The sequence below is a fragment of the Streptomyces griseochromogenes genome (genome assembly GCF_001542625.1).
Taxonomy (GTDB): domain Bacteria; phylum Actinomycetota; class Actinomycetes; order Streptomycetales; family Streptomycetaceae; genus Streptomyces; species Streptomyces griseochromogenes.
In genome coordinates, this window is sequence record NZ_CP016279.1 from 9126477 (window position 1) to 10049222 (window position 922746).

Annotated in this window: 792 protein-coding genes, 15 tRNA genes, 3 rRNA genes, 1 other RNA gene, 10 pseudogenes and 2 riboswitches (2 of these 823 running past the window's edge); of the genes and pseudogenes, 342 read left to right on the forward strand and 479 right to left on the reverse strand. The window is 70.9% G+C overall.

Features of this window, described 5'->3' with window-relative positions:
- From AVL59_RS39730 to AVL59_RS39740, 3 genes are all read right to left on the reverse strand, one after another.
- Positions 1–807, reverse strand: partial view of an isoprenyl transferase gene (locus tag AVL59_RS39730; RefSeq protein WP_067318307.1) — the 5' portion only. It extends 42 nt beyond the left edge of the window; only the first 807 of its 849 coding nucleotides appear in the window; the start codon lies at positions 805–807; the stop codon falls past the left edge of the window.
- Positions 808–827: 20 nt separating this feature from the next.
- Complete coding sequence (gene recO, locus AVL59_RS39735; protein ID WP_067314268.1) at positions 828–1574, reverse strand: DNA repair protein RecO; 747 nt, start codon at positions 1572–1574, stop codon at positions 828–830.
- A gap of 486 nt (positions 1575–2060) precedes the next feature.
- Entirely contained in the window at positions 2061–2276 is a 216-nt protein-coding gene (locus AVL59_RS39740; protein ID WP_067318308.1) for a hypothetical protein, read from the reverse strand.
- Positions 2277–2563: 287 nt separating this feature from the next.
- Between AVL59_RS39740 and AVL59_RS39745 the strand changes: the two genes are divergently transcribed.
- From AVL59_RS39745 to AVL59_RS39770, 6 genes are all read left to right on the forward strand, one after another.
- Entirely contained in the window at positions 2564–3904 is a 1341-nt protein-coding gene (locus tag AVL59_RS39745; RefSeq protein ID WP_067314269.1) for a (2,3-dihydroxybenzoyl)adenylate synthase, read from the forward strand.
- Positions 3905–4184: 280 nt separating this feature from the next.
- Positions 4185–5765, forward strand: coding sequence for an ABC transporter substrate-binding protein (locus AVL59_RS39750; RefSeq protein ID WP_067318310.1), 1581 nt, complete (start codon positions 4185–4187; stop codon positions 5763–5765).
- Between the two features lie 4 nt (positions 5766–5769).
- On the forward strand, positions 5770–6726 hold the full coding sequence (locus tag AVL59_RS39755) for an ABC transporter permease (protein ID WP_067314271.1): 957 nt from the start codon (positions 5770–5772) through the stop codon (positions 6724–6726).
- Entirely contained in the window at positions 6726–8699 is a 1974-nt protein-coding gene (locus AVL59_RS39760) for a dipeptide/oligopeptide/nickel ABC transporter permease/ATP-binding protein (protein WP_067314273.1), read from the forward strand. Before AVL59_RS39755 ends, AVL59_RS39760 begins: the two co-directional genes overlap by 1 nt.
- Complete coding sequence (locus AVL59_RS39765; RefSeq protein WP_067314274.1) at positions 8696–9715, forward strand: oligopeptide/dipeptide ABC transporter ATP-binding protein; 1020 nt, start codon at positions 8696–8698, stop codon at positions 9713–9715. Before AVL59_RS39760 ends, AVL59_RS39765 begins: the two co-directional genes overlap by 4 nt.
- Positions 9712–10638 carry a dihydrodipicolinate synthase family protein gene (locus AVL59_RS39770; protein ID WP_067314277.1) on the forward strand — a complete coding sequence of 309 codons (927 nt, stop codon included), beginning with the start codon at positions 9712–9714 and terminating at the stop codon, positions 10636–10638. Before AVL59_RS39765 ends, AVL59_RS39770 begins: the two co-directional genes overlap by 4 nt.
- On the opposite strand, the gene AVL59_RS49940 is transcribed toward AVL59_RS39770, so the two are convergent.
- The gene (locus tag AVL59_RS49940; protein ID WP_372450371.1) at positions 10635–10838 is read right to left on the reverse strand and encodes a DUF397 domain-containing protein; all 204 of its coding nucleotides are present in this window, start codon (positions 10836–10838) and stop codon (positions 10635–10637) included. The genes AVL59_RS39770 and AVL59_RS49940 overlap by 4 nt on opposite strands.
- A gap of 8 nt (positions 10839–10846) precedes the next feature.
- A complete protein-coding gene (locus tag AVL59_RS39775; protein WP_067314278.1) occupies positions 10847–11698 on the reverse strand; it encodes a helix-turn-helix domain-containing protein in 852 nt (283 codons plus the stop codon).
- Between the two features lie 207 nt (positions 11699–11905).
- Between AVL59_RS39775 and AVL59_RS39780 the strand changes: the two genes are divergently transcribed.
- The 5 genes and pseudogenes from AVL59_RS39780 to AVL59_RS39795 form a co-directional block, all read left to right on the forward strand.
- Positions 11906–12313 carry an ATP-binding protein gene (locus tag AVL59_RS39780; RefSeq protein WP_067314280.1) on the forward strand — a complete coding sequence of 136 codons (408 nt, stop codon included), beginning with the start codon at positions 11906–11908 and terminating at the stop codon, positions 12311–12313.
- Between the two features lie 33 nt (positions 12314–12346).
- Positions 12347–12646 (forward strand): annotated as a pseudogene (locus AVL59_RS39785) (hypothetical protein); the annotation flags it as partial.
- A 644-nt stretch (positions 12647–13290) separates the two neighbouring features.
- Positions 13291–14025: pseudogene (locus tag AVL59_RS56210) on the forward strand (reverse transcriptase N-terminal domain-containing protein); the annotation flags it as partial.
- Positions 14026–14201: 176 nt separating this feature from the next.
- Complete coding sequence (locus tag AVL59_RS56215; protein WP_335743762.1) at positions 14202–15053, forward strand: group II intron reverse transcriptase; 852 nt, start codon at positions 14202–14204, stop codon at positions 15051–15053.
- 121 nt (positions 15054–15174) lie between these two features.
- Positions 15175–15732, forward strand: a pseudogene (locus AVL59_RS39795) (hypothetical protein); the annotation flags it as partial.
- Between the two features lie 130 nt (positions 15733–15862).
- Here the strand turns inward: AVL59_RS39795 and AVL59_RS39800 are convergent.
- From AVL59_RS39800 to leuA, 11 genes are all read right to left on the reverse strand, one after another.
- Positions 15863–16579: a hypothetical protein gene (locus AVL59_RS39800; protein ID WP_079147219.1), complete on the reverse strand. Its 717-nt coding sequence runs from the start codon at positions 16577–16579 to the stop codon at positions 15863–15865.
- 164 nt (positions 16580–16743) lie between these two features.
- The gene (locus AVL59_RS56930) at positions 16744–17430 is read right to left on the reverse strand and encodes a DUF7919 family protein (protein ID WP_443732247.1); all 687 of its coding nucleotides are present in this window, start codon (positions 17428–17430) and stop codon (positions 16744–16746) included.
- The gene (locus tag AVL59_RS55885) at positions 17423–22195 is read right to left on the reverse strand and encodes a putative T7SS-secreted protein (protein ID WP_079147220.1); all 4773 of its coding nucleotides are present in this window, start codon (positions 22193–22195) and stop codon (positions 17423–17425) included. Before AVL59_RS55885 ends, AVL59_RS56930 begins: the two co-directional genes overlap by 8 nt.
- Entirely contained in the window at positions 22195–22875 is a 681-nt protein-coding gene (locus AVL59_RS39810; protein ID WP_067314283.1) for a hypothetical protein, read from the reverse strand. Before AVL59_RS39810 ends, AVL59_RS55885 begins: the two co-directional genes overlap by 1 nt.
- Positions 22875–23453 carry a hypothetical protein gene (locus AVL59_RS39815; RefSeq protein WP_208870527.1) on the reverse strand — a complete coding sequence of 193 codons (579 nt, stop codon included), beginning with the start codon at positions 23451–23453 and terminating at the stop codon, positions 22875–22877. Before AVL59_RS39815 ends, AVL59_RS39810 begins: the two co-directional genes overlap by 1 nt.
- Positions 23454–23546: 93 nt before the next feature.
- Positions 23547–24740 (reverse strand): sialidase family protein, encoded by a 1194-nt coding sequence (locus AVL59_RS39820; RefSeq protein ID WP_067314284.1) that lies wholly within the window; start codon positions 24738–24740, stop codon positions 23547–23549.
- The gene (locus tag AVL59_RS39825) at positions 24737–25402 is read right to left on the reverse strand and encodes a response regulator (protein ID WP_067314286.1); all 666 of its coding nucleotides are present in this window, start codon (positions 25400–25402) and stop codon (positions 24737–24739) included. Before AVL59_RS39825 ends, AVL59_RS39820 begins: the two co-directional genes overlap by 4 nt.
- Positions 25399–26583, reverse strand: a complete 1185-nt coding sequence (locus AVL59_RS39830; protein ID WP_067318317.1) for a sensor histidine kinase — start codon at positions 26581–26583, stop codon at positions 25399–25401. The genes AVL59_RS39825 and AVL59_RS39830 overlap by 4 nt, the downstream gene beginning before the upstream one ends.
- A gap of 56 nt (positions 26584–26639) precedes the next feature.
- On the reverse strand, positions 26640–28715 hold the full coding sequence (locus AVL59_RS39835; protein WP_099053203.1) for an MMPL family transporter: 2076 nt from the start codon (positions 28713–28715) through the stop codon (positions 26640–26642).
- 176 nt (positions 28716–28891) lie between these two features.
- Positions 28892–29587 (reverse strand): TerB family tellurite resistance protein, encoded by a 696-nt coding sequence (locus AVL59_RS39840; protein ID WP_067314288.1) that lies wholly within the window; start codon positions 29585–29587, stop codon positions 28892–28894.
- 184 nt (positions 29588–29771) lie between these two features.
- Positions 29772–31493 (reverse strand): 2-isopropylmalate synthase, encoded by a 1722-nt coding sequence (leuA, locus tag AVL59_RS39845; protein ID WP_067314289.1) that lies wholly within the window; start codon positions 31491–31493, stop codon positions 29772–29774.
- A 350-nt stretch (positions 31494–31843) separates the two neighbouring features.
- On the opposite strand from leuA, the gene AVL59_RS39850 reads away from it, so the two are divergent.
- From AVL59_RS39850 to AVL59_RS39865, 4 genes are read left to right on the forward strand one after another with little or no spacing between them, the layout of a single operon-like run.
- Positions 31844–32905 (forward strand): M4 family metallopeptidase, encoded by a 1062-nt coding sequence (locus AVL59_RS39850; RefSeq protein WP_067314291.1) that lies wholly within the window; start codon positions 31844–31846, stop codon positions 32903–32905.
- 21 nt (positions 32906–32926) lie between these two features.
- Positions 32927–33193 carry a protealysin inhibitor emfourin gene (locus AVL59_RS39855; protein WP_067314293.1) on the forward strand — a complete coding sequence of 89 codons (267 nt, stop codon included), beginning with the start codon at positions 32927–32929 and terminating at the stop codon, positions 33191–33193.
- A gap of 58 nt (positions 33194–33251) precedes the next feature.
- On the forward strand, positions 33252–34565 hold the full coding sequence (locus AVL59_RS39860; protein WP_067314294.1) for a GH1 family beta-glucosidase: 1314 nt from the start codon (positions 33252–33254) through the stop codon (positions 34563–34565).
- Entirely contained in the window at positions 34562–35815 is a 1254-nt protein-coding gene (locus AVL59_RS39865; protein WP_067314296.1) for an MFS transporter, read from the forward strand. The genes AVL59_RS39860 and AVL59_RS39865 overlap by 4 nt, the downstream gene beginning before the upstream one ends.
- Position 35816: 1 nt before the next feature.
- Here the strand turns inward: AVL59_RS39865 and AVL59_RS39870 are convergent, their stop codons facing one another.
- A complete protein-coding gene (locus AVL59_RS39870; protein WP_067314297.1) occupies positions 35817–36671 on the reverse strand; it encodes an NAD-dependent epimerase/dehydratase family protein in 855 nt (284 codons plus the stop codon).
- Positions 36672–36799: 128 nt separating this feature from the next.
- Between AVL59_RS39870 and AVL59_RS39875 the strand changes: the two genes are divergently transcribed.
- The gene (locus AVL59_RS39875) at positions 36800–37654 is read left to right on the forward strand and encodes a helix-turn-helix transcriptional regulator (protein WP_067314299.1); all 855 of its coding nucleotides are present in this window, start codon (positions 36800–36802) and stop codon (positions 37652–37654) included.
- Here the strand turns inward: AVL59_RS39875 and era are convergent.
- The 13 genes from era to AVL59_RS39940 all read right to left on the reverse strand — a co-directional run bounded on the left by era (position 37651) and on the right by AVL59_RS39940 (position 56020).
- Positions 37651–38604, reverse strand: a complete 954-nt coding sequence (era, locus tag AVL59_RS39880; RefSeq protein ID WP_067318321.1) for a GTPase Era — start codon at positions 38602–38604, stop codon at positions 37651–37653. The two genes, AVL59_RS39875 and era, sit on opposite strands and share 4 nt — an antisense overlap.
- Before the next feature lie 207 nt (positions 38605–38811).
- Positions 38812–40029: a fatty acid desaturase family protein gene (locus tag AVL59_RS39885; RefSeq protein WP_067314301.1), complete on the reverse strand. Its 1218-nt coding sequence runs from the start codon at positions 40027–40029 to the stop codon at positions 38812–38814.
- Between the two features lie 78 nt (positions 40030–40107).
- Positions 40108–41661 (reverse strand): class-II fumarase/aspartase family protein, encoded by a 1554-nt coding sequence (locus AVL59_RS39890; protein ID WP_079147222.1) that lies wholly within the window; start codon positions 41659–41661, stop codon positions 40108–40110.
- On the reverse strand, positions 41658–43601 hold the full coding sequence (locus tag AVL59_RS39895; RefSeq protein WP_067314302.1) for an FAD/NAD(P)-binding protein: 1944 nt from the start codon (positions 43599–43601) through the stop codon (positions 41658–41660). The genes AVL59_RS39890 and AVL59_RS39895 overlap by 4 nt, the downstream gene beginning before the upstream one ends.
- Positions 43598–44824, reverse strand: coding sequence for an ATP-grasp domain-containing protein (locus AVL59_RS55315; RefSeq protein ID WP_067314304.1), 1227 nt, complete (start codon positions 44822–44824; stop codon positions 43598–43600). The genes AVL59_RS39895 and AVL59_RS55315 overlap by 4 nt, the downstream gene beginning before the upstream one ends.
- Positions 44825–44826: 2 nt before the next feature.
- A complete protein-coding gene (locus tag AVL59_RS39905) occupies positions 44827–46077 on the reverse strand; it encodes an MFS transporter (RefSeq protein WP_067314306.1) in 1251 nt (416 codons plus the stop codon).
- A complete protein-coding gene (locus AVL59_RS39910) occupies positions 46074–47294 on the reverse strand; it encodes an ATP-grasp domain-containing protein (RefSeq protein WP_067314308.1) in 1221 nt (406 codons plus the stop codon). Before AVL59_RS39910 ends, AVL59_RS39905 begins: the two co-directional genes overlap by 4 nt.
- Complete coding sequence (locus tag AVL59_RS39915) at positions 47284–48594, reverse strand: ATP-grasp domain-containing protein (RefSeq protein ID WP_079147223.1); 1311 nt, start codon at positions 48592–48594, stop codon at positions 47284–47286. Before AVL59_RS39915 ends, AVL59_RS39910 begins: the two co-directional genes overlap by 11 nt.
- Positions 48587–50596 (reverse strand): hypothetical protein, encoded by a 2010-nt coding sequence (locus AVL59_RS39920; RefSeq protein ID WP_159400196.1) that lies wholly within the window; start codon positions 50594–50596, stop codon positions 48587–48589. The genes AVL59_RS39915 and AVL59_RS39920 overlap by 8 nt, the downstream gene beginning before the upstream one ends.
- Positions 50583–50984, reverse strand: a complete 402-nt coding sequence (locus tag AVL59_RS39925; protein ID WP_079147224.1) for a 4Fe-4S dicluster domain-containing protein — start codon at positions 50982–50984, stop codon at positions 50583–50585. The genes AVL59_RS39920 and AVL59_RS39925 overlap by 14 nt, the downstream gene beginning before the upstream one ends.
- Before the next feature lie 101 nt (positions 50985–51085).
- Positions 51086–52486, reverse strand: coding sequence for an aldehyde dehydrogenase family protein (locus AVL59_RS39930; RefSeq protein WP_067314312.1), 1401 nt, complete (start codon positions 52484–52486; stop codon positions 51086–51088).
- Between the two features lie 158 nt (positions 52487–52644).
- Positions 52645–53523, reverse strand: a complete 879-nt coding sequence (locus AVL59_RS39935) for a hypothetical protein (protein ID WP_067314314.1) — start codon at positions 53521–53523, stop codon at positions 52645–52647.
- 1228 nt (positions 53524–54751) lie between these two features.
- The gene (locus AVL59_RS39940; protein ID WP_067314315.1) at positions 54752–56020 is read right to left on the reverse strand and encodes an aspartate aminotransferase type Ic; all 1269 of its coding nucleotides are present in this window, start codon (positions 56018–56020) and stop codon (positions 54752–54754) included.
- 142 nt (positions 56021–56162) lie between these two features.
- Between AVL59_RS39940 and AVL59_RS55320 the strand changes: the two are divergent.
- Both AVL59_RS55320 and AVL59_RS39945 read left to right on the forward strand, forming a co-directional pair.
- Positions 56163–56306 (forward strand): annotated as a pseudogene (locus tag AVL59_RS55320) (ammonium transporter); the annotation flags it as partial.
- Positions 56303–56641, forward strand: coding sequence for a P-II family nitrogen regulator (locus AVL59_RS39945; RefSeq protein ID WP_067314317.1), 339 nt, complete (start codon positions 56303–56305; stop codon positions 56639–56641). The pseudogene AVL59_RS55320 and the gene AVL59_RS39945, both read left to right, overlap by 4 nt.
- Here AVL59_RS39945 and AVL59_RS39950 read toward each other — a convergent pair.
- The 5 genes from AVL59_RS39950 to AVL59_RS39970 form a co-directional block, all read right to left on the reverse strand.
- On the reverse strand, positions 56535–57554 hold the full coding sequence (locus AVL59_RS39950; RefSeq protein ID WP_067314319.1) for a WxL protein peptidoglycan domain-containing protein: 1020 nt from the start codon (positions 57552–57554) through the stop codon (positions 56535–56537). The two genes, AVL59_RS39945 and AVL59_RS39950, sit on opposite strands and share 107 nt — an antisense overlap.
- A 94-nt stretch (positions 57555–57648) precedes the next feature.
- Entirely contained in the window at positions 57649–58977 is a 1329-nt protein-coding gene (locus AVL59_RS39955; protein WP_067314321.1) for a WxL domain-containing protein, read from the reverse strand.
- A gap of 190 nt (positions 58978–59167) precedes the next feature.
- Positions 59168–59644, reverse strand: coding sequence for a hypothetical protein (locus AVL59_RS39960; protein ID WP_067314322.1), 477 nt, complete (start codon positions 59642–59644; stop codon positions 59168–59170).
- A gap of 185 nt (positions 59645–59829) precedes the next feature.
- Positions 59830–60192: a cytidine/deoxycytidylate deaminase family protein gene (locus AVL59_RS39965; RefSeq protein WP_067314324.1), complete on the reverse strand. Its 363-nt coding sequence runs from the start codon at positions 60190–60192 to the stop codon at positions 59830–59832.
- Positions 60193–60220: 28 nt separating this feature from the next.
- Entirely contained in the window at positions 60221–61042 is an 822-nt protein-coding gene (locus AVL59_RS39970) for a helix-turn-helix transcriptional regulator (RefSeq protein ID WP_237281953.1), read from the reverse strand.
- A gap of 148 nt (positions 61043–61190) precedes the next feature.
- On the opposite strand from AVL59_RS39970, the gene AVL59_RS39975 reads away from it, so the two are divergent.
- Positions 61191–62609 carry an MFS transporter gene (locus tag AVL59_RS39975; RefSeq protein WP_067314327.1) on the forward strand — a complete coding sequence of 473 codons (1419 nt, stop codon included), beginning with the start codon at positions 61191–61193 and terminating at the stop codon, positions 62607–62609.
- Here AVL59_RS39975 and AVL59_RS39980 read toward each other — a convergent pair.
- From AVL59_RS39980 to AVL59_RS40015, 8 genes are all read right to left on the reverse strand, one after another.
- Complete coding sequence (locus AVL59_RS39980; protein WP_067314328.1) at positions 62594–63613, reverse strand: S66 family peptidase; 1020 nt, start codon at positions 63611–63613, stop codon at positions 62594–62596. The two genes, AVL59_RS39975 and AVL59_RS39980, sit on opposite strands and share 16 nt — an antisense overlap.
- A 43-nt stretch (positions 63614–63656) precedes the next feature.
- Entirely contained in the window at positions 63657–64016 is a 360-nt protein-coding gene (locus AVL59_RS39985) for an MmcQ/YjbR family DNA-binding protein (protein WP_067314329.1), read from the reverse strand.
- Complete coding sequence (locus tag AVL59_RS39990) at positions 64013–65311, reverse strand: hemolysin family protein (protein WP_067314330.1); 1299 nt, start codon at positions 65309–65311, stop codon at positions 64013–64015. The genes AVL59_RS39985 and AVL59_RS39990 overlap by 4 nt, the downstream gene beginning before the upstream one ends.
- Before the next feature lie 16 nt (positions 65312–65327).
- Positions 65328–65825 carry an rRNA maturation RNase YbeY gene (gene ybeY / locus AVL59_RS39995; RefSeq protein WP_067314332.1) on the reverse strand — a complete coding sequence of 166 codons (498 nt, stop codon included), beginning with the start codon at positions 65823–65825 and terminating at the stop codon, positions 65328–65330.
- 15 nt (positions 65826–65840) lie between these two features.
- Positions 65841–66911, reverse strand: coding sequence for a PhoH family protein (locus AVL59_RS40000; RefSeq protein WP_067314334.1), 1071 nt, complete (start codon positions 66909–66911; stop codon positions 65841–65843).
- Positions 66912–67085: 174 nt separating this feature from the next.
- Positions 67086–68234 carry a carbohydrate kinase family protein gene (locus AVL59_RS40005; RefSeq protein WP_067314336.1) on the reverse strand — a complete coding sequence of 383 codons (1149 nt, stop codon included), beginning with the start codon at positions 68232–68234 and terminating at the stop codon, positions 67086–67088.
- Positions 68235–68314: 80 nt separating this feature from the next.
- A complete protein-coding gene (locus tag AVL59_RS40010) occupies positions 68315–69655 on the reverse strand; it encodes a glucarate dehydratase family protein (protein ID WP_067314337.1) in 1341 nt (446 codons plus the stop codon).
- Positions 69652–70548, reverse strand: a complete 897-nt coding sequence (locus AVL59_RS40015; RefSeq protein WP_067318329.1) for a 5-dehydro-4-deoxyglucarate dehydratase — start codon at positions 70546–70548, stop codon at positions 69652–69654. The genes AVL59_RS40010 and AVL59_RS40015 overlap by 4 nt, the downstream gene beginning before the upstream one ends.
- 513 nt (positions 70549–71061) lie before the next feature.
- On the opposite strand from AVL59_RS40015, the gene AVL59_RS40020 reads away from it, so the two are divergent.
- Entirely contained in the window at positions 71062–72327 is a 1266-nt protein-coding gene (locus AVL59_RS40020; protein ID WP_067314339.1) for an MFS transporter, read from the forward strand.
- Here the strand turns inward: AVL59_RS40020 and AVL59_RS40025 are convergent.
- The 5 genes from AVL59_RS40025 to AVL59_RS40045 form a co-directional block, all read right to left on the reverse strand.
- Positions 72279–73283 carry an adenosine deaminase gene (locus tag AVL59_RS40025; protein ID WP_067314340.1) on the reverse strand — a complete coding sequence of 335 codons (1005 nt, stop codon included), beginning with the start codon at positions 73281–73283 and terminating at the stop codon, positions 72279–72281. The two genes, AVL59_RS40020 and AVL59_RS40025, sit on opposite strands and share 49 nt — an antisense overlap.
- A gap of 35 nt (positions 73284–73318) precedes the next feature.
- On the reverse strand, positions 73319–74224 hold the full coding sequence (locus tag AVL59_RS40030; protein WP_067314342.1) for a ribonuclease Z: 906 nt from the start codon (positions 74222–74224) through the stop codon (positions 73319–73321).
- Between the two features lie 6 nt (positions 74225–74230).
- A complete protein-coding gene (locus tag AVL59_RS40035) occupies positions 74231–74584 on the reverse strand; it encodes a histidine triad nucleotide-binding protein (RefSeq protein WP_067314344.1) in 354 nt (117 codons plus the stop codon).
- A gap of 122 nt (positions 74585–74706) precedes the next feature.
- A complete protein-coding gene (locus tag AVL59_RS40040) occupies positions 74707–77943 on the reverse strand; it encodes a S41 family peptidase (protein WP_208870528.1) in 3237 nt (1078 codons plus the stop codon).
- 46 nt (positions 77944–77989) lie between these two features.
- The gene (locus AVL59_RS40045) at positions 77990–78505 is read right to left on the reverse strand and encodes a hypothetical protein (RefSeq protein ID WP_067314346.1); all 516 of its coding nucleotides are present in this window, start codon (positions 78503–78505) and stop codon (positions 77990–77992) included.
- Between the two features lie 153 nt (positions 78506–78658).
- Between AVL59_RS40045 and AVL59_RS49955 the strand changes: the two genes are divergently transcribed.
- Positions 78659–79048: a hypothetical protein gene (locus AVL59_RS49955; protein WP_079147225.1), complete on the forward strand. Its 390-nt coding sequence runs from the start codon at positions 78659–78661 to the stop codon at positions 79046–79048.
- Here AVL59_RS49955 and AVL59_RS40050 read toward each other — a convergent pair.
- The 5 genes from AVL59_RS40050 to hrcA all read right to left on the reverse strand — a co-directional run bounded on the left by AVL59_RS40050 (position 78990) and on the right by hrcA (position 83619).
- Positions 78990–79382: a VOC family protein gene (locus AVL59_RS40050; RefSeq protein ID WP_067314348.1), complete on the reverse strand. Its 393-nt coding sequence runs from the start codon at positions 79380–79382 to the stop codon at positions 78990–78992. The genes AVL59_RS49955 and AVL59_RS40050 overlap by 59 nt on opposite strands.
- A gap of 17 nt (positions 79383–79399) precedes the next feature.
- Positions 79400–80146, reverse strand: a complete 747-nt coding sequence (locus tag AVL59_RS40055; protein WP_067314350.1) for a 16S rRNA (uracil(1498)-N(3))-methyltransferase — start codon at positions 80144–80146, stop codon at positions 79400–79402.
- Complete coding sequence (locus AVL59_RS40060; protein ID WP_067314352.1) at positions 80143–81261, reverse strand: nitronate monooxygenase; 1119 nt, start codon at positions 81259–81261, stop codon at positions 80143–80145. Before AVL59_RS40060 ends, AVL59_RS40055 begins: the two co-directional genes overlap by 4 nt.
- A gap of 204 nt (positions 81262–81465) precedes the next feature.
- Positions 81466–82602 (reverse strand): molecular chaperone DnaJ, encoded by a 1137-nt coding sequence (gene dnaJ, locus AVL59_RS40065; RefSeq protein WP_067314354.1) that lies wholly within the window; start codon positions 82600–82602, stop codon positions 81466–81468.
- Positions 82603–83619, reverse strand: a complete 1017-nt coding sequence (hrcA, locus tag AVL59_RS40070) for a heat-inducible transcriptional repressor HrcA (RefSeq protein ID WP_067314356.1) — start codon at positions 83617–83619, stop codon at positions 82603–82605. It abuts the gene before it with no gap.
- Positions 83620–83779: 160 nt separating this feature from the next.
- Between hrcA and AVL59_RS40075 the strand changes: the two genes are divergently transcribed.
- Positions 83780–84514 carry an MBL fold metallo-hydrolase gene (locus tag AVL59_RS40075; RefSeq protein WP_067314358.1) on the forward strand — a complete coding sequence of 245 codons (735 nt, stop codon included), beginning with the start codon at positions 83780–83782 and terminating at the stop codon, positions 84512–84514.
- Between the two features lie 34 nt (positions 84515–84548).
- Complete coding sequence (locus AVL59_RS40080; RefSeq protein ID WP_067314359.1) at positions 84549–85361, forward strand: DUF3097 domain-containing protein; 813 nt, start codon at positions 84549–84551, stop codon at positions 85359–85361.
- Here AVL59_RS40080 and AVL59_RS56795 read toward each other — a convergent pair.
- The 5 genes and pseudogenes from AVL59_RS56795 to lepA form a co-directional block, all read right to left on the reverse strand.
- A pseudogene (locus tag AVL59_RS56795) lies at positions 85339–85724 on the reverse strand (Uma2 family endonuclease); the annotation flags it as partial. The gene AVL59_RS40080 and the pseudogene AVL59_RS56795 overlap by 23 nt on opposite strands.
- A 138-nt stretch (positions 85725–85862) precedes the next feature.
- Positions 85863–87095: a radical SAM family heme chaperone HemW gene (hemW, locus tag AVL59_RS40090; protein ID WP_067318331.1), complete on the reverse strand. Its 1233-nt coding sequence runs from the start codon at positions 87093–87095 to the stop codon at positions 85863–85865.
- Between the two features lie 27 nt (positions 87096–87122).
- Positions 87123–88943, reverse strand: coding sequence for a SpoIIE family protein phosphatase (locus tag AVL59_RS40095; protein ID WP_237281956.1), 1821 nt, complete (start codon positions 88941–88943; stop codon positions 87123–87125).
- 210 nt (positions 88944–89153) lie between these two features.
- A complete protein-coding gene (locus AVL59_RS40100) occupies positions 89154–91028 on the reverse strand; it encodes an AMP-dependent synthetase/ligase (protein WP_067314361.1) in 1875 nt (624 codons plus the stop codon).
- Positions 91029–91301: 273 nt separating this feature from the next.
- Positions 91302–93176, reverse strand: a complete 1875-nt coding sequence (gene lepA, locus AVL59_RS40105) for a translation elongation factor 4 (protein WP_067314363.1) — start codon at positions 93174–93176, stop codon at positions 91302–91304.
- Positions 93177–93401: 225 nt separating this feature from the next.
- Between lepA and rpsT the strand changes: the two genes are divergently transcribed.
- A complete protein-coding gene (gene rpsT, locus AVL59_RS40110; RefSeq protein ID WP_067314365.1) occupies positions 93402–93662 on the forward strand; it encodes a 30S ribosomal protein S20 in 261 nt (86 codons plus the stop codon).
- A 204-nt stretch (positions 93663–93866) separates the two neighbouring features.
- On the opposite strand, the gene AVL59_RS40115 is transcribed toward rpsT, so the two are convergent.
- The 10 genes from AVL59_RS40115 to leuS all read right to left on the reverse strand — a co-directional run bounded on the left by AVL59_RS40115 (position 93867) and on the right by leuS (position 105606).
- On the reverse strand, positions 93867–94262 hold the full coding sequence (locus tag AVL59_RS40115) for a nuclear transport factor 2 family protein (protein WP_067318335.1): 396 nt from the start codon (positions 94260–94262) through the stop codon (positions 93867–93869).
- A 102-nt stretch (positions 94263–94364) separates the two neighbouring features.
- Complete coding sequence (gene holA, locus AVL59_RS40120; RefSeq protein WP_067314367.1) at positions 94365–95354, reverse strand: DNA polymerase III subunit delta; 990 nt, start codon at positions 95352–95354, stop codon at positions 94365–94367.
- A gap of 86 nt (positions 95355–95440) precedes the next feature.
- Entirely contained in the window at positions 95441–95686 is a 246-nt protein-coding gene (locus AVL59_RS40125; RefSeq protein WP_067314368.1) for a hypothetical protein, read from the reverse strand.
- Between the two features lie 41 nt (positions 95687–95727).
- Positions 95728–95871, reverse strand: coding sequence for a hypothetical protein (locus AVL59_RS52840; protein WP_208870530.1), 144 nt, complete (start codon positions 95869–95871; stop codon positions 95728–95730).
- A gap of 11 nt (positions 95872–95882) precedes the next feature.
- A complete protein-coding gene (locus AVL59_RS40130; RefSeq protein ID WP_067314370.1) occupies positions 95883–96773 on the reverse strand; it encodes an arylamine N-acetyltransferase family protein in 891 nt (296 codons plus the stop codon).
- Positions 96774–96959: 186 nt separating this feature from the next.
- On the reverse strand, positions 96960–99554 hold the full coding sequence (locus AVL59_RS40135; protein ID WP_079147227.1) for a ComEC/Rec2 family competence protein: 2595 nt from the start codon (positions 99552–99554) through the stop codon (positions 96960–96962).
- Positions 99551–100738, reverse strand: a complete 1188-nt coding sequence (locus AVL59_RS49965) for a ComEA family DNA-binding protein (RefSeq protein WP_079147228.1) — start codon at positions 100736–100738, stop codon at positions 99551–99553. Before AVL59_RS49965 ends, AVL59_RS40135 begins: the two co-directional genes overlap by 4 nt.
- 121 nt (positions 100739–100859) lie before the next feature.
- Positions 100860–101705: a DegV family protein gene (locus AVL59_RS40150; protein WP_067314375.1), complete on the reverse strand. Its 846-nt coding sequence runs from the start codon at positions 101703–101705 to the stop codon at positions 100860–100862.
- Positions 101706–101777: 72 nt separating this feature from the next.
- A complete protein-coding gene (locus AVL59_RS40155) occupies positions 101778–102515 on the reverse strand; it encodes a hypothetical protein (RefSeq protein ID WP_067314377.1) in 738 nt (245 codons plus the stop codon).
- 208 nt (positions 102516–102723) lie between these two features.
- Entirely contained in the window at positions 102724–105606 is a 2883-nt protein-coding gene (gene leuS / locus AVL59_RS40160) for a leucine--tRNA ligase (RefSeq protein WP_067314379.1), read from the reverse strand.
- 403 nt (positions 105607–106009) lie between these two features.
- On the opposite strand from leuS, the gene AVL59_RS40165 reads away from it, so the two are divergent.
- Together AVL59_RS40165 and AVL59_RS40170 are read left to right on the forward strand one after the other, a co-directional pair.
- Positions 106010–107302 (forward strand): ferric reductase-like transmembrane domain-containing protein, encoded by a 1293-nt coding sequence (locus AVL59_RS40165; protein ID WP_208870531.1) that lies wholly within the window; start codon positions 106010–106012, stop codon positions 107300–107302.
- Positions 107299–108909, forward strand: coding sequence for an NADH-quinone oxidoreductase subunit NuoF family protein (locus tag AVL59_RS40170; protein WP_067314382.1), 1611 nt, complete (start codon positions 107299–107301; stop codon positions 108907–108909). The genes AVL59_RS40165 and AVL59_RS40170 overlap by 4 nt, the downstream gene beginning before the upstream one ends.
- Before the next feature lie 121 nt (positions 108910–109030).
- Here AVL59_RS40170 and AVL59_RS40175 read toward each other — a convergent pair.
- Positions 109031–109103: transfer RNA gene (locus AVL59_RS40175), tRNA-Ala, on the reverse strand.
- A gap of 145 nt (positions 109104–109248) precedes the next feature.
- Between AVL59_RS40175 and AVL59_RS40180 the strand changes: the two genes are divergently transcribed.
- On the forward strand, positions 109249–110466 hold the full coding sequence (locus tag AVL59_RS40180; RefSeq protein WP_237281957.1) for a glycosyltransferase 87 family protein: 1218 nt from the start codon (positions 109249–109251) through the stop codon (positions 110464–110466).
- Here AVL59_RS40180 and AVL59_RS40185 read toward each other — a convergent pair.
- Entirely contained in the window at positions 110445–110678 is a 234-nt protein-coding gene (locus AVL59_RS40185) for a hypothetical protein (protein ID WP_006136074.1), read from the reverse strand. The two genes, AVL59_RS40180 and AVL59_RS40185, sit on opposite strands and share 22 nt — an antisense overlap.
- A gap of 246 nt (positions 110679–110924) precedes the next feature.
- Complete coding sequence (locus AVL59_RS40190; RefSeq protein WP_237281958.1) at positions 110925–112271, reverse strand: MFS transporter; 1347 nt, start codon at positions 112269–112271, stop codon at positions 110925–110927.
- A 338-nt stretch (positions 112272–112609) separates the two neighbouring features.
- Here AVL59_RS40190 and AVL59_RS40195 point away from each other — a divergent pair, with 338 nt between their 5' ends.
- Positions 112610–113521, forward strand: a complete 912-nt coding sequence (locus tag AVL59_RS40195; protein ID WP_067314384.1) for a helix-turn-helix transcriptional regulator — start codon at positions 112610–112612, stop codon at positions 113519–113521.
- A 54-nt stretch (positions 113522–113575) separates the two neighbouring features.
- On the opposite strand, the gene AVL59_RS40200 is transcribed toward AVL59_RS40195, so the two are convergent.
- The 7 genes from AVL59_RS40200 to AVL59_RS53390 all read right to left on the reverse strand — a co-directional run bounded on the left by AVL59_RS40200 (position 113576) and on the right by AVL59_RS53390 (position 117955).
- Positions 113576–113648 (reverse strand) — tRNA-Ala (locus tag AVL59_RS40200).
- A gap of 106 nt (positions 113649–113754) precedes the next feature.
- A complete protein-coding gene (locus tag AVL59_RS40205) occupies positions 113755–114423 on the reverse strand; it encodes a histidine phosphatase family protein (protein ID WP_067318341.1) in 669 nt (222 codons plus the stop codon).
- Entirely contained in the window at positions 114423–114866 is a 444-nt protein-coding gene (gene rsfS, locus AVL59_RS40210; protein WP_067314386.1) for a ribosome silencing factor, read from the reverse strand. Before rsfS ends, AVL59_RS40205 begins: the two co-directional genes overlap by 1 nt.
- Before the next feature lie 102 nt (positions 114867–114968).
- Positions 114969–116684 carry an LCP family protein gene (locus AVL59_RS40215; protein ID WP_067314387.1) on the reverse strand — a complete coding sequence of 572 codons (1716 nt, stop codon included), beginning with the start codon at positions 116682–116684 and terminating at the stop codon, positions 114969–114971.
- A 17-nt stretch (positions 116685–116701) separates the two neighbouring features.
- The gene (nadD, locus tag AVL59_RS40220) at positions 116702–117427 is read right to left on the reverse strand and encodes a nicotinate-nucleotide adenylyltransferase (RefSeq protein WP_067314389.1); all 726 of its coding nucleotides are present in this window, start codon (positions 117425–117427) and stop codon (positions 116702–116704) included.
- Between the two features lie 56 nt (positions 117428–117483).
- Positions 117484–117648 carry a hypothetical protein gene (locus AVL59_RS53385; protein WP_099053204.1) on the reverse strand — a complete coding sequence of 55 codons (165 nt, stop codon included), beginning with the start codon at positions 117646–117648 and terminating at the stop codon, positions 117484–117486.
- A 142-nt stretch (positions 117649–117790) separates the two neighbouring features.
- A complete protein-coding gene (locus AVL59_RS53390) occupies positions 117791–117955 on the reverse strand; it encodes a hypothetical protein (protein ID WP_099053205.1) in 165 nt (54 codons plus the stop codon).
- A 103-nt stretch (positions 117956–118058) separates the two neighbouring features.
- On the opposite strand from AVL59_RS53390, the gene AVL59_RS40225 reads away from it, so the two are divergent.
- Entirely contained in the window at positions 118059–119168 is a 1110-nt protein-coding gene (locus AVL59_RS40225) for a M48 family metallopeptidase (protein ID WP_067314391.1), read from the forward strand.
- A 466-nt stretch (positions 119169–119634) separates the two neighbouring features.
- Here the strand turns inward: AVL59_RS40225 and AVL59_RS40230 are convergent, their stop codons facing one another.
- The 5 genes from AVL59_RS40230 to proB form a co-directional block, all read right to left on the reverse strand.
- Positions 119635–120705 carry an SCO2583 family membrane protein gene (locus tag AVL59_RS40230; RefSeq protein ID WP_067314393.1) on the reverse strand — a complete coding sequence of 357 codons (1071 nt, stop codon included), beginning with the start codon at positions 120703–120705 and terminating at the stop codon, positions 119635–119637.
- An 89-nt stretch (positions 120706–120794) separates the two neighbouring features.
- Positions 120795–121367 (reverse strand): SCO2584 family spore wall biosynthesis protein, encoded by a 573-nt coding sequence (locus tag AVL59_RS40235; protein WP_067314395.1) that lies wholly within the window; start codon positions 121365–121367, stop codon positions 120795–120797.
- Between the two features lie 119 nt (positions 121368–121486).
- Positions 121487–122773: a glutamate-5-semialdehyde dehydrogenase gene (locus tag AVL59_RS40240; protein ID WP_067314397.1), complete on the reverse strand. Its 1287-nt coding sequence runs from the start codon at positions 122771–122773 to the stop codon at positions 121487–121489.
- Positions 122774–122935: 162 nt separating this feature from the next.
- On the reverse strand, positions 122936–123370 hold the full coding sequence (locus AVL59_RS40245) for a hypothetical protein (protein WP_067318343.1): 435 nt from the start codon (positions 123368–123370) through the stop codon (positions 122936–122938).
- Positions 123371–123528: 158 nt separating this feature from the next.
- On the reverse strand, positions 123529–124635 hold the full coding sequence (gene proB, locus AVL59_RS40250; RefSeq protein WP_067314400.1) for a glutamate 5-kinase: 1107 nt from the start codon (positions 124633–124635) through the stop codon (positions 123529–123531).
- A 207-nt stretch (positions 124636–124842) separates the two neighbouring features.
- Here proB and AVL59_RS40255 point away from each other — a divergent pair, with 207 nt between their 5' ends.
- Entirely contained in the window at positions 124843–126180 is a 1338-nt protein-coding gene (locus tag AVL59_RS40255; RefSeq protein ID WP_079147229.1) for a polysaccharide pyruvyl transferase family protein, read from the forward strand.
- A gap of 12 nt (positions 126181–126192) precedes the next feature.
- Here AVL59_RS40255 and AVL59_RS40260 read toward each other — a convergent pair whose 3' ends face one another.
- The 10 genes from AVL59_RS40260 to AVL59_RS52845 form a co-directional block, all read right to left on the reverse strand.
- Positions 126193–127353: a glycosyltransferase family 2 protein gene (locus AVL59_RS40260; protein ID WP_067318345.1), complete on the reverse strand. Its 1161-nt coding sequence runs from the start codon at positions 127351–127353 to the stop codon at positions 126193–126195.
- Positions 127354–127731: 378 nt separating this feature from the next.
- A complete protein-coding gene (locus AVL59_RS40265) occupies positions 127732–129843 on the reverse strand; it encodes a hypothetical protein (protein ID WP_237281799.1) in 2112 nt (703 codons plus the stop codon).
- Positions 129844–129982: 139 nt separating this feature from the next.
- Positions 129983–131482 (reverse strand): bifunctional cytidylyltransferase/SDR family oxidoreductase, encoded by a 1500-nt coding sequence (locus AVL59_RS40270; RefSeq protein WP_067314403.1) that lies wholly within the window; start codon positions 131480–131482, stop codon positions 129983–129985.
- An 873-nt stretch (positions 131483–132355) separates the two neighbouring features.
- Positions 132356–133906 (reverse strand): alkaline phosphatase D family protein, encoded by a 1551-nt coding sequence (locus AVL59_RS40275; protein WP_067314405.1) that lies wholly within the window; start codon positions 133904–133906, stop codon positions 132356–132358.
- Between the two features lie 354 nt (positions 133907–134260).
- A complete protein-coding gene (obgE, locus tag AVL59_RS40280) occupies positions 134261–135709 on the reverse strand; it encodes a GTPase ObgE (protein ID WP_067314406.1) in 1449 nt (482 codons plus the stop codon).
- 106 nt (positions 135710–135815) lie between these two features.
- Complete coding sequence (gene rpmA / locus AVL59_RS40285; protein ID WP_055703572.1) at positions 135816–136070, reverse strand: 50S ribosomal protein L27; 255 nt, start codon at positions 136068–136070, stop codon at positions 135816–135818.
- 14 nt (positions 136071–136084) lie between these two features.
- Entirely contained in the window at positions 136085–136405 is a 321-nt protein-coding gene (gene rplU, locus AVL59_RS40290; RefSeq protein ID WP_067314408.1) for a 50S ribosomal protein L21, read from the reverse strand.
- 230 nt (positions 136406–136635) lie between these two features.
- Positions 136636–140907 carry an Rne/Rng family ribonuclease gene (locus AVL59_RS40295; protein ID WP_208870533.1) on the reverse strand — a complete coding sequence of 1424 codons (4272 nt, stop codon included), beginning with the start codon at positions 140905–140907 and terminating at the stop codon, positions 136636–136638.
- 262 nt (positions 140908–141169) lie between these two features.
- On the reverse strand, positions 141170–141946 hold the full coding sequence (locus AVL59_RS40300) for a TIGR03936 family radical SAM-associated protein (protein WP_067314410.1): 777 nt from the start codon (positions 141944–141946) through the stop codon (positions 141170–141172).
- Positions 141947–142160: 214 nt separating this feature from the next.
- On the reverse strand, positions 142161–142301 hold the full coding sequence (locus tag AVL59_RS52845; RefSeq protein WP_159400198.1) for a hypothetical protein: 141 nt from the start codon (positions 142299–142301) through the stop codon (positions 142161–142163).
- 112 nt (positions 142302–142413) lie between these two features.
- Between AVL59_RS52845 and AVL59_RS40305 the strand changes: the two genes are divergently transcribed.
- A complete protein-coding gene (locus AVL59_RS40305) occupies positions 142414–142767 on the forward strand; it encodes a DUF805 domain-containing protein (RefSeq protein ID WP_067314411.1) in 354 nt (117 codons plus the stop codon).
- A 261-nt stretch (positions 142768–143028) separates the two neighbouring features.
- The gene (locus tag AVL59_RS40310; protein ID WP_067314413.1) at positions 143029–143856 is read left to right on the forward strand and encodes a YihY/virulence factor BrkB family protein; all 828 of its coding nucleotides are present in this window, start codon (positions 143029–143031) and stop codon (positions 143854–143856) included.
- 50 nt (positions 143857–143906) lie between these two features.
- Here the strand turns inward: AVL59_RS40310 and AVL59_RS40315 are convergent, their stop codons facing one another.
- The 3 genes from AVL59_RS40315 to AVL59_RS40325 all read right to left on the reverse strand — a co-directional run bounded on the left by AVL59_RS40315 (position 143907) and on the right by AVL59_RS40325 (position 147566).
- Entirely contained in the window at positions 143907–144314 is a 408-nt protein-coding gene (locus AVL59_RS40315) for a PPOX class F420-dependent oxidoreductase (RefSeq protein ID WP_067314414.1), read from the reverse strand.
- 241 nt (positions 144315–144555) lie between these two features.
- Positions 144556–147192, reverse strand: a complete 2637-nt coding sequence (locus AVL59_RS55330; protein WP_237281800.1) for an amino acid permease — start codon at positions 147190–147192, stop codon at positions 144556–144558.
- Positions 147193–147323: 131 nt separating this feature from the next.
- Positions 147324–147566: a hypothetical protein gene (locus AVL59_RS40325; RefSeq protein WP_237281801.1), complete on the reverse strand. Its 243-nt coding sequence runs from the start codon at positions 147564–147566 to the stop codon at positions 147324–147326.
- Between the two features lie 172 nt (positions 147567–147738).
- Between AVL59_RS40325 and AVL59_RS40330 the strand changes: the two genes are divergently transcribed.
- The 3 genes from AVL59_RS40330 to AVL59_RS40340 are packed head-to-tail and all read left to right on the forward strand — an operon-like array spanning position 147739 to position 150287.
- Complete coding sequence (locus AVL59_RS40330; RefSeq protein WP_237281802.1) at positions 147739–148428, forward strand: DUF4097 family beta strand repeat-containing protein; 690 nt, start codon at positions 147739–147741, stop codon at positions 148426–148428.
- Positions 148425–149606, forward strand: a complete 1182-nt coding sequence (locus AVL59_RS40335; RefSeq protein WP_067314417.1) for a sensor histidine kinase — start codon at positions 148425–148427, stop codon at positions 149604–149606. Before AVL59_RS40330 ends, AVL59_RS40335 begins: the two co-directional genes overlap by 4 nt.
- Positions 149607–149615: 9 nt before the next feature.
- Complete coding sequence (locus AVL59_RS40340) at positions 149616–150287, forward strand: response regulator (RefSeq protein ID WP_067314419.1); 672 nt, start codon at positions 149616–149618, stop codon at positions 150285–150287.
- A gap of 77 nt (positions 150288–150364) precedes the next feature.
- Here AVL59_RS40340 and AVL59_RS40345 read toward each other — a convergent pair whose 3' ends face one another.
- Complete coding sequence (locus AVL59_RS40345) at positions 150365–150898, reverse strand: MarR family winged helix-turn-helix transcriptional regulator (protein ID WP_067314420.1); 534 nt, start codon at positions 150896–150898, stop codon at positions 150365–150367.
- Positions 150899–151144: 246 nt separating this feature from the next.
- On the opposite strand from AVL59_RS40345, the gene AVL59_RS40350 reads away from it, so the two are divergent.
- The 7 genes from AVL59_RS40350 (at position 151145) to AVL59_RS40380 (ending at position 158583) form a co-directional block, all read left to right on the forward strand.
- Positions 151145–152215 (forward strand): alkene reductase, encoded by a 1071-nt coding sequence (locus AVL59_RS40350; protein WP_067314422.1) that lies wholly within the window; start codon positions 151145–151147, stop codon positions 152213–152215.
- Positions 152216–152299: 84 nt separating this feature from the next.
- Entirely contained in the window at positions 152300–153205 is a 906-nt protein-coding gene (locus tag AVL59_RS40355; RefSeq protein WP_067314424.1) for an NADP-dependent oxidoreductase, read from the forward strand.
- A 114-nt stretch (positions 153206–153319) separates the two neighbouring features.
- Positions 153320–154111: an alpha/beta fold hydrolase gene (locus AVL59_RS40360; RefSeq protein ID WP_067314425.1), complete on the forward strand. Its 792-nt coding sequence runs from the start codon at positions 153320–153322 to the stop codon at positions 154109–154111.
- Positions 154112–154465: 354 nt separating this feature from the next.
- Entirely contained in the window at positions 154466–154693 is a 228-nt protein-coding gene (locus AVL59_RS40365; RefSeq protein ID WP_067314427.1) for a ferredoxin, read from the forward strand.
- Positions 154683–156077 (forward strand): NAD(P)/FAD-dependent oxidoreductase, encoded by a 1395-nt coding sequence (locus AVL59_RS40370; protein ID WP_067314429.1) that lies wholly within the window; start codon positions 154683–154685, stop codon positions 156075–156077. Before AVL59_RS40365 ends, AVL59_RS40370 begins: the two co-directional genes overlap by 11 nt.
- A gap of 40 nt (positions 156078–156117) precedes the next feature.
- A complete protein-coding gene (locus tag AVL59_RS40375; RefSeq protein ID WP_067314430.1) occupies positions 156118–157320 on the forward strand; it encodes a cytochrome P450 in 1203 nt (400 codons plus the stop codon).
- Positions 157321–157485: 165 nt separating this feature from the next.
- Positions 157486–158583 (forward strand): PP2C family protein-serine/threonine phosphatase, encoded by a 1098-nt coding sequence (locus AVL59_RS40380; protein ID WP_237281803.1) that lies wholly within the window; start codon positions 157486–157488, stop codon positions 158581–158583.
- A gap of 142 nt (positions 158584–158725) precedes the next feature.
- On the opposite strand, the gene AVL59_RS52850 is transcribed toward AVL59_RS40380, so the two are convergent.
- The 5 genes from AVL59_RS52850 to AVL59_RS40405 form a co-directional block, all read right to left on the reverse strand.
- Positions 158726–159007 carry a hypothetical protein gene (locus AVL59_RS52850; RefSeq protein WP_159400199.1) on the reverse strand — a complete coding sequence of 94 codons (282 nt, stop codon included), beginning with the start codon at positions 159005–159007 and terminating at the stop codon, positions 158726–158728.
- Positions 159008–159321: 314 nt separating this feature from the next.
- Positions 159322–160503 carry a helix-turn-helix domain-containing protein gene (locus AVL59_RS40390; protein ID WP_067314436.1) on the reverse strand — a complete coding sequence of 394 codons (1182 nt, stop codon included), beginning with the start codon at positions 160501–160503 and terminating at the stop codon, positions 159322–159324.
- A gap of 416 nt (positions 160504–160919) precedes the next feature.
- Entirely contained in the window at positions 160920–162050 is a 1131-nt protein-coding gene (locus AVL59_RS40395) for a catalase family protein (RefSeq protein WP_067314437.1), read from the reverse strand.
- Between the two features lie 55 nt (positions 162051–162105).
- A complete protein-coding gene (locus AVL59_RS40400; RefSeq protein ID WP_237281804.1) occupies positions 162106–163425 on the reverse strand; it encodes a Dyp-type peroxidase in 1320 nt (439 codons plus the stop codon).
- A 207-nt stretch (positions 163426–163632) separates the two neighbouring features.
- On the reverse strand, positions 163633–164226 hold the full coding sequence (locus AVL59_RS40405; protein ID WP_237281805.1) for a hypothetical protein: 594 nt from the start codon (positions 164224–164226) through the stop codon (positions 163633–163635).
- Between the two features lie 773 nt (positions 164227–164999).
- On the opposite strand from AVL59_RS40405, the gene AVL59_RS40410 reads away from it, so the two are divergent.
- Positions 165000–165677 carry a GAP family protein gene (locus tag AVL59_RS40410; protein ID WP_067314442.1) on the forward strand — a complete coding sequence of 226 codons (678 nt, stop codon included), beginning with the start codon at positions 165000–165002 and terminating at the stop codon, positions 165675–165677.
- A 192-nt stretch (positions 165678–165869) separates the two neighbouring features.
- Here the strand turns inward: AVL59_RS40410 and AVL59_RS40415 are convergent, their stop codons facing one another.
- The 4 genes from AVL59_RS40415 to AVL59_RS40425 all read right to left on the reverse strand — a co-directional run bounded on the left by AVL59_RS40415 (position 165870) and on the right by AVL59_RS40425 (position 169727).
- Positions 165870–167234 (reverse strand): glutamate decarboxylase, encoded by a 1365-nt coding sequence (locus AVL59_RS40415; protein WP_067314444.1) that lies wholly within the window; start codon positions 167232–167234, stop codon positions 165870–165872.
- Between the two features lie 415 nt (positions 167235–167649).
- Positions 167650–167790, reverse strand: coding sequence for a hypothetical protein (locus tag AVL59_RS52855; RefSeq protein ID WP_159400200.1), 141 nt, complete (start codon positions 167788–167790; stop codon positions 167650–167652).
- 21 nt (positions 167791–167811) lie between these two features.
- Positions 167812–168858: a Dyp-type peroxidase gene (locus AVL59_RS40420; RefSeq protein ID WP_067314446.1), complete on the reverse strand. Its 1047-nt coding sequence runs from the start codon at positions 168856–168858 to the stop codon at positions 167812–167814.
- A 458-nt stretch (positions 168859–169316) separates the two neighbouring features.
- On the reverse strand, positions 169317–169727 hold the full coding sequence (locus tag AVL59_RS40425) for a heavy metal-responsive transcriptional regulator (protein ID WP_067314447.1): 411 nt from the start codon (positions 169725–169727) through the stop codon (positions 169317–169319).
- Between the two features lie 75 nt (positions 169728–169802).
- Between AVL59_RS40425 and AVL59_RS40430 the strand changes: the two genes are divergently transcribed.
- Both AVL59_RS40430 and AVL59_RS40435 read left to right on the forward strand, forming a co-directional pair.
- Positions 169803–170756: an alkylmercury lyase family protein gene (locus AVL59_RS40430; protein WP_067318354.1), complete on the forward strand. Its 954-nt coding sequence runs from the start codon at positions 169803–169805 to the stop codon at positions 170754–170756.
- A gap of 11 nt (positions 170757–170767) precedes the next feature.
- Complete coding sequence (locus tag AVL59_RS40435) at positions 170768–171025, forward strand: hypothetical protein (protein WP_067314449.1); 258 nt, start codon at positions 170768–170770, stop codon at positions 171023–171025.
- Positions 171026–171099: 74 nt separating this feature from the next.
- Here the strand turns inward: AVL59_RS40435 and AVL59_RS40440 are convergent, their stop codons facing one another.
- Positions 171100–171672 carry a hypothetical protein gene (locus tag AVL59_RS40440; RefSeq protein WP_208870534.1) on the reverse strand — a complete coding sequence of 191 codons (573 nt, stop codon included), beginning with the start codon at positions 171670–171672 and terminating at the stop codon, positions 171100–171102.
- A gap of 218 nt (positions 171673–171890) precedes the next feature.
- Here AVL59_RS40440 and AVL59_RS40445 point away from each other — a divergent pair, with 218 nt between their 5' ends.
- The 4 genes and pseudogenes from AVL59_RS40445 (at position 171891) to AVL59_RS55335 (ending at position 176433) form a co-directional block, all read left to right on the forward strand.
- The gene (locus AVL59_RS40445; RefSeq protein WP_067318356.1) at positions 171891–172721 is read left to right on the forward strand and encodes a ZIP family metal transporter; all 831 of its coding nucleotides are present in this window, start codon (positions 171891–171893) and stop codon (positions 172719–172721) included.
- A gap of 863 nt (positions 172722–173584) precedes the next feature.
- The gene (locus AVL59_RS40450) at positions 173585–173812 is read left to right on the forward strand and encodes a ferredoxin (protein WP_079147497.1); all 228 of its coding nucleotides are present in this window, start codon (positions 173585–173587) and stop codon (positions 173810–173812) included.
- Positions 173809–175179 (forward strand): annotated as a pseudogene (locus tag AVL59_RS53795) (NAD(P)/FAD-dependent oxidoreductase); the annotation flags it as partial. The gene AVL59_RS40450 and the pseudogene AVL59_RS53795, both read left to right, overlap by 4 nt.
- Positions 175180–175311: 132 nt before the next feature.
- Entirely contained in the window at positions 175312–176433 is a 1122-nt protein-coding gene (locus AVL59_RS55335; RefSeq protein WP_418361220.1) for a cytochrome P450, read from the forward strand.
- 393 nt (positions 176434–176826) lie between these two features.
- Here AVL59_RS55335 and AVL59_RS40465 read toward each other — a convergent pair whose 3' ends face one another.
- The 11 genes from AVL59_RS40465 to AVL59_RS40515 form a co-directional block, all read right to left on the reverse strand.
- Positions 176827–178788 carry a TIGR03960 family B12-binding radical SAM protein gene (locus AVL59_RS40465; protein WP_067314452.1) on the reverse strand — a complete coding sequence of 654 codons (1962 nt, stop codon included), beginning with the start codon at positions 178786–178788 and terminating at the stop codon, positions 176827–176829.
- A 70-nt stretch (positions 178789–178858) separates the two neighbouring features.
- Positions 178859–180358, reverse strand: coding sequence for a CYTH and CHAD domain-containing protein (locus AVL59_RS40470; RefSeq protein ID WP_067314454.1), 1500 nt, complete (start codon positions 180356–180358; stop codon positions 178859–178861).
- Between the two features lie 113 nt (positions 180359–180471).
- Positions 180472–181668: a rod shape-determining protein RodA gene (rodA, locus tag AVL59_RS40475; RefSeq protein WP_067314456.1), complete on the reverse strand. Its 1197-nt coding sequence runs from the start codon at positions 181666–181668 to the stop codon at positions 180472–180474.
- The gene (gene mrdA, locus AVL59_RS40480; protein ID WP_067314458.1) at positions 181665–183914 is read right to left on the reverse strand and encodes a penicillin-binding protein 2; all 2250 of its coding nucleotides are present in this window, start codon (positions 183912–183914) and stop codon (positions 181665–181667) included. Before mrdA ends, rodA begins: the two co-directional genes overlap by 4 nt.
- A 154-nt stretch (positions 183915–184068) precedes the next feature.
- The gene (mreD, locus tag AVL59_RS40485; RefSeq protein WP_067314459.1) at positions 184069–184746 is read right to left on the reverse strand and encodes a rod shape-determining protein MreD; all 678 of its coding nucleotides are present in this window, start codon (positions 184744–184746) and stop codon (positions 184069–184071) included.
- Between the two features lie 13 nt (positions 184747–184759).
- The gene (gene mreC, locus AVL59_RS40490) at positions 184760–185701 is read right to left on the reverse strand and encodes a rod shape-determining protein MreC (protein ID WP_067314463.1); all 942 of its coding nucleotides are present in this window, start codon (positions 185699–185701) and stop codon (positions 184760–184762) included.
- A gap of 164 nt (positions 185702–185865) precedes the next feature.
- Positions 185866–186885 carry a rod shape-determining protein gene (locus AVL59_RS40495; RefSeq protein WP_020940056.1) on the reverse strand — a complete coding sequence of 340 codons (1020 nt, stop codon included), beginning with the start codon at positions 186883–186885 and terminating at the stop codon, positions 185866–185868.
- Positions 186886–187199: 314 nt separating this feature from the next.
- Positions 187200–187613 (reverse strand): nucleoside-diphosphate kinase, encoded by a 414-nt coding sequence (gene ndk, locus AVL59_RS40500; protein ID WP_067314465.1) that lies wholly within the window; start codon positions 187611–187613, stop codon positions 187200–187202.
- Positions 187614–187675: 62 nt separating this feature from the next.
- The gene (locus AVL59_RS40505) at positions 187676–188038 is read right to left on the reverse strand and encodes a DUF4233 domain-containing protein (RefSeq protein WP_067314467.1); all 363 of its coding nucleotides are present in this window, start codon (positions 188036–188038) and stop codon (positions 187676–187678) included.
- 10 nt (positions 188039–188048) lie between these two features.
- A complete protein-coding gene (gene folC / locus AVL59_RS40510) occupies positions 188049–189563 on the reverse strand; it encodes a bifunctional tetrahydrofolate synthase/dihydrofolate synthase (protein ID WP_067314468.1) in 1515 nt (504 codons plus the stop codon).
- Positions 189564–189796: 233 nt separating this feature from the next.
- Positions 189797–192421 carry a valine--tRNA ligase gene (locus AVL59_RS40515; RefSeq protein WP_067314470.1) on the reverse strand — a complete coding sequence of 875 codons (2625 nt, stop codon included), beginning with the start codon at positions 192419–192421 and terminating at the stop codon, positions 189797–189799.
- Between the two features lie 137 nt (positions 192422–192558).
- Here AVL59_RS40515 and AVL59_RS40520 point away from each other — a divergent pair, with 137 nt between their 5' ends.
- Entirely contained in the window at positions 192559–193548 is a 990-nt protein-coding gene (locus AVL59_RS40520) for a hypothetical protein (protein ID WP_067314471.1), read from the forward strand.
- A 132-nt stretch (positions 193549–193680) separates the two neighbouring features.
- On the opposite strand, the gene clpX is transcribed toward AVL59_RS40520, so the two are convergent.
- The 5 genes from clpX to AVL59_RS40545 all read right to left on the reverse strand — a co-directional run bounded on the left by clpX (position 193681) and on the right by AVL59_RS40545 (position 198509).
- The gene (gene clpX / locus AVL59_RS40525; RefSeq protein WP_067314473.1) at positions 193681–194967 is read right to left on the reverse strand and encodes an ATP-dependent Clp protease ATP-binding subunit ClpX; all 1287 of its coding nucleotides are present in this window, start codon (positions 194965–194967) and stop codon (positions 193681–193683) included.
- 170 nt (positions 194968–195137) lie between these two features.
- Entirely contained in the window at positions 195138–195803 is a 666-nt protein-coding gene (locus AVL59_RS40530) for an ATP-dependent Clp protease proteolytic subunit (RefSeq protein WP_067318362.1), read from the reverse strand.
- Positions 195804–195873: 70 nt separating this feature from the next.
- Entirely contained in the window at positions 195874–196479 is a 606-nt protein-coding gene (locus AVL59_RS40535) for an ATP-dependent Clp protease proteolytic subunit (RefSeq protein ID WP_067318360.1), read from the reverse strand.
- 379 nt (positions 196480–196858) lie between these two features.
- Entirely contained in the window at positions 196859–198253 is a 1395-nt protein-coding gene (gene tig, locus AVL59_RS40540; RefSeq protein WP_067314474.1) for a trigger factor, read from the reverse strand.
- A gap of 179 nt (positions 198254–198432) precedes the next feature.
- Positions 198433–198509 (reverse strand) — tRNA-Pro (locus AVL59_RS40545).
- 163 nt (positions 198510–198672) lie between these two features.
- On the opposite strand from AVL59_RS40545, the gene AVL59_RS40550 reads away from it, so the two are divergent.
- Positions 198673–198743 (forward strand) — tRNA-Gly (locus AVL59_RS40550).
- A 54-nt stretch (positions 198744–198797) separates the two neighbouring features.
- On the opposite strand, the gene AVL59_RS40555 is transcribed toward AVL59_RS40550, so the two are convergent.
- Together AVL59_RS40555 and AVL59_RS40560 are read right to left on the reverse strand one after the other, a co-directional pair.
- Positions 198798–201005: a protein kinase domain-containing protein gene (locus AVL59_RS40555; protein WP_067314476.1), complete on the reverse strand. Its 2208-nt coding sequence runs from the start codon at positions 201003–201005 to the stop codon at positions 198798–198800.
- A 57-nt stretch (positions 201006–201062) separates the two neighbouring features.
- Positions 201063–201257 (reverse strand): hypothetical protein, encoded by a 195-nt coding sequence (locus tag AVL59_RS40560; RefSeq protein WP_067314477.1) that lies wholly within the window; start codon positions 201255–201257, stop codon positions 201063–201065.
- A gap of 510 nt (positions 201258–201767) precedes the next feature.
- Between AVL59_RS40560 and AVL59_RS40565 the strand changes: the two genes are divergently transcribed.
- On the forward strand, positions 201768–202883 hold the full coding sequence (locus AVL59_RS40565) for an acyltransferase family protein (protein ID WP_372450370.1): 1116 nt from the start codon (positions 201768–201770) through the stop codon (positions 202881–202883).
- On the opposite strand, the gene AVL59_RS40570 is transcribed toward AVL59_RS40565, so the two are convergent.
- The 4 genes from AVL59_RS40570 to AVL59_RS40585 all read right to left on the reverse strand — a co-directional run bounded on the left by AVL59_RS40570 (position 202873) and on the right by AVL59_RS40585 (position 208058).
- Positions 202873–203340: an HD domain-containing protein gene (locus tag AVL59_RS40570; protein WP_067314481.1), complete on the reverse strand. Its 468-nt coding sequence runs from the start codon at positions 203338–203340 to the stop codon at positions 202873–202875. The genes AVL59_RS40565 and AVL59_RS40570 overlap by 11 nt on opposite strands.
- On the reverse strand, positions 203337–205808 hold the full coding sequence (locus tag AVL59_RS40575) for an ABC transporter permease (protein ID WP_067314482.1): 2472 nt from the start codon (positions 205806–205808) through the stop codon (positions 203337–203339). Before AVL59_RS40575 ends, AVL59_RS40570 begins: the two co-directional genes overlap by 4 nt.
- A gap of 174 nt (positions 205809–205982) precedes the next feature.
- Positions 205983–206741 carry an ABC transporter ATP-binding protein gene (locus AVL59_RS40580; protein ID WP_067314484.1) on the reverse strand — a complete coding sequence of 253 codons (759 nt, stop codon included), beginning with the start codon at positions 206739–206741 and terminating at the stop codon, positions 205983–205985.
- A gap of 144 nt (positions 206742–206885) precedes the next feature.
- A complete protein-coding gene (locus AVL59_RS40585) occupies positions 206886–208058 on the reverse strand; it encodes a PP2C family protein-serine/threonine phosphatase (RefSeq protein WP_067314486.1) in 1173 nt (390 codons plus the stop codon).
- Positions 208059–208231: 173 nt separating this feature from the next.
- On the opposite strand from AVL59_RS40585, the gene AVL59_RS40590 reads away from it, so the two are divergent.
- Positions 208232–209473 carry a GNAT family N-acetyltransferase gene (locus tag AVL59_RS40590; protein WP_067314488.1) on the forward strand — a complete coding sequence of 414 codons (1242 nt, stop codon included), beginning with the start codon at positions 208232–208234 and terminating at the stop codon, positions 209471–209473.
- Positions 209474–209480: 7 nt separating this feature from the next.
- On the opposite strand, the gene AVL59_RS40595 is transcribed toward AVL59_RS40590, so the two are convergent.
- Together AVL59_RS40595 and AVL59_RS40600 are read right to left on the reverse strand one after the other, a co-directional pair.
- Positions 209481–210290: an Fpg/Nei family DNA glycosylase gene (locus AVL59_RS40595; protein WP_067314490.1), complete on the reverse strand. Its 810-nt coding sequence runs from the start codon at positions 210288–210290 to the stop codon at positions 209481–209483.
- 219 nt (positions 210291–210509) lie between these two features.
- Positions 210510–210995 carry a ribose-5-phosphate isomerase gene (locus AVL59_RS40600; RefSeq protein WP_067314492.1) on the reverse strand — a complete coding sequence of 162 codons (486 nt, stop codon included), beginning with the start codon at positions 210993–210995 and terminating at the stop codon, positions 210510–210512.
- Positions 210996–211242: 247 nt separating this feature from the next.
- On the opposite strand from AVL59_RS40600, the gene AVL59_RS40605 reads away from it, so the two are divergent.
- On the forward strand, positions 211243–212670 hold the full coding sequence (locus AVL59_RS40605; protein ID WP_067314493.1) for an amino acid permease: 1428 nt from the start codon (positions 211243–211245) through the stop codon (positions 212668–212670).
- Positions 212671–212707: 37 nt separating this feature from the next.
- Here the strand turns inward: AVL59_RS40605 and AVL59_RS40610 are convergent, their stop codons facing one another.
- Positions 212708–214501, reverse strand: coding sequence for a serine/threonine-protein kinase (locus AVL59_RS40610; RefSeq protein ID WP_443732248.1), 1794 nt, complete (start codon positions 214499–214501; stop codon positions 212708–212710).
- A gap of 252 nt (positions 214502–214753) precedes the next feature.
- Here AVL59_RS40610 and AVL59_RS40615 point away from each other — a divergent pair, with 252 nt between their 5' ends.
- On the forward strand, positions 214754–215467 hold the full coding sequence (locus AVL59_RS40615; RefSeq protein WP_067314496.1) for an LPXTG cell wall anchor domain-containing protein: 714 nt from the start codon (positions 214754–214756) through the stop codon (positions 215465–215467).
- Positions 215468–215536: 69 nt separating this feature from the next.
- Here the strand turns inward: AVL59_RS40615 and AVL59_RS40620 are convergent, their stop codons facing one another.
- Positions 215537–216118, reverse strand: a complete 582-nt coding sequence (locus AVL59_RS40620) for a biotin transporter BioY (RefSeq protein WP_067314498.1) — start codon at positions 216116–216118, stop codon at positions 215537–215539.
- A 443-nt stretch (positions 216119–216561) separates the two neighbouring features.
- Between AVL59_RS40620 and AVL59_RS40625 the strand changes: the two genes are divergently transcribed.
- The 11 genes from AVL59_RS40625 to AVL59_RS40675 all read left to right on the forward strand — a co-directional run bounded on the left by AVL59_RS40625 (position 216562) and on the right by AVL59_RS40675 (position 229417).
- Complete coding sequence (locus tag AVL59_RS40625) at positions 216562–217761, forward strand: ROK family transcriptional regulator (RefSeq protein WP_067314500.1); 1200 nt, start codon at positions 216562–216564, stop codon at positions 217759–217761.
- A gap of 204 nt (positions 217762–217965) precedes the next feature.
- A complete protein-coding gene (locus AVL59_RS40630; RefSeq protein WP_067314502.1) occupies positions 217966–219006 on the forward strand; it encodes an ABC transporter substrate-binding protein in 1041 nt (346 codons plus the stop codon).
- Entirely contained in the window at positions 219003–219851 is an 849-nt protein-coding gene (locus AVL59_RS40635; protein WP_208870535.1) for an ABC transporter permease, read from the forward strand. The genes AVL59_RS40630 and AVL59_RS40635 overlap by 4 nt, the downstream gene beginning before the upstream one ends.
- On the forward strand, positions 219827–220597 hold the full coding sequence (locus tag AVL59_RS40640; RefSeq protein ID WP_067314503.1) for an ABC transporter ATP-binding protein: 771 nt from the start codon (positions 219827–219829) through the stop codon (positions 220595–220597). Before AVL59_RS40635 ends, AVL59_RS40640 begins: the two co-directional genes overlap by 25 nt.
- Positions 220598–220688: 91 nt before the next feature.
- A complete protein-coding gene (locus AVL59_RS40645) occupies positions 220689–222020 on the forward strand; it encodes an LLM class flavin-dependent oxidoreductase (protein WP_067314505.1) in 1332 nt (443 codons plus the stop codon).
- A 15-nt stretch (positions 222021–222035) separates the two neighbouring features.
- On the forward strand, positions 222036–222926 hold the full coding sequence (locus AVL59_RS40650; RefSeq protein WP_067314507.1) for a TauD/TfdA dioxygenase family protein: 891 nt from the start codon (positions 222036–222038) through the stop codon (positions 222924–222926).
- 121 nt (positions 222927–223047) lie between these two features.
- Positions 223048–224427 (forward strand): amino acid permease, encoded by a 1380-nt coding sequence (locus AVL59_RS40655; protein ID WP_067314509.1) that lies wholly within the window; start codon positions 223048–223050, stop codon positions 224425–224427.
- 120 nt (positions 224428–224547) lie between these two features.
- Entirely contained in the window at positions 224548–225195 is a 648-nt protein-coding gene (locus tag AVL59_RS40660) for a superoxide dismutase (RefSeq protein ID WP_067314511.1), read from the forward strand.
- 189 nt (positions 225196–225384) lie between these two features.
- Positions 225385–227604 (forward strand): MMPL family transporter, encoded by a 2220-nt coding sequence (locus tag AVL59_RS40665; protein WP_067314513.1) that lies wholly within the window; start codon positions 225385–225387, stop codon positions 227602–227604.
- A gap of 5 nt (positions 227605–227609) precedes the next feature.
- Complete coding sequence (locus AVL59_RS40670; RefSeq protein WP_099053207.1) at positions 227610–228782, forward strand: sensor histidine kinase; 1173 nt, start codon at positions 227610–227612, stop codon at positions 228780–228782.
- On the forward strand, positions 228779–229417 hold the full coding sequence (locus AVL59_RS40675; RefSeq protein ID WP_067314517.1) for a response regulator: 639 nt from the start codon (positions 228779–228781) through the stop codon (positions 229415–229417). Before AVL59_RS40670 ends, AVL59_RS40675 begins: the two co-directional genes overlap by 4 nt.
- Before the next feature lie 4 nt (positions 229418–229421).
- Here the strand turns inward: AVL59_RS40675 and AVL59_RS40680 are convergent, their stop codons facing one another.
- Positions 229422–230042, reverse strand: a complete 621-nt coding sequence (locus AVL59_RS40680) for a histidine phosphatase family protein (RefSeq protein WP_067314519.1) — start codon at positions 230040–230042, stop codon at positions 229422–229424.
- A 41-nt stretch (positions 230043–230083) separates the two neighbouring features.
- Positions 230084–231511 (reverse strand): FGGY-family carbohydrate kinase, encoded by a 1428-nt coding sequence (locus tag AVL59_RS40685; RefSeq protein WP_067314520.1) that lies wholly within the window; start codon positions 231509–231511, stop codon positions 230084–230086.
- A gap of 275 nt (positions 231512–231786) precedes the next feature.
- Between AVL59_RS40685 and AVL59_RS40690 the strand changes: the two genes are divergently transcribed.
- From AVL59_RS40690 to AVL59_RS40705, 4 genes are read left to right on the forward strand one after another with little or no spacing between them, the layout of a single operon-like run.
- A complete protein-coding gene (locus AVL59_RS40690) occupies positions 231787–232620 on the forward strand; it encodes a DeoR/GlpR family DNA-binding transcription regulator (protein WP_067314522.1) in 834 nt (277 codons plus the stop codon).
- Positions 232617–232808 carry a hypothetical protein gene (locus AVL59_RS40695; protein ID WP_067314524.1) on the forward strand — a complete coding sequence of 64 codons (192 nt, stop codon included), beginning with the start codon at positions 232617–232619 and terminating at the stop codon, positions 232806–232808. The genes AVL59_RS40690 and AVL59_RS40695 overlap by 4 nt, the downstream gene beginning before the upstream one ends.
- On the forward strand, positions 232805–233833 hold the full coding sequence (locus AVL59_RS40700; protein WP_067314526.1) for a 2-hydroxyacid dehydrogenase: 1029 nt from the start codon (positions 232805–232807) through the stop codon (positions 233831–233833). The genes AVL59_RS40695 and AVL59_RS40700 overlap by 4 nt, the downstream gene beginning before the upstream one ends.
- Before the next feature lie 11 nt (positions 233834–233844).
- Positions 233845–235272, forward strand: a complete 1428-nt coding sequence (locus AVL59_RS40705) for an FGGY-family carbohydrate kinase (RefSeq protein WP_067314528.1) — start codon at positions 233845–233847, stop codon at positions 235270–235272.
- Between the two features lie 26 nt (positions 235273–235298).
- On the opposite strand, the gene AVL59_RS40710 is transcribed toward AVL59_RS40705, so the two are convergent.
- A complete protein-coding gene (locus tag AVL59_RS40710) occupies positions 235299–235964 on the reverse strand; it encodes a DsbA family protein (RefSeq protein WP_067314530.1) in 666 nt (221 codons plus the stop codon).
- 139 nt (positions 235965–236103) lie between these two features.
- Between AVL59_RS40710 and pepN (AVL59_RS40715) the strand changes: the two genes are divergently transcribed.
- Both pepN (AVL59_RS40715) and AVL59_RS40720 read left to right on the forward strand, forming a co-directional pair.
- A complete protein-coding gene (gene pepN, locus AVL59_RS40715; RefSeq protein WP_067314532.1) occupies positions 236104–238689 on the forward strand; it encodes an aminopeptidase N in 2586 nt (861 codons plus the stop codon).
- Between the two features lie 207 nt (positions 238690–238896).
- Positions 238897–239934: a hypothetical protein gene (locus AVL59_RS40720; RefSeq protein WP_067314534.1), complete on the forward strand. Its 1038-nt coding sequence runs from the start codon at positions 238897–238899 to the stop codon at positions 239932–239934.
- A gap of 85 nt (positions 239935–240019) precedes the next feature.
- Here the strand turns inward: AVL59_RS40720 and AVL59_RS40725 are convergent, their stop codons facing one another.
- Positions 240020–240523, reverse strand: a complete 504-nt coding sequence (locus AVL59_RS40725; RefSeq protein ID WP_067314535.1) for a DinB family protein — start codon at positions 240521–240523, stop codon at positions 240020–240022.
- 127 nt (positions 240524–240650) lie between these two features.
- On the opposite strand from AVL59_RS40725, the gene AVL59_RS40730 reads away from it, so the two are divergent.
- Positions 240651–241460 carry an SGNH/GDSL hydrolase family protein gene (locus AVL59_RS40730; protein WP_067314537.1) on the forward strand — a complete coding sequence of 270 codons (810 nt, stop codon included), beginning with the start codon at positions 240651–240653 and terminating at the stop codon, positions 241458–241460.
- Here the strand turns inward: AVL59_RS40730 and AVL59_RS40735 are convergent.
- The 7 genes from AVL59_RS40735 to AVL59_RS40765 form a co-directional block, all read right to left on the reverse strand.
- Positions 241430–242308 carry a hypothetical protein gene (locus AVL59_RS40735; RefSeq protein WP_208870536.1) on the reverse strand — a complete coding sequence of 293 codons (879 nt, stop codon included), beginning with the start codon at positions 242306–242308 and terminating at the stop codon, positions 241430–241432. The two genes, AVL59_RS40730 and AVL59_RS40735, sit on opposite strands and share 31 nt — an antisense overlap.
- 99 nt (positions 242309–242407) lie before the next feature.
- Positions 242408–243601: a glycosyltransferase gene (locus tag AVL59_RS40740; RefSeq protein WP_067314539.1), complete on the reverse strand. Its 1194-nt coding sequence runs from the start codon at positions 243599–243601 to the stop codon at positions 242408–242410.
- Positions 243602–243752: 151 nt separating this feature from the next.
- Positions 243753–244886 carry a serine hydrolase domain-containing protein gene (locus tag AVL59_RS40745; RefSeq protein WP_079147236.1) on the reverse strand — a complete coding sequence of 378 codons (1134 nt, stop codon included), beginning with the start codon at positions 244884–244886 and terminating at the stop codon, positions 243753–243755.
- Between the two features lie 94 nt (positions 244887–244980).
- Positions 244981–246732 carry a TIGR03767 family metallophosphoesterase gene (locus AVL59_RS40750; protein ID WP_067314541.1) on the reverse strand — a complete coding sequence of 584 codons (1752 nt, stop codon included), beginning with the start codon at positions 246730–246732 and terminating at the stop codon, positions 244981–244983.
- A gap of 201 nt (positions 246733–246933) precedes the next feature.
- Positions 246934–247422, reverse strand: a complete 489-nt coding sequence (locus tag AVL59_RS40755) for an NUDIX hydrolase (protein WP_237281806.1) — start codon at positions 247420–247422, stop codon at positions 246934–246936.
- Between the two features lie 21 nt (positions 247423–247443).
- A complete protein-coding gene (locus AVL59_RS40760) occupies positions 247444–248424 on the reverse strand; it encodes a pyridoxamine 5'-phosphate oxidase family protein (RefSeq protein ID WP_067314545.1) in 981 nt (326 codons plus the stop codon).
- 2 nt (positions 248425–248426) lie between these two features.
- Positions 248427–248873, reverse strand: a complete 447-nt coding sequence (locus AVL59_RS40765) for a VOC family protein (protein WP_067314547.1) — start codon at positions 248871–248873, stop codon at positions 248427–248429.
- 109 nt (positions 248874–248982) lie between these two features.
- Here AVL59_RS40765 and AVL59_RS40770 point away from each other — a divergent pair, with 109 nt between their 5' ends.
- Both AVL59_RS40770 and AVL59_RS40775 read left to right on the forward strand, forming a co-directional pair.
- Complete coding sequence (locus AVL59_RS40770) at positions 248983–249525, forward strand: CGNR zinc finger domain-containing protein (RefSeq protein WP_067314549.1); 543 nt, start codon at positions 248983–248985, stop codon at positions 249523–249525.
- Positions 249526–249682: 157 nt separating this feature from the next.
- Positions 249683–252979: a S8 family serine peptidase gene (locus AVL59_RS40775; protein WP_067314551.1), complete on the forward strand. Its 3297-nt coding sequence runs from the start codon at positions 249683–249685 to the stop codon at positions 252977–252979.
- 49 nt (positions 252980–253028) lie between these two features.
- On the opposite strand, the gene AVL59_RS40780 is transcribed toward AVL59_RS40775, so the two are convergent.
- Together AVL59_RS40780 and AVL59_RS40785 are read right to left on the reverse strand one after the other, a co-directional pair.
- Positions 253029–254105 carry a hypothetical protein gene (locus tag AVL59_RS40780; protein ID WP_067314553.1) on the reverse strand — a complete coding sequence of 359 codons (1077 nt, stop codon included), beginning with the start codon at positions 254103–254105 and terminating at the stop codon, positions 253029–253031.
- Between the two features lies 1 nt (position 254106).
- Positions 254107–254652, reverse strand: coding sequence for an RNA polymerase sigma factor (locus AVL59_RS40785; RefSeq protein ID WP_067314555.1), 546 nt, complete (start codon positions 254650–254652; stop codon positions 254107–254109).
- Positions 254653–254968: 316 nt separating this feature from the next.
- Here AVL59_RS40785 and AVL59_RS40790 point away from each other — a divergent pair, with 316 nt between their 5' ends.
- From AVL59_RS40790 to AVL59_RS40800, 3 genes are all read left to right on the forward strand, one after another.
- A complete protein-coding gene (locus AVL59_RS40790) occupies positions 254969–255988 on the forward strand; it encodes an aspartate-semialdehyde dehydrogenase (RefSeq protein ID WP_067314557.1) in 1020 nt (339 codons plus the stop codon).
- Positions 255989–256149: 161 nt separating this feature from the next.
- Positions 256150–258717 carry an aminopeptidase N gene (pepN, locus tag AVL59_RS40795; protein WP_067314558.1) on the forward strand — a complete coding sequence of 856 codons (2568 nt, stop codon included), beginning with the start codon at positions 256150–256152 and terminating at the stop codon, positions 258715–258717.
- A gap of 154 nt (positions 258718–258871) precedes the next feature.
- On the forward strand, positions 258872–259348 hold the full coding sequence (locus AVL59_RS40800; protein WP_067318370.1) for a DUF1203 domain-containing protein: 477 nt from the start codon (positions 258872–258874) through the stop codon (positions 259346–259348).
- Here the strand turns inward: AVL59_RS40800 and AVL59_RS40805 are convergent.
- A complete protein-coding gene (locus tag AVL59_RS40805) occupies positions 259345–260256 on the reverse strand; it encodes a LysR family transcriptional regulator (RefSeq protein ID WP_067314560.1) in 912 nt (303 codons plus the stop codon). The genes AVL59_RS40800 and AVL59_RS40805 overlap by 4 nt on opposite strands.
- Positions 260257–260423: 167 nt before the next feature.
- Between AVL59_RS40805 and AVL59_RS40810 the strand changes: the two genes are divergently transcribed.
- Complete coding sequence (locus AVL59_RS40810; RefSeq protein WP_067314561.1) at positions 260424–260876, forward strand: DUF5707 domain-containing protein; 453 nt, start codon at positions 260424–260426, stop codon at positions 260874–260876.
- Positions 260877–260900: 24 nt separating this feature from the next.
- Here the strand turns inward: AVL59_RS40810 and AVL59_RS40815 are convergent, their stop codons facing one another.
- The 3 genes from AVL59_RS40815 to AVL59_RS40825 are packed head-to-tail and all read right to left on the reverse strand — an operon-like array spanning position 260901 to position 264101.
- The gene (locus AVL59_RS40815) at positions 260901–261815 is read right to left on the reverse strand and encodes a DMT family transporter (protein WP_067314563.1); all 915 of its coding nucleotides are present in this window, start codon (positions 261813–261815) and stop codon (positions 260901–260903) included.
- A 28-nt stretch (positions 261816–261843) separates the two neighbouring features.
- Positions 261844–262773 carry an EamA family transporter gene (locus tag AVL59_RS40820; protein WP_067314565.1) on the reverse strand — a complete coding sequence of 310 codons (930 nt, stop codon included), beginning with the start codon at positions 262771–262773 and terminating at the stop codon, positions 261844–261846.
- Entirely contained in the window at positions 262770–264101 is a 1332-nt protein-coding gene (locus AVL59_RS40825) for an MFS transporter (protein ID WP_067314567.1), read from the reverse strand. The genes AVL59_RS40820 and AVL59_RS40825 overlap by 4 nt, the downstream gene beginning before the upstream one ends.
- Before the next feature lie 107 nt (positions 264102–264208).
- Here AVL59_RS40825 and AVL59_RS40830 point away from each other — a divergent pair, with 107 nt between their 5' ends.
- Positions 264209–264727 carry a MarR family winged helix-turn-helix transcriptional regulator gene (locus tag AVL59_RS40830; protein WP_067314569.1) on the forward strand — a complete coding sequence of 173 codons (519 nt, stop codon included), beginning with the start codon at positions 264209–264211 and terminating at the stop codon, positions 264725–264727.
- A gap of 235 nt (positions 264728–264962) precedes the next feature.
- Here the strand turns inward: AVL59_RS40830 and AVL59_RS40835 are convergent, their stop codons facing one another.
- Genes AVL59_RS40835 through AVL59_RS40845 form a run of 3 tightly spaced genes read right to left on the reverse strand, consistent with a single transcriptional unit; the run spans position 264963 to position 267616 of the window.
- A complete protein-coding gene (locus AVL59_RS40835) occupies positions 264963–265223 on the reverse strand; it encodes a hypothetical protein (RefSeq protein WP_067314571.1) in 261 nt (86 codons plus the stop codon).
- A gap of 47 nt (positions 265224–265270) precedes the next feature.
- Positions 265271–267370, reverse strand: a complete 2100-nt coding sequence (gene malQ / locus AVL59_RS40840) for a 4-alpha-glucanotransferase (RefSeq protein ID WP_067314573.1) — start codon at positions 267368–267370, stop codon at positions 265271–265273.
- Positions 267371–267616, reverse strand: a complete 246-nt coding sequence (locus AVL59_RS40845) for a hypothetical protein (RefSeq protein WP_067314575.1) — start codon at positions 267614–267616, stop codon at positions 267371–267373.
- A 145-nt stretch (positions 267617–267761) separates the two neighbouring features.
- On the opposite strand from AVL59_RS40845, the gene AVL59_RS40850 reads away from it, so the two are divergent.
- The 3 genes from AVL59_RS40850 to AVL59_RS40860 are packed head-to-tail and all read left to right on the forward strand — an operon-like array spanning position 267762 to position 270366.
- Positions 267762–268295, forward strand: coding sequence for a PadR family transcriptional regulator (locus AVL59_RS40850; protein ID WP_067314576.1), 534 nt, complete (start codon positions 267762–267764; stop codon positions 268293–268295).
- A complete protein-coding gene (locus tag AVL59_RS40855) occupies positions 268292–268990 on the forward strand; it encodes an ABC transporter ATP-binding protein (RefSeq protein ID WP_067314578.1) in 699 nt (232 codons plus the stop codon). Before AVL59_RS40850 ends, AVL59_RS40855 begins: the two co-directional genes overlap by 4 nt.
- Positions 268987–270366 (forward strand): FtsX-like permease family protein, encoded by a 1380-nt coding sequence (locus AVL59_RS40860; RefSeq protein ID WP_067314580.1) that lies wholly within the window; start codon positions 268987–268989, stop codon positions 270364–270366. The genes AVL59_RS40855 and AVL59_RS40860 overlap by 4 nt, the downstream gene beginning before the upstream one ends.
- Before the next feature lie 97 nt (positions 270367–270463).
- Here the strand turns inward: AVL59_RS40860 and AVL59_RS40865 are convergent, their stop codons facing one another.
- Positions 270464–271000 carry an HNH endonuclease gene (locus tag AVL59_RS40865; RefSeq protein ID WP_067314582.1) on the reverse strand — a complete coding sequence of 179 codons (537 nt, stop codon included), beginning with the start codon at positions 270998–271000 and terminating at the stop codon, positions 270464–270466.
- Positions 271001–271316: 316 nt separating this feature from the next.
- Between AVL59_RS40865 and AVL59_RS40870 the strand changes: the two genes are divergently transcribed.
- The 15 genes from AVL59_RS40870 (at position 271317) to AVL59_RS40945 (ending at position 291649) form a co-directional block, all read left to right on the forward strand.
- Entirely contained in the window at positions 271317–272417 is a 1101-nt protein-coding gene (locus AVL59_RS40870; RefSeq protein WP_237281807.1) for a mechanosensitive ion channel family protein, read from the forward strand.
- A 221-nt stretch (positions 272418–272638) separates the two neighbouring features.
- A complete protein-coding gene (locus AVL59_RS40875) occupies positions 272639–273850 on the forward strand; it encodes an ROK family transcriptional regulator (RefSeq protein ID WP_067314583.1) in 1212 nt (403 codons plus the stop codon).
- A 67-nt stretch (positions 273851–273917) separates the two neighbouring features.
- Positions 273918–275261 (forward strand): ABC transporter substrate-binding protein, encoded by a 1344-nt coding sequence (locus AVL59_RS40880; protein WP_067314585.1) that lies wholly within the window; start codon positions 273918–273920, stop codon positions 275259–275261.
- 3 nt (positions 275262–275264) lie between these two features.
- Positions 275265–276206, forward strand: coding sequence for a carbohydrate ABC transporter permease (locus AVL59_RS40885; RefSeq protein ID WP_067314587.1), 942 nt, complete (start codon positions 275265–275267; stop codon positions 276204–276206).
- A 2-nt stretch (positions 276207–276208) separates the two neighbouring features.
- On the forward strand, positions 276209–277102 hold the full coding sequence (locus tag AVL59_RS40890) for a carbohydrate ABC transporter permease (RefSeq protein WP_067314588.1): 894 nt from the start codon (positions 276209–276211) through the stop codon (positions 277100–277102).
- Positions 277103–277192: 90 nt separating this feature from the next.
- Positions 277193–278458 (forward strand): 6-phospho-beta-glucosidase, encoded by a 1266-nt coding sequence (locus AVL59_RS40895; protein WP_067314590.1) that lies wholly within the window; start codon positions 277193–277195, stop codon positions 278456–278458.
- Positions 278449–279438, forward strand: a complete 990-nt coding sequence (locus AVL59_RS40900) for an N-acetylglucosamine kinase (RefSeq protein ID WP_067314591.1) — start codon at positions 278449–278451, stop codon at positions 279436–279438. Before AVL59_RS40895 ends, AVL59_RS40900 begins: the two co-directional genes overlap by 10 nt.
- Before the next feature lie 124 nt (positions 279439–279562).
- Positions 279563–280618, forward strand: coding sequence for an RICIN domain-containing protein (locus AVL59_RS40905; RefSeq protein ID WP_067314593.1), 1056 nt, complete (start codon positions 279563–279565; stop codon positions 280616–280618).
- A 296-nt stretch (positions 280619–280914) separates the two neighbouring features.
- Positions 280915–282297, forward strand: coding sequence for a hypothetical protein (locus tag AVL59_RS40910; RefSeq protein WP_067318374.1), 1383 nt, complete (start codon positions 280915–280917; stop codon positions 282295–282297).
- 14 nt (positions 282298–282311) lie between these two features.
- The gene (locus tag AVL59_RS40915; protein ID WP_067314595.1) at positions 282312–283343 is read left to right on the forward strand and encodes a glutamate ABC transporter substrate-binding protein; all 1032 of its coding nucleotides are present in this window, start codon (positions 282312–282314) and stop codon (positions 283341–283343) included.
- Between the two features lie 47 nt (positions 283344–283390).
- Positions 283391–284698, forward strand: coding sequence for a hypothetical protein (locus AVL59_RS40920; protein WP_067314596.1), 1308 nt, complete (start codon positions 283391–283393; stop codon positions 284696–284698).
- Positions 284695–287166: a serine/threonine-protein kinase gene (locus AVL59_RS40930; protein WP_079147238.1), complete on the forward strand. Its 2472-nt coding sequence runs from the start codon at positions 284695–284697 to the stop codon at positions 287164–287166. Before AVL59_RS40920 ends, AVL59_RS40930 begins: the two co-directional genes overlap by 4 nt.
- A 3-nt stretch (positions 287167–287169) precedes the next feature.
- Positions 287170–288486, forward strand: a complete 1317-nt coding sequence (locus AVL59_RS40935; protein ID WP_067314602.1) for a PP2C family protein-serine/threonine phosphatase — start codon at positions 287170–287172, stop codon at positions 288484–288486.
- Positions 288487–288587: 101 nt separating this feature from the next.
- Positions 288588–289931 carry a vWA domain-containing protein gene (locus AVL59_RS40940; protein ID WP_067314604.1) on the forward strand — a complete coding sequence of 448 codons (1344 nt, stop codon included), beginning with the start codon at positions 288588–288590 and terminating at the stop codon, positions 289929–289931.
- 77 nt (positions 289932–290008) lie between these two features.
- Positions 290009–291649: an FHA domain-containing protein gene (locus AVL59_RS40945; protein ID WP_067314606.1), complete on the forward strand. Its 1641-nt coding sequence runs from the start codon at positions 290009–290011 to the stop codon at positions 291647–291649.
- A 24-nt stretch (positions 291650–291673) separates the two neighbouring features.
- Here AVL59_RS40945 and AVL59_RS40950 read toward each other — a convergent pair whose 3' ends face one another.
- Positions 291674–292651, reverse strand: a complete 978-nt coding sequence (locus AVL59_RS40950; RefSeq protein WP_067314608.1) for a methyltransferase domain-containing protein — start codon at positions 292649–292651, stop codon at positions 291674–291676.
- A gap of 78 nt (positions 292652–292729) precedes the next feature.
- On the opposite strand from AVL59_RS40950, the gene AVL59_RS40955 reads away from it, so the two are divergent.
- The 4 genes from AVL59_RS40955 to AVL59_RS40970 all read left to right on the forward strand — a co-directional run bounded on the left by AVL59_RS40955 (position 292730) and on the right by AVL59_RS40970 (position 300271).
- Positions 292730–293134, forward strand: coding sequence for a globin (locus AVL59_RS40955; protein WP_067314610.1), 405 nt, complete (start codon positions 292730–292732; stop codon positions 293132–293134).
- Positions 293135–293286: 152 nt separating this feature from the next.
- A complete protein-coding gene (locus AVL59_RS40960; RefSeq protein ID WP_067314611.1) occupies positions 293287–296550 on the forward strand; it encodes an ABC transporter permease in 3264 nt (1087 codons plus the stop codon).
- Between the two features lie 25 nt (positions 296551–296575).
- A complete protein-coding gene (locus tag AVL59_RS40965; RefSeq protein WP_067318376.1) occupies positions 296576–299293 on the forward strand; it encodes an FtsX-like permease family protein in 2718 nt (905 codons plus the stop codon).
- Positions 299294–299365: 72 nt separating this feature from the next.
- Complete coding sequence (locus tag AVL59_RS40970; protein WP_067314613.1) at positions 299366–300271, forward strand: ABC transporter ATP-binding protein; 906 nt, start codon at positions 299366–299368, stop codon at positions 300269–300271.
- A 16-nt stretch (positions 300272–300287) separates the two neighbouring features.
- Here the strand turns inward: AVL59_RS40970 and AVL59_RS40975 are convergent, their stop codons facing one another.
- The 4 genes from AVL59_RS40975 to AVL59_RS40990 all read right to left on the reverse strand — a co-directional run bounded on the left by AVL59_RS40975 (position 300288) and on the right by AVL59_RS40990 (position 304110).
- Positions 300288–300965 (reverse strand): DUF8185 domain-containing protein, encoded by a 678-nt coding sequence (locus tag AVL59_RS40975; protein ID WP_067314614.1) that lies wholly within the window; start codon positions 300963–300965, stop codon positions 300288–300290.
- Entirely contained in the window at positions 300962–301375 is a 414-nt protein-coding gene (locus AVL59_RS40980; protein WP_067314616.1) for an acyl-CoA thioesterase, read from the reverse strand. Before AVL59_RS40980 ends, AVL59_RS40975 begins: the two co-directional genes overlap by 4 nt.
- A 6-nt stretch (positions 301376–301381) precedes the next feature.
- Complete coding sequence (gene ettA / locus AVL59_RS40985; protein WP_067314618.1) at positions 301382–303046, reverse strand: energy-dependent translational throttle protein EttA; 1665 nt, start codon at positions 303044–303046, stop codon at positions 301382–301384.
- Between the two features lie 308 nt (positions 303047–303354).
- A complete protein-coding gene (locus AVL59_RS40990) occupies positions 303355–304110 on the reverse strand; it encodes a GntR family transcriptional regulator (protein WP_067314620.1) in 756 nt (251 codons plus the stop codon).
- Between the two features lie 79 nt (positions 304111–304189).
- On the opposite strand from AVL59_RS40990, the gene AVL59_RS40995 reads away from it, so the two are divergent.
- The 5 genes from AVL59_RS40995 to AVL59_RS41020 all read left to right on the forward strand — a co-directional run bounded on the left by AVL59_RS40995 (position 304190) and on the right by AVL59_RS41020 (position 307745).
- Positions 304190–304468 (forward strand): hypothetical protein, encoded by a 279-nt coding sequence (locus AVL59_RS40995; protein WP_067314621.1) that lies wholly within the window; start codon positions 304190–304192, stop codon positions 304466–304468.
- Positions 304469–304991: 523 nt separating this feature from the next.
- Positions 304992–305216 carry a hypothetical protein gene (locus AVL59_RS55340; protein WP_067314623.1) on the forward strand — a complete coding sequence of 75 codons (225 nt, stop codon included), beginning with the start codon at positions 304992–304994 and terminating at the stop codon, positions 305214–305216.
- Positions 305213–305956 carry a GntR family transcriptional regulator gene (locus AVL59_RS41005; protein WP_099053210.1) on the forward strand — a complete coding sequence of 248 codons (744 nt, stop codon included), beginning with the start codon at positions 305213–305215 and terminating at the stop codon, positions 305954–305956. Before AVL59_RS55340 ends, AVL59_RS41005 begins: the two co-directional genes overlap by 4 nt.
- Positions 305953–306255, forward strand: a complete 303-nt coding sequence (locus AVL59_RS41010; protein ID WP_067314625.1) for a hypothetical protein — start codon at positions 305953–305955, stop codon at positions 306253–306255. Before AVL59_RS41005 ends, AVL59_RS41010 begins: the two co-directional genes overlap by 4 nt.
- 995 nt (positions 306256–307250) lie before the next feature.
- Positions 307251–307745, forward strand: a complete 495-nt coding sequence (locus AVL59_RS41020; RefSeq protein ID WP_159400201.1) for a hypothetical protein — start codon at positions 307251–307253, stop codon at positions 307743–307745.
- A gap of 2251 nt (positions 307746–309996) precedes the next feature.
- On the opposite strand, the gene AVL59_RS56800 is transcribed toward AVL59_RS41020, so the two are convergent.
- Complete coding sequence (locus AVL59_RS56800) at positions 309997–310857, reverse strand: DUF7019 family protein (RefSeq protein ID WP_418361212.1); 861 nt, start codon at positions 310855–310857, stop codon at positions 309997–309999.
- A 3-nt stretch (positions 310858–310860) separates the two neighbouring features.
- Positions 310861–311235 carry a hypothetical protein gene (locus AVL59_RS41025; RefSeq protein WP_159400202.1) on the reverse strand — a complete coding sequence of 125 codons (375 nt, stop codon included), beginning with the start codon at positions 311233–311235 and terminating at the stop codon, positions 310861–310863.
- A gap of 818 nt (positions 311236–312053) precedes the next feature.
- Between AVL59_RS41025 and AVL59_RS52860 the strand changes: the two genes are divergently transcribed.
- Positions 312054–313022, forward strand: a complete 969-nt coding sequence (locus AVL59_RS52860) for a helix-turn-helix domain-containing protein (RefSeq protein ID WP_159400203.1) — start codon at positions 312054–312056, stop codon at positions 313020–313022.
- Positions 313023–314770: 1748 nt separating this feature from the next.
- On the opposite strand, the gene AVL59_RS41030 is transcribed toward AVL59_RS52860, so the two are convergent.
- Positions 314771–315235: an NUDIX hydrolase gene (locus AVL59_RS41030; RefSeq protein ID WP_067314632.1), complete on the reverse strand. Its 465-nt coding sequence runs from the start codon at positions 315233–315235 to the stop codon at positions 314771–314773.
- An 18-nt stretch (positions 315236–315253) separates the two neighbouring features.
- Between AVL59_RS41030 and AVL59_RS41035 the strand changes: the two genes are divergently transcribed.
- The 11 genes from AVL59_RS41035 (at position 315254) to AVL59_RS41080 (ending at position 322564) form a co-directional block, all read left to right on the forward strand.
- The gene (locus AVL59_RS41035; protein ID WP_067314633.1) at positions 315254–316033 is read left to right on the forward strand and encodes a GntR family transcriptional regulator; all 780 of its coding nucleotides are present in this window, start codon (positions 315254–315256) and stop codon (positions 316031–316033) included.
- Positions 316034–316171: 138 nt separating this feature from the next.
- A complete protein-coding gene (locus tag AVL59_RS41040) occupies positions 316172–316528 on the forward strand; it encodes an SCO3933 family regulatory protein (RefSeq protein WP_067314635.1) in 357 nt (118 codons plus the stop codon).
- Positions 316529–316530: 2 nt separating this feature from the next.
- On the forward strand, positions 316531–317886 hold the full coding sequence (locus AVL59_RS41045) for an FtsK/SpoIIIE domain-containing protein (RefSeq protein ID WP_067314637.1): 1356 nt from the start codon (positions 316531–316533) through the stop codon (positions 317884–317886).
- An 82-nt stretch (positions 317887–317968) separates the two neighbouring features.
- Complete coding sequence (locus AVL59_RS41050; RefSeq protein ID WP_067314638.1) at positions 317969–318172, forward strand: hypothetical protein; 204 nt, start codon at positions 317969–317971, stop codon at positions 318170–318172.
- Positions 318172–318858, forward strand: a complete 687-nt coding sequence (locus tag AVL59_RS41055; RefSeq protein WP_067314640.1) for a DUF2637 domain-containing protein — start codon at positions 318172–318174, stop codon at positions 318856–318858. Before AVL59_RS41050 ends, AVL59_RS41055 begins: the two co-directional genes overlap by 1 nt.
- A gap of 20 nt (positions 318859–318878) precedes the next feature.
- Positions 318879–319070: a mobile element transfer protein gene (locus AVL59_RS41060; protein WP_067314642.1), complete on the forward strand. Its 192-nt coding sequence runs from the start codon at positions 318879–318881 to the stop codon at positions 319068–319070.
- 12 nt (positions 319071–319082) lie between these two features.
- Positions 319083–319238 (forward strand): hypothetical protein, encoded by a 156-nt coding sequence (locus tag AVL59_RS53395; RefSeq protein ID WP_099053213.1) that lies wholly within the window; start codon positions 319083–319085, stop codon positions 319236–319238.
- Positions 319239–319262: 24 nt separating this feature from the next.
- Complete coding sequence (locus tag AVL59_RS41065) at positions 319263–319580, forward strand: SpdD-like protein (protein WP_067314644.1); 318 nt, start codon at positions 319263–319265, stop codon at positions 319578–319580.
- A 127-nt stretch (positions 319581–319707) separates the two neighbouring features.
- Positions 319708–321084 (forward strand): replication initiator protein RepSA, encoded by a 1377-nt coding sequence (repSA, locus tag AVL59_RS41070; protein ID WP_067314646.1) that lies wholly within the window; start codon positions 319708–319710, stop codon positions 321082–321084.
- A 2-nt stretch (positions 321085–321086) separates the two neighbouring features.
- Positions 321087–321284 (forward strand): helix-turn-helix transcriptional regulator, encoded by a 198-nt coding sequence (locus AVL59_RS41075; RefSeq protein ID WP_067314647.1) that lies wholly within the window; start codon positions 321087–321089, stop codon positions 321282–321284.
- Complete coding sequence (locus AVL59_RS41080) at positions 321284–322564, forward strand: tyrosine-type recombinase/integrase (protein ID WP_067314649.1); 1281 nt, start codon at positions 321284–321286, stop codon at positions 322562–322564. The genes AVL59_RS41075 and AVL59_RS41080 overlap by 1 nt, the downstream gene beginning before the upstream one ends.
- 213 nt (positions 322565–322777) lie before the next feature.
- Here AVL59_RS41080 and AVL59_RS53800 read toward each other — a convergent pair whose 3' ends face one another.
- From AVL59_RS53800 to AVL59_RS41110, 6 genes are all read right to left on the reverse strand, one after another.
- Positions 322778–323092, reverse strand: a complete 315-nt coding sequence (locus AVL59_RS53800; protein WP_067314651.1) for a S1 domain-containing protein — start codon at positions 323090–323092, stop codon at positions 322778–322780.
- A gap of 40 nt (positions 323093–323132) precedes the next feature.
- Positions 323133–323900: a maleylpyruvate isomerase family mycothiol-dependent enzyme gene (locus AVL59_RS41090; RefSeq protein ID WP_079147243.1), complete on the reverse strand. Its 768-nt coding sequence runs from the start codon at positions 323898–323900 to the stop codon at positions 323133–323135.
- Between the two features lie 81 nt (positions 323901–323981).
- Positions 323982–325421 carry a Cys-Gln thioester bond-forming surface protein gene (locus tag AVL59_RS41095; RefSeq protein ID WP_067314653.1) on the reverse strand — a complete coding sequence of 480 codons (1440 nt, stop codon included), beginning with the start codon at positions 325419–325421 and terminating at the stop codon, positions 323982–323984.
- Between the two features lie 387 nt (positions 325422–325808).
- Positions 325809–326282, reverse strand: coding sequence for a single-stranded DNA-binding protein (locus tag AVL59_RS41100; protein WP_067314654.1), 474 nt, complete (start codon positions 326280–326282; stop codon positions 325809–325811).
- 316 nt (positions 326283–326598) lie between these two features.
- Positions 326599–329037 (reverse strand): YfjP family GTPase, encoded by a 2439-nt coding sequence (locus tag AVL59_RS41105; protein ID WP_067318383.1) that lies wholly within the window; start codon positions 329035–329037, stop codon positions 326599–326601.
- Complete coding sequence (locus tag AVL59_RS41110; protein WP_067314656.1) at positions 329034–330647, reverse strand: dynamin family protein; 1614 nt, start codon at positions 330645–330647, stop codon at positions 329034–329036. The genes AVL59_RS41105 and AVL59_RS41110 overlap by 4 nt, the downstream gene beginning before the upstream one ends.
- Before the next feature lie 271 nt (positions 330648–330918).
- Here AVL59_RS41110 and AVL59_RS41115 point away from each other — a divergent pair.
- Positions 330919–330994, forward strand: a tRNA-Arg gene (locus AVL59_RS41115).
- Positions 330995–331513: 519 nt separating this feature from the next.
- Here the strand turns inward: AVL59_RS41115 and AVL59_RS41120 are convergent.
- Positions 331514–331792, reverse strand: a complete 279-nt coding sequence (locus tag AVL59_RS41120; RefSeq protein ID WP_067314658.1) for a hypothetical protein — start codon at positions 331790–331792, stop codon at positions 331514–331516.
- Positions 331793–331866: 74 nt separating this feature from the next.
- Entirely contained in the window at positions 331867–332628 is a 762-nt protein-coding gene (locus tag AVL59_RS53095) for a hypothetical protein (protein WP_067314660.1), read from the reverse strand.
- A gap of 117 nt (positions 332629–332745) precedes the next feature.
- Here AVL59_RS53095 and AVL59_RS52870 point away from each other — a divergent pair, with 117 nt between their 5' ends.
- The 4 genes from AVL59_RS52870 to AVL59_RS41140 all read left to right on the forward strand — a co-directional run bounded on the left by AVL59_RS52870 (position 332746) and on the right by AVL59_RS41140 (position 334955).
- Positions 332746–333039: a hypothetical protein gene (locus AVL59_RS52870; protein WP_159400206.1), complete on the forward strand. Its 294-nt coding sequence runs from the start codon at positions 332746–332748 to the stop codon at positions 333037–333039.
- 357 nt (positions 333040–333396) lie between these two features.
- Complete coding sequence (locus AVL59_RS41130) at positions 333397–333867, forward strand: hypothetical protein (protein WP_067314662.1); 471 nt, start codon at positions 333397–333399, stop codon at positions 333865–333867.
- A gap of 216 nt (positions 333868–334083) precedes the next feature.
- Positions 334084–334386: a hypothetical protein gene (locus AVL59_RS41135; protein ID WP_067314664.1), complete on the forward strand. Its 303-nt coding sequence runs from the start codon at positions 334084–334086 to the stop codon at positions 334384–334386.
- A 269-nt stretch (positions 334387–334655) separates the two neighbouring features.
- Entirely contained in the window at positions 334656–334955 is a 300-nt protein-coding gene (locus AVL59_RS41140) for a hypothetical protein (protein ID WP_067314666.1), read from the forward strand.
- A gap of 140 nt (positions 334956–335095) precedes the next feature.
- On the opposite strand, the gene AVL59_RS41145 is transcribed toward AVL59_RS41140, so the two are convergent.
- The 9 genes from AVL59_RS41145 to AVL59_RS41180 form a co-directional block, all read right to left on the reverse strand.
- On the reverse strand, positions 335096–335455 hold the full coding sequence (locus AVL59_RS41145; protein WP_067314668.1) for a hypothetical protein: 360 nt from the start codon (positions 335453–335455) through the stop codon (positions 335096–335098).
- Between the two features lie 482 nt (positions 335456–335937).
- Positions 335938–336210, reverse strand: coding sequence for a hypothetical protein (locus AVL59_RS52875; RefSeq protein ID WP_159400207.1), 273 nt, complete (start codon positions 336208–336210; stop codon positions 335938–335940).
- A gap of 164 nt (positions 336211–336374) precedes the next feature.
- Entirely contained in the window at positions 336375–336731 is a 357-nt protein-coding gene (locus AVL59_RS41150; protein WP_067314670.1) for a hypothetical protein, read from the reverse strand.
- A 341-nt stretch (positions 336732–337072) separates the two neighbouring features.
- Positions 337073–337294: a hypothetical protein gene (locus tag AVL59_RS41155; RefSeq protein WP_272481927.1), complete on the reverse strand. Its 222-nt coding sequence runs from the start codon at positions 337292–337294 to the stop codon at positions 337073–337075.
- 353 nt (positions 337295–337647) lie between these two features.
- Positions 337648–339060 (reverse strand): condensation domain-containing protein, encoded by a 1413-nt coding sequence (locus tag AVL59_RS41160; protein WP_067314674.1) that lies wholly within the window; start codon positions 339058–339060, stop codon positions 337648–337650.
- Between the two features lie 350 nt (positions 339061–339410).
- A complete protein-coding gene (locus AVL59_RS41165) occupies positions 339411–340277 on the reverse strand; it encodes a tyrosinase family protein (RefSeq protein ID WP_067314676.1) in 867 nt (288 codons plus the stop codon).
- The gene (locus AVL59_RS41170; protein ID WP_067314677.1) at positions 340261–340773 is read right to left on the reverse strand and encodes a tyrosinase family oxidase copper chaperone; all 513 of its coding nucleotides are present in this window, start codon (positions 340771–340773) and stop codon (positions 340261–340263) included. Before AVL59_RS41170 ends, AVL59_RS41165 begins: the two co-directional genes overlap by 17 nt.
- Positions 340774–340922: 149 nt before the next feature.
- Positions 340923–341522, reverse strand: a complete 600-nt coding sequence (locus AVL59_RS41175) for a vitamin K epoxide reductase family protein (RefSeq protein ID WP_372450369.1) — start codon at positions 341520–341522, stop codon at positions 340923–340925.
- Between the two features lie 278 nt (positions 341523–341800).
- Entirely contained in the window at positions 341801–342391 is a 591-nt protein-coding gene (locus tag AVL59_RS41180; protein WP_067314679.1) for a hypothetical protein, read from the reverse strand.
- Positions 342392–342731: 340 nt separating this feature from the next.
- Between AVL59_RS41180 and AVL59_RS41185 the strand changes: the two genes are divergently transcribed.
- The 3 genes from AVL59_RS41185 to AVL59_RS41195 all read left to right on the forward strand — a co-directional run bounded on the left by AVL59_RS41185 (position 342732) and on the right by AVL59_RS41195 (position 346906).
- Entirely contained in the window at positions 342732–344654 is a 1923-nt protein-coding gene (locus AVL59_RS41185) for an AMP-dependent synthetase/ligase (protein ID WP_067314681.1), read from the forward strand.
- Between the two features lie 269 nt (positions 344655–344923).
- Positions 344924–345511 carry a hypothetical protein gene (locus tag AVL59_RS53100; RefSeq protein ID WP_162494769.1) on the forward strand — a complete coding sequence of 196 codons (588 nt, stop codon included), beginning with the start codon at positions 344924–344926 and terminating at the stop codon, positions 345509–345511.
- A 159-nt stretch (positions 345512–345670) separates the two neighbouring features.
- Positions 345671–346906 (forward strand): glycoside hydrolase family 26 protein, encoded by a 1236-nt coding sequence (locus AVL59_RS41195; protein ID WP_067314684.1) that lies wholly within the window; start codon positions 345671–345673, stop codon positions 346904–346906.
- Here AVL59_RS41195 and AVL59_RS50015 read toward each other — a convergent pair.
- The 8 genes from AVL59_RS50015 to AVL59_RS41235 are packed head-to-tail and all read right to left on the reverse strand — an operon-like array spanning position 346903 to position 356350.
- Entirely contained in the window at positions 346903–348081 is a 1179-nt protein-coding gene (locus AVL59_RS50015; RefSeq protein WP_099053215.1) for a GNAT family N-acetyltransferase, read from the reverse strand. The genes AVL59_RS41195 and AVL59_RS50015 overlap by 4 nt on opposite strands.
- Positions 348078–348746, reverse strand: a complete 669-nt coding sequence (locus tag AVL59_RS51095; RefSeq protein ID WP_067314686.1) for a YveK family protein — start codon at positions 348744–348746, stop codon at positions 348078–348080. Before AVL59_RS51095 ends, AVL59_RS50015 begins: the two co-directional genes overlap by 4 nt.
- 7 nt (positions 348747–348753) lie before the next feature.
- A complete protein-coding gene (locus AVL59_RS41210) occupies positions 348754–349884 on the reverse strand; it encodes a glycosyltransferase (RefSeq protein WP_067314687.1) in 1131 nt (376 codons plus the stop codon).
- Positions 349881–350672: a polysaccharide deacetylase family protein gene (locus AVL59_RS41215; protein WP_067314689.1), complete on the reverse strand. Its 792-nt coding sequence runs from the start codon at positions 350670–350672 to the stop codon at positions 349881–349883. Before AVL59_RS41215 ends, AVL59_RS41210 begins: the two co-directional genes overlap by 4 nt.
- Positions 350662–352350 (reverse strand): murein biosynthesis integral membrane protein MurJ, encoded by a 1689-nt coding sequence (murJ, locus tag AVL59_RS41220; protein WP_067314691.1) that lies wholly within the window; start codon positions 352348–352350, stop codon positions 350662–350664. The genes AVL59_RS41215 and murJ overlap by 11 nt, the downstream gene beginning before the upstream one ends.
- The gene (locus tag AVL59_RS41225) at positions 352347–353693 is read right to left on the reverse strand and encodes an O-antigen ligase family protein (RefSeq protein ID WP_079147245.1); all 1347 of its coding nucleotides are present in this window, start codon (positions 353691–353693) and stop codon (positions 352347–352349) included. Before AVL59_RS41225 ends, murJ begins: the two co-directional genes overlap by 4 nt.
- Positions 353694–353699: 6 nt before the next feature.
- The gene (locus tag AVL59_RS41230; RefSeq protein ID WP_067314693.1) at positions 353700–355166 is read right to left on the reverse strand and encodes an exopolysaccharide biosynthesis polyprenyl glycosylphosphotransferase; all 1467 of its coding nucleotides are present in this window, start codon (positions 355164–355166) and stop codon (positions 353700–353702) included.
- A complete protein-coding gene (locus AVL59_RS41235; protein WP_079147246.1) occupies positions 355163–356350 on the reverse strand; it encodes a glycosyltransferase in 1188 nt (395 codons plus the stop codon). Before AVL59_RS41235 ends, AVL59_RS41230 begins: the two co-directional genes overlap by 4 nt.
- A gap of 440 nt (positions 356351–356790) precedes the next feature.
- Between AVL59_RS41235 and AVL59_RS41240 the strand changes: the two genes are divergently transcribed.
- Complete coding sequence (locus AVL59_RS41240; protein WP_067314697.1) at positions 356791–357084, forward strand: hypothetical protein; 294 nt, start codon at positions 356791–356793, stop codon at positions 357082–357084.
- 196 nt (positions 357085–357280) lie between these two features.
- Here AVL59_RS41240 and AVL59_RS41245 read toward each other — a convergent pair whose 3' ends face one another.
- The 12 genes from AVL59_RS41245 to iolC form a co-directional block, all read right to left on the reverse strand.
- Entirely contained in the window at positions 357281–357601 is a 321-nt protein-coding gene (locus AVL59_RS41245) for a hypothetical protein (protein WP_067314698.1), read from the reverse strand.
- An 89-nt stretch (positions 357602–357690) separates the two neighbouring features.
- Entirely contained in the window at positions 357691–358008 is a 318-nt protein-coding gene (locus AVL59_RS41250; protein ID WP_067314700.1) for a hypothetical protein, read from the reverse strand.
- A 64-nt stretch (positions 358009–358072) separates the two neighbouring features.
- The gene (locus AVL59_RS41255) at positions 358073–358393 is read right to left on the reverse strand and encodes a hypothetical protein (protein ID WP_067314702.1); all 321 of its coding nucleotides are present in this window, start codon (positions 358391–358393) and stop codon (positions 358073–358075) included.
- Between the two features lie 526 nt (positions 358394–358919).
- Complete coding sequence (locus AVL59_RS41260) at positions 358920–359216, reverse strand: hypothetical protein (RefSeq protein ID WP_237281808.1); 297 nt, start codon at positions 359214–359216, stop codon at positions 358920–358922.
- A gap of 313 nt (positions 359217–359529) precedes the next feature.
- Entirely contained in the window at positions 359530–360393 is an 864-nt protein-coding gene (locus tag AVL59_RS41265) for an ABC transporter permease (protein WP_067314705.1), read from the reverse strand.
- A complete protein-coding gene (locus AVL59_RS41270; protein WP_067314707.1) occupies positions 360390–363041 on the reverse strand; it encodes a CocE/NonD family hydrolase in 2652 nt (883 codons plus the stop codon). The genes AVL59_RS41265 and AVL59_RS41270 overlap by 4 nt, the downstream gene beginning before the upstream one ends.
- Before the next feature lie 231 nt (positions 363042–363272).
- Positions 363273–364679: an APC family permease gene (locus AVL59_RS41275; protein WP_067314709.1), complete on the reverse strand. Its 1407-nt coding sequence runs from the start codon at positions 364677–364679 to the stop codon at positions 363273–363275.
- Positions 364680–365067: 388 nt separating this feature from the next.
- Entirely contained in the window at positions 365068–366570 is a 1503-nt protein-coding gene (gene mmsA, locus AVL59_RS41280; RefSeq protein WP_067314711.1) for a CoA-acylating methylmalonate-semialdehyde dehydrogenase, read from the reverse strand.
- Between the two features lie 15 nt (positions 366571–366585).
- Complete coding sequence (gene iolD / locus AVL59_RS41285) at positions 366586–368472, reverse strand: 3D-(3,5/4)-trihydroxycyclohexane-1,2-dione acylhydrolase (decyclizing) (RefSeq protein WP_067314713.1); 1887 nt, start codon at positions 368470–368472, stop codon at positions 366586–366588.
- The gene (iolB, locus tag AVL59_RS41290) at positions 368469–369317 is read right to left on the reverse strand and encodes a 5-deoxy-glucuronate isomerase (protein WP_067314714.1); all 849 of its coding nucleotides are present in this window, start codon (positions 369315–369317) and stop codon (positions 368469–368471) included. The genes iolD and iolB overlap by 4 nt, the downstream gene beginning before the upstream one ends.
- A gap of 7 nt (positions 369318–369324) precedes the next feature.
- Complete coding sequence (locus AVL59_RS41295; RefSeq protein WP_067318389.1) at positions 369325–370194, reverse strand: Cgl0159 family (beta/alpha)8-fold protein; 870 nt, start codon at positions 370192–370194, stop codon at positions 369325–369327.
- A gap of 83 nt (positions 370195–370277) precedes the next feature.
- On the reverse strand, positions 370278–371228 hold the full coding sequence (gene iolC / locus AVL59_RS41300; protein WP_067314716.1) for a 5-dehydro-2-deoxygluconokinase: 951 nt from the start codon (positions 371226–371228) through the stop codon (positions 370278–370280).
- Positions 371229–371353: 125 nt separating this feature from the next.
- Between iolC and AVL59_RS41305 the strand changes: the two genes are divergently transcribed.
- Together AVL59_RS41305 and AVL59_RS41310 are read left to right on the forward strand one after the other, a co-directional pair.
- Positions 371354–372295: a sugar phosphate isomerase/epimerase family protein gene (locus AVL59_RS41305; protein ID WP_067314718.1), complete on the forward strand. Its 942-nt coding sequence runs from the start codon at positions 371354–371356 to the stop codon at positions 372293–372295.
- 809 nt (positions 372296–373104) lie between these two features.
- Complete coding sequence (locus AVL59_RS41310) at positions 373105–373305, forward strand: helix-turn-helix transcriptional regulator (protein ID WP_067314720.1); 201 nt, start codon at positions 373105–373107, stop codon at positions 373303–373305.
- A gap of 59 nt (positions 373306–373364) precedes the next feature.
- Here the strand turns inward: AVL59_RS41310 and AVL59_RS41315 are convergent, their stop codons facing one another.
- Together AVL59_RS41315 and AVL59_RS41320 are read right to left on the reverse strand one after the other, a co-directional pair.
- The gene (locus tag AVL59_RS41315) at positions 373365–374408 is read right to left on the reverse strand and encodes a zinc-dependent alcohol dehydrogenase family protein (RefSeq protein WP_067314722.1); all 1044 of its coding nucleotides are present in this window, start codon (positions 374406–374408) and stop codon (positions 373365–373367) included.
- 32 nt (positions 374409–374440) lie between these two features.
- On the reverse strand, positions 374441–376648 hold the full coding sequence (locus tag AVL59_RS41320; protein ID WP_067314724.1) for an MMPL family transporter: 2208 nt from the start codon (positions 376646–376648) through the stop codon (positions 374441–374443).
- A gap of 160 nt (positions 376649–376808) precedes the next feature.
- Between AVL59_RS41320 and AVL59_RS41325 the strand changes: the two genes are divergently transcribed.
- The 4 genes from AVL59_RS41325 to AVL59_RS41340 all read left to right on the forward strand — a co-directional run bounded on the left by AVL59_RS41325 (position 376809) and on the right by AVL59_RS41340 (position 381411).
- Positions 376809–377492: a TetR/AcrR family transcriptional regulator gene (locus tag AVL59_RS41325; protein WP_067314726.1), complete on the forward strand. Its 684-nt coding sequence runs from the start codon at positions 376809–376811 to the stop codon at positions 377490–377492.
- Positions 377493–377578: 86 nt separating this feature from the next.
- Positions 377579–378529, forward strand: coding sequence for a PrsW family intramembrane metalloprotease (locus AVL59_RS41330; RefSeq protein WP_067314728.1), 951 nt, complete (start codon positions 377579–377581; stop codon positions 378527–378529).
- A 73-nt stretch (positions 378530–378602) separates the two neighbouring features.
- Positions 378603–378842, forward strand: coding sequence for a heavy-metal-associated domain-containing protein (locus AVL59_RS41335; RefSeq protein WP_067314730.1), 240 nt, complete (start codon positions 378603–378605; stop codon positions 378840–378842).
- 205 nt (positions 378843–379047) lie between these two features.
- Positions 379048–381411: a heavy metal translocating P-type ATPase gene (locus AVL59_RS41340; protein ID WP_067314732.1), complete on the forward strand. Its 2364-nt coding sequence runs from the start codon at positions 379048–379050 to the stop codon at positions 381409–381411.
- Between the two features lie 634 nt (positions 381412–382045).
- On the opposite strand, the gene AVL59_RS41345 is transcribed toward AVL59_RS41340, so the two are convergent.
- The 3 genes from AVL59_RS41345 to AVL59_RS41355 all read right to left on the reverse strand — a co-directional run bounded on the left by AVL59_RS41345 (position 382046) and on the right by AVL59_RS41355 (position 386240).
- The gene (locus AVL59_RS41345) at positions 382046–383335 is read right to left on the reverse strand and encodes a citrate synthase (protein ID WP_067314733.1); all 1290 of its coding nucleotides are present in this window, start codon (positions 383333–383335) and stop codon (positions 382046–382048) included.
- Between the two features lie 240 nt (positions 383336–383575).
- Entirely contained in the window at positions 383576–385834 is a 2259-nt protein-coding gene (gene recD2, locus AVL59_RS41350; protein ID WP_067314735.1) for an SF1B family DNA helicase RecD2, read from the reverse strand.
- Between the two features lie 82 nt (positions 385835–385916).
- A complete protein-coding gene (locus AVL59_RS41355; RefSeq protein ID WP_159400208.1) occupies positions 385917–386240 on the reverse strand; it encodes a hypothetical protein in 324 nt (107 codons plus the stop codon).
- Between the two features lie 194 nt (positions 386241–386434).
- Between AVL59_RS41355 and AVL59_RS41360 the strand changes: the two genes are divergently transcribed.
- From AVL59_RS41360 to AVL59_RS41385, 6 genes are all read left to right on the forward strand, one after another.
- Complete coding sequence (locus AVL59_RS41360; protein ID WP_067314739.1) at positions 386435–387472, forward strand: LacI family DNA-binding transcriptional regulator; 1038 nt, start codon at positions 386435–386437, stop codon at positions 387470–387472.
- Complete coding sequence (locus tag AVL59_RS41365; protein ID WP_067314740.1) at positions 387469–388989, forward strand: sugar ABC transporter ATP-binding protein; 1521 nt, start codon at positions 387469–387471, stop codon at positions 388987–388989. Before AVL59_RS41360 ends, AVL59_RS41365 begins: the two co-directional genes overlap by 4 nt.
- Positions 388979–390928 (forward strand): ABC transporter permease/substrate-binding protein, encoded by a 1950-nt coding sequence (locus tag AVL59_RS41370; protein ID WP_067314742.1) that lies wholly within the window; start codon positions 388979–388981, stop codon positions 390926–390928. Before AVL59_RS41365 ends, AVL59_RS41370 begins: the two co-directional genes overlap by 11 nt.
- A 141-nt stretch (positions 390929–391069) precedes the next feature.
- A complete protein-coding gene (locus tag AVL59_RS41375) occupies positions 391070–391972 on the forward strand; it encodes a ribokinase (RefSeq protein WP_067314744.1) in 903 nt (300 codons plus the stop codon).
- On the forward strand, positions 391969–392349 hold the full coding sequence (rbsD, locus tag AVL59_RS41380) for a D-ribose pyranase (protein ID WP_067314746.1): 381 nt from the start codon (positions 391969–391971) through the stop codon (positions 392347–392349). Before AVL59_RS41375 ends, rbsD begins: the two co-directional genes overlap by 4 nt.
- A gap of 116 nt (positions 392350–392465) precedes the next feature.
- Complete coding sequence (locus AVL59_RS41385) at positions 392466–392897, forward strand: VOC family protein (protein ID WP_067314747.1); 432 nt, start codon at positions 392466–392468, stop codon at positions 392895–392897.
- A gap of 258 nt (positions 392898–393155) precedes the next feature.
- Here the strand turns inward: AVL59_RS41385 and AVL59_RS41390 are convergent, their stop codons facing one another.
- The 3 genes from AVL59_RS41390 to AVL59_RS41400 are packed head-to-tail and all read right to left on the reverse strand — an operon-like array spanning position 393156 to position 396282.
- The gene (locus AVL59_RS41390) at positions 393156–393986 is read right to left on the reverse strand and encodes a sugar phosphate isomerase/epimerase family protein (protein WP_067314749.1); all 831 of its coding nucleotides are present in this window, start codon (positions 393984–393986) and stop codon (positions 393156–393158) included.
- Entirely contained in the window at positions 393983–395134 is a 1152-nt protein-coding gene (locus AVL59_RS41395) for a dihydrodipicolinate synthase family protein (protein ID WP_067314751.1), read from the reverse strand. The genes AVL59_RS41390 and AVL59_RS41395 overlap by 4 nt, the downstream gene beginning before the upstream one ends.
- Complete coding sequence (locus tag AVL59_RS41400; RefSeq protein ID WP_067314753.1) at positions 395131–396282, reverse strand: Gfo/Idh/MocA family protein; 1152 nt, start codon at positions 396280–396282, stop codon at positions 395131–395133. Before AVL59_RS41400 ends, AVL59_RS41395 begins: the two co-directional genes overlap by 4 nt.
- 304 nt (positions 396283–396586) lie before the next feature.
- Here AVL59_RS41400 and AVL59_RS41405 point away from each other — a divergent pair, with 304 nt between their 5' ends.
- The 4 genes from AVL59_RS41405 to AVL59_RS41420 all read left to right on the forward strand — a co-directional run bounded on the left by AVL59_RS41405 (position 396587) and on the right by AVL59_RS41420 (position 400839).
- Positions 396587–397633 (forward strand): LacI family DNA-binding transcriptional regulator, encoded by a 1047-nt coding sequence (locus tag AVL59_RS41405; protein ID WP_067314754.1) that lies wholly within the window; start codon positions 396587–396589, stop codon positions 397631–397633.
- A gap of 118 nt (positions 397634–397751) precedes the next feature.
- The gene (locus tag AVL59_RS41410) at positions 397752–398696 is read left to right on the forward strand and encodes a bifunctional helix-turn-helix transcriptional regulator/GNAT family N-acetyltransferase (RefSeq protein WP_067314756.1); all 945 of its coding nucleotides are present in this window, start codon (positions 397752–397754) and stop codon (positions 398694–398696) included.
- Positions 398697–398707: 11 nt separating this feature from the next.
- The gene (locus AVL59_RS41415; RefSeq protein WP_067314758.1) at positions 398708–399508 is read left to right on the forward strand and encodes a sugar phosphate isomerase/epimerase family protein; all 801 of its coding nucleotides are present in this window, start codon (positions 398708–398710) and stop codon (positions 399506–399508) included.
- 89 nt (positions 399509–399597) lie between these two features.
- A complete protein-coding gene (locus tag AVL59_RS41420) occupies positions 399598–400839 on the forward strand; it encodes an MFS transporter (RefSeq protein ID WP_067314759.1) in 1242 nt (413 codons plus the stop codon).
- A 60-nt stretch (positions 400840–400899) separates the two neighbouring features.
- On the opposite strand, the gene AVL59_RS41425 is transcribed toward AVL59_RS41420, so the two are convergent.
- From AVL59_RS41425 to AVL59_RS41460, 8 genes are all read right to left on the reverse strand, one after another.
- Positions 400900–401541, reverse strand: a complete 642-nt coding sequence (locus AVL59_RS41425) for a hypothetical protein (protein ID WP_067314761.1) — start codon at positions 401539–401541, stop codon at positions 400900–400902.
- A gap of 113 nt (positions 401542–401654) precedes the next feature.
- Positions 401655–403490: a glycoside hydrolase family 3 protein gene (locus AVL59_RS41430; protein ID WP_067314763.1), complete on the reverse strand. Its 1836-nt coding sequence runs from the start codon at positions 403488–403490 to the stop codon at positions 401655–401657.
- A gap of 285 nt (positions 403491–403775) precedes the next feature.
- Entirely contained in the window at positions 403776–404642 is an 867-nt protein-coding gene (locus tag AVL59_RS41435) for a haloalkane dehalogenase (RefSeq protein WP_079147247.1), read from the reverse strand.
- A gap of 73 nt (positions 404643–404715) precedes the next feature.
- Entirely contained in the window at positions 404716–406149 is a 1434-nt protein-coding gene (locus AVL59_RS41440; protein ID WP_067314765.1) for a S28 family serine protease, read from the reverse strand.
- 87 nt (positions 406150–406236) lie between these two features.
- The gene (locus AVL59_RS41445; RefSeq protein ID WP_067314767.1) at positions 406237–406629 is read right to left on the reverse strand and encodes a hypothetical protein; all 393 of its coding nucleotides are present in this window, start codon (positions 406627–406629) and stop codon (positions 406237–406239) included.
- A gap of 130 nt (positions 406630–406759) precedes the next feature.
- Positions 406760–410509 (reverse strand): ABC transporter ATP-binding protein, encoded by a 3750-nt coding sequence (locus tag AVL59_RS41450; RefSeq protein WP_067314768.1) that lies wholly within the window; start codon positions 410507–410509, stop codon positions 406760–406762.
- 163 nt (positions 410510–410672) lie between these two features.
- Complete coding sequence (locus AVL59_RS41455; protein ID WP_067318393.1) at positions 410673–411701, reverse strand: esterase-like activity of phytase family protein; 1029 nt, start codon at positions 411699–411701, stop codon at positions 410673–410675.
- Between the two features lie 53 nt (positions 411702–411754).
- A complete protein-coding gene (locus AVL59_RS41460) occupies positions 411755–412681 on the reverse strand; it encodes a serine hydrolase (RefSeq protein WP_067314770.1) in 927 nt (308 codons plus the stop codon).
- 270 nt (positions 412682–412951) lie between these two features.
- On the opposite strand from AVL59_RS41460, the gene AVL59_RS41465 reads away from it, so the two are divergent.
- The 5 genes from AVL59_RS41465 to AVL59_RS41485 all read left to right on the forward strand — a co-directional run bounded on the left by AVL59_RS41465 (position 412952) and on the right by AVL59_RS41485 (position 417869).
- A complete protein-coding gene (locus AVL59_RS41465) occupies positions 412952–415177 on the forward strand; it encodes an ArnT family glycosyltransferase (RefSeq protein WP_067314772.1) in 2226 nt (741 codons plus the stop codon).
- Between the two features lie 51 nt (positions 415178–415228).
- A complete protein-coding gene (locus AVL59_RS41470; protein WP_067314773.1) occupies positions 415229–415804 on the forward strand; it encodes a hypothetical protein in 576 nt (191 codons plus the stop codon).
- Between the two features lie 395 nt (positions 415805–416199).
- Positions 416200–416553, forward strand: a complete 354-nt coding sequence (locus AVL59_RS41475; protein ID WP_067314775.1) for a peptidase inhibitor family I36 protein — start codon at positions 416200–416202, stop codon at positions 416551–416553.
- 116 nt (positions 416554–416669) lie between these two features.
- A complete protein-coding gene (locus AVL59_RS41480) occupies positions 416670–417113 on the forward strand; it encodes a DUF6210 family protein (protein ID WP_067314777.1) in 444 nt (147 codons plus the stop codon).
- 96 nt (positions 417114–417209) lie between these two features.
- On the forward strand, positions 417210–417869 hold the full coding sequence (locus AVL59_RS41485; RefSeq protein WP_067314779.1) for a GOLPH3/VPS74 family protein: 660 nt from the start codon (positions 417210–417212) through the stop codon (positions 417867–417869).
- 87 nt (positions 417870–417956) lie between these two features.
- Here AVL59_RS41485 and AVL59_RS41490 read toward each other — a convergent pair whose 3' ends face one another.
- Genes AVL59_RS41490 through AVL59_RS41505 form a run of 4 tightly spaced genes read right to left on the reverse strand, consistent with a single transcriptional unit; the run spans position 417957 to position 422646 of the window.
- Positions 417957–418379, reverse strand: coding sequence for a hypothetical protein (locus AVL59_RS41490; RefSeq protein ID WP_159400209.1), 423 nt, complete (start codon positions 418377–418379; stop codon positions 417957–417959).
- A gap of 33 nt (positions 418380–418412) precedes the next feature.
- Positions 418413–420098: a thiamine pyrophosphate-binding protein gene (locus AVL59_RS41495; RefSeq protein WP_067314782.1), complete on the reverse strand. Its 1686-nt coding sequence runs from the start codon at positions 420096–420098 to the stop codon at positions 418413–418415.
- A gap of 5 nt (positions 420099–420103) precedes the next feature.
- A complete protein-coding gene (speB, locus tag AVL59_RS41500) occupies positions 420104–421075 on the reverse strand; it encodes an agmatinase (RefSeq protein WP_067314783.1) in 972 nt (323 codons plus the stop codon).
- Between the two features lie 56 nt (positions 421076–421131).
- Entirely contained in the window at positions 421132–422646 is a 1515-nt protein-coding gene (locus AVL59_RS41505) for a sodium:solute symporter family protein (RefSeq protein ID WP_067314785.1), read from the reverse strand.
- 205 nt (positions 422647–422851) lie between these two features.
- On the opposite strand from AVL59_RS41505, the gene AVL59_RS41510 reads away from it, so the two are divergent.
- A complete protein-coding gene (locus AVL59_RS41510; protein ID WP_208870538.1) occupies positions 422852–424405 on the forward strand; it encodes a PucR family transcriptional regulator in 1554 nt (517 codons plus the stop codon).
- Between the two features lie 66 nt (positions 424406–424471).
- A complete protein-coding gene (locus AVL59_RS41515; RefSeq protein WP_067314788.1) occupies positions 424472–425260 on the forward strand; it encodes a phosphatase in 789 nt (262 codons plus the stop codon).
- Between the two features lie 39 nt (positions 425261–425299).
- Here AVL59_RS41515 and AVL59_RS53105 read toward each other — a convergent pair whose 3' ends face one another.
- The 4 genes from AVL59_RS53105 to AVL59_RS41535 all read right to left on the reverse strand — a co-directional run bounded on the left by AVL59_RS53105 (position 425300) and on the right by AVL59_RS41535 (position 428831).
- Positions 425300–425563, reverse strand: coding sequence for a hypothetical protein (locus tag AVL59_RS53105; RefSeq protein WP_162494781.1), 264 nt, complete (start codon positions 425561–425563; stop codon positions 425300–425302).
- 481 nt (positions 425564–426044) lie between these two features.
- Entirely contained in the window at positions 426045–426911 is an 867-nt protein-coding gene (tesB, locus tag AVL59_RS41525; RefSeq protein ID WP_067314792.1) for an acyl-CoA thioesterase II, read from the reverse strand.
- Positions 426912–426946: 35 nt separating this feature from the next.
- Positions 426947–428104: an acyl-CoA dehydrogenase family protein gene (locus AVL59_RS41530; RefSeq protein WP_067314794.1), complete on the reverse strand. Its 1158-nt coding sequence runs from the start codon at positions 428102–428104 to the stop codon at positions 426947–426949.
- Positions 428105–428225: 121 nt separating this feature from the next.
- Positions 428226–428831, reverse strand: a complete 606-nt coding sequence (locus AVL59_RS41535) for an SACE_7040 family transcriptional regulator (protein WP_067314795.1) — start codon at positions 428829–428831, stop codon at positions 428226–428228.
- Between the two features lie 96 nt (positions 428832–428927).
- Between AVL59_RS41535 and AVL59_RS41540 the strand changes: the two genes are divergently transcribed.
- The 12 genes from AVL59_RS41540 to AVL59_RS41595 all read left to right on the forward strand — a co-directional run bounded on the left by AVL59_RS41540 (position 428928) and on the right by AVL59_RS41595 (position 442593).
- Complete coding sequence (locus tag AVL59_RS41540; RefSeq protein ID WP_067314797.1) at positions 428928–430544, forward strand: carboxyl transferase domain-containing protein; 1617 nt, start codon at positions 428928–428930, stop codon at positions 430542–430544.
- A gap of 11 nt (positions 430545–430555) precedes the next feature.
- Positions 430556–432484: an acetyl-CoA carboxylase biotin carboxylase subunit gene (locus tag AVL59_RS41545; RefSeq protein ID WP_067314799.1), complete on the forward strand. Its 1929-nt coding sequence runs from the start codon at positions 430556–430558 to the stop codon at positions 432482–432484.
- 17 nt (positions 432485–432501) lie between these two features.
- A complete protein-coding gene (locus tag AVL59_RS41550; protein ID WP_208870652.1) occupies positions 432502–433422 on the forward strand; it encodes a hydroxymethylglutaryl-CoA lyase in 921 nt (306 codons plus the stop codon).
- A 5-nt stretch (positions 433423–433427) separates the two neighbouring features.
- Positions 433428–434588 (forward strand): acyl-CoA dehydrogenase family protein, encoded by a 1161-nt coding sequence (locus tag AVL59_RS41555; protein WP_067318395.1) that lies wholly within the window; start codon positions 433428–433430, stop codon positions 434586–434588.
- A 24-nt stretch (positions 434589–434612) separates the two neighbouring features.
- Positions 434613–434834: a hypothetical protein gene (locus AVL59_RS41560; protein WP_067314802.1), complete on the forward strand. Its 222-nt coding sequence runs from the start codon at positions 434613–434615 to the stop codon at positions 434832–434834.
- Positions 434804–435403 carry a hypothetical protein gene (locus tag AVL59_RS41565; RefSeq protein ID WP_067314804.1) on the forward strand — a complete coding sequence of 200 codons (600 nt, stop codon included), beginning with the start codon at positions 434804–434806 and terminating at the stop codon, positions 435401–435403. Before AVL59_RS41560 ends, AVL59_RS41565 begins: the two co-directional genes overlap by 31 nt.
- Before the next feature lie 113 nt (positions 435404–435516).
- Positions 435517–436563: an ABC transporter substrate-binding protein gene (locus AVL59_RS41570; protein WP_067314805.1), complete on the forward strand. Its 1047-nt coding sequence runs from the start codon at positions 435517–435519 to the stop codon at positions 436561–436563.
- A gap of 55 nt (positions 436564–436618) precedes the next feature.
- Positions 436619–437443 carry a siderophore-interacting protein gene (locus AVL59_RS41575; RefSeq protein WP_067314807.1) on the forward strand — a complete coding sequence of 275 codons (825 nt, stop codon included), beginning with the start codon at positions 436619–436621 and terminating at the stop codon, positions 437441–437443.
- A 138-nt stretch (positions 437444–437581) separates the two neighbouring features.
- Entirely contained in the window at positions 437582–439024 is a 1443-nt protein-coding gene (gene desA / locus AVL59_RS41580) for a lysine decarboxylase DesA (protein ID WP_067314808.1), read from the forward strand.
- Positions 439008–440285, forward strand: a complete 1278-nt coding sequence (locus AVL59_RS41585) for a lysine N(6)-hydroxylase/L-ornithine N(5)-oxygenase family protein (RefSeq protein WP_067314810.1) — start codon at positions 439008–439010, stop codon at positions 440283–440285. The genes desA and AVL59_RS41585 overlap by 17 nt, the downstream gene beginning before the upstream one ends.
- On the forward strand, positions 440282–440827 hold the full coding sequence (locus tag AVL59_RS41590; RefSeq protein WP_067314811.1) for a GNAT family N-acetyltransferase: 546 nt from the start codon (positions 440282–440284) through the stop codon (positions 440825–440827). The genes AVL59_RS41585 and AVL59_RS41590 overlap by 4 nt, the downstream gene beginning before the upstream one ends.
- Positions 440824–442593, forward strand: a complete 1770-nt coding sequence (locus AVL59_RS41595; protein WP_067314813.1) for an IucA/IucC family protein — start codon at positions 440824–440826, stop codon at positions 442591–442593. The genes AVL59_RS41590 and AVL59_RS41595 overlap by 4 nt, the downstream gene beginning before the upstream one ends.
- A gap of 60 nt (positions 442594–442653) precedes the next feature.
- On the opposite strand, the gene AVL59_RS41600 is transcribed toward AVL59_RS41595, so the two are convergent.
- Positions 442654–444255: a beta-N-acetylhexosaminidase gene (locus AVL59_RS41600; RefSeq protein WP_067314815.1), complete on the reverse strand. Its 1602-nt coding sequence runs from the start codon at positions 444253–444255 to the stop codon at positions 442654–442656.
- 62 nt (positions 444256–444317) lie between these two features.
- Here AVL59_RS41600 and AVL59_RS41605 point away from each other — a divergent pair, with 62 nt between their 5' ends.
- Positions 444318–445193 carry a DUF4429 domain-containing protein gene (locus AVL59_RS41605; protein ID WP_067314816.1) on the forward strand — a complete coding sequence of 292 codons (876 nt, stop codon included), beginning with the start codon at positions 444318–444320 and terminating at the stop codon, positions 445191–445193.
- Positions 445194–445245: 52 nt separating this feature from the next.
- Here AVL59_RS41605 and AVL59_RS41610 read toward each other — a convergent pair whose 3' ends face one another.
- Positions 445246–446811, reverse strand: a complete 1566-nt coding sequence (locus tag AVL59_RS41610) for a purple acid phosphatase family protein (protein ID WP_067314818.1) — start codon at positions 446809–446811, stop codon at positions 445246–445248.
- A 165-nt stretch (positions 446812–446976) separates the two neighbouring features.
- On the opposite strand from AVL59_RS41610, the gene AVL59_RS41615 reads away from it, so the two are divergent.
- Both AVL59_RS41615 and glmS read left to right on the forward strand, forming a co-directional pair.
- Positions 446977–447234, forward strand: coding sequence for a hypothetical protein (locus AVL59_RS41615; protein ID WP_067314820.1), 258 nt, complete (start codon positions 446977–446979; stop codon positions 447232–447234).
- 37 nt (positions 447235–447271) lie between these two features.
- Positions 447272–449089, forward strand: coding sequence for a glutamine--fructose-6-phosphate transaminase (isomerizing) (gene glmS / locus AVL59_RS41620; RefSeq protein ID WP_067314822.1), 1818 nt, complete (start codon positions 447272–447274; stop codon positions 449087–449089).
- Positions 449090–449211: 122 nt separating this feature from the next.
- Here glmS and AVL59_RS41625 read toward each other — a convergent pair whose 3' ends face one another.
- Positions 449212–449772, reverse strand: coding sequence for a GPR1/FUN34/YaaH family transporter (locus AVL59_RS41625; RefSeq protein ID WP_067314824.1), 561 nt, complete (start codon positions 449770–449772; stop codon positions 449212–449214).
- Between the two features lie 133 nt (positions 449773–449905).
- Entirely contained in the window at positions 449906–450433 is a 528-nt protein-coding gene (locus AVL59_RS41630; protein WP_067314826.1) for a universal stress protein, read from the reverse strand.
- A gap of 335 nt (positions 450434–450768) precedes the next feature.
- Between AVL59_RS41630 and AVL59_RS41635 the strand changes: the two genes are divergently transcribed.
- The 4 genes from AVL59_RS41635 to AVL59_RS41650 all read left to right on the forward strand — a co-directional run bounded on the left by AVL59_RS41635 (position 450769) and on the right by AVL59_RS41650 (position 453557).
- Positions 450769–451026: a hypothetical protein gene (locus tag AVL59_RS41635; RefSeq protein WP_067314828.1), complete on the forward strand. Its 258-nt coding sequence runs from the start codon at positions 450769–450771 to the stop codon at positions 451024–451026.
- A gap of 379 nt (positions 451027–451405) precedes the next feature.
- Entirely contained in the window at positions 451406–452626 is a 1221-nt protein-coding gene (locus tag AVL59_RS41640) for a helix-turn-helix domain-containing protein (protein ID WP_067314830.1), read from the forward strand.
- A gap of 140 nt (positions 452627–452766) precedes the next feature.
- Complete coding sequence (gene orn, locus AVL59_RS41645; protein WP_067314831.1) at positions 452767–453369, forward strand: oligoribonuclease; 603 nt, start codon at positions 452767–452769, stop codon at positions 453367–453369.
- A gap of 115 nt (positions 453370–453484) precedes the next feature.
- Positions 453485–453557: transfer RNA gene (locus AVL59_RS41650), tRNA-His, on the forward strand.
- Here the strand turns inward: AVL59_RS41650 and AVL59_RS41655 are convergent.
- A complete protein-coding gene (locus AVL59_RS41655) occupies positions 453553–455055 on the reverse strand; it encodes an MDR family MFS transporter (RefSeq protein ID WP_079147248.1) in 1503 nt (500 codons plus the stop codon). The genes AVL59_RS41650 and AVL59_RS41655 overlap by 5 nt on opposite strands.
- Before the next feature lie 83 nt (positions 455056–455138).
- Here AVL59_RS41655 and AVL59_RS41660 point away from each other — a divergent pair, with 83 nt between their 5' ends.
- Entirely contained in the window at positions 455139–455726 is a 588-nt protein-coding gene (locus AVL59_RS41660; protein WP_067314833.1) for a TetR/AcrR family transcriptional regulator, read from the forward strand.
- A 33-nt stretch (positions 455727–455759) separates the two neighbouring features.
- Here AVL59_RS41660 and AVL59_RS41665 read toward each other — a convergent pair whose 3' ends face one another.
- On the reverse strand, positions 455760–456815 hold the full coding sequence (locus tag AVL59_RS41665; protein ID WP_067318396.1) for a LacI family DNA-binding transcriptional regulator: 1056 nt from the start codon (positions 456813–456815) through the stop codon (positions 455760–455762).
- Between the two features lie 308 nt (positions 456816–457123).
- Between AVL59_RS41665 and AVL59_RS41670 the strand changes: the two genes are divergently transcribed.
- The 4 genes from AVL59_RS41670 (at position 457124) to AVL59_RS41685 (ending at position 461885) form a co-directional block, all read left to right on the forward strand.
- A complete protein-coding gene (locus AVL59_RS41670; protein ID WP_067314835.1) occupies positions 457124–458452 on the forward strand; it encodes an ABC transporter substrate-binding protein in 1329 nt (442 codons plus the stop codon).
- Entirely contained in the window at positions 458449–459474 is a 1026-nt protein-coding gene (locus AVL59_RS41675) for a carbohydrate ABC transporter permease (RefSeq protein WP_067314836.1), read from the forward strand. The genes AVL59_RS41670 and AVL59_RS41675 overlap by 4 nt, the downstream gene beginning before the upstream one ends.
- Positions 459471–460355: a carbohydrate ABC transporter permease gene (locus AVL59_RS41680; protein WP_067314838.1), complete on the forward strand. Its 885-nt coding sequence runs from the start codon at positions 459471–459473 to the stop codon at positions 460353–460355. Before AVL59_RS41675 ends, AVL59_RS41680 begins: the two co-directional genes overlap by 4 nt.
- Positions 460356–460451: 96 nt before the next feature.
- Entirely contained in the window at positions 460452–461885 is a 1434-nt protein-coding gene (locus AVL59_RS41685; protein WP_067314840.1) for a GH1 family beta-glucosidase, read from the forward strand.
- 43 nt (positions 461886–461928) lie between these two features.
- Here AVL59_RS41685 and AVL59_RS41690 read toward each other — a convergent pair whose 3' ends face one another.
- The 3 genes from AVL59_RS41690 to AVL59_RS41700 all read right to left on the reverse strand — a co-directional run bounded on the left by AVL59_RS41690 (position 461929) and on the right by AVL59_RS41700 (position 465198).
- Positions 461929–462474, reverse strand: coding sequence for a hypothetical protein (locus tag AVL59_RS41690; RefSeq protein WP_067314842.1), 546 nt, complete (start codon positions 462472–462474; stop codon positions 461929–461931).
- 172 nt (positions 462475–462646) lie between these two features.
- On the reverse strand, positions 462647–464119 hold the full coding sequence (locus tag AVL59_RS41695; RefSeq protein WP_067314843.1) for a glycoside hydrolase family 18 protein: 1473 nt from the start codon (positions 464117–464119) through the stop codon (positions 462647–462649).
- A 245-nt stretch (positions 464120–464364) separates the two neighbouring features.
- Positions 464365–465198, reverse strand: a complete 834-nt coding sequence (locus AVL59_RS41700) for a helix-turn-helix transcriptional regulator (RefSeq protein WP_079147249.1) — start codon at positions 465196–465198, stop codon at positions 464365–464367.
- 137 nt (positions 465199–465335) lie between these two features.
- On the opposite strand from AVL59_RS41700, the gene AVL59_RS41705 reads away from it, so the two are divergent.
- Positions 465336–466070 (forward strand): SDR family oxidoreductase, encoded by a 735-nt coding sequence (locus AVL59_RS41705; RefSeq protein ID WP_067314845.1) that lies wholly within the window; start codon positions 465336–465338, stop codon positions 466068–466070.
- An 85-nt stretch (positions 466071–466155) separates the two neighbouring features.
- Here AVL59_RS41705 and AVL59_RS41710 read toward each other — a convergent pair whose 3' ends face one another.
- Together AVL59_RS41710 and AVL59_RS41715 are read right to left on the reverse strand one after the other, a co-directional pair.
- Complete coding sequence (locus AVL59_RS41710) at positions 466156–467532, reverse strand: sensor histidine kinase (RefSeq protein ID WP_067314847.1); 1377 nt, start codon at positions 467530–467532, stop codon at positions 466156–466158.
- On the reverse strand, positions 467529–468233 hold the full coding sequence (locus tag AVL59_RS41715; RefSeq protein WP_067314848.1) for a response regulator transcription factor: 705 nt from the start codon (positions 468231–468233) through the stop codon (positions 467529–467531). Before AVL59_RS41715 ends, AVL59_RS41710 begins: the two co-directional genes overlap by 4 nt.
- 99 nt (positions 468234–468332) lie before the next feature.
- On the opposite strand from AVL59_RS41715, the gene AVL59_RS41720 reads away from it, so the two are divergent.
- Positions 468333–468839 (forward strand): hypothetical protein, encoded by a 507-nt coding sequence (locus AVL59_RS41720; RefSeq protein WP_067314850.1) that lies wholly within the window; start codon positions 468333–468335, stop codon positions 468837–468839.
- A 16-nt stretch (positions 468840–468855) separates the two neighbouring features.
- Here AVL59_RS41720 and AVL59_RS41725 read toward each other — a convergent pair whose 3' ends face one another.
- Together AVL59_RS41725 and AVL59_RS41730 are read right to left on the reverse strand one after the other, a co-directional pair.
- On the reverse strand, positions 468856–469725 hold the full coding sequence (locus AVL59_RS41725) for a spermidine synthase (protein WP_067314851.1): 870 nt from the start codon (positions 469723–469725) through the stop codon (positions 468856–468858).
- Between the two features lie 34 nt (positions 469726–469759).
- Positions 469760–470182, reverse strand: coding sequence for a hypothetical protein (locus AVL59_RS41730; protein ID WP_079147502.1), 423 nt, complete (start codon positions 470180–470182; stop codon positions 469760–469762).
- Between the two features lie 261 nt (positions 470183–470443).
- Here AVL59_RS41730 and AVL59_RS41735 point away from each other — a divergent pair, with 261 nt between their 5' ends.
- Positions 470444–471895 carry a hypothetical protein gene (locus tag AVL59_RS41735; RefSeq protein ID WP_067314853.1) on the forward strand — a complete coding sequence of 484 codons (1452 nt, stop codon included), beginning with the start codon at positions 470444–470446 and terminating at the stop codon, positions 471893–471895.
- A gap of 121 nt (positions 471896–472016) precedes the next feature.
- On the opposite strand, the gene AVL59_RS41740 is transcribed toward AVL59_RS41735, so the two are convergent.
- Complete coding sequence (locus tag AVL59_RS41740) at positions 472017–472613, reverse strand: histidine phosphatase family protein (protein WP_067314854.1); 597 nt, start codon at positions 472611–472613, stop codon at positions 472017–472019.
- Between the two features lie 235 nt (positions 472614–472848).
- Between AVL59_RS41740 and AVL59_RS41745 the strand changes: the two genes are divergently transcribed.
- The 7 genes from AVL59_RS41745 (at position 472849) to AVL59_RS41775 (ending at position 479303) form a co-directional block, all read left to right on the forward strand.
- Positions 472849–473793: a phosphatase PAP2 family protein gene (locus tag AVL59_RS41745; RefSeq protein ID WP_067314856.1), complete on the forward strand. Its 945-nt coding sequence runs from the start codon at positions 472849–472851 to the stop codon at positions 473791–473793.
- The gene (locus AVL59_RS41750; RefSeq protein WP_079147250.1) at positions 473690–474880 is read left to right on the forward strand and encodes a hypothetical protein; all 1191 of its coding nucleotides are present in this window, start codon (positions 473690–473692) and stop codon (positions 474878–474880) included. The genes AVL59_RS41745 and AVL59_RS41750 overlap by 104 nt, the downstream gene beginning before the upstream one ends.
- A complete protein-coding gene (locus tag AVL59_RS41755) occupies positions 474871–476469 on the forward strand; it encodes a hypothetical protein (protein ID WP_067314859.1) in 1599 nt (532 codons plus the stop codon). The genes AVL59_RS41750 and AVL59_RS41755 overlap by 10 nt, the downstream gene beginning before the upstream one ends.
- Positions 476466–477803, forward strand: coding sequence for an AAA domain-containing protein (locus tag AVL59_RS41760; RefSeq protein ID WP_067314861.1), 1338 nt, complete (start codon positions 476466–476468; stop codon positions 477801–477803). Before AVL59_RS41755 ends, AVL59_RS41760 begins: the two co-directional genes overlap by 4 nt.
- Positions 477804–478060: 257 nt before the next feature.
- The gene (locus tag AVL59_RS41765) at positions 478061–478432 is read left to right on the forward strand and encodes a hypothetical protein (RefSeq protein WP_067314862.1); all 372 of its coding nucleotides are present in this window, start codon (positions 478061–478063) and stop codon (positions 478430–478432) included.
- Positions 478433–478642: 210 nt separating this feature from the next.
- On the forward strand, positions 478643–479236 hold the full coding sequence (locus AVL59_RS41770) for a bifunctional DNA primase/polymerase (protein ID WP_067314864.1): 594 nt from the start codon (positions 478643–478645) through the stop codon (positions 479234–479236).
- A tRNA-Lys gene (locus tag AVL59_RS41775) sits at positions 479227–479303 on the forward strand. Before AVL59_RS41770 ends, AVL59_RS41775 begins: the two co-directional genes overlap by 10 nt.
- 115 nt (positions 479304–479418) lie before the next feature.
- Here AVL59_RS41775 and AVL59_RS41780 read toward each other — a convergent pair.
- Complete coding sequence (locus AVL59_RS41780; RefSeq protein WP_067318401.1) at positions 479419–480633, reverse strand: M6 family metalloprotease domain-containing protein; 1215 nt, start codon at positions 480631–480633, stop codon at positions 479419–479421.
- 365 nt (positions 480634–480998) lie between these two features.
- On the opposite strand from AVL59_RS41780, the gene AVL59_RS41785 reads away from it, so the two are divergent.
- Positions 480999–482810 (forward strand): putative bifunctional diguanylate cyclase/phosphodiesterase, encoded by a 1812-nt coding sequence (locus AVL59_RS41785; RefSeq protein ID WP_067314866.1) that lies wholly within the window; start codon positions 480999–481001, stop codon positions 482808–482810.
- On the opposite strand, the gene AVL59_RS41790 is transcribed toward AVL59_RS41785, so the two are convergent.
- The 3 genes from AVL59_RS41790 to AVL59_RS41800 all read right to left on the reverse strand — a co-directional run bounded on the left by AVL59_RS41790 (position 482789) and on the right by AVL59_RS41800 (position 485643).
- Entirely contained in the window at positions 482789–483877 is a 1089-nt protein-coding gene (locus AVL59_RS41790; RefSeq protein WP_067314867.1) for an LLM class flavin-dependent oxidoreductase, read from the reverse strand. The genes AVL59_RS41785 and AVL59_RS41790 overlap by 22 nt on opposite strands.
- Positions 483878–484099: 222 nt before the next feature.
- Positions 484100–484831 (reverse strand): maleate cis-trans isomerase family protein, encoded by a 732-nt coding sequence (locus AVL59_RS41795; RefSeq protein WP_067314869.1) that lies wholly within the window; start codon positions 484829–484831, stop codon positions 484100–484102.
- Positions 484828–485643, reverse strand: coding sequence for a maleate cis-trans isomerase family protein (locus tag AVL59_RS41800; RefSeq protein WP_067314871.1), 816 nt, complete (start codon positions 485641–485643; stop codon positions 484828–484830). The genes AVL59_RS41795 and AVL59_RS41800 overlap by 4 nt, the downstream gene beginning before the upstream one ends.
- A 126-nt stretch (positions 485644–485769) precedes the next feature.
- On the opposite strand from AVL59_RS41800, the gene AVL59_RS41805 reads away from it, so the two are divergent.
- Both AVL59_RS41805 and AVL59_RS41810 read left to right on the forward strand, forming a co-directional pair.
- Entirely contained in the window at positions 485770–486723 is a 954-nt protein-coding gene (locus AVL59_RS41805; protein WP_067314873.1) for a D-2-hydroxyacid dehydrogenase, read from the forward strand.
- Positions 486724–486739: 16 nt separating this feature from the next.
- Positions 486740–488128: an amidase gene (locus AVL59_RS41810; protein WP_067314874.1), complete on the forward strand. Its 1389-nt coding sequence runs from the start codon at positions 486740–486742 to the stop codon at positions 488126–488128.
- Here AVL59_RS41810 and AVL59_RS41815 read toward each other — a convergent pair.
- Positions 488109–488603: a DUF3830 family protein gene (locus AVL59_RS41815; RefSeq protein ID WP_067314876.1), complete on the reverse strand. Its 495-nt coding sequence runs from the start codon at positions 488601–488603 to the stop codon at positions 488109–488111. The two genes, AVL59_RS41810 and AVL59_RS41815, sit on opposite strands and share 20 nt — an antisense overlap.
- Before the next feature lie 47 nt (positions 488604–488650).
- Between AVL59_RS41815 and ehuB the strand changes: the two genes are divergently transcribed.
- From ehuB to AVL59_RS41845, 6 genes are all read left to right on the forward strand, one after another.
- Positions 488651–489568, forward strand: a complete 918-nt coding sequence (ehuB, locus tag AVL59_RS41820) for an ectoine/hydroxyectoine ABC transporter substrate-binding protein EhuB (RefSeq protein WP_067314878.1) — start codon at positions 488651–488653, stop codon at positions 489566–489568.
- Positions 489565–490287, forward strand: a complete 723-nt coding sequence (ehuC, locus tag AVL59_RS41825; protein ID WP_067314879.1) for an ectoine/hydroxyectoine ABC transporter permease subunit EhuC — start codon at positions 489565–489567, stop codon at positions 490285–490287. Before ehuB ends, ehuC begins: the two co-directional genes overlap by 4 nt.
- Entirely contained in the window at positions 490284–490934 is a 651-nt protein-coding gene (ehuD, locus tag AVL59_RS41830; RefSeq protein WP_067314881.1) for an ectoine/hydroxyectoine ABC transporter permease subunit EhuD, read from the forward strand. Before ehuC ends, ehuD begins: the two co-directional genes overlap by 4 nt.
- Positions 490924–491706 carry an ectoine/hydroxyectoine ABC transporter ATP-binding protein EhuA gene (ehuA, locus tag AVL59_RS41835; protein WP_067314883.1) on the forward strand — a complete coding sequence of 261 codons (783 nt, stop codon included), beginning with the start codon at positions 490924–490926 and terminating at the stop codon, positions 491704–491706. Before ehuD ends, ehuA begins: the two co-directional genes overlap by 11 nt.
- Positions 491707–491942: 236 nt before the next feature.
- Positions 491943–492701 carry an IclR family transcriptional regulator gene (locus AVL59_RS41840; protein ID WP_067314885.1) on the forward strand — a complete coding sequence of 253 codons (759 nt, stop codon included), beginning with the start codon at positions 491943–491945 and terminating at the stop codon, positions 492699–492701.
- Positions 492702–492786: 85 nt separating this feature from the next.
- Positions 492787–492860 (forward strand) — tRNA-Lys (locus AVL59_RS41845).
- A gap of 93 nt (positions 492861–492953) precedes the next feature.
- On the opposite strand, the gene AVL59_RS41850 is transcribed toward AVL59_RS41845, so the two are convergent.
- From AVL59_RS41850 to AVL59_RS41865, 4 genes are all read right to left on the reverse strand, one after another.
- Positions 492954–493415 carry a DUF3592 domain-containing protein gene (locus tag AVL59_RS41850; protein ID WP_067314886.1) on the reverse strand — a complete coding sequence of 154 codons (462 nt, stop codon included), beginning with the start codon at positions 493413–493415 and terminating at the stop codon, positions 492954–492956.
- Positions 493416–493503: 88 nt separating this feature from the next.
- On the reverse strand, positions 493504–494118 hold the full coding sequence (locus AVL59_RS41855) for a lytic polysaccharide monooxygenase auxiliary activity family 9 protein (RefSeq protein WP_067314888.1): 615 nt from the start codon (positions 494116–494118) through the stop codon (positions 493504–493506).
- A gap of 105 nt (positions 494119–494223) precedes the next feature.
- Positions 494224–495453 (reverse strand): SPFH domain-containing protein, encoded by a 1230-nt coding sequence (locus AVL59_RS41860; RefSeq protein WP_067314890.1) that lies wholly within the window; start codon positions 495451–495453, stop codon positions 494224–494226.
- A 135-nt stretch (positions 495454–495588) separates the two neighbouring features.
- Positions 495589–496638, reverse strand: coding sequence for a peptidoglycan-binding protein (locus AVL59_RS41865; RefSeq protein ID WP_067314891.1), 1050 nt, complete (start codon positions 496636–496638; stop codon positions 495589–495591).
- A gap of 185 nt (positions 496639–496823) precedes the next feature.
- Between AVL59_RS41865 and AVL59_RS41870 the strand changes: the two genes are divergently transcribed.
- The 4 genes from AVL59_RS41870 (at position 496824) to glxA (ending at position 501963) form a co-directional block, all read left to right on the forward strand.
- Positions 496824–496897, forward strand: a tRNA-Lys gene (locus AVL59_RS41870).
- Positions 496898–496963: 66 nt separating this feature from the next.
- Positions 496964–497686, forward strand: coding sequence for a FadR/GntR family transcriptional regulator (locus AVL59_RS41875; RefSeq protein WP_067318403.1), 723 nt, complete (start codon positions 496964–496966; stop codon positions 497684–497686).
- Positions 497687–497995: 309 nt separating this feature from the next.
- Entirely contained in the window at positions 497996–500029 is a 2034-nt protein-coding gene (locus AVL59_RS41880) for a glycosyltransferase family 2 protein (RefSeq protein WP_067314893.1), read from the forward strand.
- Positions 500026–501963: a radical copper oxidase GlxA gene (glxA, locus tag AVL59_RS41885; protein ID WP_067314895.1), complete on the forward strand. Its 1938-nt coding sequence runs from the start codon at positions 500026–500028 to the stop codon at positions 501961–501963. The genes AVL59_RS41880 and glxA overlap by 4 nt, the downstream gene beginning before the upstream one ends.
- On the opposite strand, the gene AVL59_RS41890 is transcribed toward glxA, so the two are convergent.
- The 15 genes from AVL59_RS41890 to AVL59_RS41960 all read right to left on the reverse strand — a co-directional run bounded on the left by AVL59_RS41890 (position 501964) and on the right by AVL59_RS41960 (position 516113).
- Positions 501964–502989 carry a glycoside hydrolase family 6 protein gene (locus tag AVL59_RS41890; protein ID WP_067314897.1) on the reverse strand — a complete coding sequence of 342 codons (1026 nt, stop codon included), beginning with the start codon at positions 502987–502989 and terminating at the stop codon, positions 501964–501966.
- A 79-nt stretch (positions 502990–503068) separates the two neighbouring features.
- Entirely contained in the window at positions 503069–503731 is a 663-nt protein-coding gene (locus AVL59_RS41895) for a class F sortase (protein WP_067314899.1), read from the reverse strand.
- A gap of 12 nt (positions 503732–503743) precedes the next feature.
- On the reverse strand, positions 503744–504313 hold the full coding sequence (locus AVL59_RS41900; protein WP_067314901.1) for a hypothetical protein: 570 nt from the start codon (positions 504311–504313) through the stop codon (positions 503744–503746).
- 106 nt (positions 504314–504419) lie between these two features.
- Positions 504420–505199 (reverse strand): HAD-IIA family hydrolase, encoded by a 780-nt coding sequence (locus tag AVL59_RS41905; protein WP_067314903.1) that lies wholly within the window; start codon positions 505197–505199, stop codon positions 504420–504422.
- 118 nt (positions 505200–505317) lie between these two features.
- Positions 505318–506805, reverse strand: a complete 1488-nt coding sequence (locus AVL59_RS50020; protein WP_079147251.1) for an alkaline phosphatase family protein — start codon at positions 506803–506805, stop codon at positions 505318–505320.
- A 199-nt stretch (positions 506806–507004) separates the two neighbouring features.
- Positions 507005–508060 carry a 2-aminoethylphosphonate ABC transporter substrate-binding protein gene (locus AVL59_RS41915; protein ID WP_067314904.1) on the reverse strand — a complete coding sequence of 352 codons (1056 nt, stop codon included), beginning with the start codon at positions 508058–508060 and terminating at the stop codon, positions 507005–507007.
- Between the two features lie 49 nt (positions 508061–508109).
- Entirely contained in the window at positions 508110–508907 is a 798-nt protein-coding gene (locus AVL59_RS41920) for an ABC transporter permease (RefSeq protein WP_067314906.1), read from the reverse strand.
- A complete protein-coding gene (locus AVL59_RS41925) occupies positions 508894–509778 on the reverse strand; it encodes a 2-aminoethylphosphonate ABC transporter permease subunit (protein WP_067314907.1) in 885 nt (294 codons plus the stop codon). Before AVL59_RS41925 ends, AVL59_RS41920 begins: the two co-directional genes overlap by 14 nt.
- A complete protein-coding gene (locus AVL59_RS41930; RefSeq protein ID WP_067314909.1) occupies positions 509768–510820 on the reverse strand; it encodes an ABC transporter ATP-binding protein in 1053 nt (350 codons plus the stop codon). Before AVL59_RS41930 ends, AVL59_RS41925 begins: the two co-directional genes overlap by 11 nt.
- Position 510821: 1 nt before the next feature.
- Positions 510822–511529, reverse strand: coding sequence for a phosphonatase-like hydrolase (locus tag AVL59_RS41935; protein ID WP_335743764.1), 708 nt, complete (start codon positions 511527–511529; stop codon positions 510822–510824).
- Positions 511526–512650 carry a TIGR03364 family FAD-dependent oxidoreductase gene (locus tag AVL59_RS41940; protein ID WP_067314911.1) on the reverse strand — a complete coding sequence of 375 codons (1125 nt, stop codon included), beginning with the start codon at positions 512648–512650 and terminating at the stop codon, positions 511526–511528. Before AVL59_RS41940 ends, AVL59_RS41935 begins: the two co-directional genes overlap by 4 nt.
- A 156-nt stretch (positions 512651–512806) precedes the next feature.
- Entirely contained in the window at positions 512807–513562 is a 756-nt protein-coding gene (locus tag AVL59_RS41945) for a GntR family transcriptional regulator (RefSeq protein WP_067314913.1), read from the reverse strand.
- A gap of 50 nt (positions 513563–513612) precedes the next feature.
- A complete protein-coding gene (locus AVL59_RS41950; RefSeq protein ID WP_208870539.1) occupies positions 513613–514491 on the reverse strand; it encodes a hypothetical protein in 879 nt (292 codons plus the stop codon).
- 105 nt (positions 514492–514596) lie between these two features.
- On the reverse strand, positions 514597–514845 hold the full coding sequence (locus AVL59_RS41955) for a hypothetical protein (protein ID WP_067314916.1): 249 nt from the start codon (positions 514843–514845) through the stop codon (positions 514597–514599).
- 125 nt (positions 514846–514970) lie between these two features.
- Positions 514971–516113: an ROK family transcriptional regulator gene (locus AVL59_RS41960; protein WP_067314918.1), complete on the reverse strand. Its 1143-nt coding sequence runs from the start codon at positions 516111–516113 to the stop codon at positions 514971–514973.
- A gap of 48 nt (positions 516114–516161) precedes the next feature.
- On the opposite strand from AVL59_RS41960, the gene AVL59_RS41965 reads away from it, so the two are divergent.
- The 3 genes from AVL59_RS41965 to AVL59_RS41975 all read left to right on the forward strand — a co-directional run bounded on the left by AVL59_RS41965 (position 516162) and on the right by AVL59_RS41975 (position 518692).
- Positions 516162–517229: a Gfo/Idh/MocA family protein gene (locus AVL59_RS41965; protein WP_067314919.1), complete on the forward strand. Its 1068-nt coding sequence runs from the start codon at positions 516162–516164 to the stop codon at positions 517227–517229.
- Positions 517229–517729: a heme-degrading domain-containing protein gene (locus AVL59_RS41970; RefSeq protein ID WP_067314921.1), complete on the forward strand. Its 501-nt coding sequence runs from the start codon at positions 517229–517231 to the stop codon at positions 517727–517729. The genes AVL59_RS41965 and AVL59_RS41970 overlap by 1 nt, the downstream gene beginning before the upstream one ends.
- Positions 517730–517813: 84 nt before the next feature.
- The gene (locus AVL59_RS41975) at positions 517814–518692 is read left to right on the forward strand and encodes an LLM class F420-dependent oxidoreductase (RefSeq protein ID WP_067314922.1); all 879 of its coding nucleotides are present in this window, start codon (positions 517814–517816) and stop codon (positions 518690–518692) included.
- 36 nt (positions 518693–518728) lie between these two features.
- On the opposite strand, the gene AVL59_RS41980 is transcribed toward AVL59_RS41975, so the two are convergent.
- Both AVL59_RS41980 and AVL59_RS41985 read right to left on the reverse strand, forming a co-directional pair.
- Positions 518729–519025 carry a putative quinol monooxygenase gene (locus tag AVL59_RS41980; RefSeq protein ID WP_067314924.1) on the reverse strand — a complete coding sequence of 99 codons (297 nt, stop codon included), beginning with the start codon at positions 519023–519025 and terminating at the stop codon, positions 518729–518731.
- Positions 519026–519059: 34 nt separating this feature from the next.
- Entirely contained in the window at positions 519060–520115 is a 1056-nt protein-coding gene (locus AVL59_RS41985; protein WP_067314926.1) for an aldo/keto reductase, read from the reverse strand.
- Between the two features lie 180 nt (positions 520116–520295).
- Here AVL59_RS41985 and AVL59_RS41990 point away from each other — a divergent pair, with 180 nt between their 5' ends.
- Entirely contained in the window at positions 520296–521159 is an 864-nt protein-coding gene (locus tag AVL59_RS41990; RefSeq protein WP_067314928.1) for a helix-turn-helix transcriptional regulator, read from the forward strand.
- 39 nt (positions 521160–521198) lie between these two features.
- Here the strand turns inward: AVL59_RS41990 and AVL59_RS41995 are convergent, their stop codons facing one another.
- The 4 genes from AVL59_RS41995 to AVL59_RS42010 form a co-directional block, all read right to left on the reverse strand.
- Positions 521199–522056 carry a fumarylacetoacetate hydrolase family protein gene (locus tag AVL59_RS41995; RefSeq protein ID WP_067314930.1) on the reverse strand — a complete coding sequence of 286 codons (858 nt, stop codon included), beginning with the start codon at positions 522054–522056 and terminating at the stop codon, positions 521199–521201.
- A gap of 150 nt (positions 522057–522206) precedes the next feature.
- Entirely contained in the window at positions 522207–522923 is a 717-nt protein-coding gene (locus AVL59_RS42000) for a YidC/Oxa1 family membrane protein insertase (RefSeq protein WP_067314931.1), read from the reverse strand.
- Positions 522924–523081: 158 nt separating this feature from the next.
- Entirely contained in the window at positions 523082–523408 is a 327-nt protein-coding gene (locus tag AVL59_RS42005) for a DUF6412 domain-containing protein (RefSeq protein WP_067314933.1), read from the reverse strand.
- A 56-nt stretch (positions 523409–523464) separates the two neighbouring features.
- Positions 523465–523992 carry a winged helix-turn-helix transcriptional regulator gene (locus tag AVL59_RS42010; protein WP_245383330.1) on the reverse strand — a complete coding sequence of 176 codons (528 nt, stop codon included), beginning with the start codon at positions 523990–523992 and terminating at the stop codon, positions 523465–523467.
- Between the two features lie 67 nt (positions 523993–524059).
- Between AVL59_RS42010 and AVL59_RS42015 the strand changes: the two genes are divergently transcribed.
- Positions 524060–525469: an MFS transporter gene (locus AVL59_RS42015; RefSeq protein WP_067318412.1), complete on the forward strand. Its 1410-nt coding sequence runs from the start codon at positions 524060–524062 to the stop codon at positions 525467–525469.
- A 16-nt stretch (positions 525470–525485) separates the two neighbouring features.
- Here the strand turns inward: AVL59_RS42015 and AVL59_RS42020 are convergent, their stop codons facing one another.
- From AVL59_RS42020 to AVL59_RS42040, 5 genes are all read right to left on the reverse strand, one after another.
- Positions 525486–525893 carry an Imm50 family immunity protein gene (locus tag AVL59_RS42020; RefSeq protein ID WP_067314936.1) on the reverse strand — a complete coding sequence of 136 codons (408 nt, stop codon included), beginning with the start codon at positions 525891–525893 and terminating at the stop codon, positions 525486–525488.
- Positions 525883–526395, reverse strand: coding sequence for an Imm50 family immunity protein (locus tag AVL59_RS42025; RefSeq protein WP_067318414.1), 513 nt, complete (start codon positions 526393–526395; stop codon positions 525883–525885). Before AVL59_RS42025 ends, AVL59_RS42020 begins: the two co-directional genes overlap by 11 nt.
- Positions 526396–526407: 12 nt before the next feature.
- Entirely contained in the window at positions 526408–527208 is an 801-nt protein-coding gene (locus AVL59_RS42030; RefSeq protein WP_067314938.1) for a class E sortase, read from the reverse strand.
- 172 nt (positions 527209–527380) lie between these two features.
- Positions 527381–528100: a TIGR03943 family putative permease subunit gene (locus tag AVL59_RS42035; RefSeq protein WP_067314940.1), complete on the reverse strand. Its 720-nt coding sequence runs from the start codon at positions 528098–528100 to the stop codon at positions 527381–527383.
- Positions 528097–529137 carry a permease gene (locus tag AVL59_RS42040; RefSeq protein ID WP_067314942.1) on the reverse strand — a complete coding sequence of 347 codons (1041 nt, stop codon included), beginning with the start codon at positions 529135–529137 and terminating at the stop codon, positions 528097–528099. The genes AVL59_RS42035 and AVL59_RS42040 overlap by 4 nt, the downstream gene beginning before the upstream one ends.
- A gap of 184 nt (positions 529138–529321) precedes the next feature.
- On the opposite strand from AVL59_RS42040, the gene AVL59_RS42045 reads away from it, so the two are divergent.
- The 3 genes from AVL59_RS42045 to AVL59_RS50030 all read left to right on the forward strand — a co-directional run bounded on the left by AVL59_RS42045 (position 529322) and on the right by AVL59_RS50030 (position 532068).
- On the forward strand, positions 529322–530332 hold the full coding sequence (locus AVL59_RS42045; RefSeq protein ID WP_067314943.1) for an SEC-C domain-containing protein: 1011 nt from the start codon (positions 529322–529324) through the stop codon (positions 530330–530332).
- A gap of 359 nt (positions 530333–530691) precedes the next feature.
- Positions 530692–531491, forward strand: a protein-coding gene (locus AVL59_RS50025; RefSeq protein WP_237281881.1) for an IS5 family transposase whose coding sequence is annotated in 2 segments (ribosomal slippage) — positions 530692–531027 and positions 531030–531491 — 798 coding nt in all. Because the reading frame shifts where the segments join, the coding sequence is not laid out codon by codon here.
- A 115-nt stretch (positions 531492–531606) separates the two neighbouring features.
- Positions 531607–532068 carry a very short patch repair endonuclease gene (locus tag AVL59_RS50030; RefSeq protein ID WP_079147252.1) on the forward strand — a complete coding sequence of 154 codons (462 nt, stop codon included), beginning with the start codon at positions 531607–531609 and terminating at the stop codon, positions 532066–532068.
- Here AVL59_RS50030 and AVL59_RS50035 read toward each other — a convergent pair.
- The 4 genes from AVL59_RS50035 to AVL59_RS42070 all read right to left on the reverse strand — a co-directional run bounded on the left by AVL59_RS50035 (position 532000) and on the right by AVL59_RS42070 (position 537423).
- Positions 532000–533349 carry a DNA cytosine methyltransferase gene (locus AVL59_RS50035; protein ID WP_079147253.1) on the reverse strand — a complete coding sequence of 450 codons (1350 nt, stop codon included), beginning with the start codon at positions 533347–533349 and terminating at the stop codon, positions 532000–532002. The genes AVL59_RS50030 and AVL59_RS50035 overlap by 69 nt on opposite strands.
- 104 nt (positions 533350–533453) lie before the next feature.
- Positions 533454–535271, reverse strand: coding sequence for a DEAD/DEAH box helicase (locus tag AVL59_RS42060; protein ID WP_067314945.1), 1818 nt, complete (start codon positions 535269–535271; stop codon positions 533454–533456).
- The gene (locus AVL59_RS42065) at positions 535268–536704 is read right to left on the reverse strand and encodes a ParB N-terminal domain-containing protein (RefSeq protein WP_067314947.1); all 1437 of its coding nucleotides are present in this window, start codon (positions 536702–536704) and stop codon (positions 535268–535270) included. The genes AVL59_RS42060 and AVL59_RS42065 overlap by 4 nt, the downstream gene beginning before the upstream one ends.
- A 20-nt stretch (positions 536705–536724) precedes the next feature.
- Complete coding sequence (locus tag AVL59_RS42070) at positions 536725–537423, reverse strand: hypothetical protein (protein WP_067314948.1); 699 nt, start codon at positions 537421–537423, stop codon at positions 536725–536727.
- A gap of 432 nt (positions 537424–537855) precedes the next feature.
- Between AVL59_RS42070 and AVL59_RS42075 the strand changes: the two genes are divergently transcribed.
- The gene (locus tag AVL59_RS42075) at positions 537856–538755 is read left to right on the forward strand and encodes a coiled-coil domain-containing protein (RefSeq protein WP_067314950.1); all 900 of its coding nucleotides are present in this window, start codon (positions 537856–537858) and stop codon (positions 538753–538755) included.
- 23 nt (positions 538756–538778) lie between these two features.
- Here the strand turns inward: AVL59_RS42075 and AVL59_RS42080 are convergent, their stop codons facing one another.
- On the reverse strand, positions 538779–539411 hold the full coding sequence (locus AVL59_RS42080) for an ATP-binding protein (protein ID WP_067318416.1): 633 nt from the start codon (positions 539409–539411) through the stop codon (positions 538779–538781).
- Positions 539412–539628: 217 nt separating this feature from the next.
- On the opposite strand from AVL59_RS42080, the gene AVL59_RS42085 reads away from it, so the two are divergent.
- Positions 539629–540474, forward strand: a complete 846-nt coding sequence (locus AVL59_RS42085; RefSeq protein WP_067314952.1) for a helix-turn-helix domain-containing protein — start codon at positions 539629–539631, stop codon at positions 540472–540474.
- A complete protein-coding gene (locus AVL59_RS42090) occupies positions 540475–540702 on the forward strand; it encodes a DUF397 domain-containing protein (protein WP_067314954.1) in 228 nt (75 codons plus the stop codon).
- Positions 540703–541601: 899 nt separating this feature from the next.
- On the opposite strand, the gene AVL59_RS42095 is transcribed toward AVL59_RS42090, so the two are convergent.
- The 4 genes from AVL59_RS42095 to AVL59_RS42110 form a co-directional block, all read right to left on the reverse strand.
- Positions 541602–542189: a class IV adenylate cyclase gene (locus AVL59_RS42095; protein ID WP_067314956.1), complete on the reverse strand. Its 588-nt coding sequence runs from the start codon at positions 542187–542189 to the stop codon at positions 541602–541604.
- A gap of 11 nt (positions 542190–542200) precedes the next feature.
- On the reverse strand, positions 542201–542863 hold the full coding sequence (locus AVL59_RS42100) for a methyltransferase domain-containing protein (protein WP_067314957.1): 663 nt from the start codon (positions 542861–542863) through the stop codon (positions 542201–542203).
- Between the two features lie 551 nt (positions 542864–543414).
- On the reverse strand, positions 543415–544317 hold the full coding sequence (locus AVL59_RS42105; protein WP_067314959.1) for a radical SAM protein: 903 nt from the start codon (positions 544315–544317) through the stop codon (positions 543415–543417).
- A 64-nt stretch (positions 544318–544381) separates the two neighbouring features.
- On the reverse strand, positions 544382–545116 hold the full coding sequence (locus tag AVL59_RS42110) for an HAD family hydrolase (protein ID WP_067314961.1): 735 nt from the start codon (positions 545114–545116) through the stop codon (positions 544382–544384).
- 95 nt (positions 545117–545211) lie between these two features.
- Between AVL59_RS42110 and AVL59_RS42115 the strand changes: the two genes are divergently transcribed.
- Positions 545212–545985, forward strand: a complete 774-nt coding sequence (locus tag AVL59_RS42115) for a helix-turn-helix domain-containing protein (protein ID WP_208870653.1) — start codon at positions 545212–545214, stop codon at positions 545983–545985.
- Positions 545972–546439, forward strand: a complete 468-nt coding sequence (locus AVL59_RS42120) for an NUDIX hydrolase (RefSeq protein WP_067314963.1) — start codon at positions 545972–545974, stop codon at positions 546437–546439. Before AVL59_RS42115 ends, AVL59_RS42120 begins: the two co-directional genes overlap by 14 nt.
- Here the strand turns inward: AVL59_RS42120 and AVL59_RS42125 are convergent.
- The gene (locus AVL59_RS42125; RefSeq protein ID WP_067314965.1) at positions 546427–546990 is read right to left on the reverse strand and encodes an HD domain-containing protein; all 564 of its coding nucleotides are present in this window, start codon (positions 546988–546990) and stop codon (positions 546427–546429) included. The two genes, AVL59_RS42120 and AVL59_RS42125, sit on opposite strands and share 13 nt — an antisense overlap.
- Before the next feature lie 821 nt (positions 546991–547811).
- Between AVL59_RS42125 and AVL59_RS50050 the strand changes: the two genes are divergently transcribed.
- Positions 547812–548048, forward strand: coding sequence for a hypothetical protein (locus AVL59_RS50050; protein WP_079147255.1), 237 nt, complete (start codon positions 547812–547814; stop codon positions 548046–548048).
- 74 nt (positions 548049–548122) lie between these two features.
- Here AVL59_RS50050 and AVL59_RS42135 read toward each other — a convergent pair whose 3' ends face one another.
- The 3 genes from AVL59_RS42135 to AVL59_RS42145 form a co-directional block, all read right to left on the reverse strand.
- The gene (locus AVL59_RS42135; protein WP_067314969.1) at positions 548123–548359 is read right to left on the reverse strand and encodes a chaplin; all 237 of its coding nucleotides are present in this window, start codon (positions 548357–548359) and stop codon (positions 548123–548125) included.
- Between the two features lie 98 nt (positions 548360–548457).
- A complete protein-coding gene (locus AVL59_RS42140; protein ID WP_237281810.1) occupies positions 548458–549282 on the reverse strand; it encodes an inositol monophosphatase family protein in 825 nt (274 codons plus the stop codon).
- A gap of 54 nt (positions 549283–549336) precedes the next feature.
- Entirely contained in the window at positions 549337–549861 is a 525-nt protein-coding gene (locus AVL59_RS42145) for a GNAT family N-acetyltransferase (protein WP_067314971.1), read from the reverse strand.
- Between the two features lie 289 nt (positions 549862–550150).
- On the opposite strand from AVL59_RS42145, the gene AVL59_RS42150 reads away from it, so the two are divergent.
- Entirely contained in the window at positions 550151–550453 is a 303-nt protein-coding gene (locus tag AVL59_RS42150; protein WP_067314973.1) for a hypothetical protein, read from the forward strand.
- 69 nt (positions 550454–550522) lie between these two features.
- Here AVL59_RS42150 and AVL59_RS42155 read toward each other — a convergent pair whose 3' ends face one another.
- Positions 550523–551587 (reverse strand): GlxA family transcriptional regulator, encoded by a 1065-nt coding sequence (locus AVL59_RS42155; RefSeq protein WP_067314974.1) that lies wholly within the window; start codon positions 551585–551587, stop codon positions 550523–550525.
- Positions 551588–551750: 163 nt separating this feature from the next.
- Between AVL59_RS42155 and AVL59_RS42160 the strand changes: the two genes are divergently transcribed.
- Both AVL59_RS42160 and AVL59_RS42165 read left to right on the forward strand, forming a co-directional pair.
- Positions 551751–552200 carry a hypothetical protein gene (locus tag AVL59_RS42160; protein WP_067314976.1) on the forward strand — a complete coding sequence of 150 codons (450 nt, stop codon included), beginning with the start codon at positions 551751–551753 and terminating at the stop codon, positions 552198–552200.
- 59 nt (positions 552201–552259) lie between these two features.
- Entirely contained in the window at positions 552260–553693 is a 1434-nt protein-coding gene (locus tag AVL59_RS42165) for an alginate lyase family protein (RefSeq protein WP_099053364.1), read from the forward strand.
- Positions 553694–553702: 9 nt separating this feature from the next.
- Here the strand turns inward: AVL59_RS42165 and AVL59_RS42170 are convergent, their stop codons facing one another.
- Positions 553703–555064 (reverse strand): SGNH/GDSL hydrolase family protein, encoded by a 1362-nt coding sequence (locus AVL59_RS42170; protein WP_067314978.1) that lies wholly within the window; start codon positions 555062–555064, stop codon positions 553703–553705.
- A 196-nt stretch (positions 555065–555260) separates the two neighbouring features.
- Here AVL59_RS42170 and AVL59_RS42175 point away from each other — a divergent pair, with 196 nt between their 5' ends.
- Positions 555261–556574: a DUF445 domain-containing protein gene (locus AVL59_RS42175; protein WP_237281811.1), complete on the forward strand. Its 1314-nt coding sequence runs from the start codon at positions 555261–555263 to the stop codon at positions 556572–556574.
- Between the two features lie 59 nt (positions 556575–556633).
- Positions 556634–557236, forward strand: a complete 603-nt coding sequence (gene rdgB, locus AVL59_RS42180; RefSeq protein WP_067314981.1) for an RdgB/HAM1 family non-canonical purine NTP pyrophosphatase — start codon at positions 556634–556636, stop codon at positions 557234–557236.
- A gap of 51 nt (positions 557237–557287) precedes the next feature.
- Here rdgB and AVL59_RS42185 read toward each other — a convergent pair.
- The 4 genes and pseudogenes from AVL59_RS42185 to bcp all read right to left on the reverse strand — a co-directional run bounded on the left by AVL59_RS42185 (position 557288) and on the right by bcp (position 559085).
- Positions 557288–557371 (reverse strand) — tRNA-Leu (locus AVL59_RS42185).
- Positions 557371–557836, reverse strand: a pseudogene (locus tag AVL59_RS42190) (HNH endonuclease). Before AVL59_RS42190 ends, AVL59_RS42185 begins: the two are co-directional and overlap by 1 nt.
- Positions 557833–558471 (reverse strand): HNH endonuclease signature motif containing protein, encoded by a 639-nt coding sequence (locus AVL59_RS42195; protein WP_067314983.1) that lies wholly within the window; start codon positions 558469–558471, stop codon positions 557833–557835. Before AVL59_RS42195 ends, AVL59_RS42190 begins: the two are co-directional and overlap by 4 nt.
- A 146-nt stretch (positions 558472–558617) precedes the next feature.
- Positions 558618–559085, reverse strand: a complete 468-nt coding sequence (bcp, locus tag AVL59_RS42200; RefSeq protein ID WP_067314985.1) for a thioredoxin-dependent thiol peroxidase — start codon at positions 559083–559085, stop codon at positions 558618–558620.
- A 92-nt stretch (positions 559086–559177) separates the two neighbouring features.
- On the opposite strand from bcp, the gene AVL59_RS42205 reads away from it, so the two are divergent.
- The 3 genes from AVL59_RS42205 (at position 559178) to sugE (ending at position 560416) form a co-directional block, all read left to right on the forward strand.
- Complete coding sequence (locus AVL59_RS42205) at positions 559178–559507, forward strand: DUF3618 domain-containing protein (protein ID WP_067314987.1); 330 nt, start codon at positions 559178–559180, stop codon at positions 559505–559507.
- Positions 559508–559629: 122 nt separating this feature from the next.
- Positions 559630–559932: a GroES family chaperonin gene (locus AVL59_RS42210; RefSeq protein WP_245384167.1), complete on the forward strand. Its 303-nt coding sequence runs from the start codon at positions 559630–559632 to the stop codon at positions 559930–559932.
- Between the two features lie 56 nt (positions 559933–559988).
- Positions 559989–560060: riboswitch (guanidine-III (ykkC-III) riboswitch) on the forward strand.
- Positions 560061–560095: 35 nt separating this feature from the next.
- Positions 560096–560416: a quaternary ammonium compound efflux SMR transporter SugE gene (gene sugE, locus AVL59_RS42215; protein ID WP_067314990.1), complete on the forward strand. Its 321-nt coding sequence runs from the start codon at positions 560096–560098 to the stop codon at positions 560414–560416.
- Between the two features lie 14 nt (positions 560417–560430).
- On the opposite strand, the gene AVL59_RS42220 is transcribed toward sugE, so the two are convergent.
- Entirely contained in the window at positions 560431–563004 is a 2574-nt protein-coding gene (locus tag AVL59_RS42220) for a transglycosylase domain-containing protein (RefSeq protein ID WP_237281961.1), read from the reverse strand.
- Between the two features lie 1162 nt (positions 563005–564166).
- Between AVL59_RS42220 and AVL59_RS42225 the strand changes: the two genes are divergently transcribed.
- From AVL59_RS42225 to AVL59_RS42240, 4 genes are read left to right on the forward strand one after another with little or no spacing between them, the layout of a single operon-like run.
- Complete coding sequence (locus tag AVL59_RS42225) at positions 564167–564967, forward strand: ABC transporter permease (protein ID WP_067314992.1); 801 nt, start codon at positions 564167–564169, stop codon at positions 564965–564967.
- A gap of 49 nt (positions 564968–565016) precedes the next feature.
- Positions 565017–565781 (forward strand): ABC transporter permease, encoded by a 765-nt coding sequence (locus tag AVL59_RS42230; RefSeq protein ID WP_067318425.1) that lies wholly within the window; start codon positions 565017–565019, stop codon positions 565779–565781.
- 4 nt (positions 565782–565785) lie between these two features.
- Positions 565786–566775 (forward strand): ABC transporter ATP-binding protein, encoded by a 990-nt coding sequence (locus AVL59_RS42235; protein WP_067314994.1) that lies wholly within the window; start codon positions 565786–565788, stop codon positions 566773–566775.
- A 10-nt stretch (positions 566776–566785) separates the two neighbouring features.
- Positions 566786–567484, forward strand: coding sequence for a DUF1707 SHOCT-like domain-containing protein (locus AVL59_RS42240; protein ID WP_067314996.1), 699 nt, complete (start codon positions 566786–566788; stop codon positions 567482–567484).
- Positions 567485–567816: 332 nt separating this feature from the next.
- Here AVL59_RS42240 and AVL59_RS42245 read toward each other — a convergent pair whose 3' ends face one another.
- The 3 genes from AVL59_RS42245 to AVL59_RS42255 all read right to left on the reverse strand — a co-directional run bounded on the left by AVL59_RS42245 (position 567817) and on the right by AVL59_RS42255 (position 569410).
- Entirely contained in the window at positions 567817–568218 is a 402-nt protein-coding gene (locus AVL59_RS42245; RefSeq protein ID WP_067314998.1) for a hypothetical protein, read from the reverse strand.
- Positions 568219–568345: 127 nt separating this feature from the next.
- Positions 568346–569083, reverse strand: a complete 738-nt coding sequence (gene rph, locus AVL59_RS42250; protein WP_067315000.1) for a ribonuclease PH — start codon at positions 569081–569083, stop codon at positions 568346–568348.
- Between the two features lie 93 nt (positions 569084–569176).
- On the reverse strand, positions 569177–569410 hold the full coding sequence (locus tag AVL59_RS42255; RefSeq protein WP_030610403.1) for a PTS sugar transporter subunit IIB: 234 nt from the start codon (positions 569408–569410) through the stop codon (positions 569177–569179).
- A gap of 185 nt (positions 569411–569595) precedes the next feature.
- Here AVL59_RS42255 and AVL59_RS42260 point away from each other — a divergent pair, with 185 nt between their 5' ends.
- Both AVL59_RS42260 and AVL59_RS42265 read left to right on the forward strand, forming a co-directional pair.
- Positions 569596–570885, forward strand: coding sequence for a PTS transporter subunit EIIC (locus tag AVL59_RS42260; protein WP_067315002.1), 1290 nt, complete (start codon positions 569596–569598; stop codon positions 570883–570885).
- A 90-nt stretch (positions 570886–570975) separates the two neighbouring features.
- Positions 570976–572283: a PTS transporter subunit EIIC gene (locus AVL59_RS42265; RefSeq protein ID WP_067315004.1), complete on the forward strand. Its 1308-nt coding sequence runs from the start codon at positions 570976–570978 to the stop codon at positions 572281–572283.
- Between the two features lie 66 nt (positions 572284–572349).
- Here AVL59_RS42265 and AVL59_RS42270 read toward each other — a convergent pair whose 3' ends face one another.
- A complete protein-coding gene (locus AVL59_RS42270) occupies positions 572350–573102 on the reverse strand; it encodes an MBL fold metallo-hydrolase (RefSeq protein ID WP_067315006.1) in 753 nt (250 codons plus the stop codon).
- Between the two features lie 241 nt (positions 573103–573343).
- Here AVL59_RS42270 and AVL59_RS42275 point away from each other — a divergent pair, with 241 nt between their 5' ends.
- Positions 573344–573859, forward strand: a complete 516-nt coding sequence (locus tag AVL59_RS42275) for a type II toxin-antitoxin system PemK/MazF family toxin (protein WP_067315008.1) — start codon at positions 573344–573346, stop codon at positions 573857–573859.
- A gap of 97 nt (positions 573860–573956) precedes the next feature.
- Here the strand turns inward: AVL59_RS42275 and AVL59_RS42280 are convergent, their stop codons facing one another.
- From AVL59_RS42280 to clpS, 9 genes are all read right to left on the reverse strand, one after another.
- Entirely contained in the window at positions 573957–574406 is a 450-nt protein-coding gene (locus tag AVL59_RS42280; protein ID WP_067315009.1) for a hypothetical protein, read from the reverse strand.
- 121 nt (positions 574407–574527) lie between these two features.
- The gene (locus AVL59_RS42285; RefSeq protein ID WP_067315011.1) at positions 574528–576600 is read right to left on the reverse strand and encodes a putative Ig domain-containing protein; all 2073 of its coding nucleotides are present in this window, start codon (positions 576598–576600) and stop codon (positions 574528–574530) included.
- Positions 576601–576860: 260 nt separating this feature from the next.
- Positions 576861–577811 (reverse strand): PLP-dependent cysteine synthase family protein, encoded by a 951-nt coding sequence (locus AVL59_RS42290; RefSeq protein ID WP_067315013.1) that lies wholly within the window; start codon positions 577809–577811, stop codon positions 576861–576863.
- A 6-nt stretch (positions 577812–577817) separates the two neighbouring features.
- Complete coding sequence (locus AVL59_RS42295) at positions 577818–578156, reverse strand: MoaD/ThiS family protein (protein ID WP_067315015.1); 339 nt, start codon at positions 578154–578156, stop codon at positions 577818–577820.
- Between the two features lie 95 nt (positions 578157–578251).
- The gene (locus AVL59_RS56230) at positions 578252–578347 is read right to left on the reverse strand and encodes a putative leader peptide (RefSeq protein ID WP_335743766.1); all 96 of its coding nucleotides are present in this window, start codon (positions 578345–578347) and stop codon (positions 578252–578254) included.
- Positions 578348–578426: 79 nt separating this feature from the next.
- Positions 578427–578849, reverse strand: a complete 423-nt coding sequence (locus tag AVL59_RS42300; RefSeq protein WP_067315017.1) for a M67 family metallopeptidase — start codon at positions 578847–578849, stop codon at positions 578427–578429.
- Positions 578850–578992: 143 nt separating this feature from the next.
- On the reverse strand, positions 578993–580411 hold the full coding sequence (locus tag AVL59_RS42305) for an amino acid permease (protein ID WP_067315019.1): 1419 nt from the start codon (positions 580409–580411) through the stop codon (positions 578993–578995).
- A gap of 343 nt (positions 580412–580754) precedes the next feature.
- Positions 580755–581360, reverse strand: coding sequence for a DUF2017 domain-containing protein (locus AVL59_RS42310; RefSeq protein WP_067315021.1), 606 nt, complete (start codon positions 581358–581360; stop codon positions 580755–580757).
- A gap of 13 nt (positions 581361–581373) precedes the next feature.
- Positions 581374–581691, reverse strand: a complete 318-nt coding sequence (gene clpS / locus AVL59_RS42315) for an ATP-dependent Clp protease adapter ClpS (RefSeq protein ID WP_067315022.1) — start codon at positions 581689–581691, stop codon at positions 581374–581376.
- 56 nt (positions 581692–581747) lie between these two features.
- On the opposite strand from clpS, the gene AVL59_RS42320 reads away from it, so the two are divergent.
- Complete coding sequence (locus AVL59_RS42320; RefSeq protein WP_067315023.1) at positions 581748–583094, forward strand: nicotinate phosphoribosyltransferase; 1347 nt, start codon at positions 581748–581750, stop codon at positions 583092–583094.
- A gap of 97 nt (positions 583095–583191) precedes the next feature.
- Positions 583192–583785 (forward strand): nicotinamidase, encoded by a 594-nt coding sequence (locus tag AVL59_RS42325; RefSeq protein ID WP_067315025.1) that lies wholly within the window; start codon positions 583192–583194, stop codon positions 583783–583785.
- Between the two features lie 88 nt (positions 583786–583873).
- Here the strand turns inward: AVL59_RS42325 and AVL59_RS42330 are convergent, their stop codons facing one another.
- Together AVL59_RS42330 and AVL59_RS42335 are read right to left on the reverse strand one after the other, a co-directional pair.
- Entirely contained in the window at positions 583874–584209 is a 336-nt protein-coding gene (locus tag AVL59_RS42330; RefSeq protein ID WP_067315027.1) for a hypothetical protein, read from the reverse strand.
- A gap of 121 nt (positions 584210–584330) precedes the next feature.
- Positions 584331–586679 (reverse strand): immune inhibitor A domain-containing protein, encoded by a 2349-nt coding sequence (locus AVL59_RS42335; protein ID WP_067315029.1) that lies wholly within the window; start codon positions 586677–586679, stop codon positions 584331–584333.
- A gap of 358 nt (positions 586680–587037) precedes the next feature.
- On the opposite strand from AVL59_RS42335, the gene AVL59_RS42340 reads away from it, so the two are divergent.
- Positions 587038–587280, forward strand: a complete 243-nt coding sequence (locus AVL59_RS42340; protein WP_067315030.1) for a hypothetical protein — start codon at positions 587038–587040, stop codon at positions 587278–587280.
- Positions 587281–587356: 76 nt separating this feature from the next.
- On the opposite strand, the gene AVL59_RS42345 is transcribed toward AVL59_RS42340, so the two are convergent.
- Together AVL59_RS42345 and AVL59_RS42350 are read right to left on the reverse strand one after the other, a co-directional pair.
- Entirely contained in the window at positions 587357–588073 is a 717-nt protein-coding gene (locus tag AVL59_RS42345; protein ID WP_067315032.1) for an RDD family protein, read from the reverse strand.
- 74 nt (positions 588074–588147) lie between these two features.
- The gene (locus tag AVL59_RS42350; RefSeq protein WP_067315034.1) at positions 588148–589575 is read right to left on the reverse strand and encodes an RDD family protein; all 1428 of its coding nucleotides are present in this window, start codon (positions 589573–589575) and stop codon (positions 588148–588150) included.
- A gap of 725 nt (positions 589576–590300) precedes the next feature.
- Here AVL59_RS42350 and AVL59_RS42355 point away from each other — a divergent pair.
- Positions 590301–590714, forward strand: a complete 414-nt coding sequence (locus AVL59_RS42355; protein WP_067315035.1) for an SsgA family sporulation/cell division regulator — start codon at positions 590301–590303, stop codon at positions 590712–590714.
- 8 nt (positions 590715–590722) lie between these two features.
- Here AVL59_RS42355 and AVL59_RS42360 read toward each other — a convergent pair whose 3' ends face one another.
- Positions 590723–592138 (reverse strand): FAD-binding oxidoreductase, encoded by a 1416-nt coding sequence (locus tag AVL59_RS42360; protein WP_067315037.1) that lies wholly within the window; start codon positions 592136–592138, stop codon positions 590723–590725.
- Between the two features lie 92 nt (positions 592139–592230).
- Between AVL59_RS42360 and AVL59_RS42365 the strand changes: the two genes are divergently transcribed.
- Complete coding sequence (locus AVL59_RS42365; protein ID WP_067315039.1) at positions 592231–593721, forward strand: tetratricopeptide repeat protein; 1491 nt, start codon at positions 592231–592233, stop codon at positions 593719–593721.
- Here the strand turns inward: AVL59_RS42365 and hppD are convergent, their stop codons facing one another.
- Positions 593722–594867 (reverse strand): 4-hydroxyphenylpyruvate dioxygenase, encoded by a 1146-nt coding sequence (gene hppD / locus AVL59_RS42370; protein WP_067315041.1) that lies wholly within the window; start codon positions 594865–594867, stop codon positions 593722–593724.
- A 122-nt stretch (positions 594868–594989) separates the two neighbouring features.
- Here hppD and AVL59_RS42375 point away from each other — a divergent pair, with 122 nt between their 5' ends.
- The gene (locus AVL59_RS42375) at positions 594990–595493 is read left to right on the forward strand and encodes an Lrp/AsnC family transcriptional regulator (RefSeq protein ID WP_067315043.1); all 504 of its coding nucleotides are present in this window, start codon (positions 594990–594992) and stop codon (positions 595491–595493) included.
- A gap of 94 nt (positions 595494–595587) precedes the next feature.
- On the opposite strand, the gene AVL59_RS42380 is transcribed toward AVL59_RS42375, so the two are convergent.
- From AVL59_RS42380 to AVL59_RS42390, 3 genes are read right to left on the reverse strand one after another with little or no spacing between them, the layout of a single operon-like run.
- A complete protein-coding gene (locus AVL59_RS42380) occupies positions 595588–596379 on the reverse strand; it encodes a S16 family serine protease (RefSeq protein WP_067315044.1) in 792 nt (263 codons plus the stop codon).
- Positions 596380–596421: 42 nt separating this feature from the next.
- Positions 596422–597531 carry an o-succinylbenzoate synthase gene (menC, locus tag AVL59_RS42385; RefSeq protein ID WP_067315046.1) on the reverse strand — a complete coding sequence of 370 codons (1110 nt, stop codon included), beginning with the start codon at positions 597529–597531 and terminating at the stop codon, positions 596422–596424.
- Positions 597528–598307, reverse strand: coding sequence for a chorismate synthase (locus tag AVL59_RS42390; RefSeq protein ID WP_067315048.1), 780 nt, complete (start codon positions 598305–598307; stop codon positions 597528–597530). Before AVL59_RS42390 ends, menC begins: the two co-directional genes overlap by 4 nt.
- Before the next feature lie 103 nt (positions 598308–598410).
- Here AVL59_RS42390 and AVL59_RS42395 point away from each other — a divergent pair, with 103 nt between their 5' ends.
- Complete coding sequence (locus tag AVL59_RS42395) at positions 598411–600081, forward strand: PucR family transcriptional regulator (protein ID WP_067315049.1); 1671 nt, start codon at positions 598411–598413, stop codon at positions 600079–600081.
- Here the strand turns inward: AVL59_RS42395 and dapE are convergent.
- The 4 genes from dapE to AVL59_RS42415 all read right to left on the reverse strand — a co-directional run bounded on the left by dapE (position 600044) and on the right by AVL59_RS42415 (position 605996).
- Positions 600044–601069, reverse strand: a complete 1026-nt coding sequence (gene dapE, locus AVL59_RS42400; protein ID WP_067318427.1) for a succinyl-diaminopimelate desuccinylase — start codon at positions 601067–601069, stop codon at positions 600044–600046. The two genes, AVL59_RS42395 and dapE, sit on opposite strands and share 38 nt — an antisense overlap.
- A gap of 378 nt (positions 601070–601447) precedes the next feature.
- Positions 601448–602089, reverse strand: coding sequence for an IclR family transcriptional regulator (locus AVL59_RS42405; protein ID WP_067315051.1), 642 nt, complete (start codon positions 602087–602089; stop codon positions 601448–601450).
- Between the two features lie 419 nt (positions 602090–602508).
- Positions 602509–604308: a DEAD/DEAH box helicase gene (locus tag AVL59_RS42410; protein ID WP_067315053.1), complete on the reverse strand. Its 1800-nt coding sequence runs from the start codon at positions 604306–604308 to the stop codon at positions 602509–602511.
- A 245-nt stretch (positions 604309–604553) separates the two neighbouring features.
- A complete protein-coding gene (locus tag AVL59_RS42415) occupies positions 604554–605996 on the reverse strand; it encodes an MFS transporter (RefSeq protein ID WP_067315054.1) in 1443 nt (480 codons plus the stop codon).
- A gap of 175 nt (positions 605997–606171) precedes the next feature.
- Between AVL59_RS42415 and AVL59_RS52885 the strand changes: the two genes are divergently transcribed.
- From AVL59_RS52885 to AVL59_RS42425, 3 genes are all read left to right on the forward strand, one after another.
- Positions 606172–606269 (forward strand) — tRNA-OTHER (locus AVL59_RS52885).
- Between the two features lie 19 nt (positions 606270–606288).
- Positions 606289–606363, forward strand: a tRNA-Cys gene (locus tag AVL59_RS42420).
- A gap of 183 nt (positions 606364–606546) precedes the next feature.
- Complete coding sequence (locus tag AVL59_RS42425) at positions 606547–607335, forward strand: VOC family protein (RefSeq protein WP_067318429.1); 789 nt, start codon at positions 606547–606549, stop codon at positions 607333–607335.
- 35 nt (positions 607336–607370) lie between these two features.
- Here AVL59_RS42425 and AVL59_RS42430 read toward each other — a convergent pair whose 3' ends face one another.
- From AVL59_RS42430 to AVL59_RS42475, 11 genes are all read right to left on the reverse strand, one after another.
- Complete coding sequence (locus tag AVL59_RS42430) at positions 607371–608531, reverse strand: SUKH-4 family immunity protein (protein ID WP_067315056.1); 1161 nt, start codon at positions 608529–608531, stop codon at positions 607371–607373.
- A 193-nt stretch (positions 608532–608724) separates the two neighbouring features.
- Positions 608725–608850: a hypothetical protein gene (locus AVL59_RS55795; protein WP_257785146.1), complete on the reverse strand. Its 126-nt coding sequence runs from the start codon at positions 608848–608850 to the stop codon at positions 608725–608727.
- A complete protein-coding gene (locus AVL59_RS42435; protein WP_067315057.1) occupies positions 608847–611156 on the reverse strand; it encodes a xanthine dehydrogenase family protein molybdopterin-binding subunit in 2310 nt (769 codons plus the stop codon). Before AVL59_RS42435 ends, AVL59_RS55795 begins: the two co-directional genes overlap by 4 nt.
- Positions 611153–612964 carry a 2Fe-2S iron-sulfur cluster-binding protein gene (locus AVL59_RS42440; RefSeq protein WP_067315059.1) on the reverse strand — a complete coding sequence of 604 codons (1812 nt, stop codon included), beginning with the start codon at positions 612962–612964 and terminating at the stop codon, positions 611153–611155. The genes AVL59_RS42435 and AVL59_RS42440 overlap by 4 nt, the downstream gene beginning before the upstream one ends.
- Positions 612961–613854 carry an FAD binding domain-containing protein gene (locus tag AVL59_RS42445; protein ID WP_067315061.1) on the reverse strand — a complete coding sequence of 298 codons (894 nt, stop codon included), beginning with the start codon at positions 613852–613854 and terminating at the stop codon, positions 612961–612963. The genes AVL59_RS42440 and AVL59_RS42445 overlap by 4 nt, the downstream gene beginning before the upstream one ends.
- A gap of 233 nt (positions 613855–614087) precedes the next feature.
- Positions 614088–615797, reverse strand: a complete 1710-nt coding sequence (locus AVL59_RS42450; RefSeq protein ID WP_099053218.1) for a beta-N-acetylhexosaminidase — start codon at positions 615795–615797, stop codon at positions 614088–614090.
- Positions 615798–615801: 4 nt separating this feature from the next.
- Entirely contained in the window at positions 615802–616647 is an 846-nt protein-coding gene (locus tag AVL59_RS42455; protein ID WP_067315062.1) for a carbohydrate ABC transporter permease, read from the reverse strand.
- Complete coding sequence (locus AVL59_RS42460; RefSeq protein WP_372450409.1) at positions 616644–617573, reverse strand: carbohydrate ABC transporter permease; 930 nt, start codon at positions 617571–617573, stop codon at positions 616644–616646. Before AVL59_RS42460 ends, AVL59_RS42455 begins: the two co-directional genes overlap by 4 nt.
- 56 nt (positions 617574–617629) lie before the next feature.
- The gene (locus AVL59_RS42465) at positions 617630–618922 is read right to left on the reverse strand and encodes an extracellular solute-binding protein (protein ID WP_067315065.1); all 1293 of its coding nucleotides are present in this window, start codon (positions 618920–618922) and stop codon (positions 617630–617632) included.
- Between the two features lie 198 nt (positions 618923–619120).
- Positions 619121–619402 (reverse strand): DUF3039 domain-containing protein, encoded by a 282-nt coding sequence (locus AVL59_RS42470; protein ID WP_055707729.1) that lies wholly within the window; start codon positions 619400–619402, stop codon positions 619121–619123.
- A gap of 29 nt (positions 619403–619431) precedes the next feature.
- A complete protein-coding gene (locus tag AVL59_RS42475) occupies positions 619432–620004 on the reverse strand; it encodes a YqgE/AlgH family protein (protein WP_067315067.1) in 573 nt (190 codons plus the stop codon).
- A 332-nt stretch (positions 620005–620336) separates the two neighbouring features.
- Between AVL59_RS42475 and murA the strand changes: the two genes are divergently transcribed.
- Positions 620337–621677: a UDP-N-acetylglucosamine 1-carboxyvinyltransferase gene (murA, locus tag AVL59_RS42480; protein WP_067315069.1), complete on the forward strand. Its 1341-nt coding sequence runs from the start codon at positions 620337–620339 to the stop codon at positions 621675–621677.
- A gap of 168 nt (positions 621678–621845) precedes the next feature.
- On the opposite strand, the gene AVL59_RS42485 is transcribed toward murA, so the two are convergent.
- The 6 genes from AVL59_RS42485 to AVL59_RS42510 all read right to left on the reverse strand — a co-directional run bounded on the left by AVL59_RS42485 (position 621846) and on the right by AVL59_RS42510 (position 628879).
- Complete coding sequence (locus AVL59_RS42485) at positions 621846–622127, reverse strand: HU family DNA-binding protein (protein ID WP_067001509.1); 282 nt, start codon at positions 622125–622127, stop codon at positions 621846–621848.
- Positions 622128–622399: 272 nt separating this feature from the next.
- A complete protein-coding gene (locus AVL59_RS42490) occupies positions 622400–623815 on the reverse strand; it encodes an NAD-dependent malic enzyme (protein ID WP_067315070.1) in 1416 nt (471 codons plus the stop codon).
- Between the two features lie 376 nt (positions 623816–624191).
- Positions 624192–626546 (reverse strand): HelD family protein, encoded by a 2355-nt coding sequence (locus AVL59_RS42495; protein ID WP_067315072.1) that lies wholly within the window; start codon positions 626544–626546, stop codon positions 624192–624194.
- Between the two features lie 60 nt (positions 626547–626606).
- The gene (locus AVL59_RS42500) at positions 626607–627431 is read right to left on the reverse strand and encodes an anti-sigma factor family protein (protein ID WP_079147257.1); all 825 of its coding nucleotides are present in this window, start codon (positions 627429–627431) and stop codon (positions 626607–626609) included.
- The gene (locus tag AVL59_RS42505; protein WP_079071569.1) at positions 627431–628015 is read right to left on the reverse strand and encodes a sigma-70 family RNA polymerase sigma factor; all 585 of its coding nucleotides are present in this window, start codon (positions 628013–628015) and stop codon (positions 627431–627433) included. The genes AVL59_RS42500 and AVL59_RS42505 overlap by 1 nt, the downstream gene beginning before the upstream one ends.
- A gap of 270 nt (positions 628016–628285) precedes the next feature.
- Positions 628286–628879 (reverse strand): CGNR zinc finger domain-containing protein, encoded by a 594-nt coding sequence (locus AVL59_RS42510; RefSeq protein WP_067315075.1) that lies wholly within the window; start codon positions 628877–628879, stop codon positions 628286–628288.
- A 343-nt stretch (positions 628880–629222) separates the two neighbouring features.
- Here AVL59_RS42510 and AVL59_RS42515 point away from each other — a divergent pair, with 343 nt between their 5' ends.
- Entirely contained in the window at positions 629223–629762 is a 540-nt protein-coding gene (locus AVL59_RS42515) for a peptidoglycan-binding domain-containing protein (RefSeq protein WP_067315077.1), read from the forward strand.
- A 6-nt stretch (positions 629763–629768) separates the two neighbouring features.
- Here the strand turns inward: AVL59_RS42515 and AVL59_RS42520 are convergent, their stop codons facing one another.
- Complete coding sequence (locus AVL59_RS42520; protein WP_067315079.1) at positions 629769–630317, reverse strand: helix-turn-helix domain-containing protein; 549 nt, start codon at positions 630315–630317, stop codon at positions 629769–629771.
- A 367-nt stretch (positions 630318–630684) separates the two neighbouring features.
- Between AVL59_RS42520 and AVL59_RS42525 the strand changes: the two genes are divergently transcribed.
- Complete coding sequence (locus tag AVL59_RS42525) at positions 630685–631197, forward strand: anthrone oxygenase family protein (protein WP_067315081.1); 513 nt, start codon at positions 630685–630687, stop codon at positions 631195–631197.
- 101 nt (positions 631198–631298) lie between these two features.
- On the opposite strand, the gene AVL59_RS42530 is transcribed toward AVL59_RS42525, so the two are convergent.
- The 3 genes from AVL59_RS42530 to AVL59_RS42540 all read right to left on the reverse strand — a co-directional run bounded on the left by AVL59_RS42530 (position 631299) and on the right by AVL59_RS42540 (position 636994).
- Complete coding sequence (locus AVL59_RS42530) at positions 631299–634205, reverse strand: COR domain-containing protein (RefSeq protein WP_067315083.1); 2907 nt, start codon at positions 634203–634205, stop codon at positions 631299–631301.
- Positions 634206–634368: 163 nt separating this feature from the next.
- The gene (locus tag AVL59_RS42535; protein ID WP_067315085.1) at positions 634369–635520 is read right to left on the reverse strand and encodes a uroporphyrinogen-III synthase; all 1152 of its coding nucleotides are present in this window, start codon (positions 635518–635520) and stop codon (positions 634369–634371) included.
- A gap of 88 nt (positions 635521–635608) precedes the next feature.
- Complete coding sequence (locus tag AVL59_RS42540) at positions 635609–636994, reverse strand: nitrate/nitrite transporter (RefSeq protein ID WP_067315087.1); 1386 nt, start codon at positions 636992–636994, stop codon at positions 635609–635611.
- A 165-nt stretch (positions 636995–637159) separates the two neighbouring features.
- Here AVL59_RS42540 and AVL59_RS42545 point away from each other — a divergent pair, with 165 nt between their 5' ends.
- On the forward strand, positions 637160–637795 hold the full coding sequence (locus tag AVL59_RS42545; RefSeq protein WP_067315088.1) for a hypothetical protein: 636 nt from the start codon (positions 637160–637162) through the stop codon (positions 637793–637795).
- Between the two features lie 27 nt (positions 637796–637822).
- On the opposite strand, the gene AVL59_RS42550 is transcribed toward AVL59_RS42545, so the two are convergent.
- Positions 637823–638794, reverse strand: a complete 972-nt coding sequence (locus AVL59_RS42550) for a LysR family transcriptional regulator (protein ID WP_067315090.1) — start codon at positions 638792–638794, stop codon at positions 637823–637825.
- 243 nt (positions 638795–639037) lie between these two features.
- On the opposite strand from AVL59_RS42550, the pseudogene AVL59_RS56805 reads away from it, so the two are divergent.
- Positions 639038–639745, forward strand: a pseudogene (locus tag AVL59_RS56805) (MFS transporter); the annotation flags it as partial.
- Between the two features lie 361 nt (positions 639746–640106).
- On the opposite strand, the gene AVL59_RS42560 reads toward AVL59_RS56805, so the two are convergent.
- From AVL59_RS42560 to ftsE, 6 genes are all read right to left on the reverse strand, one after another.
- Positions 640107–640793, reverse strand: coding sequence for a hypothetical protein (locus AVL59_RS42560; RefSeq protein ID WP_067315092.1), 687 nt, complete (start codon positions 640791–640793; stop codon positions 640107–640109).
- A 93-nt stretch (positions 640794–640886) separates the two neighbouring features.
- Positions 640887–641255: a transfer-messenger RNA gene (ssrA, locus tag AVL59_RS42565) on the reverse strand.
- Between the two features lie 109 nt (positions 641256–641364).
- Entirely contained in the window at positions 641365–641907 is a 543-nt protein-coding gene (gene smpB, locus AVL59_RS42570; protein WP_067315094.1) for an SsrA-binding protein SmpB, read from the reverse strand.
- Between the two features lie 58 nt (positions 641908–641965).
- Positions 641966–643153 carry a S41 family peptidase gene (locus tag AVL59_RS42575; RefSeq protein WP_079147259.1) on the reverse strand — a complete coding sequence of 396 codons (1188 nt, stop codon included), beginning with the start codon at positions 643151–643153 and terminating at the stop codon, positions 641966–641968.
- Positions 643154–643220: 67 nt separating this feature from the next.
- A complete protein-coding gene (gene ftsX / locus AVL59_RS42580; RefSeq protein ID WP_067315097.1) occupies positions 643221–644138 on the reverse strand; it encodes a permease-like cell division protein FtsX in 918 nt (305 codons plus the stop codon).
- A 44-nt stretch (positions 644139–644182) separates the two neighbouring features.
- Positions 644183–644872 (reverse strand): cell division ATP-binding protein FtsE, encoded by a 690-nt coding sequence (ftsE, locus tag AVL59_RS42585; protein WP_055707746.1) that lies wholly within the window; start codon positions 644870–644872, stop codon positions 644183–644185.
- A 238-nt stretch (positions 644873–645110) separates the two neighbouring features.
- On the opposite strand from ftsE, the gene AVL59_RS42590 reads away from it, so the two are divergent.
- Entirely contained in the window at positions 645111–645302 is a 192-nt protein-coding gene (locus AVL59_RS42590; RefSeq protein WP_067315099.1) for a hypothetical protein, read from the forward strand.
- A 133-nt stretch (positions 645303–645435) separates the two neighbouring features.
- On the opposite strand, the gene AVL59_RS42595 is transcribed toward AVL59_RS42590, so the two are convergent.
- The 4 genes from AVL59_RS42595 to AVL59_RS42610 form a co-directional block, all read right to left on the reverse strand.
- Positions 645436–646335 carry a hypothetical protein gene (locus tag AVL59_RS42595; RefSeq protein ID WP_067315100.1) on the reverse strand — a complete coding sequence of 300 codons (900 nt, stop codon included), beginning with the start codon at positions 646333–646335 and terminating at the stop codon, positions 645436–645438.
- A gap of 305 nt (positions 646336–646640) precedes the next feature.
- Complete coding sequence (gene prfB, locus AVL59_RS42600) at positions 646641–647747, reverse strand: peptide chain release factor 2 (protein WP_067315102.1); 1107 nt, start codon at positions 647745–647747, stop codon at positions 646641–646643.
- A gap of 210 nt (positions 647748–647957) precedes the next feature.
- Positions 647958–649184 carry a serine/threonine-protein kinase gene (locus tag AVL59_RS42605; protein ID WP_067315104.1) on the reverse strand — a complete coding sequence of 409 codons (1227 nt, stop codon included), beginning with the start codon at positions 649182–649184 and terminating at the stop codon, positions 647958–647960.
- Positions 649185–649311: 127 nt separating this feature from the next.
- Positions 649312–650994 carry a serine/threonine-protein kinase gene (locus AVL59_RS42610; RefSeq protein ID WP_067315106.1) on the reverse strand — a complete coding sequence of 561 codons (1683 nt, stop codon included), beginning with the start codon at positions 650992–650994 and terminating at the stop codon, positions 649312–649314.
- A gap of 420 nt (positions 650995–651414) precedes the next feature.
- Between AVL59_RS42610 and AVL59_RS42615 the strand changes: the two genes are divergently transcribed.
- From AVL59_RS42615 to AVL59_RS42645, 7 genes are all read left to right on the forward strand, one after another.
- Complete coding sequence (locus AVL59_RS42615) at positions 651415–655083, forward strand: FHA domain-containing protein (protein ID WP_067318434.1); 3669 nt, start codon at positions 651415–651417, stop codon at positions 655081–655083.
- A 163-nt stretch (positions 655084–655246) separates the two neighbouring features.
- Positions 655247–656638, forward strand: a complete 1392-nt coding sequence (locus AVL59_RS42620) for an ABC transporter substrate-binding protein (protein ID WP_067315108.1) — start codon at positions 655247–655249, stop codon at positions 656636–656638.
- Positions 656639–656645: 7 nt separating this feature from the next.
- Positions 656646–657992: a carbohydrate ABC transporter permease gene (locus AVL59_RS42625; RefSeq protein WP_079147260.1), complete on the forward strand. Its 1347-nt coding sequence runs from the start codon at positions 656646–656648 to the stop codon at positions 657990–657992.
- Positions 657989–658900, forward strand: coding sequence for a carbohydrate ABC transporter permease (locus AVL59_RS42630; RefSeq protein WP_067315110.1), 912 nt, complete (start codon positions 657989–657991; stop codon positions 658898–658900). The genes AVL59_RS42625 and AVL59_RS42630 overlap by 4 nt, the downstream gene beginning before the upstream one ends.
- A gap of 155 nt (positions 658901–659055) precedes the next feature.
- Positions 659056–661323, forward strand: a complete 2268-nt coding sequence (locus AVL59_RS42635; RefSeq protein WP_067315112.1) for a bifunctional glycosyltransferase/CDP-glycerol:glycerophosphate glycerophosphotransferase — start codon at positions 659056–659058, stop codon at positions 661321–661323.
- Between the two features lie 125 nt (positions 661324–661448).
- Complete coding sequence (locus AVL59_RS42640; protein ID WP_067315114.1) at positions 661449–663653, forward strand: bifunctional glycosyltransferase family 2 protein/CDP-glycerol:glycerophosphate glycerophosphotransferase; 2205 nt, start codon at positions 661449–661451, stop codon at positions 663651–663653.
- Between the two features lie 6 nt (positions 663654–663659).
- A complete protein-coding gene (locus tag AVL59_RS42645; protein ID WP_067315115.1) occupies positions 663660–665882 on the forward strand; it encodes a bifunctional glycosyltransferase/CDP-glycerol:glycerophosphate glycerophosphotransferase in 2223 nt (740 codons plus the stop codon).
- 41 nt (positions 665883–665923) lie between these two features.
- Here AVL59_RS42645 and AVL59_RS42650 read toward each other — a convergent pair whose 3' ends face one another.
- Positions 665924–666337, reverse strand: a complete 414-nt coding sequence (locus AVL59_RS42650) for an organic hydroperoxide resistance protein (protein ID WP_067318437.1) — start codon at positions 666335–666337, stop codon at positions 665924–665926.
- A gap of 126 nt (positions 666338–666463) precedes the next feature.
- On the opposite strand from AVL59_RS42650, the gene AVL59_RS42655 reads away from it, so the two are divergent.
- Positions 666464–666937, forward strand: a complete 474-nt coding sequence (locus AVL59_RS42655; protein WP_067315117.1) for a MarR family winged helix-turn-helix transcriptional regulator — start codon at positions 666464–666466, stop codon at positions 666935–666937.
- 25 nt (positions 666938–666962) lie between these two features.
- On the opposite strand, the gene AVL59_RS55345 is transcribed toward AVL59_RS42655, so the two are convergent.
- Positions 666963–668636: a glycosyltransferase family 39 protein gene (locus AVL59_RS55345; RefSeq protein WP_237281963.1), complete on the reverse strand. Its 1674-nt coding sequence runs from the start codon at positions 668634–668636 to the stop codon at positions 666963–666965.
- A 271-nt stretch (positions 668637–668907) separates the two neighbouring features.
- Here AVL59_RS55345 and AVL59_RS42665 point away from each other — a divergent pair, with 271 nt between their 5' ends.
- The 4 genes from AVL59_RS42665 (at position 668908) to AVL59_RS42680 (ending at position 673842) form a co-directional block, all read left to right on the forward strand.
- Positions 668908–670179, forward strand: coding sequence for a glycosyltransferase family 87 protein (locus tag AVL59_RS42665; protein WP_208870540.1), 1272 nt, complete (start codon positions 668908–668910; stop codon positions 670177–670179).
- Between the two features lie 44 nt (positions 670180–670223).
- Positions 670224–671834 (forward strand): glycosyltransferase family 2 protein, encoded by a 1611-nt coding sequence (locus tag AVL59_RS42670; RefSeq protein ID WP_067315120.1) that lies wholly within the window; start codon positions 670224–670226, stop codon positions 671832–671834.
- A gap of 82 nt (positions 671835–671916) precedes the next feature.
- On the forward strand, positions 671917–672897 hold the full coding sequence (galE, locus tag AVL59_RS42675) for a UDP-glucose 4-epimerase GalE (RefSeq protein WP_067315122.1): 981 nt from the start codon (positions 671917–671919) through the stop codon (positions 672895–672897).
- A 9-nt stretch (positions 672898–672906) separates the two neighbouring features.
- Entirely contained in the window at positions 672907–673842 is a 936-nt protein-coding gene (locus AVL59_RS42680) for an ADP-ribosylglycohydrolase family protein (RefSeq protein ID WP_067315123.1), read from the forward strand.
- 153 nt (positions 673843–673995) lie between these two features.
- Here the strand turns inward: AVL59_RS42680 and AVL59_RS42685 are convergent, their stop codons facing one another.
- A complete protein-coding gene (locus AVL59_RS42685) occupies positions 673996–674622 on the reverse strand; it encodes a TetR/AcrR family transcriptional regulator (protein ID WP_067318441.1) in 627 nt (208 codons plus the stop codon).
- Positions 674623–674823: 201 nt separating this feature from the next.
- Here AVL59_RS42685 and AVL59_RS42690 point away from each other — a divergent pair, with 201 nt between their 5' ends.
- From AVL59_RS42690 to AVL59_RS42710, 5 genes are all read left to right on the forward strand, one after another.
- Entirely contained in the window at positions 674824–675738 is a 915-nt protein-coding gene (locus AVL59_RS42690; RefSeq protein WP_067315125.1) for an ABC transporter permease, read from the forward strand.
- A gap of 22 nt (positions 675739–675760) precedes the next feature.
- The gene (locus tag AVL59_RS42695) at positions 675761–676606 is read left to right on the forward strand and encodes an ABC transporter ATP-binding protein (protein WP_067318443.1); all 846 of its coding nucleotides are present in this window, start codon (positions 675761–675763) and stop codon (positions 676604–676606) included.
- Between the two features lie 103 nt (positions 676607–676709).
- A complete protein-coding gene (locus tag AVL59_RS42700; RefSeq protein WP_067315127.1) occupies positions 676710–678920 on the forward strand; it encodes a CDP-glycerol glycerophosphotransferase family protein in 2211 nt (736 codons plus the stop codon).
- Entirely contained in the window at positions 678917–680581 is a 1665-nt protein-coding gene (locus AVL59_RS42705) for a glycosyltransferase family 2 protein (RefSeq protein WP_067315128.1), read from the forward strand. Before AVL59_RS42700 ends, AVL59_RS42705 begins: the two co-directional genes overlap by 4 nt.
- A 362-nt stretch (positions 680582–680943) precedes the next feature.
- Positions 680944–682146, forward strand: coding sequence for an IS110 family RNA-guided transposase (locus AVL59_RS42710; protein ID WP_443732255.1), 1203 nt, complete (start codon positions 680944–680946; stop codon positions 682144–682146).
- A gap of 117 nt (positions 682147–682263) precedes the next feature.
- Here the strand turns inward: AVL59_RS42710 and AVL59_RS42715 are convergent, their stop codons facing one another.
- From AVL59_RS42715 to AVL59_RS42725, 3 genes are all read right to left on the reverse strand, one after another.
- Positions 682264–683739 (reverse strand): hypothetical protein, encoded by a 1476-nt coding sequence (locus tag AVL59_RS42715; RefSeq protein ID WP_067315130.1) that lies wholly within the window; start codon positions 683737–683739, stop codon positions 682264–682266.
- The gene (locus AVL59_RS42720; RefSeq protein ID WP_237281812.1) at positions 683720–684193 is read right to left on the reverse strand and encodes a GtrA family protein; all 474 of its coding nucleotides are present in this window, start codon (positions 684191–684193) and stop codon (positions 683720–683722) included. Before AVL59_RS42720 ends, AVL59_RS42715 begins: the two co-directional genes overlap by 20 nt.
- A 154-nt stretch (positions 684194–684347) precedes the next feature.
- Positions 684348–689288 carry an NAD-glutamate dehydrogenase gene (locus tag AVL59_RS42725; protein WP_067315133.1) on the reverse strand — a complete coding sequence of 1647 codons (4941 nt, stop codon included), beginning with the start codon at positions 689286–689288 and terminating at the stop codon, positions 684348–684350.
- Between the two features lie 586 nt (positions 689289–689874).
- Here AVL59_RS42725 and AVL59_RS42730 point away from each other — a divergent pair.
- A complete protein-coding gene (locus AVL59_RS42730) occupies positions 689875–690441 on the forward strand; it encodes a DJ-1/PfpI family protein (protein ID WP_067315135.1) in 567 nt (188 codons plus the stop codon).
- Between the two features lie 182 nt (positions 690442–690623).
- Here AVL59_RS42730 and AVL59_RS42735 read toward each other — a convergent pair whose 3' ends face one another.
- Both AVL59_RS42735 and AVL59_RS42740 read right to left on the reverse strand, forming a co-directional pair.
- On the reverse strand, positions 690624–691292 hold the full coding sequence (locus tag AVL59_RS42735; protein WP_067315137.1) for an HAD family hydrolase: 669 nt from the start codon (positions 691290–691292) through the stop codon (positions 690624–690626).
- Positions 691293–691348: 56 nt separating this feature from the next.
- Positions 691349–691852, reverse strand: a complete 504-nt coding sequence (locus tag AVL59_RS42740; protein ID WP_067315139.1) for a DUF6912 family protein — start codon at positions 691850–691852, stop codon at positions 691349–691351.
- A 333-nt stretch (positions 691853–692185) separates the two neighbouring features.
- Between AVL59_RS42740 and AVL59_RS42745 the strand changes: the two genes are divergently transcribed.
- Positions 692186–692674, forward strand: coding sequence for an Rv3235 family protein (locus tag AVL59_RS42745; protein ID WP_067315141.1), 489 nt, complete (start codon positions 692186–692188; stop codon positions 692672–692674).
- A 240-nt stretch (positions 692675–692914) separates the two neighbouring features.
- Here AVL59_RS42745 and secA read toward each other — a convergent pair whose 3' ends face one another.
- Positions 692915–695728: a preprotein translocase subunit SecA gene (gene secA / locus AVL59_RS42750; protein ID WP_067315143.1), complete on the reverse strand. Its 2814-nt coding sequence runs from the start codon at positions 695726–695728 to the stop codon at positions 692915–692917.
- A 251-nt stretch (positions 695729–695979) separates the two neighbouring features.
- Here secA and AVL59_RS42755 point away from each other — a divergent pair, with 251 nt between their 5' ends.
- Together AVL59_RS42755 and AVL59_RS42760 are read left to right on the forward strand one after the other, a co-directional pair.
- Positions 695980–696552 carry a GNAT family N-acetyltransferase gene (locus AVL59_RS42755; RefSeq protein WP_067315144.1) on the forward strand — a complete coding sequence of 191 codons (573 nt, stop codon included), beginning with the start codon at positions 695980–695982 and terminating at the stop codon, positions 696550–696552.
- A 63-nt stretch (positions 696553–696615) separates the two neighbouring features.
- Positions 696616–697818, forward strand: coding sequence for a winged helix-turn-helix domain-containing protein (locus AVL59_RS42760; protein ID WP_067315146.1), 1203 nt, complete (start codon positions 696616–696618; stop codon positions 697816–697818).
- Between the two features lie 4 nt (positions 697819–697822).
- Here AVL59_RS42760 and AVL59_RS42765 read toward each other — a convergent pair whose 3' ends face one another.
- The 7 genes from AVL59_RS42765 to mtnA all read right to left on the reverse strand — a co-directional run bounded on the left by AVL59_RS42765 (position 697823) and on the right by mtnA (position 707039).
- Positions 697823–698569 carry a response regulator gene (locus AVL59_RS42765; protein WP_067315147.1) on the reverse strand — a complete coding sequence of 249 codons (747 nt, stop codon included), beginning with the start codon at positions 698567–698569 and terminating at the stop codon, positions 697823–697825.
- 204 nt (positions 698570–698773) lie between these two features.
- Positions 698774–699466: a ribosome hibernation-promoting factor, HPF/YfiA family gene (hpf, locus tag AVL59_RS42770; protein WP_372450434.1), complete on the reverse strand. Its 693-nt coding sequence runs from the start codon at positions 699464–699466 to the stop codon at positions 698774–698776.
- A gap of 314 nt (positions 699467–699780) precedes the next feature.
- Complete coding sequence (locus AVL59_RS42775) at positions 699781–700650, reverse strand: ComF family protein (RefSeq protein WP_067315151.1); 870 nt, start codon at positions 700648–700650, stop codon at positions 699781–699783.
- Between the two features lie 295 nt (positions 700651–700945).
- Positions 700946–702784 carry an LpqB family beta-propeller domain-containing protein gene (locus AVL59_RS42780; RefSeq protein WP_237281813.1) on the reverse strand — a complete coding sequence of 613 codons (1839 nt, stop codon included), beginning with the start codon at positions 702782–702784 and terminating at the stop codon, positions 700946–700948.
- On the reverse strand, positions 702774–704876 hold the full coding sequence (gene mtrB, locus AVL59_RS42785; protein WP_167549316.1) for an MtrAB system histidine kinase MtrB: 2103 nt from the start codon (positions 704874–704876) through the stop codon (positions 702774–702776). Before mtrB ends, AVL59_RS42780 begins: the two co-directional genes overlap by 11 nt.
- 1 nt (position 704877) lies before the next feature.
- The gene (gene mtrA / locus AVL59_RS42790) at positions 704878–705567 is read right to left on the reverse strand and encodes a two-component system response regulator MtrA (protein WP_191870552.1); all 690 of its coding nucleotides are present in this window, start codon (positions 705565–705567) and stop codon (positions 704878–704880) included.
- Between the two features lie 329 nt (positions 705568–705896).
- Entirely contained in the window at positions 705897–707039 is a 1143-nt protein-coding gene (mtnA, locus tag AVL59_RS42795) for an S-methyl-5-thioribose-1-phosphate isomerase (RefSeq protein WP_067315155.1), read from the reverse strand.
- Positions 707040–707179: 140 nt separating this feature from the next.
- On the opposite strand from mtnA, the gene AVL59_RS42800 reads away from it, so the two are divergent.
- Genes AVL59_RS42800 through AVL59_RS42820 form a run of 5 tightly spaced genes read left to right on the forward strand, consistent with a single transcriptional unit; the run spans position 707180 to position 712850 of the window.
- Positions 707180–708574 (forward strand): DUF7847 domain-containing protein, encoded by a 1395-nt coding sequence (locus AVL59_RS42800; RefSeq protein ID WP_067315157.1) that lies wholly within the window; start codon positions 707180–707182, stop codon positions 708572–708574.
- A gap of 4 nt (positions 708575–708578) precedes the next feature.
- Positions 708579–709361 (forward strand): DUF4129 domain-containing protein, encoded by a 783-nt coding sequence (locus tag AVL59_RS42805; protein ID WP_237281814.1) that lies wholly within the window; start codon positions 708579–708581, stop codon positions 709359–709361.
- The gene (locus AVL59_RS42810) at positions 709358–710551 is read left to right on the forward strand and encodes a DUF4350 domain-containing protein (RefSeq protein WP_067315161.1); all 1194 of its coding nucleotides are present in this window, start codon (positions 709358–709360) and stop codon (positions 710549–710551) included. The genes AVL59_RS42805 and AVL59_RS42810 overlap by 4 nt, the downstream gene beginning before the upstream one ends.
- Complete coding sequence (locus AVL59_RS42815; protein WP_099053220.1) at positions 710551–711540, forward strand: AAA family ATPase; 990 nt, start codon at positions 710551–710553, stop codon at positions 711538–711540. Before AVL59_RS42810 ends, AVL59_RS42815 begins: the two co-directional genes overlap by 1 nt.
- Positions 711540–712850, forward strand: coding sequence for a DUF58 domain-containing protein (locus AVL59_RS42820; RefSeq protein WP_067315165.1), 1311 nt, complete (start codon positions 711540–711542; stop codon positions 712848–712850). Before AVL59_RS42815 ends, AVL59_RS42820 begins: the two co-directional genes overlap by 1 nt.
- Positions 712851–712952: 102 nt before the next feature.
- On the opposite strand, the gene rrf is transcribed toward AVL59_RS42820, so the two are convergent.
- The 4 genes from rrf to AVL59_RS42840 form a co-directional block, all read right to left on the reverse strand.
- Positions 712953–713069, reverse strand: a 5S ribosomal RNA gene (gene rrf / locus AVL59_RS42825).
- Positions 713070–713154: 85 nt separating this feature from the next.
- Positions 713155–716274, reverse strand: a 23S ribosomal RNA gene (locus AVL59_RS42830).
- A gap of 302 nt (positions 716275–716576) precedes the next feature.
- Positions 716577–718102: ribosomal RNA gene (locus tag AVL59_RS42835) — 16S ribosomal RNA — on the reverse strand.
- The 16S, 23S and 5S rRNA genes sit together here, the layout of an rRNA operon.
- Before the next feature lie 552 nt (positions 718103–718654).
- Positions 718655–719662: a stage II sporulation protein M gene (locus tag AVL59_RS42840; RefSeq protein ID WP_067315167.1), complete on the reverse strand. Its 1008-nt coding sequence runs from the start codon at positions 719660–719662 to the stop codon at positions 718655–718657.
- Positions 719663–719804: 142 nt separating this feature from the next.
- On the opposite strand from AVL59_RS42840, the gene AVL59_RS42845 reads away from it, so the two are divergent.
- Positions 719805–720800 carry an RDD family protein gene (locus AVL59_RS42845; RefSeq protein WP_067315168.1) on the forward strand — a complete coding sequence of 332 codons (996 nt, stop codon included), beginning with the start codon at positions 719805–719807 and terminating at the stop codon, positions 720798–720800.
- A gap of 27 nt (positions 720801–720827) precedes the next feature.
- On the opposite strand, the gene AVL59_RS42850 is transcribed toward AVL59_RS42845, so the two are convergent.
- Positions 720828–721442 (reverse strand): hypothetical protein, encoded by a 615-nt coding sequence (locus AVL59_RS42850; RefSeq protein ID WP_067315170.1) that lies wholly within the window; start codon positions 721440–721442, stop codon positions 720828–720830.
- A 157-nt stretch (positions 721443–721599) separates the two neighbouring features.
- Positions 721600–723057: an adenosylhomocysteinase gene (ahcY, locus tag AVL59_RS42855; protein WP_067315171.1), complete on the reverse strand. Its 1458-nt coding sequence runs from the start codon at positions 723055–723057 to the stop codon at positions 721600–721602.
- Between the two features lie 469 nt (positions 723058–723526).
- Between ahcY and AVL59_RS42860 the strand changes: the two genes are divergently transcribed.
- Positions 723527–725635, forward strand: a complete 2109-nt coding sequence (locus AVL59_RS42860; protein WP_067315173.1) for a fructose-specific PTS transporter subunit EIIC — start codon at positions 723527–723529, stop codon at positions 725633–725635.
- A gap of 200 nt (positions 725636–725835) precedes the next feature.
- On the opposite strand, the gene AVL59_RS42865 is transcribed toward AVL59_RS42860, so the two are convergent.
- The 6 genes from AVL59_RS42865 to AVL59_RS42885 form a co-directional block, all read right to left on the reverse strand.
- Complete coding sequence (locus tag AVL59_RS42865) at positions 725836–726816, reverse strand: cation diffusion facilitator family transporter (protein WP_067315175.1); 981 nt, start codon at positions 726814–726816, stop codon at positions 725836–725838.
- Positions 726817–726948: 132 nt separating this feature from the next.
- A complete protein-coding gene (gene manA / locus AVL59_RS42870; protein ID WP_067315177.1) occupies positions 726949–728100 on the reverse strand; it encodes a mannose-6-phosphate isomerase, class I in 1152 nt (383 codons plus the stop codon).
- Positions 728101–728208: 108 nt separating this feature from the next.
- Positions 728209–729336 carry an SIS domain-containing protein gene (locus AVL59_RS42875; protein ID WP_067315179.1) on the reverse strand — a complete coding sequence of 376 codons (1128 nt, stop codon included), beginning with the start codon at positions 729334–729336 and terminating at the stop codon, positions 728209–728211.
- A gap of 108 nt (positions 729337–729444) precedes the next feature.
- Entirely contained in the window at positions 729445–729615 is a 171-nt protein-coding gene (locus AVL59_RS50070; RefSeq protein WP_014673093.1) for a Trm112 family protein, read from the reverse strand.
- Between the two features lie 244 nt (positions 729616–729859).
- Complete coding sequence (locus tag AVL59_RS42880; RefSeq protein ID WP_067315180.1) at positions 729860–731224, reverse strand: phosphomannomutase/phosphoglucomutase; 1365 nt, start codon at positions 731222–731224, stop codon at positions 729860–729862.
- A gap of 174 nt (positions 731225–731398) precedes the next feature.
- On the reverse strand, positions 731399–731824 hold the full coding sequence (locus tag AVL59_RS42885; RefSeq protein WP_063804030.1) for a DUF3499 domain-containing protein: 426 nt from the start codon (positions 731822–731824) through the stop codon (positions 731399–731401).
- Positions 731825–732129: 305 nt separating this feature from the next.
- Here AVL59_RS42885 and AVL59_RS42890 point away from each other — a divergent pair, with 305 nt between their 5' ends.
- Positions 732130–732582: a metallopeptidase family protein gene (locus tag AVL59_RS42890; protein ID WP_099053221.1), complete on the forward strand. Its 453-nt coding sequence runs from the start codon at positions 732130–732132 to the stop codon at positions 732580–732582.
- Between the two features lie 156 nt (positions 732583–732738).
- On the opposite strand, the gene AVL59_RS42895 is transcribed toward AVL59_RS42890, so the two are convergent.
- From AVL59_RS42895 to AVL59_RS42905, 3 genes are all read right to left on the reverse strand, one after another.
- Entirely contained in the window at positions 732739–734250 is a 1512-nt protein-coding gene (locus AVL59_RS42895; protein WP_067315184.1) for a DUF5719 family protein, read from the reverse strand.
- A complete protein-coding gene (locus AVL59_RS42900; protein WP_099053222.1) occupies positions 734247–737888 on the reverse strand; it encodes a glycosyltransferase family 2 protein in 3642 nt (1213 codons plus the stop codon). The genes AVL59_RS42895 and AVL59_RS42900 overlap by 4 nt, the downstream gene beginning before the upstream one ends.
- A 213-nt stretch (positions 737889–738101) precedes the next feature.
- A complete protein-coding gene (locus AVL59_RS42905; protein ID WP_010986447.1) occupies positions 738102–738365 on the reverse strand; it encodes a WhiB family transcriptional regulator in 264 nt (87 codons plus the stop codon).
- Between the two features lie 623 nt (positions 738366–738988).
- Between AVL59_RS42905 and AVL59_RS42915 the strand changes: the two genes are divergently transcribed.
- The 4 genes from AVL59_RS42915 (at position 738989) to AVL59_RS42930 (ending at position 743016) form a co-directional block, all read left to right on the forward strand.
- Positions 738989–739495, forward strand: a complete 507-nt coding sequence (locus tag AVL59_RS42915; RefSeq protein WP_067315189.1) for a cysteine dioxygenase — start codon at positions 738989–738991, stop codon at positions 739493–739495.
- 110 nt (positions 739496–739605) lie between these two features.
- Positions 739606–740565, forward strand: a complete 960-nt coding sequence (gene cofD, locus AVL59_RS42920; RefSeq protein ID WP_067315191.1) for a 2-phospho-L-lactate transferase — start codon at positions 739606–739608, stop codon at positions 740563–740565.
- Positions 740562–741878: a coenzyme F420-0:L-glutamate ligase gene (locus AVL59_RS42925; protein ID WP_067315193.1), complete on the forward strand. Its 1317-nt coding sequence runs from the start codon at positions 740562–740564 to the stop codon at positions 741876–741878. Before cofD ends, AVL59_RS42925 begins: the two co-directional genes overlap by 4 nt.
- A 127-nt stretch (positions 741879–742005) precedes the next feature.
- A complete protein-coding gene (locus AVL59_RS42930) occupies positions 742006–743016 on the forward strand; it encodes a DNA-3-methyladenine glycosylase family protein (protein WP_208870541.1) in 1011 nt (336 codons plus the stop codon).
- Between the two features lie 228 nt (positions 743017–743244).
- On the opposite strand, the gene manB is transcribed toward AVL59_RS42930, so the two are convergent.
- Positions 743245–744327: a mannose-1-phosphate guanylyltransferase gene (gene manB, locus AVL59_RS42935; protein WP_067315196.1), complete on the reverse strand. Its 1083-nt coding sequence runs from the start codon at positions 744325–744327 to the stop codon at positions 743245–743247.
- Positions 744328–744429: 102 nt separating this feature from the next.
- Positions 744430–745815, reverse strand: a complete 1386-nt coding sequence (locus tag AVL59_RS42940) for a peptidoglycan recognition protein family protein (protein WP_067315198.1) — start codon at positions 745813–745815, stop codon at positions 744430–744432.
- Positions 745816–745926: 111 nt separating this feature from the next.
- On the opposite strand from AVL59_RS42940, the gene AVL59_RS42945 reads away from it, so the two are divergent.
- The 4 genes from AVL59_RS42945 to AVL59_RS42960 all read left to right on the forward strand — a co-directional run bounded on the left by AVL59_RS42945 (position 745927) and on the right by AVL59_RS42960 (position 751796).
- A complete protein-coding gene (locus tag AVL59_RS42945) occupies positions 745927–746682 on the forward strand; it encodes a TIGR03089 family protein (protein WP_067315200.1) in 756 nt (251 codons plus the stop codon).
- A gap of 204 nt (positions 746683–746886) precedes the next feature.
- Positions 746887–748068: an LCP family protein gene (locus AVL59_RS42950; protein ID WP_067315202.1), complete on the forward strand. Its 1182-nt coding sequence runs from the start codon at positions 746887–746889 to the stop codon at positions 748066–748068.
- A 232-nt stretch (positions 748069–748300) separates the two neighbouring features.
- On the forward strand, positions 748301–750070 hold the full coding sequence (locus AVL59_RS42955; RefSeq protein WP_067315203.1) for an LCP family protein: 1770 nt from the start codon (positions 748301–748303) through the stop codon (positions 750068–750070).
- Between the two features lie 130 nt (positions 750071–750200).
- Entirely contained in the window at positions 750201–751796 is a 1596-nt protein-coding gene (locus tag AVL59_RS42960; protein ID WP_067318447.1) for an LCP family protein, read from the forward strand.
- A gap of 73 nt (positions 751797–751869) precedes the next feature.
- Here AVL59_RS42960 and AVL59_RS42965 read toward each other — a convergent pair whose 3' ends face one another.
- Both AVL59_RS42965 and AVL59_RS42970 read right to left on the reverse strand, forming a co-directional pair.
- A complete protein-coding gene (locus AVL59_RS42965; RefSeq protein ID WP_067315204.1) occupies positions 751870–752340 on the reverse strand; it encodes a DUF2690 domain-containing protein in 471 nt (156 codons plus the stop codon).
- A gap of 208 nt (positions 752341–752548) precedes the next feature.
- On the reverse strand, positions 752549–753577 hold the full coding sequence (locus AVL59_RS42970) for a glycosyltransferase family 2 protein (RefSeq protein ID WP_067315206.1): 1029 nt from the start codon (positions 753575–753577) through the stop codon (positions 752549–752551).
- 127 nt (positions 753578–753704) lie between these two features.
- Here AVL59_RS42970 and AVL59_RS42975 point away from each other — a divergent pair, with 127 nt between their 5' ends.
- Positions 753705–755246, forward strand: a complete 1542-nt coding sequence (locus AVL59_RS42975; RefSeq protein WP_443732252.1) for an LCP family protein — start codon at positions 753705–753707, stop codon at positions 755244–755246.
- A gap of 108 nt (positions 755247–755354) precedes the next feature.
- Here the strand turns inward: AVL59_RS42975 and AVL59_RS42980 are convergent, their stop codons facing one another.
- Positions 755355–755903: an acyl-CoA thioesterase gene (locus AVL59_RS42980; protein ID WP_067315210.1), complete on the reverse strand. Its 549-nt coding sequence runs from the start codon at positions 755901–755903 to the stop codon at positions 755355–755357.
- 119 nt (positions 755904–756022) lie between these two features.
- Between AVL59_RS42980 and AVL59_RS42985 the strand changes: the two genes are divergently transcribed.
- Positions 756023–757333, forward strand: coding sequence for an LCP family protein (locus AVL59_RS42985; protein WP_079147263.1), 1311 nt, complete (start codon positions 756023–756025; stop codon positions 757331–757333).
- 72 nt (positions 757334–757405) lie between these two features.
- Here the strand turns inward: AVL59_RS42985 and AVL59_RS42990 are convergent, their stop codons facing one another.
- The gene (locus tag AVL59_RS42990) at positions 757406–757768 is read right to left on the reverse strand and encodes a four-helix bundle copper-binding protein (RefSeq protein WP_067315212.1); all 363 of its coding nucleotides are present in this window, start codon (positions 757766–757768) and stop codon (positions 757406–757408) included.
- 163 nt (positions 757769–757931) lie between these two features.
- Entirely contained in the window at positions 757932–759089 is a 1158-nt protein-coding gene (locus AVL59_RS42995; RefSeq protein ID WP_067315214.1) for an acyl-CoA dehydrogenase, read from the reverse strand.
- Positions 759090–759269: 180 nt separating this feature from the next.
- On the opposite strand from AVL59_RS42995, the gene AVL59_RS43000 reads away from it, so the two are divergent.
- Positions 759270–760613 carry a UDP-glucose dehydrogenase family protein gene (locus tag AVL59_RS43000; RefSeq protein WP_067315216.1) on the forward strand — a complete coding sequence of 448 codons (1344 nt, stop codon included), beginning with the start codon at positions 759270–759272 and terminating at the stop codon, positions 760611–760613.
- A gap of 122 nt (positions 760614–760735) precedes the next feature.
- Here AVL59_RS43000 and AVL59_RS43005 read toward each other — a convergent pair whose 3' ends face one another.
- Positions 760736–761242, reverse strand: coding sequence for a CGNR zinc finger domain-containing protein (locus AVL59_RS43005; RefSeq protein WP_067315218.1), 507 nt, complete (start codon positions 761240–761242; stop codon positions 760736–760738).
- 115 nt (positions 761243–761357) lie between these two features.
- On the opposite strand from AVL59_RS43005, the gene AVL59_RS43010 reads away from it, so the two are divergent.
- Positions 761358–761717 carry a VOC family protein gene (locus AVL59_RS43010; protein WP_067315219.1) on the forward strand — a complete coding sequence of 120 codons (360 nt, stop codon included), beginning with the start codon at positions 761358–761360 and terminating at the stop codon, positions 761715–761717.
- Positions 761718–761733: 16 nt separating this feature from the next.
- Here AVL59_RS43010 and AVL59_RS43015 read toward each other — a convergent pair whose 3' ends face one another.
- Positions 761734–762126 (reverse strand): MerR family transcriptional regulator, encoded by a 393-nt coding sequence (locus AVL59_RS43015; RefSeq protein WP_067315221.1) that lies wholly within the window; start codon positions 762124–762126, stop codon positions 761734–761736.
- A 59-nt stretch (positions 762127–762185) separates the two neighbouring features.
- On the opposite strand from AVL59_RS43015, the gene AVL59_RS43020 reads away from it, so the two are divergent.
- Positions 762186–763325: an alkene reductase gene (locus tag AVL59_RS43020; protein WP_067315222.1), complete on the forward strand. Its 1140-nt coding sequence runs from the start codon at positions 762186–762188 to the stop codon at positions 763323–763325.
- On the opposite strand, the gene AVL59_RS43025 is transcribed toward AVL59_RS43020, so the two are convergent.
- The 3 genes from AVL59_RS43025 to AVL59_RS43035 are packed head-to-tail and all read right to left on the reverse strand — an operon-like array spanning position 763265 to position 766115.
- Positions 763265–764452 carry a dipeptidase gene (locus AVL59_RS43025; protein WP_067315224.1) on the reverse strand — a complete coding sequence of 396 codons (1188 nt, stop codon included), beginning with the start codon at positions 764450–764452 and terminating at the stop codon, positions 763265–763267. The two genes, AVL59_RS43020 and AVL59_RS43025, sit on opposite strands and share 61 nt — an antisense overlap.
- A 5-nt stretch (positions 764453–764457) precedes the next feature.
- Entirely contained in the window at positions 764458–764979 is a 522-nt protein-coding gene (gene purE, locus AVL59_RS43030) for a 5-(carboxyamino)imidazole ribonucleotide mutase (protein ID WP_079147264.1), read from the reverse strand.
- On the reverse strand, positions 764976–766115 hold the full coding sequence (locus AVL59_RS43035; protein ID WP_067315228.1) for a 5-(carboxyamino)imidazole ribonucleotide synthase: 1140 nt from the start codon (positions 766113–766115) through the stop codon (positions 764976–764978). Before AVL59_RS43035 ends, purE begins: the two co-directional genes overlap by 4 nt.
- A 182-nt stretch (positions 766116–766297) precedes the next feature.
- Here AVL59_RS43035 and AVL59_RS43040 point away from each other — a divergent pair, with 182 nt between their 5' ends.
- Positions 766298–766801 (forward strand): GtrA family protein, encoded by a 504-nt coding sequence (locus tag AVL59_RS43040; protein WP_067315229.1) that lies wholly within the window; start codon positions 766298–766300, stop codon positions 766799–766801.
- Positions 766802–766815: 14 nt separating this feature from the next.
- Here AVL59_RS43040 and AVL59_RS43045 read toward each other — a convergent pair whose 3' ends face one another.
- Together AVL59_RS43045 and AVL59_RS43050 are read right to left on the reverse strand one after the other, a co-directional pair.
- Positions 766816–768087, reverse strand: coding sequence for an ATP-binding protein (locus AVL59_RS43045; protein ID WP_067315231.1), 1272 nt, complete (start codon positions 768085–768087; stop codon positions 766816–766818).
- A 164-nt stretch (positions 768088–768251) separates the two neighbouring features.
- Positions 768252–768929 carry a response regulator transcription factor gene (locus AVL59_RS43050; protein WP_067315233.1) on the reverse strand — a complete coding sequence of 226 codons (678 nt, stop codon included), beginning with the start codon at positions 768927–768929 and terminating at the stop codon, positions 768252–768254.
- A gap of 490 nt (positions 768930–769419) precedes the next feature.
- On the opposite strand from AVL59_RS43050, the gene AVL59_RS43055 reads away from it, so the two are divergent.
- The gene (locus AVL59_RS43055) at positions 769420–770922 is read left to right on the forward strand and encodes a peptide MFS transporter (protein WP_067315235.1); all 1503 of its coding nucleotides are present in this window, start codon (positions 769420–769422) and stop codon (positions 770920–770922) included.
- Between the two features lie 81 nt (positions 770923–771003).
- On the opposite strand, the gene AVL59_RS43060 is transcribed toward AVL59_RS43055, so the two are convergent.
- The 7 genes from AVL59_RS43060 to AVL59_RS43090 all read right to left on the reverse strand — a co-directional run bounded on the left by AVL59_RS43060 (position 771004) and on the right by AVL59_RS43090 (position 776912).
- Complete coding sequence (locus AVL59_RS43060) at positions 771004–771189, reverse strand: hypothetical protein (protein WP_067315237.1); 186 nt, start codon at positions 771187–771189, stop codon at positions 771004–771006.
- A 194-nt stretch (positions 771190–771383) separates the two neighbouring features.
- The gene (locus AVL59_RS43065) at positions 771384–772682 is read right to left on the reverse strand and encodes a hypothetical protein (protein WP_079147265.1); all 1299 of its coding nucleotides are present in this window, start codon (positions 772680–772682) and stop codon (positions 771384–771386) included.
- Between the two features lie 2 nt (positions 772683–772684).
- Entirely contained in the window at positions 772685–773767 is a 1083-nt protein-coding gene (locus AVL59_RS43070; RefSeq protein WP_067315240.1) for a hypothetical protein, read from the reverse strand.
- Positions 773764–774702, reverse strand: coding sequence for a COG1470 family protein (locus tag AVL59_RS43075; RefSeq protein ID WP_237281815.1), 939 nt, complete (start codon positions 774700–774702; stop codon positions 773764–773766). The genes AVL59_RS43070 and AVL59_RS43075 overlap by 4 nt, the downstream gene beginning before the upstream one ends.
- Before the next feature lie 107 nt (positions 774703–774809).
- Complete coding sequence (locus AVL59_RS43080; protein WP_067315242.1) at positions 774810–775514, reverse strand: LPXTG cell wall anchor domain-containing protein; 705 nt, start codon at positions 775512–775514, stop codon at positions 774810–774812.
- A 165-nt stretch (positions 775515–775679) separates the two neighbouring features.
- Positions 775680–776240 (reverse strand): ATP-binding protein, encoded by a 561-nt coding sequence (locus AVL59_RS43085; RefSeq protein ID WP_067315244.1) that lies wholly within the window; start codon positions 776238–776240, stop codon positions 775680–775682.
- Between the two features lie 294 nt (positions 776241–776534).
- On the reverse strand, positions 776535–776912 hold the full coding sequence (locus AVL59_RS43090; RefSeq protein WP_067315246.1) for an STAS domain-containing protein: 378 nt from the start codon (positions 776910–776912) through the stop codon (positions 776535–776537).
- Positions 776913–777161: 249 nt separating this feature from the next.
- Between AVL59_RS43090 and AVL59_RS43095 the strand changes: the two genes are divergently transcribed.
- Both AVL59_RS43095 and AVL59_RS43100 read left to right on the forward strand, forming a co-directional pair.
- The gene (locus tag AVL59_RS43095) at positions 777162–778067 is read left to right on the forward strand and encodes an RNA polymerase sigma factor SigF (RefSeq protein ID WP_067315247.1); all 906 of its coding nucleotides are present in this window, start codon (positions 777162–777164) and stop codon (positions 778065–778067) included.
- Between the two features lie 178 nt (positions 778068–778245).
- Positions 778246–779781, forward strand: a complete 1536-nt coding sequence (locus AVL59_RS43100; protein WP_067315249.1) for an RICIN domain-containing protein — start codon at positions 778246–778248, stop codon at positions 779779–779781.
- A gap of 21 nt (positions 779782–779802) precedes the next feature.
- Here the strand turns inward: AVL59_RS43100 and hutI are convergent, their stop codons facing one another.
- The 4 genes from hutI to hutU all read right to left on the reverse strand — a co-directional run bounded on the left by hutI (position 779803) and on the right by hutU (position 785412).
- Positions 779803–780978 (reverse strand): imidazolonepropionase, encoded by a 1176-nt coding sequence (hutI, locus tag AVL59_RS43105; RefSeq protein WP_067315251.1) that lies wholly within the window; start codon positions 780976–780978, stop codon positions 779803–779805.
- Between the two features lie 47 nt (positions 780979–781025).
- Entirely contained in the window at positions 781026–782372 is a 1347-nt protein-coding gene (locus AVL59_RS43110; RefSeq protein WP_067315253.1) for a formimidoylglutamate deiminase, read from the reverse strand.
- Positions 782369–783571 carry an allantoate amidohydrolase gene (locus AVL59_RS43115; protein ID WP_208870542.1) on the reverse strand — a complete coding sequence of 401 codons (1203 nt, stop codon included), beginning with the start codon at positions 783569–783571 and terminating at the stop codon, positions 782369–782371. The genes AVL59_RS43110 and AVL59_RS43115 overlap by 4 nt, the downstream gene beginning before the upstream one ends.
- A 176-nt stretch (positions 783572–783747) precedes the next feature.
- Positions 783748–785412: a urocanate hydratase gene (gene hutU, locus AVL59_RS43120; RefSeq protein WP_067315255.1), complete on the reverse strand. Its 1665-nt coding sequence runs from the start codon at positions 785410–785412 to the stop codon at positions 783748–783750.
- Between the two features lie 160 nt (positions 785413–785572).
- Here hutU and AVL59_RS43125 point away from each other — a divergent pair, with 160 nt between their 5' ends.
- The 5 genes from AVL59_RS43125 to AVL59_RS43145 all read left to right on the forward strand — a co-directional run bounded on the left by AVL59_RS43125 (position 785573) and on the right by AVL59_RS43145 (position 789253).
- A complete protein-coding gene (locus AVL59_RS43125; protein ID WP_067315257.1) occupies positions 785573–786964 on the forward strand; it encodes a type III PLP-dependent enzyme domain-containing protein in 1392 nt (463 codons plus the stop codon).
- Between the two features lie 179 nt (positions 786965–787143).
- Positions 787144–787533 (forward strand): hypothetical protein, encoded by a 390-nt coding sequence (locus AVL59_RS43130; protein WP_079147267.1) that lies wholly within the window; start codon positions 787144–787146, stop codon positions 787531–787533.
- Positions 787530–788345 (forward strand): hypothetical protein, encoded by an 816-nt coding sequence (locus tag AVL59_RS43135; RefSeq protein ID WP_067315260.1) that lies wholly within the window; start codon positions 787530–787532, stop codon positions 788343–788345. The genes AVL59_RS43130 and AVL59_RS43135 overlap by 4 nt, the downstream gene beginning before the upstream one ends.
- 31 nt (positions 788346–788376) lie before the next feature.
- On the forward strand, positions 788377–788868 hold the full coding sequence (locus tag AVL59_RS43140; RefSeq protein WP_067315261.1) for a roadblock/LC7 domain-containing protein: 492 nt from the start codon (positions 788377–788379) through the stop codon (positions 788866–788868).
- Between the two features lie 10 nt (positions 788869–788878).
- Entirely contained in the window at positions 788879–789253 is a 375-nt protein-coding gene (locus tag AVL59_RS43145) for a roadblock/LC7 domain-containing protein (RefSeq protein ID WP_067315263.1), read from the forward strand.
- A 33-nt stretch (positions 789254–789286) separates the two neighbouring features.
- On the opposite strand, the gene AVL59_RS43150 is transcribed toward AVL59_RS43145, so the two are convergent.
- The 3 genes from AVL59_RS43150 to AVL59_RS43160 all read right to left on the reverse strand — a co-directional run bounded on the left by AVL59_RS43150 (position 789287) and on the right by AVL59_RS43160 (position 792409).
- Positions 789287–789880, reverse strand: coding sequence for a hypothetical protein (locus AVL59_RS43150; protein ID WP_208870543.1), 594 nt, complete (start codon positions 789878–789880; stop codon positions 789287–789289).
- 91 nt (positions 789881–789971) lie between these two features.
- Positions 789972–790808 (reverse strand): MurR/RpiR family transcriptional regulator, encoded by an 837-nt coding sequence (locus AVL59_RS43155; protein WP_067318454.1) that lies wholly within the window; start codon positions 790806–790808, stop codon positions 789972–789974.
- A gap of 92 nt (positions 790809–790900) precedes the next feature.
- Entirely contained in the window at positions 790901–792409 is a 1509-nt protein-coding gene (locus AVL59_RS43160) for an aromatic amino acid ammonia-lyase (protein ID WP_067315267.1), read from the reverse strand.
- Positions 792410–792671: 262 nt separating this feature from the next.
- Between AVL59_RS43160 and AVL59_RS43165 the strand changes: the two genes are divergently transcribed.
- Genes AVL59_RS43165 through AVL59_RS43175 form a run of 3 tightly spaced genes read left to right on the forward strand, consistent with a single transcriptional unit; the run spans position 792672 to position 795433 of the window.
- Complete coding sequence (locus AVL59_RS43165) at positions 792672–793337, forward strand: carbonic anhydrase (RefSeq protein ID WP_067315268.1); 666 nt, start codon at positions 792672–792674, stop codon at positions 793335–793337.
- 43 nt (positions 793338–793380) lie between these two features.
- Positions 793381–794997, forward strand: a complete 1617-nt coding sequence (locus AVL59_RS43170) for a SulP family inorganic anion transporter (protein ID WP_067315270.1) — start codon at positions 793381–793383, stop codon at positions 794995–794997.
- 10 nt (positions 794998–795007) lie between these two features.
- Positions 795008–795433: a hypothetical protein gene (locus tag AVL59_RS43175; protein ID WP_067315272.1), complete on the forward strand. Its 426-nt coding sequence runs from the start codon at positions 795008–795010 to the stop codon at positions 795431–795433.
- A gap of 35 nt (positions 795434–795468) precedes the next feature.
- Here the strand turns inward: AVL59_RS43175 and AVL59_RS43180 are convergent, their stop codons facing one another.
- On the reverse strand, positions 795469–796230 hold the full coding sequence (locus AVL59_RS43180) for an SDR family oxidoreductase (protein ID WP_067315274.1): 762 nt from the start codon (positions 796228–796230) through the stop codon (positions 795469–795471).
- A gap of 147 nt (positions 796231–796377) precedes the next feature.
- Here AVL59_RS43180 and AVL59_RS43185 point away from each other — a divergent pair, with 147 nt between their 5' ends.
- Entirely contained in the window at positions 796378–797223 is an 846-nt protein-coding gene (locus AVL59_RS43185) for a helix-turn-helix transcriptional regulator (protein WP_079147268.1), read from the forward strand.
- Between the two features lie 325 nt (positions 797224–797548).
- Here AVL59_RS43185 and AVL59_RS43190 read toward each other — a convergent pair whose 3' ends face one another.
- Positions 797549–798940, reverse strand: a complete 1392-nt coding sequence (locus AVL59_RS43190) for a cystathionine beta-synthase (protein ID WP_067315276.1) — start codon at positions 798938–798940, stop codon at positions 797549–797551.
- A gap of 160 nt (positions 798941–799100) precedes the next feature.
- Here AVL59_RS43190 and AVL59_RS43195 point away from each other — a divergent pair, with 160 nt between their 5' ends.
- The 3 genes from AVL59_RS43195 (at position 799101) to AVL59_RS43205 (ending at position 802669) form a co-directional block, all read left to right on the forward strand.
- Positions 799101–800120: an SGNH/GDSL hydrolase family protein gene (locus tag AVL59_RS43195; RefSeq protein WP_208870544.1), complete on the forward strand. Its 1020-nt coding sequence runs from the start codon at positions 799101–799103 to the stop codon at positions 800118–800120.
- A 263-nt stretch (positions 800121–800383) separates the two neighbouring features.
- Positions 800384–801604: an acetyl-CoA C-acetyltransferase gene (locus tag AVL59_RS43200; RefSeq protein WP_067315283.1), complete on the forward strand. Its 1221-nt coding sequence runs from the start codon at positions 800384–800386 to the stop codon at positions 801602–801604.
- Positions 801605–801886: 282 nt separating this feature from the next.
- Positions 801887–802669 carry a hypothetical protein gene (locus AVL59_RS43205; protein ID WP_208870657.1) on the forward strand — a complete coding sequence of 261 codons (783 nt, stop codon included), beginning with the start codon at positions 801887–801889 and terminating at the stop codon, positions 802667–802669.
- 96 nt (positions 802670–802765) lie between these two features.
- Here AVL59_RS43205 and AVL59_RS43210 read toward each other — a convergent pair whose 3' ends face one another.
- Positions 802766–803077 (reverse strand): hypothetical protein, encoded by a 312-nt coding sequence (locus tag AVL59_RS43210; protein ID WP_079147269.1) that lies wholly within the window; start codon positions 803075–803077, stop codon positions 802766–802768.
- A gap of 99 nt (positions 803078–803176) precedes the next feature.
- Between AVL59_RS43210 and AVL59_RS43215 the strand changes: the two genes are divergently transcribed.
- A complete protein-coding gene (locus tag AVL59_RS43215) occupies positions 803177–803407 on the forward strand; it encodes a DUF4287 domain-containing protein (RefSeq protein ID WP_020940491.1) in 231 nt (76 codons plus the stop codon).
- A 75-nt stretch (positions 803408–803482) separates the two neighbouring features.
- Here the strand turns inward: AVL59_RS43215 and AVL59_RS43220 are convergent, their stop codons facing one another.
- The 3 genes from AVL59_RS43220 to AVL59_RS43230 form a co-directional block, all read right to left on the reverse strand.
- A complete protein-coding gene (locus tag AVL59_RS43220; protein ID WP_067315287.1) occupies positions 803483–804343 on the reverse strand; it encodes a Bax inhibitor-1/YccA family protein in 861 nt (286 codons plus the stop codon).
- Between the two features lie 111 nt (positions 804344–804454).
- Positions 804455–805654, reverse strand: a complete 1200-nt coding sequence (locus AVL59_RS43225) for a 4-hydroxybenzoate 3-monooxygenase (protein WP_067315289.1) — start codon at positions 805652–805654, stop codon at positions 804455–804457.
- 153 nt (positions 805655–805807) lie between these two features.
- Positions 805808–805891 (reverse strand) — tRNA-Leu (locus tag AVL59_RS43230).
- A 391-nt stretch (positions 805892–806282) separates the two neighbouring features.
- Here AVL59_RS43230 and AVL59_RS43235 point away from each other — a divergent pair.
- Together AVL59_RS43235 and AVL59_RS43240 are read left to right on the forward strand one after the other, a co-directional pair.
- Positions 806283–807053, forward strand: a complete 771-nt coding sequence (locus AVL59_RS43235; RefSeq protein ID WP_067315290.1) for an ABC transporter ATP-binding protein — start codon at positions 806283–806285, stop codon at positions 807051–807053.
- On the forward strand, positions 807053–809581 hold the full coding sequence (locus AVL59_RS43240) for an ABC transporter permease (protein WP_067315292.1): 2529 nt from the start codon (positions 807053–807055) through the stop codon (positions 809579–809581). Before AVL59_RS43235 ends, AVL59_RS43240 begins: the two co-directional genes overlap by 1 nt.
- Positions 809582–809636: 55 nt before the next feature.
- On the opposite strand, the gene AVL59_RS43245 is transcribed toward AVL59_RS43240, so the two are convergent.
- The 16 genes and pseudogenes from AVL59_RS43245 to AVL59_RS43315 form a co-directional block, all read right to left on the reverse strand.
- Positions 809637–810935, reverse strand: coding sequence for an SAM-dependent methyltransferase (locus AVL59_RS43245; protein ID WP_067315294.1), 1299 nt, complete (start codon positions 810933–810935; stop codon positions 809637–809639).
- A gap of 277 nt (positions 810936–811212) precedes the next feature.
- A complete protein-coding gene (locus tag AVL59_RS43250; RefSeq protein WP_079147270.1) occupies positions 811213–812595 on the reverse strand; it encodes an NAD(P)/FAD-dependent oxidoreductase in 1383 nt (460 codons plus the stop codon).
- A gap of 444 nt (positions 812596–813039) precedes the next feature.
- Positions 813040–813996 (reverse strand): Ppx/GppA phosphatase family protein, encoded by a 957-nt coding sequence (locus AVL59_RS56235; protein WP_067318458.1) that lies wholly within the window; start codon positions 813994–813996, stop codon positions 813040–813042.
- Positions 813997–814200: 204 nt separating this feature from the next.
- Positions 814201–814602: pseudogene (locus tag AVL59_RS56240) on the reverse strand (DUF501 domain-containing protein); the annotation flags it as partial.
- A 28-nt stretch (positions 814603–814630) separates the two neighbouring features.
- Complete coding sequence (locus AVL59_RS43260) at positions 814631–815107, reverse strand: FtsB family cell division protein (protein WP_067315296.1); 477 nt, start codon at positions 815105–815107, stop codon at positions 814631–814633.
- 100 nt (positions 815108–815207) lie between these two features.
- Positions 815208–816494: a phosphopyruvate hydratase gene (eno, locus tag AVL59_RS43265; protein WP_067315297.1), complete on the reverse strand. Its 1287-nt coding sequence runs from the start codon at positions 816492–816494 to the stop codon at positions 815208–815210.
- Between the two features lie 347 nt (positions 816495–816841).
- Positions 816842–817540: a transglycosylase family protein gene (locus AVL59_RS43270; RefSeq protein WP_067315299.1), complete on the reverse strand. Its 699-nt coding sequence runs from the start codon at positions 817538–817540 to the stop codon at positions 816842–816844.
- A 4-nt stretch (positions 817541–817544) separates the two neighbouring features.
- Positions 817545–817717, reverse strand: a riboswitch (cyclic di-AMP (ydaO/yuaA leader).
- A 182-nt stretch (positions 817718–817899) separates the two neighbouring features.
- The gene (locus AVL59_RS43275) at positions 817900–818943 is read right to left on the reverse strand and encodes a LysM peptidoglycan-binding domain-containing protein (protein WP_067315301.1); all 1044 of its coding nucleotides are present in this window, start codon (positions 818941–818943) and stop codon (positions 817900–817902) included.
- A gap of 168 nt (positions 818944–819111) precedes the next feature.
- Positions 819112–820380 carry a cytochrome P450 family protein gene (locus AVL59_RS43280; protein WP_067315303.1) on the reverse strand — a complete coding sequence of 423 codons (1269 nt, stop codon included), beginning with the start codon at positions 820378–820380 and terminating at the stop codon, positions 819112–819114.
- Positions 820377–820616 carry a hypothetical protein gene (locus AVL59_RS43285; protein WP_067315305.1) on the reverse strand — a complete coding sequence of 80 codons (240 nt, stop codon included), beginning with the start codon at positions 820614–820616 and terminating at the stop codon, positions 820377–820379. The genes AVL59_RS43280 and AVL59_RS43285 overlap by 4 nt, the downstream gene beginning before the upstream one ends.
- 113 nt (positions 820617–820729) lie before the next feature.
- On the reverse strand, positions 820730–821698 hold the full coding sequence (locus AVL59_RS43290; protein ID WP_067315307.1) for a nucleoside triphosphate pyrophosphohydrolase: 969 nt from the start codon (positions 821696–821698) through the stop codon (positions 820730–820732).
- Between the two features lie 176 nt (positions 821699–821874).
- Positions 821875–822522 (reverse strand): SurA N-terminal domain-containing protein, encoded by a 648-nt coding sequence (locus AVL59_RS43295; protein ID WP_067315309.1) that lies wholly within the window; start codon positions 822520–822522, stop codon positions 821875–821877.
- 148 nt (positions 822523–822670) lie between these two features.
- Positions 822671–823498: a glycoside hydrolase domain-containing protein gene (locus AVL59_RS43300; RefSeq protein ID WP_067315311.1), complete on the reverse strand. Its 828-nt coding sequence runs from the start codon at positions 823496–823498 to the stop codon at positions 822671–822673.
- A 124-nt stretch (positions 823499–823622) separates the two neighbouring features.
- Complete coding sequence (locus AVL59_RS43305) at positions 823623–825116, reverse strand: serine/threonine-protein kinase (protein WP_257785143.1); 1494 nt, start codon at positions 825114–825116, stop codon at positions 823623–823625.
- A gap of 38 nt (positions 825117–825154) precedes the next feature.
- Entirely contained in the window at positions 825155–825778 is a 624-nt protein-coding gene (locus AVL59_RS43310) for a hypothetical protein (RefSeq protein ID WP_067315314.1), read from the reverse strand.
- 181 nt (positions 825779–825959) lie between these two features.
- Positions 825960–828140 (reverse strand): N-6 DNA methylase, encoded by a 2181-nt coding sequence (locus AVL59_RS43315; protein ID WP_067315315.1) that lies wholly within the window; start codon positions 828138–828140, stop codon positions 825960–825962.
- A gap of 582 nt (positions 828141–828722) precedes the next feature.
- On the opposite strand from AVL59_RS43315, the gene AVL59_RS43320 reads away from it, so the two are divergent.
- Complete coding sequence (locus AVL59_RS43320) at positions 828723–829439, forward strand: hypothetical protein (protein ID WP_067315316.1); 717 nt, start codon at positions 828723–828725, stop codon at positions 829437–829439.
- A 155-nt stretch (positions 829440–829594) separates the two neighbouring features.
- On the opposite strand, the gene AVL59_RS43325 is transcribed toward AVL59_RS43320, so the two are convergent.
- Both AVL59_RS43325 and AVL59_RS43330 read right to left on the reverse strand, forming a co-directional pair.
- On the reverse strand, positions 829595–830269 hold the full coding sequence (locus AVL59_RS43325; RefSeq protein ID WP_245383972.1) for an HNH endonuclease family protein: 675 nt from the start codon (positions 830267–830269) through the stop codon (positions 829595–829597).
- A gap of 244 nt (positions 830270–830513) precedes the next feature.
- Positions 830514–831437 (reverse strand): SCO6745 family protein, encoded by a 924-nt coding sequence (locus AVL59_RS43330; protein ID WP_067315319.1) that lies wholly within the window; start codon positions 831435–831437, stop codon positions 830514–830516.
- Between the two features lie 140 nt (positions 831438–831577).
- On the opposite strand from AVL59_RS43330, the gene AVL59_RS43335 reads away from it, so the two are divergent.
- Positions 831578–832171 (forward strand): TetR/AcrR family transcriptional regulator, encoded by a 594-nt coding sequence (locus AVL59_RS43335; protein ID WP_067315320.1) that lies wholly within the window; start codon positions 831578–831580, stop codon positions 832169–832171.
- A 64-nt stretch (positions 832172–832235) separates the two neighbouring features.
- Positions 832236–833000, forward strand: a complete 765-nt coding sequence (locus AVL59_RS43340) for an SDR family NAD(P)-dependent oxidoreductase (RefSeq protein WP_067315322.1) — start codon at positions 832236–832238, stop codon at positions 832998–833000.
- Positions 833001–833181: 181 nt separating this feature from the next.
- On the opposite strand, the gene AVL59_RS43345 is transcribed toward AVL59_RS43340, so the two are convergent.
- The 4 genes from AVL59_RS43345 to AVL59_RS43360 all read right to left on the reverse strand — a co-directional run bounded on the left by AVL59_RS43345 (position 833182) and on the right by AVL59_RS43360 (position 840757).
- Entirely contained in the window at positions 833182–833538 is a 357-nt protein-coding gene (locus AVL59_RS43345; protein ID WP_067315324.1) for a MerR family transcriptional regulator, read from the reverse strand.
- Between the two features lie 23 nt (positions 833539–833561).
- A complete protein-coding gene (mfd, locus tag AVL59_RS43350; protein WP_067315325.1) occupies positions 833562–837095 on the reverse strand; it encodes a transcription-repair coupling factor in 3534 nt (1177 codons plus the stop codon).
- Between the two features lie 294 nt (positions 837096–837389).
- Complete coding sequence (locus tag AVL59_RS43355) at positions 837390–839972, reverse strand: ABC transporter permease (RefSeq protein ID WP_067315327.1); 2583 nt, start codon at positions 839970–839972, stop codon at positions 837390–837392.
- Positions 839969–840757 carry an ABC transporter ATP-binding protein gene (locus AVL59_RS43360; protein WP_067315329.1) on the reverse strand — a complete coding sequence of 263 codons (789 nt, stop codon included), beginning with the start codon at positions 840755–840757 and terminating at the stop codon, positions 839969–839971. Before AVL59_RS43360 ends, AVL59_RS43355 begins: the two co-directional genes overlap by 4 nt.
- A 419-nt stretch (positions 840758–841176) precedes the next feature.
- Here AVL59_RS43360 and AVL59_RS43365 point away from each other — a divergent pair, with 419 nt between their 5' ends.
- The 3 genes from AVL59_RS43365 (at position 841177) to AVL59_RS43375 (ending at position 844937) form a co-directional block, all read left to right on the forward strand.
- Entirely contained in the window at positions 841177–842673 is a 1497-nt protein-coding gene (locus AVL59_RS43365; RefSeq protein ID WP_067315330.1) for an MFS transporter, read from the forward strand.
- Positions 842674–842886: 213 nt separating this feature from the next.
- Complete coding sequence (locus tag AVL59_RS43370) at positions 842887–843297, forward strand: DUF485 domain-containing protein (RefSeq protein ID WP_067315332.1); 411 nt, start codon at positions 842887–842889, stop codon at positions 843295–843297.
- Positions 843294–844937 (forward strand): sodium/solute symporter, encoded by a 1644-nt coding sequence (locus AVL59_RS43375; RefSeq protein ID WP_067315334.1) that lies wholly within the window; start codon positions 843294–843296, stop codon positions 844935–844937. Before AVL59_RS43370 ends, AVL59_RS43375 begins: the two co-directional genes overlap by 4 nt.
- Positions 844938–844958: 21 nt before the next feature.
- On the opposite strand, the gene AVL59_RS43380 is transcribed toward AVL59_RS43375, so the two are convergent.
- The 3 genes from AVL59_RS43380 to AVL59_RS43395 all read right to left on the reverse strand — a co-directional run bounded on the left by AVL59_RS43380 (position 844959) and on the right by AVL59_RS43395 (position 850369).
- On the reverse strand, positions 844959–845852 hold the full coding sequence (locus AVL59_RS43380; protein WP_067315336.1) for a cellulose-binding protein: 894 nt from the start codon (positions 845850–845852) through the stop codon (positions 844959–844961).
- Between the two features lie 333 nt (positions 845853–846185).
- Positions 846186–849371 (reverse strand): SUKH-4 family immunity protein, encoded by a 3186-nt coding sequence (locus AVL59_RS50080; RefSeq protein ID WP_079147272.1) that lies wholly within the window; start codon positions 849369–849371, stop codon positions 846186–846188.
- A gap of 8 nt (positions 849372–849379) precedes the next feature.
- Positions 849380–850369: an SMI1/KNR4 family protein gene (locus AVL59_RS43395; protein ID WP_067315343.1), complete on the reverse strand. Its 990-nt coding sequence runs from the start codon at positions 850367–850369 to the stop codon at positions 849380–849382.
- Positions 850370–850643: 274 nt separating this feature from the next.
- Here AVL59_RS43395 and AVL59_RS43400 point away from each other — a divergent pair, with 274 nt between their 5' ends.
- Positions 850644–851159: a YwqJ-related putative deaminase gene (locus AVL59_RS43400; protein WP_067315345.1), complete on the forward strand. Its 516-nt coding sequence runs from the start codon at positions 850644–850646 to the stop codon at positions 851157–851159.
- A gap of 49 nt (positions 851160–851208) precedes the next feature.
- On the forward strand, positions 851209–851739 hold the full coding sequence (locus AVL59_RS43405; protein WP_067315347.1) for an SUKH-3 domain-containing protein: 531 nt from the start codon (positions 851209–851211) through the stop codon (positions 851737–851739).
- A gap of 42 nt (positions 851740–851781) precedes the next feature.
- On the opposite strand, the gene AVL59_RS43410 is transcribed toward AVL59_RS43405, so the two are convergent.
- The gene (locus AVL59_RS43410; protein ID WP_067315348.1) at positions 851782–853086 is read right to left on the reverse strand and encodes a sensor histidine kinase; all 1305 of its coding nucleotides are present in this window, start codon (positions 853084–853086) and stop codon (positions 851782–851784) included.
- A 160-nt stretch (positions 853087–853246) separates the two neighbouring features.
- Between AVL59_RS43410 and AVL59_RS43415 the strand changes: the two genes are divergently transcribed.
- The 7 genes from AVL59_RS43415 to AVL59_RS43445 all read left to right on the forward strand — a co-directional run bounded on the left by AVL59_RS43415 (position 853247) and on the right by AVL59_RS43445 (position 859010).
- A complete protein-coding gene (locus AVL59_RS43415; protein ID WP_372450405.1) occupies positions 853247–854122 on the forward strand; it encodes a helix-turn-helix domain-containing protein in 876 nt (291 codons plus the stop codon).
- Between the two features lie 14 nt (positions 854123–854136).
- A tRNA-Gln gene (locus AVL59_RS43420) sits at positions 854137–854209 on the forward strand.
- A gap of 127 nt (positions 854210–854336) precedes the next feature.
- Positions 854337–855785, forward strand: coding sequence for a bifunctional UDP-N-acetylglucosamine diphosphorylase/glucosamine-1-phosphate N-acetyltransferase GlmU (gene glmU / locus AVL59_RS43425; protein WP_079147273.1), 1449 nt, complete (start codon positions 854337–854339; stop codon positions 855783–855785).
- Positions 855786–855939: 154 nt separating this feature from the next.
- Positions 855940–856920 carry a ribose-phosphate diphosphokinase gene (locus AVL59_RS43430; protein WP_067315354.1) on the forward strand — a complete coding sequence of 327 codons (981 nt, stop codon included), beginning with the start codon at positions 855940–855942 and terminating at the stop codon, positions 856918–856920.
- A gap of 208 nt (positions 856921–857128) precedes the next feature.
- Positions 857129–857725, forward strand: coding sequence for a 50S ribosomal protein L25/general stress protein Ctc (locus AVL59_RS43435; protein WP_067315355.1), 597 nt, complete (start codon positions 857129–857131; stop codon positions 857723–857725).
- A gap of 123 nt (positions 857726–857848) precedes the next feature.
- Positions 857849–858451 carry an aminoacyl-tRNA hydrolase gene (gene pth, locus AVL59_RS43440; RefSeq protein WP_067315357.1) on the forward strand — a complete coding sequence of 201 codons (603 nt, stop codon included), beginning with the start codon at positions 857849–857851 and terminating at the stop codon, positions 858449–858451.
- Between the two features lie 52 nt (positions 858452–858503).
- Positions 858504–859010, forward strand: a complete 507-nt coding sequence (locus AVL59_RS43445; protein ID WP_208870658.1) for a hypothetical protein — start codon at positions 858504–858506, stop codon at positions 859008–859010.
- Positions 859011–859074: 64 nt separating this feature from the next.
- Here AVL59_RS43445 and ppc read toward each other — a convergent pair.
- A pseudogene (ppc, locus tag AVL59_RS43450) lies at positions 859075–861956 on the reverse strand (phosphoenolpyruvate carboxylase).
- 158 nt (positions 861957–862114) lie between these two features.
- Between ppc and AVL59_RS43455 the strand changes: the two are divergent.
- From AVL59_RS43455 to AVL59_RS43465, 3 genes are read left to right on the forward strand one after another with little or no spacing between them, the layout of a single operon-like run.
- Positions 862115–863122 (forward strand): acyl-CoA desaturase, encoded by a 1008-nt coding sequence (locus AVL59_RS43455; RefSeq protein WP_067315358.1) that lies wholly within the window; start codon positions 862115–862117, stop codon positions 863120–863122.
- Positions 863119–863796, forward strand: coding sequence for a TetR/AcrR family transcriptional regulator (locus AVL59_RS43460; RefSeq protein ID WP_067315364.1), 678 nt, complete (start codon positions 863119–863121; stop codon positions 863794–863796). Before AVL59_RS43455 ends, AVL59_RS43460 begins: the two co-directional genes overlap by 4 nt.
- A gap of 49 nt (positions 863797–863845) precedes the next feature.
- The gene (locus AVL59_RS43465; protein ID WP_067315366.1) at positions 863846–864343 is read left to right on the forward strand and encodes a hypothetical protein; all 498 of its coding nucleotides are present in this window, start codon (positions 863846–863848) and stop codon (positions 864341–864343) included.
- Here AVL59_RS43465 and AVL59_RS43470 read toward each other — a convergent pair.
- Positions 864283–864651 carry a VOC family protein gene (locus AVL59_RS43470; RefSeq protein WP_067315373.1) on the reverse strand — a complete coding sequence of 123 codons (369 nt, stop codon included), beginning with the start codon at positions 864649–864651 and terminating at the stop codon, positions 864283–864285. The two genes, AVL59_RS43465 and AVL59_RS43470, sit on opposite strands and share 61 nt — an antisense overlap.
- 2 nt (positions 864652–864653) lie before the next feature.
- The gene (locus tag AVL59_RS43475) at positions 864654–865466 is read right to left on the reverse strand and encodes a trans-aconitate 2-methyltransferase (protein ID WP_067315376.1); all 813 of its coding nucleotides are present in this window, start codon (positions 865464–865466) and stop codon (positions 864654–864656) included.
- An 88-nt stretch (positions 865467–865554) separates the two neighbouring features.
- Here AVL59_RS43475 and tamR point away from each other — a divergent pair, with 88 nt between their 5' ends.
- Positions 865555–866052, forward strand: coding sequence for a MarR family transcriptional regulator TamR (tamR, locus tag AVL59_RS43480; RefSeq protein WP_067315379.1), 498 nt, complete (start codon positions 865555–865557; stop codon positions 866050–866052).
- Here the strand turns inward: tamR and AVL59_RS43485 are convergent.
- Entirely contained in the window at positions 866011–866778 is a 768-nt protein-coding gene (locus tag AVL59_RS43485) for a LuxR C-terminal-related transcriptional regulator (RefSeq protein WP_067315382.1), read from the reverse strand. The two genes, tamR and AVL59_RS43485, sit on opposite strands and share 42 nt — an antisense overlap.
- A 262-nt stretch (positions 866779–867040) precedes the next feature.
- Here AVL59_RS43485 and AVL59_RS43490 point away from each other — a divergent pair, with 262 nt between their 5' ends.
- Entirely contained in the window at positions 867041–867499 is a 459-nt protein-coding gene (locus AVL59_RS43490) for a GNAT family N-acetyltransferase (RefSeq protein WP_208870545.1), read from the forward strand.
- Here AVL59_RS43490 and AVL59_RS43495 read toward each other — a convergent pair.
- The 4 genes from AVL59_RS43495 to galT are packed head-to-tail and all read right to left on the reverse strand — an operon-like array spanning position 867496 to position 871322.
- Positions 867496–868098 carry a Uma2 family endonuclease gene (locus AVL59_RS43495; protein WP_067315386.1) on the reverse strand — a complete coding sequence of 201 codons (603 nt, stop codon included), beginning with the start codon at positions 868096–868098 and terminating at the stop codon, positions 867496–867498. The two genes, AVL59_RS43490 and AVL59_RS43495, sit on opposite strands and share 4 nt — an antisense overlap.
- 49 nt (positions 868099–868147) lie before the next feature.
- Positions 868148–869302 carry a galactokinase gene (gene galK, locus AVL59_RS43500; RefSeq protein ID WP_067315388.1) on the reverse strand — a complete coding sequence of 385 codons (1155 nt, stop codon included), beginning with the start codon at positions 869300–869302 and terminating at the stop codon, positions 868148–868150.
- Positions 869302–870264, reverse strand: coding sequence for a UDP-glucose 4-epimerase GalE (galE, locus tag AVL59_RS43505; RefSeq protein ID WP_067315390.1), 963 nt, complete (start codon positions 870262–870264; stop codon positions 869302–869304). Before galE (AVL59_RS43505) ends, galK begins: the two co-directional genes overlap by 1 nt.
- Entirely contained in the window at positions 870261–871322 is a 1062-nt protein-coding gene (galT, locus tag AVL59_RS43510; protein ID WP_067318462.1) for a galactose-1-phosphate uridylyltransferase, read from the reverse strand. The genes galE (AVL59_RS43505) and galT overlap by 4 nt, the downstream gene beginning before the upstream one ends.
- Positions 871323–871520: 198 nt before the next feature.
- Here galT and AVL59_RS43515 point away from each other — a divergent pair, with 198 nt between their 5' ends.
- A complete protein-coding gene (locus tag AVL59_RS43515) occupies positions 871521–873212 on the forward strand; it encodes a sodium:solute symporter family protein (protein ID WP_067315393.1) in 1692 nt (563 codons plus the stop codon).
- 21 nt (positions 873213–873233) lie between these two features.
- On the forward strand, positions 873234–873566 hold the full coding sequence (locus AVL59_RS43520; protein ID WP_067315394.1) for a hypothetical protein: 333 nt from the start codon (positions 873234–873236) through the stop codon (positions 873564–873566).
- Positions 873567–873685: 119 nt separating this feature from the next.
- Here AVL59_RS43520 and AVL59_RS43525 read toward each other — a convergent pair whose 3' ends face one another.
- From AVL59_RS43525 to rsmI, 11 genes are all read right to left on the reverse strand, one after another.
- Positions 873686–874378: a helix-turn-helix transcriptional regulator gene (locus AVL59_RS43525; protein WP_079147274.1), complete on the reverse strand. Its 693-nt coding sequence runs from the start codon at positions 874376–874378 to the stop codon at positions 873686–873688.
- A gap of 232 nt (positions 874379–874610) precedes the next feature.
- Positions 874611–876467 (reverse strand): outer membrane protein assembly factor BamB family protein, encoded by a 1857-nt coding sequence (locus AVL59_RS43530; protein WP_067315398.1) that lies wholly within the window; start codon positions 876465–876467, stop codon positions 874611–874613.
- Between the two features lie 99 nt (positions 876468–876566).
- Positions 876567–878309, reverse strand: coding sequence for an outer membrane protein assembly factor BamB family protein (locus AVL59_RS43535; RefSeq protein WP_067315401.1), 1743 nt, complete (start codon positions 878307–878309; stop codon positions 876567–876569).
- 280 nt (positions 878310–878589) lie between these two features.
- Positions 878590–880398, reverse strand: a complete 1809-nt coding sequence (locus tag AVL59_RS43540) for an ABC-F family ATP-binding cassette domain-containing protein (RefSeq protein ID WP_067315404.1) — start codon at positions 880396–880398, stop codon at positions 878590–878592.
- A gap of 48 nt (positions 880399–880446) precedes the next feature.
- The gene (locus tag AVL59_RS43545) at positions 880447–881703 is read right to left on the reverse strand and encodes an ankyrin repeat domain-containing protein (protein ID WP_067315406.1); all 1257 of its coding nucleotides are present in this window, start codon (positions 881701–881703) and stop codon (positions 880447–880449) included.
- Positions 881704–881788: 85 nt separating this feature from the next.
- Positions 881789–882700 (reverse strand): 4-(cytidine 5'-diphospho)-2-C-methyl-D-erythritol kinase, encoded by a 912-nt coding sequence (locus AVL59_RS43550; protein ID WP_067315408.1) that lies wholly within the window; start codon positions 882698–882700, stop codon positions 881789–881791.
- On the reverse strand, positions 882697–883566 hold the full coding sequence (gene rsmA / locus AVL59_RS43555) for a 16S rRNA (adenine(1518)-N(6)/adenine(1519)-N(6))-dimethyltransferase RsmA (protein ID WP_067315410.1): 870 nt from the start codon (positions 883564–883566) through the stop codon (positions 882697–882699). Before rsmA ends, AVL59_RS43550 begins: the two co-directional genes overlap by 4 nt.
- Before the next feature lie 237 nt (positions 883567–883803).
- Entirely contained in the window at positions 883804–885390 is a 1587-nt protein-coding gene (locus AVL59_RS43560; RefSeq protein WP_067315413.1) for a resuscitation-promoting factor, read from the reverse strand.
- Positions 885391–885545: 155 nt separating this feature from the next.
- Positions 885546–886451, reverse strand: coding sequence for a TatD family hydrolase (locus tag AVL59_RS43565; protein ID WP_067315416.1), 906 nt, complete (start codon positions 886449–886451; stop codon positions 885546–885548).
- A gap of 51 nt (positions 886452–886502) precedes the next feature.
- Positions 886503–886931: a hypothetical protein gene (locus tag AVL59_RS43570; protein ID WP_067315417.1), complete on the reverse strand. Its 429-nt coding sequence runs from the start codon at positions 886929–886931 to the stop codon at positions 886503–886505.
- A gap of 381 nt (positions 886932–887312) precedes the next feature.
- Positions 887313–888161, reverse strand: a complete 849-nt coding sequence (gene rsmI, locus AVL59_RS43575) for a 16S rRNA (cytidine(1402)-2'-O)-methyltransferase (protein WP_067315420.1) — start codon at positions 888159–888161, stop codon at positions 887313–887315.
- A 107-nt stretch (positions 888162–888268) separates the two neighbouring features.
- Between rsmI and AVL59_RS43580 the strand changes: the two genes are divergently transcribed.
- The 4 genes from AVL59_RS43580 (at position 888269) to AVL59_RS43600 (ending at position 894384) form a co-directional block, all read left to right on the forward strand.
- Positions 888269–890017, forward strand: coding sequence for a dolichyl-phosphate-mannose--protein mannosyltransferase (locus tag AVL59_RS43580; protein ID WP_067315422.1), 1749 nt, complete (start codon positions 888269–888271; stop codon positions 890015–890017).
- Positions 890018–890338: 321 nt separating this feature from the next.
- The gene (locus tag AVL59_RS43590) at positions 890339–890800 is read left to right on the forward strand and encodes a hypothetical protein (protein WP_159400210.1); all 462 of its coding nucleotides are present in this window, start codon (positions 890339–890341) and stop codon (positions 890798–890800) included.
- 188 nt (positions 890801–890988) lie between these two features.
- Positions 890989–892623, forward strand: coding sequence for a penicillin-binding transpeptidase domain-containing protein (locus AVL59_RS43595; protein WP_067318464.1), 1635 nt, complete (start codon positions 890989–890991; stop codon positions 892621–892623).
- A gap of 96 nt (positions 892624–892719) precedes the next feature.
- Positions 892720–894384, forward strand: coding sequence for a penicillin-binding transpeptidase domain-containing protein (locus tag AVL59_RS43600; RefSeq protein ID WP_067315428.1), 1665 nt, complete (start codon positions 892720–892722; stop codon positions 894382–894384).
- Between the two features lie 14 nt (positions 894385–894398).
- Here the strand turns inward: AVL59_RS43600 and AVL59_RS43605 are convergent, their stop codons facing one another.
- Entirely contained in the window at positions 894399–894740 is a 342-nt protein-coding gene (locus AVL59_RS43605) for an SsgA family sporulation/cell division regulator (protein WP_067315430.1), read from the reverse strand.
- Between the two features lie 150 nt (positions 894741–894890).
- On the opposite strand from AVL59_RS43605, the gene AVL59_RS43610 reads away from it, so the two are divergent.
- The 4 genes from AVL59_RS43610 (at position 894891) to AVL59_RS43625 (ending at position 898710) form a co-directional block, all read left to right on the forward strand.
- Positions 894891–895934, forward strand: a complete 1044-nt coding sequence (locus AVL59_RS43610) for an energy-coupling factor ABC transporter permease (protein WP_067315431.1) — start codon at positions 894891–894893, stop codon at positions 895932–895934.
- 1 nt (position 895935) lies between these two features.
- On the forward strand, positions 895936–896697 hold the full coding sequence (cbiQ, locus tag AVL59_RS43615; RefSeq protein ID WP_067315434.1) for a cobalt ECF transporter T component CbiQ: 762 nt from the start codon (positions 895936–895938) through the stop codon (positions 896695–896697).
- Positions 896685–897443: an energy-coupling factor ABC transporter ATP-binding protein gene (locus AVL59_RS43620; protein WP_067315439.1), complete on the forward strand. Its 759-nt coding sequence runs from the start codon at positions 896685–896687 to the stop codon at positions 897441–897443. The genes cbiQ and AVL59_RS43620 overlap by 13 nt, the downstream gene beginning before the upstream one ends.
- Before the next feature lie 106 nt (positions 897444–897549).
- Positions 897550–898710 (forward strand): serine hydrolase domain-containing protein, encoded by a 1161-nt coding sequence (locus tag AVL59_RS43625; RefSeq protein ID WP_067318466.1) that lies wholly within the window; start codon positions 897550–897552, stop codon positions 898708–898710.
- Between the two features lie 30 nt (positions 898711–898740).
- Here AVL59_RS43625 and AVL59_RS43630 read toward each other — a convergent pair whose 3' ends face one another.
- The 3 genes from AVL59_RS43630 to AVL59_RS43640 form a co-directional block, all read right to left on the reverse strand.
- Complete coding sequence (locus AVL59_RS43630) at positions 898741–899016, reverse strand: DUF1876 domain-containing protein (RefSeq protein ID WP_067318468.1); 276 nt, start codon at positions 899014–899016, stop codon at positions 898741–898743.
- Positions 899017–899096: 80 nt separating this feature from the next.
- Positions 899097–899990, reverse strand: coding sequence for an NAD(P)-dependent oxidoreductase (locus tag AVL59_RS43635; protein WP_067318470.1), 894 nt, complete (start codon positions 899988–899990; stop codon positions 899097–899099).
- 43 nt (positions 899991–900033) lie between these two features.
- On the reverse strand, positions 900034–900879 hold the full coding sequence (locus tag AVL59_RS43640; RefSeq protein ID WP_067315442.1) for a DMT family transporter: 846 nt from the start codon (positions 900877–900879) through the stop codon (positions 900034–900036).
- Between the two features lie 149 nt (positions 900880–901028).
- On the opposite strand from AVL59_RS43640, the gene AVL59_RS43645 reads away from it, so the two are divergent.
- Positions 901029–901517 carry a hypothetical protein gene (locus AVL59_RS43645; protein ID WP_159400211.1) on the forward strand — a complete coding sequence of 163 codons (489 nt, stop codon included), beginning with the start codon at positions 901029–901031 and terminating at the stop codon, positions 901515–901517.
- On the opposite strand, the gene AVL59_RS43650 is transcribed toward AVL59_RS43645, so the two are convergent.
- Both AVL59_RS43650 and AVL59_RS43655 read right to left on the reverse strand, forming a co-directional pair.
- Complete coding sequence (locus tag AVL59_RS43650) at positions 901498–901746, reverse strand: DUF397 domain-containing protein (protein WP_067315447.1); 249 nt, start codon at positions 901744–901746, stop codon at positions 901498–901500. The genes AVL59_RS43645 and AVL59_RS43650 overlap by 20 nt on opposite strands.
- Positions 901743–902588 carry a helix-turn-helix domain-containing protein gene (locus tag AVL59_RS43655; protein WP_067315450.1) on the reverse strand — a complete coding sequence of 282 codons (846 nt, stop codon included), beginning with the start codon at positions 902586–902588 and terminating at the stop codon, positions 901743–901745. Before AVL59_RS43655 ends, AVL59_RS43650 begins: the two co-directional genes overlap by 4 nt.
- A 147-nt stretch (positions 902589–902735) precedes the next feature.
- Between AVL59_RS43655 and AVL59_RS43660 the strand changes: the two genes are divergently transcribed.
- Positions 902736–903146 (forward strand): ATP-binding protein, encoded by a 411-nt coding sequence (locus tag AVL59_RS43660; protein ID WP_067315453.1) that lies wholly within the window; start codon positions 902736–902738, stop codon positions 903144–903146.
- On the opposite strand, the gene AVL59_RS43665 is transcribed toward AVL59_RS43660, so the two are convergent.
- From AVL59_RS43665 to AVL59_RS43675, 3 genes are all read right to left on the reverse strand, one after another.
- Positions 903134–903508 carry a hypothetical protein gene (locus AVL59_RS43665; RefSeq protein WP_067315455.1) on the reverse strand — a complete coding sequence of 125 codons (375 nt, stop codon included), beginning with the start codon at positions 903506–903508 and terminating at the stop codon, positions 903134–903136. The genes AVL59_RS43660 and AVL59_RS43665 overlap by 13 nt on opposite strands.
- Before the next feature lie 145 nt (positions 903509–903653).
- Complete coding sequence (locus AVL59_RS43670; RefSeq protein WP_067315458.1) at positions 903654–905873, reverse strand: MMPL family transporter; 2220 nt, start codon at positions 905871–905873, stop codon at positions 903654–903656.
- Positions 905874–905976: 103 nt separating this feature from the next.
- Positions 905977–906588, reverse strand: a complete 612-nt coding sequence (locus AVL59_RS43675; RefSeq protein WP_067315460.1) for a TetR/AcrR family transcriptional regulator — start codon at positions 906586–906588, stop codon at positions 905977–905979.
- A 158-nt stretch (positions 906589–906746) separates the two neighbouring features.
- Here AVL59_RS43675 and AVL59_RS43680 point away from each other — a divergent pair, with 158 nt between their 5' ends.
- Entirely contained in the window at positions 906747–910139 is a 3393-nt protein-coding gene (locus AVL59_RS43680; protein ID WP_067315463.1) for a S41 family peptidase, read from the forward strand.
- 187 nt (positions 910140–910326) lie between these two features.
- Here the strand turns inward: AVL59_RS43680 and AVL59_RS43685 are convergent, their stop codons facing one another.
- From AVL59_RS43685 to AVL59_RS43700, 4 genes are all read right to left on the reverse strand, one after another.
- Complete coding sequence (locus AVL59_RS43685) at positions 910327–910566, reverse strand: hypothetical protein (RefSeq protein ID WP_067315466.1); 240 nt, start codon at positions 910564–910566, stop codon at positions 910327–910329.
- Between the two features lie 94 nt (positions 910567–910660).
- The gene (locus tag AVL59_RS43690) at positions 910661–911545 is read right to left on the reverse strand and encodes an SDR family oxidoreductase (RefSeq protein WP_067315469.1); all 885 of its coding nucleotides are present in this window, start codon (positions 911543–911545) and stop codon (positions 910661–910663) included.
- Entirely contained in the window at positions 911542–912504 is a 963-nt protein-coding gene (locus tag AVL59_RS43695) for an alpha/beta fold hydrolase (RefSeq protein ID WP_067315471.1), read from the reverse strand. Before AVL59_RS43695 ends, AVL59_RS43690 begins: the two co-directional genes overlap by 4 nt.
- Entirely contained in the window at positions 912501–914090 is a 1590-nt protein-coding gene (locus tag AVL59_RS43700) for a flavin-containing monooxygenase (protein WP_067315474.1), read from the reverse strand. Before AVL59_RS43700 ends, AVL59_RS43695 begins: the two co-directional genes overlap by 4 nt.
- Before the next feature lie 201 nt (positions 914091–914291).
- Between AVL59_RS43700 and AVL59_RS43705 the strand changes: the two genes are divergently transcribed.
- Positions 914292–914912, forward strand: coding sequence for a MerR family transcriptional regulator (locus AVL59_RS43705; protein WP_067318471.1), 621 nt, complete (start codon positions 914292–914294; stop codon positions 914910–914912).
- Positions 914913–915023: 111 nt separating this feature from the next.
- Here AVL59_RS43705 and AVL59_RS43710 read toward each other — a convergent pair whose 3' ends face one another.
- Positions 915024–915827: an exodeoxyribonuclease III gene (locus AVL59_RS43710; protein WP_067315477.1), complete on the reverse strand. Its 804-nt coding sequence runs from the start codon at positions 915825–915827 to the stop codon at positions 915024–915026.
- Between the two features lie 85 nt (positions 915828–915912).
- Here AVL59_RS43710 and AVL59_RS43715 point away from each other — a divergent pair, with 85 nt between their 5' ends.
- Positions 915913–916389, forward strand: coding sequence for a GNAT family N-acetyltransferase (locus tag AVL59_RS43715; protein ID WP_208870546.1), 477 nt, complete (start codon positions 915913–915915; stop codon positions 916387–916389).
- 203 nt (positions 916390–916592) lie between these two features.
- Here AVL59_RS43715 and AVL59_RS43720 read toward each other — a convergent pair whose 3' ends face one another.
- Both AVL59_RS43720 and AVL59_RS50085 read right to left on the reverse strand, forming a co-directional pair.
- Positions 916593–916979, reverse strand: coding sequence for a hypothetical protein (locus tag AVL59_RS43720; RefSeq protein WP_237281626.1), 387 nt, complete (start codon positions 916977–916979; stop codon positions 916593–916595).
- Positions 916969–917181 carry a helix-turn-helix transcriptional regulator gene (locus tag AVL59_RS50085; RefSeq protein ID WP_079146911.1) on the reverse strand — a complete coding sequence of 71 codons (213 nt, stop codon included), beginning with the start codon at positions 917179–917181 and terminating at the stop codon, positions 916969–916971. The genes AVL59_RS43720 and AVL59_RS50085 overlap by 11 nt, the downstream gene beginning before the upstream one ends.
- Before the next feature lie 316 nt (positions 917182–917497).
- Here AVL59_RS50085 and AVL59_RS43725 point away from each other — a divergent pair, with 316 nt between their 5' ends.
- Positions 917498–918124: a hypothetical protein gene (locus AVL59_RS43725; protein ID WP_159400027.1), complete on the forward strand. Its 627-nt coding sequence runs from the start codon at positions 917498–917500 to the stop codon at positions 918122–918124.
- Between the two features lie 162 nt (positions 918125–918286).
- Here AVL59_RS43725 and AVL59_RS43730 read toward each other — a convergent pair whose 3' ends face one another.
- On the reverse strand, positions 918287–918649 hold the full coding sequence (locus AVL59_RS43730; RefSeq protein WP_067307611.1) for a helix-turn-helix domain-containing protein: 363 nt from the start codon (positions 918647–918649) through the stop codon (positions 918287–918289).
- Between the two features lie 174 nt (positions 918650–918823).
- On the opposite strand from AVL59_RS43730, the gene AVL59_RS51125 reads away from it, so the two are divergent.
- Together AVL59_RS51125 and AVL59_RS43740 are read left to right on the forward strand one after the other, a co-directional pair.
- Positions 918824–919651 carry a hypothetical protein gene (locus AVL59_RS51125; protein WP_237281627.1) on the forward strand — a complete coding sequence of 276 codons (828 nt, stop codon included), beginning with the start codon at positions 918824–918826 and terminating at the stop codon, positions 919649–919651.
- A gap of 98 nt (positions 919652–919749) precedes the next feature.
- Positions 919750–921453 (forward strand): hypothetical protein, encoded by a 1704-nt coding sequence (locus AVL59_RS43740; RefSeq protein WP_067317649.1) that lies wholly within the window; start codon positions 919750–919752, stop codon positions 921451–921453.
- A 237-nt stretch (positions 921454–921690) separates the two neighbouring features.
- Here the strand turns inward: AVL59_RS43740 and AVL59_RS43745 are convergent.
- Both AVL59_RS43745 and sepX read right to left on the reverse strand, forming a co-directional pair.
- Positions 921691–921764, reverse strand: a tRNA-Ala gene (locus tag AVL59_RS43745).
- Positions 921765–921857: 93 nt separating this feature from the next.
- On the reverse strand, positions 921858–922746 hold the 3' portion of the coding sequence (gene sepX / locus AVL59_RS43750; RefSeq protein WP_208870547.1) for a divisome protein SepX/GlpR. 425 nt of this gene lie beyond the right edge of the window; the window shows 889 of its 1314 coding nt (coding positions 426–1314); its start codon lies beyond the right edge, outside the window; it ends in the stop codon at positions 921858–921860.

Here is a 922746-nt window from a genome sequence, read left to right on the forward strand (position 1 = left end):
GAGTTCCTCGTTCGGCACCGCCCCGCCGAAGCGGCGGTCGCGGGAGGCGAACTCGACGCACGCCCGCCACAGGTCGCGGCGGTCGAAGTCGGGCCACAGCACGTCCTGGAAGACCATCTCGGCGTACGCGCTCTGCCAGAGCAGGTAGTTGGAGGTGCGCTGCTCGCCGCTGGGGCGCAGGAACAGGTCGACGTCCGGCATGTCCGGGTAGTACAGGTACTTCGCGAGGGTCTTCTCGTTGACCTTCGACGGGTCGAGGCGGCCCGCCTTCACGTCCTCGGCCAGGGCCTTGGCGGCGTCGGCGATCTCGGCGCGGCCGCCGTAGTTCATGCAGAAGTAGAGGGTGAGCAGGTCGTTGCCCTTGGTCTGCTCCTGGGCGATCTGGAGTTCCTTGGCGACCGACTTCCACAGCTTGGGCATGCGGCCCACCCAGCGCACCCGGATGCCGAGTTCGTCGAGCTGGTCGCGGGTCTTGCGGATGAAGTCGCGGTTGAAGTTCATCAGGAAGCGGACCTCGTCGGGCGAGCGCTTCCAGTTCTCGGTGGAGAAGGCGTACAGGGAGATGTTGCGCACGCCGATCTCGATGGAGCCCTGGAGCACGTCGAGCACGCGCTCGGCGCCGACCTTGTGGCCCTCGGTGCGCGGCAGCCCGCGCTCCTTGGCCCAGCGGCCGTTGCCGTCCATGACGATCGCCACGTGGTTCGGTACCAGCTCGCCCGGGAGCTTCGGCGCGCGGGCACCGGACGGGTGCGGCTCCGGCGCCTTGTGCTCGCGCCGCTGGCGTCCCAGGATCCCGCGTACGACCATGTGCTTCTCGTCTCCCTTGATCACTTTTCCACGTACCGGAGCGAGCGCAGCCCGCGCTCCAGATGCCAGTGCAGGTAGGCGGACACCAGCCCGCTGCCCTCGCGGACGTAGCGCGCCTCGCACGCGTCCGCCGTCTCCCAGTCTCCCGTAAGCAGCGCGCCGAGCAGTACCAGGGTCTGCGGGGAGGGTACGACACTGCCCGGCACCCGGCAGTCGACGCAGACGGAGCCGCCGGAGGCGACCGAGAAGAAGCGGTTGGGTCCGGGCATCCCGCACCGGGCGCAGTCGCCGAAGCTGGGGGCGTAGCCGTTGACGGCGAGGGAGCGCAGCAGGAAGGCGTCCAGGACGAGGTGCGGGGCGTGCTCACCGCGGGCGAGGGTGCGCAGGGCGCCGACCAGCAGCAGGTACTGCTGTACGGCCGGCTCGCCCTCGTGGTCGGTGAACCGCTCGGCGGTCTCCAGCATGGCCGTGCCGGCGGTGTACCGGGCGTAGTCGGTCACGATCCCGCCGCCGTACGCGGCGATGGTCTCACTCTGTGTGCACAGCGGCAGCCCGCGCCCGACCAGCTCGCTGCCCCGCGCGAAGAACTGCACGTCGACGTGGGAGAACGGCTCCAGCCGGGCCCCGAACTTCGACTTGGTCCGCCGCACCCCACGAGCCACGGCCCGCACCCGCCCGTGCCCACGAGTGAGCAGCGTGATGATCCGGTCCGCCTCGCCCAGTTTCTGGGTCCGCAGGACGACACCATCGTCCCGGAAGAGGCTCACAGCCGACCCCCGCTTCCCATGGGCCGGGGGTCCGGGGGTTGGCCCCCGGGACAACACAGCATGATCCGGTCCGCCTCGCCCAGTTTCTGGGTCCGCAGGACGACACCATCGTCCCGGAAAAGACTCACAGCCGACCCCCGCTTCCCATGGGCCGGGGGTCCGGGGGTTGGCCCCCGGGACAACACAGCATGATCCGGTCCGCCTCGCCCAGTTTCTGGGTCCGCAGGACGACACCATCGTCCCGGAAAAGACTCACAGCCGACCCCCGCTTCCCATGGGCCGGGGGTCCGGGGGTTGGCCCCCGGGACAACACAGCATGATCCGGTCCGCCTCGCCCAGTTTCTGGGTCCGCAGGACGACACCGTCATCCCGGAAAAGACTCACAGCCGACCCTCGCGGGTGCGCGGCACGATGCCGTCGTCGCGGAACAGACTCATGGCTCCATTCTGCCCGCCCGGGCCGCTTCCCAGGGGCGCGGGCCCGTTTTCAGGGCACCTCGCCCCGGCTGCGGGCGTTGGCGTGGGCCGTCGCCGCGCTCAGCTTCTCGGCAGGGGTGGCCCGGCGGACGGCTTCCGGTCTCGCGTCCCACTCCCGGCCGCCACCGTACGGCCGCAGCTGCACATACGGACCTTCGTACCCCATGACGATGCCGAGGCGTCCGGTGCGGGTGTCGACGGCGCAGGAGCCGACCGGGAGTTTCATCGCGTCCACCTCCCGTGGCTCCCCTGCCCCCGGCAATTTCACGCTTCGCATGCCACTGGTGGCCCAGCGTGCCTACACTCGGCCGGAGTCTGCGTTCCCGACGGGCTCTCTGTTCCCATCGGGCTCGCCGCCCCCTGCCTGCTCACCGTTCTTCGGTGGAGCGCATGCATGATGGGCTTCCGTATAGCGGAAACATGAAATCACTTTACGGAATCACCCCGTCAACAATATGTTGAAGCGCGACGAGATCCTCCGCCCCGCCACCGCGCTGGAAGAAGGTACGGCCCGTGCCGCTCGACGGCTTCACCCCCTGGCCCGAGGACACCGCCGCCGCGTACCGCCGGGCCGGCTACTGGCGGGGCCGTACGCTGCCCGGCCTCCTGCACGACTGGGCTGCCGCGCACGGCCCCCGCACTGCGCTCGTGCACGGCGGCACCCGGCTGACGTACGCCCTGCTGAACCGCCGGGTCAGCCGCATGGCCGCGGGCCTGCGGCTGCGGGGCGTCGAGCCCGGCAGACGGGTGGTGGTGCAGCTGCCCAACACCCCCGAGTTCGTCATCGCGGTGTTCGCGCTGATGCGGGCCGGGGCGATCCCGGTGCTCTCCCCGACCGCCCATCGCGACACGGAGATCGCCCACCTGGTCGCCGCGACCGAGTCTGTCGGCTACATCGGCCCGGCCGTGCACCGCGGCTTCGACCACGCCGCCATGGCCGCCCGGATCGCCGCCGAGTCGACGTCGCTGCGGCGGATCTTCACCCTCGTCGCACCCGGCACGCAGGCCGGCGGCTTCTCCGTGCTGCCGGGCGGCTGCCTGGCCTTCCCGCTACACACCGTCGACGAGGCACCCGTACGGGACCCGCACACCGACGCCTCCGACGTGGCGTTCTTCCTGCTGTCCGGCGGCACCACGGCACTGCCGGAGCTGATCGGCCGCACCCACGACGACTACGCCTACCAGCTCCGCGCCACCGCCGAGCCGCTCGCCCTCGGGTCCGAGGACGTCTATCTGGCAGCCCTGCCCGCGGAGTTCAACCTCACCTTGGGCTGCCCCGGCATCCTCGGCACGCTCGCCGTGGGCGGCACCGTGGTCCTGATCGACGATCCGACGCCGGACACCGTCTTGCGGACGATCGAGGAAGAGAAGGTGACCGTCACGTCGGTGGTGCCCGCCGTCGCTGCCCTGTGGCTGGACGCCTTCGACGGCTCCGAGGCCGGCCTGGGCAGCCTGCGGGTGATGCAGACCGGCGGCGCCCGTCTCGACCCCGGCCTGGCCGCACGCGTCGAACCCGGCTTCGGCTGCCGGCTGCAGCAGGTGTTCGGCACGGCCGAAGGGCTGCTCACCGTCACCCGGCTGGACGACCCGGACGACGTGGTCCTGACGACCCAGGGGCGCCCGGTCTCGCCGGCCGACGAGATCCGCATCGACGCGCCGGCGGGGCAGGCCGGCGCGCTCCTCGTCCGCGGTCCGTACACCCCGCGCGGCTACTACCGGTCCCCCGAGCGCAACGCCCGGGCGTTCACACCCGACGGCTTCCACCGCACCGGCGACCTCGCCCGGCTCACCCCCGACGGCAACCTGGTGGTCGAGGGCCGCATCGAGGACGTCGTCAGCGCAGGCGGCGACTAGATCAGGGAAGGTGACCGGAGAGCGCAGAGGCCCGCTCCGGTCCGGTCCACCTGCGTCAACTTGCCCTGCTCGCCGCGCATTTCATGCCGCCATTGGTGCGACCTGTGGCGGCTACGCCATTCGTGTGTGATCTCTTGACCGCCCCCACGGGCTTTCCTATGGTCGCGCTACCGACCGGACGTAGGACGTCGTACCTCCCCCTCCCCCCGACCTCGCTGGAGGAACCGTGCGCGACGACGTGACCCACGACGTGCCGGCACCGCGCCGCCGCTCGTTCCTGATGTACACGGGAGCGCTGGGCGCGGCCGCCGTCCTTCCGCCGGCGCTGGCGGGCTGCTCCGCCGGTCCGGAGTCCACGAACGACACCGGGAGCGGGGGCAGCGGCAAGGACCGCACGCTGACCGCGGTGATCGGTTACGGCAACGACGGCAGCTGGGACCCGACGCAGACGGCGTCCGCGTTCGCCATGGCCGCCAACAACCACATCTACGAGGGGCTGCTCGACACCGACCCCATCTCCCGGGTGCCGTACCCGGCGCTCGCCACCGAGGTACCCAAGGACCCGGGCGCCACGACCTGGCGGTTCACCCTGCGCTCCGGTGCGACCTTCCACGACGGCAAGCCCGTCACCGCCGACGACGTCGTCTTCGTCTTCGACCGGATCCTCGACCCGAAGACCCAGACCCTCGCCAAGGGCTTCTTCGTCAGCTGGCTGAAGGAGGCGCGGAAGGTCGACGCGCGGACCGTCGAGCTGGTGCTGAGGTTCCCGTTCCCGGACGGGCTCGCCCGGCTCACGCTGGCGAAGATCATGCCGAAGCACGTGTTCTCCCGGCCCGGCGCCTGGGACGACGCGATCAAGGGGTTCGCGGTGGGCTCGGGGCCGTACCGGCAGACCGCGCACCACCCGAAGTCGAACACCACCTTCGAGGCGTTCGCCGCCTACAACGGCCCGCGCAGGCCCGCCTTCAAGCGGATGAACTGGCTGACGATCGTGGACGCGGCGCCCCGCGTGGCGAAGATCTCCGGGAGCGGCGCGGGCGCGCAGATCGCCGACAACATCCCCTACGCCAACATCGCCCGCCTGGAGCAGGGCGGTCTGAAGGTCGCGGGCGGCGCCGGGATGAACAACCTGTTCCTGATGTTCAACACGAAGCACAAGCCCTTCGACGACGTGCGGGTGCGGCAGGCGCTGCACTACGCGATCGACACCGAGAAGATGGTGCAGGTCGCGCTGAAGGGGCACGGGAAGCCGGCGTCCTCGTTCCTGAACGAGGGCAACCCCAGCTACCGACGGGCCAAGACGGTCTACGACCACGACCCCGCGAAGGCGAGGGCCCTGCTGAAGGCCGCCGGGGTCAAGGGGCTGAAGATCGAGATCCTCGCCGTGAACGTCAGCTGGATCGTGGACTGCCTGCCGACCGTCAAGTCCTCCTGGGACGCGATCGGCGTGGAGACGACCCTGGCTCCGCAGGAGACCACGGCCGTGTTCACCAAGATGGACCAGAAGCAGGACTACCAGGTGGTGGCCGCGGCCTCCAACCCCAATCAGTTCGGCCTCGACGCCGACCTGATCATGCATTACAACTACGGGCCCGACAATCTGTGGATGGGTTACACCCGGTGGGCCGGCGACCCGGTCGCGGGGCAGCTCTTCCGGGACATGGACCGGGCGACCCGGGAGCCGGACCCGCGGAAGAAGAAGGCGATGATCCAGGATTACATCGACGTCGTCGCCGAGCAGGCCGTGCTCTATCCGGTCGTGCACAACGAGCTGATGACGGCCTGGGACCCGCGCGAGCTCGACGGGATAAGGCCGCAGCCCTACCCGGGCATCAACCTGCTCCAGGCCGCCTGGGCCTAGCGGTATGACGGCCGTCGTACGGATCCTGCTGCGCCGTATCGCCCTGCTCGTGCCGCTGCTGCTCGGGATCGTGCTGTTCGTGTTCCTGGTGATGCGGTTCTCCGACGTCGACCCAGCGTCCGCGTTCTTCCAGGGCGCGAACCCGACCCCGCGGCAGCTGCACGACTTCCGGGAGCGCAACGGCCTGCTGGACCCGCTCCCGGTGCGCTACGTCCATTTCGTGGGCGACCTGCTCCACGGCGACCTGGGCACCAGCGCCCTGACCCGGGCGCCGGTCGTCGACCAGGTCACCACCGCGCTGCCACTCACCCTCCAGCTGACCTTCCTCGGCCTCGGCATCGCGGTGGTGCTGGCGCTGGCGGGTGGCGTCACCGCCGCCGTCCACCGGGACCGGCTGCCGGACCAGGTCATCAGGGTCGTCTCCCTCGTCGGAGTCGCCGCACCCGGGTTCTGGCTGGCGCTGCTGATGATCCAGTACCTGGCGGTGGACCGGGGCTGGTTCCCGACCGGCGGCTACATCAACCCGGCCGACTCCTTCACCGGCTGGCTGAAGACCATGGCCCTGCCCGCGTTCGCACTGTCCCTGCCGGTGGCCGCCCAGCTGACCCGGATCGTGCGCACGTCCGTGGTGGAGGAGCTGGACAAGGACTATGTGCGCACCGCGATCGGCAGCGGGCTGCCGCCCTGGGTGGTCGTCGGCCGGAACGTGCTGCGCAACGCGCTCGTCAACCCGCTGACCGTGCTCGGCCTGCGCGTCGGCTATCTCCTCGGCGGCGCGGTCGTCATCGAGACGATCTTCTCGCTGCCCGGCATGGGCAAGCTGATGATCGACGCCGTGCAGAACGGTGACCCGGCGGTGGTGCAGGGGGTGGTCCTCACCACGGCCACCGGGTTCGTCGTCGTCAACCTCGTCATCGACATCCTCTATCTGCTCGTCAACCCACGTCTGAGGGCGGCCTGATGGTCACGCGCGCGAGCCTCACCGAGCGGCTCTCCCGGCCCGGCGTCCGGCTGCGCGGCTGGCGCCGACTGCCGCCGCTGTCGAAGGCCGCCGTCTGCTTCCTGGCCCTGGTCGTCCTGGTCGCCGTACTCGCGCCGGTGCTCGCCCCGCACGACCCGCTCGACCAGCAGGACCCGGTCGACGGCACCGGGCGCCCGTCGGCCGGTCACTGGATGGGCCAGGACAGCCTCGGCCGGGACATCCTGAGCCGGCTGATGTACGGCGCCCGCTGGTCGCTGGCGATCGGGCTCGGCGCGACCGCGCTGGCACTGGTCGTGGGCGCGCTGATCGGGGCACTGGCGGCCACCTCCCGCAAGGGTGTGGACGAGACGCTGATGCGCTGCCTGGACGTGGTCATGGCGTTCCCGGGCATCGCGCTGGCGGCCGTGCTGGTCGCCGTCTTCGGCGGCGGGATCACCGTACTGATCTGTGCGATCGCCTTCCTGTTCACCCCGCCGGTCGCCCGGGTGGTGCGGGCCAACGTCCTCGACCAGTACGGCGAGGACTACGTCACCGCGGAACGCGTGATCGGCGCCCGCACCCCGCACATCGTGCTGCGGCACGTGGCCGTCAACTGCGCCGCCCCGGTGCTGGTGTTCTGCACGGTCCAGGTCGCCGAGGCCATCGTCTTCGAGGCGTCGCTGTCCTTCATCGGCGCGGGCGTGCGGCCCCCGGACCCCTCCTGGGGCAGTGTCATCGCCGACGGCAAGAACATGGTGCTGACCGGCGGCTGGTGGGCGACCGTGTTCCCCGGACTGCTGATGCTGCTGACCGTCCTGTCCCTGAACATCCTCTCCGAGGGCGTCTCGGACGCCTGGGCCGTCCCGGCCGCCCGCGAGGTGGAGGTGCCCGAGGACCGTCTGCAGGCGCCGGAGCCCCGCACCGGCGAGGTGCTCCCGCTGCCCGGCCTGGCCGACGCCGCCCGGCGGCTGCGCGCACGGGCCCGCCCCCCTCATGACCGTGGCGGGCAGCCGGTGCTCGCGGTGGAGAACCTCGCCATCGGCTTCCCGGACCGGCACCGGGGCGTGGACATCGTGGCCGGCGTCAGCTTCGAGGTGCACCCCGGCGAGGTGCTGGGCCTGGTGGGCGAGTCGGGCTGCGGCAAGTCGCTGACCGCGCTCGCCGTCATGGGCCTGCAGCCCCAGGGCGCCCGGGTGCGCGGCCAGATCCGCTTCCACCAGCGGGACCTGCTCGCCGAGCCGATGCGGGTACGGCGCCGGCTGCTCGGCCACGAGATGGCGATGGTCTACCAGGACGCCCTGTCCTCGCTGAACCCGGCGATGACCATCCGCGCCCAGCTCAAGCAGCTCGTGCGCCGCGGCGGCCGCCGCACCCCGCACGAACTCCTCTCGCTGGTCGGCCTCGACCCCGAGCGCACCCTGCGCAGCTACCCGCACGAACTCTCCGGCGGCCAGCGCCAGCGCGTCCTGATCGCCATGGCCCTCTCCCGCGACCCCGCGCTGATCGTCGCCGACGAGCCGACCACCGCCCTGGACGTCACCGTGCAGGCCCAGGTGATGGAGCTGCTGCTGCGGCTGCGCGAGGAACTGGGCTTCGCGCTGATCCTGGTCTCGCACGACCTGGCACTGATCGCCGACGTCACCGACCGGGTGGTGGTGATGTACGGCGGCCAGATCGTGGAGACGGGCGTGACCGCCGACCTGGCGGAGGCACCGGCCCACCACTACACACGCGGACTGCTCGGCAGCGTGCTCTCGCTGGAGTCGGCCGACGAACGGATGACGCAGATCAGGGGGGTCGTACCGTCCCCCGCCGACTTCCCGGCGGGCTGCCGCTTCGCCGACCGCTGCCCGCTGGCGACCGAGGTGTGCCACACGACGGCTCCCGTCCTCGCGGGCACCCCCACGCACACGGCCGCCTGTCACCACCCGGCGGTATCGCTGACGTCGGCAGAAAGCGAGGCCCTTCCGTGACCGCTGTCGTGGAAGTACGGGACGCCCATGTCGTCCACAAGGCCCGCGGCGGCGGTGTGTTCACGCGTGACCGGGTGTACGCCCTCACCGGCGCCGGTCTCGCCGTCGCGCCGGGCGAGACGGTCGGAGTGGTCGGCGAGTCCGGGTGCGGGAAGTCGACGCTGGCACGGGTGCTGGTGGGCATCCAGCGGCCGACCTCCGGGACGGTGTCGTTCCGGGGCCGTGACCTGTGGTCGATGCCGCCGGCCGAACGCCGGACCACGGTCGGCGCGGGCACCGGCATGATCTTCCAGGACCCGTCGACCGCCCTGAACCGCAGACTGACGGTACGCCGCATCCTGCGCGACCCGCTGGACGTCCACGGACGCGGCACCAGGGCCGAACGGGATGACCGCGTACGGGAGTTGATGAGCCTGGTCGGTCTCCCCCGCGCCCTCACCGACGCACTCCCCGGTCAGCTCTCCGGCGGCCAGCGCCAGCGCGTAGCCATCGCCCGCGCGCTGGCCCTGGACCCGGGCCTCGTCGTCGCCGACGAGCCGACCAGCGCCCTGGACGTCTCGGTCCGCGCCCAGATCCTCAACCTCCTCCTGGACCTGAAGGAACGCCTCGGCCTGGCCCTGGTGTTCGTCTCGCACGACATCCAGACGGTACGGCGGATGAGCGACCGGGTGATCACCATGTACTTGGGCCGGATCGTTGAGGAGACCCCGGCCGCCCGGGTCACCGACCAGGCCCGCCACCCCTACACCCGCGCCCTGTTCTCCGCGACCCCCGGCCTGCTGGACCCCATCGACCCGATCCCGCTGACCGGCCCGGTGCCCTCGGCGACCCGTCCGCCGAGCGGCTGCCCCTTCCGCACCCGTTGCTGGAAGGCCGACGAGGTCTGCGCGGGCTCGATGCCGGACTTCTCGGCCGCGTCGCAGCCCGGACACCGCTACCGCTGCCACCATCCTGTGCAGGAGGACCAGTCGACCCGCGATCTGGTCCGCCAGAGCCTGCCCCGGAGCACCGAATGACCTTTCCCGCCCCGCTCACCGGTGTCGTCCCGCCCGTCTGCACGCCCCTGACACCGGACCGCGAGGTGGACGTGCCCTCGCTCCTCCGGCTGGTCGAGCACCTGGTGGAGGGCGGGGTGCACGGGCTGTTCCTGCTCGGCTCGACCTCCGAGGCGGCCTTTCTGACCGACCGGCAGCGCCGCGAGGTGGTGGAGGCGGTCGTCGGCCACATCGGCCGTCAGCTGCCCGTCCTCGCCGGGGCCATCGACATGACCACCCCGCGCGTCCTGGACCACGTCCGCGCCGTCACCGCGGCGGGCGCCCAGGCCGTCGTCGTCACCGCCCCCTTCTACGCCCGCACCCACCCCTCGGAGATCGTCCACCACTTCCGCCGGATCGCGGCGGCGAGCCCGGTCCCGGTGATCGCCTACGACATCCCGTCCGCCGTGCACAGCAAGCTCCCCACCGAGGTGGTGCTGGGGCTCGCCGCCGACGGTGTACTCGCCGGGCTGAAGGACTCCAGCGGGGACCTGGCCGCCTTCCGGGAGGTCGTCACCGGCGCCCGCGCCCACGCCGGCTTCAGCGCACTGACCGGCTCCGAACTGCTCGTCGACTCGGCGCTGGCACTGGGCGCCGACGGCGTGGTGCCGGGCCTCGGCAACGTCGATCCGCACGGGTACGTCCGCCTCTACCGCGCCGCCCGGGCGGGCGATTGGCAGAGCGCACGCGACGAACAGGACCGGCTGTGCGCGCTGTTCGGCATGGTCGGCGTGGGGGATCCGGCGCGGATGGGCGGCAGCTCGTCGGCGATCGGCGCGTTCAAGGCGGCGCTGCATCTGCGGGGGATCATCGACTGCCCGGTGACGGCGGAGCCGCAGGTGCCGTTGTCGGGGGGCGAGGTGGAGAAGGTGGGGAAGTTTCTGGCGGGGGCGGGGTTGCTCTAGGGGCGGGTGGGGGTGGAGCGAGTCTCCTTCAGGGCTTCTATGAAGGGGGTAAAGGCTCCGGGCGGGAAGGTGAGGGTTGCTCTGGCCGGGGCCTTGGAGTCTCGGATGGATATGTGGGCGGGGCGGGCCGCGATTTCCACACAGTTGTTGCCGTCGCCGCTTCCCGAGAAGGACGACCTCCGCCAGTTGCCACGGGCCACGGTGTGCCTCACAACTCTTTCGCCAGCTTGTGGATGAGGTCACGCGACCGCTCGGGGTCGAGTGACACAGCCTCCACTTTACGGAAGAGCGTTCGAAACGCATCGAGTTGGGCCTCGGAGTCGATGAACCCTGCGCCCTGAGGCGCGTCGCGCACCGCCGTGTCCAACCTCGGTACGGCACCACCTACGTACATCATGGCGTTCGTGGCTCCGGCGAAGCCGTCCAGGTCGAACGGGATTACTCGCACGCTGATGTGGGGCGCTTCAGAGAACTCCAGAATGCGGTTGAGCTGAGCGCGTGTGGTGGTCCGGTCTCCGACCCTGATACGCAGGGCTGCCTCGTGGATCACCGCCTCGTACGGGACACAGGTCGGCTCCTCGATGATGACCTTGCGTTCCATGCGATGGCGGACGCGCATCTCAAGGTCGTTCTGGGGGAGTTCGGGGACCCGGTACGAAAAGATGGCGCGCGCGTAGTCATCCGTCTGGAACAGGCCCGGGACGTGCAGGAACTCCACGTCGAGGCGGTACGAGGCGTGGTATTCCAACTCGGCGAGATCCAGGAACGAAGTTGGCAGCAGACCCCGATACTCCTCCCACCAGCCGTGGGTCCGGTCAGTCGCCATCGCCACCAACGCCTCGATCAACTCGGCGTCCGTACAGGAGTACTGGGCGGCGAGTCGCCGTACACGCTCCTCGCTCACGCCCGCCGTACCGAACTCGATCTGACTGATCTGAGCCGAGTCCGTCCCGAGCAGTGCGGCGGCATCGAGCCCTTTGAGCCCTGCGGCCTCGCGCAGTTTCCGCAGCTCAGAACCCAGGCGCGTCTGGCGTGCCGTGGGCTGTTTCCGCCGCGCCATATCTTCCTCCTCGCCGCCAACTTTCCTGGAATGGCACCTCGTTCGAGGGGCAGATTACGGCAGCTACTTGCACGGTCCCAAATTGTGGCCCTACCGTCGGTGGCGCAACGCACACGCAGCGGAAGCGCACTGCTCCGTCGTGCCATGACGGCTGCGGCAATGCCACCGAGCACGAAACCCCCTTCATCCCACCGGAGTTGATGACACATGCCTGAAACCTGGGACTACACCCTCTACATCCCCAACGACCTCAGAGCGGTCACGGTCTGTCGCCGCACCCTGCGTCTGATCCTGACCCTGCACGGGTTGACCGGGTTGGTGGATACGGCGGAGTTGTTGGCGGCGGAGCTGGTGTCGAACGCGGTACGGCATACGAAAGGGCCGGCTGCGCTCAGGGTGCGGCGGACGGCGGAGGGGGTGGTGTGGATCGGGGCGTGGGACACGGATCCCGGACCGCCGGAACCACCGCGACCGTTGGGGCGGGCAGGGGAGCTGGAGGAGGCGGGCCGGGGTCTGGGGCTGGTGGTGGCCTGCGCGGAGCAGTGGGGCTGGCAGCCGTCGGCGCGGTTCGGGAACCGGGGGAAATATGTGTGGTGCGAACTTGCGGCCGCGTAGCTCGTTGATTACGTCGTACGGAAAGGAGAGCTGATGGTCGGCTCGTCGCACGAGGCGCTGCACCGGATCTTCCAGAAGGATCCGGCGCTGTTGACCCGCGCGTTACAGAGTGTCCTGCAGGTGCCGTTTCCCGAGCCACGGGAGATCGCCGCGCTGAACGTGGACCTCACGAAGATCGAGCCGGTCGAACGGCGGGTGGACACGCTGCTGCGGGCAGAGACGGACGAGGGCACGTACCTGCTGGTGGTCGAGTCGCAGGGAAAGGTGGACGACCGCAAGCGGGGCAGCTGGCCCTACTACCTCTCCCACCGTGCGACACGATGTCGCTCTGTTTGAGTAAGTGAGCCTGTGTGAAGGGAAGTTGAAACGGGCGAACTTTGGGTCTGTACTCGGACCGGTCCCCGCGCTCACATGCGTCGCTGGTAACGGCGGGGTGTGAAGCTGAGCGTTCAAGCCCAAGGGCGCCCTGGCCATCTGGGAGCCACAGGCGAGGGGAAGGCTGGACGGATGAACGCAAGTGAACTCCCGTTGACGCCTCGTAAAGGTAAGGCCTTGCGGTGGCATGCGTGCGACGGTCAGATGGATCGGGTGCTGAAACGCACCGGGCGAGCTCTGGGGTGGTATGTCCAGAGTGCGAGTACCGCCGATCCCGGGGTAAAGGGAGCATCCTCCCCAGCCGCATCTCAATGGAGCGGAACGTGGAAACCCCGTCGGGGTCCGGGTGAACACCCGGTAGGTCGACCGTAAGGAAGGCTCAACTCCCTGGCGGGAACAGGATGATCCAAGAAGCGAAGGCCGACAGGCCGAAAGGCCGGAGGAAAGCCGGGAAGATTCTTCGCCTTCCCGATATAACTCGTCGGATACGGGTCCGGGTGGCCCGGCCCGAAAGGGCGCCCACGTGGATCAGGTGAGCCTTTGAAGAGACCTGTACATGGCAATGGAACCGAAGGGCAAGTTCGACACCAATGGCAGAAATGATGGAACCGACCCCGGTCGGTCCTTGTGTGTCATTGGTGAACGGACCGGAGGGCGTTTCTACCTCTTTCGACTGGCACAGCATCGACTGGGCTTCGTGCGAGGAAAACGTACGGCGTCTACGGCAGAGGATCTTCAAGGCGACGCGGGAAGAGGACTGGAAGAAGGTCCGGAACCTGCAGAAACTCATGCCGCGGAGTCTCAGCAACACGCTGGTGAGCGTGAAGCGGGTGACGCAGCAGAGTAACGGCCGCAGGACGGCAGGCATTGACGGGGAACGAGCCCTCACGCCGCGAGCGCGAGGGACATTGGCGGCTGAAATCCATCAGTCGTCCAAGCCCTGGAAGGCCAAGCCGGTCAAGCGGGTGTTCATCCCGAAGAGCAATGGAAAGCAGCGCCCACTGGGAATTCCGGTCATCCGTGACCGGGTCTCGCAGGCCCGCGTGAAGAATGCGCTTGAGCCGGAGTGGGAGGCACGGTTCGAACCGAGGTCGTACGGGTTCCGGCCCGGTCGAAGCTGTCAGGACGCCATTGGAGCGGTCTACGTAACCGCGCGGGGAACGTCTCCCAAGCGGTTGTGGGTCCTGGATGCCGATCTGTCAGCAGCGTTCGACCGTATCGACCACGGCCATCTGATGTCCTCGCTCGGTCAGTTCCCGGCCAGGGATCTCATCGAGGGTTGGCTGAGGGCAGGCGTGATCGACAGGGGCCGGTTCGCTCCGACCGACGAGGGGACACCTCAAGGTGGAGTGATCAGCCCCGTACTGCTGAACATCGCTCTGCATGGGATGGAACAGGCCGCAGGGTGCCACTACAGACAGCGCGCGAACGGCGCGCCCCGCTCCGTGGAGGGCACCCCGGTGCTGGTAGATACGCCGATGACTTCGTCGTGCTCGGGCACAGCGAAGCCGAAGTGCGCCAGGTCAAGCAACGGTTGGAAGAATGGCTGGAGCCGAGAGGACTGCACTTCAATGAGGAAAAGACGCAGATCGTCCACCTCGCGAAGGGCTTTGACTTTCTCGGATTCACCATTCGGCGAACATGTGGAAGCCTGATCATCAAGCCAAGCGCTACGGCCCGCGCGAGACTCCGGGAGAGGCTGCGGCATGAAGTGAAGGCCCTGAAAGGGGCCAACGCGGAGGCCGTCATGCAAAAGCTCGTCCCCATTGTTCGGGGTTGGGCTGCCTACTACCGGGGGGTGGCGTCCAGCAAGACCTTCAACTCGCTGGACAACTACATGTGGCGGCTGACCTGGACATGGGCCAGACGTCGTCACCCCGGAAAGTCAAGGCACTGGGTTGCGGCCCGGTACTCCGGCAGATTCCACTCGGTCAGAGAGGACAGATGGGTGTTCGGGGACCGTGACAGCGGCGCCTTCCTCCCGAAGTTCTCCTGGACGAAAATCATCCGTCACTACGTAGTCCAGGGTGCGGCATCGCCTGATGACCCCTCCCTTCAGGACTACTGGCGGGAGCGCCGTCGGAAGAAGGCGGCACCCCCTATGGACAAGACGAGTCTTGTCCTGGCTGTGAGGCAGAGAGGGCTCTGCCCGCTCTGTCGGCAACCGCTCATCGCCGGCGCCGAATACGAACCGGACAGTCCACGAGAGTGGATCAACTGGTTCGCGGCATCGAAGAAGGCGCTGCACAAGCACCACTTCGCCTACCGGCGAGACGGTGGCTCGAATGAAAGGAAGAACCTCCGTCTCGTGCACTCCGAATGCCATCGCCAGCACCACGCTGGAGATGGGAGAAGGACCGCATGAACTGCACTTCCGCGTAGCCCTCGTGGCTTGCTTGAGCCGGATGCGGTGAAAGCCGCACGTCCGGTTCTGAGGGAGCCGGGGCCCAGCAATGGGTCCCGGCTACCCGACTCTACGAGAAGTACCGCTGCGAATCGGCTTCCCCGGCTGGTACTCCCTGACGGTACGGCCACTCGTACTCGGTCCCGACAACGTGCCGGTGATCGCGGACGAGCGACAGGCAGAACGGGACATCCCCCTTGCGGTGCTCTCGGCGATGACACACGGGCGCGGCCCGGGGGCCGCCGCCATACTGGAATCCCTGGCATCCGCCCTGGGGACCATCGACCCCGACAGCGCCGCGGTCTTCGTGCAGTTCGTCGACTCATGCCTGACCGAGCCCCAGGCGAAGCAGATGTGGAGGGACCTGATGACGGCGATCCAGTACTTCTGGCGACACCCGCTCGCAGAGCAAGTGCGCGAGGAGGGCCGAGAGCAGGGACTGGAAGAGGGCCTGGAGCAGGGTCTGGAACAGGGCCGGGTCGAGGCCAAGGCCGAGATGGTCCTCCACATCCTTCAGTGGCGCGGCATTCAGGTGACAGACGCCGTCCGCGAGCGGGTGGAGGCGTGCACGGAACTGGACCAGCTGGAAGTCTGGGCCCAGCGGGCCGTGCACGCGACAGATTCAGCGGAGCTGTTCGCCGGGGGGGTGAGGACGGGAGCCGCGGTAGGACACCGTCACTCCGTCGACGTGTCCTCCAACCTGCGCTCTCGGCGAGCCTGGCGCCCAGCGCTCTGAGCGAGGGGTATCAGCGGAGCGGAAGAACTGATCGTCACCAGTTCCCGTAGTTCTCGACCAGTGTGGCGATCAGTGTGAGCAGAGCGTCGGCCCGGTGCCGGTCCTCGCGCTGGTTGCGCAGGGACTCGTCGGCGGCCCGGAGCCGGGCCAGGGCGGGCGGTTCGCCGTCCACCATGTCGTCGACCACCGGTGCAGTGAGCAGGTCCAGGCACTCGGTGAGCATCCGACGGGTCGCGGGCGACGTCGGGTTGGGGTCGGGTTCGGTGTACGCGGTGGTCAGGTACCGCGCGGGATCGGTGAGGCTCCAGCCGACGACGGTGCCGTGCTGGACGAGGAGCGCCACGTCGGGGGCTACGCCGATACACGCTTCCAGCGGCTCGTCGAGGACGTCGAGGTCGCGCAGACAGATCAGTACGGCGTCCCCGGGGGCGCGGCACAGCACCGTGCACGTCTCATGCCGGAAGTCCTGGACCTCGTCCGCGCGGAGCCCGCCCTGGCGTACGGGGGGCATGAAGGGAAGGCGGGTGGAGGTCTCAGCGTCGGCGGACACGTACGGCATCTGGAGTTCGGCACCGACCAGCTTCCGGCTGTCCGGGTCGAACCGGAAGAGGTCAGGAGTGTCCCACAGCCGGTCCTGGCTGCCGAAGGTACGCGCGAGGAACCGCTCACGCTCCTGCACGTCCACGTGCTGCATTACATCCACGGAGTCGCCTGTGAAGCGGGGGGTGATGTGCAGCGGGTCGTCCGTCACCGTTGCGCGCCAGTCGCCGTCGAACGAAAGTTTCGTGGTTATTCCTGCCTCATCTGATCTGCTTTGCTGGGCCCAAGTAGCCCTCCTCAGCAGGAATCCTGCCCTGCACATTGCCCTTCCGGAAGATGAAGTTTCCTGCCTGGCCCGATGACTGGCACACGGCATCAGGGTGCTTCAGGATTTCCAGATTTCCTCGCCACTTGAATCATTTTACAAAATGCCTCAATGGCGTATTGCTGCGTAAGCGAGTCCAACCCCTGGTAGACTTGATCGTCAACTTTATTAACCTGAGCCCAAAACTCTCCGAGCGTTACCCCGAGTTCATAGTCTGCAATTTCCCGAAGCTCTTGGTCTCTCGTTGCATTCAATGCCGCCTGATAGGCTCGCGGGTCACTCCAGTTGGGCAGATCGAGTAGTGCGTTGACTTTCCAGGCGGGGTCACTCTCCGGCTCCTGTAGCATGTGTGAAAAAGCTACCGCTCGCTCGTCCCATTCCAGCGGAACTTCGCGCAACAGCGCGGAAACAAACTCGCTAGGCGGCGAGTATGCATGGTCACGAATGTAGTGCACGATCATGGTTGGGGTGCTGTACGTAGTCCCATCGGTTCCGAAAATGTGAATTTCCCCGTTCCCGGTCACGGGCGGGTTTGATCTGCAGAACTCGCATTCATGTACACCGAGAGCCAAGCTCCTGGGCTTTCGGATCTCAAATTCAAGGCGCGCCAGCGCTTGCGAGTTGACCCCCCCTTCACCTGTCGGAACTCCGAAAGACCGCCCCAGCCATCCAATGTTCTTCATAGGAATGGGGGAGTCTCCATAAGAATAAACTGTTAGATCTGCAAAATCAGCCATGTCCAAACCCTGGTCTCCGGCATGCCACCCAGTGACACACCCCCATATTCGGTTCGAGTATGTCACTCAGCAGCGTTGGCTCGTCGACAATTATTGACCCTTCGCGATATTTCATCGGGAGGCCTGTATGCGGATTACGGCCTAGCGGGGACAAAGTATAGTTGGGAACTATGTCACCCGCATGGAATACTTGCACCGGCTCGACGGATGGACCTCCGGGGCCAGCTATTCTCAAGCCTCGCATGGCGTCAAGCCTTTTCCCATCTTCTACGTACATGTAGAGTGTAGTCCCCTCGGGCACCTGAAAAGTGCCGTCTCCATAATATCCACCGTGCCCATGAATCACCTTAGTTCCATCTTGTCGCAGTCCTGCAATGGGCTGAGCGACTCCAGCACGCGGATCAGCGAGGTCAGTAGGTGGCTCGACGCATGGGGACAACCCAAGTGGATCGGCCCATGTGTGCGGGTTTTGGACATACGTAGTGGCGTTGGGAGCGGCAGTAAGGCCGAGAGGGTCTGGCGCGAAATAGCGGGCGGTTTCGGGGTCGTAGTGGCGGAAGTAGTTGTAGTGGAGACCGGTTTCGGGGTCGTAGTACTGACCGGGGAAGCGTAGGGGTGTGTAGGCGGTGCTGTTGGCCGCCCACGCCGTCGTTCCCCACAGGGTGCTGCGGGTGCGCCAGGCGATGTCGCCCTGTTCGTCGATGAGTTCACTCGGGGTGCCGACCAGGTCGGTGACGATGGCGAAGAAACGGGAGTCGATCTCGTCCTGGGGTGAGTCGGCCTCGGTAATGCGTTCCGTTTGGGTCAGGGGGCGCAGGCCCTGGTGGTCCCAGGTGAGGGTGACCGGGTTGGGGAGGTCGGGGGATGTCGTGGTTTGTTCGCAGAGGGTGGTGCCGTCCCAGGTGAAGTCGACTCGCTCTATGACCGATTCGCCGTCCTCAGTGAGGCGGAATTTCGCCGTGCGACGGCCTAGTGGGTCGTAGGTGTAGCGCCAGCGCGTGCCGTCCGGGGTCGTCACCGAGGTCAGGCGGTCCTCGGCGTCCCATTCGTAGCGCCAGGTGTCCGGCTTGCGGGACAGGCGGGTCTTCTGGCGCAGGGTGATGCGGCCGAGGGCATCGTGTTCGTAGCGAACGTTTCCGGCGCGCGTGATGCGCGTACCGGAGTACTCGCGGATGCCGATTGCCTCCTGGCCCGGGTGGGCGGACGGCCAGCTCGCCTGTGTCTGATTGCCCGCCTCGTCGTATGCGTACCGTTCCGTCCAGCCCGCCGCGTACACCGCCGTCACGCGGCCCGTTGAGTCCAGGTCAAAGTGGCGGGAGCCGGAGAGGTGGTCATCGATACCGATGAGGTTGCCGTCGGCGCGGTAGGTGTACGCCCGGTGCTGCACCGTGCGGCCCTCCGCCCCGGTCACCGACTGGGTCGTCAGACGGCCCAGCGTGTCGAAGGCGTGTTCCAGAGTGATCGTTCCGCCGATACGGCGGGACAGTTCGCGGCCTGCCTCGTCGTAAGTGAAGTCGATAGCGCGGCCCGAGGCCACCATGCCGGTACGGCGGCCGGTGGCGTCGAATGACCAGGTTGTCGTGGCGCCTGTGGGGGTCGTGCGGCCGGTGCGGCGGCCCAGTTCGTCGTACGTGTAGCGCAGTGTGCGGCCGTTGACCGTCTCCGAGTGCAGGTGGCCGTGGCAGTCGCGGAGGAGGGTGAGGGTGGTGCCGTCGGGGCCGGTTGCCTGTGCCAGCTGGTCGGTCAGGTCGTAGGCGTACGTCGTGACCTGGCCGGCCGCGTCCTTGCGGGTCACCTGGCCCAGCTCATTCCGCTTGAAGGACACCACCTCGCCGAGAACGCTCCTGCGCGAAGCGAGACGTCCTGCGGGGTCGTAGGCGTAGGTCAGCGTGCGGTCGTCGAAGTCTGTCTCCGTCACCAGACGGCTCGCCGCGTCGTACTCGTACGTCCACGTCAGGCCCTGCGGGTTCGTGACCTTCGTCAGCCGCAGTTCCATGTCGTGGTCGAACTCGTAGCGGACCCCGTCCGGGCCTGTGCGCGCCGTCAGCAGGTCGAAGTGGGTGTACTCGAAGCGGGAGACGCCGCCGATCGGATCGGTGTGGCTGGTGCAGTTGCCCTCACCGTCGTACGCCCAGGACTCGGTTGTGCCGTCAGGGGCCGTACGGTGGGTCAGGTGGCCTTCGGTCGACCATTCCAGCAGCGTCCTCGCGCCGGTGGGGTCCGTGATCGCGATCGGGTGCCCAAGGGCGTCCCGCTCGTAGCGGGTGGTCGCGCCCAGCGGGTCCGTGATCTCCAACGGGAGACCCGCGCGGTCGCACGCAACCGTCGTCGTGTTGCCCAGATGATCAGTTACAGAGGTCAGGTGGCCGGCATCCGTGTAGGTGAAGCAGGTGGTCTGGCCCGCCACGTCCGTCACCGAGGTGCGGTTGCCTCGCGCGTCGTAGGTTTGGCGGACCACTGTGCCGTCGGGATTGACCACCTTCACGGGCAGGCCGAGTTCGTTGTATTCCGCTCTCGCCTCGCGGCCGTCCGGGCGTATCACCGATGTGGGGTTGCCGGTCTCGTCGTAGCGGAACGTGGTCCGGTGGCCGAGTGGGTCGGTGTGGGCGAGGAGGCGGCGGTAGCGGTCGTGTTCGAAGCGGGTCACCGCGCCGAGCGGGTCGATCTCGGCGACCACCTGGAAGTCGTCGTTGACCACATAGCGGCGGCTGTGGCCCTCGGCGGTGGTCGCAGTGGTGACGCGCAGGCCGGTCTCGGGGTCGGTCTCGTCGTAGGACAGGCGCAGGGTCATGTGGCCGTGCGAGCCGCCCTCGGCTATGCAGCGGTCCTGGTCGTCGTACGCGTAGGAGTAGCCGCGGTCGTTCGTGTCCGTCCAGGAGGTGACGCGGCCCGCCTCGTCATAGGTGAAGCGCAGGGGCAGGCCGGAGGAGTTGATGACCTCCGTCAAGTTCCCTTCGGTGTAGCCATAGCGCTTCAGTTCCTGGCCGGTGGTCACCAGGTGGAGCGCCGTGACCCGATCCGCCTCCGTCGATATGCGCACGCCGTGGCCTGCACTGGACATGATCTGAAGGGGGCTGCCCTCGGCGTCGTACTCGAAGGTGATCCAGTTGCCGTTGCGGTCGTCGATCTGTTCCAGGACCGCCAGGTTCTCGCCCCGGTCGGCGAAGTGCCAGGTGCGGCGGGTGCTCGGGTCGGTGATCGTGTAGCCGTCGGCCACGCGGTCCAGGGGCCAGCGGGGGCCGTGGCTGGGGAGCGTGGGCAGGCTGGGTGCAGGATGTGGGTAGGCGAGGAGCATGCCGTCCTCGGTGATGAACACGACGCCCTCGGAATCGATCTCCAGGCGCTGGTCGATCGTCGATGACCAGGACGGGCCGAACCAGCGGCCGTAGCGGTAGCCCGACTCCACGCGCCGCTTGAAGATCAGAGGGAGCACGCCGGGCAGGGTCACGTCCGTCTGCGGCAGGTACATCTTGCCGGTGGTGAGATCGACCGGATCCGTGGGATCTTTCTCGACCTTCTTGCCGGGGTTGGCCGTGTCGTGCTCGTCGGGGTGGCTCCTGGCAGCGTCTGCCGCGGAGTCCCCGCCCCCACCCTCGGCGCCAGCCTCCGCAGCACCGCCTTCCCCGGCCGCCGCCTCCTCGGCCCCCTTCACCCCGTCTTCCGCGACCCGGACCCCGTCCGCTGCGACTCCTTCCGCCCCCGCCTCCGGGATGAGGAACTGGGGCAGGAGTTCGCCGCCGAACCCACCCGGGTCCTGCAGGAAGGAATTCCACAGCTGGTTGCCGGTCTCATTGGAGTGCGTGACCATGTGGACGGCGCTGCCCAGCAGTTCCACCTTGGCCTGCAGCGCCTCGTAAGGATGCGTGACCGCATAGGGATCGAGCGGGTTGGCGTTGCGGAGCATGTTGTTCAGGTCGCCGACTCCGCGTACGAAACCGCCGAAGAAACGCATGTCCTCCGTCTTGGCGGCATCCAGGCCATCGGCACCGTCCAACTTGAGCTGGTCGACGGCCGACGGCTCATGCGGGGCGTGCTGCAAGGCAGCCTTGACCTTGTCGGCGGCCTCGGAGGCGAGGTGGGTGCGCTGGCGGCGGGCGGCGGCCAGCATCTGCTCGGCCGCGTGCTTGGCCTCATCACCCGGATCCTGCTCCGAGGGCTTCGGCCCCGGATCCTTCTTGCCCGCATCGACCGCGTCGTTGTACGTCCGCACCTGCTCCTGGTGCGCCTTGGAGGCCGTCTTGCCCTGCCGGTACTTCGCCACCGCCTCCCGAGCCTGCCCCTGCGCCCACTCCACCGTGTGCGCGAAGTTCTCCAAAGCCGAGGCCGCCTCCCCGCACGCCTCCGCAGCCTGACGCCACTTGACCTGATGCGTGGAGAACTTCTCCCGGAAGGTGTCGGCTGCCTCCCCCGTCCACTGCGAGGAATCCAGCTTCGACATACCGGACGCGACCGCGCCGAACGAGGACCCGAAATTCCGCAGATGCCCGGCCGTCTCCCGCAGCTTCGCCGGATCCCCGTGGATGAGCTCCTTCGGGTCCTCGGTCTCGTCCAGCTGCTGCTCGTCCACATGCGCGCCGAGCTTGTTCGCGACGCCATCGCCCCAGTCGTCGACCTTGTCGGCCACACCGTGCGCACCGGCCCAGTCGAGCGCGTCGCCCACGCCATGGGCGCCCTCGTCGATGACATGACCCGTGGCCCGCTTGACGTGGTCGTACCCGGACTTCAGCGACCCCAGGGCACCGTTCAACCCGCTGGAGAAGGACATCAGTTACCGTCCCCGCCCTTGGGGCGCGGCCCCAGCACCTTCTCCACCTCGGCGTCGTACGACTCGTCACTCATCCCGGCCGCATCACGCATCATCGACGGGCTGATCGGATCGCCCGGCACCTCGGCCGTCGCCACGTCCCAGAGCATGCCCTTGCCCGTCCGCCGCACCGAGTTCACCAGGTTCTCGCGGTCCTTGTCCCCGTAACCCGTGGTCATCGAGGCGTGGTTGATCTGGTCCACGCTCTCCTTCTCCACCTTGTCGTTGGAGGCGAAGGGATCCCCGACCGCCGAGTTGTAGGCGATCTTCATCGAGCCCTTCACATACTCGTCCGTCTGGTGGAAGGTGCCCGCCGCCAGGCCCATCGCCTCCGCGAACGCGTTGCCTTCCCGCATCAGATCCCGCACACCCCACTGCCAGCGCTCACAGAAGGTGTGCAGCACCGCGCCCAGATGGTCATCACCGACGTCCATGCCGGTCATCTCCAGGCTGGTGAAACCCCGCCCCGCGCCCGCCCAGCCCTTCATCCCACCCAGCGAATCCATCTCGCTCAGCGCCTTGTTGATCCCCTCCGCGATCGAGTTCAGGCCCTCTACCCGCAGGTCCGGTTGCCCGCCGCTCCCACTGCCGCCGGAGGATGCGGAACCCGCGCCCCCGCCTCCGTTCGGTGTCGCCTCCATTACCTTCCCTCCCCGGTCGGTCGTCCGGCCTCGGTACCCGAGTCCATGTCCACCACGCCACGCATACCGCTCTCCGGCCCTGCCACGGCGACCGCCTCCGGCACTATTCCGGCGACCGGTGGCAGCACCAGCCCCCGCTCGCCGTCACCCGCGTCCACCAGCACCCCGCACGGCAGCCCGGCCTCGGCCACCGCCGGTACTCCGGCGTCCAGCACCGCCGCGCCCCACACCGTGCGGTACCGCCACGTCCGGTCGGCCTCACCGCGCGCCCGCGCAAACCGCGCAAGCGCGGCCTCGTCGGTGAACGCGAGCAGCCACCGCGCCCCGTGCGTCTCCACCGTCAGGGCGTCGCCGTTCTCCCCGTAGGGGACGAGGACCCGGCGGCGGAATTCGCCCAGCACAGCCGCGAACTCACGCCGCCCGCGAGCGACCTCGTCCACCTCAGGGGGAGCAGGGGTCGCGTGCACCAATGGAGATGCCTCGGTCCGTACGTCCGACCTGGCCAGCTCCGCGTACTCCACCAGCTTTGACCTGCGTATCCGCCCCGCCGAGTCGGCTCCGCCCCCGAGTTCAGCCACGCCCGGGATCATCACACCAGCACATTGACGATCGCAACGCGGCTCCCGGCCCGTTGGACGGCCTTGGCCGAATGTATCCGTGCACGCGGCCGGCTACGGCACGCTCAAGCGCCGGAACTCGATCGTGTCGTAAGTCCCCTTCGCGCCCGTCTCGTAGAGGACGCCGACCGTGTCCGAGCCGAGCTGGACGAGGTCGGAGTAGGCGGCCCGCTCGGCCGAGAGGGTCTGCAGCTTGGTGAAGGTGTGGCCGTCGTCCGTGCTGGACCACAGGGCCATGGCGCGGCGGGCCGTGGGCACGGAGGGGGCGGAGAACAGGAGCGGTGCCTCGTGGCCGTGTAGTTGCAGGACGCTGCCCTGGACGACCGGCACGTCGTTCAGGGTGGGCTGGACGGCGTAGGGGCGTTCCAGGGTCTGGCCGCCGTCGCGGGAGTAGGCGTCGATGCGGTGGCCAACGGCCTTGCCGTTCTGCTGGCGGGAGTTGAAGTACACGCGGCCGTCCGGGAGTTGGGCGGCGCTGGTCTCGTTGGCGTTGGTCACGCCGTCGTAGGTGTCGTCGACGAAGCCGAGGTGCCAGGTGCGCCCCTCGTCGTCGCTGTAGAGGGCGTGGCCGCCGTAGTACTTGGACTCCACGCCGGTGTCGTGGGAGCCGGCGGGCGGGGCGGCCGAGTGGTTGGCGGGGATCAGCAGGCGGCCGGTGTGCGGGCCCCGGGTCAGGGCGACCCCGTGTCCGGGGCCGGTCGCGTACCAGCGCCAGCCGCGCCGCTTCACCTCGGCCGTGATCTCCTTCGGGGAGGTGAAGTGGCGGCCGTCGTCCCAGCTGCGCTGCACGAACACCCGGCGGCCGCGCTCCTCGCCGGTCTCGCCACGCATGATCTGCGCCTCCGTCACGGCTCCGCTGTTGTACGAGGTGACGAGGACGACGGCGCCGGAGCGCGGGTCGACCACGGGCGCCGGGTTGCCCCGGGTGTTCCCCTCCCCCGCGGCCACCACGGTCAGCGGGCCCCAGGTGCAGCCGCCGTCGGCGGAGCGGCGCAGGACGACGTCGATGTCGCCGCTGTCGCCGGCGCCGTCGTGCCGGCCCTCGGCGAAGGCCAGGACGGTGCCGTGCCCGGTCCTGACCATCGCGGGGATCCGGTACGTGTGATAGCCGCCCGCGCCGGACACGTACGGCACCGAGGTGGTGCAGCCGGAGCTCGCGTGGGCGGGGGTCGCGTGGGCGGGCAGGCGTGCGGTGAGCGAGGTGAGGAGCGCGAGCGTGGTGAGGAGCGTGCGGTGGAGCGGCGTCACGCACCCATGCTGCCCGGAATGACCAGCCCCGACTCGTAGCCCACGACGACCAGCTGGGCCCGGTCGCGCGCCCCGAGCTTGCCCATGATCCGGCTCACATGGGTCTTCGCGGTGAGCGGGCTCAGCCCCAACACCTCAGCTATTTCAGTGTTGTTGAGGCCATGGGCGACCAGTGTCAGCACCTCTCGTTCACGGTCCGAGAGGCAATCGGGACCGCCCGTCGGGGGCGCGGAGGGGCTGCGCAGAAACCGCTCGATCAGGCGTGCCGTCGGCCCCGGGGAGAGCAGCGCCTCGCCCGCGGCGATGGTGCGGATCGCGTCGAGCAGGTCGGCCGGACGGGTGTCCTTCACCAGGAACCCGGAGGCGCCGGCGCGCAGCGCGTCCACGATGTGCTCGTCGGTGTCGTAGGTGGTCAGGACGAGCACCCTCACCCCGGCCAGGTCCTCGTCGGCGGCGATCAGCCGGGTGGCCTCGATGCCGTCGAGGCCGGGCATGCGGATGTCCATCAGCACCACGTCGGCGCGCTCGGCGCGGGCGAGGCCGACGGCCTCGCGGCCGGTGGCCGCCTGGCCGACGACCTCCATGTCCGGCGCGGACTCGACCAGCATCGTGAACGCGGCCCGGACGAGGGTCTGGTCGTCGGCGAGCAGCACCCGGATCATCTCGGCCCTCCCAGGGGCAGTACGGCCGTCACTTCGAAGCCCTTCCCGTCCTTGCGCGCTCCGGCGTCCACGGTGCCGCCGACGCTGCGGGCCCGCTCCCGCATGCCGACGAGGCCGTAGCCGGGCGGGCCGTCGCCGCCGCCCACGCCGTCGTCGGTGACCCGGACGTACAGGGCGCCGTCGTGCTCGTACACGTGCACACGCACGGTGAGATCGTCCCGGCCGCCGTGCCGTACGGCGTTGGTGAGCGCCTCCTGCACGATCCGGTAGGCGGCGGCGCCCACGGCGGGCGGGACGCCGTCGGCCCGGGCCTCCAGGTCCACCTCGGCCCGTGCCGTCTTCGCCAGGTCGGGCAGCCCGTGCAGGCCGGGCAGCGGGCCGCGGGAGTCCGGGGAACCGGGGTCGCGCAGGACCTCCAGGGTCGTGCGGAGTTCACCGCGGGCCGTGCGGCAGGTCTCGGCGATGTCGTCCAGGGCCTCGGCGACGGCGGCCCGGTCCAGGCGGCCGGGGTCGGCGGCCAGGACGTGGGCGGCGACCGAGGTCCGCACGCCGATGAGGGTGATGCTGTGGGCGAGCAGGTCGTGCAGGTCGCGGGCGATGCGCAGGCGTTCCTCGGCGACCCTGCGGCGGGCCTCCTCCTCGCGGGTGCGTTCGGCGCGTTCGGCGCGTTCGAGGGCGGCGGCCGCGTTCTCCCGGTGGACGCGGATGTAGCCGCCCAGCACGAGCATGGAGACGATCCAGCCGGTGATCTGGAACGACACCGCGAGCCCGGCCATGCCGTGGCCGATCTTCAGGACCAGCATGAGCCCGATGACGGCGCAGCCGATGACCGCCGTGCGCACGGGGCCGCTCATGACCGCCACCGTGTAGAGGACGACCATGGAGGCGGCGGTCGGCGCGGAGTGGTTGTAGTTCTGCTGGTGGTAGAGCGCGATCAGCGGGATCGTGAGCGCCAGCACCGTCAGCGGTGCCGTGCGGCGCCGGGCCAGCGGCACGTGGAGGCCGAGCAGCAGGACCCAGCCGAGCGCGTCCGGGTGCCGTCCGCTGCCGACGGTCACCGCGATCACGGAGGCCAGGGCGGCGAGGGCGACGGCGAGGCACGCGTCCTGCCGCAGCTGGCCGAGGGACGCGAAGGCCCGTCGGGGCCGGACGGCGGTGATGGTTGCCTGCACGGGGTTCATCTTCCGGTAGGCGGGTGCCCCTGCCGAGAGCGGGGGCACCCGGAGGTCAGGCCACGTCAGCCCACGGGTTCCGGGACGCGCTCCCGGCCCGCGGACGGTGTCCCGGACAGCCGCCCCGGCCACCACACCCGCCGCCCCAGCGCCACGCTCGCGCTGGTCACCAGGTAGGTGCGGACGAGGAAGGTGTCCAGCAGGACGCCGACCGCGATGACGAGGCCCAGCTCGGCCAGCGGGACCAGCCCCATGTCGGTCAGCACGGCGAAGGTGGCGGCGAGGACGAGCCCGGCGGAGGCGATGACCCCGCCGGTCGTGCGCAGGGCGGTCAGCGCGGCCTCGGCCGGCTCCATGCCCCGCAGCGACTCCTCGCGCATGCGGTGCATCAGGAAGATGCCGTAGTCGACGCCGAGGGCGACCAGGAACACGAAGGACAGCAGGCCGAGACCGGGGTCGGTGCCGTGGAAGCCGGACAGCGGTCCGAACACCAGCCCGCCGACGCCGAGCGCCGCGCCCCACACCGCCACCACGGCGGCCACCAGGATCAGCGGCGCGACCAGGGAGCGGAGCAGGACGATCAGTATCAGCAGCACGGAGAGCAGGACGATCGGTACGACGACCAGCCGGTCGCGGGCGTCGGTGTCCTTCAGGTCGAGCTGCTGGGCGCTGGGCCCGCCCACGTAGGAGCCGCCGAGCCGGTCCCTGAGCGCCTGGATGGTGGCGGTCTCGGCGGCGGACTGGGGCGGGGCGGACGCGGTCACCGAGATCTCGGTCCAGCCCCCGCCGGTACGGCCCTTCCGCGCGCTCGCCACGCCCCGGGTGCCCTCGGCCGCCGCCAGCGTGGCGTCGGCGCGGTCCGCCGGGGTGAGGATCTCGACGGGCTGCGCCGACCGTTCGGGGAAGGCCTTCGCGAGGGTGTCCATCGCGGTGACGGAGCCGGGCCGGTCGACGAAGGTGTCCAACTGCTTGAGCGGGCCGGGCAGGTTCAGCGTGCCCAGGGCGAGGGCGCCGAGCAGGACGGCTCCGGAGGCGAGGACGGTCAGCGGGCGGCGCCCGGCCGAGGAGCCCATCGCGGCGAACAGCGACCGGCGCTCCTTCGGGGTGCTGCCGTGGGCGGGCACGAGCGGCCAGAACACGCGGCGGCCCAGCAGGACCAGGACGGCGGGGAGCAGCGTCAGCATCGCGGCCAGCGCGCACAGCACGCCGACGGTGCCGAGCGGGCCCATGCCCCTGCTGGAGTTGAGGTCGGCGGCGAGCAGGCACAGCAGCCCGGCGGCGACCGTGCCGGAGGAGGCGAGGACGGCGGGCCCGCAGCCGCGCAGCGCGGCCCGCATCGCGTCGTACGGCCGCTCGTGGCGCCGTAGCTCCTCGCGGTAGCGGGAGACGAGGAGCAGGGCGTAGTCGGTGCCGGCGCCGAAGACGAGGATCGTCATGATGCCCGCGCTCTGGCCGGAGACGGCGGTGCCGAAGACCTGGTTGAGGCCGTAGGCGGCGGCTCGGGCGAGGAAGTCGGCGATGCCGGCGACGACGAGCGGGACCAGCCACAGCAGGGGGCTGCGGTAGATGAGGATCAGCAGGATCGCGACGACGGCGACCGTGGTGTAGAGCAGGGGCCCGCCGAGGGAGGCGTACACCCCGGAGGCGTCGGTGGCGAGGGCTGCCGGGCCGCCCACCTCGACCGTCAATGCGCCCTGGCCGTGGGCGACCTGGCGGACGTCGTCGACGAAGCCGTCGCGCTTCTTCTCGTCGGTGCCGGGCTCGTTGCTGGTGACCGGGTACATCAGGGTGGTGCCGTCGGCGGACGGGACGCCGCGCGGGGCGGTGGTCAGGGTGTGGCGGTGGGCGATCGTCGCCACCTGGCGTCCGGCCGTCGTCCGGTCGGCGGCGGTGAGGCCGCCCGCACGGTGGTAGACGAGGACCAGGTCGGTGCTCTCGCCGCCGGGCAGCCGGTCCTGGAGCCTGGCGGCCCGGGTGGAGTCGGCGGACGCGGGCAGGTAGTCGGTCGCCCGGTCGTGCTGGACGTCGGCGAGCCTGGCGGCGAACGGCCCCGCCACGGCCAGCAGGACCACCCACAGGCCCAGCACCAGCCAGGGCAGTCCCCTTCGCCCGCCTGTCGCACGTGTTCTCGCGGCCCCCATGGAAACCGGCCCTCCCTCTGTGACGGATGTCTGGATACGGCTTCCAGACTTCCGTCGCGGCGGGCCGCGATCGTCGGGCGTGGGGGCGAGTTCGGGGGTACTGCCACGGGTGTCCGAGGGGCGCCCTTACTCCCCGGGGAGTACCGGGAGGGCGTGTGCGCCGGGCCGGACGGGTGTCAGGACGGTGTGCGCGCGGCGGCGAGCAGCCGGTTCACGTCGTCGGTGCAGATGGTCAGGGCCGCGCCGATCGTGGCGAGGGCGTCGCGTTCGGCGGGGGTGTAGAGGCCGTCGGCCAGCGCGATACGGGCCGCCTGGAGGAGGAGCCCCTCGCGGCCGCCCGGGGCGAGGTGGGGGGCGAGCGGGTCGAGGGCCTCGTGCAGCTCTATGGCGAGGCTCGCCCCGCACGGTCCGCCGAGCACCCGGCCGGTGTCGGCGGCGAGTGCCTCGACCAGGGCGGCCAGCTGGTCCTCGGTGCAGTCCTCGAAACCGGCCGTGCGGACGGCGGCGGCGGCCGTCTCCAGGGCCGTACGGGAGCCTGAGCCGCCGGCGGCGAGCACGGCGAGGGCGACGGTGTGCACGGCGTCGCGGAGCATCGCGGAGAAGCGGCGGGTGGTGGGATGGTCGAGGACGTCGGTGCCGTAGTGGTGGCGGCAGGACGCGCACTCCACGACGGGTCCGGTCGCCCCGCGCGGCAGCACGGGCACGCCGAGGAGGGTGAAGCGGCGGCGCCCGGTGAGCCGCTGGTAGTTGCGGTCGCCTCCGCAGCCGGGGCAGAAGAACTCGCCGTCGCCCACGGGTGTCCATGCGGTGCGGGTGCCCAGGATGCGCACAGCCCTGGTGGCACGGCCGTCTCGTCCCCGTACTGGCAGCACGTCGCACCTCCGTAACCGCACGGCAACATCGCCGCGCTGGCGTGATGTTAGCCACATCACGGAGGCTGAGTCAGTACCTCGTACGAGACCTTTCTGTGACCTCCGGGGCGCGATGGCCGATAAGTGACGGGGCCCTGGCCGTCGTATACGACGGCCAGGGCCCCGAAAGTGCCGGTCAGAGCGGTCAGCGGGTCGCGCGGTTCACCGCGGAGACGACCGCCTTCAGCGACGCACGCGTCGTGTTCGCGTCGATGCCGATCCCCCACAGGACCTTGTCGTCGATCGCGCATTCGATGTAGGAGGCGGCCTGCGCGGAGGCGCCCTCGCTCATCGTGTGCTCCTGGTAGTCGAGCAGGCGTACGTCGATGCCGATGGACTGCAGGGCGTCGAAGAAGGCGGAGATCGGGCCGTTGCCGGAGCCGGTCAGGACGGTGTCCCGGCCGTCGACGGTGGCCTCGACGGTCAGCGTGTCCACGCCGTCGGTGTCCGTCGTCGACTGGCCGGTGCGGACCTGGATGCGGCCCCACGGGTTGTCCGGGTTCGGCAGGTACTCGTCCTGGAAGACGGCCCAGATCTCCTTCGGGGTGATCTCGCCGCCCTCGGCGTCCGTCTTGGCCTGGATGTTCTTCGAGAACTCGATCTGCATCCGGCGCGGCAGGTCCAGCTTGTGGTCGTTCTTCAGGACGTAGGAGATACCGCCCTTGCCGGACTGCGAGTTGACGCGGATGACGGCCTCGTAGGAGCGGCCGACGTCCTTCGGGTCGATCGGCAGGTACGGCACCGCCCACTCGATGTCGTCGACGGTGACGCCCTTGGCCTTCGCCTCGGCCTCCATGGCGTCGAAGCCCTTCTTGATGGCGTCCTGGTGGGAGCCGGAGAAGGACGTGTAGACCAGGTCGCCCACGTACGGGTGGCGGGGGTGGACCTCCATCTGGTTGCAGTACTCCCACGTACGACGGATCTCGTCGATGTCGGAGAAGTCGATCTGCGGGTCGACGCCCTGGGAGAACAGGTTCATGCCCAGGGTGACCAGGTCGACGTTGCCGGTGCGCTCGCCCTGCCCGAACAGACAGCCCTCGACGCGGTCGGCGCCGGCCATCAGCGCCAGCTCGGCTGCCGCCACGGCCGTGCCGCGGTCGTTGTGCGGGTGGACGGACAGGCAGACGTACTCGCGGCGGGACAGGTTGCGGTGCATCCACTCGAAGCGGTCCGCGTGCGTGGAGGGGGTCGAACGCTCCACCGTGGCGGGCAGGTTGAGGATGATCTCGCGGCCCGGGCCCGGCTGGTAGACGTCCATGACCGCCTCGCAGACCTCCAGCGCGAAGTCCAGCTCGGTGTCGGTGAAGATCTCGGGGCTGTACTGGTAGCCGAACTCGGTCTCGGGGCCCAGCAGCTTCTCGGCGTACTCCATCACCAGGCGGGTGCCGTCGACGGCGATCTGCTTGATGTCGTCCTTGGAGCCGCGGAAGACGACCCGGCGGAAGACCGGGGCGGTGGCGTTGTACAGATGGACCGTGGCGCGCCTGGCGCCCTTCAGCGACTCCACCGTCCGCTCGATCAGGTCCTCGCGGGCCTGGGTCAGCACGGAGATGGTGACGTCGTCCGGGATCGCGCCCTCTTCCTCGATGATCGAGCGCACGAAGTCGAAGTCGGTCTGGCCGGAGGCGGGGAAGCCGACCTCGATCTCCTTGTAGCCCATCTTGACCAGTTGGTCGAACATCCGGCGCTTGCGCTCGGGGGACATCGGGTCGATCAGGGCCTGGTTGCCGTCGCGCAGATCGGTGGAGAGCCAGCGGGGGGCGACGGTGACGCGCTGCTCCGGCCAGGTGCGGTCCGGGATGTCGACCTGCTCGTAGCGGCCGTACTTGTGGATCGGCAGAGAACTGGGCTGCTGGCGGTTGGCCATGATGGCGTGGGCTCCTCGAAGATGTCCGGTTGAGTCCGGTGTCCGGAAGGACGGCCGACGACGCAACGCCAAAGCTCCGCGGGGAGGGAGTCGGCCTTGTCTACAGGCCCTCGCCGCGGCAACTAAGGAGAAGCAGCCCGAAACGCATGATGCTCCGCAGCGTAGCCGAGGCGCCCCGGATGCGCGGGCCCGTATCAGTATGCGGAACCGCACGAACAAAATGGACAAATGGTGCGCCATATCACGCACGCTACGGAACGCGAGCGTCGAGTCACCGGATTGTCACCCTATTTCACCAATCATGGTCGCAGGTAGTGACACCGAAGTGACTCAGTGCAAGGGTGCCGGGCATGACGACCAACGGGGGCTTTGAGCCCGTCTTCTGCCCGATCGTGCCGCCGCACGTCCTCGACCGGCTCGCCCAGCACGAGGACCCAGCCGTCGCCGACGCCGCACAACGCACCCTGGAGCACGACGCCCTGCACCGCACCCGGCGCAGGATCACCGCAGCGCGGGGCGCGGCCGCACCCGCCGGCACCCCGTCCGGCAAGCCGGACCGCACCATCTACGACGCCCATCACACCGAGACCCTGCCGGGCGAGAAGGTCCACTCCGAGCAGGACCCGCCCTCCAAGGACGCGACCGTCAACCGCGCGCACGCGGGCCTGGGCGCCACGTTCGACCTGTACCTCAAGGTCTACGACCGGCACTCGATCGACGACGCCGGACTGCCGCTGATCGCGACCGTCCACTACGGCGAGAAGTACGACAACGCCTTCTGGAACGGCGAGCAGATGGTGTTCGGCGACGGTGACGGCGAGCTGTTCCTCGACTTCACCCTCCCCATCGACGTGATCGGCCACGAGCTGACCCACGGCGTCACCCAGTACACGGCGAACCTTGAGTACTACGGCCAGTCCGGAGCGCTCAACGAGTCCGTGTCGGACGTCTTCGGCTCGCTGATCAAGCAGCACGCGCTGGGCCAGACCGCACAGCAGGCCGACTGGCTGATCGGCGCGGGCCTGCTCGGGCCGAACGTCCACGGCGAGGCGCTGCGCTCGATGAAGGCTCCGGGCTCGGCGTACGACGACCCGAACCTGGGCAAGGACCCGCAGCCCGCGACGATGGACGGCTACGTCAGGACGAGCCGTGACAACGGCGGGGTGCACACCAACTCCGGCATCCCGAACCACGCCTTCTACCTGGTCGCCTCCGCGCTCGGCGGGAACGCCTGGGAGCGGGCCGGGCAGATCTGGTACGACGTGCTGACCGGCGGCGAACTGGGGACGGACGCCCAGTTCGCCGACTTCGCCACGCTGACCGTGAAGGCGGCCCGGGAGCGGTACGGAGCCGGTGACGAGATCCAGGCCGTGCAGAAGGCCTGGGAGCAGGTCGGGGTGCAAACGCTCTAGTTCCGTACTAGACACTGACCCATGCATATTCAGGTACGACGCACGGGCGGTTTCGCGGGCATCGAGCGCCGGGCCGAGGTGGACACCTCGGGCCGGCCCGACGCCGCCGAGTGGCAGGCCCTGGCCGAGCGTGTGCTCGCGTCCGGCCGGGGCACGCCGCCGGCCGGGGTCCCGGACGGCTTCAGCTACGAGATCACGGTGGACGGCCGCACGGTGTACGCGGCCGATCCCCGACTGACCGAGGAGCAACGGGAGTTGGTGTCACGGGTGCTGAAGGAGGGCGCCTAGCCGGCGGTTCGCTCCGGGGCGTTGACTTACGTTACCGGGGGTAAGGATGATCCCGGCCATGGCGACTGATGCAGGCAACCCGATCCCCCGCTTCCCGGCCGGCTTCCTGTGGGGTGTCTCGACCTCCGCCCACCAGATCGAGGGCGCGGCCGACGAGCGCGAGGCGTCCGTGTGGGACGCGTTCACGGCCGGGCCGGGGCGGGTGAAGGACGGCTCGACGGCGGCGGTGGCCTGCGACCACTACCACCGCTACCGGGAGGACGTGGCACTCCTGGCCGGTCTCGGCGTGGACGCGTACCGCTTCTCCGTCTCCTGGCCCCGGGTGAACTCCCCCGGCGGCCTGGACTTCTACGACCGGCTGGTGGACGAGCTGTGCGCGGCGGGTGTACGGCCCGTCCCCACCCTCTTCCACTGGGACCTGCCGGCCTCGCTGGACTGGCTGGAGCGGGACACGGCGGCCCGGTTCGCCGACCACGTGTCCGTGGTGGCCGAACGCCTCGGCGACCGCGTCACCAAGTGGATCACCCTCAACGAGCCCGCCGAGCACACCCTGCTGGGCCATGCCCTGGGCGCCCACGCCCCCGGCAAGCAGCTCCTCTTCGACGCCCTCCCGGTCGCCCACCACCAGCTCCTCGCCCACGGGCTCGCGGTGCGGGCCCTGCGCGCGGCCGGGGCGGGCGACATCGGGATCGCCAACTCCCACGGCCCGACCTGGCCCGCCTCGAAGGATCCGGCCGACCTGGAGGCGGCGGCCTTCTACGACGTCCTCCTCAACCGTCTGTTCGCCGACCCGGTCATCCTCGGCGCCTACCCCGAGGGCCTGGGCGAGCTGATGCCGGGCGACGTCCAGGCGGACCTGAAGATCATCGGCGAGCCGGTCGACTGGTACGGCATCAACTACTACGCGCCGACCCGGGTGGGCGCCCCGCAGGGCACCGAGATCGAGTTCGGCGGCCTCACCCTGCCTGCCGGACTCCCCTTCTCGGTACGGGAGATCGAGGACCGCCCGGTGACGGACTTCGGCTGGCCGGTCGTCCCCGAGGGACTGACGGAGCTGCTCACCGGATTCCGCGACCGCTACGGCGACCGGCTCCCGCCGATCGTCATCACCGAGAACGGCTGCTCCTACGAGGGCATCGACGACCAGGACCGGATCGCCTACCTGGACGGCCATGTCCGCGCGCTGCACGCGGCGCTGGAGGCCGGTGTGGACGTGCGCGGCTACTTCGTGTGGTCCCTGCTGGACAACTTCGAGTGGGCGGAGGGCTACGCGCGCCGCTTCGGTCTCGTGCACGTCGACTACACGACCCAGAAGCGCACCCCGAAGGCCTCCTACCACTGGTTCCGGGACGTGCTGCGGGCGCAGAGATGACCACCGCCCGGGCCGCGGCCGCGCTCGCCGAGCCCGTCGAACGGGTCGGCCGGGGCTGGACCGCGGCGCTGGCGCTGGCCAACGGGGCGATCTGGGTGGGCTGGTTCGGCCCGCTGCAGATCCTGCTGGCCTCCCAGGCGGGGGATTTCGCGCCCGGCTCCGGGATGTCGAAGGAGACGATGCTGGCGTGGGTGACCGGCGCGGGCGCGGTGGTCTCCCTGCTCGCCAACCCCTTCTTCGGCGCCCTGTCGGACCGCACGACCGCCCGCCGGGGCCGCCGTACGCCGTGGATCGTGGCCGGCACGGCGGGCGGCGCGCTCTCGTTGCTGCTGCTCGCGGGCGCGGGCGGGCCGTGGACGATGACGCTCGGCTGGTGCCTGGTGCAGCTCACGCTGAACGCGGCCTTCGCGGCGGTGACCGCGGCCGTGCCCGACCGGGTGCCCCGGCTGCAACGCGGCGCGGTGGGCGGCTGGCTGGGGGCGGCGCAGATCCTGGGCGTGGTCGGCGGCACGGGTCTGGCGACGGCGGCAGGCGGGATCGGGCCCGGCTATGCGGCCTGCGCGGTGTTCACGCTGGTGGGCGTTGCGCCGTACGTGCTGCGCCACGAGGACCTGCGCCTGGCCCCCGCGGACCGGCCGCCCTGGTCGTGGCGGGGCTTCCTGGCGGGCTTCTGGCTGAGTCCGCGCCGCCATCCCGACCTGGGCTGGGCGTGGCTGACCCGGTTCCTGATGAACCTCAGCAACTCGCTGGTGCTGCTGTACCTCCTCTACTACCTGCGGGACCGTCTGCACTACGCCGATCCCGACCGGGGCGTGCTGATCCTGACGGCGGTCAACGGCCTGACCCTGATGGCGACGGTGGTGACCGGCGGCGTCTGGTCGGACCGGGTGGGGCGGCGCAAGCCGTTCGTCGTCTGGTCCGGCGTGCTGATGGCGCTGGCGACGGCGGCGCTGTCCGGCTGGCAGACCTGGCCCGGCGCGATCGTGGCGTCGGCGGTCCTGGGGATCGGTTTCGGCGTGTTCACCTCGGTCGACTTCGCCCTGATGACGGACGTGCTGCCGAAGGCACTGGACCGGGGCAAGGACCTGGGTGTGATCAACGTGGCCAACGCCCTGCCCCAGGTGGCGGCCCCCGCCCTCGCCGCACCGATCGTCACGTACCTCGGCGGCTACCGGGTGCTGTACCTGGTGGCGGCGGCGGTCGGGCTGGCGGGGGCGGTGCTGGTGGGCCGCATCCGGGGCGTGGAGTGAACTACAGGGCACCGGCGTCCCGGGCCGCCCAGACGGTGGGGAAGAGGGGTCGGAAGCCGAGGTCCCTGCGGATCCGCTCGGTGGACATGACGCCGGACCAGGGATCGGGATCGGTCCGGGAGTACAGCTCGGCGGGCACCTCGGCGCCGTTGAGCCGGTGCAGGTCGACCGCCGTCACCGGGGCGTCGTCGGCGATGTTGTAGACCGGTCCGCTCACCGCGGGCGCGTGCAGGAGGCGCAGCAGCCCCTGGGCGACGTCCGCGTGGTGGCCCATCTGCAGCCGCTGGGCCGCCGCCCAGTGCGCGGCCCAGCGCAGGGACTGGGCGAGGTGCGGGTCGCCCTCGCCGTACACGAAGGGCAGCCGGCCGATCCGCACCTCCATGCCGTCCAGCGCGAGGAGTTCCCGCTCGGCCTCGGCCTTGGACTCGGGGTAGGCGCCCCACATCTCGCCGCCGGGCCGGATCCCGTCGTCCTCGGTCATCGGGCGGCCCCGCCCGACGCCGTACACGAGCCCCGTGCTGACCTGTACGAAGCGCCGCACGCCGGAGGCCAGCGCGGCGCGGCCGAGTGCCACCGCGGCGTCCCGGTTGACGGCCCACGCCTCCTCGTCCGGTACCCCGCGGAAGGACGCCGCGACGTTCACGACGGCGTCCGCTCCGGCCACCGCCCTGCCGAGCGCCTCCTCGTCCCGCAGGTCCCCGAGCACGACCTCGGCGCCCAGCTCCGCGAACCGCTCCCCGCGGGCCGCGTCGCGCACCAGCACCCGCACGCGCTCCCCCGCTCGTGCCTGTGCCAGCAGCCTCGGCACGAACCGCCGGCCGACCTGCCCCGTCGTACCGGTCACCAGTGTCAGCATCGTCTGCTCCTCTCGTGGCTGTCCGATGCCTCCAGCCTCGGACGCGTCCGGCGCCACCGGGAGAGACCTTCCGATCAGGGGATCGGCAGTCCCTGGATAAGCCGGGCGGGCTGCCGCACGCTGAGGGGGTGAACCGGACCGAACTCGCCGACTTCCTGCGCCGCGGCCGTGCCCGCCTGGACCCCTCCGACGTGGGCCTCGCCCCCGGCGCCCGCCGTCGGACACCCGGCCTGCGCCGGGAGGAGGTCGCGTCGCTCGCGGGCATGTCGGCGGACTACTACACCCGCCTGGAACAGTCCCGGGGCCCGCGCCCCTCCCGCCAGATGCTCACGGCTCTCGCCCGGGCCCTGCGCCTGACGGACGACGAACGGGACCACCTCTTCCATCTGGCCGGCGAGGATCCGCCCCGCCGGGAGGCGGCCTGTGCGCATGTGCGTCCCGGGCTGCTGCTGGTCCTGGACCGGCTGCACGACGCGCCGGCGCTGGTGGTGACGGACTGCGGTGAGGTGCTGGCGCAGAACGCGCTGTCACGGGCGCTGTCGGGAGACGTGCTGGCCCGGCCGCCCCGGCAGCGCAATCTGGTCCGCCGCTTCTTCCTCGACCCGGCGGGACGCGAGCTGTTTCCGCCTCAGGACGTGCCGGAACACGCACGGGTGCACGTGGCGAACCTGCGCGCGGTGGCCGCCGCCCGCCCCGACGACCCGGAGCCGGCCGCGCTGGTGGCCGAACTTCGTTCCGCCAGCGAGGAGTTCGCCCGTCTCTGGGACGAGCACGAGGTGGCGGTACGCCGCTTCGCGACGAAACGCTTCCGGCATCCGGTGGTGGGCCTGCTGGAACTGGACTGCGAGGTCCTGCTCACCGACGACCACCGCCACCAGCTCGTCCTCCACACGGCCCGCCCGGGAACGGAGTCGTACGAACGGCTTCAGCTGCTGAGGGTGGTGGGGACGCAGGACATGACCCCCCAGGGAGCCGCCGGCTAGAAACCGAGCTTGCGCAGCTGCTTCGGGTCGCGCTGCCAGTCCTTCGCGACCTTCACGTGGAGGTCCAGGAAGACGGGGGTGCCCAGGAGCGCCTCGATGTGCTTGCGGGACTTGATGCCGACCTCCTTCAGGCGCTTGCCCTTGGGGCCGATGATGATCCCCTTCTGGCTCGGGCGCTCGATGTAGAGGTTGGCGTGGATGTCGAGGAGGGGGCGGTCCGCGGGGCGGTCCTCGCGCGGGAGCATCTCCTCCACGACCACCGCGATGGAGTGGGGCAGCTCGTCCCGGACGCCCTCCAGAGCGGCCTCGCGGATGAGTTCCGCGATCATGACCTGCTCGGGTTCGTCCGTGAGGTCGCCCTCGGGGTAGAGGGCCGGGCCCTCGGGCAGCAGCGGAACGATCAGGTCGGCCAGCAGACCCACCTGCTTGTCACCGACCGCCGACACCGGGACGATCTCCGCCCACTCGAAGCCCAGCTCCTTGCCCAGCTGGTCGATCGCGATCAGCTGCTCGGCAAGGGTCTTGGAGTCCACCAGGTCGGTCTTGGTGACGATGGCGACCTTCGGGGTCTTCTTGATCCCGGCCAGTTCCTTGGCGATGAAGCGGTCGCCCGGGCCGATCTTCTCGTTCGCCGGAAGGCAGAAGCCGATCACGTCGACCTCGGCCCACGTCGTGCGTACGACGTCGTTGAGCCTCTCGCCGAGCAGGGTGCGCGGCTTGTGGAGCCCCGGGGTGTCCACCAGGATCAGCTGGGCGTCCGGCCGGTGCACGATGCCGCGCACCGTGTGCCGCGTCGTCTGCGGCTGGTTCGCGGTGATCGCCACCTTCTGCCCGACCAGAGCGTTCGTGAGGGTGGACTTGCCCGCGTTGGGCCGGCCCACGAAGCAGGCGAAGCCGGCGCGGTGGACGGTCTCGGCCGGCTTCTCGGATGACTGGGTACGAACGCTCATGCCGACCATTCTCCCTGATCCACGAAGCCGCGCCGTACCGTGTCGACAGCCCTGGTCACGGTGGTGGGACAGGCGCCGACGGGTTTTCGAACATACGTTCGCCATCGCCGGGGTCGCGGACGGTCTGCCGCCGCAGGGCCGGCGTGCACCCGACCTGCCGCAGCCGTGCCGCGGCAGGTCGGCGTCGAGGGCCGGATCCAGGTCCGCTCAGTCGTCGAAGGCCGCGAAGAGTTCCCGCTTGCTCACCTCTCGGATGCGGCGCACGTCGAACTCCTCCGGGTCCGCGGCCGACAGGGAGTCGAAGACCGCGCCGATGGCGTTGCCCAGGCCCCAGCAGCTGGTGTACGGGGGCCAGCCGCCGGGGCTGCCGTCCTCCAGGTCGTGCTGGCGGGTGAAGAGATAGTTCGCCCACTCCTTCTTCGACGGATAGCGGTGATGGTAGTCGTGCGTCGGTGTGTCGGCGGTGATGACGCAGAAGCGGATCGGCGCGTGCACGAACGTCATGCGCAGCAGCCACCTGGTCCACGCCTTCGCACGCACCGGGCCCCGCAGGTCAGCCGAGGGCGCCGCCTCGCCGAGGAAGACGGCGTTGGTCAGGGAGCCGAAATACTCCTTGCCGCGCCGCACCTTCACGTCAGGAGCGGGGAACGTGTGCTTGCAGCACAGGCGGAGGACGTTGCTCACCTGGAACAACGGAAAGAGCGGTACGCACCAGATCACCAGGAACGCGGGCCAGGTACCGGTCGCGACGGTCAAGGTGAGCGTGCCACCGTAGAGCGCGAGTGCCGTGATCTTCTCTCCGGGCATCGATCCGTGCCAGAAGGAGCGCATACGGCCCCAGGCGAACTCCGCGTGGAACAGCGGTGAGCACAGCTTGCGAACGACCCTGCGGTACATCTGGGCGCGGGTCATCCCCGGGTGCACGTCGAGGGTGAGGAGGAAGGCCTGCACCGTGGGGTCGCGCAGCGTCATGTGGTGCACGGCATGGTGGTCGCTGACGTGCTCCTGGCTGTAGCGCTGGAAGTGCTGCACGATCAGCAGCGACGCGATGGCCCCGCCGATCACCGTGTCCAGCCTGCGCCGACGGAACATATTGCGGTGCGAGCACTGGTGGAAGATCAGCATCCGCAGGTTGCGCATGCCGTGCAGGGTGATCGCCCAGCCGGGCAGGAGCAGCAGAAGCCAGGGGCCCGACAGCGTCCACGCGGCCATGCCGAGCGCCACTCCGAGCACGGGGGCGAGGACGGCCTGGAACAGGTGGTAGCCGGGCGTCCACCAGCGGAATGCCCGCTGGCCGACGAGTGGTTTCCCGGTGAAGACGGTCAGCGGGTACTGCAGGAAACGGGGCAGCGCCCGCATCGACTCCCGCGGATCTGTGGCATCCGTCCGGTCCAGCAGGACGGAAGCGGTGGGTGTGGAGGGCATGGAGCCTTTCTCCCGTAGGTGTGCGTGGGTCCGCCGTTCGAGTGCGGGCAGGGCGGGGACGCCGGGGACGCTTCGACGTCAGCTGTGCGCGATGCCCGGCCCCAGTGCCCGGTCCACCAGCGCCCCCGCCGCCCCCGTATAGGCAGCGGGGTCGAGGAGCACGGCGAGTTCGGCGGCGGTCAGGTGGTCCGTGACCTGCGGGCGCGCGGCAAGCACCGCGCCGAGGGGGCGGCCGCTGCGCTCCGCCGCCGCCGACGCCTCGGTCAGGAGGGCCTTGGCCGCGGCCTTGCCCAGGCGCGGAGCGAGCGCGGCGGCCAAGCGCTCGGTGACGATCTGACTGCCCGTCAGATCGAGGTTCTCGCGCATCCGGTCCGGATGCACCGTCAGCCCCCGGGCCAGTTCCACCCCGGTGTACGCGGCGCCTCCGGCGAGCCGCAGGCACTCGCGCAGTAGTTGCCACTCCGCGTGCCACGCGCCCGCGGAGCGCTCGTCCTCGGCGAGCATGCACTGGGTCAACGCCCCGGACAGGGCCGGCACTTGAAGTGCGGCGGAGCGCATCAGCGTCGCCAGCACAGGGTTGCGCTTGTGCGGCATCGCCGAGGAGGCCCCGCGCCCGGCGGCGGTCGGCTCGGCGACCTCGCCGACCTCCGTACGGGCCAGGGACTGGACGTCCAGGGCGATCTTCCCGAGTGCCCCCGTGGTGTGAGCCAGCGCTGCCGCGAGGTCGGCCATCGGGGTGCGCAGGCAGTGCCAGGGCAGCCCGGAGTACGACAGGCCCAGTTCGTGGGCGAAGGCACGGGTGAGGTGGAGCACGTAGTCCGCGTCCCGCGCCTCGGCGGCGGGTGTCCCGTCCGCCGGGCGAGCGCCACCGTTCCCCTCGGCACGGTCGCCCCCGCCGCTCGTGCCCGTCTCCCAACCCGCCGGGTCCGCTGAGCCGGGTCCGTACGCGAGGTAGCCGGCGAGCGTTCCCGCTGCTCCGCCGAGGGACACCGGGAGGCCGTGATCGAGGACGCGTTCCACTCTCTCCGCGGCGTCCCGCACCAGGCGGTACCAGCCCGCGGCCTTGAGACCGAAGGTGGTGGGGACCGCGTGCAGCGCCAGGGTGCGGCCGGCCATGGGGGTGCCGCGGTGGGTGCGGGCGAGGTCGCCCAGAGCCGTGGCCATGCGCAGCAGGTCCCCGTGTACGAGCCGCAGCGCGCGGGCGGCGACCAGCATGGCACCGGTGTCCAGGATGTCCTGGCTGGTGGAGCCCCGATGAACGTATTCGGCGGCTTCGGGGTCGATGCGCGCCACCACCGCGGTGAGCGCCTGCACCAGGCCCACGACCGGGTTGGCCGTCTCCCGGGCCGCATGGGCGAGCGCCGGTACGTCGAAGTACTCGGCCCGGGCGGCCTGCGTGATCGCTTTCGCCGCCTCGGCCGGGACGGTGCCCAGGGCCGCCTGGGCACGGGCGAGGGCCGCCTCGGCGTCGAGCATGGCCTGCAGCCAGGCCGTGTCACCGACCGCCCGGGCGACGGGAGTGGCGGCCCGTACGGGGGACAGGAGGCCGACGTCGGCCTCGTCGAGGACGGGGAGTGCCGAGGCCGCGCCGGTGGCGGCGGGTTCCGCCACCGATGTGATGCCACTCGTCATGCCATTGCCTCTTTCGCTCGGATCGCAGCGGGCGAGCCGATCACGGACACCAGGGCGGCCGCGATGGCATCGGAGTCGCCGAGGGTCACCGAGTCCACGCCGGGCCGGATACCGGCGGCGGTGACCCAGTGCACGCCCTCCGTGGGCACGCCGTGGGCGAAGCGGCGTGGGTGGGGACGGCCCTGAGCGTCCCGTACGCGGTAGGGCCGCTCGGTCACGGCGAGCCCGCCGGTGACGTGATCGGCGTCGTCGGGGTCGGGTACGCGGTGCGAGGTGCATTGCCCGGTGTCCAGCAGGTGGCGCAGCAACGGGTCGTCGGCCGTGCGCAGGTCCGGCTCCGGCAGCCGGGCCTCGACGAGGACCGAACCGGAGAAGCGGGCGCCGGGGACGTCGGACTCCATGACGAAGGCACCCGTCCGCGCGTCGGCGTGCACCCGCGCCCCGGGGCCCGCGATCCGGAGGATGCCGGCGCGGATCAGGGCGAGCATCTGCTCGATGCGAACGGCGGGCGGTCCGATCGACAGGAACGCGTTCAGCGGGGTGTACCAGCGGTCCAGGTCGTCGTGATGCGAACGGCCTCGCAGTCCCTGGTGGTCGACGAGCAGCCGGACCTCGTTGCGCAGGTCCCGGAACACGTCCAGCGCCGCCTTGAGCGGACCGCTGACATTTCCCGCGCGCGCCGCGGCCACGTCCCGTTCCAGGTACTCCTCCAGCCAGGTCCGCCAGGCGTCCTCGTCGCTGAACTCCCTTGCCCCGTAGGGGTGGTGGACGCGCGCCCAGTCCCATCGTTCGTCCGGTTCCACGCCGGCCTCGGTGAGCAGCTCGGGGTGCTCCGCGGGCGGGGCCGCGAGCAGACGCGCGGCGAGCGCGCGGGCTCGCGCGGGCTGCCCGGCGGCGGTGACCAGCGCCTCGTAATAGACCGCCTCGACCTCCCGGGAGATCAGCGGCCACAGGTCGCGCCGGAAGTCCAGGCCGCCGTGCTCGGCTCCGTGCCGCCGCAGCCGGGCGATGGTGTCGGGGGTGAGCAGGCGCGGGTAATAGCGGCCGTGCGCGCCCTTCTCGTTCTCTCCGCGCGCGTGGTGCGGCACGCCCCGTCGAGACCCCGCGCACAGCAGTGGCTCACGGCCGGAGGGCAGGTAGACGAGCGTCCCGCCGCGCCGCTCGAAGCGTCCGCCGCGGCCGCTGGTGAGCAGCGCCATGTGGTCGAAGAAGTTCAGGCCGAGCCCGCGCAGCAGTACGGGCTCGCCAGGGCGTGCGGCGCTGTGGTCGACGTCGGCCGGGTTGGCCGGAGCGTGGTGCACGAGCCCGAACCGGGCGGAAAAGGCGGCCAGTTCACGGTCCTGCGACGTCGGCCGGGCGGCCACGTGTCCCTGGCTGAGCACCACGGCGTCGAGACCGTCGAGCACCGTACCGTCCTCCAGGCGCACGCGCTGGTGGGTACCGCCGTCCGTGTCGTCGAGGGCGACCGCGCGACTGCGGTGCACGCGGACGCCGACACCTTCCGGCGCCCGGCCCGCCACTCGCCGGAACACCCAGGCGAGGTAGTGCCCGTACAGGGCGCGCGTCGGGTAGTCGTCGGGGCCGAGCCGGGCGGCCTCGGCGAGCACGGCCTCGGCGAAGACGCCGTCCTCGAACGGTCCCATCAAGGTCACGAAGCGCGCCCACTCGTAGAGGCTGGGCCCGGGTTCGAGAGGGCCGTCGACGCGCACGCTGTCGTCGGTGAAGAGGGTGACCTGGGAGGCGACGGTGTTCATCAGGAGGTCGAGCGGCTGGTCCGTGCGCCATACCTGTCCGGCACCTGGCGGGTACGGGTCGACGACATGCACGATGACGTCTGCCGCGGGCCGGTCCGTGCGCAGCCGGGCGCAGAGCCGTTCGAGTACGGACAAGCCGCGCGGGCCGGCCCCGATGAGACAGAGCGACGTGGTGGCGCGGTTCACGGGGTGAGCTCCTCGCCGCGCAGGGTCACGGCGACGGAGGCGAGGGCGGCGTCGGCCCGCTGCTCGGCCTCGTCCGGGGTGGCGCCCGTGGTGAGGACCAGGCCGAGCCGGTCCCACGACGAACGTACGTCGCCCACGGCGTCCCCGGGGCCACGGCTCAGGTCGAGGCGGTGCACGCCGGGCAGTGCGCGGGCGGCTTCGGCACCGTGGACCTGGTCGATGACACCTGCGCCGGGGGCGGACAGGAAGCGCACGGCGGCCGCGCGGACAGGCTCGGGGAAGGGGGGTTGTTCCTCGCCGAGGAGCATGCCGATCCACCGGTCGTGGACGTTGATCCCGTACGCCAGGTCGATCAGATCCATGATGCGATCGCCGGGCGGCCGCGCGGCGCACTCGATGAGCTGCGGGCCCGCGTCCGTGAGCATCCACTCGGCGTGCAGGATGCCGCTGCCGTACCCGACCGCGGCCACCAGCCGTTCCACGGCGCGGCGCCACTGTTCGTCCTGCGGTCCCACGGTGTGCCCGGTCTCGACGGGGCTGGGGCCGGGCAAGGTGTACTTGCGGGTCACGTTGCAGAACACCACCGCGCCGTCGTGCACCAGGGCTTCGGTGCTGAACTCCTGGCCCGTCAGGCGCTCTTCGACCAGATAGCGCCATCGCATGGGGCGGCGGGCCAGCTGCCGGCCCTCGTCCGCCTCGGTGCAGTACCGCCAGGCCCGCTCCACGTCGTCCCCTCGGTCGAGCAGGACGACACCCAGGCTCGCCTGCCGCCCGGCCGGTTTGACCACACAGGGGCCGCCGTCGGCGAACGCGGCGATATCGGCAGCGGAGCGTATCTCCCGGAAGGCGGGCCCCGGCATGCCGGCCGCGGCCGTGGCCTCGCGCAGCAGCAGCTTGTCCCGGAGGATCGCCGCCGCCTCCGGGCCCGCCCCGGCCACGCCGAGCGCCTCGGCGGCCTGCGCGGCCGCGAGGACCGCGTACTCGAGGCCTGCCACCACCGCGTCGAACGGACCCAGCTCGGCGGCCACTTCGAGGAACTGCTCGTCCTGCTGGTAGCGGGCGAACCGTACCGTGCCGAGGCAGGGGTGCGCGGCGGCCCTGGGCTCCAGCTTCTTGGCGTGCCACAGGTCCTCCTCCTCGATGAGGGTGACGCTGCCCGCGGGGCGGCAGCCGTCGAGGGCGGCCAGCGCGGTGTCGTTGTAGCCGATGAGCAGCAGGCGCATGGTCAGCGCTCTCCTTTGCGGGCGAGTACGGCGGTGAACACTCCGGCGGCGGCCAGCGGGAACCAGAAGACGCCCGGACCGCCGTGGGACGAGGCGAGCAGGAAGAAGGTCCCGCCGGCGAAGGAGCCGGCCGACTCCCCTGCGGCCGTGGCCACTTGACGCAGGCTGAGCAGCTCCACCACGGGCCGGTCGCCGCCCAGTTCCGCGAAGGCGGTGCTCACCGTGGGCGTGAAAAGGGTCTCGGCAAAGGTGAAGACCACGACCGCGGCGAACGCGGCGACAAGGCTGTGCGCGCCGAGCCCGAGCACCGCGTAGGCGCAGGAGAAGGCGAGCAGGCCGAGCAGCAGATACCGCAGCGGGTGCCCTCCGCGCTCCATCCCGCGTCTCATGAACGCGGTCACCGGGATCTGCAGGCCGACGACGAGCACCGCGTTGAGCGAGAAGAACGCGGCCCGCAGGGCGCTGTCCTCGGTGAGCCGGGCGATGTGCAGGGCCAGGGCCGAGAACAGCTGGGCGTACAGCAGCGACCCCACGGCGGTCACCCAGGCGACACGGCGTACGTCGGGCGCGGTGAAGACCACCTTGAGGATGCCGAGTCGCAGGGGCCGCCGCTCTTCCTGTGTCGAGAGCCGCAACCCCGCGGGAACGGTGACCAGGGCGGACCCGGCGGCGACGACGTACAGGACGGCGACGAGGGACAGCAGCGAACCGTAGTGGCCGCCGCCGAACAGGAAGTTGGCGATGACCGGACCGAGCGCCGCCGAGACGTTCACGGCGACCTGGATCGCGGAGAAGACCGCCGTGCGGTCCCCGGCCGAGGGCAGCGCCCGCACCACGTAGGCGCGGGCGGTCAGACCGTTGACGCTGATGCCGAATCCCGCCGTGACGAGGCAGCACAGGATGCCCGGGATCCCGGGTGCCCACGGCAGCGCGCCGAACCCGGCACCGGCGAGCAACAGGCCCCCCACCATCGTCCGCCGGACCGGGGCACGGTGCAGATACCCGCCGATGAACAGGGCTCCGGCCCGCAGCGCGAACGTCGACGCGAGCAGCGCGGTCCCGATCCACCAGGCGTTCACCCCCGGGTGCAGCCGGGGCAGCAGCACCGGCAGGACGGGGAGCAGGGTGAAGTAGCCGAGGTGCGAGAACAGGTAGTCGAGGACCAGAGTGGCGCCCACGGTACGGACGGTGGCGGGGGCGGCCTCGGCTCCGGAAGGCGCGCTGTCCCTGGTCGCCGCCCTCTCCGTGCTCATCGTGCCGCTTCCAGAACGATGTCCAGCCGGCCGCGGGCCTCCGCCAGGATCTCCTCGACGCCCTCCGGCCCGTCCGCGCCCGCGACGAGCACCCCGTGGCGGTCGGCGGAGCTGGTGACGGGGCCGATGACGTCCCCGGGCCACACGCCGAGATGCGCGGCGAGCAGGCCGGAGGAGCGCGAGAGCATGCCCCAGCCCTCGACGGACCTGACCCGGCCGGGGTCCAGGACGAGGAAGTCGCAGCCCGCTGCCCCGGCCGCGGGGGGAATCGCGGCGGCCGGGCGGCCGAGCAGGTCGTCCAGGAGGGTGCCGAACAGCTCAAGGCCCGGCCGGGTGTGCTCGACCAGAGCGTGCAGGAAGTCACCGCCGGGCCTGGCATGGATCTCACCGAGCACGACGTCGCCTTCGGGGGACACCCAGAACTCCACGTGCACGATCCCGTGGGTGATGCCGGCCACTGCCACGGCACGGGCGGTCTCCGCACGGGCCGACTCGTCGACGGCGGCGTCCAGGCCCGCGGGCATCCGGTGCCCCGTCTCGACGAAGCCGGCCCCGGTGTGCTTGCGTGTCAGGCCCAGGATCCGGCACTCACCGCCGAGCATCACGCCCTCGGCGGAGAACTCCTCGCCCCGCACGAACTCCTCGATCAGGAAGGGCCGCACACCGTCGAGCGCGTCCAGGGCCGTGGGCAGGTCGCGCGCCGACGTCACCAAGGACACCCCCGCGCTGCCCATGCCGTCACGCGGCTTCACGATCCACGGCCCGCTCCCGCCGTTCTCCGCCAGGAACCGCTCCGCCGCCGGCAGGTCCGCCGCCACGGCGGAGCGCGGCTGGGTGAACCCGGCGACGCGCAGGGCCTCACGGCACAGGTCCTTGGTCCGGATGGTGCGCACGGCCTCCGGGGCGTTGCCCGGCAGGCCGAGTGCGCGGGCGAGCAGCGCCGTGGCCAGGACCGCGCCCTCCTTGAGTGTCAGGACGGCCGTCACCTCGGGGTGCGCGGCGGCGAACTCGCGACAGGCGTCCTCGTCGTCGTACGCGAGCGGCAGGATCTCGTCGGCGGCCATGCGCCAGCCGCCCCCGTCGAGGGCGGCCGGGGTGTCCACGCCGAGCAGGCGCAGGCCCCGGGCCGCCGCCTGCGCGGTGAGCCGGCGCATCTGGTCCTGCCCGTGCGCGGAGGCCGAGGTGCAGCCGACCACGAGTACGGTGTCAGCGTTCATCGCCGATCCTGATGGTGATGGCCTGCTGGGCGGCGGCGAGCGAGGCACGCACCGCGTCGTACGAGTCGCCGGTGGCGATGACGGCGAGCACGGCGCTGGAGACGAAGTCGGCGGGCGGGACCGCCACCTTCTGGCCCGGCTCGCGCTCGACGGCGATGTGCTCGACCCCGGCGACGCGCAGCGCGTCACCGAGCCCGTCGATGCCCTCCAGGATTCCGGCGCGGTCCGCCATGACCCGGATCAGGCCCGCGTACCGCGCCGGTCCCTCGGCGGGCAGCGGCGCCCGGCCGGTCGCGACGCGCAACGTGTTCTCGCAGAACGGCACCCCGGTGGCGAGGCCCGTCAGGTGCGAGGTGATGAAGTCGCCGCCGCCGCGCGCCGCGCACTCCACGAGCCGGGCCCGCCCGTCGGGGCCGACCATGCACTCCAGGTGGAAGGCGCAGTCGTCGATGCCGAAGGCGGCCACGACCGCACGGGTCAGGGCGTGCACGGACTCCAGGGCTTCGGCGGGCAGGGCGCTCGGGAAGACGTGGCCGGTCTCCAGGTGGAAGTCCGGGGTGGTCGTCTTGTCGGTGACGCCGGCGAAGTACACCTCGCCGCCCTGTACCCAGCCCTCCACGCTGTGCTCGGTGCCGGTCAGGAACTCCTCGACGAGGATCTCGCCGTCGTGCCCGGTGAAGAGGCGGTCGACAGAGGGCTGGACGTAGCGGTGCAGCTCCTCGAACGCGGGGCGCAGGCCGTCCTCGCCGTGCACCGTGTAGATGCCCTTGCTGCCATTGCCGGTGACCGGCTTGAGGATCAGCGGGTAGCCGATCTCCGCGGCCGCCTTCGCCGCCTCGTCCCAGGTGCGTACGCGGGCGTAGCGCGGGATGAGGTCGGGCCGATCCTTCAGGGACTCGCGCATGCGGAACTTGTCCCGGGCCACCGTGGCGGCCGCGGGCGACGGGGCCCTCAGGCCGTGGCGCGCGGCGAGGCGGCTGACGGCCTCCACCCCGGGGTCGGACCAGGTGACGACGCCCGCGACGGTGTTGCGGGCGGCGATGTCCGCCATCGTGGCGTCCAGGGCCGCCGCGTCGAAGGTGTCGAGCTGGTGGACCTCGCGGACAAGGCGCTCGGGCAGATCGGCGGGCGCCTTGTCGGCGATCAGGACGACCTCGTGGCCGAGACGGTGTGCGGCGAAGAACGCGGCGCGCTGCTCGAGCGGCGTACGGCGGACGTTGAGAAAGACGATCACGTCCTTCTGGCCCTCGCGTGCGACAGCACACCCGGCGGGCTCGGCGGTGCGGGCGGACTCAGACATGGCGCTCCTGTGTGCTGTCGATGATCGTTCGGCGGTGCCAGTGGTGGTCGAACGCGGTGACGGTGATCGGCTTCCCGTGCTGGGCGGACTCGGCCACGAGGTCCGCGGCCTGGGCGAGGAACCGGGCGACACGCGTGACGGCGACCAGGTCGGACCGTTCGAAGGGCGGGCCCTCGCAGCGCAGGATCCGCAGGTCGGTGAGGCTCTGGAACGGGTGGCCCGCGACCATGACCCGCTCGGGGCTGCGGGCCGAGTAGCGGATGTTGTTGGCGACGTGGCCGCGGTGGTGCAGATCCGAGTGGACGGCGAGGTCCGGCAGCGCGTGCGGCGCGAGGAAGTCACGGGCCTGCACCGCCGGGTCCTTCGGCAGGTTGCCGGGCATGACGTGCCAGGTGTTGTACTGCATCCGCGCGGACATGGCCCACGCCGAGTCGGCCACACTGGCCCGGTCGCCGCCGTGCTGGGCCAGGGCGGTGGCTCCCGGCACGACACAGCAGTAGAAGTCGGGCAGTTCCCAGGAGACGATCTCCGCCCAGTCGCGCCGGCCCAGTGCGTCGATCAGCTTGGGCAGCGACCGGATGCCGCGGCTCAGGGCGAAGTCCGCGGCGAAGTGTTCGGTGGCCGCGGCGACGACGGTGTGGATGAGCGCCTCGAAGCCGCTGGGATGCTCCGGCATCGGTTCGGCGAGCCAGTCCCGCTCGGACCGCAGCAGGGCGACGGCGGCATCCAGGTCCGCCGCCTCTCCCGGCAGCAGCCCGGAAAGACGCTCGCAGATCCCCTTCTCCTGGCGGCTCGGACCGCTCGGACCGGGCAGCAGAAACTCCGACTTGCGCCGCGTGGTGGCGTTGATCTCGTAGTAGAGGCGCCGGCCGCTCACCAGTTCCGCGCGTACGACGGCCAACCGCGCGGCGACCGTCTCGAGTCCCTCGACGGTGTACTCCCCGGGCCGGTCCGGCACGACGTCGATGTCCGCGTCGGGGTCGACCTGGAGGTAGAGGGCGCGCATGGCACGGAAGTTGTCGGCGACGTGGTCGAGGGTGAGCTGGTAGCCGTTGAAGCTCTCGATGCGGTTGGGCCCGCCCGACAGGTGGAGCAGCCACAGACAGGCGACGACGACCGCCTCTTCGTCGGTCCACATCTGCGGGGGCAGCCGGTCGAGGTGGTGGAAGAAGCAGTCGGGGTGCGTCGGCAGCAGCGTCTTGCCGGTGAGGTTGCCGTCGTCGCGCAGGTTCGAGTAGACGGTCCGGTCGCGGTAGAGCTGTACCGGGGGGACCATGAACACGGCGTTGCGCAGCGCCGCGACCGCCCGGGTGCGGCCCTCGGCGCCGATGCGCTCCAGCCAGGTACGGCTCTCGTGGATCTCGTGTGCGACGCGCTGGTCGGCATCGGCCAGGAGCAGCCGGTAGTGGGCGAGGTCCGCTTCGCTCCAGCCGATGCGCGCGGCGACGCCGACGAAGTCCTCCGGCAGGCTGCGGGCGCCGGGGAGCGTCACCAGGAGGCGGCCGTGCCGGGTCAGAACCAGTGCGCTGGTGAAGACCGAGGCCGAGGCGGCGTCGCTCGTGGGCCGGGGGCCGCCGGGCTCGCCGGGTCCCGGCTCGCGGCCGGGCCGGGTCAGGGTCTCCAGGGCGGCGGCCTCGGCGCGGGTGAGCGCGCGCCGGGCGTGGTCCGCCTCCAGGCGCCCGTCGAGGGTGAGCAGCGTCTCGATCTGGGAGGCCGTGTCGGTGGCGCCGCGCGCCCGGCTCAGGGTGCGGCGCAGCAGCTCCTCGAAGCCCGCGCCGTCCAGGACCCGGTCCGGCTCGGGGGTGGTGCCGGCCGGCCGGTCGCTGCGGCTGGGCCGCTTGCTGCGCCGGGCCTCCTCCATGGCGAGACGGCGGGCGCTCTTGACGGGGCCTCCAGGGCGATCGGCCCGCTCCGACGGCGGTGTCCGCTGTGCCGGTTCGCCGGCCGACGCCGCCCGCTGCGCCACCGTGTCCGTACGCTGGGGCCATTCACTTCGGTGCACGGAAGTTCTCCTGACCTTCGACGTAGGCCCACAGCGACTCGTCGGTGGGCTGCCAGGCTGGATCGGGGTAGATGCAGTCGACCGGGCAGGCCTGGACGCACTTGGCGCAGCCGTTGCACAGCTCCGGAACGATCACCACGTCCAGTCCACGGTTGTAGACCGCGCTGAACTGCGGCGGGCAGGCCCGCATGCAGGAGTCGCAGCCGATGCACTCGGCCTGTTCGATCCGGCGGGGCTCCTTGCGCCACTCGCTGTTGCGCCGTCGCTCGGCGATGCGCTGCTCCACCGTGGCCGCGGGAGCGTCCTGTGCCGCCTCGCCCTCGGGCGGGGCGGCGAAATGCGGTGATGTCAGGGGTGGTTGGGAGGGTTGTGATGTCTGGGAGGTCATGGTGTTTCCTGGCTCGGAGGGAAGACCTGCGCGGTGGCGCACGGACCGTGCGGGTGCGGTGCGGAACCGGGAAGGGCGCCGGCCGGGGCGGGGTGGGGCCCTCAGCGCGCGGCCGGCGCGTGCTGCAGGATCTTCAGGCGTCCGAAGGCGAGCAGCCCCTGGTCCCCGCCCTCGTATCCGTAGCCGCTGTCCAGTCGCCCGCCGAGCGGAGCGTCCGGGGCCGCGCCGGCGGCGCAGTTGATGGACACGCTGCCGGCGTCGATCCGGCGGGCCAGTTCACGGGCGTGCTCCAAGTCCCCGAAGACGTAGGCCGACAGGGCGTAGTCCGTGCCGCCTGCGAGGGTGACGCACTCTTCGTCGTCCGTGTACGCGACGAAGGGAGCGATCGGCCCGAAGGGCTCCTCCCGCAGGATCCGGGCGTCCCGAGGCGTGCCGGTGAGAACCGTCGCGGGGTAGTAGAAGCCGGGGGCGCCGGGCAGCTCGCCGCCCGCGCGAACCGTCGCGCCCTTGGCGACCGCGTCGGTGACGAGCTCATGCATCACGTCCCGGTGGGCGGCGGTGTGCAGCGGCCCCATGTCTCCCAGCAGGCCGCCGCCGCGCGCCTCGTGGTCGAGGCGGGGAAGGTACCGAAGGAATCGGTCCACGAAGGCGTCGTGCACGTCCCGGTGGATCAGGAACCGGCTCGGCGCGGCACAGCTCTGGCCCGTGGAGGCGAACTTGGCGGCGGCCAGGGTGCGCGCCGCCGCGTCGAGGTCCGCCTCCGCGGTGACCACGGCCGGGGCGTGACCGCCCAGTTCGAGGACGCACTGGCTCAGTCCCTCGGCCGCCGCGGCCGCCACATGCCGTCCGACCCGGGTGGAGCCGGTGAAGCTGACGACGCGGAACTCCCGGCGGCGCACCAGCGCCTCGGCGGTGGTGGGCGTGGCGTGCACGACCTGTACCGCGTCCACGGGCAGCCCGGCGTCCGCGGCCGCCTCGGCGAAGGCCGCCATGACCCGCGGTGTGGTCTCCGGCGCCTTCACGACGACGGAGCAGCCCATGGAGAGGGCCGGCCCCAGCTTGCGCGCGAGCGTGACGGCGGGGAAGTTCCACGGCACGATGGCGAGCACCGGGCCGGCGGCCTCCGTCTCCAACCGCCGTTCCATACCGCCTCTCTCGGGCAGTTCGGCGGGGCCGACGAGGCTCTTGGCCCGCTCCGCGGACCAGTGCAGGGTTTCGACGGCACGGGCCAGTTCGGCCTCGGCCTCGGCCCGCGTCTTGCCGTGCTCGCGGCTGAACTCGGGTGCGAGACGTGGAATGCGCTCGCCCAGCAGCCGCGCCATGGCGGCGACCAGCGCGCAGCGCTCCTCCAGGGGCGTCTCCTGCCAGTCCTGAAAGGCCCTCGCCGCTCTGCCGGCAATACCGGGAACCGCGGACTCCGGCAGCAGTTCCACTTCGGTGAATACGATTCCGGTACGGGGATCGACAACCTTCTGCCGGTCGCGCTGTTCTGCTTCCCTCACGAAACTCTGCACCTCGGTGGAAGAAATCGACGGACGAACACATGGACAACCCCCGGAACTCCGGGCAGGCCACGGAAGGGCCTGTCCGGAATTCCAGGAGACGCCGAGAAAGGCGTGGAGAAAGCTGAATGTCCTGCGGACTCGAATACCCTGCGGACTCAGGTCCAGGAGACGACGGTCTCGTCGTCGATGAATCCCAGCATTCCGGCGAGGGAGGTGCGGCGCAGCTCCGGGTCGGTGTTCGGCTCGACGGCGTGGATGTGCGAGCCGTTGAAGACGTACACATCACCGGTGTTGACGGTGACCCACTTCTGCTCGATCCCCTCGAGCGTCTCCATCGGGTAGGCGGAGCCGGTGTACTGGACGCCGAGGCGGCGCTTGCTCTCGAGGTCGGCCTGCATGTTCCAGTAGACGAGACGGCCGCCGTCGCTGTTCTCCAGGCAGATGTTGAGCGCCGCGACGGGGCGGTCGCCCACGCGCTGGATCTCGAAGTCCGTCTGGCCCGGCTGGGTCAGCTGAGAGTTGTCGTCGTGCGGCGCGAGAGCGTACTTGCCCGCGCCGTGCCAGGAGCGCAGCAGCGCGCGGCAGCCCTTGCGGCCCTCGTGCCGGGAGCGGCGTACGATGGCGCCCTCCTTGCCGAGAGCCTCGGAAAGGCCCTGGTAGAAGGCCTGGAGCGGATTGTCCTTGACATCGAGCACGTCAAGGAGCGGTTCGTCGAACTTCTCCGAGTCGTCCAGGTACTGCGCGGTCGGCTTCTCCCAGGTGTACGCGCCCATGTAGTAGCCGGGCGCCTCGACACCACGGGTCATGCGGTGCGGGCTGTCCCAGAACCGGCCGGCCAGCTCGGTGCACACCTCCGGCTTGACCATGCCGCGGAACATGACGCCCGCGACCCGGCCGTGCAGCACGTCCACCACGGCCTCGGGGACGAACTCCTGGTACTCCCGGATCTGGAAGTACTCCGGGCTGCCGCTCCAGCCGGTGACGACCTGGGGATCGCCGGATTCCGTGCGCATCGCATCGGCAGTGACGGTCATCGACTTCTCCTGCTGTTGTGAGTGTCTTGCTTCGTTCGGGCTGCGCACCGCTCCTCCTCTCGCCGGCGTCGCCGACCGACCCTTTCCCGGATCCGGGGCATCGGATTCCTGAAGGGCGGCTGGGCACGAGGGACGGCATGAGGAAGGAGAGGTGCTTCTCCGGAACATTCCGCCAAAGCACCGCCAACGGGCACTCTCGCGAGATCGGAGGGAACTCAACTCGCCATTTGACAAAGGCCCCGCAAGGAAGGGACCGAGAGGAAGGGCCGGACATCATCGAAGGATTCGGGAAACCCGTGCGGCCCGCTCAGCAATTTACCCGAATGCCTTTCGGGGGCCAAGTCCCGGGCGGATCGACGTTCCTCATTTCACCTGCGGCCTTGTGCTCCATGATGCGATCCGCAACGTCTTCGTAGCTGCCGACGACCGCTCTCCAGCGGCGAGCGCCAGTGGAAGCGCAATTCACGCACGTGGGACCTCTGTTGGCTGTTGATGCCGCTCGCTCGTTCTGGCACACGGCATGACGGAGCAGGGTGATACAGAGGGAAGGACTGCGCGACAGCGCTGAGCCGCTTCCCCCCGGGCAACTCAGTTGGTATTTGCTTATGCGAATATCATGGTCACGGATATACGCGTGCGACCCGACACTGCGCCACACGGGCGGCGAGGTCACACATGATCAACCTGCCGCGTCTCGACGCAGACGATCTTGCACACCGAGCTCCACGGGTGGCAACAGCCATCCAGGGAGAGGTACTTCACAGTAACTTACCGGAAGTAACACCTGCTCACAGGGGATGTCTCCCTGGTAGTGAACGAAATCGTCCGACTTTCGCGCGCACCCTTGTCATACGCTCATGAAGAGGTGAAGATCGACGGGGACTCGGCCGCGACCACCTCGCGCCGCCTCCGTGCGACGTGAACGACACGTCGCCCTCTCCCCATGAATCCGTTTGCCATGAGGGAATGCCGGCTCCGGAGCCAGGGCCTCGGGCGAGTGGCGCCGGTGAGCCGCGGCCGTGCCGGGCAGCGCTTCCCGCAGCACGTGGTCGCCCGACGGGCACGTGAGGACACGCGTCACGGCGCCGACAGACGGGCGCCGCACGGCTGTTCCACCTCGGCGGCGGCATGGGCGTCGCCGCCGCGGCGGTCACGATGTGGTGCCCCGGGCGGGCGGCGATCCGCGCACTGGCGCCGCCCATGTGGGAACCCCGGGACACCCGATCGGTCAGCGGGACTGCCGCTCGTACCCCACGAGCCGCACGCACACGGCGAGACCCTTGATCGCCTGCTCCAGCTCGTCGAGTCCCGGGTAGCTGGGCGCGATCCGGATGACCGCGTCCCGCGGGTCGTCACCGTACGGGTGAGTGGCACCGGCCGGGGTCAGCACGATGCCCGCCTCGGCGGCACGGCGCACCACCTCCTTGGCGCAGCCTTCGGGCACCTCCAGCGTCACGAAGTATCCGCCCTCGGGAGACGTCCAGCCGGCAAGCCCGCTCCCGCCGAGCTCGGCCTCGAGAATCCGCGCCACCGCGTCGAACTTGGGCTGCAGCAGGGCACGATGGCGTTCCATGTGGGTCCGCAGCCCGTCCGTGTCCTGCAGCAGGATCGCGTGCCGCAGCTGGTTGATCTTGTCCGGGCCGATCGACCGCTTGGCGCTCTTGGACAGCAGCCACTCGACGTTCGCGGGCGAGGAACCGAAGAACGCGACGCCCGCGCCCGCCAGGGTGATCTTCGAGGTGGAGCCGAACACGAACGTCCGGTCCGGGTGACCGGCCTCGGCGCACGCGGCGAGCAGATCGGCGATCTCGACAGACGTGTCGGTGAGGTGGTGGACGGCGTAGGCGTTGTCCCAGAAGATACGGAAGTCGGGCGCGGCGGTGCTCATCGAGGCGAGCCGTGCCACGGTCGCGTCGCTGTAGGTGATCCCCGTCGGGTTGCTGTACTTCGGCACGCACCAGATGCCCTTGATCGCCGGATCCTCGGCGACGAGCCGCTCCACGACATCCATGTCCGGGCCCTCGGCGGTCATCGGCACCTGGATCATCTCGATCCCGAACCGCTCGCAGATCCCGAAGTGCCTGTCGTAACCGGGCACCGGACACAGGAACGCGATCCGGTCCTGGTCGACCCAGCGCGACTCGACGCCCGGCACCCCGCTCAGCAGGGCGTGCACCACGCAGTCGTGCATCAGCTCGAGGCTGGAGTTCCCGGCCGCGAGCAGCTGCCCGACCGGCACCTGGAGTGCCTCGGCGAAGATCTCCCGGAGCTCGGGCAGCCCCTGGAGCCCGCCGTAGTTGCGCAGGTCGGTGCCGTCGGCGGAGGTGTACCGCTCGCCGGGCAGGCTGAACAGCGCGTTGGAGAGGTCGAGCTGCTCCGGCGCCGGCTTGCCGCGGGTGAGATCGAGCGAGAGGCCGCACCCCGCCAAGTTCTGGTACTCCTTGCGGGCTTGCTCAAGGAGCCCGGCCAGGGCGTCGGGGCTCAGCTCGATGGTCATGTGATTCCTCTCATGGATCTCGCGTCGATGGGGCCGTGTCGCTGACGTGCCGTTTCACTGACAGCGTCTGCCGAGAATACAAACCGGGGCCGGCCTTCGTGGCGGTGCCCTGGTCTCGGAGTGATCCAGCCCTCCGCGGCGGCGGCCGGCGCGGGAGCGGGAGCACACCGGCCCGGACCTTACGGTGCACGCCGGGACGGCTTACGATCGCCGGGTCCTCGGCCATGGCGCCCCGGTCTCCTCCGCCGTCGTCCCCACCGCCCAGAAGGTCAGGCCCCAGGCATGAAGCTCATCACCGCGATCGTGAAGCCGTACCGCCTCGACGCGGTCAAGACCGCCCTGCGGGAGCTGGGCGTGCACGGTCTGACCGTGACCGAGGCGAGCGGCTACGGCCGTCAGCGCGGCCACACCGAGGTGTACCGGGGAGCCGAGTACCGCGTCGACCTGGTGCCGAAGGTCCGCATCGAGGTCGTGGTCGAGGACGCGGTCGCCGACGACGTGATCGACGCGGTCGTCAGCGCCGCGCGGACGGGGAAGATCGGGGACGGGAAGGTGTGGGCGCTGCCCGTGGAGACCGTCGTACGGGTGCGGACCGGCGAGCGCGGCCCCGACGCGCTCTGACCAGCACAACCCCTGTCACCACCCCGGCCACGAACACCAGCCCGGCGAGCAGCCAGGGCAGCGCGAAGAAGGAGGCGCTCGCCGACTGACGGGTGCCCTGCGCGCTCGCGGTCAGCGTGATGTCGCCCCAGTCGAGCTGGGGTGCGCCGTGCCAGGTCTCGCTGAGCCGTACCCGCTGCCCGGGCAGCAGCTCGGAGGGGATCCGGGTCAGGTCGCGGTCGAGCAGCGTACGGCCGAACAGTCCCCGCGCCTTCAGCTCGACCTTGGGGTCGAGGGTGACGTTGCCGGTGTTGTGCAGGGTGTAGGAGATCGTGGCCGTGCTGTCGCCGATGCCGGGGACGAGCGGCTGGTGGTGGCCGATGTGCACCTGCTCGACGGAGAGCGCGGGCAGGGTGGGCCCGCTGACGCGGAGATAGACGCGGGCGCCGACGGCCTGCCGCACGCCGAGCGCGAACGTCCCGCTGCCGGGGGCGACCCTTTCGTCGAGCGCGACGATCGCGCCCGGATGGTCGCCCGGTTCGGCGCCCTCGGGCACCCGCAGTGTGAAGGGCACGGAGACGGTCTTGTGGCCGGGCACGGTGATGCGGGACCTGGCCGGTTTCGCCCAGGCGCCGACCGCGCGCATGCGTTCCTTCAGGGTGCGCACGGCGAATCCGCCGTCGCGCGCGGTGTTGTAGGCGTCGGCCGCGTAGAGCCGGAAGGTGAGCGGCTTGCCGGTCTTGTTGGCGACGGCGACCTTGTCGGTGAGGGTCTGGCCCGGGTCGGCGGAGAGGTAGAAGTACGGGCGCGCGGCGATCTTCGAGGCGACCGGGTACACGGACCAGCTGCCGTTGTCGGCGGCGTGCGCGGGCGTGGTCGTCAGCCCGAGGAACAGGCCTGTCAGGCTCAGGAGGAGGACGTAGGGCTTGCGCATGGGTGCGGACCCCCCATGGGCTCGGGTCGGGCGGTCGGGCGGGTGCGGCCCCGTGGTGCGCCGGGGCGCCCGGCCACCGCTGTCGGTGTTCGGGTCAGGTGAGGGTGAGGGTCAGGACGCCGGAGTACGAGCCCGGAGGCGTGAACGCCGGTACGTCCAGGGAGAGTCCGGAGTCGACGGTGAACTCGCCGCCGGTGAGCGTGGAGTCGGACGTCGACGCGAGGGTCGCTCCCGAGGTGCCCACCGTGCCGGTCGAACCGGCCTTGCAGGTGCTGGGGCTGCCCGCCTTGGTCGCGCAGGCCGGGGTCCAGCTCAGTCTGCTCGCGTCGATCTTGGCGCCGGGGCCGGTGAAGTCGGTGACCTTGCCGGTCAGGGACCAGCCCGCGGGCCCGCCACGGAAGTCCTTGACGGTCACCGTGTTCAGGGACCCGGTCGAGGCCCCGCCCTTGCCGAAGTCGACCGCCGAGAGTGCGACGGCGTCCCCGGCCTGGGACATGGACAGGGTGCCCGCCTTGACGGTGGTGGTCAGCTTCTGGCTGCCGGCCGGGACGGGCGTGTTGTCGTTGACGACGTAGGCCGCGGGGCCCGTGCCCTTGTCCGCGCTCCAGGAGCCGCCCTCGTAGGCCACGATCCCGGTCGTCGTCCTGTCGTTGACGACCAGCGAACCGCTGAAGGAGCCCTGGGCGTTCGCGGTGGCGGTGGCGGTGTCCGCGGTCTGATTGCCCCCGGCCCGCCCGGCCAGCGTGACGGTGGCGCCCGGCGTGAAGTTGCTGCCGCTCACGGTGACACTGGCGCCCGGGTCACCGGAGGCCGAACCCAGCGAGATGGCACGGGTGTTGGCCGGGGTCCCGTCGGTCGCCGTGATGGTCTGCGACGCCGGAGCGGGCGGGTTGGTGACCGTGCAGGGGGTGTCCAGCTCCAGGATGTAGCTGGTGTGGATGTTGTAGTCGCCCGGCGAGAGGGTGATCTGGCCGGCCTTGGTGACGGTGAAGGTGCCGGTCATGGAGAAGGACGGGAAGGCGGCCTTCCCCGGCACCGGCGGGTTCTTCTTCGGTCCGGCGACGGTGACGTCACCGGCCTGGGCACCGCCGAGGGTGACCTTGCCGGTCGGGGTCATGATGTCGGCCGGCAGGGCCAGGTCGGTGGGGTTGCTGGCGGCGGCCGTGACCACGGTGTAGGTCACGGTGACCGTGTCGCCGACCTTCGGGCTGGTGTTGTCCACCGACACGTTCGCGGTGGTGGTGCCGTCGATCGGCGGGATGCCCGCGACGGCGGGCGGGATGCAGTGCGTGGCGAAATCCACGTTCGTACCGGCGGCGCCGGCCGGACAGGCCAGCGCGCCGCCCGCGGTGACCGCGAGGGCGGTCGCCCCGAACAGTGACGCCCAGCGCCACCGTCGGGATCTTCGGGGTGTCGAACCCATGGGCCCCCTCCTGAGGGTTGCGGGCGCAGCGGCTCATCTGCGCCGACAGGGGGCATTGATGTGGAGCCCGCGTGAGAAGTCAATGGAGATGCCGCAGAAACCTGACGGATCATCAGTTTCTGCGGCATCCCCGGGAGATCCGGCACTATCCGGAACAGATCGCTCAGTTCACTCGGTCCGCTCGGTCCGCTCAGTCGAACACGAACGGGCCGGGCGACTGCTTGCCGGTGGCCGTGCAGGTGATGTTGACCCCGAGGACCGTCATCTGCAGCGAGCCGCCGTAGGCCTCCAGGCTGTCGCCCGGAGCCACCGTGCCGCTGAGCGGGCCGGCGCTGACCGGGTCGCCGGCGGCCATGGCCGGGTTCTTCGTCCCGGTGAAGACGGTGGTGCCGCCGCTCGCCTTGACCAGGGTGAGCTTGGAGGTGACCGAGTCCTTCGCCACCGCGACCGGCGTCTTGACCGCGGCGGAGGTGAGGGTGATGGTGGCCGAGGTGCCGCTCTGCGTCGCGGTGAGCGTGGCCGCGCCACCGCCGAAGATGCCGCAGCTCGCGTTGATGGTCGCCGTCTGGGGAGTGACGGCGGCCGCCGTGGGCGCGAAGGCGAGTCCGGCGACCGCGAGGGCGCCGGCGGCCAGCGCCGCGGCTGTAGCTGTTCGCTTGCCTGTCATGGGGATCCGCTTCCCTTCCCTGTGGGGATGCCATGTGGGGATGGTCGGAAGGTGCGTCGACGAACGGCAGGCCCGAGCAGGTGGGTGCGGGCACACTGCGGCGGCGGTGCGGATCTGACGGATCGTCGGAACTTACGGCTCCATTGATGCGCGAGAGACAGGCGACGGCAAGGATGAATTCCGGACTACTCCGCGGTGCCTGCCGGGACCGTCTGCTTCACGGCTCCGTCGGGTCCGGCGAGCAGCACCGGCGTCTCGGCCCCGCCCAGGTCGGCCACGGCCGCCCGGTCCTCGGGAGCGACGCTCTCCGCCGCGCTCACCACCGCGGCCGCCTCCAGCGACGTCGCGCCGGAGGCCACGGCCATGGCGACGGCGGTCCGCAGCGCGCTGAGCTTCAGCGAAGCCAGCTCCACCGAACCGGCGACATACGTACGCCCGGTCTCGTCCCGTACGGCCGCCCCCTCGGGCACACCGTTGCGGGCCCGGGCGGAACGGGCCAGGGTGACGATCTTGCGGTCCTCGGGGTCGAGCGCGTTGCTGTCGGTCATACCCTGAGCATACGAAGTCACCGCCCGCTCACCCCGCCACGGGGTACATCGTGCCCCGTCTGCCCTCGGGAGAGGCCAGCCACTCCAGCTTCTCGGCGGTGTTCGCCTCGGCCAGCGGGGTGTGCAGCACGATGAACAGATCGGGCCGGGCCGGGACCTTCATCACGGTCGACTCCACCACCAGCAGCCCGGCCACCGGATGGGCCAGCTCCTTGCGGACCTGTCCCCCGTCCTCGATGTCCTGCTCGGCCCACAGCCCCACGAACTCCGGGCTCGCGGCCGACACCTCGGCCAGCACCTCGCGGAACCCCTCGTCGTCGGGGTTGGCCGCACACGCGGCCCGGAACTGGGCGACGACCGTGCGCGCGTTGCGCTCCCAGCTCCTGCTCCGGGACCGGTACATCGGGTCGGTGAAGAAGTCCACGAGGCAGTTCTGCCGGATGTCCGACCGCATGCCGAGCACCACCGCGGCGGCCTCGTTGTGCATCACGTAGTTGTAGTACCGGTCCATGATGTGCGCCGGGTACGGCATCCAGGTGTCGATCAGCCGCCGCAGCCCGTCGCACATGTCCCGCTTCTCGGGCGCCACTTCGGGCGCGGGCGGGTTCAGCCCGGCCAGCCCGTACAGGTGCCGCCGCTCGGCGTTGCTCAGCCGCAGCACCCGGGCGACGGCGTCGAGGACCTGCGGGGAGACGGAGATGTCCCGCCCCTGCTCCAGCCACTGGTACCAGGAGGCGCCCACCCCGGCGAGCACGGCGACCTCCTCCCGGCGCAGTCCGGGGGTGCGGCGCCGGCCGCCGCCGGCCGGCAGACCGGCCTCCTCGGGACTGACCCGGGCCCGCCGGCTCATCAGGAACTCGCGCAGCTCGTTCCGCCGGTGATTCGTCGTCGCCTCCGCAGCAGGCACGTACCGCCCCTCCCCCGTCGTGTCTGGTGGTGCCGCCACCACCATAAGTTCCGACTCCCCACCCTTGTTCCGCGCGCCCGAAGCTCTTGCCATGGCGATCGACACCACGACCCCGACCACACCCACCCGCGTACCGCTCGACAACCCCCGGCTGTCCAGGCGCGACAAGCTCGTCCTCTTCGTCCTGTGCGCGGCCCAGTTCATGGTCGCCCTGGACTTCTCCGTCCTGAACGTGGCCCTGCCCGATCTCGGCACCGACCTCGGCATGAGCCGCTCGGCCCTGCAGTGGGCGGTCACCGCGTTCGCGCTGCCGTCCGGCGGGTTCCTGCTCCTGTTCGGCCGCATCGGCGACCTGTACGGCCGCCGCAAGCTGTTCCTGACCGGCCTGGCCCTGTTCGGCGCGGCCTCCCTGCTGGCGACCTTGGCCTGGGACCCGGCGTCCTTCCTCGCCGGGCGTGCCCTGCAGGGCCTCGGTGCCGCGGCGATCGTCCCGACCGCCATGTCCCTGCTGACCACCACCTTCCCGGAGGGCCCGGCCCGCGATCGTGCCCTCGGTATCGCCGGCACGGTGATGTCGCTGGGCTACACGGTCGGCATGGTCGCGGGCGGAATGCTGACCGACACACTCGGCTGGCGCTCCACGATGGCCCTGCTCACCGTGACCGCGCTGATCGTGCTACCGCTCGCCCCGCGCCTGCTGCCCGAGTCCCGCACCCCGGAGCGCCCGCGCCTGGACGTGCCCGGCGCGGTCACCGTCACCGCCGGTCTGCTGTCCCTGATCTACGCCCTGTCCACGGCCGCCGACCACGGCTTCGGCCGCGCCGACGCCCTCGCCACCCTGGTCGCCGGCCTGCTCCTGCTGGCCCTGTTCACGGTCGTCGAGTCCCGTACGGCGGCCCCGCTGGTCTCGCTGCCGATGCTGCGCCGCCGCACGGTGGCGTGGGGCAACCTGGGCGGTCTGGTCACCTTCTCGATGATGTCGACGGTGATCTTCGTGCTGACCCTCTACCTTCAGGAGATCCTGCACCTGTCGGCCTTCGAGACGGGCCTGGTCTTCGGCCTCCAGGGCGCGCTGTCGGCCGTCGCCGGCACGCTGGCCCCGAAGTTCATCGGCCGCTTCGGCGCCCGCCGCACCCTGGTCGGCTCGCTGACCGGCCAGGGCGCGCTGGTGGCCGCGCTGATGCTGCTGAACGCCCACAGCTGGTCGGTATGGCTCGCCGCGGCGGCCGTGTCCCTGGCGAGCATGTTCCACCTGGGAGCGATCATCTCGTACGGCCTGACCGTCACCTCCGGCGTCCCGGACGAGGAACAGGGCCTGGCCACCGGTCTGGTGACCTCCACCCAGCAGGTCGGCCTCACGGTCGGCATCCCGCTGCTGGGTGTCCTGGCCACCACGTCCTCCGATCTGCTGTCGGGCGTCCACACGGTCCTCGCCCTGGACGCGGCGATCGTGCTGGCCGCCGCCGTCCTGGTCGGACTGGGCCTGCGCGGAGGTCAGTCCAGGGTCTGAACGATCTCGCTCCGCGCGGCCGTGTGCACCACACGGCCGCGCGCGCCGTTCACCAGCGGAAGGTAGGGCGCCACGTGGCCGCACTCGACGTCGGCGACGATCGGTACGCCGAGCGGGCCGAGAGCGTCGAGGACTGCCTCGTGCTGGGTGAGGGTGCGGCCGGCGGGGGCACGGGTGCGGCCCACGAGGACGGCGGCCGCGCGGTCGAAGAAGCCGCCCAGCCGCATGCCGTGCAGACCGCGGCAGATGGTGAACGCGTTGTCCTCGTCGGCCTCGACGTAGACGAGCAGCGGCTCGTCGCCGGCGAAGCGCGAGGTGTCGAGGTACGGCGTGCCCGAGAGGTTGACGAGGGTCTCGACGCAGCCGCCGATGAGCCGGCCCTCGACGTCCACGTCGCCGTCCCCGTCGAGACGGGTCCAGGTGCCCTCGGCGTCCAGGGTGAGCTCGCGGATCCCGGGCTCCTTAGCCCAGTCGTCCCAGCCGCCGGACCGGTACCGGCCGGGCGGGGTCTGGGCGAACGGCTCCCCCTGCGGCGAGGCCACGATGTCCAGCCAGGACTTGAGGCCCTCCGGCGTCCGGTACGGGGTGTCCATGAGGTTGTTGCCGTGCACGGTCGCCGTGCCGGTGAGCAGGGTCAGCGGGGTGATCAGGGTCGACATGTCCGAGTAGCCGACGACCCAGGTCGGCTCGGCCCGCCCGATCCGTTCGAAGTCGAGCAGCGGCAGCAGGTCGATCGCGGTCTCCCCGCCCCACGGGGGCACCACGGCCCGGATGCTGGGGTCGGTCAGCATGTCGGTCAGTTCGGCGGCGCGCTCGGCGGCCGGGGCGCTGAGATGCGTGGAGCCGTCCATGCACCGGCCGACGACCACCTCGTACCCCCGTGACTCGATCTCCCGGATCGCGACATCGAGTCGTCCCCGGAGTTCCTCGGCCACTCCGCTGGAGGGAGAGGTCACACCGACACGGTCACCGGGGCGCAGGGGGCGCGGATATCGAACAGTCATGCGCCGGATTGTTTCAGGAGGTCAGCCAGGCCCCGCAAGGCATTTACGGCCGGTCGAGGCGCAGCCGCTCCGCCTTCGGCAGGCCCGCGACGACGAGGTCGTACGAGTCCTCGATCAGCTCCTCGACCATGCGGTCCGGGAGGCCGCCGTCCACCGTCACGGTGTTCCAGTGGCGCTTGTTCATGTGGTATCCGGGGACGATCAGCCCCTCGTGCTCGCCGCGCAGCCGGACCGCGTCCTCCGGGTCGCACTTGAGGTTGACCGTCAGGGGCCGCGCGTCCAGCCGCGTCAGGGCGAACAGCTTGCCCTGGACCTTGAAGACGGATGTGTCCGGGTTGAACGGGAAGTCCTCCACGACCGCGTTGAAGGACAGGCAGAAGGCGCGCAGCTCTTGCGGGGTCACTCGGGCTCCTCCTCCGCGCAGGGCGCGGACACGGGCTCCACCAGCACCGTCACGATCTTGTTCCGGCGGCCGGAGGCCGCCTCCGCCGTCAGCCGCAGTCTGCGCGCGTCCGGCAGTTCGACCTCGGCGGACGCACCCGCGATGGGCACCCGGCCGAGCGCCTTGGCGAGCAGTCCGCCGACGGTCTCCACGTCCTCGTCGTCGTACTCCTCCAGGCCGTACAACTCGCCGAGGTCGGTGATGTCCAGGCGGGCCGTCACCCGGAAGCGGTCGTCACCGAGGTCCTCGACCGGCGGGAGTTCCCGGTCGTACTCGTCGGTGATCTCGCCGACGATCTCCTCCAGGATGTCCTCGATGGTGACGATCCCGGCGGTGCCGCCGTACTCGTCGATGACGACCGCGACGTGGTTGCGTTCCTTCTGCATCTCGCGCAGCAGATCGCCGGCGTTCTTGGTGTCGGGGACGAAGACGGCCGGGCGCATGGCCGTGGAGACCAGGTCGTTCTCCGCGTCGCGGCTGATGTGCGTCTTGCGGACCAGGTCCTTCAGATAGACGATCCCGACGATGTCGTCCTCGCTCTCGCCGGTGACCGGGATACGGGAGAACCCGGAGCGCAGGGCGAGGGTGAGCGCCTGGCGGATGGTCTTGTAGCGCTCGATGACGACCAGGTCGGTCCTCGGCACCATGACCTCCCGTACGAGGGTGTCGCCCAGCTCGAAGACCGAGTGCACCATGCGGCGCTCCTCGTCCTCGATCAGCGATTCCTTCTCGGCGAGGTCGACCAGCGCGCGCAGCTCCGCCTCGGAGGCGAAGGGGCCGCGGCGAAATCCCTTGCCGGGCGTGAGCGCGTTGCCGATGAGGATCAGCAGCGACGGGATCGGGCCCATGATCCGGGCCAGCGGCAGCAGCACGTAAGCGGCCACGGTCGCGGTGTTGAGCGGGTGCTGGCGGCCGATGGTGCGCGGGGAGACGCCGACGGCGACGTACGACACCAGGACCATGACGCCGATGGCGACCAGCAGGGCCTGCCAGGTGGCCGCGAACTCCTGCAGGCAGGCGTACGTCACCAGGGCCGCCGCCGCCATCTCGCAGGCGACGCGGACCAGCAGGGCCACGTTCAGATAGCGAGTGGGGTCGGCGGCGACCTGGGCGAGCTTGGCGCTGCCGCGCCGGCCGGACTTGACGGCCTCCTCGGCACGGAAGCTGGAGACGCGCGCGAGGCCCGCCTCCGCGCAGGCGGCGAGCCAGGCGACAACGACCAGCGCGATCGCCCCGACCACGATCTGCGGACTCATGGAAGGACCGGCCCGCCTACGAGACGGTCGGCGCCGGTGACGGGCCGGTCAGCCCGCGCTCGGCCCGCCACCCGTCGACGATGGCGGCCTGGAGCCCGAACATCTCGGCCTTCTCGTCGGGCTCCTCGTGGTCGTACCCGAGCAGGTGCAGCACGCCGTGGACGGTGAGCAGCTGAAGCTCCTCGTCCATGGAGTGCTGCGTGGGCGCCTCGGTCCCCTGCTTGGCGGCGACCTCCGGGCACAGCACGATGTCACCGAGCAGCCCCTGCGGCGGCTCGTCGTCGTCCTTGCCGGGCGGCCGCAGCTCGTCCATCGGGAACGACATGACATCGGTCGGACCCGGCAGGTCCATCCACTGGATGTGGAGCTGCTCCATGGCGTCGGCGTCCACGACGATCACCGAGAGCTCGGAGAGCGGGTGGATGCGCATCCGCGCGAGTGCGTAGCGGGCGATGTCGAGGATCGCCTGCTCGTCGACCTCGGTGCCGGACTCGTTGTTGACGTCGATCGACATGGTGGTGCCGTGTCTCTACTTCCCCTTGTGCCCGGACCGGCCCCGGCCGCCCTTGTGGGTGCCGTTCTCGGTGCCGTGCTGGCTGTCGTACTGCTCGTACGCGTCGACGATACGGCCCACCAGCTTGTGCCGTACGACATCGTGCGACGACAGCCGGGAGAAGTGGACGTCCTCGACGCCCTCCAGGATCTCCTGCACCTGCCGCAGACCGCTCTTGGTGCCGTTCGGCAGGTCGACCTGGGTCACGTCACCGGTGATCACGATCTTCGAGTCGAAGCCGAGGCGGGTGAGGAACATCTTCATCTGCTCGGGGCTGGTGTTCTGGGCCTCGTCCAGGATGATGAAGGCGTCGTTCAGCGTGCGTCCGCGCATGTACGCGAGCGGCGCGACCTCGATCGTCCCCGCGGCCATCAGGCGCGGGATCGAGTCCGGGTCGAGCATGTCGTGCAGCGCGTCGTAGAGCGGGCGCAGGTAGGGGTCGATCTTCTCGTAGAGGGTGCCCGGCAGGAAGCCGAGGCGCTCGCCGGCCTCGACCGCGGGCCGGGTCAGGATGATCCGGTTGACCTGCTTGGACTGCAGGGCCTGCACGGCCTTGGCCATGGCCAGGTAGGTCTTTCCGGTACCGGCGGGCCCGATGCCGAACACGATGGTGTGCTTGTCGATGGCGTCGACGTACCGCTTCTGGTTGAGCGTCTTGGGGCGGATCGTGCGGCCGCGCGAGGACAGGATGTTCTGCGTCAGTACCTGGGCCGGGGTCTCCGGGCCGTCACTCGTCCCGTTCTCGCTCGCCTTGAGCATGGCGATCGAGCGTTCCACTGCGTCCTCCGTCATCGGCTGCCCGGTGCGGAGCACCAGCATCATCTCGTCGAACACGCGCGATATGAGGGCGACGTCCGCAGGGTCGCCGACCGCGCTGATCTCATTTCCCCGGACATGGATGTCGGCTGCCGGGAAGGCCTTCTCGATCACGCGCAGGAGGGAGTCGCCTGAACCCAGCACGGTCACCATGGGGTGCTGGGCGGGGACGGTGAGCTGCGCTCTCGCCTGCTCCTGCGCGGGGGTGTGAGCTGTGGATGTCTGAGTCATGGGCCGGCGCTGTAGGCCTGCGGTTCCTCCTCTTCACGGCCGCGTAGCTGAGGGCGGCCTCGCGATTCCAGGGTACGACGGTGGACTGACAAGCTTGTAGGGCTTTTAAAGGGGCCGCTTCCCGGCCGACCGAGTCGGGTGGCGGGGGGGCCAGGGGCGGAGCCCCCTGGTACGTCAACCGGACCGACGGAACCCGATGGTCGGCACGGCCCGCCGCAACGGCCACGCCCGGTCCAGCTCCTCCGGAACGAGCCGGTCCAGGAACGCGTACCGCCGCAGCGCCGCAGGCGACTGTTCCTGCCCCGGCAGGGACTGCACCCTCTTCCACCACGCCCCGATCTCCGACCACCCGGGCGCCGACAGCGACCCCCCGAACTCCTGCACGGACAGAGCCGCCGTGAGCCCCGCGAAGGCGAGACGATCGGCGAGCGGCCAGCCCGCCAGCGTGCCGGTGACGAACCCGGCCACGAAGACGTCCCCCGCCCCGGTCGGATCCATCGCCTCCACCGCGATGGCGGGGACCTCGGCCGTCTCCCCCGTACGCCGGTCCACCGCGTACGCGCCCTCCGACCCGAGCGTGACGACGGCCACCGGCACATGCTCGGTGAGCGCACGCGCGGCCGCCCGCGGACAGGTCGCGCCCGTGTACCGCATCGCCTCCTCGGCGTTGGGCAGGAACGCCTCGCAGTGTTCGAGGTCGGTGAGGCCCGCGAGGTCCCACGTGCCGGTGTCGTCCCATCCGACGTCGGCGAAGATCCGGGTGCCCTCGCGGGCGGCCTGGGCGATCCAGGGGGCCCGCCGGCCGGGCGTGAGGGAGGCGACGGCCGCGCGCGCGGAGGGCGGGAAGTCCGGCGCCGGCTCCTCCGGGGGCGGCTCGTGGCCGTGGGACACCATGGTCCGCTCGCCCTCGTAGGCCATGGAGACGGTCACCGGCGAGTGCCAGCCGGGCACCGTGCGCGAGGAGGTGAGATCGATGCCCTCGCCCTGTTCGAGCGCGTCCCAGCAGTACTCGCCGTAGTGGTCGTCCCCGAAGGCCGCGGCGAGGGACGTCCTCAGGCCGAGACGGGCGAGCGCGGTGGCCATGTTGGCGACCCCGCCGGGACTGGAGCCCATCCCCCGGGCCCAGGACTCGGTGCCGCGCACGGGCGCCGAGTCCAGACCGGTGAAGATGATGTCGAGGAAGACCGTGCCCGTGAGGTAGACGTCCCAGGGCGGATCGTCCGGAGTGCGCAGGACGGCGAGCGGGTCGACCTGGGTCTGACAGCGCGCTGCCTGCGTGAGGTGCTCGGGTTCCTCTCCGGCGATCGTGCGGGACGGGGTCACGGTGCGCTCCCTGGTGTGCGGATCTGGCCAGTGTGCACCAGATCTCCCCGGGCACAAGGCCGGTCGTACCCGGAGGACCGCTACCAGCGGGGCATCACCGGCGCCCGCCATCCCGGTTCGCCCACCCGCATCGCCGCCGCGTCGTCCCGCTCGCGCAGGGTGCCGTCGTCGTCGGCCCATCGCCGGTGCAGCCGGGCCAGTTCGTCCCGGTCCAGGTCGACGCCGAGGCCGGGTGCGTCGGTGACGGCGACCCGGCCGCCGGTGAAGGTGAGCCGCTCGGTGAGGACGTCCTCCGACTGCCAGGGGTAGTGGGAGTCGCAGGCGTGGTGGAGGTCCGGCACGGTGGACGCCACCTGGGTCATCGCGGCGAGGCTGACGCCGAGGTGGGTGTTGGAGTGCATGGACACCCCGACGCCGAAGGCGGCGCAGATCGCGGCGAGCCGCTGGGTGTTGCGCAGCCCGCCCCAGTAGTGGTGGTCGGAGAGGACCACCTGAACGGCGTCCCTGGTGAACGCCTCCTTGATCTCCCCGAAGGTGGTCACGCACATGTTGGTGGCGAGCGGGATGCCCGCCCGTCGCCCACCACCGCCCTTGCCCGAGGCGCTTCGCGCCGCCCCTCTCAATCCGGCGGCCACCTCGGCCATCGCGGGCGTGCCCAGTGTCGGGTCCTCCAGGTACTCCAGGACCTCCCCGAGTTCCTCGGCCACCTTCAGCGAGGTCTCGACGGACCAGGCCCCGTTGGGGTCGAGCCGCAGCGGGTGCCCGGGGAAGGCCTCGGCGAGGGCGCGTACGGCCGCGATCTCCTCCTCGGGCGGGAAGACGCCGCCCTTGAGCTTGAAGGAGGTGAACCCGTACCGCTCCTTGAACCGGCGTGCCTGGGCGACGACTCCGGCCGGGTCGAGGGCGGCACCCCAGTCGTCCGGCTCGGCCGCGACGCCCTCCGGGTGGCCGGCCCACTTGTAGAAGAGGTAGGCGCTGTACTCGACCGTGTCGCGCACCTTGCCGCCGAGCAGCGCGTGCACGGGCAGCCCGAGCGCCTTGCCCTGGGCGTCCAGGCAGGCCACCTCGAAGGCGGACAGCACGGACAGCCGCAGTTTGTCGGCGCTCTGCACCCCGCGCAGCCCGCCGGCGTCCACGGCGCCCGTGACCCGGCTCTCGTCCACGGCGAGGTCCAGGGAGAAGAGTCCGTTCACATCCATGACCGAGCGTCCGGGGAGGCGCTCGGCGAGGACGCGGGCCGGCTCCAGGTACTTGGTGTCTCCGTAGGTCTCGCCGAAGCCGGTGATCCCGTCGGCCGTCACCACCTCCACGATCAGGCGGGGGGTGTACGGCTGGTGCACGCCCTGGGTGTTGAGCAGCGGCGCGTCGGCGACCAGGATCGGGGTCAGCCGTACCTCGGTGGTGGTCAGGTCACGGGTCACAGGGAGGCTCCTACGAGGTCGAGTCCGGCGGCGAGGAGGGCCTTCAGGGCGGCGAGGTCGGCGGGCGAGGGGTCGGCGAGCGGGGCACGGACGGGGCCGACGCGCTCACCGCGCAGCCGGGCCGCCGCCTTCACCAGGGACACCGCGTATCCGGGTACGCGGTCGCGGAGTTCGACGAAGGGGACGTAGAAGTCGCGCAGCAGCTTCTCGGTCGTGCTGTGGTCGCCGCCGCGCAGGGCGGTGAAGAAGGCGTCCGCGATCTCGGGGGCGAAGGCGTGCACGGCGGAGGAGTAGGCGGGGACGCCGACGGCGGCGTAGGCGCGGGCCTGGATCTCGGCGGTGGCGGCGCCGTTGAAGAAGAGGAAGTCCTCGGGCGCGGCGAGGGTGAGGCGCTGGAGGCGGTCGAGGTCACTGTGGCCGTCCTTGAGGCCGATGACGTTCGGGATGCGCGCGATGCGCCGCACCGAGGCCACCGTATAGGCGACCTGACCGCGCTGGTAGGCGACGAGCGGCAGCCGGGTGCGGGCGGCGAGGTGCTCCAGCTGGGCGGCGAGGCCGTCCTGCGGGGCGGCGACGAGGTAGTGCGGCAGCACGAGCAGGGCGTCGGCCCCCTCCTCCTCGGCGATCCGCGCGAACCGGGCGGCCTGCGCCCACCCGTATCCCGCACCGGCAACCACGGGCACGTGCCCGCCCGCCTCCTCGACGGCGATGGCGACGACCCGCCGGTACTCCTCCTCGTCCAGCGAGAAGAACTCGCCGGTGCCGCAGGCAGGGAAGACGGCCCCGGGCGCGGCGGCGAGCCGCGCGGCGACATGGGCGCGGAAGCCCTCGGGGTCGAGGGAGCCGTCGTCGTGGAAGGCGGTGAGCGGGAAGGACAGCACACCGCGCGCCATGCCCTCCCGCAGCCACCGCGCCACGCCCTGCGGAGTCGGGTCGCCGCCCACCTGATCATCTCCCCTTATGAATGTTGTCTATGTATGAAAACAGAGGCTAGATACATGGACGCGCGAGAGTCAATGAGGGAACAACAAAAGAGCCCCATCCCGCACATAGCGGAATGGGGCTCTACTGGAGCGCCGGGCAGGCCTTGCACCTGCATTTCCCCGCAGGAAGCGGGGCGTCTTTCCTTGGACCACCAACGCACAGTCCGGCACCGGAAGTTCCGGCGACCGCGACGTGATCAACCATAGCGCATCCGGCGGGTCACGAGCCAACTCGCCAACAGAAGGCGCCCTTTTACCCAGGCATGCTGATCACAAACACAGAAGTGACCCGTATCACGTCCAGTGAACTTCTTCCCGAACCACGTAATTGATACAACTTGCTCGCGCGTTCCTGTCCGTCGACGGTCGTCGCCCATCCCCCCTCTTTTCTGAGCCACTGCTCTCGTCCGCCCTGGAACGCCCGTGTCCGCCCCCCGCTCCCTGCCCTGGCCCCTCGTCGCCCTTTTCACGGCCGGGTATCTCGCCCCGTACCTGCTGCCGACCATCGTCGGCCGGCTCGGCACCGGGCTCGCTCTCTCCGCCACCCAAGCCGGAGCCATCGGCAGTGCGCTGTTGCTGAGTTCGGCCACGGCGGGCTTCCTGCTGGCCTCCCGGGTCGAGCGGATCGGTGCCCGCCCCCTCGCCCGGCTCGGGCTCGCGCTCGCCGTCGTCGGCTACGGCGGGGCCGCCCTCACCGGCGTCGTCCCGGCCGTCGTCGTGGGCGCGCTCGTCGGCGGGCTCGGGTCCGGAACGGTCACGGCCGTCGCCGCCACCGGCATCGCCGCCATGGGGGTGCCTCCGGCCCGAACGGAGTCGAGAGCCTGGGGGAGCGATCCGCACCGGGTCACCACGCTCGGACTGCTCGGCGTCTCCGCCCTCGCCGGCGCCCTCTACCTGACGATCCCCCACCTCGGCGCCGGCCACGGGCAGCCGCTCGCCGCGCTCGCGCTGACCGCCCTCGCGGTATGGCCGCTCACCGGCCGCCTGCCCGGCCGCACGGCCCCGGCCCGCACCCGCACCGGGCACGGCAGGCTCCCCCACCTCCGGTCCGGCCTGCTGCTGGCCGCCGCCATGCTCTGCTGGTCCCTGGCGCAGAACTCCCTGTGGGGCGTCAGCGGCCGCATCGGCCTCGGCCAGGCACATCTGACCGAGGTCACCGTCGGAGCGGTGTTCGCGGTCGCGCTCGGGGCCGGCCTGGTCGGGGTCGTGGGCGCCGGGACACTCGGGCCGAGGCTCGGCCGGGCGCTGCCGATCGGCGGCGGTACGGCGCTGATCGCGGCCTGCATCGCGCTCAGCGCGTCGGCGACGGACCTGCCGTCCTTCGCCGGGGGCGAGATCGCCTGGAACCTGCTCTATCCGGTCGTGCTGTCGTACGTCATCGGCCTCGCCGCCTCCCTCGACCCGCGCGGCCGCTGGGCGGTGCTGGTCGGCTCGGCGTCCTCGCTGGGCACGGCGGCCGGGCCGCTGACCGGGAGCGCGCTGGCGGCGTGGGCGGGCTTCCCGGTCATGGGCGAGGTGCTGGCCGTCGGGCTGCTGGGGGTGGCGGTGCCCCTGACGATGGTGGCCCTCCGCGCGAGCAGGCACCTGTCGTCCGTGGTGGAGATCCAACTGGACACCCCCGTCGTGCCCGCCCAGCGGACCTACGGCACCGCCTGTCCGAACTCGTACGCGTCCACCTCGGCGAGGTAGCGGGCCCGCCGCTCCTCGTCGTCCTCCAGGAAGGAGGCGCGGAAGGAGTTGCGGGCCAGCTCGCGCATCTGCTCCTTGGCCAGCCCGAGGGCGTCGCGCACGGCGTGGTAGTTGTCGGCGACGTACCCGCCGAAGTAGGCCGGGTCGTCGGAGTTCACCGTGCACAGCAGGCCGGCGTCGAGCATGGCCGCGAGGGGATGGTCCGCGAGGACGTCCACCGCGCGCAGCCGGACGTTGGACAGCGGGCACAGGGTCAGCGGCACGCGGTCCCGGACCAGCCGCTCGACCAGCGCCGGGTCCTCCATGCAGCGCAGACCGTGGTCGACGCGTTCCACGCCGAGCACGTCCAGGGCCTCGGTGATGTACTCCGGCGGGCCCTCCTCACCGGCATGCGCCACGCGCCGCAGCCCGAGCGCGGCCGCGGCCTCGTACACCTCACGGAACTTCACCGGCGGATGCCCGACCTCGGCCGAGTCCAGGCCGATACCGGTGATCCGGTCCAGGTAGGGCCGGGCCGCCTCCAGGGTCTCCAGCGCGGAGTCGGCGGACTCGTCACGCAGGAAGCACATGATGAGCCTCGTGGAGACGCCGTGGTTCTCCTCGCTGCGGCCGAGCGCCCGCCACAGCCCCTCCACGACCGTGCCCATGGGCACGCCCCTCGCGATGTGCGCCTGCGGGTCGAAGAAGATCTCCGCGTGCCGCACGCCCTGCGCGGCGGCGCGGGCGAGGTAGGCGTCGGCCAGGTCCGCGAAGTCCTGCTCGGTGCGCAGGACGGCCATCAGCTCGTAGTACAGGTTCAGGAAGGACTGCAGGTCCTCGAACTGGTACGCCTTGCGCAGCTCGTCGGTGTCGGCGTAGGGCAGCCGGACGCCGTTGCGGGCGGCCAGCTCGAACGCCAGCTCGGGTTCCAGGGTGCCTTCGACGTGGAGGTGCAGTTCTGCTTTCGGGAGGGGCATCAAAGCATCGTACGGCCCCCTTCCCACCTGCCCTTTCAGCGACGCTTGGGGACCTGTACCCGCTGCAGGTCGTACGCCACGGTCAGCTCTCCCTCGAACCCGGCGGCACGCGCCTGCCGCTCGAACTCCTCCGGTTCCGCGTAGCGCTGGCTGAAGTGGGTGAGGACGAGATGCCGCACCCCGGCGTCCCGTGCCGCGGCCGCCGCCTGTCCGGCCGTCAGATGGCCGTGGTCCTCGGCGAGTCCGGCGTCCTCGTCGAGGAAGGTGGACTCGATGACAAGCAGGTCGCAGCCCTCGGCGAGCGCGTGCACGCCGTCGCACAGCCGGGTGTCCATGACGAACGCGAACCGCTGCCCGCGCCGCACCTCGCTGACCTCGTCCAGCGTCACGTTCCCGAGCCGCCCCTCGCGCTGGATCCGGCCGACGTCCGGCCCCTTGATCCCGTGCGCGGCGAGCCGTCCGGGCAGCATGCGGCGCCCGTCGGGTTCGGTCAGCCGGTAGCCGTAGGACTCGACGGGGTGCGACAGCTTGCGGGCCTCCAGCGTGTACGACGGTGTCACCGCGAGGATGCCGTCCGCGTCGACCGGCGCCTCGGTGAGGGGGACCGTCTCCCGGTAGGCGGTCGCGTAGCGCAGCCGGTCGAAGAAGCGCTGCCCGGAGCGCGGGTAGTGCGCGGTGACCTCGTGCGGCACCTGGTCGAGGTTGATCCGCTGGATCACTCCGGCGAGGCCGAGGGAGTGGTCGCCGTGGAAGTGCGTGACGCAGATCCGGTTCAGGTCGTGGGCGGCGACCCCGGCGCGCTGCATCTGCCGCTGTGTGCCCTCGCCGGGGTCGAACAGGACGCCCTCGCCGTCCCAGCGCAGCAGATAGCCGTTGTGGTTGCGGTGCCGGGTCGGGACCTGGCTGGCGGTGCCGAGGACCACCAATTCACGGACGGACATGGCGGCTTATCCCGGAGGCCATTCCATGCCGCGGCCGCCCAGGACGTGCGCGTGCGCGTGCCAGACGGTCTGGCCGGCGCCGGCGCCGGTGTTGAAGACGATGCGGTAGCTTTCCAACTTGTCCTCGTCGGCCACGGCCTGCGTCTCAGCGAGTACATCGGCCGCCAGCTGAGGGGCTTGTGCGGCGAGCGCGGCCGCGTCCTTGTAGTGCGCCTTGGGAATCACCAGGACGTGCGTGGGCGCCTGGGGGTTTATGTCCCGGAAGGCGACGGTGGTTTCCGTCTCTCGGACGATCGTCGCCGGGATATGGCCCGCGACGATCTTGCAGAACAGGCAGTCGTCCTGCGGTTCTCCCGCCATAACGCGTGCGCTCGCTTTCGCCGGTGATCAGTACGGGTGGCATCGTAGTCGGTCGGGTGCGGGTCGGTGGGGGTGCTCGCGCCCACGCGGCGGAGCCGCATATCGACGCGGCCCCGCGCCCCTTAGGCGGGCAAGCCCGGCGGTGACTTGGCAGGTACCGACTCCAGTGCCTCCAGTGCGAGGCGGATCGCCTCGTCCAACTGGGCGTCCCTTGCCTCCGCCCAGTCCTGGGGGCGCTGGACCACCTCCACGTCGGGGTCGACGCCGTGGTTCTCCACGTCCCAGCCGTAACCCTCCAGCCAGATCGCGTACTTCGGCTGGGTGATCAGTGTGCCGTCGACCAGGTGGTAGCGGCTGTCGATGCCGATCACTCCGCCCCAGGTGCGGGTGCCCACGACCGGGCCGATGCCGAGGGCCTTGATGGCCGCGTTGACGATGTCGCCGTCGGAACCGGAGAACTCGTTGGCGACGGCGACGACCGGGCCCCTGGGCGCGTCCAGCGGGTAGCTGGTGGGCCGCATGCCGCGCGGCACGTCCCAGCCGATGATGCGCCGGGCGAGCTTCTCCACCACCAGCTGGGAGGTGTGACCGCCCCGGTTCTCCCGGACGTCGACCACGAGTCCCTCCCGGGCCACCTCGACGCGCAGGTCGCGGTGGATCTGCGCCCAGCCGGGGGCCTGCATGTCCGGGACGTGGAGGTAGCCGAGCCGGCCGCCGGAGGCCCGGTGGACGTGGGCGCGTCGGTCGGCGACCCAGGCGTGGTAGCGCAGCGGCTCCTCGTCGGGGACCGGGACGACGACCGTGTGCCGGGGCTCTCCCCCGTCGGCCGGTGCGACGGTCAGCTCGACGGGCTGTCCGGCCGTGCCCACGAGCAGCGGTCCGGGTCCGGTGACCGGGTCGACCGGGTGGCCGGCGACGGCGAGGATCGTGTCCCCGGGGCGTACGGCGACGCCGGGTGCGGCGAGCGGGGAGTGGGCGTCCGGGTCGGAGGTCTCCGCCGGGAGGATGCGGTCGATGCGCCAGCCGCCGTCCTCGTGACGGGAGATGTCGGCGCCGAGCAGGCCCTGCCGGGGGCCGCCGCCGGGGCCCCCGGGCGGGGTGACGTAGGCGTGCGAGGTGCCGAGTTCGCCGTGCACCTCCCACAGCAGGTCGACGAGATCGCTGTGGGTGGCGAGGCGGTCCAGCAGCGGGCGGTAGCGGTCGAGGACGCCGTCCCAGTCGACGCCGTCGAGGTCGGGCCGCCAGTAGTGGTCGCGCATGAGGCGGCCGGTCTCGTCGTACATCTGCCGCCACTCGGCGGCCGGGTCCACTCTCTGCCGGACGCGGGCGAGGTCGACCGAGACGCTGCTGTCGCCGTCGTCGTCGGAGCCGGTGCGGCGGTCGCTGGGCACGACCCGGAGCCGGCCGTCGCTCCACAGCAGGACCCGTTTGCCGTCCCCGCTGACCTCGAAGTGGTCGGCGTCGGCGGCGAGCTGTTCCAGGCGGCGCTGGGCGAGGTCGTAGCGCTCCAGCTCGGTGTGCGGGCCGGGGTCCTCGGGGTGGGCGCGGGAGGCGCCGAGCACGCCGTGCACGGGGTGCCGCAGCCAGAGCACGCCGTCCTTGGCGGCGCGCAGGACGGAGTAGCGGCCGGCCTCGACGGGGAACGGCACGATGCGGTCGGCGAGGCCTTCCAGGTCGATGCGGGTGACCGGGGCGCCCTCGCTGTCGGGGGTCTCGTCCTTGTCGGGGGTCTCGAAGGGGCGGCCGTGCCGCTGCGGGCCGAAGGGCGAGGGTGTGGTGGCGGCCAGGGTGATCAGATGCGGGCGGGCGCCGACCACGAACGCGAGGTCGAAGACGTGCTCGTCGTAGACCGGGTCGAAGGCGCGGTTGGAGAGGAAGGCGAGGTGTTTGCCGTCCAGGGTGAAGGCGGGCGCGTAGTCCTGGAAGCGCAGCGGGGTCGCCTCGGTGACCGAGAGGTCGGTGGTGTGGGCGAGGCGCAGCTGGGACAGCGGGCGAGGGCCGGGGTGGGCCCAGGCGAGCCAGCCCGAGTCGGGGGAGAACGCGAGGCCGGAGACCTCGCCGTCGTCGCAGCGGTCCACCTCGCGCACCTCGCCGGACTCGCGCTCGACGAGCAGCAGCCGCCCGTCGTGCGAGGCGACGGCGACGCGGCCGCCGTCGGGCGCCACGGCCAGCTCCAGGACCCGGCCGAGCCGGCCGGCGGCCAGGCGCCGGGCGGTCGTCCCCGGGGCGAGCCCGGTCGCGGGGGCGAACTCCAGGGCGTCGTCGCCCTCGGCGTCCGTCACCCACACCACCCACTCCTCGCCCTCGGTCCGGAAGGTGCGCGGCTGCCGGGCCCGGACGCCGGGGGTGGCGGCGAGGGCGCGGGCGGGCCCGGAGCGATGGGTGACCCAGTGGACGCCGCCGCGCACGCTGACGGCGCTTCCGCGTGCGGTGTGGTCGGGCGACGCGGCCCCGAACCAGCGCGTCGCGTTCACCGGATACGGCCGCAGGTCGAGGCGTGGCCCGCCCAGCCGCACCTCCAGCCGCCTCGGCTCGGCGCCCTCCAGGTCGTCCAGGAGCCACAGTTCACCGGCCGAGCCGTAGACGACCCGCGTGCCGTCCCCGGCCGCGTGCCGGGCGTAGAAACCGTCGAGCGGGGAGTGCCTTCGCAGGTCGGAGCCGTCGGCGAGCGAGGAGTACAGCGCACCGGTGCCCTCGTGGTCGGACAGGAACGCGATCCGCTCCCCCGCCCACACCGGGCACTCGATGTTCCCGTCCAACTCCTCGTGGAGGCGTACGAACCCGCCGTCGCCCGCGCGGTCGATCCACAGCTTGCCCGCCGTACCGCCGCGGTAGCGCTTCCAGTACGCAGCCTCCCGGCCCATCGGCGCGGACAGCAGCACGGTGGCGGGCCCGAACGCCACGTCGCCGACGGGACCGTAGGGCAGGGTGGCCGCCGGGCCGCCGTCGAGCGGGACGGCGTGCGCCCAGGTCTGGCGCAGGCTGGGGCGGCCCCGCGCGCTGAGCGCGAGCACCTGTCCCTCCGGGGTCCAGCCGCTCACCTCGGTGCGCCGGTTGCCCCAGTACGTCAGCCGCTCCGCGGGGCCTCCGGCCACCGGGGCGACATGCACCTCGGGCGCGCCGTCCCGGGTGGAGGTCCAGGCGAGGGCGGTCCCGTCGGGCGAGATCCGGGGCCGTGTCACCGGCATGTTGTCGGCGCTGACCCGCCAGGCCCGGCCGCCGTCGAGGGGGGCCAGCCAGACGTCGTCCTCGGCGACGAAGGCCACCAAGTCGCCGTGCAGATGGGGGAATCGGAGATATCCGGACGAGGCCGAAGATGCCGAAGATGCAGTGGAACCCGTCGAAGCGCCCTGAGTCACCCCGTCACCTTACGCAGCGGCCGCCTTTGCGCGCTCCTGGTTCCGATCACTTGCCCTGCGCGGGCCAGCAGGTGGGATCGCCCTTGCACCAGACGGTGCGGGTGACGGTGACCGTGGGGCCCGGCTGCCGGTAGGAGTAGGAGGGGTGGTAGGCGGCGGGCGGCTTGTACGTCACATGGGGCGTGGCATTGCAGTTGCCGAGCCCGTCGACGCGGAACACCTGCTTGCCCCCGACCTTGGCCGTCAGATCCCCGCGCACACAGACCCCGTCGACGGCCCGGGTCACCCTGCCGGTGACGGTTATCCTGCGCCTGTCCGTGGTCTGGCCCTGGCAGTTGACGGAGACGACGTTCTTCGCCTTCGACTGGGCTCCGTCGTTTCCGAAGCCGGTGGTGAAACTCCCGGTGCAGGTGAGCCAACTCACGCCCACGTGCTGCTGTTTGAGTTCGTGTGTCGCGGTCTTGTCGAGGGTGTACGCCACCATGGCCGAGCTGAGTCCGCCCGGCTCACAGCCCACCACCGTCCCCAGGGCCACCGCCGCAAGCCCTGCCCCGGCCGCCACCCGAGTCCCTCGCGCCCGCCGCGTTCGCTGCCCTATGCGCTTCAAAGGCCCCATGAACAGCAGCGTGCCACCGGCGCCGGAGCGGTCGGTAGACCGGATACGGCCACTCCACTTGACGTCGGCCCCGTCCGTGTCACCCCGTACTGTGGCCCGATGCGCAGCGAACGCAGGCTCAGGCGGTTGGTCCTGGGCGAGGAGGAGTGGCGGTGGACCGTCCGGCACCGGCACACGGAAGGTGAGCCCTGCCAGGAGGTACTGACGCTGTCCCGGGAGGGGACGGTGGTGCGGGTGGTCTTCCGGGACGGACCCGGCCGCGTGGTCGGCACCGCTGCCTACTCCCACTCCGGGCTCGTGGTCGACGAGCGGGGACGCTCGGCCAATCTGCACGAGCCCGGCGTCGTACGGGCCTTCGTGGACGAGGTGCGGCGACGGGGCCTGGGTGCCGGTGACGTGGACGGATGGGAGCTGCTGCCGGCCGTCGTCGTCAGGCGCGCAGCAGCAGCCACTCCTGAAGTTCCACCAGGTTGCCCTCCGGGTCCTTGAGGTGGGCCACCCGCATGCGGTCGGTCATGGGGGCCGGGCCGTGCAGGAGGGTGGCGCCCCGGGAGGTGATCTCCGCGCAGTAGGCGTCGAGGTCGTCCACCCGCAGGACGACCAGGGAGCGGTGGCCGCATGCCTCTTCGCCCAGTTCGCCCAGGACTTCGGCCATCATCGCGCGGTCCTGCAGCGCGATCCCGGCGGAGCCCGTGTGCGGGCTGAACTTCTCGTACGGTCCCTCGGTCGCTCCGGACTGCGGCTTGAGGCCGAGGACTTCGCCGTAGAAGCGGTAGCAGGCGGCGAAGTCGGTGACGAGCAGCCGGACTTGGGCGAGTTCCATGGTGATGCCCTCTGCGGTCAGGACCAGCGGCCGGTGCGGCCCAGGAGGAGGGCCGCGGCGGCGGTGCCGGCGGTGGATGTGCGCAACACGGTGGGACCGAGCACATAGGCCCGCGCGCCCGCCTCCTCGAAGAGCGCCAGCTCATCGCGGGAGACGCCGCCTTCGGGCCCGACGACCAGCACGATCTCGCCCTCGGCGGGGAGTTCGGCGGTGGCGAGCGGGGTGCTGCCGTGCTCGAAGTCGGAGTGGAGGACGGCGGCGAAGTCGGCTTTGGCGAGAAGTGCGGCAACCTGCTTGGTCGTCGCTGCGTCCGCGACCTCCGGGAAGCGGACCCGGCGGGACTGCTTGCCGGCCTCGCGGGCCGTGGCCCGCCACTTGCCGAGGGCCTTCAGCCCGCGCTCGCCCTTCCACTGGGTGATGCAGCGGGCCGCCTGCCAGGGCACGATGGCGTCGACGCCGACCTCGGTCATGGTCTCGACGGCGACCTCGCCCCGGTCGCCCTTGGGCAGAGCCTGGACGACGGTGATGCGCGGGGCGGGTTCCGGTTCCTCGGTCACGGAGGTCATGCGGACGATCAGCCGGTCCTTGCCCTCGGTGCCGGTCACCTCGCACACCGCGTAGCGCCCGGCGCCGTCGGTGAGGACGACCTCCTCACCGGGCTGCAGCCGCTTCACGGAGACGGCGTGCCGCCCCTCGGGCCCGTCCAGGACGTAGCGGGAACCGTCCGGGTCGAAGTGCTCGACGACGAAGACCGGGGCCGTCATCGCGCGTCACCTCCGGCCGACAACGCTGTCCGGGCGGCGGCGAGTTCGCCCGCCAGCACCTCCACCAGCCGCCCGGCCGGGAGCTCTCGGGCCATGCGGTGCCCCTGGCCCGCCCATAGCGCCATGCCCTGCGCGTCCCCGGCCTTGGCGGCGGCCTTGCGCAGCGGCGAGGTCAGGTGGTGGATCTCGGGGTAGGCGGCAGGGGCGTACGGGCCGTGTTCGCGCAGGAAGCGGTTGACCAGGCCGCGGGCCGGGCGGCCGGAGAAGGCGCGGGTCAGCTCGGTGCGCGCGAACAGGGGGTTGGTCAGCGCCTGCTTGTGCAGGGCGTTCGCGCCGGACTCGTGGGTGGCGAGGAACGCGGTGCCGAGCTGGGCCGCGCTCGCGCCCGCGGCGAGGACGGCGGCGATCTGGCCGCCGCGCATGATGCCGCCGGCGGCGACGACCGGGATGCCCACGGTCTCCCGGATCTGCGCGACCAGCGAGAGCAGCCCGATGCCGGAGCGGTCGTTCTCCGGGATGTCCCGGTGGGTGCCCTGGTGGCCGCCGGCCTCCACGCCCTGCGCGATCACCGCGTCGGCCCCGGCCCGCTCGACCGCGAGGGCCTCCTCGGCGGTGGTGGCGGTGACCAGGGTGAAGGTTCCGGCACGGCGGAGGGAGTCGATGACGTCGCGGCTCGGGACGCCGAAGTGGAAGGAGACCACCGGCACCGGGTTGTCGAGGAGCACGGCGAGCTTCGCGTCGTAGCCGTCGTCCCGGCCGCTGTCCGGGTCGCCCAGCTCGGTCTCGTACCAGGCGGCCTCGCCGGCCAGCTGGTGGGCGTAGATCTCCACGGCGCCGGAAGGGGGCGCGGCGGTGGCCGCTCCGGTGGAGCCGGTGCTCGCACCGGGATGCTCGGGCTGGGGCATGAACACGTTCACGCCGAAGGGGCGGTTCGTGAGCCCCCGCAGCTGCTTGATCTCCTGGTACATGCCGTCGGCGGTCTTGTATCCGGCGGCGAGGAACCCGAGACCGCCCGCCTCGGAGACGGCGGCGGCGAGCTGCGGGACGGAGACACCGCCCGCCATGGGGGCCTGCACGATCGGGTGGGGAAAGAGATCGGTCAGCGCGGAGGACATGACGGCATGTTGTCACGTCCTCCGATCAAGTCCGAATCGGCCCTTCCCGCTGGCACATGCCACCTCCCACCCGACCGAGCGGAGTGGCGAGGCCCACTCCTCGCCCGCTTCCCGGCCGACCGAGTCGGGTGGTGAGTGGGCGGAGGACGGGAGTCCAGGGGGCGGGGCCCCCTGGTGGGGTTCAAGGGGCGGAGCCCCTTGCCGTCAGCGCCCGTTGAACGCGTCCTTCAGCCGCGAGAACAGCCCCTGCTGCCCCGGCTGGAACTGCCCCGTCGGCCGCTCCTCACCCCGCAGCTTCGCCAGCTCGCGCAGCAGTCGCTCCTGCTCGGGATCCAGCTTGGTCGGCGTCATGACCTCGACGTGCACGATCAGGTCACCGCGGCCACCGCCCCGCAGATGCGTGACACCCCGGTTGTGCAGCGGAATCGACTGCCCGGACTGCGTACCGGGGCGGATGTCGACCTCCTCCATCCCGTCCAGCGTCTCCAGCGGCACCTTGGTGCCGAGGGCCGCCGCGGTCATCGGGATGGTGACCGTGCAGTGCAGATCGTCACCGCGCCGCTGGAAGGTGGGGTGCGGCAGCTCGTGGATCTCGACGTACAGATCACCGGCCGGACCGCCACCGGGCCCGACCTCGCCCTCACCGGCGAGCTGGATCCGGGTGCCGTTGTCGACACCGGCCGGGATCTTCACGGTCAGCGTCCGCCGCGACCGCACCCGCCCGTCACCGGCGCACTCCGGGCACGGCGTCGGCACGACGGTCCCGAAGCCCTGGCACTGCGGACACGGCCGTGAGGTCATGACCTGGCCCAGGAAGGACCGGGTGACCTGCGAGACCTCACCACGGCCCCGGCACATGTCACACGTCTGGGCCGACGTCCCCGGAGCCGCGCCCTCACCGTTGCAGGTGTTGCACACGACGGCCGTGTCGACCTGGATGTCCTTGGTCGTCCCGAAGGCCGCCTCGTCCAGCTCGACCTCGATCCGGATCATCGCGTCCTGGCCGCGCCGGGTGCGCGAGCGCGGGCCGCGCTGCGACGCCGTACCGAAGAACGCGTCCATGATGTCGGAGAAGTTGCCGAAGCCACCGGCGCCGAAGCCGCCCGCACCGGCGCCGCCCGCCTGGGAGAGCGGGTCGCCGCCGAGGTCGTAGACCTGCTTCTTCTGCGGGTCCGACAGCACCTCGTAAGCGGCGTTGATCTCCTTGAACCGCTCCTGGGTCTTCGGGTCGGGGTTGACGTCCGGGTGCAGCTCGCGCGCGAGCCGACGGAACGCCTTCTTGATCTCATCCTGCGACGCGTCGCGGCGCACGCCGAGAACGGCGTAGTAGTCCGTGGCCACTTACGACTCCGCCAGGATCTGTCCGACGTACCGTGCCACTGCGCGTACCGCTCCCATCGTTCCCGGGTAGTCCATGCGGGTCGGTCCGACCACGCCGAGCTTGGCAACCGCCTCGCCGCCCGAACCGTAGCCGACCGACACGACGGAGGTTGAGTTGAGTCCTTCATGGGCGATCTCGTGCCCGATGCGCACGGTCATGCCCGGATCCTTCGCCTCGCCGAGGAGCTTGAGGAGCACGACCTGCTCCTCAAGAGCCTCCAGGACGGGCCGGATCGTGAGAGGGAAGTCATGTCCGAAGCGGGTGAGATTGGCGGTACCGCCGATCATCAGCCGCTCCTCGTTCTCCTCGACCAGTGTCTCCAGCAGAGTGGAGAGCACCGAGGAAACCGTACCTCGGTCCTCGGCCTCGAAGGCCTCCGGCAGGTCCTCGACCAGGTTCGGCACATCGGTGAACCGGCGGCCCGCGACCCGGCTGTTCAGCCGGGCCCGCAGATCCGCCAGGGACGACTCGCCGAACGGGGCCGGGCAGTCGACCATCCGCTGCTCGACCCGGCCGGTGTCCGTGATCAGCACGAGCATCACGCGCGCGGGCGCGAGCGAGAGCAGCTCCACATGCCGCACGGTGGACCGGGTCAGCGACGGGTACTGGACGACGGCGACCTGCCGGGTCAGCTGCGCGAGCAGCCGCACGGTCCGCGCCACCACGTCGTCGAGATCGACGGCGCCGTCGAGGAAGTTCTGGATCGCCCGCCGTTCGGGCGCCGTCATCGGCTTGACGCCCGCGAGCTTGTCCACGAAGAGCCGGTAGCCCTTGTCGGTGGGGATGCGCCCGGCACTGGTGTGCGGCTGGGCGATGAATCCCTCGTCCTCCAGGGCCGCCATGTCGTTGCGCACGGTCGCCGGGGAGACGCCGAGGTTGTGCCGCTCGGTGAGCGCCTTCGACCCCACCGGCTCCTCGGTGCCCACGTAGTCCTGGACGATGGCGCGCAGCACCTGAAGCCTGCGTTCACTCAGCATTCGCGCGCACCTCCAGCATGTCGTCCCTCGGCCCTTCGGTCGTCCGCCTGGCACTCTGCGTGTCCGAGTGCCAGAGTTCCCCGGCCCAGTGTACGGCCGTGGGGTACTGACAGGGCAAGGTCGGTGCCGCCTTACCTGGTTGAACGGCTAGCGTCGCGGTATGACGGTGACTTGGGAAGAGCTGGGGTGGGAACGGCTGGCCCCGGGGGTCGGGCGGTGCCGGCTGCCGGGCTGGGACTGCACCGTGGGCCTGGTCCTCGGCGAGGGTACGGCCCTGGTGGTGGACGCCGGGTCGAGCCTGGCCGAGGGCGCGCGGGTGCGAGAGCACGCGCAGCGGATCGCGGGCCGCCGTGTGACTCATCTCGCGCTCACCCACCCCCATTTCGACCATGTCTTCGGCGCGGCGTCGTTCGCCGGGGCGGAGGTGTACGGGGCGGTGGGCATCGACGCGGTGTTCGCGTACGAGCGCGAGGAGATGCGCCTGGACGCGATCGGGAACGGCCTGCCCGAGGCGGACGCGGAGGAGGCGGCGGACCACCTCACCCCGCCTCGTCACCTGGTGTCCGGCGAGTGGACGCTGGACCTCGGCGACGGCCGCCAGGTGCTGCTGGCCAACGTCGGCCCCGGTCACACGGCCCACGATCTCGCGGTGCTCGTCCCCGGCTCGGTCTCCGGCGGGCCGGAGACCGTCTTCTGCGGCGACCTGGTGGAGGAGTCCGGCGAGCCACAGGCGGGCCCGGACGCCGTACCGTCCCGTTGGCCGGACGCACTGGACCGGCTGCTCTCCCTCGGCGGCGAGGACGCGCTGTACGTCCCCGGTCACGGAGCGGTGGTGGACGCGTCGTTCGTACGACGGCAACGCGACGAGCTGGCAGCACGTTTCGGCGTGTCGTGAGTGCGGGCCCCGCGCTTCTCCTATCGTCATCCAAATGCGCCAGTACTCCCCCGACCTGACCCCGCCGTGGAAGAAGCCCGAACCGGTGCCGGAGGTCCCTGCCGAGCCGGGGCTGGTGGTGGAGGAGCCCGGTACCGGGTTCTGCGGGGCGGTGATCCGCTGCGAGGCCGGCACGGTGACGCTGGAGGACCGCTTCGGCAAGCACCGGGTGTTCCCGCTGGAACCGCGCGGCTTCCTGCTGGAGGGGCGGGCCGTGACGCTCGTACGCCCCTCTTCGGGCCCTGCCCGCCCCACGCGTACGGCGTCCGGCTCGGTCGCCGTCCCCGGCGCCCGCGCCCGCGTGGCCCGGGCCGGCCGTATCTACGTCGAGGGCCGGCACGACGCCGAGCTGGTCGAGAAGGTGTGGGGCGACGACCTGCGCATCGAGGGTGTGGTCGTGGAGTACCTGGAGGGCGTCGACGACCTGCCGTCGATCGTGTCGTCCTTCGCACCGGGGCCGGACGCACGGCTGGGCGTGCTCGTGGACCACCTGGTGCCGGGCACGAAGGAGTGGCGCATCGCGGAGTCGGTGACCAGCGAACACGCGCTGGTGGTCGGCCACCCGTACATCGACATCTGGGAGGCCGTGAAGCCGGCCGCGCTGGGCATCGAGGCGTGGCCGAGGGTGCCGCACGGCCAGGACTGGAAGACGGGGGTGTGCCGTGCCCTGGGCTGGCCGTCGGAGAACACCGGGGCGGTGTGGCAGGCGATCCTGAAGCGGGTGGGGTCCTACAAGGACCTGGAGCCGGAGTTGCTGGGGCGGGTGGAGGAGCTGATCGACTTCGTCACGGGTAGCGGTGGGGCCTGACGTTGGGGAACGTTCCGAACTCGGTAGTGCCCAGTTCGAGTCCCAGAACCTCCAACGGGACTGAATCGTCGTACTTGATGATCTCCTGACTGAGATAGTCGGCGTTCTCGCCCTGGCCTGCGGGCTTCGTCAGCAGGACGCAGTGCGCCATGATCGGGTCGAGGATGAGGTAGGCGGGGTCTTTCCCGCCGCGTAGATCGAGCGTTTCACCACGTAGTCCTGGTGGACGCTTGACTTGGAGACAACCTCGACGACCATCGTGATCAGCGAGGACGGCAGCAGGCGGCCTGAGCCGGGAAGCAGGTCACGCTCCACGACCGCCAAGTCCGGTACCGGCTCACTGGCCTCGTCCAGAATGTCCACGCAGAACTTGGTCATCCCACGCTCGTCCACAGCGGTCATCTCCGTGGCCTCCACATCCGCCGCGTCCTTTTGGCGGCAGCCTGCGAACCAGGTCAGGGACCGAACCGGCGTTACGTGGCGATTCACTCGCCAGAGTGATCAGTCCACCAGGTCCCGCACCACCGCATCCGCCAGCAACCGCCCCCGCAGCGTCAGCACGGCCCGCCCCTCGTCGTACCGCCCCTCCTGGAGGAGCCCCTCCGCCAGCGCCCGCCGCGACGCCGCGAGCCCCGCCTCCTTCAGCAGCGCCAGCGGCACCCCCTCCCGCAGCCGCAGCTCCAGCAGGATCCGCTCCACCCGCCGGTCCTCGTCGGACAGCAGTTCACGGCCCGCGCCCGGTGAGTGGCCGGAGGCGAGGGCCGCCGCGTACGCGCCCGGGTGCTTCACGTTCCACCACCGCACCCCGCCCACGTGCGAGTGCGCCCCGGGACCCGCGCCCCACCAGTCCGCGCCCCGCCAGTACAGCTCGTTGTGCAGGCAGCGCCCCGCCTCCGAGGTGGCCCAGTTGGAGACCTCGTACCAGTCGAAGCCCGCCGCCGACAGGGTCTCCTCGGCGATCAGGTAGCGGTCGGCGTGGACGTCGTCGTCCGTCATCGGGACCTCGCCCCGGCGGATGCGACGCGCCAGCTGGGTGCCCTCCTCGACGATCAGGGCGTAGGCGCTGACGTGGTCCGGGCCCGCGCCGATCGCCGCGTCCAGCGATGCCCGCCAGTCGTCGTCCGACTCCCCCGGCGTGCCGTAGATCAGGTCCAGGTTCACGTGCTCGAAGCCCGCCGCCCGTGCCTCCTCCACGCATGCCTCGGGGCGCCCCGGGGTGTGCGTGCGGTCGAGCACGCGCAGCACATGCTGCCTGGCGCTCTGCATGCCGAAGGAGATCCGGTTGAAGCCGCCCTCGCGCAGCGTGGCGAGGTAGGCCGGGTCGACCGACTCCGGGTTGGCCTCCGTCGTGATCTCCGCGTCCGGGGCGAGACCGAACTCGTCGCGGATCGCGCCCAGCATCCGTACCAGGTCGTCCGCGGCCAGCAGCGTCGGCGTACCGCCGCCGACGAAGACCGTACGGACGGCGCGCGGGTCGTCGCCGAGCACCTTGCGGGCCAGGCGGATCTCGTCGGTCAGGGTGTCCGCGTAGTTGTCCCTGGAGGCGAGCACTCCGCCGGTGCCGCGCAGCTCGGTCGCGGTGTAGGTGTTGAAGTCGCAGTAGCCGCAGCGGGTCGCGCAGTACGGGACGTGCAGGTAGAACCCGAGGGGTCGCTCGGCGGCGCCGGCGAGCGCGGATGCGGGCAGCGCGCCGTCGTCGGGTACGGGCTCGCCGTCGGGGAGTGCGGAAGGCATGTCCCCCATTGTCCCGTACGACGGCACTCACTCCGCCTGGAGCACCAGGAGGGCCAGGTCGTCCTCCGGCTGGCCGCCGCCGAAGTCGTGCACCAGGCGGCGGATCCTTTCCGCGATCAGCTCGGCGTTCAGGCCCGCACAGCCGGACAGGGCCCGCGCGAGTCCGTCGCCGTCGTCGAACTGACGCGAGCCCGAGCGCCGCTCGGTCACCCCGTCGGTGACGCACAGCAGGCTGTCACCGGGTCGCAGGTCGATGGTCTCGCTGGTGTACGTCTCGTCCTCGACCACCCCGAGCAGGGTCTGCGGCCGGGCGGCGGTGCGCACCTCGCCGTCGGGGTGCAGGATCAGCGGCAGCGGGTGCCCGGCGGAGGCGAGGGTGCAGCGGACGCCGTCGTCGTGCGGGGTCAGCTCGCCGTAGAGGAGGGACAGGAAGCGGGTCTGCGGGCCGTCCCCGGGGGCGACGGGCCGGCCGCCGGCGGCGACCAGGGCGCGGGCGGCCGCGTCGGCGGCCTCGGTGGCGTCGTCCAGGAGGAGCTGGTTGAGGCGGTCGAGGACGTCGGCGACCCGGTAGCCCTCGCGGGCGAGCAGGCGCAGCCAGGGGCGGGCGAGCCCGATCACGACCGCCGCCTCGGGGCCCTTGCCCTGGACGTCGCCGACCGCGAAGCACCAGCGGCCGTCGCCCGCCGGGAAGAGGTCGTAGAAGTCGCCGCTCGGGCCGCCCTTGTCACAGGGCTCGTAGACGAGCGCGCTGCGCATCCCGGGGATCTCGGCGACCGCGCCGGGCAGCAGGCCACGCTGCAGGACGGCGCTGATGGTGGCCTGCCGGGCGTACTGGCGGGCCGCGCCGATGGCGAGGGCCACCCGGCGGCTGAGGTCCTCGACGAGGCCGGTGACCTCGTCGGGGAACCTGTGCGGGCCGCAGCGCCCGATGACCAGCGTGCCGAGCGGCCGGCCGCCCGCTATGAGCCGGTAGGCGAGTGCCGTGCGGTCGGCGCCCCGCGGGCCCAGCGCCTCGCCGGGCCAGGGGTAGGGCTCCGGGCCGGAGTGCAGTGCGTCGCGCGGGGGCGGTGGGTCCTTCTCCAGGGCGCGGGTCAGTTCCTCGATCCGGTTCTCGCTGGCGTGCCACACGCGTGCGGGCGGGCCGCCGTCTCTGCCGCGCACGCTCGCCTCGTCCTCCAGCCACACCGCGCACCAGTCGGCGAGCCTGGGCACGATCAGCTGTCCGGTGAGGGCCGCGACCAGGTTCTCGTCGAGCTGTCCGGCGAGCAGGTCGGAGGCTTCGGCGAGAAAGGACAGCGCGCCCCGGCCCAGCCAGTCCCGGTCGGCTCCGGGGCGCTGCGGCTGCGGGGCGAGGGCCTCGGCGGCCTCCAGGGCGGGGACCGGGGCGGGCCCGTCCGGCTCGTCGCGGCCGCCGGGCGGCAGGCGCGCCCACACCGTCTTGGCGCCGGTGCGATAGGTGACGCCCCAGGACTCGGCGAGCGTGGCGACCAGACGCAGCCCGCGCCCGTGGTCGGAGACCTCGTACGGCGCCTCGCCGCTCGCGCCGTCGCGCGGGGCGCGGGAGGGGTGGCGGTCGCAGACCTCGACGACGAAGGCGCCGGTGTCCTCCATGCGCCATTCGACCTCCACGTCCGTACCGGCGTGGACCACGGCGTTGGTGACGAGTTCGCTGACGACGGCCATCGCGTCGTCGAGCAGGCGCACGGAAACCCCGGGGACCTCGGCCAGCGCGGCGCGCACCAGGACACGGGCGGAGCCGGGCGCGAGGGGGCTGCCGGGCAGGGTGGTACGCCCCTGTGCCGCGAAGGCCTGGGGCTCGTTCTCCCGCTGCGCCGGTATGGCAGCCATGTCCATGCGGCAAGGGTGACAGACAGGCCCCACGGATAAGCGCAGAGTTACCGAAGTGGACAGCGGCGTACGAGAACTGTGCTAAAGGAGCGTCAGAAGACGGCCACTTTCGAGCGGGGCTGAACGCAAGCCCCCAGGGGGCGCGGGGACTGCGCGACCGGCCGCGTACCGTCCGCGGCCGAACGACGGCGCGCAGTCCCCCCGGCGGCCCTAGGCCTCGCGCGACCCCGCGTACATCTCGTCGATGAGATGCCGGTACTCCCGCTCCACAACCGGCCGCTTCAGCTTCAGGCTCGGCGTGATCTCGCCGTGCTCCACATCCAGGTCGCGCGGCAGCAGCCGGAACTTCTTGATGGTCTGCCAGCGCTGCAGCCCCTCGTTGAGCTGCCTGACGTACCCGTCGACCATCTCGACCGTCTGCGGCGCGGCCACGATCTCGGCGTACGACTTGCCCTCCAGACCGTTCTCCTTCGCCCACTGGACGATCGCGATCTCGTCCAGGGCGATGAGGGCGGTGCAGTAGTTCCGGTCGGCTCCGTGCACCAGGATGTTGGAGACGTACGGGCACACCGCCTTGAACTGGCCCTCGACCTCGGCGGGGGCGACGTACTTGCCGCCGGAGGTCTTGATGAGGTCCTTCTTGCGGTCGGTGATGCGCAGATAGCCGTCGGGCGACAGCTCGCCGATGTCCCCGGTGTGGAACCAGCCGTCGCTCTCCAGCACCTCGGTCGTCTTCTCGGGCTGCTGGTGGTAGCCCTGCATGACGCCGGGGCCGCGCAGCAGGATCTCGCCGTCCTCGGCGATGCGCACCTCCGTGCCGGGCAGCGGCTTGCCGACGGTGCCGGTGCGGTAGGCCTCGCCGGGGTTGACGAAGGAGGCCGCGGAGGTCTCGGTGAGGCCGTAGCCCTCCAGGATGTGGATGCCTGCGCCGGCGAAGAAGTAGCCGATCTCGGGGGCCAGCGCGGAGGCGCCCGAGACACAGGCGCGCAGCCTGCCGCCGAATGCCTCACGCAGCTTGGAGTAGACGAGGGCGTCGGCCACCTTGTGCTTGGCGGCCAGGCCGAAGGGCACGGCGGCGGTGCCGGTGCGCCGGAAGTTGTCCTGACTGGCCTTGGCGTACTCGCGGGCCACTTCGGCGGCCCACTGGAAGATCTTGTACTTGGCCGGGCCGCCCTCGCGGGCCTTGGCCGCGACGCCGTTGTAGACCTTCTCGAAGATGCGCGGCACGGCCGCCATGTACGTCGGCTGCACCACCGGAAGGTTGTCGATGATCTTGTCGACGCGGCCGTCGACGGCGGTGACATGACCGACCTCGATCTGGCCGGAGGTGAGCACCTTGCCGAAGACATGGGCGAGCGGCAGCCACAGGTACTGCACGTCCTCGCCGCTGATCAGACCGGTCGCGGCGATGGCCTTGGCCATGTACGCCCAGTTGTCGTGCGGCAGGCGCACGCCCTTGGGACGGCCGGTGGTGCCGGAGGTGTAGATGAGGGTGGCGAGCTGGTCGCTGGTGATCGCGCCGACCCGCTCCTTGATCAGCTCGGGGTGCTCGTCCAGGTAGGCGGCACCGCGCTGCTCGAGCTCGGCGAGGGTCATGACCCAGTCGTTCGTCTCGACGCCGGCCGGGTCGATCACCACGACCTTGATCAGCGCGGGCAGCTCGCCGCGCTTCTCGACCGCCTTGGCGAGCTGGGCCGCGTCCTCGGCGATCAGCACCCGGCTCTCGGAGTCGGAGAGGATGAACGCCGACTCGTCGGCGTTGGTCTGCGGGTAGACCGTCGTGGTGGCGCCGCCCGCGCACATGATGCCGAGGTCGGCGAGGATCCACTCGACGCGGGTCGAGGAGGCGAGCGCCACCCGCTCTTCCGGCCGTACGCCCAGTTCGATGAGCCCGGCCGCGATCGCGTAGACCCGCTGCGCCGCCTCGCCCCAGCTCAGCGACTTCCAGTCGTCCGGGCCCTGCCCGGAGGCGGGCGGGACGGGGTAGCGATAGGCCTCGGCGTCCGGTGTGGCCGCCACGCGCTCCAGGAAGAGGGCCGCCACGGACGGCGGACGGTTCTCGATCAAGGTCTGTGTGTCGCTCACGACATCCTCCGGGGCCCGCGACAGTGCGGCTGGCTCAGGTGCGGCTGGGTTAACTCACGGTGGGGTTCGCGCTTGTTGTTTAACTCGCGAGTAACTATCGAGCAGGGATCAGAGTAAGCCGCGACCGGCCGCTGCGTAAGGGGCATCGGCCTGTCTGTTTCCCCGCATGTTCCACGCAGAGCGACGCTACCCACGCGTAGGGGCCCGCCGCGCTTTCGCATGACGAGCCCCCGTTGTACCCGGTTTGCACACGCAAGCCGTTGTTACTCGCGGTTACTTCTTGCTCTTGGCCGACCCCGCGCTGTCATCGCTGGACAGGACCGCGATGAAGGCCTCCTGCGGAACCTCCACGGAACCCACCATCTTCATCCGCTTCTTGCCTTCCTTCTGCTTCTCCAGCAGCTTCCGCTTACGGGAGATGTCACCGCCGTAGCACTTGGCGAGGACGTCCTTGCGGATGGCGCGGATGGTCTCGCGGGCGATGACCCGGGAGCCGATGGCGGCCTGGATCGGCACCTCGAAGGCCTGCCGCGGGATGAGCTCGCGCAGCTTGGCGACGAGCCGCACCCCGTACGCGTACGCGGCGTCCTTGTGGGTGATCGCCGAGAAGGCGTCCACCTTGTCGCCGTGCAGCAGGATGTCGACCTTGACCAGGGAGCTGGTCTGCTCGCCCGTGGGCTCGTAGTCCAGGGACGCGTAGCCGCGGGTCTTGGACTTCAGCTGGTCGAAGAAGTCGAAGACGATCTCCGCGAGGGGCAGCGTGTAGCGGATCTCGACGCGGTCCTCGGAGAGGTAGTCCATGCCGAGCAGGGTGCCGCGCCGGGTCTGGCACAGCTCCATGATCGAGCCGATGAACTCGGTGGGCGCGAGAATGGTGGCCCGTACGACCGGTTCGAAGACCTCGTTGATCTTGCCTTCGGGGAACTCGCTCGGGTTGGTGACCGTGTACTCGGTGCCGTCCTCCATGACCACGCGGTAGACCACGTTGGGGGCGGTGGCGATCAGGTCGAGGCCGAACTCGCGCTCCAGCCGCTCCCGGATCACGTCCAGGTGCAGCAGACCGAGGAAGCCGACACGGAAGCCGAAGCCGAGCGCGGCGGAGGTCTCCGGCTCGTAGACCAGCGCGGCATCGTTGAGCTGCAGCTTGTCGAGGGCCTCGCGCAGCTCGGGGTAGTCGGAGCCGTCCAGCGGATACAGGCCCGAGAAGACCATGGGCTTCGGGTCCTTGTAGCCGCCGAGCGCCTCGGTGGCGCCCTTGGCCTGGCTGGTGACGGTGTCACCGACCTTGGACTGGCGCACGTCCTTCACACCGGTGATGAGGTAACCCACCTCACCGACGCCGAGGCCGTCCGCCGGAAGCATCTCCGGTGAGCTGACGCCGATCTCCAGCAGCTCGTGGGTCGCGCCGGTCGACATCATCCTGATGCGCTCGCGCTTGTTGAGCTGGCCGTCGATGACACGGACGTACGTCACGACACCGCGGTAGGAGTCGTAGACCGAGTCGAAGATCATCGCGCGGGCCGGCGCGTCGGCGACCCCGACCGGCGCCGGGATCTCCTTGACGACCTTGTTGAGCAGCGCGTCCACGCCGAGGCCGGTCTTGGCGGAGACCTTGAGAACGTCCTCCGGGTCGCAGCCGACGAGGTTGGCCAGCTCCTCGGCGAACTTCTCCGGCTGGGCCGCGGGCAGGTCGATCTTGTTCAGTACGGGGATGATCGTGAGGTCGTTCTCCATCGCCAGGTAGAGGTTGGCGAGGGTCTGCGCCTCGATTCCCTGGGCGGCGTCGACGAGGAGGATGGTCCCCTCACAGGCGGCCAGCGACCGCGAGACCTCGTAGGTGAAGTCGACGTGCCCCGGGGTGTCGATCATGTTGAGGATGTGCGTCGTGCCCTGGTCGGGGCCCTCGGTCGGGGCCCAGGGCAGACGCACCGCCTGGGACTTGATCGTGATGCCGCGCTCGCGCTCGATGTCCATCCGGTCGAGGTACTGAGCACGCATCTGCCGCTGCTCGACCACACCGGTCAGCTGGAGCATCCGGTCGGCGAGCGTGGACTTGCCGTGGTCGATGTGCGCGATGATGCAGAAATTGCGGATCAGAGCCGGGGCGGTACGGCTCGGCTCGGGCACATGGTTAGGGGTCGCGGGCACGCAGGGTCCTGTCTCTTGAGGCGCCTTATGCCTCGGGTCGGATCGATACGTAGTCTCCATGGTCCCACGCGGAGCGACCGGGGACCGTTTTGGGCCGCCCGGAGGGCCACTGGTACTGTAGATGGCTGTGCCTCATGCCCACTCGGCGCGAGGCGCGACAGGAAATTTTGGATCACCGGTACGGGACCCGAGCGGCCCCGCACCAGAACCTGAAAAGGCTCCTTCGTGGCGAACATCAAGTCCCAGATCAAGCGGATCAAGACCAACGAGAAGGCCCGGCTGCGCAACAAGGCCGTCAAGTCCTCTCTGAAGACCGCGATCCGCAAGGCCCGTGAGGCCGCTGCCGCGGGTGACACCGAGAAGGCCACCGAGCTGCAGCGCGCTGCCGCTCGTGCGCTCGACAAGGCCGTCTCCAAGGGCGTCATCCACAAGAACCAGGCCGCCAACAAGAAGTCGGCGCTTGCTTCCAAGGTCTCGTCCCTCTAGGGCTGAACCTCCTTCTGATCTGACCGCCGGAAGGACCCAGAGCGGGCCCTCTCTCATCCGCTCCCGACCGGCACCCCAGAGCCTGTTCGCGGCCTGCGTTCGCCACGCGGGAACGGGCTCGCCAGCTTGGTCCGAGGCCCCGGTGCCCTCCCTTCCCCAGGGTGGGCGGCGGGGCCTTCGGCATGGCCGCCCACGGCTCGTGCGTCACCCCCAGAACGCGTTGTCCAGGTCGATGTCCGGTACGCACTGGTCGATGTCGGTGATCTTGTCCCCGACGATCCGGAAGACGAGGCACCCGTCCTCGTGATACCGCCTGCCCTCCCGCTCCGCCGTGATGTGGTGCAGGGCGACGGCATGGCCCCGGCCGTCGACGAACACGTCGCGCAGGTCGGCGCGCAGACTGCCACCCGTCTCCTGGAAGAGCCGGCGATACATGCCGATGACCGCGTCCTGGCCCTTGAAGTCACCGGAGACCGGGTGACTGCCGGGCACGTGCTGGGTGGCGTCCGCCGTCATCAGCTCGCGCAGGGCGTCCAGGTCGGCATGGAAGAAGGCGTCGTAACTCTTACGGACCAACGTCGCATGCGGATGTTCAGCCATGGCGACCGCCACCTTCCAGTGCCTCGGCGATGGACGGCTGACACCTACGATTCTCCTCGCAGGCCACCGCCGGGCGACCGGACCGCCGCGGCCGGGCCCGCCCTAGGCGCGTCCCCTGGAGCGTGCGGCCCGGGCGACGGTCACGACCGCCTTCTCCAGGGCGTACCCGGGGTCGTCGCCGCCGCCCTTCACACCCGCGTCGGCCTCGGCGACGGCTCTGAGTGCCACCGCGACCCCGTCGGGCGTCCAGCCCCGCATCTGCTGCCGCACCCGGTCGATCTTCCAGGGCGGCATGCCCAGTTCCCGCGCGAGGTCGGCGGGCCGGCCGCCGCGCGCCGACGACAGCTTGCCGATCGCCCGCACGCCCTGCGCGAGCGCACTGGTGATCATCACCGGCGCGACGCCGGTCGCCAGCGACCACCTGAGCGCTTCCAGCGCCTCGGCGGTACGCCCCTCCACGGCCCGGTCGGCGACGGTGAAGCTGGATGCCTCGGCCCGCCCGGTGTAGTACCGCCCGACGACGGCCTCGTCGATCGTCCCCTCGACGTCGGCGACGAGCTGCGCCACCGCCGACGCCAGCTCCCGCAGGTCGCTGCCGATCGCGTCGACCAGGGCCTGGCAGGCCTCGGGCGTGGCCGACCGCCCGAACGAGCGGAACTCCCCTCTCACGAACGCCAGCCGGTCCGCCGGCTTGGTCATCTTCGGGCAGGCCACCTCACGCGCCCCCGCCTTGCGCGCGGCGTCCAGCAGCCCCTTGCCCTTGGCACCGCCCGCATGCAACAGCACCAGCGTGATCTCCTCGGCGGGAGACCCCAGGTAGGCCTTCACATCCTTGATCGTGTCGGCGGACAGATCCTGCGCATTGCGTATGACCACGACCTTGCGCTCGGCGAAGAGCGAGGGACTGGTCAGCTCGGCGAGTGTGCCGGGCTGTACCTGGTCCGGGGTGAGGTCTCGTACGTCCGTGTCGGCGTCGGCGGCCCTGGCGGCGGCCACCACCTCCTGCACGGCACGGTCGAGCAGGAGGTCCTCCTGGCCCACGGCAACGGTCACCGGGGCGAGAGGGTCGTCATTCGCAGTCTTCCTGGCCATCGCTCAAAGCATCCCACGCGGCACTGACAACGAACCGGCCGCGCACCCCGACAGGTCCCCGACCGCACCCGGAGTCCGTCTCGGGGTCACGGCTCCTCGCGCCAGCCGTCCCACTCCCCCGCGAACGCGTCCAGCTCGGCGGGGTCCAGGCGTTCACCCGCGTCGTGCAGGACGACCAGCCACTGGGCGTCCTCGGCGTCGTCCTCGCCGGCCAGGGCGTCCCGGACGAGCTGGGGCTCCTCGTCGAGGCCGAAACGCTCCCTGAGCGCCTCGGCCGCCTCCTCGGCGGCATCACGGTCGGGCAGCACCAGCACATGTCTCACATCACTCACGGGCCCATTCTCCGGCACCCCGCCGGTACCGAAGCTCCAGGTCAACCCTCGGGCACCGGCCGCCGCACGGCCCGTACCCGCCTCCGCACCGCCCGCACCAGCGGCCGCCCCCGGGGCACGAGCGGTACGTCGAGGCCGCCCCGGACGCCCGGCCCGGCCACCATCACGATGCCCCGCGCCGGCATGCCCCGCCGGCTCACGGTGAAGTCGTCGCGGTGGAGTTCGGCGGTGAGCCGCCGGGCCGCCGGTCGTCCCGGTCCCGGTTTCGCACGGCCGGTACGGAGCTCAGCCCGATCCCGAATCGCTCTCGGTACACCGCCAGCACCTCCTCGTCGGTGCCCAGTTCCCGTGTCTCCTTCCTTCCGCCGGCCGCCGTCGTGGTCAACTTCCGCCCGCTGAGCGTGATCCGTCCTCCGTCCTCGGTCACCCGTGAACACACCAGGGACCGGGTGAAGTGCGACTGCGGCGAGGTGCTGTGCCACCAGGCCCCGGACACGAAGTCCCCGAGCACCCGGGGCCGCCGCTCCAGCCGGTACTCCGGCCTGCCGTCCCGTACGACGTCCAGGTCCACCGCCCCGGCCGCGCCGCCCCCGCCGTCGCGCACGCCGGCCGCGTCCGGGCCGGCCTCCGCCACCCGGAACGTCCCGCAGGGGTCCGCCTGCTCCCCGCGCTCCGCGAACGCCAGCGGAAAGTGGCTGTGCGCCCCGAACCCGACATCGGCCAGCCAGTCACCGCCGTCCTCCGTCCGTACCCGCAGCGCGAGGTGGTCGTACGGGATCCCGAGCCGCCCCTCGTCCCCGTACACCCGCGCCGCGAGCAACTCGACCTCGTAGCCGAGGGCGGCGAGCAACGCCCCGAACGCGCCGTTGAGTTCGTAGCAGAAGCCACCCCGTCGGGCCTCGACCACCTTGTCCAGCAACCGCTTCTCCTCCAGCACGATCTCCTCACCGAGGTGGATCGACAGGTTCTCGAAGGGGACGGTCCGCAGATGGAGCAGGTGCAGCTCGCGCAGCGCCTCGGCGGTGGGCCGCTGCGGGCGCTCGGCCCCGAGCCGGCGGAGATAGGCGTCGATCTGGCTTGAGTTCATACCCCCAGTCTGTGCCCAGCCTCCCGCATGGTGCCGGGTTCGGCCGCGTCCAGGGGGTACCGGTCAGCCGCCGTGGGTGCCGGCCGGTCCTCCGACTCCTCACGTCCCTGCTCCGGACGCCTCGTCCTCCATGGTCCCGGCTGCCTCCGTCCGATCGGCCGAAGCCGCCAGCCCGCCTCGCCTCCCTCACTCCCGGGCCACCCGCACCTCCCCTCTCGCCCCTCCGGTCCCGCCCACCGCCAGTGCCCCGTCGCGGTCCGTGCGCAGCACCATCGCGCCGCCGGCCCGCAGCGCGGCCACGGTCGCCGGTGCCGGGTGGCCATAAGGGTTGTCGGCGCCGCAAGAGATGAGTGCCACCCGGGGAGCCGCCAGGCGTATCAGGTCGGGGTCCTGATAGGCCGAGCCGTGATGGGCCACTTTCAGGACGTCCACGCCGGCCAGTTCGGCCGCCAGCGGCGACCTCAACAGCTCCTGCTGGGCCGGGGGTTCGAGATCCCCGAGCAGCAGCAGCCGCAGTCCGGCGGACCGTACGAGCAAGGCGACACTGGCGTCGTTCGGGCCGTCCGGCTCCGGCGTCGGGCCCTGGCTGGGAGGTGGGGCCGCGGGCGGCCACAGCACCTGCCAGGCGAGCGCTCCGGTGCGCCGTTCCTCCCCGGCCGCGGCCCGGGTGAGCGGGATGTGCCGTTCGGCCGCCTCCTTTCTCACGAACTCGGCCTGGTCCGCCGGTTCTTCGAAGTCCGTGGTCTCGATGGCGGCCACCGAGCGGCCCCGCAGGACGCCGGGCAGGCCCGCGACATGGTCGGCGTGGAAGTGGGTCAGGACGACCAGGGGGATGCGGGTGATGCCCAGCTCCCGCAGGCAGTGGTCCACCAGCGCGGGATCGGGTCCCGCGTCCACGACCACGCCCGCTCCCTCGCCCGCCGCCAGCACCGTCGCGTCGCCCTGGCCCACGTCGCACATCGCGAACCGCCAGCCCGGCGGCGGCCACCCCGTGATGACCCGGGTCAGCGGCACCGGCCGCACCACCGCCAGCAGGAGCAGCACGCCGAGCACGCCGGACAACCAGGGGTGGCGCAGCAGCCGCCGCCCGGCCAGGACTACGGCCACGGTGACCGCCGCGAGCAACAGCGCCCCGGCCCAGCTCCCCGGCCAGTCCACACCCCCACCGGGCAGCGCCGCCCCGGTCCGGGCGACCCTCGCGATCCATGCGGCGGGCCAACTCGCTCCCCAGGCCAGCATCTTGGCCACCGGCATCGCCACCTGAGCCGTCGCCAGCGCTCCGAACCCCAGCACCGTGGCCGGGGCGACCGCCACCTCGGCCAACAGATTGCAGGGCACCGCCACCAGGCTCACCCTGGCCGACAGCACCGCCACCACCGGCGCGCACACGGCCTGCGCGGCGGCGGCCGCGGCCAGCGCCTCGGCGAACCGGGCAGGCACCCGGCGCCGCCGCAGCGCCTCGCTCCAGCGGGGCGCCAGCACGAGCAGCGCGCCGGTCGCCAGCACGGAGAGCAGGAAGCCGTAACTGCGCGCCAGCCACGGGTCGTACAGGACCAGCACCAGGACGGCCGTGGCCAGTGCCGGGATCAGGGATCTGCGGCGTCCTGTCGCCAGGGCGAGCAGGGCGACCGTGCCGCAGGCCGCGGCCCGCAGGACGCTGGGGTCGGGCCGGCACACGATCACGAAGCCGAGCGTGAGCGCTCCGGCGAGCAGCGCGGTCGTCCGCAGCGAGAGCCCCAGGCGCGGGGCGAGTCCACGGCGCTCGACGCGCTGGGCCAGACCGGGCGGCCCGATGAGCAGGGCGAGCAGGATCGTGAGGTTGCTGCCGGAGACGGCCAGCGTGTGTGTCAGATCCGTCTCCCTGAAGGCCTCGTCCAGTTCCGGGGTGATCCGCGAGGTGTCCCCGACGACCAGTCCGGGCAGCAGTGCTCGGGCGTCGCCCGGCAGCCCGTCGGTCGCCTTCCGCAGCCCGTTCCTGAGCCGTCCCGCCAGCCGCTGCGGCCCGCTCGGCCCCGCGACGACCTGCGGCGCCGGCTCGCTCCGCACACGCAGTACGGCCGCGGTCCGGTCGCCGCCGGTCAGGGCGGGCGCCAGCCGGGCGTGCACCCGCAGCCGCGTGGACGGCAGCAGCCCGAGCCAGGCCGGACGCGCACCGCGCGGGCCCGGCGGGGCGGGCGCGGCGGACGCATCCGCCGTTGGAGGTGCCCGTGGCCCCGGAACATCGGCGTCGACCACCACCAGCACAGGGCTGCGTGTGCGCACACCCGCCCCGTCGCCCTCCTCCACGCGCAGCACCTCCGCCCTGGCCAGCACCGCGATCGGCGCCGCGTGATCGCCCCGCACCCGGGGTCTGCTCAGCCAGGGATCACCGGTCAGTTCGACCTCGGCGGTCACGGTGGCGAACCGGCGGGCCAGCTCGGGCACCGGCCCGCGCCGTACGTCCGCTCCGTGCAGCCCCGCCGAGGCTGCGGCCGCGGCGACGCAGAGCAGCACGGCGGCGATCGGGGCACGGAGCCGGCCGAGCCGAGCCCACGACCGCCTCGACCGCTCCGGCCTCGATGCCGACAGCACGGCGACTCCGGCGACCAGGCAGGCGATGGCGATCCCGACGCTCCAGCCCGGCGCGGCGTCCACGGTCAGCGCCGCCGTCCCCCAGACCGCGAGTGCGGGCGGCACCAGACGCAGGTCGGCCGGGGCCGGTGGCCGCTGATCGGTGGGGCTGCTCCAGGCCGCATAGGCTTCTCCGCGCCGCGAGAGCTCGCGGTCCGGTGCGCCGCTCATGGCCGCACCAGACTGCGCAGGTCGGAGAAGCGACGATCGCCGATGCCGTTGACCTGGCGCAGTTCTCCCACCGAGCGGAAACCACCGTGCCGGGTGCGGTAGTCGATGATGTGCTGGGCGAGCACGGGGCCGACTCCGGGCAAGGTGTCGAGCTGGTCCGCGGTCGCCGTGTTGAGAGAGACCGGGGCCGCGGGTCCCGTACCCGCCGGGGCGGAGCCCGCACCACTCCCCGGTCCGGGCGGAGCGACCGCCGCCCCTGGAGGTCCGCCGACCAGGACCTGCTCGCCGTCCACGAGGAAGCGGGCCCGGTTGAGCCCGTCGGTGTTCACGCCCGGCCGGACCCCGCCCGCCGCGCGCAGCGCGTCGGCCACGCGTGAACCGGCCGGCAACCGCCGGATCCCCGGCCTGCGGACCTTGCCGCCGACGTCCACGACGATCTCGCCGGCCGCGGTCGCCGCCGAGCTCACGGAGCCGCGGGACACGGAGCCGCGGGACTTCGCCTCTTCGTCCTTCTTGGCGTAGGGCGCTTCCGCACGCACCACTCGAGGGGCGCTCACAGGCTGCGTCCGGCCGGCCCAGAAGTGCTGGACGGCGAAGACGACGGCTGCCACTAGCACCACTGCGAGCGCGACCACTCCCCGCCGCTCCACGCCGCATCGCAGCTGCAACCACACCGGCAACCGCTCCCGCAGAGCGAGCCCGGCCCGCTCCCGCAGACTCGGTACGAGAGGCTCCGTCGGCTCCGAATGTCGCGCCCGACCGGTCAGTTCCTCCTCGGTGGTCCTGACAGCCGGCCGGGGCTCAGTGGACGGAGCGCGCGCCCTGCCCGTTCGGGGCGGCATCGTGCCCGCCGCACGCGATCCGGGCGGCGCCGTGCTCGCCGGACGTACCCCGGGCGCCGCCGTCACCGCCGCTGTGCGCAACCCGGGCGCCGCTCCCGTCACGGTCGCCGTAGGTGCGGGAGTCTGCGCGTGCGGTGGAGCGTTCGCCGACTCGCGCCATTGCACGGCTCGTTCACCGAAAAGGAGTTCCGCGCGGCGACGCAGCTCCTCCGCCTGGGCGGGCGCCCGGTGGCGGGCGGGGCCGCGGTCGGTGCGGCGCCGTCGGAGGCGCCCGTCGGAGGCGGGGCCGCGGCCCGGTCCGCTGGTCGGATTGGCTGTGCGTGAACGTGATCGAAGTGCCATGCGACGAGCATCGGGCATCTCGCCGCTTCGCGATGATCTTGATCAATTCCCGGGGATTACCGGCGAGTTGTGGAAAACTCCGTCACTCACACGAGTGCCGGCGGGCCCGGGGAGCCGGGCGTCAGCGCGGTGAGACGACCGCTCCCAGCAGCCCGGGCCCGGTGTGCGCCCCGATCACCGCGCCGACCTCGCTCACATACAGGTCGGCCAGTCCGGGCACCCGCGCCCGCAGCCGGTCGGCGAGGGCGGAGGCCCGGTCGGGGGCGGCCAGGTGGTGCACGGCGATGTCGACCTCGGCACCACCCGCCCGGTCGGCGGCGATCTCCTCGAGGCGGGCGATCGCCTTGGACGCCGTGCGGACCTTTTCGAGGAGTTCGATACGGCCGCCGTCCAGCTGGAGCAGCGGTTTGACGGCCAGCGCGGAACCGAGCAGGGCCTGTGCGGCACCGATGCGGCCGCCGCGGCGCAGATAGTCGAGCGTGTCGACGTAGAAGTAGGCTGACGTGCCCGCGGCCCGCTTCTCGGCGGCCGTCACGGCTTCGTCCACCGTGCCGCCCGCCTCCGCGGCCTCGGCCGCGGCGAGCGCGCAGAAACCCAGGGCCATCGCGACCATCCCGGTGTCCACCACCCGCACCGGAACCGGTGCCTCGCGCGCCGCGAGGACCGCGGCGTCGTAGGTGCCCGACAGCTCCGCGGACAGGTGCAGGGAGACGATGCCGCTCGCGCCGGACTCGGCGACCCTGCGGTAGGTCTCCGCGAACACCTGAGGGCTGGGTCGGGAGGTGGTCACCGGCCGCCGTTTCTGCAGTGCCTGGGCCAGGGAACGGGTCGAGATCTCGGTACCCTCTTCGAGCGCCTGGTCACCGAGGACCACGGTCAGGGGCACCGCTGTGATGCCGTGGCGCTCCATCGTCAGCGGCGGCAGGTAGGCCGTTGAATCGGTGACGATCGCGACATGGCGGGACATGAGCTGGAGGTTACCTGCCGTAGTGCGCGTGCGGCAGCCCGGCCCCCGCAGTCCGGGCCGGGGGCGGAGCGGTCATGTGGTGCTCTCGGGGCGGGGCTTCTTCTGCCAGGGGTAGGCCTGGCTCCGCGTCGGCTGGGTGATCGCCGGCGCCGTCGGCTCGTCGGCAGGGCGGGCCCCGGGTGCCGGTGACCAGGTCTGCCGCGCTGCCGGGTCGTCGGCGGCGGCCGTGGCGTCGGGCCACGGTGAGGGTTCCGGACCGGGTTCGGTCTGCGTCCAGTGCCGTAGGGCCCCCGCCTCGACGTCTATCTGGGTGCTGAGCGCGTCCAGGTCGTCGTCGGCGAAGCGGCGGGCCCGGTCGCGGGCGGCCCAGCGCAGCGAGTCCGCGGACTTGGTGATGCGCTCGGTGCGGTGGCGCAGCTCGGGCAGTCGCGCGGCCAGCGTGGCCCGGTCCGGCTCGGACTCAAGGCGTTTGAGCTCGGCATCCAGTTCGTGCCCGTGGGTGCTGAGCCGCTCGAAGAGACCGACGGACTCCTTCAGTGACTCGTCCTCGGCCGTGCCCGCGTGGAGGGCGTCCTGGGTGGCACGCATCGAGGTGCGCAGGGTCAGGCGCAGCTGGGCGATCTCACCGGCCGGGCCGGGCTGGGCAAAGGACTTGGCACGCAGGGTGTGGTCCTCGACCGTACGGCGGGCCTGTGCGATCGTGCGGTCCACGCCGCGCTTGGCGGCGCCGACCGCCTTGACGGTGGCGTACGCGCCGAGGCCGATGAAGATCAGGAAGAGCAGTGCGAACACGGTGATCACAGTTGCCATGGCGCTCCTCCTCCGGCCGATGCGGGCCTTGCCCGCCGCGCTCTCCACAGTAAACGCGACGGGCAGGTCCGGAGTTCCAGAAAAACCCCGAACCCACCCGTAGGGAATCACCCCGACGCGGGCGCACCCGACGTCCCGCGCCATGCGGATACCGTCGTCCGGACCGTCGTCCGGGTGCTGTCACGCAGGAGCTGTCACACGGGAGCCGTCACGCGGGAACGATGTTCACCAGCTTCGGCGCCCGCACGATCACCTTGCGGATGCCCGCGCCGTCCAGCGCCGCGACGACCTTCCCGTCGGACAGCGCCACCTTCTCCAGTTCCTCATCGGAGATGGCCGGCGGCACTTCCAGGCGGGCCTTGACCTTGCCCTTGATCTGCACGACACAGGTCACGGTCTCGTCCACCACGTACCGGGCGTCGGCGACCGGGAAGTCCTGGTGGACGACCGAGTCGGTGCGGCCCAGCTTGCGCCACAGCTCCTCGGCGACGTGCGGGGCCAGCGGGGCGACCATCAGCACCAGCGGCTCGGCGACCGAACGAGGTACCGCGACACCGGCCTTCGTCAGGTGGTTGTTCAGCTCGGTGACCTTGGCGATGGCGGTGTTGAAGCGCAGGCCCTCCAGGTCCTGGCGCACGCCGTCGATCGCCTTGTGCAGGGCGCGCAGCGTCTCCTCGTCGGACTCGGCGTCGGTGACGGTGGCCTCGCCGGTGTTCTCGTCGACGATGTTGCGCCACAGCCGCTGCAGCAGCCGGAACTGGCCGACCACCGCGCGCGTGTCCCAGGGCCGGGAGACGTCCAGCGGACCCATCGCCATCTCGTACAGGCGCAGCGTGTCGGCCCCGTACTCGGCGGCGATCTCGTCCGGAGTCACCGCGTTCTTCAGCGACTTGCCCATCTTGCCCAGCAGGCGGCTGACCTTCTCGCCCTCGTAGAAGTAGGCGCCGTCGCGCTCCTCCACCTCGGCGGCCGGCACCGCGATGCCACGGTTGTCGCGGTAGACGTAGGCCTGGATCATGCCCTGGTTGAACAGCTTGTGGAACGGCTCGGCGGAGGAGACGTGCCCCAGGTCGTACAGGACCTTGGACCAGAAGCGCGCGTACAGCAGGTGCAGCACGGCGTGCTCGGCGCCGCCGACGTACAGATCGACGCCACCGTGCGGCTGGCCCTCGCGCGGGCCCATCCAGTACTGCTCGATCTCCGGGTCGACCAGCTTCTCGCTGTTGTGCGGGTCCAGGTAGCGCAGCTCGTACCAGCAGGAACCGGCCCAGTTGGGCATGGTGTTGGTCTCGCGGCGGTACTTCTTCGGCCCGTCGCCCAGGTCCAGGGTGACGTTGACCCACTCCTCGTTGCGCGACAGGGGGGTCTCGGGCTGGGTGTTCGCGTCGTCCGGGTCGAAGGTGCGGGGGCTGTAGTCCTCGACCTCCGGCAGCTCCAGCGGCAGCATCGACTCGGGCAGCGCGTGGGCGATGCCGTCCTCGTCGTAGACGATCGGGAAGGGCTCGCCCCAGTAGCGCTGGCGGCTGAACAGCCAGTCGCGCAGGCGGAAGTTGACGGTGCCCTCGCCGATGCCCTGGTCCTGCAGCCACTCGGTGATGCGGGCCTTGGCCTCGACGACGCCCAGGCCGTCCAGGGTGACGCCGTCGCCCGTGGAGTTGACGATCTTCGCGTCGTACGACACGAAGGCGTCGTCCCAGGTGGACGCATCGGTGCCGCGGCCGTCGGTCGGCTCGACCACACAGTTGACAGGCAGCTCGAAGGCCCGCGCGAAGGCGAAGTCACGACCGTCGTGCGCGGGGACGGCCATGATCGCGCCGGTGCCGTAGCCCATCAGGACGTAGTCGGCGATGAAGACCGGGATCTTTTCGCCGTTGACCGGGTTGGTCGCGAAGGCGCCGGTGAAGACGCCGGTCTTGTCCTTGGCCTCGGCCTGGCGCTCCACGTCCGACTTGGAGGCGGCCTGCGCGCGGTAGGCGGCGACGGCCTCGGCCGGGGTGGCATGACCGCCGGTCCACACCTCGTGGGTGCCCTCCGGCCAGGCGGCCGGGGTGAACTTCTCGACCAGCGGATGCTCGGGGGCCAGCACCATGTAGGTCGCGCCGAACAGGGTGTCCGGGCGGGTGGTGAAGACCGTGATGTGCTCGCCGTCGATCGGGAAGTCGACGCGGGCACCCTCGCTGCGGCCGATCCAGTTGCGCTGCTGCAGCTTGATGGCCTCGGGCCAGTCCAGCTCCTCCAGGTCCTCCAGCAGCCGGTCCGCGTAGGCGGTGATGCGCATGTTCCACTGGCGCAGCTTGGCCTTGAAGACCGGGTAGTTTCCGCGCTCGGAGCGGCCGTCGGCGGTGACCTCCTCGTTGGCCAGCACGGTGCCCAGACCGGGGCACCAGTTGACCGGCGCGTCGGAGGCGTAGGCCAGGCGGTACTCGCCCAGGACGTCCGCACGCTCGGCGGCGCTCAGCTCGCCCCACGCGCGCGTGGTGCCCGGAACCGGGCGCTCACCGGACTCGAACCGGGCGATCAGCTCGGAGATCGGACGGGCCTTGCCGGCCTCGTCGTCGTACCAGGAGTTGAAGATCTGCAGGAAGATCCACTGGGTCCACTTGTAGTAGTCCGGGTCGATCGTGGCGAACGACCGGCGCTTGTCGTGGCCCAGGCCCAGCCGGCGCAGCTGGGACTTCATGTTCTCGATGTTGGCCTCGGTGGACACGCGCGGGTGCGTGCCGGTCTGCACCGCGTACTGCTCGGCGGGCAGGCCGAAGGCGTCGAAGCCCAGGGTGTGCAGGACGTTGTGGCCGGTCATGCGCTGGAACCGGGCATAGACGTCGGTGGCGATGTAGCCCAGCGGGTGGCCGACGTGCAGGCCCGCACCCGAGGGGTACGGGAACATGTCCATGATGAACTTCTTGGGCTTGGCGACCAGCTCCGGGTCGCCGGCCAGGTCACCCTTGGGGTTCGGTACCGCGTACGTGCCGTCGGCGTCCCAGAAGTCCTGCCAGCGTGCCTCGATGTCGGCTGCCATGGCGGCCGTGTAGCGGTGCGGCGCGGCCTCCGCCGACGCGGCAGCGGTGGCAGCGGGGTTCGTCTCGCTCATGATCCTCAAAGCTCCATCGATCGTCTCTGCCTGCGGAAATGAAAAATCCCCTCGCACAGGAGGGGACGCCGCGCCGATGACGGCCACACGGTCGGGACCGGTGGTCGGTACTGATCAGCGCGGCCCGCTAAGCAGAAGGCGTACGGCACGCATGGCGCTAGGGTACCGCAGCCCTTGAGCAAGCGGCGACGCGTTTCCGTATGCCTTGTTGACATGCCACGAACCCGACCAGAACTGAACGAAGGTCAAGGATTACTTCGCGTAACACCTACTAAGGGACATGGACTCGGTCACATTGTCCTTTGATAACAACGCAATAACTCAAACCTCGTACTGATCGGTATGGCGCCACTTAGAGTTCGGCAGCGGGACCGCCTTCCCGAAACTGCTCGGAGTTGCCCCCATGAACCCTCGTCGTAGTAACAGCTCGCTCCCCAAACCGGGCCGGTCGGCCTATGGAGTGGCGACGACCGTCGTCCTGCTGCTCATACCCGTGGTGGTGGTGTACGGGGGCGGCTGGCTCCAGGACTTCCTGAACTTCGGTGCGGGCGTCCTGTCGCTCGTCAGCCTCACCAGCTCGGTGATCTGGGGCCTGGTCACCCAGGACCGGCTCATCCTCAACACCCGCCAGCGGATCGTCGCCCAGGCCATCCACCGGGTGCTCGCCGTCGCCTCGATCGCGTTCCTCCTGGTGCACGTAACGATCAAGCTGGCGCTGGGCCACACCGTCCTGATCGCCGCGCTGATCCCCTTCGGTCTCGGCGTCAAGGGCAGTGCGGGGCTGATCGGCCTCGGTTCACTGGCCGGCCTGCTCATGATCTTCGTGGGCGTCACCGGCGCGCTGCGCAACCAGTTCGCCTCCCCGGCGCCGGTGGCGGCGCGCTGGCGCGCCATGCACATGCTGGCCTACCCGGCCCTGTGCGCGGCGCTGATCCACGGTCTGTTCGCGGGGCGCCCGGCGAAGCCGTTCTTCATGGTGTCGTACGAACTGTGCCTCCTCGGAATCATGGCGGCGCTCGCCCTGCGGGCCGCGCCGCGCCCGTTGAAGCGCAAGATCGCCGACCGGATCGTCGCGATCATCGGCACCGAGGAGCGGCAGGCCTTCGAGGACCTGGACGCGAGCCGGGCCCGGAGGGCGGAGGCCTCGTCCGCGCTGCCGGGCTTCGAGGACCGGCGCGCCGCCGGGGCGGCGTTCCCGGACGCGACGACGCCCCCCGCGGCGGCCGCGTACGACAGCCCCGCGGCGGCGGAGCCCGCGACCGGCTTCGCCGCGGCCTACCGCGCGGTGTCCACTCCGGGCCGCCCCCAGCAGCCGTTCGCGACCGGCCAGACCACGCGCATGGACCTGCCGCTCGACCTGCAGGCGACGGAGGCCATGCCGCGCGTGGACGGCCCCTCCAGCACCTCGGGCAGCTGGCCGATCCCGTCCCCGCCGCCGGTCGGCGAGGCCCCGCCGTCGGCGTACGACCCGCTCCAGGACACCGGATACAACATCCCCGTCTACGGCAATTCGGGCGCCGGTGGATACGGCGGAAGTGACATGTACGACACCGGTGAGACGGGCACGCTCTACGGGACGTACAACTCGGGTGACACGTTCAACAGCGGTCCCGCCACCGAACCATCCCCCGGCGCCTCGTTCGACGCGCCGGGTTCGGGCGAACCTTGGAACATGCCTTCCGGAGGCTATAGGTGAACGAGGCCCTGCCCGACGTACCCGAAGTCCGCGTGGTCGGGCTTCCTCAGCTCACGTCGGGTTTCGACCTTGTGGAGCGACTTGATCTGCCCATGCACCTGAAGGTGCACGGGCCGCTTGATCCGCTGGGCGGCGAACAGCTCGCCCAGCTTGCCGAAGCCATCAATCTCAAGGGCCGCGGAGGTGCCGGCTTCCCCTTCCACAAGAAGCTGCGCTCGGTCGCCGAGTCCGCGATCAAGCGCGGGGTACGGCCGGTCGTCGTCGTCAACGGCAGTGAGGACGAACCGGCCTGCCGCAAGGACACGGTGCTCATCAACCGTGCCCCGCACCTCATCCTGGACGGCGCCCTGCTGTGCGCCGAGGCCCTCGGCGCCCGCACGCTCGTCATCGGGGTCACCCGGGAGTCCACCCAGCGCTCCATGGAGGCCGCGCTCGCCGAACGCGGCCTGAGCAACAGCCGCAGGTCGGCGCTGCGCGCGTGGGTGCAGCGCAACCCCGTGCGCATGGTCACCGGCGCCGCCGCGTCGCTGATCCGCTCGATCGACGGCGGTCCGGCGATCCCGCCCGGCCGCAAGATCAGCGCCTCGCAGACCGGGGTGGGCGGGGCGCCCACGCTGCTGTCGAACGCGGAGACGTTCGCCCAGCTGGCCATCGCCGCCCGCATCGGCCCCGAGCGCTACGGCAACACCGGTCTGTACGACGAGCCGGGCACCGTCATGCTGACGGTCTCCGGCGCGGTCGCCCGCCCGATGGTGCTCGAGGTCCCCACGGGTGTGCCGCTGCGCTACGTCCTGCAGCTGGCCGGTGCCCCACCCGTACCGCAGGGCGTGCTGACCGGCGGCTACCACGGCAAGTGGATCGACGCCGCGACCGTCAACGAGGCGATCGTCTCGCGCAACTCCCTGGACGCGGTGGGCGGTTCGCTGGGCGCCGGCGCGATCCTGCCGATCAGCCAGGAGACCTGCCCGCTGGGCGAGTCGCTGCGGGTGGCGCAGTGGCTGGCCGAGGAGAGCGCGGGCCAGTGCGGCCCCTGCTACCTCGGTCTGCCCGCCGCCGCGCGCGGCATGGAGGACATCCTGAACGGCGGCGGGCCAGCCGCCCTGGAGGCGCTGAAGCAGGTCGCGAAGAACGTGAAGCGGCGCGGGGCGTGTTCGCACCCGGACGGTTCCGCGATGTTCCTGGAGTCGACCATCAAGGCGTTCACCGACGATCTGGCCGCCCATGTCCTCGGAAACGGCTGCGGACGGCCCGTGGAGGGCGTTCTGCCGCTCTTCGAGGGAGGCAGGGCCCCTGCGGGCCTCCCGGGGGGCGGAGAGCCGGAGGAGACCGGTGCCAGCCGCCAGAAGATCTACGTCGACTGGACGCTGTGCCGGGGCCACGGCTTGTGCGCGGACATCCTCCCGGAGGTCTTCGAACTCGGCGCGGACGGCTTCCCGACGGTGGCTCAGGCGCAGGTGCCGCGCTATGCGGAGGCGAAGGCGCTGCGTGCGGTGCGTCGCTGTCCGGCGCTGGCGCTGCGCATCGAGGAGGACACGCGCGGGCAGGCGCCGTCGCGCAACCTGCCGGTCCTCTCCCAGGGCCGCGGCCGCCGCGCCCTGGGACGCTGAGCGCACGACGGCGGGTCATCCGGGCTCGGGTGACCCGTCGTCGGCTTGCGCCCCGGCACCACACGCCCCGGGATACACCGAAGGCGGACCATCCGTTCGGATGATCCGCTTTCGATTTCTGTGGAGCTAAGGAGAATTGAACTCCTGACCTCCTGCATGCCATGCAGGCGCTCTACCAACTGAGCTATAGCCCCTTGCGGCCACGCGGTGGAACCGCGTGTCGTTCGTGTCGCCCGGTTTCCCCGGCGGCGACGCCAACATTACACGGTCCCCCGGGTGCATCACCAAATCGGTTTCCGCTCTGCTCTGATACGGACGCTAATGTCATGTTTCGTGACCATGATCGTGTTGCCCGGAGCACACCGCCGGACGCCCGTGGCCGTGGGCGCGTGCCTGGTGTCGTTCGCGGCGTTCTGCCTGGCACAGCGGGCCGCGCACGTGTCGATGATCGACGTGATGGTGTACCGGGCCGAGGGGGCCACCGTCAGGGCCGGAGGCGACCTGTACGCCCTGCGGGCGACCGCGGCGGGCCTGCCCACCACCTACCCGCCGTTCGCGGCCCTGCTGTTCACCGTGCTGACCCTGCCGGACGCCGTGACCCTGCGGTTACTGGCCACCGCGGGGAATCTCGCCCTCCTGGTGGTGCTCGTACGGCTGTCGCTGAAACTCGTCGGCCACGCGCGCGTGGAGACCGCCTGGTGGGTCGCGGCGGGGGCCGTGTGGTGCGAGCCGGTGTGGGCGACCCTGCGCTACGGCCAGATCAACCTGTTGCTGGCCGCCCTGGTGCTGTGGGACCTGTGCCGCCGGCCCGCCGACGGCTACGGCCGCTGGGCCGGGGCGGGGCTCGGGCTCGCCGCGGCGGTCAAGCTGACGCCCGCCCTGTTCCCGGTGTTCCTGCTCGCCACCGGGGTCACGGCACGCCTGCGGGGTGGGGACGGGAGGCCGTGGCTGCGGCACGCGCAGGGCGCGGCCACCGCGTTCGCCGGGGCGACGCTGCTGGCGGCGGCCGTCCTGCCGTACGACTCGTGGCGGTTCTGGACGGACATGGTGTTCCGCCCGGACCGGGCCGGGCACGCGGAGGAAACCGCCAATCAGGCCCTGCGCGGCGTCATGGCCCGTCTGCTGCACACTCCCGACCCGGGAGCCCTCTGGGTCCTGTCCGTGGCCGTGGTGGCCGCCCTGGGGCTCTCGGTGGCGGTGGCGGCGGAGCTGCGGGGGCGGCGGCCCTGGGCGGTGTGCGCCTGCGCGGTCACCGCGCTGCTGATCAGCCCGGTGTCGTGGACCCACCACTGGGTGTGGTGCGTGCCCCTGGTGCTCCTGCTGTGGACGCACGGACACCGGGCGGCCGCCCTGGCCACGGCACTGGTCTTCTGCTCGTACACCCCTTGGTGGGTGCCGCACGGCCCCGGGCGGCCCGAACTGCACGAGAGCGGCGGCCAGTTGGCCGTGTCGGCCCTCTACGGAGGGGCCGCCGCGCTGTTCCTCGTACTGGCCTGGACATCGTTGCCGAGGCCCCGGCTGCGGTCGGAGCCGGGTCAAGCGGTGACGAAGGAATAGAACCTTTTGAGTGTGCAGTGCTCTTCGAGCAGGCGGCCGTAGATCGGCTCGCCCTCCAGCTCACGGTAGGTCTCGATCGGGTCGCCCTTTATGATCAGCGCCCGCGCGCATTCCTCGCACCAGTACTGGTAGTCGGGATTGATCGGCTCCATGTCACGGACGATCGGCGTACCGCTGCCGCACCAGTCGCACTTTCGCCTGTGTGCACCCATCGATCAGCTCCAGCTGTGGCCGCAGGCCGTGCACACGTAGGAAATTCCGCCATTGTCACCGAGAACCTGGGCCACATGCGCGGAACCGCAGGAAGGGCAGCTGAGCCGGGTGGCCGTATCCCGTATCAACGCCGCACCGAGGAGGTGGCCGCCCTCCTCAAGGATGCTCGCAGGCATCGCTACTCCCTCCCGTCGGGCCGCGCCCCCTTCCGGCCGTTTGATTCTGCCACGGCCGGACCAATACGGTCAGCGACGCCTCAGTACCAGTCCGGACACGGCCCCCGCTGCGGCCGTTCCGGTCAGTGCCCAGGCGCACACCGAGAACGCCTCCGCAGAGGTATACGCCCGCAGGGCCCCGAGTGACTCAAGCCGGTTCAGGAACAGTGTGCCGAATGCGGCCACCCCGATCAGCTGACCGAGCTGGACGACCGTCGCCAGCAGCCCGCTGGCGTCCGCCGCGTCCTCGGGCCGCACGGTGGCCAACGCCCCCGTGAGCGTCGGGCTGAAGGCGAGCGCGAGCCCGACGCCGACGCCGGCGTACCCGGCATAGAGCAGCGCTCCCCCGTCACCGCCGTCATGGAAGGCGAGACCCACCACGGCCGCGGACACCGCGGTGAGCGCGAACCCGGCCGGGGTGAGCGCCCGCTGCCAGGCCGCGGGCCAGTTCCGCCAGGTCAGACTGACCGCGCCGAAGACGACCGCGGTCGGCGCGAAACTCAGACCGGCCCGCAGAGCGCTGTAGCCGAGTCCGCCCTGGACGTGCAGGGTCAGCGCGAACAGGAAACCGGCGTTGACCGACATGACGGCCAGGATCCGGAACACGGCACGGCCGATGCCGGGGTGGCGCAGGACCCGAGGTGCGATCAGCGGCGCACCGCCGCGCCTGGCGAGCCGGGACTCATAGCCGCAGAACGCGGCGAACAGCACCGCGGCGGTACCCAGCGACAGCCAGGACCACAGCGGCCAGTCCTCTTCCTGCCCCAGCACCAGCGGCACGGTCAGCAGCGACACGGCCGCGCCGAGCAGCACGAGTCCGGGCAGGTCGAGGGCGCGCGCCCGCTCGGGCTCCCGGCCGCGGCCCAGCGGCAGGACCCGCCTGCCCAGCACCAGCAGGAGCGCGCCCACCGGCACGTTGACCAGGAACACCGGCCGCCAGCCGGTGCCGAACAGATCGGCGCTGGCCAGGACGCCGCCCACGACCTGTCCGGCCGCCGCACCGACGGCGAGGACCGCCGAGTAGGCGCCGAGCGCCCGCGCCCGGGCCTCGCCGGTGAAGGTGCGCTGGATCAGGCTGAGCACCTGCGGGATCATCAGCGCCGCGCCCGCGCCCTGCACCAGCCGGAAGACGATCAGTGCGGTCACCCCTCGCGCCAGGCCGCAGGCGAGCGAGGCCGCCGTGAACAGGGCGAGTCCGGCGAGGTGGACCCGGCCGTGGCCGAGCCGGTCGCCGAGCCGGGCGCCGGTGATCAGCAGCACGGAGTAGGTGATGGTGTAGCCGGCGATCACCAGTTGCAGGCCGGCGCCCGAGGCGTGGAGATCGGAACCGATGGTGGGGGCCGCGACGTTCACGATGAAAACGTCGAGAGCCGCCATGAACAGGGCGGTGAGCAGGACCGCGAGCAGCAGCCGGGGCCTGTTGTCAGTGGCGGGTGCTTCACTGTGAGTCACAGCAGGAGCGCCATCGACGACCGGCGTCTCACTTCTGGCCGCGGAGTCTTCACTGTCAGTGGCGGGTGCTTCACTGATCGCAGGGTTCGGAACGGGTACGGGACTCGGCCCGGTTCGGGGTGTCGTCGTCATGGTGCCGAGCCTGACGACGCTCCGGTACGGGTGCCGAGTGCCCGCCGATGCTGGTACCGGCAGCACCTGGCAGGGCCGGGGCCGACTGCCGACGATGGGAACGGGACGACGGGGGACGGGGGAAGACGGCGATGGGGACGACGACACAACGACGCAGGCCGGAGCTGGCCGCCTTTCTGCGCGGCAGGCGGGCGCGGGTGACACCGGCCGATGTGGGCATGCCGCCGGGCCTGCGGCGGCGCACACCCGGGTTGCGCCGGGAGGAGGTCGCCCAGCTCTCGGGTGTGGGAGTGACCTGGTACACCTGGCTGGAGCAGGGCCGGCCGATCAACGCTTCGCCGCAGGTGCTGGACGCGATCGCACGCACACTGCGGCTGGACACACCGGAGCGGGAGCACCTGTACCGGCTGGCGGAGGTGCCCTTCGACCCGACACCGGGGGATCTGACCCACCGCGTCGGCCCCGAGGTGCAGGGCATCATCGACGCCCTCGAACCGCTGCTCGCGGTGGTCTACAACTCGCGCTACGACGTCCTGGCCACCAACCCGGCCTACCGCGATCTGTTCGTGGTGCCGGAGACCCTCCGGATCGGCGTGGCGAACGTGCTGTGGACGCTGTTCACGGTGCCGGAGGAGACATGCCCGGTGGTGCACCGGGACAGCGAGCTCCCGCTGATGGTGGCGACGCTGCGCTCGGCGTACGGCAGACACGTGGGCGAGCCGGCCTGGGAGGAGTACATACGCGCGCTCTCGGCTGCGAGCCCCCACTTCGCGCGGGTGTGGGCGAGTGGCGAGGTGACGCCTCCGGGACCCCGGGTGAAGACGTTCCGTCACCAGGCGGTGGGCGAGATACGGATGACCTCGCAGTCGCTGTCCATCGACGGGATGCCCGAGTGCCGGATCGTGGTCTACACGCCGGCGGACGAGGAGGCACGTACGAAGGTCGCGTCGCTGAGGGAGCGGAGACAGCAGCTGCGGCCCCCGGCCGACGGGGAGGCCGCGGAGATCGTCCGGCGGTGGAATGCAGAAAATCCCGCCCCCTGAAAGGGACGGGATCCTCATCACCGATCTTTGACAACTCAACAGAGTGTCGACCAGTGGAGCTAAGGAGAATTGAACTCCTGACCTCCTGCATGCCATGCAGGCGCTCTACCAACTGAGCTATAGCCCCTGGTGTTCTTCCCGCTCGGCGGGGCGAACAAGAAGAACTTTAGCCTGTGACCTGCCGGAAAGTGAAATCCGGGTCCCTGGCCGGAAACGACGGGCCCTTCGGCGGCTCAGTCGTCGTCGCCGAGGACGGGCTCCGGGAGGGTGCCGGCGTTGTGCTCCAGCAGGCGCCAGCCGCGGGCGCCTTCGCCGAGCACGGACCAGCAGCAGTTCGAGAGGCCGCCGAGGCTCTCCCAGTGGTGGGCTTCCAGGCCGAGGAGACGGCCGATGGTGGTGCGGATGGTGCCGCCGTGACTGACCACCACGAGGGTGCCGTCCTCGGGCAGCTTCTCGGCGTGCCCCAGCACGACGGGAGCGGCTCGGTCGGCGACCTCGGTCTCCAGTTCGCCGCCGCCGCGGCGGACCGCCTCGCCGCGCTTCCAGGCGGCGTACTGCTCGCCGTAGCGGACGATGATCTCCTCGTGGGTCAGCCCCTGCCAGACGCCCGCGTAGGTCTCGCGCAGGCCCTCCTCGCGGACGATGTCGAGACCGGTGAGGGCGGCCAGCTCGGCGGCCGTGTGCGCCGCCCGCTGCAGGTCCGAGGAGACGATCGCGTCGGGCCTCAGGGAGGCGAGCAGGCGCGCGGCACGGCGGGCCTGGCCGATACCGGTCTCGGTCAGCTCGACGTCCGTGGTGCCCTGGAACCGGCGCTCCACGTTCCACGAGGTCTGGCCGTGCCGCCACAGGATGATGCGGCGGCCCCGGCCCTTGCGGTCGCTCACCTCGCCGGTGGCGCTCATCACCACTGTCCGCCCGGCTCGTCGGCGCCCTCGGCGGCCTGCAGCTTGGCGTGCTCCTCGGCCTTGCCACGGGTGGCCTTGGCGTCGGCGGGCAGCTCGATCTCGGGGCAGTCCTTCCACAGCCGCTCCAGGGCGTAGAAGACCCGCTCCTCGCTGTGCTGGACGTGGACGACGATGTCGACGTAGTCGAGCAGGATCCAGCGGGAGTCGCGGTCGCCCTCGCGACGTACCGGCTTGGCGCCGAGTTCCTTCAGCAGGCGCTCCTCGATCTCGTCGACGATCGCCTTGACCTGGCGGTCGTTCGGCGCGGAGGCCAGCAGGAATGCGTCCGTGATCGACAGCACGTCGCTGACGTCGTAGGCGATGACGTCGTGGGCGAGCTTGTCGGCCGCTGCCTGCGCGGCGGTGTTGATGAGCTCAAGGGAACGGTCGGTGGCGGTCACTACATGGCTTTCCGTCAGGCGGTCATTTGACACCAAGGGTCTCACGGACCGCCTGCCGCACCCCACGTGATTACTGTGGCACGTGGGGTGCCCCGGCCGCTGTCAGGAGGTGGCGGGCTTGTAGTCCCGGCCGAGGACGACCGAGACGTCGGCTCCGGAGGAAACGCCGCCCTTGGCCACGGCACCGGCCGGCAGGCCCAGAGTCTTGGCGACCTCGGCGGCGTTCGCCTTGTCCGCGGCATCGGAATAGAGCACCTGGGACGTGGCCCTGGTGCCGGACGCGGTGCCGCCCTCGAGGAAGGTGAAGCCGCCGTTGAGGAGCACCACGCGGGCCTTCTCGGTGTCGTCCTTCACACCGGTGGCGTTCTGGACGGAGACCCGGACCGCGGAGCCCGCGTCGGGGCTCTTGGCGGTGCCGCCGAGGATGTCCTTGACCACGCTGCCGCTGGTCTGGGCGCTCAGCGTGCCGTCGGCCCCCACGGGCAGCAGGGCCGTCTTGTAGTCGCCGCCCTTGGCGAGGTCGGCGAGTTTGGCGAGGAAGGTGCCGAGGTCTTTGTCGGTCAGCGGCGGGTCGAGGATCTGCGCGAGGCTCTGCACGGTGACCGTGGCGTCCGCCGCGTCGGAGGAGATCTTGCGCAGCACGCCCTGCAGGACCTGCCCGAACCGCTGCAGCTGGACGTTCTGCGACTCGCCCGCGGCACGGTAGGTGGCGTAGGCGACGGCCATCTTGCCGCTGAGGGTCTGGGCCTTGCCCCGGTGGACGAGCGGGGAGGTGCCCTTCTTCTTGGCGTCCGGGTCGGGTACGTCGGTGTTGGTGTCGACGTCGACGCTGCCGACGAGGTCGACGAGGTTCTGCAGATACGGGGTGTCCAGGCGCCAGGTGCCCTGGATGTTGGTGCCGAGGACGGTGTCCAGCTGGTCGAGGGTGCCGGAGGTGCCGTCGTCGTCGACCGACTTGGCGAGGGTCGTGGTGGAGCCGTCGTCGGCCGTCAGCGCGAGGGAGTTGGGCAGCAGGACGGTCGTGCCCTGCTTGGTGGTGGTGTTGTCGACCAGCAGCACCGTCGAGGTGCCGCCCTTGCCGGTGTTGTGCAGGTGGACGACGATCACGTCGCGCTTCTGGGCGCCCGCCGGTGTCGCCGTGTCCGTCTTGGAGCCGGAGGAGGACAGGCCGGGCAGTTTCCCGGCGTACCAGAGGTAGCCGACGCCGCCGACGGCGACGAGCGCGAGGACGACGAGAAGGGCGATGATCCGGGAGCGGGCGCGTCGGCGGGCCTCCTCGCGGCGCTCGGTGCGGTTCTCGGTGAACTTCAGCCAGTCGATGACGTCCTCGGAGTCACCGTCCGGCTCCTCCACGAAGGCGAACTGCTCGGTGTGGTAGTCCTGTTCGCCCGAGGCGGCCTGTTCCTCGGGCTCCTGCGGGGGCCGGTTCTCCTCGGCGGGGCCGGCCTGGTGCGGGATGTAGGCGGTCTGCTCGGCGACCCGTGGCTGCTGTCCGCTGGTCGCCGCCTGCCCGTAGGGGTCGTAGGGCGCGGCGGCGCCGTGCGTGCCGGTGCCGTACGGGTCGTAGGGGGCCTGGGAGCCGTAGGGGGGCGTGGCGGGCGGCTGTCGGCCGTTGTCGTACGAGTCGTAGGACGGCGCGGACTGCTGCCGGCCCGTGTCGTACGGGTCGTAGCCGTAGCCCTGCTGGGCATACGGGTCGTACGTCTGCTGCTGCGGCTGCTGGGCCGCGACCTGCCGGTACACGGGCCGGCCGTACTCGTCGTAGCCGACGAGTTCGTACTGGTCGCTCCCGTACCCCGCGTCGTATCGGTCGTTCACCGGTAGCCCCTCTCGGCTCACTCGCCGCGGTACAGCTCGCGCTTGTCGATGTAGCGCACGACTCCGTCCGGCACCATGTACCAGATGGGGTCGCCCTTGGCGACTCTCGCGCGGCAGTCGGTGGAAGAGATGGCGAGCGCGGGCACCTCGACGAGCGTGACACCGCCCTCCGGCAGGCCGGGGTCGGTCAGGTGGTGGCCGGGGCGGGTGACGCCGATGAAGTGCGCGAGGGAGAACAGCTCCTCCGAGTCACGCCAGGTCAGCAGCTGGGCCAGGGCGTCGGCGCCGGTGATGAAGAAGAGGTCCGTGTCGGGGTTGAGGGCGCGCAGGTCGCGCAGGGTGTCCACGGTGTAGGTGGGGCCGCCGCGGTCGATGTCGATGCGGCTGACGGAGAACTGCGGGTTCTCGGCGGTCGCGATGACCGTCATCAGATAGCGGTCCTCGGCCGGGGAGACCTTGCGGTGGGACTTCTGCCACGGCTGCCCGGTGGGCACGAACACCACCTCGTCCAGCTGGAACTGCGCGGCGACCTCGCTGGCCGCCACGAGGTGCCCGTGGTGGATCGGGTCGAACGTCCCGCCCATGACGCCGAGGCGGCGCTTGCCCGTGTGGACGGGGCCACTGCCCGGCCCGTACACCGGGGTCTTCGCCGTGCCGGCCGCCGGGTCGGCGTGCTGAGCGACGTCGGCGGCGTACGCAGCCGTCTCGTTCGCCGGGCCGGTAGGCATGTCCTGCTCTCCCATGCGTGCAGACCCTACCGGCCCGGTCCGAGGGCCCCGGCCGGGGACGGGGTCCGAGGTCAGCGGTCGCGGTTGAAGCGGGTGGTGATCCACAGGAGCAGCAGCAGGACGACGAGGGCGCCGCCGCCGGTGACGGCCGGGTTCAGGCTGTTGTGGTGGCCGCCGTGTTCCTCGCCCTCGGCGGCGAGAGTGACCAACTGGGCAGCGGCGCTGTGGAAGCTCATCTTCGGCAGGACCTATCGCGTGTGGGCGGGATAAAGACGTCGGCTCATCGTAAGCGGGCGGCCCGGCGCCGATCACGCCGACTCCGCCGTTGGGGCGGGCGTGGGGCGCGGACGGGCCGTCGGCGGGAACTTTCGCCGCCCGTCAGTCGTCTTTCTTCTTGTAGCCGCGCAGCAGGAACCATGCGGTCAGCGCACAGCCAAGGATCATCACGATGAGGACGACCCGGAGCAGATTCCCCGCCCCGTGCTGCTGGACGGCGCTCGTGGCGGCCTCGGTCAGCCAGGTGGCTGGGGGATGCTGCTCCATGACGTGGACTCCTTCGGCTGTACTGCCCGTCCACGGTATCTCCGCCTAGGCTGGCCTCTGCCTCGGGGGCACAGTGAGTACTCACAAGCACATGGGGGAAGACATGTCCGACGACGGCCGCGAGCAGACCGGGCACGAGCGCGTGCCGAGCAGGCAGCGCAGGCGCTTCCCGGGAATCTCCTCGCGCGCGTACGAGCACCCGGCCGACCGGTCGGCCCTGGTGGCGCTGCGCAAGCTGAGCGGTTTCGACACCGTCTTCAAGACACTCAGCGGGCTGCTTCCTGAGCGGAGCCTGAGGCTGCTGTTCCTGTCCGACTCGGTGCGGGTCTCGGAGCGGCAGTTCTCGCACCTGAACGACATGCTGCTGGACGCCTGTTACATCCTGGACCTGGAGAAGGTCCCGCCGATGTACGTCACGCAGGATCCGCAGCCGAACGCGATGTGCATCGGTCTGGACGAGCCGATCATCGTGGTCACCACGGGGCTGGTCGAGCTGCTCGACGAGGAGGAGATGCGGGCGGTCGTCGGGCACGAGGCGGGGCACGCCCTGTCCGGGCACTCGGTGTACCGCACGATCCTGCTGTTCCTGACGACCCTGGCGCTGAAGGTCGCCTGGATTCCGCTGGGCAACCTCGCGATCATGGCGCTCGTGACGGCGCTGCGGGAGTGGTTCCGCAAGTCGGAGCTGTCCGCGGACCGGGCGGGTCTCCTGGTGGGGCAGGACGTGCGGGCCTCGATGCGAGGGCTGATGAAGATCGCGGGCGGCAATCATCTGCACGAGATGAACGTGGACGCGTTCCTGGAGCAAGCCGAGGAGTACGACTCCGGGGGCGATCTGCGGGACTCCGTGCTGAAGATCCTCAATGTGCTGCCCCGCTCGCACCCCTTCACCACGGTCCGGGCGGCCGAGCTGAAGAAGTGGGCCGAGTCCCGGGACTACCAGCGGATCATGGACGGGCACTACGCGCGGCGCACCGAGGACAAGGAGACCTCGGTCAGCGACTCCTTCCGCGAGTCCGCCGCGAGCTATGCCAGCGACGTGAAGAGCTCCAAGGACCCGCTGATGAAGCTGGTCACGGACCTCGCGGGCGGCGCCGGCGACCTGGGTGGGCGGGTCCGCCGCGGCTTCAACGGCTTCACCAGCTCCGCTCCCCCGAAGGACGGTCCGAGGGACACGGAGCCCCGGGACGAGCAGTCCGGGGACGAGCAGTAGACGAGCGTCAGGCGCTCACCGTCGGGGCAGCGGGCCGGAGTGGACGACGCACCATCGGCCAGACTGCCGGCCCACACCATCGGCCACGCTGCCGGCCCGGGCAGCCGGCCCACACCGTCGGCCACACCGCCGACCCGTACCGCCGGCCCACGCCGCCGCGGCTGAGCACCGCCGCGGCGGCGTGAGGGGCCCGAGCCACAGAACTCGCAGCCGCACAGCACCCCGGCACGCTCTTCACGTCCTCGCCCGAGCCACGGAACGCGCGGCCCGGCGGCAACCCGACGCGCCCCTCGCGCCCTCCGCCGAGCCACAAGACGCGCTGACGGCGCCCCTACGCCACCGCACGCACCTTGCCCGGCTCCGGAACGCAGAACCCCGTCGGCGCCCCAGCACACCCCGCCCGCCCTCAGCCGAGCGCCAGAGCCAGAAACCCACCCCGAGCCCCCCCAGAACCCGGACACGCCCCTCACACCTTCGGCTGGGCCTTCGTGGCCAGCGTTCCGCACAGGGACGGTGCGCTGTCCGTCGCGAAGGGGTTGGTGCCGGCAGGGGCGCCGGTGCGGGCCGTCTGGCCGGCGAGGAGGGGACGGAGGTAGGAGGTGGCGTCCTCGGCGCAGGACAGGGGGCCGGCCTGGGCGTAGGAGCCGGCCAGCTGGATCTGGCCCACCCGCAGGTTGTCGCGGTCGAAGCGGAAGGTCAGCTCGCGGCGGACGGTGAACAGGGACACGGGGGCGTTGGCGGCGGCGCCGGTCGGGCGGAGTGCGTAGACGAAGACCGTGTCGGTGATGACCTCCAGCGTGGCCGGGTCGGACTCGGCGGCCTGCAGGGTGCCCTGGACGCGGATCCTGTCGTCGGCCAGCTGTGCGCGAGTGGGATCCAGGCGGACCACCCAGCCGGTGGGGCTGTGCCGGCCGTCCGCCGCCGGATGGTCGAAGCTCTGGTCGAACTGGTCGAGCTGGTCGGAGTCGAGCAGGGCCCGGGCGGTGCGGACCTGGCGGCCGGCGAGCACGTCGGGGTCGAGGGAGGAGCGGACGAGGTAGCCGCGGGCGCTGCTCAGGGCGGCCGTGACCTGGCTGTCGGAGAAGTGCGCGGTGCTGTGGGTGGCCGGCAGCGGAATCCCCGCGGCGCCGACGTCGAACTGGGCGGCGGGGCTGTGCGCGTACAGGAACTCGGCGTCGGCGGCGCCGGGGACCTTGCCCTGCGGGGCGAGCGGGATGACGCTCATTCGCAGGGGGTCGGCGGTGCGCCGGGCCTCGGGGCTGCTGTAGGGCTGGCGGACACCCATGTAGATCGCGGTGCCGAAGGCGAGGGCGATCAGCAGGACGAGGATCAGGGCCTGCCGGGTCAGCCCCCGGTGCAGGGGCGGGCGGCGGCGTACGGCGGGGGCGTGGTCGGCCATGCGCTCCTGCGCGGAGTACTCCTGGAGGCGGGCAGCACGGACGAACGACTCGTCGAACACGACGGATCGATACTCGTCCTCTGCACCGCCGGGGCCGCCCTCGGGTGTCCCCTCCGGTGGGTCTCCAGGCCCGCCCATACTTTCAGGGTAGGTCTCGCAGGCCTCAGGTAAACGCCCTGCTACGCGACAACTTCTGACAGGTTCTCACCCGGAGCGTGGCAGGCTGCTCAGGGCGTTCGCGGGATCGCGGAGGCCGCCGGCTGGGAAGTGTCGGCGGAAACGGAGGGTGCCGCCGCGCTGCCCTGTTCCAGGCCCGTCGAGGCGGGGGCGGGTATCCGGTCGCGGGTGCCCGAGGAGGTGCCCCGGTAGACCGCGGCGAAGGCCAGAGCGACCATGCCGATGCCCATCACGAGGGCGAGAACCCAGGCGACGGGCCGGTGCCAGCGGACCTGTTTGGCGTAGGGCCCGAAGGGGCTTCGGTGGTCGCCGAGGACGTAGGTCTCGTCCAGTTCGTCGTCGTCCCGATCTTGACCGAAATCGGTCCCTTCGGGGCCGTACCCGTCGTCGAAGTGCTCGCCTCTGGCGTGGGCGCGGCGGGCTTCCGCCTCAGAGGCCTCGGCTCTGGCCTGGGCGGCGGCCAGAAGGCGTTCGACCGCGGTCGGCTCGTGCACCACGGCCGCACGTACGAAGGCCTCGTCGAAGACCACGGAGGCGAACTCATCGTCCGACACCCCGTGGTCGTGGTCGTCGTCGGGCTCCCAGCCGTCAGGGAACGGCGTGCCCCCCACGTCCTCCGGCACGGATCCAGAGTAGACCTGGGGGGTCAATTTGGGCAGACGGTATGGAAATTCATCCGTCAGGTGAGACGCCTTTTCGGACGTATCGGCCGCGAGAGGACCGCCCGACCGGAACGGGTGATTCAGCGGCGTACGTGGCCGTCGCCGGTGACGATGTACTTCGTGCTGGTCAGCTCCGGCAGGCCCATCGGGCCGCGGGCGTGCAGCTTCTGGGTGGAGATGCCGATCTCGGCGCCGAAGCCGAACTGGCCGCCGTCGGTGAAACGGGTGGAGGCGTTCACGGCGACGGTGGTGGAGTCGACCAGCTGGGTGAAGCGGCGGGCGGCCTGCTGGGACGTGGTGACGATGGCCTCGGTGTGGCCGGAGGTCCACAGCCGGATGTGCTCGACGGCCTTGTCCAGGGAGTCCACGACGGCGGCGGCGATGTCGTGGGAGAGGTACTCGGTCTCCCAGTCCTCCGGGGTCGCCTCGACCACGGTGGCCTTGGAGTCCTTGGCGTAGGCGAGGACCCGCTCGTCGGCGTGGACGGTCACCCCGGCCTCGGCGAGGGCGTCGAGGGCGCGCGGCAGGAACTCGGGGGCGATGTCCTGGTGGACCAGAAGGGTCTCGGCGGCGTTGCAGACGCTGACCCGCTGGGCCTTGGAGTTGATCAGGATCTCGATCGCCGTGTCGATGTCGGCCTGGGCGTCGACGTAGACGTGGCAATTGCCGGTGCCGGTCTCGATGACGGGGACGGTGGACTCGCCGACCACGGTCTGGATCAGGGAGGCGCCGCCGCGCGGGATGAGCACGTCGACCAGGCCGCGGGCGCGCATCAGCTCGCGCACGGACTCGCGGCTCTCCCCCGGCACCAGCTGGACGGCGTCGGCGGGCAGTCCGGCCCCGCCCACCGCGTCCCGGATCACTCGGACGAGGGCGGTGTTCGACTCGTACGCGGAGGCCGAGCCGCGCAGCAGCACCGCGTTTCCGGACTTCAGGCACAGGGCGGCGGCGTCCACGGTCACGTTCGGGCGGGCCTCGTAGATGATGCCGACCACGCCGAGCGGGACGCGGACCTGGCGCAGGTCGATGCCGTTGGGGAGGGTGGAGCCGCGGACGACCTCGCCGACCGGGTCGGGCAGCTTCACGACGTCGCGGACGTCGGAGGCGATGGCGCGAACCCGCTCGGGGGTGAGGGTGAGCCGGTCGACGATGGCCTCGCTGGTGCCGTTGGCCCGGGCCTTGGCCACGTCCTTGGCGTTGGCCTCGACGATTTCGCCGTTCCGGACCTCCAGGGCGTCGGCGATGGCGAGCAGCGCGTCGTCCTTCACGGCGCGCGGGAGCGGCGCGAGGTCGGCGGCGGCGGCCTTGGCCCGGTAGGCGGCCTGGGTGACCGGGGACATGGAGTCGTACGGCGAAAGCGTGGTCATGAGGGAAGGGTAGTGTGCGGCGCGCGGCGGTTCAGCCGTCGTCCCACACCGCGAGACGGGTCAAAAGGGACGGACCTCTGCCGCTGCGCACCCCGGCGGTCGTCCCGGCCGGAATCGGAAAGGGCGCGCCTCCACCGGCAGGGACTCACCCCCCGGGGAGGTTCAGAACGGATGCACCCCGACAGGTGTCGCGGGCGCGGGCCCGTAGCCGTCGGCGATGCGCTGGTGATAGGTCTCGCGGTCGATGACCTCCAGGCCGACGATCTCCCACGGCGGCAGTCCGGCGCTCTGCCGGTGCTCGCCCCACAGGCGCAGTGCGACGGCGGCCGCGTCGTGCAGGTCGCGGGCCTCCTCCCAGTACCGGATCTCCGCGTGGTCGCTCGCGTATCTGCTGGTCAGCAGGAAGGGATGGTCGTGGGCGAGCTGTTCCAGGGCGCGCCGCAGGTCCGGCAGCGCGACCTTCTTGCCGGAGACGCTGAGGGTGACGTGCCACAGCCGGGGCAGGTCCTTGGGCTCCTCGTAGTCCTGGTAGGTGTCCCCGGCCGCGACGCTCGTCAGAGCACCGCGGGACGCCGCCCCAGGGCGCACTCGTCTCACGACGGCCTCCTTCACGCAATGCCCCTTGACGAAACGTGTCCCTGCAATTGCCTCTGAGTCAAAGTTGAGCAGGCCGCAGGGTTCCGCGTGGCGGTTTTACGGAACGTCCCCCACCGGGGCGCTCCATACGCCCCGTTTTACCGGCAGTTTGACGGGAGTTACGAGTGCAGGAGCACCAGATCGTCCCTGTGTACGACCTCGCGTTCGTACGCCGGGCCGAGTTCGCGCGCCAGCTCCCGGGTCGAACGTCCGATCAGCTGGGGGATCTCCTTGGCGTCGAAGTTGACGAGCCCGCGGGCCACCGGGCGTCCGGTGCCGTCGCGCAGCTCGACGGGGTCGCCGGCGCTGAACTCACCCTCCACAGCGGCGATTCCGGCGGGCAGCAGTGATGTACGCCGCTCGACGACCGCGCGTACGGCGCCGTCGTCCAGGGTGAGGGATCCCTGCGGGGTGGAGGCGTGCTGGAGCCACAGCAGCCGGTCGGCGGAGCGCTTGCCGGTGGGATGGAAGTAGGTGCCGGTGTCGCCGCCGTGGAGCGCCTCCGCCGCGTGGACGGCGCTCGTGAGCACCACGGGGATGCCTGCGGCGGCCGCGATCCGGGCGGCCTCGACCTTGGTGACCATGCCGCCGGTGCCGACGCCCGCCTTGCCCGCGCTGCCGATCTCGACCCCGGCGAGGTCCTCGGGCCCGCGCACCTCCGCTATCCGGGAGGTGCCCGGCTTGCCGGGATCGCCGTCGTAGACGCCGTCGATGTCCGAGAGGAGCACCAGCAGGTCGGCGTGGACGAGGTGGGCGACGAGGGAGGCGAGGCGGTCGTTGTCGCCGAAGCGGATCTCGTCGGTGGCGACGGTGTCGTTCTCGTTGACGATGGGGAAGGCGCCCATGGCGAGCAGCTTGTCGAGGGTGCGGGAGGCGTTGCGGTGGTGGGCGCGCCGGCTCATGTCGTCGCTGGTGAGCAGGACTTGGCCGACGCGGACGCCGTAGCGGGCGAAGGAGGCGGTGTAGCGGGCCACGAGCAGGCCCTGGCCGACGCTGGCGGCCGCCTGCTGGCGGGCCAGGTCCTTGGGGCGGCGGCGCAGGCCCAGTGGGGCGAGCCCCGCGGCGATGGCCCCCGAGGAGACGAGGACGATCTCCCTCTCTCCCCCGCTGCGGATCTTGGCGAGCACATCGACCAGCGCGTCGACACGGTCGGCGTCCAGGCCGCCCGCTGCGGTGGTCAGCGACGAGGAGCCCACCTTGACGACGATCCTGCGGGCCTCGCCCACGGCCTGCCTTGCCCTTGCCACCTTGCCTGCCGTCCCCTCGCGCACATTCGGCTGCCTGTCCGGCAATCTACGCGAAGTGGGCCGTGCGGCGCGCACCGGTCCAGCCCCCGGACAGGCGTGACGTAGTGGTTTGCTCACGGTTCGCATACGGCAAAAAGGTTGTGTTGGTTGCTTATGGAAATTAAAGACAGATCAAACATAAGTTGAATTTTATGTCTCAACTCAGGCAACCTGATCTTCAGCGACGCCGCTCACAAGATCCTTGAGACACCGGACACCGAAGTCGTCTCGAACGGCATCGGTACGACCGCGGGCGCGTCCGCGGCCGCGCGGATCAACGAGGAGTACGACGCGTTCGTCGTCCCGCTCGCCAATGCCTTCCGCCCGTCCTTCGAGGGCGGCCTGAAGCGGCTGACCCGGCTGACCCGGCTGATCGGCAAACTGCGGATCCCCGTGGTGGTACTGGGGGTCGGCGCGCAGACCGGCGTCGGCTACAACCCGGCGCGGCTCAAGCCCATGGAGCAGTCCGTGCGCGAGTTCTGCTCGGCGGTGCTGGACCGCAGCGCCTCGATCGGGGTGCGGGGCGAGTTCACCGAGCGGTACCTGCGGGACATGGGCTTCAGGGACGTGGAGGTCATCGGGTGCCCGTCGCTGTTCATGTACGGCCGTGACCTGGAGGTGCGCAAGCGGGTGCCCGGGCTGACGGCCGGGTCCCGGATCGCGGTCAACGGTTCGCACAGCGCGGTGCAGAAGCAGGGTCTCGGCAGGATCATCGGCCGTACCCACGAGCACTATCCGAACCTGTGCTTCATCGGCCAGAACCTCAGCGACGCACGGCAGTTGCACTGGCGGGATCTCACGGACCCCAACGCCCGGGTGACCGCGATGCCGACGCACCCCGACCACCCGATGTACCGGGAGGGCAAGGCGCGGGCGTACGTCGACCCGATCACCTGGATCGACGACCTGCGCTCCTTCGACTTCTCCTTCGGTTCCCGCATCCACGGCAACATCGCGGCGCTGCTCGCGGGCACACCCGCGACGGTGCTGTGCGGCGACTCGCGCACGCTGGAACTGTGCCGCTACTTCGAGATCCCGCACCGGCGGCTGGACCAGGTCGCCAAGGACCCCGAGGCGGCGGACCCGGCGCGGCTGTACGAGCAGGCGGACTTCGCCGGACTGACGGACGGCCACCCGGAGCGCTTCGCGCGGTTCACGGCCTTCCTGGACAAGAACGGACTGCGGAACACCTTCACGCACGGCGACGGCGGCGCGGCCTTCGAGGAGCGGATGCGCTCGCTGCCGTTCCCGCCGGGTGTGCGCCCGTGGAACGACACCGACCTGGCCTCGCTCACCAGCCGGTTCGGCTGGCTGCACACGCGGGTCGGCGAACTGACCCAGGACAACGCCCGGATGAGGCGGGAGCTGGCGCGGGCCGGGACGGCCGGGGAGGCGGTCCCGGCGCCCGCCGCCTCCGTCTACCGGCGCGCCCGCCGGGTGGTGGGCAGGCCACTGCGGCGGGCGCTGCAGTCGGGCAAGCAGTAGGGCCCGGAGCCGTCAGGCCGCCGCCGCCTTGACCCTCTTGGCCGACAGCATCCGCCGCACCTTGCGCAGGGCCCGGCGCGCGAAGGAGTTGGCGGCGGCCTCCCGGTAGCCGGGGAAGGCGCGGGCTTCGCGGGCTTCGGCGAGGAAGACGCGGTCGGGGACGCCTGCCGCCTTGGACCGGAAGTGCGGGTAGACGAGGTACACACGGGTGCCGCGCTTCTCCAGGATGGCGGCGGCCTGCTTCTTCGCCTTGACGAACTTCACGACGTCCAGCAGCAGCTCGGGCCGCTGCATGGCCACCAGGTGCAGCCGCAGCCGCTCGTGCACCTTGAGCCGGCGGGCCACCTCGGGCGTCCAGTAGGCGTCCATCAGCGGCTTGGCCAGTTCGAGCTTGTGCCGGCGGACCTCTTCGCTGTCGGTGAGGAACTTGGGCCCGAACTGCGGCAGCAGGGTGATGAGGAAGGGCCGGATCATGAGGAGGTCGCGCTTGGTGCCGGCCGGGACCATGTCCGCGATCAGCTTCATCAGGGCGCGCGCGGAGTCGAAGCGGAGCGTGTAGCTACCGCTCTTGGTGACGTGCTTGCCGTCGTCGCGGCCGACCAGGTAGTAGCAGGGATAGTCGGCGACCACGGAGACGCCGTCGGCCCGCAGATAGGCCTCCATCGTGAACAGCGCATCCTCGCCGGTGAACAGAGACACGTCGAACCGCATGCCGTGCTTCTCCAGCAGCGCGCGGCGGAACAGCTTCTGTGCGCTCAGGGTGAACTTGATGTTCGAGGAGAAGACGTCGGTGCGGTCCAGCGTCTTGCCCCACATCGACTTCGGCGGGGTGCGGTTGATGCCCTCGACCTTGCCGAGCACCACATCGGTGCCGTTCTTGTCGCCCATCGCGACCATGCGCTCCAGGGCCTCCGGCCCGAGCCGGTCGTCGGCGTCCAGGAAGAAGACGTAGCGTCCGGCCGCCTTGGCCAGGCCGACGTTGCGCGGACCGCTGGGGCCGCCGGAGTTCTCCTGACGGATGACGGTGACCTGCATGGGGGCGCGGGCCGCGAACTCCTCCAGGTACTCCCCCGAACCGTCCGTGGAGCCGTCGTCGACCGCGATGACCTCCAGCCTTGCCGGGTCAATGGTCTGTGCCTCGACGGATGCCAGGCACTCGACCAGGTACGGCATCGCTTCGTACGCCCCGATGATCACACTCACATCAGGCTGCGTCACGACGGTCACGTTTCCCCCTTGTCAACAGAGCATTTACCCCGTATCGCCTCAATCGCAATGTGTTAGACGGGCGGCCCATGCAAGCGGTTGCCTAACAGAGGGTAATGAGTGGTGCACATCACATGATGGCGCGGCGGGCCCGGCCCGCGGCGGATGACACCGACGCTACTCACGCCGAGTAAGAGACTCTCACCCTCGGCCGACGGCACGGGTAAGAGCGCGCGGTAAGGAACCTGAAAGAGGGACGGAAGACGGACGGAAGACGGACGGACCGGAAAAGGGCCGGCCCCCGGGATCGCTCCCGGGGGCCGGCCCCGTCGTGGCGCGGGTCTGTCAGCCCGCGCTCACGCCGTCCGTCTCACCGGCGGTCGCCCCGCGCTGGCCCGGCACCGCGTTGGTCAGCTCGGCGGGGTCGGCGCCCGCCGCGCCCAGCCGGGACTCCTGACCGACGTTGCGGGCCTCGGCCTTGAGGGCGAGGTCGGCCACGGCGGTGTTGAACTGGTCGATGGACTTCGGCTCGTCCGGGCCCAGCAGATAGCGCTTGAGCTCCCCGCGCTCCCGGGCCAGCGGGTCGGCGGACGGGTCGCGTACGGCGTCCAGCAGACCGCCCAGCTCGTCCGCGCTGTTGGACAGGATCACCGCGGCGCGCACCGCCGTGTTCTGCCGCTTGAACTCCTCCACGCCGACTTCGGCGGAGTCGGTGACCGCGTACGGCTTGCCACTCGCGATGAAGTCGGAGACCACGGAGGAGATGTCGGAGACCATGGCGTCGGAGACGTTGAAGCAGTCGTACAGGCGCGGCTCGGCACCCTTGATGACCCGGTGCTCGTACGCCGGGAAGGAGCGCCAGAAGACCTCGTTCCACTCGCCGCGCAGCCGGGCGATCTCCTGGTGCTTGTGGACGTCGACGACTCCCTCGCGGGTGGCCTCGGCCTCGTCGCCCCGGTCGCCGCCGGTGCCGGTCAGCTCGGCGATCCGGGCCTCGATGCGAGCCAGGTCCGCCTTCGCCCGGGTCTCGGCGGCCGCGTCGGCGGTGAAGCGCGCTTCGGCGGCGCGCTCGGCGGCGGCCTTCTCGATCAGGGCGGTGATGCGCTGGTGCGCGGCGCCCGCTTCCTTGCTGACGGTGCCGGTGAAGGGGTGCGGCTTGTACAGGACGCGGACCGGCGGGTCGGCCTTCACCAGCTTGTTCACGATGTGCTCGCCGGCGAGCACGATCGAGGTGTTGCCGGGATTGCCGTCCCAGCCCTCCCAGGTGGGGGCGTAGAGAACGGTGGGGATGCGCCCCTCGGGCACGCCCTGCCAGCTCTGGATGGGCGCCAGCTGCGGGCGGCCGACCTCGACGATGTCGGCGTCGCGGACGCCGACGTCGGCGATGGCGTAGCGGTCGCGGCCCGCGCGGCCCGCGGTCCACACCTCGTCGTACACCTTGCTGTACGGGTTGACGCTGGCCAGCTTGTCGCTGTCGCCGTGGCCGATGAACACGTGCTTCATGGTGGGCACGCGCAGCAGGTGGATGTTCTTGCCGACGTTCGCCGCGTACAGGGCGACCCGCACGGTCGACAGATCCAGGTTCATCAGGTGCACGCCTCCGGGCACGCAGATGACGGGGACCGTGGTGGGCGCGAGGTTGTTCAGGATCGCGCGCTCCCGCAGGATGATCAGCGGCCGGGTCTCCAGCCGCTCCATCGTCTCCAGCCACATATTGACCTGGTAGGCGGAGTCCTTGGAGCCGGAGAAGTACAGGACCGTCTCGGGCTTGTAGACGGCCAGCCAGTCGTCGACGGCGGCGAGGACGACATCGGCTTTCGGCGGGGTCTTCCTGCCGCGCACGCACGGCAGCAGCACCGCGACGTACAGGCAGCCGAGGCCGATGGTGAGGCCGATGCCCACGAAGCCCGCGACGTCCGGGTCCATGACGGCGGAGACCAGGATGCCGATGACCGCGAAGAGGTCGAGGTGGAGCATCTTCTCCGCGGAGCGGTGCAGCAGGCGGCGCGGCGGGGCGTCCGGGATGCGGATGCGGGACTTCAGGTCGATGTTGCGGGTGGCGACCGGCATCCGGCGACGGTTGCGGATGAGGGTGACCAGCGCGCCGTGCGGGGCCTGGAGACCGTAGAAGGCGATGAAGCAGGCGATCGCGCCGTAGAAGATCAGGTCGTCCGCGTGGGACAGGCGGGCCAGCAGCAGGATCAGCAGCAGCTGCCGGATGAGGAAGCGGATCGAGAGTCCGGCCCTGACCTTGCTGAGGCGGTTGATCAGGTAGCTGCCCTTGCGGTGCAGGTAGTGGTCCGCCAGGTACGTCACGGCGGCCGCGGCCGCGAAGGCGGGAACGCTCGGGACGAGCGCGGCCAGCATGAGTGCCGGGAAGCCCAGGATCATGAGGGCCGCCGCGGCCAGCTCGGCCGCGCTGCCCACCCTGGCGACGCGAATAGCGGTGGATATCACGGATAACCTTTTGCTGACAAAGAGGCCGGAATGTAGACCTTGCGGGCGATCTGGGAGACTTATGGATTCAGGCCTCTGTGAATGCTCCGCAAAAGCGCAGCCACAGAGGCCTGAATTACAGATAACTATTTGCGGTTGATTATGCCACGCCGTCCTGACGGTCCAGAACGCTGGCCAAAGCCTGCTCGAACCCTGAGGCCTTGCCCGCGGGCGCCGTCGGGTCCTGCTGGCGGACGTCGATCACATGGCCGGTCAGCTCCGAGAGCAGCACGTCCAGCGAGGTCCGGGCCACGGCCTCGGAGGAGAGCAGCGTGCCCGCCGGCTCCTGGCCGAAAGCCTTGGTGCGCATGGGGGTGGCGGTGCGCTCGGGGTTGATGCAGTTGACGCGGATGCCGTCGCCGGCCCACTCGTCGGACAGGGCCTGGGTGAGGTTCACCATGGCGGCCTTGGTGGAGGAGTAGAGGCTGTACTCGGCGCGCCCGCGGGTGTAGCTGCTGGAGGTGTAGAGCAGCAGCTGGCCCTTGGTCTCGGCCAGGTACTTGTACGACGAACGAGCGATCTGCACCGGGGCCAGGTAGTTGACCTTCAGCGCCTCCTCGATGGTGGCGTTGTCGGTCTCGGCGAGCCTGCCGATGCGCAGCACGCCCGCGGTGTTGACGACGTAGTCGATCCGGCCGGTCTCCGCGTACGCCTTGGACAGCGCGTCGTCGACCTCCTCCGGGTTCTCCACATGGGTGCCGGTGGTGGAGCGGCCGAGTGCGTAGACGTGGGCGCCGTAGGACTCGGCGAGTTCGGCGATGTCCTTGCCGATGCCGTACGAACCGCCGAAGATCACGATCGTCTTGCCGGTGAGCAGGGCGCGGTAGGCGTCCTCGCCCTGCTGCTCCGGCGCGGCGGTGGAGGCGAGCTGGAAGAGCTTGTCGGCGATGAAGACGTCGACCGGCTGCGTCACCTTCATGTTGTACTCGTCGCCCGCGACCACGTGGATCGGCACGTCGGGCAGGTACTTGAGGACCACCGAGCAGTCGTCCGTGGCCTGGAAGTTGGGGTCGCCGGCGGCGACCTCGTAGGCGCGGCGGATCGTGGACAGCTTGAAGGCCTGCGGGGTCTGGCCGCGGCGCAGCCGGGAGCGGTCCGGGATCTCGGTGATGAACTCGCCGTCCTCGCCGTGGGTGCGGGTCACGATGATGGTGTCCGCGGACGGGATGGCGACGTCGACGGCCTGGTAGCGCTCCAGCGCGGTGACGCAGTCGTCGATGACGCGCTGCGAGAGCAGGGGGCGTACGGCGTCGTGGAAGAGGACGTTGCGGTCCTCGCCCTCGGCCAGGCCCTCACCGAGGGCCGAGATGGCGCGCTCGGTGGTCTCGTTCCGGGTCGAGCCGCCCTCGATGATCTTCTTGACCTTGGTGAACCCGGCCTTGGCGACGATCTTCTCGATGTCCGGCACATAGCCCGGCGCCATCAGGACGATGACGTCGTCGATCGACTCGGCGTTCTCGAAGGTGGTCAGGGTGTGCTCGATGACTGCCTTGCCGGCGATCTTCAGCAGCTGCTTGGGGATCGACAGACCCACCCGCTGACCGGTGCCACCGGCCAGGATCACTGCGGTGGTTCGGGGCTTGGCTATGTGCTGTGACACAGGCTGACCTACCTTGGGGCGACAGGGAACCGTGAAATGGTCCCACTTCGGGTAACCGCAGTGCAAGGTGAGTGACGTCCCATGCATATGTGCACGCAACCTGTCATTCACCTAGCACTCCAGGTGATTGGGCGAGGCCGCCGTGAACCCCTGTGGAATTGCTGTGAGTAAGTCCACAGGTGCCGTTCAGTGCCGTCCGAGCCGCTTCGGACAGCGGTGGCCGAGCACCCGGAGGAGCTCCTTCGACGACGCCTGACGCACACTCCGTACGGGCTCCGCCAGGGATGCCGAGGCGGCCGATCCGCGCCGCGGCCTCGACCGCCCAGAGCGGCGTGGAGATCTTCACGTCGCGGGATGCGGGGCTGCACGCGTTCTTCATATGCGGCACGGCGCCGTTACGGACGAGCCGGGAATACAGCTCGTCGGGCAGTCCATTGCCACGGAATTCCACATTAAGATTCCGCAGCATTTCGGTCTCGGCCAGAGTAAGGGACCGATTCGCGGTGTCCGGAACCTGTCGAACAGATTCTCCAGCAGCCCGGGCAGCGACTCGAACATGCGCATGAGTCCGTTTCGGTCGCGGTCGTCGACCACGACGACGGTAACCCGCCCGGGCCCGGCGTTCGATCAGCCGGTCGTGCCGGTGCCGCCGCCAGAAGCAGCCCGTTCCGCACGTACTGCTGCCACTGCGAGGGCATGATCTTCGCCGGCGGACACAGGGGGACCAGAACGCCCCGTCGGCGCCTGCGTCTGCGTCTGCGTCTGCGTCTGCGAAGAACTCACTGCTGATCACCGAGGTCGCCCGCCGGTGGCTGGGACGGAGCCGAGAGGAGCCTGGGACCCGGGTGAGTCCCGGGCTCCCGCCGGCCGACGTCACACGACCTGGACGCCCGGCTCGTCCGACTCGACCCGCAGGCACGCCAGCGTGCTCGCGGTGGCCTGCGGCCTGACGACCGTGTCGACGACGCGGACCTGGGCGTCGATGCCGTCGCGGCGAATGTCGAAGAGGTGGTAGCCGCGGTGGGCGTCGATCACCTTCCAGTGCGGGTTGTCCGCCTTCAGCGGGTCCCACTGGGCGTGGAAGGCGGCCTGGTCCTGGTCGCCGTTGCTGGAGATGGAGGTGCCGACGAACTCCGCGCCGACGACGTCGGAGTCCGGGTCGGCGAAGTCCTCCTTGAGGTCGCTGATCATCGTCAGGTGCCGGTCGCCACTGAGCACGACCGGGTTGCGGATGCCGGCGAGCTCCTGCAGCAGGGCGTTGCGTTCGGCCTGGTAGCCGTCCCAGGCGTCGTAGAACCAGAGCTTGCCCTCGCCGAGCAGAAGATCGGTCTCGGCCATCATGATCTGCGAGGCGATCAGGTTCCAGCGGGCCGGCGAGTCGTAGAGCCCGTCCAGCAGCCACCGCTTCTGCCCGGCGCCGAGCATGGTCATCGACGGGTCCTCGGCGCCGGCCTGGGTGGTGGCCTGGTCGGTGCGGAACTGCCGGGTGTCGAGCACGTTGAGCCGGGCCAGGCGGCCGAACTCCAGCCGGCGGTACATCTGGATGTGCGGGCCGTTCGGGATCGCGGTGGCGCGGACCGGCATGTGCTCGTAGTACGCCTGAAAAGCCGCGGTCAGCCGGGCCACGAACGCGTCGTGCGACTGCTTGTCGGGGTCCTGCGGGATCTCGCCGGCCCAGTCGTTGTCGACCTCGTGGTCGTCGAAGGTGACCACCCAGGGGGTGTTCGCGTGCATCGCGGCGAGGTCGGGGTCGGTGCGGTACTGGGCGTAGCGGTTGCGGTACTGGACCAGGGTGATCGGCTCTCCCTTGCCCTCGTGCCGCCGTACGGCCGTCGAGGACGGCGAGGACTCGTAGATGTAGTCGCCGACGAAGAGCACGACGTCGGGGTCCTGGGCGAGCATGTCCGCGTACGGCGTGAAGTAGCCGTGCTGCCAGTTCTGGCAGGAGGCGAGGGCTACGCGCAGCGAACCGCCCTTGCGGTGCGGGTGGGGAGCGGTGCGGGTGCGGCCGGTGGGCGAGAGCTGGCCGCCGGCCCGGAAGCGGTACCAGTAGGAGCGGTCCGGGCGCAGCCCCCGTACATCCACGTGGACGCTGTGCCCGTACTCGGGCCGGGCTTCCGCCGTGCCTCTGCGGACGGTCTTCTTGAACCGCTCGTCCTCGGCGAGCTCCCAGTCCACGGAGAACACCGCGTCGGGCATACCGCCGCCGCCCAGCGGGTCGGGGGCGAGCCGGGTCCACAGGACGATGCCGTCGGGCAGCGGGTCGCCGGACGCGATGCCGAGGGTGAAAACGCCGTCGGGCAGCGGCGTCTCGGCGGCGCGGGCGGTGGCCGGCAGCCAGAGCTGGGCGGAGGCCGCGGCGCCGAGGACGGCGGCACCGGCGGTCAGAAAGCGGCGTCGGTCGGGGGTCAGTGCTCCGGTCATTCGCTAACTCCCTTGCCACGGGGGCCTCTTGGACTTCTCTCGCGGACCTTCGGAAGCTCCCACGGCCGGCCGATCCGTCCGCCGAACAGGAGCACTCGCGTGCATGACAAATGGGCAGACAACAGAAGACCCGTCGCGGCACCGGAACCACAGGAAAAGACGTGATCTTGCCACAACGGGTCTTACAGAGTGTCAGGGGATGTTGACGATATCGGGTGTTCAGTAGGTGAATCCCGAATCTATCCGGCCATTCCGTACACGCGGGTGTACGACATCACCGTCCGCGACGGCGCCCGGGAACGCACGAGGGCCCGGGGGCTACGGCCCCGGGCCCTACGGAAAATCTCGGTCCGGCTACTCGAACGGGTCGAACTCGTCGTACTCCCGCGAGGCCTCGTCCCGCTCGGCCTGCTTGTCCCGTCGGCGCTGCGTAGCGGGCCTCGGCGCGTCGAAGCGGTGGTCCTCGCCACGGCGGCCGAGCATCTCCGCGCCCGCCATGACCGTGGGCTCCCAGTCGAAGACGACCGCGTTCTCCTCGGGTCCGATGGCGACGCCGTCGCCCGACCGGGCGCCCGCCTTCATCAACTCCACCTCGACACCGAGGCGGTTGAGCCGGTCGGCGAGGTAGCCGACGGCCTCGTCGTTGTTGAAGTCGGTCTGCCGCACCCAGCGCTCCGGCTTCTCGCCGCGCACCCGGAACAGCGGCTCGCCACCGACCTCCTCGCGGGTGACCGTGAAGCCCGCGTCGTCCACGGCCTTCGGCCGGATGACGATCCGCGTCGCCTCCTCCTTCGGCTTCGCGGCGCGCGCCCCGGCGACCAGCTCGCCGAGCCCGTACGACAGCTCCTTCAGCCCGATGTGGGCTACCGCCGACACCTCGAAGACGCGGTAGCCGCGCTCCTCCAGGTCGGGGCGGACCATCTCGGCGAGGTCCTTGCCGTCCGGCACGTCGACCTTGTTCAGGACGACGATCCGGGGGCGGTTGTCGAGGCCGCCGTACTGCCGCAGCTCCTCCTCGATGATGTCGAGGTCGGAGACCGGGTCACGGTCGGACTCCAGGGTCGCGGTGTCCAGTACGTGCACCAGCACACTGCACCGCTCCACGTGCCGCAGGAACTCCAGGCCGAGGCCCTTGCCCTGGCTGGCGCCGGGGATCAGACCGGGCACGTCCGCGATGGTGTAGACGGTCGAGCCGGCGGTCACCACGCCGAGGTTGGGCACGAGCGTGGTGAACGGGTAGTCGGCGATCTTCGGCTTGGCCGCGCTGAGCACGGAGATCAGCGAGGACTTGCCGGCGCTCGGGTAACCCACCAGGGCCACGTCGGCGACCGTCTTCAGCTCCAGGACGATGTCCTGAAGGTCCCCGGGCACCCCCAGCAGCGCGAAGCCGGGCGCCTTGCGTCGGGCGCTCGCCAGCGCCGCGTTGCCGAGGCCGCCCCGGCCGCCCTGCGCGGCGATGTACGAGGTGCCGTGGCCGACCAGGTCGGCGAGCACGTTGCCCGCCCTGTCCAGGACGACCGTGCCGTCCGGCACCGGCAGGACCAGGTCCTCGCCGTCCTTGCCGGAGCGGTTGCCGCCCTCGCCGGGCTTGCCGTTGGTGGCCTTGCGGTGCGGGGAGTGGTGGTAGTCGAGAAGCGTGGTGACCGACTGGTCGACCGTCAGGATGACGTCACCGCCACGACCGCCGTTGCCGCCGTCGGGGCCGCCGAGCGGCTTGAACTTCTCGCGGTGGACGGAGGCACAGCCGTGACCTCCGTTACCCGCGGCGACATGCAGCTCGACGCGGTCCACGAAGGTGGTCATGGTTCAGTGCCTCCAGGGAAGTACGGCTTTGTCCTTGCTTAACACGCGAAAGGCGGACCCGCCTTCCCGCTGGGGAAGTGAGGTCCGCCTCACGACAGACGTTCGGTCAGGCGACCGGAACGACGTTCACGACCTTGCGGCCACGGTGGGTACCGAACTCCACCGCACCGGCCTGCAGCGCGAACAGCGTGTCGTCGCCGCCACGGCCGACACCGGCGCCGGGGTGGAAGTGGGTGCCGCGCTGGCGAACCAGGATCTCACCGGCGTTCACGACCTGACCGCCGAAGCGCTTCACGCCGAGCCGCTGGGCATTGGAGTCGCGACCGTTCCGAGTGGACGATGCGCCCTTCTTGTGTGCCATGTCTCCTCAGTCCCTTACTTCGCAGCCGCGGGGATCGACGTGACCTTGATCGCCGTGTACTGCTGGCGGTGGCCCTGACGACGGCGGTAGCCGGTCTTGTTCTTGTAGCGCAGAATGTCGATCTTCTGGCCCTTGTGGTGGTCCACGACCTCGGCCTGGACCTTGATGCCGGCCAGCACCCACGGGTCGCTGGTCACGGAGTCGCCGTCGACAACGAGCAGGGTCGAGAGCTCGACCGTGTCGCCAACCTGGGCAGTGGAAATCTTGTCAACCTCAACGATGTCGCCGACAGCAACCTTGTGCTGGCGACCACCGCTGCGCACGATGGCGTACACGCGGATCTCTCTTTCGCTCGATGAACGGCACCCCCGCAGGCCAGCCGCCCGGGAACACCACGGGCGACCTCTCCCGGCCCGCCTTGCGACCGGGAGGAAGAGGTTTACGGGGACGTGGCGTGCTCAGTGGACACGCCGACGGTCTAGGTTACGGGGCCACGACCGAGGGGGTCAAACCGGGCCCCACGGGTGTGCGGCCGGTCACGTGGACCGGCCGCACCTCCTGGATGTCAGCCCTCGTCGGTGGCGGCGGAGACCGTAGTGGTCTTCTTCGCCACCGTCTTGGCGGCGGCCGTCTTGGCGGTCTTCGCCGCCTTCTTGGCCGTCGTCTTCTTGGCTGCCGTCTTCTTGGCGGCGGTCTTCTTGGTGGCCGCCTTCTTCGCCGTGGCCTTCTTGGCCGCCTTGCGGGCGGTCTTCTTGGCCGGCACGGCCTCCTCCACCGCCTCGTCGGCGGCGGACCCGGCCACGGGTGCCTCGGCGGCGGTGGCCGGCACCACCACGACGGCCGCTTCCTCGGACGCGGTCGGCGCGGTGGCCTTGCGCACGGCACGACGGCGCGGGCGGGCCGGGGCCGCGCTCTCGGCGGGCGCCTCCTCGGCCGGAGCCGTAGCCGCGGGCTCGGGCCGCTCGGCCGGTGCCTCGACCGCCGGGGCGGCCTCGACGACCGTCACCACGGCCGCCTCGGCGACCGCCGGGGAACCGGCCGGTGCCGACACCTTCCGGGTCGCACGACGGCGCGTACGGCCCTTGGGCGCGGCCTCCTCGGCGACGGCCTCCTCGGCCGCGGCCTGCGGGGCCGCCGCCGGCTCCTCGACGGCGACCGGCTCGGCGGCCGTCACCGGCCGCACGGGAAGCGCGGCCTCCTCGGCGGCCGTGCCGGCCTGCGCCGACGGCTCCTCGACGGTCTCGGCGACCTGCGCGGCCTTCTGGCTCGCGGCCTTGCGGCTCTCGGCCTTCGGCGCACCGGCCGGAGCCGAGGCCCGGCGGCTCGCGCGGCGACGCGTACGGCCACGGGTGGCCGCCGCCTCCGCCTCGGCGATGCTGCTGTACAGCTCCTCGTCCGCCGCGAAGTCGGGGGCGGGGAGGGCGACGGGCTCGGCCACCTCGGCGACCACCTCGGCGACGGTCTCCACCTCCGGCTCGACGGCCTCGCCGGTCTCCGCGGCCACGGCGGCGGCCTCGTGCTCGTGCACATGGCCGTCACCACCGCGCCCGCGCTTCTTGCGCTTGCCGCCGCCACCGCCGGCGGCGGTCGGCTGCTCCATGTGCACGATGACGCCACGGCCGTTGCAGTGCACGCAGGTCTCGGAGAAGGACTCCAGCAGGCCCTGGCCGACCCGCTTGCGGGTCATCTGCACCAGGCCCAGCGAGGTCACCTCGGCCACCTGGTGCTTCGTGCGGTCACGGCCCAGGCACTCCAGCAGACGGCGCAGCACCAGGTCGCGGTTGGACTCCAGGACCATGTCGATGAAGTCGATCACGATGATGCCGCCGAGGTCGCGCAGCCGCAGCTGGCGCACGATCTCCTCGGCCGCCTCCAGGTTGTTCCTGGTGACCGTCTCCTCCAGGTTGCCGCCCTGGCCGGTGAACTTGCCGGTGTTGACGTCGACGACGACCATCGCCTCGGTCCGGTCGATCACCAGCGAACCGCCGCTGGGCAGCCAGACCTTGCGGTCCAGCGCCTTGGCGAGCTGCTCGTCGATCCGGTAGGTGGCGAAGGCGTCGACCTCGGAGGTCCACTTCGACAGCCGCTCGGCCAGGTCCGGGGCCACGTGCGAGACGTACCCGTGGATCGTCTCCCAGGCCTCGTCACCGCTGACGACGACCTTGGAGAAGTCCTCGTTGAAGATGTCACGCACGACCCGGACGGTCATGTCCGGCTCGCCGTACAGCAGCGTCGGGGCGTTGCCGCTCTTGGCCTTCTTCTGGATGTCCTCCCACTGCGCCTGCAGCCGCTCGACGTCCCGGCGCAGCTCCTCCTCGCTCGCGCCCTCGGCGGCGGTGCGCACGATGACGCCCGCGTCCTCGGGGACGATCTTCTTGAGGATGGTCTTCAGCCGGGCGCGCTCGGTGTCGGGCAGCTTGCGGCTGATGCCGGTCATCGAGCCCTCGGGGACGTACACGAGGTAGCGGCCCGGGAGGGAGACCTGGCTGGTCAGGCGGGCGCCCTTGTGACCGATCGGGTCCTTCGTCACCTGGACGAGGACCGACTGGCCGGACTTCAGGGCGGATTCGATGCGGCGCGGGCCGTTGGCCATGCCCAGCGCCTCGAAGTTGACCTCACCGGCGTACAGGACGGCGTTGCGGCCCTTGCCGATGTCGATGAAGGCGGCCTCCATCGACGGCAGCACGTTCTGGACCTTGCCCAGGTAGACGTTGCCGACGTACGAGGTCGACTGCTCCTTGTTGACGTAGTGCTCGACGAGCACGCCGTCCTCCAGGACGCCGATCTGGGTGCGGTCGCCGTGCTGGCGCACGACCATCACACGCTCGACGGCCTCGCGGCGGGCCAGGAACTCGGCCTCGGTGATGATCGGGACACGTCGGCGGCCCTGCTCACGGCCCTCCCGGCGGCGCTGCTTCTTCGCCTCGAGGCGGGTCGAGCCCTTGATGGACTGCACCTCGTCGGAGGGCTCGGCGGGCTTGCGGGGCTCGCGGACCTTGACGACCGTGCGCTCCGGGTCGTCGGCGGACGGCTCGGCGTCGGTGCCGCTGTCACCGGCCCGGCGACGACGACGGCGACGGCGGCGGCTGGAGCTGGAACCGCCGGACTCGTCGCCACGAGCGTCCTCGGCGTCCTCTTCATCCTGCTCGGCGGTGTCCTCGGCGTCCTGCGCGGCCTGCTCGGCGGCCAGTTCGTCCGCCTCGGCGTCGACACCCTCGCCCTCCGCGGCGTCACCGCGGCGACGGCGACGACCGCCCCGGCGGCGACGGCGGCGCGAACCGGACTCCTCGTAGCTCTCCGCGCCCTCGGTGCCCTCCGCCTCCTCGGCCTCAGCCTCGTCGGCCTCGGTCTCGCTGAGGTCCTCGGCGGACTCCTCGGGCTCCTCCGCCTCCGCCGGCTCCTCGGCCTCGGTGGCCTCCACGGTCTGCGTCTCCTCGGCGGCGCCCCGGCGGCGACGGCGGCGGCCACGCGCGCCGGCCTCGGCGCGCTCCTCCGCGGACTCCTCGGGCTCCTCCGCCTCGGCGGCCTCGGCGGCGGCCTCGGCGGCGGCCCGCTCCGGGGTCTGGAACTTCGGCTCGGCGAACACCGGCGCCTGGAAGACGGCCACGGTGGGCCTGGCCGGGCGACGCGGCGCCTCGGCCTCCGCGGCCTCGGCCGGCGCGGCGGCCGGGGAATGCGCGGGCGCGGAGAATCCGGCCGCGGCCTGCCGCACGACACGACGTCGACGGCGCGGGGCCGCACCCTCGGCGGGGGCCTCCGCGACGGGGGCCTGCGGCGCTTCGGCGGCGGGGGTCTCAGCGGCCTGCGCGGTCACAACGGGCTCGGCGATCTCGGTCTCCTCGGCGGACTGGGCGGCCTCGGCGGCGGTCTCCTCGGCCACGGCGGCACCGGTCGGCGCGGACACCCGACGGGTGGCACGACGACGGGCACGACGCGGAGCCGCCTCCTCGGCGGGAACCTCGGCAACAGGCGCCTCGGCGGCGGGGACCTGCTCGGTCTCGGCGGCCTCGGTCTCGGTCTCGGTCTCGGCAGCGCCGGTCGGCGCGGACACCCGACGGGTGGCACGACGACGGGCACGACGCGGAGCCGCCTCCTCGGCGGGAACCTCGTCGGCGGGCGCCTCGGCAGCGGGGGCGATGTCCACCGCGGGAGCGGCCGGAGCCTCCACGGCGGGAGCGGGCTCGGGCGTCTCGGCTGCCGTCGGCGCACCGGCGGGGGCGGAGGCGCGTCGGGTGGCGCGGCGGCGCGGACGGCCGGTGGCCGCGGCCTCGGCCGGCACGGTCTCCGTCTCGGCCTTCTTCTCGGCCTCGGCCTCGGCGGCGGTCTCGGACACGGCGGCGGGCACCGCGGTCTCCGCCGGCGCCGGAGATCCGGCGGGCGAGGAGGCACGGCGGCTGGCCCGGCGACGGGGACGGCCGGCAGACGCGGGCTCCTCGACGGCCTGAGCGGACGCGACGGCCTCGGCGGGCTCAGCGGATTCGGCGGCCTCGGCCGTGGCAACCGGTACGACCGTCTCCACGGCCTCCGCGGACGCGGGCGACCCGACGGGCGCGGAGGCACGGCGGCTGGCCCGGCGACGCGGACGGCCGGCGGGCGCGGGCTCCTCGACGGCGGCGGGCTGCTCGGCCACGGTCTCGGCCTCGGCCTTCTCCTCCGCTTCGATGATGTCGTCGGCCTCCGCGGCCGGTATGGCCGGCACGGTGACCTCTTCGGTGGCCTCGGTCGCGGCCGGCGGGCCTGCCGGGCGAGAGGCGGCACGGCGACGCCTGCGCGGCGGCAGGGTGTCGCTCGGGGTGTTCAGTTCGGAACCCTCATGGGGTTCGGTCGGCTCGAGCATGCGGGCGTATCTCCCGTCAGGCTCCCGGGCGCCGCGCCTGGTCCGGCGTCGGTCTCGATGGACCGTCCGCCGTTGACGTCCGCGGCCCGCGCGATGCGCGATGGCCGCCGTCCGGGGCGCGGGCGCCACACGGGAGCACTCTGTGTCCTGTCTCACCGGTTCCGTACGCCTTGTCGGTACGGCCTGGCGAAAGTCTTCTGGTCGGTGCGCTGCCCGACCCAGGTGGCTCCCGAGTACGAGGGCTGCGCTTCGACGTCCGTCCCTACGCGGAACCTTCCGGCGTCGGCGCCGTCGCGGCGGCAGCCGGTTGAGCCGTCAGGGCCTCGGCTGCCTCGCGGTCGGGCGCGAGCGGGTCGGTCACCGTGCCGGTCTCTTCATCGAACAGCCCCTGCGCCAGCCTGGTCACCGCTGCGGGGACCGGCGGCGCCAGGTCGGCCACGGCGCGGAGACCGGACAGGACGTCGTCGGGTCGTACGGCAGGCGTCACGTGCCGAACAACCAGCCGCAGTATCGCACAGGGCTGGTCGCTCGGCCTATCAGCCTGCGAACTGTGCGTTTCCAGTTGAACGACGGCCGGGCGGGCGTCGAAGGTGCGGACGCCGCTCTTGGTCATGCGCTGCACCTCGACGGTGTCGGCCTTGGTGAAGGCCTCTACCGCACCCTGGGCGTCGACGGGGTCGACGCCGTCCAGCCGCAGCTCCCAGACGGAGGCCGTGAGCCGGTCCGCGAGGCCCGAGGTCCGTGCCTCGACCGCGTCGACGATGTCCAGCCCGTCGGGCAGGGACTCGTCGAGCAGCGCGCGCAGGGTCTCGGGGTCGCGCGGCTCGGTCAGCGCGATCTCCAGGTACTCCGCCTCACTGCCCGTGCCGGTGGGTGCGGCATTGGCGTACGACACCTTCGGGTGCGGTGTGAACCCCGCCGAGTACGCCATGGGCACCTCGGCGCGGCGCAGCGCACGCTCGAAGGCGCGCTGGAAGTCACGGTGGCTGGTGAACCGGAGGCGGCCGCGCTTGGTGTAGCGCAGTCGGATGCGCTGCACCGCGGGTGCGGGCGGCGGGCCTTCGGGCTGTCGCTTGCCCAGTGTCCTAGTCCTTCGTGAGAGCGGTCCTACTGCTACCAAGAGTACGTGCCGCACGGCCCGCGGGTTCCCGCCGGTTCTCGGCGCCTGCCCCGCGGCCGGCCCGCCCCGCTCTCCGAAGATCCACCGGAAGAGGGTGCCGGGACCGCCGCGGCGTGCGTCCGGCCGGATCCGGCTATGCCATGCGCGCCTTGTACGACTCCGGGTAACGCTGGGTGAACTTCACGGCCCACACCAGCAGGGCGATGGGGATGAGCCCGGCGCACGGCCCGGACGAGGCCGGCCCGACGGGTCCGTAGTGAGCGGCTCTTGTCACCGAACGGCCGCAGCACGGTAACGCCTTGAACTGTGCACGCCAGAGTGATGACATCCGGCCGCTCCGGCTGATTCGATGGAGTGACGCACGTCACGATCCTTGGGGGGCGACAATGCACTGGTACGTGGACGTACTGAAGAAGTACGTGGTGTTCAACGGCCGCGCACGGCGGCAGGAATACTGGATGTTCTTCCTGTTCAACGTGATCATCAGCATCGTGCTGGCGATCATCGACGCCGCCATGGGGTCGAGCGTCCTGGGCATCATCTACGCCCTCGCCACGCTGCTGCCCGGGCTCGGGGTCACCGTCCGCCGTCTGCACGACACGGACCGCTCGGGCTGGTGGATCCTCATCGCGCTGATCCCCCTGATCGGCACGATCATCCTCATCGTCTTCCTCGCCACCGAGGGCAAGGCGGAGCCGAACCAGCACGGCCCCAACCCGAAGTACGCGCCGGCCGTCTGAGCCCGCGACGCACCGAGAAGGCCCGCCGGAGTTCCCCGGCGGGCCTTTCCTCGCTTCGCCCGCGGTTCGGTTAGGGTCGCTCGACCACCTTCCTCGCACATCTCCCCTTCGTCACATCCATCCTGAACAGCCATCAGGGAGGGCACAACGGCGGAGAACAGTCGCCGGCGCCTGGTCAGAACGCTGACGTTCTGGCTGCGTCCCGCCTTCGCGCTCGGGGTCCTCAACCGCTTCCAGCGAGTCGCGGGTTTCGACCGCTCGATGGCCCTGGCCTCCAGCGCCCTGACCGCACTGGTCCCGCTCTCGATCCTGGGCGGCACCCTGCTGGGCAGCCTCACCTCCTACGACGCCGCGCAGCGGATCATCAAGCGGTACGGCCTCACCGGAGCGGGTGCCCAAGCGGTGAACGCGCTCTTCTCTCCCGCCGAGGGCACCAGCACGAGCGTGGGCGTGTTCGGCACGCTGTTCCTGGCGATCTCGGCCCTGAGCTTCACCCGGGCCCTGCAGCGCCTGTTCGAACAGACCTGGGAACTGAGGCCGCTCAGCGTGCGCAACACGCGCAACGGCCTGTGGTGGCTGCTGTCCGCCGGCGGCTACGGGCTGGTCACCGCGTGGCTGAACGCCGCCCTCGGCACCGGCCGGACCGGCCTTGCGGTCGCGGTCTGCGAGGTGCCGGTGACCGCCGTCTTCCTGATCTGGAGCGGCCATGTGCTGTCCGGCAGAAGGATCGCCTGGCGGGACCTGGTCCCCTTCGGCGTCGCGGCGGCCGTCGTGACGACCGTCTATTCCGCGGCCACGACCCTCTACCTGCCGCATCTGTTCAACACCTCCGCCGCGCGCTACGGCGTGGTCGGCGCGGTCTTCGCACTGATCTCGGCGCTCTTCGGTTTCATGCTCGCCGTCGTCGGATCGGCCGCGCTGGGGCGCGAGGTGCGGGACGAGCTGTCCCGGATCGCCCAGGGGCGGCGCACCCCGGACGACGAGGTCCGCCGCCAGTGGGACGGCCTGGTCGAGCAGACCCGGTCGCGCTGGCGCTCCGTACGGCGGCAGGTGTCCCGCCACCGGCACGGGCACCCGCACGATCGCTGAGCAGGGCCTGGGATGCCGGGCCCCGCGCCGCTCATGGAGGCCGGACGGCCTCAGAGGGAACCGACGACCTTGCGCGGGGTGATGCGGACCACCACGCGTTCCGCGTCGTCCTTCGCCGCCGGGTTGAAGTCCGCGTAGTCCTTGCCCGTGTACTTACGGGAGAGCTCGTCGATCAGCCGCTGCCCGCCCTCGGTGGTCATCGTGGCCGTACCCCGGATCTCGGCGTAGGTGTACGGCGCGTCCGGCGGGTTGATCATGACGGTCACGCGGGGGTCCCGGCGGAGATTCGCTTCCTTGCGGCGGCCGACGGTCGTGGAGACCAGCAGGTCGTCACCGTCACGGGTGACCCAGGTGATCGACAGCTGGGGGCTGCCGTCGGGCTGGACGGTGGCCAGACACACGAACATCGGATTGTCGTCGATGAGAGCCTTGAGGTCGTCCGAGAGTCGAGCCGGCACAGTGCGGTCCTTTCTTCGGCCGCCCCCGTCCGGAAACGGCCTCATCAGCCTAGAAAGGATCACATCGACGCTCTTGGACCAACGCGCCGACCGAGCGGCCGGCCCGCCTCGACGGGGCCGGCGGGTCAGTCGGCCGCGGTGGAACAGTCCTCCGGCCCGGTGCCCATGAGATCGCACAGGGCGGCGTCGGCCCGGCCCTCCACGATCACGCTCGTGCCGGCACCGGAATGATCTCCCGGTGCTACTGGCCGTCCACCGGCGGAAGGTCCTGCTCCGTCCAGATGGTCTTGCCGGTGGAGGTGTAGCGCGTGCCCCAGTGGTGGGTCATCTGGGCGATGATGAACAGGCCCCGGCCTCCCTCGTCGTCGCTCGCGGCGTGCCGCAGATTGGGCGTGGTGTGGCCGGTGTCGGACACCTCGCAGATCAGGGTCCGGTCGCGGATCAGACGCACCTGGATCGAGCCGCCGACGTAACGGATGGCGTTGGTGACCAGCTCGCTGACGATGAGCTCGCTGGTGAACGACAGATCGTCCAGCCCCCAGTCGCGCAGCTGCTTGCTGACGGCGGTGCGGATGGTGGCCACCCCCGCCGGGTCCGGAAGCAGCGCCCACTCGGCGAACCGGCTCCGGTCGAGCAAGCGCGTGCGCACCACGAGCAGCGTCGCGTCCACGTCCACCGGCCCGGGCAGCAGCTTGGCCACCGCCCGGTCGCACAGCTTCTCCAGGGACCCCCGGTCGCCGGCGAGGACCTCGGCCAGCCGCTCGAGCCCGGCGTCACGGTCGTCGGCCGCCTGGAGGAGGCCGCCCGTGAAGAGGGCGACGAGACTGCCCGGCTCGAAGTCCAGCTCCGCGCTCTGGTAGGGCGGGCCGCCGATACCCAGCGGCGGTCCGGTCGGCAGGTCCGGATAGCCGACGACGCCCGTGCGCGGTTCGACGACCGCCAGCACCGGCTCCCCGGCCCGCGCCAGACTGCACTTTCCCGAGACCGGGTCGTACACCGCGTACAGGCAGGTCACACCCAGGCCCGCGTCGGCCCGCGACCTCAGGCGGCGCGGGCCGCGGCCCGTCCCGCCCTCGTGCGCGGCCTGCTCGACCAGGTCGTCCAGGCGGGACAGGAGCTCGTCCGGGCTCAGGTCCAGCCGGGCCAGGACGCGCACGCCCGTGCTCAGGCGTCCCATGGTGGCCGCGGCGCGCATGCCGTGACCGAGCACGTCCCCGACGACCAGGCCCACCCGGGTGCCCGACAGCGGGATGACGTCGTACCAGTCGCCGCCCACCCCGGACCCGCTGTCGGCGGGCAGATAGCGGCTCGCCGCGTCGACGGCGGCGTGCCGCGGCAGGCGGTGTGGAAGCAGACCCCGCTGGAGTTTGAGGGCCACGGTGTGACCGCGGGTGACCAACGGCATCAGCAGGAAACCGATCAGCAGGGCGCCGAGGCCCAGCACGGTGACCCCGCCGGTCCTTCCGATCAGCGGCAGGTCGACGCTGGTCGTGCCGTACCGGGGGTCCGAGTAGACGACGAAGGCCGCGTAGAGGAACAGCAGGGCCATCATCAGCCCGCCGAGCCCGGGCAGTACGCCCTTGAAGACCAGGTCTTTGACGCTGCGGGTGAGGACCTTGCGGTGGTACCAGACGCAGGCGAACCCGGTCAGTCCGTACTGGAAGGCGATCGCGAGGCCGACCGAGTCGATCGAGTCGGCCAGGATGTTCCGGCTGAACGACGTCAGCAGGACCAGCACGGCGATGGAGACCGCTCCCATGCCGACGGTCCCCCAGATCGGGGTGAGAAACCTGCGGTGGATCAGGGCGAACCGGGCGGGGACCGCCTTGTGGACCGCCATGGAGAAGACGGTCCTGGCCAGGGGCAGGATGGTGGTCTGGGCCGAGGCCAGCGAGGAGGTCAGCACCATGAGGATCAGCAGTCTCGACAGGAGCATCCCCGTGTCGTGGCTCCCGAAGACGGCCTCGCCCAGTCCGGAGAACACGTCGTCCGAGTTGTTCGCGTTGCCGAGCCCGACGCCCGAGGTGCCGACTCCGGCGAACGCCTGCGCCGACGTGGACACCAGCCCGTACATGACCAGGAGCAGCACGGTGGACAGGACCGCCGCGCGTCCGGGGACACACGCGCTGTCGACGGTTTCCTCGTTGACCGAGAACGCGGTGTCCCAGCCCCAGTAGATGAAGACCCCCGCGAGGATGCCCGAGGTCAGGGCCGCCGCCGAGGGCACCTCGAAGGGGTTGAACCAGGACGCGGAAACGTGGATCGCCGTCGCGGGAGGGTCGGCGTAGACCCTGACCAGCGCGGTGACGGCGAACAGGATCAGCATGACCACTTCCAGGCACAGCAGCCAGCGCTGGACGGCCGCCGAGAACTCGATGCCGACGTAGCAGACCGCGGTGAGCACGGCGATCCAGGCGATGCCCGCCACTGTGGTCCACAGCCGGTTCTCCGCCAGGGCGTCCAGGCCCACCAGTCGGAAGCCGTAGGCGGCGGCGATCTCGGCGAGGCTCACCATGACGATGATGTCGGCGACGATGATGCCCCAGCCGCCCATCCAGCCGGTGCGCGGCCCGAAGGCACGGGTGGACCAGGTGAAGGTGGTCCCGCAGTCGGCGTTGCTCGCGTTGAGCTCCCGGAAGGCGTACGCGACCAGCAGCATCGGGATGAACGCCAGCATGGTGACGATGGGCGCCTGCAGTCCGACCCCGGCCACGATGACGCCCAGCGTGGCGGCGAGGCTGTACGCCGGGCCGGTGGAGGCCAGGCCCATGGCCACTGAGGAGAACATGCCCAGGGCGTCGCTCTTGAGCCCTTTCCGGCCGGCCCCCGTCCCGGGAGCGGGGCGGCCGGGGGACATGGCGCCGCCGAAGTGCCTCACCACTTGATTCCAACGCCGGGCCAGTGCCCTCCGCAACAGCGCAGGGCCGACGGGGTCCCGACGCCTGCGGGACCGGAGCGGTGCCGCAGGCGGCCGACGGCCCGGCCGGACGGGTCACGGAGCCGTACTCGCTACTCGACGGCCGGGTCCTCCTGCCCATGCCGCAGAGCCTGCTCGACCGCCTGCTCCACCTCGTGCGGACTGGCCTGGGTCGCTTCGGCGTAGGCGGTGACGGCCGCCTTCACGGCGTCCGCGGCCGCGCGCCAGCGGCGGCACTGCTCGTCGTACTCGTCGCCGGTGAGACCTGCGAGGCGGGCACGTTCTTCTTCGGCGGAATGCTCCAGCTTGATCAATTCGTCGGGGATGTCTGCCACGACCAACGATCCTATGCGCGCCCGGCGGCACACCGCCCTCGCGCGTACCGCCCGATCGAGCTCTCTTTCGCACATCGCTCTTACGACGGACATCGGCAAACCGCTCGCGCGGGGGATCTCGGCCGGGTCGGCGGATGGGAGGCTGTGACCAGCGAAAACGTTCAAGGGGGAAATGATGATCCACCGTTCGGCAATCCGCCGGCTGAGCGCCGCCACCGCCATCACCGCCGTCGTGCTGCTGTCCGCCTGCTCCACGCTGGACCCTGACAAGCACCGCGTGGTCGGCTACGGCGTGAGTGCGCCGGTGCACAAGCTGGTCATCAAGGGCGGCACAGGGGACGTACGGGTGACCGGCGGTGGTTCGACGGTCAGGGTCACCGAGAGGCAGAGCTACAGGAGCGCTCCACCGCACACCACGCACTCCACCGCCGCCGACGGCACGCTGACCCTGACCTACGACTGCCAGGACTGCGGCGTCGACTACGACGTACGGGTCCCGACCGGTACGGCGGTCTCCGTCGACGAGGGCACCGGTGACGTGTCGCTCACCGCCCTGGGCGGCCCGGTGAAGGCCGACACCGGCACCGGCACCATCACCGGCACGCGGCTCACGGCCCAAGAGGCCCGCTTGACCACGCAGACCGGCGGTGTCCGGGCGGCCTTCAGCCGCCCCCCGTCCGTCGTCCACGCCACCACCCAGACCGGCAGTGTCGACATCGCCGTCCCGCGCGGCACGCCGTACGCGGTCCAGGCCGGTGCTCAGACCGGCAAGGTCGATGTCGGTGTCGACCGGGCCGACGACAGCCCGCGCTCCATCACGGCGAGGGCCCAGACCGGTGACGTCACGGTCGAGGCGGCGTGAGCTCGCTTCTCCACGGGAGGACATGGCGGCGGCTGCTGCCCACCCTTCCCGCGTGGGCCCGGGACACCTCCCTCACGCTGCTCGCGGCGGTGGTCGGCGTGCTGTCCGTGCTGCAGAGCGAGTACATCCGCACCTGGTGGGTCTACGCACTGGCGCTCGGCACGGCGGTGCCCGTCCTGTGGCGTCGCCGGTCGCCCTTCGCCTGCCTGCTGCTGATGGCACCTTTCTCCGAAGGCATCAGCCTCTGGGCACACTGGGCGTATCCGCAGGTGCCGGTGGCCGCGATCGTCCTGATCTACACCGTCGCCGAGCGGGGGGCCGACTGGCAACGCTGGTTCACCCTGGCCGCCGTCACGGTCATCACCGTCCTGAGCACCTACAGCCCCAATGGGGCGATCTTCAGCTGGCTGCCCCTGGCGGGCGGCTACATCCTCGGGTCCACCGTGCGGGAGCTGCGCCGGTCCGTCCGCACGCAGGCCGAGCGCGCCGCGCACCTGGAGCGCGAGGCCGCCGTCCGGGCCGCCCGTGCCACCGTCGAGGAACGGGCCAGGATCGCCCGCGAGATGCATGACATCCTGGCGCACGCGGTCAGCCTGATGGTCGTGCAGGCGGAGGCCGGACCGGTCGCGGTGCGCACCCATCCCGACCGGGCGATCGCCGCGTTCGACGCCATCGCCGACTCAGGACGCGACGCCATGGCCCAACTGCGCCGGATGCTGGACGTGCTCAAGGAGGACGGGGGCGCCCCGGAGCGCTCCCCGGCGCCCACCCTGGACGACCTGCCCGCCGTACTGGACCGGGTCCGCGCCTCCGGCATCCGCTGCGCGTTCCACACCTCGGGCCTCGACGGTGCCGAACCACCGCAGGACGTGGCCGCCGCCGCGTACCGGATCGTCCAGGAGGCGCTCACCAACACGGTCAAGCACGCCTCGGCGAGCAGTGTCGAGGTCCGCGTCGACCGCACCGAGTCCGCTCTGGAGATCACGGTCGGCGACGACGGCCGCGGCGTACCGGTACCGTCGTCCCACCACGGCGGCCTCTGGTCGGGCGGACGCGGCCTGATCGGCATCCGGGAACGCGCCGCCGCCTGCGGTGGCTCGGCCACCGCGGGTCCCGGCCCGGGCGGCCGGGGATTCGTGGTCACCGCCTGTCTGCCGACGGACTCCGGAAGGACATGAGGACACGGGATGCAGCCGATCCGGGTGGTCGTCGCCGACGACCAGGAACTGGTACGGGCCGGGTTCGCCATGATCCTCGATGCCCAGCCGGACATCGAGGTGGTCGCTGAAGCGGCCGACGGCGCCCAGGCGATCGAGGCGGTGGCCGAGCACGCCCCGGACGTGCTGTTGCTCGACATCCGGATGCCGGTGACGGACGGCATCGAGGCGGCCCGCCAGGTGTGCGCCGCCGGCCCCTGCAAGGTGATCATGCTCACGACGTTCGACGTCGACGACTACGTGTACGAGGCGTTGTACGCGGGCGCCAGCGGGTTCCTCCTCAAGGATGTGCGACGGGACGACCTGGTCCACGGGGTACGGATGGTCGCGGCCGGCGAGGCGCTGCTCGCGCCGTCGGTGACGCGGCGGCTGATCGCCGAGTTCACCGGCCGTGGAGCACCGTCGGGTGGCGTGCGGGTGCCCTCCGCGCGGCTCGGTCAGCTCACGGTGCGGGAGCGGGAGACGCTGCGTCTGCTGGCTCGGGGGTTGTCCAACGCCGAGATCGCCGCCGAACTGGTGGTCAGCGAGCACACGGTGAAGACGCACGTCAGCAATGTGCTGTCGAAACTGGGGCTGCGGGACCGGGTGCACGCGGTGGTCTTCGCCTACGAGGCCGGCGCGGTCGTCCCCGGCCAGGAGTGAGACTCCCTGCGGGGATCACCCGTTGTGCCCGCGAGCGGGCACGGGTGGGCCGAGCGTTCGGCGCGGACCTGGGGCGGTCAGCGTTCGGCGTGCGCATCCGCGGGAGCGGCGGCGGCCTGTACGAGGTTGTGCTCCAGGCGTTCCAGGGTGTGCAGGGCCGCGGTCCGCTCGTCGGCCGAGAGGTCTGCCGCCACGAGGTCTTCGAGCTGGGCCCAGACCCGTTCGACCTCTCGGCGCAAGGCGTGGCTGGCCGCTGTGGGTTCGATGAGGGACGCCCGCTTGTCGGTGGGTGAGGGACGGCGGCGGACGAAGCCGGCCTGTTCCAGGCGTCGGACGGTGCGGGTCATGGTCGCGGCGTCGGAGTCCATCAGGCGCACCAGGTCGGCCTGCCGCTGGGGGCCGAGTTCCCACAGGTGCATCATGACCAGCTCCTGGCCCGGGTGCAGGCCGATGCGGCGCAGCAGCTGTCCCGCGAACATGCGGTGCAGACGGGCCAGGCGGAAGATCGCATGACTGATCGGGCCGCCGCCGGCCGCGGCGGGCACCGGGACGGTGGCCTCCTGTCCCGTCCCCGCGGGACCCGATCCGGCTTCCGGTGTGGACTGCGCCATGTCTTCCTCACTTTCCTGCCCGAGCAACTTGATCCTACCTCTCAGTAGGCAAGCCCGCGGGCCGTCCAGACTTCCGCAAAGGAAGGGCCAGGCAGGACTATGTGACGCGCTTCACATTCGACACCGGGAATGACTGCCCTGGATTTACCTGTTCGGACAGGTGATTTACTTGTTCGGACAGGCAATCGCGGTGCGGGCATCGTGCGCCCGGGCCGCGCAGCAGCACTCATCCCGAAGGAAGAAGCCATGACCACTGCATTCGATCCGATCGACCTGGGCGGCAAGCGCCTGGCCAACCGCGTCGCGATGGCACCGATGACCCGCAGCCGCGCCTTCGGGCCCGGCGCCGCACCGACCGAGCTGATGGCGACGTACTACGCGCAGCGCGCCGGCGCCGGGCTGATCGTCACCGAGGGCGTCCAGCCCTCGCCGGTCGGCCAGGGCTACCCCGACACCCCCGGCCTGCACACGCCCGCGCAGGTGCGGGCGTGGCGGACGGTGACCGATGCCGTGCACCGCGAGGGCGGCGTGGTCTTCGCCCAGCTGATGCACACCGGCCGGGTCGGCCACCCCAGCCTGCTGCCCGACGGTCTGGTGCCGGTGGGCCCGTCGGCGGTGGCCGCCAAGGGCCAGGTCTTCACCCACGAGGGACCGAAGGACTTCGTGACGCCGAAGGAGCTGAGCGAGGCGGAGATCCGGCAGACGATCGCCGACTTCGCGGACGCGGCCCGCAACGCCGTCGAGGCCGGGTTCGACGGCGTGGAGATCCACGGCGCCAACGGCTACCTGGTCCACCAGTTCCTCGCGCCCGGCACCAACCGGCGCACCGACGCCTGGGGCGGCACCACCGAGGGCCGGATCCGCTTCGCGGTGGAGGTCGTCACGGCGGTGGCCGAGGCGATCGGCGGCCACCGGGTCGGTCTGCGGATCTCGCCCGGAAACCCGTACAACGACATGTCCGAGGACAATCCGGGCGAGGTCTACCCCGCCCTGCTGGACCGGCTCGCCGGCCTGGAGCTGGCCTACCTGCACCTGCTGGAAGGGCCGGACCGCGACCTCACGGCGCGGCTGCGCAAGGCATGGTCCGGCACGTTCGTCCTCAACCCGTTCACCTACCCCGACACCACCGGCCCTGACGCGCTGGCCCTGATCGAGGACGGGAGCGCGGACATGATCGCCTACGGGGCACTGTTCCTGGCCAACCCCGACCTGCCCCGGCGTCTGGCCACCGGCGGTCCGTTCAACACGCCGGACCAGGCCACCTTCTACGGCGGCGACCACCGCGGCTACACCGACTACCCCGCCCTCACCGGCTGAGCGGCGACCGGACCGGCCCGGCCGCACCGTGAGTCAGAGCGCGTGCGGCTCCCTTCCCCACCTGCTTCCACCAAGGAGTTCCCGATGTCCAAAGCGATCACATTCTCCGAGTACGGCGCGCCCGAGGTGCTGCGGCTGTCCGAGGTCACCGCGCCGGAGCCCGGCCCCGGCCAGGTCCGGATCCGCGTGCGGGCCGCCTCGGTGAACCCTCTCGACATGAAAATCCGGTCCGGTCTGATGGCCGGCACCGTCCCTGCCCGCTTTCCCGTGACCCCCGGCCTGGATGCGGCCGGTGTCGTCGACGCCGTCGGCGAGGGCGCCGACGCCGCCGTGGGGGACGAGGTCCTCGGTTCCGCCGTCGGCGGCGCCTACAGCGAGTACGCCCTGCTCGACCGGCCGGTGACCAAGCCCGCGGCTCTGTCGTGGGAGGTCGCCGCCTCACTGGTGACGGTCGGCCGGACCGCGTTCCGTGTCCTCGGGCAGCTGGGTGTACAGGCGGGTCAGACCCTGCTCGTCCATGGCGCCGGCGGCAGCGTGGGCACCATCGCGGTGCAGCTGGCCGTCGCCCGCGGCATCACCGTCATCGGAACGGCCGGCGAGCACGACATCGAGCGCGTCACCGCACTCGGCGCCACCGCCGTCCGCTACGGCGACGGCTGGGCGGAGCGGGTGAGGGCCGCGGCACCCCGGGGAGTCGACTTCGTCTTCGACGCCTCCGGCGCGGGTGTGCTCGCCGACTCCGTCGTTCTGACCGGTGACAGCGCACACGTCATCACCATCGCCGACATGTCCGCCGCGCAGCACGGCGTCCGGTTCAGCGCCGGTGGCGACGACCAGGACGGGGAGTCCCTGCCTGAACTGGTCCGGCTGGCCGCCGCCGGCAGGCTCACCCTGCCGATCCTGCGCACCTATCCCCTGGCGGAAGCCGCGCGGGCGCACACCGACCTGGAGGCCCGTCACCACCACGGCAAGGCCGTACTGCTGCCCTGACCCCACGTCGGCACCGCCCGCCCTCCATGGCCGGCGATGTCCCGTCGCCCTGGCTCATCCGTGCCGGAACCGGCACCGAAACTCACCTCACGATCCGAAAGAGGACCCACCGCCATGCCGGCACGCAACCTGCCCGAAGCCACCTTCGCCCGCACCGTCCTGGGCTCCGGCCCCGGCCTCGCCCTCGCCCATGGCGCCGGGAGCAGCATCGACAACACCTACGGCCCGATCCTCGAAGGGCTGGCCGCCCACCACAAGGTCGTCGGCATCGACTACCCCGGCAGCGGCAGAACCCCCCGCTCCACCACCCCGCTGTCGCTCGACGAGCTGGCCGACCAGCTGGTCGCCGCCGCTGTCGCCGAGGGCCTGGACACCTTCGCGGTATCCGGATACTCCCTCGGCGGCCCGGTCGCCATCCGCGCGGCCGCCCGCCACCCCGAGCGCGTCACCGCCCTCGTGCTGACCGCGACCCTCCCCCACCACGACAACCGGCTCGCCCTCGCGACGTCGATCTGGCACAAGCTGGCCGAGACGGACCGTGAACTTCTGGCCCAGTTCCTGGTCATGATGGCCGGCGGCGCCGACGCGTTGGAGGCCATGCCCAAGGAGCAGCTCCGGCAGGCTGTCGTATTCACCGCCGCCAACGTCGCCGACGGCACCCCCGAGCACGCCGAACTCGCCGGCCGGCTCGACGTCCGCGACGACCTGGCGCACATCCAGGCACCCACCCTGGTCGTCTCCACCACCCAGGACTGGTTCACCTCGACCCGTCTGCACCACCAGCTCGCCGACACCATCCCCGGCGCCCGGCTCGTGGAGATCCGCACCGGCCATCTGCCCATGGTGGAACGCCCCGAGGAATGGCAGAAGTTCATCACCGACTTCATCGACGAGCACCACGCCTGAGCACACATTCACACGCCCGCTTCCTGGCCCCTTCCCCATCGGGGAAGGGGCCACCGGCATGCCCGGCGCCGACGCCACCGCACACCCCTCGACCACGAGGCGGACACCAGCCGCCGCACCTCTCCGACGCCCGAGCGAAACCATCCCTGACCTGCAAGAACCAACCGATTCCAGCCGATTGAGAGACCGCTTCTCAAGCCCCCGTTCCCGGTTTGCAAGGCGTTCCGGAGGGGTCGATGCTGAGGGAGAGGCATGCCGACCGATCGTGTGGACCGAATGCAAGGGCTGCGGAGCTTGCGGCGCAGGCCGCGGCGCGCCGGGGTGACCGCGGCCTGAGCAGGGAGCGGGTTCCGGATGAGGCTTGTCGTCGATCTCAACCGGTGCCAGGGATTCGCGCAGTGCGTCTTCCTCGCCCCGGACGTCTTCGCCCTGCACGGCGACGAGGCGTTGCTGTTCTCCCCTCGCTTCGACGAGGCACACCGTGACCGGGTGGAGAAGGCCGCGGCCGCCTGCCCGGTCCAGGCCATCCTCGTCGACTACTCCGACGAGCCGACGAAGGGGGTCGAGCCCCATGTCGGCTGACACGGACGTCGAGGCCCTGCGACGCCAGGGCCGCATCGTCGTCGTCGGTGCCTCGCTGGCCGGTCTGCGCGCGGCGGAGACCTTGCGCGAGAAGGGCTTCACCGGATCGCTGACCATGATCGGCGACGAGCCGTACGAACCCTACGACCGGCCGCCGCTGTCCAAGCAGGCGCTGCTGGGGCGGGCGCGGCCCGAGGACACCGCGCTGCCGCGGCGGCGCGACATCGACGCCGAATGGCGTCTGGGCGTCGCCGCCGAGGGCCTGGACCGGGACGCCAGGCAGGTACGCCTGGCGAACGGCGACACCGTCCCCTACGACCGTCTGCTGATCACCACCGGGACCAGAGCCCGGCCCTGGTTCCACCCGGAAGAAGCCGCGCTGGACGGGGTGTTCGTGCTGCGCACCCGCGACGACTGCGCACGTCTGCACCGGAAGCTGACCGGGGGCGTGTCCCGGGTGCTGGTGATCGGCGCCGGTTTCACGGGCTCCGAGGTCGCCTCCGTCTGCCGGGAGCTGGGCCTTGAGGTCACGGTCGTCGAACGCGGCCCGGCACCGCTGGTGGGCGCACTCGGCGGAGTGATCGGCGCGGTCGCGGACCGGCTGCAGCGCAAGAAGGGCGTCGACCTGCGCTGCGGCATCAGCGTCACCGCCCTCGAGGGCGACGATGTGGGACGGCTCAGGCGCGCCCATCTGTCCGACGGTTCGGCGGTCGACGTGGAGGTGGCGATCGTCTCGCTCGGCGCCATGCGGAACACGGAATGGCTCGCCGGCTCGGGGGTGGCCGCGGGTGCCCGGGGGATCGCGTGCGACGCCGGGTGCCGGGCGTTCGACGTCAACGGCATCGTCACCGACGACATCTACGCCGCCGGGGATGTCGCACGCAGCCCCCACCCGCTGTTCGATTACCAGTTCCTGGCACTGGAGCACTGGGGCAACGCGGTCGAACAGGCCGAGATCGCCGCCCACAACATGATCTGTTCGAGTCCCGAGCGCCGTCCGCACCTGTGGCTGCCGATGTTCTGGTCCTCCCAGTTCGGCGTCAACATCAAGTCGGTGGGCGTGCCCTCGCTGGGCGACCAACTGGTCGTCACCCAGGGGACGCTGGCCGAGGATCGGTTCGTAGCGGTGTACGGGTACCGCGGCCGCGTCATCGCCGCGGCCGCCTTCGACGGAGCCAAGTGGATGGGGTTCTACGAGCAGCAGATCGCGGCCGGCGCGCCGTTCCCGCCGGAGTACGGCACGGTCGACCGCCGAACCGGGACGCTGCAGGCGGTCGACCCTGGCTTCCCCGACCCCCACCTGCCCACCCACGGGCCCACCGTCACGCTGACGGGTCACTCACCGAGCGAGCGGCGTGTCGAGTTCGTTCCCTCGCATGCCTGATCACCGGCCCTGCGCCGCCCGGAGCCCCTCAGGAGACACCATGACGCCCGACACCATCTCCGCGCGGATCACCGACTACGCCAATCGGGCCGATCCGTACCCGCTCTACGCGGAACTGCGCAAGACACCTGTCCTGCGGGAGGACGACGGCACCTATCTGGTCAGCACCTACTACGAGGTGCGGAACCTGGCCAACGACCCCCGGCTGAGCAACGACACCCGCAACCGTCCGTCCGGCTACTCCCGCACGGCGGACGCGGAGGACACCGGTCTGCCGCCGAGCTTCATCTTCACCGACCCGCCGGTGCACGACCGGCTGCGCGAGACCATCAACCGGCCGTTCGGTCCCCCGCACAGCCCCAGATTCCTCGACGGACTGCGCGGCGAGCTGGCCAAGGTCGTCACCGAGCTGCTCGACGCCTTCGAAGGCAAGGACCAGGTGGACATCGTCGAGGACTTCGCCTACCCCCTGCCCGTCACCGCCATCTGCAAGGTCCTCGGCGTGCCGCGCGAGGACGAACCGCGCTTCCACGGCTGGGCCGATGCCCTGGCGTCGTCACTCGATCCCCAAGCCGGCGAGGAAGGCCAGGAAAAGGCACAGCGGGCACGCCAGGAGCTGGGCGCCTACCTGTCCGACCTGATCGAGACCAAACGCCGCCGGCCCGGCCCCGGGATCCTCAGCACGCTCGCCCCCGACATGACACCGGCAGACCTGGAGGCCACCGCGGTGCTGCTCCTGGTCGCCGGCCACGAGACCACCGTCAACGCGATCACCAATACGACCCTCACCCTGCTGCGCCACCCCGACGTCCTCGATCGGTTCCAGAAGGATCCGGACCTGGCCGTCCCGCTCATCGAGGAAGTGCTGCGGTACGAGCCCCCGGTCCAGTTCGTCCCGTGGACCACCGCCCTGGCCGACATCGACGTCGCCGGCACCACCATCCCCAAGGGCTCGCCGGTCTGGCTCATGCTGGCCGCGGCCAACCGCGACCCCAAACGCTTCATGGACCCCGACCGGTTCGATCCCCACCGCAAGGACAACGAGCACCTGGGTTTCTACACCGGCATCCACTACTGCTTCGGCGCCCCTCTCGCCCGTATCGAACTTCATCTGGCCGTGCCCGAACTGTTCCGCAGGGTCACGTTCTCCAGGCTGCTCGAAGACCCGCCGCCCTACCGTGCCAACGCAGTGCTGCGCGGCCCCCGCCACCTTCCCGTGGCGATCGAGGGCCTCACAGCCTGAGCGCCGCGGCAGCTCCCGAAAGGGTTCGCGCGCTTCGCCGGCCGAGCTGAAGGGCGGCGAGTGGAGCCGTGGGCTTCGGCGAGGCAGGCTGGGTGCATGAAGTCGCTCTTGCGCTCACCCTCTCGGCCAGGAGCAGGCGGCAGTGGACGGGTCCGCTTCACGCTGATGCATTGTGTGCCCTTCTTGATCGCGCTGGCCGTTCTGGTCATCGAGCTCACGCCCGCGCACTTCATCTACACCGGCCCCTTTCTCACCGCGGTTCCGGCGCTGGCCGCAGTGACCATGGGCCCCAAGGGCACCGCCGCGGCCACGGCCCTCGCACTGGCGATCAGCGCAACCACCGCGACCTACAACGAGGCCTGGGGCACCTTGCAGGTCTACACCAATTTCCTTGCTCTGGCCCTGGTCTCCGTGGCCGGTTTCATCACGAGCGGTGCCGTCCAGGCACGCAGACGGAGAGAGCTCGACCAGGTCCGCCGGATCGCCGTGGCGGCCCAGGAGGTCGTGCTGCGGCCCGTGCCCACGCGTATGGGCCCGGTGTCGGCGGGCAGCCTGTGCCTGGCGGCGGGGACGGGGGCACGGGTGGGCGGCGATCTGTACGAGGCCGTGGAGACGCCCTACGGCGTCCGGATGATCGTGGGGGACGTCCGGGGCAAGGGGCTGTCCGCGGTGCGAGCCGTTGCCGTGGTGCTGGGTGCGTTCCGGGAAGCCGTGCACTACGAGGACGAGCTCGTGGAGGTCATGAACCGCTGCGCGGCCGCCCTGCGACGGGAAGTCGCCGTGCCGGGTGCGTATACGGAGGAGGTTCTGCTGGAAGGGTTCATCACGGCGCTCGTCGCACAGGTGCCGGACGAGCCCGTGGTGCAGCTGGTCAATCGCGGGCACCCGCCGCCACTGCTGCTGCACCGGGGCAGCGCGACGCCACTGGTGCCGCCCTCGCCGTTGCCGCCGCTCGGCCTCGAAGACCTCGCCACCGACCTCCCCGCCAAGGCCGAGAGCTATCCGTTCGTCCCCGGTGACCGTCTGTTGCTGTACACCGACGGCGTCACCGAGGCCCGCGATCCCGAGGGCGAATTCTTCGCCCTGCCGGAGAACATGGAAGAGATACGCACCGACACCTCCCCGTCAGAGTTCCTGGAGCACCTGCACGACGCGCTGCTCCGCCATACCGAGGACGACCTGGCGGACGATGTGGCGATGATCCTCGCCGACCGGCACACCATCGGACAAGAGCCGCTGCCCCACGAGGCGGACGCGCGATAGCGATCGGTCCGGGCCCCACGCGCGCCATCACGGCACCACAGGCTCAAACAGCAGAGAGCCCCGCCCATGCGCTGGGTGAGACGCACAGACGGGGCAACCGACGCGCTGAGTCCCGATTCGCCGTCACTCAGCGCGCCGGGGTCTATTCCTCGCGAGTCACGCAGGTGTGATCGGCCACGACACGGCCGTCCGGCGACGTCCGTACGTGCGCAGGTGACGCCATCAGATGCCCCGCTACCTTCTGCACCACGTCAGCATTCCACGTTCCCATAGCCACCATCGGACGGCCGTCTGGCGCTACGCGAGGAGCCAGCCAACCAAGATCCCGCCTCGGAATCCCGATCGCCAGCAACGCCTGGAACAGCGCCTCATGCGCTTCAGCAGCGGCTTTCTTGCTGCTCTTGTAGATCTCGATGGGGATCACTGCGTCGCCCCCTTCGGTGCGCAAGCCGTGTGCCAGTAGGCCACGATCGGAGACGAGTCCCGGCGGGACAGCATCCCCCGGCGACAGCTCTCAAGACTCTTGATCGGCTTCCCGCACGCCGGGCACGTCTCACCGCTGGGGGCATAGGTCGTGTACTCCCACTGACGCGCGTCGGCATCGACCGTGGTCATGCGCTCACGGACAGCTGTCTCTGCTGCTCCACCTTGGGTCGCCATGCAATTGACGTTATGTAATGGCAGGAACACACCTCAATGGCACTTTGATGCGGGGTCAGCCTGAAGTGACACACCGCGTCACACCGGTACGCCGATCGCGTCAGCCAGCTCCCGCATCTCCGGCGTGAGGGTGCGCCGACGCGCGATCACTCGGCCGAAGATGTCCCGCGCGTAGCGTTGGTTAGGCAGCCACTGTGGAGCGTCGGCACGGATCCCCTGCAAGACCTCAACCGACTTCGCGTAGTCACGTGACCGAGCATGCGCCTCTGCCACGTCCAGCAGGTGACGGTTGCGGTTGTTGGAGGTGGGCCGCATACCGTTGGTCGGGATGCGCGCGGAGAGCTTGAGCACCAGGTCCGGCTTGTCAATGATCATGGCGTTCTCGGCCCGCTTCAGAGCCACCGTGACCGGCCCGAACGCCTGCAAGAAGTCGTCACGCGGAGCGAACTCCCGCCCCAGGGCGACCGCCGCCGAGTTGGCATAGCGCAAGGCCTCCTCGGCCTCTCCGGCCCGGTTGTCACGGATCGCTGCGGCAGAAGCCCGCAGCAGCAACCAACCCCACGCGCTCAGCTCCGTCGGAGTCGCACGCGAGATGCGGGGCTCCACCTCATCCGCCCACCGCGTTGCCAACTCCCGCGCCTCAGCCAAACGACCACGCCGCAGCAAGAGCCAACACTGAGTGCTTACCGTCGCCGCCGCCTGAAGCCGATCCGACGACTCCTCCAGCGACCGGGACAGCGCGATGTCAGCCGCCTCGAACTGCCGAGTCTGGGTGAGCAGCCAGCCTGTCAGTTGCGAGAGCCGGACGCGTACGGCCCGCCCCTCCGGGCCACTCTCGGCGATGATGTCAGCGTCCCGCAGCAAGGGCGGAAGGATCACGCTCAGCTCCGCGAAACGATCGCCGGAGAAGAGCGGCAGAGCCGATTCCAAGGCATCCTGCACACCGCGCACGGTCGGCTCTTCCGCCACACCATCCGCCCGAATCGGAGCCACGAGCGAACGTCGGACAGCCTCCCAGCGATCGCCGGTCGAAGGTGCCACTTCCGGCTCATCCTCGTGTTCAGCCATAAGGATGGTTGTGGGTACCCGCAGGACCTGTGCCAGTCGGCGCGCAGTCTCCAGGCGTGTGTCAGCCCGTTCCCCCTGCTCCAGTTTTCGGATCAGGGACAGCGACACACCGGACTCGCTCGCAAGCTGACCCTGCGTCAGACCGCGCCGCTTGCGTACGTCCTGGAGCCGCTTGCCGATGTTGGCGCTCATGATTCGAGCGTACGGCGACAGCCGAAACTTGGCGCAGGCTTCGCGTTACGTCACTACGCCCGCGCTCAGACCCACTCAACCTCCGAGTGGATGTCCGGCGCACTCCCGGGCGACGGCAGCGGCATCCGGCACGCCTCGTGGGCATGTTGCGGTTCCCTGCCCACGACGCCAAGTGCGTTCAGCGCTGCATTCACGCCGCCTTCAGTGACGTCCGTCACAGCATCGGCGATGCGTCGTAACGCCTCGCTCATGATTGGCTCGCGTTTCCGCTGGTCGCAGGCTTCTTGACCGTCACAGGCAGCAACTTCTTGCCGGTCGGGCCGATTTGTATGGCCGTATCCATCTGCGGGCAGTGGGCCACTCACAACCGCCCGGTGGATCGTGATCGCGGCCGCTTGCCGTTGCATCAGTCGGCCTCATTGGGCCGGGCCAAGTACTTCGTCGGCGCTTCGGGGCTCTGTGCGCGGCTGTTGGTTGAGCTTGTGGCGCTCGATGGAGGATCGCCGGTAGACCTCTTTGCGGGCCCGCATGATGTTGCCCAGGGGTGCGTGCTCGGCGGTGACCCGCCAGGGCGTGAAGGACAGCGCGTCCATCTTCTCCAGGTTCTCCGGGCCGGAGATGTCCTGCTGCGGCAGCCGCAGCTTCGCCACGGTGACGGACGGCGAGAGCTGCTCGGGCCACTCCACGGTGGTGTCCTCCACCGGCATCCGCTCGAGATCGGTGCAGAGCTGGACCTGGATGTCGAAGGCGTAGGGCCGCTCCTGCAGCTCGGCTTCCAGAGCCGGCCGGAAGACCTCCGCCGCCGAGGTCGGGTCGAGGGTGCGCCGGACCACCGCGGCGGCGGAGGACGGGTCGGGGGTGATGCGCACCTTGGCGATGTAGTCCCCGTGCCGGACCGCCCCCATCGTCCAGTAGCTCGACAGAAGCACGTTTGCCGGCGGCGTCTTCGCCACGCGCAGGAAGGCCAGGAACTCGTCCCATGCCCAGTTGTCCTGGTCCAGCGTTCCCTTTCCAGTCACGAATTCGGTGTAGAAGCGATGTGCGCCGGGTCGGCCTTTGGAAAAGTAGGCCGGTGCGTTGAGGAACAGTTCCTGGATGAACAGGTAGTGCTCGACCGTGTTGCAGAAGAAGACCGGCGCGTTGATGTTGGCGTAGTCGAAGGTGCCCCTGTCCGGTTCGTCTTCCAGCAGGGTGGGGCCGGGGATGTCGAACATCTTCAGCGCCAGTCCGGTGGCGGCGCCCAGGCGCGCGTCGGCTCCGGCGTGGGGCGAGCCGTTGGAGAAGCGGATGAGCGCGTCGTGCGTTCCCGGAGTCGCGTAGATGCCCTGGGCGTACTCGGGGGGCAGCCCGGCCAGGATCTCCACTTCCCCCCGGACCAGCCCGTAGCCCTTGGCGTGGGCGTCGCGCAGAGCCCGTCCGGTGCCGCCGGCCGTGACCGACTCGGCGATGTACTTCCCGGTATTTTCGATCACTGTCTGCACGTCGCGGTCGAAGTCCGGCGCGTCGTCTTCGACGTCAGGCGTGTAGCGGACGAACTGTGCTGCCATGACTTCGACCTCTCCTCGGAGAGCGTGATCGGGCCCCAGGGTGTGGGAATCGCCGTCAGTCCTCCAGTTCGGCGAGCCAGCGCAAGGCGCGCAGACCCGGCAGGAAGCAGTACTCGCCGCCGCGGGTGACCACGAAGCTGGGCAGGTTCTGCAGGCGGCGCCGGATCGGCTTCTCGGGGATGGTGACGCTGCCGGTTCCGCCGTGGTGTCCGGCCACCGGGTCCTGCTCGCCGGGGTAGCCGATGAAGTTGCCGTCGTTGACCCACTGGGCCTTGATGAATTCGAACTGCCGCTCCAGGTGTGCTCCGAGGAAGACTCCGACCAGGCCACGGTCGGCGCCGTCGTCCTCCAGCACGCCCTCGGGCAGCGGCGGGCCGTAGGTGGTGCCGCGGCGGATGAGCCGGTGCATCCGTGCGTCGCCGACGATGGTGGCATCGCGGGGGTTGGTGCGCCGGATGTGCGCGCCGGCGGGGCACCGGTAGCCGCGGTCGTCGTTCTCCCGGTACAGGAAGTTGTTGACGCGGTGCGGATCGGCCGCCAGCTCCGGATCGTCGTGCTCCGGCGTCAGCGTCAGCGGCGCTCCGCTGGGCCAGCGCCCGATCATCTTCGCCGCCAGGAGTGCCTCCTCCTCGGCGCCGGAGCTGTTCGCACGCAGGAACCGGCGCCATGCCGCCACGTTGGTGTGGACCTTGCGAACGGCCGCGTAGGTTCCGTTGCGCCCCAGCACGTCGGGGCTGGGCATGGGCGGCAGATTGCCGGTTTCGTCGGGGTAGCCGAGGATGAATTCGCCGGCCTTGATGGGGGTTTCCTGTGGGTTGGAGCCGGGCAGTCCGACGCCCTCGATGTTCGGATGGCTGATGCCGTCGCGGAAGCCGAAGGTGGTGCGCCCGGTCGGGAGCTGGTGGACGTCCTGCTGCCAGATCACCTGGACCCCGGGGGTGTCCTCGTAGGCGGCACGGGCCCGCTCCAGCTCTTTGTCCAGCTGTCCCGTATCGGAGGAGAGGGCGCTCAAGGCGATGTGGACGTCGCCGGTTCCGAACGGTGCCTCCCAGTGGGGCGGGGCGCTCTCGCCCACGTCGCCGATCAGCTCCGCGCGCGCGGCCATGCCCTCACGGAACGCCTGCGGAAAGCTGTCCAGCGACTCCTGGGGCACCCCCAGCGCTTTCAGCCCCTGGTAGGTGAGCGCCACGGCGACCCAGGCATCCTGCTGCCGGTCCGCGTCCGGCAGACCGCCCGAGACCACCGGGAGCAGCCGCCGCAGCAGGGCCCGCCCGGCATGGCGGTCGTCGACGCGCAGGAGGATGTACTTCCCCTCGTAGGGCACGGGCCGTGGCCGGAGTGCCCCGCTCTGGACGTCGTCGATCTCGATGCTCACGCTGGCTCCGCTCGTGTTCACCGGCGCGTTCATGATCGCTTGTGCCTCCACATCGATCTTTACGTGGACAACTGCGGCGGTCGGCTCGCGCCCGCCGGCGTGATCCGTGACGTGCCGATTCACCGCCGCGGCACCGTGCGTGTTGGCGGCTGCCCGCCTCATGCCGATGCGACGTCGGGTCGCCTGGGGGTTGGTCGTGTCCGCGTTCTAGGCCGAGGCTTCTTCCAGTAGCTTCTGGAAGGCCGGCGTCTCCCGCAACTCGGCGCTCGCCGGGTTGTCCAGCATCGCCCGGAACTCGGGGGTGTCCAGCACCTCCTGGAATGCTTCGTCCACGCGTTGGTCCTTGTAGATCTGCTGAACGGTCAGATCGGGATAGGCGCTGACGAAGATCCCCGCGGGCTCCTGGTGGGCGATGAACCAGTCCTTCACCCCCGGATCGGTGACACCAGGGAAGCCTTCGGTGTGCGAGAAGGCTTCATCGAAGAGCTTCCCGACTACCGTCTTGCCGAAGTCGTCGATGTAGTTGTCCCAGGTGCCGTCGAAGACGCTGGCGAACATGTACCGGGTATCATTGTCGAATATCACATGGCGTGCGTCGTGCAGGATGCCGAGCTGGCGCACCGCCTCAACGTTTCCCGCCGTGTCACCCGACCCGCTGGTGGTCTTGGCGAGAAGCTCACGCAGAGCATCCGCATGGCCCGGCTTGATCTTGGCAAAGACGGTGAACTCTGTGCATACCCCAGCCTTCGTGCCCTTGCGTTCGAGGTGTGACGACGAGGTTGCATCTGGCGTTCCGGCCATCGTGATCCCTCCTGCCACGGATCGGTCCGAGGGTCACCAAGCGCTCGAATATGAGGCGCCATCGCCCTCACCCCTTCATCCTGACCGCATGCGAGCCGCCTCGCATCCCCGGCCTGGGGTGATGCGGCTACCCGGGGCGGACTATCGGGAGACTCTGGCGCCACGAGGTCCAGCCTGATCAGTTCACCATTCCTCGGCATTCCCCGACACCGGACGGCTACGGTCCGCACCCGACAGGTCGCGAGGTGTGCCCCGTCCGTCACCGTCCGAGAAAGAGAGCATTCTCGAGTGCCGGCTTGCTGCCGAGCGCGATGCGGGCACCGGGGGCAACCAGCAGGCCAAGGCCCTCGGAGCTCCGAGAGACTCCCGAGGACAGATTCGTCAGAGCGCAGGAACATGGAGCATGGGCCTGTCGGGTTCGTCGTCGTCACGTTCTCGGGGCAACGGCTTTCCGCGTGGCCGAGGAGGAAGGCTACAGAGCCGACCACGTACCCCCGGCGCCGCTCCGTCTGCCCCGTGACCCGGATGGGGCGACGAGACGCTCAGCGGTGCGGAACATCCGACCGACCTGCCAGACGGTGCCGACCGCTGAGGATCGCGTCCCCATGGGCCGCTTCCGGAGAGGCTGCGGACCCGGCTCCGGGGCCCTCTTTCACACGTCCAGAACGCGTCCACGACAGTCCCACGGCTACGCGTTCAGGCGGTCGGGTCACTCATCCCCGTAGAGCGTCGCTCAACTCGACAGCCGCTCTGCCCCCCACCTGGAGGCAATCATGGGCAAAGTCCTCGGTGACGTACTGGGTTTCGCGGCCGCCGTCGCGATCAGCCCGCTTCCCATCATCGCCATCATCCTCCTACTCGCCACGCCTCGGGGACGTCTCAACGGCCCCCTCTTCACCGTCGGCTGGATCCTGGGACTCTCGGCATTGGGCGCGATAATGCTTGCGATCGCTCCCCCCGCAGGTGCCTCCACCCACAACCACCCGGCCACCTGGGTGGGAGCCCTCAAGCTCGTCCTGGGCCTGTTCCTCGTCCTCTTCGGCGCCCGGCAATGGCACCGACGCCCAAAGGATCCCTCACAAGCCCAGCTGCCGAAATGGATGGGCGCGATCGACAGCCTCACGCCGGTCAAGGTCTTCGCACTCGGACTGGCCCTGGCCGCACTCAACGCCAAGAACGCCCCGCTGACCATCGCCGCGGCCGCCTCCATCGGCTCAGCCGGACTGCCGCTCGGGCAGCAGATCGCATCGCTGGCAATCTTCGTCCTGATCGCCACACTCGGCCTCCTAGCCCCACTGGGGGTCTACCTGCTCGGGGGAGAGCGAGCGAAGACCACACTCGGCAACTGGAAAGACTGGGCAGCTCGGCACAACGTCGCCGTGATGGCAGCCCTGTTCTTCGTACTCGGGCTGAAACTGCTCGGTGACAGCATCGGCATCCTCACCTCCTGACGGGTTTACCCACGCGTTGTGCGCTGCGACGGCGGTCACGAACGTGTGGACGCCGCTGTGCCCCTCAACTGACCGTGGCTGACCGTTCGATCCGGCACGTATCTGGCACACACAGCAGATCCACCCGAGGCAGGGTTCGCGGTGGAGACGCCTTCAGAGGCAGCAGGTGCGCAACCGGGGAGCATAGGTGCGTCAGTAGCCGGTGCCGCGCTTGACCTGGGCCCGCTCGTTCTCATGGGTCGCACCCTTGTCGTCCAACGTGCGACACGCGTCCTCAATGTCCTGGCTCAGGCGATCGATCTGCTCGCGGCTCAGGGTCTCCTTGACCAGGGCACGCATGATCTTCACCCGCTCCGCGTTGGGCGGGAGCGTGTACGCCGGCACCATCCAGCCGCGCTCGGCCGAGAGTTGCCAGGCAACGTCGGACTCGTCGTAGGCGTGCTTGCCGGCAAGACGGAAGGCCACCAGCGGCAGCTGCTCGAGGTCTCTCCCGATCACCTCGAAGCGGCCGCTGCTACGCAGGTTCTCCGCCAACGCGTGGGCGTTCTCCTGCAACATCTTCATGACGTAGGTGTAGCCCTGGCGACCGAGCCGGACGAAGTTGTAATACTGCGCGAGCACCATCGACGCGCCGGTAGAGAAGTTCAGCGTGAACGTCGCGTCGGTCTTGCCCAAGTAGTTCTCGTGGAACACGAGGTCCTTGGGCAGGTCGGACTCCTCGCGGAAGATCAGCCAGCCGATGCCGGGGTAGACCAGGCCGTACTTGTGTCCCGAGACGTTGATCGAACGGACCTGCTCAAGCCGGAAGTCCCATTTCGAATCCGGGTAGAGGAAGGGCCACACAAATGCGCCACTGGCTCCGTCAACGTGGATCGGGATGTCGAGGTCCCGCTCCTTGCGGACGTCCCGCAGGAGCTTGTCGATCCCGACAACATCGTCCTTGTGGCCGGTGAACGTGGTACCGAGGACGGCGACGACGCCGATCGTGTTCCCGTCGAGGTGAGGCTCCACGTCCTCCGGGCCGATCGTGTACTTGCCCTCGGCAAGCGGCACGATCCGCGGCTCGACGTCGAAGTAGCGGCAGAACTTCTCCCACACGACGTGGACGTCCCCGCCGAAGACCAAGTTGGGTCGATCGACCGACAGATTGGCCGCCCGGCGGCGCTCCCGCCACTTCCACTTCAGCGACAGCGCCCCGAGCATGATCGCCTCGGACGAGCCCTGGGTCCGACATCCGGTTGTCTTGCCCGGCGCGTTGAAGAGGCCGGCGAGCATGCGCACGCAACGCTGCTCGATCTCGGCGGAAATCGGGTACTCCGCATGGTCGATGAAATTGCGGTGGAGATTCTCGGCGATGATCCGTTGCGCCTCCGGCTCCATCCAAGTGGTGACAAACGTGGCGAGGTTACGCTGCGGGTCACCCTCCATGGCGAGGTCCACATCCAGCAGCCTCATTGCGTCCGTCGCAGCCATGCCTTCCTCGGGGAAGGTCTCCGAGGGAGCAGGCACGGTCAAGAATCGGTTGCCGAACAGGGCCGCGTCGTCACCCTTAGTCATATGACGATTCAAACAGCGCCGGCGCCTGCCTCGGCGAGGGACACGCCGAGGCAAATAGTCAGGCACTCAATTCCCAACCGGTCAACCATCAACTGAGACTCGACACGCGCCCGAGGGACACCACAGCCCCATCTCGCAGCCTCACATCCACCAGACGCCAACGAGCCCCCTCCCAGACAGGAATGGGGGCTCAAGGGCCGCACGGGCACGCACAAGCCTCGAACGGCTTCAGACCCACTCCCCCTCAGAGAGGATCTGCGAGTTGACTCTGGGAGCTGGCGGCGGTGTCCGGGAGCAGGTCGGCGGCGCCGGCGGGCAAAGACGCGAAGGACCCACCGCAGCCAGCGCGGCAGCCACCTCCTCCTCGCTCACCCCCGCCAGCGCCTCCATCACCCGATCGAGCGCCTCGCTCACGTCAGTGTGTGTGACCACTCGCAGCCGACGTCGGACCAGCGTTCTTGACCGTCAGCGGCAGCAGCTTCTTGCCGGTCGGGCCGATCTGGATGCTGGTGTCCATCTGCGGACAGGCAGCCACCCACAACAGCCCCGGGTCCATTGACGCGATCGTCGAGTCGGCTCAGGCGGCAGGGTTCGCCAGCCAACGCAGCGCGCTGAGGCTCGGCAGGAAGAAGTACTCTCCGCCGCGGGTGATGACAAAACGCTCTACGCCGTGCAGGCGGCGCCGGATGGGGTACTGCGGGATCGTGAAGATGCCCGTGCCGTCGTTGTTGCCCGTGAGCAGGTCCTTCTCCTGGTCGAGGCCGGTGAAATGGCCGTCGTTCAACCATTGCGACTTCACGAATTCAAACTGACGGTCGAGGTGCGAGCCGATGAAGACGAAGACGATGCCACGGTCGGCGCCGTCGTCGTCCAGGGTCCCGGCCGGAAGCGGGGGACCGTAGTTGGTGCCCCGTCGAATCATGCGGTGCAGGCGGATGTCGCCGATGATCTCTGAGTCGCGCGGGTTGGCTCGCCTGGCGTGGGCGCCGTGGGGGCAGATCGCGCCACGCGGATCGGACTCGTAGCGGAAGCCGTTGTTGCGCTGGTCGTCCGCTCCCAGGGCCGGGTCGTCGTGCTCGGGTGCCAGGATCAACGGGGCGCCGCTCTGCCAGCGGCCCACGATCTTGGCGGCGAGCAGCGACTCTTCCTCCGGGCTGTCGGAGTTGTCGTGGAGATACCGGCGGAAGGCCGCGACGCGTGTGTGCAGCTTCCGCCAGGCCACGAAGGTGCCGTTGCGGCCCAGCTCGGCCGGCTGCGGCATCGGCGGCAGGTTTCCGGTCTCGTCGGGATAGCCGAGCACGAATTCGCCTGCCTTGAGCACGGAACCGTCACCGGGCGGACTCTCGGCGCCGCTGCCTTCGATCGTGGGGTTGCCGATGCCGTCCTTGTAGCCGAAGCTGGTGCGCCCGGTGGACAGCTGGTAGAAGTCCTGGCGATGGACGACCTGAAGACCGGGAAGCTGCGCGTGGGCCTTGCGGGCACGTTCGACGACGACCGCCAATGACTCCTGGTCGGCGGCCAGGAGGGACAGCACGACGTGGACCTGGCCGGTGCCGAAGGGCGGCTCCCAGCGTGCGGGCGCACTCTCACCGGTGTCACCGATGAACTCGGCGCGCGCCGCCATGCCCTGCCGAAACTCGTCAGGGAAGGTGTTCAGGGCGGCCGGCGGGACCTGGAGCGCTTCGAGTCCCCGGTACGTCAGTCCGGCGTTGAGGAGCGCGGGCAGGTCCGGTTGCCACCAGTGTCGCCCTCCAGGGCGTCGGCAAGACGATCAGGCCCCGCGGGTCGACGGCGTATTGCGAGTCTGCACCGGGGGTCTCCGCCCGGGATGGAATGAGTGCGGACCCGCTAGATCGTCGAGTCGCCTCCCGTCCAGAGAAGGGGCCTCGAGTGGTCACACAGCGGTACGAAATCCTGGCGCCGGACTCAGACCCACTCCACCTCAGAGACGATCTGCGAGGCACTCCCAGGGCCCGGCAGAGGCGTCCGAGAGGACACCAGCGGCGCTGACGGGCGAGAGAACGGACAGCACCTGTCCATGAGTTTGGGAGGCAGCCGGCGGCGCGCCGGGATTCGAAATATTCACGCGTTCGGACAGCAAGCAGCGAGGATGCGGCAGATGTCGCTCTCGGTACAGGTAGCGGGGTCGGTTGCGGAAGCGGTGCGGGTCAGCTCGCGCAGCACGGCGCGGGTCGCCTGCAGTTCGGCGATCCGGTGCTCGACGTCGGCGAGGTGCCGGCCGAGGAGCTCGGTGACGTGAGCGCAGGGCGGGTGGCCGCCGTCACGGATCGCCAGGACGTCGCGGATCTCGGCAAGGCTGAGGCCGGCCGCCTGGGCGGAGCGAATGAAGCCGACCCGAGCCCGGGCGTGGGCTGGGTAGTCGCGGTAGCCACCCGAGGTGCGGGGCGGGTCCGCCAGCAGCCCGGCCTGCTCGTAGAAGCGCAAGGTCTTGGGGGTGATGCCGGTAGCAGCGGCGAGGGCTCCGATGCGCATACCTGCAGCGTAGCCCTTGACCTTCCAGTGCGGTGGAAGGTCTAGCGTGCGCCGCATGACCTGGAGGTGCCGCTGATGTACGTGGAGATGCTGACCGTCCCGGACTGCCCGAACGGCCCGATGCTGCGGGAACGGCTGACCCACGCCCTCGCGGGCCGCACAGATGTGGAGCTCACCGAGCACGTGGTCGATGACCAGACGGAGGCGGAACGGCGCGGTATGCACGGCTCCCCGACGCTGCTGGTAGACGGCCGCGATCCGTTCGCCGTCCCGGGCACTGCGGCCAGCGTCTCCTGCCGCCTCTACCGTGGCACGGACGGCCGGGTCGGCGGAGCGCCCTCCGTCGAGGAATTGCGGCGGGTGCTCGCCACTCCCGCCACCGGCGGCGCGGACCGGGCGGCCGGCCGAGCCGGGCGGGGCCGTCTCGCCCCGATCGAGGGTGGCCTTCGGGCGGTGCAACAGGCCGTCCTGCGCTCCTTCGCCACCACCGGCGCCCCGCCCGAGGCCGCTGGGCTGGAGTCGACGGCCGAGCCTTTCGGCGTCCCCGCCGCCCGGGTGCTCGCCGACCTGGCCGTCGAGGACTTCCTCACCCTGGACGACACCGGCCGAATCCAGGCCGCGTACCCGTTCTCCGCCACTGCCACCGAGCACGTCGTGCAGATCGCCGGCGGCCCGACGGTGTGGTCGATGTGCGCGATCGACGCGCTCGGCATCCCGGTCATGCTGGGCGCCGACGCCGTCATCGCCTCCACCGACCCGGTCACCGGCGAGCCCGTCCGCGTGGAGTTCACCGGTGGAAAGACCACCTGGGAGCCGGACACCGCGGTGGTCTACTACGGCGCCCGCCCCGACACCGGCCCGGCCGCCGCCGTCTGCTGCGGCTACCTGCGCTTTTTCACCGGGCACGCCACCGCCGAGCAGTGGACCGGGCAGCACGCCGACATCAGCGGCGCCGTCCTGGACCAGGCGGAGGCAGAGCGCCTGGGCGCGGACATCTTTGGCTCCCTGCCGACCGTACCCGCACAGTAAGCCGGACCTCGATGAACCCGCCGCAACGCCGCGATCCGACCGCCCGGAAAGGAACGGCGGCGCTACTCGCCGCCATCGCCGTCGCCGTCGCAGCCATCGTCTGCTGCGCGGGACCCGCCTTGATCGTCGCCGCGGCCTCGGGCGCGCTCGCCGCCTGGCTCGGCAACTGGTGGGCGGTCACCGCCGCCGCGCTGCTGACCGCCGGGGCCGTGGCCTGGTGGCTCCGGCGCCGCCGACGGTCCTGCCGCCCACCGCGTCGCCCTCGATGATCGCGATGTTCGGCCGACGGCTCACCGGCTGACTGCCATGCCACGGGTTGCCTGGCCCCGTCCCGCTCCGGAGGTCAGTGCCGGCTGTTGAGGAATCCGATGACCACCGCTCCCCACCAGCACACCTGTGAGACGCCGGCTGTGACCGCGCCCCAGAGCAGGGCCAAAGGCGGAGGTGTGGGCAATGCGTGCAGGGACATGCGGTGGGTGAGGACCTTGGACTGCAAGCCGTTCAGCGCGAGGACAAGCACGAGGAGCAGCTTGATGCGGGTGAGGTTGGAGCCGAAGTCGGGATGGAGCATGGCGCCACTGACGACCAGACCGGCCAGTCCGGCCCACACAGGGGTGTGGAGGCGTTGAGCGGTGGTCAGCGTTTCGGGCAGGGTGCACCGGCCGAGCAGCCACAGCACACCCAACCAGTCCACCACCAGCACCGCGCCGAACCCCAGCACGAGTGAGGCCAGGTGGATGAACAGCGCCGCGGTGTGCAAGGCCGGGTCGGCGCGCAGGTGGGAGGAGACCCACAGGCAGGAGGCGAGCGTGAGGCAGATCAGGAGAGCTGCGGCGCCTACGGTCCACCACGAGTCATGCAACCGCAGCGGGCGTCGCTGGGCTGCGGAGGTGGCGGTGGCAGACGGCGAAGACACGGGGGCTCCAGACGGATCAGCAAGATAGAAAGGTAAGGCTTACCTAAATTCCGTTGAGTGGTCAACGGATCTGTGCAGACTCGACTGGCACGCCTCCCGAAGCGTGGCCTTGCCGAGACGTGGCCGAGATCTGACGCCGCATGACTTGTTAGGTATGCCTTACCTGCTCTATGTTCTGCGCGCCCCTCCCCACATTCCGCAGCTACCTGGAGCGCACCGTGTCCGGTTCGCAGATCACTCTGCTCGGCGCCATCGCCGGTCTCACCATCTATCTCGGCCTGCCCATCGGCCGCCTGCGCAGCGCCGCACCCCGGCTGAGGGCGGGACTCAACGCGGTGGCCATCGGAATCCTGCTCTTCCTGTTCTGGGACGTGCTCAGCGCGGCATGGGAGCCCACCGACGCCGCTCTCAGCGAGCACGACTGGGGCACGGCAGCATCCGGCGGACTGGCCCTCACCGCCGCCTTCGCCGCCGGGCTGGCGGGCCTGGTCTACTACGACCGCTGGGCCGCGCACCGCCGGAGCTCCACCACGCCCCAGTCCGAAGGCCCGGGCGCGGCCGCCGCGACCGAACTGGCCCCCAAGTCCCACTCGCAGGCCGGCAGTCTCGCGCTGATGATCGCCATCGGCATCGGCCTGCACAACTTCGCCGAGGGCCTCGCCATCGGCAACTCCGCGGCCAAGGGCGAGATCTCACTCGCGGTGCTGCTCGTCATCGGCTTCGGCCTGCACAACGCCACCGAAGGCTTCGGGATCGTCGCCCCTTTGGCCGCTGAGGGCACCCGCCCCTCGTGGGGCACCCTCGCGCTGCTCGGGCTCATCGGCGGCGGCCCCACCTTTGTCGGCACCCTCGTGGGCCAGCACCTGGTCAACGACACGCTCTCCATCGCGTTCCTGGGGCTCGCGGGCGGCTCCATCCTCTACGTCGTCATCGAGCTCCTGGCCGTCGCCCGCCGCGCCGGCCTCAAGGAACTCACCACCTGGATGATCCTGCTCGGCGTGTTCCTCGGCTTCGCCACCGACGCCGTCGTCACCGCAGCCGGCGTCTGACCTACTGGCCCGTTCCGGGCCCCGTGCGGAACACCGTGTGGTCCATGTCTGGTCCACACAGGCTGATCAACAGCGTGACAGGGGCGGTCCGACATAAGACAGGGCCCATGACGAAGGGGCGCCCTCGGTGAGGGGCGCCCCTTTTGATCAGCACGTTCGATGAGATGTGGCGGTGGGTGTGGGATTCGAACCCACGGTGACTCGCGCCACGACTGCTTTCTAGACCGCCCAAGGGTTCACGGCCCACGGTGCGCTGACCAGGGCGTTCGCTGCCTCGGTCTGGCTCGCGTGGGCGAATCTGGCCGGAGGATGGCCACAGGGCGCTGCTGCGGCGACGACGGCATGGTGGTCCTGATGGCCAACGTGCGGACTGCTCGGTGAGGAGCGGTCGGCTGGACAAGGGCGGCCCAGTTGCTGTCCTTGGCTTCCTCTGCAGACTCGGCGTCTCGCTGACGTGCCGCGTACGCCGGTTCTCTATCAAGGCACGCCGCTGTCCAGCGTCGTTGATGTCGACGGTGGATGTCAGGCGTTCGTCTCCCGGGCCATCGGACTCGCCGGTGTCGGTGCCGCTGTCACGCTGATTCTCTGACGGCATTCCGGCGCACCGTGCCACACGGTTTTCGTTGAAACGGCAATCCAACAGAGCGCCGCTCACGTAACCAAAAAGTAGCCGCACCCAGGGATACGTCCCTAGTCAGGAGTCGATCGCCTTAGCCGCGATGATCAATTCTTTCCATGGAGACCCGGCGAGCGCCGTGCACCCCCTCGCACTTCGCAGGGGCAGCGGCCGAATCCCCCTTCGTTGCACGCCGGAGTGGCGCCGACTTGAGGGTCTGCAACTCCCACTCCCTGTGGAGGTCTGGGTGAAAGTTGTCGTTGATCTTTCCCGATGTGCGGGGTATGCGCAGTGTGCGTTCCTGGCTCCGGAGGCGTTCCGGATGCACGGTGAGGAAGCGCTCATGTACGACCCGAACCCCGACGACGCCCGGCGCGACCAGGTGCTGCGCGCCGCGGCGGCCTGCCCGGTCCAGGCGATCCTGGTCGACCAGCTGGAGGTGCGGCACGCACCGGCGGAGGCGTCGCCGTCATGACCAGTGCCGACGATTGGCAGGCGTTCAAGCGCGATGGCCGCATCGTGGTCGTCGGGGCGTCACTGGCGGGACTGCGGGCCGCGGAGGCGCTGCGCGACGAGGGCTTCACGGGATCGCTGACCATGATCGGCGACGAGTTGGGCGAGCCCTACGACCGGCCTCCCCTGTCCAAGCAAGTACTGACCGAGTGGGTGCCGGCCGGGGGCACAGCTTTGCCCCGCCGTCGTGGCATCGATGCGGAGTGGCTGCTGGGCGTACCCGCCACCGGGCTGGACCTCGCGACGAACCACGTGCGACTCGCCGACGGACGCGAGGTTCCCTTCGACCGAGTGCTGATCTCCACCGGGGTGCGGGCCCGGCCGTGGTTCGTCGAGTCCGAGGCGGCTCTGGACGGAGTGTTCGTCGTACGTACGCGCGAGCATGCCGAGAGCCTGCAACGAGCCCTAGCCGCCGGCCCCTCCCGCGTACTGGTCATCGGTGCCGGATTCACCGGCTCCGAGATCGCCTCCATCTGCCGCGAGCGGGACATCCCGGTGACCGTCGCCGAACTCGCGCCGGCCCCGCTGGTCGGGGCGCTGGGTGCCGTGATCGGTGAGGTTGCGGCCGACATGCAGCGCGCTCACGGCGTCGACCTGCGTTGCGGTGTCAATGTCACCCGGCTTGAGGGCGACGCGCAGGGACGATTTCGCCGCGCTCACTTCGACGACGGCAGCACGATCGACGCCGACGTGGCGGTCGTGGCACTCGGGAGCATCCGCAACACCGAGTGGCTGCGGAACTCGGGACTGGCGGCGGGCGTGTGGGGAATCACCTGCGACACGGGCTGCCGCGCCCTCGACCTCAACGGCCGCGTCACCGACGACGTATTCGCCGCGGGAGACGTGGCCCGTTGTCCGAACCCCATCTACGAATACCGGCTCATCTCACTGGAGCACTGGGCCAACGCCGTGGAGCAGGCCGAGGTCGCGGCACACAACATGGTCAGCGCCCAGGCGGACCACTGGCACCACCTGTCCATCCCGCTGTTCTGGTCGATCCAGTTCGGCGTCAACATCAAGTCCGTCGGCGTGCCGACCTTCGCCGACGAGGTGGCCGTCACCCAGGGATCGCTGGACGACCGCCGTTTCGTCACCGCATACGGCTATCGGGGCCGCGTCACGGCTGCCGTGAGCTTCAACAACGCCAAGTGGCTGTACCACTACCGACGGTTGATCGAGACGGCCGCACCCTTCCCGCCCCCCTGCCCCACGCCGGACCAGCCGGCCGACATGAAACCGGTGCCCGTCGACCTCCCCGGCCCCACCCTGCTCGCTCAGGGCGCCACCGTGGTCGTCACAGGCCATGACCCGGGTGAGCGCCGCGTCACGGCCGTACACCAGCATCGGCAGGAGGAAGGCCGGGTGACCACGACCGAGACGCCCGGCACGCTGCAACGGATCTTCGACTACTCCGCCCGGGCCGACCCGTACCCGCTGTATGCCGAGTTGCGCGAGACGCCGGTGGCTCGGCAGGAGGACGGCAGCTACGTCATCAGTACCTATCACGAGATCACGGACATACTGAATGACCCGCATCTGAGCTCCGACGTGCGCAATCTGTCGCGTCCGATGCCCTCAGTCGAGGGAGGGGCCACGTCGTCGTTCATCCACATGGACCCGCCCGAGCACGATCGCCTGCGGCGGATGGCGACGCGTCACTTCGGCCCCCCGCACACCCCGGGGCTGGTGACCGGCATGGAAGACGACCTGACCGCCACCGTCGGCAGCCTGATCGACGGTTTCGCGGGCAAGGAGCAGATCGACGTCGTCGACGATTTCGCCTTCCCGCTCCCCGTCACCGTGATCTGTCACTTGCTCGGCGTGCCACGCGAGGACGAGCCGAGGTTCCACCTCTGGGTCAACGACATCATGAACTCGATCGACTACAACCCCAAGACCGACCCGAAGGAGAAACTGGACAAGGGCGTACAGGCCCGCAAGGACTTGCGCCAGTGCCTCGGCCGCTTGGTGGAACAGCGCCACGGCCGGCCGGGCGACGGTCTGTTGGGCCGGCTGGCCAACGATGACGGGCCCGACGGTCGGATGGCCGACGACGACATCGTCGCCACCGCCAAACTGCTGCTCATCGCCGGCCATGAGACCATCGTCAACCTCGTCACCAACGGGATGCTGACGCTGCTGCGCCACCCACAGGTGCTGCAGCGACTGCGTGACGAACCGGACCTCGTCGTGCCGCTGGTCGAGGAACTGCTGCGCTACGAGCCCCCCGTGCAGATCATTCCCTGGCGAGCGGCGTACAGCGATATCACCGTCGGCGACACCGTCATCCCCAAGGGTTCGCAGATCATGCTCATGTTGGCCTCGGGCAGCCGCGATCCGAAGCGCTTCCACGATCCCGACCGCTTCGACCCGGATCGGCGTGACAACCAGCACCTGGGGTTCGGCAGCGGCATCCACCTGTGCTTCGGCGGCCCGCTGGCCCGGCTGGAAACCCAGATCGCGCTGACCGAGCTGGTACGCCGGCTCGACCGCCCCAGGCTGGTCGCCGACCCGCCGCCGTACCGGCCCAGCCCCGTTCTTCGGGGTCCGATCCATCTGGACATCGAGCAGGGTGACGGTTGACGCGGTAGCCGAGGGCAGTTGCAAGGTCGCGCCGGGGACGGCCCGGCCGGCTCTGCAGTCGTAGAGAAGGTTGTAACTCAGCCGCGGTTGAAGGACGTCACCTCAGCCGAATCACGGGCTCACATGCCACCAGACACCAACGAGCCCCCTCCCAACCAGGGAAGGGGCTCGACAGGTCACACCGGGGTGCACACACCGGAACGGCCTCAGACCCACTCCACCTCGGAGACGATGTGCGGAGTACTTCCCGGGCCCGGCAACGGCGCCCGAGAGGACGCCAGCGGTGCCGACGGGCGAGGGGGCGAAGCGACGACCGCAGCCGGCGCCGCAGCCACCTCGTCCTCACTCACCCCCGCCAACGCCTCAACCACCCGATCGAGTGCCTCGCCCACCTCAGTGCGCGTGACCCCTCGCAGCCGGCGTCGGACCAGCGTTCTTGACCGTCAACGGCAGCAGCTTCTTGCCGGTCGGGCCGATCTGGATGCTGGTGTCCATCTGCGGGCAGACACCGCAGTCGAAGCACGGCGTCCAGCGGCAGTCGTCGACCTCGGTCTCGTCGAGGGCGTCCTGCCAGTCCTCCCAGAGCCAGTCCTTGTCGAGGCCGGAGTCCAGGTGGTCCCAGGGGAGGACTTCCTCGTACGTGCGCTCGCGGGTGGTGTACCAGTCGACGTCCACGCCGAAGGCGGTCAGCGCCTTGTCGGCGCAGGCCATCCAGCGGTCGTAGGAGAAGTGCTCGCGCCAGCCGTCGAAGCGGCCGCCGTCCTCGTAGACCGCGCGGATGACCGCGCCGATGCGGCGGTCGCCGCGGGACAGGAGGCCCTCGACGATGCCGGGCTTGCCGTCGTGGTAGCGGAAGCCGATCGAGCGGCCGTACTTCTTGTCGCCGCGGATCTTGTCGCGGAGCTTTTCGAGGCGGGCGTCCGTCTCCTCCGCGGAAAGCTGGGGCGCCCACTGGAAGGGGGTGTGGGGCTTGGGGACGAAGCCGCCGATCGAGACCGTGCAGCGGATGTCGTTCGACCTCGACACCTCGCGGCCCTTCTGGATCACGTGCGTCGCCATGTCGGCGATCTGGAGGACGTCGTCGTCGGTCTCGGTGGGCAGGCCGCACATGAAGTACAGCTTCACCTGGCGCCAGCCGTTGCCGTAGGCCGTCGAGACCGTCCTGATCAGGTCCTCTTCCGAGACCATCTTGTTGATGACCTTGCGGATGCGTTCCGAGCCACCTTCAGGGGCGAAGGTCAGGCCCGAGCGGCGGCCGTTGCGCGTCAGTTCGTTGGCGAGGTCGATGTTGAAGGCGTCCACGCGGGTGGAGGGGAGCGAGAGGCCGATCTTGTCGTCCTCGTAGCGGTCCGCCAGGCCCTTGGCGATGTCGCCGATCTCCGTGTGGTCCGCGGAGGACAGGGAGAGCAGGCCGACCTCCTCGAAGCCGGTCGCCTTGAGGCCCTTCTCGACCATCTCGCCGATGCCCGTGATCGAGCGCTCGCGCACCGGGCGGGTGATCATGCCCGCCTGGCAGAAGCGGCAGCCTCGCGTGCAGCCCCGGAAGATCTCGACCGACATGCGCTCGTGGACCGTCTCGGCGAGGGGGACGAGCGGCTGCTTGGGGTACGGCCACTCGTCCAGGTCCATCACCGTGTGCTTGGAGACGCGCCACGGGACGCCCGACTTGTTGGGGACGACGCGGCCGATACGGCCGTCGGGCAGGTACTCGACGTCGTAGAACGCAGGGATGTACACCCCGCCCGTCTTCGCCAGGCGGAAGAGGACCTCCTCGCGGCCGCCGGGGCGGCCCTCCGCCTTCCACTCGCGGATGATCCGCGTCATGTCGAGCACGGCCTGCTCGCCGTCACCGATCACGGCCGCGTCGATGAAGTCCGCGATCGGCTCCGGGTTGAAGGCCGCGTGGCCGCCGGCCAGGACGATCGGGTCGTCGATGGTGCGGTCCTTGGACTCCAGGGGGATGCCCGCGAGGTCCAGGGCCGTCAGCATGTTCGTGTAGCCCAGCTCCGTGGAGAAGGACAGGCCGAACACGTCGAAGGCCTTCACCGGGCGGTGGCTGTCCACCGTGAACTGGGGGACGCCGTGCTCCCGCATCAGCGCCTCCAGGTCCGGCCACACGCTGTAGGTGCGCTCGGCGAGGACGCCCTCCCGCTCGTTGAGGACCTCGTAGAGGATCATGACGCCCTGGTTGGGCAGACCGACCTCGTACGCGTCCGGGTACATGAGTGCCCAGCGGACGTCGCACTCGTCCCAGTTCTTGACGGTGGAGTTGAGCTCTCCGCCGACGTACTGGATCGGCTTCTGCACGTGGGGGAGCAGAGCTTCGAGCTGCGGGAAAACCGACTCGACAGGCATCTCGCGAACCTTCATGAGCTGACAGGGGTGACCATCAAGCGTAACCCGGCCGAAGACCTCGCCCGTACGCTCAGACGGACACCCCGGACGTGATCTCCTCCCACAGCCCGGGCAGCTCCGCCTCCACCGCCGCCGCCCGCCGCTCCTCGTGCCCGTACAGCAGGCCGTAGGTGAAGGCGCTCTCCCCCGCCTCGTGGGCCGTCTCGGACAGCTCGCACAGGGTCCGCCGGGCCATGACGCTGTCCTGGTGGTCGCCGAGCAGGCTGGTGAGGGACTTCATGGACTTGGCCAGCGAGCGGGCGCTGCCGCCGAGGGCGGGGATGGCCGCCTCGGCCGCGTACCGGGTGCGCTTGGCCTTCTTGCGGGCCTCGTGCACGGCGACGTCGCGCTCCTGGCCGGGCGGCAGGTCGAGTGCCTCGGTGACCAGGCGGGAGACCTTCGCGAGGTCCTTGTGCACGGCCTTGGCGAGCACCTTCTGCGGCTTCCCGGCGGCCTTCTTCAGCAGCGGCGGGTCGGCGAGGACGGCGTCCAGGGTGTCGAGCAGGGCCAGATGACGGTCGGAGTCCAGGGTCGCGATGATGTGGTCGCGGGCGCTGCCGTGCCGGGTGTTCGACCAGGTGGTGAGGCGTTCGTGCACGGGTCCGAGGATCAGGGCGGGCGGCAGGTCCTCGAGGGCGGCGGTCAGCCGCTCGGCGAGGACCTCCTGGTCGCGGTCGAGACCCAGCTCGCCCGCCAGCCACTTCAGCTCGGCGGCGATCGAGCCGGTGACGCCGAGGTCGAGGACGGTGCCGAAGGTACGGAAGGTGCTGCGCATGCGGCGGGTCGCCACCCGCATCTGGTGGACGGAGTCCGGCACGTCCCGGCGGACGCCCGGGTCGTACGCGAGGATCGCGTCGCGGTGCTCGCGGAGGTAGGCGAGGACGTGGTCGCCGGCGGTCACGGGCTTGGCGCGCCGCCCTGGGCCGGCTCTGCGGCCGCCGGTCTGTTCCAGGGCCCGGGCCAGCTTGGACGGCGACTTCGAGGGCCGTACGCCCGCCTTGCGCAGACGCTTGTCGACCTGGTCGAGGAAGGCCGGGTCGCCGTCGTCCGCCAGTTCCACCTCGATCTCGGTCCACTGGGTGCTTCCGCCCTTGCCGATGAGGCGCTCGGCGGTGACGGTGTCCACGCTCGCCTCGGCCAGCAGCGCGCCGTCGATGTCCACGAGGTGGCGTACGTCGCGGGCGGAGCGCAGCCGGACGACCGGGACCAGCTCGGCGCAGCGGACCCGGGAGCGGACCAGTGCGGCGATCTCGTCGGGGACGGTGTCGGACAGCGGTGCCCTGATCTCGTCGCGGACCCCGGGGGCGACCGGGAGCTTCAGGTGCCAGCCGGCGTCCGAGCCTCCGGTGCGGCGCCGCAGGGTGAGGGCAGCGGCGGCCAGGCGCTGGTCGGCGGTGTCGTAGTAGGTGGCGTCCAGGTCGACCATGCCCTTGTCGAGGACGTCCGCCACCCCGCCGGTGCCGGTCAGGTCGGGCAGCCCACTGTCGTCGGATTCGTACTTGCGCTCGATCTCACGCTTCGCATCCGCCATGAACCGAATCTAGTAGCAGACCGGCCCGGAGGGCAGAGGGCGCCTCAGGTGAATGGCAGGAAAACTTCCATCGATCACCCGGTGAACACCCTCACAACCGCTCGTGAACATCCTCACGCGGACATCGGCCGCTGAACCTTGATCGACTGCAGCAGCCCCACCGCCACCCACACCGCGAACATCGAGGATCCGCCGTACGACACGAACGGCAGGGGCAGGCCGGTGACCGGCATGATGCCGAGGGTCATCCCGACGTTCTCGAACGCCTGGAAGGCGAACCAGGCGACGATGCCGGCGGCGACGATCGTGCCGTACAGCTCGGTCGAGTCGCGGGCGATGCGGCAGGCCCGCCACAGGACCACGCCGAGCAGGAAGATGATCAGGCCCGCGCCGAGGAAGCCCAGCTCCTCCCCCGCGACCGTGAAGACGAAGTCCGTCTGCTGCTCGGGGACGAACTGGCCGGTTGTCTGCGAGCCGTGGAACAGGCCCGCGCCGGTCAGACCGCCGGAGCCGATGGCGATGCGGGCCTGGTTGGTGTTGTAGCCGACGCCCGCGGGGTCCAGGTCCGGGTTGGCGAAGGCCGCGAAGCGGTTGATCTGGTAGGCGTCCAGGATGTGCAGCTGCCAGACGGCGATCGCGCCGATGGCGCCCGTGGCGATCAGGCCGAAGATCCAGCGGTTGGAGGCCCCGGAGGCCAGCAGCACGCCCAGGATGATGACCACCATGACCATGACCGACCCGAGGTCGGGCATGAGCAGCACGATCAGGATCGGCACGGCGGCCAGTCCCAGGGACTGCATCACCGTGCGGTGGTCGGGGTACTTCTTGTCGCCGGCGTCGACCCGGGTCGCGAGCAGCATCGCCATGCCCAGGATGATCGTGATCTTCACGAATTCGGAGGGCTGCAGCGAGAAGCCGCCGCCGAGCACGATCCAGGAGTGGGCGCCGTTGACGGTGGAGCCGAGCGGGGTGAGCACGGCGAGGATGCCGAAGACCGACAGGCCGTAGAGGATCGGCACGGCGTTGCGCAGGGCGCGGTGGCCGAGCCAGATGGTGCCGATCATCAGGGCGAGCCCGATGCCGGTGTTCATGATGTGCCGGATCAGGAAGTAGTACGGGTCGCCCTGGTTGATCTCCGTGCGGTTGCGGGTCGCCGAGTACACCAGCAGGGAGCCGATCAACGACAGCCCGATCGCCGCGAGCAGCATCGGCCAGTCGAGCCGTCGGGCCACGGAGTCGCGGGCGAAGATCCTGGTCCAGCGGGCCCGCTCGGGGCCGTACCCGGAGACGGAGAAGCTGTTGCCGGTCATGCGGGCGTCCTCCGGCTTCCCCTTCGGCGCGGCCGCCTGCGGGTGTTGCTGTTGCCCGTGGTGGGCGAGGGTGAGGTGGCGGGCTGCTGGTCGTCCCCGTTGGTGGGGTTGTCCTTCTGGGAGGCCTCGGCGTCCTTGCCCGGGTCGCCGGAGATCTTCGGGGCGGCGATCGTGCCGTCCGTACGGACCTTCGGCAGGCTCTTCTGCGGCTCGGGCAGCAGCGCCTTCTTCTTGTCGATGGAGCCGTCGCCCTGGACGCCGTAGAGCGCGCTGTAGATGTTGCGCACGGCCTCACCGGAGGCTCCGGAACCCGTACCGGCCTGGGCGATCGTCATGATCACCGTGTAGTCCTTGGAGTACGTGGCCAGCCAGGAGGTGGTCTGCTTGCCGTAGACCTCGGCGGTACCGGTCTTGGCGTGCAGCGTGATCTTGTCCTGGGGCCAGCCGCCGAACTTCCAGGCGGCGGTACCGCGGGTGATGACGCCCGCGAAGGCGTCGTTCATGCCCTTGAGGGTGGCCTGGCTGACCGGCAGCCTGCCCTGCTTCCTCGGCTTGATCTCCTGCACGGTCTTGCCGTCCGCGCTGATGACCGCCTTGCCGATGGTCGGCTGGTACATGGTGCCGCCGTTGGCGACGGCGCCGTACATCACGGCCTCCTGGATCGGGGTGACGAGGGTGTCGCCCTGGCCGATGGAGTAGTTGATCTCGTCACCCTCGCGCATCTTGTTGCCCTCGAGGCAGTTCTCGTACGCGATCTTCTCGACGTAGGAGCCGTCCTTCTTGCCGGACTTGCACCAGGCGTCCTTGTTGGCCTTCCAGTAGTCCAGCTTCCACTGGCGGTCGGGGACGCGGCCGGTGACCTCGTTGGGCAGGTCGATGCCGGTCTCCTTGCCGAGGCCGAACTGGTGGGCGGTCTTGAAGAAGTGGTCCTTGGGCCGGCCCTTCTTCGGGTTGATGCCGCCGTCCTTCTTCCACTCCCGGTCCGCGAGGCCGTAGAACACGGTGTCGCAGGAGACCTCCAGGGCCTTGCCCAGCGAGATCGGGCCGAAGCTCTCCCCCTCGAAGTTCTTGAAGACCTGGCCGCCCACCGAGTAGGAGCTGGTGCACGGGTAGCCGCCGTCCCAGTCGTAGCCGGCCTGGACCGCGGCGGCCGTGGAGACCACCTTGAACGTCGAACCGGGCGCCGCCTGACCCTGTATGGCCCTGTTGAGCAGCGGGTAGTCGGACTTCTTACCGGTGAGGGCCTTGTAGTCCTTGGCGGAGATGCCGCCGACCCACACATTCGGGTCGTAGGTCGGCGCCGAGGCCATGGCGACGATCCGGCCGGTCTTGGCCTCCATCACGACGACGGCGCCGGAGTCGGCCTTGTAGTTCTCGCCGGTGATCTTGTCGAACTGCTCGCGGGCCTTCTTCATGGCGTTGTCCAGCTCGTACTCGGCGACGCGCTGCACCCGGGAGTCGATGCTGGTGACCAGGTTGGAACCGGATTCGGCGGCGTCCGACCGGGCCTTGCCGATGACCCGGCCGAGATTGTCCACCTCGTAGCGGGTCACGCCCGCCTTGCCGCGCAGCACCTTGTCGTACTGACGCTCCAGGCCGGAGCGGCCGACCATGTCGGAGCGCAGATAGGGCGAGTCGGTGTCCTTGGCCTTCTGGATCTCGTCGTCGGTGACCGGTGAGAGGTAGCCGAGGACCTGGGCGCTGTTGGACTTGCCCGGGCCCGCGTAGCGGCGCACGGCCTCCGGCTCGGCGGTGACGCCGGGGAAGTCCTCGGCGCGCTCACGGATCTGCAGGGCCTGCTTGGGGGTGGCCTCGTCGGTGATCGGGATCGGCTGGTACGGCGAGCCGTTCCAGCAGGGCTGCGGGGTCTTGGCGTCGCACAGCCGGACCTTCTGCCTGACCTCGTCGGGCTTCATGCCGAGGACGCCGGCCAGCTTGGTGAGGACGGCCTTGCCGTCGTCCTTCTGCTTGAGCAGGTCGGTGCGGGAGGCGGAGACGACCAGCCGGGTCTCGTTGTCGGCGAGGGGCACGCCCCGGGCGTCCAGGATGTCGCCGCGCACGGCGGGGTCGACGACCTGCTGGACGTGGTTGCCGGAGGCCTCCTTCTGGTACTCGGCGCCCTGCCGGATCTGGAGATACCACAGGCGGCCGCCGAGCGTGCCGAGGAGGGACAGGACGAGGATCTGGATCACGACGAGCCGGGTCTGGACCCGTGGGGTCCGTCCGGTCTCGGGAATGTTGGTCACTGCGGCTGTTCCCCCTCTCAGTGCGCGGACGTGTGTGCGCGTACGAATGATGAACGACCGGCCTGTGAGGCCTCGTTCCGCCGGAACTTCCCCGATCGGGTGAACCTTCGGGTGCCGTGCCCCATGACCGCGCTTCGCGCGCGGGCGCCCCCGCTCACAGCCGCTTGACCCCCTTGATGCGGCCGACCCGGGCCGAGCGGGTGCGGGCCTTGGCCTTCAGGGCGCCGAGGCCGCCGCGCTGGCTGCCGATGCGCAGGCCGGTGCCCGAGGAGAGCCACCCGGAGGAGATGTCGCCCGCCTTGGCGGCGGAACCGGCCTCCGTGAGCGGGTCGTTGTCGGAGCGGCGGGCCAGCCACATGATCCCGGGGACCACGAACGGCGCGAGCAGCAGGTCGTACAGGGCGGCCGAGAACAGCAGGCCCGTCAGGCCGACATGGCGCGCGGCGGTGTCGCCGACCAGGGCGCCGACGCCCGCGTACAGCAGAGTTGAGCCGATGGCGGCGGCGACCACGACGGCCATCGGGCCGGTCGCCGACTTCAGCCGGCCGTTCTCCGGCTTGATGAGGCCGGCGAAGTAGCCGATGACGCACAGCACGAGCGCGTAGCGGCCGGCCGCGTGGTCGGCGGGCGGGGCCAGGTCGGCGAGCAGGCCCGCGCCGAAGCCGACGAGGGCGCCGCCCACATGGCCGTACACCATGGCGAGGCCGAGGACGGTGAGCAGCAGCAGGTCGGGGACGGCGCCCGGCAGGTGCAGCCGGGCGAGGGCGCTCACCTGGATGACCAGGGCGACGACGACCAGGGCGCTGGAGAGCAGGATCCGGTTGACACGCATGGGGATTCAGCTCCTACTGCTGCTGCTCGTCGGTGGCGGTCGCGTCGGCGGACGGGGTGACCGTGACGGTCACCGTCGGCGTCGGGACCGGCTTGGGTTTGACCGGCAGGACCTCGTCGCGCGGGTCCTTCTTCGGGGCCTCGACGACCACGCCGACGATGTCGAGCTTGGTGAAGCCGACGTACGGCGTGACGTACAGGGTGCGGGTGAGGCCGCCGCCGGAGGGGTCGACGCGCGAGACCACGCCGACCGGCACCCCGGGCACGAACGGCTTGTCCGCCTGGGAGCCGAAGGTGACGAGCCGGTCGCCCTTCTTCACCTCGGCCTTGCCGTTGAGGAGTTCCACGCGCAGCGGGCGGTCGCCCTGCCCGGAGGCGAAACCGAGTTCGTCGCCTCCCTCCATGCGGGTGCCGACGGTGAAGTCGGGGTCGTTGGCGAGGAGCACGGTGGAGGTGTCCGGGCCGACCGTGGTGACCCGGCCGACCAGCCCGTCGCCGTTCAGCACGGTCATGTCGCGCTTGATGCCGTCGTTCGCGCCGACGTCGATGGTGATGGTCCAGGAGAAGCCCTGTGCCGCTCCTATGGCGATGACCTGGGCGCCCTTGATGCCGTACTGGCCCGCGCCGGCGATCTTCAGCATCTTGTCGAGCTGCTTGAGACGGCTGCGGTTGCGGTCGTCGCTGCCGAGCTTCGCCTTCAGGGCCGCGTTCTCCCTCTCCAGCGTCGCGAGCCGGTCGTGGCGGCTGCCGGAGTCACGGATGGCGGAGACGGCGTCGCCGACCGGGTCGACCGCCGAGGACAGCCCGTTCTCGATCGGGCCGAACACCGCGGCCGCGGCCTGCCGGGCGCCGTCGACAGGGGAGTTCCGGCCCCCGCGGATGTCCACCGTGATCAGTGCGAACGCGATGGCGATCAGCAGGACCAGGAGCAGCCGGCTCTCTTTCGTGTCCCTCACGTGCGGCGGCCGTGCCCTTCCTCAGTAGGAATTCCTCGGGCCCCTCAAGGCGCCACTCGCGAGGCGCAAGCCCAAGGGGCCCATTTGTGGGAGCTTATGCCTCTATATCAACGATCCGCCGTACGAGAGGAGATCATCTCGTACGGCGGAACCGAAGAGTTGGGTCATCTGCGCGGCTGGGCGTCCAGCACCTGCTGCAGTGCCTCGAACTCCTCGACACACTTGCCGGAGCCGAGCGCCACGCTGTCCAGCGGGTCCTCCGCGATGTGGATCGGCATGCCGGTCTCCCGGCGCAGCCGCTCGTCCAGGCCGCGCAGCAGGGCTCCGCCGCCGGTCAGAACGATTCCCCTGTCCATGATGTCGCCGGACAGCTCCGGCGGGCACTTGTCGAGGGTCGTCTTGACCGCGTCGACGATCGCGTTGACCGGCTCCTCGATCGCCTTGCGGACCTCGGCGGCCGAGATGACGACGGTCTTCGGCAGTCCGGAGACCAGGTCCCGGCCGCGGACTTCGGTGTGCTCGTCGGAGTCGAGGTCGTACGCCGAACCGATCGTGATCTTGATCTGCTCGGCCGTGCGCTCACCCAGCAGAAGGCTGTACTCCTTCTTGATGTACTGGATGATCGCGTTGTCCAGTTCGTCGCCCGCGACACGGATGGACTGCGCGGTGACGATGCCGCCGAGCGAGATGACCGCGACCTCCGTGGTGCCGCCGCCGATGTCCACCACCATGTTGCCCGTGGCCTCGTGGACCGGCAGGCCGGAGCCGATGGCCGCGGCCATGGGCTCCTCGATGATGTGCACCTGGCGGGCACCGGCCTGGGAGGACGCCTCGATGACGGCACGGCGCTCGACGCCCGTGATGCCCGAGGGCACACAGACGACGACCCGAGGCCGGGCGAGGTACCGCCGCTTGTGGATCTTCAGGATGAAGTAGCGGAGCATCCGCTCGGTGATCTCGAAGTCGGCGATCACGCCGTCCTTCAGGGGACGCACGGCGACGATGTTGCCCGGCGTCCTGCCGATCATCTTCTTGGCTTCGGCACCGACCGCGAGGATGCCGCCGGTGTTGGTGTTGATCGCGACCACGGACGGCTCGTTGAGTACGATCCCGCGACCCCTGACGTACACCAGCGTGTTGGCGGTCCCGAGGTCGACAGCCATGTCACGGCCGATGAACGACATTGAGTTCCCCATCCGGATTCATCTGGCCTTCCCGAACGTTTGAGGGCATGTCAGGACGGCGAGGCGGGTGCTGTGACGTGAAGGCTTCCATCGTAAACGCGCCTGCACGAACACTGCGCGAGGGTCTTCGCCATTGTCATCAGATGGCGAGCCGCCTCGCTTGTGGAGACGGTCCATCGGAGGCACACGTTCCCCCGATCGACAACGCATATGCCAAAGGACGGCCGAAAACGCACGGCCGTCCCTGGTCAGGACTCCGAGGCGAGCTGACGCTCCCTCAGAAAAATTAGCGAAAAATCTGCCGGGCGGCCTTCTCAGACGCGGCCCGGGAAGAAGATCTTCACCTCGCGCTCGGCGGACTCCTCCGAGTCGGAGGCGTGGATCAGGTTCTCGCGGACGATCACGCCGAAGTCACCGCGGATGGAGCCGGGAGCGGCCGCGATCGGGTCGGTCGGACCGGCCAGGGCGCGCACGCCCTCGATGACCCGCTCACCCTCGACGATCAGGACGACCACCGGGCCGGAGGCCATGAACTCCACCAGCGGCTCGTAGAACGGCTTGCCGACGTGCTCGGCGTAGTGCTGCTCCAGCGTGCCCCGGTCCAGGGTGCGCAGCTCCAGCGCGGTGATCTGCCAGCCGGCCTTGCGCTCGATACGGCCGATGATCTCGCCGGTCAGGCCTCGACGGACGGCGTCGGGCTTGAGGAGGACGAGGGTGCGCTGGGTCACGGGGGCTCCTTATGACTGACTTGTGCGGTGGGACGAGGTTACAGGGCGTGTCCGTACGGCTGTCACACAGCGTCAGGTGTAGTGGAGGAGGACTCCGCTTGTGCGGCGAACCTGGCCTTCGCCTCGTCCACCTTTTTTCCGAAGTGCACCGACGCCCACCACAGGGCCGCGAAGACCGCGCCCATGAAGTACATCGTCGGGACGAAGACGCCGGAGGCGATCAGGGCGAGCTGCAGGGCCCAGCCGAGGGCGACACCGCCCGGCCGGGTCACCATGCCGCACAGCAGCACGCACAGGGCCATGGCGACACCGCTGACCAGCCACACCGTCGACGTGGACAGATCCGGGTCCTTCATGGCGACGAGCCCCGCGAACCCGATGATGCAGAACTCACCGATCAGCGTCGATGAACACAGCGTACGCACGAGGGAATCCTCAGCCCTTCCTCAGCAGCAGGCGGGCCTCGCCCACCGTGATGACCGAGCCGGTGACGAGCACCCCGCCGCCCGCGAACTCGCCCTCCTCCTCGGCCAGCGTGATCGCGGCCTCCAGGGCCTCGGGCAGCCGCGGCTCGACCTGGACCCGGTCCTCGCCGAACACCTCGACGGCGATCGCGGCCAGCTCGTCCGCGTCCATCGCACGCGGCGTGGAGTTCTGCGTGACGACGATCTCGGCGAAGATCGGCTCGAATGCCTCCAGCAGCCCCCGCACGTTCTTGTCGGCGCTCGCCCCGACCACACCGATCAGCCGGCTGAAGTCGAACGCCTCCCGCACCGCCTCGGCGGTGGCCTCCGCTCCCGCCGGGTTGTGGGCCGCGTCCAGGACGATCGTGGGCGACCGCCGGACGACCTCCAGCCGCCCCGGCGAGGAGACGGCCGCGAAGGCCTTGCGCACGGTGTCGATGTCCAGCGGCTCCGCGCGCTGCGCGCCGACGCCGAAGAACGCCTCCACGGCGGCGAGCGCCACGGCCGCGTTGTGCGCCTGGTGGGCGCCGTACAGCGGCAGATACACCTCGGTGTACTCGCCGCCCAGGCCGCGCAGGGTGAGCAGCTGCCCGCCGACGGCGACCTGCCGGTCCACGACCCCGAACTCCAGCCCTTCCCGGGCCACGGTCGCGTCGACCTCGACGGCCTTCTTCAGCAGCACCTGCGCCGCGTCCACCGGCTGCTGGGCCAGGATCACGGTCGCGTCCTGCTTGATGATGCCGCCCTTCTCACCGGCGATCTCCCCCGGCGTCTCCCCCAGCCGGTCGGTGTGATCGAGGGCGATGGGGGTGATCACGGCGACATCGCCGTCGATCACGTTCGTCGCGTCCCAGCTGCCGCCCATGCCGACCTCGACCACGGCGACGTCCACCGGCGCGTCCGCGAAGGCCGCGTACGCCATGCCGGTGAGCACCTCGAAGAAGGACAGCCGGTGCTCCTGCCGCGCGTCGACCATCTCGACGTACGGCTTGATGTCCTGGTACGTCTCGATGAACCGCTCGGCGGAGATCGGGGCGCCGTCCAGACTGATCCGCTCGGTGATCGACTGCACGTGGGGGCTGGTGTACCGGCCGGTGCGCAGCTCGAAGGCGCCGAGCAGGGCCTCGATCATGCGGGCGGTGGAGGTCTTGCCGTTCGTCCCCGTGATGTGGAGGGAGGGGTACGAGCGCTGGGGCTCGCCCAGTACGTCCATCAGGGCGGCGATGCGGCTGACGGAGGGCTCCAGCTTGGTCTCGCCCCAGCGGGTGGCCAGCTCCGTCTCGACCTCGCGCAGGGCCTTGTCGACCTCCGGGTCCTCCGGACGCGTGGGTACGTCGGCCTGCGGCGAGCCGCCCTGGGTGCGCAGGGTGCGGCTGCCGGCCTCGATCACCGCGAGGTCGGGGTCGCGGTCGGTCTCTTCGGCGATGAGGTCTTCGAAGGCGTCGAGGGGGTCGGGGGTGTCGCTGGTGCCGGGGTGGTCGCTCACGGGGCCAGTCTACGGAGCCGCGGTGACAATGGGTGCGGTGGCTCTTCTGGCGGGTTCGGGGGGCTCGGCATGCCGTCCGGGTGCGGGCCGTCGGTGGTTGCTCGCGCAGTTCCCCGCGGCCCTGGGGCGTCGCGGCTCCGTCGGCCGTGAAGCAACCGTGGCCGCGCCCCCCGGGGCACGCGAAGGCCCCCGGAACCTCTCGGCTCCGGGGGCCTTCGTCGCCATGCGGACAGCTACGCCTGCGGCAGCCTGTCCAGCTGGGCCTGGATGCGGGTGATGTCCTCGTCCGCCTTGGCCAGGCGGGTGCGGATCTTGTCCACCACGTTCTCCGGGGCCTTCGCCAGGAACGCCTCGTTGCCGAGCTTGGCCGTGGCCTGGGCCTTCTCCTTCTCGGCGGCGGCCAGGTCCTTCGCGAGGCGCTTGCGCTCGGCGGCCACGTCGATCGTGCCGGAGAGGTCGAGGGCGACCTCGGCACCGGCGACCGGGAGGGTGGCCGTGGCCGTGAAGGACTCGCCCTCTGGCTGCAGGCGCAGCAGCTGGCGGATGGCGGCCTCGTGCGGGGCGAGCGCCGTGCCGTCGAGGGTCAGGCGGGCCGGGACGCGCTGGCCCGGCTGCAGGCCCTGGTCGGCGCGGAAGCGGCGGACCTCGGTGATGACGGACTGGAGGGTCTCGATCTCCCGCTCGGCGCCGGCGTCACGGAAGCCACTGTCCTTGGGCCACTCGGCGACGACGACCGACTCGCCGCCGGTCAGGGTGGTCCAGAGGGTCTCCGTGACGAACGGGACCACCGGGTGCAGCAGCTTGAGGGTGACGTCGAGGACCTCGCCCAGGACTCGCTTGGAGACCTCGGCCGGCTCGCCGCCCGCCTGGAACGTCGTCTTGGACAGCTCGACGTACCAGTCGAAGACCTCGTCCCAGGCGAAGTGGAAGAGGGCGTCGGACAGCTTGGCGAACTGGAAGTCGTCGTAGAACGCGTCGACTTCGGCGACGACCGAGCCCAGCCGGGACAGGATCCAGCGGTCGGTGGACGACATCTTCGCCGGGTCCGGCAGCGGACCGTCCACCGTCGCGCCGTTCATCAGCGCGAAGCGGGTCGCGTTCCAGATCTTGTTGGCGAAGTTGCGGGAGCCCTGGACCCAGTCCTCGCCGATCGGGACGTCGACGCCGGGGTTGGCGCCGCGCGCGAGGGTGAACCGGAGCGCGTCGGAGCCGTACTTGTCCATCCAGTCCAGCGGGTTGACCGCGTTGCCGAAGGACTTCGACATCTTCTTGCCGAACTGGTCTCGGACCATGCCGTGCAGGGCGATGGTGTGGAACGGCGGGGTGCCGTCCATCGCGTACAGGCCGAACATCATCATCCGGGCGACCCAGAAGAAGAGGATGTCGTAGCCGGTGACCAGGACGGAGTTCGGGTAGAACTTCGCGAGCGACTCGGTCTGCTCGGGCCAGCCCAGGGTGGAGAAGGGCCACAGACCGGAGGAGAACCAGGTGTCGAGGACGTCCGTGTCCTGACGCCAGCCCTCACCGCTCGGCGGCTCCTCGTCGGGCCCGACGCAGACGACTTCACCCTCCGGGCCGTACCAGACGGGAATCCGGTGGCCCCACCACAACTGCCGCGAGATGCACCAGTCGTGAAGGTTGTCGACCCAGTCGAAGTACCGCTTCTCCATCTCCTGCGGATGGATCTTGACCTTGCCCTCGCGGACGGCGTCGCCGGCGGCCTTCGCCAGCGGGCCGACCTTGACCCACCACTGCATGGACAGGCGGGGCTCGATGGTGGTCTTGCAGCGCGAGCAGTGGCCGACGCTGTGGACGTACGGCCGCTTCTCGGCGACGATCCGGCCCTCGGCGCGCAGGGCGGCGACGATGGCGGAGCGGGCCTCCAGGCGGTCCAGGCCCTGGAAGGGGCCGTGCGCGGTGATGACCGCGTGCTCGTCCATGACGGTGATGGACGGCAGCTCGTGGCGCTGGCCGATCTCGAAGTCGTTCGGGTCGTGGGCCGGGGTGACCTTGACGGCGCCGGTGCCGAACTCGGGGTCGACGTGCTCGTCGGCGACGACCGGGATGGAGCGGTCGGTCAGCGGCAGCTTGATGAGCTTGCCGACGAGGTGCTTGTAGCGCTCGTCCTCGGGGTGAACGGCGACGGCGGTGTCACCGAGCATGGTCTCGGCACGGGTGGTGGCGACGACGATGGTGTCGTCCCCGTCGCCGTACTTCATGGAGACGAGCTCGCCGTCGTCGTCCTGGTACTCGACCTCGATGTCGGAGATCGCCGTCAGACAGCGCGGGCACCAGTTGATGATGCGCTCGGCGCGGTAGATCAGCTCGTCGTCGTAGAGGCGCTTGAAGATGGTCTGGACGGCCTGGGAGAGGCCCTCGTCCATGGTGAACCGCTCACGCGACCAGGCGACACCGTCACCGAGGCGGCGCATCTGCCCGGAGATCTGCCCGCCGGACTCGGCCTTCCACTGCCAGACGCGCTCGACGAAGGCCTCGCGGCCGAGGTCGTGGCGGGACTTGCCCTCCTTGCCGAGCTCGCGCTCGACGACGTTCTGGGTGGCGATACCGGCGTGGTCCATGCCCGGCTGCCACAGCGTCTCGAAGCCCTGCATGCGCTTACGGCGGGTCAGGGCGTCGATGAGGGTGTGCTCGAAGGCGTGGCCCAGGTGCAGGCTGCCGGTGACGTTCGGCGGCGGAATGACGACGGTGAACGGCGGCTTGTCGCTCTTCGCGTCCGCCTCGAAGTAACCACGCTCCACCCAGCGCTCGTACAGCGGCCCCTCTACATCGGCCGGCGCGTACTGGGTCGGCAGTTCGGTGTCGGGCGCGGGTGGCTGCTGATGAGCGTTCTCGGTCACGGGGGTCAGTTTAGAGGTGTCACGGGGTGGTCCCGAAACGCGTTTGTTCTGTAACGGTGCGGCCCCCGGTGCCGTGTGGTTTCCGGGCCTGGTCCAGGATGTCAGGAACACATAAGCATCTGGAGGGGAACCCAGAGATGAGCAACAACCAGCCGGGCCCGTACGGCCAGCAGCCGCCCTACGGCCAGCCGGGGCAGCCTGGTCCCTACGGCCAGCCGGGTCCCTACGGCCAGCAGCCGCAGGCGCCCCAGCCCGGCTATGGCTACCCCCAGCAGGCTCCTCCGGCCCCGCCACAGCCCGGCTACGGCTACCCGCAGCAGGGCGCACCCCAGCAGCCGGGCCCGTACGGCCAGCAGCCGCCCTACGGCCAGCCGGGGCAGCCCGCCCCCTACGGCCAGCAGCCCTACGGGGTGCCGCAGCCGCCGGCGCCGGGCGGCGGCAAGAAGAAGACGGGGCTGATCATCGGGGCGGTGGCGGTCGTCGCGGCGATCGCGGTCGGCGCGGCCTTCATGCTCAAGGGCAACGGCAGCGACGTCGCGGACGACGGCCCGCACAAGCTGATCACCCCGTCCGCCGTGATCAACGGTGAGTACAAGAAGAAGAACGGCTCCGGCGACGACGCCATGACGGACAGCGATGTGTCGGCTGCCCGGAAGGCCGGCGTCAAGAACGCCAAGTCGGTGGGCGCGGAGTACCAGTCCGGCGACGAGAACAACCCGCTCGCCATGAAGATGCTGAAGTTCGGCGGCGTCTACGGCCAGATCGACAACCCCGAGGCCGTCGTCGACGCGATGTTCGCCCACATGAAGGAGGAGTCCCAGAAGGACCAGAGCGGCGACGACACCAAGGGCACGCTGGTCGGCAGCCCCGAGAGCGAGAAGCCGGCGGACCTCGACGGCGCCGTCATGAAGTGCCAGTCCGTGAAGCTGGACATGAGCGGATCGGACGCCAGCGCCTCGGGCCCGAAGCAGATGATCATGCCGGTGTGCATCTGGGGCGACCACAGCACCATCGGCGTGACCATCAACGCCGACCTGGCCAGCGCGATGGCGGGCAAGGGCATGCCCCTCGGCGACGCCGCGGAGACCACCGCCAAGCTCCGCAAGGACGTTCGCGTCAAGGCGTAGTGCCTCCCGCGCTCGGACGAAGCCCCGGTCGATCGACGACCGGGGCTCTCCTGTTGCCGCACCGGGCGGGTGACAGCCGAAAGGGGCGCCCGGGCTCAAGGGGCGCCCCTTTTCCTCGTCGCGTCGGACCGCCTACGCCGTCTTCTGCTCGCCGGAACCCCGGCCCCGGGCGTCGCGCGGGATCAGTGTCGGATTGACGTTGGAGTGGACCACGTCCGCCGTGATGACGACCCGGGCCACGTCCTTGCGGGACGGGACCTCGTACATCACGGACATGAGGACTTCCTCCATGATGGCCCGCAGGCCGCGGGCGCCGGTCTGGCGGAGGATGGCCTGGTCGGCGATGGCCTCCAGGGCCTCGCGCTCGAAGTCCAGCTCCACGCCGTCGAGTTCGAAGAGGCGCTGGTACTGCTTGACGAGCGCGTTGCGGGGCTCGACCAGGATCTGGAGGAGCGCCTCGCGGTCCAGGTTGTGGACCGAGGTGATCACGGGCAGACGGCCGATGAACTCGGGGATCATGCCGAACTTGACCAGGTCCTCCGGCATGACGTCCTCGAAGACGTCCTTGGACTCCAGCTCGCGCTTGGAGCGGATCGTGGCGCCGAAGCCGATGCCCTTCGCACCCGCCCGGGCCTCGATGATCTTCTCCAGGCCGGCGAAGGCACCGCCCACGATGAACAGGACGTTCGTCGTGTCGATCTGGATGAACTCCTGGTGGGGGTGCTTGCGGCCGCCCTGCGGCGGGACGGAGGCCGTGGTGCCCTCCAGGATCTTCAGCAGGGCCTGCTGGACGCCCTCGCCCGAGACGTCCCGGGTGATGGAAGGGTTTTCACTCTTCCTCGCGACCTTGTCGATCTCGTCGATGTAGATGATCCCGGTCTCGGCCTTCTTGACGTCGTAGTCGGCCGCCTGGATCAGCTTCAGGAGGATGTTCTCGACGTCCTCGCCCACATAGCCCGCCTCCGTCAGCGCCGTCGCGTCGGCGATGGCGAACGGGACGTTCAGCATGCGGGCCAGGGTCTGGGCCAGCAGGGTCTTGCCGGAGCCCGTGGGGCCGAGGAGGAGGATGTTGGACTTGGCCAACTCGATCGCGTCGTCACGGCCGTTGGCGCCGCCGTTCTCGCCCGCCTGGACCCGCTTGTAGTGGTTGTACACCGCGACGGAGAGGGCTTTCTTGGCCGCTTCCTGGCCGACCACGTAGCCCTCGAGGAACTCGTAGATCTCCCGGGGCTTGGGCAGTTCCTCCCAGCGCACCTCGCTCGTCTCCGCGAGCTCCTCCTCGATGATCTCGTTACAGAGATCGATGCATTCGTCGCAGATGTACACACCGGGCCCTGCGATGAGCTTCTTGACCTGCTTCTGGCTCTTGCCGCAGAACGAGCACTTGAGCAGATCGCCGCCGTCACCGATGCGTGCCACGGTGTGCTTCCCCTTCGCCTGGGAGACGCCCGGACGCTTTCGAGTCCAGCGGCTCCTGGTGCTGCCTTATGTCCGACGGTACCTTGCCGGGCCCTGTGTTCGGGTCCCCCTTGGCAGGGTTCACTTTGACGTGGACCTTGCCAAGGGGTCCCGGAAGTTGCCGCTCAGGGTCAGCGGACGGATTCGTTGTTCATCTTCCGGGTGGAGATGATCTGGTCGACGATGCCGTACTCGAGCGCTTCCTCCGCCGTGAGGATCTTGTCGCGCTCGATGTCCTCGCGGACCTTCTCGATCGGCCGGTTGGAGTGCTTGGCCAGCATGGTCTCCAGCTGCTCACGCATCCGGGTGAACTCGTTGGCGATGATCTCCAGGTCGGAGAGCTGACCGCGGCCGGTGGAGCCGGCGGGCTGGTGGATCAGCACGCGCGAGTTCGGCAGCGCCATGCGCTTGCCCGGCGTACCGGCGGCGAGCAGGATCGCCGCGGCGGAGGCCGCCTGGCCCATGCACACCGTCTGGATGTCGGGCTTCACGAACTGCATCGTGTCGTAGATCGCCGTGAGGGCGGTCATGTCGCCGCCGGGGCTGTTGATGTAGATCGAGATGTCCCGGTCCGGGTCCATCGACTCCAGGCACAGCAGCTGCGCCATGACGTCGTTGGCGGAGGCGTCGTCGATCTGGACGCCCAGGAAGATCACGCGCTCCTCGAAGAGCTTCGCGTACGGGTCGTACTCGCGGATGCCCTGGGAGGTGCGCTCGACGAAACGCGGAATGACGTAGCGGCTGTCGGGCCGGGGCCCTTCGTACATGCCGCTGGCGGCGCCGTGGAAGTTGTTCATGAGGGTGTTCACCGTCCTGGTGGCGTTCTGGGGGCTGGGGTCGTGGCGGTGCGTGGCGCGGCCGGGCCGGTCAGGCACCGGTGCCGCCGCCTCCCGGAACACCCGAGGCATGCGTGATGATCTCGTCAATGAGACCGTACTCCTTGGCCTCCTCCGGGGTGAACCAGCGGTCACGGTCGCCGTCGCGGACGATCGTCTCGACGGTCTGGCCGGAGTGCAGGGCGGTCAGCTCGGACATGGTCTTCTTGGTACGCAGCAGGTACTGGGCCTGGATCTTGATGTCCGAGACCGTACCGCCCAGGCCCGCGGAGCCCTGGTGCATCATGATGTCCGTGTGCGGCAGGGCGAAGCGCTTGCCGGCGGTGCCGCCGGTGAGCAGGAACTGGCCCATCGAGGCCGCCATGCCCATGCCGATCGTGACCACGTCGTTCGGGATGTACTGCATGGTGTCGTAGATCGCCATGCCGGCCGTCACCGAACCGCCGGGGCTGTTGATGTAGAGGTAGATGTCCTTGCTCGGGTCGGCGGCCAGAAGCAGCAGCTGCGCGGTGATCTTGTTGGCGATGTCGTCGTCGACCTGCTGGCCGAGGAAGATGATCCGCTCGCCGAGCAGCCGGTTGTAGACCTGGTCGCCGAGACCACCACCGATGGAGGGCTCGCCGGCGGCGGAGGGCATCAGATTCGTCACGTATCCACCTGCTCGTCTTACGACGGCGCCGGGCCGTCTCACGTAGTCCTGCCGGGGCTTAGCGGGAACTCCAGCTTGCCCTCGTATTCATGGACCCTAACGCTCAGGCCCCTTCGGGGAATCCCGGAGATGGGAGTGTTCGCCGGGGGCGTAGCGGAGGGCCCCGGCGGGGCACCGGTGCGGTTCGTGGGGGGTGGTGCGGAAATCGTCGGGCCGCGGGCGGGCGGGGCCGGTCGCGCCCCGCGGCGGAGCCGCTTGTCGATACGGCCCCGCGCCCCTTCAGGTTCGCCTGTCCGGGCCGGTACGACAAACGGGCCCCGGGGAACACCCCAGGGCCCGTCGTATGTCGTCGGGGACGCCGTGGGGCTCAGCCCTCGGCGTTCTCCTCGTCCGCGGCCTCGGCGGAGCCCTCGGCGGCCTCGACCGTCTCGATGGCGGCCTCGGTCTCTTCCTCGTCGTCCAGGTCGACGACCTCGCCGTTGGTGTCCTTCACCGTGGCGGCCTCGACCACGACGGCCAGGGCCTTGCCGCGGGCGACCTCGCCGACCAGGAGCGGAACCTGGCCGCCCTCGACGACGGCCTGGGCGAACTGGTCGGGGGACATGCCGGAGGAGGCCGCACGCCGCATGAGGTGCTCGGTGAGCTCCTCCTGGTTGACGTTGAGGTTCTCCTTCTTGACCAGCTCGTCGAGGACGAACTGGGTCTTGATGCCCTTGACCGCGGCCTCGCGGGTCTCGGTGTCGAACTCCTCGGCGGTCTTGCCCTGGATCTCCAGGTACTTGTCGAGGGTCAGGCCCATCTGGCCGAGCTGGTGGTGCTCCAGGTTGTGCTTGCGGGTGTTGATCTCGTCTTCGAGCAGCTTCTCGGGGACCGGGACCTCGACCAGCTCGAGGAGCTTCTCCAGCACGCGCTCCTGGGCCTGGGTGGCCTGGTCGTACTGCTTCATGTTGGCCAGGCGCTTGCGGCTGTCGGCCTTGAGCTCGTCCAGGGTGTCGAACTCGGAGGCGAGCTGCGCGAACTCGTCGTCCAGCGCGGGCAGTTCACGGGCGGCGACCTGGGTGACCTTGACGGTGACCTCGGCCTCCTTGCCCGCGGCGGAGCCGCCCTTGAGCTCGGAGGTGAAGGTGGCCTCCTCGCCCGCGGACTTGCCCTTGACGGCGTCGTCGATGCCGTCGAGCAGCTCGCCGGAGCCGATGGTGTAGGAGACGCCGTCGGCGACGCCGTCCTCGAGGACCTCGCCGTCGACCTTGGCCTCCAGGTCGATGGTGACCACGTCGCCGTCCTCGGCGGCGCGCTCGACCGGGGCGGTGGAGGCGAAGCGCTCACGGAGCTGCTCGACCGACTTCTCGAGGTCCTCGTCGGAGACCTCGACGGCGTCGACCTCGACCTCGATGCCGGAGTAGTCCGGGATCTCCAGGGCCGGGCGGACGTCGACCTCGGCGGTGAAGTTCAGCGTCTCGCCGTCCTTCAGCTCGGTGATGTCGACGTCGGGCTGGCCCAGCGGGCTCAGCTCGGCCTCGTTGACCGCCTCGGTGTAGAACTTCGGCAGCGCGTCGTTGACGGCCTCCTCCAGCACCGCACCGCGGCCGAACCGCTGGTCGATGACGCGGGCCGGGATCTTGCCCTTGCGGAAGCCCTTCACCGTGACCTGCTGGTTGATCTTCTTGTACGCCGCGTCGAGGCTGTCCTTGAGCTCCTCGAAGGGCACCTCGACAGTGAGCCGAACCCGGGTCGGGTTCAGGGTCTCCACGGCGCTCTTCACGGTTCGGTCTCCTTGTGGCTGACTTCTTGGGTTCTGCCGGAGCCAGACTGGTCCGGCGGATTTCGCCGCCCGGAGGAGTTCGTAGGCCGAGTGGGCCGGGACACACGGGCGCGCAGCTTGCATAGTAACCGCAGCCGGTCAGCGCCCCAAAAGGCGATCATCACGGCGCCATGAGCCGGTGGTCGGGGTGGCGGGATTTGAACCCACGGCCTTCCGCTCCCAAAGCGGACGCGCTACCAAGCTGCGCCACACCCCGTCTGGTGCGAGACGTAGGGTACATGCCCCGGCCGGTTCCGTCGGCCGCTTTGTCCACCGGCCGCGTGTGCGGCATCCCCGCAGTCCAACACGTTGGCCTGAGTGGCGGGCGACCCGCTACGATGCTCTCCAGTGCCGCGGTCACCGACCTGCGGCGCGCTGCTGCGGGCGTAGCTCAATGGTAGAGCCCTAGTCTTCCAAACTAGCTACGCGGGTTCGATTCCCGTCGCCCGCTCTGTACGGCTCAGGGGCCCGGTTCCGCTTCGGCGGGGACGGGCCCCTGGCGTGTTCAGAGGTCCTTGACGTTCACGGTGTAGACCGAGCGGATGCCGTAGGGGACGTAGAGGGCGTCGCCGACCAGGACGAGGGGGGCGTGGACGGCGTCGGCGGAGTCGGAGGTGCCGCCGTCGTCGCGGCCGGGGGCGGTGCCCATGACCTTTCCGGTGCGGGTGTCCAGGGCGGCCAGGCGGCCGGTGGGCGAGGCGACGTGGACGCGGTCGGTGGTGGCCAGGGGTGGTCCGGGCTGTTCGACCGTGGAGTCGCTCTCCCAGCGCAGGCGGCCGGTGAACGGGTCGACGCAGTGCAGGCTGCCGCTGTAGTGCGTGAAGTACACGGTGTCGCGTGCGACGTAGCCGGTCGCGTCCCTCTCGGACCGTGCCAGGCGTACGGACGTCACGATGTGCGAGGAGAGGTCGACCAGGGTCAGCGTGCGCTTGGTGTTCTCGGTTTCGTCGTCGGTCAGGACAAGGTGGCCGCGGGCCTGGCCGAGCAGGTTCTGGCTGCCCCTGACCGTCGCCGTCCAGCGGATCTCTCCGCTGGACGGGTCGAGCGCGCTGATGCGGGTGTGGGTCGCGGCGCCGTCCTTGGCGTAGGCCGCGCACCGCAGGTACGGCCGTCCGCCGGCCTCGCGCAGCGTGCAGTCGTCGTCGTGGCCACGCGGCACGGCCCGCTTCCACAGGACCTCGCCATGGGCGGCGCCGAGCAGGGCGTACCACTGGTCCTGGTCGCCGAATACCGAGATCACGCCCCGGCGGACGGGGACCGCGTAGCCGTCGCCGTCGGTGGCGCCCATGCCGGAGTCCAGGCCGGACGAGTCGGTGAAGACGCCGCCGTTCGTCCCGCTGGCGGTCATGGCGGACGACCCGGTGGTCCGCGCCCACAGCAGTGCGCCCGTGTTCGCCCGCACGGCCCGCACGGAGAAGTGGGTCACTGTCGTGTCGTTCCTGTTCGGCACGTCCTCGTCGTCGGCGCCGTAGACGTACACGACACCTCCGGGGCCGGTGCCGAAGACCCTGCCGCCGCCGGTGGCGGCCGACGCGGTGGGCTTGGGGTCGATGGGCTTGCGCCAGGTCTGGCTGCCGTCGGAGAGCGCGAAGCGGGCGGCCATGACGCCGTCACCGGCGCACACCAGGGACGTGCCGGTGGCGGCGCAGCGGGTGAAGGAGTCGCTGGGGCTCGGGGCGGCCTCGTCGCCGCGGTACGGGTCCTTCGCCTGCCGGTGCCACGGGTGCCATCCGGCGGGGAGGGCGTACCGCGGGCCGTGGTCGTCGCGGGTCACGGCGACGGCCGTGGCGGCCACCGCGGCCAGGGCGGTGAGGGCGGCGCAGGCCACCAGCCACCAGCGGCGCCGGCGCGGCCGTGCCGGGGCGGGTGCGGCGGGCTCCGGCTCCGGGGCCGGTTCGGGCAGGCGGCCCTCGCGGAGCAGGTGGAGGAGTTCGTCGGGGGTGGGGCGGGACTTGGGGTGCTTCTCCAGACAGAGGCGGACGAAGGGGAGCAGTTCGTCGGGGACGGCGTCGAGGTCGGGGGTGCCCTCGACGACCTGGGTCGCCGTCTCCCAGGGACTCGCGCTGTCGAAGGGGCCGCGCCGGGTGGCGGCGTAGACGACGATCGCGCCGAGGGAGAAGACGTCGGTGGCGGGGCCGACCTCGTGCGGGGAGGTGAACTGCTCGGGGGACATGAAGGGCGGGGTGCCCATCACACGCCCGGTCTGGGTGAGGGCGTCCGCAGGGGCGAAGCCGACGGCGCGGGAGATGCCGAAGTCGATGACCCGGGGGCCGTCCCCGGCGAGCATCACATTGGCCGGTTTCAGGTCCCGGTGGACCACGCCGGCCCGGTGGATGTCCCGCAGGGCCTCGGCGAGGCCGGCGGCGAGTTCGCGCAGGCGGTCGGCCGGCAGCGGGCCGTGGCGGCGCACATGGGTGCCGAGGTCCTCGCCGGGGATGTAGAGCGTGGCCATCCAGGGGCGCGGCGCATCGGCGTCCGCGTCCACCACGGGCGCGGTGAAGGCGCCGCTGACCTGGCGGGCGGCGTCCACCTCACGGCTGAAACGGGTGCGGAACTCGTCGTCGTCGGCATACTGGCCGTGGACGACCTTCAGGGCGAGCCGGCGGCCGGAGGCCGAGCGGGCGAGGTAGACCACGCCCATGCCGCCGCTGCCGAGGCGGTCCTCGATCCGGTAACCGCCCACTTCCGCCGGGTCCGAGTCCCGCAGCGCCATCCCCGTACATCCCCCCGATGTCTCGGTCGTCCCATTCCGCCGGGCCGCTCCACCGGGTCAGAAGTTGATCTGGTTGATGGTCTGCGCCAGTGAGTCCATGAACCGGTTGATGGACGGCGCCATGCCGGTGGAGGCGAGGAAGAAACCGAAGAGCGCGGCGACTATGGCCGGGCCGGTCTTGAGGCTCCCCCCTCGGATGAGTACCACAACTATGATCGCCAACATCAGCACCACGGATACTGAGATCGCCACAGCTGATCACACCCTAGGTCGGTCCACACTCCCGGCCCGGAGGTACCCCGCGCACCCCCGCCGGAACCATCGTGCCACCAACCCGGCCGCCCCATGCGTCTCGTGACACAACGTCGGACAAGCGCCCGAAGCGGACGAAGGGCCGCACAGTAATTCGACAGGGCGCCCGTACGCGGCGACACGGGTAATTGCGCGACTTCGTTTCTGTGCCCACACATCATGTGCGCAGGTAATTCGAATTGATGGCACAGAGATGCCGTATGCCCCAATTAGTCGGGATGAATTGGGACATCAAGGGTGAACGCCGGGCTACGATGTGCCCACCATCACGTGGACAGTGGTGGCAAGTTATGTAAATCAGCGGGTACTCGAAGGCGATAACCAGGAATGACCACGGGGGTTTTACGAAATCCCACAGTCGACGCTAGGGTGCCTGAGATGTTTGAAGCCGCCTCGTCCCCCGGCCAGAACCGCAGCCCTCTTCCTCCGGCACAGTCGCCGGTGGACGGAGTGCCCGGTCCGCGTACCCCGGTGAGTGCGCAGAAGGGGCGGCCCACACCGGACAGACCGGGCAAACAGCGCGACTCGTTCTTCGACAACGCCAAGTACCTGGCGATCGTGCTGGTCGCGATAGGGCACGCCTGGGAGCCGCTGAAGGGTGACAGCCGGATCCTGGAGGGTGTGTACACCGTCGTGTACTCCTTCCACATGCCGGCGTTCATCGTCATCTCCGGCTTCTTCTCGCGCAGTTTCGACATGCGCCCGGACCGGCTGAAGCGGCTGATCACCGGTGTCGCGGTGCCGTACATTCTGTTCGAGGCCGCGTACCCGCTCTTCAAGAACGCCGTCGTGGGTTCGCACGAGGAGATCAGTCTCCTCGACCCCTGGTACCTGACCTGGTTCCTGGTGGCCCTGTTCGTCTGGCGGCTGACCACGCCGATCTGGAAGCTGGTCCGCTGGCCGCTCCCGCTCGCCATCGGCATCGCCATGCTGGCCACCGTCACCCCGAGCATCGGTGACGACCTCGACCTCCAGCGGGTCCTGCAGTTCCTGCCGTACTTCGTGCTCGGCCTGTGCATGAAGCCCGAGCACTTCCAGCTGGTGCGCCGCCGCTGGGTGCGGATCGCCTCGGTGCCGGTGTTCGCCGCCGCCCTCGCGGTCGGCTGGTGGGCGGTGCCGCGCATGAACACCGCGTGGTTCTACCACCGCGACTCCGCGCAGGAGCTGGGCGCCCCGTGGTGGTGCGGTCCGGTGATGGTGCTCGCGATGCTGGGCTGCTCGCTGCTGCTGACGGCCTGCTTCTTCGCCTGGGTGCCGCGCCGCCGGATGTGGTTCACGGCGCTGGGCGCGGGCACCCTGTACGGCTATCTGCTGCACGGCTTCCTGGTGAAGTTCGCCGACTACCGGGGCTGGTTCGACCACGCGTCGCTGCACCGTCCGCTCGGCGAGATCGCGGTGACCGTCGTCGCGGCCGCCGCCGTCACCCTGCTGTGCACCCGGCCGGTGCAGCGGGTGTTCCGCTTCGCGATGGAGCCGAGGATGGACTGGGCCTTCCGCCAGGACGCGGCCGAACTGGCCCGCGAGCGTCAGCAGAAGGAGCGCGGCCGCGAGAAGGTCAGCGCCTAGTACCCGACTCCCCCAGACCGAGAAGTGCGCGCATCCTCGTGTACTTCTCGGTCAGCCGTTTCCGGGTCGGCTCGTCGAGGACGGCGAGGCGGCCCGGGTCGGCGTTGTGCGCCAGGTCGGCCTCCTTCACCAGCAGCGCGCCCGGGGTGGCGAGGATCCGGCGCGCGTACGCCTCCGGCTCCTCCCCCGGCCTCTTGGTGAGGGCGAGCACGACGGCCTTGGTGCGCGCGGGCAGGGCGGCCGCCGCCAGCCACTCCTCGGACAGCGCGTCGTCCTCGACGGCGTCGTGCAGCCAGGCCGCGGCGATCTGCCCGTCGTCGCCGCCGCGGGCCCGTACGCCCTCGGCGACGGCCGCGAGATGTTCGGCGTACGGCCGTCCCGCCTTGTCGGTCTGCCCTTCGTGGGCACGACGGGCGAGGTCCTCTACTTCTGCCAGGGTGAGGTGGGTCTCGGTCACCGCTCCAGTGTCTTACGGCGCAGCGCCGCCCGGGCCGGGAGGGTCACCGCGGCCAGGCCGAGGACCAGGATTCCGCCCGCGAAGGCGCCGTAGACGTGCGGAGGGATGTACGGCCCCCGGCCGGTCAGGCCCTTCATCATCGGCACCAGGGTGGCCAGCGCGATCGCGGTGCCGAGCACGATGCCGACGACGGTGACCAGCAGGGCCTCCCAGTGGAGCATGCGCAGGATCTGCCGCCGGGTGGAGCCGATCAGCCGCAGGGTGCCGAGCTCGCGGCGCCGGTCCAGGACGGTCATGACCAGGGTGTTGCCGGCGGCGACGGCCGCGAAGCCGCCGAGGACGGCCGCCATCACGGAGTTGGCCCAGGCGTTGAGTTCCCGGTCCAGGGACTGGGCTGCGGAGTAGCCGGAGCGGTCCAGGACGGTCCCGAGGGGCGCGAGCGCGCCTGCCGTACCGCCCTTGGTCCACAGCTCGGTGTCGAAGGCGGAGGTGACGTGGGCCGCGAGGGCGCCGCGGTCCATCGTGAGCTGGGAGAGGCCGAGGCCACGCCCGTACGTCGCCACGACCACCGGCGCGGCCCGGGTCCCGTCGGGCAGATACAGGTGCAGCCGGCGGCCGACGCGCACATGGGCGTCGCGGGCGAGGGAGGCGTCCACGGCGATCTCGCCGGGCCGAAGGGTGAGCCGCCCCGCCCGGACGTCCAGGTCCTGCACGGCGGCCAGGTCGCGCGTGGAGCCGGTGACGCCCTGGGCGGAGGCCGACTCCAGCGAACCGGCGACCGGGACGAGGACCGAGGTCCGCAACAGGCCGACGGCGGCGGTGACTCCGGGCGCCCGGCGGGCCCGCGGTACGGCGTCGGGGGCGAGTCCCGGCTCGGCGGTGACGATGTGGTCGGCGGTGACTCCGGCGCGCTGCTGGTCGGCGGTGACCTTGTCCTCGCTGGTCTGCAGGAACACCAGCACCGAGGCGAAGGCCATGGCGAGCACGATCGGAGTGATCGCGGAGGCCAGCCGGCGGGCATGGGTGCGGGAGTTGGCGGCGGCGAGCGCGGCCGGGGCGCCGGCGCCGCGCAGGGGCAGCCCGAACAGGGCGGCGCAGACACGGGCGACGAGCGGGCCGAGCAGGGCGACGGCGAGCATGAACAGGAACACGATGCCGAGGGCGGCGTTGGCCGCGTCCTCCCCCTTGAGGGTGGAGGCGAGGCCGGCGCAGACGCACCCGCCGGCGACGGCGGCGAGCCCCAGGGGCGTCCGGATCCAGCCGACGCGCAGCGGTTCGACGGAGGCCTCGCCGAGCGCCTGCCCCGGCTTGATGCGGGAGCTGCGGTGGGCGGCCAGGTATCCGGCGCCCAGGGCGGTGAGGAGGACGGCGCCGACGGCGGTGACCGGCGGGATCCACGAGACGGAGAGGTGCACGGCGTCCGGGACCGCTCCCTTGTCCTGGAGCTGCCCGAACCACCAGTGGGCCAGCGCGAGGCCGGGCAGGCAGCCGGCCGCGCCCGCCAGCGGGGCGACCAGCAGCGCCTCGGTGGCGATGGTCCGGCGGATCTGCCGCGGGGTGGTGCCGATGGCCCGCAGCAGGGCGAACTCGCGGGCGCGCTGGCCGACACCGAGGGCGACGGTGCCGGCGGCGGTGAACACGGCGACAAGGGCGGCGATGCCACCGAAAGAGCCCCCGAGTCCGGTGAGCAGCTCGCGGGCCAGGGCGAGCGAGGGGTCCTCGACGGCGCCGCGGTCGTCGCCGGTGTGGATCAGGGCGCGGTGGCCGAGGGCGTGGGCCACCTGGGACCTGAGGGTGTCGGGGGTGACGCCCGCCCTGGGAAGTACGGCGATGGCGTCGACGCGGCCGGGGTGCCCCGAGTGCCGCAGGGCGTCGGAGTCGGCGAACCAGGCGGTGGCGCCGGGAGTTCGGGCGATGCCGGAGACGCGGTAGGCGGTGCGGGTGCCGTCGGGGGTGGTGAGGGTGACACGGCCGCCGACGGTGCCGGCGGAGAGGACGACCTCGCCGGGGGCGGGGGCGCGGCCGGTGGTGAGGCGCTCGCCGGTGAAGGCGGTGGAGGACCAGTTGTGGGCGGTCCAGGAGGTGGGGGTGGAGGTGGAGGTGGAGGTGAGGGTAGTGCGGGCGATGTCGTGGGGGCCTCGTATCGGGAAGGTGATGTCGGCGACGGCGGTCCGGGCGCCGGGGACGGAGGCGGCCTCGGTGACGAGGGAGCCGGAGAGGCGGGCTCGGTCCGGGACGGGCTCGTCGTCGCCGTCGTCGTTGTGGCCGAGGCGGGCGCGCTGGTCGGCGGCGGCCACGACCGGGGCGTGGGCGTAACGGTGGGGTGGGACCTCGGCGCGGACGCCGGTCTCCAGGAGGATTCCGCAGGCCGTGACGATCAGTGCGGCGAGGGCGAGGGCGATGAAGGTGCCGGTGAAGGTGGAGGGTTTGAAGCGGAGGGCTGCGCGGGCCAGGCCGTTGGGGTACATCGGGGTGCCGTTCGGGAGTCGTGGGCTTGTCCGCCTCGGCTTCGCTTTCGGCGGGTGATTCGTTTCCCACCCGCACCGCCTGCGCGGCTTTCGTCGTCGGGTGCGGGTGGCCTCCGCGGGGCGGCTCCGCCGTCGGCGGCTCGCGGCCGCCCCGGGGGGAGGCGGGCGGGTGGGTCACGCGGCGGTCCGGGTGTAGGTGGGGTGGGTCGTGAGGTCACTCAGGCGGGTGGCGATGTGGGTGGCCGGGGCCCGGTCCAGGTGGTCGATGATCGTGCCGTCCGAGAGGAACAGGACGCGGTCCGCCCAGGCGGCGGCCGACGGGTCGTGGGTGACCATGACGACCGTGGCGTGCTGGGTGTCGACGGCGCCGCGCAGCAGCGCGAGGATCTCGGCCGCGGTCGTGGTGTCCAGCGCGCCCGTGGGCTCGTCCGCGAAGACGACGTCGGGGTGGGTGACCAGCGCCCGGGCGATGGCGACACGCTGCTGCTGGCCGCCGGAGAGCTGGCCCGGGCGGCGACGGCTCTTGTCCGCGAGGCCGACCTGCCCGAGCACCTCCGCGGCGCGGCGACGGTCGGGGCGGTGGCCGGCCAGCCGCATCGGCAGCAGGACGTTCTGCTCGACCGTGAGGGAGGGCAGCAGGTTGAAGGCCTGGAAGACGAAGCCGAGGCGGGTGCGGCGCAGCGCGGTGAGCTTGTTCTCGCTCAAACCGGTGATGTCCGTGCCGCCCAGCACGACCCGGCCGGCACTGGGGCGGTCCAGGCCCGCCGCGCACTGCAGGAACGTGGACTTGCCGGAGCCGGAGGGCCCCATCACGGCCGTGAAGGAGCCGGGCGCGAGGGTGAGGTCGATGCCGCGCAGGGCGTGCACGGCGGAGCCGCCGCGGCCGTAGCGGCGCGTGACTCCGTGCAGTTCTACGGCCCAGTCGCTTGGCATGGGGGTCCTTCCGGTCCGGGAGCGTTCGGTGACGTGTGTCGAACGTACGGATACGGAGGGTGGCCGGGCCATGCGGGCGGCTGGCGGATCCAGGAGGGGGAAAACCCCACCCCCGGCGTCGTACGCCCGGCCCGCAGGGGGGGCTCAGCGCGCGGGTGCCGAGGCCTCGCGGCAGATCAGGAGCAGTGCCCGGTCGTCGTTGACGTCCTTCGCGACCGCCTCGATGAGGTGCCAGGCGGCGCCGTGGAAGCCGCCGGCGACATAGCGGTCGGCCTCCCCGGTGAGCCGGTCGATGCCCTCGACGATGTCCCGGTCGGAGGTCTCCACCAGACCGTCCGTGAACAGCATCAGCACGTCCCCGGGCCGCAGCGAGCCCTTCATGGAGTCGAACTGCGCGCCGTCGTACACGCCCAGCAGCGGGCCTTCGGCGGCCCTCTCCTCCCAGCGGCCGCTGCCCGCGCTCAGCTGCAGGCCCGGTGGATGGCCCGCGGAGTACAGCTCGTAGTCCCCGGAGTCGAGGTCCAGGACCAGATGGATGGAGGTGGCGAAGCCCTCGTCCCAGTCCTGGCGGAGCAGATAGCCGTTCGCGGCCGGGAGGAAGGCGTGCGGGGGAAGGGAGCCCAGCAGGCCGCCGAACGCCCCCGACAGCAGCAGGGCGCGCGAGCCCGCGTCCATCCCCTTGCCGGACACGTCCGTGAGGACGACCTCCAGGGTGCGGCCGCCGTTGGTCCGGGCGGCGACGACGAAGTCGCCGGAGAAGGACTGGCCGCCCGCCGGGCGCAGCGCCATCTCGTGGTGCCAGCCCTGCGGCAGCTTCGGCAGCTTGCTCTGCACCCGGATGCGCTCGCGCAGGTCGAAGAGCATGGTGCCGCCGCGCCGCCAGGGCACGCCGACCCGGCTGCGGAACTGGGCCGTGAGCAGCCCGAAGAAGCCGCAGGCCGCGACCACCAGGACCACCCCGGGGGTCACCCGCGAGGGCCCCTCGGTGTACGGGCCGAGCCGCACCGACTCCACGATCAGCGCGGTGGCCCCCGCCGCGTACAGGCCGAGCAGGCTCGCCGGGCGCAGCAGCAGGCCGCCCGCGACGATCGGCAGCACCAGGGTGGCCGGGGAGCACCACACCGAGTCGGCGAGGGTCATGGTCGCGAGGACGGGGATGGTGAGCAGCAGACCGGCGAGCGCGATCCAGTCCGAGCCGTCGCCGCGGAAGTAGTCCACGGCGCTTCTGCGCAGGCCGACCCGGGCCCGGTGCCACTGCATCTTCCACCGTGCCGTGAACGTCTCGGCCTTCGCGCGCCGCCCTCGTCCTGCTGCCATTAGTTCGGGACCCTATCCATCGGACCAGCCACTTGGCACGGGAGGTCCCACTTGTCCCCCGTGAGAGGCGCAACTTCGCGGTTCGACTTCAGTGAACGGCACGCGGGGCCGGCGCACCGGCGCCCGGGGGAAATTCGCTGGCTCGTCCCGCAATGCGCTGATAGGCATGGCTCATGGGGACCGATCGTGCGATGGAGACGGGCGTGCTGCGCCCGGAGGAATGGGACGAGTGGTGGGACCAGCTGGTCCGCGCCTTCGGTGACGGTCCGACGTCGGCCGAAGAGCGCGAACTGGATAAATCGCTCACCGAGTTCGAACGTTCGCTGGCCGTCCGGGACGGGGACGCCATCGTCGGCACGGCGGGGGCGTTCAGTTTCCGGATGACCGTGCCCGGTGGGGACCTGGTGCCCGCCGCCGGCGTCACCATGGTGAGCGTGGCCGCCACGCACCGGCGGCGCGGGGTGCTGACCTCGATGATGCGGCGCCAGTTGGACGACGTGCGCGCCCTGGGCGAACCGCTGGCGGTGCTGACCGCCTCCGAGCCCGCGATCTACGGCCGGTTCGGGTACGGAGCGGCGACCTTCCAGCTGGACGCCGAGATCGACACGAGCCGGGTGAAGCCGTCGGTGCCGGCCGGCACCGACGACGTACGGCTGCGGTACGCGAAGCCGGCCGACGTCCTCGCCGAGTGCGAGGCGGTGTACGCGGCGCTGGTGCCGCTGCGGCCCGGGATGCTGGCCCGGCAGCCCGGCTGGGAGCGGGCGGGGCTGCTCGATCCGGAGAGCGAGCGGGAGGGAGCGTCGGCGCTGCAGTGCGTGGTCGCCGAGCGGGACGGCGAGGTCACCGGGTACGCGCGCTTTCGCACCAAGCTCGGCTGGGGGCCGGGCGGGCACGACGGCACGGTGACGCTGGACGAGCTCGGCGCGCTGGATCCGGTGACCGACGCGGCGCTGTGGCGCTTCCTGTTCGGCATCGACCTGATGACGACCCTGACCGTGCGGGGACGGCCGCTCGACGACGCCTGGCAGTACCTGGTCTCCGACATCCGGCGCTGCCGGCCGCGGCTGCGGGACTCCTGTTACGTCCGCCTCGTCGATGTCGGTACGGCACTGGCGGCGCGCACCTACCAGGCGCCGGTGGATGTCGTGTTCGAGGTCGAGGACGCCTTCTGCCCCTGGAACGCGGGGCGTTGGCGGCTGACCGGCGACACGAAGGGCGCGTCCTGCGGGCGCACGACCGATCCGGCGGATCTCTCCCTGTCCGTACGGGAGTTGGGGGCTGCCTACCTCGGTGGTGTGAGCCTGCTGTCGCTGGCGGCGGCCGGGCGGGTACGGGAGCTCCGGCGCGGCGCGCTGACGGAGGCGTCGGTCGCGTTCGGCTCACCGATGGCGCCGTGGCTTCCGCACGGCTTCTAGTGTCCGATCAGGGTTTCTGACAGGCCGGACACCAGAAGAGGTTGCGGGCGGCGAGGTCGGCGGTGCGGATCTCGGTGTCGCAGATGTGGCAGGGCAGGGTGGCCCGGCGATAGACGTACACCTCGCCGCCGTGGTCGTCCACGCGGGGTGGGCGGCCCATGGCCTCGGGGGTGTGCTCGGGCCGGACGGTGTCGATGCGGTTGTTGCGGACGCCTTCGCGCATGAGCGCGACGAGGTCCGCCCAGACGGCGTCCCACTCGGCGGGGGTGATGTCCTTGCCGGCGCGGTACGGGTCGATGCGGTGCCGGAAGAGGACCTCGGCGCGGTAGACGTTGCCGACGCCCGCGATGACCTTCTGGTCCATCAGCAGGGCGGCGACGGTGGTACGGCTGCGGCGGACGCGGGCGTACGCCGCCCCCGGGTCGGCGTCCTCGCGCAGGGGGTCGGGGCCGAGGCGGTCGTGTATCGCGCGCTTCTCGTCGTCCGTGATGAGTGCGCAGGTCGTCGGGCCGCGCAGGTCGACGTACGAGGTGTCGTTCGCGAGGCGGAGACGGACGGTGTCGGTCGGCGGGGGCGCGGGGGCCGAACCGAAGCCGACCTTGCCGAAGAGGCCGAGGTGGATGTGGATCCAGTCGGTGTCGCGGAACCGGAGGAAGAGGTGTTTGCCGTGGGCCTCGGTGCCGGTGAGGAGGGCGCCGTCCAGCAGGTCGGCGGCGTCCGAGAACTTGCCCTGGGGGCTGGTCACCCGTGGGGCGGTGTCCTGGAAGCACGCGGCGTAGTCCTGGGCCAGCCGGTGAATGGTGTGCCCTTCTGGCAAGGCTGAACTGTCCTTTCCTGCCGTCCCGCGCCCACCCGCCCACCCGTCTCGGCAGGCAGAGGTCCCTTCGGCCTGAAGCCCTCCGGGTACCGCGTCGGAGTCGGGCCGGTGCGGGCCGCTCGGGACGGCGCCCTCTGTGTGCGCCGCGCCGGGTTTCCGTCCCGCCCGCCCTTCTCGGGCGACCGAGTCGGGTGGGCGGGTGGGCGGGGCACGGTGTTGTTACTGCTGCGGGTGGTGGGCCGGGACGGGGGGAAGCTCGCCCGTGGTCTCGTACGCCGACAGCATGTCGATGCGGCGGATGTGACGCTCGTCACCGGAGAACGGGGTGTTGAGGAACACCTCGACGAACTTGGTCGCCTCTTCCTCGCTGTGCATCCGCGCGCCCACGGCCACCACGTTGGCGTTGTTGTGCTGCCGGCCCAGCCCCGCCGTCTCCTCGCTCCAGGCCAGCGCCGCCCGCACCCCCTTCACCTTGTTCGCGGCGATCTGCTCCCCATTGCCGGACCCGCCGATCACGATGCCGAGCGCCTCGGGGTCCGCCGCCGTCTTCTCCGCGGCACGCAGGCAGAAGGGCGGGTAGTCGTCCTGGCCGTCGTAGATGTGGGGCCCGCAGTCGACGGGCTCGTGCCCCGCCGTCTTGAGCCATTCGACGAGGTGGTTCTTGAGTTCGTAGCCCGCATGGTCGGAGCCGAGATACACGCGCATGGGACGAGTGTGACACGCCCCTTTCAGGGCGGCAGCCCCGGGTGCCGGCGCCGAAAAATGTGAGCCAGACCATTGAAGCTCAAGGAAACCTCAAGTAACAATCCGGATTCGGAGGTTCCCGAATCCATTCACCTCCGATTCACTGGACCGGCTCGTACACCGCTCGTGCGAGGCCCCGTACTCCGCCCCACAACGGCACCCCCGCTCGTACGGGAATCGCTCCACCGGCGCAAAGGAATTCCGCCCCATGACCCCTGGTTCCGGACTTCAAGCAGGCCTCAAGAACCGTCACCTCTCGATGATCGCCATCGGTGGTGTGATCGGTGCCGGACTCTTCGTCGGCTCCAGCTCGGGCATCGCCACCGCGGGCCCCGGCATCCTGCTGTCCTATGCCCTCGTCGGCACCCTCGTCGTCCTCGTGATGCGGATGCTCGGCGAGATGTCCGCCGCCAACCCGACCTCCGGCTCCTTCTCCGCGCACGCCGACCGTGCCCTCGGCCGCTGGGCCGGGTTCTCCATCGGCTGGCTGTACTGGTTCTTCTGGGTCGTCGTGCTCGCCGTCGAGGCGACCGCAGGCGCCAAGATCCTGGCAGGCTGGATACCCGACGTCCCGCAGTGGGGCTGGGCCCTGATCGTGATGGCCGTCCTGACCGCGACCAACCTGGTCTCGGTCGGCTCCTACGGCGAGTTCGAGTTCTGGTTCGCCGGCATCAAGGTCGTGGCGATCGGCGCGTTCATCGTCGTCGGCCTGCTGGCCATCTTCGGCGTCCTGCCGGGCGTGCACGCCGACAAGGCGACCTTCTCCAACCTGACCTCCCACGGCGGCTTCCTGCCCAACGGCCCCGGCGCGATCCTCACCGGTGTGCTGCTGGTCGTCTTCTCCTTCATGGGCAGCGAGATCGCGACCCTCGCGGCCGGCGAGTCGGAGGACCCGCAGCGCGCGGTCACCAAGTCGACCAACAGCATCATCTGGCGTATCGGCGTCTTCTACCTGGGCTCGATCCTGGTCGTCGTCGCCCTGCTGCCGTGGAACGACCCCGCGATCAAGGACAAGGGCTCCTACGTCGCCGCCCTGGACTCCCTCGGCATCGCGCACGCCGGTGAGATCATGAACTTCATCGTGCTCACCTCGGTGCTGTCCTGCCTCAACTCGGGTCTGTACACGGCCTCCCGCATGGCCTTCTCGCTGGGCCAGCGCGGCGACGCCCCGAAGGCGTTCGCCCGCACCACCTCCCGGGGCGTGCCGATGACGGCCATCCTCGCGTCCGTCGTCTTCGGCTTCGTGGCGGTCTTCTTCAACTACGAGTACCCGAAGACGATCTTCCTCTTCCTCGTCAACTCCTCCGGCGCGGTCGCCCTGTTCGTGTGGCTGGCCATCTGCTTCTCGCAGCTGCGCATGCGGAAGATCATCCAGCGTGAGGCGCCGGAGAAGCTCGTCGTGAAGATGTGGCTGTACCCGTACCTGACCTGGGCGACGGCCGGTCTGATCGTGTTCGTCCTCGGCTACATGCTGACCGACACCGAGGGCGAGAGCAGCGGTCGTACGACCGTGCTGCTGTCCTTGCTGGTCGCGGCGGTCGTGCTGGTGATCGCCTTCGTGAAGGAGAAGGTGACGGCGGGCCGCGCGAGCGAGGCGCCCGCGGTCGAGGTGAACGACAAGGTCCCCACGGCCTGACCCGACCGCCTCTTCCCTCTTCTTCGACTCGCACGACTCACAGCACGGTGAAGGTCTCCTTCACCGTGCTGTACGTCTTCAGGGCCCGCGGTTCGATGTCCGGCTGGTACCAGGTGTTGATCTGGTACGACGTCCCGTCCGCGTCGAAGCCGAGCAGGCGGGCGTGCCAAGGGGTGCCCTTGAGGCCGAAGGTGTATTCCCAGACGACCGCGGGGTGCCCCTGGAAGGTGGTCCGCGCCAGCCGGATCTTGACGTAGTCCCGGCCCCGGCGGGCGTCCTGTTCCGAGTGCCGCCAGGTCTCCATGAGGTCGCCCCGGGCCAGCGAGGACTTGCCCACGAGTTCCTGGCGGCCGTCGGGTGAGGTGTAGTGGACCTCGGCGGCGGTCTTCACGTCCCGCCGCCACCCCTGCGGCGGCGTCCACGCGAACCCGCCCGCCTCCGTCCGCGCGCCCGCCGGCGGGGTGTGCGGCCGGGCGGTGCCGTCCACGGTCGGGGAGGCGGCCGCGGGAGAGGAAGCGGTGACGCTGCCGGTTCCGGTGCGGGCACCCTCCCGCCCGCCGCCTCCGCCCGAGGTGGTGACGAGTACGGCGGCCACGACGGCGACGGCGACGACTCCGAGCGCGGCCGGCAGCACGGTGCGGCGGGGGCCGCCGGAGGACACGGGACGGACCGTGCCGGTCGAGGTGACCGCATGCCGCCGGGTCACCGCTCCGGCACGCGCGAGGGAGACCCCGGTCGGATGCGACGCGTCTCCCCCGGCCGCCCCGGCTGCGGCACCGTCCCCCGTCGAGCCCCCGAAGCACACGCCGTCCCCGGCGCTCAGGGCGAGGGCGGGCCGGTCACCGCCGGGGAAGGGGCCGCCCTCGCCACGGACAGGACCGTCACCGCCGGAAGCAGGGCGTCCACCGGCAAGGGCAGGCCCGGCGCGACCGGCCGACCCGGACCCCACCGGCCCGGCCTCCGTCGAAGCGGCGCGCGCCTGTTCGGCTTCCGGCGTCCCGGGGCCCGCCGCACCGCCACCACTCGGCTCCGCGCTCGTCGCCTCCCCGCTCAGGACCGTCGGTGTGGGCGGCGGATGCGCCACCTGCCGCAGGGCCCGTTCCACCTCCGTCAGGGCGGGGCGGGACGACGGGTCCTTCGTCAGCAGGGCGGTGAGGACGGCATGCAACGGGCCGGACGTCGGCGGGAGTTCGGGGTTCTCGTAGAGGACGGCGTGCAGGGTCGCCAGGGTGGTGTCGCGGGTGAAAGGGGAGCGGCCGGCCAGCGCCGCGCAGAGGGTGGCGCCGAGTGACCACAGGTCGGACGGCGGACCCTGGCGGCGGCCGGAGACGCGCTCGGGCGCCATGTAGTCGGGGGAGCCGACGAGCATGCCGACCATGGTGAGGGCCGTGGCGTCCTGGATCGCGGCGATGCCGAAGTCCGTGAGGACCACCCGGCCCGTGCCGCCCGCCCCATCCTCGACCAGGACGTTGCCCGGTTTGATGTCCCGGTGCAGCACACCCACGGCGTGCACCTGGCCGAGGGCCGCCGCCAGGCCCAGTCCGATGCGCGCGGTCTCCCGCGGGCTCAGCGGCCCCTCCTCCGTCATCATCCGCTCCAGGGAGCGCCCGGGCACCAGCTCCATGACGATCCAGAGGCGTTCGCCCTCGTCCACCACGTCGTAGACGCGCACGACGTTGGGGTGGTCGATCCTCGCGGTCGCCCGGCCCTCGCGCAGGGTGCGTTCCCGGCGGGTGCGGATGTCCTCCGCGTCCGATCCGTCTATGCGGATTTCCTTCACCGCGACCAGCCGGTCGAGTATTTCGTCGACGGCCCGCCACACCCGTCCCATTCCTCCCTGCCCGATGCTTTCGACCAGCCGATAGCGCGCGTTCACCAGCAGCCCCGGAATCCCGCCGGTCCCCGCTTCTCCCGCTTCCCCCATATTTCCCGGCAATGCGTGGCACCCCCCTCAACGACCGCCTCTGCTGAAACACAACGGTCACACTTCAGGCCGTACCAGCATAGTGCGGGGAAATCTTGTGGTACCTCTTCAAGTACTGCGGATTCAGGCGCAGTCCAGGGGGTTGCAAGGGGGGCGAACATGAGTTCTCGTCATAGGGTGGGCATCGCTGGATCGCTGGTCACGGCATCTTTCTCGGCCGTGTTGATCCTTTCCTGCCCGGCCGTGGCCGATGACCAGGGACCGGGAAGCGACAAGGGGGGAAAGGCGGTCGACCAGGCACCGGCGGGTGTACAGCTGCGCACTCTGCTGCCGGAGAAGATCTCGGTCGACAACAGTTCGAAGAAAACGGCGCTCACCGCCACCGTGAAGAACGAGGGAACCAAGGACAGCGGCGACATACGGCTTTTGGTGGTCGGATTCGACGCGTTGCGGATCACGAGCGTTCAGGGCTGCTCGGCGATCACCGAAAAGGACCTGCCGAAAGGTTCGAACAGCGGCTTCGGCTGCCCGGTCGGTTCGCTCGGGGCCGGGCAGTCCAAGTCGTACGCGGTGCAGGCCACGTACGACCTGAGCAAGGCCGGGAAGATCTGTCTGCCGGTGCAGACCGCGGACGGGAAGAAGACCTACTGGCAGCAGGGCCCGGTGCCCTTCGGCACGGTCAACCCGTCCCCGAACGCTCCGGCCACCCCGCTGCTGCTCGGCACCGACAACAAGCCGGTCGCGCCGGGCGGCGACGAGCTGCCGAAGACCGGCGTGGGGCGTGACGTACTGCCCCTGGGGGCCGCGGGCGCCGCCCTGATCGCGGTGGGCGCGGCCGGAGTGTGGTGGTCGCAGCGGCGCCGGGAGGTGTGACAGGACGCGACAGAGGCCCGCCGGGCCCAAGGAGCGCCCGGCGGGCCTCTGTCGCGAGAACGTACGTCGTCAGCGCTTGTTGACGAACTTCCAGGCGGTGGGCAGCAGGCCCATCGCCAGGGCGGCCTTCAGGGCGTCGCCGATGAGGAACGGGGTGAGGCCGTTCGCGATCGCCTGGGACGCGGACATGTGGGCGGCCAGGGCCAGGTAGGGCACGCCGACGGCGTAGATGACGGCCTCGCCGAGGATCATCGTGCCCGCCATGCGCGGCACGGAGCGGTCGGCACCGCGGCGGGCCAGCGCGCCGACGGCCGCGGAGGCGAGCAGCATGCCGAGGATGTAGCCGAAGGAGACGGCACCGGCGCCGGAGGTGCCGTCCGCGAACCAGGGCAGGCCGGCCACGCCGGCGAGCGCGTACAGGGCGAGGGAGAGGAAGCCGCGGCGGGCGCCGAGCGCGGTGCCGACGAGCAGCGCGGCGAAGGTCTGGCCGGTCACCGGCACCGGGGAGCCGGGCACCGGGACCGCCAGCTGGGCCGCGAGACCGGTGAGCGCGGCACCGCCGAGCACGAGGGCGGCGTCGCGCACGCGGGACGCGGGAAGCAGGTCGGCGAGGACTGCGCCGGGGCGAGCGGCGACGGTGGCGGTGCTCATGAGGACTCCGCGGTTGATGGGGCACGAGGGGACACCGTGACGCTATCCCGGGGCCCGCGTGGCGATCACCGTCAGCGCTCGACAAAGGCGGGAACGGGCCCTTGGTGGACTCCGTACAAAGGATGCTGGTTACACCCGGTACGGCGTGACACCGGTCACTGAGGTGGGGTGGTCCGCGGTACGCGGGGCGGGACCGGCTCGTCTGTAGGGTTCGGCCAAAGGCCGGGGGGCCGTCTCGCCCGTCGGTCGCCGTCTGGGCACCGCGGGGGTGTTTTGCTAGCTTCGAACGCATGGTTGCCCAGGCCCGGTACTTCACGTCGCGTCGCTATGTCGACCTGCGACGCCAGGGCACGGCCACCTGTCGCCGTCCGAGGTAGGGGCGCGCTCCGGCGCGCCTCGGCCTTCCGCGACGTGTCGGCCCCGTTTTCCGAGGACGGTCCTCCATGCCCCGTACCGCGGCATCCACCCTCGTCTCCCCCGTCCCCCGCGCCGCCGAGCGCGACCGGCGGCGTACCAGCGCCAGTGTCGTGCTGCGGTCCGTGCTGGAGCACGGGCCGGTGGCGCGCAGCACCATCGCCCGGCTGACCGGCCTTTCGCCCGCGTCGGTGACGGAGCACTGTGCCCGGCTGGCCGGGCTCGGACTGATCCGTGAGGAGGCGTCACCCCGCCGTTCGAACGGGGTCGGTCGGCCGCATGTGCCGCTCGACCTCGACGGCGAGCGTTTCGTGGTCGGCGGGGTACACGTGGCCGTGCCGTACACCACGGTCGCACTGCTCGATCTGCGCGGCCGGGTGGTGGCCGAGCGGCGGTTGGCGCACGAGCGGACCGATCCGGGCCGGGTGCTCGCCCGGGCTGCCGAGGGCCTCGCGGCACTGCTCGCGCGGGATCCGGGCCGCCGGCCGCTCGGGGTCGGGGTCGCGGTGGGCGGCTGGGTGGACCGGGAGGCGGGCACCGTCGTCGAGCACGAGCTGCTGGGCTGGCGCGAGGTGCCGGTGCGGGAGCCGCTCGGCGCCCTCACCGGGCTGCCGGTCCACGTGGACGGGCACGCGCGGGCGTTGGTCAACGGCGAGCGGCTGTTCGGGCGGGCCCGGGGCAGTCGCAGCGTGCTGCACCTGTTCGTCGGCAACGTGGTCGACGCGGCTTTCGCCACCAACGACGAGGTGCACCACGGGCCCCGCTCGCAGGCCGGGACGATCGCCCATCTTCCGGTGCCGGGCGGCACCGGGCCGTGCGACTGCGGGCGCACCGGCTGCCTCCAGGTGGAGCTGAGCGAGCGGACGCTGTGCCGACGGGCCCGGGCGGCCGGAGTGATCGACGGGGTGAACCCGATGCACGTGGTGGCCGCGGCCGCGGCCGGTGACGCGGTGGCGCGGCGGCTGCTGGTGGAGCGGGCCCGGATGACCGGACGGGCGGCCGGACTGCTGCTGGACGTGCTCAATCCGGAGACGATCGTCGTGACCGAGGTGGGGGTCATCCACTTCGAGGACTGCCTGCACGCGCTCAGGGAAGCGGCCGGAAATCGTCGTACGGCTGCCGTACTGCCGACGAGTTTCCCGGATTCCGTACTGGCGGTGGCGGGCGGGTCGGTGGCCCTTGACGTGCTGTACCGGGACCCACTGTGCGCGTCACCTGAGGCTATTTAATTCAGAAACTCGGAATGTTGACAGGGGTCGCTCGTGGCCGGGAACATGCTGGTCATGGACCCGCTCACGAGCTGTCGCACCTTCTGTTGCTGACACATTGCCGCGCATGAAGCGCGTGTTTCCCACTGCGTGAGTTTCTCTTCGTCCGGCCTGCCTTCCCGGATTTCGTGCTGCCTTTTCCGTCCTTTTCCTGGGAGTTCTCCCATGCACCGTCGTGCCTTTCTCACCACCATGCTCGGCGCGTCCGCCGCCGTGAGTCTCAGCGGTTGCGCCAAGGGCGATGCCTCCGCCGACACCAAGGGCGCCTCCACCAGGCCGCTCGCCGACAAGGTTCCGGCCGGCACCAGCCTGAAGATCGCCTCGTACCAGAACGTGCAGCAGCTCCAGTTCAGGCTGGCGAAGCTGCCCGCGCTCCCCTTCACCGTGTCGAGCTGGGTGAACATCGGGGCCGGACCCGATGTCATCAACGCCTTCCGCGCCAAGTCCCTGGACCTCGCCAACAACGCGGGCATCCCGCCGATCCAGGCGCACTACCAGGGCTTCGCCGCGAAGATCGTGGCGATCGACATCACCCGCAAACCCAACTACCTCTTCGCGACCAAGCCCGGCAGCGACATCCGTACGGTCCGGGACTTCAAGGGCAAGAAGCTCGCCTTCTCCCAGGGCCAGGCGCAGGGAGTCGTACTCCTGCGGGCGCTGAAGCAGGCGGGACTGAAGTACGACGACGTGACGCTGGTCCCGCTGACCAGCAACCAGTTCCTGACCGCCCTGCAGTCCGGGCAGGTGGACATCGCCCCGCTCGCCAACAGCCAGGCACCGGCCTACCTCAAGCAGTACACGGGCAAGGGCGCCCGCACCATCGCCACCGACGTCGTCGACCTGCTCAATCTGCTGTGGGCGCCGCAGTCCGTGCTGAACGACCCGGCGAAGGCCGCGGCGATCGCCGCGTACATCTCGCAGTGGGCCAGGGGCCAGGTGTGGCAGTACGAGCACTCGGACGTGTGGAACGAGCAGTTCTACGTCAAGACGCAGAACCTGACCCCGGAGCAGGCCCAGGGCATCTCCAGGCTCGCCAACAAGCCGCTGTTCCCGACCGGCTGGGACGAGGCGGTCAAGTGGGAGCAGGAGACCGCCGATCTGCTCGCCGAGGGCGGCTTCGTGAAGAAGTTCGATGTCTCCTCGCTCTTCGACCACCGCTTCGAGCCGATCGCCGCGAAGGCCGTACCGGCGGAGTACCGGAGGTGAGCTCCGTGACCACGACCACGACCGCCGTGGCGGTGGCGGATGCCGGGGAACTCCCCCGGGTCCGCCGGCGCCGCCGTCTGTCCCCCGGCCGCCGCCTGCCCGCGGCCCGGCTGGCCGGCCCGCTGGTGCTCCCCGCCCTGTGGGCCGCCGCCTCGGCGGCCGGACAGCTCGACCCGGGTGCGATTCCGGCGCCCTGGACCGTGGTGCGCACGGGCGTCCGCCTGTGGACCGACGGCACGCTGCCGACCGACATCCTGACCTCGCTGGAGCGGGCCGCCTACGGCTTCGCGATCGGCCTGACCGCGGGTGTCGTACTCGCACTCGCCTCCGGGCTCAGCCGGGCCGGGGAGGCGCTGATCGACGGGACTGTGCAGCTCAACCGGGCGATCCCGACCCTCGGTCTGATCCCGCTGTTCATCCTGTGGCTGGGCATCGGCGAGACCTTCAAGATCGCCATCATCGCGATCGTCGTCTACATCCCGATCTACCTGAACACGCATGCCGCACTGTCCGGCATCGACAGCCGGTACGTCGAACTCGCCGAGGTGCAGGGCCTGTCGAGGTTCGCCTTCATCCGGCAGATCGTGATCCCCGGGGCGCTGCCCGGATTCTTCGTGGGTCTCCGGCTCGGCGTCACCGGCTCCTGGCTGGGCCTGGTGGTCCTGGAGCAGATCAACGCCACCAGCGGTCTCGGCTATCTGATGTTCCAGGCGCAGAACTACGGCCAGTCGGACGTCATCCTGGTCGGCCTGCTGATCTACGGCGTCTTCGGCCTGGTCTCCGACAGCGCGGTCCGTCTGATCGAACGGAGGGTGCTGTCGTGGCGCCGCACACTGAACAGCTGACCCGGCCCCCGGTACGGCTGCGGGGCCTGACCCGGTCGTTCGAGAGCCGTACCGTCCTCGACGGCATCGACCTGGACCTGCCCGCCGGGCAGTTCACGGCCCTGCTCGGGCACAGCGGCTCCGGCAAGAGCACGCTGCTCAGAGCCGTCGCGGGCCTGGACCACGGGGTCGCGGGCGGCGGGCAGCTCACCGCGCCCGAGCGGGTGTCGGTGGTGTTCCAGGACTCCCGGCTGCTGCCCTGGCGCCGGGTGCTGGACAACGTCCTGCTGGGCCTCACCGGCAAGGACGCCGAGGAACGCGGCCGGGCCGCGCTCGCGGAGGTCGGCCTGAAGGGCCGCGAGCGGGCCTGGCCGGGCCAGCTGTCCGGCGGCGAGGCACAGCGCGCCGCGCTCGCCCGCTCCCTGGTCCGCGAGCCGGAACTGCTCCTGGCCGACGAGCCGTTCGGGGCACTGGACGCGCTCACCCGGATCAGGATGCACAGCCTGCTGCGCGAGCTGTGGGAGCGCCACCGGCCCTCCGTGCTGCTCGTCACCCACGACGTGGACGAGGCGATCGTGCTCGCCGACCGGGTCCTCGTCCTGGACCGGGGCCGTATCGGCCTGGACCTGACCGTCGACCGTCCCCATCCGCGCTCCTACCGCGAGCGTGGGGGTCCCCCCGGGTTCGAGCGAAGCCGAGAACTTGGGGGAGCTGGGCGAGACCGCGAGCGGCTGCTCGCCGCGCTGGGCGTGACCGAAGACCTGTGATGACCGTCGGCTCGCGGTGACCGCCTGCCGGGGTCTGCCGCCCCGGCGCCCGTAAACCCTCCCCCGCACCTGTCCGCAGCAAAGGACACCCATGACCCGGCAACTCCATCTCAACGCGTTCCTGATGAACACCGGACACCACGAGGCCTCGTGGCGTCTTCCGGAGAGCGACCCGTACGCGCACGTCGACCTCGCCCACTACGTCGGCCTGGCGCGGATCGCCGAACGCGGCACCTTCGACTCCCTCTTCCTCGCCGACGGCCCCCAGCTGTGGAACAACCTGGCCCAGCGCCCGGCCGGCGCCCTGGAACCGCTCACGCTGCTCACCGCGCTGGCGACCGCCACCGAGCACATCGGCCTGATCGCCACCGCCTCCACCTCGTACAACTCCCCCTACAACCTGGCCCGCAAGTTCGCCTCGCTGGACATCATCAGCGGCGGCCGGGCGGGCTGGAACATCGTGACCACCGCCGGTGCCGAGGCCGCCCGCAACTTCGGTCTGGCCACCGAACCCGCGCACGCCGAGCGGTACGCCCGCGCCGCCGAGTTCCTCGACGTGGCCCTCAAGCTCTGGGACAGCTGGGAGGACGACGCGATCGTCGCCGACAAGGCGGCCGGGATCTGGGGCGACGACACCAAGATCCATCCGCCCCGGCACCAGGGGACGTACTTCAGCGTCGAAGGCGCGCTCAACCTGCCGCGCTCCCCGCAAGGCTACCCGCTGCTGGTACAGGCGGGCTCCTCGGACGACGGCAAGGCCTTCGCGGCCCGGTACGCGGAGGCGGTGTTCACCGCCCAGCAGACCCTCGCCGACGCGCAGGCCTTCTACACCGACCTCAAGTCCCGTACGCGGCGGGCCGGACGCGATCCCGAGCACCTCAAGGTGCTGCCCGGGATCGTCCCCGTGCTCGGCTCGACCGAGGCCGAGGCGCGGGCCCACGAGCAGGTGCTGGAGGACCACATCGTGCCCGAGCACGCCCGGGCCCGGCTGGAGAACCTGCTGCGCCTTCCGCCCGGCGCCCTCGACCTGGACCAGCGGCTCCCCGACGACCTGCCGCCCGAGTCGGCCGTCGAGGGCGCCAAGAGCCGCTACACGCTCGTCGTGGAGCTGGCCCGGCGCGAGCGGCTGACCGTGCGCCAGCTGATCGGACGGCTCGGCGGCGGACGCGGGCACCTCACCTTCGCCGGGACACCCGAGCAGGTCGCCGACCAGATCGCGACCTGGTTCACCCAGGGCGCCGCCGACGGCTTCAACATCATGCCCGCCGTGCTGCCCTCCGGCCTCGCGGCCTTCGTCGAGAACGTCGTACCGCTCCTGCGCGCCCGCGGTCTGCTCCGCACCGAGTACGGCCCCCGCCGGACCCTCAGGGAGCGCTACGGCCTTCCCCGCCCCGCCAACCAGCACACCGCAGCCCTCGTCTGAAAGGACCAGCGACCCATGTCCCTCGACATCACCAAGGTCACCGCGCGCATCGGCGCCCGGGTCTCCGGCGTCGACATCACCCGGCCGCTCGCCCCGGAGGAGGTCGCCGGGATCCGTGAGGCCCTGAACGTCCACAAGGCGCTCGTCTTCGACGCCCAGGGCCTGGACGACGCGGGCCAGCAGGCCTTCGCCCGTCACTTCGGCGACCTCACCACCGCCCACCCGACGGTCGGCGCCGTCGAGGACGCCCCGAACGTGCTGCCCGTGGACAGCGAACGCGGCCGCGCCAACCACTGGCACACCGACGTCACCTTCGTCCTCAACCCGCCGCAGGCCAGCACCCTGCGCAGCATCACGATTCCGCCGTACGGCGGCGAGACCCTGATCGCCGACGCGGCGGGCGCCTACCGCGACCTGCCCGAGCCGCTGCGCCGCCTGGCGGACACGCTGTGGGCGGAACACACCAACGACTACGACTACGCGGTGCCGGACGAGGAGATCGACGAGGAGAAGGCCGCCCAGCGCGCCCAGTTCACCTCGATCACGTACCGCACCGCCCACCCGGTGGTCCGCGTGCACCCGCTGACCGGGGAGCGCGGGCTGTTCATCGGTGGGTTCGCGCAGCGGATCGTCGGGCTGTCGGCGGGCGAGTCCCGCCGGATCCTCGACCTGCTCCAGGCATACGTCACCCGGCCCGAGAACGTCCTGCGCTGGCGCTGGTCGGAGAACCAGCTGGTCCTCTTCGACAACCGCATCACCCAGCACTACGCCATCGACAACTACGACGGGCGGCCCCGTCGCCTGCACCGGGTGACCGTGGCGGGTGACGTGCCGGTCGGCATCGAGGGCAAGGAGAGCTACTCGATCGAGGGCGACGCCTCGCACTACACGCCCGTGGCGGCGTAACCACGGTTTCACCCTGCGTACGGCGGGTGTCCGGATACTGGGCGGCCTCTCCGTGCGAGCGGACGGGCCGCCCAGACTGTGGGCGTTTTTGCCCTCCTATTGCACTGGACGAGCCGCGCCCATGCCCAGCACCACAGTCGAGACGCCTCCGCAGCAGGAGGACGCCTCCCTCTCCCACGGTCTCAAGCAGCGCCATCTGTCGATGATCGCCCTCGGCGGTGTGATCGGCGCCGGTCTGTTCGTCGGCTCCGGCGCGGGTATCGCGGCGGCGGGTCCGTCCATCGTGATCGCCTACACCGTCTCCGGCCTCCTGGTGATGCTGGTGATGCGGATGCTCGGCGAGATGTCGGCCGCCTACCCCTCCTCGGGTTCCTTCTCCGCGCACGCCGAGCGGGCGATGGGCCCCTGGGCGGGCTTCACGGCGGGCTGGTCCTTCTGGGTCCTGCTGTGCACGGCGGTCGGCCTGGAGGGCATCGGCGCCGCGAAGATCGTCACGGGCTGGCTGCCCGGGACGCCGGAGTGGGGCTGGGTGGCCCTGTTCATGGTGGTCTTCCTCGCCACCAACCTCGCCGCGGTGAAGAACTTCGGCGAGTTCGAGTTCTGGTTCGCCGCGCTGAAGGTGGGCGCGATCTCCCTGTTCCTGATCCTCGGCGTCCTCGCGATCGCCGGGGTCCTGCCGGGCACGCACTCCCCCGGCACCTCCCACCTCACCGACTTCCTCCCGCACGGAAGCAACGGCCTGATCATCGGCCTGCTCGCCTCCGTCTTCGCCTACGGCGGCCTGGAGACGGTCACCATCGCGGCGGCCGAGTCGGAGAACCCGGTCAAGGGCGTGGCGAGCGCCGTGCGCACGGCGATGTGGCGCATCGCGCTGTTCTACATCGGCTCGATGGCGGTCATCGTGACCCTGGTCCCGTGGAACTCGAAGTCCGTGGTGGAGAAGGGCCCGTACGTCGCCGCCCTGGACCACATCGGTATCCCGGGCGCCGGCCAGCTCATGAACGTCGTGGTCCTGGTGGCCCTGCTGTCGGCGATGAACGCCAACATCTACGGCTCCTCGCGCATCGCCTACTCCCTGGTGCAGCGCGGACAGGGACCGAAGGCGCTGGCCAAGGTGTCCGGCGGGGTCCCGCGCGTCGCCGTGCTCACCTCCTGCGTGCTGGGCTTCGTCTGCGTGCTGCTCAACTACTGGCGGCCGGACGACGTCTTCAAGTGGCTGCTGAACATGATCGGCGCGGTGATCCTGGTCGTCTGGATCTTCATCGCGGTCTCCCAGCTGCTGCTGCGCCGCCGCATGGAGCGGGAGGAGCCGGAGAAGCTGGTCGTGCGGATGTGGGCGTTCCCGTTCCTGACCTGGGTCGCCCTGGCCGGCATGGCGGCGATCTTCGTCCTCATGGCCAGGGAACCTGACACCCGGGTCCAGCTCTACTCGACCGGAGGGATGACGCTGCTCCTCGCGGCCGTGGGCTACGCCTGGCAGCGGGTGCGCGCCAGGTCCTGACCTCGCCCTTCCTCTTCGGGCCGCTCCCGAAAGACCCCCGCGGTGCACCCGCGGGGGTCTTTTTGTTGCTAGCGTGTAGTTGCAAGCTCTTTGCAATAAGAGGTTCGGAAGGGACCCCCCATGCCCGTCTACACGCTGCCCGACCTGCCCTACGACTACTCCGCGCTCGCCCCCGTGATCAGCCCCGAGATCATCGAGCTGCACCACGACAAGCACCACGCGGCCTATGTGAAGGGCGCCAACGACACCCTGGAGCAGCTCGCCGAGGCGCGGGACAAGGAGTCGTGGGGCTCGATCAACGGGCTGGAGAAGAACCTGGCCTTCCATCTGTCCGGGCACATCCTGCACAGCATCTACTGGCAGAACATGACCGGCCCGAAGGACGGCGGCGGCGAGCCGCTGGCGCAGGACGGTGTGGGCGAGCTGGCGGAGGCGATCAGGGAGTCCTTCGGTTCCTTCGCCGCCTTCAAGACCCAGCTGTCCAAGGCGGCGGCCACCACCCAGGGTTCGGGCTGGGGCGTGCTGGCGTACGAGCCGCTGAGCGGGCGGCTGATCGTGGAGCAGGTCTACGACCACCAGGGCAACGTCGGCCAGGGCGCGACGCCCGTCCTGGTCTTCGACGCCTGGGAGCACGCCTTCTACCTCCAGTACCGCAACCAGAAGGTGGACTTCATCGAGGCGATGTGGCAGGTCGTCGACTGGCAGGACGTGGCCAGGCGCTTCGCGGCGGCGAAGTCCCGCGCGGACGTGCTCCTGCTCGCCCCCTGAGGCACCCCGAGTCGTCCTGCCTCGTGATCGTCTTCTCACCCTTCACGCAGGCAGGCGGATGAGAGAAGACCCCCGCAAGGACGTGACTTGCGGGGGTCTTCCCCCCCCGGGGGTCCACCGAACGGCTGACCTGAAGTTCCACCGGGCACCCGTGTCCGCCAAATGCCCTGCTCGGCAAGGCTTTTGGGTATGAACTCACTGACTGTGCGCATGGCACGCTGGAGCGCCGGGCACCCCTGGCGGGCGCTCGTCGGCTGGCTGCTTTTCGTGGCGCTGTGCCTGGGCGTCGGCAGCGCCGTCGGCACCCACAACGCGAAGACCGCCGACTACCGGGTGGGCGAGGCCGGCCGGGCCGAGGCCATGGCCGCCGAAGGCCACCTGGACCGCCTGTCCACCGAACAGATCCTGATCTCCGCCCGCTCCCACTCCCGGCCTCGTACGAGCGGGGGGACCCCCGTCGGCGCCCCGGACGAGGGGCCCGCCGCCTCCGCCGCACACGAGCTGACCGCACGCATGCGCCGGCTGCCCGAGGTCGCCGAGGTGGCCGACCCGGTGCGGTCCTCCGACGGACACGTCCTCATGGTCGAGGTGGCCCTCAAGGGCGAGGAACTGGACGCCGACCACAAGGTCGGCGCGCTCCTCGCGCAGACCCGGGCCGTACAGCGAGCGCACCCCGAGCTGCTCGTGCAGGAGACCGGATCCCCCTCCGTCAGCAAGGGGGCCGACCAGCAGCGCGACGACGACCTGGCCCTCTCCGAGAAGATCAGCCTGCCCCTCACCCTCGTCACTCTGCTGATCGTGTTCGGCTCGCTCACCATGGCCGCCGTACCGCTGCTGCTCGCGCTGTCGTCGATCGCGGGGGCCATCGGGCTGGCGATGGTCGCCTCGCACCTCACCCCCGACGCCGGGGTCGGCAAGAACGTCATCCTCATGATCGGCCTCGCGGTCGGCGTCGACTACACGCTCTTCTACCTCAAGCGGGAGCGCGAGGAGCGGGCCCGCTCCGGTGGCCGGCTCGGCACCGAGGCGCTGGTGGAACTGGCCGCCGCCACGTCCGGACGGGCCGTCGTGGTCTCCGGGCTGGCGGTCGTCGCCTCCACGGCCACGCTGTACCTGGCCTCGGACGTGATCTTCTCCTCGCTCGCCACCGGCACCGTCGTGGTCGTCCTGGTCGCGGTGGCCAGCTCCCTGACCGCGCTGCCCGCGCTCCTGACCGTGCTGGGCCGGCGGGCCGAGCGCAGGGCGCGGAGGCGCGCGGAGCACGGCAAGCCCTCCCGGCGCCTCGGCGGCCGGGACGACGGCCGGTTCTGGTCCGCGCTGCTGCGCCCCGCCGCCCGGCATCCGCTCGCCACCCTGTGCTGCTCGCTCCTCGCCCTGCTCGCCCTCGTCCTCCCGCTGTCCGGACTGAAGATCACCGAGATGGGCCGGGACACCCACTCCCGCGCGATCCCCGCCATGCGGGTGTACGACCGGCTCAACGCGGAGTTCCCCGAGCGGCGGGTCACCCACCAGGTCGTCGTACAGGCCCCCGCCTCGCGCTCCGCCGAGGTCACCGGGGAGCTGCGCGCGCTGGCCCGCCGGGCGTCCGCCGACCCGCTGTTCACGGACTACGCCCGCATCCGCACCGCCGCCGACCACCGGACCAGCACCCTGGAACTGCGGGTGCCCTACCTGGGCGACTCCCCGCAGGCGCAGGACTCGCTGGAACATCTGCGCCACGACTACCTGCCCGCCACCGTCGGCAAGGTCACCGGCGCGCGGTACGGCGTGAGCGGCGACGTGGCCCGCTACACCGACTATCCGGCCCATCAGGACGGCAAACTGCCCCTGGTCATCGGCGCGTTGCTGCTGGTGACGTTCCTGATGACGCTGTACGCGTTCCGCTCGGTCGTGCTCGGCCTGCTCGGTGTCGTACTGAACCTGCTGTCGGCGGCTGCCGCGCTCGGCCTGCTCGTGCTGGTCTTCCAGCACACCTGGGCCGAGGGACTGCTGGACTTCCACTCCACGGGGACGATCGGCTCCCGGGTGCCGCTCTTCCTCTTCGTGATCCTCTTCGGTCTGTCGATGGACTACCAGGTCTTCGTGGTCAGCCGGATCCGGGAGGCGGTGCTCGCCGGCACGCCCACCCGGCAGGCCGTCGTCGAGGGCATCCGGCGGTCGGCGAGCGTGGTGACCAGCGCTGCCGTGATCATGACGACCGTCTTCGTGAGCTTCGTCTTCCTGCACCTCATCGAGATGAAGCAGATCGGCTTCGTGCTCGCCGCGGCCGTCCTGCTGGACGCCTTCGTGGTGCGCGTGCTGATCCTGCCGGCGGCCCTGCTGCTGCTCGGCGAGCGTGCCTGGTGGCCCGTCAGGCCGCCGAAGACCTCCGTCCCCGGCCCGGACACCGCGCTGCTGGACGTAGGTTGACCGGTATGACCACGACCGCCGACGCCCTGTGGGCGACCTCGCTGCGCCGCTGGAACGCGGTGTGCTGGGTCCTGTTCGCCGCGATGGCGGTCGGGATCACGGCCCTGAGCCACGGCGCCGACCGGTACGCGGCCCTCGCGCTGCTGGGCAGCGTGGCCCTGTGCTTCGCCGTGCTGGACCGCCGCCCCGCCAATCCCGTCGTACGGCCGCACGGGTACCTCGCGGTGCTGGTGATCGCCCTCGCCGGTCTCGCCTATCTGAACACCAGTTACGCGGCCCTGTTCATGGTCACGCTGCCGCACTACTGGATGTTCGGCCGCACCCCGAGGATCTCCCTCGTCTTCCTGGGGCTGGCCACCGCCGGCACGCTGCTGGGGGGCTTGGTGCGGCAGGGCTGGTCCGGCAAGTTCTTCGGCGAGACGGTCGTGGGCACACTGATCGTGGTCGCGGTCGGCGTCCTGATCGGGCTGTGGGCCCGCGCGGTGGTCGAGCAGAGCAGTGAACGCGCGCGGCTGATCGGGGAGTTGGAGCGCACCCAGGCGGAGCTGGCCGAGGCGCATCTGCGGCAGGGCGCGGCGGAGGAGCGGGAGCGGATGGCACGGGAGATCCACGACACGCTCGCGCAGGGCTTCGCGTCGATCGTCGTTCTGGCCGAGGCGGCCCGCGCCGGGCTCGCCACCGACGCCGCGCGCACCGCCCGGCAGCTGGTGTCGATCGAGTCGACCGCCCGGGAGAACCTGGCGGAGGCCAGGGAACTGGTCGGCTCGGGCCGGCTGCCGGGCGGCACGCACTCCGGCTCGGTGACGCAGACCCTGCGGCGGGTCGTGGACCGGTTCGCCGAGGACACCGGGCTGAGCGTGGCCGCCGAGCTGGCCGATCTGGACTGCGACCAGCAGACCCGGGTCGCGCTGCTGCGCTGCACCCAGGAGTCCCTGGCCAACGTGCGCAAGCATGCCCGTGCCTCGACGGTCGGGGTGGTGCTGGCCCGGCGGCCGCACGGCGTGGAGCTGGAGGTCACGGACGACGGCACCGGATTCGTGGTCGAGGCGTCCACCGGCTTCGGTCTCGACGGGATGCGCAAACGGCTCGCCGAACTGGGCGGGCGGCTGACGGTGACCAGTTCGGTCGGGGACGGGACCAGGATCCTCGCGGTGATCCCGGTGGAGGGAGCGGCATGACCGGGCACAGGCTCCGGATCGTCGTGGTGGACGATCACACGGTGATGCGGGCCGGGGTGATCGCCCTGCTGGACGGGGAGGCGGACATCGAGGTCGTCGGCGAGGCGAGCGACGGCCGCGCCGCGCTCGGCCTGGTCGCCCGCCACGATCCGGACGTGGCCCTGGTCGATCTGCGCATGCCGGTGCTGGACGGGGTCGCGACGACCACCGAGATCGTCGCCCGTCATCCGCGCACCCGGGTGCTGATCCTCACCACCTACGACACCGACGCCGACATCGAGCGCGGGGTCGAGGCCGGCGCCATCGGCTATCTGCTCAAGGACACCACCCGGGAACAGCTGGTCGACGCGATCCGCTCGGCCGCGCGCGGCGAGACGGTGCTCGCGCCACGGGTGGCGGAGAAGCTGGTCGCCCGGATGCGGCGCCCCGTCCACGATCCGCTCACCGCCCGCGAGACCGATGTGCTGACCGCGGTGGCCGACGGGCTCACCAACGCCGAGATCGGCCGCCGGCTCGTCATCTCCGAGGCCACCGTCAAGACGCATCTGCTGCGCCTGTTCGCCAAGCTGGACGTCAACGACCGCACGCGGGCGGTGGTCGTCGCGATGGAGCGGGGGCTGCTGCCACACCCGTGAGCGGTCACTCGCAGGGGAGGTTGAGCGACAGCAGCGCGGCGCCGTGCTCCGTGACGCGGACCTCGCTCACGGCCGCGTTGCGCAGCCGGGGCAGCACACGGCGGTAGTCGGCGGGCGGGATGTGCAGGAGGGAGCACAGCACAAGGCGGAGCAGGGTGTTGTGCGCGACGACGAGCACCCGTTCACCGGAGTGGGCGGCGGCGATCCGGCACAGGGCGGCCGTGCCCCGGGCGGCGGCGGCGAGCGGATCCTCGGCGCCCGGCAAGGGATGGGCCACCGGGTCGGCGCGGAAGGCTTCGGCCGCCTTCGGGTTCTCCGCCTCGAACTCGGCGAGCGTACGGCCCTCCACCACCCCGAAGTCGCATTCGCGCAGGTCGTCTTCGCGGTGCGGGGTGAGGCCGAGGGCGCGGCAGGCGGGGTCGGCGGTGGCGACGGCCCGGGACAGGGGCGAGGTCCAGATCGCGTCCACCGGGTGTGCGGCGGCCCAGCGGCCCAGCGCCTCGGCCTGGGCGCGTCCGGTGTCGGTGAGGGCGACGTCGCTCACCCCGGCGTAACGGTTCTCGGCGTGCCAGACGGTCTGTCCGTGCCGGGCGAGGAGGAGGGTGGCGGCGGCGGGCGAGGTCATGGGTGGCAGTATGGCGGGCTCCATGGCCTCCTTCCGGCGCCTCACGTTCCCGCCCGTGACCGTGCCCGCTGCGCCACCGCACCCGGCAGCCACCCCCTGCCCTCCAGCTCGTCGACGAGACGGACGTACGGCTCGGCGAAACGGGCGGTGCGGCCGGGACGGGGGTCCACCGTCGTGCCCGTGCGCACCATGCCCTCCGCCGCGTCCGCGAGGCCGGCCGTCGCCCCCGTGCCGTACGCGGCCAGTGCCGCCATGCCCAGCGCGGGTTCCGTCTCCCGGGGGACCCTGGCCCGGCGGCCGAGGATGTCCGCGCGCAGCTGGTTCCAGTAAGCGCTGCGGGCCGCGCCCCCGGTGAAGGTCAGGGGGCCGTCCAGGGGTGCGCCGAGGTGGTGCAGGTAGTCCAGGCAGAGGCGCTCCGCGAAGGCCACGCCCTGGAGGAGGGCCGCCCAGAGGTCGGCGTCCGACTCCGGGTCGCCGAGGAGGAGGGCGGTGGCGCCCGGGGCCTGGAAAGGGAAGCGTTCGCCCGGTGAGACCAAGGGGTAGGCGACGGCTCTCGACGGCTCGAAGGACGCGGCCCGCGCGTCCAGGAGGGCCGGATCGGCGCCCGGGAAGCGCGCGGTGAGCACTCCGGCGCCGACGCTGGAGGCCCCGCCCGGCAGCCAGGTCCCCTGCGGCGCACGGTGGTTGTAGACCACACCCGCCGGATCACGGACCGGCTCGGCGGCGGCGCCCTTCAGCACGAGCGTGGTCCCCAGCACGGAGTTCCACGCGCCCTCGCGCAGCGCTCCCGAGGCGATCTGCGCCGCGCAGCCGTCGGTCATGCCCGCGATGACCGGGGTGCCGGCCGGGACGCCGGTGGCCCCGGCGGCCGCCGGGCAGACCTCGCCGAGCCGGGTGCCGGGACGTACGACCTCCGGGAGGGTGCCCTCGGGCAGCCCGGTGAGGTCCGGCCAGCGCTCGCGCTCCACGTCGTACGCCGTCTTCAGGGCGTGACTGGAGTCGGTGGGTACGGGCCCGCCGACGAGGTGCGCGTTGATCAGGTCGGGCTGGTGCGCCACCCGGCCGGACCCGTGGCGGTCGACGAGCCAGCGCACCTTCGGCAGCGCCCAGGTGTCCTGCACCGCGAGCCCCGCCGACCGCAGCCGACCCGCCTCGGCCGCCGCCCGCCCGTCGTCGTACATGAGCGCGGGGCCCACCGGGCGCCCGGCGTCGTCCGTGAGCAGCACGGTCCCGGAGGTCCCGCACACCGCGAGCCCGCCCACGTCGGCCCGGGTTCCCGCGAGGGCGGCCCGGCAGGCGGAACACACCGCTTCCCACCACTCCCCCGGATCCTGCTCGTGCCGCACCCCCTCCCGCCGACCGCGCCCGAGCCGCGCCGAGCCGCCGCCGAGCACACGGCCGTCCGGCGTCACGAGCAGCGCACGCACCCCTTGCGTGCCGAGATCGATCCCGAGCCACGCCGACTCCATCCGGACCTCCCGCACATCGCGACCGACGCTGTGAAGTTCCCACGCCCTTCTGAGATTTCCCCCTGATTTCCCCGTGCACAAGGGATTGACGAGCATCCACCGCCGTTACACCCTGTGTTGTCGAGTCGACTCACCGTGTTGACCTCCGAACCCCACCACAGCGCCGACGGGGCCGCGAGGTTCCGCCGGCAATGGCCAGGGCCGCCGGGGCGGACCAGCGCAGCGCCCACACAGCCTGCCCGACCCGGGCGCCCAGGACGACGGATCGGGGCTCCATGAGCAACAGCAGCGCGCACGCCCAGCAGGGGCCCGCGGCCCGGCAGGCCGCCATGGCCGAGCGCGTCCTGGCCGAGGGCTCGGCCACGGCGGCCGAGCTGGCCGAGCGGTTCGGGGTGAGCCTGATGACCATCCACCGGGACCTGGACGAGCTCGAACGGCAGGGCATCGTGCGCAAGTTCCGGGGCGGGGTGACCGCGCAGCCGTCCGGGGTGTTCGAGTCGAACGTGCAGTACCGGCTGAAGACCATGCGGCCGCAGAAGGCCGCGCTCGCCGCACGGGCGATGAGGTCCATCGAGCCCGGCATGGCGATACTCCTCGACGACTCCACCTCGGCCCTGGAGATAGCGCGCCGGCTCCGCCTCGGTGACATCACCCCGCTCACGGTGGTCACCAACTTCCTGGAGGCGATCAACCTCCTCGCCGACCGGCGGGGCATCCGTCTGATGGCACTCGGCGGCGACTACGACCGGCTGCACTCCTCCTTCCTCGGGGTGTCCTGCGTGGAGGCGGTCGAGCAGCTGCGGGTGGACGTGTGCTTCGCCTCCACCTCGGGCGTGCACGGCGGCTACGCCTACCACCAGGAGCAGCACATCGTCTCGGTGAAGCGGGCGATGCTGGACGCCGCCGCCCGCACCGTGCTGCTGGTCGACCACACCAAGCTGGGCCGGGTCGCCCTGCACCGGGTGGCTCCGCTGGCCCGCTTCGACCTGCTGCTCGTGGACGACGGGGCGTCCCCCGAGGCCCTCGGCGACCTGGACGAGCACCAGGTGCGCTACGAGGTGTGCGCCACGGATCCGGGGGAGGGCGATGGCCGCGCCGGAGTTATGTGAGTCCCGCCACCGGCTTCGTCGCCGACTTCGTCGGGGAGCCCGCGATCAACCTGCTGCCCGGGATCGCGACCGCCGACGGCCACGCCCTCCTGTCGGACGGGTTGCGCCTCGCACACGACGAGCACGTCCGGGCGGCGCCCGGGCTCACCCATGTCTTCGACGCCGAGACGGGAGACTCCCCGCGATGACCTCCATGAACCGGCCGCTGGTCGTGGCCGCCGGCGACCACTTCGTCCTGCCGTCGCTGATCGCGTCGGCCGTCGAGAGCCAATGCCTCTGTGAAGTAAGGGAGTTGACGCTCGGCTGGCCGCTGGAACCCTTCGGGAGCGTCGCCGAGGTGAGCGAGGCCAGCGACGCCGAGGACGAGCTGATCGGCGCGCTCGCGGGCGCTCGGGTCCTGGTCACCCAGATGGGCCCGGTCACCGAACGCGTCCTGGCCGCCTGCCCGGAGCTGCGGCTGGTCGTGGTCTGCCGGGGCGGACCGGTCAACGTCAACCTGGCGGCGGCGAAGCGGCACGACGTCCGGGTGTGTTTCGCGCCGGGCCGCAACGCCGCCGCCACCGCCGAGTTCACCGTCGGCCTGCTGCTCGCGGCCCTGCGTCGCATCCCCCAGGCCCACGAGCTGCTGGCCCGGCGGGGGAGCTGGGCCGGGTCGGCGTACTACACGTACGAGCACAGCGGCCTGGAGCTGGAGGACCTGCCAGTCGGGCTGGTCGGGTACGGGGCGGTGGGCAGCAGGGTGGCACGGGTGCTGTGCGCCTTCGGGGCGCGGGTGATGGTGTACGACCCCTATGTGCGCGGGGAGGTGCACGGGCTGCGTCTGTCCTCGCTGGACGAGCTGCTGGGCCGCTCCCGGGTGATCACCCTGCACGCCCGGCTGACCGCCGAGACGCGCGGTCTCATCGGCGCCCGCGAGCTGGGCCTGCTGCCGCCCGGTGCGGTGGTGGTCAACGCGGCCCGGGGCCCGCTGCTGGACGAGGACGCGCTGTGCGACGCGCTGGAGGGCGGGCGGCTCGCGGCGGCGGCGCTGGACACCTATGTGCGGGAGCCGCTGCCCGCGGACTCACGTCTGCACGCCCTCGCCGACCGGCTCGTACTGACCCCGCACCTGGGCGGGGCGTCCCGCGCGGTGGCGGAGAAGGCCGCGCGGATCGCCGCCGCCGAGGTGGGGCGCTGGGTGCGCGGCGAGCCGCTCGCGCACTGTCTGACCTGAAGGGGAGCCACGTGTTCGTCGGGATCGATGTGGGCACGTCCATGGTGAAGGCCGCCGCCTTCGACGCCGGTGGCCGCGAACTGGCCGTCCAGGCAAGGCCGGTGGGCCTCGATCTGCGCGCCGGGGCCGTGGAGCAGGACATGGAGGAGGTGTACGCGGCCGTCGTCGGCGTCCTCGAGGCGGTGACCGCGCGCGTGCCGGAGCCGGTGGAGCTGGCCGGACTGACCGGGCAGGGCGACGGGGTGTGGCTGGTGGACGCGGCGGGCCGCCCGGTACGGCCCGCCCTGTCGTGGATGGACGGCCGGGCCCATGACCTGGTGGACCAGTGGCTGGCGGACGGCACCTTCGAGACCGTCTTCCGGCGCACCGGCAGCGCCATGTTCCCCGGCTGCCCGGGCCCGTTGCTGGCCTGGCTGGACCGGCACGAGCCGAAGGCGCTGGACGCGGCCGCGGCGGCCGTCTACTGCAAGGACATGGTCTTCCAGCGGCTGACCGGCGGGGCACGCGCGGTGACGGACGTGTCGGACGCGTCGATGCCGTTCCTGGATCCGCGTACCCGGCGTTACGACAACGGGGTGGTCGAGCTGCTGGGGCTGTCCCACCGCCGGGGGCTGCTGGCCCCGGTGGCCGACCCGGTGGCGACGGCCGAGGCGTGCGGTGCGGGCCTGCCGTCCGGCACCCGGCTGGCGAACGGCCCGTACGACCTGCCGGCCTGTGCGCTCGGCGCGGGCGTCACGGCCCCCGGGGACGGCCTCTTGATCGTCGGCACCTGTCTGGCCGCTCTGGTCGCCACCACCGAGCCGGACCTCGGCGGTGAACCGGCCGGTCTGTACATCTCCACCGACCGGCCCGGCCACTGGCTGCGCGCGATGCCCGCGATGGTCGGTACGGCGGCCCTGGACTGGGTGCTGAAGACCACGGGCGTGCGGCACCCGGAGGTCGACGCCCTGCTGGCCGCCACCCCGCCCGGCGCCCACGGGGTGCGCGTCCTGCCGTACTTCGCGCCCTCCGGCGAGCGGGCCCCGTTCGTGGAGCCCCGGCTGCGTGCCGAGCTCAGCGGTGTCTGTCTGGAGTCGACGCCGGCCGATCTGATCCGCGCGACCTGCGAGGGCATCGGGTACGCGGCCCGGCACTGCCTGGCCGCGGCGGGCCTGACGGGTTCGCTCGCGGTGTGCGGGGGCGGCACCCGCAGCCCCGCCTGGATGCGGCTGCTGGCCGACGTGCTGGGCCGCCCGCTCAGGGTGGTCGAGGGCGAGGTGGGTGCGCGGGGCGCGGTGCTGGCGGCGGCCGAGCGGTACGGCCTCGCCCTGGACGCGGCGGCCTGGACCGAGCCGACCCTCGTCGTCGAGCCGGACGCGGCACGGGCGGCGTACTACACGAAGGGGTACGAGGAGCACCTGGAGCGGCTGGCCGGGGCACGGCAGCGGGCCCGGCGCTGAACGGCACCGGGCCCGTTCACCAGGACCTACAGGTTGCTGAAGTCCGGGCCCTTGGTCCGGGTCCGCTTGATCTCGTAGAAGCCCGGGACGGAGGCGACCGCGAGGGTGCCGTCCCACAGGCGGGCGGCCTCCTCGCCCTTCGGGGCGGGGGTGACGACCGGGCCGAAGAAGGCGATCTGCTCGCCGTCGGCGCCCGGCACCGCGATGACCGGGGTGCCCACGTCCTGGCCGACCTTGTCGATGCCCTCCTTGTGGGAGGCGCGCAGCTCGGCGTCGTAGGTGTCCTTCTCGCCGTACTCGATCAGGTCGGCGGGCAGGTCCGCGTCGGCGAGGGCGGCGGCGATGCTGTCGCGGTTCACCCCGAGGCCCTCGTTGTGGAAGCGGGTGCCGAGCGCGGTGTAGAGCCTGCCGACCACGTCGTCGCCGTGCAGCTGCCGGGCCGCGATCACCACCCGGACCGGCCACCAGGTCCTGCCGCCGGGCCGCATGTTCTCGGCGTACTCCTCCGGCAGCTCGTCCAGCCGGTTCTCGTTGAGCACCGACAGGCTCATCACACGCCAGCGGACCTCGATGTCACGGACCTTCTCCACTTCCAGGACCCAGCGGGAGGTCATCCAGGCCCAGGGGCACACCGGGTCGAACCAGAAGTCCACGGGGGTCTTGCCGGACGGGGTGGTCGCGGTCTCGGACATGCTTCTCCTCAACATGACGTTCTTTTGAAGGCTGAACATCGCCTCTCGCATCCCCATTCCCGGCTGCCCCGTGTCAGGGGCGCGTGGCAGGATCGGTCCTGTTCGACCGCTTCCAAGCGACCACGAAGGAGTGCCGCCCGTGCCCGGTGAGAATCTGACCCGCGACGAGGCCCGGGAGCGGGCCGCCCTGTTGTCCGTGGACGGGTACGAGGTGGCGCTGGACCTGCGCTCCGCCGTCGGCGACGGGGACGGGGACGGGGAGCCACGCACGTTCCGCTCGGTGACCACGATCAGGTTCCGCTGCAACGAGCCGGGCGCCGCGAGCTTCGCCGATCTGATCGCGCCGAGCGTGACCTCCGTCTCGCTCAACGGGAAGGACCTGGACCCCGGCGAGGTCTTCGACGGCTCCCGGATCCTCCTGGAGGACCTGGCCGCGGAGAACGAGCTGACGGTCGACGCCCGGTGCGCCTACTCCCGCACCGGCGAGGGCATGCACCGCTTCGTGGACCCCGAGGACGGCGAGGTCTACCTCTACACGCAGTACGAGCCGGCCGACGCCCGCCGTGTCTTCGCCAACTTCGAACAGCCGGACCTCAAGGCTCCCTACCGCTTCGAGGTGCAGGCGCCCGAGGGCTGGACGGTGTGGGGCAACGGCGCGGGCGAGGCCGTCGACGGGGTGTGGCGGTTCGCGGAGACCAAGCCGATCTCGACGTACATCACGTGCGTGGTGGCGGGGCCGTACCACTACGTCACCGATTCCTACGAGCGGACGTTCGAGGACGGGACGAAGCTGGAGATCCCGCTCGGCGCCCTGTGCCGCAAGGGTCTCGCGCCCTACTTCGACGCCGACGACGTCTTCCTGGTCACCAAGCAGGGCCTGGACTTCTTCCACGACCACTTCGACTACCCGTACCCGTTCGGGAAGTACGACCAGGCGTTCGTGCCCGAGTACAACCTGGGCGCGATGGAGAACCCCGGTCTGGTGACCTTCCGCGAGGAGTACATCTTCCGCGGCAAGGTGACCCGGGCGTCCTACGAGGCGCGGGCCAACGTCGTCCTGCACGAGATGGCACACATGTGGTTCGGCGACCTGGTCACCATGGAGTGGTGGGACGACCTGTGGCTGAAGGAGTCCTTCGCGGACTTCATGGGCACGTTCGCGAACGTCGGCGCGACCCGCTTCACCGACGCCTGGATCACCTTCGCCAACCGCCGCAAGGCCTGGGCCTACCGCGCGGACCAGTTGCCCTCCACACACCCGATCACGGCGGACATCCGTGACCTTCAGGACGCGAAGCTGAACTTCGACGGCATCACCTACGCCAAGGGCGCCTCCGTGCTGAAGCAGTTGGTGGCGTACGCCGGCGAGGACGCGTTCCTGGAGGGTGCCCGCCGCTACTTCAAGCGGAACGCGTACGGCAACACGCGCCTGGGCGACCTGCTGTCGGTGCTGGCGGAGACCAGCGGCCGGGACATGACCGCGTGGTCGCGTTCCTGGCTGCAGACGGCCGGGGTGAACTCCCTGACCCCGCAGGTACTGCTGGACGCCGAGGGCCGGGTGGCCGAGCTGGCGGTGGTGCAGGAGGCGCCGGAGTCGCACCCGCAGGAGCGCCCGCACCGCATCGCGGTGGGCCTGTTCCGGCACACGCCCGAGGGCGCGCTGGAGCGGTACGCGCGCGTGGAGACCGACGTCGAGGGCCCGCGCACCGTCGTCGCGGACCTGGCCGGGGCCGAGGCCCCGGAGCTGGTGCTGGTCAACGACGACGACCTGACCTACTGCAAGATCCGCTTCGACGAGACCTCGCTGGCCACCCTGCGCGAGCACCTGGGCGCGCTGACCGACCCGCTGGCCCGCGCGCTGTGCTGGTCGGCGCTGTGGAACATGACCCGGGACGCGCTGCTGCCGGCCCGGGACTTCGTGGACCTGGTGCTGCGGTTCTCGGGCCGCGAGTCCGACATCGGGGTGCTGCAGATGCTGCACGCGTGGGCGCACTCGGCGCTGGTGCACTACGCGGCGCCCGAGTGGCGGGCGACGGGCGAGGAGCTGCTCGCCGAGGGCGCGCTGCGCGAGCTGCGGGCGGCGGAGCCGGGCAGCGAGCACCAGCTGGCCTGGGCGCGGTTCTTCGCGACGGTCGCCTCCGCCGAGGCGGATCTCGCACTGCTGAAGGACCTGCTGGACGACGCCCGGACGGTCGAGGGCCTGGAGGTGGACCAGGAGCTGCGCTGGGCGTTCCTGGAGCCGCTGGCGGCCCACGGGGTGGCCGACGAGTCCCTGCTCGCGGCCGAACTGGCCCGTGACGACACGGCGTCCGGCAAGCGGCACCAGGTCCGCTGTCTGGCCGCGCGCCCGTCCGCGGCGGTCAAGGCACAGGCCTGGGCGCAGGTCGTGGAGTCCGACGCCCTGTCGAACGCCCTCGTGGAGGCGACGATCGCGGGCTTCGACCAGTCCTCGCAGCGGGAGCTGACGGCGCCGTACGCCGAGAAGTACTTCGCGGCGATCGAGCGGGTGTGGCAGGAGCGGTCGATCCAGATCGGCATCGATGTGGTGCGGGGCCTGTTCCCCTCCTTCCAGCACCGGCGGGAGACGCTGGACGCGACGGACGCGTGGCTCGCCTCCCACGCGGACGCGGCTCCGGCGCTGCGCCGGCTCGTGCTGGAGGCGCGGGACGACCTGGCGCGGTCGCTGCGCGGACAGGCGTGCGACGCGGCGGCGTCCGGCACCTGAGCTTTGGCCTGAGATTGCCGCCCCGGTGACCGTTACGGAATTCGGGCAATAGGAACCGTAACCCCTGGTCCGCACCCGATCGGACCAGGGGTTTTCGCTGTCTACTCGACACCCGAACACCCGTCCTTTAGTACCACCTTGTCCGCATTTATCGACGGCCGTGTAACAGCGGTTAAAAGCGGGACGAGACGCGGGAACTTCGAGGCCATGACCCACAACACCCCGCTCTCCCCCCGCCCCCTGCGCCACCTCTCCGAGGTCCACCGCCGCGTCCTGACGGCGGCCCAGCTCCGCTCCCACGGCGTGACGTCGGCCGAACTGACCGAACAGTGCCGCCCCGGCGGCCCCTGGCAGTCGCTCCTGCCGAACGTGATCCTGCTCCACCCCGGCCCGCCCACCAGCGAGGAGTGGCTGCACGGTGCGCTGCTGTACGCGGCGCGCGAGTCGGCGCCGGGCGTCCCGTCCCAGCCCACCGCCGAGGACCCGCACCGCCCGGCGTACGCGGAGGCGGTGATCACGGGTCTGGCGGCCCTGACCCTGCACGGGTTCGCGTCCGCCCCGCCGCTGCTCTCCCTGGACCACGTCGACGTCCTGGTCCCGCGCATGCGCCGGCTGCGCTCGGCGGGCTATGTGCGGGTCCTGCGCACTCCCTCCCTGCCGACTCCCCGGACGGTGACGGGACTTCCGGTGGCGCCGGTGCCGCGCGCCCTGGCGGACGCGGTGGCGGAGCTGACGGACGCGGGCGCGGTACGGCGCCTGCTGACCGAGGCGGTACGCGCCGGGCACTGCGAACCCGCCTCGGTGGTACGCGAGTTGACGGTGGCGAAGCTGCTGAACCGGCCGCACGTGGTGGACGCGGTGGACTCGCTGCTGGCCGAGGGCCGGGCGATCGCGGAGGACCGGCTGTACCGGATGGTCCGCGAGTACGGCCTGCCCGACCCGGTCTGGAACGTGGACCTGCGCCTGCCCGGCGGCCCCCACCTGGGCGGTGTGGACGCCTACTGGCCGGAGCAGGCGGTGGCGGTGGAGCTGGACACCCGCGCACCCCGCCAGGACGAGGACGCGCTGTGGTCGGAATACGCGCGCAAGCGTGAGCACTTGGAACGCCTGGGGATCACCGTCGTGTACATCACCCCCAAGAAGCTCAGGGTGTCCCTGGAGCAGCAGGCGGCGGTGGTCCGTACGGCGTTGATGGCGTCCGGCGACCGGGATCCGGCCGCGTATGTCGTGGTGCTGCCCCGGTAGTGACGGACCGGGGGAGCATCAGGAGGGGAGAGGAGGGGCCACCGGGCCGGACGCCGGTGGCCCCTCCTCGTGCGTGCCGTGGTGCTCAGTCGCCGGTGGTTCCGTCCAGCAGTTCGCGGATGATGTCGAGGTGGCCGTTGTGCCGGGCCGTCTCCTCGATCAGATGGAGGACGATCCAGCGCAGGTCGGGGTGGCCCAGGTCGCCCCGCGCGCGCTCGGCCCGGGTGTCGAGGCCGGTCGAGGCGACCAGTTCGCGGTACCGGGCGCTCTGTGCCTCGTACGCGGCCAGCAGCTCGGGCAGGGGCACGTCGACCGCGATCCGCATCTCCCGGTCCGGGTCCTCGTCGGTCCACGGGCCCTCGTCCTCACGGCCCAGGAACACCACCTCGAACCAGTAGTACTCCACCCAGCGAAGGTGGTTGATCAGCCCGCACATCGTCATCAGCGGGGAGCCGGGCAGCAGCGACCTGCGCGCGTCCTCGGGCGAGACGCCCTCGCACTTCGCGCGGGCGGTGGACCGGACGTAGTCGAGGAAGGTGGCCAGCTGGGTGCGCTCGTCCCAGGCGAGAGGCGTGTCTGTTCGTGTCATCGGGGTGGACCATCCCGGACGGCACGTTCCCCCGTCAATCAAGTTTTCGTACGCCGCCCGGGTGAGGGCTCACCGGAACGGACGAGCAGGGCGGGCGGGGGCGAGCGGGCCGCGATAGAGGAGACTCATGAGACAGTCCCGAATAGCGGCAGGCGCGTGTTCCCTCCTCCTCGGGGCCGCCTGCGCCTTCGCCGACCCCGCGACGGCACAGCCGGTGCCCGAGGCCGTGGCCGCCGGCTATGTGGCCCTCGGCGACTCCTACTCCTCCGGTGCCGGAGCCGGCGACTATCTGCCCTCCGACACGCGCTGCAAACGCAGCGGCCGGTCCTTCCCCGTCCTGTGGGCCGAGGCCCACAAGCCGCCGTCCTTCGGCTTCACCGCGTGCAACGGCGCCGGCACGACCGACGTCCTGGAGGGCCAGCTCGGCCCGCTCGGCGCGGGCACCGGCCTGGTCACCGTCACCGCCGGCGGCAGCGACGTGGGCTTCTCCACCGCCATGACGACCTGTGCGCTGGGCGGCACCAGCCGGTGCCTGTCCGCCGTCTCCAGTGCGCGCTCCGCCATGGACCGGGCCCTGCCCGGCAACCTCGACCGGCTCTACTCGGCCATCCGGGACAGGGCTCCCGCCGCCCGTGTCGTGGTGCTCGGCTATCCGCATCTGTACCGGCTCAGCGGCTCCTGCGCGCTGGGCCTCACGGACTCGGACCGCGCCGCGGTCAACGACGCCGTGGACCATCTCGACGAGGTGATCGCCGAACGCGCCGCCGGCCACGGGTTCACCTACGCCGATGTCCGGGCCGCCTTCACCGGCCACGAGATCTGCTCCTCCAGCCCCTGGCTGCACAGTGTCGACCTGCTGGCGATCACCGAGTCGTACCACCCGACGGCTCCGGGCCAGTCCCTCGGCTACCTTCCGGTCCTCGACCGCGCGTCCTGAGCACCGCGATGCCCCGACGGCGAGGCGGACGGAGGGGGGTAGGCGGGATGCAGCCTGGCGGGCAGCGGAGCCAGCGACTCGCACAGCGCGGTCGGGAACCGGGGCTCCTTTCGCTGCACGTCCTTGCAGCCTCCCCGAACGCCCCCGAAGACCGGAACCCACCCGGACTTCCCGGCCCGGTAGAACCAGCGGTCGCCCAGCGCGGACGAGCAGGCGGGATTCGAGGTGTCGTCGCAGGCCGGTCCCGTGCGCCAGGAGAAGTCCAGCACCAGCCACCTCCCGTCGCACCGCTCGGAGTCCCGGTACGCGTGCTTGGGCGCGTCGACCGCCATCAGCGCCTGGTCGTAGGAGTCGGGGGTGCAGCCGGTGGGCGCCGGATCACAGCCGAGCTTCCCGCACAGCCGCAGCGCGGGCGGCTTGGCACGGTCGCGGGTGAAGTGCGTGTAGTGGTCGACGATCAGGTCCTCTTTGCCCAGCGGCTCGGGCAGCCGCACCCGCGCCGTGGCCGGCTTCTCCTTGCCACCGCACCCGGCGACCTTGATCCCGTAATGCGTGGCATAGGTGACCTGCACCCACACGGCGCCGTTCACCCGTTCCCTGTACTCGGCCCTGAGATCCTTCACGCAGGAGCGCCCGCCTTCGGGCACCAGCGTGTCGAGGCTCAGCGTGCGGCCGTCGGCACCGAGGCGGGCTCCGGTGACGTACGAAGGCTCCACCGTGGTCCAGGACGCCGGCGAGGCCCCGCCCGTCGCGCCGCCCACCTGTTTTCCGCACGCCCCGAGCAGCAGCACGGCTACGGCCCAGAGCGCGGCAGCGGCGCCCCGTCTTCTCCCTGGTCGCTGGAACAACTCGGTCTCCCCCGTGACATCGGCGTCGCCCCAAGACCGGTGCGGGGCGCGGGGTTCACCGTACCCAACCGCGCCGTCCGAGCCTCTCGCCCGTACCCGCTACAGCGGCTCGGACTGTGTCGGCAGGCGTGTGGCCTCCAGGTGGACGTCGTCGAGGAGAGCGGCGTACGCCGCGATCATGCGGGTGCGGCTGAAGCGCTCGCGGCTCGCCGCCAGAGCCGGGGCGAAGCCGGCCCGGCCGGCGACCGCCGCGGTCCAGGCGAGCGCGACGGCCTCCGGGTCCTGCGGGGTCACGAAGCCGTGGTCCCCTACGATCTGCGCGCTGTCGCCCACGTCCGTGGTCACGGGCACGGCGCCGCACATCATGCCCTCGATCAGGCACAGCGGCGCCGCCTCCCCGGAGGCGGAGGTCAGGGCGACGACGTCGGAGCCGGCGTAGACGGTCTCCATGTCACGGCGCACGCCGAGGAGGCGAATCCTTTCCGCGAGGTGCCGGTCCGCGCCGAACGCGACCTCGATGTCGGCCCACAGGGCCGGGTTCGTGTCGTTCATGCCCGCGCCGCACATCAGCACCTGGCCCTCGGGCTCGCGGGCGAGAAAGGCGCGGGCGGCGCGCAGGAAGAGCGGGACGTTCTTCATCGCGGCGTAGCGGGCCGCGAAGACGATCACCGGTGCCGAGGCCGGGATGCCCACGGACGCGCGGAACGCGAGGCGTGCCGCGGCGTCCGGGCGGAAGCGGATCAGGTCCACCCCGTTGGGGATCACGTGCAGCACCTCGCCGGGGATGCCCGCGGCCTCGTACGCCGCCCGGGTCGACTCGGCGCAGCACACACACGCCACCACCGTGCCGTCGGCGATCGCGGCCTTCAGCTCGTCCAGGGCGGGGCCCTGGTTCTCGGGGTCGGAGCGGTGCAGGCCGACCACGACCGGGCGGCGCGGCAGGCCGGCCTGGTTCAGCAGGGCGAGCGGCTGTTCCTTGAGGGAGAGGATCACGTCCGCGGCCGCCATGGACCGTGCGGTTTCAGCCAGCTCCGGTCCGCTGAAAACCGACGCCGCGACCGATCCGTCCACCAGGCCGGCGCTGCGGCCCAGCGAGGTGACCCCCACGCCGCCTGCCGTGAGCGACCGGTAGCAGGCGTCGTCCTCCATCCGCTGCCGGGTGGCCTCGCGACGGACCTCTCCATGGATGCTGAGCACCTGGTGGGACTGGCCACCCTCGGCCAGTCCCAGGACGACGTCACTGTGCACGATGCGGGCCCCTCCGGAGAAGAAACCCTCGTAGACCGACAGCACACGCAGTTCGTGCCTTGCGCGCACACGACCACCCGCCTTGCATAAATGATCGAGAAGATCGAGCCATCCCCGTCAACAGCGGGTTAGCCGATATGAGGCGGTACGGACATTGCGTACGCGTTAACACGAAACGACACGTATGAAACGTTGCCTAACAGAATTCTCCCTCGACCACCGCGGCCGCGTCCCCCGTCCAGTCGCCGTTGAAATTCATCGCCAGCGAATGGCGGCCGTCCGCCGTCGTCACCGCCACGGACGTGGAGCCGTGGATGCCGCCGTCGTGGCCCCAGACGTGGACTCCGCAGGTCAGCTTGGTCTCCAGGAGTCCGAGGCCGTAGCCGCCGTTGGGGACGCCGTCGATCTTCACCGCGGTCTTCATTTCCTTCAGCTGCCCGGGCGGAAGGAGTTTTCCGCGGAGGAGAGCACTGTAGAAACGGTCAAGATCCGCGGAATTCGAGATCATTTCGCCGGCCGAGGAGGCGAGGGAGGGGTTGAGGGTCGTGACGTCGTACGTCGGGCCCGTCGCCGTCTCCGCGAGTTTCGAGTAGGCGCGGCTGCTGGGACGCGGGACCGTGACCCGCGTGCCGGGGAGAGAGGTGGCCGTGAGGTGCAGGGGGGTGATGATGCGATGGGTGATTTCCGTGGCGTAGGAATGGCCCGTCACCTTCTCGATCACCATGCCCGCCAGCACGAAGTTCGTGTTCGAGTACTTCCAGGACGTGCCGGGCGCGAAGTCCGGCTTGTGCTTCATCGCGATCGCCACGAGGTCTTCCGGGGTGAGCGTGTCGTAGCGGTGCTCGAAGAAGCCGTCCTTGGTGAAGTACCTGCGACCGAAATCCTCGTCGGTCGTGTAGTCGTAGATGCCGCTGGTGTGGTTCAGGAGCCGGCGGACGGTGATGCGCCTCCCGTCGTGGCCGTGGCCCCGGACGACCCCGGGCAGCCACTTGTCCACCGTGTCGTCCAGGGACAGCCGGCCCTCCGCCTCCAGCTGGAGCAGGACGGTGGAGACGAAGGTCTTGGTGATGCTGCCGACCCGATAGCGGTCCGCCGTGGAGCGCCGCTCGCCCGTGCGGATGTCGCCCACGCCGGCGGTGGTGGACCAGGTGCCGTGGGTGTCCTTCACGGTGGCGGTCACCCCGGGTACGCCGGCCCGCACCACCGCCTCGATCGCCCGCCGGGTGGCCGCATGGCCGTCCTTGGCGGGGCCGGCCGCGACAGCCGGGCCCGCCAGGGCCGCGGAGAGGAGCAGGGCGGTGGCGCCCACCACAGTCGTACGTACACGCATGTCTTCCCCCAACTGTGCCGTTCGGTTCGGTCGGGGGGAGGGACCTGGTGGTGGTGTGCGAAGGTTGCCTAGGTGTAGGCCAGTTGGGTGACTTTCAGCCCTTCTTCAGCACCAGCTCCGTGTTCCGGTCGGCCGCGGTGCCCGCGAGGGTCTTGTTGGCGCCGGGGGCGTTGTAGGACAACTCCCGGTAGAGGGCGGCCAGGCCGGTCTGGGAGAGGTCGGCGTAGTCGGTGCGGTGCGGGGCCGCCGACTCGATCAGGGTGGTGAAGACGGAGAGCGTGCCGTCCTTGTTGTCCACCAGCTCGATGACGCGGGCGAGCTGGGGGTAGTCGACGTGCGAGGCGGTGGAGATCTCCCAGAAGGACCGGCCGCCGGAGGCCTTGTGCGGGGTGATGACGTTCTTGTGGATGTGCCCGTTCACCCAGGCCAGCACGTTGCTGTGGGAGGCGAGGACCGAGATCACCTCGGCGCCGTCGTGGCGGCGCTCCCCCGGGCGGGCCGGGTCGGGGCGGGTGTTGGTCATCGTCTTGCTGGTGTGGTGGCTGAAGACGACGGCGTAGGAGTCCTTGTTGTCCTTGAGCGTCTTCTCCAGCCACTTCAGCTGGGCGGTGCCGATGGAGCCCTCGTAGTGGCCGCCGGCGTCGGTGGTGTCGAGGCTGATGCCGATGACGTCGTCGGAGATGCGGAAGGCGTAGTACTGGGTGGCCGCGTCCAGGTTCGCCGAGGAGTAGCCGTGGCCGACCGGGCCGTGGCCCTGGTAGGCGGGGTCCAGGTGGGCCTTCAGATAGTCCGCGGAGGTGTACGGGGCCCGCTTCTCGTCCGGGGTGACCGAGTGCGTCGAGCGGGCGTGCGCCTTGAGGAAGTCGCGGTAGCCGGCGCCCTTGGGGTCGGTGGCGTTCTTGATGGCGTCCTGGAGCTTCTTGGCCTCGGCGGCGGAGACGTTCATCAGCTTCTTGCCGCCGATGGCCGCCTCGGCGAGGTAGGGGTCGGCGTGGGAGCCGTAACAGCCGAGCGGGAGGGCGTCGTGGTTGCCGACGGTGGAGTACCAGGGCAGGTTGAGGCCGGGGCTCTTCACCTCGCGGATCGCGGCGGCCAGGAAACCCTTCAGATGCGGGAAGCCGAGCGCCTTGTCGCCGTCGCGGACGGTGGAGTCGGGCTGCCAGTACAGCTTGAGGCCGCTGTTCTGCACGCCCTCGTAGTGCCGCGGGTCCCCGGTGTTGGGGCTGATGCGGCCGCCGCTCATCACCTTCATGAACCACTCCAGTTCGGAGTGGGCGTTGTTGTCGGTGTTGTCGCCGGTGGTCATGACGAAGTGCAGCGGGGCGCCGGTGACGGGGGCTCCGCGCAGCGCGTTGACCCGCTCGACGAGCGAGATGGCGCCCGGCACGGTCAGCGCCTCGTGCGGGCGCCAGGCGTGCGGGTCGGCGGAGCGCAGGAACTCGAGACGCAGCGGGTGCTGAACGTCCATCAGGTGCAGATCGGTGAACTGCACGAACGCGGCGAGAGCCGTGCGGCGGCCCGCGCGGCCGGACTTGGCGGCGGCCAGCTCGCTGCGCACGACCCGCTTCCAGCCGGGGCCGTCGCCCAGGCGCCGGTAGCCGGAGCTGTTCCGGGGAGCGGCGACGGAGGCGAGCGTGGTGCCCTTGGTGTAGGGGGCGGGCGAGGTCGCCGCCGGAGCCTGCCGGGAGTGGGAGACGGGTGCCTCGGCGGTGGTGGCGGCCTCGCTGTCGGTGGGGCGCAGGGCGTAGCCGACGCCGGCGGAGAGCGAGACCGCTCCGGCGGCGGCGAGGACGGTACGGCGGTGGACCCCCAGAGCGGAGGCGGCGACAGAGCGTATGCGCGACATGGCGCGATCTCCCCGAGTGCGAACGCGTCGGCAGTTGGTCGCGGGCCGTCGCAGGCGCGAACGCCCCGCTCACTCTGGATGGTTGGCACCGGGGGTGACCTGCACGTGAACACGGCGGCAACGCGCAGCGCCGATCACCGTACGTGGATCTCGGGGCAGGGGAGGCGGTCATGGAGTGGATCGCGGGTGGCCGAGGGCTGGTTACTCCTCGTTCATCTCCTGGGGTAGGGGACGGGTCCCCGGGGCCAGATGGCCGTCCGCCGGGCGCTCCCGCCACAGCCGCAACGCGACGTCGATCAGGCGCACCCGGTTGAGGCCGGGTACGACGTCCAGGTCCTGCCAGGCGGCGAAGTCGGTGGAGCCGCCGACCTCGTGGCGGAGTTCGCCTCCGGCGATCTCGCCCTCGTAGAGGATCCGCAGACCCTGGTGGTCGGCCTGGCGGCGCAGGCGTCCGCCGCGGAAGACATGGCTGGTGGAGTCCACCCCGAGCAGACCGGTCACCCGGATGCGGTAGCCGGTCTCCTCGGTCACCTCGCGGCGGACGGTGTCGTACGGATCCTCGCCGTGCTCCATGCCGCCGCCCGGCAGGACCCACTCAGGGGTGCCGTCGGGGCTCGGGGAGCGGGCGAGCAGGATCTGTCCGTCGCGGACGCACACGGCGTAGGCCGCCACCCTCAACTTCTGTCGCATGGACGGACGTTAGCGGGTGCCTTACGGGTTGGCGGGCGAATATCGCGGCGCCGACCAGCGCAGGGGCAAGGCCTCGGCCCTCTCCAGGACCTCGGTGACGGCGAAGCGGACCGTGCGCTCGCCACCGGGGCCGAACTCGGTGTACGCCTCGCCGGTGAGCTGGAGGGTGGTGCCGCTCTCCCAGTCCAGGAAGAGCACTCCGGCGCGCGGGTCGGTGCGCAGGTTGCCGAGGGTGAGGAACATGGCGTTGCCGGGATAGTCGGGCCAGGTCAGCTCGTGCGGTGAGGTGGCCCGGACGAAGCCGGGATTGCCGCCGCGGTGGCTGACGTCGGCTCCGCCGGAGTGCACGGTGGCCAGGAAGAAGGTGTCGGCGGCCTGGACGAGTTCCGCTGCCGTGGAGCTCAGCCGGTTCGTGCGCCGGGCCGTGCCCGGTGTCCGGCCTCCGACCGTCTCGTACGCCTCTCTGCGCTGGATGTACTTCGGGCAGTTGGAGAACACCTGGTCCGCCACGACGGCGAAGCCCCTTGCCGTGGGCCGCAGTCGGCCGTTGAGGCGCATGCGGCGGCGGGTGCGGGGGTCCAGGGCGATGGTGCCGAGATGAGTACCGGGGGTTTTCAGGGCCGCGGCGAGCGGGTCGGTCAGGAGAAGGCCGTCGTTCGGGTGCGGGTGGTCCGTGGTCGCTCGCGCCCACGCGGCGTCAGCCGCATGCCGAACACCGCCCCGCGCCCCTTCGGGCCGGCTGTCGTGACCGGTGTTCGTCATGACCGACATCTGCCGGGGGCCGGTGGCCCGGACAAAGCCGGGTGCGCCCGTGAGCGCCGAGGCCCACACCCTCCCCGACTCCGGATCCGCCGCGCCGACGACCAGCAGCGGCTGCATCTCCAGGAAGGCCGCCGCGACCGGCTTGATGTCCTGGCCGAGGGAGCGGCCGACATGGTCGGCGCGGTCGCGTACGCCCATCTCCTCCTGCACGGCGAGCGAGCCCGCGTGATAGATGCCCATGGTTAGAAGAAACCGCAGGTCGGAGCGGAGGTGTGCGGGGCGGGGGCCTGCTCGGCGCCCAGGGGCGCGGAGATCTCCAGGCGGGTGCCGTCCGGGTCGTGGAAGAAGATCCCGCCCGAGGCCGCACCCTCCCCGTGGGCCACCACGCCCTCGTGATGGAACTCCACCCCGGCGCCGCGCAGCGCCGTCTCGTACACCCGGACCCGGTCCATCGAGTCGGCCGTGAAGGCCAGGTGGTGCAGTCCGGCCCGGCCGTCGTCGTACGGCTCCCGCGCCTGCTGCCAGAGCGTGAGGACGGGCGCGTCGCCCCCGTCACCCAGGAACGCGTACCTGCGGTCGTCCTCCTTGCCCTCGGCGAGCAGCGCGAAGCCCAGGACGTCCCGGTAGAAGGCGAGCGAACGGTCGAGGTCGGTGACGTTCAGGCCGGTGTGGCCGGTGCGCAAGGTCATGGCTCTCCCCTTCGGACTATATAACCGTCGTCATCCACGTTAGAAGGTTAGGGGCGGGAACGTCAACCGGTCACGTACTCTTTAACGGTTAGCAGAGAAGGAGTGCCCGATGTCCGCCACCCGCGATCCCCGCCCGCTCACCGGTGAGCCCCTCGCGCTCGACCTGCTCAACACGCGCTGGAACCAGGAGGGCGTCACCCAGGACCTGCTCGCCGACCCCGACGGGCTGGCCGTGTGGCTCGCCTCCAACGGGCTCGACGGCGCCCACGCGGGCGACGAGGACGTACTGCGCCATCTGCGGCAGGCACGCGAGGCACTCCAGGCCGCGGTGGACGGGTCACCGGCCGAGGGGGCGCCGCTCGTCGACGCCGTTCTCGCGCACGGGCGCATCCGGGCCCGGCTGACCGCCGAGGGCGCGGCCGAGGAACCCGAGTTCGCCGACCCGTCCTGGGGGCCGGCCTGGCTGGCCGCCCGCAACTACCTGGAGCTGCTCGCCGAGGCCCCGGACCGGATCCGCGGCTGCGCCCACGAGACATGCGTCCTGCACTTCTTCGACACGTCGAGGAACGGCACCCGCCGCTGGTGTTCGATGGCCGCGTGCGGCAACCGCGCGAAGGCGTCCCGCCATTACGCCCGCTCCAAGGAGAACTGAGCGAATCCGCGCCCATTGCGGTGTTACCCGGTCAAAACACATCGCGGGTTTTCCCCATACATCAATATCGTTTTGGTCAACGGTCCCCAAAATCCCGTCCCTTGGGTGAAGCTGTGCCCTCGTCCGGCACTGGACTCTTCACCGACAAGGGATGCCGATGACCCTCACCCCTGAGCGTGATCCGATACCCGGCCCGAGACGCCTGGCCCGCATGGCCGTGGCCGTGGGCGTGGTGGCCGCTCTCTCCGCGGCCGGGCCGATACCCCTGGCCCTCGCAGCGGACACGCCACCCGCCGCGGCCGCCGACCCGGGCGTCAAGTCCGCCCGGTACAAGCTGGGCGCGGACGACGCCGATCTGCTCGCCGAGGCCAAGGCGGACGGCGACAAGAACGTCACGATGATGATCGCGACCGCGCCGGGCCGGACCGAGCAGGTCGCCGAGGAACTGGACGCGGTCAGGGGCGGCTCGGTGGGCCGGACCTACGACAGGCTCGGCTACGTCCGGGCCACCGTCCCCACCGGCAAGGCGGACTCGGCCATCGCCGCCGCCGCGAAGCTCTCCTCGGTGCACGCGATCGACCTGCGCCAGGAGATCCCGCTGGACGACCCGGCGCCGAACGGCGCCAAGTCCTCCTCGGGAACGGCCGCTCACAGCGGGCCGGACAAGAACACCCCCGCCGAGAACCCGTACAACCCGTCCTTCGAGACCGGCGCCGTCGACTTCGTCAAGGACCACCCGAAGGCGGACGGCCGGGGCATCACCATCGGCATCCTCGACTCCGGCGTCGACCTCGGCCACCCGGCGCTGCAGAAGACCACCACCGGCGAGCGCAAGATCGTCGACTGGGTGACGGCCACAGACCCGATCGTGGACAGCGACGCGACCTGGCGGCCCATGGTCACCGCGGTCTCCGGCCCGAGCTTCGGCTACGGCGGCCAGACCTGGACGGCGCCGGCGGGCTCGTACGAGATCAGCACCTTCAAGGAGTCCGCCACCACCGGCGGCGACGAGAAGGGCGACCTCAACCGGGACGGCGACACCACCGACAGCTGGGGCGTGCTCTACGACCCCGCGGCCGGCACGGTCACGCTGGACCTGGACAACGACCACGACTTCACCGACGACACCCCGATGAAGCCGTACAAGGACGGCTACCAGATCGGCTACTTCGGCACCGACGACCCGAAGACCGACGTGGCCGAGCGGGTGCCGTTCGTCGTGCAGATCCGCAAGGACGTGCCGATGGACCCGTACGGGGGTGACTGGGTCGGCAAGAAGGCCGACTTCGTCAACATCGGCGTCATCGAGTCCGAGCACGGCACGCACGTCGCCGGCATCACCTCCGCCAACGGCCTGTTCGGCGGGAAGATGAACGGCGCCGCCCCGGGCGCGAAGATCGTCTCCTCGCGTGCCTGCACCTGGACCGGCGGCTGCACCAATGTCGCCCTCACCGAGGGCATGATCGACTTGGTGGCCGACCGGGGCGTCGACATCGTCAACATGTCGATCGGCGGCCTGCCGGCGCTGAACGACGGCAACAACGCGCGCGCCGAGCTGTACACCCGGCTCATCGACACCTACGGCGTCCAGCTGGTCATCTCCGCGGGCAACTCCGGCCCCGGTGCCAACACCATCGGCGACCCGGGCCTCGCGGACAAGGTGATCTCGGTCGGCGCGGGCGTCTCCAAGGAGACCTGGGCCGCCAACTACGGCTCCCAGGTGGAGAAGAAGTACCAGATGATGCCCTTCTCCTCGCGCGGCCCGCGGGAGGACGGCGGCTTCACCCCGACCCTGGTCGCGCCCGGCGCCGCGATCAACACCACCCAGACCTGGCTGCCGGGCTCCCCGGTCGCCGAGGCGGGCTACTCGCTGCCGGCCGGCTACTCGATGCTCCAGGGCACCTCGATGGCCTCCCCGCAGGCCGCGGGCGCGAGCGCGCTGCTGCTGAGCGCCGCGAAGCAGAGGGGCATCGACCTGACGCCCGCGAAGCTGCGCACCGCGCTGACCTCGACGGCCGACCACATCAAGGGCGTGCAGGCCTATGAGGAGGGCGCGGGCCGCATCAACATCGTGGACGCGTGGGACGCGATCCGCGACGACGCCGACGCCCACGAGTACACCGTCGAGGCTCCCGTCGACACCGCGCTCGACCAGGCGCTGAAGACCCCGGGCCACGGCACCGGCCTGTACGACCGCGAGGGCGGCCTGAAGACCGGCCAGAAGAAATCGTACGACGTCACCATCACCCGTACCTCCGGCCCGGACAAGGCCGTACGGCACGAGCTGCACTTCGAGAACAACGCCGGTGGCACCTTCCGGATCCTCGGCGACGACGTCGTGAAGCTGCCGCTGAACCAGCCGGTGACCGTCAAGGTCCAGGCGGCCCCGCGGTCGGCCGGCATCAAGAGCGCGATCCTGGAGGTCGACGACCCGCGCACGGAGGGGATCGACAAGCAGATCCTCACCACGGTCGTGGTCTCCGCCCCCGTCGGCTACACCTACTCCGCGTCCGGTTCGGTGCAGCGCGACAGCACGCGGTCGTACTTCCTGAACGTGCCGGCGGGCGCCAAGTCGCTGGAGGTCGCGCTCGGCGGGCTGAAGGACACGAGCCAGACCCGCTTCATCGCCGTCCACCCGTACGGCACTCCGGTCGACAACACCGGCACCCCGTACTGCTACAACAACTACCTGGACGGCAACGGCTGCAAGCCCGGCGTGCGGTCCTACGCCGACCCGCAGCCCGGCGTCTGGGAGGTCGAGGTCGAGGCACGCCGTACCTCTCCGCTGCTGGACAACCCCTACACGCTGGACGTCTCCGTCCTGGGCGCGGCCTTCGCCCCGCAGACCGTGACCGTGCCCGAGGCCAAGGTCGGCACCCCGGCCACCGCCTCCTGGAAGGTGACCAATAAGTACGCGGCCCTCGACGGCAAGCTGACCGGCGGCCCGCTCGGCTCCTCCAGGACCTCCCGCCCGTCGATCAAGGAGGGCGAGACGCAGACCACCACGGTGGACGTCCCGGCGGGCGCCAAGTCCCTGGACGTCGCCATCGGCGCCGTCTCCGACGCGTCCGCCGATCTCGACCTGACCGTGTACGACGCGAGCGGCAAGCAGGTCGCACAGTCCGCGGACGGCGACTCGGAGGAGGCGGTCTCCCTCCCGTCGCCGGCCGCCGGTACGTACACCATCAAGGTGGTGGGCTACTCGGTGCCGTCCGGCTCGACCGCCTACGACTACCGGGACGTGTTCTTCTCCTCCGCCCTCGGCACCGTCACGGTCGACGACTCGACGCCGGTCGAGCTCGGCACGGGCGACTCGGCCACCGTGACCGGCCGGGTCACGGCCGCCGCCGAGGCCCCGGCCGGACGCGAGTTCTTCGGGCAGGTCCAGCTGGTGAACGCGCGCGGCACGGTCGCGGGCGTCGGCAGCGTGAAGATCGAGAAGGTCACGCCGTAGCGAGGCCGGCCTGAGGTGGGGGGCGGGTGTCCGGGGGGACACCCGCCCCTCATGGTGTGCCGGTCGGCTCCTCCTCGGACGGGCACGTGGCGCGCCGGGACTCGGGCAGCGCCTCGGTGATCCAGGCCCGGTCGGCGGCCACTCGGCTGTCCCCCACGGCCCACAGACCGGCGTTGTCCCGGCCCTGGCCGACCCCGACGAGCACGTGCTGTCCCTTGCGCGGGGCAGGCTGCGCGCCGCCGTCGAGGAGGAAGCTCACCTCGGCCGGTGTGTGCGCGGGCTTGTAGGAGCGGCTCACCCTCAGCACGATCCGGGTCCGGGGATGCGCGGGCTGCGGCTCGACCTCGGCCACGGTGCCCTCCACGACCAGCCGGTAGCAGGCCAGGACCCGCGCGGGGTCGGTGGGCCGGCCACCGTCGCCGTAGGCCTCGGCCGGGGCGTCGCGCGAGCCCTTGGCCGCGCTGTCCGCGCTGTCCGCGGAGCCCCCGCTCATCAATCCGCCCCCCGCGGAATGCGTGACGACCCAGCCGAACCCCGCGACCATCGCGAACGCGGCGCCGGCCGCGAGCGACCCGAGAGCGATCCGCAGGGCCCGGCGCGGGCCGGACGGACGGCCCGGACGCGGCGGACGGGCGGGGCGCGCGGGCCCCACGGGACGGGTCACACCGCGCGGCCGGGGCGCGCCTGCCCCGGCTCCCCCGGTGCCTCCCGTGCCTCTGGCTGCCCCTGCTCCCCCGGTTCCCCCCGTCTCCCTCGTCCCGCCGGAATTCCCGGTCGCCGGTTTCCCGGCGGCCGCCGACGCCTCACGAGCAGCCGAAGCCCCGTCCGCGTCCCGTCCCGCGGCCCGCTGCCCCGCTGCCTCCCGCTCTTCCGCCTCCGGTCCTCCTGCTTCGTTCTCAGGCAATACCTCCCCGGTCAGCGCCTCCGCGAGCCAGCTCAGCCGCTCCCGCAGCACCGCCACGTCGGCCTCGGCCGAGCGGTGTTCGGCCAGGAAGGCGGTGTCCTCGCCGGCCTCCTCCGGCAACGGTTCGCCCGTGATCGCGGCCATCAGCGCGTCCATGCCGCCGTACTCCGCGGCACCCTCGCCGCGCCCGGCGTCCGCCGCGCCCTCGTGTCCGGCGGTCATCTCACACCACCTCGTCCTCGTGCAGCCTCTCGCGCAGGGCGCGGACCGCCGTGTGCAGCCTGCTCTTGACCGTGCCCTCGGGAATGCCGAGCTCCTCGGCGATCGCGCGCACCGGCAGATCGCCGAAGAAGCGCAGGATCACCACCTGCCGCTGGGCGTCGGGCAGTTCGTCCAGGCCCCGGGCGACGGCGAGGGAGAGCAGGCTGGTCTCCTCGCCGGAGGGGTGCACCGGCTCGCGCAACGACGCCAGCCGCTCACCCAGCCGCTCCTGGCGCCGCTTGGCCCGGTGCCAGTCCATGGCCAGGTTGGAGGCGACCACCGCCACCCACGCCGAGACGTCCCGCGGCGCCTCGCGCCCGCTCGCGGCCCGTTCCAGCAGCCGCAGGCGGACCTGCTGCACCCCGTCCAGCAGGTCCGTCTGCGGCACCCCGCCGAGCGCGAGCACCGCCCGCACCCGGCGTTCCTGGGCCGCGTCCAGCGGATCCTCACCGGTGCGGTCGGCACCGGCGTACGCCCCCTGGTCGCGGCGCCCCCCTCCGCGCAGCACAAGCCACCCCCTCACGCGTCTGCCCCTACGACGGCCGAGGGGGCGGAAACGTTCGGGCGCGTTCAGAGGCGTACGTCACACCCGGTGTGCCCGGGGTCCGGGCGGGCAGGGGCCGGACAGCACAGCTTCCGGCGCGGGGCCCCGGGCAAGGGAATATCTCCAGCTCAGCCGGGTGACGGACGAAGGCGGGGAACCGTCGGCCGGGTGATCGTGTCCCACTCCTCGGGCACGCTTCGCAAAGAATTGGACAGGTGGACCGGGGTCGGCCGCATGATGGAAAAGCCCCGGTCGAGCAAGCAACACAGAGGGAGTCGTCGTGAGGGTCGGAATCGTCGGAGCCACCGGTCAGGTCGGCACGGTCATGCGCAGGATCCTCGTGGAGCGGAACTTCCCGGTCACCGAGCTGCGCCTGTTCGCCTCGGCCCGCTCCGCCGGGACGGTCCTTGACGGTGTGACGGTGGAGGACGCGACGTCCGCCGACTACACCGGTCTCGACATCGTGATCTTCTCCGCGGGCGGCGCGACCTCCCGGGCGCTGGCCGAGAAGGTCGCCTCGCAGGGTGCCGTAGTGATCGACAACTCCTCCGCCTGGCGCAAGGACCCCGAGGTCCCGCTGGTGGTCTCCGAGGTGAACCCGCACGCGATCGCCGACCGCCCCAAGGGCATCATCGCCAACCCGAACTGCACCACCATGGCCGCGATGCCGGTGCTGCGGCCGCTGCACGAGGAGGCCGGCCTCGAAGCGCTGGTCGTCGCCACCTACCAGGCGGTGTCCGGCTCCGGACTCGCGGGCGTGGCCGAGCTGCACGGCCAGGCCCAGAAGGTGGTCGCCGAGGCGGACCGGCTGACCCACGACGGCGGGGCGGTCGACTTCCCCGAGCCGCAGGTCTACAAGCGGCCGATCGCCTTCAACGTGCTGCCGCTCGCGGGCTCGATCGTCGACGACGGTCTCCACGAGACCGACGAGGAGCAGAAGCTGCGCAACGAGTCCCGCAAGATCCTGGAGATCCCGGACCTGAAGGTCTCCGGCACCTGTGTGCGCGTGCCCGTCTTCTCCGGTCACTCCCTCCAGATCAACGCCCGCTTCGCCCGCCCGGTCTCCCCGGAGCGCGCGACCGAGCTGCTCGCGAAGGCCCCGGGTGTGGTCCTCTCCGACATCCCCACGCCCCTCCAGGCGGCGGGCCAGGACCCCTCGTACGTCGGCCGCATCCGCCGCGACGAGACGGTGGACAACGGCCTGGCCCTGTTCGTCTCCAACGACAACCTCCGCAAGGGCGCCGCGCTGAACGCGGTCCAGATCGCGGAACTGGTGGCGGCCGAGCTGTCGGCGAAGTAGTACGAGTTCTCCGGAAAGGGGCGGTCACGCGCGCGTGGCCGCCCCTTCAGCCTGTCGCGGCCCGGCGCCCCCGCAGGCCCGGCGCCCCGGCGGAAGCATCGCCTTCCGTGTAGATCCCATGGAAGGATGGCGCAACCCACACATAACGAGGAGATGACCGCGTGCCTGGCACAAACCTGACTCGCGAAGAGGCGCGGCAGCGGGCGAAGCTGCTCACCGTTGACTCGTACGAGATCGATCTCGACCTCTCCGGGGCGCAGGAGGGCGGTACCTACCGGTCCGTGACCACGGTGCGCTTCGACGTCGCCGAAAACGGCGCCGATTCCTTCATCGACCTCGTGGCCCCGGCGGTCCACGAGGTGACGCTCAACGGGGACGCGCTCGATGCGGCCGAGGTCTTCAAGGACTCCCGGATCGCGCTGGCCGGCCTGCTCGAGGGGCGCAACGTCCTCCGGGTCGTCGCCGACTGCGCCTACACCAACACCGGCGAGGGCCTGCACCGCTTCGTGGACCCGGTCGACGAGCAGGCCTACCTGTACACCCAGTTCGAGGTCCCGGACGCCCGCCGGGTCTTCGCCTCCTTCGAGCAGCCGGACCTGAAGGCGACCTTCCAGTTCACCGTGAAGGCCCCCGAGGGCTGGAGCGTGATCTCCAACTCTCCGACCCCGGAGCCCAAGGACAACGTCTGGTCCTTCGAGCCGACGCCGCGCATCTCGTCGTACATCACGGCGCTGATCGTCGGCCCGTACCACTCCGTGCACAGCGTGTACGAGAAGGACGGGCAGAGCGTGCCGCTCGGCATCTACTGCCGTCCCTCGCTCGCCGAGTTCCTGGACTCGGACGCCATCTTCGAGGTCACCCGGCAGGGCTTCGACTGGTTCCAGGAGAAGTTCGACTACGCCTACCCGTTCGCGAAGTACGACCAGCTGTTCGTGCCCGAGTTCAACGCGGGCGCGATGGAGAACGCGGGCGCGGTGACCATCCGCGACCAGTACGTCTTCCGGTCCAAGGTGACGGACGCGGCCTACGAGGTGCGCGCGGAGACGATCCTGCACGAGCTGGCCCACATGTGGTTCGGCGACCTGGTCACCATGGAGTGGTGGAACGACCTGTGGCTGAACGAGTCGTTCGCCACCTACACCTCCATCGCCTGCCAGGCCTCCGCGCCCGGCTCGAAGTGGCCGCACTCGTGGACCACGTTCGCGAACTCGATGAAGACCTGGGCGTACCGGCAGGACCAGCTGCCGTCCACGCACCCGATCATGGCGGACATCCGCGACCTGGACGACGTGCTGGTCAACTTCGACGGCATCACGTACGCCAAGGGCGCGAGCGTGCTCAAGCAGCTGGTCGCGTACGTCGGTGAGGACGAGTTCTTCAAGGGCGTGCAGGCCTACTTCAAGCGGCACGCGTTCGGCAACACGCGCCTGTCCGACCTGCTGGGCGCCCTGGAGGAGACCTCCGGGCGTGACCTGAAGACCTGGTCGAAGAAGTGGCTGGAGACGGCGGGCATCAACGTCCTGCGCCCGGAGATGCGGACGGACGCCGACGGGGTCATCACCTCCTTCGCCGTCCGCCAGGAGGCCCCGGCGCTGCCCGCCGGAGCCAAGGGCGAGCCGGTGCTGCGCCCGCACCGCATCGCGATCGGCCTGTACGACCTCGACGGGGACGGCAAGCTGGTGCGCACCGAGCGGATCGAGCTGGACGTCGACGGCGAGCTGACGGCCGTGCCGCAGCTGACCGGCGAGCGCCGCCCGGCCGTGGTCCTGCTCAACGACGACGACCTCTCCTACGCCAAGGTCCGCCTGGACGAGAAGTCGCTGAAGGTCGTCACCGAGCACCTGGGCGACTTCGCGGAGTCGCTGCCGCGTGCCCTGTGCTGGGCGTCGGCCTGGGACATGACCCGCGACGGCGAGCTGGCCACCCGCGACTATCTGTCGCTGGTGCTGTCCGGCGTCGGCAAGGAGTCCGACATCGGCGTGGTGCAGTCGCTGCAGCGCCAGGCGAAGCTGGCGATCGACATGTACGCCGACCCGGCCGCCCGCGAGGCCCTGCTGACCCGCTGGACCGACGCCACGCTGGCCCATCTGCGCGCGGCCGAGCCGGGCAGCGACCACCAGCTGTCCTGGGCCCGGGCGTTCGCGGCGACCGCCCGCACCCCCGAGCAGCTGGACCTGCTGGAGGCCCTGCTGGACGGCACGCACACGGTCGAGGGCCTGGCCGTCGACACCGACCTGCGCTGGGCGTTCGTGCAGCGGCTCGCGGCGGTCGGCCGGTTCGACGAGGCGGAGATCGCCGGCGAGTACGAGCGGGACAGGACCGCGGCCGGTGAGCGGCACGCGGCCACCGCCCGCGCGGCCCGCCCGACGCCGGAGGCCAAGGCGGAGGCGTGGGCGTCGGTCATCGACTCCGACAAGCTGCCGAACGCCGTGCAGGAGGCCGTGATCGGCGGCTTCGTGCAGACCGACCAGCGCGAGCTGATCGCACCGTACGCGGACAAGTACTTCGAGGTCGTCAAGGACGTCTGGGACGCCCGTTCGCACGAGATCGCCCAGCAGATCGCGATCGGTCTGTACCCGGCGGTCCAGGTCTCCGCGGAGACCCTGGCCAAGACGGACACCTGGCTGGCGGCGGCCGAGCCGAACGCGGCCCTGCGCCGGCTGGTCTCGGAGTCCCGCTCGGGCATCGAGCGCGCGCTGAAGGCCCAGGCGGCGGACGCGGCGGCGTAGCAGTCCGACCACGACGAGGGCGCCCGGTGTGACACCGGGCGCCCTTTTCCATGGACCCGGCGAGGGCGGCCCGGCCGGCCTCGGCCGCATCGATGTCCGCATCTATGTCCGTATCCCGCCGGTGGGCGGCCGGGCGGCGCGGGACGCTGGCCGTATGACCGCATACACCGCACGACCGCTGACGCCCACGGTCCTGAAGGAGCTGCGCGGCCGCGACGACGCGGGCCGGCCCATGGCTCCCTTCACCGACGAGGAGGGCGACGCCCCGCTGCGCTGCTGTCTGCGCCGCAGCATGCCCGGCGAGCGGATCGCCCTGGTCGCGTACGCGCCCCTGCGCCGCTGGGCGGCCGAGACGGGGGCCGACCCGGGCGCCTACGACGAGCAGGGCCCCGTCTTCGTCCACGCTGACGACTGCTCCGGACCGGACACCGACACCCTGCCCTTCACGAACGCCCACCGCACCGTGCGCCGCTACTCCGCCGACGGCCGCATCCTCGGCGGCCGCCTGGTCGAGGACGAGACCGGCTTCGTACCGGCCTTCACCGAGGCCTTCGCCGACCCGGAGGTGGCACTCGTGCAGGTGCGGGCGGTGGAGTACGGGTGCTTCCTGTACGAGGTGCGGCGGCCCTAGGCCGCGGAGCCCAGGCCCGTCGCCGCGTCCCGCAGGGCGCGCAGCACCTTGTCCACGGCCGCTCCCGCCTCCGCGCCCCTGCGCACCGCCGCCACCACATGCCGTACCGGCCGCTCCGGGCCCAGTTCCCGCAGCACCACGCCGTCGCGGCGCGCCGCCGCCGTCCGCGGGACCAGGGCGACCCCCATCCCCGCCGCCACCATGGCCAGGATCGCGGTCCAGCCGGAGGCCGAGTGGCCCTGGTGGGGGCTGAAGCCGGCGGACTCGCAGGCGCGGCGGGTGATGTCGGACCAGGGGCCGCTGCCGCCGAAGATCCACGGTTCGGCGGCGAGGTCGGTGAGCCGTAGGGCGGGGGCCGAGGCGAGCGGGTGGCCGGGCGGGAGAGCGACGTCCAGGGGGTCGGCCAGGAGCGGCACCCTGGTGAAGCGCCCGTCGGCCGTGCCGGGTGCCCGCGCCGCGAGGGACAGGGCGAGGTCCGCTTCCCCGGCGGCCAGCAGCTCGTACGCCTCGGCGGCCTCCGCCTCCCGGACGCGTACGGTCACCGCGGGGTGCCTGGCCCGCAGCGCCAGTACGGCCGGTACGACCAGCGCCGGGACCGCCGTCGAGAAGGCCGCGACCCGCACCTCTCCTGCCTCGCCCTGCGTATAGGCGGTCAACTCGGCTTCCGCGCGCTCCAGTTGCTCGAAGACCGGTTCGGTGTGCCGCAGGACCAGCCGGGCGGCGTCGGTGAGCCGGACCCGGCGGCCGTGGGCCTCCAGCAGGGGCACGCCGAGCTGGGAGGCGAGGTTGGTGAGCTGCTGGGAGACCGCCGAGGGGGTCATGTGCAGGGCCTCGGCCGTCGCGGTGACGGTGCCCCGCTCGCGCAGGGTGCGCAGGATCCGCAGCTTCCTCAGGTCCCACTCGGCCATACGGGCACGTTACCCGCCCCGAGGAGCAGCCGATCGCGGCGGATCACCCAGGCCGAGTTGAGTATCCGGGCTCAGGCCCGGGCCGTCCCCGCGCGGCGAGCATCGGTGCGGCGGCGCAGCCGAGACCGCCGGATCCATCCAGCTGAGACAGTTACGGAGAACCCGCCATGTCCCGACGTGTCGCCCTGTCCCTGGCCGCCGGTGTCGTCGTCCTCGGAGGCGCCGGAGCGGTCGCCATCGCCTACGCCGAGAACCAGCCCCCCGCCCTGGCCCACAGCACCGCCCGCTACACCGCCCCCGAGGGCAAGCGGGACGGCTCGTTCACCTTCACCACCGAGGTCAGGACGTCCTCGGGCGTCAAGAGCCTGAAGGTGCTGCCCTGGCCGGGGAACTCCTCGCTCGCCGAGAAGGAGCCGACCGCCAAGGACATGACCGCGGCGGAGGCGGCCACCTGCAAGCCCGCCGGCAAGGACACCGTGCGCTGCGCCTACAGGACCGGGGTGACCGGCGCCGACGCCGCGTCGTCCCCGCGCGGTTCCTGGCACGTCGCCGTGCTGGCCACCGCCGGGGACGGCACCACCACCCTGGACACGAAGGCGGCGGGATTCACCGTCGGCTGAGCACCGCCGGTGCTCCCGCTCCGGTCAGCGACGGGAGCCCGTACCCAGCACGACCCCGCCCAGGATCAGTGCCATGCACAGGAGCTGGGGCCCGGTGGTGGTCTCGCCGAGCAGCGCCCAGGAGAGCAGGGCCACGCAGACGGGCTGGAGGTAGTAGACGATGCCGGCGCGGGCGGCGCCGATCAGGGCGATGGCCTTGTTCCAGGCGAAGAAGGCGACCGCCGAGGAGGCCACGCCGACGTAGAGGAGGGGCAGGACCGTGCCGGGGGTCGGGCTGAAGCCGCCCTGGAGGGCGAGGCTCGCCGCCTGTACGGGCAGCAGGAGGACGGTGCCGACGAGGAACGTGGTGAACAGGAAGGCGGTGCCGCCCAGTTCGGCGGGCCTGCGGCGCAGCAGGGCGCTGTAGCCGGCGAAGCTGCAGCACGCCGCGACCATCCACAGGTCGCCGGCGCCGAAGCGCGCCCCGCCGCCGACGAGCAGCACCACTCCCGCGCAGGCCGTCAGCAGCCCGGTGGTCCGCCGCGCTCCGAGCCGTACGCCGCCCAGCCGCTCGAACACCGCCATCAGCACCGGCGAGGCGGCCATGATCATGCCCATGGTGGCGGCCGGAGTGGTGAGACCTGCCTGGTTGACGAGGGTGTTGTAGACGGCGACACCGAGCAGGGAGGCCAGGAGGACGTAGCGGAAGTGGCGTCGGATCGGCTCGCGTTGCCGCCAGGCCCGGCGGGCGCCCAGCGGTGCGACGACGGCCAGCGCGATCACCCAGCGCCAGAAGGCGTGCTGCACGGGCGGGACGCTGTCGTGCAGCGCGCGCGAGGTGACGAAGCTGCCGGACCAGACGACCGTGGCGAGGGCGGCGAGGGCGAGGCCGAGCGCGGGGGCGGCGGCCGTGCGGGAGCGGGTGCGGGGAGTGGCGGTCCGGTGCAGGGCTGTGGCCACGGAGATCCTTTCGGTGAGCGGTGTGCGCCTACCGTCCCAGCGGCCGATCTGTCAGGTCCATCGAATCTTTTCGACTGGTCTTTTCAGCAGAACTGAAAGATTGGCTCCTGCCCGTGCCCAGCTGTCCGGCCAGCGTCGCCCCGAAGGCCAGCGCCATTCCCCCTATCTGCACCGGCGTCAGCGCCTGCCCGAGGGCCGCCCAGCCGACGACGGCCGCGGTCAGCGGGGAGAGCGGGCCGAGGAAGCCGACCTGGGTGGCGGTGAGCCGGCCGATGCCGCGGAACCAGAGCCAGTAGGCGACCGCCGTGTTGGCCAGCGCGAGGTAGAGGTAACCGCCGGCCGCCCGGCCGTCGAGTGCGGGCGGGGCGCCCTCGGCCAGGAAGGCGACCGGCGCGATGAGCAGACCGCCCGCCGTGAGCTGCCAGCCGGTGAGCGCGAGCGGGCCGACGCCGTCCGGCCGGCCCCACCGCTTGGTCAGCACCGTCCCGGCGGCCATCGAGCCGGTGGAGGCGACGGCCGCGAGGATCCCGATCGCGTCGAGCGCACCGGCTCCCCGGAGGACGACGAGGCTGACGCCGAACGCGGCCACGACCCCGGTGACCAGCGTGCGCGGGGCGGGCCGCTGCCGGAGCAGCAGCGCCGAGAGGCCCACCACGAACAGGGGCCCGACCGAGCCGACGACGGCGGCCGTCCCCCCGGGCAGCCGGTACGCCGAGACGAACAGCAGCGGAAAGAAGGCCCCGATGTTCAGCGCCCCCAGTACCGCCGCCTTTCCCCACCAGGCGCCGCGCGGCAGCACCCGGGTGAGGGCGAGCAGCAGCAGTCCGGCGGGCAACGCCCGCATCAGGGCCGTGAACAGGGGGCAGTCGGGCGGCAGGAACTGGGTGGTGACCGCGTAGGTGGTGCCCCAGGAGACGGGGGCGAGGGCGGTGAGCAGGACGGTCGCGGACCGTTTCACGATCGGATCCCTTCGGTTTCGTCAGTGGTGGAGGCCGCGCCGGTCCGGGCGGGAGGGGCGGCGGTGCCACCGCGGGTCACGGTCACCGGCAGGGGCCGCACCGCCTCCGCCGGCAGCCGGCGCTCCACCCGGACCAGCAGGGCGGCGGCCAGCGCCGAGGTGAGGACGAGGACGGCCCACGGCGCCCGGCCGTCCAGCGCGAGCAGGGCCGTGAACAGCGACGGCGCCACCGCCTTCGCCAGCGACCAGGACATCTGGTACGCCGCCAGGTACCGGCCGCGCACCGCCTCGGGCGCCGCCGCCATGGCGAGCACCTGGGCGGCGGGGCTGTGGATCAGCTCGCCGAGGGTGTAGACGACGACCACGACGGCCAGGGCGGCACCGAGGACCGTGTCCGAGCTCGGCCGCAGGGTGCCGAGCACGATCTGCGCGGCGAAGGCCGTCGCGAACAGGCCCCCGCCCAGCGCCGCCGCCCGGGTGCGCCGGGCGCCGGCCCGCCGTACCCACGCGCCGACGCCGACGCCGGCCACCGCGCACAGCACGGTGTTGACGGTGAAGGCGGCGCCGCTGAGCGCCGCGGGCCCGTGCAGCCACTCCACGACGAACAGCGGGAAGAGGACCGAGAGGGCCGAATAGCTCAGCGCGTTCAGGAAGTTGGCACCGGTGACGACCAGGAAGGGCCGGTCGGCGAGGACGAGCCGGTAGCCCGCGCCCGCCCGACGCGCACCCGGGGACCCGTCGGCCGCGCGCACCGGCTTCAGCGGGCGCAGCAGCAGCGCCGCCAGCGCGAAGGAGAGGGCGTTGCCCCAGGCCGCGTACGTGTAGCCGGTGCCGCCCGCGAGCGCGATGACCAGCGTGGCCAGCAGCGAGCCCGCCCCGTTGCCGGCGTTCTGCAGCGCCCGCGTCGACGCCTGGAGCCGGTCCCGCCCGGCGCCGCGCGCCACCTCGCCGATCAGGGACTGCTGTGCGGCGGGGAAGGCGCGGTCGGCGGCCGCGGTGACCAGGGCGACGGCCGCGAAGGCGGCGAGGGAGTGGGCGAAGGGGTAGAGGGAGAAGCCGACGACCCGGACGCCGTACAGCGCGTACTGCACGGGCCTCGCGCCGTACCGGTCCACCGCCGCCCCGGCGAGCGGGAGCGCGCCGAGGCCCACCAGGCCGGTGACCGTGAGCACGGCGCCCACGACGGCGAAGGACAGTCCGGTGACGTAGTGGAAGAACACCAGGGTGAACGGGACGTACATACCGGCCCCGACGCCGTTGACGGCGGCGGCGACGGGCAGGGCCCACTCCCCTGGTGCGCGCTCGTCCTTCCGGCTCTTTCTCTGCACGATGCCGCCCCCTTGAAGTGACTTGATGGAAAGTAGCTTAGCGCTAAGCAACTTTCCGACAAGCTACTTTCTTGCGGGTGACCGTCCGCAGAAGCGATACTCGGCACATGAAGGAAGGCCGGCAGCAGCACAAGGACCCCGTCGACGCGATCATCGGCCAGTGGGCGGCCGTGCGGCCCGACCTCGACACCAAGGCGATGGAGGTCTTCGGGCGGATCTACCGCCTCTCGCGCGCCATGGGCGACCGCATGGAGAAGGCCTACGCCGCCTATGGCATCTCGCGCGGCGAGTTCGACGTGCTGTCGACCCTGCGCCGCTCCGGCGAGCCGTACACCCTCTCACCGCGCCAGCTCTCGGCGACGCTGATGCTCACCACCGGCGGCATGACCGGCCGTCTCGACAAGCTGGAGCGGGCGGGCCTGCTGCGCCGCTCCCCCGACCCCCATGACCGCCGCGGCCTGCAGGTGACGCTGACCGAGAAGGGGTTCGACGTCATCGACCGGGCGGTCGGCGCGGGCCTCGCCGTCCAGACGGAGGCCCTGTCCTTCCTCGACGACGAACAGGCCGGCCAACTGGCCGGCCTGCTGAGGGAGTTGCTGGCGAGTACGGAGCGGGCGGAACACTAGCCACGCGGCTCCTGGCCGCCGACGTGTGCGGCCACCGCCACATGAACGGCGGCGGTACAGGCAGCTTCGTCACTGCCGGAGCAGGGGGCAGGGCCGGCTTCGTGCGGCCGTCTGCCGCACCTGCGGCCGCTTCGAGCGGGCAGCATGCACAGAGGGCGCCGTCCTCACCCACGTACGGCGGTGTGCGCGTACGGACGGGAGGACAGGCGCCCTCGGTAAAGAAATCGGGTCGTGCTCAGGCCTTCGCCTTGGCCTGGCCCGGCTTGGTCACCCGGATCTTGGACTTGTCCAGGGCCATCACCAGCCCCGCGATGACCGCGAACAGCACCAGCGGGAGCAGCACGTACAGGCCCAGCGTCGCACCGACGCTCAGGCCCTTGCCGGGGTCGTCGCCGTCGTCGCGGGTGAGCGCGAGGGCGGGGGACGACATGAGCAGCATCATCAGCGTCGTACCGGCGGCCAGGGCGCCGGCGCGCAGGGCGTTCTTCTTGTCCACGTTCTCAAGTTAGCGAACGGCTGCGCGGGCCGCGCGCTCGGGGTGCCCTACCGCGGCCCACCCCCCGTTCCCTCCCTCAGGACCTCCAGCAGTGCCCTCAGGCGGGGCGAGGCCGTCAGTTCCTCCAGTGTCACCGGTCTGCCCGCGGCGGAGGCGATCGGCAGGCGCCAGTTCGGGTACTGGTCCCACGTACCCGGCAGGTTCTGCGGGCGGCGGTCGCCGACGCCGTCCGGGAGCCAGACGCCGACCAGGCGGGCCGGGGTGCGCAGCAGAAAGCGGTGGACGCCCTGGATCTCCGCCTCCTCGGCGGTTCCCGGGGGCCCGGCGGCCGGGGTGTGCAGCAGGCCGAGGCTGCCCAGCAGGGCGAGCCACTCCGCGGTGTCCGCGGTCGCCGCCGCGCGTTCCTCGACAGCCGGGCGGGTGAGCAGGCCGAGCCGGTCGCGCAGGTCGACATGGTCGCCGGTGAGCCGGGCGGCGGTGGGCGGCAGGTCGTGGGTGGTCGCGGTGGCCAGGCAGTCGGCGCGCCAGCGCTCGGGCGGCAGCGGGCGGCCGTCGCCGTCCCAGTCCCGTTCGAACCACAGCACGGAGGTGCCGAGCACCCCGTGCCGCTGCAGCGTCTCGCGCACCCCCGGTTCCACGGTGCCCAGGTCCTCGCCGATCACCACCGCCCCGGCGCGGGACGCCTCCAGAGCGAGCAGGGCGAGCATGGCCTCGGCGTCGTAGCGGACGTACGTGCCCTCGGTGGGCGGGCTGCCCCGGGGCACCCACCACAGTCGGAACAGGCCCATCACGTGGTCGATGCGCAGGGCGCCGGCGTAACGGAAGAGGGCGCGCAGGAGGTGGCGGTAGGGGGCGTGCCCGGAGGCGGCGAGGCGGTCGGGGCGCCAGGGAGGCAGGCCCCAGTCCTGGCCGCGCGCGTTGAAGGCGTCGGGCGGGGCGCCGATGGACGTCCCGGCGGCGAAGTGGTCCTGCTGCGCCCAGGCGTCCGCGCCGTCGGGGTGCACGCCGACGGCGAGGTCGTGCACGATCCCGACGGGCATGCCGGCCTGGCGGGCGGCGTGCTGGGCGGCGCGGAGCTGGCCGTCGGTGAGCCAGGCGAGCCGGGTGTGGAAGCCGACGCGGCCGGCCAGCTCGGCGCGGGCGCGGGCGGTGTCGGCCGAGCGCGGGTCGCGCAGCCCCTCGGGCCAGCGGTGCCAGTCGGCGCCGTGGGTCTCGGCCAGCGCGCACCAGGTGGCGTGGTCCTCCAGGGCCTGGCCCTCCGCGGCGCGAAAGGCGTCGTAAGCGGCCTGCCGCCGCGGTCCGAGCGGAACACGGAGCACCAGTTCCAGGGCCTCGTGCTTCAGCTCCCACACCGCGTCCCGGTCGATGAGGGCGCCCTTGTCCAGGACGGCGGCGCGCAGCCGGTCTGCGCGCTTGAGCAGCGCGCGGATCCGGGCGCGGTCCTCGGGGTCCTCGACGTACGCGAACTCGGGGATCTCCTCGATCCGCAGGTGGACGGGGTCGGGGAAGCGGCGGGAGGACGGCCGGTAGGGGGACGGGTCGGTGGGGGCCCCGGGCACGGCCGCGTGCAGCGGGTTGACCTGCACGAACCCGGCACCGACGGTGCGTCCCGACCAGTCGGCCAGCTCGGCGAGGTCGGCGAGGTCGCCCATGCCCCAGGAGCGCCCGGAGAGCAGTGAGTACAGCTGGACGAGGAGGCCGTAGGAGCGGGCGGCGGGGGTGGGCAGCCGGTTCGGGGCGACGATGAGGTGGGCGTGTGCGCCGCGTCCGTCGGGTGCGGTGGCGCTCACCCGGTGCACACCGGCCGGCAGGCCCTCGGCCGTGTCCCGGGTCTCGCCCTGCTCGGTCTCGATGCTCAGGCGGGTGCCGGGCGGCAGTGCGGCGAAGGCGTCGGGCAGCCCCTCGGTGCCGTCCCACCGGACCACGGTCGGCGGCAGCAGCCGTTCGCGCAGCTCGCGCTCCCGTTCGGCGAGCGCGGCGCGGACGGCGTCCGGGGTGTCCGCGTCCACCCCGAGGGCGGTCAGGGCGGCGACCACGGCGGCGGTGGAGACCCGGACGGTGCGGTCCGGGGACGGGCTGTAGGAAGTGGCGACCCCGTGCAGCTCGGCGAGCCGCGACAGCTCCTCGTCGTCGTGCGCCGCGGCCATCTACAGCCCCGGGCCGAAGAAGTCCGGGACCGGGTCGGACTCGCTGGTCAGCGGGGCGACGTCGGCGAGCGGCGGCTCGCTGGTGAGGGGCTCGGCATCGGGCAGCGGCGGCTCGCTGGTCAGCGGCGCCTGCGCGCAGGGGCTCTCCGCGCTGAAGGCGCACTCCTGTCCGCCGAGGGTCTCGGCGGACGGCTCCGCCACGGGTTTCCACTGGGCCGGAATGACGAGATGAGCCGGTGCGGCCACGGGGGCCTCCTTCTCGAAGCAGCTTGGGTCGGATGACCGAGCCCTACCCAGTGGGCGCGATGCCAGACGTGCTCGGAGAGAACAACGTCCGGACGTGACCCTTCACTATTCACTCAGTACATGTATCTAGTGCATACTGATCTCCATGAGCACCCGGCACATCCTCCTGGGGCTGCTCGAGGCGGGGCCGAGCCATGGCTACGACCTCAAGCGGCGCCACGACGAACGCTTCCCGCAAGCCCGTCCGCTGGCCTACGGGCAGGTCTACACGACCTTGCAACGCCTGGTCCGGGACGGTCTCGCGGAGGTCGACGGGACCGACGCCGACGGCGGGCCGGAACGCACGCGCTACCGGTCGACGGACGACGGAGTGCGCGAACTGGCCCGGTGGGCCGGCGCGATCGCCGCGCCCGTGCCCTTCGTGGCGAACGAGATCTTCACCAAGATCGTGGTCCTGATCCTGGCCGGCGGCGATCCGGCCGCCTATGTACGCGCCCAGCGCGCCGCCCACATGGAACGGATGCGGGAACTCACGGCCGTGAAGACCGCCCCCGGCGCCGATCTGGCGACCGTACTCTCGGCCGACTATGCCCTCAACCACCTCGACGCCGACCTCCGCTGGCTGAACACCACGGCGGCCCGGCTGACCACTCTGACCGCGGAGGTCGACGCAGCATGAGCAACAGGGGGGACTCCTCGGTGCCGCTTCTGGCGGGCCGGGACCTGGTCAAGGCGCACGGCAGGACCGAGGCGCTGCGCGGCGCCTCGGTCGAACTGCGCGCGGGCGAGATCCTCGCGGTGACCGGGGCGAGCGGCAGCGGAAAGTCGACGCTGCTGCACTGCCTGGCGGGGATCGTGCGGCCGGACGACGGCGCGGTGGTCTACGACGGGGTGCGGCTCGACCGGCTGCCGGAGAAGCGGCTCAGCGAGCTGCGCCGTACCGACTTCGGTGTGGTGTTCCAGTTCGGGCAGCTCATCCCCGAACTGACGGCCGTGGACAATGTCGCGCTGCCGCTGATGCTGGGCGGCGCCGACCGCGCCGGGGCCCGGGAGAGGGCCGGCGAGTGGCTGGAGCGGTTCGGGGTGCGCGGGCAGGAGGAGCTGCGGCCGGGCGAGCTGAGCGGGGGCCAGGCACAGCGCGTCGCCCTGGCCCGGGCGCTGGTGACCGGTCCCAAGGTGGTCTTCGCGGACGAGCCGACGGGAGCCCTGGACTCCCTGGCGACCGAGCAGGTGCTGACGGCCCTGGTGCACACGGCCCGCGAGTCGGGCACGGCGGTGCTGCTGGTCACGCACGACGCCCAGGTCGCGGCGTACGCGAACCGCGAGGTGCGGCTGAGCGACGGCGCCGCGGTGCCGGCGGAGGTGGCGGCGTGACGACCCGTGTGGGCGGCGGATGGACCGCCGATGTACGGCTCGCCTGGCAGCTCACCCGCGGCTCCGACCGGCAGGAGTGGTGGCGGATCGGGCTGACCGCGGCCGGGGCCGCGGCGGCGACGGGGATCGCCCAGGCCGCCGTCGCCCTGGCCTCGCTCCAGGGGTACTACTCGGTGTCCGTCGGCAGCGGCCTGCTGAACAACCCCGGTGAGCGTTCGGGGGTGGTGGCCGGCCTGCTGCTTCTGCTGGTGCCGGTGCTGGGGTTCCTCGGGCAGTGCGCCCGGATCGGCGCCGTGCACCGCGACCGGCGCCTTGCCGGGTTGCGGCTGGCCGGCGCCGGCCCGGCCCAGGTGCGCCGGATCGCCGCGCTGGAGACGGGGCCCGCCTGTCTGCTGGGCTCGGCCCTCGCCACCGCCGTCGCGGTGCCGGTGATGCCGGGTGTGTGGGCCGGCCCGCCGACCGGGGCCTGGGCCGGGATGGCACTGGTCGCCCTCGGGGTGCCGGTGCTGGGCGCGGCGGCGGGCGCGCTGGCGCTGCGCCGGGTGGTCGCCTCACCGCTCGGGTGGGTGCGCCGGGTGCGGTCCGGCAGCGGGCGGGGGCCGGGGCTGGTGTTCGCCGGCGGGGTGCCGGTCGTACTGCTCCTGGCGTTCTGGGCCGTCGCGAACAGTTCCGCCAGTGGGCCGGGGCGGCTGCAGCTGACGTTGTTCGGTCTGGTCATCGTGGTCGGAGCGGGCACGGTGTGGCTGGCCGGGGGCACGGCCAGGCTGGTCGGGCGGGTGCTGGCGGGCCGTGCCCGTTCGGCGGCGACACTGATCGCGGCGGAACGGCTGCGCGACGATCCGTGGGCCATGGCCCGCACGCACGCGGCCGTCCTGCTGGTCACGATCGTCGGCACGGGCTTCGTCGGCGTCCGCCAGGTGTTCCTCGCCGGCGTGTACGACATGAGCCGCGACGACCAGCTCGGCATGCCGGTGTCCTTCTACACGACCGGCATCGACCTGACCGGCGCCGCGGTCCTGCTCGCCGTCGCGATCACCCTCTCCGGCCTCGCCGTCGGCACCGCCGAGTCGCTGGCGAACCGTCGCCGGGGCCTTGCCGCACAGGTCGCCGCCGGGGTGCCGCGTGCGGTGCTGGGCCGGGCGCTGCTCCTGGAGACCGCGCTGCCGCTGGCCCCCGCGGTCGCGCTGGGAGGAGTGGGCGGCATGGCGATCGGCACCGTGTACGCCTCGCTGACCGCGGGCGGTGTCACCCAGGCCGTGCCGTACGTCGCGCTGCTGGTCCCGCTGGGCATGTACGCGTGCTGCCTGCTGGCGGCGGCCACCTCGCTCCCCCTGCTGCGCCGCTCGGCGCGCCCGGCGGAGCTGCGCTACGCCTGACCCCCGAGGCATGTCCGGCCCCGGGGCACGGGGGACCCCGGGGCCGGATCGCACGCGTGGCCCGGGAGCTGTCCCGAGTACGCGAAGGCCCGGATCGTCAGGCGGAAATGCCGTCGATCCGGGCCAGGGCGTCGTCCGCGCCGTACGGCTGCAAGTAGGGCAGCCAGCGCGGGTCCCTATGGCCGGTCCCGATGATGCGCCAGGCCAGACCGGTGGGCGGAGCTGGTTTGTGACGCAGCCGCCAGCCGATCTCGACGAGGTGTTTGTCGGCCTTCACGTGGTTGCAGCGGCGGCAGGAGGCCACCACGTTGTCCCAGACGTGCTTGCCCCCGCGGCTGCGCGGGATGACGTGGTCGACGCTGGTTGCGACGCCACCGCAGTACATGCACCGGCCCCCGTCGCGGGCGAAGAGCGCGCGTCGGGTGAGAGGAACGGGCCCCCGGTAGGGGACCCGGACGAATCGCTTGAGCCGGACCACGCTGGGTGCGGGGACTGTGACGGTTGCGCTGTGCATAAAGGCGCCGGATTCCTCGAGGGAGACAGCCTTGTTCTCCAGGACGAGGATGAGCGCGCGGCGGAGCGGTACGACGCCGAGCGGCTCGTACGACGCGTTGAGAACCAGGACATGCGGCACGGGTGCCTCCTTGGGCGTCGGCGGCGCGTGGCTCGCGCCGGGACGATCTGCAGTCAGTCTCCCCTCATGCCTGGTGAACGCGCCACCATGTCCCGGTAACGGGCTGGGAGTGTTTTCGACCACACCCGATACATCCCCCAGTTCACGGCCTGTTCAAGCCCGGGTGAGACCGGTCTCTCCTGCGCCCCTCCTTCGCGGAACGGCGCGGTCCACACACGATGCCCCGTTAGTGTGGTGGTTGAGTCCGTCCGGTGATCCTTTCGTGACCATGACCGCCCACCGGAGCGGACCCCGCAGCACCATGGAGGTACCTGCCGTGTCCCTGCCCGACGTCCTACTGGCCGCCGGAGCGACGCCGTCCCCGTCCCCCTCGGGGTCGACGCCCCCGGCCGTGCCGAGCCTGCAGGATGCCCAGGAGAGCGCGACGAACGCGGCGAGCTGGGTGGAGCAGAACTGGTCGACCTGGCTCGCGATGGGCCTGCAGATCCTGCTGATCCTGGTCGTGGCGTTCGTGCTCAGAGCGGCGGTACGGCGGGCGATCACCAAGCTGATAGACCGGATGAACCGGACCGTGGAGTCGGTGGACGGCACCGCGCTCGGCGGGCTGCTGGTCAACGCCGAGCGGCGCCGGCAGCGCTCGCAGGCGATCGGCTCGGTGCTGCGCTCGGTGGCGAGCTTCCTGATCCTCGGCACGGCCGCGCTGATGGTGCTGTCCACTTTCAAGATCAACCTGGCGCCGCTGCTGGCATCGGCCGGTGTGGCCGGTGTGGCGATCGGTTTCGGCGCGCGGAACCTGGTCACGGACTTCCTCTCCGGCGTGTTCATGATCCTGGAGGACCAGTACGGCGTCGGCGACACGATCGACGCGGGCGTGGCCTCCGGCGAGGTGATCGAGGTCGGGCTGCGGGTGACCAAGCTGCGCGGCGACAACGGTGAGATCTGGTACGTCCGCAACGGCGAGGTCAAGCGGATCGGCAACCTCTCGCAGGGCTGGGCGACCGCCGGGGTCGATGTGACCGTGCGGTCGGGCGAGGACCTGGACCGGGTGAAGGCCACGCTGGACGAGGTCGCCACGCAGATGAGCAAGGAAGAGCCCTGGAACGAGCTGCTGTGGAGCCAGATCGAGGTGCTCGGCCTGGACTCCGTGCTGATCGACTCCATGGTGGTCCGCGTCTCGGCCAAGACCATGCCGGGCAAGTCGGTGACGGTCGAGCGCGAACTGCGCTGGCGCATCAAGCGGGCCTTCGACGCGGCGAGCATCCGCATCGTGGGCGGGGCGACGGCCGCGGAGGACGTGCAGGACACCCCCGACCCGGCGGCGGCGGTGGCGGCCCCGTCGGTGTACTCCAACGCCGACTCCCCGCAGTCGGCGGCCACGACACCGATCACTCCGCAGCAGCGGTCGGCGCCGAAGTAGGGCGCCCCGGCCGCCACGCCCGCTCCCACGCCTCCGAGGTAACGACTCCGTTTCCTCGGGGGCGTTGTCTATTGACGCCCTCTTCGTCCTGGGCTTACGTTCCTCCCACCCGAATAGGAAAGTTTCCTAACAGTGATCTTCCGGCGGCCGTTGATCACGGCTGGACGTCATGGTCAGGTCACTGGGAAGCTGGGCAGTCGGAAAGGCAGGTGTCGACCCCCATGGCAGGAACCGCCGGTACGCCGGGCACCCCGCGCGTCCTGCGCGCCATGAACGACCGCGCCGCCCTGGACCTCCTGCTGGAGCACGGGCCGCTGTCCCGCACCCGGATCGGCAAGCTCACCGGCCTGTCCAAGCCGACCGCCTCCCAGCTGCTGGCACGCCTGGAAGCGGCCGGACTGGTCCGGGTCACCGGCACCAGCGAGGGCCGTCCCGGCCCCAACGCCCAGCTGTACGCCGTCAACCCCACGGCCGCCCACGCCGCCGGACTCGACGTCACCCCGAACCGCATCCGCGCCGCCGTCGCCGACATCACCGGCCGCACGGTCGGCGAGTACGAACTGCCCACCCCGGGCCGCCACCCGGACCGGCCCGTCCTCCAGCAGGTCACCGAGGCCCTGGACGGCGCGGTGAAGGCGGCGGGGCTGGCCCGGGACGACGTCCACCGGCTGGTCATCGGCACTCCGGGCGCCTTCGACCCGGGCACCGGGCAGCTGCGCTACGCCTCCCACCTGCCCGGCTGGCACTCCCCCAGCCTGCTCGGCGAACTCGCCGCCGCGCTGCCGATGCCGGTGGAGTACGAGAACGACGTCAACCTCGTCGCCATCGCCGAACAGCGGCTCGGCGCGGCCCGCGGCCACGCGGACTTCGTCCTGCTGTGGAACGAGGAGGGGCTCGGCGCCGCCCTGGTCCTCGGCGGCCGGCTGCACCGGGGCTGGACCGGCGGCGCCGGCGAGGTCGGCTTCCTGCCGGTGCCGGGCACACCGCTGGTGCGCCAGGTGACCAAGGCCAACAGCGGCGGCTACCAGGAGCTGGCCGGCTCCCAGGCCGTGCCGAGGCTCGCCCGGGAACTCGGCATCGAGGACGTGCCGACGGGGCCGCACGCCGAGGCCGCGGCCGAACTCGTGGCGCGCGCCGCCGACCACGCGGGCGGGCCGCACCGGGAGCTGCTGCAGACCTACGCGACCCGGCTGGCCACCGGTCTCGCCTCGCTCGTCTCCGTGCTCGACCCCGAACTCGTCATCCTCAGCGGCTCCGCCCTGACGGCCGGCGGCGAGGTGCTGCGCGCCCTCGTCCAGGCCGAGCTGGAGGAGCTGGCGGCGGCCCGCCCCCGGCTCGTCGTCGGCGACGTCCGAGAACACCCCGTACTGCGCGGCGCGTTGGAGTCCGCGCTCGCCACCACCCGCGACGAGGTCTTCGACACCTCGCGCTAGCCCGCAGTCCCCCCTTCTCCGCCTTCTCCCCCTTCTCACACCCACCCCGCCCCCGGGAGACCTCGCCATGCCCGAAGTCGCACCCTCCGTTGCCCGAAAGGCGGCTTTTGCCGTAACCGCCTCCCTCGCTCTCCTCACCACCGCCTGCACCGGCCAGTCCGGCTCCGGCGCCACCGACGACGCCTCCAAGGACACGACGATCAACTTCTGGCACGCCTGGAGCGCGCCGAACGAGGTGAAAGCGGTCAAGTCGCTGGTCGCCGGCTTCGAGAAGGCGCACCCCAACATCCACGTGAACATCGTCGGCAACATGACCGACGACAAGATCAACCAGGCGCTGCGGTCCGGCGGCGACCAGGCCCCCGACGTGATCTCCTCGTTCACCACCAACAACGTGGGCAAGTTCTGTTCCTCGGGCGCGCTGGTGGATCTGAACCCGTTCCTCAAGAAGTCGGGGATCGACCCGGAGACGACCTTCCCGAAGACGATGAACGAGTACACCCAGTTCGACGGCAACCGCTGCACGGTGCCACTGCTGGGCGACGCGTACGGCCTCTACTACAACAAGACGGCGTTCGAGAAGGCGGGCATCGCCGCTCCGCCGAAGACCTGGTCGGAATTCGAGGCCGACGCGAAGAAGCTGACCATCACTCAAGGGGACGGCTACAAGCAGCTCGGTTTCATGCCGGACTACCACGGCTGGGAGTCCACCACCGAGCACTACTTCGCCCAGTTCTCCCCTACGTACTTCGACAAGAACGGAAAGTCCGCCCTCGCCGAGGACCCGGCGTTCGAAAAGGGCTTCACCCTGCAGAAGCGGCTCGTGGACGAACTCGGCGGATTCCAGAAGCTGGAGAAGTTCCGGGCCACGCTGGGTGACGAGTGGGGCCCGAAGCACCCCTTCCACACCGGCCAGGTGGCCATGCAGCTCGACGGCGAATGGCGGCTCGGCATGGCCGAGCAGGCCAAGCCGGGCTTCGAGACGGGCGTCGCCCCGCTGCCCGTCCCGGACGACCAGGCGGACCAGTACGGCAAGGGCTACATCACCGGCACCATCGCGGGCATCGCCGCCACCAGCCACAAGCAGAACGCGGCCTGGGAACTGGTGAAGTACATGACCACGGACACGGACGCGGTGGTCGGCTTCGCCAACGACATCCACAACGTGCCCTCCACGCTCGCCGCGCTGAAGTCCCCGAAGCTGAAGTACGACCCCCGGTTCAAGACGTTCCTGGACATCGCCGCGAACCCGGAGTCCACCACCACTCCCGCCTCGATCAACGGCGGTGTGTACCTGGTGACGATCCAGCAGTTCGGCTACGACTACGAGAGCGGCAAGGCCACCGATCTGAAGGCAGGTCTGAAGAAGACGGCCGCACAGATCGACACGGACATCGCGCAGGCGAAGTAGCCCATGAGCACGATCACCCTCGCCTCCAAGCGCCGCAGGGCGGCGCTGCGCACGGCCGCCTTCATGTCGCCCTGGCTCATCGGCTTCGCGGTCTTCTTCGCGTATCCGCTGATCTCGACGGTCTATTTCTCGTTCATGCACTACGACGGCTTCAAGCCGCCGACGTGGAGCGGAACGAAGAACTGGACGTACGTCTTCGAGCACTACCCGCTCTTCTGGCCCGCCCTGCGCAACACCCTGTGGCTGGTCGTCGTCATGGTGACCCTCCGGGTCGTCTTCGGACTCGGCGTGGGCCTGCTCATCACGAAGATCAGGACCGGTGCGGGTGTCTTCCGCACCCTCTTCTACCTGCCCTACCTCGCCCCGCCGGTCGCGGCGACGATGGCCTTCGCCTTCCTCCTCAACCCCGGTACGGGCCCGGTCGACTCGATCCTGGAGAAGGCGGGCATCCCGGCGCCGGGCTGGTTCAACGACCCCACCTGGTCCAAGCCCGCCCTGACGCTGCTGGCGCTGTGGGGCATCGGCGACCTGATGGTGATCTTCATGGCCGCGCTGCTGGACGTACCGACGGAGCAGTACGAGGCGGCGGAGCTGGACGGGGCGTCGGCCTGGCAGCGGTTCCGCTATGTCACCCTGCCGAACATCTCGCCGATCGTGATGTTCGCGGTGGTCACCGGCGTGATCCAGACGATGCAGTACTACACGCAGCCGCTGATCGCCGGGAAGGTCGCCTCCGGTGTGATCCAGGGCGCGGGCACCCAGTTCGAGCCCGGCTATCCGGACAAGTCCACGCTCACGCTCCCCCAGCTCGTCTACAACCTCGGCTTCCAGCGCTTCGACTACGGCTCCGCGTGTGTCGTCGCCCTCGTGCTCTTCGCCCTGTCGATGGTGTTCACCGCGTTCCTGATGCGGCGCCGGGGCGGTCTCATCCAGGCAGGTGACTGACCATGACCCAAGTACTGGACCAGCCGGTGAAGCCGGCGCCGCCGGTGTCCGGAGCGGAGCGGACCGCCCGCCGCAGGGCGCTGCTCGAATGGATCGCGATCCACTCCCTCGGCGTCGCCGCCGCCCTCTTCTTCACGCTCCCCTTCGTGTTCGTGTTCCTGACCTCGCTGATGAGCGACTCGCAGGCGCTCAGCCGGGATCTGATCCCGCACACCTGGGAGTGGGGCAACTACCGGAAGGTCTTCGACACGCCCGGGTTTCTGACCTGGTGGAAGAACACGCTGGTCTACGCCGGTCTCGGCACCGTACTGACCGTGGCGTCCTCGATCCCTGTGGCGTACGCGCTGGCGAAGTTCCGCTTCCGGGGCCGCAACCTGTCACTCATGCTGGTGATCTCGATGATGATGCTGCCCCCGCAGGTGATCATCATCCCGATGTACCTGTTCTGGGCGAAGCAGCTGGACCTGTCGGGCACGCTGTGGCCGCTGATCATCCCGATGGCGTTCGGGGACGCGTTCTCCATCTTTCTGCTGCGCCAGTTCCTGATGACCATCCCGAACGAATACGTGGACGCCGCGAAGGTGGACGGCTGCGGTGACCTGCGGACCCTGCTGCGGGTCGTCCTGCCCATGGCGAAACCGGGCATCGCCGCCGTGGCCCTCTTCCAGTTCTTCTACGCCTGGAACGACTACTTCGGCCCCCAGATCTACGCCTCGGAGAACCCCGGCGCCTGGACCCTCTCCTACGGCCTGGAGTCCTTCAAGGGCGCCCACCACACCGACTGGAACCTCACCATGGCCGCGACCGTACTGGTCATGGCCCCCGTGATCCTCGTGTTCTTCTTCGCCCAGAAGGCGTTCGTCGAGGGTGTCACGCTCACCGGAGTGAAGGGTTGATCCGTACATGCTGCATCTCCCCGGGGGACAGCCCCCGGACCCCCGGCCGATGATCGTCGTCTCCGACGCCCGGAAGCGAGGCACACTCCAGTGAAACTCACCGTGGTCGGCGGAGGCTCGACCTACACCCCCGAACTCATCGACGGCTTCGCGCGCCTGAGGGACACCCTGCCCGTCGAGGAACTGGTGCTCGTCGATCCGGCGGCCGAACGCCTGGAGCTGGTGGGCGGCCTGGCCCGCCGTATCTTCGCCAGGCAGGCTCACCCCGGACGGATCGTCACCACCTCCGACCTGGACGCGGGGATCGACGGCGCCGCCGCCGTACTGCTCCAGCTGCGCGTCGGCGGACAGGCGGCCCGCGAACGGGACGAGACCTGGCCGCTGGAGTGCGGCTGCATCGGCCAGGAGACGACCGGTGCGGGCGGCCTCGCCAAGGCGCTGCGCACGGTCCCCGTCGTCCTCGACATCGCCGAACGGGTCCGCCGTACGAACCCCCGTGCCTGGATCATCGACTTCACCAACCCGGTCGGCATCGTCACCCGCGCCCTGCTCCAGGCGGGCCACCGGGCGGTCGGCCTGTGCAATGTGGCGATCGGCCTCCAGCGCAAGTTCGCGGCACTGCTGGGCACCGACCCCAGGGAGGTGCACCTCGACCACGTGGGCCTGAACCACCTCACGTGGGAGACGGGAGTACGCCTCGGCGGGCCCGAGGGCGCGAACGTCCTGCCCAAGCTGCTCGCCGAGCACGGCGACGCCATCGCCGACGACCTGCGCCTGCCGCGCCCCCTGCTGGACCGCCTCGGTGTGATCCCCTCCTACTACCTGCGCTACTACTACGCCCACGACGAGGTCGTACGGGAGCTGCGCACCAAGCCCTCCCGCGCGTCCGAGGTCGCGGCCATGGAACGACGGCTGCTCGCGATGTACGGCGATCCGTCCCTGGACGAGAAGCCGTCGCTGCTCGCCGAGCGGGGCGGCGCCTTCTACTCGGAGGCCGCGGTGGACCTGGCGGCGGCCCTGCTGCGCGCGGCCGGCAGCCCGTACCAGGTGGTGAACACGCTCAACAAGGGCACGCTGCCCTTCCTGCCGGACGACGCGGTGATCGAGGTGCAGGCGGCGGTGGGCCCGACCGGACCGGTGCCGCTGCCGGTGCCCGAGCTGGATCCCCTGTACGCGGGCCTGGTCGCGAACGTGACCGCCTACGAGGACCTGGCCCTGGAGGCGGCCCTGCGCGGCGGCCGGGACCGGGTCTTCCGCGCCCTGCTCGCCCATCCCCTCATCGGCCAGTACGAGTACGCCGACACCCTCACCGACCGATTGATCGCGCACAACCGGGAGCACCTCGCGTGGGCCTGACCGCAACCGACACCGCGCGTGTCCTCGCCATCGACGCGGGCAACAGCAAGACCGACGTGGCCGTGGTCACCGCCGCGGGGGAGGTCCTGGCCACGGCCCGCGGCGGCGGATTCCGTCCGCCCACGGTGGGCGTGACGGCGGCCGTGGACGCCCTCGCCGCCCCGGTGGCGCGGGCGTTCGCGGACGCGGGCGTCGGCTCCGTCTCGCATGTCTCGGCCTGTCTGGCCAACGCCGATCTGCCGGTGGAGGAGGAACAGCTGGCGGCCGCGCTGCACGCGCGCGCGTGGGGCGCGTCGGTGGAGGTCCGCAACGACACCTTCGCGATCCTGCGGGCGGGCGTGGCCGAGCCCCGGGGCGTGGCCGTGGTCTGCGGCGCCGGCATCAACTGCGTGGGCATGCGCCCGGACGGCCGCACCGCCCGCTTCCCGGCGATCGGCCGTATCTCGGGCGACTGGGGCGGCGGCTGGGCGCTGGCGGAGGAGGCGCTGTGGCACGCGGCGCGCGCGGCGGACGGCCGCGGCGAGCCGACCGCCCTGGCCCACACCCTGCCCGCCCACTTCGGCCTTCCCTCGATGTACGCGCTGATCGAGGCACTGCACCTGGAGCAGGTCGAGAACGGCCGCCGGCACGAACTGACCCCGGTCCTCTTCGAGACGGCCGCGCGGGGGGACGCCGTGGCGCGCTCGGTCGTGGACCGGCTGGCCGAGGAGGTGACGACGATGGCCACGGTGGCCCTGACCCGGCTGGACCTCCTCGACGAGGAGACCCCGGTCCTGCTGGGCGGCAGCGTCCTGACCGCCGGGCACCCCCAACTGGACGACGGCATCCGTGACCTGCTGGCCTCCCGTGCACCGAAGGCGGACGTCCGGGTGGTGTCGGCGGACCCGGTGCTGGGGGCCGCGCTGCTCGGCCTGGACCGGCTGGGGTCCGGGGCGGGGGCGCGGGAGCGGGCGCGCGGTCACTGGGAGAAGACGCCTTGAGCGGGCAGCTGTCTTGAAAAAGCACGTTTATTCGGAAGATCGCCCGGACCCCGTGGAGGTCTGGCAGCGGGCCCATTAGCTTCACGCAGGTCTGCACCAAACAACCTCCACGGAAGGGGAACCCGTGTTCCGACGCACGGCCGCTATCGCCCTGGCCACCATCGCGGTCCTCGCGGGAATCGCAGCAAGCCCCGCGAGCGCCGAGACCAGGGCGGGTGCCGACCCGTCCGCTCTGAAAGACCTGACCCTCACCTCGTTAAGCAACGGCCGCAACCTGGACGTGCAGAACGGCAACACCGGCGACGGCGTCTTCCTCGTCACCAACAGCGCCCCCGGCCACCACCAGCAGTGGAGCGCGAACCTCAGCGGCAGCGACGGCTCCTTCACCCTGGTCAACAGCGCCACCGGGAAGTGCGCGGACGCGGGACTGCCGCTCAGACAGCAGTCCTGCGACGGCCGGGCCTCGGAGCGTTGGTACTTCCAGCCCGTCACCGGCGGCACCGGCGCGTTCATGATCCGCAACACGCGGGACAACAAGTGTCTGGACGTCTGGTACAACGCCCAGTACGACGACGCGTGGACCGACAGCTACGACTGCAACGGCACCAAGCCGCAGCAGTGGCGCCTGCCCGACACCGCGCGCGCCGCCGCCTTCGCCGCGGCCGTCGACTACGCCGGTGCGCGCTGCGTCAAGGACACCTCCACCTGCTCGTGGCGCACCCAGTCCCAGGCTCCCGCCGCGCCCCTGCCGAAGAAGTGCATCTCGCCGGTCTGGTTCAACGGCACCTCGGCGCCGGTGCCGTGGACGTTCACCATGACCAAGCACACCGGCTGGACCTCCACGCTCGGCTTCAAGTTCGGCACCGACATCGGCACCGGCAGCGCGTCACCGGTGGCCGCCAAGGTCGGCGAGGAAGTCAGCGGCAGCGTCTCGCTGAACCTGGTCGAGGATCTCGGCAACAGCCTCGTCGTCACGGTGCCCTCGCAGCAGTACGGCTGGGTGGCCCTGTCGGAGCTGGCGACGAAGGTGACCGGTACCTGGACCTTCGACACGAACGGCTTCGCCTGGACCGCCGACGACACCCTGACCGTCCCGCTCAGGAACGACGACCAGGGCGGCGCCAGCATCTACGTCGCCCAGACCAACCCCACCTTCACCAACTGCGAGACCGGCCAGTGAGACTCGTGCGGGGAGCCGAGTAGTCCGCGGGGGCCAGGGCACCGTACGTGCCGCGGCCCCCGCGGTGCGCCGCCCCCCTGGGGAACCGATCACCCGCAACCGGCGTGTTCATCACCAGGGGGTGGTGCGCCAGGCCCCCCGCGCCGTAGGTTGCGCTGCGATCCGATCAAGATCCAGTGAAGGCCGGTGCGGATGTCGGTCCGGGCAGCGATACTTGGCGGCGAACGAATGACCATGGGGGAGGTCAAGTGACACACCCGCCGAAGAGCAGCGCGGCACCACCGGCCGGCCTCGCCATGCCCGCGGTCCCCCCTCAGCCCGGCCCGCCGCCGGTCCCCCCGGCCGCCGCCCCCGCGCCACTCGCCCGCCGTACCGCCTTCGCCGAGGGGGCCGAGCGGCTGCGCACGGCCGCGACCACCGAGCCGGGGCGGCTGCGGATCATCGGTGCCCTTCTCGCCCTGCTCGTCGTCGCGTTCGGGGCGGTGACCGCCTGGCAGACCTCCGAGCGGGCGGCCGCCGCCGACGACGTGCTGCACCGCAGCCAGCCGCTCAGCTCGGGCGCCGCCGACATCTACCGTTCGCTGGCGGACGCCAACACGGCCGCCTCCAGCGGCTTCCTGGCCGGCGGGCAGGAGAGCGCGGACTCCCGCACCCGGTACGAGAAGGACATCCAGAACGCTGCCTCGGGGCTCGTCACGGCCGCCGCCAACGCCACTCCCGGCTCGCCCTCCGAGGCGACGATCGCCAAGCTGAACGGGCTGCTGCCCGAGTACAAGGGCCTGATCGAGCGGGCCAGGACCTACAACCGGCAGGGATATCCGGTCGGCGGCGCCTATCTGCGCTACGCGAACGAGAAGATGCAGAAGGAGATGCTCCCGGCGGCGGAGGATCTCTACACGAAGGAGAACCAGCGGCTGGACGCCGACTACGGGGACGCGACGCCGTATCCCTGGGTGGCCATAGCGCTCGGTGTGCTCGCCCTGGCCGCGCTCGGCTGGGCCCAGCACCGCACCTACCGGCGCACCAACCGCGTCCTCAACCACGGCCTGGTGGCCGCCACCGCCGCCACCGCGGTGGTCCTGCTGTGGCTGGTCGTCGGGCACGCCGTCGCGCGCTCCGGCCTCGACGGCTCCTACCAGCACGGCATCCGTTCGCTGAACTACCTGCACGACGCCCGGATCGCCTCCCTGAAGGCCCGCGGCAACGAGAACCTCAGCCTGGTGGCACGCGGCGCCGAGACCGTCACGGTCGACGGAAAGCAGTACGACGCGTACTACTACGACTTCGACAAGGACATGACCGCGCTCGGCAAGGGCCTCTCCCAGGCGGAGAAGCTCGCCGACGACCAGACCGGCACCCGGCCCGTCAAGGCGGCCGAGGGCAACATGGCGGTGTGGAAGAAGCGTCACACCTCGGCCCGGACCGAGGACGAGAACGGCAACTACCAGCAGGCGCTGGACAAGGTGATCGGCGCCGAGGGTGCCACCGGCGAGTGCTTCGACAGCGTCGACGACAATCTCCGCCGGGCCATCGACCATGAGCAGGCCGAGTTCAAGCAGGCCGCCGTCGACGGACGGGACGCGATGACCGGACTGCCCGTCGGCGCCGCCGTGCTGGCGGTGCTCGGTGCCGCGGGCGCGGTCGCCGGCATCGGGCGCAGGCTTTCGGAGTACCGGTGACAGGGGGCAGGACGATGTACGCAGCACGTGCACGGGCCTTGCTGCGGGGCTGGGGCGGGGTCGGCGCGATGGCGGTCCTGTGCGCCCTCGCGCTGGCGTTCGTCCTGCTGCTGCCGCGCACCCAGGCGGCCCAGCAGGCCGGCAGCGCTTCCGGCCCGGAAGTGGCGGGCGCCGACCAGGCGCGGGCCGACTCCTGCAAGGACGCGGACGCGCAGAAGCAGACGCTGTCGCCGTCCGACGCCGACGGCCCCACGATCGACGCCATCAAGGCCCGTACGGGCGCCAAGCGCAAGCTGGTCGTCGGTGTCGACCAGAACAGCTACCACTGGGGATACCGCAACCCGAACACCGAAGGCGCGGAGCTGGAGGGCTTCGACATCGACCTCGCCCACCGGATCGCCCAGGACATCCTCGGTGACGCGGACGCGGTGCAGTTCAAGGCCATTCCGACCAGCCAGCGCATCTCCGCGATCCAGGACGGCCGGGTCGACATGGTCGTGCGGACCATGACCATCACCTGCGAGCGACTCGCCGATGTCGCGTTCTCCGCTCCCTACTTCAAGACCGGGCAGCAGGTGCTCGCGCCCAAGTCGTCGTCCATCACCGGCTACAACACCACCCTCGCGCACAAGAAAATCTGCACGGCTTCCGGTTCCACCGCCTACGGCAAGCTGAAGTCGGACCGGGACACGGGCGGCCTGCCCTCCTCGACCGACATATCCACCACCGTCCCCAACCAGCTCGACTGCCTGGTCAGGCTGCAGCTCGGCGAGGTCGACGCGGTGGTCACCGACGGCGCGCTCGCCGCGAGTCAGGCCGCCCAGGACCCGACGGTCGAACTGAAGGGCCAGGCCTTCACCACCGAGTACTACGGCGTGGCGATGAAGAAGGACGCCACGGATCTGGTACGCCGGGTCAACCGCATCCTGGTGGGCTACCGCGCCAGCGGCTGGCAGGCGTCGTACGACACCTGGCTGTCGGCCACACTGGGAAAGGACTCGGGACCGTCCAAGCCGCCCGCGCCGCAGTACCTGCGCGCGAGCTGACCCCCGACCCCGACCCAGGCCAACCACACAGCAGCGAGAGGTGATCGATGGGCGTCACGGACCCCGCCGGGCCGGTGATGGACCGGGACGAGGTGGACCGTGCGCTGGCGCGGCTCGGCCAGGAGCACGAGGCGATCGAGACCTCGCTGCTGGCCCTGCAGGACCACGCGGGCCGCAGACTCCTCGAAGGCGCCGATCTGTCCGGCGTCACCGAGGAGCGCTGGACGGCGGCCGAGGCGTCGATCACCCTGCTGTGGGCGTACTTCGACGCCTACACGGCCGCGTTGCGCTCCGCCCGGGAGATCCGCGCCCGGCGCCGCTGGTCCAGCCGCGAGGACCTGGTGGAGCTGACCGAGCTGCTGCGCGGCTCGTCCGTCACCGTGCCCGGTGGCGCCGTCCCCGCGGCGACCGGAAAGCTCAGCGAGAACTTCTCGCTGAGCGCCCTGGTCGACCGGATGAACCAGTTGTACGCGTCCTCGCTGGACATGGTCGTCACCGCCGACGCGGTCTGGTCGGCGCTGCCCGCGCGGATCGACCTGCTCGCCGCGGAACTGCAGCGCACCCGCACGCTCGCGCACTCCGTCGGCGTACGCCCCGGCGAGCACCCGGCGGGCGACGACCTGGAGCGCATCACGCGCACGCTGACCAGGCTGCGCGAGGACGTGGTCTCGGACCCGCTCGCCTTCTGGGTGCCGGCCGTGGGCAGTTCGGCGCCCGGCGGCGGCCGGCCGGACACCACCGTGTACGACCGTGAGGCGCGCGCCCTGGAGGACGTACGACGGGAGATCGACGCCGTGCTGACGGTCCGGCAGGACGCGGAGGCGCGACTGATCCGGCTGCGGGACGTGCTCTCCCGCGCCGACCGCACCCTCGCCGAGGCGCGCACCGCGCGCGGGGAGGTGCTGGCGAAGATCGCGGCGACCGAGGTACCGGTGGTCAGCGGCCCGCCGACCGCTCTGCAGGAGCAGCTGGCGGCGGCGGCCGAGTACCGGCGGCAGGCGCAGTGGCACCGGCTCTCCCCGCTCCTGGAGTCCCTGGAGCAGAAGGCGGAGGACGAACTGCTGCGCGCCCGCGAGTCGTTGACGGCGGTCACCGCGCCGCTCGCGGTCCGCGCCGAGCTGCGCGGCCGGCTCGACGCGTACAAGGCGAAGGTCGCCCGGCACGGGCTGGCCGAGGACCCGCTGCTGGTCGAGCGGTACGACGCGGCCCGGCGCATGCTGTGGAGCGCGCCCTGCGATCTGCGGGTGGCCGAACAGGCTGTGCTGCGCTACCAGCAGGCGGCTGCCGAACAGCTCGGCGCGCCGAGGGTTCCCCACCAGGGCGGGCCTCAGGATCGTAGGAGTGAGTCGTCATGAGTCAGGCACAGCAGGCGTGCCAGCGGCCGGGCTGCGAGGGGGCGTACGAGGACGTCGGCGGCGGTGAGCTGTACTGCGACACCTGCGGTCTCGCGCCCGTCGTCTCCGCGAGCGGCATGGTCTCGTCGCCGCCCACGGGGATCACCGGGGGCGGCAAGGGTTCGGCGAGCAGCGGCAGTTCTTCCAGCTCGCGCACGTCCTCCCAGTCGTCCAGGTCGCGGCGTTCGGTCTCCGGGCGACTGTCGCGCTCCGTGTCGGGCAGGTCCACCGGCCGCTCGGTGTCGGTGCGCAGTTCGGGTTCGTCCTCCGGTGCGTCGTCCCGGGGGCGGCTGGGCGCCGGTCTGGTCTCGGTGCCGCAGGTGCCGCGGCCCGACCCGCGCGCGATGGTGCTGGAGAACCCGGAGGTGCCCGAGCGGAAGCGGTTCTGCTCGCGCTCCGACTGCGGGGCGCCGGTCGGGCGTGCCCGGGGGGAGCGGCCGGGGCGCACGGAGGGGTTCTGCACCAAGTGCGGGCACCCGTACTCGTTCGTGCCGAAGCTGAAGGCCGGGGACATCGTGCACGGCCAGTACGAGGTCGCGGGCTGCCTCGCGCACGGCGGCCTGGGCTGGATCTACCTCGCCGTGGACCGGGCCGTGTCCGACCGGTGGGTGGTGCTCAAGGGCCTGCTGGACACCGGTGACCAGGACGCGATGGCGGCGGCGATCTCCGAGCGGCGCTTCCTCGCGGAGATCGAGCACGCCAACATCGTGCGGATCTACAACTTCGTGGAGCACCTCGACCAGCGCACCGGCTCCCTCGACGGCTACATCGTCATGGAGTACGTCGGCGGCAAGTCCCTGAAGGAGATCGCCAACGCCCGCCGCACCCCGGACGGCCGGCGCGATCCGCTGCCGGTGGAGCAGGCGTGCGCCTACGGCATCGAGGCCCTGGAGGCGCTCGGCCACCTGCACAGCCGCAACCTGCTGTACTGCGACTTCAAGGTCGACAACGCCATCCAGACCGAGGACCAGCTCAAGCTGATCGACATGGGCGCCGTGCGCCGCATGGACGACGACGAGTCGGCGATCTACGGCACGGTGGGCTACCAGGCGCCGGAGGTCGCGGAGGCCGGCCCCTCGGTGGCGAGCGACCTGTACACGGTGGGCCGTACCCTCGCGGTGCTCACCTTCGACTTCCAGGGCTACACGAACGTCTTCGTGGACTCCCTGCCCGACCCGGACAACATCGAGGTCTTCCGCCGGTACGAGTCCTTCTACCGGCTCCTGGTCCGCGCCACCGACCCCGACCCGGCCCGCCGGTTCGCCTCCGCGCAGGAGATGTCCGAGCAGCTGACGGGGGTGCTGCGGGAAGTCGTCTCGCTGCAGACCGGGCAGGCGCGGCCCGCGCTGTCGACACAGTTCGGGCCCGAGATGAAGGTCACCGACACGGAGCTGTTCCCGACGCTGGACGGGGAGGTGTCGAGGCTGGGAGCGCGGACGGTACGCAGCGCCGCGCCCGCCGCGCCCGCGCTCCCCCCGGCGGCCCTGGTGAAGCACGTCGCCACCCCGGCCGCCGCCCTCGCCCTGCCGGTCCCGCTGGTCGACCCGAACGACCCCAATGCGGGCTTCCTCGCGGGCCTGATGGCATCCGCGCCGGCCGAACTGATCGGCGCGCTGGACGCGGCGCCCGTGCGGACCGTGGAGACCCGGCTGCGGCAGATCCGCGCCCGGCTGGAGAACGGCGACCACCAGACCGCGCTGATGTCCCTGGCCAAACTGGACGAGGAACGGCCCGACGACTGGCGGGTGGTGTGGTACCGGGGCGTGGCCGCCCTGGTCACCGGCGACTTCGAGGGCGCGGCGCTCTCCTTCGACGCGATCTACGACGCCTTCCCGGGCGAGGCCGCGCCCAAGCTGGCGCTCGGCCTGTGCGCGGAGGTGCTGGGCCAGCTGGACAACGCGGCCGAGTACTACGGCCTGGTCTGGGCGACCGACCCGAGCTTCGTGAGTGCCGCCTTCGGCCTTGCCCGGGTGCAGCTCGCGGCCGGGGACCGGCGGGCCGCCGTGCGCTCGCTGGAGTCGGTGCCGGAGTCCTCCATCCACTACACGGCCGCCCGGGTCGCCGCCGTGCGGGCCCGGCTCAGACAGCGCACCGCGAGCGCCGGTGACACGGCGTTCCCGGACGACCTGATCGCCGCCGCCGGCCAGGTCGAGGCGCTCCAGGCGTACGGTCTGGACCCGGCCCGGCGCGAGCAGTTGTCGGCGGAAGTGCTCGGCTGCGCGCTGGACTGGATACTCTCCGGAGGCCAGGGCAGCGCACAGCCCGCCGTCGGCGGACGGGTGCTGCTGGGCAGCGGTCTGGACGAGCGGGGCCTCCGCTTCGGCCTGGAGCGCGCGTACCGCACGCTGGCCCGGCTGGCGCCCGGCGGCGAAGAGAGGATCGAGCTGGTGGAACGGGCCAACCGTTACCGCCCCCGGACGTGGGTGTAGTCGATGTCGCAGATTCCCCAGCAGGCCGCACTGTCGAAGTGCCCGAGCTGCGCGGAGCCGCTCGAGTCGGGTGACCTCTTCTGCGGCGCGTGCGGGTACGACCTTTCGGTGGTGCCCGCCCCGCCGCAGGACCATCCGACGCTCACCATGACCGGCTCCCCAGGGGACGGCGTGGACTGGCCCGCGCCCGAGCCGGGCGGCTCCGGCGGCACCCCGTCCTCGGCGCATCTGCCGACGGACCTGGCGGGCACCGACTCCGGCGGCAAGACCCTGCCCGCGCAGCAGACGGCCACGCCCGGTGTGCGCTTCGACCGGCCCGCGGAGCCCGACGACGACTACCCGCTGCAGGCACCGGACCCGCGCGCGACCGCCCCCACCGGGCCGGAGGAGGATCCGGCCGATCCCCCGAAGGTCTGCGTGGCCTGCCGGGCGGGCCGGGTGGACAGCGACGGGTACTGCGAGAACTGCGGCCACGCCCAGCCCCGCGAACGCGACCACATGGAGCGGGAGTCGGGCCCGGTCGCCGCGGTCAGCGACCGCGGGCTGCGCCACCACCGCAACGAGGACTCCTTCACCGTCGGCCACACCGCGCTGCCCGACGGATCGCCGGCCGTCGTCGCGATCGTGTGCGACGGGGTGTCCTCGGCGACCCGTCCCGACGAGGCCTCGGCGGCCGCCTCACAGACGGCCGGTGACATCCTGCTGGCCGCCCTGCCGCGCGGCACGCATCCGCAGACGGCGATGCACGAGGCGATCGTCGCCGCCTCGCAGGCCGTCAACGCCCTGGCCGAGGAGCCCGCCTCGGCCCGCGAGCACGCCCCGCACCAGAACGCCCCGGCCTGCACCATCGTCGGCGCGGTGGTCACCTCGGGGCTGCTGGTGGTGGGCTGGGTCGGCGACAGCCGCGCCTACTGGGTGCCGGTGGACCGCGGCGCGCCCCCGGCCCGGCTCACCGAGGACGACTCCTGGGCCGCGCAGATGGTCGCGGCCGGCCTGATGAGCGAGGCCGAGGCCTACGCCGACGAGCGCGCCCACGCCATCACCGGCTGGCTCGGCGCGGACGCCTACGAACTGGAGCCGCACACCGCTTCCTTCAAGCCGGACCGGCCCGGTGTCGTGGTGGTGTGCACCGACGGTCTGTGGAACTACGCCGAGACGGCCGAGGAGATGTGCGAGGCCGTCCCGGCGGACGCGGCCGACCGGCCGCTGCACAGCGCCCGGGTTCTGGTCGGGCACGCCCTCGACGGCGGGGGCCACGACAACGTAACAGTGGCCGTCCTGCCGTTCCCGGCGCCGCCGCAGGGGGCAGGATCGGCCTGAGGCCGCACCATCACGGGGAAGTTCCGGCGGACCGGAGGGGACCGGTCCGTCATCGTCGCCACCCCGCTTCACCGGGGTATTTCAGGGGGATGTGAGCAAGCATGGCCAATTTCTCGAAGCCGAACGTGCCGCAGTTCTCGGTGGACGTCTACCAGAACGAGTACCTGCCGGAGGGCGGCCGCGAGGTCAACGCGATCGTCACGGTCACGGCGACCGGCGGCGGCACGATCGGCAGCGGCGTCTCCTCGCCCGTGTACACGCCGGGCCACGGACCCTCCGCCGCGGTGGCGATCATGGTCGACTGTTCGGGCTCCATGGACTACCCGCCGACCAAGATGCGCAACGCGCGCGACGCCACGGCCGCCGCGATCGACACCCTGCGCGACGGCGTGCACTTCGCGGTGATCGACGGCACCCATGTCGCCAAGGAGGTCTACCCGGGCGGCGGGAGGCTCGCGGTCGCCGACGCGACCACCCGCGAGCAGGCCAAGCAGGCGCTGCGCCGGCTCAGCGCGGGCGGCGGCACGGCCATCGGCACCTGGCTGCGGCTCGCCGACCTGCTGCTGTCCTCGGCGGACGTCGCCATCCGGCACGGCATCCTGCTCACCGACGGACGCAATGAGCACGAGTCGCCGGAGGACCTGCGGGCCGCGCTGGACGCGTGTGCCGGACGGTTCACCTGTGACGCGCGGGGCGTGGGCACCGACTGGGAAGTGAAAGAAGTCACAGGGATCGCCTCCGCGCTGCTCGGCACCGCCGACATCGTCGCGGACCCGGCGGGCCTGGCCGCCGACTTCACGCGGATGATGGAGACGGCGATGGGCAAGGAGGTCGCCGACGTCGCCCTGCGGGTGTGGACACCGGTCGGCACGACCATCAAGTTCGTCAAGCAAGTGGCGCCCACCGTCGGTGAGTTGACCGGTCGGCGGACCGAGGCCGGGCCGCGCGCCGGGGACTACCCGACCGGGTCCTGGGGCGACGAGTCCCGCGACTACCACCTGTGCGTCGAGGTGCCGGCGGCCGGCATCGGCCAGGAAATGCTCGCCGCCCGGGTGTCCCTGGTCGTCCCGCAACCGGACGGAACCGTACAGAACCTCGGCGCGCAGGGCCTGGTGCGAGCCGTGTGGACCGACGACATGACGGCCTCGACCTCGATCAACCCCCAGGTCGCCCACTACACGGGGCAGGCCGAACTGGCACAGGTCATCCAGCAGGGCATCGACCTTCGCAAAGCGGGCGATTTCGATGGAGCAACGGCCAAACTGGGGCGGGCTGTTCAGCTGGCCAGCGCCTCGGGGAACGCGGATACTGCGAAACTGCTTGCGAAGGTGGTGGACGTGGTCGATGCCGCGACAGGTACTGTGCGGTTGAAGACGAAGGTCGCGGAGGCCGATGAGATGACCCTCGAGACCCGGTCCACAAAGACTGTTCGTGTAAAGAAGTGACCCTGCAAGACACCGCAGGACATCCAGGAAGAGATCCGGACCTCCGGAGGACCCTCAGGAGAAGGGGAAGCGCCGACATGCCGACCTGCCCGAACGGACACCAGTCGGGTTCCGACGACTGGTGCGAGGTCTGCGGTCACCGCATGGCCGGTGCCGTACCTCCGCCCCCGCCGCCGGCCGCCGGAGGCTATGGCTTTCCGCCGCCGCAGGGCACCCAGCCCGGCGGCCGCCCGCAGAGCCCGGGGGCTCCCGAGCCGGAGCTGTGCCCGCAGTGCCGCACGCCCCGCGAGGGCGGTGCGCCGTTCTGCGAGGAGTGCCGGTGGAACTTCCTGACGAACACCGCCACCTCGTACACCCCGGCCGCCCCGCGCCCGCCGCAGCCCCGTTTCGAGCCGCCGAGCGCGACGTACGGCAACGGTGACGCGTTCGATTACCACGGCTCGCGTCCCTCGCAGATGAACCGGCCCGCCGAGCCGATCCCGCCCTTCAGCAGCGAGCCGTCGGGCCCGACCCCGTTCGCCCCCGAGCGCGGCCCGTCCGGCCCGCCGCCCACCTCGGGCGGCCCGGGCGGTCCCGGCGCCTTCGGCGGCGGCCAGCAGCGTCCGCCCGCCCCTCCGTCGGCCTTCGGCGGCGGCCAGGGTGGTCCCGGTGGCCCGTCCGGCTTCGGTGGCGGCCAGGGGCAGGGCCCCGGCGGCCAGGGTGGTCCCGGCGGCCCGTCGGGCTTCGGCGGCGGCCAGGACCAGGGGCCGGGTGGTCCCGGTGGCCCGTCCGGCTTCGGTGGCGGCCAGGGGCAGGGTCCCGGCGGCCAGGGTGGTCCCGGCGGCCCGTCCGGCTTCGGCGGCGGCCAGGGGCAGGGCCCCGGCGGCCAGGGTGGTCCCGGCGGCCCGTCCGGCTTCGGCGGCGGCCAGGGGCAGGGCCCCGGCGGCCAGGGTGGTCCGGCGCCCTTCGGTCCGGGCGGCCAGGGTGGTCCCGCAGGTCCGGGTGGTCCCGGCGCGCCCGGCCCCTCCCCCTTCGGCGCCGACCCCTCCCGTCCGGTTCCGCCGCCGCCCGGTCCGACGCCGTCGGCCGGTCCCGGCGGTGCCCCGCAGGCCTTCCAGCAGCCCGGCCCGCCCGCGCCGCCCGCCTTCCCGCGGGAGACCGGCCGGCCCCCGGCCGGCGGCCCGTCCTTCGGCGGCGGTGAGGACGACTGGGTGATCTCCCCGCCGTCGTCCGCCGGTCCCGGTGGCGGCCAGGGCGGTGGCTACGGCTATCCGCAGCCCGCCGCCACGCAGGCCCCGCCCGGATCCGGCTTCCCGCCGGCCCCGCAGCAGCCGGCCACCTGGACGGCGACCATCGGGCCGGACCGCGAGTACTTCATGGCGATGATGCATCGCTCCGGACCCGAGGCCACGGGGCTCAACCTGCCCGCGTACTCGCCGGAGCAGCAGCGCACGCTCACCGGCAACCAGATCACCATCGGCCGCCGCCGGCACTCCACCGGTGACACCCCCGACGTCGATCTGTCGGTGCCGCCGGAGGACCCGGGCGTCTCGCACCAGCACGCGGTGCTGGTGCAGCAGCCGGACGGCAGCTGGGCGGTCGTCGACCAGAACTCGACGAACGGCACCACGGTCAACGGCTCGGACGAGCCGATCCAGCCGTTCGTGCCGGTGCCGCTGCAGGACGGCGACCGGGTGCACGTCGGCGCCTGGACGACGATCACGATCCGCCGGGGCTGACCGGCCGGGGCCCGACCGGGACGGCTAGGGGAGGGGCCAGATGTACGGCCCCTCCGGGTCGTCCAGCCAGGCCCACGCGTGCTCGCCGCCGACCGTGACGCCGTACCGTTCGCGTCGTGGCCTGCCCTCGCCGTCCCACAACGCGTAGGCCTCGTGCGGGTCGAGGCTGCCCCGGGTCAGGGCCAGCAGGAAGCGGAACGTCTCCTGCCCGCGGGCCCCGCTGGGCAGCCCGGCCAGGGACACCGCCCCGGGTTCCGCCCGGCCCGCGCCGCGCAGCGGCACGAAGTAGGCGGGCGAGGGCAGGAATCGGCCCTCGGCGTGCCCGGCGTCATGGACCGTGAGAACGAGCAGCCCGGTGGCCATCGGGGTCAGGACGCGGGCGCCGGGGCGGCACTGGCCGACCCAGGCGCGTGGCACCGTGGGCGGCGTGCAGGTGGCGATGATCCGGTCGAACGGGGCGCGTTCGGGCACCCCGCGCACCCCGTCGCCGGTGACGACGAGCGGGTGGTACCCGGCCGCGGCCAGGTGCCGCCGGGCCGCGTCGGTGATCTCCGGTTCCAGGTCGACGGTGGTGACGAGGTCGTCGTCGCCGAGCCGGTGCGCGAGCAGGGCCGCGTTGTAGCCGGTCCCGGTGCCCACCTCCAGGACCCGGTCGCCGTCCCCCACCCGCAGGGCGACCAGCATCCGCGCCATCAACGAGGGCTGGCTGATGGAGGAGAGCAGCTCGCCGTCGCGCAGCAGCGTGGCCAGCGGGATGTCGGCGTAGGCACCACGGACCCAGCGTTCCCGGTCCCGGGGATCCAGGCTCTCGCCCCGGCGGCGCTCGTAGCCGCCCTGGACGCCGACGTAGTAGGAGGGCACGAACAGATGGCGGGGCACGTCGGCGAACGCCTCGTGCCACACCGGGTCCTCGTCCCAGACCCCCTCGGCGTCGATCTCCCGCACCAGCGCGGCCCGCGCCGCGGCGGCGAGCGACTCGATCTCCGTGTCGTAGGCGCCCATACACCCACAGTAGGGGCGAGTCGGGGGTCCGGTCCTAAGGCTTGAGTCCTGGGTCACCCCGTCTGAGACCATGGACGCGTGAAAGAGATTCGGCGCGGCACGCTTCAGGAGCAGACCTTCTACGAGCAGGTCGGCGGGGAGGAGACCTTCCGCCGACTCGTCCACCGTTTCTACGAGGGAGTCGCCGAGGACCCGTTCCTGAGGGCGATGTACCCGGAGGAGGACCTGGGCCCGGCCGAGGAGCGGCTGACGCTGTTCCTCATCCAGTACTGGGGCGGCCCCAAGACCTACAGCGACAATCGCGGCCACCCCCGTCTGCGGATGCGGCACGCCCCGTTCACCGTGGACCGGGCCGCGCACGACGCCTGGCTGAGGCACATGCGGGTGGCCGTCGACGAGCTGGGGCTGTCCGAGGAGCACGAGCGGACGCTGTGGAACTACCTGACGTACGCGGCCCAGTCGATGGTGAACACTCCGGAGTGACCCGGCCCCGCTGAACGTCGGATTCCGGTCGTCTGGCGCCGAAATCCGGTCACGATCCGGTATAGACCGGTCGACAACCGCTTACCGGCGCGCGGCCTCCTCTGCCAGCATCGCCCGAAAGTCCTGAAGTACCGGGCGACGACGGGGGCCGGGTGACGGGGTTGGTCGTCTTACGCGCGCGGGCGCACCGCCTGCTGCTCGGCTCCGCTCTGCTCACGGTGCTGCTGACCACCGCGGTGCTGGCGACGCTCACGGCGTACGCGGGCGCGATCGGCGATGCGGCGCTGCGCCATGTGCTGAACGACCCGCGCAACGCGGCCGCCACGGCGCTCGTCGTCAAGGCCGAGGTACCGGCCGGGCAGCGCGCCGCCGCCGGGACCGCCGTACGGCACGGCGCCCGCACGACCTTCGACGGGCTGCCGGTGCGCATACGGACGCTGCGCCGCTCGGGACCGTACGCGCTGCCCCGCTCCGTGCAGCCGCCCGCCGAGCGGACGGGCGACCCGGATCTGACGTACTTCGCGGTGCTGGACCGTACACAGGTGCGGCCGGCCTCGGGCCGGCTCCCGCGCCGGAGCGCGGGCGAGATCGAGGTGGCCCTGCCCCAGGCCGCCGCCCGGCCGCTCGGGCTCCGCCCCGGCGACCGCCTCACCCTGGCCGACCGGCTCGGCGGCCACGCGGTGCGGGTACGCGTCAGCGGGCTGTACCGGCCCGTCGCCGCCAACGCGCCGTACTGGCAACTGGACGACCTGCTCGGCCGCGGGGTGAAGAAGTCCGGCTTCACGACGTACGGGCCGCTGCTCACCGATCCGTCGGTCCTCGCCGGCGGGCGGGTGAGCGCCGGTCCGACGGCCTGGCTGGCCTCGGCCGACTTCGGCACGGTGACGACCGGGCGGACCGGGGCGCTGCGGAAGGCGGCGCGGGCGGGGAGCGGGGAGCTGCGCGCCGCCGGCGCCCTGCGCGGGGCGACGACGGCGACGACCGCGCTGCCGGAGGTCCTGGACCGGGTCGACCGCTCGCTGCTCGTCTCCCGCTCCACCATGCTGATCGTCGCGCTCCAGCTGGTGCTGCTCGCCGGGTACGCGCTGCTGCTGGTGGCCCGGCTGCTGGGCAGCGAACGGGCGGCCGAGACACGGCTGCTGAGGGCCCGCGGCGCCTCGCGCGCCCGGCTCGCGGGCCTCGCCGCCGCCGAGTCGCTGCTGCTCGCGCTCCCCGCGGCCGTCTGCGCTCCTCTGCTCGCCGGCCCCCTCACCGCCGTCCTGGCCGCCCACGGCCACCTGGCCGGCCTCGGCCTCCGTCTGAACCTGCCGCCCGCCGGCGGCCCCGCCGTGTGGCTGACGGCATCCGCGACGGCCCTGGGCTGCACGCTGACGGTGGCGGTACCGGCGCTGACGGGGACCGAGGCCGAGGCGCCGCGCCGAGGGCGGCTCACATTCCTTTCCCGGAAGGGAAGTCCGGCCGGTCTTCGCACCGGCGCCGACCTCGGGCTGCTCGTCGTGGCGGGGGTCGCGTACTGGCAGTTGAGGCGGCAGGATTCCGGGGGTGTCGCGGCCGACCGGTCGGGGGCGCTCGGGGTGGATCCGCTGCTGGTGGCCGCGCCCGCGCTGGCCCTGCTCGCCGGGACGGTGCTGACGCTGCGGCTGCTGCCGCCGGTGGCCCGGCTCGCGGAGCGGGGGGCGGCGGCCGGGCGGGGGCTGCCGATGGCGCTGGCCGGCTGGCAGTTCAGCCGCCGTACCGCACGCCGGGCGGGCCCGGTGCTGCTGCTCGTGCTCGCCGTCGCGCTCGGCATGCTGGCCGTGGGACAGGCGGCCTCCTGGGACCGCTCGCAGGACGACCAGGCCGATTTCCACGCCGGAGCGCCGGTGCGTGTGCTGTCCGCGGGCGACGGCGGGCTCGGCCGCACGGACCGGTACGCGGCCCTTCCACGGGTGCGCGAGGCCGTCCCCGCCGTACGCGCCGACGAGCCCCTGTCCGGCGGCCGCACGGCGACCGTGCTGGCCCTGGACACCGCGCACGCGGCGGACGCGATGCTGATGCGCCCGGACCTGGCGGCCGTACCGGTGAAGCCGCTGCTCGCCGCGCTGGCCCCGAAGGACTCCCCGGCCGGGGCGGGGGTGCCGACGCACACCGCGCGGCTGCGGCTGACGGCGAGCCTGCGCAGCTCCGCGGGCCCCGGCACGACCGCCGATGTCACGGTCACGCTGGAGGACCGGTACGGGGTGCCGTACCAGCTGCCGTTCGGGCAGCTCCCCGCCGACGGCCACGCGCACACCCTCGCCCTCGACCTCACCTCCTCCCCCGGCCCGGCGACCCTCACCGCACTCCAGCTGGACATGACCCAGCCCGCCGGACGCTCCGAGCGACACCGGCTCACCGTCCGGGATCTGACCGCCGTCGCGGCCGACGGGACCGTACGCCCGCTCGCGGTGCCGGGCTCCTGGACCACCGCCGCGCAGACCGGTGGCGCCGCCGTCACGACCCCGGCCACCAGCCCCACCCGGCCCCAGGTCGTCTCCGCCCGGCCGCTGACCGTCTCCTACGGCACCGGGCACCTCCCCGACGCGGACTTCCGGACGGTGGCCACCTTGTCCGTCCGGCTCCAGGTGGCGCGGCCCGCACCCCCCGAGGTGAGGGCCGTGGCCACCGACCGCTTCCTGGACTCGGCGGGCGCCGGCACCGGGCAGCGCGTGGACGTGACGATCGACGGCCGTAGTCTGCCGGTGCGGATCGTCCGGTCGGTACGGGCGCTGCCCACGACCGGCGACGGCAGCCCGGACGGCGGCGCCGTACTGGTCGATCTGCGCGCCGCCGACCGGGCGTTGGAGGCCCGCTACGGGGAGAGCGTCACGCCCACCGAGTGGTGGCTGCGCACCGCGCCCGGCGACGCGGCCCAGGTGGCCGCCGCCGTACGGGCGCTGCCCGACGTGGACCCCGGGCAGGTCGTGGTGCGGGACGAGATCGCCGCCGAGCTGCGCGACGACCCCTTCGGCGCGGGCCCGACGGCCGCGTTCGCCGCGGCGGCCGTGGTGGCGGCGGCACTCGCCGCGGTCGGCTTCGCGGTGGGCACGGCCGGTTCGCTGCGCGCGCGGGAGGCGGAGTTCGCGGTGCTGCGGGCCCTCGGCGCCCCGCGCCGCCGGCTGGCCCGGACGGTCGCCGCCGAGCAGGCCGTTCTGGTCGGCCTCGCGCTGGCGGTCGGCGTGACCCTCGGCACCGTACTGGCCCGGGGCGTACTGCCGTTGATCGTGCTGACCTCCGAGGCCTCCCGGCCCGTGCCGGATCTGCTCGTGCTGCTCCCGCCCGGCCGTGTGGCGTCGCTGCTCGCGGCCGTCGCCGCGGCCCCGCTCGTGGTCTCGGCGGTGGCGGCGCTGCGCCGGTCCGATCCGGTGCGGGCGCTGCGCGAACAGGGGGGTGAGTGAGATGGGTTCCGTGCCTTCCGCGGTGATGAGCCGTGTGCCTCCCGTGGCCGCGCCCTGGGTGCGCACCCGGCTGCGGGCCGCGCCCGGCGCCGCCGTCGCGCTCGCGCTGCTGGTCGCGCTGACCGCCTGCCTGGCGGCCGCCTTCCCGCGCGCGGTCGACCGCTACGAGGACGCGGGTCTGCTGCGCACCCTGCGCCAGGCCCGCCCCGAGCGCACCACCGTGCAGGTCAGCGCGCCCCTGCCGGTCCCCGGCATGACCTCCGGCGACCCGTCCGCGACGCTCCGTCCCGAGGTGCTGAGACGGCAGTACGAGAAGCTGATCGCCGCGGTCGGCAGCCCCCTCTCCGTCGACCGCGGGCAGTCCGCGTACGGCGTCGCGACCGACGCCAGCCCGGCGGTGCCCGACCCGTGGATCCCTCGCCCGACCGGCCATCCCGCCCATGTCTCGCTGGCCGCGCGGAGCGGCCTGGCCGAGCACGCGCGCGTCCGCGAGGGACGGCTGCCGCGCGCCTCGGGCCCGGTGGACGCCACGTCGCCCGGGGTGGAGGCCGCCGTCACCGCCGCCACGGCCAAGAACCTGCACATCGAGGTCGGTTCGGTCATCCACGTGCCCGGCGTCGGCCGCGGCCCGCTCGCCGTCCGGATCACCGGCGTGCTCACTCCGCGCGACCCCGCCGGCGCGTACTGGTCGACCGTCCCGCTGCTGCGCACGCCCACACTCGTCGCGCTGCCCGTGCCGGGTCCCGTGCAGAACTACTGGCTCGGCGCGCTCCTGCTCCCGCAGGAGGCGGCCCCCGCCCTGCTGGGCACCGGCGGAGAACCCGCCCGCCACTGGTACCTGGCACCGGGCCTCGGCGGTCTGCGCGCGCACGACCTGGGCCGGATGAGGTCCGCCATCGCCTCCCTGCAGTCCGGCCCGGGGCTGCGCCGCGCCCGCGCCCTGACCAGCCCCGACGCCGACGTCGGCAGCGGCCTGGACGGTGTCGTCGCCTCGTTCTCCCGGCTGCGCTCCGGTATCTCCCCGCTGGTCGCGGTGGCCGCGACCGGCACCGCCACGGTCGCCGCCGTCGTCCTGCTCATGGCGGGCGTCCTGGCCGCCGACCGGCGCCGCCCCGAACTCGCCCTGCTGCGTGCCCGGGGCGCCTCCCTGCCCGGCCTGGCCGGCCGGCTGCTGGCCGAGACCTGCGTGATCGCCGTACCCGCGGGGGCACTCGGTCTGACGGCCGCGCTGCTCCTCGTCCCCGGCGGCCGCGCCGGCCACGCCGTCGCCGCCGCCCTGGCCGTCACCGTCACCGCCTGCGCCGCCCTACCGCTGCACGCCGCGCTCGCGCACCGCTCGGTCCGGGTGACGGGCCCGCGCGAGGACGTGACGGCACCGCGGCCCTCCCGGCGCCGGACGGTCGCCGAGCTGACGCTGCTGGTCCTGGCGGCCGGAGCGGTGGCAACCCTGCGTCGCAGCGGCACATCGGCCGGTCAACTGGTCGCGGCCGCCCCCGTGTCGACCGGCGTCGTCGCGGCCCTGCTCCTGCTCCGCCTCCATCCGATCCTGCTGCGCGGGCCGGCCCGCGCGGCCGGGCGGCTGCGCGGCGCCGTGGGCCATCTGTCCCTGGCCCGCGCGGGGCGGACACGGGCCTTCGCGGTGCTGCCGCTGCTGGCCCTGCTGACCGCGCTGACCACGGCGGCCTTCGGCGGCTCGGTGCTGACGGGCGTGGCCGCCGCCCGGGACCGTGCGGCCCTGCTCACCGTCGGGGCCGATGCCCGCGTGGACGCCGCCGCCCCGTTGCCGGCGGGCCTGGACGGGCGGGTGCGCGCGCTGCCCGGGGTGCACGGGGTGGCGGCGGTGAGCATCACCTACGACGCGAAGCCGCAGGACGGGCAGGAAACGGTGCCGCTGGTGGGCGTGGACCCGGCGCCGTACGCCGAGTTGGCGGCACACACGGGCCTGGCCCCCTTCCCCGCACAGCTGTTGAAGGCCGCGGACTCCCTGCCCGCCGTGGCCTCCCCCTCCGTCGCCCGGGCGTACGGCATCCGGCGCCCCTTACCGGTACGGCTGGAGGACGGCAGCGCGGTCACCGTCCGGATCATCGCCGTCCGCGACCGCACCCCGGCGGTGCCCGGCGCCGACTTCCTGGTCGTCGACCGGGCCGGCCTCACCGCGGCGGCCGCCCGTCCGACCTCGCTGCTGCTGACCGGCGCCCACCTGGACGCGGGGGCGCTGCGCCGTGCGGCGGCCACCGCCTCGACCGCGGTCCGCGTACGGGCCGAGGAGCGATCCCGCTACGCCGACTCCCCCCTCCAGACCGGCGCCGAACACGTCTACACGGCGGCCGTGGCGGCGGGCGCCGGCTTCGCCTTCCTCGCCCTGCTCCTCTCGCTGCTGCGGGCGGCCCCCGAACGCGCCGCACTCCTCGCCCGCCTGCGCACCATGGGTCTCACCCGCGCCGAGGGCCGCCGCCTCCTCGTTCTGGAGTCCCTCCCGCAGGCCCTCCTCGCGGCAGCCGGCGGCACCCTGACCGGCTGGGCGGCGATCCGCCTCCTCTCCCCCGGCATCGACCTGACCACCGTCGCCCTGGCCACATCCCCGACCCCACCCACCGAAAGCGGCCTGCGCCCCGACCCCTGGTCCCTGACAGTGCCCGCGGTCCTGGTCCTGGTGCTCGCCGTGGGGGTGGCGGCCCTACAGGCGTGGTGGACGGGGAGACGGGGGTCGGTGAGGGAGCTGAGGGCGGGGGACGGCCGATGAAGAAACCCAGCTGGGGCAGGCGAAACGCACCCCGGCCCAGCCACAGCACAGGCCACCCGTGCAGGAGACCCCATGACAACCACCTACGGCCAAGACGCCCTCATCACCTGCGACCGCCTGGTCCGTGTCTTCACCGCGGACGGGATCGAGGTACAGGCCCTCCAAGGTCTCGACCTCCTCGTCCGCGAGGGCGAGTTGACGGCCCTGGTCGGCGCCTCGGGCAGCGGCAAGTCGACGCTGATGAACATCCTCGCCGGCCTGGACACCCCCACCGCGGGCGCGGCCCGGGTAGCCGGCCGCGACCTGCTCACCATGACCGTGCGCGACCGTCTGTCCTACCGCCGCGAGGTCGTCGGTTTCGTCTGGCAGCAGACCTCCCGCAATCTCCTGCCCTATCTCACCGCGGCCCAGAACGTCGCTCTCCCCCTGCAGCTCTCCGGCACCCGCACCCGTCGCCGCGCCCGCACCGAACGCGCCCTGGAACTGCTGGAGCTGCTGCGGGTGGCCGACTGCCGTGACCGCCACCCGCACGAGATGTCCGGCGGCCAGCAGCAGCGCGTCGCCGTCGCGGTGGCCCTCGCGAACTCCCCCGCGGTCCTCCTCGCCGACGAACCCACCGGCGAACTCGACTCCCACACCGCCGCACAGATCTTCGACGCGTTCCGCACGGCGAACGAGACCCTCGGCACCACGATCGTCATCGTCACCCACGACCAGGCGGTGGCCGGCGAGGTCCGCCGCACGGTCGCGATCCGCGACGGCCGCACGTCCACCGAGGTACTGCGCCGCAGCGAGGTGGACGCCACGACGGGGCACGAGACGGTGGTCGCCCGCGAGTACGCCATGCTCGACCGCGCCGGCCGCCTCCAGCTGCCCGCCGAATACACGCGGGCCCTGAACATGCGTGACCGTGTCGCCCTGGAACTGGAACCGGACCACATCGGGGTGTGGCCGGACGACAGCGAGGAGAGGCCGTAGGCCGGGCGGGGCCGGGTCAGCGCACGCTGACGCCGAGGGGGCCGAGACCCGCCCGCCGCACGGCGACGGACCCGTACGGCGTCCGCAGCCTGAGCCATGCCCCGGACGAGAACAGCCCGGTGTCGGCCGCGCGGGTTCCCGGCCGCAGGAAGCCCAGGGACTGGGCGGCGTGCACGGCCCGCACCGGAAGCGGGGTCTCCGCTGTCTCCCGGGACCAGATGTCCCGCCCGATCCGGTCCAGCTCCGCGCGGGTACGCCGCTCCGGCGCCAACGCCTCCGTACGGGAGCGGAATTCGGCGACCGCTCGGGCCACCGTCCGCCGCAGTTCGTCCGGCGCGGGCAGCCCCGGCTCGGGCCGCCAGCCGGCGCGCGGGGGCAGGACACCGACCCATGGCGGTCCGGTGACCGCGGCCGGTACGGCGGCCGTGGCCGCCCGCTCGTCCACGGCCTCCAGGAACTCACCGGCGGAGACGGTCACATCGAGCGTGACGTCGAGACCGTTCTCGTACGGCTTGGCGAGCCGCACCGCGCGGACCGCCAGCACCTCGAAGGACGGCGGCCGCCCGAACACGGCGAGGGCCGTCCCCGCCGCCTGCAGGCGCACCGCGGCTCCACGGTCGTAGTGGAGCAGCCGGGAGAGGAAGGCGGCGAGGTCGGCCGCCTCCGTCTCGTCGGCGAGGTGCAGCACCGTCATGCGGCGACGGCCTCCTCGGCGGCGTCGTCCCGGTACTTCAGGAGGAACTCCCGCTCCTCGGCGGTGACCCGGCGCGGCCGCTGCGTCTCGAAGTCGAACAGGACGACCACGGTGGAGGCCTGTACGTAGATCACGTCCGCGTCCTTCACCTCGTAGGAGACGGTGAAGGACGCGGCCTTGACCTCCGTGACCCACAGCTCGATGGTCACGGGCGTGGGCCGGTGGGCGAGCTGGCGCCGGTAGTCGATCTCATGGCGCGCCACCACGGAACCCTGCTTGGACTCCTTGCCCCGCAGGGAGAAGAAGTCGATCCGCGCCTCCTCCAGATAGCGGAGGAAGATCGCGTTGTTGACGTGGCCGTACGCGTCCATGTCCGACCAGCGCAGCGGGCAGTGGTAGATGTGCCGCAAGATCGATCAGCCCCGGGTCAGCTTCTTGTAGGTGGCGCGGTGCGGACGCGCGGCGTCCGCGCCGAGCCGCTCGACCTTGTTCTTCTCGTACGACTCGAAGTTGCCCTCGAACCAGAACCACTTGGAGTCACCCTCGTAGGCGAGGATGTGCGTGGCGACACGGTCCAGGAACCACCGGTCGTGGGAGACGACGACGGCGCAGCCCGGGAACTCCAGCAGCGCGTTCTCCAGGCTGGAGAGCGTCTCGACGTCCAGGTCGTTGGTGGGCTCGTCGAGGAGCAGCAGGTTGCCGCCCTGCTTGAGGGTCAGCGCCAGGTTGAGCCGGTTGCGCTCACCGCCGGAGAGCACGCCCGCGGGCTTCTGCTGGTCCGGGCCCTTGAAGCCGAAGGCGGAGACGTAGGCGCGCGAGGGCATCTCGACCTGGCCGACGTTGATGTAGTCGAGCTCGTCGGAGACGACCGCCCACAGCGTCTTCTTCGGGTCGATGTTCTCGCGGCTCTGGTCGACGTACGAGATCTTGACGGTCTCGCCGACCTTGATGGAGCCGCCGTCGGGCTGCTCGAGACCCTGGATCATCTTGAAGAGGGTCGTCTTGCCGGCGCCGTTGGGGCCGATGACACCGACGATGCCGTTGCGCGGCAGCGTGAAGCTGAGGTCCTCGATGAGGACCTTATCGCCGAAGGCCTTGTTGAGGTTGTTGACCTCGACGACGATGCTGCCCAGACGCGGGCCCGGCGGGATCTGGATCTCCTCGAAGTCCAGCTTCCGCATCTTCTCGGCCTCGGCGGCCATCTCCTCGTAGCGCGCGAGACGGGCCTTGGACTTGGCCTGACGCCCCTTGGCGTTCGACCGCACCCACTCCAGCTCTTCCTTGAGCCGCTTCGCCCGCTTGGCGTCCTTCTGCCCCTCGACCTTGAGACGGGTCTGCTTGGTCTCCAGGTACGTGGAGTAGTTGCCCTCGTACGGGTAGGCGCGGCCGCGGTCGAGCTCCAGGATCCACTCGGCGACGTTGTCGAGGAAGTACCGGTCGTGGGTGATGGCCACGACGGTGCCCGCGTACTTGGCGAGGTGCTGCTCCAGCCAGTTCACCGACTCGGCGTCGAGGTGGTTGGTGGGCTCGTCGAGGAGCAGCAGGTCGGGGGCCTCCAGCAGCAGCTTGCAGAGCGCGACGCGGCGCTTCTCGCCACCGGAGAGGTTGGTGACCGGCCAGTCGCCGGGCGGGCAGCCCAGCGCGTCCATGGCCTGCTCCAGCTGGGCGTCGAGGTCCCAGGCGTTGGCGTGGTCCAGCTCCTCCTGCAGCTTGCCCATCTCGTCGAGCAGCGCGTCGGAGTAGTCGGTGGCCATCAGCTCGGCGATCTCGTTGAACCGGTCGAGCTTGCCCTTGATCTCGGCGACACCCTCCTGGACGTTCTCCAGGACGGTCTTCTCCTCGTTGAGCGGCGGCTCCTGGAGCAGGATGCCCACGCTGTAGCCCGGCGAGAGGAACGCGTCGCCGTTCGACGGCTGCTCGATCCCCGCCATGATCTTCAGCACGGTCGACTTACCGGCACCGTTCGGGCCGACGACGCCGATCTTGGCACCCGGCAGGAAGTTCAGGGTGACGTCGTCGAGGATCACCTTGTCGCCGTGCGCTTTGCGCGCCTTGCGCATGGTGTAAATGAACTCAGCCAAGAGAAACCGTCCGGCAGCTTGAAATCTGGCAGTGGGCAGATACACCCCATCTTGCCTGAACGCCAGGCTTGGGTGTTAACCCGTTTGATCCGGGGGCTGTGACCTGGGCTTTCGCGGGTGGCGGCGGTGGCTCGTCTGTCGCTGTCGGTCGTCGTCAGGCGGCCTCGGGGAGCCTCGGACGGCCCAGAGACGGCCCAGAGACGGCCCAGGGCGGGGCTCGGATCGGGCGCTGGACGGGCACGCCTGGGACACGGCCGACCCCGTACGGAAAGACCCATCGGGCGCGAAGACTCGCGGTCGCCGATCGGCTAACGGTTGATCGGGATCTCGTAGACGATCTCGCAGTGAGCGGCGGGCACCACGATGTCCGCCGTCTCGACGGGCCGCCCCTGGTCGCTGTAGTACGTCCGCCGGATGTGCGTGACAAGCGCGGCCTTCTGGATGCCGAGTATCGACGCCTCCTCGGCAGTCGCCTGCCGCGGCTCGGGCTGCTCCACGGCGTGGCTGACAGTGATGCCGATCGCGGCCATGCGGTTCACGACGCCCGCCCCGGCGTGTGGGCCGCCCTCGGGCAGGACGACGAGAGTGCCGGCGGTGAGGTCGTACGGCTCCCAGCTCGTGGACAGCTGGACCGGCCTGCCGTCGGCGAGGAACTCGTACGTCGTTCGGACGCACGGGTCACCCTCTGCGATACCGAGCCGCGCCGCGATGTCCGCTGGAGCAGGCACCTTGGCGTCGGTCCGGCTCTCCCAGTCCCCTTGCCTGCCTACCGCCTTCATGTCCGCCCGGAACGGCGACCCGTCGGGCTGCTCCCGCGCGGACGACCGGACTACCCGCACCCGCTGCCGGGGCTCCGCGACGTACGTGCCCGACCCGGCCCGCCCCTCCAGCACACCCTGAGAGATCAGCAGCTCCTGCGCCCGACGGACCACGTTCTCGCCCACGCCGCACTCCTGGCCGATCTGGGTGCGGGAGGGCAGACGGTCTCCCGGCTCCCATACGTGCTCCGCGATCCGCTGCCGGAGTTCGTCGGCGATGCGGAGATAGGGCGGCTGCTCAGGCATATGGAAAATCTAGTCCACTAGCTCTAATCTAGTTAACTAGCTTCACCGAAAGTGACTGCCGGTTGACGGAGGCTGCCCTGTGCCCGCTTCGGGAGTAAGCGCGGCGGCCATCGCCGCCCAGCTGTCCGCCGTCGGGCTCGCCGCGCGGGTGGAGGAGCACGACCGGTACACGTCGGTCGAAGCAGAGGTGCCGGAATCCCTCTCCGCCGAGTCCTGGCGGGAGGTCCTGGAAGTGGTGGCGAACGCCGATCGATTCGGTCTCTTCGCCACCAGCCTGAACGGCCGCACCCTCTGGGCGGTCGTACGCAAAGCGGTCCCCGCGACGGGCGATGTCGGGGGACCGAGCCATCAGCGATAGGAGCTGAGCAGCGTGCTCAACCGTATCCGCCGTGCCGTCACACTCACCAGAGCGCGGTCCGTCCCCAAGGGCAGGCACCGCCGCCCCTTAACGCCCTCCCGGCCGCCGGCTGCCCCCGCCTTCACTGCGTCCGCTGACGCGTCGACGATGATCCTGGGCAGGGCTTTCGACACTGTGAATCACCGACACCCACTCAGGGGTGAGGAAAACGCGCTCGTCCGCCCGTACGTGCTGGCTTGGGAGAAACGAGTACGGCCGCGTGCAGTGGCAGTCGCATCCCACCTGCCCGCCGAAGCCTGGTCGCCCCTCGCGGGGGTTCGCTGATGTCTCCTCGCCAACAGCGCCACATCACCGATGCCCCAGCCGCCCCCTATCGTTCGACCGCCTGCCATATCGGCACACACCTTGCTTGCGCGGAGTCCTCCCCGGTGTCCGCACCGATCGACCTGCCGGTTGTCTACGAGACGTGCGCCTGCCCGTGTCACTCGGCGTCCGACCAGTCCACGCCCGCGGAGGTGGCACGGTGATCGCCCGTGCACCCGGCGGTGCGCTTGCATCGAACGTCGAGATCACCGCGTCCACCGTGCAGCGCGGCGACTTCATCCAGCTCGGCGGCAGGGCGTGCCGGGTGAGGGACCTCGTCCAACTCCCCCAAGGGGCGAAGCAACTCCTCTTCGAGTCTGGCGAGTTGCTGACCATGCACGCACGAACCCGGCTTTCCGCCGTTCGAATGTTGAGAAGGCGGTGATCCGGTCCGTGCCCTCACGCCATCACGACATCGCCGACGATCTCCGACAGCAGATCACAACCGGTCCCATCAAGCCCGGCGAACGTCTTCCGTCCGAGGCCGACCTCGCCAGCCGCTACAAGGTCAGCACGGTGACACTGCGGAGCGCCCTCGCGCTCCTCCAAGGCGAAGGCCTCGTCGAGAAGATCCATGGCAAGGGGAACTTTGTTCGTCGCCCACCACGCAAGATCGTGTACGTCGGCGGATGGGGGACGCTGGACCCGTGGACCGCTGCTGAAGCGGCCCTGCGTGTCACCGTTCGCGCCGCCACGGTTCAAGCAGACAGCCATCTGGCCACTCTGCTCAGGGTGCCGGCGGGTAGCCCCCTCGCTGAGTTCTTCTGCGTCAGCCACGAGGAAGAGTCACCGCGCGGACTGGCCCGCATCTACATCCCGCGCGATCTGGTCCCGGCAGGAGTGCTGGACGACGAACCCTCGTGGCAGGAGACCGCCCTGCGATTTGCCGTTCTGGGCTCGCCGCCGGCAGCCGTCCGGGAGACGGTGTGTTCCCGCCCACCGACACCGGACGAAGTAGCGGCTCTCCGGATCGGCTCCTCCAAGGCAGTTCTCGCGATCACACGCGTCGCAACCGACACCACCGGGCGAGTGGTCGAGGCCGCCCTTCTGGCGTTCCCAGGGGATCGCGTCGACGCGGTCTTCACCACCCACCACGTGACCGCTGAGAGGCAGACGCAGGGATGACGGCACCGAACGAACTACGACTCCTTCCGTGGTCGGGGCCGGAGGGGAAGCCCTGCTACCTGAACACCGACGACAAGAGCGGCTACATGTCCCGCCTGGCGGACAACTTCGAATCGGTGCTGCTGGGAACGGCGGCCGAGCTGCTGGAGCAAGCCTCAGACGCCCTCGACGACCAGGACGTGGGCCCGGAAGACCTGCGCGGGTTAGCGAAGGAACTGACCAGGGCTTTGCGGGACGTGCTCCGCGTTGCGACCAGCCGTGGCCTCCTCCTAGCAGTGAGCGATCCGCATCGGCGCTGAAGCGGACGGCTGCGTATAGCGGCTGCTGGCAATGATCTTCCGTTCCCCTTTACAGAAAGGAACCCTGGCTCCTCTAGGGTCGGCCTGCTCAATGCGCGGCCTGACTTGCCGGTCTACTGATCACGGGTCTCGCTCACCAGCGGGACTGACGAAGCCCACGGCTCTGAACTGCTCAGATACCGTGGGCTTCTGTCGTTGTTGGTCGGTGTTGGGTGACCTCGGACGGCCCAGAGAAGGCCCAGGGCAGCACCGCTTCGCAAGATGTCATCGAAACAGCTCCGGGACGGGGCAGATCTCCAGTGGCTCGCCTGGCTGGTCGGTCCAACCCCACCAGACATGCTGATCGGTACACCGCCACAGCGTCCGGTAGCGGGCCCAGTTTCGGACTCGCCCGTCGTTGCCGTCAGCGTTACCGTCAATGCCGTCACTGCCGTCGGCGGGAACGGCGTCCGACCACCGCATTAGGAGCGAGGTGGGGCGAGTACGGCTCTGACCTGCGAAACGTCCACATGGGCGGACGGGGCATCAGCCACCCGCCGACCACTGCTGTTCCCCGTGGCTCCCCGCTGGATCTGGCACGGGTGTGGCACGGGGAACTATGCGTCGCCCTACGCAGGTCGGTCGGTTGGGGTCACATCGGCCACCCTGTGACCGTAAAAGAACTCTGCCGGGTGGGTGCCGTTGCTCTCCTTCACGGCTGTACTCACAGGCCTTGTGCCCGAGTGTTTTGCTGCCGCACCACGGCGGAAACGAGAACGAGAATCACGATGACGGTGACCAAGTCGGTCGCGGCCGTGATCGCCCCCTCGCCGGCCACAATGCAGAGGAGTACGGCCGCCGGGCAGAGCGCAGACGGAGAGAGTCCAAAGGTAGGCTGAAGACGGTTCATCTGGTTCCTCGCAGACGTGATGAGCTAGGCGGTCCCTGTTGACCCAGGGGCCGCCCCGTTGGTTAACTCCAGCCTGATCTAGCCCGGTTGGCGAACTGTCAGCAAAATGCTGACATCGATCTGCAACCATGCCGCTATGGACGCTTCCACTGAAGTCCGTTTGCGCAACCTCCTCGTTGCCCTGGCTGATCAAGCGTTGGACGTGGCCACGAGTGCCGTGATGCTGGCCGACCCCATCGAGGGCCCCTTACACGGCCTCCGCTACATGAGCGAGATCAAGAGACGTTTCGAGAGTTTGGAGTGCCTTGTTGTCGCAGCACTCCGCCACAGCGGCGTCTCGTGGGACGTGATTGCCAGTCGGTCTGGCGTGACACGTCAGTCCTTGCATCGGCGGTTGAGCAGTTCCGTCGACGATGAAGTCGAGTTTTCACAGAGGCACCCAGACATGAATGAAGCAGACATCTTCCGCAACCTGGGCATATTGGCTGCCGCCATCCAGTCCTATCAGGCACGCCTACCCGACCTCTTGGACGAGGGTGTATTTGTCGCCGACGAGCGTAGACATCGGCCCGGATGGTGGTGGCCCGAACGCGACAAGTAGGTCGGTGGAGCCATCACTGGCAAGTCAAGTTGCTCCACCGGTCTGCCTCTCGATGCGAACTATGGGCACGGTGGTCGCTGAGGTCTGCCGGGCACGTCAGACGGTCGCTCAGGGCCAGCGGCGGTCGCGGCTGGTCGCGATGGTTGCTGTACTTCGCTGCTGTACAGCCACCGGCTTTGCTGGCCGACCACCGCTTTAGGAGCGAGGTTGGGCGATCGCTGACGTGACCTGTGGATTCCCTGCGTTGGCCAGAGTAGGCCGAGGGCACCCCTGTGGTCCCCCGGTTCCCCGTGAGTCCCCGTCCGTTCTGGCACGAGAGTGGCACGCGAGGGGCCGTCTGCTCCTGACAAGTGGATCACCTCGCCCAGGTGTCAGGAGCTGTGCCGACGGCCCCCACCACGGCTCCGGGGTGGGGCGTTATGGGGAGTTGGCTGCGCCTTCGCCAGGCGGGGGTGGGCTCTCGGTTGGGGCATCCAGTTGGGTTCTGTCGAGGAGTCTTATGTACAGCTCGACGCGATCTGGGCCATCCGGGAGCTGCCCTATCTCCTCCGTTATGCAGTGATGCAGTGCCCGCCGCTCGATCTCCGTCCGCCGGATGCGCTCTTCAGTCCAGCGGTCCCTGACTCTGCCATGGTGATCTACCCACCAGGTCCGGCACTCCTTGAGCATCAAGGGCAGCAACCCCACCGCCGCGAGCAGGACGATGACCCACCATGGGGCTCCGCTCGCTGCTGCGCCGACTGAGCTAGTGGCGCCAATCAACGGCGACGTGAGGGATGAAGCCATGATTGCTTCCTTTCGTGCCTCGCGCAGCGGGCGTGGCGGTAGTTGGCCGGAACGCCTGCAGGCATCGACGAATCAGAGATTCCGGGCATGAAAAAGGCCCGAGCGAGTCGCTCGGGCCCTAGAGGAGGGGTCCCTGTGTCATCTCCAGATCCGCCTGGGCAGCAAAAAGGCCGCTCCGGCGCTTCGGAACGGCCTGCACCGCGTACCACGCGACCAGCGTTGGGGACTATCTGCGCACGCTGTGGCGGATTCTCAAGAATCTGGGGCGGGTTGGCGTCTCCGTGGAATCTCGGGCATCGGAGGTGTCTCGCCAGGGCTGATGAGCTCCCGGGTCCATTCGTCCCGGTGCGCCTTTGGAAGCTCTGTCAGGTCGTACCGGATCTGCCCTCGTCCAGACCCGTAGGTAGTGATGCGACCCTCATGAGCCCAGCGTCGGAGTGTGCTGGCGGGCCGGCCAGTCCAGTAGGCGGCGGCCTCTGGATCGATGAGAACCATGCAGCCGTCCCTTATCTGGGTTCAGGCTCTTTAGGCATGCAGGTAACACGAGGATGACAGACGTTACGCTCGCCCAGGTCAGAGATGCAAGGGGTTGCATAGATCGTTGTCGACGGATCGACGGAGCGACCTGGTCGGAGCCCCTTGGCGCCGACCAGGTCCTGCCCCCGGCCGTCTGCTCACGTGGACCTAGTTTGGAAGATCGCGTACGTGGGCGGCGCGTGACCTGCAGTTCCCCTGACCTGCGCCTTCACGTCGGTAGGTCTGTGACTCCCCGTTGTTCCCCGACGAACTCCGTCCCGTAGGGCATGCGTAGGGCACGCCTACAGCCTGGTCGTGACCCAGGGGGCGATCAGGATGATCAACGTCATGACCTCCCTGATGAGTGCGAGCACCCGCGTTGCGGTCTCCGTCCGGGATTTAGCTTGATCGGGCTTGGCGTCACTCGCTGTTGTGACCCGCCGTACCCGCCAACACATTGCATTGCAATGCCTTGATGGGTACGGTGTAGCTACACAGTTGGGGGACTTTGTAGCGTCACAGAGGGCGACTTGCGACTGTGATGTCTCGACGCCACACACGTCGACTCCTTCTGGGCATAAGGCCGTAGCCGTGCAGCATGATCCGGCAAAGATGAATGCTGCGCGGCTTTTGGCGTGCTTGTGGTGCAACTAGCCCAGAACCGTAGCGCGTTGACACCCCAGACGCCTCGGGGACGTGGCGGGCAAGGCATGAAAGTGACTGTGCTCACAGTCTGGCACGCCCACGCTTCGCCTAACCCACCACTCTCCCCGGCTCCCATCCCGTACGCCGTCGCCCCACGCGCTTTCCAACTGTGGTGGTGGGCTCTGGAGCGGCGAACGGGGCCGTTCACCTGCGTTCACGAGCGGCCGGTCGTGAAAGCGGCTACCGGCTTCGGTCCCGTCTGAACGCCGGTGAACGGCGCTGGATGAGACGGAAACTGAGACGGTCAGCTGGCACTGCGACGACGGCTTCCGCGCAGAGACAGCAGTCTGCGGGGTCGTCTGCCCGCCGCGCGGCGTAGCTCCGCGTATCGGGTCACTGAGTCTGGACTCGCAGTCCGCACCCACACAGGGGCCCCGATCAAAATGCGGTCTGCGCCCCGTCTGTTGTCGCGGAAGTCCCAACGGCTCTGAGTCAACTCGACATCGGTGTAGATCTGAGCGAACCACTCACAGTCGTGAGCGTGTGCGAGAGTGAGCCCGCGGGTCCAAGGTTCCTCATGATCGGTCCCAGGGTGCTCACTACCTTGATTCAGAGCCATGTGCAGCGCCTCAACGGAAAGCGATTCAGGATCGTCCCACTGAGACGTGTTCCGAGTGCCACGGCTCTCCAGCAGCTCCGCAATAGCATACCAAGCAGAGGAGAACCAGCCGGCTGCCGGGGCGTCTGAAGGTCGAAAGGGGTGGCCAGGGAAGCTGTCCAGGCTACCGAAGAGGACTAGATCGACTTGTCGGCCTTGGATACTACTTGTTCTGACATGGAGTACTGCGCCCTTGTCTCGCTCCGGCCCACCGATGAACCGCGCGATGTGAACCTGACCGACGCCTTTGGCGAAGCGAGCGGGAGGCGGTGAGCTGAAAGCGGAGACGGCCTGGTCCCCGATCGCCCTTTCGATTTTGCGAGCCTTTTCGCGGCGGGTGAGACCCGCCCGCTCTCGGTTTCCAACCTCTGCCCCGACGCCTTGCGGGGCAGCCTTAAGGGTCCAGCTCAGCTGACTGTCCCAGGTGACGCCGTTGTCGGACGCGATCTCGTCGACGCGGCGCTCTGACCAGTACAGGTAACTACCGGCGTCGGCTTCCCTCACCACTACTTACACTTCTCCGATCAAATGATTGCCGTGGATCTTGGCGGCTCGCTTCCAGCCACACGCCGAGCATCGCTCCAGGTAGGCGTACGGAGACGCGTCCATGGCATCGATCTCCGGCATGACTTTGAAGTTTTGCCGGTTGTGTACTCGTCCGCAGGGCACATCAGCCGAGTGATACACCGTCAGTTCAGGGCCGGGCGTGATGCGCACGAGACAGGGAAGCCTCGCGCTGGCATCTCCCAGCTGACTGATCTCTCGATCGATCTCCGAGAGCTCAGAGTTGAGGGCACGCTGCAGTTTCTGAATCCTCTTGTTGTGGTCGTCCAGGATCTTGAGCTTGCGGAGCCGAAGTGCCTGCACTCGGTCAGCGAACGACACGCCTCCCCCTAAGAGGTGCTAAGCGAGATGAATACTTCTTAGTAGCTAGATGTCGGTCGCGTCCCCCGGTCGACCGCCTTTGAGGGAACTTTGGTGGTTCCACGGCGCCGCTAGGCTGGAGTGTGCTAAACGCGAGCGTCGGCCGAACGCCGTTGCTGGGGCTCTCAGCTTGGGAAGCTCGGGTGCCCTAGGGGCAGTTGGGCTTCTGATCTGCGGGGGAGCGGGCTGGCGCCCCTCGACGCTGGCGGCTCGTTGCCCGCCGTTCCCCGTGACTCCCCGCCCAACCTGGCACGGATGTGGCACGGCCCAAGCTGAGCGCTGGATGGGCCAGTGCTTGGCCGTTTCGGAGCGTGTGAGTTCGGTTCTCCGGGCTTAGGCATGGCTCTACCAGTGCCGCAGAGGAACGGGCGTGGCCTGGGGGCGTCGCCTGGGACCTCTGTCACTGACGGTCACCGTTGGCCACTGTTGTGCGGCCTTGGACGGCCCAGAGACGGACCGAAACCCCAGACAGCGCCCTCAGCCTCCTCCAGCGCCTTCTGGACCAGGTTGTTCGCGTGGGCCGAACTTCCCTTGAGGAGCTTCGCGTAGAAGCGATAGAGCACGGCCAGCACACCGTCGACGCTACCTTGAGATCGGACAGGTCTGGGACGACTCGGCTCCCACGTGCCTCCGACCAGTGCGAACGTCTGGATCGTCGCAGGTCCTTATGCCTGATAACTGCTGGACGTCCCGGACAAAAAGTCTGGTTCGGTGGACAGGGATGCCTCCTCGTTGTCACGCTCTTCCTGTTCCACGGAAGCAGGTTTACGACTTTATAGATGCCTGGCGAGGGGGTATCGGTGCAGCGATATGGGATGCAAGATCGAAATGCGAGGATCGGCCCTTTACAGTCCTGGCTGATTCGGGAAAAGTATCGCGCTGGCCTCAGTTTCGGAGAACTTGCCGCGTTGACATTTATCTCGAAATCTTCGCTGCATCGCGCCACGCAAGGGTTCGAAATGCCTAGTCGGCAAGTCTTCGAAGCATTCGTTCGAGGTTGCGGATCGGACCTCAATACTGCCGATGAGGAATGGCGGAAGGCCGAATCGGTAAACTCCTTGTTTGGCTTCGCGACAATGTCGATTCATCCCGATGACGTTGCCACTCACAACGAGTTGCGTAGCGCTCTGGGGCGCCTCATGAAGCGGAAAGGGTTGACTTTGCGGCAGATCGAAAAGATGGCTGAGCAGCGGAGCGTCAAGCTCCGCAGAAGCACGCTCGGTGATGCTCTCAGTGGGCGTCAGAATTTCAGCCGTAGTTCAACTAGCGAGCTTGCGCGCACCTGCGGTGAGGCGGAGAGTTCGGTCCAAGCATGGGATGAGGCATGGGAGCGCGCTGAGCGTGATAGAAGAAGTAGAAACGGTCATTTGGGTGGGATGCATAGACTGCCAGCGGGTGCCAGGCAGTACGTTGAACTCGGTATTGAAGAGATATTTCAGGTCTGCGAGCGATACAACATCCCGAGCGCAGAGATAGATATGTACATTCGCGGGCGAGTTGAGCTCAGACGTATCTCGAATTCGCGAACTTTCTGGGGTGATCCTCCCGAGTCGTGGAGGGTTTCTGTGTCGAACCCTGCCAATGACGTATCGGGTCGAATTGAAGAGGCTCTGAGGGGGGTTCTGGTGAAGAGGCTTTCCTTTCCCTTGGACTGGTCGCTGTTGCGTGGACTCACGAGTTCCGTTCTTCACGCGCTGGGGAAAGATGCAGACGCCGATGGAGTCAGCGGCGTGGAAATGACTAAATGAGCAGCCCGTTTCTTCTGGCGTGGACTGATAGTGCCGGCTGTAGGGGGGCGGCACTGACCCGTGGGTAATCGGTACCCGTCGCAGTGTGCAACGGCGACCAACCTTCCCTACAGGCCGTGTAGTTGGCCAGGCCAGGGGCTCTCAAGGTCCGTATCATGAGTCACGCTCGCTAGTTCTTCCTCTTGAGCGCTGCGTACCCCGTTGTCGATCTGTATGCAGCGGGTGGCAGCTTGCTTTGACAGTTCCGTCAAAGCAACACTGGAAGAACAGGAGGGGCGTGTGGTGGAAGGCCCGATCGAGCGGAAACCGCGCAGGAGTTGGACTTGGCTCGAAAGGTGGCAAGTCGCACTAGCTGCGGCAGGTCTGCTGGTGGCGGTCATCGCCACGGTGGGGCAGTTCGTCCATTAGGACGTCCACCTACGAACCCGTCGCGATCGGGAGCTGCGTGCGCAGCGAGCCCGGTCTCGTGAAGCGCGACCGGGCTCGTGAACTGCGCGGAGGGCCTAGCTCTGGCAGGAGCTGGGCCCTCTGTTTGCTTGTTAAGGCTCATTGCCAAGCAAAGAGAACAGTACAGCGGCGGGAGGCTGAAAGCCATGGTGCGTCGTTGAGCAGGCCTTTTAGGAAGAGCGGATGCCTGTTCTCGCATTGCTGATCTGCCAGTCCGCCATGTGCCCGGAAGGCGCTACACGCAGAGCCGGCCGCCTGCGTGAAGGGGCTCAGATCGACGGGCTCAGCACGTCGATGAGCCATGTGTGAGCCGTGCACTCCCGGACGATTGTTGCATCGGCGCCCGACCTGGTAGTTCCCGGGTCATGCTCAGCGGTCTCGCAAACCGTCGTGGCGCGAGTCACCGTGGGTTCAAATCCCACACCCACCACGCAGGTTGAAGGCCCCTGACCAGGAACATCGGTCGGGGGCCTTCGTCATGCTCGGGGCCCGTGGGTGACCGCGATTCCCCGTGAGTTCCCGGTCCATCGGGCACGCGGGGGGCACGGTCAGTCTTCGGCGGGACTGGGTGCCGTGAGGTCGACCCAAATCCACGGCTTGCGATCCCAGTCGCGCACCTTGCCTATGACTAGGTCGACGGTCGCTCCCACTGGCGGCAGATCCTGCACGAGTCGCTTCACTCCCGGCTCGCTTCCGCGACGAATCGTGTCCAACGAAGCTCCCACAGGTTCGTATCCGTTTAGCTCCGCCATGAGGCCCCATGGCTCGTGACTGGTGATCGTTGCTTGGACTGTCTCGCCTTGTCGAGGCTCGCTGAGGGGGCGTCTCGGTTCATCTGCCATTGCGGCATCCTCCTCCTCAACCCACCACTCTCCCCAGCTTCCATCCCGTCCGCCGTCGACCCACACCGCTGTGGAGCGGGCGTGGTTCATGGCGTCCAGGTGGAGCGCGCCACTGTACGAACGACCTGGACGCCATGGGCCGCGTCTGCTCGGCTCTGCCTGGGTCGACGGTGGACGGGATGGAAGCCCACCACGCTCGCTACGATGTGCCCGCGGCCGGGAACGGCGCCCCCTTCCACCCGGTGCCGGCCGATCCCCCGCCGGAGGCATCGTCTGTGACCATGGGCCGCGAACGTGTCGGGTGCTCGCCTCATGCCCTCCGGGCCTATCCACAGTGGGCGGGCGTCGGCGCAGCCGGGGCGGAGCGGGCCGAAGGCAGGAGCGGCGCCCCGAGCGGAGCCGGGAAGCCCGCCCGGCGGAGCGGAGCGCAGCCGGGTGCTTGATGAAGGAGAGAAGGTTTTATCCCGCTGGGATGAGGCGCTTGCCGTCGTGGCTGCGTACGTGGGGGCCGTTGCTGTCCAAGGCATCCAGGAGCCTGACAGCGAAGACCTCGGACATGCGCTCGCTGACTTCCTCGGGTGTGAGCCAAGAGACGGCGGTGGACTCGCCTGAGGTGCGTTCGGTGCCGCCGGAGGGCTTGCAGCGGAAGACCAGAGCCACGATGCCGCGGGTCACGTTCTTGTAGACGCCGGTCAGTTCGTCAACCTCGACCTGGATGCCTGTCTCCTCCAGAACCTCGCGGGCCACGCCGGCTTCGGGGGTCTCGTTGAGTTCGAGGATGCCGCCGGGGAGTTCCCAGGTGCCGTTGTCGGCTCGGCGGATCGCCAGGAGGCGGCCGTCCTCGCGCACCACTACTCCGGCCACGGATACGGAGTGGAGGGGAGACGGCGTCGCTTCCTGTGCTTGACTCATGTAGAGGAGCATAGGAGGCAGAGAAGGACTATGGGAACTGCGGCTGGAGGGGTCGGATCCGGGCCTCGGTATGTGCAGATCGCGGACGAGATCGTGCAGCAGATCCGGGCGGGGGTTCTCAAACCCGGGGACATGGTGCCGAGTGAGTCTGAGCTGGTGGATCGCTATGGCGTGTCCGGGGGAACGATCCGGAAGGCCATGGTCGAGGTACGGGCGAGTGGGCTGGTCGAGACCCGGCACGGCAAGGGCTCGATCGTGAAGAACCGGCCTCCAGTGCGGCACCGCTCTTCCGATCGCTTCCGGCGCTCGCTCCGGCAGGGTGGGCAGGCGGCCTACCTAGCGGAGTCCGCACAGTCCGGTGCGGCTGCCAAGGTCAGCGTTCTCTACATCGGGCCCATGGAGGCGCCTGAGGATACCGCCCAGCGACTGGGTGTCCCCGTCGGCGCACAGGTGCTTGCTCGCCGGCGTCTCTACTTCCGTAACGGCACACCGGTCGAGACCGCGACGTCGTACCTGCCCTGGGACGTCGTGAAGGAGATCCCGGAGCTGTTCTCCGAGAACCCCGGAGGCGGTGGCATCTATGCCCGACTCGAAGACCACGGGCATGAGTTCGCGGAGTTCGTCGAGACGTTGCAGGCACGGCCGGCCTCGAAGGCAGAGGCTTCGGAACTGGCGCTCAGCCCCGGTGCACCGGTGGTTCACCTGATCCGGGAAGCTCGTACGACCGCGGGCCTCGTGGTCGAGGTGTGCGACACGCTCATGGCCGCTGACCAGTTCGTTTTCGAGTATCGGATCCCTGCCGCCGACTGACGCCCGCTCAACTCCCCGCAACCCGTCGCGAGTTCTTCTTCGCGGCGGGTTGACTCATGTACAGGAGTGGTGCACTCTTCTTCATGTCACTCATGTACATGAGTGGCGAAGTTCAGCATCTATAGAGGAGTGATCTCTGTGCGTCAGATCCCCGTCGACACCTCCAGTGCGGTTGTGATGGTCGCCAAGTCTCCGCAGGTCAAGGTCCGTGACCGTCGTACCGGCGAGATCGCCACCGACACTGAGAGCGGGGCGAAGCTGATGACCGTCGACGTGATGTTCGCGGCGAACGAGGAGGTGGAGATCCTCTCCATCACCGTCCCGGAGCCCGGGATCACCGGCGAGCTGTCTATGGGCACGCCGGTCGCCCTCACCGGCCTGATCGCCCGGCCCTGGGAGAACGACTTCAACGGCCAGAAGCGGCACGGCATCGCGTTCCGCGCCGTTGCGGTCACCTCGCTCGCCGGCGCCGCCGCAGGGCCCAAGGCGGCCTGATCATGACCGGTTTCACGGTCTCCCTAGTGCTGGTCGCCGTCGCCGTGGGTCTCCTGCGGTGGCGGCGCCCCGCCTGGTACTGGCTGACCTTCGGGGTCACCCTGGCCGTGGTGCGGGTGCTGGTCCGGTACGGCTCCGTCATGGATGCGTGCGGATTAACCGTGCCGCCCGCGCGGTGGCGGCTCGCTCTCGCCCGTGCCACCAACCGGCCGATACCGGGGCCCCGTCCCCCGCGCGTCCTGCGGCTGCGGCCCACTCGCACCGGCCTGGTCCTGCGGCTCAAGCTCCGTCCCGGACAGGACGCCTTCGACATCGCCGCCGCCTCGGACCGGCTCCGGCACTCGTTCTCGATGTACGGCGTGACTTCGCGGGAGCTGCGCTCCGGTGTCGTAGAGGTGCGAATGACCGGCTACGACGTACTCAAGCGGGTGCAGATGCCGACTGAGACCGAAACCCGGCTGATGCGGGTACCGGTCGCCCTGCGGCAGGACGGCTCGGTGCACTACCGCGACTACCGCGCGATACCCCACGCCCTCACCCTCGGCGCCACGGAGTCCGGCAAATCCGTCTACCAGCGCAACCTGGTCGCCGGACTCGCCCCGATGGATGTCGCCCTCGTTGGCATCGACTGCAAGCAGGGCGTTGAACTGTTCCCGTTGGCCCGCCGGTTCTCCGCGCTGGCCGACGATCCCGACACCGCAGCAGAAGTGCTCGACGCGCTCGTGGTCCGGATGGAATGCATCTATCAGGTCATCCGGGCTCAGCAACGGATCACCGCCGACGTGCCGGACGCGGAGATCGCCGCCGACATCTGGGACCTGCCCGATCACCTGCGTCCGGTCCCGGTCGTGGTCCTGGTCGACGAGGTCGCCGAACTCGCCCTGTACGCCAACAAGGAGGAGGAGAAGCGCCGGGACCGCATCATCACCGCCCTGGTCCGCCTAGCCCAGCTCGGCCGCGCGGCCGGCATCTACCTCGAAATCTGCGGACAGCGCTTCGGCTCCGAACTCGGCAAGGGCATCACCATGCTCCGCGCCCAGCTCACCGCCCGTACTGCCCACCGCGTCAACGACGAGACATCCGCCAACATGGCCTTCGGCGACATCGCACCGGACGCCGTCCTCGCCGCCATCCAGATCCCGGCCGAGATGCGGGGGCTCGCCATCTCGGGCGACTCCTCCGGAGGGTGGCACCGCATCCGTGCCCCGCACACCTCGCTCCGCCAGGCCGTGAACATCTGTAACCGGCACGCCGACCGGACCCCGCACCTGCCCGAGCTGGCTCCGTTCCGGCCGGTCCTCTCCGCCTCCGCCGTCGCTCCCGTGTCGCTGGCCAAGGCTTCCTCGGCCACCGTCTGAGCCCTCGGATCCCACCGGTCGGCGCGACCGCCTTCGCGCCAGGTCCCTACCCCCGCCATGCCCAGAGAAGGGAGATCCCGCCGTGTGCCCGAACTGCGAGGACTTCGCCCGGACCGTGCTCCTGCTCGGCCAACTCGCCTTGTACGCCGACACGGCCGACGCCGACCTCGACTTCGTGGAAGCCGTCAGCGCGTCCCTGGCCGTCTCGCTGCCCGAGCCGCCGCCCAGCACGTTCCCGTCCGGCTACGACCCTGACGGCGGCCCCACCTACCCCGGCGACTCCTGATGGGTTCCCGTCACGGCCTCCGCGTCGACGCGGTCCTGGTTCAGGCCGTCATCGCCGGTGCCCTGTCCTTCGCCCACCTGCACGACCTGGCCTCCGCTTCCGGACAGAACGGCTGGAAGGCGTGGGCCTACCCGGTCAGCGTCGACCTGCTCCTGGTCGCCGCCTGGCGGCGATTGCGCAGTGACGGGCCGTCCCGGCTCGCCTGGTGCTGGTTCCTCGTCGCGCTGTTCGCTTCGCTCGGCGCCAACGTCGCCACCGCCGGATTCCTCGACCTGACCGACCCGCCCGCTCTGCTCCGCCTCGGCATCGCTGGATGGCCCGCGGTCGCCTTCCTCGGCGGCACGCTCCTCGCGCACTCGTCGGCCGCGGAGTTGGGGCCGGCCCCGTCAGCACCCGTTGCGGACACGTCGCACGACGAGCCTTCGGCCGAGCAGCCGGTACCGGACGCCGAACCCGCTTCGGTGACGGAAACCGTGCCCGAACCCGGCGTAGTCCCTGTTTCCTCCGCTCCGGCTCCCGTCCCAACCCTGGCTCCTTCGGTTCCCGCCGTACTGGTCGACCACGCCCGCAAGGTCGCCGACGAGTACCGCACCCGTACCGGATCCCCGATCGACACCGACACCCTGCGCTCCCGCCTCGGCGTACCACCCCACCTCGCCGACGCCATCGCCGCCCACCTCACCTGACCAGGAAGGAGACACCCGCGATGCCCGCCCGCGACAACTTCCACTCCCTGATGCGGATCGGCCCCGTGCAGATCGGCACGCACCGAGACCGCAACGGCCGGACCATGCACGCCGCCGTCTGCACCGCCGACCGCTGCGGCTGGTCCGCCGACTACTCCAGCCAGACCGCCGCCCAGCTCGCCGCCCGCACCCACCGCTGCACGGTCCGCTAGGAGACACAACCCATGGACGTCCCTCTCTGGTTCGCCCTGCTGGTCGTCGGCTACCTCGGCGTCAAGCTCATCCGCCCGCCCTGGTGGCTCATCGCCGTCCTGCTTCTCGGCGGCTACCTCCTCGCCGACAGCGTTCTGGCCCCCGTCATCAACACCGCCGTCAAGTAACCCGCTGCGAAAGGAGATCCGCTCATGTTCCGGCCCAAGCTCCCGACCATGCCGCAGCCCACTGGCCTGGCCACCCCGCCCGCCGTCGTCGAGCCGACCACCATGACCCGGAGCACCCCGGTCCCGCCGCCGGCACCCGTCACCCCCGCCTCGTCCCGGCCGGTCGTCCAGCTCACCCCCGGCACCGCCCTCGCCCTCGTCGGCGGCGGCACGGCCGTCGTCCTGGTCTTCGGCGCCGTCCTGGTCTCCCTGCTCCTGGCGGTCGCCATCACCGGCGCCTCGGTCGCCGTCTGCGCGGTCGTCCTGCGCTCCCTGCTGGTCTCCAACGCCAAGCGCCGCTGACCGGCCCCCGGGCGGCCTCGATACCGCCAAGCATCCGCCGCCCGGGCGCCGTCCCTGTCCGATCTCGCAACCGGAAGGAACACCCAGCACGGCCCACCGCGCCTCATCCGCAACACCGAGGGCGCCCATGCCAGACACGCTGCTCGACCCGATCACCCTCGGGGACGTGCTCCGAGTGGCCTCGGCCTCCGACTACGCCCGCTGGGAAGACCAGATCCGCCGCACCGGCGGCTGCTCCGACCCGATCCACCTCACCGGCTGGGTCCTCCACAAGGACAAGACCACCGGCGAGCCCCTGCACCACTACTCCACCGAGAAGGAGCCGGGCGGACGTCTCCGCCTCGCCTGCGGGAACCGCCGGGCCTCCCGCTGCCCCTCCTGCGCCTGGACCTACGCGGGCGACACCTACCACCTGATCCGCGCCGGCCTGGCCGGTGACGACCGCCGCGACATCCCCGCCACCGTCCGCGATCACCCGCGCGTCTTCGCCACCCTCACGGCCCCCTCGTTCGGCCCGGTCCACAACCGCCCCGACCACGGCACCTGCCGCTGCGGAACCACGCACGCGCCCGACGCTCCGGAACTGGGCACTGCCCTCGACCCGGACACCTACGACTACGCGGGCTCCGTGCTGTTCAACAACCACGCCGGACAGCTCTGGCAGCGCTTCACCACCCGACTCCGTCGCGAACTCGCCGCCCGCGCCGGCCTGCCCCGCCGGGAACTCGCCGAACACCTCCGCGTCTCGTACGGCAAGGTCGCCGAGTTCCAGAAGCGTGGCGCCCTGCACTTCCATGCCGTCATACGCCTCGACGGCCAGCAGGGACCTGGCACACCGCCGCCGGCCTGGGCCACGGCCGGCCTCCTCACGGACGCGATACGCGCCGCTGCGGCGCACTCGTACACATCGGTCTCGGCCCCGGCTGCCGGTGACGAGCCCACCCGCACGTTCCGGTGGGGCCGACAGCTCGACGTCCGCCCGGTCAAGGCCTTCGGCGACGGCTCCGACATCACCGAACAAGCCGTCGCCTCGTACGTGGCCAAGTACGCGACCAAGGCCGCAGAGAACACCGGCACCCTGGACCGCCGCATCGGCGAACTCTCCGAACTCAACCGCCACCAGGTCCCCGACCACACCCGTCGGCTCATCACCGCGTGCCGCGACCTGGACACCCTGTACCCGGACCGGCGCCTCTGGGCCTGGGCCCACATGCTCGGCTTCCGCGGACACTTCTCGTCCAAGTCGCGCACCTACTCCACCACCCTCGGCGCCCTCCGCCAGGAACGCGCCGACTACCGCGCCGCCCAGGAAGCCTCCGCCCTCGGCCTCGACGACCGCGAGCCGGACACAGTCCTCGTCCTGGCGGACTGGCAGTACGCCGGCCACGGCCACACCCCGGGCGAAGCCGCCCTCGCCACAACCATCGCGCGCAGCCTCCAGACCAACCGCGAGACCGCCCGCGACGCCCTGCGTAACCAGCTCGACACTGAAAGGGAGTGCTGACCATGGCCGCAGAACTTCCGAACCGGTTCCTGACCCCTGAGGACCTGGTCGAGATGTTCGAACTCCCCAGCGTCGAGACGGTCTACCAGTGGCGCCGCAAGCACACCGGTCCGCGCGGCTTCCGTGTCGGCCGGCACCTCCGCTTCGACCCGACCGACGTGCGGGCCTGGGTGGACACCCAGCTCGGGGAGGCCGCCTGATGGCCGGGCACGTCCAAGACCGCTGGTACAGGACCGAGGTCGGCGCGAACGGCAAGCCGCACAGGGTCAAAACCGAACGTCACGGCACGGGCATGCGCTACCGGGCCCGGTACATCGGCCCGGACGGCACAGAGAAGGCCAAGAGCTTCCCTGACAAGCAAAAGAGGTTGGCCGACCAGTGGCTGTCCAACATCGAAGCCGACATGGCGCGCGGGCAGTACATCGACCCGCGAGCGGCCCGGACAACGTTCCGGGAGTACACGGACCGCTGGCTCGCCTCGCTCACGACCGATCTGACCAGCCGGGCTGCCGTCGAGGGTCGGCTGCGCTTACACGCTCTGCCCTACCTCGGCACCCGCCCCATCGGCTCGTTCCAGCCTGAGCACATCCGCGAGTGGAACCGCCAGTTGGAAGACGCCGTGGCGTCAGCCCAATATCGGCGCCTCATCTTCGACGCGGTCTCCTCCGTGCTCAACGCGGCCGTAGATGACCGTCTGCTGGCCTCGAACCCCTGCCGGGCCCGATCAGTCAAGGCTCCCCGTCCTACGCCGACACGCGTGCATCCGTGGTCCGCTGAGCATGTCTTCGGCGTACGGGCCGGTCTCCCCGAGCGCTACCGGGCCATGGTCGACCTCGGCGCCGGATGCGGGCTGCGACAGGGCGAGATCTTCGGCCTTGCCGTCGACAACATCGGGGATCTCGGCTGGCTGTACGTCCGCCAGCAGGTGAAGAAGGTTCGCGGCACACTCGTCTACGCCCCGCCCAAGCGCGGCAAGCTCCGTGACATCCCGCTCGACCCGGAAGTGTCTGCCGCTCTCCGCGAGCACCTGGAGCGCTTCCCGCCCATTGAAGTGACCTTGCCCTGGCTGACCCCGACCGGCCCCAAGGTCACACACCGGCTCGTCTTCACGAGCAGCATCGGTGCCGCCATCTGGAGCCAGGGGTTCAACGACCAGGCGTGGAAGCCCGCGCTGGCATCCGCCGGCATCATCCCCACCCCGGAGAAGGGACAGCGCTACGCGGCGGCCCGCGAACACGGCATACACGCCCTCCGCCACTTCTACGCCTCGGTCCTCCTGGACGCCGGAGAGAACATCAAGGCCCTGAGCCTCTACCTCGGCCACAGCGACCCGGGATTCACCCTCCGCGTCTATACGCACCTCATGCCGTCCAGCGAGACGCGGACCCGGAAGGCCATCTCCGCGATGTACCGGGCCGCCGGTCACGCTCATGACGGCCCGAAGACGGGCGACGGCCCAGAGACGGCCCAAGCCGCCTGACACGGCCCCTCATTGGCGAAGAAACCGCTGGTGAGGGGCCTTTTCGTGCCCTCTCGCGGTAAGTAACACCCCATCTTGCCCGACGGCCAGCCTTGGGTGTTAACCCGTTTGGTTGGGGGGCTCTGACCTGGGGCTTCGCCGCCGGTGCAGGTGGCCCGTCCGTTGCTGGCGGGCGCCGTCGGCCGGCCTCGGGCGGTCTCCGCCCGGGAACGATCACTCGTCGGCCTCCCGCCACTCGTCGAGCCGGATCCTCACCTGGTGATTGTGGGCGTGCCAGAAGACCTCACCGCTGACGCGGGCCCCGAGGGCCGGCAGGTCCGTCCCCAGCGGCATGGCCGTGATCTCCGCCAGCCCCACGGCGTCCGGGAAACCCTCTATACGTATGAAGACCCCGAAGGGCTGACGGCCGATGATCTCCCCGGTGATCCGGGCCCCCACGGGCAGAGCCGCGACGGTGGCCGCCCAGCTCCGGCGGACCACGTCCGCGTCCCGCACTTCGGCGCTCGTGGGCCAGGCGTACTCGTCCATCACCGGATCATCATGCCGTGACGCTTCACGGGCTGCCGCCTCAGCCGACCCGGCCCCAGCCCGGGGAGGGCGGCTGCGGCCAGACGGGCCGGCGCGGCAGGGCTGTCGGTGGCCGGTCGGACACCAGCCCGGCGGCGGAGGTCCGGCCGCTGAGCCAGCCGAGCAGCGTGTGTCCGGGACCGGCGATGGCGGGGCCTTCCGTGCCGACCTGCCAGGACCGGCCGAGATCGACCGCTTCGACCGAGGAGGCGGCGAAGCCCTGGGCCTTGAACGCGGAGAGCGTGTCGTCGAGTGCCCACGAGACGTACGCGGTCGGCCAGTCCGCCGTGCGGTAGCCGACGCCCAGGTCCAGGTGATGGGTCTCCAGTTCCCGCAGACACCGCCGGAGGGTGAACCAGGCGGGGTGCCGCCAGCCCGCCAGGGCCGCGACCATGCTCTGCCACGCCGCCGCGGGCATGTCCCGCGCCTCCGCCGCGAACCGCTCCAGGCAGCCGCGTACCTCGGCGACGAGTTCGGCGGCGGGCAACGCGGCGGTCTCCTCGGTCGCCCGAGCCATGGCGGCCGCGTCTGTGCGCGGCCCCGGCTCGGCGCCCGTGCGGGCCAGGCGCAGCAGCCACACATAGGCGTCGGCGCTGTGGGCCACATGGGCGAGCACATGGCCACGTGTCCAGCGCTCGAGCCGTGAGGGTGCTCGCAGTTCGGTGTCGGTCCGGTCGGTGACGGCCCTGGTGAGCCGACCGCTGGACCGGACGATGTCATCGATCAGGCCATGGATGTCGGCCGTGCTCATCGCAGCGGCACTGGTCATGCGCACTCCCGAGTCTCGCGGTGATTCGCCCGTGCGCGCGGCACAGGCCCTGCCGGCCGGGCCGGACCCGTCTCCCGAAGGTCACTCGCCGGGCTGCGTCTCCTTGCGGCGCAGTACCACCAGCACCGCACCGCCGATCACCACCAGCCCGATGGCCACTCCCGCGATCAGGGGTGTGATCGCGGAGCCGCCCGTGGCGGCGAGGTCGGTGTCGGTCGTGGTGGTGTCTCCGCCCACCGTGGCGGGGCTGGGCCCGCTGAGGGTCTGGGTGGTCTTCGTGGTGAGCGTGCCCTGGGTCCTGCAGTCGAGGACGCCCGTGAAACGCCGGCTGAAGCCGTTCGGACCGGTGATCGTGAAGTCGTAGGCCTGGTCCTCCTGGAGCGGGACCGTCACCGTGCGGGAGGCCCCGGCGGGGATGGTGTGCTCGGCCCCCATCAGCTGGAAGGTGAAGGGCTGGTCGCCCTTGTTGGTCGCGGTGACGTCCACACCCCCCTCGGCGCAGTTCTTACGGGCCGACACGGCCGGTATGGCGCCCTTGGCCGCCCAGGTGGCGCCCGCGGTCGCCGAGACCGTCGACTCGCTGGAGCCGGCCAGGATCTGGGTCTGGCTGCGGCTCTCGGAGGCGAAGGCCCGGCCCACCGGCACGGTGGTCGACGCCTGCACGGTCAGCTGGGCCGAACCTCCCCCGGTGCCGAAAGCCTGGGAGGTGCCACCGGAGGCGTCTTCCGGGACGGCGAAGTACAGCCGGCTGCCGTCCTTCGCCGAGGTGATCACCTTGCCGGTCTTGTCGATGATCCGCACGCCGCTGGTGGCCGCGTCCGCGGGCGGGACCACCGTGACGCCGGTCGCGTTGGTGTGCACGGTCACCGGCCCGAGCCGCTCACCGGGGCGGCCGGAGACCTCGGGCGGGTCCAGGGTCAGCGAGGCCTGCGGCTCGACGCCGACGCGGGCGCTCTTCTCCAGGTAGTCGGCGAGCTTCTCGGCCTGTGGGTCCACTGCGTCGACCTTGGCACCGTCCGAGTAGCGCCAGATGGCCACCTGGGTACCGGCCGCCGCGTCCTGCTCGGTCAGCCCGCTCACCCGGGCCCGTCGGGCGAGCGCGGCGAGATCGTTGACCTGGGGGTAGGAGTTCTGCAGGATCCAGCGGATCCGGCCCGCGTCCTTGTTGGCGCCCAGCGAGGTGGAGCTCCAGGACGTCTCCTGGTAGCGGGCGTCGCGCTGGGTGGGGTTGTGGAGGTCGACGCAGTACGTCTGCAGGGTGCCGCCGCCGTCCACGGACATCTCGAACAGGCCCGCGGCCACCCGCTGGTCGCCGCCGTCCTCGTGGATCACGGCCTCGCCGTAGGTCTTCAGGCCGTTGATGGTGGCCGTCGCGCCGCCCTGCGACTGTGGTCTCTCGTCGGCCACGGCCGTGCCGGCGCCGGACAGCACGCCGGCCGTCACCAGGCCGGAGACCAGCGTCACGGCGCCGAAGCGGGCCGTCGTGACGGACCGAGGAAACCCAGAGAACGCAGCAAGCACAGAATTCCCCTTCGAGCAGGACCCGTTGGACGTGGGGGACGGTCCCACCAGCAGAATCGGCAGCCCCGAGGGCCACGCCCGGCATCCTATGGATCACGCGGACCCCGCCCGGCCGGTCAGATCGTCTGATGGGCTATCCGATCCGGAATCGTTATCGCCGGGACCGGACACGAGCTGCGGTTATCGACAAATCCACCGATCGGGTCGGGGCGTTGGGGGTGTTGGGGGCGTTCGGACCGCATACGTCGATAAGCCGCAGATCGCTGAGCGCACGTCATGGATCGCAGGTCACGGATCGGCGATCGAGGATCGCCGATCAGAGATGGCGCCGGCGGTGCCGGCGTAGCTGGTGGTGTTGACGGTTCAGGTGACATCGCACCTGTGACGTCATGTCACCGCCGCTGGTTCCGGGTGCTGTTGTGCCTGCTCGCCGTCCGGTGTGCCGACGGGCGGTGTCTCCCAGACGGGCTCCGGGCGTGCCGTCGCCGCCTGAGCCTCCGGCTTGGCCGCCCGGCGGAAGAGCGCCGTGCCCCGCGCCAGGTCATGGCCGACGGCCACCGCGTCGATGTCGGCCGACGCCCAGCTCTGCTGCCCCTCGCGCACCTCCGTGCGCACCTTCAGCCGGCCCTGCACGACCACGGGCTGCCCCACCTCCACCGACGCCGCCACGTTCACGGCGAGCTGACGGTTGGCCCACACCGTGAAGAAGTTGGTGTGCCCGTCCGTCCAGGCGCTCTTCTCCCGGTCCCAGTAGCGCGAGGTCACCGCCAGCCGGAATCGCGCCGACGGGCCGGCCGCCAGCTCCCGGTACACCGGCGGCGTCGCCACGTTGCCCACCACACAGACCACGGTCTCGTTCATCGCGAACCCCTCCCTCGCCCGGCCGCCCCTCACGGCGGTGCGGACACGCGTACGGGCCCTTCCCGTACGGCTGCGTCTGCCGTGCCCGGCGCACACATCCCGTGTGCGCGGTCGCACGTCACGCCGATCGCGGACGCCGCTCGCCCTCGCTTCTCGCCGGGCGTGCGACGCGATCGCCGTGTCATCAGACTGCCTCCGCCGGGCTGGGCCCGCTGAGCGCTGTGGACGGCCACCCACCTGTGGAAAACCCCGCCACCCCATCGAGTGACCCGTGTCCCTCCGCTTCCCTCTCACCCACCCCGTCCTCCGGCCTGCCTCACCCCACCCCGGCCTTGGCCCCGGACCGCGCCACCCGCCCGTACTGTTCGCGCACCTCCCGGTAGCGCAGCAGCTCCGCCGCCAGTGGATCGAGCACCCGGGCCCGGCCGCAGCCCGCGGCCGCCTCCCGCAGCCGTCTTTCGGCGTCCATGCCGTACCGCCGCGCCGGACCTCTGGCCGCCATCCGGCAGGCCCACTCGACCAGCGGCCCGCCGACGATCCCGCACACCATCAGCAGGACCGGCACCCCGAGGTTGGGCGCCATGACGCCGGCGATCTGGCCCGCCAGCCACGCACCGCCCACGATCTGCAGCAGGGTCATGGCCGCCTGGACCAGCACGGCGACCGGCCACCACCCCGGCCTGGGCGGCCGCCCCGGTGGCAGTCCGGCGCGCGCCGCCAGCTCGTCCAGCGCCTCGGACAGGCCCTGGGAGCCGCGTGCGGACGCCTCGCGCACCGCCTGTGCCCACGGCGCGGGCAGACCGGCCGAGGCCCGGTCGGTCACCGTACGGACCGCCTGCTCGACCCGCTGGCGGGCCGTGGTCTCCTCGTCGGCCTGTGCGCGCACCGGGAGCCGGCCGGTCGTGTGTTCGCCGCGGCCCTGGTACCAGCGCCACAGCCGCAGCCAGGGGGTACCGCAGGCACGGTTGGCGTTGCGCAGCCAGGCGCGTTCTGCGGCCTCGCCGGCCGCGGTGGCGCCCACGGCGTCCGCGAGCCGGTCGGCGAACTCCTCCCGTGCCTCCTCGCTGAGGCCGACGCGCCGGCCGGTGGCGTAGGAGGGCCGCAGGCGGTCCGCCGCGGCGTCCAGGTCGGCCGCGACCCGGCGGGCCGCCGCGCCGCGCTCCGCCACGAAATCGCCCAGTGACTCGCGCAGTTCGGCGACGCCGTCGCCGGTGAGCGCGGACAGCGCGAGCACGGTGGCGCCCGGTTCGCCGTACTCGCCGAGCGCCACGCCGTCCTCGTCCAGCAGCCGGCGCAGATCGTCGAGGACCTGGTCGGCGGCCTCTCCGGGCAGCCGGTCGATCTGGTTGAGGACGATGAACATGACCTCGGCGTGGCCTGCCAAGGGCCGCAGATAGCGCTCGTGGAGGACGGCGTCGGCGTACTTCTCCGGGTCGACCACCCAGATGACCGCGTCGACCAGCTTCAGGATCCGGTCGACGTGTTCGCGGTGCTGGACCGCCGCCGAGTCGTGGTCGGGCAGGTCGATCAGGACGAGCCCGTGCAGTTGCGCCTCGCTCTCCGGGCTCTGTACGGGCCGCCGGCGCAGTCGGCCGGGGATGCCGAGCCGGTCGATGAGGCCCGCCGCGCCGTCGCTCCAGCTGCAGGCGATCGGGGCCGCGGTGGTCGGGCGCCGTACGCCGGTCTCCGAAATGGGCGTTCCGGCGAGCGAGTTGAACAACTGCGACTTTCCGCTGCCGGTGGCACCCGCGATGGCGACGACGGTGTGCTGCCCGGAGAGCTTGCGCCGGGCGGCCGCCTCGTCCAGGACACGGCCCGCCTCGGCGAGGGTGCTGCTGTCCAGGCGGTTACGGGAGAGGCCGACGAGTTCGCGCAGGGCGTCCAGGCGGGAGCGGAGGGGGCCGTCGTAGGCCAGCCGTGCCGGGATGCGGCTGCTGCCCGGAGCGCGCGCGGGCTTGTCGAGTGCGGAGGCGCCCCCTTCGGCCAGGGCGGCCGCGGTGTTCTCGGTCACCCGCCGGGCGATGAGACCGTCGTCCCAGACCTCGACGAGGTCGGCGTCGTCGTCCTGGCCGAGGCCGACCGGCCCGCCGCCGGCGGCCTTCTCCGCGTCCGCGGCCTTCCCCGCGTCCCCGGTCTTCCTCGGGATCCCGGCGTTGCCGGAGTCCCCGGCCTTTCCGTTGGTCCTGCCGGTTCCCCTGACCCCGGCGGTTCCGCCGGCCGCGGCCGGCGCTCCCCTGGCCCCGGCGGCCCCGGTGTTCCCGGCCGTCCCGCCGTCCTTGGTTCGTGCGCGCGAACCGTTCCTCGCGTCGGCGTCACCGGCGGGGGCCGCCACGCGCGCGTGGCGCTCCCGGTCCGGGCTGTCCACCCGCTCCTTGGGCACACGCGCGTGCCGCTCCCTGCCCGCGCCGTCCACGCGCTCCTCGGGCACACGCGCGTGCCGCCCGCCGTCCCTCTGCGTGTCCCGGTCCTGCGGCCGGGTGTCGGCACCGGTCTCGGCGGCACGTTCCGGGGAGGAGCCCGTTCCGGGAAGGGCGTCGCCGGAGCCGCCGTCCACCGGCCGGCGGAGGTCACCGGCCTCTCCCTCCCCTTGGGGCCGTCCGTTGACGCGGTCCGTGGACCCGGACTCCGCTGCCTTGGAGCCATCGCCCTGCTCGCTGTGTCCCATGGGGTTCCGGGGATTCAGTTGGTTCAGATGATTCAGGTGATCCATGTGATCGGTGTGGTCCGTGTGGTCGTGGTCGGCGACGGCGGTCACGGGCACCTCTCCTTCTGCAGTACGGACAGCGCGGCAATGATTTCGGCCTGGGGGTCGGCATTGACGTCCAGCGCGTCGAGCGGGGCGAGGCGCCGTTCACGCTCGCGGTGCATGACGCGGTCGACGTGTTCGGTCAGCAGGCGCCCGGCCCGGTCACGCAGCCGCAGCGCGCCGTGGGGGCCGATCCGCTGGGCGAGCCCTTCGCCCGCGTTGCGTGCCCGACGCCCGCCCAGCAGCACGGTGGCGACCAAGGCGGCGACGGCCTCGGAGTCGGGGGCGCCGTTGCGGTCGAATTCCCGCACCTCGTCCTCGGCGTACTCCTCCAGCTCCCGGCGCCAGCGCCGTACCGCGAGCCCGATGCGGTGCTCGGCGTTCTCCATGGAGGGATCCCGCCCGGCGAGCGCGGGAGCGTCCGCGGCGGGCTCGCGCCGCCACGCCTCGTCGATGCGCTCGTCGGCGGCGGTGACGGAGCACACCAGCAGCGAGGCGAGGCTCTCCACGAGCGCGTCCAGCAGTTCGCCCGCGGTGCAGTCGAGCGGGAAGGCCCGCCATCGCTTGAGAGCGTCCCCGGCGAGTACGGCCCCGGACTTCAGCCGGCCACGCACGCGCTCGTCCTCGCTGTCGTACGCCCCGTCGATGGCCGAGGTGAGCCGGAGCGCGGCCGCGTACTGGGCGGCCGCGGCCCCGGCCAGCTCGGGCAGGCGCGATTTCAGCGAGTCGAGGAGGCCGTGCGCCGTACGGGCCAGGACCTGCTGGCGGTCCCCCGAGTCCTGGACGTGATGCACGAGCCAGGTCCGCAGGGCTGCCACGGCGCTGGCCGGCAGCAGGCCGCCGCCCCAGGCCGACTCGGGCAGCTCGGGCACGGTGAAGCGGGGTACGTCGCCGAGCCCGGCCTTGGTGAGCAGGGCGCCGTAATGCCGGGACACCTCCGAGACGACCTGGTGCGGCACGCGGTCGAGGACGCTCACCAGGGTGGCGTCGTACTCCTTGGCGGTGCGCAACAGGTGCCAGGGGATGGCGTCGGCGTAGCGGGCCGCCGTGGTGACCATGACCCAGACGTCGGCTGCGCAGATCAGCCGGGCGGCCAGGACACGGTTCTCGGCGATCAGCGAGTCGATGTCGGGGGCGTCGAGCAGGGCGAGCCCGCGCGGGAGCGTGTCGGCGGTCACGACGCGCAGCGCGCGCGGGGAGTCCTCGCCGGAGACCAGGAGATCGTCTCCCGCGTCCTGGTCGGGGGCCCACACGCGGGTGAGGTCGGGCAGCACGCGCAGACCGCTGAACCAGTGATGGTCCTCCGGATGGCACACCAGGACAGGTGTGCGGGTCGTCGGCCGCAGCACACCCGCCTCGCTGACCCGCCGTCCCACGAGGGAATTCACCAGGGTCGACTTGCCGGCCCCGGTGGACCCGCCGACGACGGCGAGCAGGGGCGCAGCGGGCTCCCGCAGCCGGGGCACCAGATAGTCGTCGAGCTGGGCGAGCAGCTCGTCGCGGTTGGCACGCGCGCGTGGGGCCCCGGCCAGGGGCAGCGGAAAGCGTGCGGCTGCGACGCGGTCGCGCAGTTCGGAGAGTGCGTCGAGCAGCTGAGGCCGTACGTCCAAGGTCACCACATGCGAAGAATGCCCAATTTTAGGGGAATTCTGAAGCATATGGACATCTCAGCGCGCCGATGGAACACAACGGGCGTAAGGGACGACTGGGACGCGGGCACAGTCCAGGCATAACGAGTGCACAACACCCTGTGCCTCGGGCGCCAAAAGCGGTGCGCGATTCGCACCTGCCTGCGATTATCAGGACCGCTTCACCGAACCTCCACATCGAGCCACGGAGGCGAAGCAGCCGGGTCGAGGAACGGGGAGCCTTATCCTTGTCCCGCACCAGGCCCCCGTAGCTCAGTGGATAGAGCAGGCGCCTTCTAAGCGCTTGGCCGCAGGTTCGAGTCCTGCCGGGGGCGCCACTGAACCTCTGACCTGGGAGCACGGAAGACGGCGTGCCTTCCCTGCGGCGTACATCGGGCGCCGCCCGTGCGGCACGGGCCTCGGCAACGGTACGGCGCGGTATCGCGGTGAACATAGATGCCGGCAGATGTCATCACCCGGTCGGCTTCGCGTCGCCTTCCGGGGAACCCGTCTCCCCGGCGGCTCGGCTGTCCGGCGATGGACGGGGGCGGCCTGATCACGGCCGGGAGCACCGGACGCCCGTCCGGTGTCGATCAAGTGCCCGGCGGCATCGGACACGCAAGGGCGCTCGCCGATGCCCGGTGAAGACCGCCGGCGATGCCGGACGACGACCGCAGCCGCGCCGGGGGAGCCAAGAGCCCCCGCCGACGCGGCTGCGGTACCTCAAACACGACGTCTGTCTGCCGCCGGATCCACGAATTTCCGGAACGGCCGCCTCCCACGGTGTCGCCGACGCCTCAACAGACGGCTCGGCAAGGCATGGCGGTCTCGGGGAGAAGAGCGCGCCACGCGGCCGGTCAGAACGCCCGGCTGTTGCAGCCCATGTCCGAACCGAGGTGGCTCTCCTGCGCACCCGGGTTGCCCTCGCCGTTGAGCGCGTTGCCCAGCGCGCCGTTGATGGCGCCGATTTCGCCGAGGACCGAGATGTTCATGTCGTGCGAACGGCACTCGATGCCCTGCGTGACGTCGAAGTCGTCGCTGCCCTCACCGTGGGCAAAGGCGGTACCGACGCCGAGGGAGCCGACGGTACCGAGGACGGCAGCGCCCACGACGGCGAACTTCTGAAGCTTGCGCATTTCTTCTCCGTTGGTCGAGCGGATGCGATCCGCAGCAGATCGAGTTGGGACGGCGGACGGTTACGGGGAGGACATCAGCCGAGTCGGGGCAGACCCAACTGGCCAACGGGAGGCGCCGCGACCGATCCGAGGCCGAGCGGGGCCACCTCCGGCGCGGGCGGCGCGAGCAGCGGGTTGATGAGCGGGTTCACCTGGGGGTTCACCTGCGGGTTCACCTGCGGCGCGACATGCGGCGCGGGCTCCGGGTTGAAGGCCTGGGGCACCTCGACCTGCGGGGCGACCTTCGGCATGACCTCCGGCGCCGTCTGCGGGGTGACCTGCGGCATGACCTGCGGCGCCTGCTGGGGGGCGGCCTGCTGCGGGCCGTACGGCGAGTCGGAGCTCTGCGCGTAACCCCTCGATGACGCCGAGGCGGCGGCGTAACCACCCTGCGGCGGGGCCGGCGGCGGCGGAGGCGGGGCCTGCATCATCGGCGGGGCGTAGGACTGCGGACCGGAGGCCTGTGCGATGCCCGTCGAACGCGCCGTCGCCGTGGCCTGCGGACCGTTCTGCTGGGGCGGCTGGTACTGCGGAGCCTGGTACTGGGGTGCCGGATACTGGGGAGCCGCGTACTGGGGAGGAGCCTGGTACTGCGGAGCCGGGTACTGGGGGGGCGCCGAGTACTGCGGTGCCGCGTACTGAGGAGCTTGGTACTGCGGAGCGGGGTAGTCGGGAGCGGGCGCCGGATAGGCGCCTGGGTACCCGAATTGAGCATCGGCGTGACTGACGCCGGCGCCGATGGCGGACAGACCGCCGGCCGCTGCTACGACGAGCGCGGCCTTGTGAAGCTTGCGCATGGAACCCTCGGCCCTTCAATACCTGTACAGGGAAATCCGTTGTATTCAGTGCAGTCTTGCGTGCGCTCAGTCTGATATTCGTACTGCGCCCTCACAGGGGTAATCCTGGGCTGTCACGTGGACTTCACGCCGGAGCAGACAGCGAATCCCCTCGACCCCTCTCTGATCCGTGGCCGCTGCCCTCTCCCAGCCAGGAACGACTTTTCCCCCGGCCCGGTCACGGGCTCCAAAAGCCCGTCACCCGTTTGCCATCGGCCGCAATACCGCTCCCACCCGGATGATGTGGCCCTGGTGCGCGCGGACTTGTCCCTGCGCCAAGAACAGGGATACGAACAGAACGAGATCTTGAGAGCCTTGATGGTGATCGCCGAGCGGCTTGACGAGGCCCACGAGAACCGCCGGCGACTGTGATCGCTGGACGTTATAGCACTCCTGCCGACGAAGACGATCCGGCGGATGCAACTCCTCGGCGTGAAACAGCGATCGACGCGTTCGCCTTACACCCTCCCCGGGTCCGCCGCACCCCCTTCGCGCAAGGGTCAAGCATCACGTCCGGCGCAAATGAGCCAGTGCCGCGAGGCATTGGGGCAAATGAGTGACCAGACCCCGGTTCCCGTGTCCGGTCCCGTACTCATCTCGTTCCGCACAGGGCCAGGACGATGCTCCACCGCAGCCGTACCCAGGGCGGCAGGAACAGCAATGGCTGCACTGGCTCATCAGCATTTCCCATACGTTCCATGCACAGGTCAATGAAGGGCCGAGGGTTCCATGCGCAAACTTCAACAGGTCGCGCTCGTCTTCGCAGCGGCCGGCGGTCTGTCCGCCATCGGCACCGGCCCCAGCGTCGCCACCCCCGTCGAGTTCAACGGCGCCGTTCCGCCACCCGTTGCGCAGCCGGACACCCAGGCCGGCGCGTTGGCCTCCTCCCATGCCACCGCGCGCACTTACGGCACTCCGGCCCCGGCCCCGCAGCGGCCCACCGAGATCACCCCGCAGGTCAACCCGCAGCTGAATCCGCAGATCAACCCGCAGATCTCCCCACAGGCCACCCCGCAGGCGGCCCCGTCGGAGGGCTCCGGGCTGAGCCAGAGCAACCTCTTCCGCCCGGCCCAGGAGTGCAGCCCGCAGAACCTGCTCAACGCGAATCTCCCGGTCGGTCTGCTCGGCGCCGCCCAGACCAAGGGCGTCAGCTGCACCCAGGCCAACAGCCAGGCGAACGCCGCCTCCAGCGCCCACTGAGGCCTGCGGAACACCCGGTCGTCGATGCCCGACGGGCCCTTGGAGGATCGCCCTCGAAGGGCCCGTTCGCATGTGATGCTCCGTCAGAAACTTTTCGCAACAGATCATGAAACCGGCGCGTCGTTGTCCCTTTTAGCATAATTCCAACTAATCTCCGGTGACTGTAAGAAGTCGATCTGCCACAGATCGCATCCACTTCACTCCACCGGAGATGACATGCACAAGCTTCGCAAGGCTGCCGTTCTGATCGCCGCCCTCGGCACCGTCGGACTCGTGGGCGCCGGTACCGCCCACGCCGGCGAGGGCGGCTGGGGCGGCAAGGAAGGCAAGGACGGCGGCAACAAGACCAGCATCCTGCAGAGCTCCAACTGCCGTTCGCACGACCTGAACCTCGACGTCCTCGGCGAGGTCGGCATCCTCAACGGCCTGCTGGGCAACGGCCTCAACGGCGAGGGCAACCCGGGCGCGCAGGACACCCACATCGGCTCGACGATGGGCTGCAACAACTCCGCCTTCTAAGGCGCATGAGGGTCACAAGGTGACCCAGGACGGGAAATGGTCCCGGCATCGAGCTCCAGGCCCGATGCCGGGACCCCTTTTGCGTCACGCGCCGGCATCACAATTCCACTGACCGGTCGGGGCATTCGCGAGCGTCGGTCCAAGACGGTGAGAATCCCCAGAATCCGGCGCGTCGCCGTTTGTCTTCGAATATTTCCTAATACTCTCCGTGACTGTACGAAGTCGATCTGCCACAGATCGCAATCCTCTTCAACTCCACCGGAGATGACATGCACAAGCTCCGCAAGGCCGCCGTTCTCGTCGCCGCCCTCGGCACCGTCGGACTCGTGGGCGCCGGCACCGCCCACGCCGATGGGGGCTACGGCGGCCGGGGCGGCCACAACGGCAGTCGCTTCAGCATCGCGCAGAGCACCACCTGCAGGTCGCACGACCTCAACGCGGACGTCCTCGGCGAGGTCGGCATCCTCAACGGCCTGGGCGGCAACCTGCTGAACGGCGAGGGCAACTCGGGCGCGCAGGAGAGCCAGCTGGGCTCGACCATGGGCTGCAACAACAGCGTCGGAAAGTAAGCAGGAACCCTTCAACCGGTGCCCCGGCCTGCGGCCGGGGCACCGGTGCGTTTATGTCACTAAAAAGCCTCTGTCTCCACCTCGGAATGCAAAAATGCCGGACCGGAAACAATTCCGGTCCGGCATTCTCCGATCGCATCTCAAAGTGTGGGGCGGGGCAGCTTCGGGTGAGGCACCTTGACGCCCTTGGGCAGCGGTGTGCGGTTGGAGCAGTCCACAACCGGCCCGACCTTCCTGGACCCGCCGCCCAGCAGGTAGTTCTCGGGAAACACCACGCGCTGCCGGTCGGTCGTCTTGCAGTCCTGCGTCTGCTTGACGACGTACTTGCCGTCCTTGGAGGTGCGGATGCTCTCGCTCTTGCTGATGCAGGTGGTTTCGGCCAGGGAGGTCTTGCAGTCGCCCGGGAATTCATCGGCATGCGCATGTGCGACGCCGCTGCAGATCACGGCGAGACTTCCGACGAGCCCCGAGACGGTGGCAATCTTCTGCCGATTGAACATGTGCTGTGCTCCTTTGCGATCGGGGCCCGGGCGTCTGCGCCGCTGACCGGCCTGCGCCCAAGCCTTGGAGTGGTTCGGCATGGGGGACCCGACGCCCGGACGCGGTGCGGGCCGCGTCGTGCGACGGCATTGCTGCAGCCCGGGCGCGCACCCTGATGGGTCTTCTGCGCGTCCGGGCTGCCTTTGCCGTTATGGGTATTACTCAGCACACCGCTGAACAGTCCGAGTTGATCCACGACATGGATGTTCAGATCGTGCGATGTGCATAGGGTGTCCTGAAGGATGTCGATACGCCTGTCGTGGCGCTCCAAGGCCGTGTGCGTCGCGGTGGTCCGTTCGGCGGCCGACTGTCGGGCCGACCAGGATGCGGACTGCGGCGCGACCCCCTGAGCTACGGCCTACGGGCCCACGTGGCCACGGCGTTGGCCCGCAAGGAAGCCACCGCGGTGACCTGCGGACCATGGATGCCGTCGGTACGTGCCTTACTTCGAACCGTCGGAGTACTGGCCGTAGCCACCCTCCTCGGGCGCCTCCTTGGTGGGCTCCTCCGCGGCCTTGTCCGGACCGTAGTGCGGCATCGAGTAGTAACCGCCGCCCCACGTGGCCACGGCGTTCGCCTGCGAGTTGGCCACCGCGTTCTGCTGCGAGGGGGGAGCGTACCCTTCTTCCCCACCGGCGAAGCTGACACCGACCCCGAGAACGGACAGCCCCGCGACCGCTGCGGCTACGACGGCAGCCCGCTGAAACTTACGCATGTTCAGACCCTTTCGGTACCTGGGCATTAAGCCCTGGTTGACTACTTAGTGTGAGCATATACACACAATTCGTAGCAATTTGGGATCTGTACATCTGCCGTCGTGTCGGCTCGTGACGAAGAGCCTTTTCGCGTCGCGGCTGCCGGAGGGTTCCGCCGCGGAGCTCAGCCCAGCAGGGTGGGCAATTCCATATCGCCCTTGTCGCCCCGGTCACCCCGGTCGCCCCGGTCGACCGGCATGGACGTGGAGCACGTCACCTCGGGCCCGATGTGCATCTTGCCGCCGCCCACGGCGGCGGGCAGCGTCAGCGGCTGCGTCGGCAGGCACTGTTCCTGGCGGGGGATGAACCCGTCTTCGGACACCTCGCCTTCGATCCGCTGGACGCAGGTGACGTTGCCGTGGGTGTCGCGCGTGCAGACGCCCGGGTCTGAGGCGCCATACGCCTGGGCGACACCGGCGCAGGTCACGGCGAGGCCGCCGAGGAGCCCCGAGACGGCCGCGATCTTCTTCCTGCTGAGCATGTGATGCGTTTCCTTTGTGAGAGGCACCCGGGCGTCGGGCGCCGAGTTGACCTGCCAAGGGCGACTGCCGCGACGTTCACCGCGCGAAGAATGCGCCCATCGTCTTGGGCGGTTGGAACGAACGAATGCGATCTGCGATCGGCCGGTCCTCACGACTGCCGCGGGCCAATCCGGAAAAGGCGGCAACCGCTCATCGGCGCACCGGACTTCGGATCCGTCACGACGACGCGCGGGCCACAGGAGCGGTCTCGCGCTCCGGGCCACCGTGCGTGAACGGGCACCTTCGGGGGATGCCCCCGAAGGGCTCGCGGAAAGCGTCGCGCACGGTTACTCCGCCGACCTCAGCCAGTGAAGGCGTTGTTGAACTGGCCGCAGGTGGTGTCCATGTTCTCGCCGAGACCGAGCACCCCGATCGGGAGGTTGTTCTCGGCCACCGTCTGCGGACTGCACTCCTGGAAGGGGCGGTAGAGGTCGGTCACCCTGAGCCCGCCGTCGTGGGCGTAGGCGGTACCGGCACCGACACCGACGGCGGACAGGCCGCCGGCCGCCACTGCTGCGATCACGACTTGCTGAAGCTTACGCATGGAACCCTCGGTTCTTCATTGCCTGCACATCGAGGCTGATTGCCTACCGTGACTGAATGAACACTAGCAGTAGCGATAGAGGGTATTCCACACTGCCGGATATCCGTGTCCGAGAAAGAACATGAGCACATCCGCGGAATCCTGGAGATCAGCCGAACACATCGCGGCGCAGGCCCACTTGGCGAAGGCGCGAAATTCGAACCTTCGGCCAAGTGATGAGAGATCGCGTATCGCGGACGCGGACAGTACCCGCGCGAGGTACACCAACACCGTTGCAAGAAAAGGGGAGTTGTGCGAGAGGCTCGGAACGACGATATCCGTGATCCGTAATATTACGAGAAAGTCGGCTGCTTGGCCCGGATACGCTCACGCGCGGCCACGGACACGACCAGGTTCCGCAGACCCTCGAGATAGCGCCGCACGTTCTTGTACGCGATGTCGGTGTCCGGGTAGCGGCAGGCGAACCACAGGCCCTCGTGCAGCCGGTTGACCCATGCGCACACCTGGTCGCCGTACGACACCCGCATCAGCCCGTACGCCTTGCGCTCGGACCAGCGGTCCGCGCCCGGGACGACGCGGGCGTCGACGTACGAGACGATCGAGTGCAGGTCGGGCGAGGTCGGGCGGAAGTCCGCGCCGAGCAGGCGCAGGACCCGGGCCAACGGGATACGCGCCAATGACCGGTTGGCCTGCAGCTCGGCGCGTACCGCCACGAGTGCCCCGTCGAAGTCCCGCGCCGCGGACACCTCGATCGGAGCGGCGCCGACGTACCAGCCCACGGAGTCCGCCCAGGTGGACTTCAGCCGGGTGTGGAACGGCACGACCGTGCGGTAGACCGGCTGCCCGCCGATCTCGTGGACGATCAGGCTGGTCGCGGCCAGGATGCCGACCAGACTGCCGCCGTAAGGCCTGCAGTACGCCTCGAACGCGGCGGCGGCGTCCGCGTCCACGAGCGGCTCGCGGATCAGCTTCTGGGCGGGCAGGGCGTCGCCGGGGCGCAGTCCCAGGTCGACGGGGAAGTCCGGGAGCTTGCCGTCGCAGCGGCCGATGAACTCCCGCCAGCAGTCGACGATCGCGTGCGTGTCGTCGATGCCGTCCGCGTTCGCGCGCTCCTGCTCGCAGAAGTCCACATAACTGCTGACCGGCGTCTGGGCCACGGCACGGCCCGCGAGCCCTTCCGTGTACAGCTCGTGGATCTCGTCCGGGATGCGCTGGATGGAGTAGGCGTCGACGTTGGTGTGGTCGAAGGCCATGTACACGCTGGTGGAGTCGTCGCGGACGACCGCCGTGTAGATGAGGTTCGGCCAGCCGAGCGCGTCCGCGGCCACGTCGAATCGGTCCTGCAAGTACCGCACCAGCGCGCCCTCGTCGGTGAAGTCGCCGATCACCTCGCGGCGCAGCGACACATCGTCCTCGTCGAGGGTGAACCGGTGCATCTCGTCCCCGGCCCACCGGAAGCCGCTGCGCAGCGTCTCGTGCCGCAGTGTCCAGCCGCGCAGCGCCTCCTCCAGCGCGTCCAGTTCCGCGCGGCCCGGCAGATCGAACGCCGCGCCGACCCAGGTCGGCACGAACAGGCCGTCCTCGCGCACCGATCGCGCCGTTCTGATGTGCCCCTCCTGGATGTACGCCGGCGGGCGCGAGTCCGTCGGCAGCGCTGTCGCCGCCGCGACGGTCGCCGGGCTGAACGTCCACTCGACGAGCTGTCCGGGCCGGACCTCGCAGCGCTGGATGTCAGAAATTCGCACGGGCGTCTCCGTTCGCAGAAGGCACAGAATCGGTCAAAGGGGTGCCGTGCGAGCGCGCGGTCGCCGCCGTGTCGCCGGCTTTTCAGCGGAACGCGTGATGTCTCGAACGGCGAAGCGATCGGCCGGCGGCAACTTCCCGGTGCCTCCGCCGCCGTTGGGTCCGGGAACCGGCACTCACGTGGTCGAGCACGGCAGGGCACCGGTTCGCGCGGTGTGGCGGCGGTGGCGAAGTCGGGCGGCGTGGCCGGGAGTTCGCCGCGCGCACCGGTGAAGCGGTCGCCGAATTCCCCGTTCAATAGGGGTGATAGGGCCACCATCGCCGTGACCGGCCGGAGCTCCTCGCCCCGGCCTCACACGTACTGGTAGATCTCACTCAGGTCCTCCAGCTGGTCCGGCGTCACGTCCCACGGCGGCAGCCTCTCGTGCCGGGCCACGATCCTGTGGTGCTCGGCGTCGTGGGCTCCGGGCGGCTCGGCCGGGAGGTAGCGGTGTTCGGGGTGCCGCTGCTGCCAGCGGGTCCACTGCAGGTCGACGAAGGAGTGGTGCAGCCAGAAGACGGGGTCGTTGGCGGCGCCGCCGCCGAGCATCATGCCGCCGACCCAGCGGTGCACCCGGTTGTGGTTGTGCCAGGAGACGCTGCCCCGGCCCGCCCCCCAGCCCTCCAGCTTGTTGCGGAACCCCCGGGTGACCGTCGAGTCCCAGGGCGCCGTGTCGTAGACCGGGTCGGCCAGCGCCGACTCCACATCGCGGGCGGTCGGCAGCTCGATCGGGGCGCGGGCGCGGCCGAGGTCGCGGGTGAGGTAATGCCCGTCGGTCACACCCTCGTTGATCTTCCAGTGGCCCGCCCGGTAGGCGAACGGGCCGGTCGTCACCTGCCGGTCCGAGCGCCGTCCGTTGCCGCCGAGCAGATCGTCCAGCCACGGCACGGAGGCGGTCGTGCGATCGCGGGTCCAGTCCCAGTACGGCACCGTCACCGATGGGTCCACCCGGCGCAGCGCGCGCTCCAGTTCCAGCAGGAACTTGCGGTGCCAGGGCAGGAAGGAGGGCGTCATGTGGGCGGCGCGCAGCCCGTGTTCGCCGTCGGGGGTGTTGTACGCGATGTGCATCCGTACGAACTCGTCGTACTCACCGCGCCGTTTGATCTCCAGCAGGGCACCCACGAGCCGCCGTCGCTCGGTGCTGGTCAGGGTGCTCACGTCCTTACGCGTGTACGCCATGCTCGCCACCCGTCTGCATCGGCCCTCCGCCCATCGGCCCCGGTGCCAGGTCGCGCAGCTGCTCTCCGGGGCTCAGCTCGTCGACCGCCGCGCGGGCCGCTTCGAGCGGGGTCGGGTACGAGCGGTAGTGGTCGACCATGCTCAGCCAGGTGCCGTCGGCGCGGCGCATCAGGTGCAGCGGGCGGCCGTCGACCGTGACCTCCCACCGGCCGGCGGCCCTCCCCCGCTCTCGGCTTCGATCGAGCGGGGGGACCTCCGTCGCCGCGGGGACCTGGACGCCGTGGATGTGGCGGCCGCGGTAGGTCTCGTCGAAGGCGGCGGCCTGCCGGCCGTCGTCCTGGGAACGCGGGGGCCGCTGACAGGCCGCGGCCACGGGGGCGAGCGCCACGGCGACGGCCGAGAAGAGCAGCCTCCGCGTCGCGTCCCGCCGTGTTCCGCCCGCCCCCGGTGTCCCGCGCTGCCCGCTCATCGGCACTCGGCCGATGCCTTGGACCATCGTTTTCTCCTCGTCCGGTTCGGTTCTCCGAAGCGGTAACCACCCGACGGCCCTCCCGGTCACCGACGTGCGGCCGGACCGGTGACAGAGCCACGGCACGCGACCGCCGGGAGCACCGGAGCGACGCCTGCCGCGGGACCGCCGGGTGATCATCTGGTCCAGAAGTCCCACCAGCGGGTCAGGATCAGCATGCCGACGACTCCGGTGTGCAGCAGGGGCAACACCCAGGTGAACTCGGCGAAGAACGTCCGCAGCCCGGCCGGCGCGGGCAGGAACCGGTGCTGTACGGCGAACGACGTCACGTACCAGAACAGCACGATCGTGGCGACCCAGGCGAGGCAGCACCACAGGCACAGCGCGTTGATCCGGTACAGCGACTCGAACTGCAGCCACGACACGAACCCGATGCCGAACACACAGCCCGCGTCGAAGGTGAGCCAGTACCAGCGGGGGAACGCGGCGCCGGCCAGCAGGCTCATGCCGACGCAGATCACGACGCCGTAGGCCACCAGGCCCAGCATCGGATTGGGGAATCCGAACACCGCGGCCTGCGCGCTCTTCATGACGCTGCCGCAGGACACCACCGGGTTCAGGCTGCATCCGGGCGTGAAGTGCGGGTTCTCCAGCAGCTTGAACTTGTCGAGAGTGATGACCCAGGAGGCCAGCAGCCCGGCCGCGCCGGTGAGGACCAGGAGCAGTGCGAGGCCGCCGCCGCCCGCGGTCCGGTGCGCCGGCTCCGCCGACGTCACGCGCACGGGCCGCAGGCCCACTGGCCGGGCTCGGCGGTGCCGTCGACGCGGCCGAGGGGCAGGCCGTCGCCCGGGCACGCGGGGCAAAGGGGGAGCGTTTCGCCGCGGGTTGAGGTCACCGCGCGACCCTATCGAGGCCCGGCGGTACGGCCCGGTGCCCGCTCACCCGTCCGGGCGAGGGCGGCCCAGGCTCCACACGATCGAGGGACAACCCCGCGACGTCCCTCGAACACAGCGTCAGCGGTGGCGGAGCGGCGGTGCCGGCGTGGCCGCGGCGGCTAGGAGGCCGGGACGGGCAGCGGCGGTAGCGGCAGGGACGGCAGCCCGGGCAGGTTGGGGGCGGGCAGACCGCCGGAGAGCAGCAGGGCGGCGAGGTAGTTGACGAGGCCGGTCAGCACGCCGTTCACCGCCGGGACGACCTGGCTCGCGTCACCGGAGGTGACGGCCTTCAGGAGGGCGTCCAGCGCCTTGATGAGCGCGGCGAGCGCGTCGCTCGTGAGGTCGGCCCGTACCTTGACGCCCGGCGTCTGGGTGGCCTCCGCCGTGGCGGGCGCGGCGCCGGACACCTTGGCGATGGCGTCCTTGGCGGCCTGGACGAGCTGGGCGGCCTGGTCGGCGGGGAGCTGGCCGTTGTCGGCCTTGAGCACCGCGTTGAGCAGGTTGGTGACCGGGGTGAGGACGGTGCCGAGGTTGCCGAGGCTCGTGACCTGTTTGAGAAGCGCGTCCGCGCCGGGGACGGGCGCGTGGGACGCCGCCTGGACGCGCTCCTGGCCGGAGTCGGCCGCGACGGCGGCCGGGCCGGTGACTCCGGCCAGGAGGCCGGCGCAAAGCGCGGTGGACGCGATGCGCCGGACGGACAAACCACCCATGACGGGTTCCTTTCGATGGTGCGTCGGATCTTGTGCCCACCGTGAAATCGCCCACCACCGTCTGCAACCGGTCCGCCGCACAAGGTGCCCGACAGCCCGTCAGGATCGCCGGAACACCCCTGGTCAGACGAGCCGTCACGGCCATCCGGGGGGACCCGGTGATCCGCCCGCCCATTCGGGGCAACGCCGGCCGGCCGCCCCTCGGGCCGGCGGGACGGCGCCGTTCACGCCTTTGCCGGACCCATTGACCATTTCTTACGCGTGAGTAAGTTGACTCCGCGGCACTTCCACGTGGGTGCGTACACACAGCAGGTCAGCCGAGCCGCGACCGGGAGCCGTCATGGGCGTACGCAGGGATCTGAGACGGGCGCGGCGGCGCACCGACCTGGCGGCGCGTACGCGAATCGAGCGGATCAGGGACGACGACGGCACGGTGCGCGAGGTCCGCGTGGCTCCCCTGGCACCCCGGAGCACCCGCGGCAGCACTGCCGACATCCCGTTCACCAACGCCCGGGAGGCCCCCGGCGCCGTGGTCCTGCGCCGCAGGGAGAACGGCGCCTGGCGCCCGGTGACGGCCGCGGACTTCGCCCGCGAGGTCACCGCCGTCGCCAAGGGACTGATCGCCGCCGGCCTCGAACCAGGAGGCCGGGTCGCCCTGATGTCCCGCACCCGCTACGAGTGGACGGTCCTGGACTTCGCGATCTGGGCCGCCGGCGGCCAGAGTGTCCCGGTCTACGCCACCTCCTCCGCCGAGCAGGTGGAGTGGATCGTCCGCGACTCCGGCGCCCGTTTCGTCATGGTGGAGACCGACGAGAACGCCGGGACGGTCGCCACCGGCACCGCCCGCCACCCCGAACCCCCGCGCGTGTGGCGGCTCGACGCCGGAGCGCTGCCCGAACTGGCCGCCCTCGGCCGGGACGTGCCCGACGAGGAGGTAACCAAGCGCCGTACGGCCCTCGCGCCCGATACGGTGGCCACCCTCTGCTACACCTCCGGCACCACCGGACGGCCCAAGGGCTGTGTGCTCACCCACGCCAATCTCCACGCCGAGGCGGCCAACACGGTCGAGCTGCTCCACCCGATCTTCAAGGCGGCCACCGGCCAGGCGGCCGCCACCCTCCTCTTCCTGCCGCTCGCCCACATCCTGGGCCGCACGGTGCAGATCGCCTGTCTGCTGGCGCGGATCGAGCTGGGCCACTGCCCGAGCATCAGGCCGGACGAACTGCGCCCGATGCTCAAGGAGTTCCGGCCCACCTTCCTGGCAGGCGTGCCGTACCTCTTCGAGAAGATCCACGACGCCGGGCGCGCCACCGCCGAGCGGATCGGCCGGGGCGCGTCCTTCGACCGCGCCGACCGTGTCGGGGTGCGCTTCGCGGAGGCGTACCTGGACAAGTTCCTCGGCACGGGCAAGGGCCCGGGTATCGGCCTGTACGCCGCCTGGGCGCTGTACGACCTGCTGGTCTACCGGCGCATCCGCAAGGAACTCGGCGGCCGGGTGCACTATGCCATCAGCGGCGGCTCGCCGCTCGACCGCGATCTCAGCCTCTTCTTCCAGGCGGCCGGCATCCTCGTCTTCGAGGGCTACGGCCTGACCGAGACCTCCGCCGCCGCCACCATCGTGCCGCCGCTGAACCCGCGTCCCGGCACGGTCGGTCTCCCGGTCCCCGGCACCGCGGTACGCATCGCCGACGACGGGGAGGTGCTCATCGAGGGCGGGGTGGTCTTCGGATCGTACTGGAACAACCCGGCGGCCACGGAGGCGGTGCTCACCGACGGCTGGTTCGCCACCGGCGACCTGGGCTCGCTGGACCAGGACGGCTGTCTCACCATCACCGGCCGCAAGAAGGACATCCTCGTCACCTCGGGCGGCAAGAACGTCTCCCCGGCCGTCCTGGAGGACCGGCTGCGCAGCCGCCCGCTGATCGGCCAGTGCGTCGTGGTCGGCGACCGGCGCCCCTTCGTCGCCGCCCTCGTCACCCTCGACCCCGAGGCGGTCGCCCACCGACTGTCGGCCGGTGAACTGCCCCCGGACACACCGATGTCGGAGGTCGTCCGGGACCCGCGGATCCGCGCCGAGGTGCAGCGGGCCGTGGACTACGCCAACGAGGCCGTCTCCCGCGCCGAGTCGATCCGCGCCTTCGCGCTGGTCGAGGGCGAGTTCAGCGAGGAGAACGGGCTGCTCACCCCGTCCCTGAAGGTCAAGCGGCACGCGGTGACGACCGCGTACGCGGAGCGGATCGCGGCGCTGTACGGCGACGGGTGACCCGTCGGGCAAGGGCGGGCGATCGGGTGAATTTCCGAGTATTTCATGCTTCCTGGTTACTTCGGACATCCACATCTCGTTCACAGTCTGCTGGTCGTGGCGCGTGTGAACGTGCGGCATCACGGTCCCCGCGACGACCCCGCGGAACCCGGTGATCGACGAGATGGCCCTGGAGCGGCTTCCCCTTCATCCGGCTCCGGGGCCGGCTTCCCGTCCCCCCTGAGAGAAAGACAACGAGAGTGCGACAGACCCTGAGCAAGGGATTGATCGTGGCCGCAGCCGCGACAACCGCCCTGTCCCTGTCCGGCACATGGGCGTCCGCGGACTCCGGTTCGCTCGCGACGGCGGACTCACCTGCCCTGACGGCGGGCGACATGGGCCCGTGGGACACCATGGACGAGCCGGACGCCTTTCAGCCCGGGCTCGGAGAGGGCGGCGCCTCGGCCTCCAGCTCCGCGCTCGCACAAGGTGTCGCGAAGAAGGCGCACCGGGCGGCGCCGAACACCGACACCCCGGCCACCCCCACGCCCACCCCCACGCAGAAGCCGCCCCAGTCCTCCTGCCCGTGCTACGGCGAGGACGAGCCGCCCACCCCCACTCCCACCCCCAGCAAGCCGCCGACCTGGTCGAATCCTCCGAAGGTGACCCCGCCGGCCTCTTCGACGCCGACGCCCGTCACGCCGAAGGCACCGCCCGCGAAGACACCGCCCGAGAAGCCGGCCCCCATGGTGTCCACGCCTCCGGAGATGGCCCACACCGGCGCCGCGGACATCCTCGGCGCCACGGCCGCGAGCGGAGTGCTGCTGACCGCCGGAACCCTGCTGTTCCGGCGGGGCCGGGCCGCCTCCCGCCGGTAGCGCATGGGGTGCCGGACGCCTCGCGCCCGGCACCCGTCGGCTTCTTTTCCGATCATCCTTGCGGACGATCGGCGTCGAGCCGCCCGACTCGTTTGGTGCAATGAGCGTATATATGGCTATGCCTGAGCCGTAAGGCATAGCCGCGCCAAAGGAGTCGGAATGTCGACTGGGTGTCGTCGGTCCGCCCTCGGACGACTGGCGTTCGCCGCCGCCGGGGTGGTGGTGTCGGCGGCCGTCGTCGTAAGCCCGGTCCTGAAGGCCGACGCCACAGGGAACCGGGGCGCACAGCGCTGCCCGGGGCCGGCCGGCCCCGGCCCTTCGGCATGCCCGGGCAACGGGGCGCCCCCCTCCCCCGGAACGACGGCGAACTCGCCCGCGCTCGGGGCGTACCTCAACTACGGGCCCCTCGGGGTGGAGCTCATGAAGGGGCTCAGCAACTGGCTCGACGGCTCCGAGGTACGCGTGGGGCGTACGTATCTGCCGGGTGACCGGTGGAGCAACATCGAGGGGGCGCCGGGCTTCCTCGACAGCTGGGCCGGCTGGCGGCGGGCCAAGGCCGACCGGCTCCTCGTGCTCAACGTGCCGATGATGGAGCGCAACGAGGGACGCCTGCCCGACGCGGAGGTCCGCCGGCTGCTGCGCCGCGCCGCGGCCGGCGAGTTCGACGAGCACTTCCGGGCCCTGGCCCAGCGGCTCGTCGAACTGGGGGTGCCGGACACGGTCCTCGTGCTCGGCTGGGAGATGAACGGCATCACGTACACCCACCGCTGCGGCCCCGATCCACAGGACTGGCAGACGTACTGGCGGCGCATCGTCAGCGTCATGCGCGCGGTGCCGGGACAGGAGTTCAGGTTCGACTTCGCCCCGAACCGGGGCGCGGACGCGGTCTCATGGCCGCGGTGCTACCCCGGTGACGACGTCGTCGACATCATCGGCATGGACTCCTACGACCAGCCGCGCGGGATCACCTTCGACAGGCAGGTGTCCGAGCCCTACGGCCTGCAATACCACGTCGACTTCGCGAAGGCCCACCGCAAGCCGATCTCGTATCCCGAATGGGGGCTGTACCGCAACGGCGACAGCGTTCCGTACATGCTGCGGATGCTCGCGTGGATGGACGAACACAAGCCGTTGTACGAGTCGGTCACCGACTACTGCCCGCACGGCGTGTGGCTGTGCTCCACCAATCCGCGGGCGTCCGCCCTCTTCCGCGCGGCGCTGTCCGGTCGGCGTGGGCCGGACCCGGCATCGGTTCCGCCGGGCTCCGCCCCGCCCGCGCCCACGGCTCCCCCCACGCCGCGTCCGACACCGAATCCGGCGCCGACACCGACGCCGCGTCCGACGCCCGCCCCGTCGTCCCACTGCCCGTGCAATCGGCCCGAACTCCCCCGCTAGACGGAGCACCCGGCCGGCGGGGCGCTCACTCCCGGCCCGGGCGGCGGCAGCGCCGGGCGGACTGGCGGGGATCCGGCGGTGGCGTCGCGGCGCAGGACCTTCTTGGCCCAGCCGCGCGCCGCGGCCTCGCCGGCGGCGGCCGCGAGCAGCGGCGCGGTGCGGCGACGGGCCAGCAGGAAGCGCTGGTTGACGACCGTCCGCGGATCCCAGCGGTACTTGTACGGCTCCTTGCCGCGCAACAGGCTCAGGACGTCGCTCGCGCCCTCGGCCACGAGATGCTCGGTGGAGGCGCGCAGCAGCATCGTCGCCACGTCCGCCCTGCGCTCGCGCAGCCGCGGGTCGACGCCGTACAGATAGATGCCCGCCAAGTTCCGTGACACCAGCGTCAGTTCGACCCCGACGACCGCTCCGTCGAGCGTGAACTCCCGTACGACCGCCTCGCCGGAGCGGACCATCGGGCCCGCCGAACGGACCAGGTGCTCCAGGAAGCGCGGCCGCAGGTGCTCCGGCGACACCTTCCGGCCCTCCCACTGCAGCCGGTGCAGCTCCAGCAGACGGCGCAGCGCGTCCTCGGTCTCGTCGTGACCGACGAGGCGCCATTCGACGCCGAGCCGGGTCAGCTTGTTCACCTTGTTGCGGATCCGCTGGGCGCGCGCCGACGGCAGCCGGCGGATCAGCTGGTCCATGGGTAGGGCGGGCAGCTCCAGGCACGCGGAGTCGGACACCCGGTGCCGCGGACCGCGCCAGCAGAGGTAGACCCGCTCCACCGCGCCGCCCGGCCGCACCTCACGGAAGTCGATCAGAGCGGTGCCGGCCAGTTCGGCCAGGGCGTCCGCGAGCGCCAGGGCGCCCTGGGCGGCCGCCGTCTCGTCGAGGAGCACATCGCAGAAGTCGGAGATGGCGCCGCCGATCGGCACCAGCGCGGGCCACGGGCGGCGCACCCGCATCAGCGGTGCGACGGCCACCAGTTCACCGTGCCGCCGTACCAGGACGAGCCGGAGCCCGCCCTCCGTCCCGTACGACAGCCACCACGAATGCAGCCAGGCGTGGCTCTGGAACGGTGTCACCGACCGGCAGGCTCCGTACAGGCGCCCCCACTCCCCGGCCAGCTCGGCGAACGCGCGCTCGTCGGTGCACACCTCCACCGACAGCGCGCGAACGGACGCGGCCGTCACCGCACCCCCTGGGCCTCGGCGGCGGGAGCCGGGCCGGGCAGCTGCGCCCGCCCCGGGTCGCCGTCCTCCGTCGCCCGCCGGGGCCGGACCAGCAGCGCGAGACCGCCCAGCAGCCCTCCGGCGCTCGCCCCCACGAGCGTGGTCAGCGCCGGGGACGCGGACGACGGCTCGGTGGGGGTGAGCGCGGCGGACAGGCGCACCAGCGTGATACCGGTGGCCTTCTTGGTCTTCTTGGCCTGCGCGGTCACCGCGCCGGACACCGCGTTGGCGATGTCGGCGGCCCGGGCGGGGCGTTCGGAGGTCGCCGTGATCGCGATCATCGGCGCGTCGGGCGAGGTCGCGGCCCGCACGCTCCTGCGCAGCAGCTGGACCGGTACACCCGCCCGCACCTGGGCCTGCCCCAGCACGGCGAGCTGGTTCACGACACGGCCGTACGCCTGCGCGAAGCCCAGGGCCGCCGCGGGGTCGGTCTTCGATTTCTCGGCCGGTACGGCGATGACGTAGCTGGAGGCCGTGTACTGCGGTGGCCTCATCTCTCCGTATGTGCCTCCGGCCGCGGCGCCGAGCAGCACGCCGACCGGGATCAGCCATCGCACGAGCAGCCGTGCAGCGGTCGCGAGCAGGCGCCGGGTCAGCCGCACGGGCTGGGTGGGGGTGTCGGTCATCAGGGACTCATTTCCAGGTCGTGCCGGACAGGACGGCCGTGTACACGTCCATCAGCTGCCGGGAGGTGCGCTCGATGCCGTAGTGCCGTACGACGTCCGGGACGGCGCGTTCGCCGGGTCCCGCCGCACGCAGCCGCAGCAGTTCCCGCGCGAACTCCTCGGCACCTCCCGTCAGACGCCGGGCGCCCGGAGCCGTGTGCGGGGGCAGGTCCTCGAGGGCGGGGGCGGTCGTGTACAGCACGGGGAGCCCGGCCGCGAGCGCCTCCAGCACGGCCAGGCCGAACGTCTCGTCCGTGCCGGGCGCGGCGAGCACGTCCATCGCGGACAGCAGGGTGGCCATGTCGGGCGCGTCGCCGCGCGGATCCGGCAGGTAGGGGAGGTCGCCCGCCAGGACCACCCGGTCCGCGATCCCCAGCTCCCGCACGGTGCGCCGCAGTGCCTCCTCCTCGGGCCCGGAACCGGCCAGCAGCAGCCGTGTGTCGCCGGGCATCCGGGCCACCGCGCGCACGACCACGTCGAAGCGCTTGGCCGGGACGAGACGGCCGATGCCGCCCACGACGTACGCGTCCTCGGGCAGTCCGTAGAAGGCCCGGGCCTCCTTGCGGCTCACCTCGTCGAACCGGAAGCGGTCGGCGTCCAGGCCGTTCGGTACGACGTGGATACGTCCGTCGGGCACGCCCCAGCGGCGCAGCAGAGCGGCGACGGTCGGGGAGACGGCGACCGTGACCCGGCCGAGGCGTTCGGTGGCCAGGTACAGGGCCCGGATGCCCGCGTTGAGGGTCCTGCCCTCCAGCCGCGTCGCGCACAGCGAGTGCTCGGTGGCCACCACGGCCCGGACACCGGCGAGACGCGCGGCGATCCGGCCGTACACGCAGGCCCGGTACAGATGGGTGTGCACCAGGTCGTAGCGGCCGGCGCGGATCTGCCCGGTCAGGCGGAACAGGGCGGCGACGTCCCGGTTGCCGCGCATGGGGACGTGGGTGACACGGACGCCGTCGGCCGCCAGGCCCTCGGCGACCTGGCCGGGATCGGTCAGGGTGATCACGTCGCACTGCGCGGGCAGATGGCGTACCAGCAGGCGCAGTTGCTGCTCGGCTCCTCCCACGCCGAGACCGGTGATGATGTGCAGCACTCTCATGATGCCTCCACGGTGCGTCCCCAGAAATGAGCCAGCCGCCGCTTCATCTCCAGGCGCGGCGCGGTGTCGGCCTGCCCGATGTGGATGCGGGGCAGCGCCAGATCGCCGGTGTTCCCGGTGCCGGGTGCGATGGCGCAGGCGTAGCGGTATCCGGCGGCGCGCACGGCGGTTCTGACCCGCGCGTCGAGCGTGCCGTACGGGTAGCAGAAGCCCTGGATCTCCTGGCCGGTGATCTCGGCCAGCAGGGCGTGGCTGCCGTGGACCTCGGCGTGCAGCACGTCGTCCGGGACCCGGCTGAGGTCCAGGTGCGTCAGGCTGTGCGAGCCGACCTCGACGCCGGCGGCCGCGAGCCGGCGGATGTCGTCGACGCCGAGCAGCCGCTTGCGCGGGCCGGACACCTCCCAGTCGTTCTCCCCGCCGAGCCGCCCGACCACCGGGAACACGGTGGCACCGCATCGATGGCGGCGCAGCACCGGCAGCGCGCTGGTGAGGAAGTCGGCGTACCCGTCGTCGAAGGTGAGCCCGACCAGCCCGCGCTCCTCCCCCCGGGCCCGGGCGGCGAGCAGTTCGCGCACACTGACCCCGCGCAGGCCACGGCCCCGCAGCCAGGCGAGCTGACGGTCGAGGCGGGCGGCGGAGATGGTGATGTTGAACGGATCCTCCGCGCAGTCCGAGACGGAGTGGTACATGGCCACCCAGGCGGCGGGGCCCCGCCGGGGTCTTTCCCGTACGACCGGTTCGCGGTCCCGGACGGCCGCAGCGGGAGGTTCGGAGGTGTCAACGGCCATGGCTATGCCTTCGTGTGAGGGAGCGTCGGAGGGTGAGGAAGGCGAAGGGGGCCAGCGACCGGGCGCCCGCCGCGTCGAGGACCCAGGCCAGCAGCAGGTAGGCGACGGTGACACCGAGGCAGCCCGCGGTGACGGCGGCCGGCGGCGAGCCGAACGGCTGGACGCAGACGAAGCCGGCTCCGGCGGCGCCCACGGCCGCGCCCACCGGCTTGGCCAGTTCGGCGACGATGCGGCGGACGCGGACGGCGACGCCTCCCCGGCCCAGCCCGCGCAGCAGGAGCAGCGCGCTGAGGGTGATGCCGACCGAGTTGGCCGCGGCGATGCCGCACGCGCCCCAGGGCCCCACGGCCCAGGCACCGAGCACGGCGGTGGTGACCATGCCCACGGCCATCACACCCGTGGGGTACCAGGTGGTGCGGCCCTCGGAGAAGTACGACCGCGCCAGCGCGCCCACCAGCGTGTGGCCGAGCAGCCCGAGCGTGTACACCCGCAGGACGGCGGCGGTCGCCGCGGTGTCCTCGGCCGTGAAGGCGCCGCGCTGGAAGAGGAGCTGGACGATCTGCGGGGCGCACGCGGTGATCGCGGCGCCGCCGAGCAGCGCGATGCCGGTCACCATCACCAGATCCCGCTCGATACGGTCCCGGGCCCGCCGCGTGTCGCCCCGGGCGATGGCCTGCGCCAGCACGGGGAAGGTGACGACGCACAGCATCAGCGCCAGGGACATGGGCAACTGGCCGATCTTCTGCGCGTAGTTGAGGTGCGAGATGGCGCCTGCGGGCAGCTCGGAGGCGAAGTGGCGCTCGATGAGCACCTGCGACTGGCGGCACAGGGCGAAGAGCAGGACCGCGGAGACGAGGGCGAGCGTGAGCCGCCGCTCGGCGTCCCCGTCGCCCGCGGCGGCGGGTCTCACGGGCCGCTCGGCGAGCCGGCGCCAGAGGGACGGCGCCTGCATGGCGACCATGAGGCACCCGCCGAGGGCGACACCGAGGGCCGCGGACCGCACGCCCCAGTGCCGGCTGAGGACGAGCATCGCCGCGATGATCGCGGTGTTGTACGCGACGTAGATCGCCCCCGGGGCGAGATAGGAGCGGTGGGCCCGCAGCGCGGCGCTGCAGTACCCGGCAAGACCGAAGCTCAGCACGCAGGTCGCGGTCAGCCGGGTGCAGGCCACGGCGAGGGACGGGTCGGGCAGGCCGGGCGCGAGGACGCCGACCAGCACCGGCGCCCCGGCCGCGAAGACGGCGGCCAGGGCGGCGAAGACGAGGCACAGCCGCGGCAGCGAGGCGGCGACCAGCGCGCGCACCGGGTCGGGGGCGGCGCTCCCGGCCGCCCGCCGCGCCAGCGCCACACTGAACGCGGGCACGAGCACGAACGCCATCCCGTCCTCGATCAGCAGGGTCGATGCGATTTCCGGCAGGGTCCAGGCCACGAGGAACGCGTCGGTGCCCGCGCCGGCACCGAAGAGACGCGCGAGCGCCTGGTCCCGTCCGAGTCCGAGCAGCGATCCGGCCACGGACAGCAGGGCGGAGAGAAACGTCGCCCGCGCGAGGAAGCCGCCCGAGGGGGCGGCCGTCCGGTCGGATTCCGCCGGGCCGGAGCGGCCGTCGACCGGGCGGGGGCCGTCCGCGCCGGCCGCCTGATCGGATGTGTTCCCGGCCGTGGCGGATGTGAGCCTCATCGGGCGTCCGCCCGGGCGGCGGTGGCCGTCGCCGCGTCACCTGCCAGTGCCCACCAGGCGCCGAGGCCGAAGCACACGGCCGTCAAGGCGGTGGAGGGTCCGCCGATGTCGGCGTAGAGGAAGTCCACGAGCTGCCACACCAGCAGCCCGCAGGCCGCGACGGCGCAGTCCCGGGCACGCCCCTCCGGCCGCAGCCGCCGCAGTGCGCAGACCAGCAGCGCCAGCCAGCTGCCCGCCACCGTGAGCACGCCCAGCAGCCCCTGTTCGCTGAGGACCAGCAGATACATGTTGTGCGGCGAGAGCAGAGCCTCGCGCCGGAAGACCTGGCCCGCTCCCTCGATGTCGCTGCCCGAGGACAGCGCGAGCGAGGCGTGCCCGTCCCGGTGTTCGGGGAAGGCCTTCAGTCCGACGCCGGTCACCGGGTGCCCCAGCCACATGTCGGTGGCCGCCGCCCACAGGCTGTAGCGGTCGACGACCGACTGATCCGGTGCGGCCGCGACCTGGGTGATGCTGGTCAGCCGCTCCTGCAGCATCGCGGAGCCGACGCCGAGCCCGCCCACCAGCACCACCGAGGCCGCGGCCGCCGCCGCGAACACCTTCGCCGCCCGCCGCACCCCGGCCAGCAGCAGCTGCGCCCCGCAGGTGACGGCCGTGGCGATCCACGCACCGCGGCTGAAGGACACCGCGAGCGGCATGAACAGCGCCAGCGCGCACCCGGCCGCCGCCACCCGCTGCCGCCGCGTGGGCGCCCCGAGGGCCAGACCCGTCGCCACCACCAGTGCGAACGCGACGACCGTCGCCATCCCCATCACGTCGGCCGGCCCGAAGGTGCCCACCGCCCGGATGTAGGCGCCCTGGTACGAGGCCCCGGTTGCGGTGAGGTACTGGCGCACCCCGACCGCGCCCTGCCACAGCCCGAGCCCGACCAGCGACCAGAGCAGCAGGCGGGCGTCGCGCCGGTCCCGCACCAGCAGCACCACCGCGATCGGGACGAGCACGAACACCTGCAGATAGCGGGCCAGTCCGGTGAGGGCGTCACCGGGCGTCACGGCCCCGCCCGCGGCGACCGCGATGCCCACCACGGGCAGCCCGAGCACGACCGCGGCCGTTCGCGTCAGCGGCCGTCGCGCCTGCCGCACGGTGTGTACGAGGGCCCACAGCACGACAAGGCCCGAGGCCGCGTCAGCGGGTGTGACGCTGCGGTCCGGTGCGACCGGAAGCCCGAGCAGGACGACGACCGCCAGCACGGGCAGGACGGGCAGGACCGAAAGGACGGAGCCGGGCCGGCGCAGCGCCGGCAGCGCGAGCACCAGCGGGGGCGAGGCCGCCGAGGGAGTGCTCACCGGTGGTCAGCTCCCCGTCGGCCGTACGAACAGGACCGCCGTGCGCACCAGGATGCAGATGTCCTGCCACAGCGACCAGTTGTCGATGTAGGCGTTGTCGAAGCGGCAGCGGTCCTCGATCGAGGTGTCGCCGCGCAGACCGTGGATCTGGGCGAGTCCGGTCATCCCGGTCCGCATCCGGTGGCGTGCCGGGTAGCCGGAATGGACCTGGCTGAACTTGTTGACGAAGTAAGGCCGTTCGGGTCTCGGTCCGACCAGGCTCATGTCACCGCGGAAGACGTTCCACAGCTGGAGCAGTTCGTCCAGCGAGGTGCGCCGCAGGAACCGGCAGAAGCGGCTCATCTCCCGCTCGTCCGCCACGCTCCAGCGGGTCGCGGCCTCGTGCGCGCTGGAGGGGCGGTGGGTGCGGAACTTCAGCATGGTGAACGGCCGTCCGTCCTTGCTGATCCGCTCCTGCCGGAACACCACGTCCGGCCCCTCGGCGGCCCTCAGCACGGCCGCGCACACCAGCAGCACCGGGCTGACGAGCAGCAGGAGCGAGCCGGAGAGGGCCACGTCGAGCAGCCGCTTGACCACACTCTCGCGCCGCGGCCCGGTGCCCGGGGACAACAGCCGGCGGGAGAAACCCGCGAGGTGTCCCGCCCGCGCACGCGGCCCGCGCGGGCCGTACGACGACGGCTCCGCGTCGAGCTCCCACAGTGCGCATCCGGACTCGGCGAGATCCCGCAGCAGGGAGGCTTTGCGCACCCGGGTCGCGGGCTCCACGACGAGCACCGTCTCCACACCGTTCTGGACGCACGCGCGACGCGCCTCCTCGCCCGTGCTCAGCACCGGCAGCGCGGGCCTGTCGCCGGAGTCGGGGACGGAGCCCGGGGCGTCGGCGACGATGCCCACCGGCCGCACCTCACAGCCAGGGCAGCGCTGCAACGCGTCCGCGACCCGCATGGCCACCGGTACCGAGCCCACCACCAGTGCCGGCCGGGGCCGGTGCCGCAGCGCCCTGCGGCGACGCAGGTACACCGCCCCGCGGCCCACGCAGGCCACCAGGCAGTGCACGGCACACGCCGTGACCAGCACGGTCCTCGGCAGCGAACGCAGCGGGGAGAACGCCGCGACGAGCGCCCAGCCGACGGTGACCCGCCCGCAGACGGCGGGCAGTTCGTCGAGCACGCCGGGTACGACCGAGGTGTCGTACAGCAGGGCCCGTCGGTTCAGGCCGATCACGCACAGGGCCAGGAAGGCGATGAACAAGGGGTACCGGTGAGCGCCCGGCACGACCAGGGCGCCCGCCAGGGTGCCGCCGCAGTCGACGATCAGCAGGGGCGTCCAGGAACTCTGCCGCGGGCGCCGGGATCCCCGCCCGGAGGGGATCTGGCGCCCGGCGGCAGAACCCGGCGGGGTGAGGACGGAGACCGCGCGACCCGTCGCCCCAGGCTCCCCAGCAGGAGAAGGAACGGTTCTTTCCGCAGTCATGTGGTGATGGACTCTCTGCTCTGGTTGGGTACGACCAACGGCCTGACGGCAACGCCGAGCAGTTCGCGGTACACGCCGATCACCGCATCCGTGGTGTGCCGTACGTCGTGGGCGGCGAGCACATGGGCGCGGCCCTGTGCGCCCAGCGCCGCGCGCAGCGGCGCACGCCGCAACAGCGCCGTCAGCGCCCACGCCAGCGCCTCCGGCCGCTCGGGCGGGACCAGGCAGTACGGCAGATGGCCGGGCGGCAGGCTCTCGCGCGCTCCGTCCACGTCCGTGACGAGGACCGGCCGGGCGCAGGCCATGGCCTCCAGCGGGACGAGCGCCATGCCCTCCCAGCGGGACGGCAGGACCACGACGTCGGCGGCCCGGTACCAGGGGGCGGCGTCGCGTGCCGGGCCGGCGAACTCCACCGACGCGGGCGCGCCGGCGCGCAGCCGGTCCGCGTCCGGGCCCTCACCCACCAGCACCAGCCGGGCGCCGGGCATCTGCCGCACCACGGCGGGCCAGGCCTGAAGGAGCACGTCCTGGCCCTTCTGGCGGCACAGCCGTCCCACGCACACGACGAGCGGACCCGCTCCGGACCGCAGCACGCTGTCGCCCTCCGGCCGGAACCGGCGGGTGTCGACGCCGTTGGGGACCACCTGCCACCGGGCGGTGATGCCGTGCTGCTCCCCGGTACGCCGTTCCGCCTCGCTCACGCACAGGACACGCGACGACCAGCGCGCCCCGAAGCGCTCCCATCGCAGTGCCGCCCCGGCCATGACCCCGTCCACGGCCTCGAACGACCACGCGTGCGGCTGGAAGACGGTCGGGAGGCGGCCGCGCACGGCGAGCCGCGCCGCGAGCCCCGCCTTCGCGCTGTGCGCATGCACCACATCGGGCCGTACATCACGCACGAGGCGCGCCAGTCGGCGTACCTCGCCCGGGAGCCGGGGCCCCGGTGCACGGGTCGCCTCCCAGGGGAGCACGCTGCAGCCCGCCGCGCGCAGTGCGTTCGTCAGTGTGCCGCCCGCCGGGCAGGCCACGGTGACGCGCAGCCCTGCGGCGAGCTGTGCCGCCGCCAAGTCCGTCACAAGCCGGGCGACACCGCCCTCTACCGGCTGAGTGATGTGCAGGACGTGCGGACCACGAGCGACGGACGGCACCGCACGATGCGGGACAGGACCAAGGGGAGTGCGCATGACCGAGGCTTCCCTTCCGAAGAAAGTCTCCGAACCCAGCACACGGAGTGTGTTCGTAGGTTCGACATAAAATGCGTCGGATTCGGGAGACAACACTAACCGCTTATCGGTATGTATCTGCGGAGCCGTCAACTGGTGTCGGAATGACGTCCTTCACCTGGGGCTATTTCACGCATGAGATCACCCGCTTGGAGTCACGACACTCCAATGGCGGACCTTGAAGATAATCCGATGAAATTCCCCGTCAGACGGGATTAGCGGCCTGTCCGCCGCCCTCCTGATCAACAGGTCTTTTCGTATGAGTTCCGGGAACTTGCCGTCGGCGGAGTTTCCCGTGGCGTCCCTTACTCGTTAGCCCGGATGAACCGAGATCTCAGGTGCTCGCGACGCTTTGAGGAGGGAGTACCTCCGGCGGTCCGAGTCACGCAGAAAGGAACGCAATGAAGAGTCTGAAGGCTGCCGCCGTCCTTGTCGGCGCGCTCGCCCTCGCGGGCACCGCGGCCCCCGCTCTCGCGGCCGACGCCCCGGCACAGGGCATCCTCGACGACGGCAAGGCGATCGCCCACACCCTCCCCAACGCGACCGACCTGCCGACCGGCGCCCTGGCCAGCGACGTCAGGCACACGGCGGACGGCGTGAAGCGGTCGGGCGTGGTGAAAACCCCCGTTTTCGGCGGCACTTTGCCGAATCCCCTCAACGGCAAGGCGCCCGCCAAACTGCCGGCCGTCAAGTAGCGGACGTATACCGGTTGTGGCGATTCAGGTCGGCTCCGTGGTTCTCGGAGCCGGCCTTCGGCGTACTCAGGGTTCGCCGTGCGCCACGAAAAGAGTCTTGTTTCGGTCAATGCGCGGGCCCGCCCCCGGAGGGACGGGCCGAGAAAAACCGATGGCGGTCCGCCGAAATTCGGCGGACCGCCTGGCAGAGGCGCTGTCAGAACAGCAGGCCGCCGGTGTACGGAGCCATCTGCTGCTGGTTGACCGTCGCCGTGTCGCAGGCCGCGTAGTGCGAGTTCGGGGCGACCGTGCCGGCGAGAACGGCACCGTTCGACCACGGCGCGATGCAACGGCCGTCGATGAGGGCGCCGTTGACGACGGCGATCCCCTGCTGGGGCGAGTTCACGACGACGGGGGACTCCGCGAAGCCGTTGCCGCCGGTGACGGTGGTGTTCGTGTCGTCGGCCGCAGCGGTACCGCCGGCCGCGAGGACGAGGCCCGCCGCCAGGACGGAGAGGGCCGTAACCTTGTTACGCATGAGATGCGCCTTTCGGATGGGGAGGACGGGTTGCGAACGGACGTCCGGGGACGTCCGCCCTGCTCCGAAGGGGTCGGAGCGTGTGGAGGTCAGAAGAGCAGGCCGGCCGCGTACGGAGCGTTCTGCTGCTGGTTTACATCCGCCGTGTCGCAGGCCGCGTAGTGCGAGTTCGGCGCGGCGACGCCACCGAGGACGGCACCGTTGGACCACGGCGCCACGCAGCGGAGGTCGACCGCGTCGCCGTTTGCGACGAGAACACCCTGCTGGGGAGCGTTCACAACGACCGGAGGCGAAGAAAAGCCGTTACCGCCGGTGACAGTGGTGCAGTTGTCGGCCGCGGCGGCGCCGGCGGCCGCCAGCACGATGCCTGCGGCGAGGGCGGAGATGGCCGTAACCTTGTTACGCATGAGATGGCCTTTCCGGGCTGCGTTTCGGGGGGTTCACCTACTCGGAATTACTCGGAGCAGGAGGTCAGAAGAGCAGGCCGCCGGTGTACGAAGCCTGCTGCTGCTGGTTGACCGTCGCCGTGTTGCACGCGGCGTAGTGCGGGTTCGTCGCGACGGTGCCGGCGAGAACGGCACCGTTGGACCACGGCGCGATGCAGCGGCCATCGACGAGCGTGCCGTTGACGACGAGAACGCCTTGCTGAGGGGCGTTCACAACGACCGGAGACGACGAAAAGCCGTCACCGCCAGTGGCGTTGGTCGTGTTCGAATGGGCGGAGGCAACGCCGGCGCTGCCACAGACAGCGGCAAGGGCGAGTGCAGTGAGGACCGCGAACTTCCTGGGCAACTCGGTTCCTTCCTGAATTCACGGTAGGCCACGCTTACATAGCAAGAAACCGAAATATGCGGTGAAAAGTCACGCTGACACCGCCCGTACGGGATGGATTCCATCGGATGGCGGAATGAATCCGCACATGCCGCAGACATGGAATCGGTGTCGTTGCGTTTCGCCCGGGCCGTACAAGGCCGGAATGAACGCCGACATGCGTCCGGCCCACTGGCAAGGAGGGGTCCAGTGGGCCGGAAGGCTAGGGGCGAGTCCCGGCACGCCGTCGGGCGCCGAGTGGATGCGGGGCCGCTGGTCCCGATCCGGCCTCTGGGCCTGCGCCTTCGAGGTACGGATGTGGGTCGGACCAGGGCCGCCACCGGGCCGATCGTCCCGCGGCCTCGCGGTGTCGGTCTCCGGCTGACGAGAACCGGATCAGAGTGTCAGAATTCCGGGTCTCTGTCCCGTGAACAGGGGGAGCACATGAAAGCGAAAGCATGGTGAAGCAGTGGGACTTCCGCCGCACGCCGAGCTTCGAGCGGTTTCGTCACGCCTGGTTGAGCAGTCCGCCGAGCCCGGCGCTGGTCGGCCCATTCAGCGGGTGGAGCTGAACGGAACCGGTTCCGACCGGATTCTTCACCGGAACCGCGGGCTTCGTGCTGCTGCTGTGGCCCATACCGTCCAGGTATACGCCGGAGATCCTCGCCGGCTTGTAGGTGCCGGAGACCCTCGCCGACTGCTGCTCGTCGAACGCGCTGCCCTTGGTGAGACTGCCCTTGCGAGCCACCCGCATCACGGTGTCGGCCGCGGGCACGAGCGCCGGAGTCACGTCGGTCTTGGACATGAGGCCGAGCGGACCGGTTTGGTGGGCGGGCGCCTTGCCGGCGGCCGAGGCAGCGACGGCGGAGCCACCCACAAGACTCGCGCCGATTGCCAATGCCGCAGTTGTGAAAACTGCCTTCTTCATGATTCACCTCACGTGAAAGTCACCTCTGATCCGACAGATGGAGAACATAGCAGCCTGCGGCCAGCAAAAAGCGATGCACTACTCCATACGCATGAATGCCACAGGAGTGAAGAAGTGCATTACTAAGATTTCTTCAGAGGTATTCACATTTGGTCGGCGAATCAATTGATCGTATGGTGCGGAAAGCCCGCTATGACACCACGTCCTTGCGGGCGAATCCCCGGAAGGCCAGGGCGATGAGCACGAGTGCGTAGGTCAGGGAGATCGCCGTGCCCTGGATCATGCCCGACCACTCGGGGTGCGGCTGCACGGCGTCGGCCCAGGCGAACTGCCAGTGCGCGGGCAGGAAGTCGCGCCAGTGGCCGAGGGCCGTGACGGCGTCCAGGACATTGCCGACGATGGTCAGGCCGACCGCGCCACCGACCGCCCCGAGCGGTGCGTCCGTCCTGGTCGACAGCCAGAACGCCAGCCCGGCGGTGACCAGTTGGGACACGAAGACGTACGCCACGACCACCACGAGCCGCTGGAGCGCCGTACCCGAATCCAGTGCGCCGCCGGTGGGGATCTGCAGCGGGCCCCAGCCGTAGGCGGCCGTGCCGACCGCGAGGGACACCACGGGCAGCAGCACCATCGCGGCGAGGCTGAGCCCGAGCGCCACGACGAGCTTGGACCACAGCAGACGGGCGCGGGGCACGGGCGCGGCGAGCAGATAGCGCAAGGAGGACCAGCTCGCCTCGGAGGCGACCGTGTCCCCGCAGAACAGGGCGACCGGGATCACGAGGAGGAAGCCCGCGGAGACGAACAGATTCACCGCGGCGAAGTTGGCGCCGGACGAGGTGGCCGTGTCCATCAGTGTGACCCGGCCGTTGCGCGCGGCCGGGTCGCCGCCGATCGCGAAGGCGATCAGCAGCACGAACGGCAGCACGGCCAGGATCCCGCCCATGATCAGCGTACGGCGCCGCTTCAGCTGCCGGGCCAGCTCGACGCGCAACGGCAGGGTGCGGCCCGCGCGGTAGCCGGAGGCGACCTCGACGGGCTCGGTGAGCGCGCTCACGCGGAACCTCCGATCAGGGTGAGGAAGGCGTCTTCCAGGCGCCGGTGGGGGCCGACCGAGGTGATGGGCACCTCCAGGCGCACCAGCTCCACGATCAGTTGCTCGGCCGTGCCTGCGGATTCGAGGCGGACCAGCAGCCCGTCCTCGGTGCGCACGGCCGAGGCGATGCCGGGCAGCGCGGCCACCTTCTCCACGACCGGCTCCTCCACCGGCGTGCCCGTGCCGACCAGCAGCGTGTCACCGGAGCCCACGATCTCCCGCACCGGACCGGCCTGCACGAGCCGGCCGCGGTCCATCACCACGAGGTGGGTGCAGGACTGCTCGACCTCGGCGAGGAGATGGCTGGAGACGATCACCGTACGGCCGCCGGCGGCGTATCGGATCATCACCTCGCGCATCTCGCGGATCTGGGGCGGGTCGAGGCCGTTGGTGGGCTCGTCCAGGATGAGCAGGTCGGGCAGGCCGAGCATGGCCTGGGCGATGGCCAGGCGCTGGCGCATGCCCTGGGAGTAGGTGCGCACCGCGCGGGCGAGAGCCTCGCCGAGGCCGGCGATCTCCAGGGCCTCGTCCAGATGCGCGTCCTCGGGCGGGCGGCCGGTGGCCCGCCAGTACAGCTCCAGGTTCTCCCGGCCGGACAGGTGCGGCAGGAAGCCCGCGCCCTCCACGAAGGCGCCGACCCTCGACAGCACGGGCGCGCCCGGCCGGACGGCGTGGCCGAACACACGGATCTCGCCGCCGTCCGGCTTGATCAGACCCATCAGCATGCGCAGGGTGGTGGTCTTGCCCGCGCCGTTGGGCCCGAGCAGACCGAGGACCTGGCCCTTCTCCACGTGGAACGACAGCTCGCGCACCGCGTACCGGTCGGCGGACCTGGCATACCGCTTGCTGAGGTCCGTTATCCGCAGTGGGACTTCGGCGAGCTCCGGGGCGGGCGCGGGGGCGGTCGTACGACGGCGGCCGGCCAGCAGCAGGGCGAGCGCGCCCGCTGCGCCGGCCAGGGGCAGCCACCACACCCAGGCGGGCAGGGGGGCTGCCGCGGTGGTGACGGCGGGCGCCGTCGGCACGCTGAGGGCTCCCTCGACGGAGACGGTGTAGGTCGCCGGGGCGGCCGGTGAGGCGTAGCCGAGGTCGGTGGAGGCGAGGACCAGGCGGAGCCGGTGGCCCTTCTGCACCTGGTGGTCGATCGCCGGGAGGGTGATCGTGACGTCCTTGCCGGCCTTGGTGCCGGTCACCCGCAGGGGGGCCACGAGTTGCGAGGGCAGCACCTGCTGGGTGCCGTCGGGGCCGACGTCGTAGACCTTGCCGAAGAGGACGGCGTCCTCGCTGGTGGAGGTGACATGGGCGGTCACGGTCGGCGAGCCGGTGACGGTGAGGTCGGTGGCGACCGGGGCCGAGTCGAACTTCGCGTACTGGCCGGGGAAGTCGAGGGAGACGCCGACCCCGAGCGCGGAGAGCTGGGCCAGTCCGCCGGAGCCGCCGAGGCCGGGCAGGGCGGAGACGCCGGGCGGGCTGGCGCCGGCCGGGTTGGCGAAGCGCTGCTCGCCGCCGGTCAGGGCGATGCTCCGCCGGTGGTCGTGCAGGCCGGGATAGCTCTTGGCGCTCGCGCCGCGCAGCTGGGCGGCGCCGGTGGTGGAGTCGACGCCGCCGGTGCGGGTGATCCGGAAGGCCGGGCCGGTGCCGGCGGACCTGTCCCCCTTGAGGTAGCGGTCGAACCAGGCCTCCACCCGGCCCTGCACCCGGGTGTTCTCCAGGTCGCCGCCGTCGTGTCCGCCCGCGATCCAGTCGACGTCCACCGGGGCGCCGTTCGCGCGGACGGCCTGCTCGGCCGCGTCGGACTGGGCGAGGGTGAACAGGGAGTCGGTCTGGCCCTGCACCAGCAGGGTGGGCACCTTGATGCGGTCGCCGACCGCGGACGGCGAGCGCTCCTCCAGCAGCTTGCGGGCGGCCGCGTCCGGGGTGCCCGACTCGGCGACGCGGTCGTACATCCGGCACAGTTCCGGCTCGAACTTGGCGCAGCCGCCCCCGGTGTTGAAGAAGACGCCGGCCCACAGCTTCTTGAACACACCGTTCGGGAACAGGGCGTCGGCCAGGTTCCAGTAGGTGATGGCCGGGGCGATGGCGTCGACCCGGTGGTCGTATCCGGCGGCGAGCAGGGAGATCGCGCCGCCGTAGGAGCCGCCGGCCATGCCCACGCGCGGGTCGCCCGGCTTGTCGAGGCGGACCTGGGGCTGCTTCGCCAGCCAGTCGATGAGCCGGGAGACGTCGGCGACCTCGTGCCGCGGGTCGTTCAGGCCGATCTTTCCGGTGGAGTGCCCGAAGCCGCGTGCGGACCAGGTCAGCACCGCGTATCCGGACCGGGCGAGGTCCTCGGCCTCGTCACGTACGTCGTCCTTGGTGCCGCCGAAGCCGTGTCCCAGCAGGACGGCGGGGCGGCGGCCGGCCTGGGCACCGGTGAAGTAGGAGGTGTCGATGCGCGTGCCGTCGGCCATGGTCATGATCCGGTCGCTGCGGTGCACCGGCGACGCGTCGTCGGAGGCGACGGCGGTCCAGGTGCCGGCGCCGACGAGCACCATGACGGCGGCCGCGGCGGCCATCAGCCGACGCGGCCCCTTCAGCAGCCCACGCGGCGCGGGCCCTCGAAGATCCATGTCTCAACGGTACGGGGCGGCACGGACAATCGATGCCGCCCGAGGGCCGAACGGCCGCCCCTCCCCAGGGAGTACGGGCCTGCCGCTTCGTACCGCATTCGCGGTACGGCCACGAGCTCGGTCGCGATCGCGGTCACCCGGCTGCGGGTCCGTTGCGGCTGGTCGCGCCCACGCGGCGGAGCCGCATATCGACAGGGCCCCGCGCCCCTGGGACGCCCCCCTTCGGGGCGATCAGGCCTCTGTGTCCTCCGGGATCGACACCAGCCAGCGGGTCTCGCGGCGCGGGCGGAGGTAGAAGGCCCAGTAGAGGGTGGCGACGGCGGTGATGCCGCCGGTCCACAGCAGGTAGCTCGCCTCCTGCTGGCTGAGGATGTAGGCGAGGACCACGATCAGCACGATGGGCATCGCGGGCCACAGCGGCATCCGCCAGGCCGGCGTGTGCTTGTGGGAGCCGCGGCGGGCCAGCAGGGCGGCGACCGCGACCAGCAGGTACATGCCGGTCACCGAGACGCCCGTGACGCCGTAGAGGGTGTCCAGGTTGACGAAGCAGAGGAGCGCGCCGGGGACACCGACCGCGAGCGTGGCGACCCAGGGGGAGCCGAAGCGGCCGAGCTTGGAGAAGACGTTGTTGACCGGCTCGGGCCAGGCCTTGTCGCGGGCGGAGGCGAACAGGACGCGGGAGTTCTGGATGACCATGACGATGCCCGCGTTGATGATCGCGAGGGCGACGCAGAGGCTCACGAAGGTGCCGACCGCCGAATTGGACCAGGCGGTGACCATCGAGCTGATGTCGCCGCCGGTCAGCTCCTTGAGGTCGGAGGCGCCCATGGTGATGGCGGCGACCGGGACCAGGATGATCACGGTGGAGATCGCGAGGGTGGCCAGTACCGTGCGGGCGACGTTGCGGCGCGGGTGCTCCAGCTCCTCGGAGAGGTAGACGGCGGTCGAGAAGCCCTGGGTGACGAAGAGGGCGATGGCGAGCCCGGAGATGACCAGCATGGCCGTCACGGTGTCCGTGTGGCCGTCACCGCCGGCCACCTGCATGGAGACCAGGCTGCCGGCCCCGCGGTGGCTGTGGGTGAAGCCGAGGAGCGCGACGACACCGGCGGCGATGACCTCCAGGACCAGGAAGATGCCGGTGATCCAGGCGTTGGCGCGCAGGTCGAGCAGTCCGGCCAGGGTGGCGAGCAGCATCACGCCGGCACCGGTCAGCGACGGGTCCAGGTGCACGATCGGCGCCAGATAGTCCGCCGTGCCCATCGCGATCACCGGCGGCACGATCATGACGACCAGCAGGGAGAGCACGAAGACCAGCCAGCCGGCGAGCCGTCCGGCCATCGTCGACACCATGGCGTACTCGCCGCCCGCGCTGGGGATGAGGGTGCCCAGCTCGGAGTAGCAGAACGCCACGGCGATACAGAGGAGGGAGCCGATGGCGATCGTCAGGGCGGTGGCGGTGCCGAGGGAGCCGAACAGGTCGGGGACGACCACGAAGAGCGTGGAGGCGGGCGTGACGCACGAGAGCGTCAGCAGGGTGCCGCCGACCACCCCGATGGAGCGCTTGAGCTTCTGAGGGCTTTCAGAGGCCACGGACGCGTCGAGGACAGCTGTCTCGACAGAGCGGAGCGTGTCGGTCATGCGGCGGGTTCCGATCGACTCGTGTGACTGAGGTGGGGTCGGGAGCGCTATCGCCTCCGGCGGCTCGTCATACGTTCGTCTCGTCCGCTCCCGGCGCTGCATAGAGAACCCCGACGAAAACCGCCGCGTCAATGGCCGTTTACCTTCGGAATCCGCACCTCGGGCGAGAGGTGTTCGGCATCACTTTCACAGGCTGCGACGCCCAATAAGGGCATCCATCAAGCCTCAGTCGGTTGTGACCTTGTTTTCAAAGGTCATCTGGCCGTAACTCCTTCGCCACCCGTTTCATCCCACGTGAACGGGAATCGCAGCTGGGGCGTCAAAAAAATGTCAGGCCGTCCGGAATCCGGACGGCCTGACGGGGGCCTGGAGCGGCCCTCGAGTCACCTCAGTGGTTGCGCGGGAAGCCCAGGTCCACGCCCGCCGGGGCGTCGGCCGGGTCGGGCCAGCGGGTGGTGACGACCTTGCCGCGGGTGTAGAAGTGCGTGCCGTCGTTGCCGTAGATGTGGTGGTCGCCGAAGAGCGAGTCCTTCCAGCCGCCGAAGGAGTGGTAGCCGACGGGGACCGGGATCGGGACGTTCACGCCGACCATGCCGGCCTCGACCTCCAGCTGGAAGCGGCGGGCCGCGCCGCCGTCCCGGGTGAAGATCGCGGTGCCGTTGCCGAACGGCGAGGCGTTGATGAGGGCCAGGCCCTCCTCGTAGGTGTCGGCGCGCAGCACGCACAGCACCGGGCCGAAGATCTCGTCCTGGTAGGCCTTGGCGGACGTGGGCACCTTGTCGAGCAGCGAGATGCCGATCCAGTGGCCGTCCTCGAAGCCCTCGACCGTGTAGCCGGTGCCGTCGAGCACGACCTCCGCGCCCTCGGCGGCCGCGCCCTCGACGTAGGAGGCCACCTTGTCGCGGTGGACCTTCGTGATCAGCGGGCCCATCTCGGAGGCCGGGTCGTTGCCGGGGCCGATCTTGATCTTCTCGGCGCGCTCGCGGATCTTGTCGACCAGCTCGTCGCCGATCGAGCCGACCGCGACGACCGCGGAGATGGCCATGCAGCGCTCGCCCGCGGAGCCGTAGGCCGCGCTCACGGCGGCGTCGGCGGCCGCGTCCAGGTCGGCGTCCGGCAGGACCAGCATGTGGTTCTTGGCGCCGCCCAGCGCCTGCACGCGCTTGCCGTTCGCGGAGGCCGTGGTGTGGATGTAGCGGGCGATCGGGGTCGAGCCGACGAAGGAGACGGCCTTGACGTCCGGGTGCTCCAGGAGGCGGTCGACGGCCACCTTGTCGCCGTGCACGACGTTGAAGACGCCGTCGGGCAGACCGGCCTCGGCCAGCAGTTCGGCGATCTTGATGGAGGCCGACGGGTCCTTCTCGCTCGGCTTGAGCACGAAGGTGTTGCCGGTCGCGATGGCGATCGGGAACATCCACATCGGGACCATCGCCGGGAAGTTGAACGGCGTGATGCCCGCGACGACACCGAGCGGCTGGCGGATCGCGGCCACGTCGACGCTGCTGGCGACCTGCGTGGACAGCTCGCCCTTGAGCTGGACGTTGATGCCGCAGGCCAGGTCGACGATCTCCAGGCCCCGCGCGACCTCGCCGAGCGCGTCGGAGTGCACCTTGCCGTGCTCGGCCGTGATCAGCTCCGCGATCTCGTCGCGGTGGGCGTCCAGCAGCGCCCGGAACCTGAAGAGGATCGAGGTGCGCTGGGCCAGCGAGGACCGGCCCCAGGTCGCGAAGGCGTCCTTGGCCGCCGCGACGGCCGCGTCCACCTCCTCGACCGACGCGAACGCGACCTTGGTGGTGACCGCGCCGGTCGCCGGGTCCGTGACCGGCCCGTACGTACCCGACGCGCCTTCGGCGGTCTTGCCGCCGATCCAGTGGTTGACGATCTTCGTCATGCCCAGAAACTCCTTTTACAGATGGCGGCGTCGGGTCGAGACGTGCCGTTCGTACAGCTCACGTGCCTTGACCGCGGACGATCGGGTCGCGGTCTCGGCCACAGGAACATCCCACCAGGCCTGCGCCGGAGGCGCGCCCGACACAGTGTCGGACGTTTCGGTCTCCACGTAGACACATGTGGCAGTGTCGGCGGCCCGCGCCTCGGCGAGCGCCGCGCGCAGGTCCCGTACGGTCTTCGCGCGCAGCACGCGCATGCCGAGGCTGGCCGCGTTGGCGGCGAGGTCGACGGGCAGCGGGGCACCGGTGAAGGTGCCGTCGTGCGAGGTGAAGCGGTAGGCGGTGCCGAACCGCTCGCCGCCCACCGACTCCGACAGACCGCCGATCGAGGCGTACCCGTGGTTCTGCACGAGCAGCATCTTGATCGCGATGCCCTCCTGGACGGCGGTCACGATCTCCGTCGGCATCATGAGATACGTGCCGTCGCCGACCAGCGCCCACACCTGGCGCTCGGGCGCCGCGATCTTCACACCGATCGCGGCCGGGATCTCGTAGCCCATGCAGGAGTAGCCGTACTCCAGGTGGTACTGGTCCCGGGACCGGGCGCGCCAGAGCTTGTGCAGGTCGCCGGGGAGCGAGCCGGCCGCGTTGATGATGATGTCCGACTCGTCCACCAGGGCGTCCAGCGCCCCGATGACCTGCGGCTGCGTGGGCCGTACATCCGGCTCGTCGGCCTCGAAGCAGGCGTCGACGCGCTGCTCCCAGCGCTCCTTGTCCTCGGTGTACTCGGTGACGTACGAGTCGGCCACCCGGTGCTCGTGCATCATCAGCGCCTCGGTCAGCTCGCCCAGGCCGCTGCGGGCGTCCGCGATCAGCGGCAGCCCGGCCAGCTTGTGGCCGTCGAAGGGCGCGATGTTGAGGTTGAGGAAACGTACGTCCGGGTTCTCGAAGAGGGTGCCGGAGGCCGTGGTGAAGTCGGTGTAGCGGGTGCCCACGCCGATCACCAGGTCGGCGGTGCGGGCCAGTTCGTCGGCCGTGGCGGTGCCGGTGTGGCCGACGCCTCCGACGTCCTGCGGGTGATCGTGGCGCAGCGAGCCCTTGCCGGCCTGGGTGGAGGCGACCGGTATCCGGGTGGCCTCGGCGAACTCGGCGAGCGCCTCCTCGGCGCGGCTGTGGTGGACTCCGCCGCCCGCGATCACGAACGGCCGCTTCGCCGCCCGGACCACCCGGACCGCCTCGGCCAGCTCGGTCGGGTCCGCGCCTGGACGCCGTACGATCCACACGCGCTCGGCGAAGAACTCCTCGGGCCAGTCGTACGCCTCGGCCTGCACGTCCTGCGGCAGCGCGAGGGTGACCGCGCCGGTCTCCACGGGGTCGGCGAGGATCCGCATGGCCTGCAGCGCGCTCGGGATCAGGGCCTCCGGCCGGGTGATCCGGTCGAAGTACCGCGACACCGGGCGCAGGCTGTCGTTGACCGACACATCGCCCGCGTACGGCACCTCCAGCTGCTGCAGGACCGGGTCGGCGGGGCGGGTGGCGAAGACGTCGCCGGGCAGCAGCAGGACCGGGAGGTGGTTGACGGTGGCCAGAGCGGCGCCGGTGACCAGGTTGGTCGCGCCCGGGCCGATGGAGGTCGTCACCGCGTGCGTGGACAGGCGGTTCGACTGGCGGGCGTAGCCGACCGCCGCGTGCACCATGGACTGCTCGTTGCGGCCCTGGTGGTACGGCATGACGTCCGCGTACTCGACCAGCGCCTGGCCGAGCCCGGCCACGTTGCCGTGGCCGAAGATGCCCCAGGTGGCGCCGATCAGCCGCTGCCGCTCGCCGTCGCGCTCGGTGTACTGGGCGGCGAGGAAGCGGACGAGTGCCTGAGCGACCGTGAGCCTCGTCGTCGAGGTCGTCATCGGTACCCCCCTGTGCTTTCTACGTGGTCCGGGTGGAAGCAGATCCGCCACTCCCGCGTGGCACCCGGCCCGGCCATGACGTTCAGGTAGTACATGGCGTGGCCGGGCTGGGCGATCGACGGGCCGTGCCAGCCGTCGGGGACGAGGACGGCGTCGCCGGAGCGGACCTCGGCGAGAACGTCGGATCCGCCCTCGCGCGAGGGGAACACGCGCTGATAGCCGAAACCGTTCGGGCCGTCGATCTCGAAGTAGTAGATCTCCTCCAGCTCGGACTCCTCGCCCGGCCGGTGCTCGTCGTGCTTGTGCGGCGGGTAGGAGGACCAGTTGCCGCCGGGGGTGATCACCTCCACGGCGATCAGCTTGTCGCAGTCGAAGCCCTGCTCATCAGCGCCTCCGGCGCGGGCAGCGGAGGCGAAGTTGCGCACCTGACGGGCGCAGGTGCCGCTGCCGCGCTGTTCGACGGGGACCTCCGGCGCGGGGCCGTAGCGGGCGGGGAGTCGTCGCTCGCACTTCGCTCCTGCCAGGGCGAAGCGGCCTCCCGCGCCGGAGGCGATCTGGACCCGGGTCTCACGGGGCGCGTACGCGAAGTCGGAAACCGACGCGAACACGCTCTCCCGACCCAGGAGTTGAAACTCTTTTTCCTCAATTTGTACGGTACATCCGCCTTGTAGCGGAAGCACGATCCACTCACTGTCCCCCGTGGTGAACGTATGCGTACCGCCCGGTGACAACTCCACGATCCGCAGGCTGCTGTGTGCCCAGCCGGCCCGCTTCGGGTCGATGTCGACGGTGTACTGGGCGTTCGCGGTGGCACCCCGGGGCAGGTGCAGGTCGGTGCTGGTCATGCGGCCCTCACAGCAGTCCTACGGCGGTGTCCACGGCGGCGGCCACATCGCCGTCCGCCGGATACAGCAGCGAGCGGCCGACCACCAGACCGCGCACGGTGGGCAGTTGCAGCGCGCCGCGCCACTTCTCGTACGCGGCGACCTGCTCCTCGGGCGAGTCGCCGATGTCTCCGCCGAGCAGCACGGCCGGCAGGGTCGAGGTCTCCATGACCCGGGCCATGTCGTCGGGGTTCTCGGTGACCGGCACCTTCAGCCAGGTGTAGGCGGAGGAGCCGCCGAGGCCCGAGGCGATGGCGATGGACTTGGTGACCGCCTCCGCGCTCAGGTCGTTGCGCAGCCGTCCGTCGGGACCGCGGCGGCTGATGAACGGCTCCACGAAGACCGGGAGCCGGTGCGCGGCCATCGCGTCGATGGCGCGGGCGGTGGACTCCAGCGTGGTCAGGGAGCCCGGGTCGTCGTAGTCGATGCGCAGCAGCAGCTTGGCGGCGTCGAAGCCGAGGCGGTGGATGTCCTCGGGGCGGTGGCCGGTGAAGCGGTCGTCCAGCTCGAAGCTGGCGCCCTGCAGGCCGCCGCGGTTCATCGAGCCCATGACCACCTTGTGGTCGAGGGCGCCGAGCAGAAGCAGGTCGTCCAGGATGTCGGCGGTGGCGAGGACTCCGTCGACGCCGGGCCTGGACAGTGCGAGACACAGCCGTTCGAGCAGGTCGGCGCGGTTGGCCATGGCGAGCTTGCGGTCGCCGACGCCGAGCGCGCCGCGGGCCGGGTGGTCGGCGGCGACGATCATCAGCCGGCCGTTCTCGTTGAGCAGCGGGCGGCGGGCCCGGCGCAGCGCGGCCTCGGCGATCGCCTCGGGGTGGTGGGTGCGGGTGCGGACCAGCTCGGCGACATCGACGCGCGGCTGCCGGGCGGCGTCCCCGCCCGCGGCGCCTTCGGGGTGCGCGCCTGCCACCCTGCCCGCCCTCACAGGACCGCTCCGGCCTCGAGCGCGGCGGCCACCTCGGCGGGGGTGGGCATCGCGGAGGAGCACTCCAGACGGGAGGCGACGATGGCGCCGGCCGCGTTGGCGTGCCGCATGATCGTCTCCAGGTTCCAGCCCTCCAGCAGGCCGTGGCACAGGGAACCGCCGAAGGCGTCCCCGGCGCCGAGGCCGTTCAGGACGGTGACCGGGAGCGGCGGGACCTCCGCCGACTCGCCCTCGCTGTTCACGGCGAGGACGCCCTTGGGTCCCTGCTTGACCACGGCGATCTCGACGCCCGCGTCCAGGAGCGCGCGGGCCGCGGCATGCGGCTCGCGCACGCCGGTGGCGACCTCCACCTCGTCCAGGTTGCCGACGGCGACCGTCGTGTGGCGCAGGGCCTCGGCGTAGAAGGGGCGGGCCTCGGCGGGGTCGGCCCAGAACATCGGGCGCCAGTCGAGGTCGAAGACCGTCGTGCCGGACTTCGCGCGGTGGGCGAGGGCCGCGAGGGTCGCCGTACGGCTGGGCTCCTCGCTCAGCCCCGTGCCGGTGACCCAGAAGACGCGGGTGTCCCGGATGGCGTCCAGGTCCAGGTCGTGGGCGTCGATCTCCAGATCGGGCGCCTTGGGCCGCCGGTAGAAGTACAGCGGGAAGTCGTCCGGCGGGAAGACCTCGCAGAAGGTGACCGGCGTGGGCAGCCCGGCCACCGGGGTGACCCAGCGGTCGTCGACACCGAAGCCGCGCAGGGCCTCGTGCAGGTAGGCGCCGAACGGGTCGTCGCCCGTGCGGGTGATCACGGCGGTCCGCCGGCCGAGCCGGGCCGCGGCGACCGCCACGTTCGTCGCCGACCCGCCGAGGAACTTGCCGAAGGACGACACCTGGGCGAGCGGGACACCGGTTTGCAACGGATAGAGGTCCACTCCGATCCGTCCCATGGTGATCAGGTCGTACGCCATCGGCTTCCCTTCGTCACGGCTCTCCCCGGCTTTCTAGTCCTGTCCGCCGAGCCCTGTCAATGTTTTGTCCAGACATTCGGACCAGAGCTTGACACCGCTTTCCCGGGCCCCGCACGCTGACGGCCATGACGTCCTTGTCACCCTCCTCGCTTTCCTCACCTTCCACACCTTCCTCACTTTCCCGGATCCGGGTCGGATCGGCGCCCGACTCCTGGGGCGTGTGGTTCCCGGACGACCCGCGGCAGGTCCCCTGGCGGCGCTTCCTCGACGAGGTCGCCGACTCGGGCTACGAGTGGATCGAGCTGGGCCCCTACGGCTATCTGCCGTCCGACCCGGCGGTGCTCGCCGAGGAGACCGCCCGGCGTGGTCTGAAGGTGTCGGCCGGCACGGTCTTCACCGGCCTGCACCACGGCGCGGCCGTGTGGGACAAGACCTGGGCGCACGTCTCCGACATCGCCACCCTGACCCAGGCGATGGGCGCCCGGCACCTGGTCGTCATCCCGTCCTTCTGGCGCGACGACAAGACGGGTGAGGTGCTGGAGCCCGACACGCTGACCCCCGGGCAGTGGCGGAATCTCACCTCGCTGACCGAGCGCCTCGGGCACGAGGTGCGGGAGCGGTACGGCCTCACGATCGTCGTCCACCCGCACGCGGACACCCACATCGACAGCGAGGAGAACGTCACCCGTTTCCTCGACGGCACCGACTCCGAGCTGGTGTCGCTCTGCCTGGACACCGGGCACTACGCCTACTGCGGCGGAGACAGCGTCAAGCTGATCGAGACCTACGGCGAGCGCATCGGCTACCTGCACCTCAAGCAGGTCGACCCGGGGATCCTGGCCGACGTGCGCGCGAAGGGCACCCCGTTCGGCCCTGCGGTCGCCCAGGGCGTGATGTGCGAACCCCCCTCCGGGGTACCCGAGTTGGAGCCGGTCCTGGAGGCGGCGCAGAGGCTTGGGGTGGAGCTGTTCGCGATCGTCGAGCAGGACATGTATCCCTGCGAGCCGGACGCTCCGCTGCCGATCGCCCGGCGGACTCGGGCGTTTCTTCGGTCGTGCGGGGTGTGAGAGCGCCCCTGGAGGTGCCGGGATCCGTTGCCGTGCGAGTGCGGGCTGTTCGTGGCTTGTCGCGCCCACACGGCCGAGCCGCAGATCGACACAGCCCCGTGCCCCTGGTACTCCACCCGGACCAGTCCGGGCAGCAGATGCCGGTCCGCGGGGCCGGCCGGCCCGCACGGGCGGCGGCGCGAGGCCCCGCCCGCCGGAGCCGGCCCGCGACAGGCGCCATGGCCTGGTCGGACACGGCCCGCCACCGCGCCGCGTTCACGTAGCGACCCGCGATCACCCGACGAACTTCAGGAGTCCGCGCGAGGACCGTACCGGCATCGTTCACACGGACACCGGCGGCTCCCCTCGGCCGACCGCGTCGAGCAGCAGCCTCGCGGCGACCGCCGCCTCCAAGACCGGTGGCAAGCGGCCCGGGCAGGCTGGGCGCCGTCCGCTCAGGTGACTCCCGGGGGAAGCGGGGGCCTTCGGCGGCTCGGCCGAGGGGGAGCCGGGTCCATCACCGAGGGACGCGGGGAAGCCGGCGGGCCGGGCTCGGCGCAGCGGGTCCGGCCCGCCCTCCCCTGCCCGGTGGACGCGCCCCGGCCGTGTGCCGCCGTCCGCCTTTGCTGCGGCCGTGTCACAAACACCCCCTCCTTGTCACACGTGTCACACCTCGACGAGTTGTTCGTCACACTCGGTCAACAGGGGCTGCCCCATGGTCACTGCACGTCGTTGACCGGGCACAGGCTGGTGATCGCCAGCGCAGCGCCCGGCTCCCCCGACGGCCGCCCCCCGGCCGCCGCCGCGGCGCGCGCGGGAAGGTGCGACTCATGACCGACCGAGTGCTCTGGTCCTACAAGGAGATCGCGGCGCACATCCGGGTGCAGCCCGACACCGTGCGGTCCTATCGCAAGCACGGCTTGCTGCCTCCGCCCGATCATGTGGAGGGCGGCAAGCCCTACTGGTACGCGGACACCGTCCGCACCTGGGTGGCCTCCCGCCCCGGCAACCGCGGCCGCAGAGAGAGCTGACCCGCACCGGATCGGGTCGACGGCGGATCATGTCGGTTCCGGACCGGGGGCGGGCGTGCTCAGCGCCAGGGCTCTATGACCGTCACGCCCGATCCGGGTGCCGTGCCCATCGCCGCCAGGGCCTGCGGGACCGCGTCGAGCCCGATCGTGCGCGTGACGAGCAGGTCCGGGCGCAGCATGCCGGACCCGACCAACTCCAGCATCTCCGGATAGGCGTGGGCGGCCATGCCGTGGCTGCCCAGGAGTTCGAGCTCCAGGGCTATGGCGCGGGCCAGCGGGACGGGGGTGGTGCCGTCCGCCGAGGGCAGCAGGCCCACTTGGACGTGCCGGCCGCGGCGGCGCAGGCAGCCGACGGAGGCCGCGCAGGTGCCGGGCGAGCCGAGCGCGTCGAGGGAGAGGTGGGCGCCGCCGCCGGTCAGCTCGCGTACGGCCGCCGCCGTGTCGGGCACAGCGGCCGCGTCCAGGCACCGCGCCGCGCCGAACTTCCGCGCCAGGTCCAGGGCCTGGGGCGAGACGTCGACGGCGACCACCCGCGCTCCCGAGGCGGCCGCGATCATCACCGCCGACAGCCCGACCCCGCCGCAGCCGTGCACCGCGACCCACTCCCCCGCCGCCACCCGGCCCTGCCGCACGACCGCGCGGAAGGCGGTGGCGAAGCGGCAGCCGAGGGCGGCGGCCGTGGCGTAGGTCATCCCGTCCGGGATCGCCACCAGGTTCACATCGGCGTGGTCGAGGGCCACGTACTGGGCGAAGGAGCCCCAGCGGTGGAAGCCGGGCTGGGTCTGGCGCTCGCACACCTGGTGGTCACCGGCCGCGCAGGACGGACAGCTGCCGCAGGCACAGACGAACGGCACGGTGACCCGGTCGCCGGGCCGCCGGCCGGTCACCCGGGCGCCCACCGCCTCGACGACACCGGCGAGTTCGTGCCCCGGCACATGCGGCGGCGTGATGTCCGCATCGTGGCCCATCCAGCCGTGCCAGTCGCTGCGGCACAGCCCGGTCGCCTCGACCCGGACCACCACCCCGTGCTCGGCGGGCTCCGGATCCGGCACCTCCCGCACCTCGGCCGGCTCTCCGAACTGTTCGAACACCACGGCTCTCATGGGGCCTCACCCTGCCACGGACACGGCCGGCCTCACACCCCCGCCGTCTCCTTCACCTCCGCGGGCGCGGCCGGCTCGCCCTCGCTCAGACCGAACCGCTGGTGGAAGCGGCGCAGCGGGGCCGGGGCCCACCAGGTGACACGGCCCGTGAGCCGCATGATCGCCGGGACCAGGAGGCTGCGCACGACCATCGCGTCCATCAGCACCGCGAGCGCTATGCCGAGGCCCAGCATCTTGGTGTTGGTCACCCGTGAGGTGCCGATGGCGACCATCACCACCGCGAGGATGACCGCCGCCGCGGTGATCAGCCCGCCGGTGCGCTGGAGTCCGTGGCGGACCGCCTCGTTGTGGTCGCCGGTGCGCTCGTACTCCTCCTTGATGCGGGAGAGCAGGAACACGCCGTAGTCCATGGAGAGGCCGAAGGCCACGCAGAACATCAGCACGGGCAGGGTGGTCTCTATCGAGCCGGGGCTGGTGAAGCCGAGCGCGCCGGACAGATGGCCGTCCTGGAAGACCCAGACCACCGCGCCGAACATCGCCGTCAGGCTGAGCGCGTTGAGCACCACCGCCTGCAGGGGTATCACCACGCTGCCGGTGAGCAGGAAGACCAGCAGCAGGGTGACGATCGCGATGAACGCGCCCGCCCATGGCAGGCGTTCGCCTATCGCGTGCTTGGAGTCGACCAGGACGGCGGCCGTGCCCGTCACCTTGGTGTCGAAGGGCGCCTTCAGGGAGCGCAGGTCACCGACGAGGCGCTGGGCGGCGTCGTCGACGGCCTCGCCCCTCGGCTGCACGGTGAAGTAGGCCGAGTCTCCCTTGACCAGCGGCCCGTCGACCCGGACCACCTCGGGCAGGGCGGCCACCCGCCGTTGGTAGTCGGCGTACTGGGCGCCGGTGGCCCTGCCCTCGGCGAGGATCTCCAGGCCGCCGCCGGGGCTGCCCGGGAAGCCGTCGCGCAGGTGCTGCTGCACCACGTGCGACTCGGCGCCGGAGGGCAGCTGGCGGTCGTCGGCGGTGCCGAACTTCACGCCCAGGAAGGGCAGTCCGAGCAGGACCAGAAGGGCGGTGGTGCCGAGCGCGAAGAGCGGGGCGCGGCGCATCACCAGCGAGGCGGCGCGCGCCCAGCCGGTTCCCTCGGCCCCTGAAGGCGTCTGGCCGCGGCGGAAGAGGCGGCGCAGATCCAGGGAGTTGACCCGGTGGCCGAGGAGGATCAGGGCAGCCGGGAGCAGGACCAGTGCGGCGGCCGCGGCGAGCAGGACCACGGCGATGCCGGCGTAGGCGAAGGACCGCAGGAAGTACTGCGGGAAGACCATCATGGCGGCCAGGGACACCGCGACCGTGAGGGCGGAGAAGAGCACCGTACGGCCGGCCGTGCGCAGCGTCGTGCCGATGGCGGTGCGCGGGTCGGCGCCGGTGGACAGCTCCTCGCGGTAGCGGCGGACGATGAACAGCGCGTAGTCGATGGCGAGGCCGAGGCCGAGGGCCGTGGTGAGGTTCAGCGCGAAGACCGAGACGTCGGTGAAGACCGTCAGCCCGCGCAGCACCGCGTTCGTGCCGAGGATGGCGACGATGCCGACACCGAGGGGCAGCAGGGCCGCGATCGCGCTGCCGAAGACCATCACCAGCAGGACCAGCGTGATGGGCAGGGCGATCATCTCGGCCCGGGTCAGGTCCTCCTTGATGATCGTCTGCATCTCGTGCCGCACCGCGACGATGCCGCCGATCTTCACCTGGACCGGACCGTGTGCGCCCCGGTAGTGGGGCGCTATGCGGTCCAGGGTCTTGCCCATCGCGTTCTCGTCGCCGGTGATGCGGGCGGCTATCAGGGCTTCGTGACCGTCCTTGGCTCGCAAGGACGGGGACTTGGTCTGCCAGTAGGAGCCGACGCCGGTCACACCCTGCTCGCCGGCCAGCCGCTCGGTCAGCTCGCGGGCCTGGGCGGCGACCGCCGGATCGTCGACCGAGGCGTGGCCGGAGCCGACCAGGAGCAGCAGATTGGGCTGGGAGCCGGGGAACTCCCGCTCCAGCGCCTTGGTCGCGTACGTCGACTGGGCGGCCGGGTCCTCCCAGCCGCCGCTGCCCAGATGGTCCGCGACCCGGCTGCCGGCCACCACTGCGAGCGCGGTGAGCACCAGCGCCACCAGCAGCGACAGGCGTGGACGGGCGGTGACGAATCGCGTCCAGCCGCCGGGCCGGGGCGGCCCGTCCCCCGAGTGCGGCGCCTCGTTGACTTCGGTCATCGTGAGGTGTCCCCTTCACCGTGACCCATGTCCGTTCAGGCAGGCAGCACGGGTCGGTCATTGCCATAAACTGGCAAACACGAGAGATCGCTCGCGTTTCTCAAGAATGCGAGCGACCGCTCGCGTTTGTCAATCGCCTTCGGAGAGCTGGGGATAACGCGTGTCCGACACCTCGGAGAAGGGGCGGCCAGAAAAAGGGCAGCCGGAGAAGGAGCGGGCGGAGAAGGAGCAGCCGCGCCGCCGTCAGGCACGCGGCGAGCGCCGCATCACCCAGCTCCTCGAGGCCGCCGCCCAGGTCTTCTGCACCACCGGCTACACCGCCGCCAGCACCAACGCCATCGCCCGCGAGGCGGGCGTCTCGCCGGGCACGCTCTACCAGTTCTTCCCGAACAAGGAAGCGATCGCGATCGAGCTGGGCGAACGGCTCGTGCACGAGATGCGGGACACCTACGGCGAGGCGCTCGCCCCCGTCGACCCGGCCACTTCGCTGAAGGATGCCGTCGGCACGGCCGTCGACCGGTTCATGGCCTTCAACACCGAACACCCGGTGTTCTTCGCGCTGATGCACGGCCCCGACATGCCCGGCGGCATCACCGAGGCGCACGACCAGCTGCACGCCACCCTGATCGGCCGCGTCGAGGACCTGCTCGCCTCGCTCCTGCCCGAGGCCTCCGCGGCCGACGTCACGCGCACGGCCCATGTCTGCCTCGGCATCTACAAGGCCGGTCTCGAGCTGGTCCTCGCCCACGAGGGCGCGGAGCGCACGGCGTACATCCAGGAGGTCAAGGACGTACTGATCCGCTACCTCGACCCCATGGTGGGCGACCGGCTCGGCCGGACGTGACCCCACGGCGGCCCCCGGACTGCGACGCGAGGCGCATCTGCCTAGAGTGCGGATAAATCGCCCAGCAGGAGCCCGAGGGGACCGCCGTGACCCACTCTCCGCCACCCGGCATGCCCCGGGCCCGCATTCCCGGCCCGCAGCAGCCTCCGCCGCCGTACCCGCGCATCGGTGCCGGCCTGTGGAGGCGCTGCCTGGGCGGCGGGCTCGCCCTGTGGGCGTCGGCCGCGCTGGCGACGTACGCGACGCGGAGCACCACACCGATGCCCACGCTCATCCTGCTCGGCGGCTTCCTCCTTCCCGTCGTCTTCGTGCTGTGGGCGTACGAGCGTCACGGCCGGGACCTGGGCGTCAGCGCGATCCTCGGCTGCTTCCTGGCCGGCGGCGCGCTCGGCGTGCTCGGCGCCTCACTGACGGACCCCGCCCCGCTCCGCCTCTCCTTCGGAATGTTCAGCGGCGTCGGCCTGGTCGAGGAGGCGGCCAAACTGGCCGCACTGGTGTTCACGCTGCGCCGGCAGCCGTGGATCCGCGGGATGCGGGCGGGCCTGGTGCTCGGCGCGGCCGTCGGCTTCGGCTTCGCGGCCCTGGAGAGCTGCGGCCACGCGTTCACCGCGGCCGTCTCCGCCGACGGCGCCGATCTGCGGACACTACTGGAGACGGAGATGCTGCGCGTCCCGCTCACCCCCTTCGGGCATGGCCTGTGCACCGCGATCGCGGGCGGGGTGCTGCTCGCCCACCGCCGTCCGAACGGGCATTTCCGCCTCGCCACGCCGATCGTCACCGCCTGCCTCGGCGCCTGCGTGCTGCACGCTCTGTGGGACGCCACGCACGGCATCGCGGCCTGGCTGGCGACCCGCCTGTCCGGCACCGCCCTGGACCGGGAGCCGTTCGCGCAGGGGTACGTCCCACGGCCCAGCGCCGCGCAGGAGCATCTGTTCACGCTGTTCTCGGTGGGCGGCCTGGCGCTCATCGCCCTGTTCGGCATCGCCTGGGTCCGGTCGCTGGCACACCGGAACCCCTCTTGGAGAAATACCCCCTAGGGGTATAGTGTGGGAATCGTGGGCCCCCGTGGGCCCCATCGTCCCCCCACATGCCACGACGAGGAGTAGCGATATGACCGCCCAGACCGACACTTCGCCCGCCGTCACCACCGTCTACAAGGTGACCGGCATGAGCTGTGGCCACTGCGAGGGCTCCGTCTCCGGCGAGATCTCCCAGATTCCCGGCGTCAGCTCGGTGAAGGCCGTCGCGTCGACCGGCGAGGTGACCGTCGTCTCCGAGGCCCCGCTCGACGACGAGACGGTGCGCGCCGCCGTGGACGAGGCCGGTTTCGAGCTCGCCGGCAAGGCGTGAAGAGCAAGGCCTGAGCAACAAGGCTTGAGCGGCGGGGCCTGAGCAGCGGGGCCCGCGACGCAGGGCCCGCGAGCAGGCTCGACGGCAGGACCCGAGTGACCGGGCCCGCCCTCGCACGCGGGAACCGAAACCTTTCCCCGACCGGGCCGCACCGACCAGCTGATACTGGATCCGTGCCGCCCGGTCCGATGTCTGGAGTCCGGACATGACCAGCACCACCGCAGAGACCGAGGCAGCGAGCGCGATAGGCGGCACGTCCGAGGTCGAGCTGCTCATCGGCGGGATGACCTGCGCCTCCTGCGCAGCACGGGTGGAGAAGAAGCTCAACCGCATGGACGGCGTGAGCGCCACCGTGAACTTCGCGACGGAGAAGGCGAAGGTCAGCTACGCGGAAGGCGTCCAGGTCGCCGACCTGATCACGACCGTGGTGAAGACCGGCTACACCGCCGAGGAACCCCCGCCGCCGGAGCCCGAGCCGGACACCGCGGCCGAGGAGAGCGCACGACAGGACCCCGAGCTCGCCGCGCTCCGGGACCGGCTGCTCGTCTCCGCGCTGCTCGCCGCCCCCGTCGTCCTGCTCGCCATGGTGCCCTCACTGCAGTTCGACAGCTGGCAGTGGCTCTCGCTCACCCTCGCCGCGCCGGTCGTCGTCTGGGGCGGCCTGCCCTTCCACCGGGCCGCCTGGACCAACCTCCGGCACGGTGCGGCCACCATGGACACGCTGGTCTCGGTCGGCACGCTGGCCGCGTTCGGCTGGTCGCTGTGGGCGCTGTTCTTCGGCGACGCGGGCATGCCGGGCATGCACGACGAGTTCCGGTTCACCGTCTCGCGGATGGACGGCGCCTCCACGATCTATCTCGAAGTCGCCGCCGGAGTCGTCGCGCTGATCCTGCTCGGCCGCTATCTGGAGGCCCGCTCCAAGCGGCGCGCGGGGGCCGCCCTGAAGGCCCTGATGGAGCTGGGCGCCAAGGATGTGGCGGTCCTGCGATACGACGAAGGCGAGCCCGAAGGACTCTCGGCCGAGGGCGGTGGCGGGCGACGGACGGGCGGACGCGAGGTCCGCGTCCCGGTGGCCTCCCTCGCCGTCGGGGACCGGTTCGTCGTACGGCCCGGCGAGAAGATCGCCACCGACGGCACCGTCGTCGAGGGCGTCTCGGCGGTCGACGCGGCCATGCTGACCGGCGAGTCGGTGCCGGTGGACGTCGGCCCCGGCGACCAGGTCACCGGCGCCACGGTCAACGCGGGCGGCCGGCTGGTGGTGGAGGCGAGCCGGGTCGGCGCGGACACCCAGCTCGCCCGGATGGCGAAGCTGGTGGAGGACGCGCAGAACGGCAAGGCCGAGGTGCAGCGCCTCGCGGACCGGATCTCCGCCGTCTTCGTCCCCGTGGTCATCCTCGTCGCGGTCGCCACCTTCGGCGCCTGGCTGGCCGCCACGGGGAACACCGTCGCCGCGTTCACGGCCGCGGTCGCCGTCCTGATCATCGCCTGCCCCTGCGCGTTGGGCCTCGCCACGCCGACCGCGCTGATGGTCGGCACCGGCCGGGGCGCCCAGCTCGGCATCCTCATCAAGGGTCCCGAGGTGCTGGAGTCCACGCGGCGCGTCGACACCGTCGTCCTGGACAAGACCGGCACGGTCACCAGCGGCCGGATGACCCTGCAAGAGGTGTACGCCGCCGACGGCGAGGACGAGACGGAGGTGCTGCGGCTCGCCGGGGCCCTGGAGCACGCCTCCGAGCACCCCGTCGCCCGGGCGATCGCCGCGGGCGCCGAGAAGCGCCTGAAGGGGGCGAGCGCGCAGAGCTCTCCGGCAAGGGCGGTGGCGGGCGACGGGTGGGACCTGCCGGGGGCCGAGCATTTCGAGAACGTCCCCGGGCGGGGCGTACGCGGACGCGTGGAAGGCCGTGAGGTGGCCGTGGGGCGGCTGTACGACACGCTCCCGGAGGAGTTGGCCCACGCCCGGCGCCAGGCCGAGCAGGAGGGCCGTACGGCCGTCGTGGTCGGCTGGGACGGGCGGGCCCGTGGTGTCCTCGCCGTCGCCGACGCGGTCAAGGAGACCAGCGCCGAGGCCGTGCGTGAGCTGCGCGCCCTCGGGCTCGCACCGGTGCTGCTCACCGGGGACAACCGGACGGTCGCCGAGGCGGTCGCGCGGACCGTCGGCATCGACGAGGTGATCGCCGAGGTGCTGCCCGAGGACAAGGTGGAGGTCGTACGGCGGCTGCAGGGCGAGGGACGGACCGTGGCCATGGTCGGCGACGGCGTCAACGACGCGGCCGCGCTGGCCACCGCCGATCTGGGGCTCGCCATGGGGACCGGCACGGACGCGGCGATCGAGGCCGGGGATCTGACGCTGGTGCGCGGGGACCTCCGGGTGGCCGCGGACGCCATCAGGCTCTCCCGGCGCACGCTCGCCACCATCAAGGGCAACCTGGTGTGGGCCTTCGGCTACAACGTGGCCGCGCTGCCGCTGGCCGCCGCGGGCCTGCTGAACCCGATGATCGCGGGCGCCACGATGGCCTTCTCCTCGGTCTTCGTGGTGAGCAACAGTCTGCGGCTGCGCCGCTTCCGCTGAAGTCCCCCGAGGTTACCGGGGGTTAGCCGCAGCTGAAGTAAGAGTCCCTCTAGAGTCGGACGCGAGCCTCACATAAGCTCTTCACAAGGCTCGCGCATCTTCCTTACGCTTGGGCCCCGATCGCAGTATCGGGGCTCTTGCGTACCTAAAGGACATATGCAAGAGACGCAGATCACAGTGATGCGAACGTAACCATCGAAGGGGTTCGAAGGTCTAAGTTGGCGATGTCAGACCAGCGTCTTGGGGGGCGCTGACTGGCATCTGGGGATGTCTTGGGGGACTTCCTCAGAGATGCGTTGCCGGGGCACGTACACCGGGGAGCTTTGAGCGGCCCTCCCAGCGTGCGTTGTCCCGGCAGACCGCACCGCATCACTGGAGCGCGACGGGTTTTGCTCGTTGTGCTCAGACAGCGAGTCAGGCGCTGTCCTCCGAGCGCCCGGCCGGATCCCGTGGGGGGAATCCGCACCGGGACATGGGAAGGCGCCCTGGTCGTCGGCCCGTGGGGGGACCGGCGCTCCAGGGCGCCTTCTACTTCCGTTTTTCACCACCGGGTCGGGGCCCACCGGGCAGGCAGGCCCTCACACACGGTGCCGCGACGGGACGCCAGGGAAACGGCGCCCCTCACCAGCGGGTCTCAGCGCTCCTCGACCGGAACGAAGTCGCGCTCCACCACACCGGTGTAGATCTGGCGCGGGCGGCCGATGCGGGAACCCGGCTCCTTGATCATCTCGGTCCACTGGGCGATCCAGCCCGGCAGCCGGCCGAGGGCGAACAGGACCGTGAACATCTCGGTCGGGAAGCCCATGGCGCGGTAGATCAGGCCGGTGTAGAAGTCCACGTTCGGGTAGAGGCTGCGCGAGACGAAGTAATCGTCGGACAGCGCGTGCTCCTCCAGCTTCAGGGCGATGTCCAGCAGCTCGTCGGACTTGCCGAGGGCGGAGAGCACATCGTGCGCGGCGGCCTTGATGATCTTGGCGCGCGGGTCGAAGTTCTTGTAGACCCGGTGGCCGAAGCCCATCAGGCGGACGCCGTCCTCCTTGTTCTTCACCTTGCGGATGAAGGCGTCGACGTCGCCACCGCTCTCCTGGATGCCCTCCAGCATCTCCAGGACGGACTGGTTGGCACCGCCGTGCAGCGGGCCCCACAGGGCGGAGATGCCGGCCGAGATCGACGCGAACATGTTGGCCTGCGACGAGCCGACCAGGCGGACCGTCGAGGTCGAACAGTTCTGCTCGTGGTCCGCGTGCAGGATCAGCAGCTTGTCGAGCGCGGAGACGACGACCGGGTCGAGGTCGTACTCCTGGGCCGGGACCGAGAAGGTCATGCGCAGGAAGTTCTCGACATAGCCGAGGTCGTTGCGCGGGTAGACGAACGGGTGGCCGATCGACTTCTTGTACGCGTACGCCGCGATCGTCGGGAGCTTGGCGAGCAGCCGAATGGTGGAGAGGTTGCGCTGCTTCTCGTCGAACGGGTTGTGGCTGTCCTGGTAGAAGGTGGACAGCGCCGAGACGACCGAGGACAGCATGGCCATCGGGTGGGCGTCGCGCGGGAAGCCCTTGTAGAAGTTCTTGACGTCCTCGTGCAGCAGGGTGTGCCGCGTGATGTCGTTCTTGAACGTGCTCAGCTCGTCGACGGTCGGGAGCTCACCGTTGATGAGCAGGTACGCCACCTCGAGGAAGGTGGAGCGCTCGGCGAGCTGCTCGATGGGGTAGCCGCGGTAGCGAAGGATGCCGCCTTCGCCGTCCAGATAGGTGATGGCGGATTTGTAGGCGGCCGTGTTGCCGTAACCGCTGTCCAGAGTCACCAGACCGGTCTGGGCGCGGAGCTTCCCGATGTCGAAGCCCTTGTCACCGACGGTGCTGTCGACCACCGGGTAGGTGTACTCGCCGTCGCCGTACCGCAGTACTACAGAGTTGTCGCTCACGTCTTCCCTCACCGACGTAGTGCCTCATCTTCGAGGTGCCCTGACTGTCTCTACCATCCCCCATTTGGCTCAGGAGAGTGCACTCGGGGTCGACCATTGGGCCTATTGGCGGCACTCAGTGCCGCCAACCTGCTCATCCTGCCCCCTTTGACCGGCATCTGGAAGTGCTCTGTGACCTTCACGACTCATTTGATCGATCATTTTTTGTGATGCGGGTCGGCGCCCCCGGTCAGGGCGCGGTCAACAGCCGCCGAGTCTGAAGTCCAGTGCCGTGCAACGACGTCCCGCGGACACCGTGCGCACCGCCTGTCCGATCGCCTTGCGTGAACCGACGAGGACGACCAGCTTCTTGGCCCGTGTCACCGCGGTGTACAGCAGGTTCCGCTGCAGCATCATCCAGGCTCCGGTGGTGACGGGGATCACCACGGCGGGATATTCACTTCCCTGCGAACGGTGGATGGTGACCGCGTACGCGTGCGCCAGTTCGTCCAGTTCGTCGAATTCGTACGGAACCTCCTCGTCCTCGTCCGTCAGCACCGTCAGACGCTGGTCGACCGGATCGAGCGAGGTGACAACGCCCACGGTGCCGTTGAAGACACCATTCTCCCCCTTCTCGTAATTGTTGCGGACCTGGGTGACCTTGTCGCCGACGCGGAAGACCCGGCCGCCGAACCGCTTCTCCGCGAGGTCGGGCCGGCCCGGCGTGATGGCCTGCTGGAGCAGGCCGTTGAGCGTGCCGGCGCCGGCCGGGCCGCGGTGCATGGGCGCGAGGACCTGCACGTCACGGCGCGGATCGAGGCCGAACTTCGCCGGAATGCGCCGGGCGGCCACGTCCACGGTGAGCCGGCCGGCCTCCTCGGTGTCGTCCTCGACGAAGAGGAAGAAGTCCTTCATGCCGTCCGTGAGCGGATGCTGCCCGGCGTTGATCCGGTGCGCGTTGGTCACCACGCCGGACTGCTGGGCCTGCCGGAAGACCCGGGTGAGCCGCACCGCCGGGATCGGGCCCCCGTCGGCCAGCAGGTCGCGCAGTACCTCCCCCGCGCCGACGCTGGGCAGTTGGTCGACGTCGCCCACGAAGAGCAGATGGGCCCCCGGCGGCACCGCCTTCACCAGCTTGTTGGCGAGCAACAGGTCCAGCATGGAGGCCTCGTCCACGACCACCAGGTCGGCATCGAGCGGGCGGTCGCGGTCATAGGCCGCGTCCCCGCCGGGCTTCAGCTCCAGCAGCCGGTGGACCGTGGAGGCCTCGGCGCCGGTCAGCTCGGCGAGCCGCTTGGCGGCGCGGCCGGTGGGAGCGGCGAGCAGCACCTTGGCGCGTCTGGCGCGGGCCAGTTCCACGATCGAGCGGACCGTGAAGGACTTGCCGCAGCCGGGGCCGCCGGTGAGCACGGCGACCTTCTCGGTCAGCGCGAGCTTCACGGCGGCCTCCTGCTCGGGCGCGAGGTCGGCGCCGGTACGGGACCTCAGCCAGCCGAGCGCCTTGTCCCACCGCACGTCCCGGAAGGCCGGCATCCGGTCCCCGTCGGCGCGCAGCAGGCGCACCAGCTGGGCGGACAGGGACAGTTCGGCGCGGTGGAAGGGCACCAGGTAGACGGCGGTCACGGGCTCCGCGTCGCCGTCGGGTCCGGGCACCTTCTCCCGGACGACCCCCGGGTCCGCGCCGTCCTCAGGGGGCTCGGCCAGCTCCGCGAGGCACTCGATGACCAGACCGGTGTCGACCTGGAGCAGCTTGACGGCGTCCGCGATCAGCCGCTCCTCCGGCAGGAAGCAGTGGCCCTGGTCGGCGGACTGGGACAGCGCGTACTGCAGGCCCGCCTTCACGCGCGCGGGGCTGTCGTGCGGGATGCCGACGGACTGGGCGATCTTGTCGGCGGTGAGGAAGCCGATGCCCCAGACGTCGGCGGCCAGCCGGTACGGCTCGGTCTTGACGACGGAGATGGACGCGTCGCCGTACTTCTTGTAGATCCGCACCGCGATGGACGTCGAGACCTCGACGGTCTGGAGGAAGAGCATGACCTCCTTGATCGCCTTCTGCTCCTCCCAGGCGTCGGCGATCTTCTTGGTGCGCTTGGGGCCGAGGCCCGGCACCTCGATGAGCCGCTTGGGCTCCTCCTCGATGACCGTGAGGGTGTCCAGGCCGAAGTGCTGGGTGATGCGGTCGGCGAAGACCGGGCCGATGCCCTTGACCAGACCGGAGCCGAGGTAGCGGCGGATGCCCTGGACGGTGGCCGGCAGGACGGTCGTGTAGTTCTCGACCGTGAACTGCTTTCCGTACTGGGGGTGGGACCCCCAGCGGCCCTCCATCCGCAGGGACTCCCCCACCTGGGCGCCGAGCAGCGCGCCGACCACCGTGAGGAGATCGCCCGCTCCTCTTCCGGTGTCGACGCGGGCGACCGTGTAGCCGTTCTCCTCGTTGGCGTACGTGATTCTCTCCAGCACGCCTTCCAGGACGGCGAGCCGCCGCTCCCCGCCCCCAGGGCTCCCCGCCTGATCGGACATGATCCGACCGTACCGCCCGGCACCGACAGACCTGCCCGCCGGTGCCGGGCGGTGCCGGCGGGTCGGGCACCGGGAGCCCGGGTCAGGACTCCGCGATCGTCACGCAGGTGCCGACCACATAGCCGGTGACACCGCTCCTCGTGACCTTCACCCACCGCTTGCTGACGATGCCGCACTTCTCGTACGAGGAGCTGCCGTAGTACATCGTGCAGGACGCCGACGCGCTCTCACCCTTGTTGAGCTGGGCGAGGGCCGTGCCGCCGGTGCTCGTCGTGGACCGGATGACCACGGTTTCGAGGGCCTTGGCCGTGCAGCTCGCCGCGGACGCCGGGCCGGCGACGACGAACGAGGTCCCGACCAGGGCGGCGGTCGCCATGGACGCGCCGAGTATCCGACCTGCGTGCATGTCTCTTTCTCCCCTGTGCGGTTGGCGCGGGCATGCCACCCGCGACGGACAGGGGCAGCCTAGATCGCCTCGCCCCGCGGTTCATCACGATCCGGTTTCAGCCACGCCGGAGTCTTGCCCCACCCTCGTGTAATCGATTCCAATCCTTCTTGCACAGCCGATGTAATCGATTCCACGAGGAGGTGGAAACGACGATGGCGAGCATCAAGGACGTCGCCGCCGAGGCGGGCGTCTCCGTCGCCACGGTCTCACGTGTCCTGAACGAGCACCCGTCGGTCAGCGCGGACGCGCGCACGCGCGTACTGGCCGCCGTCCAGACGCTGGGCTACCGCCCGAACGCCGTCGCCCGTTCCCTGCGCACCGACCAGACCCGGACCCTCGGCCTCGTCATCAGCGACGTACTGAACCCGTACTTCACCGAGCTGGCCCGCTCCGTCGAGGAGGAGGCCCGCTCGCTCGGCTACAGCGTCATCATCGGCAACGCCGACGAGCGGCCGGACCTTCAGGACCACCACGTACGGACCCTGCTGGACCGCCGCATCGACGGCCTCCTCGTCTCCCCGACCGACGGCGGCTCCCCGCTGATGCTGGACGCCGCGCGCGCGGGAACGCCGATGGTCTTCGTGGACCGGTGGATCCCGGGGGTGGAGGTGCCGGTCGTACGGGCCGACGGACGCGAGGCCGTACGGGATCTCGTCGCGCATCTGTACGGGCTGGGGCACCGGCGGCTCGCGATCATCGCGGGACCGGCGGCCACCACGACCGGCAGCGAGCGCGTGGAGGCCTTCCGGGAGGCCATGGCGGAGTACGGGCTCCCCCTTCCCGATGTCTACATAGGCCAGGGCGACTTCCAGGCCGAGAGCGGACGCCGGGTCACCGAGGGCTTCCTCGATCTGCCTCAGCCGCCCGAGGTCGTCTTCGCGGCCGACAACCTCATGGCACTCGGTGCCCTGGACGCCGTCCGCGCGCGCGGGCTGCGCGTCCCGGACGACATCGCGCTGGCCGCGTTCGACGACATCCCGTGGTTCGTGCACACCGATCCGCCGATCACGGCGATCGCCCAGCCCACCGGCGAGCTCGGCCGGGCCGCCGTACGGGCGCTGGTGGACCGCATAGAGGGACGGCCCCCCGCGTCCGTCACCTTCGCCGCCCGGCTCGTCGTACGCCGCTCGTGCGGCGAGTCCCCCGTTCCCCCGCAGTCCCCCTCCCCAGTGCGAAGGAGCACGTCGTGAGCGACCCGGACGAGTTGCTGCGCATCGAGGGCATACGCAAGACCTTTCCGGGCGTGGTGGCGCTGGACGGCGTCGACTTCGACCTGCGCCGGGGCGAGGTGCATGTGCTGCTCGGTGAGAACGGCGCGGGCAAGAGCACGCTCATCAAGATGCTCTCCGGCGCCTGCACGCCCGACACCGGGCGGATCCTGGCCGACGGCGAGGAGGTGCGCATCCACGGCGCGCAGGACTCCGGGCGCCTCGGGATCGCCACCATCTACCAGGAGTTCAACCTCGTTCCCGATCTGACGGTCGCCGAGAACATCTTCCTGGGCCGCCAGCCGCGCCGCTTCGGGATGATCGACCGACGGCGGATGGAGGCCGACGCCGAGGTCCTCCTCGCGCGCGTGGGCGTGAACGTGTCGCCACGCGCGCGTGTGCGCGAACTCGGCATCGCACGGCTGCAGATGGTCGAGATCGCCAAGGCGCTCAGCCTGGACGCGCGCGTGCTCATCATGGACGAGCCGACCGCCGTGCTCACCTCGGAGGAGGTCGACAAGCTCTTCGCGATCGTGCGCTCACTGCGCGAGGACGGCGTCGGGATCGTGTTCATCACGCACCACCTGGAGGAGATCGCCGCCCTGGGCGACCGGGTCACCGTCATCCGGGACGGCAGGAGCGTCGGGCAGGTCCCCGCGACCACGCCCGAGGACGAACTCGTACGCCTCATGGTGGGCCGCTCCATCGAGCAGCAGTATCCGCGCGAACGGTCCGGGACGGGCGCCGCGTTGCTCTGTGTCGAGGGGCTCACCCGTGACGGCGTCTTCCACGACGTGAGCTTCGAGGTGCGGGCCGGCGAGGTCGTCGGCATCGCCGGGCTCGTCGGGGCGGGCCGTACCGAGGTCGTCCGGGCCGTGTTCGGAGCGGACCCGTACGACGAGGGAGCCGTCAAGGTCCTCGGCACCGAGCTGAAGCGGCACGACGTGAGCGCGGCCCTGGCGGCCGGGCTCGGACTCGTGCCCGAGGACCGCAAGGGCCAGGGCCTGGTGCTGGACGCCTCCGTCGAGGAGAACCTCGGTCTGGTGACCCTGCGCTCGGCCACCCGGGCCGGTCTGGTGGACCGCGGGGCCCAGCACGCGGCGGCCGAACGGATGGCGGGGCGGCTGGGCGTGCGGATGGCCGGACTCGGCCAGCACGTACGGACCCTGTCCGGCGGCAACCAGCAGAAGGTCGTCATCGGCAAGTGGCTGCTCGCCGACACCAGGGTGCTGATCCTCGACGAGCCGACGCGCGGCATCGACGTCGGCGCCAAGGTCGAGATCTACCGGCTGATCAACGACCTGACGGCCGCCGGTGCCGCGGTCCTGATGATCTCCAGTGACCTGCCCGAGGTGCTCGGCATGAGCGACCGCGTGCTGGTGATGGCCCAGGGCCGGATCGCGGGCGAACTCGCGGCCGGCGAGGCCACCCAGGACGCGGTGATGTCCCTCGCCGTCAGCAACCCCACCACGGAAACGGAGGCCGTTCGTGGCCACTGACACGCTCAAGAGCACGGCGGGCGCGAGTGGCGCCCCGGGCGGCCTGCGCCGCCTCCTGCTGGACAACGGCGCGCTGACCGCGCTGATCGTCCTGGTCATCGCCCTGTCGGCGCTGTCCGGCGACTTCCTGACGACGGACAACCTGCTCAACGTCGGTGTCCAGGCCGCCGTGACGGCGATCCTGGCCTTCGGTGTGACCTTCGTGATCGTCTCCGCGGGCATCGACCTGTCGGTCGGCTCGGTGGCCGCGCTGTCCGCGACGGTGCTGGCCTGGAGCGCCACACAGCACGGCGTACCGGTCGCGCTCGCCCTCCTCCTCGCCGTCGCCACCGGCGTCGTCACGGGCCTGGTCAACGGCTTTCTGATCGCCTACGGCAAACTGCCGCCGTTCATCGCCACGCTCGCCATGCTGTCGGTGGCGCGCGGCCTGTCCCTGGTGATCTCCGGCGGCATCCCCGTCCCCTTCCCCGACTCGGTCTCCCACCTCGGGGACACCCTCGGCGACTGGCTGCCGGTGCCGGTGCTGGTCATGGTCGTCATGGGGCTGATCGCGGCCTTCGTGCTCGGCCGGACCTACATCGGCCGCTCCATGTACGCGATCGGCGGCAACGAGGAGGCCGCGCGTCTGTCGGGCCTGCGCGTCAAGAAGCAGAAGCTCGCGATCTACGCCCTGTCCGGTCTGTTCGCGGCCGCCGCGGGCATCGTGCTGGCCGCCCGGCTCTCCTCCGCGCAGCCGCAGGCCGCCGACGGCTACGAGCTGGACGCGATCGCCGCGGTCGTCATCGGCGGCGCCTCGCTGGCGGGCGGCACCGGCAAGGCGTCCGGCACACTCATCGGCGCGCTGATCCTCGCGGTCCTGCGCAACGGCCTCAACCTCCTCGACGTCTCCGCCTTCTGGCAGCAGGTCGTCATCGGTGTCGTCATCGCGCTGGCGGTGCTGCTGGACACCGCGCGCCGCAAGGCCGGGGCGAGCGCGGTGACCGGTGGCCCGGGTGGCGGCAGGGGCAGGCAGGCGACGACGTACGCGCTCGCGGCCGTGGTCACCGTGGCGATCGTCGGCGCGACCTCCTTCCTGCACAGCGGCTCCTCGCCCTCGGCGAACCCGCGGATGGGACTGTCGCTGTCCACGCTCAACAACCCCTTCTTCGTACAGATCCGGGCCGGCGCCCAGGCCGAGGCGAAGAGGCTGGGCGTGGACCTGACCGTCACCGACGCCCAGAACGACGCCTCCCAGCAGGCCAACCAGCTGCAGAACTTCACCAGTTCCAACCTCGGCGCGATCATCGTCAACCCGGTGGACTCGGACGCGGCGAGCAACTCGGTGAAGGCGGCGGACAAGGCACGGATCCCGGTCGTCGCGGTCGACCGGGGCGTCAACAAGGCCGACGTGGACACCCTGGTGGCGTCCGACAACGTGGCCGGCGGCGAGCTGGCCGCGAAGACGATCGCCGAGAGGCTGGGCGGCCACGGCAAGATCGTGATCCTGCAGGGCCAGGCGGGCACGTCCGCCGCCCGGGAGCGCGCGGCGGGCTTCGCCCAGGGTCTGAAGGCCTACCCGGGCATCCAGGTACTGGCCCGGCAGCCCGCCGACTTCGACCGCACCAAGGGCCTCGACGTGATGTCGAACCTGCTCCAGGCCCACCCGGACGTGCAGGGCGTCATCGCCGCCAACGACGAGATGGCCCTCGGCGCGATCAAGGCACTGGGATCCAAGGCCGGAAAGTCGGTCCAGGTCGTCGGCTTCGACGGCACCCCCGACGGCCTGACGGCGGTCGAGAACGGGACGCTGTACGCGTCGGTGGCGCAGCAGCCGACCCAGTTGGGAAGGATCGCGGTGGACAACGCGCTGAAGGCGGTCCGGGGCAAGAAGGCGGAACCGACGGTGAAGGTGCCGGTGAAGGTCGTCACGAAGGACAACGTGGCCGGTTTCAGCGGCTGACGAAGGCGCGGCGAACAGGCGGGCGGTCGGGCACGATGGGTGTCGGCCGCCCGCCTCGGGCCGTCACGCACCGGATCGTCGCTCGAGCCCTGATCGGGCCATCCATCGGGTCATCTCTTGGGTCTTGGGGGAGTCATTTCCATGTACGGCTACGACCTCCTGGTCGTGGGTTCGGCCAATGCCGACCTGGTGATCGACGTCGAGCGGCGACCGGCCGCCGGCGAGACGGTGCTCGGCGGCGACCTGGCCGTCCACCCGGGCGGCAAGGGCGCGAACCAGGCGGTCGCGGCCGCCCGGCTCGGAGCGCGTACGGCGCTGCTGGCCCGGGTCGGTGACGATGCCCACGGCCGCCTGCTCCTCGACTCGCTGCGCGCGGCCGGGGCGGACACGGTGGGCGTGCTGGTGGGCGGGGCGCCGACGGGCGTCGCGCTCATCACCGTCGACCCCGGCGGGGACAACAGCATCGTGGTGTCGCCCGGCGCCAACGCCCGCCTCATGCCCGCGGACATCGGCGCCGCCGTCAGCCTCTTCCTCGCCTCGCGGGTGGTGTCGGCGCAGCTGGAGATCCCGTTGGAGACGGTCGTGGAGGTCGTGCGGAACCTCGCGGAGGACAGCCGGTTCGTGCTGAACCCGTCTCCGCCGCGGCCGCTGCCCACCGAGGTGCTGGCGGCCTGCGACCCGCTGATCGTGAACGAGCACGAGGCCCGGGTGATCCTCGGCGACGCCTGTGTGAGCGAGGAGCCCGCGGACTGGGCGCGGCTGCTGCTGGCCAAGGGCCCGCGCTCGGTGGTGGTGACACTGGGCGCGCAGGGGGCGCTGGTGTGCGACGCCTCCGGCGTGACGCGGGTGCCGTCGGTGAAGGCCGAGGCGGTGGACACCACGGGCGCGGGCGACGCGTTCACGGCGGCGCTGGCCTGGAAGCTGGGCGGGGGTTCTTCCCTGGCCGAGGCGGCGGCCTACGCGGCCCGGGTCGGCGCGGCGGCGGTGACCAAGCGGGGCGCGCAGGAGTCGTACCCGACGGCGGCGGAGGTCGAAGCCCGGTGAAGAAGGCGGGCATCCTCAACCGTCATCTCTCCGGCGCGCTCGCGGAGTTGGGGCACGGCGACGGGGTGCTGGTGTGCGACGCGGGCATGCCGATACCGGACGGGCCGCGGCTGGTGGACCTAGCGTTCCGTGCCGGCGTCCCGTCCTTCGCGGAGGTCGTGGACGGGCTGCTGGCCGAGCTGGTGGTGGAGGGGGCGACGGCGGCGGAGGAACTGCTCGGCCCCCACCGCACCCTGCTGGAGGGCCGCTTCCCGGAACTGGCCCTGGTCCCGCACGAGCGGCTGAAGGAGCTGTCGGCGGGGGCGCGGCTGGTGGTGCGGACAGGGGAGGCCCGGCCGTACGCGAATGTGCTGTTGCGGTGCGGGGTGTTCTTCTGAGGGGTGTCCCGTGACTGAATCCTCCTCTCGGGCCGTGTCGCAAGGACCACCCCTGCCTTCAACATGCGGATGCCTACGGGGAGATGGGCAAAAGAGCCCCCTGTTATGGTGCGCCTGTGTCATCGATCAAGCAGTTCCAGGTCACCTTTGACTGCGCAGAACCTGAGCGCGTCGCTCGTTTCTGGTGCGAGGTGTTGGGGTACGTCGTATCGCCGCCGCCGGCGGGGTTCGCCACGTGGGACGATTTCGACCGCTCCCGGCCCCCTGAGGATCAGGGTTCATGGTTCGCCTGCAGTGATCCCTCGGGCGTGGGCCCGCGACTGTTCTTCCAGCGCGTTCCCGAAGGCAAGGTCGTCAAGAACCGGGTGCATCTTTGCGTGCGGGTCGGCACCGGGCTCGTGGGTGAGGAGCGCCTGGCCGCGCTCGAAGCCGAGTGTGCACGACTGATCCCGCTCGGCGCGGTGCGCGTGCGACTCCTGTACGACGGCGGCGACGATTCGTGCATCGTGATGCAGGACATCGAGGGCAACGAGTTCTGTCTCGACTGAGCTCGCCCGCCATGCCGAGCTGCACGCTCTCGATCTGGTCCGCGAGCCGGGAGACGTACCCCGCGCCATCGCCGAGCAGGTGACAGGGCTTGCCGTCCGCACCGATCACACTCATGAGCTTCGAGGACTCCGCACCGGTGGCCTGTGCCGAAGCCTTTCTCACCGGCCACTTGACGGCCCCGCCCTGCTTTTCTCGGCCGACGGCCGGCCGCCGTTCCTCACCGCCATCAAGCAGGGTCACATGCACAGCGCTGTTCGTCATAGGAAAGCGCTGTGGAAACGCTCCACCGTCTCCGCCAGTACCTCCCGGCCGTCCCGGGCCCACAGCTCCTCGTTGAAGAGTTCGACCTCGATCGGGCCCGTGTAGCCGGCCGCCTCCACGTAGTCCCGCCATTCGCGCATGTCGATCGCGCCGTCGCCGATCTGGCCGCGGCCGGTGAGGACACCCTCGGGCAACGGGGTGACCCAGTCGGCGAGTTGGAAGGCGTGGATCCGGCCGGCCGCTCCCGCCCGCGCGATCTGCGCCGGGGCCCGGTCGTCCCACCACAGGTGGTACGTGTCCACCGTCACCCCGACCTGGTGAGCCGGGAAGCGTTCGGCGAGGTCCAAGGCCTGGGCCAGGGTCGAGACGACGCAGCGGTCGGCGGCGTACATGGGGTGCAGGGGCTCGATCGCCAGGCGGACTCCGTGGGCCTCGGCGTAGGGCGCGAGTTCGGTCAGGGCGTCGGCGATACGCTCGCGGGCCGCCCGCAGATCCTTGGTGCCGGGCGGAAGGCCGCCCGAGACCAGAACCAGGGTGTCCGTGCCGAGCGTGGCCGCCTCCTCGATCGCGCGCCTGTTGTCCGCCAGCGCCGCCGCGTGGGCCTCCGGGTCGGTCGCCGTGAAGAAGCCGCCACGGCACAGGGTCGTCACCGCCAGGCCCGCCTCGCGGATCAGTTTCGCCGTCTCCGTCAGGCCGTACTCCTGGACCGGTTCCCGCCACAGACCCACCTGGCCCACACCCGACCGGCCGCATGCGTCCATCAGTTCCGGCAGCGACAGCTGCTTCACCGTCATCTGGTTGATGCTGAAGCGCGCGAGATCCGTCATCGGTTCACCCCGTACAGCGACAACAGGTTCTTCATCCGCTCCTCGGCGAGCTTCGGGTCCGGGAACAGCCCCAGGCCGTCGGCGAGTTCGTAGGCGCGGGCGAGGTGCGGGAGAGAGCGGGCCGACTGGAGGCCGCCGACCATCGTGAAGTGCCTCTGGTGGCCCGCGAGCCAGGCCAGGAAGACCACGCCCGTCTTGTAGAAGCGGGTCGGCGGCTGGAAGAGGTGGCGGGACAGCTCGACCGTCGGGTCCAGCAGGCCCCGGAAGCCGGCCGTGTCGCCCGCGTCCAGGACCCGTACCGCCTCCGCCGCCAGCGGGCCCAGCGGATCGAAGATGCCGAGCAGGGCGTGGCTGAAGCCCTCGCCGTCGCCCGCGATCAGTTCGGGGTAGTCGAAGTCGTCGCCGGTATAGCAGCGGACCCCTCGGGGCAGCCTGCGCCGCAGGTCGATCTCGCGCCGGGCGTCCAGCAGCGACACCTTGACGCCGTCGACCTTGTCGGGGTGGGCGGCGATGACCTCCAGGAACACCTCGGTCGCCGTGTCCAGGTCCGCCGCGCCCCAGTAGCCTTCCAGCGCCGGGTCGAACATCGGGCCCAGCCAGTGCAGGATGACCGGCTCGGCGGCCTGGCGCAGGAGATGGCCGTAGATCTCCAGGTAGTCCTCGGGCCCGGAAGCGACAGTGGCCAGCGCCCGGGACGCCATCAGGATCGCCTGGGCGCCCGACTCCTCGACCACCGCCAGCTGCTCCTCGTAGGCCGCGCGGATCTCCGCCGGAGATCCGCCCGTGAGCTGGTCGGTGCCGACCCCGCAGGCGATCCGGCCACCGACCGACCGTGCCTCGGCCGCGCTCCGGCGGATCAGCTCCGCCGCGCCCGCCCAGTCCAGGCCCATCCCGCGCTGCGCGGTGTCCATCGCCTCGGCGACGCCGAGCCCGTGGGACCACAGATGGCGGCGGAAGGCGAGCGTGGCGTCCCAGTCGACGGCGGCGGGCGAGTCGGGCGAGGCATCGGCGTACGGGTCGGCGACGACATGGGCCGCCGAGAAGACCGTACGGGAGGTGAAGGGGGTGCCAGAAGAAATGACCAGGGGATCGACGCGGGGCTCGTACGTTCGCAAGCGGCCGTCGGCGGCCGGGAGTCGGATGGTCACAGCGTGATCTCCGGTACGTCGAGACGGCGGCCCTCGGCCGAGGACTTCAGGCCCAGTTCGGCGAGTTGCACGCCGCGGGCACCGGCCAGCAGGTCCCAGTGGTACGGCGCGTCGGCGTAGACGTGCTTGAGGAACAACTCCCACTGGGCCTTGAAGCCGTTGTCGAACTCCTGGTTGTCCGGGACCTCCTGCCACTGGTCCCGGAAGGCCTCGATGGCCGGGACGTCGGGGTTCCATACGGGCTTCGGGGTGGCGCCGCGGTGCTGCGTACGGCACTTCCTGAGACCGGCCACCGCCGAGCCCTCGGTGCCGTCGACCTGGAACTCGACCAGTTCGTCGCGGTTGACGCGGACCGCCCAGGAGGAGTTGATCTGGGCGATCGCGCCGCCTTCGAGCTCGAAGACGCCGTAGGCCGCGTCGTCGGCGGTGGCGTCGTAGGGCTTGCCGTTCTCGTCCCAGCGCCGCGGGATGTGGGTGGTGGCCAGGGCCTGGACGGAGGTCACCCGGCCGAACAGCTCGTGGAGCACGTATTCCCAGTGCGGGAACATGTCGACGACGATGCCGCCGCCGTCCTCGGCGCGGTAGTTCCAGGAGGGGCGCTGGGCGGGCTGCCAGTCGCCCTCGAAGACCCAGTAGCCGAACTCGCCCCGGATGGACAGGATCCGGCCGAAGAAGCCGCCGTCGACGAGCCGCTTCAGCTTCAGCAGCCCCGGCAGGAAGATCTTGTCCTGGACGACGCCGTGCTTGACGCCCTTCGCGTGGGCCAGGCGGGCGAGGCCGAGGGCGCCCGCGAGGCCCGTGGCCGTGGGCTTCTCGGTGTAGATGTGCTTGCCGGCCGCTATCGCCTTCTTGACCGACTCCTCCCGGGCCGAGGTGGCCTGGGAGTCGAAGTAGAGGTCGACGTCCGGGTCGGCGAGGACGGCGTCCACGTCGGTGGAGACGTGCTCCAGGCCGTGCCGCTCGGCGATCTCCCTGAGGGCGCGCTCGCGGCGGCCGAGCAGGATCGGCTCCGGCCACAGCACGGTGCCGTCGCCGAGATCGAGGCCACCCTGCTCGCGCAGGGCGAGGATCGACCGGACGAGGTGCTGGCGATGACCCATGCGCCCGGTCACGCCGTTCATGGCGATCCGCACCGTCTTGCGTGTCACGTCAGTCCCCTTCGCGGGCGCCGTGCGCCCCGATCGGCATCAGCAGTGTCATCGTCCCCGGCAGCCGGTCCGGCATCAGCCGCCCCTACCGCAGCAAGCGCTTTCTATCCGATGAAAAGCTAGCCTCTGACCAGGGGTCGCGACAAGGTCCGGTCCACCTCGAGTTGTTCGAGGGGGCGAACAAACGGAGTGCTTGGCTTTAAGGTCTGCTCGACACCGCACGGAACCGCGACGGTGCCCGGCCTGTCTACGAGGACGTACGAGCACCAATGCGCGACCAGAAGCGCGACCGGAGGACGACGAGATGACGGTGACCCTGGCGGACGTGGCGGCCCGCGCACAGGTCTCCCCCGCGACGGTGTCGCGCGTGCTGAACGGCAACTACCCCGTGGCCGCCTCCACACGCGAGCGGGTGCTGCGGGCGGTGGACGAGCTGGACTACGTCCTCAACGGCCCGGCCAGCGCGCTGGCCGCGGCCACCTCCGACCTCGTCGGCATCCTCGTCAACGACATCGCCGACCCCTTCTTCGGGATCATGGCGAGCGCCATCCAGGGCGAGATCGGGGGCCCGGGCGGCCGGGCGGGCGGCGAGCGCCTCGCGGTCGTCTGCAACACCGGGGGCTCGCCGGAGCGCGAGCTGACGTATCTCACCCTGCTCCAGCGGCAGCGGGCCGCCGCCGTGGTGCTGACCGGCGGGGCCATGGAGAGTGCGCCGCACGCCGCGGCCGTGGCGGCGAAGCTGCGCAAGCTGGCGGACGCCGGCACCCGGGTGGTGCTGTGCGGGCGCCCGCCGGCGCCGGACACCGACGCCATCGCCCTGACCTTCGACAACCGCGGCGGCGCCCGCGCGCTGACGGACCACCTCATCGGCCTCGGCCACCGCCGCCTCGGCTACATCGCGGGCCCCGAGGAACGCACGACGACCCGGCACCGTCTGGAGGGCCACCGCGCCTCGCTCCAGGCGGCCGGCATCGACGAGGACCCCCGCTGGACGGTGCACGGCCGCTACGACCGCCGGTCCGGCTACGAGGCCACGCTGGAGCTGCTGCGCCGCGACGCGTCCCTCACCGCGATCGTGGCCGCGAACGACTCCGTCGCCCTCGGCGCCTGCGCCGCGCTGCGCGAGTCGGGCCTGCGCATCCCCGAGGACGTCTCGGTGGCGGGCTTCGACGACCTGCCCTTCAGCATCGACGCGGTGCCGTCCCTCACCACGGTGCGCCTGCCGCTGTCGGAGGCGGGCGCCCGGGCCGGACGCATCGCCATGGGCCGCGAGGAACCGCCGCCCGGCAGGATCGCCTCGGTGCGGGGCGAGCTGATGGTGCGGGGCTCGACCGGGGCACCGCGCGCCTGAGCGAGGCGGCACCGGTGGCCGACGCGCACCGGCGGGCACGGGCATGGACGCTGCCGGCCCGCCGGGCTAGCCTCGGAGGAACGGTATCTCTGACTGGGTCAAGTATCCGGGCGCGATCATGACCGTCCAGGACGTCCGCGCCTTCAACCGCTTCTACACCGGCGTCATCGGCGCCCTCGACTACGGCCGCCACCTGTACGCGCCGTACACCCTCACCGAGTCCCGTGTGCTCTACGAACTCGCTCACGACCGGCAGCTGGACGCGGCGGACCTGCGCGGCCGTCTGGCGCTGGACGCCGGCTACCTGAGCCGCATCCTGAACGGGTTCGAGGAGGCGGGGCTGATCGAGCGCGGCCCGTCCGCGGCGGATCCGCGGCGCAGGAGCGTCACGCTCACCGCGCGCGGACGCGAGACCGCCGGGCTGCTGGACGAGCGGGCGCGGGAGACGGTCGGGGCGCTGCTGGACGGCGTGGCCCCGGAGCAACGGCCGCGCCTCGCGGAGGCGATGCGGACCGTCCGGGACATCCTCGGGGACGAGCGGGCGCCGGGTCGAGGGGACGTCGTTCTGCGCGAGCCGCGCCCCGGCGACCTCGGCTGGATCGTGCAGCGCAACGCGGCGCTGTACGCCGCCGAGTACGGCTGGAACGCCGACTACGAGGGCCTGGTCGCGAGGATCGTCGCGGACTTCGCCGAGGACCACGATCCGCATCTGGAGCGGGTGTGGATCGCCGAGGGCGCGGGCGGACGGGTGGTGGGCTGTGTGATGTGCGTGCGGGACGAGGTTCCGGCCACCGCGCGGCTGCGCCTGCTGCTCGTGGAGCCCGACGCGCGCGGGCACGGCATCGGCGACCGGCTGGTGCGGGCCGTCATCGACTTCGCGCGCGGGGTGGGCTACCGCGACCTGGTGCTGTGGACCAACGACGTGCTCAGCAGCGCGCGTCATCTCTACCAGCGGCACGGCTTCGCGCTCGTCGCCGAGAAGCCGCACCGCTCCTTCGGCAAGGATCTGACAGGCCAGGACTGGCGATTGGATCTGCACGGATCGGGGGCGCGTGACGAGTAGGGTCCGGGACCATGAAGCTGGCGTTCTCCACTCTCGGTGTCCCCGGCCTGCCCGTCCCCGAGGTCCTGGCACTCGCGACCGCCCACGGCTACCACGGCGTGGAACTGCGCGCCCATCCCGAGGAGCCGGTGCACCCGGGCCTCGCCCCCGCCACACGCGCCGAGACGGCCGCGCTGTTCAAGGGGGCCGGGGTCGAGGTGCTGGGCCTCGCCGGATACGCGCGGGTCGCCGCGCCCGGCGACGACACCCCGGTACTGGAGGAGATCCGTGCGCTCCTCCAGCTGGCCCACGACCTGGGTGCCCCCTTCGTGCGGGTGTTCCCCGGCGCCGACCCGGACCGCCCCCGTGAGGAGTCGGACGCCGTCGCCGCCCGGCGGCTGGGCACCGCCGCCGAGGACGCCTCCGCGCTCGGTGTGCGGATCCTGCTGGAGACCCACGACTCGCACCGCACCGGTGCCGACGTGATCCGCGTCCTCGGCCCGGTCGGCCACCGGCAGGTGGGCGCGCTGTGGGACGTGATGCACACCTGGCTGGGCGGCGAGCAGCCCTCGGACAGCTACGCGGCGCTCGCCCCGCACCTCGGCTATGTCCAGGTCAAGGACATCGCCTCGGCCGAGGACATCACCCCGCTGCCGCTCGGCGCGGGCGTCCTCCCGCTCACCGAGTGCGTGGACGTCCTCTCCCGGCACGGCTGGGACGGCTGGCTGTGCTGGGAGTACGAGAAGCGGTGGTACGAGTCGGCGGCTCCGCTTCCGGGGCTGCTGGCGGCGGGGCGCGAGCATCTCGTGCGGTTGCTGGGCGAGGCAGCCTAGTCACGTAGGAATTCGCTGGCCGGGGTGCCGGTGCCCGGCTAGCCTCCCCCGGTGATCCAGTCACCGGGGCGCCGCGCCCTTCCTCGCTCATGAGCCTGGCCCGCTCGCTCATCGACGTACGGCCGCTGCGCACCTCGCCCGTCTTCCGGCGGCTGCTGATCGGGCGGACGGTGTCCGTGCTCGGCAGCTTCATGACCATGGTCACCGTCATGTACCAGGTCTGGGACATGACCCACAGCTCGGTCTGGAGCGGTGCGGTCGGTCTGGCGCAGGCGCTGCCGATGGTCGGTGTCAGTCTGTTCGCTGGCGCCTGGGTCGACCGGGCCGACCGGCGCCGTGTGTACCTGCTGGGCACCGTCGGCTCGGCGGTCTGCTCCTTCCTGCTGGCCGTGCAGGGGTTCACCGGGCACGTGCCGGTGGGCGTGGTGCTCGCGCTGGTGGCGGTGCAGACGTCGTTCGCCGCGCTCGGCGCGCCGGCGGCGGGTGTGTTCGTGCCGCGGCTGCTGCCCAAGGAGCAGGTGGCCGCCGCTCTCGCCCTGAACCAGGCCACCGGCCAGGCCATGATGCTCGTCGGCCCGGCGCTCGCCGGCGTCGTGCTCGGCTGGTGGGGCATCGGCGCCTGCTACCTGCTGGACGCCCTGAGCTTCGGCCTGTCCTTCTACGGCGCCTACGGGCTGCCCGCGCTGCCGCCGGAGGGCGAGAAGTCCCGGCCGGGTGTCCACGGCGTGCTGGACGGCCTGCGCTTTCTGACCGGCCATCGGGTGGTGCGCGGCGCGCTGCTGACGGATCTGGCGGCCACCGTACTGTCCATGCCGGCCAGTCTGTTCCCGCTGGTCAACGCCGAGCGCTTCGGCGGCGACCCGCGCACGCTGGGTCTGTTCCTGTCGGCGCTCGCCTCGGGGGGCGTCGCCGCGACCGCCTTCTCCGGCCCGGTCACCCGTCTGGCCCGCCCCGGCCCGGTGATGCTGTGCGCGTCCGGCACCTGGGGCGTGGCCCTCGCCCTGTTCGGCCTCACCACCAGCGCCTGGACGGGCCTCGGGATGCTGGTGCTGGCCGGTGCGGCGGACGCGGTGGCCGTCCTCTCCCGCACCACGATCGTGCAGACCCGCACCCCGGACGCCCTGCTGGGCCGGGTCACGGCGGCCGAGACGATCGTCGGCCAGGCGGGCCCCCATCTCGGCAACGTGCGCGGTGGTGTGGTGGCCGGCTGGACCTCGGGCGCGACCGCCCTGGTCACGGGCGGCCTGATGTGTGTCCTCGCGGTGGCGGCGGTCGCGACGACGACACCCGAGCTGCGCAAGGGCGCCGCCGGGCCGCCGGACGGGCCGTGAGCGGAGTCCGGGGCTAGGTCCGCAGGTGGTCGTCCGGCGGGGCCGAACCTTCGGGGGTCCTCACAGCCGCCGGGCGCAGCCCACCGGGTCCCGGCCGCCGAGTTGGACGTAGAGGGTCGTCGACGCGGGGCACTCCGTGCGGTCGGCGGCCGCCTTCATGACCTTGTACTGGGGCTTTCGGGGGCCGGAGCCGTCGCAGGCGGTCTCGCGCACCTGGCCGTCGCCCGAGCCGTACACGCAGTCGCCGGGGATCGTGCGCGGGCCGCCGCCGGCGCCGGGGGCGCCGGGGTGCGGGGGTTCCAGGTTGCGCATGCAGGCGTAGCCCTGGGGAATCGCGCCGTCGCCGTCCTCGTCGCCCTGCGCCCGCTGTTCGCTGATGTGCAGGACGAAGTCGGTGGCCGACGGGCACAGGGGGCCGTCGGCGGCCGTGCCGTCGTAGCGGGCGACGACCCGGGCCGCGGCCCGCTCGCTCGCGCAGGGCACCTCGGTGAAGCTGGTGGTGCCGAAGGAACTGCATTCGCCGATCGCGAGGAACTGGGCGCCGTAGCCGGAGGGCCGGTCGGAGGTCGGCCGGGCACTGCCCACCGGGGCGTCCGCCGGGCCGTGGCAGCCCGTGAGCAGGGCGGCCAGCGTGGCCAGGGTGAGCGCTGAGGCGGCTCGCAGCGGTCGGCCCGCCGGCCTCACGGCACCTTTCCCGCGCATCGCATTCCCCCTGGACGCCCCGGTCCAGCGTGGCCCTCGGCTACGGAGCCACGCCAGACATCTTTGAGGATTTCCGCCCTTTGGGGGTATTGCGCCCGGAGTGCGACGTAGGCCTAGTACGTCAGCCCGTGACCGAGGGGGTACAGCACCTGGGCCGGATCGTCCGCCCGCTGCACCGGCACCGGGAGCCGTCCGCGCGGGTCCACCCGGCCGGCGATCACCCGTGCGGCGGCACGCAGTTCGACGTCGGTCCAGGAGTAGCTCGCCAGGTACCCCTTGACGGCGGGGAGTTGGGCGACGTCGTAAGGGTTCCTGATGGCGACGGCCACCACGGGCTTCCCGGTGGCGAGCAGCCGCTCCACCAGGGTCCGCTGGCTGCTGGCGGCCGTCATGTTGTACGTCCCGACGACCACCGCGTCCGCGTCCCGCGCGGCCGTCACCGCCTTGTCGATGGTGGCCGGCGAGGGTGCGCTGCCCGTGGACAGGGCGGTGGCGGTGAAGTCCAGTTCGGAGAGGGCGGCGGCGAGGACGCGGGTGGGCGGGCCGGTGGTGCCGGACGGGGAGTCCGGGTCGGCGCCGACGACGAGGACCCGGGGTGCGCTCCGGTGGTCGAGCGGGAGGATGCCGTCCTCGTTGACCAGCAGGGTCGTGGTCCGCTCGGCGATACGGTCGGCGGTGGCCAGATGGGACTTGGTGCCCACGGTGCCGTCGACGCCGGCCCGGGTGACGTGGGCCCGGTCGAGAAGTCCGAGCCGGGCCTTCAGCCGCAGAATCCGCAGGATCGATTCATCCAGACGGGCCTCGGTCAGCTCGCCGATCTGCACGGCCTGGAGGACCGCGTGCCACGCCACGTCGAGCGAGGGCGGGTTGAGCAGCTGGTCGACGCCGGCCTTCAGGGCCAGCACCGGCACCCGGTTGTCGCCGTACTTGGTACGCACGCCCTCCATGCCGAGGGAGTCGGTGACGACGACCCCGTCGTAGCCGAGTTCGCCGCGCAGGATGCCGGTGACGATCGGGTGGGAGAGGGTGGCCGGGTCGCCGGAGTCGTCGAGGGCCGGGAACTGGATGTGCGCGGTCATGATCGCGTCGATGCCCGCCGCGATCGCCGCCCGGAAGGGCACCGCGTCCAGCGACTCCCACAGCTCCCGGCTGTGCGTGATGACCGGAAGGCCGGTGTGGCTGTCGACGGCGGTGTCCCCGTGCCCCGGGAAGTGCTTGGCGGTGGCCGCGACCCGGGCGGACTGATACCCCTTCACCTCGGCCTCCACCAGGCCGGCGACCGCGTGCGGGTCGGCCCCGAAGGACCGTACGCCGATGACCGGGTTGGCCGGGTTGACGTTCACGTCGGCGTCGGGCGAGTAGTCCTGGTTGATGCCCATCGCGCGCAGTTCGGCGCCGGAGATCCGGCCGAGGGTGCGGGCGTCCGACCGGGAGCGGCCCGCCCCGACCGCCATCGCGCCGGGGAACAGCGTGGCGGGCCGGCCCACCCTGCACACTATGCCGTGTTCCTGATCGGTGGTGATGAGCACCGGCAGGCCGCGGGGCTGCTCCAGGGATGCCTTCTGGATGCCGTTGGACAGGTCGGCGATCTGGTGGGGATCGCGGGTGTTGTGGGCCCAGGTGAAGTAGATGATGCCGCCGACCCGGTACTTCGCGATCAGCTCGGCGGCCGTGCGGACCCCGATCTCCTTGAGGTTGGCGTCGATGTCGGCCTGGTCGGGGGCGGTGGCCGAGTGGCCGTAGACCCGCATCACGAAGAGCTGGCCGACCTTCTCCTCGAGTGTCATGCGGGAGACGAGGGCGGTCAGTGCGCGGTCGTTCGGGGTGGCGGCGTGGGCGGCGGCGGCCGGTACGGTCAGCGCGGCGGTGAGGCCGGCGGTGGCGGTGAGGACGGTCCGTCTGGACGGCCGTGCGGTGTTTCCCGTGCTTCCCGTGCTGCTGTCGTGCACGTGCGCTCCTTCCAAAGGAGAACCGCTGAAGGAAACTTCCGAGATTTCACCATTATCCGGGAAGTTTCTTTCCGTCAAGACAATGCACAGTAAGCCAGGACGAGGCCGCCACCGGCGCTTGGGAGGGGGGCGCGCCGGTGGCGGTGGGCTGCCGGGGTGGTGCGGCGGAGAGGGTGCGTCGGCGGTTCGCGGCCTGCGGCGAGGGCCGACACCGCACCACGGGACTGCTCCGGCGGCTCGAGCGTTGGACGGGCGGGACCGCCGACGGGTTCCCGTGACGGCGGATCAGCGCAGCCCGTGCCGGTCCGCCCAGGCGGAGACGGCCGCCGCGATCTCGGTCGGGCGGTCCTCCGTCGCGTGGTGGCCGGCCGGGCCGCAGTGGACCGTCTCCAGGGCCGCCACCCGGCCGGCGCACCAGTCGGCCGTCCGCGGACCGATCAGCAGGGTGGGCGAGCCCTCGAAGGTCAGCAGCAGCTTGGGCACGTCCAGGCTCTCGGCCAGCCAGGTGTCGTTGGCCTCGATGCGCGCCACGAGGCCTGCGGGCTCGCCGCCCAGCGGCAACTGCCGCGCCCAGGCGAGCAGGGGACGGCGGCTCTCCCGGGTGGGGTAGGGCGCGAGGTAGGCCGCGAGGTCCGCGTCGGGTACGGGGGTGAGGACACCGCCGGTGTAGGCCTGCCGCACGAACTGGTTCTCGTCCAGCATCCGCTCGCCCTCCGCCGAGCGGATCGTCTCGGAGCGCCTGCGGGCCTGCGGGCTCAGCTCGTCCCACGCCATCGGCTTGACGACGGTCTCGAAGAAGGCGATGCCGCGCACCCGCTCCGGATGGCGCGCGGCCCAGTCGAAGGCGAGCGCGCCGCCCCAGTCGTGGCCCACCAGGACCACGCCGTCCAGGCCGAGCGCGTCGAACCAGGCATCCAGGTAGCGGGCGTGGTCCTCGAACCGGTGGGCGTGGTCCGGCTTGCCCGAACGGCCCATGCCGATCAGGTCCGGGGCGAGCAGCCGGCCGGCGCCGACGCCGGGCAGCACCTTGCGCCAGGTGTGCGAGGAGGCGGGGTTGCCGTGCAGGAAGACGAAGGGAGTGCCGCTTCCGGACTCCTCGTGATGGATGGCCGAGTCGAGTACTGGAGTCGTAGGCATGCGGATACTGTACATAGATATTATGTCCATGGCTACTATCGGAGGACGACGGTGCCGGCCCCTTGAACCAGGGGCCGGCACCGGGGACTTACGGACGCAGCGCCGGCTCGCGCTCCACGTCCCGTACGTCCAGCCGCGCGTCGTGGCGGGCCAGCGGCTTCGCCGCGGACGGGTCGGCCTGAACCGCCGGTGAGGCGACTCCCGCCCACTCCAGGATCCGGGCCGTGGCCAGTGCCTTCTGCTCGGGCACCAGGCCCGCCACGTTCGCCCCGTGGTTCAGGCCGGGGGCCGTGAAGACGTACGAGTCATGGGCGCCCGCGCCCAGGCGGAAGCGCTCCGAGCCCCACGGGTCGTTCTGGCCGTACACGAAGAGCATGCGGGTGGCGTGGTGGCGGACCCAGCTGTCCACGTCCCGCATCGCACCCGGGCGAAAGCGCATCGGGATGGAGCGGGGCACGAAGTTGCGCGGGGGCTGATAGCCGTAGCGGATCAACTTCCGTTCGATACGGGGGAAGTGGATGGTGGGCGAGCCCAGCTGGGTGCCCGCCTGGTAGTAGTACGGCGTGAACTGTGCGAGGCCCTGGTCGGTGTAGGCCTGGAAGCCGGAGATGGTGTCGACCGAGTCCCAGATCGCCTGGTCCGTGGCGTGCGCCGCGTCCGCCGGGACGGAAGCGCAGTCCTTCAGCAGGCTGTACTGCCAAAAGCCCCAGACGTAGTCGAGGACGACCGCCTCGTAGGCCTTGTCCAGGCCGCCGACGGTGTCGAAGGTGTAGCCGTGCTCGGCGGCGTACCGGGCGTACGTCTTCTCCAGCGGCGCACGGCGCACCAGCGCCTCCCGCTGGACGGCGTTCAGCCGGTCGCGGCACTCCTCGGTGCCGACGCCGGCGAAGAAGCGGTCGTAGGCCGAATCCTCGTTGTTCACCACGTCGTTGGGGGCGACGTAGGCGATGACGCCGTCCATGTCGTGCGGGTAGAAGCGCTCGTAGTAGGTGGCGGTCATGCCGCCCTTGGAGCCGCCGGTGGCCAGCCAGTTGGCGGAGTAGACCGGCTTCAGCGCCTCGTAGAGGCGGTGCTGGTCGCTGGCCGCCTGCCAGATGTCCAGCTTGGACCAGTCGGCCGGGTCGGGCCGGGAGGGCGTGAAGAAGCGGTACTCCAGGGAGACCTGGTTGCCGTCCACGATCTGGGTGGGCTCGCGGCGGGACGGGGTCGTGGAGACGTTGTAGCCGCTGGTGTAGAAGACCGTCGGTCGGCTGGTGTCCCTGTGCAGCACGGTGATCCGCTGCTGGAAGGTACCCCGGTCCGGATGGCGGTGGTCGATCGGCTGGGTGTAGTTCAGGACGAAGTAGCGGTAGCCGGGATACGGCTTCTCCTCGACCAGGCTCATGCCGGGTACGGCCAGGAGCCGGTCCTTGATGTCGGTGGGCCCTGACCGCGCGGACTGTGCGGCGGTTGCCGCGCCCGCCGTGCTCAGCGCGCCTATGAACACCGCGAGCGCCAGCAGCCATCTGAGCACCTTGCGCATGCGCACTCTCCCCTGTGAGACAGATGTGCGCCGGAAGCTATCCGAGCAACTGCCGTCACACCAGGGGAGCTTGGAAGATCAGCGCGATCAGCACATAATCCAGCCGGAACTGACCGAGCGGCCGTCCACCGATCCCTTCAGCCATACGCAGCGGTGCCCGGCGTGGACCGTCACCGGGCCCGCCTGATATCTGTAACTGCCCGTGTCCACGACCGGCCGGGTGCCGCGCGCCTGCACGCTGACCGACATCACGCGCCTGGTCCCGGACTTCCGGGCGACGGTGACCGCGCAGACATAGCCGTCGCGCTTGTAGACGTGCACGGTGCCGGTACTGAAGGGCAGGGTCCGCACCTCACGCCCCGCGCAGGAGTCGGCACTCGCCGCCTGGGCGCTGCCGGGCACCGCGAGAGCGAGCGCCCCGGAGGCGGCCAGCACGGCCGCACCGAGCGCCAGGCGACGGCCTATCGCACCACTGTCCACTGTCGTCCTCCCCGAACCACCCGTCATCCCGACCGATGACCGTACTGCTGTACGGACGCACGACGTATGTCGGATGGTTGCACGATCGTCAGCGGAACGTGCTGCCGGATCCGGCCGGCGGCCGTTCCGCTCAGTGGGACACACCGACCGGCTCCTCCGGTTCGGACTGGCCGACGAAGGTCCGCCACAGCGCGGCATAGCGGCCGTCACGGGCCAGGAGCTGCTCGTGGGTGCCGTCCTCCGTCACCCGGCCGTGGTCCATCAGCACCACCCGGTCGGCGCGGGCGGCCGTGGTCAGCCGGTGGGCGACCACGAGCGTCGTACGACGGCCCGCGAGGCGGTCGGTGGCCTGGTTGACCTGGGCCTCCGTGGCCAGGTCGAGGGCGGCGGTGGCCTCGTCGAGGAGGAGGACGTCGGGGTCGACCAGTTCGGCGCGGGCGAGTGCGATCAGCTGGCGCTGGCCGGCCGAGAGGTTGCGGCCGCGCTCGGCGACCTCGTGGAGATAGCCGCCGTCGAGCGTCGCGATCATCTCGTGCGCGCCGACCGCCCGCGCGGCCGCCTCGACCTCGGCGTCGGTGGCGTCGGGGCGGCCGTAGGCGATGGCGTCCCGGACGGTGCCCTGGAAGAGGTACGCCTCCTGCGGGACGACCCCGAGGCGGTGGCGGTACGAGGTCAGGTCCAGGGCGCGCAGGTCCGTGCCGTCGACGGTGACCCGGCCCGAGGTGGGGTCGTAGAACCGGGCCACCAGCTTGACCAGGGTCGACTTTCCGGCGCCCGTCTCGCCGACGAAGGCCACCGTCTGCCCGGCCGGGATCCTCAGGTCGATGCCGGTCAGGGCCTCCTCGGCCTCGTCGGCGGCACCGTACGCGAAGTGCACGTCCTCGAAGGCGATCTCCCCGCGCAGGGAGAGGACGTCGAGCGGCTCGTCGGCGGACTTCGTGGAGGTCGGCTCGCGCAGCAGTTCCTGGATCCGGCCCAGCGAGACCGTGGCCTGCTGGTAGCCGTCGAAGACCTGGGAGAGCTGCTGGACCGGGGCGAAGAACAGGTCGATGTAGAGGAGGTAGGCGACCAGCGCGCCCGTGGTGAGCGTGGCCGCCTCCACCCGGCCGGCGCCGGCGACGAGCACGGCGGCCGCGGCGATCGAGGACAGCAGCTGGACGAAGGGGAAGTAGACGGATATCAGCCACTGGCCGCGGATACGGGCGCGCCGGTAGCTGTCGCTGCGTTCGGCGAACCGCCGCCCGCCGTCCTCCTCGCGCCGGAACGCCTGCACGATCCTGAGCCCGGCCACCGACTCCTGGAGGTCGGCGTTCACCAGGGACACTCGCTCGCGGGCGAGCTCGTACGCCTTCACGCTCGCCCGCCGGAAGAAGAAGGTGGCGACGACGAGCGGCGGCAGGGTGGCGAAGACGACGAGGGCGAGCTGGAGGTCGATCACCAGCAGGACGACCATGATGCCGAAGAACGTGACGACCGAGACGAACGCCGTGACCAGGCCGGTCTGCAGGAAGGTGGACAGGGCGTCGACGTCCGTCGTCATCCGGGTCATGATCCGGCCGGTCAGCTCGCGCTCGTAGTAGTCGAGGCCGAGCCGCTGGAGCTGGGAGAAGATCTTCAGCCGCAGCGTGTACAGCACGCGTTCGCCGGTGCGGCCGGTCATCCGGGTCTCGCCGATCTGCGCGGCCCACTGCACCAGCACGGTGAGCAGCCCCAGCAGAGAGGCGGCCCACACCGCGCCGAGGGCCATCCTCGAGACGCCCTGGTCGATGCCGTGCCGGATCAGCACCGGCAGCAGCAGACCGGCGCCCGCGTCCACGGCGACCAGCAGCAGGCTGAGGAAAAGGGGCGGGCCGAAACCGCGCAGCAGACGGCGCAGGCCGTACGACTCCTCGGGGCGGACGGCGTGGGCCTCGTCGATGTCGGGGGTGTCGGTGGCCGGGGGCAGCGCCTCGACCTGGGCGAGCAGTTCCGGGGTGGCCGGGGAGCCGGACAGCGCTGTGTCCTCGGCGTTCTTGGCCTCACGGTCGCCGGTCCACAGCCGCGGAGTGACCCCGCGCTCGGCGTCGAACTCGGCGTCCAGCTCCTCACGGACCGACATGTCCTCCTGCGGCGGGAGGGGGAGGGCATGGCCCGGGGAGACCCCGCCCAGCTCGTCCGGGTCGGTGAGCAGCCGACGGTAGAGGGGGGAGCGGTCCTGCAGCTCCTCGTGGGTGCCGAGGTCGGCGAGCCGGCCGCCGTCGAGGACGGCGATGCGGTCGGCGAGGCCCAGGGTGGAGCGGCGGTGCGCGATGAGGAGGGTCGTACGGCCCTCCATGACCTGCTTCAGGGCCTCGTGGATCTCGTGCTCCACGCGGGCGTCCACGGCCGAGGTCGCGTCGTCCAGGACCAGCAGGCGCGGGTCGGTGAGCAGGGCTCGGGCGAGCGCGATGCGCTGACGCTGGCCGCCGGAGAGGGTCAGGCCGTGTTCGCCGACCTTGGTGTCGTAGCCCTCGGGCAGTTCGACGATGAAACGATCCGCCTGAGCGGCGCGGGCGGCGGCCTCGATCTCCTCCCGGGTGGCGTCCGGGCGCCCGTAGGCGAGGTTGGCGAGGACGGTGTCCGAGAAGAGGAACGAGTCCTCGGGGACAAGGCCGATCGCGGCCCGCAGAGACTCCAGGGTCAGCTCGCGCACGTCGTGACCGCCGATGAGGACGGCTCCGCGGGTGACGTCGTAGAAGCGCGGCAGGAGCAGGGAGAGGGTGGACTTGCCGGAGCCGGAGGAGCCGACGACGGCCAGGGTCTCGCCCGGCCTGATCTCGAAGCTGAGTCCCTGGAGGACCGGGCTGGTCCTGCCGGGGGCGCTCTCGTACCCGAAGGACACGTCGTCGAACTCGACGGTCGCGGGCGCGTCGGCCGGCAGGGTCTTGGTGCCGTCCTTCATCGTCGGCTCGGTGTCGATCAGCTCCAGGACGCGCTCGGTGCCGGCACGGGCCTGCTGGCCGACCGTGAGCACCATGGCGAGCATGCGGACCGGGCCGACCAGCTGGGCGAGGTAGGTGGAGAAGGCGACGAAGGTGCCGAGGGTGATGTGCCCGCGCACGGCCAGCCAGCCGCCGAGCGCCAGCATGGCGACCTGACCGAGCGCGGGGACGGCCTGGAGGGCCGGGGTGAACCTGCTGTTCAGCCGTATCGTGCGCAGGCGTCCCGCGAAGAGCCGGCGGCCGACCTCCCGGAGCTTCCCGGTCTCCTGCTCCTCCTGCCCGAAGCCCTTCACCACGCGTACGCCGCTCACCGCGCCGTCGACCACACCCGCGACGGCGGCGGCCTGGGCCTGCGCGTACCAGGTGGCGGGGTGCAGCTTGCTGCGGCTGCGCCGGGCTATCCAGCCGAGGGCCGGGGCGACGGCCAGGGCGACCAGGGTCAGCGGCGGCGACAGCCACGCCATGATCCCCAGGGACATCAGGAAGAGCAGGACGTTCCCGATGGTCATCGGGAGCATGAAGAGCAGGCCCTGGATGAGCTGGAGGTCACTGGTCGCGCGGCCCACCACCTGGCCGGTCGACAGCTCGTCCTGGCGGCGGCCGTCGAGGCGGGTGATCGTCCCGTACATCTCGGTCCGCAGGTCGTACTGGACGTCCAGGGCGAGACGGCCGCCGTAGTAGCGGCGTATGTAGGTGAGGCCGTAGACGAGGAGGGCCGCGCCGACGAGGGCTGCCGCCCAGGGGGTCATCGCGCGGGTGTGGTTCCCGATGACGTCGTCGATGATCACCTTGGTGATCAGCGGGACCACGGCCATGACCGCCATGCCGGCGAGGGAGGAGCCAAGGGCCAGGACCACGTCCTTCGGATACCGCCAGGCGTAGGCGGCCAGCCGTCGTGCCCATCCCCGTTGCGTTGCCACGCCGGTGCCCTCCGTTCGGACCTGCTCTACCGGAAGGCACTAACGCTCTGCGGGTCCGGCCGTATTCCTGGTGCGGATCCGTGAGGGCCGGTCACGCTCAGGGGGCGGAGCCGTATGCCGATCCGTATGCCGATACAGCCCCGCGCCCCTGGGCAGGCTGCCCTCAGGAGGTTCGTACGCGCAGGTAATAGAACCGGGTCGTCTGGGCCGGGTTCTGGTTGTCGTCGCTCACCAGGAGCACCCGCAGGCGACCCGCCCGGTCGTGGCCCGTGATCGTCATGCCCTCGATGTTGTCGAGCAGGGGGTTCGGCTGGGGCTGCTTGGCCGTGGCGCCGAGGGACGGGCAGGTGGCTATGTCGGTGAGCAGGGTCTTCTTGATCAGGTGGACGTCGGCCTGGCCGGTCAGGTTCTCGATGCCGCTGGTGTCCGTGACGTGGCGGGGGTCGGCCAGGTAGAGGCGGACGGTGTTGCCGACGCCCGCGGTGAAGCCGCGTTCCAGGACGAGGAGGCGGCCGTCGGGCGTGGCCTGGACCTCGGGGACGCCCAGGCCGGCGTCGGTGCGGTAGGCGTACTGGGCGGCGAGCTCGAAGCGGCCGTGGTGACGCCTCCAGGTCTGGAAGCGGACGATGCCCGCGGAGTCCCCGGAGATCGCGTACTCCATGGAGGCGAGCAGGGTGCGGCCGCCGGGCAGCAGCGTCAGGCCCTCGAAGGTCTGGTTGCTCGTGGCACGGCCGGCCGGGGCGACCAGGAGGGAGGACGGGACCGGGAGGCGGTCGAGGATCCTGCCGTCGCGGGAGTAGCGGCGCACGGACGGCTCGGTCTCGGAGGTGATCAACCGGGTGCCGTCCCGGTCGATGACGAGCCCCTCGGAGTCGAGGTCGGCGCCCTTCTCGTCGGCGAGGTGGACGGCCGAGGCCGGCCGCAGGGTCCGCGGGTCCAGGCCGAAGAGGGAGGAGCGGTCCTCCAGGGCGGCGAGCGAGCCGTCCCGGTCCACGGCGAGCGCGGAGAAGTTGCCGACGAAGGTGCCCTGGTACGTCGTCTTGTCGAGCGCGTCGGAGAAGCGGTCGATCGAGACGGCGGGCGAACAGGCGTTGTCGCCCGTGGAGTTGGCACTGGCGGGCCCGGCGGCGGTCAGGCAAGTGGCCGCCGCCAGGCCGGCGGTGAGGGTGGCGAGTACGGTTCTCAGGCGCATGGGCGTCACCGTAGGGCGGTCCGGTGACCGGCGGGAGACCTCCTCGTGAAGCGTCAGCCCTGCGGCGGCACCGCCACGAACGCCTCGCTCGGCGTGCTGGTCGGGGTGTAGCGGGCGGTGGTGGACGTCGTCGGCACCAGGTCCTTGTGGATGGCCTTGGCGACGTTCTGGATGGTGGTGACGCCGTAGTCCATGGTGCTGTTGTCCTGCGTCAGCACGCTGATCATGTAGTCGTGGCCGGCGCCGTTGAAGGTGCCCAGGCTGTGCACGCGCCAGCCGTGCGTGGCGCGTTGCAGCCAGCCGTTCTTGACGTGCACGGAGACGGTGGACGGCGCCCCGGCGGGCGTGCCCCAGCGCTGGTCGGAGACGACCTGGCCCATCAGCTTCAGGATGTAGGCGCGGGAGTTGTCGCTCAGCACGCTGTTCTTGGCGGTGACGAGCTTGAGCAGCTTCTGCTCGTCGGTGACGTTCTCCTGGGTCAGGCCCCAGTAGCCGTCCGCGCCCGGCGTGGTCTTCGTCATACCTGCGGCGGACAGGAAGCCCTTGATCTTCGTCACGCCCAGCTGCTTCCACAGCTTGCTGGTCGCGTCGTTGTCCGACTGGGTGATCATGGCCTTGGCGAGCGACTGCTCGGTGCTCGTCAGGTACCGGTTGTGCTTCTTGGCGTCCCACAGCAGCGTGGCCAGGACGGCGACCTTGACCGTGCTGGCCGAGTCGTAGGCGCTGGTCGCACGCAGGGTGCAGGTCGTGTTGGTGGAGCGGTCGTAGAGACCGACCGCGACGGTGCCCTTGCGGTTCGCGAGCGCCGCGGTGATGTCCTTCTGCAGCTTGGTGGCCAGGCCCGCCTTGCCCGACGTGCAGCTGACGGCCGGCGCCGTCGCGGCGGCCGGGACCGCAGCGGCCACGAAGGGTATGAGTACCCCGGCGCCGAGAGCGGCCGTGGCCAGCACTTTGGCGCGCCGGGATATCCGGTGAGTCATCGAAGGTCCCCCTTGAAACGTCGTGTTGGCGTCGCCCGGACGCCGTCGGGCGCACCCCTGCGCCGTCAGAAGTGACTCGCCGGGACGGCCGAGAGTTGTACGCATGTTCCCAGGGCGGCAGTTCGAGGCGACGAGGGGGTGGCACGGACGCCCGGCGACATCGTCACCATTTCGCCGCATACCGGACTTTCCGCGGCCGTGAGCCGAACTGACAGCCTGTTCCCAGGCGGGCCACAGTCGGCACCCATCGCCGCTCTGCACGGTGCACCGGTGACATCTGCCACCGATCCCCTGCCCCACCCGACGACCGTGACCGCGCCCGGCCCGCCGCCCGAGGCCGGGCCCCCGGACACCGCGCCGCGCTGGTCGCTCCCCGCCCTGATCGCGATCATGGTCCTGGCGGCGGCGCTCTACTCCTGGAACCTCTCGGGCTCCGGCCTCAACAGCTTCTACAGCGCGGCCGTGCTCAGCGGCACGCACAGCTGGAAGGCGTGGTTCTTCGGCTCGCTGGACGCGGGCAACTTCCTCACCGTCGACAAACCGCCGCTCGCCCTCATGGTCATGGGCCTGTCCTGCCGCCTCTTCGGCTTCGGCACCTGGCAGATGATGGCGCCGATGATCGTGGCCGCCCTGGCGACGATCTGGATCCTGCACGCGTCCGTGAAACGGGTGTGGGGGCACACGGCGGCGGCGCTGGCCGCGCTGGTCCTGGCGCTGACCCCCATCACCGTGGCCATCAACCGGGACAACAACCCCGACACGCTGCTGGTCCTGCTGATGGTCGGCGGTGCGGCCCTCGCCCTGCGCGCGGTGACGAACGGCCGTCTGCTGCCGCTGCTCGGCTCGGCGGTCTGTTTCGGTCTCGCCTTCGACACGAAGATGCTGCAGGGCTGGATCGCCCTGCCCGCCGCCTTCGCGGTGTACCTGTACGCGGCCCGGCCGCCGCTCGCCAAGCGCCTCGCCGGCCTGGCGCTGTCCGTGGTGGCGCTGGCGGTGTCGAGCTTCTGGTGGGCCGCGGCGGTCTCCCTGGTCCCGGCCTCGCAGCGCCCGTACATCGGTGGCTCGACGGACGGCACCGCCTGGAACCTGATCATGGGCTACAACGGCCTCGGCCGGGTCTTCGGCGGCGAAGGCAACATGGGCGGAGGCGGGGGCGGGGGCGGAGGCTTCGCCGGCTCGGCGGGCCTCGGCCGGATGTTCAACGACATCCTCGGCGGCCAGATCTCCTGGCTGCTGCCGTTCGCGGCGCTCGCCCTCGTCTGCGGCCTGGTGCTCGGCGGCCGCGCCCCGCGCACCGACCTCCCGCGCGCGGCGCTGCTCCTGTGGGGCGGCTGGACCGTGCTGCACTTCCTGACGTTCAGCATGGCCGAGGGCACGATGCACCCGTACTACACGACGGCCCTCGCACCGGGCATCGCGGCGCTGTGCGGTGGCGGCGGTGTGCTGCTGTGGCGCGCCTTCCGCACCGACCGGCGCTGGGCCTGGGCGCTCCCGGCGGGCCTCGCCGTCACCGCTCTGTGGGCGATCGTCCTGCTGCGCCGGGCCTCCGGCTGGCACACCTGGCTGTGGCCGGTGATCGGCGTGCTGACGGCGGCGGCCGTGGTGGGCCTGCTCCTCCTGCGCACCGGCAACCGGGCACGGCTGCTGGCGGCTTCCGTGGCGACGGCCGTGGTCGCGGCGGTGGCGGGCCCGGCGGCGTACGCCTGGTCGGTACCGTCCGGTTCCGGCGGCGGGATGGGCGGTACGAACCCCACGGCCGGCCCCTCCACCGGCAACGGCTTCGGCGGCGGACCGGGCGGAGGCGGCGACCGGGGCGGCTTCCCGGGCGGGGGCGCGCCGAGCGGTGTGCCGGGCGGCACCGGAAGCGGCGCTGCGGGCGGCGGAATGCCCGGGGGCACACAGCAGGGCGGCTCACAGCAGGGCGGTGGCTTCCCCGGCGGCCAGAACGGTGAACTCCCCGGCGGAGAAGGCGCGTCGGGCGGTACGACATCCGGCGGCACGGCACCGGGCGGCCCCGGACAGAGCGGCCGCGTGGGCGGAGGCACGGGCGGCGGACCCGGCGGCATGGGCGGCGGTGCGAGCAGCGAGCTGATCGCCTACCTGAAGAAGCACCAGGACGGCGCCGAGTGGCTGCTGGCGGTGTCCGGTTCACAGGGCGCGGCCCAGCTCATCCTCAGCAGCGGCGAGCCGGTGATCTCCATGTGGGGCTGGACCGGCACCGACAAGGCGATGACCCTGAGCAAGCTGAAGGAACTGGTGAAGAAGGGCGAACTGCACTACCTCCAGCTCGGCGGCGGCATGATGGGCGCCGGCCCCGGCGGCGGCAGCGTCAGCTCCCAGGTCACGGCGTGGGTGCAGAAGCACGGGACGGCGGTGAAGGAGAGCGCCTACAGCAAGACGCAGGCGTCTTCGGCGTCCTCGGCCTCGAAGTCGTCGTCCGCCTCCTCCGCGAGCCGGTCGACGGTCTACCGTCTGGACCCGACGGACGTGAACTGAGACGGGCCGCGCGCCGAGAGACCACACAGCCAGGTAAGGAACGCAGATCTGATGCCAGGTACCGCGGAGGGCGTGGACCCGCTCATCGACCGCGTCGACACACTCATCGGTGCCGGCTACGTCGGCAAGGAGAAGGCCACGGGCGTGGCGGCCGAGGTTCCTGAGGCCGGGACGCGCATCCTCGGCCGGCTGCGGGGCATGGCCGACTCCGGGGACTGGCATCGGTTCGAACGATTCGCGGCCCTCGCCGTGCATCTGCACCCGGACGGGCTCGCCGGGATCCTCCTGTCCGCGCTCGGGTCGGACGCGAAGGACGCGCGCGGTGTGCAGGTCGAAGACCTCGTCGACATGCTCGGGGAGCTTCGCGCCCCGGAGGCGGTCGGCCCGCTCGGCCGCCTGCTCCACGACAGGTGGGAGTCCGATGCGCCCTTCTTCTCCTTGTGCACCAAGATCATCCGGTCTCTGGCGGAGATCGGCACGCCCGAAGCGCACGCCGTCCTGCGGGACGTAGCCACCGGCGATCGGCCCGGGCCGCTGAAATGGCACGCGGCCGAGGAACTCGGCATCGAGGAGGAACTCGGCTTCGACGAGGACGAGATGCTCGGCGGGACGGCACCGGCGTCATGACCTCGGGCCGAGCATGAGCAGCACCTTCGCCTACCGTCTCCGTAGCCCGCTCGGCGGCCTCGCCGCAGACCTGACGGCCGAGTGGGCCTCTCCCGGCAACGCCGACGCGTTCGTTCTGCAAGTGGCCCGGTCTCCCGGACCGCGGGCTGCGCGCCTTCTTCGACGACGAGACAGGCGGCTACGGCTTCGCGTGGGGTTCCTACGATGACCCCTTCGAGGACGACCTGTCGAGGTAGTCGCACGAGCACGCCGTCGGCAACGGTTCGTCGTACTACTTCGCCCACACCAGTGAAGGCGATCATGCATCCGGGCGTGTCCCGTCTCCCGGGCACGAGCATGGCGAGGCCCCGGCCGCCCAGGCCGGGGCATCCCAACTCCCCTTTCTGGAGAGCCTCGTGAAGATTCGGTCCTGGTCCCTGGCCGCTGTCCTCGCTCTGACCGCCCTCGTCCTGCCCGCCCAGTCCGCCTCGGCCCAGGCGGCCGCGCCCTCCTGTCCCGACGGCTCGGTGTGCTTCTGGAGCGGGGAGGGCTTCGGCGGGGACTACTGGGAGTGGACGGCCCGCAGCGGCTACCGCGACATGCCGCCCAACCTCCATGACAACGTGGGCTCCTTCGTCGCCTCCACGCGCGCGTGCCTGATCAACTGGGATCCGGTCGAGAAGCGGGACGTCTTCAACGGCGACTGGCGCTCGCAGTACGGCGGCGACTTCGGCGGCCGGATCGACGGGGTGGGTCCGGGCGGCTGCTGATGCGCGGCGGGCGAGTGGGGGCGGTCGCGGCGAGGGGTACGCCGCACGCGCAGATCTCCCATGCCAGGGTGCCGGACCCGGCCGCCACGAGCCCGCCCTGTGCCACGCTCCCCCTCATGACCGACGCGGACGACGACCGGCGGTACATCTTCCTCGGCCCGGACGGCACGGGCGCGGACCAGGGCTGGGCCTTCGTCGTCGTGGCGGCCGAGACCGGCGTGGTCTACCAGGCGCAGGGCGGAGGGTTCGGCTGCGTCCAGTACGCGCAGGAGGGCTATCTGATCCCCCTGTTCGGGCAGGGGCTCGACGACGAGCTGAAGGAGATCTTCGTCGGTGAGCTGAAGGGGCGGGGAAGCAGAGGCATGGACTGGCCGGAGGAACTGCTCGGCCGGCTGAGGGCAGCGGTCGCCTTCCACGTCCACGGCTCCACGAACCGGAACGATCTGTTCCCTGCTCCCCTGACCCTGGACGAGTCACGCCTCGCCGAGGTCGACGAGGCGTGGGTCCCGGTCCTGACGCCGGACGGCCCCGGGGTGCTGATCTGGGAAAACTCCGACTAGGACGCCCTTCGGGGGGACACCGCGGGAACCTCCTGGTGGCCCCGGACGTCTGAAAGGCCGGCTGTAACGATCACGACATGCACCTGGGGACCGACGATGGCCGTCACACTGGCCGAGGAAATCATGCTGCTGTCCCTGGACGACAAGTCCGGGGTGGCGGAGCAGCGACAGGCGGCGGGCTGGGCCGTCGCAGGCGGGTTCCTGCTGGAACTGGTTCTCGCCGGAAGAGCGTCCGTCGAAGGCAAGTACCTCACCGTGACGGACGGAACACCGATCGGTGAGCCACCGCTCGATGAGCGGCTGGCGCTGCTCGACACCTGGCTGCACGGCCACGACAAGCGGCGCGTGGCGGACTGGCTGACAAGGGACCAGAGCAAGGCCACGAAAGCGGCCATGGAAAGCCTGTGCGCGCGGGGCATCGTCGTCGAGCAGCAGCACAAGGCCCTCGGCCTGTTCCCGACCCGTCGCTACCCCGAGGCCGACAGCGGGCCTGAGACGGAGTTGCGGCAGCGGCTCCGGGCCGTCGTCCTGGAGGGCGCCGTCCCGGACGTCCGCACGGCGGGCCTCATCGCCCTGATCCACGCCGCCAAGCTGCACCGCCTGGCCTTCCCCCATGCCCCGCGCAAGGAGGTGGCCGACCGGATGGCGGAGGTCGCGGCCGGCCAGTGGGCGGCCGAGAGCGTACGTACCGCGATCCGCGAGATGCAGGCGGCCATGACGGTGGCCGTTGTCGCCGGTGTCGTAGCCGGAATCTAGGCTCCGTCACCCGACTCGTCGGACACCCGGCCCTGGTCCAGGCGTGTGGGCGCGGACGTCCCCGCCCCGGCGGGGAAGAGGCGTCACTCAGCCGATGAGCGAGCGGAACTGCTCGATCGTGCGGCGCCGCATCGTGAGGAAGGCGAGCCAGGAGCCGTCGGCGTAGTGCAGCCGGAAACGGGCCATCAGCTGGGTCCGGGGCCGGCGTTCGACCCGGGTCACCCAGGCCCGCGGCACCTCCCACACCGGGGTGCCGTCCAGGGGCCGGACCAGGCCGACGCGCTGGTCGGTCACCCTCAGCAGCAGCGCGCCGGAGGTGCGCGGCATCCCCGCGGCGATGCTGCCGGCCCCGCCGGCCTGCGCGCCGACGGAGTTGACCAGCCCGCTCGCGACAGCCGCGCCGATGCCGACACCCTTGGCGCTCTTGGCGGGGACGACGGAGCCGTACGCCAGGAGCTGCTCACCGGGGGCCAGTTGACTGTGGGCGGAACGCTCACGGAGGGCGGACATGCCCATGATCATAGGAGGCCCGGGAGAACAGCCTCAACCCAGGTGCGTCGGCGCGAACATCCTCAGCACCGCCGGGAGGACGACCACCGACGGGCCCGGGGAGGTCAGGGCCTTCGCCAGGTCCGCCTCCAGGGATTCGGCGGTCGTGCGGACGCCGGGGACGCCGAAGGACTCCGCCAGGGCCACGTAGTCCGGACGCGTCAGCTCCGTCGCCGTCGCCTGGCCGAAGGCGTCCGTCATGTACTCGCGGAGGATGCCGTAGCCGCCGTCGTCGACGATCAGCCAGGTGACCGGCAGGTCGTACTGGCGAGCCGTCGCCAGTTCCGCGATCGAGTACAGGGCTCCGCCGTCGCCCGACACCGCCAGCACCGGGCACGTCGGGTCGGCCGCCGCCGCGCCGAGCGCCGCCGGGAAGCCGTAGCCGAGGCCGCCGGCGCCCTGGGCCGAGTGCATGGTGTTCGCGCCGCGGGGGTCGAACGCCGACCAGGCCCAGTACGCCAGGATCGTCATGTCCCAGAAGGACGGTGAGTCGGCCGGCAGGGCGCGGCGGACGGCCGCCAGCACGTCCTGTTCCAGGGTCAGTTCCTGGGCGGCGATGCGCTGCGAAACCCGGGACAGCAGGTCCCGTACCCGCTCCGGCGCCGACTCGTCGGTCCGTTCCTCCACCGTCTCCAGCAGGGCCTGCAGCGCCAGGCGGGCGTCCGCGTGGATGCCGAGGGCCGGGTGGTTGGACTCCAGCTTGCCCAGGTCCGCCTCGATCTGGATCACGCGGCCCCGGGGCTTGAACGTGTGGTAGTTCGAGGAGAGTTCACCGAGGCCCGAGCCGACCACCAGAAGGACGTCCGCGTCCTCCAGGAAGTCCGTGGTGTGGCGGTCCTCCAGCCACGACTGGAGGGACAGGGGGTGGTTCCAGGGGAAGGCGCCCTTGCCGCCGAAGGTCGTGACCACCGGTGCGTCGAGCCTCTCGGCCAGCGCCTTCAGCTTCCCCGAGGCGTCGGAGCGTACGACCCCGCCGCCCGCGATGATCGCCGGACGCTCGGCCCGCGACAGCAGGTGCGCCGCCACCGCCGTCAGTTCGGGGCGCGGGACCAGGTCCTCCGGGGTCGCGTCCGGCGCCGTCACCACCGGCAGCGTGGTCGGAGCGAGCAGTACGTCCTGCGGGATCTCCACCCACACCGGGCCGTGCGGAGCCGTCAGCGCCGACTTCCAGGCCGCCGCGATCGCGGAGGGGATCTGGGACTGGGTGCGGACCGTGTGGACGGACTTGACCACACCCCTGAACGAGGCCGTCTGGTCAGGGAGTTCGTGGAGGTAGCCGTGGCGGCCGCCGCCCAGTCCCGCCGTCGGTACCTGGCTGCTGATCGCCAGGACCGGGGCGGACGCGGCGGCCGCTTCCTGGAGGGCCGCCAGCGAGGTCAGGGCTCCCGGGCCCGTCGACAGCAGCAGCGGGGCCGCCTCGCCGGTCATACGGCCGTACGCGTCCGCCGCGAAACCCGCGTTGTTCTCCACCCGCAGGCCCACATGGCGAAGAGCGGACCTGCGCAGGGCGTCGAACATGCCCAGCGCGTGCTGGCCGGGCAGGCCGAAGACCGTCGTCGCGCCCAGCCCCGCCAGCGTTTCCACGACCAGGTCCCCGCCGATGCGCCCCGGGGGAGGGTTCAGCGCGGTCGAGATCTGCGCTTCGGTCGGACGGAGTACCAGGTCGTGGTCGTGGGTCACGTCGCTTACGCGTCCTTCCGGGCCGCCGCGATCTGGCGGCTCATGATGGTGGTCAGTTCGTAGGCCGTGTGCGAGGCGGCGACCGAGGTGATCTCGGCGTGGTCGTACGCCGGGGCGACCTCGACCACGTCCGCCGACACCAGGTTGCACGATGCCAGCCCGCGCAGGATCTCCAGCAGCTCGCGGGAGGTCATGCCGCCCGCCTCCGGCGTGCCGGTGCCGGGCGCGTGGGCCGGGTCGAGGCAGTCGATGTCGATGGAGATGTACAGCGGGCGGTCGCCGATACGCTGGCGCAGCTGGTCGGCGACCTCGTCGGCGCCGCGGCGGTAGATGTCCGCGGAGGTGACGATGCCGAAGCCCATCTTCTCGTCGTCCGTGAGGTCCTGCTTGCCGTACAGCGGGCCTCGGGTGCCGACGTGGGAGAGGGCGGAGGTGTCGAGGATGCCCTCCTCGACCGCGCGGCGGAACGGGGTGCCGTGCGTGTACTCGGCGCCGAAGTAGGTGTCCCAGGTGTCCAGGTGGGCGTCGAAGTGGAGCAGGGCCACCGGGCCGTGCTTCTTCGCCACGGACCTCAGAAGGGGCAGGGCGATGGTGTGGTCACCGCCCAGGGTCATCAGGCGGGCGCCGGTGCCGAGCAGCTCGTCCGCGGCCGCCTCGATGGTGTCCACGGCCTCGTTGATGTTGAACGGGTTCACGGCGATGTCGCCGCCGTCGGCGACCTGCGCCAGCGCGAACGGCGACGCGTCCTGCGCCGGGTTGTAGGGGCGCAGGAGCCGGGACGCCTCGCGGATGGCGTTGCCGCCGAAGCGGGCGCCCGGCCGGTACGAGACACCGGAGTCGAACGGCACGCCGACCACGGCGACGTCGGCGGTGCCGACCTCGTCGAGGCGGGGCAGCCGGGCGAAGGTCGCGGGTCCGGCGTACCGCGGGATGCGGGAGGAGTCGACGGGGCCGCGGGGCGTCTCGTTGCTGCTCATGATGAAATGCCTTCTTTCTTGCGCTTCATCGCGCATGTACTGCTTTCCATACGACTCTACTGGTGAGCCGGGACCGGTTCGGACTCGAGTTCGGGGGACCGTCCCGCGAGGCGCTCGCGCCACACGGTGAGGACGGCCTCGTCGGTGGGCCTGGTCGCCAGGGAGACGACCGCATAGGCGGCGAGGGAGGCGAGCAGGCCGTAGTAGACCGGCTCGTTGGCGAGGATGCCGTAGCCCGCCATCAGGCCGATCACGGCGAGGCCGCCGACCAGCACGGAGGCGAGGGCGCCCTGCACGGTGCCGCGCTTCCACAGCAGCCCGCCGAGGATGGGCACGAGCAGGCCGCCGACGAGGAGGTTGTAGGCGACGGTCAGGGCCTCGACCACGTTGTTCAGCGCGATCGCCGTGCCGATCACCGCGACGCCCATGATCAGGATGAAGACGCGGTTGCCCTTCACCTCGTCGTGCTCCTCGCCGCCCCGGCGCACCACGCCCCGCAGCCGGGACCAGATGTCGTTGTTGGCGACCGTGGCACAGGCGATCAGGGCGCCGGAGGAGGTGGACATCACGGCGGCCAGGGCGGCGGCCAGCACCAGGCCGCGCACGCCGACGGGCAGTTCGTCCTTGACGATGGTGGCGAAGGCGTCGTCGGGACTGCCGAGCTTCGGGTAGAGGACCTTGGCCGCGGTGCCGATGACGGCGCCGGCGAGGGCGTAGACCAGACAGTAGGTCCCGGCCCCCGTGCCGCCCCACTTGGCGGTCCTGTCGCTGCGGGCGGTGAACACGCGCTGCCAGATGTCCTGGCCGATCAGCATGCCGAAGGTGTAGATCAGCACGTAGGTGAAGATCGTCTCGCCGCCGATGCCCAGCGGGTCGAAGTACGAGGTCGGCAGCTTGGCCCTCATCTCGGAGAAGCCGCCCGCCTTGACGACCGCGATGGGCAGCAGGAGGAGCAGCACACCGATCGTCTTGACCACGAACTGCACCATGTCGGTGAGCGTGATGGACCACATGCCGCCGAGGGTCGAGTAGGCGACGACGATCGCGCCGCCGAGGACGATCGCGACGGTGCGGTTCATGTCGAAGAGGACGTCGAAGATCGTTGCGTAGGCGATGGTCGAGGTGACCGCCAGCATGAGGGTGTACGCCCACATGACCACGCCCGAGATCAGGCCGGCCCTGCCCACCCGTCTCCCACCACCACCCTCAACCGAGGCGCTGCGCGCCGCCCTCGTGTCTCCGTAGCGCAGGTCCAGCATCTCGGAGACCGTGTAGACCTTCAGGCGGGCGATGCGGGCCGAGAAGAAGACCGACAGGGCCAGCAGGCCGAGGCCGATGGTGAAGACCATCCAGGCGCCGGAGAGGCCGTACCGGTATCCGAGCCCCACGCCGCCGATGGTGGAGGCGCCGCCGAGGACGATCGCCGCCATCGTGCCGGAGTACATGGCGGGCCCGAGGCGACGGCCGGCCACCAGGAACTCGCTCTTCGACCTGGCGCGGCGCATGCCCCACCAGCCCATGGCCAGCATGCCGGCCAGATAGACGACGATCACCGTGTAGTCGACGGCCATGTGGGGCCCTCCTTCGCGCGCTGTCGGTGGCGTGTCGTGCAGAGACGTGGGGATTACCCGGAAGAGGAGCGACGGCAGCGGACCGCGGGGACATCCGCCCGTACCCGCGGCTGCCGTGCCGACTTGACACTAGGTGGCCGGACAGCGACTGCGAAGTGTACGTTTCATCCAATCGAAGCCGTACGGGGTGGAAGGAACGCACACCATGCCGGAGACGGTCGCCCCAGCAGTCCCACCGACCCCACCGGTCCCGCTGTCGGCCCTGCTGGCCCGGGAGGACCTGGCCCTGCGGCAGATCGCGGGCCCCTCGGACCCGGACACGGTGATCCACTGGGCGCACACCTCGGAGATGGCCGACCCGTACCCGTACCTGCTGGGCGGCGAGCTGCTGCTGACCGCCGGAGTGCACGTCCCGGAGGCGACGGGCTCGGACGGTGGCGCCCCCGGTCATGGGGAGGATTCGAGACTGGGGGACTACTTCGACGACTACGTCTCCCGGATCGTGGCCGCGGGCGGTGCGGCCCTCGGTTTCGGCCTCGCCCCCGTCCACGACACGGTCCCGCGCGCGCTGGTCGCCGCGTGCGACGCGTACGGCCTGCCGCTGCTGGAGGTCCCGCCCCAGACGACCTTCTCGGGAGTGGCCCGCGCGGTCTGGCAGCTGATGGCACAGGCCCGCCTGGCCGAGCTGCGCCGCGTCACAGAGGCTCAGCAGAGCCTCGCGGCGGCCGCGTCCCGTCCGGACCCGGTCCCCTCGGTCCTGCGCCGACTGGCCCAGCGGCTGAGCGGCAACGCCGCCCTCTACGGACCCGACGGCACCGTGATCGCGGCAGCGGGCCGGGAGCCGTCCGAGCAGGTCAAGGAGGCGCTTTCGGGGCTGACGGCAGTCGTACGGCCACCGGGCCGGACGAGCTCCACGCCGGACCAGGATCCGGACGGCGCCCCCCGCCACGCCCCCTCCTCCGCCACCGACACGCTCGCCGACACCCACCTGGCCGCCTACGCACTGGGATCCGGAGACGGGTTCGTGCTCGGGGTGGCCAGCACGGGACGTGAGCCGGGCGATCACACCATCGCCTCCGTCGCCGCCGTCCTGCTGTCACTGCTCACCGGCGAGCACCACAGCGGTGCCGGTGCCGCACGGTCCTCCGCGCTCGTGCGGCTGCTCCTCGGCTCGCCCCCGGAGGAGGTGGCACCGCTCGTCGGAAAGGGGCCCTGGCTCGTGGTGCACGCGCGGCCGGAGGCCCAGCCGCCGGACGCCCTGGCCGCCGCGGCGCTCGGGGCGGCGCTGGGCTCGCCGCTGGTCGACCTCGCCCGGGACGTCGTACGGGTGCTGGTGGCCGCCGGGCGCGAGCCGGCGCCGCAGCCGGGCTGGACCCTCGGGGTCAGCGCGGCCGTCGGCCCGCGGGAGTGGCCCGCGGCCGACACCCAGGCGGCGCGCGCCCTGGCCCGCGCCCGCGCCACCCGCACCGCCCTGGCCCGGCACGGCGCCCGGCCGGGCCTTGAGGACCTGGTGCCCCCGGCGGACGCCCGAGCGCACGCCCGGGCGCTGCTCGCACCGCTCGCGGACCGGCCCGCGCTCGCCGACACTCTGCGGACCTGGCTGTCCCTGCACGGCAGTTGGGACCGTACGGCGGTGGCCCTGGAGGTGCACCGCAACACCGTGCGGCAGCGGATCGCCCGCTGTGGAGCGCTGTTGGACGCCGACCTGGACGATCCGGACGTGCGGATGGAGCTGTGGTTCGCACTGCGGCATCACTGAGTGACCCGTGTCCCAGGGTCGATATGCCGAAGACGCGCCGCCGCTCCCTGCCCCACAATGGAGGGCATGCCGATACCCGGGACACCCAGCCGCGCCCAGCTCGTCGACCACCTGGTGCGGACCCGTATCGCGGGGGACGTCGCCACGCCCCGCGAGAACAACCTCTCCCACTACCGCAAGCTGGCCAACGGCGACCGCCACTACTGGTTCGGTCTGGAACTGGGCGATCGCTGGTCGGACGAGCAGGACGTGCTCGCGGTCATGGCCGAACGGGTGGGTGTCAACGACGATCCCGAGTACCGGTACGGGCAGGACACCATCGACCCCGAGCTGACCGTCGACGCGCTGGAGCGCCTCGCGCGCCGGCTGCGCAAGGCGGCCGACGGCCGCCAGCGGGTGCTGTTCGCGACCGGGCACCCGGGCGGCCTGCTGGATGTGCACCGGGCCACGGCCGCGGCGCTGCGCGCCGCCGGCTGCGAGATCGTCGTCATCCCGGACGGACTGCAGACGGACGAGGGGTACGTCATGCAGTTCGCGGACGTGGCCGTGCTGGAACACGGCGCGACGCTCTGGCACACCCACTCCGGCGAACCGATGCGGGCGATTCTGACCGGACTTGAGCGCGCGGGGCGTGCGCTGCCGGACCTGGTGGTCGCCGACCACGGCTGGGCCGGATACGCCGCACAGCACGGCCTCGACTCCGTCGGGTACGCCGACTGCAACGACCCGGCGCTGTTCCTCGCCGAGTCCGAGGGCACCCTCCAGGTGGCGGTGCCACTCGACGATCATGTGATCAGCCCGCGTTACTACGACCCCATGACGGCGTATCTGCTGAGCGCGGCGGAACTGGACTGACGGGATGTGCGGCCCCGCACGCGGTGCCGCACATCGTGTTCAGGCGGGAATCGACTCAGTGGCCTCCGCCACCTCCGCCGCCGCCGTGGCCTCCGCCACCGCCGCCGCCGTGGCCTCCGCCACCGCCGCCGTGGCCTCCGCCACCGTAACCGCCGCCACCGTGGCCTCCGCCACCGTAACCGCCGCCACCGTGGTCACCACCGCCGTATCCGCCGTGGTCTCCGCCGTAGCCGCCGTGGTCTCCGCCGTAGCCGCCGTGGTCTCCGCCGTAGCCGCCATGGTCTCCGCCGTAGCCGCAGTCATCACCCCACCCGCCATGGTCTCCGCAGCCCCTGCTGTAGGAACCGTGGTCGTTGTGGTTGTCGTACGACCCCGCCGAGGCGGTTCCCGCGGCGCCGAGTGCGGCTCCACCGGCCAGCAGCACACCTGCTGCGGACAGGGCGAAAAGACGCCTCGTGCGTTGTGCTCGCATAGGAGATACCTTCCGTTCCATCGTCTCTCACGGCTCCCGGGACGGAAGCGCGCGAGGTGGATGGCCGCCGCCGCACGATGAGGGAGGGTGCGGCACGGTCTTTCGGATGTCACCGCTGGCTCATGAGCGACACGTGCCATCGGCCGACGCCTGCGACCCGCCCGTGCGCTGTTGCGCCGTCGGGTGCCGCGGCTGAGGTCAGGAAGTTCTCTGCTCCTCGTCGGCCGCGCGTGCCGTGCACTGCGGCTTTCACTTGGAAAGTCTAATCCCGCAACCGCAACTTGGCACCTCAGGAAACCAATCCGTAGCGGGTCAGCGCGGCACCCGGACGACACCCTCCTGGATGACCGTGATGGCCAGTCTGCCGTCCTGGGTGTATATGCGGGCCTGGCCGAGGCCGCGGCCGCCGTGCGCGGAGGGCGACTCCTGGTCGTACAGCAGCCACTCGTCGGCACGGAAGGGCCGGTGGAACCACATCGCGTGGTCCAGCGACGCCCCCACGACGTCCCCCACGGCCCAGCCGCCGCGCCCGTGCGCGAGCAGCACGGAGTCGAGGAGGGTCATGTCGGAGACGTAGGTGGCGAGGACGACGTGCAGCAGGGGGTCGTCGTTCAGCTTGCCGTTGGTGCGGAACCACACCTGGCTGTGCGGCTCGCGCGGCTCGCCGAACTGCCCGTACGGCGGCTCGTCCACGTAGCGCAGATCGATCGCCTCGCGGGCCTCCAGGAACCGCTCGACGACCTCGGGGGCGAGGTGGTCGTAGCCGCGCAGCCGCTCGTGGGAGGTGGGCAGGGTCGCCGGGTCGGGCGCGGGCGGCATCGGGGCCTGGTGCTCCAGGCCCTCCTCGTACGTCTGGAAGGACGCCGAGAGGTGGAAGATCGGCTTGCCGTGCTGGACGGCGACCACGCGGCGGGTGGTGAACGACCGGCCGTCGCGGATGCGGTCGACGCTGTAGACGATCGGCGCGCCGGGGTCGCCCGGACGCAGGAAGTACGCGTGCAGGGAGTGGGCGGGCCGGTCCGCGGGGACCGTCCGCCCGGCGGCGACCAGCGCCTGCGCCGCGACCTGCCCGCCGAAGACGCGCGGGACGACGGCGGAGCGGGACCGGCCGCGGAAGATGTCCTCCTCGATCTGCTCGAGGTCGAGCAGATCGAGGAGGTCCTGAAGTGCCTGACTCATGGCGTTAGTTGTACCGGCCAGTGATTGCCGTGACCTTACAGGCCCATGTCCTTGGCGATGATCGACTTCATGATCTCGCTGGTGCCGCCGTAGATGCGGTTGACACGGTTGTCCGCGTACAGGCGGGCGATCGGGTACTCGTTCATGAAGCCGTAGCCGCCGTGCAGCTGCAGGCAGCGGTCGATCACGCGGTGCGCGACCTCGGTGGCGAACAGCTTGGCGCTGGCGGCCTCGGCGGGGGTCAGCTCACCGGCGTCGAGGGCCTCCGTGGCGCGGTCGACGACGGCCTCGGCCGCGTCCACCTCGGCCTGGCAGGCGGCCAGCTCGAACTTGGTGTTCTGGAACGCGGCGACGGGCTGGCCGAAGACGGTGCGCTCCTTGACGTAGTCCTTGGCGAACCGGATGGCGGCCTTGGCCTGCGCGTACGCGCCGAAGGCGATGCCCCAGCGCTCGGAGGCCAGGTTGTGGCCGAGGTAGTAGAAGCCCTTGTTCTCCTCGCCGAGGAGGTCCTCGACGGGCACCTTGACGTCGACGAACGCCAACTCGGCGGTGTCGGAGGTCTTCAGGCCGAGCTTGTCGAGCTTGCGGCCGACCGAGTAGCCCTCGGCCTTGGTGTCCACCACGAAGAGCGAGATGCCGTGGCGGCGGTCCTCGGCGGTGGGCGCGGCGGTGCGGGCGCAGACGATCATGCGGTCGGCGTGCACACCGCCGGTGATGAAGGTCTTGGCGCCGTTGAGGACGTAGTGCGTGCCGTCCTCGGAGAGCTTGGCGGTGGTCTTCATGCCCGCGAGGTCGGAGCCGGTGCCCGGCTCGGTCATCGCGATGGCCCACATCTCCTCGGCGGAGACGAACTTCGGCAGGTAGCGCTTCTTCTGCTCGTCGGTGGCGAGCAGCTTGATGTAGGGCAGGCCGAGCAGCACGTGCACGCCGGAGCCGCCGAACTGGACGCCCGCGCGGGCCGTCTCCTCGTAGAGGACGGCCTCGAACTTGTAGGAGTCGATGCCGGCGCCGCCGTACTCCTCGTCGACCTTGATGCCGAAGACGCCCAGCTCGGCGAGCTTGTAGTAGAACTCGCGGGGGGCCTGACCGGCGGCGAACCACTCGTCGTAGACGGGCACGACCTCGGCCTCGATGAAGGCGCGGATGGTCTCCCGGAACGCCTCGTGATCCTCGTTGAACAGCGTGCGGCGCACTCCGGCCACCTCCAGGGACTACGGCATGTCTAAGCGCTTGCTCAGATGCAACCGTACCGGCGAGTACGGAATCCCGTCCAGAGGGGGCCGGCCGTAACGCTCGTCACGCCGACGGGCGGCGTCAGCCCTGGGCCGCGCCCGCCGCCGCGAACGCTCCCCGCGCCATCCGGTGCAGCAGGGCCGCCGTGACGCCGCGCCCCGGAAGCGTCCCTGCCCGGCCCAGGTGCGGGGTGGAGTTCAGCAGACCGAAGACCGAGTGGACGGCCGAGCGGGCGGCCGGCTCGGTCAGCTCGGGATACACCTCCCGCACCACCTCGACCCACAGCTCGACGTACTGCCGCTGCAGCTGGCGCACCAGCTTGCGGTCACTGTCGCGCAGCCGGTCCAGCTCGCGGTCGTGCAGGGTGATCAGGGGACGGTCGTCCAGGGCGAAGTCGATGTGCCCCTCGATGAGCGAGTCCAGCAGCGCCGAGGCGCTCATCTGCCCGTCGGCCTCCGCCAGGCGCCGCTTGGCCCCGGTCAGCAGCTGGCCACTGATGCCGACCAGCAGCTCCGCGAGCATCGCGTCCTTGCCCGGGAAGTGCCGGTACAGGCCGGGGCCGCTGATGCCGACCGCCGCTCCTATCTCGTCCACGCCGACACCGTGGAAACCGCGCTCGGCGAAGAGCCGGGCGGCCTCCTTGAGGATCTGCTCGCGTCGGGTGGGGGCGTCGGTTCTGGTGACCATGCCAGCAATTCTAGACAGCGAGGTTAGCGGTCGTTAACCTGAAGGAAATGGTTAACGCTCATTAACAGTACGACCACTGGGTGAGGGGACCGCAGGATGCACGAGGCACCGGAGCTGACGAGCGCGGCCGATCCCGCGTCGGAGGCCTGGCGGGCCAATGAACGAGCCCACCTCGCACTCAACGAGGAACTGCGCGCCAAGCTGGCCGTGGCCGCCCTCGGCGGCGGTGAGAAGGCGCGGGCCCGGCACACGGCGCGCGGCAAGCTGCTGCCGAGAGACAGGGTGGACACGCTGCTCGACCCCGGGTCGCCGTTCCTGGAGCTGGCTCCCCTCGCGGCCGACGGGATGTACGACGGGCAGGCCCCGGCCGCCGGCGTGATCGCCGGGATCGGGCGGGTCAGCGGCCGCGAGTGCGTGATCGTCGCCAACGACGCCACCGTCAAGGGCGGCACGTACTACCCGATGACGGTGAAGAAGCACCTGCGCGCGCAGGAGGTGGCCCTGGACAACCGGCTGCCGTGCGTCTACCTCGTGGACTCCGGCGGGGCCTTCCTGCCGATGCAGGACGAGGTCTTCCCCGACCGTGACCACTTCGGGCGGATCTTCTACAATCAGGCCCGGATGTCCGGCGCCGGGATTCCACAGATCGCGGCCGTCCTCGGGTCGTGCACGGCCGGCGGCGCGTACGTCCCGGCGATGAGCGACGAGGCCGTGATCGTCCGCAATCAGGGCACGATCTTCCTGGGCGGCCCGCCCCTGGTGAAGGCGGCGACCGGCGAGGTCGTCACCGCCGAGGAGCTGGGCGGCGGCGAGGTCCACTCCCGGATCTCCGGCGTCACCGACCACCTCGCCGAGGACGACGCGCACGCCCTGAGGATCGTGCGGAACATCGTGGCCACGCTGCCCGCCCGGCAGTCCCCGCCCTGGGAGGTCACGCCGGTCGCGGAGCCGAAGGTGGACCCGTACGGGCTCTACGGCGCCGTCCCCGTGGACTCCCGCACCCCCTACGACGTCCGCGAGATCATCGCGCGCGTGGCGGACGGCTCGCGTTTCGCCGAGTTCAAGGCCGAGTTCGGGCAGACGCTGATCACCGGCTTCGCCCGGATCCACGGCCACCCGGTCGGGATCGTCGCCAACAACGGCATCCTCTTCTCCGAGTCCGCCCAGAAGGGCGCCCACTTCATCGAGCTGTGCGACCAGCGCGGCATCCCGCTGGTGTTCCTGCAGAACATCTCCGGGTTCATGGTCGGCAAGGACTACGAGGCGGGTGGCATCGCCAAGCACGGCGCCAAGATGGTGACGGCCGTGGCATGCACCCGGGTGCCCAAGCTGACCGTCGTCGTCGGCGGCTCGTACGGCGCGGGCAACTACTCGATGTGCGGCCGGGCCTACTCCCCCCGCTTCCTGTGGATGTGGCCCAACGCCAAGATCTCGGTCATGGGCGGTGAGCAGGCCGCCTCCGTCCTCGCGACCGTCAAGCGCGACCAGCTGGAGGCGCGCGGCGAGGACTGGCCGGCCGAGGAGGAAGAGGCCTTCAAGGCGCCGGTCCGCGCGCAGTACGAGCGCCAGGGCAACGCCTACTACGCCACCGCCCGCCTCTGGGACGACGGCGTGATCGACCCGCTGGACACCCGTCAGGTGCTGGGACTCGCCCTGACGGCCTGCGCCAACGCGCCACTGGGAGACCCCCAGTTCGGCGTCTTCCGGATGTGAGGAGGGGAACCGTGTTCGACACAGTGCTGGTGGCCAACCGGGGCGAGATCGCCGTACGCGTCATCCGTACGCTCCGTTCGCTGGGCGTGCGCTCGGTGGCGGTCTTCTCCGACGCCGACGCGGACGCGCGGCATGTGCGGGAGGCCGACACAGCGGTACGGATCGGTCCGGCGTCGGCCGCCGAGAGCTATCTGTCGGTGGAGCGGCTCCTCGATGCCGCCGCCCGCACCGGCGCCCAGGCCGTCCATCCCGGGTACGGCTTCCTCGCCGAGAACGCGGGCTTCGCGCGCGCGTGCGAGGAGGCGGGGCTGGTGTTCATCGGCCCGCCGGCGGACGCGATCGCGCTGATGGGCGACAAGATCCGCGCCAAGGAGACGGTGAAGGCGGCCGGGGTGCCGGTCGTGCCGGGTTCCAGCGGCAGCGGGCTCTCCGACGCCCAGCTGGCCGACGCCGCCCGGGAGATCGGGACGCCCGTGCTGCTCAAGCCGTCGGCGGGCGGCGGCGGCAAGGGCATGCGTCTGGTGCGGGACGTGAGCCTGCTGGAGGAGGAGATCGCGGCCGCCCGCCGCGAGGCCCGCGCCTCCTTCGGGGACGACACCCTGCTCGTGGAGCGCTGGGTGGACCGGCCCCGGCACATCGAGATCCAGGTGCTGGCGGACGGCCACGGGGGCGTGGTGCACCTCGGCGAGCGCGAATGCTCGCTGCAGCGCCGGCACCAGAAGATCATCGAGGAGGCGCCGAGCGTGCTCCTCGACGAGAAGACCCGGGCGGCGATGGGCGAGGCCGCCGTCCAGGCGGCGCGTTCGTGCGGCTACCGGGGCGCGGGCACGGTGGAGTTCATCGTGCCGGGCGGCGACCCGTCGTCGTACTACTTCATGGAGATGAACACCCGTCTCCAGGTGGAGCACCCGGTCACGGAACTCGTCACCGGGCTCGACCTGGTGGAGTGGCAGCTGCGGGTGGCGGCCGGGGAGCGGCTGGGCTTCGCGCAGGAGGACGTGCGGCTGACCGGACACGCGGTCGAGGCCCGGATCTGCGCCGAGGACCCCGCGCGCGGCTTCCTGCCCTCCGGCGGCACGGTGCTGCTGCTGAACGAGCCGCAGGGCGACGGCGTCCGCACCGACTCCGGGCTCAGCGAGGGCACCGAGGTGGGCAGCCTGTACGACCCGATGCTGTCCAAGGTGATCGCGTACGGCCCCGACCGCGAGACGGCGCTGCGCAGGCTCCGGTCGGCCCTCGCCGAGACGGTCACGCTGGGCGTGCAGACCAACGCGGGCTTCCTGCGGCGGCTGCTGGCGCATCCGGCGGTGGTGGCGGGTGAGCTGGACACCGGGCTGGTGGAGCGGGTGGTGGACGAGCTGGTCTCCACCGACGTGCCGCAGGAGGTGTACGAAGCGGCGGCGGCCGTACGGCTCGAGGCACTGCGGCCTCGGGGCGAGGGCTGGACCGACCCCTTCTCGGTGCCGAGCGGCTGGCGCCTCGGCGGCACCCCGAAGCCGCCCGCGTTCCCGCTGCGGGTCACCGATCCCGTGACGTACCACCCGCGCGGCGCGCACACCGTCACCGACGACCGGGTGTCCGTCACCCTCGACGGCGTCCGGCACACCTTCCGCAGAGCCGGTGACTGGATCGGCCGGGACGGCGACGCCTGGCAGGTGCGCGACCACGACCCGGTGGCCGCGTCCCTCACCCGCTCCGCGCACGCGGGCGCCGACTCGCTCACCGCGCCCATGCCCGGCACGGTGACCGTCGTCAAGGTGGCCGTCGGCGACGAAGTCACGGCGGGCCAGAGCCTGCTGGTGGTCGAGGCGATGAAGATGGAGCACGTCATCTCCGCCCCGCACGCCGGCACGGTCGCCGAGCTGGACGTGGCGCCGGGCACGACGGTCGCCATGGACCAGGTACTGGCCGTGATCGCACCCACGGAGGAGGCGGAGTGAGCGCCGAGCAACTGCCCATGGTCGTACCGGCCCAGGACCTGCCCGCGCGAGTGCGGATCCACGAGGTCGGGGCGCGCGACGGCCTGCAGAACGAGAAGACGGCCGTGCCCACGGAGGTGAAGGCCGAGTTCATCCGCCGCCTGGCCGACGCGGGTCTGACCACGATCGAGGCGACGAGCTTCGTGCACCCCAAGTGGGTGCCCCAGCTCGCCGACGCCGAGCAGCTGTTCCCGCTGGTCGGCGACCTCGGCGTCGAACTCCCCGTGCTGGTGCCCAACCAGCGCGGTCTGGAGCGGGCGCTGGCGCTCGGCGCCCGCCGCATCGCGGTCTTCGCCAGCGCCACGGAGTCCTTCGCGAAGGCCAACCTCAACCGCACGGTCGACGAGTCGCTGGCCGTGTTCGACCCGGTGGTGCGGCAGGCGAAGGACGCGGGCGCGCACGTGCGCGGCTATGTCTCGATGTGCTTCGGCGACCCCTGGGAGGGAGCGGTGCCGCTCCACCAGGTGGCCCGCGTCTGCACGGCCCTGCGCGACATGGGCTGCGACGAGCTGAGTCTCGGCGACACCATCGGGGTGGCCACCCCGGGCCACGTCCTGGAGCTGCTCTCCCTGCTGAACGAGGAGGGCGTGCCGACGAACACGATCGGCGTGCACTTCCACGACACCTACGGCCAGGCGCTCGCGAACACCTACGCGGCCCTGGAACACGGCGTGACCACCGTCGACGCGTCCGCCGGAGGCCTCGGCGGCTGCCCGTACGCCAAGTCCGCCACCGGCAACCTCGCCACCGAAGACCTCGTGTGGATGCTGCAGGGCCTCGGCATCGAGACCGGGGTCGACCTGGGCCGTCTGACCGCCACCAGCGTGTGGATGGCCGAACAGCTGGGCCGCCCGAGCCCGTCCCGTACCGTCCGCGCTCTCTCCCACAAGGACCAGTGATCAGCATGGACCACCGCCTCAGCCCCGAGCTGGAGGAACTCCGCCGTACGGTGGAGGAGTTCGCGCACGATGTCGTGGCGCCGAAGATCGGCGACTTCTACGAGCGGCACGAGTTCCCGTACGAGATCGTCCGCGAGATGGGCCGCATGGGCCTGTTCGGGCTGCCGTTCCCGGAGGAGTACGGCGGCATGGGCGGCGACTACCTGGCCCTCGGCATCGCGCTGGAGGAACTGGCCCGGGTGGACTCCTCGGTGGCCATCACCCTGGAGGCGGGTGTCTCCCTGGGCGCCATGCCCCTGCACCTGTTCGGCACCGAGGAGCAGAAGCGCGAGTGGCTGCCCCGGCTGTGCTCGGGTGAGATCCTCGGCGCGTTCGGCCTGACGGAGCCGGACGGCGGCAGCGACGCGGGCGCGACCCGTACGACGGCCCGCCTGGACCCGGACACCGACGAGTGGGTGATCAACGGTACGAAGTGCTTCATCACCAACTCGGGCACGGACATCACGGGCCTGGTCACGGTCACGGCGGTCACCGGCCGCAAGCCGGACGGCAAGCCGCGGATCTCGGCGATCATCGTTCCTTCCGGAACCCCCGGCTTCACGGTCGCCGCCCCGTACTCGAAGGTCGGCTGGAACGCCTCCGACACTCGCGAGCTGTCCTTCCAGGACGTCCGTGTGCCGGCCGCGAACCTGCTCGGCGAAGAGGGCCGGGGCTACGCCCAGTTCCTGCGCATCCTCGACGAGGGCCGCATCGCCATCGCGGCGCTCGCGACCGGCCTCGCGCAGGGCTGTGTCGACGAGTCGGTGAAGTACGCGAAGGAGCGCCACGCCTTCGGCCGCCCGATCGGCGCCAACCAGGCCATCCAGTTCAAGATCGCGGACATGGAGATGAAGGCCCACACGGCCCGTCTCGCCTGGCGCGACGCGGCCAGCCGCCTGGTCTCGGGCGAGCCCTTCAAGAAGGAGGCGGCCCTGGCCAAGCTGTACTCCTCCACGGTCGCCGTGGACAACGCCCGTGACGCCACCCAGATCCACGGCGGCTACGGCTTCATGAACGAGTACCCGGTGGCCCGCATGTGGCGCGACTCCAAGATCCTGGAGATCGGCGAGGGCACCAGCGAGGTCCAGCGGATGCTGATCGCGCGGGAACTGGGGCTGGTGGGCTGACGGCCCCATGACACCATTCCGGCCATGAGCACCTGGTGCGAGATGACCGTGGCCGAGCAGGCACTGCTGCGCCGGGCCATGACCGAGCACATCCTGGCGGGCATGGTCCAGTACTACGGTGCGGCGCTGCGCTGGGCCGAGGACGCCGGGGCCCCGCCCGCGCGCGCGGCTATACCGAGCAGGAGGAGCGGGAGCTGGTCCCCCGGCTGGCCCAGGTGGCTCTGGAGCTGGCCGGGCGGGGCCTGATCGAAGTCCGCGCCGCGGAGAGCGCGTGGTACCCCCGGCCCGTCGACCCGGTCGTGAGCGGCCCGGAACTGCTACGGGTGCTGACCGACCCGGACCGCTGGATCCGGACGACCGGGTCCGTGCGCACCCTGTGGCTGTCGGCGCCCGAAGCCGTCCGCGCTCGCTGGCAGGCCGACGCTCATCCGGCCCCGGAATCGGGCGGGTTCCCGGACCACGCGGCGCGCACCCCGGCCGAGGAGGAGCTGTTCGTCTGCACAGCCGAGGCGAGCGGCTGGCTGACCGGCTCCTTCGGCATCCTTGACGGCCCGAAGCAGGAGTGGAGCCACGCCGAACGCGTCGCCTGGGTCGAGCCGCAGATCGCGCCGCTCGTCCCGTACGTCGAGCGGGGCTGGGTCGAAGTGCGGTACGTCTCCGGCGCGGAGGAGGGCTACCGGGTCATAGCCGCCGACGCACTCGTCAGCACCCTGGCCGACCCCGGCGTCCGGCACGAGGACGACGACTGGGGCGTGGGAATCACCCCTGTGTTCACGGACGCCGGGCTCGGCGCCTGGCGCAACGGGCGCGCCTGAGGCCACGGAACGGAGGCGAAGGCCACCCCCTGGACAACGAGTGAGGTTAGGCTAACCTGACCTTCGAACCAGTCCGGTGGGTCGCCCCGCCCTGTTCCGAAAGCAGCCGAGCCATGCCCAACGCCCTTGTCCCTCACCCGAACCGCCGCGGCCTGCTCGCCGCGGGCGGCGCGCTCGCACTCGGCGCCACGCTCGCCGCCTGCGGGGACGACAAGGGCAAAGACGGCGGCTCCGGCAAGGACACGAAGGCGGGCAAGTCCGGCCCCTGGAGCTTCAAGGACGACCGCGGTACGACCGTCGAGCTGGACAAGGTCCCCGCGAACATCGTCGCCTTCACCGGTGTCGGCGCCGCGCTCTACGACTACGGCGTCCAGGTCAAGGGCGTCTTCGGCCCGACGACGGCCAAGGACGGCAAGGCCGATGTCCAGGCCGGCGACATGGACGTCAGCAAGCTGACGGTCCTCGGCAACGCCTGGGGCCAGTTCAATATCGAGAAGTACGCGGGCCTCGCGCCCGACGTGCTCGTCACGACGATGTTCGACAACGCCGGCACCCTCTGGTACGTCCCCGAGGAGTCGAAGAAGAAGATCGCCCAGCTGGCCCCCAGCGTCGGCATCTCCGTCTACGACCGTCAGCTCACCCGGTCGCTGCAGCGCATGTGGGAGCTCGCCGAGTCGCTCGGCGCGGACATGAAGGCCGCGAAGGTGACGGACGCGAAGAAGCGGTTCGAGGCCGCGGCCGCCCGGCTGCGCGCCGCCGCGAAGGCCAAGCCCGACCTCAAGGTGATGGCCGGTTCGGCGAGCGACCAGCTCTTCTACGTCTCCGGCACCAACCTCTCCGTCGACCTGGAGTACTTCAAGGCCCTCGGCGTGAACTTCGTCGAGCCGCCGGAGAGCGCCAAGAAGCAGGGTGGCGGCTGGTACGAGTCGCTGAGCTGGGAGAACATCGACAAGTACAAGGCCGACATCATCATGCTGGACGACCGGTCCTCGGCGATCCAGCCGGCCGACATCACCAAGCCGACGTGGAAGAAGCTCCCTGCCGTGAAGGCGGGGCAGATTGTCGCCCGGTCGCCCGAGCCGATCCTGTCGTACGACAAGTGCGTGCCCTTGCTGACGAGTCTGGCCGAGGCCTTGGAGAAGGCGAAGAAGGTCGGTTAGGCAGGCCTGCCGCACTCCCCCCACCCCAATACCTGACGTTGCTTCAGGAGTCATCATGACGACGGCCGTAGCCGCCCCGTTCCGTTTCTTCTCCCTCCAGGTCGTGCGGACGAGGCGGCTGGGGCCGTCTCTGGTCCGGGTCACCTTCGCGGGGGCCGATCTGCACGCCTTCCACTCCGACGGGCGGGACCAGTCCCTGTCGCTCTTCCTGCCGCATCCGGGGCAGCAAGAGCCCGTCGTGCCGCTGGAGCTGGGGGACGGCTGGTGGCAGGGGTGGCGTGAACTGCCGGACGCCATACGGGCGGTGATGCGGTCGTACACGCTCCGGGCCCTGCGGCGCGACCCCGACGAGATCGACATCGACTTCGCCCTGCACACCCCCGCCGGGCCCGCCTCCGCCTGGGCCTCCCGGGCCGCCGCCGGTGACCGCGTCCTGCTGCTCGGCCCGGCCGTCGCCGACAACCGTGCCATCCGCTTCCGGCCGCCCGAGGACACCGGCCTGGTCGTCCTGTGGGGCGACGAGACCGCCGTGCCGGCCGCCACCGCCATCCTGGAGTCCCTGCCGGCCGGCACGCGCGCCCGCGCCTGGCTGGAGGTGCCGCGAGCCGGTGACATCCAGGACGTGGCCACCGAGGCGGACGCGGAGATCACGTGGCTGGTACGGCACGACGGGTCCCCCACGGCCGTCGACGCCGTGCGAGCCGCTCGACTGCCCGCCGCCGAGCGGCCGTACGTCTGGATCGCCGGTGAGTCCGGCCGGGTCAAGGAGCTGCGCCGGCACTTCGTCGGGGAGCGCGGGATCGACCGGCGGCGCGTCACCTTCGTCGGGTACTGGCGGACGGGCATGACGGAGGAGCAGCTCCGCGCGGCCGGCGAGTAACTCCCCTCGCAGTGACGGCGGTCACCGGACAGGCGTACCCCGAGACGGAAAACTTAGGTTAGGCTAACCTAAGTTGAAGCCGCGGAACTTCATCTGCTCCCCGTTCCCGCACGGACAGTCCCCTCGGAGGACCCCCACATGCGCTCGCACCTGCTCAATGGCCTCACAGCGGAGCACTACCGCCGCTCCGTGACCGAAGGAGTCGAGCGGGTGGCGGCCAAACTCGCCACCACCGACCGTCCGTTCACCGGCGTCACCGTAGACGCCCTCGCCCCCCGCATCGACGCGATCGACCTCGACCGGCCGCTGGGCGACACCGCCGCGGTCCTGGACGAGCTGGAGGACCTCTACCTCCGGGACGCGGTCTACTTCCACCACCCGCGCTACCTGGCCCACCTCAACTGCCCGGTGGTCATCCCGGCGGTGCTCGGCGAGGCCGTGCTCTCGGCGGTCAACTCCTCCCTGGACACCTGGGACCAGTCGGCCGGCGGCACCCTGATCGAGCGCAAGCTCATCGACTGGACCACCGAACGGATCGGCCTCGGCCCCGCCGCCGACGGCGTGTTCACCTCCGGTGGCACCCAGTCCAACCTCCAGGCACTGCTGCTGGCCCGGGAGGAATCCAAGACCGACAGCCTCGCGAAACTGCGGATCTTCGCCTCCGAGGTCAGCCACTTCAGCGTGAAGAAGTCGGCGAAACTGCTCGGCCTCGGACCCGACTCCGTGGTCGCCGTCCCGGTCGACCACGACAAGCGGATGCAGACCGTCGCCCTCGCCCGCGAGCTGCAGCGCTGCGCGAAGGACGGCCTCGTCCCCATGGCCGTCGTCGCCACCGCCGGCACCACCGACTTCGGCTCGATCGACCCGCTGCCCGAGATCGCCGAGCTGTGCGCCCAGTACTCCGCCTGGCTGCACGTGGACGCGGCCTACGGCTGCGGACTGCTCGCCTCCCTCAGGCACCGGGACCGCATCGACGGCATCGAGCGCGCCGACTCGGTCACCGTCGACTACCACAAGTCCTTCTTCCAGCCGGTGAGTTCCTCCGCCGTGCTGGTCCGGGACGCGGCCACCCTGCGCCATGCCACCTACCACGCGGAGTACCTGAACCCGCGCCGCATGGTGCAGGAGCGCATCCCCAACCAGGTCGACAAGTCCCTGCAGACCACCCGCCGCTTCGACGCCCTCAAACTGTGGATGACGCTGCGGGTGATGGGCGCCGACGGCATCGGCGAACTCTTCGACCAGGTGTGCGAGCTGGCCCAGGAGGGCTGGAAGCTGCTCGCCGCCGACCCGCGCTACGACGTCGTCGTGCAGCCGTCCCTGTCCACGCTCGTCTTCCGCTACATCCCGGCGGCCGTCACCGACCCGGCCGAGATCGACCGCGCCAACCTGTACGCCCGCAAGGCCCTGTTCGCCTCCGGCGACGCCGTGGTCGCGGGCACCAAGGTCGGCGGCCGCCACTACCTGAAGTTCACCCTGCTCAACCCCGAGACGACGCCGGCCGACATCGCCGCCGTCCTCGATCTGATCGCCGGCCATGCCGAGCAGTACCTGGGAGAGTCCCTTGACCGCGCGTCCTGAAGCCCCGAGCAAGACCTACGACTTCGTGGGGATCGGGCTCGGCCCCTTCAATCTCGGCCTCGCCTGCCTCACCGAGCCGATCGCCGAACTGGACGGAGTCTTCCTGGACTCCAAGCCCGAATTCGAGTGGCACGCGGGTATGTTCCTGGACGGCGCCCACCTCCAGACCCCGTTCATGTCGGACCTGGTCACCCTGGCCGACCCGACCTCGCCGTACTCCTTCCTCAACTACCTGAAGGAGAAGGGCAGACTGTACTCGTTCTACATCCGCGAGAACTTCTACCCGCTGCGGGTCGAGTACGACGACTACTGCCGCTGGGCGGCGAACCGGCTCGGCAACGTCCGCTTCGGCACCACGGTCATCGAGGTGACGTACGAGGACGACCGCTATGTCGTCCGCACCGACACCGGAGAAACGTTCCGCGCCCGGCACCTCGTCCTCGGCACCGGCACCCCGCCGCACATCCCGGACGCCTGCCGGGACCTCGACGGCGACTTCATCCACAACTCCCGCTATCTCCAGCACAAGGCGGAGCTGCAGCGCAAGAAGTCGATCACCCTGGTGGGCAGCGGCCAGTCGGCGGCCGAGATCTACTACGACCTGCTCGGCGAGATCGACGTCCACGGCTACCGGCTGAACTGGGTCACCCGCTCCCCGCGCTTCTTCCCGCTGGAGTACACCAAACTCACGCTGGAGATGACGAGCCCGGAGTACGTCGACTACTTCCACGCACTCCCGGAGGCCACCCGCTACCGCCTCACGGCCCAGCAGAAGGGCCTGTTCAAGGGCATCGACGGCGACCTGATCAACGAGATCTTCGACCTGCTCTACCAGAAGAACCTCGGCGGCCCGGTCCCGACCCGCCTGCTCACCAACTCCGCGCTCACCGGCGCCCGGTACGAGAACGGCACGTACACCCTCGGCCTGCGCCAGGAGGAGCAGGAGAAGGACTACGAGCTGACCAGCGAGGGCCTGATCCTGGCCACCGGCTACAAGTACACCGAGCCGGAGTTCCTCGGGCCGGTCCGCGACCGCCTGCGCTACGACTCCCAGGGCAACTTCGACCTGGCCCGCAACTACGCCATCGACATCACCGGCCGTGGCGTCTTCCTCCAGAACGCCGGCGTCCACACCCACAGCATCACCAGCCCCGACCTGGGCATGGGCGCGTACCGGAACGCGTACATCATCCGGGAGCTGCTCGGCACGGAGTACTACCCGGTCGAGAAGACGATCGCGTTCCAGGAGTTCGCCGCATGACCAGCACGAGCATGACCTTCACCTTCCGCCCCCTCGACCCCCTGAAGGACGCCGAGCTGCTGCACTCCTGGGTCACCCACCCCAAGGCGGCCTTCTGGATGATGCAGGACGCGAGACTGGAGGACGTCGAGCGCGCCTACATGGAGATCGCGGCCGACGAGCACCACCACGCCCTGCTCGGGCTGCTGGACGGCGAGCCCGCCTTCCTCATGGAGAAGTACGATCCCGCCCACCGCGAGCTGGCCGGGCTGTACGAGCCGGAGCCCGGGGACGTCGGTATGCACTTCCTGACCCCGGCCACCGACACCCCCGTCAGCGGGTTCACCAAGGCCGTCATCACCGCCGTGATGGCACACCTCTTCGAGGACCCGGCCACCTCCCGGGTCGTCGTCGAGCCGGACGTGCGCAACACGGCCGTGCACGCCCTGAACGAAGCCGTCGGGTTCGTGCCCGAACGGGAGATACGGAAGCCGGAGAAGAAGGCGTTGCTGAGCTTCTGCACGCGCGAGCGGTTCGCCGCGGCGACGGGGGTGGCCGCATGAGCCTCGCCGACTCCGTGGCCCATCTGTCCCCGGAGCGCTGGGAGACCGCCAACCGGCTGCTCATACGCAAGGCGCTCGCCGAGTTCGCCCACGAGCGGCTGATCACGCCGGAGAAGGACGGCGACGGGTACGTCGTCCGCAGCGACGACGAGCTCACCTCCTACCGGTTCACGGCCACCCTGCGCGGCCTCGACCACTGGCAGGTCGACGCCGCCTCCCTCGCACGACACCGCGCCGGCGACGAACTCCCGCTGGACGCACTGGACTTCTTCGTCGAGCTGCGGCAGGCGCTGGGGCTGAGCGACGAGGTCCTGCCCGTCTATCTGGAGGAGATCTCCTCCACCCTGTCCGGCACCTGCTACAAGCTCACCAAGCCGCAGATCCCGGTGGCCGAGCTGGCGGGGAGCGGCTTCCAGGCGATCGAGACGGGGATGACCGAGGGCCATCCGTGTTTCGTCGCCAACAACGGACGGCTCGGGTTCGGCATCCACGAGTACCTGTCGTACGCGCCGGAGACGGCGAGCCCCGTCCGGCTGGTGTGGCTGGCCGCGCACCGCTCGCGGGCCGCGTTCACGGCCGGGGTCGGGATCGAGTACGAGTCCTTCCTGCGGGAGGAGCTGGGCGAGAAGACGCTGACCCGTTTCCGCGCCACGCTCACCGATCAGGGCCTGGACCCCGCCGACTATCTGTTCATCCCGGTCCACCCCTGGCAGTGGTGGAACAAGCTGTCCGTCACCTTCGCCGCCGAGATCGCCCGGCAGCACCTCGTCCGCCTCGGCGAGGGCGACGACGAGTACCTGGCCCAGCAGTCCATCCGGACCTTCTTCAACACCTCCGACCCGCACAAGCACTATGTGAAGACGGCTCTGTCCGTCCTCAACATGGGCTTCATGCGCGGGCTCTCGGCCGCCTACATGGAGGCGACCCCGGCGATCAACGACTGGCTCGCCCAGCTCATCGAGGGCGACCCGGTGCTCAGGTCGACGGGTCTCACGATCATCCGGGAGCGGGCGGCCGTCGGCTACCGGCACCTGGAGTACGAGCGGGCCACCGACCGCTACTCGCCGTACCGCAAGATGCTGGCCGCGCTGTGGCGGGAGAGCCCGGTGCCGTCGCTGCGGGAGGGCGAGTCCCTCGCGACCATGGCGTCCCTGCTGCACGTGGACCACACGGGCGCCTCCTTCGCGGGCGCGCTGATCGAGCGCTCGGGCCTTGCGCCCGCCGAGTGGCTGCGGCAGTACCTGCGGGCGTACTTCACCCCGCTGCTGCACAGCTTCTACGCCTACGACCTGGTGTTCATGCCGCACGGCGAGAACGTGATCCTGGTCCTGGAGGACGGGGCCGTGCGGCGGGCGATCTACAAGGACATCGCCGAGGAGATCGCCGTCATGGACCCGGACGCGGTGCTGCCGCCCGAGGTGCGGCGGATCCGCGTCGAGGTCCCCGACGACACGAAACTGCTGTCGATCTTCACGGACGTCTTCGACTGCTTCTTCCGGTTCCTCGCGGCGAACCTCGCCACCGAGGGGATCCTGACGGAGGACGGCTTCTGGCGCACGGTCGCGGAGGTCACCCGCGAGTACCAGGAGGCGAGGCCCGAGCTGGCCGACAAGTTCCGGCAGTACGACATGTTCGCCCCCGAGTTCGCGCTGTCCTGCCTCAACCGGCTCCAGCTGCGCGACAACCGCCAGATGGTGGACCTCGCCGACCCGTCCGGCGCGCTCCAGCTGGTCGGGAACCTGAAGAACCCCCTCGCCGGCCTCTGACGGCCCGAAGACGGACGGGCACCCCGGAGTACGGTCCTCCGGGGTGCCCGTCGGCTTGGGTCAGCTCGCCGGCCAGGGGACCTGGGGCGACTTGTAGTACGTGATGCCGAGGGCGTCCCAGCGCGGGCCCTGGTCCGCCAGGCGCACCTTGTAGCGCTCCCAGTCGTGCGTGGCCGCCAGGGACCAGCCCAGCTCGGCCGCTCCGGCCAGGCGCGGGAAGGCCATGTACTCGAGGTCGGCGGACGTGGCGAGGGTCTCGGACCACAGCGGCGCCTCGACGCCCTTGACGGCCGCCTCGGGCGCCCCGGGGAGGTAGGTGCCCGGGTCCCAGTCGTAGGAGCGCTTCACCTCCACCAGGCCCGCCCAGTCCAGGCCCAGCTTGGTGTCGCGGGTGTACTTCATGTCGAGGTAGATCCGGTCGGCCGGGGACAGGATCAGCCCGGTGCCGTGCTGGGCGGCCTTGGCCACCTGGGCCTTCTCCGCCGCGCTGGTGCCGTCCAGGCCCCAGTACTGGGCGAGGGCGCCCGGGGCGGGGTGGGCGCCGGTCAGCTGGTGCCAGCCGATGACGGTCTTGCCGTACTTGGCGACGATCGGCTGGACGCGGTCCATGAACGTCACGTAGTCGGTGTGGCTGGTGGAGTGCGCCTCGTCACCGCCTATGTGCAGATAGCGGCCGGGGGTGAGGGCGGCCAGCTCCCGGATCACGTCGTCCGCGAAGGTGTAGGTGACCTCCTTGGGCACGCACAGCGAGCTGAAGCCGACGTCGGTGCCGGTGTACAGCGGGGGTGCCTTGTCGTCGCAGTTCAGCTGGGCGTAGGAGGCGAGGGCCGCGTTGGTGTGGCCGGGCATGTCGATCTCGGGGACGACCTCCAGATAGCGGGAGGCCGCGTAGCGCACGATCTCCCGGTAGTCGTCCTTGGTGTAGGAGCCGCCCCGGCCGCCGCCGACCTGGGTGGAGCCGCCGTAGGAGGCCAGGCGCGGCCAGGAGTCGACGGCGATGCGCCAGCCCTGGTCGTCGCTGAGGTGCAGATGCAGGGTGTTGATCTTGTAGAGGGCCAACTGGTCGATGTAGCGCTTGACTTGGGCGACCGTGAAGAAGTGCCGGGAGACGTCCAGCATGGCGCCCCGGTAGCCGTAGCGGGGACTGTCCTCGATGGTGCCGCCGGCGATCCGCCAGGGGCCGGTCTGCACGGTCTTCTTCTCGATGGACGCGGGCAGGAGCTGGCGCAGGGTCTGGACGCCGTGGAAGAGGCCGGCAGGGGCGCTCGCGGTGATCGAGACACCGAGGGGGGTGCTGGTCAGCCGGTAGCCCTCGGCGCCGAACGAGCCCTGCGCGAGCCGGAGTCGGATACCGCCGCCGCCCTGTTCGGTGACCGGCAGCGGGTAGCCGGTGGACGGCCGCAGGATGCCGGCGAGGTACTCGCCGATCCGGCGGACCTCGGCCGAGTCGTCGACGTGGACGAGGGTGGCGTGGGTGATGCGGTACGGGGATCCGCCGGGTGTGACCGAGGCGGGCGCGGGGACCACCCCGTCCAGCGGGGTCGCCGTCGCGGCCCGGGGTGCGGGTGCCGCGCCGACGGTGAACACGCCTGCCGCCGCCAGAAGCAGCAGTGACCCGAGGATGCGGGTCAGTCGGGGAGTCGTGCTGAGCTTGCGTCTCACGTGCGCTCCCTTCAGGAATGGTAAAGACCACTCTCCCGCAGATCTGGTGAAACAATCCCCGCATGGCGGAAATCATCCAGAAGGACGGCACATGGGCATTCGACGGGGATGTACTGCGGCTGACCCCGGGACGGGACAAGAACGTGAGCCTGCTCCGCCGCGAACTGGGTGAACTCGTCGTACCGCTGGAGGCGTTGGCCGGTGTCTCCTTCGAGCAGGGGAAGAAGTCCGGGCGGCTGCGGCTGCGGCTGCGCGACGGCGCCGATCCGCTGACGCAGGCCACCGGCGGCCGGCTCACCGAGCCGCACGACCCCTATCAGCTGACCGTGGAGTCCGACCGGTACGGCGTCGCGGAGTACTTCGCGGACGAGGTGCGCAACGCCCTGCTGCTGGGAGGGGTTTCACCGGATCCGGTCTCCGAGTACCTGCTGCCGGGGCCGTCCCTGCCGGTGTCCGTCTCGGCCGGCGACGGCACGGCGAGCTTCGACGGGGAGCGGGTCCGGCTGGAGTGGAACTGGAAGACCGAGAACGCCAAGGCCAACGTCGGCACCCGGACCATACCGCTCGCGGACCTCCTCGGGGTGGAGTGGCAGCCGGCGGCCGGACTGGAGAACGGGCATCTGCGGTTCCTGGTGCGCGGCGCCCCGGCGACGGCGACGGCGAAGTACGACCCGAACGCGGTCGAGCTGTGGGGGTTCAAGAAGGACCCGCTGATGGCCCTGGTGGGCGCCGCCGTACGGGCCCGGCTGCCACATCCCTCGGCGGACACGGGCGCCCGGAGCGGGCCGCCGCGGCTCACCAAGGAGCCGGAGCCCGCCGGGGACGACCACGACGCGCTGCTGCGGCGCCTGCGTGAGCTGGGCGAGCTGCACGGCTCGGGGGTGCTGACGGACGAGGAGTTCACCCTGGCCAAGCAGGCGGTCCTCAAGCGCATGTGAGGACCGCCCGCTCCCGGCCCCGCGCGCCCCGCCTTCCGGGCGCGCGGTGGGACTACTTCGCCCGGCGGGCCACCGTGAAGTGGTCGATCCGGTCACCGGTCTCGGCGATGCCCTGGACCGTCAGGGTGGTGAAGCGGCCCTTCGGCGCGGGGGTGACGTCCACGCGCAGGAAGGAGTAGTTCAGGTAGCGCACGCGCGACCAGGTGACGGTCTCGTTCTGCTTGCCGTCCTTGAGGTTGACGAAGGAGGCCACGGAGTCGACCTCGTGCTCGTGGCCCTCGTACGAGTCCGGGGCGGTGAAGGCGTACAGGCTGCGGCCGGCGGCACCGGCCGTGACGTAGACCACGCCCTCGGTCTCGGGGTACGCCGTGCCGCCGATCGGCAGCTTCTTGGTGACCTCGTTGCCCTTGATGACGTCGGTGCGCTCGTACTGGTGGTTGTGGCCGTTGATGACCAGGTCGACCTGGTACTTGTCGAACAGCGGCACCCACTCCTGGCGCACGCCCCCCTCCGAGGCGTGCGCGGTGGAGGTGCAGTACGCGCAGTGGTGGAAGAACACGACGATGAAGTCGATGTCGTCGCAGGCCCTGAACTTCTTCAGCTGACCCTCGAACCAGGTCGTCTGGGTTCCTCCGGAGATGCCCAGGTTCGCCGGGATCTCGAAGGACACGTCGTTGGGGTCCAGCGAGATGACCGCCGTGTTGCCGTAGACGAAGGAGTAGACGCCCGGGAGGTTCTTGGCGTCCGGACCGTTGTCGGGCAGGGTCCAGCGGGCCTCCTCGCCGCCGTAGCCGTTGGGCGAGTACCAGGCCTCCATGTCGTGGTTGCCGTACGAGACCATCCACGGGATCTGCTTGGCGACCGACTCGGTCTGGTGCAGGAACTGGTCCCAGGTGCGCGAGTCGAAGCCGGTGTCGGCGGTCTTGCCGGCGCCGGACGGGTCGGCGTAGGCGATGTCACCGGCGTGCAGGTGGAAGGCCGGGTCCTGGCCGAGGATCAGGCTGTCGTTGGCCAGGCCGTGGTAGCTCACGCCCTGGTCGCCGAAGGCCGTGAAGGTGAACGGCGCCTTGTGGGCGGGGGCGGTGGTGAAGGTGCCCAGGGTGCCCAGCAGGTGCGGCTCGGCCGGGTCGAAGCCCTGGTGGCCCACGCCGTAGTAATAGGTCTTGCCGGGGCGCAGGTGGGTGAGCTTGGCATGGATGTAGTACTGCGTGTGGTCGCCGCTCGCGCCGACACCGGCCGGGGTGTAGAGGCTGCGGACCTCGGCGGGGATCCTGCGGGAGAGGTCCCAGGGGTGGGCGCCGATGCGGATGAACGGGTTCTTCACCGCGACCGGGACCTGCCAGGAGACGGTCATCTCGGTGCGCGGGTCGCTGCCGTAGGCGAGGTGGCGACCGAAGGGGGCGACGTGCGCGCCGTCGACCGTCTCGGCGGCGGAGGCGGTGCGCTGGGTCGGCACGGCGGCCTGGGCGGTGGCACCCGGTACGAATGCGCCACCCGCGACGGCGCCCAGCGTGACCGCTCCGCCCCGGATCATCGTGCGCCTCGAGAACCTCGCCCGCAGGTACTCGTGCTGCTCGGCCATGCTCATGCGCTCGGCGAGCTTCTCGGGTACTCCCATACGTGGAATGTCCATGACGTCTGAAAGTGGTCTACAACCACAACGAGACGCAAGACACAAGATGGACAGCTTGCAAACACAGGCTCAAAAGCGACGCGAGAGGCACCTGCCCGGAATCGGGCAGGATTCTTGCGAAACCGGCGCTCGTACTTCAGGATCTACCGGGTGCACGAGGAACTTGTCGATCATCTGACGCGCTCCACGCCCCTGAGCCGGGGCGAGGCGCTGCGGGTGGTGCAGGACGTGCTCGCCTACTTCGACGAGACGACGCAGGACTACGTCCGTCGCCGCCACCGCGAACTGCAGACCCAGGGGCTGCAGAACACGGAGATCTTCGAACGGATCGAGGCGGACCTGAAATACCGGGCGGTCGCGCCGCCGGAGCTGACGCTCAGGCAGCTGCGCCGCATGGTCTACGGCTGAGAACCAGTCGGGACGACAGGCTGAGGGATACCCATATATGTGCGGAATTGTCGGATACATCGGGAAGCGTGATGTGGCTCCCCTGCTCCTAGAGGGCCTGCAGCGCCTGGAGTACCGGGGCTACGACTCGGCGGGCATCGTCGTCACCTCCCCGAAGACGGCCGGCCTGAAGATGGTCAAGGCCAAGGGCCGGGTGCGCGACCTGGAGGCGAAGGTCCCGGCGCGCTTCAAGGGCACCACCGGCATCGCCCACACCCGCTGGGCCACCCACGGCGCCCCCTCCGACGTGAACGCCCACCCGCACATGTCGGCCGACCAAAAGGTCGCCGTCGTGCACAACGGCATCATCGACAACGCGGCCGACCTGCGCCGCAAGCTGGAGGCGGACGGCGTCGAGTTCCTCTCCGAGACCGACACCGAGGTCCTGGTCCACCTGATCGCCCGCTCGGGGGCCGAGAAGCTGGAGGACAAGGTCCGCGAGACGCTGCGCGTGGTCGAGGGCACCTACGGCATCGCGGTGATGCACGCCGACTTCTCCGACCGCATCGTGGTGGCCCGCAACGGCTCCCCGGTGGTCCTCGGCATCGGCGAGAAGGAGATGTTCGTCGCCTCGGACATCGCCGCCCTGGTCGCCCACACCCGGCAGATAGTGACGCTGGACGACGGCGAGATGGCCACCCTCAAGGCCGACGACTTCCGCACCTACACCACCGAGGGCACCCGCACCGCGGCCGAGCCGACCACCGTGGAGTGGGAGGCCGCCTCCTACGACATGGGCGGCCACGACACCTACATGCACAAGGAGATCCACGAGCAGGCCGACGCCGTGGACCGCGTGCTGCGCGGCCGCATCGACGACCGCTTCTCCACGGTGCACCTCGGCGGGCTCAACCTGGACGCCCGCGAGGCCCGGCAGATCCGCCGCGTGAAGATCCTCGGCTGCGGCACCTCGTACCACGCGGGCATGATCGGCGCCCAGATGATCGAGGAGCTGGCCCGTATCCCCGCCGACGCCGAGCCGGCCTCCGAGTTCCGCTACCGCAACGCGGTCGTGGACCCCGACACCCTCTATGTCGCGGTCTCCCAGTCCGGTGAGACGTACGACGTGCTGGCCGCCGTGCAGGAGCTGAAGCGCAAGGGCGCCCGTGTCTTCGGCGTCGTCAACGTCGTCGGCTCGGCGATCGCGCGCGAGGCGGACGCCGGGATCTACGTCCACGCGGGCCCCGAGGTCTGCGTGGTCTCCACGAAGTGCTTCACCAACACGACGGTGGCCTTCGCACTGCTCGCCCTCCACCTGGGCCGCACCCGGGACCTCTCGGTCCGTGACGGCAAGCGGATCATCGAGGGCCTGCGGAAGCTGCCGGAGCAGATCACCGAGATCCTGAAGCAGGAGGAGGAGATCAAGAGGCTGGCCGAGCAGTACGCCGACGCCCGCTCGATGCTCTTCGTCGGCCGCGTGCGGGGCTACCCGGTGGCCCGCGAGGCCTCCCTGAAGCTGAAGGAGGTCTCGTACATCCACGCCGAGGCCTACCCGGCCTCCGAGCTCAAGCACGGCCCGCTGGCCCTCATCGAGCCGGCCCTCCCCACGGTCGCGATCGTCCCCGACGACGACCTCCTGGAGAAGAACCGCGCGGCCCTGGAGGAGATCAAGGCCCGCAGCGGCAAGATCCTCGCGGTGGCCCACCAGCACCAGGAGAAGGCCGACCAGACGATCGTGGTCCCGAAGAACGAGGACGAACTGGACCCGATCCTGATGGGCATCCCCCTCCAGCTCCTGGCGTACCACACGGCAAAGGCACTCGGGCGGGACATCGACAAGCCGAGGAACCTCGCCAAGTCGGTGACGGTGGAGTAGTTCCCTCCAGGGGCGCGGGGAACTGCGCGAGAGACCACGACGGCGCCGCACAGGCAAGACAACGGAACGGCCCCCCACGTGTGCCACCATGCACGCGGGGGGCCGTTCCGTGCCGCTGAGAATCAGCCGGTGGCCGTCACCCCCCGGCGGGCGGCACGCCTGGGAAGAGCCGTCGGCCAGTGCGCGACAGCCGCAGTCGCCGCATACCAAGCCACCGCCCCCGAAGCGGCAGCGACCCAGCCCCCGACCTTGGTCAACGAGGAGCTGTCCGCGAAGGCCGCGACGGCCAGCACCAGCATCGCCAGGAACAGCAGCCCGTGCATGACCTGACCGAGGCTGTCCCCGCCCGCGAGGGTGAGGGTGAGCGCCACGAGGGCGAACAGAAGCAGGAAGAGCCCGGCCGCGTCGGCCGACGAGTGACCCGCGACCGCCCAGGTGAACCACAGGGCGCCAAGAGCCACAAAACCTGTACCGGAGGCGCTGTCGCCGCCCCGGAAGGCCAGCAGGCCGACGAGGAACAGAGCGACTCCGCCCACATAGTGGGCCACTGACACGGCGTCGGACGCGGCCACGCCGTGAATCACGCCAGTCGTACCGAGGCCGAACGCCAACAGGGTGATTCCCAGGGCGAGTCGGCCCACTACCGTAGTGCTTCCGCTTCCCGCAGAGACTTCGCTGTCCACGGCGGGCTCCCTTCGTGCTGTGCAGTTGTTGCGCGGGTGACCGGTATATGCCCTTCACAAGGGCACAAACCACCTCTACGCGCGAGTAGTTTCGCGCTGCACAAAGGGAGTTGAGAGGGTCAGGAAAAGACGATCACGGGATGACGATCACGGGCCGCTGCGCCCGCTTGGCCAGCCGTCCGGCCACGGAGCCGAAGATCCGGCCGACGATGCCGTGCGTCGAGCCGACCACGATCGCGTCGGCCTCGTACTCCCGCCCCACCTCTTCGAGTTCGTGGCAGATGTCGCCGCCCCGCTCGACCAGGATCCAGGGCACCTCGGCCAGATAGTCGGCACAGGCGAGCTCCAGGCCGAGCACTTCGGTGCGGTGGTCCGGCACGTCGACGAAGACGGGCGGCTCGCAGCCGGCCCACACGGTGGTGGGCAGCCGGTTGGCCACATGGACGATGATCAGGCCCGAGCGGGAGCGGTGGGCCATGCCGATCGCGTAGGCGAGGGCGCGCTCACTGGACGTCGAGCCGTCGAAGCCGACGACGACGCCGTGCTTGAAGGCGGGGTCGCAGGAGGGGTGTGACTCTTCCGCCGCCAGGGGATCGGCCGCCGTGGGATCGGCGACCGGCCGCTTGCGGTCCGCGGGTTCGAAGAATTCGTGACCGGCCATGGCTGTCTCGGCGTTGTGATCCTTTGTGGGTGGGGGGTGACATCGTGCAACGGAGCTGTGTCCGGGAAACGTCTTCCCATCCCCATACCCTCAAGGGTACGGCGGCACGCCTCCTCTGCCCAGTTCCCGCACACGCTCCGTAAGCGACCCCCCGGTGTCCGTAGGGGTTCCCCGGAGCATGCACGAGCATCGCCCGTAACGCAATGGTTGCTGCCCCGTACAGGCGGTTTGCACTGGATTCGCGGAGCCGCGGGGGTTTTCCCGAAGGCACGGCCGGTGACCGACGGATCGAACAGGCGTTGAACGGGGTGAGCCGTCGCCACAGGGAGTACGAGATGTCCGGACGCCGATCCGCCCCCGATCCGCACCCCGCCCCGGACACCACGAGTGACGTGATCCGCTGGGCGGCCTTCAGCTGTGTCCTCGTACCCGTGGTCCTCGTCTGGTACGGCACCTCGCTCGCCGGCGCCGCCGGCACCTTCCTGGGCCTCGCCGCCGTCACGGCGGTCTGCCGCGTTCTGCTGCGTCACTCGGAACGTTGCGCGGCGCAAAGAGGCGGACGTCACACCCGACAAAAGACACCGGTCGACTGACCGGTTTTTGCACCCTCGAACGCTGCTTTTCAGCCAACTTCTGGATACCGCTCCAAGAGGGTCCCGACCACCCCCCAACCCCCGTTCCACCTGCACGGAAAGGGTCTGAGCGACCCTGCGCACCCTACGCGGTTTGGCCACTGCGACAAGGCGCACTTCCCTGCACGCCCCACTAGTGCAACCCTTCGTGATCGAATGCTTCACGCCAAGTTGTCATGTCGACAATGCGCGGCGTGTGGAACTGGCCACCGACAGACCGCGGGAGCCAGTAGATTTCGATCTTGATGTCTTATGGCGGGGGACTCGTGCAGGACCGAGGGGAAACGTGCAGGAGCGACACAACCGAGGAGCCGCGACCACCGAGGGGGGCTTAGCAGCCATGAGCCACGACTCCACTGCCGCGCCGGACGCCGCAGCCCGGAAACTGTCCGGGCGACGTCGCAAGGAGATCGTCGCGGTACTGCTGTTCAGCGGCGGCCCCATCTTCGAGAGTTCCATACCGCTTTCGGTGTTCGGGATCGATCGCCAGGACGCCGGAGTGCCGCGCTACCGACTGCTGGTGTGCGCAGGCGAGGAAGGCCCGCTGCGGACCACAGGGGGCCTGGAACTCACCGCGCCGCATGGGCTGGAGGCGATCTCACGCGCCGGGACGGTCGTCGTACCGGCCTGGCGCTCGATCACCGCGCCGCCGCCGGAGGAAGCGCTCGACGCGCTGCGCCGAGCGCATGAGGAGGGTGCCCGCATCGTCGGGCTGTGCACGGGCGCGTTCGTGCTCGCGGCGGCCGGACTGCTGGACGGCCGCCCGGCGACCACCCACTGGATGTACGCACCGACGCTGGCCAAGCGCTATCCGTCGGTGCACGTGGATCCGCGTGAGCTGTTCGTCGACGACGGCGACGTACTGACGTCGGCCGGCACGGCCGCGGGGATCGACCTGTGTCTGCACATCGTGCGGACGGACCACGGCAACGAGGCGGCAGGCGCGCTCGCCCGCCGTCTGGTGGTCCCGCCGCGCCGCAGCGGCGGTCAGGAGCGCTATCTCGACAGGTCTTTACCAGAGGAGATCGGCGCCGACCCGCTCGCCGAGGTCGTCGCCTGGGCGCTGGAACACCTCCACGAGCAGTTCGACGTGGAGACGCTGGCGGCACGCGCCTATATGAGCCGCCGTACGTTCGACCGCCGGTTCCGCTCGCTCACCGGCAGCGCGCCGCTGCAGTGGCTGATCACGCAGCGGGTGCTCCAGGCGCAGCGGCTGCTGGAGACGTCGGACTACTCCGTGGACGAGGTGGCGGGCCGCTGCGGCTTCCGCTCACCGGTCGCGCTGCGCGGGCACTTCCGGCGCCAGCTCGGCTCGTCCCCCGCCGCCTACCGGGCCGCCTACCGGGCCCGCCGGCCGCAGGGCGAACGGCCGGGCGACACGGAGCCGCCGGTGTCCCACCCCGGCTCGCCGGGCGTCCCGACGGGCCTGCCCGGCCACGGACCGATGGGGCCCATGCCCGCCCTGCTCCACCCGGAGCGGGACAGCGCGGTACCGATGCAGAGCCGCCGGCAGGCCGCAGGCGCGGTGGGCCTGCTGCCGGGGCCGCGCAGCGGTGGCTGAGCAAGGCGTGAGAGAGGCGTGAAGAAAGGGGGGCGGATCACCATCCGCCCCCCTTTCTCATGCCGGGCTCCTCGCGCTCGGCGCGTCACGCACCAGCACGGGGGGACCCAAAAGTGGACGTCAGCTTTAGGGTAGGTCGCATGAACGATCGCATGGTGTGGATCGACTGCGAGATGACCGGCCTCTCGCTGTCCGACGACGCTCTCATCGAGGTGGCCGCCCTCGTCACCGATTCCGAGCTGAACGTACTCGGCGAGGGGGTGGACATCGTCATCCGCCCGCCGGACTCGGCGCTGGAGACGATGCCGGAGGTGGTGCGTCAGATGCACACCGCGTCCGGGCTGCTGGACGAGCTGGCCGGCGGCACCACGCTGGCCGACGCCGAGGCGCAGGTCCTCGCCTACGTCCGCGAGCACGTCAAGGAGCCCGGCAAGGCCCCGCTGTGCGGCAACTCCGTCGGCACCGACCGCGGCTTCCTGGAGCGGGACATGGGGGCCCTGGAGAGCTACCTCCACTACCGGATCGTGGACGTCTCCAGCATCAAGGAGCTGGCCCGGCGCTGGTACCCGCGGGCGTACTTCAACAGCCCGGAGAAGAACGGCAACCACCGCGCCCTCGCCGACATCCGCGAGTCGATCGCCGAACTGAGGTACTACCGCGAGGCCATCTTCGTCCCGCAGCCCGGCCCGGACTCCGACACCGCCAGGGCGATCGCCGCCAAGCACGTCCTGCCTGCTCAGTAGGGCTTCGAAGGTCCCGCGCACGGGTGTCGAAAAACCTGTGCGCGAGCACCCCTTCGGACCCTGTAGACTTCTTCTCGGCCGGTCGGGGAAACGACAAGTTCGACCGCCGGTCATGGTGGGTGTAGCTCAGCTGGTAGAGCACCTGGTTGTGGTCCAGGATGCCGCGGGTTCGAGTCCCGTCACTCACCCTGAGTGATCAGCCGGTGACTCCGTCGAAAGACGGGTCACCGGCTGATTCGTTTCCGGCGTCTTCTGCTCCGGCGCCTTCTGTCCCGCACCCGGGCCTCCCCGCAGCGGCACCTCGCGCAGCAGTACCGCCGCGACGAACGCCAGGGCGCACACCGCGGCCGCCGTCAGGAAGATGTGCTGTGTGCCGTTCGCCACAGCCGTCCGGTACCTCTCCCCCGTCGCCGAGGCCGGCACGGCACGGGTGAACAGGGAGCCGAAGACGGCCACGCCGAGCGAGCCGCCCAGCGTGCGGAAGAGGTTCGTCGCCGCGGAGGCCGCTCCCATGTCCCGCAGTTCCACGCTGTTCTGCGCGATCGTCGACCCCATCTGCAACGTGAAGCCCATCCCGAGGCCGACCAGAGCCATGAAACAGCCCGCCGCGACACGGGAGGTGCCGGTGTCCATCGTGGCCAGCAGCAGCGTGCCCGCCGTGAGCAGCAGGGTGCCCAGCACCGGGAAGATCTTGTACCGGCCGGTGCGGGACATGACCTTTCCGGCGAGGTTGGAGGCGATCACCACCGGGATCATCAGCGGCAGCAGGAGCAGGCCGGAGCTGGTGGCCGTGGCGCCCTGGACCGTCTGCTGGAACAGGGGCAGATAGAGCGCCGAGCCGAACATCACCACGCCGACCGCGAGCAACAGGCCGACGGCGAGGGGGAAGTTGCGGTGGCCGGTGAAGACGCGGGGCGGGAGCAGGGGTTCGGGCGTGCGCCGCTCCACGGCGGCGAAGGCGGCCGCACCGAAGACGGCCACCGCCCACAGGACCAGGATCTGCCAGGAGGTCCACGCGTACGTCGTACTGGCCCAGGTCGCCGCGAGGACCGCCGCGACGATGGTGACCGTCAGGACGGCGATGCCCGCCCAGTCGATCCGCGGCCTGCTCCTGGGGTCCCGCGCGGGCAGGTGGAGCAGCAACTGGATCCAGACCAGCGCGATCAGACCGAGGGGCAGGTTGACGTAGAACGCCCAGCGCCAGCCGAGGTGGCCGGTGACGAAGCCGCCGACCAGCGGGCCGCCCACCACGCCGACGGCCATCACGGTGGCCGTCATGCCCTGGTACCGGCCGCGCTCCCGAGGTGAGACCAGGGTGCCGATCAGCGCGAACGCCCCGGCGGCCAGCCCGCCCGCCCCTATGCCCTGCAGGGCGCGGAACTCGATCAGCTGGACCATCGAGTGGGCCGCGCCCGCGAGCAGCGAGCCGAGCAGGAACACCACGATCGAGGCCTGGAAGACGACCTTACGGCCGTAGAGATCGCCGAACTTGCCCCAGATCGGGGTGGCCACGGCGGTGGCCAGGGTGTAGACGGTGACGACCCAGGAGAGGTGCTCAAGTCCCCCCAGATCTCGGACGATCGTCGGCATCGCCGTACCGACGATGTTGTTGTCGAGCATGCCCAGCAGCATGGCGAGCATGACGCCGAGCAACGTCCAGCGGACGTCTTTGGTGTGTGTGGTCATGCCCAGCAGAAAAGCATACCGATTTAATAAGTGCAATGAGTCAACTTTTGAATCGGGGTAACCGAGCGGGTTACCCTACGGGCATGACCGAGACCATGGGCCGCCGCGAACGCAAGAAGGCCGCGACCCGCCAGGCACTGGCGGACGCGGCACTGGAGCTGTTCCTGGAGCGCGGCTTCGACGAGGTGAGCATCAGGGACGTGGCCGAGGCCGCGGACGTCTCCACCACGACCCTCTTCAAGCACTTCCCGAGCAAGGAGGCGCTGCTCTTCGACATGGACGCGGACGTCGAGTCCGCCCTGGTCGCGGCGGTCCGGGAGAGGTCACCGGACACCTCGGCCCTCCAGGCGCTGCGCACGCACACGCTGGAGATGCGGACCTTCAAGGCGCAGCACCAGGAGCAGATCGCCGTGTTCCTGCGGCTGATCAACAGCACCCCGGCCCTCATCGAGTACCACCGGCGCATGTGGATGCGGCACGAACGCGCCCTCGCCGAGGCCGTCGCCGCCGACCTCGGCGCCCCGGCCGACGACCCGGCCTGCGCGGCCCTGGCCCATCTGGCCCTGGAGGCTCGCGCCCTGGCCGGCACCTCGCCCGACCCGGAGGCCGCCGTCAACGCGGCGTTCGACCTGCTGGAGAAGGGATGGGAGGCGGTACGGCCGGGCAGCTGACGGGAGGGGCGGTCCGCGTCGGCCTCGGCCCGCTCACGACGAGGCCCGCACCACCAGCTCCGTGGGCAGTACCGCGTGCCGCCGCTCCAGCCCCCGCGACGCCGCCGGGCGGCGGTCGGCGATCTCCGCGAGCAGCAGGTCGATCATCGCGCGGCCCATCTCCACGATGGGCTGGCGGACACTGGTCAGCGGCGGATCCATATGGCGGGCGATGGCCGAGTCGTCGTAGCCGACGAGGGCCACGTCGTCGGGGATCCGGCGGCCCGCCTCGCGCAGCACCTGCCGTGCACCGGCCGCCGTGACATCGGAGCCGGCGAAGACCGCGTCCAGATCGGGGGACCGCTCCAGCAGCGCCGTCATCGCCCGCCGGCCGCCCTCCTCGGTGAAGTCCCCCGGCTCGATGAGGAGTTCGTCCACCTCCCGGCCCGCGTCCCGCAGGGCGTCGCGGTAGCCGTCGACACGGCGCTGGGCACCGTAGACATCGAGGCGGCCGGTGATGTGCGCGATCCTACGGCTGCCCCGGGCCATCAGGTGCTCCACCGCCGAGCGGCCGCCGCCGTAGTTGTCCGAGTCCACCGAGGTGAGCGCCTCCGCGGCCGAGCGCGGGCCGCTGATCACCGCCGGGATCTCCAGTTGGGAGAGCAGGTCGGGCAGCGGGTCGTCGGCGTGCACCGAGACCAGCAGGACGCCGTCCACCCGGTGGGCCGCCAGATACTGCGCGAGGCGCTGCCGCTCCCGGTCGCTGCCCGCGAAGATCAGCAGCAACTGCATCTCCGTGTCGGAGAGCTCGCCGCCGACACCGCGCAGCATGTCCGAGAAGTACGGCTCCGCGAAGAAGCGGGTCTCGGGCTCGGGGACGACGAGCGCGATGGCGTCGGTGCGGTTGGCCGCGAGGGCACGGGCCGCGGTGTTGGGGACGTAGCCGAGTTCGGCGACGGCCGCCTCGACCGCCGCGCGGGTCGCGTCGCTGACCCGGGGCGAGCCGTTGATCACGCGCGAGACCGTGCCCCGGCCGACCCCGGCCCGGGCGGCGACCTCCTCGAGCGTGGGCCGCCCGCCGCTCCGGCTCCGCGCTCCGTGGCCTGCCATGGGCTCCGCCTTTCTCGACACCAGCATCTCGGCCGGCCTGGAATCTAACAGGCCCGTCCATCCCCATCCGCCCACCCGAGCGGGGCCGGCTAACGGCCCGATAACTGACGGCGGTTGCCACCGTCCGCTCCCTTGACACCCCGCCCGGAACCGGCGACTCTTCAACACATCACATGTGGGAGCGCTCCCACGGTACCTGACACCTACACATCCCGCACGTTCCCCGCCCGAGCCGCAGCGAACACCAACGGGCCCGATTTCCATGCAGTCGGCCGGGGGGTCGGCACGTCAGGCAACAGGAGGACGCAATGCGCACGAGCATCCGCCGGTCCCACAGGCTGGGGGCCTTCGTGGCCGTCGCCGCGCTGACCACGGGGCTGCTGGCCGGCTGCGCCAAGGACTCGGACGACGGATCGTCGGACGACTCGGACGGCGGCTCAGGCGGCAAGGGCAAGACCACGCTGACCATCGGGACCTTCGGTGTCTTCGGTTACAAGCAGGCCGGCCTCTACGACGAGTACATGAAGCTCCACCCGGACATCAGCATCAAGGAGAACGTCACCACCCGTACCGACGTCTACTGGCCGAAGGTGCTCACCCGCCTGCAGGCCGGGTCCGGCACCGACGACATCGAGGCCATCGAGATCGGCAACATCACCGAGGCCGTGCAGACCCAGGCCGACAAGTTCGTCGACCTCGGCAAGGACGTCGACAAGTCCCAGTGGCTGGACTGGAAGAACGCCCAGGCGACCACGAAGGACGGCAAGCTCATCGGGCTCGGCACCGACGTCGGGCCGATGGCCGTCTGCTACCGCAAGGACATGTTCCAGAAGGCGGGTCTGCCGACCGACCGCGCCAAGCTCGCCCAGCTGTGGAAGGGCGACTGGTCCAAGTACGTCGACCTCGGCAAGCAGTACATGAAGAAGGCGCCCAAGGGCACCAAGTTCGTGGACTCGGCCTCCTCGGTCTACAACGCGGCGGTGGGCGGCGCGAGCGAGCGGTACTACGACAAGGACGGCAACGTCGTCTGGGACAAGTCCGAGGGCGTGAAGAAGGCCTGGGACGCCGCCATGACCGTCGCCACCAGCGACATGTCGGCGAAGCTGAAGCAGTTCGACCCGACCTGGGACCAGGGCTTCGCCAACGGCACCTTCGCCAGCATCGCCTGCCCGGCCTGGATGGTCGGCTACATCGAACAGAAGTCGGGCGACTCCGGCAAGGGCAAGTGGGACGTGGCGGCGGCGCCGGCGGCGTCCAACTGGGGCGGCTCCTTCCTCGGCGTGCCGACGGCGACCAAACACCAGAAGGAGGCCGTCGCACTGGCGAAGTGGCTGACCGCGCCCGAGCAGCAGGCGAAGGTCTTCGCCAAGCAGGCCAGCTTCCCCTCGACCCCGTCGGCGTACGCGACCCTGAAGCCGCAGGCCGACACCACGGCGTACTTCTCGAACGCGCCGCTCACCCAGATCTTCTCCGACTCCGCAAAGACCATCCCCCCGCAGCCCCTCGGCCCCAAGGACAAGCCGATCGACAACGCGATCAGCGACATCGGCATCCTCCAGGTCGAGCAGAAGGGCAAGTCGCCCGCCGAGGGCTGGGACGCGGCGGCCAAGGAGATCAAGGACGTGCTCGGCCAGTGACCAGCCCCGACGAGGCCCTCGCGCACTCCGCGTCGAGCGCCGACGCCGCGCCCGGCACCCCGCCGGGCGCGGCCCGGGGCGCTCACGGTCGCGGTGCGCCGGCGGGTGCCGACTCCTGGCGCAGCCGGCTGTACCGCTGGGACATGAAGGCGTCGCCGTACGTGTTCGTGGCCCCCTTCTTCGTCCTGTTCGGGGCCTTCACACTGGTCCCGCTGCTCTACACGGCCTGGTACTCGCTGCACAACGTGCAGCTGTCGGCCCTGGACCACCAGACCTGGGCGGGCCTGGACAACTACCAGCACCTGCTGTCCTCGGACTTCTTCTGGAACGCCCTGGAGAACACCTTCACCATCGGTCTGATCTCCACCGTTCCGCAGCTGATGGCGGCCGTCTGGCTGGCCCATCTGCTGAACTACAGGCTGCGCGGCTCGACCGTGTGGCGGGTGGTGATGCTGACTCCGTACGCGACCTCGGTGGCGGCCGCGACCCTGGTGTTCACGCTGCTGTACTCGTGGGACGGCGGCATGGTCAACTGGGTCCTCCACTTCTTCGGGGCGGGCCCGGTCAACTGGCGTGAGTCGGACTGGGGTTCGCAGTTCGCGGTGTCCTCGATCGTGATCTGGCGGTGGACCGGGTACAACGCGCTGATCTATCTGGCGGCGATGCAGGCGATCCCGACGGATCTGTACGAGTCGGCGGCGATCGACGGTGCCAACCGCTGGCAGCAGTTCCGGCATGTGACGATCCCGCAGCTCAGGCCCACGATTCTGTTCACGGTCGTCGTCTCCACCATCGGCGCGACCCAGCTCTTCGGCGAGCCGCTGCTGTTCGGCGGGGTCAGCGGCTCCAAGGGCGGCTCGGAGCACCAGTACCAGACGCTCGGTCTGTACATGTACGACCAGGGCTGGATCATCGGCAATCTCGGCAAGGCGTCCGCGATCGCCTGGTCGATGTTCCTGATCCTGCTGCTCGTCGCCGCGGTCAATCTGCTGCTCACCCGACGGCTGAGGAAGAGCCAATGACGACCAGTGAAGTCACTGTGCCTGCCGCGAAGGTGAAGCGGCGCCGGGCGATGGGCGCGGGCAGGCAGTTGCACGCGGGCCCGGTGACGTATGTCGTGCTGACCGTCTTCGCCCTCGCTTCCCTGGCCCCGCTGGTGTGGACGGCGATCGCGGCCTCGCGTACCGCCCACCGGCTGGACCAGACTCCGCCGCCGCTGTGGTTCGGCGGCAACCTGTTCAAGAACCTGCAGAGCGCCTGGGACCAGGCGGGGCTCGGCACCGCGATGTTCAACTCACTGATCGTGGCGGGCACGATCACGGTGAGCACGGTGCTGTTCTCCACGCTGGCCGGCTTCGCCTTCGCCAAGCTGCGGTTCCGCTTCTCCGGACTGCTGTTGCTGCTGACCATCGGCACGATGATGATCCCGCCGCAGCTGGCCGTCGTACCGCTGTACCTGTGGATGTCGGACCTCGGCTGGTCCAACCAGCTGCAGACGGTGATCCTGCCGAGCCTGGTGACCGCGTTCGGCACCTTCTTCATGCGGCAGTACCTGGTGCAGGCGCTGCCGTCGGAGCTGATCGAGGCGGCCCGGGTGGACGGGGCGAGCAGCCTCCGGGTCGTCTGGCACGTGGTCTTCCCGGCCGCCCGGCCCGCGATGGCCGTGCTCGGCCTGCTGACCTTCGTGTTCGCCTGGAACGACTTCCTGTGGCCGATCATCGCCCTGAACCAGCAGAACCCGACCGTCCAGGTGGCCCTGAACTCGCTCGGCACCGGCTATGTCCCGGACCAGGCGGTGATCATGGCCGGCGCCCTGCTCGGCACGCTGCCGCTGCTGATCGCCTTCCTGCTGTTCGGCAAGCAGATCGTGGGCGGGATCATGCAGGGCGCGATCAAGGGCTGACCTTCCCCCGAGGGGCCGGGCGACCGCCACCCCGGCCCCTCTCCCCCTCTTCCCACCACCGCACCGGTCTCCTACGACGTCAATGGGAGCGCTTCCATGCCCAACACCGTTTCCCCTGCCTCCGTGACCTTTCCCCCCGCCTTCCTGTGGGGCGCCGCCACCTCCGCGTACCAGATCGAGGGGGCGGTGCGCGAGGGCGGCCGCACCCCCTCGATCTGGGACACCTTCAGCCATACGCAGGGCAGGACGGCCGGCGGCGAGACCGGTGACATCGCCGTCGACCACTACCACCGCTACCGGGACGACGTGGCGCTGATGGCGGAGCTGGGCCTGACCGCCTACCGCTTCTCCGTCTCCTGGTCCCGGGTGCAGCCCACGGGCCGGGGCCCGGCGGTTCAGATGGGCCTGGACTTCTACCGCCGTCTGGTGGACGAGCTGCTGTCCGCCGGGATCAAGCCGGCGCTCACCCTCTACCACTGGGACCTGCCGCAGGAGCTGGAGGACGCGGGCGGCTGGCCGGAGCGGGACACCGCCTTCCGGTTCGCCGAGTACGCGCAGCTGGTCGGCGAGGCGCTCGGCGACCGCGTGGAGCAGTGGATCACCGTCAACGAGCCCTGGTGCAGCGCCTTCCTGGGCTACGGCTCCGGTGTACACGCCCCCGGCCGCACCGACCCGGCCGCCGCCCTGCGCGCGGCCCACCACCTCAACCTGGCCCACGGCCTGGGCGCGACGGCCCTGCGCTCGGTGATGCCGGCCCGCAACCAGGTCGCCATCAGCCTCAACTCCGCGGTGGTACGGCCCCTTTCGCAGGAGCCGGCCGACCTCGCGGCGGCCCGCCGGATCGACGACCTGGCCAACGGGATCTTCCACGGCCCGATCCTGCACGGTGCGTACCCCGAGTCGCTCTTCCCGGAGACGGCCTCGGTCACCGACTGGTCGTACATCCTCGACGGCGACGTCCGCACCATCCATGTGCCGCTGGACGCCCTCGGCCTGAACTACTACACCCCGACACTCGTCTCTGCGGCCCCCGGCGAGATCAAGGGGCCGCGCCAGGACGGCCACGGCGCGAGCGAGCACTCCCCCTGGCCGGGCGCCGGCACCGTGCTGTTCCACCAGACCCCGGGCGAGCGCACCGAGATGGGCTGGACGATCGATCCGACGGGCCTGCACGAGCTGATCATGCGGTACACGCGGGAGGCACCGGGCCTGCCGCTGTACGTGACCGAGAACGGCGCGGCCTACGACGACAAGCCCGACCCCGACGGCCGGGTGCACGACCCGGAGCGCATCGCCTACCTGCACGGCCACCTCTCGGCGGTCCGTCGCGCCCTCACCGACGGCGCGGACGTCCGCGGCTACTACCTGTGGTCCCTGCTGGACAACTTCGAGTGGGCGTACGGCTACGGCAAGCGGTTCGGGGCGGTGTACGTGGACTACGCGACGCTCGAGCGGACGCCGAAGTCGAGTGCGCGGTGGTACGGCGAGGCGGCGCGGACGGGGGCGCTGCCGGCGGTGCAGGCCGACTAGCGGAGCGGGGCGCGGCACGCCGGGGAGTGCCGCGCCGGTGCGCTCAGGAGCCGAAGAGCTCGGTCATCTCGGTGAGCTTGCCGTCGCCGCCCACGGCCACGTCGAAGTAGTTCTCGCCATAGCAGTCGCTGGTGTCGGCCTTGGCCGTGGCGGTGTCCTGCGCGGTGCCGTTGACGCAGACCCGGATGTGCTCGAGGCCGCCGCCGGCGGCGGTCGTCTTCGCCGGCCCGCTCTTCTTCACGTGGAGGAGCGTGATGGGGGTGTCGCCGGACTCGACGGTGTACTCGTGTTCCTTCCCGCCCGCCTGGTAGAAGGCGCCCTCGGTGGAGCTGCAGTGCTGTACGGCGTCCTTGGTGGTGAGCGTGTTCATCGCGCCGGAGACGCTCTCGACCAGGACGTACTTGTGGCCCTTGGCGAGGGTCGGGCAGCCGCCCTTGGCGGTGGGGCTCGCGGAGGCGGAAGGGCTCGCGGTACCGGTGGGGCTCGCGGTACCGGTGGCCTCGGCGGTGTCCTCGGGCTGACAGGCGGTCAGCGTGAGTGCGGCGCAGGCGAGTGCGGTCGCGGCAAGGGCATGGCGAATGGACGTCACGGTTCCCCCGAAGTGGTGCGGCCGGGCACGGGCGGCCCGGCGGATGACATGAGAAAGGGACCGTGCGTCGCTGTGACGGACGACGTCCGGCCCCGGTCGAAGATCGACCCGAGCCGGAACTATATAGGCATGATCATGCCTAGTCGGCAGAGGACGCGCGGCCCCCGGCGTGTCAGTTCAGGGCGCCGAACGCCTTCGAGAACGCGAACTTGTCCTGGGCGATCGAGCTGCACGTGGCGTCGGCGGTGGGCTTGGGACCGCCGTCGCACTGCTTGTCGCGGGTCGCGGACCACATGGAGAGCCAGCCGAGGCCCTTGGACTTGGCGAAGTTCACCAGCTGGGTGGCGTCGTCGACCTTGAAGACCTCGGAGGAGACGTCGTTGACGCCGATCATCGGGGTGACCGCGACCGTCTTCCAGGCGGCGGAGTCGGACAGGCCGAGCACGCTCTTGACCTGCGCCTGGGTGGCGGTGGCCGCCTGCTGCGCGTAGTCGCCCATGTCGCCGTTGTACGAGGCGCCGTAGTCCATCGCCATGATGTTGACGGTGTCGGTCTTCACGCCGTTGGACTTGGCGTTGGCGAGGAGGTTCACGCCGTCCTGGGTCAGGCCCTCGGGCATCACCGGGAGGGTGAAGGAGACGTCCAGGTTCGGGTGCTGGGCCTGGAGCTTGGCGATGGCCTGGGCGCGACGGGTGTTGGCGGCCGTGTTGGGCAGGGCACCGCCCTCGATGTCGAAGTCGACCTTGGTCAGCTTGAAGGCGTCGACCGCCTTGCCGTAGGCGGTCGCCAGCGCGTCCGCGGAGGAGCAGGTGGTGGCGAGCTCCGAACCGGAGGCGCCGCCGAAGGAGACCCGGACGTCACCGCCCTTGGCGCGCAGGGAGCCGATCTGGGCGGCCACGCCGTCGCTGGTGAGGTCCGTGACCCCGCCCCACTTGGGGGTGCAGCCCCCGCCGTCCGTGATGAAGGCCAGGTTGAAGTTCTTGACGCCGGTCGCGTCCGCGGCGGCCAACAGGTCGAAGGCCGGGTAGAGGGAGGTGTCGACGTAGGGCGCGAAGCCGGCGGAGGCGGCGGTGCCGCTGCCCGTGCTCGCGGTGGGGGTGGGGGTCGCGCTCTGCGTGGGCGGGGCGCTCTTCGTCGGGGTCGGGGTGGTGGTCTTGGTGGGGGTCGGGGCCGGCGACGGGGTCTGGGTCGGGCGGCCGCTCGGCTCGGGGGTGGCACCGCCGTCCGCGGAACACTGCCCGCCGTCGATCCGGCAACCGGTCGGGGCGCCGGTGCCGTTGACCACGAAGCCGACGGTGACCGACTTGCCCGGGGCCAGGCCCTCCGTGTCCCACTTGGCGGGCTTCACGGTGACGTGCTGCCCGCTGACGCTCGACTCGCCGTTCCACAGCGAGCTGAGCTTCGCGCCCGCGGGAAGGTCGAACTCCAGCGTCCAGGTCTTCTCCGTCCGGCCGCTGTCGTTGGTGACGACGTACTGCGCGGTGTAGCCCGTCGACCAGTCGCTGGTCCTCGTGTACGCGGCGCCGACACCGGCCGCGTGTGCGGTGCCGGTCAGCAGGACCGCGCCGCCACCGACCACGGCAGCGGCCACCAGGCCGCCGATCGCCTTGTTCCTGCCACTGATCCTGCGCCGGTGCGTGCTCATGCGCGTGCCTGCCTTCGTTCATCGCGGGGGTGTGGTGCGGCAGCACGCTAGCGATCCGGAATCGGACAAACGGCTTGATAGGGACGGGCTTTGAAGTCCTTAGGGTGCGCTTAAGGATGGGATCGGGGACGGTTAAAGGTCGAGACCAATTTCGCGTGCGGGGGCGCGCGGGCGCAGGCGGACGCGCGGCGGTGCCATCACGGGCCGAGGCGAGCGCTCAACAAGGTCCGGGCCGTCGATTTCGGCTACTCGGCGGCCTGGCGCGAGGTGGCGTGGAGGGAGCCGAGCAGGCCCAGGGCCTGGGCGCCGGGGCTGCCGGGCTCGGCCTGGTAGACGACGAGCTGCTGGCCCGGAGCGTCGCGTACGTCGAAGGCCTGGTAGGTCAGGGTCAGGGGGCCGACATCCGGGTGGAGGAGATGCTTGGCGTCCTGCGTCTTGCCGCGCACGGTGTGGGTGTTCCACAGACGGGTGAAGTCCGCGCTGTGCTCGGTGAGGACCCGGACGAGCTCCCGCAGCCGTGGGCTGTCCGGGTCGAGACCGGCCGTCTGGCGCAGATGCCCCACGGTGGCCTGTGCCGTGCGGCTCCACCGGGTGTAGAACTGCCGGCCCGCCGGGTCGAGGAAGGTCATGCGGGCCAGGTTGTCCACCTGCTCGAAGGGTGAGTGCAGGGCTTCGGCCAGGGCGTTGGCCGCCAGGACGTCCAAGGTCCGGTTGATGACGAACGCCGGGGCGCCCGGGTGACCGTCCATCAGCTGGCGCAGGGCGGGACCGACCCGGTCCGTGGTGTGGGTGTACTGGTGGCCCGGCGCTGTCCCTGCCAGGTGGTGCAGGTGCGCGTAGGCGTCGGGGTCCAGCCGCAGGGCGCGGCCGAGCGCGTCCAGTACCTGGGCCGAGGGGTGCCGTTCGCGCCCCTGTTCCAGCCGGGTGTAGTAGTCCGCGTTCACCCCGGCCAGGACGGCGACCTCCTCGCGGCGCAGTCCGGCGACCCTGCGCACGCCGTAGCTCGCCATGCCGACGTCCCGCGGCCGCAGGGCCGCCCTGCGGGCGCGCAGGAACTCTCCCAGGTGGTTGTCGGTCATGTCCTCAGGCTAGGCCGCGGGGGCGGCGTGCTGCCTGGGTGTGGTGCACCCAGGCGGTACACGTCCTGGCCGGCGGTCTTCGGCCTGCCCAGACTCGGCCGGGCAGGACTCGTGCTCCACCGAGAGGAACAGCAGGCATGACAGACGCAGCCAAGGTCGTGGCGATCACCGGGGCGAGCAGCGGCATCGGGGAGGCGACCGCCCGCCGGCTCGCCGCCGACGGCCACCACCTGCTCCTCGGAGCACGGCGCACCGCTCGCCTCGACGCGCTGACCAGGGAGATCGCCGCCGCGGGCGGCACCGCGGCGTTCCAGCGGCTGGACGTCACGGATGCCGACGACGTCCGGGCCTTCGTGTCCGCCGCCCACGAGCGCTACGGCCGAGTGGACGTGGTGGTCAACAACGCCGGGGTGATGCCGCTCTCGCCCTTGGAAGCGCTCAAGACCGATGAGTGGGACCGCATGATCGACGTGAACGTGCGGGGGGTTCTGCACGGTATCGCCGCCGCCCTGCCCGTGATGCGCGCTCAGGGCGGCGGGCACGTCGTGAACATCGCCTCCGTCGGCGCGTACGAGGTCTCACCCACGGCCGCCGTCTACTGCGCCACCAAGTTCGCCGTCCGCGCGATCTCCGAAGGACTGCGCCAGGAGTCCGCCGGCGACATCCGGGTCACTCTCGTCTCCCCGGGCGTGACCGAGTCCGAACTCGCCGACACCATCTCCGACCCCGCTGCCCGGAAGGCCATGAAGACGTACCGCGCGGTGGCACTGCCCGCCTCCGCCATCGCGGATGCCATCGCCTACGCCGTTTCCCAGCCTTCGGAGGTCGACGTCAACGAGATCGTCGTCCGTCCCGCCGCCGGCGCCCAATGACCCCTGCGGGAAGGGGGGAAGGGCGGGAAAGAGAGGAAGGGCGAGGAGGAGAGGAGGGGCGAGGAGGACAGGAGCTGCCTGGCCCTCAGCGCACCCCCGCCGCCCGCCGACGTCTGCGCACGGCCCCCCGGTGCCCTCTTCCCGTCGGCCCCCGCCCGTCCAGCTGGAACCAGATCCGGATCTCGGTCCCGCCCAGTACCGACGCGCCGATGCGGACGTCTCCGCCGGTGGCCTCGGCGAGGCGGCGCACGATGTCGAGGCCGAGGCCGGTCGAGCCGGCGCTGCCGGAGCCGCGGCCGCGGGCCATCGCCGCCTCGGGGTCGGGTATGCCGGGGCCCGCGTCGGAGATCAGCACGATCACCGCGTCCTCGCCGTTGTGCACGTCGACCGCGAAGGCGGTGCCCTCGGCGGTGTGCCGGAAGACGTTGCCGAGCAGCGCGTCGAGGGCGGCGGCCAGGTCGGCGCGGGCCACGGGTATGCGCACCGGCCGCTCGACGCCGGCCACCCGCCACTTGCGTCCCTCGTCCTCGGCGAGCGCGGACCAGAACTCCATGCGCTCGCGGACCACTTCGGCCGCGTCGCACCCGGCGCCGGGCCCGGCTGCCGCGGTCTGCGGCTTGGCTTCGCGCGCGGTGCGGATGATGGTGTCGACCTCGCGCTCCAGCTGGGCGACGGCGGTGCGGGTCTGCTCGGCGACGGGACCGGCGCCGAGGGAGGCGGCGTTCAGCCGGAGCACGGTCAGCGGGGTGCGCAGCCGGTGCGAGAGGTCGGCCGCCAGTTCGCGTTCGTTGGCCAGGAGTTGGACGACCTGGTCGGCCATGGAGTTGAACGCGACTGCGGCCAGCCTCAGTTCGTTCGGCCCTTCCTCCGGCACCCGGGCGCCCAGCTTGCCCTCGCCCAGCTCGTGCGCGCCCTCGACCAGCCGCTGCGCCGGCCGCACCATGCGCACCCCGAGCCGGTCGGCGACCGCGACCGAGCCGACGATCAGGCCGAGGCCGACGGCCGCGAGCACCGCCCAGGCCGTGCCGACGCCGTTGCTCGTCTCGGACTCGGGGACGTACACCTCGACGACCGCGATCGCACCGGAGCCGAGCGCGACCGGCTGCAGCAGGGTGGAGCCACCGCCGACCGAGGTGGTGGAGGCGCGGCCCAGTTTCCGTACCGCCTCGATGTCGCGGTCGGCGGCGCGCCGCCGGCCGAGGTCGAGCGCGGGGCGGGTGCCGTCGGCAGGCAGGTGCACGGCCATCCCGGAGTCCGCGCCCGCGGAGGCCACCACCCGCTCCAGCTTGTCCCGGTCGGTGGTGATGGACAGCGCCGGGGCGACCGCGGCCGCCTCCCGCTCGGCGTTGGAGAAAGCGCGGTCGCGGGCCATCTCCTTGACGACGAGTCCGAGCGGAACGGCGAAGGCGACCACGACCATCGTGGTGACCGCCAGGCACACCTTGACCAGGGCCCATCTCATGGCTGCGCCCTCTCTCCCGGGGGTTCGAGCTTCACGCCGACGCCCCGCAGGGTGTGCAGATAGCGGGGCCGGGCGGCCGTTTCCCCCAATTTCCTGCGCAGCCAGGACAGATGCACATCGATGGTCTGATCGTCGCCGTAGGACTGCTGCCAGACTTCGGCGAGGAGTTCCTTGCGCGGAACGACGACGCCGGGGCGGCCGGCGAGGAAGGCCAGCAGATCGAACTCCCGGCGGGTGAGGTCCAGCCGGGCGCCGTCCAGTTCGGCCTGGCGGCGCAGCGGGTCGACGGTCAGCCCGCCGACGCGGATGACCGTGGACGGCGGGGCCTCCGGGCCGCCGGAGCGGGCCCGGCGCAGCACGGCCGCGATCCGCGCCGACAGGTGCTCGACCGAGAACGGCTTGGTCAGGTAGTCGTCCGCCCCGGCGTTCAGCAGCCGGACGATCTCCGTCTCGTCGTCCCGGGCGGTGGCGATGATGACGGGCACGTCGGTGATGCCGCGCAGCATCTTCAGCGCCTCGGAGCCGTCCAGGTCGGGCAGTCCGAGGTCCAGGATGACCACGTCGAAACGGAAATGGGCGACCTCGCGCAGCGCCTCCAGTGCCGTACCGACGCTGCGCACGGTGTGCGAGGCGTCGGTCAGGTGCCGGATGAGCGCCGAGCGTACGAACTGGTCGTCCTCGACCACGAGCACACTTGCCATGCGCCGCACCGTACGCCATGCGGCACGGAGGGGTCCGGCGCCTGTGGATAACTCGGGGCAAGTGCGCACGGCGGTAGTCCTGAGGCAGGATGGCCCCCGATGCGCAGAGGACTCGTACACGTACTGGCGTGGCTGCTCGCGACGGGAGCGGCGGTCACGCTGTCGTGGTGGGGTGTGCACACGGTGATGGCCGGGACGGCGTACGACCCGCCGCGCGCCCTGCCGATCACGGCGGCCGACGCGACGACGCAGGGCTCGAAGCCGCTGGACACGCCGACCGCCCGGCCGGCCCCGTCGAAGAGCGCGTCGGCCAGGCCGCCGGCCCCCGCACCGTCGGCGACGCGGCCTCCCGGCACCGGCCCCTCCCCCACGGCCACCGGCTCCGGCCGGGTCAAGGCCTACGACACCGACGGCGGCCGGGCGGTCTTCGACCTGGGACCGGCGAGCGCCACCCTCGTCTCGGCGACCCCGGGGACGGGCTGGTCGATGCAGGTGTGGAAGACGGAGACATGGATCCGGGTGGAGTTCGGCAAGGGCGCGGACCGGGTGTCGGTGTTCTGCGCCTGGCATGACGGGCCGCCGCATGTGGAGGTGGGCACGTACTGAGCCGCGGCGGGCGGACTCAGCGGAACACCGAGGGCGGCGGGGCCGGGGAGGCGACCGCCGCCTCGTCCGTCACGGGTACGGCGCCGCCGGTGAAGTCGGTGAGCTGCCTGCCGTGTTCGACCCGTGCGGGGTGCGGGTCGCAGGCGGCGCGGCGGGTGAGTTCGGCGAGCGGCAGCGGGAGGTCGCGGGCGACGAGGATGGCGTTGCCGAAGCGCTTGCCGCGCAGCACGGCCGGATCCGCGATCAGGGCGAGTTCCGCGAAACGGGCGGCGGCGGTGGCGATCTGGCCGCGCAGATGGGCGAGCGGCGGGCCGTCGGCGAGGTTGGCCGCGTAGACACCGGAGGGCTTCAGGGCCCGGCGGACCTCGTCCAGGAACTCGGTGGAGGTGAGGTGGGCGGGGGTCCTGGCACCGCTGAAGACATCGGCGATGACCAGGTCGGCCCAGCCGTCCGGCACCTTGGCAAGACCCGCACGGGCGTCCGCCGATCTGATCCGGATCCGGGCGTTCGGGTCCAACGGCAGCTCGCGGCGGACCAGTTGGACGAGGCGGGCGTCGCGCTCGACGACCTGCTGGGTGGAGCGGGGGCGGGTGGCGGCGACGTACCGGGCGAGGGTGAGGGCGCCGCCGCCGAGGTGCACGGCCTGCACCGGCTTGCCGGGCGGGGCGACGAGGTCGATGACATGGCCGAGGCGGCGCTGGTACTCGAAGGAGAGATACGCCGGGTCGTCCAGGTCGACGTGAGACTGGGGCGCTCCGTCGATCAGCAGCGTCCAGGCCCGGGAGCGGTCCGGATCGGGGATGAGCTGTGCGAGCCCGCCGTCGACCGCTTCGACCACGGCATCGACGGCGGCCGACCCGCGCCGGTTGTTCCTGGACCTGCCCACCGGTCCATTTTCGCAGGTGCGGCGGGCATGCGCGTCACCGGCGGCTGTCGGCCGCCTCGATCAGCCGGGCCGCCTCCCCGAGAGCCCGGCGCAGCACCACGGGGTCGGTCGCGAGGTCGGCCTCGCCGGGTGGCAGCAGCCAGTCCGAGCCCTCCACCGGCGGCTCCGGGGCGAGCGACAGCCCCCGCCCGTTCGTCTCGGTGCACGTGCTGCCCGGCACGTCCCAGCAGGCGGCCGTGCCGGCCGGCACCAGGAAGCCGAGGGTGTCGCAGCCGTCGTCGTGCAGTACGGACCCCACCGCCTCCCCTGGCCCGCGCCGCAGGATGTCGACCGCCTCCAGCCCCTGCCGGGCCGGCACCGTCACCAGGTCGCAGGTCGCGTCATCGGTCGCCGGTGACGCACCCGGTCTGTCCGATGTATCCGATGTACAAGGGTCGTTGCTCTGGCTGGTCTCCATGCCGGCCTCCACCACGCCTGTTGCAGTCCACGGGGTTCAACGCGCGAGCGCGTCAACGGCTACGGCACAAGTGCGCCGCAAAGGATGGCAGTTCATGGCAGATCAGGGATGAGATATCCGGTTTGTAGCTAAACCCTGCGTGGCGGGTCCAACACAGCAGGTACGTTCTTGCTCGCCGGAACAAGGGTGTCACACGGACAACTCAGCCCGAATCCACCCCGAGCCGGCATGGTTCGACGGTTCGCACGAGAGGACCCGGCCATGGCGTCGTCAACCGAGACCTCGTCACAGCCCGAACGGCCGCCACGGCCGAACCTCGCCTTCCGGCAGCTGCGCGGGCGGCGCTCACCGGCCGAGTTCGCGGCGCTGGTGCGGCGGGCCGCGCGGGAGATCGACGAGCGGGTGAGCTGTGACGCGCGTTACATCGGCAGGGTGGAGGCGGGTGAGATCCGCTGCCCGAACTACGCGTACGAACGGGTGTTCCTCCATATGTTCCCCGGTCGCACGCTCGCCGACCTCGGCTTCGCGCCGCGCTCGTCCGTCCGCGGACGAGCGGCGCGCACGGCCGTGGAGGCGCCCTCGGCGCTCGGCACGACTGAGACGCGGAGGGTCTGCGAGCCGTATGACACGCAGGACCCGTACGGCACGCACGAGCCGTACGAGAACGACCCACTGAACCACGAGGAGAGCGACGTGCTGCGTCGCGCATTCATGACCGGCGGAAGCGTCACGATGGCCGCCGCCACGCTGGGCCCGCTGGGGCTCGCCACCGACGCCGCGGCGGCGGCCCGGCCGCTGCGCCGCGCCGGAACCCCCGAGGCGGCCGCGCTGGAGGAGGCGGTCCGGCGCATCCGGCTGCTCGACGACCGGCACGGCGCGGACGGCCTGTACCGGCGCGCGGCGGCACCCCTGCGCGCCGCCTACGCGCTGCTGGACGCCGGCGCGACCCGGCAGACGACCGCCGACAGGCTGCACTCGGGCACCGGTGAACTGGCCATCTCCGTGGGCTGGCTGGCGCACGACTCCGGCCGCTTCGACGACGCGCGCTCGCACTACGCGGAGGCGCTGGCCACCGCCCGTATGACCGGCGATCCGGGCCTCGAGGCCCACGCCTTCTGCAACACGGCGTTCCTGGCCCGCGACGCGGGACGCCCCCGCGAGGCGGTGCGCGCCGCGCAGGCCGCCCAGCGCGTCGCCCGCTCCCTGAGCTCGCCGCGCCTGATGTCCCTGCTCGCCCTGCGCGAGGCGGGCGGCTGGGCGGGCCTCGCCGACCGCACCGGCTGCGAACAGGCCCTGGTCCGCGCGCAGGCCCTCTTCGAGCGGGGCCACTCGGAGGCCGATCCCGAGTGGATGAGCTTCTACGGAGAGGCCGAGCTGGAGGGTCTTGAGGCGCAGTGCTGGTCGACGTTGGGCGACTGGCGGCGTGCGTCCCGCCACGCCCGCCGCGCGGCGCACCTCCAAGACCCCCACTTCTCCCGCAACATCGCCCTCTACACCGCTGAACTGGCCGACGACCTGGCCCGTGAAGGCCACCCCGACGAGGCGGCGGCGGCAGCGCTCCGCGTCCTGGACCTCCTGACCCAGGTCCAGTCCTCCCGCATCCAGACGATGCTGGCGGGGACGGCCCGGGTACTGCTGCCGCACCGGCGGGCGTCGGGAGTCTCGGAGTTCCTGGACCGGCATGCGGCGATGCCGAGGGTCGGGCGGGCGTGACGACGCGACCGCGGGTGCGTGGGAGCCGGCCGCGCCCGCGCGGCGGAGCCGCGAATCGATACAGCCCCGCTCCTCTGGAGAGCCGCGCTCGCCGCGGCCGGACAGCGGACCGGGCAGCCGGCTACCCCGCCAAGTGCCCCAAGTCGTTCCAGCTCTCGATCGCCGGCTCCCCGTAGGCCCAGCCCAGAACGGACAGCGAGGTCGGATTCAGCCGTATCCGCGCCGCGAACTCCAGCGGCAGTCCCAGCCACCGCGCACCGATGGACCGCAGGATGTGCCCGTGGGCGAAGACCAGAACGTCACGGTCGGCCGAGCGCGCCCAGGCGACGACCTCGTCCGCGCGCGCGGTGACCTCCGCGAGGCTCTCCCCCTCCGGGACACCGTCCCTCCATATCAGCCAGCCGGGCCGTACGGCCTGGATCTCGGCGGGGGTCATGCCCTCGTACGCGCCGTAGTCCCACTCCATCAGCGTGTCCCAGGACTCGGCACGTTCGCCGAACCCGGCCAGCTCGCACGTCTCACGCGCGCGTGAGAGCGGGCTGGTCCGCACCTCGACCCCGGGCAGCCCGTCGAACGGGGCCCGGTGCAGCCGCTCGCCGAGCAGCTTGGCCCCCCGTCGGCCCTCCTCCAGGAGCGGCACGTCGGTCCTGCCCGTGTGCTTGCCGGACAGCGACCATGCCGTCTGTCCGTGCCGGGCCAGCAGGATGCGCGGTGCCATGAGGGACCTTTCCGGGAGAGAGACGCCAAGCAGACGCCGGAAGAACGACGAGAAGCGGAGTCCCTCCATCATCGCTCACCCCGGGCACGGGCAACCCGGCGGGCGATGTCGGCGTCTTTGAGGGCTGAAGCGCCCGCAAGGCCGGGACAGCGCCCGCAGGGCCGGGATATGCACGACGTAAAGTGGCACGGTCGCCCGCCGGGGCGCACCACAGCAGAAGGGGGAGGGCGATCGGATGCCGCAGACCGAGACACCGGGCACCAAGGCGGTCCCGCGGACCCGGCTGCGGTGGTGGACCGAGCTCCCGCTGATCCTGCTGGTCTACGGCTGCTACTCGGCCGGCCGCCTCCTCGCCCGCGGCGACGTCACCTCCGCCGTCGACCACGGCCTGTCGATCCTGCGGATCGAGAAGGCCCTGCACCTGAACGCGGAGCACCCGCTCAACCGGCTGTTCACCCGCGAGTCCTGGCTCGGCGTACCGGCCGACTTCTGGTACGCCTCGCTGCACTACCTGATCACGCCCGCCATCCTGGTCTGGTTGTTCCGGGCCAGCACCACGCACTACCGCGCGGCCCGCACCTGGCTGATGACGTCCACGTTCATCGGCCTGATCGGCTTCACCCTGCTGCCCACCTGCCCGCCACGCCTGCTCTCCGGGAACCACGGCTTCGTCGACACGATGGCCCAGTACAGCTCGTACGGCTGGTGGGGCGGCGAGGCCAGCGCCCCGCGCGGCATGGGCGCCATGACCAACCAGTACGCGGCGATGCCGAGCCTGCACGTGGGCTGGGCGCTGTGGTGCGGGGTCATGCTGTGGCGCTGCGGCGGCACGCGCCTGGCCAAGGTCTTCGGCGTCGCCTACCCGTTGCTGACCGCGATCGTCGTCATGGGCACCGCCAACCACTACTTCCTGGACGCGGTCGCGGGGGTGGCCGTGATGGGCGTGGGCCTGCTGCTCGCACCGCGCGTGATGCGCGGTGCGGATCTGCTCCGGACCCGTCTGACCCGTCGTACACCACCGGTCCCGGCAGGCTCCGGCTCCCCGATTGTCAGTGGCGGATGCCAGACTTCCGCGGGTGAGCGAATTCCACGGCAGCGCGAGTCGCAGCACGCATCCGCGGCCGGACCCGACGCCTCCCCCAGCGACGCGGGCGAAGGGGCTCCGGCACAGGCTCGCTGAGCTGCGCGGCCCTGACGTACCGGCCAAGGCGCTGGACGCGCGCGCCCTCGCGGCGCTGGCCGCGAACCCCGGGTGCCGCAGACGGGCGATCCTGGACGGCGCCGGGGTGGACAAGGCGGCGCTGGCGAGCGCGCTGGGCGCGCCCTCCGGTTTCGGTCAGTCGCAGTTCGCGCTGACCCGGGGCAACGCGTTCGAGGCACGGGTGAAGGCCGACGGCGGCGCGGAGCTGCTGCGGCTGGTCCGCTCCCGTCTCGACGCGGGCGCCGAGCCGCCCGCCGGGGCCGCCGTCCCCGACCTGTCCGCGCCCGGCCCCGAGGGGCGTACGGCCCGTACGGCGCTGGCGCTGCGCGAGGCCGTGGCCGCCGGCGGCTGGACGCTGCTCGACCATCCCATGCTGGCCCTGGAGGTGGCCGGCTCGCTCGCGTTCCTGGAGCCGGACGCGGTGGTGGTGCACCCGGACGGCAGCTGGACGGTCGTGGAGATCAAGTCCTTCCCGATGCTGGACGGTTCGGCCGACCCGGCGAAGGTGGGCGCGGCCGCCCGCCAGGCGGCGGTGTACGTGCTGGCCCTGGAGGAGGTCGCGGCCCGTCTCGACCCTGTGCCCCCGGTACGGCACCGGGTGCTGCTGGTGTGCCCGAAGGACTTCTCCAACCTGCCCACCGGCTCCGCCGTCGACGTGCGCAAACAGCGCGCGGTCACCGCCCGCCAGCTGGCCCGGCTCACCCGCGTCGAGGAGATCGCCGACGCCCTGCCCGAGGGCACCTGCTTCGCCCCGGACCGGCCGGCCGAGGAGCTGACGGCGGCCGTGGAGGCGGTCCCGGCGACCTACGCGCCCGAGTGCCTGTCCGCCTGCGAACTGGCCTTCCACTGCCGCGAACGCTCCCGTGCGGCGGATGCCGTGACCCGTCTCGGCCGCTCCCTGCGCGCGGAGCTGGGCGGCCTGACGACGGTCGAGGACGTCCTCGCGGCGGCCCGCGGCGACAGCGGCGACCCCGACGACCCGGCGGTGACGGCCCTGCGCCGGGCGGCGGCACTGCGCGCGCAGGCGCTCGCCGCGGCCGGCCGGGAGGTGGCCCCTTGTCGCTGATCGCCACCCTGGCCCGGCTGGAGGCCGTCAGCACCGGACGGGCCCGGCCCACCGCGACCGTCCGCCACCGCCGTCTTTCCGACCGCCCGCTGGTCCTTGTACCGCTCACCACCGCCGGTGAGGCCGGCGCCCCGCTCGGCGCGCTGGTGGGTACCGACCGGGACGCGCCACGCCTGCTGGTCGTACCACAGCCCCGCGACCGTGACCTGCGCTTCGCGTTCCTCTCCGAGCTGGCCGATGTCGTCCTGCCGTACCTCGACTCCTACCAGGAGGCCGTCGAGGCGGCCGAGCGCACCGAGACCGACCCGGAGACCGGCAAGCGGGTCAAGGTCGAGGTCGAGCTGTGCGCGGACGCGCCGCAGCTGATCGTGCCGAGCCGGGCGGGCCTGGACCACGTACGGCTGCTCGGCCGCTCCATGCGCTTTCGCCGCACCGCCGAGCAGGACCCGGAGACACCCCACCCCGCGCCGCCCCGCATCCCCCTGCTCGGCCGCTGGCTGACCCACTACGGCGAGCGGGCCCGGGTACCCGGCTCCTCGCTCCTCCTGGCGCTCACCGACGTGCTGTCCCGGCACTGGGCGACCGGTCAGTCCAGCCTGGAGGACCAGCACCTGGGCTCGCTGCTCGCCTGGATCGACCCGCCCGCGGGCTCCACCGGCGCCGAGGCCGCCCGGCAGGCCGAGCTCGCCCGCGACGCCGGAGGCCAGCTGCTGTGCCCGCCGGCCGGCCCGGCCACCGACCCGGCGTTCGACAACAAGCTGCTGGCCCCGGCCATCGAGCGCTACGACCGCGCCCGCGGCGCGCTGGCCGCCGCCGAGGACGCCCTGGAGGCGGACGACCGGCTGGCCTCGCTCACCGCCGCCGAGCGGGACATCCGCGACCTGGTCGAAAGCCGCACCCGGCCCACCTGGGACGCGGTGTGGCAAGGCCTGGACCTGCTGCGGGCGCTGCCGGAGGGGGCGCGTGTCGAAGAGCGGTGGACCCGCGACCGCTGGTCGTTCACCGCCCACCGCGACCGGGTGCTGGCCGGCGAGCCTCCGCAGCCGCGCCGCGACGACGCGGTGACGGCGGCGAACAAACTCGCCGCACGGGAGCGCGAACAGGCCCGCCTCGATGCGCAGGAGGCGCTGGACGACCCGCTGGTGATGGCGGGACGGCGGCTGGCCGGGGAGGCGTTCGCGGGCGAGGTGACCGATGTCGTCATGGCGTACGGCGAGGGCAAGCGGCCCAGCCCGCGCCCGCTGGTGACCGTCCGCACGGACGACCGGCCGCATCTGCCGGAGCGCGCGAAGGTGTACCGCTCGCTGGGCGGCAAGCCGCAGGCGGCGGAGTTCGCCGGGTACGAGGGCTCCCCGGACGAGGGCGTTCTCGTTCTGCGGATCGTCGACAAGATGGGCCGGGGCAAGGAGCCCGAGCCCGGTTCGGTGCCGGAGAAGGGCGACGCGGTGTGCTTCACCCTCTTCGAGCACGAGGCGCGCGGCGGCGCGAAGCTGCCCGACCCGGAGGAAACCCCGTGGACGCACGGCGGACCGCCGGGTGAGGCCCCGCCGGAGGCACCCGACGCCGTGACCGAGGAGGACGTGCTGTGACGACCGTCGGCTTCGACCCCGCGGCCGCGGCCGCCCGCGCCACCGACTCGATCCTCCACGACACCCTGCACGGCACCGAGCGGGGCGTGGTCGTCGACTCCCCGCCCGGAGCCGGCAAGTCCACCCTGGTGGTCCGGGCGGCCCTGGAACTCGCCGAGGCCGGACGCCCGTTGATGGTGGTCGCCCAGACCAACGCCCAGGTGGACGACCTGGTGCTGCGGCTCGCCGAGAAGAACCCCGACCTGCCGGTGGGCCGCCTGCACAGCAGCGACACGGACCCCTACGACAAGGCACTGGACGACCTGGCCCACATCCGCACGTCGGCGAAGGCGGCCGACCTTCAGGGCCTGCCGGTCGTCCTGTCCACCGCCGCGAAGTGGGCGCACGTCAAGGTGGACGAGCCGTGGCGGCACGCGATCGTGGACGAGGCGTACCAGATGCGCTCGGACTCGCTGCTGGCCGTCGCCGGTCTGTTCGAGCGGGCGCTGTTCGTCGGCGACCCGGGCCAGCTGGATCCGTTCGCGATCGTGGGCAGCGAACAGTGGGCGGGCCTGTCGTACGACCCGTCGGCCTCGGCCGTGACGACCCTGCTGGCGCACAACCCGGAGCTCCCGCAGCACCGCCTGCCGGTCTCCTGGCGCCTGCCGGCCTCCGCGGCCCCGCTGGTCTCGGACGCCTTCTACCCCTACACCCCGTTCCGCAGCGGCACCGGCCACGCCGACCGGCGCCTGGCCTTCGCCGTCCCCTCCGACGGCTCGGGCCCGGACCGGGTCATCGACGAGGCGGCGGCATCCGGCTGGGGCCTGCTGGAGCTGCCCGCCCGCCATACCCCGCGCACCGACCCGGAGGCGGTACGGGCGGTGGCGACGGTCGTACGGCGCCTGCTGGACAGGGGAGGCGCCGCCGTCTCGGAACGCTCATCGGACCCCGCCCCGCTCACGGCCGACCGCATCGCCGTCGGCACGGCCCATCGCGACCAGGCGGCGGCGGTCCGTTCGGCGCTGGCCGAGCTGGGCGTGGCGGATGTCACGGTCGACACCGCGAACCGCCTCCAGGGACGTGAGTACGACGTGACGGTCGTCCTCCACCCGCTCTCCGGCCGCCCCGACGCCACCGCCTTCCATCTGGAGACCGGCCGCCTGTGCGTCCTGGCCTCCCGCCACCGGCACGCCTGCATCGTGGTGTGCCGGGCCGGCGTGGGCGACCTCCTGGACGACTATCCGTCCACGGAACCCGTCCAGCTGGGCACGCTGGTGAAGTTCCCCGACGGCTGGGAGGCGAACCACGCCGTGCTGGCGCATCTGGAGGAGCACCGGGTCACCTGGCAGCCCTGACCCGATCACCGACAGCCCCGGCCCGACACCCCGCCCACCCGCCGGACGGAGTCCGGCACGCCGCCGGAGGCGGCCGAAAGACACAGCGGACCACGCGGTGCCGGAGCATCTGGTGGAACACCGGGTGGCTTGGTGGCCCTGAGTGTTCCGGAAGGAGTTTCCAGCAGCTCTGAGGTCCCCTTGCACCCACGCGAGACAATGGACGATGGCCCACCGGAAGGCGGAGCCCACCGGATCGTACGAGGAGGAGAGAAGACATGGCGGAGCCCACGCCGCGTCGCAAGGAACCGCGGCTACGCCCCGCGCCCCTGATCTTCGAGCCGGCGGAGGCGGCCGCCGATCCCGAGCACTTCTTCGACCTGGAGTCGATCGAGGATCCGCAGGCGCTGCTGGCCCGGGCGACGGAGCTGGCCCAGGCGTTCCGCGCGGCGGCCGACCGGGCCGTGGAGTTCCAGGCCGTCGCGGCGGCCCAGCTCGCCGACCCGCGCCGGTTCGACCGGCTGACCCCGGCGGCGATCGCCGAGCAGGCGGAGTGGACCGAGGACTACGCGAAGCGGATGGTGGAGTTCGGCCAGGATCTGATGCGGGGTGCCGACACGGAGGGCCGTACGCCCGTCGATCCCGTCTGATCCGCGGACCCCGCGGCCCCCGCGGACCCCGCCGAGCCCATTCGGCCCATTCGGCCCATCCAGCCCATGCGGCCCGCCGGCCTCGCTCGGACGCCGCCCAGCCCGCCTGGCATATGCCAGGCGGGCAAGATACTCCCCCTCGCGCCCCCTTGTCCCGAGTTTCCGCAACTCAGGAGAACCGCGCACTCACGGCCGGTACATCTGGTTGGCATGAGCAGCACGCCGAATGTCACCTGCGCCACCCCCGACGGAACCGCCTGGCTCGCCTCGGCAGGAACGTATCCGCGAAGCACCCTCGCCCTCTGGCGGGAGCGCCCGGACGCCCCGCTGGTCCTGCCCTGCGGCACCGTCTTCGACGTGGTGAGCGCCCCCGCGATCTTCGGGCGCCGGATGCTGGACCGGTTATGGGACGAGGGCCCGGGATCCGGACCGGTCGCGATGTTCCGGGGCCGCATGCTGCTGTTCGCGGCCCCGGGGACGGCCCAGCGACTGCCGTCGCTGCTGACCTGGGAGGAGTGGGGCGGCGCCCATGGCTGCGGGACGAGCCGGACGGCGGACGTGCCACCGCTGCTGTGTCACGGCACCGGAGACGCCGTGACCGTTCCCGCCCTGTCCGGCAGCGAGTCCCCCGCCTCCGGCGGCTCCCGGTGGCTGGTCGCCCCCGACACCCGCCACCCCTGGCTGCCCGGCCCCGAGGTGGTGCTCTGGGCGGCCGTCAGGGCGGCTCGCGCGGCAGTGCGGATATCGATTTTTCCTCCCGCCGACCAGGATGCTAAGGTCTACGACGTCAGCAGGCGCCGCTAGCTCAGTTGGTTAGAGCAGCTGACTCTTAATCAGCGGGTCCGGGGTTCGAGTCCCTGGCGGCGCACCATGACGATGGCGAGGCAGGTTCGCGGAGACGCGAGGCTCCTCGCCATCTCTGTTTCCGCGCGGCTTCGCCGCCCGTTGCCAACGGCTCCGCGTGAAGGCTCCGCTCTCCCGAGCAGTCAGCCCGCCACCTCCTGTGTGATCTTCACGGTCCACGCCCCGGACGCCGTCCGGTCCTCCACCTCCACCCTCACACCGGCCCCCGGCACCGTGAAACTCTCCCCGAGGGCGACCGGGGCGTCGGCGAGGGGCGGATAGACCGAGTTCTCCCAGCACGCCTCGGTCTGCGGGTGGGCGTCCACCACCTCGACCGGGCCACCGCCGGACTCCGCACCGCCGCGCACCCGGTAGACCAGGATTCCCTGCCGGCAGACCGCACGGTCGTTCCCGGCCGAGGTACGCACTTCGAAGGCCAGCGCGCTGTCCGGTCCGGTGCGCACGACGGCCAGCTTCGCGCCGCGACCGAGGCCGAAGGCGGGGGCGCCTGCCGCGCCCCGCACCGGGACGCCCGGCCCGGCCTCCAGGGGCTCCAGGGTGATGCGGGTCGGTCCCGCGCCCCGCACACACACCACCTGGCGCGGATCCAGCCAGCCCAGCTTCCACTTGTGCCAGGCGAACAGGTCCGGGGACAGCCCGAACTGGCTGCCCATCAGGTCCCAGTCGCCGACGTAGGTGTCCCAGTCCCCCTTGCCGTCGACCGGGCGGTGGTAGAGGTCGGGAAGGTCGAAGACATGGCCCGTCTCATGGGCGAGGACCAGATGGTCGGGCGGGTGCTTCTCGAAGACCGTCACCACCCGGCGCACATCCGTTCCGTCCACATGCATGGGGGTGTCGAGATTGACGACCTTCGTCGCGTCGGAGTCCACCCCGGGCGCGTCCGGGTCGGCGACGAAATAGACGACGCGGTAGCGGGAGAAGTCGACCTCCTTGTCGGCCACGGCGAACGCGTCGCGCAGGTAGGCGGCCCGGTCGGCGGCGCTCCAGTCGCGCTTCATGGCGTACGCGGTCGACGGCTGCGGCATGCGCAGCCAGTGCCCCAGCGGATGCGGGCGCAGCGTGAACCTGCCGTAGGAGGCCCGCTCGAAGAAGCGGCTGGTGGCCGGGAAGTGGTCGGCGGTCAGCTCGGCGGGAGTGGTCCGCGGGTCGGCGTCCGGGAAGGAAAGGAAGATCATCACGGCGTCGAGCGCGCCGGCCGGGCGGGCGTAGTCGGAGTTCCAGGTGTCCACCCCTTCCGAGTGGTGGACGTCGGTCCGGTGCAGGGCGCAGGGCGCCGGGGAGAAGGGCTCGGCGACCGACGGGCCGGTGAGGATCGAGGTCGCGGCGAGCGCCGACATCGTGGTGAACACGGCGGCGGTGCTGCGCAGCTTGGGCACGAAAGGACCTCCGGATGCGGTTCACGGGACACCGAATCCAGATTGTGCGAATTTTGCGACGTTCGCCCTGTTTGCCTGAACCGGAAGGGTGAGTGCGCCCATTTGTGCGCCCTCGCGCTTCCGCGACCGACACCCCGAACCACTCACGGAACGTCACAACTGGTCGGGGGCCTGATGAACCCGTCCAGGTGCGGGCAGAAACGATCTGTCAGAACCTGTGGTCCGTCCTGGACACTGGGGAGTGGCTGGAAGGCCTCCGGGCCAGCCTCTATGATCGGCACACTTTCCGGCACGGACAGAGATCGAGTGCACTGCGGGAGCGAGCGGTGAGCGGAACGTCCGAAGGGCCGACGCCCGCGGCAGACCTCGACCGGTCAGCCGTTACAGACAGTGATCACAACACCTATCACCGTGTCTTCGCGACCGCCCCGCTCTCCATGGCCGTCGTCGATCGCGAAGGCCTCGTCGTCAGCGCCAACGCCGCCTTCGGCGAGCTGCTCGGCGCCCACGCGGAGTCCCTGCCCGGTCGGGTCGCCGCCGACCTGGTGGACCTGGCCTCCGACGCGCGCACCTGGCACGCCTACCGCGAGGTCCTGCGCGGCCGGCAGGCGAGACTGCGCTGCACCCGACGGCTGAAACATCCCGACGGGCACTCGGTGTGGGTCCAGGTCACCGTGGCCCCGCTGGCGGGTGACGGGCCCGGCGTCCTCGTGTCGGTCGCCGACATCGGCGCCCGCCGCGAACTCCAGGCCAGGCTCAGGCACTTGCAGATGCACGACCCGGTGACCAGGCTGCCCAACCGCACCCTCTTCTTCGAGCGCCTGTCGGTCGCCCTGGAAGCGGAGTCGTACGAGCTGAGCGGCACCGGCCGGATCGGCCTGTGCTATCTGGACCTGGACGGCTTCAAGGCCGTCAACGACACCCTCGGCCACCGGGTCGGCGACCGGCTGCTCGCGGCCGTCGCGGAGCGGCTGACCCGGGTCGCCGACGAGGCCGGGTACGCCCGCGCCGGCACCCCCCTGGTGGCCCGGCTCGGCGGCGACGAGTTCGCCCTGCTGGTCGAGGACTCCACCGGCACCGAGCAGCTCGCCGACCTCGCCGAGTCCGCGCTGAAGGCCCTGGAGGCACCCTTCGACCTGGCCGGGCAGCGGCTGTCGCTGACGGCCTCCATCGGTGTCGTGGAGCGGCATGCGGCCGGTACGACGGCCACGGGGCTGATGCAGGCGGCCGATACGACCCTGTACTGGGCGAAGGCCGACGGCAAGGCCCGCTGGACACTGTTCGACCCCGAGCGCAACGCGCACCGGATGACTCGCCAGGCACTCTCCTCCACCCTCCGCCCCGCCATCGAGCGCGAAGAATTCGCCCTCGAGTACCAGCCCTTGGTGGGCATGGAGGACGGGCGGCTGAGCGGGGTCGAGGCGTTGATCCGCTGGAATCATCCTCAGTTCGGCACACTGACGCCGAATCGGTTCATCGGATTGGCCGAGGAAGACGGTTCGATCGTTCAGCTGGGCCGTTGGGCGCTGGCGACCGCCTGCCGGCAGGCCCGTCGCTGGCAGCTGGACAACCCCGGCGAGCCGCCGATCTTCGTGAGCGTCAATGTGGCGGTCCGTCAGGTGTGGGATTCGGACCTGGTGGCGGACGTGGCGCAGACCCTCGCCGAGACCGGACTCGCCCCGCATCTGCTCCAGCTGGAGCTGACCGAGTCCGCCGTGATGGGCTCGGGGGGCCGCCCGCTCCAGGCCCTGCAGGCCCTCAGCGACATGGGCGTGCGCATCGCCATCGACGACTTCGGCACCGGCTACTCGAACCTGGCGTATCTGAGCAGGCTGCCCGTGTCGGTGCTGAAGCTGGACGGCTCCTTCGTGCGCGGCTTCCAGTACGAGGGCGACAAGAGCACGGTGGCCGTGCCGCCCAACGCGGCCGACGAGGTGATCGTGGAGGCGATGATCCAGCTGGCCCACCGTCTCGGTCTGACGGTCACCGCGGAGTGCGTGGAGACCTCGGCGCAGGCCACACGGCTGCGGCGGATCGGGTGCGACACCGGGCAGGGGTGGCTGTACTCCCGTCCGGTGCCGCCGGATCGTATCTCCGAGCTGCTGGGGGCGCAGGCCTACGCGGTGGGCAAGCCGTAGGCGTCCGCGATCAGTTCGTAGGAGCGCAGCCGCAGTGCGCCGCGGTGGGCGTGCGAGGTGAGCATCAGCTCGTCGGCGCCGGTGCGCTTGTGCAGGTCGTCCAGGCCGGAGCGGACCTCGTCCGCCGTACCGTGCACGATATTGGCGCTCCAGGAGGCGACGAAGTCCTCCTCCACCGGGCTGAACTCGTACTTCGCGGCATCGTCCGGATCCGGGAAGAGGCCCGGCCGCCCGGTGCGCAGCCGGATCATGTTCAGCGCGGTGGCCCTCACCTGCCGGCGAGCCTCACGCTCGTCGTCCGCGGCGAGGGCGGAGACGCCGATGAGGGCGTACGGCTCGTCGAGCACCGCGGAGGGCCGGAAGGTCTGCCGGTACAGGTCGAGGGCCGGGATGGTGTTCTGCGCGGAGAAGTGGTGTGCGAAGGCGAAGGGCAGTCCGAGGAGACCGGCGAGGCGGGCGCTGAAGCCCGAGGAACCGAGCAGCCAGACGGGCGGGCGGTGCGGGGACTGGACGCCGCCCGGGCTGCTGCCCTGCACAGGCCCCGGAATCGCGTGAATCCGCCGGTAGGGATGCCCGTCGGGGAAGTCGTCGTCCAGGAAGCGGATGAGCTCCGCGAGCTGCTGCGGGAAGTCGTCGGCGCCCTCGTCGAGGGTGTCGGCGCGGCGCAGCGCGGCGGCGGTGGCTCCGTCGGTGCCCGGGGCGCGGCCCAGGCCCAGATCGATCCGCCCCGGCGCCATCGCCTCCAGCGTGCCGAACTGCTCGGCGATCACCAGCGGGGCGTGGTTGGGCAGCATGACGCCGCCGGAGCCGAGCCGGATGCGGTCGGTGTGGGCGGCGAGGTGGGCGAGGATCACGGCGGGCGAGGAGGAGGCGACGCCGGGCATGGAGTGGTGCTCGGCCACCCAGTACCGGTGAAAGCCGCGCGACTCCGCGAACCGGGACAGCTCCACGCTGGTACGCAGCGCATCGGTCGCGGTACTGCCCGCGCCGACGGTCACCAGATCCAGTACGGAGAGGGGGACGGGGGCGGTCCCGTGAGTCGTGCCCCGGATCTCGTCTGCCGACACGGTGTGTGCCTCCTGTTGTCCGACCGTGAACTGTCCTGCCGGGCCATAACAGGAGGCGGTCCCCGGTTATTCCTCTTGGCTGATCGAGGCGGGCCTGGGGTGGGCTCCCGGTTCCTGGGCGGTCGGGGCGGGGAGCAGGGAAACCTCTCGGGGTGCCGAGTCGGGTGGGTGGGAGATGGGGGGCTGGGGCGGAGCCCCGGGGGCACCGGGGGCCGGTGTCGGTCAGGCCTGGACGATGGGCTCACGGGTGAACAGTGTCCCCAGCACAGGAGCGTTCACCCTCCGATCGGCCAGCCGCAGCCCCTCCCACACCGACACCTGGTTCGCCGTGAGCACCGGCTTGGACAGCGCCTTCTCCAGCAACCCGAGGTGCGCGGCCGTGTGCAGCGCCGTGTCCGGCAGCAGCACGGCCTCCACACCGGAGGCATCCGCCGCCCGCGCCAGCGTCAGCACCTCCTCCTCGCCCCACGTACCCACCTCCGCGGCCGTGACGATCCCCGAGGACCGCACCCCGGCCACCTCCAGCCCTCCGGCCCGCAGGAAGTCCGCGAACAGCGCGGCCACGTCCTCCGGGTAGGTGGCACCCACGGCGACCCGTCGTACGCCGATCTCCCGCGCCGCGTGCACGAACGCGAAGGACGTCGAGGAGGCCGGCATCCCCGCCAGCCGGGCCAGCGCCCGCACCTGCTCCTGGGCGCCCTCCCAGCCGTACACGAAGCTGCCGCTGGTGCACGCCCACACCACCGTCTCGACGCCGGTCAGCCGCAGCTGCTCCACGCCGGCGGCGAGCCGCTCGGCCGAACCCATCTCGCGCAGCGCGTCCACCCGGTGCGCGTCCACACCGATGTCCGTGTGCACCAGGTCCACCCGGATGTCGCTGCCCAGAAGCTGCTCGATGCGCGGATAGTCGCCCTCGCCGGAGTGGCCGGGGTAGAGGAATCCGAGTGCGGTCATGTCAGCCCTTCTCCGTGGTCCTGGTGGTCCTGGTGGTCCGGTGTCTCTTCCGTCAGTGCGGGCCACACCCGCGCGGTCTCGTCGAGCAGCGCCTGATAGGGCCCCACGGCTCGGGTACCCAGTCGGCGCAGCGCCGCCCACATCGTGACCTGGTTGGCCGACAGGACGGGGATGCGCAGCTCGGCCTCCAGCTGGGGGATCACGTCGTAGGTCGCCAGGTTGGTGCACGAGATGAACAGCGCGTCGGCCGAGCCGGGACGCACCGCGCGGTGGGCCATCGCGACCACGTCCCGGTACGGCACCTGCCAGATGCGCCGGGTCAGCCCCATGAAGGAGCAGCCGGTGACCCGTACGCCCGCCTCGGCGACGTACCGCTCCAGGGCGCGGGTGACGGACACCGTGTACGGGGTGACGAGGGCGACCCGGCGTATCCGCAGCTCCTCCAGTGCCTCCAGCAGCGCCCCCGAGGTGGTGACCGAGGGCAGCGCGTCGCCGTCCCCGCTCATCGCCGCGCACATCGCCCGCTCCCCGGCGATCCCGCCGACGAAGCTGCCGGAGGTGCAGGCGTAGGCCACGACCTCGGGGGCGACGGCGCTCAGCGCGCGCACCGCGTCGACGAGCGTCTCGTGCTCGCTGACCAGCCGGGCCAGGTCCAGGCTCACCTCGACCGGCACGAACGGGGTACGGGTCAGGTGCAGCGACACCTCGTCGGGCACCCAGCGCCACAGCTCGCGGTCGAGGGCGAAGTCGAAGGGCGCGACCACAGCGACACCGCGCTGTGGGCGGGGGCCGCCGAGAAAGGAGACGTCCATGGCAGCACCGGCCTCACACGGGAAGAAGGGACGGCAACGAATGGTGGATGCGCCTGTGTTGACGAAGGTAGGTTCCGGTGCGAGCGTGGTCAATCCGCGCATGTCAGACGCTCGGAGCCGCCCCGTATGACGCCGCCCCTCCCCACCCTCCTGGTCCTCGACGCCGACCCCCCGCCCCGGCTCGGCCGCCTCACCGGCCGGGCCCGGATCGTGCACACCGACCCGGCCGGCCTCGCCGCGCGGCTGCCGGAGGCGGACGTGCTGCTGGTGTGGGACTTCACCTCGCACGCCGTGCGCGAGGCCTGGCCCGGGGGCGGGCGGCGGCCGCGCTGGGTGCACACGGCGAGCGCGGGCGTGGACCATCTGATGTGCCCCGAGCTCGCCGCGTCCGGCACCGTGGTGACCAACGCGCGCGGGATCTTCGACCAGCCGATCGCCGAGTACGTGGCCGCCCTGGTGCTGGCGGTGGCCAAGGACCTGCCGCGTACGCTGGAGTACCAGCGGGAGCGGGTCTGGCGGCACCGGGAGACCCGGCGGGTGGCGGGCACGCGCGCGTGCGTGGTCGGCTCCGGCCCGATCGGCCGGGCGATCGCGCGCAAGCTGAAGGCCCTGGACGTGACGACGGCGCTGGTCGGCCGGGAGCCGCGCACCGGCATCCACGGCCCGGGCGATCTTGACCGGCTGATCTCCCGCGCGGACTGGGTGATCTGCGCCGCGCCGCTGACCGAGCAGACGACCGGCATGTTCGACGCCCACCGGTTCGGCGTGATGCAGCCCTCGTCGGTCTTCGTGAACGTCGGCCGCGGGCAGCTGGTCGACGAGGACGCGCTCGCCGAGGCGCTGCGCAGGCGCTGGATCGCGGGCGCGGCCCTGGACGTGTTCACCGCCGAGCCCCTTCCCGAGGACAGCCCGCTGTGGGGACTGCCGGGGCTGATCGTCTCCCCGCACATGAGCGGCGACACGATCGGATGGCGCGATGAACTCGGCCTTCAGTTCGTGGAGTTGTACGAGCGGTGGGCGGCGGGCAGATCACTGGTGAACGTGGTCGACAAGAAACGCGGCTACGTCCCCGGTCACTGATCCACCAGGAGGGTGCATGCAGCTCACCGACCTGACCGCCGTACAACTCCTCGACGGCTACCGCAAGGGCGAGTTCAGTCCCGTGGAGGCGACCGAACAGGCCCTGGAGCGGGCGCGGCGGATCCAGCCGGAGGTGAACGCGTTCGTGCGCCTCACCGAGGAGGACGCGCTGGCGCGGGCGCGGGACTCGGAGCGGCGGTGGCGGCGCGGCGAGCCGGCCGGGCTGCTGGACGGGGTCCCGGTCACCGTGAAGGACATCCTGCTGCTGCGCGGCCACCCCACGCTGCGCGGCTCGAAGACCGTCTCCGACCAGGGCGGCTGGGACGAGGACGCACCGTCCGTCGCCCGGCTGCGTGAGCACGGCGCGGTCTTCCTCGGCAAGACGACGACACCCGAATTCGGCTGGAAGGGCGTCACCGACTCCCCGCTGTCCGGAGTGACCCGCAACCCCCACGCCCCCTCCCGCACCGCGGGCGGCTCCAGTGGCGGCAGCGCGGCGGCCGTCGCGCTCGGCGCGGGCCCGCTGTCGCTGGGCACGGACGGCGGCGGCAGCATCCGTATCCCGGCCGCGTTCTGCGGGATCTTCGGTCTGAAGCCGACGTACGGCAGGGTGCCCCTGTATCCGTCGAGCCCGTTCGGGACCCTGTCGCACGCGGGCCCGATGACCCGGGACGCGGCCGACGCGGCGCTGCTGATGGACGTCATCGCGGCCCCCGACGCCCGCGACTGGTCGGCGCTGCCGCCGGCGCCGGGGTCCTTCGTCGCCGCGCTGGAGGGCGGTGTGCGCGGGCTGCGGGTCGCGTACTCCCCGACCCTGGGCGGGCAGGTCGCGGTCCGCCCGGCGGTCGCGGCGGCCGTACGGAAGGCGGTGGCGTCGCTCGCGGGCCTCGGCGCGTACGTCGAGGAGACCGACCCGGACTTCAGCGACCCGGTGGAGGCCTTCCACACCCTGTGGTTCAGCGGCGCGGCCCGGCTCACCCAGCGCTTCTCGCCGCACCGGCGCCGGCTGCTCGACCCCGGCCTCCGGGAGATCTGCACCCAGGGCGCCCGCCTCGGCGCGCTGGACTACCTGGCCGCGGTGGACGTCCGCATGAACCTCGGCCGCCGCATGGGCCGCTTCCACGAGACGTACGACCTGCTGGTGACACCGGCACTGCCGCTGACGGCGTTCGAGGCGGGCGAGGAGGTGCCCAAGGGGTCCGGCCTGCGCCGCTGGACCGGCTGGACGCCGTTCACCTATCCGTTCAACCTCACCCAGCAGCCCGCGGCGACGGTCCCCGTGGGCACCGACGACGACGGATTGCCGGTGGGAATGCAGATCGTCGCGGCCCGGCACCGGGACGACCTGGTGCTGCGGGCCTCACACGCCCTCTACGAGGCGGGGCTCACGCTCGCCGGAAGCTGAGCGTCTCCCCCGCCGCCCCGCCGCGCCACAGGTCGTTGCAGGCCTCGGCCATGCGTTCGAGGCCGTCGACGACCTGACCCCAGACGATCCCGGGCACCCACCCCACGTCCCCGTTGAGCAGCAGATTGTTGCGCTCGTAGAACAGGGCCAGATCGACGACCGTGCTGCCGGGGCGCAGCTCACGGTCGTAGCCATAGGCCTTCGTGCCCAGTTCGGCGCCGGCGAAGGAGAAGTAGCAGAGGTCGCCGGGGATCGGGGTGACCGTCGGGTTTTCCAGTGGGGGTTCCGTGGAGGCGAAGGGCGGGAAGAGGGCGTAGATCTCGTTGCGCGCGTATTTGGCGTGAAAGACGTCGCCCGCGAGGGGCAGGGCCTCCCACACCGCCGCGCAGGTCAGGGGCGCGCGGTCGTCCAGCAGGCGTGCCGTGCAGTGTGCGTCCCGCTTGTCGAGCGAGACGGTGACGAATCGATCGGCCATGGAATCAAGGGTGCATACGACGGGTCCGGTTGGGTAGCCGCGCCGCCATGGCTCCACCAACTGGGAACGACGTAGACACATTCCGGTCGGAAAACAGACACAGCAGACGCTCGGTGCTCGCAAGCCTCGCGGCGGTCGGCGTCCTGGGGGCCGCGGGCTGTTCGCGGGTGGCCTCGGCCTCGGGCAAGCAGGGCGGCGACCTGCTGCAGCGGCTGCGCGCGCAGGGGGTCGTGCGGCTCGGGATAGCCGGTGAGATCCCCTTCGGGTACATCGACAAGGACGGCCATCTCACGGGGGAGGCGCCCGAGCTGGCGAAGGCGGTCTTCAAGCGGCTCGGCGTGGACCGGGTGCAGCCGGTGCCGACCGAGTTCGGCTCGCTGATTCCGGGGCTGAAATCCCAGCAGTTCGATGTCGTGGCCGCCGGGATGTACGTCAATCCCGAGCGCTGCCGGCAGGTGATCTTCGCGGATCCGGACTATCAGATGCTGGATGCGTTCATCGTGCGCAAGGGCAACCCGATGGGGTTGCACTCCTACCGGGACGTAGTGGAGAAGAAGGCGAAGTTCGCCACCGGGACGGGGTACGCCGAGATCCAGTACGCGGTCGAGGCAGGGTACAAGGAGGGCGACATCCTGATCGTCCAGGACCAGGTCGCCGGGCTGAACGCCGTCGAGGCCGGGCGCGTCGACGTCTTCGCCGGTACGGCGCTCACCGCCCGCGAGGTGGTGAAGAAGTCCGCCTCGACGGAGGCCACCCGGCCGTTCGCGCCGCTGGTCAAGGGCGAACCGCATGTCGACGGGGGCGCCTTCGCGTTCCGGACGGGCGAGACGAACCTGCGTGACGCCTTCAACGTCGAGCTGCGGAAGCTGAAGAGGAGCGGGGAGCTGTTCCGGATCCTCAGGCCCTTCGGCTTCACCAAGGCCGAGATGACCGACCTCACCGCGAAGGAGCTGTGCGGCGGATGACCTCGGGGCTGTGGGAACTCGTACTCAAGGGGGTCTGGACGACCGTCCAGCTGCTCGTCTTCAGCGCGCTGCTGGCCGCCGCCGTCTCCTTCGTCGTCGGTGCCGCGCGCACCCACCGGCTGTGGATCGTGCGCTTCCTCGCCGGCTTCTACACCGAGGTCTTCCGCGGCACCTCGGCACTGGTGATGATCTTCTGGGTGTTCTTCGTGCTGCCGATCGCCTTCGGCTGGCAGCTGGTGCCCATGTGGGCGGGCACGCTGGCGCTCGGGCTGACGTACGGCGCGTACGGCTCGGAGATCGTGCGCGGCGCGCTCAACGCGGTCGACCCGGCGCAGAAGGAGGGCGGCGTCGCTCTCGGCTTCACGCCCTGGCAGCGGCTCAGGCTGGTCGTACTGCCCCAGGCGGTGCCGGAGATGATCCCGTCCTTCTGCAACCTGCTCATCGAGCTGCTCAAGGGCACCGCGCTGGTGTCGGTCATGGGCATGGGCGATCTGACGTTCAGCGCCGGCCTGGTGCGGCTGGCGCTCCAGCAGAGCGCGGAGATCTACACGTACGTGCTGCTGATCTACTTCGCGATCGCCTTCGTGCTCACGCGGCTGATGCGCGCTCTGGAGAAGCGGCTGAAGGCGGGGATCGGCAAGGAGGCCGGCACGTTCTCGGCGGCCCGTGAGCTCAAACGCGCGCAGACGACCGGTGTCGGGGGGAGTGGTGTCGTATGACGTGGGACTGGAACGCCGTGCGCGACTTCATGCCGCACTTCTGGGACGGGCTGCTGGTCACGCTGCAGATCCTGGCCCTCGGTTCGCTGCTGTCGTTCACCCTCGGCCTGGTCTGGACGCTGCTGATGCGCGCGCCGAGCCGGTGGGTGCGCTGGCCCGTCGGGGTGGTCACGGAGTTCGTGCGCAACACCCCGCTGCTGGTCCAGCTGTTCTTCCTCTTCTACGTGCTGCCCGAGTGGGGCCTGACCTTCTCGGCCCTGGCCACCGGGATCTTCGCGATCGGCCTGCACTACTCGACGTACACGATGCAGGTCTACCGGGCCGGTATCGAGGCGGTGCCCGTGGGCCAGTGGGAGGCGGCGACGGCGCTGAACCTGCCCCTGTGGCGGACCTGGACCGCGGTGATCCTGCCGCAGGCGATCCGCCGGGTGATCCCCGCCCTCGGCAACTACGTGATCGCGATGCTCAAGGACACGCCGATGCTGATGGTGATCACCGTGCTGGAGATGCTCGGGCGGGCCCGGCTCTTCTCCCAGCAGCACTTCCAGTTCACCGAGCCCCTCACCGTGATCGGGGTGGCCTTCATCCTCATCTCCTACCTGGCCTCCCTTCTTCTGCGAGCCCTGGAGCGACGCCTTGTCCGTTGAGACCCGTACGAAGTCGTCCGTCACCGACGCCCAGCCGACCGAGCTGATCCGCCTGGCGGGCGTCACCAAGCGCTTCGGCGCCAACACCGTCCTCGACCAGCTGGACTTCTCCGTCGACGCCGGCAAGCACGTGACCCTGATCGGCCCCTCCGGCTCCGGCAAGACCACGATCCTCAGACTGCTGATGACCCTCACCAAGCCGGACGAGGGCACGATCACGGTCGACGGGCAACAGCTCTTCCCGGCGCCGGAGAAGCAGATCCGGGAGGTCCGCAAGAAGATCGGGATGGTGTTCCAGCAGTTCAACCTGTTCCCGAACATGAGCGTGCTGCGGAACATCACCGAGGCGCCGGTGCAGGTACTCGGCATGTCCAGGGACGAGGCCGAGGCGCGCGCCCGCGAGCTGCTGGACCTGGTGGGGCTCGCCGACAAGTGCGACGCCCGGCCCACCCGGCTCTCGGGCGGCCAGCAGCAGCGGGTGGCGATCGCCAGGGCGCTGGCGATGCGGCCGCGCGTGCTGCTGCTGGACGAGGTGACCTCCGCGCTCGACCCCGAGCTGGTCGCGGGAGTCCTCGATCTGCTCAGGGACATCGCGCGCAGCACCGACATCACCATGCTGTGCGTGACCCATGAGATGGGTTTCGCCCGGGACATCTCCGACCAGGTGCTGATGTTCGACTCCGGGCGGGTCATCGAGTCGGGCCCGCCGGAGAAGATCTTCAGCGATCCGGAGCAGGACCGCACCCGGGAATTCCTCAGCGCGGTGCTCTGACTACGTGGTGTGAAGACGGTAAGTGCCGAGGTCCCAGCGATGGGTGATACCTCTGGCATATGCCAACGGATCTGCGCCCCAGTTGGGAGGGGTGGGCGAAGACCATAATCTCGCCAACCCCCTCTCCCCAACGACCCGTTGACCGTTATCGTGATAGAGAACCGCCGACCGGATTTCACGGCCAGACGAGCGAGCGCAGACAAGCGAGCGCAGACAGGTGAGCGCAGGGGGAAACCGTGGCGCTGATGCACGAGCCGACCGCCCCGTACCACTCGGCCCAGGACGCGCTGCGCGTGCTGGAGACCGTGGCCCGTCACCCCGCCGGCGTCACCGACACCGAGCTGGCCCGCCGCACCGGCCTGGGGCCCGAGCGACTGACCGGCCTGCTGCGCATGCTGCGCCGTGAGGGCTACGTCGAGCAGATCACCGACGGGGCGTACGTCACCGGGGACACGCTGCGCCGCCTCACCTCGGCGCACGGCCGCGAGCGCGCCCTGCGCGACAAGCTCCAGCACACGCTGGACCGGCTGCGGGACTCGGTCGGCGCGGCCGTCTACATGAGCCGTTACGTGGACGGCGAGGTCAGGGTCACCCAGTACGCCGCCGGTCCGACCACCCCGGCGGTCAACGAATGGGTCGACTTCCGCTACTCCGCCCACGCCACCGCCGTGGGCAAGAGCCTGCTGACCCAGCTGGACCACAACGCCCGCCGCGACCATCTCTCCCGGCACAAGATGGCCCGCCTCACCTCGCGCACCATCACCAGCGACAAGCTGCTGCTCTCCCGTCTGGAGTCCCAGCCGCCGACGGTGCCCGTGCTGGACCTCCAGGAATACGCGATCGGGACGGTCTGCGCGGCCGTCCCGATCACCGCGGGGTCGTCGGTCGGCTGCCTGGCGCTGTCGCTCCCCGTGGAGCACGCGCACCGGCTCCGGCAGGCCGCGGACGCGCTGAACCGGAACGCGGCACCGGTCCTGCTCTCGCTCACGATCTAGGCGGTCACGAGCACCCCCCGGAACCAGGTAGTATTTTCTTCGTCGCCGACCGCGGGAAGAAAAAACCGCGAAAGGCGGGAGTCATGCGCCGCTAGCTCAGTTGGTTAGAGCAGCTGACTCTTAATCAGCGGGTCCGGGGTTCGAGTCCCTGGCGGCGCACAGATGAAGGGCCCTTCGCCTCGGCGAGGGGCCCTTCGACGTCTTCCGCGGCCGGCCTCCGACAGGCGTGACACGGCGACGGCCACCGCGCCCTTACGGCAGCAGCCCGTCCACCGCCGAGAACATCAGATGGGCGGCGACCATGAAGGCGACACAGCCCGCGATGAACACGCCGAGGAAGGCCAGTACGCAGCCCGACTCGGCCGCGAGCCTCCCACGCGCCGGGGCGTGCGCCGTGGCCCGCTCGGGACGCTCGGCCGCGTAGTGCACGGTGACGATGTCGCCCTCGACGGTCGTCCCCGGCCCGTTGCTCTCCTCGAAGCGGACGGCACGGCCCTCGCGGGTGGTGAACTCGTACACGTGGTGCAGCGTCGTGCTCACGGAGGTCTCACCGCCACCGCTGGTCGTCGTGTACGTCCGCAGGCACCGCGCCTCGGCCGTCAGCCCGCTGTTCCAGGCGCTGCGCACCTCCTGGGCGCGGCCGACCAGCCTGACCAGGGCGAAGACCGCCAGGGCGATCATGAGCGTCGGCACGACGTAGAACAGTGCTTCCATGGGTCCCCCGAACTCCGTGCGCGGCCACCGATCGGCCGGCGTGGGAGGACCCTACCCACGCCGGCCGCGCCGCCGGCTCAGCGGAACCTCAGAACGTGACGTCCGAGCAGGCGTAGAACGCGTTGCCCGTGTCGGCGATCGTCCACACCGCGAGGATGACGTGGTGACCGCTCAGGCCGGACGGCAGGGTGCCGCTGTGGCTGAGGGTGGCCGGCGGACGCTGGCCGTTGTACGGCACCGTCAGGAACGGAGTGAGGTTGAGGTCGGAGCGCGTCAGGGCGTGGTTCTGGTCCCAGCCCGGCTTGGTGACGTAGTACTTGAAGTCCGTCGTGGCGTGCATGGCGGTGAACTGCCAGCGGAAGGTGTACGACTGACCGCCGGTCACCTTGGTGGCGGGCCAGGCCGCGCCGGACGGCGTGGTGGGCGAGCTGAGCTGGGCGAAGCGGCTCAGGCCGCCGTTGCAGATCTGGCCGTCGGCGGGACCTGCGGCCGGGAAGCCCTTGGGTCCCTCGACGCTCTGCGGCTCCCACTGGATGTCGCCGCAGTTCGCCACGGTGCCGTTCTGGCAGAGCTTCTGCCTGCTGATGGGGAGGTCGGTGTAGCCGTGCCCGCTGGCGCCGCCGGTGGAGAGCACGAAGGCTCCGGCGGTCACCACGCCCAGCACGGCCGCGGACAACACAGACAATCTGGTCTTGGTGCGCATGCTGCCGCTCCTGGAGAACGTGGGGGATGTTCGCTGAGCTGAGCTGTGCAGTAGGTCTAGACCAAGTCTGAGGTTATTGCCGTTAGTTGAACATGTCCATACCAATCACACGGGCTCCCCGCGCCCCGAGCAGAACGCCACCGTCAGATCCCGGACCAGCACCTTGCGCTCGTAGTCGTCCAGTTCGACCAGACCGCGCATGGTCAGCCGGGTCACCGTGTCCTCGACCGAGTCCACGACCGAGTTGAGCATGGTGGACCGCTGCCGGGCGTCCAGCGCGGCGAGCCGGCGCTTGTGCATCGCGGCCGCGACCTCGGGGGCGTACTCCACCCGGACCGGCTGCACCGAGAACACCTCCAGGCCGATCGGCACCGCGTCCGCCCCGACCAGCCGGGTCAGCGTCTCCCCCGCCACCGCCGCCCCGCCCCGCGTCCCGCCCGGCGGCTCCACCGGCACCCGGGCCAGCGCCGCCTCCACGCACTCACGCAGATACCTCTCGTGGTCGTCGATCTCCAGCACGGCCCGCGCGGTGTCCCGCACCCGCCACACCACCAGCAGCACCACCCGCAGCGGCACCCCGTTGGCGTCCGCCGCCGGCATCGCCTCGCTGCGCCAGTGCCGCAGCCGTACGTCGACCCGGCGCCGCCGCAGCAGCGGGTTCACCCACAGCAGGCCGGTGCGCCGGACCGTCCCCCGGTAGCGGCCGAACAGCCCGAGCAGCCAGGCCTGCCCGGTGCGCCCCCGGGCCAGACCGCCGAAGCCGGTCAGGCCCAGCGCCCCGGCCCCGGCGTACGCCGCCCACTGCGCGGGCCCGAGACCCGTGCCCGTGTACGTCGGCAGGCGCAGCGACTCCATCGCGAGCGGCGGCAGCACACCCGCCCACCACGAGGTGGCCAGGCATCCCGCGAGGCCGGCCACCCCGGTCAGCACCCCGGCCGCGCCGGGCAGCACCCGCGCCGGCCGCTCCACCAGCTCCGGGTCGGCCTGTGGCACCACCCGGCTGCGGGCCGTGGCCGGACGGGTCAGCCGCGGCTGTTCGCCGGTGCCCTGCCGTCGCCCCACCACGGCGGGCTTCAGCGGCACCGACACCGGCTCGGGTTCGTCACGGAAGAGCAGGTGGACGGGGATCTCGGTGGTCACCTCGTTCTGGATCAGCCGGGCCGGACGGGTGGCCGTACCCCCTGGGCCCGCCAGGGCGCCCGTGCCCGCCCCGGCTCCGCCGCCTCCCGCGGCCGCCGGACCCGCCGCGCCCCCGGGACCCGCCGTTGCCTCGGGGCCGGCCGGACCCTCGGGATGCTCCTCGGACTCGGGCGTGTGTGACGTGGTCGTACTCATGCGTGCCTCCAGCCTCCGCGCCAGATGCGTCATGACAGTGGTGCCGGCGGTGGGAGCGGGTTCAGGGGTGCTCCCACCCGTCAGGGGCGCTCCCCCCGCGCGGCAGAGGTGCTCCTGCGCGCATCGCGGGAGCGCCTACGCGAACAGGCGGCGCCAGGTCTCCGGGCCGGGGTAGCCGTCCGCCGCGCCGCCCCGCCAGCCCTGGCCGCGCTGGTAGGCCTCCACGGCCCGCCGGTCCGCTTCGCCCCAGCGCGGACCGGGCCCGGCGGCATAGAAGCCGCCGAATCCCTTCTCCACCAATCGCCTCCCCAGCTCGGTGACGTACTCGTTCTCCTCGCCCGGGCGGAAGAACCTCCGGCCGGGATAGCCGGGCACTCCGTGCGAGGCGGGCCGGGCGCCCGGGGAGGAGGGCGCCGGTGCCTTGTCGTCGGTCGCCGCCTTCTTGCCCGCGGCAGCGGTCACACCCTTGTAGCGGTAGGGGACGTACTTGTCGGCGTGGGTCCAGTAGGGGTAAGGGGTGGCCTGGCGGCGGGTGCGCGGGGGTGTCTGTTCGTAGACCATGTAGTAGGTGTGCGTGTAGTCCGTCCAGCCGCCGAAGATCACGACGTGGGAACCGTTCTCGGGGTTGTCCTGGTTGTGGAAGAGCAGCATGTCACCGGGTTGCAGGTCCTCCTTGGCGATCTTCATCCCGAACTGGCCGAGGCTGCCCGTCCACTCGTTGCCCGGCAGGCCCCAGGCCATGGACACGAAGCCCGAGCAGTCCTGCCGGTACCCGTCGGTCCAGTAGGTGCTCATGCTGTACGGCACCTTCGCGGCGACCCAGATCTTGGCCCGGTTGATGATGTCGGTCCGGCTGGTGGCGGGGATGGGGACGGCCGGGGGCCTGACCGGTGCGGCGGCCGGGCCGAACAGCGGGGACTCCTTGCCCTGCGGGGTGGCGGGCTCACCGTCCGCGGCGGGGGTGCCGGGCCGGTGCGGGGCGTGGAGGGAGGCGTGGGCGGCGGCCGGAAGGGCCGGGCCCAGGGCGGCGGAGGCGGCGGCGGCCACGACCGCGACCCCCCGGGCCGCCGGGCGGCCGCCGAAGCGGGCGGGCAGCGGGCCGGGGCCCGCCCGCCGCCCGCGGACGCAGCCGGGGCAGTCACAGTCGCTCACGGGGCCGACGTCCTCGAACACCGGAGTACTCATGCGATCTGCCTCACATTCGGGGTGGAAATGTCCGCGAGTGTGCACGTTGATCAGTTTCACAACTGTCCTCCGCACGCGCATGTTGACGGTCCGAATGATGTACAGCCGCCACGGCCGCCTCTCCCGGACACGAAGGGGTGGTCGGGAGCACCCCGCCAGGTCGGGTAGAGTTCTCTTGTCAGCAGGCGCCGCTAGCTCAGTTGGTTAGAGCAGCTGACTCTTAATCAGCGGGTCCGGGGTTCGAGTCCCTGGCGGCGCACAGACCGAGCAGGCCTCTCATGTGAATGAGGGGCCTGTTCGTCGTTTGGCCGGATACCCTCTGGCCATGGCAGCCCGGGACCTCCAGGAGCGGATCAAGAAGCTCATCATCGACCGTCGGCTGCTCTCGGGTGCCCCGCTGCCGACCGAGCCCGAGCTGATGGAGTACCTCGGGGCGAGCCGGAACTCGGTACGGGAGGCGCTGAAGGCGCTGCAGGCGATGGGCATCGTGGAGATCCGGCACGGGTTCGGGACCTACGTCGGCCCGATGTCGCTCGCACCGATGATCGAGGGCCTCGCCTTCCGCACGGTCGCCGGGCACTACCGGGGCGAGGACTCCCTGCTCCAGCTGCTGGAACTGCGCGAGGCGGTGGAGACGGGACTCGTCTCGCGGCTGGCCGGCCGGCTGCCGGATGCCGACCTCGTCGAACTGGACGCCCTTGTGAACCGTATGGAACGGGAGGCCGCCGAGGGACGCGGCCTCGCCGAAACGGACCGGGCGTTTCACGCCACCCTCTACCGGGGGCTGGACAACGTCCTGCTGAGCGAGGTGATGGAGGCGTTCTGGGACGCCTTCCACCGGGTCCAGCGGGATCTGGTGGACGTGCCCCAGGACCCGCGGGTCACCTGCCGGCAGCACCGGGAGATCCTGGACGCGGTCCGCTCCGGCGACTCCATACGGGCGGAGGAGGCCATAAGGGACCACTTCGGCAACATCCGTGCCCGCCTCTCTCCCACCGGCGCACCCGAGCCTCCGGAGTCCCACCCGCGCCACAATGAACGGGTTTGACCGGTAAACACGGCGTTTCGCGTCTTGCGATCATGCTAAGCGCCGTAGAACCCTGGTTGTTCACGAAGCCGCGCCTTCGCGGCAGTTGGGGGAAGAAACCGGTTGCCCGCAGACGGGGAGGGGGCCCCGTTCATGAACCGGTGCCGAGGGGGGCATCATGCAACCGGAAGGTCGCACTCCCGTGTCTATAAAGTGTGCAAGGCGTGGTGATTGCGACCGCCACTGACCTGCCCGTGACGGCCGAGGGGACCCTGACCGGGCGGAAGGACCGACGAACACGCGATGACCCGCGTGTGGGGGGAATGACTCATGACGTCGACGCCGACGGGCGCCCGGCAGAGCCAAGGACAACACGACGATCCGTCACAGACCACGCGCCTCAGGGCGCTTACGCACCACACGGGCCAGTTCCGCAGGATAAAGAAGAGCCTGCCCAGATACGACTACGAGCACTACAGCCGGCTTGCGGGTCCCCTCACCCAGCCCGACCCGGGCAAGCCCTACACGGTGCAGTACCGCTCACTGCTCTCGCAGGAACCGCACCGCATACGCGCCGCGCTGATGCTGGGCGCGGCCCCGCTGCTGTCGCTGGTCCTGCTGGCCTGGCTGCTGCAGCCCGATCACTGGACCGAACGCGACTACCCGGCCTACGACTTCCTGCCCGCGCTGGACGTCGTGATGCTGGTCTCGATCGGCCTGATCGAGTTCTTCCGGTGCATGAACGTGCTGTCGAACGCGCACGCCACACTGGTCGCGCGCGATCCGGTCCCGGTCGTGCCGGAGACCGGCACCCGCGTCGCCTTCCTCACCTCCTTCGTGCCCGGCAAGGAGCCGCTGGAGATGGTGACGAAGACCCTGGAGGCGGCGGTCAGGCTGCGCCACCGGGGCGTGATGCACGTCTGGCTGCTGGACGAGGGCGACGACCCGGCCGTCAAGGAGGTCTGCGCCCGGCTCGGCGTCCACCACTTCACCCGCAAGGGCGTCGCCAGGTGGAACCAGCCCAAGGGCCCGCACCGCGCCAAGACCAAGCACGGCAACTACAACGCCTGGCTGGAGGCGCACGGCGACGACTACGACTTCTTCGCCTCCGTCGACACCGACCATGTGCCGCTGCCCAACTACCTGGAGCGGATGCTCGGCTACTTCCGTGACCCGGACGTCGGCTTCGTCATCGGCCCGCAGGTCTACGGCAACTACGACACGTTCGTCACCAAGGCGGCCGAGTCGCAGCAGTTCCTCTTCCACGCGCTGATCCAGCGCGCCGGCAACCGCTACGGCGCCCCGATGTTCGTCGGCACGTCCAACGCCGTGCGCATCAGCGCCATCAAGCAGATCGGCGGCCTGTACGACTCGATCACCGAGGACATGGCGACCGGGTTCGAGATGCACCGGGCCAAGAACCCGGCCACGGGCCACAAGTGGCGGTCCGTCTACACCCCGGACGTGCTGGCCGTCGGCGAGGGCCCGGGCGCCTGGACCGACTTCTTCACCCAGCAGCTGCGCTGGTCCCGGGGTACGTACGAGACGATCCTCAAGCAGTACTGGAAGGGCTTCTTCTCGCTGCCGCCCGGCAAGCTCTTCAACTACACGATGATGATCATCTTCTACCCGATGTCCGCCCTCAACTGGATCCTCGCGGCACTGAGCTGCGCACTGTTCCTGGGCCTGGGCGCCTCGGGTGTGAACATCGACCCGACCGTGTGGCTGATGCTGTACGGCAACGCCTCCGCCCTCCAGATCGGCCTCTACGTCTGGAACCGCAGGCACAACGTCTCCCCGCACGAGCCGGAGGGCTCGGGCGGTGTCGCCGGCATGGTGATGTCGGCCCTCTCCGCGCCGATCTACGCCCGCTCGCTGATGGACGCGGTGCTGCGCCGCAAGAGCAAGTTCGTGGTGACCCCGAAGGGTGAATCGGCCAGCCCCGACACGCTGTTCGGGACGTTCAGGATCCACTGGTTCTTCATCCTGGTCTTCGCCGGCTCGCTCGCCGCCGGCTTCGTGTTCGGGCACTCCCACCCGGCGATGATCACCTGGGCGATCTTCGCCCTGCTGATCACCGCCTCACCGATCTTCGCCTGGCGGTACGCGCTGCGGCAGGAGAGGAAGAAGCCCCGGCAGGCGCCCGGTGCGGCCGCACCCGCGCCCGCACCGGCGGTGGCGGAGCCGCAGGACGCGGTGCCCCCGCAGTACGCGGCCTACGGGCCGCACGCCGCACAGGCGCCGCACGCCCGTCAGCGGCCCACCTGGGCCGCCTCGTCCGGGGGGCCGGGCGGGGACCCGGCGGCAGACAGCGACCAGAGCATGCAGATCGCCCTTGGTGGACTTGGGGGACGTAAGGAATGAAGGACCAGGCCGGCCGCCGCCGTGCTCGTCGACTCGCGATAGGCACTGCGGTGGTCCTCGCGCTGGCCGGGATGAACGGGCCGTGGCTCTACCGCTTCGGAACCGAGCAGTACCACCAGTACAAGATCAACAAGCCCGAGTACAAGGCCGCCAACGGCCACTGGGACATCATCGACTTCCCCGAGGAGTACCGCCAGGACACCATCCACGCCGCGCTCCTGCACACCGGCAAGGTGCTGCTGGTCGCGGGCTCGGGCAACAACCAGGACAACTTCGACAAGAAGAAGTTCGACACCCGGATCTGGGACCCGGTCAAGGGCACGATCAAGAAGGTGCCCACGCCCGCCGACCTGTTCTGCACCGGCCACACCCAGCTGGCCAACGGCAACCTGCTGATCGCGGGCGGGACCAAACGGTACGAGAAGCTCAAGGGCGATGTGACCAAGGCCGGCGGCCTGATGGTCGTGCACAACGAGAACCCGGACAAGCCGATCACACTGCCCGCCGGAACCAAGTTCACCGGCAAGGAGAACGGCAAGACCTTCGTCTCGAAGGACCCGGTGCTCGTGCCGCGCGCGAAGAAGGTCTTCGACCCGAAGACCGGAGCGTTCCTGCGCAACGACCCGGGGCTCGGCCGTATCTACGTCGAGGCGCAGCAGAGCGGCACCCAGTACGAGACCGGTACGCAGGACAACTACCGCGTCCAGGGCCTGGCCGGCACCGACGCGCGCAACACGTACGGCATCGCGCAGAAGCTCGCCCTCGACAAGAAGGATTTCCAGGGCATCCGCGACGCCTACGAGTTCGATCCGGTCGCCGAGCGGTACATCAAGGTCGACCCGATGAACGAGGCCCGCTGGTACCCGACGCTGACCACGCTGTCGGACGGCAAGATCCTCAGCGTCTCCGGCCTCGACGACATCGGTCAGCTGGTTCCGGGGAAGAACGAGATCTTCGACCCCAAGACCAAGAAGTGGACCTACACGCAGCAGATCCGGCAGTTCCCGACGTATCCGGCACTGTTCCTGATGCAGAACGGGAAGATCTTCTACTCGGGGTCCAACGCGGGCTACGGACCGGACAACATCGGCCGTGAGCCCGGTGTCTGGGATGTCGACACCAACAAGTTCACCAAGCTGCCCGGGCTCAGTGACCCCAACATGATGGAGACGTCCGGGACCGTGCTGCTGCCTCCGGCGCAGGACGAGAAGTTCATGGTGATCGGCGGGGGCGGGGTCGGTGAGTCGAAGCTGTCCAGCAAGAAGACGCGGCTCATCGACCTGAAGGCGAAGAACCCGCGCTTCGTCGACGGGCCCGAGCTGGAGAAGGGGACCCGGTATCCGCAGTCCTCGATCCTGCCGGACGACACGGTGCTGGTGTCGGGCGGCTCGGAGGACTACCGGGGGCGCGGCGACTCCAACATCCTGCAGGCGCGGCTGTACCACCCCGACAGCAACAGCTTCACCCAGGTCGCCGATCCGCTGGTCGGACGGAACTACCACTCCGGCTCGATCCTGCTGCCGGACGGGCGGGTGATGTTCTTCGGGTCCGACTCGCTGTACGCGGACAAGGCGAACACCAAGCCGGGGAAGTTCGAGCAGCGGATCGAGATCTACACGCCGCCGTATCTGTACCGGGGGGCTCGGCCGACGCTCAGTGGTGGTCCGCAGACCATCGCCCGGGGCGCCTCGGGGACGTTCACATCGAAGCACACGGCCAGCATCAAGAAGGTGCGGCTCATCCGGCCGAGTGCTTCGACTCACGTGACGGATGTGGATCAGCGGTCGGTCGCCCTGGACTTCAAGACCTCGGGCGACAAGATCACGGTGACCGTCCCCAAGGACCGGAACCTGGTTCAATCGGGGTGGTACATGATGTTCGTGGACGACGACCAGGGGACGCCGTCCACGGCTCAGTGGGTCAAGGTTCCCTAGTCACTCGCTGTTCTTGGCAAGGGCGAGTGCGTAACTCGCCCACCAATCCCCTGCCTTCGGGCCTCCCTTGCAGTCGCCGTCCGACTCCCCGGGGCGCTTCACCCACAGGTACGCGTCGACCAGGGGGTCGGTCGTCTTCGTCGTGGGGGCTTCTCCCAGGGAGCGGCCGGGCGGGTTGCACCAGCGTTCGGAGGGGTTGCCGGCCGTGTCGGGGCCGTTGCCGTTGCGGCTGGTGTCGATGACGAAGTGCTTGCCGCCCACCTTGGCCGAGAGCTGTTTGCCGTAGGCGATGGAGTCCTGGGTGGAGTAGAAGTTGGAGACGTTGACGGAGAAGCCGTCGGCCTGGTCGATGCCGGCCCGCTTCAGGGGCTGGAAGATCTGGTCGGGGTGGCCCCAGCCCGCGTTGCCCGCGTCCAGGTAGACCTTGGTGTTCTTCAGGGACTTGAGCTTGGCGACGGCACCCTTGAGCAGGTCGTAGCGCTCCTCCTGGAACTGGCCCGGGGTGCAGCCGTCGACGAGGTGGAGCAGGGCGTCCGGTTCGAGGACGACGGTGGCGGCGCGGTCGCCGATGCCCTGGGCGACGCCGTCGATCCAGGCGCGGTAGGCGTTGCCGTCGGCGGCGCCGCCCTGTGAGTACTGGCCGCAGTCGCGGTGCGGGATGTCGTAGAGGACGAGCAGGGCGGTGCGGTCGGACTTCTCGGCGGCCTCGGTGAAGCCGCGGGCCTCCTGCTCGGGGTTCTCCGGGCCGATCCACTCCCCCGTCGGCTGTTCGGCGATCTTGCGGATCTGCCCGGCCTCGGTCTTCTTGCCCGCCTTCTCGTAGGTGGCGACCTGGCGGGCCGCGTTGGTGTCCGGGTTCACCCAGAACGGGTCGGCGGACTTGGGTTGCTGGGTGATCCGGCCGGCGTGGTCGTCGGGCTTGTCCCCGTCGCCGGAGGAGCACCCCGCCAGCAGCAGTGCCGCCCCGAGCACCGCCGCGGACGCCCGTGCCCGTGCCGAAGGCCGGGCCCCCGTGCTGTCGTACATGCGATTCCCCCCTGGGCGCATTGTTCCGAATGCCCATCGTGGCACACCGGCCGTGCCGGTCACGAGGTCGCGCGGAAGCTCAGGGGCCGGTGCCGGAGAGGTAGGCGGAGACCACCACGTTGGCCGTGTAGCTGTGGGTCGTGCGGTCGAAGGCGCCGCCGCAGGTGATCAGGCGGAGCTCGGCGCGGCCGGGCTTGCGGGGGCCGTAGGCCTGCTGGGCGTCGAAGTCGTCACGGGCCAGGACGCGGATGTCGTCGATGGTGAAGTGGGCGACCTTGCCGTCCGCGCGGACCACCCGGACCGTCTCGCCGGGCTGCAGGCTGCTGAGCTTGTAGAAGACGGCGGGCCGGGTCGCGGTGTCGACGTGTCCCACCATCAGCGCGGCTCCCGCCGCGCCGGGCGTGGTTCCGGAGCGGTACCAGCCGACCACGCCCGGCTGGTCGAACGGCGGCGGGTCGACAGCTCCCCGGCTGTCCAGGCCACGGGCCACCACGGGCGCCTGCACGCCGAGTTCCGGGATGTCGACGCGCTGCGGGAGCGCGGGCGCGAGGGGTGCGGCCGCGGGCGGCAGCCGGACCTGCCGGCCGAGTCCGGCCACGTCGCCGGTGGCGGGTCCGGAGGGGCTCGGCGGTACGTCGGTCACGCTGCGCCCCCACAGCCACAGTCCGAGCAGCAGGACGGCCCAGGCCGCCGCGGTGGCCAGGTGCCCGGTGCCGGTGGTGCGCTCCTGCCCGTCGGACATGTCGTGGGTGCCTCAGTCCGTACCGCGGCTCCGGCGGGCCCTGAGCAGCCCGACGGCGGCAGCGGCGGCCCCGGCGAGCGCGAGGCCCGTCACCGCCTGGACGGTGCCGGGCCCTGAGCCGCTGCCGGCCACCGTGGCGAAGTGCGCGGTGCCGCCGCCGCCCGCCTGGACCGGGGCGACCGGAGAGGGGGACGCGGTGGGCTGGAACAGCCGGCCGAACAGGTCGGTCCTGCCGGACTGCCCGGATCCTTTGGCGACCACGGTGACCGTGCCGGTCAGCGCGGAGCCGGCGCAGGTGACCTTCACGTCGTAGGCGCCGGGGGTGACCGAGGAGCGGACGCGGGTCTCGCCGGACAGGGTGCCCTGGGTGCCGGTCAGCAGTGCGTCGGTGACGAAGGCGGACGAGGCGGCGGTGCCCTGGGATCCGGTGCAGCCGCGCACCCGGAGGGTCACATCGGTACCCGGGGCCGGGGAGGCCGGGGTCACGGAGACTCCATGGCCGTCGTCGGCCGCGTGCGCCACCGGGGTGAGGGCGCTGACGACCAGGAGTCCCGTACAGACAGTGAGGCGAAGTGAGCCCATCGTGAACCTCCAGACACTGGGAGGCTCCCCCGCACAGCGCGCCTCCGCATCCTCGGGAGGCGCGGGATTACTCCATCCGGGTGGTGCGGGTTCTGGAAATCCCTGGTCAGACGAGGTCGACCAGGTCCGCGATGGAGTCGACGACCTGGGAGGGGCGGAAGGGGTAGCGGTCGATGTCGTCGGGCTGGGTGACCCCGGTCAGCACCAGGAAGGTGCGCATCCCGGCCTCCAGGCCCGCGAGCACGTCGGTGTCCATGCGGTCGCCGATCATCGCGGAGGTCTCCGAGTGGGCGCCGATCGCGTTGAGCCCGGCCCGCATCATGAGCGGGTTGGGCTTGCCGACGAAATACGGCTTCTTGCGGGTGGCGGCGGTGATCAGGGCGGCGACCGAGCCGGTGGCGGGCAGGTCGCCCTCGGTGGAGGGGCCGACGTTGTCGGGGTTGGTGGCGATGAACCGGGCGCCGTCGTTGATCAGGCGTACGGCCTTGGTCAGGGACTCGAAGGAGTAGGTGCGGGTCTCGCCGAGGATCACGAAGTCGGGCTCGTGGTCGGTGAGGATGTAGCCGATGTCGTGCAGCGCCGTGGTCAGGCCCGCCTCGCCGATGACGTAGGCGCTGCCGCCGGGCCGCTGGTCGTCCAGGAACTGGGCGGTGGCCAGCGCGGAGGTCCAGATGTTCTCCACCGGCACGTCCAGGCCCATCCGGCGCAGCCGGGCGTGCAGGTCACGGGCGGTGTAGATGGAATTGTTGGTGAGCACCAGGAAGGGGCGCCCGGACTCGCGGAGCTTCTTCAGGAAGGCGTCGGCGCCCGGGATCGGGACCCCCTCGTGGATGAGGACGCCGTCCATGTCGGTGAGCCACGATTCGATGGGCTTGCGGTCTGCCATGTTCTTGCGTCTCCTGGCGTGCGTACGGTCAAGAAGCGGGGGGCGCCGGAACCACGGCGTACCGACGCCCCCAGCCTAATCAGGCGGCCCGTTCCTGACCCCGGTCAAGACGGGGCGATCACTGGGTGATCCGCACGCCGTCGACCACCCAGTACCAGTTGTTCCCCCCGGTGTAACGGAAGCGGACCCGGACCGTGCTCGCCCCGGCCGGGACCTGGAGCGTGACGGTCTCGGTGCGCGAGGGGACGTCGGCGGTGTAGGTGCGCACGGAGACGGGGGCGGCGCCGTCGTAGGAGACGAGGACCTCGCCCTTCTGCGGGGACTCCTGCCGGTAGTAGGTGGTGTAGGCGAGGGTGGCGGTGCGGCCGCCGGTGACCGGGTAGGCCGGGCTGACCAGGGTGGAGTCGAAGGAGCCGGTCAGGCTCTTGTCGCTCCACTCGTCGCCGTCGGCGACCGCGAAGACGTCGCGGGCCCGGACGTTGCACTCGCGGTTCTGGTCGCGCTGGGTCTGGGTCCAGAACTCGTCGGTGGTGAAGGACCAGCCGCGCCACTCGGTGACCCCGCCGCCGCCCATCGCGGAGTTGTCGACGGACCAGCCGGCGGGCGGGGTGTGGGTGAAGCCGAGGATGCTCGCCGGGATGCCGGTCTCGTCGACGCGGGCCTGCAACTGGCCGCGCAGGGCGTCGAAGTCGTCGGGGGCGGGCTGCTGGACGGGGCGGCCGTCCAGGTCCCAGGCGGGGTCGAGCGCGATGCCGAGGTGGGCGAGCGCGGAGGCGGCGATGTCGGGCATCTTCACGTCGTGGCGGACCGAACCGGGCGCGAGGGCCGGCCCGGTGGCGATCATGAAGGTCTGGCGCTCCTGGAGGGTGGAGCCGCCGTGGCCGCCGGGGTCGGTGTGGCCGTGGTCGGCGGTGACCATGATCAGCCAGTCCTCGTCGGCGTACGTGGCCCGGGACTTGACGGCGGCCACCATCTGGCCGACCTGGGCGTCGGCGCCGTGGATGGCGTCCAGGTACTGCTGGGAGGCGGCGCCGTAGCTGTGTCCCGCGTGGTCGATGTTGTCGAGCTGGACGAAGACCGCGTCCGGGTTGCCGTCCCTGAGCTCTGCGACGGCGCGGGAGGCGGTGCCGGTGTCGTACTCGGCGCTCGGCGTGGAGACCCGGGTGTCGACCTTCGAGGAGAAGACGGTGTCGGTGATCGGCGCCCAGGAGGAGACGGCGTACGTCACCAGCTGCGGCTTGGCCGTCTCGACGCGGGTGAGGAAGTCCGGGTACCGGGCGAACCGGGCGCCGGTGAAGGTGTTGTCCTTGACGTTGTGCTTGTCCGGCCACACGCCGGTGATGATCGTCGACCAGCCGGGGCCGGACAGGGTGGGCGCGAGCGGGTTGGCGTAGATGCTGCTGGGCGCGGTGAGGCCCGCGGTCATCAGGGCGTCGAGGTTCGGGGCGTCGGCGTCCTTGATACGGCTGAGCAGGCAGCCGTCCAGGCCGACGACCAGTACCTTCGGCGTGCGGGTGGCCGCACGGGCGGCGGCGCCGAGCGGACCGGCCGAGGCGGCGACCACGGCGGCGGAGACGAGGAACGTACGACGGGAGAGATTGGGCACGGGGTCCTCCGGAGGAGAGGGTGGACGTGCAGGACGGTGGTCATGACACCGCCCCCGGTGGTACCAGGGGCGGGGCGGAGCAGCCGACGGGGCGGGCAACTCCCCCAGGGGCGCGGGGAACTGCGCGACCAGCCACGACGGCGGAGGCGAAGACGTACGGCGGGGCGGAACCCATGGGGCGGCCGAACCCCCGGAGGGCTCAGCTGCCGGTGGCGGACTTCCAGTCCTCGACGTAGGACGCGAGGTTCGTGTCGATGTCCTTCCAGTCCGGCGCGAAGATGTCCACGCCGTCCATCAGCTTGGCGAGCGCGATGGCGTTGGCGTCGACGGCCTTGACGTCCGAGCGGGCGCTGAAGCCGCCGCCGATCTCGCTGACCTCCTGCTGCTGCTTCTGCGCGAGCATGAAGTCGAGGAGCTTCTTGCCGTTCTCGCTGTGCGGGGCCTTGGTGACCAGGCCGGCCGCGTAGGGCAGGGCGAACGTGGTGGGCTTGCCGCCCTGCTTCGCCGGGAACCAGATGCCGAGGCCCGGCATGGTCTTGGACTGGGCGTAGTTCATCTGGACGTCGCCGTTGGCGACGAGCAGTTCGCCCTTGTCGACCTTGGGGGCGAGCTTGCCGGTGGAGGCGGACGGGCCGACGTTGTTGGCCTGGAGCTTCTTCAGGTAGGCGAGGGCCTGGTCCTTGCCGCCGAAGTCGTGGATGGCCTTGATCAGTACGGCGGTTCCGTCGCCGGCGACACCGGGGGTGGAGTACTGGAGCTTGTTCTTGTACTTGCCGTCGAGCAGCTCGTCCCAGGTGGTGGGGGCCTTCTTCAGCTCCTTCTTGTTGTAGACGAAGCCGAAGTAGTTGTTGACGACGGAGGTCCAGGTGCCGTCGACGGCCTTGTCGGCGCCGCTGACCTGGACGGCGTCCTTCGGCTCGTACTTCTCCAGCAGGCCCTTGCTGTCGGCCTGCTGGATGAACGGCGGGAGGGTGACCAGCACGTCGGCCTGCGGGTTGCTCTTCTCGCGGACGGCGCGCTGCACCATCTCGCCGGAGCCGCCCTCGACGTACTTGACCTTGATCCCGGTCTGCTTGGTGAAGTCGGCGAAGACCTTGTCGTACCAGCCGTCGCCGTTCTCGCCCTTGAGGCCGTCGGCGCTGTAGACGGTGACGGCCTTCTCGTCGGAGGCGGCGGAGGAGCCGCCGCACGCGGACAGCAGCGGGGTGGCGAGGAGGGAGACGGCGATGGCGAGTCTGAGGGTGTTTCTGGGCATGGCGGGGCGAACTCCTTGCGGCGGAAGGGGCTGTGAGCGGGTCGGGCGGTCAGCGGTAGGAGGCTTTGGTGCGGACCCTGGAGACGGCGAACAGGACGAGCAGGGTCGCGGCCATGAGGACCACCGCGACGGCGGAGCCCACGAACAGGGCGCCCCGGTCGGTGGCCGCGTAGATCAGGACGGGAAGCGGGGTCCAGTCGGGCGGGTAGAGCATCATCGTGGCGCTCAGCTCGCCCATGGACAGGGCGAAGCAGAGGCCGGCGGCGGCGGTGAGCGAGGGCAGCAGGAGCGGCAGCCGCACCCGCCACAGGACGTACGCGGGCCGGGCGCCGAGGGAGGCGGCGGCCTGTTCGTACGCCGGGTCGAGGCGGGTGATCGCCGCCGACACGGACTGGTGGGCGAAGGCGGTGACCAGCACGGTGTGGGCGACGATCACGATCCACCGGGTGCCGTTGAGCAGCATCGGCGGCTTGGAGAAGGCCACCAGGACCGACAGTCCGACCACCACGGACGGCACGGCGACCGGCAGCACGAACAAGGCGTCGAGGATACGGCGGTGACGCTTCTTCAGGGCTGCCCCGGCCAGCGCGGCCCAGGTGCCGACGGCCAGGGCGAGCAGGCTCGCGGTGACGGCGGTGACCAGGCTGGTGGTCAGCGCCTGGAGGGCCTCGCCGCGAGTGGCGGAGCGGTAGTTGGCCGTCGTCAGGCCCGAGGGCAGGACGCTGGACCAGTGGGTGGCGAAGGAGGCGCCGAGGACGACGAGAAGGGGCAGGGCGAACAGCGGCAGGAACAGGACGAGGAACACGGCCCATACGGCCCACTTGGCCTTGCGGCTATGCACCAGCACGACGGCTCACCACCCGGTAGAGGCCGTACAGCCCCACGGAGATCAGGACGTTGACGACGGCGACCACGCAGGCGCCCGGGTAGTCGGACTCCAGGATCGCCTTGCTGTAGACGAGCATCGGCAGGGTCGTGACCCCCTTCGCTCCGGTGAACAGCACGATGCCGAACTCGTTGAGACACAGCACCAAGACGAGGCTCCCGCCGGCCGCGAGCGCGGGCAGCGCCTCCGGCAGGATCACCTGCCGCACGATGCGCGGCGCGCGGGCGCCGAGCGAACTGGCCGCCTCCAGCTGCGCGGTGTCGAGCTGGGAGAAGGCGGCGAGCAGCGGCCGCATCACGAAGGGCGTGAAGTAGGTGATCTCCGCCAGCAGCACGCCCCAGGGTGTGGTCAGGAACTGGAAGGGTCCCTCCGCCGCCCCGGTGACGTCCGTCCACACCCCGTTGGCCATGCCGACGCTGCCGTAGATGAACAGCAGCGCCAGCGTGATCAGGAAGGACGGGAAGGACAGGAACACATCGATGAACCGCGCCACCGCCTTCGCCCCGGGGAACGGCACGAACGCGATGACCAGCGCCAGCAGGAACCCGAGGACCAGACAGCCGACGGTGGAGGCCACCGCCAGCCACACGGTGGTCCACAGCGCGTTCCGGAACGCCTCGGAGGCGAAGACGTCGGCGTACGGCCGCACGGAGGTGCCACCGCTGTCGGGCCGGAAGGACTGCTGGACGACGAGGGCGAGGGGGTAGAGGAAGAAGAGGGCGAGGGCGGCCGTCGGGGGAAGGGTCCACAGGAGCGGCCGCAACCGCTGCGGGCGGTCGTTGCGCAGGGCGGAACGGGTGGGCACAGCCTGCAGCGCCGGGTTACTCGCCATCGCGGCCCACCCCTGCGGGCAGCAGTGTCGCGTCCTCGGGGGCGAAGTGCAGGGCAACCACATCCCCGTACGTCGGCGGTGCCTTCAGCTCGCGCAGGTCCGCCATCACCTGCTGCCCGTCCACCTCGACATAGAGCCGGTGGGTCGAGCCCCGCCACTGGATCTCGGTGACGGTCCCGGTGATCCGGTTGGGGCCGTCGCCGAGGCCGATCAGATGCGGCCGTACGCACAAGGTGGCCCGTGCGCCCGCGGCCGCGCCCGCCGTGTCGACCTTCAAATCGGCGCCCGCGAAGCCGACGCCGCCGTGGCCGACGGTCACCGGCAGCAGGTTGGCGTTCCCGACGAAGGACGCGGTGAACTCGTCGGCCGGGGCCCGGTACAGCTCCCTCGGCGTTCCACAGGCCCGCAGCCTCGCCTTGTCCATGACCGCGATCCGATCGGCCAAGGTCAGTGCCTCGACCTGGTCGTGGGTGACGTACAGCATCGACACCTGAGGCAACTCGCGGTGGAGCCGGGCGAGTTCGGCCAGCATCCCGGACCGCAGCTGGGCGTCGAGCGCGGACAGCGGTTCGTCCAGGAGCAGTACGTCCGGCCGGATGGCGAGCGCGCGGGCGATGGCGACGCGCTGCTGCTGCCCGCCGGACAGCTCCCGCGGGAAGCGGCGGGCGTAGCCGGCCATGCCGGTCATCTCCAGCGCCTCGGCGACCCGCCCCCGTATCTCGCCTCTGGGAACCTTGCGGGCCTTCAGTCCGAAGGCCACGTTGTCGTCCACCCGCATGTGCGGGAAGAGGGCGTACTGCTGGACGACCATGCCGATGCCACGCCGGTGGGGCGGCAGGTCCGTCACGTCCCGGTCGCCGAGGAAGACGCGCCCGGAGGCGGGCCGTACGAACCCGGCGACCGCCCGCAGCGCGGTGGTCTTGCCGGATCCGGACGGCCCGAGGAGCGCCATGACCTCGCCGGGCTCGACGGTCAGGTCGAGCGAGTCGAGCACGACGTTGCCGTCGTAGGCGACCGTGACGGAGTCGAAGCGGATGCCCATCTCACCGTGCTCCGGTGAGCAGCGCGGGCAGGCCGGCGACGGAGTCGAGGACGTGGGTGGCGCCGGCGGCCCGGAACTCGGCGTCGCCGTGGGCGCCGGTGCGGACGCCGGCGACCAGTCCCGCACCCGCGCGTACGCCGCTGAGCACGTCGTAGGACGTGTCGCCCACGACGGCGACCTGCCGGACGTCCTCCGCGGCCTTGGTCCGCACGAAGGCCTCCAGGACCATGTCCGGGAAGGGCCGCCCGCGCCCGCCGGCGTCGGCCGGGCACAGGGTGAGCGGTACGAGGTCCTGCCAGCCGAGGGCGGCGAGGATGGCGTCCTGGGTGACGCGGGCGAAGCCGGTGGTCAGGACGACGCCGCGGCCGCCGGCGGCGATGTCCTCGATGGCCTCGCGGGCGCCGGGGACCGGGGCGACGAGCCCCGCGTCGACGAGGTCGCCGTAGGCCTTCTCGAAGGCGGTGTTGGCGCGCCGGGCGCGATCCTCGTCCCCGAACAGGTGCCGGAAGACGGAGATCTTGGACTCGCCCATGGTGGCGCGGACGTAGTCCAGCTTCTCGGCGTGGTCGGCGGAGCCGGGCTCGACGCCCAGTTCGGCGGCGGCCGCCTCGAAGGCGCGCTCGACCAGGCCGCCGTCGGCGACGGTGGTGCCGGCCATGTCGAGGACGACGAGACGGATGTCGTGGATGTCGGTGGTCAACTCTCTCACCAGCCCAGTTCGTTCGCGGTGGTTTCGGCGATCGCCGGCGAGCAGGTCATGCCGCGCCCGCCGGGCCCGGTGACCAGCCACACCCCGTCGCTCACCTGCTGGCGGTGCACGACCCGGCTGGTGTCGGTGCACTGCGCGTACACGCCGGCCCAGCGGCGCCGGATCTTCGGCAGCGGCCGGCCGAGGAAGGACTCGACCACGCCGGTGAGGTGGTCGTAGGGATCCTCCAGGGTGTCGAAGGCGAAGGGGTGCTCGTACTCGTGGGTGTCGCCGATGGTCAGGCCGCCGTCGGCGCGCTGCACCATGAGCAGCTGCATCTTGTGCTCGGCGGCGGTCGCCGGCTGCGGCTGCGCGGCGTTGAGCGCGTCGAGCGCCGGGGAGGCGTAGGCGGGGTAGTAGCGGAAGCTGTCGGTGTCCGCGACCGAGGTGGTCAGCGGCTCGCCCAGCGGGTCCGTCTGCATCATCTGGAGGCGGACGCGGCGCACGGGCAGATCGGGTCCGGCCAGCTCGCGGACGAGTCCGCTGAGCCAGGCGCCGGTGCACAGGACGACGGCGTCGGCGTGGTGCACGTCCCCGTGGTCGTCGCGCACGCTTCCCGCGCCGACCACCTCGCGGACCTCGCGGCCCGGCAGGAAGGTGTAGTTCGGGGACTTCAGCAGCTCTTCGCGCAGGGCGAGCTGGGCGGTACGCGGCTCGACGGCGGCGTCGCGCTCGCAGTGGAGGGCGGCGGTGAAGTCGCCGCGCAGGGCGGGGTTGAGGGCCCGGGCCTCGCCGGGGGTCACCAGCTTGTAGCCACGGTCGGCAGCGTCCGGGCGGGCCACGGCGGCTTCCGCGACGGCGAGTTCGAGATCTCCGCGCACCGGGGTCAGCGACCCGTTGGCGCGGAACCCGAGCGCGGGCACGCGCCCGCCGATCTCCTCCCACAGCTCCCGCGCCCGCAGCGCGGTCTCCAGCTCTTCTCCGCCTGCGCGCCCGCTGACCCAGATCTGTCCGAAGTTGCGCAGCGAGGCGCCGCGCGCCTCCGCCTCACGCTCGATCTGGACGACCTGGTGGCCGCGTTCCACTGCTTGCCAGGCGTGCATGGTGCCCACCACGCCTGCTCCGACGACTGTCACTCTCACGGCTGCAACGCTCCTCGGGATCGGGGAACCGGAAGGGTCCGGCTGACAACGAGAGCGTGAACGACCCATCACGTTTGGGCTAGACCCGTTATCGTCTCGTTACATTCGAGGAGTGTCACGAAGGGCGGTTTTCACAGGTGTGCCAGAGGGCGGTTCTCAGCCACCCAGATGGGCGGTGAAGGAGAATCGGTCGCCGCGGTACAGCGTGCGCACGCGCTCCAGCGGCCGCCCCTGTGTGTCCCGGGACACCCGGTGGATCAGCAGCATCGGCAGGGCCGGCGGGGTGCCGATGAGCAGGGCCTCGCGGGGGGTGGCCAGCACGGTCTCGATGCGCTCGTCGGCGTCGCCGAAGTCGATGCCCTGGGCCTTCAGATAGGCGTAGAAGGAGGAGTCGGGATCGAAGTCGACGTCGAGACGCGGCACCCGCCCGACGGCGACGTAGGTGCTCTCCAGGCCGACCCGCTCGTCGTCGGCGAGCAGCACGCGCTCCAGGTGCCAGACGGGTTCGCCCCGGACGAGCCCGGCCTCCGCGGCGAGCGGTTCCGGACACGGGAAGCGGTCGAGGGTGACGAGCGTACGACCGGGCGTACGGCCCTGCCTGCGCACTCCCTCGGTATAGCTGGCGAGGGAGAGGGGCTGGGCCAGCTTGGGTCCGGCGACGACGGTCCCCCGCCCGCGCCGCCGCAGACGCCCCTCCAGCACCAGCTCCCGTACGGCCTGCCGGACGGTTTCGCGGGCGACGTCGTACCGCTCGGCGAGATCGCGCTCGGTGGGGATGACGCTGTCCTCCCCCAACTCCTCCAGCAGTCCGGCGATGCGCGCCTTCACCGCGTAGTACTTCGGGATGCGTCCGTGCTCGGGGATGCCGGAGCGGACGGGGGCGCCGGGGGCCTGGTCGTTCGGGTAGTCCACGCAGGGATCGTCGCAGATGGGAGTCCGTCCGCCGAACGGCGGTCCACGGCTCAACGCCGGCGGCGGGCCAGCAGGAAGGCGGCCGCGCCGACGGCGAGGAGTGCGGTGGTGGCCGCGAGCAGTCCGTGTGCGACGCCGAGGCCGGTGCGGGCGAGCTCCCTGGCCCGCTCTCCGGCCTCCTCGGCCTCCGCGGCGAAGGGGAGGGAGGTGTCGTCCGGGTCCGAGCCGCTGGGGGTGGGCCGTGGGGTGCCGGCCGGGGTGGCCGGGGTCGTCCCGGTCGCCTCCGGGGCCGCCGACCCTTCCGGTCGCGCCGTCCCGTCCGGAGCCGGGGTCCCCTCCGTCGCCCCGCCAATGTCCACGTCCTGCCCGATCCCGAAGCGGTAGTCGTTGGACTGGCCGACCCAGTCCCCGTCCTCGCCCCGGCGCTGGACGACGGCCGCGTTGGCGGTGACCTGGTCGGATGCGGCGTCCATGGCGACCGCGAGTCTGACCTTGACGGACACGGTCCTGCCGGGGGCCACGGTGAATCCGTCGAACCCCTTGGTGTCCAGCACGCCGACCAGCTCCTGCTCGTCGGTGGTCTCGAACGTGACGGCGTGGGCGCGGGAGCCGTCGTAGAAGTCCAGCTCGGCCTGGGACGGCTTCAGGCCGCGCTTGCCGTCGACGAGGACGACGACGGGGTGGATGCCGGCGCAGGTCCGCCGGGTGGTGTTGGTGAGGTCGATGTACCAGGTGCCGTAGCCTCCGCCCGCCTCGTAGGAGGTGGGTCCACCGCGGATGCGGGTGGCCAGCGGAAAGGCCCGGCCGCCGGAGGTGGCGGAAGCGGCGCAGGGCGGAGTCGCCGTGTCCGCGCGGGCGGCGTTCGACGACACGGGTACGAGCACGACGGCTGCGGCGAGGCAGGGGGACAGGGACGTGCACAGTCGCATGAACACATGACCCTGCCGGGTGGAAGCGGGAGGCCCGGGGTGCCACTCCGGGAGCGCGGGGCAAGTCCGCTCGATCGGCCGACCATCGCGGGTCCGCGCGGCCCGCTACCGGTGAACGGCGCTGCCGGAGGGTGCGAACACCGCCAACTGGCCGGTGATCCAGGGGTCGGCCGTCTCCAGCTGGCCAGCGACCCAGGGGTCGGAGTGGTGCCCGGCCGCGGTGATCCGGGCAGAGACATGCCCGTCCGCCGGAAGGGCGGCCGCACTCGCAGAGCCGCCCCCGAGGAGGAGAGCTCCTCCGGCGAGCGCGACGGACATACCCGCGGTCATCAGGCGCCGCATGAACTTCTGCATCGTGTTTCCTCCTTGCCGTTGCTGTGGCGCTGTTCAAGCTACGCATTCCGGACTGGTTGAACAATAAACTACAGGGGTGAGACGGGTCACCCGGGGCAGCCCACCGTCGACATCTGCGGCTGTACTCAGCCGTCCGCCCGGCCGAACAGGGGAGCCAGGAGGAGCTGTGCGGCGCCTTCCGCCACGGCCCGCGCTCCGCCGGGAGCGAGCCGCACCGGCACCGGCGCCCCGAGGGCCCCCTCGCGCCGGGCCCGGGCGTCGAGCACCTCCGCGACGCCGTCGACGAACGCCTCCGGCGCGGCGGCGACCGTCCGCCCCCCGAGCAGCACCACGTCGATGTCCAGCAGCGCCGCCAGATTCCCGGCCCCCACCCCCAGCACCCGTGCCGCCTCTGCCGTCTCCCCCCGCCCCGCGGCCGCCAGGCACAGCGCCTCCACGCACCCGCGGTCCCCGCACTCGCACAGGGGTCCGTCCAGCTGGAGGACCTGGTGCCCGAACTCCCCCGCCCCGGTCCGCGCCCCCCGATGCACACTCCCGCCGATCACCAGCCCGGCCCCCAGCCCCGTACCGAGATGCAGATACGCGAAGGACCCGCCCTCGCCCCCGACCGCCAGCCCGAACGCCGCCGCGTTCGTGTCCTTGTCCACCACGACCGGCACCCCCAGTCGCTGCGCGAGCGCGTCCCGCAGCGGGAACCCGTCCCACTCCGGAAACCCGGTCACCCGGTGCAGCACCCCGTCCACGTGGTCGAGCGGCCCGGGGACGGCCACCCCCACCCCGAGCAGCGAGGCGATCTCGCCGAGCCCCCGGCCCTCGGCGTCCAGCACCTCCTGCACCAGCCCCTCCACCGCACCGGTCACCACTCCCAGCACCACCTCCGCCCCGGCCCCGAGGTCCAGCGCCCCGCACCACTCCCCGACCACGGCCCCGTCGAGATCCACCAGCACGGCCCGCAGCTCGTCCCGGTCCAGATGCACTCCCACCGCGTGCCCGGCCTCCGGCACCAGCCGCAGCACGGTGCGCGGCTTGCCCCCGGTGGACGCCCGGCGCCCAGCCTCCGCGGCGAGCCCCGCCTCCCGCAGCCGGGCGGTGATCTTGCTGACGGCCTGCGGGGTGAGCCCGGTCCGCTCGGCCAGTTCGAGCCGGCTGATGCCGTCGACCCCTGCCGCCCGCAGCAGATCCAGTACCAGCGCGGTGTTGTGACTGCGCACCGCGAAGAGGTTCGCTCCCGCCGGTCCGCCGCTCTTCGTCCTGTTCACGCCATCCATTCTCCTCGCCACTTGCACTTTGGCAACAGCGTTGCGAAAGTAGGGCGCATGACTGGTACCCCCCTCCGCGTCGGCCTGATCGGCTATGGCCTCGCAGGCTCCGTCTTCCACGCCCCGCTGATCGCCGCCACCGAGGGCCTCACCCTGGACACCGTGGTCACCTCGAACCCCGAGCGGCAGGAGCAGGCCCGGGCGGAGTTCCCGGGCATCCGCCTGGCCACCACCCCCGAGACGCTGTTCGACCGCGCCGACGAGCTGGACCTGATCGTCATCGCCTCCCCGAACAGGACCCATGTCCCGCTCGCCACCGCCGCCCTCAAGGCGGGTCTGCCGGTCGTCGTCGACAAGCCGGTCTCCGGCACCGCCGCCGAGGCACGGGGCCTCGCCGCCCTCGCCGAGGAGCGTGGTCTGCTGCTCTCCGTCTTCCAGAACCGCCGCTGGGACAACGACTTCCTGACCCTGCGAAAGCTGGTGGAGGACGGCGAACTGGGCGACGTCCGGCGCTTCGAGTCCCGCTTCGAGCGCTGGCGCCCGCAGCCCAAGGGCGGCTGGCGCGAGTCCGGCGACCCCGCAGAGATCGGAGGTCTGCTCTACGACCTCGGCAGCCATGTCGTCGACCAGGCCCTGGTGCTCTTCGGCCCGGCCGCCGAGGTGTACGCCGAGGCGGACGTCCGCCGCCCCGGCGCCGAGACCGACGACGACACCTTCATCGCGCTCACCCACGCAAGCGGCGTCCGCTCCCACCTCTACGTCTCCGCCACCACGCCCCAGCTCGGCCCGCGCTTCAGGGTGCTCGGCTCGCAGGCGGGCTATGTGAAGTACGGCCTCGACCCGCAGGAGGCCGCCCTGCGCGAGGGCCTGCGGCCCGGCCCCAAGTGGGGGGCCGAGCCCGAGCCCCTGTGGGGGCGCCTGGGCGCCGGCGAGTCCCCGCTGACCGACGGCGGCCGCCCCGTGCCGACCGTTCCGGGCGACTACCCGGCCTACTACGCGGCCGTGGCGGCGGCCCTGACCGGCGCCGGACCCAACCCGGTGACCGCCCTGGAGGCGGCGGCGGCCCTCGACGTACTGGAGGCGGCCCACCGGTCCGCCCACGACAAGGTGACGGTGACCCTCTGATGCACCACCCGCAGATCACCCCGAAGTTCGCCCCGGAGATCACCCCGAGCGTGGAGGAGCTGGAGGCACAGGAACGCCGCCTGGTCTTCCGGCAGTTCACCTACGAGGACGCCTGGGCCCTCGGCTCCCTCCTGGTCGAGCTGGCCCGGGAGCGCCAGGCCCCGGTCGCCGTCGACATCCACCGCGCCGGCCAGCAGCTCTTCCACGCCGCCCTGCCCGGCTCCACCCCGGACAACGACGCCTGGATCGCCCGCAAGCGCCGGGTGGTGGAGCGCTACGGCGCCTCCTCCTACCTGGTCGGCGCCCGCTTCCGCGCCAAGGGCACGACGTTCGAGGAGTCCTCCCGCCTGGACCCGGACACCTACGCGGCGCACGGCGGCTCGTTCCCGATCAACGTCGAGAACGCCGGCATCATCGGCTCGGTGACCGTCTCGGGCCTCCCCCAGCTGCAGGACCACCGCTTCGTGGTGGAGGCCCTGGAGCAGTTCCTGGAGAACTGAGCGGGGATTACCGCGCGGCACCCTCCGGTTGTCACTGATGTCACATCCGTCACGGCAGCGCCCCGACCGGAGGGAAGCCAACACATGAGCGACACCCCGAGCCTTCTCAAGGACTCCGTCGGCCGGTACGGCATCTGGAGCCACGGCCTGCGCGCCGAGGACCCCTCCCTGCGTGCCGAGATCGGCGAGGCCGCGGCCGAACTGGAACAACTCGGATACGGCGCCGTCTGGCTGGGCGGCAGCAGCGCCGCACGGCACGCCCTCCCCCTCCTGGAGACCACGTCGACGCTCGCCGTCGGCACCAGCATCCAGAGCATCTGGCAGTACGAGGCCGCCGAGAGCGCCGCGGCCTTCGCCGAGGTGGAGGCGGCCCACCCCGGCCGCTTCGTCCTGGGCCTCGGGATCAGCCACGCCAAGCTCCACGACCGGTACCGCCGCCCGTACTCGGCCCTGGTCGGCTATCTCGACGCGCTGGACGAGGCCGGGGTGCCCGAGAACCGCCGGGTGCTGGCCGCCCTCGGCCCGAAGACCCTCGCGCTCGCCGGCACCCGGGCGGCCGGCGCGATCCCGTACCTGGTCACCCCGGAGCACACGGCGCGGGCCCGGGAGATCCTCGGCGACAGCGCGCTGCTGGCCCCGGAGTTCAAGGTCGTCCTGGAGACCGACCCGGGCAAGGCCCGCGCCGCGGCCCGTGACACCCTCGCCCCGTACCTCGCCCTCCCCAACTACACCGACACCTGGCTCCGCCTCGGCTTCACCGAGGACGACCTCGAGGACGGCGGCAGCGACCGCCTGATCGACGCGTTCTTCGCCTGGGGCGACGAGACGAGGATCCGCTCCCGCGTCGAGGCCTTCCACCAGGCGGGCGCCGACCACGTGGCGGTCCAGGTGATCGACGCCGGCTCCCGGGAGGGCTTGCCGCGCGAGGCCTGGCGCAGGCTGGCTGCCCTTCTGGAGGCGTAGCGCCCCCGCTGGGCGGCACCTGCCCGGCGGCGTGCGTCAGTCGGCGGGCGCGGCGACCAGCTTGCGGACGGTCATCGGCTCGGCGAGGACACGTTCCAGTACCTGCTTCACGTGGTGGAAGTGAGCGGTGGTGAAGTGCTCGGCGAGGGCCTGCGGGTCCGTCCACTCCTCGACGATCACCATGCGGGCGCGGTTGTTGGGGTCGGCATAGGGGCGGTAGGCGAGGCAGCCGGGTTCTTCCAGGGACGGCTCGATCATCGCCTCCAGGGCGGTGCGGAGCCGGTCCTCCTGTCCGGGTGCGGCCAGGCACTCGGCGACAACGGTGAGGGACATGCTGACGTGATCTCCTTGTGCGGCTGTGGACGGTCTACGGGCGGACGGGTCCGGTGCCCGCGCCCGACGTGCTGATGGCGGCGGCGATCTCCTCCAGGTCGGCCGGTGTCGGTTCCACCGAGCCCGCCCCGATCCAGCCGTCGACCTGGCCGGGCTTGCGGGCACCGACGATGGCCCCGGTGATGCCGGGCCAGGCCAGCGCCCACGCGATGGCCACCTCGGCGACGGTGGCACCGTGCCGGTCGGCGACGGGGCGCAGCGCGTCCGCCACCTGGAGGTTGGCGTCCAGGCCCGTGGTGAAGTCCTGGTGGGCGGCTCGCCAGTCGTCCGCGGGCAGGTTCGCGACGCGCTCGGCGGAGAAGGCACCGGTGAGCAGCCCGGACTGCAGCGGGGAGTAGACGATCACGCCCGTGTCGTGGGCGTGCGCCCAGGCGATCTCGTCCGCGGCGGAACGGTTGATCGCCGAGAACGGCGGCTGGACGACGTCGACATGAGCGATCCGCTCGGCGGCGGCCAGCTGCTCGGGCGAGTGGTTGGACAGGCCGATCGCCCGGACCTTGCCCTCGGCCTTCAGATCGGCCATGACCTGCCAGTACTCCTCCAGCGGGGTGGCGTTCGGGGAGACGGCGCCGCTGCCGTCACCCGCGTACTGAAGTGACTCGCCGGTGTCCGGCCAGTGCACCTGGTACAGGTCGATGCGCTCGACGCCCAGCCGGCGCAGCGAGTCCTCGATCTCGCGGCGGACACTGGCCGGCTTCATGGTCCGGCGGGGCGCGGCCTGCGGGTTGTCCGGGTCCCAGACCAGACCCACCTTCGTGAAGAGGTAGGGGCGGTCGGCCTCGGGCAACTGGGCGACGGCCTTGCCGACCAGTTCCTCGGAGTGGCCGAGACCGTAGGCGGCGGCGGTGTCGATCCAGTTGACGCCCGCGTCGATCGCGTGCCGGATCGCGGCGATCGACTCGGCGTCGTCGGTGGCACCCCAGCCGAAGCGCCAGCCGGATCCGGACACCGCCCAGGAGCCGAACCCGACGCGGGTGATGTCCATACCGGTGCCGCCCAAGGCACGGGTGGTCAGGTGAGGGGTGGTCATACCGAAGTACTCCCTGTGGGTCGAGGTGCGGGGCGCCGGGGGCGCCCTGTGGGCCGGATCCGTTCCGGTGCCCCTCACTCTGGCCGCCCGGCGGCGGCCCACCCAGTGGCAGCCGGTGCCTGGGCACGGCATGACCAGGCTGGCCGGGGGCAGTTGGAGCGGGACAGGGATACTTGCGGCATGGCTCTGGACAGACGCGCAGAACTGGGCGAGTTCCTCCGCTCCCGCCGGGCCCGGTTACGGCCCGAAGAGCTGGGGCTGCCGGACTACGGCGGCCAGCGGCGTGTTCCCGGGCTGCGCAGGGAGGAACTGGCCCGGCTGGCCGGGGTGAGCGTGGACCACTACGTTCGCCTGGAGCAGGGACGCACCCTGCACTTCTCCGAGGCGGTACTGGACGCGGTGGCCCGGGCCCTGCGCCTGGACGCGGTGGAACGCGAGCATCTGTACCGGCTGGCGCGGCCGTGGTCGGACCCGGACCGCCCGGAAGGGCCGCCGCCGTCGCAGCGGGTACGGCCGGGGCTGCGCCGGCTGCTGGACCTGGCGGCCGACGTGCCGGCGTACGTCGTCGGCCGGAACACCGACATCCTGGCGTGGAACCGACTCGCGGCGGCACTGATCACGGACTTCGGCGCGCTGCCGCCTCGGCAGCGCAACCTGGCCCGCCTGGTGTTCCTGGACGAGGGGACGCGCAGCCTGTACGCCGACTGGCGCGGCAAGGCGAGCGACGTGGCCGCCTATCTCCGGCTCGACGCGGGACGGCATCCGGATGACCCGCGGATGGCGGCGCTGCTCGACGAACTCTCCGCTGCCAGTGAGGATTTTCGTCAGGTGTGGGCGGAGCACCGGCTCAAGGACAAGACCCACGGACGGTACCTCTACCGGCACCCGGTGGTCGGCGAACTGGACCTCGGCTTCGAGACGCTGCGGCTCCCCGACGACCCGGACCAGGCGCTGGTCGCTCACACGGTGGAGGAAGGCTCACCGTCCCAGACCGCGCTGCGGCTTCTGGCGACGTGGGCCCGGGAGAGTCTGCCGGTGAGCTGAACCCGGCTCGCCCGCGGACTCCCCCGGTGAAACGGCCCGTCAGGCGTCCTTCAGCTCCTGCCGTTGCCGGCCGAGCCCCTCGATCTCCAGCTCCACGACATCCCCGGCCCGCAGATACGGCTTGGGCTCGGGCTGCCCCATGGCCACCCCCGCCGGAGTCCCGGTGTTGATGACATCCCCGGGGTAGAGCGTCATGAAGTGGCTGACGTACCGCACGACTTCCCCGACGGGAAAGATCTGCTCGGCGGTGGTCCCGTCCTGCTTGAGCTCCCCGTTCACCCACAGCCGCAGCGGCAGCCGCTGCGGGTCGGCCACCTCGTCCGCGGTGACCAGCCACGGCCCCAGCGGATTGAACGTCTCGCAGTTCTTCCCCTTGTCCCAGGTCCCGCCCCGCTCGATCTGGAACTCCCGCTCGGACACGTCGTGCGCCACCGCGTACCCGGCGACATGCGCCAGCCCCTCCTCGGCCGACTCCAGGTAGCGGGCCGTACGCCCGATGACGACGGCCAGCTCCACCTCCCAGTCGGTCTTGGCGGAGCCGCGCGGCACGAGCACGGTGTCGTTCGGCCCGACGACCGTGTCCGCGGCCTTGAAGAAGATCACGGGCTCGGCGGGCGGCTCGGCCCCGGTCTCGCGGGCGTGATCGTGGTAGTTGAGCCCGATGCACACGATCTTGCCGATCCGGCCGAGCGGAGGCCCGGTCCTGAGCCCCGCCGCGTCCAGCGCGGGCAGCTCACCGGCCTCGGCCGCCGCCCGTACCCGGCCGAGCGCGCCGTCGTCGGCGAGCAGCGCTCCGTCGATGTCGTCCACGATGCCCGACAGATCCCGCAGGGTCCCCTCGGCGTCGAGCAGCGCGGGTCGCTCCGCACCGGCCGTACCGACTCGCAGCAGCTTCATGGTCACAATCTCCCTCGATCGCGAGCGCCCGACCGATGGGTGCAGCCATCGGAGGACTGGTCGATCCTCCAACTCGGCCATCCACTCCGCAAGACCCTGTTCACGTACTGGACCGTAACCCCGGTTCGGGCCTGACCTCCGGGAACCGGCTCAGCGGTACAGCGCGGCCCGCTCCACCGCGCTCCACGTGGTGCTGGTGACGACGTACAGCGCGGCCGCGAGCGGCACCACCGCCACGGTGACGAGCGTGAAGAAGGACATGAACGGCATGAGCTTGTTGACCGCGCCGAGCCCCGGCACCCGCTCTTGCTCGCCCGTCGCGATCTGGACCGGGTTCTTCGCCATCATCACCTTGGTGCGCCGGTAGTTGAAGGCGGCGACGGCCGCGACGAGGACGAAGAGCCCGAGGTAGACGAGCCCGGCCGCCCCGAAGACCCCTCCGTCGGTGAGGGCGTCGGCCCAGCGCCCGCCGAGCGGCGCGGCGAACAGTTCGTGTGCCAGCAGCCCGTTGCTCTCGCCGCCGATCGAGGAGCTGGAGAAGAGGTGGTAGAGGAGGAAGAAGGCGGGCAGCTGGAACAGGCTGGGCAGAAGGCCGGAGAACGGGGAGACCTTTTCCTCGGCGTGCAGCTCCAGCACCGCCTTCTGCAGCCGCTGGGGATCCTTCGCGTGCTTCTTGCGCAGCTCGGCGATCCTCGGCTGGAGCGCGGCCTGGGCGCGCCGGCCTCTGGCGGCGGCCCGCGACAGCGGGTGCACGAGCAGTCGTACGAGCGCCGTGATCAGGACGATCGTGGCGGCGGCCGCGGCGGCGTGGAAGAGCGGCTGGAGCAGATCGGCGAGCTGCTCGACGAGGTGGGCGAAAACGGACATGGTTGGACCCTCCGTGACGGGGTGCGTCGTCGTGCCGGTGGTGACGGGACATGGCATGCGGACGGGCATGGCATGTGCGGGGACATGCCATGTGACGGGACATGACATGGCGGCATGACGACCCGCGCGGGGGTCACGTATCGCTGTTGGCTGGTGCCCTACGCGCAGGTCGTCGCGAGGGCGTGTCCGGGTGCTCGGGGACGGCGGCGCCCCGGGGCGTCGGGGTCGCGCTGCGGCAGGAAGGCCGTACGGCGGGCCCGGTCGCGTATCGCCGTACGGACCCGGGTGGGCGGGACGGCGGGCGCGCAGCGTGCGGTGAGGAGGGAGCAGACGGCGAGCGCGGAACCGGCGGCGGCGGTCGCGGCGAGCGCGACGGTGGTGGAGAGGCTGCCGGTGTCGAGGAGCGCGGCCTGGAGCAGCAGCAGATTCACCAGGAACAGCATGAGGGCGACGGGACGCACGGCGTCGAAGCGACTGCGAACCATAACTTCCCCCTCCCGCTGACCTGCGCTTCTGCGCTCTTCCCCTGGGTCATCCCCCGTTATACAGGATCGGTCTCCAGGGGCTCCAACATGCGCTTCGGCTTGAGCAGCGCCCTGCTGACCGGATCCGCCGGGTCGGGATCGAGTCCCGGGCCCGGCACGAGTACAACGTCCGGGACGGGCACGATGGTTCCGCAGGCGGGACATTCGCCCAGCGACCCGAGTTCGGTGCCGCAGTCCGCGTGCCGGAAGGACCGCAGCTGCGTCTCCTGGAAGTTCTCACGGCCCCACAGCGCGAGGGCCCGCAGCGCCGGCCACAGCGCGATGCCGCGCTCGGTGACGACGTACTCGTCGCGCGGCGGGGCCTGCTGATAGCGGCGCTTTTCGAGGATCCCGACCTCGGTGAGCGTCTTGAGCCGGGCCGAGAGGACGGCGCGCGGGATGCCGAGGTGGACGAGGAAGTCGTTGTAGCGCCGGACGCCGTAGAGCGCGTCGCGCACGACGAGGAGCGTCCACCGCTCGCCGACGACCTCCAGCGCGCGGGCGATCGAGCATTCCTGCGTCGCGTAGTCCTTGCCCAGTGCCATGCGGTCCACTGTAACCGTTTCCCCGCCTTAGGTTCAGTGACCGAACCGACGGTGCTACGGTGTGGACATGCTTAGGTTCAATGAAAGAACCCTCAGTGCGCGGCAGCCCGCAGCCGTACGACGGGACACCCGCCCTTCGGCGCCGCCGCACCGCCCCCGCGCCACCCTGGCCCTGGCCAGCGCCGCGACCGCCGTGGCCCTCATGACCTACACGGCCCCGATGGTCACGCTCCCGGACACCGCGGCCGACCTGCACACCCCGCTCTCCGCCCAGGCCTGGCTCCTGAACGGCACTCCGCTGGGTCTCGCCGCCCTCCTCCTGGTGGCCGGCAGCCTGGCCGACGACTACGGCCGCCGCCGCGTCTTCCTCACCGGCACGCTCGTCCTCGGCCTGACCACGGCCCTGGGCGGCCTGACGACCTCCACCCTCCTGTTCACCCTGGCCCGCATCGCCCAGGGCGCGGCGAGCGCGGCGATCCTGGCGAGCAGCCTGGGCCTGCTGGTGACGGCCTTCCCGAGCCCGCGCGGCCGGCTGCACGCGACCGGCGTGTGGGGCGCGTTCGTCAGCGGGGGCATCGCGGCGGGCCCGCTGGTGTCCGGGGCGATGCCCTCGTGGCGGGTGGCGTACGGCGCCCTGGGCGCGGCGGCGCTCCTGGTGGCGGCCCTGGGCGTCCGGCCTCTGAAGGAGTCGAAGGCTCCCCGGGGCGGCCGCCCCGACATCCTCGGCGCGCTCACCTTCGGCTCGGCGCTGGTGGCCCTGGTGGCGGCGCTGATCCTGGGTCGTGACGGCTGGCTGCGCACCCCGGTGGCCCTGCTGCTGGCGGCGGCGGTGGCCGGGATGGGCCTGTTCACACTCGTGGAGCGCCGCACCCGCACCCCCATGATCGACCTCTCCCTCCTGCGCCACCCCCGCTTCCTGGCCTCCGCGGCCGGCGGCCTGTTCACCGGTCTGACGGTGATCGGCCTCTTCAGCTACCTCCCCGCCCTGCTGCAGCAGACCCTGCGTCTGTCCGCGATGAACACGGCCTGGCTGCTCCTGTTGTGGTCGGGCCTGTCCTTCGTGGTGGCCCTGCAGGCGAAGCGGCTGGCGGGCCGAGTGGGGCCACGACGGCAGCTGGCCGCCGGCTTCCTGCTGCACGCGGTGGGCGCGCTGGCGATGCTGGGCGCGATCGACGCGGGCTCGTGGCCGCGGATGCTGCCGGGCCTGGTGATCGGCGGCGTGGGCGGCGGCCTCCTGAACGCCGCGCTGCCGCTGGTGGCCGTGGAGTCGGTCCCCACCGAACGGGCGGCGATGGGCTCCGGCGCCCAGCAGACGTTCCGCTACATCGGCTCCTGCGCGGGCGTGGCCCTGACCATCGCCCTCGTCACCTCCTGCGGCGGCGGCCTGGCGCGGGGCGCGGACGTGGCGATGGTTGTTTCGGCGGGCCTGGCCGCGCTGGGAGCGGTGAGTGTGCTGGCGCTGCGCGAGCGGGTGTGAGTCGTCCCGTCAAGGCTCAGGGGCTGTCCGAGGCGAGGTAGGCGCGCGGTCCGGCGGGCCGCACCGCGGCCGCCCCGAACACGATCCCGGACTCCTCCGCCCCCAGTACGACGTCGAAGCCTCCGCCCTCCCGGAAGGACACCCGGACGCGCTTCGCCTCGGCGGCACCCCATCCCGTGACCCGAAGCCCCGTCACCTCCGTGAAGACAAGGTGGAACTCAAAGGCATTGAGGCCTTTCCGCTCCCACTCCGCGGGCAGGTTCACGGGAAGCCGCCGCGTATCGAACCCCAGGGTCACGGAGTTCCCGCGTTCGTCGATGTGCACGGAGAAGAGATCACACGCGTCCGGCGGGGGCGGATCCTCGCCGTACAGCACGCCCAGGCAGTCGGGGGAGGCGAGCAGCCGCTGCCAGTCACCGCCCATAGAACACCTTCTGATGTGTGGCGGGAAGCGAGCCGAACAGCAGGGAGTCCACTCTGCCCAGGAAGAGATGCGGCCCGTCGTCCTCTCCCGCGGGCCCGCGCCGGAAGGCGCTGACATGCCGTACGACCACGGACGCGGCGCACTCGAACCGCAGGTCGATCCCGGTCCCGCCGACCGACACCCGCATCCGCCGCTCGCCCCCGAACGGCACCGCACGCAGGTCACCCACGGCGGGCGGCTCCCAGCGCGCGAACGCCAGCGGCTCCACCGCGGGAAACTCCAGCTGACACTGCGCGGAGTCCATGCCCGCGTCGGCCCACTCCCGGGGCGGTGACGCGGGAAAGCAGGGCAGGTCGACCCGCAACGTCACCGTCGGGCCACGCCAGTCGAGATGGACGGAACGGACTCGTACCCGCTCCAGACCGGGAACGTGCCCGTACAGGGCCCGCAGGACGTCCGCGTTCACCAGGAGGCTTTCGAAGCCTTCGACAGAGCCGGACACCACCGCATGGTCTCATCCCGAAGACCCCTGCCCCCGAGGCCGCATCGACACCAGCTTCCCCCACACCGCCATCCGGTACCGCGAGGTGAACTCGGGCGTGCAGGTGGTGAGGGTGATGTAGTAGCCGGGCTCGTCGTACCCGTACGAAGGCCGGTCGAGGGAACGCGGCACGGGCCGTATGACACCCGAGTCCCGGGACGACGTCCGCGGAAGGATCTTGTCGACCGTGTACGTGTACGTCGCCGCCCTCGTCTCGACCTGGACGGTGTCCCCGGGCCGCAGCCGGGGGAGGTGACGGAAGGGCTCACCGTGGGTGTTGCGGTGCCCGGCGAGCGCGAAGTTCCCGGCCTGGCCCGGCTGCTGGGTGCCGGGGTAGTGACCGACGTACCCCATGTTGAGCACGTCCGGCTTGCTCACGCCTTCGGCGACGGGAACGCGGAGGCCCAGCCGGGGGACGACGAGGATGGCGTACGCCTGCGAGGCGCGGGGGCGGCCGGAGACGACGAGCGAGCCGGACGACCGCCGCCTCGACCCGCCGGACGCACCCGTCGCCGCGGGCCGGGGCGCCGACGCGGAGGGCGCCGCACCCGGAGCCGAGCCGCCCCCGCCGCCATTGCCCCACTCCTTCTCCAGGGCCTCCACCTTCCGCTCGGCTCCCTGCCGGGCCTCGCGGTTGGTCCACCACAGCTGATGCACGACGAGCAGCATGAGCACGAGACCGGCGGTGACGAGCACTTCGCCTCCGCTCCACAGACCCCGCCGCCACGTCGCCCGCCTGCGCCGATCCCGGTGCCGTACGACTCGTATCCGCACACCCGCCTCCCAGGAGCCGCACGCACGATAGGGCGAGGCACGCCAACTCACCAGAGCGGTGGGGATTCCTCCCCGGAACCCGCCGCCCCTCCCTCCTCCTCAACGGGTTTTGAGAAAGGGCTGGTCGGTCCAGGCGCTCCAGGTGGACGGAGTCACCGTCCGGCGGGGCCGCTCAGGGCAGCGGAAGGGCGTCCTGGTACCCGTTCACCGGCCGGGCGACCTTCTGGACGGTACGGGCGTCGAGCGCGACCGCCGCGGAGCCGGTGCCCAGCTTCCCGGCGGCGTGCCAGGTGCCGGTGACCGTCACCCAGGTGTTGGCGGGCAGCGCGGGACCGCCGTGGATCCGCACCTTCACGGACTGCGCGTCCGCCGCGCAGCAGTTGAGGATGACCCGCGTCAGGTCCCAGCTCCCCGCCGGCCCACCGGGTGTGACGAACCCGGTCATCCGGATGCCGCGCCCCTTGATGTCCTGCCTCCGGTCCTGCCGCACGCGGCTGGTGAAGTCGGAGAGGGTCATGGGGACGGGCGAAGTGGCGGGGAGCGGATCGAAGTCGCTCTGCTCGGCGACGGCCTTGGGCGGCTGCCGGGAGGCGGTGTAGGCGCCGAGGGCGGGCGGGGCGTAGCAGAGCAGGCTGAGCGCGGGGAGGAGGAGCAGCCAGGCGACGCGGGGCAGGCCGGAGTGATCATGCCCGTGCCCCTCGCCTTCCTTCTCTTGCCGCTTGTCGAGCACGGCGCTCGCCAGGCCCAGCAGGAGCAGCACCGCCCCGGAGGCGATCAGCAGGGGCCGCATCCCCTCCTTGACGTACCTCAGGTACAGCTCGGTGAAGAGGGAGACCTGCAGCAGCCCGAGCCCGCAGAGCACGAGCAGCAGCGCCTGGACGAAACGCCTCACAGCAGCACCCCTCCGACGACCGAGCTGCACGCGACAGCGACGACAAGGGTGGCGGCGGAGAACCGTACGGCGAAGGCCCGCCCGAAGGTCCCCGCCTGCAAGGCGATGAGCTTCAGGTCGACCATGGGCCCCACCACCATGAACGTGAGCCGGGCGACCGCCGGGAACCCGGTCAGCGAGGCGGCGAGAAACGCGTCGGCCTCGGAACACACGGCGAGCAGCACGGCGAGCCCGGCCAGGAAGAGCACGGACACCCAGGGCACCCCGGTGAAGGTGTCGAGCACGGACCGGGGCACCGCGACATTGAAGGTGGCGGCCGCCATGGCCCCGAGCACGAGAAACCCGCCGGCGTGCAGGAAGTCGTGCTGGAAACCGAGCCGGAATTCGTTCCACCGGTTGTGGCCTTCTCGGTGACCGGTATGCCGCACAGCGGGCGCCAGCCACTCGGCCCGCCCGAACCGCAGCCAGAGCCACCCCATCACGACGGCCGTGACGAGCGAGGCGACCAGTCGGGCCAGCACCATGGCGGGATTCCCGGGAAACGCGACGGCGGTGGCGGTGAGCACGACCGGGTTGATGGCCGGCGCGGACAACAGGAACGCGAAGGCCGCGCCCGGGGCGACCCCCCGCCCGATCAGACTGCCGGCCACCGGTACCGAGGCACACTCGCACCCCGGCAGGACGACCCCGGCGACACCGGCGACGGGCACGGCGAGCACGGCCCGCGGCGGCAGGAGGCGACTGAACACCCGCTCCGGCACGAACGCGTTGATCGCACCGGACAGGGCCGTGCCGAGCAGCAGGAAGGGCAGGGCCTGCACGGTGACGGCCAGACACACGGTCCGCCACGCCTGCACGGCGGGCGCGTCCCCCCAGCGCCCCAGCAGAATGACGACCGTCCCGGGCACCACGGCGGCCACGAGAAGGAGCAGCGGCCAGGACCGAGGCGGCTCCGGCCGCACGTCACCGCCCTCCGCGCCCGCCACGGCACCGGCCGCCTCCTGCTCCCCGGCGACCAGGGCAACCGTCTTCTCCATGCCGACTCCGCTTGTCGATGTCCGCGTCGAAGATAACGGTCCCCGTCAGCCGTCCCCCACCAGCCAAGGGCCCGCGCCCACTTCCCCACCTCCTCTTTCCCCTCTCTTGCCCTCCCCTCTATGCCGCACGTTCCCTCCCCTGTGCGCCTCACGTTTGTCACCGCCCGGCAGTACGGTGTCCCTCATGCGCCCCGACACTCCTGCCGAGAACGTCGACCACACCACCGAAGCGGCACGCCTGGAGCGAACCGCAGGCCTGTATCCCGAGGACGCCGAGGCCCTGCTCCTGCGCGCCGCGGCCCACCTCGAACTGGCCGGCGACCGCCCCGCCGCGACGACGCTCTACGACCGCCTGCTGTCTTCTCTCGACGGCTTGGAGAACCCCCACCTCGTCCGCGCCCTGAAGGCCTCGAACCTCTGGGAGTACGACCACGAGGCGGAGGCAAGGGCGATCATCGACGGAATCCGGGCATCGGCACCCCGCGACCCGGCCCCCTGGGTGATCGTGGCCGAGTCCCTGGAGGCGCACGACGAGCTGGAGGCGGCGGAGGAGACGTTCACCGAGGCGGCGAACCTGCTGCTGACGGACGGGGCGGAGCCCCCGTACTCGACCCACCCCCTGCTGTTCGGCCGCCACCGCGTCCGCCGCATGCGGGGCCTGCCCCACGACACCTGGGACACCGTCGCCGACTCCCTCCACACCTCCCCGGTCTCCCTGGACGAACTCCACGACCCGAAGCGGGTGTGGTCCCTGGGGTCCGACAATCCGGCAGAGCTGGAGGCGGAGATCTCGCGGCTGCGGGCAGAGCTCGGCGCATACCGGGAGGCCCTCTCCCGCCCCTTCCCGGTGGCAGTGCTGCACTGGCCGACGTCCGAGCTGGAGGAGCTGCTGTCGGCGTACCCCGGCCTGTCCTCCGAGTACCCCTCCCACCAGCAGCACCTGTCGACGATAGAGTCCGCGCTTCGCGAACTGTCTTCGTCCGGCACCCCGAACCTGGGCATCGTCACGGGGACTGTGCCGTCGTACGAGGCGTTCGCGGCTTCGGAGGGGGCGTCGCCGGGGGACGTGACGTTGTTGCCGCAGTATGCGACTACGTTGGCGGCACGGGGGAGGGCTGTGGTTTGGCCGCCGCAGCGGGCGGCCGACTGCTGGTGTGGTTCCTCCCAGGACTACGCCACCTGCCACGGAGTATAAGGACGCCCCCCCGGCAGCGAGGCACAGGCCGCCGGCCTCAGTCGGCGCGCTGCCACTCAGCTGAGGCGCTCCCAGCTCCGGCCAGCCTCAGGCCTATGCAACGGCACCCCACTCCAGGACCCGTTTCCCTCGGGCCACCCGCTCGTTTCTCCGCCGTGTTGGAGCGGCCCGGGTCAGTCAAGGGTGGCTCGAAGGGCCATCGGCGTCGGCCGACGCGGGAGCGCCCTTGAGGCGGGCTGCGGAAGCACAACGATGAGCAGAAGCGGGCGGCCCCAACAACCCTGAGAAACTCGGCTCGGACAGCCAGCCCCCTTAGAGGTCATCTCATTTGGGGTGTTCGATAGGCTCCAGATGTGGGGATCGTTGAGCGGCTTGTGCCGGATGAGCTGTGGGAGTTGTTCCAGCGAGTGGTTCCGGAGGCGCCGAGTCGGCCTCAGGGTGGTGGCCGGCGCCGGCACGGCGACCGGGAGGTGTTGGCTGCGATCGTGTTCGTGGCCACGTCGGGCTGCACGTGGCAGCAACTGCCGTCCGCCTCGTTCGGGCTTTCAGGGCCCACGGCTCACCGGCGCTTCGCCGAGTGGTCGAAGGCCCGGGTGTGGGCGAAGCTCCATCGCCTGGTCCTCGACGAACTCGGCTCTCGCGGTGAACTGGACTGGTCTCGCTGCGCGATCGACTCGGTGAACATGCGAGCCCTGAAAAAGGGGACCTGACAGGTCCGAATCCGGTGGATCGCGGCAAGTACGGTTCAAAGATCCACTTGATCACCGAGCGTACCGGGCTGCCCCTGTCCGTCGGGATATCCGGTGCCAACCTGCACGACAGCCAGGCCCTCGAACCGCTCGTGCGAGGCATCCCACCCATTCGCTCCCGGCGCGGACCGCGCCGACGACGGCCCGCCAAACTCCACGGCGACAAAGGCTACGACTACAACCACCTGCGCCGATGGTTACGCAGCCGCGGCATCCGACATCGCATCGCCCGCAAAGGCATCGAGCCCTCCACACGGCTGGGCCGCCACCGCTGGACGATCGAACGCACCATGGCCTGGCTCGCCGGATGCCGCCGCCTCCACCGCCGCTACGAACGCAAAGCCGAACACTTCCTGGCCTTCACCAGCATCGCCTGCACCCTCATCTGCTACCGCAGACTCACCAAATGAGATGACTTCTTAGCCCACTACAGTGCCGTTCGCTCAGCAACGGTCTCAGGCATTGAGCAGCAGCCCAACCGTCGACCCGTGCCCATCACCCGCACGTGCGGCTACCCTCTGCTGTGTGTCCGAAGTTCCCGCGTGGGAAGCACCAGAAGGTTCCTGGGCTTCGTCCGCAGCACGCCGCCGCAACATGCAAGCGATCCGCAGCCGTGACACAAAGCCTGAACGGCTGATCCGACGCCTTGTCCATGCCCAAGGGCTGCGCTACCGCGTGGCTGCCCGACCATTGCCCGATCTCCGCAGGACAGCCGACATAGTCTTCCGGCCGGCGAAGGTAGCCGTATTCATCGACGGCTGCTACTGGCACGGCTGCCCGGAACACTACGTCCCACCGAAGACCAACTCGGGATACTGGTCGGAAAAGGTCCTGCGGAACATGAATCGTGACCGCGACACCGATCAACGACTCAAGGAAGCGGGTTGGCTTGTGCTCCGTTTCTGGGAGCACGAGCCATCAGGCGCCTGCGCCGACAAAATCGCTTCGGTGGTCATTTCCCGCCGAGATAGTGCGCGGAAGATCTGAAACAGAAAACAGCATCTGCTCGGACTCAGACTTGAAGGAGGGACCGTCACTGGAGTCTACGACATACCCTTCGAGCAACTCTTCTCGCTGCTCCGGTCGCAGCACTGCAGCGATAGCACGACCGACCGCCTCCGCGACAGGCGGAGGAAAGGCGTTTCCAACCTGACGGTACTTTGCGGTCTTCCGCCCCTGGAACTTCCATTCTCCCGGAAAGCCCTGGATAATGGCAGCTTGATCCACAGTCAGCATAGGCCCAGCCGGACGGAAGAGATCCCGCTCCGGGTCGCACTCATGAGGATCATTCGCGACCCCCATGGCGTCAACCCCCAAGTCAGCCCAGGCACGCTTGGCCCTGGTCGGCCCGAGGTCCGCACCGCCATGCTTCTTGGAGCCACCAACGAGCGTTGGAGCGATTCCCTTACCTGCTTCAAGGGCAGATTCCGCATCATCATGCCATTTTTCGTAAACATCCTTTCCGGTCCGCTCATCCGGAGCCGCCGGCAGTCCCCTGAAATTTCTATCCCAGAACGCATCACAGCGCTCCTTCATGCTCTCTTCGAGCTTCTCCACAACCGACGCCTTGGCGCCCTTCAGGCGGACTGGCCACTGGAAGTCGACTCCGCTTTTCTTGACTACGTCATTGCGGATAGCTACGAGAATCGCCCGGGGACGGAGTTGCGGAACGCCAAAATCGCTAGCATCCATCCTTCGCCAAACACTTCGCATCGCCAGATCCTGCTTCTCAGGAAGCCAGTGATCTTCGATATCCGGGACCGCGTAACCGAACTCACGCAGTCGACTCAGGATATAGCTGCGATACTCAATGAAAACCTCAGGCGGCTCAAGAATCCCTCGGACATTCTCAATCATGACGGCCTTAGGCCTGAGTGCATCAACAATGTCTAGAGCGTCCGGGAATAGATCACGCTCGTCATCTTTCCCAAGCCTCTTCCCAGCCAAGGAGAACGGAGGGCACGGAACTCCTCCCGCAAGGAGATCGAGATCCCCCTCCTTAAGCCCGAGTTTCTTGCGCACGTCAGAATCAAGGAACTTCTTCACATCCATCGGCTCAAGAGCGTCCGCGCGCTCCTTGCTCCACCCGGGCCAGTCGGCCACGTTCGCGCTGAGGGTCCGCACCGCGTGCGCGTCCCACTCCACGAGAGCAAGATGATCAAAGCCGGCGTTGTGGAGCCCAACGGCTTGCCCGCCGGCCCCTGCACAGATCTCAATCGAGGTCAGTGGCGGGGTGAACTGCGGGCGCTTCCGGCCGCTGGCGCGCATGGGCGCTCCTCCTGGTGTGGCTCAAAACATGCGTCGGTTCCCGAGAGGCAGCGATCACGCCTGCCTCTCGGCACCAGGAGTCTCCCAAATTGAATCTCGGGATGCTAGCGGCTGCCCATATGCCTCAGCAAGGCCTCGATGTCGCCTGGCGCCAGCCCGGCCGCGACGGATGGTTCTTCTTGCAGGTCGGCGAGCTGCTGCACTGTCGGATCATCGAGGATCCGGCCCATGAACTCGAGCTTCTGCTCCAAACGCGCCGCTACGACCTCATCAATCGTGTTCCGGACAGCCAGGACAGTCACCCTGGTGTCCGTTCCCGGAGCCAGCCCCAAACGGTGAATCCGGTCGAGACTCTGCAGGAAGCGGCCTGCCATGAAGTCACGGTCCACGTACACAGCGTCATGACACACATGGTGCAGGCTGATGCCTTCACCCAGGGTCGCCGGGTTGGAGATCAGCACCATGCAGCTCGGATCCTCACGGAACCGCCTCAGCTGCTCGTCACGGTCAGGCGTACCGCCATAGACGACCGCGGGGCTGAACTTCTCCAGCATCTGCTCCAGTGTCGCCAGACTCCGGACAAAGGTCGTCCACACCAGCGTCTTGCGCCCCTGTGCCGCGTTCTCCGCGATGATCGTCACCGCTTCCTGGTACTTAGGCGACAGCTCGTAATCCGGAAGATTCTGCATGAGTGAGTACAGCGAGCTGCCTTCCGGAATCTCCAGGGGCGGCAGCTGATAAGCCAACGGCTCATACCGGCTCCCCCCCTCAAGGAGCAGTGCCGGACTTGTAGCCGCCATCAGCAGACGCAAGGCCGTCTTGCCGAGCGAGCTGAGATCATCTCTGGCGGCGCCGCTGTTCACGCCACCCACCAAAGAGCCGTAGATCTCGTTGTGCAGCGGCGGCATGTCGACGTACCGCACCCTCGTCCAAACTGGCGGAAGGCCCAGTTCCTGCTTCGTGGTTCGGGTGAACAAAGGCCGCAGGACCGAACTGGCGTAAGCGAGATCCCCTCCTGCTACCGCTTGGACGACCGTGCGTTGCCCGTGCCCAGGCCAGACGAAGCCCATCAGGTTCTCCAGGTCCTTTGAGCCATTGGGCGCAGGGGTCCCGGTGAGGATCAGACGCCGCTCGGCGAGAGGACCAAGGGCCATGCACGCAGCGCCATAGGTGCCCCGAGCGCCCAGCTTCATCCTGTGCGCTTCATCAAGAATGATCATGGAGGGACCGGCCTTCAGCCAGCTGGCCAGCGTGGGCAAGGAGCGGTCCAGCCGTTCGTAGTTGACGATCAGCACCTCCGCCCACTGATCCATCGACCCATCGAGAACATGAGTCCGTAGGGGATAGCTGAAACACACTGCGGTCTCGTATCGCCATGATTCATATGCCGACTTGGGGCACACCACCAGAACCCGGCTCACGCGTCTCTGCGCCTTCTGGGCGGCATAGACAGCCATAGCCACGCGTGTTTTCCCCGCTCCAGGCACACTGAAGTTGGCCCCGTGCTGGAGTGACAGCAATTTCGCGATGTCCCGGATCTGGAACTCGCTCAGCTCCGCCTCCCAGGTGTCCCCGAGGAGCCCGGGCACCTCGTCCCGCGCGACATCGCCCTGAGGCTGCGCGCCGGCCAAGCGCTCCTTGACCGTATTGGCGTCCTGGACGACTCCGGCCACAAGGTTCCGCAGTTCAGGAGCCCACTCCACGCCTTCGTGGTGCGGCCATCCGCTGAGAACGCTCAGATCCGCGAGGAGCTCATCAAGGGCAACCGAGGCGGCCAGCTGGCCCAACTGGCCGCCCGTGCGGAAACGGGCGGCCAGCTGGACGAGGTCCTGCTGGTACTGATCAGTCGTCCTCAGGACAACTCGGGTACGCGTCTCGTCGAATCCCAGGTGAAGAGACGTCTCAGCCGGGGTACCGGTCACCGAGCACCTTCCGCGGCCGCGGCCTCAAGCAGCCAGGCCACTCCGTCACCGGGGTTGGGCAGGCCCCGGCCGGCCTGCTGGGCCAGCTTGCGAAGGCTGCCGCGCAGCTTCAGCACCGCCTCGTCGAAGGCCTCCTCGTCCAGGCTCCGGGAAGTACGGGCCTGGACGAGGTCCATCACGCACTGATCGATGCTCGCGCAAGCCTCGGCAAGACGCGCGGGGGCGAGCTGCTTACGCTTGCGCAGGCGTGCGCTGCGGCCGGCGGCTTCGATTGCCTCGTCGAAAGCGCTCTTGGCGTCATCTAGCAGCGCCTGATCCTGGGCCTTATCGCCGTCAGACAACTCGTGGGTTCCGCTACGAACGGCAGCGCTGGCCCGCAGGATCCGGTCGTTCAGGGCCCGTGCCTCGGACACGGCGGAAGAGGCTGCGGGCACCGCGAGGCCAAGGCCCGGGATCGAGACCGCTTCCTGTCCCACCGCCCCGGAGTCGCCGGCGGAAAGCGTCTCCGGCAGCGTCCGCCCGAGGTGCCCCTCCTTCAGGAACTCTTCGTCGATGTGGCGCACGTCCGTCTTCGAGAAGTCCAGGAGGATTGCCGCGAGCCGCCACTCCTTCAGGACCTCGGCCTGGTCACGGTCGACCGACTCCAGCTTCACATACAGACGGTGGAGCTCCTTGAGACGCTCCTGGGCCCCTTCCCAGTCCACCAACCTCAGGGCCACTCCGCCGCCGGTCTTACTGCGGTCGATGAGCTCCTGAATCGTGCTCAGAATCCAGCGCTCCTGGTGGTACGTCTTGACCTGGATCCGGAATTCCTTAGCGATCTGCTCAGGCGTACGCCCGAGCGAGGCCTGCTCCTCCATGGCCAGAAGCCTGTTGATGTACGAGTAGTCGCGGCGGTGGTCCTTGCGCAACTGGAGTGACAGCTCAACGGCGTTGATATCCGCCCAGGTGAACGACTCAGGCAGCACGCCGACACGCATCGACTGGGCACCCAGTTCACGCAGTGCGGCGGCACGCGTGTTGCCGTTCACGAGGATGCCGTGATGGGTCACGAGCCCGGGATCGTTCTGTCCGAACTGATCGAGGCTTTCCTTGAGCTTGTCGAAGTCGGTGTCGCGAATGTTCGGATCGGTCGGCGAAGCCTGGAGCAGGAACCGCAGATAGTCCTGGCTTTCAGCGTTCCACGGATCCCTTTCCAGCAACTCATCACGGGTCGGATCGTGGCTGCGCTGCGCCCGGATCCGGTGGGTGCTGGGGTTGAAGTACAGCCCGCTGAGCGGCAAGTCGATGACCTCCACATGAGCCTGCTGTTCATTCCAGTCGACGGTGACCGTCTCCCTTGTACCGCCGGCCGCCCTGACCTCCTCGACCTTCTTCTTGATCAGTTCACTGAACTCAGCCGCACGAGGCGGCTGCGGGAGCTCCCGCAGCATCGCTTTTCCCCGTCCTCTCCCTAGTCGTCCTGGTCATCCATGTCGTTCAGCGCGTCGGTGACGGCCTTACGGGACTCCTCCGGCAGAGTCCGGAAGATGCCCCACATCTTCTCCATCGGGCTCAGGGGCCGCTGATCGGCCGTGATCCACGCCAGGAAGATCTGCCGCTCCATGGGAGACAGGGCCTCCGCGAGGTCCAGGATCACCCCGAGGTCGACCTCGCGGTCTCCGCCCCCGACCCCGCAGCGCTTGCACTCCGTCACCAGCTGGTGCTCGGTCTCGCCGCTGGGCAGCAGCACCTTCCGGCGGGCCACGTTCAGCACCGCCAGCGTGACGCCGTCCTCGTACGCCTCACCGCCCGCGATTCCACAGGACCGGCAGAGGTGGTTGTCGGCCTGGAAGATCTTCATACGCTGCGCCGTGGTGAGGCTGGTCTTGTGCTTCGGCGCCTTCGACTTGCCCGGAACCCAGACATCAGCTCCACGAGCGACGAAGCGCTGCTCCTGCTGCTGCAGCGAAACGTCATCACGGCTGGTGTCGATCCGCCAGTCGTGATCCCTCAGGTCCCGGGTGCGCCTGTCGATCTGAGCCACGTCCGGGAAGGCTTCACGCAACTGCGCCTTCGTGAAGACGTTCCCCTCCCCCACCTCCTGCAGAAGCCACAGCGCAGCCCGCGCCATGCTCCCCAGCTTCTTGTCCTGCCACGACGGCAGCGTCATCTAGCGCCTCCGGTGAAGTCGTATGGCTGACATACCGCAATAAGCCACGCATGCAGGATGAACTCCGCATAGCTGACCTACGCCCCCCGCTCCTCAAGCGGTTGCGTCCTAAAGTCTCGCACCACGACCCAAACGGAAGTCCAGCGAAAGGACGCTTGCTCGCGAAATAGCAAGCGCCGGCCCCCTGTTACTCAGGCACAATTACGGGATCTGGCAGGCCCAACGGGCCGCCCGCCGCGAGCTTGGAGGCCGAACGGCATGACACGGGGCAGGGACACGACGCGCACATGCGGCTGGATAGACAAGGAGCTCCGCAGTGACGTTCCTCCGGGCAAGCGCGCCTTGGCTCTGGCCCTACAGGGGCTCTGCCATCACATCGCTCCTGCCGTTTCGGGCAACAAGTCGACAGAGTCAGGACCAACGCAGGCAGAAGTGGCTGACCACTTGAAATGCAGCGAGACTTCCCTGTCCAGGTTTCTGAGCGGGCAGTCCGTGCCACGGTCCGTTGACTTCATCTACAAGAAGGCCTGCGCTGATGCTGGCGGCGGGGACGTGCTCGGCATCAGCTTCGACGAGCTCGAAAAGCTCCGCGAGCAGGCGTGGGCCGAGCGATGTCACAGCTGTGTCGCCCTACGAGCTGAGCGCGATGCTCTAGTCGAACAAGTCGCAGACGCACAGGCCGAGCTCACCGGCCTGCGGAAGGCAGCAGCTCGCGACGCGGCGGAGCTAGCAGCCCTTCGACAGGACGCGCAGTCATTCGTCGCAGTGCAAGCTGAGCGCGATGCACTGATCGAGCAAGTCAAGGACGCACAGGCCGAGCTCACCGGCCTGCGGAAAACAGCAGCTCGCGACGCGGCGGAGCTAGCAGCCCTTCGGCAGCAGGTGCGGTCATTCAATGAGGCCCTCTTGGAACTTAGGGAGTCGGTCACGGAGTTGAGGGCAACCCGAGCCGGCTTGCAAGCACGTCTCGCCGCTCAGGCATCGCTCACTCTGCTGCCGGTCCCCCGCCGGAGGGGGGACCGGCAGCAGAGCGGAATCGATGCGTCGGCAGCGCGGCGGGTCGCCCAGCAGGCTGCAGAGCTGCACGACGACGGCCGGCAAGGGGCCGCACTGAGCTTGCTGCGCCACACCACGGACGTTCTCAGCCCTCTCGAAACAGCCACGCTGCTCCAGGCGCTCCGGCGACAGCAGCAGAACAAGCTCGCCGACAACGTGATCCATATCTACGGTCGCGATCACCACGACCAGGACGTACTCCAGGTGACGTTGGAACTCCACAAGCTGGGCGCTCCAGATGACGCCGGCGCGCTACTCCGAGCAGCGCTGGGGTGACCGCCGACGCACATGCCACTTCTTCAGGCCGCGCTTGTGTCAGCCTCGTAATGCATTTGGGCGCGGTCGAGGATGTCATCCGGGTCATGGCCTCGGGCCACTGACCAGTGGAGCAGGTCGGCGATCAGTTCGACAGCTGTCTCTTCCAGAGCAGCTTCCTGCCCCCTCCCCCGCAGCGCAGCCGTACTGCCCGGCCCCTGGTAGTTCTCAAGCGCTTCAATCGCTCGCTCGATACGCAGGCAATCCCGGCCCATACCCACGGCCACTTCACACCAGACTGCCTTGCCGACCACAGTCAGCACTGCCCCCCAGTCAGCTGCGAGGGTCGCCAGGAGATGCAGGCCCCGCCCATATTCCTCATCGCAGGTCGGCTTCTTCAGCGTCGGCAGGGCGCTGTTCTTGTCATGGACTTCAAGCCGTAGCCGTGGGCCACTCCACTCGAGGATCAAGGCAGCCGACGCGCCCTCCCCGACATGTTTGACAACATTCGTCGCCAGTTCCGTGACGAGCAGCTCTGCCTCATCTGGGGCTACGGGCATCCCCCACCGGTTCAGCTGCTTGACGGCGGCTCTCCGGAGCAGGGGCACTTCCGCCGGCGCCGCCTCGAACGGCAGGACACAGCGGAGTCGGGGTTCGGTGACTTCGTAGCCGGACACGGCCACTCCTCCCTCCCTAGCCACGCGCGTGCTGCGCCTGCCGTATCCGTACGACTGCACTGCGTAGCGACCTGGGAACGAGCATGGCATGGAGAACTCTCACTATGTAACTTCTCACGAGAATCTATCGAGTGAATCCGGTGGTGAGCCTGGTTCACCGCTACCTAGCCTGTTGGGGTCTCCGGGCCCTCACCCCGGCGCACGGCGAAGGAGTCGAATGTCCGTACGGACCACAACACGTCGCCGCCAACTCGGCGCCATGATGCGCAAGTTGCGCGCACGCAAGGGGTTGACTCTTGAGGAGGCCGGCGGTCTCGTCGGCGTTTCGAAAGCGACGATCAGCCGATACGAGACCCAAGCCGGGCCGGTCAAGTGGATCGTCATCGATGCTCTGTGCCGTGGGTACGGGGCAACGGAGTCCGAGCGGAGGGTCGTTGTTGGCCTAGCGAAGGATGCCAAGCAACAAGGCTGGTGGAACTCCTTCGCCGACTCCATCCCCGAGAGCATGAACCTGCTGCTCACCCTTGAGGACGAAGCGGTACGCGAGAGTCACTTCTCCTGCGTCTACGTCCCAGGCCTCCTGCAGACGCGCGCCTACAGCACTGCACTGCAGAAGGCGAACGAAGTGCCACTGGAGGAGGTGGAGGTCGAGCGACTGGTCGACATCCGTATGAAGCGGCAGGAGATCCTCGCCCGCCCGAAGCCACCGCGTCTGTGGGCAATCCTCGACGAGTCGGTCATCCGCCGCGTCGTCGGGTCACCTCAGACTATGAAGGAACAACTCGCAAGGCTGCTCGAAGCGAACGACTCCCCTCACGTCACGCTCCAGGTGTTGCCGTTCTCCAAGGGAGCCCATGCCGCCGCATTGGGAAGCTTCGTCATCATCGGCGGCGCCGAACCCGCTCTCGATGTGGTGTACGTCGACTTCCACGCGGGCTCCCTCTTCCTGGAAAAGGACGAGGAACTGGAGCGATACAGACTTGCGTTCGAGTACCTCCAGGCACAAGCGTTGGACATGGAGGCTTCCTCCGCCATGATTCATTGCGCCCTCAAGGAGCTGTAAATGTCCGCCGCCTCTCAGCCCTCCTCGAAGCCCAGCTGGTTCAAGTCGTCTTACAGCGGCGGCAACGCGACCGAGTGTGTAGAAGCCGCATTCATCTCGGCTGGCGTGCTCGTTCGTGACTCGAAGGCTGGTAGCGGGCCCGTCGTCGCCGTCCAGGGCCCGGCCTGGCACGCGTTCTCGCGAGCCTTGCGGAAGGACCAGTTCGAAGGTGAAGACATGCATAGTTAGTGGAGTCGTCTTCGGCATCGGTGAGTCCGTGTAGACGGGGATCAAAGACTATGGCACTTGAGCCAACTGGCCTCAGGCGCCGAGACACGCTTTCGCGCGATGTTTGGGCGGTGATCCAGGCCGTGACTACCGCGAGACCTTCCAAGAGCTCCGGCCTGCGTTCGATCTGGACGAGAAGCGGGAGAAGCGAGCCGTCGCCAGGCAGGCAGAGGCGTTTGGAGAACCTGCGATGTCTGAGGGTGACGCGCTTTAGGCGTCGCCATGGACCAATGATGATGCTGCGGTCTGACGATCGGGGCTGGAACGTGCAATGCATTGAAAGTTCGGGCGGGACAATTGGCAGTGCTCGTGGCGAACGTCGCCCTCCGCCTTGCGTGCGACGGCCTCGTCGCGGGCGTTGCAGGCTCCAAGGCAGTCGGCCGTCACTGGCACGTCGGTGTGCCAGTGGAGACCCGCCCTGGTCACGGAGTTCATGCTGCGGGGGACGGCAGGCTCTCCGTGACAAGGACGGGAGCCTAGCCGCGGCGGAGGAACCTGCTTTGGCCGCGGTGCCTGCCAGTGCGCCGGGCCGAGCGTGGTCCCGCAGCGGTGGTCTCGTTCGGCCGGTTGGCGCGAGCTGTTTCGTCCCTGCTGAGGAGGGACTGCCAGACCCGTTCCTGAAGCGCACGGATGTATGGCCCGCAGGCGTACATGGACGCCTGGGCGCCGGCGACGCTCGCGGAACTCCACAGGTCACGAGTCCACCGCTGGCCGCAGCAGAGCCAGCAGAATCCGTCGAGCCACTCGTTGCCGTTGTCCGTAGCTGCTACTGGCAGCCCCTCACGGGTGATCTCGGCGATCCCCGAGATCACCCTGTGCTGTAGGGCGGCTTCCGTAAGCATGGATAGTCCGCCTCTTGGTCAACCGCCTTGAACTGCCAAGGGAGCACTCCCCTGCTTCTCGGCATCGGAGAACAGCAGGGTGGGCTCGGCGAGGATGTCGCGGCCGGCCTCGCTCTTGTAGATCTCATCGACGCTGCCGAACCGGGCTTCGGAGTAGTCGAGTTCCAGAAGAGCGGCGGCCTGCCGTACCGACGCCTCGTCGGGCCCCTCGATCTCCAGGAACGTGGGGAGGTCGGGCCAGGTGTCGAAGTCGAAGGCGACCTCTCCCAGGCGCCACTCCTCGCGGTAGTTCTCCTGGTAGCGGACCTCGGTGAGGCCCACCCGGCTCAGGATTTCGGCCATGGCGTGCAGGTCGGCGACCTCGGTCTCGATCTCCTTGGTGCCGTCGATCGTCGTGGCGTCGGTGACCTGCTTGAGCGTGAGCGTCGAGCGGGTGCCCTCGTCCCTCAGCCGGAGCCACGCCCCTCCGTCGAGGGAATCGTTCTCGAAGATCTTACGGGTGAGGAGGGTGCGGGGGAGCGCCTTGACGGCACCGAGGGCGGCCAGCTTGGCCTGCAGGCCAACGACGTCGACGGCCAGGAACTTCGCCTCGTACTCGTGCTTCATGTGTCCTTCTCTCAGAAACGGTCGGTGAGGGTGGACGTACGGGCTGCCAGGAGCAGGCCCATGCGATGGGTGTGGTCGTGCAGCTGGTCGACGTGGGGCCGTTCGGTGAACTCGTCCGTGCGCAGGGTGAGCAGGACATCCCAGTCACTGAGGAAGTGACGGTGCAGGCGCTCGGGAGAGGTGTAGTGCTCCACCAAGTGGTGGCGCGTTTCGACGGGCATCATGAACTCCGCACCGAACACGCCGCCCGGGTGGACCAGGCGTTGCATGCGGTCGACGAACTCGGCGAGCGGGCGGTGGTGGTTGGCACTGTAGTGCCACGAGCAGCTCGTCCAGACCGCCTCACATTGCATGTCCAGGGGATCCCCTGCCAGGAAGTCCTCTTCAACGACCTGCACACGAGCGTCGAGTTCCTCTTGCTTCAGCCGGTCGATCAAGCCCATCGCGTGCGCTTCGCTGTCACCCGGGAGGCGGACCTCACCTCCGTGCACGGCAAGCGCATCGCGCTCGATCGCTACTACGCGGTACCCAGCGGCTGCCAGAGGCAGGACGAACTTGCCGTCGCTCGCACCGACGACTGCGATGGTGGCGTTAGAGGCAACGCGCTCCCGCAGAGTGACGAGGAACTGAGGGAAGAAGGTGAGGGTGTGCTCCCACAGGCTCCGTGTCTGCATGGGAGTGCGCTCCTTGCGTATCGGTGGCGGTGATCACGCGGAGGACCTCTTCGGGGGTGAGCCCCGTGGTGTCGATGCGATGCATCGGGAACGAGGCGTAGGCATCCGTCACTCGGTCCGTGACGGTTTCCATCAGCGCGTCCCATCGCCATGTCGGCTTGTTCCGTGCTGCGAGGCGGCGTCGGCGTTCGTCGTCAGCGCAGACGAGGTGGTAGGTGACGGGCGTTGGCAGCCAGGCCGGCAGAGTGACGCCGAGCCGGGCGCCCAGGGCACGGTGGCTGGAGAGACACCGGGCGAAGTAGCTCTCCACGACGACCGGGACGCCACCTCTGAGTTGGTGCTGGATCTCTTCGGCTGCTGTGAACAGTGCGGAGAGGTAGAGACACATCCGCGCTTCGACGTTCGTCCGCTTGTCCACCTCGCGCCTGAGGGGCTGGTACAAGGCAGGCACGGTGGGGACTAGAACGGCTTGTCGGGCAGCGGCGAGCAACGGTGCGATGGTCGACTTCCCGGTGCCGCGTAAGCCTTCCAGGCTCTCGAACCTCGGGTGGTCAGGCATGCGCGTACACCACGTCCGGTACCGGGAGCGTGATCTCGTCCGTGGCGGAGGGCCTGTGGACGATACGGTTCGCGGACTTCTCGTACCAGAACGCGTGGGAGTCCTTGCCCACCGCCTTGCAGGACATGGTGAGCGCACCGCGTGGGTCGGCCTCGATCCGGTCGATCTCGCGAGGTCCGCCGGACGGTGCGCAGACCTCAGGAGCGCTGTGCTCGGAGAGGTCCTCGTCGACGATCACTTCAAGCGGCAACTCGGTTTCCGCGAGCTCTTCGCGGAGCCGGCCGTAGGCGGCCGTGTCGGTTACCAGCAGCTCGGGATGGTTTGCGGCGTTGCCGACGGGCCGCAGATGGTGGAGCTTCAGCTGCCGGACTCCGAGGTGGGCCAAGACACGGGCGAGGGGGAGTACCTCGCCGATGTTCCGTGAGGTCACGGTCATGGTCACGCCGGTTGAAACACCGAGGTCCCGTGCCAGGCCGAGCGAGTGGAGAGCGCTCTGGTAGCTGCCGCGCTTGCGGATGCCGTCGTTGGTCGAGCCGACACCCTCCAGGGAGACCCGGAGCAAGTCCAGGTGCGGAGCAATCTCGGTCAGGCAGCGCTCGATCCGGTACCCGTTGGTGCAGATCTCGACACGCTGGCCCAGCTCCTGCTTGGCGTGCCGGACGACCTGTGGGAGCTCCCGATGGACGAACGGCTCCCCACCGAGCAGGGTGACGGCCTCCGTGCCGTATTCATCCCGCATCAGGTCGAGAAGGCTGACGGCTTCCTCAGCGGTGAAGGCATCGGCATACTGAAGGCGCTTGCCGTGGAAGCAGTGCAGACACGTGAAGTTGCAGCGGTACAGCAACTGCAGGTACAGCATTCGGATCTTCTTGATCCCCGTGACTTCCCCGATCACATGGGCTCCTTCGGCTGACTTCCTGGTGGGAACCCTGATGGTGGCCGTCCGTCCGGGGACCTCGTCACCGCATTCGGGGACGATCCAAGGACGTCCTGGGACGTTTTGCGTGACCCGCGAAGGACTCCAGGACGCTGAGAACCTCTTTGGTGTCCAATAGGTCGGGCAGGATTTCGTGAGCGCCGGCAGCGGCCAGCTCCTCGGGACTGTGGACGCCGGAGGCGACCGCGACGATCCCCGAATCCGTGGACAGGGCGGCCTCCACGTCACGGGGAGTGTCCCCCACCAGTACGGCGGGCACATCGGCCGGAACGCCACGGAGCCGCTGTATGCGTTGGCGGGCGACCGCGACAAGTTCGGGACGGAGCTCGGCGTCCGCTCCGTAGGAGCCCACCGACAGGTCCAACAGGGAGTCGAGGCCGAAAGCGGACAGCTTCACATGGGCGTTGGCGGCGATGTTGCCGGTCAGGACAGAGGAAACCCAACCGCTTCGCAGTGAGGCGGCCTTCAGTACCTCGTGGACCCCCGGCAAGGCTGTCCCGCGCGAGCGCAGATCACCCAGGCGGTCATGCCCGGCCTGTGCGAGGGCGTCCTCGATCACGGGCCACTCTGGCACGGGCAGCTCGTCACGAAGGAACATCTCGCGCATGATCAGCCGATCCGTGCGCCCCTCGGTGCGAGCCGGCCCCGTCGGCACACACCCCGCGAGTGATGAGAAGGCAGCCGCGTAAATCTCCTTGCTCACCCCCGAGTTCTCAATGAGGGTATGGTCGATGTCCCACAGGATGATGAGCTCCATGGCGCCAGCGTAGGCAGTTGGCGCTGCTCTGCCTTCGTCACAACGTCCCGTAACGTCCTTGCGTGATCAGACAGCGCACCGCTTCCATGGCTGCTGTGAACGACCGACTGCACTCTGTGCTCGCGCAGCGCGGTGTCTCGCCCGAATCGCTCGCGGAAGTGTGCGAGGTGGATCCCAAGACGGTGAGCCGGTGGCTGGGCGGGCGGATTCCGCATGCTCGGCATCGCTTCCGTGTCGCGCGCCACCTGCGCGTGGAAGAGACCTTCCTATGGCCAGCATCGCCTCGACGATCCGGCCGGTCGCGTGACGGGTTAGGCACCGAGCTGGTCGGCACCTATCAGAACCGAGCCAGCGTGCCGCGGGACGTCTGGCTCTCGCTGCTGCGAGAGGCTCAGCACGAGATCAGCGTCCTCGTCTTCTCCGGCACCTTCTTCGCGCAGTCCAACCCGCATGTTGCCAAGATGCTCTCCGAGCGTGCTGCCGAGGGCATCCGGGTACGCCTGTGCTTCGGTGACCCAGACGGTCAGGCAGTCGCAATCCGAGGCCGTGAAGAGGGTATCGGCGACACCCTGGCCGCCAAGATCCGGGCCTCGCTGACGTACTACCACCCCTTGCTGGGTGAGGCCGGATGCGCCGTACGGCTCCACGACACCACGCTCTACACGTCCATGTTCCGCTACGACGACAACCTTCTGATCAATCCGCACATCTGGGGACAACCTGCCAGCGCCAACCCTCTGCTCCACCTCAAGAGGGCTGGCGGTATCGGGTGGTTCGACAACTACGCTGAGAGCTTCGACTCCGTCTGGGCCGCTGCGCGGCCATGGACGCCCGATCAGGAGAGGACCGCCCCCTATGGGCAGGACTGAGTACTACAACGACCCGGCTGCCCCGAAGGCGAACACCCTCATCCCGGCCAGCAACCTGCTCGTCGTCGACGAGACCGGAGCCATCCTCCTCCAGCGCCGCCGCGACACCGGCCAGTGGGCGCTTCCCGGCGGCGCCCAGGACATCGGCGAGACCGCGGCCGAGTGCGCGGTACGCGAGTGCCTGGAGGAGACCGGCATCATGGCCGAGATCACCGGATTCCTCGGCGTCTACACCAACCCGAACCACATCGTCGCCTACACCGATGGCGAGATCCGCCAGCAGTACGAGAACACCTACATCGGCCGCCCCATCGGCGGAGCCCCCACGATCAACGACGAGGCCGACGGCGTCCGCTTCGTCCAGCCGACCGACCTCGACCAGTACGACATCCACCCGAGCATGCGCCAGCAGATCGGGGACTACCTGGCCGGCACCTACCCTTACCTCGGCTGAGCCGCCAGCGCCGTCTCGATCCTCTCTACGGAGGAGAAGATTTCCGGCGCCGCGCGGCGGATGAATCGGCCGACCACGCTGTCCACGCTATAGCGGCCGACGATCTCCGCGATCCGCTCCTGCATACTGGTCCGGCCGCCGTCAGGCGTCGTCGTCATGTCGCAGTACACGAGGGCATCCACCAGCAGAGGCTCCTCCAGCAAGGGGAACTCCGACGCCAACTCGTCCCGCAGACCACGCTCCTCGGCCTCCAACAGGGCAAAGGAGTGGTTCGCGACCAGCCGCACGAGCCGCTCGTCGGCCCCGTGCTCGTCACGAAGAAACCTTGCCCCGTCCAGCGGGTGGAACCCCGTCACGGCCAGCCGAGGCGCGTACCCGACGTCATGCAGCGTGGCAGCGGCGATGAGCAGGCCAGCGCCTTCGCCAAAGAGCCCGCTGACTTCGATTGCACGCTCGGCCACGCCTTGCGTATGCGCCCACCTTCGTGGAAGCGCAGCGCTGAGCTCGGTTTCCGCTACCTGCGTCGCCCACTCAGCAATCAGATCGGCCATGCCGGACTTCCTGCCCCCCAAAGTGCCCCGAGCCCACGCTGGGCTTCCCGCCGCTCAGACGTACACCGGCTACGACCAAGCATCGTCGTCGCTGCCGAAGCCGAGTCCTCCCTGACATTGTTGATCTGGCCGCTGTCGTCGACTCCGCTGCCGAGAGGCTAGTTCAGGCGCTGACGTCTCGCTCGGGTTCTACCTTGAACGACCCTCGGCCTATCACTCGCGGTGGTGACGTGTTCTCCGAGTAGATCGAAGTCTGAACTTACCCTTTCTATCTGGTAGTTACCGAAGGAGATCGACCGTACCCAAAGCCCGGCTCGAATTGGACCAGACGTATACCCTGCTTGCTGAGGTTGAGGCCTTCCGTGCTTTCGTGACCGAAGAGCCGATGCCGGATGGCTTCAACATGCGCCGGCACCTGACCTTCCGCGATAGCACGGCGACGGGGATGACCACCGGCCCGATGGCACGCAGATGAATTGAGAACGGATCCAGGACCCGGGCATGGACAAGTATTTCGCGCGGCGGGATCTCGCTCTGGAGAGTGCCGTTCCATTCCGCGCCTATCGCATGTGAGTCAGAGAGGAGCCGCCTCGAGGACTGTCCTGCTCCGCTCCGTTCGTCGACTCGGCCGAAACGGCATTGGACTAGCCGTTGGCTAGGACGTACCAGGCGAGGGCAGTCGGGAATGAGTTTCGGTTCGTGGCCGTGGCGGCATTCCGAGACGCGCTCGTCGGATCGTCCGACTAGTCCATCGGCGCGTCCGCCAGAGCATGCGCGGCCACGAACTGGGAAGTCATGCCGCGACACGATCGGAGGCAGTCATGGCAGGTTTTCTCGACCGGGCCAAGGAGCAGGCCCAGAGTGCCCTGAACCAGGGCAAGCAGAAGGTGGACGAGCTGCAGCAGCAGCGCGCTGGTAATGATCTGCTGAAGCAGCTCGGTGCGGCGTACTACGCCGAGCAGCGTGGGAGTGGGTCGGTGCAGGCCACTCAGGACGCGCTGACCGCTTTGGAGGCTCACATCGCCGCTCATGGGGACGGATTCCTGCGCGGAGCTTGAGACAACAAACGCCCGGCCGTACTCACGCGGTCCGGCACGCGGCGGGGTGCCGCGTGCCGGACCGGCGGACAGTCCTATTCGTTCACGCAGAGGTTGCCGGCCGCGGGGTTGAGAAGCCCGACGACATTGATGGTGTTGCCGCACACGTTGACCGGCACGTGTACGGGCGCCTGAACCACGTTGCCGCTCAGGACTCCCGGAGAGTACGCGGCAACGCCTTCGGCTCCGGCGTCGGCGGCTGCCGCGCCTGCGCATCCGAGGATTGCGGTGGCAGCGAGAGCGGCGGCGGCCAGAGTGATACGTCCACGCATGGTGTTCTCCTTCTTATGGAGGGCAATCGCTCTCGATAGCTCTCCCGGCATTCGGTAGAAAAACGCCGGTACAGGAGCGGTCTGGGCAAACCACACGTTCAGTTGGATGTGATCGTGCGCCAGAGTTCTGCCATCTCCTCCGCCACCCCGGGAGCCGACAGCAGCAGCGGTTCGTCGTAAGCAGGTACCCGCGGGAGCGCCACCGCTCCCGCCTCCGTGGCGATCAGGTACGCCGGGAGGCCGTCCACCGCGTGGAATTCGCCGATGGCCGCGACGGTGGCCCGGCCTGCGGCTACCTGGGCCAGGGAGAGGGCCGTCGAGCCCATCACCCTTGCCGTGCAGTGGCGGGCGGACAGGGCGGCCAAGAGGGCGTCCAGGCCCGGCCAGTGGGCGTGGGCCGCCCATTCCGTGAGGAAGGCGTGGCCCGTGAGGGTGGTGTGAGTGGCTGCGCGGATGGGAGTGCCGTTCAGGTGGGCGCCCCTTCCCCGGATCGCCGTGAAGGTCTCGCCTCGCCAGGGGTCGGCCACCAGACCGAGCAAGGGGGTGCCGTCGGGGGCCGCCAGGCCCAGGGAGAATGAGCACCAGCCGATGCCGTGGGCGTAGTTCGTCGTGCCGTCCACCGGGTCCACCACCCAGTACGGGGCGTTCGGAGTCGCCGGCTCGTGGGTGCCGTACTCCTCGCCCTCGATGCCGTGGGTCGGGAAGGCCGTCCGCAGGACCGAGCGGACGTGTGCCTCGATCGTCTCGTCCGTCTGCGTGACGATGTCCGCCGGGCTCGCCTTCTCTCGTACCTCGCCGCCAGGCGGGCGGCGGATCGCCTCCGACGCCCAGGCGGCCAGGTCGGTCGCGACCGTCAGGGCTCGGTCGAGGTCCAGGTCGTCGTCGTTCAGGTCCTGGTCGGGATGCGGGTCGCGGTCGTTCACAGGGCTTTACCGCCGGTCTGATCGGGGACGGTCCTCAGGGCCGAGGGGTCGAAGCTACTCGCCCTCGGCCCGTACAGCCTTCTCCATGAGCGTGAACGACTTGGGTGTGCCGCCTGGCTGTGGCTTGCCCTCCTTGTGACCGGCGACCCGATAGCCGGCGTTCAGGTAGTACGTGTTCAGGCGGGTGTTGCCGGCCAGGCAGTCCAGGCGTGCCGACGTCCGGCCCGCCGCGGCCACGCGGCGCTCCGCGGCTCGCAGGAGCAGACGGCCCGTACCGGGCGGGGCACTGCCGTGGTTCACCATCAGGCGGTGGATGTAACCGGCCACCGCCGGCTGCGGTCCCCACGCGTCCTCGTCCTCCCACCACAGCTCCCAGGCTCCGGCGAGTCGGCCCCCGGCCTCCGCGAGCCAGACCTCTCCGCTCTTCATGATCCGGCGGAAGTGGTCCTCGTCCAGCTCGCCCGGCTCCCACTGGCCGGTGATGCCCCGCGCCAGCATCCAGCGGGCGGCCGCGTCGCGCAGGTGAACGAGAGAGGCGACGTCGGCATCTTCAGCGAGGCGGAGATGTATGTCGTTCACGATGCGATCTTCACATGGGGGGCGAGTTGGGCTCTCGGCCGATCTTGGAGTGGAGAGGGACACGGGGATTGCCGTATGGGTGGGTGCCAGGTGTCACCCGCGGGTGTCCACGGCCAGGTGTCCGCGGGCTGCGGGCGTTCATGAGATGCGGGCGGACTCCCTCCGGGCCTGAAAGCTGAGGCACCTCGACTCAAGTTTGAAGTGTCCGGCCGCATGCCGGTTAGCCTCGGCGCAGACAAAGGCACAGCAAGCGGAACAGACACAGGCACAGATACACGAGGAGGCACTCATGGCCAGGGTTCCCAGCGCGGTGGTCGCCGCGACCGGGCTCGTCGGTGGGTACGGCGTCGCCCGCTGGACCAAGAAGCGGCAGCTCGGCGGGGCCGTCCTGGCCGTCGCGGGGGCCGCCGCCGCGCAGCAGTGGCGCAAGCAGGCGGGCGGGAAGGCCGCCGGTGCACTGAGCGCCGCGTACGTCGCCGCGTTCGCCGGGTCCCACCCGCTGGCAAAGAAGGTCGGCGCCTGGCCGTCCGTCCTCGGCGTCGCGGGCGCCGTGGCCCTCGCTTCCTGGGCCGTCGCCGACCGCAGGGGCTGAGCCGAGCCACCGCGGCGGCTGACCCGGACGATCGCGGCGGCCGGCCTCCGGCGAAGAAACGACGCCGAGTCAGCCGACCGCCGGCGGCGAACCGTTCGCCGGTGACCAGTCGTTCGCCGATGCCGAGCCGTTCGCCGGTGACCAGTCGTTCGCCGATGCCGAGCCGTTCGTCGATGTCGAGCCGTTCGTCGAGCGGAACGACCTCCGATACGCCTGCGGGCTCGTCCCCACCACCCGGCGGAAACGCTCCCTGAAGGCCGTCGGCGAGCCGAAACCCGCCTGTGCGGCGATCCGCTCCACGGGGTACGGCGTCGTCTCCAGCAGGTACTGCGCCCGCCGCACCCGCGCCCGGTGCAGCCACTGCAGCGGTGTCGTGCCGGTCTGCTCGCGGAAGCGGCGGTTGAGGGTGCGGCTGCTCATGCGGGCCTGAGCCGCGATCTCGTCCAGGGTGAGCTCGCGGTCGCAGTGGTCCTCCAGCCAGGCCAGAAGGGGCTCCAGGGTGGCGCCTGCGGGCGCCGGGGGCAGGTCGTGGACGATGAACTGGGCCTGCCCGCCCTCCCGTTCCAGCGGCATCACGGACATCCGGGCCGCGTGCGCGGCGACCGCCGAGCCGTGGTCCTTGCGGATCATGTGCAGGCACATGTCCATGGCCGCGGCGGCGCCCGCCGAGGTGAGGAACTGGCCGTTGTCGACGTAGAGGACGTTCGGGTCGACGGTGATCGCCGGGAACTTCGCCGCGAGATCCGCGGCCGCGCGCCAGTGCGTCGTCGCCCGCCGGCCGTCCAGCAGACCCGTGGCCGCGAACACGAACGCGCCCACACAGATCGACGCGATGCGCGTGCCGTTCGCCGCCGCCGCGCGCACCGCCTCCGCGACGCCCGGCGGCAGCTGCGCGGCCGGGTCGGCGACGCCCGGGAGGATGATCGTGTCCGCTTCCGCCAGCGCCGCCAGGCCGTGCGGCGCCCGCACCGCGAAGACACCCGCGCCCGCGCTCACCTCCCCGGCCGGGGAGCAGACCCGCACCCGGTAGGCGGGACGGCCGTCGGGCAGCCGCGCCCAGCCGAACGTGTCGATCGGGACGGAGAGATCGAACGGGATCACCTGGTCCAGCGCCAGGACGGCGACAGCGTGCATGGCAGGAACCTAGCCCTACGACGGATTGTCGCCAAGCCGGTCAGGGCGGCTCTTCTCCTCCGGCCCCCTGAGAGGCTCTTTGAGAAGCGGGCTGGCGAGAATCCGTCACTCACTGGCAATCCCGCCACTTCCCCAAGATCCGCACCGCGCCTAACGTCCGTGCGTGACCAAGTTCCTCCTCGCCGTCCACGTCCTCGCCGCGATCGTCGCCATCGGGCCCGTCACCGTCGCCGCCAGCATGTTCCCACCCGCCGCCCGCCGGGCCCTGGCCGCCCCGGACGACACACGTGCCACGCAGACGCTCCAGCTGCTGCACCGGATCTGCCGGATCTACGCCGTCGTCGGCGTCGTCGTCCCGGTCTTCGGGTTCGCCACCGCGAGCGACATGGGCGTGCTCGGCAGCGCCTGGCTGATCGTGTCCATCGCGCTCACGGCCCTGGCCGCCCTCGTGCTCGCCGCGCTGGTGCTGCCGGCCCAGACCGCACTGGTGGAGGGCGCGGGCTCGCGTGAGAAGACGGTGCGGCTGGCCATGTTCACCGGGGTGTTCAACCTGCTGTGGGCGGCCGTGACGATCCTGATGATCGTGCGGCCGGGGTCGACCACCGGAGCCTGAGCCCGCCACCGGAGCCCGAGTTTCTGTTATCGGCGGCCGTATCCGTGCGTCTCCGGGGCATGCACGTGACACCTCAGCCCCTCAGCCGCCGGAGCCTGATCAAGGCCGCGGGTGTGGCGAGCGCGACAACGGCCCTCGCCACGACACCAGCCGCCGCCGACGCCGCCTTCACCCACCCCGGCCTCCTGCACACCCGTACCGACCTCGACCGCATGGCGGCCAAGGTGAGGGCGGGCGCCGCGCCCTGGAGCGCCGGATACGCGAAGCTCACCGCCAACCGGCACGCGCAGAGCGGCTGGCGGCCCGATCCGCGGACGACCGTGTACCGGGGCGCGGGCAGCCCGCAGAACTACGCGATCCTCTACAACGACCTGCACGCCGCCTACCAGAACGCGCTGCGCCATCACGTCAGCGGGGAGGGCGCCCACGCCGATACGGCCGTGGCGATCCTCAACGGCTGGTCGCGCACGCTCACCTCCCTCGCCGGGTCCGCCGACCGGTTCCTCGCGGCGGGCCTGTACGGCTACCAGTTCGCCAACGCCGCCGAACTCGTCCGCGACCACCCGGACTTCGACCTGCCCGCCGCAAAAAGGGTCCTCCTGAACGTCTTCTCCGCGCTCAGCGAGTCCTTCCTCGCCCGGCACAACAACGCCGTCGTCACCAACTACTGGCCCAACTGGGACCTGTGCGCCCTCGCCTGCGTCCTGGCCACCGGCATCTTCTGCGACGACCGGCGCCGGGTCGACCAGGCCGTCGCGTACTTCGAGCACGGCTCCGGCCTCGGCTCCGTCCGGCACGCCATCCCGGTCGTGCACGACGACGGGCTCGCCGAGTGGCTGGAGGCCGGCCGCGACCAGGGGCACGCCCTGCTGGGCGTCGGCCTCATGGGCACAGTCTGCGAGATGGCCTGGAACCAGGGCATCGACCTCTACGGCTACGACGACAACCGCTTCCTCAAAGGCGCCCAGTACGTGGCCAGGTGGAGCCTCGGGGAGTCCGTGCCGTACACCCCGAACACCCGGAGGAAGGGTGCCGTCGGCGGCTGGTCCGGCAGCGAGACCGCCACGGCGGCCGCCGTCGTCGACCCGGCCATGACCCGGCCGATCTGGGCGATGATCGCCAACCACTACACCGAGCGGCGCGGCCTGTCCGCCTCCTACCTCACCCGCATCGCCGCGAAGGCCGCGCCCGAGGGCGGCGGAGGTGACTACGGCCCCGACAGCGGCGGCTACGACCAGCTCGGCTTCGGCACCCTTGCCTTCACCCGCGACCGGACCCCCCGCTCCTCCCAGAACCCGGCCGCCGGCTCCGACCCGCGCCCGCGGACGGCACGCTCGCAGACGGCGTCCCCGGCCTCCGGGACGTCCACGGACCTCGCCGCGACCGGCAGCGCGGACGTCCTCGGCTGGACGGCCGCGGCGGGCGTCACCGCCGTGGCCGGAGGGCTGTTGCTGCTCCGGCGGCGCGGACGGGCCCGGCCCCCGGCGCGGTGACGGCGGCCCTTACAGCTCCGCCTGCCCCGCGCCCTTCAGCGCACCCAGGTCGAAGACCTCGCCCATCCTGGCGAAGCCCAGGTCGCTGGGGTGCAGATGGTCACCGGAGTCGTAGTCGGGGCGCAGCCGTCGGGGGTCGTACGGGTCCTTGAGGGCCCTGTCGAAGTCGACGACGGTGTCGTACACCCGGCCGGACCGGATCTCGGCGTTGACCTGCCGGCGTACCGCCTCCCGGGCCGGGGTGTAGCCGCGGTGGCCCTTGAAGGGCATGAGGGTCGCGCCGACGACCTTCAGGCCGCGGGCATGGGCCTGGCGGACCAGGGCGCGCAGACCGTCGGTGATCCGGTTCGGGTCGGCGAGCTTCGGGTTGCGCAGGATGTCGTTGACGCCGAGGTCGATGACGACGACCTTCACGTTGGTCCGGGAGAGCACGTCGCGGCCGAAGCGGCCGAGGCCGCTCTGGTTCTCGGCCGGGCGGCCCAGGCCGTCGGCGAGGACCTGATTGCCGCTGATGCCCTCGTTGACGATGCCGTAGCGGGGCAGGTCGTCGCCGCTCTCGACCGCCGAGCGCAGACGGCCGGCGAGGACGTCGGGCCAGCGGTGGTTGGCGCCGACGGTGGAGGTGATGCCGTCGGTGATGGAGTCCCCGAAGACGACGACGGTGCCGGTGGCCTCGTTGCTCAGCACGTCGAGGGCCGTCAGATAGCGCCAGTAGGGGGTCTGTTCGGTGTACGGGGTGCCGGTCGCGTCCTCGGTGCGGTCGCCCTCGGCGACGTACGACACCTGGCGCGCGTGCGGGTGGTAGGTGACCGGGCCGGACGGGGTGGGCGAGTAGGTGGTGACCAGGACGTCCGAGTCGTGCGGGACGGTGACGGGGACGGCGTCGCTGAGCACCTGGCCGCCGGGCGGTATGACCACGCTGGTGACGCCGCCGAAGGTGAGGCGCCGCATCGTTTCCGCATCGGCCGCGGCGGTGCCGTCGCCGGCCGAGACAGCGAGCGAGGCGTGCGTGATGGTCAGCGGCGACTGGCCGTAGAGGTTGGACAGCGTGACACGGGCGCTCGTGCCCCCCGTGCTCGCGTGCACGATGTTGCGCACGGAACGGCCGGCCATACCGCCGGCCTCGGTGCCCGGCTCGCCCCCCACGGGCGCCGTGGACCAGGCACCGACCCAGGTGCCGGTCGAGGCGGGAGCCGCCGAGGAGCCGTGGTGCGGGCGGTTGTCGGCGGTGGTGCGGGGCGTGCCGTCGTCGGCCGCCACCATGACGTAGATCACGGCGGACAGAGCCACGACCAGGGCGACCAGCCCGCTCAGGACCGCACTGTGCCTTACGGGGGACGCCCCCGCACCCCCGCCACGACGCTTGGCCATGCTTCTGTTGTTCTCCTCGGGAATTGGGAGCCCGAGGCTCCGATCAGCAGAGCTCATGATGCGGCATGGGCTCGGAAGACCTGACAGGGCCCTGCCCAAAACTCCCTTCCGGACAGACGCCGGGAACTCCTGTTCCGTTCCGGGAGTCGGTCAGGAAGGGACAATTGTGTGCGGGATCACCGAACGGGTGGAGCTGATGGAACGTACGGAGACCGAAACACCGAGCCGGACCACGTCGTACCGGACCATGACCGCCTTCACCCCGGCCGACGAGGAGCGGCGGCGCGGGGTACGGCGGATGAAGCTCACGGCGACCGGAATGCTGCTGTTCGTGGCTGTCGTCTACGTACTGGCCAAGTGGGGATCGCACCAGGGCGCGGGAGCCTGGACCGGATATGTGGCCGCCGCCGCGGAAGCCGGCATGGTCGGCGCACTGGCCGACTGGTTCGCCGTCACCGCGCTGTTCCGGCATCCCCTCGGCCTGCCGATCCCCCACACCGCCATCATCCCGACCAAGAAGGACCAGCTGGGCATCTCCCTCGGCGAGTTCGTCGGCGAGAACTTCCTCTCCGAGGACGTCGTACGGCAGCGGCTGCGCGCCGTCGGCATCGGCAGCCGGCTGGGCGCCTGGCTGGCCGAACCCGAGCACGCCGACCGCGTCACGGCCGAACTGGCCACCGCGCTCAGAGGCGCCCTGACCGTGCTGCGCGACTCCGACGTCCAGGCGGTCGTCACGGAGGCGATCACCCGGCGGGCCAACGCCCAGGAGATCGCACCCGGCATCGGCAAGATGCTGGAGAAGATCGTCGCGGACGGCGGACACAAACGGATGGTCGACCTGGTGGTGGCCCGCGCCCACGACTGGCTCGTGCTGCACCACGCCGACGTCATGGTCGCCGTCGAGGGCGGCGCACCCGGCTGGACCCCCCGGTTCGTGGACAAGAGGGTCGGCGAGCGCGTCTACAAGGAGCTGCTGCGCTTCGCCACCGAGATGCGCGACATGCCCACCCACCCCGCACGCGGCGCCCTCGACCGCTTCCTCACCGACTTCGCCTCCGACCTCCAGTCCGACACCGACACCCGCACGCGGGTGGAGCGGCTCAAGGGCGAAGTGCTGGACCGCGGAGAGGTGCAGGACCTGATCGCGTCCGCGTGGACGGCAGTACGCTCCATGATCGTCGCCGCGGCCGATGACGAACACAGCCAGCTGCGGATGCGGGTACGGGCCGCCCTACTGTCCCTCGGCACACGGATGGCGACCGAGCCGAAGGTCCAGGAGAAGGTCGACAGCTGGGTCGAGGGCGTGGCCGTGCACATCGTGACCACCTACCGCAAGGAGATCACCTCCCTGATCACCGACACCGTGGCCGGCTGGGACGCCGAGCACACCACCCGCAAGATCGAGGCGCACATCGGCCGCGACCTGCAGTTCATCCGGATCAACGGCACGGTGGTGGGCTCGCTGGCCGGCCTGCTGATCTACGTCGTGTCACGGACGCTCGGGGCCTGACCCGGCGGGGCGCGAGGGCCGAGGCCGCGGGGGCGGGTCCGCCGGGGATACTGGCCCCCATGACCCGCTTGATCCTCGCCACCCGCAACGCCGGAAAGATCACCGAGCTGAGGGCCATCCTCGCCGAGGCCGGACTCCCCCACGAACTCGTCGGCGCGGACGCCTACCCCGACGTCCCCGACGTCAAGGAAACGGGCGTGACGTTCGCGGAGAACGCCTTGCTGAAGGCCCACGCCCTGGCCCGGGCCACCGGCCTGCCCGCCGTCGCCGACGACTCCGGTCTCTGCGTGGACGTCCTGAACGGCGCCCCCGGCATCTTCTCGGCCCGCTGGGCGGGCAAGCACGGAGACGACCGGGCCAACCTGGAGCTGCTGCTGGCCCAGCTGTCCGACATCGCGGAGGAACACCGGGGCGCCCACTTCGCGTGCGCGGCGGCGCTCGCCCTGCCGGACGGGAGGGAGCGGGTGGTCGAGGGGCAGCTGCGGGGTGTCCTGCGGCATGCGCCGGTGGGCACGAACGGGTTCGGGTACGACCCGATTCTCCAGCCGGACGGCGAGACGCGGACGTGTGCCGAGCTGAGCCCCGAGGAGAAGAACGCGATCAGCCATCGGGGGAAGGCGTTTCGGGCGTTGGTGCCGGTGGTGCGGGAGTTGTTGGGCTGAAGGCACAGAAACGGCCTGCGAATCACACTTACGATTCGCAGGCCGTTCAAGTGCGGCGGAAGGGATTCGAACCCTCAAGCCCGGTCAGGGGCCACAGATCCTAAGTCTGCTGCGTCGCCATTGCGCCACCGCCGCTAGCCGCCTGCCATCGTACCGGGAGTCGCTGGCTGCCTTCTGCCTCCCCTGCACCAGGTGCTAGTGATCGCGTGGCAGTTGGGGCACAGCAACCGCAGGTTCTCGCGCCGGTCATCGCTCCCATCCCCGTTGACGTGGTCGACCTCCAGCGTCATGGGCTTGCCGAGCCACTCCGGCTCGACCCCACAATCTGCGCACCGTTCCGGTACTCCCACGTCCCGGAGAGCACGACGCAGCAGCGCGGTGTCCGTTCGGCGCTTGCCCTCGTGACGGACCAGGATGTCCTCAGGGCCTTTCGCGTTGTGGCTCCGCTTACCGCGCCGGTGCCCCTGCCCGCTTCATGAGATATCGCCGGAGGTTGGCGTACGACCGCACACCCAGAAAGGCGATGGCCTCGTCAACGTCGGAGCACTGTGCGGCAGCTTCTTCCAGCCGCTCGCGGGTGTACTGCACACCGCTGCTCATCGGGCACCCCTGCCACGCCCCCGGTAAGTGTCCGTTACAGAATGGCAGTTGGGGCAGAGGAAGCGCAGGTTGTCGATGCGGTTGTCCCGCCAGTTGCCGTCGATGTGATCGACCTCCAGCGGCAGCGGCTTCCCCCGCCACACCGCCTCGATTCCACACAGGGCACAGCACTCTTCCAGGCCCTGGGCGAGCAGCGCTTGCTTGAGACGATCGCTCGGGACTCGCCGGGCCTGAGTGTCCCGCAGCTCGACGAGCACGGCTTCTGCCGTCCGACGAGGCCTGGCGTCGACACCTCGCGGTGGCACCTGGAAGTGCGAAGTATCGATCCCATACGCCTTGATCCGCCGACTGATTTGCGTGTGGTGACCGCCCACGACCTCCAGCCCGAGCCGCCGCAGTACCTCGCACATGTTCGTGGAGGCGGCCACCGCCTGCTCAAGGATTTCCCGTGTCCACCTCACCCCCTCCCGCTCGAAGTGCGACACATCCACTCCCAGCTTCCTCATCCGCCCGAGCACGTACCGCCGCGTCGAGCTCTTCGGGTCCACCCCTAACCGCTCCAACGCCTCCGACAGCGTCCGCGCCCCGCGAGCCGCCTCCTCCAGCCGCTCCTTGGTGTACGCACTGGCCCCCATCGAGTCCCCCTCCGTTCCGGCTGCGCATTCGCAGCTCGCACGGAGTAACTAACCGTTTATCGGACAGTCACGCCCGGAATGGAAACAGCCCGCGCCGGGGCATCCCGGCGCGGGCTGTTCAGCAGGAGGAAATTGCCCTCAGGGACTCAGATCCCCAGGTCCTTGATGATCTTGGCTACGTGGCCCGTCGCGCGGACGTTGTACAGGGCCCGTTCGACCTTGCCCTCCTCGTCCACGACGACCGTGGAGCGGATGACGCCCATGTACGTCTTGCCGTAGTTCTTCTTCTCGCCGAAGGCGCCGTAGGCGTCGAGGACCTTCTTGTCGGGGTCGGCGAGGAGGGTGACCTTCAGGGACTCCTGCTCGCGGAACTTGGCCAGCTTCTCCGGCTTGTCGGGAGAGATGCCGATGACGTCGTAGCCGGCGCCGGCCAGGAGGGAGAGGTTGTCCGTGAAGTCGCAGGCCTGCTTGGTGCAGCCGGGGGTCAGGGCCGCGGGGTAGAAGTAGACGATGACCTTGCGGCCCTTGTGGGAGGAAAGGGACACCTCGTTGCCGTCGGCATCCGGGAGGGTGAAGGCGGGGGCCACGTCCCCGGGCTGGAGTCGCTCGCTCATCGGTCCAGCGTAACGGGGGGCGTTGCGGCGCGGCGGGGGGTGGAGCTGACAGACTGTCCAGGACAGCATCAGGAGACTTCGGAGGCCGTACGGTGGCGGACACGTCGGACACCAGAACCCCGGCGCAGATCGAGGCGGACATCAAGCGCCGCCGTGACGTGCTGGCCGAGACGCTCGACGAGATCGGGGTGCGGGTGCATCCGAAGACGATCGTCGGGGATGCCAAGGCCAAGGTCGTCGCCAATGTCGATCACACGGTCGGGCGGGCTTATGTCCAGGTCAATCGGGTGGTGAGTGAGGTGCGGGCGCAGTTCGTGGACGAGGAGGGCGCGCCCAGGCTGGAGCGGGTCGTCCCTGTCGCGCTTGTCGTCGTGGGTGTGGTGGGGCTGCTCGCCCTCGGGTCACGGCGGCGCAAGAGCTGACAAGGCGGAGTCGAGCGGGTGGTCCTGGGTCGTACGGGCGGGTCCGAGGCAGGTAGGTTCGAGGCGTGAGCGCCAACAGAAACCAGCAGAGCAACCCTCAGCACGACAAGCTGCCCATTCGGATGCTGCATGACCGGGTGCTGGTCAAGCAGGACACGGGTGAGGGCGAGCGGCGGTCGGGCGGCGGCATCCTGATTCCCGCGACCGCGGCGGTCGGGCGGCGGCTGGCCTGGGCCGAGGTCGTCGCGGTCGGGCAGAACGTGCGGACGGTGGAGCCCGGCGACCGTGTTCTGTTCGACCCGGAGGACCGTGCCGAGGTCGAGGTGCGGGGCGTGGCGTATGTGCTCATGCGGGAGCGCGATCTGCACGCGGTGGCCGCGGACCGGTTCGAGGGCGGCGAGGACTCCACCGGCCTGTACCTCTGATTCGGTCGATTCGATGGCCGATGGGGGCTGGTGACTGTTGTCACCAGCCCCTTTTGTCGTCCCTTTGCTATGTTCGAAGGAGCCCGACGAGACGCGCCGTACCGGGATGCAGGCAAAGACGACGCACCGAAGAAGAGTCGTTCTCGTCTCGGAGGTGTTTGTCGTGGCCTGGGTGCTGCTTGTGGTCGCCGGTCTGCTGGAAGTGGGCTGGTCGATCGGGATGAAGTACACCGACGGATTCACCCGGCTCGTGCCCAGTGTGCTCACCGGTGCCGGGATCGTCGCCAGCATGGTGTTGCTGTCGTACGCCGCGAAGTCCCTGCCGATCGGTACGGCGTACGGCGTGTGGGTGGGGATCGGGGCGGCCGGGGCGGCGGTGCTCGGCATGGTGGTGCTGGGTGAGCCGGTCACCGCCGCCCGGATTTTCTTCGTCTGTCTGCTGCTGGTCGCCGTGGTGGGGCTGAAGGCGACCAGCGGTCACTGAAGGTCGCTAGCCGGTCACTGTGGTTGGCCCGCTGTGACGCCGCCGTCCGTGGTGCCGACGTCGGTTCCGCCGTCGGTGGTCGTGCCGCCCCCGTCGGTACCGCCTGGTGCGCCGCCGCCGGTGGTCGTGCCACCGCCGTCGGTACCACCGGGTGTGCCGCCGCCCGTGGTGGTGGTGCCGCCGCCGTCGGTGGTCGCACCGCCGTTCGTCGTGGGGGTACCGCCGGTCGTGCCGCCGTTGGTGGGGGTGCCGGTGGTGTCACCGCCGGTCGTGCCGTGGGTCGGCTTGCCGCCGTCCGTGGGGGTGCCGGTGGTGCCGCCGTTGTCCTGGGTTCCGGTGGTGCCGGGTGTGGACGGGGCCTGCGAGGGGGGAGCCTGGACGTCGGCGCCCTGCTGGAGTTCTAGGTCGAAGTCGGAGACCGGCTTGCCCTTGAGTGCGTTGCGGGTGAACTGGGCCCAGATCTCGGTGGGTGCGCCGCCGCCGTTGATGCGGGGCAGGCCCAGTGCGCCGTAGAGCGGTTTGTGGCCGGCGGTGACCGGGTCCTGGCCCATGACGGAGACGACGGTGGCGAGTTCGGGGGTGTAGCCGGCGAACCAGGCCGCGGTGTCCTCCTCGGCGGTGCCGGTCTTGCCCGCGGCGGGGCGGCCGGCCTCCTGTGCCGCGGTGGCGGTGCCGTTGTCGACCACGCTCTGCAGGACGGAGGTGGTGGTGTCGGCGGCCTCGCGGCTGACGGCCTGCTTGACCGGCTCGTCGGGCAGCTTGACCTGTTCGGTGCCCTCCTTGGTGATCTTCTCGATCATCGTGTACGTGCCGTGCCTGCCGTGGTTGGCGAGGGTCGCGTACGCCTCGGCCATGTCGAGGACGCTGGCGGTGGCGGTGCCGAGGGCGATGGACGGGTAGGGCTGGAGGTCCTTGGTGTCGGAGGGGATGCCGAGGTCGACGGCGGTCTGCTTGACCTTGGCGGGGCCGACGTCGACGGCCATCTGGGCGTACACGGTGTTGACCGACAGGTCGGTGGCCTTGCGGACGGTGATGTCGCCGTAGGACTTGGAGTCCTCGTTCTCGGGGGCGTAGGGGCCGCCGCTCCAGCCTTGTACGGGGCGCTTGTTGGTGCCGTCGTAGTAGGTGTTGGGGCTGACGGTCTGGCCGTCCTGGGTGGTCGAGCCGTTCTGGACCGCGGAGGTGAAGACGAACGGCTTGAAGGTGGAGCCGACCTGGAAGTCACCGCGGGTGGCACCGTTGGTGTACTGCTTCACGTAGTCGATGCCGCCGTACATGGCGACGACCTTGCCGGTCTTGGGGTCGACGGAGGCTCCGCCGGCGCGGACGTTGTTGTCGACCTTGTTGTTCTTCTTGTCCAGCTTGGACATCAGCCGGTCGTTCACGGCCTTGACGAAGGCGTTCTGCTTGTCCTTCTGGAAGGTCGTGGTGATGCGGTAGCCGCCCAGGGCCAGCTTGTCGGGGTCGATGATGTTGTTGGTGGTCAGGTAGTGCTTGACCGCCTCGACGAGGTAGCCGCGCTGGCCGGACAGGCCGGTGGAGACGGTCTGTTCCTTCGGCATGGGGAACTTCATGCCGGTGCGCTTGGCCTCGCTGAGCCAGCCCTTCTTGACCATGCCGTCCAGGACGTAGTTCCAGCGGGCGAGGGCCGCGGACTTGTTCTCGGGGTGGGCGACGACGTCGTACTCGCTCGGGGCGTTGACGAGGGCGGCGAGGTAGGCGGCGCGGGCCGGGTCGAGGTCGGTGGCGTCCCTGCCGTAGTAGGCCTGGGCCGCGGCCTGGATGCCGTAGGCGTTGCGGCCGAAGTAGCTGGTGTTGAGGTAGCCCTCGAGGATCTGGTCCTTCGACTTGTTCTGGTCCAGCTTGATCGAGATGAAGAATTCCTTGGCCTTGCGGGTGATCGTCTGTTCCTGGGCCAGGTAGTAGTTCTTCACGTACTGCTGGGTGATGGTGGAGCCGGACTGCTTGCCCTTGCCGGTGGCGGTGTTCCAGCCGGCGCGGAGCATGGCCTTGGGGTCGACGGCGGACTCGGTGTAGAAGTCGCGGTCCTCGGCGGCCAGGACGGCGTGCTGGGCGTCCTTGGAGATCTGGGCGAGGCTGACGCTCTCGCGGTTGATCTTGCCGTCGCGGGCGAGCTGGGAGCCGTCGGCGTAGAGGTAGACGTTGCTCTGCTTGGTGGCGAGGGCGTTGGCCGGCGGGATCTTCACGAGCGAGTAGCCGAGGAAGAAGAGGCCGACGATCAGCAGGACGCCGATCACGAAGGTGCCGAGCACCATGCGCCAGGTGGGGATGAGCCGGCGCCAGCCGGTCCGCTTGGGCCGCTTGGGCTTCTTGCCGCCCTTGCCTCCGCCTCCGTCGCCGCCGCTGGCCGCGAGGGCGGCGGGTGCGTCGGCGGGGCCGGCTTCGGGGGTGCGGTTGGTGGGGGCGGCGCCCGGGGTGGCGCGGCCGGTGGAACCGGTGCCCGAAGGGGTGGAGCCGGTGCCGGGGTTGGCGCGGCTGGTGGAGCCGGTGCCCGAAGTGGTGCGGTCGGTGGGGGCCGTGCCCGGGGTGGCGCGGCCGGCAGCGGCAGCGGCACCCGCACCCGCCATACCGGCCTGGGCTGCCTTGGCGGCGCCGCCGGCCGCGGCGGCCTGGGCGCCCTTGGCCGCTCCGCTCGCCTTGCCGGACTGGGTCGGCCGGGACGGCGGCTGGGCCGGGCCGGCCTGCTGCGGGGCCTTGACGCGGCGGAGGACCTGGGTGCTCTCGGGCGCCGGGGCGTCCTTGGCCGTCTGCGGGGTGGCGGCCGCCTTGGCGGTGTCCGCCTTCGGGGTCGCGGGCGCCTCGTCCGGCTTGATGCGACGGAGGACCTGGGTGCTCTCGGGCGCCGGGGCGTCCTTGGCCGTCTGCGGGGTGGCGGCCGCCTTGGCGGTGTCCGCCTTCGGGGTCGCGGGCGCCTCGTCCGGCTTGATGCGACGGAGAATCTGGGTGCTCTCGGACGCCGGGGGCTGCTCGGACTCCTGAGGCTTGGCGCTCCCCTGGGACTCCCTGGACCGCTGAGGTCCGACGGAGCCCTTGGGCTTCCCGGAGACCGGGGAGTCGTCGGACCGCTGAGGTGCCGCCGGGCCCTGAGGCTTCCCGGACTTCTGGGCCGGCGTTTCCGGGCGCTTGGGCCGCTGGGACGCCTCGGCCGCCGGGGGGCTCTCATCCGAGTGGCCGTCCGTGCCGGTCCGTCCCGCACGGCTCGCCTGAGCGGCCAGCGCCGCCCGACGTGCCCGCGCCGCCTGCACCGAACCGGTGCCCGTACCACTACCGGCACCGGCACCGGCACCGGCACCGGGAAGCGTCTGGTCCCCGGACGTCCGGTCCGACCGGGCAGCGGAACCCTCCCGGTCCTGATCCCGGCCCCGGCCCTCGCCCCGACCGTCCTGGTCGTCCCGGGAACCCCCTCGGCCCTCGGTCACGTCCTCGCGGTTGCTCGGGCCCCCCTGCTCTCCGGGCCCTTCAGCCGGCAGCGGTTCTTTCGGCGCTCCGCCTTCGTTCTGCTGCGGCTGCGGCTCGTCGCTCATGTCGTGCACGGACTCCTGTTTCGCGTCGTACGTTTCCCGTACGCCTCGTACGCCTTCTGCGCCCCCTGTTTGAAGACTCTCGCACCTGGCGTTCCGTTCCCGGTTCCGGTCACGCTTCCGGCACGGAAAATGCGTGGCCGGCTGCCGGGCCTCCGGACTAGGCTCCTGCGCTTCGGTGTCGAGCGGTCCAGGGAGGTCGACTGCTGTGGGCGCGGGACGGTTGTACGTGGCCGTCGCAGCGGGCGGATTCAGACGGTACGCGACGTATCGGGCGGCGACTGCGGCAGGGGTGTTCACCAACACGGCCTTCGGGCTGATTCTCGTGTACACGTATCGCGCGCTCTGGGACGAGAAACCACACCTCGGGGGGTACGACCAGGCGCAGATGCTGACGTATGTGTGGCTCGGTCAGGCGCTCTTGTCGACGCTCGCGATCGGGGGCGGCGGCGTCGAGGACGAGTTGATGGAACGCATCCGTACGGGGGACGTGGCGATCGACCTGTACCGGCCCGCCGATCTTCAGCTGTGGTGGCTCGCCGCCGATCTCGGCCGGGCCTTCTTCCAGCTGCTGGGGCGGGGGGTGATCCCGTTCGCCTTCGGCGCCCTGTGTTTTCCGGTGTACCTGCCCAGGGACGCGGGCACCTGGGCGGCCTTCTTCATCGCGGTGCTGCTGGCGATGGTGGTCGGCTTCGGGATCCGTTTCCTGGTGGTGCTGAGCACGTTCTGGCTGCTGGACGGCACGGGTGTGTCTCAGATGGTGTGGCTGCTCGGGTTCTTCTGCTCGGGGATGCTGCTGCCGCTGAACGTCTTCCCGGGCGCACTCGGCGAGATCGTACGGGTCCTGCCGTGGTCCTCGCTGCTGCAGGCGCCGGCGGACATTCTGCTGGGGCACGCGGATCCGCTGGGTACCTATCTGTTCCAGGCGGCGTGGGCGGCGGCGCTGCTGGGCGTGGGCCGGCTGGTGCAGTCGGCGGCGACGCGGCGGGTGGTGGTCCAAGGTGGGTGAGGGCAGCAGGCTGGTGGCGGGCGCGCGGACCTATTGGCTGATCGCGGGCATGTGGGTGCGGTCCACGATGGCTTATCGGGCGTCCTTCGTGATGACCACGTTCGGGAACTTCGCGGCGACCTTCTTCGACTTCGTCACGATCATGCTGATGTTCTCGCGGGTGGACGCGCTCGGTGGCTATTCGCTGCCGGAGGTGGCGTTCCTGTACGGGCTGTCCGGCGTGTCCTTCGGGCTGGCCGATCTGGTGATCGGGTCGATGGAGCGGCTGGGGCGGCGGGTGCGGGACGGCACGCTGGACACGCTGCTGGTGCGGCCGGCGCCGGTGCTGGCGCAGGTGGCGGCCGACCGGTTCGCGCTGAGGCGGCTGGGCCGGGTGACGCAGGGGCTGCTGGTGCTGGGCTGGTCGCTGACCCGTGTCGAGATCGACTGGACGGCGGCGCGGCTGCTGCTGATGCCGGTGATGGTGGCGAGCGGGTTCGGGATCTTCTGCGCGGTGTTCGTGGCGGGGGCGGCGTTCCAGTTCCTCGCGCAGGACGCCTCGGAGGTGCAGAACGCGTTCACGTACGGCGGTACGACCTTGTTGCAGTATCCGCCGACGGTGTTCGCGAAGGAGCTGGTGCGCGGGGTGACGTTCGTGCTGCCGCTGGCCTTCGTGAACTGGCTGCCGGCGACCTACGTGCTGGGCCGGCCGTATCCGCTGGGTCTGCCGGGCTGGGTCGCGTTCGCGTCGCCGCTGGTGGCGGTGGCGTGCTGTGCGCTGGCCGGGCTGGCGTGGCGGGCGGGACTTCGTTCGTATCGGAGCACAGGGAGCTAGCGGGATGCCGGACAGTGACGTCATGGAACCGGACGGTGCCTTCATCGCCCTGGAGAAGGTCGAGAAGGTCTTCGAGGTACGCAAGAAGGCCGGGTTCCTCAAACGGGAGCGGCGGCAGGTGCGGGCGGTGGACTCGATCTCGTTCACCGTGGCGCGCGGTGAGATGGTCGGCTACATCGGGCCGAACGGTGCCGGGAAGTCGACGACGATCAAGATGCTGACCGGCATCCTGACGCCGAGCGCGGGCCGGCTGCGGGTGGCGGGGATCGATCCCTCGCGGCAGCGGACGCGGCTGGCGCATCGCATCGGTGTGGTGTTCGGGCAGCGGACGACGCTGTGGTGGGACCTGCCGCTGATCGACTCCTACCGGCTGGCGCACCGCATGTACCGGATCCCGGACGCCCGGTTCCGGGAGAATCTGGACCGGTGTGTGGAACTCCTGGAGCTGGGCGATCTGTTGGACGTGCCGGTGCGGCAGCTGTCGCTGGGGCAGCGGATGCGCGGGGACATCGCGGCGGCGCTGCTGCACGATCCGGAGGTGCTGTACCTGGACGAGCCGACGATCGGTCTGGATGTGGTGTCCAAGGCGAAGGTGCGGGGTTTCCTGAAGGAGTTGAACGCCGCGCGCGGGACGACGGTGCTGCTGACGACGCACGATCTGCAGGACATCGAGCAGTTGTGCTCGCGGGTGATGGTGATCGACCACGGACGGCTGATGTACGACGGTGCGCTGGCGGGGCTGCACGAGGCCGGGGAGAGCGAGCGGACGCTGGTGGTGGATCTGGAGCGGGAGCTGCCGCCGATCGAGGTGCCGTCCTGCCGGGTGGTGCGGGTGGAAGGGCCGCGGCAGTGGCTGGCGTTCGCGGCGGGGCAGTCGGCGGCGCCGCTGGTGGCGTCGATCGCGGCCGAGTATCCGCTGGTGGATCTGTCGGTGCGGGAGCCGGACATCGAGGCCGTCATCGCGAAGATGTACGCCGGGAAGGCCGTCTCGTAGGCTTTCCGTCATGAGCGACGACGCAGTCCCGGAACTCCGCGCATCCGACGCCGACCGCGAACGGGTCGCCGAGGTGCTGCGGGACGCCCTTGCCGAGGGACGCCTGGACATGGGGGAGTTCGAGGAGCGGCTGGAGGCGGCGTACAAGGCGCGTACGTACGCCGAGCTGGCGCCGATCACCCGTGATCTGCCCGCGTCCGGGGCGGTGGCGCCCCCTCCCGTGTCCTTCGCCAAGGAGCCGGTGGACGGCGGTGGTTGGGCGAACCGGATCGTCGGCGGCGGGGAGTCGCCGCAGATCGCGCTCGCGGTCATGTCCGGGTTCGAGCGCAAGGGCCGCTGGAAGGTGCACAAGCGGTTCAATTGCCTCGCCTTCTGGGGCGGTGGTGAGCTGGATCTACGCGAGGCGGACTTCGCGGCCCGCGAGGTCGAGATCAACTGTGTGGCGATCATGGGCGGGGTGCAGGTGATCGTGCCGCCGGGCGTCGAGGTCGTGGTGCGCGGGATCGGCATCATGGGCGGCTTCGAGCATCCCAAGGGCGACGAGCGGCCCGATCCGGGGGCGCCACGGGTGGTGATCGGCGGGTTCGCGTTCTGGGGCGGGGTCGGTGTGGCACGCAAGATCACGCGGGCCGAGCAGCAGCGGCTGAAGGAGCAGCGCCGGCAGGAGAAGCTGGAGCGCAAGGAGCGGCGCAGGCTGAAGGGGTGGTGAGTCCGGGGGTGGCGGCCGAGGTCCCTGGGGCTCCGCCCCAGACCCCGGCCTGTGCCCACCCACCGCCCGACTCGGTCGGCCGAAAAGGTGCCGCCAGGCCTCCACTCGCTCAGCCGAGAACGCACCGCAGCCCTCCAGCCGGCCGGCCGAGAAGCCCCCGTCGACCCTCCACTCGGTCCGCCGAGAAGACCCCGTCGGCCCTAGAAGACGCCGTCAACTCCCCACTCGGTCCGCCAAGAAGACCCTGTCGGCCCTCCACTCGGTCGGCCGAGAAGGCCCCGTCGGTCCTCCGCTCGGTTCGGTGAGAAGGTGCCGCAGGGCCCCCGTTGCCGCTACGGCGTGCAGACCTTGGTCAGTTGGCCTGCGGCGTCGGTGACGGGGCTGAGGTCGGGGGTCTTGTCGCCGTTCTTGAGGGCGGTGCGGACGTTTCCGACGGCCTTGTCCAGGCTGTCGACCGCCTTGTTGACGTCGGCGTTGTCGGTCTTGTCGCCGATCTTCTTCAGGTCCTTCTCGATGGAGTCGAGGGAGGCGTCGGCCTGGGTGGGGTCTTTCGCCGCGTTCTCCACGGCCTGCTGGAGGTCGGTGACGCTGTCGGCGATGGAGTCGGCGGTCTGCACGCAGTCCAGGGCCTTGTTGACGGCGTCGCAGCCGGTGGTGAGGCCCGCGGTGAGCGCGACGGTCGCGACGGCGGCGGCGACGGCGGCGAGGCGGCCTCGGCGTCGGGTGGCGGCCATGGTGATGTGTTCCCTCCCCTTGATACGGCTGACCGGGCGCACGGTGATGGGCCGTGCGCCCGTATCCAAGGACGCCGGGGAGGGGGCGGGGGTTGCCCGCGCGAACCCTCGGGCTTTGGCCTTCCCTTTACTTTTCGAGGGTGCGGGCCAGCGCGGCCTGCTGAATCCCGGTCAGCTCGGTGCAGCCGGTGACGGCGAGGTCGAGCAGGGCGTTGAGTTCCTCGCGGGCGAAGGGCTGGGCCTCGGCGGTGCCCTGGACCTCGACGAAGCGGCCGTCGCCGGTGCAGACCACGTTCATGTCGGTCTCCGCGCGCACGTCCTCCTCGTAGCAGAGGTCGAGGAGGGGGACGCCGCCGACGATGCCGACCGAGACCGCGCTGACGGTTCCGGTCAGCGGCTGGCGGCCGGCCTTGACCAGCTTCTTGCCCTGGGCCCAGGCGACCGCGTCGGCGAGGGCGACGTAGGCGCCGGTGATGGCGGCGGTGCGGGTGCCGCCGTCGGCCTGGAGGACGTCGCAGTCGAGGACGATGGTGTTCTCGCCGAGCGCCTTGTAGTCGATGACGGCGCGCAGGGAGCGGCCGATGAGCCGGGAGATCTCGTGGGTACGGCCGCCGATCTTGCCCTTGACGGACTCTCGGTCGCCGCGGGTGTTCGTGGCGCGGGGCAGCATGGAGTACTCCGCGGTGACCCAGCCCTCGCCGCTGCCCTTGCGCCAGCGCGGGACTCCTTCGGTGACGGAGGCGGTGCAGAAGACCTTGGTGTCGCCGAAGGAGACGAGGACGGAGCCCTCGGCGTGCTTGCTCCAGCCGCGTTCGATGGTGACCGGGCGGAGCTGTTCGGGGGTGCGGCCGTCGATTCGAGACATGGCGCTGAGCCTATCCGGAGTGACGGAAGGGGCCCCTCCCCGGTGGGAAGAGCACCGGTGGGAAGGGCCCCTTTCGCCGTGAACCCGGTGGGTTCACATCATGTCTTCGATCTCCGCGGCGATCGGGTCGGCGTCGGTGCCGATGACGACCTGGATGGCGGTACCCATCTTGACGACGCCGTGGGCGCCGGCGGCCTTCAGGGCGGCCTCGTCGACCAGCGAGGCGTCGGACACCTCGGTGCGGAGCCGGGTGATGCAGCCCTCGATCTCCTCGATGTTGTCGATACCGCCGAGGCCGGCGACGATCTTCTCAGCCTTGCTGGCCATGTTCCTTCTCCCTGATCCGAACCGCTTTGTCGCAGTAACCCACAGTTGGCCCATCTTTGCGAGCGGTCATGCCGTGCGTGCCGAATGATGGCGATCACGACAGCGGAACCGTCCGCCGACTGGTCTACACCACCGGGGGTACGGTCGCCAAACCGCGCCGGGTGAAGCGGTCAGGGAGGACGCCGATGAGCGCCGACAGCACGGTCAGCCCCGCGCTCGCCCGCTGGCACAAGTTCTTCCAGGGCCTGCAGAAGATGGGCCGCAGCCTCCAGTTGCCGATCGCGGTGCTGCCGGCGGCGGGCATCCTCAACCGGCTCGGACAGCCGGACGTCTTCGGCGCGAACGGCCTGGGCTGGACCGATGTCTCCAAGGTCATGGCGGGCGCGGGCAGCGCCCTCCTGGACGGCGCCCTCGGGCTCCCCCTTCTCTTCTGTGTCGGCGTCGCCATCGGCATGGCCAAGAAGTCCGACGGCTCCACCGCCCTCGCCGCCCTCGCCGGCTTCCTCGTCTACTACGGCGTCCTGCACCAGTTCCCCAAGGACTGCGCCGGCGGCACGAAGGCCGTGCCCGGCGTCGGATGCATCGCCCCGGACGCGACGGCCACCGCGTTCGCGTACCAGAACCCCGGCGTGTTCGGCGGCATCGTCATGGGGCTGCTCGCCGCCTTCTTCTGGGCCCGCTACCACCGCACGAAGCTCGTCGACTGGCTCGGCTTCTTCAACGGCCGCCGGCTCGTGCCGATCATCATGGCCTTCGTGGCGATCGTCTTCGCCGCGCTGTCCCTGTGGGTCTGGCCGCCCATCGGGGACGCGCTGGAGAGCTTCAGCCACTGGCTCAGCGACCTCGGCGCCTGGGGGGCGGGCGTCTTCGGCGTGGCGAACAGGGCGCTGCTGGTGGTCGGGCTGCACCAGTTCCTCAACGTGCCCATCTGGTTCCAGTTCGGCAGCTACACCAAGCCGGACGGCACGGTGGTGCACGGCGACATCAACATGTTCCTGGCGGGCGACCCGAACGCCGGCCAGTTCACCTCGGGCTTCTTCCCGATCATGATGTTCGCGCTCCCGGCGGCCGCGCTGGCGATGACCCACTGCGCGAGGCCGCACCGCCGCAAGGAGATCGGCGGGCTGATGCTCTCCGTGGCGCTGACCTCGTTCGTCACCGGCATCACCGAACCGATCGAGTACTCCTTCCTCTTCGTCGCTCCCCTGCTGTACGCGGTCCACGCGCTGCTCACCGGCGCCTCGATGGCGGCGACGTGGGGGCTCGGGGTGCACGACGGCTTCAGCTTCTCGGCGGGCCTGATCGACTACGTCATCAACTGGAACCTGGCGACGAAGCCGTGGGCGATCATCCCGATCGGCCTGTGCTTCGCGGCTGTCTACTACGTGGTCTTCCGCTTCGCGATCACGAAGTTCGACCTGAAGACGCCGGGCCGGGAGCCGGAGGAGGAGGTCGAGGACGTAACCAAGTTGTGAGCGGATTCGCGGGTTCCTTATCCCGCCTTCATCGTGCTACAACAGGTCTACACCACTGAGTGGTGTAGACCACCACCCGATGGAGGACGTATGAGCACCGCCACCGCGTCAACGGCGGCCCCCGCGAAGAAGCGGGGATCCGGGCTGCTTCAGGGCCTGCAGAAGGTCGGCCGCAGCCTCCAGCTTCCCATCGCCGTGCTCCCGGCGGCGGGCATCCTGATGCGCCTCGGCCAGCCCGACGTACAGGCCAAGCTGCACCTTCCCACGGACGTCGCGAAGGTCTTCGCCGGCGCCGGCGGTGTGCTGTTCGACAGCTCCTTCGGCCTGCCCCTGCTGTTCTGCATAGGCGTGGCGATCGGCTTCGCGAAGAAGGCCGACGGCTCGACGGCGCTGGCCGCCGTGGTTGCCTTCCTCACCTACTACGCGGTGATCCACCAGTTCCCGATCAAGGACGGGCACGAGGGCGCCACCTACACCCCGGTCGCCCCCTTCGGAGGATTCTGGCAGAAGGGCCACGAGGCGGCACAGGCGGCCACCTTCCAGAACCCCGGCGTGCTCGGCGGCATCATCCTCGGCCTGCTGACCGCCGTGCTGTGGCAGCGCTACCACCGCAAGAAGCTCGTCGACTGGCTCGGCTTCTTCAACGGCCGGCGCCTGGTGCCGATCATCACCGCCGCCGTCGGCTCGGTCCTCGGTGTCCTGGTGATCCTCGGCTGGCAGCCCATCGGTGACGTGATCACCAACTTCGGCGAGTGGATGACGGGTCTCGGCTCCTTCGGCGCGGCCTTGTTCGGCCTGATCAACCGCGCGCTGATCCCGATCGGCATGCACCAGTTCGTCAACTCCGTGGCGTGGTTCCAGATCGGTGACTACACGAACTCCGCCGGCACGGTCTTCCACGGCGACCTGCCGCGCTTCTTCGCGGGCGACCCGCACGCGGGTATGTTCATGACCGGCTTCTTCCCGATCATGATGTTCGGTCTGCCGGCGGCGGCCCTGGCCATCGCGCACTCCGCCCGCCCCGAGCGCCGCAAGGCCGTGCTGGGCATGATGACCTCGCTGGCCCTGACCTCGTTCGTCACCGGTGTGACCGAGCCGATCGAGTTCTCGTTCATGTTCATCGCGCCGATCCTGTACGCCATCCACGCGGTGCTGACCGCGCTGTCCATGGCCGTCACCTGGGCGCTGGGCATGCACATGGGCTTCAGCTTCTCGGCCGGCCTGACCGACGTGTTCATCAACTGGGGCATCTCCACCAAGCCCTGGCTGCTGTTCCCCGTGGGCCTGGTCTTCGCGGCGGTCTACTACTTCCTCTTCCGCTTCGCGATCACCAAGTTCAACCTCCCCACCCCGGGCCGCGAGCCCGAGGAGGAGATCGAGGACCTCACCAAGGCGTGAGACCGGCCCGGCATGACGAAGGCCCCGGAACCGAGGAGGTTCCGGGGCCTTCCCGTACGTGAAAGGTCAGATCTCGTACGTCGCCCGTGGCGCCGCCAGCTCCACCGGTCCGTCGAACACCTCGCGTGCGTCGGCCAGGTTGACCTGCGGGTCGGTCCACGGCGGGATGTGGGTGAGGACCAGGAGGCGGGCGCCCGCGCGGGCCGCCGACTCGCCCGCCTCACGGCCGTTGAGGTGCAGGTCGGGGATGTCTTCCCGGCCGTACGTGAAGGCGGCCTCGCACAGGTACAGATCCGTGTCCCGGGCCAGCTCGTCCAGCGCCTCGCTGACGCCCGTGTCGCCGGAGTACGTGAGCGACCGTCCGCCGTGCTCGATCCGGATGGCGTACGCCTCCACGGGGTGGCGCATCCGCTCGGTGTGCACCGTGAACGGGCCGATCTCGAACGTGGACGGCTTGACCGTGTGGAAGTCGAAGACCTCGCTCATCGAGGAGGCGGAGGGGGTGTCGGCGTAGGCCGTGGTCAGGCGGTGTTCGGTGCCCTCGGGGCCGTAGACCGGGATCGGTGCGCAGCGGCCGCCCTCGTGGCGGTAGTAGCGCGCGACGAAGTACGCGAGCATGTCGATGCAGTGATCGGCGTGCAGATGGCTCAGGAAGATCGCGTCGAGGTCGTAGAGACCGCAGTGGCGCTGCAACTCTCCGAGGGCGCCATTGCCCATGTCGAGCAGCAGCCGGAAGCCGTCGGCCTCGACGAGGTAGCTCGAGCAGGCCGATTCCGCGGATGGGAACGACCCCGAGCAGCCGACGACGGTGAGCTTCATGAAGCAGAAACCTCCGTTGGCGGGAACCGGTGGGCGGGGAGCTGAGGGGAGGGGTCGGGAAAGGGGCATAGGGGGGTCGTGCGGTTTGTCGAGCGTAAGGCGCGAAAGGGCGGGTCGCTCCTCCGCCAGGGGCCGTTGTGGGCGAACTCACCTGTGGTGTCACCGGTTCGGCTGGACCGGGGGCGCACAGGGAATGCGAGAGGGCGCGCAATACAGAGCACACGCCGGTAACGTCGTCTTCATGGACACGTCCTGGTGGCTGGCGCTCGCGGCGGTGGTGCTGCTCGCGCTGGTCGCCACGCTCGTCGACGGCTGGGGCCGGGCCCGCCGCCCCGGCGGGCGCCGGCTGCGGCCGCCGGGGCGCCTCGGCGGCCGGGACCGGGCCCGCGCGGCACGTCCGCACCCGGGGGACATCTGGTGGGCGAACGTGCCCTACGAGGAGCACACGGAGTCGAATGGGGCCGCGCGCAGCGCGTCGCACAGGGCGGTGGCGGGAGACGGGCGGGGGAAGGACCGGCCCTGTCTGGTGCTGGCCGTACGCGGCGACCGGGCCACGGTCGCGAAGATCACCAGCAGGTACCACGACGAGCGCGCCGGGGTGATCCCGCTGCCGCCCGGGGCGGTCGGTGATGCCCACGGGCGGCCCAGCTTCCTGCAGACCGACGAGCTGCGCGAGGTGCCTGTCGGCGACTTCCGGCGACGGGTGGGTGTGGTCGACCCTGTCTTGTGGGATCAGGTGAGACATCTCGCGAACTAGGTGCCGGCGGTCGTCCGCCGCGCCGTCGTCGCTGATCGCGCCCCGCGGCGCAGCCGCATGCCGGACACGGCCCCGCGCCCCTGCGGGGCGCGCCGTCTCACCGCACGTTCACCGTGACCGTCCACTCCTGGATGCCCTTGCAGGAGACCTGGCCGGGGTCGGGGGCCGGGCACAGCGGCCGGGAGGACGTCAGTTTCACGGTTCCGGCCGCCACCGCCTTGTAGGCCGCCGAGGCATCGCCCGGCTGGATGACGAAGCCCGCGTTGATCGCCCGCAGGGCGGTACCGCTCGCGGCGACCGGCTTCCAGGGGCGGGTCTTGGTGCCGTCGAGGCTGATCCGCAGCTCGCCGCCCTTGGCCAGGCAGACGGTACGGCCGTTGGCGGCCGCCTTCAGCTCCAGCCGGGCGGCGCACCCGCTGCCGGAGGACGGTGCGGAGGCCGACGGTGACACCTTGCCTTTGCTGCCGGTGTCCCCGCCGCTCTGGGAGCCGCAGCCTGCCAGGAGCAGCGCTGTGGCCGCGAGGACGATGGGTGTCGTACGGCGCATGGGTGTCCGCCTTTCTGCCGTGGCCGGCCGACCGGCCCCTTGGTGCAGATGTGACGTACCACCGGCGCGAACGGATCCCGCACACGGACGGCGTCCGTGTGCGGGACCGGTGTGACGCGGCTCAGCTGGTCGTCAGGGCGGTGTCGTCCACGACGAAGCTGGTCTGGAGGGAGGAGTCCTCCACCCCGCTGAACTTCAGGGTGACCGTCTGTCCCGCGAAGGAGGACAGGTCGAAGGTCTTCTGCGTGTACCCGGAGGCGGCGTTGAGGTTCGAGTAGGTCGCCAGGGTCGTCGAACCGGCGCTGACCGTCAGCTTGTCGTACGCGCTGCTGCTGGTGGTCTCGTCGGAGTCGATGTGCAGGTAGAAGGTGTAGCTGGCCTTGCAGCCGGCCGGGACGGTCACCGACTGGGACAGCGTGTCGGTGTGCGAGGAGCCGTACCCGTCGAGCCAGGCCTTGTAGGAGCCGCTGTGCGCGGCCTCACCGCTGTCGCTGGTGATGACGCCGCTGCTCGCGGTCCAGCCGGTGCTGCCCGACTCGAAGCCCGGGTTGGCCAGCAGCTGGGCGCCGGTGCAGGTGCCGCCGGAGGAGCCGACCGTCCAGGTGAAGGAGGTCGCGCCGGAGGCACCGGTGGAGTCCTTGGCCGTGACGGTGACCTGGTAGGTGCCCGCGGTGGACGCCGTGCCGGAGATCAGGCCGGAGGAGCTGTCGATGGACAGGCCGGTCGGCAGGCCGGAGGCGCTGTAGGTGAGGGCCGCGCCCGCGCTGTCGGTGGCGTGGATCTGCAGGGCGGCCGAGCCACCGGTGGTGGTGGACTGGCTGCCGGGGTTGGTGACGGTCACCGTGTTGCCGGTGCTGGTGCCGGCGGTGAAGGCGGTGGTGCCGTTCGGGGTGCCCCAGCCGGTCGGGCCGTCGTAGCCGGCGGTCGCGGTGCAGAAGTACGACGGGGAGCAGCTGCCGTTGTTGCCGCTGGTCACGTCGTACAGGTTGCTCGTGTGCTGGTACGGGTACTTCGACGGGTAGTCGCCGGAGCCCGGGGTGCCCGCGAGGGCGTAGACGCCGGCGACGATCGGGGCGGAGGCGCTGGTGCCGCCGTAGACCGCCCAGCCGGAGCCGCCGTAGGTGTCGTAGACCGCGACGCCGGTGGCCGGGTCGGCGACCGCGGAGACGTCGGCCTCCATGCGCTTGGAGCAGCCGGTGTCGGTCTGCCAGCTCGGCTTCGGGTCGTAGGCGGAGCAGCCGGAGCCGGTGCCCTCGGTGGAGCTGGTGTGCCACACCGACTCGCTCCAGCCGCGGGAGTTGGAGGAGGAGGTGAGCGCGGTGCCGCCGACGGCGGTCACGTACTGGGAGGTCGCCGGGTACTCGGCGCCGTAGGCGGAGTCGCCGGAGGAGACGGTGATCGCGACGCCCGGGTGCTTGAAGTACTGGGTGTCCTCGCTGGTCTGCGCGGAGGACTCTCCGCCGCCCCAGCTGTTGGAGACGACCTTGGCGCCCAGCGTGACGGCCTCGTTCTCGGCGATGCCGAGGTCGGTGTCGTTCGCGGAGTTCGCCTCGACCAGGTCGATGCTGCAGTTCGGGCAGACCGCGCTGACCATGTCGAGGTCGAGCGCCTCTTCACCGGCCCAGCCGGTGTCGTTGGTCGGCAGCGAGGTGGTGGAGCCGGTCTGGCTGACCTGCTTGAAGCAGCCGTTGGCCTTGGTGCAGGCGGACAGGCCGTAGGTGGAGCGGTAAGTGGCCAGGTCCGACTCGGCGTTGGGGTCGTTGTAGGCGTCGACGATGGCGACCGTCAGGCCGCTGCCGCCCGTCGAGGGCAGGTTGTAGGCGCTGTGCAGGTTGGCCGGGGAGAGGCCGGAGGGGGCCGCGGCGGCGAGCGCCGAGGCGAGCCGCTGCTTGATGTCGGTGCGCCGCTGGGCGAAGCAGGACGCGTGGCCCGGCTCGGCCGTGGCGCACAGGTGGGTCGTGGGGACCTTCTGCCCGGCCTTGCCGGTGGAGTGGAAGGTCTGGCGCTCCGGGGCGGTCAGGGCCTTGGCGTTCTGCGCGGCCCGGGAGGTGTGGGGCGCGGGGGCCGCGGCGGCCTGGGCTCCGGCCGTCGGTGCCGTGGCCAGTCCGGCGACGGTCAGGGCGAGGGACGGGAGGGCGATGGAGAGAAGTCTTCGCAGGCTCCGTCTGTGCCCGCTCGGGTGTGACTCACGCATGGGGTACTGCCTCCATGGGGAAGTGGGGTTTCTCGCACTGGTTGGGCAGGCCCGTGACGCGCGTAGCGGCGGTGCCGCGCAGTCATGAGCATGACACTCATTGCCACCCCGACGCCGAGTGAGCGTGACATGTCAGGGTGCGCGAGGAACGTAGACCCGGGCCGCGGAGCACGGGCAGTACCGGACGGAATCCTTTGCCTCTCCATAGGATGGGTTTAGCCCCCTCATGGGAGGGGGCTGGCAGGAGTTTGACGACGGGCCTACGCCCAGAGCTGGCCCTGCAGCGTCTCGATGGCCTCCTCGGTGGTGGCCGCCGTGTAGACGCCGGTGGACAGGTACTTCCAGCCGCCGTCGGCCACGATGAAGACGATGTCGGCGCTCTCCCCCGCCTTGACCGCCTTCTTCCCCACGCCGATCGCCGCGTGCAGGGCGGCGCCGGTGGAGACGCCCGCGAAGATGCCCTCCTGCTGGAGGAGTTCACGGGTGCGGGTGACCGCGTCGGCGGAGCCGACCGAGAAGCGGGACGTGAGGACGGAGGCGTCGTACAGCTCCGGTACGAAGCCCTCGTCGAGGTTGCGCAGGCCGTAGACCAGGTCGTCGTAGCGCGGTTCGGCGGCGACGATCTTCACGCCCGGCTTGTGCTCGCGCAGATAGCGCCCGACGCCCATGAGGGTGCCGGTGGTGCCGAGGCCCGCGACGAAGTGGGTGATCGACGGGAGGTCGGCGAGGATCTCCGGGCCGGTCGTGGCGTAGTGGGCGCCGGCGTTGTCCGGGTTGCCGTACTGGTAGAGCATCACCCAGTCGGGATGCTCGGCGGCCAGCTCCTTGGCCACGCGCACGGCGGTGTTGGAGCCCCCCGCGGCCGGCGAGGGGATGATCTCGGCGCCCCACATGCCGAGCAGGTCCCGGCGCTCCTGCGAGGTGTTCTCCGGCATCACGCACACCATGCGGTAGCCCTTGAGCTTGGCGGCCATCGCGAGGGAGATGCCGGTGTTGCCGGAGGTGGGTTCGAGGATCGTGCAGCCGGGAGTCAGGCGGCCGTCCTTCTCCGCCTGCTCGATCATGTGCAGGGCCGGGCGGTCCTTGACCGAGCCGGTCGGGTTGCGGTCCTCCAGCTTGGCCCAGATCCGGACGTCGGCGGACGGCGACAACCGCGGCAGGCGCACCAGAGGGGTGTTGCCCACCGCGGCCAGCGGGGAGTCGTAGCGCATGGGTGCTCAGCGGCCGATCAGTCCCGCCCGCCGCCCGACCGCCACCCCGGTCGGACGCGGCTCCGCCGCGGCGGAACCTCCGGCGACCGCCGGGAGGATCGTCACGGTGTCGCCGTCGGTCAGCTTGGTGTCGATGTTGTCGAGGAAGCGGACGTCCTCGTCGTTCAGGTAGACGTTGACGAAGCGGCGCAGCTTGCCCTCGTCCACGATGCGGGCCTTGATGCCCGCGTGCCGGGTCTCGAGGTCGGCGAACAGGTCGGCGAGGGTGGCACCGCTGCCCTCCACCGCCTTCTGACCGTCGGTGTACTGGCGGAGGATCGTGGGGATGCGGACCTCGATGGCCATGGCTCAGGGCTCCTGTCGGAAAGGGGTGGCTCGTCGAATCGGTGTGGGCGTACGGCGGCACGCCGCGGCTCACGGCCGTACGGCGGCGGGGAACGTCAACAGATGGCGCTGTTCAGCCTGCACAGGTCGACGTGCAGCCGCGCCACGAGCAGCGTGCTCGGCGCCTTCTCGCTCACGTCGTTCAGAACCATGGGCTCATCGTATCGATTCCCGGTCCGGGTCCTGGAATGTGATCCCACATGACGGACAGATCTCAACCAAGGACTGAGATCAGTACGTCTCCACGACCCTGACCTCCTCCTCGGTGACCTCCGAGTCGAGGATCCGGAAGGAGCGGAACTGGAACTCGCCGAGGCCGTCGGCGTCGGCGGTGGAGACGAGGACGTAGTGGGCACCGGGTTCGTTGGCGTAGCCGATGTCGGTCCGCGAGGGGTACGCCTCGGTCGCCGTGTGGGAGTGGTAGATGATCACCGGCTCCTCGTCGCGGTCGTCCATCTCGCGGTAGAGCTTGAGCAGATCCTGCGAGTCGAATTCGTAGAACGTGGGCGAGCGGGCCGCGTTCAGCATCGGGATGAAGCGCTCGGGACGGCCGGAGCCCACCGGGCCGGCGACGACGCCGCACGCCTCGTCGGGGTGGTCCTCGCGCGCGTGGGCGACGATCTGGTCGTACAGGGCCTGGGTGAGGGTCAGCATGGGGGTCAGGATAGACAGAGGGGCCGCCCCGTACCGATGTGTGGTACGGGACGGCCCACATGATGGACGTCCTGAGCGGCAGCCGCCGGGGGTGCCACGAGTACTCCCGGCGGCCGGACGTCCCGAGGGAGGTCTCCCCGCGATCAGCCCACCTGCTCCAGCTCGGGCTCGCGGCGGTCGGCGATCTGCGGCGTGCGGTTCTTCAGGACCAGCCAGCCGATGCCGAGCGCGACCGCCCAGACCGCCATCACGTACAGGCAGATGCGGGAGTCGGCATCGTACGCGATCAGACCGGTGACGAAGAGCAGGAACACGATGGCGACCCAGCTGCTGAGCGCGCCGCCCGGTGCCGGGAAGGGCGAGGCGGGCAGCCGGCCGGCGTTCACCGCGCGGCGGTAGAACACGTGGCTGATCAGGATCATCAGCCAGGTCCAGATGCCGGCCGCGGTGGCGACGGAGGTGACGTAGCCGAACGCCTTCTCCGGGACGACGTAGTTCAGGACCACGCCGATGCCCATGAACAGCACCGAGACGGTGATGCCGAAGGCCGGGGTCTTGGTGGAGGACAGCTTGGAGAAGACGCGCGGGGCCTCGCCGTTGTCCGCGAGGGTGCGCAGCATGCGGCCCGTGGAGTACATGCCCGAGTTGCAGGACGACAGGGCCGCGGTGAGCACCACGAAGTTGACGATGCCGGCGCCGGCCGGGATGCCGATCATCGCGAAGGCCTTCACGAAGGGGCTGACACCCTCGGTGAACTCGGTCCACTTGACCACGCACAGGATGACGGTGAGGGCACCGACGTAGAACAGGCCGATGCGCCAGGGCAGCGTGTTGATGGCCTTCGGGAGGGTCTTCTCCGGGTTCTCGGACTCGCCCGCGGTGACGCCGACCAGCTCGACGGCGAGGTAGGCGAACATCACGCCCTGCAGGGTCATCAGCGAGGACCCGATGCCCTTGGGGAAGAAGCCGTCGAACTGCCACAGGTTCGAGACGGACGCGGTGTCACCGGCGGCGCTGAAGCCGAAGGTGAGCACGCCGAGGCCGATCACGATCATGCCGATCAGGGCGGTGACCTTGACCATCGAGAACCAGAACTCCAGCTCCCCGAAGAGCTTCACGGAGATCAGGTTGACCCCGAAGAGGACCACCAGGAAGACGAGCGCCGTCACCCACTGCGGGATGGCCGGGAACCAGTAGTTGATGTAGATCGCGGCGGCCGTCAGCTCGGCCATGCCGGTGACCACCCACATCAGCCAGTACGTCCAGGCCGTGAAGTAGCCGAAGAACGGGCCGAGGAACTCGCGGGAGTAGTCCGCGAACGAGCCGGAGACAGGGCGGTAGAGCAGCAGCTCGCCCAGGGCCCGCATGATGAAGAAGATGATCACGCCGGCGAGGGCGTACATCAGGATGAGGCTGGGGCCCGCCTTCTCGATGTTGGCCCCGGCCTTCAGGAACAGACCGACGCCGATCGCACCGCCGATCGCGATCATCTGGACCTGGCGGCTGCCGAGCCCGCGCTCGTAGCCCTCCTCAGGGGCTTCGGTGACCTTCTCAGAGGCCATGTTGTGGTGCGCCTTTCTCCATGCCGACCCGGGCCTTTCGTCGGCCTCGGATCGGGTTTCGATCCCCCCGGATTGATGGAGCTGGGCGGGTTTCGCGTGCCCGCCCGTGCCTGGCCGGCGGTCGCCGGCTCGGTGGCGCACCCGGCCGAACATGGGTGGTGTTTGGCCGGGCGGTCGTGAAGATTTATCACGGCCGCAATATTGATCACAGGGGTGTGTTGTGACGCACAGCACAGGGAAAAGCGGACAAAGAGCGCTCGAATGCTACATACCAGGCCGCAACGGTGACGGGATCGTTATCCGGATTTGAGCGTCCTCTGAGCGAACACGGAATCCTGACAGATCAGGGCATAAGTGTGGCCACGAGTGTCTCCTGGAGGCCACCGAGCCACAGATAGGCCATCACCATCGGCTTGCGCGGGTCCTCGTCCGGGAGCCGGTAGAGCAGATCGGTGTCGTCCTCGTCGACGATCTCCAGCCGGGCACCGATCGCCAGACGCAGATCATTGAGGGCACTGAGCCAGCATCGCGACTCCTCCGGGGACAGCTTGAGCACCGCCCCGCCCTCGTCCAGCGGCGACAGCGCGTCCAGCGTGCGGACCACCGCGAGGGCGTTGTCCCGCTTGCCGGCCCTGAGGTCGTTCTCGGTGTACCGGCGGAACTCGGCGGAGTGCGCCTTGCACTCCTCGGCCTCGGCCGGGGAGGAGGGCGCCGTCTCCGGATCGCTGTAGGCGTCCGGGAAGAGCCTTCTGAGCACCGGGTCGGCGGGCGGCTCGCTCGGGCCCTCGGCGAACAGCTCCGCGAGCGGGTCCGCGGAGGCGTCCTCGGCGGGGCCGGGGCCGATCAGCTCGAGGAGCTGCACGGCCAGCGACCGGATGATGGAGATCTCGACCTCGTCGAGCGCGACGGCGGCGCCGCCGCCGGGGATCGGTTCGAAGTGTCCGGGCATCGAAATGGGTTCGCTACTTCCGGTCCTGCTGAAGGGTGGCCCACAGACCGTAGCCGTGCATCGCCTGCACGTCGCGCTCCATCTCCTCGCGAGAACCGCTGGAGACGACCGCCCGGCCCTTGTGGTGAACGTCGAGCATGAGCTTGGTGGCCTTGTCCTTGGGGTAGCCGAAGTACGCCTGGAAGACATAGGTCACATAGCTCATGAGGTTGACCGGGTCGTTGTGGACGATCGTGACCCAGGGGACGTCGGGCTCGGGTACGGCGAAGACCTCCTCCGCCGACTCGGTGCGTTCGATCTCTACGGGCGCGGGTGACGTCACACAGCCCATGCTGCCACGCGCTCGACAAATCGTCACACTGACGAAATGGGGGTACGATGCTTGCCATGAACACAGCGGACCTTGGGCTGCCGGTGGACGTCCCCTCGACGGCGCTCTTCACGGACCAGTACGAGTTGACGATGCTGCAGGCCGCGCTGAAGGCCGGTACGGCCGATCGGCGCAGCGTGTTCGAGGTCTTCACCCGGCGGCTGCCCGACGGGCGGCGCTACGGCGTGGTGGGGGGCACCGGGCGTGTCCTGGACGCGGTCGAGAACTTCCGCTTCGACGAGGGCGTCCTCGACTTCCTGCGCGATCGGAAGATCGTGGACGAGCAGACCCTGAAGTGGCTCGCCGACTACCGCTTCAGCGGTGACATCTGGGGCTACCCCGAGGGCGAGGTCTACTTCCCGGGCTCGCCGATCATGCGGGTCGAGGGCAGCTTCGCCGAGTGCGTGCTCCTGGAGACGGTGATCCTGTCCATCCTCAACCACGACTCGGCGATCGCGGCGGCCGCCTCCCGGATGGCCTCCGCCGCCGGTGACCGGCCCCTGATCGAGATGGGCGCCCGCCGCACCCACGAGCTGGCCGCCGTGGCCGCGTCCCGGGCCGCGTACGTCGGTGGCTTCGCGAGCACCTCCGACCTCGCGGCCGGCTTCCGCTACGGCATCCCGACCGTCGGCACCTCGGCGCACGCCTTCACCCTGCTGCACGACCGCGAGCGGGACGCCTTCGAGGCCCAGGTGGCCTCGCTGGGCAGGAACACGACCCTCCTGGTGGACACGTACGACGTCGCCGAGGCGGTCCGTACGGCGGTGGAGGTGGCCGGGCCCGAGCTGGGCGCGGTGCGCATCGACTCGGGCGATCTGCTCCTGGTGGCCCACCGGGTCCGTCAGCAACTGGACGAGCTGGGCGCCACGGCCACGAAGATCGTGGTCACCTCCGACCTGGACGAGTACGCCATCGCCTCGCTCGCGGCGGCGCCCGTGGACGCGTACGGCGTCGGCACCCAGCTGGTGACCGGGTCCGGCCATCCGACCTGCTCCATGGTCTACAAGCTGGTCGCCCGGGCCGAGTCCGCCGATCCGGCGGCGCCGCTGGTGCCGGTCGCGAAGAAGTCCACCGGGGGCAAGACCTCCATCGGCGGGCGCAAGTGGGCGGCGCGGCGGCCGGACGAGCGGGGGGTGGCCGAGGCCGAGGTGATCGGCACGGGGCCGGTGCCGGCCGGGCTGGCCGACCGGCAGCTGCTGGTGGAACTGGTCAAGGGCGGTGACGTCGTCGCGCGCGAGCCGCTCGACGCGGCCCGCGCGCGGCACATCGCGGCCCGCGCCGATCTGCCGCTGTCCGCGACACAGCTCTCGCGGGGGGAACCCGTCCTTCCGACGGAGTACCTCCAGGGGCGCTCGGAGAGCTAGAGCGCGCCCCCTGTCCGCCCCCTTCCGAGCCCCCTCCCGGACGGGCCCCAAACTCTCTAGGCTCAGTTACTTAACCCACAGCCGAAGGACACCCACCATGCGCCGCGCCTTGATCGTCGTAGACGTGCAGAACGACTTCTGCGAGGGGGGCAGCCTCGCGGTGGCCGGGGGTGCGGATGTCGCCGCCGCGATCACCGAGCTGATCGGCCAGGCGGCGGGGACGGGATACCGCCACGTGGTCGCCACCCGCGACCACCACATCGCGCCCGGCGGCCACTTCGCGGACAACCCCGACTTCGTCCGCTCCTGGCCCGCGCACTGCGTCGCGGGCACGGAGGGGGTGGGCTTCCACCCGAACTTCGCGCCCGCCGTCGCCTCCGGGGCGGTGGACGCGGTGTTCGACAAGGGGGCCTACTCGGCGGCGTACAGCGGCTTCGAGGGCGCCGACGAGAACGGGGTGGCCCTGGCCGAGTGGCTGCGCTCCCGCCACATCGACGAGGTCGACGTGGTCGGCATAGCCACGGACCACTGCGTACGCGCCACCGCGCTGGACGCCGCCCGGGAGGGCTTCCGCACCCAGGTGCTCCTGGACCTGACCGCGGGGGTCGCCCCGGAGTCCACCGAACGGGCTCTGGAGGAGCTGCGCGCGGCAGGCGTGGAACTGACCGGCAAGCCGGTGGTCAGCGGCTAGCCGACCCACCACCAGGGCTTAGGGCAGGTCCGGCACCACCGGTCCGCGCCGCAGCGGCTGATCGCCGTCGCGGCGGAGGAGGGTGCCCTCAGCTCTGCTGCACCACCGCCGACCTGCGGAGCAGTGCTCGGATCGGGTGCCAGAGCTCTATCACGGTGACACCGTTGTCGGGTGCCGTGCGCCATATGAGGCCGTCGGGGTGGTGCAGGACCGCCGTGATCTCGTCCGGGGTCGGAGGCGCCGCGTTCCCCCGGAGGTAGATCGCGCGCAGGCCCAGGTTGCGCAGGCGGGTGAGGGCCCGGGCGCGGTTCTGGGCGTGGACCAGCACCCGTACCCCGGTCGAGCCGTCGGCGGCGGGGCTGGGCAGGTTCAGAGCCACCACCACTCTGCCGTTCGGCAGTTTGCAGAAACCTCCTGCGGCCATGCGGTCACATCCCCGTTTCGGTCGGTGTCAATAAGCGGACCACAGGACGCACCTAAACACGATCGGCGGCGACCCGCCAGGGGGTCACCGCCGATACGCTTCTGACCTGCGAAAATGTCCGCTACTTCACCGCGGGGCCGACTTCCAGCTCGATCGTCGAGCCATCCTTGGCCTGCTTGGTGATCTTGATCTTCGTGTTGGTGTCAGTGATCTTGACGCCACCGGTCGGGTTCGAGGTGTCGTAGTAGGAGCTGGCGCGGTCGTCGAAGACCGGCACCCCCTTCTGCGACTTGAACGTGGTCGCCTGGTCCGCCTTGTGCAGCGTGATCGCGTCCGTGGCGTCCAGGCTGAACGGCGAGTCGAAGGCCTGGATCCGGTTGCGCAGCAGCGTGCCGTCGGAGTACTTCAGCGCCTTCCAGTGGGCGTCCACCGGAAGGATCAGGCCGGTGCCCGGGTGGTCCTTGGTGTTGTTGTCCGCCTGGGAGGTGTCCCACTTCCAGATCAGCAGGCCGTTCTGGTACGGGTAGTGCTCCACCCAGCCGGGACGCGACGAGAAGCCGAAGTTGTACGGGCCGGCCTTCAAGGTCTTGTCGTACGACGCGTACTGGCGGTTCTCGGCGAGGTAGTACTGCTTGTAGTCCTTGGTGAAGGACGCGCCGATGCGGGAGAACCCGGTGGCGCTCCAACCGGCGTCCGCCGTCTCGGCGTTGTCGGAGAACAGCGCCGCGCCGTCCGCGGTGACCGCGATCTCGTCGGCCGCGAAGCCCTTCTGCGCCACACCGCCGTCGGTCTCGTAGCGGAAACGGACCTCGATCTTCTTGCCCGCGTAGGCGTCCAGCGGGTACGACAGCTTCTTGTAACCGTCGACCGTGCCGGTCAGGGTCGGCTTGCCGGAGCCGTCGCGCGGGATGGCCTGACCGTCCACCGTGCCGTCCAGGGCGGTCCAGTTGGCGCCGCCGTCGGTCGACACCTCGGTGTAGAGGAAGTCGTAGCCGTTCTCGATGTCGTACCAGCCGTCGAGGGTGAGCGCGGCCGACGTCTTGCCGGTGAGGTCCACCGAACGGGTCAGGGTGTTCTTGAGGTTGTCACCGCTGCCGCTCCACCACTGGGCCGAGCCCTGCGCCGGGGTGACGATCTCCGTCTTGACCGCCTTGTCGGGCAGCGAGACCACCAGCGCCTGGCGGTACTTGGTGTTGTACTCGGCGAGGCCCAGCTTGTGCCAGGAGGAGACGCCGGCCTTGGCGGAGTCGTAGTTCAGCCAGCCCAGCTGCAGCTTGTCCCAGGCGTTCATGTCGCCGGGCAGGTTGCCGATGGACTCCTTGCCCGTGCCGAGCCAGGAGCCGGAGGACATCAGCGTCCAGAAGCCGGTGGAGTTGTCGCCGCCGTTGGTGTCGTACTCGTCCGGCAGGCCCAGGTCGTGGCCGTACTCGTGGGCGAAGACGCCGAGGCCGCCGTTCTCCGGCTGGATGGTGTAGTCGCCGACCCAGATGCCGGTGTCGCCGATCTGCGCGCCGCCGAGCTTGTTGTTCTGGGGGCCGGTGACGCCCTTGTCGGTGCCGAAGGCGTACCAGCGGTGCGCCCAGATCGCGTCCTTGCCCTGGACACCGCCGCCCGCGGACTCGTCCTCACCGGCGTGCACGAGCTGGAAGTGGTCGATGTAGCCGTCGGGCTCGTTGAAGTTGCCGTCGCCGTCGTAGTCGTAGCGGTCCCACTGGTCGTACTTGGCCAGGTCCGCCTTGATCGCGGCGTCGGACTTGCCGGCCTTCTTCTGGTCGGCGACCCAGGCGTTGACACCGTCGCTGACGGCGTTCCACACGCTCGGGCAGTTGGTCTGACCGCAGGCGTTGTTGCCGTAACGGGCCTCGTTGTAGGGGACCTTGACCCAGTCCGAGACCTCGCCGTCGACCGAGTAGCGGCCCGAGGACTGCTTCTCGTAGTACTTCTTCAGCGACTCGGTCTTCTTGCCGGTGCCGAAGTAGAGGTCCTGGTAGTGCTTCTGGTTGTAGTCCTTCTGCCAGGCCGTCGAGTTGTCCTTCGTGCGGTCCGGCGCGGCGATCTTGTTGTGCAGCGGTCCGGGGGTACCGCCGTACTTGGGGTCCGCCTGGTCCCCGAACTCCACCAGGATGGTGAAGATCTTGTCGGTCTTCTCGCGGCCCAGCTCGACGTACTTGCTGTCGCCCTTCTTGCTCTTGAGCTGGACGACCTTCGAGCCGTTGCGCTCCTTGGCCTTGACCTTGCCCGATATGAGCTGGTTCAGGGCCTCCTGGCGCTGGGCCTTCTGGGTCTTGCTCATGGGGCCGTCGAGGTCGTGCGCCTGCTGCTTCACCGGGGCCGGGTCGTGCCGGTTCGCGGCGGCGGACCGGGCCGTGGTGCTCGCCTCGGCGACGGCGAAGGTCGCGAAGCCGGCGGAGGCCGCGGCGAGCGCCACGCCGATGGCCGCGGCTCTGAACGTCCAGGGTCTGCTGGTCACTTGAGTTCCTCCCCCGCGCCGCGCACACGGACAGGGGGGTCCTGGTCATGGAAGGGTCCGTGCGCGCACGATCAACGCGTGTAATCAAGTGACGACATTTGACTAGAGGTTTAGAAGAAAAGACAGACCTTGACTTGAGTAGAACAAGTGCACTATGCGGAGACGGCGTTCGCTTTACGAACGGCTGAACATGTCGGTCAACGGCGCGTCGCCCCGTCCACTGGCCGGACGCCATGACTCCGTGCGCCCCCTGTGCACCGGCACCGTGGGTTAGGTCACGCTTACCCGGCGTCCCATTCGGGCATGCACGCGAATAGAGTCGAAGGCGCCCCCATCATCTTCCGAGGACACGATTGCCATGCCTCGTCCGACTGCCGCACAGCTCGCCTACGGTTCCTGCACCGTGATCTTCTCGACGCTCGCCATGCTGCTGCTGTCCCAGACGAGTTCGGGCCTCGGGATCACCGTCATCGCGCTGGCCGCGCTGGCCCTGGGGCTGCTCGTGGCCATGACGGTGCCCTTGCCGAAGCCGCGTACGGTCGCTTCGCCGGCCGCGACCGCGCCCGAACCCGAGGAGGAGCCGGTGACCACCGCGCTCTGACCGGCCCCGCACGTGAGCGGCGGGCCCGTGGCTGTTCCCACGGACCCGCCGCTTTCGTATGGGCAGCCATAGCAGGTCAACCGACTTCGACCACCACCGTCTTGGCGGCCTTGTCGTGCAGGCCCTGTTTGTACGGCTTGTCGAAGTAGCTCCAGCCGCCCGCGATCGCGATCCAGAAGCAGGAGCAGCAGAACAGGGCCGGGAGCCAGAGCACCAACGCACGCATCAGAGCGGTCTGGGTCGACGGCGTGGAACCGTCGGCGAGGTCGGCGACTCTCATGCCCAGCCACTTCTTGCCCAGGGTCTGCCCCCACTTGGCGGTCATGAAGGTGTCGTAGCCGACATAGAGCACGATGCCGATCACCGCCTCCGCGAACACCTTGCTGGTCTCGATCGCGTCGCTGTTCACCGTGAGCCCGAAGGGCAGATTGACCAGCACGGCGACGATGGTGACAAGGATGATGTCGATGATCCGCGCCAGCGTCCGCTTGCCGCTGTCGGCGAGCGGGGGCATACCGGCGAGCGGGTCGGCCGGGTAGCCGGGGGCGCCGCCGTAAGGGCCGCCCCCGTACGGTTCGCCGCCGTAGGGCGGGGGCTGCTGGCCGCCCCAGGGCGGGAGCGGCTGTTCGCCTCCTGGGGGCGGGGGCGGACCGCTGGGCGGCGGGGGCTGCTGGGCACCGCCGGACGGGGTGTCGTACGGCGAGCCCGCCCCCTGGTCCGACGGGGGCCGTTTCTTGAACGGGTCGTCCTCGGGGGGCTGCTCTCCGGAGCCGGGGGGCGGTTCGCTGCTCATGGCCCGAGTGGACCGCGAACACCCCGGCTCCGCATCCGGCGGGCGGCCGTACGGGGGTAGGGCGCCCCGCCCGATCAGTCCGCGACGAAGGTGTGGGCCGCCTTGTCGTGCCAGCACTGGTGCCAGGGCCGGTCGAACAGACACCACAGCACGCCGAGGATCCCGATGCCGAGCAGGCCGGGGACGCTGTAGACGAGCCAGCGGCGCAGGGCCGCGCCGAACGTCGGGGGCTCGTGCGCCTCGATGTCCCGGACCTCGAGACCGCACAGCTTCTTGCCGAGGGTGCGGCCCCACTTGGCGGTGGGCAGCACCTCGTAGAGCACGCCGAAGACGAGGAGCGCGGCGAGGACGACGCCGAGCGCGGTGCCGGTCGTGCCGTCGAGCAGCCAGACGGTGACGGTACGGCCGGACAGCTTGGCCTCGTCGATCTTGTGCTGGATGTGGTCGGCCACCTGGGCGCCGAACGGGACCGCCGCGGCGGCGGTGACGGCGCCGAGGACCAGGTTGTCGATCAGGCGGGCGGCGAGGCGCTTGCCGAGGCCGGCCGGGCGGGCGGCGGCCTGGCGGCGGGCCGCCGCCTGGAACGGGTCCTCCACCGGCGGCTTCCACGGCGCCACGGGCTGCTCGTCCCCGCCTCCGGCCAGCTGGTGCACCTGCTGCGCCCAGGAGGCTTGGCCGCCGCCGGGGCCCGCGGTCATGGGGGTGGCGGGGGCCACGACCTGCTGCGGACCGCCCTGCTGGGGCACGGACTGCTGCGGCACGGACTGCTGTGGGCCGGGCTGCTGGGGCCCTGCCTGCTGCGGTACCGAGGGGGCCATCGATGCCTGCGGTGTCTGGGGTGCCTGCGCTGCCGCGGCCCGGGCGGCGGCGGCCTTCCCGGCGCCGAAGCCGGGGCCCGTGGCCGGGGCGGACTGTGCCGGGGGTGCCCCGACCGGTCCCTGCACGCCGGGTCCTGCGGCACCCGGGCCGCCGGCCCCGACCGGTCCCTGTGCCCCGAAGCCGGGCGTGCCGGAGGACGCGGGGCCGACGGCTCCCGGCTGCGGGCCCTGGCCCGGCGCCGGGCGGAACATCATCGTGCCGTCGTCGGTGACCGCGGCGGGACCGGGGACCGGGCGGCGGAAGATGAACGTCCCGCCGGAGTCGGGGGTGTCGTCCTCGGCCGGCGGGACCGGTGCCGTGCCGTCGGCGTGGCCGGCCGGCCGGGACGGGTTGTCGGCGGGGATCCTCGGGTCGGTGCCCCAGGCGGCCTTCCGCTCCTGGCCGGAGGGCCCCGGCTGCGGGTCCTCGTCGAAGAAGTGCGGGCCCGTCTCCTCGACGGACGGGGCCGCCGGGCGGACGCCGGGCGGCGGAGCGAGCGGTTCGCCGTCCTTGGGCGCCGGCCGGCTGGTGCCCGGCACCCAGGAGGCGCCGTTCCAGTACCGGACGTAGCCGGGGATGGACGGGTCCGGGTAGTAGCCCTCGCGGGGCCTGTCGTCACCGGGGGCCGGGGTTGGGGCGCTCATGTCCGTCTGCCCGTATCTGCTCGGGGGTGGGTTGGGGGCCTCCACATCTATCAGACCGCTCCCAGGGTTGTTGGCCGGTGTCGGCCAACTCGCCATGAACCGGATGTGCGGTCCGGTGGCCCGGCCTGGCCGGTGCCGGCTCCCATGGTGTCCCGTCCGGTGGTGCGGACCTCGGAAAAGCCCGGATTATCCGCCGCGATCCCCGCGCGGCCGGGGACCGCTCGGGTCGAGCGGGACGGTGTGGGGTTCGCCGGTCGGACGGCCCTGCGCATCGCGTATGAAGACGGGGTACGAAGGCCGGGACGTGGACGGTGTCCGGACACGACCGGCCGTGGCTCCGGGCGCGGACGATGTCGTAGCACACGGCGGCGCACCGCCCGGTGCACGGTGACCGGGTCGGGCCGCTCCGGCGCCGCATCCGGGGCACGCCGCCTGTCGCGCTCGCGTGCCACCGCCTCAGCCTCCTAGCCGCTACCCGTCCAGCACCACCGCCGATCATGCGTTCATCCGCCCGCTCGGTCTCAGGAATCGGCTTCGTTCACCCGCACGAGTGACATGCCGGCCGCCTGCGTCCTTTGACCCGGAGTCTTATGGCTCAGCCGACAGGGCTCGTCCGAAGCCCGAGAAGAAATTTCCCGGAACCCGCGTAATGCCGGCGCCCCCGCCCCCTCTCCCCTGTGCATGGGCCCGGTCCGAGCGGCCCCGGAGGAGAGGAAACGCAGGTCATGGATCACACCGTGGTGGAGCGGGAGCTGGAGCTGAGACTGATTCTGTCGCCCGAGCGGAGCATCCCGGTCCCGGCCCGGCTCAGCTATCGCTGCGACGACCCGTACGCGATCCACATCGCCTTCCACATCAACTCCGAGCACCCTGTCAACTGGACTTTCGCCCGGGAGCTCCTGGTGGAGGGGGTGTTCCGGCCGTGCGGGCAGGGGGATGTGCGGGTGTGGCCGACGAAGGCCGAGGGGCGCAGCGTCGTGCTCGTGGGGCTGAGTTCCCCTGACGGGGACGCCCTCCTCGAGGCTCCCGCCGCCCAGGTGTCCGCATGGCTGGAGCGGACGCTGCGGGTGGTGCCTCCGGGGACCGAGGGCGGGCAGCTGGGCATCGACGACGCGCTCGACCATCTGCTCGCCCGATGACGGCGGGGTCAGAAGAGCTTGCCGGGATTGAGGATCCCGAGGGGGTCGAAGACTTGCTTCACCGCCCGCTGCATCTCGACGCCGACCGGGCCGATCTCCCGTGCCAGCCACTCCTTCTTCAGGACGCCCACCCCGTGTTCGCCGGTGATGGTGCCGCCCAGTTCCAGGCCGAGGGCCATGATCTCGTCGAAGGACTCGCGGGCCCGTCGGGACTCGTCGGCGTCCTGGGCGTCGAAGCAGACGGTGGGGTGTGTGTTGCCGTCTCCGGCGTGTGCGCAGACCCCGATGGTGAGCCCATATGCGGCGGCGATGGATTCGATGCCCTCCAGCATCGCGCCGAGCCTGGAGCGGGGCACGCACACGTCGTCGATCATCGTCGTGCCCTTGACCGCCTCCAGCGCGGTCAGCGAGAGCCGCCGGGCCTGGAGGAGGAGTTCGGACTCGGCGGCGTCCTCGGCCGGGACGACCTGGGTGGCGCCGGCGGCCTCGCACAGCGCGCCGACGGCGGCGAGGTCGGCGGTGGGGTCCGGGGTGTCGAAGGCGGCCAGCAACAGCGCCTCGGTGGTCTCCGGCAGACCCATGTGGGCGAGGTCGTTGACCGCCTTGACGGTCGTACGGTCCATCAGTTCGAGGAGGGACGGGACGTGCCCGCCCTCCATGATCCGGCACACGGCTTCGCAGGCGGCGGCCGCGGAGGCGAACTCGGCGGCCAGCACCAGCTGCTCGGGCGGTTTGGGCCTGAGGCCCAGGATCGCGCGGACGACGATGCCGAGCGAGCCCTCGGAGCCGACGAAGAGACGGGTGAGGTCGTAGCCGGCGACTCCCTTCGCGGTGCGACGCCCGGTGGACATCACCCGGCCGTCGGCGAGGACGACCTCCAGGCCCAGCACGTACTCGGCGGTCACGCCGTACTTCACACAGCACAGGCCGCCCGACGCCGTGCCGATGTTGCCGCCGATGGTGCACATCTCCCAGCTGGAGGGGTCCGGCGGGTAGTACAGGCCGTGTTCCTCGACCGCCCGGGAGAGGGCGGCGTTGACCACGCCCGGTTCGACCACGGCGATCCGGTCGACGGGGCTGATCTCCAGGATGCGGTCCATCTTGGTGAGGGACAGCACGATGCAGCCCTCGGTGGCGTTGGCGCCGCCGGACAGGCCGGTGCGGGCGCCCTGCGGGACGACCGGTACGCGCAGTTCGGTGGCGGTGCGCATGACGTGCTGGACCTGTTCGACCGTGCGCGGCAGCACGACCACGGCCGGGGCGCCCGCGGGGCAGAAGCTCGCCATGTCGTTGGCGTAGGACGCGGTGACGTCGGGGTCGGTCAGGACGGCCTCGGCGGGCAGGCCGGCCAGGAGCCGGTCGGTGAGGTTACCGGTTGTTGCGGCGTCCTCGTCGGGACGCGCTTCGATGCGGCTCATGATCACAGCGTCGCACTCGGGGCCATCGGTGTGAACCCCGTCCGTGCCTTCCTTGGGCCACCCGGGCGCGCTCGTCGTATTGACGCACAGTGAGCGCCATGGAGATCCGACAGTACGGCCACTCCGTCACCGAGCCGCCCCCGCCTCGCCGCCGTCGGCGGTGGCCGCGGCGCGTGCTGGTCACCGCCCTGGCGGGCGGGGTCGCGGCGGGTGCCGTGCTGATGCTGCGGCCGGACGGGGCGCGGCGTCCGGCGAGGCCGCCGGCGGCGGGCCCGCAGGCGCAGGCGCAGGCACCGGCGCGGGCGCTGACTGCGGTGACCGCCGGGCTGCCGGCCGCACTGCCCGATCTGGCGTCGCTCATCGGGCAGCAGGAGAGCAGGGTGCGGGCGCGGCCGCGGGACGCGCGGGCGTGGGCGGTGCTGGGGGCCGCGTATCTGGAGCTGGGGCGGCAGAGTGCCGACGCGGCGAACTATCCGAAGGCCGAGCGGGCGCTGCGGACCTCGCTGGAGGTGCGTAAGGGGGGAAACACGAGGGCCGCGGAGAGCGCGGAGGACGCCGTATCGCTGGAGGGACTGGCCTCGCTGGCGAACGCGCGGCGGGACTTTCCGGCGGCCAAGCGGTACGGCGAGCAGGCGCAGAAACTGGCGCCGAAGCGCTGGAGCGCGTATCCGCCGCTGATCGACGCCTACAACGGGCTCGGCGACTACAAGTCGGCGCGCGGCGCCCTGGACAAGCTGACGGGACTGCGTGCGGGGGCGGCCGTGCGGCCCGCGGTGATGGCGCGGGCGTCGGCGGTGTACCGGGACCGGGGCTGGCGCGAGGACGCGGTGGCCCAGCTGACGGACGCGGCGGCCACCGCCCGCACACCCGCCGAGCAGGCCTCCTATCTGACCGGGGTCGGGCAGCTGGCCTGGGAGCGGGGCGATCGGGAGGACGCGCTGCGGCACTTCACGGCGGCTCTCCGGCTGGACCCCGGCCGGCGGGCGGCGCTGGCGGGCAAGGGCCGGGCGCTGGCGGCGCTGGGCCGTACCGACGAGGCGATCGCCGCGTACCGGACGGCCGTCGCCAGGCGGCCGGACCCCCAGGACGCGCTGGAGCTGGGCGAGCTGTACGAGTCGCTGGGGATGTTCCCGGCCGCCCAGGCGCAGTACGACCTGGTGAGGACGCGGGCACGGCAGGCGGTGGCCGGCGGGGTCGACGAGGAGCTGCTGATCGGGCAGTTCGAGGCGGACCACGGGGATCCGCGGGAGGCGGTGGAGCGGTTGCGGGAGGAGTGGGCGCGTCAGCCCGGCATCGAGGTGGCCGACGCCCTCGGCTGGGCGCTGCACCGGGTCGGCGAGGACGACGAGGCGCTGGAGTTCGCGTCGATCGCGACGGACAGGACGAAGGGGGGTGGGGTGCGCAGCGCGTTGTACGTGTTCCACCGGGGCATGATCGAGCGGGAGCTGGACGAGCACGGGCCGGCCCGGCGGCACCTTCAGGAGGCGCTGCGGATCAGCCCGTACTTCTCGCCGCTGCGGGAGCCGGCGGCCAGGGCCGCGTTGCAGGAGCTCGGGGACGTGCCGGACGAGCCCCTGCCGGCTTCCTGACTACAGGTTGCCCCGCTTGGCCTGCTCGCGTTCGATCGCCTCGAAGAGGGCCTTGAAGTTGCCCTTGCCGAAGCCCATCGAGCCGTGCCGCTCGATGAGTTCGAAGAACACGGTCGGGCGGTCCTGGACCGGCTTGGTGAAGATCTGCAGCAGGTAGCCGTCCTCGTCGCGGTCGGCGAGGATCTTCAGTTCGCGCAGGGTCTCGATCGGGACGCGGGTGTCGCCCACCCACTCGCCGAGGGTGTCGTAGTACGAGTCCGGGGTGTTGAGGAACTGAACGCCGGCCGCGCGCATGGTGCGGACCGTCTGCACGATGTCGTTGGTGTTCAGCGCGATGTGCTGGACGCCGGCGCCGCCGTAGAACTCCAGGTACTCGTCGATCTGGGACTTCTTCTTGGCGATCGCGGGCTCGTTGATCGGGAACTTGACCTTGAGGGTGCCGTCCGCGACGACCTTCGACATCAGCGCGCTGTACTCGGTGGCGATGTCGTCGCCCACGAACTCCTTCATGTTCGTGAAGCCCATGACCTTGTTGTAGAAGGCCACCCACTCGTTCATCTTGCCGAGCTCGACGTTGCCGACGCAGTGGTCGACGGCCTGGAAGGTGCGCTGGGCGGGCGGCTCGACCATCGGCGCGGCGGTGGCGAAGCCCGGCAGGTAGGGGCCGTCGTAGCCGGAGCGGTCGACCAGGGTGTGGCGGGTCTCGCCGTAGGTGGCGATCGCGGCGAGGACGACCGTGCCGTGCTCGTCCTTCAGCTCGTACGGCTCGGCGACGGAGCGGGCGCCGTGCTCGATGGCGTACGCGTGGGCGGCGCGCGCGTCCGGGACCTCGATGGCCAGGTCGATGACGCCGTCGCCGTGCTCGGCCACGTGCCGGTCGAGGAAGCGGCCCCAGTCGGTGCTCGCTTTGATGACCGAGGTGAAGACGAAACGGGCGGAGCCGTTCTCCAGCACGTAGCTGGCGGTCTCGCGGCTGCCGTTCTCCGGTCCGGAGTAGGCGACCAGCCGCATGCCGAAGGCGGTGGAGTAGTAGTGCGCCGCCTGCTTGGCGTTGCCCACGGCGAAGACGACCGCGTCCATTCCCTTGACCGGGAAGGGGTCGGCCTGCCGGGTGGTGTCGGGAGTGTGGTGTGTGGTCTGCGTCATGGGCGAAGCGTGGCTCGGGTCTGCAAGGTGCGCAATAGTTTCCGTATTCACTGGGCATTCTGTTGAGTGATACGCCGCTATCGGCGAGCTTTCTGTACATGATGACCACCCCGGGAGGGGCTGTGGCGATCGATCAGCTGGACGGACGCATCATCGTGTTGCTGGCGCGGGAGCCGCGCATCGGTGTGCTGGAGATGTCGCGGCGGCTGGGGGTGGCCCGGGGGACGGTCCAGGCCAGGCTGGACCGGCTTCAGTCGAATGGCGTCATCCGGGGATTCGGGCCCCAGGTGGACCCGGCGGCCCTCGGCTATCCGGTCACCGCGTTCGCCACGCTGCAGATCCGGCAGGGCCAAGGGGCCGACGTCCGGGCGCACTTGGCGACGGTGCCGGAGATGCTGGAGCTGCTGACGACCACGGGCAGCGGGGACATGCTGTGCCGGCTGGTGGCCCGTTCGAACGCCGATCTTCAGCGGGTGATCGACCGGGTCGTCGGTTTTGATGGCATCGTCCGGGCCTCCACGGCGATCGTCATGGAGAACCCCGTTCCGCTGCGGATCATCCCGCTGGTGGAGCAGGCCGCCATGGAGCACGGGCAGCAGGGAAAGGAACCAGCCGACCCGAGGTGAGCCCGGGTGAGCTTCTGGGAGTACCTGAGCAGCCGCCACCAGCAGCTGCTCGCGGACGACAGGAAGTTCAACGCGCGGCCCGCCCGGCGGTGGTCTAACAGCTAGGGACCGAGCCCTTGCCCCGCTCCATCGCCACCAGGGAGTCGACGGCACCCTTGAGCGTGGTCACCGGGACCAGCCGCAGCCCCTTGGGCAGCTCGGCCTTGGCATCGGCGCACTCGTCCTTCGGCACCAGAAAGACCGTCGCCCCGTCGCGCCGCGCGGCCTGCGTCTTCAGGGCCACCCCGCCGACCGCGCCGACCTTGCCGTCGGCGTCGATCGTGCCCGTACCGGCGATGGTGCGCCCGCCCGTGAGGTCGCCGCCGCTGCCGTCGCCGTCCAGCTTGTCGATGATCCCCAGGGTGAACAGCAGACCCGCGCTGGGCCCGCCGACATCGGCGAGCTTCAGCCGGACCTTCACCTTGTCGGCGCTCAGGTCCAGGTACTTCAGCGCCGCCTCGGTCGCCGCGCCCTGGGACTGCCGCATCTGATCCATGTTGTGCTTCTCGATCTCCTTGACGTTGTTGCCCGTCGGGTAGACCGCGTCGCGGGGCATCACGGCCCGGTCGGCGCGGAACCAGTTGTCGATCAGGTCCCCGAGGTGGATCCGCGCGTCCGGGCCGGTCGCCACGATGGTCGTCATCCGCAGCTGTCCACTGGTCTTCCGGGTCGGCGCGCCGGAGACGGTGATCACCGGGGTGCCCCGGTTCTCACCGATCACGTTCGCCGTGCTCCCGGGCTGCGCCACCGAGAACGGCAGCGGCGCGAACGCCGCCGTGGCGAGCAGGGCCACGACGGGCAGGGCGCAGACGGCGACGGCCTGGGGACGCGTGAGACGTGAGAGCACGGAGTCAATCTAACGCGGTGCCCCGGTTCGGCCACCCGCCCCTCACCCGTCGTACAGGTCCCGGCGTGCCCGGGTGAAGCGCCGCAGCGCGTCCGGGAGCGGCTCGATGCCGATGCCGGGCGTGGCCGGTACCGGGAGATGGCCGTCCTCCAGGACGAACGGCTCGGTGATGTCCTCGGCGAAGTAGCGCGAGGAGGCCGAGGTGTCACCCGGGAGGGTGCAGCCGGGCAGGGCGGCGAGGGCCAGGTTGGGGGCCCGGCCGATGCCGGTCTCCAGCATGCCGCCGCACCACACCGGGACCCCGTGCGCATGGGCCACGTCGTGCACGCGGCGGGCCTCCAGGTAGCCGCCGACCCGGGCGGGCTTGACGTTCACCACCCGGCAGGCGTCCATGGCGATCGCGGACGCGGTGTCGCGGGCGTGGTGCAGGGACTCGTCCAGGCAGACAGGGGTCGCCAGGCGCTGCTGGAGCCGGGCGTGGGCGTGCAGGTTGTTCTCCTCCAGGGGCTCCTCGATGAGCAGCAGCCCGAACTCGTCGAGGCGCCGCAGATGCTCGGCGTCGCCGAGGCCGTAAGCGGTGTTCGCATCGACCTGGAGGGGCAGGTCGGCGCCGAAGCGCTCGCGGACCGCCCGGACCGGTTCGAGGTCCCAGCCGGGTTCGATCTTCAGCTTGATGCGGACGTACCCCTCGGCGAGGTAGCGCTCCACGTCGTCCAGCAGTTCGGGCACGGAGTTCTTGATGCCGACGGAGACCCCGGCCGGCACCCGGTCCCGTACGGCGCCGAGATAGGTCGCGAGCGGCATGCCGTAGGAGCGCAGCTCGGCGTCGAGGACCGCCGTCTCCAGGGCCGCCTTGGCCAGCTCGTGCCCCTTGATCTTCGCCGTGGCGGGCGCCAGCGCGGCCGTGGTGAGGTGCGGCAGCGCGGCCACCCGGGGCAGCAGGAAGTCGCGCAGCACGATCTCCGCGCCGGCCACGAACTCCGGGCAGTACAGCGGCTCGGGGTCGGCGGCGAACTCCGACCAGCCCTCGGCCGCGTCCGTGACCACGCGCAGCAGGAAGGTGTCCTTCGCCGTCATCGTGCCGAAGGACGTACGGAACGGGGTGACCAGCGGGATCGCCACGTGCACGATCTCGACGCGCTCCAGCTTCACGCGTCCTCCTCCGTCCGGGCGAGGGTGTACCAGCCGTCGCGGGACATGCCCGTCGCCCGAAAGCCCTCCGCGAAGGCCTCGAGGAACACCTCGCGCACGGCATGCCGCCAGCGCAGGGCCGAGGCGGGGTCGGCGGCGCGCAGCGCGACGATGTCGTCCGGGACCCGGCACCACACGTGCCGGCGGCCGCGGCGGGCGAGGACGCCGCCGTCCGGGGCCGTGCGGACGGCGGGCGCCAGGTCACGCTCTCGCGTGCCTTCCGGGCCGTACGAGGTGGTGGGCGCCGTGAGGTCCCAGCTCACTGTCAGCCGGTCGCTCTCGTCGCCGTCGTTCACGCCGTCGGTCATGGGGCCGTAGAAGTCGACCAGATACTCCGTGCCCGTGGCACCCAGCTTGACCAGGTTGAAGCGGGCGTTGCGGCCCACCAGCGGGTCGAAGGTCCAGCGCATGCTGCCGGCGCCGAGACCGGCCGCCCACGCGCCCTGGGCCCGCTTCACCGCGTGCCCGAGGCCCCGGTCGGCCGCGGCCACCAGCGAGTAGGTGCTGCGCTCGGGACCGAGGACGGCGACCGAGGCCCCGGCCAGACGCTGCCCGTCGTACGCGGCGTGCACGGCGCCGCCCGCGTGCACCAGGCTGTGCAGCACCTCGGCCGGATAGGGCGGGGCGGTGCGCGGGGTGTGCCACACGTCGCTGAAGTAGTCGGCCACGGCCGCGAGCCCGGCGACGTCGTGCACCGAGCGGACGGTGACTCCTGCTGTCGTGGCTCCTGCTGTCATGAGGACGAGTCTCGGCGGCGGCGAGGGGCCGTGTGTTGTGCGGACGGCCAAGACATGCGTACGTTCGTTGCGCCATCAGCCAAGCCGCCACGGAAGGACCGCCATGGACGCGTGCACGCTCGGCGATCTCCTGGACGTCGTCGGCGGCCCCGCCCTACGCCTGCACACCGCACCCGCCGGGCCGGGTGTGCCGGTCACCGAGGCGGTGCTGCACGACGGCCGCACCCTGCTGCCCCGGCTGCCGGGCGGGCTGCTGCTCGCGGTCGGGGTACCGGCCGCCGAGGCGGGACCGCTGGTGCGGGCGGCCGCGTCGGCCGGGCTGGCCGGGGTCGTGGTGCGGGGCGCCGACGGGCCCGTCGCGGAGGCGGAGGCGCACGGCGTGGCGCTGCTGTCGGTCGCCGAGGACGCGGCCTGGCACCATGTGCACCTGCTGCTGGCCTCGGCCATCGACACCCGGCCCGCCGTCTCCTCCGACACCGGCCTCGGCGATCTGTTCGCGCTGGCCGACGCGATCGCGGCGGGGGTCGGCGGGGCCACCGCCATCGAGGACCCGCGGCAGCGGATCCTCGCCTACTCGACCGTCCCCGGCCAGCCGGTGGACGAGGACCGGCGCCAGGGCATCCTCGGGCTGCAGGTGCCGGCCAGCGCGGAGAACACCGAGCAGTACCGGCGGCTGTTCGCGGCCGACCGGCCGGTGCGGCTGCCCGCGCTGACCGGCTCGGGCCTGCCCCGCCTCGCGATGCCGGTGCGGGCCGGCGGGGAGACGCTCGGCTCCGTCTGGGTGATCGACGACGGCTCGCTCGCCCGGGACGCCGAGGACACCCTCGCCCAGGGCGCCTCGACGGCCGCCCTGCTCCTGCTGCGGGCCCGTGCGGCCCGCGAACTGGCCCGGCACCGGGGCAGCGATCTGCTGCGCCGCCTGCTGGACGGCACGGCGGACGCGGCGACGGCCGCCGAGCGCCTCGGGGTCGCGGGCCCGGCCCGGGTGGCCGCCTTCGTCCTGGACACGGCCGCGAGCGTGCCGGACACCGAGCGCACCGCGCTGCGCCTGCTGGACGTCGTACGCCTGCAGTGCGAGGCGCGGTACGGGCGGCACGCGTGCCTGCTGGTGGACGGGGTGGTGTACGCCGTGCTCCCGGCGCCCGGTGCCCAGCCGCAGCCGCAGGGGCACGCCGGTGCGGAGGGAGCATGGGGAACGCGGAGGCCCGAGGGGGCGAGCACGGCCGGTCGCTCGGCACCGGCCGAAGCGTCCCGGAGGCGAACGGACGGAGGCAGCCACAGGCGGCTGGCCGAGGACATCGTCGGGCGGGCCGGGCAGGCGCTGCGGGTGCCGGTGCGGGCGGCGCTGGGTGAGGTGGTGCCGGGCCCGGGCGGCCTCGCGGACTCCCGGGCGGACGCGGACCTGGTGCTGCGGGTCCTGGACGCCGGTCACCCGGTCGCCACCGTGGACGAGGTGCGCCCGCGCGTGACGCTGCTGAGGCTGTCCGAAGTGATGCGGGAACGGCGGGAGTTGAGCGCGGGCGCCTGGCGCGGGGTCCTGGCGTACGACGCCGAGAACGGCACGGAGTACGCCCGCACGCTCATCTGCTGGCTCGACGCGGGCTGCGACATGGCGGGCGCGGCGAAGCTGCTCGCCGTGCACCCCAACACCTGCCGCTACCGTCTCAAGCAGCTCCAGCGGCACGCCGGCGTCGACCTGGACGACCCCGACGAACGGCTGGTGCTGTGGCTTCAGCTCAGGACGCTGGCCGGGCTCGGAGGAGCCACCGCCTGAGCCGCTCCTCGCACCGCTCCAGATGTTCGACCGGGACGTACTCCCCCGCCGTGTGGGCCAGCGACGGATCCCCCGGGCCGTAGTTGAGCGCGGGCACGCCGAGCGCGGCGAACCGGGCGACGTCCGTCCAGCCGAACTTGGCCCGGGGCTCGGCGCCCAGCGCTGCGACGAGCCCGCCCACCCGGTCCAGACGGGGCGGCGCCCCTGGGACGACCTCGGTGACGCGGACCTCCCACTCCGGGAAGAGCCCGCGCACGTACGCCTCCGCCTCCTCGGCTGAACGGCTGGGCGCAAAGCGGAAGTTGACGGTGACGACACACTCGTCCGGTACGACGTTCCCGGCGACCCCGGCCCGTACGGCGACCGCGCTCAGCCCCTCCCGGTACTCCAGCCCGTCCACGACGACCCGCTCGGGCGTGTACCCGTCGAGCCGCTGGAGCACCCGGGCGGCCTTGTGCGCGGCGTTGACGCCCTGCCAGGCGCGGGCGGTGTGGGCGCGGGCGCCCTCGACGACGATGTCGGCGGTGAGGATGCCCTGACAGCCGGCCTCGACACCGGCGCCGGAGGGCTCCATCAGGATCGCCAGTGCGGTCTCTTCAAGCAGCCCCGGCCGCGCGGCCGCGATCCGGGCCAGCCCGTTGCGCTCGCCTTCGACCTCCTCGCACTCGTAGAAGACGTAGGTGAGATCGCGGACCGGCTCGGGCACGGTGGCCGCGAGCCTGAGGCCCACCGCCACCCCGCCCTTCATGTCACAGGCGCCGAGCCCGTGGACACGGCCGTCGGCGAGCCGCGAGGGCAGGTTCCCGGCGGCCGGAACGGTGTCCAGGTGCCCTGCCAGCAGAGCGCGTTCGGGCCGGCCGAGGGCAGTGCGGGCGACGACGGAGTTGCCCACACGGTCGACGGCCAGGTGGGGCAGCTCGCGCAGGGCCGCCTCCACGGCGTCGGCGATCTGGCGCTCCTGCCCGCTCTCGGAAGGGAGGTCGACCAGGGCGCGGGTGAGGGTGACGACGTCGGCGGTGAGGTCGAGGGCGGCCGCACGGGCTCCTCGCGGCCTGTCCCCTCGCGGCCTGTCCCCTCGCGCTCCGGCCTCCGGCCGGCTGTCGGCTCTCTCCACGGTGTCGCTCCCTCCGCATCCGGGCTTGTACGGCTCTTGATGATGCGGAGGGAGACCCGGCAAGGGGTGAGGGGAACGGCTAAAGACCGGGGGTATTCATTGGCGAGATGGCCAAGATGGCCAGGACACTGGCCGACGGCGCTCAGGCAGCGGGCGTTGCCTGCGATCAAGGGGCGCGGGGCGTCATCGATATGCGGCTCCGCCGCGTGGGCGCGACAAGCCACAGCACACCCGCGGCCGAGAAGCCGGGCCTCAGCGCAACGCTTCGGCGACTTCCCGCGCCGCATCCACCACCCGCGGCCCCACCCTCTCCGGCACGGAATCCGCGAGCATCACCACACCCACACTGCCCTCGACCCCCGTCACCCCGACCAGCGGCGCCGCGGCCCCGCTCGCCCCCGCCTCCAGCTCGCCATGCGTGAGCGTGTACCCGGGATCGGCCGCGGGCGACAGCCGCGCGGCAAGAATCGCCTTGCCCGCCGCCCCCCGGTCCAGCGGATGGCGGAAACCGGCCCGGTAGGCCACGTGATAGTCCGTCCACGTCGGCTCGACCACGGCGACGGCCAGTGCCTCGGTCCCGTCCACCAGTGTCAGATGGGCCGTCGCCCCTATGTCCTCGGCGAGCGAGCGCAGCGCGGGCAGGGCGGCCTCCCGCACCAGCGGATGCACCTGACGGCCCAGACGCAGCACTCCCAGACCGACCCTGGCTCGCCCGCCCAGGTCACGCCGTACGAGCGCGTGCTGCTCCAGCGTGGCGAGCAACCGGTACACCACGGTCCGGTTCACGCCCAGTTTGTTGGAAAGTTCGGTGACGGTCAGCCCGTGGTCCGTGTCGGCCAGCAGCTTGAGGACGCGCAGTCCCCGGTCGAGCGTCTGAGAGGTCTCCGCGGTCACGACGCCCACTCCTTCGGCGGTGAGGTCGGCGTCCCCTGAGCGACGGATGCGTCACCGAGTCCCGTCGGCGACGCGCTTCAGAGGCCGCCGATCGGCAGGACGGCCCGGCGGCTCCGGGCCTTGTCGCTTCACGGCTGCGCTCCGCGGCGGCGCTGCCACGGGGCGTGTGCGTAGCGGGACATTAGCGAAGCCGGTTCGCTGAGCGGAAGTCTCCGTCCAGAATCCGGGCAAGACCAGATCCGGCCTGCCTGCATTCGTCCGGTTACGCACGCCCCCATGAATATGCAGCGCCAGGATCATGGGGGGGGTCCGGGGCGGAGCCGCGACAGCGATCTCACAGCCGGCCCAGACGGACGGGCGGGTGGACAGGGGGCCGGGGGCCGGGGGCCGGGAAGGAAGCGCCGAACCCCTGCGGAGCGTCACCGCATCCGCGTGGCCCACTCCTGCACCTTGGCGATCCGCTGCCGCAGCTGCCCCGCCGTGGCCTCGGCACTCGGCGGCCCCCCGCACACCCGCCGCAGCTCGGTGTGGATCACACCATGCGGCTTGCCGCTCTGGTGGACGTACGCGCTGACCATGGTGTTGAGCTGCTTGCGCAGCTCCATCATCTCCTTGTGGCTGACCACCGGCCGCCGCTCGGCGGGCAGCTCCAGCAGGTCGGCCTCGGTGTCCGGCTTCTTACGGCTGTGCGCGATCTGCCGTGCCTGCCGCTTCTGCAGCAGCATCTGCACCTGGTCCGGCTCCAGCAGTCCCGGAATCCCGAGGTAGTCCTGCTCCTCCTCGCTCCCGGGGTGGGCCTGCATGCCGAACTCGGCGCCGTCGTAGAGGACCCGGTCGAAGACGGCGTCGGACTCCAGCGCCTCGAACGGCAGCATGTCCTGCTCGCCGGTGTCCTCGTCCTGCTGCTTGTTCGCCTCGTCCATCTCCTTCTCGGACTCGGCGTACGGATCCTCCTCGCCCTCCTTCTTCGGCTTGTCGAGGGCGTGGTCCCGCTCCTTCTCCATCTCGTTGGCGAAGGTCAGCAGGTCGGGCACGGTCGGCAGGAACACGGACGCGGTCTCGCCGCGCCGCCGGGACCGTACGAAACGCCCGACGGCCTGCGCGAAGAACAGCGGGGTGGAGATGGTGGTGGCGTACACCCCGACCGCGAGCCGCGGCACGTCGACACCCTCGGACACCATCCGCACCGCGACCATCCAGCGGTCGCCGTTCCCGCTGAACTCGTCGATCCTGTTGGAGGCGCCGGCATCGTCGGACAGCACCAGAGTCGCCTTGGTGCCGGTGATCTCACGGATCAGCTTGGCGTACGCACGCGCCGAGTCCTGGTCGGACGCGATGACCAGCGCACCCGCATCCGGGATGCCCTTCCTGACCTCGGTCAGCCGCTGATCGGCGGCGCGCAGCACGCTGGGCATCCATTCGCCGCGCGGATCCAGGGCGGTGCGCCAGGCCTGGCTGATCGCGTCCTTGGTCATCGGCTCGCCGAGCCGGGCGGCGATCTCGTCACCCGCCTTGGTGCGCCAGCGCATGTTGCCGCTGTAGGAGAGGAAGATGACGGGGCGGACGACGTGGTCGGCGAGGGCGTTGCCGTAGCCGTACGTGTAGTCGGCGGCGGACCGCCGGATCCCGTCCGTCCCCTCCTCGTACGTCACGAACGGGATGGGGTTGGTGTCGGACCGGAACGGCGTACCGGTCAGCGCGAGCCGCCGGGTCGCGGGCTCGAACGCCTCCAGGCACGCCTCGCCCCAGGACTTGGAGTCACCGGCGTGGTGGATCTCGTCGAGGATGACGAGGGTCTTGCGCTGCTCGACCCGGTTGCGGTGCAGCATCGGGCGCACGCCGACACCCGCGTAGGTGACCGCGACCCCGTCGTACTCCTTGCCGAGCGGGCCCGCGCTGTACTCGGGGTCGAGCTTGATCCCCACCCGGGCCGCGGCCTCCGCCCACTGCTTCTTCAGGTGCTCGGTCGGCGCCACCACCGTCACCTGCTGCACGACGTGGTGGTGCAGCAGCCAGGAGGCGAGGGTCAGGGCGAAGGTCGTCTTGCCGGCGCCGGGCGTGGCGACGGCGAGGAAGTCACGCGGCTGCTCCTGGATGTACTTCTCCATCGCCCCCTGCTGCCAGGCACGCAGCTTGCTGGCGGTACCCCAGGGAGCCCGGCCGGGGAAGGCGGGCGAGAGGTGGTGGGAGTGGGCGGAGGAAGCGGCGGTGGTAGTCACGGTCTCCGTTGAGTCAGGGGTCGAATCGGGGGCCGCGCGCAGCGCGTCGGTCGGGGCGGTGGTGGGTGACGGGCGGGCGGCTCGGCTACGTATGACAACCGGGCCACCCTACCGGCGCCCCGCCCCCGCAACGCCCGGACGAGCGCGGGTCGCCCGTGGGTGGGATCGACGTCACAGCCGGCGTGCAGAGCGCGCCAACTGGCCGCGATCTTGGGACGTTCAGGCCTCCCGGGCGGACGTCCGGATCAACGGGTTCCGCCCGCGGGCGCCCGCAGCCGCGTCGTCACCCACGCCCCGGCCAGGGCCACCGCCGCCATGGGCAGGAAGACGGCCGCGAAGGCGGCGGGACGGGTGCCGTCGGCCGCGCCGGCCGTCGTGCTGCCGCCGCCCAGCGCGGCGAAGGCGGCGCCGGTCGCGGCGAGGAGGACGACGTTGGACAGGGCGTCGGAGATCTGCAGGGCGGCGGAGTTGGCGCCGGCCTCCCGCGGGGCCGACAGCTGGAGCAGCAGCACACTGGCGGAGGAGATCACCAGCCCCATGCCGAAGCAGCCCAGGCCCCAGGCGACGGCGACGATCCAGACGGGCACGGAGTGCACGAGCACGCTGGGCGCGGTCGTGATCGCGGCGGCGACCAGCACCATCCCCACCGTCATCAGCCGCTCCCGGTAGGGCTCCACGCGCGGCCGGGACTGCACCCAGGACCCCAGTGCCCAGGTTCCGCCGCCCGCGGCGAGCGAGAACCCGGCCAGCGTCGGCGACAGCCCTCGCTGGGTGACCAGCATCAACGGCACGAAGGACTCGGCGGCGATGAAGGACCCGGCGGCCAGCCCGCGCAGGAGGACGACGGAGGGCAGCCCGCGGGCGGCCCGGTAGGTACCGCGCGGCAGCAGCCCGAGGACGGCGGGCACGAGCAGGGCGGCACCGGCGAGAGCGGGCAGCAGCGAGAGCCACCGCAGGTCCTGGGCGGCGTACTGGAGCAGGCCCGCGCCGAGCGAGACGGCGAGGGCGAGCCGGATACGGCGCCGGTCGAAGGAGACGGAGCCTTCCCCGCCCGCCACGGGCCCCGCCGCCCGGCTCCGTATCTGTGGCAGGGCGAGCGCGAGCGGGAAGACGACGAGGACGGGTATGCCGAGGAAGACCCACCGCCAGCCGAGGTGCTCGGTCACGGCGCCCGAGGCGAGCGGGCCGACTATGGACGGTACGACCCACCCGGCCGCGAAGGCCGCCATGATCGCGGGCCGCAGCCGCTCGGGATAGGCACGCCCGACGACGACGTACAGCGCGACGATGACCAGCCCGCCGCCGAACCCCTGCACGGCCCGGCCCAGGATGAACACCCACATCACCTGTGCGGTCCCGGCCACCACCAGCCCCGCCGCGAAGGCCGCGATCCCCGTGGTCAGCGCGCCGAGCGGGCCCCGCCGGTCGGACCACTGTCCGGCGAGCACCATCCCGGACAGGCTGGTCGTGAAGTACCCGGAGAACGCGAACGCGTACAGGGCCACCCCGTCCAGCTCCCGCGCCGCGACCGGCATCGCGGTCCCGACGGCGGTCGCCTCGAAGGCGATGAGCAGCACAACGGAGACGATCCCGACGCTGAGCGCCCGGTAGGCCCGGCTCAGCACACCGCCGTCACTCGCGACGGCATCATCCACCACCGGGGTACCAGGGGAATCGAGGGCGGCCATGCTCGCCAGAGTAAGTCCCACAACACGGTTTGGCCCCTGTCGATGGTCCGGCCACCGCTGCGACCTCGGTCGTACGTCCCGCGCTTCATGAACGGGGTATGGCAGTCCCGTTGCAGCCCGGGCGCGTCCCTTGAACCGGTTCTCCACCGCCCCATAACGTCATTCCCACGAACACGGCCGTGTGCCCGAGTGGTTGAGGGGCTCGCCTGCGCTGCATCCATCAGCGAGCTCCGCTCGCGGGGAGTTACGTGGGTTCGAATCCCGCCACGGCCGTACGCAGAAGGTTCGGCACGGCCGTGTGCCCGAGTGGTTGAGGGGCTCGCCTGCAAAGCGAGTTACGTGGGTTCGAATCCCGCCACGGCCTCCAGTGGCTTGACCAGGCAAGACGAAGGGGCGGCACCCCTGCTGGGGTGCCGCCCCTTTTGGTTCGTCGGCGTGCGGAACCCCGACGGGCCGTCCTCGTTCCTCAGTGCGGACCCGAGACACGCGGTTCGCCCGTGCCGTTTCGGCGGGTGGGCGGCGTCCCGAACCCACGGTGGAGGACCACACCATGCTGACGACCACATATGTGCCGGGCGCTCCGAACTGGCTCGATCTGGGGAGCCCGGACACCGACGCGAGCGCCGCCTTCTACTCCGCCGTCTTCGGCTGGGAGTACCAGTCGGCGGGACCGGAGGCGGGCGGATACGGCTTTTTCAAGCGCAACGGCAAGACGGTCGCGGGTATCGGCCCGCTCACCGAAGAGGGCGCGAGTCCCTCCTGGACGGTGTATTTCCACACGCCGGACGCCGATGCCACCGCCAAGGCCGTGGAGCAGGGAGGTGGCAGGGTGCGGGTCGGCCCGGCGGATGTCTTCGCCTTCGGGCGGATGGCCGCCTTCACCGACCCGACCGGCGCGGACTTCGCCGTCTGGCAGCCGGGCGAGACCGCGGGCCTGGAGGCCGTCGGCATTCCCGACAGCCTGGCCTGGGTGGAGCTCTACACCACCGACGCCGCCGCGGCGAAGGCGTTCTACGGGTCGGTCTTCTCCTGGCAGACGAACGATGTGCCCATGAGCCCGGAACTGACGTACACGGTCCTCGCCCCGGCGGCCGGTGGTGAGGAGGCGAACCACGGTGGGCTGATGCAGCTGCCCCAGGAGAACCTCGACGCCGGGTCGACGCCGGAATGGCATCCGTACTTCGAGGTGAGCGACTGCGACGCCACGCTCGCCAAAGCCACTGAGGCCGGAGCGACCGCCATCATCCCGGCCACCGACGCGGAGGGCATCGGCCGCTTCGCCATGCTCCTCGACCCCGCCGGTGCCCCCTTCGCCATCATCAAGAGCGCCACGGGCTGAGAGTCCGGTCACGGCCTCTCGCGGGGCGGGGTGCCTCAGAGCACCCCGCCCGCCTCGTCCTGGAACAGCTCCGTCCAGTAGTGCCAGGGGGTGTCCGGGTGCAGGCCCGTGGGGTCTATGGACGTCAGGGTCTGGATCATGGTCGCGGCCAGTTGGTCGTAGGCCTTCGTCGTCAGCTCGTTGCCCAGGTGTTCGTCGATGGTGCGCTCGTGGTGCAGGAGCCAGAGTGTGAAGGCGAGGGTGGAGACGTCCGTGTTGAGCGGGTAGAGCGTCGCCTCGGGCTCGCTGAAGGTGAGCACCGCGCCCGTTCTGCCGTCGACCACCAGGCTGTTGTCCTCGACCAGGTAGCCCAGGCGGATCAGGTGGTCGGAGTAGGCGGGGAGGTCCTCCAGGGGGTAGTCGTCGGCGCGCTCGGTGGTGAAGTACTCGGTGAGGGTGGGCAGCGGGACGTCGGTGTCGGCGTGGAAGAGGACCGCCTCCTCCGGCAGGCCCGTCTCGCGCAGGAAGCGGCGGGTCGGCTCGTGGGTGAGCGTGGCCGGGAAGTCGACCTCCTCGAAGCGGGCCACGCGGCCGTGGCCGAACTCCTGGTCCAGGAGGCGGGCGGGGACGTCCAGGGTGAGGCCGAGGGCCGTGCCGGGACCGGCGATGAGGGAGAGCGGGCGGATCAGGGCCGCTGCCTTCCAGTAGGGCGGGACCTCGCCGTCCGTGCCCTCCTCGAAGAGCGCGAGCAGGCGGCGGGAGGCCTCGGTCACCGTCTTGGTGCCGTACCGGCCGGCCAGGGAGGAGAAGCGGCCGCGCAGGCCTGCCAGTTCCTCCGTGACCGCGGCGAAGCGCAGGAGGGTGTCCAGGGAGGGGGCGAAGGGGCGGGGCTCGGACGGGTCGACGAGGTAGGCCGTCGTGATCTCGCCCGTGTCGCCGTCGAGCAGGATCGACTCGCGCTCCATACCCGCGGGGCTGAGGAGTTCGCCTATCACCAGGCGGCCGCGCAGCTCCTCCGCCAGGTGGAAGGGGCCGTCCGTGGCGTCGCCGAGGGTGCGCAGGCCGTGGGTGCGGAGCGGGGAGAACGTCAGCAGGCGGGTGTCCGCGGGCAGGCCGGGGTCCGTGAGCAGGCCGCGGGTCGGCGCGTGCGTGACGTAGCGGTCCAGCTCCGTCTCGGTCAGCGTGATCGCCGCGGCTCCGGTGTCGGTCGTGCTCATCGCTCCCCCGCGATCTTCCTCGATGCGTCGGTCCCTGGGCAGGGCTTGCCCGGCCGCCTTCCGGCTTCCCTTCGGATGCGGCCGTCCCCCACTGCCCGGAACACTACGCCGCCCCACTGACAACGCCCGTGGGAGAAGACGCCGGGCGGTCCGCACCCGTTGCGCACGAGGACGGTCCCCCGGCGGCGGTCCCTCAGGTGAAGTAGATGCCGCCGGCGACCACGGCCAGGGCCGCCACGATGAACAGCAGGACCCACAGGAACAACTTGCCGACGCTCGGCGGCGGTTCGTAGCGAGGCTCCTCGGGGGGCGCGGTCACCAGTCCGTCACCACCGCGGCCTGCGGGCGGATCGGGAGGCGGTTGACCGGGCGGCCCGTCGCCGCGCGTACGGCCGAGGCGATCGCCGCCGGGGACGTCACCACCGGGACCGCGCTGACGGACTTGGCGCCGAAGGGGGCGACCACGTCCCGTTCCTCGACCAGCTTCACGATCCGGATGTCCGGTGCGTCCAGGGCGGTCGGCAGGGCGTATCCGGTCAGGTCGGGGTGGCGGATCAGGCCGCGGGGCGTGCGCAGGTTCTCGGTGAGCGCGATGCCCACGCCCTGGGTGACGCCCGCCTCGATGCGCGCGGCCAGCTGCACCGGGTTCAGCACCCGGCCCACGTCCTGGGCGACCGCCAGCTCCACCACCCGTACCGAGCCGAGTTCGATGTCCACGTCCACCACCGCGCGGATCGCGCAGAAGGCCATGCCCACGAAGGCGTCGCCCTGGCCCTCGGCGTTCAGCGGCTCGGTGGGGTGCGGGCGGCACTGGGCCGTGGCCCACAGCTCCTTGCCCTCCATCGCCTCCGTGACGGTCGTCGACAGCACTCCGTCGTACGAGGTGATCTTGCCGTCGGTGATCTGGAGCAGCTCCGTCGACATGCCGAACTTGTGCGCGAGGGGCTGCAGCAGCTGGGTGCGGACCATCTTCGCCGCGCGTTCCACCGCGCCGCCGGAGACCCAGGTGTGGCGGCCGCGGCAGCCTCCGCCGGCCGGCGGCTGGTCGGTGTCGACCGGTGCCACGTGCACCTCGTCGATGCCGAGCGTCTCCTGGACGATCTGCCGGGCCAGCGTGGTGAACCCCTGCCCGGTCTCCACGGCCGCGCACAGCACGGTCGCCACGCCGTCGTGGACCTTCACGGTCGCCGTGGACACCTCGTCGGCGCCCTCCGTGCCGAGCATGTGCACCATGCCCAGGCCGTAGCCGACGCCCCGGCGCACCGCGCCCGGCTCGCCCGCGCCCTCGGGGCCGCCGGGCAGCAGCCACTCCTCCTCCGGGGCGTCCTTGGGCAGGGCCGGGAGGGGGAAGTCACGGACCGCCTGGAGCAGTTCGGCCACCGGTGCCGGGCAGGTCACCGTCTGGCCGATCGGCAGGACGTCGCCGGTCGCGAGCACGTTGCGCAGCCGCAGCTCGGCCGGGTCCTCGCCGAGTTTCTTCGCGAGCTTGTCCATCTGCGCCTCGTAGGCGGCGCAGACCTGCATGGCGCCCTCGCCGCGTACATGGCCGGAGGGCGGGTTGTTGGTGCGTACGGCCCAGCCCTCGATGAAGGCGTTCGGGACGACGTAGGGGCCGCAGGCGAAGGAGACGGCGGCGGCGAGGGCCTCCGCGGAGGTGTCGGCGTACGCGCCCGCGTCCAGCAGGATCTGCGCCTCGACCTTCACCAGCCTGCCCTCGGCGTCGGCGTGGTGGCGGTAGCGCAGGAGGGTCGGGTGGCGGTGGACGTGGCCGAGGAAGGATTCCTCGCGGGTGGCCGTGAGCTTCACCGGGCAGCCGGTCTTGAGCGCGAGCAGGCCGAGCGGGAGCTGGAAGCCCTGGTCCTCGCGGTCGGCGGTGGCACCGGGCACCCCGGTGACGACGATCTTCACCCGATCGGGGGACAGGCCGTAGCAGGCCGCGGCGGTGTTGCGGTCGGCGTGCGGGTCGGTGGAGGCCAGGTACAGCTCCACGCCGCCGTCGGGGCGCGGCACCGCGAGACCGGCCTCGGCGCCGATGGGGGCCGGGTCCTGGCGGCCGATGCGGTACAGGCCCTCGACGACGACCTCGCCCGCCGCGTCCGGGTCGCCGTGGCGCAGCGGGATGTGCCGGATCAGGTTGCCGTCGGGGTGCAGGGGTTCGGCCTCGAACGCCTGCTCGGGGTCGGTCACGGGGTCGAGTACCTCGTACTCGACGATGACGGCGGCGGCGGCCATCCGCGCGGTGTCCGGGTGGTCGGCGGCGACGGCCGCGATGGGCTCGCCGTGGTGCCGTACGACCTCGGAGGCGAACACCGGGCGGTCGGGCGTGCCCCGGCCGTGGCGGGGGGTGCCGGGTACGTCCTCGTGGGTGACGACGGCCCGTACGCCGGGCATCTCGCGCGCGTGGCTGGTGTCGATGGACACGATGCGCGCGTGTGCGTGCGGGGAGCGCAGCACGGCTGCCCACAGCAGGCCCTCGGCCCACAGGTCGGCCGCGTACGGGAAGGTGCCCTCGGTCTTGGCGCGGGCGTCGGCGTGCGGCAGGGAGGCGCCGAGACCGTGCGGGAGCGCGTCGGTGGCGGGGGCCGCTTCCGCGGTGGTGGTCGCGGTGGCCGCTTCGTTGCTCACGCCTGGCCTCCGTCCTGGCCGTAGTGCTGGTCGTGCGGTCCTGGTGTACCGAAGGTGCCGGGGCTGTCGAAGACTCCGGGCGACTCGAACGCCGACGGGTTGACGCCACCGGAGCCCGGGCCCGCCTGGTGCGGAATACGTGCCTCTTCGCCGTCCGTCTCGGCGTCGGGAGCGGTGTGGTGGGTCTCGCGTTCGGCGACGACCTCCTGGACGGCTTCCAGGACTCCCCGGTAGCCGGAGCAACGGCACAGGTTGCCGCACAGGGCCTGCCGGGTCTCCAGCTCGGTCGGCGCCGGGTTGCCCTCCAGCAGGTCGTGCACGGTCATCGCCATGCCCGGCACGCAGAAGCCGCACTGCACGGCACCGCACCGGGCGAGGGCGCGCTGCACGTCGGAGGGCTGTCCGTCGGCGGCCAGGCCCTCGACGGTGCGGACCTCGCTGCCGGCCGCGGTGACCGCCGGGACCAGGCAGGAGGCCACCAGGCGCCCGTCGACCTGCACGTTGCAGGCGCCGCACTCGCCCTGCGAGCAGCCGTCCTTGGCCCCGGCGAGGCCGAGCCGTTCCCGCAGGACGTACAGCAGGGACTCGCCGATCCAGGCGTCGGTGACGGGGCGGTCGGTGCCGTTGACGCTCAGGACGTAGGAGGCCAGGGGGTGGTCGTCGTGCGGGGCGAGGGCGGCCGGGGCGGGGTCCTCGGAAGTGTCTTGCTCCGGCTGCTCCGACTGTTCCGGCTGCTCCGGCGCTGCCGGGGCGTCCGGCGTGTCGTGGGTTTCGGAGGATTCCGGCGGGACATCGGGTCCGGGCGTGTCTGCCGAGGGCGCGGTGTCGTGCGCGGCCGTGTCGTGCGTCGCCGCCGTGCCGACCGGGCCTGTCGGGCCGGCCGGGTCCGGTGCGTCGGCCGTGACAGCCGTTCCCACGGCCTGTGGCGCGTGCTCCGGCTCGGCGGCCCCGTCGTGGGCTGCCGGGCCGTCAGCGGGGCCTTCAGGGGCCTGCGCGGGGCTGTGGCCGCCGCTCGGGGCGGGCGCCGCCGACCCGGCCTGGGGCTCGTCCGTGCCGGACGCGTGGCCGGGGTGCGCGGGAGCGGGGCCGGCCTCGGGTGCGGGCCGGGGCCCGTGCTCGGCCGGACGCCCGGTGTACGCCGTCGGGGGCGCGAAGCCCTCGGACGCGGGCGCTCCGGGCGCCGCGGAGGTGTCGGCCGGGTGCGGGTGGCCCGACGGGCCCGCCCCGGCGGGATCGCCCTGCCGCGGTGCCGCCTCCGGCTGCGCCCACGGCTGTCCCGCGCCCTCCGTCGCCCAGGGCGCGGGCGCGCCGCCGGGGAGGGTGGCCGGCGGGGTGCCGCCCCATTGCTCGACCAGCGAGGACGTGGTGAACTCGCCCGATTCGTCCGGAAGGTCGCCTCCGGCGACCGGGATCGACCACTGGCCGGTGACGTCGTGTCCGGGGGCGGACGGGGCCGCGGGCTCCTCGAAGGTCCACTGCTGGGTGGCGCCGGGGTGGTACGCGAACCGGTCGTCCGCGGCCTGATCCTGGGGCACGGCGTTCGGGTCGGGCCACTGGTGGCCGTCGGCCGGCACCGTCCAGGTGCCGGTGGCGGCCGGGTCGTCCGACCCGCCGCTCACCGTTATCGGCGGCGGCACATAGCCGTGGCCGGGTGCGGCCAGGGGACTGTCACCGGACAGCAGGGCGTCGATGCCGCCCTCGGGGAGCTTGACGAAGGCGGTGGCGCCGTCGTCGTAGTCGCCCTGGGGCAGCGGGTTCCAGCGGCCGCCGCCCTGGGGCGCGCTCTCTCCGTGCTGGTCGTCGGTCACGACAGCGCCCTCCCCAGTGCTCGTCGGGCCAGCGCGGCGACGGTGCGCCGCAGGTGCAGTACGGCGGGCGGAAGCGGCGCCACGGAGCCGTCCGGCTCGGGGGCCGGGTCGGGGATGCACGCCGCGGCGACGTACTCCCCGAAGGCGTTCAACGCCTCCGGGACGAGCGCGCGGTCGTTGTCCCAGTCGATCAGCCCGGCGACCCATTGCTCGGCCTCCAGAGGCCTGAGCGGCATCGGCGCTATGGCACCCACCGCACAGCGCACCCCGCGCCGGGCCGGGTCGAGCACCAGGGCCACGGAAGCCACCGCGCGGCCGGGGCCGGTGCGTCCGGTCGCCTTCAGGAAGACCTGCGGGGCGTGCAGCAGGGGCACGCGCACGAAGCCGATGAGTTCGCCGCCGCGCAGCATCTCCACGCCGGCCAGCAGGTGCGAGACCGGGATCTCCCGGCCGGCCCCGCCCGGGCCCGCGATGATCAGCGTCGCCTCCAGGGCGGCGAGGACCGGCAGTGCGTCGCCCGTGGGCGCGGCCGAGGCGATGTTGCCGCCCAGGGTGCCCGCGTTGCGGATGTGCGGCGGGCCCGCGGCGCGCGCGGCGGCGGCGAGCGCCGGGATCAGGGCCGCGAAGTCGGGGCGGCCCATGCGCGCGTGCGTGAGACCCGCGCCGAGCAGTGCGTGGCCGTCCTGGTACTGCCAGCCGCGGATCTCGCTGATCCGCCCGAGACCCACCAGGGCCGCCGGCCTGAGCTGACCTGAGTTGACGGCGGCCATCAGGTCGGTGCCGCCCGCAACGGGGACTGCCGTGGGCATGGCGGTGAGGGCCGCCACGGCCTCGTCCAGCGTCGTGGGCAGCGTGACGGCCTGCGCCGCCTGCGGTGCGTGCGTGGTCAAACCGGCTGCCCCTTCCCGCTGCCCCACCTGGTCCCACCTGTGTGGCCGTACGGTACGTGCTCACAGGGCGGACGTGGCAACTCTGGCACATCTTCGCAAGGGCCGAACGCGGGGGTCCGCTAGGAGGCATTCGCCCACCTCGTCGGGGAGATGGTCCGTTTTCGCACGTCATCACCACTGCGCACGAATTGCCACTCTTCGGGGACCATTCTGTGGTTTTTCCACTATGTGTTCTACAGGTCTGTCCCGGGTGTCCACGGGTTCGGGACCGGCCCCTCCAGCGGGCGGCCCGGCACACCGGGGCGCCGCTGCCAGGGCCGGGGCCCGGCCGGTGGCCGATAGGCGACGCCGAGGGCGTCAAGTCGCCGGTAGTGGGCGGCCATCCGGCGCTCGAAGTCCGCGAAGTCCCGCTCCGGCGGGGCGGGCAGCCTGCTCCAGGCGACCTCGGCGAAGGCGGCGAGCCTGGGGAAGGTCTGGTAGTCCACGCGCGCGGCGTCCTCCATCGCCTCGGTCCAGACGTTGGCCTGGGTGCCCAGCACGTGCCGGGCGTCCTCCTCGGTGAGTTGGGGCGGCACGGGCTCGAACCGGTAGACGTCCTCCAGGGTGCGTACGAAGCCGATCGGCACGGGCTCGTCCTCGCCCGGGGCCTGCCGGTGATCCAGGTAGACGTGCTGCTCAGGGCACATGACGACGTCGTGTCCGGCCCGTGCGGCGGCGATGCCGCCCCCGTACCCGCGCCAGGAGGACACGGCGGCGCCCGGGGCCAGCCCGCCCTCCAGGATCTCGTCCCAGCCGATGAGGCGGCGCCCGCGCGCGGCGAGCCACCGGTCGAAGTGTCCGATGAACCAGGACTGCAACTCGTCCTCGCCGGCGAGGCCCAGTTCCGTGATGCGGGTCTTGGCGGTCACCGACTCGCGCCACTGGTCCTTGCGGCATTCGTCGCCGCCGACGTGGACGAAGGCCGAGAACTCGGCAGCGTCCGCCGGGAACAGCTCCAGGACTTCCTCGAACACCTCCTCGTAGAAGCGCAGGGTGGTGTCAGTGGGGGCGAGTACGTTCGAAGAGATCCCCCAGGTGTCCCAGACGGTGAGGGCGGTGGTGTCGATGACGTCGGTGTTGCCGAGTTCCGGATACGCGGCGACGGCGGCCTGCGAGTGGCCCGGCACGTCGATTTCCGGGACGACGCTGATATGCCGCTCGGCGGCGTAGGCGACGATCTCCCGGATGTCGTCCTGGGTGTAGTAACCGCCGTGCGGCTTCTGGTCCCACAGCGGCGAGGCACGGTGACCGAATTTCGTCCGCGCCCGCCAGGAGGCGACCTCGGTCAGTCTGGGGTGGCGCCGGATCTCGATCCGCCAGCCCTGGTCGTCCGTCAGATGGAAGTGGAAGACGTTGAGTTTGTGCGCGGCCATCAGGTCCAGGTAGCGCAGGACGCCTTCCTTGGGCATGAAGTGCCGGGCGACGTCGAGCATGAGGCCGCGCCAGCGGAAACGGGGAGCGTCGTGGACGGTGACCGCGGGAAACTCCCACTCCCTCCGGCCGGTGACGGGGGCCCGCCGGAATGCCTCCGGCCCGAGGAGCTGACGGAAGGTCTGCGCGCCCCAGAACAGGCCGGCCTCGCTCGCGCCGTCGATGGCGATGAGATACCCGTCCGCGCACAGCCGGTAGGCCTCGGGGCTGCCGAGTCCGGCCGCGAGCGAGGGGATGATCCGCAGCAGAATGCGGTTCCCGCTGGTGCGGTGGGGGTGCAGCGGGAGTCCGGTCGCCGCGCCGACGGTCGAGCGCAGCCACCGCGCGACCCGTTCGGTGCCCTCGGTGGCCTCGATCTCGGTGTCCGCGTCGACGACGTATCCGGTGCCGCCGCCGGGCAGCGAGGCCGAGACGCGGCCCGGCGCCGGGATCAGCGCCACATCGGGTTCCGGGAAAAGGGGCTTGTCGCTCATGACCTCAGTCCTTGACCGCTCCGCCCAGTCCAGAGACCAGGCGTCGTTGTACGAGTACGAAGAAGACCAGCACCGGAATCGTCATCACCGTGGAGGCCGCCATGACCCCGCCCCAGTCCGGCTCGTCCGGCTTGTAGAACACCAGCAGGGCCATCGGCAGGGTCGACTGCGAGGTGTCGCTGATGATGAAGGACTTGGCGAACAGGAAGTCGTTCCAGGCCGAGATGAAGGAAAACACGCTCGTGGCCACCAGGCCGGGGAAGACGAGCGGGAAAAGGATCTGCCAGAGGAATCGTCCGCGGCTCGCCCCGTCCAGGTACGCGGCCTCCTCCAGCGCCTCCGGCACCGCTTTCACGAACCCCCTCAGCATCCAGATCGCGAAGGGCAGCGAGAAGGCGATGTGAGGCAGGATCAGCGAGCCGAGGGTGTTCAGCTGGCCGGCGTCCCGCATGAGGAAGAACAGGGGGATGGTGAGGGCTTCCACGGGCACCGTCTGGGCCACCAGAAACATGATCAGCAAGGTGGTCCGAAAGCGGAAACGGAATCGTGTGACGGCGGTCGCGGCGAGAAACGCGATCACCGCGGAGACGGCCACGACGGTGCCCGAGACGATGAGGCTGTTGGCGAAGTAACGGCCGAATTCCTGCTGCCCGAAGACCCGCCGGAAGGCGTCCAGGGACGGCGAGAGCGTCCACGGCCGGGGCCGGTCGGACTCGATCTCGCCGGCCGGTTCAAAGGCGCTCAGCACCATCCAGTACAGCGGGAAGGCGACGGCGGCGGCGATCAGCAGGGCCGAGACCTCCGCGGCCAACCGCCACGGACGCTGCACACGCACCCGAAGAAGATTCACAGCTCCTCCCCCTGCCGGCGCAGCAGCCGCAGGTACACCAGCGTCACGGCGAGCAGGATCAGCAGCATCACCACGCCGATCGCCGAGCCGAGACCGTACTGGGAGGAGGCGAACGCCTGTTGGTAGGCGTACACGTTCAGCACCAGGTTCTGGCCCGCGATGCCGCCGCCGTTCGTGATGACGTAGATCTGCGTGAAGACCTTGAAGTCCCAGATGACCGACTGGATCGTGACGACGGTGAGGATCGGCCGGAGCATCGGCGCGAGCACCGAGCGCCAGATCCGCCACTGCGAGGCGCCGTCCAGGGCCGCGGCCTCCAGCACCTCGGACGGTACGGCGCGGATCCCGGCGTAGACCGTCACCATCACGAAGGGGAAGGAGCACCAGACCACTTCGAGCAGGACGAGGAAGAAGGCGCTGTAGCGCCCGTACGTCCACGAGTGGTCGCCCAGCCCCAGGACCCGGTTGACGGGCCCGAAGTCCGGGTCGAACAGGAAGAGCCACACCGTGGAGCCGGTGACGGCCGGGGTCGCCCAGGCACCGAGCGCCGCGAGCATCAGCGCCAGCCGGGGTACGGCACGCACCCGCGTGAGCAGCACGGCGAGCGCACAGCCGACGACGAGGGTGGAGACGACACAGGCCCCGGCGAACACCACGGTGGCCAGCAGCACCTGCCAGAACTGACTGTCGGAGAAGAGATCGGCGTAGTTGCCGGCGCCGCGGAAAGCGGCCGGTTCCCCTCCACTGACCTGTGCCTGGGTGTAGCGGAAGAGGGAGATCAGGCCGAGCTGGTAGACGGGATAGACGAGCAGACCGCCGAGGACGACGAGCGCGGGCGCGAGATACAGCCAGGGTGTCCAGCCGACGCCACGCTCCAAGGGGCGCGGGGCTGTGACGTCCGCGGCTCCGCCGCGTGGGCGCGGCACGCCACGCACGACCCGCACCCGCCGGCGATCCCCGACTCCCGCCCCCTGGGGCGCCGTCACCCCGCGGACCCGAACGCGGCGTCCATCTTCTTCGCCGCCCCCTCAGCGGCCGCGTCCACACTCTTCTTGCCGCTGATCACCTCCTGGAACATCGTCGGCAGCACCAGCGAGGAGTCGATCTGCGACCATGCGGGCGAGACGGGCACGAACTTCGTGCCGGACGCGAGTGTCCGCACGAACGGCTTCACGAAGGGCTGCCGCGCGGCCGCCTGGTCGCGGACGTCGGTGAAGGTCGGCAGGAAACCCATCGCGTCGAACAGGGCGGACTGCGTCTTCTTGGAGGCCAGCCGCTCCATGAGGTCCACGGCGAGGGTGCGGTGGGAGGTGCTCTTCAGGACGCCGATGTTGTTGCCGCCCGCGAAGGCCGGGGCGACGGAGCCGGAGGTCACGCCCGGCAGCGGTACGACCGCGTACTTGCCCTTGACCTTTCCGGCCTCCACCGCCGCGTGGCTGAAGTCACCGCCGATCGCCATCCCGGCCTTGCCCGCGGCGAACGCGGTCACCGTGTCGTTGCCGCCCATGCCCGCGCACTTGGCGGCGGGACAGTTGTCGGCGGAGAAGAGGGACGTGTAGGCCTTGATGCCCTTGCGGGCCGCGGCGCTGTCGAGGGCCGAGGCGTACGAGCCGCCCTTGCCGTCGGCCAGCTCGCCGCCGTTCGCCCAGAGGAACGGCATGGCCCCGTAGGTGTAGGCGCCGCCGACGACCAGGCCGTACAGATCGGGTTTCGCGGCGCGGATCGCACGGGCCGTGGTGGCCAGCTCGGCCAGGGACGTCGGCGGTTTCAGGCCGAGTTCCCCGAAGACGTCGGTGCGGTAGTACAGGGCGCGGACGCCGACGTAGAAGGGCGCGCCGTAGACTTTTGCGTCCACGGTGACCGACTGCCGGGCCGTCGGGTCGGTGCTCTTCGCCTCGCTCCAGGCGGAGAAGTCCTTGGTGACGTCGAGGAGTCCGCCGTCGTGGACGTAGCCGGCCGTGTCGGTGTTGCCGTACTCGATGACGTCGGGCGCGGAGGCCGGGTCGTTGAAGGCGGCCTTGACGCGCTGGGCGCGGGTCTCGACCGGGATGTACTCGACGTCGATCTCGGTGTTCTTGTGGGCCTTCTCGAAGCCGGCGACGACCGTGTCGACGATCTTCTTCTTCGGCGCGTTGCCGACCTCCTGGAAGAGCCAGACCCTCAGGGTTCCGGTCTTCTCGTCCTTGTCGGAGGAGGAGTTGGAGGAGGACTGCGGGGCGCAGGCGGTGGCGACGACGAGGGTGAGCAGTGCGGCGAGTGGGGCGGACAGCTTCATGGAGCGTTCCTCCGGAGAGTGTGCGTTGCAACATGCGCAATGACTGTTTCACTCTGCACAACACCACGGAGGCTATGGACAACATGAACATGCCGACAAGAGGCTCCACCACCTTGTGACCAGAAAACACAAAGGCCCCCGGGACACGCCTCGGCGTGTCCCGGGGGCCCTGCGGTGTTCAGGCGGGCGGCAGACCCCTTACTTCTTGTCGCCGCCCTTGTCGTCGCCACCGCTGCCCATGGAGTCGTAGATCTCCTTGCACATGGGACATACGGGGTACTTCTTCGGGTCGCGGCCCGGGACCCACACCTTGCCGCACAGCGCCACGACGGGGGTGCCGTCGAGGGCGCTCGCCATGATCTTGTCCTTCTGGACGTAGTGGGCGAAGCGCTCGTGGTCGCCGTCGCCGTGGGACACCTGTGGCGTCGGCTCTACGAGGGTCCCCGTACCAGTCCCGCGCTCGGGCTCAAGAGTGCTCATACCAGCCAGGGTACTGAAGCGCACAGGGATCAGTTGAGTGAAGGGTCGTCCGGATACGTGGCGACCATCGCCAGTTCGTTCCGCTGGCGGCGCAGGACCTCGCGCCACAGTCGCTCCGGGGCCGGCGAGGACACGTCCCCCGGCTCGGACTCGACGACGTACCAGGCGCCTTCCACCAGCTCGTCCTCCAGCTGGCCGGGGCCCCAGCCGGCGTAGCCGGCGAAGATTCTCAGGGAGCCGAGGGCCGAGGCGAGCAGCTCCGGCGGGGCTTCGAGATCCACCAGACCGATCGCGCCGTGCACGCGCCGCCAGCCGAGCGGGGCACGGTCGCTGTTCGCGCCACCCGGGATGACCGCGACGCCGAGCGCCGAGTCCAGCGAGACGGGGCCTCCCTGGAAGACCACACCGGGCTCGCCCGCGAGATCGGCCCAGCCCTCCAGGATGTCGCCCACGTCCACCGGGGTGGGACGGTTGAGGACGACACCGAGCGAGCCCTCCTCGTCGTGGTCGAGAAGGAGCACCACCGCGCGGTCGAAGTTCGGGTCCGCCAGGGCGGGCGTGGCCACGAGCAGCCGCCCTGTGAGCGAGGACACCTCGGTCATGCCAGACATGATCCCGCATCTTTCCCCGGAGTGGGGAGCCAATCGGGGTGTGGGGGTGAACGCAGCTTGAATCGGGTCGTGCGCCCCGAAAGGGCCTCGTTCGGGGCGGTGGCGGGAGACGGGCGGGCGCAGCGGGGCGGCCCGGACGCGCACACCTTCGACGGTGACCCCATGTGCCCGATTGGGAACGGTTCGTGTTGTGACACAGCTATGACGCGGCTGGATGGTACTTGGGCTTACGGGAGGGGGGTGAACGGCGATTACCCTGTCTCTCCGGCCCCCGCGCAAAGTGATCGGCCGGCCCCTGCCCGACTCATCGGAACGCGAGATACATGACCGTCAACGACGATGTCCTGCTTGTCCACGGCGGAACCCCGCTGGAGGGTGAGATCCGTGTCCGCGGTGCGAAGAACCTCGTACCCAAGGCCATGGTCGCCGCCCTGCTGGGCAGCGGGCCGAGTCGACTGCGCAACGTTCCGGACATCCGTGACGTGCGTGTCGTACGCGGCCTGCTCCAGCTGCACGGGGTGACGGTGCGTCCGGGCGAAGAGCCCGGTGAACTGGTGATGGACCCGACCCACGTCGAGAGCGCGAACGTCGCCGACATCGATGCCCACGCGGGTTCGAGCCGTATCCCCATCCTGTTCTGCGGTCCCCTGCTGCACCGTCTCGGCCACGCGTTCATTCCCGGCCTCGGCGGCTGCGACATCGGCGGCCGGCCCATCGACTTCCACTTCGACGTGCTGCGGCAGTTCGGCGCGACGATCGAGAAGCGCGCGGACGGACAGTACCTGGAGGCTCCGCAGCGGCTGCGCGGTACGAAGATCCGGCTGCCGTACCCGTCCGTCGGCGCGACCGAGCAGGTGCTGCTGACGGCCGTACTGGCCGAGGGCGTCACGGAGTTGTCCAACGCGGCCGTCGAGCCGGAGATCGAGGACCTGATCTGCGTTCTGCAGAAAATGGGCGCGATCATCGCGATGGACACCGACCGCACGATCCGCATCACCGGTGTGGACAAGCTCGGCGGCTACACCCACCGCGCCCTGCCGGACCGTCTGGAGGCCGCGTCCTGGGCTTCCGCGGCCCTCGCGACCAACGGCAACATCTACGTCCACGGCGCCCAGCAGCGCTCGATGATGACGTTCCTGAACACCTACCGGAAGGTGGGCGGTGCCTTCGAGATCGACGACGAGGGCATCCGCTTCTGGCACCCGGGCGGCCAGCTGAAGTCCATCGCGCTGGAGACGGACGTGCACCCCGGCTTCCAGACCGACTGGCAGCAGCCGCTGGTGGTGGCCCTGACGCAGGCGACGGGCCTGTCCATCATCCACGAGACGGTGTACGAGTCCCGGCTCGGCTTCACCTCGGCGCTGAACCAGATGGGCGCTCACATCCAGCTCTACCGCGAGTGCCTGGGCGGTTCCGACTGCCGCTTCGGCCAGCGCAACTTCCTGCACTCCGCGGTCGTCTCGGGCCCGACCCGGCTGCAGGGCGCCGACCTGGTCATCCCCGACCTGCGCGGCGGCTTCTCGTACCTGATCGCGGCCCTGGCCGCCGAGGGCACCTCCCGCGTCCACGGCATCGAGCTGATCAACCGCGGCTACGAGAACTTCATGGAGAAGCTCATGGAGCTGGGCGCCAAGGTCGAGCTGCCCGGCAAGGCACTCGGCTAGGCCTCAGGAACGGCGAACGGGCGGCTCCCCTGGTGACAGGGGAGCCGCCCGTTTCGGCGTCTTCGGCTGGAGCGCGCCCCAAAGGGGCGCGGGGAACTGCGCGACCAGCCGCAACTGGCCCGCAGTCACCCACCGCGCTCAGTGGGCCGGCGCTCCAGAGCGGAGCGCTTACTTGCCCTTGGCCGCTTCCTTGAGCTTCGAGCCCGCGGAGACCTTCACGCTGTAGCCGGCCGGGATGTTGATGGGCTCACCGGTCTGCGGGTTGCGCGCGGTACGAGCGGCACGGTGGGTGCGCTCGAAGGTCAGGAAGCCGGGGATGGTGACCTTCTCGTCGCCCTTGGAGACGATGTCGCCGACGACCTCGGCGAACGCGGCCAGAACGGCGTCGGCGTCCTTGCGGGTCACCTCGGCGCGGTCGGCCAGCGCGGCCACCAGCTCACTGCGGTTCATGTTGTTACTCCCGTGTTCTTCTTGCCGTTGAGGCGTGAGGTGAGAATCGATGCCGATGCGCTCGCGCCCAGGGACGCATCCTGCCCCTACCTGCGGCGGGAAAGCCAATCCGGCACCCGTAGGAGTCGTGAGAACACCCTAGGGAGTCACACGAAAAGCGCCCGCTCGGCCGTCACCCTAGAGGTCTCCCGCCGCCCTCGGGTTCCGCGACGCGCCGGTGCAGGGGCCGCCGTGGCGATCCTCACAGCCCCTGCACAGTAGGGCACGAGCGCCTAGGACGCGGTCCCGACGGCCTTCGCGGCCTCGCGGACCGCACCGGCCACCGCGCCCGCGACCTTGTCGTTGAAAACGCTCGGAATGATGTAGTTGGGGTTCAGCTCGTCCTCGGTCACCACGTCGGCCAGAGCCTTTGCGGCGGCGAGCATCATCTCGGTGTTGACCGTACGGGACTGAGCGTCCAGCAGGCCGCGGAAGACACCCGGGAAGACCAGCACGTTGTTGATCTGGTTCGGGAAGTCGGAGCGGCCGGTGGCCACAACAGCGGCCGTCTGACGGGCGATTGCGGGGTCGACCTCGGGATCCGGGTTCGCAAGCGCGAACACGATCGCGCCCTCCGCCATGGCGGCCACGTCGTCGCCGTCGAGAACGTTCGGGGCGGAGACGCCGATGAACACGTCGGCGCCGTGCACGGCCTCCTTCAGGGTGCCGGTGAGGCCCTCGGGGTTGGTGTTGTCGGCGATCCAGCGCAGCGGGGAGTCGGACGGGGCGTCCACCAGGTCCTCGCGGCCGGAGTGCACGACACCGTGGATGTCGGCGACGACGGCGTTCTTCAGGCCCGCCGCGAGCAGCAGCTTGAGGATGGCCGTACCGGCCGCGCCGGCGCCGGACATGACGACGCGGATGTTCTCGATCGCCTTGCCCGCGACGCGAAGTGCGTTGGTCAGGGCGGCGAGGACGACGATCGCGGTCCCGTGCTGGTCGTCGTGGAAGACGGGGATGTCGAGGGCCTCGCGCAGCCGGGCCTCGATCTCGAAGCAGCGGGGCGCGGAGATGTCCTCCAGGTTGATGCCGGCGAAGCCGGGGGCGATCGCCTTGACGATCTCGACGATGGCGTCGGTGTCCTGGGTGTCCAGGCACAGCGGCCAGGCGTCGATGCCGGCGAAGCGCTTGAAGAGGGCCGCCTTGCCCTCCATGACGGGCAGCGCGGCCTTGGGGCCGATGTTGCCGAGGCCCAGCACCGCGGAGCCGTCCGTCACGACCGCAACGGAGTTGCGCTTGATGGTGAGGCGGCGGGCGTCCTCGGGGTTCTCGGCAATCGCCATGCAGACGCGGGCCACACCCGGCGTGTAGACCATGGAGAGGTCGTCACGGTTGCGGATGGGGTGCTTGGACTGCATCTCGATCTTGCCGCCGAGGTGCATGAGGAACGTACGGTCGGAGACCTTGCCGAGCGTGACGCCCTCGATACCGCGGAGTTTCTCGACGATCTCGTCGGCGTGCGCGGTCGAGGTGGCCGCGATGGTGACGTCGATGCGGAGCTTCTCATGGCCGGACGCGGTGACGTCGAGGCCCGTGACCGAGCCTCCGGAGGACTCCACGGCGGTGGTGAGCTGCGAGACGGCGGTTCCGCTCGCGGGCACCTCCAGCCGGATGGTCATCGAGTAGGAGACGCTGGGCGCCGTTGCCATGGCCGACTTCCTCTGCTTTCACCGTGTCGCGAATTGTGCCGTCCGATCGTCGCACCTACCCGTGAGTACCTGATAGTCGCCCTGGATTGCGGACGTTTTGTTCACGGCAGGCGCATGGTTTCGGAAAATTGATTCCACCATACGAGAAGCGATCAGGTGGTGGAAGAGGCCGGCCAGGCAAAGAAAGAGGCCCACGTCACATCAGTGACGTGGGCCTCTCACACGTTCATGACACCGACCCGCCATGCTCGCCTCGCGGCAAGGGGTCCCTCGCAGGGACAAAGGTTGGGCCCGGGGGCTTGGATCGAGCCGGTGCCACACCAAGGCTAACAAACGGATCCCGTACGGCCATTCCCATCGGCGCGGTTCACAGGATTCAGTCCCGCAGGAGGTCCGGCACCCCCGCCCCGTCCGGCTCGTCCCGCACGCCGGAGACCACCGTGAGCTGCTGGGTGGCGCGGGTCAGCGCCACGTACAGCACGCGCAGGCCTGCCGGGGACTCGTCCGCGATCTCCGCCGGGGACACCACGATCGTCGCGTCGTACTCCAGGCCCTTGGCCTCCAGGCTGCCGAGTGCCACCGCCCGGTCGCCGAGCCCGGCCAGCCAGCGCCGGGCCTCCTCGCGCCGGTTCATCGCGACGACCACGCCGACCGTGCCGTCCACCAGCCCGAGGAGGTCCTCGGCCGCCCGGCGCACGGTCTGCTCGAGGGAGTCCCCGGCGACCACGAAACGCGGCTCGACCCCGGTGGACCGTACGGCGGACGGCGCCTGGGAGCCCGGCATGGCGAGAGCCAGGACCTTGGCGGCCAGCTCGGCGATCTCGGACGGGTTGCGGTAGTTCACGGTGAGCTGGAAGCGGCGCCGGGGACGGGTGCCGAGGGCCTCGTCGCGGGCCTCGGCCGCCTCGTCCGGGTCGGACCAGGAGGACTGGGCCGGGTCGCCGACGACCGTCCAGGTGGCGTGCCGGCCGCGCCGGCCGACCATGCGCCACTGCATCGGCGTGAGGTCCTGTGCCTCGTCCACGATGACGTGCGCGTACTCGGTGCGCTCCTGTGCGAGCCGTTCGGCCCGCTCGCGCTGGGTCTCCTCGCGCACCGGCATCAGCTCCTCCAGGCCGGTGAGCTGGTCCAGCGGGTCCATCTCGCGCTTCTTCTTCGGCCGGGCCGGGGCGCCGAGGACCGCCTGGAGCTCGTCGAGCATGGCGATGTCGTGCACGGAGTACCCGTCCCGCTTCAGCGAGCGGGCGACCTTGCGGACCTCGCCGGGGTTGAGGATCCGGCGGGCCCAGCGGCCGAGCCGCCGCTCGTCCGCCATGGCGGCGAGAACCCCCTTGGGGGTGAGCTCGGGCCACCAGGCGTCCAGGAAGGCGATGAAGGCGTCCTCGGTCGTGACGTCGTCGTCGAAGGAGGAGCGCAGCTCGGCGGCCAGTTCGGGGTCGCTGTGCCGGGAGGCCGAGCCGGACTTCGCCCACAGGGCGTCCAGGAGCAGCCTGCGGGCGCGCGGGCGGAGCAGATTGACCGGTGCGGTGCCGCCGAGGGCGGTACGGCGGATACGTTCCAGCTCACCGGCCTCCAGCTCGAGGCGGCGGCCGAAGGCGACGACGCGCAGGCGGGACGGGGGACCGTCGAAGGCCCGGCGCTCGCTGTCCTCGTCCAGGGCGAGCTGCCCCGCCGGAGCGGCCGGCCCCAGCTCCAGCGCGCCCCGGGCGACCTTCCGCAGTACCTTCAGCATCCGGTAGGAGCCCTTGGCGCGGGCCACGGACGGGGAGTCGTAGAGCGTGGCCTCCGCACCGACGGCGTCCACGGCGAGTGATCCGATCGCGCGGATGGCGACCTGGCCCTCCTCGCCGAGCGAGGGCAGCACGCCCTCGGTGTAGGCCACCAGCAGCGGGGTCGGCGAGACGATCAGGATGCCCCCCGCGTAGCGTCTGCGGTCCTGGTAGAGCAGATAGGCGGCGCGGTGCAGGGCGACCGCCGTCTTGCCGGTACCGGGACCGCCCTCGACATACGTCACGGAGGCGGCGGGGGCGCGGATGACCAGGTCCTGCTCGGCCTGGATGGAGGAGACGATGTCCCGCATGGTGTGGGTGCGGGCCTGGCCGAGCGCGGCCATCAGGGCGCCGTCGCCGATGGCGGGCAGCTTGCGGCCGTCGAGGAAGGCGGTCAGCTCGGGGCGCATCAGGTCGTCCTCGACCCCGAGGACCCGGCGGCCCTTGGAGCGGATGACCCGGCGCCGCACGACCCGGCCGGGATCGACGGGGGTCGAGCGGTAGAAGGGGGCGGCGGCGGGCGCCCGCCAGTCGATCACCAGCGGGGCGTAGTCCTCGTCGAGCACGCCGATCCGGCCGATGTGCAGGGTCTCGGCGATGTCGGCGGTGTTGTCCGGGCGGACCACGCCCTCGGCGGGCTCGACCGCCGTGTACGCCCCGTCGGGGCCCTTCTTGCCGTCCTTGCCGAGGAGCAGGTCGATCCGTCCGAAGAGGAAGTCCTCGAACTCGTTGTTGAGCCGGTTGAGGTGGACACCGGCCCGGAAGACCTGGGCGTCCCGCTCGGCGAGCGCGCCCGGCGTGCCGACCTGGCCGCGCTTGGCCGCGTCGTTCATGAGGAACTCCGCCTCGTGGATCTTTTCCTCGAGACGTCGGTACACCCGGTCGAGGTGTTCCTGTTCGACGCTGATCTCCCGGTCCCGAACCGAGTCGACCGCGGTTTCCTGCTGAGCCTGAGCGGCCACCGGGCCCCCTTCTGACGTGCTGGGCAGCCGTCAACCGTACGCGAAGGGGGCCCGCAGAGGCTACGCGTGCACTTCGACGAGCTTCTTGCCGTCGAAGGTCATCACCTCGAAGTGGTCGATCTCGTTCGGCTTGAGGGCGGTGCCACCACCGATGTACAGCGGCTTCTTGGCCTTGTCGGCCTTGGCGTCCGGGATGCCGTAGCCCTCGTCCGGGACGGACCAGGAGCCCAGCGTCTGACGGTCGCCGTGCTTGCCGACGGCGATCAGGGAGCACTTGAGCGGCCCCTTGACGCCCTTGAGCTGCAGGACCGCCGAGGTGCCCCAGTCCTTCTCGCCCATGGCGACGGTCGCGCTGGCACCCGTGGTGCTGTCCGTGCCCGAGATCTTGTCCGGCAGCTGGTCGAAGGTCGTCTGGGCGGTGGCCGCCAGCGGTGTGGCCGTCTGGCCCGAGTCGCCTCCGCCGTTCACCGCCATGACGGTCAGCGGGCCGCCGATGATCAGAGCGGCCGCGGCGGCGACCAGGTAGAAGCCCTTGCGTCTCTTCAGCGCGCGGCGCTCGGAGACCTCGTCGACCAGCTTCTCCACCAGGCGGGGACTCGGTTTGGCCGACAGCGACTCACCGATCGCGGGCGTGCTGCCGGTGCCCGGCAGGTCCGCGAGGGCGGCCAGCATCGGCTCCATCCCGGCCAGTTCGTCCAGTTGCTGGGCGCACCATTCGCAGCCGGCGAGATGCGCCTCAAAGGCGGTTGCCTCGGCATCGTCCAGGATCCCGAGGGCGTAGGCGCCGACGGTCTCGTGCTCGTTCGGGGCCTGTGATCCCTGCATGGACCCAGACATACCCGAACCACCCGTGCCGAACCCTTGCATACCCCCGTACCCGCTCATCACGCCGTCACCCCCCGCTCCTCCAGTGCCAGCTTCATCGACCGCAGGGCGTAGAACACCCGGGAACGGACGGTTCCGCTGGGTATGCCCAGAGTTTCCGCCGCCTCGTTGACGGTACGCCCCTTGAAGTACGTCTCGACGAGCACCTCCCGGTGGGCCGGGGTCAGGTCGTCGAGCGCGTCCGACAGCGTCATCAGCCACAGCGCCTTGTCGATCTCGTCCTCCGCGGGGATGACCTCCAGCGGCGACGGATCGACCTCCTGCGGCCGGGCCTGCCGGCTGCGGTGGCCGTCGATGACGATGCGGCGCGCGACCGTCACCAGCCAGGGGCGTACCGATCCGGTCGCCCGATTGAGCTGACCGGCGTTCTTCCAGGCACGGATGAGCGTTTCCTGCACGACGTCCTCGGCGCGCTGCCGGTCTCCGGCGACCAGCCTGAGGACATACGCAAGCAGAGGTCCGGCGTGCTCGCGATACAGGGCACGCATCAGCTCCTCATCTGGTTCCGAGGGCTGTGAGGACATGCGATGTCGGGCCCTCGTTCCACGTTCATTGGCCACGGCCGCATCCTTGCGCACGCCCACCTCCGGTGTCCGGGGGTTCCCCCAGTCGGTCGCTCGCCCACCCGTACGGACGAGGACATCGAGGCGTTCAACGTGACCTGAGAGTTTTCTTGCAGGTGCCGTGACGAGCGGGACATGCACACACATTCCCACCGCATGATCTTTACATTTCCGACACATCGCCGCAGGCGTCCGACCTGCTGTTACGGGACCCGCGGCCCAGCCGCGTGTTACGGAAATCACTCCAGCCGTCTCGCGGGCGCAATCCGGCAGAAAGCCCGTACCGGACACTCAGGCCCGGGCGAGGGCGGCCCGCCGGCGGTGCCGGGCCACCCGTTCGCGGTTCCCGCAGACCTCGCTGGAGCACCAGCGCCGCCGGCGTCCCCGTGAGGTGTCCAGGTACACGATGGTGCAGTTGTCCCCTTCGCACTCCCTGACGGCCGCCCGCGCCACGGGATCGGTGAGCAGTTCCACCGCGTCCCGCGCGACGACGGCGAGCAGCCCCGCGCACCCGGGCTCCCGGGCCAACTCCCGCACCAGTGTGCCGTCCTCGCCGCGCACCGCGCGCGGGGCCGGCGGCGCGGCCCGGGCGACCTCGTTGAGCAGGCCGAGCGCACGATCGTACGACCCCGCGTCGGCCTGGCCGGAACCGCGCACCAACTGCCCGACATGCCCGCGCAGTTCCAGGAACCCGGTCAGCCAGGAGGCGTCGGCGTGGCCGAGCGCGGTGCCGGGCGGCACGAGCCCGGACCTGCCGATCCAGGCGCACAACGGCCCGACGGCGTCCAGCCGTTCGACCGGGTGGGTGGTCGCGAGAAGGTCCAGACAGATCCGTCCCGCGTCGAACCGCAGCTCGTACGGGGGCGTGGCCGTGCGCAATGCCATGTGCCTGTCACCGCCTAGGGTCACCAGGTTGGGGAGGCGTTACGGAGGGGAGAAGCCTTTCCCTCTCTCACAGTGCCTGCCCGCACACGGCTCCGGAACCCCTCGTACCGCCTGGAGCACGCCCTTTCGGACCACACCGTGCCGCCCGGCCCACAAGGTCCCGCTCCGGCCCGTCCCCGGCGGGGTTGCCGGTGCCCGAAGCGCGGGTCGTCCCCGTTCGGTCCGGATACCCCGTCAGACCTCGCCGCCCCCGCCCACGGCCGTGACTCTTTGTCCTGCGAACGCACAGCGAGCCGCCCCAGGGGGGACCCACGGGGGACGGCGGTTCAGAAAGGAAACGTTCATGAGCATGCGCACCGGGGTCGTCGCGATGGCGACGGCCGCACTGCTGGGCGCCGGCGGCACCGGCATCGCCCTGGCACCCGCCGCGAATGCCGCCTCTTACCACGGCATCGACGGCGGCGGCGCGGTCACCGACGACTGGCAGGACGAGGAGAACCTCAGCGTCGACGACTACGCCCAGAGCAATGCCACGGCCCTGTGGGAGACCGTTCTGTACGCGGACGGCGCCCAGTGGCAGGACGACGACGGCGACTGGCACTCCTTCACCAAGAGCCAGATCGACGGCTCGTTCGGCCCGGAGACGGAATCGGCCACCCAGTGGTGGCAGGAGCACTACCACCTGTCGGACAACGACGGCGTCGTCACCGACCAGAGCTGGACGTTCGCCCAGCGCTGGCTTCTCGGCCCGGCCTCGGGCGGCACCGTCACCTACCAGGGCGACGCGCGGAACGTCACCTTCAAGCGGATCAGCGGCAAGTACCGGGTACGGATCAAGGGCACCGGCCCTTGGAAGCTCGCCTACTACGACAAGCTCGGCTGAGGACGCCTACGGGCCGGGGGCGGGTGGGGGTACGGCCTCCTGCCCCCGGGCCGAGGGCCGTACGATCGCCCGTCCTCGGGCCGCGGGCTGTGCGGTCGCCCGTGCCCGGGGCAGCGCCCACAGCAGCCCCGCCGCCAGCAGCAGGACGACGGCGAACGCGGCCATCGCCGCCTTCCGCCACCGGCCGTGCACCACTGCGCGCGGCCCCGGCTCCGGCCACGACCCCGGCTCCCGCTCCGATTCGGCCTCGGCTGCGGCCGTCGTCGGGCCGACGGGCTCCGCCCCGACCCGCGGCCACGCCTGCTCGGCCAGCTCCCACAGCACCAGCAGCCGCGCCTGATCCGCACCCGCCAGTCGGCCGAGCACCTGGACCGCTCCCCTCGGCGGCAGTCTGGCCCCGCTCAGATACCGCTGCCAGGACGACTTGCTGTAGGCGGTCCTTCGGGCCAGTTCGGCAAGGCTGAGTCCGGTACGGCCCTTGAGGACGCGCAGTTGCTCGACCAGGTGCCGTGCCTCTCTCGGCAGCGCATCCGGCAGGGGCTGCCAGCGTGTCATTCCCGTCCCCCCGTGTGCTCGCCGCTCCGCCTCGCGGGTGCGGCTCCTCCCCACCACAGTCCGGCGTCAGCCTGACGCCCGGCCGAAAACATCCGGCAGAGCGCACCCCGGCGCCCCGGAGCACTCGCGGCCGCACGTGCGCGGCCGCACGGGGCGGTCGGGCCCGCGCGGGGGAGGAACGGACCAGAGTGGTGAGCCGGACGCCGTCTCTTCCTGGGCGCCCGCCCGCGCCGCTCGCCCCGTTGCCGTGCCGCGGTACCCAGAACGGCGTACGACGGCCGGGCCTGCGACCAGTCTGGACGCACGCGTATGGGGGTGCGCGCTTCGGCCATGTCCGGGGCGCGGCCGCTCCGCTTGGCTGGAAGGCATGAGGCATACACAGAACACGGGGAACGCGCGGGAGACACCGGTCGGCAAGGTCGTCCTGGGCGCGGCCACGGTCGCCATGGGCCTGATCGCCGGGGTCTTCTACATCTTCGCCTGCGCGGTGATGCCGGCGCTGGCCCGCAGCGACGACCGGACGTACGTCGAGGTCATGCGCCACATCAACACCGTGATCCAGAACCCGGTGTTCTTCCTGAGCTTCATGGGGGCGCTGGTGCTGACGGGGTGGTCGGCGTGGCAGCTACGGGGCTCGGCCTCCGCCCGCTGGATCCGGGCGGCGCTGGTGGCGTACGCCCTGGTCTTCTTCGTCACGGTGGCGTTCAACATCCCGCTGAACAACGCCCTGGCGGCGCAGGGCGATCCCTCCGCCCTGCGGAGGCACTTCGAAGGGCCGTGGGTGGCGTGGAACGTGGTGCGGGCGGTGGGGTCGACGGTGGCGGTGGCCTTTCTGGCGCGGGCGCTGCTGGTGTGCGGGCGCTTCAGCCGGTCCGCGTGAATCGACGCCGCCGACCGGCCGGCCCCCGGGGGGTACGCGTCCGCCACGCCCCTCGGCCCTGCGACCGCAGGGGCGCTGCCGGCTTGACGGGGCGCAGGGACCTACGGGAGCGCGTTCGCCGATCGGTTGCCGGGTTGGCGCCGGTACTCACGGGTGTGCGCGTCGCAGAGCCAGTAGGTGGGGCCCTCGGGCGTGGTGACCTTGTTCAGTCCGCCCCAGAACCCCGCCGGGTCGAGCTTGAGGAGCAGGTTCTGCATCTGCCGGTACTCGTGGTGTTCCGTCGCACGCACCAGCGACCGGATGTCTCCCAGCTGCGGGGACGTGCTGACCAGCTCATCCGGCAGGCCCTTCACCAGTTCCTTCATCAGAGCCACATCGGATTTGAGCAGCTTGTCCAGATCATCGGCCGCCACGCCGAGCGCCGCGCCGGCGACCGGTACCGCGTACTTCAGCACCGCCAGCACCCGCCGCGCGTACGGCAGTACGGCCTGCTCCAGCTCGGAGCTCGCCCGCACCTCGTAGGGTTTCACGCCCGGGATGCGGTGCCAGGCGCCGGGAGCCTCGCAGTAGAGATGGAGCCGGAACACCGAGTCGCGCCAGATGCCCCCGAGCCGATGCCTGCGTACGCGCTGGACGGAGACGACGCTCGGACAGAGCACAGCCTGCCGGGAGTCGGCCCGGCGCAGCTCGGTGAGAAAGGCACGCTGCTGCTCGGCCGCGATGGCCGTCTGCTGGATCCTGGCCTCCTTGACCTCGTCCAGGATGTCCCGGCTCTGGTTCTTGATGTCCCTGAGGTCGTTGCTCAGGCCGTCCACCTTCGCTCCCAGCGCGACGGCCAGTTCCTCGGAGCGGCTCTGCGCCGGGGGTTCGATGCCGTGGAGGAGCTTCCTGACGTTGAGCTGCTCGTAGTGGACGGGACACTCGATCGTCTCCAGCGGCGGAGTGCGGATCAGCCGGTCCAGGAGATTGGTGTGCAGGAACTCGTGGTGGCAGCTCCCGTCGCTCTCCAGGACTCCCGGACACGGGACGTAGCGGGTGATCTCCAGGCCGGGATAGCGCAGCAGTGTCTGCTCGAACCCGTCCATGAGGATCGAGAAGAAGTGGTGGGGGTAGGGGCCGCGAGCCTGGATCTCGGCGGTCTTGGTATAGCGGTCGACCGTCACCAGGCCGTAGTGACGGCCGTCCTGATGGCGTAGCAGCGCGCCGGTCCGCCAGTTCAGATCGACGGTGAAGCGGTGTTCCCGGGCGATGAACCAGGTCGGGATGCCGGGCGGGACGGTGTGCAGGCGGTACCGCAGCCGCAGCTCCCGGCGGTGCGGTTCCAGTGCGGAGTCCCAGCGCTCCTGGTAGTCGGGCGGATCCCAGGGGAGCAGTTCCACGACCAGGCTGCTGCTGGCGTCGGTGGTCCGGTAGGAGAGGTCGAACCGTTCCATCATGCTGACGAAGTAGTTCTGCATGCTGCGGTCCAGGTCGGACCAGAGCCGGCCGCGATGCGCCGAGGTGAAGATGCCGTGCGAGTCGCGGACCTCCTTGGCGTCGAGCACCCGGCTGATGTAGGAGGTCAGCCACTGCGGGTGCAGGATCACGAGGCCGGAGAGCTCGTCGTCCTCGGGATAGAAGAGGATGTCGCCCAGGCTGTGCAGGGCACTGGCCAGATAGTGCTGCTGGGCGGACTCGGTGACACCGTGCTCCGCCATCAGGTCCCACAGCACGCGCGGTTCGACGTGCTTCTCGGGGTGAGCCCGGACGGCCTCGGCGGCATCGAGCCAGTGCCGTGGCCAGACCGCGCCCATCAGCGGGAGTTGGGCGGCCTCGGCGGCGATGCGCCGGCGCACCGCGTCGATTCCCTCGCCGGTGGCGCTGTCCGCGGCCATGCTCTCGACGACCAGTCCGGGAAAGGCCTCGCAGATCGTGTGCAGCGGCAGGTCCGGTGGCCTGGGCCCGAGATGGGTGGCCACGATGAGCACCGGCGCATGCGGTGCGCGGGCTTTGATCAGGTCGAGCCAGTAGTACAGCTTGCTCTCTTCCCATCCGACCTGGGCGTCCCAGACCAGCAGGAAGAGCGATCGGTCGGACAGGAAGAACTGGTGGGTGGCGTGGTAGATGTCCTGGCCGCCGAAGTCCCAGGTGCTGAGCTCCATGATGAGCTCTTCCGCCTCGGTGCCCGTCGGGGGGTCCGGGTGGGGCATACTCAGCCGGCCGACGTTCAGGCCATGGGTGCTGTCCTCATTGGGGTCGTGGGTGTCCCCTCGGAGCGCCTTGAGGAGCGAGGTCTTCCCCGACCGGCCCTGCCCGACCACCAGCAGTTTCGACGCCCACTGACGGACCGAGTCGACCGAGGTCCCCCGCATGTAGGCGAGCACGGCGGGACCGCCGCTGGAGACGATCTCCGGGGGAGGAACGGTGAGTTGTGGTGCGCGGAGCTTGAGGACCGTGAGCCCGGCGAGATTGCCGAAACCGTCGGGGAGTGAAGTGAGATGGGGCGCGTCGAGGCTCAGTTCGGTGAGCCGCGTGAGCCTTCCGAAGCTGTCGGGAAGTTCGGTGATGTCGAGATATGCGGTGAGCTGGACGAGCCGGGTGAGCCCGCCGATGCCCTCCGGCAGCACCTTGACCTGGCCGGTCAGGAGGGTGAGCGAGGTGAGGTTCGTGAGCCTGAAGAGGTCCCCGGGGAGTTCCATCAACTCGTGGGCGGAGATGCTGAGATCGGTGACGGTCGTGAATCGGCCGAGCGCTTCGGGAAAGGTCTGGAGACCGCTGCCGATGATCGTCAGCGCCGTCAGGTTGGTCAGCTTCGCGACGCTCTTCGGCAGGCCGGCGAGCTGCTTGCTGGTGATCCTCAGCGAGGTGAGCCAGGTGAGGTCGCCGATGCTCTCCGGGATCTCCGAGTCCGAGATCTCGGCGAGGCTGAGAGAGGTCGATCGCGTCCGGGCACAATCCGCGATGCGGGAGGCGCTGTTCGCCGCGTCGCCGTCTTCCGCTCCCGTCCGATTACTTCCGCGTCTTGCCAACTCGCACTCCACCGGTCAGTGCTGGACGCCATCGTGACACTTCGTCAGTCGATAGTACTGCAGTCACAGACCGTGATCTTCATGTTCGGACGACTGCTCGCCGTCGGCACCAGGCGCCCCTACCCACCCCCGGCAGACGGCGACTTCGCCGCCGGGCGCCTTCTCACGCGTCCGCGTACTTGGCGTCCGCCGCCGGATCCAGCGCCAGCCGATACCCCCGCTTGACCACGGTCTGGATCAGCTTCGGCGCCCCGAGAGCCGTACGAAGGCGGGCCATCGCCGTCTCCACCGCGTGCTCGTCGCGCCCGGCGCCCGGCAGCGCGCGCAGCAGCTCCGCCCGGGCCACCACCCACCCCGGCCGGCGGGACAGGGCGCGCAGGAGGGACATCCCCGCCGGGGGTACCGGCTTCAGCTCGCCGTCGACCAGGACCGCGTGGCCCCGGATCTGTACCCGGTGCCCGGCGATCGGCAACGCCCGGGCCCGGCCCGGAAGTTCCTGGCACAGCAGTTGCACCAGCGGCCCGAGCCGGAACCGCTCCGGCTGTACGGTGTCCACGCCCCGGGCCTGGAGGGGAAGCGCGGTGACGGGTCCCACACAGACGGCGAGGACGTCATGGCCGAGCGCGGCCAGCACCTCGGCGACCAGGCCCCGTTCCTCGGCCCGCGACAGGAACGACGCGGCGGCCGGCGCGCTGGTGAAGGTGAGCGCGTCCACGCCGCGCGAGACGACCGCGTCCAGCAGCCGGTCCACGGGGCCTATGTCCTCCGGCGGCATCCACCGGTACACCGGCACCAGGACGACCTCCGCTCCTCCGGCCCGCAGCGCCTCCACGAATCCCGGCAGCGGTTCCCCGTGCAGCTGTACGGCGATCCGGCGACCGTCGACGCCCTCCTCCAGCAGCCGGTCGAGCACCTCCGCCATGGACTCGCTCGACGGCGACCACTGCTCGGTCAGCCCGGCGGCCCGTACGGCCCCCTTCACCTTGGGCCCGCGGGCGAGCAGCTCCACCCCGCGCAGCCGCCCGAGCAGCTGCTCCCCGAGGCCCCAGCCGTCGGCGGCCTCGATCCATCCCCGGAATCCGATGGCGGTGGTGGCCACCGCCACGTCGGGTGCGTGATCGATGATCTCCTTGGTGGCGGCGAGCAGTTCGCCGTCATCGGCCAGGGGCACTATGCGCAGGGCGGGCGCGTGCAGCACGGTGGCGCCGCGCCGCTGGAGCAGCGCCCCCAGCTCGTCGGCGCGGCGCGCTGCCGTCACCCCCACGGTGAACCCGGCGAGGGGCCCCTGTTCGGGTTGCTGCTGTCGGTCGTACATGGCTGCTCTCCTACCTGGCCCGCATGCCGAGCGAGCCTGTCAACGGCGCGTGACAGGCTCGGTTCGGCTTGATGTCGCCGGTGTTACGTCACACCTCGGCGTAGCTGAGCTGCGGCTTTGTCTCCGAAGGGGCGGTGTTGGCGTGAACCTGCCCGGCTGGGCGCCGAAGGTATACGGCCCAGGTGACCACGAAACAGGCCCCGTAGAAGGCGAGGAAGGCGACGAAGGCGCCGGTGCCGGAGCCGTAGGAGAGGAAGGACTGGCGGAAGGCCATGTTGATGCCGACGCCGCCGAGTGCTCCGACGGCTCCGATGAGGCCCATGGAGGCGCCGGAGAGCCGGCGGCCGTAGGCGGCGGCCTCTTCCCCCTCCAGCCCCTCGGCGACCGCCTTCGCCTGGAAGATGCCGGGGATCATCTTGTAGGTCGACCCGTTGCCGAGCCCGCTCAGCACGAACAGGACGACGAAGACCGACACGAACAGCGGCAGCGACTTCTGCACGCTGGCGCCGATGAGCACGGCGGTGGCGGCGGCCATGCCGACGTAGTTCCACAGGGTGATCTTCGCGCCGCCGTACCGGTCGGCGAGCCGGCCGCCGACCGGCCGGATGAGCGAGCCGAGCAGCGGGCCGATGAAGGTGAGGTACGCGGCCTGCAGCGGGGTCCGCCCGAACTGGTTGGTCAGCACCTGCCCGAAGGCGAAGCTGTAGCCGATGAAGGATCCGAACGTCCCGACGTACAGGAAGGCCATGATCCAGGTGTGGGCGTCCTTCGCGGCGTCCTTGGCGGCGCCGGTGTCGTTCTTCACGGAGGCGAGGTTGTCCATGAACAGCGCGGCGAGGACGGCGGAGACGACGATCAGCGGGATGTAGATCCCGAGCAGCACGCGCGGCCCGCCGCTCGCCCCGATGATCGCGAGGGCGACCAGCTGGATGACCGGGACGCCGATGTTCCCGCCGCCCGCGTTGAGGCCGAGGGCCCACCCCTTCTTCCGCAGCGGGAAGAAGGCGTTGATGTTGGTCATGCTGGAGGCGAAGTTGCCGCCGCCGATGCCCGCGAGCAGACCGACCAGGAGAAATGTGGAGAAGGACGTTCCCGGTTTCATCACGGCGAACGCGGCGGCGGTCGGGACGAGGAGGAGGCCGGCCGAGATGATCGTCCAGTTCCGCCCGCCGAAGAGCGCGACGGCGAAGGTGTAGGGGATGCGGACGACGGCGCCGACCAGCGTGACCATCGACGTCAGCAGGAACTTGTCGGCCGGGGTCAGCCCGTACTCCGGGCCCATGAAGAGCACCAGCACGGACCACATGGTCCAGATCGAGAACCCGATGTGCTCGGAGAGGACGGAGAACAGCAGGTTCCGGCGGGCGGTCTTCTCCCCCGTCTCGTTCCAGAAGGCCTCGTTCTCCGGATCCCAGTGCTCGATCCAGCGGCCTCCCCTGCTGCTCGGGGCGGGGGCTGTACTAGGGGCTGTCATGGACGCCTCCACGGTGCTCCGGGGCTCGGGTCGTTCGAAGTGATGAGCGGTGATGAGTCCCGACGGTAGGGAGGGCGCGTTTCCTGCCTGTGGCCGGGAGTGACCGGAAGGGAACGTTGCTCTCACTCGCGGCGTGGGAAGGCGGTGAGGGAACAATCGGGGGTCATGGGAACGGACATCCACGGCTGGATCGAGTGCCGCACCTGGCAGGAGGGCCTGGCCCCCGGCGAGACGGCCTGGTGCCCGGCCGTCGACCTCGCGATGATCGCCCCGGCCAGGGACTACGACGCCTTCGCCTGCCTCTTCGGCGTACGGGACCTCGCTTCCCACTGGCGCCCCGTGGCCGCCGGCCGAGACCTGCCGCCCGGCACCTCGGCCCCGGTCCGGGCCGAACGGGACTCCTGGGGCGGGGCCGCCTTCGGCACCACCTGGCTGTCCTGGGCCGAGGCACGCGCCATCGACTGGGACGAACCGGCGCTCCCCCGCTCCACCCACATAGCCCAGTACCACCGGGCTCCCGACGGCACGCTCGGCCTGCGCCGCCCCTGGGTCTGGAGCCGGGCCTTCGCCCGCGCGGCCGGAATCAACACCCTGACGACGGACCCGTCCTGCGTTCCCGGCCGGTGGCCGGAGGGGACCCAGTGGGAGTCGGGTGCCTCCGTCTTCCGCGTCGAACGCTCCCGCCGCCGTGACGCCGTACCGCCCGACGGCACCTGGGGCCCGGTATGGGCGATCATGGGCGCCCTGGCCTGCGTGCACGGCGACGACGGCGTGCGTCTGGTGGTGTGGTTCGACGAGTGAGCGGGCCGGCCGCGCACGGTGGACGTGTCAGCCGTGCGCGCTCATCACCTCGTCGTCGGCGGCCGGAATCCATGGGCCGACGGGGCGTCGCAGCCACCCTTCGGCCGTCGCGAGCTCGGCGGCGGCCGCGCGCAGTGCGTCCAGTCCGGGATGGGTCAGCCCCTTGCGCCAGACCAGGGACACGGGCGACAGCGGAACCGGGTCGACGAGCGGCCGCAGCACCGTGCGGGTCAGGGCCGGAAAGTCCACCACGGCCAGCACCGGGTTCCGTGTCTTGGCCATGATCCGCTCGAACTCCTCGTCCCCGACCGCGAGCGGAAGGGGCGGGGCGAGCCGGATGCCGCGTCCCTCGAAGAGGCGCAGGGCGAGGTCGGTCCACTCCCGGGTGCGCGGGTTCCCGGCGCCCGCGTACACCGTCTCTCCGGCCAGCGCGGCCAGCGGCACCGCCGGCCGGGCCGCCAGGGGGTGGTCCTCGGGCAGGACCACGGCCATCGGCTCGTAGCGCACGGGCTGCTGCTCCAGGCCGGAGCGCAGGGCCGGGTCCAGGCCGGCGAAGCGGCCGAAGGAGGCGTCGAGCCGTCCGGCGAGCAGATCGGCCGCCGCTCCCGTCAGGCCGCTCTCGTAGCGGGCCATCAGCTCGCAGTCGGGAGCGAGTTCCCGGGCCCGGTGCAGCACGCGGCGGCCGGTGCCCAGGCCCGCGGAGTTGAGGTCCACCAGCAGCGGCCGGGCCTGGCCGAAGGCGGCGAGCAGGCCGTCCTGGGCGGCGAGGACCCGCCGGGCGTGCGGCAGCAGACGCTCGCCGTCCGCGGTGAGCGTCACCTGCCGGGTGGTCCGTACGAACAGCTCGGCGCCCAGCTCCCGCTCCAGACGCCGTACATCCCGGCTGAGCGCCTGCTGGGCGACGTACAGGCGGGCCGCGGCCCGGGTGAAGTGCAGTTCCTCGGCGACGGTCAGGAAGGCGCGCAGGAGGCGGGGTTCTATGGCGGCCGGGGTGGGCATGGCGATGAATTTACAACGCGGGTGCGTGAATCGGCGTCGAGAAGGTGTTGGACCCGGTGATCCGCTCCGGGCGACCGTGGAGCCATGCCGCAACAGACCACCGAGGACACCCGCATACCGGACGAGCAGGAGCGATCCACCGGATACCGCCGCCTCTTCTCCCTCCCCGGCACCCGCGCCTTCACCGCCGGCAATCTGATCGCCCGTCTCCCCATGGGCATGTTCGGTGTGAGCGCGGTCGTGATGATCGCCGGATCCCGCGGCTCGTACGCCCTCGCCGGCGCCGTGACCGCCACGGGGCTCGCGGCGACCGGGGTGGCCGGGCCCTGGATCGCACGGCTCGTCGACCGGCACGGGCAGGCCCGCGTCGCCGTACCGGCCACGCTCACCGCGGTGCTGGGCAGCCTCGCGCTGCTGCTGTGCGTCCGTTACGGCGCCCCGGACTGGACCCTGTTCGCCGCGTACGCCGCCACCGCGGCCACCCCGAACATCGGCGGCCTCTCCCGCGCCCGCTGGGCCCATCTGCTGCGCGAGGATCCCGGCGCGCTGCACACCGCGAACTCCTTCGAACAGGCGGCCGACGAGCTGTGCTTCATGCTCGGCCCGGTACTGGCCTCCTTCCTGACCGGCACGTTCTTCCCGGAGGCGGGCACGCTCGCCGGGGCCGCGCTGCTGCTGGCCGGGATGCTGCTGTTCACCGCGCAGCGGGCGACCGAGCCGCCGCCGCGGGCCCGCTCGAAGGCGCCGTCGCCGCTGCGGAGCCCGGGCATCCGGCCGCTGCTGGCCTGCTTCGTGGCGACCGGCATGGTGTTCGGCTCGATGGAGGTCGTCACGATCGCCTACGCCGACGCGCAGGGGCATCGCGCGGCGGCCGGTGCCGTCCTCGCGCTGCAGGCGGTCGGTTCGTGCGCGGCGGGCCTGCTGTACGGGGCGCTGAAGCCGTCGGGCCTGCGCCTTGCCCAGTGCCTTTTGGCGATGGCCGTACTGATGGCCCTGCCCTGGCTCGCCGCTGCCGTCGCCGGTTCGCTCGTGGCCCTGGCGGGCGCACTGCTGGTGGCGGGCATGGCGACCGCGCCGACGATGGTGACCGCGATGACCCTGGTGCAGCGGCGCACCCCGGCCGACCGCCTCAACGAGGGCATGAGCCTCGTCGTCACCGCCCTGCTCACCGGCATCGCGGGCGGCTCGGCGGCGGGCGGCTGGGCGGCAGAGCACCTCTCGCCGGTCGCGGCCTTCGCGGTCCCGGCCGCCGCGGCGACCGTGGCCGTGCTGATCAACTCGGCGGCCACGGCCGCGCGTTCGCCCGGCTCCGCTAGCAGCCGAGGTAGGTGACGGTCCGGCCGGGGCCGAGTTCGTCGGCGAGGCGGGCGGCGAGCCGCGCGCCCTCGGCCTCCAGGCGGGCGCACTCGGCGTCGTGGCGGAGGTCGTCGCGGTGCCTGATCCAGGCGTCCAGGGCGTCGTCGACGGCCGCCGCCCAGGCGTAGAAGCCGGCCACCAGGCCGTCGGACAGGCCGAGGGCGGCGGCGGGGTCGTCCGGGGCGAAGTCGCCGATGCCGTCGGCGCGCAGAGGGTGCCACTTGTACTCGCCCCGGACCGTGATGTGCACCGGGTGCGGCGGCAGCGGGTGGCCGTGGGCCTCCAGGGTCCAGTGCATGCGGTCGCAGCCCCAGCACACGAACTTGGCGGTGCGGTGGCGTTCGTCCCAGTAGCGCACCGCCCAGCGGGGGCCGAGGTGCGCGGCCACCGCCCGGCTGATCTCCGCGCCCTGCCCGACGTGCTTGCGCAGGGCGGGACGCGCGGTGAATCCGCCGGGCGGGCGGGCCTCGCACCAGGTCTGGAGCCGTTGGGCCAGATGGCCGGGGAGGCCGAGGGAGCCTGCCGTGACGCTCGTCGTGAAGTCGTCGGGCCCGGGGAGCCCGGGGGCGTCCGTACCGAACAGCGGGGACGGCCCGTCGTGCGCCCGTATGAGGAGGTGCCGCGGGTCCTTGTCGCCGTCCATCGTCAATGCTCCGTTCCGTCCGCCCATGACAAAGGCCCCGCCGCTCGCAGCGACGGGGCCTTTGCCCACATGGGGTGTGGAGATGTACTCCACTGGTGGAGATGGCGGGAATCGAACCCGCGTCCAACGGTGCGGAATCAGGGCTTCTCCGTGTGCAGTCCGCTGTGATTTTCTCAGCCCCGGCGATCACGCGAACAAGTCGCCGACGGGCTCAGTCACTGTTTGATTTCCCTCTTCACCCCGTGACCGGGATCAAGGTTTAGTCCCCTAGCTGATGCCAGGATCCGGGTCGGGAACAGCCCCGGGCTGACACTTCGCAAGTCGCTACTTAGGCAGCGAGGGCGAAGGAATCGCGCTTGGTGTTGGCGATTATTTTTTGCGACATATGGTTTACGAGATCATTGCCGCTTCCTCGACACGCTTCCCCTGCTTCGACAGCCGCTGTCGAAACCGATCATCCCCATGTTGATTTTTCAATCCCTCCGGAGAGGGGGCGCGCACCCTCTGTGGAGTGCGATCCCATCGTACGTGACCGACGCACGCCGATGCCAGCCTATTCCCGGCGGCCCGGCTAGACGCCGCGCTGCTTCCGCTTCGCCGCCGCGATCGCACGGTCCGACTCACGCCGGTCCTGCTTCTCCCGCAAGGTCTGGCGCTTGTCGTACTCCTTCTTGCCTCGTGCGAGCGCGATCTCGGCCTTCGCGCGGCCGTCCTTGAAGTACAGGGCGAGCGGCACGATGGTGTGACCCGTCTCCTGGGCCTTGGACTCCAGCTTGTCGATCTCCTCGCGGTGCAGCAGCAGCTTGCGCTTGCGGCGCGCGGAGTGGTTGGTCCAGCTGCCCTGGTGATACTCGGGGATGTGGGCGTTGTGCAGCCACGCCTCACCCCGGTCGATCTGGACGAAGCCGTCGGTCAGCGAGGTCCGTCCCTCGCGCAGCGACTTGACCTCGGTGCCGGTGAGCACGAGTCCGGCCTCGTAGGTGTCGACGATCGCGTAGTCGTGCCGGGCCTTCTTGTTCTGGGCGACGATCTTGCGCTTACCGCCCTTTTCGCCGTCCCTGCCCTTGGCGGCCCCGCCGCCCTGCTTGGGCTGGGACTCCTTCGGTACGTACATTCCCTTGCTCATAGTGCCGACCATTTTCGCACCATGGAGGGGGTGGGTGGGAAGCGTATTAATCGTGCCGGGAGGGGTCACCGAGGCCGGCGAGGACCGTCTCCGCCCGCTGGAGGGCCTGTGGCCCGGGCTCCAGGTCCGGGGTGATGCCCCGGCCGTCCACGGCCTGGCCGGAGGGGGTGCGGTAGTGACCCACGGTCAGCTCGGCCACCGAGCCGTCGGGCAGCTTGGTCGGCATCTGGATGGAACCCTTCCCGAAGGTGCGGGAGCCGATCACGACCGCGCGGCCCCGGTCCTGGAGGGCTCCGGTGAGCATCTCGGCCGCGCTCATGGTGCCGCCGTCGACCAGGGCGACCAGGGGCCGGGCGGTGTCGCCGCCGGCCTCGGCGTGCAGGGCGCGCTGTGCGCCGTCGACGTCGTAGGTCGCGACCAGGCCGCCGTCGAGGAAGGCGGAGGCGGTGTCCACGGCCTCGGTGACCAGGCCGCCCGAGTTGCCGCGCAGGTCGAGCACGACTCCGGCGTCGGCCGGTGCCTCGCGCACCGCCGTGCGGACGGCGTCCCCGGAGCCCTTCGTGAAGGCGGCGATCTTGATGACGGTGACCCCGCCGGGCAGCTTGCGGACGGTCACGGAGTCGGTGGACAGGCGGGCCCGGCGCAGGGTCTCGTTCCACGCGCGCGTGCCGCGCTGCAGGCCCAGGGTGACCGTCGTACCCGCGGGCGCGTCGTCGGCGTCGCCGCGTAGTAAGGAGACCACCTCGGTGACCGGCCGGCCGTCGACGTCGGCGCCGTCGACGCTGCGCAGCCGGTCGCCCTTGCGGATGCCCGCGTCCGCCGCGGGCGAGCCGGGCTGCACCCGGGTCACCTCGATACGGCCGTCCCGCTCGCGCCGGGCCCACAGGCCGACGCCGGTGTATTGGCCGTCGAGGGCCTCCTGGAACTCCTGGTACTCGCCCTCGGAGTAGACGGCGCCCCAGCGGTCCCCGCTGCGGCTGACGGCCCGCTCGGCGGCCTCCATCGGCGACTTCCCGTCCGCCATGGCCTCGGCGGCGGCCTTGCGCACGTCCTCGTGCCGGGGGGCCGTGCGCGCCGCACCGGCGGCGGCCCCGCGGCCGGCGGAGTCCGCCGGTCCGGTGTCCGGGAAGGAACCGGTGGCGGCGCCGGCGACCAGGACGCCGGCGAAGACCAATGTCAGGGCGGCCCCGCGGCGATTGCGGCGGGGCTGACAGAACGGGTCTCGGCCTGACATGGCCGTGAGTCTAGGACAAGGCGAAGGGCCGTACGGCCGGATGCCCGTACGGCCCTCTTGGCATGCGTCACACCTTCAGGTACTTGCGCAGCGCGAAGAACGCCGCCAGAGCAGGCATCAGCACACTGGTGGCGAGGATCAGCGGAAGCTTGGTCAACACCGCGTCCCAGCCGACGAAATTGATGAGCTGGAGCTTGGTGGCCAGGGCCATGCCGTGGTCGATGGTGAAGTACCGGCCGATCACCAGGAACACACAGGCCAGACCACCGCCGATCAGGCCGGCGACCGCCGCCTCCATGATGAACGGCGCCTGGATGTAGAAGCCCGAGGCACCGACCAGGCGCATGATCCCCGTCTCGCGCCGGCGGCTGAACGCCGAGACACGCACGGTGTTGACGATCAGCAGCAGCGCGACGATCAGCATCATCGCCATCACGAGGAGCGCCGCCCGGTTCATCAGGCCGAGCAGCTGGAAGAGGTTGTCCAGGATGCCCTTCTGGTCCTGCACGGACTGCACACCGTCACGTCCGTTGAACGCGGACGCGATCACCTGGTACTTCTTCGGGTCCTTCAGCTTGATCCGGTACGACTCCTGCATCTGGTCCGGCGTGAGCGAGCTGGACAGCGGGGAGTTCCCGAACTGCTCCTTGTAGTGCTTGTAGGCCTGGTCCTGCGACTCGTACGCGACCCTCTCGACGATCGGCATCTTGTGGAGGTCGCTGAGGATCTGCTTCTTCTGGTCCTCGGTCACCGCGCCCTTGGCGCAGTTCACGTCCGACTGCGCGTCGCTCTTGTTGCACAGGAAGATCGAGACGTTGACCTTGTCGTACCAGTAGCCCTTCATGGTGCTCACCTGGTCGCTCATCAGCAGCGATCCGCCGAAGAGGGACAGGGACAGGGCGACGGAGACGATGACGGCGAAGGTCATCGTCAGATTGCGGCGGAGACCGACACCGATCTCCGACAGGACGAACTGGGCGCGCATGGCCTCGGGTTAAGCCTTTCCGTGGACGTGACTCGGGGGGCGGGTCAGTGCTGGTAGCCGTAGACGCCGCGGGCCTGGTCGCGGACGAGGCGGCCCTTCTCCAGCTCGATGACGCGCTTGCGCATCTGGTCCACGATGTTCTGGTCGTGCGTCGCCATGATGACGGTGGTGCCCGTCCGGTTGATGCGGTCGAGCAGCTTCATGATGCCGACGGAGGTCTGCGGGTCGAGGTTGCCGGTGGGCTCGTCCGCGATGAGCAGCTTGGGCCGGTTCACGAAGGCGCGCGCGATGGCCACGCGCTGCTGCTCACCACCGGACAACTCGCCCGGCATCCGGTCCTCCTTGCCGCCGAGCCCGACCAGATCGAGCACCTGCGGCACGGACTTGCGGATCTCGCCGCGCGACTTGCCGATCACCTCCTGTGCGAAGGCCACGTTCTCCGCGACCGTCTTGTTCGGCAGGAGCCGGAAGTCCTGGAACACCGTCCCCAGCTGGCGGCGCATCTGCGGCACCTTCCAGTTGGAGAGGCGTGCGAGGTCCTTGCCCAGGACGTGCACCTGGCCGTGGCTGCACCGCTCCTCGCGGAGGATGAGCCGCAGGAAGGTGGACTTTCCGGAGCCGGAGGACCCCACGAGAAAGACGAACTCGCCCTTCTCCACCTCCAGGGACACATCCCTGAGGGCTGGGCGGGTCTGCTTGGGGTAGACCTTGGAGACGTTGTCGAATCGGATCACGGATGCACCACGGGTCGCCGGGGGTAGATGAGCGTGACCATACGCGAACCGAGTACGCAAGCGCAGGGCCCGTACGAGGTTGGGGATGGGATGTGCACTTTTGTACCTGCGGTTGTCCTTACCACCCGTCTCCCGGCGCCCCGCGCAGGCTCCACGGGAACCTGGCAGAGTGGAGGGGGAACGTTCTCGTTTCCGGAAGCGTTGTATGGGTGATGGCCGGTGCAAGGAGGGCGACCGCATGACGTACGACCGGTTGGTGTGCGCGAACTGCGCGGCGCCCGTGAGCGAGGGCCGGTGCCCGGTGTGCCGTGCCAACCGCGAGCGACTGCAGCAGGAGAGCTTCTTCGCGGGGCTGAACCCCATGGCGCTGATCGCGCTGCTGGCGATGCTGATCGCCGCGGTGGCACTGCTGGCGCACCAGACCGCGTGAGAAGCGCCGCATGAGAAGTACCGCGTAAGAAAGCGGGAAAGGCCGGGCAAGAACGCCCGAAGGGCCCGGAGCGCGAGGCTCCGGGCCCTTCGACGTCAGACCGTGCGTACGCAGCGTGCCCGCGGGGCTACGCTCAGGCGGCCGCGCCGCCCCGGCCGTTGACCAGACGCGGCAGGATCCGGAAGCCGATGCCACCGGCGATCATCGTCGCGGCGCCGACCAGCAGGAACGCGGTCTGCCCGGCACCGGTCTCGGCGAGCTGCTTGCCGCTGCCCTTGGCCGAGGTGTCCGAGCCCGTGTCGGTGAGGGCCGAGGAGCCCTCCTCCTGGGAGACGTTGTTGTTGCCGCCGTTGGGGGTGGTGTTGCCGTTGCCACCGGACGTGCCGGAGCCGCCGCCGTGGTGGCCGCCACCGTGACCGCCGCCGTTGCCGCCGCCGGAGTTGCCGGAACCGCCGCCGTTGCCGCCACCGGAGTTGCCGGAGCCGCCGTTGTCACCGCCGGTGGTGGTGCCGCCGGTCGTGTCACCGCCGGTGGTGCTGCCGCCACCCGTGGTGGTGCCGCCGCCGGTGGTGGTACCGCCGGTGGTGGTGTCACCGCCCGTCGTGTCGCCGCCGGTCGTGTCGCCGCCCGTGGTGGTGTCGCCGCCGGTCGTGGTGTCGCCCCCGGTAGTGGTGGTACCGCCGGTGGTGGTGTCACCGCCCGTCGTGTCGCCGCCGGTCGTGTCGCCACCCGTGGTGGTGTCGCCGCCGGTCGTGTCACCACCGGTGGTGTCACCGCCGGTCGTGTCGCCGCCGGTCGTGGTGTCACCGCCCGTCGAGGTGCCGCCGGTGGTGTCGCAGATGCCGACGGGGTCGCAGCCTCCGGTGTCGCCGCCGTCGTCCTTTCCGTCCGTGCTCACGCCGATGTTGATCGGACCCGCCTGGACGCCGAGGTCCAGGGCGGAAGCCGCGCCGGCGGCGGTCAGCGAGGCACCCGCCGCGATCACGGCACCGGCGGCTATCCGCGCGACCCGGATCCGCGTCTTCTTCGTCATATGGTTGCTACCCCCAGTAGCTGTTCGTCAATGAGGCTGCGTGCGGGGCTTGCCGTGATCGACGGAGGTAGCTGACCAGGCCGGAATCGACGTCCGAGTCATCCCATTCCCCCGGTTCACATGCGCCCCAGAGATACGCATGCCACGCTTCACCATTCCCATTTTTCAAAGCAACGTCAAGGCCATTGCGCGCGCAATGTCCGATGAGGCGGCGTTTGCCGGGACTTGGAGCCTGTGAGTGTGATGTAAAACCCAGACAAATGACAACTGCCGCCACTCGGGCGGCAGTTGTCATGTCGACAAAGTTACTTTTCCTGCTGCTTGCGCCAGCGAATGCCGGCCTCCAGGAACCCGTCGATCTCACCGTTGAACACGGACTCGGGGTTGCCGACCTCGTGCTCGGTGCGCAGGTCCTTGACCATCTGGTACGGGTGCAGCACGTAGGAACGCATCTGGTTGCCCCAGGAGTTGCCGCCGTCGCCCTTGAGGGCGTCCATCTTGGCCTGCTCCTCCTGGCGGCGCCGCTCCAGCAGCTTGGCCTGGAGGACGTTCATCGCCGTGGCCTTGTTCTGGATCTGCGACCGCTCGTTCTGGCAGGAGACGACGATGCCGGTGGGGAGGTGGGTGATGCGCACGGCGGAGTCGGTGGTGTTGACGCCCTGTCCGCCGGGCCCGGAGGAGCGGTAGACATCGATCCGCAGGTCGCTCTCGTCGATCTCGACGTGGTCGGACTGCTCCACGACGGGAAGCACTTCCACGCCCGCGAAGGAGGTCTGGCGGCGGCCCTGGTTGTCGAAGGGCGAGATGCGCACGAGGCGGTGGGTGCCCTGCTCGACGGAGAGGGTGCCGTAGGCGTACGGCGCCTGGACGGAGAAGGTGGTCGACTTGATGCCGGCCTCTTCGGCGTACGACGTCTCGATGAGCTCGGTCTTGTAGCCGCGCTGCTCGGCCCAGCGCAGGTACATGCGCTGGAGCTTCTCGGCGAAGTCGGCGGCGTCGACGCCACCGGCCTCGGCGCGGATGTTGACCAGCGCCTCACGGGAGTCGTACTCGCCGGACAGGAGGGTGCGGACCTCCATCTCGTCCAGCGACTTCCTCACCGCGGCCAGCTCGGACTCGGCCTCGGCACGGGTGTCCGGGTCGTCCTCCTCCTCGGCCATCTCGAAGAGCACACCGAGATCGTCGATCCGGCCGCGCAGCGCCTCCGCCTTCCTGACCTCGGCCTGGAGGTGGGAGAGCTTGCTGGTGATCTTCTGCGCCTCGTCCGGGTCGTCCCACAGGGAGGGCGCGGCCGCCTGCTCCTCGAGCACGGCGATGTCTGCCCTCATCTTGTCAAGGTCGAGAACGGCCTCGATCGACTCCATGGTCGAGGAGAGGGACTTCAGCTCTTCGGATACATCGACGACTGCCACGCCTCCAGCGTAACGGCTCCACCGACCGCCGAGGGCCGGGCGGGGAGCGGCTTCCGGGGCCGGGGCCTGTGAGGCCGGTGGCGAGGGGGTCTTCGGGGGTGGGGGGCTTGGGCATGGGCCGAGGGCGTGGACGGGGCGCTTCTCGGCCGACCGAGTCGGGTGGGTGGGCGAAGCGGGACGGGGACCCAGGGGGCGGAGCCCCCTGGGGGATCAGGGACCCGACGTGCTGTGGGTGTCCTGCGGAGGCTCGTCGTCCCCCGACGTCGCCGCCCACGCACCGACCCCGATCGCCGCGGCCAGCACCACCCCGGCGACCCCCAACGTGATCTTGCGGCGCCGGGCGGCCGCCCGATGCCGCGCCGACCCGGGCCGCGGCGCACCCGCCGTCCTCGGCGCCCGCGCCGTCCCCCGCGCCCCGCCCGCCAGCTCATCGGGCCCCGGCACCCTCATCGACGTATGCGTGTCCCGATTGGAGTCCGGCTTCGCCCCCGGCACCAAGGACACCGCGCCACGCCGCCGCACGGGCTCCCCGGACGCGGCCGGCGCCGGCGCCTCCTGCGGCCCCTCCTCGGTGGACTCCGCCTCCGGCTCGTCCACCTCCAGCGGCGGCATCCCGGCCAGCATCGGCAGCTGTTCCCGCAGCCGCGCCCCGAGCTCCGAGGCGCGCAGCCGCGACGCCGGCGCCTTGGCCAGGCACTGCACGATCAGCTGCCACAGCTCGTCGGGGATGCCGGGCAGCGGCACGACCGTCTCCGTGACGTGCCGCCGCAGCACCGCACCGGGGTGGCCGCCGCCGAAGGGAGTGAAGCCCGCGAGCAGCTCGTACAGGACCGTGGCCAGGGCGTAGATGTCCACGGCGGCCCGCGGGGGCAGCCCCTCGACGATCTCCGGGGCCAGATAGTCGGGCGTACCGATGATCTTCGTGGCCCGTGTCCGCTTCGGCGAGTCGATCAGCTTGGCGACGCCGAAGTCGGTGAGCAGCGCGGGATGCGAGCCGCCCGGGCCGAGCGGTCCCTGCATGTCCAGCAGGACGTTCTCGGGCTTCACGTCCCGGTGTACGACCCCGGCCGCGTGGGCCGCCGCGAGCCCGTCGGCGACGTCCGCGACGATCGCCACGGCCGCCTCGGGTGCGAGCCTGCGCTCACGCTCCAGCCGGGTGCGCAGATCGGTCCCGCGCACCAGGTCCATGACGAGAGCCAGGTCGTTGCCGTCGACCACCAGGTCGCGCACCGAGACGATGTTCGGGTGTTCCAGGCCGAGCAGCGCGGTGCGCTCCTGGACGAACCGTCCGACGAGCTCCTGGTCGGACGCGAGATCCTCGCGCAGCAGCTTGACGGCGACGGGACCCTCCGGCCCCTCGCCCAGCCACACCGTGCCGGCGCTGCCCCGCCCCAGGATCTGGTTGGCGGTGTACCGGCTGCCGATCTTCCGTGCCAAGGCTGCTCCTACTGACGCGTGTTGTCGCTAAAACTACGCGTCCGAGGAGCCAACCTTCACCGCGGAGACGGAAATCACCCGTCAGATGTCGACAAATACCTAAACCGGTGATCACCCGGACCGGCGATCAGTTGCCGCCACCGGAGGACTTGTCCAGTTTCCTGACCCAGTGGCTCACCGAACCCACCAGGTCCTTCACCTCGTGCCAGTAGCTCTTGCCCTCGCCGACCCAGGTGTGCAGCGGGGTCCACTCCCACACCATCCAGCTCACGACGATCAGGATGACGATCGTGAACAGGCAGCCCTTCAGGCAGCCGAGCCCGGGGATCTTCATCGGATTGGCGCTGCGCTGCCGCGGCGCCCTCGGCTCGCGCGCGGGCCGCTGCGGCTCCGGGGCGGGCGGCGCGTACCGCTGGGGCTGCTGGGGCTGCTGCGGCTGCTGCTGTGGATAGCCGTATCCGGCCGGCGCATGCTGCTGTCCGCGCGGCTGCGGACGCTGCGAGCGCGCCTGCGGGGCCTGGCGCGGCTGCTGCTGGGGCCGGGCGACCTGCCGCTGGGGGCGGCGGCGCAGCGGGTCCTCGTCGGGGTCGAGGTACTGGATCTGCGTCTGCTCGTTGCGGTCCCGTGCGGCGCGCAGCTGGTTCTGCCAGGGGTGCGGCTGGTCGGGCTGCTGGCCCGGCTGTCCCTGGGGCATCGGCGGCATGACCGCCGTGGGGTCCGCCGCTCCGGTGTTCGGCAGGACGGCGGTGGGGTCGGCGGCGCCGACGGGGCCGCCGGTGTGCGGCAGGAAGCTGGTCGCCGCATTGGGATCGTGCTGGCCGTACGCCCCCTGCGGCGCGTTCGTCGGCAGTACCTGCGTGGGGTCGGCGGCGCCGGGCACACCCGGGACGGCGGCCGGGGCCGGGTCGGGGGCCAGCAGCGCGCCCACGCCCTCGGCGGCGGCGATCTGGGCGGCGTTGGCGTGCACACCGATGCCCTCGGCCACCACGCGCAGGCCGCGCGCGAGGTTCTCGGCGCTGGGCCGCTCCTCGGGGCTCTTGCGCATGCAGCGCTCTATGACCGTCCACAGCGGGTCGGGGACGGTGGAGGGGCGGCGCGGCTCGGCGCTCAGGTGCTGGTGCAGGACTTCGAGGGCGGTGCCGCCGGAGAACGGCGGGTGGCCGGTGACCAGCTCGTACAGCAGGATGCCGGCGCCGTAGATGTCGACGGCGGAGGTCTGCGGGCGGCCCTCGGCGGACTCCGGCGCCACGTACGCGGGCGTGCCGACGAACTCGTGGGTGCGGGTCAGGCCCGGGGAGTCGGCGAGGCGGGCGATGCCGAAGTCGGTCAGCATCGGGTGCATCTGGCCGTCGTCCTGCCGCAGCAGGACGTTGGCGGGCTTCAGGTCGCGGTGGACGACGCCGTCGGCGTGGCTCGCGGCGAGGGCGTCGGCGATCTGCGCGGTCAGCAGCGCGGCGGCGACCGGGGTGAAGGGGCCGTTCTGGCGCAGGTAGCGGTGCAGGTCGGGGCCGTCGACGAGGTCCATGACCAGGGCCAGCAGATCGCCCTCGACGACCAGGTCGCGCACCCGGACGACGTTCGGGTGGGTGAGCCGGAGCAGGACGGACCGTTCGCGCAGGAAGCGCATCACGATGTCCGGGTCGCCGGCCAGCTCCTCCTTCAGGACCTTGATCGCGACCGTCTCGCCGGGCTGGCCGGCCACGGCCGCCTCGGCGCCCGCGGTCTCGCGCTGGCGGGCACGCCAGACGGTGCCCGTGGCGCCGCGTCCGAGCGGCTCCTCGAGCAGGTACTTGCTGCCGACTGGCCGCACGTCACGCGCTCCCTGCTGTTCGCTGCTGCTTACTTGCCTGCATTTCGATGTTCCGACCCACTGTAGTGCCGCTCCACAAGGCACTACGTATGCGTTCCCGACGATGTTCGCCGGTCCTCCCCGGCCATGTCGGTGCGGGTTCATGTCCGGGCTCATGTCCGGGTTCACGGCCAGGTTCGAAGGAAAGACGCTCACCTCGGTCTCCTGGTTGCCGCGGGCCGGACGTGACCGATCTCAACTGATCATCGATGCGTTATCGGTCAGGCACTTTTGGGGGCAGAGCTGACCAATCAAGATCACTTGGCACCGGGTCGTGGGCGCGTTGTCAGTGACAGGTGCGAGGATGCGTGCAGTACTGGCCGACGTGCTCGTGCGGGGTGGGGGATGTCCGCGCCCGGGCAGAAGGGACCGCTGACGGCGATGCAGATCCGGCTGACCGTCGTAGACCCGCTGGGCCCGTCCGTGCAGCGGGGGCGTGTCGCGAGCCGCGACGTACTGGTGACGGCTCCCGCGGGCACGGACCTGGCCGCGGTCGCGTCGGCGCTGGCCGCGGCGGTCACCGGAGAGAGCGGCGCCGGCCGGGAGTCCAGCGGCGCGGCGGTCGTGCTGTACGCGGGCGCCGAGCGGCTGGACGCCCGCCGCCGCACCCTCGGCGAGCCTCCCCTGGTCGACGGCGCCGTGCTGTCCCTGGGCGCCCCGGCCGCCCCCGAGCCGCATCCCGAGCTGGACGACGCCCCGACCCAGCTGCATGTGGTCGCGGGTCCGGACGCCGGCGGGGTCCATCTGCTGCACGGTGGCCGGATCACGGTCGGCCGGTCCGCCGACGCCGACGTCCCGCTGGACGACCCGGACGTCTCCCGCCTCCACTGCGCGGTCACGGTCGACGCCGACGGCCGCGTCTCGGTGACGGACCTCGGCTCCACGAACGGCACGGCGCTGGACGGCGCGCGCGTGGCCGACCACCCGGTGCGGTTCCCTCCGGGCGCGCTGCTGAGGATCGGCGAGTCCGCCCTGCGGGTGACGCCGTCCGCCGGTCCCGGGGCGCGGGTGCGGGCGGTGCCGGACGGGGAGGGGTGCGTGCGCGTCTCCCTGGGGGCCGGGGAGGCCGACGGGCCGGGAGCGGCAGGCGGCCCCGGGGGCGATCCGATGCCCGGTGCCGGGGCGGCCGCCGCGGGTGCGGACGCCGGGGCCGGTGCGGCGGGCACCGCCGGGCAGGCGCGCGGGGAGCCCGCCCCGGACGTGAGCGGCCAGGGCCCCTGCGGGCCCACGCATCACGCGTACGGCACGGCGAGCTGGGGTTCCTCGGGCGGCGGCACAGGGACTCAGCGGCACCGGCCCGGGGACCAGCCGTCGGTACCGGGCCAGGGCGGAGCGCCGAGGATCGAGAGACGAGGCGGAGACACCGGGGCACCGGGCCCGGCTTCCGGCCATGGGGCCAAGGGCGCGAGCCGCCGCGTGGTGCGCGGTCCTGGCGGTGCGCCGCCCGCACCCGGGATGCCCGGTCCGGCTCCCCGCGGCGGGGACACGCATGCGGGGCGCTTCGGCGTCGGCGGCCCGGAGGGTGTGCGCGAAGACGGCCACGCCGGTACGACGTCGCATGGTCAGGCACCGGGCCATGCCCCTTCCGGTACGGACCCGGACGGCGGCGGCAACCGCAAGGGCACGCCCCTGCGGGGCACCGACATTCCTCAGGGTGCCCGTCGGCGCGGCGGGCTCGGCGCGTGGGCCCGGCGGCTGACCGGCGGGCGCGCGGAGCAGCCGGCCGCCGGACCGGAGGCGTACGGAGGTGCGGCCGCGCATCCGGCCGACACACTGGTGGCCGGTGTCCCGCAGCAGCCCGAGGCCTGGCCCGACCCGGCCGCGCTGCTGCTGACCGCGCTGGGTCCCGGCCCCCGGCTCTGGGAGCGCGGGCCGGGGCACCCGGAGGCGCTGACCGTGCGGCTCGGCACGGCCGACCGGAGCGCGCCGGACGGCTCGGGCGTGCTGCCCGCCGTGCCGGTGACCGCCGCGCTGCGCGAGGCGGGCGCGCTCGGCCTGGCCGGCCCACGCCCCCGGCTGTCCGGGCTGGCCCGCGCGGTACTGGCCCAGCTGGCCACGCTGCACTCGCCGGACCTGCTGGAGATCGTGCTGATCAGCGCGGACCGCGCCCGCCCGGAGGAGGAGCGCACGGCCGAGTGGTCCTGGCTGGGATGGCTGCCCCACGTCCGGCCGGGCCACAGCCAGGACTGCCGCCTCCTGCTGGCCTACGACCGCGAACAGGCGGCGGCCCGCGCGGAAGAACTCCTGCGCCGCGTGGAGGAGTACGCCGCATCGGGCCGCGGCACGGCCCAGCCGGCCTCGCCCCTGACGCCTCCGGCGGACACACCGGCTCCCCTGCCCGCGGACCCGGCGTCCGGCACCGCGCCCTGGCCCGCACCCGACGGCCCGGCCGTCCCCGCGCCCCGGGCCGACACCGCCGCCGGCTCCCCCCAGCGGGCTTGCGCCCGCCGTCCCTCCTGGGCCCGGGAGGGCGCCGAGCTGGACGGCCCGGGCGGGTTTCCGGGGCCGTACACCGTGGTGGTCGTGGACGGGGATCCGGGCGGTGCCGCCCTGCGGGAGGCCGTGGCACGGCTGGCCGTGGCCGGGCCGCGGGCCGGGATCCATGTGCTGTGCCTCGCCGAGACCGCGTCCGCCACCCCGGCCTCCCCGGTGGCGCAGACCTACGAGGCGGCCTGCGCGGTCGCGCCCACCTTCCGGCACTGCGGGGCCGTCGCGCTGCTCAGTGGTGACGTCTCCGGCACCCTGCATCTGATGCGGGTCGCGCCCGGCGGTCCCCTCGGCCCCGGTGCGCTCGCCGCAGTCGACGCCGTCTCCCCCGCCTGGGCGGAGCGGTTCGCGCGGGCGCTCGCGCCGCTGCGCCCCGACGGCCCCGTCGGCGAGCGGGCACGCGTGGCCACGCCGCTGCCCCAGTCGGCACGTCTGCTGGACGAGCTGGGACTGGCCCGGGCCACCCCTGCCTCGCTGATGGCCCGCTGGGCGGACGCGGCCGACGACACCGAGTCGCTGGGCGGGCGGGCCCGGGCGGTGCTCGGTGCCGGGCCGCGCGGCCCGCTCACCGCCGACCTGGTGGCGGACGGACCGCACCTGCTGATCGAGGGGCCGGCCGGCAGCGGTCGTACGGAGCTGCTGCGCGCGGTGGTCGCCTCGCTGGCCGCGGCCGAGCGGCCCGACCGGCTCGGCATGGTGCTGATAGACGGCCGGGACGGCGTCGGCACGGGCGCGGGGCACGGTGAGGGGCTTCGGGTCTGTACGGACATACCCCATGTGACGACCCACCTCATCGCCAACGACCCGGTCCGCATGCGGGAGTTCGCACAGTCGCTGAGCGCCGAGCTCAAGCGGCGCACGGAACTGGTCGGGCGCACGGACTTCGCCCAGTGGCACGCCGGTCGCGAGGTGTCGGGCCGTATCGTCGCCCAGCGCGCCCCGAGCGGCCGGCCGACCGCATCGGGGACCGGCGACATAGAGGCGCCGCCCAGCTCCACGCTGCGGCTGCGGCCCGGCGCCGGCGCACGGCAGCGCACCGAGGCCGCGCCGCCGCTGCCCCGGCTCGTCGTGGTCGTGGACGATCTGGACGCGCTGGTCTCCCCCGCGCTCGGCTCACCGGGCCGGCCCGCCGCCGGATCGGTGATGCGGGCGCTGGAGGCGGTGGCCAGGGAGGGCGAACGGCTCGGCGTGCACCTGGTGGCGGCGGCCGGCACCGGCGGCCGTACGGCCGAGACGGAGCCGGCCAGGAGAGCCACACTGCGCATCGTGCTGGACGCCCCGACCGCCGGGCCGGACGAGCCCGCACCGGGACGCGGCGGGCTGACGTACCCGGACGGGCGGGCCGTCGCCTTCCAGAGCGGCCGGGTGACGGGCCGTATCCCGCGCACCGCGACCCAGCGGCCCACGGTCGTCCCGCTGGAGTGGCAGCGCATGGGCGACCCGCCGGCCCGCCGTCCCGTCCGCGAACTGGGCAACGGCCCCACCGACCTGGCCCTCCTCGCCAGCGCGGTGGAGCGCGCGGCCCGCGAGGTCGCCGCGGCGGAGGTGCCCTCGCTCCTCTAGCCGGAATCAGCCGGAATCGGTACGCATACGTCCCTGATCACGAGCCGGTCACGATGGGCCGCCGGACGGCGCAGGTGCTCTTGCCGCCCCTGCACAGCCCGGCGTACACCGGAGCGCACGGACAGTCTTCTGAGTTCGACGGAGAACGACGAACGGGGAAGTGATGCGTGGCAACAGCAACACGATCCGGACAAACAGGGCCGTCTCCACACTCGCCGCGCTGCTCGCGGGAGCCCTCGCGCTCACCGCCTGCTCCAGCAGCGACACCAAGGACAAGAAGAAGGACGACGGCGGCACGAGCAGCGGGGCCACCGCCCCGGGCTCCACGCTCAGCCTGCCGAAGCTGAACGGCGCGAGCCTGGAGGTCGCCGCCGTCTGGACCGGCACCGAGCAGAAGAACTTCAAGAAGGTCCTCGCGGAGTTCGAGAAGCGCACCGGTGCGAAGGTGACGTTCGTGCCCGCCCAGGACCCGATCATCAACTTCCTCGGCTCGAAGATCGCGGGCGGTCAGCCGCCGGACATCGCGCTGCTGCCGCAGCCCGGGGCGATCAAGCAGGCCGTGGACAAGAAGTGGGCCAAGCCGCTCGGCCCGGACGCGCTCAAGGAGCTGCGGAAGAACTACTCGCAGGGCTGGCAGGACATCGGCAAGGTCGGCGGCAAGCAGTACGGCGTCTACTACAAGGCCGCCAACAAGTCGCTGATCTGGTACAACGCCAAGGCGTTCGAGAACGCGAACGCCAAAGCGCCCAAGAGCTGGCAGGAGCTGCTGAAGGCGGCGCAGGACGTGTACGACTCCGGCGTCACTCCGTTCTCGGTCGGCGGCGCCGACGGCTGGACGCTGACGGACTGGTTCGAGAACGTCTATCTGTCCCAGGCCGGCCCGGAGAAGTACGACCAGCTCGCCCAGCACAAGATCAAGTGGACCGATCCGTCGGTGAAGCAGGCCCTGACCACGCTGGCCCAGATCTGGGGCAGGAAGGACTATGTGGCGGGCGGCGCGGACGGCGCCCTGCAGACCGAGTTCCCGGCCTCGGTCACCCAGACCTTCACCGGCGGTGCCCAGCCGAAGGCGGCGATGGTCTACGAGGGCGACTTCGCGCAGGTCAACATCGGCGACACCAAGGCGAAGGTGGGCACGGACGCGAAGGTGTTCCCGTTCCCGGCGGTGGGTCCGGCCGCGCCGGTGGTCTCCGGCGGTGACGCGGCCGTGATCCTGAAGGACTCCAAGGCCGCGCAGGCGCTGGCGACGTTCCTGGCCTCCCCGGACGCGGCGACCATCCAGGCCAAGCTCGGCGGCTATCTCTCGCCGAACAAGAACGTGCCGGTCTCGGCCTACCCGAACGCGGTCCAGCAGACCATCGCCAAGGCGCTGATCGCGTCCGGCGACGCCTTCCGCTTCGACATGTCCGACCAGGCCCCGCAGGCCTTCGGCGGCACCCCCGGCAAGGGCGAGTGGAAAGACCTGCAGGACTTCCTGAAGAACCCGAAGGACGTGGCGGGCACCCAGGCACAGCTGGAGAAGGACGCGGCGGCGGCCTACGGGAACGGGAGCTGATCCGGCCATGGCATCGGCAGCGGCGGCCGGGGCCCCACCGGGCCCCGCCGCGCCGAAGAGCCGCAAGAGCGTGACCGGCACCCGCAAGGCCGTGGCAGTCCTCTTCCTGCTGCCGGCCCTGGTGCTGCTCGGCGCGCTCGTGGTCTACCCGATCGGGTACTCGGTCGTCCGCAGCTTCTACAACGCCTCCGGCGACGGCTTCGCCGGCTTCGACAACTACAAGGCGCTGTTCACCGACGACGGCATCCGGACCGCGCTGAAGAACAACATCATCTGGGTGGTGTTCGCACCCACGGTCTCCACCGCGCTCGGCCTGATCTTCGCGGTGCTGACCGAACGGGTGCGCTGGGGCACCGCGTTCAAGCTGGTCGTCTTCATGCCGATGGCGATCTCGATGCTGGCCGCCGGGATCATCTTCCGGCTGGTGTACGACCAGGACCCGAACAAGGGCGTCGCCAACGCGGTGTGGGTGGGCGTGCACGACACCTTCGCGCAGTCGTCGGCGTTCCCGAAGGCGCACCCGGGCCGGAACTCCCCCCTGAAGCCGGACGGGGGCGGTTTCATCACCACGTCCACGGTGCACACCGGCCGGGCCGTCACGCTCCCGCTCGTGGGCGTCGCACCCGACCAGATGCCCGACAGCGCGAAGAAGGCCGTGGCCGCCGAGCCGGAGCCGGGGAAGATCACCGGCACCACCTGGCAGGACTTCACCCGCGGCAAGGGCGTCGGCAGGCTCGGCGCGCCCGACCCGTCCGAGCTGGGCTACGCCGGGATGCGGATCGAGGCGGTCGACACGGCCGGCCAGGTGGTGGCTTCGGCGAAGGCGGCCTCCGACGGCACTTTCACCCTGCCCGCCAAGGCGGACGGCACCCGGCTGCGGCTTCCCGCGAGCAACTTCAAGGAGCCGTACAACGGCGTCGACTGGCTCGGCCCGGCGCTGGTCACCCCGGCCATCATCGGGTCGTACGTATGGATGTGGGCGGGCTTCGCGATGGTGCTGATCGCGGCCGGACTCGCGGGCGTGCCCCGGGAACTGCTGGAGGCGGCACGGGTCGACGGCGCCGGCGAGTGGCAGGTGTTCCGCCGGATCACCGTGCCGCTGCTCGCACCGGTCCTCGCGGTCGTCACCGTCACGCTGATGATCAATGTGCTGAAGGTGTTCGACCTCGTCTACATCATCGCGCCGGGCTCCTCCCAGGACGACGCGAACGTGCTGGCCCTGGAGCTGTACCGCAAGGGCTTCTCGGAGGGCCGGCCGGGCATCGCGAGCGCCATCGCGGTGTTCCTGCTGCTGCTCGTGATCCCCGTGATGCTGTTCAACATTCGCAGGCTGCGGCGGGAGGTGCGGCGATGACGACCGCTGCCGGAAGCATCGGGAAGCCGGCACCCGACGACATGACGGTGAAGGCCCGGCAGTCGCTCGGTTCGAGGATCACCGAGAAGCTCGGCGGCGGCCTGGTCCGCGTGTTCCTCATCCTGGTGGGCCTGTTCTGGCTGGTACCGACCATCGGCCTGCTCATCTCCTCACTGCGCGCACCGGAGGACATGAGCGCGAGCGGCTGGTGGAAGGTGTTCTCCCAGCCGTCCCAGCTGACCTTCGACAGCTACCAGAAGCTGCTGGAGAACAGTGACATCACCAACTCCCTGGTCAACACCGTGCTGATCACGGTCCCGGCGACGCTCCTGGTCGTGGTGATCGGCTCGCTGGCCGGCTACGCGTTCGCGTGGATGGAGTTCCCGGGCCGGGACTGGTGGTTCCTCGGCGTGGTCAGTCTGCTGGTGGTGCCGGTGCAGGTGGCGCTGATCCCGATCGCCGAACTGTTCGGCAAGATCGGTCTGTTCGGGAGCATCTTCGGGGTGGTCCTCTTCCACGTGGGCTTCGGTCTGCCGTTCGCGGTGTTCCTGCTGCGGAACTTCTTCGCGGAGATCCCCAGAGAGCTCCTGGAGGCGGCCCGTCTCGACGGCGCCGGTGAACTGCGTCTGTTCGTACGGGTGGTGATGCCGCTCGGCGGGCCCGCGATCGCGAGCCTCGGCATCTTCCAGTTCCTGTGGGTGTGGAACGACATGCTGGTCGCGCTGGTGTTCACCAAGTCCGACTCCCAGCCGATCACGGTCGCCCTGCAGACGCAGGTACGGCAGTTCGGGAACAACATCGACGTGCTGGCACCCGGCGCGTTCATCTCGATGGTGATCCCGCTGGTCGTGTTCTTCGCGTTCCAGCGGCAGTTCGTGTCCGGGGTGATGGCGGGCGCGGTCAAGTAGTAACAAAGAGGACACTTTTCGAGGGGCGGGTCTTCAAGGGCCCGCCCCTTCCCGTTCACCCGACGTCCCCCACATGCCGTACGAACCGTAACCAAGTCACTCCATCGGCCGTTCCCGGGCAGAACGCCCGCGCCGACCGACCCATGGATGTCCCCTTGCCCAGGTTCAGTGTCATTGTCCCCGCGTACATGGTCCAGGCGTACCTGTCCGAGTGCCTGGATTCCGTGCTCTCGCAGTCGTACCCCGATCTCGAACTGATCGCCGTGGACGACTGCTCACCGGATGCCTGCGGTGCGATCGTCGACGAGTACGCGGCCCGCGACGTACGCGTGAAGGCCGTACACCTGCCGGAGAACCAGGGTCTCGGCCGCGCCCGCAACGCGGGCATGGCCGAGGCGACGGGCGACTACCTGCTCTTCCTGGACAGCGACGACACCCTCGCGCCGGGCGCCCTGCGCGCGATCGCCGACCGGATCAAGGAGACCGGCGAGCCGGACGTCCTGGTCTTCGACTACGCGCGCACCTACTGGAACGGCGAGACGGCCCGCAACCAGTTCGCCGGCCACCTGACCCAGCAAGGCCCCGCGCCGTTCCGCCTGAAGGACCGCCCGGGGCTGCTGCGGGTGCTGATGGTCGCCTGGAACAAGGTCCACCGGCGGGAGTTCGTCGAGCAGCAGGGCTTCCGGTTCCCGACCGGCTACTACGAGGACACGCCCTGGACCTATCCGGTACTGATGGCCGCCGACTCGATCTCCACCCTCGACCGGGTGTGCGTCCACTACCGGCAGCGCCGACAGGGCAACATCCTCGGCACCACCAGCCGCAAGCACTTCGACGTCTTCGATCAGTACGACCGTGTCTTCGCGTTCGTCGACCAGCGCCCCGAACTGGCGCGGTGGCGCCCGCTGCTGTTCCGCCGCATGGTCGACCACTTCACGACGATCTTCAGCAAGAAGGACCGCCTGCCGCCCGGCGCCCGCGCCGAGTTCCTGCGCAAGGCCCGCGCCCACTACCGCCTCTACCGCACCCCGGGAGCGCCCGTCCCGCTGCGCACCCGGCTGCGGCACACCCTGGTCCGCCTGGGCCTGCACCGCGGCTACCGGGCCCTGCAGCTGGCCATGACCGCGCGCCGCCGCACGCTCAAGCTCGCCGTCAAGCTCGCCCGGGCCCTGAAGGCGGCCGCCCTCCAGCTGCACTACCGCATCCAGCTCCGCCTCCCGCTGCGCGCCGACCGTGCCGTCTTCTCCGCCTACTGGGGGCGCGGCCACGGCTGCAACCCGGGCGCGCTGGAGGCCGCGTTCCGCCAGTTCGCCCCGCAGGTGCACACGGCGTGGATCGCCCGCCCCGAGCACCAGCACACCCTCCCGCCGGGCCCCGACCGGCTGCGGCCGGGCACGGCCGCCTACTGGACGGCGCTGGCCCGCTCCAAGTACCTCGTCAACAACGTCAATTTCGACCGCAGGCTGCGCAAGCGCCCCGGCCAGGTCTTCGTCCAGACCCAGCACGGCACCCCGCTCAAGCACATGGGCCTGGATCTCCAGGAACACCCGGCGGCCGCCGGGGACATGGACTTCGAGGAGCTCCTCAAAGGCGTCGACAAGTGGGACTACGTCCTGTCCGCCAACCGCCACACCACGCTGACCTGGGAACGCGTCTACCCCGGCGGCTACACCGCGCTGGAGTACGGCTACCCGCGCAACGACGTCTTCCAGACGGCCACCGCGAACGACGTGGCCCGGCTGCGCGCCCTGCTCGGCATCCCGGACGGCACGGTCGCGGTCCTGTACGCCCCGACCCACCGCGACTACAGCCGCACCCAGCGCTCCGCGCTCGACCTGGAGCGCGTCGTGCGCCGCCTCGGCCCGCGCTTCGTCATCCTGGCCCGCGCCCACTACTGGCACGACGGCCCGCTGGCCCGCTCCCGCGCCGAGCGGATCATCGACGTCAGCACCCATCCGAGCGTCGAGTCCCTCTGCCTCGCCTCGGACGCGCTGATCACCGACTACTCGTCGCTGATGTTCGACTACGCCAACCTGGACCGCCCGATCGTCGTGCACACCGCGGACTGGGAGGCGTACGAGGCCGCCCGGGGCACCTACTTCGACGTGCGCGAGTTCCCGCCGGGCGCGGTCGCCCGCAGCGAGGACGAGCTGATCGACATCTTCGCCACCGGCCACTGGCGCGGCTCGCGCTCCGCCCAGCTGCGCGCGGCCTTCCGGGAGCGGTTCTGCCCGTACGACGACGGACGCGCCGCCGAGCGCGTCGTACGGCATGTCGTGCTGGGCGAGACGCAGGGGCGGCCGGCGTTCGTCCCGCTCGCCGAGCGCAGGCCGGCGCCGTCGGCCGCCTCCACGCTCGGGCGCTCTCCGCTCGCCACCGTGCGGCAGCCTTCCGGCTCCTTCCCCGTCACCGAGAGCCGCTGAACAGCGTTGGTCCTTCCGGGAGTTCCCATGCCCCTCAGCACGACGCGGCCCACTCCGGTCCGGCCGTCCAGCTGGCGTCCCGCCGGGCGGCCCAGCCGCGTCCGCAAGACAACAGAAAGAGCAGAATGCCCCGCTTCAGCATCATCGTCCCGTCCCACGGGGTCGCTGGTCGGCTGTCCCAGGCGCTGGACTCGGTCCTCGGCCAGTCCTTCGGCGATCTGGAGCTGATCCCGGTCTGCGACGCTCCCGACGCCCCGGCGGCCGCGGTGGCCGCCGCATACGCCGAGCGGGACTGCCGGGTGACCCCGGTCGACTCACCGCCGTCCGCCGGTCTGAGCGGGGCGCGCAACGCCGGGATGCGGGCGGCGACCGGTGCGTATGTGCTGTTCCTCGACGGTGACGACCTGCTCATGCCGGGCGCGCTGGCGGCGCTGGACGCGCGGCTGACCGAGACCGCCGACGTCGACGTGCTCTACGCCGAGCACGAGCGGGCCCCCTGGTGGGAGGGCGAGCCGACCAACCCGGCCGCCCCGCTGCTGGCACAGGCGCCGAAGGGCGCCTTCGCCCCGGACCGGTTCCCCGAGCTGACCGGTGTGCAGCTCCCGGCGTGGGGCGCCGCCTACCTCCGGGCGTTCCTCACCGAGCACGGCCTCGTCTTCCCGGACAGCCACTTCACCGACCTCGGCTGGGGCGGGCTGACCACGCTCGCCGCCGGGCGGATCGCGGTGCTGCGCCAGGTCGTCGTACGGCACCGGCTGCGCCGGCAGGGCAGCAGGCTCAACCTGCCCGGGCCGCACCAGCACGCCCTGCTGGACCAGGTGGAGCTGGTGCTGGCCCGGGCGGCCGCGGATAAGCTGCCCGCCGAGCGGACCCGGGCACTGTTCGACCAGCTGTTCGCGTACGTGCTGAAGACGGCGTCCCGGCCGGAGCGGCTGTCCTCGGGACACCGGGCGTTCTTCCGCCGGGCCGGCCGGCTGTACCGGGCGCACCGGCCCGTGGGCCACCGCGCGCCGGGCGGCAGCCTGGGCGTGCAGCACCGGCTGCTGGCGAGCGGCGCGTACACCGCGTTCCGCGCCTTGCGCGGCGCCAACCAGAGGGCGGCGAAGTCCGTGGAGGGCCTGCCGCGCCCGCGCCTGCTGCGCACCCGGCTGCGCTACGCCCTCGATCTGCGCCGCCCCCTGGATCCGGGCCTGGCTGTGTTCAGCGCCTACTGGGGCCGCGGCTACGCCTGCAACCCGGCCGCCATCCACGCCAAGGCCCGCGAACTCGCCCCGCACATCCGCCCGGTGTTCCTGGTCGAGGCCGACCAGGCGCCTGCGATGCCGAAGGACGTGGAGTACGCGGTGATCGGCTCCCGCCGCTACTGGGAGGTGCTGGCCCGGGCCACGTATCTGATCAACAACGCCAACTTCGCCGAGGGCGTGGTCAAGCGCCGGGGCAGTGTCCATCTGCAGACCCAGCACGGCACCCCGCTGAAGACGATGGGCGTGGACCAGTCGACGTACCCGGTGGTGGCCGCGCAGACCGGCAGCTACACCAAGCTGCTGGCCCGGGTGGACCGCTGGGACTTCAACCTCTCCTCCAACCGCCACTCCACCCAGATGTGGGAGCGCGCCTTCCCCGGCTCGTACGAGCATCTGGAGTACGGCTATCCGCGCAACGACGTCTACTACACGGCGAGCGCCGAGGACGTCGTGCGTGTCCGGCGCGAACTGGGCGTGCCGGACGGTGCGACGGCCGTGCTGTACGCGCCGACCCACCGCGACCACCACACCGGCTTCGAGGCCGGCCTGGACCTGGAGGCGTTCTGCGCGGCGGCCGGCGACGACGTGGTCGTCCTCCTGCGCGCCCACTACTTCTACGACCGGGGGCGGGCCGCCCGGGGCCGAGGCCGCGTCATCGACGTCACCGCCCACCGCTCCTCGGAGGACGTGTGCCTGGCGGCGGACGCGCTGGTCACCGACTACTCCTCCATCATGTTCGACTATGCGAACCTGGACCGGCCCATCGTCGTGTACGCCGACGACTGGGACGTCTACCAGGAGACGCGGGGCGTCTACTTCGACCTGATGACCGAGCCGCCGGGACCGGTCGTGCGCACCCCCGAGGAACTGGCCCGCGTCTTCCGCGACGGCTCGTACGCGGGGCCCGAGGCCAAGGCCCTGCGGGCCGCGTTCCGCAAGCGGTTCTGCCAGTTCGACGACGGGCGGGCCGCCGAGCGCGTCGTACGGCGGGTGCTGCTCGGCGAGCCGCCGGAGGCGATCCCGCCGGTGATCCCGCTCGCGGAGCGCATCCCCGCCCCCGCCGCCGCGACCCTCGCAAGGAGCTGACCCGCCGTGCCCCGCTTCAGTGTCATCGTCCCCTGCTTCAAGGTGCAGGGCTTCCTGCGCGAGTGCCTCGACTCGGTGCTGCTGCAGTCCTTCAACGACTTCGAAGTGATCGCCGTGGACGACTGCTCGCCGGACGGCAGCGGCGCGATCCTGGACGAGTACGCCGGGCGCGACCCACGGGTGAAGGTGCTGCACCTGCCGCAGAACGCCGGCCTCGGCCGGGCCCGCAACGCCGGGCTGCCGCACGCCACCGGTGACTACCTGTTCTTCCTGGACAGCGACGACACGCTCACCCCGGGCGCGCTGCGCGCCATGGCCGACCGGCTGACGGAGTCGGGTGACCCGGACGTCCTGGTCTTCGACTACGCGCGCACCTACTGGTGGGGCGGCACCCGGCGCAATGTGCTCGCCCATGTGCTCGCCGAGGCCGGCGCGGACACCTTCACGGTCGCCGACCGGCCGCAGATCCTGGACCTGCTGATGGTGGTGTGGAACAAGGTCTACCGACGCGACTTCGTCGAGGAGCACGGCTTCGAGTTCCCGCCGGGATACTACGAGGACACCCCCTGGACCTTCCCGGTCATGCTCAGCGCCCGCCGGATCGCCGCCCTGGACCGGATCTGCCTGAACTACCGGCAGCGCAGGCAGGGCAACATCCTGTCCACCACCAGCCGCAAGCACTTCGACATCCACGACCAGTACGAGCGGGTCTTCGCCTTCGTGGACCGGCACGAGCGGCTGTGGAGCTGGCGGCCGTATCTGCACCGCAAGATGGGCGAGCACTGTCTGGACATCCTCGCCAAGCCGGACCGGCTGCCGCCCGCGGACAAGGCCGAGTTCTTCCGGCGTACGGCGGAGATGTTCCACCGGCACAGGCCCGAGGGCGCGCTCGTGGACGGTGAGGTCGCCCTGCTGGAGGGCGGCTACGCCAGGTACCGGCTGCAGCGGCAGGCCGCACCGGCCGGCCGGGAGGCCGGGCGGCGGGCGCTGAGGACGCGGCAGACGGCCGCCGCACGGGCCCGGCGCGGCTGGGCGCGGCTGCACGCACGCCTGCCGCTGGACCCGCAGCTGGTGGTGTACTCGGCGTCCTCGCACCGGGGCGTGCTCGGCGACCCGGCGGCCGTGTACCGCAAGGCGGCCGAGATCGCCCCGCGGCTGCGCGGGGTGTGGGTGGTGCGGGACGAGGAGACCGCCGAGCGGCTGCCGCCGGGCGTCGAGCACGTGATCGTGGGCTCCCGGCGCTATCTGGAGGTCACCGCGCGGGCGGCGTTCTTCGTCAACGACGTCAACTGGCCCGGCTCGCTGGTCAAACGGCTCGGCAGCGTGCATGTGCACACCCACCAGGGCACCCCGCTGAAGTACATGGGCGCCGACCTGCTGGACAAGCCAGGCGCCCGGCTCGGCTTCGACGTGCCGCAGATGCTGCGCCGGGCCGACCGCTGGGACTACAGCCTGGTCGCCAACCACCACTCGGAGCTGGTCTGGGAGCGGGCCTACCCCTGCCACTTCGCCTCGGTGCGCACCGGCAGCCCGCGCAACGACGTGCTGGTCGGCGCCGGTGACCGGGCCGGCCTCGGCTTCCGGCTGCGCCACGGCATCCCCGAGGACCACACGGTGGTGCTGTACGCGCCGACCCGCCGGGACTACCGCCGGGGCGGACACGTGGACCGGATCGACCTTGTCCGGTTCGCGGCCGATCTCGGCGAGGGCCACACCCTGGTGGTCCGGCTGCACCCGACACTGGCGACCGGTCCCGCGCGCGGCCTGGGGCTGACCGAACTGGCCCGTCGCGGGATCGTGGTCGACGCGACGGACGAGCCGCACGTCGAGGAGGTGATGCTCGCCTCGGACGCGCTGATCACCGACTACTCGGCGCTGATGTTCGACTACGCCAACCTGGACCGGCCCATCGTGGTCCACGCCGACGACTGGGCCGCGTACACGGCGAGCCGGGGCGCCTACCTCGACATCACCGCGGAGGCGCCGGGCCATGTCTCACGGTCCTACCGGGAGCTGGCGTGGCTGTTCGCGTCCGGCTCGTGGCGGGACGAGGAGTCCACGCGGCTGAGGGCGGACTTCCGGGCGCGGTTCTGCACGTACGACGACGGGCGGGCTGCCGAGCGGGTCGTACGGACGCTGCTGCTCGGCGAGCCGATGCCCGCCGCCGAGCCGGGCACCGTGCGGATCCCCGGCCAGACCGTCGCGGACGACCTGCTGGCCTCCATGTGAGGCCGGCAGGTCACCCATGACGTCGTGTGTGCGCCGAGCGCTTACTCGACGACGAGGTCGACCTCGATGTTGCCGCGGGTGGCGTTGGAGTACGGGCAGACCTGGTGGGCGGTCTCGACCAGCTTGCGGCCGGTCGCCTCGTCCACGTTCTCGGGCAGCTCGATGCGCAGCGTCACCTTCAGGCCGAAGCCTTCGCCCTGCTTGCCGATGCCGACCTCTGCGGTCACCGCGGCGTCGCTGACGTCCACCTTCGCCTGGCGGCCGACGAGGCCGAGGGCGCTGCCGAAGCAGGCGGCGTAGCCGGCGGCGAAGAGCTGCTCGGGGTTGGTGCCCTCGCCGTTGCCGCCCAGCTCCACCGGCGGGGCCAGCTTGAGGTCGATCTTGCCGTCGGAGGAGACGGCACGACCGTCGCGGCCATGGGTGGCGGTGGCGACAGCGGTGTAGAGCGCGTCCATGAAGACCATCCCTCTCGGAGTCATCTGCGATCCGGCGGCTCCTGTCCGGCCGCCCTCACGACCACAAGTAGAGCACACGATTCAGTTGCGCACAACTAAATGACTTGCCGGAGCTATCCTTGAGCCATGACCGCCACCCAGACCCCTGCCCCCGAGGCGGACTGGCTCCGTCTGGACCGCCAGATCTGCTTCTCGCTGCACGCCGCGTCCCGCGCCTTCAACGGCGTCTACCGCGTGATCCTCAAGGACCTCGGGCTCACCTATCCGCAGTACCTGGTGATGCTGGTGCTGTGGGAGCAGGGCGACCTGCCGGTCAAGAAGCTGGGCGAGCATCTGCGCCTCGACTCCGGCACGCTCTCCCCGCTGGTCAAGCGGCTGGAGGGAGCCGGTCTCGTCCGGCGCGAACGCAGCCTGGAGGACGAGCGTTCGGTGCAGGTGCGGCTCACCGAGGAGGGCGCGGCGCTGCGCGAGCGGGCCCTGCAGGTGCCGCGCCGCATCCTGGCGGCGACGGGCTTCGACCCGGCCGAGATCGGCGAGCTGCGCGAACGCCTGGACCGGCTCACGACCGCCCTGGACGCGGCGGCCCTGGAAGAGGCGTAGAAGCAAGGGGCTCGGGAGCAAGGGCTCACGGAGCCCCGCCGACCCGGCTCGGGCGGACGTAGAGCCGGACGGCCACCTCGCCCTGCACTAACTCCCGCCCGGGAACGAACTCCTGCGCGAGGACGGCGAGTTTGGCCCGCTCGACGTGGCTGCCCGGCTTCCAGCGCCCGGCGAGCAGATCCCGGTCGGCGACGACCCACACCCGGTCGAGCCGGGCCATCCGGCGGCGCAGGGTGCCCGGGTCCACCTCCCGCCCGTACAGCGTCCCGGACTCGGCCCCGCTCTCCGCCAGGGCCACGTCCCGGGCCCCCCGGAACGCCCCCGGGTAGGCGAGCGCCACGTTCCGCGCCTGCGCCGGCAGAAAGAGCACGGAGTCCCCGGCCCGCAACCGCCGCGCGGCGACCCGGGAGACAGCGGCGAGGTCATCGGGCCGGCGTTCGGGGCTGCGGTCATCGCGAAGAAGCGGGAACTGCTGGACAAGGACGAGCACGAGCCCGAGAACACCGGCCAGTCCAGCCACCTGCGACGGCCGACCGAGCCACCGGACGCCGACGATCAGCGGGCGCCGCACTCGTCCGGGTCGGGGGACGGCAGGCGGGGGGTGGGACGAGTGCGGCCCGTTCAACGCCCCACCGTCATGCGGACGGTCGCGCGGTGCGGGGCACCTCTTCGGCGGTTCGTCGTCGTGTGGGCAGTCGTTCCGCAGGGCGACGGGGGGCCCGCCACTCGAGCGGAGCCGAGAGTGGGGGAGGGCGGGCACACGGCGGCCGGCGGCCGGCAGGCGGCCGAGTGCCCCGGCCATCCGCTCAGCCCCCGCCGCCACCAACACCGGCGCCCCCGACAGGGCATAGAGCACGTACCGGTCGACGTACAGCGGCGAAACCTGCGACACCAGCATCAACGCGACCGGCGGCACCACGGCCAACGGCAGACAGACCCCCGCGCAGGTCAGCTCCCCGCGCCGCCCCGCCAACCCCGCCAGCCCCAGCACGGCCAGCCCGAGACACGTCCAGTACATCCCGTCCGCCGGCCCGAGAAACGTCCGCAGCAGACCCTGCGCCGTCTCCACCGTCGGCACCCGCAACCACGCCACCTGCGCCGACTGTTCGCGCGAGACGAGCACCATCGGCAGCAGCGCCAGCGACACCGTGCCCGCCGCACACCCCCACCCCCGCCACACCCGCACCCCCGCCCGGGCCAGCGCCAGCGACACCGCGTGGGCGAGCAGCAGCAGGACCGCGAACTCGTGCAGCCAGCAGGTGACGCCGAGGACGGCGCCGTACCCCCACCAGGACCCCCGCCGCACGGCCCGGACGAACAGCAGCGTCGCCCACGTGGCGCCGGCCGCGACCAGGGCGTAGGAGCGGCCCTCCTGCGCGTAGTGACCGGCCATCGGCGAGATCGCGTACAGCAGCCCGGCCCACAGCCCGACGCGCGGCCGGACCAGCCGGGCACCGAGCGCGGCCACCAGGCCCGCGGTGAGGGCCGCCGCGCAGACGGACGGAAGCCTGAGGACGACCTCGCCGGGGTGGACGGCGAGGACGGCGTGCATGAGGAGGTAGTACAGGCCGTGCACCGCGTCCACCTCGTGCAGCAGCCGCCAGATCTGCGGCACCGTACGGCCCGAGACCTGGAAGGTGACCGCCTCGTCACGCCACATCCCGCCGCGGTCCAGACCCCAGAGCCCGAGCGCGAACATCACCAGCGCGGGCACCGACACGGCGACCGCGTGCCGGTCGCGCGAGGGGACGCGGCCCGGCGCATCGGGCGCACTCGGCGCACCACTCGCCGCATCGGTCGTTGTGCCGGTCGGTACGGCGGCCGCCGCTGCGGCGGCCCTGCGCGACTGCGGTTTCACAAGAGGCCTGAGGTTCACCACGGCTCGATCTTTTGCGATTACCCAACCTTTTCCGCTCATTGACGGCGTATCGGCATGGATACACCATCCGCGCGCATTAGGCTCCCACGTGATGAACCGTCCCCGTGTCACCCCCGGCCCGGTCCTCGCCCTCACCGTCGTCTGGCTCGCCACCCGCGCGCTCATGCTGTGGCTGCTCACCCACAGCAGCGCACGCCTGCTCGGCGGGGGTTCGGTGACACGTGAGGTGTGGCGGTTGTACGTCCACTGGTACGACGTCCTGTCGCACGGCGCGTTCCCGGCACACGACACCACATGGCAGTACCCGCCCGGCGCGGGCGTGGTGCTGCTGGCTCCGGGCCTGCTGCCCTGGTTGACGTACTTTCAGGCGTTCGTCGTGCTGACGCTGGCCGCGGACGCGCTGGTCGCGGCGGCACTGGTCCGCGTGGGGAAGCGAGCGGGCCGCAGCCTGCTCGGCGCGGTCCTGTGGACCGGCGGTCTGCCGCTGCTGCTGCACCTGCCGCTCGCCCGGTACGACGTGCAGGTGACCGCGCTCGCCGTCCTCTCCTTGCTGACGCTGGCGCGTTCCCCGCGTTCGGGCGGCGTGTTCGGAGCACTGGGCGCACTGGTGAAGGTGTGGCCGGCGCTGGTGCTGCTGGGGACGCCCCGGGGGCGTACGTCCCGGACGGCGTGGACGTGGGCGGCGGCGGTCGGGGCCGCGACCCTGACCCTCCTGGCGATTTCGTTCAACAATTCACTCGCCTTCCTGCGGGAGCAGGGCGGGCGGGGTGTACAGATCGAGTCGCTCGGCGGTACGGCGCTCAACCTGGCGCGGCACCTCGGCTGGCACGGCCGGTCCCGTTACCAGTACGGCTCGATCGAACTGACCGGCCCGCACGTGGCCGCCGTCGCCGGCGCCTCCCTCGGGCTCACGGCGGCCGCCTTCGGGCTGCTGCTGCTGTGGCGGGTGCGGGCGCGGCACTGGAGCGAGGCCACACCGTTCGACGCCGCGCTGAGCGCGGTGCTGCTGTTCACCGCCACCAGCCGGGTCATCAGCCCGCAGTACATGGTCTGGCTGCTCGGCCTGGCCGCCGTGTGCCTGACCTCGCGGTACACCAGCCAGCGCCCGGTGGCCCTGCTGGTCCTCGCATCGAGCGCGCTGAGCAGCGTGGTCTTCCCGATGTACTACCGCGAGGTGGTCGACGGCACCTGGACGGGCTGCCTGCTGATGCTGGCCCGTAACGGACTGCTGGCGGCCGCGGCGGTGCTGTCCTTCGTCCGCCTGTGGCACTCCGCACGGCCGCCCGCCGGAACCTCCGCAGCCGCGACGGAACCCCGACCCGATTCCGACCGTCTTCAGGATCGAGCGCTAAGCGTCTCTTAACAGCTTATTACCGAAGATTTCTACGCTCCCAGCCTGTGGAATCCATGCTTCCTGACCCGCCCGCCCCAGAGCCGACCCCACAGGTCGGCGTCGTCGTCATCGGCTACAACGACGCCGCCCACGTGGCCGACGCCGTGCACTCGGCGCTCGGCCAGGGACCGGCCGTCGCAGAAGTCGTCGCCGTCGACGACTGCTCCACCGACGGCAGCGCCGAGCTGCTCGCCCGGCTCGCCGCCGAGGAACCCAGACTGCGGGTGGTGCGCCGGGAGGTCAACAGCGGCGGCTGCGGCAGCCCGCGCAACACCGGGATCGACGCGGTCACGACACCGTACGTGATGTTCCTGGACAGCGACGACGTGCTGCCGCCCGGTGCGGTGGACGCGCTGCTGGCGGCGGCCACGCGGGCGGACGCCGAGGTCGCGAGCGGTCTGTGCGTGCGCCGTGAGCTGCCCTCGGGGAGCGAACAGCCCTGGCAGGAGCCCCTCTACGCGGCACACACCGTCCTCGCGCAGCCCGCGCAGCGGCCGCGTCTGGTCCACGACACACTGTGCGTCAACAAGCTGTACCGGACCGACTTCCTGCGCGGGCACGACATCCGCTTCCCCGAAGGGCGCTTCCTCTACGAGGACATCGTCTTCACGGCGCGCGTGCTGGCCGCCACGCCGCGCATGGCACTCGTACCGGACCTCGTGTACGTGTGGCATGTGCGCCGGTCCGCCGAGCGGCTGTCGCTCTCCCTGGACCGGGGGCGCATCGACAACTGGAAGGCGCGTACGGAGGCCTGCGCGCTGGCGTACGACATTCTGCTGGGCGCCGGCCAGAAGGAGCTGGCGCGGGCCACGCGGGCCAAGTTCCTGGACCATGAGGTGCGCATGTACGCACGCGAGCTGGGGTTGCGCGACGCGCACTACCAGCGCGCGTGGTGGGCGCACACCCGGGAGTATCTCGCGCGCTACGACGCCGCCGACTGGGAGCTGAACCCGACGGCACCCGGCCGACTGCTCGCCCGGGTCGTCCTGGAATCCCCCGAGCCGAGCGACCTGCCCCGTCTGAAGGAGCTGGCCGCCCGCCCGGCCCGGCTCCTCCCGCCCTACGCCCGGGTCCCCGACGGCACGCCCGTCTGGTCCACCGACCTCCCCCAGGTCACCCTCACCCCCTTCCTGACCCGCCCGCCCCGCCAGCTCCCGCTCGCCGTGGACGGCGAACTGCGGCCGCGCGCACGTGGCACCCGCCTGCGCCTGCGGCTGCACGAGCTGTACGGGCGGATGGCCGAGGCCGGGCCGCAGGAGGTGGAGGTGGAGTGGCAGCACAGGGAGAGCGGGCGCACGGCCCAGCGCGCCACGGCCGCCTTCACACCCTCCGGCGAGGACGGCTGGTCGGCCGAGGTGTCCGTCGACCTGGCCGCGCTCGGCGCGGGCACCTGGGATCTCGGCCTGACCGTGCGCTTCGCGGACGGCACCTGCCGGGATGTCACGGCGCACGCCCTCACGGGCGCCGGCCGGCTGAGCCGCCGTGCCGTCCCGAACGTCCGGCACGGTGTGCTGCTGGTCCAGCCGTACGCCACGCACTCCGGCGCCCTCGCCCTGCGCGTGGCCACCGGGATCCGCGGTGTCATGACGATCGCCGGGGGCCGGCTGCGCCGCCTGCTTCACTGAGAACCGGGCCGCACGGCACACACACGGGACCGAGACAGAGCCACCGGCCGCCACCGGCCGGTCGACGAGGGGACAGCAGTACATGACCTGGCTGATCACCGGCGGCGCCGGATACATCGGGGCGCACGTCGTACGCGCGATGGCCGAGGCGGGCGAGCGGACGGTGGTCTTCGACGACCTGTCCACGGGCGTCGCCGAGCGCCTGCCGCAGGAGGTGCCCCTGGTGGTGGGCTCCGTCCTGGACGGCGAGAGCGTGGCCCGCGCCCTGGCCGAGCACGAGATCACCGGGGTCGTCCACCTCGCGGCGAAGAAGCAGGTGGGCGAGTCCGTGGACCGGCCGCTGCACTACTACCGGGAGAACGTGGAGGGCCTGCGCGTCCTGCTGGAGGCGGTGACGGCCGCGCGCGTGCCGTCGTTCGTGTTCTCCTCGTCGGCGGCGGTGTACGGCATGCCGGACGTGGACCTCGTGACCGAGGAGACGCCCTGTCTGCCCCTGTCCCCCTACGGCGAGACCAAGCTGACCGGCGAGTGGCTGGTCCGCGCGACGGGCCGGGCGACCGGCATGGCGACCGCGTCCCTGCGCTACTTCAACGTGGCGGGCGCGGCCACCCCCGCCCTGGCGGACACGGGGGTCTTCAACCTCGTCCCGATGGTCTTCGAGAAGCTCACCGAGGGCGCTCCCCCGCGCGTCTTCGGCGACGACTACCCGACCCCCGACGGCACCTGTGTCCGCGACTACATCCACGTGGTCGACCTGGCCGAGGCCCATGTGACGGTCGCCCGGGCCCTCGGCTCCACGCCCGGCCACGACCTGACCCTCAACATCGGCCGCGGGGAGGGCGTCTCGGTCCGCGAGATGATCGACCAGATCAACGCGGTCACCGGCTACGACCGCGCCCCCACCGTCACCCCGCGCCGCCCCGGCGACCCCGCCCGGGTCGTCGCCTCCGCCGACCGCATCGCCACGGAGCTGGGCTGGACGGCGAAGTACGACGTCCAGGACATGATCGCCTCGGCCTGGGAGGGCTGGGTACGGCTGCATCCGGAGGCGGCGCGGTCGTAAGCTCCCCGGATGACCGCCCCCTCGCGCACCGAACGCGCCGTCGGCGCCCTGCTCGGCTCAGCCGTGGGCGACGCCCTGGGAGCGCCCTTCGAGTTCGGTCCCGAAGGCGCCTTCTCGGCCCGCTTCCCGTATCCCGGGCACGGCGGCGAGATGTGCGGGGGCGGCGGCTGGGACCCCGGTGAGGCGACCGACGACACCCAACTGGCGGTCCTGACCGCCGAGTCGCTGCTGGAACGCGGCGGCCTGGACCTGCCGGACGTGTTCCGGCGCTTCCAGCGGTGGGCGGCGGCCGATCCGAAGGACATCGGCCTGCAGACGGAGGCGGTCCTGAGCAGTGGCGCTCCCTGGGACACGGCGGCGGCCGAGCACTTCCAGGTCAGCCAACGGGCGGCCGGCAACGGGGCGTTGATGCGGGCGGCCCCCTCGGCGGTCCGCTTCGCCCGCCACGGCCGCGAGGCCACGATGGACGCCGCCCGCCGTCTCTCCGCCCTCACCCACGGCGACCCCGCGGCCTGGGAGGGCACGGCCGTCCTCCACGAGCTGATCCGGATCGCCCTGACCGGAACGGACCCGCTCACCGCCGTACCGGCCACCCTGACCGCGCTCCACCCCGACCACCGCGACCGCTACACGACCGTCCTCTCCCCCGGCTGGCACCCGGACCTGGCCACAGAGTTCAACGGAGCGGTCTGGCCCTGCCTGGGCTCGGCGCTCTGGGCGCTGCGCACGACGAGGTCCTACGAGGAAGCGGTCCGCGCGGCGATCGACCTGGGCGGCGACACGGACACGGTGGCGGCGGTCACCGGGGCGCTGGCGGGAGCGGTGTACGGCAGCGCGGCGGTGCCGCTGCGCTGGGCGGAGGCGGTGCATGTGCCGTTGCCGGGGTTCGGGGGGCGGATACTGCGGGCGCCGGATCTGCGGGAGCTGGGTCAGCGGTTGGCGTAGCGGACAGCGACCGCCGCCGTGCGGGTAGCCGCCGTCGCCATGCGGGCCGTCCTCCGGCTGCGGGCGCGCGGTGGCCGGTCGCGCAGTTCCCCGCGCCCCTGGGGAGTCACAGCGGCCGTACCCGCATCCGCGCCGCAACACCTGCCGGCACCCTCACAGCGCCTTCAGCGCACCCGCCGTAGCGCGTGCCAGCTTCTCCAGGTATCCCTTCGGCAGCTTCGGGGAGCGGATCACCACCGAGCGCCAGTACAGCGGACCGGAGATCAGATCCAGTGCAAGATCGGCGTCGACCCCGGCCCGCACCTCACCCCTTCGCTCCGCCGCCGCCACGATCTTGCTGGCAACCCCCTCCTGCCCGTCCCGCAGCGCCTTCTGCATGGCCTCCGCGATATCGGGATTGCGGGCCGCCTCCGCCTGCAGATCGGGAATGATCTGCGAGGCGACGGGGTGGCGCAGGGCGCGGGAGGTGACCTCGTACAGGAGGCGGAGGTCGCCCTCCAGGGAGCCGGTGTCCGGCACCGGAAGGCCCAGTACCGCCATCGCCGACACCACGTCCAGCACCAGGTGCAGCTTGGAGCGCCAGCGTCGGTACACCGCCGTCTTGCCGACGCCCGCCCGCCGCGCGATGCCCTCGATGGACATACGGGCATAGCCGACGGCCGCCAGCTCCTCGAAGACGGCCGCGCGGATGGCCTCGGTCACGTCCTCCCGGAGCACGGCGGCCCCGGCGGGGGCCCGGCGGCGCGCACGCTTCGGGGCCTCGTCGGCGTTCGTCGTCATGCGGACCAGCATAGGGCGTTACGACGAAACGGTTGCGTTCCGACGGTCGATGGTTCTACGCTCACGTTGCGACGATACGGTCCCGTCCCGTCGTAAGAGAACGTGAAGAGAAGCGTAAGGAAACGCCGGACGACGGAGGGGGACCGCTCGACCCCGGCGGCAGCCGGACGCACCCCCCTCCCCCGAGCGAAAGCAGCGGATGTGAGCCAGGTCCTCCACACACCGCCCCCGACCCAGGTCCCGGCCGACGACGACCTCGCGGCGCTGGCCGCCCGACACGGTCTCACGGTCAGCGGCGCCCGCCCCTCCCTGCCGGAGTACGTCCACCAGCTCTGGGCCCGCCGCCACTTCATCACCGCCTTCGCCACCGCCAAGCTCACCGCCCAGTACAGCCAGGCGAAGCTCGGCCAGGTCTGGCAGGTCATGAACCCGCTGCTGAACGCGGCGGTCTACTACTTCATCTTCGGCGTGCTCCTGGGCACCAGCAAGGGCGTGCCGGACTACATCCCCTTCCTGGTCACGGGCGTGTTCATCTGGACGTTCACGCAGAGCTCGATCATGGCGGGCACCCGCGCGATCTCGGGCAACCTCGGCCTGGTCCGCGCGCTGCACTTCCCGCGCGCCTCGCTGCCGATCTCCTTCTGTCTCCAGCAGCTCCAGCAGCTGCTGTTCTCGATGACCGCGCTGGTCGTGATCATCCTGTCCTTCGGCATCCCGATCACGCCCCGCTGGCTGCTCGCGATCCCCGCGCTGATCCTGCAGTCCGTCTTCAACGCGGGCGTGTCGATGATCATGGCTCGATGGGGCGCCAAGACCCCGGACATCGCCCAGCTGATGCCGTTCGTGCTGCGCACCTGGATGTACGTGTCCGGCGTGATGTGGAGCATCAGCAAGCTCACCAAGAAGGACAACCTGCCGCACATCGTCACGGTCCTGCTGGAGACCAACCCGGCCGCCGTCTACATCGACCTCATGCGGTACGCGCTGATCCACAGCTTCCACGGCAAGCAGCTGCCCCCGCACGTGTGGGCGGCAGCCACCGGCTGGGCCCTGCTCGCCGGGATCGGCGGCTTCATCTACTTCTGGAAGGCTGAGGAGACGTACGGCCGTGGCTGAGCAGACCCCCCAGAACACCGACATGATCCCCACCGTCGTCGCCGACGCCGTCGACATCGTCTACCGGGTCAACGGCACCGGCGCGGGCCGCGGCTCGGCCACCGCCGCCCTCAACCGCATCCTGCGCCGCGAGAAGGCCGAGAAGGCGGCGGGCGTGCGCAAGGTGCACGCGGTGAAGAAGGTCTCGTTCGTCGCCTACAAGGGTGAGGCGATCGGGCTCATCGGCACCAACGGTTCCGGCAAGTCGACGCTGCTCAAGGCGGTCGCCGGACTGCTCCCGGTGGAGAGCGGCCACATCTACACCAACGGCCAGCCCTCACTGCTCGGCGTCAACGCGGCCCTGATGAACGACCTGACCGGCGAACGCAACGTCTACCTCGGCGGTCTCGCCATGGGCATGTCCCGTGAGCAGGTCAAGGAGCGCTATCAGGACATCGTCGACTTCTCCGGGATCAACGAGAAGGGTGACTTCATCACCCTTCCGATGCGGACGTACTCCTCCGGCATGGCCGCCCGGCTGCGCTTCTCCATCGCCGCCGCCAAGGACCACGACGTCCTGCTGATCGACGAGGCGCTCGCCACCGGCGACCGCAAGTTCCAGGTGCGCTCCGAGGAGCGGATTCGCGAGCTGCGGCAGCACGCGGGTACCGTCTTCCTGGTCAGTCACAACAACAAGTCGATCCGCGACACCTGCGAGCGGGTGCTGTGGCTGGAGCGCGGCGTGCTGCGCGCGGACGGGCCGACCGAGGACGTCCTGAAGGAGTACGAAGCCTTCACCGGCGACAAGAGCGACAAGACGGCGAAGAAAGTGACGCCGAAGCAGACGGAAGCGAAACCAGGGGCGACGAAAGTCCCTCTTCCTTCCTGAGCACCCCTCTTACCTCAGACGCGGTTATCCCTTTCATACTTCTAGTGACAGTATGTTATGAAAGGTGCCTCCCTGAGACGACGAGCCGAAGGAGTCCCCAGCGATGCCCCAACTCAGCATCATCGTCTACGGGCCGAACGCCCAGGGGCATCTGACCGAACTACTCGACTCGCTGGAGGCCAGACCGCTTCCGGACGCCGAGGTGATCGTCGCCGCGGTCGGCGACTGGGCACGGGAGACGGCCGAGGGCCACTCCCCCGAAACGGTCGTGGTGTCCCTGCCGGACGGCACCGGTGACGCGGCGGCCCGGGCGGCGGGAGCCGCGCGGGCGTCCGGCCGCTGGCTGCACTTCGTGCACGCCAAGGACGGCCTGCCCGCCGGGGCGTCCCGGCTGATCGCCGAGCGCACGGCCGAACTGGACGACACCGCCACCGGCGCCCCCGTGGACGTGCTCCTCCTCGACCACGTCACCACCACCTGGCAGACCGCCGCCGCCACCTCCCGCGACGGCCGCCTGCTGGCCGGCGCCGGCCGCGCCGACCTGGCCCTGAACGAGGCTGCCGACCTGCTGCGTCTGACCCCGCTGCTCGGCACCCGCGCCCTGCGCACCGCCTTCTGGCGGGCGCACGAAGAGCAGCTGACCACCGAGGACGAGCCGTACGCCGCCCACGCGGCCCTGCTGCACGCCGACCGCGTCGCCTGTCTGAACCAAGTGGCGTACGAGCACCGCAAGCTGCGCCCCGAGAGCCTGCCGCAGCTCGCCCCCGAGGTCCGGTTCGCGCTGATCGACCGGTACGAGTCGCTGCTCTCGCTCGCCAAGGACCGCCGCGCCACCCGCGCGGTGCTGTACGACCTGATGGTCCGCGACCTGGTGCGCACCTTCGCCGGCGAGGACCTGCCCGACGCGGTGGCCCGCGAGTTCTTCCGCCGCGCCTCCGTGGCCGCGGTCCGCTGGCGCCCCGAGGGCCATGAGCGCCCGGCCGGGATCGAGGGCGTCCGGCACGCCCTGCTCGAAGAGGGCGCCTACACCAAGTACCGCGCCTTCCAGGCCGCCAACCGCAGCCGCCGCGCCGCCAAGAAGGCTGTACGGACCCGAAAGCGCCAGCTCGGCGCGAAGCTCCGCGACCAGCAGTACCACAGGGCGCTCAGCCGTCCCGTCGACCCGAACCTGGCCGTGTTCGCGGCCTATTGGGAGCGCGGGGTCTCCTGCAACCCGGCCGCGATCGCCGCCAAGCTCGCCGAGCTCGCCCCGCACATCCGAAGGGTGTGGGTGGTGAACAAGGAGAACGCGGCCCTGCTGCCGCCCGGCACCGACCACGTGATCCCCGGCACCCGCAGCTACTGGGAGACGCTGGCCGCCGCCAAGTACCTCGTCAACAACGTCAACTTCCCCAACGCGGTGGTCAAGCGCCCCGAGGCGATCCATCTGCAGACCCACCACGGCACCCCGCTCAAGCGCATGGGCCTGGACCAGATGGAGCACCCGGCCGCCGCCAAGGGCCTGGACTTCGCCGCGCTGCTGGCCCGCATCGACAAGTGGGACTACAGCGTCAGCGCCAACAGCCACTCCACCCGTATGTGGGAGCGCGCCTACCCGGCCCGCTACACCTCGCTGGACCACGGCTATCCGCGCAACGACGTCTTCTACTCCGCCACGGCGGCCGACGTCCGCGCGGCCCGCGAGCGCCTCGGCATCGCCCCCGGCAAGACGGCCGTCCTCTACGCGCCGACCCACCGGGACTACGAGGCCGGCTTCACCCCGCGCCTCGACCTCGCCGCGCTCGCCGACCGCCTCGGCGAGGACACGGTCCTGCTGGTCCGCGCCCACTACTTCTACGGCGGCGCCGCATCCCCGCTGACCGGTCTGCGCCGCTCCGGCCGGATCATCGACGTCTCCTCCTACGACCCCGTCGAGGAGCTGTGCCTGGCCGCCGACGCGCTGGTCACGGACTACTCGTCGATCATGTTCGACTACGCCAACCTCGACCGCCCGATCGTCGTCTACGCCGACGACTGGGAGACGTACCGGACCACCCGGGGCGTCTACTTCGATCTGATGACCGAGGCACCGGGCCAGGTGGCCCGCACCCAGGAGGAACTGGCGCAGATCTTCCTCTCGGGCAACTGGCGCGACGAGAGCGCGGCCAAGGCGCGCGCCGCCTTCCGGCGCCGGTTCTGCGAGTACGACGACGGGCGCGCCGCCGAACGGGTCGTGCGCCGGGTCTTCCTCGGCGAACCCGAGGAGGCGCTGCCCCCGGTACTCCCGATCGAAGAACGCACCCCCGCCCCGACCCCCGAGGAGGCCACGGCATGACGACCCCCGACGTCACGGTGACGGTCATCGTCTACAACGACGCGGCCCGGCTCCCCCGGGCGGTCGCCTCCCTGCTCGCCCAGACCCACTCCAACATCGAGATCGTCATCAGTGACGACCACTCCACCGACGACACGCCGACGGTGGCACGTCAGCTGGCCGCGCAGGACCATCGCATCCGCTACCTGCGCCTGCCGGAGAACAGCGGCGGCTGCAGCGCGCCGCGCAACCGGGCCATCGAGATCGCCCGGGCGCCGTATCTGATGTTCCTCGACAGCGACGACGAACTCCCGCCCCGCGCGGTCGAGTTGCTGCTGGCCGCGCACCGCGAGCGCGAGGTGGACTTCACCATGGGCGCGGTACGGCGGGTACGGGTGGACAACGGGCGCCGCTCGACCTGGATGCCGCACCTGGTCGCCGAGCACCGCACCGTGGAGGGCATCGATTCCGACCCCCGGCTGCTGTTCGAGCACCTGTCGACCAGCAAGATGTACGCCCGCGCGTTCCTGGACAGCCACCAGCTCCGCTTCCCCGAGGGCATCCACTACGAGGACCAGCTGTTCTCGGCACAGGCGTACTGCCTGGCGAAGGCGTTCACGATCATCCCGGACCCGGTGTACGTGTGGTACATCGACCCGTTCGCGGCCGCGGCCTCGGCGTCCATCTCCAACCAGCGGCACAAGGTCACGAACGTCCGCGACCGCGTGCATGTCCAGCGGCTGATCGACGACTTCCTGGTCAGCAGCGGGCATGCCGGGCTGCGGGAGGACAAGGACTTCAAGTTCCTCAAGCACGACTTCCGGATGTACGCGGGTGATCTTCCCTACCGGGACGACGAATGGCTGGAGGCCTTCGCCGAGATCATGAACCCGTACCTGGAGACGCTGGCCGACGGCGCGTTCACCCGTCTGCCCCGTACGGAACGGGTCGTTCTCCAGCTCCTGCGCGACGGCCGACTGTCCGACGCCCGGCTGGCGGCTCGGGGCCTGGGGCATCCGGTGGCGCCGCGGCATGTCACCGGCGACGACTCCGGCGCCACGTACTGGGGCGAGATCGTGCCCTCGGACGACCGGGCCCGCCGCGAACTGGACGTGCGTGACCTCGAGCTGGACACCCGCCCGTTCCCCCACGCCCACTTCCGGCACGAGATCACCGAGCTGACCCCGGGCCCCGGGGCCACCCTCACCCTCGCGATCCGCACCTACGACCCCGGGCTGCGACTCCCGGTGGGCCCGCAGCGCGCAAGTCTGGTGCTGGCTCCTTCCCGCCGCCGTATGACGGTTCCCTTCCGTCTGGACCCGATCCGTCCCGGCGTCTTCGAGGGCCGTGTCCGGCTCGACCTGGCGGCGGCACAGCTTTCCGTGCAGGGCTTCGACGGAGTGCGCCACCCGCTGCTCCGCCTGGTACAGCAGGGCCTCGCCCACTCCGGTCTGCTCCTGGCGCCCCTCGACTTCACGCCCGTCAGGGCCCGTGTCGACTACCGCTCGGGCGCCACTCCCCACGAGATCACCGTCGAGCCGGAGGGCCGCAACCCCGGCCGCCTCCAGATCCGCTGGCGCCCCGTGGGCATGACGGCCCGTGTCATCCGCCCGGTGATCCGGAAGGTGGCTCGCCCGAAGGTCCGCAATGCGGCGCGGCTTGTGGCGAGTGTGCTGAGGTAGTTTCCGGCCGCTTTTCACCTGCGGGCGCGTGGGGGGCTGATCGCGCAGTCCCCGCGCCCCTGGGGAGTTGCAATGCCCGCAGCTGCACGGCTCGCGCAGCTGCGGGCAGTCGTGTCTCTCCCCCCCATTACCGTCTTCGTGGCCCCGCAACGGGGTTACCGGCCTTCGGAGTTGGCATGACTGCCTCCCCTTGTCGAGTGCATGGCCTGGGGGGTGGTGTCACCAGCTCCGGAGGCACTGACAGACCGCTGATTAGGGGCATGACCACCGGCCTTTCCCCAGGTCGGGAGGCTCTTCGTAATGTGGATGTGGCGATCAGTGCCGTGGCAGGGCCGGACGAGTACGACCGGAGGACACTGCACGTGATCGACACCCGCGACATCGACGTCTACCTCGGCCTGGACGTGGGCAAGGGCGAACACCACGCCACCGCCGTCACCCCGGCCGGCAAGAAAGCCTTCGACAAGCGGCTGCCCAACAGCGAGCCCAAACTCCGTGAGGTCTTCGCGAAACTGCAGGCCAAGCACGGCACCGTCCTCGTGGTCGTCGACCAGCCGGCCACGATCGGGGCCCTGCCGCTGGCCGTCGCCCGCGACATGGGCTGCCAGGTCGCCTATCTGCCCGGCCTCACGATGCGGCGGATAGCCGACCTCTACCCCGGCGAGGCCAAGACCGACGCCCGCGACGCATTCATCATCGCGGACGCAGCCCGCGCCATGCCGCACACCTTGCGCTCGCTCGACCTGGACGACGCCACCGTCGCCGAGCTGGAGATGATCGTCGGCTTCGACGACGACCTCGCCGCCGAAGCCACCCGACTGTCCAACCGGCTCCGCGGCCTGTTCACCCAGGTCCACCCTCACCTCGAACGCGTCCTGGGCCCGCGCATGCAGCACCCCGCCGTGCTGAAACTGCTCAGCCAGTTCGGCTCCCCAGCCCAGATCCGCAAGGCCGGACGCCGAAGGCTGATCACCCTGATCCGCCCCAAGGCTCCCAGGATGACGGAACGGCTGATCGACGAGGTCTTCACCGCACTCGACGAACAGACGGTCATCGTCCCGGGCACGGACGCAGCCGCGCTGATCGTCCCCAGCCTGGCCGACTCGCTCCAAGCAGTCCTCGACCAGCGCAAACTCCTCGCTCACCGGATCGAGGAACTCCTGGAGGCCCACCCTCTTTCCCAGGTCCTGATGTCCATGCCCGGCATCGGCATCAGGACCGGAGCCCGCATCCTCATCGACGTCGGCGACGGCACCAACTTCCCGTCCGCCGCCCACTTGGCCGCCTACGCCGGCCTCGCCCCGGCAACGAGAAGCTCGGGCTCCTCGATCCGCGGCGAACAGCCCTCCCGCCGGGGAAACAAGCAGCTCAAGCGGGCTTTCTTCCTCTCCGCCTTCGCTGCCCTGGCCGACCCGACCTCCCGCACCTACTACGACAAGAAGATCGCCCAGGGAAAGCACCACACCCAAGCCCTCCTCTGCCTCGCCAGACGTCGGGCCGACGTGCTCTTCGCCATGCTCCGCGACGGCACCTTCTACCAACCCCCAACCCCGATCACCCCTTGACCAAAGTCATAGGGGCACCCCCCCGTGCCTCAAGGGCCTGGGGGGACCCCCAGGACGGCACGGGTAGGCGCAGCGGCGCCCTGCCAGTGCCGGTGAGCGTCCCCGCCCAGCACCGGCTCAGCGCTCCACTTCGTACAGCACCTGCCCCCGCGGGCCCGTGGCCACCTGCCGCAACCCCGCCTCGGCCAGCCCCTTCGCACCGACGACCCACCGCACCCGGTATTCACGCACTATCCCCCGCCGCACCTCGGCCGACGTACCCGCCGCGAAGTACCGCGTCACCGCCGCGTCCCGCCTCGCCTCATCCGGCAGGAACACATCGGGATACCCAGGCGCCACGGTGTACGGCCCGTACGCGGGAATCTGCCGCGCCGCAAACGTACGGGCCATGACCACATCCCCGTACTTCACCCACGGCGTGATCCACTGGTACCCCACCCACGGCTCCCGGTACTTCGCCGCGACCGGCCCGGGCAGCGCATCCCGCCCGACCGCATACCCGAGCATCCCCACCTGAGTCCACGCCCCCACGGCCAGCGCGGCGCCCAGCACACACGCCCATCCGACCCGCACCGCCCGCTTCCCCGCCGACACCGCCTCCAGCGCGGCCGCGAGCTGCGCCGGGATCAGCGCGGCGGGCAGGGCACGGCCCCACGAGTAGTGTCCGCTCAGCCCGCCCGCGGCGAACATCAGCGCGCCGAGCAGGAAGAAGAGCACCAAGGGATCCCAGCGGTCACGCCGCCAGCGCATGCCCAGCGCCACGATCCCGAGCAGGACCAGCCCGAACCGCGCGGCCAGATCGTCGTACAGCGGCCGGTGGATCGCTTCGAGATCCGCGCCCGCGGAGAAGAGCGCGAAGAAGTCGTAGTACGGCCAGAGCCCGAGCAGGAGCACGCCCAGGGCCAGCGCGGCGCCGAGCCGCGGCAGCACCCGCGGGGCCGGCCGCGCGGCGATCACCATGGCCAGAGCGCCGAGCGTCGCCACGACCCCGGTGAACTGGTGGCACAGCAGGACCAGCCCCCACAGCAGACCGAGCGCGAGCCACCTCCCCCATCCGGTCTCGCCCCGCAGCGCCCGGGTGAGCCACGCCCAGAAGTGGAAGGCGAGACCGAGCGCGAGCACGCTGGGGTACGCGACCGTCAGCGCGAGGGAGTTGAGCCCGAGGAAGCCACTCCAGTTGAACAGGACCGGGCCCCACAGGAAGACCAGGCTCAGCAGGGCCAGGGCGGGCGCGGCGCGGTGGGCGCTCAGCGTGCGGACGTACCGCCACACGCCGGTGACCAGCAGCCCGAGCCCGACGAGCGCGCCGATGCGCAGCACGTCGAAGACGGAGAGACCGGTGAGCTTGGCGAGGCAGCCGAGCACCAGCATCCACGGCGAGTAGTACGGGCTCGGTGTGTCGGCGTCGACCAGCGGGTTGCCGGGGTGGAGCAGGCTGTGCCGCAGCCGCTGCACGGTCGCCGCGTGCATGCCGAGATCGCCCGCCCAGGGCAGGCGGACGATCACCAGGAGCAGAAGGACCAGGACGAGCGCGGCGGCCGCCTGGGGCAGCGCCCGGCCGGCGCTCGCGGTACTAGGCGGGGCGGCGCGCATCCTGCTGGAACACCCACGTTCGGTAGACAAGGAAACGGAATGCGGAGGCGAGCACGATGGACAGCGCCTTCACCGCATTCGATTCGAACACACTGTTCAGGCCAAGCCCGTGATAACCGGCCCAGAACAGGCCGATTTCCATCACCACACCGATACCGCTGAAGACGAAGAACAGCACGATCTGGTTGCGCGTACGCGAGTCCCGGTCGCGATAGGCGAAATAGCGGAAGCCCAGGTAATTGGTCGCCATCGCGATACAGCTGGCCAGGACCGTCGCGGTCATCGCCTGCCGGCGCAGGCCGTGCAGCAGCAGATTGAAGACGAGGAAATTGACGAGGACACCGCTGCCGCCGACGACCCCGAACTTCACTACTTCCAGCACGACGCGCGTGACCGGCCGGTCCGGAGCCGGCGCGACAGGCGCCGGGCGGGTCTCGGTGAGGTTCACTGTCACAGCCCAGACCCTAGCCGAAACATCCCGATTAGCAGTAAACGGTAAATTCATTGCTCAGTTTTCCCTAAACATCGGCAAGCCGTCGGCAAGCCGGGGGCAAGACAGAGGGCGCCCCGGGCCATGACCGGCCCGGGGCGCCCTCGGCGTCTTACGGTTACGAGTGCGTGCGCAGCAGCGTCCGCATCGTACGCATCGCCACCGACAGGTTGGCGAGGTCGAAGGAGTCCGAACCGCGGATCTCGTCCAGGGTGGTGCGCGCCCTGCCCAGGATCGCGCCGTTCTTCTGCTCCCAGGCCGTGAACCGCTGCTCGGGCGTCGACGTGCCGTTGCCGGCCGCGAAGACGTCCGCGGTGAGCGCCGCGTGCGCCGCGTACAGGTCCTCGCGGATGGAGGCGCGGGCCATGGACTGCCAGCGGTCCTCGCGGGGCAGCTCGATGATGCGGTCCATCAGCTGCGTGATGTTCAGCCGGTCGGCGAGGTCGTAGTAGATCTCGGCGACGTCCAGCGGCTCCTTGCCCATGCGGTCGGCCACCGAGACGATGTCCAGCGCCGGGAAGGCGGAGGAGAACCCGGCCACGCGGGTGGCCGCCTCGTCCGGGACACCGGCCGCGGACAGCTCGTCGTACACGTGCTGGTACCACTCCAGGTCCGCGCCGCGCAGCAGCTTGGGCAGCTGCTGCCAGACCTGCTCGACCCGCTCGCCGAAGAACTCGACGGTCTCGGCGAGTTCGAGCGGCTGCGGCCGGTTGTTCAGCAGCCAGCGCGTGCCGCGCTCGACCAGACGGCGCGAGTGCAGCCGGATGCGGGTCTGGACGGCCGCGTCGACCTTGTTGTCCAGCTCCTCGACCGCGTCCCACACCGGCGCCGAGCGGAAGATCGCACGGGCCGCGGTCTGGGCGCGGACGATCTCCTCCAGGGAGGCGCCGGTCTCCTCGCGCAGACGGTGCAGATACGTCGTACCGCCCGTGTTGACCGTGTCGTTGACCAGCACGGTCGTGGTGATCTCGCGGCGCAGCGGGTGGCTGTCGACCGCGTCCGCGAACCGCTCGCGCAGCGCCGTCGGGAAGTAGGCGTGCAGCAGGCTGCGCAGGTACGGGTCGTCCGGCAGCGTGGTGTGCAGCAGCTCCTCGGCGACCGTGATCTTCGTGTACGCCAGCAGCACCGCCGTCTCCGGACCGGTCAGGCCCTGGCCCTGGCCGAGGCGCTCGCGGATCTGGCGGTCGGCGGGCAGGAACTCCAGCGCCCGGTCCAGGTGGCCCTCGCGCACCAGGTGGCGGATGAACCGCTGCTGCGCGTGCAGCATGTCCTTGGACTGGAAGAGGGCGTTGGCCAGCGCCGTGTTCTGTGCGTAGTTGTTGCGCAGCACCAGCGCGCCGACCTCGTCGGTCATCTCGGCGAGCAGCTTGTTGCGCTGCTTGACGGTCATGTCGCCGTCCGCGACCAGGCCGTTCAGCAGGATCTTGATGTTCACCTCGTGGTCGGAGGTGTCCACACCTGCGCTGTTGTCGATCGCGTCGGTGTTGATCCCGCCACCGTGCAGCGCGAACTCGATGCGGCCGAGCTGGGTCAGGCCCAGGTTGCCGCCCTCGCCGACGACCTTGACGCGCAGGTCGCGGCCGTCGACGCGGATGGCGTCGTTGGCCTTGTCGCCGACATCGGCGTTGGACTCCGCCGACGACTTCACGTACGTGCCGATGCCGCCGTTCCACAGCAGGTCCACCGGCGCGTGCAGGATCGCCTTCATCAGGTCGGCCGGGGTCATCTTGGAGATCTTCTCCTCGATGCCCAGCGCCTCGCGGATGTGCGCGTTGAGCGGGATCGCCTTGGCGGTGCGCGGGAAGATCCCGCCGCCCGCCGACAGCAGCTCGGTGTTGTAGTCCGCCCAGCTGGAGCGGGGCAGCTCGAACAGACGGCGGCGCTCGGCGTAGGAGGTGGCCGCGTCCGGGGTCGGGTCGATCACGATGTGCCGGTGGTCGAAGGCGGCGACCAGGCGGATGTGCTCGCTGAGCAGCATGCCGTTGCCGAACACGTCACCGGACATGTCACCGATGCCGACGACCGTGAAGTCCTCGGTCTGCGTGTCCACGCCCAGCTCACGGAAGTGCCGCTTGACGGACTCCCAGGCGCCGCGCGCGGTGATACCCATGCCCTTGTGGTCGTAGCCCGCGCTGCCGCCGGAGGCGAAGGCGTCGCCGAGCCAGAAGCTGTACTTGTTCGCGACCTCGTTGGCGATGTCGGAAAACGTCGCGGTGCCCTTGTCGGCCGCGACCACCAGGTAGGTGTCGTCCCCGTCGTGCCGCACCACGTCCTGCGGCGGCACGACCTCGCCGGCCACCATGTTGTCGGTGATGTCGAGCAGCGCCGAGATGAACGTCTTGTAGCTGGCGATGCCCTCGGCCAGCCACGCGTCCCGGTCCACGCTCGGATCCGGCAGCTGCTTGGCGACGAAGCCGCCCTTGGCGCCCACCGGCACGATGACGGTGTTCTTCACCATCTGCGCCTTGACCAGGCCGAGGATCTCCGTGCGGAAGTCCTCACGCCGGTCCGACCAGCGCAGACCGCCGCGCGCGACCTTGCCGAAGCGCAGGTGCACGCCCTCGACGCGCGGCGAGTACACCCAGATCTCGTACGCCGGGCGCGGCGCGGGCAGGTCCGGGATGGCCTGCGGGTCGAACTTCATGGACACGTACTCGTGCGGCCGGCCGGCGGCCGTGTCCTGGAAGAAGTTCGTGCGCAGGGTCGCCTTGATGACGGTCAGGAAGGAGCGCAGGATGCGGTCCTCGTCCAGGCTCGCCACCTGGTCCAGGGCCGCGTCCAGCTCCTCCAGCAGCGCGTCCACGATCTCGAGACCGGCCCGCTGCCGGTCCGGGGACATCCTCGCCTCGAACAGGTTGATGAGGAGCCGGGTGGTGTGGACGTTGTTGCGGAGGGTGTCCTCCATGTAGTCCTGGCTGAAGGTGGAACCGGCCTGCCGCAGGTACTTGGCGTACGCCCGCAGCACCATCGCCTCCCGCCAGTTGAGCCCGGCGCTGAGCACGAGGGCGTTGAAGCCGTCGTTCTCGGCCTCGCCGGTCCAGGTCGCGGCGAAGGCGTCCTGGAACCGCTCACGGGCGTCGTCGCCGAGGAACTCGGCGCTGCCGCCCGGCGCCTTCGGCATGCGCAGGCCGAAGTCGTAGATCCACGCCGTGGAGCGGTCGGCGCAGCGCAGCTCGTACGGCCGCTCATCGGTGACCTCGACGCCGAGCTTGCTCAGCACCGGCAGCACCTGCGAGAGGTAGACCGAGCCGCCCTTCTGGTAGATCTTGAAGCGGCGCTCCCCGGGGGCGGCGCCCACCGGCTCGTACAGACTCAGCGAGAACGTCTTGTCCGCGCCCAGCTGCTCCAGGTGGACCAGGTCGGCGACCGCGAGACGCGGGCTGTGGTCGGCCTTGTAGCCCTCGGGGAAGGCGCTGCCGTACTGGCGCAGCACCTCGGCCGCGTGCTCCTCGCCACACTCGGCGGTCAGCGCCTCCGCGAACGCGTCGGCCCAGGAGCGGGCGGCCTCCACCAGACGGGCCTCGATGCGCTCCTTGCCGGCGTCCGACAGCTCGGGCAGCTCGGTGCCCGGCGGGACCCGGACGACGAAGTGCAGCCGGGACAGGATCGACTCGGTGTTCCACGCGGTGAAGTCGACGCTGATCCCGCCGAGCTCCTCCTTCAGGATGTCGATGATCCGCAGCCGGACACCGGTGGTGTAGCGGTCCCGGGGGAGGTAGACGAGGGCCGAGTAGTAGCGGCCGTACTCGTCCTGGCGCAGGTAGAGCCGGAGCCGGCGGCGTTCCTGCAGGTAGAGGACGCTCGTCACGATGGACTGCAGCTCGGCGACCGGGGTCTGGAACAGCTCGTCGCGCGGGTAGGTCTCCATGATCTGGAGCAGGTCGCGGCCGTCGTGGCTGTTGGGCGAGAACCCGGCGCGCTCCAGGACCTCGTCGCACTTGCGGCGGACCACCGGCACCCGGCGGACCGAATCGGTGTAGGCGGCGGAGGAGAACAGGCCGAGGAAGCGGCGCTCGCCGACGACGTTGCCCTCCGCGTCGAACCTCTTGACGCCGATGTAGTCCAGGTACGACGGCCGGTGCACGGTGGACCGGCTGTTGGCCTTGGTCAGCACGAGCAGCTTGTGCTCGCGGGCCTTGGCGCGGGCGTCGGCCGGGAGCCGCTCGAAGGAGGGGCTGACAGGGTGCTGGTCGTCCGCGGAGTGGTGCGGGTCGGCGCGCAGGATGCCGAGGCCGGTGCCGGGCACGGCGGCGAGCGTGTCGTCGTCGCGCAGCTGGTACTCGCGGAAGCCGAGGAAGGTGAAGTGGTCGGAGGACAACCAGCGCAGCAGCTCGCGGGCCTCCTGGACCTCGGGCCCGGGCAGATCGGCCGGCCGGGGCTCGCTCTCCAGGCCGTCGGCGATCCGGGTCGCCGCGTCCCGCATCTTCTCCCAGTCCTCGACGGCCTCGCGGACGTCCGACAGGACCCGCAGCAGGTCGGCGGAGATCTGCTTCAGGTCGGCCCGGTCGGTCTCCCGGTCGATCTCGACGTGGATCCAGGACTCGATGTGCGCGTCGTGCGGCAGGTCGCTCATGGGCGCGGCAGGCAGCACCTCGATGAGCTTGCCGGTGAGGTCGCGCCGGACGACGATCTGCGGGTGGATGACAACGTGGATGCCACGCCCCTGCCGGGTCAGCTCATTGGTGACCGAGTCGACGAGGAAGGGCATGTCATCGGTGACGACTTCCACGACGGTGTGGCTGCAGGTCCAGCCGTTCTCTTCCACGGTCGGGGTGTGCACCCGGACGTTCGCGGTCCCCTGGGGGCGGTTCTCGGCGAGACGGTAGTGCGAGACAGCGGCGCCGAAGACGTCGTCCGGTTCGCGGTCGGTGAGATCTTCCGGGGCGGTGTGCAGGTAGTAGCGCTGGAGGAACGCGAGCACGGACTCGCTGTCGGGGGTGCCGGCCGTGCCCTCGCCCGTCGTCCCGGTCGGTAGGTGGCCCCCGACCGGGCTGTTCTCAGCTACCCGGGCGGCCCGTTCGAGCAGCTCGGCCTTGGCTTCGTCCAGCTTGGTCTGCATTGTCCTCTGGCTCCTGTCGCGCGCCGTTGCGTGACGTAGAAGGAAGTACGGTCCCTCCCCCTCCGGCATGACGCCACGGCCCAGGGTGTCCGGTCCGTTCCGACGGTATGCCGCAGGGTGAGATGGGCGGGAGGTATTCGGCCATTCTCGGCACGCCCATGGGGTGTGACGCTGCTCTCGGCACCGATGTGCCCCGGGCCGTCCTCGGCGTCCTGGGGGCTTCCGCGCCCCCGTCCCGCCCGCGAAGACCAGCGAACGCAGCCCGGTCACGGAGGTACTCCGTGCAACCCGGGCGCAGGGCAGGAGCAGGATCGCCCCCGCGAGATATCGCGCTGATCACGCCACAAGGCTATCGCTCCCTACCCGGGGCCCGTCATGAGCCGTATGTGTACAAAACAGTGGGGAGAACTTTGACGTTCTGCACAGCGGCGGGAAGGCGGTCGGTGGCGTATCCGGTCGCGGCCGAGGGCCCTGGGCCACACCCTGAAAACGACGGGTCCTCTTGGCAAGCGCGCCCTGAAGAGGCACTTTGCCAGGACAGTGCCCGTCCCCCGCCGAGGGGCCGTGCCCGTGCAGGAGGAGCGACATGCCCGCGAAGATCCTCATCATCACCGGCGACGCAGCGGAGTCCCTGGAAGTCCTCTACCCCTACCAGCGCCTACGCGAGGAGGGCTACGACGTCCATATCGCGGCCCCCACCCGCAAGACCCTCCGGTTCGTCGTCCACGACTTCGAACCCGGTTACGACACCTACACCGAGAAGCCCGGCTACACCTGGCCGGCCGACCTCGCCTTCTCCGAGGTCGACCCCGGCCAGTACGCGGCCCTCGTCATCCCCGGCGGCCGGGCACCCGAGTACCTGCGCAACGACCCCGAACTGCGCAAGATCCTCAAGGCGTTCTTCGACGCGGACAAGCCCGTCGCCCAGATCTGCCACGGTCCCCTGCTCACCGCCGCGATCGACAGTCTGCGCGGCCGCCGGGTGACCGCCTACCCCGCCCTGGAACTCGACATGCAGGCGGCCGGAGCGCACTTCGAGGACGCCGAGGCAGTGGTCGACGGCACCCTGATCTCGTCCCGCGCGTGGCCGGATCATCCGGCGTGGATGCGTGAGTTCCTGACGGTGCTGCGGGCGAAGGCACCGGTGAGCTGAGCCGAGCTGCGCGGCTGCGGGCGCCCGTGCGCCGTTGGGCTGCGGGCCGTTGGGCGGCTGCGGGTGCGCGGGGGCTGGTCGCGCAGTTCCCCGCGGCGCCCCTGGGGAGCTGCGGTCCCGTCGGCTTCGCAGCCACCGCAGCCACCGCGGCTGCGGGCAGCACAGGGCACCTCCGCCCGCGGCTAAGCCGCTATTCGCTGCGCCTCCGCCACCGCCTCGGCCAACGAATCCACCACCGGCACCCCGACCTCCTCCAGGCTGACCCGGCTGTGCGAACCCCCGGTGTACAGCACGGCCCGCGCCCCCACGTGGCGCGCCGCGACCGCATCGTCCGAGGCGTCGCCGATCACCACGGTCCGCGCGGCCTCCACCGACCCGCTCAGCGCCTCCAGATGCCGCACCATGTGCTCGGCCTTGCTGCCGCCGGACGGCCCCGTACGCCCGTCGACCCGCACGAAGTGACCCTCGATCCCGAAGCCGCGCACCAGCGGCACCAGCTCCTCGTGCCCGTACATGCTCAGCAGCGACTGGCTGTGCCCCGCCGACCGCCACCCCGCGAGCAGCTCGGCCGCCCCCTCGGTCAGCCCGCAGCGGACCCGGTGCTCCGCGTAGTACCGGTGGAAGACCTCGTCCATCTGCTTCCACTCGGCATCCGTCGGAAGCCGGCCGAGCAGCCGCTCGTAGAACTTCGGCACCGGCACGCAGTACAGCGCCCGGTACTCCTCCAGCGTGATCGGCGCCAGCCCCAGCTCGGCGAAGGCCGCGTTCGTCGCCCCGATGATCGCGTCATTGTCGTGGAACAGTGTCCCGTTCCAGTCCCAGACAATGTGCGCTCCTGCGTGCATCCCCATGCCGAAAACCGTACCCGCCGCCACTGACAATCACGGCAGATCCGGCCAGGGCTCGGTCAGACCAGGTTGGGAATCTCCTGCGTGGCGTACCACAGCAGCTCGTGATCGTCGGCCCCGTCCACGACGAACTGCGCGTCGTCGTCCCCGCCGTCGGCCGACTCCAGCGCCTGAGCCGCCGCGGCGACGTCCGCCTCCGCGTCATCGGCGTCGACATGCACCGCGGCCGCCTTCGCGAGCGCCACCGTGCCGGCCACCGTCACCTCGCCGAGCGCGCCCGGGTCGAGCCCGCGGTCCGGGTCGGCCGTCGCAGCGCGGTCCGGCACGTCGACGGCGACCACGACCCGGCGCCGTACGGCATCCGGGTCGGCCGCCAGCAGCCGCAGCGAGGCCTGCGCGGCCCGGCTGAGCGCCGCGTACTCCAGCTCCTCGATGTCGTCGGAGAGGTACCACTCGCGCAGCGCGGGCGTGACGGCGTACGCGACGAAGGGCCCGGTCCCCAGCTCGCCCGTCTTGTGCGCCTCGGCGAGCCCGGGGAGGGTCAGGGGGACGTAGACGCGCATGGCTGGCCGCTCTTTCCTGGTCAAAGGCTCCGCTGAGGCCCCGGGGAGGGCGGCTGACGCGTCTCCCGACGGGTCTTCAGGATACGTGCGGCTGTCCCCTTTCGGGTCCCCTCCCACATCCCCGGCCGCGTCCACCCCGCGCCCCTCACCTCACCCGGTCCCGCCGCTTGCCCATGGGGTTTCCGGGGTCCCGCATGACTCGGATAGGTGAACATTTTCGCCCCCTCACGGCCTGCCCAGCCTTCCTTGCGCGGCCCGTCCGCACCCCCGTACAAGATCCCCACCAGCGAGTTACCGCCCGGTACGTTCCGGGCCCGCCGAACGGGGACCCCCATGAACAAGGTCATGAGCCGCACTCCTCACGCCCGCCCGCGCCACCGCCCGCCGACCCGCCACGACTCCCGCCGCCCCGGCGGCGCCCCGCCCCGCAACCCCGTCAGGGGCAGGGCCGCCACGACGCCGCAGACGGCCGTGGGACACCCGCGCCCCACCGACCTCTTCGCCGACCGCCTGCTGGCCGTCCTGAGCGGTCAGCGCCCCGTCCACTGGATGCTCCGGCACACCGTCGGCCGCGCCTACGACGACCTCGCCCGCCTCGCCGAACGCAGCCCCCTGCGCACCCACGGCCCCCGCCCCGTCGTCCGCGACATCGGGTACTACGTCCCCCGCGTCGGCGCCCTGGAGGTCTTCGCCCGCATCTCCGCCGGCGACCGCCTGCGCGCCATGGCCTTCCGCCTGGAACGAGGCGAGGACCACCGCTGGCGCTGCACAGCGGTGGAACTGGGCGGCCCGAGGCCACCCCACGCACCCGAGGACGACTGAGCCCGACACGAAGCCCCTGGTCAGCTGTGCGCAGCCATGCTGCCTCAGCAGCGGGCAGTCGTGCCTCCCCCAGTGCCTCAAGGACCTGGAGGCACCCCTCAGGCGCGGGCAAGCGAGCCAACCCCCGCCCAGCACCACGCACCCAGGCCGTACGCACCGAGGCAGTACCGCCGTACCCAAGCCGAAGGGCCGGGTCCCCAAAGGAGACCCGGCCCTTCACAAAGGCTGAAGCACCGCCGGCTACTTCTTGCGGCGCCGCCCGCCCTTCGCCTGCCGACGACGCTCGGCCCGCGTCAGCCCGTCCGACTCGGACCGCACAGGCTCCTCGTCCTCGAGGTCGCGCTCCACGATGCCGCCCTCACCGTCCACGGTGGGCGCGGAGAAGTGCAGATCCCGCCGCTGCGGAACATCCAGCCCCTTGGCCCGGATCTCCGGACGCGCGCCCGCCTGCGCCGGCACCGTGTCCTGGACGGCGCCCTCCGCCACCGGCTGGGCCTCCTCGACCGGGACCTCCTCGACCTGCTGCTCGACCTGGACCTCCAGGTTGAACAGGTAGCCGACGGACTCCTCCTTGATGCCCTCCATCATCGCGGTGAACATGTCGAAGCCCTCGCGCTGGTACTCGACCAGCGGGTCCTTCTGCGCCATCGCGCGCAGGCCGATGCCCTCCTGGAGGTAGTCCATCTCGTAGAGGTGCTCACGCCACTTGCGGTCGAGGACCGACAGCACGACCCGGCGCTCCAGCTCCCGCATGATCTCGGAGCCGAGCTGCGCCTCACGGGCGGCGTACTGCTCGTGGATGTCGTCCTTGATGGACTCGCAGATGAACTCGGCGGTGAGACCGGCCCGGTCACCTGCCGCCTCCTCAAGCTCCTCGACGGTGACCTTCACCGGGTAGAGCTGCTTGAAGGCGCCCCACAGCCGGTCCAGGTCCCAGTCCTCGGGGAAGCCCTCGGCGGTCTCCGCACCGACGTACGCGTCGATCGTGTCGTCCGTGAAGTGCTGCACCTGCTCGTGCAGGTCCTCGCCCTCCAGAACGCGGCGGCGCTCGCCGTAGATGACCTCGCGCTGCCGGTTGAGCACCTCGTCGTACTTCAGAACATTCTTACGGGTCTCGAAGTTCTGCTGCTCGACCTGCGACTGCGCGGACGCGATCGCGCGCGTGACCATCTTGTTCTCGATCGGCACATCGTCCGGCACGTTCGCCATCGACATCACGCGCTCGACCATCTGGGCCTTGAAGAGCCGCATCAGGTCGTCACCGAGGGAGAGGTAGAAACGGGACTCGCCCGGGTCGCCCTGACGGCCGGAACGACCGCGCAGCTGGTTGTCGATACGCCGCGACTCGTGCCGCTCGGTGCCCAGGACGTAGAGGCCGCCGAGGTCCTTGACCTCCTCGAACTCCGCCTTGACCGCCTGCTCGGCCTTCTGCAGGGCGGCGGGCAGGGCGTGCGCCCACTCCTCGATGTGCTCCTCGGGGTCGAGGCCACGCTGGCGCAGCTCCGCCTCGGCGAGGTCCTCGGGGTTGCCGCCGAGCTTGATGTCCGTACCGCGGCCGGCCATGTTGGTGGCCACCGTCACGGCGCCCCTGCGGCCGGCCTGGGCGACGATCGACGCCTCGCGCTCATGGTGCTTGGCGTTGAGCACCTCGTGCTGGATGCCGCGCTTGCTGAGCTGCTGGGACAGGTACTCCGACTTCTCGACGGACGTCGTACCGACGAGGATCGGCTGGCCCTTCTCGTGCTTCTCGGCGATGTCGTCGACGACCGCCTCGAACTTGGCCACCTCGGTGCGGTAGATCAGGTCCGACTGATCCTTGCGGACCATCGGCTTGTTCGTCGGGATCGGGACCACGCCGAGCTTGTAGATCTGGTGGAACTCGGCGGCCTCGGTCATCGCCGTACCGGTCATGCCGGAGAGTTTGCCGTAGAGGCGGAAGAAGTTCTGCAGGGTGATCGTGGCGAGCGTCTGGTTCTCGTCCTTGATGTCCACCCCTTCCTTCGCCTCGATCGCCTGGTGCATGCCCTCGTTGTAGCGGCGGCCGGCGAGGATACGGCCGGTGTGCTCATCGACGATCATGACCTCGCCGTCGATGACGACGTAGTCCTTGTCCTTCTTGAAGAGTTCCTTGGCCTTGATGGCGTTGTTCAGGTAGCCCACGAGCGGGGTGTTCACCGACTCGTAGAGGTTGTCGATGCCCAGCCAGTCCTCGACCTTGGAGACACCGCCCTCGTGGATGGCGACCGTGCGCTTCTTCTCGTCGACGTCGTAGTCGCCGGTCTCCTCGACGCCCTTGAGGGGGTTGCCCGCCTCGCCCTTCTTCAGGCGCGTGACCAGCTTGGCGAAGTCGCCGTACCACTTGGTGGCCTGGTCGGCCGGGCCGGAGATGATCAGCGGCGTACGGGCCTCGTCGACCAGGATGGAGTCGACCTCGTCGACGATGGCGAAGTTGTGGCCGCGCTGCACCAGCTCGTCCTGCGACCACGCCATGTTGTCACGCAGGTAGTCGAAGCCGAACTCGTTGTTCGTGCCGTACGTGATGTCGCACTCGTACTGCTCGCGGCGCTGGGCCGGCGTCATGTTGGCCAGGATGCAGCCGACGCTCAGGCCCAGGAACTTGTGGACGCGGCCCATCATCTCGGAGTCGCGCTCGGCCAGGTAGTCGTTGACCGTGACGATGTGGACGCCGTCGCCGGAAAGGGCGTTCAGATACGCGGGCAGGGTGCCGACGAGGGTCTTGCCCTCACCGGTCTTCATCTCGGCGACATAGCCGAGGTGGAGGGCGGCGCCGCCCATCAGCTGCACGTCGTAGTGACGCTGGCCGAGGGCGCGCTTGGCGGCCTCGCGGACGGTGGCGAACGCCTCGGGGAGCAGGTCGTCCAGGCTCTCACCGTCGGCGTACCGCTGCTTGTACTCCTCGGTGAGAGCCCGCAGCTCGGCGTCGGAGAGGTCGACGAAGTCCTCTTCGATGGAGTTGACCTGGTCCGCGATGCGGTGCAGCTTGCGCAGGATCTTGCCTTCGCCTGCACGCATGATCTTCGAGAGGACGGACACGGGGGCTGGTCTCCTTGCCGGTCGGGCCTGGGACGGTCGGTTTTCCTTTGACTTACTGAGCAACGGCCATCGTATGCGAGGACACTGCCGTGCCGGGAGGCCTGGCGGCCCCACGGCTGCTTCACCCTGGACAACGGACGGGCCCTGCGGATGGTGCCGCCCCGCGACAAGGAATTGCGCGAAATGTGATCACGCGCTCACATACCGCGAAAAACGCTGGCATGGCGGGGCCGCCCGCACAGAATCGGCCGATGGAACCCGTCACACTCCCCACCGACCGACTCCTGCTGCGTACCGTCGGCCCCGACGACACCGAGGCGGTCTTCGAGGCCGCCCAGGACCCGAACATACAGCGCTGGATCCCCGCGTTCCCCTCTCCCTACCTATGGGAGCACGCCGAGAGTTTCGTCGGGCAGCTCGCGCCCGACGGCTGGGCGGGCGACTCGATGTACACCTTCGGCGTGTTCCTTCCCACAGAAGAGCTGGTGGGGATGCTCGGCATCACGATGCGCGCGCTGGGTGTCGGCGAGGTCGGTTTCTGGGCCGTCAAGGAGCACCGCGGCCGCGGCTACATCACCGAGGCCGCCCTCGCCGCCTCCCGCTGGGCCTTCACCGCGCTGTCCGTCGACCGCCTGGAGTGGCGGGCCGAGGTCGGCAACGGCCCCTCGCGCGCGGTGGCGGAGCGGGTCGGCTTCACCGTCGAGGGCACCCTGCGCGCGGGCGTGAACAACAAGGGGGTCCGCCGGGACTGCTGGGTGGGTTCCCTGCTCCCCTCGGACCTGGGCCTGCCGTCGACGGCACCGTACCTGCCCGCGCGCGCTTGAGCCCGGCCGGGCGAAAGCGCAGGTCAGCCCGCATTGTCAGTGCGGCCCTCTATCGTCCGACGCATGACGACCCTTCCGCGCCCCACCGTCACCCTCACCGCGGACGACGCCCGCCGCATCGCCCTGCGGGCCCAGGGCTTCCTCGGCGCACCCGACCGGAGGGGCGGTGTCCGCGGGGTGCTCCGCCATCTCGGCGCGGTCCAGCTGGACACCATCTCGGTCCTCGCCCGTTCCCACGAACTCGTCCCGTACGCGCGTCTGGGCGCGGTCGGACGCAAGACCGTCGAGGCCGCGTACTGGAACCCCGCATCCGTGGGCGCGTCTCCGGCACAACCGCACGCCTTCGAGTACTGGTCGCACGCGGCCTGCATCCTGCCGGTCGAGGAGTGGCCCCATTTCGCCTTCCGCCGCCGTGCCTACCGCGGCCGCCCACACTGGAACCACCAGCTGCCCGACGGGGCCTACGACCAGGTCGTCAAGCAGTTGCGCGCGGAAGGCCCGCTGACGGCCACGGAACTGGGCGGCGCGAAGAAGACCAGCGAGTGGTGGGACTGGTCCGGCACCAAGGTCGCCGTGGAGCGCGCCCTGATGTACGGCGAGGTGGTGTGTGTCGAGCGGCGCGGCTGGAAGCGGGTGTACGACCTGGCCGAGCGCGCCATCCCGGACGCGCTGCTGCACGACGAGCTGGACGACACCGAGTGCCTGCGCCGTCTGGTCCGGCTGGCCGGTGAGTCCCTGGGCGTCGGCACGCGCGCGGACATCGCCGACTACCACCGCCTCAAGGGCGAGCAGGTCGACGCGGTCATCGCGGATACGGGCCTGGTGCCGGTCGAGGTCGAGGGCTGGGGCAAGCCGGCCTGGGCGGACCCGGCGTCTCTCGCGTCCTCGCCGCGCGGCCGGCACCGCACCACACTGCTGTCCCCGTTCGACTCACTGATCTGGGAGCGGGCCCGCACGGAGCGGATCTTCGGCTTCACCCACCGCCTGGAGGCCTACGTCCCCAAGCCCAAGCGGGTCCACGGCTACTTCGCGATGCCCGTGCTGGCGGGCGGGCAGCTGGTCGGCCGTGTCGACCCGGCACGCGAGGGCAGCACGCTGGTGGCCAAGCAGGTCACCCTGGACGGCCCGAAGGCGGTCCCGGCGGTGGCACAGGCCCTGGTCGAGGCGGCGACGTGGGTGAACTGCTCGGACGTCCGCGTGGAGCGCGTGGACAGCCCCGAACTCCGCGAGCCCCTCACCAGGGAGCTCGCCCGCGCCCTCGTCTAGCCGGCTAGCGGATCTCGAGGATCTTCTCCCGCATCGCGTAGACCACCGCCTCCATCCTGGAGTGCAGCTGCAGCTTCTCCAGGATGTTGCGGACGTGGTTCTTCACGGTGTTCTCGGAGATGAACAACTCCTTGGCGATGTCGCGGTTGTTCATCCCCGTGGCGACGAGCTTGAGGACCTCCAGCTCGCGGTCGGTCAGCCGCGGTGCGGGCACCAGCCGGCGTTCGTCGGTGCGCTGGATCATCGACTTGAACTCGGTGAGGAGTTTGGACGCCATGGACGGGCTGATCTGCGACTGCCCGTCGGCCACCGCGCGAATGGCGGTGGCCACCTCGTCCGTCGAGATCTCCTTGAGGAGATATCCGGTGGCGCCCGCCTTGATCGCGTCGTAGAGGTCGGCCTCTTCGTCGCTGATCGTCAGCATGATGATCTTCGCGCTGGGGGCGACCTCCTTGATGGAGGTGCAGGCCTCGATCCCGCCGCGCTTGGGCATCCGCACGTCCATCAGCACGATGTCGGGCAGCAGATCCGCGGCCTTGTCGACGGCCTCGGCGCCGTCGCCCGCCTCGCCGACGACCTGGATGTCCTCCTCGGCCGCGAGCACGATCTCCAGGCCACGACGGAAGAGGGCATGGTCGTCCACCACCAGGACCCTGATCGGCTCCTTGCGTGCGGGGCCCGGATCCGGGCCCATGCCGATGACACCGTCGTCGGCATCCGCGTCTCGCATCGGTCCGAAGGTGTCCGCCATCGTTCCTCCCCCTGAAGGCTGTGGCCTGTTGTCCTGTGCCATCGCCAACCCAAGGCTGCGGCCCACCGGTTGGGCCGGTGCGGCCATGATTTCATGCCCGGACGTCGCTGCGGTGACGTGCGGGGCGTGAAGTGGTCGCACACCGGTGCCCCTGGGGGCGCACACGCTCTCCAGGGGCACCGGCTCGGCATCAGGCCGGACGGGTCAGCCGCCCAGCGTGCCCCCCGCCGTGGGGGACTGCGCCTCGGCGACCATCATTTCCGTGCTCAGGTGGATGACGCCGTAGTCGTAGGCGTGTCGCCGGTAGACGACGCTCGGTTCCTTGGTCTCGGAGTCGACGAACAAGTAGAAGTCGTGGCCGACCAGTTCCATCTCGTAGAGCGCCTGGTCGAGGCTCATCGGGGAGGCGACGTGCGTCTTCTCGCGGACGATCAGGGGCCCCTCGCCCTTGACCTCCAGCGAGCCGATCCTCTTGGTCGGCACTCCGTCCGTCTCCTCATCGTGGACGGGAAGGCCGTTGCCGTTGAGCGTCGCCGCGCCCGGGACGTGGTCGGGAACCTCGGCGGCTGAAATCCGGCGTGCGCCGCGGCGCGAGAAACGCTTGTCGTGCTGCTTGCGCAGCCGGGCGTCCAACTTCTCCGCCGCCAGGTCGAGTGCCGCGTACGGATCACTGGCCGCTGCCTCCGCCCGGATCACCGGACCGCGGGAGCGGAGCGTGATCTCCACTCGGTCACAACGGTCGGCCTGACGAGGGTTGGGCTCCTTGGACACCTCGACGTCGAGGCTGATCACCTTGCCGTCGAGCTTCTGGATCTTCTCCAGCTTCAGCTTCTCGGCCACGTGCTTGCGGAACCGCTCGGGCACCTCGGTCTTGCGGCCCTTGACGACGATGTCCACGCAGAACTCCGTTCCCGGATCGCTCCGCTCCATCGGCGGAGCATCTCCCTTTTGCACCAGGCTCCGGTGAGCGCCGGAACCTCGGACTCGGTGACTTCCACCTCCTCCTCCCCCATGGGCAAGATCTCCACCCCGGTGGCGCCGGCGATTGCGGAAAACCCGCGCCACGGCATTCGGATATGAGAGGTGTGGCCTGCGCCTTTCCTCACAACCGAACATATCTCGCCCGGACGGATGTCGTCACCCTCTACTGCGGCGTACCTCCGTTCAGGTGAATTGAACCTCTCTCTACCTGCAACGACGCAGGTTCGCCCTCAGTTCCTGTTTATTTCGAAAGAATCCCTGGGACCGGCGACCACGGCTGCATGAAGCGCCTCTCCGGCGGCATTCGGTGCCACGTTTTCCGGTGCACGATGCACCCACTTCCAGCGCTCCTCCCGTGCTCCGGTCCGTCGTTCTCCCCTTCCTTCCCGAGTTGTGGCTTCGTACACAGCCACTCCCCCATCGGAGTGCGATACGGCCGCTTCCCGCAGGGCTCGCGCCGCCTCCGCGAGGCTCGCCCCCGTGGTGATCAGGTCGTCGACCAGGACGACCCGGCCCCCGGTGAGCAGCCGGGCGCCGCCCGCCGTCACCTCCAGTGCGCCCGCCAGGTTCGCCAGGCGCCGGCGTGCGTCGAGCCCCGACTGGTCCGCCACGGCCCGCCGCTGCCGCAGCACCGCGGCCACCCGGGCAGGTGTCCCGGTGCGCCGCAGCTCCCCGGCCGCCGCGAGCGCCATCCGCCGCACCGGATCGTGCCCGCGCGCCCGCACGGCCCACCGAGCGGAGGGCACGGGGACCAGCAGCACGCTCCCGAGCCTCCCCGGCCCCGCCTGCCCGTCACCGCGCCCGGCCCGACCGAGACCCCCGCGGACCGCTCCCGCCAGGGCCGCGCCCAGGGCTCCCGTGAGCGCCAGGGCGCCTCGTTCCTTGTGGGCGAGGAGGAGCTCGCGTACCTGCAGCGCGTAGGGAGCCGCCGCGTGCACCACCGGCAGCCCTGGCGGCTCCGGCACCGGCCGCACCCGCCGCGGCACGGCTCCGCCCAGGGCGCCGCGGCACCGCGGGCAGAGCACCGTACGAGGTGCCCCGCAGCCTGCGCATTCGGCCGACAGCACCAGGTCGGTGAGGTCCTGCCACCACCCCCGCATGCACACCACTGTGCCAAGGTCCGGGATCCCCGGCCACCCCTGTGGAAAACGCCCTGTGGACAACCGGGAGCGACGCTCGCCGCTCGTCACTTCGAGGAGTGGCGGCCGTGGGAAGTCCGGTCCGGACAGGCAGCTCCAGCCTCAGTCAGAGCAGCCCCAGGCAGCCGGCGGCCGCATGCGCGGCCCAGACGGCACCGGCAGCGGCCAGGTGCCCGGTCCGAGGCAGCCGTACCCTCGGCCCGGACGGGCCGGGGCAGCCTGTTCTCAGCCCGGACAGGCCGGAGCAGCCCTGTCCTCAGCCCGGATAGACCGGCGCCGTCCCGTCCTTGTCCACCTTCTGCCACTGCGCCCCGGACGGCAGCCGTACGATCCCGTCGTCCTTCGAGTAGGCGACCAGCGGCACCCGTTCGTCCTCGGACGAGGCGATCCCCTTCACGCCCGAGAGGGCGGCGGGCGCCGGGCCGTCCAGAGTGGAGCCGTCGACCTGGACATACCGCATCTGGTGCACGCCCCCCTGTTCGAGGCCGGCCACGACCAGTCGGCTGTCCCCGGCCCAGGACATGGTGGTGACCTGCTCCAGATCGGGGGCGGCCGACCGCAGTTCGACGACGGCGGGGCTTTCCCCCGACGTGCTCCCGCGCTCGATCCGTCCGATCAGCAGGGACTCCTTGTCGTCCTTCTCCACGACCAGCGCGACCCGCACGCCGTCGGCTGCCACCCGCACCTCCTGAACGCGTCCGGGCAGGTCCGGGAGGCTGACCTGCACCGGCTTGCCGGCGCCCTGCCGCAGGACGTACAGCTTCGGATCACGACGGTCGCGGTCGGCCACCCACAGGTCGCCGCTGGCGTCCCAACTCGGCGTGGTCAGCCGGTCGTCCGGGGTCGCCCCCCGGCTGCTGACCACCGCGTCCCCGAGCGAACCGCCCGACGCCAGCGAGGCCACGTACAGCGACTTGCCGTCGGCGCCGACCCCGGCCACGGTGTGTTCGTCCCGGGAGACGGCCACCGACTGCAGCTCCTTGCCGCCCTCCTCGCCCAGGGGACCCGGCACCGGAACGGCACTGGTCCCCGAACTCCCGGTCGGCAACCGCACCAGCCGGTGCTTGCCGTCGAGGAAGTAGAGGAACTCGGGGGTCTGTGCCGAGGCGTGCCAGGCGGCGGACTCGGCGCGCTCCGCGGTCAGGTCGCACAGCCGGTGCTTGCCGGGCCCCTGCAGCTCGACCGACTCCAGCGTCGGCGTCAGGTTCCGCAGCGTGAACAGCAACTGGGTCGCCATCTCCGTGCACTGGGCCGGCCCGATCCGGGAGACCTTGCCGCTCAGCGGCACCGTCAGTCCGTTCTGGTCGTCCGGCGCCAGTCCCGACTCGCCCTTCTGCAGGGCCGTACCGGTCGGGAAGCCGGACCTGACCACCGGCCCGAGCCACTTGGTGGGCCCGGCCAGGAGCGACCGCACCACCTGCGTCATCGGGTCCACCTTGCTGCGCACGAACACCGGGTCGGCGACCGCCACCGGCTGCCCGGTCGGACCGGCCTTCGTGCCGGAGGCGAAGTAGTACTTGTTGACGGAGGTGTAGTTGCGCTGGAAGTCCGACTTGCCCATGACGACGCCCTGGGGCAGCGCGTCGATGCGCCACTGCCCGCTCTTGGCGTCCTTGATGAGATGCACCTTCGTGCGGTACGCCCCGGTGTCGGGCGCGTACGCCTGCTGGGTGTCGACGGTGGCCACCCGGCTGCCCGTCAGGGCGTAGGTGAGGCTGTCGATCGGCTCCCGGCCGCCCGGCTGCGGGCCGGGCACGACGCTAGGCCCGTTCGCGAGCACGGTGGCCGACTCCTCAGGCCGCCAGGTGCGGGCCGCGTCGGTGGTCAGGTACTTGCGGGCCGTGTCGTACTGCGGATCGTCGCTGGTCAGTGCCTCCAGGAAGCCCTGCATGATCTCGCTGGGCTGGGCGTCGTCGGCGGGCGGCATGGCGAACACCCGCACCCCGGTGTCCTGCCGCGGCGTGGACTCGACGTCCCGCAGATCCCCGCTGTCGGGCATCGAGGCGCACCCGGCCAGCAGAACGACCCCGCAGACGGCGTAGGCCACCGCGCGCCCGGACCGGTGCCGGACGCCCCCCTCGCGGTCAGCGCCCACGAAATGCCTCCCCTGGCTCGGTCGAGTCGTCCGGACCTGCCGGATCCGGACGGCCCGCGTGTGTGTCGGGTGCCGGACCGGCCGTGGAGCCGTCGTCGGGGCGCCGCGCCCCGCCGGGGGGCCTGGGCACCACGCGCGCGCCGTTGCCATGACCGGGCAGGGCGGTCGGATCCGCGGCGGGCGTGACGGCGGCGAGACGCGACGTCATCGGGCTGCGCGGCGGCAGCGGCGGCACCTGACCGCCGCCGGGCTGCACCGGAACGGTCGCCCGCTTCTCCGTCCCGCCGGGCAGGCCCGCTTCGTCGAGTCCGCGGTTGCGCCGCGAGTCCTTGGGCTCCAGCGGTATCGGCGAGCCCCGCAGCGGCTCGTCCGCTGTACGCGGCAGCGTCAGCCGGAACTGCGAGCCGCCGCCCGGCTCGCCCCAGGCCTGCAGCCAGCCACCGTGCAGCCGGGCGTCCTCCAGGGCGATCGACAGCCCGAGGCCCGTACCGCCGGTGGTACGCGCGCGTGCCGGGTCGGCCCGCCAGAAGCGGCTGAAGACGCGGGTGGCCTCGCCGGGCTTGAGTCCGACGCCGTAGTCGCGCACCGCGACGGCGACCGCGCCGCCCGCGGCGGCGAGCTTGACGATGACGTCCTTGCCCTCGCCGTGTTCGACGGCGTTGACGACGAGGTTGCGCAGCACGCGCTCCACGCGCCGGGCGTCGGCCTCGGCGACGACGGGCTGCTGATCGCCGAGGACGCGTATGTGCGTGCCCTTGCGCTCGGCGAGCGGCTCGGCCCCGGTCACCACTCGCCGCACGACGTCCCTGAGGTCTATCGGCTCGGCCTCCAGGGCCGCCGCGCCCGCGTCGAAGCGGCTGATCTCCAGCAGATCCGCGAGCAGCGACTCGAACCGGTCCAGCTGGTCGGCGAGCAGCTCCGCCGACCTGGCGGTGACCGGGTCGAAGTCCTCGCGGGCCTCGTGGATGACGTCGGCGGCCATCCGTACGGTCGTCAGCGGCGTGCGCAGCTCGTGCGAGACGTCGGAGACGAACCTGCGCTGCATCCGTGACAGGTCCTCCAGCTGCTGGATCTTCAGCTGGAGGTTCTGCGCCATCTTGTTGAAGGCCTCGCCCAGGCGCGCGATGTCGTCCTCGCCGGTGACCTTCATCCGCTCCTGGAGCCGTCCCGCGGACAGCCGCTCGGCGATGCCGGCCGCCATCCGGACCGGCGTGACGACCTGCCGCACCACCAGCCAGGCGATCGCGCCGAGCAGGACGACGACGAAGAGCCCGGCGGTGGCGAGCGTGCCCTTGACCAGGCTCAGGGACTTCTCCTCCTGCGTGAGCGGGAAGAGGTAGTACAGCTCGTAGGGGCGGCCGTTGGGGTCGTTGACCTGCTTGCCGATGACCAGCGCAGGCTGGGATTCCTTGCCGTTGTAGTAAGTGATCCGGGTGTAGCTCTGGGCGGCCGTCGTACTGCTGTTGATCCGGTCGCGCAGGTCGCCGGGCACGCTGGCGGACGGGTTGACGTTCCCGGAGCCGCGCGGGCTGCGCCCGCCGCCGCTGTCGTCGCCCACGGGCAGCGTCACCACGTCGAAGGCGCCCGCGCCGCCGCTGGAGAGCGACTCCACGAGGTCGCTCATCCACGGGATGACGTTCTGCGACTGCCGTCCGTCGGTGTCGGTACTGCCGTCGCCGGTGCCGCTTGCCGTGCCCGCGCCGCTGGCAGCCTCGTCGGCCTTCTGCTTGGCCACGGCGAACCCGCCGGTGGCCTGGCTCTGCGACGCCCTCACCTTCGCGTCCAGCAGGCCGTTGCGCACCTGGCCGATCACGACGAAGCCCAGCAGCAGGACGACACCCAGTGACATCAGCAGGGTCGTGGCGACGACCCGGAGCTGGATGTTGCGCCGCCACAGCCGCATGACGGGCAGCAGCGGCCGGCGCACCCAGCGCATGAACAGCCGAAGGACCGGGCTGCCCCGGAATCCTCCTTGCAGCAGCCCGCCCTCGAAGAAGCGTCCCCAGTGCGAACCCGTCGACGTCCGGCCGACAGACCGCCCCGGACGGTTCCCGGACCGGCCGGGAGCCGAAGCGGCGCTGTCCCCGGACATGTCAGCTCGGTCCGGCCTTGTAACCGACACCACGGACGGTCACCACGATCTCCGGCCGCTCCGGGTCCTTCTCGACCTTGGAGCGCAGCCGCTGGACGTGCACGTTGACGAGCCGCGTGTCCGCGGCGTGGCGATAGCCCCACACCTGCTCGAGCAGCACCTCACGCGTGAACACCTGCCACGGCTTGCGTGCGAGCGCGACCAGCAGGTCGAACTCGAGCGGGGTCAGCGCGATCGACTGCCCGTCCCGCTTCACCGAGTGCCCGGCCACGTCGATCACCAGGTCGCCGATGGTGAGCTGCTCCGGCGCCGGCTCCTCCGACCTCCTGAGCCGCGCCCGGATCCGGGCCACCAGCTCCTTGGGCTTGAACGGCTTCACGATGTAGTCGTCGGCGCCCGACTCCAGGCCCACGACGACGTCGACGGTGTCGCTCTTGGCCGTGAGCATCACGATCGGCACCCCGGACTCCGCCCTGATCAGGCGGCACACCTCGATGCCGTCCCGGCCGGGCAGCATCAGGTCGAGCAGCACCAGATCGGGCTTGGTCTCACGGAAAGCGGCCAGCGCCTTGTCGCCGTCGGCTACGAAAGACGGCTCAAAACCTTCACCACGCAGCACAATGCCGAGCATCTCGGCCAGTGCGGTGTCGTCGTCGACGACAAGGACTCGTCCCTTCATAAACGACATCATCCCATTCTCGTAACAGTGACAGAGGCGCTGGTGAGCGAGGTCACTGGCCGGTGACGATAGTCGTACGGGCCCGTCACTGTCTGCCCCTGTCCGCCCACGTCGATGTCGGTCACCGATGTCAGCTCGGCATCGGCGAAGCCGCGCCTGCCCGGTCACGTCTGCCCGGACCTGGTCCGGTAGATCGAGTACCCAGGCGGGGACGGCCCTGGAACCCCTTGGCCTGCGCCCGTCGCTCGGCCGCACCGACCGAGCTGCGGCCCTGGATGTCATGGCTCCTCTGCCTGCGCATCACCGCAGGCAGAGGGGCCCTTTCCGGCGAGGGCGCGGCATCAGCCGATCGTCGCCCGGCCTGACCTGGCGCACAGCTCCGCGAGAGCCCCGGCCGTCACGGGGGACACCGCGCCCTCCTCGGTGACGATCGCCGTCACCAGCTCGGGCGGCGTCACGTCGAACGCCGGGTTGTACGCCTGGGTCCCCAGAGGTGCCACCGGAATCCCGTCTCCCGCTCCCGCCACCGGCACCTGGGGTGCTCTCACCTCGGTCACCTCAAAGCCGGGGCGCTGCTCGACCTCGATGGACGCGCCGTCCGGTGTCTGTGCATCGACCGTCGTCAGCGGCGCCACCACGATGAACGGCACATGGTGATACCGCGCGAGCACCGCGAGCGGGTAGCTCCCCACCTTGTTCGCCACCGAACCGTCGGCCGCGATCCGGTCCGCGCCTATCAGCACCGCGTCCACCTCACCCGCCGCGAACAGCGAACCGGCCGCGTTGTCGGTGAGCAGGGTGTAGGCCATGCCGTGCCGGGCCGCCTCGTACGCCGTCAGGCGAGCACCTTGCAGCAACGGACGTGTCTCATCGACCCACAGCCGGCGCAACTGCCCTGCCCTGTGCGCGGCGAGAGCCACCGCGAGCGCCGTCCCCTCCCCGCCCGACACCAGCGATCCGGTGTTGCAGTGGGTCAGGATCCGATGCCCACCGCCCGGTAGCAGCTCGTCCAGCAGCGTCAGGCCATGGGCAGCCATCCGGGCGCTGGCCTCGGCGTCCTCCTGGTGCAGCGTGCGTGCCGCCGCCAGCGCGGCCGTCGCCGCCGCGGCGGGGTCGCCGGTCTTGGTGAGCGCCGTGCGATAGGCGGACGAAGCCTTGTGCACGCCCACCGAGAGATTCACCGCGGTGGGCCGGGCGCCTTCGAGGGCCCGTGCGGCCTCCTCGACGTCGAAGCCCCGTACGGCGGCGAGCGCGACGCCGTACGCCCCCGCGATCCCGAGCAGCGGCGCCCCTCGCACCGCGAGCGAACGGATCGCCTCCACCAGCGCAGGCGCATCCGTGCAGACCAGTTCGACCTCTTCGGCCGGGAGCCTCGTCTGGTCGAGAAGGACCAGCACGGGGCCTTCGGGTGGTTCCTCCCATCGGATCACAGGTATCTCGGTCGGCCGCTTGTCCTCGCGGAGTTGCGCGTACTGATCAGCCATGCGGTCAGTCTGCCCCGGATTCCGCGGACAATTGAAGGAGTGCAGCCCTTACCGCGGCCGGTCACGCGATGACCACCCCATGGCACGATGTCTGCCAACCTGCCGCCGCGACCGCGGACGGGCACCGTGAAGGAGCTTCGATGACAGACACTCCGGGCTGGGCCTCGCCCGGATCCGCCCCGTCGTCCGACGGGCGGGAACCCGGCGCGTCCGGCCCCGCCGAACCCGCCGACCGCCCTGGCCCCACCGGCCCCGCCGAGCCCGTTGCACAGCCTGGCGCGGACTCGCAGGGCCCAGGCGCGAAATGGTCCAAGGAGCAGCCGCCACCCAGCCAGTGGTCCGCGCCCACGGGCCCCCCGAGCCCGGTCCAGGCCCCACCGCCCCCACCGCCCGGACCGGGTTGGGGCGGCCGGCCCCCCGGTGGCCATGGCGGCCCCGGTGGCTATGGCGGCCCCGGCGGCTATGGCGGCGGCCCGTACGGCGGTCCTCCGGGCGGCTACGGGGCCTGGGGCGGCGGCTGGGGCGGCCCCCCGCCCGCGGCCAAGCCCGGCGTCATCCCGCTGCGCCCGCTCGGCGTCGGCGAGATCCTCGACGGCGCTGTCTCCACCATGCGCACCCACTGGCGCACGGTCCTCGGCATCTCGCTGACGGTCGCGGCCCTCACCGAGCTCAGTGTGATCCTCCTGCAGGGCTTCTTCCTGAACGACCTCGTCACCACCAAGGCTCCTCTCAACGATCCGAGCACCACCCCGGACGACGTGTTCCGTGCCATGGGTGAGGCCCTGATCGGCACGGGCGTCGTCGTACTGATCTCCGTGATCGGCACCATCATCGCGACCGCACTGCTGACGACGGTCACCAGCCGCGCGGTGCTCGGCAAGCCGGTCAGCGCCAAGGAAGCCTGGCGGGACGCCCGCCCGCAGGTCCCGAAACTGTTCGGCCTGCTCTTCCTGTTGGGCCTCATCTCGTTCGGCGTGCTGCTCGGCGGCGCGGTGCCCGGCATCGTCGTGGCGGTCGCCGGCGGCAACGGCGCTGTCGTCGCAGGACTGCTCGCGCTCGGCGTCCTCGGCGCCGCCGTCGTCATGGCCTGGCTGATGGTCCGCTTCTCGCTCGCGTCGCCCGCGCTGATGCTGGAGCGGCAGAGCATCGTGAAGTCGATGAGCCGCTCCGCGAAGCTGGTGCACGGCTCCTGGTGGCGCGTCCTCGGCATCCAACTGCTCGCCGGGCTCATCGCCAACATCGTCTCGTCGCTCGTCGTGATCCCCTTCACCCTGATCGGGGCCGCGGTCAGCGGCGACGGCGTGGCGGGCCTCTTCGGCACCCAGAGCCAGCACGCCAGCTGGTCCTTCCTGATCATCAGCGGAATCGGCGCCGTGATCGGTTCCATGATCACGCTCCCGATCAACGCGGGCGTCATCGTGCTCCTGTACATCGACCAGCGCATCCGCCGCGAGGCCCTCGACCTCGAACTGGCCCGCGCCGCCGGTGTCCAGAGCTACGACGCAAGCGCCCCCGGCCCCGTCCCGGGGAGCTGATGCGGTGAGCCTGGCGGGGGGAGTTCTCATGGCGGCACCGGCCCTGCCGGGCGCCGCCGGATCGGCCGTACGTCGCCTGGTGGGCGCGGCCGACAAGGCCGTCCTGGCGCTCGGCGGCTCCGGCGACGAGCCGCCCGTGACCATTCCGCGCGATCCCGCGCGGGAGGCAGCGCGCCGTGAACTGTCCAAAGGGATGTACCACGAGAACGACCCCAGCCTGCTCCAGCGCGCCCTGAACGCCTTCTGGGACTGGGTCGGCCGACTGCTCAGCTCGGCCGCCTCCGCAACACCCGGCGGCACGCTCGGCCTGGTCGTCGTGATCCTCTTCGTCGTCGCCGTCCTGGCCGCACTGTGGTGGCGCCTGGGCACGCCCCGCCGCCGGCCCACTTCCACCCCGGCCCTGTTCGACGACCGTCCTCGCAGTGCCGGCGAACACCGCGCGGCCAGCGAGGCGCACGCCGCCCAGGGCCACTGGAACCAGGCCCTCCAGGAACGCATGCGGGCCATCGTCCGCTCCTTGGAGGAACGGGCCCTGCTCGACGTCCGCCCCGGCCGCACCGCCGACGAAGCGGCCGCCGAGGCCGGCCGTACGCTCCCCTCGCACACGGACCGACTGCGCTCCGCCGCCCAGGAGTTCGACGACGTCACATACGGCGGGCGCGCAGCGAGCCAGCGGTCGTACCAACGCATCGCAGAACTCGACCGCGACCTGGAACGCAGCCGCCCGGTGCTCGCGAACAGCGCCACCAGCACGGCCCACAACACCCGCCAGGGGGCTCCCGAATGATCACCGGGGCCACGCTGTCGGCCACCTCGACCTCGCCCACCGCCCGCCAGGTATGGACTCGCACACGAGGCATCGTCCTCGCCGTCGTCCTGATTCTCGTCGCGGCCGTCGCGATGGCCGCCGTCCGCTCCCAGACCCGGCACGGCGAACTCGACCCGCGCTCCGCCGACCCCTACGGCAGCCGCGCCGTCGCCGAACTCCTCGCCGACCGGGGCGTGTCCACGCGCGTGGTGACCTCGCTCGACGCGGCACGAGCCGCCGCCGGCCCGGACACCACGCTCCTCGTCGCCGTCCCCGACCTGCTGACCCACCGTCAACAGAGCCGACTGCACTCCGCCACGACGGCCTCCGGCGGACGCACCGTCCTCGTCGCCGCCGGCAGTTGGTCCGTCGAACGGCTCGCCCCCGGGGTCATCGCGGACCCCGCCACCAGCAACGGAACGACACTCGCCCCCGACTGCACCCTGCCCGAAGCCCGGCGCGCGGGCAGCGCCGACACCGGCGGCATCCGCTACACCACCACCCGCCTCGACGCCGACTCCTGCTACCCCAGCGAACGCCTCGCCACGCTGCTCCGCGTCCCGGCCACCGGCAAAAGCGGCGACACCGTCATCCTCGGCGCGCCCGACATCCTCTACAACAAGCGCCTCGACAAGCAGGGCAACGCCTCGCTCGCCCTCCAACTCCTCGGCTCCCGACCCCATTTGGTCTGGTACCTCCCCTCGCTGTCCGACACGATGGCCACCGACGGCGAGCGGAAGAGCATCCTCGACCTGCTCCCGTCGGGCTGGCTCTGGGGCACCCTGCAGCTGTTCATCGCCGCGGCCCTCGCCGCCTTCTGGCGGGCACGCCGGTTCGGCCCACTGGTGCCCGAAAAACTCCCCGTCGCGATCCGCGCCTCCGAATCCGTCGAAGGCCGCGCCCGCCTCTACCGCAAAGCCGACGCCCGAGACCGCGCGGCCGCCGCTCTTCGCTCCACCACTCGCACGCGCCTGGCCCCCCTCGTCGGCGTCCCCGTGGCTCAGGCGCATTCGCCCGAGGCCCTGCTCCCCGCCCTGTCCGCCCACCTCCACGGAGGCGGACAGACCCTGGACTCACTCCTGTTCGGACCGCCGCCCGGCGACGACGCGGCCCTCATCGCACTCACCGATCAACTCGACGCCCTCGAAAGAGAGGTACGCCGTCCATGATGGACCCGACCACTGACAACGCCGGGAACACCGGGGACTCGGGCACCGCCAGGGCCTCCCTGGAGGCCCTGCGCGCTGAAATCGCCAAAGCCGTGGTCGGCCAGGACCCTGCCGTGACCGGCCTCGTCGTCGCCCTCCTGTGCCGCGGACACGTTCTGCTTGAAGGTGTCCCCGGAGTCGCCAAGACGCTGCTCGTCCGCGCACTGGCATCCGCGCTCGAACTCGACACCAAGCGTGTGCAGTTCACCCCCGACCTGATGCCGAGCGACGTCACCGGTTCCCTCGTCTACGACACGCACACCGCCGAGTTCTCCTTCCAGCCCGGCCCGGTCTTCACCAACCTCCTCCTCGCGGACGAGATCAACCGCACCCCGCCGAAGACGCAGTCCTCCCTCCTCGAAGCCATGGAGGAACGCCAGGTCACGGTCGACGGCACCCCGCGCCCGCTGCCCGAGCCGTTCCTGGTCGCCGCGACCCAGAACCCCGTCGAGTACGAGGGCACCTATCCCCTCCCCGAAGCTCAACTCGACCGTTTCCTCCTCAAGCTGACGATCCCTCTGCCTTCCCGCCAGGACGAGATCGACGTCCTGACCCGCCACGCCTCGGGCTTCAACCCTCGCGACCTCCGGGCCGCCGGCCTGCGCCCGGTCGCCGGCCTTGCCGATCTCGAGGCGGCGCGCACCGCGGTGGCCAAGACGACCGTCTCTCCCGAGATCACGGCCTACGTGGTGGACATCTGCCGCGCCACCCGCGAGTCGCCCTCCCTCACCCTTGGTGTCTCTCCGCGCGGCGCCACCGCCCTGCTCGCCACATCGCGCGCGTGGGCCTGGCTGACGGGCCGCGACTACGTCATCCCCGACGACGTGAAGGCCCTCGCCCTGCCCACCCTCCGGCACCGGGTCCAGTTGCGCCCCGAGGCCGAGATGGAGGGCGTGACCGCGGATTCCGTGATCAACGCCATCCTCGCCCACGTCCCGGTCCCGCGCTGATGGCACTCACCGGACGCGCCGCCCTTCTCGCGGCCATCGGCTCGGTCCCGGTCGGCATCCTGGATCCTGGCTGGACCGGCATCCTCGCGGTCAACGGCTCGCTGGCCCTGGCCTGTGCCTGTGACTTCGCGCTCGCGGCGCCCGTACGACGCCTGGTCCTTTCCCGCTCCGGCGACACCTCCGCACGTCTCGGCGAGACCGCCGACGTCACGCTCACGATCATGAATCCGTCCCGCCGCCTGCTGCGAGCACGCCTACGGGACGGATGGCCGCCCAGCAGCTGGCAGCCCGGCACCGAGGTCGAGAGCTCCAGGCACCGGGTCACCATTCCGGCCGGCGAACGCCGACGCGTGACGACACGGCTGCGCCCCGCCCGCCGCGGCGACCGCCAGACCGACCGCGTGACGATCCGCTCCTACGGCCCTCTCGGCCTCTTCGCCCGCCAGGGCGCTCACAAGGTGCCCTGGTCAGTACGGGTTCTGCCCCCGTTCACCAGTCGCAAGCACCTGCCGTCGAAACTCGCCCGATTGCGTGAACTCGACGGCCGCACCAGCGTGCTGACCCGTGGCGAGGGCACGGAGTTCGACAGCCTGCGCGAGTACGTCCCAGGTGACGACACCCGCTCGATCGACTGGCGCGCCACCGCCCGTCAGTCCACGGTGGCCGTCCGCACATGGCGTCCGGAGCGCGATCGGCACATCCTCCTCGTTCTCGACACAGGCCGTACCTCGGCCGGCCGTGTCGGCGACGCCCCGCGGCTGGACGCCTCTCTGGACGCCGCCCTGCTCCTCGCGGCGCTCGCCTCGCGCGCCGGCGACCGCGTGGACCTGCTGGCCTACGACCGCCGGGTCCGCGCCCGGGTCCAGGGGCGCGCGGCCGGCGATGTCCTGCCGTCCCTGGTCAGCGCGATGGCAACGCTGGAACCGGAACTCGTCGAAACCGACGCGCGTGGACTTACGGCGATCGCTCTCCGCGCTGCCCCTCGACGATCCCTGATCGTGCTGTTGACGACGCTCGACGCAGCGCCGGTGGAAGAGGGCCTGTTGCCCGTACTACCGCAGCTCACCCAGCGACACACAGTTCTCGTCGCCTCGGTGGCAGATCCGCAGATCGCACACATGGCAAAGGCCCGAGGGGACGCGGAGGCGGTGTACGAGGCAGCCGCGGCGGCACAGGCACAGAGCGAACGACAGCGTACGGCGGAACAACTCCGTCGTCACGGAGTGACGGTTGTGGACGCGACGCCGGACGATCTGGCCCCTGCGCTGGCGGATGCGTACCTGGCTCTGAAGGCAGCCGGCCGACTCTGATCCACCGTTGCCGAACCATTCGGCCGCCCCCTTCGGGGGGGGGACAACTCCTGAACGCAGAAAACCCCCGCATCTTTCGATGCGGGGGTTTTCCCAATATTTGTTCGGCGGCGTCCTACTCTCCCACAGGGTCCCCCCTGCAGTACCATCGGCGCTGTGAGGCTTAGCTTCCGGGTTCGGAATGTAACCGGGCGTTTCCCTCACGCTATGACCACCGAAACACTATGAAACTGTGAACGCCGCACCGCCTGTCACAGCGGGGCTGTTCGTGGTTTCAGAACCAACACAGTGAACGCGAGCATCAATGGACAAGCCCTCGGCCTATTAGTACCAGTCAACTCCACCCGTTACCGGGCTTCCATATCTGGCCTATCAACCCAGTCGTCTACTGGGAGCCTTACCCTCTCAAGGAGGTGGGAATACTCATCTCGAAGCAGGCTTCCCGCTTAGATGCTTTCAGCGGTTATCCCTCCCGAACGTAGCCAACCAGCCATGCCCTTGGCAGAACAACTGGCACACCAGAGGTTCGTCCGTCCCGGTCCTCTCGTACTAGGGACAGCCCTTCTCAATATTCCTACGCGCACAGCGGATAGGGACCGAACTGTCTCACGACGTTCTAAACCCAGCTCGCGTACCGCTTTAATGGGCGAACAGCCCAACCCTTGGGACCGACTCCAGCCCCAGGATGCGACGAGCCGACATCGAGGTGCCAAACCATCCCGTCGATATGGACTCTTGGGGAAGATCAGCCTGTTATCCCCGGGGTACCTTTTATCCGTTGAGCGACGGCGCTTCCACAAGCCACCGCCGGATCACTAGTCCCGACTTTCGTCCCTGCTCGACCCGTCGGTCTCACAGTCAAGCTCCCTTGTGCACTTACACTCAACACCTGATTGCCAACCAGGCTGAGGGAACCTTTGGGCGCCTCCGTTACCCTTTAGGAGGCAACCGCCCCAGTTAAACTACCCATCAGACACTGTCCCTGATCCGGATCACGGACCCAGGTTAGACATCCAGCACGACCAGACTGGTATTTCAACGACGACTCCACAAACACTGGCGTGCCTGCTTCAAAGTCTCCCAGCTATCCTACACAAGCCGAACCGAACACCAATATCAAACTGTAGTAAAGGTCCCGGGGTCTTTCCGTCCTGCTGCGCGAAACGAGCATCTTTACTCGTAGTGCAATTTCACCGGGCCTATGGTTGAGACAGTCGAGAAGTCGTTACGCCATTCGTGCAGGTCGGAACTTACCCGACAAGGAATTTCGCTACCTTAGGATGGTTATAGTTACCACCGCCGTTTACTGGCGCTTAAGTTCTCAGCTTCGCCCCACCGAAATGGAGCTAACCGGTCCCCTTAACGTTCCAGCACCGGGCAGGCGTCAGTCCGTATACATCGCCTTACGGCTTCGCACGGACCTGTGTTTTTAGTAAACAGTCGCTTCTCGCTGGTCTCTGCGGCCACCCCCAGCTCGAGGAGCAAGTCCCCTCACCAGGAATGGCCCCCCTTCTCCCGAAGTTACGGGGGCATTTTGCCGAGTTCCTTAACCATAGTTCACCCGAACGCCTCGGTATTCTCTACCTGACCACCTGAGTCGGTTTAGGGTACGGGCCGCCATGAAACTCGCTAGAGGCTTTTCTCGACAGCATAGGATCATCCACTTCACCACAATCGGCTCGGCATCAGGTCTCACCCTGCATGAGTGGCGGATTTGCCTACCACTCGGGCTACACCCTTACCCCGGGACAACCACCGCCCGGGCTGGACTACCTTCCTGCGTCACCCCATCACTCACCTACTACAAGTCTGGTTCGTCGGCTCCACCACTTTCCTTTCCCCGAAGGGTCCGGAACGGCTTCACGGACTTAGCATCGCCTGATTCAATGTTTGACGCTTCACAGCGGGTACCGGAATATCAACCGGTTATCCATCGACTACGCCTGTCGGCCTCGCCTTAGGTCCCGACTTACCCTGGGCAGATCAGCTTGACCCAGGAACCCTTAGTCAATCGGCGCAAACGTTTCTCACGTTTGTATCGCTACTCATGCCTGCATTCTCACTCGTCAACCGTCCACGACTACCTTCCAGTGCCGCTTCACCCGGCAGACGACGCTCCCCTACCCATCACAGCACCCGTTGGGGCTATATGCTGCAATGACACGACTTCGGCGGTACGCTTGAGCCCCGCTACATTGTCGGCGCGGAATCACTAGACCAGTGAGCTATTACGCACTCTTTCAAGGGTGGCTGCTTCTAAGCCAACCTCCTGGTTGTCTGTGCGACTCCACATCCTTTCCCACTTAGCGTACGCTTAGGGGCCTTAGTCGATGCTCTGGGCTGTTTCCCTCTCGACCATGGAGCTTATCCCCCACAGTCTCACTGCCGCGCTCTCACTTACCGGCATTCGGAGTTTGGCTAAGGTCAGTAACCCGGTAGGGCCCATCGCCTATCCAGTGCTCTACCTCCGGCAAGAAACACACGACGCTGCACCTAAATGCATTTCGGGGAGAACCAGCTATCACGGAGTTTGATTGGCCTTTCACCCCTAACCACAGGTCATCCCCCAGGTTTTCAACCCTGGTGGGTTCGGTCCTCCACGAAGTCTTACCTCCGCTTCAACCTGCCCATGGCTAGATCACTCCGCTTCGGGTCTTGAGCGTGCTACTAAAACGCCCTATTCGGACTCGCTTTCGCTACGGCTTCCCCACCCGGGTTAACCTCGCAACACACCGCAAACTCGCAGGCTCATTCTTCAAAAGGCACGCAGTCACGAGATGCAGCAAGCTGCATCCGACGCTCCCACGGCTTGTAGGCACACGGTTTCAGGTACTATTTCACTCCCCTCCCGGGGTACTTTTCACCATTCCCTCACGGTACTATCCGCTATCGGTCACCAGGGAATATTTAGGCTTAGCGGGTGGTCCCGCCAGATTCACACGGGATTTCTCGGGCCCCGTGCTACTTGGGTGTCTCTCAAACGAGCCGCTGACGTTTCGACTACGGGGGTCTTACCCTCTACGCCGGACCTTTCGCATGTCCTTCGCCTACATCAACGGTTTCTGACTCGTCCTGTTGCCGGCAGACAACAGAAGAGAGATCCCACAACCCCGCATGCGCAACCCCTGCCGGGTCTCACACGCATACGGTTTGGCCTCATCCAGTTTCGCTCGCCACTACTCCCGGAATCACGGTTGTTTTCTCTTCCTGAGGGTACTGAGATGTTTCACTTCCCCTCGTTCCCTCCACACTGCCTATGTGTTCAGCAGCGGGTGACAGCCCATGACGACTGCCGGGTTTCCCCATTCGGAAACCCCCGGATCAAAGCCTGGTTGACGACTCCCCGGGGACTATCGTGGCCTCCCACGTCCTTCATCGGTTCCTGGTGCCAAGGCATCCACCGTGCGCCCTTAAAAACTTGGCCACAGATGCTCGCGTTCACTGTGCAGTTCTCAAACAACGACCAGCCACCCATCACCCCGAACCAATCAGGTCCGAGTTCACTGGGGCCGGCGACTGAGGAAAAATCCATTCCCTCAGACACCCAACAGCGTGCCCGACACCCTCGCCTCTTCCCTCATCCGTTCCACGCCGAAGCAGTACTAGGAGGAGAAGCAATCCGAGAAGCGCCGAATAATCAACGTTCCACCCATGAGCAACCAGCACCGGACATTCGCCGATGTACTGGCCTCTGACCGAGCGAACCCGGTAAGAAGTGCTCCTTAGAAAGGAGGTGATCCAGCCGCACCTTCCGGTACGGCTACCTTGTTACGACTTCGTCCCAATCGCTAGTCCCACCTTCGACAGCTCCCTCCCACAAGGGGTTGGGCCACCGGCTTCGGGTGTTACCAACTTTCGTGACGTGACGGGCGGTGTGTACAAGGCCCGGGAACGTATTCACCGCAGCAATGCTGATCTGCGATTACTAGCAACTCCGACTTCATGGGGTCGAGTTGCAGACCCCAATCCGAACTGAGACCGGCTTTTTGAGATTCGCTCCACCTCACGGTATCGCAGCTCATTGTACCGGCCATTGTAGCACGTGTGCAGCCCAAGACATAAGGGGCATGATGACTTGACGTCGTCCCCACCTTCCTCCGAGTTGACCCCGGCGGTCTCCTGTGAGTCCCCATCACCCCGAAGGGCATGCTGGCAACACAGAACAAGGGTTGCGCTCGTTGCGGGACTTAACCCAACATCTCACGACACGAGCTGACGACAGCCATGCACCACCTGTACACCGACCACAAGGGGGGCACTATCTCTAATGCTTTCCGGTGTATGTCAAGCCTTGGTAAGGTTCTTCGCGTTGCGTCGAATTAAGCCACATGCTCCGCTGCTTGTGCGGGCCCCCGTCAATTCCTTTGAGTTTTAGCCTTGCGGCCGTACTCCCCAGGCGGGGAACTTAATGCGTTAGCTGCGGCACCGACGACGTGGAATGTCGCCAACACCTAGTTCCCACCGTTTACGGCGTGGACTACCAGGGTATCTAATCCTGTTCGCTCCCCACGCTTTCGCTCCTCAGCGTCAGTAATGGCCCAGAGATCCGCCTTCGCCACCGGTGTTCCTCCTGATATCTGCGCATTTCACCGCTACACCAGGAATTCCGATCTCCCCTACCACACTCTAGCTAGCCCGTATCGAATGCAGACCCGGGGTTAAGCCCCGGGCTTTCACACCCGACGTGACAAGCCGCCTACGAGCTCTTTACGCCCAATAATTCCGGACAACGCTTGCGCCCTACGTATTACCGCGGCTGCTGGCACGTAGTTAGCCGGCGCTTCTTCTGCAGGTACCGTCACTTTCGCTTCTTCCCTGCTGAAAGAGGTTTACAACCCGAAGGCCGTCATCCCTCACGCGGCGTCGCTGCATCAGGCTTTCGCCCATTGTGCAATATTCCCCACTGCTGCCTCCCGTAGGAGTCTGGGCCGTGTCTCAGTCCCAGTGTGGCCGGTCGCCCTCTCAGGCCGGCTACCCGTCGTCGCCTTGGTGAGCCATTACCTCACCAACAAGCTGATAGGCCGCGGGCTCATCCTTCACCGCCGGAGCTTTCAACTCTCACAGATGCCTGCGAAAGTGATATCCGGTATTAGACCCCGTTTCCAGGGCTTGTCCCAGAGTGAAGGGCAGATTGCCCACGTGTTACTCACCCGTTCGCCACTAATCCACCCCGAAGGGCTTCATCGTTCGACTTGCATGTGTTAAGCACGCCGCCAGCGTTCGTCCTGAGCCAGGATCAAACTCTCCGTGAATGTTTTCCCGTAATCGGGATGAACACCACGAGAGCGGTGCGAGAGGAGGAATGATCCCCTCGCACACAGCGTCCTCGCTGTGTTATTTCAAAGGAACCTCGTCCCAGCAGATGCTGGAGACGGGGTATCAACTAATCTGGCGTTGATTTTTGGCACGCTGTTGAGTTCTCAAGGAACGGTCGCTTCCTTTGTACTCACCCTCTCGGGCTTTCCTCCGGGCTTCCCTTCGGTGTTTCCGACTCTATCAGATCTTTTCTCGATCCGATTTCCTCGGTGCTTTCCAGGTTCCCGCTCTCGCGTTTCCCTTTCCGGCGGTTCCGACTTTATCAGAAGTTCTTGGCCGGTCTGACCGGCCGCTCATTTCTGAGTAATCGGGAGGCGCTCCCCTGAATCGCATTCGCGACTTCTCGAGGGAGCAGGTTGATTCTAACGATCAGCCCTGAACCTGTCCAGTTCTAGGCAACTCATTGAATCTACCTCCCCACTCCACCCGTGTCAACGGGTCTTGCGGGGCGAAGAGGAGACTAGCAGCTCACAGGCACCGTACGCACATCAGGCGGCCGTAGGGACGGTCGCGCTGCGATCGGCCGCTTCAAGGTCACCCGTCTCGCCTACTCGGACCGCGCGGCCGCCGAGAACGTAGACGTACGTCAGGAATGCCAGCTCGGCCACGATCCCGATGCCTATGCGGGCCCAGGTGGGCAGGCCGGACGGGGTGACGAAGCCTTCGATGGCGCCGGAGACGAACAGGACCAGGGCAAGGCCTATCGCCATGCCCAGGGCGGCCCGGCCCTCCTCGGCGAGTGCGGCGCGGCGGCTGCGGGGACCGGGGTCTATCAGTGTCCAGCCGAGACGCAGTCCTGTGCCGGCGGCGACGAAGACCGCGGTCAGTTCCAGCAGGCCGTGCGGGAGAACCAGGCCGAGGAAGGTGTCGAGGCGGCCGGCGGAGGACATCAGGCCGAAGCCGACGCCCAGGTTGAGCATGTTCTCGAAAAGGATCCAGAGGACAGGCAGGCCCAGGAAGACGCCCAGTACCAGGCACATCGCGGCGGCCCGGGCATTGTTCGTCCACACCTGAGCGGCGAACGAGGCCGCGGGATGGCTCGAGTAGTAGGTCTCGTACTCGCCACCGGGGCGAGTGAGGTCGCGCAGCTGGCTGGGCGCCGCGATGGTCGACTGCACCTCCGGGTGCGTGCCGATCCACCACCCCAGGAGGATCGCGATGGCCGTGGATATGAGCGCTGTGGGCACCCACCAGTGACGCGCGCGGTAGACCGCGGCGGGGAAGCCCTCTCCCAGGAACCGGGTGACGTCACGCCACGAGGCGCGGCGAGTGCCGGTGACGGCGCTACGCGCGCGTGCCACCAGTTGGCTGAGCCGGCCGGTCAGTTGCGGGTCGGGGGCACTGGACTGGACGAGCGAGAGGTGGGTGGCGGTGCGCTGGTAGAGCGCCACGAGTTCGTCGGCCTCGGCACCGTTGAGGCGCCGCTGGCGGCGGAGCAGGGCGTCGAGGCGGTCCCATTCGGCTCGGTGTGCGGAGACGAAGACGTCCAGGTCCATCGGTCTGCCTGCTCCTCGGCTGGTGGTCCACTGGTCGTCGTGGATGCTCTTGGCGCTGTCAGCTTGTCGTACTGCGGCGCGATGCGCCCTCAGCTTGGCAGACTTGCGGTTGACAGGGCAGACCAGGGGAAGGGCGGCGTGCGTGAGTGAGCTGGTGACGGGCGAGGCGGTGGCGCTCGAACTGCGGCCCGCCAAGCTGCCGAGCAGGGCGCTGGCGGTGCTGCTGGATCTGATCGTGGCCATGGTCGTGTACATCTGCGTGGGTATCGCTCTGGCTGCGACGACCTCGTCCTTGGACGATGCCGCGCAGATCGCTCTGTCGATCGCCAGCTTTCTGCTGGTGCTCGTCGGCGGGCCGATCGCCGTGGAGACGCTCAGCCACGGGCGCTCGCTGGGGAAGCTGGCGTTCGGACTGCGCGTGGTCCGGGACGACGGCGGGCCCATCCGGTTCCGGCACGCCCTGGTGCGGGGTGCGATCGGTGTCGTCGAGATCCTGATGACGTTCGGGGTGGTGGCCTGCATCGCCTCACTGGTGTCGGCGCGCGGGCGACGGCTCGGGGATGTCTTCGCGGGCACCCTCGTCGTGCGCGAGCAGATTCCCGTCGGACGGGCCGGCTCCGTTCCGCCTCCGCCGCCCTGGCTCGCGGGACGGTTCGCCGACCTGGATCTGTCGGCCGTACCGGATGGGCTGTGGCTTGCCGTCCGGCAGTACCTGACGCGGATGCAGCAGCTTGATCCCCAGGTCTCCTGGGACATGGGGCAGCGGCTCGCGGCCGACCTCATGGCTCGCACCGGGACTCCGGCGCCGCAGGGCATGCACCCCGCCGCTTTCCTGGCGGCCGTGGTTCACGAGCGCCAGACCCGCGATGCTCGGCAGGCTTTCGGGGGCGCGCGGGTGGCCGGGCCGGAGGCCACGCCTTCCGGCCGTCAGCCCCAGGCTCCGGTCTGGCCCCAGAGCCCTGCTGAACCTGTCCAGTCCCAGGTCCAGTCCCAGTCCCAATACACGGCCTCGCCGCAGCCGCCGCAGGCTCCGGCCGCGCAGACCGCGCCACCGCAGCCGGACGAGGCGTCGGCCCACGGTCCGGACACCGGCTCCGGCCGTGGATCCGGTTCCACCGGATTCGCGCCGCCGGCGTAGGCCCCGTCCGCCGCTGCCTCTGTCGGATCAGCCGAACCTCGACGGCGGTGACCGAAGGTCCTCCAGCTCGATTCCGGGTGCGGCGAGGACCACGTCGCCGGCGATGTGAACGGCGTGCTGCTCACCCGTGTCCAGGGCTGTGACCTGGTATTCGTCCACGACCAGAGGGCCGTTGTCAGTGGCGTGTGCTTCGCTGTTCACCAAGGCCCAGGACTGGTCGAGGGTGCGCGGGGCGAGGACCGGCTCCGTGAAGGCCACGAGGCGTACGCGGGTCGCGGAAGAGGAGGGGGTGAGGCGCAGGAGACGGGCGGTGGCGATGAGGAACGCGGGGGAAGTGCCGGTGAAGGCGTGGGCGCGCACATTGCCTTCGGTGGCATGAACGCCGGTGGGGTCGGTGCGCACCCAGGTGACGCCGTCGAGGGCGGCGCCGCGCACCTGCCAGCCTCCCGCGTGGAGTTCGAGGCGGATGGGGCGGCCGAGGTCGTCCAGCGCCAGGTCGACCGAGCCGCGGTGTTCGCCCGCCGGGGTGGTCAGCTGGGAGACGTAGCGCCAGCCGGACGGGCCGGGGGCGCACTGGAAGTGCTCTTGTGCGAGGGGGGTGCGATCGTGCGGATCGTGGAGCGAATAACGGCCGCGGGGCATGGGGGTCCTGGGTCTTGACGGGCTGGTCCGGCCACAGACCAAAGGGGCAGGCCCCCGGCACGGGGGTGCGGGGGCCTGCCTCGGAGGATCTGCGGACCTGCTGCCGGGGAGCGCGGCGGTGCACCGGCGCGCTCGCCCGGCGGGCGGGGCTGCTGACTCAGTAGCGGTAGTGGTCCGACTTGTACGGGCCCTCGACTTCAACGCCGATGTACGCGGCCTGCTCGGGGCGCAGCTCGGTGAGCTTCACGCCGAGCGCGTCCAGGTGGAGGCGGGCGACCTTCTCGTCGAGGTGCTTGGGCAGCACGTAGACGCCGGTCGGGTACTCGTCGGGCTTGGTGAACAGCTCGATCTGGGCCAGGGTCTGGTCCGCGAAGGAGTTGGACATCACGAACGACGGGTGACCGGTGGCGTTGCCGAGGTTCAGCAGGCGGCCCTCGGACAGCACGATGATGACCTTGCCGTCCGGGAACTTCCAGGTGTGAACCTGCGGCTTGACCTCGTCCTTGACGATGCCCGGGATCTTGGCGAGGCCCGCCATGTCGATCTCGTTGTCGAAGTGGCCGATGTTGCCGACGATCGCCTGGTGCTTCATCTTGGCCATGTCCGAGGCCATGATGATGTCCTTGTTGCCGGTCGTGGTGATGAAGATGTCGGCCTTGTCGATGACCTCGTCGAGGGTCGTGACCTGGTAGCCGTCCATCGCCGCCTGCAGGGCGCAGATCGGGTCGATCTCGGTGATGATCACCCGGGCGCCCTGGCCGCGCAGGGACTCCGCGCAGCCCTTGCCCACGTCGCCGTAGCCGCAGACGACTGCGGTCTTGCCGCCGATCAGGGTGTCCGTGGCGCGGTTGATGCCGTCGACCAGGGAGTGGCGGCAGCCGTACTTGTTGTCGAACTTCGACTTGGTGACGGCGTCGTTGACGTTGATCGCCGGGAAGAGGAGGACGCCGTCGCGCTGCATCTCGTACAGGCGGTGGACGCCGGTGGTGGTCTCCTCCGTGACACCGCGGATCTCAGAGGCCAGCTGGGTCCACTTCTGGGGGTTCTCGCCCAGGGTGCGATGCAGCAGCTGGAGGATGACGCGATGCTCGTCGGACTCGGCGGTCTCCAGGCCGGGGACCTTGCCGTCCTTCTCGTACTCGACGCCCTTGTGGACGAGGAGGGTGGCGTCACCGCCGTCGTCCAGGATCATGTTCGGGCCGCCGGTGGGGCTGTCCGGCCAGGTCAGCGCCTGCTCGGTGCACCACCAGTACTCCTCCAGGGTCTCGCCCTTCCAGGCGAAGACCGGGATGCCCTGCGGGTTGTCGGGCGTGCCGTTCGGGCCGACGGCAATGGCGGCCGCCGCGTGGTCCTGGGTGGAGAAGATGTTGCAGGAGGCCCAGCGGACCTGCGCGCCGAGGGCGGCAAGGGTCTCGATGAGCACGGCGGTCTGCACGGTCATGTGCAGGGAGCCGGTGACGCGGGCGCCGGCGAGGGGCTGAGCCTCGGCGTATTCCTTGCGGATCGCCATCAGGCCCGGCATCTCGTGCTCGGCGAGGGTGATCTCCTTGCGGCCGAACTCGGCCAGGGAGAGGTCGGCGACCTTGAAGTCCTGTCGGTTGTCGACAGTCGTCATTGCGAGCTGCTCCTCGGGATTGGGTCGAGGTGGGTACGGCTGGTCTGCGCGGCGGCGGACACAGGTGTGCCCGAGAAGAGGACACAGGCATGCCCACGTACGCGCAGCGCAGTCCGTCGGAGGCCCTCTCTCCCTCGGTCGGTCCGCACCGGGACCGCCCGACCGCCATCAGCAGCGACGTCTGGCTCTGTCCCAAGCTACACCGGAGGGCCCGTCCGCCCCCAGTGCGCCTCCGGACAGTTCGCGCCGTTCGAGGGGACCGGCGTGGGGTGGAGGCGGGGTGTCGCAGAGGTGGGGCGGGTGACCGGAAAGCGTGGGGCAGGGGCCAACAGACCAGGATGGATAGGAATTTTCGCCCCTTTGAGCGAGAGGCAGGGTGTTGCAGGATGCAGGGTGATCGGGAGTTCCGATCGATCTCGCGGGGCGACCGGGACGGTGTCTCGCGCGACAAAGGCGTTAGGAGATCGACGTGACCAGTCCGGCCGGCCCTCCCCCCACGGGCAACGGCGGTGAGCGGCGGATCAAGCTGCTCGCCGTGACCGCGTGCCCGACCGGCATCGCGCACACATACATGGCGGCGGAGAAGCTCGCGCAGGCCGCCGCGAGCCGTGACATCGAGATGAAGGTGGAGACGCAGGGATCCATCGGGGTCGAGAACGCCCTCGATGACAACGATGTCAGCACGGCGGACGGGATCATCGTCGCCGCGGACAAGGACGTCGACCTGAGCCGTTTCGCGGGCAAGCGCGTGTTGACGGTCGGGGTCGCCGAGGGCATCCACCACCCCGAGCGGCTGATCGAGCGGGTGCGGTCGGCGCCCGTGCACCAGCCCGACGGGGCCGCTGCCGGGCCGGTGGCCTCGGACGGTGGCGGCAAGGAGCGGGGCGCGGTCTACAAGGCGCTGATGAACGGTGTCTCGTACATGATCCCGTTCGTGGTCGTCGGCGGTCTGCTGATCGCCGTCTCGCTGGCGCTCGGCGGCCATGCGACGGCCAAGGGATATGTGATCCCGGAGGGCACCTTCTGGGCACATGTGAACGCCATCGGCGGGATCGGCTTCCAGCTGATGATCCCGGTCCTGTCCGGATACATCGCCTACGCCATAGCCGACCGGCCCGCTCTGGTGCCGGGCATGATCGGCGGCTGGATCGCCAACACGGGGGCTCTGTACGACTCCAAGGCGGGCGCGGGCTTCATCGGGGCGATCGTGACCGGGTTCCTCGCCGGCTATCTGGTGCTGTGGATCAAGAAGGTCCGGGTACCGAAGTTCGTCCAGCCGGTCATGCCGATCATCGTCATCCCGATCGTGGCGACGACGGCGCTCGGGCTGTTCTTCATCTATGTCATCGGCAAACCGATCTCCTGGGTGTTCGAGCACCTGACCAGCTGGCTCGGCGGGATGACGGGCAGCAGCGCGGTGCTGCTGGGCGCGATCCTGGGTCTGATGATCGCGTTCGACATGGGCGGGCCGGTGAACAAGACGGCGTTCCTGTTCGGCGCGGGGCTCATCGCGAGCGGCAACCAGACGGTCATGGGCATGTGCGCGGCCGCGATCCCGGTGATGCCGCTGGGGCAGGGCCTGGCCACGCTGATCCGCAGGCGGCTGTACAGCGAGCAGGAGCGGGAGACGGGGCTCGCGGCGCTGTTCATGGGCTGCTTCGGCATCTCCGAAGGCGCGATCCCGTTCGCCGCGGCACGGCCCGCGCAGGTGATTCCCGCGAACATGCTGGGTGGGGCGGTGGCCGGTGCGATCGCGGGCCCGGCCGGGGTGAAGGACGCGGTGCCGCACGGCGGGCCGATCGTGGCGGTGCTGGGCGCGGTGAGCGGTGTGCCGATGTTCTTCGTGGCCGTGGTGATCGGCACCGTGGTGACGGCGCTGACGACGGTGACGCTGGTGGACGTGGCCGGGCGCAGGAGCCGTTCCGGGTCGGTCGGCGGGGCCGAGCCCGTGCCGGCCGGGGCCGGTGCGGTCGTTCCCGGGCAGGCCGGGCGGGAGCCCGTTGCGGTCGGCGTCGCCCCGGCGGTCGTGGGGGCGGTGGAGCACGGGAGTTCTGCCGAAGAGGTGGCTGCCGAGGCCGATGCCTCACTGGCCACTGAGGCGGCTGTTCCGGGTGAGGCGCCCGAGGTGCTGTCCGGACACCTCACGGAGCGGACCGTCAGGACCGACCTCGCCGCGGACGGCAAGGAGGCCGCGATCCGCGAAATGGCGCAGCTGCTGAGCCGCAGTGGCCGGGTCGCGGATGTCGAGGAGCTGGTGGCGGTCGCACTGCGGCGCGAGGAGCAGGGGACGACCGGGCTCGGCGAGGAGATCGCGATCCCGCATGCGAAGACGGATGCGGTGACCGCTCCGGTCGTCGGCTTCGCGCGGTCGGCCCGGGGCGTGGAGTGGGGTTCGCTGGACGGTACGAAGGCCCGGCTGGTCTTCATGATCGCCGTGCCGGAGGCGGCTGCGGGCGACGAGCATCTGCGGATCCTCGCCCTGCTGTCCCGCAAGCTGATGGACCCCGGCTTCCGGGAGCGGCTGCTGGCGGCGGCGGACGAGCGAGCGGTGCTCGACGTGCTCGGCGAGGTCGGGTGAGCCGACGGGACGGCGTGCGGGCCGCCGCCCAGGCCCGCACCGCCCGCGCGGCCGCACCGCCCTGACGACTCACGGGAGCCGGGCACCGTGAATAGAGGACCGGTCTCGGAGCCCGGTGCGAGCGGGGCGACGCCGACGGGGTGCGCCGGCCGTGAGGGTGCCGCAGGGGGCCTGAACCGCCGGTCAGGCCCTGGCGCAACTCAGTGGCCGGCCGCGTGCGGGTTCGGGCCGCCCGGGGTCGCCTCCGGGTCCGGGCCCTTGGCGGCCTCGGCCTCGCTGTAGATGTCCGGTTCCAGGTAGATGACGCGGGCGATGGGGACGGCGGCACGGATGCGGGCTTCGGCGGCGTTGATGGCGTTCGCGACCTCGGCGGCCGTGTCGTCGTGCCGGACGGCGATCTTGGCGGCGATCAGCAGTTCCTCGGGGCCGAGGTGGAGCGTGCGCATGTGGATGACGCCGGTGACCGTCTCGCCGTCGACCATCGCGGTCTCGATCTTCTTGACCTCCTCGATGCCCGCGGCCTCGCCGAGCAGCAGCGACTTGGTCTCCGCGGCCAGGACGAGCGCGATCAGGACGAGCAGGACACCGATGCAGACCGTGCCGATGCCGTCCCAGACGGCGTCGCCGGTGAGCAGGGTGAGGCCGACGCCGCCGAGGGCGAGGATCAGGCCGATGAGCGCGCCGAAGTCCTCCAGCAGGACGACGGGCAGTTCGGGCGCCTTGGCGCGGCGGATGAACTGCGACCAGGACAGCTTGCCGCGCAGCTCGTTGGACTCCTTGATGGCCGTCTTGAAGGAGAAGCCCTCGGCGATGATCGCGAAGACGAGGACGCCCACCGGCCAGTACCAGTGCTCCAGCTCGTGGGGGTGGCTGATCTTGTCGAAGCCCTCGTAGATGGCGAACATGCCGCCGACCGAGAACAGGACGATCGAGACGAGGAAGGCGTAGATGTAGCGCTCGCGGCCGTAGCCGAAGGGGTGCTGCGGGGTCGCCTCGCGCTGGGCCTTCTTGCCGCCGATCAGCAGCAGGAACTGGTTGCCGGAGTCGGCGAGCGAGTGCACGCCCTCGGCGAGCATCGATGAGGAGCCGCTGAACGCGAACGCCACGAACTTCGATGCCGCGATCGCGAGGTTGGCGCCGAGTGCCGCCACGATCGCCCTGGTACCGCCTGACGCGCTCATGTGTCCGCGTTGTCCCTTCGACCTCGTACGTCTACGCCGCCCAGGCGTGCGCCCGGCTTTGCCCCTGCTTTGCCGGTGGGCCATTCTTGCAGCCCGCCCGGGCGGCGGCGCCTCAGGTATCCACAGCCCCGGTCATACGATCACGGTGGCGCGGAAGACCGTTCCCGCACCGGACACTTCGGCTTTCTCGCCCGCCGGGACGAAGACCGACCGGCCGGGGGCGAGTTCGTGATCGCCCGCCCGGACGGTACCGGCCGTGCAGAGCAGGATCTGCGGTGTGTCCAGGGTGAGGTCGTGGGCGGCGGCGCCCTCGGGGAGGACGTACCGGGAGAGCCGGAACTCGTCGATCGGCGTCTCGTAGACCTCCTCGCCGTCCGGGGAGGCCTCGGGGCGCAGCACGCCCGGGTCGCCGGCCTCGAAGCGGACGACGCGCAGGAGTTCGGGGACGTCGATGTGCTTGGGGGTCAGGCCGCAGCGCAGGACGTTGTCGGAGGTGGCCATGATCTCGACGCCGAGGCCGCTGATGTAGGCGTGCGGGATGCCGGCGCCGAGGAACAGGGCCTCGCCGGGCTGCAGGCGGACGTGGTTGAGGAGCATGCCCGCGATGACGCCGCGGTCGCCCGGGTAGTGGTGGGCGAGGACGGCGTAGGGGGCGTAGTCGCCGCCGAGACGGCTGCAGGCAGCGGCGGTCTCGGTGACCGTGTGCGCCATCTCCTCGGGGTCGGCGGTGAGGATCGCCGTGAGGACCTCACGCAGGGCCGCGTCCTCGGGGTGGGCGTGCAGCAGGTCGACGTACGGCTTGAGGGAGTCGACGCCGAGCCCGGCGAGCAGATCGGCCGCCTGGACGGGGTCACGGAAGCCGCACAGGCCGTCGAACTCCGTGAGCGCGCAGATCATTTCGGGCTTGTGGTTGGCGTCCTTGTAGTTGCGGTGCGGGACGTCGATGGGGATGCGGCGCCGCTCTTCGTCGGCGTAACCCTCCTTGGCCTGCTCCAGGTTGGGGTGCACCTGGAGGGAGAGGGGGGCGCCGGCGGCGAGGATCTTGAGCAGGAACGGCAGCCGCGGACCGAACTTCGCGACCGTCCCGGCGCCCAGTTCGCCCTTCGGATCCGCGTCGATGACCTCGACGAGCGTCCCGCGCTCGGTACGCGAGGGGGCGCCCGGGTGCGCGCCCATCCACATCTCCGCCTGCGGTTCGCCGGTCGGCTCGACGCCGAGCAGGTGCGGGATGGCGGTGGGGGAACCCCAGGCATAGGGGCGGACGGTGTTGTCGAGGCGGTCCATGTGGTTTCTCTGTCTCCGTACGTGCGCTGCGCGGCCGGCGCCGTCGCCGGTTTCCTCACCCGTGGCGGGCGTGCGTCGGTCGATCCTGAGCGTCGACCCTGAGCAAGGTCAGGCCCTGGAAGCGAGCGACAGGTAAACGGCGGCGAAATCCGTGATGGCGATCAGTTCCGCGAGGGTCTCCAGTTCGCCGCCCTCCTCCGGTTCGAGCTCGCTGATCGGGGTGTCGTGGCTGAGGGCCAGGTCGCGGGCGGACGGGGCGGCGGTCAGGCCGCCGATCGGCCGGTCACGCAACAGCACCACGCGCGCGTGCATCGCGGGCGTCTCCTCCACCCGGTCCCGGAAGAAGTCGTCCGGGTCGGCGCTGGCCGCGAGCGGCCCGGCCAGCAGGGCGCTGTGCGCGGCGAGTGCCTCGGGGAGCTCGGCGACCAGGGCGGGGCGCCCGGCGAGTTCGGCGAGGGCGGCGGCGAAACGGCGGCCTGCGGGCCCGGCCGAGCTGCCTTCCGTCCATACGACGGGCAGTGCGTCGGCGAGCTCGGCGGCGAGGGTCTTGGCCGGGTTGCTGTAGGTCACGATGGCCGGGCCGCAGCGTTCGGCGATGTGGTCCAGACGGTCGGCGACCTTCTCCAGGTCTTCCGGTGCGGCGCCGAGCAGGCCGAGGCGGTCGAGGAGCGCGAGCAGCGGGGTGAACAGGGCCCAGAAGACGCCGGGCGAGGACGCGGCGAGGGGCTCTTCCTGGTCGTACGGTGTCGTCGCCATCGGTACGAACAGGCCGTGCGCGCCGTTCACCGCCTCGGCGAGCGGGGTGCGGGCCGGGGCCACGGCGACGACCGAGCAGCCGCGCCGGTAGGCCTGCTCGGCGAGCAGGGAGAGGCTGGGTTCGGTGCCGTCCGGGGTGGCGATCAGCAGCAGGTCGACGGAGCCGGCCCAGCCCGGGAGTTCCCAGCGCAGGGCGCCCGCGGCCGGGGCCACGCCGGTGGGGGCCAGCCGGGTGACGGGGCTGCCGGGACCGGCCAGGGTGCCGAGGAGGTCGGCGGTGTGGGTGGCGGCGGCTCCGGGGCCGGCGATGAGGACGGCGCGCGGGCGGCCGTCGGGCTTGAGGTCCGCCACACCGGCCTCGGTGGCGTGCCGGACGGCGGTGCGGACGCGGGCGCCGGCCTCCGCCGCGCCGCGCAGGAGGCCTCGTCGGTCGGCGTCGGCGAGGCCCTCCGGGGTGTCGAGCAGCGATTCGTCGAGCATGGGCGACAGCCTCCGATCACCGGGGTCCTGTGCGGGGTGTGGCGCCGGGCGCCTGTTCTACGAGGGCCTACGCCTGTTCTACGAGGGCCTAACGGGGTGGAAGGCCCGTCACTCGGGGCGGCGGGCCTCGTCCACGAGGAGGACCGGGATGCCGTCGCGGACCGGGTAGGCGAGGCCGCAGTCCTGGCCGGTGCAGATCAGTTCGGTGTCCTGCTCCTTCAGGGGGGCGTGGCAGGCCGGGCAGGCGAGGATCTCCAGGAGACCGGCTTCGAGCGGCATGGGGTGTCCCTTCAGAGAGCGTTTTTGTGATTGTGGATGTGCCTGGTCAGCGTACCGCCGGCGTTGGCAGATGGGCTCGGTCGGCTCGAATGCCGCCCAGGGGCTCCGCCCTCCGGCTCCCCGGCCCGTGCCCGCCCTCCCCCGCGCTCGGCCGCGCCGGCGCGGGGGCCACGTCCCGGCTCGCCGGGCTGAACCGTGAGGTCTCCGCGCCCGGCCGAGCCGGCCAGGAGGCGCGGCTTCTTCCTCAGGCCCTGATGATCGCCAGCGCCTCGTCCCTGATCCTCGTCATCGTCGCCTCGTCCTTCGCCTCCGCGTTCAGGCGCAGGAGCGGCTCCGTGTTGGACGGGCGGACGTTGAACCACCAGTCGGCCGCGGCGACCGTGAGGCCGTCGAGGTCGTCGAGGGTGATGCCGTCGCGGCCCTCGTAGGCGGCCCGGATCGCGGCGAGGCGGGCGGACTGGTCGGCGACGGTGGAGTTGATCTCACCGGAGCCCGCGTAGCGGTCGTACTGGGCGACGAGGGCGGACAGCGGGCCGTCCTGGCCGCCGAGGGTCGCGAGGACGTGCAGGGCGGCCAGCATGCCCGTGTCGGCGTTCCAGAAGTCCTTGAAGTAGTAGTGGGCGGAGTGCTCGCCGCCGAAGATCGCGCCGGAGCGGGCCATCTCCGCCTTGATGAAGGAGTGGCCGACGCGGGTGCGGACCGGGGTGCCGCCGTTCTCCTTCACCACCTCCGGGACGGTGCGGGACGTGATCAGGTTGTGGATGACGGTGCCCTTGCCGCCGTGGCGTGCCAGCTCGCGCGCGGCGACCAGCGCGGTGATCGCCGACGGGGAGACCGGGTCGCCGTTCTCGTCCACGACGAAGCAGCGGTCCGCGTCGCCGTCGAAGGCGATACCCAGGTCGGCGCCCTCCGCCGGGACCCGCTTCTGCAGGTCCACGATGTTGGCCGGGTCGAGGGGGTTGGCCTCGTGGTTCGGGAAGGTGCCGTCCAGTTCGAAGTACATCGGGACGAGGGTCAGGGGCAGGCCGGCGAAGACCGTGGGGACCGTGTGGCCGCCCATGCCGTTGCCGGCGTCGACCACGACCTTCAGGGGGCGGATGGCGGTCAGGTCGACGAGGGAGCGGAGGTGCGCCGCGTAATCGTCCAACGTCTCGCGCGTGGTGAGGGTTCCCGGCTCGGCGGCGGGTTCGGGGGCACCCGACTCCAGCCACCGCTCGGCCAGTTCGCGGATCTGCGTGAGGCCGGTGTCCTGGCCGACGGGGGCGGCGCCCGCGCGGCACATCTTGATGCCGTTGTACTGGGCGGGGTTGTGGGAGGCCGTGAACATCGCGCCGGGCAGGTTCAGCGCGCCCGAGGCGTAGTACAGCTGGTCCGTGGAGCACAGGCCGATCTCGGTGACGTCCACCCCGCGGTCGGCCGCGCCGCGCGCGAAGGCGCGGGACAGGGCGGGCGACGAGGGGCGCATGTCGTGGCCGACGACGATCGCCGCCGCTCCTGTCACCTCGGCGAAAGCGGCGCCGAAGAGACCGGCCAGCGACTCGTCCCACTGGTCCGGGACCACTCCGCGTACGTCGTACGCCTTCACGATCTGCGACAGATCAGCAGCCACGGCCAACCCTCCTGAAAGTCCTATGGGTGCCCACAAACTACCCGTCAGGGGTAAGGGCGAGGTGTGCGGACACCATGTGAGCCTTCAGCTGTACCCCGGGACGGTGGGTGGTGTGTGCCGGCGTCCGGTGGTGCGCGGGTGGCGTTCGAGGGCTGTACGCCGGTGCGGCGGGGCTCAGTTGTCCGGAGAGCGCAGGACCCGCAGGTGGCCTCGGCGGGCCACCTCCATGGGGTCCGCGGCGCGCGCTCCGCCGCCGCCCGCCTCGGCCGCGCGCTGCTGGGGGCGGGCCGCCTCGCGCACGGCGTTGGCGAGGGCTTCCAGATCGTCTCCGCTGGGCCGGGCGGGAGCGGAGCCGTCGAGGAGGCGGACGACCTCCCAGCCGCGCGGGGCGGTGAGGCGCTCGGAGTGCTCGGCGCACAGGTCGTAGCAGTGGGGTTCGGCGTAGGTGGCGAGCGGGCCGAGGACCGCGGTCGAGTCGGCGTAGACGTACGTCAGCGTCGCGACGGCGGGTCGGCCGCAAGCGGTGCGCGAACAGCGACGTACAGGGCTCACGACGTTGGACGGTACCGCACTCTTGAGCGGGCCGCGACGACTCTCCACCAGGTCACTCCACCGTGTCGCCCTGTGAAACACCCCACACACCCTCCTGAACACGCCTTGCTGACCTGCGAGGACGGGTTTGCGCCAGGTCTGGTGCGAGGCTGCGTATGGTCATGAGTCGGTACAAACAACGTCAATTGCCTTGAGTTTGGCGGTCTTGGAGGGTTACGGAAACGAGCCAGACCTTGGCCGGAACGGTCAACCTGCGACACGGGGCAATCAGTGGCCGGTTGCCGTGCGCTCGGCGCCGGGTTGGCGTGTGGGGCCGGGCGGGCGGAGCGCGCGGGGACTACGCTTCACCAGTGATGGACAACCGTGTATCGCCCCGTGCCACCGGCCCCGGGCCCCGTCGCCGTGATCGTCACGGGCGGGGCATGCGGGGGCCGATCGCACCGCCGCAGGTGCCGCTGGCGGCCAGCCGTGCCGAGGTGTTCGCGGACCTGGTGCAGGACTCCGTGGAGCGTCTTGAGCGGCGGTGGCCGCAGCTGGCCGACGTCGACTTCCTGGTGCTCGAGGTGCCTCGGCTGGAGGGGCGGGGTGCGGAGGGGTGGAGCGACGAAGCGGTGCCACTGGGTGGGATCGTCCCGGCGCGTGAGGGGCGGCGGGCGCGGGTCGTGGTGTACCGGCGGCCGGTGGAGATCCGGACCAAGGGGCGGGACGAGCGGGCCGCGCTGGTGCACGAGGTGGTGGTGGAGCAGGTGGCCGAGTTGCTGGGGCTGACTCCGGAGACCGTGGATCCTCGGTACGGGGAGGAATAGGGCGGCGGTACGGGGCTGCGTGGTTGCCCCGTGCTGCGGCTGGCGGGGGTGGGCTTCACTTGTCTGCGCTTGCGGGGTGCCTCCCCCCCCCCAGGCCCTCGATGCGCTGGGGGAGAGGCACGGCGGCCCGCAGCCGCGTGGCCAGGACGCCTCTCGCTACTGCTGGAGTATCGACAAGTCCTCGTCCGCCCGCGGTACCGCGACCAGGCCGCGGTCGCTGGGGAGGGTCTGGACGGTGAAGCCGGGGACACCGGACTCGGTGGCCGAGAGGGTGCGGGAGGCGTAGACCGGGGCGCCGGAGACGGGCTCCACCGTGAGGGCGTACGTGCCCTTCACGCCCGCGGGGACGGGGGCGTCGACGTTCTGGGTGGTGCCCGACTTGATCGTGTAGGTCTTCGACACGGGACTGCCGCCCTCGCTGCCCGCCGAGGCGGTGACCTTGACCGTGGCGGTGCCGGTGGGCGCGGTCAGGGAGAGGGTCGTGGACCTGCCGCTGTTGTCGGCCGAGGTCGCGCGCGTGCCGACCGGGGCCGTGGCCGGGATGAACGCCGTCTCCTGTTTGCTTCCCCTGCCCCGGATCACGCGCAGCGCCGCCACGACCGGGACCGACTGGTCGGTGGGCGTGAGCACCAGGGAGCCCGCCTCGCCGCGGGTGACGTCGTGGAGGTCGACCGCGGTCGTCATACCGGACTTGACGTGCAGCGTCTCGTTGCCGGCCGGGGTGATCAGGCCGCCCGGCGAGGCCAGGCGGATCTTCAGGTCCGCGTCGGCGTCGCCGGGCGTGAAGGCGATCAGGCGGACGTCGGTGGCGTCCTTCGGGATGCCGGGCAGGACCAGGCTGCCGGCCGGGTCGGCGGCCGCGGCCAGCCAGTCGCCGCCCACCTTGTCGTCCAGGGCCTGCACGGCCGCACCCACCCGTCCGCTGCGCACGCTGATGTGCACGGTCAGGTCGCTCTGCCGTTCGTCGGTGAGCGTGGAGAGCAGGATCGGCTCGCTGGCGTGCGGCTGGATGGTGAAGCCGTCCGCCACCGAGGACTTGATCGCGCCGTCCTTGCCGTACAGCTCGATGTCGACGACGGCGGCGGAGTCGTCCGGGTTGGTCAGGTGCACATAATCGGTGCGGTCGGCGGCCGTGCTGGCGCCCGGGAACCAGAACTCGGTGTCGGCGGCGGAGCAGTTGACACCCTGGAGGCCGCGGCCGGTGCCCGCGGCGACCTCGGTGGTCTCCTGGACGGTCCAGCCGGGGGCGAACTTCCCGTCGGCGGTGCCGACGAGCGCGGGCGCGTCCGCACCGGAGGTGTCGCCGGTGACCGGCGTGCCGGGCTCCTTCGGGGTGAGGACCGGCTTGTCCGCCTTCTTCTGGGAGCCCTTGCCGCCCTTCTTGGTGTCACCGGCACCGTCCGCCGACTGCTCGGCGGCCGCCTGGAGTTGAGCCTTGCCGTCGCTCGCCGCGCCCTTGGTGACGGGCGTGAACGATGTGTACGACGTGTCGGCGATGTCGGAGATGCTCGGCGCGGGGCACAGCAGGCTGGTGCGCTCGACCGGCAGCTCGGCCGCCGCCTTCGCGGGGCCCGCACCGGACGCGGAGGGCGTGTCGAGCGCGGCGAACGCGGTGACGGCGGCCAGCGCGGTGGTGCCGGCGATCAGGGACAGGGTGGTGCGGTTCACTGCTGGCTCCCGTCGGGGCGCTCACTGCCGGTGCCGTGGGGGTGCTGGGCCGGGTCGTACGCCGGGTCGTAGCCCTGCTGGTAGGCCGTCGGGTCGTACGGCAGCTGGTCGGCCGTACCGCCGTAGGCGTAGGGGTCGTACTGGGCGTTCTGGTAGGGGTCCGGCTGGTAGGCCTGCTGGTCGTAGCCGCCGGCCGGGTACTGGCCGGTGCCCTGGTACTGGTCCGATCCGTACCCGGTGTATTCGGCGCCCTGGTAGGGGGCGGCGTCCCAGTCGGCGTACTGCTGCTGGTGCGGGATGGCGACCGGGGTCTCCTGCGCGAGCGGCGGCACGGCGGGCTGCTCCTGGTCGGCCGGTTCCTCGGCCTGGGCGCGCAGGCGGCGGGCGCGGCGGCCCTCGCCCGCCGCGGTGGCCTCGGCGGGCTGCGGCTGCTCCTCGGGGAGGTCGTCGTCGATGTCGCGGCGTCGGCCCGGCAGGGCGAGGACGACGAGGACGACGGCGAGCGCGCCCTGGGCCCACAGCCAGCCGGTGCGGGCGACCGGGGTCTCGTAGGTGACGTCGAGCCTGCCGCCGGCCGAGGGCAGCTGGAAGCCCTGGGCCCAGCCGTCGACCGTGGTGCGGGTCAGCGGCTTGCCGTCGAGCGTGGCCGTCCAGCCGCCGGCGGCGGCGTCGGCCAGGCGCAGGACGCGGCCGCCCGAGCCGGAGGGGACGGTGGTGTGGATCTCCACCGGTCCTGCGGCGACGGACTGGACCGTGCCGGAGCCGCCGCCCGCGGGCACGATGGTGGCGCGGGAGACCTGCTGGTCGACGCGCCACAGGGCGCTGCCGTCCTGCTGGCTGAGCCGGGACAGGCCGGGCGTGGCGTCCAGGACGCGGGTGATCGCGCGGGGCGCACCCTTGTGGACGAGCACGTAGCGCACGGCGAAGCCGCCGAGTTGGCCGGCCTGGTCGGCGCCGGAGCCCGCGACGAGGTTGGCGACGACCTTGTCGAGCTTCGCGTTCTCACCGTCGGCGGCGGCCAGTTCGGCGTCGCCCATGCGGGCGCCGGAGCCGCGGACGAGGGTGTAGCGCACGCGTGCGGTGGAGTCGCTGTCCAGGATCAGGGTGCGGGCCTGGTCGCGGGTGGTGGCGTCCTCCGCGACGAACGCGGGGACCTGTGCCGGGTCGCGGCGCTCCAGCGGGCCGTCGGCGCCGCGGATCATCCAGCCGGCGGCGACGAGCAGCGGGCCCGCGGCCGAGGCGAAGGCGATCAGGGCCGCGACGGGCTGGCGCCAGCCGAAGCTCTGCTCGGCCACGCGCGCGCGTGCTCCGTCGGCGCCGAGCGCGGCGGCGGCCAGCAGGGCGATGCCGTAGACGAGGGTGGCCGGTCCGGCCCAGGTGGACCTGTTGGACAGGACGGCGAAGACGAGGCCCACCAGGGCGGCCGCCCATGCGGTCCGGATTCCCAGCTGACGCTCGGAGCGCAGGAGTGCGGCCAGCGCGGCGAGGACGATGCCGATGAGCATCAGGCCGTGCATGGTGCCGGGGCCGCCGGGGCTGGCGCCGAGCAGGTCGACGGCGGAGGCCGTCGAGGAGCCGTAGTCCAGACCGGCCTCCTGGAAGAAGCCGAAGGGCAGCAGCGTCAGCGACCAGGGGGCGAGGACCAGTAGCGGGGTGCCCAGCTGGACGAGGAAGCGCAGGGCGTGGGCGACCAGGTCGCGGCGGCGCAGCGCCAGCACGCCGAGGCCGAGGACCAGGGCGATGGGCCACACGATCGGCGTGAAGGCGGTCGTGATGGTCAGCAGCAGGGCGTAGGCCCAGGTGGCGCGCCAACTGCCGCGTGCCCCGGAGGCGTTGCCGAGGCCGCCGGCGGCGATGCCCGCGCGCGCGATGAGCGGGAGCAGCACGGCGAGGACGGCGGTGCCGACGCGGCCGCCGGCCAGGGCGCCGGTGGCGGCGGGCAGGAAGGCGTAGGCGATCGCGGCCCAGGCGCGCAGCAGTCGGGAGGTGATCAGCGGCCGGGAGGCGAAGTAGGCGGTGAAGCCGGCCAGCGGGACCGAGCAGACCAGCAGGACGGTGACCGCGAGCCCGGTGGAGCCGAACAGGATCGAGGCGAGGGTCGCGACGACGGCGAGGTAGGGAGGGGCGGACGGGGTGCCGCCCGCGCCCACCGGATGCCAGGCGTCCGCGAAGCGCGACCAGAGTTCGCCGGCGCCGGCCGGGGCGGGCAGCAGCGCGCCGCCGGCCAGGGCGCCGCCGCTGAGCAGGGCGCGGCAGGCGGTGAGCGCGACCAGGAGCAGGGCCAGGAAGAGTACGGGGCCGGGCTTGCGGGCGATCCGCTTGAGCCGGGCGAACTGCTCGACCTCCAGGAACTCGGCGTCGTCGCCGCCGGGCCCGGACTCCACGGCGCCGCCGTGCCGGCCGGCCGAGGAGGTGTCGGGGTCGGAGCCGCCGGAGAAGTTGCCCGCGATCTGTTCCACGGTGGCGCGGACGGTCGCGCCGGGCGGCGGGAAGAGCTGGCGCAGTTCGCCCTTGTCGATCTGCGAGGGGCCGCGGCGGCGCCGTCCGGCGAGGATCCGCTCGGGCCGCAGCAGGGTGCCCAGCAGGCCGCGGATCTCGTCGACGGCCTGGCCGGGGACCTTGCCGACGAGGTAGGCGACGGTCCTCAGGAGGGTGCCGAGGACGAGCCGCAGCAGCACCCAGGGCAGCACGGCGGCACGGGTGTTGACGAGGAGGGTGTAGACGGCGCCGGCCTTGTCGACCTTGTGCGGGGAGGCGGCGGTGCGGCCCACGCAGTCGACGGTGCGGCGCTCGCGGGAGGCGGCCTCGGCGTGCCGCACGACGGCCTCGGGGGCGATGAGGACGCGGTGGCCGGCCGCGTGGGCGCGCCAGCACAGGTCGGCGTCGTCGCGCATCAGGGGCAGCCGGCGGTCGAATCCGCCGAGCTGCTCGAAGACGTCGCGGCGGACGAGCATGCCGGCGGTGGAGACGGACAGCACGGTGCGGACGTGATCGTGCTGGCCCTGGTCCTGTTCACGGCGGTCCAGGCCGGTCCAGCGGCGGCCGGAGTTGGCGATGGAGACGCCGACCTCCAGCAGCTGCCGGCGGTCGTACCAGCCGCGCAGCTTGGGACCGACGACCGCCACGTCGTCGCGGCCCAGTTCGATCTCGTTCTCGACGACCCGCAGCAGCTGGGCGAGGGCGTCCGGCTCGGGGGCGCAGTCGTCGTGCAGCAGCCACAGCCACTGGACGGGCTCACCGTGCGGCAGCTCGGGCATGTCGTAGGCGTCGTCGCGCCATGAGCGCGTGACCGGGTCCCAGCCGCTGGGTCGCTTCAGGTACGGCAGTTCGTCCGGGGTCAGGACGGGCGCGGTGCGGCTCGCCTCCTCGACGGCCTGGCCGAAGCCGGTGCGCCGGGCGAGGTGCAGCACGCGGTCGTCGCCGAGGGCCTCGGTGACCAGCTGGGCGGAGGCGTCCGCGCTGCCGGTGTCGGCCGCCACCGCGTACTGGACGGGGCGCTCCTGGCCGAGCAGCCCGGCGAGCGCGTCGGGCAGCCAGCGGGCGCCGTCGTGGGAGACGAGGACCGCGGTCACCACATGACGCGGGAACTCAGGAGTGGCAGCTCCGTCTTGGGCTGCCGTATGGCTGTGCACGGACATCGAGGTACGGGCCCCGGTTCGATGGACTGCGGTGGACGCCTGTGCCCCGAGGGGACAGCGGGGCGTCTCGGACGAGCGCCCACACTATCGGCTGGACATGCGAACGGCCCGTCGCCTGTGGATAACCCACCGGCGCCGGGCCGTTCGCATGGTCCGTGTGCGGAATATCGCGCCGTTCGGTAAGACGGCGGCGAGGAAGTGGTCAAAAGCCGGTCAGATGGCGGCCTTCTTCAGCCTGCGGCGCTCGCGTTCGGACAGACCGCCCCAGATGCCGAAACGCTCGTCGTTGGCGAGGGCGTACTCGAGGCACTCGGAGCGGACCTCACAGGCGAGGCAGACCTTCTTGGCCTCTCTGGTGGAGCCGCCCTTCTCGGGGAAGAAGGACTCGGGGTCGGTCTGGGCGCACAGCGCGCGCTCCTGCCAGCCGAGTTCCTCGTCCGCGTCGTCGACCAGCAGTTGCTGCACCAGCTCGGTCATGTGCGCCCCTCGTCTGTCTTTCGCGTCCCCGTGCGTAGCCGTTACCGATTTCGGCTGAACGACACGAGTGAAATTACAAGTGTGCTGCTCCGGGCGAGTCAAGCCGAGATCTGCTATTGGGCCCGTTATTCACTCTGCGGAACCAAGGCCGTGCGGAAAGTGTTCAAATCGCCATAAACCTTGACGCGCAGATGAGACCCGGAGGGGCGGCGCACCCCGTACGGATCTCTGTACGGAGAAGGACGCCCCCGCGTTCGATCGCGTTCCGCGGGGCTTGGGCGCTCGGTTGTGCGCCATGTGTCCTGTGATCTAGATGCACAAACCTTTCACCTGACAGATGAACCGGATGAGGTGAAACATGTCCCACATTCCGGGCGCCGAGTTGACAGTGCCGGTGTGAACCGCTGTCCTAGGGGGCATGCTCGCGAACTTGGCACTCACCTCGACCCGCACCGCCGGGTCCCTCGGTGCTGCCCAGGTCCGCTGTAGCTGTTGTTGCTGTTCCAGCTGTTGAGCCGACTCGCTCCGGCTGTCGTCGGGTCTCATGACCCGGCCGCACCCTCCTTCGCAGAACCCTCAGTTCAGGGCACCCCACTCTTCCGCCGAGGAACCACAGCATCCCTATGAACAGCGACAACGACCTCCAGATCGCCGGCGACATCCTCGAAGTCCCGCATCTGCTCCAGCCGCCGCGCGAGCACCCGGCCACCGTCGCCGAATTCGTGGGCCTCGCCCGCGCCGTCGCCGCCGACCGCTCCCAGTGGGCGCACCTCGTCCGCTACGACGCCACCACCCGCTGGTACCACCGGCTGCGCACCGGCCCCGGCTACGAGGTGTGGCTGCTGTCCTGGGTGCCCGGACAGGGCAGCGGACCGCACGACCACGGCCGCTCCTCCGGTGTCCTCACCGTCCTGGAGGGCACGCTGACCGAGCGCACCGAGCGCGGCACGCGCGCGCTCACGTTCGGCACCCAGCGGGTGTTCGCGCCGGGGTACGTGCACGAGGTGGTCAACGACACGCTGGAACCGGCCGTGAGCCTGCACGTCTACTACCCGGGCCTGACCGAGATGCCGATGCACGCCTCCCCGCACTGCGAGGCGCGTTCCGAGCCGCGCGCGGTGACCGCCTGAGCGGCACCTGGCCATCCGATCGGCGGTCGACCGTCTGATCGGCACCTGACCGCCTGACGGTCGCTCGACCGCCTGACACGTTGTCGTACCCGCCTGCCAGACTTGGGGCCATGCGCATTGTGGTTCTGGCAGGCGGCATCGGCGGTGCCCGCTTCCTGCGCGGTCTGAAGCAGGCCGCACCGGACGCGGACGTCACGGTCATCGGCAACACCGGCGACGACATCCACCTCTTCGGGCTGAAGGTCTGCCCGGACCTCGACACGGTGATGTACACGCTGGGCGGCGGCATCAACGAGGAGCAGGGCTGGGGGCGGTCCGAGGAGACTTTCCACCTCAAGCAGGAACTGGCGGCCTACGGCGTCGGCCCGGAGTGGTTCGGGCTGGGCGACCGGGACTTCGCCACACACATCGTGCGGACGCAGATGCTGGGTGCCGGCTATCCGCTGAGCGCGGTCACCGAGGCGCTGTGCGACCGCTGGAAGCCGGGGGTGAAGCTGATCCCGATGACCGACGACCGCGTGGAGACGCACGTGGCCGTCGAGATCGAGGGCGAGCGCAGGGCGATCCACTTCCAGGAGTACTGGGTGCGGCTGCGCGCCTCCGTCCCGGCCGAGGCGGTCGTGCCGGTCGGCGCCGAGCGGGCCAAGCCCGCGCCGGGGGTCCTGGAGGCCATCGCCGAAGCGGACGTGATCCTCTTCCCGCCGTCCAACCCGGTCGTGTCCATCGGCACGATCCTCGCCGTGCCGGGCGTCCGGGAGGCCATCGCGGACGCGGGCGTGCCGGTGGTGGGCCTGTCCCCCATCGTCGGCGACGCGCCGGTGCGCGGGATGGCCGACAAGGTGCTCGCCGCGGTCGGCGTGGAGTCCACGGCCGCGGCGGTCGCCGGGCACTACGGCTCGGGGCTGCTGGACGGCTGGCTGGTCGACACCGTGGACGCGGGTGTGGTCGAGCGGATCGAGGCGGACGGGATCCGCTGCCGGGCCGTGCCGCTGATGATGACCGACGTGGACGCGACCGCGCAGATGGCGCGGGAGGCGCTGGCGCTGGCCGAGGAGGTGCGGGGGGCGTGAGCGAGGAGCGTCCGAAGGACCCGGAGTACAGGGTCTGGGCCCTGTCGGGCATCCCCGAGGTGCGGCCGGGCGACGACCTGGCCAAGCTGATCGTCGCGACCGAGCCCGGCCTGGCCGACGGGGACGTGGTGATCGTCACGTCCAAGATCGTCTCCAAGGCCGAGGGCCGGATCGTGCGGGCGGCCGACCGGGAGGCCTCGATCGACGCCGAGACCGTGCGGGTGGTGGCCCGGCGCGGCACGCTGCGCATCGTGGAGAACCGGCGCGGCCTGGTCATGGCCGCCGCCGGCGTCGACGCCTCCAACACCCCCGCCGGGACCGTCCTGTTGCTGCCCGAGGACCCGGACGCGTCCGCGCGCGCGATCCGCGAGGGGCTGCGCCAAGCCCTCGGCGTCAACGTGGGTGTCGTCGTGACCGACACGTTCGGGCGGCCCTGGCGCTCGGGGATCACGGACGTGGCGATCGGCGCCGCCGGCGTACACGTGCTGGACGATCTGCGCGGGGGCACCGACGCGTACGGCAATCCGCTCGTCGCCACCGTCGTCGCCACGGCGGACGAACTGGCCGCCGCCGGTGACCTGGTCAAGGGCAAGGCGGCGGGGCGGCCGGTCGCCGTGGTGCGCGGGCTGCCCCATGTGGTGGCGCGGGAGGACGGCGAGGGGGCACTCGCGCTGGTGCGCTCCGCGCGGGACGACATGTTCCGGCTCGGCACCTCCGAGGCGGTCCGGGAGGCGGTGACCCAGCGGCGTACCGTACGGGCCTTCACCGACCAGCCCGTCGATCCCGGTGCGGTGCGGCGCGCGGTGGCCGCCGCGCTGACCGCGCCGGCGCCGCACCACACCACGCCGTGGCGGTTCGTACTGCTGGAGTCCGAGGAGTCGCGGGTACGGCTGCTCGACGCGATGCGGGACGCCTGGATCGCGGATCTGCGGCGGGACGGCAGGACCGAGGAGTCCGTCGCCCGGCGGATCCGCCGCGGGGATGTCCTGCGCGACGCGCCCTCTCTGGCCGTGCCCTGCCTCGTCATGGACGGCTCGCACACCTACGGGGACGCGCGGCGGGACGGCGCCGAGCGGGAGATGTTCGTGGTCGCGGCGGGCGCGGGCGTGCAGAACTTCCTGGTCGCGCTGGCCGGGGAGCGGCTGGGCTCGGCCTGGGTGTCGTCGACGATGTTCTGCCGGGACGTGGTGCGTGAGGTGCTCGGACTGCCCGACGACTGGGACCCGATGGGCGCGGTGGCCATCGGGCATCCCGCGCAGGAGCCGAGACCGCGGCCGGAGCGGGACGCCGAGGCGTTCATCGAGGTGCGGTGAGTGGCCGTACGACGAATCTCCCGTACGACCGCGGGGTCTCCCCTAGGCTCATAGGACGACCCCGCGTCTCATAGGACACCCCTCCAGGACAGCACCCGCGGCACCGGCACCCCTAGGAACTCATCCCGTGGCAGGACGTTTCGCTCCCCGGCCCACGCGCACCACCGTGCGCGGTGGGGAGGTCGCCGTGCCCGCCGGAGTGCCGCGACCGGCCACGGCACCGGCCCGGGTCCGGCGGTGGGTGCCCAACGGGCCGCTCGACCTCGGGCTGGTGCTGGGTCCGCTCAGACGCGGGCCCGCCGATCCGACGTTCCGGGCGGCCCGCGACGGTTCGGTGTGGCGGGCCACCCGGACGCCCGCCGGGCCCGGGACGCTGCGGGTGCACGGGTACGGGGGTGAGGTGCGCGCCGAGGCGTGGGGGCCCGGGGCCGAGTGGTTGCTGGAGCAGATGCCGGAGCTGCTGGGCGCCGCCGACGAGCCGGACGCGTTCGTGCCCCGGCACCGGGTCGTGGCGCTGGCGCGGCACCGCAGGCCGGGGCTCAGGCTGACCCGGACCGGGCTGGTGCTGGAGTCGTTGATCCCGTCGGTGCTGGAGCAGAAGGTCACGACCGACGAGGCGTACCGGGCGTGGCGGTTGCTGGTACGGAGGTTCGGGGAGCCGGCGCCGGGGCCCGCGGGGGTGGGCGAGCGGTCGATGTGGGTGATGCCCGCGCCGCGGACCTGGGCGCTGATTCCCTCCTGGGAGTGGCATCGGGCCGGGGTCGACGACAAGCGGGCGTCGACGATCCTGCGGGCCGTGCGGGTCGCTGCGCGGCTGGAGCAGGCGGTGGGGATGCCGGCGGCCGAGGCCCGGGCGCGGTTGGAGGTCGTGCCGGGGATCGGGCCGTGGACGTCGGCGGAGGTCGTGCAGCGCAGTCACGGGGCTGCGGATGCGGTGACGGTCGGGGACCTTCACCTGCCCGGGATCGTGGGGTGGGCGCTGGCCGGGGATCGTGATGCGGACGATGCGGAGATGCTGCGCTTGCTGGAGCCGTACGCGGGGCAGCGGCATCGGGCGGCTCGGTTGATTCTGCTGAGCGGGAACGTGCCCGCGCGGAGGGCGCCGAAGATGCCTCGGGTGGACATCGGGTTGCTGTGAGGCGAGCGGTGCGGGGGGCACGACCTCGCAGCACGACTGCCCGCGGCTATGGAGGACAGCCGCTGCCGGGTGGGCGCCGCCCCAGCGGCACGACTCCCTGCAGTCACGCGCCCCGAAGGGGCGCGGGGAACCGCGCGATCACCCCCACCGGCGCGCGCCGGTGGACGGCCCTCCGGGCAGGGGCCGGGGCGGAGCCCCCTGGGTGGCGGCCCCTGCCCGCCCGTACGGCTACTGGTCCGAGGAGAAGCGCACCGCGCCCGCCGGAATCCGGGCATCGCACCAGACGCGTGCGCCGTCCCGCAGCTCGTTGTCGGGGCCGACCACCGCGCCGTCGCCGATCACCGTGCCGGTGAGGACGGAGCGTTCGCCGACTCGGGCGCGGTTGCCGATGAGGGAGTCGGTGATGACGGCGCCGGGCTCGATGACCGCGCCGGGCAGGATCGTCGAGCCGAAGACCCGCGCCCCCTCGGCGACGAACGCGCCCTCGCCGACCACCGTGCCGCCCGCCAGCTTCGCGTCCGGCGCGACGCTGGCCGTCGGCAGGATCAGACGGTCGCCGCAGCGGCCAGGGACGGCCGGGGAGGGCGCGCGGCCGAGCACCAGGTCGGCTGAGCCGCGGACGAAGGCCGCGGGGGTGCCGAGGTCGAGCCAGTACGTCGAGTCGACCATGCCCTGGAGATGGGCTCCGGCGGACAGGAGGTCCGGGAAGGTCTCGCGTTCCACCGACACCGGACGGCCCGCCGGGATCGTGTCGATGACCGAGCGGCGGAAGACGTACGCCCCCGCGTTGATCTGGTCGGTGACAATCTCCTCCGGCGTCTGCGGCTTCTCCAGGAAGGCGAGGACGCGGCCCGTCTCGTCGGTGGGGACCAGGCCGTACGCGCGCGGGTCGGTCACCTGGGTGAGGTGCAGGGACACGTCCGCGCCCGTCGACTCGTGGGTGTGCACGAGGCGCCTGATGTCCAGGCCCGTCAGGATGTCGCCGTTGAAGATCAGGACCGGGTCGTCGGGGCCGGAGTGGAGGCGTGAGGCCACGTTGCGGATCGCGCCGCCCGTGCCGAGGGGCTCCTCCTCGGTGACGTACTCGATGTGCAGCCCGAGGGAGGCACCGTCGCCGAAGCAGGGCTCGAAGACCTCGGCCAGATAGCTCGTCGCGAGGACGATGTGCTCCACGCCCGCCGCTCTCGCTCTCGCCAGCTGGTGCGTGAGGAACGGCACTCCCGCCGCCCGGACCATGGGCTTGGGCGTGTGCACCGTGAGCGGACGCAGCCGGGTTCCTTTGCCTCCGACCAGAAGGATCGCTTCTGTCACCTGTCGTCTCTGCTTCCTGCCGGGACCGGTCGAACTACTCGTTTCGGCCGGCCAGTGTATGCAGACCGTGCGACGGTGCCCTCGATCGGCCGTGCGGTGTCCTCAGCGGCGCCCCTGGTACCGCGCCGCGCTGGAACGGGCCGTGCCGAGCTTGGCGTAGAGCCGCTTGCCCGGGCATGAGGTGGAGAATCCGTCCCGATGGCCGGAGATCACGTTCAGTCGTACGTTCTTCCCCTTGGGGTACAGATTGCCACCGCCTGATGTCAGATATGTCTTTCCGCGCGGATTGGCCCCATAGAGCCCGAGCTTCCACGCGGCGAGCCGGGCGATGGCCTTCAGGGCGGCGCCGGACGGCTTGGCCGAGGCGTAGCTGCCGATCACGGCGATGCCCATGCTGTTGTTGTTGAACCCGAGGGTGTGGGCGCCCCGCACCGCCTTCGCCGCTCCCCCGGCCCGGCCCTCGTAGATGTGTCCGCACTTGTCGACGAGGAAGTTGTAGCCGATGTCCCGCCAGTGCATGCTCTTGACGTGGTAGCGGTAGATACCGCGGATGACGGAGGGCGCCTGGGCGCAGGTGGACTTGTTGCCCGAGGCCGTGTGGTGCACGAAGACCGCCTTGACCTTCTTCGTGTAGGCGAACCCGCTCTTGCGCAGTGACTCGTCCGCTCCCCAGCCGTGGCGCGTGACGATCCGCGGGCGCGGTCCGATGTACTTCCTGCCCGCGCTGTCCCCCATGAGGCGGCTCATCTCCCGCTCGGTGTCGCGCCGGTTCAGCTCGGGGATCTCCAGGGCGCCGACGGGCGCGAGGTCGGCGTCGGCCGCGTAGGCGGCGGCCGTGGGGTCCGTCTGCGCGAGGGACCCGTTCGCCGGCGGATCCGGGGGCGGCGCGCCGTCCCCGGGGTCGACGAGTTCCAGGCGCAGCCCCGAGGGCAGCGGCGGGACCGGGTCGCCCGGACGCCCCTTGGCGGTCGTGCCGGAGCCGGCGAGCACCCGTACGTCCACGCCGTCCGAGTCGCCCACCCACAGCGGTGCGGTGGCCCCGCGCACCCGGCCCGAGGTCCCCTCGCCCGTGCCCGGGTCGGCGCCGTCGTCCTCGTCGTGCGTCTCGACGTCCTGCCAGCCGGACCACCGCTCGGTCGCCGCGGACCGGTTGCGGACCTGGACCCGGCCCTCCAGTTCGGTGCCCGGGTCGTCCCAGACGACCCCGACCAGCGAGAAGTGCTGTACGTCGACGCGGTACAGGCCCTGCTCCGGGGCCGGGCCGAGGGCGCGCTCGCGGGAGAGGGGGACGAGGGGCAGTGATCGGGTGCTGCCCGGGACCGCGACCTCATCCACCCGGCCCGTGGCGTCCGTCCGTTCCGCCCGCGCGGAAGCGGCGGCCGCGGGCAGCGCCGGCGAGAGCGCGAGGGCGGCCGCGCACGTGACGCCGAGCGAGGTGGCACCGATCGAGGAACTCAGGAATCCACGCATGCCCATGATCATGGACATAGTCATACAAATCTGTCCAACGGTGAACTGACGGACCGTCGGAAACCGTTCCGCCGAACCGGTGGCACCGTCACGCGGTGCGCGCGGTGGCCCCGGCGTACTCTTGCGCGGGTGAACGCCACCGATCGCACCCCTGCCGACCTGCTGCGTTCCGCGCTCGCCGCGGAGCCCGGCCGCCCCCTGGTGACCTTCTACGACGACGCCACGGGCGAACGCGTCGAACTGTCCGTGGCCACCTTCGCCAATTGGGTGGCCAAGACCGCGAACCTCCTTCAGGGCGATCTGTCCGCCGGCCCCGGCGACCGGGTCGCACTGCTGCTGCCCGCGCACTGGCAGACGGCCGTGTGGCTGCTCGCGTGCGCGTCGGTGGGGGCGGTGGCGGACGTGGCCGGGGACCCGGCGTCCGCGGACGTCGTCGTGAGCGGGCCGGACTCGCTGGAGGCGGCGCGGGCGTGCCGCGGGGAGCGGGTCGCGCTCGCGCTGCGGCCGTTGGGGGGACGTTTTCCGCAGACGCCTTCCGGATTCGTCGACTACGCCGTGGAAGTGCCGAGCCAGGGGGACCGGTTCGCGCCGTTCGCGCCGGTGGATCCGGAGGAGCCGGCGCTGATCGTCGCGGGGGCGGAGTTCAGTGGGGCCGAGATCGTCGAGCGGGCCTCGGCACAGGCGCCTTCGCTGGATCTGACGGGGCCGGGATCGAGATTGCTGTCCGCTCTGCCGTACGACACGTGGGAGGGGCTGAGCGCGGGGTTGTACGCGCCGTTGGCCGTCGGGGGGTCGGTGGTGTTGTGCCGTCATCTCGACCGACTGGACGAAGAGAGTCTCGCGAAGCGGATCGAGAGCGAGCGAGTGACCGCTTTGCGCCGCTGAGACAGGGTTCGACCGCCGTCGGGTGCGGGTGGGCGGGGGTTGCCCGCGCCCACGCGGCGGAGCCGCACATCGGCACAGCCCCGCGCCCGTTCGGGTCGGCCACCGTCCCCCGATCGGAGTAGCTGGGGGCGCCTTTCCCGTCCCTCCCCGCCATCGTCGTAAGAGCAGGACGCCACGCTCGTACGGCATGAGGGGGCCCGCACCGTGACCGGCATCGTTCGGCGGGCCCTCGGGCCCGGACCCGGCTCCTCGGCCGGCGGGGGCGGGCTCGAGCGGCGGCGTCGGCGGCGGTGGGCCAGGCGTACGACGCTGGCGGTGGCCGTGCTGGTCGTGGCGGCGGCCGGGGGCGGCTGGGCCGTGTACGCCAAGCTCAGTGCCAACATCACCCCGGACGAGGCGGCCGCCGCGGAGCTCGCCCGCTACGAGCGGGAGCGGCCCACCGCACTGGTGCGGGGCGCGCAGAACATCCTGCTGATCGGGTCCGACACGCGGGCCGGGAACGGCAACGGGAAGTACGGGCGGGACCTGGGCAGCGAGCGGTCCGACACCACGATCCTGCTGCATCTGTCCGCCGACCGGCGCAGCGCCACCGCCGTCTCGCTGCCCCGGGACCTTATGGTGGACATCCCGGACTGCCGCAAGCCGGACGGCAGTCGCGGCGAGCCGGTGTTCGCGATGTTCAACCACGCCTTCCAGGTGGGCGGTTCGGCCTGCACCATCCGCACCGTCGAGAAGCTGACGAACATTCGGGTCGACCATCATGTGGTGGTCGACTTCAGCGGGTTCAAGGACATGGTCGACGCCGTCGACGGCGTACAGGTGTGCCTGAAGGAACCGATCAACGACAAGGCGGCGAAGCTGCGGCTGCCCGCGGGCAAGGTGACCCTCGACGGGGAGCAGGCGCTCGGATACGTACGGGCCCGCAAGTCGCTCGGCGACGGCAGCGACACCGAGCGGATGGAGCGGCAGCAGCGCTTCCTCGGCGCGCTCGTCGACAAGATGCAGAGCAACGACGTCCTGCTGAACCCGGTGAAGCTGTATCCGGTGCTGGACGCGGCGACCCGCTCGCTCACCACGGACCCCGAACTGGCGAGTCTGCGCGGTTTGTATCAGTTGGTCCGCGGGCTGCGTGACATCCCCACCGAACATGTGCAGTTCCTGACGGTGCCGCGCGAGTCGTACGTCTACGACGCGAATCGCGACCAACTCGTGGAGCCGGAGGCCGAGAAGCTGTTCGCGCGGCTGCGGGCCGACCAGCCGGTGGCGGTGGCGCAGGGCCGTTCCCGGGAAGTTCCCGCGCGGGCTCCGGAGGCGGACCGCGGGAACGGCCCTTCCCCCGCTCCCACGTTCAGCGGCAACACGGCCGCCGAACACGCCTGTGAGTAATACGCGTACCAAGTCGACGAACCTCAGTTCAGGAATATGAGGGGGATTGCCCAGTTGTAGGCAGGTGGAATTTGTCACCGGCGTCGCTTGACGCTGAACTGGGCGGATAGTGTGAGCGATCCGGTGCACCCGGCCGCGAGGTCCGTCCTGGGGTCGTGCACTGTTTCACCGAGACCCGAGCGCCTTTGAGGGGGAAGGCGCCGCGTGGCCCCGACGGAGGATTCGGACAACCGTGGACGCGCAAGGCCGTGGGCGGGCGGACAACATCGATCCCGCAGACCAGTGGGTGCTCAATCCGAACACCGGCGAATACGAACTGCGACTGAGTCCTTCCTCACCGCAGTCGTCGGTACCGGGCCAGCGCAGACCGAAGGGCGAGGGCGGCGGCGCCACGCGCCGTCGGCGCGACGCGCCGACGGACCAGACGCGCCAGACACGCGAGACCCAGCAGACGCGCGAGACGCGGCAGACACGCGGCTCGGACGTGCCGGCCCAGCGCCGGCGCCGCACCGAGCCCGAGCCGCCGCCGGGGCGGCGCGGCCGACGGCCGGTGAAGAAGAAGTCGAAGGCGAAGAAGGTGCTGGCGTGGACCGCCGGCGGCACGGCGTTCGTGCTGGTCGCCATCGGCACCGCCGGCTACCTCTACCTCAAGCACCTCGAGGGCAACGTCACCACGACGGACGTCGGCAGCGCCGCCAAGAACGGCTTCAGCAAGGACGACGCCTTCAACATCCTGATCATCGGCACGGACAAGCGCACCGGCAAGGGCAACGAGGGCTACGGCGACAAGGGCAGCGTCGGGCACGCCGACACCAACATCCTGCTGCACGTCGCCAAGGACCGGACGAACGCGACCGCGCTCAGCATTCCGCGCGACCTGATCGTGAACGTGCCGGACTGCCCGACCAAGCAGCCCGACGGCAGCGAGAAGGTCGTCCCGGGCACGGACAGCGTGCGCTTCAACACCAGCCTGGGGCAGGACGACCGGGACCCCGGCTGCACCATGCGCACGGTGCAGCAGGTCACCGGCATCATGCCGGACCACTTCATGATGGTCGACTTCAACGCGGTGAAGACGCTGACCTCGGCGGTCGGCGGCGTGGACGTGTGTCTCGCGCACGCGGTGAACGACAAGGAGTCTCACCTCAAGCTGCCCGCGGGCCCGTCCAAGGTCGAGGGCGAGCAGGCGCTGGCGTTCGTCCGCACCCGGCACAGCTGGGGCAACCAGGGCGACCTCGACCGCATCAAGGCGCAGCAGGCCTTCATGGCCTCGCTGATGCGGAAGATGTCCTCCGGCGACACGCTGACCAACCCGTCGAAGCTGATCGACCTCGCCGAGGCCGCCACCAAGGCGCTCACCGTCGACAAGGGCATCGGCTCCGTGGGCACGCTCAAGGACATCGCGCTGGAGCTGAAGAAGGTCCCGCCGAAGAACATCTCGTTCGTGACGGTGCCCGTGCGCGACAACCCTGCCGAGAAGGTCCACGCGACCGTCGTCGTCGACCAGGCGGCGGCGCCCCCGGTCTTCGACGCCATCAGGAACGACGTCTCCTTCACCGAGGTGAAGAAGAAGCAGAAGGCGGCCAAGGACGCCGCCGCCGCGCGCCTCAAGGGCAGCCGGTCCGCGCCCGCCGAGGTGCGGGTGCGGATCCTCAACGGCGGTGCGGACCCCGGCAGCGCGCAGCAGACCCTGCAGTGGCTGCAGACCCAGCAAGGCGTGCTCAAGTCGGAGAACACGGGCAACGCGCCGGCGCCCCTGAGCAAGACCACGCTGGAGTACGCGCCGGACCAGGCGGCCCAGGCGCGGGAGCTGGCGCATCTCATGGGTCTGTCCGGCTCGGCGCTGAAGCCCGGCAAGAGCGTGACCAACTCCCAGGGGCTGCCGGCGATGACGCTGACCCTGGGCAAGGATTTCAAGGGTGCGGGAGTGTCCCTCACTGCTCCGTCGAAGGCGCCGGACGTCGACAAGTCCACGGCGGACAAGGTGAAGTGCGCCTCGTAGGTAACCCAACGGGTCCGTCGTGCGTCTAACTGGAGGCGGGACGGACCCGTTGCATGGCGCAAGGGTGGGGAGGGCAGGAAGTTTGGCGCAGAGCGATGTGCGGGGGAAGGATCCTGCGGTCGACGACACGATGTCGCTCGCACCGCAGGCGCCGGACGGGCCGGGCGGTCACGACGGCGGGCGGCGCAAGGTCCGCTCGAAGACCGACCGGCAGCGACGCCGACGGCGGGCTCTGCGCTGGTCGGCGACCGTGCTGGCGGTGGTGATACTCGGCACGGCGGGGGCCGGCTATCTGTACTACGAGCACCTGAACGGCAACATCCGCAAGGGCGAGCGCAGCAACGGCGACGACTCCAAGGCGCACCGGACGCCGGCGAACGCGGCCGGGCAGACGCCTTTGAACATCCTGCTGATCGGCTCCGACAGCCGTAACTCCGACGAGAACGTGAAGCTCGGCGGTGCCAAGTACGACCGCGGCAGCCCACCGCTCGGCGACGTGCAGATGCTCATCCACCTCTCCGCGGACCGCAAGAGCGCCGCCATGGTGAGCATCCCGCGCGACACCCGGGTCGACATTCCCCAGTGCAAGGACTCCGCGTCCGGCAAGGTCTACCCGGCCACGAACGGCATCATCAACACCTCCCTGGCCCGGGGCGGGGCCGGCTGCACGCTGGCCACCTGGGAGAACCTGACCGGGGTCTACATCGACCACTGGATGACCATCGACTTCGCCGGCGTGGTGAAGATGGCGGACGCCATCGGTGGTGTCGAGGTCTGCGTGAAGCAGAACGTCTGGGACCACTCCACGCCCGCACAGCACGGGGGCTCCGGGCTGAAGATGACGGCCGGACGGAAGAAGGTCCAGGGCGTGCAGGCCCTGCAGTGGCTGCGGACCCGGCACGCCTGGGGCAGCGACGTGATGCGCGCCCGCGCCCAGCACATGTACCTGAACTCGATGTTGCGGACGCTGAAGTCGCAGAACGTCTTCACGGACACCGGCCGGCTGATGGACCTGGCCGAGGCGGCCACCAAGTCCTTGCAGGTGTCCGAGGAGATCGGCACCGTCAAGAAGCTCTACGACCTGGGCATGGAGCTGAAGTCCGTACCGTCCGACCGCATCACGTCGGTGACGATGCCGAACCTCCAGGACCCGCAGAACTCCGAACACGTCGTGCCCGACAAGGTCAACGCCGACAAGATGTGGCAGATGCTCCGCGACGACGTGTCGTTCGACAAGAACGGCAAGGAGTCGGGTACCAAGCAGGTCGCGAGCAAGTCCAAGACGAAGGCCCAGACGCCGTCCGTCGCCCCGGGCCGGCTCGGGGTGCTGGTGCAGAACGCCACGGGGACGACCACCGAGGCCCCGGTTCCGAACCGGGCGCGGGCGATCGCCGAGGCGCTCGGGCAGCAGGGCTACGCCCAGGCGACGGCCGACACCTCGGGGGTGGCGAAGTCCGCGGACGCGACCGTGGTGCAGTATCCGAGCGCCGAACTGGAGGGTGACGCGCAGGCCGTCGCCAAGGCGCTGGGTATCCCGGTGAGCGCGGTGAAGAAGTCGACCGATGTGTCGGGGGTCACGGTCGTCGTCGGCGCGGACTGGCGCACGGGCACGGCCTTCCCCAAGCAGAAGGCCCCGAAGGCGGGCGACGTGCCCGTCGGCTCCGATGCCATCAACGGCTCGGACTCCTCGCAGTGCATGCCCGTGTACAAGCCCTACCAGTGGTAGACCTGCCCGGTACCTGACCGAGGGGCTCGCCGTCGAGGACGGCGAGCCCCTCGGCTCATGCGCGCACGCGCGGTCAGTACGCCGCGGTACGGACGTCGGCCATGCCGGCCGCCCTGTCCACGGCCCCCTCGGCGAACGAGGTCATGCCCTTGTCGTAGACCATCGGCGTGTAGCACTGCGACTGGCCCTGGTGAATGGTGCAGCCGTAGCGGCGGCCGTCGTCGTCGCGGATCACCGAGGCACCGGCACAGGCGTAGCCGGCGGACGCGTTGCCGCACGCCGGCTGGGTGTGGTCGAGGGTCAGTCTCGCCCAGACGGTGTGACACGCCGCGCTGTAGCGCAGCTCGATGGTGCCGAAGGCGCTGTGCGCGTTCTCGACGGTCGCCGACTCCACCGTGGTGGCGCGGCCGGCGCAGCCCGCGGAGGAGGGGTCACCGCCGTCGTGGGCGTAGGCGTGGGAGACGCCGGTGGCCGCGATCATCGCGAGGCCGAGTCCGCCGGCCACGACACCGGCACGAGCGAAGGTGCGCAGGCGAGAGCGCATGAGATCCCCCTGAAAGATCAAGAAAGCGTCGACATCCGACCATGATGACGGTATGAGGTCAACAGAAATTCCACACGGGGTACATGGAAGTGCCACATCGCCATGTCCCCTGCGGGTCCGACGACTTGGGCCTGCCCGCGCGGGTCCGCAACGGCGAAGGGCTCCTCCCCGGACGGGGAGGGGCCCTCGATGACTGCTCGAGGCGTGCTCAGCGGGCGCTCAGCACCGCCGGCCGACGCGAGGCGATCACGCGCTTCGCCAGGGTCTTCGGGCTCGTCAGGAAGCCCCATCCCCAGGACATGTGCATGGTCGCCAGGGCCACCGGTATCCGTATCCGGGCCGCGAGGGGCAGTCCCTTGCCGGCCGGGACCGAGCCCGCCGCGATCGCCGCCAGATAGCCGCCGGGGATCACGAAGCCCCACGGCGTGAGCGCCGCGCCCACCACGACACCCGCGGCGATCGCGCACACCGCCGTCGGCGGAGCGAGGTAGCGCAGGTTGATGGAGCCCTCGTGGTAGCGGGCGACGACATGGCGCCATCGGCCGTAGTCCTTGTACTGCTTGGCGAGCGCCTTCACGCTCGGCCGCGGCCGGTACGACACCCTCAGCTCGGGCGAGAACCAGATCAGGCCGCCCGCCTCGCGGATGCGGAAGTTCAGCTCCCAGTCCTGGGCGCGGATGAACTCCTCGTTGTAGCCGCCCTGTTGTTCGAGGGCCTCGCGGCGGAACACCCCGAGGTAGACGGTCTCGGCGGGACCGGCTTCGCCGCCCGTGTGGAAGGCCGCGTTGCCGACACCGACCTTCGAGGTCATCGCGGCGGCGACCGCGTGCTCCCAGTCGTTCTCGCCCTCGGCGTGCATGATGCCGCCGACGTTCTGCGCCCCGGTCTCCTCCAGGAGCCGTACGGCGGTGGCGATGTAGTTCGGCGAGAGCATGCCGTGGCCGTCGACGCGCACCACGATCGGGTGACGGGATGCCTTGATCGCCGCGTTGAGCGCGGCCGGGGTGCGGCCGGTCGGGTTCGGGACGGTGTGCACGCGCGGATCGTCCCGAACGAGCTCGGCGGCGATCTCGTCCGTGCGGTCCGTGGACGGACCGAGGGCGATCACGACCTCCATCTCGCCGGCGTACTCCTGCGCGAGGATCGCTTGGACGGCCCCGCGCAGATGCCGCTCCTCGTTGAGGACCGGCATGATCACAGAAACGGCGGGGAGTCGCACGTCGGGCTTGGCGTTCATAGGGCGCCCACGTTACCGCGAACGGGGGACAGCGGTGCGCGCCGCCGGGGCTGAGGCGCGGGCTGAGGATCGTATCGGCCTACGGTGCTCACGGATCCCACGTACGGCCGTCGTCCGGAGGTGTCCCTTGCCCAGCCAGCCACGGTCTCCCTCCCCCGCTGCCGAAAGCGCGGGAGGTGACCCCAGGCCGCAGCGCCGACCGCAGCCGCCCAGCCGCGTGCCCAGGCAGCCCGAGCGGGCCACGCGATCCGTGCGGCCCCGGCGGCCGCGCTGGGCCATGCGGGCGGTGACCACACTGTCCGTGGTGGTGCTCGCCTCCGCCGGTATCGGCCATGCGGTCGTCACCAGTCTGGACGCCGGCATCACCCGGGTCGACGCCTTCAAGGACATGAAGAACCGGCCCCGCGCGGGGCACGGCATGAACGTCCTGCTGGTCGGCACCGACGGCCGCGACAAGGTCAGCGCGGCGCAGCGGCGCGCCTACCGGCTGGGCGGCCAGCCCTGCCACTGCACCGACACGATCATGATCGTGCACATCTCGGACGACCGGGAACGCGCGACCGTGGTGAGCCTGCCCCGGGACTCCTACGCCGAGGTGCCCGCGCACATCGACACGACCACCGGGCAGCGGCACGGCCCGCACCCCGTCAAGCTGAACGCCGCCTACGCCGAGGGCGGCCCCCAGCTGACCGTAGCCACGGTCGAGGCCATGACCCATGTGAAGATCGACCACTATCTGGAGGTCGACTTCACCAGCTTCATGAGGACCGTGGACGTCCTCGGCGGGGTCCAGGTCTGCACATCGACACCGCTGAAGGACTCGTACACCGGCCTCGACCTCGCGGCCGGTACCCACGTCCTCAACGGCGGCCAGGCACTGCAGTACGTACGCTCGCGGCACCTCGACGGGGTCAGCGACCTGAGCCGGATGAAACGGCAGCAGCGGTTCCTGGCCGCGCTGATCGAGCGGGCCAGCTCCTCCAGGGTGCTGCTGAACCCGATGCGGTTCAGGGACGTGACCCGGGCGGTGCTCGGCTCGGTGCGGGCGGACGAGGGTTTCGGCACGGACGAGCTGCTCGACCTCGGCCGGGCGATGCGGAACTTCTCCCCGTCCTCCTCCGAGTTCACCACCGTGCCCATCGGGCAGATGAACTACCAGGTCAAGGGCATCGGCTCGACCCTGAAGTGGGACCAGGCGGCGTCCGGCAGGCTGTTCCAGGCCCTGCGCGACGACGAGCCGCTCATCGTGGACCACCCGCACCGCGCCGCCGCGCCGGTGCCCGTGGAGGTCGACCCGCGGCAGATCCGGGTCCAGGTGGAGAACGGCACCGCCACGGCCGGGGTGGCCAAGCGGCTCGACGCGGCCCTCGCGGCGGGCGGTTTCGCCGCCAACCACCAGCCGGTGCCCGCGGCCGTGCACGACGCCGAGCGCACGGTGATCTCCTACGACCCCCGCTGGGACCGCTCCGCCCGATCCCTGGGCGCGGCCCTGCCCGGCAGCGAACTGCGCGCGGTGCCGGGCCTGGGTCCGGTGATGAAGGTCACCGCAGGGGCGGACTTCCAGGACATCCGCAAGGTGCACAAGGTGAAACTCGAGGACCCCGGCAAGCCGGAGCAGAGCGTGGTGCGCGGCAACGAGGTGGTGTGCCCGGAGGCGCAGAGGGCATAGGGCGCGCCCCGAAAGGGCGCGGGGCCGCATCGAGGTGCGGCTGAGCCGTGTGCGCGCGGCCGGCCGCGACGGACCCGCACGTGACGCACCGGCCTCCCGGTGGAGCGCTCAATCCTCGAAGCCCTCCGCCGCCCGCTTCTCGCGCAGCTCGCGGATCTCCCGGCGGCGGGCCAGGCGGTGGGTGCGGCGGATCTGGGCCTCCTGGTAGCGGCGGCGGTCGCGGTCGGTCTCCGGGAGCACCGGCGGCACCCGGCGGGGCTTGCCGTCGGCGTCCACAGCCGCGAAGACCAGGTAGGCCGAGCCGACCTGGGTGGCGGGGGTCGACTCGTTCCAGCGCTCGGCCAGGACCCGCACACCGACCTCCATCGAGGTCCGGCCGGTCCAGTTGACCTGGGCCTTCACATGGACCAGATCACCCACGCGGATCGGCTCCAGGAACGCCATCTCGTCCATGGAGGCGGTGACGGCGGGTCCGCCGGAGTGCCGTCCGGCCACCGCGCCCGCCGCGTCGTCGACCAGCTTCATGATCACCCCGCCGTGCACCGTGCCCAGAAGGTTGGTGTCGTTGTGGGTCATGATGTGGCTGAGGGTGGTACGGGAAGCAGATGTCGCCTTGCCCGGGATGTCCGGATCCGCGTCCGGAGCCTGGTCTGTCATGGCCTCCACCTTATGCCGAAGCGACTTTCGCGGAATTTGTGTCAGCTTCGCAACAGCGGCGCCCTGATTTTCCGACACCCCTTGTAAGGCCCACGGCAGTGCCCTGCACACTGGGGCGCATGAATGACTGGCCCGAAGGATGGTCCGACGACAACCGCGGTCCGCGCTACGGACGCGGCAGTGGCGGCGCGCAGCCGGAAGGCGCCCGCGCGATGCGTCATGTGCAGCGCGGCCCGGCGGTACCGCCCGGGCAGCGCTCGTACGGCGCCCCCGGCCCGTCGGCACCGCCGTACGGCGCCGGAGTCCCGCAGCAGCCGTCGTACAGCGACGGCCAGGGATACGACGGCTATGACAGCGGCTACAACACGGGCCAGGTGTACGGCGGCGGCCGCGGCGGCGGCTTCGTACCCAACGACAACGACTCGGACCCGGAGGTCGACCGCTACCGGCCGCGCCCGAACTGGCGGCGCCGGATCAAGTGGGCCGTGCTCACGCTGGTCACTGTGCTCATCGTCACCTCGGTGGCGACGTACTTCTGGGCCGACTCCAAGCTGCGCCGCGAGGTCGACCTGTCGAAGGTCATCGACCGGCCCGAGTCCGGCCAGGGCACGAACTACCTGATCGTGGGCTCGGACAGCCGTGAGGGCATGTCCAAGGCGGACGAGAAGAAGCTGCACACCGGGTCCGCCGAGGGCAAGCGCACCGACTCGATGATGATCCTGCACGTCGGGGACAACGGCGACACACTGATCTCGCTGCCCCGCGACTCGAACGTGACGATTCCGACCTTCCGCGGTTCGACGTCGGGCAAGATCCGGCCCGCCATGGGCCAGAACAAGCTGAACGCGGCGTACGCGTTCGACGGTCCGACGCTGCTGGTCCGCACGATCGAGTACAACACCGGTCTGCACATCGACCACTACTGCGAGATCGGCTTCCAGGGCTTCGCCAGCATCGTGGACGCGGTGGGCGGCGTCGACATCACCATCGACAAGGCTTTCAAGGACAAGTACTCGGGCGCGGACTTCAAGGCCGGCAAGCAGACGCTCAACGGCGAGCAGGCGCTGGCTTTCGTCCGCACGCGGCACGCCTTCGCCGCCTCCGACCTCCAGCGCACCAAGAACCAGCAGAAGTTCCTCTCGGCCCTGGCCCACCAGGTGGCGACGCCCTCGACCGTCCTCAACCCGTTCAAGTTCTACCCGACCATGGGCGCGGGGCTGGACTCCCTGATCGTCGACAAGGACATGTCCCTGTGGGACCTGGCCTCGATGTTCTGGGCGATGAAGGGCGTCAGCGGCGGTGACGGCAAGTCCCTGAACATGCCGGTCTCCGGCTCCACCGGCGGCAACCTCGTCTGGGACAAGGCGAAGATGAAGACCCTGGTGGACGAGTTGAAGAACGACCAGCCGGTCACCGTCTCCGGCAACTAGCGACACCGGAACGCCGACGGCACGGCCAAGGGCACCCGCAAGGGTGCCCTTGGCCGTTTCACGGCCGCCGGCTCACATCTTGGCGCCCGCCATCGCGCGGCACGTCTCCGCACAGCGGCGACACGCCTCGGCACAGCGCATCATCTGGGGATCATCGGGCATGGCCATACACGCATCGGCACACATGTCGCAGGCCTTGGCGCACATCGCGCACATGTCGGGGGACATCGGCGAGCGCCGCATCATCATGTCGGCGCACATACGGGTCGTCTCGGAGCAGTCCATGAGCGCGCGCATGATCTGCATCTGGGCCTGACCGCCCATCTGCATGCAGGAGCTCATGGTCTCCTCGCAGACGCTGTGGCAGTTCATGCAGGCGTCGACGCAGTCCTGCATCTGCTGGGTCATGGCGGTCATGGTTCCGGGCTGGGTCATGGCTCCTCCTGGGGGGAGAGGGGCCCGGAGCGGGCCCCGCGTGCTTCCGTCCTACGCCGGTGAGCGCCGTTCGGCATGTGACCGACCAGTCGGGAGGCGTACCCCGGAACGACGGAAGGCGCCCCGCAGGACGCCTTCCCGAAGAACCGGAACCCGTGGCCGCTTACGGCAGGTTGCGGGCCATGACGATCCGCTGGACCTGGTTCGTTCCCTCGTAGATCTGGGTGATCTTGGCGTCGCGCATCATGCGCTCCACCGGGTAGTCCCGCGTGTAGCCGTAGCCGCCGAGGAGCTGGACCGCGTCCGTGGTGACCTCCATGGCGACGTCCGAGGCGAAGCACTTGGCGGCCGCGCCCTGGAAGGTGAGGTCCTTGTCGCCGCGCTCGGAGGCGGCCGCGGCCTGGTACGTCAGGGCGCGGGCGGCGGCGATCTTCATGGCCATGTCGGCGAGCATGAACTGGATGCCCTGGAAGTCGGCGATCGGCTTGCCGAACTGCTTGCGCTCCTGGACGTAGCCCTTGGCGTAGTCGAGGGCGCCCTGGGCGACGCCGAGGGCCTGGGCCGCGATGGTGATGCGGGTGTGGTCCAGGGTCTTCATGGCGGTGGCGAAGCCGGTGCCCTCCTCGCCGATGATGCGGTCGGCGGGGATGCGGACGTTGTCGAAGTAGACCTCGCGGGTCGGGGAGCCCTTGATGCCGAGCTTCTTCTCCGGGGCGCCGAAGGAGACGCCCTCGTCCGACTTCTCGACGACGAAGGCGGAGATGCCCTTGGTGCGCTTGGTCGGGTCGGTCACGGCCATGACCGTGTAGTACTCGGAGACGCCCGCGTTGGTGATCCAGCGCTTGACGCCGTTGAGGACGTAGTGGTCGCCGTCGCGGACGGCCTTGGTCGTCATGCCGCCGGCGTCCGAGCCCGCCTCCGGCTCGGAGAGGCAGTACGAGAACATCGCGTCGCCCTTGGCGAGCGGGGCGAGGTACTTCTTCTTCAGGTCCTCGGAGCCGGAGAGGATCACCGGAAGCGAGCCCAGCTTGTTCACCGCGGGGATGAGGGAGGAGGACACGCAGGCGCGGGCCACCTCCTCGATCACGATGACCGTGGCGAGCGCGTCGGCGCCGGCGCCGCCGTACTCCTCGGGGACGTGCACCGCGTGCAGGTCGTTGGCGACCAGGGCGTCGAGGGCCTCCTGCGGGAAACGGGCCTCCTCGTCCACCGCGGCGGCGTAGGGCGCGATCTTCGCCTCGACCAGCGAGCGGACGGCGTCCCGGAGCATGTCGTGCTCCTCGGACGGGCGGTACAGGTCGAAGTCAGCCGATCCGGCCACGGTCTCTCACGCTCCAAAGACGCAGTGATACTGACGCTAATTACCGTTAAGTAACTCAAATTTTAGAGGCCTGCCCCAAGCACGCCTACGTGAGCTTGGCGACAGCGGGGAAATTGCCCGCAGGACAGCCCGACTATGCTCGGCTCCGCATCACCGACGTACCCGATCTGGAGCACATCCATGAGCCTGAAGATCACCGTGATCGGCACCGGATACCTGGGCGCCACGCACGCCGCGGCCATGGCCGAGCTCGGTTTCGAGGTGCTGGGGCTCGATGTCGTGCCCGAGAAGATCGCGATGCTGGAGCGCGGCGAGACCCCGATGTTCGAGCCGGGGCTCGAAGAGCTGCTGCGCAGGCATGTGGCAGGCTTCGAGGGGTCCTCGGGGCGGCTGCGGTTCACCACCGACTGGGCCGAGGTCGCCGCGTTCGGTGACGTGCACTTCGTGTGTGTGAACACCCCGCAGCGGCACGGCGAGTACGCGGCCGACATGTCGTACGTCGACGCCGCCATCGCCTCCCTCGCCCCGCATCTGCACGGGCCCGCCCTGGTCGTCGGCAAGTCGACCGTGCCGGTCGGCTCGGCCGAGCGGCTGGCCGCCTACCTCGCCGAGCACGCTCCCGCCGGTGCGGACGCGGAACTGGCCTGGAACCCGGAGTTCCTGCGCGAGGGCTTCGCCGTGCAGGACACGCTGCACCCGGACCGGATCGTGGTGGGCGTGCGCGGCGAGCGGGCCGAGAAGCTGCTGCGCGAGGTGTACGCCACTCCGGTCGCCGAGGGCACGCCGTTCGTGGTGACCGACTTCCCGACCGCCGAGCTGGTGAAGACGGCCGCGAACTCCTTCCTCGCGACCAAGATCTCCTTCATCAACGCGATGGCGGAGGTGTGCGAGGCCGGCGGCGGTGACGTGGCGAAGCTGGCGGAGGCCATCGGGCATGACGACCGGATCGGCAAGAAGTTCCTGCGGGCCGGGATCGGCTTCGGCGGCGGGTGTCTGCCCAAGGACATCCGGGCGTTCATGGCGCGCGCCGGTGAGCTGGGCGCGGACCAGGCGCTGACCTTCCTGCGGGAGATCGACTCCATCAACATGCGCCGGCGCGGCCAGATGGTGGAGATGGCCCGGGAGGCCCTCGGCGGCGGCTCGTTCCTCGGCAAGCGGGTCGCGGTGCTCGGCGCCACCTTCAAGCCGGACTCGGACGACGTCCGGGACTCGCCCGCGCTGAACGTGGCCGGGCAGATCCATCTCCAGGGCGGCCAGGTGACGGTGTACGACCCGAAGGGCATGCAGAACGCCCGCAAGGTCTTCCCCACCCTGGGCTATGCCGGCTCGGCCCGCGAGGCCGTGCGCGGGGCCGATGTCGTGCTGCACCTGACCGAGTGGCGGGAGTTCCGCGAGCTGGACCCGGCGGCGCTGGGCGAGGTGGCGACGGCCCGGGTGATCCTGGACGGCCGCAACGCCCTCGACCCGGAGCTGTGGCGGCGCGCGGGATGGACGTACCGGGCGATGGGCCGCCCGACCGCGTAGCCGAACCCGGGCGCGTGGACGAACGGGTGACGCCGGTTCGGCCGAGGCTCAGTCGGCCGAACCGGCGTCTTTCCGCATTCTGCACCACGCGGCACCCGCGTGGCCGATGAACTCGGTGTGGTTCACGGCTCCTTCGCCCGGTACCGGCGCATCTTCGCGCGCGCCCCGCACACCTGCATCGAGCACCAGCGGCCGCGTCCGGCGGGGCTGCGGTCGTAGTACGCCCAGTGGCAGGTCCCGGCCTCGCAGGCCTTCAGCCGGGCCCAGGTGCCCGCGACGACCGCCTCGGCGACGGCGACGGCGACGCGGGAGAGCAGCGGGCCGGTGTCGGCCGGGGCGAGGGTCGCGGAGCCGTCGTGACCGTCGACGGCGACATACAGCGGAGCGTGCGCCAGCAGCTCGCCGAGCGGGGTCACCTCGCGGTGCGGCGGGTGCCCGGCGTGCGCGAGCAGCACGGCCCGCAGCGACTCGCGCAGGGTGCGGACGTACGGCAGCTCGTCCTCCGCGAGACCGAAGCGCGCCCGGCCGTCCGCCGTGTCGAGCGAGTCGTGTCCCGTTTCGATGTCCAGCGTGTTCACCAGGGACTCGATCAGGGCCAGGCCGCCGGGAGCGGCCGATCTCTCGCTCATGTCCGCAAGTTACCTTCCGAATCCGGTTGCGGCGTTACCTCCGGTGCGGGACCATCAGGTAACGCGTTACTGGTTACTTGCTTCTAAAGGTAACTCCGACCTCATGGAGGAAGGTATGGCACTCGCCAAGCTGGGCGTGGTCGTCCTGGACTGTCCCGATCCCCATGCGCTCGCCGGTTTCTATGCGGGAGTGCTGGGCGGCACGATCGAGGAGCAGGACGGCTGGGTCGATCTGAAGGTGCCGGGCGGCCAGGATCTGGCGTTCCAGCAGGCGCCCGCGTTCGTCCCGCCGACGTGGCCCGGGCAGGAGGGTTCGCAGCAGTTCCATCTGGACCTGGTGGTCGAGGACCTGGACACGGCCGAGAAGGAGGTGCTGGCGCTCGGGGCGAAGCCCCTGGACACCGACGACCGCTCACGCACCTGGCGTGTGTACGCGGACCCCGCGGGGCACCCGTTCTGCCTCTGCGCCTGCTGACTCCGGAAGGACTCGGTCAGCCGTCCGGTTCCGTGATCCGGGCCGTCGGCGGCTTGTCCTCGGCCGCCTGGATCACCTCGTCCAGGGTCTCCCGGGAGCGCACCAGGTCGGCGATCATCCGGTCGATGCGGTCGCGCTCGGCGGTGAGGTCGGCGACCAGCCGCGGGGTGGCGATCACGGAGGGCCCGCCGTCCCGGTCCCGCATGCACGGCAGCAGCTGCCGGATCTTCTCGCTGTGCAGCCCGGCCGCGTACAGCTCCTGGATCCGGATGACCCGGTCGACGGCGACCTCCGGGTAGTCCCGGTGCCCGCCGGGTGTCCGCTCGGCGGCGAGCAGCCCCTGGGTCTCGTAGTAGCGCAGCGACCGCTCGCTCACGCCCGTGCGCCGGGCCAGCTCACCGATCCGCATGTCCGCCTCCGCCGGATGGGCTTGAATCTGACATCAATGTCAGGTTCTAGCGTACGGGCATGACGCAGACAACGGACTTCCTGGCCCCGGCCCGGCTCGGCCGGCTCGCGCTCCCGAACCATCTGGTGATGGCCCCGCTGACCCGCAATCGCGCGGAGGCGGACGGCACCCCGACCCCGCTCATGGCCACCCACTACGCCCACCGCGCCTCCGCCGGGCTGATCATCGCCGAGGGCTCGACGCCGAACGCGGTCGGGCAGACGTATCCGAACATCACCGCGATCCACACCGACCGGCACGTGGCCGGCTGGCGTCGGGTGACCGAGGCCGTGCGGGCGGGCGGCGGGCGGATGTTCCTGCAGCTCCAGCACGGCGGCCGGGTCGGCCATCCGGCGACCACCGGGCTGACGCCGGTGGCCCCCTCCGCGGTCCCGCTGCCGGAGACGATCTTCACTCCGCACGGGCACCGGCCTGCCGCCGTCCCCCGGGAGATGACCACCGACGACATCCGCGCCACCGTGGCCGACTTCGCCTCGGCCGCCCGCCGGGCCGTCGAGGCGGGCTTCGAGGGCGTGGAGGTGCACTCGGCCAACGGCATGCTGCTGCACCAGTTCCTCGCGGACAACACCAACCGCCGCACGGACGCCTACGGCGGCTCCGTGCGGCGCCGGGTGCGCCTCGCGGCCGAGGTGACCGAGGCGGTGGCCGACGCGATCGGCGCCGACCGGGTGGGCATACGCATCTCCCCCGCGAGCACCGTCAACGGCGTCCTGGAGGACGGCACCGACGGCCTCTACGCCGCGCTCCTGGCCCGCCTGAAGGAGCTGGACCTCGCCTATCTGCACCTGGTGCGCTCGGACCCGGGGACCGGCTGGTACCGGCGGATCCGCGCCGACTGGCCCGGCGTCCTGATCGGCAACCCGGACCTGACCGACCTGACCACCGAGGCCGTCACCCGGGCCGTGCAGGACCTGCTGGCGGCCGGCGCCGACCTGGTGGCGCTCGGCCGGCCGTTCCTCGCCAACCCGGACCTGGTCGAACGGCTGCGCCGGGGCGCCCCGCTCAACCCGGTCCGGGACCGGTACTTCATGTACGTGGGCGGGGCCGACGGCTACAACGACTACCCCGCCCTGGACGGTCAGGCGGCGCCGTCGTCGAGCGACTCGATGGTGGCGTTGGACGGCGCCCGGGTCGCCTGAAGCTCGCGGGCCACGTCCTCCGCCGCACCCAGCACCCGTACCGCGTTCTGCCAGGTCAGCTTGGCCAGGTCGGACTTCGACCAGCCGCGGTCCAGGAGCTCGGCGATCAGGTTCGGGTAGCCGGAGACGTCGTCCAGGCCGTCGGGGGTGAAGGCGGTGCCGTCGTAGTCGCCGCCGATGCCCAGGTGGTCGATGCCCGCCGTCTCGCGCATGTGGTCCAGGTGGTCGGCGACCGTCGAGACCGTGGCGAGAGGGCGCGGGGTGCGCTCCTCGAAGGCGCGGTGCAGCTTCATCGCCTCCGGGCTGGTGTCCAGGTGGTGGAAGCCGTGGGCGCGCAGGTTCTCGTCGGCCGCGGCCGTCCAGTCCACGGCCGCCTGGAGCACGAACTTCGGCACGAACGTCACCATCGCCATGCCGCCGTTGCCCGGCAGCCGCTCCAGGACGTCGTCCGGGATGTTGCGCGGGTGGTCGCACACGGCACGGGCCGAGGAGTGCGAGAAGATCACCGGCGCCGAGGAGGCGTCCAGGGCGTCGCGCATGGTCGTCGCCGCCACGTGGGAGAGGTCGACGAGCATGCCGAGCCGGTTCATCTCCCGCACGACCTCGCGGCCGAACGCGGTCAGGCCGCCCGCCTTCGGCTCGTCGGTCGCCGAGTCCGCCCAGTCCACGTTGTCGTTGTGGGTGAGCGTCATGTAGCGCACGCCGAGCCCGTACAGGCCGCGCAGGGTGCCGAGCGAGTTGGCGATCGAGTGACCGCCCTCCGCGCCCATCAGGGAGGCGATGCGGCCCTCACTGCGGGCGGCCTCCATGTCGGCCGCCGTCAGGGCGCCGCGCAGCTGCCGCGGGTAGCGCTCGATCAGCTGCCGTACGCAGTCGATCTGCTCCAGCGTGGCCGGCACCGCGTCCGGCAGGTCGGAGCGGACGTACACCGACCAGTACTGCGCGCCGACCCCGCCCTCGCGCAGCCGGGGCAGGTCGGTGTGCAGATGGGCGTCCTGGCGTTCGGCGACATCGCGCGCGTCGAGGTCGTAGCGGACCTGCTTGCGCAGCGCGTACGGCAGGTCGTTGTGGCCGTCGACGACGGGGTACGCGCGCAGCAGTTCGCGGGCTACGTCCAGCGAGGTCATGGGCCTCACTTCCCGAAGCCGAAGCCGCCGGTGCCCTCGACCTTGGAGCGCAGCCGCTTGCCCTTCTCGGTGGCCTGGTCGTTGAGGTCCTGCTGGAAGTCGCGCATCTTGTGCATCAGGTCCTCGTCGTGTGCGGCGAGCATGCGGGCCGCGAGCAGACCGGCGTTGCGGGCACCGCCGACGGAGACGGTGGCGACCGGGACACCGGCCGGCATCTGCACGATCGAGAGCAGGGAGTCCATGCCGTCGAGGTACTTCAGCGGCACGGGGACGCCGATGACCGGCAGCGGGGTGACCGAGGCGAGCATGCCCGGCAGGTGGGCGGCGCCGCCGGCCCCGGCGATGATCACCTTCAGCCCGCGCTCGGCGGCGTGCTCGCCGTAGCTGATCATCTCGCGCGGCATGCGGTGCGCGGAGACGACGTCGACCTCGTAGGCGATCTCGAACTCGTCCAGGGCCTTGGCGGCGGCCTCCATGACGGGCCAGTCGGAGTCCGACCCCATGACGATGCCAACAACGGGGCTCATTCGGTGATCGTGCCTCTCAGGTAGCCGGCTGCGTGACGGGCGCGCTCCAGCACGTCGTCCAGGTCGTCGCCGTAGGTGTTGACGTGTCCGACCTTGCGGCCGGGCTTCACGTCCTTGCCGTACATGTGGATCTTGAGCTTGGGGTCGCGGGCCATGCAGTGCAAGTAGGCGGAGTACATGTCCGGGTAGTCGCCGCCGAGGACGTTGGCCATGACCGTCCAGCGGGCGCGCGGGCGCGGGTCACCGAGCGGGAGGTCCAGGACCGCGCGGACATGGTTGGCGAACTGGGAGGTGATCGCGCCGTCCTGGGTCCAGTGGCCCGAGTTGTGCGGGCGCATCGCCAGCTCGTTGACGAGTATGCGGCCGTCGCGGGTCTGGAACAGCTCGACGGCGAGGTGCCCGACGACACCCAGCTCCTTGGCGATCCGCAGCGCCATCTCCTCGGCCCTGAGGGCCTGCTCCTCGTCCAGGCCGGGAGCGGGGGCGATGACCGTGTCGCACACGCCGCCGACCTGCCGGGACTCCACCACCGGGTAGGCGACGGCCTGGCCGTGCGGGGACCGTACGACGTTGGCGGCCAGCTCCCGGACGAAGTCGACCTTCTCCTCCGCGAGCACGGGGACGCCGGCGCGGAAGGGCTCAGCGGCCTCCTCGGCGGTCTCCACGACCCACACGCCCTTGCCGTCGTAGCCACCGCGGACGGTCTTCAGGACGACCGGGAAACCATCCCCTTCGGCCGCGAACCGGACCACGTCCTCCGGGTCGCTCACGATCCGGTGCCGCGGGCACGGCACGCCGATCGCGTCGAGCCTCGCGCGCATCACGCCCTTGTCCTGGGCGTGCACCAGTGCGTCGGGCCCTGGGCGCACGGGGATACCGTCCGCCTCCAGAGCCCTGAGGTGCTCGGTGGGTACATGTTCGTGATCGAAGGTGATCACATCACAACCGCGCGCGAACTCACGCAGCGTGTCCAGGTCGCGATAGTCGCCGAGGACGACATCGCTGACGACCTGCGCCGCGGAATCCTGAGGGGTGTCACTGAGGAGCTTGAACCTGATGCCCAACGGGATGCCCGCCTCGTGCGTCATACGCGCGAGCTGCCCCCCGCCGACCATGCCGACTACCGGGAACGTCACACCTCTAGCGTATCGGCCGCGCAGGCGCGGCCGGATCGCGCGCCTCTCACACCCTCTTACCCGGGGCTTTCCCGCCTCTTTCCGACCCGTTCCCAAGCTGTGGCCTGGTCCGGGAGCGTCGCACTGGCCGCCTGGTTAGCATGGCTGGGTTGACGAAACCTACCGACGGGAGCTGCACAGCCATGGAACCTCGTTCCTCGGGGCTGCAACGGCTCGTACACGAGGTGGCCAAGTTCGGCGCCGTCGGCGGCGCCGGCGTCCTTGTCAATCTCGGTGTGTTCAACCTGGTCCGGCACATCTCCGATCTGCCGGTCGTGCGCGCCAGCATCATCGCGACCGTTGTCGCGATCGCCTTCAACTACGTCGGCTTCCGCTACTGGACGTACCGGGACCGCGACAAGGGCAGCCGCACCAAGGAACTCACGCTGTTCCTGTTCTTCAGCGCGATCGGCCTGGTGATCGAGAACGGCGTGCTCTACCTGGCGACGTACGGCTTCGGCTGGGACAGCCCGCTGCAGAGCAACGTCTCCAAGTTCCTCGGCATCGGCATCGCCACCCTCTTCCGGTTCTGGTCGTACCGCACCTGGGTCTTCAAGGCGATGCCGGCCCGCGAGGCGGTCGCGAGCGCGGAATCGATCCTGGAGGAGGAGTCGAAGAACCCCTCGTCCACACAGCGCGTCCCCTAGGAGCCCGCTGCCCGCTAGCGGACCATCGGCCGGTCCTCGTCCGGCTTGCGGGCCGGGGGCGTGCGGGACAGGAACAGGCCGAACACCGGCGGCTGGGACTGGAGCAGCTCCAGACGGCCGCCGTCGGCCTCCGCGAGGTCCCGGGCGACGGCCAGGCCGATGCCCGTGGAGTTGCGCCCGCTGATGGTCCGCTCGAAGATCCGCGCACCCAGGTCGGCCGGGACTCCGGGACCCTCGTCGGTGACCTCGACCACGGCCTGGTTGCCGGTGACGCGGGTGCGCAGGGCGACCGTGCCGCCGCCGTGCATCAGCGAGTTCTCGATCAGCGCGGCCAGCACCTGCGCGACGGCGCCCGGGGTGCCGACGGCCTGCAGATGCCGTTTGCCCGAGCTGACGATGGCCCGGCCGGCGCTGCGGTAGGCGGGCCGCCACTCGGCGAGCTGCTGCTGGATGACCTCGTCCAGGTCGAAGGCGACGGCGGAGCCGGTGCGCGGGTCGCGCGAGTTGGTCAGCAGCCGCTCCACCACGTCCGTGAGCCGCTCGACCTGGGTGAGAGCGACGTTCGCCTCGTCCTTCACCGTGTCCGGATCGTCGGTGAGGGTGATCTCCTCAAGACGCATCGACAGAGCGGTCAGCGGGGTGCGCAGCTGGTGCGAGGCATCGGCCGCGAGGCGCCGCTCCGCCGTCAGCATCCGGCCGATGCGCTCGGCCGAGGAGTCCAGCACATCGGCGACCCGGTCCAGCTCCGGGACGCCGTACCGCTTGTGCCGCGGGCGGGGGTCGCCCGAGCCGAGGCGTTCGGCGGTCTCGGCGAGGTCGGTGAGCGGGGAGGCGAGTCGGTTGGCCTGGCGCACGGCGAGCAGCACGGCGGCGACCACCGCGAGCAGCGCCACGAGCCCGATGATCAGCAGGGTGCGGCCGACCTCGCGGGTCACCGCGGAGCGGGGCTCCTCGACGGTGACCGTCTCCCCCTCCTCGCCCATCTGCGTGGAGCGGATGACGTCACCCTCGGGCTTGGTGCCGATCGCGATCGGCGCCCGGCCCGGAACCCGGATCTCGGCGTACTGGTCCTTGCTGACCGGGTTGCGCAGGACCTCGGCGTTGACGTTCTCGGCCGCGAGGATCCGGCTGTCCACGATGCTGGCCAGCCGCACCGCCTCGGACTCCACGCGCTCCTGGGCACTGTTGCTGATCGTCCGCGTCTCGACGATGACGAGGGACACGCCGAAGACCGCGATCACCACGAGGACGACGGCGAGGGTGGACTGGATGAGACGACGACGCACGGGGCCCTCCGGAGTGGCTTACGACGACCAGTGTGCCTTGCGACTCCGGCCCGGGGCAGCCAGCCCAGGGGCGCGGGACCCGGTCGACACGCGGCTCCGCCGCGCGGGCGCGACCAGCCACGACGGACCGGCGGCCGCACACCCCGCATCAGCCCCTGCGGCGCTCAGCTCTTTTCGAACCGGAAGCCCACGCCACGCACGGTCGCGATGTACCGGGGGTTGGCCGCATCATCACCGAGCTTCTTGCGCAGCCAGGAGATGTGCATGTCGAGCGTCTTGGTCGACGACCACCACGTCGTGTCCCAGACCTCACGCATCAACTGGTCCCGGGTGACCACGCGGCCGGCGTCTCGCACCAGCACCCGCAGCAGGTCGAACTCCTTCGCGGTGAGCTGGAGTTCCTCGTCGCCCATCCACGCCCGGTGCGACTCGACGTCGATCCGCACACCGTGCGTGGCCGGCGGCTGCTGCGGCTCGGCCGCGCCGCGCCGCAGCAGGGCCCGCACCCGGGCGAGCAGTTCGGCGAGCCGGAAGGGCTTGGTGACGTAGTCGTCGGCGCCCGCGTCCAGGCCGACGACGGTGTCCACCTCGTCGGCCCGCGCGGTCAGGATGAGGATCGGCACGGTCTGGCCGTCGGCGCGCAGTCGGCGGGCGACCTCCAGGCCGTCCATGCCGGGCAGGCCCAGGTCCAGCACGACCAGATCGACGCCGCCCTGCATTCCGGCGTCGAGCGCGGTGGGTCCGTCCTCGCGCACCTCGACCTCGTAACCTTCCCGGCGCAGGGCGCGGGCCAGCGGCTCCGAGATGGACGCGTCGTCCTCGGCGAGCAGTACACGGGTCATGCAGTGATGGTAGACCGCCCGCGCGTAGTGCTGGGGTGTGATCGGTTCCCGGCTTCTTACCTTGCCGGGCCAGTGGTACGAACCATTGCCCCAGAGGTGCGATCGTAGAGGGGACCTTGGAAACCCCTCCCATGGTTCCCGCGACACCTGTGATCCGTGTCTCAAGTCCTTCCATATCCGGCACTGTCCTGCCGTATGGTGACCTGAACGCCTGTAGCACACCGGGGACCTTTGGCGAGCATGATTGCTGAAGGTCTCTTTTGTGTGCGGGCTGGCGAACACCAGCCTTTGAAAGGAATGACCTCTGGCCGGGCCCTGGACGCAGTGACGCGTGCGAGGCGTGGATCCCGGTGGTCGCCGTCCGCCGCGCCGTGATCCGGAGCGGACTCCCCCTGGGCGTGGGGGTGGACGACCGACCCTGCCGGTGCCGGCCGCACCCCCACCGGGCGCGCAGCGCTCCAACGCGCGTCCCGACCAGCAAGGAACGACCATGGCGTCCAGCCTGACGAAGGACTCGGTCCGCCCGGGCACCCCCGGGTCCGAGAAGACCTTCTTCGGCCACCCCCGCGGCCTGGCCACTCTCTTCATGACCGAGATGTGGGAGCGCTTCAGCTTCTACGGCATGAGGGCTCTGCTCGTCCTGTACTTGGTCGCCCCGGCGGCCAAGGGCGGGCTCGGATTCGCGGCCGCCACCGGTGCGGCCATCTATTCGGTCTACAACGCCACGGTGTACCTGCTGGCCATGCCGGGCGGCTGGATCGGCGACCGGCTGTGGGGTCCGCGCAAGACCGTGGCGGTCGCGGGCACGATCATCATGATCGGCCACTTCCTGCTCGCCGTGCCGGTCCAGGCGTGCTTCTTCGTCGGCCTCGTCTTCATCGCCGTCGGTTCGGGTCTGCTGAAGGCCAACATCTCCACGATGGTCGGCCACCTCTACCCGGACCGCAACGACGCCCGCCGCGACGGCGCCTTCACGGTCTTCTACATGGGCATCAACCTGGGCGCGTTCGTCGCTCCGCTGCTCATCGGCTGGGTCGCCGACGTCACCAACTGGCACTTCGGCTTCGCGCTCGCCGGTGTGGGCATGGCGCTGGGCCTGGGTCAGTACCTGCTCGGCACCCGCCACCTGAGCCCGATCAGCAGCCAGGTGCCGCAGCCGGTGGACGCCGCCGAGCGCGCCGCGCTGCTGAAGAAGGCGGGTCTGTGGGCCGCCGCCGCCGCGGTCTTCTACGGCGTCGTGGTCGCCACCGGCTCGTTCACGATCGACTGGGTCCTGTGGCCGCTGTCCCTGATGGGTCTGGCGCTGCCCGCCTTCTACTTCACCCGCATGCGCCGGGACAAGGAGCTGACGGCGGACGACAAGTCCAAGATCACCGGCTACGTGTGGTTCTTCGTCGTCGCCGCGGTCTTCTGGATGATCTACGACCAGTCCGGCTCGACCCTGAACCTGTTCGCGAACGACCACACGGCGAACAAGCTGTGGGGCTTCCACTTCCCGGCCAGCTGGTTCCAGTCGCTGAACCCGCTCTTCGTCATGGCGCTCGCCCCGGTTATCGCGACGCTGTGGATCAAGCTGGGTCACCGCAACCCGAGCACGACGGTGAAGTTCGCCCTCGGCCTCGTCGGCATCGGTGTCTCCTTCGGCGTGATGATGCTGGCCATGGGCGCCGCCTCCGGCGACGCCAAGGTCACCCCGCTGTGGCTGTGCGCCGTCTACCTGATCCAGACCGTGGCCGAGCTGTGCCTGTCCCCGGTCGGCCTGTCGGTCACCACCAAGCTGGCGCCGCAGAAGTACGCGAGCCAGATGATGGGCCTGTGGTTCCTCGCGGTCACCGCCGGTGACTGCCTGGCGGCCCTGACCCAGCTCGTCGTCGGGGACTCGTTCCTGTCGACGACGTCCTTCGCGATCCAGGGCGTGATCGCCGCCCTCGGCGGCCTGGGCTTCCTCGCCTACCGCAAGAAGGTCATCAAGCTCATGGGCGACGTGCACTGATCACAGTGCGCTGACACAGCCGGCAAACACGAAGGCTGCCCGGGAAGTGTTCCCGGGCAGCCTTCGTGTTGTGTCAGCGCGTCAGCCGCACTTCACGCCCCACAGCGAGGCGACGGCGCAGCCGAGCGCGTAACCACCCTCACCGCTCTGCCACTTGCCCGGCGAGTGCTCGCCGAACCCGGCCGCGCTGGCCGAGCCCGCGCTGCCGAGGGCGATGGCGCCCGCCAGAGTCAGAGCTGCGAGGGCCCCCGTGAACTTCTTACGCATGGTTCTCCCTGAACGAGCCGGACTGCCCGCTGACGCACCTCTGGTCAGGAGGTACCGAAAGGACAGCCGGGATTTCCGTGTCTGGAAGCAGCCGCGGAATGGCTGGTTCCGGGATGGGAATTTAGTCTCACGGGTGATCTTCGCGCCAGTCCCAGACGATGTTCTGAGGAACATTTGAGGTCGGTTTCCCGAGGTCAGCGCGTCCGCCGTCGGGGCATGAACGTGAACACCGCCCCGCCCAGCAGGATCGCCGTGCCCGCGACCAGGCCGAGGGCCTTGAGGGCACCGTGGTTGCTGGAACCGGTCTCGGCGAGGCCGCCCGCGCCGCTGCTGCCGCCCGAGGAACCCGAGGCCCCCGAGGACGAGGAGCCCCCGGAGGTCGACGTGCCGCCCGAGGCCCCGCCCGGCTGCTGGGTGGTGTCCAGGGTCAGCGAGACCTCCGACTTGGTCGGCGTGCAGACCGTCGTCGTGCCCAGGGCCTTGATGGTCAGCACCCCGGGCGACAGGGTCGAGGTGCCGTTCGCGCCCGGCTTGTAGGTGCCGGTGAGGTCCGGGATCTCGATCGGTTGGCCGGACTTGATGGGGTTCGCGTTCGTCGGCCCCTCCACATGTACGGTGCCCTTGTCCGCGCCGCCCAGCGCCACCTCCATCGACGGCTTCACGGAGTCCTTGGGGATGTCGGCGGGGCTGTTCATCACCGACTTCTTGAACTGCACGGTGAGGTCGTAACCGCCGCCGTTCTTCTTGGCGTTGATCTGCACCGGCGAGGTCGCGTTCTTGTCGCCGATCGGCGTCTTGCAGGCGTAGGGCACCTGGACCTCCTTGCCGGGGAAGTCGGTCTGACCGGTGCCGCCGGTCGACGTCGCCGTGGCCGTGGGACTGTGCGTCGGCGACCGGGTCGGAGTCGTCGACGGGGTCGGCGTCCCGCTCGGCGTGCCCCCGCCGCCCGGCGTCACCTGGATCGAGGCCGCCTTCTGCACGGTCTCCTTCGGCGTGCACTTGGTGTCCGTCGACATCGCGTTGACGGTGTACGCGTCCGGCGTCAGCGTCACCTCGCCGGCCGTCGTCAGCTTCAGGCTGCCCTTCATGTCGGACAGCACCATGTCGCCGCCCTTGGGGATCGCCGGGTTCTGCCGCGGTCCCTGCATGGCGACGTCGGCGGTCTGCGCGCCGGCCGCCTTGAGCACCCCGGACGGCTGCACCGAGTTGGCGGGCAGATCGATGATGTTCGGGTTCTTCGAGGCGGCCTGTACGAACTTCCACACGACGTCCACCGTGTCGCCCACCTTCGCCGTGGCGGGCGCGGTGATCTCGACCTTCGTGGTGCCGTCCACCGGGTCGATGCCCGCGGGCGGCACGCAGTGGGTGGCGAACGACACCTGGGCCGCCTGCGCGGGCGTGGCGGCCACGCCCAGCAGCACACCCGCCGAGCAGAGCACCAGTGCGGCGCCCGTGGCGCCCGTCCTGCGGGCCGGTGTGCCTCTCCTTCGCATGCTCACGTTGGTCCCTTCGTGGTCGGAGTCGTAGGACTCGTCGGGCTGTCGTCGTGCGGTGCGGAGAGCCGGCCGGCCGGGTCGCCCGGAGCGGAGTCCGGGGTGAACCACGGCAGGGTCGGAGTCGGTTCGGGCCGTGGCCCGGGGGTGCGGGAGCGGAGCGGGAGCAGTGCCGGCCGGGCGAGCCGGCGGTGGCGGACACCGCCCGGCCGGCGCGGCCGTACCCGGTCCACGACGGCCATTCCGGCGCGGAAGACGGCGGCCGGCACGACCAGGCAGAGCAGGATCCAGAACAGCGTGACGCCCCAGGGGCGGCCGACGCCCCACGGCTGCTCGGCGAGGACCCTGCCGTCGTACTGGAGGGACACGGTGTAGTCGCCGTGCGCCGCGGCCGACAGCTCGACGGGCAGCTTGATCTGTGCCCTCCTGCCGGGCGCGAGGGTGCCGCGCCACTGCTGCTCGTCCCACTGGGGGGCGAAGACGCCGTGCGCGGTGCCGACCCGGAAGACCGGGTCCTTGATCGCGGCGGAGCCGCTGTTGCCGACGGTGAAGACCAGGGTGCGGCTCGGCGGCGCCCCGAACCAGGTCAGCAGGGAACCGGAACCGGTCAGCCGGGTGTCGGACAGGATCGACAGACGGCCGCCCGAGGTCTCGGCGGGCAACGGGGCGACGGGGTGCCCGGCGACCTGGAAGACCGCGTCCGCCTCGGCCATCGGGCCGGTCACCGTGGCCACGTGCACCACGCAGGGGCACGGCACGGGCGGTTCGGCGACCGGCAGCTTCTTGGTGAAGGAGCCGTCGGAGCCGGTGGTCACGGCCCGTCCGTCGCCGTTGGCGCAGGAGTTGGTGCCGCCGATCACGCCCCGGGAGGGGGTGGACCGCCCGCAGATCAGCATCATCAGCAGGGTGTGCGACCGCCAGCCGCCGCCGCTGACGGTGATCGAGCCGCCCGTGCCCGCCTGGGACGCGGACAGCTTCACGGCGGGCCCGTCCGCCCTGGCCACGGGGGCGGCGAGCGGCAGCAGGAGCAGCGCGAGCACCGCCGCCAGCACGGGCAGCCGGAGGATCCGTACGCGGCCGCTCACTTCACCGCTCCAGCCGTCAGCCCGGCGTCGGAAAGGGGGACTTCGCCCGCGCCGGCGCGGTCCGGAGCGCCGGCCGCCGAGCCGCGGTCCGCCGTACGGCTCCCCCGCCGTCGTACGACGATCACCGCGCCCGCTCCGGCGGCCGCCACGCCCGCCCCGCCCGCCACCGCGCCCCACGGCACGAACCGCGCCCGCGCGATCGCCGTGTCGTGCGCGCCGCCCTGCGCCGTGACCGTCAGTCGTACGTCGACCGAGTCCAGCGCCGGCCGGTGCGGCCAGGGCTCGGTCAGTCTCAGGCGCGTGCTCGGCCGCAGGCGGACCGGCAGGGTGCGCGGCGCGCGGTCCAGGACCCGGCCGAAGACGCCGTCCGCGCGGACCGCGAGCCTCGGCACGAGGACGGTCGTGCCGCGGTTGACCAGCTCGTAGGTGATGCGGTCGCCGCGCACCGCCACCTGCTCGACGGTCAGCGCGGCGAGCGCCGGGCCGCCGACGCGCAGGCGCATCGGCACGGTCCTCGTCCGGCCGTCGGTGTCGCGCGCGACGATCGTGCCGGAGCGGTCGCCGGGCTCGGCCCCCGCCGGGACGCTCACCGTGAAGGGCACGTCGGCACGGGTGCGGGCGGGGACGCGTACGCCCCGCTCGGCGAAGGCGATCCGGACGCCGGTGCCGGACAGGCGCACGACGACGGGCGCGCGCCCGGGGTTGGTGACGGACACCGTGTCCTGCAGGAGCGTTCCGGGCGGGCCCTCGGCGTAGAAGGACGGGCGCTCGCCTCCCGAGGGCGCGACGGACCAGCCTCCGGCGGCCGAGGGCGAGGGCGCCGCGCCCAGCAGGGCGATGAGGCACAGCGGCGCGATCAGGCCCAGGGGCGCGGTCCGGGCGAGGGCCGGAGGCAGGCGACGGGCGCGGGGCAGGGCACGGGCGGCGGACGGCATGGGCGGCTCCAGCGGTCTTGACCTGCGGTTCGGCGGTGTACCGGCGGCTCGGTGGCGTACCGCGCGCCTTCGGCGCCGTACGGCCGGCTCGACGGCGCACCCGTGGCTCAGCGGCGTACCGCCTGGCCGCGTCGGGTCAGCCACAGTGCGCCCGCCGCGCCCGCGAGCAGCACCGTGCCGCCGAGCGTGCCGAGGGCGACGGCGGAGTCCGCGGGGCCGGTCTGCGGGAGCTGCCCGCCCGACGAGCCGGTGCCGTTCGCGGTCGAGGAGCCGTCGGCGGAGGTGCCCGAGGAGCCGCCGCCCGCCGCCGTCACGTCCAGCGTCAGGGACGGCCCCGGGTTGTTGGCCGGCGTACAGGTCGTCGTCGTGCCGAGCGCCTTGATGGTGAGCGTGGCCGCCGTGAAGGTGACTTTGCCGGTCTTCCGCGGCGTGTAGGTACCGCTCAGGTCGCTGATCTTGATGGGCGTGTTGGCGGGGATCGCGGCCGAGTTGGCCGGACCCGTCACGGCGAGAGTGCCGCTGTCGGCGCCGCCGAGCCTGATGGTGGCGCTCGGGTTCATCGCGCCCTTGCCCAGCTCGACCGGGCTGGAGGAGACGCCCTTCTGCCAGGACATGGTGATCTTGTAGGTGCTGCCGCTCTTGACGCCCTTGATGTCGATGGGCGAGACGGCGCTCTTGTCGCCGATCGGCGTCTTGCAGTGGTAGTTGACGTCGACGACGTCGGCGTGGGCCGCCGGTGCGGCCAGCAGCACCACCGAGCCGGCCAAGGCGGCGGCGGACGCGAGCGCGGCGGTTCGTTTCGGGTACGACACGGTCGGTCCACCCCATTCATTCCTGACGGCATATCAGATTTGGCCGTCAAGGTACGCCGGGGGCCGTGAGGAGGGAAGACGCGGCACACGCCGGAGTTGTGTCGATCCGGCGTGTGGGAAGGGGGATTCGAGTGGAGACCGTGGCTCAGGCGGCTGCCGAAACGGTCATGCGGGAGCGCCCAGTTCCGCCCACACCGTCTTTCCCGACCGGCCCGGGGTGCGCACCACGCCCCAGTCCAGGCACAGCCGCTGCACGATGAACATGCCGTGACCGCCGGGGCGGCCGGCGCGGTGCGGGGTGCGCGGGGCCGGCTGGCCGGTGCCGCGGTCGGAGACCTCCACCCGGATCACCTTGTCGTCGCAGGCGAGGAACAGCTCTTCCGGGCCCTCGGCGTGCAGACAGGCGTTGGTGACCAGTTCGGACACGACGAGCAGCACGTCCTCGGCGGCGGCCCGCCGGTCGGCGGTGGCGGCGGGCAGCCAGCCCCACGCGTACAGCGCCTGCCGGGTGTAGTCGCGCGCCAGCGGGACGACCCCGCTCTCGCCGTCCAGGCGCAGCCTGCGGGTCTTCCGCCCCGGGGCCTCCTGCGCACCCTCGGTCGGCACGGACGGCGCGGCTGCCCCCGCGGGTGCGCCGGTCTCCGGCGCACCCTCCTCGGACGCCCCGGAAGCGCCGCAGGGCTCCGGGCCGCGGTCGCCCGGCGAGCAAGGCCGGGTGGTGCTCATCAGCGCTTCACCTCACCGATTCACCAGTTCACGATTCAAAAGTCCGGCACCGGTCGATGCCGGGTCGTACGCCGTCCGCCCCACGGTCCGCACGTGGCTCCTCCGCCGTCGTCAGCCCTTCACAGAAACGTCGCACCCAGGCCGTTCGCCGGTTTCCGGGGCGGTCCGGGAGACCGGCGGCGGACGGGGTCCAGGACATCTCCTGCCCGGCCGATCCGGCGGAACACCCCCACTTCGGGCCGGACCGGTGCGACGTACGACACCTGCCGGAGGGGGACGACCGGGGCGCGGGTCTCAGTCGGCCTCGCCGGACAGCGCCGCCGCCACGGAGTCATGGACGGTGAAGACCGCCTCGGCTCCCGTGATCTCGAACACACGAGCGACCACCGGCTGCATCGCGGCCAGGTGCACCCCGCCTCCGGCGGCCTCCGCCTTCAGCCGGGTCCCGAGCAGCACATTGAGTCCCGTGGAGTCACAGAACTGAAGCTGTGAGCAGTCCACCACGAGCCGTGAGAAGCCTTTTCCCAGGAGGTCGTCGAGCGGCTCGCGCAGGAGATCGGCGGTGTGGTGATCGAGCTCACCCGCCGGTGTCACTACGGCGCTGGAGCCCTCTTCCCGCACCTCCACCAGAAGCCGGCCCGACCGTGCACTGCCGACCGTCCCGTGGTCCATGCCGTCTCTCTCCCGAGGTCGTGGCTGCTGCTGACGCCCTCGAACATTACGCCTTCCCTGCACACTCCGACACCCGAACAACCTCGCATTATCAGACATATCACTACAGAACGCACTTGCGACCGGCTCGGTGGACCGGGTAGGGCTAGTAAGGACACACATCCGAACACGCCGGCTTTGGAGGCGCCGCACACCGCAGTGCACGTAATGGCTTCGGCAGCCATATGCCGAGAACGATGGAGGACACCCATGTCACCCCGGCTCGACGCATCGCATACCCGAACAGCGACGTCGACACCCCCACCGGAACAGCTGGATCATGCCCTCGACCCCCTGGATGCCCTCGACCCCCTTGAGGGACTCCCGGAGATCCCCCCCTTCGACGAGGTCGACGCGGTGGACGCGCGGGCCCTGTCCAAGACCCTCTTCGGGCGGCTGGAGTCGCTGGAGGAAGGGACGCACGACTACTCGTACGTCCGCAACACGCTCGTCGAACTGAACCTCGCGCTCGTCAAGTTCGCCGCCTCGCGTTTCCGCTCGCGCAGCGAGCCGATGGAGGACATCATCCAGGTCGGCACCATCGGCCTGATCAAGGCGATCGACCGCTTCGAGCTCTCCCGCGGCGTGGAGTTCCCCACGTTCGCGATGCCGACCATCATCGGCGAGATCAAGCGCTTCTTCCGTGACACCTCGTGGTCCGTGCGGGTGCCGCGCCGGCTGCAGGAGCTACGGCTCGACCTGGCCAAGGCCGGGGACGAGCTGGCCCAGCGGCTGGACCGCGCCCCCACCGTCGCGGAGCTGGCCGAGCGCCTCGGCATCTCCGACGACGAGGTCGTCGAGGGCATGGCCGCCTCGAACGCCTACACCGCCTCCTCCCTGGACGCCCAGCCCGAGGAGGACGACACCGAGGGCGCGCTCGCGGACCGGATCGGCTACGAGGACCACGGGCTCGAAGGGATCGAGTACGTCGAGTCGTTGAAGCCGCTGATCGCCGAACTGCCGTCCCGGGACCGGAAGATCCTGAGCCTGCGTTTCGTGGCGGGCATGACCCAGTCGGAGATCGGCGAGGAGCTCGGCATCTCCCAGATGCACGTCTCCCGGCTGCTGTCGCGGACGCTGGTGCGGCTGCGCAGGGGGCTGACCGTGGAGGAGTGACCCTCCGTCACGCTCATGAGGCGGCTCGGCAACCTCGCCGGGCCGCTTCGCCGCGTTCGAGCACCCGAACCGTTATGGGGTTACCCCGGGAAACCTCTTTCCCGAACCCCACCCCTCCACCACGATGGGCCCCCAAACCGGCTGGTACGCCGGAAACCACGGGGACGGAGGCCACGGAATGGCTCAGGGCGGCGACGGGGCCGAGCCGGGCACGGAGCACGCGGACGCGCCGGACGCGCGACTGACGGAACTGCTGCGCGCCGCCACCCCTACGGCCTACCCGGCCCTCCAGGAGCTGCGCCGCCGGCACCACCCCTCGGTCCTCGCCTACGCCCGTCTGTGCGCCGCGAGCGAGTCCGCTGCACGCCGGCTGGCCGCGGAGGCCATCACGACGGCGGCCCGCGAGACGGCCCGCGGCCGGGAGCCGAACGTCCCCCTGCGCCACCAACTCCTGCTGCTCACCGTACGGTTGGCGGCTACCTGGTCGGCCGACGAGCGCTCGGCCGGGGTGGACCCGGCCCTCCTGCTGGTGCTGAACTCCAGCGGTCTGCCCGACGGCCCGACGCCTCCTCTCCTCCCGGCGTTCCAGACGCTCCCGTCCCGCACCCAGGGCCTGATCTGGTACGGCGTCCTCGAAGAGGAACCCGTCGAGCGCACCGCCGCCTTCCTCGGCCTGAGCCGGGCGGACGTGGCCCACGGCACCTCGCCGGCCCTCAAGGCCCTGGCCCAGGCCTGCCTGAGACACCGTCTGGCCGCCTCCGACGATCCGCGCTGCCCCGACTTCCGCCGTCTGATCGAGGAGGCGGTACGGCCGGACGGTCCCCGCTACAGCGCCGACCTGGACGCCCACAAGGCGCACTGCCCGTACTGTACGGCCGCGTTCGAGGACCTGAGCGCGCTGCGGGACACCCCGAGGCAGGCGCTGGCGGAGGGTCTGCTGCCCTGGAGCGGAACGCCCTACATACGCCCCGGCGGACCGAACCCGGCCGCCGAACCCCCCGCTCCCCGCCCGAGTGGGCCGCCCCGGCGCCGCTATCTGCTGGCGTCGCTGGCCGTGGGAGTGGCCCTGGCCCTGCTGCTGGTCTTCCTCCTGACCTCGCGGAACAGCCCCGACCAGCACCCGACGGCGGCGACGCCCACACCCCCACCGGTGACGGTGACGGCAACGGTCTCGCTCTCGCCGTCCCCGTCCCCCACCCCGACTCCCTCTCCTACCCGCACACACAAGTCCCCGTCCCCGAAGAGGACTTCGCACAGCCCGGCCCCGACCCCGAGCCGAACACCGAGCCCGTCCCCCACGCCCTCGCCCCCGGGCCGCGCCTACGCCCAGGTGGTGAACCTCGCCTCGGGCCGCTGCCTCGACATCCGCGACGGCGACCTGTCACAGGGCAACGACGTCATCACGGCACCCTGCTCCTCCTCCCCCACCCAGCGCTGGCGCGTCGACACCTACCTGGGCGTCCTGCGCTCGGCCGCCGACGCCGACTTCTGCCTGGACAGCCGCGGCTCGACCGACCGGGGCGTGGGCATCTGGGACTGCGACTCGGTCTACAGCGACAACGGGCAGAACCTCCGCTTCACCGTCGACCCCGATGGCACGATCCGCCCGTCGATCGCCATCGAGACGGCGGTGACACCGGACGGCGGGGACGGGGTGAGCCTGGAGCCCCTGAGCGGGGGGCCGGAACAGCGGTGGCGTGCCGGGGCCTCCTGAACACGGCCCCGGCCGGCCGGGTCACACCAGCCGCTCGCCGCGGCGCCACACCCCGCTCACCAGCGGCACCCCCGGCCGGTACGCGAGGTGGACGTGGCTCGGCGCGTCCAGCAGTGTCAGGTCGGCGCGGGCGCCGGGCCCGAGGCGGCCGATGTCGGTGCGTCGGAGGGCCGCCGCACCGCCCGCCGTGGCCGACCAGACCGCCTCGTCGGGGGTCATGCGCATGTCGCGGACGGCGAGGGCGATGCAGAAGGGCACGGAGGAGGTGAAGGACGAGCCGGGGTTGCAGTCCGTGGAGAGGGCGACGGTCACGCCCGCGTCCAGCAGGCGGCGGGCGTCCGGCCACTCGGCACGGGTGGAGAACTCGGCGCCGGGCAGGAGGGTGGCGACCGTGTCGCCGTTCGCGAGGGCGTCGACATCCGCGTCCGTGAGGTGGGTGCAGTGGTCGGCACTGGCCGCGTCCAGCTCGACGGCCAGCTGCACGCCGGGGCCGTAGGAGAGCTGGTTGGCGTGGACGCGCGGGTGCAGGCCCTTCGCCTTGCCCGCGGTGAGGATCGCCCGCGCCTGGTCGCCGTCGAAGGCGCCCTTCTCGCAGAAGACGTCGACCCAGCGGGCGTGGGGCGCGCAGGCGTCCAGCATCTCGCCGGTGACCAGCGCGACATAGGCCGCCGGGTCGTCGGCGTAGTCGGGGGAGACGATGTGGGCGCCGAGGTACGTCACCTCGTCGGTGTGCCGCGCCGCGATCCGCAGGGCGCGGGCCTCGTCCTCGACCGTCAGGCCGTAGCCCGACTTCGTCTCGAAGGTGGTGGTGCCCTGGCGGAGGGCCTCGGCCAGGTAGCGGGTGAGGTTCGCCTCCAGTTCCGCGTCGGTCGCGGCGCGGGTGGCCGCGACCGTGGTGCGGATGCCGCCCGCGGTGTAGGAGCGGCCGGACATGCGGGCGTTGAACTCCTGGGTGCGGTCACCCGCGAAGACCAGGTGCGAGTGGGAGTCGACGAAGCCCGGCAGCACCGCCCGGCCGCCCGCGTCGACCCGGTTGTCAGTGGCGGGTGCTTTGCTGGATTCACCGGTCCACGCGATGCGGTCGCCGTCGATGACGACGGCCGCGTCCTGGATCAGACCGAGGGGGGATCCGTCACCCAGGGAGGGATCGTTGGTGACCAGCGTGGCGATGTTGGTGATGACGGTGCTGCTGCTCATGGTGTCCTCAGGGGTGGCCGGGTGGGGTTCGGCGGGTTCGGTGGCGGTCAGCCGCGCAGGGCGTCGATGGCTTCCGCGAGTGCCGACGGCACGTCGGACACGAGCGCGTGCACACCGTCGCGTACGATATGACGGCCGCCCACGATCGTGTGCCGTACGTCCGCCGCGCTCGCCGCGAATACGGCCGTCTCGGCGCCCAGCCTGGGCAGCGGCCCGGCCGTCCTGACCGAGTCGAGCGCGATCGTCGTCAGATCGGCGAGCGCGCCGGTCTCGATGCTGCCGGCCTCCTGCCAGCCGAGGGCGGCGTGGCCGTCGGCGGTGGCGGCCCGCAGCAGCGCCGCGGCGGTCCAGTGGCCCCGGGTGCGGGTGCGCAGCCGCTCGTCCAGCTCCATCGCGCGCGCCTCTTCGAGCAGGTCGATGACGGCGTGGCTGTCGGAGCCGAGGGAGAGGGGGGAGCCCGCCCGCTGCAGGGCGACGGCCGGGCCGATGCCGTCCGCCAGGTCGCGCTCGGTCGTCGGGCACATGCAGGTGCCGGTGCCCGAGTCGCCGAGCAGCGCGATGTCCTCGTCGGTGAGGTGCGTGTTGTGCACACCGGTGGTGCGCGGCCCGAGGACGCCGTGGTCGGCGAGCAGCCGGGTGGGGGTGCAGCCGTGCGCGGCCCGGCAGGCGTCGTTCTCCGCCGTCTGCTCGGACAGGTGCACATGCAGCGGGGCCCGCCTCTCCTCGGCCCAGTGCGCCACGGTCGCCAGCTGGTCCGCGGGCACGGCCCGCACGGAGTGGACCGCCGCCCCGATCCGCGCGTGATCCCGTTCCTTGAGAACTGCACAGCGTTCGGCCCAGGCCTCGGCGGTGCCGTCGGAGAAGCGCAGCTGGTGCTCATCGGGCTGCGCACCGAAGCCGGAGGAGAGGTAGACGGTGTCCAGAAGCGTGATGCGGATGCCGGCCTCGGCGGCGGCCGCGATCAGCGCCTCGCCCATCGCGTTGGGGTCGGCATAGGGGCTGCCGCCGGGGGCGTGGTGCACGTAATGGAACTCGCCGACGCAGGTGATGCCGGCCAGGGCCATCTCCGCGTACACCGCGCGCGCGAGGGCGTGGTACGTCTGGGGGGTCAGCCGGTCGGCGACCGAGTACATCACCTCGCGCCAGGTCCAGAAGGTGCCGGAGCCGATCTGGACCGTGCCGCGCAGCGCCCGGTGGAAGGCGTGGGAGTGGGCGTTCGCCAGGCCGGGCAGGGTCAGACCGCGCAGGATCTCGGCACCGGGCGGCGGGGTGGGCGCATCGGTGCGGACGGCGGCGATACGACCGTCCGCGACCTCGACCACCACACCCGGCTCGACGTTGGTGTCGAGCCAGGCGTGCTCCAGCCAGTACGTCCGCGTCGTCTGCGTCGTCACGTGCGGGCCAGTCCTTCCAGTACGTCGGCGAGTGCGTGCACTCCGGCCACGCAGTCGTTCTCGGCCGCGAACTCGGCCGGGGAGTGCGAGACACCGGTGGGGTTGCGCACGAACAGCATGGCGGTCGGAATGCGCCCGGAGAGGATTCCGGCGTCGTGTCCGGCACCGGTTCCCAGGACGGGCACCGTCAGTCCGGTGTCCTTGCCCAGGATGCGGCCCAGCTCGTCACGCAGGGCATGGTCGAACTCGACGACCGGGGTGAAGGACTCCCGGACGACGTCGAGGTCGATGCCGTGGGCGTCCGCGTACTGCCGCGCGGCCTTCTCGATGCCGCCGACGACCGTGTCCAGGCTCTCCTGGTCGGCGGCGCGGGAGTCGAGCCAGCCGCGCACCAGGGACGGGATGGCGTTGACGCCGTTCGGCTCGACGGAGATCTTGCCGAAGGTGGCGACGGCACCGGCGAGTGCGGCCTCGCGGCGGGCGGCGAGGACGGTCTCGGCGTACGACAGCATCGGGTCGCGCCGGTCGGCCAGCCGGGTGGTGCCGGCGTGGTTGGCCTCGCCGCGGAAGTCGAAGCGCCAGCGGCCGTGCGGCCAGATGGCGCTGGCGATGCCCACCCGGTCGCCGGACAGGTCCAGCGCGCGGCCCTGCTCCACGTGCAGCTCGACGAAGGCGCCGATGCGGTCGAGCCGCTCCGGGTCCGCTCCGATGGCCTCGGGGTCGTATCCGGCGGCCTCCATGGCCTGCGGAAGGCTGATCCCCTCCCCGTCGGTGAGCCGGTGGGCCTGCTCGACGGTCAGCTGCCCGGCGGTGAGCCGTGAGCCGACACAGGCCAGCCCGAACCGGGCGCCCTCCTCGTCACCGAAGTTGACGATGGCCAGCGGCTTGCCGATCCGCGCTCCCCTCGCGCGCAGCTCATCGAGCGCGGCGAAGGAGGACACGACACCGAGGGGGCCGTCGAAGGCGCCGCCGTCCGGCACCGAGTCCAGATGCGACCCGGTGACGACGGCGTCCCCGGCGGCCGGATCCCCGAGCCAGGCCCACTGGTTCCCGTTCCGGTCCACCTCGTAGGCGAGCCCACGCGCCTCGGCCTGTTCCTGGAACCAGCTCCGACACTCGGCGTCGGCACCGGTCCAGGCGTAGCGCCGGTAGCCGCGGGAGTCGGGGTGCCGGCCGATGGGAAGCAGTTCCCGCCACATTTCCTGGAAGGAAGGCGCGGTCCATCCAGGCTGTGGGCAGTCGTTTTGCAGGGTGATGGGGGTCCCCCCGGTCGAGCGGAGCCGAGACTGGGGGCGGGCGGGCACAGCCGAACCCGCACCCGGCGACGAGACCTCGGCCCCCACCGAAGAGTCGCCGTACCCGCCCTGAACCTCACTCACGCGCCGTCACCCTCGCGCATAGGAACCCGGACCCCACGCTCGGCAGCCACCGACTCCGCGATGTCGTACCCCGCGTCCACGTGCCGGATGACACCCATACCGGGGTCGTTGGTGAGCACACGCCGGATCTTCTCGCCGCCCAGCTTCGTACCGTCGGCCACCGTGACCTGACCGGCGTGGATGGAGCGGCCCATGCCCACACCGCCGCCATGGTGGATGGACACCCACGACGCACCGGAGGCCACGTTGACCATGGCGTTCAGCAGCGGCCAGTCGGCGATCGCGTCGGAGCCGTCGAGCATGGCCTCGGTCTCCCGGTACGGGGAGGCGACGGAGCCGCAGTCGAGGTGGTCGCGGCCGATGGCCAGCGGGGCCGCCAGCTCGCCGGAGGCCACCATGTCGTTGAAGCGCTCGCCGGCCTTGTCGCGCTCGCCGTAGCCGAGCCAGCAGATGCGGGCGGGCAGGCCCTGGAAGTGGACGCGCTCACGGGCCATCTTGATCCAGCGGGCCAGGGACTCGTTCTCGGGGAAGAGCTCCAGGATCGCCTTGTCGGTCTTGGCGATGTCGGCCGGGTCACCGGACAGGGCGGCCCAGCGGAAGGGGCCCTTGCCCTCGCAGAAGAGGGGCCGGATGTAGGCGGGGACGAAGCCGGGGAAGGCGAACGCCCGGTCATAGCCGGCCAGCTGGGCCTCGCCGCGGATGGAGTTGCCGTAGTCGAAGACCTCGGCGCCGGCGTCCATGAAGCCGACCATCGCCTCGACGTGCTTCGCCATCGACTCCCGGGCACGCGTGGTGAACCCGGCCGGGTCCTTGGCGGCGGCGTCGGCCATGTCCTCGAAGGCCACGCCGACCGGCAGGTAGGACAGCGGGTCGTGGGCGGAGGTCTGGTCGGTGACGATGTCGATGGGCGCGTTCATCGCGAGCAGCTGCGGGACCAGCTCGGCCGCGTTGCCGAGGACGCCGATGGACAGCGGACGGCGGGCGTCGCGGGCCTCCACCGCCAGCTGGAGCGCGTGGTCCAGCGAGTCCGCCTTCACGTCCAGGTAGCGGTGCTCGATACGGCGCTCGATGGCGCGCGGGTCGCAGTCGATACAGATGGCGACGCCGTCGTTCATGGTCACGGCGAGGGGCTGGGCGCCGCCCATGCCGCCGAGGCCGGCGGTCAGGGTGATGGTCCCGGCGAGGGTGCCGGCGAACTTCTTCGCGGCGACGGCGGCGAAGGTCTCGTAGGTGCCCTGGAGGATGCCCTGGGTGCCGATGTAGATCCAGGAGCCGGCGGTCATCTGGCCGTACATGGTCAGGCCGAGGGCCTCCAGACGCCGGAACTCCTCCCAGTTGGCCCAGTCGCCGACGAGGTTGGAGTTGGCGATGAGGACGCGCGGGGCCCATTCGTGGGTCTGCATCACGCCGACCGGGCGGCCGGACTGGACCAGCATGGTCTCGTCCTGCTTGAGGGTCCTGAGCGTGCGCACCATCGCGTCGAAGGAGCGCCAGTCACGGGCGGCCTTGCCGGTGCCGCCGTAGACGACGAGCTTGTCGGGATGCTCGGCGACCTCGGGGTCGAGGTTGTTCTGCAGCATCCGCAGGGCGGCTTCCTGCTGCCATCCCAGGGCGCTGAGTTCCGTGCCGCGCGGTGCTCGTACGGGGCGGGGTCCCGACATCGTCTTCCTCCTCCTGTAGCTGTGTCTATTCACATCCTGGCTCTCTGAATAGAACTAGTCAATACATCGGCGGGCCCGCGTCGGTGCGCCGCGGATGTTTGGCTGGAAGGTACGGGGAAGCACGCGAAGGGACACGAAGGCCGACAGAGTGGGGAACCCCGTGCAGAACGACGAGAACGACGAGAACGGCATCGGCGGCGAGGCCCGCGACCGCGCCGCCCGGCGGGACGAGGCCGTGCGCGGCGCGGTGGATCAGGGGCTGCTGGGGCCGGACGCGGCCGTGGTGGGGCTGCTGGACGTCACCGGCATCCGGGAGTCGGCGGCGGCGCTGCGGGCGGCGTTCGACGCGGTCGTGGCACCGGGGACACCGGTGCTGCACGCCTTCGCCGTGAAGGCGACCCCGCTGGTGCCGGTGCTGCGGCTGCTGCACGAGGAGGGCATCGGCGCGGAGGTGGCGAGCCCGGGCGAGCTGGCGCTGGCCCGGGCGGCGGGGCTGCCGCCGGAGCGGACGGTGCTCGACTCGCCCGCCAAGACCCCGGCCGAGCTGCGCGAGGCGCTGGCGCTGGGCATCGCCGTCAACGCGGACAACCCGCAGGAGCTGACCCGGCTCGACGCACTGGCAGGGTCGGCGCCCACCCGCTCGCCGCTCGGCCTCCGGGTCAACCCGCAGGTCGGCGGCGGCAGCATCGGGGCGACCTCGACGGCGACGGAGACCTCCAAGTTCGGCGTGGCGCTGCGCGACGAGGGGGCCCGGGAGTGGGTCGTCCAGGCCTTCCGGGACCGGCCGTGGCTGACCCGGCTGCACGCGCACACCGGTTCGCAGGGCATCCCGCTGCCGCTGCTGGCGCGGGGCGTCGCGGAGACGCACGCGCTCGCGGAGGAGATCAACGCGCGGATCGGGCGGCCGCAGATCGACACGCTCGACATCGGCGGCGGGCTGCCGGTCGACTTCGCCGCGGAGTCGACGGCACCGACGTACGCGCAGTACGCGCGGCTGCTGGCCGATCAGGTGCCGGGGCTGTTCGACGGGCGGTACGGGCTGGTGACCGAGTTCGGGCGGTCACTGCTGGCCAGGCACGGCACGGTGGTGGCACGGGTGGAGTACGCGAAGAGCTCCGGCGGGCGGCGGATCGCGGTCACGCACGCGGGCGTGCAGGTGGCCACGCGGACCGTGTACGCGCCGGGGACGTGGCCGCTGCGGATCGCCGCGTACGACACCAAGGGCCGCCCGAAGACGGGTCCCGAGGTGGTGCAGGACGTCGCGGGCCCGGCCTGCTTCTCGGGCGACCTGCTCGCCGAGGGGCGCGCGCTGCCCCTGCTGGAGCAGGGCGACTTCGCGGCGGCACTGGACACGGGCGCGTACTACTTCGCCCACCACTACGCCTACAACTCCCTCACCCGGCCCGGGATCTACGGCTTCGCGCCGGACGGGTCCGGCGGGGTCACGTTCGCGACCGTGCGGGAGCCGCAGACCGTGGCGGAGGTCGTGGCCGAGTCCGGTGGGGCGCACGCGGCCGCGCTCACCATCCTCCGCGCGCGCGGGAGCCGTTGACACGCTCCGCCCACCACTCGAACGAATGGCTCAACCGCCGTGAAACACACGTCAGTTGACCCACACTAGTACGCCGGACGCATGTTCCACCGGAAAATGCCAAAGGCTCCATCCCCCGTGCACACGTTGCGTAGTGTCAACGTCACTCAGCCGGATTCCCAGGCGGGAGGGGAGCCACGGTGCCCGGAATCGACGAGTGCCTATTGGAAGCGATGCGGCTGCCCGGTGCCCGGGGAGCAGCGCTGGTGGACTGGACGAGCGGACTGGCCCTCGGCACGGTCGGGGACGCCCCCGGCGGTGACCACGAGACCACCGCCGCCGAGGCCGCCGAACTGGCCCGCCTGGCCGCCGAACACGGCGCCTTCACGGCCGGGGACGACGCTGACGGACGCCCGCCCGTGGAGGACGTGATCGTCAGCAACCGCGACAGCTATCACCTGCTGCGGTTCGTGGACACGTCCTTCGACAGCAGCGTCTTTCTGCATCTGTGGCTCGGCCGCGAGGACGGCAACCTCGCGCTCGCCCGGATCCGGCTCGGCGAGATGGCCGCCCGGCTGGTGCTGGGATGACGAGGGTCGAGACACCTCCGCAGCTGCCGGTGCGGGACAAGAGGGCCGCGGGGGACCACACGGCGGGCGCGCTGTCGCCGATGCTGCGCCGCCTCGCCGAGGAGCAGGCCACCGGGGTGCTCATGCGCGAACACGGCACCCTTTACCTCGCCCAGGGCCGGGTGGTGCACGCCGAGAGCCCGCTCGCGCCCGGTCTGGACGTACTGCTCACGGCCCACGGCACCCTCGCCACGGCCGCCTGGCAGCGGGCGGCCGAGCGGGCCCCGGGCATCCCGGACGCCGCCCGTCTGCTGCTGGAGGCCGGGCTGCTGCCCGCGGGCGCGCTGGAGCTGTGCCATCTGGACGCGCTGTACGACGCCGGATACTTCGCGCTGGCGCCGAGCAGCACCCCCGGCCGGTTCCGCTACGACAGCGGGCCGCGCCTCGGCCCGCTGCCCTCGGTCCCGGTCATCGCCCTGGAGCGCGAGACGCTGCGCCGCCGCCTGCTCCTGCACCGCCTCTGGCCGGATCCGGCGGCCGACCGCGCCCCGCTGATCCGCGCCGACCCGGTCGCGGCGGCACCCATACCCCCGCGTCGGCGGGCGGTCCTGAACCGGGTGGACGGCGTCCGCACGGCCCCGGAGATCGCCCGCAACCTGGGCAGACAGGCCTTCCACACGCTGGTGGACGTGCGCCGCCTCGCGGTCGCCGGTCTCATCCGGCCGCTGCTCACGGCGCCCGCCCCACCGCCACTCCCCACTTCCCCGCTCACGGTCACCGACCCCGACATCGCGCTGCTGAAGAGGCTCAGGGATGCGCTGGAGGCGCTTTGAACGGCACCGCCCCGCCGAGAGGAGAGAGCTGATGGTGCCCGAACAGGACCTGCAGGCCGTCCTGGACGAACTGCGCCGGCTACGGACCCGTGTCCCGCAGCTCACCGGCGCGCTCGCGGCCGGCGTCGACGGACTCGTCGTCGCCCACGACACCCCGGGCGTCGATCCGGAGGGCCTCGCGGCACTCACCGCGGCGGCGCTCGGCGTCGCCGTGCGCGTCGCCGACGCCACCGGGAACGGCAGCTTCCGGGAGCTGTTGGTGCGCGGCGAGAAGGGTTACGTCGCCACCTACGCGGCCGGCCGCACCGCCGTGCTGACCCTGCTCGCCCAGGACCGGGTCAACGTCGGCCGGCTGCACCTGGAGGGCCGCCGGGCCGGCGCCCGCATCGGGGAACTGCTCGACGCCGCCGAGGCCGCCGCACAGGCGGAACGGCCCGCCACCAGAACCACACCCGCACGGACCCGCACCACGCGCACGCCACGCACCACGGCTGCCGAAGCGCGCACCGCAACCGACAGTTGAGAGGACCATCATGGCCAACACCGAAACCGCACTGAAAGAGGCGCTCACCTCCATCGAGGGCGCCACCGGCGTCGCGCTCGTCGACTACACCAGCGGGATGGCGCTGGGCACGATGGGCGGCAGCAAGAGCTTCGATCTGAACGTGGCCGCCGCCGGCAACACGGACGTCATCCGCGCCAAGATGCGCACGATGGAGCACCTGGGCCTCAAGGGCGAGATCGAGGACGTCCTGATCACGCTGTCGGACCAGTACCACCTGATCCGCCTGCTCAAGGGCCGCGGCGGCAATGGCCTGTTCCTCTACCTGGTCCTGGACGCGAGCCGGGCCAACCTGGCGATGGCCCGGCACCAGCTCAAGAAGATCGAGGCGGACCTGGAGGTCTGAGAAGAGGTCCGAGCGGACCTGGGGCCGAACGCCTCACACGAGCGCCGCGGTGCGGCGGCGGGCCCCGCCCGGGGCCGCGTCGCCGGCCGCGATGCCCGTGCCGCGCAGGCCCTTCACGTCCTTGCCCGCCGGGCTCCCGCCCCGCCGGTCGAGCCAGTCGACGCGCACCCACAGCAGCGTGTCCTCGGCCCGCTCGCGCCGCCCCAGCCAGGCGGCCTTCAGCCGGAGCCCGGTGCCGGCCCCGGCGAGCAGCATGCCGCCGGCCGCGGGCACCGCGAAAGAGCTGCCGAACGCGACGGCGAAGGCGAGCAGCAGCCACCCGCGGTGTCCGCGGCGCCAGGTGCGCACGGTGACCGCCCGGTCCTGCAGCACGTCGTACTTGCCCGCGCGGGCGGCGCCCCGGGCGAGGGCGGCGTACCGTTTGCGGCGTACCAGCGCCACCACGGCCGCGCTGATCAGGAACAGCGCGGCGCCGGCAAGCACCCCGATCCGGCGCCCGGTCACGCCGGGCGCCAGGACCCCGAGCCCCGTGGCGAACACCCCGATCCACCACAGCGGTGCGGCCCCGGCCCGTACGACGACGGCCACCCGGGCCAGTCCCTGTCCTCCGCGTCCTGCGCGCGCCACGTCGGCCTCCCGTGTCACGTGTCCACCCAGCGCCTGCGTTTCCGCACGACGCTAGTGGCAGAACGTGAGACGAGTCTGAGAGCGCGCCAGGTCACTCGACGAACAGGCCGCGGGCCGCCGCGTTCGTGTCGAACTCCTCCAGCCTCGCCTGGGCGTCGGGCAGATCGTCGCAGACCGCCTCCAGCAGCACCCGCCCGAGCAGCATCGGCGCGCACGCGGTGTCGAAGGCGAGCCCGGTGCCGACCGCGGCGGGCAGCAGCAGGTCGGAGTACTTGGCGACCGGGGCGAAGGCGGAGTCGGCGACCGTGACGACGGTCAGGCCCGCGTCCTTGGCGTAGCCGAGGGTGTCGACGACCTCGCGCGGATGCCGGGGCAGCGCGAAGCACAGCAGGGCCGTGGCGCCCGCGCGGACGGCGGCGTCGATGCGGTCCTGGATCATCGTGCCGCCCTCGTTGAGCAGCCGGACGTCCGGGTGGACCTTGGCGGCGAAGTACGCGAAGCCGTAGGCCTGCGAGGCGGCGGCGCGCAGCCCGAGCACCGGCAGCGGGCGGGAGGCGGCCAGGATCCGGCCGGCCTTCTGCACCGGCCGCGGGTCGGCGAGCAGCTCCGCGAGGTGCCTCAGGTTCTCGATCTCGGCCTCGACGGCCTGCTGGTACTCGTTGTACGAGCCCGTCTCCGCGGCCGGTTCGGCGGGTACGACCTCGCGCAGGTGCCTGCGCAGGGCGGGGTAGCCGTCGAAGCCCAGGGCGACCGCGAACCGGGTCACCGAGGGCTGGCTGACCCCGGCCAGTTCGGCCAGCTCCACGCTGGACAGGAAGGGCACGTCGGCGGCCCGGCGCACCATGCTGTGCGCGATGCGGCGCTGGGTGGGCGTGAGCCGGTGCCCCTCGAAGAGCACCTGCAGGCGGGTGGCCGGGCTGTCCGTCATCCCGTGCGCCAGGCCGGAGGTCACCCCGGACGGCTCGCCGAAGGCCGCCTCGGACGTCTCGCCGGAGGTCACCTCGGTACTCCTGTCCACGCTCATGCCGTGCTCCCCCTCCAGATGTCCGTGAACCGGTCGAGCAGTGCGGCCGCCGTCGTCACGTCGTGCGTGAGCGGCCGGTCGGCCGGGTCGTCGTCGAGGGCCGACTCGGCCAGCGCCAGCGCCCGGCCCGCCGGGAGCCCCGGGTCGGGCCTCAGGTCGCGCTGGCGCAACGCCCGGACGGCGGCGACGAGCTCACAGCCGACCACCAGACGGTACGCACCGCACGCGCGCAGCGTCTGGCGCGCGGCGAGCGAGGCGAAGCTCGCCTGTTCCTCGACGCCCCGGGAGAGTACAGCGTGGCCGAGCGACGCGGGAGCCGAGAAGGCCCGCAGGTCACCGAGGGCCGCTCCGGCCGCGTACTCCAGGATCATCACGCCGGAGGAGGCCGGCTCATGGTCGGCGAGGAAGGGGCGCAGACGCGTGTAGGCGGGCTCGTTGAGGGTGGACAGGCGGGACGTGGACAGCCGCGCCACCTGGGTGACCGCCAGCCGGAAGTGGTCGAGGGCGAGGGCGAGTTGGGCCTGGTAGAAGCCGCCGTGATGGTAGGCGGCCAGGTCGTCGGGGGCGATCAGCGGGTTCTCGGCCGCCGCGTTGATCTCCACCGTCAGGACCTGTTCCAGGGCGTCCGCCGCGTCGTGCGCGGGGCCGTGTATCTGGGGCAGGCAGCGGAAACCGTACGGGTCCTGGATCCGGCCGAGCGGCGGGGCCGGCCGGTCCGCGGCGCCGATCAGCACCCGCATCCGCCGGGCCACCTCGGCGCTGCCGCGGTGCGGGCGGGCGGCGTGCACGGGGGCGGCGTAGGGCTCGTGGGAGCCGTTGACGGCGAGCAGGGACAGCGCCGCGACGACCTGGGTGGCGCCGATCAGAGCCCGCAGTTCGTGCAGGGCGAGCGCGGACTGGCCGAGGGTGAGGGCGTTGCTGCTGATCAGGGCGAGGGCGTCGTTGTTGTCCAGGGGCTGCGGCGCCGGGGCGCCCGGGCCTTGCCACGGATGCTCCCCGGCCAGCGCGAGACCCAGCTGGGCGAGCGCCGCGATGTCGCCGGTGCCGACGGAGCCGAACTCGTTGACGACCGGGTGGGCGCCTGTCTCCAGCGCCTCGCACAGCGCGGTGACCACGCCGGGCCTGAGGCCGGCGCCCCCGGCCAGCAGCTGGTTGGCGCGGACGGCGAGCATCGCGCGGACCTGCCGGGCGGGGAGTTCCTCGCCGACGGCGCCGGCGTGGCTGCGCAGCAGGCGCAGGCCGTGTCCGGCGGCGGCCTCGGTCGGCACGTCCTCGTTGCGGTTGGCGCCCACGCCGGTGGAGCGGCCGTAGACGCGCCCGGTGGCCGCGATCCGCCGGGCGGCGTTCCAGGACGCCTCCGTCCGCCGCATCGCGTCGGCCGCGGGGACCGGCCGCGCGGCCCCGTCGGCGAGGCGTACGACGTCCTCGACGCCGAGGCCGCCCCCGTCGAGGACCACCGACGCGGACCGTACGGACTCCGGCGCGTCCATGATGCGAGTCGCCATCACGCCCACACTCCTCCGGAGCACCGACAACCTATTCAGACACCAAGAACTCTGCATGACGCTATGCAGACGAGCAAGGGGCGTCTCACGATCGAGGACCGGCGGGGCGACCGCCCCGCGGCGGCTGTCGCTCAAGGGGCGGTATCGCCGTGGCGATGATCTGACGACGAATCAGCCAAGTGTCGTTAAACGGCCACCGAGGGTGACCGGACGAGTGCTTACGGTGAAAGCGCGCTACTGGCTCGACACCTGAGGAACCGTCATGGCCTCCAACCGCAGGGCCTTCCTGACGGCCACCGCCGTCACCGCGCTGGCCGCCGCCCCGGCGACGGCCGCGCCCGGTCCCCGTCCCCGCCCCCCTGTCACCGCACGCGCCGCCCTCGACGCACTGCTCGCCGGCAACCGGCGCTACGCCGCCGACCACCCGCGGCACCCGCACGACAGCGCCGGCCGGCGCCATCTGCTGGCCGCCGCGCAGCACCCCTTCGCGGTGATCGTCGGCTGCGTCGACTCCCGTGTGCCCCCGGAGCTGGTCTTCGACCAGGGGATCGGTGACCTGCTGTGCATAAGGACCGCCGGCCAGGTGCTGGACGAGGCCGTGCTCGGCTCCATCCAGTACGGCGTGGAGGAGCTGGGCGTCCCGCTCGTGCTGGTCCTCGGGCACGAGCGCTGCGGGGCCGTCGCCGCCACGCTGGAGCATCTGCGCACGGGGGCGCCGGTGCCGGGTCATCTGGAACTGCTGGTGGACGAGATCGTCCCCGCCGCCCGCCGGACCCGGGCGCTGCCCGGTGACTGGGCGGAGCACACGATGCGGGCCCATGCGGCGTGGGTACGGGACGCGATCCGGGCGGATCCCTCCTTCGGCGCCGCGCATGTCGAGGCCGCGCGGTTCGATCTCGATACGGGGCGCGTGTCTCTGCTGCCCTGAGGCCTGACGGCCCGTCTCCCTCCCTTCGCTCGAAACGCACCCCATGAAACACACCCCCGCCCTCACCCGGGCGCTCTCCGTCCTGCCCTCCCCCGCCGATCTCCGTTCCATGGCGCGTGCCCCGCGTCGCGATCTGCTGTGCGGGCTGACCGTGGCGGTCGTCGCGCTGCCGCTGGCCCTCGGCTTCGGTGTCACCTCCGGGCTCGGCGCCGCCGCCGGGCTGACCACGGCGGTCGTCGCCGGCGCGCTGGCCGCGCTGTGCGGCGGCAGCGCCCGCCAGGTCAGCGGCCCGACCGGCGCCATGACCGTCGTCCTCGTGCCGATCGTCCACCGCTACGGTGCCGACGGCGTCCTCACCGTCGGTCTGATGGCCGGCGTCGTCCTGCTGGTGCTCGCCTTCGCCCGTGCCGGGGCGGCGATGGCGTACGTGCCCGCGCCCGTGATCGCCGGCTTCACGCTGGGCATCGCCTGTGTGATCGCCCTGCAGCAGGTGCCCGCCGCCCTCGGTGTGCGCACGCCGCCGGGTGAGCAGGTCGCCGTCGTGGCGGCGCGGGCGGCCGAGGAGTTCGGTGGCGCCCCGCGCTGGCCGGCCCTGCTGCTCGCGGCCGGCGCGGCGGCCGTCGTGCTCGGCGGTGCCCGCTGGAAACCGGCCGTGCCCTTCTCCCTGGTGGCCGTCGCCGCCACGACCGCCGCCGCCGAGGCGCTGCACCTGCCCGTCACCCGTATCGGCTCGCTCCCGGCGTCCCTGCCCGCGCCCTCCCTCTCCTTCCTGGACCTCTCCCGGCTCCCCTCCCTGCTCGCCCCGGCCGCCGCGGTGGCCGCGCTCGCCGCCCTGGAGTCCCTGCTGTCGGCATCCGTCGCCGACGGGATGCGGCCCGGCGAGCGACACGACCCGTCGAAGGAGCTGTTCGGGCAGGGCATCGCCAACCTCGCGGCCCCGCTGTTCGGCGGTGTCCCGGCGACCGGCGCCATCGCGCGCACGGCGGTCAACGTGCGCACCGGCGCCGTCTCCCGGCTGGCCGCGCTCTCCCACGCAGTGATCCTCGCCGGGATCGCGGCCCTCGCCGCCCCGCTGGTGGGCCGCGTCCCGCTGGCCGCGCTGGCCGGGGTGCTGCTGGCGACGGCCGTGCGGATGGTGGAGCGGGACGCGGTCCGGGCGATGGCGAAGGCCACCCGTGGCGACGCGCTGGTGCTGATCCTCACCGCCGGCGCCACGCTCGCCCTGGACCTGGTGCGGGCGGTGCTGATCGGTCTCGGCGTCTCGGTGCTGCTGGCGCTGCGCGCGGCGGTGCGCGGCACCCGGCTCACCCCGGCCGCCGCCGACGAACTGCCGGGCGAGGCGGGCACGGTGACCTACCGGTTCGACGGCCCGCTGCTGTTCGCCGCCGCCCACCGCTTCCGGCGCAGCCTGGCCGACCTGCACGACGGCGTCTCGGCGGTCGACCTCAGGCTGTCCGGGCTGACGGCGGTGGACGCGACCGGGGCGCTCGCGCTGAGGGAGACCGTGGCCGAACTGCGCGGGCAGGGCGTGGAGGTCCGCATCAGCGGGGTCGAGCCCGGTCACCGCCGGGTCCTGGAGTCCTGCGGGGTCCTCACGCCCGTGGACAGCAGCGCGAAAAGGGGGGTTGTCCCCAGTGCGGCGGGCGTGGGCTCTCCCTAGGGTGGACCGCATGAGCTCACTGGACGCACCGCACACCGACCTCAAGAAGGACCTGGACGCCACTGTGCGGGCCCGCAGGGAACTGGGCGAGGAGTACGACTCCGCCCTCGTGGACTCCTTCCTGGAGAAGGTCGAGCAGCGGATCGACGACGCTGTGGAGCGCCGGATGCGGCGCCACCTGGCCGAGCAGCGGATGTCGGACGCGCGCGGCGCCCGGCGGCCGAAGTCGGCCGACACCTGGGCCGATCGCTTCGGCTTCGCCATCGTCTCGCTGGTCCTCGCGATCCCGCTGTCCGCGATCGGCGGCGCCCTCGCGGGGATGTCCGGGACGGTGGCCGCCTGGGTCGGCATCGTCGGTGTCAACGCGGCCCAGGCCGTGCGGCTCAACCCGGAACTGATCACCGGCCGGCGCGACCGGTCCGCCGAGCAGGACTGAGCGCCCCTGCGCCGGGATCGAGGGCGCGGCCCGGCTCAGGCCTGCCGGGTCGGCAGCACCATGATCTGACGCAGGTTGACATGCCGGGGGCGGCTGCTCGCGTAGGCGACGACGTCCGCGACCTCCGCCGCCGAGAGTCCCCCGATCGCCTCGAACATGCCGTCCAGTTGCCCGGACAGCTCTCCGCTGTCGACGTGCGCCTTCAGTTCGGTGTCCGTGAGCCCCGGCTCGATGTTGGTGACCCGCACATCACGCGGCCCGAACTCGGTGCGCAGGGACTGCGAGAGATAGGTGACGGCCGCCTTGGTCGCCCCGTACACCGCGTAGTTGGGGAAGGCGATGTGGGCACCGATGGAGGAGATGTTCACCAGGTCGGCGGTGCGGCCCTCGGCGGCCGCGGCCAGCAGGTCGGCGGTGAAAGCGCGGATGACCCGCAGCACCCCGGTCACATTGGTGTCGATCATCCGCTGCCACTCGTCGAGGCGCCCGTCGTCGACGGGGTTCGGCAGCATCACGCCGGCGTTGTTGACGACCAGGTCGACGGGCCCGAAGGCCTCGTGGACCAGGTCGCGGGCGGCCTCGACCGACGCGTCGTCGGTGACGTCGGCGGCCACCACCAGCGCCTCGCCGCCCTCGGCCCGGATCTTCCCGGCGACGGCCTCCAGCCGGTCCGCGCGCCGGGCGAACAGCGCCACCCGGGCGCCCTGTGCGGCGAGCCGGAGCGCGACGGCCTCGCCGATGCCGCTGGCGGCTCCGGTGACGACGGCGGTACGGCCGGAGAGGTTCTCGTACGACATGGGTGGTCCCCCTGGTGCGGTGGCCGGGGCGTCTCCCCGGCGGCTGACACCACCTTCGCCGGGCGCGGCGGTCCTACCCAGGGAACGGCTTTTCCTGGGTCTGCCAGTACCAGGTTCGGCGGCGATGCCCTCGCCTACGATCGCCCCATGGACGGGGACCGGATCGAAGGAGAAGTGGGCGGCTTCCTGCGCTCACGCCGCGCTCGCATACGGCCCGAGGAGGTGGGGCTGCCCGCGTACGGGCGGCGCCGCGTACCGGGCCTGCGCCGCGAGGAGGTGGCCCAGCTCGCGGGGGTCAGCGTGGACTACTACATCCGCCTCGAACAGGGCCGGGGCACCAGCGTTTCCGATGCCGTCCTGGACGCGATCGCGCGGGTGCTGAGGCTGGACGAGACCGAGCACGCGTATCTGCGTACGGTGGCCCGGCCCCGCAGACAGCGCAAGAAGCAACCGAGTGCGCCCCGTGTGCGCCCCGGCATCCAGATACTGCTGGACGGCATGGAACGCCACCCGGCCTTCGTGCTGGGCCGCCGGATGGACGTGCTGGCGTGGAACGCGCTCGGCGACGCGGTGAGCGGCTTCAGCCGCCTGGCACCGGGTGAGCGGAACATGCCCCGGCAGGTCTTCCTGGACCCGGCGGGCCGTGAGCTGTACCCCGAGTGGGCCGCGGTGGCCGCACAGACGGTGGCGCATCTTCGGCTGAACGCGGGCCTGTACGCCGACGACCGCGAGCTGTGCGCCCTGGTGGGCGAACTCTCCCTGAAGAGCGAGGACTTCCGCCGCCTGTGGGCGGACCACCAGGTCAAGGAGTGCGCCTACGGCGTGAAGAAGGTACGGCACCCGGTGGCGGGCCTGCTGACTCTCCCGTACGAGACCCTGACGGTCCCGGCGGACCCGGAGCAGACGATCGTGGTGTACACGCCGGAACCGGGTTCGGAGACGGCGGAACGCCTTGCCCTGCTGGGCAGTTGGGAGACAAGCGCCGCCCGCTGAGAAGAATTGCGCGGGGACCGCCGCACCCCCGTTGCCGGGGGGCGGGACGACGGCGGTCCCCGCGAGGGACGCGGGCCGGGTCAGGCCGGGCTTGCGCGTCCGTGGCGTCCATGGAGGTCCGGGAGCCGCTCCGGAGGTCCTTGGCGCCGTTCGCCGCCGGCCTGGGCGGGGAGCCGCTCCCGCCCTGCCGACACCACTAATGTGCCGGACCCGTGTTAAGCGGGTGCTGCGCGCACGTGACACGCGCGTACCACTTCCGCGACGGTACGAACGGCCGCGGTCACCGCAAGTTCGCCGCCGACACGGGCCGTTCACCGGACGTTCGCTACTGCTTTCCGCCCTTGGCCAGGAAGGCCAGCAGGTCCTGCCGGCTGACCACACCGGTCGGCTTGCCCTCGACCAGCACGATCGCCGCGTCCGCCGAACCCAGCACCGACATCAGGTCGCCGACCGGCTCGCCGGAGCCGACCTGGGGCAGCGGGGCCGACATGTGCTTCTCCAGCGGGTCCTCCAGCGAGGCCCGCTTGGAGAACAGGGCGTCCAGCAGCTCCCGTTCCACGACCGAACCGACGACCTCGGCGGCCATCACGTCCGGGTGACCGGCGCCCGGCTTGACCACCGGCATCTGCGAGACGCCGTACTCGCGCAGCACCTCGATGGCCTGGCCGACGGTCTCCTCCGGGTGCATGTGCACCAGGGAGGGGATGGCGCCGTGCGCCTTGTCGTTCAGGACGTCGGCGACGCGGGCGCTGGGGCCCTCGTCCTCCAGGAAGCCGTAGTCGGCCATCCACTCGTCGTTGAAGATCTTGCTGAGGTAACCACGGCCGCTGTCGGGCAGCAGGACGACCACGACGTCGTCCGGGCCGAGCCGCTCGGCGACCCGCAGCGCCGCCACCACGGCCATGCCGCAGGAGCCGCCCACCAGCAGACCCTCCTCCTTGGCGAGGCGGCGGGTCATCTGGAAGGAGTCCTTGTCGGAGACCGGGACGATCTCGTCGGCGACGGTCCGGTCGTAGGCGGTGGGCCAGAAGTCCTCGCCGACGCCCTCGACCAGGTACGGCCGGCCGGAGCCGCCGGAGTAGACGGACCCCTCGGGGTCGGCGCCGATGACCTTCACCTTGCCGTCGCTGGCGTCCTTCAGATAGCGGCCGGTGCCGGAGATGGTGCCGCCCGTGCCCACGCCCGCCACGAAGTGGGTGATCTTCCCCTCGGTCTGCTCCCACAGCTCGGGGCCGGTCGAGTGATAGTGCGAGAGCGGGTTGTTGGGGTTGGAGTACTGGTCGGGCTTCCAGGCGCCGGGGGTCTCGCGGACGAGCCGGTCGGAGACGTTGTAGTACGAGTCCGGGTGCTCGGGAGCGACCGCCGTCGGGCACACGACCACCTCGGCGCCGTACGCACGCAGCACGTTGATCTTGTCGGTGCTCACCTTGTCAGGGCAGACGAAGATGCACTTGTAGCCCTTCTGCTGGGCCACGATGGCGAGGCCCACACCCGTGTTGCCGCTGGTCGGCTCCACGATGGTGCCGCCCGGCTTCAGCTCGCCGCTCTGCTCGGCGGCCTCGATCATGCGCAGGGCGATGCGGTCCTTCACCGAGCCGCCCGGATTGAAGTACTCCACCTTGGCCAGGACGGTGGCCTGGATGCCTTCGGTCACGCTGTTGAGCCGCACCAGCGGGGTGTTGCCGACGAGGCTGATCATCGAGTCGTGGAAATGCACCGTTGTCTCCGGTTGCTTGCAAAAACAGTGTTTGTAGTGGTGCCGCCAGCCTAAGGCCCCCGGGTGACACGGGGCGGGCGTTCACTCCCCGTTGAGATTGGCGAACGGGCGGTACGGGGCAAGGAGTGGATGTACGGCTACGAGGAGGTGGCGGCGACGCATGACGAGCATGTCGAGGGCGCGAGTGGCCCGGCGCATCGCGGCCGGCGCGGCGTACGGCGGCGGCGGAGTCGGGCTGGCCGGCGCGGCCGCCGTCGGCCTGGTGCTGGCGGAACTGCAGATGGCGCGGCGCCATGTGGGCAACGGCAGCAGCGGCCGGGTGCCGGTGGCCGACGGGGTGTACGGCCATGTCTACGACGTCCCCGGTGAACCGCCCCTCAGACTGACCATGCTCGGCGATTCCACGGCCGCCGGGCAGGGGGTGCACCGTGCGGGCCAGACACCGGGTGCGCTGGTGGCGTCGGGGCTGTCGGCGGTGGCGGAACGGCCGGTGGAGCTGCGCAACGTCGCCCTTCCGGGAGCCCAGTCGGACGACCTGGACCGGCAGGTGGCGCAGGTGCTGTCGGGTTCGTTTCCCGTCCCCGACATCTGCGTGATCATCATCGGCGCGAACGACGTGACGCACCGGATGCCGCCGACGCGCTCGGTACGGCATCTGTCGGCGGCGGTACGGCGGCTGCGGACGGCCGGGGCGGAGGTGGTCGTCGGCACGTGTCCCGATCTCGGCACCATCGAGCCGGTGCAGCAGCCGCTGCGGTGGCTGGCCCGGCGGGCCTCGCGGCAGCTGGCGGCGGCGCAGACCATCGGGGCGGTCGAGCAGGGCGGGCGCACGGTGTCGCTGGGGGATCTGCTCGGGCCGGAGTTCGAGGCGAATCCGCGGGAGCTGTTCGGGCCGGACAACTACCACCCTTCGGTGGAGGGGTACGCGACCGCGGCGATGGCGGTGCTGCCGACGGTGTGTGCGGCGCTGGGGCTGTGGCCGGCGGAGGAGGAGCGGCCGGACGTCTCCCGCCGCGAGGGCTTCCTGCCGGTGGCCCGCGCCGCGGCCGAGGCGGCGTCCGAGGCAGGCACGGAGGTAACGGCGGCGATGCCGACGGGGCCTCGGGGGCCGTGGGCGTTGCTGAAACGCCGCCGCCGACGCCGCGTCCCGGAAGCCGAGCCGGCGACCCCGTCCCCCTGACCTCTCCCTCCACCCACCCGACTCGCTCGACAAAAGGCGAGGGCCGAGCCATCGGTCCCTCGCCTTTTTACGTCCGTGGGCGCGTGCGGGGACCTCTCGGTCTACCGAGGCGGGCGGGTGGGTGGGAGAATGGGAGTCGAGCCAAGCAAGCGCTTAGACAATTGCGGTCAGTGTCACACCCCGACACCGATGACCTCGCAGGTACGGACGGGTAACTTCCCAACCGGTCCTGCAAACACCCCGTAGATGCCACTGGAGCCGTGATGCCCGAAGCCGTCATCGTCTCGACCGCCCGCTCCCCGATCGGCCGCGCCGGCAAGGGTTCCCTCAAGGACCTGCGCCCCGACGACCTGACCGCGACGATCATCCAGGCGGCCCTCGCCAAGGTCCCCGAGCTGGACCCCAAGGACATCGACGACCTGATGCTCGGCTGTGGCCTCCCGGGCGGCGAGCAGGGCCACAACCTCGGCCGGATCGTCGCCGTACAGATGGGCATGGACCATCTGCCGGGCTGCACCGTCACCCGTTACTGCTCCTCCTCGCTGCAGACCTCCCGCATGGCCCTGCACGCCATCAAGGCCGGCGAGGGCGACGTCTTCATCTCGGCCGGCGTCGAGACGGTCTCCCGCTTCGTCAAGGGCAGCTCCGACGGCCTCCCGGACACGCACAACCCCCTCTTCGCCGAGGCCGAGGCCCGCACCGAGGCCGTCGCCCAGCAGGAGGGCACCACGTGGCACGACCCGCGTGAGGACGGACTGGTCCCCGACGCGTACATCGCGATGGGCCAGACCGCCGAGAACCTGGCCCGCTGGAAGGGCGTCACCCGCCAGGACATGGACGAGTTCGGCGTCCGCTCGCAGAACCTCGCCGAGGAAGCCATCAAGAACGGCTTCTGGGAGCGCGAGATCACCCCGGTGACCCTCCCCGACGGCACGGTCGTCAGCAAGGACGACGGCCCGCGTGCCGGCGTCACGATGGAGGGCGTGGCGGGCCTCAAGCCGGTCTTCCGCCCGGACGGCCTCGTCACCGCCGGCAACTGCTGCCCGCTCAACGACGGCGCCGCCGCCGTCGTCATCATGAGTGACACCAAGGCGCGCGAGCTGGGCCTGACCCCGCTCGCCCGCATCGTGTCGACCGGTGTCTCCGGCCTCTCCCCGGAGATCATGGGCCTCGGCCCGGTGGAGGCCAGCAAGCAGGCCCTGCGCCGCGCCGGCCTGACCATCGACGACATCGACCTCGTCGAGATCAACGAGGCCTTCGCCGCCCAGGTGATCCCCTCCTACCGGGACCTCGGCATCGACATCGACAAGCTGAACGTCAACGGCGGCGCCATCGCCGTCGGCCACCCCTTCGGCATGACCGGCGCCCGTATCACCGGCACCCTCATCAACTCGCTGCAGTGGCACGACAAGCAGTTCGGCCTGGAGACGATGTGCGTCGGCGGCGGCCAGGGCATGGCGATGGTCATCGAGCGCCTCAGCTGACCCACGCTCGGTAGCGAACCGGGCACAGCAGGTGGACGAACGGCCCAGAACCCGGAAAACCCCCGGGTTCTGGGCCGTTTTGTGATCCAATCTCCCTCAGGATGTGACCTATCTCCCCGCGGGAGGCATCTGCGCAGGTCAGTGCCGGGGCCCGGGAGACGCCCGAACCAAAGTCCTGTCCGTTTCGTGATGTTACGCACTGACAGCTGGTTAGTCCGCCCTTCAAGCTGATGTAGGAAGTCGGGGGTCGACTTTGAACCTGGGAGTACGTCAGTGAGCGCCATGCCGATCGCCCTGCTGCTCACCACGGCCGCCACGGGCGCCGTGGGCGTCGCCGTCCTGCGCACCGTCCTGAAGCTGCGCCGCCAGCTCGCGAACCTTCAGGCCCAGCTCGGCGAGAACCAGGCGGCCGCCATGCGCGCACTGCTGCCCGCCGCCCGTACGGCCGCCGACACGGACGAGATACGCGCGGCCGTGGCCGAGGCACTCGCCGAGGAACGGGAGCGCGAGCTGGCCGAGGCCCGTGCGTTCTGGGCGGCCCAGGAGGCCCGCGACGCCTCCGACGCACCGTCGCTGCTCGGCCTCGCCGACGCCGATCCGTTCCTGCCCCGGCAGGCCGACTTCGCGGGCCTGGAGCCGCTGGAGCCGGTCACCGAGCCCGCCGCCGAGGCCGACGAGACCACCGGTGAGTCCCCCGAGCTGGCCGCGGCCCGCCGCCGCCACCCCTCGCACCCCGACTTCGTCCCGGTGCAGTCGCCGGTCGTGAACGACCACGAGCGCACGGTGACCACGCTGGAACAGCTCGCCGCCGACCAGATCGAACTCTCCGACGTCCGCCCGGGCCCGCTCGGCACCCTCGACGTCTACGTCTTCGCCGACGGCACCACCCTGTGCATGACCCCCGGCCACCGAGAGACGGCGGAGCGCCTGGCCGCAGCCCTCCGCGAGGGCGAAACCCCGTACCTCCTCGGCGGCTCGGGCATCTCCGGCGCCTACACCCTGACCTTCACCTGCGGCGAGGACACCGTCTACATCCTGGCGGATCGCGTCATAGCGTCCCTGTAGTCAAGCGCCCCGAAAGGGGCGCGGGGCCGTATCGAACACACGGCTCCGCCGCGTGGGCGCGACAAGCCACAACGCACCCGCATCCGTCGGCGACGCTCAGACCCCCGCCTTCTTCCGCGCCTCCTCCACCAGCTCCACCGCCTCGGTGACCTGATCCTCGCTCTCCAGCAGCAGAGCCAAATCATGCGCGGCCACCAGAATTTGGTCAGCCGCCGCGAACATCCCCGCGTCCGGCATCTCCCGCGGCTCGGCGGCCGGCTCCTCGATGTTCTGCGTCCACCGGGCCAACTGCCTGGCCAGCGCCAGCGCCTCCGCGGCGGCGCCGCGTTGCAGCCGGCTCTGCGGGGCCGCCCGCAACCGGTCGGCGAAGTGATCCACTGCTCGGGTCAAGGGCGTCGTATCAACCACGCGCCGAGCGTAACGCGCCGCACTGTTGCCAATACGCGAACGCTCAGGCACCGTGACGTGAAGGACCGGCTTACATCCCCTTTGCGTTCGGAGGCGCCGATGTCCCAACTCTTCTCCGAGGAGACCCACCGCAATCTGCTCGCCCGCATTCCGCACTGCACCGGTCGTGAAGTCTCCGACTGGTTGCGCACCGTAGAAGAAGGCCCCGCTCTCTTCCGCTTCGAGGAGAAGGTCAGCTGGCTCCGGCACGAGTACGACCTCGCGTACGGCCACGCCAAGGCGATCGTTCATGAGTACGACCTGAGGAGGGCGGCCCGGAAGCTGCTCTAAGACGCCGAAAGGGCCCCGGGTCGAACCCGGGGCCCTTTCACACCGCTTCACCGCTTCACGCGACGGGCGTGTCGGCTAGTCGTTGTTGCTGAAGATCGCCACCAGCCGCAGCATCTCCACGTAGATCCACACCAGGGTCATGGTGAGGCCGAACGCGGCGAGCCAGGACTCGCTCCGCGGTGCGCCGTAGGCGATGCCGTCCTCGATCTGCTTGAAGTCGAGGGTCAGGAAGAACGCGCCGAGCACGATGGCGATGATGCCGACGAGCGCGCCGAGCGGGCCGAAGCTGCGCAGGCCGCCGTTCTCGGCGACGCCGAACGCGACCAGCAGCAGGTTGACCGCCATGACGAGGACGAAGGCCATGGCGATGGCCATGCCGATGCGGGCGTAGCGCGCCGTGACGCGGATCCAGCCGGCCTTGTAGATCAGCAGGGTGGCGGCGGAGACCGCCATGGTGCCGAGCACCGCCTGGAAGGGGGCGCCGCTCCAGCGGCTGTTGTACATCTCGCTGATGACGCCGAGGAAGACGCCCTCGAAGGCGGCGTACCCCAGGATCAGCGCGGGCGACGGGGTGCGCTTGAAGCTCTGCACCAGCGCCAGGACCATCGCGACGATCGCGGCGCCGAAGGCCAGCGCGTAGCTGGTCCCCGAGACCGGCAGCAGCGTCCAGGCGAGGACGGCGCCGACGGCGACCGTGCCGAGCGTGAGGGCCGAGCGCATGACGACGTCGTCCATCGTCATCCGGTCGGTGGTGACCGGGGCCTGCGGCGGGGCGCCGTACCGCACGCCCTGCTGGGCGTAGGGGTTCTGGGCGTACGGATTCTGCGCGTAGGGGTTGCCTTGTGCGTACCCGGCCTGCGGTGCGGTGTTGAAGCCGGCGTAGCCGTTGTCGCGGCTGAACCCCCGTCGCGAGAAGACCGGGTTACTGCTCCTCATTTCGCTCCTCCATGGCTGCCGTGCGCAGCCTTGGCTCAAGAGTAATGGATTGGCAAAGGACCGAGCCTGATACTTGAGGAGGATCTTTCCCGTGCCGTGCTGCGCAACACGCTACGCGGAAGGCTTGTTCCCGGCCACGGTGAGGGGGAAGCCTGTGTAGGCCTCGGCGAGGTCGGTCTCGGCCGCGCGGGAGGAGGCGATCCGTTCCAGCCGGGCCAGCTGCAGACGGGCGTCGAAGGCGGTGGCGTCCGGGGCGGGGTGGAGCAGGGTCGTCATGTCGTAGGAGAACCGCTCGGCCTGCCAGATGCGGCGCAGGCAGGTCGCGGAGTAGGCGTCGAGGAGTTCGGGGGAACCGGTCTCCTCGGCGTGGGTGAGCGCGCGGGCGAAGGTGACGACGTCACCGACGGCCAGATTCAGCCCTTTGGCCCCCGTCGGCGGCACGATGTGAGCGGCATCACCGGCCAGGAAGAGCCGGCCGTGGCGCATCGGCTCGTGCACGTAGGACCGCATGGGCGTGACCGACTTCTGGGTGAGGGGTCCGCGTTCCAGTGCCCAGGCGTCGTCGGTCTCCAGGCGCCGTTCCAGTTCGGCCCAGATCGCGTCGTCGGTCCAGTCCTCGGGCCTGGTCTCGGCGGGTACTTGGAGGTAGAGGCGGGAGACGGACGGGGAGCGCATGGACAGCAGCGCGAAGCCCCGGTCGTGGCGGGCGTAGACCAGCTCGTCGCTGGAGGGGGCGACGTCGGCGAGGATGCCGAGCCAGGCATAGGGGTACGACCGCTCGAACACCCGGGAGACGGCGGGCGGGAGGGCCTTTCTGGCCACACCCCGGAAGCCGTCGCACCCGACGACGTAGTCGCACTCGAGTACGTCGTCGCACCCTTGGTACCGGAAGCGCACACGCGGCCGGTCGCCGGTGGCGTCCTCGACGGCCAGGGCCTCCGCCTCGAACAGCAGCGGCCCCCCGTCGGCCAGCTGGAGGGCGATCAGGTCCTTGCAGACCTCGGTCTGGGCGTAGACCATGACGGACCGTCCGCCGGTGAGCGCGGGGAAGTCGACGCGGTGGCGGCGCCGCCCGAAGCGCAGCTCGATCCCGTCGTGCCGCAGCCCTTCCCGGTCCATCCGCTCCCCGGCCCCGGCCGCCCGCAGCACGTCGACCGTGCCCTGCTCCAGGATCCCGGCGCGCTGGCGGTGTTCGACGTAGACACGGTCGCGGCCCTCCAGGACGACCGAGCCGATGCCCGCGCGGTGCAGCAGCCGCGCCAGCAACAGTCCGGCCGGTCCGGCTCCGATGATCCCCACGGTGGTACGCATCGGTCGTTCCCTTCCCTGGAGCCCGCCAGCGTTCGCATGGTGAAGTTTGTTTCACCGACTTCCGAGCGCGAGTCTCCGCCGCGCGGACCGTGCTGTCAACGGTCGCGCAGCCGTTCGAAGGGTGTGTTCAAAGGGTGGGTTCGGAGGCGAAAGTGCCCGGAGCCGGACTTGAACCGGCACGCCCGCGAAGGGGCAGCGAGGTTTAAGCTCGCCGTGTCTGCATTCCACCATCCGGGCAGGCCATGGGCTCCGCTCTCAAGTTCTGAGCCTATCGGGACGCGTCCCCCGAACAGCGGAACGACGGATCGATGTTGTCTTATTTTATTGACTTCTGAGGGTGCATCAGCCCAGTAAACACGCCATACGCACTTGCCAATAGCGTGGCGTGGCGTGTGCGCGCGCGTACGCGGAATGACGGAATTTCACCTACCGAACGAGGGCGCTCCACCTGTTCTCGACAACGTCGGTCTCGGGGTCGCCCGTCCTCCCCAGGTATGACACGCACCCGCTCCGTCCGACCGGAGTCGCCCCTCGGAACCGGAACAGCGGCTGACTCCACGGACGTCTTCGGCCGAGACGATGGATCCGTCCCCATGAACTGACGTCGTCCCGACAGGAGCACCTTCCCGTGACCACCACACCCACCGCCGGCCGGACCACGGCCGTGGCCGCACGCGCCACGGAGCTGTCGAAGATCTACGGGCAGGGCGAGACCCGGGTGGTCGCCCTGGACCGGGTCTCCGTCGACTTCCGGCAGGCCGAGTTCACCGCGATCATGGGCCCGTCCGGTTCCGGCAAGTCCACGCTGATGCACTGCGTGGCCGGCCTGGACAGCTTCTCGTCGGGATCCGTGCGGATCGGCGAGACCGAGCTCGGCTCCCTGAAGGACAAGCAGCTCACCAAGTTGCGCCGGGATAAGATCGGCTTCATCTTCCAGGCCTTCAACCTGCTGCCGACGCTGACCGCGCTGGAGAACATCACCCTCCCGATGGACATCGCCGGCCGCAAGGCCGACAAGGCGTGGCTGGACCAGGTCATCCAGATGGTCGGCCTGTCCGGACGGCTCAGCCACCGGCCCTCCCAGCTCTCCGGCGGTCAGCAGCAGCGCGTCGCCGTGGCCCGCGCGCTCGCCTCCAAGCCCGAGATCATCTTCGGTGACGAGCCGACCGGAAACCTCGACTCGCGCTCCGGCGCCGAGGTGCTCGGCTTCCTGCGCAACTCCGTGCGCGAGCTGGGCCAGACGGTGGTCATGGTGACCCACGACCCGGTGGCGGCGGCGTACGCGGACCGCGTGGTCTTCCTCGCGGACGGGCGGATCGTGGACGAGATCTACGCTCCGACGGCCGACGCCGTCCTCGACCTCATGAAGCAGTTCGACGCGAAGGGCCGGACCAGCTGATGTTCCGCACAGCCCTGCGCAACGTACTCGCGCACAAGGCCCGGCTCCTGATGACCGTGCTCGCCGTCATGCTCGGCGTGGCGTTCGTGTCCGGGACCCTGGTCTTCACCAACACCATCTCCGACGCCTACCAGAAGAGCTCCGCCAAGGGCTTCGACCACGTCGACGTCGCCGTCCGGGCCAAGTACCAGGACTCCAAGGGCAACCAGGTCGGCAAGACCCCCGAGCTGACCCAGGCGCTGCTCGACAAGGCCGCGAAGGTCCCGGGCGCCGCCTCCGCGACCGGTGTCGTCACCGGCTTCACCGCGATCGCCGACAAGGACGGCAAGCTGGTCGGCGGCGACTGGCAGTCCGAGGGCGGCAACTACTCGGGCACCAAGGACGCCCGCTACCCGCTGACGAGCGGGCACGCCCCGCGCGGCAAGGACGAGGTGCTGATCGACTCCAAGACCGCCGAGCGCGCCGGCTACAAGGTCGGCGACACGGTGCGCCTGTCCGTCGACGGCCCGGTCCTCACCCCGCGCATCAGCGGCATCTTCACCACCGACGACGGCAACGTGGCCGCCGGTGGCAGCCTCGCCCTGTTCGACACGCCGACCGCGCAGAAGCTGTTCGGCAAGAAGGGCGCGTACGACGAGATCGACGTCCAGGCGGCGGCGGGAACCAGCCAGGCCGCGCTCAAGTCCACGCTGGACAAGGCTTTGCCTTCGCACCTGGTGGAGACCACCACCGGCAAGCGGCTCGCCGACGAACAGGCGCAGATGATCTCCGCCTCGATGAGCGGTCTGAAGCAGGCCCTGCTGGTGTTCGCCGGCATCGCCCTGTTCGTCGGCACGTTCATCATCGCCAACACCTTCACCATGCTGGTCGCCCAGCGCACCAAGGAACTGGCCCTGCTGCGGGCGGTCGGCGCCTCCCGCCGGCAGGTCACCCGCTCGGTGCTGATCGAGGCGTTCGTGGTCGGCACGGTCGCCGGTGTGACCGGTCTGGTCGCCGGCATCGGCATCGGCGCGGGGCTGCGGAGCCTGATGGGCTCCTTCGGCGCGGCCATGCCGGACGGACCGCTGGTGATCACGCCGGGCACCGTGGTGTCCGCGCTCGCCGTCGGCATCGTCATCACCGTGCTGGCCGCCTGGCTGCCGGGCCGCCGGGCCGCGAAGATCCCGCCGGTGGCGGCGATGAGCAGCGTGCACGCCAAGGCGACCACCAAGTCGCTGGTGCTGCGCAACACGCTCGGCGCACTGTTCTCGGCGGCCGGCATCGCGGTGGTCCTCTCGGCCACGACGATGGACACGGACTCCGCCCAGGGCCCCATGGGTCTCGGTGCCGTCCTGCTCATCATCGGCGTGTTCATCCTGACCCCGCTGCTGTCCCGCCCGCTGATCGCGGCCGCCTCCCCGGTGCTGCGCCTCTTCGGTGTCTCGGGCAAGCTGGCCCGCCAGAACTCGGTGCGCAACCCGCGCCGTACGGCGGCCACGGCCTCCGCGCTGATGATCGGCCTGACCCTGATCACCGGGATGACGGTGATGGCGGGCAGCCTGCAGACGGCGATCGACAAGATGGCCAGCTCGGCGGTCCGCGCGGACTACATCGTCTCGATGGCCAACCGCTCGCCGCTCTCCCCCAAGGTGGCACAGCAGATCGCCGCCACCGACGGGGTCACCGCCAGCAGCCCGCTACGCGACGCGGAGTCCCGCATCGACGGCCGGACCGAGTTCCTGACCGGCGTCAACGGCTCGGTGATCGGCGAGCTGACGGACCTCAAGGTGCAGGACGGCACGTTCAAGGTCGACGGCACGCACGTCGTCGTGGACAAGGACCGCGCCAAGGACTACGGCTGGCGGGCCGGTTCCCAGTTCACCGCGCACTACGCGGACGGCAAGGCGCAGAAGCTGACGGTCGCCGGGATCTACGAGGGCAACGACCTGCTCAACGGGATCATCGTCGACAACAAGGACGTCACCCCGCACCTGAAGGACCCGGCCGACATGCAGGTCATGGTCAAGACGGCGGACGGCGCCTCCGACGCGGTCAAGACGAAGCTGGAGAAGGCACTCGGTACCAACCCGGCGATCAAGGTCCAGGACAAGCAGGACATCTCCAACGGCATCGCGAAGATGTTCACGACGATGCTGAACATGCTCTACGGCCTGCTCGGCATGGCGGTGATCGTCGCGGTCCTCGGCGTCATCAACACCCTGGCCATGTCGGTCTTCGAGCGCTCCCAGGAGATCGGGATGCTCCGTGCGATCGGCCTGGACCGCAAGGCGATCAAGCGGATGGTCCGCCTGGAGTCCTTGGTGATCTCCCTGTTCGGCGGCGTGCTCGGCATCGGCCTGGGCGTGTTCTTCGGCTGGGCGGCCGGTGAGCTGCTGGGGACGAAGATGCCGACGTACGAACTGGTGCTGCCCTGGGGCCGGATGACGGTCTTCCTGCTGCTGGCGGCGGCGGTCGGCGTGCTGGCCGCCCTGTGGCCGGCCCGGCGCGCGGCCCGGCTGAACATGCTGGCGGCGATCAAGGCCGAGTAGCACCACGGCGCCGAGGGGCCCCGCTCTGCCGACGCGGAGCGGGGCCCTTGCCGTGTCAGCCGTGCCAGGTGCGGGTGCGCAGCGGCAGACCGGAGGCGCCGGACTCGGGAGTGCGGACGGCCAGGACCTGGTTGACGCCGATGCGGTTGCGTTCGAAGGCGAGCGCGCAGGCGGCCATGTACAGGCGCCAGACACGGGCCCGGCCGGGGCTGGACAGGCGGACGGCGCGGTCCCAGCCGGTTTCCAGGTTGGCGACCCAGTGGCGCAGGGTGCGGGCGTAGTGCTCGCGGATGGACTCCACGTCACGGACCTCGAAGCCGGCCCGCTCCAGCTGGGTGACGGTGGTGCCGATGGGGGCGAGCTCGCCGTCGGGGAAGACGTACGCGTCGATGAACCGGTCGACCTCGTACGCCCCTTCGTCGCGCTGCGGGCGGCGGGCGATCTGGTGGTTGAGCAGCCGTCCGCCGGGCTTCAGCAGGGCGTACAGGGCGCTCGTGTACTCGAGGTAGCGCTCGGTGCCGACGTGTTCGGCCATGCCGATGGAGGAGATCGCGTCGAAGGGGCCGTCCACGACGTCCCGGTAGTCCTGGACCCTGATCTCCACCCGGTCGGTCAGGCCCTCGTCGGCGACGCGCTTGCGGGCGTAGGCGGCCTGTTCCTGGGAGAGGGTGATACCGACGACGCCGACGCCGTGCTCACGGGCCGCGTGAATGGCCATCGAGCCCCAGCCGCAGCCGACGTCCAGCAGCCGCCGACCGGGCGTCAGGCCGAGCTTGCGGCAGACCAGTTCGAGCTTGTCGCGCTGGGCCGACACCAGTGTGGCGTCCTCTTCGGCGGGCCCCCAGTAGGCGCACGAGTACACCATCGACGCGCCGAGGACGATCTCGTAGAAGTCGTTGCCGACGTCGTAGTGGTGGCTGATGGCCCGCTTGTCGCTGTGCCGGGTGTGCAGATGACGGCGCCTGCGGACCTCCTCGCGCGGCGGGGCCGGCGGGAGCGGCGGTCCGGCGAGTTTCAGCAGCTCGCGGGCCGCGGCCCGTACCTCCGGATCGCGCATGGCCTGGACGAGGCTGCGGGCGTCGTCCCCGCGCTCCCAGATCAGCCCGGCCATGGCGTCGAGCGCGGCGTACAGGTCGCCCTCGATGTCCAGGTCTCCGGCGACCCAGGCGCGGGCCAGGCCCAGCTCGCCCGGTTTGAACAGCAGTCGGCGCAGGGCGCGGCGGTTGCGGATGACGAGGACCGGTGTAGCCGGCGGGCCGGCTTGGGAACCGTCCCAGGCGCGGATCCGCACCGGGAGGGGGACTCCCAGCAGCTGCTCGGCAACCCTTGTCAGCCGCGACGCGGCGTCGGCCATGGCGCACACCTCCAAGACGACGATCCCGGATGTCCGTTCACCACGTAAACACCTGCGGGGCCCGGCCGCAGTCCCGCAAAGGAGTTACAGCTGAGCAAAACGCGTGCATGGGCCACGAGTCAACGGGGCACGAGGCCGCTGTCGGTCGTGCCCACATCCTCACCGCCGGGCGTCACCGGTCGGTCTCAGCGGGAACGCGGCCCCGGACACGCCGAAGGGGCCGCCCGCACCACGGATGGCGGGCGGCCCCTTCGGGGTGTGCGTGGATGACCTGGGGTCAGGAGGCCTTGGCCTTCGCCTCGGTCTTGGCCGCGGCGGCGACCGGCGCCGGCTTGGCGGCCTCGTAGAACTCCTCGCGGGGGTTCTCCATGGCGCCGAGCGAGACGACCTCGCGCTTGAGGAACATGCCGAGCGTCCAGTCGGCGAAGATGCGGATCTTGCGGTTCCAGGTCGGCATCGCCAGACCGTGGTAGCCACGGTGCATGTACCAGGCGAGGCGGCCCTTGAGCTTGATCTTCATCTTGCCCATGACGATCATCGCGACGCCCTTGTGCAGGCCGAGACCGGCGACCGCACCCTTGTTGGCGTGGCTGTACTCCTTCTGCGGGAAGCCCCGCATGCCGGAGACCACGTTGTCGCCGAGGACCTTGGCCTGGCGCAGCGCGTGCTGGGCGTTCGGCGGGCACCAGGCGTTCTCGATGCCGGCCTTGCGGGAGGCGACGTCCGGCACCTGGGCGTTGTCGCCCGCGGCCCAGATGTAGTCCGTGCCCTGGACCTGGAGGGTGGGCGCGCAGTCGACGTGGCCGCGCGGACCGAGCGGGAGGCCGAAGCGGGCCAGGGCCGGGTTGGGCTTGACGCCGGCCGTCCAGACGATCGTGTTGGAGTCGACCTCGAGGCCGTTCTTCAGCACGACGTGGCCGCCGACGCAGGAGTCCATCGAGGTGGAGAGGTAGATCTCCACGCCGCGGCTCTCCAGGTGCTCCTTGCCGTACTGGCCGAGCTTGGGGCCGACCTCGGGAAGGATCTTGTCGGCGGCGTCGACGAGGATGAAGCGCATGTCCTCACGGGACACGTTCTTGTAGTACTTGGCCGCGTCGCGGGCCATGTCCTCGACCTCGCCGATGGTCTCCGCACCCGCGAAGCCACCGCCGATGAAGACGAAGGTGAGCGCCTTGCGGCGGAGCTCCTCGTCGGTCGTGGAGTCGGCCTTGTCCAGCTGCTCGAGGACGTGGTTGCGCAGGCCGATGGACTCCTCGATGCCCTTCATGCCGATGCCCTGCTCGGCGAGGCCGGGGATCGGGAAGGTGCGGGAGACCGCGCCCATCGCGATGACCAGGTAGTCGAAGGGCAGCTCGTACGCCTCGCCCACCAGCGGGGCGATCGTGGCGACCTTGCGGTCCTGGTCGATGGTGGTGACCCGGCCGGTGAGGACCTCCGCCTTCGGCAGCACGCGTCGCAGCGGGACGACGACGTGGCGAGGGGAGATGCTGCCGGCGGCGGCTTCGGGGAGGAAGGGCTGGTAGGTCATGTACGACCGGGGGTCGACGACCGTGACGGTCGCCTCTCCGTAGCGCATCTTCTTGAGGATGCGCCGAGCTGCGTACAGGCCTACGTACCCACCGCCTACTACGAGGATCCTGGGACGCTCCGTGGTGCTCATGCCATCGAGTATCCACCCGCCTTGGCAGGGGTGCTCGTGCGCCCCTTCACAAGGTCCGACAGGGCCTGTGCTAAACTCCGCGGCCCGCGTGACGCAGGTCATGACGGCGAGGGGGAACCACTGGGCGGTCTGACCCGTTGTCAAGGCCGCGTGAGCTGCCTCTCTGGGCACGCGGGGTGCTCGTGAGCATCTCGCGACACCCCCGGAACAACCCCTTCCGGGCCCCCCTTACACCCACCGTCTGAACATGTTCAAACGGCTCAGCGGCCCCTGGAAGGGCCAACCGGCCCCACTTCGGGGTTCCACGACCCGGAAATCCTTGTGAAGAACTTCACGAACTTTTCCGACCGGCCGTCACCGAGGGGCCCCTGAGGACCCCTCAGCCCCGCTCAGACGTTATCCGACCTGCTCAGCCGACGGCTACTGGCCAGTAACAAAAGAGAGCTACGCCACCGACCACGCGATGCCGTCGAGGATGTCGTGCTCGCTGACGACGACCTCCTCGGCGCCGGTCCGCTCCATGATCGCGAGCAGCACGAGGGCGCCCGCGCCGATGACGTCGACACGGCCCGGGTGCATGGACGGGATCGCCGCGCGCTCGGCGTGCGTGGAACGCAGCAGCCGTTCGGTGATCTCGCGGACGCGCTCGCGCGAGATGCGCGAGTGGTGGATGCGCTCGGAGTCGTACTCGGGCAGGTCCTGGGCGATCGCGGACACGGTCGTCACCGAGCCGGCGAGGCCGACCAGGGTGCGTGCCTCGCGCAGCGGGACCGTCTCCTCGGCGAGGTCCAGGGCGGCCTCGATGTCCGCCCTCATGGCGGCGATCTGCTCCTCGGTGGGCGGGTCGCTCACCTTGCCGTCGTGCACCAGGTGCCGTTCGGTCATCCGCACGCAGCCGACGTCCACCGACCGCGCGGCCGACACATGGCCGTCGCCGACGACGAACTCGGTGGAGCCGCCGCCGATGTCCACCACCAGGTACGGCCTGGCCATGTCTTCGCGGCCCTTGAGTTCCTTCGTCGCTCCCGTGAAGGAGAACTCGGCCTCCTGGCCGCCGCTGATGACCTCGGGTTCGACACCGAGGATGTCGACGACACCGCGCACGAACTCGTCCCGGTTCTCCGCGTCCCGCGAGGCGGAGGTGGCGACGAACCGCACCGACGCGCCGCCCAGTTCGCGGATGACGTCCGCGTACTCACGGCAGGCCGCGAAGGTCCGCTCCAGCGCCTCGGGCGCGAGCCGGCCGGTGCGGTCCACGCCCTGGCCGAGCCGCACGATCGTCATGCGCCGGTCCAGCTCCAGCAGCTCGCCGGTGGCCGGGTTGACGTCGGCGACCAGCAGCCGGATCGAGTTGGTACCGCAGTCGACGGCGGCGACACGGGTGAACCCCTCGGCGACCAGCGGCCGGTGGGCGAAGAAGCCGCTGCGGACCTCGGCGGGGTCGAAGACCGCGCCCTGCTCGCCCGGGTGCTCGTCCGCCGGATCGGGCGCCTGGAGCGGCTGCACGCACGGCCCCTTGCGCCACCACTCGGGCAGCATGGCGATCGCCTCGTCGCCGAGCGGGTTCACGCCCGGGCCCGCGGCCAGCGAATGGGCCACCAGGACGTGCAGGCACTTCACGCGGTCCGGCATGCCGCCCGCGCTCGGGAAGCCCTCCAGGACCTCGATCTCGTCCCGGCGCCGGATGTAGTCCTCGTGCGCGGCCCGGTAGGCGGCGGCCAGTTCGGGGTCGCTCCCCAGCCGCTCGGTCATCTCCTTCATGACGCCGTCCGCCTCCAGCGTGCCGATCGCCGAGGCGGCGCGCGGGCACGTCAGGTAGTACGTCGTCGGGAAGGGCGTGCCGTCCGGCAGCCGCGGGGCCGTCTCCACGACGTCCGGCTGCCCGCACGGGCACCGGTGCGCGATCGCCCGCAGCCCACGCGGCGGACGCCCGAGCTGCTGCTTGAAGGCCTCGACGTCCGCGTCGGTCGGCTCGGTGCGCGGAGTGGGCGGCGGAGGCGTTTCCATGACTGTCTTCAGCTGTCTTTCTGTCGGTTCACTGGTCGGAAGCGTCGGACTTGTCGACGCCGTCCCAGACGTTCGCGTACCAGGGCCGGTGGGCGGCCCCGAGGTCGGCGCGGGACTGCTTGGCCGCGCCCGGGTCGATCACGATGTACCCGGTCTCACCTGGCATCACATAGTGCAGCCGACGCCGGATCTGCTGCTTGGCGTAGGCGTCGTCCTGCCAGCGCGCCTTGAGGTCGCGCAGTTGCTCGACGCGTTTGCGGGCCCGCTCCTGCTGCCGTTGCTGGTCGGCGATCTCGGCGCGCTGGGACACGTACTGCCGCATCGGGTAGGCGAGCGCGACGATCAGCGTGCACAGCACCAGGGCGAGCAGGGCGGCGCGGCCGGTGAGCCGGGAGCGGCGCGCCTGGCGCTTGGTCTGGGAGCGGTAGACCCGGGCCGCCGTCTGCTCGCCGAGCAGCCTGAGCCTGGTCGCGGTGGAGAACCGGTCCCGGTCCTTCACGGCCATGTTCCCCGCCTCCCGTTCCACGCGCGTACGTCCCCGCACACGGTACGGGACCGAGTACGGGGACGTACGTACGACTGGCTAGGCCTTACGCCAGGTTGGGTCAGCCCTTGAAGCGGGGAAACGCGCTGCGGCCGGCGTACACCGCCGCGTCGTCGAGGATCTCCTCGATGCGCAGCAGCTGGTTGTACTTGGCGACGCGCTCGGAGCGGGCCGGGGCGCCGGTCTTGATCTGGCCGCAGTTGGTGGCGACGGCCAGGTCGGCGATGGTGACGTCCTCGGTCTCGCCGGAGCGGTGGGACATCATGCACTTGAAGCCGCTGCGCTGGGCCAGCTCGACGGCGTCCAGGGTCTCGGTCAGCGAGCCGATCTGGTTCACCTTCACGAGCAGCGCGTTGGCGGCGCCGTCCTCGATGCCGCGGGCCAGGCGCTCCGGGTTGGTGACGAACAGGTCGTCGCCGACCAGCTGGACCTTGTCGCCGAGCTTGTCGGTGATGACCTTCCAGCCGGCCCAGTCGTCCTCGAACAGCGGGTCCTCGATGGAGACGAGCGGGTAGGCCGCGACGAGCTCCTCGTAGTACTCCGTCATCTCGGCGGCGGAGCGCTCCTTGCCCTCGAAGAGGTACTTGCCGTCCTTGTAGAACTCGGAGGCGGCGACGTCGAGCGCGAGGGCGATCTGCTGGCCGGGGGCGTAGCCGGCCTCCTTGACGGCCTCGAGGATGAGGTCGAGGGCCTCGCGGTTGGAGCCGAGGTTCGGGGCGAAGCCGCCCTCGTCGCCGAGTCCGGTGGACAGGCCCTTGTTCTTCAGGACCTTCTTCAGCGTGTGGTAGACCTCGGTGCCCCAGCGCAGGGCCTCGGAGAAGGACTCCGCGCCGATCGGGGCGATCATGAACTCCTGGATGTCCACGTTGGAGTCGGCGTGCGAGCCGCCGTTCAGGATGTTCATCATCGGCACCGGCAGCAGGTGCGCGTTCGGGCCGCCCAGGTAGCGGAAGAGCGGGAGGTCGCTGGCCTCGGAGGCGGCGTGGGCGACGGCGAGGGAGACACCGAGGATGGCGTTGGCGCCGAGGGAGCCCTTGTTGTCGGTGGCGTCCAGGTCGAACATGGCCTGGTCGATCAGGCGCTGCTCGGTGGCGTCGTAGCCGACCAGCTCCGGGCCGATCTGCTCGATGACGGCGAGGACGGCCTTCTCGACGCCCTTGCCCTGGTAGCGGTTGGGGTCACCGTCGCGCAGCTCGATGGCCTCGAAGGCGCCGGTGGAGGCGCCGGACGGAACGGCGGCACGACCCGTGCTGCCGTCGTCGAGGCCGACCTCGACCTCGACCGTGGGGTTGCCTCGGGAGTCCAGGATTTCCCGGGCTACGACGACGTCGATGGACGGCACGAGCATCTCCTTCGTGGATGTGACGCTGGTAGTGCGGGGCTGGTGTGCCTTGCGACTAGAGCCTAACCGTCCCGGGGGCGTCGGCCACCGACCGACCGTCCCGTGGACACGCCGACGGTACCTTTTGTTCTCGTGCGAAACAAAGAGGCTTCCGGATGAGACCCGGCCGAACAGTGGGGAAACACAGGGCGGGAGCGGCGGGGCCGGAAGCGAAAACAGCCCCGTCCCGGCGCGTACGGGGGAACACGCGCCGGGACGGGGAGCCCGTGGGGACGGGGGGGATGACCCTCACGAGGCCTTCAGCGTGGGGGACGGCCTTGTGAGAGCGCTGTGGCTGCGGTGGGAACCAGGTGTCACTTCAGGTGCAGCTGCTGGCCCGGGTAGATGAGGTTGGCGTCCTCGACGATGTCCTTGTTCAGCTCGAACAGCTTCTGCCAGCCGCCCTTGACGTGGTGCTTCTCGGCGATGGAGCTGAGGGTGTCGCCCTTGACGACCTTGTACTCGCCGTCGCCCTTCTTGACCTTCTTGCCGGTCGGGGTGGTGACGGTCTTGCTCTTCGCCGGGGCCGTGCGCTCGGTGGAGCGGGTGGCGGCCTGCGTGTCGGTGGAGCGGGTGCTGGGCGCGGTGGTCTTCGCCGGGGCGCTCTTCGACGTGGTGGTGGGCGCGGAGCCGTTGTACGGGGTGCTGGACAGGCCCGTGCCGCACACCGGCCAGGCGCCCTTGCCCTGGGCGGCGAGGACCTTCTCGGCGACCGTGATCTGCTGCGCCTTGGTGGCCTGGTTGGCCTGCGCGGCGTAGGCGGTGCCGCCGTACGCGGCCCAGGTGGAGGCGGAGAACTGCAGGCCGCCGTAGTAGCCGTTGCCGGTGTTGATGGACCAGTTGCCGCCGGACTCACACTGGGCGACCGCGTCCCACTCCGAGGTGGTGGCGGCGGAGGCGTTGCCGGCCGCCATCAGCGGGGCGGCGACGACGGCACCGGTGACACCGGCCAGCGCGATGGCCCGGGTGGCCTTGGACGGACGACGGTGCTTGCCCTTGCCGGAAAACAGCATGGATCGATCCCCTCACCGACGCCTGCGAGGTGAGCTGTCGGGTTCGGGCCGGTTGAGTTGCCCGGCCGCACCTCCCGAAGAGGCACGGCTTCACCCCCAGCCGGTTCCAGCAGCCTCAACTGCCGGGCCCGGCACTTACCTTGGGTCCCCCGCTCCTGCCTACGGCGCATGACGCGACGACTGTTCCCGGGCGATCGCTGGCAGGACTCGGCGTTGCGATGGCCGGGGCTCGTGGTGACGAGCGGCCTCGACCGTAGACATGCGCTCGGCGGAATTTCAAAGACGATCAGGGCTTCTGAGACTCATCCCACACTTTCACCAAACCGGACATTAGCCGTGAAGCAGGGCGTCAACTCCCGCTATTTTCCACCGTTTTCCGTACCGACATCCAGGGTCTGACCGGGAGCGATCTGGTTCGCGTCGGCGCCGATGGCCTTCTTGTTCTCGGCGTAGAGCGCGCGCCATCCGCCGTCGACGTCAAGGGAGTCGGCGATGGAGCAGAGGGTGTCTCCCTCGCGGACGGTGTAGGTGCCGGCGTCACGGGAGGCGTGACGGCCGGACGGAGCGGCACTCTGACCGTTCGCCGCGGTTTCGTCCGCACTGCCACCACGGTGACGTCCGCCACTGCTGAGGGCGCCGGTGTCGACCAGGCTCCAAGAGCCGCCGGTCTGATTGGAATTGTCCGAGTCTTCCCTTGCGGGGTCCGCGGTGGGGGACTCGCTGCCCTGCTCGCTCCCGGGGTCAGGACGAGAGGATTTGTCGGACTTAGGCGTATCGGCACCCTTGCGCTTGCCCTCGCCGCTCTCCTTCCCCTTCTCCTTGCCCTTCTCGGAGCCGGTGTCCTTGCTCTCACTCGGGGACGGCTTGACCTTCTCACCCTTGGACGAGTCGGACGAAGACGGCGAATCAGGAAGTCCGGACGAGTCGGAATTATCTCCAGATTCTGACGGCCCATCGGCTCCTTGGGAGTCGCCTTCCTGCGACGAGCCGGAACCGCCGACGCCCGTGTCGACGTCCACGGAGCCGGAGTTGGAGGTCAGACCGGAGAGGAGGGCACAGGTGGCCCAGGGGGTGGTGCCCTGGTCGTCGAGGATCTTCTCGGCGACGGCGATCTGCTGCGAACGGCTCGCCTGGTCGGCACTGGAGGCATACGCGGTGCCGCCGTACTTGTCCCAGTCGTCCTGGGATATCTGCAGGCCGCCGAAGTACCCGTTGCCGGTGTCCGCGCTCCAGGAGCCACCGCTCTCGCACTCGGCCACCTTGTCCCATGTGGTGCCGTCCGCCGCACTGGCGCTCGCGGCACCGAGCAACGGGATGGCGATGGCGGAGCCGGTCACTCCGGCCGCGACGAGGAGGGCCGGGGCCTGACGGGGGCGACGGTGACGGCCGTTCCCGGAGAGCATGCGGATGCCTTTCGTGCGACAACGGGGACCGCGCGGCGGATGGAACTCGGAGCGCCACGCTGATGGGTGAACGTATAGGCAGACGATCACTTGTCACAAGTTAATGCCGCGCAGATCACGTGAAGATCACGGTATTGAACGTCGGACGGTTCGCCTCGGCCGGTGTGTTCAGGGGGCGGGCGTGAACTCCACGGGGAGTGTGCGCAGGCCGCGCATGATGAGCCCGCCACGCCAGCGCAGCTCGGCCGGATCGGCCGCGAGCCGCAGATCGGGGAGCCGGGTCAGGAGGGTGGCGAGAGCGGCCTGGCCCTCCAGCCGGGCGAGGGGGGCGCCCAGGCAGTAGTGGATGCCGTGGCCGTAGCCGAGGTGCTGGTTGTCCCGGCGGGACAGGTCCAGCACGTCCGGGTCGGCGAACCGCTCCGGGTCCCGGTCGGCGGCGGCGAGCACGACGAGCACCGGGTCGCCGGCGGCGATGTCCTGCCCGCCGATGGTGAGCGGCCGGGTGGCGAACCGCCAGGTCGCCAGCTCCACCGGGCCGTCGTAGCGCAGGAGTTCCTCGACTCCGGTCTCCAGGAGGTCCTTCTCCCCGGCGGCCAGGGAGGTCTGCAGGCGGTGGCGCTGCTCGGGGTGGGTGAGCAGGGCGTAGGTGCCGTTGCCGATGAGGTTGACGGTCGTCTCGAAGCCGGCGAACAGGAGGATGAAGGCCATGGCGGCGGCTTCGTTCTCGGTGAGGTGCTCGCCGTGGTCGGAGGCGCGGATGAGGCCCGAGATCAGGTCCTCGCCGGGAGTGGGCTCGGCGGGCAGCGCCTCGCGCTTGCGGTGGATCAGCTCGGCGAGATAGCCCCGCATCTTCTTGACGGACCGCGCGACCCCGCCTCTCGGCCCTCCCCCGTGCCGGATCATCATGCCCGCCCAGTCCCGGAAGTCGTCCTGGTCCTCGCGCGGGACGCCGAGCAGGTCGCAGATCGCGTAGATGGGCAGCGGGAAGGCGAACTCGTGGATGAGGTCGGCGGAGCCGGTCTTGGCGAACCCGTCGATGAGGCGGTCGGTCAGCTCCTGCACCCGGGGCGCGAACTCGGCGACCCTGCGGGGCGTGAACGCCTTGCTGACCAGCCGGCGCAGCCGAGTGTGGTCCGGCGGGTCGATGTTCAGCAGGTGCGTCATCAGCTCGGCCTTGCGCTCGCCCGGGATGCCGGTCTTGCCCTTGGCGTGCGCGGGCTCGTCGTGATGCGCGGGGTTCTTGCTCAGCCGCTGGTCGGCGAGGGCCTGCTTGGCGTCGGCGTACCGCGTGACCAGCCAGGCCTCGACCCCGCTGGGCAGCCGCGTCCGGTGCACGGGGGCGTACTCGCGGAGCCAGGCGTAGGCGGGGTAGGGGTCGGTGGCGAACTCCCAGGTGAAGAGGTCGGGGGCCGTCGGGGGGTGGAGCTGCTCGGTCACTCCTTGACGGTATCGGGAGCGGACGCGAGGTCCGTCACGGCTCTCCTGTGGCCGGCGGCGGCAGCCTGGCGGATCCGGTGGCCGGCCCATCGGCGCAGCAGATGACTGAGCACCACCCTGGCCTCGCCGACGCCCACCTCCGCACGGGGAGAGACCTCCCGGTGCGCCGCCCGGGCCACGGCGTCGACCGTGGCGGGTCCGTCGTCGGCCGCGGCGCCCATCACCGCGAGCCACACATACGGTGATGTGTCCGCGTACTCCTCGGCGCCCGGCTCAACGGTAGTGAGAGGGCCACTACTTGACGCCCCGTGTGCCCCAAGTCCCCCTGCGGAATTCGTCCTCCGCCCGATCAGCCCTCCGTCTTCCTGATCGCGTCCCGGTACACCCGCGCCGCCGCCCGCAGTGCCGCCTCCGGATCCACGCCGTCCGCCTCGGCGCGCACCGCCAGTGCCAGCAGTTCGTAGCCGATGCCCTCGCCCTGGGGCAGGGGCACGTCCAGGTCAGCCGTGCGGGCGCGGGAGGCGAGCTTGGCGGCGAGGGCGAGGCCGGGCTGACCGAGCGGGACGCCCTCGGTGACCGAGGTACGCCGCTTCTCCTCCGCCTTGGTGCGCAGCCAGTGCTCCTTGACGTCCTCCGGCGTCTCGGCCGTCTCGTCGCCGAAGACGTGCGGGTGACGGTGGATGAGCTTGGCGACGATGCCGCCGGCCACGTCGTCGATGGAGAACGGCGCGTCCGGGTCCTCCTCGGCGATGCGGGAGTGGAAGACGACCTGGAGCAGGACGTCGCCCAGCTCTTCCCGCAGCTCCTCGCGGTCGCCGGCCTCGATCGCCTCGACCAGTTCGTACGCCTCCTCGATGCCGTACTTCGCGAGACCCAGGTGGGTCTGGCGGGACGACCAGGGGCATTCGGCGCGGATGCGGTCCATGACCTGGACGAGGTCGAGGAGGCGGGCGCCGGGCAGGTCGTAGGAGGCGGGGAGCAGCTCCAGCTCGGGCATGCGGACGCGGCCGGTGCCGGCCAGGCGGGCCAGGCCGTCGGTGAGGGCGGGCTCTCCCTCACCCATGGCCACGACCACCACCGTCCGCCCGCCCGCGCAGGCTTCGACCAGCTCCTCGGCGGTGGGGGACGCCTCCGCCACCGATATCCCGGCCTCGCGCAGATACGGCAGCTGCGGATGCGCGCCGTCCGCGCACAGCACGGCGTCGGCGGCGCGCAGTACCTGCCATGCCGGCCAGGACAGCAGGCCGGGCGCCACCCGGTGGCTGGTGGTGAGCAGGACGATGCGGCCGGGTGCGGCTTCGGGGGTGGTTTCGTTCACGCTCCGAACGTAACCCACGGCGCGAAGGCGCGGGCGCGGTTGTCCACAGGGTCGAGCGGGTCATGTGATCGTATGACCGGCATCCCTGCTCAGACCGGCGCCGTCCCTGCTCACCGCCGCCCCGACGAGGCCGGCTCGGCGGCAAGCCCCGTCCGCTCGCTCCCGCTTCTGTGCGGCTACGCCGGCTGCTGTTGCGTCCCCGTCGTGAGGTCCCGCACCCATGGCGTCTTCGCGTCCACACGGCTGCTCTTCTGCACGTCCCAGGCGCCGTATCGCGGGTTGAGGTCGACGTGGAGTTCCGCGGACGCCTGGGACAGGGCCTTCCAGAAGGGGGGCTGGGTGGTGTCGGTACCGAGCTTCGCGGCGAGCTTCTGCGCCTCCAGCTGGAGGCGCAGGTTCTCGTCCAGGCGTGCGGGCGCGATGCCGTACTTCTGCAGCCAAGCCGTCTCCAGACCCTTGGCGCCGCCGGCTTGCCGCTCCAGGTCCGTGCGCATCTGCACGACCTCCTTGCGGGTGACCGCGATGCCCTCGTCCTGCGCGGCGCGGTGCAGCACCCGGTCGAGGACCATGTTGTGCAGGGTGTCGCGGGTGAGTCCGGCGGTGGAGGAGAGGACCTGCTGGTACTGGGTCTCGTCGGGCACCGCGGCCCGCTGAGCCTCACGTACCTCGTTGACCCTGGTCTCCAGCTGGGCGACGGTGATCCGCTGCCCTCCGACGACGGCCGCCGCGCCCGCGTGCGCGTCGCTTCCACAGGCGGTGAGGAGGGGAGCCGCGGCGGCGATCGCGGCGGAGAGGACGAGCGCGGTGCGACGGCGGCGGTGCAAGGAGACCTCCTGGGGGAGATTGTGCGACGGTGCACAAAGTCTTGCGGTGATCGATGGTAGGCAGTGGCCAGCCTCCGGCCAACCCATTCGACCAACGATTCGCACGCGCTTCAGGCACCGCCGCGCCACCCCGTAAGGGGCCGCCGGGTCAGCCGGTGATCGCCACCGGCGCGTCCCATGCGTCACGGTCGACGGTGAGCGTGACGCCGCCGTGCGACTCCTTGCTGTTGACCAGGTACTGGTGGCCCCGGCTGTGGTTCGTGAACCGGGTCGAGCGCCACGGCCAGTCCGCGGTGGTGGTGTTCTGCTTGTCCCACAGCGCGTACCAGAGGTTGCCCGGCAGGTCCGTCTTGTCGGCGGCGGTGGCGATGGCCTTGGCGCTGGAGCTGCTGAAGCCGTAGTAGCCGGTGCGGTACGTCTTGGCGTGCAGGCCCTTGCCGAAGGCGCGCACGTACGTCAGTACGGCGTCGTCGCACGCCTTGTTCGTGATGTCGTACGCCTCCATGTCGAGGTAGACCGGGCTGCCCGCCTTCATCCCGAGGGCGGAGGCCTCGGCCACGGCGTCGGAGGCGTCGGACGCGCCGAGGGAGGCGGCGGCGGAGGCGGTCAGCTTCTCCGGGTTGGAGCCGGACTGGCAGGGCGGCTGGGCGCCGACGTAGATCGGGATGAGCTTCCAGCCCATGCCGGTGACGGACTTGACCCAGGCAGAGGTGAGGCTGGGCTGGTTGCAGCCGCGGTTCTTGCCGCCCACGTAGACGGCGGCGGCGCCGTAGAAGCCGGTGTGCCAGGCCTTCATCGCGGACCGGGAGGGCGCCGTGCAGGTGTCGAAGGCGCGACCGGTGAAGGTCTGCTGCGCGGGCCAGGCGGTGGCGGCCATGGAGGTCTGCGCGGCAATGCCGGCACCGGCGACGACGGCCGCCCCGACCACCGCCCACGTGACATACCTGCGCTTCTTCGACTGCCGATGGCCGGCCATGAAGTCCCCACCCCTGCTCGTGCGCCGCCTGGTAAAACGAAGCGCAAGGTACCCGGCGCCGATCATGCTTACGGGAAACCCGAACCCCGGAAGATCACAAAATTCTCCCAGGGAACGGCAAAACCTAGCCGCGCACCTGCGCCAGCCACTGCAGGGTGCGGCGGATCTCCCCGGAGAGCGGGTGGCCGGGGCCCTGGAAGCGCTCCACGTCCAGCAGCAGCCGCGCGAGCGTGTCGTGGGCGGCGGGGCGATCGCCGAGGGCGAGCAGCAGGTGGCCGATACGGCGGCGCACGTCGTGGGCGAGCTGCGGGTCGCCGGACACGTACTGGTTCTCGTAGTACGGCAGCAGCGCGCGGTACTCGGCGAGCGCCGCCGCCGGTTCGCCGAGCTGCTCCAGGCACTGGGCGGCCTCGTAGCGGAAGCGCAGGGACTGCGGGTCGGCCTGCCCGGCCTCGGCGGCGCGTTCGTCGGCGAGGCGGCGCAATTCGGGCAACGCGCGCCGGTACTGGCCGTCGTCCATGAGGGTGGCCGCGTACTGCTTGCGCAGCGTGCGCACGACGGGGGAGTGCTCGCCGTGCTGTTCGGCCGCGGCGGGCAGGATCGCGCCCAGGATGTCCACGGCCTGGGTGATGCGGCCCACGCCGAGGAGCCGCTTGACCTCGTCGACCGCGGCGGCGACGTCGGGTTTCTCGGTCACCGCCGGTGCGGGCGCGACGGGGGCGGGCCGGGGCGCGGGCGTCCGGGCGCGGTCCGGCCAGGGGGCGTGCGGGCGCAGGAAAGGACGCGTGGGGTCCAAAGGTGCCTCGGTGGGTGTCCCGCGCGCGGGCAGGAGCGGCTCCAGGTGCTCGTACACCTCCTGCGCGGAGGCCGGCCGGTGCTCCGGGTCCTTGGCGAGCAGGCGCAGGACGAGCGCTTCGAGCACCTCGGGGATCTCGGGGCGGATCCGGCGCACCGGCAGCGGGGGCTCGTACAGGTGCCGGTGCAGCACACCGAGCGCCGTGGAACCGGCGAACGGCACGTCACCGCTGAGGAGTTCGTGCAGCAGCACGCCGAGCGCGTACAGGTCGGTGTACGGGCCGACCGCGCCACCCATCGCCTGCTCGGGCGCCATGTAGGCGGGCGAGCCGATGGGTGATCCGGTGTGGGTGAGACGGGTGGTGTCGGTGTCCATCACGGCCGCCACACCCAGGTCGAGGACGGTGACCGTACCGTCCTGTTTCACCATCACGTTCCGCGGCTTGAGGTCGCGGTGCACGATCGGCACGGCATGCACAGCGCTCAGCACGGCACACAGTTGCGCGGCCACGGCGACCGCCCATTGCCACGGGTAGGGGTCGTGCTCGGCGAGGTGGTCGGAGAGATCGGCGCCGTCGACGTACTGCATGACGAGGAACAGCTCCTCGCCCTCACTGCCCGCGTCGTGCACGGTGACCAGGCCCGGGTGGTCGACCTGCGCCGTCACCCGGCACTCGCGCACGAACCGGCGGCGCAGCTCGTCCGCCTCCTGGCCGGCCACCTTGTCGGGGCGCAGCAGCTTCACCGCCACACGCCGGTCGAGCCGCTGGTCGTACGCCGTCCAGACCTGGCCCATGCCGCCCTGTCCGATGAGCGTGGACAGCTCGTAGCGGCCGGCGACGACACGCCCCGTCGCCACGGTCACCGTCCGCCCTCGTGGCCGCCGCCCCGGCTGCCGTCGTGCTTGCGCAGGTAGTCGCTCAGCTCGTCCAGCTCGGCACGCACCTGGTCGATGCGGGCGGGCGCCGGGCGCTGGGGCGGCGGGGGGACCACCGGGGACTGCGGCACGGGCGTGTGCGGTATCGGAGGCTGCACGGGCACGGGGGTCTGCCCCAGGGTCGTCGCGGTGAACGGCGCCGGAGGCTGCGGATAGAGGTACGGGGACGACGAGGACACCGCCGAGCGGCCCTCGTACGCCTGCCGGAGCTGGTGGAAGTGCCGGCTGTCCGCCACGAGGTAGTACACGACCGTGACGGCCAGCCCGCCGAAGACCAGCGCGATACCCAGGTAACCGCCAGCGGTGTGGACGTCGTCGCCGGACTCTGTGCCCAGCAGCACGATGCCGAGGATGTCGGCCGCCAGCACGGCCACGAACAGGCCCCAGTCCAGCGACTTGCGCGTGACGACGGCCAGCCGCAGCAGCATCGCCCAGGTCAGGAAACCGCAACTGAAGATCCCGACCGCGACGAACAGCACGCGCAGGAAGACCAGCCACGAGGGGGGCGGCGGCTGCTTCACCGGCTGTGCGTAGCCGTGGCCTTGCATGACTGCTCCTGATGCCTGACATGGGCGTACGAACCCGCCCCGGCGTGCTCGGCCGGGCGAACAACACCGATCGTGCGATGGTCGCTTCGAGCATATGGCCCGGCACGGACAAGCGGCACGGGTTGTACCGAACCGTTGTCCGGGCCTCGCGGTCGATCAGGCGCGAAGGGTCGATACCGGGTCAATCGGGCGCGACGGTACCGTCGGTCAGACCGTCGTACATCCCGCGCACGAGCTGCTCACCCAGCCGGCTCGCCTGGCGCAGCGCCCGCTCGAACTCGTCCAGTGCGCGAAAACGCGCGCCGTAGCGCCGCTGTTCGTCCAGCGGGAGCCGGGGCAGCTGGAGGCGGCGCACGTCCAGGCGGGTCGCGGTGGACGCATAGCTGCTGGCCTGGCGGTTGTTGGCGGTTCCCCGCAGAAACCCGGCGAGGAACCAGGGGTCGAGCGCCGTGGGATCAGGGCGCAGGAGCACGAGACTGCGCCCCAGGGCGGCGCCCTGCGTGACGTCGTCGATCACGCGCGCCACCGAGCCTCCGCCGAGCACCGGTACGACGATGTCGCCCGGCTCGGTCAGCACGGCCTCCTCGTCGCTCTCGGGAAGCGTCCCGGAGGGTGCCGTTCCGGCGAGCACGTCATGGTCGGTGAGAACGGGCACGCGCGCGTGGCCGCCGTTTCCGCCCGTGCGCAGCACCAGCGCGCCCCCGCGCGCGAGTTCGCCGACGGTGGTGAGAGGCCAGCGCGCGGGCGCCACCGGGTCGGCGGGCGGCGGGGTGAGGTCGTCGGTCAGCCGCAGGGTCGCACGGAGGCGCTCGCGCACCGCCGTGAGCTGCTCCGCGCCGTCGGCGACGGCCGGCGGCGGCAGATGGCGGGCGGGGGCGATGTCCACGTCGTCGTCGAGCAGCTCGATCACCGGCACCGAACGCGCCAGCCCCGGCCGCTCCTCCAGCCGTCCGGTGCGGGCGAAGGCGTGCCAGGCGTCGAGAACGGCGTCCCCGACCGCGTGCCAGTCCGGACCGCCGCGTGCCTCGCCCGCGAACCGCCCGGTGTCGGCGAGCAGCACTTCGGGTGCCGCGGGCGTCCGGCCGGGACGCCGAAGCACCCACACATGCAGCGGGATGTTGTACGGCGGCGCCGCCCCGACCGGCAGCGCGATCACGGCACGCAGCGCGCCCCGGCGCAGCAGGTCGGCGCGGATCCGGCGCCCGGAGCGGCGGGAGGCCACGGCCGGCGGCATGAGCAGCACGGCGGTGCCTCCCTCGGCGAGCCGGGCCAGCGCATGCTGCACCCAGGCCAGCTCGGACTCGGTCCGCGCGGGAAAGCCGTACTCCCAGCGCGGGTCGTAGGCGAGTTCGTCGTGACCCCAGTTGCGCTCGTTGAACGGCGGGTGGCACAGGACGGCGTCGGCACGCAGCTCGGGGTAGGCGTCGCCGCGCAGGGTGTCGCCCACGGCGCCGCGCACGGCGGCGCGGGCGCCCAGCGCGAGCCGCAGCGCGGTCAGCGCGGCGAGGTCGGGCGCGCTGTCCTGGGCGTACAGCTCCTGGCCGGGGTGGGCGTCGACGGCGCGCAGCAGAGCGCCGGTGCCGCAGGCCGGGTCGAGGACGGTACGGGCGGGGCCGGCCAGATCGGCCATGAGGCGGGCGAGGTCTGCCGGGGTGAGGGTGTACTGGCGCGGGTTGGCGTCCAGGTGCCGCCCCAGCAGGAACTCGAAGGCCTGCCGCGCCCCCAGCTCGGCGGCCAGCTCGGCCGCGCCGCGCAGGAGAGGAGCGGAGAGGAGGAGCTGGGGGCCGGTGGGGGTGTGGATCACGGGGGTCTGGGGGGTGGCCGGGGCGGGCGTGGTGTTCACAGCGCCCACAGCTTGCGCGGGGGGCTGTGAGTGTGCCGGAAGCCCCGTGTTCACAGAAGCCGGGGCGTTCACAGATGATGAGCCGCCCGCGGTCAGCCCGGTGTGAACACTACTGCTGTGCATGGCGCCGAAGCGCGGGATGAGGACCTGGCGCAGCGCGTCCGGCAGCATTGCGGCGAGGTGTTCGTCGGAGCCCGCGCTCACGTCGAGCCAGACGGTGGGGCGTTCATGGATGAGCAGCAGGACGCAGCCCGCGTGCACCAGGGCGGTGACCGGCCCCTGGGGATGACCGGCGAGCTGCTGCCAGACGCGTTCCCGCAGCGGGACCTCGGCGAGTTTGCCCTGCTTGCGCAGCCACGCCTCCACCTCGATGAGAGCGAAGGACGGGCTGGCCTCGGTGCCGCCGACCGGTCTGGGGAAGTCGGCATGCCGGCGGCGCCAGTTGCTCACCGCGGCACGGCCCACTCCGGCGAGGCGGGCGATACCCGCCGCGGTCACCTCTGTCGCGTTGTCCTGCACCGGCCCCGCTCCCCTCGTCCCGTGCGTGCACCGAGCATACGGCGCACACAAGATCCATGCATTCACGCTCGTGTACACAGATGAGGATGTGAATCAGGTTGACTCGGTTCACAAGCTCTGGTCTCATTGACCCAGCGAACGAGTGACTGCCGGAAAAGGGGCAGTCGCCGTATCGGGAGGGGGCCCGTCATGGGCATGAAGGACAAGAGCGCGGCGGTCGCCGTCATCGGTGTCGTGTCCGCGAACGCCGGCGAAGGGCTCGGTGACGCCACAACGGCCCGAGCATTCCGGGACGACCGGCTGCGGCGACCGGAGGGAAGCGTGACCCGGCCCGCCCGCCGGCCCCACGCCCACCCCGCATCCTGTCCCCGCGGTCGTCGCAGGGCTCCCTTCCCTCGATAGGCACAAGTTCTCTGCAGGGCAGGGCAAACCTCTGCATCCCCCACCCGTCCGGTCGTGCCTCATCGGCTCCCGGCCGCGGCCCGGCGTCCGGCGGTGCTCCGGACCCCGGACGCCGTACGGCATGCCGTGCACACGTTCCGGTTTCACCTCTTCCCTCTTCTCTCTTGTTGAAGGACTGTCATGCGTCTGCCGTCCCGTGTCGTCACCCTGCTCGCCGTCGCGGCACTCCCCCTGGCCCTGTCCGCCTGCTCGTCGGGTTCCTCCTCCGGCACCGGCGCGAGCGCCCATCCGGCCAAGGAGAAGAACCCCAACGCCGGTCTGCTCACCGGTACACAGCTCAAGAAGGCGCTGGCGCCCGCGTCTGCCCTCCCGGCTGCATTCACCCACGAGGCCGATGGCACCTCGGACAGCGGGAACCAGTTCCTCGCCCCGTCCAGCAGGAACACCGCGAAGCCGGACTGCACCAGGCTGGAGGGCACGTCCTGGATCCAGGTGAGCGGCTTCAAGGGAGGCGTGTCCTTCGCGCAGGACGACTACGTGAACCAGGACAAGACCGAGGAACTGGCCCAGGAGATCGACCAGTTCCAGGGCACCACGGCGAAGACGGTGATGAACGAGCTGCGGTCCGCCGCCACCGGGTGCGCCACGTTCACGGACACGGACGCACACGCCAAGGTGAAGGTCACGGGCCGGTCCACGGCCGGGCTCGGTGACGAGGCGTACACGATGACGCTGACGAGCGGCGCCTGGGAGAACGGCACCACGCTCATCGCGGCCCGTTCCGGCAACGCCGTGGTCACCGTGCTGTCCACGGCGGGCAGCGACAACGGCGCCGCGACCGCGAAGAAGCTGACCACCGAGGTTCTGGGGTCCTTGAAGGGCAAGACGGCCGCATGATCCGCACGGCGGGTGCGTCCGCCTGACCCTAGGGTCGGACACACGGACGCACCCTCCGCATCCCTACGTCGGGCGCGACGTGGACCGCATGCCCGCGCTCCGGTTCGCAGCGAACCCGACCAGCGCACGCCGTAGTGCGAGTAGTGCGTTGCGGCTCACCGCGCCCGGAACCGCTCCGGGGCCTTCGTCGGGTTACCGCCTGTGGGGAGCTGCTGGTTCGGGCAGGTGGCGAGGACCTTCTTCATCGCGGTCTTCTCCGCAGCGGTGACCCACAGGCCGTACTTCTTCTTGACGGCCACCTGGGCGGCCACATAGGTGCAGCGGTAGCCCTTGTCGGGCGGGAGCCAGGTGGCCGTGTCGCCGTCTCCCTTGCCGCGGTTGGTGCTCGCGTCGACCGCCAGGAGGTTGAGGGGGTCGTTGGCCAGGGCTATGCGCTTGCTGGGGTCCCAGTACTTGGCGCCCGTCTGCCAGGCGTCCGAGAGGGCGACGACGTGGTCGATGTCGACCTGGCTGCGGCCGCGCCGGTAGGTGATGTCCCGGCCGGAGTAGGGGTCCGGCTCCAGCAGGCCGTAGGAGACCTTGCAGGCTCCGCCGGTGAACTTCACCTCCTTCAGGTCGCGTTTGAGTATGTCGTCACGGGTGTCGCAGGAGTTGGAGTCGGTGTCGGCCCAGGCGGTGCCGAAACGAGCACGGGAGTAACCGGTTTTCGGAGCGCGTCCCTTGACGGTCAGCGAGTCGGCGGCCAGGGCCGCTCCCCTGCTTCCCGTCTCCTCGGGGCCGGAGGACCCCTTGGTCTGCTCGCTCTTGCAGCCGGCCACGACGGCCGTCATGACGACCACCGCAGTGACCGCCCCGCTCCTCAGACGCGTCACAGTGCGCCCCCCTTGCTCGCCCTTGTCCGCCCTTGTCGCCCTGGTGTGCGCGTACCGGCGGAATCGTTCCTGTCCCCACGGTAACGGCCCTACGGCTTCCACCAGATGGGCATGAAAGCGATGATGTGGGGCAATCAGGGCTCGACTTGAGGCATGACGGCGCCCCGGAGGGGGAGCCCGGCAGATGGGTTCGCGCGCCCGCTCACACCTTGCCTATGCCCAGGGTGGATTCCGAGGGCAGCAGCCCGGAGGACAGGACCGCGACCCAGTAGTCACCGAGGAGGCCGACGAGGCGGTCGGTGGCCTCGCGGCCGAGCGCCCGCCAAGGGGCCGCAGCAAGGCGGTCGGTGCGCTCCTCCACGTCACGGCGCAGGGCACGGCCCGCCTCCGTGGCCGTACCGTCCGGCTCGACCAGGCCTCGGGCGGCCAGACGCGCGCGAGCGGACGACCACTGCTCGCCGCTCCAGCCGCGGCTCTCGAAGCGCTCGACGGACGCGGCGCCGATCGCGGCGAAGGACACCAGGGACTCGACGGGGTCGAGGTCCGCGAGGAGCAGGGCGGCTATGTGGCCGTCGCCGCGGTGTTCGCGCAGGATCGTGGCCGCCTGCCACAGCTGCAGATGCGGGGCCTCGGGCCAGGACAGTTCGGCGTTGGCCGCGGCGAGCGGGCGGCCCGCCGTGCCGGCCGCCTCGGCCGCGCGCCTGGCGAGGGCTGCGGCTTCGGCCAGTTCGGGACTTTCGACGCGGTCGCCGAAGAGTGTGCGGTAGGTCCGGTCGATGCCTCGCAGGCGCGCGGCCAGCACCTCGTCCGGGCTCGCGATGCCCCATCGCGAGTCGATGTGCTCGGCGACCATGCGCGGGTTGAAGCTGTAGAAGGCGGACGCCACCCGTTCCGCACCGACCGCGCCCAACGGAGCGGCGCGCAGCGGGAAGTAGCTCGGCCAGCGGTCCTTGGTGCCGTATCCGAGCGCGGTCGCCTCCTCGAACACCTCGGGCGCGTAGTAGAGCACCGCGTGGAGGGGTTCCAGCAGGTGCCAGAGCTGACGGACGCGCGCCGGCTCCACGAGCTCCCCAGGCTCCCCGGGCACCACTTCCTCTTCGACGGCCTTGCCGACACGCTCGGACATGACGCAGCCCTCCCCCTCATCCGGCCCACTCGCGATCGAGCAGAACTTGACACTGACTAGATTGCCGAAGGCGCCCGAACTTGTCAATGCCTAGATCCCGGGAACTTGTCGCTGGCTAGATCCGGCGTACGCTGCTGTCCATGAGCCCCGCGAAGTCCACACCCGCACCCCAGCGGCCGTACCACCACGGCGATCTGCGCCGCGCCGTCCTCACTGCCGCACTCGACGTCATCGCCGCCGACGGCCCTTCCGCGCTGAGCCTGCGGGACCTGGCGCGCCGGGCCGGGGTCTCGCACGCGGCTCCCGCGCACCACTTCAAGGACCGCACCGGGCTGCTCACCGCGATCGCGGCCGAGGGGTACGGACTGCTCGCGGAGACGGTCCGGGACGCCTGCGACCTGCGCGAGGCAGGCGTGCGCTACGTCCGCTTCGCCCGCGAGCACCCCGCCCACTTCCAGGTGATGTTCACCCCCGGGCTGCTGCGCGCCGACGACCTCGAACTCACCACCGCCCGCGCCCTGGCCGGGGACGCGCTGCGCACCGCCGTCGCCACGGTGGCCCCGCAGGACCGCGGATCCGACTCCCGCCTCGCCGGGGTCGCCGCCTGGTCCCTGGCCCACGGCTTCGCCACGCTGCTGCTCGGCCACAACCTCGACGGCCCGGTCGGCGACCAGGATCCGGAGGAGGTGTTCCGCACGATCGCGGCGATGCTGTTCCACTCGGCGCAGAAGTGACGGGCGGCCCCGGTCCCGGCGGGACTTGACCTTGACATCGGCGTCAGGGTCCGACGATCCCGGCATGAGCGAGAACATCCGCCCCGAGAGCCCCCGTACCGTCATCGTCACCGGCGCCGGCACCGGTATCGGCCGCGCCACCGCGCGCGCGTTCGCCGCCGAGGGCGCGCAGGTCGTCGCGGTCGGCCGCCGGCCGGGGCCGCTGGCCGAGACCGCCGACGGACACCCGGGGATCATGCCGCTGCCCGCCGACATCACCGCCGAGGACGGGCCCGCCACCGTCGTACGCACCACCATGGAGCGCCACGGCCGTCTCGACGTGCTCGTGCACAACGCGGCGGTCGTCACCGCCGACTCCCTGCGCACCTACACCCGCGCGGTCGTGGGGCCGCTGCTGGAGACGAACCTCCTCGCTCCCGTCCTGCTCACCCAGGCCGCGCTCCCGGCACTGGAGGAGAGCCGGGGGGTCGTGGTGAACGTGACGACGGCCGTCGGCCAGCGCGGCTGGCCCACCGGCAACTCCCTGTACGCGGCGGGGAAGGCCGCTCTCGAAGTGCTCACCCGCAGCTGGGCGGTCGAGCTGGCGCCGCGCGGGATCCGGGTGGTCGCCGTGGCCCCGGGCGCGATCGAGACGCCGATCGCCGACCACTCCGCGTACACCCCTGAGCAGCGGGCCGCCATCCGCAAGTGGCAGCTCGACCACACTCCGCTCGGCCGGGTCGGCCGCCCCGAGGAGGTCGCCTGGGCCATCACCCAGCTCGCCTCCCCGCAGGCGTCGTTCGTGACCGGTGTGGTGCTGCCGGTGGACGGCGGGGCGGTCGTCTCCTGATCCTGGCCGCGGGCCCGCACGGGCGGTGAGCGGCCGCCGGAACAGGCGCCGAGGGCCGTGAGACCGGCTCACCCGCCTCGCGCAGCGCCGCAGCGCCGCGGTCAAACGGTCTCACCCGCCCCCATGGCACCGCAGTCAGATCGTCTCGCCCGCCTCTCGCCCGGCTCCCGTATCGCCGCCGTCAGACCGTCTCGCCCGCCTCCCGCAGCGCCGCCGCCAGCCGCTCCCGTACCGCCGTCTGCGCCGCTATCCGTGCGTCCAGGACCGCCAGCCGGTCCCGGGCGATGCGCAGGCCCTTTTCGGGGACGGGAGTGGCGGTGACGTCGCCGTCCAGGCAGGGCAGGAAGGCCTGTACGTCGTCCAGGGTGAGGCCCGCCTCCAGCAGGTGGCGGATGTTGCGGACGCGGACGGCCGTGCGGGGCTCGTAGGCGCGGTAGCCGTTGGCGGTGCGTACGGAGGTGATCAGACCCGCCTGTTCGTAGTGCCGCAGGGCGCGCGGTGTCGTCCCGGTCGCCCGCGCCAGTTCACCGATCCGCACGCCCCGCGCCCCCCGTCATCGGTTCACGACCCGAGGATCGAGGCGAGGAACTCCCCGACCCAGCCCAGCAGTTCCCGGCCGACCAGCGGCTTGCCGCCCACCTTCGCGGTCTTGGGGCGCGGCACCAGCACCTGGTGCACGGCCGGCTTGATGACCGTGCCCGGGTACAGCCGCTTGACCCGCAGCTCCTGCGATTCGCGCAACTCCACCGGTGCGAAGCGGATGTTGGTGCCCTGCAGGACGATCTCGCCGACGCCGCACGCGCGCGCGAGCATCCTGAGGCCGGCCACCAGCAGCAGGTTCTCCACCGGCTCGGGCAGCTTGCCGTAGCGGTCGGTGAGTTCCTCGCGGACGGCCTTGATGTCCTCCTCGCTGTTGGCGGAGGCGATGGCGCGGTAGGCCTGCAGGCGCAGCCGCTCGCCGGGCGCGTAGTCGTGCGGGACGTGCGCGTCGACGGGCAGCTCGATCTTGACCTCGAGCGGCGGCTCCTCCTCGATCTCGCCGGTCTCCAGCTGTCGCCGGTAGTCGGCGACGGCCTCGCCGACCATGCGGACGTACAGGTCGAAGCCGACGCCCGCGATATGGCCGGACTGCTCGCCGCCGAGCAGGTTTCCGGCACCGCGGATCTCCAGGTCCTTCATCGCCACGTACATGCCCGCGCCCATCTCGGTGTGCTGGGCGATGGTGGCGAGCCGCTCGTGGGCGGTCTCGGTCAGCGGCTTCTCCGGCGGGTACAGGAAGTACGCGTACCCGCGCTCGCGGCCCCGGCCGACGCGCCCGCGCAACTGGTGCAGCTGGGACAGGCCGAAGGTGTCGCCGCGCTCCACGATCAGGGTGTTGGCGTTGGAGATGTCGATGCCGGACTCGACGATCGTGGTCGACACCAGGACGTCGAACTTCTTCTCCCAGAAGTCGACGACCACCTGCTCCAGGGCGGTCTCGGACATCTGGCCGTGGGCGGTGGCGATGCGCGCCTCGGGGACGATGTCGCGCAGTCGGGCCGCCGCGCGGTCGATGGACTCGACCCGGTTGTGGATGTAGAAGACCTGGCCCTCGCGCAGCAGTTCGCGGCGGATGGCCGCGCCGATCTGCTTCTCCTCGTACGGCCCGACGAAGGTGAGCACCGGGTGGCGCTCCTCGGGCGGGGTGGTGATCGTGGACATCTCGCGGATGCCGGTGACCGCCATCTCCAGGGTGCGCGGGATCGGTGTCGCGGACATGGTCAGCACGTCCACGTTGGCGCGGAGCTTCTTCAGCTGTTCCTTGTGCTCGACGCCGAAGCGCTGTTCCTCGTCGACGATGACCAGGCCCAGGTCCTTGAACTTCGTCTCGGAGGAGAAGAGGCGGTGGGTGCCGATGACGACGTCCACGGCGCCGTCCTTGAGGCCCTCCAGGACCGCCTTCGCCTCGGTGTCGGTCTGGAAGCGGGAGAGCGCGCGCACGTTCACCGGGAACTGCGAGTAGCGGTCGGAGAACGTGCCGAAGTGCTGCTGCACCAGCAGGGTCGTGGGGACGAGGACGGCGACCTGCTTGCCGTCCTGTACGGCCTTGAAGGCGGCGCGGACCGCGATCTCGGTCTTGCCGTAGCCGACGTCGCCGCAGATCAGGCGGTCCATGGGGACCGACTTCTCCATGTCGTCCTTGACCTCGGCGATGGTGGTGAGCTGGTCGGGGGTCTCCGCGTACGGGAAGGCGTCCTCCAGCTCGCGCTGCCAGGGCGAGTCGGCGCCGAAGGCGTGGCCGGGGGCGGCCATGCGGGCGCTGTAGAGCTTGATCAGGTCGGCGGCGATCTCCTTGACGGCCTTCTTCGCGCGCGCCTTGGTCTTCGTCCAGTCGGCGCCGCCGAGGCGGTGCAGCGTGGGGGCCTCGCCGCCGACGTACTTGGTGATCTGTTCCAGCTGGTCGGTGGGGATGTAGAGACGGTCGCCCGGCTGGCCGCGCTTGGCGGGGGCGTACTCCACGACCAGGTACTCGCGGGTGGCGCCCTGCACCGTACGCTGCACCATCTCGATGTAGCGGCCGACGCCGTGCTGCTCGTGGACGATGTAGTCGCCCGTCTCCAGGGTGAGCGGGTCGATGGTCTTGCGGCGGCGGGCCGGCATGCGGGCGCCGTCCTTGCCGGCGGCCTTCTGGCCGGACAGGTCGGTCTCGGTGAGGACGGCGAGCCCCAGCGCCGGGGCCACGAAGCCGTAGTCGATCGAGCCGCAGGAGACGTGCACGACGGAGGGGCTCAGTTCGCCGAGGTCGGCGTCCAGGCGGGCGGCGATGCCCTCGCCGCCGAGCACCTCGGCGGTGCGGGCGGCGGGGCCGTGGGCCTCGGTGACGAAGACCGTGCGCCAGCCCTCGGAGAGCCAGCCCTTGGTGTCGGCGAGGGCCTTGGCGGTGTCGCCGCGGTAGGTCTCGGGGGCGTGCATGCCGAGCTTGAGGGTGTCCGCGTCAAGGTCTTCGTCGGCGGCGAAGGGCGAGACGGACCACCACATCATGTCCAGCTCGCGCGCGCGGTCGCGGACGTCGGCGATGGACCACAGGGAGGCCGCGCCGACGTCGATGGGCGCCTCGCCGCCGCCCGCGGTGGCCGCCCAGGACGCCTGCAGGAACTCCTGGGAGGTGGCGACGAGGTCGGCGGCACGCGTGCGGACCCGCTCCGGGTCGCACACGACGGCCATGGCGCCCTTGGGCAGGACGTCGAGCAGTAGTTCCATGTCGTCGACCAGGACGGGGGCCAGGGACTCCATGCCCTCGACCGCGATCCCCTCGGCGATCCTGCCGAGCAGTTCGCCCAGCTCCGGATGCTGTTCGGCGAGGGCACGCGCGCGTGCGCGCACGTCGTCCGTGAGCAGCAGTTCGCGGCAGGGCGGGGCCCACAGGCCGTGTTCGGCGACTTCGAGGGAGCGCTGGTCGGCGACCTTGAAGTAGCGGATCTCCTCGACGTCGTCGCCCCAGAACTCGATGCGCAGGGGGTGTTCCTCGGTGGGCGGGAACACGTCCAGGATGCCGCCGCGTACGGCGAACTCGCCGCGCTTCTCCACGAGCTCCACGCGCGCGTAGGCGGCGGCCGCGAGGGCTTCCACGACCTCGTTCAGGTCGGCGCTCTGTCCAGTCTTCAGAGACACCGGCTCCAGGTCGCCGAGGCCCTTGACCTGCGGCTGGAGTACGGAGCGCACGGGTGCGACGACCACGGAGACCGGGCCGGTCTCGGGGTCGTCAGGGCGGGGGTGGGCGAGGCGGCGCAGCACGGCGAGGCGGCGGCCGACGGTGTCGCTGCGCGGGCTGAGGCGCTCGTGCGGAAGGGTCTCCCAGGAGGGGTACTCCACGACGCCCTCGGCGGGCAGCAGCGAGCGCAGGGCGGCGGCCAGGTCCTCGGCCTCCCGGCCGGTCGCGGTGACCGCGAGCACCGGGCGGGCGGACTCCCGGGCGAGGGCGGCGACCGCGAAGGGGCGGGCGGCCGGCGGGCCGACGAGGTCGACGTGCATGCGATTGCCGTCCGTGGCCGCGGTGATCGCTTCCGCGAGGGCGGGGTCCTTGACTACGGCGTCCAGCAGACCGTGCAGGCTCATGGGGGGCTTTCCATCCAGAGGTGGGCAACGCAAGCAGCCCGGCGCGGGTGGCAGCCGGGGGTGTCCAGCGTACGACGCCGTCGCTGTGGGCGTCGGAGGCTGTGGACAACTCGGGTGGTCCTCCCAGGGAGCTCCGCCCCCTGGGCCCCGGGGCCTGTGCCCGCCCGCCGTCCGACTCGGCCGGCCGAAAGGCCCGAGCGGCAAAAAGCCCGGTGCCGGGAAGTCTTCGAGACTCCCCGGCACCGGGTCTTCCCCCGCAACCCCCGTATGCGGTGGCTGTCGGCCCTGTGGGCGCTAGTCGGTGGCGATGGCGTTCAGAACGTTCATGCGGCCTGCCCGGAACGCCGGGATCAGGGCGGCGAACAGGCCCACGAAGGCGGAGCCGATGAAGACGCCGGTGATCGTCGGCCAGGGGATGTCCAGGACCTTCAGACCCTCCAGCGCGAGGAGCTTCTGGGCGGTCGCGCCCCAGCCCATGCCCAGGCCGAGGCCCAGCAGGGCGCCGAAGACGGCGATCACCACGGACTCCAGGCGGATCATGCGGCGCAGCTGGCGTCGGGAGAGGCCGATGGCCCGCATGAGGCCGATCTCGCGGGTGCGCTCGACCACGGACAGGGCGAGTGTGTTCACCACGCCGAGGACGGCGACGATGATCGCGAGCGCCAGGAGGCCGTAGATCATGTTGAGCAGCTGGCCGATCTGGTCCTTCAGCTCCTTCTTGTAGTCGGTCTGGTCGCGCACGGTGATCTCCGGGTTGCCGTGCAGGGCCGACTTCAGCGCCTTGTAGGCGGCCGCCTGCTGCCCGTCCTTGGCGCCGGCGAACACCATCCGGTCGAGCGGCATCCGGTCGGCGGGGACGTACCTGGCCGCCGTGGCGATGGAGACGTACATCGAGTCCTTGTCGATGACGGCTTCGTCGCTGGTGATCGCGCGGACCGTCAGCCTGGCCGTCCTGCCGTCCCTGAAGGCGACCGCGACCGTGGAGCCGACCTTGATGCCGTGCTTCTTGGCGAAGCCCTCGAAGACGGACATCGACTCGGGCTTGTAGGCGTCGGCGAGGTTGCCGGCGACGGTCTTGGTGCGCACGTCCTGCGCGTAGGTCGGGTCGGCGGCCTTGACCGTCCGCTTCTTGGAGACCTCGCCGTCCGGCGTGGTCAGGGAGGCGTCCATGAGCTTGTACTCGGTGACCCTGGACAGGCCCGGCGTGTCCTTGATCGCCCGCACCGCCTGCGGGGTGATGAGCGTGTCCTCGTTGTCGCCCTGGATGATGAAGTCCGTGCCGACGGTCTTGTCGAGCTGGTCCGTGGCGGAGGCGACCATGGAGGAGCCGACCACCGACAGGCAGGCCACCAGGGCCAGGCCGATCATCAGCGCGGCGCCGGTGGCGCCGGTGCGGCGCGGGTTGCGCAGCGCGTTGCGCTCGGCCATCCGGCCGACCGGGCCGAAGATCCGCAGCATGATCACGCCGAGGACGCGGACCAGGCCGCCCGCGAGCAGCGGGCCGATGACGACGAAGCCGATCAGGGTCAGCACCACACCGAGGCCCAGCGGGGCCGAGCCGTCCTTGGCCTTGTCGGCGGTGGCCGCCGCGTACAGGCTCCAGGCGCCGGCGCCGGTGAGGAGCAGGCCGATCAGGGCCCGTACGATCCCGGACTTCGCGTCGGCCGGGGCGCCCGCGTCGCGCAGGGCGGCCATCGGGGAGACCTTGCCGGCGCGCCGGGCGGGCAGGTAGGCGGCGAGGACGGTGACGATCACGCCGAGCAGCAGGCCGACGGTGGGGGTCGTCCAGGCGACGGTCAGGTCGTCGGTGGACAGGTGCATGCCGATGTTGCCCATGAGCTTCATCAGGCCGACCGCGATGCCGACGCCCGCGCCGACGCCGAGCACGGAGCCGACCACGCCGAGCAGCAGCGCCTCGATGAGCACGGACCGGTTCACCTGCTTGCGGGAGGAGCCGATGGCCCGCATCAGGCCGATCTCGCGGGTGCGCTGGGCGACCAACATCGAGAAGGTGTTGATGATCAGGAAGATGCCGACGAGGAAGGCGATTCCGGCGAAGCCGAGCATCGCGTACTTCATGACGTCCAGGAAGCTCTTGACGCTCTTCTGGTTGGCGTCGGCGACCTCCTTGGCGGTCTGCACCCTGTAGCCGTGGCCGAGTGCGGCGATCACGTTCGTCTTCAGCCGTGCGTCGGTGACGCCCTTGGCGGCGGTGACGTTGACGTTGGTGTACACGCCGGTCCGGCCGACCAGGTTCTGCTGGGCGGTCTTCGTGTCCAGGTAGAAGATCGCCGCGCCGGGGTTGGTGACGGTGAAGGTGGCGATGCCGGACACGCGCGCGTGGTGCGTGCCGAGGACGTTGATCATGCCGATGTCGTCGCCGAGTTTGATGTGGTGCTTGTCGGCGGTGTCGGCGTCGACCATGACCTGGCCGGGACCCTTGGGCGCCGTACCCGAGGTGATCTTCATGGTGCGGGCGTCGTTGCTGTTCCAGCTGCCGACGATGGTCGGGGCGCCGCTGCTGGGCGAGAGCTTGTCGAGGTGGTGGTCGACGACGGTCACCGAGGTCGAGAACACCGTGCCCTCGGCCTTCCGGACGCCCTGGGCCCCGCGGACCTCGCCGAGCACGGAGGCCGGCATGACCGGCGGCTTGCCCGTGCTGGAGGTGGTCTCGCCGGTGTCGGAGGAGCCCTTGGCGCTGACCGTCACGTTCGACGACGTCGCCTGGAAGAGCTTGTCGAAGGTGGTGTTCATCGTGTCGGTGAACACCAGGGTGCCGCAGACGAAGGCGACCGACAGCAGCACCGCGACCGCCGACAGGGCCATGCGGCCCTTGTGCGCGAAGAAGTTGCGCATCGAGGTCTTCAGGACGGTCATGACGTACGCCCCCGGGCGTCGAAGTCCTTCATGCGGTCCAGGACCTGATCGGCCGTCGGCTGGTACATCTCGTCGACGATCCTGCCGTCGGCGAGGTAGAGCACACGGTCCGCGTAGGAGGCGGCCACCGGGTCGTGGGTGACCATCACGATGGTCTGGCCCAGCTCGTCCACGGACCGCCGCAGGAAGCCGAGGACTTCCGCTCCGGCCCGCGAGTCGAGGTTTCCGGTCGGCTCGTCGCCGAAGATGATCTCCGGGCGGGCGGCCAGGGCGCGGGCCACGGCGACGCGCTGCTGCTGGCCGCCGGAGAGCTGGGTGGGCCGGTGCTTGAGCCGTCCGGCGAGCCCGACGGTCTCCACGACCCGGTCCAGCCACGCCTTGTCCGGCTTGCGCCCCGCGATGTCCATGGGCAGCGTGATGTTCTCTATCGCGTTCAGGGTCGGCAGCAGGTTGAACGCCTGGAAGATGAAGCCGATGCGGTCCCGGCGCAGCTGGGTGAGCTTCTTGTCCTTCAGGCCGGTGATCTCGGTCTCGTCCAGGTAGATCTGACCACCGGTCACGGTGTCGAGCCCGGCGAGGCAGTGCATGAGCGTGGACTTGCCGGACCCCGAGGGGCCCATGATCGCGGTGAACTGGCCGCGGGCGATGTCCACGTCGACGTGGTCCAGGGCGACGACACGGGTCTCGCCGGACCCGTACGCCTTCACGACCTGCCGCGCCCGCGCGGCAACGGCCGTACGCCCTCCAGTGCCCCCATGCCTGGGAATGGTCACAGCCGAAGTCACGGTATGTCTCCTATGTCGGTCAGCAGATCGATGAATGCGCCCGGGCGGACCGGTACGTGGTTCTGGGTACATCGGTGAGTCTGGCGTCCGGCGGGTATGCCGCGCACTGGCGCGCGGCCCCCTCTTGTGCGGGGGGATAACCCCACCCCGCCGGTTCGGTCGGCCACCCCCCAGCGGCCTAAAGCCAGGTTAAGGACAGCACCGGGTCCGTCTCCTCCTCCAGCGGTACGAACACTCCCCGAGCCGTAGTACGGAGATACCCCTAGGGGTGGTCCACCGCCGGGTGGAGTCCTTTTCGGGGTCGGCTCCACCCTTCGGCCCAGCAAGCGTCCACCCTCCCGTCGCGTCAGGATCAAGTCGCGGCATGCGTGGGAAGCTGTCCTCCCGAGTAGGTGCAGGGGGCACGGGAAGGGGATCCGGTGGAGAGGACGACACCCGCGATACGCGACGGCGCGGCTCGGGGCAGGGGCACCCGCACCAGAGGGGCGGTCGTCGCGGCGCTGATGCTCGCGATGGCGCTGGCCGCGCTGGACGCCACGATCGTCTCCACCGCCGTACCCCAGATCGTCGGCGACCTCGGCGGGTTCTCGGTCTTCTCCTGGCTGTTCTCCGGCTATCTGCTCGCCGTCACCGTCACCCTGCCCGTCTACGGCAAGCTGTCCGACACCTTCGGCCGCAAGCCGGTCCTGGTGGCGGGCGCGGCCGTGTTCCTGCTGGGCTCGCTGCTGTGCGCCGGGGCGTGGAACATGGCGGCGCTGATCGCGTTCCGGATCGTGCAGGGTCTGGGCGGCGGGGCGTTGCAGGGGACGGTGCAGACACTGGCCGCCGATCTGTACCCGCTGGCCGAGCGCCCGAAGATCCAGGCCAGGCTGTCCACCGTGTGGGCGGTGTCGGCGGTGGCCGGGCCGGGGCTCGGCGGGGTGCTGGCCGCCTACGCCGACTGGCGCTGGATCTTCCTGGTCAACCTGCCGATCGGCGCCGCCGCCCTGTGGCTGATCGTCCGTCACCTGCACGAGCCGGAGCGGGAGAAGAGCCCCCGCGCGCGCGTGGACTGGGCCGGGGCGCTCGCGGTGTTCGCGTGCGGCGGGGTGCTGCTGACCGCGCTGGTGCAGGGCGGGGTGGCCTGGTCGTGGGGGTCGGCGCCCTCGCTCACGCTGCTGGGCGCGGGGCTCGCCCTGGCCGGTGTGGTGGTGTGGGTCGAGCGGCGGGCGGCGGAGCCGATCATCCCGGGCTGGGTGTGGCGGCGCAGGACGATCGCGGCGGTCAATCTGGCGTTCGGCGCGCTGGGGCTGCTGATGGTGGCGCCGTCGGTGTTCCTGCCCACCTACGCCCAGTCGGTGCTCGGCCTCGGCCCGGCGGCCGCCGGTCTGGTGCTGTGCGTGTGGACGCTGACCTGGTCGTCCTCGGCGGCGCTCAGCCAGCACGTGTACCGGCGCATCGGCTTCCGTGACACCGCGCTGATCGGCATCGGAGCGGCCACGCTGGTCCTGCTCGCGTTCCCGTTCCTGCCCTATCCCGGTTCCTGGTGGCAGCCGATGCTCCTGATGCTGGCGCTGGGGGCCGTGCTGGGGCTGTTCCAGCTGCCGCTGATCATCGGAGTGCAGTCGACGGTGGGCTGGTCGGAGCGGGGCACGACGACCGCCTCGGTGCTGTTCTGCCGGCAGACCGGGCAGACGCTGGGCGCCTCGCTGTTCGGTGCCGTCGCCAACGGGGTGCTGGCCGCGCGGCTGGGCGGGGCGGGCGATCTGGAGTCCGTCACGCGCGCGTTGAACTCGGGTACGGCCCCGGAGGCGACGCGGCGGGCGATCGCGGACGCCGTGCACGCGGTGTACCTGGGCGCGGCGGGCGCCGCGGCGCTGGCGTTCCTGGTGCTGCTGTGGCTGGCGCCACGGCGCTTTCCGGTGCTCACCGAGTAGGGCGTCCCGGACCGGCCGCACGACCGCGGGTTAACGCGGGTAACACCCCAGGTAGGACCCCGTTTTCGCGTAGTAAGCGCATACCGACTGGCCAGTTTGGTGAAAACGCCACGCGGTCCGAACCCCGCGAGTAGCGTGCGTGGCTCCGTTCGCCCACCCCCCACCTCCCTGCGGTCCGCCGCCACGGACCCGAGCCACGCAAGGAGCCCCGGGATGTTCTACGACCCGCCGCCCCCACCCTCGTATCCCGCCCGCCCCACCTACCCCTGGCAGCCGCCGGCGCCGCCTCCGCCCCGCCCCCAGCCGGCCCGCGCACCGATCGGGCACCACAGCGACCTCCGCCTGCTGCGCGGCGCCTACCGCTGGCAGCGGCGCACCGCCACGATCACCGCACTCGGCTACTTCACGCTGTTCCTCGTGCTGTCCGCCTTCGCACCGCACGTCATGACGCGCACCGTCGCCGACGGCATCCCCGCGGGCCTGCTGCTCGCCCTTCTCCAACTCCCGGTCACCTGGCTCGCGATCGCCCTGTACGAGCACACCGCACGCCGCCGTGTCGACCCGCTCGCGGACCGCATCCGCAAGGAGGCCGAGCTCGACGCGAGGCGAGGAGCGGCCCGATGACCGGCACCCCGTCCCCGAACCCGGCCGGCCTCGTCGCGTTCAGCGGCTCGTCCCAGACCATGTCCCTGATCGCCTTCTGCGCCGTCGGCACGCTCACCCTGCTGCTGTGCGTGATGACCGGCCCCGACCACGACGACCTCGACGAGTTCTACACCGGCTACGGCTCCCTGTCCCCGCTGCGCAACGGCCTGGCGATCGCCGGTGACTACATCTCCGCGGCCACCGTCCTCGGCACCGGCGGGGTGATCGCCCTGTGCGGTTACGACGGTGTCGTGCTCGCCCTCAGTACGGCCCTGTCGCTGATGCTGCTGATGTTCCTGCTGGCCGAACCGCTGCGCAACGCGGGCCGCTTCACCATGGGCGACGCACTGGCCCGCCGGCTGCCGGGCCGCGGCGTGCGGATCACCGCCTGCGCGGTGACGATCGCCGCGCTGCTGCCGCTGATGCTGGTCCAGCTGGCCGGCACCGGGCAGCTGATGGCGTTCATCCTGGGCTTCTCCAACGAGTCGCTGAAGACCGGCTGCGTCGTGGGACTCGGCGTGCTGATGATCAGCTACGCGGCCATCGGGGGCATGAAGGGCACCGCGCTCATCCAGATCCTGAAGATCGTGATGCTGGTCGGTTCGGGCGCCGTGGTCGCCGTACTGATCCTGCGCCACTTCGCCTGGGACCCGGGCGCCCTGTTCGACGCGGCGGCACGGCAGAGCGGGGCCGGGCCGGCCTTCCTGCACTCCGGGCTCCAGTTCGGCAACCGCCCCGAGGCCCGGCTGGACATGATCACCTCCGAGCTGACGATCGTGCTCGGCGGCGCCTGCCTGCCGCACATCACCATGCGCATGTACACCGCCTCCAGCGCCCGGCAGGTGCGCCGCTCGCTGTCCTGGGCGGTGTCGATCGTGGCCCTGTTCGTCCTGGTCATCACGGTGATCGGGTTCGGCGCCACGGCCCTGGTCGGCCCCCGGGCGATCACGACGGCCGACCCGCAGGGCAACACGGCCTATCTGCTGGGCTCGCGCGCCGCCTTCGGCACCGGCGTATCGACGGCAGAAACGTTCCTGTTCACCATGGTCACCACGGCGATCTTCCTCACCCTGCTCGCCTCGGTGGCCGGGATGATCCTCGCCTGCGCCAACTCCCTCGCCCACGACGTCTTCGCCGCCCGGGTCCGGGAGATGCCGGCCCGCCGGGAGATGGCCCTGGCCCGGCTCTCGGCGCTCGCCATCGGCCTGCCGACGATCCTGCTGGCCACCCTGGTGCAGCACCACAGCCTGCAGCCCCTGATCACGCTCTCCTTCTGCCTGGGCGCCTCCGCGCTCGCCCCCGCCCTGGTCTACGGCCTCTTCTGGCGCCGCTACACCCGAAGCGGGCTGATGGGCACGCTGATCGGGGGCTCGCTGAGCGTGCTGCTGCTCATGCCGGGCACCAACCTCGTCTCCGGCTCACCCGCCTCGGCCTTCCCGCACGCCGACTTCAACTGGTTCCCGTTCACCACGACCGGCATCGTCTCCATCCCGGCCGGCTTCTTCTTCGGCTGGCTGGGCACGGTCGTCTCGGGCCGCAGGACCGCGCAGGAACAGCGGCGCCAGTACGAGGCGGTGGAGGGGTGGATCCTGGCGGGCGCCGTACGCAGAGGGAGGTGACGAGGCCGCCGGACGCGACCGCTACTCGTATTCCAGCGCCGCCCTGCCCGTCAGCGTGATCAGGCTGTTGCGCACATGGTCCATGTGCGCCTGAACGTCGTCCCAGGTCTCGCCGTGCTCGCGCAGCATCTCCTCCGTGTCCCGGGCGACGCGCTCCTCGCGCAGGCGGGCCTCGGCGAGGATCTCCGCCGCACGCGTCTGTGCCTCCTCCTCGCTGCGGCGTGCGGACTCCTCGGCCTCGCCGAGCTCACGCTGCGCCTCGGACAGGGCGGCCTCCGCGCGGGCGATCCGCTCGCCATAGCGGGCCTCCAGCTCGGCCACCTGTTCGGCCCCCGCGCGCTCCAGCGCGGCCCACCGCTCGGCGTGGTCCCGGCCCTGCTCGGCGAGCACACCGGCGGTGCGCTCCCGCGCCTCGCGCAAGGTGGCGAGTGCCTCCGCGCGTTCTTCCTTCACCTCACGCCGGCTGCCGATGCGCAGGTCGTCGACTTCGGTACGCGCCGAAAGGAGGCACCGGCCGGCGTGTTCCTCGGCCTCCGTGCGCAGCGCGTCGGCGGCTTCCTGCGCCTCCTGACGTACGCCGAGGGCCTCGGCCTCGGCCTCGCCGACGCGTTGCCGCGCCTCGCTCCGCGCCCCGTCACGGATCTCCGCCGCTTCCTCCAGCACGAGCTGGAACAACCGCTGCGCGCTCTCCCCGAGCGTCTCGTACATCTGGGGCGGGAGCTGCGCGACGACCTCGCGCATCCGCACCGCCTCCGCGCCCATGTCCTTGGCGAGCACGGTCAGCCGCGCGGCACGCTCCCAGGCGGCGTCACGGTCCAGCGACAGCGCCTCCACATACGCGTCCACCTGATCGGGGTGGTAGCCACGCCCCCGGACGATCGCGAAGCAGTACGGCGTCATCGGTGCGCTGCTCATCCCCGGGAACCCCTCTCCGCCGGACGTACACGACAGGATAATTTCGCGCACATCTTGATGGATCGGTTGGAAGCGCGCATAACACGACACTCCGCAGGCATGTCACGGTAGGATGCTCGCCTGATCCGCACTCCGGGCCGCACAAGGCCTTCCGGGCACCGCGCGGGCCCCCGGAGGACATCCCCCTCCACGGTGACGATCATGCTGCGGACGGAGGCAGGCCGCGTTCGACCGCCCCCAGGTGCCGTTCGGCCGCAGAGATCCACAAAACGCGTCATGCCCCTTCACGCGCGCGTGAAGGGGCATGACGCCATCAGGCTCCGAGGGCCGCGACTACAACAGCCCGTCCCACATCTGCTCCAGCAGCACCGACCACCAGCTCTCCGGCGAACCGAGCGCCGCCGGGTCGAGGGCGGCCAGCTGGGCCTGGAAGTCGACCGTCCAGCGGCCCGCCTGCTCCTGGTTCAGGCCGAACCGCAGCCGCCACATCCGGCCCAGCAGCGCAAGGCACCGGGCGAACTCCGGCAGCCCCGTGTTCACGAACTGCGGCGCCACCGGCGCACCGCCCGGCCCGGCCTCCACCGGCACGGCGACGATGTTCGCCGTCCCGTACTGCACACAGAGCGCCCTGCCGAAGTCGGTACCCATGACGAGGTACGACCCCGCGTCGGAGGCCGGCTGCACCCCACGCTCGGCCGCCAGCTCCGCCAGCGTCGGCACCGGACGGCCCGGCTGGGCCTGCGCCCAGAAGAACGGGCCCAGGTCCACCGGCAGCCCCGCCACCACCAGCGTGTGCGCCACGACCGGCGGCACGCCCTGCCGCGACACCGCCTGCTGCTCGAACCGGAAGATCCCCGGCCCGAACACCGTCGCCAGCTCCTGGGCGATCCCCTCCGGCGGGATCGGCTGCACGGCCTGCACCGGCGGCAGCGGCGCCCGCACCGGCGCCGGCCGCGCGGGACCGTCCGCCACCTGGTGCAACTCGCCCTGGTGCGCCAGCAACTGACGCATGCCCTGCTGCCGGCTCGCGTGATCCGTGCCGTACGGCGCGATGCTCGTGATCCGCGCCTGCGGCCACTGCTCCCGGATCATCCGCGCACAGTACGCACCCGGCAGCTCGCACGACTCCAGCTCCGTGTGCAGCTCCAGCACCTGGTCCGGCGGCACGTTCATCGACCGCAGCTCGTGGAAGATCTGCCACTCCGGGTGCGGCGTACCCGGCGCCGAACGCCGGATCAGCTGCTGCTCCGAACCGTCCTGCGCGCGGTAGCGCAGCACGGCCTGATAGCCCGGACCCACCGTCGGCTGCGCCTGCTGCGGATAGCCGTACGCCGGAGCCTGCCCCGGCAGCGGACCGCCCGGCGGCGGCATCGCACCCGGCGGCATCGGCTGCGGAGCGCCCGGGGCGCCCGGCGGCATGCCAGGGGCGCCCGGAGCGCCGAGTGCGCCCGGAGCGGGCGGCGGCGGGGGCGCGCCCGGGCCACCCACGGGAGGAGCGGCCAGCACGGTCTCCGCGTGGTGCACGGCACCGCGCGCACCTCCCGGAGCGCCGGGGCCACCGGCCGCGCCCGGGGGCTGCGGGGCACCGGGGGGCTGCGGGGCACCGGGGGCGCCCGGAGGCTGAGGCGCGCCGGGAGCCGGAGGCATGCCCGGGGCGCCCGGAACCGCGGGTGCGCCCGGCGGATACGGCATACCCGGAGCACCCACCGCACCCTGCGCGCCAGGCGCACCCGGAACACCCGGAACACCCGGGGCGCCAGGCGGCTGCGGCGCGCCCGGAACCTGCGGCGCACCCGCTCCCAACTGGCTCGGGTCGGCCAGCACGGTGGCCGCGTGGTGGACGTTGCCCGGCGGCGTGCCACCAGGAGCACCCGGCGCACCAGGCGGCTGGGGAGCGCCCGGAACGCCCTGCACCTCAGGCCCCTCGGGCCCGAGCGCGGACACCAGCTGCGTCGGCACGTACCCGCCCGCAGGCGCACCCGGCACACCGGGCACGGGCGGCGCGGGATGGCCAGGGCGCGCGCCCGGCGCGCCGGGGACGCCCGGCGGAGGCGGCGGCGCACCCGGGCCGCCACGCCCCTTGCGCGGCGGCGGCGCGGCCTTGCTCGTCGCGGCGTCCGCGATGTCCCCGGCGTTCGGCGCGAGCGGCCGCGCGGAGTCGGCCGGAGGCTGCGGCGCGTGCGGGGCGCCGTCCGGCGCCTGCGGATAGCCGTATCCGGGAGCGGGCTGCGGACCACCCGGCGCGCCCGGACCCGACGGGTAGCCGTACGACTGCGCGCCCAGGGGCAGCGGAGGAGGCGTGCTGCCCTGCGGGGCGCCCGGAGTCCCGGGGGGCGCGGGCGGAGTGCCGGGCACCGGAGAGGGCACCGGCACACCCGGCGGGGGCGTACCAGGTGCCGCCGGTGCCTGCGGGTAGCCGTACGACTGCGCGCCCGGGGGCGGCGGAGGAGGCGTGCTGCCCATCGGAACGCCCGGAGCACCGGGTGCACCAGGAACGACAGGCGCCCCCGGTGCACCACCAGGGACGGGCATGGCGCCCGGCGCTCCCGGCGGCGGGAAGTTCTGCGGCCCCGGCGCGTTCGAGGCGTCGAGCGCCGGCGCGACCGCCGTGGGCGGCAGCTGGCTGCCGCCCGACATCAACGCCGTCTTCGCGTCCGGCGTCGCCGCCGGCGGCCGCGGAACCTCGTGGCCCTGCTCGCTCAACGGCGGCGCGAACACCGTCGCGGGCAGCGGCACCGAACGGTCCTCACCGGCATCCGCGTTCGTGTCCGTACCGGCCCACGGCGTGGCCCCGGCAGGCACCTCCGGCGCACCCGGCACACCCGGCGCGCTCTGCGGCCCACCGGAGGCCACCGCACCCTGCGCACCACCCGGACCTGCCGCCGGCCACGAGGCACCGCTTCCGCCGGCCCCACCGGCCGTACCCGCTCCACCGGACCCGGCCGGCACACCCGCAGCCGCAGCACCCGAACCCGCACTCGCACTCGCACTCGAAGCGGCGTCATCCGCCGCCGCGGGCACCCCGGCCTGCGTCTCGGCAAGCACCCCGCCCCCGGCGAAACCCCCACCGACCGAACCCGCACCAGAGTCAGCCCCAGCCGCAGCCGCAGCGCCCGAGTCCTCCCCCGACCGCCGATCCGGAAGGCCCAGCTTGTCCGCCGCCTCCTGCAACCACTCCGGCGGACTCAGCAGGAACGACGTCTGATTCAGATCCACGCGCGCGGGCGGCGGCGCCGGCACCGCGTCCTCGGCCTCCTCGGCACGGCCGTACTCCTCCTCGTACCGGCGGATCACCTCACCCACCGGCAGAGCCGGCCACAGCGTCGCCTCGCCGCTGTCCCGGGCGATGACCAGCCGCTGCCCGCCCGCATCCGAACGCGGGCCCTCCGCACGGTCCTCGCCCCACACCACGAAGCCCAGCTCGAACTCCCGCACCCGCACCTCACGATGCTGGTACGCGGGGACATCCCCGTTGATCCACTCCTCGGCGCGCTCCTGCGCCTGTGCGAACGTCACCATCGCGAAGCTCACTCCCCCGCCGAAGAGACCGGAACGGCACGCGCGAAACCGCCGTCCACCATCAGGTTCGCCACCGTCTCCAACTCCGGCGGATTGCCCGCGAGCCGCGACAGGAAGGCGTCGAAATCGTCGCCGCACGGCAACAGCAGCCGCTCCACCCGCTCGGCCGGGGACCACGACGGATCCACGTCCCGCACGTCGTCGTACGCGCAGAACCAGACCGAACCCAGCCGTTCGCCCTTCACCTTCACCGCGAGCAGACCACCCTGCACAAAACCGACGCCCAGGTAGTCCTTCGTCAGATGGTCGCGCAGGCACTTGTTGACGTAGACCAGGTCATTGACCGCCGCCTCGTCCCGCACCGTGAAGAACGGCTGGTCCACCAGCAGCCCCAGCTCGGCATCGAGCGCCGCGCCCACCGGCGCACAACCGCCCGCCGCCTTCAGGAACGAGCGATAGGCACCCGGCAACCGGTAGCCCAGATCCTCCTCGACGCCCTGCACCTGGGACTCCGTCACGGCCACACCCGACTTCGGCAGCCCGAAGTGCACCGGACGCGTCTCCTGCAACGGCCGCGTCCCACGCTTGCCCTGGTCCACCCGCGCCGTCGCCACCCCACCGTGATGCCGCAACAACGCCTTCACATCGACCGGAACCAGCTCCAGCCGCCGCGAACCCACCACGTGATGCCACGTCCAGCCGTGCGGTGTCGCCACATCCGGCACCGTGTCCCACAACTCGTGCCCCGACGCCGCCAACGCCGCGTTCGCCGACACATAGTCCGTCAGCCGCAACTCGTCGACGCCGAAACCCTCCGGCGGATCGGCGATCTCGGCCGCCGCGCGCGCGTACGCCGAGAAATCGGGGTAACCAAGCTCATCGGCCCGTACCCCTCTCGGGTGACGTGCCGCCCGAACGGGATCCGGGAAGTGCACGACCTGCCCGGCATAGGCCGCGTTCGGCGGCGCGGCTTGCTGCCCGAGCCGACCTGTCGTCATGGCGGTTGCCCCCTGCGGCGTTCTCTCTGGCCTGAACGGCGGTGTCGATCGCGGATGGCCACAGCCTATGCGGTACACGAACCCCGGTCACCGGCCCACCACATCCACCGGCCCACCCCGGCACCGCCGAACCCCCCACAACCGTGACCAGCCGTCACCCCGCCGTGACAGCCCGCCCAAACCCGGGCGTGTCGCACCGCCCCAGCTTCCCGACCAGCCACGGGATTTGGCACTCTGTGTCCTTCGGGGGACGCCCGGGGAGGGGAAGACGATCATGAATACCTTGCAGACCGGAGGTAACGACGTGCGGGCCGGCGACCCTCGCATCGGCTGGAGCGGCACCGAGGCACCTCCCACCCCCACCCTCCTCCACCGCCGCGACGGCATCCTGCCCACCATCGCCGCGGCCCTCTCCGTCCGCGGCGCCACCCTCACCGGCACCGCCGCCCGCGGCGACCAGCCCCCGCCCCTCCACGCCCTCGTCCAGGACTTCCTCGACACCCTCACCAGCGCCCAACGCGACCGCTTCACCGGCCGCTGCGCCGAGACCATCCTCATCTCCCGGCACATCGCCGCCGCCGACACCGCCCGCAGCAAACGCGCCGCCCGAAAACCCATGACCAACGGCGAAGCACGCAAAGCCCTCAAACAGGCCAAACTCACCGCCCGCCGCATACGCGAGGACGGCGACCCCCTCCACGGCAGCTTCGCCGCCCCCTGCCGCGCCTGCACCGCCCTCAGCGCCCACTTCGGCGTCCGCATCGTCGACCCGACGGCAACCGACGGCTGAACCCCGCCACCACCGGCCCGACCCAGCACACACGACGATCGAAGGGCAGATGCACGCCGACCGCAGCTCCTCCCCCAACCTCGGCTTCGCCCGACCCGGGGGACCCCCATCGCGCTTCCCCGTACCCGTCGACGCCGCCCTGCGCACCGCCGGCTGGCAACCCGGTCGCTGGGACATAAAACAAGCCGAAATCTGGGCCGACACCCTGCGCGACCACACCTCACCCGCGGGACACCGGCACACCGTCTTCCCCGCCGCCGTCGAAGCCTGGGCCGAATTCGGCGGCCTCCACATCACGCCCACCGGCCCCGGCCGCCAGATCGCCCCCGCCACCCTCCACCTCGACCCCCTGCACGGCCTCCACCTCGCCCGCACCCTCGGCGACCTCGGCCGCGCCCTCGGCACCGAGGTCTGCCCCCTCGGCGAGGAGACCGACACCGCCGCCCTCCTCGCCATCGACGCCGAAGGCCGCGTCTACACCCTCGACCACACCGGCGACTGGTACGTCGGCCCCGGCATCGACCACGCCCTGGCCACCCTCGTCTCCGGCCTGGAACCCGCACGCCTCACCACCGGCTGACCCCACCCGAACCACGGCGAGCCACCGACCGCCCCACCCCGCCTACACCGCCGGAATCACCGCCGACACCCGGAATCCCCCCGCATCCGTCGGCCCCGACACAAACACACCGCCCAGCGCCACGACCCGCTCACGCATCCCCAGCAGGCCATTGCCGCCCGACGGCAACCGCGCCGCCGAGGCCGACGCCGGCTCCGGCGGCGGCTCGTTCTCCACCTGCATCGCGATCTCCGCCCCCCGATGGGCCAGCCGCACATACGTCTTCGCGCCCGCCGCATGCTTGTGGACGTTCGTCAACGCCTCCTGCACCACCCGGTACGCCGTCTGCTCCACCTCCGCCGCATACGGACGCACCTCCCCCTCCACCGACAGATCCACCGCCATCCCCGCCTCGGCCGACTGCCCCACCAACTCCTCCAGCTCCGACAAGCAGGGACCCTCGGCCTCGTCAGCCGCCCTCGACGCGGCGTCCGCGGCAGCCACCCCCACCGCCGCCAACGGCTCCGACGCCGCACGCCGCCCCACGTCCTCACCCGCCCGCAGCACCCCGAGCATCTCCCGCAGCTCCGTCAACGCCTGACGCCCCATGTCCCCCACCAGCGCCGCGTTCCTCACCGCCTTCTCGGGATCCTTACGGGCAACCGCCTGCAACGCCGCCGCGTGCACCACCATCAGACTCACCCGATGCGCGACCACGTCATGCATCTCACGAGCGATCCGCGTCCGCTCCTCGTTCCGCGCCCACTCGGCCCGCTCCTCCGCGCGCTCGGCCAGCAACTGAAGCTCCCGCTCCAGACTGTCCGCCCGCTCCCGCAGACTCTCCATCAGCCGGCGCCGCGCCCCCACGTACAACCCGAGCAGCAACGGCGGCGCCGTCAGACCCAACGACGTCGTGATCGAAGCGAACGGAACGAACCAGTCACCGAGCGTCAGATCACCCCGCGCCATGTCCTGCCGCACCCGCACGAGCGTCACGATCATCGTGCCCAGCAACGACATGCCCGCCAGCGCCACGATGATCCGGCGCGGCAGTTCACACGTGGCCAGCGTGTACAGGCCGACGATGCCCATCAGGAAGCCCATCTGGGCCGGCGTGATCGCGATCGCGACCAGCACGACCGCGATCGGCCACTTCCTGCGCACCAGCAGCACCGAACCGGCGATCAGCCCGAACACGATCCCGACCGACACGGGGATCCCCGCATCCCGGGCGAACGGAATCCCCTCCGCGCCGCACTCCACGGCGGACACCAGCGCGAGACTCCCGTCGAGCACCGCACTGCGCCACCTGGCCCACCACCACGGGCCGGTCAGGCCCATGGTGCGCTCTTCCCCCGTTGTGGTCATGCCTCCAGCGTACGGGCGCCGGAGGCGCCTTTTCCGGTGACTTTCCCCTACTGGCCTGGACCACACACCGTAATCGAATGACCTCGAAACCCGCCGGTATCCCTCGAACTGCTGAACCACACCCGTTCGACACCGGAACATCACATTCCGCCCGGACGGTATGCGTATGACACATGCACCCGGCAAGGACGGCAAGTACGGGAACTTCGAGGGGTTGCGGGAGCGAGCGGTGGCGTTACGACGGGAGGGCTACAGCCTCCGGCAGATCCGGGACGAGCTGAAGATCTTCAACAACGACATCCTCAACCAGCTGGTGAAGGGGGAGCCGCCACCGGAGTGGACGAAGCGGCCGAACGCGAAGGACGAGCTGCGGGAGAGGGCGCGGGAGCTGCGGCTGCAGGGGTGGACGTACGACCAGATCCAGGCGGCGTTGGGCTGCTCCAGGAGTTCGGTGTCGTTATGGGTACGGGACCTGCCCAAGCCCGAACCTCGGTACACGCCAGAAGAGCAGCGGGCACTCATGCAAGAGGGGCTGGCAAAACGCCGTTCCGCAGAGCACGAGAGGCGCAAGAAGTCCAAGGTCACAGCTCTCCAGGACGTCGGAGAACTGACGGACCGCGAACTCTTCATGGCAGGCGTCGCGCTCTACTGGGCAGAAGGCTCGAAGAGCAAGCCCTATGACCGACGCGAGCGAGCGGTCTTCGTCAACAGCGACCCCGGCGTGATCCAGACCTACCTCGCCTGGCTGGACCTGCTCGATGTGGACCGAGAGCGCCTGGCCTTTCGCGTACTCATCCACGAGTCAGCGGACGTCGAGGCAGCCCACCTCTACTGGGCGGCTGTCGCCGACGTGGACGCGTCAGTCTTCGCCAAGCCGACCCTGAAGAAGCACAACCCCAAAACGGTCCGCAAGAACACCGGCGACGACTACCACGGTTGTCTGGTCATCAGCGTGTCCAGGAGTGCCCACTTGTACAACCGCATCGAGGGCTGGTGGAGCGGAATCGTGGCCCAAGCGCAGGCACGTCTCGGGTAAGGTCTGTGGCGCTGTCCCCCGTGGTGTAACTGGCAGCACACTGGTTTTTGGTACCAGCAGGACAAGGTTCGAATCCTTGCGGGGGAGCCTCAGCACACAAGCCCTTGGTTCGGGCCCTGACCACACAGTCAGGGCCCGCACTCATATCCCCCCAACCCCACCCCGGTATCCTGCGGCTGTAACCCCCTCCCACCCAGAGCCGAAGGGCAACCCCGTGAGCGCCATTCGCCCGGCAGCCGTCGTCGTTCTCGCAGCGGGTGAGGGCACCCGTATGAAGTCGGCCACACCGAAGGTCCTGCACGAGATCTGCGGCCGTTCCCTGGTCGGTCATGTGCTGGCCGCCGCCCGTGAGTTGGACCCGGCGAACCTGGTCGTCGTCGTGGGCCACGCCCGTGAGCAGGTCGCCGCGCACCTCACCGAGATCGACTCGACCGTGCGGACGGCCGTGCAGGAGCAGCAGAACGGGACCGGGCACGCCGTACGGATGGGGCTGGAGGAGCTGGGCGGGGCCGTGGACGGGACCGTGGTCGTCGTCTGCGGGGACACGCCCCTCCTGACCGGTGAGACGCTCGCGCAGCTCGCCGCCACGCATCACGGCGACGGCAACGCGGTGACCGTCCTGACCGCCGAGGTCCCCGACGCCACCGGTTACGGCCGTATCGTGCGCGATGAGGCGAGCGGTGCGGTGACCGCGATCGTGGAGCACAAGGACGCCACGAAGGCCCAGCGCGCGATCCGGGAGATCAACAGCGGGGTCTTCGCCTTCGACGGACAGTTGCTGGCGGACGCGCTGAAGAAGGTGCGGACGGACAACAGTCAGGGTGAGGAGTACCTGACCGATGTGCTCGGGATCCTTCGGGAGGCCGGGCATCGGGTCGGTGCTTCGGTGGCCGGGGACCACCGGGAGATCGCCGGGATCAACAATCGTGTGCAGCTCGCCGAGGCCCGCCGCATCCTCAACGACCGGCTGCTGACGCGCGCGATGCTGGACGGGGTGACGGTCGTGGACCCGGCCACCACCTGGGTGGACGTGACCGTCACCTTCGAGCGGGACGCCCTCGTGCATCCGGGGACGCAGCTCATGGGGTCGACGCACATCGGTGAGGGCGCCGAGGTCGGGCCGAACAGCCGGCTGAAGGACACTCGGGTCGGCGCGGGGGCGCGGGTGGACAGCACGGTGTCGGACGGTGCGCGGATCGGTGAGCAGGCGTCCGTGGGGCCGTTCGCGTATCTGCGGCCGGGTACGCGTCTCGGGCGCAAGTCCAAGATCGGCACGTACGTGGAGACGAAGAACGCGTCGATCGGCGAGGGCACGAAGGTGCCGCATCTGTCGTACGTGGGTGACGCGACGATCGGTGACTTCACGAACATCGGTGCCGCGAGTGTGTTCGTGAACTACGACGGTGAGAGCAAGCACCACACGACCGTCGGGTCGCATTGCAAGACGGGTTCGGACAACATGTTTGTGGCTCCTGTCACGGTCGGGGACGGTGCCTACACCGCCGCGGGATCCGTGATCACGAAGGATGTGCCGCCCGGTTCGCTGGCCGTGGCCCGTGGTCAGCAGCGGAATATCGAGGGCTGGGTGGCCCGGAAGCGTCCTGGGAGTGCGGCCGCGAAGGCGGCCGAGGCGGCGTCCCGGCAGAGCGAGACCGAGGACTGACCTGAAACGGGTGCGCCAAACACGGCGTACCGTGATAAGTGCACATCCGCACGAGTGCATACCCGCACCCCTACCAGCTGATACGGCCTCTCACGCCCAGACGGGAGGCCGGTCGAGCAGTCGGCTGGCTGAGAACCTCTGAGGAGACAGTGCTGTGACCGGGATCAAGACGACCGGCGAGAAGAAGTTGATGTTCTTCTCCGGCCGCGCCCACCCCGAGCTTGCCGAGGAGGTCGCCCAGCAGCTGGGTGTCGGGGTTGTCCCGACGAAGGCCTTCGACTTCGCGAACGGCGAGATCTACGTCCGCTACCAGGAGTCGGCGCGTGGTGCGGACTGCTTCGTGATCCAGAGCCACACGGCTCCGATCAACCAGTGGATCATGGAGCAGCTGATCATGATCGACGCGCTGAAGCGTGCGTCGGCTCGCTCCATCACGGTGATTGTGCCGTTCTACGGTTACGCGCGGCAGGACAAGAAGCACCGGGGCCGTGAACCGATCTCGGCGCGTCTGATCGCGGATCTGATGAAGACCGCGGGTGCGGACCGGATCCTGACCGTGGATCTGCACACGGACCAGATCCAGGGCTTCTTCGACGGCCCGGTGGACCACCTGTTCGCGCTGCCGCTGCTGGCGGACTACGTGGGCGAGAAGGTGGACCGGGCGAAGCTGACGGTGGTGTCGCCGGACGCGGGTCGTGTGCGGGTGGCGGACCGGTGGTGCGACCGGCTGGGGGCGCCGCTGGCGATCGTGCACAAGCGGCGTGACAAGGACGTGGCGAACCAGGTGACCGTCCACGAGGTCGTGGGTGAGGTCAAGGGCCGGGTGTGTGTGCTGGTCGACGACATGATCGACACGGGTGGCACGATCTGCGCCGCCGCGGACGCGCTGTTCGCGCACGGGGCGGAGGACGTCATCGTGACGGCGACGCACGGTGTGCTGTCGGGTCCGGCCGCGGACCGGTTGAAGAACTCGCGGGTGAGTGAGTTCGTGTTCACGAACACGCTGCCGACGCCGGGTGAGCTGGCGGCGGATCTGGACAAGATCAAGGTGCTGTCGATCGCTCCGACGATCGCGAGCGCGGTGCGTGAGGTGTTCGAGGACGGGTCGGTGACCAGCCTCTTCGACGAGCAGTGAGGTTTCTGCGCTAGTGCTCGTCACTAGCGCTCACTGAAGATCCTTTTGGGTGCGGCCTCCCCTCCGAGTAGACTGCTGCAGTTGCTCGGCGAGGGAGGCCGTACTCGTGTACGCGATTACGGCGGTCCGTTATCGACGCGCTCTTCGTAGCAGGCCGTTCGTGGCCGGGTGACCACGTCCGTACCTAGTTCTACGAGGAGTGATCACTATGTCCGAGGTGAAGATCGCCGCCGAGACCCGCAGCGAGTTCGGCAAGGGTGCCGCGCGCCGCATCCGCCGTGACAGCAAGGTTCCGGGTGTTCTGTACGGCCACGGTTCCGAGCCGCTGCACCTGACGCTGCCGGGCCACGAGCTGCTGCTGGCGCTGCGTACGCCGAACGTCCTGATCTCCCTGGACATCGACGGCAAGACCAACGAGCTGGCCATCCCGAAGGCCGTGCAGCGCGACCCGCTGAAGGGCTTCCTGGAGCACGTCGACCTGCTGCTGGTCAAGCGCGGCGAGAAGGTCACGGTCGAGGTTCCGGTGCAGGCCGAGGGTGAGCTGGCCGCGGGTGGCAACCTGCTGGAGCACGTCCTGAACGCGCTGCCGGTCGAGGCCGAGGCCACGCACATCCCCGAGGCGCTGACCGTCTCCGTGGAGGGCCTGGAGGCCGGTGCCTCCGTCCTCGCCAAGGACGTCAAGCTGCCGGCCGGTGTGACCCTGGCCGTCGAGGAGGACGCGGTCGTGCTGCAGGTCCTGCAGGCGCAGGCCGAGGAGGCCGCCGAGGGCGAGGCCGCCGAGGGCGAAGAGGTTGCCGAGGCCTGAGCCTTGGTGGTTCGGCCCTAGCTGCCGTTACGGTGCTTCAGAGGCACCCGGCACAGTGGTAGCTGTACGCTCCAGCCGCTGCTTCCCTTGGGGGGAAGCAGCGGCTGTTGCACGTGAGGAGACATGGACGTGACCACCCCCGCCAGTGCCCCCTGGCTCATCGTGGGGCTCGGGAATCCCGGGCCGGAGTACAGCATGAACCGGCACAACGTCGGGTTCATGGTGGTGGATCTGCTCGCGGAACGGATCGGGGGGAAGTTCAAGCGGGCGGGCAAGGCGCAGGCGCAGGTGCTGGAGGGGCGGATCGGTCCGGTGGGGCCGGACGGCCGGCGGGTGATCCTGGCCAAGCCGATGTCGTACATGAACCTGTCCGGCGGTCCGGTGAACGCGCTGCGGGACTTCTACAAGGTGCCGGTGGCGAACGTCGTCGCGGTCCATGACGAGCTGGACATCGACTACGGCACGCTGCGGCTGAAGCTGGGCGGCGGCGACAACGGGCACAACGGTCTGAAGTCGATGACGAAGGCGATGAGCGCGGATTACCACCGGGTGCGGTTCGGGATCGGGCGGCCGCCGGGGCGGATGCAGGTCGCGGACTTCGTGCTGAAGGACTTCTCCTCCACGGAGCGCAAGGAGCTGGACTACTTCGTGGACCGGGCGGCGGACTCGGTGGAGTGCTTGGTGACCGAGGGTCTCGAGCGGGCGCAGAGCGCTTACAACTCCTGACTTGTCCCGGCATCTCTCCCGGCGGAGTTGACCAGTCGTGTGCGCATGGCCAATGATCCCGGCCATGCCTGCCACAGCCGCCACCGCTCGCCAGGCCTCCGTGACCGCGCTGCGGTTCGGGCGGGCCGCTTCGATGGGTGCGCTCGCCGCGCTGATCCTGTTCGCCGGGGTGTGGGGTTCCTGGGGGACCGCGCAGCACGTGATGCTGACGAAGGGGCGCGAGCGCGGCACGGTCAAGGTGACCCGGTGTGACGGGGGCACGTGTTCGGGACCGTTCACACCGCAGTCCGAGGGGGCGAAGGCCCGCACGCGCGTGGAGATCGAGAAGTCGGTGGCGGTGCGCAAGGGGGAGACGTACGACGTCGTCCTCAAGCCCGGTACCGGCGATGCGCTGCGCTGTGGCCCGGCCGGGATCCTGTACGCCTGGTTGCCGCTGGGCGGTGCGTTGCTGCTGGCCTCGGTGGTGGTCGCGGGCGGGATGCGGCTGATGCGGGTGGCGTGGGTGCTGGGTCTGACGGGAGCGGGATTGCTGACGGCGGCGTTCGCGGCGGTTCGGTGAGGTGAGACGAGGGTGCCCCCGGGGTCGTACGACCCCGGGGGCACCCTCGTCCGCGTGAGGGCTGTCAGCCGGTGTTGCGCAGGCCCGCTGCCACACCGTTGACGGTGAGGAGCAGGGCGCGGGACAGGAGCGGGTCGGGCTCGGTGTTCGTGGCGGCGGCGTCGCGCTGGCGCTTGAGCAGGGTGACCTGGAGGTAGGAGATCGGGTCCAGGTAGGCGTCGCGGATGGTGAAGGTCTGCCTGAGGGCCGGCTGGGCGGCGAGGAGTTCGTCCTCGCCGGTCACGCGCAGCATCTCGCGGACGGTCAGTTCGTGTTCGGCCTTGATGGTCTCGAAGACGTGCTTCAGCTCGTCGGGGACGAGCGTGTCGACGTAGTGCTGGGCGATGCGCAGGTCGGTCTTCGCGAGCGTCATCTCGACGTTGGAGATGAAGTTGCGGAAGAAGTGCCACTGCTGGTGCATCTCGTCGAGCACGGTGTCGAGGCCGGCTTCGCGCAGGGCCTTGAGGCCGGAGCCGACGCCGAACCAGCCGGGGACGATCTGCCGGGACTGGGTCCAGCCGAACACCCACGGGATGGCGCGCAGGCCGTCGAGACCGGCGCCGGAGTCGGGGCGGCGGGAGGGCCGGGAGCCGAGGTGCAGGTCGGCGAGCTGGTCCACGGGGGTGGAGGCGAAGAAGTACGCCGGCAGGTCGGGGTCCTCGACGAGCTTTCGGTAGGCGGTGTGGGCGGCGTCGGAGACGACGTCCATGGCCGCGTCCCAGCGGGCGAGGGCTTCGTCGGACTGGCGGGGGGCGATGTGCAGGGCGGAGGCCTGCAAGGTGGCGGCGACCGTCAGTTCCAGGTTCTCCCGGGCGAGGGAGGGGATGAGGTACTTGTCGGAGATGACCTCGCCCTGTTCGGTGACCTTGATCTCGCCCTCCAGGGTGCCCCAGGGCTGGGCGAGGATGGCGTCGTGGGAGGGGCCGCCGCCGCGGCCGACGGTGCCGCCGCGGCCGTGGAAGAGGCGCAGGCGCACGCCGTAGCGGTGGGCGACGTCGCGCAGTCGGCGCTGGGCGCGGTGGATCTCCCACTGGCTGGTGGTGATGCCGCCGAACTTGGAGGAGTCGGAGTAGCCGAGCATGACCTCCTGGACGTCGCCGCGCAGCGCGACCAGGCGCCGGTAGGACGGGTCGGAGAGCATGTCCTCGAGGATGGTGTCGGCGGCGCGCAGCTCGTCGGTGGTCTCCAGGAGCGGGACGATGCCGATCTTGGCCCAGCCGGCGTGCAGGTCGACGAGTCCGGCCTCGCGGGCGAGGACGGCGGCGGCGAAGACGTCGTCGGCGCCCTGGCACATGGAGATGATGTAGGACTCGATGACCTCGGGTCCGAAGACTTCGAGGGCGCGCTTGACCGTTTCGAAGACGCCGAGGGTCTTGGCGCCGGCCGCGTCCACGGGCGCCGGGGTGGGAGCCAGCGGCCTTCTCGACCTGAGTTCCTTGGCGAGGAGCTTGGCCCGGTATTCGCGGGGCATGTCGGCGTAGCGCCAGGACTCCTCGCCGAGGCGGTCGAAGAGCTGGCCGAGGGCGTGGTGGTGGGCGTCGGCGTGTTCGCGGACGTCCATGGTGGCGAGCTGGAGGCCGAAGGCGGCCAGGGTGCGGATGGTGCGGCTCATGCGGCCGTCGGCGAAGAGGGCGCCGCGGTGTGCGCGCAGGGAGGTCTGGATGGTCCGCAGGTCGGTGAGCAGCTCGTCGGTGCCGAGGTAGTCGCGGCCCTCTTCGTGGGGGTGCCCTTGGCGAGGCGCTGCTTGGTGTTCTCCAGCTTCTGCCGGATGCAGGTGGCCTTGAGCCGGTAGGGCTCCTCGGCGTTGAGGCGCTTGTAGCGGGGGCTGATCTCCGGCAGTCGTTCCAGGTCGGTCTGGAGGGACTGGAGGAGTTCGTCGGTGGCGCCGGTGTAGCGGATGGAGTTGGAGAGCAGGCCGCGCAGTTCGTCGATCATCTCCAGGGCGTCGTTGATGCCGTGTTCGTGCTGGAGGATGAGGACGTCCCAGGTGACCTGGGGGGTGACGTTGGGGTTGCCGTCGCGGTCGCCGCCGATCCAGGTGCCGAAGGTGAGGGGGCGGGTGTCGTCGGGGAGCTTGACGCCGACGCGCTCCAGTTCGGCGGTGAGGTCTTCGAGGACGTCGCCGACGGCGTCGGCGTGCAGCTCGTCGAGGTAGTAGATGGCGTTGCGGGCCTCGTCGGCGGGCTCGGGGCGGACGACGCGCAGTTCGTCGGTCTGCCAGACGAGGTCGATGTTCTCGGCGAGGCGGACGTCGTGACGGCGGCGGTCGGAGTCGAGGACGGGGGTGTCCAGGAGTGCGGCGATGCGCCGGAGCTTGTTGAGGACGGACCGGCGCGCGGCCTCGGTGGGGTGTGCCGTGAACACTGGCCGAACGTTGAGGTGCTCGACGCTCTGCCTGATGTGCTCGGGGTCGGCGTCCTTGAGGCGGTCGGCGGTGCGGGCGAGGAGGCCGCCCTCGGCGGCGCGGCGGGCGCGCAGCTCGCGGCCGCGGTGCACCTGCTCGGTGACGTTGGCCAGGTGGAAGTAGGTGGAGAAGGCGCGGACCAGCTTCGCGGCGGTCTGCAGTTCGGTGCCGCGCAGCAGCTCGGCGGCGGCCTCGCCGTCCTCTCGGGTGAGGCGGCGGACCTTTTCGACCAGGTCGAGGAGTTCGGGGCCCTCCTGCCGTACGAGGGTCTCGCCGAGGAGGTCACCCAGTCGCCTGATGTCGGCGCGCAGCTCGCTGCTGGTCGTGGTGGTCTGGTCGTCGGCACTGCTCACAGGTGCGGCTCCTTGCAGTGTTGAAGCTCGTCCGGGAGGGAACCCGGGCGTCCGTGTGCCGCGCGGCGGGTGCCGCTTACGGGCCGGGGCGTCCGGGAAGGAATCAGAGCGGACCGCGCTGTCCGACCGACTCCCAGGATAGGTGTCCACTCGGACGCGCAGGCTTTTGGGCTCTTGCCGCCGGACGATGCGCTGCCATACTTACGACGCCGTAGGTTACGGAACCGTAGGGAGGTCCGTTCCTGTCCCGTCCGGTCCACGGGCACCACGGCAGCTGCTTCCACCCTCGAACCCCACAGGGGACGCGCATGACCTCAAGTTCCGATGTGATCGAAGAAGCCCGTCAGGCCACCGACACGACCACCCCCTCCGCCACGCTGGGCGGCGAGCAGAAGCGTTCGATCGAGCAGATCACGCTGCTCCTGTTCATCCTCGTGCCGTTCCTGGCACTCGTGGCGGCCGTGCCGCTGGCCTGGGGCTGGGGGGTGAGCTGGCTCGATCTGAGTCTGCTGGTGTTCTTCTACTACCTCGGGTGCCACGGCATCACGATCGGCTTCCACCGCTACTTCACCCATGGTTCGTTCAAGGCCAAACGGCCCCTGCGGATCGCACTGGCGATCATGGGCTCGCTGGCGGTCGAGGGGCCGCTGGTGCGCTGGGTGGCCGACCATCGCAGGCATCACAAGTTCTCCGACGCCGAGGGTGACCCGCACTCTCCGTGGCGGTTCGGGGAGACGGTCCCGGCGCTGATGAAGGGCCTGTGGTGGGCGCACATCGGCTGGATGTTCGACGAGGAGCAGACGCCGCAGGACAAGTACGCGCCGGATCTGGTCAAGGACGGCGCCATCCGGGCGATCTCCCGCCAGTTCGTGCTGTGGACGGCGGTGTCGCTGTCGCTGCCGCCGCTGATCGGCGGTCTGGTGACGATGTCCTGGTGGGGCGCGTTCACCGGGTTCTTCTGGGGTTCACTCGTACGAGTGGCGCTGCTGCACCATGTGACCTGGTCGATCAACTCGATCTGTCACGCGGTGGGCAAGCGGCCGTTCAAGTCGCGGGACCGTTCGGGCAACGTGTGGTGGCTGGCGGTGCTGTCGTGCGGGGAGTCCTGGCACAACCTGCACCACGCCGACCCGACCTCCGCGCGTCACGGTGTGATGCGCGGCCAGATCGACTCCTCGGCACGTTTCATCCGTTGGTTCGAGTTGCTGGGCTGGGCGTACGACGTGCGCTGGCCGTCACGCTCGCGTATCGATTCACGCCGTAACACCGAGGAAGGCGGTTCTCGGCGCCGGAAGGAGACCGCCGAGGCGGCATGATTGACGCCGTGGCGACCGATTCCAGCAGCAATTCCGGCAATGACAAGCAGCGGCGGACGCGCCGGACCCGTATGACCGGTGCCGAGCGCCGCCAGCAGCTGCTGGAGATCGGTCGCACCCTCTTCGCGGCGAAGGGTTTCGAGGGCACTTCGGTGGAGGAGATCGCGGCGAAGGCCGGGGTGTCCAAGCCGGTGGTGTACGAGCACTTCGGCGGCAAGGAGGGGCTGTACGCGGTGGTGGTGGACCGCGAGATGCGCCGTCTGCTGGACATGGTCACGGGCTCTCTGACGGCAGGGCACCCCCGCGAACTGTGCGAGCAGGCGGCCTTCGCTCTCCTGGACTACATCGAGGAATACACGGACGGTTTCCGCATCCTGGTCCGTGACTCCCCCATTCCGCAGTCGACCGGTTCCTTCGCCTCGCTGATCTCGGACATCGCCACCCAGGTGGAGGACATCCTGGGCCGCGAGTTCAAGTCCCGGGGCTTCGACCCGAAGCTCGCCCCGCTGTACGCACAGGCCCTGGTCGGCATGGTCGCGCTGACCGGGCAGTGGTGGCTGGACGTGCGCCGTCCGAAGAAGGCGGAGGTGGCGGCGCATCTGGTGAACCTGGCGTGGCACGGTCTGGACGGGCTGGAGCCGAAGCCGCGGTTGATAGGGCACCGCAAGGCGTAGACGCCGGGGCGGTGGGGGCGCGGCCGCAGGGCGTTCGTACGATCGTGCGGTGGCCGAGCAGAGCGAGTTTCCCAGCGGGCGCAAACAGGCGGCGGGTGTCGTCGTCTTCGGTGCGCTCGCCGTCTGCCTGCTCGCCGTCACGGTCTACGGGTACATCGCCGCGGCCGCCCACCTGGGGCTGATCGGGCACCCGCAGGAGACGCGGACGCAGGCCTGCTTCTATGTGCCCGAGGTGAGGGTCTCCTACCGTGAGACCGCGCCCGCCCACTACGACTGCGACGCCTATCTCGCGCACGGTGGGGGCAGGGTGAGGATGACGTTCTCCTCCTATCCCGCGCAGCACACGGAGGTGGCCGAGGAGCCGTGGGGCCGGTGGGTGCCGGTGGAGCGGGGCGTGTGGGGCCGCCTCGGCCGCGTCGCGCTCCCCCTGGTGCCGCTGGCGTTCGCCGCGCTGTTCGCACGCTGGGCGCTGCGGTCGGCGTCCCTCTACCGGCGGTTCAGGGGCTGGAGGAACTCCAGCCTGTTGCCGACCGGGTCCTCGGAGTAGAAGCGCAGATGGCCGGGCAGGTCGTCGTCCCAGGTCACCGGGGCGTCGTGGGCGGCGAGGCGGGCCGCGCAGGCCTCGATGTCCGCCACCCGGAGTCCGGGGTGCGCCTTGCGTGCCGGGCGGAAGTCCTCCTCGATGCCCAGGTGGAGCTGTACGTCCCCGGCCTGGAACCAGCAGCCCCCGCGCGCGGCCAGTACCGGCGGCTTGGGGATCTCCGTCATGCCGAGGACGTCCCCGTAGTACGCCCGTAGCTTCTCCTCCGACCCGGGCGGGGCCGCCAGCTGGACGTGGTCGACGGCGGCGAGCATCCTCATGCCCCCTTCACGGCCACGGCGAACAGCCGCCGGAAGGGCAGGACCGTGCCGTACGGCGCGCTCGGGTAGGCCTCGCGCAGCAGGTCCCGGTACTCGGTGACGAAGGCGTCGCGAGCCTCGGGGTCGTCGGCCAGGGCGGTGAGGGCGGGACGCAGGCCCGTGCCCTTGACCCAGTCCAGGACGGGATCCTCGCCGGTCAGGACGTGGAAGTACGTCGTCTGCCACACGTCGGTGTCGCAGCCGAGGCGGGCGAGGCGGTCCAGGTAGGTGCCGGGAGTGTGGACGGAGTCCGTGTGGCGCAGGACGTCGGCGAGGCGGGACTTCCAGCGGGGGGTGGCGGCCAGGTCGCGCATCAGGGCGTGCAGCGGGGCGTCGATGTTGTCCGGGACCTGGAAGGCGAAGGTGCCGCCGGGCTTCAGGGCGCCGATCCAGTCGGGGAGGCGGTCGGCGTGCCCCGGCACCCACTGCAGGGTGGCGTTGGAGACGATCAGGTCGCAGGGTTCCTCGGGCGTCCAGACGCGGGCGTCCGCGTGGGCGAAGTCCAGGCGGCCGCCGCCGGGCGTGGGGCCCTCGTGGTCGACGTGGGCCTTGTCGAGCATCTCGGGGGAGTTGTCGTAGCCGGTGATGTGGGCGGCGGGCCAGCGTTCGGCGAGCAGGACGGTGACGTTGCCGGGGCCGCAGCCGAGGTCGGCGATGCGCGGCCGCTCGTCCGGGAGGGCGGGGATGCGGGCGATCAGGTCGGTGAAGGCGCGGGCGCGGTGGCCGGCGTGGCGGAGGTACTGGGCCGGATCCCAGGTGGGCGTCGTCATGTCTCCCACTCTCTACGGCGCACATCTTGATGTCAAGATACTTGAGATCAAGAGACTTCATGTCGACACAACCACTACACTGATCTCCATGGAGGACGAGGTCGATCGGCTGGTCGCAGCGTGGCGCCGGGAGCGTCCGGACCTCGATGTGGAGCCGCTGGAAGTGCTCAGCCGGGTGAGCAGGCTGGCCCGGCACCTGGATCGCGCACGCCGGCTCGCCTTTTCCGAACACCAGCTCGAACCTTGGGAGTTCGACGTACTGACCGCGCTCAGGCGCGCGGGCACGCCGTACCAGCTCTCCCCCGGCCAGCTGCTGACGCAGACCCTGGTCACCTCGGGCACGATGACCAACCGGATCGACCGGCTCGCGAAGAAGGGCCTGGTGGAGCGGCTGCCCGATCCGAGCGACCGGCGCGGAGTGCTGGTCCGGCTGACCGACGAGGGCCGGGACCGCGCGGACCAGGCACTGGCGGGCCTGCTGGACCAGGAGCGGGCGATCCTCGGCGAGCTGTCCCGCGCCCAGCGCGGCGAACTCGCCGCGCTGCTACGCCAGTTGACCGCCCCGTTCGACAACATCCCCGGATAGGTCGACCGGTCCCACGCCCGCCCGCCGGGCGAGCGCCACGGCGGCCAGCGTCGAGTGGACGCCCAGCTTGCCGAGGACGTTCTGCATATGGGTGCGCACGGTGTGCGGGGAGAGGAACAGCCGTTCGGCGACGGCCTTGCGGCCGAGCCCGGCGACCATGCAGCGCAGCACCTCCCGCTCGCGCGGGGTCAGCGACTCCACCAGCCGTTCGCTCTCGGTGCGGTGCTTGCGGGCGGCCGTCAGCTCCTTGAGGACGCCGGTGAGCAGCGCGGGCGGCAGATGGGTCTCGTCGCGCAGCACTCCTCGTATCACCGTCAGCAGCCGGGACAGCGAGCAGTCCTTGGCCACCCAGCCGGAGGCGCCGGCCTGCAGCGCGAGAGCCGCGCGCCGGGGATCGTCCTTCTCGGCCAGGACCACGGTGCGCACCGCGGGCTGCGCCGAACGGACGCCCGCGACCAGCGAGATCCCGTCGACCAGGCCCTCCTCGTCGCCCTCCTGCACGGACACGGCCGGGCGTATGCCGGGCAGGCTGCCGCCCAGGTCGGCGTCGACAAGGAGGACGTCGTAGCGACGGCCCTCGGCGGCCGCGCGCTCCATGCAGCGCAGCGCGGCCGGGCCGCTGCCCGCGGCGGAGACGTCCACGTCGGGCTCGGCGGCCAGCGCGGCGGCGAGCGACTCGGCGAAGATGCGGTGGTCGTCGACGACCAGGACTCGGATACGAACCACGAAACCCCCTTCCCCAGGCTCCACGCGGAGCAGGGGATAACCCAGGTCCCAAGAACGACGACCCGCGCGGACACGACACCTGCGGAAGGAACGCCGACCGCACGGCCGCCGCCGTTGCGGAAACTGCTACCCCCACCACAGGCGCCGTACCCGGCTGTCTCGCCCCCTGATCAGCACCAGCCCCCACTGGTGCTGTTCATCAGAGTACGGATGGGAGCAGACAGCGGAAGTCGATTTACAGAACTGGTCGTCCGGCACGTTTATGGTGTGCCGCATGTTTCGTATTGAGGCAGAAGTCGACAAAGGCCGACGTGATCTGCTCCGCTCCCGGCTGCGCGACACCAACTCGGCGGCGTCTCCGGTCCTGTCGGCGCTGCGCGGCACCCCGGGGGAGCGCGAAGTCCCCCTTCACGTCTGGGCGCTGGATCCGTCGGGAGACCTGGCCGGGGGTCTGGTCGGCCACACCTGGGCGACCTGGCTGCATGTCACCTACCTGTGGGTCGACGCCCGCCACCGCGGCGCGGGCCTCGGCTCCCGGCTGCTCGCCGAGGCGGAACGCATCGCCCGCGCCGACCGGGGCTGCGCCTCGGCCCGCCTGGAGACCTGGGACTTCCAGGCACCGGAGTTCTACCGGAGGCAGGGCTACGACGTGGTGTGCGTGATCCCCGACTATCCGCCGGGGATCACGGAGTTCACGCTGACGAAGCGGCTCATCTCCTAGGAGTCCGGGGCGAGCCCCATGTCCTTGGCGCTGTAGCGGGGCAGATCGGTGGTGTCGATCGACCAGGTGCCGAGTTCGGTGGAGACGGTGACCGGCTTTCCGTACGGGAGGTGGAGCCGGTTCTCGTAGGCGGGCCGACCCTCGGACCGGCCGATGCCCCACTGGTAGGTCCACGTGCCGTCGCGCGGGTCGAGGATCAGGTAGTGCGGGATGCCCATGGCGGGGTAGTCGCGGGTCTTGTCCCGGTAGTCGTTCTCCGGGGTGGACGGAGAGATGATCTCGATCGCCAGAGTGATCTCGCGGGGATCGAGAGGGTCGTCGGTCTCCATGGCGTCGTATGCGCACACGTGGAGGTCGGGGACGCGTAGCTTACCGAGCGCCTCGTCGTCGGTGTCGGTGGCCTCGAACACGCCCAGGCCATCGGGGAGCTGCGGTGAGAGCTGATCCCGTACACGCGTCGCGGTCAGCTGGTGACGCGGGCGCGGGCTCATCATCATGATGATCTTCCCGTCGCTGATCTCGGGCCAGGCGAGGCCAGGCGGTGGAGTGAAGTGGTCACGCATGTCGCGCAGCCGCCGGTACAGGGTCTGCCGAGTCATGGGTCCTCCCGCCTCTCAGTATGACCGCGCCGATCTGTCGCACCAGCCGTCAGTCCACCCGCCCCGCCCCCGCCGAAGGCACCGCCTCGAACACCCGCGGGGCGGTGAAGGCCGCCGCCGCGAAGGCCTCCTCGACCGCCTTGGTGAGGGTGTCGACGTCGGCGGCCTCCGCGAGGACGATCGCCGAGCCGCCGAAGCCGCCGCCGGTCATCCGGGCGCCGAGCGCGCCGTTCGCGAGGGCGGTGTCGACGACCAGGTCCAGCTCCGGACAGGAGATGCGGAAGTCGTCGCGCAGGGAGGCGTGGCCCTCGGTGAGGACCGGGCCGATGGCTCGGGTCTCGCCGCCTCGCAGGAGGGCCACGACCCGTTCCACCCGCTCGTCCTCCGTGACGACGTGCCGGACCAGACGGACGACCTCCTCCTCGTCGCCGAGGCGGGCGAGGGCCGCGTCGAGGTCGGCGTAGGCGATGTCGCGCAGGGCGTCCACGCCGAGCAGGGCCGCGCCCTTCTCGCAGCCGGCCCTGCGCTTGCCGTACTCACCACCGCTGTGGGCGTGCTTGACCTGCGTGTCGACCACCAGCAGGCGCAGGCCCTCGGCCGCGAGGTCGAAGGGGATCTGCCGCTGGGACAGGTCGCGGGTGTCGAGGAAGAGGGCGTGCCCGGACTCGCAGCAGGCCGACGCCGTCTGGTCCATGATCCCCGTCGGCGCGCCCACGTAGACGTTCTCGGCGCGCTGGCACAGGCGGGCCAGCTGCCAGCGCTGCAGACCGAGGCCGTACAGGTCGTTCAGCGCGAGCGCGACGACGACCTCCAAGGACGCGGAGGACGACAGGCCCGCGCCGGTCGGGACCGTGGAGGCGAGGTGGACGTCGGCGCCGGTGACCGGGTGCCCGGCCTCGCGCAGGGCCCAGACCACGCCCGCCGGGTACGCCGTCCAGTCCTGGTCGCTCTGCGGCGCGAGCGCGTCCAGCGACAGCTCCACGACCGGGCCCTCGACGTCCGCCGAGTGCAGGCGCAGGACGCCGTCGGTGCGGCGGGCGACGGCCGCCGTCGCCCGGTGCGGCAGCGCGAACGGCATCACGAAGCCGTCGTTGTAGTCGGTGTGCTCGCCGATCAGGTTGACCCGGCCCGGCGCCGCCCACACCCCCTCCGGCTCGGCTCCGTACAGCTCGGCGAAGCGCTCCCGGACCTGCTGTGCCCCCACTAGTGCTCCTTTGCGATGTGCCGCGTGAACTCCCACGCGTCCGCGACGATCCCGGCGAGGTCCGCGCGGGAGGGGTTCCAGCCCAGCTTCTCGCGGGCCGCGTCGGCCGAGGCGACCAGCACCGCCGGGTCGCCGCCGCGGCGCGGGGCGACGACCTCGGGGATCGGGTGCCCGGTGACCGAGCGGGCGGTCTCGATGACCTCGCGGACGGAGAAGCCGCTGCCGTTGCCGAGGTTGCAGATCAGGTGCTCGCCGGGCCGCGCGGCCGTCAGGGCGAGCAGGTGGGCCTCGGCCAGGTCCGCGACGTGGATGTAGTCGCGGATGCAGGTGCCGTCCGGCGTCGGGTAGTCGTCGCCGTAGACGGAGATCGCCTCGCGGCGGCCCTGGGCGACCTGGAGGACCAGCGGGATCAGGTGCGACTCGGGGTCGTGGCGCTCGCCGTGCACGCCGTACGCGCCGGCCACGTTGAAGTAGCGCAGGGAGACCGCGGCCAGGCCGTGGGCGATCGCCTCGCTGGTGATCATGTGGTCGACGGCGAGCTTGGAGGCGCCGTAGGGGCTGGTGGGCTTCGTCGGGGCGGTCTCCAGGATCGGGACCTGCTCCGGCTCGCCGTAGGTGGCGGCCGTGGAGGAGAAGACCAGCCTCCGCACGCCCGCCTCGCGCATCGCGCCGAGCAGGGCCATGGTGCCGGCCACGTTGTTGTCCCAGTACTTCTCCGGCTTCACCACCGACTCGCCGACCTGCGAGGACGCGGCGAAGTGCAGCACGCCGTCGTAGGAGGAGTCGAGCCACTTGGCGGCGTCGCGGATGTCGCCCTCGATGAACGCGGCCCCGGTGGGAACGCCCTCGCGGAAGCCGGTGGAGAGGTTGTCGAGGACGGTGACCTCGTGGCCGGCCTCCAGCAGGTGCTGGGCCACGACACTGCCGACATAACCCGCGCCACCCGTCACCAGGTACTTCATGAACTCGCTACCTCTCGCAGTCGCTCGGCCGCGCGCTCCGGCGGCACATCGTTGATGAACACGCTCATGCCGGACTCGGAACCCGCGAGAAACTTCAGCTTGCCGGAAGTGCGGCGGATGGTGAAAAGCTCGAGGTGGAGCGCGAAATCGTCCCGCGTCACACCGTCGAACTCCTCCAGCGCGCCGAACGGAGCCTGGTGCCAGGCCGCGATGTAGGGCGTCGGAGGTTCACCCTCGCCGAAGATACGGTCGAAGCGCCTCAAGAGTTCCAGATAGATCTGGGGGAATTCTGTGCGTGCCGCCTCGTCGAGCGCCAGCAGATCGGGGACGCGGCGCTTCGGGTACAGGTGGACCTCGTAGGGCCAGTGCGCCGCGTAGGGCACGAAGGCCGCCCAGTGTTCACCCACAAGGACGACCCGGTCCCCGGCGAGTTCCCGCTCCAGGACGGCGTCGAACAGGTTCTCGCCGTCCGTCGCCTCCTTGTGGGCGGCGACCGAGCGGAGCGTCAGGGCGGTGCGGGGGGTGGTGAAGGGGTAGCCGTAGATCTGACCGTGCGGATGACCGAGGGTCACGCCGATCTCCTCACCCCGGTTCTCGAAACAGAACACCTGCTCGACGGCGGGCAGGTGCGACAGCTCCGAGGTCCGGTCCGTCCACGCGTCCAGCACGAGGCGCGCCTGCTCCTCGGTGAGGTCGGCGAAGGACGCGTCGTGGTCGGAGGTGAAGCAGACGACCTCGCAGCGCCCGGAGTCGCCGGCGAGGGAGGGGAAGCGGTTCTCGAAGACGACGACGTCGTACGAGGAGTCCGGGATCTCGCTCAGCCGCTCGCCCCGCGTCGGGCACAGGGGGCACTCGTCGGCAGGCGGGTGGTAGGTGCGGGCCTGACGATGGGAGGCGATGGCGACCGAGTCGCCGAGCAGCACATCGCGGCGGATCTCGGACGTGGTGACCGTACGGTCCAGCGGGCGGCGGTCGAGGGCGTCCCGCACGGTGTCGTCCCGAAGGTCGTAGTAGATCAGCTCACGACCGTCGGCCAGCCGGGTCGAGGTCTTCTTCACGCCGGACTCCTTGGTCAGCCCCCGCACAGGGGTATGTCCGCACCCAATCACTCAACACAATCAAACATAACAGACCACAACCCGACAACACCCAGGACCATCACAATCAAACAAAGAACATCAACAGAAGTGTTCAATTACTGAACGCGGAGGCGTAGGTTCCGCTCTGGATCAGTTCGCGCAACGAAGCGAGTTCTCATGCAAACCCCCACACAAGCCCCCGTCCGTCTGGCGGCGGAGCTACGGCTCCCCACCAACTGGCTGGACTACACGATCCTGGCGATCTACTTCGTCGTCGTCCTGGGCATCGGCTTCGCGGCCCGCCGCTCGGTGAAGACCAGCCTCGACTTCTTCCTCTCGGGACGGTCGCTGCCCGCCTGGATCACCGGCCTCGCCTTCATCTCCGCGAACCTGGCAGCCACCGAGATCCTGGGCATGGCCGCGAACAGCGCCCAGTACGGCGCCTACACCGTGCACTGGTACTGGATCGGCGCCATCCCGGCCATGGTCTTCCTGGGCCTGGTGATGATGCCCTTCTACTACGGCAGCAAGGTCCGCTCGGTCCCCGAGTTCCTGCTGCTGCGCTTCGACCGGGGCGCCCACCTGCTCAGTTCGATCCTGTTCGCCTTTGCCGCCATCCTGATCGCCGGCGTCAACCTCTACGCCCTCGCGATCGTCGTCGAGGCCCTGCTCGGCTGGCCGCAGTGGGTGGCCATCGTGGTGGCCGGCGCCTTCGTGCTGGCGTACATCACGCTGGGCGGCCTGTCCTCGGCGATCTACAACGAGGTGCTGCAGTTCTTCGTGATCCTGGCCGCCCTCATCCCGATCACCGTCCTCGGCCTGAAGAAGGTCGGCGGCTGGGGCGGCCTGACCGACAAGCTCACCGCCACCCACGGCCACGACTTCACCACCGCCTGGGGCGGCACCGGCATCGGCAGCGCCAACCCGCTCGGCGCCAACTGGCTGACCATCGTCCTCGGCCTCGGCTTCGTGCTCTCCTTCGGCTACTGGACGACCAACTTCGCCGAGGTGCAGCGTGCCCTGTCCGCGAAGAACCTCTCCGCCTCCCAGCGCACCCCGCTGATCGCCGCCTACCCGAAGATCTTCATCGTCTTCCTGGTGATGATCCCGGGCCTGGTCGCCGCCGCCCTGGTGCCGAAGATCGGCACCTCCGGTTCAGGGCTGCAGTACAACGACGCCATCCCGTACCTGATGCAGGAGCTGCTGCCCAACGGCGTGCTGGGCATCGCCGTGACGGGTCTGCTCGCCGCGTTCATGGCCGGCATGGCCGCCAACGTGTCGTCCTTCAACACGGTGTTCACCAACGACATCTGGGCCCGCTACGTCGTACGCGGCCGCGAGGACTCGTACTACGTGCGCTTCGGCCGCCTCATCACCGCGATCGGCGTGGCCGCCTCGGTCGGTACGGCGTTCCTGGCGTCCTCGTTCTCGAACATCATGAGCTACCTGCAGACGCTGTTCTCCTTCTTCAACGTGCCGATGTTCGTCGTCTTCATCGTCGGCATGTTCTGGAAGCGGGCGTCCGCCAAGTCCGGCTTCTGGGGCCTGCTGGCCGGCACGGTCACGGCGATGGTCAACTACTTCGTCCTCTACAAGAAGGGCATCATCTCGATCCCCACCGACCAGGGCGCCAACTTCGTCTCCGCGATCGCGGGCTTCGTCGCCGGCGCGGTCGTCATGTTCGCCGTGTCCCTGTTCACCAAGCCGAAGCCGGAGCAGGAGCTGCAGGGTCTCGTCTACGGCACCCGCTCCCCCGGCATGTCCGAACCGCCCGCCCCCGGCGACGAGGCCTGGTACCGCAGGCCGGCGCTGCTGGGCTGGGGCGCGGTCGTCCTGGCCGCCGCCTGCTACATCCCGTTCTCGCTCTGACCGCGGGAGGATGAGGAAACCATGACCGAGCACTCCGACCACTCCCACGAGCACTTCCACTACTCCGAGGAAGACGTCCAGCGGGAGGTCTCCGAGCTGGAGACCAAGTCCGCGACGGCCGCGCGCATCTTCGACCTGCGCCGCATCATCGGCGGGCTGTTCGTGCTCTACGGCGTCATCGTCACGATCACCGGCATCACCGACTCCCAGGCCGCCATCGACAAGGCCGAGGGCGTCAACATCAACCTGTGGACCGGGATCGGGATGCTGCTGCTGGGCATCTTCTTCCTGGCGTGGCTCAAGCTGCGGCCCACTCCGCCGCCGTTGCCTCCGGCGGAGGAGCAGGCGGAGTAACGCCGTTGGGCTCACGGCCGTCCGCCGGGTGCGGGTGCGCGGGGGCTGGTCGCGCCCACGCGGCGGAGCCGCATGTCGGACACAGCCCCGCGCCCCTGCTCAGCCGAGGCCGGAGTCGTCTACAGCTCCGGCCTCGGTGCGTCCCTCAACGGGCCCGCGCGGTCCAGCAGTCCCGTCCGGGCCGCCAGCGCCGCCGCCTCCAGGCGGGACCCCACGCCGAGTTTCATCAGCACCCGCTGCACATGCGTACGCGCGGTGCTCGGCGCGATGCCCATGCCGGCCGCGATCAGCCGGGTGTCCTCGCCGTCGGCCACCCGGACCAGCACCTCCACCTCCCTCGGCGTCAGCATCTGCAACAGCCGCTGCCCCTCGTCATCGGGCTGCGCCGCCGGGTTGAGCAGCTCGCCGAAGGCGCCCTGCAGCAGCTGCGGCGCCACCGCCGCCTCCCCCGCCCTGGCCTTCATGATGGCCCGCTCCACCCCCTCGATCCGCTCGTCGTGCCGTACGTACCCGGACGCGCCGGAGGCGAAGGCCGCCGCGATGCCCCGCGGCGACGGCACCGGGCCCAGCACCAGCACCGCCACCTGCGGCCGCTCCCGCTTGATCTTCACCACCGGATCGAAGGCCCCCGGCTCGGCCGGCGCCGCCGTGCCCAGCAGGCACACCTCCGGTGCCCGCGCGATCACCAGATCCGCCGCGCCCGCGGCCGGCGCGGCCGCGGCCAGCACCCGGTGACCGCGCAGCTTGAGCGCCGACGCCAGCGCCTCCGCGAGCAGCCGGTGGTCGTCGACGACCATGAGCCGCACTCCCATAGAGCAACCCCCCAGTCCCCCCCATGGATGCCCCACTATGGACGCCCACCGGACCAAAAGGACAGAGGGCCCCCCGGCACCCCGCCCTTCACATGCCCCCGGAAGCTACACGCTTGTTCGACGTCGCGCTGCCCCTATGAAGGAGAAGTGCCCCGGATCGATGAAATCCGGGGCACTCCCAGGTAATCCCTCGCATTCGCCCCGGCGCTCGGAAGCACCGGGAGGCGTGCGATCAGCCGCCCGCGCCGAATGCGAGCAGCAGGTATTCCTTGTAGTCCTTGCTGTCCGACACCTTGTGCGCGAACACCGACGACATGTAGAGCCGGCCCTGTCCGTACAGGAACTCCGCGTAGTCCGGCAGCATCGTGGTCTCCGCCCGCCGTACGTCCTGCGTGGCCGGGTTCTCCAGCAGCTTGGTCGCCTTGAAGGAGTTCCCGTCGATGCTCACGACCTGGCCGCCCTTGTCGTACGGCGGGTGCTTGTAGGCGAGCAGGTTGGGACCGTCCATGCGCAGCGGGGAGAGCGTGTAGCCGTCGCCGGCCTCGGCGCGCTGGCCGGTCTCCTTGCCGGTGGTCAGGTCGAAGGCGATGATCTCGTTGGTCTGGCTGTACTTGCCGTTGCCGTCGTGTTCCTCGGTCGGCACGTACAGCCTGTTGTTGCCGGCGACGATCTGCTTGCAGTCCTCGATGCGGGTGATGCCGTCGCAGCGGCCCCCGTAGGTGTGGCCGGGCGCGGAGATGTGGCTGAGCAGCTTGCCGGTCTTGTTGTCGATGGAGAAGTAGTCCGAGACCTCGCTGCCGTCGCCCGCGCTGTCACCGACGTCGGCGGCCACCACCAGCGGGTCGGTCGAGACGACGCTGGCGTACTCGATGCCCGAGGCCATCCTGTACTCGGAGATCACCTTGCCGGACGTCGGGTCGATGTTCTGGATGCGCAGCTGGCGGTTGTCGTACTCGCCGCACTTGCGGACCGCGACCAGCTTGTTGCCGCCGCCGTACCCGGCGTCGTAGCAGGTGTCCCCCGGCTTCGGCTGCCACAGCAGCTTGCCGGAGTCGATGTCGAACGCGGCGCCGCCGCCGGTGCTGCCGACCGCGGCGGTGTGCTGGGCGACCGTCACGTTCTCGAAGTCGCTCGGGGAGTCACCGACGCCGACCGTCTTGGTCCACAGCTTGGTGCCGTGGTCGAGGTCGATGGCCGCGATCTGGCTGCATCCCGCGCTGGAGTCCTTCCCGGGCATCTTCGGCTGGAAGATGATCGCGGTCTTGTCGTCCGAGGTGAGGTGCTTGGTGGCCGCGCACACCGGGCCGGGCAGCTTGAGCGTCCACAGCTTGGTGCCCTTGGCGGGGTCGTAGCCGACGATCTCCGCGATGCCGGTCTTGGCGTACACCTTGTCGGTCAGCCAGGAGCCCGCGGTGACGACGGTGTCGTTCGTCTTGGGCATCGGGACCTGGAAGAGGACGTCGGCGGCGGGGTTCGACGGGACCTTCTCCTTGCCGCCGGTGGTTCCCCCGGAGCCGTTCTTGCCGCCCGTGCCGCCGCTGGAGCTCGCGGTGTCGTCCTTCTTGCCGTCGTCACCGGAGGACTTGGCGTACCAGACACCGCCGGCGACGATCAGGGCGATCACGACGAGCGCCGAGACGATGACGGCCACCGTGGCGTTGTTGCGCCCGCCGCCGGACAGCGCGGGCTGCGGCGCCGTCGGCGGGACGGGTGCGCCCGGGTAGCCGTACCCCTGCTGCTGGGTGTACGAGGCGGGCTGGCCGTACGGGTTCTGCTGGGTGACGGGTGCGCCCGGGTAGCCGTAGCCGGGCTGGGGCGGCTGGGGGGCCTGGGGGTAGCCGTAGCCGGGCTGCGGCGGCTGGGGGGTCTGCGGGTGGCCGTAGCCGGGCTGCGGCGGCTGCGGTGCCGGGGGCTGCTGGGGGTAGCCGTAACCGGGCTGGGGGCCGCCCTTCTGGAGGCTCGGCGGAGTCGGGGGCGCCGGCGGCGGGGTGGCCGGGGCCGCGGGCGGCTGGTCCTGGGGCGGACCGAAACCGCCCTGCTGCGGAGGCTGGTTGGGCGGCTGGTTCGGCGGCGGGGGCGGCTGGGTCATGGCGGGCGTACCTCGGTGAAGCGCTCAGGGCCGGGCGGGCGGGAGAAAAACAGGGCCGGGCGGGCGGGAGAAAAGGGGAAGAGGAGGACGGGCCGGGGCTCAGTTGCCGAAGGCCATCATCAGCTTCTCCTTCGAGTCGTCGTTGCCGGTCAGCCGGGTGGAGGAGATGAAGAAGCGTCCGTCGGCCCAGTCGATGGCGCCTTGGAAGAAGCCGTTCTCGATCTCGGCGGTGCCCGAGGGGTTCTGCAGCAGCTTGGCCGGCTTGTGCGAGCCGCCGGTCACCGGGATCGACACGATCTGGCCGCCCGTGTCGTACGACGGCTGCACATAGGCGATGAGCTTGCCGCCCTGCGTCTTCATCGGGAACATCGACTCGTCCGAGGGCGACTGGACGCGCCACTTCGCCTTGCCGTCGGCGAGGCTGACGGCGACGATCTCGTTGGCGCCGGTCGTCGCGTTCGTCGGCAGGTAGAGCGTGTCGGCGTCGACGGCGACGCCCTGGCAGCCCTGCAGGTCGCGTTCGAGGATCGCCCAGCCGCAGCGAGGGGCGAACTTCTCGTTCACCTTGACCTCCGAGCGGAACTTGCCGGTCTTGGTGAAGGTGGAGATGTTCCAGGCCTTCTTGTCCTGGTTGGTCAGGTAGACCACGAGCGGGTCGAGGGAATAGACCCGCGCGACCGCCCAGCCCTTCTTGACCGGCTGCGTCCACTTGACCTTGCCGGTGGCGGGGTCGAGTTCCTGGATCTCGTCGTGCTCGTTGCTGCCGCCCGCGCCGCAGGAGGCCACCTGGACGAGCCGGCCCGAGCCGCCGGCGAACGCGGCCGGGAAGCAGGCCGAGCCGTACTTCTCCTTGCTGTACAGCTTGCGGCCGCTGTCGATGTCGTACGCCGTGCCCGACTCCGAGCGGCCCACCATCAGCGTCTTGCCGCTGATGGTCAGCTCGACGTTCATCGCGGTGTCGAACAGCCCGCCGTCGGCGACCTGGCCGCTCCAGCCCTTCTCGCCGGTGCTGAGGTCGATCTGCTGGAGCTGGTTGCATTTGGCACGGCTGCTGACGCCGTTCATGTACGCCACGACGATCTTGTCGTCGGCCGACTTCTGCGGGGTGACCGCACAGATCTTCTGCGGGAAGGCGATCGGGTCCCAGGCCGAGCTGCCGTTGCCCGCGTCGTAGGCGAAGACCTGCTTGTACGCCGCCTTCACCGCCGTCTTGCCGGTGATCCACATGCCGGGCGCGTCCGCGCCGGAACCCGGGGCGTCGGGTGCCGACTTGTACCAGAGCACCTTCGCCTCGCCGGGCTTGCGGCCGTCGTTGAGGTTGTCCGGGTCCGCACCGCCGTTGCCGTTTCCGTTGCCGGGGTCGACCGGCTTGCCGGAGGAGGAGTGCTTGCCGTCGCCGCTCTTCTCGGCGACCGGCTTCTTCTTGCCGCCGCCGTCGTCGCTCGTGACCACGTAGACGGCGCCGCCGATGAGGAGCAGCGCGGCCGCCGCGGCACCGACGATCAGCGCGGTCTTGTGGGACGCCGGCTTGCCACCGGGCGGGGTGCCGGGCGCGCCCGGGTACTGGGGCTGCCCCGGGTACTGCGGCTGCTGCGGGTAGCCGTAGCCGGGCTGCGCGGCGTACGGGCCGGGTTGCGCGGGCAGGCCGTACGGGCCCGGCTGCGCGTAGGCGCCGGGCTGCTGGGGGTAGCCGTAGCCGGGCTGGGGCTGAGGTGGCTGAGCCGGTGCCTGGGGCGGGCCGGGCGGCGGAGACGGCGGGGCGCCGAATCCGCCGCCCTGCGGCGGCTGGTCCTGCGGTGCTCCGAAGCCACCCTGCGGCGGCTGGTCGGGCGGCTGAGTCATCAGCGCTCTTCCCCCTCGTTCACTGATTTTTAGCCACGCCCTGAGGTTCGTTCACGGACCCAAGGTCGTACTCAGAAAGTTCTCAGACGGCTCTTTCTATCACCCGGCGCCGACAGCACACGGGCTCGCATACACCGCTGTTCCCAAGGGAGAACCGGCCCGTGATGCCGCCGTTACGCGCCTTCACGCCCCCTTCACCCGGCGCACGCAACTGCGTTGCGCGCGGCTGGATCACGCCGCGCGCGCGCCATCGGCGCGCCCTGGTGTGCGCGCTCGCGCCCTACGCGTCCTCCGCCAGTTCCAGCCAGCGCAGCTCCAGTTCCTCGCGCTCCCCGGCCAGATCCCGCAACTGGCCGTCCAGTTCGGCGACCTTCGCGAAGTCGGTGGCGTTCTCGGCGATCCGGGCGTGCAGTGTGGACTCCTTCTCGGAGATCTTGTCCAACTGGCGCTCGATCTTCTGGAGTTCCTTCTTGGCGGCACGCTGGTCGGCGGCGCTCTTCTCCGCGGCGGCGGCCTTGGGGGCCGCGGCGGCCGTCTGCGCGGCGACCGCCTCCTCCATCCGCTGCCGCCGCTCCAGGTACTCGTCGATACCGCGCGGCAGCATGCGCAGGGCGCCGTCACCGAGAAGGGCGAACACGCGGTCGGTGGTTCGCTCCACGAAGAACCGGTCGTGGGAGATCACGATCATCGAGCCGGGCCAGCCGTCGAGGACGTCCTCCAGCTGGGTGAGGGTCTCGATGTCGAGGTCGTTGGTGGGCTCGTCGAGGAAGAGGACGTTCGGCTCGTCCATCAGGAGGCGCAGCAGCTGCAGGCGCCGCCGCTCGCCACCCGACAGGTCACCGACCGGCGTCCACTGCTTCTCCTTGTTGAAACCGAACGTCTCGCACAGCTGTCCGGCGGTCATCTCGCGGCCCTTGCCGAGGTCGACGCGTTCGCGGACCTGCTGCACGGCCTCCAGGACCCGCAGGGCGGGGTCGAGTTCCGCGACCTCCTGGGAGAGGTAGGCGAGCTTGACGGTCTTGCCGACGGCGACCCGTCCGCCGACCGGCTGCTCCTCGCCCTCGGTCCGAGCCGCCTGGGCCATGGCCCGCAGCAGGGAGGTCTTTCCGGCGCCGTTGACGCCGACCAGGCCGATGCGGTCGCCGGGGCCGAGCTGCCAAGTGACGTGCTGGAGCAGCACCTTGGGCCCGGCCTGCACGGTGACGTTCTCCAGGTCGAAGACCGTCTTGCCGAGGCGGGAGGAGGCGAACTTCATCAGCTCGCTGCTGTCCCGGGGCGGCGGCACGTCCGCGATCAGCTCGTTGGCGGCCTCGACCCGGAAGCGCGGCTTGGAGGTACGGGCGGGCGCCCCGCGCCGCAGCCAGGCCAGCTCCTTGCGGATCAGGTTCTGCCGCTTGGCCTCCTCGGTGGCGGCGATCCGCTCGCGCTCCGCGCGCGCGAAGACGTAGTCGGAGTAGCCGCCCTCGTACTCGTACACGTCACCGCGCTGGACGTCCCACATGCGGGTGCAGACCTGGTCGAGGAACCAGCGGTCGTGGGTCACGCAGACCAGCGCCGAGCGCCGGTCCCGCAGGTGCCGGGCGAGCCAGGCGATGCCCTCGACGTCGAGGTGGTTGGTGGGCTCGTCGAGGACGAGGAGGTCCTGTTCCTCGATGAGCAGCTTGGCGAGCGCGATACGGCGCCGCTCGCCGCCGGACAGCGGTCCGATGACGGTGTCCAGGCCCTTGGGGAAGCCCGGCAGGTCGAGCCCGCCGAACAGTCCGGTCAGCACGTCCCGGACCTTGGCGTTGCCCGCCCACTCGTGGTCGGCCATGTCACCGATGACCTCGTGCCGGACGGTGGCGGCGGGGTCGAGGGAGTCGTGCTGGGTGAGCACGCCGAGGCGCAGCCCGCCGGAGTGGGTGACGCGTCCGGTGTCCGCCTCCTCCAGCTTGGCGAGCATCCGGATGAGGGTGGTCTTGCCGTCGCCGTTGCGGCCCACCACGCCGATCCGATCGCCCTCGGACACGCCGAGCGAGACGCCGTCCAGCAGGGCACGGGTGCCGTACACCTTGCTGACGTTCTCGACATTGACCAGGTTGACGGCCATTTCACTCCTGCCCCGGGGGATGGATCGACCCTCCAGGGTAGTCGGAGGTCAGCCCCCGCTCTTCTGCTCCTCCTGACGGCGCCGGTAGTACCGGACCGCGAGCAGCGGCGGCTCCTGCTCGGCGAGGTCCGGCTCGATGGGACCGATGCGTGTTTCGGCCTCCACGCAGCGCGGGTCGTCGCGGTAGGCCAGGCCGGCAACGGCGTGGATCCGGGTGCGCTGCCGCTCGTCGCGCGTGAGTTCCAGCAGCGCGTCCCCTATCTCCGGCTCGGGACCTCGATGGTGTTCGAGCCAGTGACACGTCCGGGCGCGCACGTCGGCGTCCGGGTCACGCGCCAGGTCGAGCAGGGCGGCCAGGCTCTGCGGGCTGAGCCCGTCCGCGTCGGCGTCCAGCAGCTCCGGCACCCAGGAACGGATCCGGGGATCCGGATGCGCGAGGTAGCGCAGGCCGACCCCCTTGGTCCCCAGGTCTTCGGCCCACGTCAGCGCGTTGAGCAGGACGTCGAGCACCTCCACGTCCCGCTCCCGTTCGGTCCAGGGGACCAGCTCCCTCGCCCGCTCCAGGAACGGCTGGCCGCCTCCCGCCGGGTCTCCGATGATCAGGGACAGCAGCACGTCGGCGGCGAAGAGACGGTTCAGCGGGTCGGGGTCGCGGCTCATGTCCTCGGCCGTGGCCCAGGTCTCGTCGTCCAGCCGTTTGCCCAGCGCTGTCACCGTCTCCGTCCACGTCTGGTGGTTCCGGTCCGGGTACGCCCGGGCGCGCGCGAGAAGTTCACCGAAGGGCGTGCGCAGCCGGAGCCTGGCCTCCAGGGTGGTGAGGATCGCCAGGTGTCCGTCGTACAGCGTCTGTCCGCCGAGCGCGAGGCTCTCGTACCAGCAGCCGATCTCGTCGTCCCGTCTGGTCCGCTCGACCGGCCCCGGCAGGCCGGTCCTGCGGCGCAGTTCGGCCTCCGGGTCGGTCCGCGCCCAGTGGCGGGCCCGGTCCAGCAGCTCCTCGCGGGCCGGGCCGGGACGTTGTACCACCTCGGGGAACACGGCCCACATCAGCCACAGCGAGCCGCTGTCCACCGCCCGCAGCAGCGGGGTGGTGCCGTCGGGCAGCCTGCGCAGCGGGTCGGCCCCGTACTCCACCAGTGCCTCGGCGACCGGATCGTCGTACGCGGCGATCGCCGAGCAGAGCACGGGCAGGCCCGTGCTGTCGTCGAGCGTGTCCGGATCGGCCCCGGCGTCCAGCAGCTCCCGGACCGGCTCGGCTTCTCCGCGCCGTACGGCTGCGACGAGCCGTCCCCCGTCCTGCCCGCCCATGCGTCCGCCCCTCCGGCCGTCGGCCGCTCCCCCGCGGAACCGGCCGGGCGAGCTTAGAGGGACCCCTGCGGCCGGAGCAGCCGAATTACCGTGCGGCGGGGCCGCCGGTCACCGTGGCACCCGGCGCGGGCGCCGTCGCCGTGCGCACCGTACGGCAGGTGCCGGAGGCCCGGAGGACGTCGGCGATCTTCGTGGCCGACTCGGGGTCGCGGGCGAGGAAGGCCGTGGTGGGACCCGAGCCGGAGACGAGCGCGGCGAGGGCGCCCGCGCCGCGGCCCGCGTCGAGGGTGTCGGCCAGCTCGGGGAAGAGGGAGAGCGCGGCGGGCTGCAGGTCGTTGGAGACGGCGGCCGCGAGCGCCTCGGGGTCGCCCTTGGCGAGCGCGTCGAGCAGGTCGGGCGAGGCGACCGGCTCGGGGATGTCACGCCCCTCGGCGAGCCGGTCGAACTCGCGGAAGACGGCCGGGGTCGACAGCCCGCGCTCGGCCATCGCGAACACCCAGTGGAAGGTGCCGCCGACCTCCAGGGCGGTCAGCTGCTCGCCGCGCCCGGTGCCGAGGGCCGCGCCCCCGACCAGGCTGAAGGGCACGTCGCTGCCCAGGTCTGCGCAGATGGCGAGGAGTTCGGCGCGGGAGGCGCCGGCGTTCCACAGCGTGTTGCAGGCGAGCAGCGCGCCGGCGCCGTCCGCGCTGCCGCCCGCCATGCCGCCGGCGACCGGGATGTCCTTGGCGATGTGGATGTGCACGGCCGGCTCGATGCCCCGGCGCCCGGCGAGCGCGACGGCCGCGCGCGCGGCGAGGTTGGTGCCGTCCAGCGGGACCTGGCCGGCGTCCGGCCCCTCGCAGGTGACGCGCAGCTCGTCCGCCGGGCTCACGGTGACCTCGTCGTAGAGGCCGACGGCGAGGAAGACGTTGGCGAGGTCGTGGAACCCGTCGGGGCGGGCGGCGCCCACCGCGAGCTGGACGTTGACCTTCGCCGGCACCCGTACCGTGACGCTCACTTGCCCGCCTTCCCGTGCTCGGCGATCCGCGCGAATTCCTGCACCGTCAGTGACTCCCCGCGTGCCTGCGGCGAGACCCCGGCCGCGACCAGGGCGTCCTCGGCGGCCGCCGCGGATCCGGCCCAGCCGGCCAGTGCCGCCCGCAGGGTCTTGCGGCGCTGCGCGAACGCCGCGTCGACGACCGCGAAGACCTCCTTCTTGGAGGCCGTGGTGTCGATCGGCTCGGCCCGCCTCACGAGCGAGACCAGGCCGCTGTCGACGTTCGGCGCGGGCCAGAAGACGTTGCGCCCGATGGCACCGGCGCGCTTCACGTCGGCGTACCAGTTGGCCTTCACGGACGGCACGCCGTACACCTTGTTGCCGGGCGCGGCGGCGAGCCGGTCGGCGACCTCGGACTGGACCATCACGAGGGTGCGCTCGATGCTCGGGAAGGTGTCGAGCATGTGCAGCAGCACCGGTACGGCCACGTTGTAGGGCAGGTTGGCCACCAGGGCCGTCGGTGCGGGGCCGGGCAGTTCCGTCACGTGCATGGCGTCGGAGTGGACCAGCGCGAACCGGTCGGCGCGCTCCGGCATGCGGGCGGCGACGGTGGTGGGCAGCGCGGCGGCCAGCACGTCGTCGATCTCGACGGCGGTGACCCGGTCGGCGACCTCCAGCAGCGCGAGGGTGAGCGAGCCGAGCCCCGGGCCGACCTCGACGACCACGTCGTCGGGGCGGACCTCGGCGGTGCGGACGATACGGCGAACGGTGTTCGCGTCGATCACGAAGTTCTGGCCGCGCTGCTTGGTGGGACGGACACCGAGCGCTGCCGCGAGCTCACGGATGTCGGCCGGACCGAGGAGGGCGTCGGGGGTGGGGCTGCTCACGGGACAAGGGTACGGGGGTGTGGGGGCCGGGCTTGCCAGGGTGCCGGTGCCGCGGCCGGGCGGGGGCGGAGTCGCTCACCGGCGCCGGCGGGGCTCCTCCTCCGCTCTCGACTTCGCTCGGGCGGGGGGGACCCCCGTCGCCCGCCCGTGCCGCCTGGGGGTGCTACAAGGCCCTTGGGACCCGGGGGGAGGCACGTCTGCCCGCAGCTGTGCGGGTTCCGCGTGCACCGGCCGCCGTCACTTGTGCAGCCGTCCCCCGCAGTGCGGCCAGGGACTGGCCCCCCTGCGCACGTACAGCCTCTTCGCGCGGAAGGTCTGCTCCTCCGCCGTCGCGTCCTGCGGGCGTCCGAGGCCGCCGAGGCTGTGCCAGGTGCGCGCGTCGAACTGGTAGAGCCCGCCGTACGTCCCCGAGGGGTCGACGGCGCCCGGGCGTCCGCCGGACTCGCAGACGGCGAGTCCGTGCCAGTCGAGGTGGTCGGCGCCCTGCACGGACTTCGGCCGGGGCTTGGTGCCCACCTTCACCACCTGCTTGCTCGGCTTGCGCACCACCTCGGACTTCTCCTTGCGCGGCTTCTCCTGGACGCCGTTGACGGTGCGCAGCAGATAGGTGATCCGCCGCAGCCCGGGCTGCCCGGGCCACTCGATGACCTCGGTGCCCTTGAAGAGGGTGGGGTCCTCGGTCCGCTCCACCGCGAACGGGATCAGTTCCTCCCGCACCTCGGTCACGCCGGTCACCCTCAGCACGGTCACCGTCTGTCCGTCGCGCGGGAAGCTCCCGAGCGGGACGGAGGTGGTGTCCTGCCGGCGCAGGGAGATGCCCGCCTCTTCGACGGCCTCGCGGACGGTGGCCGCGTTGGTGCGGATGGTGCGGGTGTGGCCGTCCGCCATGACCGTGACGGCGCGCTCGGTGCGTACGTCGAGCGTGAGCCCGGTGCGGCCGATGCCCTGGGAGCGCGAGGCCGACAGATACGCGCCCTCCGCACGCACCCCCAGCTCCCTGAGCGCCCCGTCCACCGTGTGCGCCGTCGTCCACACCTCGTGCCGCTGGCCGTCCAGCGTGAGCCGTACGGGGCGCCCGTAGTGCACCGCGACCTGGTCGCCGCTGGCGAGCGCCGTGCCGGGGGCGGGCACCACCATGTCGTGCGCCCCTACCTGCACGTCCTCCGCGGCCAGCAGTTCCGACACGTCGTCGGTGAAGGTGTGCAACGTGCGCTGTTTGCCGTCGACGCTCAGCTCGACCGTCTTGTCCTTGGCGACGAAGGCGGTGGTGCCGCCGGCGAGGAACGCGACGACCAGCGCCTGCGGCAGCAGACGGCGCATGGTGGACTCCGGACGCTCGGGGGTACGCGCCCTGCGCCGGCGCGGGGCCCGCCTGCTCGCCCTGCGGCGCACCCGCAGCTCGCCCGCCCCTTCACCCGTCTCGCCCATGTCTTCGCAGAACGGGCTCGCCTCGTCGTAGAGCGCGCCGCTCTCGCCGTGGAACGGGCCCATCTCGTCGTAGGGCGCGCTCTCCTCTTCCTGGAGCGCGCCTTCCGCGTCCTCGAACGGGCTGGTGCTCTGCCTCGGCAGTACCGGCTCGCTCACCCGCGCGTACCCCGGTGTCCGCGTCGGCAGCTGCGCCGGCTCGGGTGCCTGCGCCTCGTACGCGGGCCGGTAGGTGTCGTGGTGCGCCACCCCGTACGCGCTTCCGTAGCCGACCCCGTACGCGACCGTCTCCGCGTCGTGCATGCCGGGCCACGTACCGTCGTGCGCGCCGCCTGGCGGGCCGTCCGGTGCGCTGTAGGGGCCATACGCCTCATACGTCTCGTACTGCGACTTGCTCACGCCGACACGCTCCAGAGAGCCAGAGGGGTCCGGATCGGGCCCCCAGAACCTAGCGGAGCACCGGTCACTCTCCAAAGCGGCACGACTACACAGGGTGGCGGCGAGGCTCCGCGGTGCCAGGGTGGCGTTATCGCCCAGTGATGATCCGTATACTCTCAGTAATCAAAAGCCCGGGCCGTGTTCGCGCCCAGGGCCGTCGCCAGCGCGTCCTCGTCGATGCCGCGCACGGCGGCCATCGCACGCACCGTGACCGGAACGAGATACGGAGCGTTGGGCCGTCCGCGGTACGGCGCCGGGGTCAGGAAGGGCGCGTCGGTCTCCACGAGGACCAGTTCCAGCGGGGCGACGGCGAGCGCGTCCCGCAGATTCTGGGCGTTCTTGAAGGTGACGTTGCCGGCGAAGGACATGAAGTATCCCTCGCGGGCGCAGATCGCGGCCATCTCGGCGTCACCGGAGTAGCAGTGGAAGACGGTGCGCTCGGGAGCGCCCTCCTCCTTCAGGACGCGCAGGACGTCCGCGTGCGCGTCGCGGTCGTGGATGACGAGGGCCTTGCCGTGCCGCTTGGCGATCTCGATGTGGGCGCGGAAGGACCGCTCCTGCGCCGCCTTGCCCTCGGGGCCGGTGCGGAAGTAGTCGAGGCCGGTCTCGCCGACGCCCCTGACGTGGGGCAGGGCGGCGAGCCGGTCGATCTCCGCGAGGGCCTCGTCCAGCGCGGCGTCCCCGCCCGGCACGCGGGCCCCCTGCCGCGACCAGCCGTCGGGGTCGCCGTGCACGATGCGCGGGGCCTCGTTGGGGTGGAGGGCGACGGCCGCGTGGACGTTCTCGTACGCGGCGGCCGTCTCGGCGGCCCACTGCGAGCCCTTGATGTCGCAGCCGACCTGGACGACCGTCGTCACGCCCACCGACGCGGCCTTGGCGAGGCCTTCGCCGACCGTGCCGGACTGCATGTCGAGGTGGGTGTGGGAGTCGGCGACGGGCACCCGGAGGGGAGCCGGGAGCGGCGGCGCCGCGCTCTTGTCGTTCTTGTCGTGCTGGGCGGCACGGCCAGCGTTCGAAGGCATGCCCCGATCCTACGAAAGGGGCATGCCCGGCCGGCCGGTGCGGCCGAGGGGTCAGCTCGCCTTGCGATGGAACGGGTGCAGGAGATCGGACAGGTGCCAGTGGTGGCCCTTGGTCTCGCCGTCGCCGCCGCCCGTGCCGGGCTCGTCCGACACCGCGGGGACCTCCACGGGTCCCGCCGCCGGCACGCTGTGGCGGTGGTGGTCGGCCGCGCCGCGCACCGACGCGACCTGCCCCGCGCGCATGATCCGCACGACGTGGCCGTCGCAGTTCTGGCACGCGGGCCGGCTCAGCGGGGACGGCACGACGCGGCCGTCGGTCACGTACTGCACGAACTCATGGCCGTCGGCGTCGGTGTGGTGCTCTATCTCGTACGACTGCTCCCAGCCGTGCCCGCAGCGCATGCAGGCGAAAGCGTACGACTCGTGAACGACGGCTGTGGCCGTACCCCGGAGGCCGGACTGCCCTGTGATCTCACTCATGCCAGCTAGCTCCTCTTGTCCGCTGGACAAGCGCCCCGGCACGGGATTCCCCCCGGAATCCCCTGGGGCGAGGGACGGGTGCGTCCCTTTGACCAGTGGACGCCTTCGCCGGAGCGAATGCATCAGGCCTGTCGAGTGTTGGAGGCGATTTGGACTTCGCTTGCCAAATCGGCCCCTGGAACGGGGTCTGGTCTTTGCCTTCCACCCTCCCCTTTTGCACTCGCATGGGGCGCGCGCTCAGTCGAGAATGCCCCTGCTCAGAGGGCATATCCACGCAGGCCGAAGGTAGCGCCGCGAAGGGGCGCGGGGAACCGCGCGATCAGCCACAGCAAACGGTCACCCCGCCACGAACCGAACCCCCATGGCGTACTCGGCACCTGGCTAAATCGCGGCGCGCTTCGCGGCGACCACGGCGTCGAAAACCACCCGCTTCGGCAGCCCGGCCTCCACCGCCACCGCGGCGATCGCCTCCTTGCGCCGCTCCCCCGCCTCCTCACGAACCCGCACCCGCCGCACCAGTTCCTCGGCGTCCAGTTCCTCGGGGCCGGACTCGGGAGCGCCCTCCACGACGACGGTGATCTCCCCGCGGACCCCCTCGGCGGCCCACCGCGCCAGCTCGTCGAGCGGTCCCCGCCGCACCTCCTCGTACGTCTTGGTCAGCTCGCGGCAGACGGCGGCCCGCCGCTCCGCGCCGAAGACCTCCGCCATCGCCGCGAGGGTGTCGTCCAGCCGGTGCGGGGCCTCGAAGTAGACGAGCGTGCGCCGCTCGCCGGCGACCTCCCGCAGCCGCGACAGCCGCTCCCCCGCCTTGCGCGGCAGGAAGCCCTCGAAGCAGAACCGGTCGACGGGCAGCCCGGACAGGGCGAGCGCGGTGAGCACGGCGGACGGCCCGGGCACGGCGGTGACCCGGATGTCCTTCTCCACGGCGGCCGCGACCAGCCGGTAGCCGGGGTCGGAGACCGACGGCATCCCCGCGTCCGTCACGAGCAGCACGCGCGCGCCGCCGAGCAGCTCCTCGACCAGCTCGGGGGTGCGCGCGGACTCGTTGCCCTCGAAGTACGACACCACGCGGCCCTTGGGCGTCACGCCCAGCGCCTGGGTGAGCCGGCGCAGCCGCCGCGTGTCCTCGGCGGCGACGACGTCGGCGCCCGCCAGTTCCTCGGCCAGCCGGGGCGGCGCGTCCGCGATGTCACCGATGGGGGTGCCTGCCAGGACAAGAGTTCCAGTCACGCCCCCATCCTCCCAGGACTCCGCGGGGCCCAGGAAAACGACGGCGACCCCCGACCGGTACCGCCCATGCACGGGACTCACACAGAACCGTTCCCTACGATGGCGCGGTGACCAGTACCGCGTCCTCCACGGACCTCCGGCAGGGCCAGGCGTCGCACGACCAGCGGCCGTCGTGGCAGCAGCGGCTGCGCCGATTCGGGTACACCCCCGCCCAGGACGCGCCCTCGGGCGACGTACGCGACCGGCTGGTGCCGCCGTACGCCGAGCCGAGCCCGCGCCTGTGGCAGGTCCTGGGCGTCCCGCCGGTCCTCGCGGAGCGCATCACCCGCTGGTCGGGCTGGGGCGGTCCGCTGCTGGTGACGCTGATGGCGGGCCTCATGCGGTTCTGGAACCTGGGCAGCCCGCGTGCGGTGATATTCGACGAGACGTACTACGCCAAGGACGCCTGGGCGCTCGTCCACCGCGGCTACGAGGTCAACTGGGACAAGAACGCCAACGATCTCGTCCTGCAGACGCACGGGCACCTCGTCGTGCCCACGGACGCGGCCTACGTCGTACATCCGCCGGTCGGCAAGTACGTCATCGGCCTCGGCGAGCTGATGTTCGGGTTCGACCCGTTCGGCTGGCGGTTCATGACGGCGCTGCTCGGAACCCTCTCCGTGCTGATGCTGTGCCGGATCGGCCGCCGGATGTTCCGCTCGACGTTCCTCGGCTGTCTGGCGGGCGCGCTGATGGCGGTGGACGGCCTGCACTTCGTGATGAGCCGGACCTCGCTGCTCGACGGCGTGCTGATGTTCTTCGTGGTCGCGGCGTTCGGCTGCCTGATCGTCGACCGGGACCGGACCAGGCAACGGCTGGCGGCCGCGCTGCCCGCGGGCCCGGACGGCCGGGTCCGCCCGGACGAGCACGTCGGCGACACCTTCCGCTTCGGCCTGCGCCCGTGGCGCTGGGGTGCCGGGCTGATGCTGGGCCTGGCCATCGGCACGAAGTGGAACGGCCTGTACATCCTGGCCGCGTTCTGCGTCATGGCGGTCCTGTGGGACGCCGGCACCCGGAAGACCGCGGGGGCCCTGCACCCGTACCGGGCCGCCCTCAAGTACGACACCGGCATCACCTTCCTCGCGACGGTCCCGGTGGCGATCGGCGTCTACCTGCTCTCCTGGCTCGGCTGGATCCTCTCCCCGGCCGACGGCACCGGCGGCTACTTCCGCAACTGGGCGGCGACCGACGGCAAGGGCGGCAGCTGGACCTTCCTGCCGGACTGGCTGCGCAGCCTGTGGCACTACGAGCACGAGGTCTACAACTTCCACGTCCACCTGTCGTCCCCGCACACCTACCAGTCCAACCCGTGGAGCTGGATCGTGCTGGGCCGCCCGGTGTCGTACTTCTACGAGTCCCCCTCGCCCGGCGCCGACGGCTGCCCGGCCGACGCCGGACAGAAGTGCGCCCGGGAGGTGCTGGCCATCGGCACACCGCTGCTGTGGTGGGCGGCCTGCTTCGCGATCCTGTACGTGCTGTGGCGGTGGCTGCTGCGCCGCGACTGGCGGGCCGGTGCCATCGCCTGCGGGATCGCGGCCGGCTACCTGCCCTGGTTCATGTACCAGGAGCGGACGATCTTCCTGTTCTACGCGGTGGTCTTCCTGCCGTTCCTGTGCCTGGCGGTGGCGATGCTGATCGGCGCGATCGTCGGCCCGCCGGGCTCCAGCGACACCCGCCGGGTGATCGGCGCGTCGGCGGCGGGCGTCCTGGTGCTGCTCATCGCCTGGAACTTCATCTACTTCTGGCCGCTGTACACGGGCACGGCGATCCCCATCGACAACTGGCGGTCGCGGATGTGGCTGGACACCTGGGTCTAGCCGGGCCGACGCCCTTCGGCACCCACCCGGCCAAGACGGCGGACGCGAACCTCCAACTCGCCTTATCCTCATGCGTGTTCGGTCTGCTTGACCTGTCCGGCCCGACATCGTCCGACGTACGCTCCGGAGCGCCTGCGCGCTCATGAGCTCGGTCGTAACGGGACGGAAGCCGGCAACGGGAGGGCGCATGGCGGCGAGTCGGCGAAGCGTCCGCAGGAGCCTGGTCGACTACGCGTTCGCGACGGCGAGTCTGGCCACCCTGGTCATGGGCATCGTTTTCGTGAATCTCGACCACAGCTTGACAAGGCGGCAGATCCTGGCATGGCGCGGCTTCGTGAATCGAACCACTATCCGCAACAGGTCAAGGTTGCCATGCTGAGCCCTGGTGACCCCAGGGCAATCCAACGGCGCGCGGCGGACAGGGCGCCCTGGGGCCGATTCCAGGGCAGAGAGTTCGACGACTCCGTCTATGTCTCCTGGTACGACAGTCCCCGGTCTCGTTCATCGGAGATGCCCGAGTCACTTCGATTCCCCGTGGGCTCTTTTCTCTACAAGACACTTCGTCTCGACCTGATCCGCAGGTTCGACATCTCGAGCAACAAGGCGGTGACCTTCACCGCGGAACAGGACGACGACTTCTTGGCCGGGCATCTGTCCGCAGTATTGGGGGAGCCCGTGAATCAGTCCGACCTCGACAAATGGCGTCAGGAATACGACAGCTATGTCGAGGACTTCTCCGACTACTTGAAGTCGATGTATCACGACATGCGCCGACTCGGCTGACCCTCGAAGGTGCCTCAGCGCCGGTCGCGGATGCGGCTGGACACCTCGGACCGAGTCACGGTTTCGACAACTCCGGTCACAGAAGGCACACAACCGCATACAGTTCCTCCCGATCTGTTTTGAACGCGTTCAGGAGACCATGAGCGCGCGAGCAGGTCCTCACGGGGAAACGGGGAGGGATGCGCGCGATGCGCACCGGAGCGAAGGCCGCGGTCATAGGCGGCGTGTGTGCGGTGGTGCTGGGCGGTGCCGGGTACGGCGCCTACAACATCGTGTCCGCACTGAACGGCGACGGGGGAACGGCGGCGCCCGTGGCCGTGAAGACGGGGCCGCCCAGCGGTGACGAGGTGAAGGCGACGACCGGCAGGTTCTTCGCCGCCTGGGCGAGGGGTGACGCCTCCACGGCGGCGTCGTACACCGACTTCCCGCAGGCCGCCCAGGAATTGCTGACCGCCTACGCCGGCGACGCGCACATCACCAAGGTGCACATCACGCCGGGTGCGGCCACCGGCACCACCGTGCCTTTCACGGTCGAGGCAACGGTGTCGTACGACCACAGGACCCGACCGCTCACCTATCGGAGCAGGGTGACCGTGGTCCGCGGCAGGACCTCGCACCGCGCGCTGGTCGACTGGCAGCCCTCCGTCGTCCATCCAAGGCTGCGCAAGGGGGACACGCTCGCGACGGGCAGGTCGGCGGCTCCCGAGATCGAGGCCGTGGACCGCGACGGGCGGGTGCTGTCGAAGGAGAAGTACCCCTCCCTCGGCCCGATCCTGGACGAGCTGCGCAAACGCTACGGCGACAAGACGGGCGGCCGGCCGAGTGTGGAGCTGGTGATACACCACGCGGAGGGCGCGGACGGCGGCCAGGCCGCCGACACCACCCTCCTCACCCTCGCCAAGGGCAAGCCGGGCAGGCTGCCCACGACGCTCAGCGCGAGCGCCCAGGCCGCGGCCGAGGCCGCCGTGCGGAAGTACGCCGATTCGTCCGTCGTGGCGGTCAGACCCGGCACGGGCGAGATCCTGGCCGTCGCCAACCACCGCGACGACGGTTTCGACGCGGCCCTGCTCGGCGAGCGCCCGCCCGGCTCCACGATGAAGATCATCAGTGCGGCGACCCTCATCGACAAGGGTCTGACCACCGCGGGCGGCAAGGCGCCCTGCCCGCCGTCGGCCGTCTGGCAGAGCCAGACGTTCCACAACCTCGCGAACCTGGCCCCGGACGAGAACGCCACGCTCTCCGACAGTTTCGCCCGCTCCTGCAACACGGCGTTCGTGAAGTTCGCGGACGCGGTGAAGGTGGACTCGCTCACCGAGGAGGCCCAGGACCGGTTCGGGCTCGGGCGGAACAACTGGCAGATCGGCGTGCCCTCCTTCGACGGCCGGGTGCCCGCCTCCGGCGGCCCGGACACCGCCGCCAATCTGATCGGCCAGGGCCAGGTCCAGATGAGCCCGCTGAACATGGCCTCCGTGACGGCGACCGCGATGACCGGCACCTTCCGGCAGCCGGTGATCGTGCCGCTCGGCCTGGACCACCGCGATCCGGCACACGCGCGCGGGCTGTCGTCGAGCACGGTCGCGCAGCTGCGCTCCATGATGAACCGCACCGCCCGCAGCGGCACCGCGGCCCAGGTCATGGCCGGGCTCGGCGGGGACATCGGGGCGAAGACCGGCTCGGCCGAGGCCGACGGGCAGGCGAAGTCCGACAGTTGGTTCGCCGGGTACCGGAACGACGTCGCGGCCGCCGCGATGGTCCAGGACGGCGGTCACGGTGTTGACGCGGCCGGGCCGATTGTCGCAACCGTGCTACGGAGTGCCGACTGACATCACCCGCAAAGGTGGGGACTTTAGGCTGGTCGCCGTCGTTGGGCAGGGCGAGGGCTGCGGGGAGCCTGGGGATGGTGCGGAGGAACTGAGGCTGTGGGCAAGAGAAGGCGCGTCGCCGAGCGACGGAATACCAGACCCGCCCTGATCGGCGGGATGATCGCCATGGGCGTCGTCGGCGCGGGATTCGGCGTCTACGCGCTGTACGACGGCGGGGCGGCGGCCGACGCGGCGTCCGCCACGGCCGCCCACAAGGCCGTCAGGACCGGCCCGCCGTCCGCGTCCGAGGTGCGGACGGTCGCCACCCGTTTCCTCACCGCCTGGCAGCAGGGCCGGGTCACCGAGGCGGCCGCCGCCACCGACGACCCGTCGGCCGCCACCGCACTGCTCACCGGCTACACCAAGGACGCCCGGCTGAAGGACGTCACCCTCACGCCCGGGAAGGCCACGGGCGCAAAGGTGCCGTTCTCCGTCAAGGCGACGGTGTCGTACCAAAGCCTCACCAAGCCGCTCGCATACGACAGTTCACTCACCGTCGTGCGCCGCAAGAGCGACGGCAAGCCGCTGGTCGGCTGGCACGCCCAGGTCGTCCACCCCGACCTGAAGGACGGCGACACGCTCGTCACCGGCGAGTCCGGCACCCCGCCCATCAAGGCCCTGGACCGCGACGGCGGGGAGCTGACGGCCGCCAAGTACCCGTCGCTGGGCACCGTCCTGGACGGTCTGCGGGAGAAGTACGGCAAGAAGGCGGGCGGCAAGGCGGGCGTGGAGCTGCGGGTGGTGCGCGGCAAGGAGTCGAAGACCGCCAAGCTGTCCGACAAGACGCTCGCGGAGCTGAGCAAGGGCACTCCGGGCACGGTGAAGACGACGCTGAGCCCGACGCTCCAGGCGGCCGCGGAGCAGCAGATCGGCAAGCAGCAGCGGGCCTCGGTGGTGGTCCTGCGGCCCTCGACGGGTGAGATCCTCGCCGTCGCCAACAGCGGGCACGGCTTCAACACCGCCTTCCAGGGCTCCCTGGCGCCCGGCTCCACGATGAAGATCGTGACGTCCACGATGCTGTTCGAGAAGGGGCTCATCACCCCGGACGCGCAGCACCCCTGCCCCAAGACGTACAAGCTGGCCGGCTGGACGTTCCACAACGACGCCGATTCGGAGATCAAGAAGGGCACGTTCGAGCAGAGCTTCGGCGCCTCCTGCAACAACGCCTTCATCAATTTCGCGCCGAAGCTGTCCGACGGCGATCTGACGAAGGAGGCCCAGCAGGTCTACGGCCTCGGCATGGACAACTGGTCCACCGGCGTCCCCTCGTTCGACGGCTCCGTCCCGGTGCAGAGCGGTGCGCAGATGGGCGCCTCGCTGATCGGCCAGGGCGGGGTGCGCATGAACCCGCTGAACATGGCGTCGGTGGCGGCGACGGTGTGGTCGGGCACCTTCCACCAGCCCTATCTGGTGTCCCCCGAGGTGGACGGCCGTACGCTGGCGAAGGCCTCGCGCACGATGTCGTCGAAGACGCAGGACGAGCTGAAGGAGGTCATGCGGTACACGGCGGCGTACGGCACGGCGGCCAAGGCGATGGCGGGTCTGGGCCCGGACTACGGCGCGAAGACCGGCTCGGCCGAGGTCGACGGACAGAAGAAGCCCAACGGCTGGTTCACCGCCTACAAGGGCGACCTGGCCGCGGCGGGCGTGGTCCAGGCGGGCGGACACGGCGGCGACACGGCCGGCCCGATCGTCGCGACGCTGCTGAAGATGGGCGGCTGAGCGGGCGGCCGAGGTCAGCCGCGCACCACCGGCTCGGCGGTGTAGGTCCGGCGCAGGAATCGCATCAGCGCCTTGGACTCGAACTGCACCACCTCCACGCCGTGCGCGGTGTGGAACTCCAGCACGGCCTGGACGCGCCCGCACGGCCACACCCGTACGTCGCCGCTCTCCGCCGGCGCCCGCAGTCCGCGTTCGAGCAGCGCGCGCGAGAAGGTCCACTCGTGCGGTCCGGGCAGGCCCACCCGGACCGAGCGTGGATCGGCGTCGGAGTCGTACCGCAGGACTACGGGTACGGCTCCCGGGTCCTCCTCGTCCGTGACGATATGGGCGCGCGCGTACTGCTCGACTACAGACATCGGACCGCCCTCTCACGTTCGGTGACCTCACATGGAAGCCATGTATCCGCTTTCCATCTAATGTGCCATATTTTCCGTTTTGTGCCCGGTGGGAGAATGAGACCTCGTCTCTCTTGCAAAGTGTTCGCAACAAGGCCCTAAAATCATCTGGTGCATGTACCTGACGGATTCATCGACGCGCCCACCTCCGCGGTCACCGGGGTGGTCGCCGCCGGCGCCCTCGCGGTGAGCCTGCGCGGCGCCCGCCGCGAGCTCGACGAGCGGACGGCCCCGCTGGCCGGTCTGGTGGCGGCGTTCATCTTCGCCGTACAGATGCTCAACTTCCCCGTCGCGGCCGGTACAAGCGGCCATTTGCTGGGCGGTGCGCTCGCCGCGATCCTCGTCGGCCCGTACACAGGTGTGCTGTGCGTGTCGGTGGTGCTGCTCATGCAGGGCGTGCTGTTCGCGGACGGCGGGCTGACCGCGCTCGGCGTGAACATCACGGACATGGCGATCGTCACCACGGTCGTGTCGTACGCCGTCTTCCGCGCGCTGCTCGCCGTACTGCCCCGGGGCCGTCGCTCGGTGACCGTCGCCTCCTTCGTGGCCGCGCTGGTCTCGGTACCGGCCGCCGCCGTGGTCTTCACGCTCGTCTACGCGGTCGGCGGCACCACTGACGTCGCCATCGGCAAGGTGGCGACCGCGATGATCGGCGTCCACGTCCTGATCGGCATCGGCGAGGCCGTGATCACCGCGCTCACGGTGGGTGCCGTCGTCGCCGTGCGCCCGGACCTGGTGCACGGCGCGCGGGGCCTCGGGCAGCGCCTGCGGCTGCGGGTGAACGGCGAGCTGGTGGACGCTCCCGCTCCCACGGCGCCCGTGGCGGCGCGCACCTCCCGGCGCACGCTGTGGATCACCGGCCTGGTCACCTCGCTGGTGCTCGCCGGGTTCGTGAGCTTCTACGCCTCCGCGAACCCCGACGGCCTGGAGAAGGTCGCGCACGACAAGGGCATCGACAAGAAGGCCGAGAAGCACGCCACGGCCGGCTCCCCGCTCGCCGACTACGGCGTCAAGGACGTCTCCGACGCCCGGCTCTCCGGCGGCCTCGCGGGCGTGATCGGCGTCGGGATCACGGTGGTCGCGGGCAGCGCGGTGTTCTGGGTGGTGCGCAGGCGCCGCGGTACGGACGCCTCGCCCGTGAACACGGGTCTGTGACATGGGAGCGGGACACGCGCACCGGCTCTACCGGCACGGCCACTCGCCCGTGCACACCCTGCCGCCGCACACCAAGCTCGCCGCCGCCTTCGCGTTCGTGGTGGTCGTGGTCTCGACCCCGCGCGAGGCGATGTGGGCGTTCGCGGCGTACGCCGTCCTGCTCGCGTATGTGGCCCATCACGCGCGTGTGCCCGCCGGTTTCCTGCTCAAACGGCTGCTGATCGAGGTGCCGTTCGTCGCGTTCGCGGTGCTGATGCCGTTCGTCGCCGAGGGCGAGCGGGTGCATGTGCTCGGGCTGTCACTGAGCGAGAGCGGCCTGTGGGGCGCCTGGAACGTGCTCGCCAAGGGCACGCTCGGCGTCGCCGCCTCCGTGCTGCTGGCCTCCACCACCGAGCTGCGCGCACTGCTGCTCGGGCTGCAGCGGCTGAAGCTGCCGCCGCTGCTCGTCCAGATCGCCTCCTTCATGATCCGCTACGGCGACGTCATCACCGACGAGATGCGCCGGATGCGGATCGCGCGGGAGTCGCGCGGCTTCGAGGCGCGCGGCGTGCGGCACTGGGGCGTGCTCGCCAAGTCCGCCGGCGCGCTGTTCATCCGCTCCTACGAGCGCGGGGAGCGCGTGCACCTGGCCATGGTGAGCCGGGGCTACGCCGGAGCGATGCCGGTCATCGACGAGGTGACCGCGTCGCGCGCGCAGTGGTCGTACGCCCTCGCGCTCCCCTGCGCCGCCCTCGTCGTCTGTCTGCTGGGATGGGTACTGTGACTGCTTCTCTGGAGGTCTCCGGCCTCGCCTTCGCCTACCCCGACGGCCACCAGGCCCTGTTCGGCGTCGATTTCTCGATCGCGCGCGGCGAACGCGTGGCCCTCCTCGGCCCGAACGGCGCCGGCAAGACGACCCTGGTGCTGCACCTGAACGGCATCCTGGGCGGCGGCACCGGCACGGTGACCGTGGCCGGGCTGCCGGTCGGCAAGCGGCACATGGCCGAGATCCGGCAGAAGGTCGGCATCGTCTTCCAGGACCCGGACGACCAGCTGTTCATGCCGACCGTGCGCGAGGACGTGGCGTTCGGCCCGGCGGCGTCCGGGATCAGGGGAGCCGCGCTGGAGGAGCGGGTGCGCACGGCGCTGGAGCGGGTCGGCATGGCGGACTTCGCCGACCGTCCGCCGCACCATCTCTCCTTCGGCCAGCGGCGCCGGGTCGCCGTCGCCACGGTGCTCGCGATGGAGCCGGAGATCCTGGTCCTGGACGAGCCGTCCTCCAACCTCGACCCGGCCTCCCGGCGTGAACTCGCCGACATCCTGCGCTCCTTGGACGTGACGGTCCTGATGGTCACGCACGATCTGCCGTACGCGCTGGAGCTGTGCCCGCGCTCGCTGATCCTCAGCGACGGCGTGATCGCGGCGGACGGCCCGACCGGGGAGCTGCTCGGCGACGACGCGCTGATGCGAGCGCACCGTCTGGAGCTGCCGTTCGGCTTCGACCCGAAGTCCGTGACCATGGGCGCCTGAGGCGGCAGGAAACAGTAGCCAATCTCACCATCCACCGAGGAATCCAAGGCCACGCCCCCGTGTTTCACTCGTCGTCGCAAGCGAGTGAAGGGACCCGGTCGTGGTGGTGGACGTGAACGGCACGGTGGCCGAGGGCTTCGAGCCGGTCGAAGAGGCGTTCGCGGCGAACTTCGCGCTGCTCGGCGAGCGGGGCGCGGCCGTCAGCGTGTACCGGGACGGGCGCAAGGTCGTCGACCTCTGGGGCGGCACCAAGGACGTGGACGGTACGGCCCCGTGGGAGTCCGGCACCGCGCAGATCGTGCGCTCCGCGACCAAGGGCGTCGCCGCCGCCGCACTCCTGCTGCTGCACCAGCGCGGCGAGCTGGACCTGGACGCCCCGGTGGGCACGTACTGGCCCGAGTACAAGGCGGCCGGCAAGGAGCACACGCTCGTGCGGCACCTGCTCGCGCACCGTGCCGGTGTGCCCGTGCTGGACCGCCCGCTGACCCCCGAGGAGGCCGCCGACCCCGATCTCGGCGCGGCCGCCGTCGCCGCACAGGCGCCGGTGTGGGAGCCGGGCACGGACCACGGCTATCACGCGCAGACCTACAGCTGGCTCACCGGCGAGCTGGTGCGGCGGATCACCGGGCGGCCGATCGGCGAGTGGATCTCCGACGAGATCGCCGCACCCGTGGGCGCGGACCTGTGGCTCGGCCTGCCCGCGGCGGAGCACGCGCGTGTGGGCCGCGTCGGCGCCGTCGAGGACTCCCCGCAGGCGGGCACGCTCAGGACCCGCCCCAAGCGGGCGGTCTCCGAGGCCTACGCCGACCCCGGCTCCCTCACCCGCCGCGCCTTCGCCGCGATCACCCCGCTCCCGGACGAGAACGCGCCCGCCTACCGGGCGGCCGCCCTGCCCGCCTCCAACGGCATAGCCACCGCCGACGGCCTGGCCCGCTTCTACGCCTCGCTCATCGGCGAGGTGCACGGCGGCACGCGTCTTTTCACCCCGCGGACCATGGAGCTGGCCCGCGCCGAGCAGTCGGCCGGACCGGACCGGGTCCTCGTGGTGGGCACCCGGTTCGGCCTCGGCTACATGCTGCACGGCGGCGCGTCCCCGCTGCTCTCACCCGGGTCCTTCGGCCACCCGGGCCGGGGCGGCGCCCTCGCGTTCGCCGACCCGGAGACGGGCATCGCCTTCGGCTACGTCACCAACGGGTTCAGGAAGAGCGTGACGGCCGACCCGAGGGCCCAGGCACTGGTGCGCGCGGTACGCACGGCGCTCGCGTAGGGAGCTCGCGTAGGGCGCGCCCCCCTGGTCTCACACGTTGATCGGATGCGATATCCGCCCGGACTCCGCGTCGATCTCGGTGTGCGCCTTGGTCAGCAACTGCATGGCCAGTTCGTTGAGGGCGCGGGCGCCCGCTATCTCCTCGCCGACTCTGGGCTGGTTCGCGTCGACGCGGTGACGGCTGGCGTGCCCGTGCGCGCGCACCTCGGTGCCGTCGGGCAGACGTACCAGGGCGACCGCGCGCGTGTGCGCGTCGTCCTCCTGGAATTCCAGCTCGACGTGCCATCCCACAACGGTGTTCATCATGTCGACCACCTCCGGAAAAGCGCTGATTCCAGGGTGCTCCCGAGCGCGCAGAACGTCACGTGGAGGCCCGGCGGCCGTCCTCACCCCTCGGCCGGCCGCTCGTCGAAGCTGGCGAAGTAGGCGGCGGCCATGTCCTCGTCGGCATGGCCCTGGGCCGCGGCCCGCGCGAACCGCTCGGCCGCCGCGGCGGCGACGTCGAGCCGTACGCCGCTCAGTTCCCCGGCCTCGACGATGAGCCGCGCGTCCTTCTCGGCGGTGGCCACGGCGAACGACGCCGGGGTCAGCCGCCCCTCCAGCACCAGAGCGGACTTGGCCCGCAGATACCCCATGTCGAGCGGTCCCCCCGCCACGATGTCGAAGAAGCTCTGCGGGTCGACGCCGAGGGCCTTCGAGAGGGCCAGCACCTCGCCGGTCGCGGCGGTGGCGGCGAGCACCCAGCTGTTGGCGACCAGCTTCAGCCGGCTGGCGCTGCCCGCGGCCCCGTCCTCGCCGGTCCACACGGTCTTGGCACCGACGGCGTCGAAGAGTGGCGTGACCGCCTCCCGGCCCTCCTCGGGCCCGGCGGCCAGCACGGTCAGCTGACCGGCCTCGGCGGGCTGGCGGGTACCGAGGACGGGGGCGTCGTAGAACACCAGGCCGTGCTCGCGGGCGAAGGCGGCCAGGTCGGCGACCAGCCCGATCCCGGCGGTGGTGCACTGCGCCCACACCGTGCCCGGACGCAGCGCCGGGGCGGCCTCGCGCATCACGTCCAGGACGGTTTTGCCGTCGTACAGCATGGTCAGCACGGCGTCGGCGCCCTCGACGGCCTCGGCGGGCGTGCCGGTGACCCGGATCCCGTCCGCGGCCAGCGGCTCGGCCTTCTCGCGGCTGCGGTTCCAGGCCCGGACCCCGAGCCCGGCGCGGGCGAGGTTGCGTGCCATGGCGGCGCCCATGATGCCGGTGCCCAGGACGCTGACGGTCGGCTTGTCGGTCATTGCGGCTCCCTCGTACGGTTCGTCGTGTTCCGTGGTCATCCTGCTACGCGGCGTGCAGCATCAGTCCTATCCCCACGACCAGCAGGCCCGCCGCCACGATCCGGGGCGCCCCGAACCGCTCCTTGAAGAACAGTGCCCCGATGGCCGCGCCGACGATGATCGACGACTCGCGCAGGGCCGCGACGGGCGCGAGGTCGGCGCGGGTCTGGGCCCACAGGACGAGGGCGTAGGCGGCGACGGAGAGGAAGGCACCGAGGAGGCCGAGGGCGGCGTACGGCCGCAGCAGCCGGACCGTGTCACCCCGTACACGCGCGTACATGTACGCGGGGACGGCGGCTCCCTGAACGGCCATCAGCCAGGCGATGTAGCCGAGCGACGCATGGGAGGCGCGGACGCCCAGGCCGTCGAGCACCGTGTACGCGGCGATCGTCAGCCCGGTCGCCAGGGCGGCGCCGATCGCGGCCCAGTCGGGCCGGTTGCCGCGCAGCCCCCACAGGCTGACGCCGCCGAGCCCGAGGCACGACACGGCGATACCGGCCGCCGACCACGCCCCGGGGACCTCGTGCGCGAACACCGCGGCCAGCACGGTCACCACGAGTGGCGCGCTCCCCCGCGCGATCGGATAGGCCTGCCCGAAGTCGCCCAGCCGGAACGAGGTCATGAGCAGCGCGTAGTAGGCGACGTGCACGACCGCGGAGGCGAGAAGGTACGGCCAGGCCGCTGCCGCCGGAAACGCCGTGAACGGCACCAGCGCGAGCCCGATGAGCAGTCCGCCGCCGGAGATCAGCGTGAACCCGACCAGCTTGTCGGTGATCCGGTGCGCGATGGCGTTCCAGCTGGCGTGCGTGACCGCGGCGAGCAGTACGGCCGCGGTGACCAGCGGTGTCACGCGTTGGGCCCGCGCACGTCCACCAGCGCGGCGCCGGCGTGGGCGTCAGTGGCGGCTGTCGTCGTCATGCCGGGCACGCTACGGCATGACCCGAGCCGCGTTCACGGGGTTTGCACCAGGGCCACATCCCGGGTGCGATCATCTTTGCCGTGAGTGAACACAAAGCCGTTGCAGCCCTGCTGGCGCTGCTGTCGCCGCTGGTCGGCTGCTCCTCCGCGTCCACGGCCGTCGAGGCCTGCATGGCGAAGCAGGCGACCTCCGCCACCTCCGGGGAACTGGCCGGTACCTACGCGGGAGAAGGCGACGCGAAGGGCGCGACGATCACTCTCAAGGCGTCGGACAGCAAACCCGGCGGCGGCACGGTCACCGTGCACCACTGGCCGACCGGCAACTGGCACAAGAGCGAACTCGGCGACACGTTCGACGGGTCCGGCACCTGGGACGTGGAGGGAAGTACCGGGTCCGACGAGTATGCGAAGGTCAGCCTCAGCTTCACCGAACCGGAACTCTTCCTGCCCGACGACACTCTCGACGCGCTGTCGATCGCCATCGATTCCAAGCGGACGTTCCTCTACGAGGACGACGACCCGGACGTGTGCCCGAACTTCCGCCTGCGACTCACTTCGCCGCGTAGGTGAGGAATTCCGTCCAGGCAGAGGGGGTGATCTTCAGCTGCGCGGTGTCGGGGGTCTTGGAGTCGCGGAGGTGGATGGTGGTGGGGGTGGTGGCTACTTCGACGCAGGAGTCGGGTTCGCTGCTGCTGCTGTAGCTGCTCTTGAACCAGTCCAGAGCCACTTCGACACAGTCGCCGGGTTCGCCGCTGTCGCTGTAGCTGCTCTTGAACCAGTGGAGTTCGGCGGTGCTCATAGTCTCCCCAGCGTTCGCTCGATGAAGGCCTGCGACTCCCTCGGCGTGAGAGCCTGCGCCCGGATCATGCCATAGCGCAGCTCAAGGATCCGGAGATCCTTGGGGTGTGAGACCGGGCGGCCGTTGAACGCCCCGTCGGAACGCCCGATCGCCGTGCCATCGGCAAACTTCAGCACCTGGATCAGGCCCTGCGTTCCGGCGTGTTCCTCCCGATCGGTCGGCATGACCTGAAGCGTGACGTTCCTCAACTGCGCTACTTCCAATAGGTGTTCGAGCTGTCGGCGCAGCACCATCTTCCCACCGTAGGGACGTTCGAGCGTCACCTGTTCTTGGACGAAACTGAGCGTCGGGGTGGGCTCGCACTCGAAGACGGCCTTTCGCGCCATGCGCGCCGCGGTTTCCCTCTCCATGACATCTTCACTGAGCGCAGGCTGTGTCATCTCGAAGAGCGTTCGCGCGTACTCCGGCGTTTGCAACAAGCCGTGGATGTTGTGGCTGCCGTACAGCAGCATCTCCACCGCACGCCCCTCCAACTCCGCCAGCTCCCGCACCTTCTTCGGGTACCGAGCCTTCCGCATGTCCTCCATGAAGGCCCTCAGATGTCCCTGCGCCTTCAGGAGCTGATCCGCCCTGTCCAGCAGCTCCGGCCGAGGAATGCGCGCCCCGCGTTCGATCTTGCGGATCATGTCCTCGCCGTAGCCCAGAGCCTCGGCCAGCTCGGACACGCTCATCCCGGCCGCCTCCCGGCACACCCTGAGCAGCCGCCCCACCGCCTGCACCACCGGCTCGATCTCGTCGCCCGGCTCGACGTCCCAACCCGCCTCGTCCACACCGTCGTTCATGACTCCTCCTCCGACGCGCACCCTGTACCCGTACAACGCCCGAGACAGCCGAGACAGCCGAGACAGCCGAGACAAAGCCGGGACAGTCACGCTACGCACAGGCGCCATCACTCCCGTACGTAAGCAGAACCGGCCACGCTGAGTGACGTGAATCAGGAAACCTCCGTCATCCCCCACTTCACCGCCCGCTTCTCCCCCACCCCCCAGGGCGCCCGCCTCGCCCGCCACCTCGCCACCGAACAACTCCGCATCTGGGGACTCCCGTTGGACGGGGCACCCCAGATCGTCGCCGAGCTCGCCGCGAACGCCGCCACCCATGGCCGAGTCCCCGGACGCGACTTCCGCCTGACGCTCTACGTCGTCGCCGACACGCTCCGTATCGAGGTCACCGACACCCGCGGTGACCATCTCCCCAACGTCGAACGCCCCGCCCCCGACGGCGAGTCGGGCCGCGGCCTCCTCCTCGTGGCGGCACTGGCCGACCGCTGGGGCGTCGCGCACGGCCCACGCCCGCGCAAGACGGTGTGGGCCGAGACCCGTATCGCTCAGCCGACCTGAAACCACGTCCACAGAGCGAGGCCGGTCGGCGCCGGGAAGGCGAGGGCGCCCGTCAGGAGCAGGCGGGTGAGCGGGGCGAGGCGGCGCACGCGAGGAGCGAAGGCCACCGCGAGCAGGGCGGCCGCGCCGCCGACGACGGTCAGGGCGTACGGCAGCACGAGGCTTCGGGCCTCCCCCCAGGACATGCCGTCCGCCAGGCCCCACAGAGTCACCATGCCGACGAGGAACGTCAGCCAGCCGAGCGAGGCGAGGGTGAGCAACCAGAGCACGGCGGCCAGCAGGCCCACCGCCGTCTCGCCACGGCTGTTCCGCGGAGCCGGCCGCGCGGGGCCGTACAGGGTCGCATACGTCTCGGGGTTCATGAGGACGATCCTGCGCGCAGGGCCGCCGGTGCGGCATGGGCGCGGATACTCAACGCGGGCCCCCGGGTACTCAGGCACAAAAGAAGCCGGTGAGGGTGCCCCGTCCCCACGGATCCCTCACCGGCGGTCTTTCACGAGCGGTACGTCAGACGCGTACCAGTTCCCGCTCCCCGTCGGGGTCGGCGTCCTTGCGGTCGTCCGCCGTGCGCAGCCCCTCGCCCTCGACGTCGACGTTGGGCAGGGCGCGGTCCAGCCACCTCGGCAGCCACCATGCCTTCTTGCCGAGCAGCGCGAGCACCGCCGGGACGATGGCCATGCGGACGATGAACGCGTCGAAGAAGACGGCGACGGCGAGGCCGAAGCCGATCATCTTGATCATCGACTCGCTGGAGCCGATGAAGCCGGAGAAGACGGCGATCATGATGATCGCGGCGGCCGTGACGACGCGTGCGCTGTACTTGAAGCCGGTCACGACGGCCTGGCTGGGCTTCTCCCCGTGGACGTACGCCTCCCGCATGCGGGTCACGAGGAACACCTCGTAGTCCATGGCGAGACCGAAGACCACGCCGACCATGAAGATCGGCATCATCGACATGATCGGGCCGGTCTGCTCGACGTTGAACAGGCTGGACAGCCAGCCCCACTGGAAGACCGCGACCACGGCGCCGAGGGCCGCCAGCACGCTGAGCAGGAAGCCGAGGGCCGCCTTCAGCGGGACGAGGATCGAGCGGAAGATCACGATCAGGAGGAGGAAGGCCAGGCCGACGACCAGGGCGAGGTACGGCAGCAGGGCGTCGTTCAGCTTCTGCGAGAAGTCGATGTTCATCGCCGTCGAGCCGGTGACCAGCACCTTCGCGTCGGTCGCCGAGGTGATGTCCGCGCCCTTGCCGCGGATGGCGTGCACCAGGTCCTCGGTGGTGGTCGAGGACGGCTTGGAGTCCGGGATGACGGTGATCGTCGCGGTGTCGCCGGCCTTGTTGGACATGGCCGGAGTGACCGTGACGACGTCCTTCAGGCCCTTGATCTCGTCGCCGACCTTGGTGAAGGCCGCCTTCGGGTTGTCGCTGCCCTTGGCGTCGACCACGACCATCAGGGGACCGTTGAAGCCCGGTCCGAAGCCTTCGGAGAGGAGGTCGTAGGCGCGGCGCTGGGTGGTGGAGACCGGCTGGGAGCCGTCGTCCGGCAGGCCGAGTTGCAGGGAGGCGGCCGGGACCGCCGCGGCGCCGAGGCCGATCACGCCGAGGAGGAGGACGGCGACCGGGCGCCGTACGACGAAGCTCGCCCAGCGGGTGCCCATGTTGGGGCGGTCCGCCTGCTTGGGCTTACGGCCACCGCCGAGCAGCTTGCTCTTCTCTCCGGCCGGCTTGATCTTGCGGCCCGCGTAGCCGAGCAGCGCCGGGATCAGGGTGAGGGCGATGAGGACCGCGATGGCGACCGTACCCGCGGCCGCGACGCCCATCTTGGTCAGCATCGGGATGTCGACCACGGACAGGCCGACCAGGGCGATGACGACGGTCAGGCCCGCGAAGACCACCGCCGAGCCCGCCGTGCCGACGGCCCGTCCGGCCGCCTCCTCGCGCTCGCGGCCCTCGGCCAGTTCGGCGCGGTAGCGGGAGACGATGAAGAGGGCGTAGTCGATGCCGACGGCGAGGCCGATCATCGAGGCCAGGGTGGAGGTGGTGGTGCCCAGGTCGAGGGCGTTCGCGAGCGCGGTGATCGTGGAGACACCGATGCCGACGCCGATGATCGCGGTCAGCAGCGGGAATCCGGCCGCGAGCAGCGAGCCGAAGGTGATGACGAGGACGACCGCGGCGACCGCGAGGCCGATGACCTCGCTGTTGCCGGTCTCGGGCGTCGCCTGGAGCGCGTCACCGCCGACCTCGACGGTGAGCCCGGCGTCCCGGGCGTCCTGCGCGGCCTTCTTCAGCGCGTCGCGGGAGGAGTCCTTCAACTCCATGCCGGAGACCTTGTACTTCACCGAGGCGTAGGCGATCCTGCCGTCCTTGCTGACGGCGTGCCCGGTGTAGGGGTCGGCGACGGAGACGACCTCGGAGCCGCTCTTCAGCTCCTTGACCGTCTTGTTCACGGCCGCCTTGTTGTCCGCGTCCGTCATCTTCTCGCCGCCCGGCGCCTTGAAGACGACCCGCGCGGTGGCGCCGTCGGCGCTCATCCCGGGGAATCGCTGTTCCAGCAGGTCGAAGGCCTTCTGGGCCTCGGTGCCGGGGATGGAGAACGACGAATTGCCGGCGGCCGGCGCGGAGGCGGCGCCCACCCCGGCGAGGGTGAGCAGCGCCACCCATATGAGTGCGACGAAGTGGCGTCGCCTGAAGGCGAGCCGGCCGAGTTTGTAGAGGAACGTGGCCACGAGGGCGTACTCCCGGTCAGGTCGTGGGGTTCATCAGGGCAGGGGCGATCAGCCCGACGACGAGAGCGGTGACGTCAGGTGGTGAGCTTGCTGGGGAAAGGGTTCAGCGGGTGGTGACGCCGAGGGCGGGGAGGACCACGGCGTCGATGTACGAAAGGAGGAAGGCCTGGGTCGGCGGCTGCTCGTCGATCAGCGAGCGGGCGGCGAATGCACCGATCATCATGTGCATCACATAGCCGACCGCCGGGTTGTCCGCGTGGACCTCACCCCGGTCGATCGCCCGTTGCAGCACACGGCCGAAGTGCGCCATCTCCGGATCGATCAGATGGTCCCGGAACGCCCGCAGGAGATCAGGGTTGCCGTGCATCGCCATGGCCAGGCCCCGCATCAGCGCGGAGTTCTGCTCCATCTCGCAGTCGTCCGAACGCAGGGTGAGGGCGTGCAGGTCGCCCTTGAGCGACCCGGTGTCGATGTCCTCCAAGTCCTCCAGCGAGGGGCCCGGCTTGTTGTGCCGCACCGCCTTCGCCACCAGGTCGGCCTTGCCGCCCCACTGGCGGTAGAGCGTGGCCTTGCTGGACCGGGTGCGGGCGGCCACGGCGTCCATGGTGAGGGCGTCGTAGCCGACTTCGCGGAGCAGGTCGAGCACGGCCTCGTACAACTCGGCCTCGCGCTCGGGCGTGATCCGACTGCGACGCGCGGCGGCGACCTCAGTCATCTGTCTCACCCCTTCCTGCTCCGAACGATACGGTTTCGTACGTGTAGAAAAGATACCGCAGGAGCGTGCGAAACGAAACAGTTTCGTACGTGTCTTGGGTCACGGCTGTCGGTTCCGCATAAGTTGCTGGGCCCACGCCCCCGGAAAAGCATGGGGAGGTGAGCTATCTCCGCTTTCCCCACCTCAGCGGCGACCTGCTGTGCTTCGTGACCGAGGACGACCTCTGGCTGACCGCCCTCGACGCCCCGGGCCGCGCCTGGCGGCTCACGGTGGACCGCACGAAGGCCGGCCATCCCCGCTTCTCTCCCGACGGCCGCCACATCGCCTACACGACCTGGCACAGCCTCGTGCCCGAGATCCACCTCGTCGGCGTCGACGGCGGACCCGCGCGGCAGCTGACGTACTGGGGCAGTACCGACACCCAGGTCCGCGGCTGGACACCCCCTGACGAGGACGGAAGAAGCGACATCCTCGCCGTCGCCTCCCACGGCGAGCCCTTCTCGTACTTCACCTGGGCCTACAAGGTCACCCCCGACGGCGACCCCGGCCGCAAGCTGCCCTGGGGCCCGGTCTCCGACATCCAGGTCGCCGACATCGACGGCGAGCACAAGACCCTGCTGCTCACCGGCACCCCGCCGCACGAACCGGCGTCCTGGAAGCGGTACCGGGGCGGCGCCATGGGCCGGCTGTGGCTGCACGGACAGCGGCTGCTGCCGGACATCGGCGGGCACCTGGAAGCCCCCGTGTTCGTCGCCGGCCGCATCGCCTTCCTCTCCGACCACGAAGGCGTCGGGAACCTCTACTCCTGCGCGTACGACGGCTCCGACCTGCGCCGCCACACCGATCACGACGCGTTCTACGCCCGGCACCTCTCCGGCGACGGCACCCGGGTGGTCTACCAGTGCGCGGGCGACCTGTGGCTGGTGGACGGCTTCGCCCCCGACGCCGTGGCGCGCAAGCTCGACATCCGGCTCGGCGGCCCGCGCGCCGGGCGCCGGGCGTACCAGGTTCCGGCCGCCCAGCACGTGGACGGCATCTCCGCGGACGAGACCGGCCGGGCCAGCGCCGTCGTCGTCCGCGGCAGCCTGCACTGGCTCACGCACCGGGACGGCCCGGCGCGCACCATCACGGACACGCCCGGCGTCCGGGTCCGGCTCCCGGAGATGCTCGGCTCGACCGGGCAGGTGGCGTATGTGACGGACGCCGAGGGCGAGGACGCCATCGAGATCGCCCAGCTGCCCCGCGCCACCGGCGACCGCGCCCCGCGCCGCCTCGCCTCCGGAAAGCTGGGACGGGTCCTGGAACTGGTCTGCGATCCGCTGGGCGAACGGCTGGCGATCGCGTCGCACGACGGCCGGCTGCTGCTGATCGACACGACGGAGGAGACGGAAGCGACGGAAGCGACGGAGGAGACGGAGGAAGCAGAGGAGACGGAGGAGGCGGGCGGGGAGGGCGCGGGGGACGCGACCGGCGAAACCGCCGAGGCCCCGGACAGCTCGGCCGCCGACCGCTCGAACGGTGAGGTCGCCGAGGTGATCCGGTCCATCAACGGCCCCGTCCGCGACCTCGCCTTCTCCCCGGACGGCTCCTGGCTCACCTGGTCCCAGCCCGGCATCGGCCGCTCGCTCAGGCAGATCAAGCTGGCCCGGATCAAGGACCGGCTCATCGTGGACGTCACCAACGGCCGCTTCGAGGACGAGAACCCCGTCTTCACCCGTGACGGCCGCTACCTCGCCTTCCTCTCCTGGCGCGGCTTCGACCCGGTGTACGACGTCCACACCGGCGACCTGTCCTTCCCGCTGGGCTGCCGCCCGTATCTGGTCCCGCTCTCCTCGGCGACCCCCTCCCCCTTCGCCCTGAACCCCGAGGGCCGCCCGGCCGCGGGCGGGCTCGATCCCGCCGAGGACGAGGAGACCGGCGAAGGCGGCACGGTGACCGTGGAGGTGGAGGGCCTGGAGAACAGGGTGACGCCGTTCCCGGTCGTCGCCTCCAAGTACTCGGCGCTGCGCCCGGTGGCGGGCGGCGGCCTGGTCTGGATGCGCTGGCCCATCTCCGGCGCGCTCGGCGAGACCTTCGTCAACCCGGCCGACATCAGCGGACGGCCGACGCTGGAGTACTTCAACATCACCAAGGCGAAGAGGTCCGAACTCGTCGACCACCTCGACTGGTTCGCGGTGAGCGGGGACGGGAGCCGGCTCGTGGTGGTGGACGAGGGCGACCTGCGGGCGGTGCCGTCCACCGAGTCCGGCGACAGTGACAGCACCGTGTGGATCGACCTGCGGCGCATCCTGCACCAGGTCGACCCGGCCGCCGAATGGCGCCAGTCCTACGAGGAGGCCGGCCGCCTCATCCGCGCCTACTTCTGGGACCCGGGCATGTGCGGCATCGACTGGGACGCGGTGCTCGACCAGTACCGGCCGCTCGTCGAACGGGTCGCCTCCCCCGACGAGTTCGCCGATCTGATGCGCGAGGTCCTGGGTGAGCTGGGCACCTCGCACGCCTACGTCACCGCCGCCCGCCGCAACGAGGGCCCGCCCCACTACCAGCGCTGGCAGGGCCTGCTCGGCGCCAACTTCGTCCACCGGGAGGGAGGCTGGACGGTCAAGCGCGTCCTGCCCGGCGACTCGTCCGACTCCAAGGCACGCTCGCCGCTGGCCGGTACGGGCATCCGGGACGGCGCCGTCCTGACCCACGTGGACGGCCGGCCGGTCGATCCGGTGGCGGGACCGTTTCCGCTGCTCGCCGGCTCGGGCGGTACGACCGTGGAGCTGACCTTTCTCCCGGCGGATCTCCCGGCGGAGGGGGACGCGAGGCGGACTGCCCGGCGGGTCGCCGTCGTCCCGCTCATCGACGACCGGCCGCTGCGCTACCAGGACTGGGTCGCCAAACGGCGGCAGGTCGTCCGGGAGCTGAGCGGCGGCAAGTGCGGCTATCTGCACATCCCCGACATGGGCGGCTCGGGCTGGGCCCAGTTCAACCGGGACCTGCGCATGGAGGTGTCCCGGCCGGCGCTGATCGTGGACGTGCGCGGCAACGCGGGCGGCCACATCAGCGAGCTCGTCATCGAGAAGCTGACCCGGACCATCCTGGGCTGGGACCTGACCCGCGACGCGCAGCCGGTGTCGTACACCTCGAACGCGCCCCGGGGCCCGGTGGTGGCCCTGGCGGACGAGGCGACCTCCTCCGACGGCGACATGATCACCGCGGCCTTCAAGCTGCTGCGACTCGGGCCGGTCGTCGGCCAGCGCACCTGGGGCGGAGTCGTCGGCATGACGGGACGGCACCGCCTCGGCGACGGCACGGTGATCACGGTGCCGATGAACGCCGCCTGGTTCGACGCCTACGGATGGTCCGTGGAGAACCACGGCGTCGCCCCCGACCTGGAGATCCTGCGCACCCCCCTGGACTGGGCGGAGGGCCGCCACGCCCAACTCGACGACGCGGTCCAACTGGCCCTGGACCTCCTGGAGTCCAACCCCGCCGCAGTTCCCCCCGACTACAGCGACGCCCCCAACCGCACCCGCCCGAAACTGCCCCCGAGGACAACCTAGGGCCACTTGACGACGAGGGACGCGATAAACAGGGGCGCGGGGCAGTATCGATATGCGGCTCCGCCGCGTGGGCGCGACCAGCCCCCACAGACCCGCGCCCGACAACGCACCGACACCACACAAAAAACGCGGGGCACCCTGAAAACACAGGGCACCCCACGTCACCGGCCAAAGCCGAGCGCAGCGGCTACGCGTCGTAGTCCTGCTCGAACCGGTCCTGCATCTCCTGGTCCGTGTCCTGGATGTCACGGAAGTTCTGAGTCCCGCGCTCCGGCTGCTGGCCCTGCTTCTGCGGGCGCTGCTTCTGCTGGCCCTGCTTCTGCTGGCCCTGCTTCTGCTGGCCCTGCTGCTGGCCACGCTCCTGCTGGCCCTGCTGCTGGCCCTGCTGCTGGCCACGCTGCTGGTTGGACTTGTCCTTCATACCCATGTGGGTTCACTCCTGTAGTGAGTGAGGTGGGGGGGCGGCCCCTCGGGAGGGACCTCGACCAGATTCACACGGGGGAACACAAGCCGCATTTCGATCAGTTACGGTGCGTAGCCCGCGCCGCTTCGTCGGCCGCCCCACCTGCGCCGACGAGTCCGGAGCTCATCCCCTGCAGGCGAGGGGCGAACCGCTTCATCTCGCGCTGGCCCACGGATCCGATGAGCGCCGGCAGATATCCGCGCACCCCCTGCATGCCGCGCAGCCACCACTGTCCGTACACATGCGCCGAGCGCCGTTCGATCCCGGCGACGATCCGGTCCACCGCGGGCCCCAGCGGGTACGTCTTGTTCGACGGCCACGGCAGCCGCTGCCTCAGCTCCCGCATGACGTCGTCCTGGTCGGCGCCACGCACCATGTCGGTGTCGGTCCAGGACAGGTACGCGACGCCGACGCGCACGCCCTGGTAGCCGACCTCGGCGCGCAGGCTGTGCGCGTATGCCTCCACGCCCGACTTGGAGGCGCAGTACGCCGTCATCATCGGCGCCGGGGTGATCGCGGCGAGCGAGGCCACCTGCAGCAGATAGCCGCGGCTTTCCATGAGCACCGGCAGGAACGCCCGCGCGGTCACCGCCGAACCGATCAGGTTGACCTCGATCACGCGCCGCCAGGCCTGCGGGTCGGAGTCGACGAACGGACCCCCGCTGGCCACACCGGCGTTGGCGACCACGATGTCGACCTTCCCGAACCGCTCCTTCACCTCCCGCGCCACCCGGCTCATCGCCTCGTGGTCGGTGACGTCGGCGTACCAGTGCGCGCTGTCGCTGTGCAGCCGCTCGGAGACCTCCTTGAGAGCCTCCTCCTCCAGGCCGACGAGCGCCACCTTCGCGCCGCGCGCGGAGAGCTTGCGCGCGAGCAACTCGCCGACGCCGCGCGCCGCTCCGGTGACGACGGCGACCTGACCTTCGAGGCTGACCCTGCTCATGCGCCCTCCTTGATGTGCTGCGCGGGGGTGTTCCCCGGGACGGACTCGGGGGTGTTCCCCGTGATGTATGCGGTGACGAGTTCCCGGATCTTGCCGGTCACCAGTTCCGGAGCCTCGATGGGGGTCATGTGGCCGACGCCGGGCAGCTCGGTGAGGCCGACGCAGTGGGGCAGTCCGGCGACCAGTGCGTGGGCGTGCACGGGCGGCGTGAGCCGGTCGGACGCGCCGTGCACCACTTCGGTGGGCACGTGCAACTCGCGGACACCGTGGTCGAGATCGAGCGCCGCGAGCACGGCGGCCCAGGCGTGGCGTACGGCGCGCGGGCAGGCGTGCACGATCCGCGCGCACGTCTCCACCATGTGCGGGGCGGAACCGGAGCCCATGGTCGCGTACTTGAGGATGCGCTTGGCGACCGGCGTGACCGGGCCAAGGGGAGCGCGCGAGCCGATAATGCGCCCGGTGATCCAGGTGCGCACGCGCCCGGCGCGCAACGGCACCACCCGCGACTCCGTGACCAGCCGCGAGCTGCCGGTGCTGCACAGCAGGACGGCCGCGGCGTGTTCGCGGAAGCGGGGCCGGGCGGAGGCGGCCATGACCGTCATACCGCCCATGGAGTGCCCGACGATCAGGGCCTTCTCCTCGTGGGCGAGAGTCTGCGCGAGCACCGCTTCGAGGTCGTCCGCCAGCGCGCCGGTGGTGCACGCGGGGCTTGCGGGACTTCGTCCGTGCCCCCTCTGGTCGTACGCGATCACCCGGTGGTCCACCGCCAACTCCCGGATCTGCGCGGCCCAGAAGGAGATCGAACAGGTCCAGCCGTGGGAGAGGACGACGCAGGGCGCGTCCTCGGGCCCGTGCACCTCGACGTGCAACCGCGCGCCGTCGGCGGAGACGACGGTCAGTTCGCGGGCGGGGACGGGCGGGGCGTAAGGGCCGAGGGCCACGGAGGTGATTCGACTCATGCGGCGGCCTCGCTCTTCTTCCCGTCGATCTCGTCGATCTCGTCGATCTCGTCGGCCTCGGCGACCGACGTCTTCGTCCGCTCCCCAGCCTTGCGGATCACCTCGTACTCCGCCAGGTCCACCCGCCGGGTCGCGCGCCGGAACTCCGTCGTCGTACCCGGCCAGATGGTGGTGTTGCGGCCGCTCGCGTCGAGGTACCAGCTGGTGCAGCCGCCGGTGTTCCACACGGTCCGCTTCATACGCTCCTGGACCTGGTGGTTCCAGTTGTCGACGGCTTCGGGCCTGGCGTCGAGGGCGGTGCGGCCTCCCCCAGTGCCTTGAGGGCCTGGGGGGACCCCCAGAACGTCCAGCTGGCGCAGATAGTCGGCCATGTAGTTCAGCTGGGACTCGATCATCAGGATCATGGAGGAGTTCCCGAGGCCGGTGTTGGGCCCGATGATCGTCATCCAGTTCGGGAACCCGGCCGCCGAGGCGCCGCGCAGCGCCCGCATACCGCCCTTCCAGGACTCGGCGAGCGTGATGCCCTCCGCGCCGACCACGCGCTCGGCGATCGGCATGTCCGTGACGTGGAAGCCCGTACCGAAGATGATCGCGTCGACCTCGGCCTCGCTGCCGTCGGCGGCGACCACGGTCGACCCGCGGATCTCGGTGAGCCCGCTCGCGACGACGTCCACATTCGGCCGGGCCAGCGCCGGGTAGTACTCGCTGGAGAGCAGGATCCGCTTGCAGCCGATGCGGTAGTCGGGGGTGAGCTTGGCGCGCAGGGCCGGGTCCTTGACGGCGCGGGCCATGTTGCGCTTGGCGAGCCGTTCGACCAGGCCGAGTTCGTCGGGATGCTTGGTGAACGCCTGCACCTGGAGTTCCCTCAGGCCCCACAGCACCCCGCGCCTGACCTGGGTGGTGAAGGGCAGCGCCCGGTGCAGCCGGCGCTCGGCGCCGCTGATGGCGCGGTCCACGCGCGGCATCACCCAGGGCGGGGTGCGCTGGAAGAGCGTGAGCCGGCCGACCTCGCGCTGGATGGCGGGCACGATCTGGATGGCGGAGGCGCCGGTACCCACCATGGCGACACGCTTGCCGCGCAGGTCGTAGTCGTGGTCCCAGCGGGCCGAGTGGAACACCGCGCCGGGGAAGGAGTCGAGCCCCGGGATCTCGGGGATCTTGGGATCGGACAGCGGCCCGGTGGCGGAGACCACGACGTCGGCGGTGAGCGACCCGCGGGCGGTCTCGATGGTCCACCGCAGGTTCTCGCCGTCCCAGGTCATCCTCCTCACCTCGGCGTCGAAGCGGATGTGGGGGCGCAGGCCGAAGACGTCGGCGACGTGCTCCAGGTAGGCGCGGATCCAGCGCTGACCGGAGAAGGTGCGCGGCCAGTCGGGGTTGGGCGCGAAGGAGAAGGAGTACAGATGGGACGGGATGTCGCAGGCGCATCCCGGATAGCTGTTGTCCCGCCAGGTACCGCCGACGCTGCCGGCCCGCTCCAGGACGACGAAGTCGGTGATCCCCTCACGGCGCAGCCGCACGGCGGCCCCCAGCCCGCCGAAGCCGGACCCGATCACCGCCACTCGTACATGCTCGTGCTCGGCCATCCCGAAGCCTCCACGCATCACCTTGGACTCTGCCAGTGAATACTGGCGCAATGGGACTGTAGAGCAGCTCCGTACCGAGCGGTAGGGGGCGCGGGAAGGAAAGTTACCGGCGGTACACCATAGGCTTCGGGCGTGGCAGACGACGGCGGACGCAGTGGCGGGCAGGACGGCAGGCAGGCCGGCGGAGTACGCGAGTACCGCATGGAGGAGCTGGCTCGTCTGGCCGGCATCACCGTGCGCACGCTGCGCTTCTACCGCGAGCGCAAGCTGATCCCGCCGCCGCGCCGCGAGGGCCGTATCGCCTGGTACGACGACCACCACCTGGCCCGTCTGCGCACGATCTCGGCCCTGCTGGAGCGCGGCCACACCCTGAGCGGCATCGCGGAACTCGCGGAGGCCCTCGACCAGGGCCGCGATGTCGCCGACCTCCTCGGCGTCGACACCCCCACCGAGGAGGAGCCGGTCCGCCTCACCCCCGAGGAACTCGCCGCCCGCTTCGAGGGCGAGGTGACCCCCGAGAACCTCGCCGCCGCCATGGACCTGGGCTACCTCGGCACCGACGGGGACCAGATCGTCCACATCAGCAGCCGCCTGCTGGACGTCTCCTCCGCCCTGGTCCGCGAGGGCATCCCGCTCGCGGAGGTACTGGCGGCCGCCAAGCGCGTCCGGGAACACGCGGACGCCCTCGCCGAACTGTTCACCGGCCTGATCCTGCGCCACGCCCCCGAGGAGGACCTCCAGCGCCTGCGCCCGCTCGCCCGCAGCGTGGTGGAGGCGGAGATGTCCCTCGCCCTGGACCGGCAGCTGAACAAGCGGGCCTGAGCGACGGCGCGGCGCGCGGGCGTACAGGTCGCCGCGCCTCTACGGGTCGTCGCGTCTCTACGGGTCGCCACGCCTCTACAGGTCGTCGCGTCTCTACAGATCGCAGCAGCCCTAGAGGTCGTACACGACGGTCACCGGCGCGTGGTCGGACCAGCGCTCGGCGTGGGTGGCCGCGCGCTCCACGTGGCCCTTGACGGCCTTGGCCGCGAGGCCGGGGGTGGCCACGTGATAGTCGATGCGCCATCCCGAGTCGTTGTCGAAGGCCCGGCCGCGGTACGACCACCAGGTGTACGGCCCCTCGGCGTCCGGGTGCAGGGCGCGCACCACATCGACGTAGCCGCCCTCCTCGGCGGCGAACACCTGGGTGAGCCACTCCCGCTCCTCGGGCAGGAAGCCGGAGTTCTTGGTGTTGCCGCGCCAGTTCTTGAGGTCGGCCTGCTGGTGGGCGATGTTCCAGTCGCCGCAGACGACCACCTGGCGCCCGTCGGCGGCGGCCCGTTCGCGCAGCCCCTGGAGGTGCGCGAGGAACTCGCCCATGAAGCGGATCTTCTCGTCCTGGCGCTCGGTGCCGACCTCACCGGAGGGCAGATAGAGGGAGGCGACGGTGACGCCGGGCAGGTCGGCCTCGACGTAGCGCCCGCTGCCGTCGAACTCGGCCGATCCGAAACCGACCCGGACCCGGTCGGGCTCGCGCCGCGTGTACAGGGAGACGCCCGCGCGCCCCTTGGCGGCGGCCGGGGCGTGCACTACGTGCCAGCCGCCGGGCTGCCGGACCGTCTCGGGCAGTTGGTGCGGCTCGGCGCGCACCTCCTGCAGACAGACGACGTCCGCGGAGGTCTGGGCGAGCCACTCCACGAAGCCCTTCTTGGCGGCGGCCCGCAGCCCGTTCACATTCACCGAGGTCACAGTCAGCACCAGGGCACGATACCGGCACACTGGTCGGAGCCCGGTCACCCCGTCGCCCGCACAGAAGTGCCTGCATAGAAGTACGATGCCCAGCATGAATATACGCCGTGTTCGCTTCGACCACCCCGACGCCCTCGAACTCAACGACGAGGTGCAGGCCGAATACCACCTGCGCTACGGCGACGGCGGCGACGCCACGGTCCTCGACGCCATCGACTTCGACCCGCCCCGGGGCGTGTATCTGATCGCCTACGACGAACACGACCGGCCGGTCGCCACCGGCGGCTGGCGCAGCCAGGACCGCAACGAGGAGGGCAACGAGGACGGCGACGCCGAACTCAAGCGCATGTTCGTCGTCGCCCGGATGCGCGGCCGCGGCCTCGCCCGGCGCATGCTCACGGCTCTGGAGGAGGACGCCCGCGCGGCCGGCCGTATCCGCATGGTCCTGGAGACCGGCACCAAGCAGCCGGAGGCCATCGCCCTGTACACGTCGAGCGGCTACGCGCCCTGCGTCAAGTTCGGCTACTACCGCCACTACGAGGACAGCCGCTGCTTCGCGAAGGAGCTGTAGGGCTCCGGACGCGCTGAAGCCCCAGTCGACTTTCGCCGACTGGGGCTTCATGCTGCGTGGGGTGTTCACGAGTGGGTCTGATCAGGCACGACTCGCCAGCTGGAAGACCTTTTCCCGTGAGACGTGTGATCGTTGCCCGTCAGGCTGCGGTCAGCCACCGTGGAGGCTCCAGTCGTCGGGGCCGCGTTCGAGGCGATGGCTTCTCAGGCGTGCCGGGACCAGAAGGCGACGAACGTGATGTAGGCGATGGCGGCGGTGGCGACGAACCAGAAGTACGGGTCGCCGCTTCGTCCGGATGCCAGGTCACCGATGAAGGCGTAGAGGTTCCCCACGGTGAGCACCACGCCCGTGCCGGCCCAGGCTCGCCCTGAGATCCGGGCGAAGCGCTCGTCGGGTTCCTTCTCGGTGAGGCCCTGGTAGGTCTCGTTCCGGCGTCCCAGCAGCACTAAGACAAGGCTGCAGACCGCCAGGATCCCGAACGTCACCAGGCCGATAGCGAGGCGGCCCCCGAAAGCCGCGGCCACGAGGCAGACAACTCCGAGGACGAGGAAGAAGCCGGGGACGGACCGCCTGGCTGTGTTACTGGTCATCTGCTGGGTCCTCTTCGGCATGGAACATCTCCTCAACGCTGACTTCGAAGAACTTGGCCAGGGACATGGCGAGCGGCAGGGAAGGTGTGTACCGCTCGGTCTCGATGGCGTTGATCGTTTGCCGTGAGACCCCCAGGGCCGTGCCTAGCTGACCCTGGGAGAGTCCACGTTCCGACCGCAGTTTCCTGACGCTGTTTCGCACATGTAAAGCTTACTTGTCACCCCTCGTCGGTTGTCAAGCTTGCTTTACAGACAGGGCGGGGCTTGCAGGGCGCCTCGGGCGCCGTGCTGGTGGTCAGCCCGGCAGGAAGGGCGAGTGCATCCCCAGTCGAAGAACAGAAGGAGTTCAGGGTCCACAGGCGGATGGTGGTTGCGGTGTCCCGCATCAGTCCGGGGATCGGGGCCACCATGTCGGCAAGGCTGGCATGCCGGGGGCGGAGGTCAGGTCGGCAGGACTGCGCGCGCAAGGGCGGCTTGCCCTCAACTGCCAGACAGGGTTGTGCATTTGGCTGTCTGGCATGGCTGGCGTTCCCTACGATGTCTGGCGTTGCGCCGACGTGCTGGCGGTTCGGGGAGGGCTGATGGTGTCCGGTGAGGCGGTTGCGGTCGAGGGGCTGCGCACGGCTGTGGACTTCTATGCCGACAAGGCCGCGCGTCTGCGGCAGCAGCGGGTGGATCTGGAGAAGGAACTGGCCCAGGTGGATGCCGACTTGGCCAGCGCCTCCGCTTCTCATGACCATCTGGCAGCCGCCTTGGAAGAGATCACCGCTGGAGCGGAAGCCGGCCCTGAGGCCCCTGGCGACCGGCCCGGTGATGAAGACGCCGAAGCACAGGGACCGGCGTCAGACGAGAACGGCGCGACGGGTTCCGCAGATTCTCCACAGCAGGGCGCCACGACGCCGCGGAACCTGCAGCTGGGTCAGCAGGTGCTGCAGGTGCTGGCCACGGCGGGGCGGCCGTTGCGGGTGAAGGAGATCACGGAAGCCATCGGAAGGCCGGTTTCCGGAAAGCAGGGGGCGGCCGCGATCGAGACGACCCGCAAGACCTGCAAGCGGCATGTCTCACAGGGCCGGGCTGTCGAGCCCGAGCCCGGGGTCTTCGCGATCGCTTCCGCCGGCAGCGGGCACGTGAAGGGGGCCGCCTAGCGACTGCGCCCTCATGAGCGTCCCCTCCTCCCATTTGCGGGGAGAAGGGGACGGGCTCCGTTGAGCTTGCACCCTCTTCGGAACCTTTGACGTGGACCCCTGATAGTGGCTCACGCTGTTCCCGAGGCTAGAGCAACTGTGCTCGCCTCGGGGGCGCGTGGCCTATTTTGTCGTTCCCTGCGCCGGTGAGGCCCGGGGACGGAAGGGCCTTTTCCCATGCGTATGCGGCATTCCCCCGCTGGAGGGGTACAGCGGCACGGCAAGGAAGTTCTCCAGGCGGGCGACAGTGGCGACGTCGGGCCAGCAGCGGCCGGCGATCAGGTCGGCGATGGCCTGCCGGTTGACCCCCGAGCCGGCGGCGGCTTGCCGCAGGCTCCGCCGCTGGGTCTTGAGCACAGCTTCGAGGGCGCGGGCGATGCCCTGAACGACATCGGCGGCGGAGTCGTCGATCCCTGCGTGGGGCCAGGATTCCGGATTGTCGGCAAGCTCGCGCGGCGGCCTTTTTCGGGCCAAACCTCCCACCATGTCGATGCACTCCTTTCCGTGAAGATCGGCTTCGACCCCTTCACTGGCTGCTTGTCCAGCCAGTTTCGTTGGTCTGTGACGTTGAGCCCGGAGGTCTCCCGCCGCATCCGTGAGTACTGCCCGCGCCTCCCGCAAGCACGATGGGCACGGGTTGCCGACCAGGTGCGAGCAACCGTGGCGGCTGCCGCCCCGGCCACCTGCTACGAGGCGGGGCATCTGCTGCATGTGGTCGGACGGCTGGCCGTCTGGACCGACAGCGGCGGCCTGCCGCGGGATCCGGGGGTGTGGCTGCGCACGGAGACGATCGACGCGTTCGTGCTGTCGGGTTGCGCGGGCATGGACGGCTCGACGGTGCAGACCTATCGGTCCTGGCTGCGCCGGGTGTGCGAGGCCCTGGTGTGGGTCGAGCGCGGGGAGGCTCCACCCGCACGGCTGTCCTCGCCCCGCGATCCGCAACCACCCTATGAACACGGGGAGTTGTCCCGACTGCGAGCCTGGACGGGACATCTTCCGGGTCGGGCCCGGGCGGACGGGCTCGCGCTGATGGCGTTGGGGGCCGGATGCGGCCTGGCCCCCGGAGAGGTCGTGCCCGTCCGCGGGGATCACGTCCGGGTCACCTCCAGCGGTGTCGCGGTGCTGGACGAGAACATGCTGGGGCGTCTGGTGGCCTGTCACACAAGGTGGGACAGTGTGCTGGCCGAGTTGGCCGTGGAGGCGGGTACGGGTTTCCTGTTCCGGCCGGGCCGGAAGGTGGCCGCGGCCAAGAACCTCGTCTCGTCCTGGCCCCAGCGACACCGGCCCCCGTCCGGTCTGCCGCCGCTGTCTGCCCGGCGCCTGCGCTCGACGTGGATCGTCGGCCTGCTGGCCGAGGGCATCAGCCCGTCCGTGGTCGCCGAGGCTGCCGGGATGACCTCGCCGGCCGGGCTCGCTCCTTACCACCGCTGGGTCCCGCCCCTGCCCAGGGAGGAGGTCATCCGGCTGCTGCACGGGCAACGCCCGTGATGCCGCGGCCCGCCCGGGACGAGCAGGCAGCAAGGGCCCTGCGACCCCGTGTCCGTCCCGGGAAACTGACCCGGATCGAGGATTCCAAGGTCGGCCAGATGCTGGCTCTGCTGGACCGCTCCGGAGTCCCGCAGCAGCTGGAGGAGCTCCTTGCCGGGCGGCCGGGACCGGCGGGAGTGCGGCCGCGCACGGTCCTGGCGGGGCTGTTGCTGTCCTCCTACCTCACCGGCCGGGCCACCATCGCCGAAGCGTGGCGGATCCTGCACTTCCGCCTGGAGCCCCGGGCCCGCACCTGGCTGGGCATCCCGCAGGAACCGCCAGCCACCGCGCGGGAGTCCATCGCGGCCAGCCGCCGCCTCTACCGGGGCTTCAACCGCATCACCACCGTGCTGGACCCAGCCCGCTGCAACCGGCGTTCCCGCCTTCCCCAGCCTGTCGCCGACGCTTACGCGGATGCCTGGGACGTCCCGTCCGGACGACAGGCCGCCGAGCGGCTCCAGCAGCTGGCCAACCAGCTGGTCCTCACCCCCGTCCGCCTCGCCCAGGCCCGCGGCTACCTGCGCGGCTGGCGCGGAGACGTGGGCGTGGATGCCACTCCGATCCCGGTCCTGGCCCACCCCGACAGCGAACGCACCGCAACCGCCTCGGTGGAGATCACCGCGGGCTGGCACTACAGCGGCGGCTCCGATGAGCCCACCTTCGGCTACAGCGCCAGCTTCGTCGTCGCCGCCCACCGCCGGCGTCCCGGAGAGAGCGCGGGCAAACCGCTGGCCTACCCGCAGATGTGCGTCGGCCTGGTGCTGGACACCCCGACGGTCCGCACCGGCGCCAACGCCGTCACCGCGCTGACGCAGCTCGCCGAACTCGGCCTGCCGACCGGGACCTGCGCGGCCGACCGCGCCTACACCGGATGCGCACCCGAGAAGTTCCAGATCCCCGTACGCCGCCTCGGCTACCGCCTCGCCCTGGACTACAAGGTCGAGAACCGGGGACAACAAGGCAGCTGGCAGGGCGCCTTGCTCATCGACGGCTCCCTGGCCTGCCCCCACATGCCGCCCGCGCTGACCCGCGCCACCCAGGGCGCGGACGATGCCACAGTACGTCTGCCGCCCGAGGACCTGCGAGAGGCGATCGAGGAGCGGGTGCCGTACTTCCTCAAGACCAAACAAGGCCCCGATGCCCGCGGCGCCGTCCGGCTCCACTGCCCGGCAGCCGGTCCGTCGCCATCGGTGAACTGCGCTCGCCGTGACCGGCTCTTCCCCCGCAATCCGCGCGGTTCTGGACCACCGCCGGCCGTCATCAACCTCGCCGACAGCCGTGCACGAGCAGCCCACCCCGCCGCACGGCCCACCGTCCAGCTCCCCGACGGCGAATGGCGCACCACTCCATCCGCCAAGGAGCTGCCGGCTGTCTGCGGCAAGTCCGACATCACTGTCCCCGCCGACGCCCGCGGTGACCGGCTGGTCGCGAAGTTCCGGCAGGACGACCACTACCTGACCAGCACCTGGACCGCGTCCTACAAGCCCATCCGCAGCCACAACGAAGGGATCCACGGCCGCCTCAAGGGCGAAGAAACCGACATCGGGAACCCGAAACACCGCCCAGCACCAGGCCAGGTCGCCCAGACCCTCCTGGTCGCCATCATGGTCACCGCCGCGAACCTCGACATCCTCGAAACGTGGCTCTACCAGCACACCGGCACCCACCTCACCCACAGCGACTACACAGCGATCCCCCCACCGGCCGGGCCGGACACCAATCCGCCCGCAACGACAGGACGTCCACCCCCGCCCAACGGATGACCCACCCGCGAAACAACCGCACAGACTCGTGACGGCCAGCCCCGGACCCCCGGGGCTGGCCGTCACGCTCACACAACCGCACGACAGCGAGTGAACGCGCTCACACCTGCGTTCTCCCGCCATCCACCACCCCGAACAACCTCGAACAGGCACCGGAAACGACAAAGATCCCGCCGATCATCATGATCAGCGGGATCTCGTCAACCGAACCTGAGCTAACTCAAGAACGGCCCTGCGTGGACCTGAGGGGATTTGAACCCCTGGCCCCCTCGATGCGAACGAGGTGCGCTACCGGACTGCGCCACAGGCCCTTGCAACGAGTGAAACTCTAGCATCCCCGTCGGGGTGCTTGGAAATCCGTTCCCTGACTGGTCAGAGGCGGGCTTCCGGCGGGGTGACGGCCGTCACTCGTTGGCCGCGCGCGGACGGTCGCCGTCCTCGTACTGGTCGAAGAGCGGCGTGCGTCCGCGCTCGCGGGCACGGCGCGCCGAGGCCGCGCCGGGAGACCCCTCGCGCTGGGGGTCCCTCCCGCTCGAGCGAAGCCGAGAGTGGGGGAGCGTCCGAGCGTGGGGAAGGGAGTCGCCGCGGTCGTCCGCCGGCTTGCCCTCGGACGCGGACGCCCCCGGCTCGGCCTCCGCCGCCTGGCTCGCCTCGTGTTCCGGCGCGACGGAGCTGGAACGCGCCGAGCTCCATGTGTCGGGCGCCCCCAGGTCCACGTCGGAGGTGGCCCGAGGCGCGACCGGCGCGGTCACATAGGTGGGCAGTGGCACCGGGACCGGGTCCCAGCTGTCTCCGCGCCCGGGCCGCCGCTGCCGCTCACGCTGCTGGTCGACCCACTCGGCATGGTCGGTCTGCTCGACGAGGGCGCGGCGGTCCGCGGCCAGCGCGGAGAGGCCTGCGTCGGCCTCGGCCTCCGCCCCCTCCTCGGGTTCGCCGGCTCCGGCGTCCGCGTCAATGGGCGCGCGGCGCCGCGGCTGGCGCTCACGCAGCCGCTGGGCCGCGGCCTCGGCCTGCCGGCGGTCCATCTGGTACGCGAAGCGGCGGCGCTCCTGGGTGCGCAGATGGGCGATGTAGGCGCTGAGCATGACGGCGGGCACGCCGGGCGCCCACAGGAAGGCGAGGCCGCCGACGGCGGCGACGACCGCGCCGAGCGTGAAGGCGAGGAAGAGGACCACGGTGGTACGCCGACGGCGCGCGAGCACCTTCGAGCGCTGGGCGCGCGCCGCGGCCGCCTGCGCCGAGGAGTTCCGCCGAGCGGCCGGACCGCGCTTCTGCGCGGGCAGGGACGCGGAT

Excerpts from the sequence above, each read along its gene's own strand:
- AVL59_RS43455 (WP_067315358.1), top strand. The coding sequence starts at position 862,115 with ATGACCTCAAGTTCCGATGTGATCGAAGAAGCCCGTCAGGCCACCGAC.
- AVL59_RS41985 (WP_067314926.1), bottom strand. The coding sequence starts at position 520,115 with ATGACCACCCCTCACCTGACCACCCGTGCCTTGGGCGGCACCGGTATG.
- AVL59_RS42535 (WP_067315085.1), bottom strand. The coding sequence starts at position 635,520 with ATGTACGACCGACAGCAGCAACCCGAACAGGGGCCCCTCGCCGGGTTC.
- AVL59_RS43075 (WP_237281815.1), bottom strand. The coding sequence starts at position 774,702 with ATGCCGTCCGCCGCCCGTGCCCTGCCCCGCGCCCGTCGCCTGCCTCCG.
- AVL59_RS41800 (WP_067314871.1), bottom strand. The coding sequence starts at position 485,643 with ATGGACGTCTCCTTTCTCGGCGGCCCCCGCCCACAGCGCGGTGTCGCT.
- AVL59_RS40330 (WP_237281802.1), top strand. The coding sequence starts at position 147,739 with ATGATGATCCACCGTTCGGCAATCCGCCGGCTGAGCGCCGCCACCGCC.
- AVL59_RS40190 (WP_237281958.1), bottom strand. The coding sequence starts at position 112,271 with ATGGCGGCTCTCGACGTTTTCATCGTGAACGTCGCGGCCCCCACCATC.
- AVL59_RS43050 (WP_067315233.1), bottom strand. The coding sequence starts at position 768,929 with ATGACCCGTGTACTGCTCGCCGAGGACGACGCGTCCATCTCGGAGCCG.
- AVL59_RS43145 (WP_067315263.1), top strand. The coding sequence starts at position 788,879 with ATGGCCAACACCGAAACCGCACTGAAAGAGGCGCTCACCTCCATCGAG.
- AVL59_RS40605 (WP_067314493.1), top strand. The coding sequence starts at position 211,243 with ATGACCCCTGGTTCCGGACTTCAAGCAGGCCTCAAGAACCGTCACCTC.
- AVL59_RS41630 (WP_067314826.1), bottom strand. The coding sequence starts at position 450,433 with ATGGCCGGTCACGAATTCTTCGAACCCGCGGACCGCAAGCGGCCGGTC.
- AVL59_RS39975 (WP_067314327.1), top strand. The coding sequence starts at position 61,191 with ATGGCGATCGACACCACGACCCCGACCACACCCACCCGCGTACCGCTC.
- AVL59_RS42735 (WP_067315137.1), bottom strand. The coding sequence starts at position 691,292 with ATGGGGATGCACGCAGGAGCGCACATTGTCTGGGACTGGAACGGGACA.
- AVL59_RS43725 (WP_159400027.1), top strand. The coding sequence starts at position 917,498 with ATGGCTGGCGTTCCCTACGATGTCTGGCGTTGCGCCGACGTGCTGGCG.
- AVL59_RS40465 (WP_067314452.1), bottom strand. The coding sequence starts at position 178,788 with ATGCCTGTCGAGTCGGTTTTCCCGCAGCTCGAAGCTCTGCTCCCCCAC.
- AVL59_RS42525 (WP_067315081.1), top strand. The coding sequence starts at position 630,685 with ATGAGGCATACACAGAACACGGGGAACGCGCGGGAGACACCGGTCGGC.
- AVL59_RS43375 (WP_067315334.1), top strand. The coding sequence starts at position 843,294 with ATGACCGGCACCCCGTCCCCGAACCCGGCCGGCCTCGTCGCGTTCAGC.
- AVL59_RS39810 (WP_067314283.1), bottom strand. The coding sequence starts at position 22,875 with ATGGAGGCGACACCGAACGGAGGCGGGGGCGCGGGTTCCGCATCCTCC.
- AVL59_RS39855 (WP_067314293.1), top strand. The coding sequence starts at position 32,927 with ATGCATATTCAGGTACGACGCACGGGCGGTTTCGCGGGCATCGAGCGC.
- AVL59_RS41235 (WP_079147246.1), bottom strand. The coding sequence starts at position 356,350 with ATGCGCACTCCCCTTGGTCCTGTCCCGCATCGTGCGGTGCCGTCCGTC.
- AVL59_RS43015 (WP_067315221.1), bottom strand. The coding sequence starts at position 762,126 with ATGCGGATCGGTGAGCTGGCCCGGCGCACGGGCGTGAGCGAGCGGTCG.
- AVL59_RS55345 (WP_237281963.1), bottom strand. The coding sequence starts at position 668,636 with ATGTTCGCGCTCGGGCTCTGGGGTCTGGACCGCGGCGGGATGTGGCGT.
- AVL59_RS41695 (WP_067314843.1), bottom strand. The coding sequence starts at position 464,119 with ATGAGCACGCACCGGCGCAGGATCAGTGGCAGGAACAAGGCGATCGGC.
- AVL59_RS42245 (WP_067314998.1), bottom strand. The coding sequence starts at position 568,218 with ATGGCCGCCACCCGACGCCGAGGCCGCCTCGCCGCCGTCGCCGCCGCC.
- AVL59_RS39945 (WP_067314317.1), top strand. The coding sequence starts at position 56,303 with ATGAAGCTCATCACCGCGATCGTGAAGCCGTACCGCCTCGACGCGGTC.
- AVL59_RS41700 (WP_079147249.1), bottom strand. The coding sequence starts at position 465,198 with ATGACCGACAACCACCTGGGAGAGTTCCTGCGCGCCCGCAGGGCGGCC.
- AVL59_RS43515 (WP_067315393.1), top strand. The coding sequence starts at position 871,521 with ATGCAAACCCCCACACAAGCCCCCGTCCGTCTGGCGGCGGAGCTACGG.
- AVL59_RS42620 (WP_067315108.1), top strand. The coding sequence starts at position 655,247 with ATGCGTGGCAACAGCAACACGATCCGGACAAACAGGGCCGTCTCCACA.
- AVL59_RS40850 (WP_067314576.1), top strand. The coding sequence starts at position 267,762 with ATGAGCACCCGGCACATCCTCCTGGGGCTGCTCGAGGCGGGGCCGAGC.
- AVL59_RS42965 (WP_067315204.1), bottom strand. The coding sequence starts at position 752,340 with ATGCGCTCTCGCCTGCGCACCTTCGCTCGTGCCGGTGTCGTGGCCGGC.
- mmsA (WP_067314711.1), bottom strand. The coding sequence starts at position 366,570 with ATGACGAAGATCGTCAACCACTGGATCGGCGGCAAGACCGCCGAAGGC.
- AVL59_RS43090 (WP_067315246.1), bottom strand. The coding sequence starts at position 776,912 with ATGGACCACGGGACGGTCGGCAGTGCACGGTCGGGCCGGCTTCTGGTG.
- rph (WP_067315000.1), bottom strand. The coding sequence starts at position 569,083 with ATGTCTCGAATCGACGGCCGCACCCCCGAACAGCTCCGCCCGGTCACC.
- AVL59_RS42515 (WP_067315077.1), top strand. The coding sequence starts at position 629,223 with ATGAGCATGCGCACCGGGGTCGTCGCGATGGCGACGGCCGCACTGCTG.
- AVL59_RS40295 (WP_208870533.1), bottom strand. The coding sequence starts at position 140,907 with ATGCTCGAGCCGACCGAACCCCATGAGGGTTCCGAACTGAACACCCCG.
- AVL59_RS50070 (WP_014673093.1), bottom strand. The coding sequence starts at position 729,615 with ATGCCGCTCGAAGCCGGTCTCCTGGAGATCCTCGCCTGCCCGGCCTGC.
- AVL59_RS40225 (WP_067314391.1), top strand. The coding sequence starts at position 118,059 with ATGTCCGACGACGGCCGCGAGCAGACCGGGCACGAGCGCGTGCCGAGC.
- AVL59_RS42900 (WP_099053222.1), bottom strand. The coding sequence starts at position 737,888 with ATGTCCGTGCACAGCCATACGGCAGCCCAAGACGGAGCTGCCACTCCT.
- AVL59_RS40180 (WP_237281957.1), top strand. The coding sequence starts at position 109,249 with ATGATCGTGTTGCCCGGAGCACACCGCCGGACGCCCGTGGCCGTGGGC.
- AVL59_RS41230 (WP_067314693.1), bottom strand. The coding sequence starts at position 355,166 with ATGACTGCGGAAAGAACCGTTCCTTCTCCTGCTGGGGAGCCTGGGGCG.
- AVL59_RS41715 (WP_067314848.1), bottom strand. The coding sequence starts at position 468,233 with ATGGCAAGTGTGCTCGTGGTCGAGGACGACCAGTTCGTACGCTCGGCG.
- AVL59_RS39990 (WP_067314330.1), bottom strand. The coding sequence starts at position 65,311 with ATGAGTCCGCAGATCGTGGTCGGGGCGATCGCGCTGGTCGTTGTCGCC.
- AVL59_RS43540 (WP_067315404.1), bottom strand. The coding sequence starts at position 880,398 with ATGGCCGTCAACCTGGTCAATGTCGAGAACGTCAGCAAGGTGTACGGC.
- AVL59_RS39980 (WP_067314328.1), bottom strand. The coding sequence starts at position 63,613 with ATGACTGTTCGATATCCGCGCCCCCTGCGCCCCGGTGACCGTGTCGGT.
- AVL59_RS41410 (WP_067314756.1), top strand. The coding sequence starts at position 397,752 with ATGACCGTCCAGGACGTCCGCGCCTTCAACCGCTTCTACACCGGCGTC.
- AVL59_RS41670 (WP_067314835.1), top strand. The coding sequence starts at position 457,124 with ATGCGCACGAGCATCCGCCGGTCCCACAGGCTGGGGGCCTTCGTGGCC.
- AVL59_RS41955 (WP_067314916.1), bottom strand. The coding sequence starts at position 514,845 with ATGCAGAAGTTCATGCGGCGCCTGATGACCGCGGGTATGTCCGTCGCG.
- iolC (WP_067314716.1), bottom strand. The coding sequence starts at position 371,228 with ATGGCGTACGACCTGATCACCATGGGACGGATCGGAGTGGACCTCTAT.
- AVL59_RS42210 (WP_245384167.1), top strand. The coding sequence starts at position 559,630 with ATGCTGCATGACCGGGTGCTGGTCAAGCAGGACACGGGTGAGGGCGAG.
- AVL59_RS43195 (WP_208870544.1), top strand. The coding sequence starts at position 799,101 with ATGACGAGCATGTCGAGGGCGCGAGTGGCCCGGCGCATCGCGGCCGGC.
- AVL59_RS42300 (WP_067315017.1), bottom strand. The coding sequence starts at position 578,849 with ATGCTGACCCTCACCCAGGCCCTGTACGACCAGATCGTCGCCCACGCG.
- AVL59_RS40780 (WP_067314553.1), bottom strand. The coding sequence starts at position 254,105 with ATGACCGCCGGACACGAGGGCGCGGCGGACGCCGGGCGCGGCGAGGGT.
- AVL59_RS40720 (WP_067314534.1), top strand. The coding sequence starts at position 238,897 with ATGACCCACAACACCCCGCTCTCCCCCCGCCCCCTGCGCCACCTCTCC.
- AVL59_RS40380 (WP_237281803.1), top strand. The coding sequence starts at position 157,486 with ATGCATTGTGTGCCCTTCTTGATCGCGCTGGCCGTTCTGGTCATCGAG.
- AVL59_RS41420 (WP_067314759.1), top strand. The coding sequence starts at position 399,598 with ATGAGCCTGGCCCGCTCGCTCATCGACGTACGGCCGCTGCGCACCTCG.
- AVL59_RS40890 (WP_067314588.1), top strand. The coding sequence starts at position 276,209 with ATGACCCAAGTACTGGACCAGCCGGTGAAGCCGGCGCCGCCGGTGTCC.
- AVL59_RS41250 (WP_067314700.1), bottom strand. The coding sequence starts at position 358,008 with ATGCGTAACAAGGTTACGGCCATCTCCGCCCTCGCCGCAGGCATCGTG.
- AVL59_RS42195 (WP_067314983.1), bottom strand. The coding sequence starts at position 558,471 with ATGGGGGCCAGTGCGTACACCAAGGAGCGGCTGGAGGAGGCGGCTCGC.
- AVL59_RS43240 (WP_067315292.1), top strand. The coding sequence starts at position 807,053 with ATGTTCCGCACAGCCCTGCGCAACGTACTCGCGCACAAGGCCCGGCTC.
- AVL59_RS41435 (WP_079147247.1), bottom strand. The coding sequence starts at position 404,642 with ATGTACAGTATCCGCATGCCTACGACTCCAGTACTCGACTCGGCCATC.
- AVL59_RS50080 (WP_079147272.1), bottom strand. The coding sequence starts at position 849,371 with ATGGTGACGTTCGCACAGGCGCAGGAGCGCGCCGAGGAGTGGATCAAC.
- AVL59_RS40195 (WP_067314384.1), top strand. The coding sequence starts at position 112,610 with ATGGGGACGACGACACAACGACGCAGGCCGGAGCTGGCCGCCTTTCTG.
- AVL59_RS53395 (WP_099053213.1), top strand. The coding sequence starts at position 319,083 with ATGGACGTCCCTCTCTGGTTCGCCCTGCTGGTCGTCGGCTACCTCGGC.
- AVL59_RS39775 (WP_067314278.1), bottom strand. The coding sequence starts at position 11,698 with ATGGCGCGGCGGAAACAGCCCACGGCACGCCAGACGCGCCTGGGTTCT.
- AVL59_RS41730 (WP_079147502.1), bottom strand. The coding sequence starts at position 470,182 with ATGGAGACCAGCCAGAGCAACGACCCTTGTACATCGGATACATCGGAC.
- AVL59_RS41915 (WP_067314904.1), bottom strand. The coding sequence starts at position 508,060 with ATGCCCAGAAACACCCTCAGACTCGCCATCGCCGTCTCCCTCCTCGCC.
- AVL59_RS42590 (WP_067315099.1), top strand. The coding sequence starts at position 645,111 with ATGACGTACGACCGGTTGGTGTGCGCGAACTGCGCGGCGCCCGTGAGC.
- AVL59_RS43085 (WP_067315244.1), bottom strand. The coding sequence starts at position 776,240 with ATGAGCACCACCCGGCCTTGCTCGCCGGGCGACCGCGGCCCGGAGCCC.
- AVL59_RS42070 (WP_067314948.1), bottom strand. The coding sequence starts at position 537,423 with ATGACGCTGCCGTCGTGGCAGGACAAGAAGCTGGGGAGCATGGCGCGG.
- AVL59_RS42150 (WP_067314973.1), top strand. The coding sequence starts at position 550,151 with ATGGCCAGGGTTCCCAGCGCGGTGGTCGCCGCGACCGGGCTCGTCGGT.
- ehuC (WP_067314879.1), top strand. The coding sequence starts at position 489,565 with ATGACCTCGGGGCTGTGGGAACTCGTACTCAAGGGGGTCTGGACGACC.
- AVL59_RS41455 (WP_067318393.1), bottom strand. The coding sequence starts at position 411,701 with ATGCGCCTGAGAACCGTACTCGCCACCCTCACCGCCGGCCTGGCGGCG.
- AVL59_RS41240 (WP_067314697.1), top strand. The coding sequence starts at position 356,791 with ATGAAGAGTCTGAAGGCTGCCGCCGTCCTTGTCGGCGCGCTCGCCCTC.
- AVL59_RS42390 (WP_067315048.1), bottom strand. The coding sequence starts at position 598,307 with ATGACAGCAGGAGCCACGACAGCAGGAGTCACCGTCCGCTCGGTGCAC.
- rdgB (WP_067314981.1), top strand. The coding sequence starts at position 556,634 with ATGACCCGCTTGATCCTCGCCACCCGCAACGCCGGAAAGATCACCGAG.
- AVL59_RS40680 (WP_067314519.1), bottom strand. The coding sequence starts at position 230,042 with ATGACCTCGCCCGCCGCCGCCACCCTCCTCCTCGCCCGGCACGGACAG.
- AVL59_RS40260 (WP_067318345.1), bottom strand. The coding sequence starts at position 127,353 with ATGCCGTACCTGGTCGAGTGCCTGGCATCCGTCGAGGCACAGACCATT.
- AVL59_RS43630 (WP_067318468.1), bottom strand. The coding sequence starts at position 899,016 with ATGATGAACACCGTTGTGGGATGGCACGTCGAGCTGGAATTCCAGGAG.
- AVL59_RS41890 (WP_067314897.1), bottom strand. The coding sequence starts at position 502,989 with ATGTACGACAGCACGGGGGCCCGGCCTTCGGCACGGGCACGGGCGTCC.
- AVL59_RS40530 (WP_067318362.1), bottom strand. The coding sequence starts at position 195,803 with ATGAACAACTTCCACGGCGCCGCCAGCGGCATGTACGAAGGGCCCCGG.
- AVL59_RS43435 (WP_067315355.1), top strand. The coding sequence starts at position 857,129 with ATGTCCGAGGTGAAGATCGCCGCCGAGACCCGCAGCGAGTTCGGCAAG.
- AVL59_RS40240 (WP_067314397.1), bottom strand. The coding sequence starts at position 122,773 with ATGACCACGCTTTCGCCGTACGACTCCATGTCCCCGGTCACCCAGGCC.
- ybeY (WP_067314332.1), bottom strand. The coding sequence starts at position 65,825 with ATGTCGATCGACGTCAACAACGAGTCCGGCACCGAGGTCGACGAGCAG.
- AVL59_RS52860 (WP_159400203.1), top strand. The coding sequence starts at position 312,054 with ATGCCTGGCGAGGGGGTATCGGTGCAGCGATATGGGATGCAAGATCGA.
- AVL59_RS41875 (WP_067318403.1), top strand. The coding sequence starts at position 496,964 with ATGGCAGCCCGGGACCTCCAGGAGCGGATCAAGAAGCTCATCATCGAC.
- AVL59_RS40030 (WP_067314342.1), bottom strand. The coding sequence starts at position 74,224 with ATGTCCGTCCGTGAATTGGTGGTCCTCGGCACCGCCAGCCAGGTCCCG.
- AVL59_RS41880 (WP_067314893.1), top strand. The coding sequence starts at position 497,996 with ATGACGTCGACGCCGACGGGCGCCCGGCAGAGCCAAGGACAACACGAC.
- AVL59_RS43620 (WP_067315439.1), top strand. The coding sequence starts at position 896,685 with ATGGGTACTGTGACTGCTTCTCTGGAGGTCTCCGGCCTCGCCTTCGCC.
- AVL59_RS41165 (WP_067314676.1), bottom strand. The coding sequence starts at position 340,277 with ATGGCGTACACGCGTAAGGACGTGAGCACCCTGACCAGCACCGAGCGA.
- iolB (WP_067314714.1), bottom strand. The coding sequence starts at position 369,317 with ATGACCAGCACCGACCTGCACCTGCCCCGGGGTGCCACCGCGAACGCC.
- AVL59_RS40365 (WP_067314427.1), top strand. The coding sequence starts at position 154,466 with ATGAGGCTTGTCGTCGATCTCAACCGGTGCCAGGGATTCGCGCAGTGC.
- AVL59_RS40945 (WP_067314606.1), top strand. The coding sequence starts at position 290,009 with ATGCCGACCTGCCCGAACGGACACCAGTCGGGTTCCGACGACTGGTGC.
- AVL59_RS39835 (WP_099053203.1), bottom strand. The coding sequence starts at position 28,715 with ATGGGGGCCGCGAGAACACGTGCGACAGGCGGGCGAAGGGGACTGCCC.
- AVL59_RS41010 (WP_067314625.1), top strand. The coding sequence starts at position 305,953 with ATGACGGCACCGAACGAACTACGACTCCTTCCGTGGTCGGGGCCGGAG.
- AVL59_RS41185 (WP_067314681.1), top strand. The coding sequence starts at position 342,732 with ATGGGCGTACGCAGGGATCTGAGACGGGCGCGGCGGCGCACCGACCTG.
- AVL59_RS41100 (WP_067314654.1), bottom strand. The coding sequence starts at position 326,282 with ATGAACGAGACCGTGGTCTGTGTGGTGGGCAACGTGGCGACGCCGCCG.
- galE (WP_067315390.1), bottom strand. The coding sequence starts at position 870,264 with ATGAAGTACCTGGTGACGGGTGGCGCGGGTTATGTCGGCAGTGTCGTG.
- AVL59_RS41035 (WP_067314633.1), top strand. The coding sequence starts at position 315,254 with ATGGGAACTGCGGCTGGAGGGGTCGGATCCGGGCCTCGGTATGTGCAG.
- AVL59_RS41510 (WP_208870538.1), top strand. The coding sequence starts at position 422,852 with ATGCCGGAGACGGTCGCCCCAGCAGTCCCACCGACCCCACCGGTCCCG.
- repSA (WP_067314646.1), top strand. The coding sequence starts at position 319,708 with ATGCCAGACACGCTGCTCGACCCGATCACCCTCGGGGACGTGCTCCGA.
- AVL59_RS42865 (WP_067315175.1), bottom strand. The coding sequence starts at position 726,816 with ATGAGCGCGTCAGGCGGTACCAGGGCGATCGTGGCGGCACTCGGCGCC.
- AVL59_RS40725 (WP_067314535.1), bottom strand. The coding sequence starts at position 240,523 with ATGACACGAACAGACACGCCTCTCGCCTGGGACGAGCGCACCCAGCTG.
- AVL59_RS40425 (WP_067314447.1), bottom strand. The coding sequence starts at position 169,727 with ATGCGCATCGGAGCCCTCGCCGCTGCTACCGGCATCACCCCCAAGACC.
- AVL59_RS40930 (WP_079147238.1), top strand. The coding sequence starts at position 284,695 with ATGAGTCAGGCACAGCAGGCGTGCCAGCGGCCGGGCTGCGAGGGGGCG.
- AVL59_RS39905 (WP_067314306.1), bottom strand. The coding sequence starts at position 46,077 with ATGAGCACGGAGAGGGCGGCGACCAGGGACAGCGCGCCTTCCGGAGCC.
- mreD (WP_067314459.1), bottom strand. The coding sequence starts at position 184,746 with ATGCGTGTCAACCGGATCCTGCTCTCCAGCGCCCTGGTCGTCGTCGCC.
- AVL59_RS43005 (WP_067315218.1), bottom strand. The coding sequence starts at position 761,242 with ATGAGCGAGAGATCGGCCGCTCCCGGCGGCCTGGCCCTGATCGAGTCC.
- AVL59_RS49955 (WP_079147225.1), top strand. The coding sequence starts at position 78,659 with ATGCGCAGCGAACGCAGGCTCAGGCGGTTGGTCCTGGGCGAGGAGGAG.
- AVL59_RS42260 (WP_067315002.1), top strand. The coding sequence starts at position 569,596 with ATGAGCGCCGACAGCACGGTCAGCCCCGCGCTCGCCCGCTGGCACAAG.
- AVL59_RS40495 (WP_020940056.1), bottom strand. The coding sequence starts at position 186,885 with ATGTCGTTCATCGGCCGTGACATGGCTGTCGACCTCGGGACCGCCAAC.
- AVL59_RS40555 (WP_067314476.1), bottom strand. The coding sequence starts at position 201,005 with ATGGCGCTGCGGGACTCGGACCCGGCGGAAGTGGGCGGTTACCGGATC.
- AVL59_RS39850 (WP_067314291.1), top strand. The coding sequence starts at position 31,844 with ATGACGACCAACGGGGGCTTTGAGCCCGTCTTCTGCCCGATCGTGCCG.
- AVL59_RS55315 (WP_067314304.1), bottom strand. The coding sequence starts at position 44,824 with ATGCGCCTGCTGCTCATCGGCTACAACGACACCGCGCTGGCCGCCCTC.
- AVL59_RS41925 (WP_067314907.1), bottom strand. The coding sequence starts at position 509,778 with ATGGCGAGTAACCCGGCGCTGCAGGCTGTGCCCACCCGTTCCGCCCTG.
- AVL59_RS40990 (WP_067314620.1), bottom strand. The coding sequence starts at position 304,110 with ATGCCTGAGCAGCCGCCCTATCTCCGCATCGCCGACGAACTCCGGCAG.
- AVL59_RS42465 (WP_067315065.1), bottom strand. The coding sequence starts at position 618,922 with ATGAAGCTGTCCGCCCCACTCGCCGCACTGCTCACCCTCGTCGTCGCC.
- mtrA (WP_191870552.1), bottom strand. The coding sequence starts at position 705,567 with ATGATGTCGTTTATGAAGGGACGAGTCCTTGTCGTCGACGACGACACC.
- speB (WP_067314783.1), bottom strand. The coding sequence starts at position 421,075 with ATGAGCAGCAACGAGACGCCCCGCGGCCCCGTCGACTCCTCCCGCATC.
- AVL59_RS41045 (WP_067314637.1), top strand. The coding sequence starts at position 316,531 with ATGACCGGTTTCACGGTCTCCCTAGTGCTGGTCGCCGTCGCCGTGGGT.
- AVL59_RS40015 (WP_067318329.1), bottom strand. The coding sequence starts at position 70,548 with ATGGCGCGCGGTGTGCTGTCCTTCCCGCTCACCGCCTTCCACGACGAC.
- murJ (WP_067314691.1), bottom strand. The coding sequence starts at position 352,350 with ATGAGGCTCACATCCGCCACGGCCGGGAACACATCCGATCAGGCGGCC.
- AVL59_RS40615 (WP_067314496.1), top strand. The coding sequence starts at position 214,754 with ATGAGTTCTCGTCATAGGGTGGGCATCGCTGGATCGCTGGTCACGGCA.
- mfd (WP_067315325.1), bottom strand. The coding sequence starts at position 837,095 with ATGAGCCTGCACGGTCTGCTGGACGCCGTAGTCAAGGACCCCGCCCTC.
- AVL59_RS43000 (WP_067315216.1), top strand. The coding sequence starts at position 759,270 with ATGAGCCTGAAGATCACCGTGATCGGCACCGGATACCTGGGCGCCACG.
- leuA (WP_067314289.1), bottom strand. The coding sequence starts at position 31,493 with ATGGCCAACCGCCAGCAGCCCAGTTCTCTGCCGATCCACAAGTACGGC.
- AVL59_RS42170 (WP_067314978.1), bottom strand. The coding sequence starts at position 555,064 with ATGGCCAAGCGTCGTGGCGGGGGTGCGGGGGCGTCCCCCGTAAGGCAC.
- AVL59_RS42450 (WP_099053218.1), bottom strand. The coding sequence starts at position 615,797 with ATGAGCGACAAGCCCCTTTTCCCGGAACCCGATGTGGCGCTGATCCCG.
- AVL59_RS41805 (WP_067314873.1), top strand. The coding sequence starts at position 485,770 with ATGACGCCGCCCCTCCCCACCCTCCTGGTCCTCGACGCCGACCCCCCG.
- AVL59_RS43395 (WP_067315343.1), bottom strand. The coding sequence starts at position 850,369 with ATGACGACAGGTCGGCTCGGGCAGCAAGCCGCGCCGCCGAACGCGGCC.
- AVL59_RS41665 (WP_067318396.1), bottom strand. The coding sequence starts at position 456,815 with ATGGCAGGCCACGGAGCGCGGAGCCGGAGCGGCGGGCGGCCCACGCTC.
- AVL59_RS41610 (WP_067314818.1), bottom strand. The coding sequence starts at position 446,811 with ATGGGAGTACCCGAGAAGCTCGCCGAGCGCATGAGCATGGCCGAGCAG.
- AVL59_RS42740 (WP_067315139.1), bottom strand. The coding sequence starts at position 691,852 with ATGCGCGTCTACGTCCCCCTGACCCTCCCCGGGCTCGCCGAGGCGCAC.
- AVL59_RS41275 (WP_067314709.1), bottom strand. The coding sequence starts at position 364,679 with ATGACCGACACGCTCCGCTCTGTCGAGACAGCTGTCCTCGACGCGTCC.
- AVL59_RS42520 (WP_067315079.1), bottom strand. The coding sequence starts at position 630,317 with ATGACACGCTGGCAGCCCCTGCCGGATGCGCTGCCGAGAGAGGCACGG.
- AVL59_RS42005 (WP_067314933.1), bottom strand. The coding sequence starts at position 523,408 with ATGGTTCGCAGTCGCTTCGACGCCGTGCGTCCCGTCGCCCTCATGCTG.
- AVL59_RS40885 (WP_067314587.1), top strand. The coding sequence starts at position 275,265 with ATGAGCACGATCACCCTCGCCTCCAAGCGCCGCAGGGCGGCGCTGCGC.
- AVL59_RS41030 (WP_067314632.1), bottom strand. The coding sequence starts at position 315,235 with ATGCTCCTCTACATGAGTCAAGCACAGGAAGCGACGCCGTCTCCCCTC.
- ehuB (WP_067314878.1), top strand. The coding sequence starts at position 488,651 with ATGGCTCCACCAACTGGGAACGACGTAGACACATTCCGGTCGGAAAAC.
- AVL59_RS41555 (WP_067318395.1), top strand. The coding sequence starts at position 433,428 with ATGGACCACCGCCTCAGCCCCGAGCTGGAGGAACTCCGCCGTACGGTG.
- AVL59_RS41340 (WP_067314732.1), top strand. The coding sequence starts at position 379,048 with ATGACCAGCACCACCGCAGAGACCGAGGCAGCGAGCGCGATAGGCGGC.
- AVL59_RS41865 (WP_067314891.1), bottom strand. The coding sequence starts at position 496,638 with ATGAGTACTCCGGTGTTCGAGGACGTCGGCCCCGTGAGCGACTGTGAC.
- AVL59_RS43270 (WP_067315299.1), bottom strand. The coding sequence starts at position 817,540 with ATGCTGTTTTCCGGCAAGGGCAAGCACCGTCGTCCGTCCAAGGCCACC.
- AVL59_RS40750 (WP_067314541.1), bottom strand. The coding sequence starts at position 246,732 with ATGTCGCGCATACGCTCTGTCGCCGCCTCCGCTCTGGGGGTCCACCGC.
- AVL59_RS41405 (WP_067314754.1), top strand. The coding sequence starts at position 396,587 with ATGACGGTGACCCTGGCGGACGTGGCGGCCCGCGCACAGGTCTCCCCC.
- AVL59_RS40130 (WP_067314370.1), bottom strand. The coding sequence starts at position 96,773 with ATGAACTCAAGCCAGATCGACGCCTATCTCCGCCGGCTCGGGGCCGAG.
- AVL59_RS43605 (WP_067315430.1), bottom strand. The coding sequence starts at position 894,740 with ATGTCTGTAGTCGAGCAGTACGCGCGCGCCCATATCGTCACGGACGAG.
- AVL59_RS51095 (WP_067314686.1), bottom strand. The coding sequence starts at position 348,746 with ATGACCGACACCCCCACCCAGCCCGTGCGGCTGACCCGGCGCCTGCTC.
- AVL59_RS39955 (WP_067314321.1), bottom strand. The coding sequence starts at position 58,977 with ATGGGTTCGACACCCCGAAGATCCCGACGGTGGCGCTGGGCGTCACTG.
- obgE (WP_067314406.1), bottom strand. The coding sequence starts at position 135,709 with ATGACCACCTTCGTGGACCGCGTCGAGCTGCATGTCGCCGCGGGTAAC.
- AVL59_RS42045 (WP_067314943.1), top strand. The coding sequence starts at position 529,322 with ATGCGCCCCGACACTCCTGCCGAGAACGTCGACCACACCACCGAAGCG.
- AVL59_RS41135 (WP_067314664.1), top strand. The coding sequence starts at position 334,084 with ATGCACAAGCTTCGCAAGGCTGCCGTTCTGATCGCCGCCCTCGGCACC.
- AVL59_RS39760 (WP_067314273.1), top strand. The coding sequence starts at position 6,726 with ATGGTCACGCGCGCGAGCCTCACCGAGCGGCTCTCCCGGCCCGGCGTC.
- AVL59_RS39890 (WP_079147222.1), bottom strand. The coding sequence starts at position 41,661 with ATGACGAGTGGCATCACATCGGTGGCGGAACCCGCCGCCACCGGCGCG.
- AVL59_RS41740 (WP_067314854.1), bottom strand. The coding sequence starts at position 472,613 with ATGGCACCGCGCATCCTGCTGGCCCGGCACGGACAGACGGCATGGTCG.
- AVL59_RS39940 (WP_067314315.1), bottom strand. The coding sequence starts at position 56,020 with ATGACCATCGAGCTGAGCCCCGACGCCCTGGCCGGGCTCCTTGAGCAA.
- murA (WP_067315069.1), top strand. The coding sequence starts at position 620,337 with ATGACCGTCAACGACGATGTCCTGCTTGTCCACGGCGGAACCCCGCTG.
- hemW (WP_067318331.1), bottom strand. The coding sequence starts at position 87,095 with ATGCCTTCCGCACTCCCCGACGGCGAGCCCGTACCCGACGACGGCGCG.
- AVL59_RS43415 (WP_372450405.1), top strand. The coding sequence starts at position 853,247 with ATGCGTATGACACATGCACCCGGCAAGGACGGCAAGTACGGGAACTTC.
- AVL59_RS41635 (WP_067314828.1), top strand. The coding sequence starts at position 450,769 with ATGTCCGGACGCCGATCCGCCCCCGATCCGCACCCCGCCCCGGACACC.
- AVL59_RS42265 (WP_067315004.1), top strand. The coding sequence starts at position 570,976 with ATGAGCACCGCCACCGCGTCAACGGCGGCCCCCGCGAAGAAGCGGGGA.
- AVL59_RS41460 (WP_067314770.1), bottom strand. The coding sequence starts at position 412,681 with ATGACTCACCGGATATCCCGGCGCGCCAAAGTGCTGGCCACGGCCGCT.
- AVL59_RS40610 (WP_443732248.1), bottom strand. The coding sequence starts at position 214,501 with ATGGGACGGGTGTGGCGGGCCGTCGACGAAATACTCGACCGGCTGGTC.
- AVL59_RS42325 (WP_067315025.1), top strand. The coding sequence starts at position 583,192 with ATGCGCCGCGCCTTGATCGTCGTAGACGTGCAGAACGACTTCTGCGAG.
- AVL59_RS42760 (WP_067315146.1), top strand. The coding sequence starts at position 696,616 with ATGACGACCCTTCCGCGCCCCACCGTCACCCTCACCGCGGACGACGCC.
- AVL59_RS41390 (WP_067314749.1), bottom strand. The coding sequence starts at position 393,986 with ATGACGGATCTCGCGCGCTTCAGCATCAACCAGATGACGGTGAAGCAG.
- AVL59_RS41815 (WP_067314876.1), bottom strand. The coding sequence starts at position 488,603 with ATGGCCGATCGATTCGTCACCGTCTCGCTCGACAAGCGGGACGCACAC.
- AVL59_RS43410 (WP_067315348.1), bottom strand. The coding sequence starts at position 853,086 with ATGACCACAACGGGGGAAGAGCGCACCATGGGCCTGACCGGCCCGTGG.
- AVL59_RS42890 (WP_099053221.1), top strand. The coding sequence starts at position 732,130 with ATGGACAACCGTGTATCGCCCCGTGCCACCGGCCCCGGGCCCCGTCGC.
- AVL59_RS43140 (WP_067315261.1), top strand. The coding sequence starts at position 788,377 with ATGGTGCCCGAACAGGACCTGCAGGCCGTCCTGGACGAACTGCGCCGG.
- orn (WP_067314831.1), top strand. The coding sequence starts at position 452,767 with ATGAACGATCGCATGGTGTGGATCGACTGCGAGATGACCGGCCTCTCG.
- AVL59_RS40390 (WP_067314436.1), bottom strand. The coding sequence starts at position 160,503 with ATGAGCGCCAACATCGGCAAGCGGCTCCAGGACGTACGCAAGCGGCGC.
- AVL59_RS42470 (WP_055707729.1), bottom strand. The coding sequence starts at position 619,402 with ATGAGCACTCTTGAGCCCGAGCGCGGGACTGGTACGGGGACCCTCGTA.
- AVL59_RS39770 (WP_067314277.1), top strand. The coding sequence starts at position 9,712 with ATGACCTTTCCCGCCCCGCTCACCGGTGTCGTCCCGCCCGTCTGCACG.
- AVL59_RS41640 (WP_067314830.1), top strand. The coding sequence starts at position 451,406 with ATGAGCCACGACTCCACTGCCGCGCCGGACGCCGCAGCCCGGAAACTG.
- AVL59_RS42685 (WP_067318441.1), bottom strand. The coding sequence starts at position 674,622 with ATGACGACGAACGCCGACGAGGCCCCGAAGCGTGCGCGCCGCCGGGCC.
- AVL59_RS39885 (WP_067314301.1), bottom strand. The coding sequence starts at position 40,029 with ATGCCCTCCACACCCACCGCTTCCGTCCTGCTGGACCGGACGGATGCC.
- AVL59_RS41215 (WP_067314689.1), bottom strand. The coding sequence starts at position 350,672 with ATGGCCGTTGACACCTCCGAACCTCCCGCTGCGGCCGTCCGGGACCGC.
- AVL59_RS40310 (WP_067314413.1), top strand. The coding sequence starts at position 143,029 with ATGGCCCTGGCCTCCAGCGCCCTGACCGCACTGGTCCCGCTCTCGATC.
- hutI (WP_067315251.1), bottom strand. The coding sequence starts at position 780,978 with ATGAGCAGCAGCACCGTCATCACCAACATCGCCACGCTGGTCACCAAC.
- clpS (WP_067315022.1), bottom strand. The coding sequence starts at position 581,691 with ATGGGCTGTGTGACGTCACCCGCGCCCGTAGAGATCGAACGCACCGAG.
- AVL59_RS41855 (WP_067314888.1), bottom strand. The coding sequence starts at position 494,118 with ATGCGCACCAAGACCAGATTGTCTGTGTTGTCCGCGGCCGTGCTGGGC.
- AVL59_RS42960 (WP_067318447.1), top strand. The coding sequence starts at position 750,201 with ATGTCGCTCGCACCGCAGGCGCCGGACGGGCCGGGCGGTCACGACGGC.
- AVL59_RS42745 (WP_067315141.1), top strand. The coding sequence starts at position 692,186 with ATGAACAAGGTCATGAGCCGCACTCCTCACGCCCGCCCGCGCCACCGC.
- era (WP_067318321.1), bottom strand. The coding sequence starts at position 38,604 with ATGAGCGTTCGTACCCAGTCATCCGAGAAGCCGGCCGAGACCGTCCAC.
- cofD (WP_067315191.1), top strand. The coding sequence starts at position 739,606 with ATGCGCATTGTGGTTCTGGCAGGCGGCATCGGCGGTGCCCGCTTCCTG.
- AVL59_RS41770 (WP_067314864.1), top strand. The coding sequence starts at position 478,643 with ATGAGCAGCACGCCGAATGTCACCTGCGCCACCCCCGACGGAACCGCC.
- AVL59_RS43135 (WP_067315260.1), top strand. The coding sequence starts at position 787,530 with ATGACGAGGGTCGAGACACCTCCGCAGCTGCCGGTGCGGGACAAGAGG.
- AVL59_RS39910 (WP_067314308.1), bottom strand. The coding sequence starts at position 47,294 with ATGAACGCTGACACCGTACTCGTGGTCGGCTGCACCTCGGCCTCCGCG.
- AVL59_RS40745 (WP_079147236.1), bottom strand. The coding sequence starts at position 244,886 with ATGCGTGTACGTACGACTGTGGTGGGCGCCACCGCCCTGCTCCTCTCC.
- AVL59_RS42345 (WP_067315032.1), bottom strand. The coding sequence starts at position 588,073 with ATGAGCAGCGAACCGCCCCCCGGCTCCGGAGAGCAGCCCCCCGAGGAC.
- AVL59_RS42165 (WP_099053364.1), top strand. The coding sequence starts at position 552,260 with ATGCACGTGACACCTCAGCCCCTCAGCCGCCGGAGCCTGATCAAGGCC.
- AVL59_RS43335 (WP_067315320.1), top strand. The coding sequence starts at position 831,578 with ATGAGCCCCGCGAAGTCCACACCCGCACCCCAGCGGCCGTACCACCAC.
- AVL59_RS43720 (WP_237281626.1), bottom strand. The coding sequence starts at position 916,979 with ATGACCAGTAACACAGCCAGGCGGTCCGTCCCCGGCTTCTTCCTCGTC.
- AVL59_RS40670 (WP_099053207.1), top strand. The coding sequence starts at position 227,610 with ATGACCACGACCGCCGACGCCCTGTGGGCGACCTCGCTGCGCCGCTGG.
- AVL59_RS41320 (WP_067314724.1), bottom strand. The coding sequence starts at position 376,648 with ATGACCGAAGTCAACGAGGCGCCGCACTCGGGGGACGGGCCGCCCCGG.
- AVL59_RS43400 (WP_067315345.1), top strand. The coding sequence starts at position 850,644 with ATGAATACCTTGCAGACCGGAGGTAACGACGTGCGGGCCGGCGACCCT.
- AVL59_RS43100 (WP_067315249.1), top strand. The coding sequence starts at position 778,246 with ATGGCTCAGGGCGGCGACGGGGCCGAGCCGGGCACGGAGCACGCGGAC.
- AVL59_RS41170 (WP_067314677.1), bottom strand. The coding sequence starts at position 340,773 with ATGGTCCAAGGCATCGGCCGAGTGCCGATGAGCGGGCAGCGCGGGACA.
- AVL59_RS40645 (WP_067314505.1), top strand. The coding sequence starts at position 220,689 with ATGACCCGGCAACTCCATCTCAACGCGTTCCTGATGAACACCGGACAC.
- AVL59_RS43665 (WP_067315455.1), bottom strand. The coding sequence starts at position 903,508 with ATGAACCCCGAGACGTATGCGACCCTGTACGGCCCCGCGCGGCCGGCT.
- AVL59_RS40155 (WP_067314377.1), bottom strand. The coding sequence starts at position 102,515 with ATGGCAACTGTGATCACCGTGTTCGCACTGCTCTTCCTGATCTTCATC.
- AVL59_RS42340 (WP_067315030.1), top strand. The coding sequence starts at position 587,038 with ATGCCTCGTCCGACTGCCGCACAGCTCGCCTACGGTTCCTGCACCGTG.
- AVL59_RS41975 (WP_067314922.1), top strand. The coding sequence starts at position 517,814 with ATGAGCGACACCCCGAGCCTTCTCAAGGACTCCGTCGGCCGGTACGGC.
- nadD (WP_067314389.1), bottom strand. The coding sequence starts at position 117,427 with ATGGGAGAGCAGGACATGCCTACCGGCCCGGCGAACGAGACGGCTGCG.
- AVL59_RS41355 (WP_159400208.1), bottom strand. The coding sequence starts at position 386,240 with ATGCACGCAGGTCGGATACTCGGCGCGTCCATGGCGACCGCCGCCCTG.
- AVL59_RS40775 (WP_067314551.1), top strand. The coding sequence starts at position 249,683 with ATGACCCTCACCCCTGAGCGTGATCCGATACCCGGCCCGAGACGCCTG.
- AVL59_RS41570 (WP_067314805.1), top strand. The coding sequence starts at position 435,517 with ATGCCCAACGCCCTTGTCCCTCACCCGAACCGCCGCGGCCTGCTCGCC.
- AVL59_RS41745 (WP_067314856.1), top strand. The coding sequence starts at position 472,849 with ATGCCGCAGACCGAGACACCGGGCACCAAGGCGGTCCCGCGGACCCGG.
- AVL59_RS40700 (WP_067314526.1), top strand. The coding sequence starts at position 232,805 with ATGACCTCCATGAACCGGCCGCTGGTCGTGGCCGCCGGCGACCACTTC.
- AVL59_RS42100 (WP_067314957.1), bottom strand. The coding sequence starts at position 542,863 with ATGCAGACACGGAGCCTGTGGGAGCACACCCTCACCTTCTTCCCTCAG.
- AVL59_RS43300 (WP_067315311.1), bottom strand. The coding sequence starts at position 823,498 with ATGGCCGGCCATCGGCAGTCGAAGAAGCGCAGGTATGTCACGTGGGCG.
- AVL59_RS41505 (WP_067314785.1), bottom strand. The coding sequence starts at position 422,646 with ATGGCCGTCGACTACACGGTGATCGTCGTCTATCTGGCCGGCATGCTG.
- AVL59_RS40880 (WP_067314585.1), top strand. The coding sequence starts at position 273,918 with ATGCCCGAAGTCGCACCCTCCGTTGCCCGAAAGGCGGCTTTTGCCGTA.
- AVL59_RS40075 (WP_067314358.1), top strand. The coding sequence starts at position 83,780 with ATGACGGTGACTTGGGAAGAGCTGGGGTGGGAACGGCTGGCCCCGGGG.
- AVL59_RS42310 (WP_067315021.1), bottom strand. The coding sequence starts at position 581,360 with ATGCCCGGACACTTCGAACCGATCCCCGGCGGCGGCGCCGCCGTCGCG.
- AVL59_RS42320 (WP_067315023.1), top strand. The coding sequence starts at position 581,748 with ATGAACACAGCGGACCTTGGGCTGCCGGTGGACGTCCCCTCGACGGCG.
- AVL59_RS40185 (WP_006136074.1), bottom strand. The coding sequence starts at position 110,678 with ATGGGTGCACACAGGCGAAAGTGCGACTGGTGCGGCAGCGGTACGCCG.
- AVL59_RS42615 (WP_067318434.1), top strand. The coding sequence starts at position 651,415 with ATGCAGATCCGGCTGACCGTCGTAGACCCGCTGGGCCCGTCCGTGCAG.
- AVL59_RS41515 (WP_067314788.1), top strand. The coding sequence starts at position 424,472 with ATGCCGATACCCGGGACACCCAGCCGCGCCCAGCTCGTCGACCACCTG.
- AVL59_RS39755 (WP_067314271.1), top strand. The coding sequence starts at position 5,770 with ATGACGGCCGTCGTACGGATCCTGCTGCGCCGTATCGCCCTGCTCGTG.
- AVL59_RS43275 (WP_067315301.1), bottom strand. The coding sequence starts at position 818,943 with ATGCTCTCCGGGAACGGCCGTCACCGTCGCCCCCGTCAGGCCCCGGCC.
- AVL59_RS43040 (WP_067315229.1), top strand. The coding sequence starts at position 766,298 with ATGGAACCTCGTTCCTCGGGGCTGCAACGGCTCGTACACGAGGTGGCC.
- AVL59_RS42560 (WP_067315092.1), bottom strand. The coding sequence starts at position 640,793 with ATGGACGGCGACAAGGACCCGCGGCACCTCCTCATACGGGCGCACGAC.
- AVL59_RS43530 (WP_067315398.1), bottom strand. The coding sequence starts at position 876,467 with ATGACCCAGCCGCCCCCGCCGCCGAACCAGCCGCCCAACCAGCCTCCG.
- AVL59_RS40585 (WP_067314486.1), bottom strand. The coding sequence starts at position 208,058 with ATGGCAGCAGGACGAGGGCGGCGCGCGAAGGCCGAGACGTTCACGGCA.
- AVL59_RS43370 (WP_067315332.1), top strand. The coding sequence starts at position 842,887 with ATGTTCTACGACCCGCCGCCCCCACCCTCGTATCCCGCCCGCCCCACC.
- AVL59_RS41055 (WP_067314640.1), top strand. The coding sequence starts at position 318,172 with ATGGGTTCCCGTCACGGCCTCCGCGTCGACGCGGTCCTGGTTCAGGCC.
- AVL59_RS40970 (WP_067314613.1), top strand. The coding sequence starts at position 299,366 with ATGACAACCACCTACGGCCAAGACGCCCTCATCACCTGCGACCGCCTG.
- AVL59_RS43225 (WP_067315289.1), bottom strand. The coding sequence starts at position 805,654 with ATGCGTACCACCGTGGGGATCATCGGAGCCGGACCGGCCGGACTGTTG.
- AVL59_RS41655 (WP_079147248.1), bottom strand. The coding sequence starts at position 455,055 with ATGACCACACACACCAAAGACGTCCGCTGGACGTTGCTCGGCGTCATG.
- AVL59_RS42485 (WP_067001509.1), bottom strand. The coding sequence starts at position 622,127 with ATGAACCGCAGTGAGCTGGTGGCCGCGCTGGCCGACCGCGCCGAGGTG.
- iolD (WP_067314713.1), bottom strand. The coding sequence starts at position 368,472 with ATGACGACCTCGACGACGAGGCTCACGGTCGCTCAGGCACTCGTCCGC.
- AVL59_RS42905 (WP_010986447.1), bottom strand. The coding sequence starts at position 738,365 with ATGACCGAGCTGGTGCAGCAACTGCTGGTCGACGACGCGGACGAGGAA.
- AVL59_RS40115 (WP_067318335.1), bottom strand. The coding sequence starts at position 94,262 with ATGGCTGAACATCCGCATGCGACGTTGGTCCGTAAGAGTTACGACGCC.
- AVL59_RS41360 (WP_067314739.1), top strand. The coding sequence starts at position 386,435 with ATGGCGAGCATCAAGGACGTCGCCGCCGAGGCGGGCGTCTCCGTCGCC.
- AVL59_RS42000 (WP_067314931.1), bottom strand. The coding sequence starts at position 522,923 with ATGTCCGTTTTCGCCCACCTCGTCGAGCAGCTCGCCGATCTGCTCCAG.
- AVL59_RS43705 (WP_067318471.1), top strand. The coding sequence starts at position 914,292 with ATGGAGGAGCTGGCTCGTCTGGCCGGCATCACCGTGCGCACGCTGCGC.
- AVL59_RS40875 (WP_067314583.1), top strand. The coding sequence starts at position 272,639 with ATGGCAGGAACCGCCGGTACGCCGGGCACCCCGCGCGTCCTGCGCGCC.
- AVL59_RS43160 (WP_067315267.1), bottom strand. The coding sequence starts at position 792,409 with ATGGCGACTCGCATCATGGACGCGCCGGAGTCCGTACGGTCCGCGTCG.
- AVL59_RS42330 (WP_067315027.1), bottom strand. The coding sequence starts at position 584,209 with ATGGCCGCAGGAGGTTTCTGCAAACTGCCGAACGGCAGAGTGGTGGTG.
- AVL59_RS43175 (WP_067315272.1), top strand. The coding sequence starts at position 795,008 with ATGAGCTCACTGGACGCACCGCACACCGACCTCAAGAAGGACCTGGAC.
- AVL59_RS42810 (WP_067315161.1), top strand. The coding sequence starts at position 709,358 with ATGATCACCGGGGCCACGCTGTCGGCCACCTCGACCTCGCCCACCGCC.
- AVL59_RS42700 (WP_067315127.1), top strand. The coding sequence starts at position 676,710 with ATGCCCCAACTCAGCATCATCGTCTACGGGCCGAACGCCCAGGGGCAT.
- AVL59_RS39780 (WP_067314280.1), top strand. The coding sequence starts at position 11,906 with ATGCCTGAAACCTGGGACTACACCCTCTACATCCCCAACGACCTCAGA.
- AVL59_RS40305 (WP_067314411.1), top strand. The coding sequence starts at position 142,414 with ATGCACTGGTACGTGGACGTACTGAAGAAGTACGTGGTGTTCAACGGC.
- AVL59_RS40375 (WP_067314430.1), top strand. The coding sequence starts at position 156,118 with ATGACGCCCGACACCATCTCCGCGCGGATCACCGACTACGCCAATCGG.
- AVL59_RS41705 (WP_067314845.1), top strand. The coding sequence starts at position 465,336 with ATGACAGACGCAGCCAAGGTCGTGGCGATCACCGGGGCGAGCAGCGGC.
- AVL59_RS43170 (WP_067315270.1), top strand. The coding sequence starts at position 793,381 with ATGAAACACACCCCCGCCCTCACCCGGGCGCTCTCCGTCCTGCCCTCC.
- AVL59_RS39965 (WP_067314324.1), bottom strand. The coding sequence starts at position 60,192 with ATGACCGACAGCAACGCGCTCGACCCCGAGGACCGCAAGATCGTCACC.
- AVL59_RS50050 (WP_079147255.1), top strand. The coding sequence starts at position 547,812 with ATGGCAGGTTTTCTCGACCGGGCCAAGGAGCAGGCCCAGAGTGCCCTG.
- AVL59_RS43565 (WP_067315416.1), bottom strand. The coding sequence starts at position 886,451 with ATGCCTTCGAACGCTGGCCGTGCCGCCCAGCACGACAAGAACGACAAG.
- AVL59_RS40345 (WP_067314420.1), bottom strand. The coding sequence starts at position 150,898 with ATGGCGCAGTCCACACCGGAAGCCGGATCGGGTCCCGCGGGGACGGGA.
- AVL59_RS39825 (WP_067314286.1), bottom strand. The coding sequence starts at position 25,402 with ATGATCCGGGTGCTGCTCGCCGACGACCAGACCCTCGTCCGGGCCGCG.
- AVL59_RS43460 (WP_067315364.1), top strand. The coding sequence starts at position 863,119 with ATGATTGACGCCGTGGCGACCGATTCCAGCAGCAATTCCGGCAATGAC.
- AVL59_RS41245 (WP_067314698.1), bottom strand. The coding sequence starts at position 357,601 with ATGCGTAACAAGGTTACGGCCCTCTCCGTCCTGGCGGCGGGCCTCGTC.
- AVL59_RS42305 (WP_067315019.1), bottom strand. The coding sequence starts at position 580,411 with ATGGCCTCTGAGAAGGTCACCGAAGCCCCTGAGGAGGGCTACGAGCGC.
- AVL59_RS41905 (WP_067314903.1), bottom strand. The coding sequence starts at position 505,199 with ATGGCAGACCGCAAGCCCATCGAATCGTGGCTCACCGACATGGACGGC.
- AVL59_RS40520 (WP_067314471.1), top strand. The coding sequence starts at position 192,559 with ATGAGCAACAACCAGCCGGGCCCGTACGGCCAGCAGCCGCCCTACGGC.
- AVL59_RS40650 (WP_067314507.1), top strand. The coding sequence starts at position 222,036 with ATGTCCCTCGACATCACCAAGGTCACCGCGCGCATCGGCGCCCGGGTC.
- AVL59_RS41765 (WP_067314862.1), top strand. The coding sequence starts at position 478,061 with ATGGCGGAGCCCACGCCGCGTCGCAAGGAACCGCGGCTACGCCCCGCG.
- AVL59_RS43065 (WP_079147265.1), bottom strand. The coding sequence starts at position 772,682 with ATGCGAAGGAGAGGCACACCGGCCCGCAGGACGGGCGCCACGGGCGCC.
- rpmA (WP_055703572.1), bottom strand. The coding sequence starts at position 136,070 with ATGGCACACAAGAAGGGCGCATCGTCCACTCGGAACGGTCGCGACTCC.
- AVL59_RS56930 (WP_443732247.1), bottom strand. The coding sequence starts at position 17,430 with ATGGCTGATTTTGCAGATCTAACAGTTTATTCTTATGGAGACTCCCCC.
- AVL59_RS41060 (WP_067314642.1), top strand. The coding sequence starts at position 318,879 with ATGCCCGCCCGCGACAACTTCCACTCCCTGATGCGGATCGGCCCCGTG.
- AVL59_RS43055 (WP_067315235.1), top strand. The coding sequence starts at position 769,420 with ATGGCGTCCAGCCTGACGAAGGACTCGGTCCGCCCGGGCACCCCCGGG.
- pth (WP_067315357.1), top strand. The coding sequence starts at position 857,849 with ATGGACGTGACCACCCCCGCCAGTGCCCCCTGGCTCATCGTGGGGCTC.
- AVL59_RS43025 (WP_067315224.1), bottom strand. The coding sequence starts at position 764,452 with ATGACCTCGCTGGACGTAGCCCGCGAACTGCTGCGCGCGTACCCCGTC.
- AVL59_RS42110 (WP_067314961.1), bottom strand. The coding sequence starts at position 545,116 with ATGGAGCTCATCATCCTGTGGGACATCGACCATACCCTCATTGAGAAC.
- AVL59_RS43060 (WP_067315237.1), bottom strand. The coding sequence starts at position 771,189 with ATGCGTAAGAAGTTCACGGGGGCCCTCGCAGCTCTGACTCTGGCGGGC.
- AVL59_RS40730 (WP_067314537.1), top strand. The coding sequence starts at position 240,651 with ATGAGACAGTCCCGAATAGCGGCAGGCGCGTGTTCCCTCCTCCTCGGG.
- AVL59_RS40800 (WP_067318370.1), top strand. The coding sequence starts at position 258,872 with ATGACCGCATACACCGCACGACCGCTGACGCCCACGGTCCTGAAGGAG.
- AVL59_RS41440 (WP_067314765.1), bottom strand. The coding sequence starts at position 406,149 with ATGCGCAAGGTGCTCAGATGGCTGCTGGCGCTCGCGGTGTTCATAGGC.
- AVL59_RS56230 (WP_335743766.1), bottom strand. The coding sequence starts at position 578,347 with ATGGTTCTGAACGACGTGAGCGAGAAGGCGCCGAGCACGCTGCTCGTG.
- AVL59_RS42765 (WP_067315147.1), bottom strand. The coding sequence starts at position 698,569 with ATGGCGGACACCTTCGGACCGATGCGAGACGCGGATGCCGACGACGGT.
- AVL59_RS43525 (WP_079147274.1), bottom strand. The coding sequence starts at position 874,378 with ATGGGAGTGCGGCTCATGGTCGTCGACGACCACCGGCTGCTCGCGGAG.
- glxA (WP_067314895.1), top strand. The coding sequence starts at position 500,026 with ATGAAGGACCAGGCCGGCCGCCGCCGTGCTCGTCGACTCGCGATAGGC.
- AVL59_RS43470 (WP_067315373.1), bottom strand. The coding sequence starts at position 864,651 with ATGCTCGCCGCCGTCGACCACGTCCAGCTGGCGGCCCCGCCCGGGTCG.
- AVL59_RS40710 (WP_067314530.1), bottom strand. The coding sequence starts at position 235,964 with ATGTCCGAGACCGCGACCACCCCGTCCGGCAAGACCCCCGTGGACTTC.
- AVL59_RS42540 (WP_067315087.1), bottom strand. The coding sequence starts at position 636,994 with ATGACAGCCCCTAGTACAGCCCCCGCCCCGAGCAGCAGGGGAGGCCGC.
- AVL59_RS40760 (WP_067314545.1), bottom strand. The coding sequence starts at position 248,424 with ATGGGCATCTATCACGCGGGCTCGCTCGCCGTGCAGGAGGAGATGGGC.
- AVL59_RS40420 (WP_067314446.1), bottom strand. The coding sequence starts at position 168,858 with ATGGCGGCGCGCGCCGAGTTCATCGGTGACACCGGTGAGAGTGCGCCC.
- AVL59_RS43715 (WP_208870546.1), top strand. The coding sequence starts at position 915,913 with ATGAATATACGCCGTGTTCGCTTCGACCACCCCGACGCCCTCGAACTC.
- eno (WP_067315297.1), bottom strand. The coding sequence starts at position 816,494 with ATGCTCGTGCCGTCCATCGACGTCGTCGTAGCCCGGGAAATCCTGGAC.
- AVL59_RS41535 (WP_067314795.1), bottom strand. The coding sequence starts at position 428,831 with ATGGTCACCAGAACCGACGCCCCCACCCGACGCGAGCAGATCCTCAAG.
- AVL59_RS42705 (WP_067315128.1), top strand. The coding sequence starts at position 678,917 with ATGACGACCCCCGACGTCACGGTGACGGTCATCGTCTACAACGACGCG.
- AVL59_RS40805 (WP_067314560.1), bottom strand. The coding sequence starts at position 260,256 with ATGGCCGAGTGGGACCTGAGGAAGCTGCGGATCCTGCGCACCCTGCGC.
- AVL59_RS40590 (WP_067314488.1), top strand. The coding sequence starts at position 208,232 with ATGGGGACCGATCGTGCGATGGAGACGGGCGTGCTGCGCCCGGAGGAA.
- galE (WP_067315122.1), top strand. The coding sequence starts at position 671,917 with ATGACCTGGCTGATCACCGGCGGCGCCGGATACATCGGGGCGCACGTC.
- bcp (WP_067314985.1), bottom strand. The coding sequence starts at position 559,085 with ATGAGCGAGCGACTCCAGCCCGGGGACGTGGCCCCCGCCTTCACCCTC.
- AVL59_RS41980 (WP_067314924.1), bottom strand. The coding sequence starts at position 519,025 with ATGTCCCTCACCGTTGTCGCCGAGTGCCTGGCCGCACCCGGACAGGAG.
- AVL59_RS43475 (WP_067315376.1), bottom strand. The coding sequence starts at position 865,466 with ATGACGACGCCCACCTGGGATCCGGCCCAGTACCTCCGCCACGCCGGC.
- AVL59_RS41685 (WP_067314840.1), top strand. The coding sequence starts at position 460,452 with ATGCCCAACACCGTTTCCCCTGCCTCCGTGACCTTTCCCCCCGCCTTC.
- AVL59_RS43495 (WP_067315386.1), bottom strand. The coding sequence starts at position 868,098 with ATGACTCGGCAGACCCTGTACCGGCGGCTGCGCGACATGCGTGACCAC.
- mtnA (WP_067315155.1), bottom strand. The coding sequence starts at position 707,039 with ATGGCTGATCAGTACGCGCAACTCCGCGAGGACAAGCGGCCGACCGAG.
- AVL59_RS39860 (WP_067314294.1), top strand. The coding sequence starts at position 33,252 with ATGGCGACTGATGCAGGCAACCCGATCCCCCGCTTCCCGGCCGGCTTC.
- AVL59_RS40405 (WP_237281805.1), bottom strand. The coding sequence starts at position 164,226 with ATGGCCGGAACGCCAGATGCAACCTCGTCGTCACACCTCGAACGCAAG.
- AVL59_RS43245 (WP_067315294.1), bottom strand. The coding sequence starts at position 810,935 with ATGGCCGACGCCGCGTCGCGGCTGACAAGGGTTGCCGAGCAGCTGCTG.
- AVL59_RS41900 (WP_067314901.1), bottom strand. The coding sequence starts at position 504,313 with ATGGGCTCACTTCGCCTCACTGTCTGTACGGGACTCCTGGTCGTCAGC.
- AVL59_RS41560 (WP_067314802.1), top strand. The coding sequence starts at position 434,613 with ATGAGCACCTGGTGCGAGATGACCGTGGCCGAGCAGGCACTGCTGCGC.
- AVL59_RS52875 (WP_159400207.1), bottom strand. The coding sequence starts at position 336,210 with ATGCGTAAGTTTCAGCGGGCTGCCGTCGTAGCCGCAGCGGTCGCGGGG.
- AVL59_RS43205 (WP_208870657.1), top strand. The coding sequence starts at position 801,887 with ATGCCGATCGCCCTGCTGCTCACCACGGCCGCCACGGGCGCCGTGGGC.
- AVL59_RS43700 (WP_067315474.1), bottom strand. The coding sequence starts at position 914,090 with ATGGCCGAGCACGAGCATGTACGAGTGGCGGTGATCGGGTCCGGCTTC.
- AVL59_RS40675 (WP_067314517.1), top strand. The coding sequence starts at position 228,779 with ATGACCGGGCACAGGCTCCGGATCGTCGTGGTGGACGATCACACGGTG.
- AVL59_RS42095 (WP_067314956.1), bottom strand. The coding sequence starts at position 542,189 with ATGAAGCACGAGTACGAGGCGAAGTTCCTGGCCGTCGACGTCGTTGGC.
- AVL59_RS43675 (WP_067315460.1), bottom strand. The coding sequence starts at position 906,588 with ATGACTGAGGTCGCCGCCGCGCGTCGCAGTCGGATCACGCCCGAGCGC.
- AVL59_RS42715 (WP_067315130.1), bottom strand. The coding sequence starts at position 683,739 with ATGCGCGCCGCCCCGCCTAGTACCGCGAGCGCCGGCCGGGCGCTGCCC.
- AVL59_RS40910 (WP_067318374.1), top strand. The coding sequence starts at position 280,915 with ATGCCCGCGGTCCCCCCTCAGCCCGGCCCGCCGCCGGTCCCCCCGGCC.
- AVL59_RS42275 (WP_067315008.1), top strand. The coding sequence starts at position 573,344 with ATGGACACGTCCTGGTGGCTGGCGCTCGCGGCGGTGGTGCTGCTCGCG.
- AVL59_RS42425 (WP_067318429.1), top strand. The coding sequence starts at position 606,547 with ATGCTGACGACCACATATGTGCCGGGCGCTCCGAACTGGCTCGATCTG.
- AVL59_RS41195 (WP_067314684.1), top strand. The coding sequence starts at position 345,671 with ATGTCGACTGGGTGTCGTCGGTCCGCCCTCGGACGACTGGCGTTCGCC.
- AVL59_RS43590 (WP_159400210.1), top strand. The coding sequence starts at position 890,339 with ATGGCGCGGCTTCGTGAATCGAACCACTATCCGCAACAGGTCAAGGTT.
- ahcY (WP_067315171.1), bottom strand. The coding sequence starts at position 723,057 with ATGACGACTGTCGACAACCGACAGGACTTCAAGGTCGCCGACCTCTCC.
- AVL59_RS42155 (WP_067314974.1), bottom strand. The coding sequence starts at position 551,587 with ATGCACGCTGTCGCCGTCCTGGCGCTGGACCAGGTGATCCCGTTCGAT.
- AVL59_RS43490 (WP_208870545.1), top strand. The coding sequence starts at position 867,041 with ATGGTGTGCCGCATGTTTCGTATTGAGGCAGAAGTCGACAAAGGCCGA.
- AVL59_RS42800 (WP_067315157.1), top strand. The coding sequence starts at position 707,180 with ATGACAGACACTCCGGGCTGGGCCTCGCCCGGATCCGCCCCGTCGTCC.
- AVL59_RS42820 (WP_067315165.1), top strand. The coding sequence starts at position 711,540 with ATGGCACTCACCGGACGCGCCGCCCTTCTCGCGGCCATCGGCTCGGTC.
- AVL59_RS43260 (WP_067315296.1), bottom strand. The coding sequence starts at position 815,107 with ATGGCCGTGAAGGACCGGGACCGGTTCTCCACCGCGACCAGGCTCAGG.
- tamR (WP_067315379.1), top strand. The coding sequence starts at position 865,555 with ATGGAGGACGAGGTCGATCGGCTGGTCGCAGCGTGGCGCCGGGAGCGT.
- AVL59_RS42430 (WP_067315056.1), bottom strand. The coding sequence starts at position 608,531 with ATGAGCACGACCGACACCGGAGCCGCGGCGATCACGCTGACCGAGACG.
- AVL59_RS42545 (WP_067315088.1), top strand. The coding sequence starts at position 637,160 with ATGGGAACGGACATCCACGGCTGGATCGAGTGCCGCACCTGGCAGGAG.
- smpB (WP_067315094.1), bottom strand. The coding sequence starts at position 641,907 with ATGTACGTACCGAAGGAGTCCCAGCCCAAGCAGGGCGGCGGGGCCGCC.
- AVL59_RS43570 (WP_067315417.1), bottom strand. The coding sequence starts at position 886,931 with ATGAGTGAGATCACAGGGCAGTCCGGCCTCCGGGGTACGGCCACAGCC.
- AVL59_RS42775 (WP_067315151.1), bottom strand. The coding sequence starts at position 700,650 with ATGCGGGGGTGGTGGCAGGACCTCACCGACCTGGTGCTGTCGGCCGAA.
- AVL59_RS40620 (WP_067314498.1), bottom strand. The coding sequence starts at position 216,118 with ATGAGCACCGCCACCGTCGCCGCTCGCCCCGGCGCAGTCCTCGCCGAC.
- AVL59_RS41735 (WP_067314853.1), top strand. The coding sequence starts at position 470,444 with ATGGCGTCGTCAACCGAGACCTCGTCACAGCCCGAACGGCCGCCACGG.
- AVL59_RS42255 (WP_030610403.1), bottom strand. The coding sequence starts at position 569,410 with ATGGCCAGCAAGGCTGAGAAGATCGTCGCCGGCCTCGGCGGTATCGAC.
- AVL59_RS40655 (WP_067314509.1), top strand. The coding sequence starts at position 223,048 with ATGCCCAGCACCACAGTCGAGACGCCTCCGCAGCAGGAGGACGCCTCC.
- AVL59_RS42365 (WP_067315039.1), top strand. The coding sequence starts at position 592,231 with ATGGAGATCCGACAGTACGGCCACTCCGTCACCGAGCCGCCCCCGCCT.
- AVL59_RS43200 (WP_067315283.1), top strand. The coding sequence starts at position 800,384 with ATGCCCGAAGCCGTCATCGTCTCGACCGCCCGCTCCCCGATCGGCCGC.
- AVL59_RS41850 (WP_067314886.1), bottom strand. The coding sequence starts at position 493,415 with ATGGAAGCACTGTTCTACGTCGTGCCGACGCTCATGATCGCCCTGGCG.
- AVL59_RS43740 (WP_067317649.1), top strand. The coding sequence starts at position 919,750 with ATGCTGGCTCTGCTGGACCGCTCCGGAGTCCCGCAGCAGCTGGAGGAG.
- AVL59_RS40965 (WP_067318376.1), top strand. The coding sequence starts at position 296,576 with ATGAGCCGTGTGCCTCCCGTGGCCGCGCCCTGGGTGCGCACCCGGCTG.
- AVL59_RS42090 (WP_067314954.1), top strand. The coding sequence starts at position 540,475 with ATGTCCGCCGCCTCTCAGCCCTCCTCGAAGCCCAGCTGGTTCAAGTCG.
- AVL59_RS40095 (WP_237281956.1), bottom strand. The coding sequence starts at position 88,943 with ATGGCTGCCATACCGGCGCAGCGGGAGAACGAGCCCCAGGCCTTCGCG.
- AVL59_RS42840 (WP_067315167.1), bottom strand. The coding sequence starts at position 719,662 with ATGGACCTGGACGTCTTCGTCTCCGCACACCGAGCCGAATGGGACCGC.
- AVL59_RS42010 (WP_245383330.1), bottom strand. The coding sequence starts at position 523,992 with ATGGCACTGGGCAAGGACTACGCGACGCAGGAATGCTCGATCGCCCGC.
- AVL59_RS42850 (WP_067315170.1), bottom strand. The coding sequence starts at position 721,442 with ATGCCCCGCGGCCGTTATTCGCTCCACGATCCGCACGATCGCACCCCC.
- AVL59_RS42350 (WP_067315034.1), bottom strand. The coding sequence starts at position 589,575 with ATGAGCGCCCCAACCCCGGCCCCCGGTGACGACAGGCCCCGCGAGGGC.
- AVL59_RS42415 (WP_067315054.1), bottom strand. The coding sequence starts at position 605,996 with ATGGCCGCCCTCGATTCCCCTGGTACCCCGGTGGTGGATGATGCCGTC.
- AVL59_RS41605 (WP_067314816.1), top strand. The coding sequence starts at position 444,318 with ATGGCGGAAATCATCCAGAAGGACGGCACATGGGCATTCGACGGGGAT.
- AVL59_RS43165 (WP_067315268.1), top strand. The coding sequence starts at position 792,672 with ATGGCCTCCAACCGCAGGGCCTTCCTGACGGCCACCGCCGTCACCGCG.
- AVL59_RS40580 (WP_067314484.1), bottom strand. The coding sequence starts at position 206,741 with ATGCCAAGCGACTGGGCCGTAGAACTGCACGGAGTCACGCGCCGCTAC.
- AVL59_RS40575 (WP_067314482.1), bottom strand. The coding sequence starts at position 205,808 with ATGTACCCCAACGGCCTGGCCCGCGCAGCCCTCCGCTTCAAACCCTCC.
- leuS (WP_067314379.1), bottom strand. The coding sequence starts at position 105,606 with ATGAGCGAGACGAACCCCGCTGCCACCGCTGCCGCGTCGGCGGAGGCC.
- AVL59_RS39960 (WP_067314322.1), bottom strand. The coding sequence starts at position 59,644 with ATGACAGGCAAGCGAACAGCTACAGCCGCGGCGCTGGCCGCCGGCGCC.
- AVL59_RS39865 (WP_067314296.1), top strand. The coding sequence starts at position 34,562 with ATGACCACCGCCCGGGCCGCGGCCGCGCTCGCCGAGCCCGTCGAACGG.
- AVL59_RS40000 (WP_067314334.1), bottom strand. The coding sequence starts at position 66,911 with ATGACTCAGACATCCACAGCTCACACCCCCGCGCAGGAGCAGGCGAGA.
- rodA (WP_067314456.1), bottom strand. The coding sequence starts at position 181,668 with ATGACCGGCAACAGCTTCTCCGTCTCCGGGTACGGCCCCGAGCGGGCC.
- AVL59_RS40035 (WP_067314344.1), bottom strand. The coding sequence starts at position 74,584 with ATGGCGGGAGAACCGCAGGACGACTGCCTGTTCTGCAAGATCGTCGCG.
- AVL59_RS41860 (WP_067314890.1), bottom strand. The coding sequence starts at position 495,453 with ATGAGTACGACCACGTCACACACGCCCGAGTCCGAGGAGCATCCCGAG.
- AVL59_RS40370 (WP_067314429.1), top strand. The coding sequence starts at position 154,683 with ATGTCGGCTGACACGGACGTCGAGGCCCTGCGACGCCAGGGCCGCATC.
- AVL59_RS41120 (WP_067314658.1), bottom strand. The coding sequence starts at position 331,792 with ATGCGCAAGCTTCAGAAGTTCGCCGTCGTGGGCGCTGCCGTCCTCGGT.
- AVL59_RS41335 (WP_067314730.1), top strand. The coding sequence starts at position 378,603 with ATGACCGCCCAGACCGACACTTCGCCCGCCGTCACCACCGTCTACAAG.
- AVL59_RS40230 (WP_067314393.1), bottom strand. The coding sequence starts at position 120,705 with ATGGGCGGGCCTGGAGACCCACCGGAGGGGACACCCGAGGGCGGCCCC.
- recD2 (WP_067314735.1), bottom strand. The coding sequence starts at position 385,834 with ATGTCCGATCAGGCGGGGAGCCCTGGGGGCGGGGAGCGGCGGCTCGCC.
- AVL59_RS41020 (WP_159400201.1), top strand. The coding sequence starts at position 307,251 with ATGCTGACATCGATCTGCAACCATGCCGCTATGGACGCTTCCACTGAA.
- AVL59_RS40435 (WP_067314449.1), top strand. The coding sequence starts at position 170,768 with ATGAACCCGCCGCAACGCCGCGATCCGACCGCCCGGAAAGGAACGGCG.
- AVL59_RS42940 (WP_067315198.1), bottom strand. The coding sequence starts at position 745,815 with ATGTCCATGATCATGGGCATGCGTGGATTCCTGAGTTCCTCGATCGGT.
- AVL59_RS40660 (WP_067314511.1), top strand. The coding sequence starts at position 224,548 with ATGCCCGTCTACACGCTGCCCGACCTGCCCTACGACTACTCCGCGCTC.
- AVL59_RS42680 (WP_067315123.1), top strand. The coding sequence starts at position 672,907 with ATGACCGCCCCCTCGCGCACCGAACGCGCCGTCGGCGCCCTGCTCGGC.
- AVL59_RS41480 (WP_067314777.1), top strand. The coding sequence starts at position 416,670 with ATGACCGACGCGGACGACGACCGGCGGTACATCTTCCTCGGCCCGGAC.
- AVL59_RS43185 (WP_079147268.1), top strand. The coding sequence starts at position 796,378 with ATGGACGGGGACCGGATCGAAGGAGAAGTGGGCGGCTTCCTGCGCTCA.
- AVL59_RS42285 (WP_067315011.1), bottom strand. The coding sequence starts at position 576,600 with ATGCGTGAGTCACACCCGAGCGGGCACAGACGGAGCCTGCGAAGACTT.
- AVL59_RS41470 (WP_067314773.1), top strand. The coding sequence starts at position 415,229 with ATGCCAGGTACCGCGGAGGGCGTGGACCCGCTCATCGACCGCGTCGAC.
- AVL59_RS41575 (WP_067314807.1), top strand. The coding sequence starts at position 436,619 with ATGACGACGGCCGTAGCCGCCCCGTTCCGTTTCTTCTCCCTCCAGGTC.
- AVL59_RS39750 (WP_067318310.1), top strand. The coding sequence starts at position 4,185 with ATGTACACGGGAGCGCTGGGCGCGGCCGCCGTCCTTCCGCCGGCGCTG.
- AVL59_RS53800 (WP_067314651.1), bottom strand. The coding sequence starts at position 323,092 with ATGGACGAGTACGCCTGGCCCACGAGCGCCGAAGTGCGGGACGCGGAC.
- AVL59_RS42500 (WP_079147257.1), bottom strand. The coding sequence starts at position 627,431 with ATGAGCGGGTACGGGGGTATGCAAGGGTTCGGCACGGGTGGTTCGGGT.
- AVL59_RS43655 (WP_067315450.1), bottom strand. The coding sequence starts at position 902,588 with ATGAACGACGGTGTGGACGAGGCGGGTTGGGACGTCGAGCCGGGCGAC.
- AVL59_RS43695 (WP_067315471.1), bottom strand. The coding sequence starts at position 912,504 with ATGAGTCGAATCACCTCCGTGGCCCTCGGCCCTTACGCCCCGCCCGTC.
- AVL59_RS42235 (WP_067314994.1), top strand. The coding sequence starts at position 565,786 with ATGCCGGACAGTGACGTCATGGAACCGGACGGTGCCTTCATCGCCCTG.
- AVL59_RS41305 (WP_067314718.1), top strand. The coding sequence starts at position 371,354 with ATGACGTCCTTGTCACCCTCCTCGCTTTCCTCACCTTCCACACCTTCC.
- AVL59_RS43340 (WP_067315322.1), top strand. The coding sequence starts at position 832,236 with ATGAGCGAGAACATCCGCCCCGAGAGCCCCCGTACCGTCATCGTCACC.
- AVL59_RS41995 (WP_067314930.1), bottom strand. The coding sequence starts at position 522,056 with ATGAAGCTGCTGCGAGTCGGTACGGCCGGTGCGGAGCGACCCGCGCTG.
- AVL59_RS40685 (WP_067314520.1), bottom strand. The coding sequence starts at position 231,511 with ATGGAGTCGGCGTGGCTCGGGATCGATCTCGGCACGCAAGGGGTGCGT.
- cbiQ (WP_067315434.1), top strand. The coding sequence starts at position 895,936 with ATGGGAGCGGGACACGCGCACCGGCTCTACCGGCACGGCCACTCGCCC.
- AVL59_RS40915 (WP_067314595.1), top strand. The coding sequence starts at position 282,312 with ATGTACGCAGCACGTGCACGGGCCTTGCTGCGGGGCTGGGGCGGGGTC.
- AVL59_RS40950 (WP_067314608.1), bottom strand. The coding sequence starts at position 292,651 with ATGGGCGCCTACGACACGGAGATCGAGTCGCTCGCCGCCGCGGCGCGG.
- AVL59_RS42135 (WP_067314969.1), bottom strand. The coding sequence starts at position 548,359 with ATGCGTGGACGTATCACTCTGGCCGCCGCCGCTCTCGCTGCCACCGCA.
- holA (WP_067314367.1), bottom strand. The coding sequence starts at position 95,354 with ATGGCCAGGAAGACTGCGAATGACGACCCTCTCGCCCCGGTGACCGTT.
- AVL59_RS42755 (WP_067315144.1), top strand. The coding sequence starts at position 695,980 with ATGGAACCCGTCACACTCCCCACCGACCGACTCCTGCTGCGTACCGTC.
- AVL59_RS43690 (WP_067315469.1), bottom strand. The coding sequence starts at position 911,545 with ATGAGCAGGGTCAGCCTCGAAGGTCAGGTCGCCGTCGTCACCGGAGCG.
- AVL59_RS42980 (WP_067315210.1), bottom strand. The coding sequence starts at position 755,903 with ATGACAGACCAGGCTCCGGACGCGGATCCGGACATCCCGGGCAAGGCG.
- AVL59_RS43325 (WP_245383972.1), bottom strand. The coding sequence starts at position 830,269 with ATGACGGCCGTCGTGGCCGGCTGCAAGAGCGAGCAGACCAAGGGGTCC.
- AVL59_RS42640 (WP_067315114.1), top strand. The coding sequence starts at position 661,449 with ATGCCCCGCTTCAGCATCATCGTCCCGTCCCACGGGGTCGCTGGTCGG.
- AVL59_RS42730 (WP_067315135.1), top strand. The coding sequence starts at position 689,875 with ATGCCCGCGAAGATCCTCATCATCACCGGCGACGCAGCGGAGTCCCTG.
- AVL59_RS40055 (WP_067314350.1), bottom strand. The coding sequence starts at position 80,146 with ATGACGGCCCCGGTCTTCGTCGTCGAGCACTTCGACCCGGACGGTTCC.
- AVL59_RS53390 (WP_099053205.1), bottom strand. The coding sequence starts at position 117,955 with ATGGAGCAGCATCCCCCAGCCACCTGGCTGACCGAGGCCGCCACGAGC.
- AVL59_RS40755 (WP_237281806.1), bottom strand. The coding sequence starts at position 247,422 with ATGCGACAGAAGTTGAGGGTGGCGGCCTACGCCGTGTGCGTCCGCGAC.
- AVL59_RS40765 (WP_067314547.1), bottom strand. The coding sequence starts at position 248,873 with ATGACCTTGCGCACCGGCCACACCGGCCTGAACGTCACCGACCTCGAC.
- AVL59_RS42395 (WP_067315049.1), top strand. The coding sequence starts at position 598,411 with ATGGACGCGTGCACGCTCGGCGATCTCCTGGACGTCGTCGGCGGCCCC.
- AVL59_RS39915 (WP_079147223.1), bottom strand. The coding sequence starts at position 48,594 with ATGTCTGAGTCCGCCCGCACCGCCGAGCCCGCCGGGTGTGCTGTCGCA.
- AVL59_RS40935 (WP_067314602.1), top strand. The coding sequence starts at position 287,170 with ATGTCGCAGATTCCCCAGCAGGCCGCACTGTCGAAGTGCCCGAGCTGC.
- AVL59_RS41590 (WP_067314811.1), top strand. The coding sequence starts at position 440,282 with ATGACCAGCACGAGCATGACCTTCACCTTCCGCCCCCTCGACCCCCTG.
- AVL59_RS50035 (WP_079147253.1), bottom strand. The coding sequence starts at position 533,349 with ATGCGCGCCAGCGGCCGGAAGCGCCCGCAGTTCACCCCGCCACTGACC.
- AVL59_RS41375 (WP_067314744.1), top strand. The coding sequence starts at position 391,070 with ATGTACGGCTACGACCTCCTGGTCGTGGGTTCGGCCAATGCCGACCTG.
- AVL59_RS40830 (WP_067314569.1), top strand. The coding sequence starts at position 264,209 with ATGAAGGAAGGCCGGCAGCAGCACAAGGACCCCGTCGACGCGATCATC.
- AVL59_RS40410 (WP_067314442.1), top strand. The coding sequence starts at position 165,000 with ATGGGCAAAGTCCTCGGTGACGTACTGGGTTTCGCGGCCGCCGTCGCG.
- AVL59_RS41180 (WP_067314679.1), bottom strand. The coding sequence starts at position 342,391 with ATGGGTGGTTTGTCCGTCCGGCGCATCGCGTCCACCGCGCTTTGCGCC.
- AVL59_RS40415 (WP_067314444.1), bottom strand. The coding sequence starts at position 167,234 with ATGACTAAGGGTGACGACGCGGCCCTGTTCGGCAACCGATTCTTGACC.
- AVL59_RS43355 (WP_067315327.1), bottom strand. The coding sequence starts at position 839,972 with ATGACCGTCCTGAAGACCTCGATGCGCAACTTCTTCGCGCACAAGGGC.
- AVL59_RS43250 (WP_079147270.1), bottom strand. The coding sequence starts at position 812,595 with ATGAGCACCACGGAGCGTCCCAGGATCCTCGTAGTAGGCGGTGGGTAC.
- AVL59_RS41310 (WP_067314720.1), top strand. The coding sequence starts at position 373,105 with ATGACCGACCGAGTGCTCTGGTCCTACAAGGAGATCGCGGCGCACATC.
- ftsX (WP_067315097.1), bottom strand. The coding sequence starts at position 644,138 with ATGCGCGCCCAGTTCGTCCTGTCGGAGATCGGTGTCGGTCTCCGCCGC.
- AVL59_RS42120 (WP_067314963.1), top strand. The coding sequence starts at position 545,972 with ATGGGCAGGACTGAGTACTACAACGACCCGGCTGCCCCGAAGGCGAAC.
- AVL59_RS40340 (WP_067314419.1), top strand. The coding sequence starts at position 149,616 with ATGCAGCCGATCCGGGTGGTCGTCGCCGACGACCAGGAACTGGTACGG.
- AVL59_RS41210 (WP_067314687.1), bottom strand. The coding sequence starts at position 349,884 with ATGAGAGTGCTGCACATCATCACCGGTCTCGGCGTGGGAGGAGCCGAG.
- AVL59_RS42630 (WP_067315110.1), top strand. The coding sequence starts at position 657,989 with ATGACGACCGCTGCCGGAAGCATCGGGAAGCCGGCACCCGACGACATG.
- AVL59_RS40275 (WP_067314405.1), bottom strand. The coding sequence starts at position 133,906 with ATGACCGGAGCACTGACCCCCGACCGACGCCGCTTTCTGACCGCCGGT.
- AVL59_RS41260 (WP_237281808.1), bottom strand. The coding sequence starts at position 359,216 with ATGTCCAAGACCGACGTGACTCCGGCGCTCGTGCCCGCGGCCGACACC.
- AVL59_RS43685 (WP_067315466.1), bottom strand. The coding sequence starts at position 910,566 with ATGGGTATGAAGGACAAGTCCAACCAGCAGCGTGGCCAGCAGCAGGGC.
- AVL59_RS40855 (WP_067314578.1), top strand. The coding sequence starts at position 268,292 with ATGAGCAACAGGGGGGACTCCTCGGTGCCGCTTCTGGCGGGCCGGGAC.
- AVL59_RS42020 (WP_067314936.1), bottom strand. The coding sequence starts at position 525,893 with ATGGGCGGTGACTGGCAGCGGCTGCTCGCCTCCCCCGACTGCCTGGGC.
- AVL59_RS39830 (WP_067318317.1), bottom strand. The coding sequence starts at position 26,583 with ATGAACCCCGTGCAGGCAACCATCACCGCCGTCCGGCCCCGACGGGCC.
- AVL59_RS41720 (WP_067314850.1), top strand. The coding sequence starts at position 468,333 with ATGCGCAGAGGACTCGTACACGTACTGGCGTGGCTGCTCGCGACGGGA.
- hutU (WP_067315255.1), bottom strand. The coding sequence starts at position 785,412 with ATGTCGGGACCCCGCCCCGTACGAGCACCGCGCGGCACGGAACTCAGC.
- AVL59_RS42475 (WP_067315067.1), bottom strand. The coding sequence starts at position 620,004 with ATGACCGAGGTGTCCTCGCTCACAGGGCGGCTGCTCGTGGCCACGCCC.
- AVL59_RS42040 (WP_067314942.1), bottom strand. The coding sequence starts at position 529,137 with ATGGAGAAGACGGTTGCCCTGGTCGCCGGGGAGCAGGAGGCGGCCGGT.
- AVL59_RS53385 (WP_099053204.1), bottom strand. The coding sequence starts at position 117,648 with ATGAGCTTCCACAGCGCCGCTGCCCAGTTGGTCACTCTCGCCGCCGAG.
- AVL59_RS40060 (WP_067314352.1), bottom strand. The coding sequence starts at position 81,261 with ATGTCCTCCGCGCTGACCGATCTCTTTCCCCACCCGATCGTGCAGGCC.
- AVL59_RS39925 (WP_079147224.1), bottom strand. The coding sequence starts at position 50,984 with ATGACCTCCCAGACATCACAACCCTCCCAACCACCCCTGACATCACCG.
- AVL59_RS41950 (WP_208870539.1), bottom strand. The coding sequence starts at position 514,491 with ATGCGACTGTGCACGTCCCTGTCCCCCTGCCTCGCCGCAGCCGTCGTG.
- AVL59_RS41540 (WP_067314797.1), top strand. The coding sequence starts at position 428,928 with ATGCACGAGGCACCGGAGCTGACGAGCGCGGCCGATCCCGCGTCGGAG.
- AVL59_RS40350 (WP_067314422.1), top strand. The coding sequence starts at position 151,145 with ATGACCACTGCATTCGATCCGATCGACCTGGGCGGCAAGCGCCTGGCC.
- AVL59_RS49965 (WP_079147228.1), bottom strand. The coding sequence starts at position 100,738 with ATGGCACTTCGATCACGTTCACGCACAGCCAATCCGACCAGCGGACCG.
- AVL59_RS42065 (WP_067314947.1), bottom strand. The coding sequence starts at position 536,704 with ATGCTGCGGGAGCTCCCGCAGCCGCCTCGTGCGGCTGAGTTCAGTGAA.
- AVL59_RS42355 (WP_067315035.1), top strand. The coding sequence starts at position 590,301 with ATGGATCACACCGTGGTGGAGCGGGAGCTGGAGCTGAGACTGATTCTG.
- AVL59_RS43180 (WP_067315274.1), bottom strand. The coding sequence starts at position 796,230 with ATGTCGTACGAGAACCTCTCCGGCCGTACCGCCGTCGTCACCGGAGCC.
- AVL59_RS43095 (WP_067315247.1), top strand. The coding sequence starts at position 777,162 with ATGTCACCCCGGCTCGACGCATCGCATACCCGAACAGCGACGTCGACA.
- hrcA (WP_067314356.1), bottom strand. The coding sequence starts at position 83,619 with ATGCTGAGTGAACGCAGGCTTCAGGTGCTGCGCGCCATCGTCCAGGAC.
- AVL59_RS40395 (WP_067314437.1), bottom strand. The coding sequence starts at position 162,050 with ATGGCAGCACAGTTCGTCCGCTACACGCCTGACGTCGAAGACGACGCG.
- AVL59_RS40430 (WP_067318354.1), top strand. The coding sequence starts at position 169,803 with ATGTACGTGGAGATGCTGACCGTCCCGGACTGCCCGAACGGCCCGATG.
- AVL59_RS41140 (WP_067314666.1), top strand. The coding sequence starts at position 334,656 with ATGCACAAGCTCCGCAAGGCCGCCGTTCTCGTCGCCGCCCTCGGCACC.
- AVL59_RS41065 (WP_067314644.1), top strand. The coding sequence starts at position 319,263 with ATGTTCCGGCCCAAGCTCCCGACCATGCCGCAGCCCACTGGCCTGGCC.
- AVL59_RS40360 (WP_067314425.1), top strand. The coding sequence starts at position 153,320 with ATGCCGGCACGCAACCTGCCCGAAGCCACCTTCGCCCGCACCGTCCTG.
- AVL59_RS41080 (WP_067314649.1), top strand. The coding sequence starts at position 321,284 with ATGGCCGGGCACGTCCAAGACCGCTGGTACAGGACCGAGGTCGGCGCG.
- AVL59_RS42230 (WP_067318425.1), top strand. The coding sequence starts at position 565,017 with ATGTGGGTGCGGTCCACGATGGCTTATCGGGCGTCCTTCGTGATGACC.
- AVL59_RS43010 (WP_067315219.1), top strand. The coding sequence starts at position 761,358 with ATGGCACTCGCCAAGCTGGGCGTGGTCGTCCTGGACTGTCCCGATCCC.
- AVL59_RS43535 (WP_067315401.1), bottom strand. The coding sequence starts at position 878,309 with ATGACTCAGCCGCCCGACCAGCCGCCGCAGGGTGGCTTCGGAGCACCG.
- AVL59_RS40690 (WP_067314522.1), top strand. The coding sequence starts at position 231,787 with ATGAGCAACAGCAGCGCGCACGCCCAGCAGGGGCCCGCGGCCCGGCAG.
- mtrB (WP_167549316.1), bottom strand. The coding sequence starts at position 704,876 with ATGTCCGGGGACAGCGCCGCTTCGGCTCCCGGCCGGTCCGGGAACCGT.
- AVL59_RS42665 (WP_208870540.1), top strand. The coding sequence starts at position 668,908 with ATGAACCGTCCCCGTGTCACCCCCGGCCCGGTCCTCGCCCTCACCGTC.
- AVL59_RS41090 (WP_079147243.1), bottom strand. The coding sequence starts at position 323,900 with ATGACCAGTGCCGCTGCGATGAGCACGGCCGACATCCATGGCCTGATC.
- AVL59_RS40535 (WP_067318360.1), bottom strand. The coding sequence starts at position 196,479 with ATGCCCTCCGCCGCCGGCGAGCCCTCCATCGGTGGTGGTCTCGGCGAC.
- AVL59_RS43310 (WP_067315314.1), bottom strand. The coding sequence starts at position 825,778 with ATGCAAGGCCACGGCTACGCACAGCCGGTGAAGCAGCCGCCGCCCCCC.
- AVL59_RS42280 (WP_067315009.1), bottom strand. The coding sequence starts at position 574,406 with ATGCGCCGTACGACACCCATCGTCCTCGCGGCCACAGCGCTGCTCCTG.
- AVL59_RS42125 (WP_067314965.1), bottom strand. The coding sequence starts at position 546,990 with ATGGCCGATCTGATTGCTGAGTGGGCGACGCAGGTAGCGGAAACCGAG.
- AVL59_RS41990 (WP_067314928.1), top strand. The coding sequence starts at position 520,296 with ATGGCTCTGGACAGACGCGCAGAACTGGGCGAGTTCCTCCGCTCCCGC.
- AVL59_RS43380 (WP_067315336.1), bottom strand. The coding sequence starts at position 845,852 with ATGAGCAGCGCACCGATGACGCCGTACTGCTTCGCGATCGTCCGGGGG.
- tesB (WP_067314792.1), bottom strand. The coding sequence starts at position 426,911 with ATGAGTCAGGCACTTCAGGACCTCCTCGATCTGCTCGACCTCGAGCAG.
- AVL59_RS39935 (WP_067314314.1), bottom strand. The coding sequence starts at position 53,523 with ATGACCGTCACTGCCGATGCGATGCGCACGGAATCCGGCGATCCCCAG.
- AVL59_RS43405 (WP_067315347.1), top strand. The coding sequence starts at position 851,209 with ATGCACGCCGACCGCAGCTCCTCCCCCAACCTCGGCTTCGCCCGACCC.
- AVL59_RS40975 (WP_067314614.1), bottom strand. The coding sequence starts at position 300,965 with ATGACGGTGCTGCACCTCGCCGACGAGACGGAGGCGGCCGACCTCGCC.
- AVL59_RS42670 (WP_067315120.1), top strand. The coding sequence starts at position 670,224 with ATGCTTCCTGACCCGCCCGCCCCAGAGCCGACCCCACAGGTCGGCGTC.
- AVL59_RS40940 (WP_067314604.1), top strand. The coding sequence starts at position 288,588 with ATGGCCAATTTCTCGAAGCCGAACGTGCCGCAGTTCTCGGTGGACGTC.
- hppD (WP_067315041.1), bottom strand. The coding sequence starts at position 594,867 with ATGACGCAGACCACACACCACACTCCCGACACCACCCGGCAGGCCGAC.
- AVL59_RS41970 (WP_067314921.1), top strand. The coding sequence starts at position 517,229 with ATGCACCACCCGCAGATCACCCCGAAGTTCGCCCCGGAGATCACCCCG.
- AVL59_RS40665 (WP_067314513.1), top strand. The coding sequence starts at position 225,385 with ATGAACTCACTGACTGTGCGCATGGCACGCTGGAGCGCCGGGCACCCC.
- AVL59_RS41550 (WP_208870652.1), top strand. The coding sequence starts at position 432,502 with ATGGTCGTACCGGCCCAGGACCTGCCCGCGCGAGTGCGGATCCACGAG.
- AVL59_RS41130 (WP_067314662.1), top strand. The coding sequence starts at position 333,397 with ATGCGCAAACTTCAACAGGTCGCGCTCGTCTTCGCAGCGGCCGGCGGT.
- AVL59_RS42220 (WP_237281961.1), bottom strand. The coding sequence starts at position 563,004 with ATGGCGGGTGCGGGTGCCGCTGCCGCTGCCGGCCGCGCCACCCCGGGC.
- AVL59_RS42875 (WP_067315179.1), bottom strand. The coding sequence starts at position 729,336 with ATGCTCGACGAATCGCTGCTCGACACCCCGGAGGGCCTCGCCGACGCC.
- AVL59_RS42575 (WP_079147259.1), bottom strand. The coding sequence starts at position 643,153 with ATGTCAGGCCGAGACCCGTTCTGTCAGCCCCGCCGCAATCGCCGCGGG.
- AVL59_RS41965 (WP_067314919.1), top strand. The coding sequence starts at position 516,162 with ATGACTGGTACCCCCCTCCGCGTCGGCCTGATCGGCTATGGCCTCGCA.
- manA (WP_067315177.1), bottom strand. The coding sequence starts at position 728,100 with ATGGACCGCCTCGACAACACCGTCCGCCCCTATGCCTGGGGTTCCCCC.
- AVL59_RS43635 (WP_067318470.1), bottom strand. The coding sequence starts at position 899,990 with ATGACCGACAAGCCGACCGTCAGCGTCCTGGGCACCGGCATCATGGGC.
- AVL59_RS41710 (WP_067314847.1), bottom strand. The coding sequence starts at position 467,532 with ATGAGATGGGCCCTGGTCAAGGTGTGCCTGGCGGTCACCACGATGGTC.
- AVL59_RS42015 (WP_067318412.1), top strand. The coding sequence starts at position 524,060 with ATGCTTAGGTTCAATGAAAGAACCCTCAGTGCGCGGCAGCCCGCAGCC.
- AVL59_RS42725 (WP_067315133.1), bottom strand. The coding sequence starts at position 689,288 with ATGCAGACCAAGCTGGACGAAGCCAAGGCCGAGCTGCTCGAACGGGCC.
- AVL59_RS53095 (WP_067314660.1), bottom strand. The coding sequence starts at position 332,628 with ATGCGCAAGCTTCACAAGGCCGCGCTCGTCGTAGCAGCGGCCGGCGGT.
- AVL59_RS43595 (WP_067318464.1), top strand. The coding sequence starts at position 890,989 with ATGCGCACCGGAGCGAAGGCCGCGGTCATAGGCGGCGTGTGTGCGGTG.
- AVL59_RS43520 (WP_067315394.1), top strand. The coding sequence starts at position 873,234 with ATGACCGAGCACTCCGACCACTCCCACGAGCACTTCCACTACTCCGAG.
- AVL59_RS40205 (WP_067318341.1), bottom strand. The coding sequence starts at position 114,423 with ATGAGCGCCACCGGCGAGGTGAGCGACCGCAAGGGCCGGGGCCGCCGC.
- AVL59_RS42295 (WP_067315015.1), bottom strand. The coding sequence starts at position 578,156 with ATGGCCATCGAGGTCCGCATCCCCACGATCCTCCGCCAGTACACCGAC.
- AVL59_RS41660 (WP_067314833.1), top strand. The coding sequence starts at position 455,139 with ATGACCGAGACCATGGGCCGCCGCGAACGCAAGAAGGCCGCGACCCGC.
- AVL59_RS42695 (WP_067318443.1), top strand. The coding sequence starts at position 675,761 with ATGATCCCCACCGTCGTCGCCGACGCCGTCGACATCGTCTACCGGGTC.
- AVL59_RS40625 (WP_067314500.1), top strand. The coding sequence starts at position 216,562 with ATGCCCCGTACCGCGGCATCCACCCTCGTCTCCCCCGTCCCCCGCGCC.
- glmS (WP_067314822.1), top strand. The coding sequence starts at position 447,272 with ATGTGCGGAATTGTCGGATACATCGGGAAGCGTGATGTGGCTCCCCTG.
- AVL59_RS40080 (WP_067314359.1), top strand. The coding sequence starts at position 84,549 with ATGCGCCAGTACTCCCCCGACCTGACCCCGCCGTGGAAGAAGCCCGAA.
- AVL59_RS42970 (WP_067315206.1), bottom strand. The coding sequence starts at position 753,577 with ATGAACGCCAAGCCCGACGTGCGACTCCCCGCCGTTTCTGTGATCATG.
- AVL59_RS42655 (WP_067315117.1), top strand. The coding sequence starts at position 666,464 with ATGACCGCCACCCAGACCCCTGCCCCCGAGGCGGACTGGCTCCGTCTG.
- AVL59_RS52840 (WP_208870530.1), bottom strand. The coding sequence starts at position 95,871 with ATGCCGGCGCGGGGCATCGTGATGGTGGCCGGGCCGGGCGTCCGGGGC.
- AVL59_RS41795 (WP_067314869.1), bottom strand. The coding sequence starts at position 484,831 with ATGACCGCACTCGGATTCCTCTACCCCGGCCACTCCGGCGAGGGCGAC.
- AVL59_RS53105 (WP_162494781.1), bottom strand. The coding sequence starts at position 425,563 with ATGACTGCGGCTACGGCGGAGACCATGGCGGCTACGGCGGAGACCACG.
- AVL59_RS40470 (WP_067314454.1), bottom strand. The coding sequence starts at position 180,358 with ATGGCGGATGCGAAGCGTGAGATCGAGCGCAAGTACGAATCCGACGAC.
- AVL59_RS41930 (WP_067314909.1), bottom strand. The coding sequence starts at position 510,820 with ATGGGCATCCGCTTCGACTCCGTCACGGTCGCCTACGACGGCAACGTC.
- AVL59_RS40150 (WP_067314375.1), bottom strand. The coding sequence starts at position 101,705 with ATGTCCCGCCATGTCGCGATCGTCACCGATTCAACGGCCTACCTGCCG.
- AVL59_RS43445 (WP_208870658.1), top strand. The coding sequence starts at position 858,504 with ATGATCCCGGCCATGCCTGCCACAGCCGCCACCGCTCGCCAGGCCTCC.
- AVL59_RS43330 (WP_067315319.1), bottom strand. The coding sequence starts at position 831,437 with ATGTCCGAGCGTGTCGGCAAGGCCGTCGAAGAGGAAGTGGTGCCCGGG.
- desA (WP_067314808.1), top strand. The coding sequence starts at position 437,582 with ATGCGCTCGCACCTGCTCAATGGCCTCACAGCGGAGCACTACCGCCGC.
- AVL59_RS42270 (WP_067315006.1), bottom strand. The coding sequence starts at position 573,102 with ATGAAGCTCACCGTCGTCGGCTGCTCGGGGTCGTTCCCATCCGCGGAA.
- AVL59_RS40355 (WP_067314424.1), top strand. The coding sequence starts at position 152,300 with ATGTCCAAAGCGATCACATTCTCCGAGTACGGCGCGCCCGAGGTGCTG.
- AVL59_RS40600 (WP_067314492.1), bottom strand. The coding sequence starts at position 210,995 with ATGCGCGTGTATCTCGGCTCCGACCATGCGGGCTACGAACTCAAGAAC.
- AVL59_RS42085 (WP_067314952.1), top strand. The coding sequence starts at position 539,629 with ATGTCCGTACGGACCACAACACGTCGCCGCCAACTCGGCGCCATGATG.
- AVL59_RS43220 (WP_067315287.1), bottom strand. The coding sequence starts at position 804,343 with ATGAGGAGCAGTAACCCGGTCTTCTCGCGACGGGGGTTCAGCCGCGAC.
- AVL59_RS41595 (WP_067314813.1), top strand. The coding sequence starts at position 440,824 with ATGAGCCTCGCCGACTCCGTGGCCCATCTGTCCCCGGAGCGCTGGGAG.
- AVL59_RS40165 (WP_208870531.1), top strand. The coding sequence starts at position 106,010 with ATGAACCCTCGTCGTAGTAACAGCTCGCTCCCCAAACCGGGCCGGTCG.
- AVL59_RS43115 (WP_208870542.1), bottom strand. The coding sequence starts at position 783,571 with ATGTGGCGGGAACTGCTTCCCATCGGCCGGCACCCCGACTCCCGCGGC.
- AVL59_RS41780 (WP_067318401.1), bottom strand. The coding sequence starts at position 480,633 with ATGTCGGCGCTCGCCGCGACCTCGATCCTCACCGGCCCGTCGGTCGCC.
- purE (WP_079147264.1), bottom strand. The coding sequence starts at position 764,979 with ATGAGCCCCGTTGTTGGCATCGTCATGGGGTCGGACTCCGACTGGCCC.
- AVL59_RS42175 (WP_237281811.1), top strand. The coding sequence starts at position 555,261 with ATGGAACGTACGGAGACCGAAACACCGAGCCGGACCACGTCGTACCGG.
- AVL59_RS40810 (WP_067314561.1), top strand. The coding sequence starts at position 260,424 with ATGTCCCGACGTGTCGCCCTGTCCCTGGCCGCCGGTGTCGTCGTCCTC.
- AVL59_RS42290 (WP_067315013.1), bottom strand. The coding sequence starts at position 577,811 with ATGCGCTACGACTCCCCGCTGGCCGCGGTGGGCAACACCCCTCTGGTG.
- AVL59_RS41960 (WP_067314918.1), bottom strand. The coding sequence starts at position 516,113 with ATGGATGGCGTGAACAGGACGAAGAGCGGCGGACCGGCGGGAGCGAAC.
- AVL59_RS42595 (WP_067315100.1), bottom strand. The coding sequence starts at position 646,335 with ATGACGAAGAAGACGCGGATCCGGGTCGCGCGGATAGCCGCCGGTGCC.
- AVL59_RS55885 (WP_079147220.1), bottom strand. The coding sequence starts at position 22,195 with ATGTCCTTCTCCAGCGGGTTGAACGGTGCCCTGGGGTCGCTGAAGTCC.
- AVL59_RS43650 (WP_067315447.1), bottom strand. The coding sequence starts at position 901,746 with ATGAGCACCGCCGAACTCCACTGGTTCAAGAGCAGCTACAGCGACAGC.
- AVL59_RS42815 (WP_099053220.1), top strand. The coding sequence starts at position 710,551 with ATGGACCCGACCACTGACAACGCCGGGAACACCGGGGACTCGGGCACC.
- AVL59_RS41150 (WP_067314670.1), bottom strand. The coding sequence starts at position 336,731 with ATGCTCAGCAGGAAGAAGATCGCGGCCGTCTCGGGGCTCCTCGGCGGC.
- AVL59_RS43545 (WP_067315406.1), bottom strand. The coding sequence starts at position 881,703 with ATGGGCGGGCAGGACGGGGGACGGCTCGTCGCAGCCGTACGGCGCGGA.
- AVL59_RS41485 (WP_067314779.1), top strand. The coding sequence starts at position 417,210 with ATGGCCGTCACACTGGCCGAGGAAATCATGCTGCTGTCCCTGGACGAC.
- AVL59_RS42550 (WP_067315090.1), bottom strand. The coding sequence starts at position 638,794 with ATGCCCACCCCGGCCGCCATAGAACCCCGCCTCCTGCGCGCCTTCCTG.
- AVL59_RS42990 (WP_067315212.1), bottom strand. The coding sequence starts at position 757,768 with ATGACCCAGCCCGGAACCATGACCGCCATGACCCAGCAGATGCAGGAC.
- AVL59_RS41315 (WP_067314722.1), bottom strand. The coding sequence starts at position 374,408 with ATGAGAGCCGTGGTGTTCGAACAGTTCGGAGAGCCGGCCGAGGTGCGG.
- AVL59_RS42490 (WP_067315070.1), bottom strand. The coding sequence starts at position 623,815 with ATGGCAACGGCGCCCAGCGTCTCCTACTCGATGACCATCCGGCTGGAG.
- AVL59_RS41810 (WP_067314874.1), top strand. The coding sequence starts at position 486,740 with ATGCAGCTCACCGACCTGACCGCCGTACAACTCCTCGACGGCTACCGC.
- AVL59_RS42915 (WP_067315189.1), top strand. The coding sequence starts at position 738,989 with ATGAACAGCGACAACGACCTCCAGATCGCCGGCGACATCCTCGAAGTC.
- AVL59_RS41270 (WP_067314707.1), bottom strand. The coding sequence starts at position 363,041 with ATGGATCTTCGAGGGCCCGCGCCGCGTGGGCTGCTGAAGGGGCCGCGT.
- AVL59_RS52855 (WP_159400200.1), bottom strand. The coding sequence starts at position 167,790 with ATGGACCCGGGGCTGTTGTGGGTGGCTGCCTGTCCGCAGATGGACACC.
- AVL59_RS42510 (WP_067315075.1), bottom strand. The coding sequence starts at position 628,879 with ATGGCATTGCGCACGGCCACGCCCCCGTACGAGCTGCGGTTCGACGCG.
- AVL59_RS40920 (WP_067314596.1), top strand. The coding sequence starts at position 283,391 with ATGGGCGTCACGGACCCCGCCGGGCCGGTGATGGACCGGGACGAGGTG.
- AVL59_RS41680 (WP_067314838.1), top strand. The coding sequence starts at position 459,471 with ATGACGACCAGTGAAGTCACTGTGCCTGCCGCGAAGGTGAAGCGGCGC.
- AVL59_RS41895 (WP_067314899.1), bottom strand. The coding sequence starts at position 503,731 with ATGTCCGACGGGCAGGAGCGCACCACCGGCACCGGGCACCTGGCCACC.
- AVL59_RS41075 (WP_067314647.1), top strand. The coding sequence starts at position 321,087 with ATGGCCGCAGAACTTCCGAACCGGTTCCTGACCCCTGAGGACCTGGTC.
- AVL59_RS40770 (WP_067314549.1), top strand. The coding sequence starts at position 248,983 with ATGTCCGCCACCCGCGATCCCCGCCCGCTCACCGGTGAGCCCCTCGCG.
- AVL59_RS42240 (WP_067314996.1), top strand. The coding sequence starts at position 566,786 with ATGAGCGACGACGCAGTCCCGGAACTCCGCGCATCCGACGCCGACCGC.
- AVL59_RS43215 (WP_020940491.1), top strand. The coding sequence starts at position 803,177 with ATGTCCCAACTCTTCTCCGAGGAGACCCACCGCAATCTGCTCGCCCGC.
- AVL59_RS39740 (WP_067318308.1), bottom strand. The coding sequence starts at position 2,276 with ATGAAACTCCCGGTCGGCTCCTGCGCCGTCGACACCCGCACCGGACGC.
- AVL59_RS41490 (WP_159400209.1), bottom strand. The coding sequence starts at position 418,379 with ATGTCCGCCCTCCGTGAGCGTTCCGCCCACAGTCAACTGGCCCCCGGT.
- AVL59_RS41145 (WP_067314668.1), bottom strand. The coding sequence starts at position 335,455 with ATGTTCAATCGGCAGAAGATTGCCACCGTCTCGGGGCTCGTCGGAAGT.
- ehuD (WP_067314881.1), top strand. The coding sequence starts at position 490,284 with ATGACGTGGGACTGGAACGCCGTGCGCGACTTCATGCCGCACTTCTGG.
- AVL59_RS43020 (WP_067315222.1), top strand. The coding sequence starts at position 762,186 with ATGACGCAGACAACGGACTTCCTGGCCCCGGCCCGGCTCGGCCGGCTC.
- AVL59_RS42625 (WP_079147260.1), top strand. The coding sequence starts at position 656,646 with ATGGCATCGGCAGCGGCGGCCGGGGCCCCACCGGGCCCCGCCGCGCCG.
- AVL59_RS39970 (WP_237281953.1), bottom strand. The coding sequence starts at position 61,042 with ATGAGCCGGCGGGCCCGGGTCAGTCCCGAGGAGGCCGGTCTGCCGGCC.
- AVL59_RS39870 (WP_067314297.1), bottom strand. The coding sequence starts at position 36,671 with ATGCTGACACTGGTGACCGGTACGACGGGGCAGGTCGGCCGGCGGTTC.
- AVL59_RS43155 (WP_067318454.1), bottom strand. The coding sequence starts at position 790,808 with ATGACGGACAGCCCGGCCACCCGCCTGCAGGTGCTCTTCGAGGGGCAC.
- AVL59_RS40050 (WP_067314348.1), bottom strand. The coding sequence starts at position 79,382 with ATGGAACTCGCCCAAGTCCGGCTGCTCGTCACCGACTTCGCCGCCTGC.
- AVL59_RS41425 (WP_067314761.1), bottom strand. The coding sequence starts at position 401,541 with ATGCGCGGGAAAGGTGCCGTGAGGCCGGCGGGCCGACCGCTGCGAGCC.
- AVL59_RS43730 (WP_067307611.1), bottom strand. The coding sequence starts at position 918,649 with ATGGTGGGAGGTTTGGCCCGAAAAAGGCCGCCGCGCGAGCTTGCCGAC.
- AVL59_RS39950 (WP_067314319.1), bottom strand. The coding sequence starts at position 57,554 with ATGCGCAAGCCCTACGTCCTCCTCCTGAGCCTGACAGGCCTGTTCCTC.
- AVL59_RS42985 (WP_079147263.1), top strand. The coding sequence starts at position 756,023 with ATGAATGACTGGCCCGAAGGATGGTCCGACGACAACCGCGGTCCGCGC.
- AVL59_RS40025 (WP_067314340.1), bottom strand. The coding sequence starts at position 73,283 with ATGCCCCTCCCGAAAGCAGAACTGCACCTCCACGTCGAAGGCACCCTG.
- AVL59_RS42650 (WP_067318437.1), bottom strand. The coding sequence starts at position 666,337 with ATGGACGCGCTCTACACCGCTGTCGCCACCGCCACCCATGGCCGCGAC.
- AVL59_RS41415 (WP_067314758.1), top strand. The coding sequence starts at position 398,708 with ATGAAGCTGGCGTTCTCCACTCTCGGTGTCCCCGGCCTGCCCGTCCCC.
- AVL59_RS43320 (WP_067315316.1), top strand. The coding sequence starts at position 828,723 with ATGCGTCTGCCGTCCCGTGTCGTCACCCTGCTCGCCGTCGCGGCACTC.
- AVL59_RS40135 (WP_079147227.1), bottom strand. The coding sequence starts at position 99,554 with ATGAGCGGCGCACCGGACCGCGAGCTCTCGCGGCGCGGAGAAGCCTAT.
- AVL59_RS40630 (WP_067314502.1), top strand. The coding sequence starts at position 217,966 with ATGCACCGTCGTGCCTTTCTCACCACCATGCTCGGCGCGTCCGCCGCC.
- malQ (WP_067314573.1), bottom strand. The coding sequence starts at position 267,370 with ATGGCCGCGGCGCACGACGACGAGGAGCTGTCGCGGCTCGCCGAGCTG.